Origin of the sequence: Streptacidiphilus rugosus AM-16 (assembly GCF_000744655.1) — a bacterium.
Classification (GTDB): Bacteria; Actinomycetota; Actinomycetes; order Streptomycetales; family Streptomycetaceae; genus Streptacidiphilus; species Streptacidiphilus rugosus.
The window spans coordinates 3,972,086-4,873,611 of the sequence record NZ_JQMJ01000004.1; the positions used below are offsets into that span (position 1 = coordinate 3,972,086).

General features: G+C 72.4%; 852 protein-coding genes, 9 tRNA genes, 12 pseudogenes and 3 riboswitches (2 of these 876 running past the window's edge). Of the genes and pseudogenes, 367 read left to right on the forward strand and 506 right to left on the reverse strand.

From position 1 onward, the window contains the following. Window positions 1-85, forward strand: the final stretch of a protein-coding gene (locus BS83_RS27020) for a hypothetical protein (RefSeq protein ID WP_037606097.1). It extends 209 nt beyond the left edge of the window; 85 of the gene's 294 nt are visible here — the last part of the coding sequence; the start codon falls outside the window, past its left edge; it ends in the stop codon at window positions 83-85. Between the two features lie 267 nt (window positions 86-352). On the opposite strand, the gene BS83_RS27025 is transcribed toward BS83_RS27020, so the two are convergent. Both BS83_RS27025 and BS83_RS27030 read right to left on the reverse strand, forming a co-directional pair. Beyond that, a complete protein-coding gene (locus BS83_RS27025; protein WP_037606098.1) occupies window positions 353-1,186 on the reverse strand; it encodes a class II glutamine amidotransferase in 834 nt (277 codons plus the stop codon). Between the two features lie 219 nt (window positions 1,187-1,405). Next, window positions 1,406-1,825 carry a DUF7144 family membrane protein gene (locus BS83_RS27030; RefSeq protein WP_037609936.1) on the reverse strand — a complete coding sequence of 140 codons (420 nt, stop codon included), beginning with the start codon at window positions 1,823-1,825 and terminating at the stop codon, window positions 1,406-1,408. A gap of 711 nt (window positions 1,826-2,536) precedes the next feature. On the opposite strand from BS83_RS27030, the gene BS83_RS27035 reads away from it, so the two are divergent. Together BS83_RS27035 and BS83_RS27040 are read left to right on the forward strand one after the other, a co-directional pair. After that, complete coding sequence (locus tag BS83_RS27035) at window positions 2,537-3,028, forward strand: VOC family protein (RefSeq protein ID WP_408641036.1); 492 nt, start codon at window positions 2,537-2,539, stop codon at window positions 3,026-3,028. 188 nt (window positions 3,029-3,216) lie between these two features. Next, a complete protein-coding gene (locus tag BS83_RS27040) occupies window positions 3,217-4,980 on the forward strand; it encodes an MOSC and FAD-binding oxidoreductase domain-containing protein (protein WP_037606100.1) in 1,764 nt (587 codons plus the stop codon). Window positions 4,981-5,336: 356 nt separating this feature from the next. Here BS83_RS27040 and BS83_RS27045 read toward each other — a convergent pair whose 3' ends face one another. Further along, window positions 5,337-6,488, reverse strand: a complete 1,152-nt coding sequence (locus tag BS83_RS27045; RefSeq protein WP_269664867.1) for an acyl-CoA dehydrogenase — start codon at window positions 6,486-6,488, stop codon at window positions 5,337-5,339. Window positions 6,489-6,590: 102 nt separating this feature from the next. On the opposite strand from BS83_RS27045, the gene BS83_RS27050 reads away from it, so the two are divergent. From BS83_RS27050 to BS83_RS27060, 3 genes are all read left to right on the forward strand, one after another. Beyond that, the gene (locus BS83_RS27050; RefSeq protein WP_037606102.1) at window positions 6,591-7,316 is read left to right on the forward strand and encodes a TetR family transcriptional regulator; all 726 of its coding nucleotides are present in this window, start codon (window positions 6,591-6,593) and stop codon (window positions 7,314-7,316) included. Window positions 7,317-7,478: 162 nt separating this feature from the next. Next, entirely contained in the window at window positions 7,479-7,877 is a 399-nt protein-coding gene (locus BS83_RS27055) for a Zn-ribbon domain-containing OB-fold protein (protein ID WP_037606103.1), read from the forward strand. A gap of 86 nt (window positions 7,878-7,963) precedes the next feature. Beyond that, window positions 7,964-9,106 (forward strand): cation:proton antiporter, encoded by a 1,143-nt coding sequence (locus BS83_RS27060; protein WP_037606104.1) that lies wholly within the window; start codon window positions 7,964-7,966, stop codon window positions 9,104-9,106. A 200-nt stretch (window positions 9,107-9,306) separates the two neighbouring features. On the opposite strand, the gene BS83_RS27065 is transcribed toward BS83_RS27060, so the two are convergent. Further along, window positions 9,307-10,671: an aminotransferase-like domain-containing protein gene (locus BS83_RS27065; RefSeq protein WP_037606105.1), complete on the reverse strand. Its 1,365-nt coding sequence runs from the start codon at window positions 10,669-10,671 to the stop codon at window positions 9,307-9,309. Between the two features lie 77 nt (window positions 10,672-10,748). Between BS83_RS27065 and BS83_RS27070 the strand changes: the two genes are divergently transcribed. From BS83_RS27070 to BS83_RS27090, 5 genes are all read left to right on the forward strand, one after another. After that, window positions 10,749-11,399, forward strand: a complete 651-nt coding sequence (locus tag BS83_RS27070; RefSeq protein ID WP_037606106.1) for a LysE family translocator — start codon at window positions 10,749-10,751, stop codon at window positions 11,397-11,399. A gap of 108 nt (window positions 11,400-11,507) precedes the next feature. Beyond that, window positions 11,508-11,999 (forward strand): MarR family winged helix-turn-helix transcriptional regulator, encoded by a 492-nt coding sequence (locus BS83_RS27075; protein ID WP_037606107.1) that lies wholly within the window; start codon window positions 11,508-11,510, stop codon window positions 11,997-11,999. Continuing rightward, complete coding sequence (locus tag BS83_RS27080; protein WP_084714140.1) at window positions 11,996-12,922, forward strand: ABC transporter ATP-binding protein; 927 nt, start codon at window positions 11,996-11,998, stop codon at window positions 12,920-12,922. Before BS83_RS27075 ends, BS83_RS27080 begins: the two co-directional genes overlap by 4 nt. Further along, on the forward strand, window positions 12,882-13,748 hold the full coding sequence (locus BS83_RS27085; RefSeq protein WP_037606108.1) for an ABC transporter permease: 867 nt from the start codon (window positions 12,882-12,884) through the stop codon (window positions 13,746-13,748). The genes BS83_RS27080 and BS83_RS27085 overlap by 41 nt, the downstream gene beginning before the upstream one ends. A 44-nt stretch (window positions 13,749-13,792) precedes the next feature. Then, the gene (locus tag BS83_RS27090) at window positions 13,793-14,500 is read left to right on the forward strand and encodes an alpha/beta fold hydrolase (protein ID WP_051944053.1); all 708 of its coding nucleotides are present in this window, start codon (window positions 13,793-13,795) and stop codon (window positions 14,498-14,500) included. A gap of 49 nt (window positions 14,501-14,549) precedes the next feature. On the opposite strand, the gene BS83_RS42210 is transcribed toward BS83_RS27090, so the two are convergent. The 6 genes from BS83_RS42210 to BS83_RS27120 all read right to left on the reverse strand — a co-directional run bounded on the left by BS83_RS42210 (window position 14,550) and on the right by BS83_RS27120 (window position 22,375). Then, window positions 14,550-15,590, reverse strand: coding sequence for a protein kinase family protein (locus BS83_RS42210; RefSeq protein ID WP_051944056.1), 1,041 nt, complete (start codon window positions 15,588-15,590; stop codon window positions 14,550-14,552). A gap of 173 nt (window positions 15,591-15,763) precedes the next feature. Further along, window positions 15,764-17,296, reverse strand: coding sequence for a UDP-N-acetylglucosamine 1-carboxyvinyltransferase (locus tag BS83_RS27100; RefSeq protein ID WP_037609939.1), 1,533 nt, complete (start codon window positions 17,294-17,296; stop codon window positions 15,764-15,766). A 29-nt stretch (window positions 17,297-17,325) separates the two neighbouring features. Then, window positions 17,326-18,558 (reverse strand): ROK family transcriptional regulator, encoded by a 1,233-nt coding sequence (locus tag BS83_RS27105; RefSeq protein ID WP_051944057.1) that lies wholly within the window; start codon window positions 18,556-18,558, stop codon window positions 17,326-17,328. Between the two features lie 259 nt (window positions 18,559-18,817). After that, window positions 18,818-21,220, reverse strand: coding sequence for an ATP-binding cassette domain-containing protein (locus BS83_RS27110; RefSeq protein WP_037606110.1), 2,403 nt, complete (start codon window positions 21,218-21,220; stop codon window positions 18,818-18,820). Window positions 21,221-21,360: 140 nt separating this feature from the next. Next, window positions 21,361-21,720 (reverse strand): VOC family protein, encoded by a 360-nt coding sequence (locus BS83_RS27115; RefSeq protein WP_037606111.1) that lies wholly within the window; start codon window positions 21,718-21,720, stop codon window positions 21,361-21,363. A 184-nt stretch (window positions 21,721-21,904) separates the two neighbouring features. Then, window positions 21,905-22,375 carry a DUF4345 domain-containing protein gene (locus BS83_RS27120; RefSeq protein WP_084714143.1) on the reverse strand — a complete coding sequence of 157 codons (471 nt, stop codon included), beginning with the start codon at window positions 22,373-22,375 and terminating at the stop codon, window positions 21,905-21,907. A 104-nt stretch (window positions 22,376-22,479) separates the two neighbouring features. Between BS83_RS27120 and BS83_RS27125 the strand changes: the two genes are divergently transcribed. Together BS83_RS27125 and BS83_RS27130 are read left to right on the forward strand one after the other, a co-directional pair. Next, complete coding sequence (locus tag BS83_RS27125) at window positions 22,480-23,121, forward strand: TetR/AcrR family transcriptional regulator (protein WP_037606112.1); 642 nt, start codon at window positions 22,480-22,482, stop codon at window positions 23,119-23,121. 60 nt (window positions 23,122-23,181) lie between these two features. Further along, entirely contained in the window at window positions 23,182-23,757 is a 576-nt protein-coding gene (locus BS83_RS27130; RefSeq protein ID WP_037606113.1) for a TerD family protein, read from the forward strand. Window positions 23,758-23,820: 63 nt separating this feature from the next. On the opposite strand, the gene BS83_RS27135 is transcribed toward BS83_RS27130, so the two are convergent. After that, the gene (locus BS83_RS27135; RefSeq protein WP_037606114.1) at window positions 23,821-24,438 is read right to left on the reverse strand and encodes a hypothetical protein; all 618 of its coding nucleotides are present in this window, start codon (window positions 24,436-24,438) and stop codon (window positions 23,821-23,823) included. 201 nt (window positions 24,439-24,639) lie between these two features. Continuing rightward, window positions 24,640-25,077 carry a hypothetical protein gene (locus BS83_RS42215; protein WP_157597336.1) on the reverse strand — a complete coding sequence of 146 codons (438 nt, stop codon included), beginning with the start codon at window positions 25,075-25,077 and terminating at the stop codon, window positions 24,640-24,642. A 289-nt stretch (window positions 25,078-25,366) separates the two neighbouring features. Here BS83_RS42215 and BS83_RS27145 point away from each other — a divergent pair, with 289 nt between their 5' ends. Further along, the gene (locus BS83_RS27145; protein ID WP_037606115.1) at window positions 25,367-26,467 is read left to right on the forward strand and encodes a baeRF2 domain-containing protein; all 1,101 of its coding nucleotides are present in this window, start codon (window positions 25,367-25,369) and stop codon (window positions 26,465-26,467) included. 10 nt (window positions 26,468-26,477) lie between these two features. Here BS83_RS27145 and BS83_RS27150 read toward each other — a convergent pair whose 3' ends face one another. Next, complete coding sequence (locus BS83_RS27150; protein WP_037606116.1) at window positions 26,478-27,146, reverse strand: TetR/AcrR family transcriptional regulator; 669 nt, start codon at window positions 27,144-27,146, stop codon at window positions 26,478-26,480. A 90-nt stretch (window positions 27,147-27,236) separates the two neighbouring features. Between BS83_RS27150 and BS83_RS27155 the strand changes: the two genes are divergently transcribed. Continuing rightward, on the forward strand, window positions 27,237-27,791 hold the full coding sequence (locus BS83_RS27155; RefSeq protein WP_037606117.1) for a carbonic anhydrase: 555 nt from the start codon (window positions 27,237-27,239) through the stop codon (window positions 27,789-27,791). A gap of 95 nt (window positions 27,792-27,886) precedes the next feature. Here the strand turns inward: BS83_RS27155 and BS83_RS27160 are convergent, their stop codons facing one another. Both BS83_RS27160 and BS83_RS27165 read right to left on the reverse strand, forming a co-directional pair. Further along, on the reverse strand, window positions 27,887-28,240 hold the full coding sequence (locus BS83_RS27160; protein WP_037606118.1) for a VOC family protein: 354 nt from the start codon (window positions 28,238-28,240) through the stop codon (window positions 27,887-27,889). A 100-nt stretch (window positions 28,241-28,340) separates the two neighbouring features. Further along, complete coding sequence (locus BS83_RS27165) at window positions 28,341-28,913, reverse strand: TetR/AcrR family transcriptional regulator (RefSeq protein ID WP_037606119.1); 573 nt, start codon at window positions 28,911-28,913, stop codon at window positions 28,341-28,343. 118 nt (window positions 28,914-29,031) lie between these two features. Here BS83_RS27165 and BS83_RS27170 point away from each other — a divergent pair, with 118 nt between their 5' ends. Next, on the forward strand, window positions 29,032-29,472 hold the full coding sequence (locus BS83_RS27170) for a nuclear transport factor 2 family protein (RefSeq protein WP_037606120.1): 441 nt from the start codon (window positions 29,032-29,034) through the stop codon (window positions 29,470-29,472). A 36-nt stretch (window positions 29,473-29,508) separates the two neighbouring features. Here BS83_RS27170 and BS83_RS27175 read toward each other — a convergent pair whose 3' ends face one another. Beyond that, on the reverse strand, window positions 29,509-30,879 hold the full coding sequence (locus BS83_RS27175; protein WP_037606121.1) for a sialidase family protein: 1,371 nt from the start codon (window positions 30,877-30,879) through the stop codon (window positions 29,509-29,511). 140 nt (window positions 30,880-31,019) lie between these two features. On the opposite strand from BS83_RS27175, the gene BS83_RS45760 reads away from it, so the two are divergent. The 3 genes from BS83_RS45760 to BS83_RS27185 all read left to right on the forward strand — a co-directional run bounded on the left by BS83_RS45760 (window position 31,020) and on the right by BS83_RS27185 (window position 33,688). Continuing rightward, window positions 31,020-31,316: a hypothetical protein gene (locus BS83_RS45760; protein WP_157597337.1), complete on the forward strand. Its 297-nt coding sequence runs from the start codon at window positions 31,020-31,022 to the stop codon at window positions 31,314-31,316. 46 nt (window positions 31,317-31,362) lie between these two features. Continuing rightward, window positions 31,363-32,418 (forward strand): NAD(P)H-dependent flavin oxidoreductase, encoded by a 1,056-nt coding sequence (locus BS83_RS27180; protein WP_037606122.1) that lies wholly within the window; start codon window positions 31,363-31,365, stop codon window positions 32,416-32,418. Window positions 32,419-32,524: 106 nt separating this feature from the next. After that, the gene (locus BS83_RS27185; protein WP_198035309.1) at window positions 32,525-33,688 is read left to right on the forward strand and encodes a glycoside hydrolase family 18 protein; all 1,164 of its coding nucleotides are present in this window, start codon (window positions 32,525-32,527) and stop codon (window positions 33,686-33,688) included. Here BS83_RS27185 and BS83_RS27190 read toward each other — a convergent pair. After that, a complete protein-coding gene (locus tag BS83_RS27190; protein ID WP_037606123.1) occupies window positions 33,685-34,182 on the reverse strand; it encodes a hypothetical protein in 498 nt (165 codons plus the stop codon). The two genes, BS83_RS27185 and BS83_RS27190, sit on opposite strands and share 4 nt — an antisense overlap. Window positions 34,183-34,300: 118 nt before the next feature. Between BS83_RS27190 and BS83_RS27195 the strand changes: the two genes are divergently transcribed. Further along, window positions 34,301-35,050: a protein phosphatase 2C domain-containing protein gene (locus BS83_RS27195; RefSeq protein WP_037606124.1), complete on the forward strand. Its 750-nt coding sequence runs from the start codon at window positions 34,301-34,303 to the stop codon at window positions 35,048-35,050. Window positions 35,051-35,096: 46 nt separating this feature from the next. On the opposite strand, the gene BS83_RS27200 is transcribed toward BS83_RS27195, so the two are convergent. The 3 genes from BS83_RS27200 to BS83_RS27210 form a co-directional block, all read right to left on the reverse strand. Next, window positions 35,097-35,909, reverse strand: a complete 813-nt coding sequence (locus BS83_RS27200; RefSeq protein ID WP_269664868.1) for a class E sortase — start codon at window positions 35,907-35,909, stop codon at window positions 35,097-35,099. Window positions 35,910-36,081: 172 nt separating this feature from the next. After that, complete coding sequence (locus BS83_RS27205; RefSeq protein ID WP_037606125.1) at window positions 36,082-37,155, reverse strand: glycosyltransferase family 2 protein; 1,074 nt, start codon at window positions 37,153-37,155, stop codon at window positions 36,082-36,084. Window positions 37,156-37,391: 236 nt separating this feature from the next. Next, window positions 37,392-38,432: a C40 family peptidase gene (locus BS83_RS27210; RefSeq protein ID WP_037606126.1), complete on the reverse strand. Its 1,041-nt coding sequence runs from the start codon at window positions 38,430-38,432 to the stop codon at window positions 37,392-37,394. A gap of 10 nt (window positions 38,433-38,442) precedes the next feature. Beyond that, window positions 38,443-38,588: riboswitch (cyclic di-AMP (ydaO/yuaA leader) on the reverse strand. Window positions 38,589-38,838: 250 nt separating this feature from the next. Between BS83_RS27210 and BS83_RS27215 the strand changes: the two genes are divergently transcribed. Continuing rightward, window positions 38,839-39,450, forward strand: a complete 612-nt coding sequence (locus BS83_RS27215) for a methyltransferase family protein (RefSeq protein ID WP_037606127.1) — start codon at window positions 38,839-38,841, stop codon at window positions 39,448-39,450. Between the two features lie 33 nt (window positions 39,451-39,483). Here BS83_RS27215 and BS83_RS27220 read toward each other — a convergent pair whose 3' ends face one another. Beyond that, window positions 39,484-40,236, reverse strand: coding sequence for an SDR family NAD(P)-dependent oxidoreductase (locus BS83_RS27220; RefSeq protein WP_037606128.1), 753 nt, complete (start codon window positions 40,234-40,236; stop codon window positions 39,484-39,486). An 86-nt stretch (window positions 40,237-40,322) separates the two neighbouring features. Here BS83_RS27220 and BS83_RS27225 point away from each other — a divergent pair, with 86 nt between their 5' ends. Both BS83_RS27225 and BS83_RS27230 read left to right on the forward strand, forming a co-directional pair. Beyond that, window positions 40,323-40,685, forward strand: coding sequence for an ArsR/SmtB family transcription factor (locus BS83_RS27225; RefSeq protein ID WP_051944063.1), 363 nt, complete (start codon window positions 40,323-40,325; stop codon window positions 40,683-40,685). Next, a complete protein-coding gene (locus tag BS83_RS27230; RefSeq protein WP_051944065.1) occupies window positions 40,682-41,107 on the forward strand; it encodes an SRPBCC family protein in 426 nt (141 codons plus the stop codon). The genes BS83_RS27225 and BS83_RS27230 overlap by 4 nt, the downstream gene beginning before the upstream one ends. A gap of 21 nt (window positions 41,108-41,128) precedes the next feature. On the opposite strand, the gene BS83_RS27235 is transcribed toward BS83_RS27230, so the two are convergent. The 3 genes from BS83_RS27235 to BS83_RS27245 all read right to left on the reverse strand — a co-directional run bounded on the left by BS83_RS27235 (window position 41,129) and on the right by BS83_RS27245 (window position 44,541). Then, window positions 41,129-41,416 (reverse strand): ACT domain-containing protein, encoded by a 288-nt coding sequence (locus tag BS83_RS27235; RefSeq protein ID WP_037606129.1) that lies wholly within the window; start codon window positions 41,414-41,416, stop codon window positions 41,129-41,131. Window positions 41,417-41,648: 232 nt separating this feature from the next. Continuing rightward, window positions 41,649-41,897 carry an SCO4226 family nickel-binding protein gene (locus BS83_RS27240; RefSeq protein ID WP_037606130.1) on the reverse strand — a complete coding sequence of 83 codons (249 nt, stop codon included), beginning with the start codon at window positions 41,895-41,897 and terminating at the stop codon, window positions 41,649-41,651. Between the two features lie 124 nt (window positions 41,898-42,021). Further along, complete coding sequence (locus tag BS83_RS27245; RefSeq protein ID WP_063774238.1) at window positions 42,022-44,541, reverse strand: RICIN domain-containing protein; 2,520 nt, start codon at window positions 44,539-44,541, stop codon at window positions 42,022-42,024. 269 nt (window positions 44,542-44,810) lie between these two features. Between BS83_RS27245 and BS83_RS27250 the strand changes: the two genes are divergently transcribed. After that, window positions 44,811-45,857 (forward strand): LacI family DNA-binding transcriptional regulator, encoded by a 1,047-nt coding sequence (locus BS83_RS27250; RefSeq protein ID WP_332262349.1) that lies wholly within the window; start codon window positions 44,811-44,813, stop codon window positions 45,855-45,857. Between the two features lie 33 nt (window positions 45,858-45,890). Here BS83_RS27250 and BS83_RS27255 read toward each other — a convergent pair whose 3' ends face one another. Beyond that, complete coding sequence (locus tag BS83_RS27255; protein WP_232248501.1) at window positions 45,891-47,012, reverse strand: mechanosensitive ion channel family protein; 1,122 nt, start codon at window positions 47,010-47,012, stop codon at window positions 45,891-45,893. 154 nt (window positions 47,013-47,166) lie between these two features. Between BS83_RS27255 and BS83_RS27260 the strand changes: the two genes are divergently transcribed. After that, window positions 47,167-47,700: a hypothetical protein gene (locus BS83_RS27260; RefSeq protein WP_051944069.1), complete on the forward strand. Its 534-nt coding sequence runs from the start codon at window positions 47,167-47,169 to the stop codon at window positions 47,698-47,700. A gap of 24 nt (window positions 47,701-47,724) precedes the next feature. On the opposite strand, the gene BS83_RS27265 is transcribed toward BS83_RS27260, so the two are convergent. After that, window positions 47,725-48,330, reverse strand: a complete 606-nt coding sequence (locus BS83_RS27265; RefSeq protein WP_051944071.1) for a hemerythrin domain-containing protein — start codon at window positions 48,328-48,330, stop codon at window positions 47,725-47,727. Between the two features lie 141 nt (window positions 48,331-48,471). On the opposite strand from BS83_RS27265, the gene BS83_RS27270 reads away from it, so the two are divergent. Further along, window positions 48,472-49,155, forward strand: a complete 684-nt coding sequence (locus BS83_RS27270; protein ID WP_037606133.1) for a DUF6308 family protein — start codon at window positions 48,472-48,474, stop codon at window positions 49,153-49,155. 24 nt (window positions 49,156-49,179) lie between these two features. Here the strand turns inward: BS83_RS27270 and BS83_RS27275 are convergent, their stop codons facing one another. Continuing rightward, window positions 49,180-49,656, reverse strand: a complete 477-nt coding sequence (locus BS83_RS27275; RefSeq protein WP_063774239.1) for a hypothetical protein — start codon at window positions 49,654-49,656, stop codon at window positions 49,180-49,182. A gap of 136 nt (window positions 49,657-49,792) precedes the next feature. Between BS83_RS27275 and BS83_RS48390 the strand changes: the two genes are divergently transcribed. Then, window positions 49,793-50,167, forward strand: coding sequence for a ClpX C4-type zinc finger protein (locus BS83_RS48390; RefSeq protein ID WP_051944075.1), 375 nt, complete (start codon window positions 49,793-49,795; stop codon window positions 50,165-50,167). Window positions 50,168-50,171: 4 nt separating this feature from the next. Here the strand turns inward: BS83_RS48390 and BS83_RS27285 are convergent, their stop codons facing one another. Together BS83_RS27285 and BS83_RS27290 are read right to left on the reverse strand one after the other, a co-directional pair. Further along, window positions 50,172-50,651, reverse strand: coding sequence for a DUF4442 domain-containing protein (locus BS83_RS27285; RefSeq protein ID WP_084714155.1), 480 nt, complete (start codon window positions 50,649-50,651; stop codon window positions 50,172-50,174). 15 nt (window positions 50,652-50,666) lie between these two features. Further along, complete coding sequence (locus BS83_RS27290) at window positions 50,667-51,188, reverse strand: GNAT family N-acetyltransferase (protein ID WP_037606134.1); 522 nt, start codon at window positions 51,186-51,188, stop codon at window positions 50,667-50,669. 82 nt (window positions 51,189-51,270) lie between these two features. Here BS83_RS27290 and BS83_RS27295 point away from each other — a divergent pair, with 82 nt between their 5' ends. Next, window positions 51,271-52,032, forward strand: a complete 762-nt coding sequence (locus BS83_RS27295; RefSeq protein ID WP_037606135.1) for an alpha/beta fold hydrolase — start codon at window positions 51,271-51,273, stop codon at window positions 52,030-52,032. A gap of 53 nt (window positions 52,033-52,085) precedes the next feature. Here the strand turns inward: BS83_RS27295 and BS83_RS27300 are convergent, their stop codons facing one another. The 4 genes from BS83_RS27300 to BS83_RS27315 form a co-directional block, all read right to left on the reverse strand. Continuing rightward, window positions 52,086-52,643 (reverse strand): DoxX family protein, encoded by a 558-nt coding sequence (locus BS83_RS27300; protein ID WP_037606136.1) that lies wholly within the window; start codon window positions 52,641-52,643, stop codon window positions 52,086-52,088. Between the two features lie 89 nt (window positions 52,644-52,732). Then, entirely contained in the window at window positions 52,733-53,275 is a 543-nt protein-coding gene (locus tag BS83_RS27305; RefSeq protein ID WP_051944076.1) for a GNAT family N-acetyltransferase, read from the reverse strand. 71 nt (window positions 53,276-53,346) lie between these two features. Beyond that, window positions 53,347-53,727, reverse strand: coding sequence for an ankyrin repeat domain-containing protein (locus BS83_RS27310; protein ID WP_037606137.1), 381 nt, complete (start codon window positions 53,725-53,727; stop codon window positions 53,347-53,349). Continuing rightward, on the reverse strand, window positions 53,720-54,238 hold the full coding sequence (locus BS83_RS27315) for a DUF3291 domain-containing protein (RefSeq protein ID WP_037606138.1): 519 nt from the start codon (window positions 54,236-54,238) through the stop codon (window positions 53,720-53,722). The genes BS83_RS27310 and BS83_RS27315 overlap by 8 nt, the downstream gene beginning before the upstream one ends. 323 nt (window positions 54,239-54,561) lie before the next feature. Here BS83_RS27315 and BS83_RS27320 point away from each other — a divergent pair, with 323 nt between their 5' ends. From BS83_RS27320 to BS83_RS27350, 7 genes are all read left to right on the forward strand, one after another. After that, window positions 54,562-54,756: a hypothetical protein gene (locus tag BS83_RS27320; protein WP_037606139.1), complete on the forward strand. Its 195-nt coding sequence runs from the start codon at window positions 54,562-54,564 to the stop codon at window positions 54,754-54,756. Between the two features lie 28 nt (window positions 54,757-54,784). Then, complete coding sequence (locus BS83_RS27325; RefSeq protein WP_063774240.1) at window positions 54,785-56,464, forward strand: hypothetical protein; 1,680 nt, start codon at window positions 54,785-54,787, stop codon at window positions 56,462-56,464. Window positions 56,465-56,643: 179 nt separating this feature from the next. After that, window positions 56,644-58,185: an amino acid permease gene (locus BS83_RS27330; RefSeq protein WP_051944079.1), complete on the forward strand. Its 1,542-nt coding sequence runs from the start codon at window positions 56,644-56,646 to the stop codon at window positions 58,183-58,185. A 73-nt stretch (window positions 58,186-58,258) separates the two neighbouring features. Continuing rightward, window positions 58,259-58,465, forward strand: coding sequence for a helix-hairpin-helix domain-containing protein (locus BS83_RS27335; protein ID WP_037606140.1), 207 nt, complete (start codon window positions 58,259-58,261; stop codon window positions 58,463-58,465). A gap of 79 nt (window positions 58,466-58,544) precedes the next feature. Further along, window positions 58,545-59,342 (forward strand): glycerophosphodiester phosphodiesterase, encoded by a 798-nt coding sequence (locus tag BS83_RS27340; protein WP_037609955.1) that lies wholly within the window; start codon window positions 58,545-58,547, stop codon window positions 59,340-59,342. Then, window positions 59,339-60,694 carry an MFS transporter gene (locus tag BS83_RS27345; RefSeq protein WP_157597338.1) on the forward strand — a complete coding sequence of 452 codons (1,356 nt, stop codon included), beginning with the start codon at window positions 59,339-59,341 and terminating at the stop codon, window positions 60,692-60,694. The genes BS83_RS27340 and BS83_RS27345 overlap by 4 nt, the downstream gene beginning before the upstream one ends. Before the next feature lie 200 nt (window positions 60,695-60,894). Further along, window positions 60,895-61,269, forward strand: coding sequence for an RNA polymerase-binding protein RbpA (locus BS83_RS27350; protein ID WP_037606142.1), 375 nt, complete (start codon window positions 60,895-60,897; stop codon window positions 61,267-61,269). An 85-nt stretch (window positions 61,270-61,354) separates the two neighbouring features. On the opposite strand, the gene BS83_RS27355 is transcribed toward BS83_RS27350, so the two are convergent. The 4 genes from BS83_RS27355 to BS83_RS27370 form a co-directional block, all read right to left on the reverse strand. Beyond that, window positions 61,355-61,867, reverse strand: coding sequence for an FxsA family protein (locus BS83_RS27355; RefSeq protein ID WP_037606143.1), 513 nt, complete (start codon window positions 61,865-61,867; stop codon window positions 61,355-61,357). Between the two features lie 78 nt (window positions 61,868-61,945). Then, window positions 61,946-63,493: an apolipoprotein N-acyltransferase gene (gene lnt, locus BS83_RS27360; protein ID WP_232248503.1), complete on the reverse strand. Its 1,548-nt coding sequence runs from the start codon at window positions 63,491-63,493 to the stop codon at window positions 61,946-61,948. A 597-nt stretch (window positions 63,494-64,090) separates the two neighbouring features. Then, complete coding sequence (locus tag BS83_RS27365) at window positions 64,091-65,749, reverse strand: amidohydrolase (protein ID WP_037606144.1); 1,659 nt, start codon at window positions 65,747-65,749, stop codon at window positions 64,091-64,093. 55 nt (window positions 65,750-65,804) lie between these two features. After that, on the reverse strand, window positions 65,805-66,248 hold the full coding sequence (locus tag BS83_RS27370) for an Lrp/AsnC family transcriptional regulator (protein WP_037606145.1): 444 nt from the start codon (window positions 66,246-66,248) through the stop codon (window positions 65,805-65,807). Window positions 66,249-66,400: 152 nt separating this feature from the next. On the opposite strand from BS83_RS27370, the gene BS83_RS27375 reads away from it, so the two are divergent. Next, window positions 66,401-66,814, forward strand: a complete 414-nt coding sequence (locus BS83_RS27375) for a hypothetical protein (RefSeq protein ID WP_037606146.1) — start codon at window positions 66,401-66,403, stop codon at window positions 66,812-66,814. A 24-nt stretch (window positions 66,815-66,838) separates the two neighbouring features. On the opposite strand, the gene BS83_RS27380 is transcribed toward BS83_RS27375, so the two are convergent. The 3 genes from BS83_RS27380 to BS83_RS27390 all read right to left on the reverse strand — a co-directional run bounded on the left by BS83_RS27380 (window position 66,839) and on the right by BS83_RS27390 (window position 70,184). Beyond that, complete coding sequence (locus BS83_RS27380; protein ID WP_198035311.1) at window positions 66,839-67,894, reverse strand: hypothetical protein; 1,056 nt, start codon at window positions 67,892-67,894, stop codon at window positions 66,839-66,841. A gap of 95 nt (window positions 67,895-67,989) precedes the next feature. Beyond that, a complete protein-coding gene (locus tag BS83_RS27385) occupies window positions 67,990-69,087 on the reverse strand; it encodes a phosphotransferase family protein (protein WP_037606148.1) in 1,098 nt (365 codons plus the stop codon). 32 nt (window positions 69,088-69,119) lie between these two features. Then, complete coding sequence (locus BS83_RS27390) at window positions 69,120-70,184, reverse strand: hypothetical protein (protein WP_051945597.1); 1,065 nt, start codon at window positions 70,182-70,184, stop codon at window positions 69,120-69,122. A 145-nt stretch (window positions 70,185-70,329) separates the two neighbouring features. Here BS83_RS27390 and BS83_RS27395 point away from each other — a divergent pair, with 145 nt between their 5' ends. The 3 genes from BS83_RS27395 to BS83_RS27405 all read left to right on the forward strand — a co-directional run bounded on the left by BS83_RS27395 (window position 70,330) and on the right by BS83_RS27405 (window position 73,863). Continuing rightward, window positions 70,330-70,770 (forward strand): VOC family protein, encoded by a 441-nt coding sequence (locus tag BS83_RS27395; protein WP_198035312.1) that lies wholly within the window; start codon window positions 70,330-70,332, stop codon window positions 70,768-70,770. Between the two features lie 75 nt (window positions 70,771-70,845). After that, window positions 70,846-71,415: a uridine kinase family protein gene (locus BS83_RS27400; RefSeq protein WP_037606151.1), complete on the forward strand. Its 570-nt coding sequence runs from the start codon at window positions 70,846-70,848 to the stop codon at window positions 71,413-71,415. A 549-nt stretch (window positions 71,416-71,964) separates the two neighbouring features. Next, on the forward strand, window positions 71,965-73,863 hold the full coding sequence (locus BS83_RS27405) for an AAA family ATPase (RefSeq protein WP_232248751.1): 1,899 nt from the start codon (window positions 71,965-71,967) through the stop codon (window positions 73,861-73,863). Between the two features lie 81 nt (window positions 73,864-73,944). On the opposite strand, the gene BS83_RS27410 is transcribed toward BS83_RS27405, so the two are convergent. The 13 genes from BS83_RS27410 to BS83_RS27470 form a co-directional block, all read right to left on the reverse strand. Continuing rightward, on the reverse strand, window positions 73,945-75,162 hold the full coding sequence (locus BS83_RS27410; protein WP_051944081.1) for an ABC transporter permease: 1,218 nt from the start codon (window positions 75,160-75,162) through the stop codon (window positions 73,945-73,947). Beyond that, on the reverse strand, window positions 75,159-76,100 hold the full coding sequence (locus tag BS83_RS27415; RefSeq protein ID WP_232248504.1) for an ABC transporter ATP-binding protein: 942 nt from the start codon (window positions 76,098-76,100) through the stop codon (window positions 75,159-75,161). The genes BS83_RS27410 and BS83_RS27415 overlap by 4 nt, the downstream gene beginning before the upstream one ends. 113 nt (window positions 76,101-76,213) lie before the next feature. Next, window positions 76,214-77,248: a hemolysin family protein gene (locus BS83_RS27420; protein ID WP_037606153.1), complete on the reverse strand. Its 1,035-nt coding sequence runs from the start codon at window positions 77,246-77,248 to the stop codon at window positions 76,214-76,216. Then, the gene (locus tag BS83_RS27425) at window positions 77,245-78,684 is read right to left on the reverse strand and encodes a hemolysin family protein (protein ID WP_084714168.1); all 1,440 of its coding nucleotides are present in this window, start codon (window positions 78,682-78,684) and stop codon (window positions 77,245-77,247) included. The genes BS83_RS27420 and BS83_RS27425 overlap by 4 nt, the downstream gene beginning before the upstream one ends. A 147-nt stretch (window positions 78,685-78,831) precedes the next feature. Beyond that, on the reverse strand, window positions 78,832-79,296 hold the full coding sequence (locus tag BS83_RS27430; RefSeq protein ID WP_037606154.1) for a PH domain-containing protein: 465 nt from the start codon (window positions 79,294-79,296) through the stop codon (window positions 78,832-78,834). Between the two features lie 35 nt (window positions 79,297-79,331). After that, entirely contained in the window at window positions 79,332-80,180 is an 849-nt protein-coding gene (gene hisG / locus BS83_RS27435; RefSeq protein WP_037606155.1) for an ATP phosphoribosyltransferase, read from the reverse strand. A 135-nt stretch (window positions 80,181-80,315) separates the two neighbouring features. Then, window positions 80,316-80,585, reverse strand: a complete 270-nt coding sequence (locus BS83_RS27440) for a phosphoribosyl-ATP diphosphatase (RefSeq protein WP_037606156.1) — start codon at window positions 80,583-80,585, stop codon at window positions 80,316-80,318. Between the two features lie 118 nt (window positions 80,586-80,703). Next, a complete protein-coding gene (ribH, locus tag BS83_RS27445; protein WP_037606157.1) occupies window positions 80,704-81,180 on the reverse strand; it encodes a 6,7-dimethyl-8-ribityllumazine synthase in 477 nt (158 codons plus the stop codon). 110 nt (window positions 81,181-81,290) lie between these two features. Beyond that, a complete protein-coding gene (locus BS83_RS27450; protein WP_051944086.1) occupies window positions 81,291-82,598 on the reverse strand; it encodes a bifunctional 3,4-dihydroxy-2-butanone-4-phosphate synthase/GTP cyclohydrolase II in 1,308 nt (435 codons plus the stop codon). Next, window positions 82,595-83,278, reverse strand: coding sequence for a nicotinamide mononucleotide transporter family protein (locus BS83_RS27455; protein ID WP_037606158.1), 684 nt, complete (start codon window positions 83,276-83,278; stop codon window positions 82,595-82,597). The genes BS83_RS27450 and BS83_RS27455 overlap by 4 nt, the downstream gene beginning before the upstream one ends. A gap of 6 nt (window positions 83,279-83,284) precedes the next feature. Then, window positions 83,285-83,962: a riboflavin synthase gene (locus BS83_RS27460; protein ID WP_051944088.1), complete on the reverse strand. Its 678-nt coding sequence runs from the start codon at window positions 83,960-83,962 to the stop codon at window positions 83,285-83,287. Between the two features lie 192 nt (window positions 83,963-84,154). Further along, a riboswitch (FMN riboswitch) is annotated at window positions 84,155-84,285 on the reverse strand. A gap of 163 nt (window positions 84,286-84,448) precedes the next feature. Further along, window positions 84,449-85,144 (reverse strand): response regulator, encoded by a 696-nt coding sequence (locus tag BS83_RS27465; RefSeq protein WP_037606159.1) that lies wholly within the window; start codon window positions 85,142-85,144, stop codon window positions 84,449-84,451. Continuing rightward, complete coding sequence (locus tag BS83_RS27470; protein ID WP_063774241.1) at window positions 85,141-86,541, reverse strand: sensor histidine kinase; 1,401 nt, start codon at window positions 86,539-86,541, stop codon at window positions 85,141-85,143. The genes BS83_RS27465 and BS83_RS27470 overlap by 4 nt, the downstream gene beginning before the upstream one ends. A 188-nt stretch (window positions 86,542-86,729) precedes the next feature. Between BS83_RS27470 and BS83_RS27475 the strand changes: the two genes are divergently transcribed. From BS83_RS27475 to BS83_RS27485, 3 genes are all read left to right on the forward strand, one after another. Continuing rightward, window positions 86,730-87,668: an ABC transporter permease gene (locus BS83_RS27475; protein WP_051944090.1), complete on the forward strand. Its 939-nt coding sequence runs from the start codon at window positions 86,730-86,732 to the stop codon at window positions 87,666-87,668. A 3-nt stretch (window positions 87,669-87,671) separates the two neighbouring features. Next, entirely contained in the window at window positions 87,672-88,589 is a 918-nt protein-coding gene (locus BS83_RS27480; protein WP_084714174.1) for an ABC transporter permease, read from the forward strand. A 213-nt stretch (window positions 88,590-88,802) separates the two neighbouring features. Further along, on the forward strand, window positions 88,803-89,648 hold the full coding sequence (locus BS83_RS27485; RefSeq protein WP_037606160.1) for a PIG-L family deacetylase: 846 nt from the start codon (window positions 88,803-88,805) through the stop codon (window positions 89,646-89,648). 103 nt (window positions 89,649-89,751) lie between these two features. Here the strand turns inward: BS83_RS27485 and BS83_RS27490 are convergent, their stop codons facing one another. From BS83_RS27490 to BS83_RS48620, 8 genes are all read right to left on the reverse strand, one after another. Continuing rightward, on the reverse strand, window positions 89,752-90,093 hold the full coding sequence (locus tag BS83_RS27490) for a hypothetical protein (RefSeq protein WP_051944092.1): 342 nt from the start codon (window positions 90,091-90,093) through the stop codon (window positions 89,752-89,754). A gap of 225 nt (window positions 90,094-90,318) precedes the next feature. Beyond that, the gene (locus BS83_RS42220) at window positions 90,319-91,110 is read right to left on the reverse strand and encodes a phytanoyl-CoA dioxygenase family protein (RefSeq protein WP_051944094.1); all 792 of its coding nucleotides are present in this window, start codon (window positions 91,108-91,110) and stop codon (window positions 90,319-90,321) included. Beyond that, window positions 91,091-91,381, reverse strand: a complete 291-nt coding sequence (locus tag BS83_RS45765) for a hypothetical protein (RefSeq protein ID WP_157597339.1) — start codon at window positions 91,379-91,381, stop codon at window positions 91,091-91,093. Before BS83_RS45765 ends, BS83_RS42220 begins: the two co-directional genes overlap by 20 nt. Before the next feature lie 477 nt (window positions 91,382-91,858). Beyond that, window positions 91,859-92,416, reverse strand: a complete 558-nt coding sequence (locus BS83_RS27500) for an RNA polymerase sigma factor (protein ID WP_037606161.1) — start codon at window positions 92,414-92,416, stop codon at window positions 91,859-91,861. 324 nt (window positions 92,417-92,740) lie between these two features. Further along, window positions 92,741-92,959, reverse strand: coding sequence for a hypothetical protein (locus tag BS83_RS27505; protein ID WP_037606162.1), 219 nt, complete (start codon window positions 92,957-92,959; stop codon window positions 92,741-92,743). Between the two features lie 218 nt (window positions 92,960-93,177). Beyond that, on the reverse strand, window positions 93,178-93,552 hold the full coding sequence (locus tag BS83_RS27510; RefSeq protein ID WP_037606163.1) for a hypothetical protein: 375 nt from the start codon (window positions 93,550-93,552) through the stop codon (window positions 93,178-93,180). 47 nt (window positions 93,553-93,599) lie between these two features. After that, window positions 93,600-93,851: a DUF7848 domain-containing protein gene (locus BS83_RS27515; RefSeq protein ID WP_037609967.1), complete on the reverse strand. Its 252-nt coding sequence runs from the start codon at window positions 93,849-93,851 to the stop codon at window positions 93,600-93,602. Between the two features lie 66 nt (window positions 93,852-93,917). Further along, a complete protein-coding gene (locus BS83_RS48620) occupies window positions 93,918-94,907 on the reverse strand; it encodes an NAD(P)H-dependent oxidoreductase (protein WP_037609968.1) in 990 nt (329 codons plus the stop codon). A 145-nt stretch (window positions 94,908-95,052) separates the two neighbouring features. Here BS83_RS48620 and sigJ point away from each other — a divergent pair, with 145 nt between their 5' ends. Continuing rightward, entirely contained in the window at window positions 95,053-96,021 is a 969-nt protein-coding gene (gene sigJ / locus BS83_RS27525; protein WP_037606164.1) for an RNA polymerase sigma factor SigJ, read from the forward strand. 87 nt (window positions 96,022-96,108) lie between these two features. On the opposite strand, the gene BS83_RS27530 is transcribed toward sigJ, so the two are convergent. The 5 genes from BS83_RS27530 to BS83_RS27550 form a co-directional block, all read right to left on the reverse strand. Continuing rightward, complete coding sequence (locus tag BS83_RS27530; protein ID WP_037606165.1) at window positions 96,109-97,293, reverse strand: acyl-CoA dehydrogenase family protein; 1,185 nt, start codon at window positions 97,291-97,293, stop codon at window positions 96,109-96,111. A gap of 32 nt (window positions 97,294-97,325) precedes the next feature. Then, window positions 97,326-99,434, reverse strand: a complete 2,109-nt coding sequence (locus BS83_RS27535; RefSeq protein WP_037606166.1) for an acetate--CoA ligase family protein — start codon at window positions 99,432-99,434, stop codon at window positions 97,326-97,328. A gap of 173 nt (window positions 99,435-99,607) precedes the next feature. Further along, window positions 99,608-99,802: a ferredoxin gene (locus tag BS83_RS27540; RefSeq protein ID WP_037606167.1), complete on the reverse strand. Its 195-nt coding sequence runs from the start codon at window positions 99,800-99,802 to the stop codon at window positions 99,608-99,610. A gap of 96 nt (window positions 99,803-99,898) precedes the next feature. After that, window positions 99,899-101,206: an NADH-ubiquinone oxidoreductase-F iron-sulfur binding region domain-containing protein gene (locus BS83_RS27545; protein ID WP_051944098.1), complete on the reverse strand. Its 1,308-nt coding sequence runs from the start codon at window positions 101,204-101,206 to the stop codon at window positions 99,899-99,901. After that, window positions 101,194-101,652 (reverse strand): hypothetical protein, encoded by a 459-nt coding sequence (locus tag BS83_RS27550; RefSeq protein ID WP_037606168.1) that lies wholly within the window; start codon window positions 101,650-101,652, stop codon window positions 101,194-101,196. The genes BS83_RS27545 and BS83_RS27550 overlap by 13 nt, the downstream gene beginning before the upstream one ends. A gap of 261 nt (window positions 101,653-101,913) precedes the next feature. On the opposite strand from BS83_RS27550, the gene BS83_RS27555 reads away from it, so the two are divergent. From BS83_RS27555 to BS83_RS27580, 6 genes are all read left to right on the forward strand, one after another. Further along, window positions 101,914-103,074 carry an aromatic ring-hydroxylating oxygenase subunit alpha gene (locus BS83_RS27555; RefSeq protein ID WP_037606169.1) on the forward strand — a complete coding sequence of 387 codons (1,161 nt, stop codon included), beginning with the start codon at window positions 101,914-101,916 and terminating at the stop codon, window positions 103,072-103,074. 66 nt (window positions 103,075-103,140) lie between these two features. Continuing rightward, the gene (locus tag BS83_RS27560) at window positions 103,141-103,803 is read left to right on the forward strand and encodes a TetR/AcrR family transcriptional regulator (protein WP_037606170.1); all 663 of its coding nucleotides are present in this window, start codon (window positions 103,141-103,143) and stop codon (window positions 103,801-103,803) included. Window positions 103,804-103,825: 22 nt separating this feature from the next. Continuing rightward, window positions 103,826-105,004: a polyamine ABC transporter substrate-binding protein gene (locus BS83_RS27565; protein ID WP_037606171.1), complete on the forward strand. Its 1,179-nt coding sequence runs from the start codon at window positions 103,826-103,828 to the stop codon at window positions 105,002-105,004. Between the two features lie 146 nt (window positions 105,005-105,150). Beyond that, on the forward strand, window positions 105,151-105,948 hold the full coding sequence (locus BS83_RS27570; RefSeq protein ID WP_051944100.1) for an ABC transporter permease: 798 nt from the start codon (window positions 105,151-105,153) through the stop codon (window positions 105,946-105,948). After that, window positions 105,945-106,793, forward strand: a complete 849-nt coding sequence (locus BS83_RS27575; protein ID WP_084714178.1) for an ABC transporter permease — start codon at window positions 105,945-105,947, stop codon at window positions 106,791-106,793. Before BS83_RS27570 ends, BS83_RS27575 begins: the two co-directional genes overlap by 4 nt. Before the next feature lie 4 nt (window positions 106,794-106,797). Then, a complete protein-coding gene (locus BS83_RS27580; protein WP_051944102.1) occupies window positions 106,798-107,922 on the forward strand; it encodes an ABC transporter ATP-binding protein in 1,125 nt (374 codons plus the stop codon). Between the two features lie 18 nt (window positions 107,923-107,940). Here BS83_RS27580 and BS83_RS27585 read toward each other — a convergent pair whose 3' ends face one another. Then, the gene (locus BS83_RS27585) at window positions 107,941-108,339 is read right to left on the reverse strand and encodes a PPOX class F420-dependent oxidoreductase (protein WP_051944104.1); all 399 of its coding nucleotides are present in this window, start codon (window positions 108,337-108,339) and stop codon (window positions 107,941-107,943) included. A 163-nt stretch (window positions 108,340-108,502) separates the two neighbouring features. On the opposite strand from BS83_RS27585, the gene BS83_RS27590 reads away from it, so the two are divergent. After that, a complete protein-coding gene (locus BS83_RS27590) occupies window positions 108,503-109,030 on the forward strand; it encodes a hypothetical protein (RefSeq protein ID WP_037606173.1) in 528 nt (175 codons plus the stop codon). Window positions 109,031-109,093: 63 nt separating this feature from the next. On the opposite strand, the gene BS83_RS27595 is transcribed toward BS83_RS27590, so the two are convergent. The 6 genes from BS83_RS27595 to BS83_RS27620 form a co-directional block, all read right to left on the reverse strand. Further along, window positions 109,094-109,732, reverse strand: a complete 639-nt coding sequence (locus tag BS83_RS27595; protein WP_037606174.1) for an MBL fold metallo-hydrolase — start codon at window positions 109,730-109,732, stop codon at window positions 109,094-109,096. A 222-nt stretch (window positions 109,733-109,954) separates the two neighbouring features. Further along, window positions 109,955-111,040, reverse strand: a complete 1,086-nt coding sequence (locus BS83_RS27600; RefSeq protein WP_037606175.1) for an S-(hydroxymethyl)mycothiol dehydrogenase — start codon at window positions 111,038-111,040, stop codon at window positions 109,955-109,957. Window positions 111,041-111,146: 106 nt separating this feature from the next. Further along, the gene (locus tag BS83_RS27605) at window positions 111,147-112,619 is read right to left on the reverse strand and encodes an aminobutyraldehyde dehydrogenase (protein WP_084714184.1); all 1,473 of its coding nucleotides are present in this window, start codon (window positions 112,617-112,619) and stop codon (window positions 111,147-111,149) included. After that, the gene (locus BS83_RS27610) at window positions 112,616-114,010 is read right to left on the reverse strand and encodes an aspartate aminotransferase family protein (RefSeq protein ID WP_037606176.1); all 1,395 of its coding nucleotides are present in this window, start codon (window positions 114,008-114,010) and stop codon (window positions 112,616-112,618) included. Before BS83_RS27610 ends, BS83_RS27605 begins: the two co-directional genes overlap by 4 nt. Beyond that, window positions 114,007-115,281, reverse strand: a complete 1,275-nt coding sequence (locus tag BS83_RS27615; protein WP_051944106.1) for an aromatic ring-hydroxylating oxygenase subunit alpha — start codon at window positions 115,279-115,281, stop codon at window positions 114,007-114,009. The genes BS83_RS27610 and BS83_RS27615 overlap by 4 nt, the downstream gene beginning before the upstream one ends. A gap of 4 nt (window positions 115,282-115,285) precedes the next feature. Next, entirely contained in the window at window positions 115,286-116,905 is a 1,620-nt protein-coding gene (locus BS83_RS27620) for a phytoene desaturase family protein (RefSeq protein WP_037606177.1), read from the reverse strand. A gap of 185 nt (window positions 116,906-117,090) precedes the next feature. On the opposite strand from BS83_RS27620, the gene BS83_RS27625 reads away from it, so the two are divergent. Beyond that, a complete protein-coding gene (locus BS83_RS27625) occupies window positions 117,091-118,350 on the forward strand; it encodes a polyamine ABC transporter substrate-binding protein (RefSeq protein ID WP_051944108.1) in 1,260 nt (419 codons plus the stop codon). A 72-nt stretch (window positions 118,351-118,422) separates the two neighbouring features. On the opposite strand, the gene BS83_RS27630 is transcribed toward BS83_RS27625, so the two are convergent. From BS83_RS27630 to BS83_RS27645, 4 genes are all read right to left on the reverse strand, one after another. Beyond that, window positions 118,423-120,432, reverse strand: a complete 2,010-nt coding sequence (locus BS83_RS27630; RefSeq protein WP_051944110.1) for an oxidoreductase — start codon at window positions 120,430-120,432, stop codon at window positions 118,423-118,425. Further along, window positions 120,429-120,785, reverse strand: coding sequence for a cupin domain-containing protein (locus BS83_RS27635; RefSeq protein ID WP_037606178.1), 357 nt, complete (start codon window positions 120,783-120,785; stop codon window positions 120,429-120,431). Before BS83_RS27635 ends, BS83_RS27630 begins: the two co-directional genes overlap by 4 nt. A gap of 70 nt (window positions 120,786-120,855) precedes the next feature. Then, complete coding sequence (locus BS83_RS27640; protein WP_037606179.1) at window positions 120,856-122,031, reverse strand: acyl-CoA dehydrogenase family protein; 1,176 nt, start codon at window positions 122,029-122,031, stop codon at window positions 120,856-120,858. A 127-nt stretch (window positions 122,032-122,158) separates the two neighbouring features. Continuing rightward, complete coding sequence (locus BS83_RS27645; protein WP_051944114.1) at window positions 122,159-122,812, reverse strand: TetR/AcrR family transcriptional regulator; 654 nt, start codon at window positions 122,810-122,812, stop codon at window positions 122,159-122,161. A gap of 100 nt (window positions 122,813-122,912) precedes the next feature. On the opposite strand from BS83_RS27645, the gene BS83_RS27650 reads away from it, so the two are divergent. Together BS83_RS27650 and BS83_RS27655 are read left to right on the forward strand one after the other, a co-directional pair. After that, window positions 122,913-124,085: an ABC transporter ATP-binding protein gene (locus BS83_RS27650; protein WP_051944116.1), complete on the forward strand. Its 1,173-nt coding sequence runs from the start codon at window positions 122,913-122,915 to the stop codon at window positions 124,083-124,085. Window positions 124,086-124,196: 111 nt separating this feature from the next. Next, on the forward strand, window positions 124,197-125,573 hold the full coding sequence (locus BS83_RS27655; protein ID WP_051944117.1) for a uracil-xanthine permease family protein: 1,377 nt from the start codon (window positions 124,197-124,199) through the stop codon (window positions 125,571-125,573). Between the two features lie 143 nt (window positions 125,574-125,716). Here BS83_RS27655 and BS83_RS27660 read toward each other — a convergent pair whose 3' ends face one another. Then, entirely contained in the window at window positions 125,717-126,133 is a 417-nt protein-coding gene (locus BS83_RS27660; RefSeq protein ID WP_037606180.1) for a CBS domain-containing protein, read from the reverse strand. Between the two features lie 227 nt (window positions 126,134-126,360). Here BS83_RS27660 and BS83_RS27665 point away from each other — a divergent pair, with 227 nt between their 5' ends. Further along, on the forward strand, window positions 126,361-126,732 hold the full coding sequence (locus tag BS83_RS27665; protein ID WP_037606181.1) for a DUF3099 domain-containing protein: 372 nt from the start codon (window positions 126,361-126,363) through the stop codon (window positions 126,730-126,732). A 6-nt stretch (window positions 126,733-126,738) separates the two neighbouring features. Here the strand turns inward: BS83_RS27665 and BS83_RS27670 are convergent, their stop codons facing one another. Further along, window positions 126,739-127,674, reverse strand: coding sequence for a DMT family transporter (locus tag BS83_RS27670; protein WP_037606182.1), 936 nt, complete (start codon window positions 127,672-127,674; stop codon window positions 126,739-126,741). Between the two features lie 84 nt (window positions 127,675-127,758). After that, on the reverse strand, window positions 127,759-128,562 hold the full coding sequence (locus BS83_RS27675; RefSeq protein ID WP_037606183.1) for an SDR family NAD(P)-dependent oxidoreductase: 804 nt from the start codon (window positions 128,560-128,562) through the stop codon (window positions 127,759-127,761). 221 nt (window positions 128,563-128,783) lie between these two features. Between BS83_RS27675 and BS83_RS27680 the strand changes: the two genes are divergently transcribed. Continuing rightward, window positions 128,784-129,848, forward strand: coding sequence for an MGDG synthase family glycosyltransferase (locus BS83_RS27680; RefSeq protein WP_037609980.1), 1,065 nt, complete (start codon window positions 128,784-128,786; stop codon window positions 129,846-129,848). A 43-nt stretch (window positions 129,849-129,891) separates the two neighbouring features. Here BS83_RS27680 and BS83_RS27685 read toward each other — a convergent pair whose 3' ends face one another. From BS83_RS27685 to BS83_RS27695, 3 genes are read right to left on the reverse strand one after another with little or no spacing between them, the layout of a single operon-like run. Next, window positions 129,892-131,370: an outer membrane protein assembly factor BamB family protein gene (locus BS83_RS27685; protein ID WP_051944119.1), complete on the reverse strand. Its 1,479-nt coding sequence runs from the start codon at window positions 131,368-131,370 to the stop codon at window positions 129,892-129,894. Between the two features lie 51 nt (window positions 131,371-131,421). Next, the gene (locus BS83_RS27690; RefSeq protein WP_037606184.1) at window positions 131,422-132,318 is read right to left on the reverse strand and encodes a SigB/SigF/SigG family RNA polymerase sigma factor; all 897 of its coding nucleotides are present in this window, start codon (window positions 132,316-132,318) and stop codon (window positions 131,422-131,424) included. A gap of 29 nt (window positions 132,319-132,347) precedes the next feature. Beyond that, window positions 132,348-132,710 (reverse strand): helix-turn-helix transcriptional regulator, encoded by a 363-nt coding sequence (locus BS83_RS27695; RefSeq protein ID WP_051944121.1) that lies wholly within the window; start codon window positions 132,708-132,710, stop codon window positions 132,348-132,350. 152 nt (window positions 132,711-132,862) lie between these two features. Between BS83_RS27695 and BS83_RS27700 the strand changes: the two genes are divergently transcribed. Beyond that, window positions 132,863-133,195: a hypothetical protein gene (locus BS83_RS27700; RefSeq protein WP_037606185.1), complete on the forward strand. Its 333-nt coding sequence runs from the start codon at window positions 132,863-132,865 to the stop codon at window positions 133,193-133,195. A 95-nt stretch (window positions 133,196-133,290) separates the two neighbouring features. Next, window positions 133,291-133,587, forward strand: a complete 297-nt coding sequence (locus BS83_RS27705) for a hypothetical protein (protein WP_157597341.1) — start codon at window positions 133,291-133,293, stop codon at window positions 133,585-133,587. A gap of 73 nt (window positions 133,588-133,660) precedes the next feature. On the opposite strand, the gene BS83_RS27710 is transcribed toward BS83_RS27705, so the two are convergent. Both BS83_RS27710 and BS83_RS27715 read right to left on the reverse strand, forming a co-directional pair. Continuing rightward, the gene (locus BS83_RS27710) at window positions 133,661-134,626 is read right to left on the reverse strand and encodes a TIGR03557 family F420-dependent LLM class oxidoreductase (protein ID WP_037606187.1); all 966 of its coding nucleotides are present in this window, start codon (window positions 134,624-134,626) and stop codon (window positions 133,661-133,663) included. A gap of 107 nt (window positions 134,627-134,733) precedes the next feature. Continuing rightward, window positions 134,734-135,039 carry a WhiB family transcriptional regulator gene (locus tag BS83_RS27715; RefSeq protein ID WP_037606188.1) on the reverse strand — a complete coding sequence of 102 codons (306 nt, stop codon included), beginning with the start codon at window positions 135,037-135,039 and terminating at the stop codon, window positions 134,734-134,736. 262 nt (window positions 135,040-135,301) lie between these two features. On the opposite strand from BS83_RS27715, the gene BS83_RS27720 reads away from it, so the two are divergent. Then, window positions 135,302-135,550: a DUF5133 domain-containing protein gene (locus tag BS83_RS27720; protein ID WP_037609983.1), complete on the forward strand. Its 249-nt coding sequence runs from the start codon at window positions 135,302-135,304 to the stop codon at window positions 135,548-135,550. Between the two features lie 37 nt (window positions 135,551-135,587). On the opposite strand, the gene BS83_RS27725 is transcribed toward BS83_RS27720, so the two are convergent. Next, window positions 135,588-136,082, reverse strand: a complete 495-nt coding sequence (locus BS83_RS27725; RefSeq protein ID WP_037606189.1) for a hemerythrin domain-containing protein — start codon at window positions 136,080-136,082, stop codon at window positions 135,588-135,590. Between the two features lie 98 nt (window positions 136,083-136,180). Beyond that, the gene (locus BS83_RS27730; protein ID WP_037606190.1) at window positions 136,181-136,726 is read right to left on the reverse strand and encodes an isochorismatase family cysteine hydrolase; all 546 of its coding nucleotides are present in this window, start codon (window positions 136,724-136,726) and stop codon (window positions 136,181-136,183) included. 266 nt (window positions 136,727-136,992) lie between these two features. Here BS83_RS27730 and BS83_RS47850 point away from each other — a divergent pair, with 266 nt between their 5' ends. After that, entirely contained in the window at window positions 136,993-137,154 is a 162-nt protein-coding gene (locus tag BS83_RS47850) for an SDR family oxidoreductase (RefSeq protein WP_232248505.1), read from the forward strand. A gap of 92 nt (window positions 137,155-137,246) precedes the next feature. Beyond that, window positions 137,247-137,642, forward strand: a complete 396-nt coding sequence (locus BS83_RS27735) for a TraR/DksA family transcriptional regulator (protein ID WP_051944123.1) — start codon at window positions 137,247-137,249, stop codon at window positions 137,640-137,642. Between the two features lie 83 nt (window positions 137,643-137,725). Here BS83_RS27735 and BS83_RS27740 read toward each other — a convergent pair whose 3' ends face one another. After that, window positions 137,726-137,890: a hypothetical protein gene (locus BS83_RS27740; RefSeq protein ID WP_037606191.1), complete on the reverse strand. Its 165-nt coding sequence runs from the start codon at window positions 137,888-137,890 to the stop codon at window positions 137,726-137,728. A 102-nt stretch (window positions 137,891-137,992) separates the two neighbouring features. On the opposite strand from BS83_RS27740, the gene BS83_RS45775 reads away from it, so the two are divergent. Next, entirely contained in the window at window positions 137,993-138,139 is a 147-nt protein-coding gene (locus BS83_RS45775; RefSeq protein WP_157597342.1) for a hypothetical protein, read from the forward strand. Between the two features lie 50 nt (window positions 138,140-138,189). Next, a complete protein-coding gene (locus tag BS83_RS27745) occupies window positions 138,190-139,413 on the forward strand; it encodes a PP2C family protein-serine/threonine phosphatase (RefSeq protein WP_232248506.1) in 1,224 nt (407 codons plus the stop codon). Window positions 139,414-139,425: 12 nt separating this feature from the next. Here the strand turns inward: BS83_RS27745 and BS83_RS27750 are convergent, their stop codons facing one another. Then, entirely contained in the window at window positions 139,426-139,845 is a 420-nt protein-coding gene (locus BS83_RS27750) for an ATP-binding protein (RefSeq protein WP_037606192.1), read from the reverse strand. A gap of 206 nt (window positions 139,846-140,051) precedes the next feature. After that, on the reverse strand, window positions 140,052-140,903 hold the full coding sequence (locus tag BS83_RS27755; protein ID WP_037606193.1) for a SigB/SigF/SigG family RNA polymerase sigma factor: 852 nt from the start codon (window positions 140,901-140,903) through the stop codon (window positions 140,052-140,054). Window positions 140,904-141,112: 209 nt separating this feature from the next. On the opposite strand from BS83_RS27755, the gene BS83_RS27760 reads away from it, so the two are divergent. Together BS83_RS27760 and BS83_RS27765 are read left to right on the forward strand one after the other, a co-directional pair. Beyond that, window positions 141,113-145,048: a HAMP domain-containing protein gene (locus BS83_RS27760; protein WP_051944125.1), complete on the forward strand. Its 3,936-nt coding sequence runs from the start codon at window positions 141,113-141,115 to the stop codon at window positions 145,046-145,048. After that, window positions 145,045-147,408 carry a GAF domain-containing SpoIIE family protein phosphatase gene (locus tag BS83_RS27765; protein WP_051944127.1) on the forward strand — a complete coding sequence of 788 codons (2,364 nt, stop codon included), beginning with the start codon at window positions 145,045-145,047 and terminating at the stop codon, window positions 147,406-147,408. Before BS83_RS27760 ends, BS83_RS27765 begins: the two co-directional genes overlap by 4 nt. A 169-nt stretch (window positions 147,409-147,577) precedes the next feature. Here BS83_RS27765 and BS83_RS27770 read toward each other — a convergent pair whose 3' ends face one another. Continuing rightward, window positions 147,578-148,261, reverse strand: a complete 684-nt coding sequence (locus BS83_RS27770; RefSeq protein WP_037606194.1) for a TetR/AcrR family transcriptional regulator — start codon at window positions 148,259-148,261, stop codon at window positions 147,578-147,580. Window positions 148,262-148,340: 79 nt separating this feature from the next. Here BS83_RS27770 and BS83_RS27775 point away from each other — a divergent pair, with 79 nt between their 5' ends. Further along, window positions 148,341-149,255 (forward strand): alpha/beta fold hydrolase, encoded by a 915-nt coding sequence (locus tag BS83_RS27775; protein WP_037606195.1) that lies wholly within the window; start codon window positions 148,341-148,343, stop codon window positions 149,253-149,255. Between the two features lie 5 nt (window positions 149,256-149,260). Here the strand turns inward: BS83_RS27775 and BS83_RS27780 are convergent, their stop codons facing one another. Further along, window positions 149,261-149,836 (reverse strand): flavodoxin family protein, encoded by a 576-nt coding sequence (locus BS83_RS27780; RefSeq protein ID WP_037609988.1) that lies wholly within the window; start codon window positions 149,834-149,836, stop codon window positions 149,261-149,263. Window positions 149,837-149,922: 86 nt separating this feature from the next. On the opposite strand from BS83_RS27780, the gene BS83_RS27785 reads away from it, so the two are divergent. Further along, window positions 149,923-150,321 carry a winged helix-turn-helix transcriptional regulator gene (locus BS83_RS27785; protein WP_037606196.1) on the forward strand — a complete coding sequence of 133 codons (399 nt, stop codon included), beginning with the start codon at window positions 149,923-149,925 and terminating at the stop codon, window positions 150,319-150,321. 6 nt (window positions 150,322-150,327) lie between these two features. Here the strand turns inward: BS83_RS27785 and BS83_RS27790 are convergent, their stop codons facing one another. Continuing rightward, window positions 150,328-151,263 carry a LysR family transcriptional regulator gene (locus BS83_RS27790; RefSeq protein ID WP_037606197.1) on the reverse strand — a complete coding sequence of 312 codons (936 nt, stop codon included), beginning with the start codon at window positions 151,261-151,263 and terminating at the stop codon, window positions 150,328-150,330. Between the two features lie 147 nt (window positions 151,264-151,410). On the opposite strand from BS83_RS27790, the gene BS83_RS27795 reads away from it, so the two are divergent. Both BS83_RS27795 and BS83_RS27800 read left to right on the forward strand, forming a co-directional pair. After that, a complete protein-coding gene (locus BS83_RS27795) occupies window positions 151,411-152,655 on the forward strand; it encodes an MFS transporter (RefSeq protein ID WP_037606198.1) in 1,245 nt (414 codons plus the stop codon). A gap of 136 nt (window positions 152,656-152,791) precedes the next feature. Beyond that, entirely contained in the window at window positions 152,792-153,955 is a 1,164-nt protein-coding gene (locus BS83_RS27800; RefSeq protein WP_037606199.1) for a baeRF2 domain-containing protein, read from the forward strand. A gap of 353 nt (window positions 153,956-154,308) precedes the next feature. Here the strand turns inward: BS83_RS27800 and BS83_RS27805 are convergent, their stop codons facing one another. Then, window positions 154,309-154,863: a type 1 glutamine amidotransferase domain-containing protein gene (locus tag BS83_RS27805; protein ID WP_269664869.1), complete on the reverse strand. Its 555-nt coding sequence runs from the start codon at window positions 154,861-154,863 to the stop codon at window positions 154,309-154,311. A gap of 239 nt (window positions 154,864-155,102) precedes the next feature. Between BS83_RS27805 and BS83_RS27810 the strand changes: the two genes are divergently transcribed. Both BS83_RS27810 and BS83_RS27815 read left to right on the forward strand, forming a co-directional pair. Next, window positions 155,103-155,504: an SsgA family sporulation/cell division regulator gene (locus BS83_RS27810; protein WP_051944132.1), complete on the forward strand. Its 402-nt coding sequence runs from the start codon at window positions 155,103-155,105 to the stop codon at window positions 155,502-155,504. A gap of 58 nt (window positions 155,505-155,562) precedes the next feature. Further along, the gene (locus BS83_RS27815) at window positions 155,563-157,095 is read left to right on the forward strand and encodes a CYTH and CHAD domain-containing protein (protein ID WP_051944134.1); all 1,533 of its coding nucleotides are present in this window, start codon (window positions 155,563-155,565) and stop codon (window positions 157,093-157,095) included. A gap of 9 nt (window positions 157,096-157,104) precedes the next feature. Here the strand turns inward: BS83_RS27815 and BS83_RS27820 are convergent, their stop codons facing one another. Next, window positions 157,105-157,605 carry a flavin reductase family protein gene (locus tag BS83_RS27820; protein WP_037606200.1) on the reverse strand — a complete coding sequence of 167 codons (501 nt, stop codon included), beginning with the start codon at window positions 157,603-157,605 and terminating at the stop codon, window positions 157,105-157,107. A 170-nt stretch (window positions 157,606-157,775) separates the two neighbouring features. Here BS83_RS27820 and BS83_RS27825 point away from each other — a divergent pair, with 170 nt between their 5' ends. The 5 genes from BS83_RS27825 (at window position 157,776) to BS83_RS42230 (ending at window position 160,286) form a co-directional block, all read left to right on the forward strand. Then, window positions 157,776-158,147, forward strand: a complete 372-nt coding sequence (locus tag BS83_RS27825; RefSeq protein ID WP_037606201.1) for a hypothetical protein — start codon at window positions 157,776-157,778, stop codon at window positions 158,145-158,147. 142 nt (window positions 158,148-158,289) lie between these two features. Next, window positions 158,290-158,595, forward strand: a complete 306-nt coding sequence (locus BS83_RS27830; protein WP_037606202.1) for a WhiB family transcriptional regulator — start codon at window positions 158,290-158,292, stop codon at window positions 158,593-158,595. Window positions 158,596-158,704: 109 nt separating this feature from the next. Continuing rightward, window positions 158,705-159,088 (forward strand): hypothetical protein, encoded by a 384-nt coding sequence (locus tag BS83_RS42225; protein WP_051944136.1) that lies wholly within the window; start codon window positions 158,705-158,707, stop codon window positions 159,086-159,088. Between the two features lie 280 nt (window positions 159,089-159,368). Then, window positions 159,369-159,767: an STAS domain-containing protein gene (locus BS83_RS27840; RefSeq protein ID WP_051944138.1), complete on the forward strand. Its 399-nt coding sequence runs from the start codon at window positions 159,369-159,371 to the stop codon at window positions 159,765-159,767. Window positions 159,768-159,827: 60 nt separating this feature from the next. Beyond that, entirely contained in the window at window positions 159,828-160,286 is a 459-nt protein-coding gene (locus tag BS83_RS42230; protein ID WP_051944140.1) for an ATP-binding protein, read from the forward strand. On the opposite strand, the gene BS83_RS27850 is transcribed toward BS83_RS42230, so the two are convergent. From BS83_RS27850 to BS83_RS27920, 15 genes are all read right to left on the reverse strand, one after another. Next, window positions 160,287-162,104, reverse strand: coding sequence for a glycoside hydrolase family 15 protein (locus BS83_RS27850; RefSeq protein WP_232248507.1), 1,818 nt, complete (start codon window positions 162,102-162,104; stop codon window positions 160,287-160,289). It lies immediately after the preceding gene. Between the two features lie 2 nt (window positions 162,105-162,106). Continuing rightward, window positions 162,107-163,888 (reverse strand): thiamine pyrophosphate-requiring protein, encoded by a 1,782-nt coding sequence (locus tag BS83_RS27855; protein ID WP_037606203.1) that lies wholly within the window; start codon window positions 163,886-163,888, stop codon window positions 162,107-162,109. A gap of 114 nt (window positions 163,889-164,002) precedes the next feature. After that, a complete protein-coding gene (locus BS83_RS27860; protein ID WP_084714195.1) occupies window positions 164,003-165,871 on the reverse strand; it encodes a complex I subunit 5 family protein in 1,869 nt (622 codons plus the stop codon). A gap of 6 nt (window positions 165,872-165,877) precedes the next feature. Beyond that, entirely contained in the window at window positions 165,878-166,222 is a 345-nt protein-coding gene (locus BS83_RS27865; protein ID WP_037606204.1) for a sodium:proton antiporter, read from the reverse strand. Beyond that, window positions 166,219-166,995 carry an MnhB domain-containing protein gene (locus BS83_RS27870; RefSeq protein WP_051944142.1) on the reverse strand — a complete coding sequence of 259 codons (777 nt, stop codon included), beginning with the start codon at window positions 166,993-166,995 and terminating at the stop codon, window positions 166,219-166,221. Before BS83_RS27870 ends, BS83_RS27865 begins: the two co-directional genes overlap by 4 nt. After that, a complete protein-coding gene (locus BS83_RS27875) occupies window positions 166,992-167,267 on the reverse strand; it encodes a Na(+)/H(+) antiporter subunit B (protein ID WP_037606205.1) in 276 nt (91 codons plus the stop codon). Before BS83_RS27875 ends, BS83_RS27870 begins: the two co-directional genes overlap by 4 nt. Beyond that, window positions 167,264-167,569: a cation:proton antiporter gene (locus BS83_RS27880; RefSeq protein WP_084714198.1), complete on the reverse strand. Its 306-nt coding sequence runs from the start codon at window positions 167,567-167,569 to the stop codon at window positions 167,264-167,266. Before BS83_RS27880 ends, BS83_RS27875 begins: the two co-directional genes overlap by 4 nt. Next, the gene (locus tag BS83_RS27885; RefSeq protein WP_051944145.1) at window positions 167,556-167,843 is read right to left on the reverse strand and encodes a monovalent cation/H+ antiporter complex subunit F; all 288 of its coding nucleotides are present in this window, start codon (window positions 167,841-167,843) and stop codon (window positions 167,556-167,558) included. Before BS83_RS27885 ends, BS83_RS27880 begins: the two co-directional genes overlap by 14 nt. Further along, the gene (locus tag BS83_RS46680) at window positions 167,840-168,337 is read right to left on the reverse strand and encodes a hypothetical protein (RefSeq protein ID WP_037606207.1); all 498 of its coding nucleotides are present in this window, start codon (window positions 168,335-168,337) and stop codon (window positions 167,840-167,842) included. The genes BS83_RS27885 and BS83_RS46680 overlap by 4 nt, the downstream gene beginning before the upstream one ends. 27 nt (window positions 168,338-168,364) lie before the next feature. Further along, complete coding sequence (locus BS83_RS27895) at window positions 168,365-168,724, reverse strand: hypothetical protein (RefSeq protein ID WP_037606208.1); 360 nt, start codon at window positions 168,722-168,724, stop codon at window positions 168,365-168,367. Window positions 168,725-168,753: 29 nt separating this feature from the next. Then, on the reverse strand, window positions 168,754-169,077 hold the full coding sequence (locus BS83_RS27900; RefSeq protein WP_037606209.1) for a hypothetical protein: 324 nt from the start codon (window positions 169,075-169,077) through the stop codon (window positions 168,754-168,756). Between the two features lie 50 nt (window positions 169,078-169,127). After that, window positions 169,128-169,568 (reverse strand): substrate-binding domain-containing protein, encoded by a 441-nt coding sequence (locus BS83_RS48985; RefSeq protein ID WP_408641037.1) that lies wholly within the window; start codon window positions 169,566-169,568, stop codon window positions 169,128-169,130. 98 nt (window positions 169,569-169,666) lie between these two features. Beyond that, window positions 169,667-169,933: a DUF4235 domain-containing protein gene (locus BS83_RS27910; RefSeq protein ID WP_037606211.1), complete on the reverse strand. Its 267-nt coding sequence runs from the start codon at window positions 169,931-169,933 to the stop codon at window positions 169,667-169,669. Window positions 169,934-170,003: 70 nt separating this feature from the next. Then, window positions 170,004-170,426, reverse strand: coding sequence for an ATP-binding protein (locus BS83_RS27915; RefSeq protein WP_037606212.1), 423 nt, complete (start codon window positions 170,424-170,426; stop codon window positions 170,004-170,006). A 141-nt stretch (window positions 170,427-170,567) separates the two neighbouring features. After that, window positions 170,568-170,921, reverse strand: coding sequence for a PRC-barrel domain-containing protein (locus tag BS83_RS27920; protein ID WP_037606213.1), 354 nt, complete (start codon window positions 170,919-170,921; stop codon window positions 170,568-170,570). A 229-nt stretch (window positions 170,922-171,150) separates the two neighbouring features. Between BS83_RS27920 and BS83_RS46685 the strand changes: the two genes are divergently transcribed. Beyond that, a complete protein-coding gene (locus BS83_RS46685; protein ID WP_198035313.1) occupies window positions 171,151-171,579 on the forward strand; it encodes a phage holin family protein in 429 nt (142 codons plus the stop codon). A gap of 91 nt (window positions 171,580-171,670) precedes the next feature. On the opposite strand, the gene BS83_RS27930 is transcribed toward BS83_RS46685, so the two are convergent. Beyond that, window positions 171,671-172,129, reverse strand: coding sequence for an SRPBCC family protein (locus BS83_RS27930; RefSeq protein ID WP_037606214.1), 459 nt, complete (start codon window positions 172,127-172,129; stop codon window positions 171,671-171,673). A gap of 182 nt (window positions 172,130-172,311) precedes the next feature. Between BS83_RS27930 and BS83_RS27935 the strand changes: the two genes are divergently transcribed. Further along, window positions 172,312-172,575 (forward strand): DUF6479 family protein, encoded by a 264-nt coding sequence (locus BS83_RS27935; RefSeq protein WP_037606215.1) that lies wholly within the window; start codon window positions 172,312-172,314, stop codon window positions 172,573-172,575. 208 nt (window positions 172,576-172,783) lie between these two features. On the opposite strand, the gene BS83_RS27940 is transcribed toward BS83_RS27935, so the two are convergent. Then, window positions 172,784-173,641, reverse strand: coding sequence for a DMT family transporter (locus tag BS83_RS27940; RefSeq protein ID WP_037606216.1), 858 nt, complete (start codon window positions 173,639-173,641; stop codon window positions 172,784-172,786). 298 nt (window positions 173,642-173,939) lie between these two features. On the opposite strand from BS83_RS27940, the gene BS83_RS27945 reads away from it, so the two are divergent. Continuing rightward, window positions 173,940-174,353: an ATP-binding protein gene (locus tag BS83_RS27945; protein WP_051944148.1), complete on the forward strand. Its 414-nt coding sequence runs from the start codon at window positions 173,940-173,942 to the stop codon at window positions 174,351-174,353. Window positions 174,354-174,363: 10 nt separating this feature from the next. Here BS83_RS27945 and BS83_RS27950 read toward each other — a convergent pair whose 3' ends face one another. Next, window positions 174,364-174,675, reverse strand: coding sequence for a helix-turn-helix transcriptional regulator (locus BS83_RS27950; RefSeq protein WP_037606217.1), 312 nt, complete (start codon window positions 174,673-174,675; stop codon window positions 174,364-174,366). Between the two features lie 154 nt (window positions 174,676-174,829). On the opposite strand from BS83_RS27950, the gene BS83_RS42240 reads away from it, so the two are divergent. Continuing rightward, window positions 174,830-175,195 (forward strand): STAS domain-containing protein, encoded by a 366-nt coding sequence (locus BS83_RS42240; protein WP_051944150.1) that lies wholly within the window; start codon window positions 174,830-174,832, stop codon window positions 175,193-175,195. A gap of 86 nt (window positions 175,196-175,281) precedes the next feature. Then, window positions 175,282-175,743, forward strand: coding sequence for a hypothetical protein (locus tag BS83_RS27960; protein ID WP_037606218.1), 462 nt, complete (start codon window positions 175,282-175,284; stop codon window positions 175,741-175,743). A gap of 33 nt (window positions 175,744-175,776) precedes the next feature. Here the strand turns inward: BS83_RS27960 and BS83_RS27965 are convergent, their stop codons facing one another. Next, the gene (locus tag BS83_RS27965) at window positions 175,777-175,953 is read right to left on the reverse strand and encodes a hypothetical protein (RefSeq protein WP_157597344.1); all 177 of its coding nucleotides are present in this window, start codon (window positions 175,951-175,953) and stop codon (window positions 175,777-175,779) included. Between the two features lie 309 nt (window positions 175,954-176,262). On the opposite strand from BS83_RS27965, the gene BS83_RS27970 reads away from it, so the two are divergent. Next, window positions 176,263-176,517, forward strand: coding sequence for a hypothetical protein (locus BS83_RS27970; protein WP_037606220.1), 255 nt, complete (start codon window positions 176,263-176,265; stop codon window positions 176,515-176,517). 114 nt (window positions 176,518-176,631) lie between these two features. Beyond that, the gene (locus BS83_RS27975) at window positions 176,632-177,642 is read left to right on the forward strand and encodes a PHP domain-containing protein (RefSeq protein ID WP_037606223.1); all 1,011 of its coding nucleotides are present in this window, start codon (window positions 176,632-176,634) and stop codon (window positions 177,640-177,642) included. A 118-nt stretch (window positions 177,643-177,760) separates the two neighbouring features. Here BS83_RS27975 and tkt read toward each other — a convergent pair whose 3' ends face one another. The 4 genes from tkt to BS83_RS46690 all read right to left on the reverse strand — a co-directional run bounded on the left by tkt (window position 177,761) and on the right by BS83_RS46690 (window position 183,735). Next, the gene (gene tkt / locus BS83_RS27980) at window positions 177,761-179,941 is read right to left on the reverse strand and encodes a transketolase (RefSeq protein ID WP_037606224.1); all 2,181 of its coding nucleotides are present in this window, start codon (window positions 179,939-179,941) and stop codon (window positions 177,761-177,763) included. 180 nt (window positions 179,942-180,121) lie between these two features. Further along, complete coding sequence (locus tag BS83_RS27985) at window positions 180,122-181,165, reverse strand: AI-2E family transporter (RefSeq protein ID WP_037606225.1); 1,044 nt, start codon at window positions 181,163-181,165, stop codon at window positions 180,122-180,124. A 371-nt stretch (window positions 181,166-181,536) separates the two neighbouring features. Further along, on the reverse strand, window positions 181,537-182,733 hold the full coding sequence (locus BS83_RS27990; protein WP_232248508.1) for a carboxylate-amine ligase: 1,197 nt from the start codon (window positions 182,731-182,733) through the stop codon (window positions 181,537-181,539). Window positions 182,734-183,342: 609 nt separating this feature from the next. Beyond that, complete coding sequence (locus tag BS83_RS46690; RefSeq protein ID WP_198035314.1) at window positions 183,343-183,735, reverse strand: STAS domain-containing protein; 393 nt, start codon at window positions 183,733-183,735, stop codon at window positions 183,343-183,345. 421 nt (window positions 183,736-184,156) lie between these two features. Here BS83_RS46690 and BS83_RS47860 point away from each other — a divergent pair, with 421 nt between their 5' ends. Further along, on the forward strand, window positions 184,157-184,381 hold the full coding sequence (locus BS83_RS47860) for a DUF6296 family protein (RefSeq protein WP_232248509.1): 225 nt from the start codon (window positions 184,157-184,159) through the stop codon (window positions 184,379-184,381). Here BS83_RS47860 and BS83_RS28005 read toward each other — a convergent pair. Beyond that, window positions 184,296-184,763 (reverse strand): STAS domain-containing protein, encoded by a 468-nt coding sequence (locus BS83_RS28005; RefSeq protein WP_037606231.1) that lies wholly within the window; start codon window positions 184,761-184,763, stop codon window positions 184,296-184,298. The genes BS83_RS47860 and BS83_RS28005 overlap by 86 nt on opposite strands. A 331-nt stretch (window positions 184,764-185,094) precedes the next feature. Between BS83_RS28005 and BS83_RS42245 the strand changes: the two genes are divergently transcribed. Next, complete coding sequence (locus BS83_RS42245) at window positions 185,095-185,448, forward strand: hypothetical protein (protein ID WP_051944152.1); 354 nt, start codon at window positions 185,095-185,097, stop codon at window positions 185,446-185,448. A gap of 747 nt (window positions 185,449-186,195) precedes the next feature. Here BS83_RS42245 and BS83_RS28015 read toward each other — a convergent pair. Further along, window positions 186,196-186,450 (reverse strand): hypothetical protein, encoded by a 255-nt coding sequence (locus tag BS83_RS28015; protein ID WP_157597345.1) that lies wholly within the window; start codon window positions 186,448-186,450, stop codon window positions 186,196-186,198. Between the two features lie 280 nt (window positions 186,451-186,730). Here BS83_RS28015 and BS83_RS28020 point away from each other — a divergent pair, with 280 nt between their 5' ends. Continuing rightward, window positions 186,731-187,579, forward strand: coding sequence for a MerR family transcriptional regulator (locus BS83_RS28020; protein WP_037606234.1), 849 nt, complete (start codon window positions 186,731-186,733; stop codon window positions 187,577-187,579). Between the two features lie 35 nt (window positions 187,580-187,614). Here the strand turns inward: BS83_RS28020 and BS83_RS28025 are convergent, their stop codons facing one another. Next, complete coding sequence (locus tag BS83_RS28025; RefSeq protein ID WP_037606236.1) at window positions 187,615-188,286, reverse strand: hypothetical protein; 672 nt, start codon at window positions 188,284-188,286, stop codon at window positions 187,615-187,617. A gap of 491 nt (window positions 188,287-188,777) precedes the next feature. Between BS83_RS28025 and BS83_RS48395 the strand changes: the two genes are divergently transcribed. Then, window positions 188,778-188,906: a hypothetical protein gene (locus tag BS83_RS48395; protein WP_269664870.1), complete on the forward strand. Its 129-nt coding sequence runs from the start codon at window positions 188,778-188,780 to the stop codon at window positions 188,904-188,906. Window positions 188,907-189,016: 110 nt separating this feature from the next. Here BS83_RS48395 and BS83_RS28030 read toward each other — a convergent pair whose 3' ends face one another. Next, complete coding sequence (locus BS83_RS28030) at window positions 189,017-190,552, reverse strand: S53 family peptidase (RefSeq protein WP_051944153.1); 1,536 nt, start codon at window positions 190,550-190,552, stop codon at window positions 189,017-189,019. A 249-nt stretch (window positions 190,553-190,801) separates the two neighbouring features. Here BS83_RS28030 and BS83_RS28035 point away from each other — a divergent pair, with 249 nt between their 5' ends. Genes BS83_RS28035 through BS83_RS28045 form a run of 3 tightly spaced genes read left to right on the forward strand, consistent with a single transcriptional unit; the run spans window position 190,802 to window position 194,024 of the window. After that, complete coding sequence (locus BS83_RS28035; RefSeq protein WP_037606237.1) at window positions 190,802-191,455, forward strand: response regulator transcription factor; 654 nt, start codon at window positions 190,802-190,804, stop codon at window positions 191,453-191,455. Continuing rightward, on the forward strand, window positions 191,446-192,711 hold the full coding sequence (locus BS83_RS28040) for a sensor histidine kinase (RefSeq protein ID WP_037606238.1): 1,266 nt from the start codon (window positions 191,446-191,448) through the stop codon (window positions 192,709-192,711). The genes BS83_RS28035 and BS83_RS28040 overlap by 10 nt, the downstream gene beginning before the upstream one ends. Before the next feature lie 38 nt (window positions 192,712-192,749). Next, window positions 192,750-194,024, forward strand: coding sequence for a COG4705 family protein (locus BS83_RS28045; protein WP_037606239.1), 1,275 nt, complete (start codon window positions 192,750-192,752; stop codon window positions 194,022-194,024). A gap of 146 nt (window positions 194,025-194,170) precedes the next feature. Here BS83_RS28045 and BS83_RS28050 read toward each other — a convergent pair whose 3' ends face one another. The 5 genes from BS83_RS28050 to BS83_RS28070 all read right to left on the reverse strand — a co-directional run bounded on the left by BS83_RS28050 (window position 194,171) and on the right by BS83_RS28070 (window position 199,102). Then, the gene (locus BS83_RS28050) at window positions 194,171-194,989 is read right to left on the reverse strand and encodes a COG4705 family protein (protein WP_051944155.1); all 819 of its coding nucleotides are present in this window, start codon (window positions 194,987-194,989) and stop codon (window positions 194,171-194,173) included. Window positions 194,990-195,173: 184 nt separating this feature from the next. Continuing rightward, window positions 195,174-195,971, reverse strand: coding sequence for a TetR/AcrR family transcriptional regulator (locus BS83_RS42250; RefSeq protein WP_084714213.1), 798 nt, complete (start codon window positions 195,969-195,971; stop codon window positions 195,174-195,176). 140 nt (window positions 195,972-196,111) lie between these two features. Further along, complete coding sequence (locus BS83_RS28060; protein ID WP_037610008.1) at window positions 196,112-197,728, reverse strand: hypothetical protein; 1,617 nt, start codon at window positions 197,726-197,728, stop codon at window positions 196,112-196,114. 139 nt (window positions 197,729-197,867) lie between these two features. Further along, a complete protein-coding gene (locus BS83_RS28065) occupies window positions 197,868-198,788 on the reverse strand; it encodes a hypothetical protein (protein WP_037606240.1) in 921 nt (306 codons plus the stop codon). Then, window positions 198,788-199,102 carry a PadR family transcriptional regulator gene (locus BS83_RS28070; protein WP_037606241.1) on the reverse strand — a complete coding sequence of 105 codons (315 nt, stop codon included), beginning with the start codon at window positions 199,100-199,102 and terminating at the stop codon, window positions 198,788-198,790. Before BS83_RS28070 ends, BS83_RS28065 begins: the two co-directional genes overlap by 1 nt. A 74-nt stretch (window positions 199,103-199,176) precedes the next feature. Between BS83_RS28070 and BS83_RS28075 the strand changes: the two genes are divergently transcribed. Together BS83_RS28075 and BS83_RS42255 are read left to right on the forward strand one after the other, a co-directional pair. Next, complete coding sequence (locus BS83_RS28075) at window positions 199,177-199,380, forward strand: hypothetical protein (RefSeq protein WP_037606242.1); 204 nt, start codon at window positions 199,177-199,179, stop codon at window positions 199,378-199,380. Between the two features lie 97 nt (window positions 199,381-199,477). Then, window positions 199,478-199,891 (forward strand): hypothetical protein, encoded by a 414-nt coding sequence (locus tag BS83_RS42255; protein ID WP_157597346.1) that lies wholly within the window; start codon window positions 199,478-199,480, stop codon window positions 199,889-199,891. Window positions 199,892-200,033: 142 nt separating this feature from the next. On the opposite strand, the gene BS83_RS48400 is transcribed toward BS83_RS42255, so the two are convergent. The 3 genes from BS83_RS48400 to BS83_RS28090 all read right to left on the reverse strand — a co-directional run bounded on the left by BS83_RS48400 (window position 200,034) and on the right by BS83_RS28090 (window position 204,189). After that, on the reverse strand, window positions 200,034-200,162 hold the full coding sequence (locus tag BS83_RS48400; protein ID WP_269664871.1) for a hypothetical protein: 129 nt from the start codon (window positions 200,160-200,162) through the stop codon (window positions 200,034-200,036). Window positions 200,163-200,692: 530 nt separating this feature from the next. Further along, the gene (locus BS83_RS48405) at window positions 200,693-202,900 is read right to left on the reverse strand and encodes a tetratricopeptide repeat protein (protein WP_051944161.1); all 2,208 of its coding nucleotides are present in this window, start codon (window positions 202,898-202,900) and stop codon (window positions 200,693-200,695) included. Between the two features lie 62 nt (window positions 202,901-202,962). Continuing rightward, window positions 202,963-204,189 (reverse strand): hypothetical protein, encoded by a 1,227-nt coding sequence (locus tag BS83_RS28090; protein ID WP_063774242.1) that lies wholly within the window; start codon window positions 204,187-204,189, stop codon window positions 202,963-202,965. A 759-nt stretch (window positions 204,190-204,948) separates the two neighbouring features. Here BS83_RS28090 and BS83_RS45780 point away from each other — a divergent pair. The 3 genes from BS83_RS45780 (at window position 204,949) to BS83_RS28105 (ending at window position 206,527) form a co-directional block, all read left to right on the forward strand. Next, window positions 204,949-205,434, forward strand: coding sequence for a hypothetical protein (locus tag BS83_RS45780; RefSeq protein WP_037606243.1), 486 nt, complete (start codon window positions 204,949-204,951; stop codon window positions 205,432-205,434). Window positions 205,435-205,567: 133 nt separating this feature from the next. Then, window positions 205,568-206,026, forward strand: a complete 459-nt coding sequence (locus BS83_RS28100) for a hypothetical protein (RefSeq protein ID WP_037606244.1) — start codon at window positions 205,568-205,570, stop codon at window positions 206,024-206,026. Window positions 206,027-206,260: 234 nt separating this feature from the next. Next, a complete protein-coding gene (locus BS83_RS28105) occupies window positions 206,261-206,527 on the forward strand; it encodes a hypothetical protein (protein ID WP_037606245.1) in 267 nt (88 codons plus the stop codon). A gap of 304 nt (window positions 206,528-206,831) precedes the next feature. Here the strand turns inward: BS83_RS28105 and BS83_RS28110 are convergent, their stop codons facing one another. Together BS83_RS28110 and BS83_RS46695 are read right to left on the reverse strand one after the other, a co-directional pair. Continuing rightward, window positions 206,832-207,479: a hypothetical protein gene (locus BS83_RS28110; protein ID WP_051944164.1), complete on the reverse strand. Its 648-nt coding sequence runs from the start codon at window positions 207,477-207,479 to the stop codon at window positions 206,832-206,834. 437 nt (window positions 207,480-207,916) lie between these two features. Further along, the gene (locus tag BS83_RS46695) at window positions 207,917-208,072 is read right to left on the reverse strand and encodes a DUF6131 family protein (RefSeq protein ID WP_198035315.1); all 156 of its coding nucleotides are present in this window, start codon (window positions 208,070-208,072) and stop codon (window positions 207,917-207,919) included. 106 nt (window positions 208,073-208,178) lie between these two features. Between BS83_RS46695 and BS83_RS28115 the strand changes: the two genes are divergently transcribed. Next, a complete protein-coding gene (locus tag BS83_RS28115) occupies window positions 208,179-208,574 on the forward strand; it encodes a hemerythrin domain-containing protein (protein WP_232248510.1) in 396 nt (131 codons plus the stop codon). A gap of 81 nt (window positions 208,575-208,655) precedes the next feature. On the opposite strand, the gene BS83_RS28120 is transcribed toward BS83_RS28115, so the two are convergent. Further along, window positions 208,656-209,417 carry a DUF1206 domain-containing protein gene (locus BS83_RS28120; protein ID WP_037606247.1) on the reverse strand — a complete coding sequence of 254 codons (762 nt, stop codon included), beginning with the start codon at window positions 209,415-209,417 and terminating at the stop codon, window positions 208,656-208,658. Window positions 209,418-209,631: 214 nt separating this feature from the next. Here BS83_RS28120 and BS83_RS28125 point away from each other — a divergent pair, with 214 nt between their 5' ends. The 3 genes from BS83_RS28125 to BS83_RS28135 all read left to right on the forward strand — a co-directional run bounded on the left by BS83_RS28125 (window position 209,632) and on the right by BS83_RS28135 (window position 212,450). Continuing rightward, window positions 209,632-211,095, forward strand: a complete 1,464-nt coding sequence (locus BS83_RS28125) for a diacylglycerol/lipid kinase family protein (protein ID WP_037606249.1) — start codon at window positions 209,632-209,634, stop codon at window positions 211,093-211,095. 167 nt (window positions 211,096-211,262) lie between these two features. Then, window positions 211,263-211,583 (forward strand): SRPBCC family protein, encoded by a 321-nt coding sequence (locus BS83_RS28130; RefSeq protein ID WP_037606250.1) that lies wholly within the window; start codon window positions 211,263-211,265, stop codon window positions 211,581-211,583. Window positions 211,584-212,000: 417 nt separating this feature from the next. Further along, the gene (locus tag BS83_RS28135) at window positions 212,001-212,450 is read left to right on the forward strand and encodes a hypothetical protein (RefSeq protein ID WP_037610014.1); all 450 of its coding nucleotides are present in this window, start codon (window positions 212,001-212,003) and stop codon (window positions 212,448-212,450) included. Between the two features lie 108 nt (window positions 212,451-212,558). Here BS83_RS28135 and BS83_RS28140 read toward each other — a convergent pair whose 3' ends face one another. Beyond that, the gene (locus BS83_RS28140; protein WP_037606251.1) at window positions 212,559-212,927 is read right to left on the reverse strand and encodes a hypothetical protein; all 369 of its coding nucleotides are present in this window, start codon (window positions 212,925-212,927) and stop codon (window positions 212,559-212,561) included. A 180-nt stretch (window positions 212,928-213,107) separates the two neighbouring features. Here BS83_RS28140 and BS83_RS28145 point away from each other — a divergent pair, with 180 nt between their 5' ends. Further along, window positions 213,108-214,367, forward strand: a complete 1,260-nt coding sequence (locus BS83_RS28145; RefSeq protein ID WP_037606252.1) for a PP2C family protein-serine/threonine phosphatase — start codon at window positions 213,108-213,110, stop codon at window positions 214,365-214,367. An 8-nt stretch (window positions 214,368-214,375) separates the two neighbouring features. Here BS83_RS28145 and BS83_RS28150 read toward each other — a convergent pair whose 3' ends face one another. The 6 genes from BS83_RS28150 to BS83_RS28175 form a co-directional block, all read right to left on the reverse strand. Continuing rightward, window positions 214,376-215,263 carry a SigB/SigF/SigG family RNA polymerase sigma factor gene (locus BS83_RS28150; RefSeq protein ID WP_051944166.1) on the reverse strand — a complete coding sequence of 296 codons (888 nt, stop codon included), beginning with the start codon at window positions 215,261-215,263 and terminating at the stop codon, window positions 214,376-214,378. A gap of 85 nt (window positions 215,264-215,348) precedes the next feature. Next, window positions 215,349-216,332, reverse strand: coding sequence for a YihY/virulence factor BrkB family protein (locus BS83_RS28155; protein ID WP_051944168.1), 984 nt, complete (start codon window positions 216,330-216,332; stop codon window positions 215,349-215,351). Between the two features lie 25 nt (window positions 216,333-216,357). Beyond that, the gene (locus BS83_RS28160) at window positions 216,358-217,926 is read right to left on the reverse strand and encodes an MFS transporter (protein WP_408641038.1); all 1,569 of its coding nucleotides are present in this window, start codon (window positions 217,924-217,926) and stop codon (window positions 216,358-216,360) included. Between the two features lie 157 nt (window positions 217,927-218,083). Beyond that, window positions 218,084-218,335: a hypothetical protein gene (locus BS83_RS28165; RefSeq protein WP_037606253.1), complete on the reverse strand. Its 252-nt coding sequence runs from the start codon at window positions 218,333-218,335 to the stop codon at window positions 218,084-218,086. A gap of 96 nt (window positions 218,336-218,431) precedes the next feature. Further along, window positions 218,432-219,577, reverse strand: a complete 1,146-nt coding sequence (locus BS83_RS28170; RefSeq protein WP_084715123.1) for an FUSC family protein — start codon at window positions 219,575-219,577, stop codon at window positions 218,432-218,434. Window positions 219,578-219,722: 145 nt separating this feature from the next. Then, window positions 219,723-220,721, reverse strand: a complete 999-nt coding sequence (locus BS83_RS28175; protein ID WP_198035316.1) for an SDR family oxidoreductase — start codon at window positions 220,719-220,721, stop codon at window positions 219,723-219,725. A gap of 225 nt (window positions 220,722-220,946) precedes the next feature. On the opposite strand from BS83_RS28175, the gene BS83_RS42260 reads away from it, so the two are divergent. Then, a complete protein-coding gene (locus BS83_RS42260) occupies window positions 220,947-221,315 on the forward strand; it encodes an STAS domain-containing protein (protein ID WP_051944170.1) in 369 nt (122 codons plus the stop codon). A gap of 29 nt (window positions 221,316-221,344) precedes the next feature. Here BS83_RS42260 and BS83_RS28185 read toward each other — a convergent pair whose 3' ends face one another. The 8 genes from BS83_RS28185 to BS83_RS28220 all read right to left on the reverse strand — a co-directional run bounded on the left by BS83_RS28185 (window position 221,345) and on the right by BS83_RS28220 (window position 228,188). Continuing rightward, on the reverse strand, window positions 221,345-221,692 hold the full coding sequence (locus BS83_RS28185) for a helix-turn-helix transcriptional regulator (RefSeq protein WP_037606255.1): 348 nt from the start codon (window positions 221,690-221,692) through the stop codon (window positions 221,345-221,347). A 152-nt stretch (window positions 221,693-221,844) separates the two neighbouring features. Further along, the gene (locus BS83_RS28190; protein WP_037606256.1) at window positions 221,845-222,018 is read right to left on the reverse strand and encodes a hypothetical protein; all 174 of its coding nucleotides are present in this window, start codon (window positions 222,016-222,018) and stop codon (window positions 221,845-221,847) included. Window positions 222,019-222,086: 68 nt separating this feature from the next. Then, window positions 222,087-222,629 (reverse strand): DUF6328 family protein, encoded by a 543-nt coding sequence (locus BS83_RS28195; RefSeq protein ID WP_063774243.1) that lies wholly within the window; start codon window positions 222,627-222,629, stop codon window positions 222,087-222,089. Between the two features lie 21 nt (window positions 222,630-222,650). Next, window positions 222,651-223,769, reverse strand: a complete 1,119-nt coding sequence (locus BS83_RS28200; RefSeq protein WP_037606257.1) for an enolase C-terminal domain-like protein — start codon at window positions 223,767-223,769, stop codon at window positions 222,651-222,653. Then, entirely contained in the window at window positions 223,766-224,302 is a 537-nt protein-coding gene (locus BS83_RS28205) for a DUF1360 domain-containing protein (protein ID WP_037606258.1), read from the reverse strand. Before BS83_RS28205 ends, BS83_RS28200 begins: the two co-directional genes overlap by 4 nt. Next, a complete protein-coding gene (locus BS83_RS28210; RefSeq protein ID WP_037606259.1) occupies window positions 224,299-227,361 on the reverse strand; it encodes an FAD-binding and (Fe-S)-binding domain-containing protein in 3,063 nt (1,020 codons plus the stop codon). Before BS83_RS28210 ends, BS83_RS28205 begins: the two co-directional genes overlap by 4 nt. A gap of 121 nt (window positions 227,362-227,482) precedes the next feature. Next, window positions 227,483-227,854 carry a hypothetical protein gene (locus tag BS83_RS28215; RefSeq protein ID WP_037606260.1) on the reverse strand — a complete coding sequence of 124 codons (372 nt, stop codon included), beginning with the start codon at window positions 227,852-227,854 and terminating at the stop codon, window positions 227,483-227,485. Between the two features lie 106 nt (window positions 227,855-227,960). Further along, on the reverse strand, window positions 227,961-228,188 hold the full coding sequence (locus tag BS83_RS28220; protein WP_157597347.1) for a hypothetical protein: 228 nt from the start codon (window positions 228,186-228,188) through the stop codon (window positions 227,961-227,963). A gap of 104 nt (window positions 228,189-228,292) precedes the next feature. On the opposite strand from BS83_RS28220, the gene BS83_RS28225 reads away from it, so the two are divergent. Further along, window positions 228,293-229,381, forward strand: a complete 1,089-nt coding sequence (locus tag BS83_RS28225; RefSeq protein ID WP_037606262.1) for a carboxylate-amine ligase — start codon at window positions 228,293-228,295, stop codon at window positions 229,379-229,381. An 11-nt stretch (window positions 229,382-229,392) separates the two neighbouring features. Here the strand turns inward: BS83_RS28225 and BS83_RS28230 are convergent, their stop codons facing one another. The 4 genes from BS83_RS28230 to BS83_RS28245 all read right to left on the reverse strand — a co-directional run bounded on the left by BS83_RS28230 (window position 229,393) and on the right by BS83_RS28245 (window position 231,256). Then, on the reverse strand, window positions 229,393-229,647 hold the full coding sequence (locus tag BS83_RS28230; protein ID WP_037606264.1) for a hypothetical protein: 255 nt from the start codon (window positions 229,645-229,647) through the stop codon (window positions 229,393-229,395). A gap of 218 nt (window positions 229,648-229,865) precedes the next feature. Continuing rightward, on the reverse strand, window positions 229,866-230,177 hold the full coding sequence (locus tag BS83_RS44335) for an STAS domain-containing protein (protein ID WP_037606265.1): 312 nt from the start codon (window positions 230,175-230,177) through the stop codon (window positions 229,866-229,868). A gap of 199 nt (window positions 230,178-230,376) precedes the next feature. Beyond that, entirely contained in the window at window positions 230,377-230,712 is a 336-nt protein-coding gene (locus BS83_RS28240) for a hypothetical protein (protein WP_037606266.1), read from the reverse strand. A gap of 31 nt (window positions 230,713-230,743) precedes the next feature. Further along, the gene (locus BS83_RS28245; protein ID WP_037606267.1) at window positions 230,744-231,256 is read right to left on the reverse strand and encodes a phosphatase domain-containing protein; all 513 of its coding nucleotides are present in this window, start codon (window positions 231,254-231,256) and stop codon (window positions 230,744-230,746) included. 108 nt (window positions 231,257-231,364) lie between these two features. On the opposite strand from BS83_RS28245, the gene BS83_RS28250 reads away from it, so the two are divergent. Together BS83_RS28250 and BS83_RS28255 are read left to right on the forward strand one after the other, a co-directional pair. Beyond that, complete coding sequence (locus BS83_RS28250) at window positions 231,365-231,982, forward strand: TetR/AcrR family transcriptional regulator (RefSeq protein ID WP_037606268.1); 618 nt, start codon at window positions 231,365-231,367, stop codon at window positions 231,980-231,982. Further along, a complete protein-coding gene (locus BS83_RS28255; RefSeq protein WP_037606270.1) occupies window positions 231,979-233,508 on the forward strand; it encodes an MFS transporter in 1,530 nt (509 codons plus the stop codon). Before BS83_RS28250 ends, BS83_RS28255 begins: the two co-directional genes overlap by 4 nt. A gap of 58 nt (window positions 233,509-233,566) precedes the next feature. Here the strand turns inward: BS83_RS28255 and BS83_RS28260 are convergent, their stop codons facing one another. From BS83_RS28260 to BS83_RS42270, 3 genes are all read right to left on the reverse strand, one after another. Beyond that, window positions 233,567-234,217 carry a Bax inhibitor-1/YccA family protein gene (locus tag BS83_RS28260; protein WP_037606271.1) on the reverse strand — a complete coding sequence of 217 codons (651 nt, stop codon included), beginning with the start codon at window positions 234,215-234,217 and terminating at the stop codon, window positions 233,567-233,569. 86 nt (window positions 234,218-234,303) lie between these two features. Further along, on the reverse strand, window positions 234,304-235,041 hold the full coding sequence (locus BS83_RS42265) for a hypothetical protein (RefSeq protein WP_051944172.1): 738 nt from the start codon (window positions 235,039-235,041) through the stop codon (window positions 234,304-234,306). After that, window positions 235,038-235,643, reverse strand: a complete 606-nt coding sequence (locus BS83_RS42270; protein WP_051944173.1) for a hypothetical protein — start codon at window positions 235,641-235,643, stop codon at window positions 235,038-235,040. Before BS83_RS42270 ends, BS83_RS42265 begins: the two co-directional genes overlap by 4 nt. Window positions 235,644-235,932: 289 nt before the next feature. On the opposite strand from BS83_RS42270, the gene BS83_RS28280 reads away from it, so the two are divergent. The 3 genes from BS83_RS28280 (at window position 235,933) to BS83_RS28290 (ending at window position 237,750) form a co-directional block, all read left to right on the forward strand. Next, window positions 235,933-236,541, forward strand: coding sequence for a hypothetical protein (locus tag BS83_RS28280; protein WP_157597348.1), 609 nt, complete (start codon window positions 235,933-235,935; stop codon window positions 236,539-236,541). A gap of 120 nt (window positions 236,542-236,661) precedes the next feature. After that, a complete protein-coding gene (locus BS83_RS28285; RefSeq protein WP_037606274.1) occupies window positions 236,662-237,108 on the forward strand; it encodes an ATP-binding protein in 447 nt (148 codons plus the stop codon). Between the two features lie 9 nt (window positions 237,109-237,117). Beyond that, window positions 237,118-237,750 (forward strand): DUF2231 domain-containing protein, encoded by a 633-nt coding sequence (locus BS83_RS28290; RefSeq protein ID WP_051944175.1) that lies wholly within the window; start codon window positions 237,118-237,120, stop codon window positions 237,748-237,750. On the opposite strand, the gene BS83_RS28295 is transcribed toward BS83_RS28290, so the two are convergent. From BS83_RS28295 to BS83_RS28335, 9 genes are all read right to left on the reverse strand, one after another. Then, complete coding sequence (locus BS83_RS28295) at window positions 237,724-238,023, reverse strand: hypothetical protein (protein WP_037606275.1); 300 nt, start codon at window positions 238,021-238,023, stop codon at window positions 237,724-237,726. The genes BS83_RS28290 and BS83_RS28295 overlap by 27 nt on opposite strands. A 155-nt stretch (window positions 238,024-238,178) precedes the next feature. Next, entirely contained in the window at window positions 238,179-239,087 is a 909-nt protein-coding gene (locus tag BS83_RS28300; protein ID WP_037606277.1) for a TauD/TfdA dioxygenase family protein, read from the reverse strand. A gap of 53 nt (window positions 239,088-239,140) precedes the next feature. After that, entirely contained in the window at window positions 239,141-240,484 is a 1,344-nt protein-coding gene (locus BS83_RS28305) for an LLM class flavin-dependent oxidoreductase (RefSeq protein ID WP_037606278.1), read from the reverse strand. 7 nt (window positions 240,485-240,491) lie between these two features. Continuing rightward, the gene (locus tag BS83_RS28310) at window positions 240,492-241,370 is read right to left on the reverse strand and encodes an ABC transporter permease (RefSeq protein WP_084714219.1); all 879 of its coding nucleotides are present in this window, start codon (window positions 241,368-241,370) and stop codon (window positions 240,492-240,494) included. Further along, window positions 241,367-242,188: an ABC transporter ATP-binding protein gene (locus BS83_RS28315; protein WP_037610026.1), complete on the reverse strand. Its 822-nt coding sequence runs from the start codon at window positions 242,186-242,188 to the stop codon at window positions 241,367-241,369. The genes BS83_RS28310 and BS83_RS28315 overlap by 4 nt, the downstream gene beginning before the upstream one ends. 2 nt (window positions 242,189-242,190) lie before the next feature. After that, window positions 242,191-243,255 (reverse strand): ABC transporter substrate-binding protein, encoded by a 1,065-nt coding sequence (locus BS83_RS28320; RefSeq protein ID WP_332262352.1) that lies wholly within the window; start codon window positions 243,253-243,255, stop codon window positions 242,191-242,193. Between the two features lie 66 nt (window positions 243,256-243,321). Beyond that, window positions 243,322-243,879, reverse strand: a complete 558-nt coding sequence (ssuE, locus tag BS83_RS28325) for an NADPH-dependent FMN reductase (protein ID WP_037606282.1) — start codon at window positions 243,877-243,879, stop codon at window positions 243,322-243,324. Between the two features lie 417 nt (window positions 243,880-244,296). Then, window positions 244,297-245,736, reverse strand: a complete 1,440-nt coding sequence (locus tag BS83_RS28330) for a HAMP domain-containing sensor histidine kinase (RefSeq protein ID WP_051944177.1) — start codon at window positions 245,734-245,736, stop codon at window positions 244,297-244,299. A gap of 22 nt (window positions 245,737-245,758) precedes the next feature. Further along, complete coding sequence (locus BS83_RS28335) at window positions 245,759-246,436, reverse strand: response regulator transcription factor (protein WP_037606284.1); 678 nt, start codon at window positions 246,434-246,436, stop codon at window positions 245,759-245,761. Between the two features lie 124 nt (window positions 246,437-246,560). On the opposite strand from BS83_RS28335, the gene BS83_RS28340 reads away from it, so the two are divergent. Together BS83_RS28340 and BS83_RS28345 are read left to right on the forward strand one after the other, a co-directional pair. After that, window positions 246,561-247,172 carry a hypothetical protein gene (locus tag BS83_RS28340; RefSeq protein WP_037606285.1) on the forward strand — a complete coding sequence of 204 codons (612 nt, stop codon included), beginning with the start codon at window positions 246,561-246,563 and terminating at the stop codon, window positions 247,170-247,172. Between the two features lie 72 nt (window positions 247,173-247,244). Then, complete coding sequence (locus BS83_RS28345) at window positions 247,245-247,532, forward strand: DUF5808 domain-containing protein (protein ID WP_037606287.1); 288 nt, start codon at window positions 247,245-247,247, stop codon at window positions 247,530-247,532. Window positions 247,533-247,545: 13 nt separating this feature from the next. Here BS83_RS28345 and BS83_RS28350 read toward each other — a convergent pair whose 3' ends face one another. Continuing rightward, entirely contained in the window at window positions 247,546-248,310 is a 765-nt protein-coding gene (locus BS83_RS28350; protein ID WP_037606289.1) for a polyamine aminopropyltransferase, read from the reverse strand. 121 nt (window positions 248,311-248,431) lie between these two features. Here BS83_RS28350 and BS83_RS28355 point away from each other — a divergent pair, with 121 nt between their 5' ends. Both BS83_RS28355 and BS83_RS28360 read left to right on the forward strand, forming a co-directional pair. Continuing rightward, on the forward strand, window positions 248,432-249,601 hold the full coding sequence (locus BS83_RS28355) for a M48 family metalloprotease (protein WP_037606292.1): 1,170 nt from the start codon (window positions 248,432-248,434) through the stop codon (window positions 249,599-249,601). A gap of 85 nt (window positions 249,602-249,686) precedes the next feature. After that, window positions 249,687-250,079, forward strand: coding sequence for a nuclear transport factor 2 family protein (locus tag BS83_RS28360; protein ID WP_037606294.1), 393 nt, complete (start codon window positions 249,687-249,689; stop codon window positions 250,077-250,079). 37 nt (window positions 250,080-250,116) lie between these two features. On the opposite strand, the gene BS83_RS28365 is transcribed toward BS83_RS28360, so the two are convergent. Both BS83_RS28365 and BS83_RS28370 read right to left on the reverse strand, forming a co-directional pair. Further along, on the reverse strand, window positions 250,117-250,680 hold the full coding sequence (locus BS83_RS28365; RefSeq protein WP_037606297.1) for a PadR family transcriptional regulator: 564 nt from the start codon (window positions 250,678-250,680) through the stop codon (window positions 250,117-250,119). 34 nt (window positions 250,681-250,714) lie between these two features. Further along, window positions 250,715-251,350: a VOC family protein gene (locus BS83_RS28370; RefSeq protein ID WP_037606298.1), complete on the reverse strand. Its 636-nt coding sequence runs from the start codon at window positions 251,348-251,350 to the stop codon at window positions 250,715-250,717. Between the two features lie 201 nt (window positions 251,351-251,551). Here BS83_RS28370 and BS83_RS28375 point away from each other — a divergent pair, with 201 nt between their 5' ends. The 3 genes from BS83_RS28375 to BS83_RS42275 all read left to right on the forward strand — a co-directional run bounded on the left by BS83_RS28375 (window position 251,552) and on the right by BS83_RS42275 (window position 255,421). Further along, on the forward strand, window positions 251,552-252,781 hold the full coding sequence (locus BS83_RS28375; protein WP_051944183.1) for an NADH:flavin oxidoreductase: 1,230 nt from the start codon (window positions 251,552-251,554) through the stop codon (window positions 252,779-252,781). 58 nt (window positions 252,782-252,839) lie between these two features. Next, window positions 252,840-253,184 (forward strand): hypothetical protein, encoded by a 345-nt coding sequence (locus BS83_RS28380; RefSeq protein ID WP_037606301.1) that lies wholly within the window; start codon window positions 252,840-252,842, stop codon window positions 253,182-253,184. Window positions 253,185-253,348: 164 nt separating this feature from the next. Continuing rightward, window positions 253,349-255,421, forward strand: coding sequence for a glycosyl hydrolase family 8 (locus BS83_RS42275; protein WP_051944185.1), 2,073 nt, complete (start codon window positions 253,349-253,351; stop codon window positions 255,419-255,421). Here BS83_RS42275 and BS83_RS28395 read toward each other — a convergent pair. Then, the gene (locus tag BS83_RS28395) at window positions 255,414-256,019 is read right to left on the reverse strand and encodes a hypothetical protein (protein ID WP_037606303.1); all 606 of its coding nucleotides are present in this window, start codon (window positions 256,017-256,019) and stop codon (window positions 255,414-255,416) included. The two genes, BS83_RS42275 and BS83_RS28395, sit on opposite strands and share 8 nt — an antisense overlap. Before the next feature lie 226 nt (window positions 256,020-256,245). On the opposite strand from BS83_RS28395, the gene BS83_RS28400 reads away from it, so the two are divergent. Both BS83_RS28400 and BS83_RS28405 read left to right on the forward strand, forming a co-directional pair. Further along, window positions 256,246-259,806, forward strand: a complete 3,561-nt coding sequence (locus tag BS83_RS28400; protein WP_408641039.1) for a discoidin domain-containing protein — start codon at window positions 256,246-256,248, stop codon at window positions 259,804-259,806. 172 nt (window positions 259,807-259,978) lie between these two features. Next, window positions 259,979-260,281, forward strand: coding sequence for a hypothetical protein (locus BS83_RS28405; protein ID WP_037606307.1), 303 nt, complete (start codon window positions 259,979-259,981; stop codon window positions 260,279-260,281). Window positions 260,282-260,291: 10 nt separating this feature from the next. Here BS83_RS28405 and BS83_RS28410 read toward each other — a convergent pair whose 3' ends face one another. Next, on the reverse strand, window positions 260,292-261,245 hold the full coding sequence (locus BS83_RS28410) for a helix-turn-helix domain-containing protein (RefSeq protein ID WP_037606310.1): 954 nt from the start codon (window positions 261,243-261,245) through the stop codon (window positions 260,292-260,294). Window positions 261,246-261,331: 86 nt separating this feature from the next. Here BS83_RS28410 and BS83_RS45785 point away from each other — a divergent pair, with 86 nt between their 5' ends. Continuing rightward, window positions 261,332-261,499 (forward strand): hypothetical protein, encoded by a 168-nt coding sequence (locus BS83_RS45785; protein WP_157597350.1) that lies wholly within the window; start codon window positions 261,332-261,334, stop codon window positions 261,497-261,499. Window positions 261,500-261,597: 98 nt separating this feature from the next. Here BS83_RS45785 and BS83_RS28415 read toward each other — a convergent pair whose 3' ends face one another. The 6 genes from BS83_RS28415 to BS83_RS28440 form a co-directional block, all read right to left on the reverse strand. Beyond that, on the reverse strand, window positions 261,598-263,193 hold the full coding sequence (locus tag BS83_RS28415; protein ID WP_037606313.1) for a glycoside hydrolase family 13 protein: 1,596 nt from the start codon (window positions 263,191-263,193) through the stop codon (window positions 261,598-261,600). A gap of 67 nt (window positions 263,194-263,260) precedes the next feature. Then, a complete protein-coding gene (locus BS83_RS28420) occupies window positions 263,261-264,127 on the reverse strand; it encodes a carbohydrate ABC transporter permease (protein ID WP_037606316.1) in 867 nt (288 codons plus the stop codon). Continuing rightward, a complete protein-coding gene (locus BS83_RS28425; protein ID WP_037606318.1) occupies window positions 264,124-265,065 on the reverse strand; it encodes a carbohydrate ABC transporter permease in 942 nt (313 codons plus the stop codon). Before BS83_RS28425 ends, BS83_RS28420 begins: the two co-directional genes overlap by 4 nt. 43 nt (window positions 265,066-265,108) lie before the next feature. Beyond that, complete coding sequence (locus tag BS83_RS28430) at window positions 265,109-266,479, reverse strand: ABC transporter substrate-binding protein (RefSeq protein ID WP_037606320.1); 1,371 nt, start codon at window positions 266,477-266,479, stop codon at window positions 265,109-265,111. A 188-nt stretch (window positions 266,480-266,667) separates the two neighbouring features. Beyond that, complete coding sequence (locus tag BS83_RS28435) at window positions 266,668-267,690, reverse strand: LacI family DNA-binding transcriptional regulator (protein ID WP_037606321.1); 1,023 nt, start codon at window positions 267,688-267,690, stop codon at window positions 266,668-266,670. 73 nt (window positions 267,691-267,763) lie between these two features. Next, window positions 267,764-268,471 (reverse strand): SDR family NAD(P)-dependent oxidoreductase, encoded by a 708-nt coding sequence (locus BS83_RS28440; RefSeq protein ID WP_037606324.1) that lies wholly within the window; start codon window positions 268,469-268,471, stop codon window positions 267,764-267,766. A gap of 101 nt (window positions 268,472-268,572) precedes the next feature. Here BS83_RS28440 and BS83_RS28445 point away from each other — a divergent pair, with 101 nt between their 5' ends. The 5 genes from BS83_RS28445 to BS83_RS28465 all read left to right on the forward strand — a co-directional run bounded on the left by BS83_RS28445 (window position 268,573) and on the right by BS83_RS28465 (window position 274,619). Next, entirely contained in the window at window positions 268,573-269,406 is an 834-nt protein-coding gene (locus BS83_RS28445) for a helix-turn-helix transcriptional regulator (protein WP_037606325.1), read from the forward strand. Between the two features lie 316 nt (window positions 269,407-269,722). Beyond that, window positions 269,723-271,057 (forward strand): ABC transporter substrate-binding protein, encoded by a 1,335-nt coding sequence (locus tag BS83_RS28450; protein WP_037606328.1) that lies wholly within the window; start codon window positions 269,723-269,725, stop codon window positions 271,055-271,057. Window positions 271,058-271,205: 148 nt separating this feature from the next. After that, window positions 271,206-272,147, forward strand: a complete 942-nt coding sequence (locus BS83_RS28455) for a carbohydrate ABC transporter permease (protein ID WP_037606331.1) — start codon at window positions 271,206-271,208, stop codon at window positions 272,145-272,147. Between the two features lie 13 nt (window positions 272,148-272,160). Then, on the forward strand, window positions 272,161-273,081 hold the full coding sequence (locus tag BS83_RS28460) for a carbohydrate ABC transporter permease (RefSeq protein ID WP_084714222.1): 921 nt from the start codon (window positions 272,161-272,163) through the stop codon (window positions 273,079-273,081). A gap of 74 nt (window positions 273,082-273,155) precedes the next feature. Further along, complete coding sequence (locus BS83_RS28465) at window positions 273,156-274,619, forward strand: glycoside hydrolase family 1 protein (protein WP_037606333.1); 1,464 nt, start codon at window positions 273,156-273,158, stop codon at window positions 274,617-274,619. 16 nt (window positions 274,620-274,635) lie between these two features. Here the strand turns inward: BS83_RS28465 and BS83_RS42280 are convergent, their stop codons facing one another. Further along, the gene (locus BS83_RS42280) at window positions 274,636-275,565 is read right to left on the reverse strand and encodes a hypothetical protein (protein ID WP_051944189.1); all 930 of its coding nucleotides are present in this window, start codon (window positions 275,563-275,565) and stop codon (window positions 274,636-274,638) included. Continuing rightward, window positions 275,562-275,936 (reverse strand): PadR family transcriptional regulator, encoded by a 375-nt coding sequence (locus BS83_RS28475; protein ID WP_037606335.1) that lies wholly within the window; start codon window positions 275,934-275,936, stop codon window positions 275,562-275,564. The genes BS83_RS42280 and BS83_RS28475 overlap by 4 nt, the downstream gene beginning before the upstream one ends. Window positions 275,937-276,026: 90 nt before the next feature. On the opposite strand from BS83_RS28475, the gene BS83_RS28480 reads away from it, so the two are divergent. After that, window positions 276,027-276,881 (forward strand): ABC transporter ATP-binding protein, encoded by an 855-nt coding sequence (locus BS83_RS28480; protein WP_084714225.1) that lies wholly within the window; start codon window positions 276,027-276,029, stop codon window positions 276,879-276,881. Here BS83_RS28480 and BS83_RS28485 read toward each other — a convergent pair. Beyond that, window positions 276,802-277,818: a FecCD family ABC transporter permease gene (locus tag BS83_RS28485; protein ID WP_037606337.1), complete on the reverse strand. Its 1,017-nt coding sequence runs from the start codon at window positions 277,816-277,818 to the stop codon at window positions 276,802-276,804. The two genes, BS83_RS28480 and BS83_RS28485, sit on opposite strands and share 80 nt — an antisense overlap. Then, a complete protein-coding gene (locus BS83_RS28490) occupies window positions 277,815-278,840 on the reverse strand; it encodes a FecCD family ABC transporter permease (RefSeq protein WP_198035317.1) in 1,026 nt (341 codons plus the stop codon). The genes BS83_RS28485 and BS83_RS28490 overlap by 4 nt, the downstream gene beginning before the upstream one ends. A 144-nt stretch (window positions 278,841-278,984) precedes the next feature. Here BS83_RS28490 and BS83_RS28495 point away from each other — a divergent pair, with 144 nt between their 5' ends. After that, window positions 278,985-280,028 carry an ABC transporter substrate-binding protein gene (locus BS83_RS28495; RefSeq protein WP_037606340.1) on the forward strand — a complete coding sequence of 348 codons (1,044 nt, stop codon included), beginning with the start codon at window positions 278,985-278,987 and terminating at the stop codon, window positions 280,026-280,028. Window position 280,029: 1 nt separating this feature from the next. Then, complete coding sequence (locus BS83_RS28500; protein ID WP_037606341.1) at window positions 280,030-280,851, forward strand: siderophore-interacting protein; 822 nt, start codon at window positions 280,030-280,032, stop codon at window positions 280,849-280,851. Between the two features lie 34 nt (window positions 280,852-280,885). On the opposite strand, the gene BS83_RS28505 is transcribed toward BS83_RS28500, so the two are convergent. The 3 genes from BS83_RS28505 to BS83_RS28515 form a co-directional block, all read right to left on the reverse strand. After that, entirely contained in the window at window positions 280,886-281,506 is a 621-nt protein-coding gene (locus BS83_RS28505) for a hypothetical protein (RefSeq protein ID WP_037606344.1), read from the reverse strand. Window positions 281,507-281,624: 118 nt separating this feature from the next. Continuing rightward, complete coding sequence (locus BS83_RS28510; protein ID WP_051944191.1) at window positions 281,625-282,374, reverse strand: glycerophosphodiester phosphodiesterase; 750 nt, start codon at window positions 282,372-282,374, stop codon at window positions 281,625-281,627. 3 nt (window positions 282,375-282,377) lie between these two features. After that, window positions 282,378-282,566 (reverse strand): hypothetical protein, encoded by a 189-nt coding sequence (locus BS83_RS28515; protein WP_037606346.1) that lies wholly within the window; start codon window positions 282,564-282,566, stop codon window positions 282,378-282,380. Window positions 282,567-282,787: 221 nt separating this feature from the next. Here BS83_RS28515 and BS83_RS28520 point away from each other — a divergent pair, with 221 nt between their 5' ends. The 3 genes from BS83_RS28520 (at window position 282,788) to BS83_RS28530 (ending at window position 286,567) form a co-directional block, all read left to right on the forward strand. Continuing rightward, window positions 282,788-284,203, forward strand: a complete 1,416-nt coding sequence (locus BS83_RS28520) for an alpha/beta fold hydrolase (RefSeq protein WP_051944193.1) — start codon at window positions 282,788-282,790, stop codon at window positions 284,201-284,203. Between the two features lie 114 nt (window positions 284,204-284,317). Further along, window positions 284,318-284,764: a DUF5709 domain-containing protein gene (locus tag BS83_RS28525; protein ID WP_037610038.1), complete on the forward strand. Its 447-nt coding sequence runs from the start codon at window positions 284,318-284,320 to the stop codon at window positions 284,762-284,764. 156 nt (window positions 284,765-284,920) lie between these two features. After that, the gene (locus tag BS83_RS28530; RefSeq protein WP_232248511.1) at window positions 284,921-286,567 is read left to right on the forward strand and encodes a sigma-70 family RNA polymerase sigma factor; all 1,647 of its coding nucleotides are present in this window, start codon (window positions 284,921-284,923) and stop codon (window positions 286,565-286,567) included. 1 nt (window position 286,568) lies between these two features. Here BS83_RS28530 and BS83_RS28535 read toward each other — a convergent pair whose 3' ends face one another. Next, window positions 286,569-287,465 (reverse strand): VOC family protein, encoded by an 897-nt coding sequence (locus tag BS83_RS28535; protein ID WP_084714228.1) that lies wholly within the window; start codon window positions 287,463-287,465, stop codon window positions 286,569-286,571. 137 nt (window positions 287,466-287,602) lie between these two features. On the opposite strand from BS83_RS28535, the gene BS83_RS28540 reads away from it, so the two are divergent. The 5 genes from BS83_RS28540 (at window position 287,603) to BS83_RS48625 (ending at window position 295,095) form a co-directional block, all read left to right on the forward strand. Then, window positions 287,603-288,400: an alpha/beta fold hydrolase gene (locus BS83_RS28540; protein ID WP_037606352.1), complete on the forward strand. Its 798-nt coding sequence runs from the start codon at window positions 287,603-287,605 to the stop codon at window positions 288,398-288,400. A 112-nt stretch (window positions 288,401-288,512) separates the two neighbouring features. After that, window positions 288,513-288,917 (forward strand): SHOCT domain-containing protein, encoded by a 405-nt coding sequence (locus BS83_RS28545; protein WP_037606354.1) that lies wholly within the window; start codon window positions 288,513-288,515, stop codon window positions 288,915-288,917. Between the two features lie 90 nt (window positions 288,918-289,007). Beyond that, a complete protein-coding gene (locus tag BS83_RS28550; RefSeq protein ID WP_037606356.1) occupies window positions 289,008-289,706 on the forward strand; it encodes a rhomboid-like protein in 699 nt (232 codons plus the stop codon). 161 nt (window positions 289,707-289,867) lie between these two features. Continuing rightward, window positions 289,868-291,643 carry a discoidin domain-containing protein gene (locus tag BS83_RS28555; protein WP_037606359.1) on the forward strand — a complete coding sequence of 592 codons (1,776 nt, stop codon included), beginning with the start codon at window positions 289,868-289,870 and terminating at the stop codon, window positions 291,641-291,643. A 5-nt stretch (window positions 291,644-291,648) separates the two neighbouring features. Then, window positions 291,649-295,095: a discoidin domain-containing protein gene (locus BS83_RS48625; RefSeq protein WP_037606362.1), complete on the forward strand. Its 3,447-nt coding sequence runs from the start codon at window positions 291,649-291,651 to the stop codon at window positions 295,093-295,095. A gap of 98 nt (window positions 295,096-295,193) precedes the next feature. On the opposite strand, the gene BS83_RS42285 is transcribed toward BS83_RS48625, so the two are convergent. After that, complete coding sequence (locus tag BS83_RS42285; RefSeq protein WP_051944195.1) at window positions 295,194-295,517, reverse strand: hypothetical protein; 324 nt, start codon at window positions 295,515-295,517, stop codon at window positions 295,194-295,196. Between the two features lie 153 nt (window positions 295,518-295,670). Here BS83_RS42285 and BS83_RS28570 point away from each other — a divergent pair, with 153 nt between their 5' ends. Next, on the forward strand, window positions 295,671-295,877 hold the full coding sequence (locus BS83_RS28570) for a dodecin (RefSeq protein ID WP_037606365.1): 207 nt from the start codon (window positions 295,671-295,673) through the stop codon (window positions 295,875-295,877). Window positions 295,878-295,964: 87 nt separating this feature from the next. On the opposite strand, the gene BS83_RS28575 is transcribed toward BS83_RS28570, so the two are convergent. Further along, window positions 295,965-297,188, reverse strand: coding sequence for a cytochrome P450 (locus BS83_RS28575; protein ID WP_084714231.1), 1,224 nt, complete (start codon window positions 297,186-297,188; stop codon window positions 295,965-295,967). After that, complete coding sequence (locus BS83_RS44340; protein WP_198035318.1) at window positions 297,178-297,888, reverse strand: cyclodityrosine synthase; 711 nt, start codon at window positions 297,886-297,888, stop codon at window positions 297,178-297,180. Before BS83_RS44340 ends, BS83_RS28575 begins: the two co-directional genes overlap by 11 nt. A gap of 143 nt (window positions 297,889-298,031) precedes the next feature. Here BS83_RS44340 and BS83_RS28585 point away from each other — a divergent pair, with 143 nt between their 5' ends. Both BS83_RS28585 and BS83_RS28590 read left to right on the forward strand, forming a co-directional pair. Continuing rightward, window positions 298,032-298,520: a GNAT family N-acetyltransferase gene (locus BS83_RS28585; RefSeq protein WP_269664872.1), complete on the forward strand. Its 489-nt coding sequence runs from the start codon at window positions 298,032-298,034 to the stop codon at window positions 298,518-298,520. A gap of 151 nt (window positions 298,521-298,671) precedes the next feature. After that, window positions 298,672-301,002 (forward strand): beta-glucosidase family protein, encoded by a 2,331-nt coding sequence (locus tag BS83_RS28590; protein WP_157597351.1) that lies wholly within the window; start codon window positions 298,672-298,674, stop codon window positions 301,000-301,002. 21 nt (window positions 301,003-301,023) lie between these two features. Here BS83_RS28590 and htpX read toward each other — a convergent pair whose 3' ends face one another. Further along, window positions 301,024-301,971 carry a zinc metalloprotease HtpX gene (htpX, locus tag BS83_RS28595; protein ID WP_037606370.1) on the reverse strand — a complete coding sequence of 316 codons (948 nt, stop codon included), beginning with the start codon at window positions 301,969-301,971 and terminating at the stop codon, window positions 301,024-301,026. 119 nt (window positions 301,972-302,090) lie between these two features. Between htpX and BS83_RS28600 the strand changes: the two genes are divergently transcribed. After that, on the forward strand, window positions 302,091-302,957 hold the full coding sequence (locus BS83_RS28600; protein ID WP_051944200.1) for a 3'-5' exonuclease: 867 nt from the start codon (window positions 302,091-302,093) through the stop codon (window positions 302,955-302,957). A 59-nt stretch (window positions 302,958-303,016) separates the two neighbouring features. Here the strand turns inward: BS83_RS28600 and BS83_RS42290 are convergent, their stop codons facing one another. Beyond that, window positions 303,017-303,634: a ComEA family DNA-binding protein gene (locus BS83_RS42290; RefSeq protein WP_157597352.1), complete on the reverse strand. Its 618-nt coding sequence runs from the start codon at window positions 303,632-303,634 to the stop codon at window positions 303,017-303,019. A gap of 98 nt (window positions 303,635-303,732) precedes the next feature. Here BS83_RS42290 and BS83_RS28610 point away from each other — a divergent pair, with 98 nt between their 5' ends. Beyond that, the gene (locus BS83_RS28610) at window positions 303,733-303,951 is read left to right on the forward strand and encodes a hypothetical protein (protein WP_037606371.1); all 219 of its coding nucleotides are present in this window, start codon (window positions 303,733-303,735) and stop codon (window positions 303,949-303,951) included. Between the two features lie 4 nt (window positions 303,952-303,955). After that, the gene (gene polX, locus BS83_RS28615; RefSeq protein WP_037606374.1) at window positions 303,956-305,683 is read left to right on the forward strand and encodes a DNA polymerase/3'-5' exonuclease PolX; all 1,728 of its coding nucleotides are present in this window, start codon (window positions 303,956-303,958) and stop codon (window positions 305,681-305,683) included. Window positions 305,684-305,698: 15 nt separating this feature from the next. Here polX and BS83_RS28620 read toward each other — a convergent pair whose 3' ends face one another. Next, a complete protein-coding gene (locus BS83_RS28620) occupies window positions 305,699-306,550 on the reverse strand; it encodes an SDR family NAD(P)-dependent oxidoreductase (protein WP_037606377.1) in 852 nt (283 codons plus the stop codon). Between the two features lie 94 nt (window positions 306,551-306,644). On the opposite strand from BS83_RS28620, the gene BS83_RS28625 reads away from it, so the two are divergent. The 3 genes from BS83_RS28625 (at window position 306,645) to BS83_RS28635 (ending at window position 309,837) form a co-directional block, all read left to right on the forward strand. After that, window positions 306,645-307,100: a MarR family winged helix-turn-helix transcriptional regulator gene (locus BS83_RS28625; protein ID WP_037606379.1), complete on the forward strand. Its 456-nt coding sequence runs from the start codon at window positions 306,645-306,647 to the stop codon at window positions 307,098-307,100. 85 nt (window positions 307,101-307,185) lie between these two features. Next, entirely contained in the window at window positions 307,186-308,919 is a 1,734-nt protein-coding gene (locus tag BS83_RS28630; protein WP_198035319.1) for a SpoIIE family protein phosphatase, read from the forward strand. Window positions 308,920-309,099: 180 nt separating this feature from the next. Next, the gene (locus BS83_RS28635) at window positions 309,100-309,837 is read left to right on the forward strand and encodes a hypothetical protein (RefSeq protein ID WP_037606381.1); all 738 of its coding nucleotides are present in this window, start codon (window positions 309,100-309,102) and stop codon (window positions 309,835-309,837) included. Window positions 309,838-309,880: 43 nt separating this feature from the next. On the opposite strand, the gene BS83_RS28640 is transcribed toward BS83_RS28635, so the two are convergent. The 3 genes from BS83_RS28640 to BS83_RS28650 all read right to left on the reverse strand — a co-directional run bounded on the left by BS83_RS28640 (window position 309,881) and on the right by BS83_RS28650 (window position 312,501). Continuing rightward, complete coding sequence (locus BS83_RS28640) at window positions 309,881-310,882, reverse strand: MASE1 domain-containing protein (protein WP_037606383.1); 1,002 nt, start codon at window positions 310,880-310,882, stop codon at window positions 309,881-309,883. 66 nt (window positions 310,883-310,948) lie between these two features. Beyond that, a complete protein-coding gene (locus BS83_RS28645; protein WP_037606384.1) occupies window positions 310,949-311,785 on the reverse strand; it encodes a PP2C family protein-serine/threonine phosphatase in 837 nt (278 codons plus the stop codon). Window positions 311,786-312,159: 374 nt separating this feature from the next. Next, a complete protein-coding gene (locus tag BS83_RS28650) occupies window positions 312,160-312,501 on the reverse strand; it encodes a DUF1801 domain-containing protein (protein ID WP_037606385.1) in 342 nt (113 codons plus the stop codon). A gap of 137 nt (window positions 312,502-312,638) precedes the next feature. On the opposite strand from BS83_RS28650, the gene BS83_RS28655 reads away from it, so the two are divergent. Further along, on the forward strand, window positions 312,639-313,022 hold the full coding sequence (locus BS83_RS28655) for a hypothetical protein (protein WP_037606386.1): 384 nt from the start codon (window positions 312,639-312,641) through the stop codon (window positions 313,020-313,022). A 49-nt stretch (window positions 313,023-313,071) separates the two neighbouring features. On the opposite strand, the gene BS83_RS44350 is transcribed toward BS83_RS28655, so the two are convergent. Beyond that, window positions 313,072-313,941 (reverse strand): DUF998 domain-containing protein, encoded by an 870-nt coding sequence (locus BS83_RS44350; protein ID WP_198035320.1) that lies wholly within the window; start codon window positions 313,939-313,941, stop codon window positions 313,072-313,074. A gap of 366 nt (window positions 313,942-314,307) precedes the next feature. Here BS83_RS44350 and BS83_RS28665 point away from each other — a divergent pair, with 366 nt between their 5' ends. Further along, window positions 314,308-315,981, forward strand: coding sequence for a hypothetical protein (locus BS83_RS28665; protein ID WP_037606387.1), 1,674 nt, complete (start codon window positions 314,308-314,310; stop codon window positions 315,979-315,981). A 63-nt stretch (window positions 315,982-316,044) separates the two neighbouring features. Here BS83_RS28665 and BS83_RS28670 read toward each other — a convergent pair whose 3' ends face one another. Further along, complete coding sequence (locus tag BS83_RS28670; protein ID WP_037606388.1) at window positions 316,045-316,605, reverse strand: hypothetical protein; 561 nt, start codon at window positions 316,603-316,605, stop codon at window positions 316,045-316,047. A gap of 106 nt (window positions 316,606-316,711) precedes the next feature. Between BS83_RS28670 and BS83_RS28675 the strand changes: the two genes are divergently transcribed. Continuing rightward, window positions 316,712-317,662: an ArsR/SmtB family transcription factor gene (locus tag BS83_RS28675; RefSeq protein ID WP_037606389.1), complete on the forward strand. Its 951-nt coding sequence runs from the start codon at window positions 316,712-316,714 to the stop codon at window positions 317,660-317,662. A 17-nt stretch (window positions 317,663-317,679) separates the two neighbouring features. Here the strand turns inward: BS83_RS28675 and BS83_RS28680 are convergent, their stop codons facing one another. The 4 genes from BS83_RS28680 to BS83_RS28695 all read right to left on the reverse strand — a co-directional run bounded on the left by BS83_RS28680 (window position 317,680) and on the right by BS83_RS28695 (window position 321,513). Next, a complete protein-coding gene (locus tag BS83_RS28680; RefSeq protein WP_051944204.1) occupies window positions 317,680-319,263 on the reverse strand; it encodes a sialidase family protein in 1,584 nt (527 codons plus the stop codon). 168 nt (window positions 319,264-319,431) lie between these two features. After that, window positions 319,432-319,809, reverse strand: a complete 378-nt coding sequence (locus BS83_RS42295; RefSeq protein WP_084714239.1) for a TVP38/TMEM64 family protein — start codon at window positions 319,807-319,809, stop codon at window positions 319,432-319,434. A 240-nt stretch (window positions 319,810-320,049) separates the two neighbouring features. Then, complete coding sequence (gene tenA / locus BS83_RS28690) at window positions 320,050-320,703, reverse strand: thiaminase II (RefSeq protein ID WP_037606390.1); 654 nt, start codon at window positions 320,701-320,703, stop codon at window positions 320,050-320,052. 18 nt (window positions 320,704-320,721) lie between these two features. Continuing rightward, window positions 320,722-321,513, reverse strand: a complete 792-nt coding sequence (locus tag BS83_RS28695) for a DUF4389 domain-containing protein (RefSeq protein WP_037606391.1) — start codon at window positions 321,511-321,513, stop codon at window positions 320,722-320,724. A 266-nt stretch (window positions 321,514-321,779) separates the two neighbouring features. Between BS83_RS28695 and BS83_RS28700 the strand changes: the two genes are divergently transcribed. The 5 genes from BS83_RS28700 (at window position 321,780) to BS83_RS48410 (ending at window position 328,518) form a co-directional block, all read left to right on the forward strand. Continuing rightward, window positions 321,780-323,117 carry a hypothetical protein gene (locus BS83_RS28700; RefSeq protein ID WP_037606392.1) on the forward strand — a complete coding sequence of 446 codons (1,338 nt, stop codon included), beginning with the start codon at window positions 321,780-321,782 and terminating at the stop codon, window positions 323,115-323,117. Between the two features lie 184 nt (window positions 323,118-323,301). Further along, window positions 323,302-324,729 carry a family 2B encapsulin nanocompartment shell protein gene (locus tag BS83_RS28705; RefSeq protein WP_037606393.1) on the forward strand — a complete coding sequence of 476 codons (1,428 nt, stop codon included), beginning with the start codon at window positions 323,302-323,304 and terminating at the stop codon, window positions 324,727-324,729. Continuing rightward, window positions 324,726-325,868: a family 2 encapsulin nanocompartment cargo protein terpene cyclase gene (locus BS83_RS28710; RefSeq protein ID WP_232248512.1), complete on the forward strand. Its 1,143-nt coding sequence runs from the start codon at window positions 324,726-324,728 to the stop codon at window positions 325,866-325,868. The genes BS83_RS28705 and BS83_RS28710 overlap by 4 nt, the downstream gene beginning before the upstream one ends. 26 nt (window positions 325,869-325,894) lie before the next feature. Further along, the gene (locus tag BS83_RS28715; protein ID WP_037610049.1) at window positions 325,895-326,761 is read left to right on the forward strand and encodes a geranyl diphosphate 2-C-methyltransferase; all 867 of its coding nucleotides are present in this window, start codon (window positions 325,895-325,897) and stop codon (window positions 326,759-326,761) included. A 122-nt stretch (window positions 326,762-326,883) separates the two neighbouring features. Continuing rightward, window positions 326,884-328,518: a SpoIIE family protein phosphatase gene (locus BS83_RS48410; RefSeq protein ID WP_051944210.1), complete on the forward strand. Its 1,635-nt coding sequence runs from the start codon at window positions 326,884-326,886 to the stop codon at window positions 328,516-328,518. Between the two features lie 42 nt (window positions 328,519-328,560). On the opposite strand, the gene BS83_RS46700 is transcribed toward BS83_RS48410, so the two are convergent. After that, window positions 328,561-328,722, reverse strand: a complete 162-nt coding sequence (locus BS83_RS46700; RefSeq protein ID WP_198035321.1) for a hypothetical protein — start codon at window positions 328,720-328,722, stop codon at window positions 328,561-328,563. A 192-nt stretch (window positions 328,723-328,914) separates the two neighbouring features. Between BS83_RS46700 and BS83_RS28725 the strand changes: the two genes are divergently transcribed. From BS83_RS28725 to BS83_RS28745, 5 genes are all read left to right on the forward strand, one after another. After that, a complete protein-coding gene (locus BS83_RS28725; protein WP_037606394.1) occupies window positions 328,915-331,998 on the forward strand; it encodes an alpha-mannosidase in 3,084 nt (1,027 codons plus the stop codon). Between the two features lie 244 nt (window positions 331,999-332,242). Further along, a complete protein-coding gene (kstD, locus tag BS83_RS28730) occupies window positions 332,243-333,937 on the forward strand; it encodes a 3-oxosteroid 1-dehydrogenase (protein ID WP_232248757.1) in 1,695 nt (564 codons plus the stop codon). Window positions 333,938-334,082: 145 nt separating this feature from the next. After that, entirely contained in the window at window positions 334,083-334,502 is a 420-nt protein-coding gene (locus BS83_RS28735) for a TOBE domain-containing protein (RefSeq protein WP_037606396.1), read from the forward strand. Between the two features lie 57 nt (window positions 334,503-334,559). After that, window positions 334,560-335,564, forward strand: coding sequence for a Dyp-type peroxidase (locus BS83_RS28740; protein WP_051944213.1), 1,005 nt, complete (start codon window positions 334,560-334,562; stop codon window positions 335,562-335,564). 238 nt (window positions 335,565-335,802) lie between these two features. Beyond that, window positions 335,803-338,241, forward strand: coding sequence for an RICIN domain-containing protein (locus BS83_RS28745; RefSeq protein WP_084714244.1), 2,439 nt, complete (start codon window positions 335,803-335,805; stop codon window positions 338,239-338,241). Here BS83_RS28745 and BS83_RS47895 read toward each other — a convergent pair. Both BS83_RS47895 and BS83_RS28755 read right to left on the reverse strand, forming a co-directional pair. After that, the gene (locus BS83_RS47895; RefSeq protein ID WP_051944215.1) at window positions 338,228-338,938 is read right to left on the reverse strand and encodes a VOC family protein; all 711 of its coding nucleotides are present in this window, start codon (window positions 338,936-338,938) and stop codon (window positions 338,228-338,230) included. The two genes, BS83_RS28745 and BS83_RS47895, sit on opposite strands and share 14 nt — an antisense overlap. 28 nt (window positions 338,939-338,966) lie before the next feature. Continuing rightward, complete coding sequence (locus BS83_RS28755; RefSeq protein WP_063774245.1) at window positions 338,967-340,589, reverse strand: alpha/beta hydrolase; 1,623 nt, start codon at window positions 340,587-340,589, stop codon at window positions 338,967-338,969. A gap of 123 nt (window positions 340,590-340,712) precedes the next feature. On the opposite strand from BS83_RS28755, the gene BS83_RS28760 reads away from it, so the two are divergent. Further along, a complete protein-coding gene (locus BS83_RS28760; protein WP_051944217.1) occupies window positions 340,713-341,606 on the forward strand; it encodes a patatin-like phospholipase family protein in 894 nt (297 codons plus the stop codon). Here BS83_RS28760 and BS83_RS44355 read toward each other — a convergent pair. Then, a complete protein-coding gene (locus BS83_RS44355; RefSeq protein WP_157597353.1) occupies window positions 341,564-342,289 on the reverse strand; it encodes a peptidoglycan-binding domain-containing protein in 726 nt (241 codons plus the stop codon). The two genes, BS83_RS28760 and BS83_RS44355, sit on opposite strands and share 43 nt — an antisense overlap. 292 nt (window positions 342,290-342,581) lie before the next feature. Continuing rightward, on the reverse strand, window positions 342,582-343,094 hold the full coding sequence (locus BS83_RS28770) for a hypothetical protein (RefSeq protein ID WP_037606399.1): 513 nt from the start codon (window positions 343,092-343,094) through the stop codon (window positions 342,582-342,584). Window positions 343,095-343,366: 272 nt separating this feature from the next. Between BS83_RS28770 and BS83_RS28775 the strand changes: the two genes are divergently transcribed. Further along, window positions 343,367-344,062: a class F sortase gene (locus tag BS83_RS28775; protein WP_084714249.1), complete on the forward strand. Its 696-nt coding sequence runs from the start codon at window positions 343,367-343,369 to the stop codon at window positions 344,060-344,062. Window positions 344,063-344,093: 31 nt separating this feature from the next. Here the strand turns inward: BS83_RS28775 and BS83_RS28780 are convergent, their stop codons facing one another. From BS83_RS28780 to BS83_RS28790, 3 genes are all read right to left on the reverse strand, one after another. Continuing rightward, on the reverse strand, window positions 344,094-345,869 hold the full coding sequence (locus BS83_RS28780; RefSeq protein ID WP_037606400.1) for a cholesterol oxidase substrate-binding domain-containing protein: 1,776 nt from the start codon (window positions 345,867-345,869) through the stop codon (window positions 344,094-344,096). Between the two features lie 135 nt (window positions 345,870-346,004). Continuing rightward, entirely contained in the window at window positions 346,005-346,553 is a 549-nt protein-coding gene (locus tag BS83_RS28785; RefSeq protein ID WP_037606401.1) for a GNAT family N-acetyltransferase, read from the reverse strand. Between the two features lie 122 nt (window positions 346,554-346,675). Continuing rightward, the gene (locus BS83_RS28790; protein WP_198035322.1) at window positions 346,676-348,091 is read right to left on the reverse strand and encodes an HNH endonuclease signature motif containing protein; all 1,416 of its coding nucleotides are present in this window, start codon (window positions 348,089-348,091) and stop codon (window positions 346,676-346,678) included. Window positions 348,092-348,356: 265 nt separating this feature from the next. Between BS83_RS28790 and BS83_RS28795 the strand changes: the two genes are divergently transcribed. Beyond that, window positions 348,357-349,781 (forward strand): DUF2252 domain-containing protein, encoded by a 1,425-nt coding sequence (locus BS83_RS28795; protein WP_084714255.1) that lies wholly within the window; start codon window positions 348,357-348,359, stop codon window positions 349,779-349,781. Between the two features lie 36 nt (window positions 349,782-349,817). Here BS83_RS28795 and BS83_RS28800 read toward each other — a convergent pair whose 3' ends face one another. Beyond that, window positions 349,818-350,675 (reverse strand): helix-turn-helix transcriptional regulator, encoded by an 858-nt coding sequence (locus BS83_RS28800; RefSeq protein WP_051945629.1) that lies wholly within the window; start codon window positions 350,673-350,675, stop codon window positions 349,818-349,820. 216 nt (window positions 350,676-350,891) lie between these two features. Between BS83_RS28800 and BS83_RS28805 the strand changes: the two genes are divergently transcribed. Then, window positions 350,892-351,749, forward strand: coding sequence for an NAD-dependent epimerase/dehydratase family protein (locus tag BS83_RS28805; protein ID WP_037610057.1), 858 nt, complete (start codon window positions 350,892-350,894; stop codon window positions 351,747-351,749). Window positions 351,750-351,904: 155 nt separating this feature from the next. Here the strand turns inward: BS83_RS28805 and BS83_RS28810 are convergent, their stop codons facing one another. Next, entirely contained in the window at window positions 351,905-352,678 is a 774-nt protein-coding gene (locus BS83_RS28810; RefSeq protein WP_037606404.1) for a metallophosphoesterase, read from the reverse strand. Between the two features lie 117 nt (window positions 352,679-352,795). On the opposite strand from BS83_RS28810, the gene BS83_RS28815 reads away from it, so the two are divergent. Next, on the forward strand, window positions 352,796-353,494 hold the full coding sequence (locus BS83_RS28815) for a DUF5995 family protein (RefSeq protein ID WP_037606405.1): 699 nt from the start codon (window positions 352,796-352,798) through the stop codon (window positions 353,492-353,494). A 24-nt stretch (window positions 353,495-353,518) separates the two neighbouring features. Here BS83_RS28815 and BS83_RS28820 read toward each other — a convergent pair whose 3' ends face one another. The 5 genes from BS83_RS28820 to def form a co-directional block, all read right to left on the reverse strand. Continuing rightward, a complete protein-coding gene (locus tag BS83_RS28820) occupies window positions 353,519-354,979 on the reverse strand; it encodes a GuaB1 family IMP dehydrogenase-related protein (protein WP_037606406.1) in 1,461 nt (486 codons plus the stop codon). A gap of 125 nt (window positions 354,980-355,104) precedes the next feature. Next, window positions 355,105-355,788, reverse strand: coding sequence for a ribulose-phosphate 3-epimerase (gene rpe, locus BS83_RS28825; RefSeq protein ID WP_037606407.1), 684 nt, complete (start codon window positions 355,786-355,788; stop codon window positions 355,105-355,107). A gap of 172 nt (window positions 355,789-355,960) precedes the next feature. Further along, complete coding sequence (locus BS83_RS28830) at window positions 355,961-357,490, reverse strand: RsmB/NOP family class I SAM-dependent RNA methyltransferase (RefSeq protein ID WP_037606408.1); 1,530 nt, start codon at window positions 357,488-357,490, stop codon at window positions 355,961-355,963. A 257-nt stretch (window positions 357,491-357,747) separates the two neighbouring features. Next, the gene (fmt, locus tag BS83_RS28835) at window positions 357,748-358,674 is read right to left on the reverse strand and encodes a methionyl-tRNA formyltransferase (protein ID WP_037606409.1); all 927 of its coding nucleotides are present in this window, start codon (window positions 358,672-358,674) and stop codon (window positions 357,748-357,750) included. Window positions 358,675-358,735: 61 nt separating this feature from the next. Next, complete coding sequence (gene def, locus BS83_RS28840; RefSeq protein WP_037606410.1) at window positions 358,736-359,281, reverse strand: peptide deformylase; 546 nt, start codon at window positions 359,279-359,281, stop codon at window positions 358,736-358,738. A gap of 291 nt (window positions 359,282-359,572) precedes the next feature. Between def and BS83_RS28845 the strand changes: the two genes are divergently transcribed. Next, complete coding sequence (locus BS83_RS28845) at window positions 359,573-360,148, forward strand: hypothetical protein (protein WP_037606411.1); 576 nt, start codon at window positions 359,573-359,575, stop codon at window positions 360,146-360,148. Window positions 360,149-360,318: 170 nt separating this feature from the next. Here BS83_RS28845 and BS83_RS28850 read toward each other — a convergent pair whose 3' ends face one another. Next, the gene (locus BS83_RS28850) at window positions 360,319-362,484 is read right to left on the reverse strand and encodes a primosomal protein N' (RefSeq protein ID WP_084714260.1); all 2,166 of its coding nucleotides are present in this window, start codon (window positions 362,482-362,484) and stop codon (window positions 360,319-360,321) included. 42 nt (window positions 362,485-362,526) lie between these two features. Then, the gene (locus BS83_RS28855; RefSeq protein ID WP_037606412.1) at window positions 362,527-363,189 is read right to left on the reverse strand and encodes an NAD(P)H-binding protein; all 663 of its coding nucleotides are present in this window, start codon (window positions 363,187-363,189) and stop codon (window positions 362,527-362,529) included. A 139-nt stretch (window positions 363,190-363,328) separates the two neighbouring features. On the opposite strand from BS83_RS28855, the gene BS83_RS28860 reads away from it, so the two are divergent. The 4 genes from BS83_RS28860 to BS83_RS42300 all read left to right on the forward strand — a co-directional run bounded on the left by BS83_RS28860 (window position 363,329) and on the right by BS83_RS42300 (window position 366,011). After that, on the forward strand, window positions 363,329-363,910 hold the full coding sequence (locus BS83_RS28860; RefSeq protein ID WP_232248513.1) for a TetR/AcrR family transcriptional regulator: 582 nt from the start codon (window positions 363,329-363,331) through the stop codon (window positions 363,908-363,910). Window positions 363,911-364,015: 105 nt separating this feature from the next. After that, window positions 364,016-364,708: a hypothetical protein gene (locus BS83_RS28865; RefSeq protein ID WP_037606414.1), complete on the forward strand. Its 693-nt coding sequence runs from the start codon at window positions 364,016-364,018 to the stop codon at window positions 364,706-364,708. Between the two features lie 2 nt (window positions 364,709-364,710). Beyond that, on the forward strand, window positions 364,711-365,268 hold the full coding sequence (locus BS83_RS28870; RefSeq protein ID WP_232248514.1) for a SigE family RNA polymerase sigma factor: 558 nt from the start codon (window positions 364,711-364,713) through the stop codon (window positions 365,266-365,268). Continuing rightward, the gene (locus BS83_RS42300) at window positions 365,265-366,011 is read left to right on the forward strand and encodes a hypothetical protein (RefSeq protein WP_051944219.1); all 747 of its coding nucleotides are present in this window, start codon (window positions 365,265-365,267) and stop codon (window positions 366,009-366,011) included. The genes BS83_RS28870 and BS83_RS42300 overlap by 4 nt, the downstream gene beginning before the upstream one ends. A 25-nt stretch (window positions 366,012-366,036) precedes the next feature. Here BS83_RS42300 and asnB read toward each other — a convergent pair whose 3' ends face one another. Then, window positions 366,037-367,890 (reverse strand): asparagine synthase (glutamine-hydrolyzing), encoded by a 1,854-nt coding sequence (asnB, locus tag BS83_RS28885; RefSeq protein ID WP_037606417.1) that lies wholly within the window; start codon window positions 367,888-367,890, stop codon window positions 366,037-366,039. 274 nt (window positions 367,891-368,164) lie between these two features. Further along, window positions 368,165-370,588: an alkaline phosphatase family protein gene (locus BS83_RS42305; protein WP_051944221.1), complete on the reverse strand. Its 2,424-nt coding sequence runs from the start codon at window positions 370,586-370,588 to the stop codon at window positions 368,165-368,167. Between the two features lie 240 nt (window positions 370,589-370,828). On the opposite strand from BS83_RS42305, the gene BS83_RS28900 reads away from it, so the two are divergent. The 5 genes from BS83_RS28900 (at window position 370,829) to BS83_RS28920 (ending at window position 376,392) form a co-directional block, all read left to right on the forward strand. Next, complete coding sequence (locus tag BS83_RS28900) at window positions 370,829-371,614, forward strand: GntR family transcriptional regulator (RefSeq protein ID WP_232248515.1); 786 nt, start codon at window positions 370,829-370,831, stop codon at window positions 371,612-371,614. 18 nt (window positions 371,615-371,632) lie between these two features. After that, a complete protein-coding gene (locus BS83_RS28905) occupies window positions 371,633-372,460 on the forward strand; it encodes a methyltransferase domain-containing protein (protein WP_037606418.1) in 828 nt (275 codons plus the stop codon). A gap of 88 nt (window positions 372,461-372,548) precedes the next feature. Beyond that, a complete protein-coding gene (locus BS83_RS28910) occupies window positions 372,549-372,917 on the forward strand; it encodes a YbjQ family protein (RefSeq protein ID WP_037610063.1) in 369 nt (122 codons plus the stop codon). 267 nt (window positions 372,918-373,184) lie between these two features. Continuing rightward, window positions 373,185-374,609, forward strand: coding sequence for a putative hexosyltransferase (locus tag BS83_RS28915; RefSeq protein ID WP_037606419.1), 1,425 nt, complete (start codon window positions 373,185-373,187; stop codon window positions 374,607-374,609). Between the two features lie 97 nt (window positions 374,610-374,706). Next, the gene (locus tag BS83_RS28920) at window positions 374,707-376,392 is read left to right on the forward strand and encodes an MFS transporter (protein WP_198035323.1); all 1,686 of its coding nucleotides are present in this window, start codon (window positions 374,707-374,709) and stop codon (window positions 376,390-376,392) included. A gap of 6 nt (window positions 376,393-376,398) precedes the next feature. Here the strand turns inward: BS83_RS28920 and BS83_RS28925 are convergent, their stop codons facing one another. Both BS83_RS28925 and BS83_RS28930 read right to left on the reverse strand, forming a co-directional pair. Further along, window positions 376,399-377,475 (reverse strand): lysylphosphatidylglycerol synthase transmembrane domain-containing protein, encoded by a 1,077-nt coding sequence (locus BS83_RS28925; protein WP_037606420.1) that lies wholly within the window; start codon window positions 377,473-377,475, stop codon window positions 376,399-376,401. A 152-nt stretch (window positions 377,476-377,627) separates the two neighbouring features. After that, entirely contained in the window at window positions 377,628-379,709 is a 2,082-nt protein-coding gene (locus BS83_RS28930) for a SpoIIE family protein phosphatase (protein WP_084714266.1), read from the reverse strand. 734 nt (window positions 379,710-380,443) lie between these two features. Between BS83_RS28930 and BS83_RS46710 the strand changes: the two genes are divergently transcribed. Then, window positions 380,444-380,692 (forward strand): hypothetical protein, encoded by a 249-nt coding sequence (locus tag BS83_RS46710; RefSeq protein WP_037606422.1) that lies wholly within the window; start codon window positions 380,444-380,446, stop codon window positions 380,690-380,692. Here BS83_RS46710 and BS83_RS48990 read toward each other — a convergent pair. Both BS83_RS48990 and BS83_RS28945 read right to left on the reverse strand, forming a co-directional pair. After that, a pseudogene (locus BS83_RS48990) lies at window positions 380,662-381,411 on the reverse strand (PAS domain-containing protein); the annotation flags it as partial. The gene BS83_RS46710 and the pseudogene BS83_RS48990 overlap by 31 nt on opposite strands. A gap of 212 nt (window positions 381,412-381,623) precedes the next feature. Then, window positions 381,624-381,929 (reverse strand): hypothetical protein, encoded by a 306-nt coding sequence (locus BS83_RS28945; protein ID WP_051944226.1) that lies wholly within the window; start codon window positions 381,927-381,929, stop codon window positions 381,624-381,626. Window positions 381,930-382,060: 131 nt separating this feature from the next. On the opposite strand from BS83_RS28945, the gene BS83_RS28950 reads away from it, so the two are divergent. After that, window positions 382,061-382,837: a peptidylprolyl isomerase gene (locus BS83_RS28950; protein WP_232248516.1), complete on the forward strand. Its 777-nt coding sequence runs from the start codon at window positions 382,061-382,063 to the stop codon at window positions 382,835-382,837. Between the two features lie 42 nt (window positions 382,838-382,879). Here the strand turns inward: BS83_RS28950 and BS83_RS28955 are convergent, their stop codons facing one another. Then, window positions 382,880-384,586 (reverse strand): acyl-CoA dehydrogenase family protein, encoded by a 1,707-nt coding sequence (locus BS83_RS28955; protein WP_051944228.1) that lies wholly within the window; start codon window positions 384,584-384,586, stop codon window positions 382,880-382,882. Beyond that, window positions 384,583-385,275, reverse strand: a complete 693-nt coding sequence (locus BS83_RS28960) for a TetR family transcriptional regulator (protein WP_051944230.1) — start codon at window positions 385,273-385,275, stop codon at window positions 384,583-384,585. The genes BS83_RS28955 and BS83_RS28960 overlap by 4 nt, the downstream gene beginning before the upstream one ends. 405 nt (window positions 385,276-385,680) lie before the next feature. Between BS83_RS28960 and BS83_RS48415 the strand changes: the two genes are divergently transcribed. Beyond that, window positions 385,681-387,546: a putative Ig domain-containing protein gene (locus BS83_RS48415; protein WP_063774246.1), complete on the forward strand. Its 1,866-nt coding sequence runs from the start codon at window positions 385,681-385,683 to the stop codon at window positions 387,544-387,546. A gap of 93 nt (window positions 387,547-387,639) precedes the next feature. Here the strand turns inward: BS83_RS48415 and BS83_RS28970 are convergent, their stop codons facing one another. Then, the gene (locus tag BS83_RS28970) at window positions 387,640-389,121 is read right to left on the reverse strand and encodes an HD domain-containing phosphohydrolase (protein ID WP_198035324.1); all 1,482 of its coding nucleotides are present in this window, start codon (window positions 389,119-389,121) and stop codon (window positions 387,640-387,642) included. A gap of 135 nt (window positions 389,122-389,256) precedes the next feature. Between BS83_RS28970 and BS83_RS28975 the strand changes: the two genes are divergently transcribed. Then, complete coding sequence (locus BS83_RS28975) at window positions 389,257-389,685, forward strand: CBS domain-containing protein (RefSeq protein WP_037606423.1); 429 nt, start codon at window positions 389,257-389,259, stop codon at window positions 389,683-389,685. A gap of 135 nt (window positions 389,686-389,820) precedes the next feature. Here the strand turns inward: BS83_RS28975 and metK are convergent, their stop codons facing one another. The 15 genes from metK to pyrR form a co-directional block, all read right to left on the reverse strand. After that, window positions 389,821-391,029, reverse strand: coding sequence for a methionine adenosyltransferase (gene metK / locus BS83_RS28980; protein ID WP_037606424.1), 1,209 nt, complete (start codon window positions 391,027-391,029; stop codon window positions 389,821-389,823). Window positions 391,030-391,208: 179 nt separating this feature from the next. Further along, complete coding sequence (coaBC, locus tag BS83_RS28985) at window positions 391,209-392,417, reverse strand: bifunctional phosphopantothenoylcysteine decarboxylase/phosphopantothenate--cysteine ligase CoaBC (protein WP_037606425.1); 1,209 nt, start codon at window positions 392,415-392,417, stop codon at window positions 391,209-391,211. A gap of 141 nt (window positions 392,418-392,558) precedes the next feature. Then, window positions 392,559-392,825, reverse strand: coding sequence for a DNA-directed RNA polymerase subunit omega (rpoZ, locus tag BS83_RS28990; RefSeq protein WP_037606426.1), 267 nt, complete (start codon window positions 392,823-392,825; stop codon window positions 392,559-392,561). A 44-nt stretch (window positions 392,826-392,869) separates the two neighbouring features. Next, a complete protein-coding gene (gene gmk, locus BS83_RS28995) occupies window positions 392,870-393,427 on the reverse strand; it encodes a guanylate kinase (RefSeq protein WP_037606427.1) in 558 nt (185 codons plus the stop codon). 84 nt (window positions 393,428-393,511) lie between these two features. Then, the gene (gene mihF, locus BS83_RS29000; protein WP_037610072.1) at window positions 393,512-393,835 is read right to left on the reverse strand and encodes an integration host factor, actinobacterial type; all 324 of its coding nucleotides are present in this window, start codon (window positions 393,833-393,835) and stop codon (window positions 393,512-393,514) included. Window positions 393,836-394,145: 310 nt separating this feature from the next. Next, window positions 394,146-394,979, reverse strand: coding sequence for an orotidine-5'-phosphate decarboxylase (gene pyrF / locus BS83_RS29005; RefSeq protein WP_037606428.1), 834 nt, complete (start codon window positions 394,977-394,979; stop codon window positions 394,146-394,148). 76 nt (window positions 394,980-395,055) lie between these two features. After that, window positions 395,056-396,030, reverse strand: coding sequence for a dihydroorotate dehydrogenase (locus tag BS83_RS29010; protein ID WP_051944235.1), 975 nt, complete (start codon window positions 396,028-396,030; stop codon window positions 395,056-395,058). Between the two features lie 2 nt (window positions 396,031-396,032). Next, window positions 396,033-396,884 carry a dihydroorotate dehydrogenase electron transfer subunit gene (locus tag BS83_RS29015; protein WP_037606429.1) on the reverse strand — a complete coding sequence of 284 codons (852 nt, stop codon included), beginning with the start codon at window positions 396,882-396,884 and terminating at the stop codon, window positions 396,033-396,035. A 28-nt stretch (window positions 396,885-396,912) separates the two neighbouring features. Continuing rightward, on the reverse strand, window positions 396,913-398,010 hold the full coding sequence (locus BS83_RS29020) for a quinone-dependent dihydroorotate dehydrogenase (protein WP_037606430.1): 1,098 nt from the start codon (window positions 398,008-398,010) through the stop codon (window positions 396,913-396,915). 149 nt (window positions 398,011-398,159) lie between these two features. Beyond that, window positions 398,160-401,465 (reverse strand): carbamoyl-phosphate synthase large subunit, encoded by a 3,306-nt coding sequence (gene carB / locus BS83_RS29025; RefSeq protein WP_037606431.1) that lies wholly within the window; start codon window positions 401,463-401,465, stop codon window positions 398,160-398,162. Beyond that, window positions 401,458-402,630 (reverse strand): glutamine-hydrolyzing carbamoyl-phosphate synthase small subunit, encoded by a 1,173-nt coding sequence (gene carA / locus BS83_RS29030; RefSeq protein WP_037606432.1) that lies wholly within the window; start codon window positions 402,628-402,630, stop codon window positions 401,458-401,460. The genes carB and carA overlap by 8 nt, the downstream gene beginning before the upstream one ends. Then, window positions 402,630-403,226 (reverse strand): PH-like domain-containing protein, encoded by a 597-nt coding sequence (locus tag BS83_RS29035; protein ID WP_051944236.1) that lies wholly within the window; start codon window positions 403,224-403,226, stop codon window positions 402,630-402,632. Before BS83_RS29035 ends, carA begins: the two co-directional genes overlap by 1 nt. After that, the gene (locus BS83_RS29040) at window positions 403,223-404,512 is read right to left on the reverse strand and encodes a dihydroorotase (RefSeq protein ID WP_037606433.1); all 1,290 of its coding nucleotides are present in this window, start codon (window positions 404,510-404,512) and stop codon (window positions 403,223-403,225) included. The genes BS83_RS29035 and BS83_RS29040 overlap by 4 nt, the downstream gene beginning before the upstream one ends. Continuing rightward, window positions 404,509-405,495 carry an aspartate carbamoyltransferase catalytic subunit gene (locus tag BS83_RS29045; RefSeq protein WP_037606434.1) on the reverse strand — a complete coding sequence of 329 codons (987 nt, stop codon included), beginning with the start codon at window positions 405,493-405,495 and terminating at the stop codon, window positions 404,509-404,511. Before BS83_RS29045 ends, BS83_RS29040 begins: the two co-directional genes overlap by 4 nt. After that, window positions 405,492-406,064: a bifunctional pyr operon transcriptional regulator/uracil phosphoribosyltransferase PyrR gene (gene pyrR, locus BS83_RS29050; RefSeq protein WP_037606435.1), complete on the reverse strand. Its 573-nt coding sequence runs from the start codon at window positions 406,062-406,064 to the stop codon at window positions 405,492-405,494. Before pyrR ends, BS83_RS29045 begins: the two co-directional genes overlap by 4 nt. Window positions 406,065-406,430: 366 nt before the next feature. On the opposite strand from pyrR, the gene bldD reads away from it, so the two are divergent. After that, complete coding sequence (gene bldD, locus BS83_RS29055) at window positions 406,431-406,934, forward strand: transcriptional regulator BldD (RefSeq protein ID WP_037606436.1); 504 nt, start codon at window positions 406,431-406,433, stop codon at window positions 406,932-406,934. Window positions 406,935-407,094: 160 nt separating this feature from the next. Beyond that, a complete protein-coding gene (locus BS83_RS29060) occupies window positions 407,095-408,084 on the forward strand; it encodes a methyltransferase (RefSeq protein ID WP_037606437.1) in 990 nt (329 codons plus the stop codon). 25 nt (window positions 408,085-408,109) lie between these two features. On the opposite strand, the gene BS83_RS42310 is transcribed toward BS83_RS29060, so the two are convergent. From BS83_RS42310 to BS83_RS29080, 4 genes are all read right to left on the reverse strand, one after another. After that, window positions 408,110-408,787, reverse strand: a complete 678-nt coding sequence (locus BS83_RS42310) for a hypothetical protein (protein WP_051944238.1) — start codon at window positions 408,785-408,787, stop codon at window positions 408,110-408,112. A gap of 117 nt (window positions 408,788-408,904) precedes the next feature. Then, window positions 408,905-409,678 (reverse strand): SDR family NAD(P)-dependent oxidoreductase, encoded by a 774-nt coding sequence (locus BS83_RS29070; protein ID WP_037606438.1) that lies wholly within the window; start codon window positions 409,676-409,678, stop codon window positions 408,905-408,907. 40 nt (window positions 409,679-409,718) lie between these two features. Further along, window positions 409,719-410,147 carry a type II toxin-antitoxin system Rv0910 family toxin gene (locus BS83_RS29075; protein WP_037606439.1) on the reverse strand — a complete coding sequence of 143 codons (429 nt, stop codon included), beginning with the start codon at window positions 410,145-410,147 and terminating at the stop codon, window positions 409,719-409,721. 43 nt (window positions 410,148-410,190) lie between these two features. Next, a complete protein-coding gene (locus BS83_RS29080; protein WP_051944240.1) occupies window positions 410,191-411,213 on the reverse strand; it encodes an ArsR/SmtB family transcription factor in 1,023 nt (340 codons plus the stop codon). Window positions 411,214-411,288: 75 nt separating this feature from the next. Here BS83_RS29080 and BS83_RS29085 point away from each other — a divergent pair, with 75 nt between their 5' ends. Continuing rightward, window positions 411,289-412,542 (forward strand): MFS transporter, encoded by a 1,254-nt coding sequence (locus BS83_RS29085; protein WP_051944242.1) that lies wholly within the window; start codon window positions 411,289-411,291, stop codon window positions 412,540-412,542. Here BS83_RS29085 and BS83_RS29090 read toward each other — a convergent pair. Beyond that, window positions 412,499-413,200 carry a hypothetical protein gene (locus tag BS83_RS29090; protein WP_332262354.1) on the reverse strand — a complete coding sequence of 234 codons (702 nt, stop codon included), beginning with the start codon at window positions 413,198-413,200 and terminating at the stop codon, window positions 412,499-412,501. The genes BS83_RS29085 and BS83_RS29090 overlap by 44 nt on opposite strands. A gap of 217 nt (window positions 413,201-413,417) precedes the next feature. On the opposite strand from BS83_RS29090, the gene BS83_RS29095 reads away from it, so the two are divergent. Further along, window positions 413,418-414,638, forward strand: a complete 1,221-nt coding sequence (locus BS83_RS29095; RefSeq protein ID WP_051944244.1) for an LLM class flavin-dependent oxidoreductase — start codon at window positions 413,418-413,420, stop codon at window positions 414,636-414,638. Window positions 414,639-414,713: 75 nt separating this feature from the next. Here BS83_RS29095 and BS83_RS29100 read toward each other — a convergent pair whose 3' ends face one another. From BS83_RS29100 to BS83_RS29115, 4 genes are all read right to left on the reverse strand, one after another. Beyond that, entirely contained in the window at window positions 414,714-417,005 is a 2,292-nt protein-coding gene (locus BS83_RS29100; RefSeq protein ID WP_037606440.1) for a M9 family metallopeptidase, read from the reverse strand. 139 nt (window positions 417,006-417,144) lie between these two features. Then, window positions 417,145-418,086 carry a LysR family transcriptional regulator gene (locus BS83_RS29105; RefSeq protein ID WP_037606441.1) on the reverse strand — a complete coding sequence of 314 codons (942 nt, stop codon included), beginning with the start codon at window positions 418,084-418,086 and terminating at the stop codon, window positions 417,145-417,147. Between the two features lie 200 nt (window positions 418,087-418,286). Beyond that, complete coding sequence (locus tag BS83_RS29110; RefSeq protein WP_037610080.1) at window positions 418,287-419,399, reverse strand: ABC transporter substrate-binding protein; 1,113 nt, start codon at window positions 419,397-419,399, stop codon at window positions 418,287-418,289. A gap of 106 nt (window positions 419,400-419,505) precedes the next feature. After that, window positions 419,506-419,820, reverse strand: coding sequence for a DMT family transporter (locus BS83_RS29115; RefSeq protein WP_037606442.1), 315 nt, complete (start codon window positions 419,818-419,820; stop codon window positions 419,506-419,508). A 44-nt stretch (window positions 419,821-419,864) separates the two neighbouring features. Then, a riboswitch (guanidine-III (ykkC-III) riboswitch) is annotated at window positions 419,865-419,923 on the reverse strand. Window positions 419,924-419,988: 65 nt separating this feature from the next. Here BS83_RS29115 and BS83_RS29120 point away from each other — a divergent pair. Then, complete coding sequence (locus BS83_RS29120) at window positions 419,989-421,161, forward strand: winged helix DNA-binding domain-containing protein (RefSeq protein ID WP_157597356.1); 1,173 nt, start codon at window positions 419,989-419,991, stop codon at window positions 421,159-421,161. A 9-nt stretch (window positions 421,162-421,170) separates the two neighbouring features. Here BS83_RS29120 and pdxR read toward each other — a convergent pair whose 3' ends face one another. Continuing rightward, window positions 421,171-422,580 (reverse strand): MocR-like pyridoxine biosynthesis transcription factor PdxR, encoded by a 1,410-nt coding sequence (gene pdxR, locus BS83_RS29125; RefSeq protein WP_037606443.1) that lies wholly within the window; start codon window positions 422,578-422,580, stop codon window positions 421,171-421,173. A 47-nt stretch (window positions 422,581-422,627) separates the two neighbouring features. Here pdxR and BS83_RS45800 point away from each other — a divergent pair, with 47 nt between their 5' ends. Both BS83_RS45800 and BS83_RS29135 read left to right on the forward strand, forming a co-directional pair. Next, on the forward strand, window positions 422,628-422,786 hold the full coding sequence (locus BS83_RS45800) for a hypothetical protein (protein WP_157597357.1): 159 nt from the start codon (window positions 422,628-422,630) through the stop codon (window positions 422,784-422,786). Window positions 422,787-422,948: 162 nt separating this feature from the next. Beyond that, window positions 422,949-423,737, forward strand: coding sequence for a methyltransferase domain-containing protein (locus tag BS83_RS29135; protein WP_051944246.1), 789 nt, complete (start codon window positions 422,949-422,951; stop codon window positions 423,735-423,737). Between the two features lie 71 nt (window positions 423,738-423,808). On the opposite strand, the gene BS83_RS42315 is transcribed toward BS83_RS29135, so the two are convergent. From BS83_RS42315 to BS83_RS29150, 3 genes are all read right to left on the reverse strand, one after another. Then, window positions 423,809-425,842 carry an Ig domain-containing protein gene (locus tag BS83_RS42315; RefSeq protein WP_051944248.1) on the reverse strand — a complete coding sequence of 678 codons (2,034 nt, stop codon included), beginning with the start codon at window positions 425,840-425,842 and terminating at the stop codon, window positions 423,809-423,811. Window positions 425,843-426,038: 196 nt separating this feature from the next. Next, window positions 426,039-426,560, reverse strand: a complete 522-nt coding sequence (locus BS83_RS29145) for an SRPBCC domain-containing protein (RefSeq protein WP_051944250.1) — start codon at window positions 426,558-426,560, stop codon at window positions 426,039-426,041. A gap of 80 nt (window positions 426,561-426,640) precedes the next feature. Further along, the gene (locus tag BS83_RS29150) at window positions 426,641-429,370 is read right to left on the reverse strand and encodes an AAA family ATPase (protein ID WP_232248517.1); all 2,730 of its coding nucleotides are present in this window, start codon (window positions 429,368-429,370) and stop codon (window positions 426,641-426,643) included. Between the two features lie 155 nt (window positions 429,371-429,525). Here BS83_RS29150 and BS83_RS29155 point away from each other — a divergent pair, with 155 nt between their 5' ends. Then, the gene (locus tag BS83_RS29155; RefSeq protein ID WP_051944252.1) at window positions 429,526-429,915 is read left to right on the forward strand and encodes a nuclear transport factor 2 family protein; all 390 of its coding nucleotides are present in this window, start codon (window positions 429,526-429,528) and stop codon (window positions 429,913-429,915) included. Window positions 429,916-430,029: 114 nt separating this feature from the next. Further along, window positions 430,030-431,466 (forward strand): MFS transporter, encoded by a 1,437-nt coding sequence (locus BS83_RS29160; protein WP_037606446.1) that lies wholly within the window; start codon window positions 430,030-430,032, stop codon window positions 431,464-431,466. A 66-nt stretch (window positions 431,467-431,532) separates the two neighbouring features. Here BS83_RS29160 and BS83_RS29165 read toward each other — a convergent pair whose 3' ends face one another. Continuing rightward, the gene (locus BS83_RS29165; protein ID WP_037606447.1) at window positions 431,533-432,432 is read right to left on the reverse strand and encodes a LysR family transcriptional regulator ArgP; all 900 of its coding nucleotides are present in this window, start codon (window positions 432,430-432,432) and stop codon (window positions 431,533-431,535) included. Window positions 432,433-432,497: 65 nt separating this feature from the next. On the opposite strand from BS83_RS29165, the gene BS83_RS29170 reads away from it, so the two are divergent. Then, window positions 432,498-433,109, forward strand: coding sequence for a LysE/ArgO family amino acid transporter (locus tag BS83_RS29170; RefSeq protein WP_037606448.1), 612 nt, complete (start codon window positions 432,498-432,500; stop codon window positions 433,107-433,109). A 35-nt stretch (window positions 433,110-433,144) separates the two neighbouring features. Here BS83_RS29170 and BS83_RS29175 read toward each other — a convergent pair whose 3' ends face one another. Continuing rightward, window positions 433,145-433,834 carry a GntR family transcriptional regulator gene (locus BS83_RS29175; protein WP_408641040.1) on the reverse strand — a complete coding sequence of 230 codons (690 nt, stop codon included), beginning with the start codon at window positions 433,832-433,834 and terminating at the stop codon, window positions 433,145-433,147. A 216-nt stretch (window positions 433,835-434,050) separates the two neighbouring features. Between BS83_RS29175 and BS83_RS29180 the strand changes: the two genes are divergently transcribed. The 7 genes from BS83_RS29180 (at window position 434,051) to BS83_RS29210 (ending at window position 443,054) form a co-directional block, all read left to right on the forward strand. Then, entirely contained in the window at window positions 434,051-435,034 is a 984-nt protein-coding gene (locus BS83_RS29180) for an ABC transporter permease (protein WP_037606449.1), read from the forward strand. Between the two features lie 68 nt (window positions 435,035-435,102). Further along, on the forward strand, window positions 435,103-436,866 hold the full coding sequence (locus BS83_RS29185; RefSeq protein WP_037606450.1) for an ABC transporter substrate-binding protein: 1,764 nt from the start codon (window positions 435,103-435,105) through the stop codon (window positions 436,864-436,866). A gap of 87 nt (window positions 436,867-436,953) precedes the next feature. Continuing rightward, window positions 436,954-437,928 carry an ABC transporter permease gene (locus BS83_RS29190; RefSeq protein WP_037606451.1) on the forward strand — a complete coding sequence of 325 codons (975 nt, stop codon included), beginning with the start codon at window positions 436,954-436,956 and terminating at the stop codon, window positions 437,926-437,928. After that, window positions 437,928-438,956 carry an ABC transporter ATP-binding protein gene (locus BS83_RS29195; protein WP_084714284.1) on the forward strand — a complete coding sequence of 343 codons (1,029 nt, stop codon included), beginning with the start codon at window positions 437,928-437,930 and terminating at the stop codon, window positions 438,954-438,956. Before BS83_RS29190 ends, BS83_RS29195 begins: the two co-directional genes overlap by 1 nt. Beyond that, entirely contained in the window at window positions 438,953-440,011 is a 1,059-nt protein-coding gene (locus BS83_RS29200) for an ABC transporter ATP-binding protein (protein ID WP_051944254.1), read from the forward strand. Before BS83_RS29195 ends, BS83_RS29200 begins: the two co-directional genes overlap by 4 nt. Window positions 440,012-440,013: 2 nt before the next feature. After that, on the forward strand, window positions 440,014-441,312 hold the full coding sequence (locus BS83_RS29205; protein WP_051944256.1) for an alpha/beta fold hydrolase: 1,299 nt from the start codon (window positions 440,014-440,016) through the stop codon (window positions 441,310-441,312). 479 nt (window positions 441,313-441,791) lie between these two features. Beyond that, window positions 441,792-443,054, forward strand: coding sequence for an MFS transporter (locus BS83_RS29210; RefSeq protein ID WP_037606452.1), 1,263 nt, complete (start codon window positions 441,792-441,794; stop codon window positions 443,052-443,054). Between the two features lie 38 nt (window positions 443,055-443,092). Here BS83_RS29210 and BS83_RS29215 read toward each other — a convergent pair whose 3' ends face one another. The 14 genes from BS83_RS29215 to BS83_RS29280 all read right to left on the reverse strand — a co-directional run bounded on the left by BS83_RS29215 (window position 443,093) and on the right by BS83_RS29280 (window position 461,427). Continuing rightward, the gene (locus tag BS83_RS29215) at window positions 443,093-444,004 is read right to left on the reverse strand and encodes an ornithine cyclodeaminase family protein (RefSeq protein WP_232248518.1); all 912 of its coding nucleotides are present in this window, start codon (window positions 444,002-444,004) and stop codon (window positions 443,093-443,095) included. Further along, window positions 444,001-445,050 (reverse strand): proline racemase family protein, encoded by a 1,050-nt coding sequence (locus BS83_RS29220; RefSeq protein ID WP_037606453.1) that lies wholly within the window; start codon window positions 445,048-445,050, stop codon window positions 444,001-444,003. Before BS83_RS29220 ends, BS83_RS29215 begins: the two co-directional genes overlap by 4 nt. Next, on the reverse strand, window positions 445,047-446,048 hold the full coding sequence (locus BS83_RS29225) for a proline racemase family protein (protein WP_037606454.1): 1,002 nt from the start codon (window positions 446,046-446,048) through the stop codon (window positions 445,047-445,049). Before BS83_RS29225 ends, BS83_RS29220 begins: the two co-directional genes overlap by 4 nt. A 144-nt stretch (window positions 446,049-446,192) precedes the next feature. Next, window positions 446,193-447,107 carry a dihydrodipicolinate synthase family protein gene (locus BS83_RS29230; RefSeq protein ID WP_037606455.1) on the reverse strand — a complete coding sequence of 305 codons (915 nt, stop codon included), beginning with the start codon at window positions 447,105-447,107 and terminating at the stop codon, window positions 446,193-446,195. Next, entirely contained in the window at window positions 447,104-448,525 is a 1,422-nt protein-coding gene (locus BS83_RS29235) for an FAD/NAD(P)-dependent oxidoreductase (RefSeq protein ID WP_037606456.1), read from the reverse strand. Before BS83_RS29235 ends, BS83_RS29230 begins: the two co-directional genes overlap by 4 nt. Beyond that, window positions 448,509-448,820 (reverse strand): (2Fe-2S)-binding protein, encoded by a 312-nt coding sequence (locus BS83_RS29240; protein WP_037606457.1) that lies wholly within the window; start codon window positions 448,818-448,820, stop codon window positions 448,509-448,511. The genes BS83_RS29235 and BS83_RS29240 overlap by 17 nt, the downstream gene beginning before the upstream one ends. Beyond that, the gene (locus tag BS83_RS29245) at window positions 448,817-449,980 is read right to left on the reverse strand and encodes an NAD(P)/FAD-dependent oxidoreductase (RefSeq protein ID WP_037606458.1); all 1,164 of its coding nucleotides are present in this window, start codon (window positions 449,978-449,980) and stop codon (window positions 448,817-448,819) included. Before BS83_RS29245 ends, BS83_RS29240 begins: the two co-directional genes overlap by 4 nt. A gap of 239 nt (window positions 449,981-450,219) precedes the next feature. Beyond that, window positions 450,220-451,074: a hypothetical protein gene (locus BS83_RS29250; protein ID WP_037606459.1), complete on the reverse strand. Its 855-nt coding sequence runs from the start codon at window positions 451,072-451,074 to the stop codon at window positions 450,220-450,222. 189 nt (window positions 451,075-451,263) lie between these two features. Continuing rightward, the gene (gene nusB, locus BS83_RS29255; protein WP_037606460.1) at window positions 451,264-451,704 is read right to left on the reverse strand and encodes a transcription antitermination factor NusB; all 441 of its coding nucleotides are present in this window, start codon (window positions 451,702-451,704) and stop codon (window positions 451,264-451,266) included. 2 nt (window positions 451,705-451,706) lie between these two features. Then, window positions 451,707-452,273 carry an elongation factor P gene (gene efp / locus BS83_RS29260; RefSeq protein WP_037606461.1) on the reverse strand — a complete coding sequence of 189 codons (567 nt, stop codon included), beginning with the start codon at window positions 452,271-452,273 and terminating at the stop codon, window positions 451,707-451,709. 105 nt (window positions 452,274-452,378) lie between these two features. After that, the gene (locus tag BS83_RS29265; RefSeq protein ID WP_037606463.1) at window positions 452,379-453,464 is read right to left on the reverse strand and encodes a M24 family metallopeptidase; all 1,086 of its coding nucleotides are present in this window, start codon (window positions 453,462-453,464) and stop codon (window positions 452,379-452,381) included. A gap of 78 nt (window positions 453,465-453,542) precedes the next feature. After that, complete coding sequence (locus BS83_RS29270; RefSeq protein WP_037606464.1) at window positions 453,543-454,019, reverse strand: hypothetical protein; 477 nt, start codon at window positions 454,017-454,019, stop codon at window positions 453,543-453,545. Beyond that, window positions 454,016-454,471, reverse strand: a complete 456-nt coding sequence (locus BS83_RS29275) for a hypothetical protein (RefSeq protein ID WP_157597359.1) — start codon at window positions 454,469-454,471, stop codon at window positions 454,016-454,018. Before BS83_RS29275 ends, BS83_RS29270 begins: the two co-directional genes overlap by 4 nt. An 8-nt stretch (window positions 454,472-454,479) precedes the next feature. Beyond that, window positions 454,480-461,427, reverse strand: coding sequence for an RHS repeat-associated core domain-containing protein (locus BS83_RS29280; RefSeq protein WP_157597360.1), 6,948 nt, complete (start codon window positions 461,425-461,427; stop codon window positions 454,480-454,482). Here BS83_RS29280 and BS83_RS29285 point away from each other — a divergent pair. Beyond that, complete coding sequence (locus BS83_RS29285) at window positions 461,354-465,082, forward strand: SGNH/GDSL hydrolase family protein (protein ID WP_157597361.1); 3,729 nt, start codon at window positions 461,354-461,356, stop codon at window positions 465,080-465,082. The two genes, BS83_RS29280 and BS83_RS29285, sit on opposite strands and share 74 nt — an antisense overlap. A gap of 93 nt (window positions 465,083-465,175) precedes the next feature. After that, window positions 465,176-465,619, forward strand: a complete 444-nt coding sequence (locus BS83_RS29290; protein WP_037606466.1) for a hypothetical protein — start codon at window positions 465,176-465,178, stop codon at window positions 465,617-465,619. A gap of 67 nt (window positions 465,620-465,686) precedes the next feature. On the opposite strand, the gene BS83_RS29295 is transcribed toward BS83_RS29290, so the two are convergent. From BS83_RS29295 to BS83_RS29355, 13 genes are all read right to left on the reverse strand, one after another. Then, window positions 465,687-466,865 carry a GDSL-type esterase/lipase family protein gene (locus tag BS83_RS29295; RefSeq protein WP_037606467.1) on the reverse strand — a complete coding sequence of 393 codons (1,179 nt, stop codon included), beginning with the start codon at window positions 466,863-466,865 and terminating at the stop codon, window positions 465,687-465,689. A gap of 4 nt (window positions 466,866-466,869) precedes the next feature. After that, on the reverse strand, window positions 466,870-467,448 hold the full coding sequence (locus BS83_RS29300; protein ID WP_037606468.1) for a TetR/AcrR family transcriptional regulator: 579 nt from the start codon (window positions 467,446-467,448) through the stop codon (window positions 466,870-466,872). Window positions 467,449-467,586: 138 nt separating this feature from the next. Beyond that, the gene (locus BS83_RS29305; protein ID WP_084714290.1) at window positions 467,587-468,315 is read right to left on the reverse strand and encodes an AAA family ATPase; all 729 of its coding nucleotides are present in this window, start codon (window positions 468,313-468,315) and stop codon (window positions 467,587-467,589) included. 46 nt (window positions 468,316-468,361) lie between these two features. Further along, entirely contained in the window at window positions 468,362-468,808 is a 447-nt protein-coding gene (gene aroQ, locus BS83_RS29310) for a type II 3-dehydroquinate dehydratase (protein WP_037606469.1), read from the reverse strand. Beyond that, window positions 468,805-469,932: a 3-dehydroquinate synthase gene (aroB, locus tag BS83_RS29315; protein WP_051944267.1), complete on the reverse strand. Its 1,128-nt coding sequence runs from the start codon at window positions 469,930-469,932 to the stop codon at window positions 468,805-468,807. The genes aroQ and aroB overlap by 4 nt, the downstream gene beginning before the upstream one ends. After that, complete coding sequence (locus BS83_RS29320) at window positions 469,929-470,444, reverse strand: shikimate kinase (RefSeq protein WP_037606470.1); 516 nt, start codon at window positions 470,442-470,444, stop codon at window positions 469,929-469,931. Before BS83_RS29320 ends, aroB begins: the two co-directional genes overlap by 4 nt. Further along, window positions 470,441-471,625: a chorismate synthase gene (gene aroC / locus BS83_RS29325; RefSeq protein ID WP_157597362.1), complete on the reverse strand. Its 1,185-nt coding sequence runs from the start codon at window positions 471,623-471,625 to the stop codon at window positions 470,441-470,443. The genes BS83_RS29320 and aroC overlap by 4 nt, the downstream gene beginning before the upstream one ends. A 307-nt stretch (window positions 471,626-471,932) precedes the next feature. Next, the gene (locus BS83_RS29330; protein ID WP_198035325.1) at window positions 471,933-472,775 is read right to left on the reverse strand and encodes a shikimate dehydrogenase; all 843 of its coding nucleotides are present in this window, start codon (window positions 472,773-472,775) and stop codon (window positions 471,933-471,935) included. After that, window positions 472,772-474,415 (reverse strand): endolytic transglycosylase MltG, encoded by a 1,644-nt coding sequence (mltG, locus tag BS83_RS29335; RefSeq protein WP_051944269.1) that lies wholly within the window; start codon window positions 474,413-474,415, stop codon window positions 472,772-472,774. Before mltG ends, BS83_RS29330 begins: the two co-directional genes overlap by 4 nt. A 187-nt stretch (window positions 474,416-474,602) precedes the next feature. Beyond that, window positions 474,603-475,070 (reverse strand): Holliday junction resolvase RuvX, encoded by a 468-nt coding sequence (ruvX, locus tag BS83_RS29340; RefSeq protein ID WP_037610097.1) that lies wholly within the window; start codon window positions 475,068-475,070, stop codon window positions 474,603-474,605. Between the two features lie 19 nt (window positions 475,071-475,089). Continuing rightward, window positions 475,090-477,762: an alanine--tRNA ligase gene (gene alaS / locus BS83_RS29345; RefSeq protein WP_037606472.1), complete on the reverse strand. Its 2,673-nt coding sequence runs from the start codon at window positions 477,760-477,762 to the stop codon at window positions 475,090-475,092. Beyond that, window positions 477,762-478,187, reverse strand: coding sequence for a DUF6167 family protein (locus BS83_RS42320; RefSeq protein WP_051944271.1), 426 nt, complete (start codon window positions 478,185-478,187; stop codon window positions 477,762-477,764). The genes alaS and BS83_RS42320 overlap by 1 nt, the downstream gene beginning before the upstream one ends. A gap of 4 nt (window positions 478,188-478,191) precedes the next feature. Further along, a complete protein-coding gene (locus BS83_RS29355) occupies window positions 478,192-478,677 on the reverse strand; it encodes a DUF948 domain-containing protein (RefSeq protein WP_037606473.1) in 486 nt (161 codons plus the stop codon). 205 nt (window positions 478,678-478,882) lie between these two features. Between BS83_RS29355 and BS83_RS29360 the strand changes: the two genes are divergently transcribed. Beyond that, a complete protein-coding gene (locus tag BS83_RS29360; protein WP_037606474.1) occupies window positions 478,883-481,048 on the forward strand; it encodes an ATP-binding protein in 2,166 nt (721 codons plus the stop codon). On the opposite strand, the gene rpsD is transcribed toward BS83_RS29360, so the two are convergent. Further along, window positions 481,036-481,650 carry a 30S ribosomal protein S4 gene (rpsD, locus tag BS83_RS29365; protein ID WP_037606475.1) on the reverse strand — a complete coding sequence of 205 codons (615 nt, stop codon included), beginning with the start codon at window positions 481,648-481,650 and terminating at the stop codon, window positions 481,036-481,038. The two genes, BS83_RS29360 and rpsD, sit on opposite strands and share 13 nt — an antisense overlap. A 416-nt stretch (window positions 481,651-482,066) precedes the next feature. On the opposite strand from rpsD, the gene BS83_RS29370 reads away from it, so the two are divergent. The 4 genes from BS83_RS29370 to BS83_RS29385 all read left to right on the forward strand — a co-directional run bounded on the left by BS83_RS29370 (window position 482,067) and on the right by BS83_RS29385 (window position 486,148). Beyond that, window positions 482,067-483,521, forward strand: a complete 1,455-nt coding sequence (locus BS83_RS29370) for an amidase (RefSeq protein ID WP_037606476.1) — start codon at window positions 482,067-482,069, stop codon at window positions 483,519-483,521. Between the two features lie 136 nt (window positions 483,522-483,657). Further along, a complete protein-coding gene (locus tag BS83_RS29375; protein ID WP_084714293.1) occupies window positions 483,658-484,245 on the forward strand; it encodes an HPP family protein in 588 nt (195 codons plus the stop codon). A gap of 92 nt (window positions 484,246-484,337) precedes the next feature. Then, the gene (locus tag BS83_RS29380) at window positions 484,338-484,985 is read left to right on the forward strand and encodes an ankyrin repeat domain-containing protein (RefSeq protein WP_408641041.1); all 648 of its coding nucleotides are present in this window, start codon (window positions 484,338-484,340) and stop codon (window positions 484,983-484,985) included. Then, on the forward strand, window positions 484,982-486,148 hold the full coding sequence (locus BS83_RS29385; RefSeq protein ID WP_037606477.1) for a YncE family protein: 1,167 nt from the start codon (window positions 484,982-484,984) through the stop codon (window positions 486,146-486,148). The genes BS83_RS29380 and BS83_RS29385 overlap by 4 nt, the downstream gene beginning before the upstream one ends. A gap of 16 nt (window positions 486,149-486,164) precedes the next feature. On the opposite strand, the gene BS83_RS29390 is transcribed toward BS83_RS29385, so the two are convergent. The 3 genes from BS83_RS29390 to BS83_RS29400 all read right to left on the reverse strand — a co-directional run bounded on the left by BS83_RS29390 (window position 486,165) and on the right by BS83_RS29400 (window position 489,937). After that, window positions 486,165-487,517 carry a replication-associated recombination protein A gene (locus BS83_RS29390; RefSeq protein WP_037606478.1) on the reverse strand — a complete coding sequence of 451 codons (1,353 nt, stop codon included), beginning with the start codon at window positions 487,515-487,517 and terminating at the stop codon, window positions 486,165-486,167. A 93-nt stretch (window positions 487,518-487,610) separates the two neighbouring features. Further along, on the reverse strand, window positions 487,611-488,300 hold the full coding sequence (locus BS83_RS29395) for a response regulator (protein ID WP_037606479.1): 690 nt from the start codon (window positions 488,298-488,300) through the stop codon (window positions 487,611-487,613). Beyond that, on the reverse strand, window positions 488,297-489,937 hold the full coding sequence (locus BS83_RS29400; RefSeq protein WP_037606480.1) for an ATP-binding protein: 1,641 nt from the start codon (window positions 489,935-489,937) through the stop codon (window positions 488,297-488,299). The genes BS83_RS29395 and BS83_RS29400 overlap by 4 nt, the downstream gene beginning before the upstream one ends. Window positions 489,938-490,095: 158 nt before the next feature. Between BS83_RS29400 and BS83_RS29405 the strand changes: the two genes are divergently transcribed. Beyond that, complete coding sequence (locus tag BS83_RS29405; protein ID WP_051944273.1) at window positions 490,096-491,424, forward strand: cation:dicarboxylate symporter family transporter; 1,329 nt, start codon at window positions 490,096-490,098, stop codon at window positions 491,422-491,424. A 199-nt stretch (window positions 491,425-491,623) separates the two neighbouring features. Here the strand turns inward: BS83_RS29405 and aspS are convergent, their stop codons facing one another. The 3 genes from aspS to BS83_RS29420 are packed head-to-tail and all read right to left on the reverse strand — an operon-like array spanning window position 491,624 to window position 495,388. Beyond that, the gene (gene aspS / locus BS83_RS29410; RefSeq protein WP_037606481.1) at window positions 491,624-493,384 is read right to left on the reverse strand and encodes an aspartate--tRNA ligase; all 1,761 of its coding nucleotides are present in this window, start codon (window positions 493,382-493,384) and stop codon (window positions 491,624-491,626) included. After that, complete coding sequence (gene hisS / locus BS83_RS29415; RefSeq protein ID WP_037606482.1) at window positions 493,381-494,667, reverse strand: histidine--tRNA ligase; 1,287 nt, start codon at window positions 494,665-494,667, stop codon at window positions 493,381-493,383. Before hisS ends, aspS begins: the two co-directional genes overlap by 4 nt. 13 nt (window positions 494,668-494,680) lie before the next feature. After that, window positions 494,681-495,388: an MBL fold metallo-hydrolase gene (locus tag BS83_RS29420; RefSeq protein ID WP_037606483.1), complete on the reverse strand. Its 708-nt coding sequence runs from the start codon at window positions 495,386-495,388 to the stop codon at window positions 494,681-494,683. Window positions 495,389-495,620: 232 nt separating this feature from the next. Between BS83_RS29420 and BS83_RS29425 the strand changes: the two genes are divergently transcribed. The 3 genes from BS83_RS29425 (at window position 495,621) to BS83_RS29435 (ending at window position 498,613) form a co-directional block, all read left to right on the forward strand. Next, the gene (locus BS83_RS29425; RefSeq protein WP_051944275.1) at window positions 495,621-496,484 is read left to right on the forward strand and encodes a peptidylprolyl isomerase; all 864 of its coding nucleotides are present in this window, start codon (window positions 495,621-495,623) and stop codon (window positions 496,482-496,484) included. A gap of 234 nt (window positions 496,485-496,718) precedes the next feature. Further along, window positions 496,719-497,948 carry a DUF349 domain-containing protein gene (locus BS83_RS29430; protein ID WP_037606484.1) on the forward strand — a complete coding sequence of 410 codons (1,230 nt, stop codon included), beginning with the start codon at window positions 496,719-496,721 and terminating at the stop codon, window positions 497,946-497,948. A 92-nt stretch (window positions 497,949-498,040) separates the two neighbouring features. Further along, the gene (locus BS83_RS29435) at window positions 498,041-498,613 is read left to right on the forward strand and encodes a hypothetical protein (RefSeq protein ID WP_051944278.1); all 573 of its coding nucleotides are present in this window, start codon (window positions 498,041-498,043) and stop codon (window positions 498,611-498,613) included. Between the two features lie 89 nt (window positions 498,614-498,702). On the opposite strand, the gene BS83_RS29440 is transcribed toward BS83_RS29435, so the two are convergent. From BS83_RS29440 to pgsA, 20 genes are all read right to left on the reverse strand, one after another. After that, window positions 498,703-501,135, reverse strand: a complete 2,433-nt coding sequence (locus BS83_RS29440) for a RelA/SpoT family protein (protein ID WP_037606485.1) — start codon at window positions 501,133-501,135, stop codon at window positions 498,703-498,705. Between the two features lie 357 nt (window positions 501,136-501,492). After that, window positions 501,493-502,035, reverse strand: coding sequence for an adenine phosphoribosyltransferase (locus BS83_RS29445; protein ID WP_037606486.1), 543 nt, complete (start codon window positions 502,033-502,035; stop codon window positions 501,493-501,495). Between the two features lie 2 nt (window positions 502,036-502,037). Continuing rightward, the gene (secF, locus tag BS83_RS29450) at window positions 502,038-503,165 is read right to left on the reverse strand and encodes a protein translocase subunit SecF (RefSeq protein ID WP_037606487.1); all 1,128 of its coding nucleotides are present in this window, start codon (window positions 503,163-503,165) and stop codon (window positions 502,038-502,040) included. Between the two features lie 4 nt (window positions 503,166-503,169). Next, window positions 503,170-504,975 (reverse strand): protein translocase subunit SecD, encoded by a 1,806-nt coding sequence (gene secD, locus BS83_RS29455; protein WP_037606488.1) that lies wholly within the window; start codon window positions 504,973-504,975, stop codon window positions 503,170-503,172. A 147-nt stretch (window positions 504,976-505,122) separates the two neighbouring features. Then, window positions 505,123-505,581 carry a preprotein translocase subunit YajC gene (gene yajC, locus BS83_RS29460; RefSeq protein ID WP_232248519.1) on the reverse strand — a complete coding sequence of 153 codons (459 nt, stop codon included), beginning with the start codon at window positions 505,579-505,581 and terminating at the stop codon, window positions 505,123-505,125. Window positions 505,582-505,805: 224 nt separating this feature from the next. Continuing rightward, window positions 505,806-506,873, reverse strand: a complete 1,068-nt coding sequence (gene ruvB / locus BS83_RS29465; RefSeq protein ID WP_037606489.1) for a Holliday junction branch migration DNA helicase RuvB — start codon at window positions 506,871-506,873, stop codon at window positions 505,806-505,808. Window positions 506,874-506,907: 34 nt separating this feature from the next. Then, window positions 506,908-507,525, reverse strand: coding sequence for a Holliday junction branch migration protein RuvA (gene ruvA, locus BS83_RS29470; RefSeq protein ID WP_037606490.1), 618 nt, complete (start codon window positions 507,523-507,525; stop codon window positions 506,908-506,910). Continuing rightward, window positions 507,522-508,049, reverse strand: a complete 528-nt coding sequence (ruvC, locus tag BS83_RS29475; protein WP_051944279.1) for a crossover junction endodeoxyribonuclease RuvC — start codon at window positions 508,047-508,049, stop codon at window positions 507,522-507,524. The genes ruvA and ruvC overlap by 4 nt, the downstream gene beginning before the upstream one ends. A gap of 211 nt (window positions 508,050-508,260) precedes the next feature. Further along, window positions 508,261-509,019 (reverse strand): YebC/PmpR family DNA-binding transcriptional regulator, encoded by a 759-nt coding sequence (locus BS83_RS29480; RefSeq protein ID WP_037606493.1) that lies wholly within the window; start codon window positions 509,017-509,019, stop codon window positions 508,261-508,263. Window positions 509,020-509,089: 70 nt separating this feature from the next. Next, window positions 509,090-509,719: a pyridoxal 5'-phosphate synthase glutaminase subunit PdxT gene (gene pdxT / locus BS83_RS29485; protein WP_037606494.1), complete on the reverse strand. Its 630-nt coding sequence runs from the start codon at window positions 509,717-509,719 to the stop codon at window positions 509,090-509,092. A gap of 114 nt (window positions 509,720-509,833) precedes the next feature. Further along, window positions 509,834-510,748: a pyridoxal 5'-phosphate synthase lyase subunit PdxS gene (gene pdxS, locus BS83_RS29490; RefSeq protein ID WP_037606495.1), complete on the reverse strand. Its 915-nt coding sequence runs from the start codon at window positions 510,746-510,748 to the stop codon at window positions 509,834-509,836. Window positions 510,749-510,899: 151 nt separating this feature from the next. Next, window positions 510,900-511,859: an ABC transporter permease gene (locus tag BS83_RS29495; RefSeq protein WP_037606496.1), complete on the reverse strand. Its 960-nt coding sequence runs from the start codon at window positions 511,857-511,859 to the stop codon at window positions 510,900-510,902. 15 nt (window positions 511,860-511,874) lie between these two features. After that, window positions 511,875-512,822 (reverse strand): ABC transporter permease, encoded by a 948-nt coding sequence (locus BS83_RS29500; protein ID WP_051944281.1) that lies wholly within the window; start codon window positions 512,820-512,822, stop codon window positions 511,875-511,877. Further along, the gene (locus BS83_RS29505) at window positions 512,819-513,925 is read right to left on the reverse strand and encodes an ABC transporter ATP-binding protein (RefSeq protein WP_084714296.1); all 1,107 of its coding nucleotides are present in this window, start codon (window positions 513,923-513,925) and stop codon (window positions 512,819-512,821) included. Before BS83_RS29505 ends, BS83_RS29500 begins: the two co-directional genes overlap by 4 nt. After that, on the reverse strand, window positions 513,922-514,968 hold the full coding sequence (locus BS83_RS29510; RefSeq protein ID WP_037606497.1) for an ABC transporter ATP-binding protein: 1,047 nt from the start codon (window positions 514,966-514,968) through the stop codon (window positions 513,922-513,924). Before BS83_RS29510 ends, BS83_RS29505 begins: the two co-directional genes overlap by 4 nt. Window positions 514,969-515,123: 155 nt before the next feature. Beyond that, window positions 515,124-516,959: an ABC transporter substrate-binding protein gene (locus BS83_RS29515; RefSeq protein WP_051944283.1), complete on the reverse strand. Its 1,836-nt coding sequence runs from the start codon at window positions 516,957-516,959 to the stop codon at window positions 515,124-515,126. Between the two features lie 247 nt (window positions 516,960-517,206). Then, window positions 517,207-517,746, reverse strand: a complete 540-nt coding sequence (locus tag BS83_RS29520; protein ID WP_084714299.1) for a hypothetical protein — start codon at window positions 517,744-517,746, stop codon at window positions 517,207-517,209. Between the two features lie 232 nt (window positions 517,747-517,978). Beyond that, on the reverse strand, window positions 517,979-519,142 hold the full coding sequence (locus tag BS83_RS29525) for a glycosyltransferase family 4 protein (protein ID WP_037606499.1): 1,164 nt from the start codon (window positions 519,140-519,142) through the stop codon (window positions 517,979-517,981). Next, on the reverse strand, window positions 519,139-520,089 hold the full coding sequence (locus BS83_RS29530; protein WP_051944285.1) for a phosphatidylinositol mannoside acyltransferase: 951 nt from the start codon (window positions 520,087-520,089) through the stop codon (window positions 519,139-519,141). Before BS83_RS29530 ends, BS83_RS29525 begins: the two co-directional genes overlap by 4 nt. After that, window positions 520,086-520,754: a phosphatidylinositol phosphate synthase gene (gene pgsA, locus BS83_RS29535; protein ID WP_051944287.1), complete on the reverse strand. Its 669-nt coding sequence runs from the start codon at window positions 520,752-520,754 to the stop codon at window positions 520,086-520,088. Before pgsA ends, BS83_RS29530 begins: the two co-directional genes overlap by 4 nt. Window positions 520,755-521,006: 252 nt before the next feature. Between pgsA and BS83_RS29540 the strand changes: the two genes are divergently transcribed. Further along, the gene (locus BS83_RS29540) at window positions 521,007-523,151 is read left to right on the forward strand and encodes an elongation factor G-like protein EF-G2 (RefSeq protein ID WP_037606501.1); all 2,145 of its coding nucleotides are present in this window, start codon (window positions 521,007-521,009) and stop codon (window positions 523,149-523,151) included. Between the two features lie 192 nt (window positions 523,152-523,343). On the opposite strand, the gene BS83_RS29545 is transcribed toward BS83_RS29540, so the two are convergent. Further along, window positions 523,344-523,751, reverse strand: coding sequence for a thiol-disulfide oxidoreductase DCC family protein (locus BS83_RS29545; protein WP_037610110.1), 408 nt, complete (start codon window positions 523,749-523,751; stop codon window positions 523,344-523,346). 119 nt (window positions 523,752-523,870) lie between these two features. Here BS83_RS29545 and BS83_RS29550 point away from each other — a divergent pair, with 119 nt between their 5' ends. Next, complete coding sequence (locus tag BS83_RS29550) at window positions 523,871-525,502, forward strand: hypothetical protein (protein WP_051944289.1); 1,632 nt, start codon at window positions 523,871-523,873, stop codon at window positions 525,500-525,502. An 8-nt stretch (window positions 525,503-525,510) separates the two neighbouring features. On the opposite strand, the gene BS83_RS29555 is transcribed toward BS83_RS29550, so the two are convergent. Continuing rightward, the gene (locus BS83_RS29555; protein WP_051944291.1) at window positions 525,511-526,542 is read right to left on the reverse strand and encodes a L,D-transpeptidase; all 1,032 of its coding nucleotides are present in this window, start codon (window positions 526,540-526,542) and stop codon (window positions 525,511-525,513) included. Between the two features lie 216 nt (window positions 526,543-526,758). Here BS83_RS29555 and BS83_RS29560 point away from each other — a divergent pair, with 216 nt between their 5' ends. Then, entirely contained in the window at window positions 526,759-527,250 is a 492-nt protein-coding gene (locus BS83_RS29560) for a hypothetical protein (protein ID WP_157597363.1), read from the forward strand. 67 nt (window positions 527,251-527,317) lie between these two features. Here the strand turns inward: BS83_RS29560 and BS83_RS29565 are convergent, their stop codons facing one another. From BS83_RS29565 to BS83_RS29580, 5 genes are all read right to left on the reverse strand, one after another. After that, complete coding sequence (locus BS83_RS29565) at window positions 527,318-527,878, reverse strand: HIT family protein (RefSeq protein ID WP_198035326.1); 561 nt, start codon at window positions 527,876-527,878, stop codon at window positions 527,318-527,320. 73 nt (window positions 527,879-527,951) lie between these two features. After that, complete coding sequence (thrS, locus tag BS83_RS29570) at window positions 527,952-529,928, reverse strand: threonine--tRNA ligase (protein WP_037606504.1); 1,977 nt, start codon at window positions 529,926-529,928, stop codon at window positions 527,952-527,954. A gap of 91 nt (window positions 529,929-530,019) precedes the next feature. Next, window positions 530,020-530,676 (reverse strand): lysophospholipid acyltransferase family protein, encoded by a 657-nt coding sequence (locus tag BS83_RS48630; protein WP_063774247.1) that lies wholly within the window; start codon window positions 530,674-530,676, stop codon window positions 530,020-530,022. Continuing rightward, complete coding sequence (locus tag BS83_RS48635; RefSeq protein WP_332262355.1) at window positions 530,571-531,359, reverse strand: hypothetical protein; 789 nt, start codon at window positions 531,357-531,359, stop codon at window positions 530,571-530,573. The genes BS83_RS48630 and BS83_RS48635 overlap by 106 nt, the downstream gene beginning before the upstream one ends. Before the next feature lie 40 nt (window positions 531,360-531,399). Then, window positions 531,400-531,975, reverse strand: a complete 576-nt coding sequence (locus BS83_RS29580) for a DUF4365 domain-containing protein (RefSeq protein ID WP_037606505.1) — start codon at window positions 531,973-531,975, stop codon at window positions 531,400-531,402. 221 nt (window positions 531,976-532,196) lie between these two features. Between BS83_RS29580 and BS83_RS29585 the strand changes: the two genes are divergently transcribed. Beyond that, window positions 532,197-532,922 (forward strand): exonuclease domain-containing protein, encoded by a 726-nt coding sequence (locus tag BS83_RS29585; protein WP_037610113.1) that lies wholly within the window; start codon window positions 532,197-532,199, stop codon window positions 532,920-532,922. Window positions 532,923-532,968: 46 nt separating this feature from the next. On the opposite strand, the gene BS83_RS29590 is transcribed toward BS83_RS29585, so the two are convergent. After that, a tRNA-Val gene (locus BS83_RS29590) sits at window positions 532,969-533,040 on the reverse strand. Between the two features lie 106 nt (window positions 533,041-533,146). Here BS83_RS29590 and BS83_RS29595 point away from each other — a divergent pair. Then, a complete protein-coding gene (locus BS83_RS29595) occupies window positions 533,147-533,584 on the forward strand; it encodes an isochorismatase family protein (protein WP_051944293.1) in 438 nt (145 codons plus the stop codon). Window positions 533,585-533,670: 86 nt separating this feature from the next. Here BS83_RS29595 and BS83_RS29600 read toward each other — a convergent pair. Then, window positions 533,671-533,742, reverse strand: a tRNA-Val gene (locus BS83_RS29600). 342 nt (window positions 533,743-534,084) lie between these two features. Here BS83_RS29600 and BS83_RS29605 point away from each other — a divergent pair. The 3 genes from BS83_RS29605 (at window position 534,085) to BS83_RS29615 (ending at window position 536,524) form a co-directional block, all read left to right on the forward strand. Further along, a complete protein-coding gene (locus tag BS83_RS29605) occupies window positions 534,085-534,498 on the forward strand; it encodes an SsgA family sporulation/cell division regulator (RefSeq protein WP_034091203.1) in 414 nt (137 codons plus the stop codon). A gap of 305 nt (window positions 534,499-534,803) precedes the next feature. Then, window positions 534,804-535,394, forward strand: a complete 591-nt coding sequence (locus tag BS83_RS46720) for a CGNR zinc finger domain-containing protein (RefSeq protein ID WP_037606506.1) — start codon at window positions 534,804-534,806, stop codon at window positions 535,392-535,394. After that, window positions 535,391-536,524 carry a low temperature requirement protein A gene (locus tag BS83_RS29615; protein ID WP_051944295.1) on the forward strand — a complete coding sequence of 378 codons (1,134 nt, stop codon included), beginning with the start codon at window positions 535,391-535,393 and terminating at the stop codon, window positions 536,522-536,524. The genes BS83_RS46720 and BS83_RS29615 overlap by 4 nt, the downstream gene beginning before the upstream one ends. Before the next feature lie 15 nt (window positions 536,525-536,539). On the opposite strand, the gene BS83_RS29620 is transcribed toward BS83_RS29615, so the two are convergent. Then, window positions 536,540-536,983, reverse strand: a complete 444-nt coding sequence (locus BS83_RS29620; protein WP_051944297.1) for a hypothetical protein — start codon at window positions 536,981-536,983, stop codon at window positions 536,540-536,542. A 66-nt stretch (window positions 536,984-537,049) separates the two neighbouring features. Between BS83_RS29620 and BS83_RS29625 the strand changes: the two genes are divergently transcribed. Further along, entirely contained in the window at window positions 537,050-537,547 is a 498-nt protein-coding gene (locus tag BS83_RS29625) for a DsbA family protein (RefSeq protein WP_037606508.1), read from the forward strand. A gap of 337 nt (window positions 537,548-537,884) precedes the next feature. Here BS83_RS29625 and BS83_RS29630 read toward each other — a convergent pair whose 3' ends face one another. The 3 genes from BS83_RS29630 to BS83_RS29640 form a co-directional block, all read right to left on the reverse strand. Further along, window positions 537,885-538,724 carry a GNAT family N-acetyltransferase gene (locus tag BS83_RS29630; protein ID WP_037606509.1) on the reverse strand — a complete coding sequence of 280 codons (840 nt, stop codon included), beginning with the start codon at window positions 538,722-538,724 and terminating at the stop codon, window positions 537,885-537,887. Window positions 538,725-538,731: 7 nt separating this feature from the next. Further along, window positions 538,732-539,553 carry an aminotransferase class IV gene (locus tag BS83_RS29635; protein ID WP_037606510.1) on the reverse strand — a complete coding sequence of 274 codons (822 nt, stop codon included), beginning with the start codon at window positions 539,551-539,553 and terminating at the stop codon, window positions 538,732-538,734. A gap of 65 nt (window positions 539,554-539,618) precedes the next feature. Then, window positions 539,619-540,641 carry a chorismate-binding protein gene (locus BS83_RS29640; protein WP_037610116.1) on the reverse strand — a complete coding sequence of 341 codons (1,023 nt, stop codon included), beginning with the start codon at window positions 540,639-540,641 and terminating at the stop codon, window positions 539,619-539,621. Window positions 540,642-540,867: 226 nt separating this feature from the next. Between BS83_RS29640 and BS83_RS29645 the strand changes: the two genes are divergently transcribed. The 5 genes from BS83_RS29645 (at window position 540,868) to BS83_RS29665 (ending at window position 541,369) form a co-directional block, all read left to right on the forward strand. Beyond that, window positions 540,868-540,940, forward strand: a tRNA-Gly gene (locus tag BS83_RS29645). Window positions 540,941-540,974: 34 nt separating this feature from the next. Then, window positions 540,975-541,048 (forward strand) — tRNA-Cys (locus BS83_RS29650). Window position 541,049: 1 nt separating this feature from the next. Further along, a tRNA-Val gene (locus BS83_RS29655) sits at window positions 541,050-541,121 on the forward strand. A gap of 68 nt (window positions 541,122-541,189) precedes the next feature. After that, window positions 541,190-541,261, forward strand: a tRNA-Val gene (locus tag BS83_RS29660). A 33-nt stretch (window positions 541,262-541,294) separates the two neighbouring features. Next, window positions 541,295-541,369: transfer RNA gene (locus BS83_RS29665), tRNA-Val, on the forward strand. Window positions 541,370-541,537: 168 nt separating this feature from the next. Here BS83_RS29665 and BS83_RS45805 read toward each other — a convergent pair. Next, the gene (locus tag BS83_RS45805) at window positions 541,538-541,717 is read right to left on the reverse strand and encodes a hypothetical protein (RefSeq protein WP_157597365.1); all 180 of its coding nucleotides are present in this window, start codon (window positions 541,715-541,717) and stop codon (window positions 541,538-541,540) included. Between the two features lie 402 nt (window positions 541,718-542,119). Between BS83_RS45805 and BS83_RS29670 the strand changes: the two are divergent. Next, window positions 542,120-543,373, forward strand: a pseudogene (locus BS83_RS29670) (protein kinase domain-containing protein); the annotation flags it as partial. Window positions 543,374-544,255: 882 nt separating this feature from the next. On the opposite strand, the gene BS83_RS29675 reads toward BS83_RS29670, so the two are convergent. The 9 genes from BS83_RS29675 to BS83_RS29715 all read right to left on the reverse strand — a co-directional run bounded on the left by BS83_RS29675 (window position 544,256) and on the right by BS83_RS29715 (window position 556,634). Further along, window positions 544,256-545,059 carry a TrmH family RNA methyltransferase gene (locus BS83_RS29675; RefSeq protein WP_037606511.1) on the reverse strand — a complete coding sequence of 268 codons (804 nt, stop codon included), beginning with the start codon at window positions 545,057-545,059 and terminating at the stop codon, window positions 544,256-544,258. 23 nt (window positions 545,060-545,082) lie between these two features. Further along, complete coding sequence (gene cobA / locus BS83_RS29680; RefSeq protein WP_037606513.1) at window positions 545,083-546,309, reverse strand: uroporphyrinogen-III C-methyltransferase; 1,227 nt, start codon at window positions 546,307-546,309, stop codon at window positions 545,083-545,085. A 352-nt stretch (window positions 546,310-546,661) separates the two neighbouring features. Beyond that, a complete protein-coding gene (cobT, locus tag BS83_RS29685; protein ID WP_037606514.1) occupies window positions 546,662-550,072 on the reverse strand; it encodes a nicotinate-nucleotide--dimethylbenzimidazole phosphoribosyltransferase in 3,411 nt (1,136 codons plus the stop codon). Between the two features lie 760 nt (window positions 550,073-550,832). Then, window positions 550,833-552,029, reverse strand: a complete 1,197-nt coding sequence (cbiE, locus tag BS83_RS29690; protein ID WP_037606515.1) for a precorrin-6y C5,15-methyltransferase (decarboxylating) subunit CbiE — start codon at window positions 552,027-552,029, stop codon at window positions 550,833-550,835. Window positions 552,030-552,243: 214 nt separating this feature from the next. Then, on the reverse strand, window positions 552,244-552,888 hold the full coding sequence (locus BS83_RS29695; protein ID WP_084714308.1) for a GNAT family N-acetyltransferase: 645 nt from the start codon (window positions 552,886-552,888) through the stop codon (window positions 552,244-552,246). 125 nt (window positions 552,889-553,013) lie between these two features. Beyond that, the gene (locus tag BS83_RS29700) at window positions 553,014-553,865 is read right to left on the reverse strand and encodes a MetQ/NlpA family ABC transporter substrate-binding protein (RefSeq protein ID WP_037606516.1); all 852 of its coding nucleotides are present in this window, start codon (window positions 553,863-553,865) and stop codon (window positions 553,014-553,016) included. 68 nt (window positions 553,866-553,933) lie between these two features. Further along, window positions 553,934-554,713 (reverse strand): methionine ABC transporter permease, encoded by a 780-nt coding sequence (locus tag BS83_RS29705; protein WP_063774250.1) that lies wholly within the window; start codon window positions 554,711-554,713, stop codon window positions 553,934-553,936. After that, window positions 554,710-555,759: a methionine ABC transporter ATP-binding protein gene (locus tag BS83_RS29710; RefSeq protein WP_037606517.1), complete on the reverse strand. Its 1,050-nt coding sequence runs from the start codon at window positions 555,757-555,759 to the stop codon at window positions 554,710-554,712. The genes BS83_RS29705 and BS83_RS29710 overlap by 4 nt, the downstream gene beginning before the upstream one ends. Before the next feature lie 377 nt (window positions 555,760-556,136). After that, window positions 556,137-556,634, reverse strand: a complete 498-nt coding sequence (locus BS83_RS29715) for a GNAT family N-acetyltransferase (protein WP_037606518.1) — start codon at window positions 556,632-556,634, stop codon at window positions 556,137-556,139. A 289-nt stretch (window positions 556,635-556,923) separates the two neighbouring features. Here BS83_RS29715 and BS83_RS29720 point away from each other — a divergent pair, with 289 nt between their 5' ends. Continuing rightward, entirely contained in the window at window positions 556,924-558,555 is a 1,632-nt protein-coding gene (locus BS83_RS29720; protein WP_063774251.1) for an FAD-dependent monooxygenase, read from the forward strand. A gap of 341 nt (window positions 558,556-558,896) precedes the next feature. Here BS83_RS29720 and BS83_RS29725 read toward each other — a convergent pair whose 3' ends face one another. The 5 genes from BS83_RS29725 to BS83_RS29745 form a co-directional block, all read right to left on the reverse strand. Beyond that, window positions 558,897-559,796: an NmrA family NAD(P)-binding protein gene (locus BS83_RS29725; RefSeq protein WP_051944301.1), complete on the reverse strand. Its 900-nt coding sequence runs from the start codon at window positions 559,794-559,796 to the stop codon at window positions 558,897-558,899. Between the two features lie 31 nt (window positions 559,797-559,827). Continuing rightward, a complete protein-coding gene (locus BS83_RS42330) occupies window positions 559,828-560,586 on the reverse strand; it encodes an FmdE family protein (protein ID WP_051944303.1) in 759 nt (252 codons plus the stop codon). A gap of 87 nt (window positions 560,587-560,673) precedes the next feature. Continuing rightward, entirely contained in the window at window positions 560,674-561,291 is a 618-nt protein-coding gene (locus BS83_RS29735) for an MPN domain-containing protein (RefSeq protein WP_037606519.1), read from the reverse strand. Continuing rightward, window positions 561,288-562,844: a class-II fumarase/aspartase family protein gene (locus tag BS83_RS29740; RefSeq protein WP_084714311.1), complete on the reverse strand. Its 1,557-nt coding sequence runs from the start codon at window positions 562,842-562,844 to the stop codon at window positions 561,288-561,290. Before BS83_RS29740 ends, BS83_RS29735 begins: the two co-directional genes overlap by 4 nt. After that, window positions 562,841-564,061: a Glu/Leu/Phe/Val dehydrogenase dimerization domain-containing protein gene (locus BS83_RS29745; RefSeq protein ID WP_051944305.1), complete on the reverse strand. Its 1,221-nt coding sequence runs from the start codon at window positions 564,059-564,061 to the stop codon at window positions 562,841-562,843. Before BS83_RS29745 ends, BS83_RS29740 begins: the two co-directional genes overlap by 4 nt. 201 nt (window positions 564,062-564,262) lie before the next feature. Between BS83_RS29745 and BS83_RS29750 the strand changes: the two genes are divergently transcribed. Together BS83_RS29750 and BS83_RS29755 are read left to right on the forward strand one after the other, a co-directional pair. After that, the gene (locus tag BS83_RS29750) at window positions 564,263-564,724 is read left to right on the forward strand and encodes a MarR family winged helix-turn-helix transcriptional regulator (protein WP_051944307.1); all 462 of its coding nucleotides are present in this window, start codon (window positions 564,263-564,265) and stop codon (window positions 564,722-564,724) included. A 176-nt stretch (window positions 564,725-564,900) separates the two neighbouring features. Beyond that, window positions 564,901-566,205, forward strand: a complete 1,305-nt coding sequence (locus tag BS83_RS29755; protein ID WP_084714314.1) for a HoxN/HupN/NixA family nickel/cobalt transporter — start codon at window positions 564,901-564,903, stop codon at window positions 566,203-566,205. Between the two features lie 24 nt (window positions 566,206-566,229). Here the strand turns inward: BS83_RS29755 and BS83_RS29760 are convergent, their stop codons facing one another. After that, window positions 566,230-566,514, reverse strand: a complete 285-nt coding sequence (locus tag BS83_RS29760) for a hypothetical protein (RefSeq protein WP_051944309.1) — start codon at window positions 566,512-566,514, stop codon at window positions 566,230-566,232. Window positions 566,515-566,719: 205 nt separating this feature from the next. Here BS83_RS29760 and BS83_RS29765 point away from each other — a divergent pair, with 205 nt between their 5' ends. Both BS83_RS29765 and BS83_RS29770 read left to right on the forward strand, forming a co-directional pair. After that, complete coding sequence (locus BS83_RS29765) at window positions 566,720-567,463, forward strand: lysophospholipid acyltransferase family protein (RefSeq protein ID WP_037606520.1); 744 nt, start codon at window positions 566,720-566,722, stop codon at window positions 567,461-567,463. 32 nt (window positions 567,464-567,495) lie between these two features. Further along, on the forward strand, window positions 567,496-568,140 hold the full coding sequence (locus BS83_RS29770) for a DUF1707 SHOCT-like domain-containing protein (protein ID WP_051944311.1): 645 nt from the start codon (window positions 567,496-567,498) through the stop codon (window positions 568,138-568,140). 150 nt (window positions 568,141-568,290) lie between these two features. Here BS83_RS29770 and argH read toward each other — a convergent pair whose 3' ends face one another. After that, window positions 568,291-569,715 carry an argininosuccinate lyase gene (argH, locus tag BS83_RS29775; RefSeq protein ID WP_037606521.1) on the reverse strand — a complete coding sequence of 475 codons (1,425 nt, stop codon included), beginning with the start codon at window positions 569,713-569,715 and terminating at the stop codon, window positions 568,291-568,293. Between the two features lie 324 nt (window positions 569,716-570,039). On the opposite strand from argH, the pseudogene BS83_RS29780 reads away from it, so the two are divergent. Then, window positions 570,040-570,534, forward strand: a pseudogene (locus tag BS83_RS29780) (GntR family transcriptional regulator); the annotation flags it as partial. A 369-nt stretch (window positions 570,535-570,903) separates the two neighbouring features. Here BS83_RS29780 and BS83_RS29785 read toward each other — a convergent pair. After that, window positions 570,904-572,073, reverse strand: a complete 1,170-nt coding sequence (locus BS83_RS29785) for a trans-sulfuration enzyme family protein (RefSeq protein WP_037606522.1) — start codon at window positions 572,071-572,073, stop codon at window positions 570,904-570,906. Window positions 572,074-572,204: 131 nt separating this feature from the next. Here BS83_RS29785 and BS83_RS29790 point away from each other — a divergent pair, with 131 nt between their 5' ends. Both BS83_RS29790 and BS83_RS29795 read left to right on the forward strand, forming a co-directional pair. After that, window positions 572,205-572,684: an Lrp/AsnC family transcriptional regulator gene (locus tag BS83_RS29790; RefSeq protein ID WP_037606523.1), complete on the forward strand. Its 480-nt coding sequence runs from the start codon at window positions 572,205-572,207 to the stop codon at window positions 572,682-572,684. 59 nt (window positions 572,685-572,743) lie between these two features. After that, window positions 572,744-574,120 carry a cytochrome P450 gene (locus tag BS83_RS29795; RefSeq protein WP_037606524.1) on the forward strand — a complete coding sequence of 459 codons (1,377 nt, stop codon included), beginning with the start codon at window positions 572,744-572,746 and terminating at the stop codon, window positions 574,118-574,120. Here the strand turns inward: BS83_RS29795 and BS83_RS42335 are convergent. From BS83_RS42335 to argC, 6 genes are all read right to left on the reverse strand, one after another. Beyond that, the gene (locus BS83_RS42335) at window positions 574,044-575,687 is read right to left on the reverse strand and encodes a hypothetical protein (RefSeq protein ID WP_157597366.1); all 1,644 of its coding nucleotides are present in this window, start codon (window positions 575,685-575,687) and stop codon (window positions 574,044-574,046) included. The two genes, BS83_RS29795 and BS83_RS42335, sit on opposite strands and share 77 nt — an antisense overlap. Before the next feature lie 67 nt (window positions 575,688-575,754). Then, window positions 575,755-576,285 carry an arginine repressor gene (locus tag BS83_RS29805; protein ID WP_037606525.1) on the reverse strand — a complete coding sequence of 177 codons (531 nt, stop codon included), beginning with the start codon at window positions 576,283-576,285 and terminating at the stop codon, window positions 575,755-575,757. 14 nt (window positions 576,286-576,299) lie between these two features. Next, window positions 576,300-577,481, reverse strand: a complete 1,182-nt coding sequence (locus BS83_RS29810; RefSeq protein ID WP_037606526.1) for an acetylornithine transaminase — start codon at window positions 577,479-577,481, stop codon at window positions 576,300-576,302. After that, on the reverse strand, window positions 577,478-578,422 hold the full coding sequence (gene argB, locus BS83_RS29815; RefSeq protein ID WP_037606527.1) for an acetylglutamate kinase: 945 nt from the start codon (window positions 578,420-578,422) through the stop codon (window positions 577,478-577,480). The genes BS83_RS29810 and argB overlap by 4 nt, the downstream gene beginning before the upstream one ends. Window positions 578,423-578,465: 43 nt before the next feature. Continuing rightward, entirely contained in the window at window positions 578,466-579,659 is a 1,194-nt protein-coding gene (gene argJ, locus BS83_RS29820) for a bifunctional glutamate N-acetyltransferase/amino-acid acetyltransferase ArgJ (RefSeq protein ID WP_051944317.1), read from the reverse strand. Then, the gene (gene argC / locus BS83_RS29825; RefSeq protein WP_037606528.1) at window positions 579,656-580,702 is read right to left on the reverse strand and encodes an N-acetyl-gamma-glutamyl-phosphate reductase; all 1,047 of its coding nucleotides are present in this window, start codon (window positions 580,700-580,702) and stop codon (window positions 579,656-579,658) included. The genes argJ and argC overlap by 4 nt, the downstream gene beginning before the upstream one ends. Window positions 580,703-580,899: 197 nt before the next feature. Here argC and BS83_RS29830 point away from each other — a divergent pair, with 197 nt between their 5' ends. After that, the gene (locus BS83_RS29830) at window positions 580,900-581,397 is read left to right on the forward strand and encodes a peptidylprolyl isomerase (protein WP_037606529.1); all 498 of its coding nucleotides are present in this window, start codon (window positions 580,900-580,902) and stop codon (window positions 581,395-581,397) included. Between the two features lie 22 nt (window positions 581,398-581,419). Here the strand turns inward: BS83_RS29830 and BS83_RS29835 are convergent, their stop codons facing one another. After that, window positions 581,420-582,247, reverse strand: a complete 828-nt coding sequence (locus BS83_RS29835; RefSeq protein ID WP_037610132.1) for an SDR family NAD(P)-dependent oxidoreductase — start codon at window positions 582,245-582,247, stop codon at window positions 581,420-581,422. Between the two features lie 164 nt (window positions 582,248-582,411). Here BS83_RS29835 and BS83_RS29840 point away from each other — a divergent pair, with 164 nt between their 5' ends. The 3 genes from BS83_RS29840 (at window position 582,412) to BS83_RS29850 (ending at window position 584,016) form a co-directional block, all read left to right on the forward strand. Next, complete coding sequence (locus BS83_RS29840; RefSeq protein WP_037606530.1) at window positions 582,412-583,269, forward strand: 3-hydroxybutyryl-CoA dehydrogenase; 858 nt, start codon at window positions 582,412-582,414, stop codon at window positions 583,267-583,269. A gap of 302 nt (window positions 583,270-583,571) precedes the next feature. Beyond that, window positions 583,572-583,754: a hypothetical protein gene (locus tag BS83_RS29845; RefSeq protein ID WP_037610133.1), complete on the forward strand. Its 183-nt coding sequence runs from the start codon at window positions 583,572-583,574 to the stop codon at window positions 583,752-583,754. Between the two features lie 55 nt (window positions 583,755-583,809). Continuing rightward, window positions 583,810-584,016: a hypothetical protein gene (locus BS83_RS29850; protein WP_037606531.1), complete on the forward strand. Its 207-nt coding sequence runs from the start codon at window positions 583,810-583,812 to the stop codon at window positions 584,014-584,016. A gap of 17 nt (window positions 584,017-584,033) precedes the next feature. Here BS83_RS29850 and BS83_RS29855 read toward each other — a convergent pair whose 3' ends face one another. Beyond that, a complete protein-coding gene (locus tag BS83_RS29855) occupies window positions 584,034-584,459 on the reverse strand; it encodes a hypothetical protein (protein WP_037606532.1) in 426 nt (141 codons plus the stop codon). 326 nt (window positions 584,460-584,785) lie between these two features. Between BS83_RS29855 and BS83_RS48420 the strand changes: the two genes are divergently transcribed. Together BS83_RS48420 and BS83_RS29860 are read left to right on the forward strand one after the other, a co-directional pair. Further along, window positions 584,786-584,920, forward strand: coding sequence for a hypothetical protein (locus BS83_RS48420; RefSeq protein ID WP_269664874.1), 135 nt, complete (start codon window positions 584,786-584,788; stop codon window positions 584,918-584,920). Window positions 584,921-584,934: 14 nt separating this feature from the next. Continuing rightward, the gene (locus BS83_RS29860) at window positions 584,935-585,465 is read left to right on the forward strand and encodes a hypothetical protein (RefSeq protein ID WP_037606533.1); all 531 of its coding nucleotides are present in this window, start codon (window positions 584,935-584,937) and stop codon (window positions 585,463-585,465) included. Window positions 585,466-585,471: 6 nt separating this feature from the next. Here BS83_RS29860 and BS83_RS29865 read toward each other — a convergent pair whose 3' ends face one another. From BS83_RS29865 to BS83_RS29880, 3 genes are all read right to left on the reverse strand, one after another. Continuing rightward, a complete protein-coding gene (locus BS83_RS29865; protein WP_037606534.1) occupies window positions 585,472-585,753 on the reverse strand; it encodes a hypothetical protein in 282 nt (93 codons plus the stop codon). A 439-nt stretch (window positions 585,754-586,192) separates the two neighbouring features. Continuing rightward, window positions 586,193-586,618: an NUDIX hydrolase gene (locus BS83_RS29875; protein WP_037606535.1), complete on the reverse strand. Its 426-nt coding sequence runs from the start codon at window positions 586,616-586,618 to the stop codon at window positions 586,193-586,195. Window positions 586,619-586,707: 89 nt separating this feature from the next. Continuing rightward, window positions 586,708-587,268 (reverse strand): hypothetical protein, encoded by a 561-nt coding sequence (locus BS83_RS29880; protein ID WP_037610134.1) that lies wholly within the window; start codon window positions 587,266-587,268, stop codon window positions 586,708-586,710. Between the two features lie 287 nt (window positions 587,269-587,555). On the opposite strand from BS83_RS29880, the gene BS83_RS29885 reads away from it, so the two are divergent. Together BS83_RS29885 and BS83_RS29890 are read left to right on the forward strand one after the other, a co-directional pair. Further along, window positions 587,556-588,113 carry a hypothetical protein gene (locus tag BS83_RS29885; protein ID WP_037606536.1) on the forward strand — a complete coding sequence of 186 codons (558 nt, stop codon included), beginning with the start codon at window positions 587,556-587,558 and terminating at the stop codon, window positions 588,111-588,113. A 415-nt stretch (window positions 588,114-588,528) separates the two neighbouring features. Next, on the forward strand, window positions 588,529-590,148 hold the full coding sequence (locus BS83_RS29890; RefSeq protein WP_037606537.1) for a vWA domain-containing protein: 1,620 nt from the start codon (window positions 588,529-588,531) through the stop codon (window positions 590,146-590,148). A 16-nt stretch (window positions 590,149-590,164) separates the two neighbouring features. Here BS83_RS29890 and BS83_RS29895 read toward each other — a convergent pair whose 3' ends face one another. Next, complete coding sequence (locus BS83_RS29895) at window positions 590,165-590,674, reverse strand: hypothetical protein (RefSeq protein ID WP_037606538.1); 510 nt, start codon at window positions 590,672-590,674, stop codon at window positions 590,165-590,167. Window positions 590,675-590,770: 96 nt separating this feature from the next. Between BS83_RS29895 and BS83_RS29900 the strand changes: the two genes are divergently transcribed. Continuing rightward, window positions 590,771-590,968: a hypothetical protein gene (locus BS83_RS29900; RefSeq protein ID WP_037606539.1), complete on the forward strand. Its 198-nt coding sequence runs from the start codon at window positions 590,771-590,773 to the stop codon at window positions 590,966-590,968. Between the two features lie 73 nt (window positions 590,969-591,041). Here BS83_RS29900 and BS83_RS42340 read toward each other — a convergent pair whose 3' ends face one another. Continuing rightward, a complete protein-coding gene (locus BS83_RS42340; RefSeq protein WP_157597367.1) occupies window positions 591,042-591,410 on the reverse strand; it encodes a hypothetical protein in 369 nt (122 codons plus the stop codon). 343 nt (window positions 591,411-591,753) lie between these two features. Between BS83_RS42340 and BS83_RS45810 the strand changes: the two genes are divergently transcribed. Together BS83_RS45810 and BS83_RS29910 are read left to right on the forward strand one after the other, a co-directional pair. Next, window positions 591,754-591,835, forward strand: a tRNA-Tyr gene (locus tag BS83_RS45810). 29 nt (window positions 591,836-591,864) lie between these two features. Further along, a complete protein-coding gene (locus BS83_RS29910; protein WP_037606540.1) occupies window positions 591,865-592,599 on the forward strand; it encodes a DUF7873 family protein in 735 nt (244 codons plus the stop codon). A 390-nt stretch (window positions 592,600-592,989) separates the two neighbouring features. Here the strand turns inward: BS83_RS29910 and BS83_RS29915 are convergent, their stop codons facing one another. Together BS83_RS29915 and BS83_RS29920 are read right to left on the reverse strand one after the other, a co-directional pair. Further along, complete coding sequence (locus BS83_RS29915) at window positions 592,990-593,811, reverse strand: class I SAM-dependent methyltransferase (protein ID WP_037606541.1); 822 nt, start codon at window positions 593,809-593,811, stop codon at window positions 592,990-592,992. A gap of 131 nt (window positions 593,812-593,942) precedes the next feature. Continuing rightward, entirely contained in the window at window positions 593,943-594,917 is a 975-nt protein-coding gene (locus BS83_RS29920; protein ID WP_037606542.1) for a 2-dehydropantoate 2-reductase, read from the reverse strand. A 74-nt stretch (window positions 594,918-594,991) separates the two neighbouring features. Between BS83_RS29920 and BS83_RS29925 the strand changes: the two genes are divergently transcribed. After that, the gene (locus BS83_RS29925) at window positions 594,992-595,273 is read left to right on the forward strand and encodes a hypothetical protein (protein ID WP_037606543.1); all 282 of its coding nucleotides are present in this window, start codon (window positions 594,992-594,994) and stop codon (window positions 595,271-595,273) included. Between the two features lie 40 nt (window positions 595,274-595,313). On the opposite strand, the gene BS83_RS29930 is transcribed toward BS83_RS29925, so the two are convergent. The 9 genes from BS83_RS29930 to infC form a co-directional block, all read right to left on the reverse strand. Then, entirely contained in the window at window positions 595,314-596,177 is an 864-nt protein-coding gene (locus BS83_RS29930) for a HipA family kinase (protein ID WP_037610136.1), read from the reverse strand. A gap of 61 nt (window positions 596,178-596,238) precedes the next feature. Beyond that, window positions 596,239-596,709, reverse strand: coding sequence for a MarR family winged helix-turn-helix transcriptional regulator (locus BS83_RS29935; protein WP_051944324.1), 471 nt, complete (start codon window positions 596,707-596,709; stop codon window positions 596,239-596,241). A gap of 199 nt (window positions 596,710-596,908) precedes the next feature. Further along, window positions 596,909-599,428 carry a phenylalanine--tRNA ligase subunit beta gene (pheT, locus tag BS83_RS29940; protein WP_037606544.1) on the reverse strand — a complete coding sequence of 840 codons (2,520 nt, stop codon included), beginning with the start codon at window positions 599,426-599,428 and terminating at the stop codon, window positions 596,909-596,911. Continuing rightward, window positions 599,428-600,537, reverse strand: a complete 1,110-nt coding sequence (pheS, locus tag BS83_RS29945; protein ID WP_037606545.1) for a phenylalanine--tRNA ligase subunit alpha — start codon at window positions 600,535-600,537, stop codon at window positions 599,428-599,430. Before pheS ends, pheT begins: the two co-directional genes overlap by 1 nt. A 282-nt stretch (window positions 600,538-600,819) precedes the next feature. Continuing rightward, a complete protein-coding gene (locus tag BS83_RS29950) occupies window positions 600,820-601,947 on the reverse strand; it encodes a sensor histidine kinase (RefSeq protein WP_037606546.1) in 1,128 nt (375 codons plus the stop codon). A gap of 65 nt (window positions 601,948-602,012) precedes the next feature. Beyond that, window positions 602,013-602,879: a TrmH family RNA methyltransferase gene (locus tag BS83_RS29955; protein ID WP_037606547.1), complete on the reverse strand. Its 867-nt coding sequence runs from the start codon at window positions 602,877-602,879 to the stop codon at window positions 602,013-602,015. 94 nt (window positions 602,880-602,973) lie between these two features. Then, entirely contained in the window at window positions 602,974-603,369 is a 396-nt protein-coding gene (gene rplT / locus BS83_RS29960) for a 50S ribosomal protein L20 (protein WP_037606548.1), read from the reverse strand. A 92-nt stretch (window positions 603,370-603,461) separates the two neighbouring features. Continuing rightward, window positions 603,462-603,656: a 50S ribosomal protein L35 gene (gene rpmI / locus BS83_RS29965; protein WP_037606550.1), complete on the reverse strand. Its 195-nt coding sequence runs from the start codon at window positions 603,654-603,656 to the stop codon at window positions 603,462-603,464. A 136-nt stretch (window positions 603,657-603,792) separates the two neighbouring features. After that, window positions 603,793-604,578 (reverse strand): translation initiation factor IF-3, encoded by a 786-nt coding sequence (gene infC, locus BS83_RS29970; RefSeq protein WP_037610138.1) that lies wholly within the window; start codon window positions 604,576-604,578, stop codon window positions 603,793-603,795. A 389-nt stretch (window positions 604,579-604,967) separates the two neighbouring features. Between infC and BS83_RS29975 the strand changes: the two genes are divergently transcribed. Continuing rightward, the gene (locus tag BS83_RS29975) at window positions 604,968-605,315 is read left to right on the forward strand and encodes a DUF1844 domain-containing protein (protein WP_037606552.1); all 348 of its coding nucleotides are present in this window, start codon (window positions 604,968-604,970) and stop codon (window positions 605,313-605,315) included. A 55-nt stretch (window positions 605,316-605,370) separates the two neighbouring features. Here BS83_RS29975 and BS83_RS42345 read toward each other — a convergent pair whose 3' ends face one another. Continuing rightward, a complete protein-coding gene (locus BS83_RS42345; RefSeq protein ID WP_051944329.1) occupies window positions 605,371-606,219 on the reverse strand; it encodes a hypothetical protein in 849 nt (282 codons plus the stop codon). A 134-nt stretch (window positions 606,220-606,353) separates the two neighbouring features. Continuing rightward, window positions 606,354-607,088 carry an SseB family protein gene (locus tag BS83_RS29985; protein WP_037606553.1) on the reverse strand — a complete coding sequence of 245 codons (735 nt, stop codon included), beginning with the start codon at window positions 607,086-607,088 and terminating at the stop codon, window positions 606,354-606,356. Between the two features lie 113 nt (window positions 607,089-607,201). On the opposite strand from BS83_RS29985, the gene BS83_RS29990 reads away from it, so the two are divergent. Then, window positions 607,202-608,407 carry an amino acid deaminase/aldolase gene (locus tag BS83_RS29990; RefSeq protein ID WP_037606555.1) on the forward strand — a complete coding sequence of 402 codons (1,206 nt, stop codon included), beginning with the start codon at window positions 607,202-607,204 and terminating at the stop codon, window positions 608,405-608,407. Between the two features lie 66 nt (window positions 608,408-608,473). Here the strand turns inward: BS83_RS29990 and BS83_RS29995 are convergent, their stop codons facing one another. The 6 genes from BS83_RS29995 to BS83_RS30020 form a co-directional block, all read right to left on the reverse strand. After that, window positions 608,474-609,439 (reverse strand): DUF2510 domain-containing protein, encoded by a 966-nt coding sequence (locus BS83_RS29995; protein WP_037606556.1) that lies wholly within the window; start codon window positions 609,437-609,439, stop codon window positions 608,474-608,476. Window positions 609,440-609,475: 36 nt separating this feature from the next. Beyond that, window positions 609,476-610,672 (reverse strand): glutathionylspermidine synthase family protein, encoded by a 1,197-nt coding sequence (locus BS83_RS30000; protein WP_037606559.1) that lies wholly within the window; start codon window positions 610,670-610,672, stop codon window positions 609,476-609,478. Window positions 610,673-610,681: 9 nt separating this feature from the next. Beyond that, on the reverse strand, window positions 610,682-611,017 hold the full coding sequence (locus BS83_RS30005; RefSeq protein WP_051944330.1) for a hypothetical protein: 336 nt from the start codon (window positions 611,015-611,017) through the stop codon (window positions 610,682-610,684). A gap of 122 nt (window positions 611,018-611,139) precedes the next feature. After that, window positions 611,140-611,949 (reverse strand): 3-oxoacyl-ACP reductase, encoded by an 810-nt coding sequence (locus BS83_RS30010; RefSeq protein WP_051944332.1) that lies wholly within the window; start codon window positions 611,947-611,949, stop codon window positions 611,140-611,142. Window positions 611,950-611,955: 6 nt separating this feature from the next. Further along, window positions 611,956-613,359 carry an aldehyde dehydrogenase family protein gene (locus tag BS83_RS30015; RefSeq protein WP_051944333.1) on the reverse strand — a complete coding sequence of 468 codons (1,404 nt, stop codon included), beginning with the start codon at window positions 613,357-613,359 and terminating at the stop codon, window positions 611,956-611,958. Window positions 613,360-613,367: 8 nt separating this feature from the next. After that, entirely contained in the window at window positions 613,368-614,741 is a 1,374-nt protein-coding gene (locus BS83_RS30020) for a glutamine synthetase family protein (protein WP_037606562.1), read from the reverse strand. An 82-nt stretch (window positions 614,742-614,823) separates the two neighbouring features. Here BS83_RS30020 and BS83_RS30025 point away from each other — a divergent pair, with 82 nt between their 5' ends. The 3 genes from BS83_RS30025 to BS83_RS30035 all read left to right on the forward strand — a co-directional run bounded on the left by BS83_RS30025 (window position 614,824) and on the right by BS83_RS30035 (window position 618,574). Further along, window positions 614,824-615,612 (forward strand): FadR/GntR family transcriptional regulator, encoded by a 789-nt coding sequence (locus tag BS83_RS30025; protein WP_084714318.1) that lies wholly within the window; start codon window positions 614,824-614,826, stop codon window positions 615,610-615,612. A 97-nt stretch (window positions 615,613-615,709) separates the two neighbouring features. Further along, window positions 615,710-616,432 (forward strand): gamma-glutamyl-gamma-aminobutyrate hydrolase family protein, encoded by a 723-nt coding sequence (locus tag BS83_RS30030; RefSeq protein ID WP_037606564.1) that lies wholly within the window; start codon window positions 615,710-615,712, stop codon window positions 616,430-616,432. Window positions 616,433-616,516: 84 nt separating this feature from the next. Next, window positions 616,517-618,574, forward strand: a complete 2,058-nt coding sequence (locus tag BS83_RS30035) for a S9 family peptidase (protein WP_037606566.1) — start codon at window positions 616,517-616,519, stop codon at window positions 618,572-618,574. A 43-nt stretch (window positions 618,575-618,617) separates the two neighbouring features. Here the strand turns inward: BS83_RS30035 and BS83_RS30040 are convergent, their stop codons facing one another. Next, window positions 618,618-619,529, reverse strand: coding sequence for an oxidoreductase (locus tag BS83_RS30040; protein WP_037606568.1), 912 nt, complete (start codon window positions 619,527-619,529; stop codon window positions 618,618-618,620). Window positions 619,530-619,754: 225 nt separating this feature from the next. Here BS83_RS30040 and BS83_RS30045 point away from each other — a divergent pair, with 225 nt between their 5' ends. Continuing rightward, window positions 619,755-620,678, forward strand: a complete 924-nt coding sequence (locus BS83_RS30045; RefSeq protein WP_037610143.1) for a 5'-3' exonuclease — start codon at window positions 619,755-619,757, stop codon at window positions 620,676-620,678. A gap of 10 nt (window positions 620,679-620,688) precedes the next feature. Beyond that, a complete protein-coding gene (locus BS83_RS30050; protein ID WP_037606569.1) occupies window positions 620,689-621,228 on the forward strand; it encodes a hypothetical protein in 540 nt (179 codons plus the stop codon). 60 nt (window positions 621,229-621,288) lie between these two features. Here the strand turns inward: BS83_RS30050 and BS83_RS47910 are convergent, their stop codons facing one another. Together BS83_RS47910 and BS83_RS47915 are read right to left on the reverse strand one after the other, a co-directional pair. Next, window positions 621,289-622,350 carry a chitinase gene (locus tag BS83_RS47910; protein WP_232248762.1) on the reverse strand — a complete coding sequence of 354 codons (1,062 nt, stop codon included), beginning with the start codon at window positions 622,348-622,350 and terminating at the stop codon, window positions 621,289-621,291. 90 nt (window positions 622,351-622,440) lie between these two features. Continuing rightward, a pseudogene (locus BS83_RS47915) lies at window positions 622,441-622,926 on the reverse strand (carbohydrate binding domain-containing protein); the annotation flags it as partial. A 311-nt stretch (window positions 622,927-623,237) separates the two neighbouring features. Between BS83_RS47915 and BS83_RS30060 the strand changes: the two are divergent. The 7 genes from BS83_RS30060 (at window position 623,238) to BS83_RS30090 (ending at window position 633,082) form a co-directional block, all read left to right on the forward strand. After that, window positions 623,238-623,669, forward strand: a complete 432-nt coding sequence (locus BS83_RS30060) for a helix-turn-helix domain-containing protein (RefSeq protein ID WP_037610144.1) — start codon at window positions 623,238-623,240, stop codon at window positions 623,667-623,669. Between the two features lie 95 nt (window positions 623,670-623,764). Next, a complete protein-coding gene (locus BS83_RS30065; protein WP_198035328.1) occupies window positions 623,765-624,340 on the forward strand; it encodes a ParH-like protein in 576 nt (191 codons plus the stop codon). Further along, entirely contained in the window at window positions 624,333-625,664 is a 1,332-nt protein-coding gene (locus BS83_RS30070) for an MAB_1171c family putative transporter (protein WP_037606572.1), read from the forward strand. Before BS83_RS30065 ends, BS83_RS30070 begins: the two co-directional genes overlap by 8 nt. 430 nt (window positions 625,665-626,094) lie before the next feature. Continuing rightward, window positions 626,095-626,856, forward strand: coding sequence for a thioesterase II family protein (locus BS83_RS30075; protein WP_037606574.1), 762 nt, complete (start codon window positions 626,095-626,097; stop codon window positions 626,854-626,856). Beyond that, window positions 626,853-628,271 carry a helix-turn-helix domain-containing protein gene (locus BS83_RS46725; protein ID WP_037606576.1) on the forward strand — a complete coding sequence of 473 codons (1,419 nt, stop codon included), beginning with the start codon at window positions 626,853-626,855 and terminating at the stop codon, window positions 628,269-628,271. Before BS83_RS30075 ends, BS83_RS46725 begins: the two co-directional genes overlap by 4 nt. Before the next feature lie 125 nt (window positions 628,272-628,396). Then, window positions 628,397-629,653: an aminotransferase class III-fold pyridoxal phosphate-dependent enzyme gene (locus BS83_RS30085; protein WP_037606578.1), complete on the forward strand. Its 1,257-nt coding sequence runs from the start codon at window positions 628,397-628,399 to the stop codon at window positions 629,651-629,653. 90 nt (window positions 629,654-629,743) lie between these two features. Beyond that, entirely contained in the window at window positions 629,744-633,082 is a 3,339-nt protein-coding gene (locus tag BS83_RS30090; protein ID WP_051944335.1) for a non-ribosomal peptide synthetase, read from the forward strand. A 67-nt stretch (window positions 633,083-633,149) separates the two neighbouring features. Here the strand turns inward: BS83_RS30090 and BS83_RS30095 are convergent, their stop codons facing one another. The 4 genes from BS83_RS30095 to BS83_RS30110 form a co-directional block, all read right to left on the reverse strand. Next, a complete protein-coding gene (locus BS83_RS30095) occupies window positions 633,150-633,827 on the reverse strand; it encodes a DUF1707 SHOCT-like domain-containing protein (protein WP_051944336.1) in 678 nt (225 codons plus the stop codon). Window positions 633,828-633,921: 94 nt separating this feature from the next. Beyond that, window positions 633,922-634,140: an MbtH family protein gene (locus BS83_RS30100; RefSeq protein ID WP_037606580.1), complete on the reverse strand. Its 219-nt coding sequence runs from the start codon at window positions 634,138-634,140 to the stop codon at window positions 633,922-633,924. Then, window positions 634,140-646,742: a non-ribosomal peptide synthetase gene (locus BS83_RS30105; RefSeq protein ID WP_051944337.1), complete on the reverse strand. Its 12,603-nt coding sequence runs from the start codon at window positions 646,740-646,742 to the stop codon at window positions 634,140-634,142. The genes BS83_RS30100 and BS83_RS30105 overlap by 1 nt, the downstream gene beginning before the upstream one ends. After that, window positions 646,739-650,074 (reverse strand): non-ribosomal peptide synthetase, encoded by a 3,336-nt coding sequence (locus BS83_RS30110; protein ID WP_084714321.1) that lies wholly within the window; start codon window positions 650,072-650,074, stop codon window positions 646,739-646,741. Before BS83_RS30110 ends, BS83_RS30105 begins: the two co-directional genes overlap by 4 nt. 138 nt (window positions 650,075-650,212) lie before the next feature. Here BS83_RS30110 and BS83_RS30115 point away from each other — a divergent pair, with 138 nt between their 5' ends. The 5 genes from BS83_RS30115 to BS83_RS30135 are packed head-to-tail and all read left to right on the forward strand — an operon-like array spanning window position 650,213 to window position 655,866. Continuing rightward, window positions 650,213-651,949, forward strand: a complete 1,737-nt coding sequence (locus BS83_RS30115; protein ID WP_063774253.1) for an AMP-binding protein — start codon at window positions 650,213-650,215, stop codon at window positions 651,947-651,949. Between the two features lie 11 nt (window positions 651,950-651,960). Continuing rightward, on the forward strand, window positions 651,961-653,379 hold the full coding sequence (gntD, locus tag BS83_RS30120; RefSeq protein ID WP_232248520.1) for a guanitoxin biosynthesis L-enduracididine beta-hydroxylase GntD: 1,419 nt from the start codon (window positions 651,961-651,963) through the stop codon (window positions 653,377-653,379). Further along, the gene (locus BS83_RS30125; protein ID WP_051944338.1) at window positions 653,379-654,173 is read left to right on the forward strand and encodes an SDR family NAD(P)-dependent oxidoreductase; all 795 of its coding nucleotides are present in this window, start codon (window positions 653,379-653,381) and stop codon (window positions 654,171-654,173) included. Before gntD ends, BS83_RS30125 begins: the two co-directional genes overlap by 1 nt. A gap of 34 nt (window positions 654,174-654,207) precedes the next feature. After that, window positions 654,208-655,464, forward strand: a complete 1,257-nt coding sequence (locus tag BS83_RS30130) for a cytochrome P450 (protein WP_037606582.1) — start codon at window positions 654,208-654,210, stop codon at window positions 655,462-655,464. Between the two features lie 45 nt (window positions 655,465-655,509). Next, the gene (locus BS83_RS30135; protein WP_063774254.1) at window positions 655,510-655,866 is read left to right on the forward strand and encodes an acyl carrier protein; all 357 of its coding nucleotides are present in this window, start codon (window positions 655,510-655,512) and stop codon (window positions 655,864-655,866) included. A gap of 68 nt (window positions 655,867-655,934) precedes the next feature. On the opposite strand, the gene BS83_RS30140 is transcribed toward BS83_RS30135, so the two are convergent. Next, complete coding sequence (locus BS83_RS30140) at window positions 655,935-657,224, reverse strand: MFS transporter (RefSeq protein ID WP_051944339.1); 1,290 nt, start codon at window positions 657,222-657,224, stop codon at window positions 655,935-655,937. A 223-nt stretch (window positions 657,225-657,447) separates the two neighbouring features. Between BS83_RS30140 and BS83_RS30145 the strand changes: the two genes are divergently transcribed. From BS83_RS30145 to BS83_RS30155, 3 genes are all read left to right on the forward strand, one after another. Next, window positions 657,448-658,482 (forward strand): ferritin-like domain-containing protein, encoded by a 1,035-nt coding sequence (locus BS83_RS30145; RefSeq protein WP_051944340.1) that lies wholly within the window; start codon window positions 657,448-657,450, stop codon window positions 658,480-658,482. 76 nt (window positions 658,483-658,558) lie between these two features. Then, on the forward strand, window positions 658,559-660,328 hold the full coding sequence (locus tag BS83_RS30150) for an acyl-CoA dehydrogenase family protein (protein ID WP_051944341.1): 1,770 nt from the start codon (window positions 658,559-658,561) through the stop codon (window positions 660,326-660,328). Beyond that, on the forward strand, window positions 660,312-661,076 hold the full coding sequence (locus tag BS83_RS30155) for a 4'-phosphopantetheinyl transferase family protein (RefSeq protein WP_084714324.1): 765 nt from the start codon (window positions 660,312-660,314) through the stop codon (window positions 661,074-661,076). The genes BS83_RS30150 and BS83_RS30155 overlap by 17 nt, the downstream gene beginning before the upstream one ends. Window positions 661,077-661,133: 57 nt before the next feature. Here BS83_RS30155 and BS83_RS30160 read toward each other — a convergent pair. Further along, window positions 661,134-662,635: pseudogene (locus BS83_RS30160) on the reverse strand (hydrolase). Window positions 662,636-662,858: 223 nt separating this feature from the next. Next, window positions 662,859-663,242, reverse strand: coding sequence for a VOC family protein (locus BS83_RS30165; RefSeq protein ID WP_037606583.1), 384 nt, complete (start codon window positions 663,240-663,242; stop codon window positions 662,859-662,861). Window positions 663,243-663,568: 326 nt separating this feature from the next. Here BS83_RS30165 and BS83_RS30170 point away from each other — a divergent pair, with 326 nt between their 5' ends. The 4 genes from BS83_RS30170 to BS83_RS30185 all read left to right on the forward strand — a co-directional run bounded on the left by BS83_RS30170 (window position 663,569) and on the right by BS83_RS30185 (window position 668,257). Beyond that, a complete protein-coding gene (locus BS83_RS30170) occupies window positions 663,569-663,964 on the forward strand; it encodes a hypothetical protein (protein ID WP_037606585.1) in 396 nt (131 codons plus the stop codon). Between the two features lie 47 nt (window positions 663,965-664,011). Further along, window positions 664,012-664,302, forward strand: coding sequence for a hypothetical protein (locus BS83_RS30175; protein WP_037606586.1), 291 nt, complete (start codon window positions 664,012-664,014; stop codon window positions 664,300-664,302). Window positions 664,303-664,748: 446 nt separating this feature from the next. Continuing rightward, entirely contained in the window at window positions 664,749-666,047 is a 1,299-nt protein-coding gene (locus tag BS83_RS30180; RefSeq protein WP_037606590.1) for an ATP-binding protein, read from the forward strand. 149 nt (window positions 666,048-666,196) lie between these two features. Further along, a complete protein-coding gene (locus BS83_RS30185; protein WP_037606592.1) occupies window positions 666,197-668,257 on the forward strand; it encodes a phosphocholine-specific phospholipase C in 2,061 nt (686 codons plus the stop codon). Here BS83_RS30185 and BS83_RS30190 read toward each other — a convergent pair. Together BS83_RS30190 and BS83_RS44385 are read right to left on the reverse strand one after the other, a co-directional pair. Beyond that, complete coding sequence (locus tag BS83_RS30190; RefSeq protein WP_051944342.1) at window positions 668,247-669,422, reverse strand: PP2C family protein-serine/threonine phosphatase; 1,176 nt, start codon at window positions 669,420-669,422, stop codon at window positions 668,247-668,249. The two genes, BS83_RS30185 and BS83_RS30190, sit on opposite strands and share 11 nt — an antisense overlap. Next, a complete protein-coding gene (locus BS83_RS44385; protein ID WP_051944343.1) occupies window positions 669,389-669,820 on the reverse strand; it encodes an ATP-binding protein in 432 nt (143 codons plus the stop codon). Before BS83_RS44385 ends, BS83_RS30190 begins: the two co-directional genes overlap by 34 nt. A 251-nt stretch (window positions 669,821-670,071) precedes the next feature. Between BS83_RS44385 and BS83_RS30200 the strand changes: the two genes are divergently transcribed. Continuing rightward, the gene (locus tag BS83_RS30200) at window positions 670,072-671,553 is read left to right on the forward strand and encodes an MFS transporter (protein ID WP_037606593.1); all 1,482 of its coding nucleotides are present in this window, start codon (window positions 670,072-670,074) and stop codon (window positions 671,551-671,553) included. On the opposite strand, the gene BS83_RS30205 is transcribed toward BS83_RS30200, so the two are convergent. Continuing rightward, window positions 671,554-673,611, reverse strand: a complete 2,058-nt coding sequence (locus BS83_RS30205; RefSeq protein ID WP_037606595.1) for a phosphocholine-specific phospholipase C — start codon at window positions 673,609-673,611, stop codon at window positions 671,554-671,556. 247 nt (window positions 673,612-673,858) lie between these two features. Between BS83_RS30205 and BS83_RS30210 the strand changes: the two genes are divergently transcribed. Further along, window positions 673,859-675,163, forward strand: coding sequence for a multidrug effflux MFS transporter (locus tag BS83_RS30210; protein ID WP_232248521.1), 1,305 nt, complete (start codon window positions 673,859-673,861; stop codon window positions 675,161-675,163). On the opposite strand, the gene BS83_RS30215 is transcribed toward BS83_RS30210, so the two are convergent. Continuing rightward, window positions 675,160-675,648: an RrF2 family transcriptional regulator gene (locus BS83_RS30215; RefSeq protein WP_037606597.1), complete on the reverse strand. Its 489-nt coding sequence runs from the start codon at window positions 675,646-675,648 to the stop codon at window positions 675,160-675,162. The two genes, BS83_RS30210 and BS83_RS30215, sit on opposite strands and share 4 nt — an antisense overlap. Before the next feature lie 118 nt (window positions 675,649-675,766). Here BS83_RS30215 and BS83_RS30220 point away from each other — a divergent pair, with 118 nt between their 5' ends. Next, on the forward strand, window positions 675,767-676,498 hold the full coding sequence (locus BS83_RS30220; RefSeq protein WP_037606598.1) for an SDR family oxidoreductase: 732 nt from the start codon (window positions 675,767-675,769) through the stop codon (window positions 676,496-676,498). Window positions 676,499-676,682: 184 nt separating this feature from the next. Here the strand turns inward: BS83_RS30220 and BS83_RS30225 are convergent, their stop codons facing one another. The 20 genes from BS83_RS30225 to arc all read right to left on the reverse strand — a co-directional run bounded on the left by BS83_RS30225 (window position 676,683) and on the right by arc (window position 696,800). Further along, window positions 676,683-677,300 carry a TetR/AcrR family transcriptional regulator gene (locus BS83_RS30225; protein WP_037606599.1) on the reverse strand — a complete coding sequence of 206 codons (618 nt, stop codon included), beginning with the start codon at window positions 677,298-677,300 and terminating at the stop codon, window positions 676,683-676,685. A 37-nt stretch (window positions 677,301-677,337) separates the two neighbouring features. Continuing rightward, entirely contained in the window at window positions 677,338-678,135 is a 798-nt protein-coding gene (locus BS83_RS30230; protein ID WP_037606601.1) for an ABC transporter permease, read from the reverse strand. Next, a complete protein-coding gene (locus BS83_RS30235; RefSeq protein ID WP_084714330.1) occupies window positions 678,132-679,208 on the reverse strand; it encodes an ATP-binding cassette domain-containing protein in 1,077 nt (358 codons plus the stop codon). Before BS83_RS30235 ends, BS83_RS30230 begins: the two co-directional genes overlap by 4 nt. Window positions 679,209-679,427: 219 nt before the next feature. Continuing rightward, the gene (locus tag BS83_RS30240) at window positions 679,428-680,102 is read right to left on the reverse strand and encodes a PadR family transcriptional regulator (protein WP_037606602.1); all 675 of its coding nucleotides are present in this window, start codon (window positions 680,100-680,102) and stop codon (window positions 679,428-679,430) included. Between the two features lie 62 nt (window positions 680,103-680,164). After that, on the reverse strand, window positions 680,165-680,842 hold the full coding sequence (locus tag BS83_RS30245) for a transglycosylase SLT domain-containing protein (protein ID WP_084714333.1): 678 nt from the start codon (window positions 680,840-680,842) through the stop codon (window positions 680,165-680,167). Between the two features lie 7 nt (window positions 680,843-680,849). After that, on the reverse strand, window positions 680,850-683,723 hold the full coding sequence (locus BS83_RS30250) for a DEAD/DEAH box helicase (protein WP_037606603.1): 2,874 nt from the start codon (window positions 683,721-683,723) through the stop codon (window positions 680,850-680,852). Between the two features lie 148 nt (window positions 683,724-683,871). Then, window positions 683,872-684,840 carry a twin-arginine translocase subunit TatC gene (gene tatC, locus BS83_RS30255; protein ID WP_037606604.1) on the reverse strand — a complete coding sequence of 323 codons (969 nt, stop codon included), beginning with the start codon at window positions 684,838-684,840 and terminating at the stop codon, window positions 683,872-683,874. A 51-nt stretch (window positions 684,841-684,891) separates the two neighbouring features. Further along, window positions 684,892-685,185 carry a Sec-independent protein translocase subunit TatA gene (tatA, locus tag BS83_RS30260; protein ID WP_037606605.1) on the reverse strand — a complete coding sequence of 98 codons (294 nt, stop codon included), beginning with the start codon at window positions 685,183-685,185 and terminating at the stop codon, window positions 684,892-684,894. Window positions 685,186-685,299: 114 nt separating this feature from the next. Continuing rightward, window positions 685,300-685,527 carry a hypothetical protein gene (locus BS83_RS30265; RefSeq protein WP_051944344.1) on the reverse strand — a complete coding sequence of 76 codons (228 nt, stop codon included), beginning with the start codon at window positions 685,525-685,527 and terminating at the stop codon, window positions 685,300-685,302. Between the two features lie 182 nt (window positions 685,528-685,709). Then, window positions 685,710-685,946 carry a hypothetical protein gene (locus BS83_RS30270; protein WP_037606606.1) on the reverse strand — a complete coding sequence of 79 codons (237 nt, stop codon included), beginning with the start codon at window positions 685,944-685,946 and terminating at the stop codon, window positions 685,710-685,712. Continuing rightward, window positions 685,943-686,890, reverse strand: coding sequence for a helix-turn-helix transcriptional regulator (locus tag BS83_RS30275; RefSeq protein WP_037606607.1), 948 nt, complete (start codon window positions 686,888-686,890; stop codon window positions 685,943-685,945). The genes BS83_RS30270 and BS83_RS30275 overlap by 4 nt, the downstream gene beginning before the upstream one ends. Then, on the reverse strand, window positions 686,887-687,882 hold the full coding sequence (locus tag BS83_RS30280; RefSeq protein WP_037606609.1) for a helix-turn-helix transcriptional regulator: 996 nt from the start codon (window positions 687,880-687,882) through the stop codon (window positions 686,887-686,889). The genes BS83_RS30275 and BS83_RS30280 overlap by 4 nt, the downstream gene beginning before the upstream one ends. A gap of 173 nt (window positions 687,883-688,055) precedes the next feature. After that, window positions 688,056-688,427: an FKBP-type peptidyl-prolyl cis-trans isomerase gene (locus tag BS83_RS30285; RefSeq protein ID WP_037606610.1), complete on the reverse strand. Its 372-nt coding sequence runs from the start codon at window positions 688,425-688,427 to the stop codon at window positions 688,056-688,058. A gap of 50 nt (window positions 688,428-688,477) precedes the next feature. Further along, window positions 688,478-689,491, reverse strand: coding sequence for an FKBP-type peptidyl-prolyl cis-trans isomerase (locus BS83_RS30290; protein ID WP_037606611.1), 1,014 nt, complete (start codon window positions 689,489-689,491; stop codon window positions 688,478-688,480). A gap of 127 nt (window positions 689,492-689,618) precedes the next feature. Continuing rightward, the gene (gene pafA / locus BS83_RS30295) at window positions 689,619-690,980 is read right to left on the reverse strand and encodes a Pup--protein ligase (RefSeq protein WP_037606613.1); all 1,362 of its coding nucleotides are present in this window, start codon (window positions 690,978-690,980) and stop codon (window positions 689,619-689,621) included. Between the two features lie 52 nt (window positions 690,981-691,032). Then, a complete protein-coding gene (gene prcA, locus BS83_RS30300; protein WP_037606614.1) occupies window positions 691,033-691,806 on the reverse strand; it encodes a proteasome subunit alpha in 774 nt (257 codons plus the stop codon). Between the two features lie 47 nt (window positions 691,807-691,853). Further along, window positions 691,854-692,699: a proteasome subunit beta gene (gene prcB / locus BS83_RS30305; protein ID WP_037606616.1), complete on the reverse strand. Its 846-nt coding sequence runs from the start codon at window positions 692,697-692,699 to the stop codon at window positions 691,854-691,856. A gap of 202 nt (window positions 692,700-692,901) precedes the next feature. Then, window positions 692,902-693,120, reverse strand: coding sequence for a ubiquitin-like protein Pup (locus BS83_RS30310; protein ID WP_037606618.1), 219 nt, complete (start codon window positions 693,118-693,120; stop codon window positions 692,902-692,904). A gap of 229 nt (window positions 693,121-693,349) precedes the next feature. After that, entirely contained in the window at window positions 693,350-694,861 is a 1,512-nt protein-coding gene (gene dop, locus BS83_RS30315) for a depupylase/deamidase Dop (protein WP_037606620.1), read from the reverse strand. 172 nt (window positions 694,862-695,033) lie between these two features. After that, a complete protein-coding gene (gene arc / locus BS83_RS30320; protein ID WP_037606621.1) occupies window positions 695,034-696,800 on the reverse strand; it encodes a proteasome ATPase in 1,767 nt (588 codons plus the stop codon). Window positions 696,801-697,020: 220 nt separating this feature from the next. Between arc and BS83_RS30325 the strand changes: the two genes are divergently transcribed. Both BS83_RS30325 and BS83_RS30330 read left to right on the forward strand, forming a co-directional pair. Further along, on the forward strand, window positions 697,021-697,323 hold the full coding sequence (locus tag BS83_RS30325) for a ferredoxin (RefSeq protein WP_037606623.1): 303 nt from the start codon (window positions 697,021-697,023) through the stop codon (window positions 697,321-697,323). A gap of 263 nt (window positions 697,324-697,586) precedes the next feature. Continuing rightward, window positions 697,587-698,876, forward strand: coding sequence for a cation:proton antiporter (locus BS83_RS30330; RefSeq protein WP_051944345.1), 1,290 nt, complete (start codon window positions 697,587-697,589; stop codon window positions 698,874-698,876). 58 nt (window positions 698,877-698,934) lie between these two features. Here the strand turns inward: BS83_RS30330 and BS83_RS30335 are convergent, their stop codons facing one another. From BS83_RS30335 to BS83_RS30345, 3 genes are all read right to left on the reverse strand, one after another. After that, entirely contained in the window at window positions 698,935-699,609 is a 675-nt protein-coding gene (locus BS83_RS30335) for a hypothetical protein (RefSeq protein WP_157597370.1), read from the reverse strand. Window positions 699,610-699,735: 126 nt separating this feature from the next. Then, window positions 699,736-700,701 carry a tRNA (adenine-N1)-methyltransferase gene (locus BS83_RS30340; protein WP_051944347.1) on the reverse strand — a complete coding sequence of 322 codons (966 nt, stop codon included), beginning with the start codon at window positions 700,699-700,701 and terminating at the stop codon, window positions 699,736-699,738. Window positions 700,702-700,711: 10 nt separating this feature from the next. After that, window positions 700,712-701,935, reverse strand: coding sequence for a site-2 protease family protein (locus BS83_RS30345; RefSeq protein ID WP_063774256.1), 1,224 nt, complete (start codon window positions 701,933-701,935; stop codon window positions 700,712-700,714). A 127-nt stretch (window positions 701,936-702,062) separates the two neighbouring features. On the opposite strand from BS83_RS30345, the gene BS83_RS30350 reads away from it, so the two are divergent. Together BS83_RS30350 and BS83_RS30355 are read left to right on the forward strand one after the other, a co-directional pair. Further along, window positions 702,063-702,998, forward strand: coding sequence for a RecB family exonuclease (locus tag BS83_RS30350; RefSeq protein ID WP_051944348.1), 936 nt, complete (start codon window positions 702,063-702,065; stop codon window positions 702,996-702,998). Window positions 702,999-703,018: 20 nt separating this feature from the next. Beyond that, on the forward strand, window positions 703,019-703,690 hold the full coding sequence (locus tag BS83_RS30355; RefSeq protein ID WP_037606624.1) for a response regulator: 672 nt from the start codon (window positions 703,019-703,021) through the stop codon (window positions 703,688-703,690). Window positions 703,691-703,784: 94 nt separating this feature from the next. Here BS83_RS30355 and BS83_RS30360 read toward each other — a convergent pair whose 3' ends face one another. The 3 genes from BS83_RS30360 to metH all read right to left on the reverse strand — a co-directional run bounded on the left by BS83_RS30360 (window position 703,785) and on the right by metH (window position 709,974). After that, a complete protein-coding gene (locus tag BS83_RS30360; protein ID WP_037606626.1) occupies window positions 703,785-705,422 on the reverse strand; it encodes an ABC transporter substrate-binding protein in 1,638 nt (545 codons plus the stop codon). Between the two features lie 281 nt (window positions 705,423-705,703). Beyond that, window positions 705,704-706,375, reverse strand: a complete 672-nt coding sequence (locus BS83_RS30365) for an HAD family hydrolase (RefSeq protein ID WP_037606628.1) — start codon at window positions 706,373-706,375, stop codon at window positions 705,704-705,706. Between the two features lie 107 nt (window positions 706,376-706,482). After that, entirely contained in the window at window positions 706,483-709,974 is a 3,492-nt protein-coding gene (gene metH, locus BS83_RS30370) for a methionine synthase (protein ID WP_037606630.1), read from the reverse strand. A gap of 260 nt (window positions 709,975-710,234) precedes the next feature. Between metH and BS83_RS30375 the strand changes: the two are divergent. The 4 genes and pseudogenes from BS83_RS30375 to BS83_RS30390 form a co-directional block, all read left to right on the forward strand. Next, window positions 710,235-711,083, forward strand: a pseudogene (locus BS83_RS30375) (PAC2 family protein); the annotation flags it as partial. 299 nt (window positions 711,084-711,382) lie between these two features. After that, complete coding sequence (locus BS83_RS30380) at window positions 711,383-711,934, forward strand: DUF6643 family protein (RefSeq protein WP_037606633.1); 552 nt, start codon at window positions 711,383-711,385, stop codon at window positions 711,932-711,934. 50 nt (window positions 711,935-711,984) lie between these two features. Continuing rightward, the gene (locus BS83_RS30385) at window positions 711,985-712,824 is read left to right on the forward strand and encodes an MOSC domain-containing protein (RefSeq protein WP_037606635.1); all 840 of its coding nucleotides are present in this window, start codon (window positions 711,985-711,987) and stop codon (window positions 712,822-712,824) included. Window positions 712,825-713,034: 210 nt separating this feature from the next. After that, on the forward strand, window positions 713,035-715,512 hold the full coding sequence (locus tag BS83_RS30390) for a right-handed parallel beta-helix repeat-containing protein (protein WP_037606637.1): 2,478 nt from the start codon (window positions 713,035-713,037) through the stop codon (window positions 715,510-715,512). Window positions 715,513-715,580: 68 nt separating this feature from the next. Here BS83_RS30390 and BS83_RS30395 read toward each other — a convergent pair whose 3' ends face one another. Continuing rightward, window positions 715,581-717,995, reverse strand: coding sequence for a hypothetical protein (locus tag BS83_RS30395; protein WP_051944350.1), 2,415 nt, complete (start codon window positions 717,993-717,995; stop codon window positions 715,581-715,583). A gap of 211 nt (window positions 717,996-718,206) precedes the next feature. Here BS83_RS30395 and BS83_RS30400 point away from each other — a divergent pair, with 211 nt between their 5' ends. The 3 genes from BS83_RS30400 (at window position 718,207) to BS83_RS30410 (ending at window position 720,368) form a co-directional block, all read left to right on the forward strand. After that, on the forward strand, window positions 718,207-719,013 hold the full coding sequence (locus BS83_RS30400; RefSeq protein ID WP_037606639.1) for a DeoR/GlpR family DNA-binding transcription regulator: 807 nt from the start codon (window positions 718,207-718,209) through the stop codon (window positions 719,011-719,013). A gap of 85 nt (window positions 719,014-719,098) precedes the next feature. Beyond that, complete coding sequence (locus tag BS83_RS30405) at window positions 719,099-719,587, forward strand: SRPBCC family protein (RefSeq protein WP_037606641.1); 489 nt, start codon at window positions 719,099-719,101, stop codon at window positions 719,585-719,587. A 118-nt stretch (window positions 719,588-719,705) separates the two neighbouring features. Beyond that, window positions 719,706-720,368: an NADPH-dependent F420 reductase gene (locus tag BS83_RS30410; protein ID WP_037606643.1), complete on the forward strand. Its 663-nt coding sequence runs from the start codon at window positions 719,706-719,708 to the stop codon at window positions 720,366-720,368. Window positions 720,369-720,375: 7 nt separating this feature from the next. Here BS83_RS30410 and BS83_RS30415 read toward each other — a convergent pair whose 3' ends face one another. Beyond that, entirely contained in the window at window positions 720,376-721,518 is a 1,143-nt protein-coding gene (locus BS83_RS30415; protein ID WP_037606645.1) for a PLP-dependent cysteine synthase family protein, read from the reverse strand. Window positions 721,519-721,717: 199 nt separating this feature from the next. Here BS83_RS30415 and BS83_RS30420 point away from each other — a divergent pair, with 199 nt between their 5' ends. Then, complete coding sequence (locus tag BS83_RS30420) at window positions 721,718-722,191, forward strand: ATP-binding protein (protein ID WP_051944352.1); 474 nt, start codon at window positions 721,718-721,720, stop codon at window positions 722,189-722,191. Between the two features lie 92 nt (window positions 722,192-722,283). Here the strand turns inward: BS83_RS30420 and BS83_RS30425 are convergent, their stop codons facing one another. Both BS83_RS30425 and BS83_RS30430 read right to left on the reverse strand, forming a co-directional pair. After that, on the reverse strand, window positions 722,284-722,559 hold the full coding sequence (locus BS83_RS30425; RefSeq protein ID WP_232248522.1) for an SHOCT domain-containing protein: 276 nt from the start codon (window positions 722,557-722,559) through the stop codon (window positions 722,284-722,286). A 120-nt stretch (window positions 722,560-722,679) separates the two neighbouring features. Beyond that, on the reverse strand, window positions 722,680-723,882 hold the full coding sequence (locus BS83_RS30430; RefSeq protein WP_037606653.1) for an ROK family protein: 1,203 nt from the start codon (window positions 723,880-723,882) through the stop codon (window positions 722,680-722,682). 17 nt (window positions 723,883-723,899) lie between these two features. On the opposite strand from BS83_RS30430, the gene BS83_RS30435 reads away from it, so the two are divergent. Next, on the forward strand, window positions 723,900-725,099 hold the full coding sequence (locus BS83_RS30435) for an MFS transporter (protein ID WP_063774257.1): 1,200 nt from the start codon (window positions 723,900-723,902) through the stop codon (window positions 725,097-725,099). Window positions 725,100-725,135: 36 nt separating this feature from the next. Here the strand turns inward: BS83_RS30435 and BS83_RS45825 are convergent, their stop codons facing one another. The 5 genes from BS83_RS45825 to BS83_RS30465 all read right to left on the reverse strand — a co-directional run bounded on the left by BS83_RS45825 (window position 725,136) and on the right by BS83_RS30465 (window position 730,220). Continuing rightward, window positions 725,136-725,867, reverse strand: a complete 732-nt coding sequence (locus BS83_RS45825) for a hypothetical protein (protein WP_157597371.1) — start codon at window positions 725,865-725,867, stop codon at window positions 725,136-725,138. 99 nt (window positions 725,868-725,966) lie between these two features. Beyond that, window positions 725,967-726,737, reverse strand: coding sequence for an acyltransferase (locus BS83_RS30450; RefSeq protein ID WP_051944353.1), 771 nt, complete (start codon window positions 726,735-726,737; stop codon window positions 725,967-725,969). Between the two features lie 104 nt (window positions 726,738-726,841). Further along, complete coding sequence (locus BS83_RS30455; protein ID WP_037606657.1) at window positions 726,842-727,618, reverse strand: enoyl-CoA hydratase family protein; 777 nt, start codon at window positions 727,616-727,618, stop codon at window positions 726,842-726,844. An 89-nt stretch (window positions 727,619-727,707) separates the two neighbouring features. Then, a complete protein-coding gene (locus BS83_RS30460) occupies window positions 727,708-729,306 on the reverse strand; it encodes an ABC transporter permease (protein ID WP_037606658.1) in 1,599 nt (532 codons plus the stop codon). Next, a complete protein-coding gene (locus BS83_RS30465; RefSeq protein ID WP_037606659.1) occupies window positions 729,303-730,220 on the reverse strand; it encodes an ABC transporter ATP-binding protein in 918 nt (305 codons plus the stop codon). The genes BS83_RS30460 and BS83_RS30465 overlap by 4 nt, the downstream gene beginning before the upstream one ends. A 74-nt stretch (window positions 730,221-730,294) precedes the next feature. On the opposite strand from BS83_RS30465, the gene BS83_RS30470 reads away from it, so the two are divergent. Continuing rightward, window positions 730,295-730,843 (forward strand): GbsR/MarR family transcriptional regulator, encoded by a 549-nt coding sequence (locus tag BS83_RS30470; protein ID WP_037606660.1) that lies wholly within the window; start codon window positions 730,295-730,297, stop codon window positions 730,841-730,843. Here BS83_RS30470 and BS83_RS30475 read toward each other — a convergent pair. From BS83_RS30475 to BS83_RS30505, 7 genes are all read right to left on the reverse strand, one after another. Then, on the reverse strand, window positions 730,804-731,469 hold the full coding sequence (locus BS83_RS30475; RefSeq protein WP_037606661.1) for a response regulator transcription factor: 666 nt from the start codon (window positions 731,467-731,469) through the stop codon (window positions 730,804-730,806). The genes BS83_RS30470 and BS83_RS30475 overlap by 40 nt on opposite strands. After that, on the reverse strand, window positions 731,466-732,665 hold the full coding sequence (locus BS83_RS30480) for a sensor histidine kinase (RefSeq protein ID WP_051944354.1): 1,200 nt from the start codon (window positions 732,663-732,665) through the stop codon (window positions 731,466-731,468). Before BS83_RS30480 ends, BS83_RS30475 begins: the two co-directional genes overlap by 4 nt. 207 nt (window positions 732,666-732,872) lie before the next feature. Then, window positions 732,873-734,063 (reverse strand): geranylgeranyl reductase family protein, encoded by a 1,191-nt coding sequence (locus tag BS83_RS30485; RefSeq protein WP_037610173.1) that lies wholly within the window; start codon window positions 734,061-734,063, stop codon window positions 732,873-732,875. A 70-nt stretch (window positions 734,064-734,133) separates the two neighbouring features. Continuing rightward, window positions 734,134-734,970: a DUF4184 family protein gene (locus tag BS83_RS30490; protein WP_051944355.1), complete on the reverse strand. Its 837-nt coding sequence runs from the start codon at window positions 734,968-734,970 to the stop codon at window positions 734,134-734,136. A 40-nt stretch (window positions 734,971-735,010) separates the two neighbouring features. Continuing rightward, window positions 735,011-735,946, reverse strand: coding sequence for an NUDIX hydrolase (locus BS83_RS30495; protein WP_332262356.1), 936 nt, complete (start codon window positions 735,944-735,946; stop codon window positions 735,011-735,013). 155 nt (window positions 735,947-736,101) lie between these two features. Beyond that, entirely contained in the window at window positions 736,102-737,070 is a 969-nt protein-coding gene (locus BS83_RS30500; RefSeq protein WP_037606663.1) for an electron transfer flavoprotein subunit alpha/FixB family protein, read from the reverse strand. Window positions 737,071-737,120: 50 nt separating this feature from the next. Next, on the reverse strand, window positions 737,121-737,906 hold the full coding sequence (locus BS83_RS30505; RefSeq protein ID WP_037606664.1) for an electron transfer flavoprotein subunit beta/FixA family protein: 786 nt from the start codon (window positions 737,904-737,906) through the stop codon (window positions 737,121-737,123). 383 nt (window positions 737,907-738,289) lie between these two features. On the opposite strand from BS83_RS30505, the gene BS83_RS30510 reads away from it, so the two are divergent. Together BS83_RS30510 and BS83_RS30515 are read left to right on the forward strand one after the other, a co-directional pair. Beyond that, entirely contained in the window at window positions 738,290-739,060 is a 771-nt protein-coding gene (locus tag BS83_RS30510; protein ID WP_037606665.1) for a lysophospholipid acyltransferase family protein, read from the forward strand. Window positions 739,061-739,140: 80 nt separating this feature from the next. Then, on the forward strand, window positions 739,141-739,581 hold the full coding sequence (locus tag BS83_RS30515; RefSeq protein ID WP_037606666.1) for a helix-turn-helix transcriptional regulator: 441 nt from the start codon (window positions 739,141-739,143) through the stop codon (window positions 739,579-739,581). A 22-nt stretch (window positions 739,582-739,603) separates the two neighbouring features. Here the strand turns inward: BS83_RS30515 and BS83_RS30520 are convergent, their stop codons facing one another. Further along, complete coding sequence (locus BS83_RS30520) at window positions 739,604-740,800, reverse strand: IS110 family RNA-guided transposase (RefSeq protein ID WP_037600031.1); 1,197 nt, start codon at window positions 740,798-740,800, stop codon at window positions 739,604-739,606. A gap of 230 nt (window positions 740,801-741,030) precedes the next feature. On the opposite strand from BS83_RS30520, the gene BS83_RS30525 reads away from it, so the two are divergent. Both BS83_RS30525 and BS83_RS30530 read left to right on the forward strand, forming a co-directional pair. Then, the gene (locus BS83_RS30525) at window positions 741,031-741,441 is read left to right on the forward strand and encodes a VOC family protein (RefSeq protein WP_037606667.1); all 411 of its coding nucleotides are present in this window, start codon (window positions 741,031-741,033) and stop codon (window positions 741,439-741,441) included. Between the two features lie 111 nt (window positions 741,442-741,552). Then, complete coding sequence (locus tag BS83_RS30530; RefSeq protein WP_037606668.1) at window positions 741,553-742,122, forward strand: hypothetical protein; 570 nt, start codon at window positions 741,553-741,555, stop codon at window positions 742,120-742,122. Between the two features lie 52 nt (window positions 742,123-742,174). Here the strand turns inward: BS83_RS30530 and BS83_RS30535 are convergent, their stop codons facing one another. The 7 genes from BS83_RS30535 to BS83_RS30565 form a co-directional block, all read right to left on the reverse strand. Then, window positions 742,175-742,726: a GTP-binding protein gene (locus BS83_RS30535; protein WP_051945656.1), complete on the reverse strand. Its 552-nt coding sequence runs from the start codon at window positions 742,724-742,726 to the stop codon at window positions 742,175-742,177. 61 nt (window positions 742,727-742,787) lie between these two features. Then, entirely contained in the window at window positions 742,788-743,171 is a 384-nt protein-coding gene (locus BS83_RS30540; protein WP_051944356.1) for a DUF742 domain-containing protein, read from the reverse strand. A gap of 5 nt (window positions 743,172-743,176) precedes the next feature. Next, the gene (locus BS83_RS30545) at window positions 743,177-743,599 is read right to left on the reverse strand and encodes a roadblock/LC7 domain-containing protein (protein ID WP_037606671.1); all 423 of its coding nucleotides are present in this window, start codon (window positions 743,597-743,599) and stop codon (window positions 743,177-743,179) included. Then, on the reverse strand, window positions 743,571-746,327 hold the full coding sequence (locus BS83_RS30550; protein WP_063774258.1) for a sensor histidine kinase: 2,757 nt from the start codon (window positions 746,325-746,327) through the stop codon (window positions 743,571-743,573). The genes BS83_RS30545 and BS83_RS30550 overlap by 29 nt, the downstream gene beginning before the upstream one ends. Then, complete coding sequence (locus BS83_RS30555; protein ID WP_037610176.1) at window positions 746,324-747,103, reverse strand: MHYT domain-containing protein; 780 nt, start codon at window positions 747,101-747,103, stop codon at window positions 746,324-746,326. The genes BS83_RS30550 and BS83_RS30555 overlap by 4 nt, the downstream gene beginning before the upstream one ends. Window positions 747,104-747,316: 213 nt before the next feature. After that, entirely contained in the window at window positions 747,317-748,141 is an 825-nt protein-coding gene (locus BS83_RS30560; RefSeq protein WP_232248524.1) for a DUF1345 domain-containing protein, read from the reverse strand. A 65-nt stretch (window positions 748,142-748,206) separates the two neighbouring features. After that, a complete protein-coding gene (locus tag BS83_RS30565) occupies window positions 748,207-748,500 on the reverse strand; it encodes a YiaA/YiaB family inner membrane protein (RefSeq protein WP_037606672.1) in 294 nt (97 codons plus the stop codon). Window positions 748,501-748,574: 74 nt separating this feature from the next. On the opposite strand from BS83_RS30565, the gene BS83_RS30570 reads away from it, so the two are divergent. Beyond that, entirely contained in the window at window positions 748,575-749,324 is a 750-nt protein-coding gene (locus BS83_RS30570; protein ID WP_037606673.1) for a MerR family transcriptional regulator, read from the forward strand. A 77-nt stretch (window positions 749,325-749,401) separates the two neighbouring features. Beyond that, complete coding sequence (locus BS83_RS30575) at window positions 749,402-749,794, forward strand: nuclear transport factor 2 family protein (RefSeq protein WP_037606674.1); 393 nt, start codon at window positions 749,402-749,404, stop codon at window positions 749,792-749,794. 40 nt (window positions 749,795-749,834) lie between these two features. Here BS83_RS30575 and BS83_RS30580 read toward each other — a convergent pair whose 3' ends face one another. Next, window positions 749,835-751,556 carry an enoyl-CoA hydratase-related protein gene (locus BS83_RS30580; RefSeq protein ID WP_037606675.1) on the reverse strand — a complete coding sequence of 574 codons (1,722 nt, stop codon included), beginning with the start codon at window positions 751,554-751,556 and terminating at the stop codon, window positions 749,835-749,837. Window positions 751,557-752,005: 449 nt separating this feature from the next. Then, entirely contained in the window at window positions 752,006-752,884 is an 879-nt protein-coding gene (locus BS83_RS30585; RefSeq protein WP_037606676.1) for an SCO6745 family protein, read from the reverse strand. Window positions 752,885-753,021: 137 nt separating this feature from the next. Between BS83_RS30585 and BS83_RS30590 the strand changes: the two genes are divergently transcribed. The 4 genes from BS83_RS30590 (at window position 753,022) to BS83_RS30605 (ending at window position 759,558) form a co-directional block, all read left to right on the forward strand. Continuing rightward, window positions 753,022-754,590, forward strand: a complete 1,569-nt coding sequence (locus BS83_RS30590) for an MFS transporter (RefSeq protein WP_037606677.1) — start codon at window positions 753,022-753,024, stop codon at window positions 754,588-754,590. 151 nt (window positions 754,591-754,741) lie between these two features. Further along, window positions 754,742-755,122: a hypothetical protein gene (locus BS83_RS30595; protein WP_037606678.1), complete on the forward strand. Its 381-nt coding sequence runs from the start codon at window positions 754,742-754,744 to the stop codon at window positions 755,120-755,122. Between the two features lie 81 nt (window positions 755,123-755,203). Next, the gene (locus BS83_RS30600) at window positions 755,204-756,385 is read left to right on the forward strand and encodes an exonuclease SbcCD subunit D (RefSeq protein ID WP_037606679.1); all 1,182 of its coding nucleotides are present in this window, start codon (window positions 755,204-755,206) and stop codon (window positions 756,383-756,385) included. Next, on the forward strand, window positions 756,385-759,558 hold the full coding sequence (locus BS83_RS30605; protein ID WP_037606680.1) for an AAA family ATPase: 3,174 nt from the start codon (window positions 756,385-756,387) through the stop codon (window positions 759,556-759,558). The genes BS83_RS30600 and BS83_RS30605 overlap by 1 nt, the downstream gene beginning before the upstream one ends. 6 nt (window positions 759,559-759,564) lie before the next feature. On the opposite strand, the gene BS83_RS30610 is transcribed toward BS83_RS30605, so the two are convergent. Then, complete coding sequence (locus BS83_RS30610; RefSeq protein ID WP_037610178.1) at window positions 759,565-760,485, reverse strand: SMP-30/gluconolactonase/LRE family protein; 921 nt, start codon at window positions 760,483-760,485, stop codon at window positions 759,565-759,567. Window positions 760,486-760,595: 110 nt separating this feature from the next. Between BS83_RS30610 and BS83_RS30615 the strand changes: the two genes are divergently transcribed. Next, on the forward strand, window positions 760,596-761,063 hold the full coding sequence (locus tag BS83_RS30615) for an Lrp/AsnC family transcriptional regulator (protein ID WP_037606681.1): 468 nt from the start codon (window positions 760,596-760,598) through the stop codon (window positions 761,061-761,063). 43 nt (window positions 761,064-761,106) lie between these two features. Next, window positions 761,107-762,747, forward strand: coding sequence for a glycoside hydrolase family 13 protein (locus BS83_RS30620; RefSeq protein ID WP_037606682.1), 1,641 nt, complete (start codon window positions 761,107-761,109; stop codon window positions 762,745-762,747). A 172-nt stretch (window positions 762,748-762,919) separates the two neighbouring features. On the opposite strand, the pseudogene BS83_RS30625 reads toward BS83_RS30620, so the two are convergent. After that, window positions 762,920-765,315 (reverse strand): annotated as a pseudogene (locus tag BS83_RS30625) (Tex family protein). Window positions 765,316-765,424: 109 nt separating this feature from the next. On the opposite strand from BS83_RS30625, the gene BS83_RS30630 reads away from it, so the two are divergent. Further along, window positions 765,425-765,913 (forward strand): GNAT family N-acetyltransferase, encoded by a 489-nt coding sequence (locus BS83_RS30630; protein ID WP_037606683.1) that lies wholly within the window; start codon window positions 765,425-765,427, stop codon window positions 765,911-765,913. A gap of 42 nt (window positions 765,914-765,955) precedes the next feature. Here BS83_RS30630 and BS83_RS30635 read toward each other — a convergent pair whose 3' ends face one another. Continuing rightward, entirely contained in the window at window positions 765,956-766,804 is an 849-nt protein-coding gene (locus BS83_RS30635) for a thioesterase family protein (protein WP_408641045.1), read from the reverse strand. An 87-nt stretch (window positions 766,805-766,891) separates the two neighbouring features. Here BS83_RS30635 and BS83_RS30640 point away from each other — a divergent pair, with 87 nt between their 5' ends. Further along, entirely contained in the window at window positions 766,892-767,668 is a 777-nt protein-coding gene (locus tag BS83_RS30640) for an SDR family NAD(P)-dependent oxidoreductase (RefSeq protein ID WP_037606685.1), read from the forward strand. A 22-nt stretch (window positions 767,669-767,690) separates the two neighbouring features. Here BS83_RS30640 and pgi read toward each other — a convergent pair whose 3' ends face one another. The 4 genes from pgi to BS83_RS30660 form a co-directional block, all read right to left on the reverse strand. Beyond that, the gene (pgi, locus tag BS83_RS30645) at window positions 767,691-769,337 is read right to left on the reverse strand and encodes a glucose-6-phosphate isomerase (protein WP_037606686.1); all 1,647 of its coding nucleotides are present in this window, start codon (window positions 769,335-769,337) and stop codon (window positions 767,691-767,693) included. 281 nt (window positions 769,338-769,618) lie between these two features. Continuing rightward, window positions 769,619-770,833, reverse strand: coding sequence for a sensor histidine kinase (locus tag BS83_RS30650; protein WP_051944358.1), 1,215 nt, complete (start codon window positions 770,831-770,833; stop codon window positions 769,619-769,621). Next, entirely contained in the window at window positions 770,830-771,465 is a 636-nt protein-coding gene (locus BS83_RS30655) for a response regulator (RefSeq protein ID WP_084715143.1), read from the reverse strand. Before BS83_RS30655 ends, BS83_RS30650 begins: the two co-directional genes overlap by 4 nt. A 283-nt stretch (window positions 771,466-771,748) precedes the next feature. After that, window positions 771,749-772,414, reverse strand: a complete 666-nt coding sequence (locus BS83_RS30660; protein ID WP_051944359.1) for a Pr6Pr family membrane protein — start codon at window positions 772,412-772,414, stop codon at window positions 771,749-771,751. A gap of 102 nt (window positions 772,415-772,516) precedes the next feature. Between BS83_RS30660 and BS83_RS30665 the strand changes: the two genes are divergently transcribed. Continuing rightward, window positions 772,517-773,527, forward strand: a complete 1,011-nt coding sequence (locus BS83_RS30665; RefSeq protein ID WP_232248525.1) for a glycoside hydrolase family 18 protein — start codon at window positions 772,517-772,519, stop codon at window positions 773,525-773,527. Here the strand turns inward: BS83_RS30665 and BS83_RS30670 are convergent. From BS83_RS30670 to BS83_RS30685, 4 genes are all read right to left on the reverse strand, one after another. After that, window positions 773,517-774,140, reverse strand: coding sequence for an RraA family protein (locus BS83_RS30670; RefSeq protein ID WP_037606688.1), 624 nt, complete (start codon window positions 774,138-774,140; stop codon window positions 773,517-773,519). The two genes, BS83_RS30665 and BS83_RS30670, sit on opposite strands and share 11 nt — an antisense overlap. A gap of 38 nt (window positions 774,141-774,178) precedes the next feature. Further along, window positions 774,179-775,171, reverse strand: a complete 993-nt coding sequence (locus tag BS83_RS30675) for an alpha/beta fold hydrolase (RefSeq protein WP_232248527.1) — start codon at window positions 775,169-775,171, stop codon at window positions 774,179-774,181. Between the two features lie 128 nt (window positions 775,172-775,299). Further along, the gene (locus BS83_RS30680; RefSeq protein WP_037606689.1) at window positions 775,300-775,740 is read right to left on the reverse strand and encodes a type II toxin-antitoxin system PemK/MazF family toxin; all 441 of its coding nucleotides are present in this window, start codon (window positions 775,738-775,740) and stop codon (window positions 775,300-775,302) included. 44 nt (window positions 775,741-775,784) lie between these two features. Next, entirely contained in the window at window positions 775,785-776,348 is a 564-nt protein-coding gene (locus BS83_RS30685; RefSeq protein WP_037606690.1) for a YceI family protein, read from the reverse strand. A gap of 85 nt (window positions 776,349-776,433) precedes the next feature. Between BS83_RS30685 and BS83_RS30690 the strand changes: the two genes are divergently transcribed. The 3 genes from BS83_RS30690 (at window position 776,434) to BS83_RS30700 (ending at window position 780,144) form a co-directional block, all read left to right on the forward strand. Next, window positions 776,434-776,943 carry a MarR family winged helix-turn-helix transcriptional regulator gene (locus BS83_RS30690; protein WP_051944361.1) on the forward strand — a complete coding sequence of 170 codons (510 nt, stop codon included), beginning with the start codon at window positions 776,434-776,436 and terminating at the stop codon, window positions 776,941-776,943. A gap of 104 nt (window positions 776,944-777,047) precedes the next feature. Then, window positions 777,048-778,601, forward strand: coding sequence for a CYTH and CHAD domain-containing protein (locus BS83_RS30695; RefSeq protein WP_232248528.1), 1,554 nt, complete (start codon window positions 777,048-777,050; stop codon window positions 778,599-778,601). A 253-nt stretch (window positions 778,602-778,854) separates the two neighbouring features. Next, a complete protein-coding gene (locus BS83_RS30700; protein WP_037606692.1) occupies window positions 778,855-780,144 on the forward strand; it encodes an extracellular catalytic domain type 1 short-chain-length polyhydroxyalkanoate depolymerase in 1,290 nt (429 codons plus the stop codon). Here the strand turns inward: BS83_RS30700 and BS83_RS30705 are convergent. Further along, window positions 780,116-780,838 carry a pentapeptide repeat-containing protein gene (locus tag BS83_RS30705; RefSeq protein ID WP_037606693.1) on the reverse strand — a complete coding sequence of 241 codons (723 nt, stop codon included), beginning with the start codon at window positions 780,836-780,838 and terminating at the stop codon, window positions 780,116-780,118. The genes BS83_RS30700 and BS83_RS30705 overlap by 29 nt on opposite strands. 66 nt (window positions 780,839-780,904) lie before the next feature. Beyond that, window positions 780,905-782,479: a purple acid phosphatase family protein gene (locus tag BS83_RS30710; RefSeq protein ID WP_051944362.1), complete on the reverse strand. Its 1,575-nt coding sequence runs from the start codon at window positions 782,477-782,479 to the stop codon at window positions 780,905-780,907. A 531-nt stretch (window positions 782,480-783,010) separates the two neighbouring features. Between BS83_RS30710 and BS83_RS30715 the strand changes: the two genes are divergently transcribed. Together BS83_RS30715 and BS83_RS30720 are read left to right on the forward strand one after the other, a co-directional pair. Further along, window positions 783,011-783,952, forward strand: coding sequence for a pseudouridine synthase (locus tag BS83_RS30715; protein WP_037606694.1), 942 nt, complete (start codon window positions 783,011-783,013; stop codon window positions 783,950-783,952). A 171-nt stretch (window positions 783,953-784,123) separates the two neighbouring features. Beyond that, window positions 784,124-784,597: a MarR family winged helix-turn-helix transcriptional regulator gene (locus BS83_RS30720; RefSeq protein WP_051944363.1), complete on the forward strand. Its 474-nt coding sequence runs from the start codon at window positions 784,124-784,126 to the stop codon at window positions 784,595-784,597. A 66-nt stretch (window positions 784,598-784,663) separates the two neighbouring features. Here the strand turns inward: BS83_RS30720 and BS83_RS30725 are convergent, their stop codons facing one another. The 7 genes from BS83_RS30725 to BS83_RS30755 form a co-directional block, all read right to left on the reverse strand. Beyond that, window positions 784,664-785,389: an SDR family NAD(P)-dependent oxidoreductase gene (locus BS83_RS30725; RefSeq protein WP_037606695.1), complete on the reverse strand. Its 726-nt coding sequence runs from the start codon at window positions 785,387-785,389 to the stop codon at window positions 784,664-784,666. Window positions 785,390-785,427: 38 nt separating this feature from the next. Beyond that, window positions 785,428-786,672 carry an MFS transporter gene (locus BS83_RS30730; RefSeq protein ID WP_037606696.1) on the reverse strand — a complete coding sequence of 415 codons (1,245 nt, stop codon included), beginning with the start codon at window positions 786,670-786,672 and terminating at the stop codon, window positions 785,428-785,430. 28 nt (window positions 786,673-786,700) lie between these two features. Beyond that, window positions 786,701-788,077 carry an aldehyde dehydrogenase family protein gene (locus tag BS83_RS30735; protein ID WP_037606697.1) on the reverse strand — a complete coding sequence of 459 codons (1,377 nt, stop codon included), beginning with the start codon at window positions 788,075-788,077 and terminating at the stop codon, window positions 786,701-786,703. Continuing rightward, window positions 788,077-789,192 carry a phenazine biosynthesis protein gene (locus tag BS83_RS30740; RefSeq protein WP_232248529.1) on the reverse strand — a complete coding sequence of 372 codons (1,116 nt, stop codon included), beginning with the start codon at window positions 789,190-789,192 and terminating at the stop codon, window positions 788,077-788,079. The genes BS83_RS30735 and BS83_RS30740 overlap by 1 nt, the downstream gene beginning before the upstream one ends. 287 nt (window positions 789,193-789,479) lie before the next feature. Then, window positions 789,480-791,240 carry a GMC family oxidoreductase N-terminal domain-containing protein gene (locus tag BS83_RS30745; protein ID WP_037610187.1) on the reverse strand — a complete coding sequence of 587 codons (1,761 nt, stop codon included), beginning with the start codon at window positions 791,238-791,240 and terminating at the stop codon, window positions 789,480-789,482. Window positions 791,241-791,340: 100 nt separating this feature from the next. Further along, a complete protein-coding gene (locus BS83_RS30750) occupies window positions 791,341-793,269 on the reverse strand; it encodes an AMP-dependent synthetase/ligase (protein ID WP_037606698.1) in 1,929 nt (642 codons plus the stop codon). A 419-nt stretch (window positions 793,270-793,688) separates the two neighbouring features. Beyond that, on the reverse strand, window positions 793,689-794,993 hold the full coding sequence (locus BS83_RS30755; RefSeq protein WP_037606700.1) for an acetyl-CoA C-acetyltransferase: 1,305 nt from the start codon (window positions 794,991-794,993) through the stop codon (window positions 793,689-793,691). A gap of 77 nt (window positions 794,994-795,070) precedes the next feature. On the opposite strand from BS83_RS30755, the gene BS83_RS30760 reads away from it, so the two are divergent. From BS83_RS30760 to BS83_RS30770, 3 genes are read left to right on the forward strand one after another with little or no spacing between them, the layout of a single operon-like run. After that, the gene (locus BS83_RS30760) at window positions 795,071-796,561 is read left to right on the forward strand and encodes a 3-oxoacyl-ACP reductase (RefSeq protein ID WP_037606702.1); all 1,491 of its coding nucleotides are present in this window, start codon (window positions 795,071-795,073) and stop codon (window positions 796,559-796,561) included. A 4-nt stretch (window positions 796,562-796,565) separates the two neighbouring features. Further along, window positions 796,566-797,450: a MaoC family dehydratase gene (locus tag BS83_RS30765; RefSeq protein WP_037606704.1), complete on the forward strand. Its 885-nt coding sequence runs from the start codon at window positions 796,566-796,568 to the stop codon at window positions 797,448-797,450. Between the two features lie 47 nt (window positions 797,451-797,497). Further along, window positions 797,498-797,965 carry an SCP2 sterol-binding domain-containing protein gene (locus tag BS83_RS30770; RefSeq protein WP_037606705.1) on the forward strand — a complete coding sequence of 156 codons (468 nt, stop codon included), beginning with the start codon at window positions 797,498-797,500 and terminating at the stop codon, window positions 797,963-797,965. 63 nt (window positions 797,966-798,028) lie between these two features. Here BS83_RS30770 and BS83_RS30775 read toward each other — a convergent pair whose 3' ends face one another. From BS83_RS30775 to BS83_RS30785, 3 genes are all read right to left on the reverse strand, one after another. Next, a complete protein-coding gene (locus tag BS83_RS30775; RefSeq protein ID WP_198035330.1) occupies window positions 798,029-799,426 on the reverse strand; it encodes an HNH endonuclease signature motif containing protein in 1,398 nt (465 codons plus the stop codon). A 128-nt stretch (window positions 799,427-799,554) separates the two neighbouring features. Continuing rightward, the gene (locus BS83_RS30780; protein ID WP_037610188.1) at window positions 799,555-800,094 is read right to left on the reverse strand and encodes a GNAT family N-acetyltransferase; all 540 of its coding nucleotides are present in this window, start codon (window positions 800,092-800,094) and stop codon (window positions 799,555-799,557) included. A 125-nt stretch (window positions 800,095-800,219) separates the two neighbouring features. After that, a complete protein-coding gene (locus tag BS83_RS30785; protein WP_037606707.1) occupies window positions 800,220-801,917 on the reverse strand; it encodes a class I adenylate-forming enzyme family protein in 1,698 nt (565 codons plus the stop codon). Between the two features lie 233 nt (window positions 801,918-802,150). Between BS83_RS30785 and BS83_RS30790 the strand changes: the two genes are divergently transcribed. Beyond that, window positions 802,151-803,410 (forward strand): MFS transporter, encoded by a 1,260-nt coding sequence (locus BS83_RS30790; protein WP_051944364.1) that lies wholly within the window; start codon window positions 802,151-802,153, stop codon window positions 803,408-803,410. 34 nt (window positions 803,411-803,444) lie between these two features. Continuing rightward, window positions 803,445-804,257, forward strand: a complete 813-nt coding sequence (locus tag BS83_RS30795; RefSeq protein WP_037606708.1) for a peptidyl-tRNA hydrolase — start codon at window positions 803,445-803,447, stop codon at window positions 804,255-804,257. Between the two features lie 70 nt (window positions 804,258-804,327). Here BS83_RS30795 and BS83_RS30800 read toward each other — a convergent pair whose 3' ends face one another. Both BS83_RS30800 and BS83_RS30805 read right to left on the reverse strand, forming a co-directional pair. Then, window positions 804,328-804,804, reverse strand: coding sequence for a VOC family protein (locus BS83_RS30800; protein ID WP_084714367.1), 477 nt, complete (start codon window positions 804,802-804,804; stop codon window positions 804,328-804,330). Between the two features lie 49 nt (window positions 804,805-804,853). Continuing rightward, window positions 804,854-805,840 carry a helix-turn-helix domain-containing protein gene (locus BS83_RS30805; protein ID WP_232248530.1) on the reverse strand — a complete coding sequence of 329 codons (987 nt, stop codon included), beginning with the start codon at window positions 805,838-805,840 and terminating at the stop codon, window positions 804,854-804,856. Between the two features lie 106 nt (window positions 805,841-805,946). Between BS83_RS30805 and BS83_RS30810 the strand changes: the two genes are divergently transcribed. The 4 genes from BS83_RS30810 to BS83_RS30825 all read left to right on the forward strand — a co-directional run bounded on the left by BS83_RS30810 (window position 805,947) and on the right by BS83_RS30825 (window position 810,418). Further along, window positions 805,947-807,119, forward strand: coding sequence for an alpha-hydroxy-acid oxidizing protein (locus BS83_RS30810; RefSeq protein ID WP_037606709.1), 1,173 nt, complete (start codon window positions 805,947-805,949; stop codon window positions 807,117-807,119). A 176-nt stretch (window positions 807,120-807,295) separates the two neighbouring features. Continuing rightward, window positions 807,296-808,864: a phytoene desaturase family protein gene (locus BS83_RS30815; protein WP_084714376.1), complete on the forward strand. Its 1,569-nt coding sequence runs from the start codon at window positions 807,296-807,298 to the stop codon at window positions 808,862-808,864. After that, complete coding sequence (locus tag BS83_RS30820; protein WP_084714379.1) at window positions 808,861-809,730, forward strand: fatty acid desaturase family protein; 870 nt, start codon at window positions 808,861-808,863, stop codon at window positions 809,728-809,730. Before BS83_RS30815 ends, BS83_RS30820 begins: the two co-directional genes overlap by 4 nt. Continuing rightward, the gene (locus BS83_RS30825) at window positions 809,723-810,418 is read left to right on the forward strand and encodes a TetR/AcrR family transcriptional regulator (RefSeq protein WP_084714382.1); all 696 of its coding nucleotides are present in this window, start codon (window positions 809,723-809,725) and stop codon (window positions 810,416-810,418) included. Before BS83_RS30820 ends, BS83_RS30825 begins: the two co-directional genes overlap by 8 nt. A gap of 7 nt (window positions 810,419-810,425) precedes the next feature. Here the strand turns inward: BS83_RS30825 and BS83_RS30830 are convergent, their stop codons facing one another. From BS83_RS30830 to BS83_RS30845, 4 genes are all read right to left on the reverse strand, one after another. After that, window positions 810,426-811,316, reverse strand: coding sequence for a DUF1254 domain-containing protein (locus BS83_RS30830; RefSeq protein WP_037610195.1), 891 nt, complete (start codon window positions 811,314-811,316; stop codon window positions 810,426-810,428). Between the two features lie 110 nt (window positions 811,317-811,426). Further along, the gene (fahA, locus tag BS83_RS30835; protein WP_037606710.1) at window positions 811,427-812,662 is read right to left on the reverse strand and encodes a fumarylacetoacetase; all 1,236 of its coding nucleotides are present in this window, start codon (window positions 812,660-812,662) and stop codon (window positions 811,427-811,429) included. Between the two features lie 155 nt (window positions 812,663-812,817). Continuing rightward, a complete protein-coding gene (locus tag BS83_RS30840) occupies window positions 812,818-813,675 on the reverse strand; it encodes a hypothetical protein (protein WP_084714385.1) in 858 nt (285 codons plus the stop codon). Next, window positions 813,672-814,910, reverse strand: a complete 1,239-nt coding sequence (locus BS83_RS30845) for a homogentisate 1,2-dioxygenase (protein ID WP_051944365.1) — start codon at window positions 814,908-814,910, stop codon at window positions 813,672-813,674. The genes BS83_RS30840 and BS83_RS30845 overlap by 4 nt, the downstream gene beginning before the upstream one ends. Window positions 814,911-815,067: 157 nt before the next feature. Here BS83_RS30845 and BS83_RS30850 point away from each other — a divergent pair, with 157 nt between their 5' ends. The 4 genes from BS83_RS30850 to BS83_RS45830 all read left to right on the forward strand — a co-directional run bounded on the left by BS83_RS30850 (window position 815,068) and on the right by BS83_RS45830 (window position 817,620). Then, on the forward strand, window positions 815,068-815,604 hold the full coding sequence (locus BS83_RS30850) for an Lrp/AsnC family transcriptional regulator (protein ID WP_051944366.1): 537 nt from the start codon (window positions 815,068-815,070) through the stop codon (window positions 815,602-815,604). 278 nt (window positions 815,605-815,882) lie between these two features. Further along, window positions 815,883-816,692, forward strand: a complete 810-nt coding sequence (locus tag BS83_RS30855; RefSeq protein WP_332262357.1) for a TIGR03619 family F420-dependent LLM class oxidoreductase — start codon at window positions 815,883-815,885, stop codon at window positions 816,690-816,692. Window positions 816,693-816,884: 192 nt separating this feature from the next. Continuing rightward, window positions 816,885-817,352: a hypothetical protein gene (locus BS83_RS30860; RefSeq protein ID WP_037606711.1), complete on the forward strand. Its 468-nt coding sequence runs from the start codon at window positions 816,885-816,887 to the stop codon at window positions 817,350-817,352. Window positions 817,353-817,452: 100 nt separating this feature from the next. Beyond that, a complete protein-coding gene (locus BS83_RS45830; RefSeq protein WP_157597373.1) occupies window positions 817,453-817,620 on the forward strand; it encodes a hypothetical protein in 168 nt (55 codons plus the stop codon). A gap of 28 nt (window positions 817,621-817,648) precedes the next feature. Here BS83_RS45830 and dhaL read toward each other — a convergent pair whose 3' ends face one another. Both dhaL and dhaK read right to left on the reverse strand, forming a co-directional pair. After that, entirely contained in the window at window positions 817,649-818,251 is a 603-nt protein-coding gene (dhaL, locus tag BS83_RS30865) for a dihydroxyacetone kinase subunit DhaL (protein ID WP_037610199.1), read from the reverse strand. 126 nt (window positions 818,252-818,377) lie between these two features. After that, complete coding sequence (gene dhaK, locus BS83_RS30870) at window positions 818,378-819,451, reverse strand: dihydroxyacetone kinase subunit DhaK (RefSeq protein ID WP_037606712.1); 1,074 nt, start codon at window positions 819,449-819,451, stop codon at window positions 818,378-818,380. 102 nt (window positions 819,452-819,553) lie between these two features. Between dhaK and BS83_RS30875 the strand changes: the two genes are divergently transcribed. From BS83_RS30875 to BS83_RS30890, 4 genes are all read left to right on the forward strand, one after another. Beyond that, window positions 819,554-820,039 (forward strand): PTS-dependent dihydroxyacetone kinase phosphotransferase subunit DhaM, encoded by a 486-nt coding sequence (locus BS83_RS30875; protein WP_084714388.1) that lies wholly within the window; start codon window positions 819,554-819,556, stop codon window positions 820,037-820,039. Window positions 820,040-820,203: 164 nt separating this feature from the next. Continuing rightward, entirely contained in the window at window positions 820,204-821,061 is an 858-nt protein-coding gene (locus tag BS83_RS30880; protein ID WP_037606713.1) for an acyl-CoA thioesterase, read from the forward strand. A gap of 230 nt (window positions 821,062-821,291) precedes the next feature. Further along, entirely contained in the window at window positions 821,292-822,545 is a 1,254-nt protein-coding gene (locus tag BS83_RS30885; protein WP_051945662.1) for an MFS transporter, read from the forward strand. Window positions 822,546-822,659: 114 nt separating this feature from the next. After that, window positions 822,660-822,733, forward strand: a tRNA-Pro gene (locus BS83_RS30890). Window positions 822,734-823,372: 639 nt separating this feature from the next. On the opposite strand, the gene BS83_RS30895 is transcribed toward BS83_RS30890, so the two are convergent. From BS83_RS30895 to BS83_RS48995, 3 genes and pseudogenes are all read right to left on the reverse strand, one after another. Further along, window positions 823,373-823,759 (reverse strand): hypothetical protein, encoded by a 387-nt coding sequence (locus BS83_RS30895; protein ID WP_037606714.1) that lies wholly within the window; start codon window positions 823,757-823,759, stop codon window positions 823,373-823,375. A 181-nt stretch (window positions 823,760-823,940) separates the two neighbouring features. Continuing rightward, entirely contained in the window at window positions 823,941-824,198 is a 258-nt protein-coding gene (locus tag BS83_RS48425) for a PolC-type DNA polymerase III domain-containing protein (RefSeq protein ID WP_051944367.1), read from the reverse strand. A 31-nt stretch (window positions 824,199-824,229) separates the two neighbouring features. Continuing rightward, window positions 824,230-824,511, reverse strand: a pseudogene (locus BS83_RS48995) (3'-5' exonuclease); the annotation flags it as partial. Between the two features lie 549 nt (window positions 824,512-825,060). Between BS83_RS48995 and BS83_RS30905 the strand changes: the two are divergent. The 5 genes from BS83_RS30905 (at window position 825,061) to BS83_RS42360 (ending at window position 830,134) form a co-directional block, all read left to right on the forward strand. After that, window positions 825,061-825,807, forward strand: coding sequence for a hypothetical protein (locus BS83_RS30905; RefSeq protein ID WP_157597374.1), 747 nt, complete (start codon window positions 825,061-825,063; stop codon window positions 825,805-825,807). Window positions 825,808-825,838: 31 nt separating this feature from the next. Then, window positions 825,839-826,849 carry a hypothetical protein gene (locus tag BS83_RS30910; RefSeq protein WP_037606716.1) on the forward strand — a complete coding sequence of 337 codons (1,011 nt, stop codon included), beginning with the start codon at window positions 825,839-825,841 and terminating at the stop codon, window positions 826,847-826,849. Beyond that, window positions 826,846-827,883, forward strand: coding sequence for an ImmA/IrrE family metallo-endopeptidase (locus tag BS83_RS30915; protein WP_051944369.1), 1,038 nt, complete (start codon window positions 826,846-826,848; stop codon window positions 827,881-827,883). Before BS83_RS30910 ends, BS83_RS30915 begins: the two co-directional genes overlap by 4 nt. Before the next feature lie 162 nt (window positions 827,884-828,045). Next, a complete protein-coding gene (locus BS83_RS30920) occupies window positions 828,046-829,071 on the forward strand; it encodes a hypothetical protein (RefSeq protein ID WP_037606717.1) in 1,026 nt (341 codons plus the stop codon). Between the two features lie 460 nt (window positions 829,072-829,531). Further along, window positions 829,532-830,134 (forward strand): hypothetical protein, encoded by a 603-nt coding sequence (locus BS83_RS42360; protein ID WP_051944371.1) that lies wholly within the window; start codon window positions 829,532-829,534, stop codon window positions 830,132-830,134. A 198-nt stretch (window positions 830,135-830,332) separates the two neighbouring features. Here BS83_RS42360 and BS83_RS30940 read toward each other — a convergent pair. From BS83_RS30940 to BS83_RS30970, 7 genes and pseudogenes are all read right to left on the reverse strand, one after another. After that, window positions 830,333-831,866: pseudogene (locus tag BS83_RS30940) on the reverse strand (ISKra4 family transposase). A 70-nt stretch (window positions 831,867-831,936) separates the two neighbouring features. Next, window positions 831,937-832,479: a hypothetical protein gene (locus BS83_RS30945; RefSeq protein ID WP_037606719.1), complete on the reverse strand. Its 543-nt coding sequence runs from the start codon at window positions 832,477-832,479 to the stop codon at window positions 831,937-831,939. Window positions 832,480-832,589: 110 nt separating this feature from the next. Further along, window positions 832,590-833,036 carry a hypothetical protein gene (locus BS83_RS30950; RefSeq protein ID WP_037606720.1) on the reverse strand — a complete coding sequence of 149 codons (447 nt, stop codon included), beginning with the start codon at window positions 833,034-833,036 and terminating at the stop codon, window positions 832,590-832,592. A gap of 208 nt (window positions 833,037-833,244) precedes the next feature. Continuing rightward, entirely contained in the window at window positions 833,245-834,189 is a 945-nt protein-coding gene (locus BS83_RS49000; RefSeq protein WP_157597375.1) for a DUF4238 domain-containing protein, read from the reverse strand. A 112-nt stretch (window positions 834,190-834,301) separates the two neighbouring features. Further along, on the reverse strand, window positions 834,302-835,621 hold the full coding sequence (locus BS83_RS30960) for an ISL3 family transposase (protein WP_037606722.1): 1,320 nt from the start codon (window positions 835,619-835,621) through the stop codon (window positions 834,302-834,304). 246 nt (window positions 835,622-835,867) lie between these two features. After that, a complete protein-coding gene (locus BS83_RS30965) occupies window positions 835,868-836,683 on the reverse strand; it encodes a hypothetical protein (protein WP_037606724.1) in 816 nt (271 codons plus the stop codon). Between the two features lie 86 nt (window positions 836,684-836,769). Further along, the gene (locus BS83_RS30970) at window positions 836,770-837,450 is read right to left on the reverse strand and encodes a DUF488 family protein, N3 subclade (protein WP_084715147.1); all 681 of its coding nucleotides are present in this window, start codon (window positions 837,448-837,450) and stop codon (window positions 836,770-836,772) included. Between the two features lie 695 nt (window positions 837,451-838,145). Between BS83_RS30970 and BS83_RS45850 the strand changes: the two genes are divergently transcribed. Next, the gene (locus tag BS83_RS45850; RefSeq protein ID WP_051944372.1) at window positions 838,146-838,613 is read left to right on the forward strand and encodes an NUDIX domain-containing protein; all 468 of its coding nucleotides are present in this window, start codon (window positions 838,146-838,148) and stop codon (window positions 838,611-838,613) included. A gap of 154 nt (window positions 838,614-838,767) precedes the next feature. Here the strand turns inward: BS83_RS45850 and BS83_RS42365 are convergent, their stop codons facing one another. The 6 genes from BS83_RS42365 to BS83_RS42370 all read right to left on the reverse strand — a co-directional run bounded on the left by BS83_RS42365 (window position 838,768) and on the right by BS83_RS42370 (window position 842,377). Further along, window positions 838,768-839,052 (reverse strand): hypothetical protein, encoded by a 285-nt coding sequence (locus tag BS83_RS42365; RefSeq protein ID WP_051944373.1) that lies wholly within the window; start codon window positions 839,050-839,052, stop codon window positions 838,768-838,770. A gap of 629 nt (window positions 839,053-839,681) precedes the next feature. After that, on the reverse strand, window positions 839,682-839,861 hold the full coding sequence (locus tag BS83_RS30990) for a hypothetical protein (RefSeq protein WP_037606726.1): 180 nt from the start codon (window positions 839,859-839,861) through the stop codon (window positions 839,682-839,684). Between the two features lie 275 nt (window positions 839,862-840,136). Beyond that, the gene (locus BS83_RS30995; protein ID WP_037606728.1) at window positions 840,137-840,988 is read right to left on the reverse strand and encodes a helix-turn-helix domain-containing protein; all 852 of its coding nucleotides are present in this window, start codon (window positions 840,986-840,988) and stop codon (window positions 840,137-840,139) included. A gap of 9 nt (window positions 840,989-840,997) precedes the next feature. Then, entirely contained in the window at window positions 840,998-841,522 is a 525-nt protein-coding gene (locus tag BS83_RS31000) for a DUF6879 family protein (protein WP_037606729.1), read from the reverse strand. Then, complete coding sequence (locus BS83_RS31005; RefSeq protein WP_037610208.1) at window positions 841,500-841,754, reverse strand: hypothetical protein; 255 nt, start codon at window positions 841,752-841,754, stop codon at window positions 841,500-841,502. Before BS83_RS31005 ends, BS83_RS31000 begins: the two co-directional genes overlap by 23 nt. A 164-nt stretch (window positions 841,755-841,918) precedes the next feature. After that, complete coding sequence (locus BS83_RS42370) at window positions 841,919-842,377, reverse strand: ATP-binding protein (protein ID WP_157597376.1); 459 nt, start codon at window positions 842,375-842,377, stop codon at window positions 841,919-841,921. Between the two features lie 135 nt (window positions 842,378-842,512). Between BS83_RS42370 and BS83_RS44410 the strand changes: the two genes are divergently transcribed. The 18 genes from BS83_RS44410 (at window position 842,513) to BS83_RS31110 (ending at window position 859,656) form a co-directional block, all read left to right on the forward strand. After that, the gene (locus tag BS83_RS44410) at window positions 842,513-843,217 is read left to right on the forward strand and encodes a prepilin peptidase (protein WP_157597377.1); all 705 of its coding nucleotides are present in this window, start codon (window positions 842,513-842,515) and stop codon (window positions 843,215-843,217) included. Window positions 843,218-843,389: 172 nt separating this feature from the next. Continuing rightward, window positions 843,390-844,031: a hypothetical protein gene (locus BS83_RS45855; protein ID WP_157597378.1), complete on the forward strand. Its 642-nt coding sequence runs from the start codon at window positions 843,390-843,392 to the stop codon at window positions 844,029-844,031. A 353-nt stretch (window positions 844,032-844,384) separates the two neighbouring features. Next, window positions 844,385-844,864, forward strand: a complete 480-nt coding sequence (locus BS83_RS31020; RefSeq protein ID WP_051944375.1) for a hypothetical protein — start codon at window positions 844,385-844,387, stop codon at window positions 844,862-844,864. Between the two features lie 61 nt (window positions 844,865-844,925). Further along, complete coding sequence (locus BS83_RS42375; RefSeq protein ID WP_051944376.1) at window positions 844,926-845,624, forward strand: SAF domain-containing protein; 699 nt, start codon at window positions 844,926-844,928, stop codon at window positions 845,622-845,624. Continuing rightward, complete coding sequence (locus BS83_RS45860; protein WP_037606732.1) at window positions 845,621-846,460, forward strand: hypothetical protein; 840 nt, start codon at window positions 845,621-845,623, stop codon at window positions 846,458-846,460. Before BS83_RS42375 ends, BS83_RS45860 begins: the two co-directional genes overlap by 4 nt. Then, window positions 846,457-847,746: a CpaF family protein gene (locus tag BS83_RS31035; RefSeq protein ID WP_037606734.1), complete on the forward strand. Its 1,290-nt coding sequence runs from the start codon at window positions 846,457-846,459 to the stop codon at window positions 847,744-847,746. The genes BS83_RS45860 and BS83_RS31035 overlap by 4 nt, the downstream gene beginning before the upstream one ends. 40 nt (window positions 847,747-847,786) lie before the next feature. Next, window positions 847,787-848,695 carry a type II secretion system F family protein gene (locus tag BS83_RS31040; protein WP_051944377.1) on the forward strand — a complete coding sequence of 303 codons (909 nt, stop codon included), beginning with the start codon at window positions 847,787-847,789 and terminating at the stop codon, window positions 848,693-848,695. Beyond that, the gene (locus BS83_RS31045) at window positions 848,695-849,618 is read left to right on the forward strand and encodes a type II secretion system F family protein (RefSeq protein WP_037606735.1); all 924 of its coding nucleotides are present in this window, start codon (window positions 848,695-848,697) and stop codon (window positions 849,616-849,618) included. Before BS83_RS31040 ends, BS83_RS31045 begins: the two co-directional genes overlap by 1 nt. A 48-nt stretch (window positions 849,619-849,666) precedes the next feature. Continuing rightward, on the forward strand, window positions 849,667-849,855 hold the full coding sequence (locus BS83_RS31050; RefSeq protein WP_037606736.1) for a hypothetical protein: 189 nt from the start codon (window positions 849,667-849,669) through the stop codon (window positions 849,853-849,855). A gap of 22 nt (window positions 849,856-849,877) precedes the next feature. Then, window positions 849,878-850,324: a TadE/TadG family type IV pilus assembly protein gene (locus BS83_RS31055; RefSeq protein ID WP_051944378.1), complete on the forward strand. Its 447-nt coding sequence runs from the start codon at window positions 849,878-849,880 to the stop codon at window positions 850,322-850,324. Window positions 850,325-850,365: 41 nt separating this feature from the next. Next, window positions 850,366-850,809, forward strand: a complete 444-nt coding sequence (locus tag BS83_RS31060) for a TadE/TadG family type IV pilus assembly protein (protein ID WP_037606737.1) — start codon at window positions 850,366-850,368, stop codon at window positions 850,807-850,809. Window positions 850,810-850,881: 72 nt separating this feature from the next. Further along, a complete protein-coding gene (locus tag BS83_RS31065; RefSeq protein ID WP_037606738.1) occupies window positions 850,882-851,259 on the forward strand; it encodes a hypothetical protein in 378 nt (125 codons plus the stop codon). Continuing rightward, window positions 851,256-854,000 carry a BTAD domain-containing putative transcriptional regulator gene (locus BS83_RS44420; RefSeq protein ID WP_084714405.1) on the forward strand — a complete coding sequence of 915 codons (2,745 nt, stop codon included), beginning with the start codon at window positions 851,256-851,258 and terminating at the stop codon, window positions 853,998-854,000. The genes BS83_RS31065 and BS83_RS44420 overlap by 4 nt, the downstream gene beginning before the upstream one ends. Window positions 854,001-854,681: 681 nt before the next feature. Beyond that, window positions 854,682-855,044 (forward strand): hypothetical protein, encoded by a 363-nt coding sequence (locus BS83_RS31090; RefSeq protein WP_157597380.1) that lies wholly within the window; start codon window positions 854,682-854,684, stop codon window positions 855,042-855,044. Between the two features lie 23 nt (window positions 855,045-855,067). Further along, window positions 855,068-855,826, forward strand: coding sequence for a DUF317 domain-containing protein (locus BS83_RS31095; protein WP_037606744.1), 759 nt, complete (start codon window positions 855,068-855,070; stop codon window positions 855,824-855,826). Window positions 855,827-855,907: 81 nt separating this feature from the next. Continuing rightward, window positions 855,908-857,071 (forward strand): AAA family ATPase, encoded by a 1,164-nt coding sequence (locus BS83_RS31100; RefSeq protein ID WP_037606745.1) that lies wholly within the window; start codon window positions 855,908-855,910, stop codon window positions 857,069-857,071. Window positions 857,072-857,118: 47 nt separating this feature from the next. Beyond that, complete coding sequence (locus BS83_RS31105) at window positions 857,119-858,951, forward strand: vWA domain-containing protein (RefSeq protein WP_037606746.1); 1,833 nt, start codon at window positions 857,119-857,121, stop codon at window positions 858,949-858,951. A 327-nt stretch (window positions 858,952-859,278) separates the two neighbouring features. Next, window positions 859,279-859,656, forward strand: coding sequence for a hypothetical protein (locus BS83_RS31110; RefSeq protein ID WP_157597381.1), 378 nt, complete (start codon window positions 859,279-859,281; stop codon window positions 859,654-859,656). A 114-nt stretch (window positions 859,657-859,770) separates the two neighbouring features. On the opposite strand, the gene BS83_RS31115 is transcribed toward BS83_RS31110, so the two are convergent. The 12 genes and pseudogenes from BS83_RS31115 to BS83_RS31170 all read right to left on the reverse strand — a co-directional run bounded on the left by BS83_RS31115 (window position 859,771) and on the right by BS83_RS31170 (window position 873,340). Continuing rightward, on the reverse strand, window positions 859,771-861,990 hold the full coding sequence (locus BS83_RS31115) for a DEAD/DEAH box helicase (RefSeq protein ID WP_051944379.1): 2,220 nt from the start codon (window positions 861,988-861,990) through the stop codon (window positions 859,771-859,773). A gap of 137 nt (window positions 861,991-862,127) precedes the next feature. Further along, the gene (locus BS83_RS31120) at window positions 862,128-862,826 is read right to left on the reverse strand and encodes a MarR family transcriptional regulator (RefSeq protein ID WP_037606749.1); all 699 of its coding nucleotides are present in this window, start codon (window positions 862,824-862,826) and stop codon (window positions 862,128-862,130) included. A gap of 178 nt (window positions 862,827-863,004) precedes the next feature. Next, window positions 863,005-863,946, reverse strand: coding sequence for a C40 family peptidase (locus BS83_RS31125; protein ID WP_037606750.1), 942 nt, complete (start codon window positions 863,944-863,946; stop codon window positions 863,005-863,007). Then, window positions 863,943-864,344, reverse strand: coding sequence for a hypothetical protein (locus BS83_RS47930; protein WP_051944380.1), 402 nt, complete (start codon window positions 864,342-864,344; stop codon window positions 863,943-863,945). Before BS83_RS47930 ends, BS83_RS31125 begins: the two co-directional genes overlap by 4 nt. A gap of 3 nt (window positions 864,345-864,347) precedes the next feature. Continuing rightward, a pseudogene (locus BS83_RS49005) lies at window positions 864,348-864,590 on the reverse strand (replication-relaxation family protein); the annotation flags it as partial. A 14-nt stretch (window positions 864,591-864,604) separates the two neighbouring features. Further along, window positions 864,605-864,952 (reverse strand): annotated as a pseudogene (locus tag BS83_RS49010) (replication-relaxation family protein); the annotation flags it as partial. Continuing rightward, on the reverse strand, window positions 864,949-867,378 hold the full coding sequence (locus BS83_RS31135; RefSeq protein ID WP_051944382.1) for a TraM recognition domain-containing protein: 2,430 nt from the start codon (window positions 867,376-867,378) through the stop codon (window positions 864,949-864,951). The pseudogene BS83_RS49010 and the gene BS83_RS31135, both read right to left, overlap by 4 nt. Continuing rightward, window positions 867,375-869,036: a VirB4 family type IV secretion system protein gene (locus BS83_RS31140; RefSeq protein WP_232248531.1), complete on the reverse strand. Its 1,662-nt coding sequence runs from the start codon at window positions 869,034-869,036 to the stop codon at window positions 867,375-867,377. The genes BS83_RS31135 and BS83_RS31140 overlap by 4 nt, the downstream gene beginning before the upstream one ends. 116 nt (window positions 869,037-869,152) lie before the next feature. After that, window positions 869,153-870,064, reverse strand: coding sequence for a PrgI family protein (locus BS83_RS31145; RefSeq protein ID WP_051944384.1), 912 nt, complete (start codon window positions 870,062-870,064; stop codon window positions 869,153-869,155). After that, window positions 870,065-871,741, reverse strand: a complete 1,677-nt coding sequence (locus BS83_RS45870) for a hypothetical protein (RefSeq protein WP_157597382.1) — start codon at window positions 871,739-871,741, stop codon at window positions 870,065-870,067. A 143-nt stretch (window positions 871,742-871,884) separates the two neighbouring features. Continuing rightward, window positions 871,885-872,169 carry a pilin gene (locus BS83_RS31165; RefSeq protein ID WP_332262358.1) on the reverse strand — a complete coding sequence of 95 codons (285 nt, stop codon included), beginning with the start codon at window positions 872,167-872,169 and terminating at the stop codon, window positions 871,885-871,887. Between the two features lie 325 nt (window positions 872,170-872,494). Next, the gene (locus BS83_RS31170) at window positions 872,495-873,340 is read right to left on the reverse strand and encodes a hypothetical protein (protein ID WP_157597383.1); all 846 of its coding nucleotides are present in this window, start codon (window positions 873,338-873,340) and stop codon (window positions 872,495-872,497) included. Window positions 873,341-873,811: 471 nt separating this feature from the next. On the opposite strand from BS83_RS31170, the gene BS83_RS31175 reads away from it, so the two are divergent. The 9 genes from BS83_RS31175 to BS83_RS46735 all read left to right on the forward strand — a co-directional run bounded on the left by BS83_RS31175 (window position 873,812) and on the right by BS83_RS46735 (window position 882,287). Beyond that, window positions 873,812-874,300: a hypothetical protein gene (locus tag BS83_RS31175; protein ID WP_157597384.1), complete on the forward strand. Its 489-nt coding sequence runs from the start codon at window positions 873,812-873,814 to the stop codon at window positions 874,298-874,300. A 453-nt stretch (window positions 874,301-874,753) separates the two neighbouring features. After that, window positions 874,754-875,554, forward strand: coding sequence for a class I SAM-dependent methyltransferase (locus BS83_RS42390; protein WP_051944386.1), 801 nt, complete (start codon window positions 874,754-874,756; stop codon window positions 875,552-875,554). A 15-nt stretch (window positions 875,555-875,569) separates the two neighbouring features. Beyond that, window positions 875,570-876,553 (forward strand): TRM11 family SAM-dependent methyltransferase, encoded by a 984-nt coding sequence (locus BS83_RS31185; protein WP_063774259.1) that lies wholly within the window; start codon window positions 875,570-875,572, stop codon window positions 876,551-876,553. Further along, window positions 876,550-877,623, forward strand: coding sequence for a DNA cytosine methyltransferase (locus BS83_RS42965; protein ID WP_037610221.1), 1,074 nt, complete (start codon window positions 876,550-876,552; stop codon window positions 877,621-877,623). Before BS83_RS31185 ends, BS83_RS42965 begins: the two co-directional genes overlap by 4 nt. A gap of 143 nt (window positions 877,624-877,766) precedes the next feature. Then, window positions 877,767-878,159: a hypothetical protein gene (locus tag BS83_RS31195; RefSeq protein ID WP_037606756.1), complete on the forward strand. Its 393-nt coding sequence runs from the start codon at window positions 877,767-877,769 to the stop codon at window positions 878,157-878,159. 389 nt (window positions 878,160-878,548) lie between these two features. Next, window positions 878,549-878,746 carry a helix-turn-helix domain-containing protein gene (locus tag BS83_RS31200; protein WP_037606757.1) on the forward strand — a complete coding sequence of 66 codons (198 nt, stop codon included), beginning with the start codon at window positions 878,549-878,551 and terminating at the stop codon, window positions 878,744-878,746. Window positions 878,747-878,914: 168 nt separating this feature from the next. Next, the gene (locus BS83_RS31205) at window positions 878,915-880,111 is read left to right on the forward strand and encodes a tyrosine-type recombinase/integrase (RefSeq protein ID WP_037606758.1); all 1,197 of its coding nucleotides are present in this window, start codon (window positions 878,915-878,917) and stop codon (window positions 880,109-880,111) included. A 999-nt stretch (window positions 880,112-881,110) separates the two neighbouring features. Next, window positions 881,111-881,356 (forward strand): SpoIIE family protein phosphatase, encoded by a 246-nt coding sequence (locus BS83_RS31210; protein ID WP_037606759.1) that lies wholly within the window; start codon window positions 881,111-881,113, stop codon window positions 881,354-881,356. Window positions 881,357-881,462: 106 nt separating this feature from the next. Beyond that, entirely contained in the window at window positions 881,463-882,287 is an 825-nt protein-coding gene (locus BS83_RS46735; RefSeq protein ID WP_232248766.1) for a DUF5994 family protein, read from the forward strand. A 339-nt stretch (window positions 882,288-882,626) separates the two neighbouring features. On the opposite strand, the gene BS83_RS31220 is transcribed toward BS83_RS46735, so the two are convergent. Both BS83_RS31220 and BS83_RS31225 read right to left on the reverse strand, forming a co-directional pair. Beyond that, window positions 882,627-883,175 carry an inorganic diphosphatase gene (locus BS83_RS31220; RefSeq protein ID WP_084714427.1) on the reverse strand — a complete coding sequence of 183 codons (549 nt, stop codon included), beginning with the start codon at window positions 883,173-883,175 and terminating at the stop codon, window positions 882,627-882,629. A 135-nt stretch (window positions 883,176-883,310) separates the two neighbouring features. Further along, entirely contained in the window at window positions 883,311-883,505 is a 195-nt protein-coding gene (locus BS83_RS31225; RefSeq protein WP_232248532.1) for a hypothetical protein, read from the reverse strand. A gap of 441 nt (window positions 883,506-883,946) precedes the next feature. Here BS83_RS31225 and BS83_RS31230 point away from each other — a divergent pair, with 441 nt between their 5' ends. The 5 genes from BS83_RS31230 (at window position 883,947) to BS83_RS31250 (ending at window position 887,030) form a co-directional block, all read left to right on the forward strand. Beyond that, the gene (locus BS83_RS31230) at window positions 883,947-884,732 is read left to right on the forward strand and encodes a ferritin-like domain-containing protein (protein ID WP_037606761.1); all 786 of its coding nucleotides are present in this window, start codon (window positions 883,947-883,949) and stop codon (window positions 884,730-884,732) included. Then, window positions 884,729-885,565, forward strand: a complete 837-nt coding sequence (locus BS83_RS31235; protein ID WP_037606762.1) for a ferritin-like domain-containing protein — start codon at window positions 884,729-884,731, stop codon at window positions 885,563-885,565. The genes BS83_RS31230 and BS83_RS31235 overlap by 4 nt, the downstream gene beginning before the upstream one ends. Window positions 885,566-885,869: 304 nt before the next feature. Then, entirely contained in the window at window positions 885,870-886,136 is a 267-nt protein-coding gene (locus tag BS83_RS47940; RefSeq protein WP_232248533.1) for a cupredoxin domain-containing protein, read from the forward strand. Between the two features lie 11 nt (window positions 886,137-886,147). Further along, window positions 886,148-886,345 (forward strand): hypothetical protein, encoded by a 198-nt coding sequence (locus tag BS83_RS47945; RefSeq protein WP_232248534.1) that lies wholly within the window; start codon window positions 886,148-886,150, stop codon window positions 886,343-886,345. A 415-nt stretch (window positions 886,346-886,760) separates the two neighbouring features. Then, the gene (locus BS83_RS31250) at window positions 886,761-887,030 is read left to right on the forward strand and encodes a hypothetical protein (RefSeq protein ID WP_037606763.1); all 270 of its coding nucleotides are present in this window, start codon (window positions 886,761-886,763) and stop codon (window positions 887,028-887,030) included. A 181-nt stretch (window positions 887,031-887,211) separates the two neighbouring features. On the opposite strand, the gene BS83_RS31255 is transcribed toward BS83_RS31250, so the two are convergent. From BS83_RS31255 to BS83_RS31265, 3 genes are all read right to left on the reverse strand, one after another. Next, entirely contained in the window at window positions 887,212-887,574 is a 363-nt protein-coding gene (locus BS83_RS31255; RefSeq protein WP_037606764.1) for a hypothetical protein, read from the reverse strand. A 256-nt stretch (window positions 887,575-887,830) separates the two neighbouring features. Next, window positions 887,831-888,286: an STAS domain-containing protein gene (locus BS83_RS49015; protein ID WP_051944387.1), complete on the reverse strand. Its 456-nt coding sequence runs from the start codon at window positions 888,284-888,286 to the stop codon at window positions 887,831-887,833. Between the two features lie 556 nt (window positions 888,287-888,842). Further along, window positions 888,843-889,025 carry a hypothetical protein gene (locus BS83_RS31265; RefSeq protein ID WP_198035335.1) on the reverse strand — a complete coding sequence of 61 codons (183 nt, stop codon included), beginning with the start codon at window positions 889,023-889,025 and terminating at the stop codon, window positions 888,843-888,845. Between the two features lie 542 nt (window positions 889,026-889,567). Between BS83_RS31265 and BS83_RS46740 the strand changes: the two genes are divergently transcribed. From BS83_RS46740 to BS83_RS31275, 3 genes are all read left to right on the forward strand, one after another. Then, window positions 889,568-890,182, forward strand: coding sequence for a DUF5994 family protein (locus BS83_RS46740; RefSeq protein WP_051944388.1), 615 nt, complete (start codon window positions 889,568-889,570; stop codon window positions 890,180-890,182). A 5-nt stretch (window positions 890,183-890,187) separates the two neighbouring features. Beyond that, window positions 890,188-890,358 (forward strand): hypothetical protein, encoded by a 171-nt coding sequence (locus tag BS83_RS45880; protein ID WP_157597385.1) that lies wholly within the window; start codon window positions 890,188-890,190, stop codon window positions 890,356-890,358. Between the two features lie 320 nt (window positions 890,359-890,678). Beyond that, window positions 890,679-890,870 (forward strand): YegP family protein, encoded by a 192-nt coding sequence (locus BS83_RS31275; RefSeq protein WP_037606765.1) that lies wholly within the window; start codon window positions 890,679-890,681, stop codon window positions 890,868-890,870. 170 nt (window positions 890,871-891,040) lie between these two features. Here the strand turns inward: BS83_RS31275 and BS83_RS31280 are convergent, their stop codons facing one another. Then, a complete protein-coding gene (locus tag BS83_RS31280) occupies window positions 891,041-891,364 on the reverse strand; it encodes a helix-turn-helix transcriptional regulator (RefSeq protein ID WP_037606766.1) in 324 nt (107 codons plus the stop codon). 156 nt (window positions 891,365-891,520) lie between these two features. On the opposite strand from BS83_RS31280, the gene BS83_RS31285 reads away from it, so the two are divergent. From BS83_RS31285 to BS83_RS31300, 4 genes are read left to right on the forward strand one after another with little or no spacing between them, the layout of a single operon-like run. Continuing rightward, window positions 891,521-891,757, forward strand: a complete 237-nt coding sequence (locus BS83_RS31285) for a hypothetical protein (protein WP_037606767.1) — start codon at window positions 891,521-891,523, stop codon at window positions 891,755-891,757. After that, window positions 891,757-892,095: a hypothetical protein gene (locus BS83_RS31290; protein ID WP_037606768.1), complete on the forward strand. Its 339-nt coding sequence runs from the start codon at window positions 891,757-891,759 to the stop codon at window positions 892,093-892,095. Before BS83_RS31285 ends, BS83_RS31290 begins: the two co-directional genes overlap by 1 nt. Continuing rightward, the gene (locus tag BS83_RS31295; protein WP_051944389.1) at window positions 892,085-892,825 is read left to right on the forward strand and encodes a GAF and ANTAR domain-containing protein; all 741 of its coding nucleotides are present in this window, start codon (window positions 892,085-892,087) and stop codon (window positions 892,823-892,825) included. Before BS83_RS31290 ends, BS83_RS31295 begins: the two co-directional genes overlap by 11 nt. A 5-nt stretch (window positions 892,826-892,830) precedes the next feature. After that, window positions 892,831-893,571, forward strand: a complete 741-nt coding sequence (locus BS83_RS31300; RefSeq protein ID WP_037606769.1) for a GAF domain-containing protein — start codon at window positions 892,831-892,833, stop codon at window positions 893,569-893,571. Window positions 893,572-893,601: 30 nt separating this feature from the next. Here BS83_RS31300 and BS83_RS47950 read toward each other — a convergent pair. The 3 genes and pseudogenes from BS83_RS47950 to BS83_RS31310 all read right to left on the reverse strand — a co-directional run. Beyond that, window positions 893,602-893,733 (reverse strand): annotated as a pseudogene (locus tag BS83_RS47950) (hemerythrin domain-containing protein); the annotation flags it as partial. Window positions 893,734-894,016: 283 nt separating this feature from the next. Continuing rightward, window positions 894,017-894,490 (reverse strand): STAS domain-containing protein, encoded by a 474-nt coding sequence (locus BS83_RS31305; RefSeq protein ID WP_198035336.1) that lies wholly within the window; start codon window positions 894,488-894,490, stop codon window positions 894,017-894,019. 298 nt (window positions 894,491-894,788) lie between these two features. After that, window positions 894,789-895,490: a TetR/AcrR family transcriptional regulator gene (locus BS83_RS31310; protein WP_037606770.1), complete on the reverse strand. Its 702-nt coding sequence runs from the start codon at window positions 895,488-895,490 to the stop codon at window positions 894,789-894,791. A 162-nt stretch (window positions 895,491-895,652) separates the two neighbouring features. Between BS83_RS31310 and BS83_RS31315 the strand changes: the two genes are divergently transcribed. From BS83_RS31315 to BS83_RS31325, 4 genes are all read left to right on the forward strand, one after another. Continuing rightward, complete coding sequence (locus BS83_RS31315; protein ID WP_037606771.1) at window positions 895,653-896,099, forward strand: hypothetical protein; 447 nt, start codon at window positions 895,653-895,655, stop codon at window positions 896,097-896,099. 144 nt (window positions 896,100-896,243) lie between these two features. Beyond that, window positions 896,244-896,417, forward strand: a complete 174-nt coding sequence (locus BS83_RS44435; protein WP_084714434.1) for a CsbD family protein — start codon at window positions 896,244-896,246, stop codon at window positions 896,415-896,417. A gap of 85 nt (window positions 896,418-896,502) precedes the next feature. Next, window positions 896,503-896,850 (forward strand): hypothetical protein, encoded by a 348-nt coding sequence (locus BS83_RS31320; protein ID WP_037606772.1) that lies wholly within the window; start codon window positions 896,503-896,505, stop codon window positions 896,848-896,850. A gap of 105 nt (window positions 896,851-896,955) precedes the next feature. Beyond that, window positions 896,956-897,129, forward strand: a complete 174-nt coding sequence (locus tag BS83_RS31325; protein ID WP_037606773.1) for a hypothetical protein — start codon at window positions 896,956-896,958, stop codon at window positions 897,127-897,129. A gap of 122 nt (window positions 897,130-897,251) precedes the next feature. Here the strand turns inward: BS83_RS31325 and BS83_RS31330 are convergent, their stop codons facing one another. Beyond that, window positions 897,252-898,502: an IS110 family RNA-guided transposase gene (locus BS83_RS31330; protein WP_456300481.1), complete on the reverse strand. Its 1,251-nt coding sequence runs from the start codon at window positions 898,500-898,502 to the stop codon at window positions 897,252-897,254. Between the two features lie 235 nt (window positions 898,503-898,737). Between BS83_RS31330 and BS83_RS31335 the strand changes: the two genes are divergently transcribed. Together BS83_RS31335 and BS83_RS31340 are read left to right on the forward strand one after the other, a co-directional pair. Next, window positions 898,738-899,598 (forward strand): SigB/SigF/SigG family RNA polymerase sigma factor, encoded by an 861-nt coding sequence (locus BS83_RS31335; protein ID WP_051945668.1) that lies wholly within the window; start codon window positions 898,738-898,740, stop codon window positions 899,596-899,598. Between the two features lie 1,409 nt (window positions 899,599-901,007). Continuing rightward, window positions 901,008-901,526: the 5' portion of a hypothetical protein gene (locus BS83_RS31340; protein ID WP_051944390.1), read on the forward strand. 279 nt of this gene lie beyond the right edge of the window; only the first 519 of its 798 coding nucleotides appear in the window; its start codon is at window positions 901,008-901,010; its stop codon lies off the right edge, out of view.

Below are 901,526 nucleotides of genomic sequence, written 5' to 3' on the forward strand. Positions count from 1 at the left end.
GAAGCTCTCGAAGCACTTGGCCGATCATAATGCTTCCGGATATCCGTTCAGCTCCGAGTTGTTGGCTATCCTGGCCGGCATGTGAGCTGCTGAACTTGATTGGGTGAAGTCGGTGCCGCCGTTCGCCTGACAGCCGGTCATCGACACCAACGGCCCTGGGGTGTGAGGTACGCGCAGGGCGGCGGGCTGATTGACGCCGAGAGAACCACGCGGGAGCGGCTACGGCTCCAGGCCGTGGAACGCTTCCAGGTCGGAGGGAAGGCTGGGCAGCGGTCCTGGGGCCTCGGGCACGAGAGTCTCGACGGGCGCCATGGCGCGGGGTTTCGAGTCGGACGCCACGGGGCTTCCTGCGTCACGCCGCAGCGGGCGCGAAGGGGAGCAGTTCCTCGTGGTCCTTGCTGACCACGCCGTAGGTGGCCTCCGGGACCTCGATCCAGGCGCCGGGCAGATCGCCGACCGGCTCGGAGACCACGAGGCGCGCATCGTCGGCCACCTCGCGCAGGACGGCCCGGTCGGGGTACATCTCTCGGAGCTGCGGGACGCTGCGGTTGAAGTACAGCGATCTGCTCCGACCCGCGCTCGAATACCGGAATGCCCACAGGGACTCGCCGTTGCTGGTCGCGATCGTCCCCTGGAAGGGGAACTGGTGCCCGTGCTCGCGTCCGCGCGCCTCGACGAACCCGATGGTGCGCGCGACAGCGCCCGGAGGGTCGTCTTCGAGGCCGAAGGTGAGCGCCAGGTAGAACATCAGCTCGGTGTCGGTCGTGCCGCTGATGTGCAGATACAGCGTGGGGTCGACCGCGAAGGCGAGATCTCGCTTGATGTCGCTGAGCCCGTCGATGAAGCCGTTGTGCATCCACAGCCAGCGCTTGTACCGGAACGGGTGGCAGTTGGTCTGCTGGACGGACGACCCGATGGCGGCCCGGATGTGTGCGAAGAACAGCGGGGATCGGGTGTGCGCCGACAACTCGCGCAGGTTCGTGTCGTTCCACGCCGGCTCGGTGCTGCGGAACACGCCCGGCGTGTCGGAGACGTCGTCGTACCAGCCGATCCCGAAGCCGTCGCCATTGGTGGTCTCGGCTCCGAGCTTGGAGTGCAGGCTCTGATCGATGAGCGAGTGCACCGGTGTGTAGAGCACATCCGTCAGCCGGAGGGGAGCGCCCCAGTAGGCGAGCCATCGGCACATGGTCGACCTCCTTCGGACGTAACCGCCCGCCGTGTGCCTTCGACGCAGGACCACCGGCGGACGCCAGGCACTACATGAATTATCGACCAGCCCCGGGAGCCACGCAGAGCGAGAGCCGGCATCTCGACGGCCCGGCGCCCGCCTGGCGGCGCGTCGTTCGCACCGGTGACGAGCGCCTCGCACGGCCGCGCCGAGGCTCGACGGCGCGAGCGCAACAGCTCAGGCCATGCTTTCCGGGCTGCCCGCGTAGCTGAGGAGCGCCCACACGATGAAGATGTCGATCGCGATGATCACCAAGCTCCAGACCGGCAGGTAGACCAGGAACAGGAAGCTGGCGACGATGCTCAGACTGGCCAGCCAGATCCCCAGCGTCCGCCCCCAGGAGGCATCCCTCAGCACGCCCACCCCGGCAACCACCGACAGCACCCCCAGCGCCAGGTGGATCCAGCCCCACGCCGTGAGGTTGAACTTGTAGGCGTACTTCCCGACGCTCGCATAGATCGAGTCCCCGGCGACCGCCGCGATGCCCTGCAGGACTGCCAGGACTCCGACGACCAACAAGAGCACCGCGGCGAACCGCATCCCGCCGCGGACAGGAGAAGCCGACGCAGAACGGACCGGCGTGGAAGGCACAGCCATGACATGCTCGCTCTCGTGGCGGGGCCGGCACACGGGCGGCCATCTGTTCATCCAAAGGTAGGCATCGGCGGGCGGCTCAGCTCGACGGGCAGCCCGATCGGGCGAACTCGAGGCGGGCGGCCCTGTCCCGCCCGGTGGCGGGCCCGGGGAAGACCCGGCTCGTCCCGCACCGACCTCACCGGTCCGCAACGGGAACCCGGTGACCCGTCCGCGGCTGTGTGCCGAGCCGCTGACTGCTCTGCATCACACGTCACGAAATCGGTGGTCGACCGAGGAGAATTCCCACCCGCTCGCGCCGACAAGCCGCATAGTTTGCCGGCGTTTCAGGCTCCGTCGATGCGCCGCGCCGGTCGGCGGGCGCCACGAGCAGCCGAGAATTAAGCTGCGGATCGGGGCCGTCTTCGGCCCTGCCGACCGTCCGTCTCGTGACGGGCACAGTGATCGGAGCCGCGACCCTCGACAGCCGGGGGCCGCCCGGCCGCTGGACGGTCCGCTCGCTCAGTCACCACTCCTGACCAGGGCGGGCGGTTTCATCATGGGCACGCGGATCGACCGACCGTCTCTGCTGACTCCGCCGGCGACGGTCGCGGCCGACCTGCTGGCCGGGGTCGTCGGGAGCGTATTTCCGGGCCAAACGCTACCCGGAGGCCCGTGGGCTCTGCGGCCCGGTTTCGAGTTGCCGCCACCGGCGGCCCACCCAAGGAGGTTGATGTGGGATCTGGGACGACACCAGCGGCTTCCGACGGGCGACCGTCGAGCCGCGGGGACGACGGGGTTCCGAAGAGGGACGAGCACGGCATGCGGTTGGCGTCGGTCGTGCTGAACGTCTTCGACCTTCAGGCGTCGGTGAGCTTCTATCGCGACCTCCTGGGCCTGCAGACAACCGCCGATGAGAGCACCGCCGCACTGCTGGTCGGGGCCGACGGCTCACAACTGTTCCTGCGGGCGCTCGGGAGCCACGCTGCCCATGTGACGGAAGGAGTCGGCATCCACTCCGTCTTCTGGACGGCCCCGAGCCCGATGGAGCTGCGGCGTTGCGAGCAGGTGCTCAAGGATCGGCACGCCTATGTCGGCACGTACGAGTCCGACGGGTTCGTCTGGGTCGAGGGCCGCGATCCGAGCGGGGTCACGGTGGCGGTGAGCCATCCTGGACCGGATCAGGTCCCGCGTAACCACATCGTCACCCATGTCTACGCGTTGTGACCGTGACCCGCCCCCGAGCTGATCGTGGTGCCGCAGCGGCACGGGCTCGGACATGGACGGCCCCCGGACCGGCTCCCTCTCGCGCGGTCACTGCGACCCCTCCCCCCTGACCGGTCGGTCGGTTCGATTTCAGGCCTGGGGACCGGCGCGAGAGCGACCTCTGCTCGCACCTGAAAGGGGGTGGCCGGATGGCCACCTTGGTAGCCGTGAACGTCGGCCTGCCCCAGGACGTGGCCTGGCAGGGCAAGATCGTCCACACCGGCGTGTGGAAGGCTCCCGTGACCGGTCCCCGCCGCGTGCGCCGACTGAACGTGGACGGGGACGGGCAGGGCGACCTTGCCGGTCATGGAGGCGAGCAGCGGGCGGTGCTGGTGTACCAGTTGGACTCCTACCGCCACTGGCAGGAGCAGCTGGGGCGCGACGACTTCGTGATGGGTCAGTTCGGTGAGAACTTCACCGTCGACGGGCTGCCCGATGATCAGGTGTGCATCGGGGACCGGTATCGCATCGGGGACGCCGTCTTCGAGGTCACCCAGCCCAGAGTCACCTGCTATCGCGTCGGGATGCGGCTTCGGGAGCCCCGTATGGCCGCACTGCTGGTCTCGCACGGCAGGCCCGGCTTCTACTTCCGCGTCTTGACCGAGGGGACCGTGCAAGCCGGGGACGAGATCATCAAACTGAGGACGGGTCCGGAGACTCTGAGTGTCGCCGAGGTCAACGCCTTGCTCTACCTGCCGGGTCATCCCAGGGAGCAACTGGCGCGGGCGCTGCGGATCGAGGCGCTCAGCCCCGGTTGGAAGGCCTCGCTCGAAGCGTTGCTGAGCGATGTCGGGGGCGGCGGCAACGTGGGCCTCACGGCCGCCGCGGCCGGCGGTCCGCCGGCATGGACAGGGTTCCGACGGCTGCGGGTCTCCCAGGTCAGGGCGGAAAGCGAGACCGTGTGCTCCTACACGCTGGCGGCCGCGGACGGCGGCACGCTGCCGATCGCATCGGCGGGTCAGTTCGTCACCGTGCGGCTCCCCCGCCCGGAAGCCGACGCGCCACTGATCCGCACGTACTCCCTGTCCGGGGCACCCGGTTCGGCCGAGTACCGCATCAGTGTGAAGCTCGAATCCCAGGGCGCGGCCGGCGGCTGGCTCCGCGACCATGCAGCCCCCGGCCTCGAACTCGAGGTCGCCGCCCCACGAGGCGTGTTCACGCTGGCGGGCGGTACCGGGCCGGTGGTCCTGGTCTCCGCGGGTGTGGGGATCACGCCGGTGCTGGCCATGCTGCACCAGCTCACGGCCATGCGAACGCGACGCCGCGTCTGGTGGCTGCACGGGGCCCGCAACAGCGCCGACGCACTCTTCATCGAAGAGGTGCGGGAGTTGCTGACACGCCTGCCGCACGCCGAGGCCCGGGTGTGCTTCAGCCGACCGCTGCCCACGGACCGCGCCGGGTTCGACTACACCGACGCCGGAAGGCTGTCCGCGGACCTGGTCAGGACCCTCGGCCTGCCCGAAGACGCCACGGCCTACGTGTGCGGACCGGAAGCCTTCATGGCCGACATGGTCCAGGCCTTGACGGAGGCCGGCCTGAGCCGCGCGCATGTGCGCACGGAAGCGTTCGGGGCTCAGGCCGACCTCACCCCCGGCATCAGGGCCGACGCCCTGGGCCACACCCCCCACCCACCCGAGCACCAGGGCGACGGACCGGTGCGGGCCATGGTCTCGTTCAGCCGCAGCGGACTGACCGTGGCGTGGCGGGAGGACGGGCCGACCCTGCTGGAGCTGGCCGAGGCCTGCGACATCCCGGTGCGATGGTCGTGCCGGACCGGGGTCTGCCACAACTGCGAGACCGCGGCCCTGTCGGGCGCCGTGGCTTACGACCCGGAACCCTTGGACGAGCCCGCCCCGGGCAACGTGCTTCTGTGCTGCTCCCAGCCGCGAACCGACATCGTGCTGGACCTCTAGCCGGCTGGATCTCGCCCCGCGGGCCGCGGTGGCGGCCACCGAGCGGTCGACCCTGGACGGTCTGCTCACCAAGTACGGGCAGCCGGCCGGCCTGCCGGTCTTCGTCTCGGAGACCGGAGTCAACGCACAGGCAACACGATCGCTTCGGCACTGCCGTGATACCGGATCAGCATCCCTGGCTGCATGTCCAGCCGACCGATGACCTGCGCCCACATCAGGACATCAGCAATCAAGAAGGGCAGGAGCCAGCCTGCGCCTCGTAGATCTGCGCACATCTACGCCGGACGGGCACCTCTCCAAACCGGAGAGATGCCCGCATCCTCGCTTGATCTGCCTACCGAGATTGGTCTTCGACCCTACGGCAGGTTGCGGGCCATGACGATGCGCTGGACCTGGTTGGTGCCCTCGTAGATCTGGGTGATCTTCGCGTCGCGCATCATGCGCTCCAGCGGGTAGTCGCGGGTGTAGCCGTAGCCGCCGAGGAGCTGGACCGCGTCGGTGGTGACCTCCATGGCCACGTCGGAGGCGAAGCACTTCGCCGCCGCGCCGAAGAAGGTCAGGTCGGCGTCGACGCGCTGGGACTTGGCCGCCGCCGCGTAGGTGAGCTGGCGGGCCGCCTCCAGCTTCATGGCCATGTCGGCGAGCATGAACTGGATGCCCTGGAACTCCGCGATCGCCTTGCCGAACTGCTTGCGCTCGTGGACGTAGCCCTTGGCGTAGTCCAGCGCGCCCTGGGCGATGCCGAGGGCCTGGGCGGCGATGGTGATGCGGGTGTGGTCGAGGGTCTTCATCGCCGTGGCGAAGCCGGTGCCCTCGGCGCCGATCATGCGGTCGGCGGGGATGCGGACGTTGTCGAAGTAGACCTCACGGGTGGGCGAGCCCTTGATGCCGAGCTTCTTCTCCGGCGCGCCGAAGGAGACGCCCTCGTCACCCTTCTCCACCACGAACGCCGAGATGCCCTTCGACCGCTTCTCGGGGTCGGTCACGGCCATCACCGTGTAGTACTCGGAGACACCGGCGTTGGTGATCCAGCGCTTGACGCCGTTGAGCACCCAGAAGTCGCCGTCACGGACCGCGCGGGTCTTCATGCCGGCCGCGTCGGAACCCGCGTCGGGCTCGGAGAGGCAGTAGGAGAACATGCCGTCACCCGCGGCCAGCGGGGCGAGGTACTTGCGCTTGAGCTCCTCGGAGCCGGACAGCACGACCGGCAGCGAGCCCAGCTTGTTGACGGCCGGGATCAGCGAGGACGAGGCGCAGACCCGGGCGACCTCCTCGATCACGATGACGGTGGCCAGCGCGTCCGCGCCCGCGCCACCGTACTCCTCGGGGACGTGCACCGCGTGCAGCTCGGAGGCGACGAGGGCGTCCAGTGCCTCCTGCGGGAAGCGGCCCTGCTCGTCGACCTCGGCGGCGAAGGGCGCGATCTTCGCCTCGGCGAGGTTCCGGACCGTCTCCCGAAGCATCTGGTGCTCTTCGGAGATCTGGAACAGGTCGAAATCTGTGCTCACGGTCGCTCCCGAGAAGAAGATGGCACTCAGTACCCTTGATTATGCACACTCAGTGCCACGTCGTGGGGGCTGACGCCGGGGTTCTGGTGTTACGTTCTGCACATGGGTGCAGGTAGCGACGCGGGCGAAGAGAGCAAGCCGACGATGCGGGAGTCGCTGGTTCGAGCGGCTTTCCAGCTCTTTCTCGAGCGAGGCTTCGAGCAGACGACCATCGACGACATCGTCTCCCTCGCGGGCGTCGGGCGACGGTCCTTCTTCCGCTACTTCCCCTCCAAGGAGGATGTGGTCTTTCCCGACCACGAGGGCTGTCTCGCGGAGATGACGACCTTCCTGCGCACCTCTCTCGTCGACGGCGACCCCGTCGCCCAGGTCTGCGACGCGGCCCGGCTGGTGCTGCGGATGTACGCGGCGGACCCGGTCTTCTCGGTCCAGCGCTACCGCCTCACCCGCGAGGTCCCCGGCCTGCGGGCGCACGAGCTGGCCGTGGTCTGGCGCTACGAGCGGGCGCTGGCCGGCCACCTGCGCGAGCGCGGCGCGGGCCGCGCCGACGGTCCGCTGCGGGCGGACGTGGTGGCCGCGGCCGTGGTCGCCGCCCACAACCACGCGCTGCGCACCTGGCTCCGGGCCGACGGCCAGGGCGACGTGCAGGCGGCGGTCGACGAGGCGCTCGGCTACGTCGCCCGCGCGTTCGGGCCCGCGCAGGAGCAGGGCGGACACCCGGACGGGCACGGACACGCGGACGAGGAGGTCGTGGTGCTGCTCGCGCGCCGGGGCACCCCGCTGTGGCGGGTGGTCAGGGACGTCGAGGGCGCCCTGGGCGAGCGCTGAGACCGGCGCCGAAGGCGGCGCCGAGGGGGTCGGCAGGCCGCTCGGGGAACGAGGAACGCTCGAGAGGGCACTGAGTGCCTTTACGGGGGGCACTGAGTGCCATACAGTCGTCCCGGCACTCCGCCGCTGAACGACCGCCCCCTCACGTTCACTGGAGCCCCCATGCCCTCGACCCTGTCCTCCACCCTCGCGCCGCTCGTCTTCCCCGGCCAGGCCCGGCCCGTCCAGGACGACGCCCCCGCCCCCGAGCTGCGCTACCACCGCTGTCCCTGGTGCGGTTCCGCGACCGGGCGCGCCGCGCTGCTCTGCCCGATCTGCGGTTCCCCCGAGCTGATCGAGCGCACCAGCGGCGGCACCGGCACCGTGCACCGCCTGATGACCCCCCGTCACCGCGGGTTCGGCGAGATCGAGACGCAGTGCCTGGTGGTCCTGGACGAGGGCTTCACCATCCAGGCCTCCCTGGACGACGTGCTCCCCGGCACCGTGCCCGAGGGCACCCGGGTCCGCCTGGCCGACGAGGGCGACGCCCGCCACCTGCCGATCTTCCGCGCCTGCGCCTGACGCTCCCGCCGCGCCCGCTTCGCTAGGCTGCCCCCACGCCGGGGCGCCGCCCGCACGTCGCGCGGCGCGGCGAAGGGTGAGGACGCGTGAGTTTCACGACCCTGGCGGTCATCGTGACGGCCGGACTGCTCGGCCCGCTGCTGGCACTGCCGACGGCGTGGCGGCTCCCCGTGGTGCTCGGCGAACTCGTCGCGGGCGTACTCCTTGGGCCGACCTTCGTCGGCTACCTGCACGCGGGCGACCGTACCTTCGCCTTCCTCGCGGACATGGGCTTCGCGCTGATCATGTTCGTCGCCGGGGCGCACGTCCCGGTCCGCGACGCGGGACTTCGGGCCGGGCTGGGCAAGGGCGCAATGCGGGCGGCCGCGGTCGGCGTGCTCTCGGTCGCCCCCGCGCTCGCGCTCTCCCGCGGCTTCCACACCGGGCACACCGCGCTCTACGTGGTGCTCTTCGCCTCCTCATCGGCGGCACTGATCTTGCCCATCCTCGACTCGCTCCATCTGGGCGGCCCCGCGCAGCTGGAACTGCTGCCGCAGGTCGCCGTCGCCGACACGGCGTGCATCGTCGCCCTTCCGCTCGCCGTGGACCCCGCGCACGCCGCGCGGGCCGCGCTGGGGGCGGCGGCGGTGCTGGCGAGCGCGGGCGTGTTCTTCCTGGTGCTGCGGGAGGCGGAGCACCGCGGCCTGCGCCTGCGGGTCCACCGGCTCTCGGAGCGCCGGAAGTTCGCCCTGGAACTGCGGATCAGCCTGGCGATCCTCTTCACCCTCGCGGCGCTCGCGGTGCGGACGCACGTCTCGATCATGCTGGCGGGCTTCTCGTTCGGCCTCGTGGTCGCGGCGATCGGCGAACCGCGCAGGCTGGCGAAGCAGCTGTTCGCGCTGACGGAGGGTTTTCTCGGCCCGCTGTTCTTCGTCTGGCTCGGCGCGTCGCTGGACCTGCGGCAGCTGGGCGACCACCCCTCCGCGATCCTGCTCGGCCTGCTGCTGGGCCTGGCGGCCCTGCTCACCCACGCCGCGATGCGGCTGACGGGCCAGCCCGTGGCCTTCGGCGTCCTGGCCGCCGCGCAACTCGGCGTCCCGGTCGCGGCGGCGACCCTGACCACCCAACTCCACCTGGCCCGCCCCGGCGAAGCCGCCGCGTTCATGCTCGGCGCGCTGGTCACCATCGCCGCCGCGACGGCGGCCGGCGCGCTCGCCGCGCGCCGCCAGGCGGCTGCGCCGAGGCCGTAGCCACGCCAGGGGCGCGAGCGAACACCTACGGCGGGCTCACGCGCACACCGCGCGCCAGCCCACGTTGCCGGGGAGCGCTGCCGACGCGGCAGGCGGATTCGACGGGGGCAAGCCACCGGCGTGCACATGTTCCGGCTCGGCGCGGTGTGCTCCTGGGTGGGTGGTCGCTCGCGCAGTTCCTCGCGCCCCCGGGGCCTCGCTCAGTCCGCGAAGCCCTCCGGGGCGCTGCGGGCGATCTCCGCGAGGGTGGTGAGGGCCCGGGTGAGGACCTCGGGCGGGGGTGAGGCGAGGCCGACGCGGACCGCGTTCGGCGCGGAGCGGGGGGAGACCGCGTAGGCCGCGGCGGGGGTGACGCCGATGCCCGCGCGGGCGGCCGCGGCGACGAAGGTGTCCGCGCGCCAGGGGGTGGGCAGTTCCCACCAGCAGTAGTAGGAGCAGGGGTCCGAGCGGAGGGTCTGGCCGGCGAGGGCTTCGCGGGCGCGTCGCTGACGGTCCGTCGCGTCCGCGCGCTTCGCCGCGGCGATCGCGGCGACCGTGCCGTCGGCGATCCAGCGCAGGGCGGCCTCCAGGGCGAAGCCGCTCGGCAGCCACGCGCCCGAGCGCAGCGACGCGGCCACGGCGGCGCGCAGCGCCTGCGGCACCACCGCGAAGCCGGTGCCGAGCCCGGGGGCGACCCGCTTGGAGAGGCTGTCCACCAGCACCACCCGATCCGGCGCGAGCGCCGCGAGCGGTGTCGCGTCCGGGCGCAGGAAGGACCAGATCGCGTCCTCGACGGCGGGCAGGTCGAGCCGCGCCAGCTGCTCGGCCAGCGCCTCACGGCGCGCCTGCGGCAGCGTGACGCCGAGCGGGTTGTGCACGCGCGGCTGCAGGTAGACGGCCCGCAGCGGCGTCGTCCTGTGCGCCTCGGCCAGCGCCTCCGGGACGACGCCGTGGTCGTCGACCGCGAGCGGGACCAGGGTGATGCCGAGGCGCTGCGCGATCGCCTTGACCACGGGATAGGTGAGCGCCTCCACGCCGAGGCGTTGACCGGGCGACACCAGCGCCGCCAGCACTGCCGCGACCGCCTGTCGTCCGCCGCCCGCGAAGAGCAGTGCGTCGGGTGAGGGACGCCAGCCGGCGCCCGCCGGCAGTCCGGCGCAGGCCTCCCGCGCGGCCGGGGTGCCCTCGGCGCGGGCCTGCCGCAGAGCCGCTTCCAGGGCGTCGGGCCGCAGCAGCGGGGCGAGACCGGCGGCGAGCAGGGCCGACTGCTCGGCCACGACCGGGTAGTTGAGCTCCAGGTCCACCCGCGCGCGGGACGGCTCGGCGAGCGGGAGGTCCGCACCCGGCAGGCCGAGGGTCGCCCGGACGAAGGTGCCGCGGCCGACCTCGCCCACGGCCAGGCCTCGGCGGACGAGTTCGGCGTAGACGCGACCGGCGGTGGAGGGCGCGATCCCGCGGCGGCGCGCGAAGGCGCGCTGGGTCGGGAGGCGGTCGCCGGGACGCAGCCGCCCCGCGGCGATGTCCGCGCCGATCCCGTCCGCGATCAGGCGGTAGTCGTCGCGGCGTTCGACGGGCGCGTCGTTCATCGCGTGCATTCCTCCCCATTGCACCGAGCGCAAAACAATCATTGCACCGATCTGAGGCTACCGCCTAGCCTCGACCCATGGACGCCATCACCGCGCACGCCGAACTCGGCATCGCCGCCGTCGCCCTGGGCATGGTGCTCACCCCGGGGCCGAACATGATCTACCTCGTCTCGCGCACGATCGTGCAGGGCCGCCGCGCGGGCCTGATCTCGCTCGCCGGGGTCGGCACCGGCTTCCTGGTCTACCTCGCCGCGGTGACGGCCGGCATCGCGGCCCTCTTCGCCGTGGTTCCCGCCCTCTACACGGCGATCAAGCTCGCCGGCGCGGCCTACCTGCTCTGGCTCGCCTGGAAGGCCGTCAAGCCGGGCGGCACGGCGGTCTTCGAGCCGCAGGCGCTGCCGGAGGACTCGCCGCGCCGGCTCTACCTGATGGGCTTCCTGACCTGCCTGCTCAACCCGAAGCTGGCAATTCTCTACATCTCGTTGCTGCCCCAGTTCGTGGACCCGTCGCGCGGCCACGTCGCCGAGCAGAGCCTGCTGCTGGGCCTGACCCAGATCGTCATCGCCGTCTCGATCAACGGCCTGATCGCGATGAGCGCCGGGACGATAGCCTCCTTCTTCTCCCGTCGACCCGCCTGGCTGCGGGTGCAGCGCTACGCGATGGGCACCGTCCTCGGCGGCCTGGCCCTGCACATCGCCGCCGACCGCGCCAAGGCCGTCGCCGCCTGAGCCCCGCCTCCTCCGCCCCCCCACCCACCCACCCGCACGCCGGACTCCCGGTGTTCTCCCAGGTCAGGCACTCTGGACTATTAGCTCTCACTGAGAGGTAATTGAGGGGTGACGACCGCCGAAGGCACGGAGGACGCCCCGGAGACCCGGAGCCAGGACCCCGCGACCGCCGAACTCGCCGAACTGCTGCCCGCGATCCAGCGCCTGGTGCGCCGCAGGCTGCGGGCCGGGCTCGCGCAGCCGCGGCTGCGCGGCGCGCAGGTGGAGCTGCTGCGGCTGGTCTCGGCGCGGCCCGGCCTGCGGGTGTCCGAGGCCGCGCAGGAGCTGTTCCTGGCCGGCAACTCGGTGTCGACGCTGGTCAACCAGCTGGTCACCGCCGGACTCCTGCGCCGCGAGACCGACCCCGACGACGGGCGCGCGGCCAGGCTGCACGCCCGGCCCGAGGGCGCGGCCAGGCTGGCGGCCTGGGACGCCCGGCGCGGCGCACTGCTGGCCGACCAGCTCGGCCGCCTGGACGAGTCGGACCGCCAGGCGCTGACCGGCGCCATTCCGGCCCTGCGCCGCCTGGCCGAGGGACTGCGTGAGGAGCCCTTCGTATGAGCGACCCCCTGAGCACGACTCCCCCGCCGGCCGGGTCCACGCCGGAGACGGATCCCGCATCACAGCCCACGTCGCCGCCCGACGCGCCGCCCGCGGTGCGCTGTTCGGGCCTGGAGTACGCCTTCGGCGACACCAAGGCCGTCGACGGCCTGGACCTGGACGTCGCCCAGGGCGAGACCTTCGGGCTGCTCGGCCCCAACGGCGCGGGCAAGACCACTGCCATCCGCGCCATCACCACCCTGCTGCCGGTCCCCGCAGGCCGGGTCGAGATCTTCGGCCTCGACTGCGCCCGACGCCGGATGCCCGTGCGCCGGTTGCTCGGCTACGTCCCCCAGCAGCTGTCCGCCGACAGCGGGCTGACGGGCCGTGAGAACGTCGAACTGTTCGCCCGCGTCTTCGACGTGCCGCGCCGCGAGCGCCGCGCCAGGGCGGCCGAGGCGCTGGCCGCGGTCGACCTCGCCGACGCCGCCGACCGCCTGGCCGGCACCTACTCCGGCGGCATGGTCCGGCGCCTCGAGCTCGCGCAGGCGCTGGTCAGCGCGCCGCGCCTGCTGATACTCGACGAGCCGACGATCGGCCTGGACCCGCTGGCCCGCAGCGGCGTCTGGGAGTGCATCGCGCAGGTCCGCGCGGCGACCGGGATGACCGTCCTGGTCACCACCCACTACATGGACGAGGCCAACGAGCACTGCGACCGGGTCGGCCTGATGCACCGCGGCCGGATCCGCGCGGTCGGCACCCCGGCCCGGCTCCGCGCCGACCTGGCCGCCGAGCTCGGGGCGGACCCCGAGCGGATCAGCCTCGAGGACGTGTTCCGCCACCATGCCGGCAGCGGCCTGGCCGGCGCCGACCGGCCCGACACCGAGGGAGGGGATTTCCGCGATGTCCGTCGTACCCGCGCCGCCGCAGCCCGGGTCCGCTGAACGGGGGCCCGAGCAGGGGCTGCAGCTCCACCTGCTGCTCACCCCGCCGCCCGCGCGGAGCGCCTGGCGGCTGGTGCTCGCCCGCATGCTCGCCATGTGCACCGTCGAACTGCAGAAGCTGCGCCACGATCGCACCGAGCTCTACACCCGCGCCGTGCAGCCGGCCCTGTGGCTGCTGATCTTCGGCGAGACCTTCACCCGGATCCGGGCGATCCCCACCGGCGGCATCCCCTACCTCGACTACCTGGCTCCGGGGATCATCGCCCAGTCGGCGATGTTCATCGCCATCTTCTACGGCATCATGATCATCTGGGAGCGGGACTCCGGGGTGCTGACCAAGCTGCTGGTCACCCCGACGCCCCGGGCGGCGCTGGTGACCGGCAAGGCCTTCGCGGCCGGGGTGAAGTCGGTGATCCAGGCCGTGGTCGTGGTGGTGATCGCGGCGCTGCTCGGCGTCAGCCTCACCTGGAACCCGCTCAAGCTGGCCGGGGTGGCGGTGGCCGTGATCCTCGGCTCGGCGTTCTTCTCCTGCCTGTCCATGTCGATCGCCGGGATCGTGCTGACCCGCGACCGGCTGATGGGCATCGGCCAGGCGATCACCATGCCACTGTTCTTCGGCTCGAACGCCCTGTACCCGGTGGCCGTCATGCCGGGCTGGCTGCAGGCGGTCAGCAAGGCCAACCCGCTGAGCTACGAGGTCGACGCGCTGCGCGGACTGCTGCTGGGCACCCCGTCCCATCTGGGCGCGGATTTCGGGGTGCTGACGCTGGCCGCCGTGCTGGGCGTGACCGCCGCGTCGCTGCTGATGGGACGCCTGGCGAAGTAGCGGAGAACAAGGGACGGCGTCGCCGGAACGGCTACGCTGAGCGCATGCCCCTGGTGTGGCGGGAGCGCCCCGCGTCGACGGACGACGGCAGTGTGCTGCTGGTGCTGCACGGCGGCGACGAGACGGGCCTGAGACCGCCCTCCCGACTCAACTCCCCGCTGCTGCGCCTGCGTCCGTTCGAGCGGGCGGTGCGGCGCGCCCCGCAGGGCGGGACGGTCGGCGTGGCCGAGGTGGCGTACCTGCACCGGGGCTGGAACGGCGAGCGCGCCGACGCCGCGGTCGACGCCCAGGCGGCGCTCGACGAGCTGGTCCGGCAGATCGGCCCCGCGACGCCGGTCGTCCTGCTCGGCCACTCGATGGGCGGCAGGGCCGCGCTGCGGATCGGCGGGCATCCGTCCGTCGCCGGGATCGTCGCCCTGGCGCCCTGGTGCCCGCGCGGCGAGCCGGTCGAGCACCTGGCCGACCGCCGCGTGGTCGTGGTCCACTCCGACCACGACCGGGTCACCCCGCCCGGCGAGTCCGCGGAGCTCGCCCGGCGCGCCCGCGCGGCCGGCGCGAACGTCGCCCGCTGCGTGATCCCCGGCAGCGACCACGCCATGGCCCGCCGGGCCCGGACCTGGCACCGCCTCAGCACCCTCCTGGTCGGCGGCCTCCTGGGCCACTGGCCCCTGCCCGCCCCCGTCGCCAAGGCCCTCGCCCGCACCGGCGAGGATCCTGCGGACCTCGACCTGACGCTCCCGCTCTGGAGCTGAGCCGCCCCACGCGCCGACCCGACCCGACCCGGCCCCGCCGTCGTCGTCGTCAGAGGCTGGCGACGAGTTCCGCGGCCGGGTAGGGCGTGCTCTTGCTGCCGTTGAGCAGGCCGCCGCAGAACGCGTCGAAGAGCAGGGCCGTGCGGGCGTGACGGTCGACGAGTCCGGCGACCGCGGGCGCGAGGGTGTCGGGTCGTGAGCCGGAGATCCAGGCGCGGAGGAAGTCCAGGTGCTCCGTCCGGTCCCTGACGCCTTCCAGCAGGTGGCAGCGGAGCAGATGGCTGACGGTGTAGAAGTGGTCGTAGTGCCGGTGCTCGGCCAGGAATGCGCGCTCGGCGGCGGAGAGCTCGAAGCGGGAGCTGAGGGCGAGTCCGAAGTCGGCGAAGTAGAGCCGCCGCCCGTCGGTGAGCACGTTCGCGAAGTGACCGTCGAAGTGGACCAGCCCGCGTTCGCGCATGAACGCCGTGCCGCGTTCCAGTCGCCGCTCCGCCCAGACGGCCGCCGCAGGCAGATCGTCCTGGGCTTCCAGCCACGCGCCCAGCGTCTGCGGCACGTGTTCGAGGAAGAACACCAGACTCGCCGAGGAGTCCGCGATCGCCTCGAGCCGTTGCCGCACGGCCGCCGAACCGTCCCAGTGGGCGACCGCGCCCTCGATGCCGCCGAGGTAGTCGACGAAGCCCTCCGGCGGGGTGTCGGGCAGCACCCGCCAGTGGTGCATCAGCGGGAAGTCCGGGTGGACGTCGGCCAGGACCCAGTCGGTGGTCATCGTGTGCACGGCCAGCTCGCGCCACGCCCCGAAGCCGCAGGAGCCCACCCCGTACTGGTAGAAGAGCGGCAGTCCGAACAGGTTGGCGGTCGAGCGCCGGTGCTCGGGGCGCAGTTCCAGGTCGGTCAGCGGCACCCGCTTCACGAAGACGCGGGTGCCGTCGACCTCCAGTTCCCCCGCCCGGCCGCCGATGCCGTCGCCCACCGGCACGGCCGTGGCGACGAGCTCGGCCGCCCGCACGTCGCTGAGCAGCGCGAGCGCCGTGGAGACCCTGCCGTGGGCGGCGAGTCTGGCGTCACGGTCGGCGGTTGCGGGCACGCGCATGGGATTCCCCTCGTCCGGCGGGCGCAGCGGGCACACTGATCCCCAGGCAGCTGCGCACGAAGGCCACACGCTACCCAAACGTCACTGTGCCCAGAAATCGGACTTTCCAGGCACGTGCGAGGTCAGCGTCGCGGTGAGGGGCCGAGGGGCGGTGACGGCGGCCGGGCGGGGCGTCAGATGTCGCGGAAGGTCTCGATCCGCGCGCCGATCGAGTTGAGCCGGTCGGCCAGGTCCTCGTAGCCGCGGTTGATCACGTAGACGTTGCGCAGCACCGAGGTGCCCTCGGCGGCCAGCATCGCCAGCAGCACGACGACGGCCGGACGCAGCGCGGGCGGGCACATCATCTCGGCGGCGCGCCAGCGCGTGGTGGGGCCCTGGACCAGCACCCGGTGCGGGTCGAGCAGCTTGACGTTCGCGCCGAGGCGGTTGAGCTCGGTGAGGTAGATGGCGCGGTTGTCGTAGACCCAGTCGTGGATCAGGGTGTCGCCGTGTGCGGCGGCGGCGATCGCGGCGAAAAAGGGCACGTTGTCGATGTTGATGCCGGGGAACGGCATCGGGTGGATCTTGTCGGCCGGGGCGGTGAGCTTGGACGGGCGGACCGTCAGGTCCGTCAGCCGGGTGTGGCCGTTGCGGGCCAGGTACTCCTCGCTGCGGTCGTAGTCCAGGCCCATCTCCTCCAGCACGGTGAGCTCGATCTCCAGGAACTCGATCGGCACCCGGCGGATCGTCAGCTCGGAGGAGGTCACCACGGCGGCGGCGAGCAGGCTCATCGCCTCGACCGGGTCCTCGGCGGGGGCGTAGTCGACGTCGCAGGAGATCTGCTCGACCCCGTGGACGGTGAGCGTGGTGGTGCCGATGCCCTCGACCTTGACCCCGAGGCGCTCCAGGTAGAAGCAGAGGTCCTGGACCATGTAGTTGGGGCTGGCGTTGCGGATCACCGTCACGCCCGGGTGGCGGGCGGCCGCGAGCAGGACGTTCTCGGTGACGGTGTCGCCGCGCTCGGTCAGCACGATGGCGCGGGCGGGCGCCACGCCGGGCTCGACGTCGGCGTGGTAGGAGCCCTCGGTGGCGGTGACCTTGAGACCGAACCGGCGCAGCGCCGCCAGGTGCGGGCCGACGGTGCGGGTGCCGAGGTCGCAGCCTCCGGCGTAGGGCAGCCGGAAGTGCGGGGCGAGGTGCATCAGCGGGCCGAGCAGCATCAGGGCGCTGCGGGTGCGGCGGGCGGCGTCGGCGTCCATCGCGTCGAGGTCGAGCTGGGCCGGCGGGGTGAGTTCGAGGTCGCTGCCGTTGTTGATCCACCGGGCCTTGACGCCGATGCTGGTCAGCACCTCGAGGATGCGGTAGATCTCCTCGATCCTGGCGACCTGGCGCAGCGTGGTGCGGCCGGTGGTGAGCAGCGAGGCGCAGAGCAGCGCCACTCCTGCGTTCTTGCTGCTGCGGACGTCGATCGAGCCGGTCAGGCGACGGCCGCCGGTGACGCGCAGGTGCATCGGGCCGGCGTAGCCGAGGGAGACGATCTCGCTGTCGAGCGCCTCGCCGATCCTGGCGATCATCTCAAGACTGAGATTCTGCTGCCCTCGCTCCATCCGGTTCACGGCGCTCTGACTGGTGGTCAACGCCTCGGCGAGCTCGGCCTGGGTCAGACCTTTGTGCTGGCGGGCGGTACGAATGAGCTTGCCGATACGCGCGAGGTAGTCATCAGTCACGTGCGTCACACTATCTCAGATCTGAGATGTCAACCACGCGCGCCCGGGTCGGTCAGGATCCGGCGGACCGTCAGTAGCCCGGCCCCCAGCAGCGGGCCGCGCCTACCCAGGGCCGAGGCGCGCAAACCGTCCGCGTCCCAGGGGCGGACCCTGACCCGGGCGGCGAGCTCCGCCCGCATGGGCGGAAGCAGCCATTCGGCGAGCTCCGCGTAGGCGCCGCCGAGGACCAGCGCCGAAGGGTCGACCAGGTCGACGGCCGCCGTCAGGGCCAGGCCGATGGCGCGGCCGGCCCTGGTCAGCGCATCGATCGTATGCGGATCGGCGGCGCGGGCGCGTTGCGCCAAAGCGGTGACGGGGTCCGCTCCCTGAGGGTCCAGAGCCGCCTCCCGCAGGACCGCCGCCTCGCCCGCGTACAGCTCAAGACAGCCGCGTGCTCCGCATGCGCACGGTGGTCCTTCCGGGTGAACCGGCAGGTGTCCGAGCTCTCCCGCGAAGCCGCGCGCACCCCGGAACAGCCGGCCGTCGACGACCAGCGCCGCGCCGATGCCGACGGCCGCCGACACGTGCACGAAGGTGTCGCCGACCGCGCCGGCGGGGCGGCCGGCCCACAGTTCGGCGAGCGCACCGAGGTTGGCCTCGTTCTCGACCTCGGGCACGGCGTCGGGCCAGGGCCAGTGGTCGGCGGGGTCCATCGCCTCCCAGCCGAGGTTGGCCGCGCGCTCCACCGCGGCGTGCGGAGCGGCCGCGGAGTCCGGAACCCCGGCGAGGTCCGCACGGGCCTCCGCGTGGGCGAGGGCGGCGGTGGCGCGGCTGACCACGCCGGGGACGGCCAGCACCCGGCCGGCCACGGACAGGCCCAGCGCCGCGGCCTCGACCTCCGCCTCACGGCCGAGCGCGGCCAGCTCCGCCAGGACCTCACCGGCGGGCCGGCCCGCGTTGCCGCGCTCGACGCGCCGCCAGACGCGGGCCCGGCCACGCAGATCGACCGCGCAGGCCCCGAGATGGGTGACGCCGACCTCCAGGCCGAGCCCGCAGGGCCCGCGGTCGCTGACCGCCAGCGCCCGGCCGGGCCGCCCGACCCGGCCGCTGGGGGCGCTCTCGGCCTCCACCAGCAGCCCGTCGGCGATGAGTTCGTCGACCAGGCTGGAGACGGCAGCGCGGGTCAGGCCGGTCCTTCCGGCCACGTCGGCGCGGGAGAGCGGCGCGTCGGCGTCGGCCGCGGAGACCGTGCCGAGGACCAGGGCCAGGTTCTGGCGCCGCATGCCGCGCTGCGAGGCGGGCCCGGCCGCTCCGCCCGGCGCTCCACCCGCCACCCCGCCCGCCGCACCCGCGCCGCGCTGCCCCGCCCGCTCCCGCACGCTGCTCCCCTCCGCACGGCCCACGCACCGCGCGTCCGCGTCCGCTGCCGTCGGCTGCCCGCCGGCCCGGTCCGTTCCGGTTCGGCCCGGCACATGATGATCAGCCTACGACCTCGCCCCCGGCCCGGCTCCCCGCCCCCTTCCCGCTGCACCCCTCGCCGTCTCAGCGTCCGACGTAGGCCGCCAGGTGTTCGCCGGTCAGCGTCGAACGGGCGGTCACCAGGTCGGCCGGGGTGCCCTCGAAGACCACCCGCCCGCCGTCGTGGCCGGCCCCGGGGCCGAGGTCGATGATCCAGTCGGCGTGCGCCATGACGGCCTGGTGGTGCTCGATGACGATGACCGACTTGCCGGACTCGACCAGCCTGTCCAGCAGACCGAGCAGCTGCTCGACGTCGGCCAGGTGGAGGCCGGTGGTCGGCTCGTCCAGGACGTAGACGCCGCCCTTCTCGGCCAGGTGCGTGGCCAGCTTGAGCCGCTGCCGCTCGCCGCCGGAGAGGGTGGTCAGCGGCTGGCCCAGGGTCAGGTAGCCGAGCCCGACGTCGACGAGCCGCCCGAGGATCGTGTGCGCGGCCGGGGTGTGCGCGTCCCCTGCGCCGAAGAACTCCTCGGCCTCGGTCACCGGCATCGCCAGCACCTCGCTGATGTCGCGCCCACCGAGGTGGTAGTCCAGCACGGAGGCCTGGAACCGCTTGCCCTCGCACTCCTCGCACACGGTCGCGACGCCGGCCATCATCGCCAGGTCGGTGTAGACGACGCCCGCGCCGTTGCAGGTGGGGCAGGCGCCCTCGGAGTTGGCGCTGAACAGGGCCGGCTTGACGCCGTTGGCCTTGGCGAAGGCCTTGCGGATCGGCTCCAGCAGCCCGGTGTAGGTCGCCGGGTTGCTGCGGCGCGAGCCGCGCATCGGGCTCTGGTCGACCGAGACCTCTCCGGCGTCGCTGTGGATCGATCCGTGGATGAGCGAGCTCTTGCCGGAACCGGCCACACCGGTGACCACGACCAGCACGCCGAGCGGCACGTCCACGTCGACGTCGCGGAGGTTGTGCGAGCTCGCGCCGCGGATCTCCAGCGTGCCCTTGGGCTCGCGCACGGTCTCCTTCAACGCGGCGCGGTCGTCGAGGTGGCGACCGGTGATGGTGTCACTCGTGCGCAGGCCCTCGACATCGCCCTCGAAGCAGACCGCTCCTCCGGCCGTGCCCGCGCCCGGTCCGAGGTCGACGACGTGGTCGGCGATCGCGATGGTGAGCGGCTTGTGCTCGACGACCAGCACCGTGTTGCCCTTGTCCCGCAGCCGCAGCAGCAGGTCGTTCATCCGGTGGATGTCGTGCGGGTGCAGGCCGGTGGTGGGCTCGTCGAAGACGTAGGTGACGTCGGTGAGCGCGGAGCCGAGGTGACGGATCATCTTCACCCGCTGCGCCTCGCCGCCGGAGAGCGTCCCCGAGGCGCGGTCGAGCGAGAGGTAGCCGAGCCCGATCTCCACGAAGGAGTCGAGGGTCTGCCGCAGCGTGGCGAGCAGCGGAGCGACCGAGGGCTCGTCCAGCCCGCGGACCCACTCGGCCAGGTCGCTGATCTGCATCGCGCAGGCGTCGGCGATGCTCACCTTGCCGATCTTCGAGCGCCTGGCGCCCTCGGCGAGCCGGGTTCCGTCGCAGTCGGGGCAGACCGCGAAGGCGACCGCGCGGTCCACGAAGGCCCTGATGTGCGGCTGCAGCGCGTCGACGTCCTTGGACAGCATCGACTTCTGGATCCGCAGGACCAGGCCCTCGTAGGTCTGGTTGATGCCGCCGATCTTCATCCGCACCGGCTCGTGGTACAGGAAGTCCTGCAGCTGCTTCTTGGTGAACTTCCCCACCGGCTTGTCCGCCGGGTAGAAGCCGGACTCGGCGTAGAGCCGGTAGCCCCAGCCGCCCGCGGTGTAGCCGGGGATGGTGATCGCGCCCTCGACCAGCGACCTGGTCGGGTCGTAGAGCTGGGTGAGGTCGATGTCGGAGACCGAGCCCCGGCCCTCGCAGCGCGGGCACATGCCGCCGGTGATGCTGAAGCTGCGCTTCTCCTTCACCGTCTGCCCGCCGCGCTCCACGCTGATCGCGCCCGCGCCGCTGACGGAGGGGACGTTGAAGGAGTAGGCCTTGGGCGAGCCGATGTGCGGCTTCCCGAGCCGACTGAACAGGATCCGCAGCATCGCGTTGGCGTCGGTGGCGGTGCCGACCGTCGAACGCGGGTCGGCGCCCATCCGCTGCTGGTCCACGATGATCGCGGTGGTCAGGCCCTCGAGGACGTCGACGTCGGGCCGCGCCAACGTGGGCATGAAGCCCTGGACGAAGGCGCTGTAGGTCTCGTTGATCAGGCGCTGGGACTCGGCGGCGATCGTGTCGAAGACCAGCGAGCTCTTGCCCGAGCCCGAGACGCCGGTGAAGACCGTCAGCTGCCGCTTGGGGATCTCGACGCTGACGTCCTTGAGGTTGTTCTCCCGCGCGCCGTGGACGCGGATCACGTCGTGGGCGCCGTCCCCCGCCTTCGCGGCCGACCGCGTCCCCGTCCCTGCGTCCGTCCTGCTGGCCCTGCTCATCCTGTCCTGTCTCCCTCTCCCGGGCACGGCCCGGCGTGACTCTCCCCTGACACGGCCGTCGCGCACGCCGGCCGGAGCCGACGTGCGCGACGCTTCCTTCCTCACCCCGTACCCGCGTCAGCGCGGGACGGGCGCGGACCTCACCGAGGGTCCTGCAGCACCCCGAGCACGTTGCCGTCCGGGTCGGTCACCGTCGCCACCAGGCGGCCGCCGCCGACGTCGTGGGCCGGCTCCTTCAGGACGGCGCCCGCGGCGGTCAGCTCGGCCAGCTTGGCCTCGATGTCGTCCACCTCCCAGTAGGAGACGGGCGCGGTCATGCCCTGCTGCGCGCCGCCGGGGACCAGCCCGATGTGCTGTCCCTGGGCCTCGAAACCGACGTAGTACGCCTCGTCCGCCTGCGGCGCCATGCCCAGCAGCGCGGCGTACACCGCCTTCGCCTTGGGCAGGTCGGAGACGGGGTGCAGGACGGTCTTGATTCCCTTGGTGGGAGAGTCGGACATGGTCACTCCTCAAGTCACGGGTCGGTTCGGCCCGGTGGGATGGTAGGGCTTGAAGACCAGCGGACAGCCCGACATTCGCGCCCCCGCCCATCATCGCGTCGACAGCACGGCAGGTCCCGCAGGCCGCGCGTGTCGCGGCCGGGAAGACCGGTGCCACGCCCGGACGATGAGGCGGAGCGAGGTGCTACCGGTCGGTGCTGCCCATGTCGGCCACCCTAACCGCGGGGCCCGGCCTCCGCTTCTCCAATCCTGATCCGTCCGACGCGACACGCCCGGCGGCGGCCCGCTCCTCCGCCCCGGCCAGCACGAAGTAGACCAGCGGCAGGCCCAACTCGAGGGCGCCGAGCACGATCTGGAACCACTGCGGCCACCCGTGCTCGGCGAGCGAGAGCAGCCTTCCGATCCCGCCGAGCAGGAAGACGGCGGCCAGCCAGCGGACCGGCGCCGCCGGGATCGGCCGCTGCCGGGCGGCCCAGAGCCACGCGAGTCCGTACCCGGCGAAGGCGGCGCCCATGAAGCGGCCCCAGCTGTCGATCGTGGTCCCTGCTGACCCGGCGCCCGGGATCGCCGCGTTGCCGAGCACGAAGTGGAACAGCCCGATGGCCACGCACGACCAGCCCATCAGCACCACCAGCACGCGAAGCGTCCTCGCCATGGTCCTCACCCCGTGATCTAAGTTGACATGTGTCTACTAGAGCGCGTTCCAGCATAGGCGCGACAAGTAGACGCGTGTCAAGTAGCGTCGCGTAGGCTGACCGCGTGCCCCCCCGCAAGCGCCTCACGCCCGCCGACCGCCGCGCCCAGCTCCTCGCCGTCGGCGCCCGGTGCTTCGCCGCCCGCCCCTACGAGGACGTACTGATGGACGAGGTCGCCGGCCAGGCCGGCGTCTCCCGCGCGCTGCTCTACCGCCACTTCCCCACCAAGCAGGCGCTCTTCGCCGCCGTCTACCAGCAGGCTGCGGACCAGCTGCTCGCCGAGACCCGGATCGACCCCGCCGACTCGCTGGTCGGGCAGCTGGTCCAGGGCATGGACGTGCACCTCGACTACTTCGTGGCCAACCGCCACGCCGTGCTGACCGCCAACCGCGTCCTCGCGGGCGATCCGGTGATCCAGACGATCATGACCGACGAACTCGACGCCCTGCGGGCCCGGCTGCTCGCCGTGCTCCCCCTCGCCGACGAGGCGTCCCGCGCGGCCGTCTCCGCCGTGCTGCGCAGCTGGCTCGTCTTCGTCCAGGTGCTCGTCGTCGACTGGCTCACCGAGGAGACCTGCACCCGCGAGCAGATCCGCGACGTCTGCGTCGGGGCCGTACTCGGCGCGCTCCGCCCGCTTCTTCCCGACGACACGGACCCGGCGGCGGCTCCCCCTGCTCCCCAGTCCGACCGAGATGTGGAACAGTAAGCAGCTGGTAAGAGGACTGTCCGGCGCCGATAGCCGACAGCCGAAAGGGAGGGGAACACCATGCCTGTCAGCCTGACCAAGGGCGGCAACGTCTCGCTCACCAAGGAGGCCCCGGGCCTGACCGCCATCGTGGTCGGCCTCGGCTGGGACGTGCGCACCACCACGGGTGCCGACTTCGACCTGGACGCGAGCGCCATCGCGCTGAACGCCGAGGGCAGGGTGGTCTCGGACAAGCACTTCGTGTTCTTCAACAACATGGCGACGCCGGACAACACCATCGTCCACACCGGCGACAACGTCACCGGCGAGGGCGGCGGCGACGACGAGCAGATCAAGGTGAACCTCGCCGGGCTGCCGGCCGAGGTCGAGAAGATCGTGTTCCCGGTCTCGGTCTACGACGCCGACAACCGCGGACAGAACTTCGGCCAGGTCCGCAACGCCTTCATCCGCGTCGTCAACCAGGCCGGCGGCGCCGAGATCGCCCGCTACGACCTGAGCGAGGACGCCGCCACCGAGACCGCCATGGTCTTCGGCGAGCTCTACCGCAGCGGCGCGGAGTGGAAGTTCCGCGCCATCGGCCAGGGTTACGCCTCGGGCCTGTCCGGCATCGCGCAGGACTTCGGCGTCTCCGTCTGATCCGGCTCCCCCTGAAGCGCTGACGTGTCTCAGCAGCGCTGATCTCCGAGAAGCGCTGATCTCTCAGAAGCGCTGGGCCTTGGCGACCACCGGGACGAGGGTCAGGTCGGCGTCCTTCTCACTGAAGGCGACCGGCGTGGCCTTCGCTCCCGGCGCCAGGTGCTCGGTGCCGGTGACATAGCTGTCCACCACATGGCCCGCGGTGTCCGTCCAGTCGACCTGCACGGCGTAGGAGGCGGTGGCTCCGGTGTGGTTGGTGATGTTGACGACCGCCGCGTGCAGGCCTCCGGTCTGCGCCTTCGGCAGGCCGGTGAGGAAAACGTCCCCGACCGCGTCGCCCCGTCCGCTCACATTCTTCAGCGCCGCCTCGTAGGCGGCCTTGGCGCGGGCGGACTCGGCGGCGGCGGACGAGGCGAACGCGGACGCCCGCGCCTGGTTGGACGCCGAGGCGGAGGCGGCCGAGGCCACGCCCGCCGAGGCCAGCGACTTCAGCGCGGACGGCACGCTGCCGGAGAAGTTCCCGGTCGGGGACGGCGGGTTCGTGGTGATCGTGCTCGTCGAGAAGTTGTTCGTCGCGGAGCTCGAGCACGCGCCGAGCCCGACAGCCCCGGCGCCGACGAGTACGAACGCGGCGGCCAGGGCCGCCGGGCGAGGAGTGGGGCGTCGCCGGTTGCGGGGCATCAGGGGTGATCCTCTCGGGCTGGCGAGGGCGTGAGCGGGGGCGGCCGCGAGGCCTGGCCGGTCTCGGGGCTCACCTTCCGATTACACGCGCGGTTCCCGCCGTCGGCGACAGCAGGTGCTCCATCGGTGCTCGTTCACCCGCGCGCCGGTTCATCAGCCCAGCTCGGTCAGCAACCCGACTCGGTCAGCAACGCGGCTCGTTCATCCGCTCTGCGCGTTCATCCAGCGCAGCCGGCCGTCGGGGCCCGGCTTGCACACCAGCTTGGTCTGCTGCCCGCTGGTGGCGGTCTGACCGTTGGTCGCGCAGAACGTCCCGGCCTTGGCCGCCGCGGTGTTGGGCACCGCGGACACCCACCGGTCGTGGCCGGAGGAGTCCTTCGTGCAGGTGAGCGCCAGGCCGCTCGAGTTCACGCCGCTCGCGCCCTGCGGCGAGCAGTAGGCGCCGAGCGTCACGCCGTGCTGCAGTGCGGTCGGCGTCGCCATGGCGGACGCGGCACCGGTGATGTGGGTCTTGGCGGCGCTCGCGGCGCTGGCGGCCGGGGTGACGCTGTTGTTGCTGCTGCTGGAGCACGCCGCGGTGGCGGTCAGACATCCTGCGGTGGCGAAGGCGAGCGCGAACACTTTGTACCGTGCGTCCATCGCGATCACGGACCCTTTCGGTGGCGACTTGGCGGGACGGAGCGCCCGTTCCGGATTATCGGCACGCCCGCGTCGGGTCCGCGCGACCGGCAGGGCGCCCGCCAAGTGCTCGGTGAGCCGGGGTCAGGCCCGGGAGACGCGGCGATCACCCACCTGCCACGGCTGCGCCGTCCGGGTGAGCGCGGGCTCCTTCCGGATGCGGAGCGTGAGCGCAGCCCCGCGCGAAGTGTCCGATATGCGGCTTGTCTGCAGAAGATGGTCGGGTCACTGACGCCCCAGGAGGCTCCTGATGGAACTCGATCTGCTCCGCCCGCTCTACGAGGCCGAAGGCCCGGTGGTCTCGGTCCACCTGGACACCAGCAGGCTCGACCACGACGCCGACAAGCGTCTGGAGGTGACCTGGCGGGACCTGCGCCGCGAGCTCGCCGCCCAGGGGGCGGACGAGCCGAGCCTGGCCGCCCTGGACGCGGCCGTCGGCGGATCGCCGCACGTGGTCGGCCCCCAGGGCGAGTCGCTCTTCGCGGCCGGCGGGGTGCTCCTCGGCGCGTTCACCCTGTCGGAGCCCCCGCCGCGGAACCGGGCCGTCGTCAGGCCGCTGGCCGATCCGCTGGAGACCGTGCTGGACCTGGACCACCAACTGCCCTACGTGGTGGTGGCCCTGGACCGGGAGGGCGGCGACATCGACGCCTACCCCGCCGGCGCGTTCGACGCGGCCACCAGCCGCACCTACGACGGCAGCACCCTGCACATCTCCCGTGTCCGCGGCGGCGGCCCGTCCATGGCCTCCTACCACCGACGCAGCGTCAACCTCTGGACGCAGAACGCCTCCGGCGTCGCCGCCGAGATCGCCGAGGCCGCCCAGGCGGTGGGCGCCCGCGTGGTCTTCGTGGGCGGCGACCCGAAGGCGCTGGGCGTGCTCCGCGAACTGCTGACCGCCCAGAAGATCGACGCCGAGGTCGTGGACGTTCCCGGCGGTCGCGGCGGCGACGACGCGCTGGCGGCGCTGCGCGAGGCCGTCGACGCCCGGCTGGCCGAAGCGTCCCGGCGCAGCCACGAGGACGCGATGGCCGCCTACCGCGAGGCGCTCGCCCAGCAGGCCGCCGTCCACGGACTGCCCGCGGTGGCCGACGCGTTCGCCCCGGGCAACGTGCGCACCCTGCTGCTGCACGCGGACCGCGGCGCCGATCCCGCCAAGTGGGGGGCCGGCGGCGACCCGAAGCTCATCGCCAGCTCCCCCGACGCGCTCGGCGGGCACGGGCCCGCCTTCGAGGCCCCGGCCTCCACCCTGCTGCTCCGCGCCGCCACCCTCACCGGCGCGACCTTCAGCGAGCTCCTGCCCGGCACCCTCGCCGACGACGGCGCCGCCGCGCTGCTGCGCTACACCACCTGATCGGCGGTCCCTAGCCCAGCCCCTCGGCGATGAACGCGAGGGTCCGCTCCGTCAGCCGGGCCGTCTCGGCGTCGCCCGCCTCGCGCAGCGGGCCCTGGCCGGTGAGGACGGCCAGGCCGTGCACGGCGGACCAGATCGGGTACTCGATGCCCGGCCGACGGCCTGGGTCGAGCACGCCCGCGGTGACGAGGGCGTCCAGCGCCGCGCGGAGCTGCCCCAGCGGGCTGCGGTCCGTGCCCGGCTCGGACCCGGCGGGCACGGTGTACGCGTGCTGCTGGGGCACCGCGAAGGCCGTGGCGAAGAGGCCGGGTTCGTCGCGGGCGAACCGCAGGTACGCGGTGCCGATGGCGCCGAGCCGCAGCCGTGCGGCCTCGGGGTCGGCCGCTTCGCCGGGAATCCGCGCGACCGCCTCGGCCATCCGGTCGCCGAGCTCGGCCATCGCCGCGGCGCAGACCGCGGCCAGGAGTTGGTCCCGGTCCTCGAAGTGCCGGTAGGCGGCGTTGGGGACCACGCCGACGAGGCGCGTCGCCTCCCGCAGCACGACGGTGTCCGGGCCCCCGGCGCGCGCCAGCTCCACGCCCGCGGCGACGAGTCCGGCGCGGACCGCGCCCCTCGGGCGTCGGCGTCCGGGCGTCGGGCTGTCCGGCGGGGGCTCCGCCGCGGATCGGGCCGTGGTCATCCACCCACGATATCAAGGTGGACACCGTCCACTTGTCAAGCTAAAGTGGACAGCATCCACAAAGTGCGAGCCCACCCGAACGGATCCGTCATGACTGATCCCGCCACGGCCACCACGTCCCGGATCGCCGCGTTCCTCGGCCACAACGAGGCCTTCGCCCGCGACCACACCCCGCTCCCGCTGGCCCCGCCGACCGCCCGGCTGATCGTCCTCACCTGCCTGGACCACCGGGTCGACCCGGCCGCGTTCCTCGGCCTCCGCCCAGGGGACGCGCCGGTCCTGCGCAACGCCGGCGGCCGGGTCACCCCGTCCGTCGTCGACGACCTCGCCTACCTGGCCTTCCTGGCCCGCAGGGTCTTCGGTCTGAGCGGCCCGCTGTTCGAGGTCGCCGTCATCCACCACACCCAGTGCGGCACCGGCTTCCTGGCCGACGACGCCTTCCGCCGCGAGGCCGCGGCGGCCACCGGCCTGTCCGAGCCCACTCTCGCGGCCACGGAGGTCGCCGACCCGTTCGCCACGGTCCGCACCGACGTCGACCGCCTGCTCCACGCACCGCTGCTGCCCCGGGAGATCAGCGCTTCCGGGCACGTCTACGACCTCGCCACCGGTCGCGTCACCACCGTCGTCGACGCCCGCCACCCGTGACGGACCCGAGAACGGCGACGGCCGTTCAGGCCGTGGGCGGGGCCGGCCCGTCGAGGCCGCCCCCGCCGCCGACCGTCCTCACCTGAAGGGCCGGGCTACTGGGCTCGCGGCGCGAGGACGCAGAACTCGTTGCCCTCGGGATCCGCCAGCACGACCCACGACTGCTCGCCCTGGCCGATGTCGACGCGACGTGCACCATGGGCCAGCAGTCGGGCCACCTCGGCGTCCTGGTCGTCGGGCCTGAAGTCGAGATGCAGTCGGCTCTTGGCCTTCTTCGCCTCCGCGAGCCGGACGAAGTCCAGGCCAGGGAGCCGGTCCGGCTCCGGGCGGATCTCGAACTCGTCCTCCGAGGAGAAGACCACGACCCAGCCCAGCGCCGCGGCCCACCACTGTCCAAGCGCCACCGGATCTTCCGAGTGGACGATTACCTGCTCCCATTCCAAGGTCATCTGTCGATCATAGGTCCGCCACACGATGCGTCAGCTCGGAATGCCGGGTGATCGAGTCACCGGGATCGGCCGACCGCTCCCCGAGTCGGCACACCGCCGATCAGTGCGGACGCAGCCCGTCGAAGACCACGTCGAAGATCCGCTGCCGGGCCCCCGGATCGGGCCCGAGATGCTCCATCGTCGTGCTGGTGCCGGCCATCAGGGCGATCAGTTCCGGCAGGCCGAGGTCCCGGCGGACAGCGCCGGCGAACTGTGCCCGGTCCAGCAGCCGCGCGAATTGCGCCTGGATCGCGTCGCTGGACTCCCGCAGCGCCGCGTGCGCATCCACACCGGCCGCGGCGAGCGTCCGGGCGAAGTCGTTCTTGCCCGCAGACTGTTCGATCACCAAGCGGAAGCAGGCGAACAGGGCCTCCGCGGGCTGCAGTTCGGCCTCCAGTCGCGCCGCCTGAGCCGCGATCTCCTCCAGTCTGCGCACCATCACCGCTTCCAGCAGCGCTTCCTTCGTGGGGAAGTGGCGGAAGAGGGTGCCGACTCCGACCCCGGCCGCACGGGCGATCTCCTCGGTGGGCACTCCGGTGCCACGGGTGGTGAACACCTGAGTGGCGGTGTCCAGCAGTCGGGCCCGGTTGCGGGCGGCGTCCGCCCGCAGTGGGCGCTCCGTGGGACCGCTCATCGCCAACCCTTTCTCGTCGACCGCGAAGTCGGCCTGGACAAACGGATCAGCCAGTCCGTATCGTCGAAAACGGAGCAGCCAGTCCGATTCTATCAGCGGATTTCACCGGAGGTTGATCATGACCGAGACGCCGACGCCGCGCGAGGTCTTCACGAAGCTGCTCGAAGGCATCGCCGCCGGCCGCTACACCGAACTGGCCGCGCTCTATGCCGAAGACGCCTTGGCGGAGACGGTCTTCGAACCGATCGGGCCGCGCCGCACCGAAGGGCGGGCGGCGCTCCAGGAGCGGTTCGCGCAGGTCGCCGCGCACAGTCCGGTGGACCTGACCCCGGTGAACGTGGTGATCCGGGAGACCGACGACCCGGAGGTGATCGTCGCCGAGTGGGACTACCTAGTCCACCACCGGCCGACCGGGCAGACTTTCGAGACCGCCAACGTCCAGATACTGAGGGTCCGCGACGGCCGGATCGTCCACAGCCGGGACTACCACGACCACCTGGCCCTGATCACGGCCGCCGGCGCCCTCCCGCAGCTGGTGGCGGCCCTGGACGGCCAGTAGCGCGCACGCGTGGCCGGGGCTCGCCGAAGCACGGAGTCAGGGCAGGGTCACCCCCACCGTCGTGGCCCAGATGTCGTCCTTCGTGGCCGTCGGGGCGACCGCGCTGCCCCAGGCCAGGGAGAGGCGGGTCGGCGACAGGGGGACGAAGCCGAAGGTGTCCCCCGGCCAGACGCCCGGGGCGCCGAACCGCTGAGAGACCTGGAACGGAGCCGACAGCCAGCCCTTCGTCGTCGAGAAGGCCCGCAGGTACTGCGCGTAGCCGCGCGGATCGCTGTCGGAGAGCCAGCCCACGTACGCGACACCGGGAGGACCTGCGACGACCTGCATGACGTGCGGCACGTTCAGCGTGTCCGCCGGGGCCCGGACCGGCGCGGACCAGCTCGCGCCGTGGTCCTGGGAGTACAAAAGCCAGCCCGTGTCGCCGGTGTCGGTCTGGGTGTCCCAGGTCGCGTACAGGGTGCCGTCGGGGCCGAGGGCCTCTGCGCCGTCGATCCACCACTCGGCCGTGTCCATCGACCCCACGCCGCCGCCCACCCGTACCGGCGCGGACCAGGTCGCGCCGCGGTCGGTGGAGCGGGTCGCGTAGGTGTACGCCACGGTCAGCGTGTCGGTCGGGATGTCGCCGACGTCGTAGCCCTGGTAGACGACGTCGAGCGCGCCTCCGGGCTCGACCAGGATCGGCGCGCTGTCCGCGCCGCTGTCGGGATAGCCGGGGCTGATGTGCGACATGGCCGACCAGGTGCGACCGCCGTCGGTGGACTTCTGCAGCACCGCGTTGAGATCGCCGGTGGCGAACGAGCAACTGCCGTTCGCCGCGCACAGGAAGGTGACCGCCGCCGAGCTCGGCCCGTAGTCCCAGGTGAGGTAGAGCGTGCCGTCCTGGCCGACGGCGATGAAGTCCCGGTCGCCCCAGTTGTTCGCGTCCGGCGGGGTGACGACGCCTGCCGTCCGCCACACCGCGCCGTGGTCGGTGCTCACGTCGACGGTGGGATAGGTCTGCCCGGCGCGGGAGACCATGAACGCCGCGTAGAGGGTTCCGTTCGGGGCGACGGTGACGGCGGGATCCCAGGAGCGCTGCCCCTTCTGCCCCGTGCTGCCCGGCAGCGTGACCGGCCCGCCGAACGTGACCCCTCCGTTCGACGAGCCGGAGAATCCGATGCCCTTGCAGCCCATCCACACCTCGTAGACGGCGTTCGCCGCGGGATCGGCGGCGGATATCGTCTCGGCGTCCTGCCCGGCGCAGGCGGTGGAGATGTCGGCGGGCGTGGCGGCGGTGTAGCCGGCGCTCCCGGTCATCGCCCGCGCGGGAACCACCGCCCGCGCGGGCGCGGCCGCCAGGGCGAACGCGGTGGCGCCTGCGCACAGGCCGGCGAGCAGGGTCCTGACGACGGTGCGGGCGGCCTGCACGTGCGGGTCTCCTTCGCGGCTGCGGACAGGGGACTTCGGCGGTACCGGGACACCAGTGCAACAGAACACCGCTCGCACGCCCAGAGCCGCGCCGCGCATTGACACACTTCCCGCGAACGGACATGACATATGTTGCCGTCGTGAGTGAGACACCTGAAGCGCGCGACGAAGGGCCGACCCCGTTCCGGTGGCCGGAACCGGTACGGACCCCCGAGACCCTCACGCCCGGCTACGTGCTCTGTTACGAGTGCGACGGCCTGGGCTGGTGCCCCCTGTGCGGCGGCCGCGGGTCGGGATCAGGGACGTGGGGCCGCTGCCGGGAATGCCACGCGCGACGCGTCTGCCCGATCTGCCAGGGCGGGGGCCAACTGGCCACCTCCGAACTGTCGTCCTACCAACGCGGCCACTACCCGGACCTGACGGACGGCCGGAACTGACGCACGATCAAGCTCCTACCCGGCACCGAGTCGAAGGAACACCGCCATGCCCCGAGACCTGACGTCCCTCCCCGTGGAGCTCCCGGTCTGGGCGGCCCCGATGGCCGGGGGCCCCAGCACGCCCGACCTCGTCCGGGCCGCGGCTCATGTCGGCGGGCTGGGCTTCCTCGCCGGGGGCTACCTGCCCCCTGCCGACCTCGCCGCCCTGATCGCCCGGGTCCGCGCGGGCGTGGCGGTGTTCGGCGTCAACCTGTTCGCACCCAACCCCGTCCCCGTCGCCCCGGACGCGTACCGGGCCTACGCCGACGCGTTGCAACCGGAGGCCGACCGCTACGACCTGGTCCTTCCGGCGGACACCGCGACCGAGGACGACGACGCCTGGGCGGACAAGCTCGAACTGCTCCTACGGACCCCCGTCCCTCTGGTCTCCTTCACCTTCGGCCTGCCCGCCGCCGACGCCGTCCTGGCCCTCCAGGACGCGGGCAACCTGGTCGCCCAGACCGTCACCACCCCCGCCGAGGCCCTCGCCGCCGCGGACGTCGGCGTCGACCTGCTGATCGTCCAGGCCTCGTCGGCCGGCGGGCACTCCGCCACCCTCGCCCCCGCCGTGCCGCTCGCCGCGATCCCGCTGCCCGAACTGGTCGCCGAGGTCCGGCACGCCGTCCCGCTCCCCGTCGTCGCCACCGGCGGCATCGCCGACCCGGCGGACACCGCCGCCGCGCTGCGCGCCGGCGCCCATGCCGTCATGGTGGGCACGGCGCTGCTCCGCACCCACGAGAGCGGCGCGTCCGCAGCCCACCAGGACGCCCTCGTCGACCCGGCCTTCACCGAGACCGTGCTCACCCGCGCCTTCACCGGCCGCCCCGCCCGCGCCCTGCGCAACCGGTTCACCGACACCTACGAACCGGTCGCACCACTCGGCTACCCCGCCCTGCACCACCTCACCGGACCGCTCCGCAGGGCGGCGACCGCGGCGCACGACACTGACCTGATCCACCTCTGGGCCGGGACGGGCTACCGCGCGGCCCGCGTCGAACCTGCGGCCCGGACCCTGACCCGGCTCGCCGGCCACCCCGACCGGGCCGACCTCCGCCCGAACTGACCCGGCAGCGGCCCCGGTCGCCGACTTGGTCCGTACCATTGACAGCGCGTCAGGCGATCACCAACCTTGGGGCAACTGTCGAGCCCTCTTCGCCGGGAGGCGATGGATGCGCACCCCCACAGGCAGAACCCCCGCCCTGCTCGCCGCCGCCACCCTCGCCCTGACCGCCGCCGCACTCGGTGGCGCCGCGCCCGGCGAGGCTGCTGTGAAGAGCCCCGCCGTGAAGAGCGCCACCCTGCAGGCGGCCGCCGCCGGCCCGATCCAGGTCTACGGCGCCTGGCACTGCAGCAACGACGCCTGCACCTGGGCGAGCGTCCGTGACATGACCGACTTCGACCAGAAGAACCACTGGCTGATCGACCGCGGCGACGGCCGCCCCTCCGTCAACCTGGTCGTGCTGAGCTTCGTCAACCCGCTGCGGCTGCTCAACGGCACCACCGACGCGGGCGACACCAACGGCGTGCCGAACGGCATGACCCAGGCGGTGGTGAACTACTTCACCGGCCACGGCATCCGGGTCATGCTCTCGATCGGCGGGATCACCTACGTCAACGACTGGGACACCGCGCTGTCCCAGAATCCCACGCTGCTCGGGCAGAAGGCCGCCGCGCTGGCCACGCGGCTGGGTGTCGGCATGGAGATCGACTACGAGAACAGCTCCGGCCCGAACCTGACGGGGCTGCAGGCCTTCGTCACCGCCTACCGTGCCGCGCACCCGTACGACGCCACCGGCGCCGACCCGACGGCCCGGCTCACCCTCGACGTCGCCGCGGGCGACCGCTGGCTCTCCGGCCTGGACCAGTACGCCACCGCGAACTGGCTGACCACGAGCAACCCGGTGCTGGACTACGCGAACGCCATGGTGCCCAGCAAGCAGCCCTCGGCGTCCGGCGCCGAGTCCAACTGGCAGGAGCACCTGACCGGCAAACCGACCTACAGCCCGCCGATCCCGCCGCTGGCCCCGGCGAAGTTCACCGGCAGCCTCTACATCGCCGAGGGCAACTCGATCCGCCCGGAGTGCACCGACTTCTCGAGCTCGGTCGAGAACACCACGGGCAGCTGGCTCCAGAGCGCGGCCCCGCCGGGGCCGGCACCACACCGGGCATGCTGGGCTACATGTTCTGGGCGGCCGAGATGCCGTCCACCCGCGGCGTCACCACCGACCCGCCGAACAGCTGCCAGGGCGGCGTCGGCGTGGGCGCCACGACGTACGCCGTCCCGGTGCCGATGCCCGCACTGCGGCAGAGCTGAGCCGACAGCCGACGACTAGCCCCGCCGCGGCCCGGTCGCCGGGGAGGCCGCGGGCGCGGCGGGGGTCGGGGGCGGGGCGGTGAGGACGCGGACGGCGTAGGGGCGCAGGCTGTCCTGGCCGTGCTCACTGCCGTAGCCGAGCGCGGCCAGCGTGCGGACCAGGGCCTCCGCCATGACCAGGCGCACGGACAGGCCCGCCGCGGAGTCCGCGCCGACCTCAGGATGGGTCCGCCAGTGCAGCCAGACGCCGCCGACGGCGTCGTCGAACGCGTCGACCTCCACCTCGACCCCGGCCAGGGCCGAGGGGGTCACCTCGTAGGGCTTGGCGTTCAGTCCCGCCGTCAGCAGGTCGCGCTCGACGCGCGCGGCCAGTCGCAGCAGCGCGGCCGCGGCAGGCGGGGCCAGTCGTCTGGGGCCGAGCGGCTCCGTCCCGGCGGGGACCGACGCCGTCGGGTCCTCCCAACCGCTGGGGTCGTCCGACCCGGTCGGCTCCTCCGCGTACTCGCCATCCATGGCATATCAGCGTAGAGAAGCCTGCCGTGTCCCCGGGGCCAGTCGCGGCATGATCGGAGAAGATCGCATATGCGGGTTCCCCGACCGTCGCCCAGACAGGAAGCACCGAGGTCCCACCGTGGAGATCAGCTACGCCTGCGAGCCCAGTCCGGACGCCGCCGCCAACGAGGACTTCGTGCTGGCCGGGCCGGGGTTCGGCCTGGTGCTCGACGGCGCGACGCCCAGCGGTCTGCCCACCGGCTGCGTCCACGACGTGCCGTGGTTCGTGGCGAGGCTGGGCGCGCAGCTGGCGCAGTTCCTGGTGACCCACCCGCGCGAGCCGCTGCCGGAGATCCTGCGTCAGGCGATCCTGCGCACCCGCGACCTGCACCCCGAGTGCGACCTGGGCAATCCCGAGACTCCGGCCTCGACGGTGGCGCTGTTCCGCGCCGACGCCGTCGCCGACCGGCTGGACTGCCTGGTGCTGGCCGACTCCCCCGTCGTCGTGCGCCGCGCGGACGGCCGGATCGAACTGGTGGAGGACACCCGGATCGACCACCTGCCCGCCTACGACCCCGTCTCCGTGAGCGCCCTGCGCAACGCGGCGGACGGCTTCTGGGTCGCCTCGACCAGCGCGGAGGCGGCGGAGCAGGCCGTGACCGCCTCGTTCCCCCTGGCCGGGGTGCGCGAGGTCGCGGCGATGTCGGACGGGGTGAGCCGCCTGGTCGAGCGCTTCGGCTGGACCTGGACCGAACTGCTGGACTCCCTGGCCGCGGAAGGCCCCGCGCACGCGGTGGCCGCGGTCCGCAAGGCCGAACTGGCCCTGCGGGACGGTGCGTTCCGCGGCAAGCGGCACGACGACGCGACGGTGCTGCTCGCCCGGTCCTGAACCGCGGGCAGCCCGCTCACGCGCTGCCGCCGGCCGGGACGGACGCCTACCGCTTCCCCGCGCGGTGCCGACGGTGGGCGGGCGCGGCCTTGGCATGTCCGACGGCACGGGCGGCGACCGCCGTGGCGGCCGGCTTCGCCGGGGCCCGCGGTGACGCCGAAGGGCCGGGCCCCGGCGTCTGCTTGGGCTGCACGTGAGTGAGCTGGGCGAAGGCGACGAACCGGTACCAGGACGTGTAGTCCGGCGTGCAGGTCATCAGCGTGAGGTACCGGCCGGGTCGGGTGAACGGGGATCCGGCGGGGACGGCCTTCAGGACCGACACGTTGTCAGGTGCGGTCTGCGGAATGGTTCCGCGCACGGTGTAGGTGTAGGACGCGGTGGCCGTCTCGACCACGGCGGTGTCGCCCTCGGTGAGGGTGGGCAGGTGGCGGAACGGCTCCCCGTGCGTGTTGCGGTGGCCTGCCAGCACCATGTTGCCGCTCGGGTCGGAAGGCAGCGCGGAGCCGACGAGATGTCCGACCAGCCCGTGGTCGAGGATCTGCGTCTTGTCGGTGCCCTCGGCGACCGGGACGACCAGGCCGAGCTTGGGAATGCGCAGCAGCGCGAACTTCTGCCCGACGGCGAGGTGCACGGCAGGAGCTGGCGCCGGGGAGGCGGACCACTGCTGCTCGAGCTGGCTCTGGGCGGCCCCCTGGTCGGCCTTCGCCTGCACGTCGGTCCACCAGAACTCGTAGACGAGGTAGAGCGCGAGCACGGCGCTCACCGCGATCAGCACAGACCCCCCGATGCGCAGCGCTCGGTCGAGCGGCGTCGCCGGTCGTGCGGAGGGCGCGGCATCCGGGGGTCTGCGAAACTTCAAGACATCCAGCCCCGATCGGCTTATCGGTTGCGGACGTGGGCCGCGAACTTCATCGCCACACCGGCCAGGCCGAGGGCGAGCGCCATGCTCGCGTAGATCAGCCCACTGAAGCCGGTCTTGGGGAGTTCGTGTCCGTACATCTTGCTGTTCTCCTCACACTGATGAAGTGTCACTAAGAAATCGGTACGGGAGAGGGGTCAGGTCGGCCCTTCTCGTAGACGGTGAGACCCTTCGAGAGCCTGAGCGGCACCAGAAGGAGTTCGACCACCAGCGCCTTCCATGCATAGTAGATATTGACGAATTTCATGAGATACACACATGGAAGATTGCGCAGCACCCGGATGACCGGAAGCTTCCGTCGTTTGGCCGCATACAGCAACGGCGGTAGCGTGAGCCCGACTTCGAGCCCGGCCCACCAGCCGACGGTGCCCACCCAGGAGCCGCCCATCAGCGGGGCGATGAAGGGGACGGCGAGCCAGAGCGGCGCGGTGACGATCTCCCAGAGCGCGAGCAGGATCCACAGCGCCAGCACCGGCTTGCGCGGGATCATCCGCCACAGGTGCAGCCGGACGTTCTGCGCGAAGCCCGCCATCCACCGCCAGTCCTGCTTGCGCAGGTAGGTGAGGTCCTCCGGATCCGCCGCCCAGGCGACGGCCTTGGCGACGTAGACCGCCTTCTGACCCATCATCTGGGCGGACCAGGTGTAGTCCATGTCCTCGACGATCGTCCGCTCGGGGAAGCCGCCGAAGTCGACGAGCGGCCGGCGCCGGAAGACGGAGCAGCATCCCGAGCACACGGTGGGGCTGTTCGCCATGTTCTGGATCGGTCTGTTCCAGTGGAAGCCGTAGAGGTACTCGATCGACCGCCCGCGCTCGGTCCAGGTCCGCTCGAACCGGCTCTGGACGCAGCCTGCGGCGATGACGACGCGCTCGTCGTCGAAGGCGGGCTTGATCAGCTCGATGTAGTCGTCGGCCAGGACGGTGTCGGCGTCCACGGCGAGCACGAGATCGGTGTCGCAGTAGGGAAGCGCGAAGTTCTGCGCCCTCGCCTTGCTGCCGAGATTGTGGGGCGGCCGCACCACCGTCACACCGTAGGACGCGGCGACCTCCCCGGTCCGGTCAATCGATCCGTCGTCCACGACAATGATGCGCTCGGCCGGAACGGTCTGCCGCAGCAGCGCCTCCAGTGTGGCCGGCAGACCTGACTCCTCATTGTGCGCAGGCACGATCACGGAAAGCGTCAGCATGTTCGCCGAGTTCCTTCGTCCGTAAACGGAGTTCATGTTCCGGGGCGCCTCCCAGGGCACCCCGGAGAACTGTCAGGAAATTCATAGCATCATGTGGACGGCTCGCCGGCTCCGGCGTTACCGGCCATCAGTGTGATGATTTCCGACCGCCCTCGGGGCCGGCGGCGGAGGCGCAGAAAGGCCCCTCGCCGGCGGTCGGTCCGCCGGCCAGGGGCCTCAGCTGTCGCGTCGAGCGCTCAGATGTGCCGCATCGCGTAGATCGAACCGATCTGGGCCATGGGCTCGTAGCGGACGTAGGCGCCGGTGTGCGGGGCGTGGAGGATGATGCCGTTGCCCGCGTACATCCCGACGTGCTCGGCGCCGTTGAAGAAGACCAGGTCGCCCACCTGGAGATCGGCGGTGGAGTTCACCGCCGTGCCGTAGTTGATCTGGTCGTAGGTGGTGCGGCCGAGGTGGTAACCGGCCTGCGCGTAGGCCCACTGCATCAGGCCCGAGCAGTCGAACTGGCTCGGCCCCGTGCCGCCTCGCAGGTAGGGATCGCCTATGCGGGTCTGCGCGGCCTTGAACGCGGCGGCCTCGATCGAGTCGCCCGGCTGCGAGTTGCCCAGGTTCGCCGTCGAGCCGTAGCCGTGACCGCCGACGATCCCGTTGCCGCCGCCGGTCACCGCGGAGAGCTGCTTCGCGGTCAGCGAGTTGAGCAGCTTCTGGGTCTCCTTGACCTTCGCGTCGGCCGCGGCCTTCGCCGCGGCGGCCTGGCGGACACTGGCGTCCAGCGCCTGCAAGGCGGCCTCCGCCTGGGACTTCTCCTTGGTGAGGGTCCGCTCCTCGGACCGCAGCGCGTCGAGCTCGCCGACCTGACTGCTGGTCACCTGGTTCATCGCGGACGCCTTGTCCAGGAACTCACTCGGGTCGCTGCTCAGCATCAGCTGCACCGTCGGGTCGACGGCGCCCTCCGCGTACTGGGACTGCGCGATCCGGCTCACGTCGTCCATGAGCAGATTGACCTTCGCCTGGCGGCGGGCTATCTCGTCCTGGAGCAGCGCGGCCTTCTGCTGCTGGCCCTGGACCTGCTCCTCCACCTGGTCGTAGACCTGGACGGCGTGGTCGGACTCGTTGTTCAGCTGGTCGAGCTGCGCCTTGAGCTGGCCGGTCGTCGGCGTGGGCGCGGCGCTCGAGGACTGGGCGGTGAGTGCGACGCCGGTCGCGGCGACGGCGGTGATCAGCGACACCCGGGCGCGGGTGCGACTCGGGGTGGTGGGACGGCGGTGGGACGCCACGCGGGCGGACTCCTTCTTCCTACGTCCGCCTACCGGGTGAGCTGACGGGTTCGGGCCGGAAGTTCGCCCTACGACATCTCACAGCCCTGCGGCCGCCTGATGCCGATTCACCCCGAGGAACGTGGGTCCCCGGCTCCGAGTCGGCGGCCTGACCGTTGCCCGGCCCTGCTGCCTCGTCAGACTCGGCGGTACCGCCGCGGTCGCCCAGGGTCGGACGATCGACGTCGCAACGGTTCGAGCCCGACCCTAGTTGCCCGATCGTGACCATAGCAATATCTGATGCGTCAGATCCTGTCTGCTTTCCGTCCGAAGTGGCGCAAAAGGACGCGGTGACCTCCTCTTTCCACCCGCCACCTCCACCCTGAGGTGGTGGTCCCCCGGCGTGGCGGCCCGCCACCCTGGGGACATGGGCGCGATGGAGACGGTGGTCCGTGACGCGGTGTCAGGCTGCGTCGGACTGGTCGCGGTGTGCTGGGTGGCGGGCGCGCTGTACTTCGGAGCACAGAGTCCGGCGGGCCTGCGGGGCTGGTCCGCGCGGGCGCGGAGCTCGCTGCCCGCGCGGCTGGGCCTGGTCGCGGGCGTCGCGGTCCTCGTCGCCCTGGGCGGCGGCGGTCGGGGCCGGCTCTGGCGGCATCTGCAGTACTGGCAGCCGGCGCTCGCCGTCCTCGGCGTCGTCGTGGTCGTGGCGTCGACCGCGCTGCTGCTGTGGGCGCGGTGGGTGCTCGGCACGATGTGGGCGAGCGTCCCGCTGGTGCGGCAGGGACACGAACTGCGCACCGGCGGGCCCTACGCCCACGTCCGCCACCCCATCTACACCGGGTTCCTCGGCCTCGTGCTCGGCGGCACGCTCGCGGAGGGCCTCGGTCTCTGGCTGCTGATCGCCGCCGCGTGCGTGCCTTGGCTGCTGCACCGGGTGCGCGTCGAGGACCGGCTGATGGCGGCGGAGTTCGGCGAGCAGTACGCCGCCTACCGCCGCCGGGTCCCGGCCCTGGCACCCCGCCTGCCACACCGGAACTGACGGGCCGCCGACCGGTTCGTCCGCCCGGCGGCCTCAGTCCAGCCGCTTCAGCCCCTCGGCCGTCGGCTGGTACGCACCGGGCGACAGGGCGGGGTCGGTGGCCAGAGCGGCGATCGCCGCGCCGATGTCGGCCGGGGTGAGCACCGGGCCCATCCGGCGCAGGAACTCCTCCTCCGCCACACCCGAGCGCTCGGCGTAGGCCCGCACACCGGCGTTCCCGACGCCGCTGCCGGGGGTCATCGGCGGCAGGATGCTGCGGAAGTCGATCCCCAGGCCGCTGCGGGCGGACTCCTCGGCCGCGTACCCGGTGAGGAAACGGACCGCCGCCTTGGCGCCCGCGTAGCCCCCGCTGACCGGCGAGCCCTTCAGCGCCGCGCCGCTGGAGACGGCCACCACGACGCTGCCCGGGTCCAGTGGGAGCGTCAGCGCCTGCCGGGTCCAGTGGAAGGCGTGCCGGACGTCAGCCTCCCAGTGCCGACTGAAGCTCTCCCAGTCGTACTCCTGCAGCGGGCGCCCCAGTGGAACCGCGCCCGCGTTCAGCACGAGCACCCGCGGCCGGTACTGCGCGAGCAGCCGCTCGGCGACGTCGGGATCCGTCGCGTCCGCGGCGACGGGCACGAAGCCCGCACCGAGGCGTTCGCGCCGTTCGTCCAGCTCCGCCTTGTCGCGGGCGACGCCGACGACGCGCGCGCCGGCCGCGCACAGGACGGCCGCGGCCTCCGCGCCGAGGCCCCGGCTCGCGCCGGTGACGATCGCGGTGGCGCCGGTGAGATCAGGGACGGTCATGGCCGCTCCTCCTCCGTGACGAACTCTCGATGGCCTGATATTCAACCTCTTGGTTGAATGTACCGCCCGCGCTAACATTCAGCAATATGGTTGAGCGTTCTTCGGCACCCCTGGATCTCACCTACATGGCCCTCGCCGATCCGACCCGGCGGGCCATCCTGCAACGCCTGCGCACCACCGAGGCGCGCGTCACCGAGATCGCCGCGCCGCTGCCGATGTCGCTGGCGGCGGTCTCGAAGCACATCATCGTGCTGGAGCGGGCCGGCCTGGTCCGCCGCGAGATACGCGGCCGCGACCACTACCTCAGCGCGAATCCGCAGCCGCTCGCCGAGGCCGAGCAGTGGATCAGCGACTACACCCGCTTCTGGGAGCGCCGCGCCGACGCCCTGGCCGCCCACCTGGAGGCGCACGCCGCGGAGATCGCCGACACGAAGGGGAGCACGCCATGACGGACGCCGTCGTCCGGGTCACCCGCAGCCTGAAGGCCGACGCCGAGGACGTCTTCGACGCGTGGACCAACGCCGACCGGCTGCAGCAGTGGCTCTGCCCGGATCCAGGCATCGTCGCCGAGGCCACCTGCGATCCGGTCGTCGGCGGCCGCTACCGGATCGTCAAGATCTTCGAATCCGGCGCGGACACCGTGACCGGCGAGTACCTGATCGTGGACCGTCCCCACCTCCTGGTCTTCACCTGGGCGGCCGACAGCACCCACGGCCGGACCACCCGCGTCACCGTCACCCTCCGTCCCGAGGGCGCCACCACCGAGATGACCATCACTCACGAACAGCTCCCCGGCGGCGACTTCCGCGAGCGCGCCACGGTCATCTGGTCCTCCATCGCCGACAAACTGGCCGCCCTCCTCACCCCGTAGCACCCGGGCCGCCCGCGCACCTCACCCGGCGTCGAGCACCTCCAGGACGTCGACCATGCGGGCGAGTTTCGCGCGGACGCGGGTGGCGTCGGGGGCGGCGACGGTGACTTCGACGGTCGTGGGGCCGTCGGGGGCGGCGTGGTAGGAGAGGGCGGTGACGCGGTGGGCGCTGAGGACGGCGGCGACGCGGGCGAGGAGGCCGCGGGCGGGGAGGACCGTCGCGACGATGTGCTGCTGCGGGGCCGGGGCCGGGAGCAGGTCGGCGGCGAGCAGGGCGGTGGGAGGGGCGACGGGGGTGTCGACGGGCATGGGGTGCTCCAGAGCTGACCGTTGGCCCGTGGGTCCGCGGGCCAAAAGGAAAGACCCCTCGCGGACGCGAGAGGTCTGGGTGCCGGTGGCGCGGGCTGGTCCGGTGGGACTCAGCGCGGCAGCGGCACGCCGAAGCAAATAATGAGTGCGGTGCTCATGGACCCAGGATGACACCCCGACCCCTCCGTGGGACGAACCGTCTCACAGAGTGGGCCAGGGGTCGGTGTGCTCGTCAGACCATCAGGGGAACCGCATGGATCTCGTCCGCCTTGTGGCCCGCCCGCTCGTGGATCCGTTGGACGGCCTCCATCGACGGAGCCTCGGACAGGCAGTAGACCGTGCCGGACTCGGGGTCCGCCCAGGCCTGCTTGAAGTGAACGTGTTCCTCGCCCTCGATGGCGAGGTCGGCCTGGTGTGCGGCGGCCAGCTGCTCGGCCGTGATCCCGGTCATCCCGTGGTGGACGTCCATGAAGGTCGTCATGATCCCTGGCACCTCCCTCGGCTCGGCCCGGGGCGGCGGCCCCGGGCCTTCCTGGTGGTTCCAGCATGCGCCGCACGTCCGCCTCGGGCGACCGGGCAGAAGTGGCCGCCTAGCCGGGCCTCGGTCAGCCGATCACCCACTGCTGGAGCGCGGACCCCGTGTTCGCCTGCTGGGTGACCAGCGAGCCGTCGCCCGTCCCCGCCGTGGTCAGCAACAGCCCGCTCCTGACCGAGGCCACCGTCCAGGAGCCGCCCGCCAGCTGCGTCAGCCTCCAGTGCTGGTTGCTGTTACCGGTGCAGGTCCACTGGATCACCTGGGCGCCGGCCGAGGTCGACCCGCCGCTGACGTCCGCGCAGAGGCCCGACTCGGCGTTGACCAGCTGGTACGAACCGTCGGACTGCTGCGTGAACTGCCAGGTCTGGTTGGCGCCGCCGTTGGCGGACCAGGTGATCAGCTGGGTACCGGCGCTCTTGCTGTGGTTCGGGTCGTCCAGCGCCTTGCCGCCGGTGACCAGGGTGTGCGGGCCGTTGAGACTGCTTCCCTGGCCCACCGTCCAGCCGAAGGAGGCCGTGCCGGAGGCGGTCCCCGAGGTCACCGTCACCGTCGCCGAGCCGCTGCCTGCGGAGGTGGGCGGACCGGAGATCAGGCCGGTGGCCGCGTTGATCGTCACGCCGTCGGGCAGACCCGTGGCCGCGTACGAGAGCGAACCGCCCGCGCTGGCGCTCGCGCTGACCTGGAGCTGGACCGAGGCGCCCGCCGTCCAGCTCTGCGCCGGGATCGGGCTGACGGTGACCGTGCCGGAGGTCGAGCCGACGGCGGTCATGGTCAGCGTCTGCTGCGCCGCGGTGCGGCCCGCGCCGACGGCGTTGCCGGTGGTGTCGGTCCAGTAGCGCGCGGGCGTGGTCTCACTGAGCCGCCCGGCGCTGCCGCTGAGCCCGACCACCAGACCGCTGTAGCGGTTGACCAGCCGGTACGTGCCGCTGCCGCCCGCCACCCCCGGCACCACGAACCACTGCTGCCCGACGCTCGGACCGCTCGTGCCCGCCGCCGTGACGGTGAGCGCCGCGCCCCAGGCCCGCCCCGCGGTGGCGCCCGAGTTCACGCCGAGCAGCTGACCGCTGCCCGCGTTGACCACCCGGTAGGAGCCGTCGCCGTCGCCGACGAAGCTCCATGCCTCGGCCGCCGCGCCGGTCGGCGCGGCCAGCGACGTCGTCGCCGAGCCGCCCGCCACCTGCGCGAGCACCCGTCCGTCGCCGCTGGCGATCCGGTAGGTCCGGCTCGGGTCCAGGACCGGTCCGGCCGGGGCGGTCGAGTCGACGGTCTCGTCGGCGTACTCGCCGTCGGAGCTGTGGCAGGAGATCGAGCAGTAGGAGCGGAAGCTCCTGCCGATGATCGTCGAGTTGGTCCGGTTCGCGCTGTCGACGAACCAGCGGTACCAGGAGCCCGAGGTGTAGCTGCCCGAATCGCCCGCCAGGTACCACTTCTGCGTGGAGAGGTCGTCGGTGACGTAGTAGCGCTGCGGCGCGGTGCCGGAGACGACCTCCGGCTCGCCGATGTAGAGGCCCAGGTAGGCGTCGTAGGCGATGTTCATGATGAACAGGTCCGACTTGGCGGGCAGCTTCCCGGCCGCGACCTGCTGGTCGACGGTGCCGGTGTTGGCCGGGTCGTAGTCGGCGGAGACGGGCGTGTACCCGTTCGGGTTCGCCGAGCCGGCCGGAACCATGTTGCTCTCCAGGCCGCCGACGCCCGGCTGGGTCCAGGCGCCGTTGTACCACTTCTGCCAGGTGCCGCTCGCCATCTTGCCGGAGATCGGCGCGCGGGCGACGTGCGCGAGCCCGCCGGTGCTGCCGCCGACGCCGCTCTTGGGAACGATCCGCGAGCCGTAGTAGACGTAGAAGTAGCCCGAGGCGGTGTCGACGAAGAGGCGCTGGTCGCCGTCGCCGTAGTCGTAGGTCTGGTTCGGGAACGCGGTGCTGTCGCCCCGGGTGGTGCTGTAGGGCGAGGTGATCGCGTGGCCCTCGATCGTCCAGGTCCTCCCCTGGTCCGTCGACCTGGCGTAGTCGATGGCGTCGTAGTGCAGCCCGTCGCCGAAGGGCTGCGGGGTGAACTCGTTGTGGACCAGCCCGTACCAGTCGCCGGTGTCCGGGTCGACCCAGGTCCCCACCAGATCGCAGTAGTCGGGCTGGGCATAGCCGGAGCCGGAGGGCGCGGAGGTCGAGGTCAGCCCGGTCGGGCTGTTGTCGCAGCGCCAGGTGGTGTCGCTGTTGGAGTCGTTCTTGTTCGCCGGGTTGACGGAGTTGTTCAGGGTGGTGTCGGCGGTGGCGTCGTCGAAGGTGGCGCCGGTGTAGAACTGCCACTGCCGCGAGTCCTTCGCTCCGTAGAGCGAGTGCGACTGCTGGAAGTAGAAGGTGCCGTCCTTGTCGACGTACGAGCTTGCCGGGGTGTCGTCGGCGTAGGGGTAGGAGCCCGTCGTCCCGATGGTGACCGTGTAGGAGGCCGAGCCTGGCGACGCGGCCGAGGCGGCCGACGTCGTCGCCGCACGGGCGGCGGACGCGGTGAGCCCGCCGACCGCGCCGCTGCCGCCCAGGGTGAGCGCCAGCACGGCCGCCGCACCGACGGCCCTCCGCGGGGCTCGCCCGCGCACGCTGCTCCCGGACGTTCGAGGAGCTGACACAGTGTCTCCCTCTCTGCTGGGGGCGCCCCTGCGGCGCCCCGCCCTCGTGCGGCGGGTTCCCACGCGCAGCCGTCCGCTGCCTCCCCGGTCCCACGCGAACCCCCCGAACGCCCGACCGCGGCACGGACAGTAGGACCAATTGGACCGGTAAAACAAGAGTGCCGACCAAGAATCCCGTACTTTGCAGGCCACTTCTTGACAGCGGCCGACTGCCGACCCTACGTTTCAGAGACCTTCACTTGATCGGTAAAACCGCGAACCCCTGGGGCGGCATGGCGACGATGCAGGACGTGGCCGAGCGGGCCGGGGTCACCAAGCAGACCGTCTCCAACGTGATCAGCGGCCGGGTCAGGGTCAGGCCGGACACCGCCGCCCGGGTGCGTGCGGCGATCGACGAACTCGGCTACACGCCGAACCTGGTCGCCCGCTCGCTGGCCACCGGCACCACCAAGACCGTCGGCCTGTTCGTGCCCACGGTGGCGAGCTCCTTCTACTCGGAGGTCGTCGAAGAGGTCGAGGACGTCCTCGAGCGCAACGGCTACCACCTGCTGCTCTGCACCACCCGCCTGGACGGGGAACGCGCCCGCCGCCAGCTGGCCGGGCTCTCCAGCCGCAACGTGGACGCCCTGCTGATCGCCGGGGACCGGGATCTGATCGACCATCTGCCGCTGCTCGCCGACGCGCGCTTCCCCGTGGTCCTGTGCGCCTGGGAGACCGAGGCGCCCGACCGCTTCCCCGTCGTCACCATCGACTACGAACGCGCCGGCTACCTGGCCGGCCGCCACCTGCGCTCGCTCGGGCACGAACGGGTCGCGGTACTGGCCAGCCCGGCCCACACCGTGCGGATCGAGGGACTGCGGCGCGCCTTCGCCGCCGACGGGCTGGCCGTGCCCGACAGCGCGGTGCACCTCGCCCCTGAGCCGACCCCGGCCGGCGGCTTCGCCGCCGCGAGCGCCGCGCTCTCCTCCCGGCCCGCCCCCACCGCCCTCTTCGCCACCCACGACGTGCTCGCCCTCGGCGCGCTGGAGGCGGCGCGCGTGCTCGGCCGCGCGGTCCCCGCGCAGCTCTCGGTCGTCGGCCACGACGACAACCCGGAGATCAGGGTGACCCACCCGGCGCTCACCACCGTGGCGATCCCCAAGCGGGAGATGGCGAAGCAGGCGATCGAGCTGCTGCTGCACGCCCTCGCCGACGCACGCAGCCCGGCCAACGCGCTGCAGTTGCTGCGCCCCGAACTGATCGTGCGCGAGAGCACCGGTCCCGCGCCCCGGCCGGACACCGGCTGAGGCGGCCGGGCGGCGGCCGCCTCCACGACGGCCTCAACCGCCCCGCAGGGAGGACTCCAAGGACGGCTCCGCCTGCGCGCCCACGGACGGCTCCGCCTGCGTGCCCACGGACGGCTCCGCCGCTCCGACCGGGACGCGGGGCAGCGCCGTGGGCTGCTCGTCGCGCAGATGGGCCGCGAGCTCCTCCCGGACCAGACAGCGCAGGTCGAACGCGTCGGCGGCGTTGTCCGCGGTCATCAGGGCGCGCACCACCAGCGTGGTGGGCGTCGAGTCCACCACCTGGAGGGCCTGACCCTTGCCGTTCCACAGGTCGGTCGAGCCCAGCACCTCGCCGAGGCGACGGCGCAGGTCCGTGATCTCCGCGCGGTAGTCGACATGCAGCAGCGCGGTCCCGGTGATGGCGGGATCGCGGCGGGACCAGTTCTCGAACGGCTTGCCCGCGAACGCGGAGGCGGGCATGACGATGCGGCGCTGGTCCCAGGTGGCGACCACGACGTAGGTGAGCGTGATCTCCTCCACGGTGCCCCACTCGCCCGCCACCACGACCTCGTCGCCGATGCGCATCATGTCGCCGAAGGCGAGTTGCATCCCGGCGAAGAGGTTCGCCAGGGTGCTCTGGGCCGCGATGCCGGCGATCAGACCGATCAGGCCGGCGGAGGCGAAGACGCTGGTCCCGACCGCGCGCACGGTGCGGAAGATCATCAGGATCGCCGCGATCGCCAGGACCGCGCACAGCGCCCCGGTGATCCGGCGCATCAGGTCAGCCTGCGTGCGCACCCGGCGCACCCGCGCGGCGTCCCTCGGCTGGACCGTGTAGCGGGCGAGGCCGAGGTCGAACCCGAGGCTGGCGATCCGGTAGACGAGCCAGGCCGTCGCGGCGATGAGCAGCACGACCAGGGTGTGGCGCACCACGCCGTCCGCGTCGCCCGCCCACCGGAACCAGCGCCCGGCGAGCAGCAGGGCGACCGGCGCCAGCACGGCCAGCAGCGGGCGGCGGCACCGTCCCAGCAACGCCCCTGGACCGTGTCCGTGGGGGCGGGCACGGATCACCCGCCGGGCGAGCCGTTCGACCGCGCCGACCGACAGCCAGGCGGCCACGACGGCCGCCGCGACCGCGGCCACCGGCGTGGCCACCGATCCGAGTACTGGGTTCACCTGACCTCCCCGCGGTACCACTGCGCCTGAGCGCCTGTTCCGCCCTCGCCTAACCGGAGGCGCTGCGGCCCAAACGCGTCGGGAGGGACGCGTGGTTTGTCGCTCGGACGGCAGGGCAGGCGAACGGGAGGGGGCGATCACGAGGAGGCTCCTGATGTCCGACACGTCCAGGCCCATGCCGTCGGCCCCGGGTGAGGAACCCGACGCCGAGCAGGACAGCACCTCACAGCAGAACCTGCACGCCCAGGACCACCCGCGGGCCGAGGGCGAACCGGACGCGCCGACGACCGCCGGTCCCCGCGCCGCGGCCTCGGGTGAGGACACCGACGAGCTGTGGTCCTACCGGCCCGACGCCTGGCACCATGCGGACGCCGACCTGGTCGGCTACCGGGTGGACGCCACCGACGGACGGGTCGGGCAGGTCACCGCCAGCGACGAGACCGAAGGGTCCGCGCGCCTCGACGTGAAGACCGGCCCGTGGATCTTCGGCCGGCACGTGACGGTGCCGGCGGGCGCGGTCAGGGCCATCGACCGCACCCACCAGGTCGTCTTCCTCGGCCAGCCTCGGGCCGTCGTCCGCGCCACGCCCGTCTACGACGCGTCCGCGCATGGCTCCTTCGACGCCTACCGCCGGAGTGTGAGCAGCTACTACGCCTTGGTCGAGAGCCACCGCGCCGCGGCGGCGTGACGGCCTCGGCGCCTCCGGCGCCGATCAGTGCGGCTTCATCCGGTCCCAGCCGCCGGCCGGGGTGAGCCCACGGCGCAGCCGGTCCGCCGCGCTGACCCCCGGAGGCCGGTAGTCGTCCGTCCACAGCCCCTCCATGCCCGGGTGCGCCTGCGGCGCGGTGGGCGCACCGGAGCGCATGGCCCGCGCCTCGTCACCGAGCCGGTCCAGCTCCCCCTGGCTCAACGCCGCGCGCATCATCGGGAAGAGTCGCGCCTCCTCCCAGTGCATGTGGCCGGACACGTGCTCGTCCAGCACGGCGACGAGCCGGTCGAACCCGGGCGCGTGGGCGTCCAGCGGAGCGATCTGCCGCAGCAGGACCTCCGCGTGCGCGTGCACGTCCAGCCCCTCGACGGCGGAGTGGGCGCCGTCCTCGGCGCGTTCCCTGATGTGCGGGTAGAGAAGGGCCTCCTCGATGGCGGCGTGCGAGACGAGCAGGGCGGAGATGGTGTCCATCAGCTCCTTGCGCTCGGGGTCGCCGATCGGCGTCCCCAGGAAGGCGCTGAAGTGTCGGGTGACGTCCTCATGGTCGGCTGCCAGCACGTCCAGCAGGTCACCCTCGGCGCGATCGCGCGCGATGTTGGTCTCGATCATCAGAAGCTCCTCGCTGTCCGAAGCCCCCTCCCCCCGGATGTGCCCCCGTCCCGCCCCGATCACACCTCACATCCCAGGGTTCGCCATCGCACCCACCCGCCCCGCAGTAGCCTCGGTGTCCGACGAGCGACGAGGGGGACGATGAGCGCCGAATCGGTCCGAGTGGGCGGCCGCGTCATTCCGCTGGCACACGCCACATCCTGGGTGAGCAGCTATTTCGACGCGGACGCGAACCGCACCGCGAAGAAGCCCTGGGGCTACCCGTTCTACGACCACATGGTCACGGGCACCGGCCCTGACACCCTGGGCGACGGCGACCTGCTCGCCTCCGCCCTCCTGAACGCCGCGCCCACGATCCGGGGCTTTCGAACCCTCCAGAGCATGCGCCCGATCCTGGAGGCGGGCCTGGCCGCCATCCCGCCGGACCTGACCCTCGAGGCCGCCGTCACGAACGGCTCCCACGCCGCGCGCCTCGCCGGTCTGGCGGAGGTCCTGGACCGACCCGACCCCGACGAGGAGTGGGCGGACGTCAAGGGCACCATCCTGATGAAGACGCTCCACCGAAAGCGCCCGCTGTTCGTCCCGCTGTACGACTCGAAGGTCTACGCCTGCTACGTCGGCCCTGCCCAGGCGGGCTACCCGATGGCCAGGGACGACAAGCGAACCTGGGCCTGCTTCTTCACCCGTCTGGCCGAGAGCATGATCCGGGACCTCGCGAACCAGCCGGAAGCCTGGAGCGTCCTCGCCGCTGCGGCGCCGGCCGACGTGGCGCCGCTCAGGCTCCTGGACGTCGTGGCCTGGAGCGCAGGAAAGGGCGGCGGCTGAGCACCACCTGCCGGTAGGCCTCGATCAGCCCCTGCCCGTGGGGGCGCTGCCGTCGGGGCGCTCGGGCCTGTCCACGACCGTGACGCGGAGATCGCCGCCCCAGCTCTCACAGCGAACGCCTCCGGAGGCGAAGTCCAACTCAAGGGCCATGCGTCCGGTCACCGGATCTCCCTGTTCCCTGACCGCCAGCACGGTGTCCCCCCGATGACGGGCGAAGGCGGTTTCGTCGGAGTCCGTCTGTACGTCGATGCGTCCCCACGCGGCCATGTCGTAGCTCTCGTAGGGCACCGAGTGGTCGACCACCAGGCACCAGTCGGCGCCTGTCCTGACGTGGACGTGGACGCCGAGGTCGTCGATCAGCCAGAGGTCCACCGGCGTGTCGTCCCGGCGTCCCTCGTACACGTGCCAGGACGCGGCGAGGCGGACCATCCGACGGCCGATCAGCGACGCCGGGTCGAGGCCGGGTCCGTGAGCAGGGCATACGGCGTTCGAGGACTCCACACGCGAGACCGTACCGAGAACTCCGAGAAGCGTCCCCCGAATTCGAGGCCTTGTCAGGGTTTCCCTGACGACCTAGGGTACGGATGGCCGTCAGGGAAACCCTGACAGCCAACCACCCCACCCATGGGAGCGCGCCGTGACCTCACTCGAACCCGACCTGGCCGATCTCGCGCACTGCTCGTTCTGCGGGAAGCCCGCCTCGGAGATCGCCAAGATGGTCGCGGGGCCCGGCGTCTACATCTGCAACGAGTGCGTGGACCTGGCCGGGTCCATCGTCGCCGAGGCGCTCGGTACGCCGTCAGGACCGGCCAGGCCGGTGTGGGGGGCGATGTCGGACGAGGAGATGCTGGGACACATTCCGCGCGTCGCCTCGCACATCGATCAGGCCGAGGCCGACCTGCGCTCCTGGGTGCAGGAGCTCCGGCGGCGCGGGGTCACCTGGATCAGGATCGGCGAGGCCCTGGGCATCACCCGGCAGTCGGCCTGGGAGCGGTTCTCCGGGGAGGAGTGAGCCGTCAGCCCTCCTGGCCGGCCGGGCGGTTCGGCCGGAGGGTCCACTGGATGGTCATCTCGCCGGTGACCTCGCCGTCCGCGCGACGGATCGTCACCTGGACCGGAAAGACCGGGCGCTGCCCGGCGTCGAGCTCGGCCACGACCTCGGTCGCCGGGCGGCCCAGCTCGGCGGTCGCGGTGAGCTCGCCCATGGCCAGCTTCTTGTAGGCGATGCTCGCGTCGACGGCCAGCGGCACGGCGCGGGAGAGCTCGGCGCCGAACGCCGCGAGGACGATGGCACCGCTCGCCGACTCGGCGAGGGTGAACATCGCGCCCGCGTGCGGGCCGCCGACGTGGTTGTGGAACGCGGCCTGGTCCGGCATGCGCAGCACCGCGCGGGTGGCGGTGCACTCGTCGAAGGTCAGGTTGAGCGTCCGGACCATGGGAACGGTGGCCGGGAGAAGCTCTGCGATGGAGGGCATGGCGTGGGTCATGGGGGTCATATTACCCACGAGTAGCTATGCCCCGGTGCGAGCGGGCGAGCGCGCCAGCAGCCGGGTCGTGCTGCCGTCCTCCTCCTCGATGTCGCGCAGGTGCACGAAGCCGATCCCGGCGAGCAGCGCCAGCGAGGCCCGGTTCGGCGCGGCGACCGTCGCGTAGACCTCGGCCAGTCCCAGCGCGGCGAACCCGTGGTCGACGACGGCGTTCGCCAGCTCGGTGCCGAGACCCCGCCCCCATACGTCCGGCGAGAGGGCGTAGACCAGCTCCTGGCCGCCCGCCACGGCCGGCGTGGGCTTGAGCTCGGCGTGACCGACGAATCGGCCCTCCTCGCGGACCGCCCAGACGTCGAACAGCTGCCCCGCGTACACCTTGCTGAAGATCCGGCCGAACAGCGCCCGGTCCTCGGCCTCGGACTGCACGAGGCCGTCGCCCATCCAGCGGGCGACCCGCACGTCCTGGAAGAGGGCGACGAAGTCATCCTCGTCCGTGGGCCGGTAGGGCTCCAGGCGCAGGCGTTCGGTGCGGAGGGTCGGCGTCATGACGGGCGAGGCTAGAACCCTCCATGATCACCCCGCAAGCGCATTTCCGTCCCCGGACGGCACGCGGTGACACCATGGACTCATGGAGCGCACCCGAGTGGTCCTGCTTCCCGGCAGCGTCCTGCCGGCCGATCTCGCCTACGGCGCGCTGCTCGCCGCCCTGGGGCCCGGCGTCGACGCGGTCGCCAAGGAGCTGGAGCTCTACGCGACGGACGAGCCGCCGGCGGACTACAGCCTGGACACGGAGGTCGCGGGCGTGCTGCGCGAGGCGGACGCCCGAGGCTGGGAGAACTTCCACCTCGTGGGGTACTCGGGCGGCGGAGCGGCCGCGCTCGCGTGCGCGCAGCGGCGGCCGCGGCGGCTGGCGAGCCTGGCGCTGCTGGAGCCGGCCTGGGCCGGCCGTTGGGACTGGAGCCCGGAGCACACCGCCCTGTGGGCGCAGTACGACGAGCTGGACGGGCTGCCGCCACGGGAGTTCATGGCGGAGTTCATGCGGCTGGGCGTCAGACCCGGGGTCGTGCTGCCACCGCCGCCGCCCGGTGAACCGCCGCCGTGGATGGCCAAGCGCCCGGCCGGGATCGGGGCCTTCATCCGGACGTTCAAGACCTACGACCTGGACCGCGGCCGTCTCGCCACCTTCGACCGGCCCGTGTACCTCGCCCTCGGCGGCCTCAGCAACCCCGACGACTACGGCGAGGTGGCGGCCCGGCTCGGGAGGGTGTTCGGGGACTTCCGGCTGGAGGTCTTCGAGGAACGGCACCACTTCGACCCGCCCCACCGGATCGAACCGGAGCGCCTGGCGGGATCGCTGCGAGCGCTCTGGTCCCGCGCGGAGCGGACCTGAGCCCACGCCCCGCTCACGCCGGATCAGGCCAGATCAGGCCAGATCAGGCCGGATCACGCCGAACCGGCCGTGCCCTCCGGCTCGTCGGCGTCGGCCTCGGCCCTGGCCGCGATCGCGGCCTCGCGGCGGCTGACGACGGACGCCGCGGCGGCGGCGCTGCCCGCGAAGGCGAGCAGGACCATCGCCGGGCGGTCCAGCCGGTGGCGGGTCAGGTGGTCGAAGGAGTACCGGCCGGGGCCGGCCAGGCCGAGGCCCGCGGCGACGAAGCCGAGGTAGGCGGGGTACTCGTAGCCGCCCGCGGTGTTGAAGAAGCCCGCGGGGCGGTGCACCGCGACCGCGCCCGCCATCGCTCCGGCCGCCGCCGCGCCGGCCGCGGGGGTGGCGACGCCCAGGGCGAGGAGCAGGCCGCCGCCCGCCTCGCCGAGGCCCGCCGCCAGGGCGCTCTGGCCGCCGGGATGGAAGCCCATGGCCTCCATGCCCTTCGCGGTGCCCTCGATCCCGCCGCCGCCGAACCAGCCGAAGAGCTTCTGGGCGCCGTGCGCGAAGAGGACGCCGCCGGTGCCGAGGCGCAGCGCCAGCAGTCCGAGGTCCTTGCGGTTGAGGCAGGCCATGGCGGGGTCCTTCCTGGGGCCGGGAGCCGAGGAGCCGAACAGCGGACATGTCCAGTGTTCGGCCGACGGGCCCGCGCCTGCCGCTCCGGTTAGGCCGGGTGGGCGGCGGCGGCCCCGGTGGGGACCTCCACAGCGGCGTCCGCAGCGCCGTCCGCGTCGTGCAGGTCCTTGCCCAGGCAGATCGCCGAGTCGTACTCGCGGTAGAAGCCGAACTTCACGATCGGCAGGTATCCCTCGGAGGCGTACAGCGCCAGTGCCTCCGGCTGCTGGTCGCCGGTCTCCAGCACCATCCGGCGCCGGCCGGCGCGGCGGGCGTCCTCCTCCAGGAAGCGCAGCATCCGGCGGGCCAGGCCCCGGCCGCGCGCCTGGGTACGGGTGTACATCCGCTTGATCTCGGCGTCGCCGTCGGCCAGGCCGATCTCGCCGCCCTCCTGGGCACGCCAGGCGGCGGTGCCCAGCGGCGTCCCCTCGGGGTCGTAGGCGACGGCGAAGACGCCGTTCGGCCGGTCGAAATCGGCGGCGTCGAGTTCGGTCTCGTCGGGGTCCCCGTAGCGGAGGACGTACTCCTGCTGGACCTCGGCCATCAACAGCTGTGCATCGGGGTGCCCGTACCCCACGACTCGTATTTCCACCCGTCGATCCTAACGAGCCGCAGCTCAGCGCGGCGGCGGGGCCGCCCGGGGCCCGGCCGCCGCGCAGCGGCTCAGGTCTCGAGCAGCTCCGTACGGCCGAACATCTGCGCGGCCTGCCGCGCCGAGGGCTCCCCCGCGTCCGGGTCCGCGCCGGCCGCCAGCAGGGCCGCGACGACGTCCGCCGCGCCCTTGAAGACCGCACCCGCCAGCGGCGTCTGACCCCGGTCGTTGGCGCGGTCGGCGTCGGCGCCGCGTTCCAGCAGGGTGCGCACCGCCTCCGCGTGGGCGTGGTACGCCGCCAGCATCAGCAGCGTGTCGCCCTTCTCGTTGGTCAGGTCCGCCGGGACCCCGGCGTCGAGGTACGCCGCCAGCCCCGCCGCGTCACCCGATCGGGCCAGGTCGAAGACCTTGCCCGCCAGCTCCACGACCTCGGGGTCGAACTCGTCAGTCATCTGCGCCCACCTTCTCCGCGGCCTCGACGGCAAGGCCGTTCCCTGCTTCTTCGGCGCCGGCCTCCTCCGGGCTCGGAAGAGGGTCGCCGAAGGTGAAAGCGTACGGGGTCGGTCCGTCCGTCCTGAGCGCGGTCAGCCGCCGCTCGGCCTCCTCGACCGTCGGCCGGTGGCCCGCAGGGACCCACCACAGCGCGGTCATCGCCTCCTGCATCCGGTCGAACCACTCCCGCCGGCGCTTCAGGAAGGGGCGGTGGATCTCGCCGTAGACGTAGTCGAAGAGCGAGGCGTGGTCCCGCCACACGGACATGTTGACGATCAGCCAGGGATCGCCCATGAAGCGCAGCGAGGTGGCGTCGCCGCCCAGGCCCTGGAGCCGCCAGACGTAGCCGTCCGCCGCCTCGGCGGCGGCGTTGACCGGGTCGAGGCCCGCGACGAAGCCGGCCATCACCGGGCTGTCGATCGCGTCCTTCATCCGGGCGATGTTCACCTGAGCAAGCTGCCAGTCCGTCATGTCTCCCCCTGTGACCGGTCCGTCGGTGCGCGGCGGGCGCTTCGTCGACGATCCGCCGACGCCCCCGCGCACCTTACCCGCTACGGGGGACGGGCCAGGGGCCGTGCGGGCGTCAGCCATCCGGGCGAACCGCCAGCGCGCCGCCGCCCCATGGTGGGCCCCAGGGGTGACGATCGCCTGCGAGGGGGAATGCAGGCGGCAAATCCACCCATTTGCTGCTATCCATTACTTATTACTTTTTGTCACGATAGTGGAACGTTGTGTGACGAGCGCCTGTCCCACCAGGCCTCCCAGACCGCTGTCCCTACTCCGAGGAGCCCCTCGTGATCCTCTCCGTCTCCGGAGTCGTCCTGCTGGGAATCATCGTGTTCCTGTTCTTCCGCAAGGACGGCCTCAAGCTTTCACACGCTCTGGTCTGCGCCCTCTTCGGCTTCTACCTCGCGGGCACCGCGATCGCCCCGAGCATCAAGGCCGGCGGGGCCAGCCTGGCCAGCCTGCTCGGCGGCATCAAGTTCTGACGCGCCCGCACCTGCCCCGGAGCACCCGATGACCTTCACCGAGCACCTCGCCCGCGGCCGCGATCTGGCCCGCACCGCCGGCGACCACGCCGCCGACATGTTCGGCCCCCTGATCACCATCGGCCGCGGCCTTCGGGCCCACGCGGCATGGACCAAGAACTGGTGGGCCAACACCCCCAAGGATCGGCGCGGCCCGGCGCTCTTCCTTGTCGTGGCGGTCGTCGCGGCCGTCGCCCTGCTTCCCTACGGCCCGCTGCTGGCCCTGCTCACCCTCATGGGCAGCGCCGCCTGGGCGGGCCGGGTCCGGGTGGCGCCGCCCCCGCCCGCGCCGGACACCAGCAACCTCAAACTCGCCGCCATCTACACCGCGCTGACGCCCTACCTGGTCCACGAGTCGGATCCGACCCCGCTCTACGCGCACGGCGGCGACTTCAAGGACGCGTTCAGCAGCTGGGAGTTCGACGAGGAGGGCCGGCTGACCTCGCTGGACCTGCGGTACCCGGCCTACTTCACCGACACCGAGCCCCAGTCCCGGGCCCGGATCGAGCAGGTGATCCACGGCAAGGTGGGCCGCAGCCGCGAGTACCGCTTCACCTGGGACGAGGAGGTCAACCGCCTCCAGGTATCGGCACTCCCCCCGCTGCCCGGCGACATCGCCGCCCAGACCTTCGTCACCGCCGCGGGCGAACTGGTGCTCGGCTTCACCGACACCACGAGCACCAACCGCATGATCCCGGTCCGTCAGGAAGGCGGCCAGGCGCACCAGCCGCCGGTGCTGTGGCGCACCGGCCCGCGCTCGGCCGAGCCGCACCTGCTCGCCCTCGGCGCGCACGGCTACGGCACCTCGACACTGCTGCGCTCGCTCGCCCTCCAGGCCCTGCAGCACGGCGACATCGTCGTCGTCGACGGCGCCGGCACCGGCGAACACGCCTGCCTGGTCGGCCGTCCCGGCGTGCACACGGTGGAGACCAGCCTGCACGGCGCGCTGGCCGCGCTGGAGTGGGCGGCGACCGAGACGCAGCGACGGCTCGACGCGCACAACCACGCCAAGCGCACCGGCGGCATGCCGCCCGCCGACACGCTCCGGCCGCTCTGGCTGCTGCTGGACCACCCCTCCGAGCTGAGCGAGCTCGCCCACGCGGAGGGTCGCCCCGACCCGCAGGAACTGCTGGAGACCCCGCTGCGGCACGGCCGGACGGCCCATGTGACGGTCGTGGTGGTGGACCGGCTCGACGCGCTCGAGCGGATCCGGCCCAGCCTGCGCAACGGCTGCCGGGCCAGGGTGGTGCTCGGGCCGCTGGGCCCCGAACTGGCCCTGGACGCACTGGGCGCGCCGCTGGACATCACCCCCTCCAGCCACACCCCTCCCGGCCGCGGCTACGCCCGCCTGGGCAACGCCGCCCCGGTCCGGCTCCAGGTCCCGGCCACGCCGGACCCGCTGGACGAGGACGCCCCCACCGACCAGCGTGACGCGGTCATCGCCCTGCTCCCCCACGCGGACACCCGAACCGAGAGCACGGCGGACCTGACGCTGAGCAAGGACGTACCGCTGAGCAAGGACCTGTCGGCCGTGGGCGCCGCAGCGACCGTCCCGCCGCCGCTGGACCTGCCGCCCGTCGACCTGGCCGCGATGGACCTGGCCTCCCTGGAACTGCCGCCGGCCCCGCCGGTCCCCCCGATGCCCACCGAGGCGCCGCGCTTCCTCTGAACGCGGCGAGAGCCCCCGACGGACCGTCATCAAGCCCCCGACCATCGTGGTCGGGGGCTTTGACTCGTCCCGGACCGCATACCCCCTTGACGCCGCCACCCGAACAGGTGCTCAATGGTGCGCCAATGGACTGCCTTCATACCATTGAGCGGTCCGCACCCCAGAGACCAGAGGTGCGCATGTCGTCCCCCGAGTCATCCGCGCTCGCCCCCGAGGCCGTCCAGACGGACGAGCAACGCCTCCACGAGCTCGGCTACGCACAGGAACTGGCCCGCAGCATGTCGGGCTTCTCCAACTTCGCCGTCTCCTTCACCATCATCTCGATCCTCTCCGGCTGCCTCACCCTCTACGGGACCGGCATGAACACCGGCGGGCCCGTCGTCATCGTCTGGGGCTGGCCCTTCGTCGGCCTGATGACGCTCCTGGTCGGCCTGGCCATGGCCGAGGTCTGCTCCAGCTACCCGACCGCGGGCGGTCTCTACTACTGGGCCGCCAAGCTGTCGCCGCGCAACGGCGCGGCATGGTCCTGGTTCACCGGCTGGTTCAACTTCCTGGGCCAGGTCGCGGTGACCGCCGGCATCGACTTCGGCGCCGCGCAGTTCATCAACGCCCTGATGGACCTCCAGGGTTGGTACAAGGCCACGCCCGGCCACACGATCATCATCTTCGGCCTGGTGCTGCTGGTCCACGGCGCGCTGAACACCTTCGGCGTCAAGATCGTGGCGCTGCTCAGCAACGTCAGCGTCTGGTGGCACATCCTGGGCGTGCTGGTGATCGTCGGCGCGCTGGCGATCACGCCGAAGCACCACCAGTCCGCGAGCTTCGTCTTCACCCACTTCGTCAACAACACCGGCTGGAGCAGCGCCCTCTACGTGGCCGCGATCGGCCTGCTGATGGCGCAGTACACCTTCACCGGCTACGACGCCTCCGCCCACATGACCGAGGAGACCCGCGACGCGGCCCGCTCGGGTCCGCGCGGGATCGTGATGTCGATCCTGGTCTCGCTGGTCGCCGGCTGGGTGCTGCTGATCGGCATCACCTTCGCCATCCAGAACTACGCCGCCGAGACCGGCAGCGCGACCGGCGTGCCGCCCGCGCAGATCTTCCTGGACGCGGCCGGCGCCACCGGCGGCAAGCTGCTGCTGCTCGTGGCGATCGGCGCCCAGCTCTTCTGCGGGATGAGCTCGGTGACCGCCAACTCCCGCATGATCTACGCCTTCTCGCGGGACGGAGCGCTGCCGGGCTCCGCGGTCTGGCACCGGATCAACCCGCGCACCAGGACGCCCACCAACGGCGTCTGGCTCGCGGTGGCCGGCGCGTTCCTGCTCGGGCTGCCGTACCTGTGGAACCTGACCGCCTACCAGGCGGTCACCTCGATCTCCGTGATCGGGCTCTACATCGCCTACGTCATCCCGACGTTCCTGCGGCTGCGGCTCGGCGCGGACTTCCGGCCGGGCCCCTGGCAGCTCGGCCGGTGGAGCCGTCCGATCGGGATCGCGGCGGTGATCTGGGTCGCGATCATCACGGTGCTCTTCATGCTGCCGACGCTGAACCCGGTCACCTGGACGTCGTTCAACTACGCGCCGATCGCCGTGCTGGTGGTCCTCGGCTTCGCGGGCGGCTGGTGGCTGCTGTCGGCCCGCAACTGGTTCACCGGCCCGCGCGTGCAGGGCACCCCGGAGGAGCTGGCCGCCGTGGAGCGGGACCTCAGCGGCGGGTGACGGCGGCGGCCGGAGCGGGTAGTAACCAGCGGACCCCGCCCGCTCCGGCACCGGCCGCGCCAGGAAGGACCGCATGAGCAGCGACGCACCCGACTCGGATCTCCCGCTCGGCCTGTCGCCCCCGGCCCGCCGCGCCCTCGACGCGGCGGGCTACCGCTGTCTCGCCGACCTGGACGGCGCCGCCGAGGCGGCGCTGCGGCAGCTCCCCGGCGTCGGCCCGAAGGCCGTCCGGCTGCTGAAGCTGGCCCTGGCCGGCCGCGGCATGCGCCTGACCGGCTGACCGTGCGACACGACGGCGGTCGCGGCGGGCCGCCGCGCGAGCGCCGAGGAGCCCCCGAGCGGGCATACTGCTGCCCGTGATCACGCTTCCCACCAGCCACCCCTACCTGGACCATCCCGGCCCGCTCGGCTTCGCCCATCGCGGCGGCACGCTCGGCGGCCCGGAGAACTCCATGCCCGCGTTCGAGCGGGCAGTCAGGCTCGGCTACCGCTATCTGGAGACCGACGTCCACGCCACCGCCGACGGCGTGCTGGTCGCCTTCCACGACGAGCGGCTGGAGCGCGTGACCGACGGCTCTGGCGCGATCTCCGCACTGCCCTGGCGCACCGTCTCGGCCGCCAGGATCGCCGGGCGCGAGGCGATACCGACGCTGGAGGAGCTGCTGGACGCCTTCCCCGAGGCGCGCTTCAACATCGACGTGAAGGCCGTCGGCGCGGTCCGCCCGCTGGTCGACGCGGTGCGGCGCACCAACGCCTGGGACCGGGTCTGCGCCGGCTCCTTCTCCGACTCCCGCCTGGCCGCCGTCCGGGCGGCGGCGGGGCCGCGGCTGGCGACGGCGGCCGGACCGCGCGCGGTCGCCGCGCTCAAGCTGCGGGCGCTGACCGGTGGCCGCGCGCCGCTGGCCCGCTCGGTGCGCCGTCGGTCGGTCTGCGTCCAGGTGCCGGAGTTCCTGCCGGGCGAGGCCGAGCGCGGCGTGCGGCTGGTCGACCGGGCCTTCCTGGACACCGCCCACGCGCTCGGCGTCCAGGTGCACGTCTGGACCGTCAACGAAGCGGAACGCATTCGTGCTCTTCTGGACCTCGGTGTTGATGGCATCATGACGGATCGCATCGACGTCCTGCGCGATGTCCTGATCGAGCGCGGAGCCTGGATTTGATCACTTCTGCCCCGGCCGCCACCGAGCGCCCCGACCTCAAGCGGGCCCAGCTCGGCTGGTACCTGAACGACTGGGCCAACGCGGCCTTCGCGGCCACCGTGCTCACGGTCTTCCTGGGCCCGTACCTCACCGACATCGCCAAGAAGGCGGCGGACGCCCACGGCGACGTGCACCCGCTCGGCATCCCGGTGCGGGCCGGCTCCTTCTTCCCCTACACGGTCTCGGCCTCCGTGCTGCTCTCCGTGGTGATCATGCTGCTGGCCGGCGCGGCGGCGGACCGCACCGGACGCCACCGCACCCTGCTGGGCGTCTTCGCCTACGTGGGCGCGGGGGCGACGCTCGGCATGTTCTTCCTCGGCGGCCACCATTACCTGCTCGGCGGCGCCCTGCTGGTGGTGGCCAACATCTGCTACGCGGTCTCGGCCGCCCTGGCCAACTCCTTCCTGCCGGGGCTCGCCGCGCCCGACGACCGCGACGCGGTCTCCTCCAAGGGCTGGGCCTTCGGCTACGCGGGCGGCGGCCTGCTGCTGATCGTCAACCTCGCCCTCTACTCCGGCCACAGCGCCCTCGGCCTGTCCACCGGCACGGCGGTGCGGCTCTGCCTGGCCTCGGCGGGCCTGTGGTGGGCCGTGTTCACGATCTTCCCGATGCTGCGGCTGCCGAGCCGTCCGGCGACGGCCCCGGTGGAACGCCCGGTCGACGAGCACGCCGGCGGCACCCTGCGCGAGCTGGCCGGGACCCTGCGCGGAATGCGCCAGTACCCGCTGACACTGCTCTTCCTGATCGCCTTCCTCTGCTACAACGACGGCATCCAGACGGTGATCTCGCAGGCCTCGCTGTACGGCAGCGAGGAGCTCGGCATGGCCCAGGGCACGCTCATCAGCGGCGTGCTGCTGGTCCAGATCGTCGCGATCGGCGGCGCGCTGCTGCTCGGCCGGATCGCCCGCCGCTACGGCGCCAAGCGGACCATCCTCGGCTCCCTGGTCGCCTGGGTGGTCACCCTCGCCTTCGGCTACGTCATGCCGGCGCACCAGCCGGTCTGGTTCTACGCCCTCGCGGCGGCGATCGGGCTGGTGCTCGGCGGAAGCCAGGCGCTGTCCCGCTCGCTCTTCTCCCACCTGATCCCGCCGGGCCGGGAGGCGGAGTACTTCAGCCTCTACAAGATCAGCGACCGCGGCACGAGCTGGATGGGCCCGTTGGTCTTCGGTCTCGCCTACCAGCTGACCGGCAGCTACCGGGTGGCGATCATCTCGCTGCTGATCTTCTTCGCCGTCGGCTTCGCCCTGCTGCTGCTGGTTCCGGTGCGGCGCGCGATCGAGGCCGTGGGCAATCCGGTGCCCGCAATCTCGTGACCCTCCGAAGCATTGGATCAACCGAGGGTGATATCCGCCGCCAGATGTGACAAATCGGACGCAGGTGGGTACAAACAGGTTCGGTGCGACGGAAGTCGCGCGCTTACTGCGGGAATCTTCGACGGTTGCCGCACGTTGTACGGACCGACGAAGACAGCGACATCCAGTCCTGTGGGCTTGGAGCCCGGGAGGCACGATTCATGAGTGAGCGAGCTCTCCGCGGCACGCGACTCGGGGCAACCAGCTACGAGACCGACCGCGGTATCGATCTGGCGCCCCGCCAGACCGTCGAGTACGCATGCCAGAACGGACACCGCTTTGAGGTGCCGTTCTCGGTGGAGGCCGAAATCCCGCATCTGTGGGAATGCCGGTTCTGCGGCAGCGAGGCGATGCTGATCGACGGCGAGGAGCCGGAGGAGAAGAAGGCGAAGCCGGCCCGAACGCATTGGGACATGCTGATGGAACGGCGTACCCGCGAGGAGCTGGAGGAGGTGCTCGCCGAACGACTGGCGGTACTGCGCTCCGGTGGCATGAACCTCGCGGTCCATCCGCGCGACGCGCGCAAGTCCGCATAACCGGGACTTGACGACGAGGCCCCGGCTCCCCTCAGGGGGAGCCGGGGCCTCGTCGCGTTCGCGGCTCGCGGCGGCCGGTCGGCGGCTACCGGTTGATCTGGCCGTAGGGGCCCTCGTCGTCGCGCCGGGAGTAGTCGTACGGACGGCCGCCGTCCTCGGTGACGACCTCGCCCTGGACGACCTTGCCGTCGGGGCGGTGCATCCGCATCTGCTCCTGGAAGCGGACGGCGTCGCCGAGCGGACCGCGGCGCAGCAAGTTCATCGGGATCCGCTGGAGCCGCTTCGCGACCACCGGCACCAGGCAGAGCAGGCCCGCCACGTCGGAGAGGAAGCCCGGCAGGATCAGCAGGACGCCTCCGGCGATGGTCACCGCGGTCCGCGCCTCACCCTCGGGCATCCGCCCGGCGGTCGTCGCCCGCAGAGCCCGCAGCCCGGCCCGCTTGATCACCCATCCGCCGAGGATGGCGCCGCCGACCAGCAGCGCGAGCACGAGGAGCCAGCCGAGCAGATGCGCGAGCTCCACGATGATCCACAGCTCGAGCAGCAGGTACGCCGCGACGAGCAGGGGGAGAAACCGCTTGATGCGTGAGCCGCGCACGGGGGGTGGCCCTTTCCTTGTCCTGAAGGCTTCCCCTCTACAACGCCCGAGGTCAGACGAGTGTTCCGTGGCAACGCCTCAGGGGCGCCTGCGGCGCACCAGGGCGTAGCCGCACGCGCCCAGCCCCAGCAGGGCCAGGGCCCACTCCGGCGCGGCGCCCACGCGGTCGGCGAGGGTGAGGCCGTCGCGGAGCGGGACGCTCGCCTCCAGCTCCGCCCGCGTCGCGAGCTGCGTCCGCTGCTGGACCGAGCCGTCGGGCTCGATGATCGCGCTGATGCCGCTGGTCGCCGCGATGACCACCGCGCGGCCGTGCTCGACCGCGCGCAGGCGGGACATGGCGAACTGCTGGTCGGGCTGGTCCGTGCGCTCGTAGGTCGCGTTGTTGGTCTGCACGACCAGCACCCGCCCGCCCTTGGTCACCGAGTCGCGGACGATGCCGTCGTAGGCGACCTCGAAGCAGATCACGTCGCCGATCCTGGCCGGACCCACCTGGAGGATGCCGGTCCGGTCGCCGGGGTAGAAGTCGCGGGCGACCCGCTGCAGCCGGGTGATGTACTTCATCAGGATCGACCGGAACGGCACGTACTCGCCGAACGGCACCGGATGCTGCTTGGTGTAGTGCGCGCCGGGGCCCGTGCGCGGATCCCAGACGATGCCTTCGTTCAGCACGTGCTGGCTGTCCGGGCCGTCCACGAGCGCGCCGACCAGCAGCGGGACGCCGGCCCGCTTCGCCACGCCGTCGATCGCCGCGTAGGCCTCGGGGGTGACGTAGGGGTTCACGTCGGAGGAGTTCTCCGGCCAGACGATCAGCTGCGGCTTGGGCATCGTGCCCGCCGCGACTTTGGCCAGCAGGTCGTCGGTCGCCGCCACGTGGTTCTTCAGGACCTCCATGGGGCGGCCGAGGAAGTCCATGCCCGCGTGCGGCACGTTGCCCTGGATCACGGCGATCTCCGCCGACGCCGGACCCCCGGCCGTGTCGCCGCCGGTGGGCACCGGGACCGCGTAGCCGACCACGCCGAAGGCGACCGCGCCGGCCGCGCAGGCCACCGCCGCCCGGCGGCCGCGGGCCCGCAGCGCCGGCACCGCGGCGGCCAGCAGCGCGCCGCTCAGCGTCACGGCGAAGCTGACCAGCGGCGCGCCGCCGAGCGCGGCCAGCGGCGTGAAGGGCGAGGAGGTGTTCGCGAAGGCGAGTCGGCCCCATGGGAAGCCGCCGAGCGGCACCCGGTCCCTGGCCCACTCCTGGGCGACCCAGAGGCAGGCCGTCCACAGCGGCCAGAAGCGCAGCCGGGAGACCAATGCCAGCCCCGCGCCCATCAGCCCCAGGAAGAGCGTCTCGGCGACCGACAGCAGCACCCAGACGTCGTAGCCGATGACCCCGATCCAGAACAGCAGCCAGAGCATGAAGGCCGCGCCGAAGACCAGGCCGGTCCACGCCGCCTGGCGCACCGTGCGGCGGTAGGTCAGCAGGCTCAGCCCGGCGACCGCGACGACGGACAGCGGCCAGATCCCGGCGGAGGGGAAGGAGAGCGCGAGCAGCAGGCCGCAGAGCGCCGCGAGGCCGGTACGGGGCAGGCCGGCGCGGATCCGGGCGGGACGCGAGGGGCGGACGGGGGGTTCGTCCTCCACGCGATCCTCGGAGTCCAGGGTCAAGGTCACGCTCGCCGCCAATCCGCAGCAGATGGTCCATGGGCTGTGGGAAGACGGTACAACCTGCTGGTAAGCGCCGGTGAGAGCGGGGCGGACGGGGTCACCCCGAAACCTTGCGAAACCTCGGCCCACCCGGCCGAACGGGTACGGCCCGGACGCTCTTCGGTCCGACTCGGGATCCGCTGGCTGCGGATCGACCAGAAGCCGTTGTCTACTGAGCGTCCGGGCCGGGCCCGGGTCCCACCCGCCGACCGGAATCCGCGGACCCGTCGACGCCCACGCTCCCCGGTCCGGCTGCGCTGGACCTGGCTGCCTGCCAGCGGCGGTCCCGGGTTTGGCGTGGGGCTGCTGTGAGGTGGACGACGACGAACCTACTCGCCCGCGCGGGCCGCCTGTCAACTCTTGCCCCACCTGCGAGAACAAGGGGTTCCCGCAGGTCAGGAACGTGCGAATCGGGTTCACAAGGACGCCGGGCAACCCTTCTTTCGGCGGTATCCGGACGCCGCCGTCCTCCCCGGGCGACGATGATCGACGACCGGGTCCGACGTTCGGGGTCCGACGTCCGAGCCCGCCGGCTCAGGCGAGGTGGACCGCGCGGCCGCCGACGACGGTGGCAAGACAGCGCGGCAGCTCCCGCCCCGGAGTGAGGTCCGGCAGGCCGGGGACGCCGCTGCGCGGGTCCGTGGACCAGTTGGCGACCCGCTGGTCCGGCGCCTGGACCACGAGCTCACCCGGCTCCCAGACGGCCAGCGAGGCCGGCGCGCCGGGGACCAGCACTCCGGCGTCGTCCCTGCCGAGGGCCCGCCAGCCGCCGCGGGTGTGCGCGGTGAACGCGGCGCGCACGGAGATCCGGTGCTCGGGCGTGTGGTGGAAGGCGGCGGCGCGGACGGTGCCCCACGGGTCGAGCGGGGTGACCGGGGCGTCGGAGCCGAAGGCGAGCGGGACGCCGGCGCGCAGCAGAGCCGCGAAGGGGTTCATCGTGCTGGCCCGCTCCGCGCCCAGACGCTCGACGTACATGCCCTGCTCGCCGCCCCAGAAGGCGTCGAAGGCCGGCTGCACCGAGGCGGTCAGGCCCAGCTCGGCGAAGGCCGCGATCTGGGCGGGCGTCAGCAGCTCGGCGTGCTCCACCCGGTGCCGCAGCGCGCGCACGCGCTCCAGGCCGAGCTTCTCCGCGACCGCGCGGACGCCCTCGACCAGGGCCGCGAGGGCGCCGTCGCCGATGGCGTGGAAGCCCGCCTGCAGACCGGCCTCGGTGCATGCGGCGACGTGGTCGGCGATCTGCGCGGCGCTGATGTAGGCGGCGCCGGTGTGCTCGGCGTCGGTGTAGTGGTCGTGCAGGCATGCGGTGTGCGAGCCGAGCGCGCCGTCGATGAACAGGTCTCCACCCGCGCCGACCGCGCCGAGGCGGCGGGCGGTGTCGACCGCGCCCAGCTCGCCCCAGTAACCGAAGACCTCCGGGCCCGGCGTGCCGGCGGCCAGGTCCAGCAGTGCGGACAGGTCCGCCTCGGAGGAGATCTGCGGTCCGGCGCACTCGTGCAGCGCGCCGATGCCGAGGGTGACCGCGCGGGCGAGTGTCGCCCGCTGCGCGGCCTCCCGCTGGGCGGGGGTGAGGTGCCCGAGCGCGGCGGCGCGGACGAGGTGGTGCGCGGCGCGGCTGAGAGCCCCGTCGGGGTCGTAGCCGGCCGTCGCGGCGAGCTCGGGTCCGGCCAGCGCGCGCAGCGCGGAGGAGGCCAGCGCCGAGTGCACGTCGGTGCGGGAGAGATAGAGCGCGGCTCCCGCCGCGGCCTCGTCGAGCTCGGCGAGGCTGGGGGCGCGCCGCTCGGGCCACCTGGTCTCGTCCCAGCCGTGCCCGAGCAGCACGCCGCCTCCGGCCGTGTCGGCGCCCCGCGCGACGAAGTCGCGGATCCGGCGCAGCGCCTCCGCCAGGCTCGGGCAGGCGGTCAGGTCGAGCCCGGTGAGCGCCAGGCCGGTCGAGGTGGCGTGCACGTGCGCGTCGACGAAGGCCGGGGTGACCAGCGCGCCGTCGAGGTCGACCACCAGCCGGGCGTCGCGCGCGTAGCTCTCGGCCGCGCCCTCCTCGCCGACCCAGGCGACCACGCCGTCCTGAACCAGCACCGCGGTCGCGAAGGGGTCGGCCGGGCTGTAGACGTCGCCGCCGCGCAGCAGGATCGTGCGCACCCCGGAGTCGGCGGGCGCGGTGTCGGCGAGGGCGGAGAGCGGTGCGGCGGCGGTCATGCGGTCCACCTTATGAGACGGTCTCCGGCCCGCCCCGCCAACCCCCGGACGCGGCTCACTTCAGCCGGGGCGGCCTGGCCTCGTACGGGGTGCTCAGCACGACGGTGGTGCGCGTGGAGACCCCCGCGGCCGATCTGATCCTGGCGAGCAGGTCCTCCAGATCGCCGGGAGCCGCGACCCGCACCTTGAGGATGTAGTTCTCGTCGCCGGCCACGCTGTGGCAGGCCTCGATCTCCTCGATGCCGGCCAGCCGCTCCGGGGTGTCGTCGGGCGCGCTCGGGTCGAAGGGTTTGACCGAGATGAACGCCGTCAGCGGCAGACTGACGGCGTCCGGGTCCACGATCGCGGCGTAGCCGCGGATCACGCCGCGCTGCTCGAGTCGGCGGACCCGCTGGTGCACCGCCGAGGTGGACAGGCCGGTGGCCTTGCCCAGGTCGGTGTAGCTCATGCGTCCGTCAGCGACCAGCAGCTGCACGATTTGTCGGTCGAGTTCCTCCACCCTGACAACCTATCCGACGTCAGGTGTGAGCAAGGACACAGGTATCGGCCGATGCGGCGCCGACGACCAGGATTATCGGATGCCCCGCGCGGGAAGTGCTCGCTATGGTCGCGACCACCGAGGTCCGCGTGCCTGCTCCAGGGGGAGTCCTGATGACCGTTGTCGAACAGCTGAGTGCTGTCCTCGAACCCGTCGTAACCGCGGAACCCGCCGAGAACGCCGAGCCCCTCGCCGCGCCGGGCTTCCTCGGCGCCGACCCGGGCGAGGGCGAGACCTGGGAGATCACCCGGTTCCTCTGCCCCGACTGCCACCGGCCGATCGCGGTGCTCGACAACGAGGAGCGGTTCCCGCAGCACGCCGTCGTCGCCACCCCGTGGCACCCCTTCTCCGCCGCCCTGTGCCAGGGTTCGGGCCGCTGGCTCGACGACGCGGAGTCCGAGGAGGAGCAGGGCTTCGACCCCGAGCCCTCCCTCGCCGAGTTCCTCACGCTGCCCGCCGAACTCGACTGGCGCCGCCAGCCGTTCTCCCACGTCGGCGGCCCCGGCTCGAAGCCGCTGAGCCGCTGAGCCGCTGAGCCGCTGAGAACGACGTCAGATCCAGGGGCGCCGGGGGAAGAGCCTGGGCCCCAGTGATCTGCGAGCTCCTTCGAGGACCGGCAGGTGGTACTCGTTGACGGTCAGTCCGACCCGGGCCCTCAGCGTCGCGGCCAGCCTGCGCGCCTGACGGTGCTCCTGGGCGGGCACCAGCCGCAGCAGCATCCGGTAGCCCCGCGCGTCCAGCAACACCAGGAACAGGTTCCGCTCGTTGCTGTCCTCGTTGGCGCGCTGGGTGAACAGCACCAGCTCCGCGACCGGGTCGGGGAAGCGAGGGAAGCCGCCGTCCTGGCGCTCGGCCGGCATCGGCTCGGGCTCCAGGAACAGCCGCTCGAACCGGCCCGACAGGCCGCTCCTGACCGTGAGTTCGGCGCCGTTCCAGCGCAGCAGCCCCGGGCCGACGTGCACCTCGGTCGGCCCGTGGTCCTGTGCCTTGACGCGGGCGGTGCGGGACCGCGGTCGGCCGCGCGCCCCCGCGTCGACGTCGAAGCCGGCGGTCGGGGCGACCCTGACCGCGGGCGGCGCCAGGCCCCGGACGGCCCGTCCGGGCACCAGCTGGGCCGCTTGCGCCCGCGGGGGCAGGGGCGGCGGCGTCTGCCGCTGCATGGCCTCCGTGTAGAGCTCGGCGTTCCGCACCCGGCGCACCGCGTCGCGCAGGGGCAACGGCCAGGCGCGCCAGAGCAGCGGTTCGACGGTGGGCAGCGCGAGTGCGGCGGCCAGCAGCCAGTCGTCGGGCGCCGTGAGGTGCCCCTGCGCGAGGGCGAGCCCTGCCGCCGTCGCCAGCAGGGCGTACGCGGCCCGGCCCACGATCCGGCGGTGCCGCTGCCGGATGCGCAGCGGCGGCGGAGCGTGGTCGGGCGGCGCGGACCAGATCGGCAACGTCGCGCCCAGGACGCAGACCAGCACCCCGGCGATCCGCACCGGGAGGTACGGGGCCGGGATCGCGAGGGCGCCGCCGACCCCCAGGACCACGCGCAACGCCCGCCGCAGCGTGCCCCGGCCCGGCAGCATCAGTGCCGCGCCACGCCTTGCCGCCGCCCACCTTCCCGGCACCCCCACCGCCCCCTGCCTCTGCCCCCGCCCGAGCGCCCGGGCGCCCGGACGAAAAACGGTGGCACAGGGCGTCTGCGGCGTCCAGAGGACCGCGCTCAGCCCCAGTAACGCCCCGCCACCATCGCCTCCAGGGAGTCCCGGTGCAGGATCAGCCGGTCCGGGTCCTCGGGGGCCGGGGTCTCGCCGAAGTGGATCTGGCGGTAGCCGATCCGCAGCATCACCACGGCGTGCCGCAGCGCCGCGTAGAGGGTGTAGAAGTCGAGGTCGCGCGGGGTGTGCCCGCTCGCCCGCGCGTACTGGGCGACCACCCGCTCCCGGTCCAGGAACTCCGGCAGTCCCTGCTGGCCGAAGGCGACGGTCAGGTCCTGGAAGAAGCGGTGCAGGAAGACGAACCAGCCCAGGTCGAGCTCGCGCGGACCGAGGGCGGCCATCTCCCAGTCCAGCACGGCGACCGGGGTGAAGCCCTGGTAGATGACGTTGCCGATGCGCGCGTCGCCCCAGCTGAGCACGGTCTCCCCCTCGTCGGCGGGCCAGAGCTGCTCCAGCCGGGCGAAGGCGCGCTCGATCAGGGGTGAGGGCGGCCGCCCCTCGACCACCCAGGCGTAGTAGGCGCGTTGCTCGTTCACGTGCTGCCGCAGCGGGGTGTCCCCCGGTGCGGTCGAGCGCAGGAACGCGGCCTCGGCGACCGGCGCGGTGTGCAGTTCGGCGAGCAGCGCGACGCTGGCCCGCTCCAGTTCCGCGCGCTCGGCGTCGCCGGCCTCGTGCAGCCAGTTGCCGCCGTAGGTGTAGGGCATGACGTCGGGCGGCACCCGGCCTTCGACGCGTTCCATCAGGAAGCCGGGCGCGCCGAGCACCCGGGGGTCCGTGACCAGCCGCAGCAGGCGCGGGACCGGGGCCTTGGTGCGGGCCGCCAGCTCGATGCAGCGGTACTGCCGTTCCATGTCGTAGCGCGGGAACACGGTGAAGGCGTCGGGGTCGGCGGCCAGGCGCAGCACGCAGGGCCGGACCTGTCCGTCGCCGTCGCGCAGGTCGAAGAGGACGGTCTCGCTGGACATGCCGTTGGACTGGGGGACGGTCAGCCCGGTGGCGGTCGCGCCGGGCTGCCAGGTCCCGATCCAGGCGTCGAGGCGGGCGCGCAGCTCCTCGGGGTCACGGGTGCTGGTCCGTGGACGGGGTGTGCTGGGGGTGGCCATGGCGGTGAGCTCCTCCGGTGGGCGGGTGCGGGTCAGGGGGCGACGGAGGAGAAGTCCGCGAATCCGCTCGGGTCGTGGCGGCCGAAGCTGCCGTGCTCGAAGACGCCGTGGCCGACCTCGCCGTCGAGGGTGAACCTGGCCGCGTGGTCGGTCACGCCGTAGGCGGCGAGCCCGAGGTCGGCGGGGTCGGTGAGGTCGTAGCGGCGGCGGTCCACCCAGCCCCGGCCCTGCCAGGTGCCGTGCTGCCAGTCCGGCGCGGGCGGGTAGCCGGCCCCGACCGCGAGCGGGGTGCCGCCGAGCAGTTCGGCGTGGATCTCCACCGGCTTGCGGGCGGCGTCGGTGAGGTGGAGCACGGCGCGTTCCGGGACGCGGGTGCCGGGGCGGTAGGCGATGTCGACGTGGGGCCAGCCGAGTTGCTCGTCGGGACGGCCCGCGGCCTCCGGGCGCACCAGCAGCGCCTCGTTGAGGGTGCGGTAGCCGTCTGCGTCCTCCTGGAGGATCACCATGACGAAGCGGTCGCGGAAGCGGATCGGGCACCAGACCCAGTGGAAGCCCTCGGGCCGGTTCTCCTCGGCCGCGCGGCCGGGCTGCTCACCGGGTATCGGCCGGACGCCCCAGCTGCGGTCCCTGGTCGCCGTCCACTCCTCGGGCGCGACGCGGTACTCCTCGCCGCCGACCCGGATCCAGCCGTGCGCGCCGCCGGCCTGGACGAAGCGCCGGCCCTCCAGGGTGAGCCGGTCCCCGGTGTGCCCGACGTGGTGCGGCTCCCAGACGGCGGGGAACTCGGCCTGCCAGGTGAGGTCGAACGCGAGCTCGTCGGGCCCGCCCTCGCAGACCAGCCGCAGCGTGCGCAGCGGTTCGACCACCTCGATCCGCAGCGGGCCGACCTCCAGCCTCATCCGGTCCTCCCCCAGCGCGTCGGAGGCCCGGACGGCGTGGAGGGTGTCGCCGACCTTGAGCGTGGCGTAGGCGTCGATCACGCCGGTGTTGGGATAGACGCCGAGGCCGGCGATGAGCAGGGCGCGTCCGCCGTGGTCGAGGACGTGGAAGATGCAGCGGTCGTAGGCGTTGCGGTCGCCGGTGGCGACGTGCCGCATGGACAGTGGCACCTGGTGCACGGGGTACTCGTCCAGGGGGACGGGGCGGAGCGTCACGCTGGCCTCCTCGGCAGGAACAGATTGTCTGACGGTATGTCAGATTCTGCCCAGGAGGCCAGTGCGCTGCTGATCTATTCTCGGAACCATGACTGTTCAGCGCATGGACAACGTCGCCGTCGTGGTCGAGGACCTGGACGCGGCGGTCGCCTTCTTCGCCGCACTCGGCCTGGAGCTGGAGGGCAGGGCGGAGATCGAGGGCGACTTCGCGGACCTGACCGTCGGACTGGAGGGCATCCGGAGCGAGATCGCGATGATGCGGACCCCGGACGGGCACGGCAAGCTGGAGCTCACGAAGTACCACACCCCCGCCGCCCACCCCGCGACGCCGGTGAACCCGCCGCCGAACACCCTGGGCCTGCACCGGGTCATGTTCGCCGTCGACGACATCGACGCCACCATCGCCCGGCTCCGCGCCCACGGAGCCGAGCTCCTGGGCGAGGTGGCGCAGTACGAGAGCATCTTCCGGCTCTGCTACCTGCGCGGCCCGGCAGGGATCATCGTCGCCCTGGCCGAGCAGATCGGCTGACCGGACCGGCCGACCCCTGGACGGTGCGGCGGCCCGCCCCGCACCGTCACAGGTTCTGGCTAGGCTCGACGCATCATGCTCACCCTCGACTCACTCGCGGCACGGCTCGGCGCCCTGGAGCCGTCCTGCGGCGCGACGCGCCTGATCGCCGTCGACGGCTACGCCGGCTCGGGCAAGACGACCTTCGCCGCCCGGCTCGCCGCCGCGCTCGGCGACGCGCCCGTGGTCCATCTGGACGATCTGGCCACGCACGACCAGTTCTTCGACTGGACCGGACGGCTGCTCGACGAGGTGCTCACGCCGCTGGCGGAGCGCCGCCCGGTGCGGCACCGCGTCTACGACTGGAATACCGCGCGCTTCGACGCGGTTCACCAGATCGGGGCCGCTCCTCCGCTCCTCGTACTGGAGGGCGTGGGGGCCGGGCGGCGAGCGATCCGCCCCCGGTTGGCGGCGCTGCTGTGGATGGAGCTCGACGCGGTCACGGCCCGTGCCCGGGGCGAGCGGCGCGACGGTCCGGAGCAGGCGGAGTTCTGGGAGCGGTGGTTCCGGGAGCAGTCCACCCACTTCCGGTCCGATCCGAGTCGGCCGTTCGCCGATTTCCTGGTGAACGGAACCAGTGGGGAGCTATTCGCTCACGCCGCGTAATCGCGCGAGCGTGAGGCGCGTAGCCTGTCCCGGAGCCAATGAATGGCGGCTCTCCCTGCGGTTCCCCGCCGCAGAGCCGTGCTCAGGAGGCCCTTGACCTGCGCCCCTGGCAACAACTACGTTCTCATCAGCGCGACACACGGTGATCGCGCCCCCGCAGACACGAGCTGCCGGCCGTTCCCCCGTGGCCGGCAGCTCGTCCTTTTCCGGCCCATCCGTCCCGCTCCGGACGATGCTCGCGCCGTGACTGCGGGTGACCACCGGAATCCTGCATGCCGCTTGTGTCCTACTTTTGTCCGTGTCCCCACCAGCCGATACGGTCGCACGGCACTCTTCCGGATCAGCTGGACCCCGGTACGATGCCCCATGAGTGCGGGGTCTGGTCCCCGTGTGCTCACGGACCGTCAAAGTGCGGCGACTGCAGGCCTCCCGGGTCGGCCCACCAGCTGGGCAGCGGGACGCGGCACAGCAGGGGGCAGAGCGGTGGGGACAGAGGACAACGGCGACAGGCGGTCCCGTAGCCTGGCCGATCGCGCCTGGCTACGGGCGATGGACGCCTACGGCGCCGGCGCGTACACCCGTGCAGAGGAGGAGTTCCGCGCTGCCGTCCGGCTCGACCCCGGCATGGCCGACGCCTGGCTCGGGCTGCACGCCCTCCGCTCGGACACCTCGACCGCGCTGCTCTCCATGCACCGGCACCGGGAGCGCTTCGGCGAGCAGCGGCACCGGCACCGCCGGCCGCTCAGCTCCTGGTACTGGCTGGGCTGGTGGGTGCAGCCGCTGCTGGAGGACGAGCGGGACCTCGCCCTCGCGCACGCCTCGCACTGGCTGGACGGCCGGCACCTGCCCGAACTCGACCGGGCCCTCGCCGAGTGCCCCCCGCCGGGCCAGGACAACGCCGTCCGCTTCCTGCACGCCTGCCGGTCCTACCTGACCAAGGACTGGGAGCAGCTCATCCGCGACACCGACGGCCTGCTGGACGACCCGCTGCTGGGCATCGAGGCGGGCCTGTTCAGCGGGATGGCCAGGGTCAGGCTGGACATGTGCGGCCAGGCCGAGCTGCCGCTGGCCACCTCGCTGGCCCGGTGCCGCTCGGAGCAGCCGCAGCGCAAGGAGCTGCGCTACTGGCTGGCCCGCGCCTACGAGGGGGTCGGCCGCAGCGCGGCGGCCCTCTCGCTCTACCGGGCCGTGCACCGGGTGGACCCCGGCTTCATGGACACCTCCGCCCGGCTGGCCGCGATCACGGCGGAGGACGGGGTCGACCCCGCGCTGCTGGAGGGGCCCTCGGAGCCCGGCCTGCACCGGCCCCGCCACGCCAGCGGCGGGGGCCCCGCGCTGCCGACCGAGCCGCCGCTGTCCGGCTCGCCCTTCGACGCCCTGGACGGGCCGCTGGAGTCGGTCTTCTACGACCCGCTGCCCGGCTTCCCGCTGGCCGACGACGAGGAGGACCAGGAGGACCCCGAGGACGCGGACGACGAGCCCCAGACGGCCGGCGAGGAGGAGCCCACCCGCCCCGCCGCCGTGGGCGCCCGGCACCGCGCGAACACCCCCGACTCCTCCCCGCTGCTGCCGCCCGGCACGACCGTCCAGCCGAACCAGCAGCGGCTCGACGCCGCGCTGGCCGAGCTGGACCGGATGGTGGGGATGGCCCCCGTGAAGCGTCAGGTGCTGGCGCTCTCGGCGCAGCTGCGGATGGCGCAGCTCCGGGCCGACCAGGGCCTTCCGGTGCAGCCGCCGAAGCGGCACTTCGTCTTCTCCGGCCCCTCGGGCACCGGCAAGACCACGGTCGCCCGGATCCTCGGCCGGGTCTTCTACGCGCTCGGCCTGCTCAGCGGCGACCACCTGGTCGAGGCCCAGAGAGCCGACCTGGTCGGCGAGTTCCTCGGCCAGACGGCGGTCAAGGCGAACGAGCTGATCGACTCGGCGCTGGACGGCGTCCTGTTCATCGACGAGGCCTACAGCCTGGCCAACTCCGGCTACTCCAAGGGCGACGCCTACGGCGACGAGGCCCTCCAGGTCCTGCTCAAGCGGGCCGAGGACAACCGGGACCGGCTGGTGGTGATCCTGGCCGGTTACCCCGAGGGCATGAACCGCCTGCTGGCCGCCAATCCGGGCCTCAGCTCGCGCTTCACCAGCCGGGTGGACTTCCCCAGCTACCGCCCCGAGGAGCTGGCCGCGATCGGCCAGTCCCTGGCCTCGGGCGACGGGGACTTCTGGGACGAGGAGGCCCTCGAGGAGCTCCGCTCCATCTGCGGCCACGTGGTCCGCGAGGGCTGGATCGACGACCTGGGCAACGGCCGCTTCATGCGCACCCTCTACGAGAAGTCCTGCGCCTACCGCGACCTCCGCCTCTCCGTCCTGCCCGACTCCCCCACCCGCCAGGACCTCGCGGCCCTCCGCCTCCCCGACGTCCTCCAGGCCTACGGCGAACTCATCGACGGACGCTGACCGCCGAGTCCCCTCGCCCACCGCGGGAAAGCGTCGGGCCCCCGGACGTGTCCAGGGGGCCCGACGTGGGGGCGCGGCACGCTACGCCGCCTTGAGCGCCTCCTTGAGCGGCACGCGGGCGCCGCTGCGCAGCACGGAGTTGCGGTAGATCCGGCCGGCGAACCGGAGCATCACCACGCCGCAGGCGAGCGTGATCGCCAGGGAGACCAGCATCTGCCAGAGCGGTGCGACGCCGAGGGCCCAGCGCATCGGCATCAGCTCCGGCGCGGTCAGCGGGACGTAGGAGAGGATCTCCGCCACGCCGCTGTGCGGGTCGGTCGGGAGGATGGAGATGGCGACCACCCAGCCCGCCACCAGCGGCATGATGATCGGGGCCATCAGCCCGCCCAGGTCCTCCTGGCGGGAGACCATCGCACCCGCCGAGGCGAAGATCATCGCGTAGAGCCAGAAGCCGGCCGCGAACCAGAGCAGGGTCCAGGCCAGCGAACCGACCGAGGCGCTCAGCGAGACGCTCAGCTGGCCGTCGGCCATGCCGATCGCCAGCCCGAGCACGCCGGGCACCACGAGCTGGAGCGCGCCGATGACGGCGACGCCCAGCACCTTGCCGGCCAGCAGCTGCCACGGCTTGATGGTCGCCAGCAGCAGCTCGACGACGCGGCTGCTCTTCTCCTCCACGACGCCCTGGGCCACCATCTGCCCGACCGTCATGAGGATCATGTACATCAGCAGACCGGCCGCGATCGCGATGGTGATCTTCTGGCCCTGCTGCGGGTCGTCGTGCTGCAGCGTCGTCACCTGGATCTGCTGACTGCCGACGGCCGCCGTCACCTTGGCCGGGTCGCCGCCCAGAGCGGTGATCTGCGCGTTCAGCGCCGCCTGCTGGTCGACCAGCGAGAAGACCGTGCGCAGCGAGTCGGGCAGCGACTTCTTCACCGTGACCTGGGCGCCGGAGGCGTCGTGCACGACGAAGGCGTCGACCTTGCCGCCCTGCACGGCCGACCTGCCCGCCGCCGGGTCGGCGACCACGGTGATCTTCACGTTCTGGTGCAGCTGGGTGGCCGTCGACTCCAGGGCCCGGCCGTACGCCGCGTCCGACCGGACGACGGCGACCTTGGACGTGCTCGGCCCGGAGTGGGCGAACTTGGTGATGATCGGCAGCGCGACGAAGGACAGCGCCGTGATCGCCAGAATGATCAGGAAGGCCTTGGAGCGCAGCCGGACCCGCAGTTCGCGGCCCGCGACGAGCTTGATCGCTTCGGCGCTGCCGATCTGCAGCCGTTCGTGGTTGGTGCCGCTCACTTCTGCTGCTCCCCCGTCCCGGTCGTCCCCGTCGTCCCGGTCGCGGGCTCTGCCCCGGGCTTCTTCTCCTCGCTGCTCACCACGTGCCGGAACAGCTCCGTCAGCGAGGAGCGCCGACGCGCGAATTCACGCACCGGGCCCGTCGCCAGCGCGGCGCCGAGCACCGCCTGGTCGTCCGCGCCGTCCTCCAGGACCAGCACCGTGCGACCGGCCTCCTCGCCGCGGACCGAGACGCCCGGTATGCCGTCCGCCCAGCCCTCGCGTGCCTGGGGCGCGTGCACGACCAGCTCCTCGCCGCCGGAGGCGCGCAGCTCGTCGACGGTGTCGCAGGCGACCATGGAGCCCGCGCGGACGATGCCCACGCGGTCGCAGAGGCGCTCGACCAGTTCCAGCTGGTGGCTGGAGAAGATGACCGGGATGCCCTCGGCGCACTTCTCCTGCAGCACCGCGCTCATCACGTCCACGGCGACCGGGTCCAGGCCGGAGAAGGGCTCGTCGAGGACGAGTATCTCCGGGTGGTGGACCAGCGCCGCCGCGAGCTGGACGCGCTGCTGGTTGCCGAGGCTCAGCTTCTGCACCTCGTCGCCGAAGCGGCTCTCGACGCCCAGGCGCTCCGCCCAGGAACGGGCGGCGGCCACCGCGTCCGACCGGGTCAGGCCGTGCAGCCGGGCCAGGTACTCCAGCTGCTCGCCGACCTTCATCCGCGGGTAGAGGCCGCGCTCCTCCGGCATGTAGCCGATCCGGCTGCGGGTCTCCAGCGTGACGGGCGCGCCGTCCCAGCGCACCTCGCCGCCGTCGGACGCCAGCACGCCGAGGACGATCCGCATCGTCGTGGTCTTGCCGGCGCCGTTGCTCCCGACGAAGCCGAAGATCTCCCCGGCGCGGACGTCGAAGGCCATGTTGTCCAGGGCGACGGTGTCGCCGTAACGCTTGGACACGCGGTCGACTTCAAGGCGTCGATCGCTCACTTGCTCATCACTCCCCCGTGACGCTCGTACATGTGACTTGTTCGATCTGTTTGATCAGGTGATCGGTTTGATCGAACGTCACCTTATCCGGACCGGTGGGCGGGGTCGTGCACTTCCCCCACCAGCTCCTCCAGGACGTCCTCCAGCGCCACCAGGCCCACCGGCCGGCCTTCGCCGTCGATCACCCCGGCCAGGTGCGCGGCCGCGCGGCGCATCGCGCCCAGGGCGTCGTCGAGCGGGAGGTCGCCGGAGAGGGTGATGATCGGCCGCCACAGCCGCTGCGGCACCGGGGCGTCCCGGTCGTCCAGCTCCAGCACGTCCTTGACGTGCAGGTAGCCCAGGAAGGCGCCGTTGCCGCCGAGGACCGGGTAGCGCGAGAAACCGGTGCGCACCGCCAGGTCCTCGATCTGGCCCGCGGTCACCGTGGTGTCCACGGTGACCAGCTTCTCCCTGGGCATGACGACCTCGCGCACCGGCGTCAGCCCCAGCTCCAGCGCGTCCTCCAGGCGCTCCTGGGCGCGCCTGCCGAGCAGGCCCGCCGCGTGCGAGTCGTGCAGCAGGTGCGTGAGCTGCTCGCTGGTGTAGACGGAGTCGATCTCGTCCTTGGGCTCCACCCGCAGCAGGCGCAGCATCAGGTTGGCGAAGGCGTTGAGGAAGGCGATGAAGGGGCGCAGCCCTCGCGCCAGCGCCGCCAGCGGCGGGCCGAGCAGGAGCGCGGCACGCTCGGGCGTGGCCAGCGCGATGTTCTTCGGCACCATCTCGCCGATCACGATGTGCAGCGCGACCACGACCACGAGGGCCAGCACGTAGGCGACCGGATGGACCAGCGACTCGGGCAGGCCCACCGCGTGGAACGGGCCCTCGAGCAGCCCGGCCAGGGCCGGTTCGGCGAGCGCGCCCAGCAGCAGCGAGCAGACGGTGATCCCGAGCTGGGCCGCCGCCATCATCGCGGAGACCTCCTCCAGCGCGCGCACCACGGTGGCCGCGCGGCGGTCGCCCGCCTCCGCCAGCGGTTCGACCTGGCTGCGGCGGACCGAGACCAGCGCGAACTCGGCGCCGACGAAGAAGGCGTTGCCCAGCAGGAGCAGCACCGCGAAACCCAGAGCCAGCGCGCTCATCGCCGCTCCTCCCCCTGCCCGTTGCCGCGCCCGTGCTCGCCGTGACCGTGTCCGTGGCCCTGTCCGTGGCCCTGCCCGTGAACGCGGCCGTACCAGTGACCGTGCCCGTGCCCGTCGCCGGTGGCGTGGTCCTCGGGGACGCGCTCCAGCCGGACCCGCTCGGTGCGGTGGCGCTGGACCGCGAGCACGGTGAGCCGCCACCCGGGCAGCTCCGCCGCGTCCCCCACGGCCGGGATCCGGCCGAGCAGGTCGGCCAGCAGGCCGGCGACCGTCTCGTACGGACCCTCCGGGGCGTAGAGGCCGACGGACTCCAGCACGTCGATCCGGCAGCGCCCCTCAGCCTCCCAGGCCGGACGGCCCTCGACCGGCTCGGCCCGGCGCAGTTCGGGACGGTCGTCGAGGTCGTGCTCGTCCTGGACCTCGCCGACCATCTCCTCGACGATGTCCTCCAGCGTGGCCACGCCCGCCGTGCCGCCGTACTCGTCGACGACGACGGCCAGTTGCTGCTGCCGGCGCAGCAGCTCCAGCAGGCGCTCGACCGGCAGCGTCTCCGGCACCAGCAGCGGCGGCGAGGCCAACGCGCCCACCCGCACGGCGGCCCGGTTCTCCGCGCGGACCGCGAGCGCGTCCTTGAGGCCGACCACGCCGACCACCTCGTCGATCGACTGCCGGTAGACGGGGAAGCGCGAAAGCCCGGTCGCCCGGGTCAGGTTCAGCACGTCCGCGGCGGTGGCGTGGTCCTCCAGCGCGGCGACGTCGACGCGCGGGGTCATCACGCTCTCCGCGGTCAGCTCGGCCAGCCCGAGGGTCCGGACGAACAGGTCCGCGGTGTCCCGTTCCAGTGCGCCCTCGCTGGCGGAGTGGCGGGCGAGCGCGACCAGTTCCTCGGCGCTGCGCGCGGAGGCAAGCTCCTCGGTGGGCTCCATGCCCATGGCCCGGACCAGCCGGTTGGCGATGCCGTTGAGCAGCAGGATCAGGGGGCGGCACAGCGCGGAGAAGATCCGCTGCGGGGCCGCGACGGCGCGGGCCACCTGCAGCGGCCGGGAGATGGCCCAGTTCTTCGGCACCAGCTCTCCGACGACCATCTGCAGCACGGTCGCGGCGAACATCCCCACGATCGCGGCCACGCCGGTCACGACCGACCCCGGCACGCCCACCGCTCGCAGCGGCGGCGAGAGCAGGACGACCAGCGCCGGGTTGGCCAGCATGCCGACGAGCAGCGAGGTGACGGTGATCCCCAGCTGCGCCCCGGAGAGCTCGAACGAGAGCTTCCGCAGGGCCTTGGACACCCCCTCGGCCCTTCTGTCCCCCTGGGCGGCGGCCCGCTCCACCTCCCCCCGGTCGACGGTGACGAAGGCGAACTCGGCGGCCACGAAGAGTCCGTTGGCCAGGATCAGCAGCACGGCGACGCCGAGCAGCAGCCAGGCCGCGGACATACTGTGAGGGTCCATGGACGGGGGAACTTCTCCAAAGGGTTGGTAAAGGCTCCTACCGTACCAGGACGCCCGCGAAGCCGACGTGAACGCCGCAGATCAGGGTGTGTACGGGCGGCGAACGACGGCCGCCGGCGGTCCGCGCCGCGGTTACCGCACCGCGGTCCCGTAGCTGTCCACGCAGGCGCGCAGCTCCGCCGCGGCCCGCAGGGCCTGACGCCGGCCGGAGCCCGGCTGGATGGCGACCACGGCGAGGGTGTCCCCGTCCGCGAGGTCCAGCAGCACCCACGGATCCCCGGGGCCGAGGTGGACGCCCAGGATCTCCGGCCACTCCAGGCGCCGGGTCCGCACGAAGTTGACCACCGTCAGGCCGGTCCGGTCGGCCTTGGCCCTGGGCCGCGCGAGCACGGCCAGGACCAGGGCGAACACCACGCCGGAGCAGCCGATGCCGATCCGGTCGTGGCGCTGCCAGTCGGGCGCGCCGAACAGGGCGATCAGACCGAAGAAGGCCACCGAGACCGCCGCCAGCCCCAGCAGCACCACCCGCGTCAGCACCGGTTGCCAGGTGTGCGGCAGTGCGGGCGGCGCGGAGACGCGGCTCGGGCGGGCGGTCATCGCTCGGCCTCCTCGGCCGTGAGGATCCTCGGGGATCAGAGGCGGCAGGCGTGGATGTTGGTGACCAGGATGGCGCGCGCGCCGATGCTCCAGAGGTCGTCCATGATCCGCTGAGCCTCCTTGCGCAGGACCATGGCCCGAACCGCCACCCAGCCCTCGCTGTGCAGCGGGGAGACCGTCGGCGACTCCAGGCCGGGGGTGAGCGCGACCGCTTCCGCGACGCGCTCGGCACGGATGTCGTAGTCCATCATCACGTACCGGCGGGCCACCAGAACACCCTGCAGACGCCGCAGGAACTGGTCCACCCCCGCGTGCTCGGGCGCGCCGACCGGGCGGATCACGACGGCGTCGGAGACCAGGATCGGCTCGCCGAACACCTCCATGCCGGCGTTGCGCAGGCTGGTGCCGGTCTCGACGACGTCGGCGATCACGTCGGCGACCCCGAGCTGCACGGCCGTCTCGACCGCGCCGTCCAGCTTGGTGACCGCGGCGGCCTTCACGCCCGCCTCGGCGAGGTGCTTCTCGACCAGGCCGGTGTAGGAGGTGGCGATCCGGCGACCCTCCAGGTCCTTCACGCTGGTCGCGACCCCGGGCGGGCCCGCGAAGCGGAAGGTGGAGCCGGCGAAGCCGAGCGAGAGCACCTCCTCGGCGTCCGCGCCCGAGTCCAGCAGCAGGTCCCGGCCGGTGAAGCCGACGTCGAGACGGCCCGAGCCGACGTAGATCGCGATGTCGCGCGGGCGCAGGTAGAAGAACTCGACCTGGTTCTCCGGGTCGACCAGGACCAGTTCCTTGCTGTCCTTGCGCTGGCGGTACCCGGCCTCATGGAGCATGCCGGCCGCGGGTTCGGCGAGGGAGCCCTTGTTGGGGACGGCGATGCGGAGCATGAGTCTGTGCCTTTCGTCTGACGGATGCGGGACTGGATGCAGGCGGGCTGGATGCGGGGGACCGGGTGCGGGGGCAAAGAAGAAGCGGGGCACCGGATACGGCTCGGTGCCCCGCTGCGTCACGACACGCGGGGTCTACAGATGGGCGTAGACGTCTTCCAGGGTGAGGCCGCGCGCGACCATCATCACCTGCAGGTGGTACAGCAGTTGGGAGATCTCCTCGGCCGTCCGCTCGTCGGACTCGTGCTCGGCGGCCATCCACACCTCGGCCGCCTCCTCGACGACCTTCTTGCCGATGGCATGCACGCCCTGGCCCACCAGCTCGGCGGTGCGCGAACCGGGCGCGCCGGCGGCGGCCTTCTGCTGCAGCTCGGTGAAGAGCTCTTCGAATGTCTTCTGCGCCATGATGGCCCTCACCCTACGCGGTTCCCCGGGAACGGGTCGTGTCGTCCCACCGTACGGACGGTGTCGTGGACGACAACCCGTGTCGCCGCCCCGATCCCCGTTCCACCCGCTCCCCGGCTCAGCCGTCCAGTCCGCGCAGCAGCACCGCCGTGGCGAGCGCCGCGGTCGTCGCCTCGTGGCCCTTGTCCTCCTTGGAGTCGGGCAGACCGGCCCGGTCCAGCGCCTGCTGCTCGTTGTCGCAGGTGAGCAGGCCGAATCCGACCGGGATGCCGGAGTCGACGGAGACCTGGGTCAGCCCCATGGTCGCCGCCTCGCACACATAGTCGAAGTGGGGCGTGCCGCCCCTGATGACGACGCCCAGTGCGATGATCGCGTCGTACCCGCGGGCGGCCAGACCCTTGGCGACCACCGGCAGCTCGTAGCTGCCGGGCACCCGCAGCACGGTGTAGTCCGCGACGCCGTACTCGCGCAGCGCGCGCTCGGCGCCGGCGACCAGGCCGTCCATCACCGTCTGGTGCCACTGCGCCGCGATGACCGCGACCTTCAGGTCCTTCGCGCCCTGCACGCCGAGCTGGGGGGCTCCTTCGCCGCTCACTTGCTACGTCCTCTCATGGGATCGAATGGGTGTGTCGCACCACCTACAGGGGCGCGGGGAACTGCGCGAGCAACCACGCTGTGCGGATGGCCCTGCCGAGCCTCGCGCCCCTAGAGCGCCACGCGCTCGTCGAGCCACGGGAGGTCGTGGCCCATGCGGTCGCGCTTGGTCAGCAGGTAGCGCAGGTTGTGCTCGCCGACCACCGCCTGGACCGGCTCGCGGTGGACCACCTTGAGACCGTGGTCGCTCAGCGCCTCGTGCTTGTCCGGGTTGTTGCTGAGCAGCCGCACCGAGCGGACGCCGAGGTCCTCCAGGATCAGCGCCGCCGCGCGGTAGTCGCGGGCGTCGGCGGGCAGGCCCAGTTCGAGGTTGGCGTCGACCGTGTCGCGGCCGTCCTCCTGCAGCTCGTAGGCGCGCAGCTTGCGGACCAGGCCGATGCCGCGTCCCTCATGACCGCGCAGGTAGAGGACGACGCCGCGGCCCTCGCTCGCTATCCGCTCCAGCGAGGCTCGCAGCTGCGGACCGCAGTCGCAGCGCAGCGAGCCGAAGACGTCGCCGGTCAGGCACTCGGAGTGGACCCTGACCAGGACCTCCTCGCCGTCGGGCAGCCGACCGCCGGCGTCCAGGCCGCCCGCGACCAGCGCGATGTGCTCGACGCCGTCGGGCTCGCTGAGGTAGCCCACCGCGGTGAAGGAGCCGTGCTCGGTCGGCAGCGCCGTCCGCGCGGCCCTGGTCACGCTCGCCTCGGTGCGGCGGCGGTAGGCGATCAGGTCCTCGATCGAGACGATGGCCAGGCCGTGCTTGCGGGCGAAGACGACCAGCTCGGGCAGACGGGCCATGGTGCCGTCGTCGTTGGCGATCTCGCAGATCGCGGCGGTGGGCCGCAGTCCGGCCAGCCGGCACAGGTCGGGCCCGGCCTCGGTGTGGCCGTCGCGCTCCAGCACGCCGCCGGGACGGGCGCGCAGCGGGAAGACGTGGCCGGGGCGGACGAAGTCGCCGCCGACGGAGGCCGGGTCGGCGAGCAGACGCATGGTCAGCGCGCGGTCGGCGGCGGAGATGCCGGTCGTGGTGCCGACCTTCGCGTCGACGGAGACGGTGAAGGCGGTGCGCATGGACTCGGTGTTCTGCTCGACCATCTGACCGAGTTCCAGCCGGTCCAGGTCCTCGCCGGTCATCGGCACGCAGATCAGGCCGCGGCACTCACGCATCGCGAAGGCGACCAGCTCGGGCGTGGCCAGTTCGGCGGCGAAGACGAGGTCGCCCTCGTTCTCGCGGTTCTCGTCGTCCACGACGACGATCGGGCGACCGGCCGCGATCTCGGCGACGGCGAACTCGATGCTGTCCAGCGTCAGGTCCTCGTAGGTCTCACCGTGCTGCTGGGACAGTTCTTGGACAGTGCGAGCCTGGACGGCGTTCATGCGGCGGCTCCTTCGGCGAGGGCGGACGTGCGGTCCTGCGGGTTCTGCTGGTCCTGCGGGGTCCGGCCGACGCGGGTGCGCAGCCACCAGGAGCGCAGGCCCAGCATCACCAGGACGAAGTAGACGACGTAGATCAGGCCGGAGAAGGCGAGCCCGCTGTTGAACGCGAGCGGCACGCCCACCAGGTCCACGGCCAGCCAGGCGAACCAGAACTCCACCCAGCCCCTGCCCTGGGCGACCATCGCCGCGAGCGTGCCGGTGAAGAGGTAGGCGTCCTCCCAGGGGGCCCAGGAGAGGTTGTAGGCCTGGAAGAGCAGCGCGACGCCGACCGTTCCGACCGCGGTGCCGGCCACCAGCCAGGCCCGCTCGGTCCAGGTGGCGAAGCGCACGGCGATGTCGCCGCCGTTGCGCCGGCGGCCCCGGCTCCACTGGAGCCACCCCCAGACGGCCACGGCGATGACCACCAGCTGCTTGCCCACGCCGCCGCTCAGGTGCGCGGAGGCGTAGGCGGAGACCAGCACCAGTCCGGAGAGCAGCTGCACCGGCCAGCTGGCGACCGATCGCCGCCAGCCCAGCGCGAGAGCGCCGAGACCGAGCAGGTTGCCGATCATGTCGGACCACTTGATGTGCTCGCCGAGCACCGTGAAGGCGGTGCTGTTGAGGTCGTCGATGAAGCTCATGGTCCGTCAGGCCCCCGTCCGCGACGGCGCGACGGGCAGCGGCAGGCCCGCGCCGACACGGTCGCCCAGCAGCCGCTCGACGTACTTGGCCAGGACGTCGACCTCGAGGTTGACCGGCTCGCCGATGCCTTTGAGACCGAGTGTGGTGTGCGCGAGCGTCGCCGGGATCAGGCTGACGGTGAAGGAGTCCACGGCCGCCTCGACCACGGTCAGGCTGACGCCGTCGACGGTGATCGAGCCCTTCTCGACCAGGTACCGGGACAGCTGGGCCGGAAGGCTGAAGCGGAGCACCTCCCACTGCGGCCTGCCGTCGGCGCCGGACTCGCCCGGGCTGCGCTCCAGCAGGGCGGCGGTGCCGTCGACATGACCCTGGACCAGGTGACCGCCGAGGCGGGCGCCGAGCGCCATCGCGCGCTCCAGGTTGACCCGCGAGCCGACGCCGACGGCGCCGAGGCTGGAACGGTCGAGGGTCTCGCGCATCACGTCCGCGCTGAACTCGCCCGGGTGGGCGGCCAGCTCGTCGTCGCTGTCGAGGACGGTGAGGCAGACGCCGTTCACCGCGATGGACTGGCCCTCACGGGCGTCGGCGGTGGTGACCGGGCCGCGCAGACGCAGGCGTGCGGAATCGCCCAAGTCCTCGATCGAGAGGACCTCGCCAAGCTCTTCGATGATTCCCGTGAACATTCAGCTCTCCGTGACCTCGCGCCTACTGCGCGGTCTCCGGGGCTGTTGCGGGAACAGAAAGCGGACGACAAGCCACGGGACACGGCACGACACTCGGCCCTCCGGGGGAGCGCCCGCACAGCGGACCTCTGCCCTCGGAGCACACCCCGGGAAGGGTGCGCGCGAAGCGGCGACGCCGCAGCCCGACGTCCGCCGCGCACTGCCTCCCATCCGGACTTTAACCGTCGGTCCAGGAATTTCACCTGGTCAACCGGCCGCTGGAAGCGACCGGGTCGCGGACTGTAACCGCCGGTTCGGACTTTCACCGACCCCGGAGTGCGCAAACGTCGTACTGCTGAAGTCAGTGTGCCACGAACCGGCGACGCCTTCGCAAGCCCTCTTGCGCCGCAAGGGCTGTGGCGTGAATCACCGGCCGGAACCGGAATGAACGCGCCCGCGCCGGACCTTCGCTCGGCCGTCGTCGCCGGGCCGCAGCCGCAGCCCGCCTCAGCGGTCCGGGGCGGAGTCGGAGTGGTTGCTGGGTCGGACCAGTCCGCTCTCGTAGGCCAGCACCACCAGCTGCGCCCGGTCACGGGCACCGAGCTTGATCAGGGCCCGGCTGACGTGCGTCTTCACCGTGAACGGGCTCACCGCCAGCTGCTCGCCGATCTGGTCGTTGGACGCGCCCGTCGCGACCAGGGCGACGATCTCCCGCTCGCGGTCGGTGAGCACGGCGAGGCTGCTCGGCGCGGCGGCCGGACCGCCGGGCTCGGGCTGGGACAGGTAGCGGGCGATCAGCTCCTTGGTCGCCGAGGGCGTCAGCAGCGCCTCACCCCTGGCCACCACGCGGATCGCGTCGAGCAGCGCCTCGGGCTCGGCGCCCTTGCCGAGGAAACCGCTCGCTCCGGCGCGCAGCGCCTGGAAGACGTACTCGTCTATCTCGAAGGTCGTCAGCACCAGCACCCGCACGCCGGCCAGGTCCTCGTCGGCGGTGATCCGGGCCGTGGCCTCCAGGCCGTCCAGCTCCGGCATTCGGATGTCCATCAGCACCACGTCGGCCCGTGCCTCGCGGGCCAGGGCAACCGCCTCGAGGCCGTTGGCGGCCTCACCGACGACGGTCAGGTCGGGCGCGGAGTCGACCAGCACCTTCAGACCCGCCCTGACCAGCACCTGGTCGTCGGCGAGCAGCACACGGATGGTCATGCACGTCCTGTCTGGGTGATGTGGGAGGTGTGGGTCGGGTGGGCCCCGTGGGGTGGCTGGTTCGCGTGGGTCGGGTGGGCCCCGTGGGTCGGATGGGTCGGGGCTGCTGACGGGGGTCCGGCGTGGCCGGGGTCCTCCGTTCCGGCGCCGGTGGAGCGGAACGTCGCGCGCCGGGCCCGCGGCGCGGCCGTGCCGCCGACGGCGCCGCAGGGCAGCTCGACCGCGACCCGGAAGCCGCCGCCCGGCCGCGGACCCGCGACGAAACTGCCGCCGACGGAGGCGGCGCGCTCGCGCATCCCGATGATCCCGTATCCGCCGGTCCCCTCGGCGACGCCGCGCCCGCCGGCGTTGCGGCCCGGGCCCTCGTCCTCGACCTCGACGCGCAGCGAGCCGGGCCGGTAGACCAGCCTGACCGTCGCGGCGGAGGTCCCCGCATGCTTCCGCACGTTGGTCAGCGACTCCTGGATCACCCGGTAGGCGGTCAGGTCGACGACCGCGGACACCGGCTGCGGCTCGCCCTCGGTCTGCCGTTCCACGGTGAGCCCGGCGCGGTCGAAGGAGTCCAGCAGCTGCGGCAGCTGGTCCAGGCCGGGGGCCGGTTCGCGCGGGCTCGCGGCGTCCTCGCCCTCGCCGGTCTGGCGCAGCACGGCCACCGTGGCGCCGAGCTCGGCCAGTGCGGCCCGTCCGGCCTCCCGCACCTGTGCGAGCGCCTCGCGGGCCGTGTCGGGCTGGGTGGCCAGCACGTGCGAGGCGACCCCGGCCTGGATGTTGATCAGCGCGATGTGGTGCCCGACGATGTCGTGCAGCTCGCGGGCGATCCGCAGCCGTTCCTCGGCGACGCGGCGGCGCGCCTCCTCCTCGCGGGTGTGCTCGGCACGGCGGGCGCGCTCCTCTATCGCCGCGACGAAGGCGCGCCGGCTGCGCACGGACTCGCCGACGGCGACGGTCATGGCGGTCCAGGCGAACGCGATGCCGTTGACGGCCGAGTCCCACTTCTCGGGGGAGAGCGCCATGCTCGCGATGCCGACGGAGAGCACCGCGACGCCGCCTATCGCCAGCGCGAGCCGGCGTTCCACGACGGAGCAGACGGTGTAGATCGCGAGCCCGCACCCGGCCAGGATCGGCCCGCGCACCGGGCCGATGAACATGTAGCCGACGGTGGCGGCGGTGGTGAGGCAGAGGACCAGCACCGGGTAGCGGCGGCGCAGCACCAGCGGCGCGTACACCAGGAAACCCGCGACCAGCAGCACCTCGGACGGGTCGTAGTGCGACCAGACGACGCCCTTGCCGCCGGTCCGCCAGGTGACCGTGACCACGAAGAGGGCGAGCGCCAGCGCCGCGTCCGCCCAGTACGGGTGGGCGCGCATGAGCAGGCGCAGGCGGCGCAGCAGGTCCATGGGTCAACGGTAGAGGCAAAGCCGAAGGGTTCGGACCATTGCGGAACGGTGCCCGGCTCAGCAAACTAACTGGACAACCAGTCAGTGATTCACCTCACGCGCCCCGCACGCCCTGCACATCCCACGCACCCCCCGCACCCCACACCCGTCCCCATTCCCTGGTCTTCCCCGGATCCCCTGGAGGCAGCGTGCCGGCTCCGCACTCCCCCACCGCCCGCGACACCCGACGAAGAGGCCGCGGCACCCGCGGCGGCTCCCGCGTCTGGGGTCTCTTCGCTCTGCCGGGCACCGCCTGGATCGCCGCCTTCTTCGCCGTCCCGTTCTATGCCGTGGCCTCGGTGGCCTTCGGTTCCACCGACCCGCTCTTCGGCGAGCCGATCCCCGAGTGGAACCCGCTGCAGTGGCAGTTCTCGACCTTCGGCCAGGTCTGGAGCAGCGGCTTCGGCGGCGACCTCACCCCGGTGCTGATCCGCACGGGCGTCTACGTCCTGGTCGCCGTCCTGCTCTGCTCGCTGATCGGCTACCCAGTGGCGTACTACGTCGCCCGACTGGCCGGGAAGCGCCGCGGTCTGCTGCTCGGCCTGATCCTGGCGCCCTGGTGGATCAACTACCTGACCCGGATGATGGCCTGGCTCAACCTGCTGGCCGACGACGGCTGGGTGAACCGCCTGCTCCGGGCCACCGGGCTGATCACGGGTCCGATCCACTGGCTCTCCGGCAACCCGTACACCGTGGTCATCGCGCTGGTCTACGGCTACATCCCGTTCTTCATCGTCCCGCTCTTCGCCACCCTCGACCGGATCGACGGGCGACTGCTGGAGGCATCGCGCGACCTGGGCATGGGCGCGGCCCGGACGTTCCTCAGGGTCACCCTGCCGCTCAGCCGCCCCGGGCTGCTCACCGCCTGTGTGATCACGGCGCTGCCGATGTTCGGCGACTACTACACGAACACCCTGGTCTCCGGCTCGCCGACGACGTCCATGATCGGCAACCAGATCCAGCTCTACCTGCTGGGCGGCCCGCAGAAGGACTTCGGGGCCTCCCTGGTGCTGCTGCTCTCCGCGCTGCTGACCCTGCTGATGGCCTACTACCTGCACACGGTCCGCCGCGACAGCAAGGAGAACTGAACGATGGCGCTCACCCTCCCCCGCACCTCCCGGGCCTCGCGCGTCTCCTCCCTCGCCGCGTCGGGACTGCGCCGCGCCCGTCGCCGGCCCTATGTGCTGGCCGGGATCACCTGGGCCTACGTGCTGTGGTCGATCCTGCCGGTCGTGGTCGCGGTGCAGTTCTCCTTCAACGCGGGCCGCTCGCGCAGCGTCTGGCAGGGCTTCTCGCTCCGCTGGTACGTCGGCGACCCGGTCGCCTCGGTGCTGCACGACGCCTCGCTGCGGCTGGCCCTCACCAACAGCATCCGGCTGGCCGTGCTCACCACCCTGATCACCACCCCGCTGGGCGTCGCCCTCGCCCTCGGCCTGGCCCGCTGGCGCGGCCGAGGCAGCGGCGCTGCGAACACGCTGATGCTGCTGCCGCTGGCGACCCCGGAGATCGTCATGGGCAGCGCGCTGTTCCTGGTCTTCACCGACCTCTTCCGCTTCGTCCCGCTCGGCCCGGTCGCCCAGCTGCTGGGTCACGTCACCTTCTCGATCTCCTACGTGGTCGTGATCGTGCGCGCCCGGCTGGCCTCGATCGGCACGGAGTACGAGACCGCGGCCCGCGATCTCGGCGCGACCCCGATGCGCGCACTGCGGACCGTGCTGCTCCCGCTGCTGACCCCGTCGGTCTTCGCCGCCGCGATGATCGTCTTCGCCGGCTCCATGGACGACTTCGTCATCAGCTCCTTCCTCTCCTCCGACGCCTCCTCGGCGACCGTCCCCATCAAGCTCTACAGCGCCGTCCGCAGCAGCCCCACCCCGGCTCTGAACGCGCTGGCCACCTTGCTGCTGGTCGGCTCCTTCCTCGCCGTCGTCCTCGCCTGGCTCGTCATCCGCCGCCGCGGCGACGCGGCGGGCGGCAGCGCCCTGGAGCAACTGGCCTCGATGGACGGCTGAGCGGAGACACAGGCTCGCTGCGGAATCCGGGAACAGCCGGTCCGGCCGACACCGTTGCACTGGAGGACGGACCCTGTCGGACGGACCGGCGCGCGGCGTGGGCGGAGAAGCGGCCTGCGGCCCATCCGCCACAATGCGATCCGAGGCGCGATCCGATGCCCACGGGTCCGCCGTGCCACTCGGAGCGAGCACATTCACACCGGAGGACGATTGATGAACGACCGGCCCTTGACGCTGATGGCGGTGCACGCCCACCCCGACGACGAGGCCACGGGAACGGGAGGGGTCCTCGCACGCTACGCGGCGGAGGGCGTGCGCACGGTCCTCGTCACCTGTACCGACGGCGGCTGCGGTGACGGCCCCGGCGGCGTGAAGCCCGACGAGCCGGGGCACGATCCGGAGGCCGTCGCCGACATGCGGCGTCAGGAGCTCAAGGCAAGCTGCGAGGTCCTGAACATCAGCCATCTGGAGATGCTGGACTACGCCGACTCCGGAATGATGGGCTGGCCGTCCAACGACGCCCCGGGCTCCTTCTGGAGGACGCCGGTGGCGGAAGGCGCCGCCCGCCTCGCCGAACTCCTGCGGCAGTACCAGCCGGACGTGGTCGTGACCTACGACGAGAACGGCTTCTACGGCCACCCCGACCACATCCAGGCCAACCGCATCACCATGGCGGCGCTGGAGCTGACGGGGATGACGCCCAAGGTCTACTGGACGACGGCGCCGCGCTCGATGATGCAGCGGTTCGGCGAGGTCATGCGCGAGTTCGGCGCCGACTGGGAGGAGGAGGTCGGCTCGGCCGAGACCGCCGGGGACAACGCGATGCCCGAGATCGGGCTCCCCGACGAGGAGATCACCACCTGGGTGGACACCACCGCCTTCGGCGGCCAGAAGTTCGACGCGCTGGCGGCGCACGCCAGCCAGGGCGAGAACATCTTCTTCCTCAAGATGGGCAAGGAGCGCTTCACCGAGCTGATGGGCGTCGAGACCTTCGTCCGCGTCCGGGACACCACCGGCGCGGCCACGCCGGAGAACGACCTCTTCGCCGGCCTGCGCTGAGCGTTTCGCCCCTGGGGTTCTGTCCGGCCGGCGACCGTGCACGCTGCACGGTCGCCGGCCCGATCGCGTCAAGAGGCAGGCGTCAGGCGTCAGGCGGATGTCTTCATGTCCCCGTGCTCCTGTGCTCCCCTGCACTCCCCCGCTGCAACTGGTCGATGTCGTCGAGCGCCCTGGTCAACATCTTCTGCCGGTAGGGGTTCGCCCTGTTCAGTGCCTCCGCGGCCGCGACCGCCTCCTTGAGCAACAGCAGCCGCTGCTCGGGCAGCTCCCGCACCAGCGGTGAGCGGCTGGCGTCGATCAGCACGTAGGCGAGTTTGGAGCCGAACGCCTCGCGATCGACCTGCGTGAGCAGCCGGTACACCCACAGCGCGTCCTGCCCCCGCAGCACTCGCGTGGCCGAGCTGAGCAGCAGCACCCGTGCCCGCAACACCATGTCCTGATCCAACGAATCCCCTTCTCGTCCCGCTCCCTCTGTCCGGCGCCCTCGGCCGGACAGCACGACGTTCGCGCCGACGCCGAGGAAGAGGCGCCAGCACGTGGCCGTGGGAGTGGATGACGACGAGTCTGCGGGTCTGCGGCGGGTGCGGACAAGGGCGGACGGGCGTGCGCTACGTCCTACCGCCGGAGCTGCTGAGACGGCACAATGGAGTCGACACTCTGCCGGGCCCCGTCAGTTGACGGCGTGAAGGGCGGAAGCGGCGGTTTCGGACCCCGCGCGGAACTCCAGCAGCGGATCGGTGACGGCCTCCCGCCAACGCCGACGATGACCGGTCGCGTGCAACCGGTAGTACACCGTCTCCCTGCGCGGCTCGCCGGACGCGCCGTCGTGGTTTCCGATGTTGTGGGCCAGCAGATAGTGCGCGAGTAGCACACTGCCCGCGGGACCGGTCACCTGCACCGGCTCCCCGAGCTCGATCCGCGGATACGGTCCCGGCCCCAACTCCTCGACCCGGCCCAGCGCGTCGGCCCCGCGTTCGGCCAGATACGCGCCGAAGCGCAGGTGCGTGCCGGGCCAGACCCACAGGTTGCCCCGGTCGGGCGCCTGGTGGTCGGTGAGCCAGATACCGGCGAGGAGTGAGAAGGTACCTGGCCTGCCGCTGGGCTCGCCGGGGGTGAGGCCGTCCACGTGCGGTCCCCCCGGCCGCCACGGATACGGCGGGACGGTGGTGGCCAACTGCGCGAAGTCCGGTTCCTGCACGGCGAGTTCCGGCCGCAGCAACTGCGCGGCGAGGTCGGCGACCCCGGCACGCCGGTACAGGTCCAGCAGGGGGTGCCCCTCCGGCCCGAACCGCGGCCACCGGAAATCCGGCCCCACATGCCCGGCGGGCGCGGGCTCGGCGTCGAGCAATTCGGCGACTTCGGCCCTGGCCCGGGCGAGCTCCACCTCGTTCAGCACGCCGGGCACCACCAGACAGCCCTGCTCGGCGAACGTGCGGCGCATCTCATCGGTGATGGCGATCACGGCACGAGTAGACGCCCCGCATCCGCCCGCGGCAATCCAATTTCCCGCTGTCCAAGGGCGAATCCGGGGCGGAGGCGAGGCGTTCACGGTCCCGCGACACCAGGACCACCCAGTCACGAGGGCGAAAGGCCTGCGCGACGGTGGGTGTGGCCTTCAGCCCTTCGAGGCCGTGCCATCTGGCGATGATCAGGTTGAACAGCAGCCAGGCGATCCACGCCACAAGAGCGAGAAGCACGGGTGCTGTGAGGATCAGAGCCCAGCGAGTGTCCATGACGGATGCCCCTCAGATTCGTGTCCGGACGACCCACGGGCCGGGCTCCTCGGTGAGGAGTCCGGCCCGTGGGTCGGTTCAGCCGTGCCGTTCGCGCCTTGCTCAGAGCAGGAGAACCTGTGTGCGAGTGCACCGAGGGTGGGTCAGGCTAGACCGTGATCTCGGTGCGGTTGCGGTTGCCCTCTGTGTCCGCCCTGTCCGTGCCCCTCCGCACGGTTCGGAGCGGCACGGCCGGCCGCGGAGTGAGCAGCCGGTCAGCACACCGGTACAACACCTTCCACAGCGATGCCAGGTAGTTGAGCACCATTCAATCTCCCGTGTGCGCGACCCCCGTCGCGCGCCTAGCTGGGTCCATCCCGTCGGCCACTCCCCCTGAGCGCCCCGCGAGATGTGGGGGTCCTTCGGATCCCCACGCGGTGGCCGGGACGCCGGTCGTCACTGCCGGCGGCCACGGCCCCGCGAAGGAAGCCGCGGGTCCTAGACCCTCTGGTTCGGCAGGAGCTGGGCCAAGGCCCCGGGCTCCTTCAACTTCTTGTTGGCGGAGCTGAGCGCCTTGCGCACTGCGCCGGGTGTGGTGCGGCCGCCGACGAGGCCGGCGATCGACCTGCAGTCCAGGTCGTAGTAGTGCCGCAGGACATAGATCGTGAACTCGTGGTCACTGAGGATGCGACGCACCACCTGGACTGCCTCGGTGACCTCCATCCGCAGCGTCTCCGGTACCTGCTCGGCCACCGTCTCCTGGCTCCCGACCAGTTCGGTCGTGGCCCGGTACATGGCCCGCAGGTAGCGGTTGACCTTGTTGCGGATCACCTTGAAGACGTAGGCGTCCAGGTCGCGGATCTGGGGTCCGCGCCCGGCGGCGAGGTCCTGGAAGACCGCGAGCAGGGTGTCCTGCCAGATGTCCTCCGCGTACCGGCGGTCGATGTATCGCGCGATCAGCCGCTGGTACTTCAGTTCCTGCCGCGAGAGCGCGTCGAAACGCGCCTGCGTCTCCGGGTCCAGGCGCACGGTGCGCGCCTCGACGGGTGTGTTCATTCTTCTCCTCGGGGGCGAGGCTGGTCTCCAGGGCTCGCCCCGCCACGGAGTGGCGGGAACGACGCGCGCCCCAGCACCCCTCAAGTGCCGCGTGGGATGCGAAGTGTGACAAGTCCAAGTCAACCGTGGCACGCCCTCACCCGCTCAAGACCCCCAGCCGGCGCACGTGGGCGTGCCGATGGGCCGCCGGGTGGGCGGCTCATCGGCACGTTGTGGGGTTGGCTACCGGTTGGGGTAGCGGGTGTTGGGGGTGGGGGTGTGTCGGGGGGGACGGCCCTGGGCCTGCCGCCACTCATTTCGAGTTCCCAGCCGGTGTGGTGGAGGTTAGCGGTCACTGGTGTTGTCGCCACGCGCTTCCTGCCGCTGGCGGGCGAACCACACCAAGGCCCGCGGTGCCAGCAGAAGCAGGGTGACGGCACCGCAGAGCATGCGCGGCTCCGGCCACAGGAAGTACCGAGCGGCATAGAAGAACGTGATCGCGCCTGTCAGCACGACTCCCCGGAATGCCGCATTGAGAACCGCGAGCCAGTAGGCGACATCCATGGGCCGGTCCCATTCCTTCTGGCCAGGGCCCGGCGTCCAGGCTTCCCGCCTCGCCACTTCCGTACCTCCAACTGGGCCTTGCAACAGGGCGATTCAGTGTGGCAGCGGCACTGCTGGCGTCGGCCAGACAGCAAGAAACCCCCGCCCAACCTGCCACGGGGAGCAGGCGAGTGGGGGTCCTTGTCCGCAGCAGCCCTGCGAGAACCACACTGCGGAGTTCATTGGTGCCTGTAGGAAACGGAAGGGTCGCCGTTGGGCAGGCGGGTCACCGTGTAGATCTCGCCGTCGTCCCCCTGGACCTTGGCGTTCAGGAGTGTGGCAAGGTCACACATCTTCGCTATCAGCTGGTCACTGGGGTTCTTCGAGCGGAGCTCTCCATCCATCCAGTGCAGTGCCTCGGACGGCCACTGTTCGCCCGGACGCGTAAGCATCTCGGCAGAGGAGTGGGTCTCTGGATCAGCCCCGTCTGGGATGGGGTGCATCGTCAGGTCAGGGTCGGCGTTGGCTGCCGCTTCCCACTCCTGGCGGGTGATCTCTTCCCCGTCCTCGTCTGACCAGTCGGCGCGGCGGGTGATGTGAATGTCGTAGCCCATGCACGGCACAGTAGGCGCGAGAGCTGACAACCGCTCGCCCTGACGCGTCAGTGCCAGGTCCCTGGCTCTGCCCGGACAGTCACCATCGTGTAGTGCTCGTAGGTCTCGTGGCCGGTGGCGGCGCAGTGCTCAGCGATCCACCGGACCAGCGCGTCGGGGTCGGTCTCGGCCCCGGAGCGGGCTCCGCAGTCAGCCGCCTCGCCGGTCACGCACACCGCGCTGAGCGTGGGGAGGCTGAGCGCGTCCGGCACGGCGGTGACTTTGCAGTCCCGGAAACGGAAGCGCTGGCGTACGCCCACCGGCCTGCCCTGCGCCCCGTGGGCGAGATGCTCCAAGAGTGAAAACCCCCAGCTCAGAGGCCACTATCAAGGCTCGAGGTCAGTCGCCACCCGTCCTGACACGACGTCAACCGGCATCGACGCCTGGTCGTGAACGATCAGCCAGTCGCCGTCGATCCGCCGGAAGCAGAACGTCGCGCGCACCCACATGCCGTCGGCGTGCTCTCCGGTCGCGGCCAGGGTGCCGCTGATGCGGCCGAAGGCGTGGCAGAAGGCGATGTCACCGCCGACCTCGACGGTCAGGTCGCGCAGTTCGTAGGACGTCGCGGCGAAGACCGTGAAGACCTTGGCCCAGTTCTTCAACTTGGCGTCCACGCCCACATGCTGGAGCGGTGACTCCACGTCGAAGGAGACGACGTCGGGAGCGTAGACCCGGCGCAGGGCGTCAAGGTCCCTGGCCCCGATGCCGTCGACGATCCCGGAGATCCGGGCCCGGATCTCCGACTCCGCCCTCCCTGCTGTGCGCACCGACGCCAGCGCGCCGCTCCACCGCACGACGTGGTCGAGCATCAGGTCCAGGCTGTTGGCGTTCGACGCCCGCGGAGTGAACGCCGACTGCTCGAAGTCGCCGGCCAGGGTCAGCGACACCTGGGCCGCCACGTCAGCCAACTGCAGCACCCCGCACAGCTGCCGCAGCTGCGCGACCGACCGCACACCACCGTCCACGCCGTAGGAGACGAACCCCACCGCCTTGTCGTTCCACTCCACGTAGAGATGGTCGATCGCGTTCTTCAGCGAGCCGGGCATCGAGTGGTTGTACTCCGGCGTCACGATCACGTAGCCGTCGCACGGAGCGATCGTGGCCGCCCAGGCCGCCGTCCGCTCGTCCTCGTAGGCGCCGCGCGTCAGCAGAGCCGGCTTCTCCGTCTCCAGGTGCGGCAGCGGGTGGTCGAGCAGGTCGATCAGTGCGAACTCGGCGTCGGTCCGCCGCGCGGCCGTCTCCGCCACCCACTGTGCGACCTGCCCACCCCGGCGGCCGTCCCGGACGCTGGCGAGAATGATTCCGATCCTGAGCATGGCCATCCACCTCTTCTGTCGTACCTCGGTCGGAAGGCGAACCCCTTCCGACCGCTACGACGACGCAGCCCGCCCGGATGTCAGGCAGGGCAGGGCGGACCACCGAGCGGCCTGACGTTTTCTGCCGCTGTATCGTCGAAGAAGCATGACTGACGCGACAGACGACCCCGCTCTCCACGCGATCATCAGCGAGCGCCGCCACCTCCTCAACCTCGCCTACCGTCTGCTGGGCTCGCTCGCGGAGGCCGAGGACGCGGTGCAGGAGACGTACGCGCGCTGGTACGCGATGTCGCGGGAGCAGCAGGACGCGATCCGGTCGCCCGCCGCTTGGCTGACCAGGGTGGCCGGGCGGATCTGCCTGGACCAGCTCGGGTCGGCGCGGGCCCGGCGCGAGCGCTATGTCGGGGAGTGGCTCCCGGAGCCGGTGCCGGGCCGGGCCGAGTGGCTGGGCGCGGTGGAGCGGCCGGGCGCGGGCGCCCCCGGCATCGGCGCCGCTGCGGGCGAGGCTGCCGATCCGGCGGACCGGGTGACGCTGGACGAGTCGGTGAGCATGGCCTTCCTGGTGGTGCTGGAGGCGATGACGCCCGCCCAGCGGGTGGCCCTGATCCTGCACGACGTCTTCGACTACTCCTTCGCCGAGGTCGCCACCGTCACCGGCCGAACCCCGGCCGCCTGCCGGGAGCTGGCCTCCGCCGCCCGGCGCCGGGTACGCGACGCCCGCCCGGCCGCGGCCGACGCAGGGTCCTCCGTCGCCGCCCAGGCCGTCCTGGTCCGTGACTTCAAGCAGGCCTGGGAGACGCACGACCTCAACGCCCTGGTCACTCTTCTCGACCCTGCGGCCGTCTTCACCGCCGACGGCGGCGGACTTGCCCCGGCAGCCCTCCACCCGATCCACGGCGCCGCCGAGATCGCCCACTTCGTCTTCGAGGTGTCGCAGCATCTGCGCGGGACGGCCGCCCTCGTCGAGCGGCTGGTCAACGGTCGACCGGGGCTGATGGTGCGGGTCGACGGGGAGACGACGGCGGTGTACGCGTTCGACATCGCGGACGGCCGGATCACCCGGATCTGGGCGGTGCGGAATCCGCTGAAGCTACGGGTGTGGGCCGAGGGCTGACCGTGGGCGGAGTCGTGCGCCGAGGGCTGGGGGTGAGCCCCGCCCCAGCCCTCGGCAGCTCTGCTCCGCTGCTGGTCCGCCGCCCGGCTACTCCTCACCCGCCTCGCGCTGACGCGGGAACTGGAGGAAGTCGGTGCCGCGCTTCTTCAGCTCGTTGGAGATGACCAGGCGCTGGACCTCGCTCGTGCCCTCCCAGATGCGGTCGACACGCAGTTCGCGGTAGAGGCGCTCCACGGCGAACGAGCGGTCGTAGCCGCGGCCGCCGAAGATCTGGACGCAGCGGTCGACGACCCGGCCGGCGGCCTCGCTCGCGGAGAGCTTGGCGATGGAGGCCTTGGCGTGGACGGTCTTGCGGTCCGTGCCGTGGTCGGCCTCCCAGGCGACCTGGTGGGTGAAGGAGCGGTTGACCGCGATGTCCACGGCGCAGTCGGCGAGCATCGCCTCGATCATCTGGAAGTCGGCGATCGGCTGCCCGAACTGACGCCGGTTCAGTGCCCACTCACGCGCCTCGCGCAGCGCCCGCTCCGCCGCGCCGATGGTGCGGGCCGCGATCATCAGGCGCTCCTCGGTGAACCAGGCGCGGGTGATGTCGTAGCCGTTGCCGAGGCCGCCGAGTACCCGGTCGGCGGGGACGAAGACGTTCTCGAAGGTGTACTCGGGGTGCTCGTAGACGAAGGTGTGCATGAAGCGCGGGGTGCGCTGGAGGGTGATGCCCTCCGTCTGCTTGTCCACCAGGAACAGGGTCGGCTGCCGTTCCTCGCCCGCCAGGGCGAGCAGCACCATGAAGTCCGCGTGGTCGCCGACGGTGACGAACCACTTCTCGCCGTTGATCAGCCAGCCGCCCTCGGTCTCCGTGGCGGTGGTGCGCAGCGACTGCGGGTCGGAGCCCGCCTCGGGCTCGGTGACGGCGTAGCAGTCGCGACGCTCGCCCCGGATGACCGGCTCCAGGTAGGCGGCACGCTGTTCGTCGGTGCAGAAGCGCAGCGCGTTCGCGGGACGCCAGACGGTGTCCCACAGCGCGCCGGTCAGCTCGCCCAACTGCTCCTGGACGACGACCTGGTCCAGGATGGTCAGGCCAGCGCCGCCCCAGGCGGAGGGCATGTTGACCGCCTGCAGCCCGCTGGCCAGGACCTGCTCGCGGATCTTGGCGTGGGCGGCGGCCGGGAGGCCATTGTCGCGCTCGCAGTCGTCCTCGTACTGCTTGATGAACTCGGCCAGCCCGGCGGCGCGCTCGCGCAGCTCCAGCTGCGCCGGGGTGTAGCTGAACTCCATGGCGGTGCCTTTCGGTTCGGAGGGTGGGTCGGTCAGCTGTGGGGCTGGGCCGGGGTGGTGAGGACGACGCGCGCGTCGAGGGCGAGTGCGCCGGTCGGGGTGAGCAGCAGCGGGTTGACTTCGATCTCGCCGATCTCCGGGTGGGCGGCGGCGAGTTCGCTGACGGTGGCGATCGCGCGGGCGGCCGCGTCCAGGTCGACGCCGGAGCGGCCGCGCACGCCGTGCAGCAGCGGCGCGCCGCGCAGCCGGTCCAGCAGGGCGCGGGCCGCGTCGGGGGTGACCGGTGCGAGCGCGAAGACGACGTCGCGCAGGACCTCGGTGAGCACGCCGCCGAGGCCGACCAGCAGGACGGGGCCGAAGCGTGGATCCCAGCGTGCGCCCACGATCAGTTCCACGCCGTCGCGCAGCTCGGCCATCTCCTCGACCGAGTAGGCGGGCGCGTGCAGCCGTTCGTCCATCGCCGCGTGCGCGGCGAGCAGGGCGTCGCGGTCGAGCAGCCCGAGGGCGACGCCGCCGGCGTCGGACTTGTGCAGCAGCCCGGTGGCCTTGAGCACGTAGGGGGGCCGCAACTGCGCTGCCGCGTCGGCGACCTGGGCGGTGTCGGTGGCGGCGAGGGCCGCGGTGAACGGGAGCCCGGCGGCGGCCAGCAGGGCGCGGTCGGCGAGGTAGCCGGCTTCGGTGACCGGTGCCGCCGGGGCAGGCAGCGGGGCGGGGGCGGCGCCGCCTCCGGCCGAGGCAGCGGCCAGGGCGAGGAGCGCCCGGACGGCGTCCTCGGTGGCGGCATGCACGGGCAGCCCGGCCTCGGCGAGGATCCGGCAGGAGGGCGCGTCGGGGTACATGCTCTGGACCACCACCGGCTTGCCACTCGCGGCCGCGGTCCCGGCCAACGCCCGGGCGGCCGCGCGCTCGGCGTCGCCCGCGTCGCCGAGGCCCTCGGCGGAGGCGGAGTAGCCGCCGAAGTAGCCGGTCAGCAGGACGGCGTCGATCTCGTCGGCCGCGAGCAGCGCGCCGACACCGCGGGCGTAGCAGAGCGGGTCCTGCTCGCCGAGGCCGGCGAGGTCGACCGGGTTGTCGGCCGGGGAGTTCTCCCAGAGTGCCGCCGTGACGGCCTTTCGGGTCGCCGGTTCGAGCGCGGGAACGGTGAAGCCCGCGGCGTCGAGGGTGTCGGCGGCGATGGTGCCGTGGCCGCCGCCGTCGGTGAGCACGGCGACACGCCGCAGGGGGCCGCCGCGGGAGGGGGCGTGCAGCGCGCCGAGGACGGTGGCGAACTCACGGAGGCTGTGCACCCGGTGGATCCCGCTGTCGCGGCAGACGGCGTCGATGACGGCGGTCGGGCTGGTCATCGAGCCGGTGTGGGACAGTGCGCTGCGCATGGCCGCGTCGCTGCCGCCGGGGGCGAGCAGTACGACGGGCTTGCCCAGTGACGCGGCCTCGGCCGCCGCGGCGGCGAAGGCCCGGCCGTCGCGGAAGTCCTCCGCGTAGACGGCGACGACCTTGGTCTCCGGGTGTCGCGCGCAGTCCCTGACCAACTCGACGAGGGTGAGGTCGGCCTGGTTGCCGAGGGAGACGAAGCGGGAGAAGCCGTGACCGCTGCGGGCCAGCCGCAGCTGCAGCTCCAGGCCGACGTTGCCGCTCTGGCTGAGCAGGGCGACCCCGCCGTCCCGGAACGGGTCGGAACTGAGGTGCAGCTCGGTCGAGTTGTCGGCGAGGCCGAGGCAGTTGGGACCGACCAGCACCGCCCCTGCGGCCCGCACCCTGGCGACGGCGGCCTGCTGGATCGCCTCGCCCTGCGGCCCGAGTTCGCCGAGCCCTGCGGTGATCGCGACCAGGGCGCGCGCCCCGCAGTCGAGCGCCTCGTCCACCGCCTGAGCGAATCCCCCGGCGGGCACGCTGAGGACGGCGAGGTCGACGCCGCCGCCGATCTCGCGCAGGGAGGTGGCGACCGGCTGCCCGAGGATCTCGCCGCCGCGCCGGTTGACCAGGTGGACGGGACGGCGACCACTGCCGCGCAGCGCCTGCCGGGCCACGGCGTAACCCCACTTCGCGGGGTCGGCGCTGGCTCCGACGATGGCGACCGAGCGCGGATCGAACAGCGCGGAGAGATCCCGCGCGGGCGGCGGGGGCGGCGGTGCGGGCGGCATGGGTGGCCCTTCTGGGGAAGCGGGAAAGGGGAACCGGCGAGCGGGGGTGGAGCAGGAACGCGGGGACCGAGCACGGGAGAGCGGAGACCGAGGCACGCGAGAACCGGAGACCGGAGACCCGCGACAGACGATGGAACCGAGCGGAACGCGGAGACGCGAGAGGGGCGGCGCGTTCAGGCGAGCCTGAGGGCCTTCGCGGGGCAGATGCGGGCTGCGGCTTCGGCGGCCACACGGTGCTCCTGGGGGACGTCGGCGGCTTCCGGTCGGAGGCCCGCGTAGCCCCACTCGTCCAGGTCGAGGAGGTCCGGGGCCTGCTCGTGGCAGAGCCCGTAGCCCTGGCAGAGGGTGGCGTCGAGGTGGAGTTTCACGGGTCGGCTCCTTGCGTCGTCGTCGGAGAGGCGGTGGGAGAGAAAGGCAGGGTGGGGAGGTGAGGCAGGGCGGGGCAGGTCAGGCGAGGCGGACGATCAGGCCGGCTCGGGGAGGAGCGCCAGGTCGAGGGCGAAGCGCGTGCGGCGGGGAAACCCGCCGTGCGCCGCGCAGCGCGGGCAGGCGGCGGCGACGTGCTCGGCCACCGCGTCGGGGCGGGTGCGCAGCAGCGCCGCGACGTTGCCCGCCGCCGCGTCGAGCAGGCCGCACGCTCCCCTGCCGGGCAGCGTCGTGGACCATCGGCGCAACTGTTCGACCTGCTCCGCCGCGGCCTCGCCCCGGCACAGCGCGGCGAGCGCCTGGGCCATCGCCGCGGTGCCGCGCAGGCAGGCGCCGCACTGCTTCGCGCTCTCGGCCGCGAGGTAGCCGAGGATGTCGGCGGCGGCGTGGACGGGGCAGTCCTGCGGGCCGAGGGCGACGACCGCGCCGCAGCCCAGCTGTGCGCCGAGCGTCCGAAGGCTCGCCGGAGCCAGGACCAGCCCGGGGTCGGCGGCGAGGACGCCGCCGAAGAAGCCGCCGAGGAGCACGTCGGTCGCGGTGGCGGCCGTGGTGCCGGGGGCCTCGCCTGCGTGGTGCGCCAGCAGCTCGCCCAGCACGGTCCCGTAGGGCAGTTCGTAGAGGGCCGGCCGGTGGCCCAGGCCGGAGACGGTGGCCAGGAAGGTGTCGGCGCGCCCGCTCGCTCCGGAGGCGAGCAGCGCCAGATGGGCCAGCGTCTCGACGTTCAGCACCAGGGTGGGCTCGCCGCCGACGCCCGCCTCGAAGACGCGCGGGGGCTTGGCCGTGGGCAGGGCGGGTCCGCCGTCGAGGTGGCGGACCAGGGCCGACTCCTCGCCCGCGACGTAGGCCTCCGGTACGAGCCTGACCTCGATCCGCAGCGGCCACTCCGGCGGGTTCTCCCGCAGGGCCCGGCGCAGCGAGTTCGCCGCCGGGGCGTCGCTGACGACGACGAAGGCCTGTTGCGCGCCGACGGCCGCCGCCGCGTGGGCGACGCCGTCGAGCACGAGGTGGGGTCGCATCCTGGTCAGGAAACGGTCCTTGACGCTGGCGGGTTCGCCCTCGGTGCCGTTGGCGATGACCGTGCGCGGGCCCGGCGGCTGGGCGTTGACCCCGGCGATCTTCACTGCTGCGGGGAACCCGGCTCCGCCGCGTCCGCGCAGGTCGGCGGCGGCGAGGCGGCGTTCCAGCTGCTCCGCCGGTCCGGTGGGCCGGTAGCCGCCCACCGCCCGGTAGGCGGCGGCGTCCTCACGGCGTTGCGGCGCCGTGCCGAGCAGCAGGGCGGGCGTGCCGACCGCGGACGCCTCACGGACCTGCGCCTCGACGGCGGGCGTCGCGGTCAGCGGCTGCATGTCGGCTCCTCGCGGGTGGCGTCGGGCCGGGCCCCGGCCGCGAGGCGGTGGCGCAGGCGGCGGGCGGCGTGGTCGAGGTCGGCGCGGTGGCGGGCGGTGCGGGCGTAGTGGTCGCCGGGCAGGCCGATGAGCAGCCGGCAGTGGTCGGCGAGCACCTCGGCGGCGGTCAGCGCGGGGGCCAGCTGGGCCGGGCGGCCCTCGCGGGCTGCCCGGCCGACCAGCGAGACCGCCTCGTCAAGGCCGGCCAGCCAGCTGCGTGCGTTCCCGCGCAGCACCAGCCGCTCGATGCGCCGGCGTTCGGCGCGCACCTGTCCTGCGGCGTCGCCAGGTGCCGACGGTTCGTCATCCGGTGATCGCAGCAGGGCGAGTACGTCGGGGAGCAACTGCTCGGGTTCGGGGGTCAGGCTCAGCCAGGCGAGCCTGGTCGCGGATCGTGGTGCCCTCACAGCGGGTGCCTCCTCGGTCGCCGCCATCCTGGCACGAGACTAACTGGTTGACCAGTCAGTTGCTAGACTCCTTCGCAGATCCCTCTCGCCACGCACTCCGGCGCTCGTCAGCGACCGAACGAACGGCCACGATCTCTGCGTCCGACCTCTTGACAGCTCCGGGTCGCCCCGTGAAACCTAACTGGCCATTCGATCAGTCCTTTCGAATCCCGCCGGAACGATCAGCGTGACGCGAGCCGAACCCACTCCGAGGAGCGGACGATGGAGTCCATCACCGCAGCGTCCCGACCCCTGCTGCCCGCGTACTACACCGACCCGGCCGTCCTGGCCGCCGAACAGCGCCGGGTCTTCGCCCGGACCTGGCAGCTCGCCGGGCACGTCTCCGACCTGCCGGAACCCGGCTCCCGCATCGTCGCGCGGGCCGGTGACCAGGAAGTCCTGGTCGTCAGGGACGAGGACGGCGAACTGCACGCCCACCGCAACGTCTGCCGCCATCGCGGCGCGCGCCTGGTCGCCGCCCCGGAGCAGCACGCGGCGATCCGCTGCCCCTACCACGGCTGGACCTACCGCCTCGACGGCCGGCTGATCGGCGCCCCCGAGGGCCGACGCTTCGCCGCGCCGCTGGACAAGCCGAACCTCGGCCTGCTGCCCGCGCGCGTGGAGGTCTGGCACGGCCTGGTCTTCGTCAACCTGGACACCAGGGCGGCCCCGCTCGCGGACCAGCTGTACGGCCTGGACCGGCTGGTCGGCCGCTACCTCGGCGACCGGCTGGTCCCCGTCGGCAGGTCGCGGATGCACGACATCGCCGACCCCGCCGGAACCGGGGTCGTGGGCACCGAGGCGAACTGGAAGGTCGCCGTCGACAACTACCTGGAGGGCTACCACGTCCCGGTCGCCCACCCCGGCCTGATGCGGCTGCTGGACTACCAGAACTACACGGCAGAGCCCAGCGAGGGCTACGCCTACTTCGAAGCGCCGCTGCGCGAGACCCGCAGCGCCAACCGGCTGGAGCGGCTCTACCAGCGGCTGGTCAGCCCGATGCCGGGGCTGCTGCCCGAGGACCGCGACGTCTGGCGCTATGTGGCGATCTACCCCAACACCATGATCGACCTCAGCGCGGACTGTGTCGGCGTCTGGTCCATGGTCCCCGACGGCGTCGGTCGCACGCTGCTGCCCGGCGCCATCTACCGGCACCGGGACGCGGGGCTGCGCACGCGTCTGGCGCAGGCGGTCGGCCAGCGGGTCAACCGCCTGGTGACCGACGAGGACGACGACATCGTCAGCCGTGTCCAGGCCGGCCTGCGCACGCCGGGGTTCACGCCAGGACCGCTCAGCGAGCGGGAGGCGGCGATCGGCTGGTTCGCCGACCGGATCCGCACGGACCTGGGCATCGACGCGCCCGCCGAGGACGGCGGCCGGTGAGCGCCGCCGCCGGGGCGGCCGGGTCGGCCGGGGCGCAGAGCCCCCGGCACGGCCGGCGTGTCAGGCGTGTCGGGCGAGCCCGCCGAGCGCACCGCCGCGACCCGGCGGCGGATCCTGGAGGCAGCCTGCGAGGTGATCGCCGACGTGGGCTTCGAGAAGGTGCGGATGCGGATGGTGGCCCAGCGGGCCGGGGTCTCCCCCGGCCTGCTCCACTACCACTTCGAAAGCCGGGAACGGCTCTTCGCCGAGGCGCTGCGGCACTCGTACGAGCACACCGGCGCCGCAGGGCACGCCCACGGCGACGGCTCGGCCGGCACCGACCACCCCGCGACGGTGCGGCTCGCGATGGCGATCGACGCCTGCCTCCCGCTGGCCCCCGACACCCGCCAGGACCAACTGCTCTGGCACGAGCTCTGGCTGCGCGCAGCCAGGGACCAGGCCTCGCGGCTACTCGCCCTGGAGTTCTACCGCAGCCTGCACGACTGGTTCGCCGGGATCGTGCGCGACGGCATCGCCACGGGCGAGTTCCAGCTCTGCGAGGTGGACGAGCTGGTCACGCTGCTGCTGCTCCTGCTGGACGGCAGCGCCATCCGGCTCACGCTGGACGATCCGGGCTTCACCGCCTCCGCCGCCCGCGCCCGGATCTGGGCGCGCATCGGCCCGGAACTCCGGTTGCCCGCCCGCATGCCGAGGGCGGGCGGCCGGCCGAACCTCCCCAAGCCCCGCTGACCCTCCGACAGGAAGCCGCACCATGCCTTCCAGATCAGGACAGCCTCCACGGCCGACAGAGCGCCCGCAGCCGGCGAGGCCCGCCCCGAGCCGACGCGCGCTGCTGCGCGGCGCGACCGGCGCATTGGTCGGCGCGGCCGCCCTGCCCGCGCTCAGCGCCTGCGGCTACGTCTCCTCCGCAGCCCAGCCCGACGACCTGCCGCCGGTCGAGCCGAAGATCGACGGCGACCTCGTCTACTTCAACTGGGCCGACTACGTCGACCCGGCCGTGCTGGCGGGCTTCAGCAAGGAGTACGGCGTCTCGGTGACCCAGGCCAACTACGACTCGATGGAGTCGATGGCCGCCAAGATCGCGGCGGGCAACCGCTACGACGTCGTGTTCCCGAGCGCCAAGTGGACGCAGCGCCTGGTGCGGGCAGGCGCGCTGCGCCGCCTCGACCTCCGCCGGGCGCCGCATGCCGGAGCCGTGCTCAGCGCCTATCCGTGGTTCGCCGACCCCTGGTACGACCCCGGCTCGGCGCACAGCGTGCCGTTCACGATGTACAAGACCGGCATCGCCTGGCGCAAGGACAAGCTGGGCCCGGCCCTGGACCACAGCTGGGCCGATCTCTGGGACCGCCGCGCCACCGGTCGCACCTACCTGCTGGACGACGAGGACGAGGTGCTCGGCGTCGGCGCGCTGCGGCTCGGCTACCGCGTCGACACCGCCGACCCCGGCCAACTGGGCAGGATCACCGACCTGATGGGCACCGTCAGGTCGCGGCTGCGGGGCTTCTCCAGCGACGACTACACCAACCTGCTCAACGGCGACGCATGGATCCAGCACATGTGGAGCGGTGACATGGCCGCCGTGCTCAGCCAGGCCGCCGATCCCTCCCGGTACGGCTTCGAGGCCCCGCGCGAGGGCGCGCCCATCAACTCCGACTGCTACGCGATCCCGCGCAACGCCGCCCACCCGGGCACGGCGCTGCTCTTCATCGACTACATGCTGCGGCCGGAGAACGCCCGCAGGAACCTCGCCTACATCGGCTACCCGATGCCGGTGCCGGGGACCGAGCGGGACTACGCCAAGCTCGTCGAGCCGTTCCCCGAGTGCCTGGTCACCCTGGACGACCTGGCCCGCGGCCACCACTTCGGCAATACCGGCGCGACGGGCAACCAGGCCCGCGACGCCGCCTGGACCCAGATCAAGGCGGGGTGAACACCATGCCGGAGACCTCAGCACCCGTCCGCACCGAGACCCCGACCCCACGCGAAAGCCCACGCCCACGTTCACACCCGAGCGCACGCCCGGGGCGGAGCGGCAACCGCCTCTGGACCGCGCTGCTGCTGCCGGGAACGGTCTGGATGACCGTCTTCTTCCTCGGCGCCCTGGGCATCCTGCTGCTGCTCTCCTTCGGCACCACCGACGACCTGGGCGACCCCCGTTTCGGGCACACGTTGCAGAACCTGCGGGCCCTGCTGCACCCCGTCTACCTCCAGGTCATCGGCCGCTCGCTGGCCTACGCCGCGATCACCGCGGTGCTGTGCCTGGCCATCGCCTACCCCGTGGCGTACGCGATCGCGCTCCACGGGGGACGGTTCAGGCACGCCCTGATCGCCGCCGTGGTGGTGCCGTTCTTCGCCAACTACCTGGTGCGGATGTACGGGTGGGTGACGCTGCTCTCCGACGACGGTCCGGTGCTGCGGGCGCTCCGCGCCCTCGGGCTGCCCGCCGACGTGCGGCTGCTCAACACGCCGGGCGCGGTGATCGGCGGGCTGGTCTACGGCTTCGTCGTCTTCATGGTGCTGCCGCTGTACGCGGCGCTGGAACGGCTGGACGTCTCCCTGATCGAGGCCGGCCGGGACCTGGGCGGCGGGCCGTTCTCCACCTTCTGGCGGGTCACCCTGCCCGCCACCCGGCAGGGCGTGACGGCCGGGCTGCTGCTGGTCTTCCTGCCCGCGATGGGCGACTTCGTGAGCGCCCAACTGCTCGGCGGGCCGCGGCAGCTGATGATCGGCAGCCTGATCCAGGACAAGTTCTTCGGCGGGCAGGACTGGCCGCTCGGCTCGGCGCTCACCATGCTGCTCATGCTCGTGCTGCTGATCTGCACGTCCGTCTACCTGCGCCAGGCCGCGCGGGAGAACCGGGAGGCGTCCCGATGATCCGCCTGCTGCCGGGACGCCGTGGCGTCGAGCGCCGCCCGCGCTTCGCCATCGCCGTGACCGCCGTCTTCTTCGTGCTGCTCTACCTGCCCATCGGCGTCGTGACGCTCTTCTCCTTCAACAGCAAGAAGTCGCTGACCTCCTTCGGCCACCCCAGCCTGCGCTGGTACCGGGCGTTCCTCGGCGACCCGGACCTGACCGGGTCGGTGTTCACCAGCCTCCAGGTCTCGGCCGTGGCCATGGTGGGCTCTGTCGTCCTCGGCGCCGCGCTGGCGCTGGGGCTGGTCCGGGCCAGGAGCCGGATGGGCGGGCTGGCCAACCTCATCATGCTGATCCCGCTGATCACCCCGGAGATCGTGACCGGCGTCGGCTCGCTGCTGCTCTTCCGCGGCCTGGAGCTCACCCCGTCGATGACGACGCTGCTGCTCGCCGAGACCACCTTCTCCGTCTCCTACGTCACCGTGATCCTGCGCTCCCGGGTGGCGGCGCTGAATCCGGAGGTCGAGGAGGCGGCGATGGACCTGGGCGCGACCCGGGGCCAGGCGCTGCGCCTGGTGACCCTGCCCGCGCTGCTGCCCGCGCTGCTGGCCTCGGCCCTGCTGGTCTTCGCCCTCGTCTTCGACGACTTCGTGCTCGCCTACTTCACCAGCGGGGTCACCCCGCAGCCGATCTCCGTGCGGATCTACTCCGAGATCCGCTTCGGCATCCAGCCCAGCGTCAACGCCGTCGGCACGCTGATGCTGGCCGGCTCGCTCACCCTCATCGCCTTCGCCCTGGCCGTGCCCCGCCTTCTCGGGCGCGGCCACACCAGTGGCGGCGGCATCGACCTGCTCTCCGGAGGCTGACGCCATGACGACGACGCCCACCGCTCCGTCCACGACGGTAGCCGGAACCACCGACGACGCCGCAGCCTTTCCCGCCGTGCAACTCGAACGAGTGACCAAGCGTTTCGGTGGCACGACCGTGGTGCACGAGCTCGACCTGGACATCCGCGCCGGCGAGTTCTTCTCCCTGCTCGGCCCTTCGGGCTGCGGCAAGACCACCACGCTGCGCATGATCGGCGGCTTCGCCGACCCGACCGACGGGCGGATCCTGCTCGGCGGCGAGGACGTGACCGTGCTCCCGCCCAACCGGCGCGACGTCAACACCGTCTTCCAGAGCTACGCGCTGTTCGAGCACCTGCACGTCCTCGACAACGTGGGCTTCGGCCTGCGGCGCAAGGGCGCCTCGCGCGCGGAGGCGCGGCGGCAGGCCGCCGGAGCCCTGGAGCTGGTGCAGCTGGCCGACCGCGCCAAGGCCCGGGTCCGCGAGCTGTCCGGCGGCCAGCGCCAGCGCGTGGCGCTGGCCCGGGCGCTGGTGAACCGGCCCAAGGTGCTGCTGCTGGACGAACCCCTCGCCGCGCTGGACCTGAAGCTGCGTCGGCAGATGCAGATCGAGCTGAAGCAGCTGCAGCGCGAGGTCGGCATCACCTTCGTCTTCGTCACCCACGACCAGGACGAGGCGCTGACCATGTCCGACCGCCTCGCGGTCATGCACGACGGCAGGATCGAGCACTGCGGCACGCCCGAGGAGGTCTACGAGCGCCCGGCCACCGCGTTCACCGCGGGCTTCATCGGCACTTCGAACCTCATGCCAGGCGAGTACCGCGACGGCGCGGTGACCATCGCCCCCGGCGTCTCCCTCGCCGTCGGCCGGCGCGCCGGGTTCACCGAGGGCGAGCAGGTCAGCGCCTCGGTGCGACCGGAGAAGCTGTGGCTGTCCGAGCACGGGGACGACATGGTGACGGTGCCGGGCACGCTGGTCGAGACGGTCTACTCGGGACCGGTGACCAGCTACCTGGTCGAGCTCGCCCCCGGCGTCCAGGTCAGCGTGCTGGAGCAGAACACCGACCGCTCCCGCCGCGAGGAGCGCTGGCAGAACGGCCAGCCGCTCACCGTCGGCTTCCGCCTGGAGCACTGCCTGCTGCTGCGCTGAGAACCCGAGGACGGTCCGTCAGAAGGTGATCTCCAGAGCCGCGATGGGCTTCCTGCGCCGACGGCCCGTCAGCGTGGCCCACACGTCGCCGACCCTGGCCATCAGGTACTTGCGGCCGAGCAGGCGGCGCACCTTCTCCCTGCCCGCGTCGTCCAGCACGCGCCCGGTCCCCTCGGCCTCCGCCGCGCCGGGCGCGATCTTTCCGCGCACGTCGCAGACGACGACCTTCACCCTCGGGTCCCTGCGCAGCCGCTTGACCTTCCAGGAGTCCGCCTCGGTCCAGACGTAGAGCAGGCCTTCGTCCACCACGTGCCAGACCGGGGTGGCCACCGCCGTGCCGTCCTTCCGGTAGGTGGTGAGGCTGACGTAGCGGGCGCGGGTGAGCGCGTCCAGGGTGTGCGGGTCGAGTGGGGTCACGCGGCAGGCGTTACCGTGCCGGACACCCGTCCGAGCGCACTCACCCATCCGGGTGAATCCGCCGAATGCCGCAACGGGCCCGTAGGTCGCCTGCCTGCGGTTGTGCCGTTCGGGTGCCGGCCGGGCCGGGCCCGGGCGCGGATCAACCCGGTAGCGTGACCGCGTGATCGCTGACCTGACTCCGGCGGACATGGTGGCCGACCCGGTCAGCTGCCTGGCCATCTTCGAAGAGCGGATGCGGATCGAGCAACGCCGGGTGGAGTTGCTGGACGCCGTCCTCCAGGAGCTGCGCCGGATCACCCAGGCCAGAGAGCGGCTGCAGTCCCTGCTCGACGGCGGGGTGGTGCCCGACCCGCTGCCCCGGCCGCAGCCGCAGCCGCACTCCTCCCGCCCGAACCGTCCAGGACCGGCGGTGCACGCCCTTCCCCGCCAGGGCCCGCGCGCGCAGCGGCAGCGTCCGCGCCCGCAGTTGGAGCAGGCGCTGGAGATCATGGCGACCGAGCCCGGCCGCCGCTGGAGCGCCCCGGAGATCGCCGCGCTGATCGGGGCGGACCCGGACTGGCTCCGCTTCGTCCTGCACAGCGCCGCCAACCGCGGCCTGATCCACCGGCACGCGGAGACGAAGCCGACCGGCGCTCGGGGCCGGCCGGTCGCGATCCAGTTCAGCCTCGGGACGCAGGCGGCGGGCTGACGCCGGGTCCGACGCCCGCCGTGGTCCGGCGGTGTCGCACCCGGCGTCGACGCGCGCGGTGCGTCAGTGGCCGCGGGCCAGCCACTCCCCCAGGTTCGGCGCCTCGGCCCCGATGCTGGTGGCGTCGCCGTGGCCGGTCAGCACGACCGTCTCCGGCGGCAGTGTGAGCAGTTGGTCGCGGATCGAGGCGATGATGGTCGGGAAGTCCGACCAGGACCGGCCCGTCGCGCCCGGTCCGCCGTGGAACAGCGTGTCACCGGAGAACAGCACGCCCAACTGCAGCGAGTAGAGACAGACCGCCCCGGGGCTGTGGCCCGGGGTGTGGATCACCGTCAGGCCGATCCCGCCGGCCTCGATCCGCTGGTCCTGGGCCAGCTCCCCGTCGGGGGAACGGTCCGGGTGGGTCTGCTTCCACAGCGGCAGGTCCGCGGGGTGGAGCAGGATGGGCGCGCCGGTGCGGTCGGCGAGCGCCGGGGCCGCGTCGATGTGGTCGTTGTGGGCGTGGGTGGAGACGATCGCGACCAGCCGGCGCGAGCCGACGGCCGCGGCGATCACCTCCGCGTCGTGGGCGGCGTCGATGACGAGGACCTCGTTCTCGTCGCCGACCAGCCAGACGTTGTTGTCCACCTCCCAACTGCCGCCGTCCAGCTCGAACCGGCCGGAGGTGACGAGGCGTTCGACCCCGTCGGGAAGCCCGCTCACAGCGTTGCCTCCGTTCGTGCTCCGCTTCGGCTCCACTCCGGCCGCGTGCCGACTGCGCTCGTCCCTCGCTCCGCCGACCCGCAACCTCCGCTCCACCTCAGCTTCGCGCTCACAGCGTTGCCTCCGTTCGTGCTCCGCTTCGGCTCCACTCCGGCCGCGTGCCGACTGCGCTCGTCCCTCGCTCCGCCGACCCGCAACCTCCGCTCCACCTCAGCTTCGCGCTCACAGGATCACCACCGAGCGCAGCACCTCGCCCTTCTCCATCCGGTGGAAGGCCTCCTCGACCTGGTCCAGCGTGATCGTCTCGGAGACGAAGGCGTCCAGGTCCAGGCGACCCTGGAGGTAGAGGTCGATCAGCATCGGGAAGTCCCGCGACGGCAGGCAGTCCCCGTACCAGGAGGACTTGAGCGAGCCGCCGCGCCCGAAGACGTCCAGCAGCGGGAGTTCCAGCTTCATGTCCGGCGTGGGGACGCCGACCAGGACGACCGTGCCCGCCAGGTCGCGGGCGTAGAAGGCCTGCTTGTACGTCTCCGGGCGGCCGACCGCCTCGATGACGACGTCCGCGCCGTTGCCGCCGGTCAGCTCGCGGATCGCCTCGACGGCGTCGGTCTCGCGCGAGTTGACCGCGTGGGTGGCACCCAGGCGCTGCGCGGTGGCGAGCTTGCCGGGGTCGATGTCCACGGCGATGACCTTGGACGCGCCCGCCAGCCGCGCGCCCATCACGGCCGCGTTGCCGACGCCGCCGCAGCCGATCACGGCGACGGTGTCGCCGCGCGAGACGCCGCCGGTGTTGACCGCCGCGCCGAGCCCGGCCATCACGCCGCAGCCGAGCAGTCCGGCCGCGGCCGGGGACGCGGCCGGGTCGACCTTGGTGCACTGGCCGGCCGCGACCAGCGTCTTCTCGGCGAACGCGCCGATGCCGAGCGCGGGCGACAGCTCGGTGCCGTCCTCCAGCGTCATCTTCTGCTTCGCGTTGTGCGTGTTGAAGCAGTACTGCGGGCGGCCGCGCCGGCAGGAGCGGCACTGGCCGCAGACCGCGCGCCAGTTGAGGATGACGTAGTCCCCGGGCTCGACCTCGGTGACGCCCTCGCCGACGGACTCGACGATCCCGGCCGCCTCGTGGCCGAGCAGGAACGGGAACTCGTCGTTGATGCCGCCCTCGCGGTAGTGCAGGTCGGTGTGGCAGACGCCGCAGGCCTGCACCTTCACCACCGCCTCCCCGGGGCCGGGGTCGGGGACGACGATCGTCTCGATCCGTACCGGCTCGCCCTTGCCCGGGGCGATGACTCCGCGTACGCGCTGTGCCATCTGCTCGTTCTCCTTCGTCCCGCTCGGTGCCGCTGTTCCGACCACTCTGCTTCAAGGCCGTGCTGCTGTACTGATCACCGCCCTGCCGACGGCGTCCCTCGAACCGCTACCAGCGCACCATGACGTGGCGCGGCTCGCAGTAGTGGTCCAAGGCGTACCCCGACAGGTCCCGACCGTACCCCGACTGACCGAAGCCGCCGTGCGGCATCTCCGAACAGCCGGTGATGTGGTCGTTGACCCAGACCGCGCCGAAGCGCAGCTCCGCCGCCGCGCGCAGGGCGAAGCCGGCGTCGGCCGTCCAGACCGAGGCGGCGAGCCCGTAGGGCACGTCCGCCGCCATCTCCAGGGCCCGCTCGCGGTCGGGGGCCATTTGGACGGTGACGACCGGGCCGAACACCTCCTGCTGGACGATCTCGGCGTCCTGGTCGGGGCCGATGACGACGGTGGCCGGGTAGTACGCGCCCGGACCGTCCGGCACCGTGCCCCCGGTGGTGACGGACGCCCCGGCGGCGACCGCCCGCTCGACGAAGCCGGCCACCCTGGCGCGCTGGGCGGGGCTGATCAGCGGGCCGAGTTCGCAGGTCGGATCGTCGGTCGGCCCGGTCCGCAGCGACGCGGCGGCGGCCGTCAGCGCCTCGACCACCCGGCCGTAGACGCCGGGCGTGGCGATCACCCGGCAGGCGGCGGTGCAGTCCTGTCCGGCGTTTCCGAAGGAGGTGGCGCGCAGCGCGGCCGCCAGCGCCTCCACGTCCGCGTCGTCGAGGACGACGACCGGGGCCTTGCCGCCCAGTTCCAGGTGCAGCCGCTTGAGGCCGGGCGCGGCGGCCGCGGCGACCTTGCGGCCGGTGGCGACCGACCCGGTGACGGAGACCATGGCGACGTCCGGGTGCGCGGCCAGCTGCGCGCCGACCGGGCCGTCGCCGGTGACGATGTTGAGCACGCCCGGGGGCAGCAGGTCGGCCGCCAGGGCGGCGAGCCGCAGGGTGCTGAGCGGGGTCAGCTCGGAGGGCTTGAGCACCACCGTGCAGCCCCCGGCCAGAGCCGGGGCGAACTTCCACACGGCCATCATCAGCGGGTAGTTCCACGGCGCGATGGCCCCGACCACGCCGACCGGTTCACGGCGGACGAAGGAGGTCGCGCCGGTCACGTACTCGCCTGCGGCGGGCGCCTGGAGGTTGCGGGCGGCTCCGGCGAGAAACCGGATGTTGTCGACGCAGTAGTCGATCTCGTCAGGGACGGCCGCGATCGGCTTGCCGGCGTTGCGGGACTCGATCTCGGCGAAGGCCTTCAGGTCCTGCTGGAGCGCGTCGGCGAGGGCGTTCAGGTGCGCGGCGCGCTCGCCGGGGCTGAGCGCGCGCCAGCCGGGGAAGGCCCGGCGGGCGGCGGCGACGGCGCGGTCGACGTCCTCGGGTGAGCTGCGCGGCACTTCGGCGAGGACCACGCCGGTGGACGGGTCGCGGGCCGGGTCGGCGGCCGCGCCGCCGCCGGGGACCAGCTGTCCGTCGATCAGGTTGGCGATGTCGTAGGCCCGGGCCGGGTCGTGCCGGCGGGCGGCGTCCTGGGGGCGGGCGGGGCTCATGCCTGGGCTCCCTTCGGGCGGACGCCGCCGCGCAGGTCGGCGGCCATCCGCTCCAGGTTGGCCAGGAAGCGCTGTGCGTCCTCGTCGGTGTGCTGGACCGAGGCGGTCCACTGCTCGCACTTGCCCCACGGCGGCAGGAAGACGCTGCCGTTGTGCTGGTAGAGCCAGTGGGCGTTGCCCCACTGGTCGTCGTAGGCGAGGAAGTCGCGGTAGTTCTCCAGCCGGTCGGTGAAGAGCACGGCGCCCTTGCAGCCGAAGGAGCGGACGAAGCCGGGGAGTTCGTAGCGGCGCAGGATCTCCTCGGCGCCCTCGGTCATGGTGCGGCGCAGCGTGTCGAAGCCGCTGTAGGCCTCTGGGGTGAGGATGTCCTGGAGCACGGCGCGCGCGGCGGCCATGGTGAGCGGGTTGCCGTTGAAGGTGCCGACCTGCTCGTAGGCGCCCTGGGTGATCAGGTCCATCAGCTCGGGGATGCCGCCGATCGCGCCGCAGGGCAGGCCGCCGCCGAGGGCCTTGGCCAGGCAGACCAGGTCGGGGGTGACGCCGGTGAGGCCGACCGCCCCGGCGGGGCTGAGCGCGAGGCCGGTCTTGACCTCGTCGAAGGCGAGGTAGGCGCCGTGCGCGTGCAGGAGGTCCTTGAGTGCGGCCAGGTAGCCGGGCGGCGGGGGGATCAGGCCGATGTTCATCATCACCGGCTCGATGATCATCCCGGCGATCTGTCCGGCGTTCTCGGTCAGCACCCGCTCGACGGCGGCCAGGTCGCCGAAGGGGACGACGACGGTCAGCCGGACCACCTCCTGGGGGTAGGCCGGGCCCACCGGGACGGAGTTGGGGCGTTCGGCCGGTCCGGCCTTCTCCGGCGCGGGGTAGACGGAGACCTGCACGCTGTCGTGGTGGCCGTGGTAGGTGCCCTCCACCTTGATGATCTTCGGGCGGCCGGTGGCGACCCGCATCAGGTGGATCGCGTCCATCGTCGACTCGGTGCCGGAGTTGTTGTAGCGCCAGATGGGGAGGCCGTAGCGGGCGGAGAGCTCACGGGCCACCACGACCGCGTCCTCGGTGGGCTGGGCGAAGTGCGTGCCGCGCCGGACCCGCTCCGAGACGGCGGCGACGATCGCCGGGTGGGCGTGGCCGACGATCCCGACACCGAAGCCCCCGTGCAGGTCGGTGTACTCGGTGCCGTCCACGTCCCAGGTGCGCGAGCCCTTGCCCTCGCGGATCCAGACGGTGCCGGGCTGGGCGTCCTGCCAGCTGGAGGCGACGCCGCCGGCCAGCACGGAGCCCGCCTCGGCGCGGATCCGCTGGGACTCGGTGGTGCGGTCCAGGAAGATCTTCGACTGCAGCTCGATCATGTCGTCGAGCCGGGAGAGGTCCTCGGGGGTGCTTCCGCTCATGAGGGGACACGTCCACTTCGTGGTTGGGTCGGAACGGGAAGGGTGACCGCGCCGTCGAGATAGGCGCGGGCGATGTGCTGGATCGAGCCGGAGACGACGTGCTCGTGCCAGGCGGAGAGCGGGCCCGGCCGGAAGCCGGGCGAGGCCACGCCGCGCTGCACCGACTCGCAGGCGGTCCAGTCCTGGCGGTTGGTCAGGTCCCAGAAGCGGACCGCGTAGCCGGGGTCGAAGTCGGCCGGCCGGTCGGCGGGGAAGAGCCACTGGCACTCGATCCAGGTGCTCTCGGGGCCGGTCGGCCGCAGCCGGTGCACCATGACGTAGTCCGGGTGCAGGCTGAGCAGCAGGCCGGGGAAGAGCTGCAGGTAGACCACGCGGTCGCGCAGCTCCTCGGGCAGACCCGGCAGGTACGCGCCGCCGCCCGAGCCGTCCAGGGACATGGTGCGCGCCCCCGGCTCCAGTTCCATGTGGCCGCCGCGCCACAGGCCGGGGCCGCCGCAGTCCAGGCCGCTGTCGGGCGAGGTGACCCGGCACAGCTCCGGGTGGATGGAGGGGCAGTGGTAGCACTCGTGGTAGTTCTCCACGGCGAGCTTCCAGTTGGCGGCGATGGTGTAGTCGTGGCCGGCGGCCGAGGTGAGCCCGGCCAGGCCGTAGGGGGCGAGGAGTTCGTCCAGCCCCTCGGTCCAGGCCTCCAGCGGGGCCGCGTGGCCGTCCAGGTTGGCGAAGGCGAAGCCCTGCCATTCGGCGACGCGGACCTGGGCCAGGCCGAGCTGGTCCGCGTCGCGCGGCAGTGCCCGGTCGGGGCTGACCGCGGCGGCGATGGGTACGGGCGCGCCGTCCTCCAGGGCCGGGACCCGCACCAGCCGGCCCGTGAGGTCGTAGACCCAGGCGTGGTAGGGGCAGGCGAGAAAACGCGGGCGGGCCCGGCCCGCGCCCGTGTCTGCCCCGGCCTGCCCGTCCGTGCAGGGCAGCAGCTCGTGGCCGCGGTGCCGGCAGCTGTTGTGGAAGCCGCGCAGCACCCCGTCGTCGCCGCGCACCAGCAGCAGCGAGGCCTCGCCGTGCACGCCGCCCAGCGGGACGGCGCGGCGGGAGCGGGGCTGCGCGAGCCCGTCGAGGCGGCCGAGGCAGATCCAGCCGCCGTCGAAGAACTCCCGCTGCTCGAAGGCCAGCACGCCGGGGTCGAGGTAGGCCGCGGCCGGAAGCATCCGGCCGGGCGGGGTCAGCACGTCCCGCAGGGCGTCCGGGTCCAGTGCGTCGAGCAGCGGGTCGCCCATCGGGTCACTTCCCGCGCTTCGCCGGCGACTTGCGGTCCTTCAGGATCCGCTGGGTGGCCAGGTAGCCGGCGATGCCGGTGACCCCGCCCCCGCCGTGGGTGGCGGAGGAGCACTGGTACAGGCCCTTGATCGGGGTGGTGAAGTCGGCGTAGCCGGGGGCGGGACGCATGTGGAAGAGCTGCTCGGGGCTGAGCTCGCCGTGGAAGATGTTGCCGCCGATCAGGCCGTACTCCTCCTGCATCTGGTGCGGGCCGATGACCTGACGGTGGATCACCTGGCTCTTGAAGCCGGGCGCGAGCTCGTCGTAGAGGTCGATGATCCGGTCGGCGTAGGCGTCCAGCTCCGCGGTGTGCGGCTCGTCGGCCCAGGTGTGGGGCACCCACTGGGTGAACATCGACATCACGTGGGTGCCCTTGGGGCAGAGCGTGTCGTCGACGGTGGAGGGGATGACGCTGTCGGCGAAGGGTTTGGCGGCGGCGCGGCCGGAGCGGGCGTCGACGAAGGCGTCCTCGACGTACTCCAGCGACTGGGCCAGGTCGATCGGGCCGGACAGCTCCTGCGCGGTCAGGTCCGGGTTCGCGGTGAAGCGCGGCAGCCCGGAGAGGGCGACATTGACCTTGACCGTGCCGGAGCGGGTGCGCCAGCGCTCCATGTCGGTGACGAACTGCTCGGGCAGTTCGCGCCGGTCCAGCTGCTTGAGGAAGGTGATCTGCGGGTGGGTCGCGGCGACGACGGTGGGGGCGTGGAACTCGCGGCAGTCCTTCAGCGCGACGCCGGTGACCCGGCCGCCGCGGGTGAGGATCCGCTCGACGGGGGCGTCGGTGAGGATCGTCGCGCCGAAGTGCTCGGCCGAGCGGCGGATCGCGTCGGCGACCGCGCCCATGCCGCCGACCGGGTAGCCCCAGCTGCCCATCTTGCCGTCGCCGACGTCGCCGATCGTGTGGTGCATCATCACGTAGGCCGTGCCGGGCTCCATCGGGCCGGCCCAGGTGCCGATGACGCCGTTGATGGACATCGAGCCCTTGACGATGTCGGACTCGAACCACTCGTCGAGCAGGTCGGCGATGCTCATCGTGAAGAGCTTCGTCGCATCCGCGACTGAACGGACATTCAGTCCCCGGACGCTCCAGGCCAGCTTCAGCTGGTCCAGCAGGTCGCCGACGGAGTGCGAGCCCATCTTCGGCGGGGTGCGCAGCAGCAGCGGCGCGAGCACCTTGCCGATGCCGCCGAGCCACTCCTCGTACTTGGGCATGTTGTCGGCGTCCTTCTTGGAGAAGGCCGCCAGCTGGGCGTGGTCGTGGGCGTGGTCGCCGGTCATGTGCAGCGAGCGGCCGTCCAGCGAGGGGACGTACCACGGACCCATCGGCAGGATCTTGTAGCCGAACTCCGTGAGCTTCAAGTCCCTGATCACGGTGGGCGGCATCAGGCTCATCACGTAGGAGAGCGCGGTCATCTTGAACTCGGGGCCCCACGGCTGCTCGGTGATCGCCGCGCCGCCGGTCACGGCGCGCGCCTCCAGCACCAGGGGCCGCAGGCCGGCCCTGGCCAGGTAGGCGGCGGAGACCAAGCCGTTGTGTCCGCCCCCGACGACGATCGCGTCGTAGTCGCGCTTCAGAGCATCCATGAGTGGTCGAACCCTTCGTGAAGGCAAGCCGCCTGGTAACAACCCGGTAATTGGTTCCGACCGTTCTCTTGCGGGGCCGGACCCTCGTCCTCAGACTAACTGGACGACCAGTCAGTCGCGCAAGACCCTGGCGCAAACCCTGGCCCAAACCCACGGCAAGCGAGACCTGTCCGAGATGAGGTCCGATGGTCTTCCCCCCGCGCTCGAACCCGGAGCACGCGAACTCCGCGCACACGAACTCCCCCCGTCCGATCGACCGCCGGACCCTGCTGCGCGCCGGCGTCCTGGCCGGCTCGGCCGCGCTGCTCGCCGCCTGCGGCAAGCAGGGAGCCGGCGGCTCCGCCGCCCCGGCCAAGGTCGCGCGCACCAACGCGCCGGTCACCCTGGCCTTCAGCAGCGACAACCCGGCGATCGGCGCGGCCATGGCGCCGGAGAAGGGCGCGACACTGCGGCTGCTGAACTACGCCGACTACCTCTCCCCCGACCTGATCAAGTCCTTCGGCCAGAAGTACGGCTGCCAGGTCGAGGTCACCACGTTCACGACGATGACCGAGGCCGTGGAGAAGCTGCGCACCGGCAGCACCCGCTACGACGTCTTCTTCCCGACCGCCGACGTCGTCGGCCGCGTGGCCCAGGCCAAGCTGCTGCAGCCGCTCAACCACGACTACCTGGGCAACCTCGGCAACGCCTGGCCCAGCCTGCAGAACCCCTTCTACGACCAGGGTTCGCGCTACACCGTCCCGTACAACGTCTACAGCTCGGGCATCGGGTACCGCGCGGACAAGGTCACGGCCATCCCGGCCAACGCCTACGACCTGTTCTGGGACCCCGCCTACGCGGGCAAGGTCTACCTGCTGGACGACTACCGCGAGGCGCTGGCGATGACCATGCTGCACCGCGGCCACTACGACCTGAACACCGAGGACCCGGCCGCGCTGGCGCTGGCGGGCAAGGACCTCGCCGGCCTGCTGAAGACGGTCCAGGTCAAGCTCGGCACCCAGGAGGCCACGCTGCTGCCGCAGGGCGCGGCGCTGGTCCACCAGGCCTGGTCGGGCGACATGGTGTCGGCGCAGTCCAACCTCGCCAAGGGCCAGCCGGTGACGCAGCTCGGCTACTGGTACCCCGAGCACGGCAAGGGCGTCGTCGGCACCGACTGCATGGCCGTGGTGCGCGGCGCCCCGCACCCGGTGCTGGCGCACCTCTTCCTCGACTACCTGCTGGACACCGCCAACGCGGGCACCAACATGTCCTGGATCGGCTACCAGCCCGCGCAGACCGCGTTCACGCCCGACTACCTGGTGAAGAACCAGTACGTCCCGGCCAACCTCACCTCGGCGATCGTGACCGAGGCGGAGTACCGGGCCTCGGTGCAGCTGCTGGAGCTGACGCCGACGGGCGAGAAGCTCTGGCAGAACACCTGGGCGCAGTTCAACGCCGGGTCCTGACGTCTCGCCGGGGTCATGAGGAAGGGGTGACGCCCGCGGGCGTCACCCCTTCCTCGTCCCCGCCGCTCGCGGTCAGGGCGCGGGCACCGCCAGGACGGCGCGGGTGCCCTCCAACACCGCCTCCTCCAGGCTCCGCGCGGCCCGCACGTCACCGGCCCGCACCGCGCCCGGCCGCCCTTCCAGCCGCGCCCACAGCTCGTCCTGCGGGACCCGGCCGTGGGCGACGACCACGGCGGACACATCCTCGGGCAGTCCTTCGAGGCGGCCCGAGAAGACATGGCGCAGCGTCAACTCGGTGCCCTCCTCCGGATCGGCCACGAGTTCCAGATGCGGCAGCAGCCGGACCCCGAGCGCGTCCAGCCGGGCCAGGTACCCGTTGCGCTGGTACTGGTGCAGCGACATGCCCGGCACGGGCGCGGCGCAGGCCAGCAGCACCTCGCGGCCGCTCGCCGCCAGCACCTCGGCGGCGTCGGGACCGCACCAGCCGCCGCCCCAGTCCGCGACCAGGACGGCGCCGTCACCCGGCGGCGGCAGCCGTTCGGGTTCGCCGATGGCGGTCCAGGCGTCGACCATCGCCAGTCCGGGCGGCACCGGCAGCTCGGGACGGTAGGGGACGGCGCCGGCGGCCAGCACGATGGCGGGGCCCTCCACTCCCTCCGACTCCGCCGCGAACTCCTCCAGCGTCTGCGCCGCGTCGGTGCCGAGGCGCAGGTCGACGCCGGCCGCCAGGAGCTCGCGTTCGGCCCAGGCGTACCAGCGCCGCGCGCTCTCCCGGTGCGCGGGGGCCCGTCCGGCCAGCCAGAGCTGGCCGCCGACGCCTTCGGCGCGTTCGACCAGCAGGACCCGGCGGCCCGCGTAGCCGGCTTCCACGGCGGCCGCGACCCCGGCGGGGCCCGCACCGACCACGAGCAGCGGCGGCCTGGCCCGCCCCGCGACCGGGAGCCGCCGCTCGCGCGGCGGGCGGTCGGGCCGCTGCGGCAGCGTGGCCTCCCGCCCGGTCCGGACGTTGACGGCGCAGCCGATCGGCAGGCCCTCGTGGTAGTGCCCGATGCAGCTCTGGTTGCAGCCGATGCACGGGATCGCGGGCACGCCCGCCCGCAGCTTGCGCGGCAGGTGCGGATCGGCGATCAGCGCCCGGGTCATGCCCACCGCGTCGGCGAGGCCGCGCGCGACGGCCCCCGCTGCCGATACGGGGTCGACGATCCTGGTGGTGGCCAGCAGCCGCACGTCCCGCGGCAGGCGTTCGCGCAGGCCGCCGAGCCGGGTCAGGATCACGTCCTCCGCGACGGGCGGCGGCGGCGCGATCCAGCTGGACCCGGCCAGGGTGCGCGAGTAGCCGAGGGCGAGCGAGACGCAGTCCACCAGGGGTGCGAGCTCCTCGGCGATCTCCAGGCAGCGGGCGTTGTCCAGGCCGCCCGGGGTGAGCTCATCGGCGGCCAGCCGGACACTGAGCGCCCGGTCCGCGCCGATCGCCTCCCGCACCGCGCGCAGCACCTCGGTGGTGAAGCGCAGCGGTGCGGCGTAGGCGTCGGCGCGGTGGTTGGTGAGCGGGGACATGAACTGGGCGGGCAGGTAGCCGTGGGCGGCGGAGACCTCGACTCCGTCGAAGCCCGCCTGCACGGCGTGGCGGGCCGCGTCCGCGTAGCCGCGCACGATCGCGCGGATCTCCCGCAGGGTCAGCGCCCTCGGCTCGACCCTGAATCTGGGCGAGGGGACGGCGCTCGGCGCGGGCGCGGCGCTGCGCGGAGCGCCGGAGAACTCCTCGCTGCCGCCGTGCATCAACTGCAGCAGCAGCGGCGTCCCGTGTGCGTGCACGGCGTCGGCGAGGGCGGCGAGCCCCGGCAGCGACTGCGGCTGGTAGGCGGCCAGGGTGTGCGAGTTGATGAGCCCGCTCGGATGGACGGCGGCGGCCTCGACGAAGACGGCGCCGACGCCGCCCGCCGCACGCTCGGCGTGGTAGGCGAGCAGCGCCGGCGTGGGCCGGTGGTCGTGCACCAGACCGGTCTGGTGCGAGGTGGAGACGATCCGGTTGGGCAGCTCCACCGGCCCGACGCGCAGCGGCGCGAAGAGCGCGTCCGTCATCCGGCCGCGGTCTCCGGCTGGAGCTCCATGTGGTAGCACTTGCGCAGCGTCTCGTGGACCTCCAGGACCACCGGCGTGGCCCGGTCCAGGATGACCGCGCTCCCGGGGGCGATGTCGAAGGGCTGCCCGCCCTCGGGGATGATGGTGGCCTTGCCCTCGACGACGACGAAGATCTCGGACTCGGTCATCCGGATCGCGCCAGGCGTGCAGGTCCAGATGCCGCGGATGGCGCTGCCGTCGGGCGCGGTCCAGATGTTGGCGTCGGCGACGACGGGCTCGCCGGCGACGGCCTGGCCCGGCTCCAGGTCGTAGGGGACGGGCTCGGCGTCGGCGATGACGAAGCTGCTGGCCATGAGGGTTCCTCTCGGTGAAGGGTGCATCGGTGAATCGGCGGACGGGTGTGCGGGCTGCGGTGACGGTCGGTCAGGCGATGACGGCGCGGACGCCGCGGCGCTCGAGCGCGCGGGCGACGACCAGCCGCTGGATCTCGCTGGTCCCCTCCCAGATGCGGTCGACGCGCAGCTCCCGCCAGAAGCGTTCGGCGGCCGTGGTCCGGATGTAGCCGCGCCCGCCGAAGACCTGCACGACCCGGTCGGCGCAGCGGTTGGCCGCCTCGCTGGCGAAGAGCTTGGCGACCGATGCCTTGGCGTGCACGACCTTGGGGTCGGCCCCCGAGTCGGCCAGGGCGGCGACCTCGTAGACGAGCAGGCGCGCCGCGGCGGCGTCGGCGGCCGAGTCGGCGAGCGGGAAGGAGACGCCCTGGTAGTCCAGGATCCGGCTGCCGCCCTGTTCGCGTCCGGCGGCCCAGGCGGTCGCCTCCTCCAGCAGCCGGCCCATCGCGGCCACGCAGTGCACGGCGATCCCGAGGCGCTCCTCCACGAACCAGCGCTGCTGCAGCGCGTCCGCGCCGCCCAGCGGGCCGAGCACCTCGGCGGGGCCGACGCGCACGTCGGTGAAGCGGATGGCCGGGTGGCCGTGCGGGAAGCTGTGTGTGAAGGGCGGGTCGTCGACCGTCTCGACGCCGGGCGCGTCGGCCGGGACCAGGAAGAGCGTCGGGCCCTCCTCGGCGACGGCGACCACGACGTGCGTGGTGGCCACGTCGCCGCTGGTGACGAACCACTTCTCGCCGCTGATCAGCCAGCCCTCGCCGTGCTCGTCCACGACCCTGCGGGCGGTGGTCGCGATCCGGGAGGGGTCGCTGCCGGCGTGTTCCTCGGTCACGGCGTAGGAGACGGCGGCGGTGCCGGCGACGCAGGGGCGCAGGTAACGGTCGATCTGCTCGGGCGTGCCCGCGGTGAGCACGTTGTACGCGTCGGGGATCCACCACCACAGGCCGTTGGTGCTGCGGCCCAGCTGCTCGTGGACGGCAACGTAGTCGGTGGCGCTCCAGCCCTGGCCGCCGTGCTCGGGCGCGATGCGCCCGCCGTTGAGACCGGCCTTGACCGCGGCGGTGCGGATGCCGTCGACGATCTCCTGCGGGAGCCGCCCGCCGGCCCGTTCGGCCTGCACCTCGTAGGGCAGCAGCTCCTGCTCGACGAACCTGCGGGCGCGTTCGGCGAGCTCCTGCTGTTGCGGGCTCAGAGTGACCAAGGACGACATGCCACACCACCACTCGGCGTCATTGACTGATTGGGCAGTCAGTCAATCGGCAGGGTGGGGCGCACGTCAAGGGCCCGCGCACGAAGCGTGCGCGGGCCCTGTGGCGGCGGGGGTGCGGAGGCGGCGGCTACCTGCTGCGCGGGAAGGCGGAGCGGTCCAGGCCGACCTCACGGGCGGCGGCGATCCTGGCCTGCTCCAGGAAGTGCCGTCGGCTCATCGCGCCCAGCTGCAGCGTGTACCTGATGGCCAGGCCGTCCAGCATGGCGTCGAGCCGCTCGGCCGCCGCGGCGGGGTCGTCGCAGGTGAACTCGCCGGAGCGGACGCCCTCGCGGATCACCCGCTCGACCACGGCGAGCCAGGCGCCGTCCAGCTCGCCCACGATGTTGCGCAGCGCCTGCTCGCGCACGCTGGCCGCCCAGGCCTCCAGCCAGAGCACCCAGCCGGAGTTGTCGCCCTCCTCGGGGAGGTAGAAGTGCAGCACCGCGTCCATCCGGTCCACGGAGCTGCCGGGACTGTCCGCCACGTCCTGGAGCTTGCGGATGTCGTCCACGCTGGCGGCCCGGAGCATCTCCGTGAGCAGCACGTCCTTGGTGGCGAAGTGGTAGTGGATCAGCCCGCCGCTGACATCGGTGGCCTTGGCGATGTCGGCCACGCGGGTGTTCGCGAGACCGCGTTCGAGCACGACCTTGCGGGCCGCCTCCAACAGCTCGGCCCGACGCTGGTCCACCTGTTCCTCGCGGCCGCTGCGCCCGGGCCGGCCCGTCGTCTCGTTGGCTTTCACAGTCCCCCATCGTAACGGAGCGAGATCACTTCACCGTGACTTATTGATTAACCAGTCAGCCTCTATTGCGCGGCCCCCTCCCGTGCCTACACTGCCGCGCATGGCTCAGGACATCCTCTCTCCGAGCACCACCGACCGGACCGCGACCGGCGGGACCGTCGAACTCGTCTCCCTGCGCAAGGACTTCGCCGACAGCACCGCTGTCGACGGGATCGACCTGCGCATCCCCGGCGGCGAGTTCTTCTCCCTGCTCGGCCCCTCGGGGTGCGGCAAGACCACCACCCTCCGCATGATCGCGGGCTTCGAGGAACCCACCTCGGGACAGATCCTGCTCGACGGCGTCGACGTCGCCCACGTCCCGGCGCACCGGCGTCCCGTGAACACGGTCTTCCAGAGCTACGCGCTCTTCCCCCACCTCAGCGTCGCCGACAACGTCGGCTACGGGCTGCGCTGGACCGCCCCCGGCGGCGGCGCCGAGGGCCGGGCGGCCCGCCCCGACAAGCAGGGCCGCCGCCGACTCGTCGCCGACGCCCTCGAACTCGTGCAGCTCACCCGTTTCGCCGACCGCAAACCGCACCAGCTCTCCGGCGGCCAGCAGCAGCGCGTGGCCCTGGCCCGCGCCCTGGTGCTCAAGCCCTCGGTGCTGCTGCTGGACGAACCGCTCGGCGCGCTGGACGCCCGCCTGCGCAAAGCGCTGCGCGCCGAACTGATGGACGTGCAGCGGACCGTGGGCACCACCTTCGTCTTCGTCACGCACGACCAGGAGGAGGCACTGGAGATGTCCGACCGACTCGCCGTGATGGACGGCGGCCGCGTCGTCCAGTGCGGTACCCCGCGCGAGGTCTACGAGCACCCGCGCACCGAGTTCGCCGCCGACTTCCTCGGCACCGCCAACCTGCTCGACGTCGACTGCGGCGGCTCCCCGGGCGATCCGCTGCGCCGGGTCGGGGTCGGCGCCTTCGAGCTCGTGGCCGGCTGCCCGCTGACCATGCCGCCGGGCCCGGCCCGCGCGGTCGTCCGCCCCGAACGCCTCCGGGTCCGCCGCGCGGCCGAGGGCGCTCCGGCCTCGGGGACGCTCCCCGGCATCGTCGACCGTACGACCTACGTCGGGGCGACCACGCAGCTGACGGTCCGTCTCCCGCACGGCCCCTGCCTGCAGGTGCTGGTCCTCGGCGACGAGGGCGAGCTGCCGCCGGGCACGCCGGTGGAGATCACCTGCCCGCCGGGCGCGCTGCGCGTGCTGGAGCGGGAGACGCCCGCGGCCCAGGATTGAGGGACCGCGCCGAGCCGCCGGGTTCCGGGGCTCGCCCGGCATTACGCTGTTCCGGTTCGGACACCTGTGCATGCTTTTGGTGCCCTTTGCGCAACCGGAACAGGAGGGCCGATGGGCGGTCTCGGCGTCGGGTGGAAGCTGCACAACGGGGGACGCCCGCCGGAGCCCGGTGCGGTGGTCGCCCCCGACGAGCGGCTCAGCTGGGGCCGGACGATCGGGCTCGGCGCGCAGCACGTCGTGGCGATGTTCGGCGCCTCGTTCGTGGCCCCGGTGCTCATGGGCCTGAACCCGAACCTGGCGATCATGATGTCCGGCGTCGCCACGATCCTCTTCTTGCTCTGGACCCGCGGGACCATCCCCTCCTATCTCGGCAACAGCCTCTCCTTCGTGGGCGCGGCCGCCACCATCAGGCTCCAGGGCGGCGGCACGGCCCAGGTCACCGGTGCGCTGCTGGTGACCGGGGCCGCTCTGGCCCTGGCCGGCTTCGCCGTCCGCGCGCTCGGGGCGCAGGTCGTGCACGCCGTGCTGCCGCCGGTGGTCACCGGTGCGGTCGTGATGCTGATCGGCTTCAACCTCGCGCCGGTCACCGCGGGCACCTACTGGCCCCAGGACCAGTGGACCGCCCTGGCCACCATGCTCGCCACCGGCTTCGCCCTGGTCGCCCTGCGCGGTTTCTGGTCCCGCATCGCGATCTTCCTCGGGCTGGTCTTCGGCTACCTGCTCTCCTGGATCCTCGACCGCGTCCTCGGGAAGATCCACTCCGTCGACGGGAGCGGCAAGACGACCGACCACTGGCGCCTCGACCTCTCCGCGGTCCGCCACGCCGACTGGATCGGCCTCCCCCAGTTCCACGCCCCCGCCTTCGACCTCTCCGCGATCCTGGTGGCCCTCCCGGTCCTCATCGCCCTGATCGCGGAGAACACCGGCCACGTCAAGGCGGTCAGCGAGATGACCGGCGCCGACCTCGACGGCCAGATGGGCAACGCGATCGCCGCCGACGGCGTCGGCACCGTCGTCTCCACCGCGGTCGGCGGCGGAGCCACCACCACCTACGCCGAGAACATCGGCGTCATGGCCGCCACCCGCGTCTACTCCACCGCCGCGTACTGGGCCGCGGCCGGGTTCGCCCTGCTGTTCGGCCTCTGCCCGAAGTTCGGCGCGGTCGTGGCCGCCATCCCCGGCGGGGTGCTCGGCGGCATCACCGTCGTGCTCTACGGCATGATCGGCCTGCTGGGCGCGCAGATCTGGATCCGCAACCAGGTCGACCTGACCAACCCGGTCAACCTCGTCCCCTGTGCCGCGGGCATCATCATCGGCGCGGGCAACGTCACCATGCACATCACCAAGAACTTCACCCTCGGCGGCATCGCGCTGGGCACCCTGGTCACCCTCACCGGCTACCACACCCTCCGCGCCTGCGCCCCCGCCCACCTCCGCGAGCCGTCCCCACGCCCCACCCCCGCCGACGACCCGCGCGTCGGCGGCTGACGGCGTGCTGGGCGAACCGCGCGCGTGCCTGCCGGCCCGGGTGGAGATTCTCGGCGGAGCCCGCGATCCGCGACCCCTGTCCGCGCTGGAATCGCGCCGTGGTCTGAGTGACGCCGCCTCCCGGCCGGGGCCCGCGGTCGGCCTCACGCCCTGGCGACGCTCTCCTCCGCCCGTTCGCGGATCCCGGCGTCCGAGCAGAATCCGCTGCCTGAGCGCTTCAGGCAGAGCAGGCCGACCAGTCGCCCGTCGTCGGTGACGACGGCCACCCGGCGCCGACCGGCCGCGGCCATCGCGTCCCAGGTTTCGTACAGGCCGGCGGACGGCGGGACCACGCGGTCGCCGAGCCGTCCCACCGACGCGGCCGGTTCCCTGTCGTCCCGGCCGGCCAGGTCCGGTCGCTCCACGACGGCGACCAGGACGTCCTGGCGGACCACCAGCAGGGCGTGCACCTTGTCGTGGCGGAAGAACTCCCGCGCCTGACCGACGGTCGTCGAGACCGGGGAGGTCTTGGGGAACGTGTGCATGGCCTCGGCCACCAGGGCGTCCCCGTCGGGGCTCATCGGGCTTCGCTCCATTCAGAGAGCCTCACATCCCGCGGACGGCGGTCAGCGCTTACCCGAACATTCTGCCGACAACCGGTCCGGCCGGGCGTCCGGGGCCGGGGTGTCCCAGACCTCCGGTGTTGGTTCGTGCACGGCGAGGGTAGGTGCAGGGGACGGACCTGGGGGCAGAGTAGAGGTGTACCTCCCGGTCGTCGCAGAGGATCGAAGCACCACGGGAAGGCGTCATGCGTTTCCGCTCCCACCGCCCACCGCCGCCGCGTATCACCGACGCCAGCCCCGGCCTGTCCGAGGACATCCGTCACCGACAGCGCCGGTACGCCCTCACCATGGGGATCCGTACGGTCTGCGTGATCCTCGGGATCGTCCTGTGGCAGATCAACCGGGTCGCCGCCGTCATCGCCATCGGGGCGGGCGGGGTCCTGCCCTACATCGCCGTCGTCTTCGCCAACGCGGGACACGAACGCTCCGCCGAGCCCCTCGACGCCCGGCTCACGCCCAGGCCGCCCTCCGGACTCCCGCCGGGGCAGGAGCCCGGCGACCGATCGGGCGAGGCGGACGAACCGGAGTACGGGGATCACCCGGACGACGACGGCTGAGCGCCGTCACCCGAGACCCGGGCCGGGACCGCGATCCGGGCGGGGGCGTTCCCGGGGTGCCGCTCGCACGTCCCAGGCGCTCGCCAGGGCGTCGGAGCGGACCAGGCCGAGGACGCCGGCCACCATCAGCGCGCCGCCGACCACGGCGAGGACCGCGCCGAGGAGGACCGCACCGAACGGGAACGACAGCCGGTCGGCGAAGAGCACGCGCCCGAGGGCCAGGCTCACCATTGCGTCGACGAGCGTCAGCGCCGGCTGCGAGGCCCGCAGCGTCCCGGCCCGCAGGGTGACCTGGAGCAGGGCGAAGCTGCCGCCGCCGGTGACGGCGAGCGCGTAGACCGGCCAGTCCGTCCACAACTGCGCGAAGCCCGAGGCGCCGACCCGCGTGAGCGTCTCCTTGACCAGCGCCGCGGTGAGGGCGAAGCCGGTCGCGGTCGCGCAGCCCAGCAGCACCGCCTTTCCCGCGCCGCGGGCCTTCCACGCCGCCGCGACCAGCACGACGATCACGGCCGACACCGCGAGCGCCACCACGAGCCAGCGACCTCCCGGCGCCACCGCGCCGCCGCCGGGCTGCGGATCGGTGGCGGCCAGGAACAGCGCGAGGCCCACGGCCAGCGCGGCGAAGGCCGCCCAGGTGCGGCGGCCGGGGTCACGCCGGAACACCAGGCGGCCGATCACCAGGGCGAACAGCAGTTCCGAGGTGAGCAGCGGTTGGACCAGGGAGAGGCTGCCCAGGCCGAGCGCGGCGGCCTGGGCGACGGCCGCCAGGAGGAGTGCCGCGAATCCCGCCCACCATGCCCTGCTGCGCAGCAGCCAGGCCCAGTGACCGCCGGGGCGGTTGTCGGCGGTGGGCGGCCCGAGCGCCGCCAGCCGTTGCAGCACGGACACCGCGGCGTTGGCGGCGGCGCAGAGCAGCGCGCACAGGACCGACAGCGCAGTCACCGTCGCGGGCCCTCCCCTCGCAGCTGATCGGGCCGGTGGTCGGACGAGTGTGCGGTCTTCGGGCGGACACCACCGGCGCGGGCCTCAGCCGAAGCGGAACGCGAGCCGCTGGTAGAGCCCCGGAGCCGCGTGGCGCACCAGTTCCGGCAGTCGCATCCAGGCCGGCACGTACACCTGCTCGCGCCCCTGCTCCACCGCGCGGCAGACCGCCTCGGCCACGCGCTCCGGTGGCAGCGGTCGGGGGCGGGAACGCGCGTACGGGGCACCGCGACGGTCGAAGAAGGGGGTGTCGACGACGCCCGGCAGCACGTGGGTGACCCGGACCCCCGATCCGTGCACCTCCTGCCGCAGGGCGTCGGCGAAGACGCCGAGGGCGCCCTTGGCGGCGGAGTACACCGCCTCGTTGCGCACGCCCAGCGCGCCGGCGACCGAGCCGATGAGGACGATGTGCCCTTCCCCGCGGGCCAGCATCGGCGGGAGGACCAGGCGCACCAGGTGTACGGTGGCGATCAGGTCGACGGTGAGCAGCGCGTCGACGGCCTCGCCGGGCATGGTCCACAGCGGCCCCGCCCACCCGACGCCCGCCGCGGCCACCAGCAGGTCGATCCGGTCCCTGGCCGGCGCCGCCGCCGCGACCAGGGCGGCGGGCGCGCCCGGTTCGGACAGGTCCGCCGGAAGCGCCCGGCCGCCGGTGCGGGCGGCGACCCTTTCGAGCCTGGCCCGGTCGCGCCCGCACAGGACCAGCCGCCACGTGCCCTGTTCGGCCAGCCGTTGTGCGACGGCCGCACCGATCCCCGAGGACGCGCCGGTGATCAGGCCGACGGGCGCGCCCCGGCCCGCGGGACGACGCCGGCCGGGCGGCCTGGTGTTGCCGCGGAGGGAGATCACAGCGGCTCCTGTCCGGAGGGGGACGTCTGGCGTCGACGGCGCGCGGCCCAGGTGCCGGACCCGACGTCCGTCTCTCTTCCACCTTGCCCGGGATCGGCCGTTCCAGCGCGCCCAGTCACGCCTGACCGCGCCGGACCCGCCCGCCGCTCGCCACCGCGCCTCCCCCACCGATCGCTCCTACGCTGGAGCCCGTGGCCCGGTTCCTGATCCTGAGCGCGAGCATGGGGGACGGCCACGACGCGGTCGCCCGCGCGTTGGCGGCCCGTCTGGACGGGCAGGGCCACGACGCCGTCGCCGTGGACGCGCTGCGCCTGCTCCCGGGACCCGCCGCGGGGGCCGCGCTGCGCGGCTTCTACCAGGGCTGCATCCGGCACGCGCCCTGGATCTACGCGGCGCTGTACGCCGGTTTCTTCCGGCCCCGCGCGCATCCGGGTGCCAACCCGCTCGCCTCGGTGATGGGGCCTCGGCTGCTCGCGCTCGTCCGGCGGTTGCGGCCGGACCTGGTCGTTCCCGTCTTCCATCTCGCGGCGCAGGTGACGGGGCGGGAGCGGGCGCTCGGCCGGCTCGAGGTGCCCAGCGCGGTCGTGGTGACGGACTTCGCCGTGCACCGGCAGTGGCTGCATCCCGGCAACGACCAGTACCTGTGCCTGACCCGGCCCGCGGCCGACCTGGCCGGGGCCGGGACCGGCCGCCCGGCGCGAGCCGTGGGCGCCGTGCTGGCCGACCGCTTCCTCCCGCCCCGCGCGCCCGTGCGGCATCCCGCGCCCGGACCGCCGCGCGTGCTGCTCTCGGCCGGCGCCTGGGGCGCGGGGACACGGTTCGAGCAGACCGCCGGGTGCCTGACCGCAGCGGGCTTCACGCCGATGGTGCTGTGCGGGCGCAACGAGCGTCTGCGCCGCCGCCTCGACGGACTGCCGGGCGTCACCGCCCTGGGCTGGCAGCGGGATCTGCCCGCGCTGCTCGCCCGGAGTGCCGCTTTGATCGACAACGCCGCCGGACAGACGGCGCTCCAGGCCCTCGCCCTCGGCGTCCCCGTGGTCGCCTACCGGCCGCTGCCCGGTCACGGCCGTGAGGGGGTCCGGGCGATGGCCGACCTCGGTCTCAGCCGCCTGGCCCGGACTCCGGCGGAGCTCGTCGCGGCGCTCCAGGACGCGGCGCTCCAGGACGCGGCGCGCCGGACGGACCGGGCCGAGGGAGGACCGGCCGCTCCCTGGTCCACCGCCGCCGCGCGGCTCTTCCCCGGCACTGCGGCGGCCGTGCTGGCCGAACTCGCGGACGACGGCTGAGCCTGCACGCCGCGCGCGCTCACGCGTTCACTCGTTCACTCCTTCACGCGCCGGAGAAGGCGACGACTCCGTCGCCGGTGCCCAGCAGTACCCGACCGCCCGTCAGAACGGGCGAGGCGAAGTGCGGGAGCGGTCCTTCGGTCGTGGCGCGCGCCAGGACCCGGCCTGTCGCCTGGTCGAGGGCGAAGAGGGTGCCGGTCGCGCAGTCGGGGACCCAGACCGCGCCGCCGCCCAGGACGGGCGAACCGGCCGCGCGCAGCGGGAAGCTCCAGCCGGTCCGGGGCATCCCGGACGCGTCGAGGTCGACCCGCTGGACCGCGTCCGCGCAGGGAAGGAACACCGTACCCTCCGTGACGGCGGCCGAGCCGTAGGCGCTGCAGAGCGGAGCCTGGTGCAGTTCGCCGCCGACGCCGCCCAGGTGCCCGCGGTCGAGTGTGTAGCCGGTGCCGCGCTTGCCGACCGCGAGGACGAAGCGGTCGCCGACCAACGCGGGGGTGAGCGAGCCGAGGTCGAGGTCCGCGGCGTTGTCGGCGGCCCAGGTGGCGGGGGCGAAGAAGTCGGTGCGCGTCAGCGTGCTCGGGGCGAGGGCGAGGACGGAGTCCGAGCCGTCGTATCCGCCGGCACCTCCGCCGGTCGCGGCGCCGTTGCCGACCGAGACCAGGATCTTCGGTCCGGCCCCGTTGCCCGCGCCGGCGGCGGCCGGGGTCACCACCGCTCCGCCAGGTGCCCAGATGCCGGCCTGACGGGACGTCGGCACGGCGTAGGACAGCACCGGACCGGCACCGGTGGCCGCCACCGACACCAGCGCGCCGACGTAGTCGCCGCAGTCGCCCTCCAGGCCGCCGAAGCCGACCAGCACCCGGCCGTCAACCGTGGCGAGGGCGCCGCGCTGCTGGTGGACGCCGGGGTCGCCGTGCGGCGGTTCGACCTCCCGGCGCACCCGCACGGTTCCACTCGCCGGGTCCAGGCCCGCCAGCAGGTGCCGCCCGCCGTCGAGTTCGGCCAGCACGAAGACCAGTCCGGTCGTCGGCTCGTACACCGGGGTGCTGGTGATGCCCAGTGGGTCGATGTCGCCGCAGGGGAGCGTGTGGAGCGGTGCCGGCGTGCCGAGGTGGGCGCGCCACAGGATGCGGCCGGACGCGAGGTCGAGCCGGTAGACGCTGTCGTTCTCGGTCGCCGCGATCACCGAACCGCGCACGACCAGCGGCTGACCGTAGACCGCGCCGTCCAGCCTGGTCGCCCAGGCGCGGGCGAGCGCGCTTGGCGGGGGGACGCCGGGTGCGGAGCCGGTGCGTTGCGCGTCGTGGTGGTAGGTCAGCCAGTCCCCCGGATCGGTGGGCGGAGGTGTCCGCGCGCCCGGGGTGAACTCCTGCGTCGCGATCGCGGCCGGGGGCTGCGGGCCCGGGTGCCCTCCGGTGCAGGCGCTCGCGCACAGGGCGGCGGCCAGCAGCGCGAACCCGGCGCGGGCCGCGGGCACGCGGCGGCCCCGCGACGGAGGGCGCGGCGCGCTGCTGGAGGGCATGGCACCAGTCTCGGCCGCGGAGAGGGCCCGGTCGAGCGCGGCGCGGCGGCCTCAGTCCTGTTCGAGCTGTTGGCGCAGGCCGGCGAGGATGCGGTTCAGCAGGCGGGAGACGTGCATCTGCGAGTAGCCGAGCTGTTCGCCGATCTGGGCCTGGGTGAGGTCGTCGACGAAGCGGAGCTTGAGGATGCGGCGGTCGGTCTCGGGCAGACCGGGAAGGATCTGGCGCAGCGCGGTCAGATCGACCACCAGCTCCAGGTCGCGGTCGTGGGCGCCGAGCCGGCGCTGCAGCGGGCCCTCGTCGTTCTCGTCCTCGGTGGCCGGGGCGGACAGGGTGCCGGCCGTGTAGGCGTCGGCGGCGATCTTGCCCTCGGTGACCTCGTCCTCGCTGACGTCGAGCCGGGCGGCGAGCTCGGCCGTGGTGGGTTCGCGGCCCAGTTCCTGCTCCAGGACGTCGCCGGCCTTGGCGAGTCGGAGGCGCAGTTCCTGGAGCCGCCGGGGGACGTGGACGGCCCAGCTGTTGTCGCGGAAGTGGCGCTTGATCTCGCCGCTGATGGTGGGCAGCGCGTAGGTGACGAACTCGACCCCGCGGGCGGTGTCGAAGCCGTTGATGGCCTTGATCAGTCCGACGACCCCGACCTGGAAGACGTCCTCCTGGCCGTCGCGCCGGTGGCCGAAACGCTGGACCGCCGTGCGGACCAGGCTCATGTTCAGCTCGACCAGGGTGTTGCGGACGTAGGAGTAGGCGAGGGTGCCCTCCTCCAGCTCCCGCAGCCGGGCGAGCAGCACGTCGGTCAGGGCGCGGACCTCGAGCCGGTCCAGGGTGACCGGGTCGCACGCGATCGTGGGCAGACCGGCGTCGGAGGCGGGGACGCAAGGGGCGTCCGTCGCGGACGGTGTCGGGGTCGGAGTACGACGCAGCGTGGTCGGCTCGGGGGCTGCCGTGGTCACGGGGTGGTCCTTCCTCGATTCGGGCTCGGTCAGGCGGCGCTGGTGCCGGCGGTCCCGCTCGCCGCGACCGCGGCTTCCTCCGCGTCGGCGAGCGGTCCGCGGACGGCCAGCAGAGCGAGGAGGTCGGCGACGGTGGGACCGGCGTCGGCCGGGTGCCGCAGCGGGATCGCGGCGGTGACCTGGTAGTGGTTGGTGCGTCCGACCCGGGTGTGGGTGAGGTAGCCGCCCTCTTCGAGGTCGGCGATGATCCGGCTCACGGCGCGTTCGGTGAGCAGGCAGGTGGCGGCGAGGTCGCGCACCCGCGCGCTGGGATCCCGGGAGATCTGCACCAGGACCCGGGCGTGGTTGGTCAAGAACGTCCAGCCCGTCCTGGGGCCCGCGGTCGGTTCCATGCCGCCATCATAGGACACATATTTCATGTATCGCGAGAGCAGACATCTGTGTCATGTAATGGTTGACAGGACTGCCACGTCCCCCCACGCTGTGTAGGCCCCGCCTCGTGGGCCCTCGATCCGCACCGGCTCACGGACAGAAGGTGAAGGCGATGACCCGCAGCGAACTGGACCGCCTCACCGTGTTCCTCCGCGCCCGCCTCGGCTCCCCCACCTCCGGTCGGACACCGGAGGCGTCCGCGGCATCCCTGCGCACCCTGGAACAGGCCGCCCTCGGCGTCGCGGCCTACTTCGAACTGGCGGCCCACCGGCCCACCCCGGACGGCCTGGCGGTCGAGGAGCAGCGAGCCCGGGCCCTGTGGCAGACCCTTCACGACATGGCCGCCCACTGGGCCGACCACCCGGACCACCCGGACCGCCCGGGACGCGGTGTCCCCCGCCCACCCGGCGCACGGGTCCCCGCCCTCCTGCCACCAGCCGCCTGAGGGACCGCCCCGATCGTGCGTCATCGTCCCCCGACCCCTGAGGCCAGGTATCCGTCGGCCGCGTCGCCGGGAAGGGACGGGGGTAGGCGAGGTCCATGAGTGCAGCAGACAGCAGCTTCTATCAGTGGATGCTCGATCAGGCCCGCCGGGCCGGGCACGATCCGGACGCGCCGGCCGAGGGCCTGGACGCCCCGCTCGCCGAGGTGATGCTGGTGTGGGCGGCCCTGGCCCTGAACGGGGCCATGACCCCCGAGCAGGACGCGCAGACCGCCGAACGGCTGGGCGTCACGGCACAGGAACTGCGCGAGGCCTACGAACCCGAGATGCGGCGCGAGGCCATGTCACAACTGCTGGACCGCCCGGACCTGGCGGTCCTGGACCCGAAAACCTGAACGTCGAAGCTGCGGGGCCGACGCCGGTGACGGGCGTCGGCCCCGCAGCTTCGACGTGAGGCCGACAGCGGGGTCAGCGGGCGAGGGCGGGCAGGACCTGGTCGCGGTAGGCGTCGAAGAAGGCGTCCTGGTCGGCGCCGCCGATCTGGCCGACGTACACCTCGTCGAAGCCGGCCCGCAGGTAGGCGCGCAGCGTCTCCACATGGGCCTCCACGTCGTCGCCGCAGGTCACCGCGTCGGCCACCATCTCACGGGTGACCAGTTCGGAGGCCTGCTCGAAGTGGGCCGGGGTCGGCAGGATCTGGGCGAGCTCGCCCGGCAGCAGTTCGGTGGGCCACAGGCGGTGCACGGTGTCCACGGCCTTGTCCGCGTCGCTGCTCCAGCACACCTTGACCCCGCCGACCGCCTTCCCCGGCAGGCCCGCACCGGCCGCCTGCCGGTAGGCGCCGACCAGGTCGGCGTCGGGGGTCATGGTGACGAAGCCGTCGCCGATCCGTGCGGCAAGTTCGGCGGCCTTGGGGCCGAAGCCGGAGACCAGGACGGGCAGGGGCTGCGTCGGCGCGGTGTAGAGGCGGGCGTTGTCCACGGTGTAGTGACGGCCGTGATGGCTGATCCGCTCGCCGGTGAACAGGCCGCGCATCACCGTCACCGCCTCCTCCAGCATCTCCGCGCGCTCGCCGAACGAGGGCCAACGGTCCCCGAGGATGTGCTCGTTGAGCGCCTCACCGGTGCCCACCCCGAGCGAGAAACGCCCGCCGAGCAGCACGCTGGAGGTCGCCGACGCCTGCGCGGTGACGGCCGGGTGCAGCCGCACGGTCGGGCAGGTCACCAGCGTGGTCACGGGCAGGTCGACGGCCTGCGACAAGGCGCCGATCACGGACCAGACGAAGGGGCTGTTGCCCTGCGCGTCGTTCCACGGATGGAAGTGGTCGGAGATCGCCAACCTGGTGAATCCGGCGCGCTGCGCGGACCGGGCCTGATCGATCAGCTGAGCCGGGGTGAACTCCTCGCAGGAGAGGAAGTAGCCGTATTCCGTCATGGACCTGTGCCCCTTTCCGAGGTCGGCGCGCACCCTGCGGGCCCATGGGCGCGGCTAACCACTGCCGCCCCGGCGAAACCGGCCCGTCGGCCCACCGCCCCCTCGGGTCAGACCGCCTGCGCCGGGCGCGCCGCGCGGCGTCGGCGGCGTCGTGCGGTGGCGCGCTCCCCCTCGGTCATGCCGCCCCACACGCCGTACTCCTCCCGGCACTCCAGGGCGAAGTCGCGGCACTGCTCCAGCACGGGACAGGCGGCGCAGATGCGCTTCGCCGCCTCCTCCCGGTACTCGAAGCTGCTTCCGCGCTCCCCCGCGGGATGGAAGAACAGCCGCGTGTCGTAGTCCACGCACGCGGCCTGCTCCTGCCAGGACCAGGCCCACTCCACAGGCCCTGGCAGATCCGGCTTTCGCCCCATCGGTTCTCCTGTCTCCTCGCAGCACGCCCCGCGCGACGCCACCGGCCGCCGTGACCACAAGGGCGCGCCTGCCCCCGAGGCCGCCCATCCACACGTGCCGCGCCCGTTCGGCGCGGTCGTCGTCCGCTCCGACGCCGGGCTCGATCCGGAGTGCGTTCCGGGGTGCGTTTCGTGGTGCATGGAGATCACCGGCCGGGGCATACGCCGAGGGCGACACAGCAGGGGTCGCTTCAGTCGCACGAGTGGATTCGAGGTGGTCGACGTGCTGATGGCGCATCCGACGGTGCTGAACAAGCTGATCGAGGAGTACGCGGCGCTGGCGGCGCTCGGGGCGGACCACGGCGACGAGGAGGCACGCCGGCGTCTGGAGGACGTCACCTACACGCTGTGCGTGGCCACCGGCACCCGCGACATCGACAGCGCCCTGGCCGCCGCCCGCTACCGACTGCCCGGCGCCCGCCCGGAGGACGACTCGCTGCTGAGCCCCCCGTCGGGCGCGAGCGCAGCCTGAGCCCCCCGCCCCCGGGGCTCAGGCTCCGGGGCCGCACTCATGCGCTGACCGCGTCCGCGACGCGTTGGAGCAGGCCGGGCCGGTGCGGGGACGTCGGCGCGGTCTGCCGCAGCGCCAGCATGCGCTCGCCGATCTGCTGCAGTTCCCTGCGTCCCATCGCGGCGCGGACCTTGGGGAACCACTCCTGCTCCTCGGTGTGGATGTGCCGGGTGACCGCGTCGGTCAGCACGGCCATCTTCGCCGGGAGCTCCGGGTCGTCGTCGCGCATGGCGTCGATCTCCGCGCACAGGAGCTCGGCGACGTGGTGTTCCTGGTGGGCCAGGTCCATCTCGAAGGCCAGGTCGGGCACCTCCGCGCGGATCCGGGGGTAGAGAACCTCGTCCTCCAGGTAGGAGTGGACGGTGAGCTGCCGGACGATCTCGTCCGCGAGCTCCGCACGGGCGGCCTCGGCGGTCTCGGCACGGTACTGCCGGAACAGACGCTGGACCTCCTTGTGGTCCTCCTTGAGCAGGACCAGGGCGTCGGTGGACATCGCTTGCCTCCGCTGAGCGATCGGGGTGCCGCCACGCGGCCGGTCGGTGTACGGCGGATGCCCCCGGCGCGGCGGTTCACTCGCGCGCGTGCCCGGCGTCACAGCTCGACCGCCACCGCGTCGTCCAGGTCGGCGCCCATGTTGACCTGCATCATCCGCAGCGCGGCCCGGGCCAGGTCGGGATGGATGTGCGCGACCGCGTCGCGGGCCACGGCCACCTGGTAGTGCCGGATATGGGCGTCCAGGGCGGAGTACAGCACGCACTGTTCGGTGACCTGGCCGCACAGCACCAGGCGCCGGACGGCGTACTGCTGGAGCAGGTAGTCGAGCGGGGTCTGGTAGAAGACCGAGTGGCGGGCCTTGACCACGAACAGGGACCGGTCGTCGGGCCGGACCGGCTCGACGAGGTCGCCGTGCGGGCCGCGGAGCGCCTGGTCGAGGAGTTCCTGGTGGTGGGAGCGCCAGAGACCGAAGTTGTCGTTCACGTAGATCACCGGGAGGTCGCGCTGCCGCGCCCGCTCCAGCAGACGGGTGACGCTCGGAAGTACCGCCCGCACGGACGCGAGCAGCGGAGCGGCGTCGGGGTGGTCATAGGTGTTGATCATGTCGATGACCACGACGGCTGACTCGTGGGCGGGGTCCATGGTCACTGTCTCCGGGAGATGCGCGGTCCTGGGCCGGGCGTCTGCCCCGCTCACCGGCGGCCACGCCACGCGGTGGGCGGGTTGAACGGACCGGGCCAGGGCAGACGCCGGGCGATTCTCCGAACGACCTTGGAGGCGAGGGAGATGAGCGTGACCCGAGTGACCAAGCGTCCGCCGCCTCAACGCCCGCCACGGCCCCCGCTCGATCTGCGGACGCCCTCGGGCCGGCCGTTGCCGTACTGACCGGTCCGAGCGAGGAGACCACGATGACCTCAGACGGCGTGAACGGACGGGTGGCCTTGGTGACCGGCGGCTCGCGGGGGCTCGGACTGCTGATCGCCAGGGAACTGCTGGGGCGTGGTTGCCTCACCACGTTGAACGACCGGGCGGCCGCCCGGTTCAACCAGCGGCCTCCGTTCCCCGGATGACATCCGGACAACAGCCGGACAGACCCCGGTCCCGCCCGGACGGCCGCCGACGGCGGATCGCCTGGCCAGAGAAGGCAAAGGTAGGAGACAGCATGTCGCAGCAACGCGCAGCGGGCCGTCGCACGGCCGCACTCGCTTCCGAGACCGCCAGGGAGCGGCTGACCCTGCACCAGGCCGAAGTCCGTTCCAGGATCGCCGCCATGGAGCGCGAGTACCGGACGGTCGTGGAGGCGAACGCCCTGGTCGCCGTGGACGACGAGCACGACCCCGAGGGTTCGAGCACGGCGTTCGAGCGCGCGCATCTGGCGGCTCTGCTCGAACGGGGCCGTCAGGACCTGGAGCAGTTGAACGAGGCGATGAGGCGCGTGGAGGACGGCAGCTACGGGCGCTGCGAGGCCTGCCGGGCGCCCATTCCCGCCGAGCGTCTGGAGATCCGGCCGGCCGCCACCCACTGCGTCGCCTGCGCGGGGGCCGCCCCGGGTCCGTGAGCGGAGCGGCTGCCGGGACGGCGGGGCGGGCGGGAGCCGCATGATCGGCTCCCGCCCGCTGGTGTGGTTCCGTCAGATCGCCGCTACCAGCGGTACCACCGGCCGCGGGCCTCGCCCGCGCCGCGGAAGAAGAACCCCGCGATCCACAGCACCAGCACCACCACCGCGACCCACCAGAGGATGTGCACGGCGAACCCGACACCGCCCAGGATCAGGGCGAGCAGCAGAACCAACAGCAAGGGACCCATGGTGTATCCCACCTCCTTGAGGCCTCGTGTGCCCCCGAAGCCCCGGCTCATGCACGCCCCGCGCTCGGGCATGCGCCGTACCTTCCGGGGTAGACGCGGGCCATGGAGCAGATCACCAAGGCGGCGCGGACCGCGGTCGACTTGCTGCTCGTCGCGGTGGGCGGCCTGGCCCTGGGTGCCTTCGCGGTGTGGATCACCGTCCGAGGACCGCGCGCCCTCGTCGGTCCGCTGCCCGCCGCATTCGCATAGATCTTCCCCGAGCCGTCGGACGGCCCGCGGTGGAGGGCGAGGTGGTGACGGTGAGGGACGACGGACTCGGGCCGGTTCTGGCCGACGTGCTGGCCGCGTCCCACCGGCTCGCCCCGCGCGAGATCCCCGAACTGGTCCACCAGGCCGCACGGCGGCTGGGACTGACGGACGCCCGGATCTACGTCGCCGATCTGCAGCAGCGCGAGCTGGTCGCGCTGCCGACCCCCGAGCAGGCGGAACGGCTGATCGCCGAGGGCTCGATCGCGGATCTGGACACCCTCCCCATCGACTCCTCGCTCGCCGGGCGCGCCTACCGCACCGAGACGGCGCAGCTCACCCGCTGCGACTCCGACGGCGAGGACCGTACCGGCTGGATCCCGCTGGTGGACGGGATCGGCCGGGTCGGGGTGGTGCGGGTCGCCGCGCCGGAGCTCGATCCGCCGCTGCTGGACCGGTGCGAGGCCCTGGCCGGCCTGTTCGCCATGATCGTGGCCACCAAGCGGCCCTACAGCGACGTGCTGGCCCAGACCGTGCGCACCCGGGCGATGAGCCTGCAGGCGGAACTGCAGTGGGCGTTCATGCCGCCGCGCACCATCGGCACCGCGGACGTGACCTCAAGCGCCGTACTGGAACCCGCCTACGACGTCGGCGGCGACGCCTACGACCACAGCCTGGTCGGCCGCATACTGCACCTGACGCTGCTGGACGCGATGGGCCACGACCTGGCCTCGGGCGGCTGCAGCGCCGTGGCGCTGGCAGCGTGCCGCTCCACCCGCCGGGCCGGCGGGGACCTCGGTGACATCGCGGAACAGATCGACCGCACCTTGGAACGCTGGATTCCCGACAGGCTGCTGACCTGCGTCATCGCCGAGCTGGACACCCTCAGCGGCCGACTGTCGTGGATCAACTGCGGCCACCCGCCGCCGCTGCTGATCCGCGACCGCCGCATCGTGTCCGGCACCCTCGAGCGCCCCTCGCACCTGCCGCTCGGCCTGACCGGCTACCCGACCCCGCGCCCGCCCGTGCACACCGCCCATCTGCAACCGGGCGACCGCATCCTGCTGTTCACCGACGGCGTCACCGAGGCGCGCTCGGCCACCGGCGACCTGCTGGGCGAGGACCGCCTGGCGGACACCGTGGTCCGCGCCATGGCCGACGGTCTTCCCGCGCCGGAAGCCCTGCGCCGCCTGATCCAGCAGATCACCGACCAGCCGGGACAGCCGCTCAGGGACGACGCCACCATCCTCCTCACCGAGTGGCATCCGCGGCGTTGACCGCGTGCGCGGTCAGGCGTCGAACGCGGCCCAGACGGCTTTCCCGTGCGGGCCGCACGTCGTCCCCCACGCGGCGGCGAGCGCGTCGACGATGTGCAGGCCGTGCCCGCCCGGTCGGCCGGGCGCGGCGGGACGGGCGGCGGGCACGCGGGCGCCGGTGTCGGCGACGGACGCGGAGAACAGCTCGCCGTCGATCGCCAGGGCGAGTTCCGTGGCGCCGCCGGCGTGGGCCGTGGCGTTGGCGACGAGTTCGGACACCACCAGCAGCACGTCCTCGACCGACTCCTCGCCCCGCGGCGACCAGCGCCAGTCGGCCATGGCCTGTCGGGTGAAGTCGCGGGCCCGACCGACCGGCCCGTCCGCCCCACGCAGCGACAGGCGGCGCACCTGACGCGCGGGCTTCGGGACGGTGTCGGTCTCCGGCGCGCTCATCGCGGCGTCCGCAGTGTCCGCGGCGGTCGTCGGGTGCCCGGGGCGTGGCGCTCCGGGGCGCCGGCTGTCCGCTCGTTCATGACCCACGTCTCCCCTGCGGGTCGGGGCGTCATTCATCCGCAGGGTGAGCACGGCCGCACGCCTCCAGGGTTCGGGACTTCGCAGGGTCCGAGGGGTGATCGGGCGATCGGCCTGAGCGCCACGTCTCACTCGCTCAGGATCAGACGGAGCTTGGCCAGGACGTCGGAGAGGATGCGGGACACCTGCATCTGCGAGACGCCGATGTGCCGGCCGATCTCGGTCTGGGTCAGCTCCTCGACGAAGCGCAGCCGCAGCACCAGGCGCTCGCGCTCGGACAGCTCCACCATGGCCCGCTTGAGCGACAAAACGTTCTCTATGGTCTCCAGCGCGGGCTCCGGCCGGCCCAGCCGGTCGTGCAGGGGCCGGTCGTCGTCCTCGGTGCCGGGCGTCTCGATGGTTCCGGCGATGTAGCCGTTGGCCGCGATCTGTCCCTCGACGACCTGGTCGGCGCTGATGCCGAGATGGTCGGCGAGTTCGGCGGTGCTCGGCTCGCGCCCGAGCCGGCTGTGCAGGGCCTCGCCCGCGCGGGCGAGTTCGATGCGCAGTTCCTGGAGGCGGCGGGGCACGTGGACGGCCCAGCTGGTGTCGCGGAAGTGGCGCTTGATCTCCCCGACGATGGTCGGCAGCGCGTAGGTGACGAACTCCAGGCCCCGCTCAGGATCGAAGCGGTTGATCGCCTTGATCAGCCCGACGACGCCGACCTGGACGACGTCGTCCATGGTCTCGCTGCGGTGCGAGAACCGGGAGGCCGCGTGGCGGACCAGGCCCATGTTCAGCTCGACCAGGGTGTTGCGCACGTAGGAGTAGTCCGCGGTGCCCTCCTCCAGGCTCCGCAGCCGGACGAAGAGCACGTCCGTGATCTCGCGGACCTCGCGCACCGGCATCGACGACAGGTCGCTCGGCAGCTCCGGCCTGCTGGTCACGCGGGTGTCGGCGCTCTGCTCGACACGGGTTCGGCTGACGGCTTCGACAGGCACGGTGGTTTCCCCTCCAAGATCAGGACCGCACAGGACGAGACCGCGTTTACCCCGGTTCCGCGACTGTATGCAGGCGAATTCCGAGTCCCGCATCGCGGTCTTGAGCCCGCGCGGGAAGCCCTTACGCTGGGGTCGTTTGCGTTGGCAACCGTCGCACTCCGGGGTGGCGTGGGAGAGGTCCGGTGACAGGGGTGACAGGCGTGGCAGGCATGGAGGCGGGGCAGCGCGAGGTGGGACCCGAGACCGGAGCCGTGGGCCTCGGGCAGTTGCTGGCGGGTCTGACCGCGGTGCGGGACGGGGACTTCGGCACGAGGCTGCCCGAGGAGGACGAAGGCCTGCTCGGCGAGATCGCCGCCGTCTTCAACGGCATGGTCGACCAGCTCTCGCTGTTCACCTCGGAGGTCACCCGTGTCGCCCGCGAGGTCGGCACCGAAGGACGCCTCGGCGGGCAGGCCGAGGTGCCGGGCGTCTCGGGGACGTGGAAGGACCTGACCGAGTCCGTCAACGCGATGGCCGGCAACCTGACAACGCAGGTGCGCGACATCGCCCAGGTGGCGACCGCCGTGGCCACCGGAGACCTGTCGCAGAAGATCCAGGTCGACGCCCGCGGCGAGATCCTGGAACTGAAGAACACCGTCAACACCATGGTCGACCAGCTCTCCTCCTTCGCCGCCGAGGTCACCCGCGTCGCCCGCGAGGTCGGCACCGAAGGACGTCTCGGCGGACAGGCCGACGTGGTGGACGTGGCCGGCGTCTGGCGGGAACTGACCGACTCGGTCAACTTCATGGCCGGCAACCTGACCGGACAGGTGCGCTCCATCGCCCAGGTCGCCACCGCCGTCGCCAGGGGCGACCTCACCCGCAAGATCGACGTGGCGGCCAGGGGCGAGATCCTGGAGCTGAAGGAGACCATCAACACGATGGTCGACCAGCTCTCCGCGTTCGCGGACGAGGTCACCCGCGTCGCCAGGGACGTCGGCACCGAGGGCAACCTGGGCGGGCAGGCCACCGTCCGGGGCGTCTCCGGCACCTGGAAGGACCTGACCGACAACGTCAACGTGATGGCGTCGAACCTGACCAACCAGGTCCGCAACATCTCCGACGTCGCGACCGCCGTCGCCAAGGGCGACCTGTCACGGAAGGTGACCATCGAGGCCCGCGGCGAGGTCGCCGCGCTGGCCGGGGTCATCAACCTGATGGTCGACACCCTGTCCGCGTTCGCCGACGAGGTCACCCGGGTGGCCCGCGAGGTGGGCACCGAAGGGCAGTTGGGCGGCCAGGCCAGGGTGCCGAACGTCGCCGGCACCTGGAAGGACCTGACCGACAACGTCAACTCCATGGCGACCAACCTGACCAACCAGGTCCGCAACATCGCGCAGGTCACCACCGCCGTCGCCCAGGGCGACCTGACCCGCAGGATCGACGTCGACGCCCGCGGCGAGATCCTCACGCTGAAGACCACCATCAACACCATGGTCGACCAGCTCTCCGCCTTCGCCGCCGAGGTCACCCGCGTCGCCCGCGAGGTCGGCAGTGAGGGCCGCCTGGGCGGACAGGCCGAGGTCGAGGGCGTCTCCGGCACCTGGAAGCGGCTCACCGAGAACGTCAACGAGCTGGCCGGGAACCTCACCCGCCAGGTGCGCGCCATCGCCGAGGTCACCAGCGCCGTCGCCCAGGGGGACCTGACCCGGTCCATCACCGTCGACGCCTCCGGCGAGGTCGCCGACCTCAAGGACAACATCAACGCGATGGTCCACTCCCTGCGCGAGACCACCCGCGCCAACCGGGAGCAGGACTGGCTCAAGTCCAACCTGGCGCGCCTGTCCGCGCTGATGCAGGGGCAGCGCGACCTGCCCGTCGTGGCGGAGCTGGTCATGGACGAGCTCACCCCGCTGGTGGACGCCCAGTACGGGGCGTTCTATCTGGCCGAGGACGGGGCCGAGAAGCCGCGCCTGCGCATGATCGGTTCCTACGGGCACGCGGACGCCGACGCGGACCAGTCCTTCGCGCTGGGCCAGTCCCTGGTCGGGCAGGCCGCCCGCAGCAGGCGCACCATCAGCGTGGAGTCCCTGCCCGCCGACTACGCCGTCATCTCCTCGGGCATGGGCTCCACCACGCCCAAGGCCCTGACCGTGCTGCCGCTGGTGGTCGAGGACGCGGTCCTCGGGGTGATCGAGCTCGGCTCCGTGACGCCGTTCACGGCGGTGCACCGCGACTTCCTGCAGCGCCTGACCGAGATGGTCGGGGTCAGCCTCAACTCCATCCTGGCCAACGCCAGGACCGACGAGCTGCTGGCCGAGTCGCAGCGGCTGGCCGCCGAACTGCAGGACCAGTCGGGGCAGTTGCAGTCCCGTCAGGAGGAGCTGCAGCGCTCCAACGCGGAGCTGGAGGAGAAGGCCTCGCTGCTGGTCGCGCAGAACATGGACATCGAGGCCAAGAACCTGCAGATCGAACAGGCCCGGCAGGAGCTGGAGCAGCGGGCGCAGCAGCTGTCGATCGCCTCGAAGTACAAGTCGGAGTTCCTGGCCAACATGAGCCACGAACTGCGCACCCCGCTCAACAGCCTGCTGATCCTGGCGCAGTTGCTCGCCCAGAACCCCAGCCGGAACCTGACGCCCAAGCAGGTCGAGTACGCGGGCATCATCCACTCCGCGGGGTCGGACCTGCTGCAGCTGATCAACGACATCCTCGACCTGTCCAAGGTCGAGGCGGGCAAGATGGACCTCAGCCTGGAGCCCACCGCACTCCGGGCGCTGACCGACTACGTCGAGGCCAGCTTCCGCCCCCTCACCAGTGAGAAGGCCCTCGACTTCCGCGTCCACGTCGCCGCCGACGCGCCGCGGACGCTGATCACCGACGAGTCCCGACTGCGGCAGGTGCTGCGCAACCTGCTGTCGAACGCGGTGAAGTTCACCGACTCCGGACGGGTGGACCTGCGGATCTCCGGCGCGGACGAGCAGACGGCGCCGCCGGTGCTGCGCGGACGCGGCCCCGTGGTCGCCTTCGAGGTGGCCGACACCGGCATCGGCATCTCCGACGAGCTGCTCAGTGTCATCTTCGAGGCGTTCCAGCAGGCCGACGGCACCACCAGCCGCCGCTACGGCGGCACCGGCCTGGGCCTGTCGATCAGCCGGGAGATGGCGCAGCTCCTCGGCGGAGTGATCACCGTGACCAGCGGGGTCGGGGAGGGCAGCCGTTTCACCCTGTTCCTGCCGGCCCGTCACCCGGGGGCGGTGGACCTGGTCCTGGAGGAGGAGGGACCGGTGGCCGTGCCGGTCGAGTCCGGTCCCGTCGCCGCTCCGGCGGCGGCCGAACGGCGGCTGCTGGTCCTGGAGAAGGAGACCCGCGGTCTGCTGACGCTGGTCGCCGAGAGCGCCGTCGCGGACCTCGCCGCCGCGGAGCCGCAGGGCAGCCCGGTGCGGACCAGCAACGTCTCCCAGGTCACCGAGGCCGCGGCCGTTCTCGCCCTGGAGCAGCAGCACTGCATCGTGGTGGAGCTCAACGCCGCCGACCCACAGGCCTGGCGGTTCCTGCAGGCGCTCGACGAGGACCACGCGCTGCGCGACATCCCGGTGCTGGTGCACACCCACGCCCTGTCGGCCGCGGACGAGAAGCGCCTGCGCGACCAGGCCGGCCAGCGCCAGGTCGACGTCACCGCGAGCCTGGACGAACTGCGCGCGCGGATCAGGGAACGGCTGGCCGCCCAGACGCCCGCGCCGGTCCCGAGCGCCGCGCGCAGCACGGCCGCGACCGTCGAGATCGACGAGCGGCTGGCGCAGCGCACCGCCCTCGTGGTCGACGACGACGTGCGGAACGTCTTCGCGATCACCCAGATCCTGGAGCTGCAGGGCATGCGGGTGCTGCACGCCGAGAACGGCCGCGCAGGACTGGAGACCCTCACCGCCCATCCCGAGATCTCGCTGGTCCTGATGGACGTGATGATGCCGGAGATGGACGGTTACGAGGCCACCGCCGCGATCCGGGCGCTGCCGCAGTACGCCTCCCTGCCGGTGATCGCGGTCACCGCCAAGGCGATGCCGGGCGACCGCGACAAGAGCATGGCCGCGGGCGCCGACGCCTACATCACCAAGCCCGTCGACGCCGCCGCCCTGGTCGCCTCGATCCTGGAGGTGCTGGCCCTGTGAGCGGCTCGCCCCTTCCCGGCGGGCGCCCGACACCGGCCGACGGCCGACCGGAGAGGGGTTCCAGCGACCCCGGCGGTGTCGGCTCCGGCATCCGGCGGCTCAGCGGCACCGTGCAGCGCGTCCACGAGGCCCTGCCCGTTCCCAGCGAGGCCGCCGACGCGCGGGCGCTGGTCGACTGCGCGGTCGGCATCCTGATGGAACGCACCCGGCGGTCGGCCGGCGGCGCACGCGAACTGCTGGACACCATGGCGGCCGCGAGCGAGAGCGGCGTGCTGCAGACGGCGGCGGAGCTGGTGGCCCGCGCCTCCCGTCCGGGCCCGGCGGGGACCCACCAGGGAGCGCCGTCCGAGGTTTCCGGCGAGGCCCGGGCGGACGGCCGGAGCGCGCCGGAGGTGCAGCAGGCCGCGAAGGCCCTGCTGGACAACGCGCTCGAGCCGCTCGGTGCGCACGCGGTGGCGCTGTGGGCCCAGGCCCTGGACGGCACGCTGCACCTGGCCGGCCAGGCCGGGTTCGCGCCCGGATCGCTGCCGGAGCGCCAGGCACACGCCGGGGGTCCGACCGCCGTGCCGACGGTGGCGCAGGAGGCCGCCCGCACCGGTGAGCTGTGCTGGTCCGCCCCTGACGGTCCGCCGCCCAGCAGCCCGCCCTGTCACACCACGCCCAGGGCGGCGGTGGCGGCCTACCTCGACGGCCAGGTGGTCGGGATCCTGGAGGTGTGCTGGGCCCAGCCGCCCACGCCCGACGTCCGGCTGGAGCGCCAGTTGGAGGCGCTCGCGAACCTGGCGGCGCGTCTGATCACGGACGGCGCCCAGGAGCTGCCGGTGGCCGCGGCCGCCCCGGACACGACCGCGTCACGACTGGCGGAGAGTCTGCCGGACCCCGTGATGGTGCTCGTCCCCGCGTTCGACACCCGCGGCCGGCTGGCCGACTTCACCATCGCCCACACCAACAACCGCTTCCGCGACCTGGCCGGCCGGCCGGCGACGCTGCTGGCCGGGCGGCTGCTGCGTCAGGCCTACCCCGCCTTCACCCGGCCGGGCGGCGTGTGGGAGAAGATCGAGCACGTCTTCGCGACCGGGGAGCCCTACCGCTCCGAGGACTTCCCGCTGCACGCCCAGGTCGGCGACGTGGGCGTCACCATCCGTGCCCACCTGGGCATCAGCCGCATCAACGACACCGCCCTGGTCACCTGGCGGCTTCTGGACGAGAACGCCCAGCGCCTGGGCACCCTGCTGCAGCACGCCCAACGCCTGGGCCGCATCGGCGGTTTCGAGGACGACCTCGTCCACGGTCGCACCACCTGGAACGACGAGCTCTACGACCTGTTCGGCCGCTCCCCCGCCGACCCTCCGCTGCCGCTGTCCGAAGTGCGGGCGCGGATCCACGAGGACGACCGGGCCGGCTTCGACCTGTTCACGACCACCGTCACGCACTTCCGCAAGCCCGCGTCCGTCGCGCTGCGGGTGCGCCGCGGCGACCATGTGATCCGGCATGTACGGCTCACCGCCGAGGCCGTCGTCGACCACGCCGGGGAGCTGGTCGCCGTGCGCGGCGCCTGCCAGGACGTCTCCGCGCACCACTGGACCGAGGTCGCCCTGGAGGCGACCAGGGACCAGCTCGCCCGCTCCGAGGCCGACGCGCGCGACCGCGCCCGGCTGGCCCGACAGTTGCAGCACGCCATCATGCCCGCCACCCCGCAGACGACCGAGGTCCGCGGCCTGGACATCGCGGTCCGCTACCGGCCCGCGAGCCAGGACGAGGCGGTCGGGGGCGACTGGTACGACGCCGTCGAGCTGCCCAACGGCACCGTCCTGATCGCGGTCGGCGACGTCGCGGGGCACGGCATCGGCGCGGCCACCGGGATGGTGGCGCTGCGCAACGCGCTGCGCGGTCTGGCGGCCACCGGAGCGGGCCCGGCGCAGCTCCTGTCCTGGCTGAACAACGTCGCGTTCCATCTGACCGACAACGTCACCGCCACCGCGATCTGCGCGATCTTCGACCCCGACACCCGCTGCCTGCACTGGGCCCGGGCCGGGCACCTGCCCCCGGTCCTGCTCGCCGACGGCGTGCCGAGTCAGGCGGCCGCAGGCCCGGGGATCCTGCTGGGCGCCCTGCCGGACGCCGTCTACCAGGAGCAGCAACTGGAGCTGACGCCAGGTCAGACCCTGTTCCTGTTCACCGACGGGCTGATCGAACGCAAGGACGACACGGGCCAGGGCGACCTGCTCGACACCCTCCGCGACCCGTCCTTCCCCGCCGACCGGCCCCTGCCCGACCAGCTCGACCATCTGCTGGCGCACAGCCTCTCCGACACCGACGACGACACGTGCCTCATCGGGGTCCGGATCCCCCCGGTCTGAGATCGCACGTTTGCGCGGGGCCATGGGCGGTCACACGCAGGACGTCGGCGCGCCGCAAGGGCCGCCGACCTGGGACACGCGGACGGCCCGTCCCCCCGAGGCCGTGCCGTGTGCTCCCGCTGGGCCCCGTGCCACGTCCCCCCACGGCGCGGGGCCCGGCCATCCGTCCTCAGGGCGTGGACGGCCGGTCCAGCACCCCGGCGAGGGCCCGGCTGAGCACCGTGTGGAAGGGATCGCTCGGCGCTCGGTCGGCGGGAGACGCCGACAGCCCGGCGATGCGGGGATGGTGGCCGGCCACGGCGACGTGGTGCAGATAGGCGGCCTGGCGCGCGGCGCCGGCCGCGGTGGCGGTGACCTCGTTCTGGACGAAGAGGGCGGTCAGCCCGCCGAGCAGGGCGAACGCCTGGACCTTCCTGCCCGCGTCGGCGGGATGCTCGGCCAGGACGTCGAGGACGTGCTCCAGCAGGTCGGCGCCGTGGGGGCCCAGCGCGGGCCGGCTGATGACCAGGGCGGGAAGCCACGGGTGGCCGCGCATGATCCGGCGCGCCTGGTCGGCGACGGCCAGCAGGTCGGCCTCCCAGTCGCCGGTGGGAGCGGGGAGCCGGTACTCGGCAGCGGTGCTGTCGGTCATCAGGTCGAGCAGGTCGTCGCGGGTGGCCACGTAGCGGTAGAGCGAGGCGGCGCCGGTGCCCAGGACGGACGCGACCCGGCGCATGGTGACGGCCTCCAGCCCCTCCCGGTCGGCCAGTTCCATCGCTGCGGCGGTGATCTCGGCGCGGCTGCGCTCGGCCGGGCGTCCCACTGGGGCCTGCTCCGGCCGCAGCCAGATCACCTCGTCCTCCCGCGCCGCCATGGGCACCTCCCTCGTTGCCCGACATCCTATCCATCGCGTACGGTGTTCGCGAACGCCATTCGCAAACAAGGAGACCGGCATGACGCGTTATGCGCACAACGGCGAAGTCCGCCTCGCCTTCGAGGACCTGGGCGGAACGGGCGGCGACCCCCTGCTGCTGGTCATGGGGCTGGGCACCTCCCGGTTCTGGTGGCCGGAGGGGCTCGTCGGCGCACTCGTGGAGCGGGGCTTCCATGTCGTGGCCTACGACCAGCGGGACGCGGGCCAGTCCAGCCGCCTGTCGCAGCGCCGGGCCGCCTCCCCCCTCGCCGCCCTGACGCGCCGGGCGGCCCCGGCCTACAGCGCCGAGGACCTGACGGACGACGCGGTCGCGGTCATGGACGCCCTGGGCTGGCAGCGCGCCCACGTCTTCGGCCACTCGCTCGGCGGCCTGGTCGCCCAGCGGACGGCGATCCGGCACCCGGACCGGGTGCTGAGCGTCACCTCGTCCTCCGCCGTGCCCAGCGATGCGAAGGCCCTGCGCACCCTGCGCTATCTGCGGCCGCTGCTGCTGACGCGCTTCATGCGGCTGCACTTCCCCGAGACCCCGGAGGGAGATCTCGCACTGGCCCTGGCCGTCGTCGGGCTGCTGGTCGCCCCCGGGCGGCCGGTCGACGAGGGCGACGTCCGCGAGTTCGTCGAGCGGGAGGCCGCCCACGGGGTCTCCAGCTTCCGCGACGAGGAGGCCCAGAGCCGCCAGATCGGAGCGAAGTGGACGGGCGGGCCGCTGGCCCGGATCGCCGCGCCGATGCTGGTGCTGCACGGCGAGGACGACCCGCTGCTGCGCGTGGCCGCCGCCAGGGACACCGCCGCGGCCGTCCCCGGCGCACGCCTGCGAACGGTGCCCGGGACCGGCCACTTCCTCACCCGCGAGGTCTGGCACACCTACGCCGAGGAGGTGCGGGCCCTCGCCGGCCTGGCCGCCGACCCGGGCCGCACCGCCCTGCGGCCCTGAGCCCGTCAGGCGGCGGGGGCGAAGCGCTTGGCGGTCTCGGCCAGGCGGCGGCCGAGGTGTTCCGCGGTGGCAATGTCCGCCTTGTGGACCGCGTCGGGGCCCTGGTCGACATTGGTCTGGGCGGCCGCGCCGAGGAAGAAGCCGAGCCGGTTGAGGTCGTTCTCGGAGGCCTCGCTGCTGTTCCAGCCCGGGTGGAGGCCCAGGTTGACCCAGTGCATGCCGTGCTGCGCGGCCAGGACCGTGAAGAACTGCAGGGTGTTGAGCTTGTCGCCGCTCTTGGAGCCGGAGTTGGTGAAGCCGGCGGCGAGCTTGTCACGCCACTCGGAGCCGAACCAGCGCTTGGAGGAGGCCTCCGCGAAGGCGTGGAACGCGGCCGACGCGGTGCCCATGTAGGTCGGCGAGCCGAAGACGATCGCGTCCGAGGCGTCCAGCAGGGCCCACTGCTCCTCGGTGATGGTGTCGACGGGGATGAGGTGCACGGTCGCGCCGGCGTCGGTCGCGCCGTTGCGGACGGCCTCGGCGAGGACGGCGGTGTGGCCGTAGCCGGAGTGGAAGGCGATGGAGATCACGGGGTTCGTCATGCCCTTGAGCATGGCACTAACCAAATGAAAGTGCAAACGAAAAGTTAGCGCTTCCGAATGGTTAGCCACTGGGCTACGCTGGCGGCATGGCTGACGCGCAGACCCCCGCCCCCGTGGCCGACGACTTCGACGTGTTCGCGCGCAACTGCCCCTCGCGCCCCGCGCTGGAGCACATCACCGGACGCTGGGGCCTGCTCGTGCTCGCCGCCCTGAGCGAGCTCGGCGTGGCGCGCTTCGGCGAGGTCCGCCGCAAGATCGACGGGATCAGCGAGAAGATGCTGTCCCAGACCCTGCACACGCTGGAGCGCGACGGGTTCGCCCACCGCACCGTCATCGCGGCGATGCCCCCGCACGTCGAGTACCGGCTCACCCCGCTCGGCGCGGAGACCGCCGTCAGACTGCTGGACCTGATCGAGCACCTGCACCACGCGATGCCCGCGATCCTGGCCGCCCAGGACCAGTACGACGCCGCCCAGGGCGGCTGAGCCGGCTCAGATCGGGGACACCCAGCGCGGACGCCAGGTCCCTGCGGCGTCGTGGCCGGTCACCGTGGCGGCGAGGTGGGCACGGAGGGTCGGCAGCGCGGGGTGGGGGTTGTCGCGGTGCCAGAGGAGCGAGTGCGGGTAGACGGGGGTCGGGTCGGTCACCGGGATGCGGCGCAGACCGTGGTCGGCGGGCCGGACCAGGCGGGTCAGACCGCCCATGAAGGTGGCCAGGGCGGGGGTGTCGGCGATGGTGTCGAGCAGCGCGTCGGAACCGAAGTTGGGGCCGGTCGCCTCGACGGTGAGGCCGAACTCGGCCACGAGGTCGTCGTAGTAGGCCGCCCACTCGGTGCCGGGGACGATGCCGGGCATCCAGATCCGGTGCCCGACGAGCTGAGGCAGGGTCACCGACCGGGCCCCGGCCAGCGCGTGGTCCGGGCCGGTGAGGAGTTCGAGCGGCTCGTCGAGCACCCGGACCGAGGCGATGTCCTCGGGAAGGGGCCGACCGGGCATCGCCACCGCGCGGAAGGACGCGTCGATCGCACCGGAGCGGAGGGCGGCGACGGCGGCCTCGATCTCCCACACCATCAGCACGTCGAGCTCCACGTCGGGGTACGCGCGGTGGAAGCCGCGCATCAGGCCCGAGGCCGCGCCGCGCGAGTTCAGCACGTCCACGCGGAGCGGACGGCGACCGCTGCGCACCGAGGTGACCGCGCGCTCGGCGACCCGCACCAGCTCCCTGGCGTGCGGCAGGAACGCCTGCCCGTCGATGGTGAGCTCGGCGCCGCGCGGCGTGCGGGTGAACAGCCGCACCCCGAGGTCGCGCTCCAGGCCCGCGATGCGCTTGGAGACCGCCTGCTGGGTGATCGACAGCTCGGCCGCGGCCCGCTGGAAACGGCCCGCGTCGGCGACGGCGACATAGGTGCGCACCGCGTCCAGATCCATGTCGGCCCACCCTAGGCGACCACGACGGGCGACAACGAACGGTTGTGGGCGGTCGGCGTGGCGGTTGTTTGACCTGCTACGGCTCGACGCGGTTGGCTCTCTCCGGTCAATGTCCGATTGTTCAGGTCAGCGAGGGGGTGCGCCGGGATGGCGGGCCGACGACGTCTGGGCCGGCCGTTCGGCCTGCTCTGGGCGGCCTATGCGGTGAGCGCCTACGGCTCCGGTCTCGGCTTCGGCGCGCTGCCCCTGATCGCCGTGCTGGTGCTGCACGCCTCCCCCGCCGAGGTGTCCGCGCTGTCCGCGGTGGGGCCCGCGGTGGGCGCGCTGATCGCGGTGCCGCTCGCCCCGTGGGTGGAGTTCCGGCGCAAGCGCCCGGTCATGATCACCATGGATCTGATCCGCTGCGCGGCCATCGCCTCGATCCCTGTCGCCTACGCGTGGGGCGCGCTCGGTTTCCTCCAGCTGCTCGTGGTCTCGGCCGTCACCGCGGCCGCCAAGATCGCGTTCAACGCGGCGAGCGGCGCCCACCTCAAGACGCTGGTCCGGCCGGAGGACCTGCTCGTCGCCAACGCGCGGTTCGAATCGACGAACTGGAGCTCCATCGCGGTGGGTCCGCCGCTGGGCGGGGCGGCGATCGGCGTGCTGGGGCCGGTCACCACCGTGGTGGCCGACGCGCTCAGCTACCTGCTCTCGGCGCTGGGCATCACCGCGATCAGGGGTCGGGAGGAGGCGCCGCCCCCGCCCGAGGCGGGCCGGGCCAGGGCGGGCGCGGTGCTCGACGGATGGCGGCACATCCTGGGCGATCCGGCCCTGCGCCGGCTCTACCTCAACAACCTGCTCGTCTCCGGTCTGATCATGGCCACCGAGCCGCTACTGGCTGTCCTGCTCCTCCGCGACCTCGGCTTCCCGCCGTGGCAGTACGGCCTCGCCTTCGCGGCCCCCTGTCTCGGCGGGCTCATCGGCTCCCGACTGGCCCGCCGGGTGGTGGCCCGCCACGGCCGGCAGTGGGTCTTCCGTACCGTCGGCGCCCTGCGCGCCGTCTGGCTGATCGGCCTGGTCTTCGTGCGGCCCGGGGTCGTCGGCCTGGTCACCGTGATGGCGGTCGAGCTGGCGATCATCGTCAACATGAGCCTCTACACGCCGGTGCTCGCCACCTACCGGTTGGAGCGCACGCCCAGGCACCTGCTCGCCCGCACCCTGTCGGCCTGGTCGGTCGGCACCCAGGCGTCCATCGCCGTCTGCACCGCGCTCGGCGGCCTGCTCGCCGACGCGACCGGTCCACGTACCGCCCTCGCGGTCGCCGGACTGCTCATCCTGGTCAGCCCGCTGCTGCTCCCCCGCAGCGACCTGACCCCGCAGGCCGAACCCGAGCGCTCCGCCAGCCCCGCCTGACAGCCCCACCTGGCAGCCCCGCCTGACCCGCGGCGATTCGGCGGCACGCGCGCGCGATGGCGTGGACACTGGAACTGGCGTGCGTGCCGGGAGGACCGCCGCGCGGGCGGTCCTCGCCACAGGAATCGAGGCAGCCATGGAACTCTCGTTCCTCCACCCCCTGCTCAGGCGCCCCGGCCCCTGGGCGAGCGTGGTCGTCGACACCTCCCGCCACAGCGAGGACGCCGCGAAGCAGACCGAACTGCGGAACCGCGCTGCCGCGCGCGAGCTGCTCAGGCTCGGCGCCGACCAGCGCACCGTCCGGGCCGTCGCGGACCGGCTGGCGGCCGAGCCCACGTCCGGCTCACCGGCCGGGCGGGCGCTGTTCGCGACCGAGGGCAGGGTCCTGCTGGAGGCGGAGCTGGCCTCCGCGCCGGTCCCCGTGGAGACGACCTGGTCCGCGCTGCCGCGGCTGACTCCCCTGCTGTCGTTGCGCAGCGAGTGCCCGGACATCCTGCTCGTCCTCATCGACCGGACCGGCGCGGACCTGGAGCTGTGCGACGAGCACGGACGGCACGCCCTCGCCGGCGCGCAGGGCCCGCAGGGGCGCGAACACGGCCACCGGACCGTCCCCGGGGACCGGTACGAGTGGCACTACCAGCACCGGGTGGAGGACAGCTGGCAGCGGACCGCGCAGGTGGTCGCGGACGAGGTGGCGCGCAGGCACGCCTGCACCCCTGAGTGCGTCGTCGCGCTGGCCGGGGACCCGCGCGAGCGGCACGAGGTACTGCGGCGGCTGCCGCGCCCGCTGGGTCCTGCGGTCGTGGAGCTGCGGACGGGCGGACGGGCGCCCGGCGGCGCGGACCACGCGCTCGACGAGGAGTTGGAGCTGGTCCGGGCGCAGGTCGCCGCCGAGCACACGGACCAGGCCCTGACCGACCTGGTGGCCGGACGCACCCGCGACCCGGCCACCGGGCGCGCGCGTCGCGCCGAGTCCGTGGGCCGGACCACCGAGGGCGTGCCGGAGGTGCTGCGCGCGGCACGGGAACGCCGACTGGCCACCCTGCTGCTGGATCCCGCCGCGCCGGACACCGCCCGCACGGTGTGGACCGGCACCGACCCGCTCCACCTGTCCGCCGAGCGCGGCGAGGTCCGCGCCCTGGGCGAGCCGTATCCGCGCCCCGCCCGGGCGGACGACGCGCTGCTGCGCGCCGCCATCGCCCTGGACGCGGAGGCCCTGGCCGTACCGCCCTCGGGCTTGGGCCCGGTCGGCGGCGTCGGCGCCCTGCTGCGGTGGCCGCAGCCGACCGCCGTGGCCTGAGCCCGCTCGGAGGGCCCGGTCGGGCCGTTCAGTCGGGCGGCTCGGTCGGACGCGGCCGGCCGGGCTCGACCGGCCGGGGCTCGGGAGGCTCGGGCACCTCGGGGGCGTCGTGGCCTGGCGAGTCCGGCGCGCCGGGCGGCATGGGCGGATCCGGAGTCGCGGGCGGCTCCCCGGGCTCGGGCGCGGGCGGTTCGGGGGCCGCGGCGGCAGGGTGGCGACCGGCGGACCGAACGGTGTCTCCAGGGGATCGCGACGCTCGCGCAGGGAGGGCATGACTCGCTCCTTCATGATCCAGAACTGCTCCGGCGGGGCGGGTACCCCCTGATCCCTCCGCGCATGCGGTCCCGGCCGGCTCACGCCTTGGCGAAGCGGGTCACCAGGGCGTCGTCGAAGGCGTCGAGGTCGTCCGGCTTGCGGCTGGTGATCAGCACGTTGTCGCCCTGCTCGCAGACGACCAGCTCCTGGTCGACCCAGGTGGCCCCGGCGTTGTTCAGGTCAGTGCGCAGGCTCGGCCAGGAGGTCATGGTCCGTCCCCGGACGACGTCCGCCTCGACGAGGGTCCACGGTCCGTGGCAGATCGCGGCGACGGGCTTGCCCGCCTCGAAGAAGGCCCGGACGAAGCCCACCGCCTGCGGGTCGGTCCGCAGCCGGTCCGGGTTGGCGACGCCGCCCGGCAGCACGAGCGCGTCGTAGTCGTCGACCGTCTCCTCCCCCGCGACCGCGTCGACGGCGAACTGGTCGGCCCGGTCCAGGTGGTGGAAGGCCTGGATCCGCCCCGGCCCGGTGGAGAGCAGGCGCGGGGTGCCGCCCGCCTCCTCGACGGCGGCCCAGGGACGGGTCAGCTCCACCTGTTCGGTGCCCTCCTCGGCCACCAGGAAAGCGACGGTGCGCCCTTGAAGTGTGATCACGTGCTCTCTCCCGTCTGCTCGGACAACCCGACGGCGCATGCCCCCGCCCTCCCGGCCTACACACCGCGGACCGCATACCGCCCCCGTTCGAGTGACCGGGCCATGGGCCCGCCGCAGGGGACGAGGGGACGGTGAGCCGCGCACGAAGCATCTTCACCGGATCTCGACGGACGCGGCACATTGCCAGAGGCAGGGACGGGCAGAGGCTCCGGACCAGGTGTCGTTCCGGGGAGGAAATCGTGGCGGTCCTCAGCCACCGCATGGTCATGCGGCTCTACACGGGGCGCTGCGCGCCGGTCGCCGTGAACGTCGAGTGCCGCTATCAGACCGAGGATCCCTACGCGGTCGAACTGCATTTCCCCGCCGAGCACCCGGCCGCGACCGACTGGGTGTTCGCCAGGGAGCTGCTCGCCGACGGGCTCCGCGCCGCGGCGGGCGAGGGCGACGTGCGCGTCGAGCCCGCCGACGAGGCGGCCACCCTGATCACCTTCGGCCACATCGGACAGGGCTTCGTCCTGCTGGAGGCGCCGACCGGCGAGCTCAACGAGTTCCTGACCCGCACCTTCGACCGGGTGCCTCCCGGCGCCGAGACCCAGCTGGTCGAGTGGCCCGCCGACATCACCTCCCTGCTCGACGAATGAGCGGCCGCACGGCCCCGCGCCGTGGTGTAGCACCGGGACGCTGGGGCAGGCGCGACGCATGTCCACGAACGCGTACACCGAGCACGAGCTGACTTTCGACGGGGTCCTGGCCAGGGATCTGCCGTCGGCCGCGCGCCCCGCAGGGGTGGCCAGGACCAGGAGCGCCGGGACGGAGATCCTCGACGCGGTCTACTTCGACACCGCCGACCACGGCCTGCTCCGGCGCGGTGCCACGCTACGCCGCCGGAGCGGCGGCCATGACGCCGGATGGCATCTCAAGCTCCCCGACGGGAACGGCGGCCGTCGCGAGATCAGGCGCCCGCTCGCCGGGGAGGGGGCGGACGGTGAGGACGTACCGGCCGACCTCCGGCAGCTCGCGGCCGTCTACGCGCGCGGGCGCAGGCTGCGGCCCACGGCGCACCTGCTGACGCATCGCCGGCGGGTCCTGTGGCTGGATCGCAAGGAGCGGTCCCTGGCCGAGGTGGCCGCCGACCACGTCGCGGCCCGGGTACTCGGCCCCGCCGACGGCGACGGTGGGCTGCCCGTCCCGGAGACCGAGCTGACCACCTGGGACGAGACCGAGGTGGAACTGACCGGCGGGGACGAGGCGCTGCTCGACCGGGCGAGCCGGACGCTGCAGGCGCAGGGACTGCGGCCCGCCGACCACGGCGTCAAGCTCGCCCGCGCGCTGCGTGCGGCAGGCATGGAGGTGACGCGCCGCCGCCGCGCCGAGGTGAAGGGTTCCGGCCAGGCCGCCGTGGCGGTCGTGACGGCACTGCGCGAGCACGCGGACCGGCTCACTTCCCTCGACCCTGAGGTCCGCCAGGACCAGGAGGACGCGGTCCACCGGATGCGCGTCACCGCCCGCAGGCTGCGCAGCCTGCTGCGCTCGTGCGAGAAGCTCTTCGACGCCGACCCTGCCGCCGAACTGGCCGGGGATCTGCGGTGGCTGGGGCGCCGGCTCGGCGCCTACAGGGAGCCCGAGGCGCTGCGGGACCGCCTCACCGGGCAGGCCAGGGAGCTGCCCGCGGACTGCGCGCCTGACAGGGCGGCGCGAAGGCTGCACAAGGTGCTCGACCGGCGCTGCCGCCGCGCACACCGCGCGCTGCTGGACGACCTCTCCTCGCACCGCTACTTCAGGCTGCTGGACCGGCTGGAGGAGTTCGTCTCCGACCCGCCGCTCAGGGCCGGAAAGCACCCGGGCGCGGGGCGCGCCGAGAAGCTGCTGCGCCACGAGAAGCGGCGGACCCGCCGCCGTCTGCGGAAGGCATTGCGGCAGCCGTCCGGCGAGCGACAGGACGAAGGGCTGCACAGCGCCAGGAAGGCGGCCAAGCGCACCCGCTACCTGGCCGGGGCGCTGCGTCCGGTGCGCGGCTCGGACGCGAAGAAGCTGGAGCGCAAGCACAGGACGATCCACAAGAGGCTGGGCGAGCACCAGGACGCGCGGAGCGCGGAGCAGGCGCTCGCGGAGCTTGCGCGGATCAACGGCACGCCGCCGGAACACGCCTTCGCGCTCGGCGTCCTGCGGTCCCGTCAGCGCGACGACTCGCCCGCCGACATCGACGCCGCCCGCCGTGCCGCCGGCCTCTGAGCGCTCGCGCTACGCCGGATGCCCGGCGTCGAGGTCCCGCACCTGGCGGAACATCAGAATCCGACCCGCAGGCTCGGGACGCGCAGCCGCCGGGGCCGGCACGTCGAGCGGTTCCAGCAGGAAGCCGACATGGTCGCCCCAGTCGACCCGGTCCAGGATCCGGCCCACGAACCGGGCCGCCGCCTGGTCCAGCAGCGGCACCCCGTGGGGACCCGGCGTCCAGCGCGCCTGCGCGAACTTGTCGATGCCCTCGTCGGCGGTGAAGGCGCCGAAGAGGCGGGCCAGCTCGTGCTGGTCCTTCGGCAGGGTGTGCACGGCCAGCACGACCGAGCGCGCCGCGAGGGCATAGGTCCGGTTGGCCTTGGACAGCCAGACGGTGAACCGCGGCGGGTCGATGGAGCACTGGCCGGCGAAGCCGACCAGGCACCCGTCCCGCTCGCCGTCCGCGGCGGCGGTGACGACGTGGACCGGATAGTCCAGCGCCCGCACGAACTCGTCGAACCCGCTCATCGGCCCCTCGCCTCCCGTCGCCCCCTCACAGGGCGGTTGCCCGGCGTCGCCGCCGCCAATCCCCCGGCCATCCTCCTGCCGTGGGTGTCAGACGTCGCCCAAGGGGCAGGCGCGCGTCGCGACAGCAGTCCCCCGGGCACCCGGGGGCTTCGTCCGAGGAAGGGTGAGCCATGAACAGCAACCGAGCCGCTGTCCCCGGCAGCGGCGCCGTCCTGACTCCCGCCACGCAGGTGAGCGACGGGGAGATCGGCGTCCTGTCCCTCGACCACCGGGCCGGCGTGCCCGTTCTCGTGATCAGCGGCGGGACCGCGCTGCCGGCAGCACTGCTGCTGGTCGACGACGCCGATCGGGTCCTCGGCCGGTACGAGGCGGTCGTGCACCAGCCGGTGATGCGCCCGCTGGGCTACCTGGGCTTCGCCAAGGAGACCCCCGGCATCACCGACGAGGGACCGCGTCCGCCCATGGTCGTCTACGAGGGCACCGAGCGGTCGGACGCCGTACGGCTCGACGAGGTCCTGGAGTCCCAGCCGACCAGTGAATGACGGGGCAACAGCACCCGTTTGCCGCCCGGGGTTCCGGTTAGGCGCGTCCTAGTCCGAAGTCGAACGGCATCCCGGGCGGCGTGGAGCGCGCTTCGTCGCGGTGTTCCGGCGCCCGGCAGCCGCAGTGGAGGGAGGGATCCTCGTGCCGACGAGGAATCGCAAGCCGCAACTTCCGGGCTCGACGGAATGGGCGTGGGCGTGGCAGGAGCGGGCCGCCTGCGCGGACCTCGACACCCGGCTGTTCTTCCACCCCGCCGGTGAGCGCGGCGAGAGCTACTCCTCGCGGGAGGAGGCCGCCAAGCAGGTCTGTGCCTCCTGCCCGGTGCTCGACCACTGCCGCGCCTACGCACTGGCCGCCCGCGAGCAGTACGGCGTGTGGGGCGGCCTGAGCGAGCTCGAACGCGCCGAGGTGCTGCGCCGCCGCAGGCGCGCCGCACGGGCCGCCTGAACGCCCGGCCCGGGCCACCGCCGCAGAACCACGCACGCACGTGTGACCCGCGCCCCCACGGGCAGGCGCGGGTCGAGCGTCTCCGCCCGCACGCGACCAGGAGGTACTGATGTCCGACACGTCCACCACCGCATTGCTCTGGCAGGCCGGTCTCCAGGTCACCCCTGGCCTGGGGACCCTGGTGGGCCACACGGTCCGGAGCTCCGACGACCGCCGGGTCGGCACCGTCCTGCGCACCGTGGACCATCCCGAGGTCGGCCTGCTGGTCGTCAACACCGGCCCGTGGATCTTCGGCCGGCTGCTGGCCGTGCCCGCCGGTCTGATCTCCGGGATCGACGACGACGCGCACACCGTGCGCGTCTCCTGCGACCGTGCTCGACTGAAGCGGGGACCGTCGTACCGGGCGGAGACCCCGGAGGCCTTCGAGAACTACCGCACCCGGGCGGCCGACTACTTCGCCCCCGACGCCGAGGCCGACCGGCTGACCCCCTGACCGGACCGTCCTCCCGTCGACCCCGACGAGGGCCGCCGACCGCTGCGCAAGGGTCCGGCGGCCCGGTCATGACGTCCGTACCGAGAGGCGGGATGTCGGCGAGCCGGCGTCCTTTCCGGCCATTCGGTCAGCCGGTAGCCGTTTGAAGTCGCTGGAGCGGGTAGCCGCCGAGCGCACCCCATCGATCAGGGGAGCCGGAGGCGACGAACGCCGCGACCCCGGCAGGGATCGGAGGACCGGACCGTTCTCCCCCTCGCCGACGGCTTCCCGGAGGCATGTCATGAACGGCAACGAAGGCCTGGATCTCCCCACCCTCGCCGAGTCGCACCCGCGGCTGCGGGCCGACATCGGGACCACGAGCGGGGCGGCTGTCTGCGCCCTGGCCGGGGATCTGGACCTGCACACCAGGCCGATCGCGGAGGCCGCCCTCGGCCTGGTCCTGCTCACCCGTCCGCCCGTGCTCTGCGTCGACATGTGGGACGTGCAGTTCTGCGACTCGTCGGGCCTCACCCTCCTGCTGCGGTTCCGCGAGCGCTGCATGGACGAGGGCGTGTCCTTCGCCTTGGTGGCGCCAAGCCCCCGAGTCGCCAGGCTGCTGGAGCTGACGGACACCGGCACGCTGCTGCCGGTCTTCGCCGACAGCGCGTCAGCCGTCGCGGGGTTGCGCCATCCCGTGTGACCGCCCCCCCGGGCCGCACGGACAGATCAGTACTCGCAGCACCCCCGCCCAGGGAGCGCCATGAGCCCGACCTCGCCGACCGCACCCGCCTTCGACTCCCGCCACCTGGACTTCCCCGACGGCGGCGCGGGCGACTCCGTCGCGGCCGGGATCATGTTCGTCCGTCGGGCGCTGGCCGAGTGGCGCCTGGGCGCGGGGCCGGTCGGACGCGAGGCGGACTGGGCCATCGACGTGGTGCTGGTCGTCGCCGAGTTGCTGGCCAACGCCGAGCGCCACGGCGGCCGAGCCCGTTCCCTGGACGTGGCACGGCACGGCGGGCGGCTGCGGCTCGTCGTCACCGACCGGAGCCCGCTCCCCCCGCGGCAGGCCCGACCGCACGACCCGGCGCGCCCCGGCGGGCACGGGCTGCACATCATCGACCGTGTCTCAGCAGCCTGGGGCTGGGCTCCCCTCGGCCCCGGCAAGTCGGTCTGGGCGGAGCTGCCGACGCCCCTGCCATCGGCCCGGCCGGAGCCCTGATCAGCGTTCCGGGCCGGTGCCCAGATGCAGTCCGGGGTCCTGGCCAAGCCGCACGGCGGATTCGAGCAGCAGCGCGTGCACGAAGGCCTGGGGCAGGTTGCCGCGCAGCTGCCGTTCGGCGGTGTCGTACTCCTCGGCGAACAGGCCCGGCGGACCGCAGGCGGCCCGGTTGCGTTCGAAATACCGTGCGGCGGTGGCGTGGTGGCCCTGGTGGTGCTGAGCGAGGGCCATGGTGAAACCGCAGAGCAGGAAGGCCCCCTCGGCGTCGCCGAGCGGATTCTGGTCGTGACGGAAGCGGTAGACGAAACCGTCCTCGACGAGCTGCATGCTGACGGCACGCAGGGTGGCCTCGGTGCGGGGGTCGTCGGCGGGCAGCGCCCCGCGCACGGGGGGCAGCAGCAGGGCGGCGTCCGGGCGCGGGTCGCCGGGAGCGCGTTGCCAGTAGCCGTCGAGGTGCAGTGCCTCGCCGGAGGTGCGGGCCAGGATGGCGTCCGCGAGCGCGGAGCAGCGGGCGGCCCGCCGGGGCGAGCCGGGGAGCGCCGCGGCGGCCCGCAGGCCGGCGACGCAGGCCAGGCGGGAGTGGGTCCAGCGGCGTGGTTCGATCTCCCAGATCCCGGCCTCGGGTTCGTTCCAGTGGTGGGCGATCGCGTCGACGGCGAGGTCGAGAGCGCGTGCACCGTCGGCGTCCAGACGGTCCAGCCGTGCGGTCGCGGCGAGGAGTTGCAGGGCCTCGCCGAAGGCGTCGAGCTGGTGCTGGCGGTGCGCCCGGTTGCCGATCCGGTCGGCGGCGCCCGGGTAGCCGGGCAGATCCAGGCTGCGCTCGTCGGGCACGTCGCCGCCGGTGACGGTGTAGGCGGGTCGCATCTCCGGCCCGTCCTGCAGCAGCCGCGCGCCGACGAACGAGGTAGCCGCGTCGACGAGTTCCGTCGCTCCGGCCGCGGCCGCGGCGAGCCCGGCATAGCACTGGTCGCGGATCCACGCGTAGCGGTAGTCGTAGTTGCGCTGCCCCTCCGCCTGTTCGGGCAGGCACATGGTGGCCGCGGCCACCATCGCGCCGCTGCCGGCGGTCAGGCCGCGCATCACCGAGTAGGCGTGGTGCGCGTCGCGGGGCGCGATCGCGCCGTCCAGGGCGGGCTGGGCCTCGGACCAGGCGCTCTCGGTGGCCCGCCAGGCGGCGTCGGGGTCGGGCGGCCGGGCGGGCAGGGACCCGGCGGCGAGTTCCAGGACCACGTCGTGGTGCCGCCCGGGTCTCAGGTCGAGGTCCCAGACCAGCGGCTTCCCATAGGGACGGCGCCGGGGCGCGGCCCCCTGACCGCCGGTCAGGCGCCAGTGCACCGGGCCGGTCCGGCCGCTCCACAGTCCGTGGCTGCGGCGGGGAGGTCCTGCGGAGGCCCGGCCGAAGTCCCCGCTCGGCTCGATCAGCAGCCGCACCCGGGCGACGCCCTCGACGGCCTCGATCCGCCGCAGCAGGACGGCCCGGTCCTGGTCGCCGGGAAAGCAGAGCGCCTCACGGCACTCGATCACCGAGTCGGTGGTCACCCAGCGGCTGTGCCAGATCAACGTGCCGGTCTCGTACCAACCGCCCCAGAAGTGGCGCGGATCGCGTGGGGTGATCGCGAAGACGCCGCCGCCGCCGATGAGTTCGGAGAAGACGGCCGGGCTGTCCCACCGGGGGACGCAGAGCCAGGAGACGTCCCCCTCGGGGCCGATGAGCGCGCCGCGCTCGCCGTCGGCGAGCAGCGCGTACTGGCGCAGCACGTGCGGCGAGAAGGCCCACCCGCGCTCCCGGCGGCCGGACGGCCGGAACAGCTTGCGCACGCTCACCTGCCGCTGGGCAGGAATTCCTGGACCTTGGCCTTGATGCCCTGGCGCAGCACGTGACGACGGTCGCTGTCACCGCGCAGCACGGCCTCGGCGGCGGCCTCGATCTGGTCGAGCGTGGCGTGCGGCGGGATCGGCGGCACGGCCGGGTCGGTCCGGAAGTCGATGACGTAGGGGCCGTCCGCGGCCAGCGCCGCGCGCCAGGCCGGCTCGACGGCCTCCGGCGACTCCACCCGGCTGCCCTGCAGGCCGATGAGCTTGGCGAAGTCGGCATAGCGGACGTCGGGAAGGTGCTGCGAGGCCTCGAACTGCGGTGCGCCCTGCATCGCCCGCATCTCCCAGGTCACCTGGTTGAGGTCGTGGTTGTTGAGCACTGCGACGATCAGGCGGGGGTCCTGCCACCGGTCGCGGTACTTGGCGGCGGTGATCAGTTCGGCCAGTCCGTTCATCTGCATCGCGCCGTCCCCGACGAGGGCGATCACCGGGCGGTCCGGGTGGGCGAACTTCGCGCCGATCGCGTACGGCACGCCGGGGCCCATGGTGGCCAGGGTGCCGGAGAGCGATCCGCGCATCCCGGCGCGCATCCGCAGGTGCCGGGCGTACCAGTTGGCGGAGGAGCCGGAGTCCGAGGTGAGGATGACGTCGTCGGGCAGCAGCGCGTCGAGCGCGTGGATCACGTGCTCGGGGTTGACCGGGTCGGCCTCCACCCCGGCCCGCTTCTCCATCACGTCCCACCAGCGGGCGGTGTTCTTCTCGATGGTCTTGCGCCAGGTGCGGTTGTCGTGGAACTCGAGCAGCGGGATCAGCGCCTGCAGCGTCTCCCTGGCCCCGCCGAGCAGGTTGACCTCGAAGGGGTAGCGCAGCCCGATCATGGCCGGATCGACGTCGATCTGCACGGCCCTGGCCTGGTCGAACTCGGGCAGGAACTGGGTGTAGGGGAAGCTGGATCCGATCACCAGCAGGGTGTTGCAGTCCCGCATCATCTCGTAGGAGGGGCGGGTGCCGAGCAGCCCGATCGAGCCGGTGACGAAGGGCAGTTCGTCGGAGAGGACGTCCTTGCCCAGCAGCGCCTTGGCGACGCCGGCACCGAGGATCTCCGCGGTCTGCTCCACCTCGGCCCAGGCGCTCCTGGCTCCCTGGCCGACCAGCATGGCGACCTTCTGGCCCGCGTTCAGCACCTCGGCGGCGCGGCGCAGCTCCCCGGGGTCGGGTACGGGGACGGCGTGCGGGATGCCCAGGCTGGAGGGGACCATCTTGAAGGCGTGCGCGGGCGGGGTGTAGTCCAGCTCCTGCACGTCGGCCGGGACGATCACGGCCGTCGGTGCGTGGCGGGTGGCCGCGATGCGCATGGCCCGGTCCAGGGCGTTCGGCAGTTGTTCGGGGACGGTGACCATGACGCAGTAGTCGGAGGCCACGTCCTTGAAGAGGCTGAGCAGGTCCACCTCCTGCTGGTAGGAGCCGCCCATGGCGGAGCGGTCCGTCTGGCCGACGACGGCGACGACCGGCACGTGGTCGAGCTTCGCGTCGTAGAGGCCGTTGAGCAGGTGGATCGCGCCCGGACCCGAGGTCGCCGCACAGACGCCGACCCGGCCGGAGAACTTCGCGTAGCCGACCGCCTCGAAGGCGGCCATCTCCTCGTGCCGGGCCTGGACGAACACGGGCTTGTTCTCCGCGCGCCCCCAGGCGGCGAGCAGGCCGTTGATGCCGTCACCCGGATAGGCGAAGACGTGGTCCACGTCCCATTGGCGCAGCCGCTCCAGAATGTAGTCCGACACCTTCATCAGCGGGTCTCCCTTCGGCCCTCAGGCGTGTGGACGCGGGCGATCCCCGTCCCGGGTCGCGTCTGACCGCCGTCGGCACGGGCAAACCTGCGCGCGGACCGGGCGCGGGACGCGTCAGCGCAGCAGGGAGAAGGCGGCGAGCAGCGCCGCCACGCCGACGGCCAGCCAGGCCACGTCGTCACCGAGGCGCCCCGAGTGCGCAACGCGCAACGGCCGGGCCAGCCTGCCGGAAGCGAGCTCCATGGCCGCGCGGCCGGCTGCCGCCACCGCGCCGCGCAGTCGGCGCCCCCAGACCGCCGCGGCCGCCAGCGCGCACGCCAACAGGACCGCCAGAACGCCCAGCGCGACGCCTTCGACGGTCCACCCCGGCAGCACCGTGGCGTGGTGGACCTGTGTGGGCGGGGTCAGGCCGATCGCGGCCGTGTAGTCGGAGCGGCTGACGAACAGGTCTCCGGCCCGTCCGAACACGCGGCCGATGCCGGGCGCGAGGCCCAGGACGAGGGAGGAGGCCAGCAGCACGGCCGGAACGACGAGCATGGGCAGGGGGATCCGGCGCTCGGGGGAACGGACCTCGGGTTCCTCCCCCTCTCCCGAGGTTTCCGGCGCGCTCGCCTCCCTCGGGTGCGTGCCCGCCCCCAGGAAGACGCGCAGGAAGGCCCGCAGCACGGCTCCGCCGGTCAGCGCCGAGACCGTCACGAAGAACACGGGCAGCAGTGGCAGCCACGCGCCGGCCGCGTGTTCGGCCACGGCCTTGCCGAGCCCGGCGGCGAAGGGTGGCATCCCGGCCAGGGCCAGGCCGCCGACGAGGTAGAGCACACCGGTTCTGCCGAGCAGGGCCCTGGCCTTCCCGAACAGGCCGTGCTCGTCGACCGATCCGTACTGGTCCAGCAGTACACCGGTGAGCGCGAACAGCGCGGCTTTGGCCTCTGCGTGGCCGGCCGCGTAGAGGGCGAACCCCGCGGTGCCGTCCGCGTTCAGCAGCGCGACCGCGATCAGGAAGAGCCCGACATGGCCGATCGTGGAGAAGGCCAGCAGCCGTTTGAGGTGCCGCTGCTGCCAGCACATGACCGAGCCGACGAGCGCGGTCACCGCGCCGAGGCAGACGAGCACGCCGCGCACCGCGCCGGGCGGCATCCCGCCCGGCCCGGAGAAGACGGTCCAGTAGACCCGGGCGGCCCCGTAGACGCCGAGCTCCACCATGACGCCGGAGAGCAGCATGCACACCGGTGTGGGAGCGACGGCGTGGGCGTCGGGCAGCCAGAAGTGGAAGGGCACGGCGGCGGCCTTCACCAGCAGCCCGGTGAGGACGAGGACGAAGGCGGTCACCGTCAGCAGGTCGGTACGGTGTTCGACGAGGCGGTGCCCGATCTGGGCCATGCCGAGCTCGCCGGTCCTGGCGTAGAGCATGCCGATGCCCAGCAGGGAGCAGTAGGCGGCCAGGGAGTTGACGATGCCGAAGGTCAGGGCGCCCTGGACCGGGCGTGGGTCCTCGACGCGGTAGCCGGTGAGCGCGTAGGCGGCGACGCCCATCAGCTCGAAGAAGACGAAGGCGTTGAAGAGGTCACCGGTCAGGGCGAAGCCGCACATGCCGGCCTCGAAGAGCAGCACGAGCGCGGGGAAGGTGCCGGGCATCCGGGCCGGTGGCTCGTCGAAGTAGCGCCAGGCGTAGGCGACCACCGCCAGCACCAGCAGCGCCGCCAGCAGGGCGAAGCCGACGCCGAGCGGGTCGCCGACCAGGACGATGCCGACGCCCTCGCCGTCGTGCAGCCGCCAGCCGCCGAGCCAGGAGGCCGGGCTGCCGCTCGGTGTCCCGTGCGCGGTGCGCAGCCAGAGCAGGAGCAGCACGAGGACCTCGGCGGTCGTGAAGACGGCCGCCAGGATGTCGCAGCCCCTGCGGCGGATCCAGTGGCCGGTCACCGCCAGCAGTGCCGCCCCGATCAGCGGAACGGCGACGGCCAGCGGCAGCAGGTCGGACAGGCTCACCCCGGCTCACCCGCGCAGCCCGGTGAGGGCGTCGGGGTCGATCGTTCCGTGCCGCTTGTTCAGCTGGAGGACGAGCCCGAGCAGCAGGGCGGTGACGGTGGCGCCGACGACCACGTCGGTCAGGGCCAGGGCCTGGACGACGGGGTCCACGACCTTGCTGTGCGTGGGGATGTCGCTGTAGACCGGCGCGGTGCCGCCGCGGCGGTACCCGACGGCCAGCAGCAGCACGTAGGTGGAGCACTGGGCGACGGCCAGGCAGCCGATCGCCTGGATGAGGTTGCGGCTGGTCACCATTCCGTAGAGGCCGACGAGCAGGATCCAGCCCGCCACCAGGAAGGGGAAGACGCTCACGAGGCACCACCTCCGGGGGCGGCCGCCACACTGACCCCAGCGCCACGTCCGGCGGTGAACTCCTCGGTCTGGTCCAGGAAGTGGGCGAGCAGCACGATGATGCCCGCGCCGACCTCGACGCCCACCGCCGCATTGATCACCGGGACCAGGCCGCCGGAGGTGAGCTGGTTGAAGGTGCCCAGGTGCAGCACGTTCTGCAGGTAGGCGGCCCCGACGGCGAGGCCGAGCAGTCCGAGCACGGCGTAGCCGCCGGCGGCCAGCGCGTCGGTGCGGTCCAGTAGCTCCCGGTGCCGGAGCCGGTCCAGGACGCGGTAGTCGGCGGCGAGGTAGGTCAGATGGACGCCGGTCGCCAGGACGACCCCGCCCTGGAAGCCGCCGCCGGGCGAGAGCTGTCCGTGCCCGGCGATGTAGACGCCGGTCAGCAGGGTGACGGGCAGCATGAGTGCGCCGAAGAGCCTGGTGCTGGGCAGCACGGGCCCTAGCGGCGGCCTGGTGCGGCGTTCGTCGGAGGTCCGGCGCAGCAGCCCGACCGCACCCAGCACGGCCGCGAAGAGGATCGACTCCTCCCCCAGGGTGTCGAAGGCGCGCTGGTCGAAGTTGACCGAGGAGACGGTGTTGGCCGTGCGCTGCCGCATCGTCGCCGCGACGGCCCGGTCGGCGTAGGGGTGCGTCTGGGTGCCGAAGTGCGGAAGCTGCAGGCAGGCGAGGGTGAACACTGCGCCGATGACCACGGCCGCGGCCAGGAACAGCACGAGTCTGGCGCGCGGGGTCACGACTTCTCTCCCCGCTTCCCGGTCTCCCGCTTGCTGCGGTCCCTGTGGACCGCGCGCAGCGTCAGCAGGATCAGCAGCGGGGTGATCGCGGTCCCGACGCCCAGCTGGGACAGCGCCACGTCGGGGGCCTGGAGCAGGGTGAACAGCAGGGCCAGGGCCATGCCCATGATGCCGATGACGACGGCCTGCCGGGCCGGGTCGCGGGTCAGCGCGGCGGTCGTGGCGGTCGCGGCGAGCAGCAGCAGGGCGAGCAGGACGAGCACGTCGTTCATGACGTCCTCCGTTCACGGGGGCGTGCGGACTGCTCACGCAGGGCCTTGCCGATGGCCATGGTGGTGATCGGGCCGCTGAGCGCGACCAGCAGGCCGATGATCAGGAGCTTGACCGCGCCCCTGCCCGGTCCGGTGTCGACGGCGAGGGCGAGGGCGATCAGCGGCAGCCCGAGCGAGGTGGCGACGGCGGTGGCGTGCAGTCGGGGGAACGGGCCGGGCAGGGTGAGCAGGGCGAGGCAGGCCAGCAGCACGGCTGCGACGCCCAGGACCAGAAGTGCGAGCGCCACATCATGACGGATCATCACGGTTCTCCTCTCCCGGCCGGTTCTCCTCGACCAGCAGGCGCGTGAAGACCAGCGTCCCCGCGGGCGCGAGCACGGCCAGCACCAGGGCGACGTCGACGTAGGCGGACCGGTCGAAGCCCTTGGCCAGCAGAAGCAGCACGCCGACGAGCACGGCTCCCGCCAGGCTCGCCCCGACCAGCCTGCGCAGCGGGTCGCCGCGGGTGGCGACCACCACGCAGGGGCCGAGACCGAGCACCAGGAGCACGGCGGCCGCCAGGGTCCACGCGTTCACGTCCGGTTCCGTTCCCGTGGCGTGGTGAGGGCCCGGTCGACGGCGGAGAGCTCGGGGAAGAGCTGGTGCACCGTCATGACGGTGGCGTCCGCGCCCTTCTCGTCCTCCTCGTGCGCGGCGACCACACATCCGCCGGGTGTCGCGGAGATCAGCGTCGCCGCCCAGGCCGCGCCCGCGCCGGGCCGAAGCGTCACCTCGTGGAACGATCCGCGGGGGCGGCGGCCGGTCGCCAGGCCGGCGACCGTCAGGCGCGTGAGGCGCCAGGTGTCGGCGAGCAGCGTGCCCGGCCAGGCCGCGAGGGCGGCGGCGAGCCGTCCCGCGGGACCGGCGTGCGGACGCTCCAGGTGGTCGACGGCCGCCGCGCCGCTCGCGCCGAGCGTGGCGGCACCGGCCGCCAGGACCAGTTCCGCCGGGGAGACGGAGCTGATGAACACCCACTCCAGGGCGAAGAGCAGAGCGAACCAGGCGGCGAACACCACTGCCGTGCGGCCCATGAGGCTGCCTCCAGATCGGTGGCCGGACTAGGTCTTCCCGCTGGCGTAGAAGGTCCCGTAGTAGCGGCCCAGCCGCTCGAAGTCGCCGTGCCCGGATCCGAGCACGAAGTCGGCCGGAGGGGCGTCCTTGATCTGCTGCCTGGTCCGGTCCACGAAGACCGTCCGCCGAGCCGCGTCGACGAGGGCGACCGCACCCGCCGGCAGCACCACGTGCCGGCCGAGGATCCACGGCCCGGTGTCCACGACGAGGTACTCCCCGGTCTCCTGCTTCCCGGTCTCGACCACCCTGCCGATCCCGCCGTCGACCGCCTCGACGTGGAACCCGGCCAGACCGACCGTCCGCCGGCGCCCGGCGTCCGGCCGGTAGCCCCAGATCCTGGTGTTCACGACGGCCTCCCGCCACTCCGGTCTGGGGCTCAGCGCCCCAGCGCGCTGGCCAGCTGACGTTTGTTCATCTTGGAGCGCCCCTGGATGTTGCGCTGCTTGGCCTCCTGGTAGAGCTGGTCGAACGTGGGCCCCTGCGCGCCGCGGTGGGAGCGGAGTCCGCCGCGCCGACCGGAGCTGATGTCCTCGAGAGAGGTGCGGCTCGCGGTCTTCGACTCGCCGTGGCGGGCTCGTTCCTTGTTGACGGTCCGCGCCGCGATCTCCTTGGCGCGCTCCTCGCTCTCGCCGCGCTCCTTGGCGCTGTCCTTGATGTGCTCGTACTGCCGTTCCCGCTTCGGGCTCGATCCCCTGGGCATGGCGTCCTCCTTCGGGCTGCCGCTCGACGGACCTCCCTTGTCCCGCGCGGCTACCCCGTCACCTGCGGTGTACACGCCCGCCTGGTCGCTTCACCCGAGGGCGGGACCGACACGGCCGCCGCTGGAGGCGCGGGCGACCAGCTCGGGGCGCAGGCGCTGAGCGCGGGCCCCGCGTTGCGGCGCAGCAGCTGGCGGAGCTCGGCGGCGAAGGGCGTGTCGTTGAAGCCCACGACGGCGAGGTCGGCGCCGACCCGCAGGCGCAGGTCACGGGCGGCGCACATCGCGCCGAGCGCGGCCAGGTCGTTGACCGCGAAGAACGCGGTGGGCCGGTCGGCCAGCGGAAGCAGGTCCCTCGCGGCCCGGCGTCCCCCGCGGTGTCGAAGCCGCAGTGCCGGAACCGGTCGGCGGGCATCGGCAGGCCCGCCTAGCGAAAGCTCTCCAGGAATCCCGCGACCCGGTCGGCCCCGGTGCCGGCGAAGGGCTCCGTCCAAACGTTCGATAGTCGTTCGGGCGGGCGGCCGCAACGGCCGATCACCTGCCGGAGAACCGTGGTGACGGACCGACGGCTGACCGGGCCGGCTGATGAGCGTCAGGCCGGCCAGACGCCGGTCAGGCGGCGGACCGCGGTGGCTCCGCCGCGGTCGACGACGGCCTTGGTGCAGGCGAGGACGGCTCCCTGCAGAGCGGCCGCCGCCAGCACCTCACCCCAGGACCGCTCGGGCTCCGTCGCCTTCGGAGGCTCCGGATCACCGGACGCGACCCGCCAGATCCGCTTCGACGCCGCCCCGGCCACCGCACCCGCGGCGGCACCGAGCAGAATCCCCACCGGCTTGTACGACACCTTGGCCAGGTTCATCGCCCACCCACTCTCCTCACGCTGCCTCCCGCGGCCGCGTCTGCCCCCGGACCGGAGCGACATGCCCCACTCATGGGGCGAGCGGGCCACAGATCTCCGACGGCGGGTGGAAACAGGCCGTGACGGTCTTGCCCACTCGGTCAGGCCGAGCGTGCCAGTGGTCGGCCACCGCCTCGACCAGAGCGAGCCCCCGGCCGCCGAGCGCGTCCGGGTCCGCCTCGCGCGGCCGGGGCAACGCCCGGCTGTCGTCGTGGACGCTCAGATGCAGGCAATGGCCGTCCCAGACCAGCACCAGATCCGCGTCGCTGCGGGCGTGGACGTGCGCGTTGGTCAGCAGTTCCGACACGGCGAGCACCACCGCGTCGGCTGCGTCGGGATCCGCACGGTCCCAGCCGAGCGCCTCGAGGTGTTCGCGCGCCCACACCCGGCCCGCCCGCACCCCCGCGCTCACCGGCAGGCGACGCGCCCACCCCACCACTCGTATCCTGGCCATACCGCAGTCCGCCTCCCGCCGTTCGGTCTCCCAGGCCTTCCTCGCGCCTGCCCTCTGCCCGACGGCCCATGCGGGTCCGGCGCGTGACTTCTGATGGTGCGTCATGTGCCGCTGTCCGGCCGGGGCCGACGGTGAGGGCAGTCAGGTCCAGGGCAGCATGAGGTAGTACGCGCCGACCTGCTGGCGGTACTCGGGGTCGTCCCCATGCTTGTCGGGGTCGTACTCCGGGGCGTTCCTGATCTCCTCCCGGGTGCGGGCGACGCGGATGACACCCCCGGGCCGGTCGATGGACGCAATGGTGCCGACCGGCAGCAGAACCTGCCTGCCGAGGATCCACCCCCCGGTGTCCACGACGAGACAGCCCTGGTCCGTGTCCGCGTCGTGCTGGTCGACCTTGCCGATCCGGCCGTCGACGGCCTCCACCTCGAACCCGGTCAGGTCCGTGCCGAGCTGATGACCGCTGTTCTCGCGAAAGGCCCAGATGCCAGTGTTCACGAGCGTGTCCTCCTCGTCGCTGCGCAGGCACTCGCGCGGGCCAGGATCGCCCGCGCGAACCGCGTCTGCCCCACCCCGGCGGGAGGCACACGCGACGATGTCGGCGCGGGAGGGCCTGCGGCGCGGTTGGCACGACGGCCCCCGGGTAGGCGCGGCGCCCCCGGCTGCACCAAGCGTTCCGGTCACGGGGACCGCGCCGCAGCCGACCGTCACAAGGAGCGTGCCAGTCATGTCGTACCCACGCGGGGCGCCGGAACCGCCCATGGACCCGAGCTCACGCCTGTCCCAGGACATCAACGACGTCCTCCGGGAGCAGGTCGACCAGGCGAGGCGGGAGCTGCGCGCGGCAGCGGGCCGCAGCGGCCGGGGCCTCGCCTGTGCGGCGGCCGCCGGCCTGTGCGGGGTGCTCGCTCTGGCCAGCGCCCACAAGGCATTGGTCGCCACCGCCGATCGCCTGCTGCGGCCGCCGAAGGGGGAATTCCTTCTCGCCGCCGCCTACGCGGCGGGGGCCGGCGCGTGCCTGTGGGCGTCCTGGACCCAGATGAGCGCCGCCGCCGACACCACGGAGCAGGTCGGCACCCGGCTGCGTGGTCTGCGGGCGGAGCCCGTCCCCTCCCCCCGGTTCGGCGGCGACGGGGACGGCTCCGACGTGGGGTGACCCGACACCTTCGCCTTCGCCGGCCGTGTCCCGGGTCCCGGGCGGGGCCGGGCCGTTGAACCCCGCCCCGGACGTCCGTGGGATCCGCCGGTTACGAGGGACTGATCCGCCCGCGCCAGCCGCCCTCCTCGAAGCCGCGCTCCTCGATGTACGTCTTGAACCGCCGCAGGTCGCCCTTCACCCGACGATCGACCATGCCCATGACGTCCGCCGCCTTCTCGGCGACGCCCTCGGGCTCGAAGGCCATGGCGAGCCGCACCGTGGTGCGCGCCCCGTCGATCTGCTGGAAGGTCACGACGCCGTGCTGCTGTACGTCGCCGCCGATCGTGCGCCAGGCGATCCGCTCGTCCGGAAGCTGGTCGACGATCTCGGTGTCGAACTCGCGCGTCGCGCCGCCGACCTTGGTCCGCCAGTGGTTGTGCCGGGCGTCGATCTGGGTGACCTCCTCCACTCCCTCCATGAACCGGGGGAAGTCCTCGAACTGCGTCCACTGGTTGTAGGCGGTGTGCAGCGGGACCTCGACCTCGATCGACTCCTGAACCGTGCTCATGCTGTCGCCTCCTGTCGATCGTGTGTGGGGCAGCGCCTGCCCCCACTTCGCGCGGGCTAACGTATGGGACCGTCCGACCGCCGGACCTGGCCGTTTCGGCGTTCGGCACCCGGGCATGCGCACGACGAACGGTCGGTGTGCGGCCGTTCCGCGAGCGGTCCGTGCCACCGGGGAGAGCGAAAATGACCATCCGCCTGGCCCAACTGGCTTCCGGGTTCGGAGCAGTGGAGTGGAGCATGTTCGTGATCGGCGTGCTCATCGCGGCGGTACTGATCGCTGCGTTCGTCTGGGGCTCCCGGAGGAAGCGCAGGGAGCCGCCGCCCCGACTGCCTTCACGCGCCGAGAGCGCGCCCGATCCGGACTCCTGGTCCACCCCCGAGGGGGACGCGGGCGGGGGCGCCGGCGAGAGTCCCGCCCACGGCGGTCCCACCCGACACCGCCCCTGACCGCGGCCGGCCGCGTGCGCCACGCCACCGTACTGGCCGCCGTCGGCCTCGCCGTCGCCGCGCCCGTCGCCGAGCGATCGCCGACCCGAGCAGCGCGCGGCCGTAGCCCGCACCGTCCGCGAGGTCGCCGACTACCTCTGCGACACTCCGGCCGTCTGCCGCGCGGCGACCGGAACCGACACCGAACGGCGGTAGGCACCTGATCGGCTCAGTCGACGCGGTCGCGGACGTGCGGAACCGCGCGGGTCAGAGTGAGCACCCCTGCGATGATCAACGCGACGCCCGCCAGCTCCGGGATCACGAACCAGCCGGTTCGCACGGTCTCCCCGAACAAGGTGACCCCCAGCAGCAGACTGACCGTGGCGTCACCGATGGTCAGCGCCGGCTGGGACGCCGCGAGCGACCCGGCCTGGAGCGCGTTCTCCAACAGCAGGACGGCGGCCACGCCGGTGAGAGCGAAACCGTAGGTCTGCCAAACGGTGAAGAACGCCGCCGGTCCGTGGTCGGAGAAGGTGCCGGTGGCGGACTTGAGCAGGGCCGCCGTCATCGCGTTGCCGACAGCTGCGGCGGCGCCCAGGGTGGCGGCCCGAAGCAGCGCGGACTCGCACCGTACCGCGGTGACCACCGCGGCCGCGATCAGACCGAGGCAGACGGCCAGCCCGGGGATCCACCGGTCCATCGCAGCCTGGCTCGTGCCTCCCGACGGGGCTGCGCTGCCCAACGCCAGCCCGAGACCCAGCACGACCGCCGTCACGCCGTACCAGCCTGCGGCGGGCATCCTCCGGTGCAGGAGCGGGGCCGCGATCAGGAGCGCGAAAGGCAGCTCGAGGATGAACAACGGCTGTACCAGCGCCAACGGGCCGAACGTCAGCGCCAAGGCCTGGCACAGAGCGGCGCCGACGACTCCGGCGATGCCCGCCACCCACACGGGCCTGCGCGCCAGGGCCAGGACGAGTCGCAGTCCTCCGCCGCGCGGGACGGCGGAGGCTGCCTTCCGCTGGAACGCGGTACCCGCCGCATTGCTGGCAGCTCCGAGGACAGCGAAAGTGACGGCGAGGGCGAGCACGACCGATGGTTACCCGTCCCGTCGCGCGGTCGAGCACTGCGCCGAGCATGCCCCCCAGAAGGCCCCATCCACCTGGTGCGCCTGCCGGAGTGCGGCGATGTGCGGTTGGGCGGCGTTGGGTTCGAGGCTCCGCTTGCCGTCAGGCAGTGCGGGGCAACGGGGCCGCGCGGGGGAGGATCGCCGCGGTGCTGACGCGGCCGTCGGCGAGACAGAAGACGAAGATTCGGCCGCATGGCACGCCGCCGGCCGGGCAGCCGCGCACCCGAAGGCAGATTCCGCGACCGTCGTGGAGAGCGCGATGACCACTCCACGCCCGCCCGCAGAGCGGGCCAGCCACCTGCACGGGGCCGGGATGCCCCTCGAACCCGGCCGAGGCGTCGACCACGTCCGGAGCACACTCACTCACTGGGGCCTGGACGGCGGCCTGCCGGGGACAGACGCGCTGGTGGTCGCCGGCGAACTACTCGCCAACGCCCATCAGCACGCCGGCGGCGCCACCGCCCTTCGTCTGACCTGGTCCGGCACCAGGCTGCGCATCGAGGTCAGCGATAACAGCTCGGAGCCGCCTGGGCTGATCACCCCGCACGAGTCGACCCGCCTGTTCGGGCACGGCCTCTACCTGGTGGAACGCCTGTCCACGCGCTGGGGCTCCCGGTGCCGGTCCGAAGGAAAGACCGTCTGGGCCGACCTCCGCCTCCCGCACGCCCCCTGATCGGGCCGGATCAGGCCGGGTCGTTGAGCAGGGCGAGCAGGTCGGCCACGGCAGCACCGCTGTCGGCCGGGTGCCGCAGCACCGTGCCCTCCACCACGTGGTAGACGTTGCCACGCCCTCGGCGGCAGTGGGTCAGGTATCCCGCCGCCTCCAGGTCCACGATGATGCGCTGCACCGCGCGCTCGGTGAGCAGGCACCGCCCGGCGATGTCGCGCGTGCGCGAACCCGGGTCCCGGGAGATCTGGACCAGGACCCGCGCGTGATTCGTCAGGAACGTCCACCCGGATCCAGGCCCGGGTCCCGGTTGCGGAGCAGTTTCCATGACTTCACCCTACGACCGGTCATTCACGCTTAGCTACTCACGACAAGAAATTCGTGTATCTGTTGACAGGGGCGGGGAGGTGGGGTGAACCTGGCTGCGGAGCCGGGACAACGGCACCTCCCATGCGCCGGCGCGGAGAGGACGGGTGACAGCCATGAACATCGACCAGGACCCCGACCAGCCGTCCGGCGCGGGGGCTCGTGGGACCTGCACCCGCGAGACCCCGCCCGGCGGCGTACTGCTCTACCGGTTGCATGGAGACCACCTGGACGGCGTCGACTTCGACGAGCCCCAGGACGGAGTCCGAGCCGTGCTGGTCGACCTCACCGACGTCGGCTTCTTCGGGTCCTCGGCCCTCGACGCCCTGCTGCGCCTGCGCGTTGCCGCCCAGGAGAACGGCGTCACCGTGCACCTCGTCGCACCGCAGCCGATCGCCGCCCGCGTCCTGCAGCTCACCGGCGCCGACACCCTCTTCCCCCGCCACGCCAGCCTCGACGCCGCGCTGCGCGCCCTGGCCTGACGGCGGTCGAGCCCCACAGCATTCGCCGCGGTTCCTGTCCCCCGATGACAGCCGACGGGCGTCGGCCTCCACCCGAGGATTCCACCATGACCGGCTCCGACCCGGCCCAGGTCGAGCCGGCGACCACGATGTACGACCGCGCCCGCGCCGCCCTGCGCGAGGGCGAGCAGGATCTGGCCGCCCGAGGCTGGCACCTGTACCCCAAGGGCGTCCGCACCGCCCGCCACATCCTGCAGCCTGTGGACGCCCTCGCCGAACTGCCTCCCGACAGCCAGGATCCGGAGCGGGAGTCCGAGCTGCTGCGCGAAGCGCTGGCCGCGCTCGCGATGGGAGTCCTGCACACCGAGGACCCGCTGCGTCGGCTTCTCTCCGCGGTCTGCGCCGCCTTGGGGCCCCTCGTCCAACCTCCGGAGAGCGGCCCCGGCCTCGAAGCGTTCAGTGCCGAGCACCGAGCGGACGCGGGAAAGGTTCTGCGACATCTGCGCCGGCTGCTGCACACCGCCGTCGCCCACAACCCCGCGCCGACCGGCAGCGACGGCACCGCGTAGTCGCCTCTGCGAGGATCTCCCCGCCGCAGAGCGCTACGGCTCTATCCACTCGCCGGTTCCCTGATCACGGTAGGCGCGCCGGGGAGCGACGTCGTGCTCACCCGAGGACGCAGGCGTTCCGGACCTGTTGGCGACCGCGAGCGCCCAGACGAGCCCGCCCAGCACGAAGGCGAGCACCAGCACGGTTCCAAGAAAGTCGAGCAGCGACACGACGTCCCCCGTCCGATGGCCGAGCGGCCACACCCTCGGGAGAATACGCGCCGGCACCGCAGGATCGGTCGCAACCGTCGGCGCCGGCGGCCGCATCTGCCGGTGCTTGGGTCACTGACGGCACACGGGTCGGCAGCCGACGGCCGGATGACCTCGCTTTCCGTGTCGTCCGGCTGTCCCGGGGCATGTGCGCTGTGCAGAACCGAGCCCGTCGGGCCGGCTCTCCACCCGCCGCGCGTCGAACTTCCGATCGTGCACGGCGGCGTGGGGCAAGACCGACCGAGCGACGGCGTGTGAGGGAGGCGAAGGGTGAGCCGCTACGAACTGCGTGCCCAGGAGCAGCCGGCCGACCCGGTCGGGCAGGAGACCGTCCGCTGGCACATCCTGCGCGAGGGATCGGCCACGGCGCTGTGCGGGCACTTCTTCTCGCTGGTCAGCGCAACCAAGCCGATCACGGAGATACTCGCGATCACACCGCCCTGTCGCTGCCGGGAGTGCTGGGACTGGTGGGCAGTCGTGGAGCAGGTACGGGCGGGGAGCAGTGCCCGCGAGCCCGGGGTCTGACACCGCATCCCACATCGAGACTCCGTCCGCCCCGATGCCCGGCACCCCGCACGGCAGGATTCACCCCGCCGTTCACACGTCGACCACGAGAGGATCAAGGCCAACACTGGAGAGATGGACCCCGTGCAAGCGCTGCGCCGGATCGCCTTCCTGCTGGAGTGGCGTGGCGCCTCCCCCTACCGGGTGCGAGCGTTCCACACGGCCGCCGACGCCGCGAGCGTCCTGCCGGCAGGCCGGGTCGAAGCCCAGCAGGCACGGAGGCTGCCGGGCGTGGGTCCCGTGACTGCCGACGTGATCGCGCAGGCCTCGGCGGGCGGTACCCCGGTCTATCTGGCCCGGCTGGAAGCGGAGATCGGTCCGGCCGCCGAGATCGGCTGGAGCTTGGTCGCGTCGAGCCGCGGCGACTGCCACGTGCACTCCGACTGGTCCGACGGCGGCAGCCCGATCGAGGAGATGGCCCAGGCGGCATGCGCCCAGGGCCATCAGTGGGCCGTACTGACCGACCACTCCCCCAGGCTCACCATCGCCCACGGCCTCAGCCCGGACCGGCTTCGGCAGCAGCTGGAGATCGTGGCCGCCCTCAACGCCGAGATGGCGCCGTTCCGGCTGCTCACGGGCATCGAGTGCGACATCCTGGAGGACGGCACGCTCGACCAGAAGGAAGAGCTGCTGGCCCGGCTCGACCTGGTCGTCGCTTCGGTCCACTCCAAGCTGCGGTCGGACCCGGAGCCGATGACCGCGCGCATGATCGCCACCGTGCGCAATCCGCACACGGCTGTGCTGGGACACTGCACCGGCCGGATCGTCACCGGCCGCGGCCGGCCCCAGTCCCGTTTCGACGCGGAGGCTGTGTTCACCGCCTGCGCGGAGACGGGGACGGCAGTCGAGATCAACTGCCGCCCCGAAAGGCGGGATCCGCCGGATGACCTGCTGCAGCTGGCTGCGGAGATCGGCTGCCTGTTCGCGGTGGACACCGACTCCCATGCCCCGGAGCAACTGCACTGGCAGTCCTCCGGCTACGCAAGGGCGTCACGGATCGGGCTCGGGCCGGACCGGCTGGTCACCACCTGGCCCGTCGAAAGGCTGCTGAGCTGGACGGCCCCACGTCGTCGAACCCACGGGTGACCCTGGTCCGCTTCTGGACTCCCCGTCAGGTGATGGCGAAGGCCTGGTGGAGTCCTACGGTGGTCAGCAGGCGCAGCGTGCGAGGCCGACGGGCCGGGGCGGTCCCGCGACCCGCGGTCTATCCGACGGCCTGCCGGGCGTCGGGGACCGGTCGAGCCGCCTGGTCGATGCTGTCGCGGGCGGCAGCGGCCACCGCGTCGGCGGTGATGCCGAACTCGGTGTACAGGCGCTGGTAGTCGGCGGAGGCGCCGTAGTGTTCCAGGCTGACGATACGTCCGGCGTCGCCGACGACTTCGCGCCAGCCCTGCCCCACCGCCGCCTCGACGCTGACCCTGGCACGGACGGAGGGCGGCAGCACCCGGTCCCGATAATCCTCGGGCTGGGCGGCGAACCACTCCCGGCACGGCATCGAGACCACGCGGGCCGCCAGGCCCTCCGCCGTCAGGATGTCGCGCGCCTCCAGGGCGATGTGGACCTCGGAGCCGGTGGCGACCAGGATCACCTCGGGGTCGGCGCCGTCCGCGGCGTCGGCAAGGATGTAGCCGCCGCGCGACGCCTCCCGGGCCGGGGCGTACCCGGAGCCCTTGCGATCCAGGACGGGCAGGTTCTGCCGCGACAGGACCAGGCCGGCAGGTCGATCGGTGTGCTCCAGGACGGTACGCCAGCAGGCGGTGGTCTCGTTGGCGTCGGCGGGCCGGACCACGTCCAGGCCGGGGATGGCGCGGAGCGCGGCAAGGTGTTCGACGGGTTGGTGGGTGGGGCCGTCCTCGCCCAGGCCGATGGAGTCGTGGGTCCAGACGTAGGTGGCGGGCAGTTTCATCAGGGCGGCCAGCCGTATCGCCGGGCGCATGTAGTCGGAGAAGGTCAGGAAGGTGCCGCCGTAGGGGCGGGTCAGGCTCTGCAGGGCGATGCCGTTGAGGATCGCGGCCATGGCGTGCTCGCGGATGCCGAAGTGCAGGGTGCGGCCGTACGGGCTGCCCTTCCACTCCGCGGTCTGCCGTCCGGTCGGCACGAAGGACGGCTCACCGTCCATGGTGGTGTTGTTGCTGCCGGCCAGGTCCGCCGAGCCGCCCCAGAGTTCCGGCAGCACGGCGGCCAGGGCGGACAGCACCTCGCCCGAGGCGGCGCGGGTGGCCATGCCCTTGGCGTCGGCGGGAAACTCGGGGAGGGCCTCGGCCCACCCCTCGGGCAGGCGCTGCGCCTGCAAGCGGTCCAGCAGCGCGGCGCGCTCGGGCTGGGCCTCGCGCCATGCAGTGAAGGATGCGTCCCAGGCGGCATGGGCCCGGCGGCCGCGTTCGGCCGCCTGCCGGGTGCGGGCCAGGACATCGTCCTCGACGGTGAAGTACTGGGCGGGGTCGAAGCCCAGCAGGGTCTTGGTGGCGGCGATCTCGTCCTCGCCGAGCGCGGAGCCGTGGGCCTTTCCGGTGTTCTGTTTGGTGGGGGCCGGCCAGCCGATGAGGGTGCGCAGCATGATCAGTGAGGGTCGGCCGGTCTCCGCCCGGGCGTCCTCGATCGCGGACATCAGGGCGTCGACGTCCTCGACGTAGGAGCCGGTGTGCGTCCAGTCCACGGTCTGGACGTGCCAGCCGTAGGCGGCGAACCGGGCCGGAACGTCCTCGCTGAAGGAGACGTCGGTGTCGTCCTCGATGGAGATGTGGTTGGAGTCGTAGAAGACGACGAGGTCGCCCAGTTCCTGATGTCCGGCCAGGGAGGCGGCCTCGGCGGAGACGCCTTCCATCATGTCGCCGTCGGAGGCGATGACGTAGACGTGGTGGTCGAACGGGCTGCTGCCGCGGTCGGCGTCGGGGTCGAGCAGACCGCGTTCGCGGCGCGCCGCCATCGCCATGCCGACGGCCGCGGCGAACCCCTGGCCCAGCGGGCCGGTGGTGATCTCTACCCCACGGGTGTGCCGGTGCTCCGGATGCCCGGGGGTCGCGGAGCCCCAGGTGCGCAGGGCCTGCAGGTCCGAGAGCTCCACGCCGTAGCCGGTCAGGTAGAGCTGGATGTACAGGGTGAGGCTGGAATGGCCGCAGGAGAGCACGAACCGGTCCCGTCCCAGCCACTGGTCGTCGTTCGGGTCGTGCCGCATGACGTTCTGGAACAGCAGGTGGGCCAGGGGCGCCAGACTCATCGCCGTGCCGGGGTGGCCGTTTCCGACCTTCTGGACCGCGTCCGCGGCCAGCAGCCGCACCGTGTCCACGGCCCGCACATCCACTGGGTCCCAGCCGACGCGGTCGGCGACCGGCGGTGCCAGGGAGGTGTCGCGCTGCGCCGTGCGGCCGGAGTGTTCACTCGCCATGCCGATGCTCCTTGGTCCGTGCGATGGGCTCGAGGCTGGTTCGTCGGCCAGGGCCGGGCCTTCCGCGCCTGCCCTGGCTCGCGACCGGTACACCTGATCCGGGCCAGAGGAACCATGCCGTTGGAGTGCGAACGACGAGCGCTGCCCAGCCGTGTCCGCGGCAGGCGCGACCGAGCTCGATCAGGCGGCGTCCTGGTCGGCGCGGGGCCCGCGAAGGGCCTGGATGACGGCCCAGACGACGGAGACGGCCGGGACCGCGAGAACCGCGCCGACGATGCCGAGGGCGATGCTGCCGGCGATGACGCTGATCGCGATGACGACGGGGTGGAGGCTGACGGCCCAGCTCATGATGAGCGGGTGGAGCACGTGCCCCTCGATCTGACCGATCACCACGATCAGCGCCAGCACGATGACGGCGGTGATCGGGCCCTGAGTGGCCAGGGCGACCGCGCTGGCCACCGCGAGGGCGACCGGGGAGCCGATGAGCGGAACGAACGCGGCGACGAACTCCAGCACGGCCAGCGGCGCGGCGAGCGGCACCCGCAGGATGAACAGGGCGATGCCGACCAGGACCGCGTTGGTGGCGGCGACGACGATGATGCCGCGGATGTAGCCGGACAGGGTCCGCCAGGCGGCCTGTCCGCCGCGCAGCCATCCGTCCCGTCTGGTCGGCGGCAGCTGCGCACCGAGGAAGTCCCACATGCGTTCGCCGGAGTGGACGAAGAAGATCGAGCAGAACAGCCCCAGCGCGGAGATGGTCAGGATCTCGACCGCACGGGTGGCTCCGGACAGGGCGCTCTGCAGCAACGTGGAGCGGTGGGCGCTGACGAACGAGTTGATCTTCTTTTGCAGACCGGTGAGTGCGCCGGGCCGCACGTGCCAGGGAGAGCCCTCCAGCCAGTGCTCGAGCCGGCCGATGCCCTTGTCGAACTGAGAACCCACCGCGGGCGCCTGATGTGCGATCAGGAACGCCAGGCCGGTCAGTGCCCCGGCCAGTGCCAGCGCGACCAGCACGAAGGCGCACAGCACCGCGGGTGCACGCGGCATGACCTGCCCGAAGCGGTCCGCCACCGGACGCAGGAGCGCCGTGATGACCAGACCGAGGAAGACGGCGATGACCACCGACTGGAACCGCTCCAGCAAGGTGAACACGGCATAGGCCACCACGCCGAGGACCAGCAGCCGCCAGGCCCAGCCGGCGGCCGCCCGCAGGGAGGCAGGCACTCCGGGGTCGGGGCGCGGGGTTCGTCCGGCGACCGTCCGGGGCCGGTACCGCAGCACGGTCCCGGAACTGCCCCTGCGGTCCCCGGCCGCGGCCTGTCCCCGCCACGCGCGGCGGCGCTCCGCTCCCGCTCGCTCTCCTCGACGCGCTCCGACCACCTGTCCCGTCCTTTCAGTCCGACGTCGGCATCGAACAGCCCTGATCGCACTCAGCGCGTACCCGCAAGAGGGCACCCGGACCGGTAGCGGGAGACCGGACCGCACGCGCGACCCGGTTCCCACCGTCTCAGCGTGGCCCGCCGGCTCACGTCGGGCGCGCCGGAAGACACCGCATTCGGCCCCGCTCGGCCCCGCACACGCCGACTCACTCGGCGCTACGGCGCGAGGCTTCGCCGAACGCGCGGGTGCCCAGTGCCGTCCTGCAAGCCATCGCTGCGCCCGGTGAGGAAGGACAGGACGGCCGGCCACCCCGCGGCTTCGAGCGTGCCGCGCAGGCGCACGGCCCCGTTGCCTTCCCTGAGCACACGTTCCACCGCCGACCGGACCTGCTCGTGGTCACCCGACCGACGCAGGGCGGGTTCCAGATGGTCCAGGACTGCGCGCACGACCGTCGCCGCAGGACGGGGGCGCAGGTCCCGGGGATCGTGCAGGTCGCCGGTCAGTCCATGGCGAGCGGCGTGCCAGACCGCGGCCGGCAGGAGCTCGGGAGCCGGCTCGGGCACGGGCACTCCGGCGTCCGCCTCGGCGAGGACGGTCATGACCAGGGCGCGGACGAGTCCCGCCAGCATCACCGCGTCCTCGGGTGCGATCTGTACGTCGCAGGCCCGGACCTCGAGGGTCGGGTAGTGCGCCGAGGGACGGGCCAGCCAGTACAGCTGCCGCGTGTCCGCAACCATCCCCCGGCTGACCAGTTCATCGGTGCGGCGTCGGTACTCCTCGACGTCATGGAAGAGAGGCGGAACACCACTCACGGGCCAGCGGTCGTTGACGAAGTAGCGCCAGCTGGCGAATCCGGTGTCGCGGCCGCGCCACAGCGGTGAGCCGGCCGACAGGGCCAGCAGGAGTGGCAGCCACGGCCGCACCCGGTTCAGCGCCTCGATCCGGGCCTGCTCGTCGCGGACCTCGACGTGGACGTGTTGGCCGTTGATGAGCTGTTCGTCCGTCAACAAGGGTGCTTCTTTGCGCATGCGCTGGTAGCGGGGCTTGTCGGTCACGGGAACCGCCCAGGCGCCGTCGGGGAAGGGAGCGGCCGCGCAGGCGGTCAGGACGCAGCCGTCGTCTCTGGCTGCCTCGGCCAGCGTGCAGCGCATCCTCAGCAGATGTCCCGCCACCTCGGGCAGGGTCCGGCATACGGGAGTGGCCAGCTCCAGTTGCGCCATCAGCAGCTCGTGCTGCACCTCGTCCGGCCCGAGGGCCGGGTACAGGCGGGACCGTCGACGGACGTCGGCGGCGCGGGCGAGAGGCCTGCCGGATTCCGGGTCGAGCAGCAGGAACTCCTCCTCGACGCCGAGGCGCGGCACGTCGCCGCTTCCCTCCGGCGCCAGGTCACGGTCGGGGTCGTGGCTGTTCACGCTCCTCCTCCTGGTCCGGGTGGCCCGCTGGGGGTCGTCGGGCGGCTACCCGCTGAGGGGCGCAGCATCCGCCGGGGGTGAATGCCACGGGGTTTCGCGGTCCCTGCCGGGGTAGCCGCGAGCTCAGGCGCGCCCAGTCGCCGTGGGCCGCGAGATCACTCCCGCAGGAAGGGCTGCCCGTGAACGTGTACGGATTGCGCGCCGAGATCGGTCGCGACGAGACCGTCGCCACCCGGCACGTAACCAAGGACGACTCCCTGACCGCTCTGTGCGGCGTCGAAATCGATCAGGCCGCGCCGAGGCGACCCGACTCGGCCCACCGAGGAGCCGGTGTGTCGCGTCTGCGGCGCCCTGTACCTGCGCCAGGTCCCCAACCAGAACATGATCAGTGGCTGACCGTCGGCCTGCCGTACCCATGCTGCCGGGCTGGCATGGCCTGTGGCCGAGCGGAGACCCCGGCCGTCCCGCACCCCGAATGCTGCCGAGCCCCGACCCGCGTACGGGCCGTCCGAGGCTTCCCGGCAGGACACCCGGACGGTGCCGAGGACCCTCCTGTCCGCCTGCTGGAACTGAGCCGGTCCGGCGGAGCGCGCGGGCACTGATGGAACGTCAGTGAGCTTCCACGGCCTGCAATCTGGACACGATGGTGAACAGCCGGCAGGTGGCGGTCATCTCCAGAACACGACGGACCATGGGGCTGGGGGCGACGAGTACCAGCGGCACCCGCGCAGCCACAGCGGCCTCACGCAGTCTCAGCAGGGTGGTCACGCCTGCCGCACCGAAGTACGAGACGCTGCCCAGGTCGACGAACAGCTCGCCCGGTCGTTGCACCTGGCCCACGGCGTCGCGCAACGCCCGGGAGATGACGGGAGCGGACTCGATGTCCAGGTCGCCGTCAACACGGCAGGCGACTGCGCCGAAGACGGTTTTCGTACAGGTGATGGCGGCCCCGGGCGGGCCGGGCGCGCGCAGGCGGGCAGCATCGGTGGAGGTCATGACCATGCCTTCCGCCCACTGGCCGCAGCCCTGTTGATCCGGGGTCATGGCGCCGTCGCGTGCGGTCGGGCGGCTCCCGAGAGCGCGGTCACGGAGATCGGCAGGCCCGGCGGGATCCAAGATGAACCCAAGCCGGTTGCTCCGCTCGTACCCGCAAACCGAACGCACACTCGCCCCTGGTGCGGATTTTCTTGCCGTCGCCCAGCCCGGCAAGTCCCGACGACGGGGTCGCGTCGCCCCCGGAGGGGCGCAGCACCTGCTCCCAGCGGCCGCCGTATCCGCCGAGCGGGGCCGCGCTCGCCCCAGCGGCAAGGCCTCCCCGTCTGAAATTCGTTCCTGCGTTCGATCCAGCCGCGGCACTACGTACCAGCCGGGCTCCGGAGCCAGGACGGCGGTTTGCCGCGCGTCGGCCGGGTAGTCGCCTGCCATGGATCAGGCGAGATACAGGCTGGCATTCTCCACCGGCGGCGACACGGACGACGTCGTCGAGGTACACGCGACCTGCGAGGTCGCCGCGTCGGGGCGGCAGGTGTACCGCGACGAGACGGGCGGCGTGCGCGTCGAGATCAGTGGCGACGGCGACGCGCGGATGGTGCCGACGAGCGCGCACCCGCATCCAGCGCAGCCGAGTGGATGCTGGCGTTTGAGCTAGCCGGCCCGTTCCCCTGATCCATGCGGTGGAGCGCCTCGATGGCATCATCGACCGTGGGGAAGACACGCAAGGCCAGGGACACCTCGCTCAGTTGCAGGACCCGGGTGACCTGATGGCTGGGGTCGACCACCGCCAGCGGCACCCGGACGCTCAGGCGCAGCAGGAGGCCCAAGCCGGTGGCGTCACACATCTGGGCCTGGTGCATGTCCACGCACAAGAGAGGCGGCAGGTCGGCTGCTGCCGCTTCCAGGGCGTGTTCGGCCTGCGAGAGCGTGTCGAGGTACAGGTCCCCCGTCATGCGGCACACCACCACCGCTCCCACCCGGTGGATGTCCACCTTCAGCAGTCCTGTGGTCGACTCCTCGAACAATGCGGCGGTCATCGCGCCTTCCCGACCTTCCTGGCGACGCCGCTCACGGGTGCGGCGGAGGTCGGCGAGGGATCGGCGGCCCGCGCCTTCACGCTACGCCGTTCCGGGATCCTCGCAACGCGGTCCGCGGGGTGCCCGACAGGATCCGCGGAAAGGAAGTCAGACCGCCCGCCCGGGCCATCACGGCGGGCTGCTCCACGTCCCACGGCCCGGCGATCCCGAAGACGGCCGCCGCTGGCTCCCTCCAGGCCAGACCCGCGTCGGGTACCTTCCTCGCCACGGGTCGAGGTCCGGCGCCGCAGGTCGTGTGCGTGCCTCCCCGGCCTGCGGGTAGTCGCGTCACATGCGGGTCAGACATCCATCGGACCGGGACGGTCGTGGCGCGTTCGAACATCTCTCCGAGCACGCGTCCAACTTCACCGCCTCCCGCCTCTTCATGGGCCTCTGCGTGGTCCTGGTGGTGGCCTTCGTCGCCGTGCACGCGCTCGGTATGTCCCTGGAGGCGCAACTCGCCGCCGGCGACGCCATGACGGCCGTCACTCTTTCGTCCGGGGCTCGACGCAGAAGTCACGACGACACGACGCGTGCCCAGGACATGGATGCGCGATTCGACCTGCGCGTATCCGCAGGCCGCCGCCCACTCGCTCGCCTCCTGGGCCGTCTTCGGCAAGGGCACGTCGTGCGCCACATGCCGTGAGAAGTCTCCCGACGCACGGAAGTCCGTGGCGAGAGGCAGGGTGAACCGACCCTGCCTCCGGGGCGCCGAGCGCGTAGCCAGTCGGCCGACGCTCGACATGCCAGGAAGTTCGGCGCCGGGCTGCGCGCCGACATCGTCGCCCGGACCCGGCAGCCGTACGGACCGGTGGTGCGTTCCCGCGCCGACTGGTTCGAAGTCAGGGACTTGCCCGACCAGGCCGACAGGAGGAGGAAGTGGTGGTCATCCGTGGCACGCGAGCGTGAGAGACGTGGGCCGCGGAACGCCTGGCGCAGCTGTGGGCCGAGGGCAACGGCGCGGACCGGCAGCGGGCCGCCTTCGCGCAGCACGGCGATCTCGGCGCGGGCGTAGCGGCGATGACGGTGTGACCCGGCCCGGCGTCCTCGGACTCGGGGGTGCGGAAAAGTTGCCCGTGCCTTCCGGTCAACTGACTGTCGCGTCGGCCGGGTTCGCACACGGGCAACCGTCAGCCGTGCACAGGCAAGGCACGTGGACGAGCCCGTGGGTGACCCCGCGGGGGTAGACGATGACGGCGCGCCAGCAGTGCGTGTGAAGTCCGATCCGGCAGGATCTGAGCACCTGCGGGCCGCCGACCAGCTCCGCGGCGCGCCGGTACAGCCCGGCGCGGGATCGCTGAATCGAGTGAGAGGCACGCGCATCGTGGAGCATGCCGAATTTTTTTCCATGCGGAAGCGGTGCAGGACCAAGCGCATCGTTCCCGCAGCGTTGCTACCGCCCGCCTTCCTGCTTCCGCCATTTCTCGTTCAACGCCCGGCCGGCCGCGCCCCGGTGGATCTGCTCGCACGGGTCGCAGCAGCAATCCGGGTCGATGTCCGCCAGCTCCGCCAGCATTCGGGCCGCCGCCTTCGTGTCGACGGTGTGCCCGCACAGGGCGACCAGCCGGCCTGCCTCGACGATGTGCCACAGCCCGTCGGGTTCACAATCCTGCGGGGTGACGTACTGCTCACGCAGCTCGTACAGCATGACGGCCTCCAACGATGGCGACCACGGCTCGCCGTGGTCCATTGGGCGGCTTCCCACACTGTCCGCGACGACACATGTTCGGCCGCCCGCGCTCGCGTAGACGCAAAGTCCTTCCCCTGGGCCACGCGGGCGCGGACCGGGGGGCCATCGCGCATCCGCAACCTTCGTCGCCCCAGGGGCACACAGTCCGCGCGAACCGGATCGACCCGACTCGCCCTGCACGCCGGCGACTCCGCGCGGACTTGACTCTCGGGTGGCGCGAGACGGCACAGTCAGAGCTGTGGACAGGAGAAACCTGCTGCCGATCGGGCAGTTCTCGCAGGCCAGTGGCCTCTCGGTGACCGCACTCCGGCACTACGACGCCTGCGGCGTGCTCGTGCCGACGTTCGTCGATCCGGTGAGCGGCTACCGCTACTTCCAGCGTGACCAGGTGCGGACGGCGCAGTCGATCAGGGCGCTGCGGCAGCTGGACATCCCTGTCGAGGAGGTGCGTCGTCTGCTCAGCGGCGACGAGGCAGAGCTGGTCGCCGCAGTGCGGGAACACCTGCGGGCAGCCGAACGACGGCTGGACGTGCAGCGCTCCGTGGTCCACAGCCTGTTGAGTCGACTGACCGAAGGAGCCGAGATGACCCACCGCGTCACCGTTCGTCCAGGAGTCGCCGAACGGATCCTCGTCCGTGCAGCGAGCGTGGACAACGCCGGGCTGGAGGCCTTCCTCCGTGGCTCCTACCGCGAGATGTACGAAGTCGCCGGCCGCGGACCGCTCACCTTCGCCGGGCCCGCCTTCGTTCGTTTCCACGGAGTGTGCGACGACGAGAACGAGACCCTCGTGGAGGCGTGCCTGCCCTTCTGGACGAAGGGCGCGCAACCCACGGACCTGCCCGAGGGCATGACCGTGCGTGAGCTCCCCGAGTCCACCCTCGCCTGCACGGAGGTGGAGGGAGCCGCCGCCGGCTTCCCGCAGATCCTCGGTGCGTACGACACCGTCGCCAACTGGATCGCCGAGCACGGCTTCGCTTTCGCGGGCCCGGTTCGGATGATCTACCGACGCTGGACCGGAATCCCGGACGACCCGAACACCCGCATGGAAATCGCCTGGCCGATCGACGAACCCACCGACAGCCCATGACGCGTCGTTCGCCTGCAAGGGGCCGGCGTGGCCTGCTAGTCGAAGGTGAGCAGGATCGCGACGGTGTTGCCCTCGGCATCAAGGCATTCGGTCGTGTTGGAGCCGTCCGGGTTGGCCATGACGCCTAGGACGGTGCCGCTGCCGTCCTCGTCCGGGATCATCAGCCACTCGTTGGCAAAGTCGCCCTCGACCGGCTCTACCGCCCAGTCGGCCGGGTCCACCGACGCACGCTGGAGCATCTCGCGAAGGTTGTCCAGTCTCCAACTGTCGCCCCCGGCCGCTCGCGCATGCAGGGTGGCCCAGGCGCGCTTCAGTATCCCGGTGCCCGGCTGGATCCAGTTTCGGCTGGGATTCGCGTGTATCACCGCCAGTCCGGACGGGGTCATCACTCGTTCACCCCAGTCCTCCGTTCGGACCGGGACGGTGTCGCCGGGGTGCACCAGGACCGCCACCGGCACCCCGGGAGCGTCGTCGCGGGAGACCAGGTAGACCGGGGTGCCACCGGGCCGCATGGGGAAGCCGCCGCTCTCCGGCCCCAGCGGGTCATAGATCGTCCCGTGGTCGCCGGACCCCTGGATCAGGCCGAGCCGCTCGATCCGCCAGCCGTCGACCGTCCGCGGTTCCTCGGACGGATCGGCCAGGGCCGCGCTCAGCGCGGGCATGTACGCGCACTCGAAGTCATCGTCATCGTGATCGTCGTCAAACATCGGATCTTCCCGGAACTCGTAGGTGAGGGGGAGCGTAGACCCTGGTGCTGACACACCGGGGCCGCCCCTCGCCGGTGCCGCCGTCCGTGCACGCCATGGCTCACCGCGAGGGTCATGCCCGGCACCAGGCCGGAAGGCGTCTGCCCTGCCGCCCATCCGGCTGAGGATGCGTGCGAATACCGCGTTCACCCCGCTCACGGCCTCCCTGATCACCACACCCGCCCCGGTGGAGGCCGTGGACGGGAGGATCCACCTCTCCTACGAACTGTTCGTCACCAACGCCGTGGTACCCGAGCTCCGCATCCGGCTCGACCGGGTCACCCTCCTCGACGCCCGCAACCACCCCACGCCGGCGTCACTGAGCGGCGCCACGCTCGCGGAAGCCGCGAACCCGGTGGGATCGCCGAGCGAAGGCACCGGCGAGGGCTCGGGCAACCACGTCACCCTGGAAGTGGCCCCGGGCCTTCCGCGGCTTCGACCTGCTCGGTCGGGTGCGGCCCAGGATCTGGGACGACAACCTGGGCCTGCAGCCCACCGGCGTGCTCCCGGTCAGCCCGTCACCCTTCGCCGGACCCCACCGGCACCAGATGCCCCTGGACCGGAACATCATCCGCTTCTGAACGCACTCGCGACCGCACTCGCCCAGTGGGTGACCGGCGGCCTGCGGCCGAGGGGAGCGGGCGGCGCGCGTGGGCGGCGCCCGACTCCCTGGAGCGGTTCTGTGGGATCCCTACTGGAGTGCGGCGAGAAGGGCTGTGCCGTCGGGGACGCCCAGGCCGGTGCAGGCGTCGTATCCCTTCTGGACCGCGTAGCCCACGCCGGGCTGGGGGAAGGAGGCGTTGTCGTGGCCGACGCCGATGTCGAGCATCGCGGCGCTCGCGCCGTTCTGGTAGAGCAGGGGCGTCAGGAACCGCTGCCGCTTCGCTGCCGGGAGCTGGGCGTTGATCCGTGTGATGAGGGCGGCCCACAGCGGGGCGGAGGCGCTGGTGCCGCCGTTGGGCCTGGGGCGGCCGTGCAGGATCAGGTCGTAGTACGGCGGGCCGGCCAGCGCGGCCACATCGGGGACCACTCGACCTGCCTTGGCGCCGGGGTTCAGCGTCTGCACTCGGACGTTGTGCTGCCAATCGGGACGGTCGAACAGGACGCTGACGCCACCACCGGTGGCGCCGCCGCGCCCGGCGCGGTCGCCGGGCGCCACCCACCAGGCCTCCTCGTCGCCACCGTTGATCATCGTTCCGCCCACGGCGAGCGTCGACGGGCTGGCGGCGGGGTAGTTGACGTGGCAACGGCCGTCGCTCATCTGGTCGCCCGAGCCGTCGTCACCCGAGGACACACACACCGTGATGCCCAACTGCGCGGCAGCGGACAGCCGCTTCTCGATTTCGGCGATCGCGACATCCGCCCAGTCGGGGTCGTCCTCGGGCAGTCCGTAGCTGATCGACAGGGCCACCGGCTTGTCGGCCAGGGCCTGGTCGAGCAGGTCGATCCAGCCCTTCTGGTCCCAGTTCGTGAAGTAGACGGAGATCTGTGCTGCCGGGACGAGGCCGGCGACGATCTGCACGTCCATCATCACCTCCGGCAGGACCTCCATCACCGCCTGCTGATCCTGACGCGGCATCTGCTGGATCTCCTGCCACGAGCGCGGCGGGGTGTAGCCGAGCTCCACGACGTCGACCTGGGCCTGCGGCAGGTGGTGCTTGGCGGTGAAGGCCTCGGTGTCGGCGTCGAGGTAGCCGCCGCCGAACTCGGCGATCGCGACGTGCTGCCCGCCACCGTCGCCGCCCGGGAAGTTGTACCGCTGCTCCAGGTCGGCAGGGCTGAGCGATCCGAACGCCCCGTGTCCGGTGAACGAGGCCCGCCGGGCCATCCGTCGCTGGTCCAGGCCGAAGACCCCGGTCACGATGCCCTGGAGGTCGGCGGGGATCTTCAGCTCGCCCTCACGCCCGCGGAAGTCACCCTGCCGATCGCTGTGGTAGATCCCCAGATCGGTCTGGAAGGCCTTGTTCATGGCCTCGACCGTGCCGGTCATACCGAGGCTGCCCTGCGGAATCTTGCTCTCGTCCGAGCTTCGCAGGCCGAACCGCTCCAGCACGGCCTTCGTCTTGTCGGCGTCCGCGCGCCGCTGCTCGGGGTTCTCGTCCAGGCCCGCCCCGCGCAGCGAGACGGTCACGCTGACACTGTCCTTGGCTCCGGCGTCCCGCACCCGCCGGGCGTCGTGCTTGACGGGCCGCTCGCTGCCGGCCAGAAGTACATGCTGCTCAGTCACGGATCATTCCCTTCGCATCCGTCTACGGGCGGGCACCGGGACCAGGCCCACCACACCGTCTGTAGCCGGGGCGCGCGACGGCCACGCCCGTACCCGGGCGTAGTCGCCCGAAGGGAACAGCGGCACCGTCCTCGAGGTCCCAGGTGGCCCCGTGTTGCCCGCTCCGCGGGCGCCGACCGCCGTCTTTCCACGTCGGGCTGCTGATCAGCGCAGGTGGAGAATCGGGGCCCGAGTATCTAGGGTCACCTCGTGGCTTTTGTTGTGGTGTGCGAGGACGACGCGGCGGTGCGCGGCGTCCTGCGGCGTGCCCTGGAGCATGACGGCCACACCGTCGCCTGCGCCGCCACGGCGGACGGCCTGCTGCGGCAGCTGGATCCGGCGCCGCAGTTGGTCGTGCTGGACCTCGGGCTGCCGGACGCCGACGGCCGCGACGTCTGCCTGGCGCTTCGCGCGCGCGGCATCGACGCGCCGGTGCTCATGCTCACCGCCCTGGACGGTCTGCACCACAAGGTCGGCGGCTTCGAGGCCGGCGCCGACGACTACATGACCAAGCCCTTCGACATCCCGGAGCTGCTGGTCCGCGTCCGCGCCCTGCTGCGCCGGGCGACCGCGCCTCCCGCCCCGCAGGAAGTGGCCCTCGATCCGGCCAGGCACGTGGTGACCCACGGCCCGGTCAGTGAGAGCCTCACACCGACCGAGTTCCGGCTGCTGGGCCGCCTCATCTCCTCACAGGGCGACACGGTCCGCCGCCACGCCCTGATCGCGGCAGGTTGGCCGCACGGCGCACAGGTCAGCGACAACACCCTCGACTCCTATGTGCGCCGGCTGCGGACCAAGCTCCAGCCGCTGGGCGTGGCCGAGCGCCTGGCGACGGTCCGCGGCGTGGGGTACCGATGGCAGTGACCGGTTTCCGGGCCAGGGTCGTCGCCCTCACGGTGCTGATCGCCACGGCCGTGGTCGCGATACTCGTCGTGGTCTCCCACGTGCTGCTGAGCCGGGTCACGGACACCGACGCGCACGACCTGGCCCGCACCCGCGCCGAGGCGGTCGCGGCGAACGTCACCACCCGCGCGGGCCAGGTGGTCCTCACCGACAGCAGCGAGGCGCTGGACGAGGTCGCCTGGGTGTACGCCGACGGCCGCCTGGTCGACGGGAACGTGCCGGGAAGCGTCGCCGAGAGCGTCGACGCGCTCGCCCGCTCGGGCAGATCGCAGACCGGCGTCGTCGGGAACTACCTGCTCTACGCCCGGGCCCTGCCGGTCGACGGACACCAGGCCATGGTGATCGTCCGGGTGGATCTCACGCCCTACGAGACCTCCGAGCGGCGCAGCCTGACCCTGTCGCTGGTCCTGGGCGGCCTCGCGGTCCTCCTCGCGGGCGGTGTGGCACACCTCGTGGTGCGGCGTGCGCTGCGGGTCGTCCACGAGATGGCCGCGCTCGCGGACGAGTGGGGTCATCACGAGCCCGGGCGGCGCTTCGACCTCGGCGCACCCCGCGACGAGTTCGGGGAGCTGGGGCAGACGCTGGACCGCCTGCTCGAACGGGTCGAGACGGCGCTGGCCGACGAGCGCAGGCTCACCGACGAGATCGCCCACGAGCTGCGGACGCCGCTCACCGTCCTGCGGGGCGAGGCCCAGCTGGCCCAGATGTCCGGCCAGCCCCTGGCGCCGGAGGCGGTGCTCGGAGAGGTCGACCGGCTCGATGCGGCGGTCACGGCCCTCCTGCAGGCGGCGCGGGCCCGGACGGCCGCCGACGCGCAGTGCGACCTGCGGTCCGCCCTCCGGCACGCGGTCGCCGGCCGTGAGGTCGAGCTCGCCGTACCCGCCCGGATGACGGCCGCCGTGGGACCGGACGTGGCCGTGGCTCTGTTGTCGCCCCTGCTGGACAACGCGCTGCGGCATGCGAGGTCGCGGGTCCGGGTCGCCGCGCGCCACGAGGGCGGGGCGATCGTGGTCGACGTCCTGGACGACGGCCCCGGGTTCGACCCCGAGCAGGTCGACCAGGTCTTCGAAGTGGGCATGACCGGCGGCGACGGTTACGGACTGGGGCTGCCCGTCGTCCGGCGCATCGCCGCCTCCGCGGGCGTGGAGGTGCGTGCCGTCACGGAGGGCCGCGGCCACGTCGAGGTGACGCTCCCCGCGGCTCGGGTCTCCACGTAGTCAGGTTGTGTGCAGGTTCCTCGCGCGAACCTCCCTGCATGACAACGGCAACTCACGCACGCCAACGCAGCGGGCGTCTCATGCTCAACAAGGTTCCCGAGGTCACCGTCTGGTTCTGGGTGATCAAGGTCCTGTGCACGACGGTCGGCGAGAGCTTCGCCGACTGGATCAACATGCAGCTGGGCGTCGGCCTGGTGAACACGGCCTGGATCTTCACCGCGGTCTTCGTGGTGGTGCTGGCCGTCCAGCTGCGCCTGAGGCGGTACGTGCCGTTCCCTTACTGGCTGACCGTGGTCGTCGTCAGCGTCACCGGCACCCTGTACACCGACATCCTGACCGACCAGCTGAACGTGCCGCTGTGGATCAGCGCCGCGGTCTTCTCGGTCCTGCTCGCCGTGGTCTTCGGCGTGTGGTGGACGCGTGAGCGCACGTTGTCGATCCACTCGGTCACCACGTTCTCCCGCGAGTCGTTCTACTGGCTCACGGTCCTGGTCACCTTCGCGCTCGGCACCGCGACCGGCGACTGGACGCTGGAGCTGACCGGCTGGAGCCCCGGCGTCTCGGTGCTGCTGCCGCTCGGCCTGATCGCGGCGATCACGGCGCTGTGGCGGTTCGGCGCCAACCCGGTGCTGTCCTTCTGGCTCGCCTACATCCTGACCCGCCCGCTCGGCGCCAACATCGGCGACTGGCTCGCCTCCCCGAAGGTCGCCCAGAACCCCGGCGACCCGACCGGCCTCGCGCTGGGCACCTTCACCACCAGCCTGATCTTCCTCGGTCTGATCCTGGCCACCGTGGTCTACCTGACCGTGACCCGCTCCGATGTGACCGAGACCTGGGAGGCGACCCACCCCGAACACCTCACGGCGAACCCGGGCAGGGAGCGCGTCGCGCTGGGCGGCTTTGTGGCACTGGCCGCCGCCACCGCAGCCCTGCTGGTCTGGGCCCACGGCCGGCCGCATGTCGGCCCGGCGCCGGAGACCGACACCACCGTGGCCGTCCAGCTGCCCCCGGGCCAGGCGGTCGCGAAGTTCCCCGCCGCCAAGGTCGCGGCCCTGCGGACGCTGGCCACCACCTCGCTCACGGACGCCAGGTCCGGCAACTCCAAGGGGGCCCACGCGGCCGCCCAGTCGCTGCGCGACCTGTGGGACGCCGACCAGGACTCGCTCCAGCCGCTGGACAACACCGGCTGGACCTCCGTCGACGCCCAGATGGACAAGGTCCTGAAGACCTTCGGCATCGACCACTCGAACCCGCCGATGTCGGCCGCCCAGCAGGAGACCGAACTCACCGCCCTTCTCGCGGACCTGCGCTGAGCAGAGCCGTTCGCCGGTGGAGTCCTGCATCGCACGGGTACGGGCGATGCAGGCTCCGGCGGGACGTGCCGCGTTCGACGAGCCCCCACCGCCGTCCCACCCCTCGCGTGCGGACTGCCGGTTGACAACCCCAACCGGATCGACAGTCAACGGGCGTGCTCGGGCTGCGGCAGCGGCGCGGGACGCTCGGCGGGCTGCACGTCGATCCTGGTGACGGCCAGGTAGGCGACCACGCCGACGATCAGCGCGGTGAGACCGAGGACCACGGGCGCGTCCCCGAACCCCAGGCCGCCACTGGAGTGCGGCTTGGCGAAACCGTCGGCGAGGGAGGCCCCCAGCGGACGCGTGATGACGTAGGCGGCCCAGAAACAGAAGACCGGGTTCCAGCCCAGCAGGCGGTGTCCCAGGGCAGGGACGAGGATCAGCGCGGCGAAGATCCCGGCGGAGGCGAAGTAACCCAGGTGGAGCGTGAAGGCCGTGAAGTCGCCCAGCGCGGTGCCCATCGCGAAGGTCGCCACGACGGTGGCCCAGTAGAACGCCTCCCGTCGCGGGGTGTCGATGCTGTGGATGGACAGGGTGCCCTCGGTGCGCCGCCACAGCCAGAACACACCCGCGAGCAGCAGGGCGTACAACAGGCTCGAGGCGGTGTACGGGACGCCGAGGGCGACGTGCATGACGTCGGCGGCCATGGTGCCGAAAATGCCCACCATCGCGACGGCGAGCCAGTAGGTCCACGCCCGGTAGCGGCGCATCCGGAACTGCAGTGCCAGGGCCGCGACGAAGGCCAGGAACCCGAGGACGACGGCGATCTGCGGCACCATGGCCTGGACCAGGTAGTCGGAGGCACCCTCGCCCAGTGCCGTCGACAAACCCTTGGCGATCCAGAACGCGGCGACGATACCGGGGACGCGCAGCGCCACTTCTCCGGTGCCGGAGCCCTGACGGTGGCGGGCGGTGCTGTTCATCGAGTTACTCCAGACGGGCAGGATGAGGATGAGGGCGAAGGCGGTGAAGGAAGGTGTCCTGCACGGTTGCGGGCCGCGCGGGCCGGGTGGATCGAAGCCGCTGACATCGGCGCCGCCGCGGTGGCCGGTGGGCCGTCCCGCGGAGACTGTCGGAGGCTGTGTCATCGGCCGGAGCAGCGGGGTCTCAGGCGACGTCGGACCTCTCGTTCGGCGGTCGTCGTTCGCGCAGGCCGGCCAGGATGAGGTCGAGTCCGTACTGGTACTGGCCGGGGCTGTCCTGGGCGCAGTCCAGCAGCATCGGGGCCAGTTGGGCGAGGTGGGGTCGGTTCTCGGGCGGATGGGCGACGCGGTCGCGGAGGGAGGCCAGTGTGTCGGGACGTGCGGCGAGGTGGTTCTCGCGCAGCGCCGATCCGATGGTGAAGCGGGCCAGGGTCCCGTAGGCGCGTGCAGCGTCGGCCTGCTGGAGTCCTGCTGCGGACAGCAGGCCCAGCATCCGGTCCAGTGCGTCCGTCGCGGCGTCCGTCACCTCGTCGCGGCCGGCTGCGTCCCGCAGGAGGTCCAGCACGGCGGGTCTGCTGGTGAACAGCTGGTACAGCGCGGTCCAGGCGGCGCGCAGCTGCTGGTCCCAGCTGCCGCCGGTGGCCGGCGGCACGCAGTCGGCCAGCGCGTGGTCCAGCGCGGAGCGCAGCAGTTCGTCCTTGCTGGGGAAGTGGGTGTAGAGCGCCATGGTGCCCACGCCCAGTTCCGCGGCCAGCGCGCGCATGGAGAACGCCGCCAGCCCGTTCGCGTCCAGGAACTGCAGGACGTGATCGATGATCAGGGCCCGGCTGAGGGAACCCCGAGGGGCACGCGCTCCGCCGCGTGGACGCTCCGGAACGGCTCGGGCCCGCGGCTGCGTACCGGTCGACACCGGGCATGCCGTGTGGCGGGCACCGCCGCCGTCACCACCATGGGTCGACGAACTCGGAACGTCTACAGCCATGTAGACACCCTAGGGGATCGCCGGACCGGACAACCGGCGGGGCTCCCTCACCGCTGCCCCGGGTGGCGATGACGGAGGCCGGAAACCCGGGCGCAGGGCCGGCCCGAGGCGGGCCGGCCCTGCGCCGAGGGGAGATCGGATCAGTCGCCGGGAACGTACGCGATGCCACGCAGGGCTTCGCCGGACCGGGCCGTGCGCAGGGTCTGGAAGGTGTCGCCCGTCGCGGTGGTCGCGTCGAGGTGGTCGGTCACCCGGACCAGGCGGTTGGGGTCCGCGCCCTCGTCGGTGGCGCCGGAGACGGTGGAGGTGACGCCCCAGACGGTCACGGTCCCGTCGGCGTCGACCTTGCCGGTGATGGTGCGCAGGCCGTCCGTGGCCGGCGCCCAGGGCAGGCCGGTGGCGGCGTTGTCACCGGTCGGATAGCAGGAGACCCGGTACGGCGTGCCGAGGTCGAGCCCGTTCTGGATCGTGTACGCCGGCGTCCACGCCCCGTCGCGGAGCACCCACTTCTGCAGGCCCGCGCCGGTCTGCGCGGCGGCGGTGGTGTAGGTGTTCGTGGCCGGGTCGTAGGCGTTGCCGCCGTCGCCCTCGTCGGCGACGTACATCGTGGTGTCGTTCGCGAACCAGACGCCGAACGGGAAGGAGGTGGTCGACTTCAGTGCGGTGGGGAAGCCCTTGAGGATGCACATGTTCTGCGGCAGGCCCGTGGACGGCAGCGTCGCCGGGTCGTAGGAGAGCGGCTTGGTCGGCAGCGGCGCTCCCGGCACCGGGAGGCCGACGCCGGTCGGGCAGGCGGTGCCGGTGGTGTCGATGAAGTAGACGGTGTTGACGCCGTTCCCGCCGCTGCCCTTGGTCAGGTAGACCACGTTGTCGTGGACGGTCAGCCCGCGGAAGTTGGTGTCCTTGCCGACCTTGTCGGCCTTGTCGCCGAGCTGGGTGATGCTGAAGCCACCGGCCGGGGTCGGCAGGCCCACCTGCTGTGCGCTCTCGGGCAGCGTGGAGGGGGTCGCCATCTGCGCGCCGGCGCCGGCGATCACGCCGAAGGGCTGCGGGTTGCCGCCGTTGCCGGCGTTGCCGGACATGAAGAGCTGGTTGTGCGCGCTGTCGAGGATCGCCGAGCGCCCGTTGTTGCCGCTGTAGGCGTTGGTCTCGGTGTAACCGAGCGCACCGTTGCCACGGAGCACCGCGACGGCACGGTAGTAGGAGCTGCCGACCGGGTTGCTCGGGTCCACGACACCGGGAGTGTTGGAGTTGGACACGTCGGGTGTGTTCACCGGTGCGACATAGCCCATGAACGTGAGCGCGCGTCCGTCGGTGGAGAGGTTGAGACCGATCTCCGACTTCGACGGGAAGCTGGTCACCAGATGGTCCCCGCGGACGTCGGTCGGGACCCGGAGCGAGCGGACCGTGCGGCCGCCCGGGGTCAGGGTGTCCAGCAGGATCGGCGAGGAGACGCCGAAACTCGCGTCCACCGACTCGTTGTTGAAGACCTCCGGGTAGCCGCCGTCGGCGACCGCCGTGACGCACGCGGTCGTGCAGCCGGCCGGCAGCTTGGTGACGCCGGGGACGATCGAGTCCCTGCCGGCCGTGTACACGGTGCGGGACAGGACCAGGTGGCCGGGAAGAAGGACCCGGTGGTCGCCGGACCCGCCGTGGCCGGTCGGGGCGGCGGACGCCGCCGCACCGGGAATGAGCACAAGACCGGACAGAACGCCGCTGACGGCTGCGGCGACAAGGGTCTTGGAGGCGCGCTTCATCTACGTTGCCCTTCGACAAGTGGAGCGGTCAACGCAGGCTAAGCAACGGCGAGTCCGGCCAACACCAACGCATTCTGACGGTTGGCCGAACTCCGGGCGCGAGAGGGCGACCGGCTGTGATCGGGTGCGGCCGGGTGGTTCACGCCTCCCCGACCGGGTCGTCGACGGGTGCGGGTGCTCGGCGCACCAGCTGCCCGGTGAGGGCGGCGGCGGCCCAGCCGACCAGGGCGATGCTCAGCGTCGTGACCGCGAGGTGGACGATGTTGTTGCCGAGGCGATCGCTGACGGTGCCGCGCACGGTGAAGCCGCCGTCCTGATCGGGTGGGCCGCCACCGCCGAGGACGGCGACCGCGACGGTGGCGTAGAGCAGTTGGAGCAGTCCGGCGCTGAAGGCGGCCAGGCGTGCGACCCGGCGCCCCGCGGCCGGATCACGGCGCCACAGGGTGCCTGCGGCGCCGATGGCTCCGGGGACCGCGAGTAGGGCGACCCCTCGATGCCAGCCGGTCGGGACGTAGGTGACCTGCTCGGCAGCGCCGAACCCGGCCAGTGCGAGTCCGACCGTGGCCGCGAACAGGCCGCCGACCAGGCCGGGCAGGGCGATCCCTGGTCGTCGCAGCAGCACGGTGGCACCGACCAGGCACCCGATGCAGATCAGCAGGACGACGACGAGGGCGATCCAGCCGCCCACGCCGAACCAGCCGCCGGCACCGAGCCGGTAGTGGACGGTGAGCCCTGCGTAGAGGGCGAAGGTGGTCGCGGTGATCCCGGCCATCGCCCACAGACCCACGGCGGCCCGGCCCCAGGGCGGCATGAGCAGCGCCGCGCCGACGCAGCCGGCGGCGAAGCGGATCCGTCGCCACCGCCCGGTGAGGTGGGCGAGTTCGCCGAGCATGGCCTGCCCCCACTCGGCCCGCTGCGGTGACAGCAGGTCGGCCGCCCAGCGCAGCAGCCTCAGCGGCACGTCCTCGCCCGGGCCGTCCGGGAGTCGACGCGGGTCGCGACGGTACACCGCGATCGCCACGGCGACCGGCGCCAACAGGAACACGATGAAGAGCGGCATCACGCCTCACTCGGACGAGGACGGGGGTGGGCGGCGCCACGTTCGGAACGGGCCGCGGTCAGGGCGGCCACGAAGTCGCGACCGGCGCCGGTCAGGCGGTAGAGGTGCCGGGGCGGCCGACTGCCGACACCCGGCTCCCAGGACGTCTCGAGCAGGCCGCGGTCGGCCAGCCGGACCAGGATCGGATACAGCGAACCCGATTTGAGGTTCACTTCGCTGCTGAGGTCGTAGCCGTATCGCCACCGGGACGGATCGGCGGCCAGCGCCCGCAGGACGGTGACGGTCTGCGGTGAAGGAGGCCGGTTACGCTGCACGAGCGTTAACTCTACTCATGTAGCCGTTGCCGTCCAGAGGTACGCCGCCGGGACACGACGCCGTCTGGGCGCCGGTGGAGCATGACGGTCAACTGGGAGACGGCCTGCTGGTCGCGGGGCGCAGGCCACCCGGCCACCGGGCCCAGAACCGCCCGGACGGGCTCTCACCCGCGGGCTGGCGCATGCAGGTCGTGCTCAACGACGAGATGCCGCTGCAGGACTACGGCTGCCTCATGCGCGAGGACTACGACCCCTTCGCCGTCCCGCCCGGCGGCTGACGGGCGGACAGGATGGGCGCGCCCTTGACGATCATCGGTTCACCCGCTTGAATCTGCCTGACTGTACGCATTCAAACCACTCCAGGGGGAACCGTTGGTGCATCGCATCGGGCGCACAGCAGCAGCTGTCGCCACTGCCGCAGCCATGGCCGTAGGCGGCGTCATACTCACCACCGGGACGGCGCACGCGGACGCATCCACCGCGACGTGGGACTACCTCACGAACACAGGTCACGGAGTCGGCGTCTACAGCAAGCCGTGGACCGGCAACGGGTCGACGCAGACTCCCAAACCCCTGTTCTGGCGCGCCGGCAACCCCGACGCCGTCCAGATCGACTGCTGGACCGCAGGTGGGGACGTCGGCAGCTACGGCGACGTGTGGTACCGCACCTGGGCCGTCTACTACGCCACCACCAACAGTGAACCGACCTACAACGTCGCCTGGACCTTCGCGCCGTTCGTGGACAGTGCGGGCCTGTTCCACAACGGGGTACTCCCGCAGTGCCCTTAGCAGCCGCGGCTCCAGGAACCGGCCGGTAGCACGACGCGCGTCCCGGGTCCCTGCCGAACCCGGGACGCACCGTCGCACGCAGCCACCGGACCATCCGCGCGAAGCTGCGCCACCATGGCCGTGACCGAGCTTGCGGTCGCGATCATCCTTGTCCTACTCCGCCGAACGGCACGAAGAGGATGATCGCGAGGGCGGCCAGAAGGGCCAGCAGGAGGGGTGCGAAGCAGACCAGGAGCAGGACGGGTCGCCGGAGAACGTAGGGGCGTCGCATGCACCCAGCATCCCAGCCTGGTCCGGCCGCCGAGGCGAAACACAGGTCCTGGTGCCCGCCATGGGAGGGAACGGCCGTCCCACCTGGTGGAGTTCGGGCGGATGTCGCTCGACGTGCCGGGCTCGAAGGCCCGGTCGTAGCAGCCGGCGCAGCGGACGCAGCTCGTAGGCATCGAAGGGGACACCGGCCAAGAACAGGGCGCGCTCCAACCTTCAGCCCCGGAGATCAGCACATGTGCTGCTGACGCTGTGCCGGCAGGATGGTCCCGGCACCCGTAAGGGGCGGCCGGGGCCGTCTGCGTCTCTGGCCCGGCCTCGGTCGATGCGGGCGACCCGCGGACCATTCCATCCCCGGTCGTTCACTGCGCGGTGTGGGTGTCGTCGGTGGCGGCGTCGCCGGTGAGGGTGTCGTCGGTGAGGGTGTGCGGCTGACGGCGCGATACATGCTGCCCTGGGGGTGGTAGCGCCCGAGTCCCGTGCTCTCCGGCGAGGTGCCGAATCGCTGGCGAGGACGGGACTCGGCCCCGCAGGTCAAGCCCAGGACAGGTCCGGGGCGAGCTCGCGCAGCCGGGGCAGGTGGGAGGGGTCGGCCTCGGCGCAGGTTCGGAGGTCGTCCGCCGCGTCCTCGGCCCGGCCCAGGGCGATCAGGCTCCTGGCGCGCTGTACCCGGGCGTCGAGGTCGTCCGTCTCGGCCACGACGGAGTCGAGGAGCTTGACGGCCAGGTCGTGCCGGGCGTCCTCCTGGTAGGCCACCGCCAGGTTGAAACGAAATCCGGGCTCGTCGGACAACGCGCAGGCCTGTTCCAGGTCCGCGATGGCCGAGGCCAGGTCGCCGGCCTGGTGTGCAAGCCCGCCGCGCAGGGCCCAGGCCTCCGCGTAGTCGGCGGCCGCGGCCAGCGTCGCCGAGTACGCCGCGGCGGCCTCCTCCGCTTCGCCTTCGAGCTCGTGCAGTTGACCCTTGAGGCAGAGCAACTCCGGGCTGTGGACAGCGACCGTGAGCCCGGCCTCGACGCCGGCGCGGGCGAGCCCGACGGCCTCGGGGTCGTCCTGTGCCAGCTCGACCAGCACGGCGCTGCGGTTGATGTGGGCGTCCGTCATGAACGGGTTCAGGTCCAGGACGTACGCGTAGTCGGCCAGAGCGCCTGCGAGGTCACCGGAGTCGCGGCGCGCCTCGGCCCGGTTGTAGTAGACCTCAGGGAAGGGCGGGGAGAGCTCGATGGCCTTGTCGTAGTCGGCCAGCGCCTCGTCCAGCCGCCCCTGCCGGTGCAGCAGCATGCCCCGGTCGAGGTAGTACTCGGCGTAGTTGGGGTCGCAGGCGATCACCGCGCTGAAGTCGGCGAAGGCCTCGTCCGTGCGCCCGAGCGCGTTGAGCAGCTGGGCCCTGTTGTGCCGGAGCACCGACCGGTGCAGGGCCTGCTCGTCGGGGTCCAGGACGGCGTCGAGGTCGGCCAGGCAGGTGTCCACCAGTGCCAGCGCGTCCTCGCGGTTCCCTCGGTGCATCTCGATGAGGGCCAGGCCGTTGCGGTAGAAGGCGGTGCGCATCGCCCGGTCCTTCGGCTCCGGCAGCTGGCCGGCGAAGGCGATCCCCTGGTTGATCCAGCGGCGGGCCTGCGCGTGGTCCCGGTTCTCCTCGGCGAGGTGACGGGTGTAGATCATCGCGGTCGCGTACGCGGCCTGCATGTGCACCGACGGCGAGGTGCTGAGCTCGCGGGCCTCGTCGTACAGCTCCAGTGCCTCCTCGGCGAGGCCGAGGGCGGCCAGCGAGGTCGTCATCTTGGTGCTGAAGGCCCACCAGTGGTCGGGGTTGCTGTCGTACGTCACCAGGCGGCGTCCGCGGGCGCCGTAGTCCAGGACCGCGTGGTAGAAGCCGAGGTCCATGCACAGGTCGAGCGCGTGGCGCAGGACGTCCGCACCGGCTCCGGCCGGGTCGCTCCCGTTCTCGGCGTGCCAGGCGACCGCGCCCAGGCGCAGCGAGGGCTCGCCGGCGGCCTCCAGCGCCTGGCGGCGCAGGTCGTGGCGGGCCTGCCGGTCCGCGGGCGGCAGTCGCAGGTAGGCCGCGTACTGCGCCGGGTCGTCGCTCGTGCCGTCGCCCTCGATGTACCGGGCGGCGAGCGCGGGTCCGCCCGGCTCGCCGGATGCGTCGGACGCCGGTGCGTCGACCTGCGCGCAGTACGCGGCGACAGCGGCGCCGAGAGTTTCCGCCGGGGCGTCAGCCGGGTCCTGGAGGGGCCCGTCCGCCGTGGTGACCACCACCATGAGGCGCTCGGGGTTGATCCGGCGCAAGAGTACGGCCAGGAACTCGGCGTCGGTGGGGTCGGCGTGGTGGACGTCGTGGACGACCAGCGCGCGGGGCTGGTCACCCAGCGCCCGCAGGTACACGTTGAGGAAGTCGACGAGGCCGTTGGCCATGCGGAGCGTCCGCACCTTGGAGTAGAAGCGGGTGCGCTCCCTGGGCACCGCCAACGACGTCAGCGTCTCCCTGGTCGCGGGGACGAGGGCGCGGAGCTCGGGCGTGGTGGAGAGGATCTCGATGGTGTGCCGGGCGACCGCCTCCGGGCAGCGCTCCAGCGCGTCCGGGACGATGCTGCGCAGTAGGGTGCCCACGGCGGTGTACGGCCCGCGCAGCCTGCGGTGCGCGCTGACCGCAGCCAGCAGCGGGGGCAGCTCCAGCCCTTCCAGGGCCGCGGCTCGGTCCGCCGGTGCGGACGTGATGATCCGGAGATGGCGCGGAGCGGTCATGACGGGGCTGCCTTTCTGGTACGGGCGGGTTGTGCGGCGTCCGGGTTCGGGGCGTGGCGTGGCTAGGCCCGCTGCTGCGCGCCGAGCCGTCGGGCGCGGCGGTCCCGGTGGGCCATGACGGCGACCGCGAGCAGTTGGGCGACGAGCAGGCTGACCAGGGTCGCCGAGTCGAGGATTCCCGACACGGGTCCGCCACCCCGCAGACGCCCGTAGAGGCCGTCCAGCATCTGGTAGGCCGACGGCAGCAGGACGGTGGCGAACGAGGCGAGGGTGAGGGCGTAGCCCACGGGCAGCAGCCAGGCGTACCAGCGCGCCACGCGGAGGTCGGCCGGTCCGAACGCGGACAGGTCCACCCTGGTCCTTCCGGTCCAGCGGCGTACCGCGTCGCGCAGCACGGCCGCGGCCGCGGCGTGCAGGTCGTTGCATCCCAGCACGGTGGTGAGCAGGACGTACACGTCGGTGCGCAGGTAGAAGAAGAGCTGCCAGAGGAGTCGCAGCCCGACGGCGAAGGCAAGCGCCAGGCAGACCCGGCCGACCAGCGGCTGCGGGCCGTCAGGCTCGCGAACGGCGGCGGCCACGAGGGTGAGCCCGGCCATGGCGAGAACGTCGGCGACCATGCCGGCGAGGATCGGCAGGTAGCGCTGCCGACGGGGCACGGCGATCAGACCCGGCAGGGAGGTCTCGAAGACCACGTAGACCAGGCGTCGGCCTACGGAGAACCTGGAGTTCAGGCCCAGGCGCCGTCCGGCCAGTGCGTGGAATCCCTCGTGCAGGGCGAGGAAGGGCATCTGGCCGAGGAAGATCGTGAGGCTGATCGCGGTGTACGAGGAAGTGAAGAAGAGAACGCTGCGGTGGGGGGCCAGTTCGGGGTGACGTGCCATTTCCACGACCGCGAGCACGACAAGGAGCGCGTAGCACGCCCAGGCGGGCCGGCTGAAAAGCGCCTTCCCCAGCCGCTGCCAGCGCACCGGCGCCGGTTCCGGCGGGAGCGCGGTCGTGCCGTCGTGGACGAAGCCCAAGTCCTCCAGCACGGAGAGCAGGTCGGGCATGTCGACGCTCTCGCCGTGCGCCTCCTCGTGGCGCGCGGCGGCCTCCCTGGGGGTGATGCCGTCCGCCAGCATGCGCACCAGTTCGGCGCCCTCGGCGGGGAACACCGCGTAGGACTCCCCGTCCGGGCTGCCGATCGTGACCTCGTCGCCCTCCTCCAGGTAGACCAGCGGCTTGAGCAGCAGCGGCTGGTCCAGGTCGTGGCCGGGACCGGCGACGGCGCCGTCGATGGGGACGGACACGTGAACTCCTCCGGGAGGCAGGCTTCGCGGACCTGGTGAGCCCGGCCGGGATGATCCGACCGGGCCCACCAGCACTTCACTAGAAGGGCCTCCAACCGCACAGCGGGTCGGAGTACAGCGGCGTGGCGGTGCTGGTCAGGCGCACCAGACCGGCCTTGCGGACGACGATCTTCTTCATGGCGGACACCCCCCTTCGCTCTGAATTCGCGGTGCTTGCCCGATCGGTGCGGTGAGCTTCCGGTCACCTGTCCGACCACGTCGTGTCGACAGGTTGCGCAGGGGTGCCAGTCACTGGCGTCCCCGTCTGACCGATGGCTCGCCGGTGCGGCCGGGGTTCGTGGTGCGGTACCGGAATCTACGCTGGGGTTGCCGAGGGCTTCATCAGTGTGATTACGCAAGCGGTTACGTAGGTGTGCGGCTCGCGGTCTTCGCCGGCGCGGGGGTGCTGCAGCCAGTGGCCGGTTGGCTGTCGGCCTCCTCGACGCCATCGACAGCCCCTTCACTGTGCGCGGCGACTTGGCTGTCATTCCCGATGGCGACGTCCAGGCTGCGCGGGGTGCCGGGCGCCGACGTCTCCGGCGACCGCGTCTACCTCCGCGACCGGCTCGCGAGGGTCACCTGCTTTCCATCACCGACGGCGTCTCCTGTCGTCCATCCTCCCCCGCCAGGGTCCATCGGGACCGGACCTTCAAACGTGCGCCTTGTCACCATTCGATCACTCTCCGGTGATCATGCGCGCGAGCCTGCCACGCTCCCCGCATGCGTCGAACCCTCATCCTCGCGGCCGGAGCCTTATTCCTGGCCGGCTGCGCATCAAGCAGCGCCCCGGCGACCCCTGCCGCCACGACACCAGACGCCGCTACACCCAGCGCGTCTCTCGACCCCGCTACCGCGCTCCACGCCTGGGCCGACGACGGCGGCAGTGCCGCCCTGTCCACCATCGGCTCCGACCTCACCGACGTCAGCAACGCCCTCGGCCAGAGTGACCTCACGGGAGCTCAGGCCCCGTGCGCGAAGCTCACTGCGGACGTGGAGACCGACCAGGCCGGCACGCCGGTGCCCGACAAGGCGGCGGCTGCCGAGTGGAGCCTGATGCTGAGCCACCTACAGGCCGCTGCCGCTGACTGCACCACTGCCGCGGCAACCGGCGACTCCACCAAGCTCGACGAGGCAAGCGCGGAACTCTCCATCGGCGGCAACCACCTGACCGCGTTCACGAACCGCTTCAAGCAAGTCACCGGCTGAGCCGGGTCGGCCTACGCCGCCCCAGCGGGTCGGGCGGGGAGTGGCGCTGCGCATCGCCGCCTCTCGCCAGGCAGTGGGTTACAAGTCAGCAACTATGAACACATTTTCTCCACAAGCACGGGACGGTATCCGGATGAACCGCACCCTCACCGCATTAGCCACCGCTGGCCTGCTCGCCTTCGGGCTCGCCGCCTGCCAGCCCACCACCCCCGGCAGCGACGGCACCGGCAGCAACCCCAACGTCGGCATCACCACGAAGAGCGTCGTCACCAGCGGCGCCGGTGCCGCCGCACCCACGACCGCGGCAGCCTCTCCAGCCGGCCCGCTCCTCAAGGTGTCCGGAAACGGCATCAAGAACACGAAGCAGTTCACGACCGGCGACAACTGGACGATCAACTACACGTACGACTGCTCGAAGATCTTCGGAGGGAACGGCAACTTCCAGGTCTACGTCGACTACCCCAACGGGGACATCCCGGTCAACGAGCTCGGCGCGAAGGGCGCCAGCTCCTCGACGGCGACCGGGGCCGGCACGCACACCCTGAAGGTTGCATCCGAGTGCCCGTGGACGGTCACCGTCACCAACGGGTGACCGAACGGTCCGGGCGGCGGCTCATTCACCAGGCATGAGCGCCTGCAACTGTCTGCCGCCCGACCGTGATCCCTGCGCCCGGTCCGCCGACTGGGGCTTCGAGCCCCCGCACCACCAGCGATCACCGGCCGACCTGCAGCGCTTGTGACGGGCGCAGAGGCCAGCACCCATCGGAGCTCGACTGCCCGGCGTGGGAACTGCACCCGGCGCGCTGATGCTGCGTACGGTGAGGTCATGCCGCCTACGCTCGTCAGAGACGTCCAGCCCTTCCTCGAGGAGACCGACACCGATCCGCGCCACCACATGTGGATCCTGACCATCACGGAGCCAGTGCCGGCCGGCTGGTGGATCAGCGTGGGCAGTGAGCACCAAGCCGAGGTGGCGCAGGTCGACGCCTGCGACCGCGCGGACCCGTACTACGTGTGCAGGTTGGCGACGCGTATCACGCAACCGCACGCGGCCGGCGAGGTGGTCACGGTCATCGGTGAGCTCCCTGACTGACAAGGCCCCGGTCCGGCGAACCAGGCGGGGTCCAAGAGCCGATGGTGCGTCCTACCACGGTGACTTCGGAACGTGCAGAATTGCACGAGGCTTCGCGGGTGGGAGCGCTAGATCCGTCTTGGATTCACCGTGGATCCCGGTCGGGCCTGCCGATGCGCCGTTTCGTTCTTGCGGGAGCCGCCCGCTTGCCCGCGTCCAGCAGGTCGGGGTCGGGTTCTACGGCGATCACGATGTCCGCTTCCCCGTCCCGCAAGTGCGGGGCGCCTGCGGGGCGAATGCCGCGCAGGCCGCCCTGCACGCGCAGTCAGCCGTCCGAAGGCCGGCCGCCCTCGCCCTGTCCTCCCTCCAGCGGCACCTCCGGCGCGGCGAACGCCCAGGGCCCCTGTGAGGCCCCACGCTCGGCCGCGGCGTCAAAGCACCGGGGGCTGTGCTCAGAGTTGCGCCTGACACCGGGGTCCTGAGGGAGCGGGTCGTGCTGCTGGCCGGCGACGTCCTGGTCCAGTGCTTCGCGCGCCCCTCCGCGGCGCCGGACGAGCAGCACGGCGAGCGCCGCTCGGAGCACCGAGACGGTCAGCACCGCGCCGAGCAGTGCCTTACCGAAGAAGCCGGCCACCACCAGTGGCACCAGGACCAGTGCGAAAGCGGCCAGGAACAGACCGACGGCCGGGCTGGTGAGAACGGTAGGGCCGGCGATGTCCACGGCGCCCAGGGCGAGCCACGACGCGGCGAACAGCCCCAGGATCGCCGCGATCCCGGTGTCGCGGGCGAGGAACGCCACCGCCGCCGCCAGCAACTGAGGCGGGGACACGAACGCGGCAAGGAGGATTCCCGCCGTCCGCACCTGCTCGCCGCTCACCAGGCCGAGCTCGCAGGAAACGAAGCCCGCCCGGGCAGCCCAGGCACCGTGGAGGTCGGCGAGGTCGGCGGAATCCGTCTGCAGAGGGATGACCACATCCGGTGCTTCACCCGGCGCCGTTGTCGTCGGGTGAAGCACCGGACGGGCCCGAGTCCGCTGTCGGGCCACAGAGGACGGCCACCGGGGGCGTTGCGGCCCGTCCTGCTTTCACCGTGCGCCGGGGGGTGCACGCCGAGGAGGAGGCGCGCCGAGCGCATCAAGGTGAAGCGGGCGCCCCGCGCACGGGGTGCGGGACGGTCAAGGCCTCCGCCTGTCGCGGGAATGACGGAGCGCGGCAGAGCGGGGACAGAAACGGACCCTGCACAGTGCCCCGGTACAGACCGTTCCCCTTCCACCCTGCGCTCACTGATCGCGCCGGGCAACCTGGGCGTTTGCGGGCTCGGCTCAGCTGGTACCCGGCTCCAGGCGAGCGGGGGCTGACGTTACGCCGCAGGCCTTTCGTCCGCTGGACGTAGCACGGCCCGGGTGGGCGGCTACCAGTAGTGCCTTCGTCCGGCGACCTCGCGCCCTACCGCGCCGAGGACCCAGAGGATCAGGCCGATGACGGCCAGGATGATTCCGATGGTCCACAGGATCGTGATGCCGGTGACGAAGCCGATGACGAGCAGAATGACTCCGAGGATGATCACGGTGGCCTCCCTTGGTTAGACGACCTCCGGCTCGCTGCTTTCCCGGATCGCGGCGGGCAAACCCGCACCCGGACCGCGTCGTCGGGGGCCCGGGTGCGCTGATGGTTTGCCGCTGACCGCACCGGGCACCCGCGCCTGGTCGCCCAACCAGATCGAGAACGAGGTCATGTATCCGCGGGTGCGGGAGCTCGTGCCGGATCTGGAGCAGGACATCCTCGAGTCGTTCGAGGAGCATCACGTCGCGGACGTGCTGTGCATGGAACTCTCCGCGATGGACCCCGACGACGGGCAATTCACCGCCAAGGCCACCGTGCTGATCGAGAACGTCGACCACCACATCGACGAGGAGGAGGGCGACTGGTTCCCCAAGGTCCGCGAGGCACTGGGCCGCAAGGAGCTTCAGGAGATCGGCGAGCAACTGCTGGAAGCCAGGAAAACCGCGCCGCGCAAGCCCGAACAGCCCAGCGCCGTGCGCAAGGCCGCGGATGCCGTTCTCGGCTGAGCCGTCCGTGGAATCACCGGTGCGGGGCGGGTGCATCGGGCGGCTCGCGGCCTGCCGCGCGCGGGCGGACTCCGCGCGCTGCTAGAACCTGCGCCAGCGGGCCGACGCGAACGAGAATCCACCGAAGAGCACGAGCCCAGCCGCCACCAGGACCAGCAGCCAGGGGCCCGCCGGGGTGCTCGCGAAGCTGCGCAGGACGGCGTCCATGCCCTTGGCCTGGTGCGGGTCGAAGGTGACCGCCGCAGTCAGGACGAAAACGCCTGCACCGAGGAAGACCGCCCCACGCGCCACATTGCCGCCAAGGCCCAGGGCGGTCACGACCTGGCGGGTGCGGCGGCCCATGGCCCCCGTCTGCAGTTTCCTGAGGAAGCGCCGCTGGAAGGCCCGCACGGCGATCCCGATGCCCGCGGCCGCCAGCGCCAGCCCGGCGAGGCCCACCAGGAACCGGCCTCCCGGCATCCTGAGGGCTGACGCCGTCCAGTCCTGCGAGCTGGCGTCGCTGTTCGAGCCGCCTCCGCTGCCCGCGGCGTACACCGCGGTGCCCCAGCAGACCGAGGCGTAGAAGCACGCGCGCGCCGCGTTGAGCAGTCGGCTTCCGGTCTTCCTGCGGCCGTTCTCACCCAGGACCGCCAGCGAGGCTCGCCACAGCGTCATGCCGGCGAATCCAACGGCAAGGGCCCAGAGCATGGCCGGCCCGTAGGGCTGCGCGGCGATCTGCCGCAGTGCGCCTTGCCGGTCCGCCTGGCCGGCGCTCCTGCCGAAGGCGATCGCGAGCGCGAGCACACCCACGAGGATGTAGACGACTCCGCGGGCGACGAACCCGGCCCGGCCCCCGGTCCGCATGACGTCCCGTCGGGACGGCTGGGGGAAGGACGACGCTCTGCTGTGCCCGCGTCTGGTCCTGCGACGGCTTCCGGGATACGAGGCTGCCACGAGTACCTCCGCATCTGACGGACACGCAGTTCGTGTCCCTGAGTGGGCTCCTGCCCCCATCGACCTGGCCTACCCGCCGACGTCGACCGCGTGCTCCCCACGGTGCGGGGGTAGGCGAACCCGCATGGGACCACTGCAGAACCTGGACCTCGGCCGCCGCACCCGCGCCCAGGCAGTGACGCGCCCGAACGTGCCGGGCCGCGCCTGGCCCGGGTCGGGTCGCGCCGCCCGGCACGGGCTACTGTGGGTCGGGGCCGCCGGAGCGATGGGGCTGTCCCGGAACCGGGGCGCCCGCAGAGCAGCCCTGCGCGGCCTGGGCTCCTCGGCCCTGGCGTCCGGCGCCGCCCGCATCCTCGGGCGACAGGTCGTCAGACATCAGAGCCCGCAGACCCACTGGCCTCCGGACGGAACGGTGCCCCGGGCCACCGTCAGCATGCCCGTGTTCTCGGGTCATGGGGCCTCCGCCGCCGCCTTCGCGACCGCGGTCACGCTCGAGGCGCCCTGGCTGGGCGCGGCCGTGATCCTGCTGACCGCGGCGAACGCCGTGGCCCGCGTCCGAACCGGCTCCCAGTTACCAGGGGACGCGGTGCTCGGAGCGGCCCTCGGCGCGGGTACGGCAGCCGCCACACTTCGCTGGTGGCCGCTTCGCGACGACGGACCCGCGGATGCGGGACGCCCCCGCGTTCCGGTGCCCGCCCTGGACGGAGGACACCGATTGGTGATCGTGGTCAACCTGTCCTCAGGAAGCGCGGACACCGCCCAGGAAGAGCTTCGAACGGCCCTGCCCGAAGCGGAACTGATGGTCCGTGAACCCGGTCAGGACCTCCAGGCCTTACTGGCGCGCGCCGTGTCCAGAGCGCGTGAGCTGAACGGCGCACTGGGGGTGGCCGGCGGCGACGGCACCGTCAACGCGGCGGCGAAGGCGGCGGCCGAGCACGGCCTGCCGCTTGCTGTCTTCCCGGCCGGCACGCTCAACCACTTCGCCGCGGACATCGGGTTGTTCACCATTGCGGACACCGCTGCCGCGGTACGGAACGGACACGGCGGCTCTGTTGACCTGGGCCGGGTCGCGAGAACAGGCGGGAAGAACGAGAACACCGGGTACTTCCTCAACACCTTCAGCATCGGGATCTACCCCGAGCTCGTCCGGACCCGCGAATCCCTGGAGCGCGGGCTCGGCAAATGGCCGGCCCTCGCCCTCGGCCTGGTCCGGGTGCTGGCCGAGGCGGACCCGGTCGAAGTGGAGCTGGACGGCCGACGCCGCAGGCTCTGGCTGCTGTTCGCCGGCAACGGCCGCTACGACCCACCCGGCTTCGCCCCCTCCTTCCGGCGCAGCCTCGACGACGGCAGCTTGGACGTCCGACTGGTCGACGGCAGCCATCCTTTCGCAAGGACCCGCCTGCTGGCCGCCTTCCTGACCGGGACCCTCGCCCGTTCCCGGGTCTACCAGGAGACGTCCGTCCGCAGCCTGCGCATCGACGGCTTGCGGGACACGGACTCCTACGCCTGCGACGGCGAAGTGGACCGGGCGGCCGAGAGCCTGCTCCTGGACAAGGCCCCGCATGCACTGACCGTCTACACGCCGTGAGCGTTCGCCGTCCGCCACTGGCGTCAGGTCGGCTCGCCATCGCGTCACCCACCCGCCCGGGGCACGACGCACGGGCCGAGGATTCCGGCGGAGGTGCATGCCATCCGCTCGGGCGGGCAGGCGCGTCCGGTACCCGAAACGCCGGCAGCAGCAAGCGAGGATCCGCGATGAGCAAGGTCCAGGAGTCGATCGACGTGGACGTGCCGATCGGGACCGCGTACAACCAGTGGACGCAGTTCGAGGACTTCCCGAAGTTCATGGACGGCGTCGAGGAGATCACGCAGATCGGCATGGTGTCCTTCCACCCGATCGACGCGACCCACACCCGCGTCATGCTGGCCATGGACTTCCAGCCCGAAGGCATCACGGAGAAGGCCGCCGACATGACGGGCATGCTGGACCGGCAGGTGAAGGGCGATCTCAAACGGTTCAAGCACTTCATCGAGGAACGCGGCATCGAGACGGGCGGATACCGCGGCCGCCTGTGACACCGCTCCGGCCCAGTGACACGCCCGCCCCGTGCCCCCGCACGGGGCGGGCGCGTCACTGCCGCCTCCGACGAAGCACTGGACCTACACCATGATCAAAAGGCTCGCACCGCAGATCCGCACCGCGCTGTGACGCCGCCCCCCACGTCACGGTGCGCGGCTGGGGCCACCGGTCGGTGTCCACGTACGCGGACGTCCCAAGGTGGGACAAGAGAATCATTCACCTTTCGATGCGCCCCAGACCCGAGGAGTGCACGCCGGGCGGCGGGATACACGCCGGTCCTGGACGTGCTGACGTGGGTGGGCGATACGGCGGACCGCACGGTGGTACTGCGCTCGCCGCCGCGCTCCGCATCGCACAGCCAGAACTCCGAGCCGACCGAACGCCGGCCGCACCTCATCAAAGCTGGAGTGATCATGAGTGATCGTCAGGGCCGGTCAGAAAGTCCGGCACCTCGGCACCGACGCCCGCAGCATGTCAGCGACGAGGAAGTGAGCGCCCTCGGCAAGCTCTCCGAGGCCCTGGAGACCACGATCCGGGCCCGCGGGCATCTCTACTCCTTCCACCAGCTCACCGGCCACGCCGACCTGCTTCTGGACGAAGCAGTCACGGCCTTGCGCGCATGCGGTCACGCGCCGTTGGCCTCACTGGTCGAGCAGGAGGCCATCGGCCGGAACGTGATCGAGGGACGGTGGACCTTTCAGATCGTGGAGGAGTACGACGAGGCCTACTACGCCCCGTTCGTCGAGGTGGAGCGGGCCGTCCGGCAGCAGCTCGCCCAGGGACGCCCCCACCTGTTCGAGGCGGAGATGAAAGAGCGCCGACGGACCCGTTCGCATCCCGGCCACACGGCCAGGCCTTCCTGAGCTTCGGGAATCGCTGCTGTATCGGTGTGTCGTATCGGTGTGTCAGAGCCTGGGGCGCAGGGGTGCGAAGGTGGGCTGCACGCCCTGCCGGGGCGATGACGGACGTGCTCAGCCGAGTCGCAGGCGCAGTTCCACCTCGTGTTCACCGGGGACGGTCCCGCGGTCCTTGACCTCGAAGGTCGAGGCGAGGAGCCCGCGGACGTGGCGTACTCCGTCGGCCGGACCGATCAGGTCCACGTCGACCTGGCCTGACAGGGCCGCGGGCCGCAACGCGGAGGGCCAGTCCCCCGGGCGGTCCTTGATCAGGAACGACCGGACGTGCCCCGGCGCGGCCGCGGGTCCGGGGGCCGGGACGTCGGCGGGGAAGCACTCCCGCAGCACGTCGGCGACCGCGTCGGCGTCGTGCGGCAGGCAGGGGTCGAGCTGTACGTGGATTTCGCGGTCGACGCCCAGCTCGGTGGAATCAGTCATGGGCATGGCGGCCTCCTGGTGTTCGGCGAGCGCGCGTGCGCGTGCCCCGTGGCCACAGCGGGCGGATACCCGCGGTGCGGGACGTCAAACGATCCGAGGTGCGCCGGTCCGGCGTCGCCGGAAGACTGGGAGGCGAGACCGTCGACCTCACCTGTCGTGGGTAAGGGTGGGTACCGGGATGACGCGATGACGCAGTGGGACGGCCCGAGCCGGCGCATGCTGGAGGCCCTGCTGTCGGCCAGCCATCTGATGCCGCTGGAGGCCCTGCCGGACGTTCTGGCGCAGTGCGCCACGCCCGCCGGCTTCCCGACCGTCCGCGTCTACCTGGCCGATCTGGAGCTGCGGCACCTGCGGCTGCTCACCGGCAAGGGGCCCGACGCCGGTCAGGACCCCGGCGGGGAGCCGGCGGAGTTGCGGATCGACGGCACCCTCGCCGGACGCGCCTACCAGACCGGGGAGGTGCTCGCGGCGGCCAGGGAGGCCGAGGACGGCGAGCAGCGCTGGTGGGTGCCGATGCTCAACGGGACCGAGCGCCTGGGCGTGCTCCAGGTCAACACGTCCAGGGACGACGAAGCCCTGCGCGAGGACGCCGAGGCCCTGGCCGCGCTGACCGCCCTGGTGGTCGCGAGCAAGCGCGACCGGAGCGATTCCTACGCCAGGCTCACCCGCACCGAGCCCATGGCGGTCGCCGCGGAGATGCAGTGGCAGTTGATGCCGCCCCGCACCTACGCCGACGGGCGGGTGGTGATCGCGGCGGCGCTGGAGCCCGCGTACGAGGTGAGCGGCGACGCGTACGACTACGCCACCGCGGGCACGCACGTGCACCTGTCGATCTTCGACGCGATGGGCCACGACACGGCCGCGGGCCTGACCGCGAACCTGGCCATGGCCACCTGCCGCGCCTCCCGGCGCCGGGGCGTCGACCTGGCCGGGACGAGCGAGCGGATCGAGGCGGACCTGATCGAGCAGTTCCACCGCGCACGCTACGCCACCGGCATCCTCGCCGACCTGGACACCGCCACCGGAAGGCTCTCCTTCGTCAACCGCGGCCACCACCTGCCCCTGATCATCCGGGCGGGCCGCTGGACGGCCTCGCTGCGCTGCGATCCCGCGCATCCGATGGGCACCGGCCTCGGCCTTCCCGTCACGGTCTGCCACGAGCAGCTGGAACCGGGCGACCGCGTGGTCATGTACACCGACGGGATCACCGAGGCGCGACGCGCGGGCGGCCCCGAGTTCGGGCTGGCCCGCTTCGTGGAACTGCTCATCCGCTACCACGCCGACGGCCTGCCCGTGCCCGAGACCCTGCGCCGCATCGTGCACGCGGTGCTGGACCACCACCGGGGCGAGCTCCAGGACGACGCCACCATCCTGTTCTGCGAGTGGCTCGGCACGGACCCTCGCCCCGGGGCCGATGCCTCGGATCTGACCGGTCTGCCCACGTAGGGTCACAGTCACCCGTCCTGGAGCCGGCCCCTGAGGTCGGCGAGGATGCGGGTGAGGTGGCGGGAGACGTGCATCTGGGAGCAGCCGATCCGCTGCCCGATCTCCGCCTGGGTGAGCTCGTCGACGAAGCGGAGCTTCAGGATGACGCGGTCGCTCTCCGGCAGGGTCGGCAGGATCTGCTCGAGCGCGCTGAGGTCGGCGACCAGTTCCAGATCCTTGTCGGGGGCGCCGAGGCGGCGCTGCAGCGGGCTGTCGTCGTCGTCCTCGCTGTCGGCGATCGGGGAGAGCGTGCCGGCGGTGTAGGCGTCGGCGGCCATCCTGCCCTCGATGATCTCGCCCTCGGTCAGTCCGAGACGTTCGGCCAGCTCGGCGGTGGTGGGTTCGCGGCCCAGTTCCTGTTCGAGCGCGTCACCGGTCTTGGCCAGCTCCAGGCGGAGTTCCTGCAGGCGGCGGGGGACGTGCACGGACCAGCTGGTGTCACGGAAGAACCGTTTCATCTCCCCCGTGATGGTCGGGAGCGCGTAGGTGACGAACTCCACCCCGCGGCCGGGGTCGAACCCGTTGACCGCCTTGATCAGCCCGACCACGCCGACCTGGAGCAGGTCCTCCAGCGACTCCTGGCGGTGCCCGAAGCGCAGCGCGGCGCTCCGCACGAGGCTCATGTTGAGCTCGACCAAGGTGTTGCGGACGTAGGAGTAGACGGCGCTGCCCTCCTCCACCTCGGCGAGGCGGGCGAGCAGGACGTCGGTCAGGGCGCGCAGTTCGAGGACGTCCAGGGTGACCGGGTCGCAGGCGATCATGGGGAGATCGGCCTCCGACCCGCCGGAGACGGGTGTGGCGGGATGCTCGGGTTGGCACTGCGTCGGGTGCAAGGCTCCGACAGGCACGGTGTCCATCCCTTCTAGAATCAGGATTTTCCGGACAAACACCGTCGGCGTCTACCCCACACCCCCGGGAACATGCACACCACCCCGAAACGGCTCATTTCCGCTGGTCGTCGCCGTCGGGCCGGTCGGCGGGGAAACCGCTGACGACCTGCTGCTCAGGACGGCGTTCCTCCTGTTCCGCGATGTCGTCCAGCACCTCCTGGTCGGCGGGGGTGAGCGGCGGCGGGAACAGCGTGCGCGGCCACAGCCGGCGGTTCGCGACCACGTTGATCTCAGCCGCGTAGACGGTCAGCTGGGCTCCCAGGTAGATCCACCAGAGCAGACCCAGCACCGTGCCGAACAGTCCGTAGACCGCCGTGCTGTGGCGCAGCTGGTGGGCCACCAACACCCCGCCGAAGGCCTGCAGCACCGTCCAGACCGGACCGGCGACCGCGCATCCGGGCACCAGGCAGCGCCAGGCGATCTGCTTCGGCGTCAGGATCCGGAAGCAGCCCAGGTACAGGGCGGTGTTGACGAGGGCGGAGGCGATCAGGCCCGCCACGGTGACCACCGGGCCCGCACCGGCCGAGGCCAGGACGCCGGTGGCGGCGGTCGCGGCCAGCAGTCCGATCCCGAGCACGGCGACCAGGGCGACCGAGCGCCCCAGCCGCGGGAAGAAGCCGGGGCGCTCGGTGCCGGGGATGTTCCAGACCTGCGCCATGGCGAACTGCAGGGACTGTGCGACCCCGAGCGAGCCGTAGAGCAGGCCCAGCGCGCCGACGACGACCGCCAGGGCACTGCCCTGCATGGAGTGGATGTTGCCCCTGAGCTGGTCCCCGATCACGGGGAAGTCCGCCAGCGCCGAGTTCAGCACCCGCTCGCGCAGCTGCGGATCGCCGTGCAGCGCGAATCCGAGCACCGTCGTGAGCAGCAGGAGCAGCGGGAACAGCGCGGCGAACCCGTAGTAGGTGATCAGCGCCGCGAGCTGGCCGCCCCGGTCGTCGCCGAACTTCTTGACCACGCCCACCCCGAACGCCGACGCCCGGTGGCGCTGCTGCCAGGTGTCCAGCTGCCGCAGTGTCCGTTCGGCCCGGTTCATCGCCCGCCTCCTCCCGCCCGTTCGCTCAACTCTGGGCCCCGGGAGCGGCGGTGACCAGGCTGAGGGGCGCGGCCAGCGACTCCAGGCTGCGCCGCTCGGCCCGCACGCCGATCGCGGCCTCCACCAGCCCGGCCAGGCACATCAGCGCCGCGCCGATGCAGAACGCCAGCGTGGTGTCGGCCGGCTTGCCGCTGCTGACCAGGCCGTTGAAGAGCAGCGGGCCGGTGATGCCGCCCAGCGCCGTGCCGATCGCATAGAAGAACGCGATGCACAGCGCCCGGGTCTCCAGCGGAAAGATCTCGCTGACCGTCAGGTAGGCGGCGCTGGCGCCCGCCGAGGCGAAGAACAGCACCACCGTCCAGCACGCCGTGAGTGTCGTCGCGTCCAGGGCGCCGCGCTGGAACAAGGCGGCGGTGCCGAACAGCAACAGCCCGGAGAGCAGGTAGGTGCCCGCGATCATCGGCTTCCGGCCGACGGTGTCGAACAGCCTGCCCAGCAGCAGCGGACCGAGGAAGTTCCCGACGGCGATGACCACGAAGTAGTAGCCGGTGTCGCTCGCCGGCGTCTTGTAGAACGTCGTCAGGATCACCGCGTAACCGAACGTCACCGAGTTGTAGAGGAAGGCCTGTCCGACGAACAGGGCCAGTCCCAGCACCCCGCGCCGCGGGTAGTCGCGCAGCACGGTGCGGGCGATCGTGCCGAAGCCCAGCGCGCCGCGCTCGCGCACGGTGATCTCTTCCCGCACCGGTTCGAGTTCGCGGCCGCTCTGCTCCTGCACCTCCCGTTCGATGCCGTCGACCAGGCGCTCCGCCTCGTCGGCCCGGCCGTGGGTGATCAGCCAGCGGGGGCTCTCCGGCACCTGGCGGCGCACCAGCAGGATGCCGAGACCCAGCACCACGCCGATGCCGAAGGCGAGCCGCCAGCCGACGTCGGTGGCGAACAGCGAGGTGTTCAGCAGGGCGATGGAGGCGAGCGCGCCGACGGCGGCGCCGACCCAGAAGCTGCCGTTGATGATCAGGTCGATCCGGCCGCGCGCCCGCGCCGGGATCAGCTCGTCGACGGCGGAGTTGATCGCCGCGTACTCCCCGCCGATGCCGAGGCCGGTGAGGAAGCGGCAGAGGAAGAAGAACCATGCGGTCCAGGAGAGCGCGGTCAGCGCGGTGGCGGACAGGTAGACGGCGAGCGTCAGCATGAACAGCCGCTTGCGGCCGAACCTGTCGGTCAGATGCCCGAAGAAGAGCGCGCCGCAACAGGCGCCGGCCACGTAGAGGGCGGCGGCCCAGGTGGTCACCTGGGCGGTGCTGATCTGGATGCCGCTGCCGTTCTGGGCCAGCCGGGAGGCCATGTTGCCGACGATGGTGACTTCCAGGCCGTCCAGGATCCAGACGGTGCCCAGGCCGATCACGATCCGCCAGTGCCAGCGGGACCAGGGCAGCCGGTCCAGCCGGGCCGGAATCCTCGTCCTGACGGTGTCGTCGGCGCGGTCCTGCGTGCTGCGACCCCGGTCGGCGCTCTCCGGTCCGGTGCGCGCCGGTCCGGTGTGCACCGGGTCGGCGCCCCTCGCGTCGGACGGGATGCCGTCGTACGTGCTCACCTCGGACTCCTTCCAGGCGGCGGTGCGGTCTCCTCGCGCCTTCCCGTGATCGCCGTCGGCACACGTCCGCGGCGGCACCCGGTGTCCACCGGTCTGCCGCCGCGGCTGGGACGGTCGTATTCGGTCGTCGTCTTCGGACGGTCGTCTTCGGTCGTCGTCAGTCGATGCCGAAGGACCCGCCACAGGTGTGCACCCCGCCCGGCAGCAGCTCCGCGTAGCCGCGACGGCACAGCGGGCACAGCCGCTCGGGGAAGATGTCGGCCCGCTGCTCCAGGGGCCGTGTCGCGGCGTCGGGCCGCATCGGCAGCTCACACAGGGCGGTGTCGCCGCGCACCTGCGCGAGGTGCCACAGGTGCACGTCCTCCGCGCCCCACGCGCAGCCGGGTTCCGCCTTCAACTCCAGTTCCACTGTCCTCACCTCTGCTGGGGCCGCCGCGCGAAGGGCTCGGCGGCGGCGTGCGGGCCGCGCCTGCCCGTCACCTCCGGTCGCAAACCGCACGGCCGTTCACCACGGGCTCTCGCCGCGCGCGAGACGGCGCAGCCGGCCCAGACCGGTCCTGCGCCGGCGGCGCAGGCTGCCGCCGCGGTCCAGCTCCTCCATCAGGCGACGGCTCCGGTGCTCCAGGTCCAGCTCGTCGAGGATCCGGTCGATCTCGGCCAGCAGGGCGCCGTGGAGCTGCCAGTCGAGCGGGTGCTGCCGCACCTGACGCAGCAGCAGCTCCGCCACGTGGTCGCGGCTCGCCCAGGCCGCGCGCAGCTCGGCGCCGAGCCGCTCCTCCGCGCCGTCCGCGTCCCGGCTGACCTGGGTGGTGACCAGCACGCCGAAGCTCACCAGCGCGCCGCCCAGGTGCCCGAGGACGTCTCGCAACCCGGCCGCGATCTCGGGCTCGAAGAGCGGTTCGCCGGCACTCCCCCGCTTGGCGAGGTCGGTCAGCGAGCGGGCGATGACCCGCACCACCACGACGCAGATCTCCAGGGTGTCCAGGCCCGTGCGCAGCACCACACGGGAGAGCAGCGGCTCGCTGATGCGCGGGTTGAGCCGCAGGCTGTCCTCGGCCTGCCGCAGGGCGGCGTCGACCTCGGCGATGTGCTGGTCCAGCCGCCGCGCCTCGTGCAGCCGTTCGGCGGCCCGTTCGACCGAGGTGGGGTGGTCCAGCTCCTCGCCCAGGCTCAGCAGCAGCCGCCGGACCCGGCGGGCGAGGTCCTCGATCGACTCCCCCGCGCTCTCCACCCACACCGGCGGCGCGAAGAGCACGTTGAAGGCCAGTCCGACGCCGGCGCCGATCAGCGTCTCCAGCACCCGGTCCCAGGCCTGTGAGGCGAGCTGGGTGACGCCGAGGACCAGCATCGCGCTGATCGCGACCTCCTGGACGAACTCGCCCACCCTGATGAACTGGCCCAGCGTCAGCGAGGCCAGGATGATCAGCCCGAGGCTCCACCAGGACAGCCCCACCACCGAGCTGAACCCGATGGCGAGCACCACGCCCGCGACGACGGAGACGACGCGTCGGGCGCTGGTGGTCAGCGTCGAGTAGAGGGTGACCTGGACGACGAGCAGCGTGGTGAGCGGCGCGGTCAGCGGTGCGGGTTGGCTGCTCAGCCGTTCGGCGACGGCATAGGAGAGCGTCGCCGCCACGGTGGCCCGCAGCATCTGCACCACGACGGGGTCGCGCCGGGCTCGGTTCAGCGCGCCGGGAACGGCACTCGGGATGCGGGACACCTCCTACGTATGCCCGGCGGGTGCCGCCGGATCCCGAGGACGACCCGTCCGGAGGTGCGGCCCGGGGAGAACGGGGTCAGCGACCGCTCCGGCCGGGGAAGGCGAGCGCGGTGGCCCGTTCCGTCAGCCAGGTGAGCGGACTGCGGCGGTGGGCCCTGGTGTCGAAGGCCCCGTGGGGGCCGAAGTCCTGTCCCTGCGCGTCGTCGACCGGGTGCCAGAGATTGGCCCTGCGGTTCGCGTCGGCGGGTTCGGAGGTCTGCTGGGAGTCGTAGCCGGTCCTGGCCAGGTAGCGGTCCAGCAGGGGCGCGGCGAACCGCTGGGCCAGCAGGGTGGCGGTGGTGGAGGCGCCGACCCAGTACTGCTTGCGCCCCGGGTGGTCCGCCGCGAACGCCACCGCCCGTGCCGCGACCTCGGGCTGGTAGATCGGCGGCACCGGCTGCGGCTTGCGCGGCAGCCGCGACAGCACCCATTCGAACTGCGGCGTGTTCACCGCCGGCAGCTGCACGAGGGTGATCCGGACCCGGCTGCGGTCGTGCAGCAGTTCGCAGCGGACCGACTCGGTGAAGCCGTTCACGGCGTGCTTGGCCCCGCAGTACGCCGACTGCAGCGGGATGGCCCGCTCGCCGAGCGCGGAGCCGACCTGCACGATCGTGCCGCGGCCCCTGGGCCGCATCCGCCGCAGCGCGGCCATCGTGCCGTACACGGCACCGAGGTAGGTCACCTCGGTGACCCGACGGAACTCCTCGGCCTCGATCTCCTCGAAGGGAGCGAAGACCGAGGTGAAGGCGACGTTGACCCAGACGTCCAGGGATCCGAACGCGAGCTCGGCGCGGGCCGCCGCAGCCTCTACGGCCAGGGCGTCGGAGACGTCCACCTCCAGCGGCAGGGCGTGGCCGCCGGCCTGCTCCACGTCACGTGCCGCCGCCTCCAGACCGGCGTGGCCGCGCGCGATGAGCGCCACGTTGGCTCCCTGCGCCGCGAACTGCAGCGCGGTGGCCCGGCCGACCCCCGCGCTGGCCCCGGTGACCACCACCGTGCGCCGTCCGGCGCCGCCTGTCGATCCGTTCTCCGTCATCGATGCGTGCTCCTTCCGGCCCTTCGCCGGGCCCCGGGCGCGCCTTTCCCTGGCGTGTGGCGCCAAACATCCACGACTTCGTTTTCATGCTTTCGCGAGCACGACCGGAATTTCGTGCATCGGTTGACATACGTCCGCGCGCGCGTGAGTCTGTCGTAGGACGCGTGCGCCACGCGTCCGCCGTCGCCGACGGTCGCCGACGAGAGAGGTCTCGGACGAGGGGCCATGGACCAGACGCGCCACGAGGGACAGCCGATCGGCCGGCGGCCGACCCTGTACTCCTGCGAGATCGTCGAGAACGTGCTGGTCTACCGCCTGCACGGAGACCTCGACCTGGCCGACCCGGAGTCGCTGGTCTTCGGCAGGTCCCCCACCGGGTTCCACGCGGTGGTCGTCGACCTCGCCGACGTCAGCTTCTTCGGCTCCGCCGCGCTGAACTCGGTCCTGCGGCTGCGCCTCGACGCCGCGAGTCTCGGCGTGACCGTTCATCTGAGCGCGGTGCCGCGCATCGCCGCCCGGGTGCTGGAGGTCACCGGCGCCGACGGCCTCTTCCCGACACACGAGAGTCTGGGCGCCGCGCTCCGCGCACTCTGAGGCCCCCGGGACGGCTGTCAGGACGGTCGTCAGGCGGGCTGCGGACCGTTCCCCGCCCGGCTCTCGCCGTCGTCCGCCGCGAGGTGGTCGCCGAGCAGTGCGAGAAGGTCGGCCACGGAGGGCCCCGCGTCCGCGGGATGCCGCAGGGGGGCTGCGGCCGACACCTGGTAGTGGTTGGTGCGGCCGACCCGGGTGTGCGTGAGGTAGCCGCCCTGCTCCAGGTCGGTGATGATCCGCTGCACCGCACGCTCGGTCAGCAGGCAGTGCAGGGCGATGTCGCGGACGCGCACTCCCGGGTCGCGCGAGATCTGGACCAGCACGCGCGCGTGGTTGGTGAGAAACGTCCACGTCGCGCGAGTACCCGGCACTTGCTCCATACCCGCCATCGTACGACTTCCGTTTCACGCTTCGTGAGGTCGGACACCTCATTCGTACGATCCCGACGCCGGATCTCCGCACACCAACGGCCGGACGGGGTGGAGCCGCTGGGCCCCGCAGCGGACTGCGCCCAGCGGCTCCACCCCGGTCCTCACCAGCGGTACCAACGACTCCGGCCGCCCCCTACCCGGTCCCCGCCGCGGGCGACGAACCCCAGCAGCCAGAGCACGAGCACGGCGAGCGCCACCCACCACAGGATGTGCACGGCGAACCCGATGCCCCCGAGAACGATCGCCAGCAGCAGCACGAGTACGAGAATCAACATGCAAGACACCTCCTCGGGCCGCGTGTGCCCGCTCGTTCAACATTCACACAGGCAGGTCGGCAGGCCGGTCACACCGGTCGGTCGGGGCTCCGCTGCCGGTCCGCCCGCGGCGCGCCGTCCTGGCCCGGCACCCTGGGAGGGCTGCGCCGGGCGCGCAGGAACAGCGGCAGGGCCACCCAGCACAGCGCGAACCAGGACAGCACCAGGCCGGCGACCAGCCAGGCCGCCCAGCCCAGTCCGGCGACCCGCATCAGCAGCAGCAGCGCGCAGCCGATCGCCAGTGCCAGCAGCGTGACGCCGAGGCCGACGAGACGGCTGACGGCCCGCACCATCCGGGGTTTGACGTGGTGTCCGGCGAGCAGGCGGTGGTAGGTGACGGGTGCGATCAGGGTCCCGGTCGCCACCGCACCGAGGATGACCACGATCTCGTACAGGGTCCGGTCGAAGCCGTGCAGCCGGGCGAAACGGTCGGTGAAGGCGACCGAGAGCAGGAAGCCGAACATGATCTGCGCGCCGGTCTGGGCGATGCGGACCTCCTGGACCAGGTCCGTCCACCGCCGGTCCGCCGCCTCGTCGCGGCTCTCGTGCCGGTCTCCGCTCACTTCGGGCATGACGGGCTCCTGGGTCCCTGCTCAGGTCCCCGGGCGACGGTGGCGCTCGAGGACGTCGTGGCGGGGTGTCAGGCCGAGACCAGGGGCGCCGCTTTCGCCGGGGCGGATCTCGCCGCCGGTCGGATCGAGGTGGCCCTCGAAGAGACGGGCCTCGATCCTGACGTGGTCGTGGAACCACTCCAGATGGCGCAGGTTCGGGACGGCGCAGGCGGCGTGGGCGTGGACGTGCGGGGCGCAGTGGCCGGACAGCTGCAGGCCGTGGGCCTGCGCCACCGCCGCCGCCCGCAGCCACACCGTCAGACCGCCGCAGCGGGTGGCGTCGGCCTGGAGGCAGTCGACGGCGGGGGCCATGGCGTCGAAGTAGGGCAGCGTGAACCCGTACTCCCCCGCCGCGACCTCGGTGTCCAGCGCGTCCCGGATCCGGGCCAGGCCCGGCAGGTCGTCGGAGGAGCACGGCTCCTCGAACCAGCGCACATCGTGCTCGCGCACCAGCGCGCGGCCGAGCCGGATCGCCTGGGTGACGCCGTATCCGCCGTTGGCGTCGACGTAGAGCTCGACGTCCGGGCCGACGGTCTTCCTGGCGAGCTCGACCCTGGCCAGGTCCCGCCGCTCCTCCGAACCCCACCCCTCCCCGATCTTGATCTTGACGCGCGGGATCCGCCGGTCCTCGGTCCAGGCGCGCAGCTGCCCTTCCGTGCGGGCGTCGTCGTAGCTGGTGAAGCCGCCGCTGCCGTAGACGGGGACGGAACGCCTGGCCCGTCCCAGCACGTCCGCCAGCGGGAGCTGCAGCAGACGGGCCTTCAGGTCCCACAGGGCCACGTCCACCGCCGAGAGGGCGTAGCCGCCGATGCCGGGACGCCCGGCGTTGCGCAGTGCCCGGGTCATGGCCTCGTTGGCGGCGGGCACGTCCCAGGCGCTGCGCCCCACCACGCAGTCGGCCAGCAGGTCGTGGACCACCGAGGCCGCGCCGGCCGCGCCGTAGGTCCAGCCGAGGCCGGACGCGGTGCCCGAGTCGGCCTGGACCAGGACCATGGTGGTGGAGTCCCAGCTCGCGGTGCCGTCGGCCTCCGGCGCGTCGGTGGGGAAGTCGAGCACCTGGACCGTGAGCGCGTCGACGACCGGGGCGGGGGCGCTGGTCATGTGTCCTCCTCGGCGGCGTGCTGGGCGCGCACCCGCGCGAACTGGAGCAGGTCGGAGAGCCCGAGCGTGGCGAAGGTGGCGGTGACCAGGCGGGTCGCCCGGGGTGCGAAGACGGACCCGGCGGTGAAGCCGGTCGCGATCCACATGCCGATGCAGAACGGGCAGCTGATCAGCTCGCCGACCGCCTTTCTCGCGCCGTCGCCGCGCACGTCCTCGGCCAGCTCGGCGGGCCCGCTGGTGCCCTCGAAGCGGGTGAAGGGGGCACGGATCGGGCTGGTCACCGGGTCCTTGGCGATGATCCGTCCGAGTTGGTGGGTGGCCAGGGCGGCGAGGGTCACGTCCCAGGGCGTCGGCTGCGGCAGCGGTCGGCGGGTCAGCCGGGCCGCCGCGCCGAGGCCGAGGGCCGTGACGGCGTAGACGCCCATCACCCCCGCGTAGCCGGCCAGGGGCCGGTCCTGGTCCGGGGCGTATGCGTGCGCCTCGCCCTGGAGATGCTGCTGGAGCTTGTCCCAGACGTCGGCGACGGGCCTCATGAGCGCTTCCTCCTCGATGCTCGGCGCGACGCGGCGCGCGTGGTGAGCGCGGCGGCCCCGAGCAGTCCGCCCGCCGCCGCGGCGGTCAACGCGCAGGCCGGACCGGCGTGTTCGGCCGGACGGCCGGCGGCCTTCTCCGGGTGGTCACCGGGAGCGGGGCCGTCCAGGCCGAGGGCGAGGGCCTCGGCCAGGTGCACGGCCTGACGGCCGGTGCCGGCCTGGTCGATCTGGGTGCGGCAGCTGAAGCCGTCGGCCAGGACGAACGCGCTGGGCGCGGTGGCGCGAACCGCGGGCAGCAGCCCGCCCTCGGCGATCTTCAGCGACAGCTCGTGGTGGCCCCTCTCGAAGCCGAAGTTGCCCGCCAGGCCGCAGCAGCCGGCGTCCAGCACCTCGGCGTCGATCCCGGCCCGGCGCATCAGCTCCCGGTCGGCGTCGAAGCCGAGCACCGCGTGCTGGTGGCAGTGGGTCTGCACGGTGGCGGCGCGGGTCAGCCGCGGCGGACTCCAGTCCTCGGGCGCGTGGTGCACCAGTTGCTCGGCCAGCGTGCGCAGTTGTCCGGTCAGCCGGGCGATGTCGCGGTCGGCGGGCAGCAGGTCGGGGGCGTCGGAGCGGAAGACGGCGGCGCAGGAGGGCTCCAGGGCGACGATCGGGGTGCCGGCCTCCAGCCAGGGCCGCAGGGTCTCCGCGGTGCGGCGCAGAATCCGTTTGGCGGTGGCGAGTTGGCCGGTCGAGATCCAGGTCAGGCCGCAGCACACGGTGGTCTCGGGGAGCGCGACCCGGAATCCGGCGTCCTCCAGCACCCGGACCGCGGCCTGCCCGATGTGCGGATGGAAGTGGTTGGTGAAGGTGTCCGGCCACAGCAGCACGGTGCGCGGGTCCCGCGGGTCCGGGGTCGCGCGCCCGCTCTCCCGCCACCACTCCTGCAGGTTCCGCGCGGCGAACAGCGGGGCCTCCCGGTCCGGGGCGACGCCCGCGAGCCGCTTGCCCGCACCGGCGAGCAGCGGGGCATGCAGGGCCGCGTTGGCGAGCCCGGGTGCGACGCGGGCGAGCCGTGCCCACAGCGGCAGCCAACCGAGCGCGTAGTGCGCGGGCGGACGCAGCCGGCCCTCGTAGTGGTGGGCGAGGAACTCGGCCTTGTAGGTGGCCATGTCGACGCCGACCGGGCAGTCGGACTTGCAGCCCTTGCAGGCCAGGCAGAGGTCCAGCGCGTCGTGCACCTCGGTGGAGCGCCAGCCGTCCTTGACCGCCGAGTCGGCGTGCCCGCCGAGCATCTCGAAGAGCAGCCGGGCCCGGCCCCTGGTCGAGTGCTCCTCCTCGCGGGTGGCCCGGTAGGACGGGCACATCACGCCGCCCTCGTGGGTGCGACAGTTGCCGATGCCGACGCAGCGCATCACCGCCCGGGTGAACTGGTGGTCGTCGTCCGGGTAGGCGAAGTGGGTCTCCAGCGGCTCCGGCCGCCACTGCGCCCCGAGCCGCAGGTCCTCGTCGACGCGGTGCGGGTGGACCACCTTGCCGGGGTTCATCCGGTCGCCGGGGTCGAACAGGTGCTTCATCTCGCCCATGGCGTCCACCAGCGGCTGCCCGAACATCCGCGGCAGCAGCTCCCCGCGGGCCTGGCCGTCGCCGTGCTCGCCGGAGAGCGAACCGCCGTAGGAGGCGACCAGATCGGCCGCGTCCTCCAGGAAGCGCCGGAAGTCCCTGATCCCCCGGGCGTCGGTGAGCCCGAAGGGGATCCTGGTGTGCACGCAGCCCTGCCCGAAGTGGCCGTAGAGCGAGGCCTGCTGGTAGCCGTAGGCGGTGAACAGCCGCTCCAGGTCGCGCAGGTAGTCGCCGAGGCGCTCGGGCGGGACGGCGGAGTCCTCCCAGCCCTCCCAGGTCTCCCGCCCGTCGGGCGGACGGGCGGTGACGCCGAGTCCGGCCTCACGGGTCTTCAGCATCTCCTGTTCGCGGGCCGGGTCGTCGGAGAGCGCGACGGTGGCGTCCTTCTCCGACCGGCCCAGGGCGCGCAGCAGGGCGTGGGCCTGCGCGTCGGCCTCCTCCTTGGTGTCTCCGGTGAACTGCAGCAGCAGCCAGCTGTCGCCCTCGGGGAGCTGGGCCAGCGAGTCGAGGTGGGCGTGCTCCTCGCGCATGAGCTGAGCCATCCGCCCGTCCACGGCCTCCAGTTGGGCGGGTCGGGAGTGGGCGAGCAGGTCGGGGACGGCGTCGGCGGCGGCGCAGATGTCGTCGAAGCCGAGGATCAGCATCGCGTCCGCGGCCGGGACCGGGACGAGCCGGAGCTCGGCGTGCAGCACGGTGGCGAGGGTGCCCTCGCTGCCGACCAGCGCGCGGGCCAGGTCGAAGCCGTTCTCCGGCAGCAGCTCGTCCAGGTTGTAGCCGGAGACGCGGCGCGGGATCTTCGGGTACCCGCGCCGGATCTCGGCCAGGTGTCGGGCGGCGAGCTCGTGCAGTCCCTGGTACAGGCGGGCGCGGGGCCCGCCCTCGGCCAGGATCCGCCGGTACTCGTCCTCGCCGGTGGGGCCGACCCAGCAGCGCACCCCTTCGTAGGTGAGGATCTCCAGCCGGTGCACGTTGTCGGCGGTCTTGCCGTAGGCCTGGGCCGAGGCGCCGCAGGAGTTGTTGCCGATCATCCCGCCCAGCGCGCAGTGGCTGTGCGTGGACGGCTTGGGACCGAACATCAGCCCGTGCTCGGACAGTTGTCGGTTCAACGCGTCCAGCACGATGCCGGGCTCGACGACGCAGGTCCGCGCCTGAGGGTCGACGGAGAGCAGGTGGTCGCAGTGCTTGGTCCAGTCGACGACCACCGCTGCGTTGGTGCACTGTCCGCCCAGGCTCGTGCCGCCGCCGCGCGACAGCACCGGCGCGGCGAAGCGGGAGCAGACCGCCAGCGCGTCCACCCCCGCCTCGACGTGGCGGGGCACCACGACGCCGAGCGGGACCTGCCGGTAGTTCGAACCGTCGGTGGCGTACGCCCCGCGGCTGCCCGCGTCGAAGCGGACCTCGCCGTCCACCTCGTCCCGCAGCGCCCGCTCCAGCCCCGCCAGGTCCAGCTCCTCGGCCATCGCCCGATCCCTTCCGCCACGCGACGCGTCACTCGGCCCGGGGCCGCGCCCGGCTTCCCGGCGCGTCTGACCGAAGCGGACCGGGACAAACCTCGCCGCGGCGGCCCCGGTCTCCTGCGGATCAGATCCCGTGGCGGCTGTAGAGCGCGCCGTAGTAGCTGCCGAGCCGCTCCAGATAGGCGGCCTCCGGCGGCTGGATCAGCCGGTCGAACTCGGGCGCGTCCTTGATCTCCTGCCGGGTGCGGTCGACGAAGGCCATCTCGCGCGGCAGGTCCACCAGGGAGACGGCGCCGGCGGGCAGCACGACCAGCCTGCCGAAGATCCACGGGCCGGTGTCGACGACCAGGTACGAGCCGTAGGTCTCGTGCTTGCCGACATCGACGACCTTGCCGATCCTTCCGTCCAGCGCCTCCACCCCGAACCCGGCCAGGTCCGTCGAGTCCTGGTGTCCGGCGTCCTTGCGGTAGCCCCAGATCACGGGGTTCGTCGTCATCGCCCTTCCCTTCCTCGCGCGGGGTTGCGTCCCCTCGGCGGCTACCCCGCACCCTCGCGGCGAACCGGTGCGTGTCCGCGCTGAGGGGCCCCCTCAGGGTGGGCGCTCAGGGCTCGGTGTCCGCCTCGGCGGCCATGGTGCTGCTGTCGACGTCGATCCGGTCCGCGGTCCGCCGCAGCACGACCCTGACCGCGTCCACGGTGCTCCGGTCCGCGCCCTGCTCGGGCCAGCGGGCGAGCTGCTCGGCGATCTGCCGCAGCAGCTCGGACAGGACCGGGGCAGGAACCATCACCTCGCCGTCGCCGTCCTTGCGCCACATCAGGGGAATCTGCACGGACGTCATCTCCTCGGCTCGCTCCCGTGCGGTTTCCCGCCGCGGCTACCCGCCCCACGCGTCGGAAACCGGTTTCGCCCCCTCGCCGGGGGTACACGCCGCGCATGGTGACCGTTGGCGTCGAGGAGGAGTACCTGCTGCTCGATTCCGCGACCGGCCTGCCGACGGCGGAGTGTCCGCGCGTGCAGGCTGTCGCCTCCGCCTTGCCCTCCGTCCGCGACGGGGAGGTGACGCCCGAGCTGCTGCAGGCCCAGATCGAGATCGCCACGCCGGTCTGCAAGACGCTGGAGCAGGTCGCGACGGAGCTGCGCCGCCTGCGGGCCGCGGTCCGGGCGGCCGCGGCCGCCGTCGGCTGCCGCGTCGCCGCGACCGGCGCGGCGCCCGCACGCGGCGGGACGTGCACGCCGGTGTCCGAGGGGGAACGCTACGCCCGGATGCGGGACAGGGAGCGCAGGCTGGTCGACGAGCAGTTGATCACCGGCATGCACGTGCACGTCGGCGTCCCCGACCGGGCGGCGGCGGTGGCCGTGGTGACCAGGCTGCGGCCCTGGCTGCCGGTGCTGGCCGCGATGGGCGCCAACTCGCCGCTCTGGGACGGAGCCGATACCGGCTACGCCAGCTGGCGGACCCTGCTCTTCGGCCGCTGGCCGGTCAGCGGTCCCCCGCCCGCGTTCACGTCCGAGGCGGACTACGAGGACCGGGTCCATGCGCTGCTCCGGGCCCGGCTGATCACCGATCGCGGACAGCTCTACTGGCACGCGCGTCCGTCCGAGCGCTACCCGACCGTCGAGGTGCGCGTGCTCGACGTGCAACCGGGGCCGGCCGACGCCGTCCTCTACGCGGGCCTGGTCAGGGCCCTGGTGCTGCGGGCGCTCGCGGACGGGCGGGAGGGCGTCCCGCTGCCGCAGGTCAGCGGCGAGCTTCTGGCGGCGAACACCTGGTGGGCCGCCCGCCACGGACTGTCCGGCTCGCTCTGCGACCCGAGGGACGGCCGGCAGCGGCCCGCCGCGACCGTGGTGGCCGCGCTCGTCGAACGGACCGAGCACGAGCTCGCCCGCCTCGGCGACCTCTCGGTCGTCGAGGCGGGCGTGGACCGGCTGCTGCTCCTGGGGACCCCGGCGCAGCGTCAGCTGCAGGCGTACCGGGCGGGTGGTGTGCCCGGCGTGCTGGACCTGATCACCCAGGACTGGTGAGCGGACCGGGCTCAGTCCACCCGCCCGCGCAGGCTCGCCCAGGCCACGGCCGCGGCGGTCACGGCGCCGGCCGCGAAGGCGCCGATCAGCGTCTTGGTGGGCCGGGAGACGGAACGGCGCGGCGGCCGCCCGAGGCCGACCCGGGCCCGGTCGAGGACGGTGCCGGTCTGTGCGGCGGCGCGGCGTGCCAGCCGGCCGGCCTGGTCGGACACGGTGTGGGCTGCGGCCGTGGTCTTCTCCGAGGCGTGAGCGAAGGTGCTGCCCATAGGAACTGCCCTCCCTGACAATGGAGATGTCGTTGGCTCCTGGCGTCTACCCCGAATCCGCCGGACTATCGGCTCTCCGCCCGGCAGTCCGGCGAGTGGTGACGCACCGTCAGCAGGACGGGCTCGACTTTGACTTGTCCGTTGCATTACAATCAGAAGCGTCGGGGTGCCCGGCGGCGTTCCCCCCGTACGCCGTCGGGCACCCCGATCCCGTTGCGTCAGGCGCTCGTTGGCCGGGATGCGCACAGCGGGCCGCCGACGCGTCGATCCGCACGGTCCGCGGCGGCCATCACCCGGACCAGGCGCTGCACGGACGGCGACGGCCGCCGCAGTACGAGTCGCCGTCCCGCTCCCTGCCACAGGGCCAGGACCGACAGCAGGCCGGAGTCGGCGAACCGGATCCGGGACGTGTCCAGGACGAGCCGGGTGCAGCCGCCCTCGGCCGCGCGGGTCAGTATCGGACGCAGCGGCGCGACGCTGAAGTGGTCGGCCTCTCCGGCGATCTCGACGGTGAGGGTCGATCCGCTCACCCGACAGGAGAGGACCGTTATGACGGGCGGCGCCGCGTCGTCGCCGAGCTCGTCGTGGGCATGGGGGGCCAGTATGGGACTGCCGTCCGAAGTAGTCACACCCGGCCAACGCCCCACCCGCTGACGGGACATGGGCGGCCGATCCGCCTCACCCGACTGGACGTCCAAGATCGCCCACCCAGACCAGCGACCGGGCGGACTACCCCCGGTGGTCGCCGAGGTGCCCTGCGGGCAGCAGGCAGCCGTGCACGTCCCCGCCCTCGCGAAGCGCAGGCTCCCAGCACGGCGGGACGGCCAGGATCGCGTGGCCACGGCCGCCCGGCTGCGCCGGACCCTCCCACACGACCCACCAGTGCACGCCCTCGTCCGACACCTCCTGCACCTGGACGAGGAAGGCGTGCGGCCCGTCGTGACCGGCCGCGTGGGCGCAGCCGCCCGCGTCGACGGTGGAGTCGACCGCTCCCGGCAGCTCGTCGAGGCGCCGGCGCTCCTCGGGCGTGAGGGTGACGGCCGCGGTGCACTGTCCACTGGTCATGCCGGGAGGCTACCGGCAGACGCCGACAGTCTCAGGTCCTGCCGTCCCGCTCCTGCGCGTCGCGCAGCGCCGTGGACCGCCCGCGCGAGGTACTGGCCCAGCGGGCCCTGACGACCCGGAAGCCGGCCCGTTCGGCCGCGTGGCAGACCAGCTCGTCGTCGTCCACGAGCAGGCTGACCACCCCACGCCGGCCGAGATCGCGCAGGACGTCCAGCTTCATGGTGCGCGCCGGACGGCGGTCGGCGTTGTCGCGCATCCAGAGGCGCCCCTCGGGCAGGCCGTGGCGCTTCAGCCAGTCCAGCGTGTCCCTGCGGCAGCGCTCGGGACGGCCGGTCAGGTAGACGACCTCACAGCTGGCGGCCGCCTCCCGGACCAGCCGCAGACCCTCGCCCAGGGGCGGGTCGAGGTGCAGCGCGGCGAAGAAGCCCTTCCAGTCCCTGGGCTGCCCCTCCAGAAAGTGCTGCCGGTGCCCCGTCTCGGCCAGTGTGCCGTCCAGGTCGAACACGGCCAGCGGCCTGGCGTCCCTCGTCGTCGGCGTCGTCACGCCGACCAGATTATCGGGACATCCGGGCCCGACTTTACGAGACGGACTCGTATCGATACGATAGCGTTCCGATACTAATCCGTTCTGCTTTGAGGGGGTGAGCACCCGATGACACAGACCAGCCACGTCCCCGGACGCAAACGCGACGCCTCCCGCGACGACGCGCTGCGCCAGGCCGCACTCGAGGTCCTGGCCGAGGTCGGCTACGACCGGCTGACCGTCGACGCCGTCGCGGCGCGCGCCGGGGCCGGAAAGGCGACGTGCTACCGCCGCTGGGCGGGCAAGGCCGAGTTGGTCGTCGACGCGGTCAGCCACATGAAGGCCAGGCTGGAGCAGCCCGACACCGGCTCGCTGCGGGGCGACCTGCTCGCGCTCACCTCGCACGCCCACGACGCGGACGACTCCTTCAGGGTGGACGTCCAGGCCGGGCTGGTCTCGGGCCTGGTCCGCGACGCCCAGTTGCGCGAGGTCTTCGCCGAGCAGTTCGTCGCGCCCCGCAAGGCCGTCTTCCGCACCGTGTTCGACCACGCGATCCAGCGCGGCGAGATCCCGCCCGCCCCGGACGTGGAACTGCTGTCGGACATCGTGCCCTCCATGGTCTTCCACCAGCTGATCCTGACCGGCAGGCCGCCCGACGCCGCCTTCATCCTCAAGGTCATCGACCGGATCGTCCTCCCCCTCGCCGCACACCCGAACCAGAACCAGACAAGGACCCCCTCGTCATGAACGAGTCGACAGCCCAGGCACTCGACCCTCGGCGATGGCGGGCCCTGGCCTTCATCGGCCTGGCCCAGCTGATGGTCGTCCTCGACGGCACCATCGTGAACATCGCCCTCCCCTCCGCGCAGCACGACCTGGGCATCAGCGACGCGAACCGGCAGTGGGTCGTCACCGCGTACGCCCTGGCCTTCGGCGGACTGCTGCTCTTCGGCGGGCGCATAGCCGACCGCTGGGGCCGCCGCCGCGCCTTCGTCATCGGCCTGATCGGCTTCGCCGGCGCCTCTGCGCTCGGCGGCGCGGCGGTCAACACCGGCATGCTGCTCGGCGCCCGCGCCCTGCAGGGCGCGTTCGGCGCGATCCTCGCCCCGGCGGCGCTGTCGCTGCTGACCGTCATGTTCACCCAGCCCAAGGAGCGCGCCAAGGCGTTCGGCGTCTACGGCGCGATCTCCGGCGGCGGCGCGGCCATCGGCCTGATCCTCGGCGGCGCGCTCACCGAGTACGCGAGCTGGCGCTGGACGCTCTACGTCAACGTGATCATCGCGGTCGTCGCCGTGGCCGGCGCGATCTTCGAGATCAGGGAGCCCGAGGGCAGCCGCAACCCCAACCGCCTGGACATCCCCGGCATCCTGCTGGCCGGCGCCGGTCTCTCCTCCCTCGTCTACGGCTTCACCAAGGCGTCGACCGACGGCTGGTCCTCGACCACCACGCTCGGCTTCATCGCCGCCGCCCTGGTCCTGCTGGCCGGTTTCGTCCTCGTCCAGTCCCGGACCCGGGCTCCGCTGCTGCCGCTGCGCGTCGTGCTCGACCGCAACCGCGGTGGCGCGTACCTGACCATCGGCATCGCCGTGGTCGGCATGTTCGGCGCGTTCCTGTTCCTGACCTACTACCTCCAGGTCGTCCTGGGCTACAGCCCGCTCAAGAGCGGCCTCGCGTTCCTGCCGATGGTCGTCGGCATGATGATCGGCGCCACGCAGGTCGCCGTCCGGCTGCTGCCAAAGGTCCCGACCCGGGCGCTGATGGTCCCCGGCGCGCTGATCGCCTCGGCGGCCATGCTGATCCTGACCCAGATCTCGGTCGGCGGCTCCTACGCGACCCACGTCCTGCCCGCCCTGCTCATGCTCGGCTTCGGCATGGGCCTGGTGTTCATGCCGGCGATGAACCTGGCGACCCGCGGCGTCAAGCCGCAGGACGCGGGCGTGGCCTCGGCGATGGTCAGCACCTCGCAGCAGATCGGCGGCGCGATCGGCACCTCGCTGCTGAGCACGATCGCCAACAACGCCACGACGAACTACGTGCACTCGCACGCCGCGCAGGTCCACTCGCAGGCGGCGGGCGCCCAGCTCAAGCTGGCCGCGATGGTCCACGGGTTCTCCACCGCGTACTGGATCGCCGCGGGCCTGCTGGCCCTGGCCGCCCTGTCGGCGGGCCTGCTGGTCAACGCCAGGCCGCTGAACACCGACCACCACGGTGAGCACCACGGCGGCGACGCCGAGGTCGGCTCCGAGGACGCGGCCCCGGTCTTCGCCCACTGACGGCACCCGCCCGAACCGCCCGGCCGCGACGCGCACCCCGCGTCGCGGCCGGGCGTCGTCAGTCCCGCCTGCCTCCGAAGATGTTCAGGAAGAACAGGAACACGTTGAGGATGTCCAGGAAGATCGACGCCGCCAGCAGCGGGGCGGAGGCGATGTTCTGCGAACGTCGCAGCCGCTGGAAGTCGAAGAGGGTGAACCCGGCGAAGATGACCAGCCCGAGCACGCTGTAGATGAGCGACGCGTGCGGGATCCGCACGAAGATCGCCACAACGCCGAAGAGCAGCAGCGCCAGCAGTGCCCAGAAGCAGACCCTGGCCAGGCCGGACAGGTCGCGGTTGGTGGCGTAGCCGGCCGAGCCGAGCGCCCCGATGAACAGGGCGGTCGCACCACCGGCCTGCCACAGGGCCTGCGGATCGGTCGTCGCGTAGTAGACCAGCGTCGGCGCCATCGCGACGCCCATGAGCAGGCCGAACGCGCCGAGCAGCGCGACCGTCGCCTCCCGGGAGCGGGCGGCGGTGAAGCGCATCGCGATCAGCGCCGCGAAGGCGCCGAGAAAGGCGACGAAGCCCGCCCCATGGGTGAAGTCGCGCCCGACGTACGCGCCTAGGGCGAACAGCGCGGCGGTGGCCGCGACGAAGCTCATGGTGCGGGCGAACAGCGTGTTCGTCGAGACCGCCTGGCTGCGGCGGGCCGTTGTCGTGTCGTACATGGTCCTGGTGTACCCACACGGGCCGGGGAATCCCCAGGTCTCAGCCAGTTACCCCGAACAGCGGCCCGCCGCGCCGCGCGACGGCCTCAGAGGTCGATCACGCGGTTCAGCACGTCCCGGTACTGCTGCAGCACGACGCGGAGCTGCTCGGTCGAGGTGCCCGTGTCCACGGCGGCGCTGCCCGGTCCGAGCGCCTGCCACTGGCCCCTGACCTCGGCGTTGCGGGCCAGCAGAGCCTCGGCGACGCGCCGGGTGGCGCGCACCACGACCGCGTCGGCCCGCTCGGCCGCCTGGCGTGGGTCGTCGACGAAGTCGTACTGCACCTGCTGCCAGTCGTCGCGCAGGCGCTGCGCGACCTGCGGTTCCAGGACCGGGGACCGGTGCGGACCCGCGTGCGCCCTGGGCGCCACGGATGCCGCAGCCGCGTCGACCGGCGGCAGGACGGGTTCCGCCGGGGATTCCGGGGCGTCCGACATGTCCGGCGGAACCGGCGCGTCGTCCGTGTCGGCCGCCCCCGGCACGTCCGGCGGACCGACCGTGTCCGGGACGCCCTGTACCTCCGGCACGTCCGGGGGACCGACCGTGTCCGGGGCCTCGTGTACCGCGGGGATCTCCCGGGCGTCCCGCGCTGCCGGTACCTCCGACGCCGTCGGCGGCTCATGAGTCGCCGGGGCCGCCTGGGCGACTGATTCGTCGTCCGGGCCCTTCTCGTGCGGGCGCTCCCGGTCCGGGGTCTCCGGGTCGGGGCGCTGCGAGCGGGCGAACGCACCGTCCACCCGGACGCCGTAGCCGACCTGCTTCTCCAGGCTGTTCCTCTCGCTCACCGTGCCCTCCCACTCGTCAGCCGGGACTCGTCGTCGCGTTCGGCGCGGTCGGTGCGTTCGACGCGGGGCAGATCCTCCGCCGTGAGCAGCAGCTCGCACACGCTCCTGGCGCTCAGGAAGCCCTCGCGCAGTTCCTCGGTCGACGCCGTGCCGCCGTCCGCGCGCGCCGCGACCCCGTGTGCCTGCTGGTAGCGCCGTAGCACCTCTTCGCCGCGGAACCGCAGGACGGCCTGACGGTCCTCGCGGTCGGCGGGCAGGCCCATGTCGTCGAGCAGTTCCTCCAGTGCCTCCACCGCGCACCCCAGCACCGCGGCAGGCGCGTCGACGAACTGCCGCTGCAGACCGCGCCATCGCGAGCGCACCTGTTCCGCCCCGGCCGCGTCGGGCGCCCGGAGGGGGACGGCGTCCAGACGCCGCTCACGCTCGCGCAGCGCCCGCTCCGCCCGCCTGGCGTTTCCCTGATGGGCAGTCAACGCCGTTTCGTACTCCGCCCCGAAACGCTCCCTCAGCCGCCGGGATCCGCTCCTCGACCGGACGGTCACGACCGCACAGATCGCCACGGCGACGACGGCCACCAGGGCGACGACCCACTGAACCGGCATGTCACACTCTCCCTTCGAGGGCGGCTGTGACCCGCTCGGGACCCCGGAGCCCGCGGCCCCCCGCCGGCCCCCTCGCCGCTCCCCACGCAACGTGTCGACCGCGGGCGTCTACCCCGCCGCGCCGCGGCTACGCGAGCGGCGGGAGCGCCCGATCCCCGCCCGATCCCTGCCCGGCCGCTTGAACGGGCGCGAGCCGGGTAGTGGAACGGATGGCGAAGGGAGGGCCGGGGCCCGCTCGCGGGCGGTTCCGGTGCGGGGGTCATGTCCGTGGGCCCGAAGCTCCTAGGCGGTGAGCGCCATGACAGCGCCCGGTGGTCACATCCTCGCAGTCGGCGCGGCAGCAGGGCTGCTGATGCTCGCGGCGGCCTGCGGCAGCAGTTCGACGAACAACTCCTCCCCCACTCCGAGCGCGCCGCCCGGCACCAGCGCCCCCGCGACCTCGGCCGCGTCGGGACCGGCGTCACCCGCCGGCACCGGCGGGGCGGTCGCCGCGGCCTGCGGCACCGGGACTGCTCCGCGGGTCGGCGGATCGGGACCGAGTGACCCCACGGGCGCCGCCAAGGCCGTCGCCACCAACTACGCGACCTTCTTCAACGCGGCCACCCCCGCCGCCCAGCGGGTCGCGCTGCTGGAGAACGGCGCCGCCTACGCGCCGGTCCTGCAGGGCTTCGCCGGAAACCCGCTGGCTTCCAAGGCGACCGTCACCGTCACCGCCGTCGACTTCACCGGTCCCACCACCGCCACCGTCACCTTCGACCTCTGCGAGAGCGGCGCTCCGGCGCTGTCAGGATCCTCGGGAAAGGCCGTCCTCGAGGGCGGCGTCTGGAAGGTCTCCGACACCACGCTCTGCGCGCTGGTCCAGCTCTCCGGCAACGGCACTCCCGCACGCTGCGGCTGAGCCGGCGTCCGCAGGAATGACGCGCCCCTTCCGGGGCAGGCGCGGAGCGTCACCAGCCGAATACGACCAGGAATCGTCATGCGAGTATCTCCGCCTTCCCGACCGCCGGGGTCCCGCCCCGTGCCGAACCCCTCCCCCAGCTCCCACCACTACCGCATCGTCTTCGCCGAGCGCGGCGACGCCGTCTGCGTCCCGATCGGCATCGACTTCGTGCGCCGGGCGCTCACCGAGTGCCGGGACGAGGTGCACCCCACCGGAGCGGACAGCGCCCCGCCGGACGCGGACGCGCTGCTGGTGGCCGGGGAACTGCTGGCCAACGCCCACAACCACGCCGGCGGGCCGTGCAGCCTGGACCTCGACTGCGCCCAGGGGCGCCTGCGCATCCAGGTGACCGACCGCAGTCCGGAGCGACCGCACCCGGTGCTGCCGCACCGGGCGGAGCGCATCGGCGGACACGGCCTCTACATCGTCGACCGGCTCAGCGCGTCCTGGGGCTCCACGCCGGCGTCCGGCGGCAAGACGGTCTGGGCGGAGCTCTCCGCGTTTACCGGGTCCGAGCGCGGTTAGCCGCGCGCCATGGACACCCCACTCGTCAACGCGAGCCCGGCGGCGGATCCCGGATCCGCACCGCTGGGCCGGGCCCTGGACGCGCTCGGAACGCTCGAGCGACTCGACGCCGTCGCCGCACCGCTGGCCTCGGCGATCCGCTCCCTCCCCGTCGGCGACGCGCGCGACGCGCTGCGCGGAACGTGGCTGGGACATCCGCTGCATCCGGCCCTGGTCCAGGTGCCGATCGGCTGCTGGACCAGCGCGGCGGTGCTGGACCTGGTGCCGCACGAGGGCCGGGCCGCGACCGGCCTGGTCGCCCTCGGGCTGCTCGGCGCCGTGCCCAGCAACGCGGCCGGCTGGGTCGACTGGGCCGAGCTGCCCCCGGCGCAGCAGCGCACCGGCCTGGTCCACGCGGCCTCGAACGTCACCGCGATCCTGCTGTACTCGGCCTCCCTGCTCGCCCGGCTGCGCGGGCACGGCTTCCGCGGCCGGGCCCTGGGCTGGGCGGGCCTGACCGTGGCCACGGTCGGCGGGATCATCGGCGGCCATCTCGCGCACGCGACGTTCCCCGACGCCGCGGCCGATCCGGACACGGCCGGCCGGGCTTCCGCGGACGGACGCCTCCGCGACGCCTCAGTCCCCGCGTCCGGCGCCGCGTGAGGGCACTCCGCGCCGGGCACGGCCGGGGCTCCACGAGTCCGCCCAGGCCGGCAGGGACGCGCTGAGCACCGCGTACTGGGCCCAGCATTCGGGGCAGCGCAGGTCGAGGTCGACGTCCCAGCAGTCGGCGATCGGCCTGACCTCGGCCACCGGCTCCGTCAGCCGCCGGCACAGCCCGGTCAGACGGTGGGCGGGCACGACGTGCCACCGCCTGACCGCCCGCCCCGGATTCGCGGGCCGGTGTTCGGCCCGGAGCTGGTAGCCACCTCGCATCACGCCCTCCTCGACAGCTCCGCCCCACACCGGACCGGGCGCTGCACCTCGCGTCTGACCGCGCCGCGCCCCGCCCAAACCCGGCCGGACGGACCTGGTCGGCCCGGCGATCCGCGCGGCCCCACGCGCGCGCGGATCGCCGGGCCTTCGGTGCGTCAGGCGGCGGCCGGGGTGTAGTGCGCGGCCTCGTCGCCCTCGATGACGTGGCTGCGCGCACCGTCGACGGAGACCGGGACGTCACCGGCCACGGTGACGCGGTGGAGCAGGCGGGGCAGGTCGCCGTAGTCGTCCGGCGCGTAGTGCTGGGTGGCGCGGTTGTCGAAGAGCACCAGGTCGCCGGGGTTCCACGCGATCCTGACGACGTTCTCCGGCCGGGTCACGTAGGCCTGCAGCAGGCGCAGCAGGTCACGGGAGTCCGAGGGCCCGAAGCCGACGAGGCTGCGGGCGAAGCCGCCGATGAACAGACCGCGCTCACCGGTCTCGGGGTGCACCCTCACGACCGGGTGGGCGGTCTGGTACTTCCGCGAGACGAACTGCCGGCGCCGCTCGGCGGCCTTGTCGTCCCTGGGGGCCGCGTAGTCGTAGTCGTTGGTGTGGACGGCCCACAGGCGGTCGGCGAACTCGCGCAGCGACTCGGGCAGATCGCGGTAGGCGGTCTGGGAGTTGGCGATCAGGGTGTTGCCGCCGTAGGGCGGCACCACCAGGGCGCGCAGGGTCGACGCCTTCGGCGGGGTGCGCACGAAGGTGACGTCGGTGTGCCACTGGTTGGCGCGCACCCCCTCGTCGCCGTCGACGGGCAGGATGTGCGGCTGTCCGTCCACGGCGGGGACGGTCGGGTGCGCGGTGGTCAGCTCGCCGAAGAGCGAGGCGAAGCGCAACTGACCGGCGTCGTCCAGGTGCTGACCCCGGAAGACCAGGGCCTTGTGCTCCAGGAGCGCGGTGTTGATGTCGGCGACGAGCGCCGCGTCGGGCGTGCCGTCGAATTCCTCGGCGAGGTCGACGCCGGTGATCTCGGCGCCGATCCGGCCGCCGATCCTGCGGACGTCGAATCCGGTGTTGGACATGGTGGTTCCTTCCGTTCGAGGTGCGGGTTGACGGGTGGTCGTGACCGACCGGCTCAGGTGGTGACCGCGAGCCGGTTGGCGGGGCGCGGCAGGCCGTAGTGCTCCCGGAGGGTGCGGCCGGTGTACTCGGTGCGGAAGAGCCCGCGACGCTGCAGGATCGGCACGACCTGGTCGACGAAGTCCTCCAGGCCGCCGGGCAGGATCGGCGGCATGATGTTGAAGCCGTCGGCCGCGCCCTGCTCGAACCACTCCTGCAGCTGGTCGGCGATCTGCTCGGGGGTGCCCGCGTAGACGCGGTGGCCGCGACCGCCGCCGAGGCGGGCGACGAGCTGGCGCAGGGTCAGTCCCTCGCCGCGTCCGAGCTCGGCGACCAGGGTGAAGCGGCTCTTGTTGCCGTTGATGTCCCGTTCCTCGGGCAGGTCGGGCAGCGGGCCGTCCAGGGGAAGGCCGGTCAGGTCGACCCCGAGCATGCCGGACAGCTGCGCCAGCCCGTACTCCACCACCTGGAGGTCGGTCAGCTCCTGCAGCAGCGCCTGCGCCTCGGCCTCGGTGCCGCCGATGACCGGGCAGATCCCGGGCAGCACCAGCAGCTCGTCGGCGCTGCGGCCGTAGGCGGCCAGCCTCGACTTGAGGTCGCGGTAGAACGCCTGCCCGTCCGCCAGGGTCTGCTGCGCGGTGAAGACCGCCTCGGCGTGGCGGGCGGCGAACTCCTTGCCGTCCTCGGACGATCCGGCCTGCACCAGCAGCGGGTAACCCTGCGGGGAGCGCGGCACGTTGAGCGGGCCGCGGACCTGGAAGTGCTCCCCGCGGTGCTCGATGGGCCGGACCTTGTCGGTGTCGGCGTAGACGCCTGCCTCCCGGTCCAGGATCCTGGCGTCGTCCTCCCAGCTGTCCCACAGCTTGGTGGCGACCTCGAGGAACTCCGCGGCGCGTTCGTAGCGGGCGCGGTGCTCCAGGTGCTCGTCCCGGTTGAAGTTGCGGGCCTCGTCCACCGACCCCGAGGTGACGATGTTCCAGCCCGCCCGGCCGCCGCTGATGTGGTCCAGGGACGCGAACTTCCGCGCGGTGTGGAACGGTTCGTTGAAGGTGGTGGAGACGGTGGCGATCAGGCCGACGTGCTCGGTGACCGCCGCGAGGGCGGAGAGCAACGTGAGCGGTTCGAAGCCGCCCAGGGCGTTGTGCCTGACCTTGCCCCACAGGGCCAGGCCGTCGGCCAGGAAGACCGAGTCCAGCCGGCCGCGTTCGGCGGTGCGGACCAGGTCCTGCCAGTAGCGCAGCTCGGTGGCGTCCTGGGGACGGGAGCGGGGGTGACGCCAGGCGGCGTCGTGGTGGCCGGCGTTCATCAGGAACGCGTTCAGATGGAGCTGTCGGCCGTTTCGGTGGTCGGCGGAAGTCATGGTGTCCTCACGGGTGATGGGGCAGGCGCCAGGAGCTGAGCCGCCGCTCGGCGGCGACCAGCAGCTGGTTGAAGAGCACGCCGATCGCGGAGATGGTGACGATCCCCGCGTACATCTGCGGAATCGCGAAGTTGTACTGGGAGGTGTTGATCAGATAGCCGAGCCCGGCCTTGGCGCCGATCATCTCGGCGGCGACGAGCACCAGGATCGACACGGCCCCGGCCAGCCGGATGCCGGTGAAGATCACCGGGACCGAGGCGGGCAGGATGACCTTCTGGAACAGCCGCGGCGCGGACAGGTCCATCGAGCGGGCCAGGCGCAGCAGCACCGGGTCCACCCCGCGCACGGCGCTGATGGTGTTGAGCAGGATCGGCCAGGCGCAGGCGTAGACGACGATGGAGATCTTCGAGGTCTCCCCGATGCCCAGCAGCAGGACGAAGACCGGGAGCAGCGCCAGGGCGGCGGTGTTGCGGAACACCTCCAGCAGCGGCCCGAGCAGGTCGGCGACCGGCCGGTACCAGCCGATCAGCAGCCCCAGCGGCACCGCGAGGGCGACCGCGATCCCGAAGCCGCTGAGCGAACGCACCAGGCTGGCCTCGGCGTTGGCGGCCAGACTGCCGTCGTTCAGCAGTCCCCACCAGGCGCTCGCGACCTGGTCGAACGGCGGCAGGAAGGTCGCGTCGACCAGACCCAGCCGGGGCGCGGTCTCCCACACGCCCAGCAGCGCCACGATCGCGACCGACTTGGTGCCGACGGCCAGCAGCAGCCGACCGGTCCGGCGCAGCAGCCCGCGCCGCTGCCCTCGCGTGCGGAGCGGCTCCGTACGGGGGGGCGCGGGCCGCGCCTGCCCGTCGACCTGGCGGACGACCGGAGTCGTGGTGGTCATGCGACGGCCCTCTCTTTCTCCAGGAGTTGGGCCCGCGCCACCTCGTCGTGCAGCAGGGACCAGATCTCGTGCCGGTGCCGGGCGAACTCGGGCGCGGAGCGCAGGTCAGCGGCGGCGTCGCGGGGGCCGAGGTCGATCGGCACCACCTGCTTGATCCGTCCGGGCCTGGAGGTGAGCACTGCGACGCGCCCGCCGAGGTAGACCGCCTCGTCGATGCCGTGGGTGATGAACACGACGGTCTTGCCCGTGTGGCGCCAGACCCGCAGCAGCTCGTCCTGCAGCGACTCGCGGGTCTGCGCGTCCAGGGCGGCGAACGGCTCGTCCATCAGCAGCACGTCGGGGTCGTAGGCCAGGCTGCGGGCGATCGCGACGCGTTGCCGCATCCCGCCGGAGAGTTCGTGCGGGTGGCGGTCCTCGAAGCCGGACAGGCCCACCAGCTCCAGGTACTCGCGTGCGCGGGCGGCCCGCTGCCGGCGCGGCACGCCGGTGGCCTCCAGACCGAACTCCACGTTGCCCTGGGCGGTGCGCCAGGGCAGCAGCGCGTACTGCTGGAAGACGATGCCGCGGTCCAGGCCGGGACCGGTCACCTCCCGGCCGTCCAGCAGGATCCGGCCGCTGGTGGGCCGGGCCAGCCCGGCGGCCAGGTCCAGCAGGGTCGACTTGCCGCACCCGCTGGGGCCGACCACGACCAGGAACTCCCCGGCGGCGACCTCCAGGTCGATGCCGTCCAGCGCGGTGAGCTCCTGGGCCGCGCCGCGGCCGCGGGCAGGGAACACCTTGCCGACCCGCTCGAAGGCGATCTTCGATGTCGAGGCCACGGTCACCCCTTCGTCGTCGTCGGCGTGGCGGTGGCGGTCGGGGCCGGGGCCGAAGCCGTGTAGTGGTTGTAGGCGTTGGTGTAGAGCGAGCCCGCGCTGACCGCGCCCTTGGCGACGGCCCCGCGTGCGGTCAGCCAGTCGATCCAGAGCTGGAACTCCTTGTCGGTGATCCGCCCGCCGGTCTCGGCGACGCCGAAGGACTTCCAGTACGCCAGCGGGGCGGGGTCCTCGCCGCGGCCCCGGCCGCGCACGATGGCGGTCATCCGCGCGATGACCGCCTCGCGCGGGGTGGTCCTGGTCCACTCGATGGCCTTGGCGACCGCGGTCACGAAGGTGGCGGCGGTGTCGGGGTTCTGCTTGAGGAAGCGGTCCGTCATCACGTAGGTCCCGGCGCTGAACGCGCCCAGCAGCTGGTAGTCGGAGAACAGCTGCCGCACCCCGCCGGCGGCCACGGCCTTGTCCTGGAGGATGCCGCCGAGCACTCCGACGTCGATCCGCCGCTGCCGCAGCGCCTGCTCGGTGTTGACCGGCGGCAGCGCCAGCGGTTCGACCTGGGCGATCTGGGACGCCGAGAGACCGTGCCGGTCCAGGTAGATGTCGAGCATCGCCTCGTCGTGCGCGCCCAGGGTGTTCATGCCGACCTTGGCGTGCAGGAGGTCGCCCGCCGCGTGGATCGGACTGTCCTGGCGCACCCAGAACCCGTTGTAGACCAGCTGGTCGACGCCGTAGTAGCTGATCACGGCCTTGATCGGGGCATGGGCGGCGGCCAGCTTGACCACCGCGCCGTTGAACGCGCCGCCGAAGTCCGTCTGACCGGTGGCGGCGGACTGGATGTCCTGCGGGCCGCTGATGGTGTTGCCCACCCACTCCAGCTTCACCTCGCCCAGGTACCCGAGGTCCTCGGCGAGTTCGGGCAGCGTGACCTGGCCCGCCCAGCCCTGGTAGCGCAGCTTCTTCGTCTGTGCGCCGCCCGAGGGGGTGCCGGCCAGGGCCGCGCCGCAGCCGGCCAGTCCCACCGCCGACGCCGAAGCGCCCAGCAGCGTCAGGAACTGACGTCTCGACCTCACAGATCGCGCGTGCATGGAGAAGCAACCCTTTCGTCGTGTCCGGAGGGGTCCGGTCGTGGTGGTGGTTCAGGAGGAGACCGGCGCGAGCGCCGGCCGGGAGGGAAGCGCGCCGATGAACTCGTCCACCGCGCCGAGGAGCCGCAGTTCGGCCTCCGGTTCGAGCCGGGCGCCGCCGTCGGCGAGCCGCTCGATCGCCGAGTCCAGCAGGAAGCAGCCGGGCACCACATGACGTGCCCCCAGTGCCGACAGCACCGGGCGCAGCGCGTAGTCCAGCGCGAGCAGATGCGCCAGGCTGCCCCCGGTCACCACCGGCAGCACCGTCTTGCCGGCCAGCGCCGACTGCGGCAGCAGGTCGAGGAAGGCCTTGAGCAGGCCGGTGTAGGAGGCCTTGTAGACGGGGGTCGCCACGATCACCCCGTCGGCCGCGGCGACCGCCTCGGCGGCGGCGGCGATGCGTGGATCGTCGACCTCGGCGCCCAGCAGCTCACGCGGCGGGAGCTCGCGCAGGTCCAGATGCCCGACGTCGAAGCCGGTCTCCGACAGCCGCTCGGCGAGCTGCGCCGCCACCAGCGCGGTGCGCGACCGGCGGGCGGGACTGCCCGAAATCGCAAGAAGAGACGTCACAGCCAACCCCTCACAAGGGGCCACGGTACGAACGCGGTCGTATCCCTGGCCGAAAAATGGCACGCCGAAATCAAGGAATGGCGCAGGAGAAAAACGGGGCGACTATTCCGCCCCCGGGAAACCGTCAGCAGGGAACCGGTGAATATGTCCGCGACCGACACGAATCCGGTTCGCGTGGCACGCCGTCATGCGCGCGCCGGACAGCAGAACGCCGCGCTCCTGTCGTCAGGGCGCGGCGAACGCGGGAGAACAAGCCAGTCAGAAGCCTTGGCCTGCCAGTCGGTTCACCGACCGGCGGCACAGATGGCGCTGGCCTGACGTCGCAGATCGACGTGCAGGCGAGCGGCGAAATCACTCGACTGGCTCATGGAACGAAAGACTGTCAGCAACTGCACGCCGCCGTCAATACGCTTCCATTCAGGTCTCGAATACTGAGCAATTACCGGCTTCCGCGTCGGCGGCCGCAGGCAGCCGCGCGAGAAAGGCCGCGCCGTGCCGCGAGTCCACGACCGCCAGAGTGCCGCCGTGGTGACGGGCGATGTCCCTGGCGATCGGCAGGCCGAGTCCGGCGCCGCCGTGGTCGCGGCTGCGGGCGTCGTCGAGCCGGGTGAAGCGTTCGAAGATCCGGTCCCGGTCCTCCGGGGCGATGCCGTGACCGTCGTCGCGGACCTCCAGCAGGCAGTCCCTTCGGCCCGCGTCGGCCCGGACCCGCACCCGGATCTCCCCGGCGGCGTGCCGCTGCGCGTTGTCCAGCAGGTTGGTCACCAGCCGGGTCAGCCACAGGTAGTTGCCCGGCGTCCGGACGCCCTCCGTCAGATCCAGGGTGACGGGGCAGCGTTCGACGCCCCGGTTCCTGACGACGGCGCGGACCAGCTCGGCCAGGTCGACCGGCACCGCCCCGGCGGCCGAGCGGTCGGGGGCGGGCGCGCCGCTGTCGAGCCGGGCCAGGAAGAGCAGGTCGGTGGCGAGCGCCTGCAGCCGCTCGGTGTCCTCCAGGGCGCCGGCCACCAGTTCGGTCCTCACCTCCGGATCGGGGTGGGCCAGGGCGACTTCGAGCTGGGTCCGCAGCACCGCGATCGGGCTGCGCAGTTCGTGGGAGGCGTCGGCGATGAACTGCCGCTGCCGGCGTCCGGCGACGTCGAGCCGGTCCAGCATCGCGTTCATCGTCGAGGCCAGCCGGGAGATCTCGTCGCCGCCGCGCGGGATCGGCACCCGGCGGTGCAGTTCCTGCTCGCCGATCGCGGAGACCTCGCTGCGGATGGCCTCGACCGGACGCAGGGCCCGGCCGGTGACGCGCCAGGTCACCAGCGCGACGGTGAGCAGCAGCAGCGGGCAGCCGACCGCGAGCACGAGCGCCGTCGAGGACTCGGCGGCGTCGGCCGGGCCCAGCGAGACGCCGGTGTGGATGACGACCTGCCCCTTGGGGGTGTCCGCGATCACGCTGACGACCTGCTGTTTGCCGTCGATCCCGAACTCCTTCAACTCCCAGGGGGCCGGCACGCCGGGGAAGGCCTCCACGCCGGGGACGGGAGTCAGCGGCGGCCGGCCGACGACGTTCGGGCTGGCCGAGACGACGTCCCCGCCGGTGCCGACGACCTGGACGAAGTCGGTGCCGGCCCCCAGCGGCACCACCCGCGCCAGCTCGCCGCGAGCCGCCATCGCGGCCACCACGTCGGCCTGCTTCCTGGCGACCCGCGTGGCGTTGCCGCGCAGGTCCGTGTGGAGCAGCGCGAGCATGGCCAGCGAGGCCGCGGTCAGGGCGACCGCGACCACCGAGCAGGCCGCCAGCGTCGCCCTGGCCCGCATCGACCGGGGCGTGAGTCGGCTGCGGACGGCGCGCAGTCGTCGCAGCGCCATCCGGAGCGTCCCCGGCGCCCGCTCAGCCACCGTCCACCGCCAGCCGGTAGCCGACGCCGCGCACCGTCTGCACGGCACAGCGGCCGAAGGGCGCGTCGATCTTCCGGCGCAACGCGCTGACGTGCACCTCGACGACGTTGGGATCCCCGTCGTAGTTCTCGTCCCAGACGTGGTCGAGGATCTCGCGCTTGGACACCACCGCGCCCGCGTGCCGGGCCAGGTGCTCCAGCACGGCGAACTCCCTGGCGGTGAGCCTGACCGGGTCCGCGCCGCGGTGACAGGTGCGGGCGGCCACGTCGACGACCAGGTCCCCGACCGTCAGGACCTGGGGCGGGCGGCTGCCGAGGCGGCGCACCAGCGCCCGGAGTCTGGCGACCAGGACGACGAAGGAGAAGGGCTTGGACAGGAAGTCGTCCGCGCCCGTGTCCAGGGCCTCCGCCTCGTCGAACTCCCCGTCCTTGGCGGTCAGCATCAGGATCCCCGCCGTGTTGCCCGCCGCGCGCAGCATCGCGCAGACCCGGTAGCCGTTGAGGCCGGGCAGCATGATGTCGAGCACGATGACGTCGTAGCGGCTCCGGGTCGCCTGCCGCAGTCCGGACACGCCGTCGTGGGCCACGTCGACGCGGAAGCCCTCCGCCTCCAGCCCGCGCTGCACCGCGGCGGCCAGCCGCCGCTCGTCCTCCACCACCAGTACTCGCACGCGACCAGGGTGCCAGGTCGCCCGGGCCGGAAGCTGAAGAGGTCTTCAGTTCTTCAGCAGTGCTTCAGGGTGCTTGCGGCATCGTCAGCACTCCCGAGAAGGGGATGCCGGATGAGGAGAGAACATGACCGAAGCTGTTGAGCCGGGCACGCCTGAGGTCGAGCCCGAGGAGGCCCCTGAGGCCGGGGTTCCCGCGGCGCGCGTGAAGCCGGGGATCCGCCGCCTGGTGCCGGGGCGGCGCGGGCGGCGGGTGGCCGCGGGAGCGGCCGCCGTGCTGGTGCTCGGCGGGGCGGTGGCGATCACCGCGGCCGTCGTCCACCACGGCGACCGGGGCTTCGCCGTGCGCGCGTTCCCCGGCGGCCCGGAGGGGATCCCCGGCGGGGGCCCCTACGTCGTCAAGGTTCCCGGTGGCGTCCCCGGCGGGCCCGACCGGATCGCGATCGCCAAGGGCGAGGCCCTGGCCGGCGTGGTGGCGCCCGGCGCCGGCGTGGGCGGGGCCGCACCGCAGGGGCAGCTCGCGCCCGCGCCGCTGCCGGGCCTGGCGGCCGACCAGGCGGTGCTGAAGGCCACCGCCGCGGTGACCGGCGGCAAGGTCGCGTCCCTGCAGAGCGTCCCCGAGCAGGGCGGCGGCAGCGCCTGGGAGGCCACGGTCGTCGGCCCGGACGGGGTGCACCACCTGGTCACCCTGGACGGCGCCTCCGGCACGGTCACCGGCAACACCGTGATCGGGGGCTGATCCGGGGAGGAAAGGGCCGAACGGCCGCCGGTCGGCCTTTCCTCCCGCCCGCGCCGGGCATAGCGTCGAGTCATGACCACTCGCGCGCCGATGAGGACGCTGAACCGGGTCGTCCTGCTGGCCGCCGCCGCGGTCGTCGGTGCGGCCGTGGCCAAGGAGCTGAGCCGGCCCGCCGCCGAACGCGGCTGGCACGGACGGATCGTCGGCCTGCCCTACGACTTCCGGCCGCCGACGCCCGCCCGGCTGCGGGCCGAGTTCTGGGACCCGGACAACGACGCCCTGTTCACCCCGCACGCCTTCGGCGTCGGCTACGGCGTCAACCTCGCCCGGATCGTCGGCCGCTTCTGCCCGCCGGACTGAGCCGGCCCGGGTCTCAGGGCCGGGGCTCCGGGTTCGCCGTGTCCGCCGGGCCCTCCGGATTCCTGGCCAGGTAGACGGTGTTGGTGGCCTGACGTTCCTGCAACGGGTTGTCGAAGGCGACGACCTCCGCCCGCACCTCGCCGAAGACCTGCTCCAGGCTGCGCAGGAACTCCTCCTCCGGCGGGTCGTTCGACCACAGCGCGAAGACCCCGCCGGGACGCAGCCGGGCACGCAGGCGCAGCAGCCCCGCCGGCTCGTAGAAGTCGGCGTGGCTCGGGTGCAGCAGGTGCCGGGGCGAGTGGTCGACGTCGACCAGGATCGCGTCGTAGCTCCGCTCCGGGGCGGCCGGGTCCAGCGGCGCCCCGGAGCGGACCAGGGCGAAGAAGTCGCCCTGGACCAGACGGCAGCGCGGGTCGTCGGCCACCCCCGCGTCGATCAGCCCGCGCCGGTGCCACTCGATGACCTCGCCGAGCGCGTCGACGACCACGAGTGAGGAGACAGCGGGGTCGGCGAGCGCGGCCTGCGCGGTGCAGCCGAGACCGAGCCCGGCCACGGCCACGTCGAGTCCGGCCGGAGCGGGCACCTTCCCGGCGAGTTCGCCGAGGGCGAGGCGGGCCAGCTCCTCCTCGGCGACGGTGAACAGACTCGACATCAGGTACTCGTCGTTCAGCTTGATCTCGTAGACGTCCCGACCGACGCCGGGGTACCAGCGCCGCCGCAGCACCAGCTCCCCCATCGGCGTGTTCCGAAAATCGAGCTCCTCGAACCGGAGACCCACACGAACTCCCCACACACGGCACCGCACGACGACTGACGCTGCGGAGTCTGACACGCGCGGATCGGCCGTTCGTGCCGACCCACCGCTCCCCCGCCGACCGGGCTGCCGCCACACTGGACGCATGCCAGGTCTGGAAGCCGATTTCACCCCCGAGCAGATCGACCGTTCCCGCGCCAGGAAGCGGGAGACGACGCCGCTGCGCTACGCCTCGATGTCGCTCGGCCTGCTGGTGCCGCTCGTGCTCGGCTTCACCCCGCTCGGCGCCGGGCTGGTGCGGGCGGCGGGCCGGGTCGCGGGCGGGGGCTGGATCGCCACCGCCGTGCTGGGCGCGGTCGCCCTGGAACTGGTCCCGTTCCTGCTGGCGCTGCCGCTGTCGGCGCGGGCCGAGGTCGTCAACCGGCGCTGGGGCCTGTCCACCCGATCGTGGCGGCTGTTCGCCGCCGACGCGGCCAAGGGCTTCGCGATCGGCGCCGTGCTCTTCGCGGGGGCGTCGTTCGCCCTCTACGGTCTGATGCGGGCGCTGCCGGGGACCTGGTGGGTCTGGGCGGCGGCGGGCGCGGCGGTGCTGGTGCTGCTGCTCTCCTTCCTGCTGCCGGTGGTCGTCGAGCCGCTCTTCAACCGCTTCACCCCGCTGCCCGAAGGACCGCTGCGGCAGCGGCTGATGTCCCTGGCCGAGGCCTCCGGCGTGCCGGTGCGGGACATCCTGGTCAGCGACGCTTCCCGGCGCACCACCGCGACCAACGCCTACGTGTCCGGCATCGGACGCACCCGCAGGGTGGTGGTCTGGGACACCACGGTGGAGCGCGCGGCCGAGGAGGAGGTCGCCGCCGTCGCCGCCCACGAGCTGGGCCACGCCGCCCGCCGCGACGTGCTGTACGGCACGCTGGCCGGCGCCGTCGGCGCCGCCGCCGTGGTCTGCCTGATCGCGGCGGCGCTGCAGTGGACGCCGCTGCTCGACGCCGCCGGGGTGGACCATGCCGCGGACCCGCGCTCGCTGGCGCTGGTGGTCGCGCTGGGCACGGTCCTCGGCACCGTCGGCGGCCCGCTGCGCCTGTGGGTGAGCCGACGCGTCGAAGCGCGCGCCGACGGCTACGCGCTCGACCTGACCCGGTCTCCGGAGACGATGGTGGCGATGCAGCGCCGCCTCGCGGTGACCAATCTCGCCGATCTCGAGCCCCACCGGCTCACCGTGGTGCTCTTCGGCAGCCATCCGCCGACGCGGGCCCGCATCGCGCACGCCCGTGCCTGGGCCGCGGCCCACGGCCTGCCCGAGCCGCCCGGCCTCCGGTGACCATGGGCGACGACCCTGGACAGGGCTCGGTCGGCGGACCTAGTCTCGGATCACCCTATTCAATTTGTTGACTATGGAGTGCCGCATGAAGTCCTTCCGCGAGGCGGTCGAGGCCAAGGACATGGCCGCGGTCGAGGCGCTGCTCGCCGACGACGTGGTGTTCACCAGCCCGGTCGCGTTCCGCCCCTACCCGGGCAAGGCCATCACGGCCGCGATCCTGCGCGGCGTGGTGCGGGTCTTCGAGGACTTCCGCTACGTCCGCGAGCTGGAGGACGGCCCGCACCACGCGCTCGAGTTCACCGCCACGGTGGACGGCCTGGAGATCAACGGCTGCGACTTCCTCACCTGGAACGAGGACGGGAAGATCGTCGACTTCAAGGTGATGGTGCGTCCGCTGCGCGCCGCCGAGGCGCTGGCCGCGCGGATGGGCGCCCAGTTCGCCGCGATCGCGGCGGAGGCCCAGGGCGCGGGCGGCTGACCACCCCGGCCCGGGCCACGAAGCCGTTCAGCGGCGTTCAGCGGCGGACGGTCGCGCGCAGGTCGAGCGCGGCCAGGGCCTGCTCCGCCCAGCGCAGGTTCTCCTGTTCGAAGGCGATCCCGCGCTGCAGCGTGAGGTACGGGCCGATCCGCTCGGCCTGCGCGAGGTGCTCCGGCTCGGTGCGCCCGGCCAGCAACCGGATCCGCAGGCGCTCGTAACGGGCCAGCTTCGCCCGCGCGGACTCGGCCCGCTCGCGGATCGCGGCGCGCACCGCCTCGTCGTCCCCGGCGTCGACCGCCTGGACCTTGACCAGCAGCTCGTCGCGGATCGCGGTGGGCCGCGGCGGCTCGGCGGTGAACTCGCGCAGCGCGTCGCGACCGGCCCCGGTCAGCGAGAAGAGGCGCTTGTTGGGCCTGCGCTCCTGCTCGACCAGACGGGCCCGGATCAGGCCCTCCGCCTCCATCCGCTCCAGCTCGCGGTAGAGCTGCTGGGGCGTGGCCATCCAGAAGTTCGCGACCGACGCGTCGAACTCCTTGGCCAGGTCGTACCCGGACGCCTCGCCCTCCAGGAGCGCGGCCATCACCGCATTGCGCAACGCCATGCCCCGAGGCTACCCGCGCGCCCCGGGCCCGCGGTCAGATGGTGACCAGGCCGCGCTCGGTCGCGAACTCGACGGCCACCAGGCCCGGCTCCTCGTCCTCGACCCAGGTGACGTCGACCTGGTCGAGCGGGTGGTCGGCCGGCTCGCCCAGGAACTCGGCGATCGCCGCCGCGTCACCGGCGATCGAGAGACCCTTGATGCTGGAACTCGTGCGCGGGTCCGCCGAGGGCCGCTGTCCGGGGTCGACCAGCCACTGCAGGAAGTAGGGCAGCTGCGGGTCCTCCATCAGCTCCAGCAGCCCGATCTGCTTCCAGTGCAGGTCGAAGCCGTCCGGGCGGACCCGATGGCCAGGGGCCGCGGTGCGGCCGAGCCGCGCCTCGACCGGTGCCATGTCCTCGACCGAGACCACCCAGCCGAGCCACCCGCCGCCCTCGGCGGCCCGTCGGGCGACCGCCTGGCCGAACGGCGCCCGGTCGGCCGCCGGGTGGTCCAGGGTGGTCACCACCTCGACGTAGGTGCCGCCGGCCAGCGGCAGCACGAAGTTGCGGGTGCCGAAACGGGGGTGGACCCCGCCGTCGACGAACCCCGCGCCCAGCGCCGAGCCGATCCGCTGCACCGTCGAGACGAACCCCTCGCGGGCCACCGCGTATGACACATGATCCAATCGCACCCGGCCATCATCACCCGGCCGGGACCGGCAGCCCGGCGCGCCACGCGCCGACGTCGGCCGGGTAACGCGATCGGCCGAACGCATGACGCCGCGGGCCGCCCCGACCCGGGCCGCACGCACCTTGACTTCCCATCGGGCGCGACGCACTGTCGGCCTGCTCGCACTCCTCCCCGCGATCGTCACGCACCCCGGAGGCCAGGCATGACCGCATCCGCCGCACCCGCCCTGTTCGGCCCCGCCCGCCTCGGGCCGCTGACGCTGCGGAACCGGATCCTCAAGGCCGCCACCTTCGAGGGGATGACCCGGTGCGGTGAGGTGAGCGAGGACCTGGTCGAGTTCCACCGCCGCCACGCGGCCGGCGGGGTGGCGATGACCACCGTCGCCTACTGCGCCGTCGCCCCGGAGGGCCGGACCGAGCGCCACCAGATCTGGATGCGCCCCGAGGTCCTGCCGGGCCTGCGGCGGCTCACCGACGCCGTGCACGCGGAGGGAGCGGCCGTCTCGGCGCAGCTCGGCCATGCCGGACCGGTCGCCGACGGCCGCTCCAACCGGCTGCCCTCGCTGGGCCCCTCGGCCGCCCTCAGCCCGCAGGGGCTGAGCCGGATCAGGGAGGCGAGCCACGAGGACATCGCGCGGATCACCCGTGCCCACGCCGACGCCGCGCTGCTGGCGGCCGAGGCGGGATTCGACGCGGTGGAGATCCATCTCGGCCACAACTACTTCGCCAGCTCCTTCCTCAGCCCCAGGATCAACCGGCGCACGGACGCCTACGGCGGTCCGCTGGAGGCGCGCGCTCGGGTCGCCAGGGAGGTCGCCCTGGCCGTCCGCGACGCCGTCGGCGACCGCGTGGCGATCCTGGCGAAACTCAACATGGACGACGGCGTGCCGGGCGGGTTCTGGCTGGACGAGAGCCTCCGGGTGGCCCGGATGCTGGAGCGCGACGGCAGCCTGGACGCACTGGAACTCACCGCAGGCAGCTCGCTGCTGAACCCGATGTACCTGTTCCGCGGCGAGGCGCCGCTGCGGGAGTTCGCCGAGGCGATGCGCAACCCGGCCGTGCGGCTGGGGGTGCGCCTGGCGGGCGGGCGCTTCCTGCGCAGCTACCCCTACCAGGAGGCCTACCTGCTCGACAGCGCCCGGCAGTTCCTGGCCGCGCTCTCCCTGCCGCTGGTGCTGCTCGGCGGCGTCTCGCAGCGGGAGACGGCCGAGCGGGCCGTCGCCGAGGGCTTCGCCTTCGTGGCGATGGCGCGGGCCCTGCTGCGGGAACCGGACCTGGTCGAGCGGATGCGGAAGGAGCCGGGCACCCGCTCCCTGTGCGTGCACTGCAACAAGTGCATGCCGACCATCTACACCGGAACCCGCTGCGTGCTCGCAACGGCGGCCGACCGGCCCGCCGAACAGCCTCGCCCGTCATCCGAGCCGGTGGTTTGACGGCCCGCGGTTCCGTCATCTCCACAAAGAACTGGCGTGCCCCGCTACTGTTTTGATCATGACTCAGATACTCGTCGAGGAGAACTTCCGGCACATCGACGGCCAGGACATGGAGGACCTCATCGCGGCGCTCGCCGCACTCGGACTCGTCGCCGACCCCACCCAGCCCCGCACCCCCGTGCACGGGCATCCATGGGTCATGGTGCTGCACTGGATCCAGGACGAACTCCCGCCCGCCGTCGCCGAGCGGCTCACCTCCACCCTCCCGGGCACCGTCAGGGAGATCTTCGGCCGACCACGGGCGGCGGACCACCCCTCCGGCTCCGACGTGCCCCGGGTCGTCCCCGGGCGCATCGAGATCCACAGCCCGACCGGCGGGGTCCTGCGGGCGATCCCGATGTGAGGTCTCCCGACTCCTTCACGAAGGCTGTGTGCGGACTGTGCGTCGGCCCTCTTGACGAATTCTCGTCAGGAAAGTTTCCTAACTAATTGCTGGCACGCACTCCAGCTTCCGCCTCCCCCGGCGTCCGACGGGCATGCCCCCATGCCCAGGAGCGAAGGAGCCCCATGCACAGTCCCCTCAAACCGCTGGCGGCGGCCGTCAGCGGAGCCCTCGTCGGGCTCTCGCTGACGGTCCTCGCGGCCGCACCGGCGGCCCACGCCGCCGCGACGCCGGCGATGCCGTTCCCGCAGCACCAGACCTACAAGGTGGGCGTGATGCCCTCCGCCTCCCAGGCGAGCCGCGACGCCGCGGTCGAGAAGCAGTACAACTCCTGGAAGAGCAGTTATCTCGTCCACGGCTGTGCCTCGAACGAGTACTACGTCTCGACCAAGGGCGACGGCGACGCCACCAACAACGGTCCCGTGTCGGAGAGTCAGGGCTACGGCATGAACATCGTGCCGCTGATGGCCGGTTACGACGCCGACGCGCAGACCGAGTTCAACGGCCTCTGGCAGCTGGTCAAGGACCACAAGGACCAGTGGGGCCTGATGCAGTGGCAGCTGGACGGCAAGAGCTGCAAGTACTACAGCTCCGGCACCCCGGACGCCGCCACCGACGGCGACCTCGACATCGGCTACGGCCTGATCCTCGCGGACCGGCAGTGGGGCGGCTACACCGCCGACGCGAAAGCCTGGCTGGCGAGCGTCTACGCCCACGACGTGACCTCCGACGGCCACCTCAAGTGCGAGGACGACGGCCCGTCCACCGACACCCGGCCCTCCGACCACATGCTGGACCACCTGCGCGCCTTCGCCGCCTACGACACCGCCCACGACTGGGCCAAGGTGGTCAGCCGCACCGAGGCGCTGGACTCGGCCTTCACCGCGTCCTACTCCGCGACCGGGGGCCTGCTCTCCGACTTCGTCGTGAACGCCGACACCAGCGCGCCCTCCCCGGCGCCCGCCAACTACCAGGAGGACCAACCGGACAACATCGTCGGCTACAACTCCATCCGCGTCCCGTGGCACATGGGCACCGACGCGCTGGAGAACGGCGGCACCGTCGCCGCCACCGCCTACGGGCTGGCCAAGAAGGAGTCCGCCTGTCTGAAGGGCGAATCCGGCGGCAATCCGCAGAAGGTCTACCCGCACACCAAGCTGAACTGCACCGCGTACTCGACCACGGACCAGGCCGAGGAGGCGGGAGACTCGGTCGGCCCCGCCGCCATGGCCGCCGGCGACCAGGCCTGGACCGACGCCATCTGGAACCAGCTCGCCACCAATCCCTTCGGCGACGGCTACTACGGCGAGACCATCAAGACCCTGGTCTACCTGGTGATGGCCGGCGACTACTGGAACCCGGCGAGCGGCAGCGCCCCCGCGAACGACTTCTCGGTCTCGGTCAGCCCCGGCTCCGCCTCGGTGACGGCCGGCCAGTCCGCCACCGCGACCGTCTCCACCGCGGTCACCTCGGGGAGCGCCGAGTCCGTCGCGCCGAGCGCCTCGGGCGCGCCGTCCGGCGTGAGCGTCGGCTTCAGCCCGGCGTCGGTGAGCTCGGGCGGCAGCTCCGCCATGACCGTGACCACCACCTCGGCCGCCGCCTCGGGCAGTTACCCGATCACGGTGACCGGCAGTGCCGCCTCCGGCAGTCACAGCGCGACCTACACCCTGACCGTCACCACCTCGTCCGGCGGCGGCTGCACGGCGGCGCAGCTGCTCGGCAACCCCGGTTTCGAGAACGGCGCCACCACCGCGCCCTGGACCGGCACGTCCACCCTCGGCTTCGACCCGATCACTCAGTCCGCGAGCGCCGAACCGGCGCACTCGGGCGGCTGGGAGGCCTGGTTCAACGGCAACGGCACCGCGGACACCGACACGGTCAGCCAGACGGTCACCATCCCGACCGGTTGCGCGAGCGCCACGCTGACCTACTGGCAGCACATCGACACCACCGAGACCACCAGCACCGCGACGCCGGACACCTTCAAGGTCCAGGTGCTCAACAGCGGCGGCACGGTGCTGGCCACCCTGGCCGCCTTCAGCAACCTGAACAAGAACACCGGCTACGCCCAGCAGAGCTTCAGCCTGACCCCGTACGTCGGTCAGACCGTCACGCTGAGGTTCACCGGCGCAGAGACCGACGCCAACGGCGGCACCACCGACTTCGTCATCGACGACACCGCGCTGAACGTCAGCTGACCGCCCCGGCGACCGGCTCGACCTCCTGCACCAGCCCGTAGACGAAGCGGGCACGGTAGGAGCGGACCTCCTCGCCCGGATCGCCCCCTCGCACCGCTGGATCGGCCAGGCTGTACCGGCTGACCCAGCGGTGCGGCGCATCCTCGGGCAGATGCCGGACGCTCGGGAAGAGCAGCGGCAGATCACCGACCACATACCGCCAGGGCGTAAGGACGCCGCTCTGCGGCACCTCGGGCGGGCGTGTTCCCGGCTCTCTGACCAACCACTCCTGCCAGACGGCGCCCTCGGTCCCCTCGACCGCCTCGAAGAGCAGTCCCGGCCAGAGCGGCAGCGCCCAGCGGTGCAGCCGGCACGCCAGATCGCCCACCCGCTGCTCCCGCACGTCGGCGGCGGCCCCCAGCACCGCCCGGTACCTGGCCACCCCGCGCAGCGCCGTCCGCGACCGGACGAAGCGCTGCCAGTCGGCGTTCACCTGGCGCATCTCCGTCGCCGAGAAGCCCAGTCGCTGCCGCGCCTGCTCCACCAGCCCCGGCTGGAAGTCGGCCATCCGCCGCAGCAGGACCAGTTGGAACTCCGCTTCGCCGAACCTCGCCGTCACCGCCCCAGGATCCCACGAGCACGGCAACCCGCTTCATCATCAAATTTTGCAGTCTTGCTAGCGATACTTACGTATCTTGCTAGATATCTTGCATCAATCGCGTGGCACCCATACGCTCCCCCGGAAGCAACTGACTCCCCCTCATCCCACCCCGTCCACCCGACTCCCGAGGGAATCCATGTCAGGCACTCGCCAAACGCGATTCCGAACAGCCACGCTGGGCCTGTTGGCCCTGCTCCTGTCCCTCCTCCCGCTGCTCCACCCCGTCGGCGCCAGAGCCGCCGGGACCAACCTCGCGCTCGGCAAGACCATGAGCGCCAGCGGCGTGCAGCAGAACTACGTCGCGGGCAACGCCAACGACGGCGACCAGAACAGCTACTGGGAGAGCACCAACAACGCCTTCCCGCAGTGGATCCAGGTCGACCTCGGCGCCACCACCGCCGTGGACCACCTCGTGCTGAAGACGCCCACCGCGTCGGGCTGGGGCGCGCGGACCCAGACCCTGACCGTGCTGGGCAGCACCGACGGCAGCTCGTTCACCACCCTGGTCGCCTCGGCGGCGTACACCTTCGACCCGGCAAGCGGAGCCGCGGTCACCGTGAACCTGCCCGCCTCGACCAGCACCCGCTACCTGCGCGTCAGCATCACCGCCAACACCGCCTGGCCGGCTGGCCAGATCTCCGAGTTCGAGGTCTACGCCCCGACCGGCGGCGGCGGAGACACCACCCCGCCCACGGCGCCGGGTAGCCTGGCCTACACCCAGCCGCAGTCCGGCCAGATCAAGCTGACCTGGACCGCGTCGACCGACAACGTCGGGGTGACCGGGTACGACGTGTACGCCAACGGCGCGAAGATCGCTTCCGTCTCCGGCAGCACGCTGACCTACACCGACTCCCAGCCCGCCACCGCGACCGTCACCTACGACGTGGTCGCCCGCGACGCGGCCGGCAACCAGTCGCCCGCCAGCAACAGCGTCACCCGCACCGGCACCTCGCCCACCGGCACCAACCTGGCCCTGGGCAAGCCGATCAGCGGCACCGCGAACACCTACACCTACGCGCCCGCCAACGCCGACGACGGCGACGTGACCACCTACTTCGAGGGCGCGTCCTACCCGAGCCAGCTCACCGTCAAGCTCGGCGCCAACGCCGACGTGACGGCGGTCAAGGTGCTGCTCAACCCGGCCTCGGTCTGGTCCGCGCGGACCCAGACCATCCAGGTGCTCGGCCGTGAGCAGAGCGCCACCGGCTTCACCAGCATCAGCGCGGCGCAGACCTACACCTTCGACCCGAACACCGGGAACTCCGTCACCATCCCGGTCAGCGCCCGCGTCGCGGACGTGGAGCTGAGCATCACCAGCAACAGCGGTGCGCCCGGCGGCCAGGCCGCCGAGTTCCAGGTCATCGGCACCCCGGCGCCCAACCCCGACCTCACCGTCAGCAGCTCCTCCTGGTCGCCCTCCTCGCCCGTCGAGACCGACCCGGTCACCGTCTCCGCCACCGTGCAGAACATCGGCACCGCCGCGGCCGGGGCCAGCGGAGTCAACTTCTACCTGGGCACCACCAAGGTCGGCAGCGCGACCGTCGGCGCCCTGGCCGCCGGCGCGTCCACGACCGTCAGCGCCGCCATCGGCACCCAGGCCGCGGGCAGCTACCAGCTGACCGCCAAGGTCAACGAGTCCGGCGCGGTCATCGAGTCGAACACCGGCAACGACAGCTACACCAACCCGACCAACCTCACGGTCTCCGCCGTGCAGAGCTCGGACCTGGTCGCCTCGCCGGTCGGCTGGACGCCGTCCAACCCGGCGGCCGGAAACACCGTCAACTTCTCGGTGGCGGTCAAGAACCAGGGCAACGTCGCCACCGCGAGCGGTACGCACGCCGTCACCATGACGCTGCTCGACAGCAACGGCGCGACACTGAAGACCTTCTCGGGCTCGTTCAACGGCCCGCTCGCGGCCGGGGCCACCAGCGCGCCCGTCGCGATGGGCAGTTGGACGGCGGCGAACGGCAAGTACACCGTGCACACGGTGATCGCGGCCGACGCCAACGAGCTCTCGGTCAAGCAGGCCAACAACACCAGCGACACCCCGCTCTTCGTCGGGCGCGGCGCCAACATGCCCTACGACACCTACCAGGCCGAGGACGGCCAGGTCGGCGGCGGCGCGACCGTCATCGGCCCGAACCGCACCATCGGCGACCTGGCCGGAGAGGCCTCCGGCCGCAAGGCGGTGACGCTGAACTCGACCGGCTCCTACGTGCAGTGGACCTCGCGTGAGGCCACCGACACGCTGGTGACCCGCTTCTCGATCCCCGACGCCTCGGGCGGCGGCGGCACCACGGCGACGCTCGACCTCTACGCCAACGGCCAGCTGGTCCAGCCGATCACGCTGACCTCGCACTACGCCTGGCTCTACGGCGCGGAGACCGGCCCGGGCAACGACCCGAGCGCGGGCGGACCCCGGCACATCTACGACGAGGCGCACGTCCTGCTGAACCAGAGCTACCCGCAGGGCACCGTCTTCAAGTTGCAGAAGGACTCGGGCAACAGCTCCCAGTACGCGATCGACTTCGTCGACCTGGAGCAGGTCGCGCCCATCGCGAACCCGGACCCGACCGCTTTCGTCACCCCGGCCGGCTTCGCCCAGCAGGACGTGCAGAACGCGCTCGACCAGGTCCGCATGGACACCACGGGCAAGCTGCAGGGCGTCTACCTGCCGGCCGGGCAGTACCAGGTCTCCAGCAAGCTCCAGGTCTACGGCAAGGCGATCAAGGTCGTCGGCGCGGGCCCCTGGTACGCCCAGTTCAACGCCCCGACCGGCCAGGACAACACCGACGACGGCTGGTCGGTGGCGACCACCGCCAACGGCTCGTCCTTCTCGGGCTTCGGCTGGTTCGGCAACTACGTGCAGCGCATCGACGGCCCGGGCAAGGTCTTCGACCTGACCGACGTCACCGGCATCACGATCGACAACATCTGGATCGAGCACCAGGTCTGCGCGATCTGGGGCACCCACGTCAGCGGGCTGACCGCGACGAACATGCGGATCAGGGACACCTTCGCCGACGGCATCAACCTCACCAACGGCAGCCAGAACAACCTGGTCAGCAACGACGAGGCCCGGTCCACCGGCGACGACAGCTTCGCGCTGTTCGCGGCCACCGACCACAACAGCTCGGACCTGAAGAACAACACCTTCCAGAACCTCACCTCGCTCACCCCCTGGCGGGCCGCGGGCGTGGCGGTCTACGGCGGCTACGCGAACACGCTGCAGAACCTGTACGTCGCCGACACGCTCACCTACTCCGGCATCACCATCAGCTCGCTGAACTTCGGCTACCCCTTCGAGGGCTTCGGAGCCAGCCCGCAGACGGTGATCCAGAACGTCTCGCTGGTCCGTGACGGCGGGCACTTCTGGGGCGGCCAGGTGTTCCCCGCCATGTGGCTGTTCTCGGCGACCCAGCCCTTCCAGGGCATCAGGGTCAACAGCCTGGACATCACCGACCCCACCTACTCCGGGATCATGTTCCAGACCGACTACTCGGGAGGCGCCGCGCTCAACCCGATCACCGACACCGTCTTCACCGACGTCAGCATCTCCGGCGCGCAGCAGAGCGGCGACGCCTACAACGCCAAGTCCGGCTACGGCATCTGGGCCAACCCGATGCCCGAGTCCGGCCAGGGCCCGGCGGTCGGCTCGGTCACCTTCAACCACCTGACCGAGAGCAACAACTACCAGGACATCAACAACCCGACGACGACGTTCACCATCACCGTGAACCCGTAGTCACCCCCTGAGGGCTGTCCCGGCACGCTCACGCGTGCCGGGACAGCCCTCATTCGGCCTTCCGGGTGGGATGACGAGCCCGGCTCCGGCGCGGCGGCGCGCCTTCCGCAGCTCCCCGCTCCAGTCTTTCGGCAGCAGTCGGCTGTCTACCGGGAAGTCGAGGAGTCTGACCATGGCCTTCGTTCAGATCATCGAGTACACGACGAGCCGCATCGACGAGCTCAACGCCCTGCTGGACGACTGGGTCGAGAGGAACGCGGGCAACCCCCTGGCGACCCGGGCGATGCAGACCCGCGACCGGGACCGCGAGAACGTCTACCTCAACATCGTGGAGTTCCCCTCCTACGAGGTCGCGATGGCCAACTCCGACCGGCCCGAGACGGCACAGTTCGCCGCCCAGGTGGCGGCCCTGTGCGACGGCCCTCCGGTCTTCCGCAACCTCGACCTGGTCCAGCTGCGGTCCTTCGAGGGCTGACGCAGATCCCTCACGGGCACTGCGTGAAGGACCGCCGGTAGTCCGCCGGGGAGACGCCGACGGCGCGGCGGAAGTGGTGGCGGAGCATGGCGGCGGTCTGGAAGCCCGCGGAGCGGGCGATTTCCTCGACGGTGAGGGGGGACTGCTCCAGCAGCCGGCGGGCGTGCAGGACGCGCTGGGCCGCGAGCCAACGGCCGGGCGTGGTGCCGGTCTCGGCCAGGAAGCGGCGGGCGAAGGTGCGCTCGGACATGTGGGCCCGGCGGGCCATCTCGGCGACCGAGTGGTCCGTGTCCAGGCGTTCGGACAGCCAGGCCAGCAGCGGCTGCAGGCTCTCCGCGACCCGTTCGGGCACCGGCTGGACGATGAACTGCCGCTGTCCGCCCTCCCGTTGCGGTGGCACCACCATGCGTCTGGCGATGGCCGTGGCGGCCTCGGAGCCGAGTTCGCGGCGGACCAGGTGGAGCGCGGCGTCGATGCCCGCCGCGGTGCCCGCGCTGGTGATGATCTGCCCGTCGTCGACGTAGAGCACGTCGGGGTCGATCCGGGCGAGGGGGAAGCGGCGGGAGAACTCCTCGGCGTGCCGCCAGTGGGTGGTGCAGCGGCGGCCGTCCAGCAGGCCGGCGTCGGCGAGCACGAACGCGCCGCTGCAGACCGTCAGCAGCTGTGCCCCGCGGGCGTGGGCGGCGCGCAGCGCGTCCAGCAGCTCCGGCGGATACTCGGCACGGATCGCGTACGCGGGGACCGCGACCAGGTCGGCCCGCTCCAGCTGGTCGAACCCGAAGGGGGAGGTCATCGCCGCGCCGACGCCGGCCTGCACCGGGCGGCCGGGCTCGGGGGTGCAGACCCTGAAGTCGAAGGGCGGCACCCCGTCCTCGGTCCGGTCGATGCCGAACACCTCGCAGACGACGCCGAACTCGAAGGGCGCGAAGCCGTCGATCAGGGGGACCGCCACGGTGTGCAACATGCCGTCAGGATACGTGGCAGGATCTTGACGCAACAGGTCCTTTCTGCCGCTGGTGGCAGGATCTCGCTGAGCGCAGTCTTACTGCCATGGGAATCATCGTGCTCGCCATCGCCGCCGTCGCCCTCGTCGTGGGCCTCGAACTCAACCAGCGCCGCAACCGCCGCGGGCTCCCCATCGCCCCCCAGCACTTCACCGTCGCCGTGCCGCAGGACCGCGACCTGGAACGGCTGCGGGACGAACTGCTCACCCGCTGACGCCGGGTCGGCGACGCGGATGCCCCCGCGGCGACACCGAAGGGCCGCACCGTCCACCCTCGAAGACGGTGCGGCCCTGCGCGGTCCTGCGCGCCCGGTCAGGGTAGGCGCAGCCAGACCGCGGTATCGGGGGGCAGCTCGCCGTCGGCCAACTGCCCGCTGCACAGCAGCACCCGGCTGCCCAGCGGCAGCTCCGCGGGGCCGGCGCCGAGGTTGACGATGCAGGCGAAGTGGTCGGAGCGGGTGAAGCCCAGCACCTCGCGGTGGCCCTCCAACCAGGTCAGCTCGCCGTCGCCGAGCGCAGGTTCGCTTCGTCGCAGCCGGAGCGCCGCGCGGTAGAGCGCCAGCATCGACCCCTCGTCGGCGGCCTGCCGCTCGACGGTCAGCCCCGACCAGCCCGTCGGCTGCGGCAACCAGGTCGCCTCCCCGCCGAAGCCGAACGGAGGAGCGTCGCCGCTCCACGGCAGCGGCACCCGGCAGCCGTCGCGGCCCGGGTCCGCGCCGTCGGTGCGGTGGAACATCGGGTCCTCGATCACCTCCACCGGCAGGTCCTCGACCTCCGGCAGGCCCAGCTCCTCCCCCTGGTAGAGGTAGACCGACCCCGGCAGGGCCAGGCTCAGCAGGGCCGCGGCCCTGGCCCTGCGGGTGCCGAGCGCCGGATCGGTCGGGATGCCGTGCGCCTTGGCGGCGAAGTCGAAGCCGGTGTCGGCGCGGCCGTAGCGGGTGACCGTGCGGGTGATGTCGTGGTTGGCGAGCACCCAGGTGGCCGGGGCGTGGACCGGGGCGTGCACGGCCAGCGTGGTGGTGATCGTCTCGCGCAGCCGTTCCGCGTCCCAGGGGCAGGTCAGGAAGCCGAAGTTGAACGCCGTGTGCAGCTCGTCCTGGCGCAGGTAGCGGGCGAAGCGCTCGGGATCGGGCAGCCAGACCTCGCCGATCAGGGCCCGCGGCTGCGCGTAGGACTCGGCCAGCTTCCGCCAGCCGCGGTAGATGTCGTGGATCTCGTCGCGGTCGAGGTAGGGGTGCGGGTCCGCGCCCTCGACCAGGTCGGGCAGGGTCGGGTCCTTGACCACCTCGGCGGCCGAGTCGATGCGCACGCCGGCCGCGCCGCGGTCGAACCAGAAGCGCAGCACCTCCTCATGCTCGGTGCGGACGTCGGGGTGCTGCCAGTTGAGGTCCGGCTGCGGGGAGGCGAAGCGGTGCAGGTACCACTGCCCGTCGGGGACCCTGGTCCAGGCGCTGCCGCCGAACTGCGAGGTCCAGTTGTTGGGCGGCAGTTCGCCGCTCCCGCCGCGGCCGTCGCGGAACCAGAAGCGCTCGCGCGCCGCCGAGCCCGGGCCGGCCGCCAGGGCCTCCTGGAACCAGCGGTGCTGGTCGGAGACGTGGTTGGGGACGATGTCGACGATGGTGCGGATGCCGTGGTCGAGCGCCTCGGCGATCAGCCGCTCGGCCTCGGCCAGGGTGCCGAAGGCGGGGTGGATCGCGCGGTAGTCGGCGACGTCGTAGCCGCCGTCGGCCATCGGCGAGGCGTACCAGGGGTTGAACCACAGGGCGTCGACGCCGAGTTCGGCCAGGTACGGCAGTCGGGAGCGGACTCCCGCGAGGTCGCCCACGCCGTCGCCGTCCGCGTCGGCGAAACTGCGCACGTAGACCTGGTAGATCGCGGCGCCGCGCCACCACTCGTGGGGATTGAGCAAGGTAGGAGTCTCCTTGGCGATTGGCCGGTCGGCTGTGCGGCCGACGGGCCGTTGGCGAGACGCGAGGTCAGCCCTTGAGGCTGCCGGCAGTCAGACCGGACATGATGTTGCGCTGGAAGAAGAGGAAGAAGAGCACCGTCGGCACGGCCGAGATGGCGGCCGCTGCGATGAGGATGTTCTGCGGCACCCCGAGCGAGAGCGAGTAGATGCCGGCGTTGAGCGTCTGCTTCGTCGGGTCCGGCTCGGCCAGCAGCGGCCAGAGGAAGTCCTTCCAGACGTTGACGAGCGCGAAGATGGAGACCACGCCGATGATGGGACGCGACATCGGCAGCACGATGGAGACCAGGGTGCGCAGCGCTCCCGCGCCGTCCATCGCGGCGGAGTCCAGCAGCTCCTGCGGCACCGAGTCGAAGAACCGCTTGAGCAGGTAGATGTTGAAGGCGTTGGCCACCGAGGGCAGCCAGATCGCCCAGGGCGAGTTGAGCAGGTTCAGGTGCAGCAGCGGGATGTCCAGCACGGTCAGGTACTGCGGGACCACCAGCACCATCGCCGGGATCATCAGCGTGGCCAGCATCATCCCGAGGATCGCGTTGCCGAGCACGGGCCGCAGCTTGGACAGCGAGTAGGCCGCGCCGATGTCGAAGACCAGCTGGAAGGCGAGCGCGCCGAAGGCGTACCACAGGGTGTTCAGCAGCAGCTGGGAGATGCTGAGCCGGTCCCAGGCCTGGCTGTAGTTGGAGAACTGCGCGTGGTGCGGGTAGAAGGTCGGCGGCGTCTGGATGGCCTCGGTGGTGCCCTTCAGCCCGTCGGTGACGAGCAGGTAGAGGGGCCCGAGGAAGACCAGCGTGAACGCCACGACGATCAGCACCAGCGCCGCGCGGTAGAGCGTCCGGCTCTGCTGCGCGGGGTTGATCAGGGTACGGGTCCCGCTCATGCCTCGGCCCTCCGGTTGAGTCGTACGTAGAGCACCGAGAAGCCGGCCAGCACCAGCAGCAGGAGCAGTCCGAGGGCGCAGGCCGCGCCGTAGTTGGAGAAGTTGAAGGCGTACTGGTAGATCAGGTAGACCACGGTGGTGGTCGAGCCGTTGACGCCCTGGCCGCCGTTGGTGAGCACGAAGGGTTCGACGAAGACCTGCATGGTGGCCACGATCTGCAGCATCAGCATCAGCGACAGGATCAGCCTGGTCTGCGGGATCGTCACATGCCAGATCCTGCTGAGCAGGCCGGCCCCGTCCAGCTCGGCGGCCTCGTAGAGCTCGCCGGGGATGTTCTGCAGGGCCGCCAGGTAGATCAGCGTGGCACTGCCCATGTTCATCCAGGTGGAGGCGACCACCACGGCGAGCATGGCCACGTTCGGCGACTGCAGCCAGCCGGAGGCGGGCAGGTGGAGCAGGTGCAGCAGCCGGTCCAGCAGGCCGTAGTCGGGGTTGTACAGGTCCTTGAACAGCAGCAGCGAGGTGACCGGCGGCAGCATCACCGGCAGGTAGACCAGGATCCGCAGGTAGCCGCGGGCGTGGCGCAGCTCGTTCATCACCACGGCCAGGACGAAAGGGAGGCCGAAGCCGAGCACCAGCGCCATCCCGGTGAACTCGGCGGTGTTGCGCCAGGCCTGCCAGAAGCTGGGGTCGTTGGCGACCTGGTTCAGGTTGTGCAGGCCCACCCAGGTGGTCCTGCCCGCTCTCGCCTTCTGGAAGCTCATGATCACTTCACGGACCATGGGATACCAGGAGAAGCAGGCGAAGCAGAGCACCGCGCCGATCAGGAAGCCGTGGGCGGCGAGATTGCGTTGCACGCTTCTGCGCAGGGCCCCGGGCCGACCCGTCGCCCGGGCGGGCGACGAGTCGGTGCCGGAGGATGCGGTCAGGACCGCCATCTTGGAACTCCTCGGAACTTCAGGGTGCGAACGTGGTCGCGAACTACTGGGCGTTGGCCAGGACCTGGTTGACCTGCTGCTCGGCGGTGTCGAGCAGCTTCTGCGGGTCCGCGTGCGGGTCGGTCAGGACCGAGGCCATCGCGTTGTCGAGGATCTTGTAGATCGCCTGGGCGTTGGCCGGCTCGGTCACGCCGGGGACGTTCGCGGTGACGTAGGGGGTGAAGGCCGCGACGGACATGGTGGCGTTGGCCGTCTTCAGCGCGGTGTCCTTGGCCGCGCTGGCGCCCTGGAAGAGCTGCGGCTCGGGGATGCCGACGGCCTGGCCGGCGGCCTTGGAGCGGGCGTAGTTGAACTGCTGGCCCTGGCCCTCGGTCAGCCACAGGTAGCTGACCAGCTCGATGCCGGCCTTGATCTGCGCCGGCGTGTCCTTGACGTTGAACATGTAGTCGTCGCCGCCGCCGAGCGTGCCGACGCCGGGGCCGCTGTTGCCGGGCATCGGGCCCATGCCGTAGTCGGCGTACTTCGCGCCGAGGCTCTGCACCATGTAGGTGATGTCGTCCGGGGCCGCGACGTACATGCCGAGCTTGCCGGCCGCCATCTGCTTCTGCAGGTCGCCCCACTTGTACAGCTGGGTGCTGCCCATGACGTTGTCGGTGAAGCGCAGCTTCTGCAGGTTCTGCAGGACGGCGAGGCCCTGCGCGTTGTTGAACGCCGCCTTCTTGCCGTCGTCGGTGACCATCTTGCCGCCCTGGGCGTACATCTCGGCGGTGAAGTGCCAGCCGCCGTTGTTGCCGGCGCTGTAGTCGCCGTAGCCCGAGATGCCGTTGCCGAGTGCCGCGATCTTCTTCGCGTCGGCTTCGACGTCGGCCCAGGTCTGCGGCGGCTGGTCGGGGTTGAGACCGGCCTGCTGGAACAGCTTCCGGTTGATGATCATGCCCATCGTGTAGTTCTCACGCGGGACGCCGTAGGTCTTGCCCCCGGACTGCAGCGGCGCCCAGACCGAGGACAGGATGTCGTCCTTGACCGGCAGGTTCTCCGAGGTGAGGTACGGGGTGATGTCCGCGGCCTGTCCGGCGTCCAGCACCTGCTGACGGTCGGTGAAGTAGGTGTAGAAGACGTTCGCCTCGGTGCCGCCGCGCAGGGCCGCGGTGAACAGCTCCGGCGTCTCGCACGGGAAGGTGTCGACGGACTTCACCGTGATGTTCGGGTGGATCTTCTCGAAGGCCGCGATGTCGTCGTTCCACTGCTTGACCTGGGTCGGACGGCTGCTCGGCGGGGCACAGTCGATCGAGATGGTGACCTTGCCGTTGTCGCCGCCGCCGGTGGTCTTCGTGCCCGGCGAAGCGGTGCTTCCGCAGGCGGCGGTCAGCGAGAGAGCGGTGGCGGTGATCAGCAACGCTGCGGATCTGCGCATGGGTGGTAGACCCCTTCATGGGCGGTGAATGGTGTGGGGAGTGGCGGGGCTCACTTAAGCACCGGCGACGCGACGCGCACAAGATGTCGACGGAAATCCGCAAGAAATGAACGTTGAACCGTGACGAAGCATCGATGAAACGGCAGAAGGCCGCATCCTGGCGGATGCGGCCTTCAGGGCGGAGTCGATCAGGCGGCGGCGCGCTCACGCGGCGCAGGACCGGTCGAGGCCCGGACCACGAGCTCGGGCTCGAACAGCAGCTCGTCATGGGTGACCCGCACCCCGACCAGCTCCCCCACCAGCAGCTCGACGGCCGCCCTGCCCATCGCCTCGATGGGCTGACGGATCGTGGTGAGCGGCGGATCGGTGCAGGTCATGAAGGGCGAGTCGTCGAAACCGACGATCGACACGTCCGCCGGGACCGACAGGCCGCGGCGCCGGGCGGCGCGCACCGCGCCGAGCGCGAGCGGGTCGCTCGCACAGATCACCCCGGTCATCCCCCGGTCGAAGAGCTTCCCCGCCCCGGCCTGGCCGCCCTCCAGCGAGAAGAGTGCGTGCTCGACCTCACGCTCGCCCAGCTCCAGGCCCGCGCGGGCGGCCGCCTGGCGGGCGGCGGCGAGTTTTCGCCGGGTCGGCATGTGGTCGGGCGGGCCGAGCAGCAGCCCGATCCGGCGGTGGCCCAGCGAGACGAGATGACTCACCGCCTGTTCCACCGCCACCGCGTCGTCGCAGCTGACCTGCGGAAACCCGATGTCGGGTATGGCCGCGTTGGTCAGCACGGTGGGCAGGCCGCGCAGGAACAGCCGCCGATAGTGGTCGTGCGGGGACTCGGCCTGCGCGTAGAGGCCGCCGAAGAAGACCACCCCGGACACCTGCTGCTGCAGCAGGAGTTCGACGTAGTCGGACTCGGACACCCCGCCGGCGGTCTGCGTGCACAGCACGGGCGTGAAGCCCTGCTGCGCCAACGCCCCGCCGACCACCTCGGCAAAGGCCGGGAAAATCGGATTCTGCAGTTCGGGCAGCACCAGCCCCACCAACCGTGAACGCTCGCCCCGCAGTTGGGTCGGCCGTTCGTAGCCGAGCACATCCAGGGCGGTGAGCACGGTGGCCCGGGTCCGATCGGAGACACCCGGCTTGCCGTTGAGCACCCGAGAGACCGTCGCTTCGCTGACCCCGACCTTCTTGGCCACCTCGGCAAGTCGTCGTGTCATGCTCAGAGTGTAAGGCATCTTTTGCAATCAGCCGACTGATGATCGCAATTTATTTGCACGCCTTGCACGCCGACTACCAGTCGAGCGTGCCCTCCCGGTCGAAGAAGCTCCCGCTGGGACCCTCGGGCCCGAGCAGCGCGGCGCGGACGATGACCTCGGCGCCCTGCTCGACGGTCTGGTGGCCGGTGTTCCCGTTCAGGTCGGTCCGGGTGAAGCCCGGCTCGACCGCGTTGACCCGCATCTCGGGGAAGGCCTTGGCGTACTGGATGGTGACCATGTTGACCGCGGCCTTCGAGGCCGGATAGGCCACCCCGGGGTAGGCGTGCCGCGGGTTGCCCGGCGTGCTGACCCCCGCCAGGGAGGCCAGCCCGCTGCTCACGTTCACCACGACCGGCGCGGCCGAGCGCCGCAGCAGCGGCAGGAACGCGTGGGTGACGCGCACCAGGCCGAACACGTTCGTCTCGAAGGTCTCCCGCATCTGCTCGCCGGTGATGTCGGCGGCGCCGATGACCGCGTTGCCCGCCGCCCTGCCCTCGATGCCGGCGTTGTTGACCAGCACGTCCAGGCCGCCGGCCGCCGCCACGACCTCCGCCGCCGCCCGCACCGACGCCTCGTCGGTGACGTCGAGCCGTACCGCCCGCGCGCCCAGCCGCTCGGCCGCGGCGCGTCCGCGCTCCTCGTCCCTGCTCCCGATCCAGACCGTGTGGCCCTCGGCCACGAGTCGGCGGGCGGTCTCGAAGCCGAGACCCTTGTTCGCTCCGGTGATCAGTGTCGTCGTCATGGCTCCAGGCTGCGTCCCGTGCGGGCCGCCTGCCAGGAGCCCGGTCTTCCTGGGACCGCCAGTACCAGGTACAGCCGGCCGCGGCGGTGCACAGTGGTGTCATGGCGAGCACGGAGTTCGGGCAGACGATGCGACGCTGGCGGGACCGGGTCTCCCCCGAGGCGGCCGGGCTGCCCCAGGGCGGCCACCGCCGTGCGGCCGGGCTGCGCCGTGAGGAGCTCGCGCTGCTGGCCGGGATCTCGGTCGACTACGTCACCCGCCTCGAACAGGGCCGGGCCACCCACCCGTCCGAGCAGGTCGTCGAGGCGCTGGGTCGGGCGCTGCGGCTGTCAGGGCCCGAGCGCGAGCATCTCTTCCATGCCGCCGGACTGGTCCCGCCCGGCCAGGGCACCGTGCCCGGGTTCATCACTCCGAGCGTGCAGCGGATGCTGGACCGCCTGACCGGCACGCCCGTCGCGGTCTCCGACGCGGCCTGGACCCTGCTGCTGGCCAACCCGATGTACACGGCGCTGATGGGCGAGTACCACGGCAGCGAGCGCAACGCGGTCTGGCGCAACTTCCTCGGCGCGGGCAACCGCCGGGTCCGGCACACCCCGGAGTCGCTGCGTTCCCTGGAGGCGGCCCAGGTCTCCGCCCTGCGGTCCGCCTCCCGCCACTACCCGGCCGACCAGCGGCTGCGCCGCCTGATCGCGGAACTGAGGGCGAACAGCGGGCGCTTCGCCGAGCTCTGGGACGCGGGCGCGGTCGGCCGGATCGAGGGCTCGCGCAAGACCGTCGACCACCCGCTGGTCGGCGAGCTGACGCTGGACTGCGACGTGCTCAGCGTCGCGGGCAGCGACCTGCGCATCATGGTCTACACGGCCGAGCCGGACTCCGCCGACGCGGATCGCCTCGCGCTGCTCTCGGTGCTGGGCACGCAGGCGCTGACCGGGTAGTCCGCCCGCCGGGCGCCGAAACTTACACGGCCGCCGGCCGCCGGCCGGGCCGCGGGCCGGGACCGCGCGACGCGCGCAGGACACAAACCGGCAACGCGCTCGCCTTCCTCTTGACACGGACGCCCCCCAGGAAGGAATCTTCACGGCAGGGATTGGGAGCGCTCCCAAACGCAGATGCAGGAGCTTCCTGGCCCAGCGGATCCGATGAACGCCACCCGGGTCGCATTCCGCGGCTGCATTCCGGGAGCGCTCCCAGATCTTCGCCAACCGCACATCCACTCCCCGCCAAGCCGCACCCTCCGACCAAGGAGACTCCATGCGCACGTCCTCCGCACCTCGCGTCGCCCGGCCCGGCAGAGCAGTCGTGTCCTCGGCCGTGGCTCTCTCTGCCGCTGTCGCCCTGCTGGCCACGGGCTGCTCCTCCAGCGGCAGCACGGCCTCGGGCAACCCGTCCGCCGCGAACGCCAAGATCACCCTGACCGTCGGCGACTTCGGTGACTTCGGCTACAAGGAGGCGGGCCTGTTCGCCGCGTACATGGCCGCGCACCCGAACATCACCATCAAGGAGGACACCACCACCGCCGAGGCCGACTACTGGACGGCCCTGCAAACGCACCTCTCCGCCGGCGGGCTCGACGACATCCAGGCCCTGGAGGTCGGCCGCATCTCGCTGGCCACCTCCGACGCCCTGAGCGGCGCCTTCGAGGACCTGAGCAAGGCCCCCGGCGTCAACAAGGACGACTACCTGCCCTGGAAGTGGGCGCAGGCCACCACCGCCTCCGGCAAGACCATCGGCCTGGGCACCGACGTCGGCCCGATGGCGGTCTGCTACCGGCAGGACCTGTTCAAGGCGGCCGGCCTGCCCTCCGACCCGGCCGCGGTCAGCGCGCTGTGGGCGGGCGACTGGTCCAAGTTCGTGCAGGTCGGCCAGCAGTTCCAGGCGAAGGCGCCCAAGGGCACCTACTTCATGGACTCGGCCACCGGCCTCTTCAACGGCGTCGTCTCCAGCAGCACCAAGCAGTACTACTCGGGCGGCAAGCTGGACTACAAGAACTCGGCCAGCGTCAAGCAGGCCTGGACCCTGGCGATGCAGGCCGACGCGGCCGGCGAGTCCCAGGGCCTCAAGGAGTTCGACCCGCCGTGGCAGGCGGCCTTCGCCAAGTCGACCTTCGCGACCACCATCTGCCCGTCCTGGCAGCAGGCCAACATCCAGAAGTTCTCCGGCGACGCGAACACGGGCAAGTGGAACGTGGCGCAGGCCCCGGCGGCCGGCAACTGGGGCGGCTCGTTCCTGGCCGTGCCGTCCTCCGGCACGCACAAGCAGGCGGCCGAGGACCTGGTCGCCTGGCTGACCGCGCCGGCCCAGCAGGCCAAGGTCTTCCAGGCGGTGGGCAACATCCCGTCCAACATGCGCGCCTACGACCTGCCCGGGGTGACCGACTTCAAGAACCCGTTCATCGGTCCGAACGCGCCGACGGGCCAGATCTTCTCCACGGCGGCCAAGCTCATCCAGCCCGCCGAGATCGGCCCGCACGCCGGTGACCTGCAGAACGACTTCAGCAACGGCATCCTGCTGGTCGAGCAGAACCACAAGAGCGCGACCGAGGCCTGGAACACCACGGTCCAGCAGATCGACAGCAGCATCCAGTAGCCGCCTGCGGACCGGCGGACTGACAGCCGCTCAGTCGGTCCGCCGGTCGGCCGGTCGGCCGGTCAGTCAGTGTTCGCGACAACTCCGGTTGCCCGCCCGCCCGCCTCCCTGGGCGGGCAACCGGCTGCACCCCGGAAGGAGCCCGCACGTGGCCACTTCAGAACGTCGGCAGGCCTGGCGCAGCCGCCTCTACCGCTGGGACACCAAGGGCTCCCCTTACGTCTACATCGCGCCGTTCTTCCTCGTCTTCGCGGCCTTCGGGCTCTTCCCCCTGCTCTACACCGGCTGGCTCTCGCTGCACGAGGTGAGCCTCTACAACGTCAACCAGTCGACCTGGGTGGGGTTCAAGAACTTCACCGACCTGTTCAGCGGCGCCCCGAGCCACTTCTTCTGGAACGCGCTCGGCAACACGGTGACCCTGGGCGTGCTCTCCACGGTGCCGCAGCTGCTGATGGCCCTCGGCCTGGCCCACCTGCTCAACTACAAGATGCGCGGCAGCGCCTTCTTCCGCACCGCCCTGCTCGCGCCCTACGCCACCTCGGTGGCCGCGGCCACCCTGGTCTTCGCGCTGATCTTCAGCCCCGAGGGCGGCATGGCCAACTGGGTACTCGGCCTGTTCGGCGCCGCCCCGGTGCACTGGGAGGCCGGCCGCTGGACCTCGCAGATCGCCATCTCGGTGATCGTCACCTGGCGCTGGACCGGCTACAACGCGCTGATCTACCTGGCCGCCATGCAGGCCGTTCCGGGCGACCTGTACGAGGCCGCCGCGCTCGACGGTGCGTCACGATGGAAGCAGTTCCTGCACGTCACCATTCCCGCGCTGCGTCCCACGATCCTGTTCACCGTCGTCATCTCCACCATCGGCGCCACCCAGCTCTTCGGCGAGCCCTTCCTGTTCGGCGGCCAGAGCGGCCACCAGGGCGGCGCCGCCAACCAGTACGAAACGCTCGGCGTGCTCATGTACGACCAGGGTTTCCGCAACAGCATGCTCGGCCGTGCGTCCGCGATCGCCTGGATCATGTTCGGGCTGCTGGTGCTCCTCGGAGCCGCCAACGCCCTGATCGCCCGCCGCCTGCGCCGCTCACAGTGACGGGAGAGAACCCATGACCACCACCACGCAGCTGACGCACTCCCCCACTGTCACGACGCCCGCGCCCGGGCGCCGCACCGCCCTGCGCGGGGTGCGCGCGGGCCGCCAGCACCACGCCGGTCCGGTCGCCTACCTGGTTCTCGGCCTGGTCGCGCTGGCCTCGCTGTTCCCGCTGTACTGGACCCTGGTCGCCGCCTCCACCGACGCGCACCGGGTGGTCTCCACCCCACCGCCGCTGGTTCCCGGCGGCAACCTGTTCAAGAACCTGGACTACGTCTGGCACAACGCGGGCGGCCGGGGCATGGGCGTGGCGCTGCTCAACTCCACCCTGGTGGCGAGTTCGGTGACCATCGGCACGGTCGCCTTCTCGGTGCTGGCCGGCTTCGCCTTCGCCAAGCTCCGCTTCCGCGGCCGCGGGCTGCTGATGACCCTGGTCGTCGCGACCCTGGCGGTGCCGGCGCAGCTCAGCGTCGTCCCGCTGTTCATCCTGATGCACAACCTCGGGCTCGGTAACCACCTCGGCGCGCTGATCCTGCCGACCCTGGTCACCGCGTTCGGCGTCTTCTTCATGCGCCAGTACCTGATCCAGGCGCTGCCGACCGAGCTGCTCGAGGCCGCCAGGATGGACGGCGCGAGCTCGCTGCGGACGGTCTGGCATGTCGTCGTGCCGATCGCGAGGCCGGCCATGGCCGTTCTGGGCATGCTGACCTTCGTGCAGTCATGGAACGACTTCCTGTGGCCGATCATCGCGATGAACGGCTCGACCAACCCGACCGTCCAGGTCGCGCTGGCCGGTCTCGGCACCGGCTGGTCCACCGACTGGTCGGTCATCATGGCCGGCGCGCTGATCGGCACGCTGCCGCTGCTCCTCGTCTTCGTCCTGTTCGGCAAGCACATCGTCGGCGGGATCACCCAGGGCGCCATCAAGGGCTGAGCCCGCCCCGAGCCCTGACGCGGTTCCCCTCGTCCGCTGCCTCCCCGTCCCCTCCCCCTCAGGAGAGCCTTCCCGTGATCCCCGCACCCACCGCCACGACCCAGTCAGCCCGGCCGCTCGAATTCCCGACCGGCTTCCTGTGGGGCGCCGCCACCGCCGCCTACCAGATCGAGGGCTCGGCCGCCGAGGACGGAAGGACCCCGTCGATCTGGGACACCTTCAGCCACACCCCGGGCAAGGTCGTGGGCGGCGACACCGGCGACGTCGCCGTCGACCACTACCGGCGCTACCGCGAGGACATCGCGCTGATGCGCGAACTCGGACTGAAGGCCTACCGCTTCTCCGTCTCCTGGTCCCGGGTCCAGCCCACCGGCCGCGGCCCGGCGGTCCAGCGCGGCCTGGACTTCTACCGGCGGCTGGTCGACGAGCTGCGCGACGCCGGCATCGAGCCGGTGGCCACCCTCTACCACTGGGACCTGCCGCAGCACCTGGAGGACGCGGGCGGCTGGCCGCAGCGGGAGACGGCGGAGCGCTTCGGCGAGTACGCCCAGCTCATGGCGCAGGCGCTCGGCGACCGGGTCGCGGTGTGGACGACCCTCAACGAGCCGTGGTGCTCGGCGTTCCTCGGCTACGGCTCCGGGGTGCACGCCCCCGGACGCACCGACCCCGCCGACGCGCTGCGCGCCGCGCACCACCTCAACCTCGGCCACGGCCGCGCGGTGGCCGCGCTCCGCGCCGAGCTGCCCGCCGAGGCGCGCATCGCGATCAGCCTGAACCTGCACCAGGTCCGCGCGCTCACCGACAGCTCCGCCGACCGCGACGCGGCCCGCCGGATCGACGCGGTGGGCAACCGCGTCTTCACCGGCCCGCTGCTGCACGGCCGGTACCCCGCCGACCTGCTGAACGACACGGCCCACCTGGTCGACTGGGGCACGCTGGTGCGTCCCGGCGACGAGCAGGCCATCGGCGCCGGGATCGACCTGCTCGGCATCAACTACTACACGCCGACCCTGGTCTCCGCCCCCGCCGAGGGCGAGGAGCTCGCGCCTCGCGAGGCCGCGCGCAACGACGCCCACGGGGCCAGCGACTACTCGCCCTGGCCCGGCTCCGAGCGGGTGGTCTTCCACCAGCCGCCCGGCGAGCTCACCGGGATGAACTGGAGCGTCGACCCGACCGGCCTGTACGACCTGCTGACCGACGTCGCCCGGGCCAACCCGAACCTGCCGCTGCTGATCACCGAGAACGGCGCGGCCTACCCGGACGTGCTCTCCCCCGACGGGCACGTCCACGACCCCGAGCGCACCGCCTACATCCACTCCCACCTGGCCGCCGTGCACCGGGCGATGGAGGACGGGGTGGACGTGCGCGGCTACTTCCTCTGGTCGCTGCTGGACAACTTCGAGTGGGCCTACGGCTATGCCAAGCGCTTCGGAGCGATCTACGTCGACTACGAGACCCAGCGCCGGGTGCTGAAGGACAGCGCCCGCTGGTACGCGGACGCCATCCGTGCGAACGCGCTGCCGCCTGTCGCTGGTTAGTCGGCAGCGCGTCGCCTCAGGCCGGGTCGAGCGGTTGCGCGACCCGGCCTCGCCGTGCCACGCGCAGCAGGACCGCGAGCCCGAGGGCTCCCAGCAGCGGTGAGCAGACCGCCGCCGTGAGGATCAGCGTGGCGGTGCTGCCGGGGTCCGAGCTGGAGAGCATCGGGATCCAGGGCAGTGCCGCCACCGCCGCTCCGGCCGCACGGGGCAGGTCCGCCCGGACGCCCACGAGCGCCGCGAGCAGCGCCGCGGCCGGGAAGACCGCCGGCCAGCCGAGCTCCAGGTGGAGGAATCCGTGCACCCCGCTGTGGGGCACGATCAGCCTGCCGAAGAGGTACACCGGCGCGATCGAGAAGGTCGTCGTGCCGAGCAGCACAGCCTTCGCCCGTCGTCCGTCGAAGGCCCGCAGATCCGGGGGCGCGGCGAGCGCGAGCAGGGCGAACGCCACGCTGCCGAGGATGGGCAGGGCCGAGTACCAGGGAACGTAGGCGGAGGCCGGCGAGGCCAGCGGCAGCAGTGCGAGTTTCTCGACGACCGCCAGGAGCAGCATGACCCTGGTGGCCGTCCGACGGCCCGCCAGCGCGCAGACCAGCGCCAGGACCGAGGGCAGCGCGTCCACGAGCGGCACCAGGATCTCCGCCCACCCGCCGGCCTGCGGGCGGGAGGAGAGCACGGACACGACCGCGAGCAGCATGGGCGCCCCGATGCTGGCCAGCGCCCCGAGGGCGAACGGCGCGGCCGCGGCCAGCGCCCTTCCGCCCGCCTGCGCCGAGCCGATCCCGGCGCGTATCCGCAGTGCGTGCGCGGCCAGGGCGGTGCGCTCGCGCAGCAGCGCGCGACCGGTCAGTCCCTCGGTGGCCTCCTCGAACACCGCGGCGATCTCGTCGCCGTGCTCCGTGCGGTAGCGCGCCGGGTAGAGACGCAGCAGGCCGTTGATTCCTGTCATGCCGTCACCGCCCCCGGGCCGAAGCCGCGTCCCGGCGCGGCCGTGCCCGAAGCACGGGCCGCGAGGCGGCGTTCGGCCTCGCGCACGGTGCGGCTGAGCCGCTCGGTCTCGGCGGCGAGAGCGTCACGGCCCTCCTGGGTGAGCGCGTAGCTGCGGCGCATCCGGCCGCCGACCACCTCCTCGGCGTGCACGCGGACCAGGCCCTGCTGGAGCAGGCGGTCCAGAGCGGTGTAGAGGGTGCCGGTCCGCAGGCTGACCTGGCCGTTCGAGATGGCCAGCACCTCCTGCATGATCGCGTACCCGTGTCGCGGAGCGTCCGCGAGAGCGGTGAGCAGGAGGCGTGTGGGCTCCTGCAGTTGACGTGGTGTCATGAAGGGAGCCTAACTCCCTTCATCAACATATGTCGATGGTTTACCTATCCTGTTTGACAAAGTTAGGTTAGGCAACCCTAAGTTAATGGCATGCTTGAGACTCGCAGGCTCCGCCTCGACTACGCCGGACGCCGCAGCTCCGACGCCGCCTCCGCCGTCGTGACCGACCTCGATCTGGCCCTGCCCGGCGGCGCGGTCACCGCGATCGTCGGACCGAACGGCTGCGGCAAATCCACCTTGCTGCGCGGGCTCGCCCGGCTGCTGCGGCCCAGCGCCGGCTCGGTGCTGCTCGACGGCGCGGACCTGCACCGACTCCCCTCGCGTGAACTGGCCCGCCGACTGGGCCTGTTGCCGCAACAGCCGAGTGCCCCCGAGGGGATCACCGTGGAGGGTCTGGTCCGGCTCGGCCGGCATCCGCACCAGGGGCTCTTCAGCCCCTGGACCGCCGCCGACCAGCAGGCCGTGGAACTGGCGCTGGAGCAGACCGGCACCACCGGGCTGCGCGACCGGCCGGTCGACGAGCTCAGCGGCGGTCAGCGCCAGCGTGCCTGGATCGCGCTGACGCTCGCCCAGAACACCGAACTCCTGCTGCTCGACGAGCCGACGACCTTCCTCGACCTGCGCCACCAGTTGGAGGTGCTGGACCTCGTCACCGGGCTGCAGCGCGGGTCGGGTCGCACCGTCGTCATGGTCCTGCACGACCTCGGGCAGGCCGCCCGCTACGCGGACCATCTCGTCGTGCTCCGCGACGGACGGCTCGCCGCGGCCGGACCGCCCGCGACGGTGCTCGACGCCGACCTCGTCGCCGAGGTCTTCGGCGTGAAGTGCCGCGTGCTGCCCGACCCGGAGACAGGAACGCCACTGGTCATCCCGGCCGCCCGGCACGGAGCCCACCTCGTCCGGCGAGCAGCCACACCAGATATCCACCGCCCAGCAGGCCGGTGACCACGCCCGCAGGGAGCTGGTGGCCCGGCACCAGCCGCTGTGCCGCCCAGTCGGCCATCACGAGTTGGGCCGCGCCCAGCGCGAGCGCGGGGAGCAGGTTGGGGCCGGGGGCGCGGGTGAGGCGGCGGGCCAGCTGCGGGGCGGTGAGGGCCACGAAGGCGACCGGTCCCACAGCGGCAGCGGCGGCCGCCGCCAGCAGCAGGGCCGCCACGAACAGCGAGCGCCGGGTCGGCTCGACGCGGACGCCGAGGGCCGTGGCCGCGTCGTCGCCGAGTTCCAGCAGCCGCAGCGCACGGCCGAGGCCGAGACAGACCAGCGGTCCCAGCACACCCAGCGCCACCAGCAGCGTCCGGACGCCGGCCCAGTCGCTGCCGTCCAGACTCCCGGTCAGCCAGAGGACGGCGCGTGCGGCGTCCATCAGCCGGCCGCGCGTCAGCAGGTAGCCGTTGACGCCGGTGAGGACCGCGCCCACCGCGATCCCCACCAGGACCAGTTGCCCGCGCCCGCCACGCGCCAGCAGCAGCACGGCGACCCCGGCGGCCAGCGCACCGGTCACCGCGCCCACGGAGACGGCCAGGGCTCCGCCGCCGAACAGCACGATCGCCGTCAGCGCGCCGGTGGCCGCGCCCTGGGTGAAGCCCAGCACGTCCGGGCTGCCGAGCGGATTGCGCACCAGGGACTGGAAGACCGCCCCTGACAGGGCCAGCGCACCGCCCGCGAGCAGGGCGGTGAGCACCCGGGGCAGCCGCAGCTCCACGACGACGAAGTGCGTGCCGGGGTCGCTCGCCGCGTTCGCCCCGGCCAGGCTGCGCAGCACGTCGGCGGGTCCGACGGGGAAGTCGCCGCTGCCCAGGGCCAGCACGGCCACCGCGGCGGCGACCGCCAGGAGAACGGAGGTGACGACGCGTGCGCGTCGCACCGGGACCAGTGCGCTCATGCCCGCCCCCGGCGGGTGCGCAGCAGGTGCAGCAGCAGGACCCCGCCGGTCACCGCGGTGACCGTGCCGACCTGCAACTCCCCCGGCCTGGCGAGCAGTCGGCCGAGCACGTCCGCGCCGAGCAGCAGCGCGGGACCGAAGGCCGCGCAGTACGGCAGCAGTCGTCGCGGGTCGGGACCGGTGAACGGGGCCACCAGATGCGGCGTCAGCAGGCCGACGAAGACGATCGGCCCGCAGGCTGCGGTGGCCGCGCCGCAGAGCAGTGTGATCGCCGCGATCGCCCCCGCACGGGTGGCCGTCAGGCGCGAGCCGAGGGCCCGGGCGGCGTCCTCGCCGAGTGCCAGCGCGCCCAGGGGGCGGGCGAGCAGCACCGCGAGCGCCAGTCCGGCCAGCACGAACGGCGTCAGGACGGCGACGGTGCGCAGCGAGGCGGAGGCGAGCGAGCCGACGGTCCAGAACCGCATCGCGTCCAGGGAGTCGGTGTCAAGCAGTTCGACCGCGCCGACGTAGGAGTAGAGCGCGGCGTTGACGGCGGCGCCGGCCAGCACCAGGCGGGTCGGCGTGGCCGCACGACCGCCACCGACGGCGTAGACCAGCACGGAGACGAGCCCGGCGCCCGCGAGGGCGAACCAGACCGCGCCGCCGAAGCCGTGGAGCCCGAGCAGCGCCGAGGCGCTGACCACGGCGGCCGAGGCTCCGGCGTTGATGCCGAGCAGACCGGGATCGGCGAGCGGGTTCCTGGTCAGCGCCCGCATCACCGCGCCCGCGACGCCGAGGGCGGCTCCGGCCAGCAGCCCGAGCAGGGTACGCGGCAGCCGCATGCCGTGGACCACGTCGTAGCCGGGGGCGGCGGGATCGATCAGGCCGCGCCAGACCTCGCTCGGCGTCAGGGACTTGGCGCCCAGTGCCAGCGAGAGCAGCAGCACCGCGGCGAGCAGCAGCGTCGCGGCCCCCGCCGCACGCGGGCCGGAGCGTGGGCGCAGGGCGGGTGAGGGCGGGTCAGCCGACACGGCTGTGGTCACGAGAGGCCTCCAGATCCATGGGTGCTTAGGTTAGGCTAACCTAAGTTGACCTTGGGGTCGGGCACCGGCCCGCACGTCCTGCCCCGCCCTTGCCCGCACCCCTGCTCACGTCCACGTCCACGTCCAGAAAGCACCAGGCCTCCCATGCCCCTGCATCCCTCCCGCCGCCACGTCCTCGCCGCAGGCGGAGTCGCCGGACTCGGCGCGCTGCTCGCCGCCTGCGGCTCCGCCGGGCACCCGACCGGTCGCTCCACCGCCGCAGGGAGCGGCGACGGCGCGGCCCCCTCCGCCACCGCGCCCTGGACCTTCACCGACGACCGGGGCCGGAGGACCACCCTGACCGCGACGCCCACCCGGGTCGTCGCCTACACCGGCACCGCCGCCGCCCTGCACGATTTCGGCGTCACCGACCGCCTCGTCGGCGTCTTCGGCCCCACGAGGCTCGCCGACGGGAAGCCCGACCCGATGGCCGGCGCGCTCGACGTCAGCAGGCTGACGGTCCTGGGCAACGCCTGGGGCGAGTTCGATCTGGAGAAGTACGCGGCGCTGCGCCCGCAGCTGCTGGTCACCGACATGTGGCAGCCCGACCAGCTCTGGTACGTGCCCGACGCGAGCAAGGACAGGATCGCCGCGCTGGCCCCGACCGCCGGGCTCGCCATCGCCAAGGTGCAGCTGCCCGAACCGCTGCGCCGCCACGAGGAGTTGGCGGCGCTGCTCGGCGCGGACCTGAAGGCCGACTCCGTGGTCGCCGCCAAGAGGCGGTTCCAGCAGGCGGTGGAGACGGTTCGTCGGGCGGCCAGGGCGCGCGGCGGCCTGAAGGTGCTGGCCGCGTCCGCGAGCGCGGACCTGCTCTACGTGTCCGACCCCTCCGTCTATCCCGACCTGAGCTACTACCGGAGCCTGGGCGTCGGCCTGATCACCCCCGACAGGGTCCAGGGCGGCTTCTTCGAGTCGCTCAGCTGGGAGAACGCCGACAAGTACCGGGCCGACCTGATCCTGCTGGACAGCCGCAGCTCGGCGCTGCAGCCGAAGGACCTGACCGGCAGGCCGACCTGGCAGCGGCTGCCCGCGGTGAAGGCCGGTCAGGTGGTGCCGTGGCTGAGCGAGGCCCGTTTCTCCTACGCGGGCTGCGCGCCGCTGGTCGAGCAGCTGGCGGCCGCGATCGACCGCGCAGGGAAGGTGGCCTGAGATGACGTCGGGCTGGGACTTCTTCGACCTGACGGTGGTCCGCGCCCGCCCGCTCGGACCGTCGACGGTGCGGATCACCTTCGCCGGCCCCGGACTGGACCGGTTCCGCTCCGGCGGCCGCGACCAGCGCTTCAAGCTGTTCCTGCCGCAGCCGGGCGAGGCCGCGCCGCTGGTGCCCACCTGGGCCGGGGAGGAGTGGTTCGCCGCCTGGCGGCGGCTGGACCCGGCCCGACGCGGCGTCATGCGCACGTACACCGTCCGCGCGCAGCGGCCGGGCGAGCTGGCGGTCGACTTCGCGGTGCACGGCGGCACCGGCCCGGCCGGACGCTGGGCCGCCGCGGCGCGCCCCGGCGACGAGGCGGTCGCCCTCGGACCGGTCGAGCCCGACAACGCGGGCGTCGACTTCCGTCCCCCGCCCGCCACCGACTGGGTGCTGCTGGCGGCCGACCTGACCGCGCTCCCGGCCGTGGCCGGCATCCTCGACACGCTGGACCCCGGCCTGCCGGTGCGCGCCTGGATCGAGATCCCCTGCGCGGAGGACCGGCAGCCGCTGCGCGGTCACGGCCAGGACACCCGGATCCACTGGCTGACCCCCGGCCGCAGCGCCCTCGACGCGATCGCCGCCCTCCCCGCCGACGCGCTGCCGACCGGACGCCCCTACGCATGGGTCGCCGGCGAGGCGGGCGGCGTCCGCGCCCTCCGTCGCCATCTGGTCCGCGAACGCGGCTTCGACCGCGCGGCGGTGACGTTCACCGGCTACTGGCGCCTCGGCGCGAGCGAGGAACAGCTCGTCGCCGAGGCCATGGCCGGCGCGATGGCCTGAGCCCGCCGCGCCCCGGCCGGGTCAGCCGCCCGCGTCAGCCGGCGGCCGCGGTGACGTCGTCGGCGAAGACGACTTCGAACTCCTCCAGGGCGGTGACCGTCACGTGCGCCTTGGCCGCGCCCTGACCACGGGCGGCCGCCTGTCCCGAACGGGACGCCTCCAGCGAGGCGCGGTCCCTGAAGATCACCCCGACGGTGCCGCGGCCGTGGATCCGGTCGATGAAGAGCACCGCCCCGGCCATGCCGGGCAGCAGCTCCAGCTGCGGCACGACGGCCGCGCCGAAGGTCTCCCCGAGCAGGTCGGCGTCGGCCGGGTCCAGGTCCATCCGGCTCAGCCGCATCCAGGCGCCGGGCCCCGGCTGCTCGCGGCGGTCGAACACGACCACGTCGGCGTTGGCCACCGCGACCGTCGTCGCGAAGGGCTGCAGCATCGCGGCGCGCTGCTCGGCCAGCGCGTCGTCGCTGTTCTGCCGGTCCTGCTCGGTCCGCCACATCGAGCCCATCACCAGTTTGCCGAGCGTCCGGTCGGCGAACAGGGCGAAGCCGGCGTAGCCCGGCTGCGCCGCGACGAGTCGGCGCCCCTCTGTGCTGAGCCCGTCGATGGCCGTGCCGATCCTCGCCGGGTCACCGGTCGCGTAGATCATGCGTACGAACATGGCACCTCCCAGTGCTCTGGTGCCTCGATCCCCGATCTGACAGCTCCAGTCTTCTCCCGCTGCGTCGGCTCTGCGCGTCGGCTTCGCATCGACTCCGCGCACCCGCCGGAGGCGGCGCTCAGGAGGCCCGCGACGCCGCCGCGGCGAGCGCCGTCGCCGGGTCGTTCGTGATGATCACGTCCGCGCCCATGGCGGCCAGCCGGGACATCCGCGCGGCGCGGTCCACCGTCCACACGCTGACGCCGAGGCCGCGTCGCCGGGCCCAGGCGACCAGGGGGCGGGTGAGCCGATGGTGCTCGACGTTCAGGTACTCGGGGCGGATGAGCTCCAGCAGGCGTGGTCCCGGCGGCAGCGGGGACTCGCGGCTCAGCGCGATCCTCGCGGCCGGTTCGGCGGCGCGGATCCGCGCGAGCGCCTCGCCGTTCCCGGCGAAGACGGACGTGTCCAGCACCCCGAGCTCGCGCACCGACTCCAGCGCCACGAGCCCTTCGGCGACCGCGGGAACGTCGACCATCACCGTGGCGCCGAACTCCCCGGCCAGCTCCAGGCCCTCGCGCAGCGTGGGGACGCGCTGCCCGCCGGGCAACTGCTCCAGCTCCGCAGCGCTCAGCGCGGCGACGGCGCGGGGGTCGCCCCACAGGCGGAGCAGCGTCGCGTCGTGCAGCAGCACCGGCGTGCCGCAGCGGGCGAGCCTGACGTCCACCTCGATCCAGTCGACGCCGAGCCGGAGCGCAGCGTCGAGGGAGGGCAGGGTGTTCTCGCGGGCCAGCAGTGGCGCGCCGCGATGGCCGACCACGAGGGTCCGGCCGCGCGCCGCCGTGCCCGGGGGCCGTCCGCCGCGCTCGAGGGCGGGGTCCTCCGTCACCATCGCTCAGTCCTGGCGGGCCGACTCGGGCGGATCGTCCCCCAGCCGCCGCAGCCCGATCAGCACACCGAGCAGGCCCGCCTGTTCGGGGCTGAGCCGTCCCACGGCGTCCAGCATGGACATGGGCGCGGGGGGCTGCTGCCCGCTCTCCGCGGCCCCCGCCCGATCCGGCTGTTCCGGCTGCTCCGGCGCCATGACCGTCTCCGTTCGCTCGCTTCCGTCGCCTGCCTTCCGGCGTCCGGGGCAGGCCCGTTCGGGCCTGGTCGAGGCAGCATGACAGATCCGCCCCGGCACCGGAGCGCCCCCCGCCCGATTCGGACGGCTTCGGCGGCGCACGGCGCGGCCGGTCCACGAAATCCGGTCGAATCCCCGCACGGGATCTCGCCCGTCGTCAGCGGGGCGATCACGCTGGTGTCATGAGACTTCTCAGCACGGCAGGTCCGGCCGTCGCGGCGGCTCTCGCCCTCTCCGTCGCCCTCACCGCCGCCTGCACCTCCGCGGCCCCGGCCGCCGGGCCGTCCGGCGGCGGGCCGTCGAATCCCGGGCCGCGCCCGGTCCTGACCGGCGCGGCGCCCTGCCCGGACGACGCGGACCTCAGCTGCGCCACCCTCACGGTTCCGCTGGACCACTCCGGCGCCCGCCCCGGCACGCTCGGGCTGCGGGTCGCGATGACCGGCAACGCCGCCGCGCCCAAGGGCGACCTGGTCTTCCTCTCCGGCGGCCCCGGCCAGCCCGACGAACCCTTCGGGCAGCGGATCACCGCCAGGCTGCAGCCGGTCCTGGCCCAGTACCGGCTGGTCTTCCTCGACCAGCGCGGCACCGGAGACACCGCGCTGCACTGTCCTGAGCTGCAGCAGCAGATGGGCTCCTCCGACCTCACCCCGCCCACCGCGGGGGCGGTGGCCGCCTGCGCCGCGGCGCTGGGCGACGGGCGTCGCTTCTACTCCACCGCGGACACCGTCGCCGACCTCGACCTGCTGCGCCAGGCGCTGGGCGCGGACCGGATCTCTCTGGACGGCGTCTCCTACGGGACCTTCACAGCCGAGCGCTACGCCCTGGCCCACCCCGCGCACACCGCCCGGCTGGTCCTGGACTCGGTCGTGCCGCAGACCGGGTACGACCCGCTCGACCTCGCCGCGCTCCAGGCCGTGCCGCGGGTGCTGGCCGCGAGCTGCGCGGCGATTCATTGCGGCACCGACCCGGCCGCCGACCTGGCCGCGGTCGTGCACCGCGACCACGACGGCGTCACCCTGCTGGACACCCTGACCAGCTACGAGTTCGTCGACCCGAACTACAGCGAGCTGATCACCGCGCTGCACGAGTCCGCCACCGGCCACCCCGAGCACCTCAACGCCGTCGTCGCGGCCGTGCGACAGAGCGACGCGGCCGACGCGTCCCAGCTCAGCGCCGGTCTGCACACGGCCACGCTCTGCTCGGACGGCCACTACCCCTGGGGCACCGCGGACACCCCGCCGGCCTCCCGCCGGGCCGCGCTGACGGCCGCGCACGACCGGCTGACCGCCGCCGACGTCGGGCCCTTCGACGCGGACACCGCGACCGGCCTCGGCTCGCTGCTGGCCTGCCTGACCTGGCCCCGCGAGCAGGTCCCCGCCTCGCCCCCGCCCGAACGCCGCATCCCCGGCAGCATCCCGGTACTGCTGCTGGGCGGCGACCGCGACCTGTCCACCCCGCTGGCCTGGCTCCACGACGAGCAGCGACTGGTCGCCGACGCCCAGGTGGTGATCGTCCCCGGCGCGGCCCACTCGGTCCAGTCGCGCGCCACCAGCGACGCCGGCCGCCGGGCGGTCTTCGCCTTCCTGCTGGGCGGCTGACCGGGCGGCCGATCCCAGGAACCACCGGGCAAGCGGAAGCGCGCCGGTGGTGGGACCATCGAATCAGCCTCCACCGGCTTCGGAAGGGAGAGGAACGTGTCGGACGACGGCTTGATGGGGGACGAGGTCTACCAGCCGAGCGACGCCGATCAGCAGGACGACGTCGGGCCGCTGGAGGCCGAGGACACTCTGGTCGACCGGGGCCTGGAGTCGGTCCTGGACGAGGGCTACGCCCCGCCGGAGCGGCCCTTCGCCGTCGAGCACTTCGGGATCACCGCCGCCGAGCAGCACGAGCGCGAGACGCTGGACCGGCGTCTGGCCCAGGAGCTGCCCGAGGTCTGCGAACCCGAGGGCGACGGCATCGGCGACACCGCCGGCACGGACCCGGAACTGCTGGACCCGGAGGCCGGGGAGGCCAGATCCGGGCGGCTGGTCGAGTGCTCGGGCGCGCGCAGCCACATGATCGCCGAGGACCACGGCATCAGCGGCGGCGCGGCCTCCGCCGAGGAGGCGGCCATGCACACCACCGACGACCCCGAGGCGGTGCTCGGCGGCTGGTGACCTGCGCCGCTCCCGCAGCCCCGGAACGCGCCCCGGAGCCCGCCCCGACTCGCGCCCCGAAAATCTGGACGAACCCCGCGACTTTCTGTGACCCCCGTCCGCTCCGTAGGGTCTCCTCTCACGTACGGCTGAGTCAGAGGTGATGGAGGACCGGGGATGACGGGTGCGGGGATGACGGGCGTGCTGGCGGACGCGCAGCTGGTCGCGGCTGCGCGGGCCGGGCAGCAGGAGGCGCTGGACGAGCTGGTCGGCCGCTGCCTGCCCCTGGTCTACAACATCGTCGGCCGGGCCCTCTCCGGCCGCCCCGACGTGGACGACGTCGTCCAGGAGACGATGCTCCGCGTGCTGCGCGGCCTCCCCGGGCTGAGGGACGACCAGGCGTTCCGGTCCTGGCTGGTGGCGGTGACGATGAACCAGATACGCGAGCACCGCCGCGTCCGCCCCGAGGCGCCGCGGGCCCTGGACGAGCTGGCCACCGTCGCCGACCCCGGAGCGGACTTCGCCGACCTGACCCTCACCGAGCTGGGGCTGTCCGGCCAGCGCAGGGAGACCGTCGAGGCGACCCGCTGGCTGGACGAGGACGACCAGGAGCTGCTGTCGCTGTGGTGGCTGGTCACCGCCGGGCACCTGACCCGGGCCGAGCTGGTGGCCGCGATGGCGCTGGACGCGCACCACGTCACCGTCAGGGTCGGCCGGATGCGCGCCCAGCTCGACGCCGCGCGCACGGTGGTCCGCGCCCTGACCGTGACGCCCCGCTGCCCCGATCTGGACCGCACGATCAGGATCTGGGACGGCAGGCCGAGCCCGCTGTGGCGCAAGCGCCTCGCCCGCCACCTGCGTGAGTGCGCGAACTGCGCGGCGCTCGGCTCGGACCTGGTGCCGGCCGAGCGGCTGCTGGTGAACTTCGCCCTGGTGCCGCTCCCGGTCGGCTACGCGGCCTACCTGCTGGCCGGCGGGGCCTCCCACGGTGTGACGAGCGCCTCGGTCGCCGCCACCGCCCAGCTGCCCCGGCCCGCCGCGACCGGCCGGGTCTCGCACCGGCGCGGCCGGCTGCCACGGCAGCGCGGCGGGCACGCGGGCGGCGGCGTCGGACGCGCGGCGGGGACGCTGGGCGGGAAGGCGGCCCTGCCCGTCGCGCTGGTCACCGCCACGGTGACGGCGGCGGTCGGCATCGGCGCGCTGGTCGTCCACCTCAACAGCGCGCCGCAGGGGTCCACCGCCGGCCTGGCCGCGGCGGGCGCGAGCGCGCGGCCGCTGACGGCCACGGCCGCCGCCACCCCGTCCCCCTCGCCCTCGCCGACGGCCTCGGCCAAGCCCTCCGCAGCCCGCACCACGCCCCCGGCGACGCACCCCGCCGCGCCTCCCGTGCTCACCCCGGACGCCGCTGCCGCCCAGCAGGTCCTGGCCGTCATCAACCAGGCCCGGGCCTCCCAGGGGCTCGCGCCGCTGACGCTCACCACGGGCCTGCGCGCCAGCGCGACCGCCCACAACCAGCGGATGGCGGCGGGCTGCGGCCTGTCGCACCAGTGCGCGGGCGAGGCCGCGCTCGGCGACAGGGAGACGGCGGCGGGCGTGCACTGGATGGCGGCCGGCGAGAACATCGGCACCGGCGGTCCGGTCTCGAACACCACCTCGGGGATCGCCGGCATGGCCGTCGGCCTCACCCGCTCGATGCTCGCCGAGCAGCCTCCGAACGACGGCCACCGCCGCAACATCCTCAGTTCGAGCTTCCACCACGTCGGCATCGCGGTGATGCGCGACAGCTCGGGCACGGTCTGGCTGACCCAGGACTTCTCGGACTGAGTCACGCCCCCGGCGGCCGCTGGATCAGCGAGAAACGGCTGCCCTCGGGATCGCGGAGCTCGGCGACCGGCCCGAAGGGCGTGGGCGCGGGCGGAACCAGCACCCGGCCGCCCAGCTCCGCGGCGCGGGCGACGGCCTCATCGATGTCGGGGACGGCGAAGGAGACCCGCCAGGAGGGCGGAACGTCCACCTCGGGACCGCCGCGCTCCGGCCCGCCGAGCGCCGCGATGTTGCGGCCGTCCACCCGCAGCACCACCCGCTCGTGCTCCCAGACCACCTCGCAGCGGCTGGACACCTCCGGGTCCCAGTCCAGTACCTCGCCGTAGAAGAGGGCCGCCTTGAAGGCGTCGGCGGTGCGCAGCTCGATCCAGGCGGGCACGCCGCTCAGCGCGGTGGCCGACTCCGGCAGCTGCTCGTGGCCCTGCCACAGCCCGAAGCTCGCCCCGTCGGGGTCCCTGGCGATCACCACCCGGCCGGCGTCGATCGCGACCGGTCCGACGCCGACCGTGCCGCCCCGGTCGGCGATGCGGCGCGCGCCCTCGTGGGCGTCGCGCACGCCGAAGAAGGCGGTCCAGCCCGTGCCCACGCCGGAGGATCCGCTGATCGCGCTGATCCCGGCGACCCGGTGGCCGCCGACCACGACGTAGGAGAAGGGACCGAGCCGCTCGGGGCCCTGGACGAAGGTCCAGCCCAGCAGGCCGCCGTAGAAGCGCTCGGCCGCGTCGAGATCGCGCACGATCAGACTGACCCAGGAGGGCGCGCCCAGCACACCTCTGACCCGCGCGTCGCCCCTCCCGGCCGGGGTATCGCCCGGCTCGTGCGCCGGCGACCCCGGGACCGAGGGCTCGGTCGACGGGGTCGCGTCCGGATCGGGGTGGGTCGGGCTACTGGCAGGCATCGGGCCTCCGAGGCAGACATGCGCGGCCGGCCACCGCGTCCTGCGTACGCGTCGCTCCTGCCTCATCCTACGCTCCGCGCACCACGCTCCCTGTGGCCGCCACACGGCGGCCCGGGTCACGGTGATAGGAAACCCCCATGTCACCGACGCCGTCACCGCAGCCGACCCACGCCACCGCCGCCGACGGCGTCCGCATCGCCCACCAGGTGCGGGGCGCGGGCAGGCCGCTGCTCCTGCTGTCCGGCCAGTCGAACAGCCACCACTGGTGGGACCCGGTCCTGGCGGACTTCCTGGCCCGCTTCCGCACGATCACCCTCGACTACCGGGGCACCGGCGCCAGCGACAAACCGGACGAGCCGTACAGCACCGAGGGCTTCGCGGAGGACGTCGTCGCGGTGCTCGACCACCTCGCCGTCGAGCGCGCCGACGTCTACGGCACCTCGATGGGCGGACGGGTGGCCCAGTGGCTGGCCGCCCGCCATCCGGACCGGGTCGGGCGGCTGGTGCTCGGCTGCACCTCCCCCGGCGGCCCGAACGGCGTCGAGCGCGACGCCGACGTCGACGCCGCGCTCACCGACCGCGATCCCGCCAGGGCGCGGGCCGCACTGGTCGACCTGATGTACACCCCGGCCTGGACCCTGACCCACCCGGGTCCGTACGCGACCCTGGGCGATCCGGCCATGCCCGGGTACGCCCGCCGCCGCCACCGGCTGGCCAGCACCCGCCACGACGCCTGGGCCGTGCTTCCCGACATCGTCGCGCCCACCCTGGTCGTGCACGGCGCCGAGGACCGCTTCAACCCGACCGCCAATGCGGCGCTGCTGGCAGAGCGCATTCCCGGGGCCCGCCTCGCCCTGCTCGAGGGCGCCCGGCACGCCTACTTCGAGGAGTTCCGCGCCACCGCGAGCCCGCTGGTCCTGGACTTCCTCGGCTGATCCGCCCGTCAGCCGACCGCCGCACCCGGAGTGCGGAGCCGATCGTGCCCTGGTAAGTGTTTTTTATTCGCTTTGCCCAGATTTGGGGCGGCGCCGACAGCAGGAGCGATCGATGCAGAACTACCCGTTGCTCAACGTCTTCTGGACGATGCTGGAGTTCTTCCTCTGGATCCTCTGGTTCTTCCTGCTCTTCAAGATCATCACAGACATCTTCCGCAGCCACGACATGGGCGGCGGGGCCAAGGCGGGCTGGATCATCTTCGTCATCCTGCTGCCCTTCCTGGGCGTGCTGGTCTACGTGATCGTCCGCGGCAGGTCGATGGGCGAGCGCGACATCGAGCAGGCGCAGAAGGCCGACGCCGCCTTCAAGCAGTACGTCCGTGACGCGGCGAGCACCTCCGGCGGCGGCGCGGGCGGCGGCCACGTGGACGAACTGGCCAAGCTGGCCGAGCTGAAGTCCAGCGGCGCGCTCAGCGAGGAGGAGTACCAGAAGGCCAAGGCCAAGATCCTCGCCTGAGCCCCCGCACCACCCGCCCACCCTCCTTCGGCCGGGCGGCCCGCCCGCCCCAGCGGTTGCGGGCCCCCGGGCCCCGGGTTACAACAGATCATGGACATCGCCCGGACGGAGTCCCCGGCGAGGCGTCCGGCCCACGCCGCCTGGCACTACGTCAGGCGGGCGCCGGGCACCTTCGTCTGGCTGGCGATCCTCTTCGTGACCACGCAGATCGTCCGGCACGTGGACCCGACCGTCGCCGACCACATCCTGGAGAAGCGCTCCACCAACCTGCACTACCTCGCCGTCTCGCCGGTCCGGGTGCTGATCACCAGCGCGTTCTGGATCGCGGGCGGCGGCTGGTTCTTCTACTTCGTGCTCTACAACATCTTCCACGTCCCGGCCGAACGCTGGCTCGGCACCGCACGCTGGCTGGCGGTGCTGGCCATCGCGCACGTCGGGGCGACGTACATCAGCGAGGGCGTCCTCTACTGGTCGATCCAGCACGGCTACGCCCCGGAGAGCGCGAAGTTCACCCTGGACTACGGCGTCAGCTACGCGCTCGCCGGCGTCGAGGCCGTGCTGACCTATCTGATCGTGCGGCCGTGGCGGTACCTCTACGTCGTCTGCGTGCTCGGCTACTACGGCTTCGCACTGATCCACACCAGGGACTTCACCAGCGTCGGGCACTTCACCGCCGCGCTGCTCGGACTCGCCTGCTACCCGCTGACCCGCGGCCGCCCCGGCTCCTTCGACCCCGCCGCGGCCGCCCGTTCCGCCTGGCAGTGGCTCCGCCGACGCCGGACGACATGAGCCCGACATAGAGCGCTCTCACATCACCCTCAGCGTGAAATTGACGAAGGATCCTTGCCGCAGACCTTGACATGTTCTCAGCTCCCTCCTAAAAAGACTCCTGGCGTGAGAGCGCTCTCACATCCCTCGCCGCCACCCCGCGCGCACCCAGGAGCCGCAGCATGCCAGGGAATCGTCATCCCGCCCGCACCGCTCTCCGCAGGCCTCCGGCAGGCCTGACCCTGCTCACCGTCGTCGCCCTGTTCGCGAGCCTGCTGCTCGCGCTGGCGCAGTCCCCCGCGCACGCGGCGGGCACCCTGCTCTCCCAGGGCAGACCGGCGACGGCCTCGTCCACCGAGAACGCCGGCACCCCCGCATCCGCCGCGGTCGACGGCAACACCGGCACCCGCTGGTCCAGCGCCTTCAGCGACCCCCAGTGGCTCCAGGTCGACCTCGGCAGCAGCGCGAGCATCAGCCAGGTCGTGCTGCAGTGGGAGACGGCCTACGCCACCGCCTTCCAGATCCAGACCTCGACCGACGGCTCCACTTGGACCTCGATCTACTCCACCACCACCGGTACCGGCGGCACCCAGACCCTCGACGTCACCGGAACCGGCCGCTACGTGCGCATGTACGGCACCGCGCGGGCGACCCAGTACGGCTACTCCCTGTGGGAGTTCCAGGTCTACGGCACCGCGGGCTCCGGCGGCGGGGGCACGAGCTGCGGCACCACGAACGCCGCCCTGAACCGGCCGGCGACCGCCTCCTCCACCGAGAACGCCGGCACCCCCGCGTCCGCCGCCGTCGACGGCGACACCGGCACCCGCTGGTCCAGCGCCTTCAGCGACCCCCAGTGGCTCCAAGTGGACCTCGGCAGCAGCGTGACCGTCTGTCAGGTCGTGCTGAACTGGGAGGCCGCCTACGCCACGGGCTACCAGATCCAGACCTCGAACGACGCCGTCAACTGGAGCACCGCCTACTCCACCACCACCGGCAAGGGCGGCACCGAGACGCTGAGCCTCAACGGAACCGGCCGCTACCTGCGCCTGTACGGCACCGCCCGGGCCACCGCCTACGGCTACTCGCTGTGGGAGCTGCAGGCGTTCACCACCTCGACCTCCTCCGGCGGCGGGGGCTCGGACCCGTTCTGGGGCGACACCAGCACCATCCCGGCCGCGCAGAACGTGGTCGAGGTGAAGGTGCTCAACCGCACGAACGGCCAGTACCCGGACAGTCAGGTCTACTGGAGCTTCAACGGCCAGACCCACTCCATCGCCGAGCAGCCCTACCTCGACATGCCCGCCAACTCGGCCGGGCGGATGTACTTCTACCTCGGCTCGCCGAACAGCAAGTACTTCGACTTCATCGAGTTCACGGTCGGCGCGAACGTCTTCAACGGCAACACCACCCGCGTCGACGCCTTCGGCCTGCCCATCGCCATGCGACTGCACTCCAAGGACGGCTACGACGTCCAGGTCGGCGAGACGCAGCAGGTGTTCACCGAGGACCGCACCGCGCTGTTCCAGGACTTCGTGAACGCGGTGCCGCAGCAGTTCAAGGTGCTCGCCCAGACCCAGGCGCCGTACCGGATCATCGCCCCCGGCAGCGACCCGAGCTTCCAGGCCGGCGGCGTCAACGCCGACTACTTCACCGCCTACGCCAACTCGGTCGGCGTGAACGCCCCGACCTCCGACGTGTTCGGCTGCGCCGGGGTCCTGGCGAGCCAGCCCGGCGAGTGCGCCGCACTCAACCGGCATGTCGCGACGCTGCCGCAGGCGCAGTGGTCCGACCCGAGCCAGTACTACCCGGCCGGTCCTGCCAACTACTACGCCGAGTTCTGGCACGACCACGCGATCAACAACCTGGCCTACGGCTTCCCTTACGACGACTACGCCGGCCAGTCCTCCTACATCTCCCACAGCGACCCGCAGTGGCTCGAAGTGGCGGTGGGCTGGTGAATCCGATGAGGCATACCCACCGCTACCGGTCGCGGCTGCGCGGCCGTCCGTTCTGGACGGCGGGGCTCGCCGTCCTGGCCCTGCTGGCCGCCGTGCTGTCCGGGACGGGCACCGCGCACGCCGCGGCGACCCTGCTCTCCCAGGGCCGCCCGGCGACGGCCTCCTCGACCGAGAACGCCGGCACCCCCGCCTCCGCCGCGGTCGACGGCAACACCGGCACCCGCTGGTCCAGCCAGGCCGCCGACCCTCAGTGGCTCCAGGTCGACCTGGGCTCCACCGCCTCCCTCACCCAGGTGGTGCTGAACTGGGAGACCGCCTACGCGACGGCCTTCCAGATCCAGACCTCGGCCGACGGCTCGAACTGGACCTCGGTCTACTCCACCACCACCGGCACCGGCGGCACCCAGACCCTCGACGTCACCGGGAGCGGCCGCTACGTCCGGATGTACGGCACCGCGCGCGCCACCGGATACGGCTACTCCCTGTGGGAGTTCCAGGTCTACGGCACCGCGGGCTCCGGCGGCGGGGGCACGAGCTGCGGCACGCAGAACGCGGCGCTGAACCAGCCCGCGACGGCGTCCTCCACGGAGAACGCCGGCGCGCCCGCGGCGGCCGCCGTCGACGGCAACACCGGCACCCGCTGGTCCAGCGCCTTCAGCGACCCGCAGTGGCTGGAGGTCGACCTGGGCTCCACGCTGACGATCTGCCAGGTCGTGCTGAACTGGGAGACGGCCTACGCGACGGCCTTCCAGATCCAGACCTCGACCGACAACACCAACTGGACCTCGGTCTACTCCACCACCACCGGCACCGGCGGCACCCAGACCCTCGACGTCTCGGGCACCGGCCGGTACATCCGGATGTACGGCACCGCCCGCGCGACCCAGTACGGCTACTCCCTCTGGGAGTTCCAGGTCTTCTCGGGCGGCAGCGGCGGCTCGGGCGGCGGAGGCGGCGGCGGAGGTGGCGGCGGCAACTGCGGCACCGACAACGCGGCCCTGGGACACCCGGCCACCGCGTCGTCGATCCAGGATTCCAACCCCGCCTACGACCCCTTCTACGCCACCGACGGCAGCACGCTGACCCGCTGGTCGAGTGCGATCGCCGACCCGCAGTGGATCGACGTGGACCTCGGCGGCAGCCTGCCGATCTGCCAGGTGGTGCTCCAGTGGGAGAACGCCTACGCCTCCGCCTTCCAGATCCAGATCTCGAACGACAACACGAACTGGACCTCGGTCTACTCCACCACCACCGGCACCGGCGGCACCCAGACCCTGAACGTCACCGGAACCGGCCGCTACGTGCGCATGTACGCCACCGCGCGCGGGACCGGTTACGGTGACTCGCTCTGGGAGTTCTCGGTCTACACCGTGGGCGACCAGACCGTCACCATCCCCCCGCCCCCGCCGCAGCCGGCGCCGGGCAACTGCCCCTGGATCAACGAGCCCAGCGTGGCCGTCTCGACCCGCGTCGCCCAGCTGATGGGCGCCATGACGCAGGACCAGAAGGACGCGATGCTCTACGGCGACGGTTCGAGCGTCTACATCGGGCAGATCGCCGGACAGCCGTCGCTCTGCATCCCGAGCGTCAATCTGGAGGACGGGCCCAGCGGTGTGGGCGACGGCCTCGGCGGTGTCACCCAGTTCCCCGACGGGGAGGTGTCCGCGGCCACCTTCGACCCCGGCTACGAGCACGACTTCGGCGCGGCCGTGGGCCAGGAGTTCGCGGGCAAGGGCGTGAACGTCTCCCTCGGCCCGACCATCAACATGGTGCGCGACCCGCGCTGGGGCCGCTCCTACGAGACCTTCGGCGAGGACCCGTACCTCACCGGCGAGATCGTGAGCGCGGACGTCCAGGGCATGCAGAGCCAGGGCGTGATGGCCGAGGTCAAGCACGCGGCCGCGTACAACATCGAGCAGCCGAACGCCCCGGGCAACGAGATCATCGACAGCCGCACGCTGCAGGAGATCTACCTGCCGGGCTTCCAGACCGCCATCGAGAAGGGCGGCGCGGCGGCGCTGATGTGCGGGTACTCCATGGTGAACGGCAACTACTCCTGCCAGAACCCGCAGGTCGAGAACGTCCCGATGTACCAGCAGGCGGGGTTCCAGGGCTTCATCACCTCCGACTGGGGCGGCATCCACTCCACCGTGCCCTCGGCCAACGCCGGTGAGACGGTGGAGATGCCCTTCGGCGGGTTCTTCGCGGCCTCACTGGAGCAGGCCGTCGCGGCCGGGCAGGTCACCCAGGCCACCTTCGACACGATGGTGTCCCGGGTCCTGACCCAGATGTTCCGCTTCGGCATGTTCGACAAGGCGCCGAGCGGGTCCACCACCGCCATCGTGGCCACGCCCGCGCACCGCGCGGTCGCGCTCAAGGGCGACGAGGAGGGCACCGTGCTGCTGAAGAACAACGGGGTGCTGCCGCTCAACCCGAACGGCAACGAGTCGATCGCGGTGATCGGCACCCAGGCCGGGGCCGGCGCGATCACCGGTGGCGGCGGCAGCGGCAGCGCCACCAGCACCGGCACCTACTCGCCGCTGTACAGCCTGCAGCAGCGCACCGCGGGGTCGAAGGTCACGGTCGGCTACGACGACGGGACGAACCAGGCCTCCGCGGTGGCCCTGGCCAAGTCGTCGAGCGTGGCGATCGTCTTCGCCTCCGACAACTACGGACACGAGGAGTCCGACAACACCACGCTCAACCTCCCGGGCAACCAGGACGCGCTGATCTCCGCGGTCGCCGCGGCCAACCCGAACACGATCGTCATGCTGAGCGACAACTCGGCGATCATGATGCCGTGGCTGAACCAGGTCGCGGGCGTGTTCGAGGGCTTCTACCAGGGCCAGGAGTTCGGCCAGGCGGTGGCGGCGCTGCTCTTCGGCGACGTGAACCCCTCGGGGCACCTGCCGATCACCTTCCCCGCCTCGCTCACTCAGGTGCCGGCGAGCACGGCCGCGCAGTGGCCGGGCGTCAACGGCACGGTGCAGTACTCCGAGGGGCTCGACATCGGGTACCGCTGGTACGACGCGAACAACGTCACGCCGCTGTTCCCGTTCGGCTTCGGCCTGTCCTACACCAACTTCTCGTTCGGCAACCTGCAGATCGGGGCGCTGAACAACGGACAGGCGACCGTGACGGCCACCGTCACCAACACCGGGAGCCGGGCCGGGACCGAGGTCGCCCAGCTGTACGTGGGCGATCCCGGCTCGGCCGGGGAGCCGCCGCACCAGCTCAAGGGCTTCCAGCGGATCACGCTGAACCCCGGCGCGTCCGGCACGGTCACCTTCACGGTGACCGCGCACGACCTGGCGCACTGGGACACCACGTCCGGCAACTGGATCGCGTCGGCGGGCGCGTACCAGATCCTGGTCGGGGACAGCTCCCGCAACCTGCCGCTGAGCGGCAACCTCACCAACCCGACCGGCGTCACCGCGAACGCGATGGACTGAGCCGGGCGTCCCACCCGCACGAGGGGCGGGGACCGCGACGGTGGCTCACTGCCCCGTCGCGGTCCCCGCCGCGCGCATGCGTGCCTTCCGCCCGCGCGCTACTGCCCGACGAAGGAGTAGCTGCGGTAGACCACGTTGTTGGCGCCGACGCCGACCGAGGTCTCCGTGGAGAGGTAGTCGTTGTGGCCGGTGCAGTCGGCCGACGGGTAGAGCCGCATGTCCGCGAGGGTGTTGTCGAAGACCGAGCTCACCCCGATCGGTGCGAAGAGATGGCAGGCCTTGTCGGGCGGGTTCGAGATGGTCTCCACGACCCTGCCGTTGCTCGCGCTGACGGTGCCCACGGGCGGGTCGGCGCAGCCGGCCAGGGCGGCCAGGAGCGCGGCTCCGCCCAGCACGAAGGCGAAGGATCTGCTGCGGGTCATCTCTGCTCTCCTCCTCGGCCCGGGCTCTCCCTCCCAGGCTAGGCAGGCCGGACCGATCGCGCCGCCCGGCGGCGACCGTCCGGGTGAGCGGTCGCGTGGCGGGCCGCCTGACCCTGCGCGAAGGTGGAAGGACCCGAGCCTCCGGAGGCGGCCATGACCGACAGCACCTACCGCGTGACCGAGATCGTCGGCACCTCCTCGGAGGGCGTCGACGCGGCGATCCGCAGCGCGCTGGGACGCGCGTCGCAGACCCTGCACGGCCTGGACTGGTTCGAGGTGACCCAGATCCGCGGCAGCATCGAGGAGGGCCAGGTCAAGCAGTTCCAGGTGGGCCTGAAGGTCGGCTTCCGCCTGGACTAGGACCTCCCAGGGACGGGCCCGCCGGGAGCCCGTCCCGCTCGGCGCCGACCGAGCGGGAGCGGGTCACCCGGCGTCAGGCCCGAGGGCTCACCACATCACCGGCAGTCGCTCCGGCATGCGCTTCATGAAGCCGGTCCGCCACACCAGCTGCTCCACCGGGACGGCCAGCCGCAGGTCCGGCATCCGGTCCAGCAGGGTCGCGATCGCGATCTCGGCGTGCTTCTTGCCGAGCGCGGTCGCCGGGCAGTAGTGCTGGCCGCCGCCGAAGGACAGGTGGTCCCCGGCGTTGGCCCGGCCGACGTCGACCGACTCCGGGTCCTCGAAGGCGTCCGGGTCGAAGTTCGCGCCCTCGACCAGGACCAGCACCAGCTCGCCCTTGCGCACCAGCACGTCGCCGAGCTGCACGTCCTCCAGCGCGAGCCGCGGCAGCCCGTCGCCGATGGAGAGGTTGACCCGCAGCAGTTCGTCGACGGCCGCCGGGATCTTCGACGGGTCGGCGCGCAGCTCCGCCCTGACCTCCGGGTGCTGGAGCAGGGTGACGCAGGCCATGGTCAGGAACCCGGAGGTGGAGATCACGCCCGCGCCGAACATGGTGACGCCGACCGTCGCCAGCATCTCGTCGGTCAGGTGGGCGTAGTCAGGGTCCAGCCGCAGGGCGGCGATCTCCGCCATCAGTCCCGTCGTGGCCTGGTCGTCCAGACGCTCCGTCATGTAGGCCATGTCGCGGTCCCAGTTGAGCTTGGCCCCGGCGACCGGGCAGGCCGAGTTCATGAAGGCGATGTCCAGGCTGGCCGCCAGCTTCGGCGCGTCGGCGAGCGGGATGCCGAGGATCCGGCAGTGCAGCGCCTCCGAGTACGGGTTGGCGAACTGCCCGCGCAGGTCCACCGGCGCGCCCTGCGCCAGCAGGCCGTCGACCAGCTCGGCGGCGTAGCCGGTCATCCAGTCGACCAGGCCCTCGGCCTTCGGGTTGATGGCCTTGAGCACCGCCTTGCGCAGGCCGACGCCGGTGATGTTGCCCATGTTGTTGACGACCTCGGGCGGGATCGTCAGCGCGTACTGGCGGGGCACGCCCGGCGCGGAGGTGTCCTTGAGGCTGAACCGCTTGTCCTCCAGGACCTGACGGCACAGCTGATAGGAGGAGACCAGCCAGGCGGGGTCGCCGGCGATGGTGCGCACCCGCTTGACCGGCTCCGCACGCAGCTCGCCGATCTCCTCCGGCAGCCTGTCCCCGCGCCAGGAGAACGGGAAGCCGGGCAGCGCGTCGGGAGCGGACCGGGCCACGTCGACGGGCTGGACGGTGTCAACGGACATCGGAGTCTCCTTCGGCGGGCGTGACGATCGCGTGGCCCTGGTTGCGTGAGGCCCGCAGGCCGGAGCCGCGGGAGTAGAGGAGTTCGGCCAGCGGCAGCAGCTGGTGGTAGCAGTTGAGCGAGGAGGGCACCCCGAGGATGGCCGGGGTGTCCAGGAAGAGCGGCGCCTCGGCGCAGATGTAGCGCAGGCACACCTCGCGCTGCTCGTCGGTGGCCTCCCTTCCGTCCAGCACCTTGGCGGTCAGGAACGACCCGACCAGCGATTCGATGACGGCCCGGAACTCGGGGTCGGTGTCGAGCATGGTGCTGATGTGGGCGTGCAGCGCCTGGTAGGCCGGATTGCTCTGGAAGTCGGACATGGCATGGGAGTTGACCCTCCCGCTGCCGAAGTCGGCGGCCTCCGCCGCGTTGTTGACCTTGGCGCGGACGCCCCGCAGGTTCTTGATCGCCTTACGACGGGCGTCGTCGGCGCTGTAGCCGAGCGCCTGGTACATCTCCGCCACGTACAGGTCGGTGTAGACCAGGTCCACCTGGCGGAAGTTCTCGGCGCCCCACAGGGCGAGGTCGGTCAGACGCTGGGCCGAGAAGTAGCTGTTGCCCGGGGAGACGCCGATGACGGCGTGGTCGCCGTCCGCCTGGATGAGCTCGCAGTGCGGCGTATAGGGCCTGACGAGGAATAAGGTTTTGGTCGCTGTCTGCAAAGGGAGAGCGTCCTTCGCGTCGCAAGTCCCGACGGGGCCCCGTGCCCCTGGTGTGGCGACGACACTTGCAGTCAACCGGCGGCCACACACAGTGTCAACGTGCGATCCCAGACCGTGAGACGCACCGGTCCCGATGTCATCATGTGTTCACCCCGAGGAGAGGTGAGGCACAGCAGGTGGAGATCGTGACGGACGACTTGTCGGATCCGCGGATCGTGGCGTTCCTCGAGGCGCACGTGCGGCAGCTCCGGTCCCTCTCGCCGCCGGAGAGCGTCCACGCCCTGGACCTGGACGCGCTGCGCGCGCCGGGGATCAGCTTCTCGTCCGTCCACGACGGCGACGCGCTGGTCGGCTGCGGGGCGCTGAAGCGGCTGGACGACCGGCACGCCGAGCTCAAGTCGATGCGCACCGACACGGCCCGCCGGCGCAGCGGTATCGCCTCGCTGCTGCTGGGCCACATCATCGCCGAGGCCAGGGGGACGGGCTTCGCCAGGCTCAGCCTGGAGACCGGCTCGGAGGAGTTCTTCCGGCCCGCGCGCAGTCTGTACGCCAGGTTCGGCTTCGAGCCCTGCCCGCCCTTCGCCGACTACCGCCCCGATCCGAACAGCACCTTCATGACGCTTCTCCTCTGACGTCACGTCATGGCTTGATCAATTCAGGTAATCAACACAGAAACAGACTCCCAGCTCAAGGCAGGCCCCGCCATGCCTTGTGGGAGCGCTCTCTGTTCAACTCATTGACGCACTCCCCCTCCCAGGGTTAACTCGCCTTCCAGTTCGTGTCGTGACGCTCGCCCAGCTCCTCCTCACGGATTGGACGCCCCACGTGCGCCGAATACGCCGTCACCTCTCCACCCTCACAGGCCTCGCCCTCGTCGGCGGGCTGGTGACCGGACTCTCCGCGGAACCGGCTCCCGCCGCCGCGCGCGTCCCTCTCTACCTCGACGCCCGCGCGCCGATCGCGAACCGCGTCGCCGACCTGGTGCACCGCATGACGCTGCGGGAGAAGGTCGGCCAGATGGACCAGGAGGCCCTGGTCACCGTCCAGGGCACCTGCGACTGGAGCGGCGGCGCGCTCAACGACGCCTGCCTGCACAGCGTCCTGGTCGACAACGCGGCGGGCTCGATCCTCTCCGGCGGCGGCATGCCGCCGGCCGTCAACACCGCCAAGGACTGGGCGGACCTGACCAACGCCCTGCAGAAGTACGCGATCACCAACTCGCGGCTGCACATCCCGATCCTCTACGGCATCGACGCCGTCCACGGCCACAACAACGTGCTCGGCGCGACCATGTTCCCGCAGCAGATCGGGATGGGCGCCACCTGGGACCCGGCGCTCGAGCGCGGCGTGGAGCAGTCCACCCAGCGCGCGGTGGCGGCGACCGGCATCAACTGGGCCTTCGGGCCGGTCACCGAGATCGCCAGGGACCAGCGCTACGGCCGCTACTACGAGGCCTTCTCCGAGGACCCGCTGCTGACCGGCACGATGGCCGCCGCCGCGGTGAACGGGCTGCAGGACGCCTCCAGCGGCACCAGGATCGCCGCCTCGGTCAAGCACTTCGCCGGGTACTCGCAGCCGCTGAACGGCCACGACCGGGTGCCCGCCGACTACTCGGCCCGCTATCTGCAGGACACCATCCTGCCCGCCTACCAGCAGGCGATCGGCGCGGGCGCGCTGAGTGTCATGGCCGACTCCGGCGCGGTCAACGGCGTGCCGGTGACCGCCTCGCACTACCTGCTCACCACCGTGCTGCGCGGCCAGTACCACTTCGACGGCGTCGTGGTCAGCGACTGGAGCGACGTCCGCAACCTGCAGACGGCCTACCACATCGCCGCCGACTACCCCGAGGCCATCGCCAAGGCCGTCAACGCCGGTGTGGACATGGCCATGGAGCCCACCAACGCCTCCGACTTCACGGCGTCCGCCCTCGCCGCCGTGCAGCGCGGGCTGATCTCGCGGCAGCGCCTGGACCAGGCCGTCTCCCGCATCCTGACGATGAAGTTCAAGCTCGGCCTGTTCGAGCACCCCTACGTGGACGCGTCCAAGGCGGACGGCATCGTCGACGGGGCCGACCTCGGGCTGGCCAGGAAGGCCGCCACCGAGTCCTCGGTGCTGCTGCGCAACCAGGGCGGCGTGCTGCCCTTCGGCCCGGACGTGCACAAGATCGTGGTGACCGGCCCCAGCGCCGACAACATCGACAACCAGATGGGCGGCTGGACCATCGGCTGGCAGGGCGTGCCCGCCGGAACGGACGTCGGCGGCACCACCGTGCTCGCCGGCCTGCGCCAGGGCGCTCCGGCCGGAACCAGCATCGACTACCAGCCCGACGGCGGCACCGCCGCCGCCGACCTGAAGAACGCCGACGCGGCCGTCGTGGTGGTCGGCGACACCCCCGGCGCCGAGGGCCCCAACGACCACCCCGACCCCTCGCTCTCGGCCGACCAGCAGGCGGAGGTCGCCGCGCTCCAGGCGACCGGCAAGCCCGTCGTCGTGGTCGTCGTCGCCGACCGGCCGCTCGTCCTCGGCAGCGCCGCGAACACCGCCGGGCTGCTGATGGCCTGGCTCCCCGGCACCGAGGGCGGTCACGCCGTCGCCGACCTGCTCTACGGCAAGGCGAACCCGAGCGGTCGGCTGCCGGTCTCCTGGCCCAAGGCGATCGGCAACGAGCCGGAGTTCTACACCCAGCTGCCCGGCACCAACAGCGGCACCGACTCCGGCTACAGCCCGCTCTTCGCCTTCGGGGCCGGCCTCTCCTACACTAGCTGGCAGTTCGGCGCACCGGTGCCGAACCGGACCACCGTCGGCGCGGGCGGCACGCTGCGGGTCGGTGTCCCGGTCTCCAACACCGGCTCGGCCGCCGGTGACGTGGTGGTGCCGCTCTACGTCTCGCAGCCCGTCAGCCAGGTGCTGACGCCGCCGAAGTGGCTGGTCGGCTTCGCCCGGCTGCACCTGGACGCGGGAGCGCACGGCACCGCGCAGATCACCGTTCCGATGTCGCTGCTGGCCCACACCGAGGGCGACGTCAACGGCGACGGCGCCAGGACCGTCGAGCCCGGCGCGTACACGCTGCTGGCGGGCGACAGCACCACGGGGACCGGCTTCACGGTCGGCTGACCGACCCGGAGCCCGACCCGGTCAGGAATCGGAGGACTCCCCCAGCCTGGTGCTGACCTGGGCCAGCGCCTCCAGCCGGCACTCCAGGCTGGGGTGGGTCATGAACATCCGCGCGAACAGCGGCACCGGACCGGATCCCGGTCCGGTCTCGCCGTCGGGACCGGCGGTCAGGGCCGGGACGAAGAGCACCGCGTTGAACGCCTGCGCGGTGCGCAGGTCCTTGGTCGGGATGCGTCCCGCGGCGCCGCTCACCTTGACCAGCGCCGAGGCCAGCGCGGAGGGCCTGCCGGTGAGCTCGGCCGCGGAGCGGTCCGCGGCCAGCTCGCGGTAGCGCGAGAGCGCGCGGATCAGCAGGAAGCTGATCGCGTAGACGGCCGCCGAGACGGCCACCACCGCGGCGACGATCATCGCGGTGTTCTGGTCCCTCCGCCCGCGTCCGCCGACCAGCCCGGAGTAGAACCCCACCCGGACCGCGAGCCCGGCCAGCACGCCGAGGAACGAGGCGACGGTCATCACCGCCACGTCCCGGTGCGCGATGTGCGACAGCTCGTGCGCGAGCACCCCGTCCAGCTCCTCGCCCTCCAGGCGGCGCAGCAGGCCGGTGGTCACGCAGAGCACCGCGTGGTCGGCGTTGCGCCCGGTGGCGAAGGCGTTGGGCAGCTCGGTGTCGGCCAGGGCCAGACGCGGTTTGGGCATGTCGGCCAGGGCGCAGAGCCGGTCGACCGCGCCGTGCAGCCGCGGCTCCTCCTCGGGTGTCACGTCGCGGGCCCGCATCGCGAGCAGCGCGACCCGGTCCGAGTACCAGTACTGGCCGGCCAGCGCCGCCACGGCGATGAGCAGCACCAGGACGGCCGACTTGAGCACCGCGACCAGAACGGCCGCGAGGACCACGTAGAGAAGGCCCAGCAGGAAGACGACGGTCACCATGCGGACCGTGAGCTGCCGGTCTGGAACGAATCGGGATCGCACGCTGATCGCCTCCGAACGCGGCGGGCGGCTGACGACTCCCGCCGACAGCTCCAGCGTAGGCGCGTCCAGGGCCGAGCGGATAGATTGCCTGAAGATCGTCCGCCGGTTCCGGAGGCCAGATGCCCGACCCGCTGCGCCAGGTCCGTCGCTGGGCGGCGGGGTTCCTGCCGGTCCGGGGGCTGCGGCGGCCCGCCGAGGCGCCGCTGCGCCTCTTCGAGGCCGGCTACCTGACCCGCCGTCGCGGCGTCGATCCGGGGGCGCTGGTCTTCGCCGCGGTCGACCTGGAGACCACCGGCCTCGACCCGGTCGGCGACCGCGTCTGCGAGATCGCGGTGGTCCGCTTCCGCGGGGACGGCACGGTGCTGGGCGAGTTCGCCTCCCTGCTCGACCCCGGGCGGCCCATGGGCGCCACCGAGATCCACGGGCTCGACGACGCCCTGGTGCGCGGCGCGCCGAGCTTCGCCGAGGTGCTGCCGCAGATCGAGCGGATGCTGGTCGACGCCGTGGTGGTGGCGCACAACCTGGCCTTCGAGGACGCCTTCCTCGACGCGGAGCTGCGCCGCTGCGGGCGGGAGCCGGCCTCGCGTCCGCCGGGCCTGTGCACCCTGGTCACCGCCCGCGCCCAGCTGGAGGGCCCCGGCTACGGCCTCGCGGCGCTGCACCGCAGCATGACCGCGGCCCCGCCCGCGGATCCGCACAGCGCGCTCGGCGACGCCCGGAGCACTGCGGCGCTGCTCAGCGCCCTGCTGGCCCAGGCGCCCTCGCCCCTGCGCTACGCCGGGCCGCGGCCGCGGCCCGCGAAGCCCGCCCAGGACGACCCCCCGGTGCGCGCCGTCCCCCGTCCGCCGCGCGCCGCCCCGGACGTCGCTGCGGAGATCGCCGCGCCCGCGGACGACCCGCACCTGCTGCACCACTGGCGCCGCAGGGAGCTCGCGCCCGCCTGGAGCAGGAACGGCGGTACCGGCCGGGGAGCGGGAACCCGCTGACGCGGGGCCCACAGTGACGCAGGCCCTCGGTGACGCAGGGCCGTCGGTGACGCAGAGCCTCAGTCGAGGAAGACCACCCGGTCGCTCAGCTCCTCGGCGAGCGGTCCCGGCACGTCGGCGTAGACCTCCAGTTCGGCGACGCAACTGAAGCCGCCGCGTTCGCCGCGGGCCTCGACGATCCGCCGGGCCAGCTCGGGCGTCATGCCCGGCAGACCGGCCAGCACCGGGACCGGCACGTGATTGACGTCCGCGAGGCCACCGTCGTCGTAGCGGTGCGGCAGATCGGGGCGGCCGATCCCCAACTCCCTGGCCAGACCGGGGTCGCGCTCGGCGATCCGGCGCGCCTCGGCGCGGCGCTGCCGGCGGGCCAGCGCGTCCGCGACGGCCGGGTCGCCCGGCGACCCGACGAGCCGGCGGCGGACGGTGAAGGTGACGGCGAGGCCGCCGCCGACCAGGACGACGACGATCAGCGCGCCTGCGACGGTGTTCCGCGTCGAACCGGTCGGCGCGGAGGCCAGCACCACCGCGACCACGGTGGTCGCGAAGGCGAGGCCGGAGAGCGCCGCGAGCAGCCGGTCCCGCAGCCGCCTGGCGGCCCAGCCCAGGACGACGCAGGTCCCGAGGCCGAGGGTGAAGAGCGGCAGCAGGGCCCAGAGCACGCTTCCGGCCGGACTCATCCGCCCCGCAGTGCGGCCCTTTTCGCCTGATTCAGACACATTCACACCGTAAGGTCAGCCGGGTGACGCGGCACCCGCAAGGCCCTACCGTGGGCGTCATGGCCGATCAGCACCCCGAACGGGACGAGCGGGACGAACGGCGGGACGCGCGCGCGGAGCAGGGCGAGGGCGGCGAGGCCGCGTGCTGGCTGGACCGGCTCTGCCCCGAGTGCGGGGCCGTCCCCGAACCGCCGGAAGCCGCCACCTGCTGGCGCTGCGGCGCCGCCCGCAGGCCCGGACCGAGCGCTCGCACGGGTGCGGACCCCGACCTAGGCTGAGCCCATGGCCCGGCTCAACGACGAGGTCCAGGCGCTGCTCACCGAGTACGCCGACCTGCTGACCATCACCGGCGGCGACGCGTTCCGGGTGCGCTCCTACGAGAAGGCGGCCCGCGCGATCGGCGGGTACAGCGGGGACCTGGCCGGCATGGACGCGAAGGCGCTCCAGTCCATCCCCGGCGTCGGGAAGTCGATCGCCGAGAAGATCGCGGAGTACCGGTCCTCCGGCTCCTTCGCGGCTCTGGAGGCGCTGCGGGCGAAGATCCCGCCGGGCGTGCGCGAGATGATGGGCGTGCCGGGGCTGGGACCCAAGAAGGCCCTGATGCTCCACCAGGACCTGCAGATCTCCACCGTCGCCCAGCTGCGCGCCGCCGCCGAGGCGGGCCGGCTGCACGACCTGTCCGGCTTCGGCGGCCGCACCGAGGAGAACATCCTGCACGGGCTCGACCTGATGAGCCAGGCGGCCACCCGGACCGACCTCGGCACCGCCACCGCGCTCGCGGAGTCGGTCGTCGCCGCGCTGGAGCAGGCCCCCGGCTGTCTGCGCTGCACCTGGGCGGGCTCGCTGCGGCGGATGCGGGAGACCGTCGGCGACGTGGACGTCCTGGCCGCCGCCGAGGACTCGGGGCCGCTGATGGACGCCTTCCTCGCGCTGCCGGAGGTGGCGGACGTGATCGCGCACGGCCCCACCAAGACCTCGATCCGCACCCGCAAGGGGCTCCAGATCGACCTGCGGGTCGTCCCGCCGGACGCGTTCGGGGCCGCGCTCGTCTACTTCACCGGCTCCAAGGCGCACAACATCAAGCTCCGCACCATGGCCGTGCGAGCGGGACTGAAGCTGTCCGAGTACGGGCTCTTCGACGCGGGCACCGGCGAGAAGCTCGTCTCGCGCACCGAGGAGGAGGTCTACGCGGCGCTGGGACTGCCCTGGATCCCGCCGACGCTGCGCGAGGACCTGGGCGAGGTCGAGGCCGCCCTCGCGGACGGACTGCCCACCCTGGTCACCGAACGCGACCTGCGCGGCGACCTGCACACCCACACCGACCTCACCGACGGCGTCGCGACGCTGGAGGAGATGCTCGCCGTCGCCCACGCCCGCCGCTACGCCTACTACGCCGTCACCGACCACGCGCCCGACCTGGTGATGCAGCGGATGACCGACGAGAAGATGCTCGCCCAGCGGGAGAAGCTGCACGGGCTCGCCGGACGGTACGGGCGGATGCGCCTGCTGCACGGGACCGAGCTGAACATCGGTCCGGACGGGGACGTCGACTGGCCGGCGGAGTTCCTGGCCGGCTTCGACGTCTGCGTGGCCTCGATCCACTCGCACTTCGGCGCGGACCGGGCCGCGCAGACCCGGCGGCTGATCAGGGCCTGCGAGAACCCGCACGTCCACATCATCGGGCACCCCTCCGCGCGCATGCTCGGCCGCCGCGCCCCGATCGACGTCGACTTCGACGCGGTCTTCGCCGCCTGCGCCCGCACCGGCACCGCGATGGAGATCAACTCCTCCCCCGAGCGGATGGATCTCGGCGACGAGCAGGTGCGCCGTGCCAAGGCGGCGGGCGTCCGCTTCTCGATCGACAGCGACGCCCACTCGACCGTCCACCTGGAACGCCCCCGGTTCGGCGTCGGCACCGCTCAGCGCGCCTGGCTCGGCCCGGAGGACGTGATCAACACCTGGCCCTGGCAGCGACTGCGGCGCTTCCTGACCAAGCCCGAGCTGCGCTGAGCCAGGGGCGTGCCGTCAGCGACCGACCCAGCCGCCGGTCATCCGCTGCACCGACGCGCCATCGAGGTCCGCGAGCTTCGTGGCGACGAAGGCGCGCGCCGTCTCCGAGGTCTGCACCCGGAACGGCGGCTCGGCCGACTCCAGCACCTCGACGATCGAGGCGGCCGCGCCCGCCGAGGTCTGGGCGTTGTCGAAGGCCGCCATGGTCCGCTCGACGTAGGACTTGAGCGCGGGCGCGTAGGGACCGGCGGCCGCCAGCAGCGCGGGGACGTCGATGCCCTGGCTGGCGACGAACTCGCTGGCCACCGCTCCGGGCTCGACGACGGTGACATGGACGCCCACCGAGGCGGCGACCGGCGCGAGCGACTCGAGGAAACCCTCGGCGGCGAACTTCGCGGCGCAGTACGCCTCGTTGAAGGGCTGGCCGACCACCCCGCCGACACTGGTCACCGTGACCACCCGGCCGCCCGAGGCGCGCAGGTGCGGCATCGCGGCGCCGGTGGCCTCGACGACGCCGAAGAAGTTGACCTCCATCGCCGAGCGGAAGGCCTCCCCGCCCACCTGCTCCACCGTGCCGACCACGCCCGCGCCGGCGTTGTTGACCAGCGCGTCCAGTCGGCCGTGGGAGGCCAGGACCTCGCCGAGGCAGGCGTCGATCGACGCCCGCTCGGTCACGTCGAGCCGCTTCACCTCGATCCGCCCGGCGACGCCCGCCGCGGCGGCCGCCTCCGTGAGCGGGCCGGCCTTGGCGGTGTCGCGCATGGTGGCGACGACGTGCCAGCCGGCCTGCGCCGCGGCGACTGCGGTGGCCAGGCCGATGCCGGTCGAGGTGCCGGTGATCAGGACGATGCGGTCGGCGGTTGCCATGGCTGCTCCCCTTCGGGTGGCGGTGACTTTTCTGTGCGTGCGCACACACCGTACGACTTCCGTGCGTGCGCACGCAAACCGATAGGCTGTCCATATGACGCGCGCCGACCTCTCCCTGGGCAGCCTCTCCGCCAGGGACCACGCCTTCTACGGTCTCGTCTGGGCCGGCACCACGCTCTCCGCCCGGGTCGACCGGGCCCTGACCCGCGCACACGACCTGCCGCTCTCCTGGTTCGAGGTGATGCTCTGGCTCAACGGCCAGACCGGCCCCGTCGCCGCCTCCGACCTGGGCGCCAAGACGCTGCTGAGCCGCACCCAGGTCTCCCGGGTGGTGGACGCGCTGCAGGCGCGCGGGCTGGTCGCCCGCACCCCCTCGCCGCACGACGCCCGCTCGGTCGGGGTCGCGCTCACCCCGGCCGGCCGGGCCGCGTTCGCCGAGGCGGACGCCACCCGGCGCGCCGCACTCGCCGAGGCCTTCGACGAGCGGCTGGACGACGCGGACATCGCGGCGCTGCGGACCGCCTGGGCCAAGCTCAAGGCGCGCCCCTGACGCCGGGTGCGCGACCATGGAAGGCATCCGCCGAGGACAGCATCGGCCGAGCTCAGCGTCGGCCCACCGGGACGAGGAGAGCGCATTGGGCGCGGAGGCCCCGAAGCGGGACGCCGCCGCGACTGCGATCGAGGCGGCGGCCGCCGCCATGGCCGTCAGCGGGGACGCGCTGCTCGGCGGGCTCGTCGCCGAGCTGCCCTTCGGCGTCGCCCTGCTCGACCCCGGACTGCGCTGGCTGTACGCCAACGAGGCCTTCGCCCGCCACACCGGGGTGACCCCGGAGTCCTTCACGGGCCGGCCGCTCGCCGACACCCCGCTCGCCTCGGCCGGGCCCGCAGCCCGCACGGTCCTCTCGGACGGTCTGACCCGGCAGGTCGAACCGGCCGCCCCGGCCCGCTCGGCCGCGATCCGCCTGCAGCGCCTGACCCTCGACGACCGCGTCACCGGCGTCCTCGCGGTGACCGGCCTCGCCCCCGAGCCCGACGCGCCGTCCGCCGACCGCGACGCCCCGGTCCACGAGGTCCCTGACCCCGACGCGTCCAGGCTCGCCCTGCTGACCGCCGCCGGCGAGGTCATCGGCAGCACCCTCGACACCGACACCACCTGCGTCGAACTCGCCCGCTTCACCGTGCCCGAACTCGCCGACCTCGCCACCGTGGACATCCTTCCGCCCGGGGTTCCCGACCACAGGCTCGGCGCGCCGCTCGGCTCGCTCCGGCTGCTGCGGGCGGCCGTGGCCGGCACCCCCGAGCTGTATCCGCAGCTCGCCACCCTGGCCCACCCCGGCGAGTCGGTCCGGCACCGCGAGGGCTCGCTCGTGGCCCTCAGCCTCGTCGGCGGCAAGCCGGTCACCGCCCAGATCCGGGACGAGGAGACGCTGGCCAGGGCGCTCTCCGACACGGCGAGCCGCGAGGTCTTCCGCGCGGCGGAGATCGCCTCCGTGGTGGCCGTCCCGCTGACTGCCCGCGGCAGCCTCCTGGGCGTGCTCACCCTCGCCCGCGCCGACGCCCCCGGGGACGGCTTCAGCGACGACGACATCACGCTGATCCAGGACCTGGCCGGCCGCGCCGCGCTCAGCATCGACAACGCCCGCCGCTACACGCGCTCCCAGGGCATCGCCCTGGAGCTGCAGCGGGCGCTGCTCGCCGAACCGGCCAACCCGCACCCCAACCTGGAGATCGCCTGCCGCTACCTGCCCTCGGGCAGCAGTTCGGTGGTCGGCGGCGACTGGTACGAGAGCGTGCGGCTGCCCTTCGGCCGGACGCTCCTGGTGATCGGCGACGTGATGGGCCACGGCGTGGAGGCGGCGGTCGACATGAGCACCTACCGCTCGATGCTCCGCTACGTCGCCGCGATGGATCTGCCCCCGCACCGGATCCTGCGTCAGCTGGACAGCCTGATCTCGGAGAACGAGTCCGCCCGTCCGGCCACCTGTCTGCTCGCGCTGGTGGACCCCAGCCGCGACCGGGTGACCTTCTCCAGCGCAGGCCACCTGCCGCCCGCCCTGGTCGGCGCGGACCGCGCCACCGAACTGGTCACCCTGCCGAGCGGCCCGCCGCTGGGCACCGGCGTCGGCGGCTACCAGCAGTTGGTCAGGGAACTGACGCCCGGCCAGGTGCTGCTCCTCTACACCGACGGCCTGGTGGAACGCCGCCGCGAGGACATCGACGTCTCGCTCGAACGCCTCGCCGCGGCGCCGCTGCCCGCCACCGGCGACCTGGACGACCTGATCGACGCCGCGCTGCACAACTCCTCGCCCAGCGACGCCGAGGACGACATCGCGCTGCTCGCCGCGCGCGTCCGGCCGCGCCGACCCTGAAGCGACGGCCCTGAAGCGACGGCCCTGAGAGACCGACCCTGAGACACCGGCCCATGCCGCCGGCCGTCGAATTCACCCTGACGGGTTGTGGCAAATGTCTCGGACATGTCCGGATGATCTGGAATGGTGGTGCTCACAGCCGGTAGCCAACCGGTCACACTTCTCCGGAGGGAGAGGCAGATGGCTGACGCCTCACGCGCCGCAGGAAAGTTCGGCAAGCTCGGGCCGCAGTTCCCGGTCGCTCTCAAGTACCTCGGCCACTACGTGGCCGCCCCGCTGCCCGCTCCGCCGGACGCCGTCGACTGGACGACGAAGGTGACCGGCTGGCCGATGGACGGGAACGACACCTACGGCGACTGCACGATGGCCGCCGCCGCGCACATGATCCAGTCCTGGAACGCGCAGACCGGCGAGGGCGACGCGGTCCCCACCGAGCAGCAGGTCGTCGACCAGTACTTCAAGCTCTCCGGCGGCAAGGACAGCGGGCTGGTCGAGTCCCACGTGCTCTCCTCCTGGCACCGCTCCGGCCTGTGGGGCAACAAGGTGCTCGCCTACGCGCCGGTCAACGTGCACGCGCTGACGACGATCAAGCAGACCATCGCGCTGTTCGGCGGCGTCTACGCGGGCATCCAGGTCCCGGCCAACGCGCAGCAGCAGTTCTCCGACGGCAAGCCGTGGACGCTGGACGCCGACTGGCAGTCGCAGCCGATCGAGGGCGGCCATGCCATCCCGCTGCTCGGCTACGACGCCGACTGGCTCTACGCGATCACCTGGGGCGCGGTCCAGCCCATCGCCTGGGACTGGTGGTCCACCTACAGCGACGAGGCCTGGGCGGTACTGTCCCAGGAGTACCGCGAGGCCGGCCAGGTCAACGGCATCGACCTCGCCACCCTCACGGCCGACCTGAAGCAGGTCTGAGACCGGGACGGCGGGATGTGACGGCGGGCCCGAAGGCCCACCGTCACATCCCGCGGTCCCGTGTGGGCGGCCACGGCTCGTTCGACTCCCCCGGGGCCAGCCGGGCGACCAGCTCGGCGAGGCCGACGCAGGCCTCCTCGATCCGGCGGTGGGTGGCGTTCCGCTCCGAGATGACCGCGGAGAGCAGCAGCGCGGTGAGCGCGGCCGAGCCGTTCAGCGCCTGCAGTTCGGTCATCGTCGCGAGCAGGCCGCGACCGGCGAACGGGCCGGTGTGCCGGATGGCCGAGGGGACCGCGAGCACCGAGATGATCAGCACGCAGGGCGCGGCGACCGGCAGCTGGAACCGCAGGGCCGCCCAGGTCAGCAAAGGGAAGACCAGGAAGAGCACGTCCACCGTGGTGCGCAGGTCCAGCACCATGATCGCGGCGCAGCCCGCCATCGGGACGACCGCCTCCGCCCACCAGCGCAGCGGCAGGTCCCAGGGCAGCGCCGCCCAGCGGCCCACCAGCAGCAACGGGGTCACCACGAGCACGCCCATCGCGTCCCCGGTCCACCAGGCCGACCAGGCGGACCAGTAGCCGTGCGAAGGCAGTGAGCCCTCGGTGAGCAGCACCAGCGTGGCGCTGGTCGCGCTGACCAGCATCGCCGCGAAGGCGCCCAGGAACACCAGGGCCAGTCCGTCGCGCAGCCGGTCCAGCTGACTGCGGAAGCCGACCTGGCGCAGCAGCCAGTAGGCGACCAGCGGAGCGACCGTGCTGCCCGCGACGATGCCCACGGTCGCACCCGTCACCGGGCCGCCGAGCGACGTCACCACCAGGAGCTGGCCCAGGGCGATGCCCGGCCAGACCCGCGCGCCGAGCAGCACCAGCGCGGCGACCGCCACCCCCGTGGGCGGCCAGATCGGCGTCACCCTGACGCCGCCGACGACGATCTGGGCCAGCAGTCCCAGCCTGCCGCTGCCCAGGTACAGCGCGGCCACGGCAAGGATCCACAGGAGCAGCGACCCGAGATCCCTGAGGGTCCGATCACGCGCGACAGCAGGCATGACACAACTCTCCTGCCGCGGAGCCCGCCGCCACCACCGTGACACGCCCCGCTGAGCCGGTGATCGTCACCCGTGGTCCGCCCGGGCGGGCTCGTCGTGGCGCAGCACCAGGACCGCCGCGTCGTCGGCGTGCCCGGTGATCTCGGCGAGCCCGATCACCTCCGTCGCCAGGTCGGCCGGGTCGCCGCCGACTCCGGCGAGGACGCTGGCCCTGACCCGCTCCAGCCCCGCCTCGAGCTCGAAGGTGGGCCCCTCCACCACCCCGTCGGTGACCAGGGCGATCGCGCCGGAGCCGGTCAGGGTGCGGCGGGTGACCGGGTAGGCCTCCCCCGGCATGATCCCGAGCGGCAGCCCGCCGCCCGCCTCGGCGATGCCGCTGGTCCCGTCCCCCGAGGCCCACACGGCGGGCACGTGGCCGGCCCGCGCCGCCGCGAGCTCGCCGCTGGCAGGGTCGTATCGCAGCAGGCAGCAGGTGGCGAAGAGGCCGCGGTCCATCGAGAGCAGCAGGTCGTTGGCATGGCTCAGCACCTCGCCGGGATCGGAGGTGACGGTGGCCAGGGCGTGGAGCACGATCCTGACCTGCCCCATCAGGGCGGCGGCCTCCACGTCGTGGCCCTGCACGTCGCCGATGGAGAAGCCCAGCGCGCCGTCCGGCATCACGAAGCCGTCGTACCAGTCGCCGCCGATGTCCAGGCCGTGGCGCGCGGGCGCGTAGCGCGCCGCCGGACGCAGGCCGGGCACGCTCGGCAGTGCGGCGGGCAGGAACTCACGCTGCAGCGCCCTGGCCAGCTCCACCCTGGCGCGCTGCAGCTCCACCCGCTCCAGCGCCTGCGCGGTGAGCTGCCCGAGCGCGCTGAGCAGGTCGTCCGAGCTGGCGGGAGGAGGGAGACGGCGGCGGGGCATCGGCGGCTCCAGGAGACGTCCGGTCGAGGGCGCGGGAGCCGGCCTCGCGCGGCACCCATCCCATTGTCCTCTGATCCGCGCGGATCCGACCGGTCGGATCGCTCCGGCGGCCCAGACCGGCTTGCGGGGCCGCGGCGACCGGGTTCGACTGGTCAGTGCCGTTGAACGAGAGGAGTGACCCATGTCGTCCAAGAGGCGTCGCAAGAAGAAGGGCCGCCGCAAGCACGGGGCCAACCACGGCTCGCGTCCGTGCTGCTGAACCACTGTGCTGGTGAACCGCTGCGCTGGTGAACCGCTGTGCAGCCGAACCACTGTGCAGCTGAACCACTGAGGCCGCGCCGGACCCCGGTCCGGCGCGGCGGCGTGCCCGGCCGTCAGTCGGCGAGCGCGGCCGTGACGAACTCGCGCAGCTCGTCGTCGGACATGCCGGCCGCGTCGTCCGGGCGCAGCCGGAGGGTCGCCTTGCCGTGCAGCAGCTCGGGATGCCGGGCGACGAACCCGGCGTCGCGACCGCGCTGCCAGCCGTAGAGCGAGACGCCGTGCCGCCAGGCCCCGAGGTGGAGCCGGTGGCCCGGCGTGCGGTAGGTCGGCAGGTCGTAGGAGAGCACCACCTCCGCCTCCGGGTGGGCGCTGAGGATGAGGCCGTGGATCCGGTCGAAGAGCGGCCGGTTCTCCGGGGCGATGGCGTCGATGTAGGCGCGGACGGCGGGCTCCATCCCGCCATTCTCCGCGCCCGCCCGCGGGACCGCGCATCCGAGGCTCGCCCGAACAGGTGAATGCCGGTTCACGCGCGCGTGTAGGCTGGCCACGAAGATCCACTCCGTCGCCCCGCACCGCAGAAGGATCCCCACGCATGCCCGCCACTCCCGACCGGGCCACGGTCACCGTCTGCCGGGGCTGCTGCTGCGGCACGGACGCCAAGGTCCCCCGGCTGGACCACGCCGAGCAGCTGGCGGCGCTCCGGGCGGGCGCGGCGGCCCACGGCGGCCGGGTGCGCGTCGTCGACTGCCTGGACGCCTGCGAGCAGGCGAACGTCGTCGTGGTCAGCCCCTCCCCCGCCGGACGTGCGGCGGGCGGGCGGCCCGTCTGGCTCGGCATGGTCAACGACCCGGGCGGGGCCGACGACATCGCCGCATGGCTCGCCGACGGCGGGCCCGGTCTTGCCGAGCCGCCCGGTGTGCTGGACCTCTACGCCTTCACGCCCTCGCGCCGTCTGCGGGCGCAGCTGGACGACTGAGCCGCCCCACGACCGAACCGCCCCACGACCGAACCGACCGCGGCGCCCGTCAGGCCCAGGTGCCGGCGTCCCCGCCGACCCACGTCACCACCGCGGGGTCGTCCAGGTTGACGTCGTGGAACCCGCGGTCACGGCAGAGACGCAGCACGTCCTCGGGCCGGAAGGCGGGTCCTGCGTCGTAGCCCTGGATCTCGACCCGGCGGAACGGCCGCGGGCCCGACACGACCCCGTGGACGGTGACCAGTGTGTTGGCGCTCATGCCTCCAGCCTGCACCCGTCCCGTCCCCCAGGCATCCCGTACCGCCACCGGCTCCGCGGCGACCACGGCCGGCCACCGGACGCCGAGTCCCAGGCAGGAGGCCACGACGACGAGCGGCCACAGCGCCTGTCCGGTCGTCAGCAGCCGCTCCACCAGTCCGGCGGCGCCGTGCCCCCACTCCGCCTGGATGAACCAGAGCGCGCCGAGCAGGAAGAGCACCGTGACCGAGACCGACAGCGCCGGTCGCAGACCCCAGGCCGACAGGTCCCGGCGCCGATAGGCGGCCAGGGTGGGCCAGAGCGCGAGGAAGGTGTACCCGATGACCACCGAGGTGCTGTGCCGCATCGAGCCGCCGCTCTCCGGCACCGGTGAGAGGGCGACCACCAGCGAGGCGGCCCCTCCGGCGGCCAGCGCCACCCGTCCCGCCGGTCCGGCGACCCGCAGGCCGAGCGCGGTGACCAGGTGGCAGACGCCCAGTAGGCCGATCGCGCCCGCCATCAGCCAGGGGAAGGCCGCTCCGGTGCCGGCCAGTTCGCTGATGGTGTCGGTCACCGGGTCGTATCCGGGCGCCTGGAGCGCGGCGGCGACGACCCAGCCCCCGACCAGCACGACGGGGGCCACCGCCGAGGACACCACCGCCCACCACGGAACTCCTCGCATCGAGCCACGGTAGGTCCGACCCCGGCCGGGACGGCGCTCCCACGCGGAAGCGATGGATCACTGACCCACTCGGCCGAACCCCCGCCCGGTCCCTTCCGCCCCGGGCGCCACCCTCGCCCCGGCCCGCTCCGCCGCCCCTCGCCCGCCGTTGCGACCAAGCCAACTCGCTTATTGCACAAGCACGTTGTGCAAACAGACGGACAAGCGAACCGGAATCTGCCCCTTCCCTCGACATCCGCACAGGCATCACCTAGGTTCCCGAAAGGCTCGGCCCGCCCAGGGCCCGCCGAGGTTCGGATCCAGATCCAGATCCAGTCCACGCATCGGACGCGGCAGCGTCGCCGACGTCCGGACAGGGAGGGGCTCATGGGTTCACGGAACGTCAGGAAGAAGATCACTGTGCTGGGGTCGGCGCTGATCGCGCTGGGCGCCTTCACGGTGACGCCGGTGGCGGCCTCCGCCGCCGGTCACGAGGCGGCCGCGGTGAAGGCGACGACCGTCGCCGCTCCGCACAGCTGCGCGTCGAACGTCCGCTGGTGCACCGAGGTCGACGACAGCGAACTGGTCTTCGGCGAGGGACACTACGTCGGGCACGACGAGCCTTCGGTCCTGTACTACAGCGACAAGGCCGGGGCGGGGAACGACAACACCTACACCGTGCGCCTGCCGAAGGACCCGCCGACCCAGCCCCGGCAGGACGGCTCCGGCAGCACCTGGAACTTCCAGCTGCACCCGGCCTTCTGGTTGGGGATGGCCATGTGCGACGACCAGTCCGCCCCCGGCCCGGCCAGCGGCAACGCGAGCTGCGCGCCCGACTCGGACAGCAACATCTACAACTCCGCCGACCCGAGCTCACCGCGCTACATCGGCAAGCACCCGGGGTCGGCGTTCATGGAGATGCAGTTCTACCCGCCCGGCTGGGTCCCCTGGCCGGCCGGCGTCAGCTGCGACCCGACGCAGTGGTGCGCGGCCCTGAACATCGACAGTCTGTCGCTCGACTACAACAAGGGCCTGCAGAACAACAACGCCTGCCTGGCCTCCGCCGGCGTGGAGTACGTGAACTTCGCCTTCCTCACCAAGGACGGCCGGGCGACCACCCCCGCCGACCCGACCAACGGCGACCGTTTCAACCTGGACCCCGCGAAGGACTTCTTCATGAAGTCCGGCGACACGCTGAAGGTGCACCTGTTCGACACCCGCGCCGGTTTCAAGGTCGAGGTGAACGACACCACCGCGCACCGGAGCGGTTCGATGACGGCCTCCGTCGGCAACGGCTTCGCCCAGGTGAAGTTCGACCCCACCGCGACCAGCTGCACCACGCTGCCCTCCGCGTTCCACCCCGAGTACTCGACCTCCAGCGAGGCGACCCGGGTGCCCTGGGCGGCGCACTCGTACAACACGGCCTACTCCGACGAGATCGGCCACTTCGAGTACTGCGCCGCGGCCGACCCGGCCACCGGCGTCTGCACCCAGTCCGCGGGCTCCGAGGCGCTGGACCCCGACGACAACGGCTGCTTCAACCCGGGCGACTCCCTGCTCGTACGCATCGGCGGCTGTCTGGGCAACTCGCCGACGGACGACGACTACGACGGCGTGACCTACCAGAACACCTGGCCGGGCACCGGCTCCCCGGCCGTGGACCGGGCCACCAAGCCCACGGCGATCGTCTTCAGCAGCCCGACCTTCAGGGACGGCCGCCAGTTCCAGCGCGTGGCCTTCGAGACGGACCTGCCGCGCATCGAGGACAACGACACGCTCGCCAACCCCTGTGACCGCACCACCGGCGTCAACTGCGTCAACCCGCCCCCCGGTGCGAACTTCTACCCCTTCTACAGCACCACCCGGCTGGACGGCTCCTGTGTCTGGCAGGAGGGCGGAGCGAACATCCCCGGCACCAGGAACACCTTCGGCGGCGACTCGCAGAAGGAGTTCGGCGGCCTGCTCCAGCTCGCCTACCCGGGTGTCGGCAACCAACCGCGCTTCGTCTACAACGACTTCCGGCAGGTGCTGGACTTCAACCCCTGCCGCGCGTCCCAGTAGCCGTTGTCTGCGCAGCACACACCGGGGCCCGTCCGGAGACACTCCGGACGGGCCCCGGCCCGCTCAGCCGCCCAGCGTCGCGCAGAGGTCCTCGGTCGGGCCCTCGTGCGCCAGCAGGTAGGGGTGGTGGTCGGCGGTGATCTGCAGCACGATCCTGCCGGTCAGAATCGAGTACCCCTGCGGGGCGTAGGGATTGCCGGCGTGGATGCCGAGCCCGAGGTGGCCGGAGACCACCCAGGTCTGGCTGCCGTCCGGGTGGTGGAAGAGCCACGCGGTGCCGGTCAGATTCTCGTCGGCGAAGCGGCCGTCGGCCTCGTCGGTGTAGCGGACCACCAGCTCGCCGGTGATCTCCTGTTCGGTGGGCGTCCCCGAGCCGTCCACGGCCAGGGTCCGGATCTGCTCGTGGTCCACCAACGGCTCGCTGTGCAGCGCGAAGGCGCAGACGTCCCCGGCGGCGTCGGTGAACGGACCGGCGTGGAACGGCTGCCAGGGCCCCGGCTGGTCGGCCGAGGCGGTGCTGGGCGGCAGGGCGGCGAGGGTGAGACCGCCGGCCAGGGCCAGAACGGCCATGAGGCGGCTACCGGTTCTGCGGGCCCGCAGCGGCGGGCGGAGCGACTGGGTCATGCCCCGAGCGTGTCCCTCGTGGGCCGCGCGTCGCGATCGTTTCGGACGCGCCCGAATCGTGGCAGGCTGGGAGCGCGGCGGATCGGGTCGGCGAGGGGAGGCCGGGATGCTGCGGGTGCACTTCACGCCCGAGGACCTGCTGGGGGTGCGTTTCGCCCGGACGCCCGCGCCCCTGGTCGAGGCGCTGCTGGCGCTCACCGTCGTCCGGGCCGGGAGCCGGGATCCGGCCGTCGCGCACTGGCGGCGCAGCGCGGACGCCCAGGTGCCGGCGCCGTCCCGGCGTCTGCTGGAACTGCTGCGGCCGAGCGACGGCCTGGGACCGGTCTTCCTCGACCCGCCGCTCCCCGATCCCGACGACGCGGTCGGCCGGGCCGTCGCCACCCCGCCGACGTCCGCCGCCGCCGAACTGCACCGGGTGGCGCCGCCGTCGCCCTGGTCCGAGGCCCTGGCCCGGGGCGACGCCCGCGCCTGGCGGGAGCTGGAGCTGTCCCTCACCGCACTGAACCGCGGTTTCCTGCCGCGCTGGTGGCCTCGGATCCAGGCGGGTTTCGCCGCCGACGTGGCCTGGCGCAGCCAGGTGCTGGTGGCCGACGGGCTGCGGGCCATGCTGACCGGGCTCACTCCCGGCGCGTCCTGGGCGGGCAGCGAGCTGCGGCTGCCGGGCGCCCGCGACGCCGACGTCCGCCTGCACGGACAGGGCGTCACCCTGCTGCCGTCCCTGCTCTGGCGCGGCGCGCCGCTGCGCACCGGGCATCCCGACGGCTCGCTGGTGCTGGTCTACCCGGCGCTGACCCCGCTGCCGCTGGTGCCGCCGCCCGACAGCCACGCCGACCCGCTGGCCGCGCTGCTGGGCCCGACCCGGGCCCAGGTCCTGCATCTGCTGGCCCAGCCGCAGACCACCGGCGGCCTGGCCCGCCGCCTCGGCATCAGCGCGGCGACCGCCTCCGGCCACGCCAAGACGCTGCGCGCGGCCGGTCTGGTCACCACCGCCCGCGAGGGCAAGTTCGTGCACCACACCTGCACGACCCTCGGCACCCGCCTGCTCGCGGGCGGCTGACGACCACGTCGCTCACCTCAGCGCGGCAGCCCCGCGAACGGGTGCGCCGCTGTGGCCGTGGCGCTGCCGGAGCCCGCCGCCGCGACCGCGCCGGGACTGCTCGCCGCTGCCGTCGGCGTCCCCGCCGGTCCGCGCAGCGTCTCGGCGCGGTAGAGGCCGCTGAACGCGTCGGCGATGTTCGACGGCTGTCCGGCGTTGGTCTCCACCAGCACCGGCCGGACGAACGGCCCGTCCGTGGTGATCGCCTCGTAGTCGCCGAGCATGTGGCCGCCCGCGTCGGGGGCCAGCAGCCAGTCGAAGACCGGGGTGATCCGACGCTCCACCGGGTTGGCCTCACCGCCGCGCGGGAAGCTCAGCAGCCAGCCCGCGCCGGGCAGCGTGGTGGTGTTGCCGGGCTGCAGGTAGCGCAGGTCGTAGTAGCTGACCGCGACCGTGCCGTGTGCGTCGACGGTGATCGAGGGCGTGAAGGCCGGGCTGTTCGGCGCCTGGCTGAGCCGCACCGGCTCGCTCCACTTCCGGCCGCCGTCACGCGAGTGCACCAGCTGGACCTGGTCGTACTTCCCGCCGCTGAAGTCCGAGCCCTCGTAGGCGAGGTAGAGCTCGCCGCTGACCGGGTCGATCGCGACGTTCGGCAGTCCACCGCCCGCGCGCAGCGCCTTGGCGGGGTCGGTGGGCGCGTTGGGGTCGACCTCGGGCACGGAGGTGTCCGGGGTGACCTTGACCGGCTTGCTCCAGGTCCGGCCCTGGTCGTGCGAGGTGACCATGGCGTAGTGGCTGTCGACGACGGTGTCGGCCGCCGCGTCGGTGTAGGTGATCGAGGTGAAGAAGTCGAACAACTCGCCGGTGTGCCGGTTCACCACGATGACGTTGCCGATGGTCTGCGTGAACGGCGTCACCGAGGTGTCGACGAAGGGCCTCGCCTTCGACCAGGTCCGGCCGCCGTCGCGGGTGACCGAGAGGTAGGCGGGGCCGGTGAACGAGGTGTCCGTGCTGACCAGCCGGTCCCAGACCTGGTAGGCGACGCCCGGGTGGAGCGGGTCGGCGGTGACCGCGTTCTTGTCGTCGCCGACGGTCGGGTCGTTGTCGTCGATGAGCTTGGTGACGTGCTTCCAGGTGCGCCCGCCGTCGTAGGAGGTGGCCGCGGCGACGCCGTTGCGGTTCGTGGTGGCGTCGAAGACCAGCGCGCTGGCGTAGGCCGTGCCGTCCGGGCCGAAGCTGACCCATCCGTCCGAGGCCCGCTGGTAGTCAAGACCGCCGGGCGCGCAATGGGTGAAGGGCATGGCGACGTGCCGGAAGTGCACGCCGTCGGCGCTGTAGCTCTCCCCGAGGCCGCGCGAGCCGCCGTTGGACCAACGGTCCTGCTGGTACACGGCGACCACCTGCCCCGGCCGGAGCGGGTTGGCCGAGATCGAGGGCTCGTCCTCGGCGGAGAGGTAGTTGGTGCCGGGCCCGTCGTGGCTGATGTCGCAGGAGGCGTAGGGGTCGCCCGGCGAGATCAGGCCCAGGAACCCGCCGCCGTGGGTCGCCGAGGCGGTGCCCGAAGCGAGGAGCGCGAAGGCGGCGGCGGTGGCCAGGAGGGATGCAGACCTGCGGATGTGCATGGAACCCCCGGTGTGTGCGTCGACTGTGGTGGCGCATGACCTGGCGGACGGGCTCTGACCCTTGTGGTGCAAGGCATCAGACGTTCCGTCAGCCCGGGCCCGAGCCTACCCACGGGAGGCCGTCGTGCACACGGCAACACCCCGATCGGTGGTGCTGCCTCACAGCGGCTACGGCGACGACTCCGCGGCGCTCCGGCGGCCCGCGACCGCGCGTGGCAGCACCGTGGCCGCGCCCAGCAGTACCAGCGCCGCCACCGAGACCCAGACGCCCAGCGGGCTCGGCGCCGAGGCCGTGGCGCCGGCCAGGACCAGCGCCGCCGTTCCCGGCAGCACCCCGAGCGCGGTCGCGGCGGCAAAGGGGCGCAGCCGTGCGCCGCCCAGCGCGCAGCCGTAGTTGATCGCGGCGAACGGCAGCACCGGCAGCAGCCGCATCGCCAGCACGGCCCGGAAGCCGCGCTCCCTCAGCTCGCGCTCCGCGACCGCGGCGAAGGAGCGGGCACGGGCGAACCGCGCACCGCCGAACCGTCCGGCGCCGGGGCCCCGCAGCGGCCGCCGCCCGCGGAGCGCCCGCGTGCCACCGCGAAGGAGGCCGCTGCCCCAGCGTGGTCGCGGCGATGGCGAGGCCCAGCCCCTCGGCGAGCCCGAACCAGGCTCCGGCGGCGACGTTCAGCACCGGCTTGGGCACCAGCACCACCGTGGCGCCCGCGTAGAGCAGGACAAAGGCCGCGGCGGCGAGCACCGGCGGCAGCCCGGCCAGCGGATCGGCGCCCGTCAGCGGCGGCAGGCTCAGACCGGCCACGTCTCGCGGTTCCAGGCCGCGTCCCAGAACATCCACTCGTAGCGCGACGCGGTCACGAAGCGCTCCCGCATCCGCTCACGCTCCGCCGTCGAGACCTCCGCGCCCAGCGCGTCGGTGAGGGCGAGCACCCGGCGCACCACGGACTGGAACCCCTCGTCCGCGTAGGCCGCGATCCAGCGGGCGTAGAGCGGGTCGGGCGAGGACTTGGCGAGCAGGTGCTCGCCGACCCTCGCGTAGATCCAGTAGCAGGGCAGCACGGCCGCGACGGCCTCGGCGTAGCTGCCGCCGTAGGCCGCGGCGAGCAGGTAGCTGGTATAGGCGCGGGTGGTCGGCAGCACCGTCTGCCCCAGCGGCTCCTCACCCAGCTCCGCGCCGAAGCCGGCCAGCAGCTCCTGCTCGGCCGCCATCGCGCCGGAAGCGTCCGCGACGAAGGCCTGCAGCGCCGCGGACTCCGGCGCCCGCGCGCCGCAGAGGGCCAGGGCGCGGGCGTAGTCCCGCAGGTAGAGGGAGTCCTGCTCGACGAAGTGCCGGAACGCCTCACGGGGCAGCGTGCCGTCGGTGAGCCCGCAGACGAAGGGGTGCTGCAGGATCTCGGCGTAGACCGACTCGATGTCCGACCAGAGGTCTTCGGTGAGGCTCATGCCCCGACCCTGTCACACCTACCGGGGGGCGGCGTATCCGGGGGCGTTGGTGTTGACCGTGGTGCCGTTGTCGCCGGTCTGGACGGTCGAGGAGACCGCGCTGCTCACCGCGCCCAGCACCAGGAAGAGCACGACCAGCGCCTTGGCCGCCCCGGACAGCATCAGCGGCCGCGACGCCGAGCGCCGCTCGACCACGGCCAGCGACTCGTCGCCGAACAGGCGCTTGGGATAGGCGGCGGTCAGCATCGTGACGTACGCGCTGAACCGCATCGCGAAGCGGGCGGTGGCGGCCGTGGCCTCGAACAGCGGCTGCGGCATCCGGCCCAGCACCAGGGCGATCAGCCAGACGACGAAGCTCACCGCGTACCAGCCCGAGGTGACCAGGCTCTGCACGATCGCGGCGGGGATCAGCAGGATCAGGCGGAAGAACACCGCCAGCCGGTTGAGCTCGGCCGGATGCAGCTCCACCTGCACGGGGTAGTCGGGCGCGTCGAAGGCGAACGGCGGATACCGGTCGACCAGCAGCATGGCGTAGGCGTAGACCCGGGTCTGGTACCGCAGCAGCCCCGCCAGGTAGCGGGCGACCGGACCGGGCAGCCGACCCAGCACCAGAGCGGCGAACCAGCCCAGGACCATGACGAAGAAGCCGATGATGCCGAGCACGGTCAGCACCACCAGGTGCGGAACGATCAGCAGCCACCGCAGCAGCACGGTCCAGCGCCGCTGCTGCTCGGGGGCGGGCAGGTCGAGCTCCGGCACCACTTCGGTGTTCAGCATCATCGGCGGAGTCGACCACGTCTGATTCGCCATCAACGGGCTCCTGTCCCTCGGATGAGGTCAGGATCACCCGCGATGATCCACCCCGCTCGCCGGGTTCACCCGCCAGGAGGAACGGAAGCCCACCCTGGTCGGACACCTGATCCGGACTCGCTTGTCATGCGCAGCGCGCGATGTCGCCACGCGCCGGTCCGCACCCCCGTGCGCCGCCGCCTCCGGGCGTCACCACCGCCGGTGCGGACCATGACAGAAGAGGGAGCACCGCCTCCCTCGACCGAGCGCAGGAGGACAGCAGCACCATGGCGCCACGCCACCCCAACGCGCGATTACGCGCACTCGCCCACGAGGCAGGCTGGAGCGGCGCCGCTCTCGCCCGTGCCGTGAACCGGACGGGCGCCGAGACCGGGCTCGCCCTGCGCTACGACCGGACCTCCGTCGCCCACTGGATGGCGGGAACCCGGCCGCCGGGCCAGGTCGCCGCCTTGGTCGCCGAGGCGCTGTCCCGGGCGCTCGGCCGACCGGTCACCCTCGCCGACGCGGGCCTGGAGCCGGCGCCGGCGGTCGCACCGCTCCCCGCCGACTCCCCCGGCCGCGCGCTGGCCGCCCTGGACACCGAGCCCGCCCGCGCCCGGCCCTACCGGCTCGCGCTCGCCGATCCCGACCACCTGGGCACCGGCCGCCCCAGCCGCCACGGTCGGACCTCCCACGACGGGGGCGTGCCGGTCACCCGCGCGCACGTCCGCTCGGCCCAGGCGATGCTGCACACCTTCACCAGCGTCGACGCAGCCTTCGGCGGCGGCCACTCGCGCACCGCCCTGACCGGGTTCCTCGGCAACAGCGTCGCCGACTGGCTCAACGCGCCCGCCCCGCCCCGCACCCGGCACGAACTGCTGCTCTGCGCCTCGCGGTTGACCTGCCTGGCCGGGCTGATGTGCTACGACGACGAGCAGCAGGGCACCGCCCAGGGCTACTACCTGACCGCCGTCGGGCTCGCCGTCGAGGCCGACGACGCCCCCGGGCACGCCACCGCCCTGCGTGCGCTCAGCGCGCAGGCCCACGACCTCGGCCACCGCGAGCAGGCCCTCAGGCTCGCCGAGGCCGCCGCCGCCCACGCCCTGCGCCTTCCGGCCACGCACGCCGCCGCGGTCCTCGGGCAGCTCGCCGTCGCCGCCGCAGGACAGGGCGACCACCGGCGGGCCCTGAGCGTGCTGGACCACTCCGCCGAACTGCTCGGCCGCCCCGACGAGGACGGGCCCGGCGCCGAGAGTCCCGACTACCACGCGGCCGCCCACGAGCATCAGCACGCCGAGGTCCGGGTCGCCCTCGGCGACTCCGCGGGCGCGGTGGCCGCGCTGCGGCGCTCGCTGCGCGTCCACCCGCCGGGCGAGCGTCGCGCCCGCGCCGTGGTCACCGCCCGCCTGGCCGAACTCCTCCTGGACGGCGGCTCCCTGGAACAGGCCTGCACGGCCTGGCACGGGTTCCTCGACGACTACCCGCTGCTCCGCTCAGGACGCGCCGACCGCGCCCTGCGCGCGCTCCGCTCCCGCCTGCAGCCCTTCCGCGGCAGCGCCGCCGCCCGCGGCGTGCTGGCCCGCACCGACAGCCTCCGCCGCCCGCCCGCCCCGGCGCTGTGCTGACCGACCGCCCGTCGACCGACCGCCCGTCGACCGACCGTGCGTCGACCGACCGCCGTGCTGGTCAACCGCTTTCAACGCCCACGAACTTTCAACGTGCCCGGCGCGCCCGTCACCCCCGCGTGGGGCGCCCCGTGCCGCTTACTGGGATCAGGAATCCGAGCGGGAATCCGAGGAGGAGAGGCCCATGACCATCGAGGCCACCGAGAGCGCCGCCGCCGTCGACGGCGGCGGCGCTCCCGACCAGCAGAGCCTCAGCACGCAGGCCGCCCGCAACCTGGCGACCACCACCAAGTCCGCCCCCCAGATGCAGGGCATCAGCTCCCGCTGGCTGCTCAAGTCGCTGCCGTGGGTGAACGTGGCGGGCGGTACCTACCGGGTCAACCGGCGGCTCAGTCTGGCCGTCGGCCGGGGCCGGGTCGGCTTCGTCCAGAACGGCGCCGACGACGTGCGGATCGTCCCCGAGACGCTGAGGGAGCTCCCCGCCCTGCGTGACGTCGAGGACACGGCGCTGCTGGCCGAGCTCGCCTCCCGGTTCACCGCGCGGGAGTTCCGGCCCGGCGAGATCCTCGCCTCCGAGGGCTCGCCGATCGAGGAGGTGTTCATCGTCGCCCACGGCCGGATCAACCGGCTCGGCACCGGCAAGTACGGCGACACCCACGTCGTCGGCGTGGTCACCGACGGCGACCACCTCGGCGACGAGGCCGTGCTCACCAGCGACCCGCTCTGGCTGCACACCGCCCAGGCCTCGACCGCGGGCACCGTCCTCGTGATGCCCTGGTCCCGGGCGCAGGAGCTCTTGGACCGTTCGCCGGTGCTGCGCGAACACATCGGACGGTTCGTCAGCGAGGCCGGACGGGCGACCAACACCAAGGGCGAGGCGGAGGTGGAACTCAGCGCCGGCCACGAGGGCGAGCCCGAGCTGCCGACCACCTTCGTCGACTACGACCTGGCGCCGCGTGAGTACGAACTGAGCATCACCCAGACCGTGCTGCGGATCCACAGCCGCGTCGCGGACCTCTACAACAGCCCGATGAACCAGACCGAGGAGCAGCTCCGGCTCACCATCGAGGAGATCCGCGAACGCGAGGAGTGGGAGCTGGTCAACAACCGGGAGTTCGGCCTGCTCCACAACACCGCCTACGACCAGCGGATCAGCACCTGGTCCGGGCCGCCGACCCCGGACGACCTCGACGAGCTGCTCAGCATGCGCCGCGGCACCGAACTGTTCCTCGCCCACCCCAAGGCGATCGCCGCCATCTTTCGCGAGTGCAACAAGCGCGGCCTGTACCCGGACACGGTCACCCGGCGCGGCCACCAGATCCCCGCCTGGCGCGGGGTGCCGATCTACCCCTGCGGCAAGATCCCGATCACCGCCGGCCGCAGCAGCTCGATCCTGGCGATGCGGCTCGGCGAGGACAACCAGGGCGTTGTCGGCCTGCACCAGCTCGGCATCCCCGACGAGGTCGAGCCGGGGCTGAACGTCCGCTTCATGGGCATCGACGAGAGGGCGATCATCTCCTATCTCGTCAGCGCCTACTACTCGGTGGCGATCCTGGTTCCCGACGCGATCGGGATCCTGGAGAACGTCGACGTCGCGGCGCCGCACGCGTGAACGGGACCCCCATGCGCGATCTCGACGGCGACCTGCTCGCCCGCGTCCTGGCCGGCCCTTCGGGTCCCGGAACCGCCGCCTTCCGCCTCTTCCGCACCGAACCCCCGCCACCGTCCGCGCCTGCGCCCCCACCCGCGTCTGCGACCCCACCCGCATCCCCGCCACCGGCCCCGTCCGGCGGGGTCACCATCCCGGCCCTGCACTGCCCGCAGGCCCGGCGCGACGACCCGGCCCTCGGCGAGCTGGTCAACGACAGGCTCGTCGCCTGGGCCGAGGAGATGGGGCTGTTCCAGGGGCGGTTGGAGCGGCTGCGCTCGCACAACTTCGGCCGGCTCTTCATGCTCGCCCACCCCGACACCGACGACCCCGACCGGCTGCTCGCCGCGGCCCGCTGCGGACTCGCCGAATGGGCCGTCGACGACCACTGGGTCGACGAGGGCGAGGACACCCGCCCCGAACTGATCGGCCTGCGGGTCGCGCTGGCCCACGCGGTCGTCGACCCGGTACGCCTGCCGCCGCGTTACGAGCCCAGGTTCGAACAGGTCGTCAGCGAGGAGCCGGTGCTGCGGGCCTTCCGTTCGGCCCTCGGCCACCTCTCCGCCGTCGCCTCCCCCACCCAGGTCGCCCGGCTGCGCCACGAGCTGGCCGTGATGTTCGTGGGGTACGGCCAGGAGGGCGAGTGGCGGATGTCCGGGCGCAGGCCCGCGGTGTGGGAGTACCTGATGCACCGGTACGAGAACGCCTTCTTCCCCTGCATGGTGCTGGTCGACCCGGTCGCCGGCTACGAGCTGCCCGCGCACGAGTTCGCCGACCACCGGGTGCGCCGCACCTACCTGTACGCGGGCATGGCCAACGTCCTGCTCAACGACCTGTACTCGATGGCCAAGGAGGACCCCACCGACACCAACCTGCCCAACCTGATCGCCGCCGAGGAGGGCTGCACCCTCCAGCAGGCGGTCGACCGGGCCGCGCAGATCCACGACGAGCTGATGCACACCATCGAGGCCGAGGCCGCCGTGCTGGGCGAACTGGGCTCCCCCGAGCTCAGGCGCTTCCTTGCGGGCGTCTGGGACTGGATGGGCGGCAGCCACACCTGGCACCGCAGCAGCGCCCGCTACCACGGCGCCGACCCCGCGTGACCACGTACGAGAACCGGAGCACCAGCATGATCCTCAGTGAGAAGCCCGCCTTCGTCCCCTCCCAGAGCACCAGCCCCTACCAGGACTCGGTCGCCGCCTACTGGAACGCGGAGCGCAACCCGGTCAACCTGCGCCTGGGCGAGGTCGACGGCTTCTACCACCACCACTACGGCATCGGCGAGCCCGACTGGTCCGTACTGGAGGGTCCCGAGGACACCCGCGAGGAGCGGACCGTCCGCGAGCTGCACCGGCTGGAGTCGGCCCAGGCGCAGCTGCTCGCCGACCACCTCGGGCCGATCCCGGCCGAGGGCCGGCTGCTCGACGCGGGCTGCGGGCGCGGCGGGGGCAGCCTGGTCGCCAACGCCAGGTTCGGCTGCCAGGTGGACGGCGTCTCCATCTCCAGCCACCAGGTCGAGTTCGCCAACCGGCAGGCGGAGAAGCACGGTGTCGCCGACCGGGTCAGGTTCCACCTGCGGAACATGCTCGACACCGGCTTCGAGTCCGGCTCCTTCGACGGGATCTGGAACAACGAGAGCACCATGTACGTGGAGCTCTCCCAGCTCTTCGCCGAGCACGCGCGGCAACTGCGCCGCGGCGGCCGCTACGTCACCATCACCGGCTGCTACAACGACACCTACGGTCTGCCCTCGCGCGCCGTCAGCGAGATCAACGCGCACTACATCTGCGACATCCACCCGCGCAGCACGTACTTCAGGGAGCTCGCCGCCAACCGCCTCGTCCCGGTCAGCGTGATCGACCTGACCGCGGCGACCGTGCCTTACTGGGAGCTCCGCGCCAAGTCCCATCTGGTCACCGGGATCGAGCGGAGCTTCCTCGACGCCTACAAGGACGGCAGCTTCCAGTATCTGCTGATCGCCGCCGACCGGGTCTGACCGCCGCGGAACACCCGGCGCGTCCGATTGCGCACGACCGGGGCACTGTCGCCATAATCGGTCCGACAACGATCGAATGACTGAACGACAGCGCCCTGGTCTGCGCTCGGAGGGGCGGCGTCGTGGAACCGGAGCTCGCCGAGGCGGTCAGGGCTGCCCGGGGCGGATCCTTCGCCTGGGACCTCGTCAGTGGCGCGATCCACTGGGACGCCTTCGTCTGCGATCTCGTCGGCGTCTCGCCCGACGACTTCACCGGGCGGGCCGACGCCTTCTTCGCCGCCCTGCACACCTCCGACGCCGCCCGGCTGGCCGCCGCGACCGCCGAGGTCCTGGAGCGCGGCGGCCCCTACCGCAACCGCTACCGCATCGTGCACCGGGACGGGACGGTCCGCAGGATCGAGGAGCGCGGCGAGGTGCTGCTCGGACCCGACGGGCGGCCGGCCCGGGTGATCGGCCTGCTCCTCGACCGCACCGCCGACGGCCCCGACCCCGGCTGTCCGGCCGTCGCCACCACCGCCCTCACCGCCACCCCGGTCCCCGTCAGTGCGGCCGGTCCGGACAGCGCGGCCGACTCCTTCCTGCTGACGATCACCCGCGCCCTCTCCCGCGCCGCCACCGTCGCCGACGTGATGGCGGTGCTGACCGACATCGCCCGCCCCGCGCTCAACGCGGAGACGCTGCTGGTGCACCTCACCCCGAGCGGCGACGTCGAGGACATCGGCTCCACGCCGCTGCACGCGCCCGCACCCGAACGCCTGCACCCACTGCGGCCGCCCGCCGCGGCGGCGCTGCGCCAGGCGATCGCCCAGGAACAGCCGGTCTTCGTGGAGGGCATCAGTGCGCCCCCGCCGGCCGAGCCGCTGACCCGGTCGTGGGCGGTGCTGCCGCTGGCGGCCTCCGACCAAAGGATCGGCGGCTGCATCTTCGGCTACCCCGGCGTCCGCCGTTTCGACGAGCGGCAACGGCACACCTTCACCGCGCTCGGCGGCATCGCCGCCCACGCGCTCGGCCGGGCGCTGCTCCAGGACGCCGAGCACACCCGCGCCGCCGAACTGCAGCGGGCCATGCTGCCGCGCCGCACGCCGCGCATCCCCGGGCACACGGTCGCGGTCCGCTACCGGCCGGGGACGGCGGGGATGGAGGTCGGCGGCGACTGGTACGAGGTGCTGGAGCTGGACGAGGACCGGGTCGGCCTGGTCATCGGCGACGTGCAGGGGCACAGCGCCCGGGCGTCCGGGGTCATGGGCCAGCTGCGGATCGCGCTGCGCGCCTTCGCCCGCGAGGGCCACGACCCCTCCGAGGCGATGGCCCGCACCGGCCGGCTGCTGGCCGACCTGGACACCGGCCTCTTCGCGACCTGCTGCTATCTCTCGCTCGAACCCGCCACGGGGCGGCTGCTGGCGGCGCGGGCCGGCCATCCGCTTCCGGTGCTGCTCGACGCCTCGGGTCTGCCGCGCGAGCTCGACCTGCCCGGCGGCCCACCGCTCGGCATCGACGCGGGCGCGGCCTACCCGCTCAGCGAGCACCGGCTCGCTCCTGGCGAGGGCCTGCTGCTCTACACGGACGGGCTGATCGAGGACCGCACGGAGGCCTACGACGAGTCCGTGGCCCGGCTGCTGGCGACGCTCCGGCAGGACGGCCCGAAGGCCCCCGCCGACACCGGCTGGGAGGGCCTCGCCGACCGCCTGGTCCGGGCCCGACCGGCGCCGGGCCGGGTCCAGGACGACCTCGCCCTGCTGCTCGTCCGCCGCGACTGACGTCCGCCGCGGGCGGTCACCGCGTGGCTGGGCGGGCCGAGCTCACCCGCGTCCGAACGGCCACCAGCTCCGGCGCTCGCGCACCAGCGGCGCGCAGGAGCAGCGCTGCGCGGCGGGAACGCCCGACAGGACCTGGTCGACGTGGTTGCCGCACCCGGCGTAGGTGTACTTGCCGCAGCGGGAACAGCTGACGCGTCGGCACATGGTGGCTCTCCTTCTCCCGGCCGGGCCGCGGTGCCCGACACGTCCCAGCTTACATACCCCCAGGGGTACATCCGTGCGCGCGTCGGTCTCCCGTGACGCCGCCCGGTGGGGTATCACGGAGTGGCCCGCCCGTGTCCCCGCCCATCTCCCCGCCCGTGTCCCCGCCAATGTCCCAGCATCGGAGCAGGTGTCATGCACGACGACCGCCACACCGTCGAACGCCGCCTCCACCGCGTCCTGCGGGAGCGCATCGAGCCCGCCGTGTACGGCGCCGCCGTGCCGCTGGAGGTCGCCCGCTGGGACGTCGGCCCCACCGAAGGACCGCCCGGCGAGCCGGTGCCGGTCGCCGAGGGGCTCGCCGCCGCCTACACCGACTGCGCGGCCGACGCAGTGTGGGGCCCGGCCTGGGGGACGACCTGGTTCAGGGTCCGCGGCACCGTGCCCGCCACGTGGGCCGGGCGGACCGTCGAGGCCCGGCTCGATCTCGGCTTCGACCGCAATCTGCCGGGTTTCCAGTGCGAGGGCCTCGTCCACCGGGCCGACGGTTCCTGCGTGAAGGGCCTCAACCCGCGCACCGACTGGGTCAGGATCTCCGAGAGCGCCGCCGGGGGCGAGAACGTCGAGCTCTATGTCGAGGCGGCCGCCAACCCCGTCCTGGTCCACCACTCTCCCACCAGCCAGGGCGACCGGCTGACCAGCGAGGACCGCCCGCTCTACCGCCTGGCCCGGATGGAGCTCGCGGTCTTCGAGACCGAGGTCTGGGAGCTGGTGCAGGATCTCGACGTGCTCGGCTCGCTGATGGAGCAGCTGCCCGAGGACGGCGCGCGCCGCTGGGAGATCCTGCGCGCGGTGGAACGCGCGCTCGACACCCTCGACCTCGACGACGTCGTCGGCACCGCCTCCCGCGCCCGAGCCGCGCTGACCCAGGTCCTGGCCGCGCCCGCGCACGCCTCCGCGCACCGCATCAGCGCGGTCGGTCACGCCCACATCGACTCGGCCTGGCTCTGGCCGCTCCGTGAGACCGTCCGCAAGGTGGCCCGGACCTGCGCCAACGTGGTGGAGCTGATGGACGGCCACCCGGAGTTCGTCTTCGCGATGTCCCAGGCGCAGCAGCTCGCCTGGCTGAAGGAGCACCGCCCGGAGATCTTCGCCAGGGTCGCCGAGAAGATCGGCGAGGGCGCCTTCGTGCCCGTCGGCGGCATGTGGGTCGAGTCCGACACGAACATGGTCGGCGGCGAGGCGATGGTGCGTCAGTTCCTTTACGGAAAACGCTTCTTCCTCGACGAGTTCGGCATCGAGACGCAGGAGGTGTGGCTGCCGGACTCGTTCGGCTACACCGCCGCCCTGCCGCAGATCGTCGCCCTCGCGGGGAACCGGTGGTTCCTCACCCAGAAGATCTCCTGGAACCAGACCAACCGCTTTCCGCACCACACCTTCTGGTGGGAGGGCATCGACGGGACCAGGGTGTTCACCCATTTCCCGCCCGTCGACACCTACAACTCCGATCTGGGCGGTCACCAGATGGCCCACGCCGCACGCAACTACCGCGAGAAGGGCCGGGGTTCGCGCTCCCTGGCGCCGTTCGGCTGGGGCGACGGCGGCGGGGGCCCGACCCGCGAGATGCTGGCCCGTGCCGCACGCCAGCGCGACCTGGAGGGCGCGCCCCGGGTCAGCGTGGAACGGCCCGCCGCCTTCTTCGCCGCCGCCCAGACCGAGTACCCGGACGCGCCGGTCTGGGTCGGCGAGCTCTATCTCGAACTGCACCGCGGCACCTACACCTCCCAGGCCAAGACCAAGCAGGGCAACCGCCGCAGCGAGTCGCTGCTGCACGAGGCCGAGCTGTGGTCCGCGACGGCGGCCGTCCGCGTTCCCGGATTCGCCTATCCCCACCAGCAGTTGGAACAGCTCTGGAAGACGGTGCTGCTGCACCAGTTCCACGACATCCTGCCCGGCAGCTCGATCGCCTGGGTCCACCGGGAGGCCCGCGCGACCTACGCCCGGGTCCACGCGGAGCTGACGGCACTCGTCGACACGGCGCAGCGCGCACTGGCCGGCACCGAGGAAGCCCAGGACATGGAGGAAGCCCGCACCACCACCGCCACGCTGCTCTTCGACGGCACGACGGGCACCGCCGTGACCACCCCCGCACCGGGCCCGGCCGTCTCGCTCACCGACCGCGCCGGGGGCGGACACGTCCTGGACAACGGCCTGCTCCGGATCGAGATCGACGCGCGCGGCCTGGTCGTCTCGGCCATGGACGCCGCCTCGGGCCGTGAGGCGATCGCGCCCGGCGGGGCGGCGAACCTGCTCCAGCTCCACCCGGACTTCCCCAACACCTGGGACGCCTGGGACATCGACGCCTTCTACCGCCACAACGTCACCGACCTCGTGGCGCTCGACGCGCTGCACGCCACTGACGGCCCTGACGACTCCGACGGCCCTGACGGCGCGGCCCGCGTCGAGCTGGTCCGCAGCTTCGGCAGCGGCTCCAGGGTCCGGCAACGGCTGACACTGCGGCCCGGCTCGCGCGTGCTGGACATCGACACCGAAGTGGACTGGCACGAGACGGAGAAGCTGCTGAAGGCCGCCTTCCCGCTGGACGTGAAGGCCGACCGCTCGGCCGCCGAGACCCAGTTCGGCCACGTCTTCCGGCCGACGCACACCAACACCGGCTGGGAGGCCGCCAAGTTCGAGATCTGTGCGCACCGCTGGATCCATGTCGAGGAGCCAGGCTTCGGCGTCGCGATCGTCAACGACTCCACCTACGGCCACGACGTCACCCGCGACGTGCGCCCCGACGGCGGCCAGACCACCACCGTCCGCCTCTCCCTGCTGCGCGCCCCGCGCTACCCCGATCCCGAGACCGACCAGGGCACGCACCGGCTCCGTTTCGCCCTCGCCCCCGGCGCGGGTCTGGCCGACGCGGTCCGCGAGGGCCGTGCGATCAACCTCCCGGCCCGCGCCGTGCCAGGGAACCGGCCCGTCGCCCCGCTGGTCGCCGTGGACGGCGACGGCGTCGTGGTCGAGACGGTCAAGCTCGCCGAGGACCGCGGCGGGGACGTGGTCGTCCGCCTCTACGAATCCCTCGGCGGCCGGGCGGTCACCACCCTCCGCACTGACTTCGCAGCCGACACGGTCACCGAGACCGACCTGCTGGAACGCCCGCTCCCCGACGCACCCACCCACATCCTCACCCCCGAGGGGGCACTGGCGCTCCGGCTCCGCCCGTTCCAGATCCTCACCCTGCGCTTCACCCGCCGCGCGCACCGACCTTGACATTGCACGGTCAACGGGCCACAGTCCTGCCACCCGCCTGCTCCCGCACCAGGGCTGTGCGCCCGCGCCCGTGCCGCCCCTCCCCATGTCTCGACTCCCGAGAACCGGAGGGCCCACCGTGCCTGCCACCGACCCGACACCAGAACCGACCCGCCCCGTCTCCTCCCCTCGTTCCTCCCCTCGCTCCGCCCACCCCTCCCGCCGCGCCGTGCTGCGCACCGCCGGGGTCGGCGCCGGCGCACTGTTGGCCTCCGGCCTGACGGCGACCGGCCGTGCGCGGGCCGATCTTCCCGTCCTCGCCGCCTACGACGTGGTCGTCGTCGGCTCGGGGGCGGCCGGGATGACGGCCGCGCTGACCGCCGCCAAGCGGGGTCTCTCCGTGGTCGTGGTGGAGAAGGCCCCCACCTTCGGGGGTTCGCTCGCCCGCTCGGGCGCGGGCGTGTGGATTCCCAACAACTCCGTCATCCTCGCCGCCGGCGTCCCCGACACCCCGGCGCTGGCCGCCGCGTACCTGGCCGCGGTCGTCGGCTCCGACGTCCCCGCGGACCGCCAGGCGGCCTTCCTCGCCCACGGCCCCACGATGGTCGACTTCGTGATGGCCAACAGCCCGCTGCGCTTCCGCTTCATGCCGGGGTACAGCGACTACTATCCCGAGCTCCCCGGCGGGATGCCCAACGGGCGCTCCATGGAGCCCGAGCAGTTCGACGGCAACCTGCTCAGCGCGGAACTGGCGCATCTCAACCCGCCCTACCTCGCCGTGCCGTCCGGCACCGTGGTCTACAGCGCCGACTACAAGTGGCTGGCCATCGCCGCCGTCAACGCCCAGGGCGCGGCCGTCGCCGCCGAGACCGTGGCCCGCGCCGCCAAGGCGGCACTGCTCGGCCAGAAGCCGCTGACCATGGGTCAGGCCCTGGCCGCCGGGCTGCGCGCGGGGCTGGTGGCGGCGAACGTCCCGGTCTGGCTCAACACCCCGCTGGTGGACCTCGACGTGGTCGACGGCGCGGTCACCGGCGTGGTGGTCCAGCAGAACGGCAGCCCCGGCCTGGTCGTGGCCCGCCGCGGCGTGGTCGTCGGCTCCGGCGGCTTCGAGCACAACGCCGCCATGCGCGCCCAGTACCAGCAGCAGCCCGTCGGCACCGACTACACCGTCGGCGCGAAGGAGAACACCGGCGACGGCATCCAGGCGGGCCAGCGGGCCGGGGCCGCCGTGGCGCTGATGGACGACGCCTGGTGGGGACCGGCCGTCCCGTTGCCGGGGCAGGCCTACTTCTGCCTGTCCGAACGCACCCTGCCGGGCAGCCTGATCGTGAACCAGGCGGGCGGCCGCTTCGTCAACGAGGGCGCGCCCTACAGCGACGTGGTGCATGTGATGTACCGGAAGAACCCCGGCGCGCCGGACATCCCCGCCTGGATGATCGTCGACCAGAACTACCGCAACCGCTACCTGTTCCGCGACGTCGCCCCCACGCTCCCCTTCCCCAGCGGCTGGTACACGGCGGGGGCGGTGCACCAGGCCTGGACCCTCGACGAACTCGCGGGCCAGATCGGCGTCCCCGCGGCGGCGCTGCGCGCCACGGTCGCCCGCTTCAACGGCTTCGCGCTCGGCGGCGCCGATCCCGACTTCCACCGCGGCGCCAGCGTCTACGACCACTACTACACCGACCCGGCCGTGGTCCCGAACTCCTGCCTGGCTCCGCTCTGGCTCGCGCCCTTCTACGCGATCAGGCTCGTCCCCGGCGATCTCGGTACCAAGGGCGGCCTGCTCACCGACGCCCGCGCCCGGGTGCTCGACACCGCAGGCCGCGTGATTCCCGGCCTGCACGCGGCGGGCAACGCCAGCGCGGCGGTGATGGGCCACAGCTACGCGGGCTCGGGATCGACCATCGGCCCCGCCATGACCTTCGGCTACATCGCCGCGAACGACATCGCCGACAGTTGACGCGCGCCCCCGCCCGAGCCCCGTCGCCCGAACGGACGCGCCCGAAAACCGGCCGCCCCAGATCCGCCAGGCCCCTGCCGGAGTCGGCCTCGCATCTGCCAGGGGCCTCGCCCGCCCGCGTCAGGAAGCATCTACCGTCGGAAACATGACTCTCAGCATTCGCAACCAGCTCCCCGGCACCATCACCTCCGTGACGACCGGCGAGGCGATGGCGACGGTCCGGGCCCGGCTCTCCGGCGGCCAGGACATCACCGCCGCCATCACCGCGGACGCGGTCACCGACCTCAAGCTCGTCGAGGGCACGGACGTCCAGGCCGTGGTCAAGGCGACCGAGGTGTCCCTGGCCACCGGCCCGGTGTCCGGTCTCAGCATTCGCAACCAGCTGCCCGGCACGGTCACCTCGATCGCGACCGGCGAGGCGATGGCCTCGGTCAAGGTGGCCATCGACGGGGGCGACCTGACCGCCGCCATCACCAAGGACGCCGTCGCCGAGCTCGGCCTCGCCCCCGGCAGCGCGGTGGTCGCCCTGGTCAAGTCGACGGACGTCTCGCTGGCCACCGCCTGACCCCGCCACTCCCCCCGGCACGCCCCGCCGCTCCATCCCGACCGCCGCCCCGCCCGGATGGCGGGTTCGCGGACCCCGGGCGAGGCTGGTACGGACCCCCGCTCCCCTGGAGGGACCGTGCCGCCGACCACGCCCCAGCCCGTCGTCCACGACGCGACCCGGGCCGCGATCTTCCTCGTCCTCACCGTCGCCCCCGGCGGTGAGGACGACGTGCGGGAACTGCTCGCCGACCTGCCCGGCCTGGTCCGCACGGTCGCGTTCCGCGGACCGGGCGACGGGCTCGCCTGCGTGCTGGGGATCGGTTCCGAGGCCTGGGACCGGCTCTTCGCCGGCCCCCGCCCGGCCGCCCTGCACCCCTTCCAGGCGCTGCGCGGCGCCCGGCACGTCGCTCCGGCCACCCCCGGCGACCTGCTGCTGCACCTGCGCGCCCAGCGGATGGACCTCTGCTTCGAGCTGGCCACCCTGGTCACCCGCCGGCTGGGCAAGGCCGTGGCCGTCGTCGACGAGACCCACGGCTTCACCTACTTCGACCAGCGTGACCTGCTCGGCTTCGTCGACGGCACCGAGAACCCCACCGGACCCGCCTCCGGCGCCGCCGCGCTCGTCGCCACGGAGGACCCGGCCTTCGCCGGCGGCAGCTACGTGATCGTCCAGAAATACCTGCACGACCTCGGCCGCTGGGACGCACTCAGCATCGAGGAGCAGGAGGCGGTGGTCGGCCGCACCAAGGCGGCCAATGTCGAGCTCGCCGCGAAGGAGCAGCCGCCCGACTCCCATGTCGCGGTCAACCAGGTCGAGGACGCCGACGGCCGGGCCCAGCAGATCGTGCGCGCCAACATGCCCTTCGGCTCGCTGGCCCGCGGCGAGTACGGCACCTATTTCATCGGCTTCTGCCGGACCCCTTCGGTGATCGAGCAGATGCTGCGCAACATGTTCCTCGGCACGGGCGAGGCGACCCACGACCGGATCCTGGACTTCTCCACCGCGATGACCGGCTCGCTCTTCTTCACTCCGCCCGCGGACTTCTTCGACGCGCTCCCTGACGCGCCGCACGCCTCCTGACGCAGGCTCCCCGCCCCCGCCTTCACGTTCACGCCTTCACCCTTCACGTTCACCCCCTCACCCCGACGCCCGCAGGCCGTCGGGGTGAGCTGTGTGCGCAACCCTGCGTAAATCATTGACGGTTCATCAGCAACTGCCTACTGTCACCTTCTGGCGATATCAGTTGCTTTCTGTTGGATCAGCGCGCGCTCCATCGTCTCGTCCTGTTTGATTCAGATCCGATTGGAGCGGCCAGGCCATGCCGTCACGCCCACCCCTCTCCCGCCCGTTCCGGCTCCTCTCCCTCCTCGTCGCGCTCCTCCTCGCCGCCCTGCTCGGCCAGCTCCCCGGCATCGCCCACGCGGCGACCACGACCGCCGTCACCGTCGATGGGAACAGCTCCGGCCGGGTCTTCGACGGCGTCGGCGCCATCAGCGGAGGCGGCGGCAACTCCCGGCTGCTCGCCGACTATCCCGAGCCGCAGCGCGGCCAGGTCCTGGACTACCTGTTCAAGCCCGGCTACGGCGCGGCCCTGCAGATCCTGAAGGTCGAGATCGGCGGCGACACCAACTCCACCGACGGCTCCGAACTCAGCCACGAGCACACCCGCGGCGCGATCGACTGCAACGCCGGCTACGAGTGGTGGCTGATGGAGCAGGTCAAGGCCCGCAACCCCGGCATCAAGCTCTACGGACTCGCCTGGGGCGCGCCCGGCTGGATCGGCGGCGGCAGCTTCTGGTCCCAGGACACCGTCGACTACCTGCTCGCCTGGCTCGGCTGCGCCAAATCCCACGGCCTCACCATCGACTACCTCGGCGGCTGGAACGAGCGCGGCTTCAACGCCTCCTGGTACGAGAACCTGCACGCCGCGCTCGCCGCCAACGGCTACGCCACCAAGATCGTCGGCGCGGACAGCGACTGGTCCATCGCCACCAGCATGCGCTCCGACTCCGCCCTGAACGCGGCCGTCGACATCGTCGGCGCGCACTACCCGTGCAGCTACATGTCCGCGATGACCAGCTGCTCGGCCTCCGCCGACGCGCTCGCGACCGGCAAGCAGCTGTGGGCGAGCGAGAACGGCTCCGAGGACTTCAACACCGGCGGCGCGCCGATCGCCCGCGCGATCAACCGCGGGTATCTCGACGCGAAGATGAGCGCGTTCATCAACTGGCCACTCGTCGCCTCGATCTACCAGAACCTGCCGTACAACACGATGGGCCTGCTGACCGCCACCCAGCCCTGGTCCGGCCACTACCAGGTGGGCAGGAGCACCTGGGCGGTGGCGCAGACCACCCAGTTCACCGCGCCCGGCTGGCGGTACCTCGACAGCGGCAGCGGCTACCTCGGCGGCGCCCGAGGCAACGGCAGCTACGTCAGCTACCGCGCCGCCGACAAGTCCGCCTGGAGCACCGTCGTCGAGACCCTGGACGCCACCGCCGCACAGACCGTCACCTTCTCGGTGACCGGCGGCCTGCCCGGCGGCAGCCTGCACGTCTGGTCCAGCGACTTCGGCTCCTCCCACCAGAGCGACTACCTGGTCCACGGCGCCGACCTCACCGCGAGCGGCGGCGTCTACACGCTCACCCTCCAACCCGGCCACGTCTACACGGTGACCACGACGACCGGGCAGGGCGCGGGCACGGCGAGCTCCCCGAACCGGTCCGTGCTCGCGCTCCCCTACACCGCCGCCATCGGCAGCACCGCGGCCGGCTCGGAGGTGCCCTACCTCTCCGCGATCAACGGCGCCTTCCAGGCGGAGCCCTGCACCGGCGGCCGCTCCGGGACCTGCGTCCAGCAGCGGGCCACGACCGCCCCGATCAGCTGGGACAACGCCAGCGACCCCTACGCGGTGCTGGGCGACCTCTCCTGGTCGGACTACACCGTCTCCGTCGACGCCCAGCTCCAGCAGGCGGGCTCCGCGGTACTGCTCGGCAGGGTCGGCCTGCAGCAGGGCTTCTCCCCGGCGAACATCAACGCCTACCAGCTGAAACTCGCGAACACCGGCGCCTGGTCGCTGCAGCGCAACAGCAGTGGCGGCACCGTGAGCACCCTCGCCTCGGGAACCGTGTCCGCCCCGGGCACCGGCACCTGGCACACGCTGGCGCTCTCCTTCGCGGGCAGCACCATCACCGCGCGCATCGACGGCAACCAGGTCGGGGGCGCCGTCACCGACACCGCCTACGCCTCGGGACAGGTCGGCATCGGCACCTCGGGCTGGATCGGCGCACAGTTCGCCAACCTCGCGGTCACCCCGGGCGCGAGCACCGACCTGTCCGGCACCTACGTCCTGGTCAACAGCAAGAGCGGCCTGGCGATGGACGCCAGTGGCCAGGGCACCGCCGACGGCACGCCCATCATCCAGTGGACCCGCAACGGCGGCGCCAACCAGGAGTGGAAGCTCGCCCAGGCCGGCGGCGGCTACTACGCGGTGACCGGCGTCGCCAGCGGCAAGGCGCTCGACGTCCCGAACGCGAGCTCGGTCGAGGCCACGCAGCTGGAACTCTGGACCGCCAACGGCGGCGCCAACCAGCAGTGGCTGGTGACCCCCGCCGGAAACGGCGTCTACACCCTGGAAAGCCGCTCCGACGCCGAACTCGTCGACGTCAACGGCGGCTCGACCAGCACCGGCGCGACCGTCCTGCAGTGGCCGCTCAACGGTGGCGCCAACCAGCAGTGGCAGCTGGTCAAGGTCGGCTGAGCCCACCGCTGAACGGCTCCCACCGCTCGAACGCGTTCCCCTCGGGGTCGACGCCTCCGCCACCGGAGGCGTCGAGCCCGGTGAGGGCCAGCCGCAACCGGTTGCGTTCCCGCCGGGGCGCGGCCGGAGGCCCCATCACCAGCGTCGGGCCTTCGCCGGACGGGTCACGCAGCCGGACGCCCCAGTCGCCGCGGGCGACCTCGACCCAGCCGGTCGCGGGCTGCCAGAACCGGATCTGCTGCTCGGTGTCGGCCGCGTCCTGGGCGATCGCGGCGAGATGGTCGTCGGCCTCGACGTGCGGCAGCACGCAGAACTCGTTGCCCTCCGGATCCGCCAGCACCTCCCACGGCACCGCGCCCTGCCCGATGTCGCAGGGGACCGCGCCGAGCGCCGACAGTCGCGCGATCTCCGCCGCGCCGCCCGCGAGATCGAGATGCAGCCGGTTCTTGACGGTCCGAGGGCGGTCCGACGGCACGAAGGCGAGCCCGATCCTCCCCGGCCGCGGCGACCGCAGCACCACCGCTCCGGCCACTGCGCCCACGATGTCCGCTGCGTCCACTGCCTCCACTGCGCTGTCCATGGTCCCGGCCCCGGTGGCCGGAAGCTGCTCCCACTCCAGCGCCCGGGCCCAGAAACCCGCGAGCGCCGGCGGGTCCAGCGCCTCGACGACGACCCCGCCCAGCCCGGTCCGCGCCATTCCGGCCCCCATCTCCGCACCGAGGCGGTCACTCGGCCGGGCACACCGTGCCCGGTTTCGGCAGCGTACCCGACGTCAGAAACGCGTCCTCGGCGCGCCGCACGCAGTCGCTGAGCCGGTAGGCGATGTGCCCCTGACCCGCGTAGGTGAGCACCACGCCGACGCCGGTGGCGGTCGCCATCCGCGCCATGCCCGGATAGGGCGTGGCCGGGTCGGTCCTGGTGCCGACCATGAGCACCGGCGGCGCTCCCTTCGCGCTGACGTCCCGCCAGGTGTCGTCGCCGCGCACCGGCCAGCCGCTGCAGTCCAGCAGGCTCGACTCCGCTCCCGGCCCGAAGAGTGAGGAGGCCGCCAGGAACTCCGTGGTGGCGGCGACCGCCTGTGGGGGCGAGTAGCGGCCGGCGGTGTCCCTGCACTCGACCGCCGTGTAGATCGCCGACGCGTTGTCGCCCGGCGGGTCGGCGACGGCCGGGGCCACCCACGAGGCGGAGGACGCGCCCGCGGGCGGTGTCGCCCCGCCCAGCTTCGCCAGCGGGCCCGCGTCCTGGTCCCGGATCAGCGCGGTGAGCGCGGCGCGCAGGTCCGGCCACGAGCCGGTGTCCCACACCGCCCTGCTCAGTGCGCTCTGGAAGACGCCACGGTCCAGCGTGCCCTCCGTGCTCTCGACGGGCTTCGCCGCCACCGCGTCGAAGGCCTGCTGCAGCTGCCCGCGCGCCTCGCCCTGGTCGCCGCTGAACGGGCAGTCGGCCGGGCCGCGGCGCAGGCAGTCGGCCAGGAAGTTGCCGACGCCCTGCTCCTCTGCCTGCACCAGGGAGACGGCCGTCCCCGCGTAGTCGAGCGAGGGATCGATGATCCCGTCCAGCGACATCCGGCCGACCAGGGAGGGGAACTGGTGCGCGTACACCGCGCCCAGCCGCGATCCGTAGGAGAAGCCGAGGAAGTTGAGCTTCCGGTCGCCGAGGGCGGCCCGCAGCACGTCCAGGTCGCGCGCCGAGTCGACCGTCCCGACGTACGGCAGCAGCGCCCCCGAACGCACCTGGCAGCCACGGGCGCGGGCGGTCCGGTCGGCGGCGACCCGCTGGAGCTGTGCCAGCGGATCGTCCGCCGCGGCCCCGGCCCCGAGCCCAGCACTAGCCCCCGCCCCCGTCCCGGATGTGGCCCCCGCCGCGTCGCCGGAGCCGGTGCAGGTCACCGGCTCGCTCTGTCCCCAGCCGCGCGGATCCATGCCGATCAGGTCGAAGCTCGCCCGCAGCCCGGCGAAGGTGCTGTCGATCTCCGCCCCGAGCTGGTCGATCCCCGGCGTGCCCGGTCCGCCGAAGTTCGGCACCAGCGAGCCGATCCGCGCCCCGCCGGACCTGGCGCGGAAGCGGCTCAGCGCCAGCTTGAGATCACCCGCCGCGGGACGGGCGTAGTCGCGGGGCACGGTCAGCCGGGCGCACTCCATGGCCGCGAGGGTCGCCGAGTTCGCCGCCTCGCCCAGATCGCGCAGGGCGGAGTCGGTCAGCCCCTGGGCGCCGCAGGTCCGCCAGGTCAACTGCTGGGTGTAGTAGCCCCGCAGATCGGGCGTCCCGGCGCCCGTGCCGGAGTCGCAGCCGCCCGCGCCGACGGCGACGAGCAGTACCAGCACCATCCCTGCCCGGCGTCCGCGCATGAGCCCAGCATCGGGCCGAGCCACGGCGGTCGCACTCCGGTGCGTCCGGTCCGCTGGCACGGCGCACGCGGTATCTTCGGCTACCCGCCGGTTGCGGCGGGTCCTGACGGCGGGGGAGGCGCGATGCGCGAGAAGGCTCTGGTCCTGGGCGGCGGCGGGTTGACCGGCATCGGGTGGGAGTGCGGCATCCTGCACGGCCTGGCCCAGGCCGGGATCGACCTGGGTTCGACGGCGGACCTCGTCGTCGGCACCTCGGCCGGCTCGATCGTCGGCGCGCAGCTGACCTCCGGCCTGGTCAGCCCCGCCGAGCTGTACGAGCGACAGCTGCAGCACGTCCCCGGCGAGACCGTCTCCCGCATCGGCGCCTCCGTCATGGCGCGGTACGCCTGGGGCGTCGTCCGGTCCCGCGACGCGCGCAGCTTCGGCGCCCGGATGGGCGCACTGGCCCTGGCCGCCGGTCCCCGCGCCACCTCCGTGCACCGCGAGGTCATCGCGGAGCGCCTGCTCAGCCACGACTGGCCGGAGCGCCGTCTGGTCGTCACCGCGGTCGACGCGCGGAGCGGCGAGTTCGCCGCCTTCGACCGGGACGGCGAGCTCGACCTGCTCGACGCCGTCTCCGCGAGCTGCGCCGTGCCGGGCGTGTGGTCCCCCGTCAGCGCGGCGGGACGCCACTGGATCGACGGCGGCATCCGCTCGGCCGCCAACGCGGACCTGGCGTCGGGCTACCGCAACGTCGTGATCATCGCGCCGGTCTCGCTCGGCGGCGGTCCCGTCCAGACCGCCCGCGCGCAGGCGGCCCGGCTGGCGGCGGAGGGAGCCCGGGTCGCGCTGATCACGCCGGACCGCGCGGCACGGCGCGCCTTCGGCCGCAACGTCCTCGACCCGGCCCGCCGTGCCCCCGCAGCCCGCGCGGGCCTCGCCCAGGCCGCGGCCCACGCGGCCGAGGTCGCCGCCGCGTGGTGCAGCGCGCGGGATCAGTCCCCCGGGTCCAGCGAGGCGCGGCTCTGCGGGCCGTAGACACCCGGCGGATCCGCGGTCAGATCGCGGTTCTCCTGGAGCTGGGTCACCCCGCGCGTGGTGGCGTCGTCGTAGACCCCGGTCACGGAGACGTAGGTGAACCCCTGGTCGAAGAGCAACTGTTGCAGCCGGGTGACGGCCGGTCCCCGGTCCCCCGGTTGCAGCGTGCCGGCGGCCGACCCGCCAACGGCGGTGGCTGCAGGCTGCGCGCCGGGAGTCGTGGACGCACCGGAGCTCGACGCGGGCTGCCCGGTCGAGCGAGCGGCGCTCGTCGGGGACGCCGGCGCTCCGGCCGAACCGGCCGACGCCGGTGCGCCCGCCGATCCCGCCGCACCGGGCGAGGCCGCCGCGGAGTTGCTCGGCGCACCGCCGGACGGACCTGCGTCGGCGTTCGCGGTCGGCAGCAGGGCCGCGGGGCGGGAGCCGGGGTTCGCCCCGTTCGCACCCGACCCGTCCAGCGTCGACGCGAGAATCGCCGACGCGACGGCCGCCACCGCCAGCGCCGCGGCCACCACGCCCGGCCTGACCCGGCGTCGCCGGCCCGCCCCGCGGTGCCCGGACGACCCGCTCGGCGCAGGCTCGGGCCCGGACTCCGCCCAGGTCACGGGCGGGGCGTCGGATTCCGTCGCGGACTCGCCCAACTGGGCGACGTAGGGACGGACGAGGTCGGACTGGGTCTCCACGAAGCGATGATGATACGCAGATCCGGCACCACCGGTTCGTTTGCACGAATGCCGGACGGGGTCGGACCTTCGTGCTAGGGCGACCGGCGGCCAGAGGGGGCGTGAGGAGGCATGAGGGGACGCGAGGAGGCGCGCGGACGCCGCCCGCCTCCGGAAAAGCAGGTCGGCCGGCCCGCCGCGCTCGGGGGCACGCAGGGACCGGCCGGCGCGCCGTGGGTGGGGCCGGCGCGAAGGGGTGGGAGGAGGCGGGCGCGAGGGGGTCGGACGGGTCGGACGGGTCGGACGGGTCGGCTCAGAGCCGACCGGCCTTCCTGCGACGGACCGCCAGGAACCCCGCACCCGCGACCAGCACCGCACCGCCCGCGACCTCGCCGGCATTGGCTCCGAGGACGCTGCCGCCCACACCCGCGGGAACCGAGCCGCTCGGGCCGACCTTGACGGTCGCCATGAACGCGGAGCCGTCCTCGCCGCCCTTGAGGCAGTTGCCCGAGATGCCGACCGAGTCCTCGCCGCCGAGGTCGCGGGAGACCTCGCCCTCACCGGCGAACCAGCCCTTGTGGCCCTCGACGGCGTGGAGGGTGATCGGCTCGGAGAGGCCCTGGCCCTCCGCCTTCGTCGGCATCGGGTCGGCGAACGCGGTGCAGTCGACGACGAGAGTGAACGAACCGCCCAGCGGAACACGCCCGGGATGCACCGTGGCGCTCGCGCCGCTCCCACCCGAGGACGCGAACGCCGAGGAGGTGGAGACCGGCACGACGGCCAGCGTTAGCGCGGCACCGGCAACGGCGAGGGTGGTACGACGCATCTGAGGTTTTCCTCCAGCCCGCGACCCGGCGTCCAGCATCCGACTGGACGAGAGGTTCCGGTCGCGGAAGCCAGGAGCAGACATGTCACCGCGTCATGATCGACAGCCCTGTTCATATGACTAATCATCCGCGTGGAGGAGTTCGCATCCGAATGGGTGGCGTCGTGGCGGTCGCCTGCTTGCACGCGCCAGGCATCTGACATTTCTTCCTATGATTTCGAATCACTCTCCCGACCGCCCGCAGGCAGTCGACCCAGGAAAGCGAGCGGTTCATGACGCAGCGCCAGGATCCCCTTCGCGGCCGCCCGAATCGCACCCCGCCCCGGCGGCGCAGCCGCCGCCAGGGCCGGGCCGCAGGACTGTTGTTGCTGCCGCTGCTGCTCGGCGCCTGGATGATGTGGGACGGCAGCCGGACCTCACAGCCACCCGAGCCCTCCGCCGCCCAGGCCTTCACCGGGCCGTCGACAGCGATCGCCCCGGTCCCCGCACCGGTCCCCTCGCTGAAACCACTGCCCCCGAGCCCGCCGGTACGCGTCAGGATCCCGGTCATCGGCGTCGACGCACCGGTGACCGCGCTCGGCCTCGACGCCACCGGTCGGCTTGCCACCCCGGACGACAGGAACCGCAATCTCGCGGGCTGGTACCGGGGCGGCGTGACACCGGGTCAGCTCGGAACGGCGATCCTCGACGGTCATGTGGACACCTGGGGCGGTCCCGCGGTGTTCTACAACCTCGGCTCACTCCGCAAGGGCCACCAGGTGCAGCTGCTCCGCAAGGACGGCCGGACGGCGGTCTTCTCCGTCGACGCGGTCGAGGTCTACGCCAAGGACCGGTTCCCGAGCGCCAAGGTCTACCACGCGGCCCCCGACGCCGAGATCCGCCTGATCACCTGCGGCGGCTCCTACACCCGGGCCGGAGGCTACAACGGCAACGTCGTCGTCTACGCCCACCTCGTCGCGACACGGTAGCCGCGCCCCTCGGCGAGGGGCGCGGCCGTCCTCAGCCCAGGGTCCGGTCCAGGAACGAACTGCCGAACACCCCCGCCGGATCCAGCGCGTGGAAGGTCGCCACGGCGGCGTCCCAGCCGTCGCCCGCAGCCTGGCCGGCGCGGTACGAGTCCGGGATCGCCCCGCCGATCGCAGCCTGGTCGGTCCAGGCGCCGGAGGCGGAGTTGGCCCACTCCTTCGGCCACTCGTTGTGCACGGCCCCGTAGGAACCGGTGTAGTGGCTCCGGACCCAGGCCTCCATGCCGCCCATGAACTCGTGACAGCCGGGCGTGATGGGCACGGTGGTCATGTCGAACCACACCGACGTGTCCCACTCGGGGTGGTCCGGCCGCGTCCGCAGCGGCGACAGCTGGGCCCCGCGCGCGCCGGGAACACCGCAGTCGGCCGCCTGGTCGAGGCCGGTGACCCGGATCTCCAACGGGGCGTTCATCGGATACTGGCCCTTCGCGGCGGCGGCCGCGATCCGGGAGCTGTACTCCGCGAAGAAGTCGCTCACCACCCGCTGCACGTTGGCCCGCGAGGTCACCACGTTGCAGCAGGTGGAGGTGATCCGCAGCGTCGTCGGCCGGACGTAGAGCAGCACGTCACTGGACCACCCCCAGATGTCCCAGGTCCCGGTGGAGATCAGTCCGGCGCTGACTCCGTCCATCTGCGCCTGGGTGAAACTCGGCGTCGCCGCGGCGTCCCCCGCGATGATCTGGGAGAGGAGGTCGGAGACGTTCTTCGGCACGATGTCGTTGAAGCTGAAGTCGTACGGCCCGGTCACCGCCCTCGACACCCACGGCTGGCTCGGCGTCGGCGTGAAGACCCGCAGCCAGGGCGAGCTGGTGAAGGGGAACCAGATGCAGACCACCCGGCCGCACTTGTCGACGTACGACGCGAGCGACTGCGACCCCGCCGAGGCGGGCGGCGCGAAGAGGTTCGCCGCGCTCACGTTGAACCAGCTCTGACAGCGCAACCGCTGGTCCGCCCCCACACGGAGGGTGGCCTCGGTGACGAAGGCCCGGCCGAGGTTCACCAGCAGCGCCTGAATCTGCGGGTCGGTGCGCTGGAAGGTCCTCAGCACGTAGGCGCCGCTGCCCGCGTCCCAGACCACGGCGGTGAGGCTGGTGATCAGGTTGCTGACCGAACCGTAGGTGTGCCCGGAGAGCCTGCTCTCCCCCACCGCAGGAACCCCGGTCCCCCGCCCTCCGGTCGCCAGCACGCCGCCGACGGTGGCCGCGCCGAGCACGGGGAAGCCGGTGAGCCCCAGACCCGCGTTCTTCAGGGTGCCGAGGACGTTGTCCATGGAGGCGCCGGGCTGCACGGTGACGCTCGCCTGGCCGCCGGAGCCCGCGGGATTGACCGTGATCCCGGTGAGGTGCGTCGTCGTGTCGACGAACAGCACGTTCGGCGGCGTGTCCGCCGAGGCGACGAGTGGCGACCAGCTGTACCCGCCGCCGCGCGGACGCAGCCGCCAGCCATTGGCGTGGGCCCAGTTCGCGAGGGTGACGACATCGGCGGCGGAGGCCGGCGAGCAGCTCCAGAGCCCCTCGACGACGACCTCGCCCGACCAGTTCTGAAAAGTCTGCTGATAGAGCGGAATGCTGGCGGGAAACTGCGGCGGCGCCGCAATCGTCGTAGCCGCGCTCGCCACGGCGATCCGCCCGAGCGGGGTCCACTGCACCACCGTGGCCAGCGCCGCGGCCGCTGACGCCCCGAGCAACGCCCGCCGGGAGAGCACGGAGGCCGCCTCGGGCTGCTCGACATACGTCCGGTCCTCTTCCATCGTTCCCCTCCTGACGTGCCGCGCTCGGCTGGGTGCGGGTCAGCTGACAGCGGGATCTGATGGACCGTCAGGCGGTACCGTGGTGCGGGGCGGCAGAGAAGTCAAGAACGAGGCGGCCATTCACACCCGCGCGGATCAGCCCTCTCCCGGCCATTCGCTGCGCAGCAGGGACCAGAACTCCTGGTCGTGGCGCACGCCCCGATAGAGGAAGGCCTCCCGCATCGCGCCCTCCGCCCGCATCCCGACCCGCTGCGCCGCCGCGCGGCTCCGCGTGTTCCCGGTGCTGTTGACCCACTGCACGCGGTGCATCCCGCGCTCCTCGAAGGCGTACGCCAGCAGCCGCCGTACCGCCGCCGTGACCAGCCCGCGCCCCTCCCCGGCCGGCTCGGTCCAGACCCCGATCTCACAGTTCCCCGCCGCCGCGTCAAACGCCACGAACATGACCCCGCCCACGAGCACGCCCGACAGCCAGATCCCGTAGATCCGCCCGGTGTCCGCCGCCTGCCGATCGGCGTAGCTCTGGAGCGTCGCACGAGCGGAGGCGAGGTCGGTCGACTTGGCGGCCCAGGGAATCCAAGGGTCGACGTGGTCGCGTGCCCGGTCCATGTGGGCCAGGAACTCCTCGGCCTGCCACGGCTCCAACGGGCGGAGCTCGGCGTCGTCGGCGAGCGGGACGGCGTACATGGGCATTCCTGTTCGTGAGGTGGCGATGATGCAGCGGGGGCGGTACGGCTGCGTCGTAGTTCTGATGCTACTGAGCTGCAGGCATGCGTGCGGGCGTGCCGATGGGCCGCCGGGTGGGCGGCTCATCGGCTGTGGGGTTGTTCAGTGGGGTAGCGGGTGTTGGGGGGTGGGGGTGTGTCGGGTGGTGGGACGGCTGTGGGTCTGCCGTTGCTCATTTCGAGTTCCCAGCCGGTGTGGTGGAGGTCGGTGTGGTGTTCTCCGCAGAGCAGGGCGAGGTTGTTCAGGCTGGTGTGGCCGCCGTCGGCCCAGTGGGTCAGGTGGTGGGCCTCGCACCAGGTGGGCGGCCTTGTGCAGCCGGGCCAGACGCAGTGCCGGTCCCGGGCGATGACCGCGTCCCGCAGGTGCGCGGGGACGGTGCGGGTGGCGCGGCCGATGGAGACCGGCTTGCCCTGGCCCTTGGTGAGGATCACCCGGAGCCGGCAGTCGCAGGACTCCTTACGGGCCTGCCACCGCGGCAACCGAAACCCCCGCGTGGAGGTGGCGACACCGACCGGGTGCAGCAACCCCGACACATCGTCGTCGGCCGGGGACCCTTCGGGGTCGTCGTCGGTGAAGGTGGGGTGGGCGGGGCACTCCTCCCGCAGCGCGTCCAGGTCCGCGATGACGGTGAAGTGGGGGCGCTGACCACCGGTGGTGGGCAGCTTGTCGCACCCGAGCGCGAGGTCGGCGACCGCCTCGAGGGCGTCGCCCATCCGCTCCGGATGCGTCCGGGTCTCCCCCTCGACAGGGGTGCCCATCGCCGCCTCCAGCGCCACACGCAGCTTCTCCCCCGCCACCGCCGACAGCTCCGCCGTCAGCACCCAGAACGGGTCATCGCTGGTGCCGGTCTGCGACAGCCTCGCCGTGGAACGGAACAGCGCCGGGGCATCCTTCACCTGCGGCTCCTGCTCCTCCACCAGATGGGCACGGACCTGCCGGGCCGCCTGCTTCAACTGCCCCAGGTGGAGTTCCTTCGCCTGCCCGACCAGGAGATCTTCGGCCTGCTCCCGAGCCTGGGGGTCCTCCACGTCGGTGATCTCGTGGGCGATGACCTCCGCCTGGCTCCCCGACAGCTCTCCCGCCGCCTGCGCGGCGCGGACGGTGCGCAGGGTGTCCAGGCGGCGTGCGCGCTCGACGAGCTGCTTCGCCGCCCGGTCGCTCAACTGGCCGTGCGTCTGCAGGAACCCCTTCGCCGTCCGCGAACGCGTCGCCGCCACCGCACCCGTGCGGTCGAACACCGCCACCCGACGCGCCAGCTCCGCCCCCACCATCTCCTCGAAGCGGACCAGCGCGAGAAGCTGCTCGGCCTGGAACGGGGCACCGGCCGCGCACAGGGCGTCGTCGTCCTCCGCCGCCAACGCGGCCAGGAACGTCAGAGAAGAAGAGGGCAGGGTCCGCAGCGGCTCGGTGCTCGCAGCACGGGCCTGGCGGGAGCTTGAGGGGGTCAGGGGATCCGCACGGAACACGTCCCCCAGCGAGGCAGAAAACACCTCACCCATGGACGCATCTCCGTCTTCACACCCGCCCCCGAACATCGAGGCGTCCATAGAACAATTATCAATCCCCGCCCACCCCGCCACCATGGCCCGTCGTGACTATCTTCCGAACACGAACGAGTTAGTCATTCTGTTCGATTTGATCCACCATCACTCGCTCGCAGCAGTCCGGCAGGCGTTTCCGGCCCACTCACGGTTGTCTAGCCTCCATGGCGGGCGCCAGCGGCACGGAGGTGGGGCCCCTGGCCCGTTGGGAGGGCGGACCGACATGAGCGCAGCACCCCACCATCGCCGCACGCCCTCGCCCGGGACCTCCCCCGTCGCCTCCCCCGTCACCTCCCCTTCCGCCACGGCCGCCACCTCCGCCGCCGCGTCGACGGAGCGTGGCCGGGCGGCGCGGAAGCGGCTGCGGCGCAGCGCGCTCGGTGACTGGGTGCCGGCCGACAACCGTGTCGACCCGATCGTGATCCTGGAGCACCAGGCCGCCAGCCGTGTGCCCGAACTGGTGCCGATCCGCTACAGCCGGATGGCGGACTCCCGCTTCGCCTTCCTCCGCGGTGCGCCCGCGATCATGGCGGCGGATCTCGCGGCCGGACCGCACTCCGGCCTGGAGGTGCAGCTCTGCGGTGATGCCCACCTGTGCAACTTCGGGCTCTTCGCCGCGCCGGACCGGCAGCTCCTCTTCGACCTGAACGACTTCGACGAGACGCTGGCCGGCCCCTTCGAATGGGACGTGAAGCGGCTCGCCGCGAGCGTCGCCGTCGCCGCGCGGCAGAACGGCGGGTCGGACGACGAGGCGGGCAGCGCCGCCCGTGCCGCCGCGCGTGGGTACCGGGAGGCGATGGGCAGCCTGGCGGGGCTGGGCGAGTTCGAGGTCTGGTACCGCCGCACGGACGTCGACGAACTGCTGAGTCTGACGCGCCGCAGGGCCGGGCGACGGCAGGTCGAGCAGACCTTCGCCCAGGCGCGCCGCAGGACCAGTCTCCAGGCACTGGAGAAGCTCACAGTCCTGGGGGCGGACGGCGAGCATCGGATCGTCGACGACCCACCCCTCGTCGAGCGCACGCCGCGCTCGGATCTGGCGGTGGTCCAGGAGGTGTTCGACGACTACCGCGCCAGTCTCCCGCCCGAGCTGCGCGTGCTGCTGGACCGTCACCGGCTGGTCGACACCGCGCGCAAGGTGGTCGGCGTGGGGAGCGTGGGCACCCGCTGCTTCATCGTGCTGATGCAGGGCCGGCAGCACGGTGATCCCCTCTTCCTCCAGGTGAAGGAGGCGGAGGAGTCGGTGCTGGCACGCCATCTCGCGCCGAGTCCGCACCGGCACCAGGGGCGCAGGGTCGTCGCCGGGCAGCGGCTGCTCCAAGCCTCGGGCGACATCATGCTCGGCTGGGCGACCGGTCCCGAGGGCCGCTACTTCTACCTGCGTCAGCTGCGCGACATGAAGGGCGCCGCCGACGTGGAGACGCTGACCGGAGCGCAACTGCGACGCTACGCCGCGCTCTGCGGGCAGACGCTGGCGCGTGGGCACGCCCGCTCGGGCGACCGGGTCGCGCTGGCCTCGTACCTGGGCTCGGGCGACGCCTTCGACCGGGCGATGGGCGAGTTCGCCCTGCGCTACGCCGAGCAGACCGCCGCCGACCACCGGGCGCTGCTGCACGCGATCGAGACCGGTCGCGTGAGCGCCCCGTCCTGACCCGCGCCCGTGCGCTGCACGATCACCGCACCCGGCTCAGGGCCGACCCGCCTCCGTGCGGGCCAGGTCCTGAAGGCCGACCACACGCAGCAGTTCCAGCCGCTCCGCCGAGACGCTGCCCGCCACCGCCGTGTAGACCAGCAGCCGCTGCTCACCACCGTCGTTCACCAGGACCTCGCACGCCAGCTCCAGCTCACCCACCACCGGGTGCTGGATGCGCTTCACGTCGCTGCGCCGCTGTGCGACGTCGTGCTCCGCCCAGAGCATGGCGAACTCCGCGGAGCTGGCCAGCAGCCGCTCCACCAGCCGCGCCGCGCGCCGGTCCTCGGGACGTGCGGCGGCGACCGCGCGCAGATGGGCGACGTGGGAGCGCCCCAGGCGCTCGTGGTCCTCCTGCGGGATGAGGGCACGGGACTCCGGCTCGGTGAACCAGCGGAGGACGATGTTCCGTGAAGCGGCCGACCGGGCCGCGCTGTCTCCCCAGAGTGCCTTGGCCATCGCGTTCTGCACCAGGATGTCGCCGAGGTCCGAGATGACCTGGGCGGGGGTGTCCCAGAGGCGGTCCAGGATCAGCAGCAGGCCGGGGCGGACGTGGTCCGCGACGGAGTGGCGGGCCGGTGGCTGCTGGCCGGCCAGATGGAAGAGATGGTCGCGTTCGTCGGCGCTCAGCCGCAGGGCGCGGGCCAGCGCGCCGAGCAGCTGCGCTGAAGGTCTCGGACCGCGCTGCTGCTCGAGCCGGGTGTAGTAGTCCACCGACATCCCCGCCTGCGCCGCCACCTCCTCACGGCGCAGCCCCGGCGTCCGCCGACGCGCACCGTCGGGCAGACCAAGATCGGCGGGGCTCAGGCGAGTGCGGGAGCGGCGCAGGAAGTCGGCCAGTCCGGGGCGGTTCATGCGGTCGGTGCCATCCATGCCTACCAGCATCGTCGCTCCTCCCGCCCTGATCCAGGGAGTGCCGATCCCTGGATCAGCAGGTCTCTGCCGTTCCCTGTCCACACGCCGCAGGCTGAAGTCACCGAGGAGCCCGCGCACAGCGGATCGCGGACAGCGGACAGCGGACAGCGGACAGCGGACAGCGGACGAGACGGAGAACGAGGGAACACCATGACGATGACGACGACGATTCTGGTCACCGGCGCGACGGGGCAGGTCGGGCGGCGGTTCGTGCCGCGGCTGCTGCAGTGGGCGGCGGCGGGTGAGACGGTCCGGGTGCTGGTGCGGGACGAGGAGCGCGCAGCGCGGTTCACCACGCTGGGCGCGGAGGCGGTGATCGGCGATCTGCGCGAGGCCGGGAGCAGGAAGCGCGCGTTGGACGGCGTGGACGCGGTGGTGAACGTGGCCGCAGCCTTCCGGGGCGTGCCCGAGGCGGAGTCCTGGGCGGTCAACCGCGACGCCGCTGTGGCGCTGGGGCACGAGGCCGTCGAGGCCGGGGTGCGGCGCTTCGTGCAGACGAGCACGAACCTGGTCTACGGCGCGGGCCGCGGCCGTCCTGCCGAGCCCACGGACGAGCTGCGGCCGGAGAGCGGTTGGGGCGTCTACCCCACCACCAAGGCGGAGGCCGAGGCGGGCCTGGCCGCCGTCCCCGGCCTGAACCCGGTGGTCGTGCGGCTCGCCTTCGTCTACGGGGAGGGTGACCCGCACCTGGCGCAGGCGGCGCACTTCATCGCCGACTGGCCGGCCCACAAGCGCCTGCCGATGGTCCACCACGCCGACGTGGCCCAGGCCCTGCACCGGGCGCTGCGCACGCCGGGCATCGAGGGACGCGCGTTCAACGCGTCCGACGACGCCCCGGTCACCGCCTGGGACCTGCACCGCCTCAACCGGACGGCCTTCCCGCCCGCGAACGCCGACGCGGTCGACCCCGATCCCTGGAACGGCATCGCGGACAACCTGTCGCTCCGCGACGAGCTCGGCTGGCGTCCCCTCTACCCGTCCGTCTGGACCGCCCGCGACGCCGGGGCCCTGTGACGCAGAACCTGCACCGCACAACCCCGCACCGCACAGCCTCGACCGCGCAGCCCCGCACCGAGAAGCTCCGTGACGCGCAGCTCCGCACCGCGCCGCCCTGCACCGCGAAGCACCACGCGACGCAGCCCCGTGACGGGGTAACCCGAAGTCGTCGCTCACCCCATGGCCACCGGCCGGAAGTGCGTCGTCAGCCGACCGTCCTCGTCGATCACATGGAACAGCAGCCCCGGCGGGACGTCCGCGAGCACCGCGGACGTACGGCCCGGACCGTGCTCCCAGGGGAGCCGCAGGGTCGAGACGACGCCCGGCGCCACCAGCAGCGGGCGGCCGGCGAAGGTCGTGGCGACCGGCGCGTGGGCGTGCCCGCACACGAAGGCGAGCAGGTGCGGATGCCGCTCCGCGACGGCGGCCAGCCGCTCCTCGCCGAACTGCCGGATGGAGTCGGTGAACCGGCTCTGTACGGTGACCGGCGGATGGTGGAACCCCACCAGCACCGGCACCGTCCGCGGGGTCCGGGTGAGCAGCTCGTCGAGCCAGGCGAGCGTGGCGTCCTCCAGCAGCCCGTGGTGTTCGCCGGGGACGGAGGAGTCGCACAGGGCGACGACGAAGCGGTCCGTCTCCAGCGCCTGGTTCACCGGCCCTCCTGACGGCGCTTCACCGAGCAGTCCCTCCCGGAAGGGGGCGCGCGCGTCGTGGTTCCCGGGGCAGACCAGCACCGGGTGACGTGAGGTCAGCAGCCTGCGCGCCCGCGCGTACTCCTCCGGCGCGGCGTGGTCGGCGATGTCCCCGGTGACCAGGACCGCGTCGAGGTCGTAGGGCAGTCGCTCCAGATAGTCCATCACCGCCCGCGTCCGCGCGACACTGTGCCGCTCGGCCTTCCTGCCGCCCGCGTCGAGGTGGATGTCGCTCAGATGCGCGATAACGATCATGCGGCCACCCTACGGAGCCCCGCCGACGACGAGCCAACGGGTGCCGACGGACCGAACGGGCGCGGACCACCCGCCTGGGGGATCGTCGGGGCCCACCGCTGCTGCGACGCTTCTGCCATGGAGCTGAGCACCGCGCCCGGTGACGCCGTCGCCGTGCTCGCGGCGCGGTTGGAGGCGGCCGTTCTCGGGCTGCCGCCGAAGGACGGGGTGGGGGTCTTCGGCGGGATGTACCTCCAGGTGACGGAGGCGGTCGGGCGGCGTCTCGGCGAGGACGGCTACTTCCGGGGTCCGGCCGAGGTGGCGCGGCTCAGCACGCTCTTCGCGGAGCGCTTCCTCGACGCGCTGGCGGCCCCGCTGCCGCCCGCCTGCTGGCGGCCGCTGCTGGCGCTGCGGCGTCATCCCGGCATCCTGCCGGTGCAGTTCGCCCTCTCGGGGATGAACAGCCACATCGAGCACGACCTGCCGCTCGCGGTCGTCGACAGCTGCCTCAGCCTCGGCTGCGCGCCGGAGGCGCTGGCCCCCGACTTCCACCGGATCAACGACCTGCTCGCGGCCGTCGAGGACCGGATCCGTGAGGAACTCGCACCGCTCCCGCAGGACCTGGACGTGGCCGATCCGCTGCTGCACCTGCTCGGCTCGTGGAGCATCGACGCCGCCAGGGACGCGGCCTGGGTGTCCGCCCGGATGCTCTGGGACCTGCGGGCGCGCCCCGACGCCTACGCGGCCGCCGCGGCGGCGCTGGACCGCTCGACCGGAATGGTCAGCCGCTGCCTGCTCACTCCCCTCGGGGAGATGAGCCGACAGCGGCCGGCCTGATCACCTTCTCGTCGCGTCAGCGCGTCACCAGCTGGCGTGCAGCGGCTTGCCCTCCGCGTAGCCGGCGGCGCTCTGGACGCCGACGATGGCCTTCTCGTGGAAGTCCGCCAGCGAGTCCGCGCCCGCGTAGGTGCAGGAGGAGCGGACGCCCGCGATGATCGAGTCGATCAGGTCCTCGACGCCGGGACGGGCGGGGTCGAGGAACATGCGGGAGGTGGAGATGCCCTCCTCGAACAGCGCCTTGCGGGCGCGGTCGTAGTTGGACTCCTCGGCCGTGCGGTTGCGCACCGCGCGGGCGGAGGCCATGCCGAAGCTCTCCTTGTACTGGCGGCCGTCGGCGGCCGTCTGCAGGTCGCCGGGCGACTCGTAGGTGCCGGCGAACCAGGAGCCGATCATGACGTTGGAGGCGCCGGCGGCCAGCGCCATCGCCACGTCACGCGGGTGCCGGACACCGCCGTCGGCCCAGACGTGCTTGCCCAGGCGGGTCGCCTCGGCGGCGCACTCCAGCACGGCGGAGAACTGCGGGCGGCCGACGCCGGTCATCATCCGGGTGGTGCACATGGCGCCGGGGCCGACGCCGACCTTGAGGATGTCCGCGCCCGCCTCGACCAGGTCGCGCACGCCCGCCGCCGAGACGACGTTGCCGGCCACGATCGGGACCTGCGGGTCCAGGCCGCGCACGGCCTGCAGCGCGTTGATCATCGACTCCTGGTGGCCGTGGGCGGTGTCCACGATCAGCACGTCCGCTCCGGCCTCCAGCAGCGCCTTGGCCTTGCCGGCCACGTCGCCGTTGATGCCGACGGTGGCGGCGATGCGCAGCTTCCCGCCGGCGTCGACCGCCGGGCGGTACAGGGTGGCGCGCAGGGCGGCCTTGCGGGTCAGGATGCCGACCAGGTCGCCGCGGCCGTCCACGACGGGGGCGAGCTTGCGGTGGGCGCCGGACAGCCGCTCGAAGGCCTCGCGCGGGTCGATGCCCTCCTCCAGGAGCAGCAGCTCCTTGGTCATCACCGAGGCGAGGCTGGTGAAGCGGTCCACGCCCTTGCAGTCGGCCTCGGAGACGACGCCGACCGGCTTGCCGTCCTCGACCACGACCAGCGCGCCGTGGGCGCGCTTCGGCAGCAGCGAGAGCGCGTCGGCGACCGTCGCGCCGGGGGCGAGCGTCACGGCGGTGTCGTGGACGAGGTGGCGCTGCTTGACCCAGCTGACGACCTCGGAGACGACCTCGATCGGGATGTCCTGCGGGATGGCGACGATGCCGCCGCGGCGGGCCACCGTCTCGGCCATCCGGCGGCCGGCGACCGCGGTCATGTTGGCCACGACCAGCGGGATGGTCGTGCCGGTCCCGTCGTTGCTGGAGAGGTCCACCGCCTGGCGCGAGCCCACCGCGGAACGGCTGGGGACCATGAAGACGTCGTCGTACGTGAGGTCGTAGGGCACGGCGGGACGGGGGTCCAGCTCGCCCGTGACGGGATTCAAGAACCGCATGCCTCCAGCGTACGGGGCTGCTCAGCGCGGTTCATGGCGCAACGCTACAAGGCGGCGGGCCGAAAACGGCCCGCACCTCGTAGGATCGTCCAAATCGAGTTGTAGCTATGCACAAGGCATGATCGTCAGACCCGGCGAACCCAGGGTGCGCTGTCGGTTGCGGCCTGCGCGTCGGCCCGCAGCGCCTCGATCGCGGCGGCCGGGTTGTCCGCACCGTACACGGCCGAGCCGGCGACGAAGACGTCCGCGCCCGCGTCGGCGCAGCGCTCGATGGTGGACGCGGAGACGCCGCCGTCGACCTGGAGCCAGAGCTGCAGCCCGTGCCGGTCGATCAGCTGCCGGGTGCGGCGGATCTTGGGCAGCATGATGTCGAGGAAGGACTGACCGCCGAAGCCGGGCTCGACCGTCATGATCAGCACCATGTCCAGCTCGGGCAGCAGGTCCTCGAAGGGCTCGATGGGGGTGGCCGGCTTGAGCGCCATGGACGCCCGTGCGCCGAGGGCGCGCAGGTCGCGCGCGAGCCTGACCGGCGCGGCGGCGGCCTCGGCGTGGAAGGTCACCGAGCCCGCGCCCGCCTCCGCGTACTGCGGGGCCCAGCGGTCAGGGTCGTCGATCATCAGGTGGCAGTCGAGCGGGATGTCCGTGGCCTTGCGCAGCGACTCGACGATCGGCAGGCCGAGCGTCAGGTTCGGCACGAAGTGGTTGTCCATCACGTCCACGTGCAGCCAGTCGGCCCCGCGCACGGCCTCCGCCTCCTCGGCGAGCCGGGCGAAGTCGGCGGACAGGATGCTGGGACAGATCTGGGGCATCTCACGCACTCTCGTTCAGACCAGGACGGAACTTGCGACGGGAACCTGCGACAGAAGGGGGCCGCACGACCCCCTCCGGGCCATCATGCCGCACCCGGGCCGTCGGCCCGAACTGCCGAGCGAGCCAGCGGACGGAGGTGCGACCCCTGCGGCCGTGCGGCCGACCGGACGGCTACTTCCGGCGCAGCAGCGCGAGGTACATCGCGTCCGTGCCGTGGAGATGCGGCCAGAGCTGGATGTCCGGGCCCTCGCCCAGGTCCGGCACGCCGGGCAGCAGCGGACGGGCGTCGATCCACTCGACGTCGTCGCGGTCCTTGAGGACGTCGTTGACGACGACCCTGGTCTCGGCCAGGTGCGGCGAACAGGTCGCGTAGCCGACGACCCCGCCCGGACGGGTGGCCTCGATGGCCGAACGGAGCAGCGCCCGCTGGAGCGGCGCGAAGTTCGCGACGTCGGCCGGGCGGCGACGCCAGCGCGACTCGGGGCGGCGGCGCAGCGCGCCGAGGCCGGAGCAGGGGACGTCGACCAGCACCCGGTCGAAGGCAGCGGGCCTCCAGGCGGGACGGGTGCCGTCGGCGGTGATCACCACGTAGGGGCCGGGGTTGCCGTCGAGCGCCCGCGCGACCAGGCGGGCGCGGTGCGGCTGTGCCTCGGACGCCACCAGGGCCGCGCCGCGCTCGGCGGCCAGCGCGCCGAGGAGGGCCGCCTTGCCGCCGGGGCCCGCGCAGCCGTCGAGCCAGACCGCGTCGCTCCCGCCGGCCAGCGGGGCGGCGGCGAGGGCGGCGGCGACCAGCTGGCTGCCCTCGTCCTGCACACCGGCGCGGTTCTCGCGCACGGCCTTGAGGTCGGCCGGGTCGCCGCCCTCGGCGAGCCGGAGCGCGTAGGGCGACCACCGGCCGGGCTCGGTCACACCGCCCGAAGCCTCACGGTCCCCGTCACGGTCACCGTCGCCGCCCGTGTCCGTGTCCGCGTTCGCCGTGTCGGCGTCGCGCTCCAGGGCGTCGCGGAGCTCCTCGACCGTCGAGCGGCCGGGGCGGGCGACCAGGGTGACGGCCGGGCGCTCGTTGTCGGCGGCGAGCAGCTGCTCCATCGCGGTGCGGCCGGCGGACTGCGGCTGCCAGACTCCGAGGGAGTCCCACAGCGCGGAGACGACCCACCGCGGGTGCGAGAAGAGGACGCCGAGGTGCTCCTCCGCGTCGTCCTCGTAGGGCGGGGCGACCTGCTCCAGCCAGGTGTCCAGGTCGTGCTGGGAGATCTTGCGCAGCACCGCGTTGACGAACTTCGCCGGGCCCTCGGTGAGCACGGTCCTGGCCAGGTCGACGGTGGCCGAGACCGCGGCGTGGGTCGGGATCCGGGTGGCCAGCAACTGGTGCGCACCGAGCGAGATGACGTCCAGCACCGGCGGGTCGATCCGGCTGAGCGGACGGTCGACGCAGGCGGCGATGATCGCGTCGTAGCTGCCGCGCATCCGGAGCGTGCCGTAGACGAGCTCGGTGGCGAAGGCGGCGTCGCGGCGGGTGAAGTTCACGTCCTGCTCGGCCTTGCGCAGCAGCGCGGGAAGCACCAGGTTGGCGTACGCGTCGCGCTCGTCGACGGCGCGGAGGGCGTCGAAGGCGACGCGGCGGGCCGGGTCCTGCGCGGGCTTGCGGTAGGGGCGCTTCTTCGCCGGGGCCTTGGGCGCGTTGCGGGAAGGGGTGGTCATCTGCTCTGGCCTTACTGAAGGTGCTGACGGGGGCTATCTGCGTGCGGTGGTCTCCGCATGATCCATGATGCCCCATCTCCGCCCCGAGCTCGTCCTGATGCGGCGTCAGACACGTGCCGCCCGCCTGGGCGGCGGCTCGGCCGAACCCGCACGCGAAGCCGTGGCGGCGACGCTGCGCGGCCACGGCTCCATCCCCGGCGCGGACCGACCGGCACCCGCGTCGCGGGCACCTGCTCCGGCTGCCGCGTTACCGACGGTCAGCCCAGGCGCTCGCGCTCCTCCACGCGGGCGCCGCGGGCCCAGTCGCCCGCGGACATCCGCTTCTTGCCCTGCGGCTGCACCTCACCGAGCTCGATCTCGTGCGAGCCCGTACCGACACGGACGGTGTTCTTCTGCACCAGCACCTCGCCCGGGCCGAGCTCCGAACGGCCTGCCGCCAGGCGCAGCGAGGCGACCTTGAGGCGCTCGCCGCGGAACTCGGTCCAGGCGCCGGGGGCGGGCGCGCAGCCGCGCACCACGCGGTCGACCCGCAGAGCGGGGGTGGTCCAGTCGATCCTGGCGTCCTCGACGTTGATCTTCGGCGCCAGGGTGACGCCGTCGCCGGGCTGCGGACGCGCCTCCAGGGTGCCGTCCTCGATCCCGTCCATCGTGGCCACCAGCAGCCGCGCACCCGACACCGAGAGGCGGCCGAGCAGGTCGCCGCTGGTGTCGTCGAAGCGGATCTCCTCGGTGACCGTGCCGTAGACCGGTCCCGAGTCCAGGCCCTCCTCGATCAGGAAGGTCGACGCGCCGGTCACCTCGTCGCCGGAGAGCACCGCGTGCTGGACCGGGGCCGCGCCGCGCCAGGCCGGCAACAGCGAGAAGTGCAGGTTGACCCAGCCCTGGGCGGGGACGTCCAGGGCGGACTTGGGCAGCAGCGCGCCGTAGGCGACGACGGGGCAGCAGTCCGGGCCGATCTCGGCCAGCCGGGCCAGGAAGTCGGGGTCGCGCGGCCGCGCCGGCTTGAGCACCTCGATGCCCGCCTCCTCGGCGCGCTGGGCGACCGGGCTGGAGACCAGCTTCCTGCCGCGCCCGGCGGGGGCGTCGGGGCGGGTGACGACGGCGACGACCTCGTGCCGGGAGGCGATCAGCGCGTCCAGGGCCGGGACGGCGACCTCGGGCGTGCCTGCGAAGACCAGCTTCATGGGTGTCCTGCCTTTCGGAGCGGAGCAGTAAGGGAGACCGGGCTCGGGCTGGGCGGTCAGCTCACAGCGCGCGACCGAAGGTGCTGTGCGGGGAGACCCGCACCTGCGGGGCGGCGTCGCCGGACCACTCCGCCTCCCGGATCGCCCGCATCGCCTCCTTGCGCTGCTCACGGTCCAGCCGGTCGATGAAGATGATCCCGTCCAGGTGGTCGGTCTCGTGCTGGATGCAGCGCGCCAGCAGCTGGGTGCCCTCGACGGTCACCGGGTCGCCGTGCATGTTGACGCCCTTGGCGACGACGCCGAAGGCGCGGCGGGTGTCGAAGGTGAGCCCGGGCAGGGACAGGCAGCCCTCGTCACCCTCCTGCTGCTCCTCGCTCAGGTCGAGGACGGGATTGATCAGGTGGCCCAGCTCGCCGTCCACGTGGTAGGTGAACACCCGCAGCGAGACCCCGATCTGAGGCGCCGCCAGCCCGGAGCCCGGGGCGTCCTTCATGGTCTCGGTCAGGTCCTTGACGAGGGTGCGCAGTTCCTTGTCGAAGGTGGTCACCGGCTGCGCCTTCATGCGCAGGACCGGGTCCCCGAAGATGCGGATCGGCTGGATGGCCACGGCGCGGACTCCCGTCGTCAGGATGGAGGCGTGCAGGGGCGGCGGCGCGCCGCCCGGGGGGCCGGGAACGGGGTTTCGCCGTGCACAGGACGACAAGTCTATGAGGTCGGGCGGGGTCTCCGGGCGGGGGCTCATGTGTCCGGTGCGCGCCAACCGCGCGAGCCCCGCGCGCCCTCGTGCGCGCCCCCACCGTGACCGATCCGACACTTCGCCCGTTGGTCAAAGGAGATTGACCGCCGGAACCTCCCCTCGGGGTCCGCCCGCCGCCGTCCGAGAGGCCAGATACTCGCCATGGTCGAACACGCCACCCACGACGCCCGAGCCCGGGCCAGCCTGCACCTGCTGGTCCGCGACATCGAACGGGTGCGCCGTCAGGTCGACGCCCTGCGCACCCTGACCGCCCAGCTCGGCAACGTCTACCGGCCGCGCCGCCCCACCACCGCGGCGGGCTTCGTCGTCTACGGCCGCGCCCCCGCCCCGACCGTCAGGCTCGCGCAGGAGCTGCGGGACAGCGTGGAGGGTCTGGTCGCGGCCGCGGTCGAGTTCGACCGTTCGCTCGGCTTCTCGTGGGACGCGGTGGGCTCCGCGCTCGGCGTCACCAAGCAGGCGGTGCACCGCCGGTACGGGGTCCGCCGCAACGCGCCCGACGGCGCGCCGCTGCAGTCGGGGCACCCGGGGCCGCAACGCGCGCCACTGGACGACGAGGACACCATCGTCGCCGAGAGCCCCGAGGCGCAGGTGGCGGAGCTGCCGCTCCCGCATCAGCAGCAGGGGCTGCGCGCGCCGATCCCCTCCGCGCGCCGCGGCCCCGCGCTGCCGGGCTCCGCGCTCCCGGGCCCCGCCCTCCCCGCCCGCTACCCGGGCTGACGCCCGCACCCCCGGCAGACGGGGACCACCTGCGGCCCCGGGGAACGTTGGGCAGATGAGGTGCCACCTCGGGGGCGCGCGCCCCTGGGGCCGTGCCTGGTTCCTCGCCTGCGGAAGCCCGCGCTCCTGGGGTGGCACCTCGCCTGCAGAAAAGCGCGCAGCGCTGGGGCTCAGCCGATGTCCGGAGGGTCGATGCGGACCCGGACGGGGTCGGCGCGGCCGCGGGCCAGGCGGGCCGCCTGGGCGGCCTTGAGCGCGGTGGCCAGCGCCGCGCCGCGGCCGGGCGCGACGCGCAGGAGCACGCGGTCGACGCGGTCCTCGCCCCGGCCCACCGGGACGGCCACCGGGCCGAGCAGGTCGGTGCCCTCGGGCAGCCGGGTCAGGGCCAGCAGGTCGGCCACCGCGGCCGGAGCGCCGCTGACCGCCGCCATCCTGGAGACCGGCGGGAAGCCGAGCTCCGCCCGCTCCGCGAGCTCCGTGGCCGCGTGCCCGGCCGGGTCCCAGCGGACGAGCGCCTGCACCGGCCGGAGCGAGGGCTCGGCGACGACCACGACCGTGCCGCCCTGCTCCGCGCCGCGCACCAGCGCGCTCGCGGACAGCCAACGGCGCAGCGCCTCCTCGCCCGCGCGCAGATCCGGTCGGCCGAGCAGCACCCAGGCGTCCAGCAGCAGCGCCGCCGCGTAGCCGGGGCCCTCGGCCACCGGTTCGGCGCCCGGGGTGGAGACGACCAGCGCCGGGGCGGCCGGCACCGTCGTCAGCACGCCCTCACGCCCCGAGGTCCGCACGGGGACCGAGGGAAAGGCCCGGCCGAGCTCGTCCGCGGTGCGCCGCGCGCCGAACACCTGGGCACGCAGCTTGAAGCCGCCGCACTCACGGCAGTGCCAGTCGGCCTCGGGACGGCCGCACCAGGCGCAGCCGAGCGGCCCGGCCGCGTCGTGGGCCTCCAGGGGGCCCGCGCAGTGCGCGCAGCGGGCCTGTTCGCGGCAGCGGGCGCAGGAGAGCCTGGGCACGTAGCCGCGCCGGGGCACCTGGACCAGCACCGGGCCGTGCGCGAGCGCGTCCCGGACGACCCGCCAGGCGAGCGTCGGCAGCCGCGCGGCGAGCGCGGCGGCGTCCGCGGCCTGGTCGTGGTCGCCGACCGTCCGCACCAGCGGCGCGGCCCGACGGGTCTCCTCCCGTGGGGCGGCCAGCGGCCGGGCCCAGCCGGTCCGCAGCAGCTGCGCGGCCTCGACGGTGACCGCGAAGCCGCCGACGAGCGCGCCCGCCCCCGCCTCGGCCGCGCGCAGCAACAGGACGTCGCGGGCGTGCGGCTGCGGCGCGTGCGGCTCGCTGTGCGAGCTGTCGCCGTCGTCCCACACCGCGACCAGGCCCAGGTCGGCGACGGGCGCGAACATCGCCGCGCGCGTCCCGACCACGGCCCGCACCGCGCCCCGGCTGACCGAGAGCCAGCGGCGGTAGCGCTCCTCCGCGCCGAGCTCGGCGGTGAGCGCGACGTGGCGGCCGTCGCCGAGCAGGTCGGCGAGCGCCCGGTCGAGCCGGGCGACGGCGCGTCCGTCGGGCAGCAGCACGAGCGCGCCGCGCCCCGAGGCGAGGGTGGCGGCGACGGCGCGGGCCAGTTCGTCGGGCCAGGTCGGCCCCGGGAGCGCCGACCAGACCGCACGGGGGGACTCGCCGGCCGCGAGCGCCGCGAGGAAGGAGGGGCCCTCCGGGTACCGGGCCCAGCCCGCCGGCGCGGGCGCGGGCACCGGCCCACCCGGCGGTTCGGCCGCGAGCTCGCCCTCGGGCTTGTTGTGCTTGGGCGGCACGGCCAACTGCAGCACGTCGGCGAGCGTCCCCGCGTAGCGGTCGGCGACGGCACGGCAGAGCCGCAGCAGCTCCGGGGTGAGCACCCGCTCCGGCGAGAGCACCTGCGCCAGCGGCGCGAGCGGGCCCGCGAAGTCACTGGCCGCGAGCCGTTCGACGACGTACCCGTCGACGAGCTTGCCGCCCTCCCGGCGCCCCTGGCCCTTGACCACCCGTCCGCCGAAGCGCACCCGCACCCGCACCCCCGGCTGCGCGGACTCGGCGAGGCGGGCCGGGACGGCGTAGTCGAAGAACTGGTCGAGGTGCGACAGGGCCTTGTCCACGACGACGCGGGCGACCGGCAGCGTCTCCGCGACCGGCTTGGGTTTCGGGCGCGCCTTGGCACGCCGCAGCTCGGTCCGGATCAACTCCAGCTGCTCGCCCTGCGGCTCGGCGGCGGAGTCCTGAGCGGCCGGGTATTCGGCGGCGGGGTGTTCGGCGGCGGAGTCCTGAGCGGCCGGGTCTTCGGCGGCGGGGTGTTCTGAGTGGGCCATCGCTCCCCCAGTCCTACCAGATGCCACCGACAGCGGCCGCGCTCAGCCCAACGCGCGGACCGCTTCCGCCACCGGGGTCGGGCCGCCGACCAGTTCCAGGGTGCGGCCCGCCGCCGCGCCGGTGGCGAGGAGTTCGGCCAGGACGGTCGCGACGTCGGCGCGCGGGACGCCGCCGGAGGCGAGCGGCGGGTCGGTGAGGGTGACCCGGCCGGTGGCCGGGGTGTCCAGGAGCCGGCCGGGACGCAGCACGGTCCAGTCCAGGGCGCGGCCGCGAAGGTCGTCCTCCGCCTGGGTCTTGGCGTCGACGTAGGCGGCCCAGACCTCGTCGGTGCCGGGAGCCGGCGGGCTGCCCGCGCCCATGGTCGAGATCTGCACGAAGCGCCGCACTCCGGCCGCCTCCGCCGCCCCGGCGAGCAGGACGGAGCCGTCGCGGTCGACCGTGTACTTGCGCTCCGCCGTGCTGCCCGGCCCGGCGCCCGCCGCGAAGACCGCGGCGTCGGCGGCGTGCTCGCGCAGCGCGGTCGCGACGGCGGCGACGTCGGAGCGCTCCAGGTCGAGGACGACCGCCTCGGCTCCGGCCGCGCGCAGGTCGGCGGCCTGGGTGGGGTCGCGGATCAGGCCGATCGCGAGGTCGCCGCGGCGGGCCAGCTCGCGGGCGAGGTGGAGGGCGATCTGGCCGTGGCCGCCTGCGATGACGATGCGCATGTCCGCACGCTAACCCCTCCTCCGCGCGTTTGCCGTGCGCCGGGCGGGCGTGTTTGGATAAATGAACAGCGGTTCACTTATCGCCGGTGCAGGTCTCACGGAGGGCGGGCGCGGTCCCATGGCAGGTCGGCCGAGGAGCGTGGACGACTCGGCGATCCTTGCGGCCGCGGTCCGGGTGATGGGCCGCACCGGACCGGCCAGGCTGACGCTGGCTCTGATCGCGGCCGAGGTCGGCCTGGTGCCGGGCACGCTGGTGCAGCGCTTCGGCTCCAAGCGGGGTCTCCTGCTGGCACTGTCCGAGGCCTCCCTGCGCGCCTCGGAGCGGGGCTGTGCGGAGATCCGGGCGGCGCACGACACGCCGCTGGACGCGCTGGCCGCGCTCGTGGCGGACACCATGGGCGCGGTGACCACGCCGGAGGAGTACGCCAACCATCTCGCCTTCCTCTGCGCCGATCTCGGCGACGAGGAGTTCCGCGCCCTCGCGCTGGCTTTCCACCAGGTGCAGGACCGGGCCGTCCGCGCGCTCGTCGACGACGCCGTCGCGTCCGGCGGTCTGCGGCCGGAGACGGAGGTCGCGACGCTGGCCGCGACCGTGCAGGCGGCGGTCGCGGGCGCGGGCCTGCTCTGGGCCATCGACCGCAGGGGCACCTTCGCGGCACGCCGCCGCGAGGCCCTGGACGCGGTCCTCGCACCGCATCTGGCGCGCCGGACGGTTCTCTGACGATCCGTGCGGAACCCGTGCAACCTCCCGGTGCGTGCCCGGAGTAGTGAGGGTCGGAGGGGACAGCCGGTCCCCTCGTTCGTTCACCGTCATCCGAGGAGACCTGTGTCCACGACACGGATCAAGGCCGTCGCGGCCGTCGCCACCGTCGCCGCCGCCGTCGCGGGGGTCGCGCTGTCCGGCATCGCCTCCGCCGCGCCGACGCCGCACCACGCCCCTGCCGCCGCCCACGACGCCGCGGTAAGGAACACCGCCCGGAGCACCGCCGTGCAGAGCGCCGCCGACAGTGCCGCCACGAGCGGGGCCGAGCGGGTGCGGCTCGGCGAGGGCCGCGTCGGCGGCGTCGCCTGGTCGGTCGCGCTGGAGTACTACCGCACGCTGCCGAAGGGCTACACCGTCCCGACCTTCCCGCCCGGCGTGAAGACGCCGACGTTCACCGGCCTGCTCTGCGAGCGGATGTACCTCGGCGGTGTCCGGATCGACCACCAGGGCGGCCCGTGGGCCGACTGCTCGCCGGTGACCGGCCCCCGGCAGGCGCTCGGCGACGAGGGACTGTTCGGCTTCACCGCCAAGGGCACCAGCGGCACCCGGCTGTTCGTCGCCGAGAACAGCGACAGCACCGCCTACGCCGTGGTGACCTTCACCAACGGCCGGACCTACCGGGCGTCCTCCGCGCACGTGCCCGGTACCGGGTTCTCCGGGTACGCCGTTCCGATCGGCAAGGGCCAGTACATCCGCAGCGTCGACACCTTCGACGCCCACGGGCACCGGCTGACCCACCAGACCGACTGGCACTGAGCGTGCGGATCGGCGCGGGCGCCGACGTTCCCGCGGGCGGTGGCGAGCGCGACTTCAGCGCGTTCGTCGCCGCCCGCTGGGCGGCCCTGGTGCGAACCGCGTACCTGCTCACCGGAGACTTCCACGAGGCGGAGGATCTGGTGCAGGCGACGCTGACCAAGGTGTACCCGCAGTGGCGACGGCTCGACCGGGGGACCGTCGACGCCTATCTGCGCCGGTCGCTGGTCAACAACAACCGCAGCCGCCACCGACGGCGGCGGGTGGCCCAGCTGCTGGTGCCCCTGGTGCCGGAGCGGCCGGCCCCGGTCGCGCAGGGCGGTGGTGGACCGGCCGACGGCGAGCGGGGCCTGCTGATGGCGGTCCTGGCCGAACTCCCCGAGCGGCAGCGGGCGGTGGTCGTGCTGCGGTACTGGGAGGATCTGTCCGCCGAGGAGGTCGCCGACATCCTGGGCTGCTCCGTCGGCACGGTGAAGAGCCAGGCGTCGCGTGCCCTGGCCAAACTGCGGGAGCACCCCGCACTGAGCGAGTACGCACTGTCCGGCCCGGGAGCCCGATCATGACGAACCATCAGTCCTCCGAACCGCCCGGCGCGGAGCCTGAGCGGGCCGAGGCCGAAGCCGAGGCCGAGGCCGTGCACCGGCTGCTGGAGCGAGAGGTCCGCGGGCTGCCGCCGTCGGCCCCGCCGATCGCCGAGCTGGTCCGGGCCGGGCGCGCCCGCGCCGCCCGCCGTACCCGGCTGCGCGCGGCGACAGCCGTCGCCGCCTGCGTCGCCGCCGCCTGCGCGGCGCTGCCGGTGCTGCACGCCGCGAAGGGGCCGAGCGGTCCTTCCCCACTGCGGACCGCCGCCGCCTCGCCGTCGAGGCCGTCCAGGCCGTCGACCATCCTGCTGGGCTCGGGCGTGCTGGACGGGACGGCCTGGTCCGTTCGGGCGGAGTTCCCCGGGCCGACGGCCGGGTCGGCCGACGGGGAGCTCTGCCTCGACATGGTGATCGGCGGCGTGCGGGTCGACCGGAGGGCGGGCCCGCACCCGGACTGCGACCGCCCGGACGGCGGCCGCAGGGAGGCGGTCTTCGTCGCCGACGGCACACCGCTGCGCCTGTTCGTCAGCTACGGCGCCGACGACGTCGCCTCCGTCGTGCTCACCTTCTCCGACGGCACGACCGCCCGCGCCGCGGCCAGGCCGATGCCGGGCACCCCGCTCAGGGGCCTGGCCGTCCCGATCGGCGCCGGCCAGGTGATCGCCGTCGTCGACGGGTACGACTCCCACGGCAGCCTGGTGCACCGCGAGACCGACTGGCGCTGACGGCGTGCGGCGGGCCAGCGGTGGGTCAGAGGTCGAGCGTGACCCGGTAGCGGCGCAGCCAGGCGTCCATGGCCAGGACGATCTCGCCCGCGTTGCGGATGTCCGAGCCGGGGGCCGAGGCGACCGTCTCGGCCAGGGCGGGAAGGTCGAGGAGGTCGCGCACGGCGGCGTTCGGATCGCCCAGCAGGTCGCGCAGGTCGGAGCGGAGCGTCTCGGCATAGCGGGGGTCCTGGGTGGAGGGGTAGGGGCTCTTGACCCGTCGGGCGACGCTGTCCGGCAGGACGTCCCTGCAGGCGGCACGGAGCAGCGACTTCTCCCTGCCGTCGAAGGTCTTCAGCGCCCAGGGCGTGTTGAACACGTACTGCACCAGGCGGTGGTCGCAGAACGGCACCCGCACCTCCAGGCCGGTCGCCATGGAGGCGCGGTCCTTGCGGTCGAGCAGGATCTGCACGAACCGGGTCAGGTGCAGGTAGCCGACCCCACGCATGCGCCGCTCCGTACCGGTCTCGCCGGCCAGGCGGGGTACCTCGGCGAGGGCCTCGTGGTAGCGGGCCTCCTGGTAGCCGGGCAGGTCCAGCTTGGCCAGCAGACCGGGCGTCAGCAGCGCGTTGGGCGCCAGTCCGCTGCCCTGCGCGGCGAAGCCCTGCTCGATGGCGAAGAGCCAGGGGAAGGTGCCGCTGTTGACCGCCTTCGGATCGTGGAACCAGCTGTAGCCGCCGAAGACCTCGTCGGCGGCCTCACCGGAGATGGCGACCGTGGAGTGCTCGCGGATCTTTCTGAAGAGCAGGTAGAGCGAGGTGTCGCCCTCGCCGAGGCTGAACGGCAGGTCGCGGGCGACCACGACGGCGTCGCGGTTGGCGCGCTCCATCAGGTCGTCGGAGTCCAGCAGCACGACCTCGTGCCGCGAGCCGACGTGGTCGGCCAGGGCCTGTGCGAACGGGCCGTCGGGTGTGCCGCGCAGCGAGTCCGGCCGGAAGTTCTCCGTCTGCCCGACGAAGTCCACGGCGAAGGAGCGCACCGGCCCCTCCCCCGTCCCGGCCAGGCGCTTCGCGGCCAGCGCGGTGATGACGGAAGAGTCCAGGCCGCCGGAGAGCAGGGTGCACAGCGGCACGTCCGCGACGAGCTGGCGGGCCACGATGTCGTCGAGTAGTTCGCGGACGTGGGCGACGGTGGTGTCCGTGTCGTCGGTGTGCTCGTGCGCCTCCAGCGCCCAGTAGCGGCGCTCGGTCGCCCCCTGCCGTCCGACGCGCAGCGTGTGACCGGGCCGGAGTTCGCGCATGCCCCGGTAGACGGCGTGGCCGGGCGTCTTGACGAAGGCGAGGAGTTCCGCGAAGCCTTCGAGGTCGACCGCCGCCCTGACCTCGGGGTGGGCCAGGACGGCCTTGGGCTCGGAGCCGAAGATCACTCCGTCCGGGGTGCGGTGGTAGTAGAGCGGCTTGATGCCCATCCGGTCGCGGACCAGCAGCAGTTCCTCGCGCCGGGGGTCCCACAGCGCGAACGCGTACATGCCGTTGAGGTGCGCGGTGAAGTCCTCGCCCCACTCCAGGTAGGCGTGCAGGGCGACCTCGGTGTCGCTGAGGGTGCGGAAGACGTGTCCGCGGGCGGCCAGATCGGCGCGCAGCTCACGGTAGTTGTAGATCTCTCCGCTGTAGGTGACGGCCACCAGGGTCCGGCCGTCCCGCTCCACCGTCATGGGCTGCCTGCCGCCCTCGAGGTCGATGACGGCGAGCCTGCGGTGCCCAAGGCCCACGTGCCGGTCGAGCCAGACGCCCTCGCCGTCCGGCCCCCGGCAGAGCATGGTCTCGGTCATGGCACTGAGGGTGGCGTGTTCGTTGCTGAGGTCCCGGTCGAACGAGACCCATCCCGTGATCCCGCACATGCGGCTGCGTGGCCCTTCTTCGAGGGTCGGCTGCGTCGCCCCGTGCGGCCGCCGACGAGACGACGCTAGGAGCGGTTCTTGCGCGAATCAACGGTGCGTCAGCCGAATCGATCCGATCTGGCCAGCTGCACAAGGGAGTTGGGAGATCCCCCACTCCCGGCCGACATGTTCGCGCGGCACCGCGGTGTCGACGGCCCGTTGCTGCCGCGTCCGCTCATTGGCCGGTTCCCGCCCCCGCCCGAGGGCGGGAGCCGGGACGGGACCTGAGACAGGGTCAGCTGCCGAGGGTCATCGCGATGTCGTCGGCGTAGCCGTCGTCGCCGGTGCCCGCGGAGCGGGTGAAGCTGACGGTGAACTTCACCGAGGCGGTGCCGACCGGCACGGTTCCGGTGACCGACCGGTAGAGCAGCCCGGTCGCGTTGCCGCGCTGCGCGGCGGTCACCGGGGCGAGCGTGGCGGTGCCGAGGGAGGTCCCCGCGGCGTTGAGGAAGGTCGCCACCAGGCCGGCGCTGTCGCCCTGCGAGGAGTAGCCGCCGAGCCAGGCCGACAGGGTGTAGGGCAGGTTGCCGGCGGCGATCTGCGCGGACTGCGCGGTGACGCCGACCGTCTGGGTCATCGAGGCCGACGCGCTGTCGCCCCCGTCGAAGAAGGCCTTGCCGGGGACGGCCGGTGCGGTCGGGCCCTGCGCCGCCGTCGGGAAGCCGCCGCTCGCGCCGTAGCAGACCTGCTGCGGCGAGCTGGTCAGGGTCCAGCCCTGGGCCGGGGTGCCGGTTCCCTCGGTGGTCTGGCAGGAGCCGGTCTCCGCACCGGGGTTGACGATCGGGACCGGGTACGCGGAGGCCGAGTTGCCGACGGTCAGAGTGAAGGAGGCGCTGCCCGCGGCGCCGGTGGCGTCGGTCGCGGTGACGGTCACGTTCGCGGTGCCGGCCGTGGTGGGCGTGCCGCTGATCAGGCCGCCGGGGCTGACGGACAGTCCGGCGGGCAGACCGGCGGCGGTCCAGCCGAGGGTCTGGGTGGAGTCGGAGTCGGTGCCGGTCAGCTGCAGGGAGACCGGGGTGCCGACCGTCGCGGTCTGCGCGCCGGGGTTGGCGACGGAGACCTGGTCTCCGGTCGCGGTGTTGGTGAAGACCTCGTTGTAGGGCGTGGCCCACTTGTCGTTGTTGGTCATGGTCGAGGTCAGGCCGAGGGCACCCTCGATCACGCGGGCGGTGCTGTAGTGGTCGTAGCGGTTGGCGTCCTGGTAGCCCGCCTTGACGGTGCCCTGCGAGCCGATGGCCAGGGTCATCACCTGGTTGGTCTGGCCGGGACCGAAGCCGCCGGGCGAGTTCGCGCCGTCCTCGTCGGTGGTGACGATCAGCAGGGACCTCTGCTGGGTCCAGGCCGGGGAGGCGAACAGCGTGGGCAGGGTCTGCGAGAGCCAGGTGTCACCGGCGGCGATGCCGCAGCCCTCCATGTCGTCGCAGGAGTCGGCGTCGGCCCAGACGAAGGCGGGGGTGGTGGCGGCGGAGGCCAGGTCGGTGGTGAGCAGCTGCGGCAGCGGCTGCCAGTGGGCCTGGCAGTAGGCGTTGTCGTTCTTCATCCTCGCCGCGTAGTAGAAGGGCGCGTCGTCGTTCTCGTAGTTGCCGCTGCTGGTGGTCTGGCAGTTGCTGGTCTGCGACTGGACGTACTCCTTCCAGCTCTTGCCCACGGCGTCGAGGTTGTCGCCGAGCCCGTTGTTGGTCGCGGTGCAGGCCGGGTCGGTGATGCAGTTCGAGCCGGGGGTGCTGTGCGCGCTGCGGCCGTAGGAGCTGCCGAAGGCGATGGCCTCGTAGTTGGGGTCGGAGTTGTGCGTGTTGGCGTGGTAGTTCGTCAGCAGCGACCCCATCGGGACCAGGGTGTTGTTGATGTACGGCGCGGCGCTGTTGCCGATGATGCCCGCGCCGCCGTCGACGGTGTTGGACGTCGCGGAGAGGTTGTTGTTCTCCATCATCACGAGGAAGACGTGGTCGAAGCCGGGGACGGTGGAGGCCGGGACGGAGAGCGTGGGGGCGGCCAGGCCGGTGTCGAGGGAGAGCGACAGGTCGTCGGCCATGCCGTCGTTCTGGGTGCCGGTCATGGTGAAGTCCACCGTGGTCACGATGGAGCGGGTGCCGGCGGGGACCGTGGCGGTCGCGCTGCGCTGCAGGAACTCGGTGGTGGAGGAGCGGTCGGCGGCGAGCACCGGGCCGATCTTCGAGGTGCCGAGCGAACCGCCGCTCGCGTTGCGGTAGGTGAGGGTGACGGCCGCGGCGTCGTCGTAGCTCCCGATGCCGCCGAGCCAGCCCGAGAGCGTCGAGTGCACGCCGCCGCCGTCGATGGCGGCGGCCGCGCCGGACACGTCGGTGGTCTGGGTCATCTCCGAGCTGCCGCGGGAGCCGCCCTGGAAGTAGGCGGTGCCCTTGGTGGGCGAGCCGGGGGTGGTGGTCGCCGCGCCGGTCGGGACCCCGTAGCAGTTGACGACCGGGTCGCCGGAGGTGATCTGCCAGCCGGGAAGGGTGGTCTCCTCCCAGCCGCCGGTGCTGCACTGCGAGGTCTCCGCCCCGGGGTTGAGCAGCAGGTTCACGCCGGACGCGGCGGCCGCGGGGCTCGCGGCGACCGGAACCGACAGGCCCGCGCCGAGCAGCACGGCCGCGACCGTGCGCGCCGTCCAGGGTGTGAGCGTTCCGAGCTTGCTGTACATCCGATTTCCTCCGCGGAGACCGAGAGCCGGGACAGGGACGAGCAGATGCTCTCCGCAATTGGGCTAGCCCAATCACGGGGACGAGGATGGCGGCGGAGAGAGGATGGAGCGGAACCAGGAGTTGACGGTCGGACGACGAGTGGGCGTACGGCCGCCGCCGGCGCCCGGGCCGGCCCCCACCGCTGTCGGCGCCGCCCCCGGCCCGCGTCTGAGGGGGCGTGGTCGACTAGGCTCGGCCGCGTGAGCACACGTCAGGACCCCCGCGACGCCCCGGCGCCCACCACGCTGCGGCCCGCCAGGGAGGGCCTGCCCGAGCACGGTGAGCCGCCGAAGTACTTCCAGGTGAAGACCAAGGTCGGCGCGGTGCTCGACGCACTGGACGAGGGCGCGGTGGTGCCCACCGAGCGAGAGCTCGCGACCCGGTTCGGCGTCTCCCGGATGACGGTCAGGCAGGCCATCAAGGAACTGCGGCTGGAGGGCAGGGTCCAGCGCCGGGGCCGCTCCACCGTGGTGGCGGGCCCGAAGTTCGTCCAGCCGCTGATCCTGGCCAGCTACACCGAGGGGGTGCGCCGCCAGGGCCGGCGGCCCGGACGCGAGCTGGTGACCCTGGAGCGCGTGCCGGCGGAGCCGATCCACGCCGAACTGCTGGAGATCCCGGCCGGCTCCACCCTCGTGCACCTGGAACGTCTGCTGCTCGCGGACGACGAGCGCATCGGCCTGGAGAGCACCTACCTCCCGCTGGCGCGCTTTCCCGCCCTGGCCACCTCCTTCGATCCGGCCGACTCGCTCTACGGCTTCCTGCGCGCGGCGGGCGTGGTGTTCGCCGAGGCCGACGAGCGGATCGAGACCGTGCTCGCCTCCCCCCGCGAGGTACAGCTGATCGGCACCGCACCGGCGCTGCCGATGCTGCTGATCAACCGCGTCTCCCGCGACCCGGACGGCCGTCCTTTCGAGTGCGTCCGCTCCCTCTTCCGCGGCGACCGCTTCAGCTTCACCGCCCGGCTCACCCCGGGTCTGGAGCCCTGACCCGCCTATAGTGGGCGCATGACGGCCCCGCGTCCCACCTCGGCCTTCCACGCGGCCAACACCGACCCCTCGGTCACCGACCGGCTGATCGCGGCGCTGGACGTCCAGGCCGCCAACCACGGGGTGCGCAGACTCCGGGCCTGGGCGCACGCGAGCCTCGCGGCGCGGCCCGGGGAGCGGGCGCTGGACGTCGGTGCGGGCACCGGCTCGGAGACCCAGGTGCTCGCGGCGGCGGTCGGCGCGGACGGAGCGGACGGCACGGCCGTCGGCCTCGAACCCCACGCCGGTCTGCGGGCGGTCGCCGAGCAGCGCGCGGCCGACGAGGGCAGCCGGGCCCGGTTCCTGGACGGCGACGCGCGCGCCCTGCCGCTGCCCGACGCCGACGTGGACCTGGTCTGGTGCGAGCGGGTGCTGCAGCACCTGACCGAGCCGGACCGCGCCGTCGCCGAGATGGCCAGGGTCCTGCGCCCGGGCGGCCGGATCGTCCTGCTGGACACCGACTGGGCGACCTTCGTGCTGCATCCCGCCGCACCGGAGATCCGGCCCGCCCTGGCCGCGGTCACCCAGGGCACCGCCGCCACTCCGGACGCCGGACGCCGCCTGGCCGGCTGGCTGACCGGAGCGGGCCTGGCGGTCGACGCCCACGGTTGCGACGTGCTGCTGCACGACGCGCGCAGCGTCAGCCGGCCGATCGTCCGCGGCATCGGGGCGGCGGCGGTCGGGCGGGGCCTGATCACCGAGGAGCAGCGCGACCGGCTCTACGCCGACCTCGAGGCCGCCGCCGAGCAGAACGCCTTCCACCTGTCGGTGACCATGTTCGCCGTCGCCGCCCACCGGCCGAGCTGACCTGCCGAGCTGACCGGCCGCCAGGAGCGGGACGTGCGGGCCACGTCGCATCTGCCCGTTTCGGTGCGCATGGGGAAGAATGCGCAGCATGGCGAACATCGACGAGTACGGCGGCGGCCAGCACACCCCCGATGTCCTGGTGGTCACCACCAACGACGTCCCCGGCTACCGGGTGGACCGCATCATCGGCGAGGTCTTCGGCCTCACCGTCCGGTCCCGCAACATCGGCAGCCAGATCGGCGCCGGGCTGAAGTCCCTCGCCGGCGGTGAGCTGCGCGGCCTGACCAAGACCCTGGTCGAGAGCCGCAACCAGGCCATGGACCGGCTCGTCGAGCAGGCCCGCGCCCGCGGCGGCAACGCCGTCCTGATGATGCGCTTCGACGTGACCGAGGCGGGCGGCAACGGCACCGAGATCTGCGCCTACGGAACGGCAGCGGTGATCAGCCCCCTGGGCTGATCCGGATCGACCCGAAGGGGCCGGCGGACGGTGGCGAACCCACCGCCTGCCGGCCCCTTTGCGTCGCTTGTCCCACTCGTTCCCCGCCCATCGCTTCCGGTGGCCGAGGAACCTGGACTCTCCGGGCACCCAACGTCTACATTCACGTCGATGTCATAACCGAAAGTCACTTGCCACTCAGGGTCGAGCACTAGATTGCAGCCTTGGCCAGGCATGTCCGCCGACGGGCCAGCGCGCTGATCCGCGCGCACCACGGAAAGGAACCCTGTGACGGCCCCTGGCCCCGCCGCCCCTGAGCACGTCCGGGACCGGACCGCCGAACAGGTTCCGCTCGCCGTCGGCACACCGCCCGCACCGTCCGCACCGCTCTTCCGCCGCCACGCGGAGCGCTGGGCGGGCAGCGTCGCGGGCGCGCTGGGCAGACCCGCGGTCGCCGTTCCGCTCGCCCTGCTGGGCGTGCTGCTGATGGCACTGGTCGCCGCCTCCGCGCCGAACGACCACACCCTGCCGGTGCGGCTCCCGCTCTCCGTGCTGCCCGCCATGTCGCCGGCCGTATCGACGCGGGTGATATCCGCGGCGATAGCGGCGCAGGCACTCGGGCTCGTCGGCATGCTGACCGCCCTGCGCCGGGGCTGGCGCCCCGGCGTCCGGCAGCTGTTCGCAGCCGGCGTCGGCGCGGTGCTGATGTGCACCTCGCTGACCCCCACCGGCTCCGGCGACGTCGCGAGCTACGCCGCCTACGGACGGCTGGCCGCCCTGGGCGCGGACCCGTACCGCGCGACCCCGGCGGACCTGGGCGGCGGGTACGCCCCGCTGGTCAGTCCCAGCTGGCTGCACACGCCCTCGGTGTACGGCCCGGTGGCCACCTGGCTCCAGGAGGCGGCCGGATCGCTCAGCGGCGACCGGCCCTGGCTGACCGTCTGGCTGCTGATGCTGGCCAACGGAGCGGCCTTCCTCGCCACCGGGTTGCTGCTGATCCGGGTGGCCGGGGACGGCCGCAGGGCCGCCGTCCTGTGGGCGGCCAATCCGCTGTTGATCGGCGTACTGGTCGCCGGGGGCCATCTGGACACCTTCGTGGCCGGGCTGTCCGTCGCCGCCGTGGTGTGCGCGCGCCGGGCGGGCGCGTGGCGCTGGGACGTCGCCGCGGGCGTCCTGATCGGCCTCGCCTGCGGGATCAAGGTGAGCGCCGGGCTGGTCGCCGCGGGGTTGACCGTGGTGCTGCTGACGCGGCGCGCCTGGGGCCCGGCGCTGCGTCAGGGCGCCACCGGTCTGGCCACCCTGGCCCTCCTCTACGCCTGCTACGGGCTGCACGCCCTGGCTCCGCTGCACGCGGCGTCCGGCCTGGTGTCCGTGCCGTCGCTGTGGCTGTTCTTCCAGGACCTCGGCAACCCCCTGGTGGGCGCGGCCACGACCCAGGCGGTCACCGCGGTCGCCTGGCCCGTGGTGACCCTCGGGCTCGCCTGGGCGCTGCGCGGCAGGCTTCCGCGAGCGGCGCCCCAGGTGGTCGCGGTGCCCCTGCTGCTGACGCTGGCCTGGATGCTGGCCGCGCCGTGGACCATGCCGTGGTACTCCGCCGTCAGCTGGGCCTGCGCGTCGCTGCTCCCCCGGAGCCGACTGCTGGGCCTGCTGCTGGCGGCCACCGCCTTTCTCGCGCTGATGCACAACACCAACGGCCGGGGCTGGGCATGGTGACCCGGCCGCCGAAGGTCTGACGCTCCGCCACCACGTCCACCTCTGCCCGCGGCGCTGCAACGACGGCGACCGGCGACCGGAACCGAATGCAAGGTCGATGATCCAAGAGCTGCTGCCCGTGCCGACCGCCGCCGGCGGGGCCCCGTCGCCCCGCGGGGGGACCCGTCGCACGCGGACACGACGTCTGCTGTCCGCCTGCTCCCGGCATCCGGTCCTGACGCCCGCCGCGCTCGCGGCCGCGCTCCAGCTGGCGTGGGCGCTGTGGCTGGCCACCAACGGCGGGGACATGGCCGCGCAGTACGCCTGGGCGCAGTTCGCGGCCGCCCACCCCGGCTCGGCCTACGACCTGGCCTGGTACGGCGGCATGTCCCCGGTCTCCTACAGCGTGCTCACCCCGTACCTGATGGCCTTCGCGGGGGTGCGGGCGACCGGGGTGATCGCCGGCACGCTCGCCGCGGCGCTGTTCGCGCGGGTGCTGATCCGCTCCGGCATCTCCCGGCCGCTGCCGCCGGCGCTCTGCGGCGCGGTGGGACTGGCATTCAACACCGCGTCAGGACGGATCACCTTCGCCGTGGGCACGCTGCTGGCGCTGGCGGCCGTGCTGACCGCGCTCGAGACGGACGGGCCGCCCCGGCACAGACCTCTGGTGGCCGGCCTGCTCGGCGTGCTGGCGACGCTGGCCAGCCCGGTGGACGGCCTGTTCCTGCTGGCGGTGGCCCCGGCGCTGTTCCTCACCGGCAGACGGACGGCCGCCTCCCTGCTGGCCGCTGGACCGGTCCTGGTGGTGGGGACCACGGCCCTGATGTTCCCGTTCTACGGCGTGCAGCCGTACATCCTGATCCAGATCACCATGGTGCTGGGCACGACGCTGCCGCTGGCCCTGCTGACGCCGAGATCGTGGCGCGCGGTCCGCATCGGCGCGTGGACGTACGCCGTCGGCAACCTGCTGACCGCGCTGATCCCGTCGCCCATAGGCAGCAACGTCGAGCGGCTCGGGCTGCTCTTCGCCGCGGCGCTGCTGCTCGCCGCCGCGCAGGCCGGCTCGGGGCGCCGGGCCCGGGCCCTGTGGCTGGTGTTCGCGGCGGCGCTCTGCTGGCAGGGGGTGCAGCTGGTCCTGGACACGGCCGTGTCGGCGCCCGCCGCGGGCTGGACGCAGTACGCCAAGCCGCTCGCCGACGAGCTGGTGAAGCTGGGCGCGCAACGCGGCCGGGTGGAGATCGTCGGCTCGCAGTCGCACGTCGAGGCCTCCAGCCTGCCCGCCACCGTGGAGCTCGCGCGCGGCTGGAACCGCCAGGCCGACCTGGCCCGCGACCCGCTCTTCTACCAGAACACCATGGCCGCGGACGAGTACCACGCCTGGCTGCGGGACTGGGCCGTCGGCTACGTGGTGCTGCCGGACACGGACATCGACTACGCCTCGGTCGCGGAGAGCCGTATCGTCGCCCACGGCCAGCCCTGGCTGCGGCCGGTGTGGAGCGACAAGCACTGGAAGGTGTTCCGGGTTGCGGACGCCCTGCCGCTGGCCCAGGCGCCCGCCGACGTGATCGAGGCCGGGCAGGCCAGCCTCACCCTGCACTTCTCCTCGGCCGGGACGGCTCTGGTACGGATAGCGTGGTCGCCCTGGCTGTCGGTGCTCGGCCCCGCGGAGGGCTGCCTCGCCCCCAGCGGCTCGTGGACCGCGCTGACCGTCAACGCGCCGGGCACGGTGCGCATAGGCACCAGCTACGCCCGTTCGCCGGCCACCCCGTGTCCGAGCGTGGGCGAGGCCTCCGGCCCCAGGTAGTCCCGGTCAGCCCGCCTGGTCCAGGGCGGGCGCGGCCGGGCCTTCGGGGGCGGCCGTCGGCGCGGGCGCGGCGCGGGCGGCCCTGCCGGCGCGGGCGTCGAGGCCGAGCAGGGCGTAGCCGACCACCACCACCTGCCAGAAGCTGACGACCCGCCACAGCAGGACCCCGGGCAGGACCGCGTCCAGCGGCGTGCCGCCGACGACCAGGGTCGCGGCGAGGGTGGTCTCGACGATGCCGACGCCGCCGGGGGTCAGACCGAGACTGCCGGCGGTCCTGGCCAGGCAGTAGGCGAGCGGAAGCGTCTGCCAGGAGGCCGAACCGCCGGCCACGACGAGGGCGAGGGCCAGGCAGAGGCAGTCGGCCGCACAGGCGCAGACGGCGTGCGTGAACGCGCGCAGCTGCCGCGCCGGGGTGGCGCGCAGGGCCGCCAGCCGGGCGAGGGTCGCCGCGCAGCCGCGCGCCGGCCCCGGCGAGTCCGACGCCGGGGCGGAACGTCGGGGCACGCGGACCGCGGCGAGGGCCCGGTCGAGCAGGCGGCGGACGCCGGGACGCCGCACGGCGCCGAGCAGCGCCAGCATGGGCAGTGCGTTGACCGCCGCCCCGGTGAGTCCGGCCAGGATCGCGTCGGTGCGCCGGGACAGCGCCGCGCCGACCGTCATGACCAGGGCGAAGGCCAGCGAGGAGAGAACCGCGTACATGGTCAGCGCCCAGCCCGCCACGGCGGCGTCGAGACCGCGACGGGTCAGCCGCCGGTAGCAGCAGGCGGCGCCGACCCCCGCGCCGACGACGGGGACGCTCCCGGCGACCGCCGTGCCCACGTAGGCGACGCCGAGCGCGGTGCGCAGCCGGACCGGCGCGCCCCCGACCTCCAGCAGCGCGCGACGGCACTGCGCCGCCTCGACCAGCGACACGGCCTGCGCCGCGGGCACCAGGAGCAGGCCGTTCCAGGACAGATGCGCGAGCCCGCCGAGGCCCTGGCGCAGCCCGGGAACGCAGACCGCGGCGAGGACCACGGGCAGGGTCAGCGACAGCGCCGCCACTGCGGCGAGCCGCCAGGGGGGTCTGGGGCTGAGAGCGACCATCGGCACCGCCTCGGCGGATCGGCTCCGGTTGGGGTGGCAGTCGTCGGTGCTGGCACAGGGACGATGCCCGATTCATCGGCCCGGCACCCGCTGCCACGCGGGCCCACCCGGCTGTTCATTCGAACGGAGCATCGATCACCGACCGCCGGAGGTCACGGCGCGCCGGGTCCAGGGCTCGGGACGCCGGCCGGGAGCTCCAGTTCGAACCAGACGGCCTTGCCGTCCGGGGTGGCTCGGCTGCCCCAGCGGTGGGAGAGCTCGTTGACCAGGTGCATGCCGCGGCCGCCCTCGTCGTCGGCCTTGGCGTGGCGCAGCCGGGGGGCCTGGCTGTCGGTGTCCGCGACGGTGACGCTGAGGACGCGGTCGCGGATCAGCCGCAGCTGGGTGGGCTTGTCCGCGTGCAGCAGGGCGTTGCTGACCAGCTCGCTGACCAGCAGTTCGGTCGCGTCCCGCAGGCCCCCCAGCTCCCAGGAGTCCAGCGTCTCGCGGACGAAACGACGGGCCTCGCCGACGACCTCGGGCTCGCCGGAGAGCGGCAGGACGGCGATCCAGTCCGGCAGCCGGCGCAGCACCCGCGCCATGATGACGGCGATGTCGTCCTCGCTGCTGTGGGCGGCCAGCGCCTCGAGGACCAGGTCGCAGCGCTCCTCCAGGGTGTCGCGCTGCTCCGCGACGGTCCTGCGGAGCAGTTCCAGGCCGACGTCCAGGTCGCGTCCGCGGCGCTCGACCAGACCGTCGGTGTACAGGCAAAGGACCGCGTCGCCCGGCAGGGTGAGCTCGACGTTCTGGAAGGGCACGCCGCCCACGCCGAGCGGCGCGCCGGTCGGCAGGTCGAGCAGCCGGGGCGTGCCGTCCGGGTCGACCAGCACCGGCGGCAGATGGCCGGCGCAGGCGAGGGTCGCGCTGCCGTCGACCGGGTCGAACACCGCGCAGACGCAGGTGGCGAACTGGCCGTCGCCCATGGCCGACGCGGTCTCGTCCAGTCGCCGCAGCACCCGGTCCGGCGAGAGGTCCATGCTGATCAGGGTGCGGGCCGCGGTGCGCAGTTGGCCCATGCTCGCGGCCGCCCGCATCCCGTGGCCCATCACGTCGCCGACCACGAGCGCGACCCGGCCGCAGGAGAGGGGGATCACGTCGAACCAGTCGCCGCCCACCTCGCTGATCACGCTGGCGGGCAGGTAGCGGTAGGCGATGTCCAGGCCGGGGGTGGTGCGCACCTCCTGCGGCAGCAGGCTGTGCTGGAGCATCAGCGCGTTGTTGCGCTCCCGGCGGTAGAGCCTGGCGTTGTCGATGCAGACGGCGGCGCGGGCGCTGAGCTCCTCGGCCAGGGCCACGTCGGCCTGGGTGAAGGGGACGGGGTTGCTCATCCGGATGAACTCGGCGCCGCCCAGCACCGAGCCGCGCGCCAGCAGCGGGACCATCAGGTACGAGTGGACGCCCGCGCGCAGGGCCGGTTCGACCCGGTCGGGGTGGGCGGTGATCCGGTGCAGGACGTCCTCGTCCACCTCGGGGAAGAGGATGGAGCGGCCGGTGCGCAGGCTCTCGGCGTAGATGGCGGCCGAGGAGGAAACCTCGCCGACCTGGTCGGCCGCGCTGACCATCCTGGTGCCGTCGGCCTCGCCGACGGCGACGGCGCGCATCAGCACCCGCCCGTCCTCGGGCATCATGGGCTGGTCGTGCTCGACGAAGCCGTCCTGGACCACGGAGTCGAGCAGGTCGACGGTGACGAAGTCGGCGAAGCGCGGCACGACCAGTTCCACCAGTTCCTCGGCGGTGCGCTGCAGGTCGAGGGTGGTGCCGATGCGGGAGCTCGCGTCGTTGAGCAGTGCCAGCCTGGCCTGGGCTGCGCGCGCCTCGACCAGGGCCTGTTCGCGGGAGACCACGGCGGCCCGCTCCCGGGTGAAGAGTCTGGCGTTGTCGATGGAGACGGAGGCGCGGGCGGTGAGCTCACCGGCCAGGGCGAGGTCCTCCTGGTCGTAGGGGCGGTCGGTGACGGTCCGGTAGAAGCAGGCGACGCCGAGCGCGGCCCCTCGGGCGATCAGGGGGACGATCATGAAGGTGTGCACCCCGTCCCGCCGGACCGCGTGCTCCCGCTCGGGCTCCGCGTCGAACCAATGCAGCGCGCGGTCGTCGAGATCGGGCACCAGCACGGGACGGCGATGGGCCAGGCACCAGGCGAAGGGGGTGGCGGGGTGGAAGCGGTGCACGCTGCCGACCGGGGCGAGCGGTTCCATGCCCGCGCCCTCGACGGTGTGGAAGGCGAGTCTGCGCAGGTGGGCGGAGCGGTCGGCGGGCCCGCGCGGGCGGCGGCCGGGTCGGCGCCCTCGGTACCGTTGCCGTGGACCAGCTCCTCCAGCACCTCGACCACGACGGCGTCGGCGAGCCCCTGGGTGGCGACCTGGGCCAGTTCCAGCGCGGTGCGCTGCAGGTCGAGCGTGGTGCCGATGCGCGTGGACGCCTCGTTGACCAGGGCCAGCCGCCTGCGGGTCGCGTTGGCCTGCTGCAGCGCCTGCTGGCGCGCCAGCAGGGTCTGGTGCTCGCGCAGGTAGAGCCTGGCGTTGTCGATGGCGACGGCGGCACGGGCGGCCAGCTCGTCGCCGAGGGTGGCGTCCTCGTAGTCGAAGGCCTCCCGGTCGTTCCTGCGCAGGTAGACGACCATGCCGAGCACGGTGCCCCGGGCGACGAGCGGAGTGATCCGCACCGGTCCCGGGGCCGAGGCCTCGGCGGGCGTCGCGCCCAGCAGCGTCGCCAGCAGCGCGTCCCTGTGGTCGGCGGGGAGGGTGACGGTGCGTCCGACGGCCATCGCGTTGGCGTAGGCGGAGTCGGCGGGGACGCCGATGGCGTCGGGAGCGGTCGGGGCCTCCGAGCGGGAGGGGCCACGGCGAGGCGGCGCAGGCGCACCTCGCCGGTCCAGGCCGCGGCGCCCTCCGCCTCCGGCCGTTCTTCGGGCTCGGAGGTCTCGTCCTCGGTGACCAGCCGTTCCCTGACGAAGACGGCGGCCAGGTCCGCCACCCGCGGCACCATCGCGTCGACCAGCTCGCGCGTGGTCCGCTCCAGGTCGAGCGTGGTGCCGATCCTGGCATTGGCGTCGAAGAGCACCCGCAGCCGCTCGCGGGTGCGCGCGGCCCGGCGCTCGGCGTGGAAGCGGGCGGTCACGTCCACGATGGTCGAGCTGACGCCGAGCACCCGGCCGCTCGGCTCCTGGAGCCGGAAGTAGGAGGCGGACCAGGCGCGCTCGTGCCCCGGGTCGCCCGGGGTGACGCCTTGGGAACGCGCGTCGACGACGGGTCTGCCGCTCTCCAGGACGCCGCGCATGACGGCCTCGATCTCGGCGCCGTTGATGCCCGGCAGCAGGTCGGTGATCCTGCGGCCCAGGTGTTCGGAGACGGTGAAGCCGTTGGTGGCCGCGAGGGCCTCGTTGAGGCGGACGAAGCGCAGGTCCGCGTCGTAGACGGCCATGCCGATCGGCGACTGGGTGAAGAAGCTGTCCAGGACGGCCAGGTTCGACTCCAGCCGGCGCAGCGAGCGGACGTCGGAGGCGACGGCGAGGACCAGTGGGTGACCGGTCGGCCCGGTCAGCGGATGGGTGCGGAACTCCAGGTTGACCAGATGGCCGTCGCGGTGGCGGACGGGGAAGACGCCGGACCAGTCGTCGCCCGCGAGGATCGACTCGAAGAGCGAGACCACGCCAGGCCGGTTCTCCTGGGTGGTCAGCAGGTCGGCCGCGAAGCTGCCCACGGCCTCGGCGGGGCTGTAGCCGAGCAGCACCTCGGCGTCGGAGCTCCAGTGCAGAATCGTTCCGTCGTCATTGATCAGCGCGGTCGCTATCGGAATCGTCAGCAGGCTGCCGGGACGCAGCACCTCGCCGCCCGCCGCGCCGAGCCCGGCTTCGGGGCCGCCGGGACCGCCGCTGCTGCCCTGCTGATGGGATCGCATGACCAGGTAACCGCCAGGAGACGCGCGCCGAGACCGCCAATGGGGAACCACCAGCTGGAGGATCGCTCCTTCCCATCGATTTTCCCACGTCTCCCGCCCGGCGCTCGCGGAGTACCGGCGAACGGGAGGCCCGCCCCCGGGGCAAGCCGACTCCCGGCCCACGGCGCGACGCGGGCCGGGACAGGTGGGCCGGGCGGGTCCCGGTCCGGCGGTCAGGCCGCTCCGGGGTGCCAGGTCGGCCACTCCCAGGGCCGGTCGGCCCAGTGGACCAGCTCGGCGTCGTCCAGGTCGAGACCGGGGAAGACCTGGTGGACGCGGGGGACGAACTCCTCCCTGGCCAGCGGCTCGACACTGCCGCCGCCCAGCCGGACCAGGCGGTACCGGCTGTCGGCCGCGAAGGGAGCGACGTCGACGAAGACCTGGGTGGGCGCGCGGTGGAAGCTGCCGCCCTCGGAGTCGACGACGTCGTCGGCGCGGGGCCGCACGGGGGGCTTCTTGTGTCGCTGGAGCAGACTCATCGTGCACCGCCTTCCCGGGGATCGAACGAGGTCAGGTATCCGGCGGACAACTCCACGGTACGCGCGCGGGGCGTGACGCGAGTAACGGAGGAGGGAGCGGGGAAGAGCTGTGGGGTCATGACAACCAGGTCATGGCAGCAACCTCGTCAGCGCCACCCTGCCCCGGAGGTCCCCCGCATGCCCCGCTCGAAGCCCAGCCGTCGGCACTGGCTCCCGCTCGCCGTCGCTTCGGCGCTGTCCCTCGGCCTGACCACCGTCGCCGCGGCCGACTCCGACACCCACGCGGCCGCGCAGAGCCTCGCCCCGGCCCCCACGCCGCCGCCGCGCGGGCGGCCGCGACCGCGGACAACCCCTGCGGCTTCGTCGCCTCCGTCCCTGCGGACCGCTTCAAGGGCATCCCGGTCTTCGACGCGAAGAAGGCGGCCGAGCCCTACACCGCCAGGCTGCACACCAGCCAGGGCGAGATCAGCTTCCAGGCGCTCACCGCGCAGGCGCCCTGCACGACCTTCTCCTTCCGCTTCCTGGTCCAGCACGGCTTCTACGACCGCACCCACTGCCACCGCCTGACGACCCAGCGGATCTACGTGCTCCAGTGCGGCGACCCCACCGGCACCGGCAGCGGCGCGCCCGGCTACTCCTTCAACGACGAGAACCTCACCGGCGCCACCTACCCGGCCGGGACGGTCGCCATGGCCAACGCCGGCCCGAACACCAACGGCAGCCAGTTCTTCTTCGTCTGGAAGGACACCAAGCTCTCCCCCGCCTACACCCCCTTCGGCCGGGTCACCGGCGGCATGGACGTGCTCCTCAAGATCGCCGCCGCCGGTGAGGACGACCAGAACGGTCCTGGCGACGGCTTCCCGACCCTTCCGGTGGACATCCGGCACGCGGCCGTCAGCCGGAACTGACGCCGGGTGAGAGCCGGCCGCGGCCCGGCGGGGACCAGGGGTTCAGCCCAACCCCGCCGGGGTGCGGCGCAGCAGCGCGTCCAGGCCGGCGGACCCGACCGGCAGTGTGCCGAAGGCGAGCCCGCGGCCGGGGGCGAGACGGGAGACGCAGAAGGCGTCGGCGACGGCCGCAGGGGCGTGCCGGACCAGCAGCGAGGCCTGGAGCACCAGCGCCATCCGCTCGGTCAGGCGGCGCGCGTCGCCCTGCGGCGCCTCCGCGGGCGGAAGCGCGGCGAGGGCGGCGAGCTCCTCGCGAAGCCCGGCCCAGGCGGAGTCGAGCACCGCGTCGGCGCCCTTGGCCGCGTCGATCTCGGCGGCGTAGGCGTGCAGCGCCTCCGGCTCGCGGGACAGCGCGCGCAGCACGTCGAGCGCCTGGACATTGCCCGAACCCTCCCAGATGCCGTTGAGCGGGGCGTCGCGATAGAGCCGGGGCAGGCCGGAGGCCTCGTCGTAGCCGTTGCCGCCCAGGCATTCGAGGGCCTCGGCCACGGCGACCGGCTGCCGCTTGCAGACCCAGTACTTGCCCACGGCCGTGGCCAGCCGCAGGAAGGCGCGCTCCGCCACGTCACCGCGCTGGGCGCGGTCGGTGGCCCCGGCCAGCCGCAGCGCGAGGGTGGTCGCCGCCTCGGACTCGACCGACAGGTCGGCGACGACGGCGCGCATCAGCGGCTGGTCGATCAGCCGCCGGCCGAAGACCGAGCGGTGCCGCACATGGTGGTCGGCCTGGGCCAGCGCGGCACGGGTGCCGGACGCGGAGCCGAGGATGCAGTCCAGGCGGGTCGCCGCGACCATGCCGATGATGGTCCGCACGCCCTGCCCCTGCGGGCCGACCAGCCAGGCGACGGTGTCGTCGAACTCCGGCTCGCTGCTCGCGTTCGAGCGGTTGCCCAGCTTGTCCTTGAGCCGCTGGATCCGGAAGGTGTTGCGGCTGCCGTCCGGCAGCACCCGCGGCACCAGGAAGCAGGAGAGCCCGCCGGGAGCCTGGGCCAGCACCAGGAAGAGGTCGTTCATCGGCGCGCTGGTGAACCACTTGTGCCCGCGCAGCCGCCAGCTGCCGTCGGGCCGCTCGACGGCCGTCGTGGTGTTGGCGCGGACGTCCGTGCCGCCCTGCTTCTCGGTCATGCCCATTCCGGCCAGCAGCCCGCGCTTGCCGAGCGGGGCGCGCAGACCGGGGTCGTAGACGCGACCGGTCAGCAGCGGCTCGTACTGCGCGGCCAGGGCGGGCTCGGCGCGCAGGGCGGGGACGACGGCGTAGGTCATCGAGATCGGGCAGCCGTGGCCGGCCTCGGTGCTGCTCCAGGTCATGAAGCCGGCCGCGCGCGCCACGTGCGCGCCGGGACGTTCGTCGGCCCACGGCGCTCCGGCCAGGCCCTCGCGCACGGCGACGTCCATCAGCGCGTGGTAGGCGGGGTGGAAGTCGACCTCGTCGACGCGGTTCCCGTAGCGGTCGTGGGTGCGCAGCTCGGGCTCGTGGCGGTTGGCCTGGTCGGCCCAGCGCTGGACCTCCTCGCTTCCGGCGAGCAGCCCGACCCGGTGCAGATCGGCCTCGTACCAGCCGGCCCCCTCGCGGTGCAGGCCCTCCAGCAGCACCGGGTCGGCGGCGACGTCGTGGCCCACCAGCGGCGGAGCCTGGTTCGTGACCCGGTGGGTGACCGCTGTCGGTTCGCTCGAGAGCTGCGGGTCGGTCGGCTCGGACAGATCGGCGGTCATCGTGGCCTCCGTGGAGTGGACGTGGCGGTGTCGGACGTGGCGGTGTCGGACGGGGCGGTGTCGGACGGGGCGGGCGCGGCGCCGGCGCAGCGCAGGGACATGGCGGTCAGCTCGGCGACCAGCGCGTCCGCGGAGCCGTCGTCGTGGGCGGCGAGTGGGTCCCCCAGGGGGTCGACCAGCACCTCGCCGATCGCGCCGGTCAGCGCCGCCGCCGTGATCTCCGGGTTCTGGTCGGGGAGCAGTCCGGCGGCGACACCCTCCGCGATGACCTCGGCGAAGAGCGCGCGGTAGCGGCGGCGGAACTCCAGCCGCTCCGCGCCGACCGCCGGGTCGGCCGGGGCGGCGAGGAGGGCGTAGGCGAGACCGCGGCGCTCCATCGCGCGCCGGGCGAAGACGGCGACGCCGCGGGCCAGGCGGTCCACCGGATCCCCGCCGCCCTCGCGCAGCACCGCCCCGATCACCTCGACCTCGCGCCCCGAGGCGCGGCGGAACACCTCGACCGCCAGTGCCGCCTTGGAGGGGAAGTGCTGGTACACCGAGCCCGCCGCGATCCCGGCCGCAGCAGCGACCGCTCCGACCGATGCGCCCGCCCAGCCGAGCTCCGCCACGACGTCGGTCGCCTCCGCGACCAGGCGGTCGCGGGCGGCGTCCAGACGGCGGCGGACGGCGGGGGTCTGTCGGTAGGCCATGAAAGAAGTGAACCATCATTCAGTTCTTTGCGACAGCCCCACCACGCCCGCCCTCCCGAGCCCGCGCCCCAGGAACAGCGCAAACCGCCGCGACGGCCGCCACCAGCGCTTCAACATGGTTGAGACAAACCAATCTTGATGATCAATCACATTTCATCCAGGCGTAACATTCCGTCGCCGCGCGGTTCCTGCGCCGACGCTGTTGACCATCCAACGACAATTCTGCTTTGCTACACCACGGCCAGTGGTGCACCCCACGCCGCAAGACCGGACACACCGTCAGTTCTCTTGCTCGGCGCCACCTTTCTCAACCCGTCCCGGCCGGACGGGCGTTCTGCGTGCAAGGCACTACCGCCCGCCATACAGGCAGGGCGGCCAGCAGAGTGCAGAGAGGACCTCCCTCACATGGGCAACCCCCATCCCCGCGGTGCTCGCCGCCTGGCCATGACCGGCCTGGCGTCGCTCTCCCTCGTCACCGGAGTGGCCTTCGGCGTCGCCTCCACCCCGGCGGCCGCAACGCCGACCGGAGCAGGCTCGGCCGTGGCCAACCCCTACAGCCCCGCCACCGGGCACGCCTACCGTCACGGCGTGATACCCACCATCGGGCAGAACGCGAAGATGAAGTCGTGGGACGCCAGCCATGCGTCACCTGCGGCGACCGGTCCGGAGACGCTGTCCTACGGCGGCGGCATCGACGGCATCGGCGTCCAGAGCGGCCACTCCAAGGTCTACCTGGTCTTCTACGGCACCCAGTGGGGCACCCAGAGCACCGACGCCAACGGCAACGCCAAGTTCACCGGCGACCCCGACGGCGGCGCCTCGGTCGCCCAGCAGATGTTCAAGGGCATCGGCACCAACAACGAACTGTGGTCCGCCGACCTCACCCAGTGGTGCGACGGCGCCGGCGTCGCCACCGGCGCCACCTCCTGCCCCGCCAGCGGCGCCAGCTACATCCCCTACCAGAGCGGCGGCGTCCTCGCCGGCGTCTGGTACGACAACAGCGCCGCCTCCCCCAGCGCCGCCAGCGGCCACCAGCTCGGCCAGGAAGCCGTCAACGCCGCCGCCCACTTCGGCAACACCACCGCCGCCTCCAACCGCTACGCCTACTACGTCATCCTCTCCCCCCACGGCACCAACCCCGACAACTACCAGAACCAGTACTGCGCCTGGCACGACTACAACGGCGACTCCACCCTCACCGGCGGCGCGGTCACCTCGCCCTACGGCGACGTCGCCTTCTCCAACCAGCCCTACAACATGGACTCCGGCGCCGGCTGCGGCGTCGGCTTCGTCAACAGCCCCGGAACCCTGGACGGCTACACCATCACCATGGGCCACGAGTGGCACGAGATGATGTCCGACCAGAACCCCGCCGGCGGCTGGACCAACAACACCGGCAGCAGCTACAACGGCCAGGAGAACTCCGACGAGTGCGCCTGGCTCTCCCCCGGCACCACCGGCGGCGCCGCCAACATCAGCTTCGGCTCCTTCGGCACCTACCCCGAACAGGCCAGCTGGTCCAACGACACCAACGCCTGCGCCATCTCCCACCCGATCGTCAACCACGGCGAGACGGTCACGGTGAACAGCCCCGGCAACCAGACCACCACCGTCAACACCGCGGTCTCCCTGCAGATCTCCGGCAGCGACTCGGCCGGCAAGTCCCTCACCTACAGCGCCACCGGACTCCCCGCCGGCCTGTCCATCTCCAGCTCCGGCCTGATCACCGGCACCCCGACCACGACCGGCAGCTCCTCGGTCACCGTCACCGCCACCTCCGGCACCGCCTCCGGCACCGCCTCCTTCACCTGGACCGTCAACCCGGTCGGTGGCGGCAACGGCGTCCTCAACGGCGGCTTCGAGACCGGCAGCTTCTCCAACTGGACCACCACCGGCAACGCCGCGGTGACGGCCGGCGCGAAGCACAGCGGCAGCTACGGCGCGATGCTGGGCCTGACCACCCCGTCCAACACCTCCACCGCGGCGCAGACCTTCACCGCCCCGGCCGGCACCACCAAGCTGTCCTTCTACTACAACGTGACCTGCCCGGACACCGTCACCTACGACTGGGCCACCGCCACGCTGAAGGACAACACCTCGGGCACCACCACCACCGTCCTGGCCAAGACCTGCGTCTCCAGCTCCGGCTGGGTGCTGAAGACCGCCACCATCACGGCGGGCCACAGCTACACGCTGACCCTGACCAACAAGGACGACAACTACGCCGGCGACCCGACGTACACCTACTACGACGACATCACCACCTCCTGATCGCACCCTGATCGAGGGCACCGCCTGAACGACTGAGGGGGTGGCTCCGGGCCTGACGGCCCGGAGCCACCCCCTCCGGTCGTGCCCGTCCGGTCACGGGCCGGTCAGCAGGTCCTGCTCCATCGCGAAGAGCGCGGCGGCGGCGCGGGTGCGGGCGCCGGTCCGGCTGAGGACCTGTTCGACACGGCGCTGGGCGCCGCGTGGTCCGATGCCCAGGCGGACGGCGATGTCCCGGTCGGAACGGCCTCGCGCCAGCAGGCGCAGCACCTCGACGTCGCGGTCGCCGAGCCCGGCCGGCCGGCCCGGACGGCGGTGACCGCGCCGCCCGGCGGCGGCGAGGACGGCGTCGACGGCGTCGGCGTCCAGGCGACCGGCCCGGACCTCGCTGTGCAGCAGTCCGGCGGCCTCGGCCGGAAGGCAGGGGGGCCGGTGCGGGCGGGGCTCGGTCAGGGCGGTGAAGCAGTCGGCGGCCGCGAGCAGCCTCGCTTCCGGCGAGAGGTCGGGGGCGGCGAGACGACGGTGGTAGCCGGAGCCGTCCAGCCGTTCGTGGTGCCGGCCCACCAACGGCGCGCACGCGGCGAACGGCGCACAGCGCCGCAGCACCCGCTCACCGTGGTAGGCGTGCAACTCGACGGCCTCGCGCTCGAGTTCGGTCAGCTCACCGGGACGGTCCCAGACCCGGGCCGGGACGGCGATCCGGCCGAGGTCGTGCAGCAGCGCGGCCAGCAGCGGCGTCTGCCGGCCCGGCAGCGCCTGCCCGACCAGGGCCGCGACCGCGCGGGAGTGCCCACGCAGCCAGGGGGACTTGAGGTCGGCGAGATCCGCCAGCACCGTGGCCTGGTCCGGCAGCGTGGCCGGGTCGAGCAACCGGTGCGGTTCGGGCTCCACCGCCAGGGCCTCGTTGTAGGCATCGCCCCCGGTCGCCCGCGCCAGCAGTTCCTCGCCCCCCAGGCCGAAGCAGCGGACCAGTTCGGGCCCGAGCCAGGCGTGGCGACCGCGCAGCAGCGCGACGGCCTCCTCCGGTCCGATCATCGCGGAGAGCCGGACCGCCTGGGCGGCGAGCGAGCAGATCCGCGCGGGGAGCCCGACCCGTTCCCCCGCCAGGCCGTGCGGCCTGCCGCCCCCGTCCCATCGCTCGTACTGCTGCGCGAGGGCCTCCTGGACGCCGGGGCCGAGGCCGAGCCGCCCGGCGAACACGGCGGCGACCTCAGAGGTCGCGTCCTGGACGCCGGCGACGAAGCGTTCCGAGCCGGACAGCCGCAGCACCAGCGTCGCCCTGCGGCCGGAGGGCGCGGAGGCGGCGGCGCGGCGCAGCAGGCGGAGCAGTTCGGTCGGCCGACTGGGGTCGGTGACCGCGAGGAGGGGCCGCAGCGCCGTCTCGTCGACGCCGAAGCGTGCGGCCTCGTCGGCGGCGGTGGCCGTGCAGCCGATGTTCCGCAGCAGGGAGGCGTGGTAGACGTCGGCGGTCTGCCACGCGGAGAGGCCGAGCTCGCCGGCGAGGGCGACCGCGACCCTGCAGGCCCGCAGCGCCTCACCGGGTTCGCCGCCGGTCGCGGCGTCGGTCAGCAGCGACACCGCCGCCGGCACCTCCGCCGACCGCGGGCCCGGCGTGCTGGGGGCCCACGGCCCGGACGCGCCCACGTCTCCGTTCTAGCACGCCTACGATGGAGAGGACTGTCGGCCAGCCACACGACCACGGGAGGCCGCATCATGACCACAGCCCAGGAGATCATGCATTCAGGCGCGGAGTGCGTCACCGAGCAGGAGTCGCTCACCGTGGCGGCCAAGCTCATGCGGGACCGCGGTGTGGGCGCGCTGCCCATCTGCGGGGAGAACGACAAGCTGTTGGGCATCATCACCGACCGCGACATCGTGGTGAAGTGCCTCGCGGCCGGCCTCGACCCGGCTGTGACCACGGCCGGTGAGCTGGCGGAGGGCCGTCCGCTGACCGTCGAGGGCGAGGACGACATCGAGCAGGTGCTGCGGGTGATGGAGCAGTACCGGGTCCGCAGGCTTCCGGTCATCGACCATCCGGACCACAAGCTGATCGGCATGATCAGCGAGGCGGACGTCGCGCGGCATCTGCCGCAGGCGCGCGTCGCGGAGTTCGTCTCGGCGATCTGCGCCGAGGAGGAGTGAGCCGGGCGCCGCGCCGGCCGCTCGGCAGCGCGCGGTCGTGTCGCGCGGCGTGGCCGTCCCGCTGCGCCGTGCCCGTCGGAAGGCCGCGAAAAGGGGCGCCCGGCCGAAGCCGGACGCCCCTCTCGGGTGCACGGGTTACTCCGCGACGGCCTTCTGCAGCGCCTCGACGCGGTCGGTGCGCTCCCAGGTGAAGTCGGGGAGTTCGCGGCCGAAGTGGCCGTAGGCGGCGGTCTGGGAGTAGATCGGGCGGAGCAGGTCCAGGTCGCGGATGATCGCGGCGGGACGCAGGTCGAAGACCTTGGTCACCGCCTCCTGGATCTTCAGGACCGGGACGGACTCGGTGCCGAAGGTCTCCACGAACAGACCCACGGGCTCGGCCTTGCCGATCGCGTACGCGACCTGGACCTCGGCCCGCCTGGCCAGCCCGGCCGCCACGATGTTCTTGGCCACCCAGCGCATCGCGTACGCCGCCGAACGGTCGACCTTGGACGGGTCCTTGCCCGAGAACGCGCCACCACCGTGACGGGCCATCCCGCCGTACGTGTCGATGATGATCTTCCGGCCGGTCAGGCCCGCGTCACCCATCGGCCCGCCGATCTCGAAGCGGCCGGTCGGGTTCACCAGCAGCCGGTAGCCGTCGGTGGACAGCTCGATACCGCGCTCGGCCAGCGCCTTCAGCTCCGGCTCCACCACGAACTCGCGGATGTCCGGCGTCAGCAGCGACTCCAGGTCGATGTCGCTGGCGTGCTGCGAGGACACCACCACCGTGTCCAGCCGCACCGCCCGGTCGCCGTCGTACTCGATGGTGACCTGCGTCTTGCCGTCCGGCCGCAGGTAGGGGATGGTCCCGTTCTTGCGGACCTCCGACAGCCGGCTGGAGAGCCGGTGCGCCAGGTAGATCGGCAGCGGCATCAGCTCGGGCGTGTCGTCGCACGCGTACCCGAACATCAGGCCCTGGTCACCCGCGCCCTGCTTGTCCAGCTCGTCCTCGTCCCCCTCGACCCGCGTCTCGTACGCGGTGTCGACACCCTGGGCGATGTCCGGGGACTGCGCCCCGATGGAGACCGAGACCCCGCAGGAGGCGCCGTCGAAGCCCTTCTTGGAGGAGTCGTAGCCGATCTCCAGGATCTTCTCCCGCACCAGCTGCGCGATCGGCGCGTAGGCCTTCGTGGTCACCTCCCCCGCGACATGGACCTGACCGGTGGTGATCAGCGTCTCGACGGCCACCCGCGAGGACGGGTCGTCCTTGAGCAGGGCGTCGAGGATGGTGTCGCTGATCTGGTCAGCGATCTTGTCCGGGTGACCCTCGGTCACGGACTCGGAGGTGAACAGGCGGCGAGACACAGCGCTCCCTGGGTTGCAGCGGCTGCTGACTGAACCGTTCGGACGGAATTGCCCGGCGATCCGGAAAGACTTCTGGAGAACTACTGACCGGAGTGTAACGAACAGAGCGCGACTTGCGTCCAACCGATCTCATGTTCTGGATCACCATCTGGATCGCGGAGGCCCGGCCGGCCCGCTCCTCAGGCGAGTCGGGCGGCGACCAGGTCCCACAGCGTGTCGGCGAGCGCGGCCTTCGGGCCGTAGGGAACAGGCGTCTCCGAGCCGTCCGCACCGAGCACCAGGGCCTCGTTGTTGGCGCTGCCGAACGCGCGGTCCTCGCCGACCTCGTTGACCACCAGAAGGTCGCAACCCTTCCGGGCGAGCTTGGCCCGGCCGTGGGCCAGCGCGTCGTCGGTCTCGGCGGCGAAACCGACCACCACCTGGCCGGGGCGCAGCCGCTGCGCGGAGAGCTCGGCCAGCACGTCGGGGTTGCGCACCAGGGCGACCGGGGCGGGGTCCACCCCGTCGACCTTCTTGATCTTCTTCGCCGTGAACTCGGCCGGCCGGAAGTCGGCCACCGCCGCCGCCATGACCACGGCGTCCGCGGTGGCGGACGCCGTCAGCACGGCCTGGCGCAGCTCCAGCGCGGTGCCGACGCGGACCACGTCCACCCCGGCGGGGTCGGGCAGCTCGGTGTTGGCGGCCACCAGCGTCACCTTGGCGCCGCGCGCGGCGGCGACGGCCGCGATCGCGTAGCCCTGACGTCCGGAGGAGATGTTGCCGAGGAAGCGCACCGGGTCCAGCGGCTCACGGGTGCCGCCCGCCGAGACGACCACGTGCCGGTCGGCCAGATCGGCGGTCACCGCGGAGGCGCCGCGCTCCAGCACCCGGCGGCAGAGCTCGAAGATCGCCTCGGGGTCGGGGAAGCGTCCCTTGCCGGTGTCGACGCCGGTCAGCCGGCCGACGGCGGGCTCGATGACGACCGCGCCGCGGCGGCGCAGCGTCGCCACGTTCTCCTGGGTCGCCGGGTGCTCCCACATCTCGGTGTGCATCGCGGGCGCGAAGACGACCGGACAGCGGGCTGTGAGCAGCGTGTTGGTCAGCAGGTCGTCCGCCAGACCGTGCGCGGCCTTGGCGAGGATGTCGGCGGTGGCGGGGGCGACCACCAGCAGATCGGCGTGCTGGCCGATCCGCACGTGCGGGACCTCGTCGACGCTCTCCCAGACCTCGGTCGTGGCCGGCTGGCCCGACAGGGCCGCCCAGGTGGCCTCGCCGACGAAGTGCAGGGCGGAGGCGGTGGGGACCACCCGCACCCGGTGGCCCGACTCGGAGAAGCGCCGCAGCAGCTCGCACGCCTTGTAGGCGGCGATCCCGCCGCTGACCCCGAGCACCACGTTCTTACCGGACACGCCGACCCACTCCGATCACACGCTCACGACGACGGACGTTCACGACTACAGCACGACGGCGGACAGACGAAAACGCCGCGGAGCGTCGGACTGATCCGACGATCCACGGCGTTCCACCCAGCCATGGGCTGTTCTCGGCGCTTACTGCGCCTCGACGGCCTCGGCGGTGAGCATACCGGCGTTGATCTCGCGCAGCGCGATCGACAGCGGCTTCTCGTGCACGTGGGTGTCCACGAGCGGACCGACGTACTCCAGCAGGCCCTCGCCGAGCTGCGAGTAGTAGGCGTTGATCTGGCGGGCACGCTTGGCCGCGTAGATCACCAGGCTGTACTTGGAGTCGGTGGCCTCGAGCAGCTCATCGATCGGCGGGTTGATGATGCCTTCGGGCGCTGTCATCGAAGAGGACACGCGGGAACCTTCCGAGCGAAAGAAAGAAGTGAATCTGAAAAACGTCAGACTACGCGCATCAAGGCTAGCAGCTCGCCCGCTACATCCTCGACGGAGGTGTTGACAAGGGTCGTGTCGAACTCGCTCTCGGCCGCCAGCTCCACCCGCGCGGCCGCGAGACGCTGCTCCACGACCTCGGGGCCCTCGGTGCCGCGGCCGGTCAGGCGGCGGACCAGTTCGTCCCAGGAGGGGGGCGCGAGGAAGACCAGCTGCGCCTCCGGCATGGACTCACGGACCTGGCGCGCGCCCTGCAGGTCGATCTCCAGCAGCACCGGCTCGCCGGCCTCCAGCCGGGCCAGCACCGCCTGGCGGGGCGTGCCGTAGCGGTTTCCCGCGAAGACCGCCCATTCGAGCAGCTCGCCGTTGGCGATCAGCTTGTCGAACTGGTCGTCGTCGACGAAGTGGTACTGGACGCCGTCCTGCTCGCCGGGCCGCGGCCTGCGGGTGGTGGCCGAGACGGAGAGCCAGACCTCGGGGTGTGCCTTGCGCATATGAGCGACGACCGTGCTCTTGCCGACCCCCGAAGGGCCGGAGAGCACGGTCAGCCGCGGACGTTCACTCATGCACCGATTATCCAGTAACCGCGAGGGTTCTTGTACCACCGGTGCGCCCGACCCGGGACGGGTCCCGGACCGGGCGGTCGCGGATCAGGAGACGGCGCCGCCGAACTCACGCTCCAGCGAAGCGATCTGGTTCGTGCCGAGACCGCGGACCCGGCGCGACTCGGAGATGCCGAGACGCTCCATGATCTGCTTCGCCCGGACCTTGCCGACACCGGGAAGCGACTCCAGCAGGGCGGAGACCTTCATCTTGCCGATGACGTCGTTCTCCTGGCCCGCCTTGATGACCTCGTGCAGGGAAGCGCCGCTGTGCTTGAGCCGGTTCTTGATCTCGGCGCGCTCCCGGCGAGCCTCAGCTGCCTTGGCGAGCGCAGCCGTGCGCTGCTCAGGGGTAAGGGGCGGAAGTGCCACGCCGTTCACCTCAGTACTTCGAATGAATGGAACAGGACTTTGTGCAGGACCGACGAGGAACTTAGCCGCTCTGACCTGCGAGAGCAACGAACCTCGCCCGCCCAGGACGCTCCCTCGGAGGACCTAACGCGGGACACTACCCCTGTTCAGCCCTCCCGTCAGGGAAAAGAGCAGAAAAGTCCTGCTCAGGACCGCTTCCGAGTCGTTCTTGAAGGATTTTTCCGGACAAAGCGGAACGGACGGCGAAAGCGCAGCTCAGCGCCCTCACCGCCCGTTCACACCATCTTCACGCCGTCCGACGCGCCGAACGTCAGCCGACGGCCGCCCGGACCTCCTCGACGAAGCGCGCGGAGGCGTCGCGCAGCGCCTGGACCGAGGGACCGTGCTTCAGCACGTCGCGCGACACGCTCGGCACGACGTTCCGCGCCGCCGCGCCGAAGAGCCGCGGGATGTCCGCGGCCGTCGCGCCCTGCGCGCCGACGCCGGGGGCCAGCAGCGGACCGTTGATCGCCAGGTCGGCCTCGTCCACGTCGGACAGCGTCGCGCCGACGACCGCGCCGAAGGAGCCGAGCGGGGTGGCCCCCTCGTTCTCGGCGGCCAGACTGGCCAGCACGGCCTGCGCGACGGTCCGGCCCTCCGCGCCCACGGCGCGCTGGACCGAGGCGCCCTCGGGGTTGGAGGTCAGCGCCAGCGCGAAGAGGCCGCAGCCGCTCCTGCGGGCCAGGTCGACGGCCGGCCGCAGGGAGCCGAAGCCCAGATAGGGCGAGACCGTCAGCGCGTCGGAGAAGAGCGGACTGGACGGGTCGAGGAAGGCCTCCGCGTAGGCGGCCATGGTCGAGCCGATGTCGCCGCGCTTGGCGTCCATGACGACCAGCGCGCCGGCCGCGCGGGCCTCGGCGACGGTCTGCTCCAGCACCGCGACGCCACGGCTGCCGAAACGCTCGAAGAAGGCCGCCTGCGGCTTCAGCACGGCCACCCGGTCGGCCAGCGCCTCCACGACGGTGCGCGAGAAGCGCTCCAGACCGTCCAGGTCGTCGCCGAGGCCCCAGGCGGTCAGCAGCGACGCGTGCGGGTCGATGCCGACGCAGAGCCGGCCGCGGTCGTCCATGGCCTGGCGCAGCCGGGCGCCGAAGGGGGTGGTCACGAGGGAACTCCTGTTGTCGCTGATGAGCCGGTCGCTGATGGACTGGTCACGGATGGACTGGTCACTGATGGGCTGGTCACTGATGGGCGTAGCCGATGGCGTCGGTGAGTTCGGCGAAGCCGCGTGCGGCGAGGGCGGCGCGCAGTTCGTCCAGGACGCGCAGCGGCGCGGAAGGGTCGTTGAAGATCGCCGTGCCGACCGCCACGCCGGACGCGCCGGCCAGCACGAACTGCAGCGCGTCCAGACCGGTGCGGATGCCGCCCATGCCGAGGATCGGCACGGCGGCGAACTCGCCGGCCCGCATCGCGGCGTGGACCTGGTGGACGCAGCGGACGGCGACCGGCCTGATCGCCGGCCCGGAGAGGCCGCCCGAGGTGCCGGTGAGGTGCGGACGCAGCGTGTCGGTGTCGATCACGATGCCGAGCAGCGTGTTGATCATCGACAGGCCGTCCGCGCCCGCCTTGACGCAGGCCTTGGCCACGTCGGTGATCGAGGTGACGTCGGCGGTGAGCTTGGCGTAGACCGGCAGCACGGGGTCGGCGACCTCGCGCACCGCCTGGACCACGTCGTACGAGGTGGCCGGGTTGCAGGCGAACACCAGGCCGCGGTTGTCGACGTCGGGGCAGGAGAGGTTGGCTTCCAGGCCGATCACGCCGGGTCGCCCGTTCAGCAGCCGGGCGCACTCGGCGAACTCCTCGACCCGCTCCCCCGCGATCGAGACCAGCACCCGTGCGCCGCGTTCCGCGAGCCAGGGCAGCTCGTGCTCGACGAAGTGCTCGATGCCGGAGCCCTGCAGGCCGATGCCGTTCAGCATCCCGCTGGGCGTCTCGGCCATCCGCGGGGTGGCCCGTCCCGCGCGCGGGTAGGGCATGATCGTCCTGGTGGTGATCGAGCCCAGTTCGGCCAGCGGCTGGAACTTCGCGATCTCCCGGCCGTAGCCGGCGCAGCCGGACGCGGTGCTGACCGGGTTCGGCAGGGTGCCGCCGCCGAAGGGCGCGGTCAGGTCGACGGCCGCGGGATCGAGCGCGCCGAGTCTCGGGGTCGTGGCCATCTTCAGTGCACTCCCATCGCTGCGGCGCCCTCGATGTCGGCCGGAATGGTGCCTACCTCGTCCCAGCGGACGCGCGAGCCGTCGAAGCACGGCCCCTCCACACAGGCGCGCGCGAAGCGGCTCACCCCGTCGTCGCCGACGACGGGCAGCACGCAGGTCATGCAGACGCCGATGCCGCAGGCCATGTCCTCCTCGACGGCGGTGAAACAGCGCACGCCCTCGGCGGTCGCGGTCTCCGCCACCGCCTCCAGCAGGTCCGTCGGCCCGCAGGCGTAGACGACTCCCGCCTCTATGGCGCGCATGGCCTCGGTCAGCGGCAGGGTCACCCGACCGCGTATGCCGACACTGCCGTCCTCGGTGGTGACCAGCACGTCGGGGGTGAGCGCGCGGGCCTCCTCGACCCCGAAGAGCCGGTCCCCGGTCGCCGCGCCGAGGATGAAACCGACCGAGCCGCCCTGCGCGCGGATCAGGTCCGCCAGCGCGAACATCGGCGCGCTGCCGTAGCCGCCCGCCACGAGCAGCGCCGACACCGCGCCGCTCGGCACCGAGAAGGCGTTGCCGAGCGGCGCGACGATGTCCAGCGTGTCGCCGGGCCGGCAGCGGGCCAGCTCGCGGGTGCCGCGGCCCTGCTCGGCGAAGACCACCTCGATGGTCTCCGCCGTCGGGTCGGCCCGGTGGATGAAGAAGGAGCGGCGCAGCAGCATCGACGAGTCGGGCCCGCCGACGGCGACGGCGACGAAGTGGCCGGGCAGGACCCGTTCGGCGATGCCCTCCGCCCGCAGCACCAGCCGGTGGTGACCACCGACCGGCGACAGCTCCACGATCTCGGCCTGCCGTTGCAGCGGGTGTGCCATCGCGCCTGCTCGCCTCTCTGCTGCCGGGTCAGTGGCGGACGGCTGCGCCGACCGCGTCCCCAAGGGTCGCATGCGGACTGGCCGCCAACAGGGCGGAAAGTCCCTTGTGGATCCTTCTGCACCAGAAAGGACCCTCGTAGATGAACGCCGAGTAGCCCTGCACCAGGGTCGCGCCCGCGAGGATCCGCTGCCAGGCGTCCTCGGCGGTCTCGATGCCGCCGACGGAGACGAGCGTGAGCCGTCCCTCGGTACGGGCGTGCAGGCGACGCAGCACCTCCAGCGACCGCGCCTTGAGCGGCGCGCCGGAGAGACCACCCGCACCGGCCGCCTCGACCTTGGCGGCGTCGGCCCGCAGGCCCTCGCGGCCGATGGTGGTGTTGGTGGCGATGATCCCGTCCAGACCCAGCTCCAGCGCGAGGTCCGCGACGGCGTCCACGTCGGCGTCGGCGAGATCCGGCGCGATCTTGACCAGCAGCGGGACGTGGCCGGTCGCCTCGTCGTCGAGGGTGCTGCGGACCGCGCTGAGCAGCGGCCGCAGCTGGTCGACGGCCTGGAGGTTGCGCAGACCGGGGGTGTTCGGCGAGCTGACGTTGACGACGAAGTAGTCGGCGTGCCGGGCCAGCCGCGCGGTGCTGGTGACATAGTCGCCGACGGCCTCGGCCTCGGGCACGACCTTGGTCTTGCCGATGTTGACGCCCACGACGGACGTCGAGCTCTTCGGCCGGGCCGCGAGGCGCGCCGCGACGGCGGCGGAGCCCTCGTTGTTGAAGCCCATCCGGTTGATCAGCGCACGGTCCTCGACGAGGCGGAACAGCCGCGGCGTGGGGTTGCCGGGCTGCGCCTGCGCGGTGACGGTCCCGATCTCGACGTAGTCGAACCCGAGCATGGTCAGCCCGTCGATGCCCACGGCGTTCTTGTCGAACCCGGCGGCGAGCCCGAAGGGTCCCGGCAGGTCCAGGCCCAGCGCCTTGACCCGCAGCTTCGGATCCCGCGGGGCGAGGACAGCCGCGACGAGGCTGCGCAGCCCCGGGACGGAGGAGGCGAGCCGGATCCAGAAGAAGGCCATGTGGTGGGCCTTCTCCGGGTCGAGCCGCTTGAAGACGAGATTGAAGAAGAGCTTGTACACGAGACCTTGGCCTTACGACGGAGGGAGGTTCGTCAAGGGCGCGGGGAACTGCGCGAGAAACCACCCTGTGCGGATGGCCCTGCGCATCCGGCGACTCACCACCTGGGTGGCTTGTCGCGCAGTTCCCCGCGCCCCTGAAGTGAGTGCAACTACCTCGACGCGTTGAGGAGAGCCGCGTGCTCCTGCAAAGAACGCACACCCACCTCTCCGCGCGTCAGCGCGTCGATGCCCTGGACCGCCGCGCCCATCGCCTGGACCGTGGTGAGGCACGGCACCGACCGCGAGACCGCGGCCGTGCGGATCTCGTAGCCGTCCAGGCGCGAGCCGGTCCCGAACGGGGTGTTGATGATCAGGTCGATCTCCCCGTCGTGGATCATCTGGACGATGGTCTTCTCGCCCTCGGGCCCCTGGCCCTCGCTGTGCTTGCGGACGACCGTCGCGTCGATCCCGTTGCGCCGCAGCACCTCGGCCGTGCCGCTGGTCGCCAGGATCTCGAAGCCGAGACCGACCAGCGCCCGCGCGGGGAAGACCAGGTTGCGCTTGTCACGGTTGGCCACCGAGACGAAGACCCGGCCGCTCGTCGGCAGCGCGCCGTACGCGCCGGCCTGCGACTTGGCGTAGGCCGTGCCGAAGACCGTGTCGATGCCCATGACCTCGCCGGTCGAGCGCATCTCCGGGCCGAGGACCGTGTCCACGCCGCGACCGTGGATGTCGCGGAAGCGCGACCACGGCATCACGGCCTCCTTGACCGCGACCGGCGCGTCCAGCGGCAGCGTGCCGCCGTCGCCCTCCTTCGGCAGCAGGCCCTCGCCGCGCAGGTCGGCGATGGACGCGCCGAGCGAGATCCGGGCCGCGGCCTTGGCCAGCGGCACCGCCGTCGCCTTGGAGGTGAACGGCACGGTCCGGCTCGCGCGCGGGTTGGCCTCCAGCACGTAGAGGATGTCACCGGCCATGGCGAACTGAATGTTGATCAGACCGCGGACGCCCACGCCCCGGGCGATGCCCTCGGTGGCCGCGCGCAGCCGCTTGATGTCGAAGCCGCCCAGCGTGATCGGCGGCAGCGCGCAGGCGCTGTCGCCGCTGTGGATGCCGGCCTCCTCGATGTGCTCCATCACGCCGCCGAGGTAGAGCTCCTCGCCGTCGAAGAGGGCGTCGACGTCGATCTCGATCGCGTCGTCGAGGAAGCGGTCGATCAGCACCGGGTGCTCGGAGATCAGACCGGCGTGGCGCTTGAGGTAGTCCGCCAGCGAGGCCTCGTCGTAGACGATCTCCATGCCGCGGCCGCCCAGCACGTACGAGGGGCGGGCCAGCACCGGGTAGCCGATCTCGTCGGCGATCGCCTTGGCCTCCTCGAAGGAGAACGCCGTGCCGTGCTTCGGCGCGGGCAGCCCGGCCTCGGCCAGGACCCGGCCGAACGCGCCGCGCTCCTCGGCGAGGTGGATCGCCTCGGGCGAGGTGCCGACGATCGGCACGCCGTTGTCCTTGAGCGCCTGGGCGAGACCCAGCGGGGTCTGGCCGCCCAGCTGCACCAGCACGCCCGCGACCGGGCCCGCCTCCTGCTCGGCGTGGACGATCTCCAGCACGTCTTCCAGCGTCAGCGGCTCGAAGTACAGGCGGTCGGAGGTGTCGTAGTCCGTGGAGACGGTCTCCGGGTTGCAGTTGACCATCACGGTCTCGTAGCCGGCGTCGCTGAGCGCGAAGGAGGCGTGGACGCAGGAGTAGTCGAACTCGATGCCCTGGCCGATGCGGTTCGGACCGGAACCCAGGATGATCACGGCGGGCTTGGTGCGGCCGGCGACCTCGGTCTCCTCGTCGTAGGACGAGTAGAAGTACGGGGTCTTGGCGGCGAACTCGGCGGCGCAGGTGTCGACGGTCTTGAAGACCGGGCGGACGCCCAACGCGTGGCGGACCTCGCGGACCACGTCGGCGCGCAGGCCGCGGATCTCGCCGATCTGCTGGTCGGAGAAGCCGTGGCGCTTGGCGTGGCGCAGCAGCTCGGGGTCGAGCTTCTCGGCCTCGGCGAGCTCCTCGGCGATCTCGTGGATCAGGAAGAGCTGGTCGACGAACCACGGGTCGATCTTCGTGGCCTCGAAGACCTCGTCGGCGCTCGCGCCCGCGCGGATCGCGTCCATGACGGTGTTGATCCGGCCGTCGGTCGGGATCTGCGCCTTGGTCAGCAGCTCGGCCTTCTCGCCGACCTCGCTGACGAAGTCGAACTGCGAGCCCTTCTTCTCCAGCGAGCGCAGCGCCTTGTTCAGCGCCTCGGGGAAGTTGCGGCCCAGCGCCATGGCCTCGCCGACCGACTTCATGGTCGTGGTCAGCGTGGCGTCGGCGGAGGGGAACTTCTCGAAGGCGAAGCGCGGGACCTTGACGACCACGTAGTCGAGCGTCGGCTCGAAGGAGGCCGGGGTCTGCTCGGTGATGTCGTTGGGGATCTCGTCGAGGGTGTAGCCCACCGCCAGCTTCGCCGCGATCTTGGCGATCGGGAAGCCGGTCGCCTTCGACGCCAGCGCCGAGGAGCGGGAGACACGCGGGTTCATCTCGATGACGATGATCCGGCCGTCGTTCGGGTTGACCGCGAACTGGATGTTGCAGCCGCCGGTGTCGACGCCGACCTCGCGGATCACCGCGATGCCGATGTCGCGCAGCACCTGGTACTCGCGGTCGGTCAGCGTCATCGAGGGCGCGACGGTGATCGAGTCGCCGGTGTGGACGCCCATCGGGTCGAAGTTCTCGATGGAGCAGACGACCACGACGTTGTCGTTCTTGTCGCGCATCAGCTCCAGCTCGTACTCCTTCCAGCCGAGGATGGACTCCTCCAGGAGCACCTCGGTGGTCGGCGAGAGCGTCAGGCCCTGTCCGGCGATGCGGCGCAGGTCCTCCTCGTCGTGGGCGAAGCCGGAGCCGGCGCCGCCCATGGTGAAGGAGGGACGGACGACGACGGGGTAGCCGCCGAGCGTCTCGACGCCGGCGAGGACGTCCTCCATCGAGTGGCAGATGACCGAGCGGGCCGAGTCGCCGTGGCCGATCTTGGCCTTGACGGCCTCGACGACCTCCTTGAACAGCTGGCGGTCCTCGCCCTTGTTGATCGCCTCGACGTTGGCGCCGATCAGTTCGACGCCGTACTTCTCCAGCGTCCCGGCCTCGTGCAGCGAGATCGCGGTGTTGAGCGCGGTCTGGCCGCCCAGGGTCGGCAGCAGCGCGTCGGGGCGCTCCTTGGCGATGATCTTCTCGACGAACTCGGGGGTGATCGGCTCGACGTAGGTCGCGTCGGCGATCTCCGGGTCGGTCATGATCGTGGCCGGGTTCGAGTTGACCAGGATCACCCGCAGGCCCTCGGCCTTGAGGACGCGGCAGGCCTGGGTGCCGGAGTAGTCGAACTCGGCCGCCTGGCCGATGACGATCGGGCCGGAACCGATGACCAGAACGGACTGGATGTCGGTGCGCTTAGGCACGCTGGCCCTCCATCAGAGCGAAGAAGCGGTCGAACAGGTAGGCGGCGTCGTGCGGACCGGCCGCCGCCTCGGGGTGGTACTGGACGCTGAACGCGGGCTGGTCCAGGCACTGCAGGCCCTCGACCACGTCGTCGTTCAGGCAGACGTGGGAGACCTCGACGCGGCCGAACGGCGTCTCGGAGATCTTGTCGAGCGGCGCGTCCACGGCGAAGCCGTGGTTGTGCGCGGTGACCTCGACCTTGCCGGTGGTGCGGTCCTGCACCGGCTGGTTGATGCCGCGGTGACCGTACTTCAGCTTGTAGGTGCCGAAGCCGAGCGCGCGGCCGAGCAGCTGGTTGCCGAAGCAGATGCCGAAGAACGGGGTCTTCCGGCCCAGCACCTCGCGCAGCACGGCCACCTGGCCGTCGGCGGTGGCCGGGTCGCCGGGACCGTTGGAGAAGAAGACGCCGTCCGGCCCGTTCCCGTTGTCACCGACCGCGTAGACGTCCTCGGCGGTGGCGTTGGCAGGGAGCACGTGCACCTCGATGCCGCGCTCGGCCATCCGGTGCGGGGTCATGCCCTTGATGCCCAGGTCGAGCGCGGCCACGGTGAACTTCTTCTCACCGATGGCAGGGACGACGTAGACGGCGTCGGTGGCGACCTCGCCGCACAGGTCCGCGCCCTCCATCTGCGGGGCGCTGCGGACGCGCGCCAGCATGGTGGCGTCGTCGGCCAGCGCCTCGCCGGAGAAGATCCCGGCGCGCATGGCGCCGGCCTCGCGCAGGTGGCGGGTGAGCGCGCGGGTGTCGATGCCGCTTATGCCGACGACGCCCTGCGCCTTCAGCTCCTCGTCCAGCGAGCGCCGCGAGCGCCAGTTGGAGGGGATCCGGCTGGGGTCGCGCACGACGTAGCCGGCGACCCAGATGCGGGAGGACTCCGGGTCCTCGTCGTTCACGCCGGTGTTGCCGATCTGCGGCGCGGTCATCGCCACGATCTGGCGGTGGTAGGACGGGTCGGTCAGGGTCTCCTGGTAGCCGGTCATGCCGGTGTTGAAGACGGCCTCGCCGAAGGTCTCGCCGACCGCGCCGTAGGCCTGGCCACGGAAGATCCGGCCGTCCTCGAGGACGTAGGCGGCGGCGATGCGGGGTGCGCGTCGCGCCGTGGGGGTGGATGCCGGTGCGGTCATCATGCGCCTTCCACGTTCGGGTGGTTCGTGTCGTTCTGGCTCGGGTCGGTCACCTTCGCGTGTGCCCTCATCAGCACCTCGATCGCGGTGACCCAGTTGTCGTGCTCGCTCGCGTGGTCGCCACGGAAGCCGGAGTCCAGCTGCTTGCCGCCCAGCTCCCAGGTGACGACCAGCAGGCCGCCCTCGGGAAAGACCTTGCCCGCGATGCCCTTGTCCAGGCGGGCGCCACGCAGGTCCTCGACCGGAACGAAGAAGCTCTGCGAGGCCGGACGGACCACCGTCAGCCCCTCGGCGCTGAGGGTCAGCTCGACCAGGCTGCGCTCGCCGAGGCGGTGGGCGACGACCCGGTCCAGCCAGTTGCCCGCGGTCGTGGTGCCCGCGTAGCGGCCCTCGAGTTCCAGGATGGGCTCGGTGGTGCGGCTCGGCGCGGCGGCCGGGACGGGCAGCCCGGACTGGACGGTGCGGCGCCACTGCCAGCCCTGGCGCATCAGCCAGTAGACGAGCGCGATGACGAGCAGGATGCCGATGGTCCAGCCGATCAGATCGCCCACGTGGGTGACCGGGGCGGAGTGCGGGGTCTGTGCGAGCAGCCTCATACCAGCTCACCGTCGAGCACCTTGGCCTCGCCCCGCAGGAAGGTGGCGACGACGCGTCCGGAAAGGTCCAGGCCCCGGTAGGGGGTGTTGCGGCTGCGGGTGGCGAAGGAGTCCGGGTTCACCTGGCCACGGTACTGAGCATCGAACAGCACCAGGTTGGCCGGTTCGCCCACCGAGACGGGGCGGCCGTGGCCGGGGATCCCGGAGATGGCGGCCGGCTTGGCGCTCATCCGCTCGGCGACCTCGGCCCAGCCCATCAGGCCGGTGTCGACCATCGCGGACTGGACCACGCTGAGCGCGGTCTCCAGGCCGACCATGCCCATCGCGGCGGCGGACCACTCGCACTGCTTGTCCTCGGCGGGGTGCGGTGCGTGGTCGGTGGCGACGATGTCGATGGTGCCGTCGGCCAGCGCCTCGCGCAGGGCCAGCACGTCGGCCTCGGTGCGCAGCGGCGGGTTGACCTTGTAGACGGCGTCGTAGGAGCGGACCAGTTCGTCGGTGAGCAGCAGGTGGTGCGGCGTCACCTCGGCGGTGACGTCCCAGCCCTTCGACTTGGCCCAGCGGATGATCTCCACCGAGCCCGCCGTGGAGAGGTGGCAGACGTGCAGCCGCGAGCCGACGTGCGCGGCGAGCAGCACGTCGCGGGCGATGATCGACTCCTCGGCGACGGCGGGCCAGCCGGCCAGGCCGAGCTCGCCGGAGACGACGCCCTCGTTCATCTGCGCGCCCTCGGTCAGCCGCGGCTCCTGCGCGTGCTGGGCGACGACGCCGCCGAAGGCCTTCACGTACTCCAGCGCGCGACGCATGATCACCGCGTCGTCCACGCACTTGCCGTCGTCGGAGAAGACCCTGACCTGGGCGGCGGAGTCGGCCATCGCGCCGAGTTCGGCGAGCTTCTTGCCCTCCAGGCCCACGGTGACCGCGCCGATCGGCTGCACGTCGCAGTAACCGGACTCGCGGCCGAGCCGCCAGACCTGCTCGACGACGCCTGCGGTGTCGGCGACGGGGAAGGTGTTGGCCATCGCGTGGACGGCGGTGAAGCCGCCCTTGGCCGCGGCGCGGGTGCCGGTGTACACCGTCTCGGCGTCCTCGCGGCCGGGCTCGCGCAGGTGGGTGTGCAGGTCGACCAGGCCGGGCAGGGCGATCAGGCCGTCGGCCGCGAGCTCCTGCTCGCCGTCGCGGGCTTCGAGACCCGCGCCGATCTCGGCGATCAGGCCGTCGGCGATCCGGATGTCCTGGGGGTCGCCGCCGAGGATGCGGGCGTTGCGGATCAGGTAGTGCGTCACTTGCTGAGCTCCTCGTTGGCGTGCGTCTCGGACGTCGTGGTGATGGCCGGCTCGGAACCGCCGAGCAGCAGGTAGAGGACGGCCATGCGGACGCTGACGCCGTTGGCGACCTGCTCCACGATGACCGCGCGGTCGGAGTCGGCGATGGTGGACTCGATCTCCATGCCGCGGACCATCGGGCCGGGGTGCATGACGATGGCGTGGTCCGGCAGCAGGCCCAGGCGGCGGACGTCCAGGCCGTAACGGCGGGTGTACTCACGCTGGGTGGGGAAGAACGCGGCGTTCATCCGCTCGCGCTGCACGCGCAGCATCATCACCGCGTCGGCCTTGGTCAGCGCCGCGTCCAGGTCGTAGGAGGCCTGGCAGGGCCAGGTCTCCACGCCGAAGGGCATCAGCGTCGGCGGGGCGACCAGGGTGACCTCGGCGCCGAGGGTGTGCAGCAGGTGCACGTTGGAGCGGGCCACCCGGCTGTGCAGGACGTCGCCGACGATCGTCACCCGGCGTCCGGCCAGGTCGTGGCCGACGCCGGGGTTGAGGTGACGGCGCATCGTGAAGGCGTCGAGCAGGGCCTGGGTGGGGTGCTCGTGGGTGCCGTCACCGGCGTTGACGACGCTGCCGTGCAGCCAGTCGGAGTCCGCCAGCAGCTTGGGCGCGCCGGAGGCGCTGTGCCGGATGACGACCGCGTCGGCGCCCATGGCCTGGAGGGTGAGCGCGGTGTCCTTGAGGCTCTCGCCCTTGGAGACCGAGGAGCCCTTGGCGGAGAAGTTGACGACGTCCGCGGACAGCCGCTTCTCGGCGACCTCGAAGGAGGTGCGGGTGCGGGTGGAGTCCTCGAAGAAGAGGTTGACGACGGTGCGGCCGCGCAGCGTCGGGAGCTTCTTGACGGAGCGGGCGGAGACCTGGGCCATCTGCTCGGCGGTGTCCAGGATCAGCAGCGCGTCCTCGCGGGTCAGGTCCGCGGTGGAGATGAGGTGGCGCTTCACTTGGTGGTACTGCCTTCCGACGTCGCACTGGTCTCGCCGAGCAGGACCGCGTCGACGCCGTCCGTCTCGTCCAGCTTCACTTTCACGGACTCGCGCAGCGAGGTGGGCAGGTTCTTGCCCACGTAGTCGGCGCGGATGGGCAGCTCGCGGTGGCCGCGGTCGACCAGGACGGCGAGCTGGACGGCGCGCGGGCGGCCGATGTCGCCGAGCGCGTCGAGGGCGGCGCGGATGGTGCGGCCGGAGAAGAGGACGTCGTCGACCAGGACCACGAGCTTTCCGTCGACGCCGTCGGCGGGGATCTCGGTGTGCTCCAGGGCGCGGGCGGGCTTCAGCCGCAGGTCGTCCCGGTACATGGTGATGTCGAGCGTGCCGACGGGCAGCTCGCGGCCGGTGATCTCGGCGAGCTTGCGGTGCAGCCGGCGGGCCAGATGGGCGCCGCGGGTGGGGATGCCGAGCAGGACGACGTCGTCGGCGCCCTTGGCGCGTTCGACGATCTCGTGCGCGATCCGGGTCAGGGAACGGGCGATGTCGCCCTGGTCCAGTACCTGTCGCTGGGCAGCTGTGGTCATGCCGAAGCCGACCTCCTTCCCCGCCTCACGGGACGGGCCTTAAAGGATGTCTACGGGTGGGGCACCCGCTGTGCATCTCGAGGAGCGTGCGCGTCGGGAACCGCCGTCAACCCTACCAGGGCGATCACCGCACGCCGCGCCGCACCCCCGCCGACCTGCGGCGGGGCTTGCGCCGACCGGGGGGTCGCACGACTGCCCCGTTCGGCTTGACGAACGCATATCACTCTGCGTAACCTCACACTCAGTTACGGCCAGGCGACGAAGCGCCCAAAGTTGTGCCGGGTTCGCGCCGTCCCGGGCCGCTACAGGCCAGGCGAAGCACGTGATCAGAACCACTCGCTTTGCACTTACGTCCGGGGAGACACATTGTCCAGCGACTACGCGAAACAGCTTGGCGGCAAGCTGCGCGCGATCCGCACCCAGCAGGGGCTCTCCCTGCACGGCGTCGAGGAGAAGTCCCAGGGCCGCTGGAAGGCCGTGGTCGTCGGCTCGTACGAGCGCGGTGACCGCGCGGTGACGGTCCAGCGCCTCGCCGAGCTGGCCGAGTTCTACGGCGTCCCGGTGCAGGAGCTGCTGCCCGGCAGCACCCCCGGCGGTGCGGCGGAGCCGCCGCCGCGTCTCGTGCTGGACCTGGAGCGCCTGGCCCAGGTCCCGTCCGAGAAGGCGGGCCCGCTCCAGCGCTACGCGGCGACGATCCAGAGCCAGCGCGGCGACTACAACGGCAAGGTGCTCTCGATCCGTCAGGACGACCTGCGCACCCTCGCCGTGATCTACGACCAGCCGGCCTCGCTGCTGGTCGACCAGCTGATCAGCTGGGGCGTTCTCGACCCGGACGCGCGCCGCGCGGTCCGCGAGGACGACGCGGTCTGAACGCGCTGAGCGTCTGATCCGCAGAAACGTTGCGGCAGGGTCCCGTCCGGTTCGGGCGGGACCCTGCCGCTTCTGCGCTCGGGCGGCTCCGCGCGCCGTGCGGGGACGCGGTGCCCAGACTGGAGGGGACAGCAGGCCACCATCGCCCCGGGAGGTTGCCATGACCGCCGTCGCCCCCGATCCGGAACCCGTGCTGCGCCTCGCGACCGGCTTCATGGCCGCCGAGCACCTCTTCGCCGCCAACGAACTCGGCCTCTTCGAGGCGCTCGCCGACGGCCCGGCCGATCTGCAGACCCTCGCCGCCCGTACCGGCCTGACCCCGCGCGCCGCCCGCATCAGCGCGGACGCGATGGTCGCGCTCGGGCTGCTGCTGCATGAGAAGGACGGCTACCGCAACTCGCCCGCGGCGCAGTTCTACCTGGCCGGGACCACGCCCGCGGACATGCGGCCGTTCCTCCGTTTCTGGGACCGGATCAGCTACCCCGCCTGGTCGGGCCTCGCGGACGCGCTGAGCAAGGGGCCGGCGGAGCAGATCACCGAGCTCGACGAGGAGTCCCAGCGCATCGCCTCCGCCGGCATCGAAGCCATCACCATGGGCACCGCGCTCGCCCTGGCCGAGAGCGACGCGCTGACCGGCCACGAACGGCTGCTCGACGTGGGCGGCGGCACCGCCTTCTGGTCGATGACGCTGGTGCGGGGCCGCCCGCAGCTGCGGGCGACGGTGGTGGAGCTGCCGACCGTCGCCGTGATCGCGAGGGAGCGCGTGGCCGCGGCCGGCCTCGGCGAGCGCGTGACCGTCGTGGACGCGGACGCGATGACCGCGCCGCTGCCGACCGGGCACGACGCCGCCCTGGTGGCCAACCTCGTCCACTACTTCTCGCCCCAGGAGAACCGCACCCTGCTCTCCCGCATCCGCGCGGCCGTCCCGCCCGGCGCCGCCCTCCTGCTCGCCGACTTCTGGACCGACCCGACCCATACCGAGCCGCTGATGGCGGCCCTGATGGCGGGCGAGTTCGCGGTCCACCTGCGCAACGGCGACGTCTACAGCGTCGACGAGGCCCGCGCCTGGCTCGACGGCACGGGCTGGCGCTTCACCGGGCACGAGCAACTGGGCGGCCCGATCAGCCTGGTCACGGCGGAGGCGGTGTAGCGCGGGGCGGCACGGCGCGGCGCGCTCAGGTGATCGGGTAGCGCACGGCCAGATCACCGTAGCCGCCGGCGCTCCAGACCAGTCGGCGGAACTCGCCGAGGCTCAGCGGGCGCGACGGCGCACCCGGCTCGGAGCGGAAGTGCGCAGTCCCGCAGCGCGCGCAGTACCAGCCGCGCGCCCACAGCTCCTCGGCCCGCGCCCGTCCGGCGAGCTTCTGCCGGAAGCCGATCCGCCGGGCGAGCAGCAGGACGACCAGGAGGATCCCGACCGCGTAGCCGACCCCGGCGACCCAGCCGAGCCAGGAGAGATCGGGCCAGGGGCTGGGGTTCGAACCGGCGGCGGGAGAGTATCCGGGAGGCAGCACAGGATCGACAGGGACCGCGCTGGTCGGGTCCGCGTCCGGCGGGGGCGCGATCAGATCGACGACGAGCGCGGCCGTCGACGCCACCAGCACCAACGGGGCCAGGCCGCCGAGCAGGCACCCCGCGCCGGAGGCCCTGGGAGCCGGGACGGGCGCGAGCGCCTGTGCCAGTCCCGAGGTCACCTGCCGGGTCTCGGTGTGCGCGGGGCTGTCCGCGTGGGCCGGGACGGCGACCCGCACCGAGTCCCTTCCGGCCAGAAAGACGGCCGGCACTCCGGCGACCCGGTCGCCCTGCCCGCAGTTGGGGCAGGCCGGTACGCCTGCGTCGTGGATCCCGTCCATGGCTCCCCCGAGTCGTCCGCGCGCAGCCTCATGTGCGCGAGGCCGCCAGTATCGCCCGGGGGACGGTCGCACGGGTTCACGATTCCGTCGCGGTCACGTCACAGCTCCGGGCGGCGGTCAGCGTTCGGTGGGGCGGCGGCCCATGCGGTTGGACATGCCGCCGAGGGCGCCGAGCGGAGCCTTGCGGGAGAGGGCGACCAGGGCCTGGTAGCGGCGGGAGGGGACGCAGATGGAGCGGCCCCGGGCGAGGTCCCGCAGGGACTGGTCGACCACGTGGTCGGCGTCGAGCCAGAGCCAGTCCCCCACCCGCGACATGTCCATCTCGGCGCGCTGGTGGAACTCGGTGCGGGTGAAGCCGGGGCAGAGCGCCTGGAGGCGGACGCCCGTGCCGGCGAGGTCGCGGTTCGCACCGGCCGTGAACTGCACGACCCAGGACTTGCTGGCGCCGTAGGTGCCGCGCGGCACGAAGGCCGCGACGGAGGCGACGTTGACGACGTAGCCCTTGCCGCGCTCGGTCATGCCGGGGACGGCCGCGCGGGTCAGCCGCAGCACCGCCTCGATGTGGACCTTGAGCATCGCCAGCTCGTCCTCGATCGGCACGTCGAGGAAGCCCTTCTTGAAGCCGAAGCCGGCGTTGTTGACCAGCAGGTCCACCGGCCGGTCGGCGTCGGTCAGGCGCGCCTCGACGGCGGCGATCCCTGCGTCGGTGGCGAGGTCGGCCCGCAGCACCTCGGTCGGGACGCCGTGCTCCTTGGCCAACTCCTCGGCGAACGCCGCCAGTCGGGCCTCGTTGCGGGCGACCAGGACCAGGCCGTGGGCGTCTCCGGCGAGCCGACGGGCGAAGGCGGCGCCGATGCCGGCGCTGGCGCCGGTGATGAGTGCAGTACGCATGGGCGAACGCTACTGCGTTCGCCCACGACGCGTGCGCGGCTCAGCCGACCAGGCCGGTCAGCTTCTCCAGCGACTCGACCAGCGCCTTGGTGGTCGCCTCCTTGATGCGCGCGGCCATCATGTTGACCGCCGCGCCCTTGAACTCGCTGTCCACGGTGACGGAGGTGCCCTCCCCCTCGGCCGCCAGCCGGTAGTGCTGGTGCAGCGAGATGCCCATGGGTCCCTTGCCGTCCATGGCCAGCGAGGCGGCGGCGGCGACCTCGGTCACGGTCCAGCTGACCTCGGCGGGCATGCCCATCAGCGTCATCTTCTCGCTGTAGACCGCGCCGACCGCCAGCTCGGCCGGGCCGCCGTTGGGGAAGGCGGTGTGGATGGTGTTCCACTCTCCGAAGCGTTCGAAGTCGGTGAGCACCGCCCAGACCTTGTCCGCCGGGGCGGGGATGGTTGCGCTGACGGATACCTCGGGCATGGCCGTTCCTCCTCGCAGAGCGGAGCATCACTGAGAGCGGAGGCTAGCCCGAATCTGACGGACCATCAATAACTGTGAACGAGCTGCCTTCCGCGCCGCCCACCAGCGCGTCCCCGAGCGGGGTGCGGCGGTAGAGCACCGAGCGCCCGGAGCGGGCCCGGCCGAGCAGACCGGCCGTGCGCAGCACCGCGAGGTGGTCGCCGACCGCGCCGACCGCCATGCCGAGACTGCGGGCCAGTTGGCTGGTGCTGGCGGGCGCGTCGAGTTCGGCCAGCAGCCGCGCGCGGGACCGGCCCAGCAGCGCGGCCAGCGCGCCGGGCTCGACGCGCCCGCCCTCCTCCCACAGAGCCGCCGTGCCGCGGGCGGGGTAGATCAGCGTCTTCGGCCAGGGAGCCTCCAGATGCGCGGCGGCGGCCGGCCAGACGAAGACGGAGGGGATCAGCAGCAGCCCCTCGCCGTCGAGCCGGACGGTGCCGCCACGGCTGAAGAAGCCCAACTCGATCGCCCCGTCGCGCCAGGCCACGCCGCGATGCAGGCTCTCCACCGCGGCGGCCCAGCCACGCTCGCCGATGACGCCCACCCGGTGCACCACGTCCCGCTCGCACACCGCCCGCAGTTGCGGCCAGTCGGCGGCGAGCAGCTCCTGCCAGGCGGCGTCCAGCGCCTCGGCGACGCGGGGCACGACGTCCGCGGACTCCAGCACCGCGCGCACCCGCGGCTCCCGCACCGGCACGGCGGCGTCGACGCGGGCGAACTCGCGGTGCGCTTCGGCAGCGGTGGTCGAGCGGATCACCGCGAGGTCGTCGGCCCAGGTCTGGGCGAGGCCGCGCGGCGGCGGGGCCACGAAGTCGGCGCCGAACCGCGAGGTGTGCAGCGCCAACGCCGCGTCCAGGTCGGTCTCGCGGCGCAGCCGGGCGAAGGCGGGCCCGAGCCGCTCCGCCCAGCCGCGCGGCAGCGGACGGTTCACGCCCTGCAGACAGCGCAGCAGGTTGCACAGCTCGAAGGCCGGCGACAGCGCGAAGCGGCTGCGCATCAGGTCCTCGGCGGCGACGGTGAGACGGAGCACGGCCTCACCCTACGAGCTTTCGTCCAGGGGCGAATCAATCGCGCGCGGCCGAGCGGGCGGACGAGGCTGGCCGCCATGACCACCGCCATCGAGGCGCCGCCCGCCGTGGCCCGCCGGACCCGCTACCGCGAGGTGCTGGCCGAACCGCGCTTCCGGCTGCTGTTCCTGACCCGCATCGCGGCCATCACCGCCGACTCGCTGCGCATCACCACCTTCTCCGTGCTGGTCTTCGCGAGCACCGGCTCACCGCTGCTCAGCGCCGTCGCCTTCGGCATCGGCTTCCTGCCGCAGCTGTTCGGTTCCCTGCTGCTCGGCTCGCTCGCGGACCGACTGCCGCCGCGCGCGCTGATCGTCGGCGGCTACCTGCTGGAGGCGGTGGCCGCGCTGCTGCTGGCGCTCGCGCCGCTGCCGATCGCGGCGAGCCTCGGGCTGGTGGCGCTGGTCGCGCTGGCCACGCCGCTGTTCAACGGCGCGTCGGGACGGCTGGTGGCCCGCTGGCTGACCGGCGACGCGTACGTGCTGGGCCGCTCGCTCAACAACATGGCCTCCTCCGGCGCGCAACTCTTCGGGCTGGCGCTCGGCGGGGCGGCCGTCGCCGCCCTCGGCCCGCACCGGACGCTGGCGGCCGGGGCGGCCCTCTACCTGCTCTGCGCCCTCGCGGTCCGGCTGCGCCTGCCCGTGCTCACGCCGGATCCGGACGGCAACCCGACCGGCGGCGCGGTGCGCGGCAGCCTGCGCGGCGCGGGGGCGCTGCTGCGGGCCCGCGGGGTCCGCCGACTGCTGCTCGCGCAGTGGCTGCCCAGCGCCTTCGCGGCCGGCGCCGAGGGTCTGATCGTCGCCTACTCGGGCCGGATGCGCTTCGCGCCCGGCTGGTACGCGGCACTGCTGGCCTGCCTGCCGATCGGCATGCTGCTGGGCGACGTCCTGGTGGGGCGGCTGCTGCGCCCGGCCACCAGGGAGCGGCTGGTCGTGCCGCTGGTCCTGCTGATGGGCCTGCCGCTGCTGGGCTTCGCGGCCGAGCCGGGGCGGTTCGTCGCCGGTGGGCTGCTGCTGTGCACGGGTTTCGGCTTCGCCAACGGCCTCGGACTGCAGCGGGCCTTTCTCGACGCGCTGCCCGAACGGGGCCAGGGCCAGGCCTTCGGGCTGCTGGGGTCAGGGAACATGACGCTGCAGGGCGTCGGACCGGCCTGCTTCGGCATGCTCGCCACCCTCCTCGGGGGCCACGGCACCGGCACGGCCATGGCGTTGGCCGGGCTCGGGGCGGTGCTGACCGCGCTGTGGACGCTCAGCTGGTGGCGAGCCAGATCCGCAGCGGTCCCAGCGGCGTGAAGCCTGCCTTCTCCGCCGCCGCGAGCTCCTCACCGCTCTCGTAGCCGACGACCGGCAGTCCCGGGCACCGGACCGAGGCGGCGGCCAGGCAGTCGTGCCAGGCCCGGGCGGCGTCGACGGCGGGGTCGGCGACGAAGAGGTTGGAGACGCCGACGACGCCCGCGCCCAGGTTCAGCACCGCACCCGCGCCGAAGTCGGGCGAGGCGAGCACCAGCACGGAGGGGTCCTCCAGCAGCGACGCAGGGAAGAGCCCCTCGACGCCGCCGTCCCAGGCGATCTCCCAGGCGGCCAGTCGTCCGGTGGTCCTGATCCGCTGCCAGAGCGGGTCACGCGCGGGCGGGTCGGCCGGGCGGCCGATCCACCGGGCGTCCAGCAGCGGCGCGAAGCCACGATCGGCGAGGTCCAGGGCGGCGAAGCTGTCCTTCACGGACGCGCCGCCGACGCCCAGGTCGATCCTGGCGAGCAGGTCGCCGGCGTCGGCGTGCTCGGTGAGGGTGACCGCGTCCGGATAGTAGGGCGGCGTGCGGGCCGGGCTGGTCCACGCGTCGAGGCGGAACTCGCCACGCAGCCCGTGGGCGCGGCAGATGGCCTCGCACCAGTCGGCGTTGTTGCGTGCCGCGGCGCGCAACAGGGCTTCTCGAACGTTCTCGGTCAACACCGGATGGATCATCGTCGACTCGGCGCGGCGAGCCAAGCGGATTTCTCCGGCCCCGCGGTTCCCGCCTCCAACTGCTCCGCCGACCGCCCGCCGACCGCGTCGTGACAGCGCTCCTGACATCTGACGGATAGTCAGATACTGTGGCGGCCGGGCCGGTGCTCCCCTCCCGTGGACACCCCGTCCGCCGCAGCAGCGTCGCATCAGGAGGAGATCAGCCGTGGAGTTCGGCATCTTCATCAACGGATTCATCCCCGGCCCGGCCGCCCACGACCGCGCCTCGGAGCACCTCGCGCTGAAGCGCGAACTCGACCTCGCCGTCAAGGCCGACAAGCACAACTGGAAGTACGTCTGGTTCGGCGAGCACCACTCGCTGACCGAGTACTCGCACATGTCCGCGCCCGAGGTGTGCATGGGCTACGTGGCCGCCCGCACCGAGCGGATCCACCTCGGCACCGGCATCAACTCCCTGTCGCCGCGCAAGGAACACCCGGTCCGCTACGCCGAGCGCGCCGCCATGCTGGACCACATCACCGAGGGCCGCTTCGAGTGGGGCACCGGCCGCGGCGCGGGTTCGCACGAGCTGGCGTCCTTCCAGATCATGGACAGCAACTCGACCAAGGCGGAGTGGGACGAGGTCTCACGTGAGATCGTGCGGATGTGGGAGCAGTACGACTACTCCTTCCACGGCGAGCACTTCACCGTGCCGACGCCGCACAACATCCTGCCCAAGCCCTACGGCCACTCCCACCCGCCGATCTGGATGGCGTGCGGCAACCCCGGTTCCTTCGCCAAGGCCGGCTCGCTCGGCATCGGCGCGATCGCCTTCAACTTCGAGCCGATCTACAACCTCAAGGGCCGGATCGAGGCCTACAAGGAGGCGGCCGAGAACCCGGTCGAGATCCTCGGCGACTACCAGAACAACAACGTGATGATGACCAACGCGGTCGTCTGCCTCAACGACCGCAAGCGGGCCCGCGAGATCGCGCTGTCGGCGGGCAACGCCTACATCGTCACGCTGGTCAACCTCTACCACGACACCATGCCCAAGTCCGCCGACGGCATCACCTGGCCCGAGCCGCCGATCGACCTCGGCGCGCTGGGCGGCGAGGAGCTGCTGGACCAGCTCATCGAGGGCGGCTACCTCCTCTGCGGCACCCCGGACGAGGTCTGCGAGCAGGTCGCCGCCTACCAGGAGGTCGGCTGCGACCAGCTGGTCTTCGGCATGGCCGCCGGCATGAACTTCGAGGAGCACCTGGAGATGGTCGAGCTCTTCGGCGACCGGGTCATCCCGGAGTTCGACCGCAACCCCGAGCACTCCACCGCGGCGTACCGGCGCGGCGCGGCCGGACCCAAGTACCCCTCCCACAACGGCCCGGTCGACCCTGACCTGAAGCACACGGTGCTGCCGCTGAGCGCCATCCTGCCCGTCCAGGACTGAGCGGGCGCACGGGCCGGAGGCCGCCTCCCCCTGGGGGAGGCGGCCTCCGGTCGTCGCGTCGTCGGTTCCGCGTGGTCAGTACTGCGTCGTCACGGTGACGCCGCTGAACGCGGTGTGGGCGTAGAGGCTGAGGTAGCGGTAGCCGGCCGTCTTGTTGGTGACCGTGATGGTCTGGACGGTTCCCGCCTTGGTGGAGGCCGAGGAGTGGTGGCTCGGCGTGGCCCAGCCGGTGGCGCTGTAGTAGAGGTACGGGTTGCCGGTGCCCCCGGACGTGGTGATCGTCAGGTTCGTGGTGCCGGCCGGGAGGTAGAGGTAGAAGTAGTCCAGGTTCCCCGCGGTCGCGGACTGGTTGCTGCGTGAGCAGTTCTGCCCCATCACGCGGGTGTCGGCCGCGGTGCACTGCGGCGGGGTGACCGGCTGCTGGCAGGCTCCCGCGGCGCAGGCGGTCAGCCAGCTGTCGAAGTCGGCGTCGTAGCCGGTGCCGATGCCGTTGTAGACGGCGTAGCCGCCCGCGTAGTCGCCGGTGCGGAAGTGGCCGAGCATGGAGTAGACGTCCTGCGGGTGGCGCTCCAGCATGTAGCGCACCGCGAGGTAGCCCCACGGGTAGGTGCGGGTCACGTCGCTGTTCTCGTAGGTGCTCTGGAACAGCGTGCTCAGCGCGTAGGTGTGCTTGGCCGCCTCGGTGACCGCCTCGTCGTCGGTGATGCCGCGGTAGGAGTACGAGTCGTACTCGGCCACGCCCTCGATCCACCAGATGTCGGGGACGGTGACCTGCTGGGCGAAGTCGCCCTTCATGTCGTAGCGGGCGTCCAGGATGTGCGTGTACTCGTGGTTGAGGTTCCAGATCCCGGCGACGAATCCGTCGTCGGGGCTCTTGATGTACATGATCGACATCGGCTGGTTGGCCGGGTCGGTCGGGTCCCCGGTCAGGGTGATCCCGCCGTTGTCGGTGTCGACGTCGAAGATCGCGCCGGCGTAGGTCTGGTAGTCGTTCCGGCTGGCGAAGACGACCAGCTTCACCGTGGACTCGTACTGGCCGGGTATCGGCCCGTTGTCCTTGACCACGTTGTGGAAGAAGGCGTCCTCGTTCAGCACGCTGGTGCAGGCCGCGGCGAGGTCGGCGGCGCTGAGGGACTGCGCCTGGATGGTGTGGGTGGAGTCGCAGGCGTGCGTGATGGGCAGCACCGCCGCGGTGAGCTGGGCGGGCAGGTTGCAGACGCCGTAGTAACCGCAGTTCGCGGCGTCGTAGTAGTTCGCCTGCGAGGCGACGGCGACCCACAGCGGCGCGGTCGGGCCGGTCATCGCGGTGGCGTTGAGCACCCCCTTGACCAGCGGCCTGACCTTCGGCTGCAGCGCCGTCTGGCCGGTGAAGCGGGCCAGGTCGTTGCCGGCGTTGGCGTCGACGTAGGAGTCGCCGGTACCGAGCAGGGCGGTGTGGTTCAGTGCGAAGGCGTCGAGGGTGTCGATGACGCTCGGGTCCGCGGTGACGGCGCTGACGAAGTCCGGGTTCCAGTTGCCGCGCCACAGCGGGGTGAAGACGTTGTTGACGGCCGGGGTCATGGTGCCGGTGGCGTCGTAGCTGCTGCTGTCGAAGGCGGTCAGGATGCGCTTGTAGACGTCCAGGTAGTGGGCCTGGTCGTCGGCGCTGTCGGTGAGGGTGATCACGTCGCCCAGCACTCCGCCGTTGGCGGCCGTGACGTCGGCGGAGTGCGGGTCGGCGAAGAAGGCGTCCATGCCGGCCTGCGTGGCGGCCGTCAGCGAGGCGTCGTAACTCCCCACCGCGGCACTGTTGTTGAACTGCACGTAGTAGCCGGCCCGGAGGAAGAGCACCAGCTGCCAGACGCCGGTGGAGTCGTCGCCGGGGTAGGCCGGGGCGGCGGCGGTGAAGGCGTCGGCGACGGTCAGCATCTGCGACTCGTCGAACACGTTGCCGGCGTCGGTGCCGGTGAGGCCGAAGAGCGTGTTGATGCAGTCCGTCGAGGAGGCCTCGACGAAGGAGACCAGCGCCGCGCCGGTCCGGCCGCCGAAGTCCGCCGGGGTACAGGAGGCCGCGGCGGCGCGGGCCGTCAGCCGGGCGTGCACCCCGGCATGGGCGGCGGTCTGCGCCTTCGACGGGCTCTGCGGGCGCAGGTGGGAGTGGTCCGTCCTGCCGGGCTGGACGGCGGGCTGCTCCGACCCGCCGGTGTTCCTGCCGAGCGGCGCGGGGGTGCGGGCGAGCCGCTGGGCCGAGGCGGCCGGGGCGGCCGCGGTTCGCGGCGTCCGGGCCGAGGTGGCCGCGGCGGCCGGCGGCGTCAGGAATCCGGCGAGCGCGACGGCGGCCGCGAGGCCGCTCGCCACGAGTCCGGGCAGGGTGGAGCGGTAGCGCATCCTTACTCCATTCACGGGCAGATGCGCCTCAAGGGAGGGGTGCTGAGGCGTGGCAGGGACACTTCCAGCACGGACCCGCCGTCACAATACCGTGTGACATAGCACTTTGCTCCGTGTGCCATAACACGCCGCCCCGTGTTCACGTCCCTGACGCCCACGCCTGGAAGTGCGGCGCGCGGGAGAGCAGGTCGTGGTGCGCGGCCGTGGCGGCGCCGAAGAGGCTCTCCACGACCTGCTCGGCCACGCCGTCACGGCGCCAGGCCAGCACGTACCGGCACCAGACCGGGGTGCCGGTCAGCGGTTTGACCAGGACGTCGGCGATCGGCCGCAGGGTCGCCTGCACCAGCGAGACGCCGAGTCCGTCGGCGATCATCGCCTGGAGCTGCAGCCGGTCGCCGATGAACTCGTGCACCGCCGCCGGGCGGAACCCGGCGGCCTCGCAGGCCTCGTAGAACACGCCGGGCCAGCCCGCGCCGTCGTCCGGGGTCACGAACCAGGCGTCCTGCGCGAGGTCGGCGAGGGAGACCTCCGACTGGTAGCGCAGGCGGTGCCGGGCCGGCAGCGCGACGAAGCACGGCTCGGTCACGATCCCGCGGTGCGCGACCGCGTCCGAGTGACGCAGCGTCAGCCCCGGGTAGTCGGCCGCGATCGCCGCGTCCACCTCACCGCGCTCCAGCAGCTCCACGATCGTGGAGGAGGCGTAGACACTGCTGACGGTGAGCGCGACGTCGGGCATCCGGCTCCTGGCCCGTACCACCGTGCCGGACAGGATCGAGGAGTTGGTGGCCGCCAGGCGCAGCGTCTGCCGCACCGCCCCCGCGCCGGCCTGCGGGCGGCTGCCGATCGCGTCCGCCCGCGCCAGCACGTCCCTCGCCTGCCCCAGCACCTCCATGCCGTACTCCGTCAACGCCACGCCGGACGCCCGGCGTTCGAAGAGCGGCTCGCCGAGGAAGCGTTCGATCCTGCGCAGTTGCGTGCTGATCGCCGGCTGCGAATGCCCCAGCACCGCCGCCGCGCGCCCGACACTGCCCGCGTCGGCGATCGCGCACAGCACCCGCAGGTGCCGCAGTTCCAGTTCCATCGGCGTTCCCTCCCCGTCCCCCGTCGGCAACCCCCATGAAGGGAGACGGTAGGGAAGGGGCCCCGGTCACGGAAACCGGCGACGGATCGGGGACGTCGGGGAGCATACGGAATCGGTGGCCGGACCTCCGTGGTCGGCAGGCAACGCAGCGGGAGGGCCGACCGCCGCTCCTGTCGGCCCGAGGGCAGCGGCGGGGGCGCTCAGCCTCGGTGCAGGACCCGGAAGCGAGCCGGGTCCGCCGGGTCCCTGTCGGCGACGGCGACGGGAGCCCAGGCCCACTGCCAGGCGCTGACGCCCGGCGCGCGGGAGAAGCGGATCAGCCCACGGGTGCCCTCGACGGCGACCTTCGGCCAGGCTTCGGCGATGCGCGTCCGGTCGGCACCGTGGGATCTCAGCACCTCGGCGAGAACGGTGACCGTGTCGTGGCCCTCGAAGGCGACGAACGACGGGGCCGTGCCCAGCTGCTCCCCGAGCGCCGCCGCGACCCGTGCGCCGCGCGGGCCGAGACGCTCGGGCAGGTAGCGGAGAAAGGGGACCCCGGCGCCGTCGTCGCCCAGCAGCTCCGCCCACTCCGTGAGTTCCGGCTGCCCCGCAGGGGCGCCGACGAGCAGCCCGGCGAGACGCCCGTCGCGGCGGACGGCCCGCACGATCGGGACGGCGGGCTCCGGATGGCCGACCAGGAGCAGCAGGGCGGTGGCCTCCTGTGCGACGAGCTCGTCGCACAGGGCCGCGGGGTCGAGAGCGCGCGCGTCCAGTTCGACGAGGGTGCCGCCGCGCCGAGCCAGGTGCTCACCAAGGATGCCGGCCCCCGACGCCCAGTAGACGCTCGGCTCGGTCGCCACGGCGACCCGCGTGCGGCCTGCGGCGAGCAGGAAGTCCGCGTAGACGCGCCAGCCGTGGGACTGGGCGGGGGCGATCCGCGCGACCCACTCCGTCGGCTGCTCGGTGAGCGCGTCGATCACCGCCGAGGAGCAGAGGAACGGCAGCCCGAGCGCGTCCGCGCGGGCGGCGACGGCCCGGGCGACCACGCTGTGGTACTCCCCCGCCAGGGCCGCCGCACCGAGCGCCGCCAGCTCGTCCACGGCCGCGACGGCCCGCTGCGGATCGGCCGCCGTGTCGCGGACCACCAGGTCGAGCGGGCGGCCTTCGATCCCGCCGGCCTCGTTGACCTCACGTGCGGCGAGTTCCAGCCCGGCGAGCAGGTGCCGGCCCGACTCGGCCCAGCCGGGCCGGGTGAGCGGGGCGAGGACGCCGATGCGGACGGACGCGCCGTCAGGGCGGTGCGGCTCGGTGGACGGTGAGGGCGTAGGCATGTGCGTGGTCTCCCTTGCGACGATGTCCGCCATTGCATCGATCACCGGAGCCGACCGGCAAGCGGATATCCGCGGTCGCGGGCAGGTCCGGCCGGGTCAGGGGCGCTCAGTGGACCGTCTTGAGACCCACCACGCCACCGATGATCATCGAGAGGAAGAGCAGGCGCGGCAGGCTCACCGGGTCGCCGAGGGCGAGCATCCCGTAGACGGCGGTGCCGAGGGTGCCCACGGCCACCCAGACGGCGTAGCCCGTGCCCAGCGGGACCGTGCGCAGGGCGTAGGAGAGACCGGCCATGCTCAGCAGGACCGTGACGCCGAAGACGACGCTCGGCAGCGGACGGGAGAAACCCTTGGACGCCTGCAGGGCGACCGCCCACACCGTCTCAAGCACACCGGAGACGAGCAGGACCAGCCAGGCCATGACGCGACCTCTCGCAGTAGGGGGCGGCGAACCTCACCGCTCTTGCTGCGCCGTCTTGTCCGACCGGGTACGACGCGCTCGTCCGGGGCGGGGCACGCTGTCCGCGACCTCCGCCGCATCGACCGTAACACGGCCAGGATCAGGGGCCTTGTGGCTAGGCTGGGGCCCATGGCGCTGCCGAGGCTGGACCTTGCCGAACGAAGGAACCGGATCGCCGCGCGGCAGCTCGCGCGAAGGGAGACGCCGCTGGCGGTGGCCGACGCGCTGCTGGGCCTGCACGCGACCGATGCCGCGACGGTCCATCTCTCGGTCGCCGCGCGGCTGGAGGTGCCGGGCGCGGAGGCGGTCGGACGGGTGGAGCAGGCGCTGTACGACGAGGTCTCGCTGGTACGGCTGCTCTCCATGCGGCGCACGCTCTTCGTCGTGCCCGTCGACCTCGCGCCCGTCGTCGACTCGTCGACGGCGCGCGACATCGCGGCCAAGGAGCGGGCCAAGCTGCTGGACTTCCTGCGCGAGGGCGGCGGCTGGGACGCCGCGTGGCTGGCCGCCGCCGAGAAGGAGACGCTCGCCGCGCTGGACCGGCTGGGCGCGGCGACCGGGCAGGAGCTCGGCGCGGCCGTGCCCGCCCTGCAGGAGCGGGTGACCGTCGCCGCGGGGAAGCCGTACGAGGCGGTGCAGACGGTCGCCTCGCGGGTGCTGCGGGTCCTGGCCGCCGAGAACCGGATCCGCAGGGACCGGCCGCGGGGCAGCTGGACCTCCAGTGCCTACCGCTGGGTGCGCAGCACTCCCTGGCCCGACCTCGCCGCGGCGGACGCCAGGGCGGAACTGGTCCGCCGCTGGCTCGCCTGCTACGGCCCGGGCACGGAGGCGGATCTGAAGTGGTGGACCGGCTGGCCGCTCGGCCCGGTGCGCAAGGCGCTCGCCGCGGTGGGCGCGGAACGGGTGACCGTCGAGGGAGTCGCCGGCGGCGAGGGCTGGGTCCTGCCGGGCGACGCGGAGCGGACCGCCGAGCCCGCTCCCCGAGCGGCGCTGCTGCCCGCGCTGGACCCGAGCGCGATGGGCTGGCGCGAACGCGACTGGTACACCGACCCCGCCCACGCGGACCGGCTCTTCGACCGCACCGGCAACATCGGCCCGACCGTCTGGTGGGCGGGGCGTGTCGTGGGCGGCTGGGGCCAGGCGCCGGACGGCTCGGTGGTCTGGAAGCTGCTGGAGGACGCCGGCACGGACGCCGTCACCGCCGTCACGGCGGAGGCGGCCCGCACCGCCGAGGTGCTCGGCGGTGCCCGCGTCACCCCGCGCTTCCGGACCCCGCTGGAACGCGAGCTCGGCGCGGGGTGACCGCCCGGGCTACGGGCGACCCGCCAGCAGGTCGCCGATCGTGGCGATGCCCTCCCTGACGGCCCGCTCCCCGACGTCGCCGAAGCCGAGCACCAGCCTGGGCGGGGCGGCGTCCCCCGCCGCGCGGCACCTGGCCATGCCGTAGACGCCGACCGAACGCCGGCGGGCAGCGGTCACGACCGCCTGCTCGTCGAGGTGGTCAGGCAGTTCGGCGACGGCGTGGAAACCCGCGGCGAGCCCGGTGACCGCGACGTTCGGGGCGTGCTCCGCCATGGCGTCCAGCAACGCGCTCCGGCGGGTGGCGTAGACGACGCGCATGCGCCGCAGATGCCGGTCGAAGCGCCCGGACTCGATGAGCTCGGCGAGCGCGAGCTGGTCGAGGGTGGGCGTGCCGCGGTCACTCGTGTGCTTGCGTCGTGCGACCGGTTCGGCGAGTCCGGGCGGACAGAGCAGCCAGCCGAGGCGCAGCGCCGGGGCGAGTGACTTGCTGACGGTGCCGATCGAGACGACCCGGTCGGGAGCCAGCCCCTGAAGGGCGCCGACCGGTTCGCGGTCGTAGCGGAACTCGGCGTCGTAGTCGTCCTCGATGACGAAGCCGTCGTGCCGGGACGCCCAGCCGAGGAGGGCGAGCCGCCGCTCGGGCGCGAGGACGACGCCCGTCGGCCAGTGGTGCGCCGGCGTGACCACGACCGCACGCGCCCCCGTCGCGGCCAACGCGTCCACGTCCAGGCCGTGTCCGTCGACCGGCACCGGCACCGCGTCGAGGCCCGCGGCCGCGGCCGTGGCCCGGAGGGTGGTGGGCGAGCCGGGATCCTCGAACGCGACCTTGCGCACACCCCGGTCGGCGAGGACGTGCAGCACGAGCTGGAGGCCCTGGGCGTAGCCGTTGCAGACGACGGTGTGTTCCGGCTCGGCCGCCGCGGACCTGACCCGGCGCAGGTATCCGGCCAGTACCTCGCGCAACCGGGCGCTGCCGCGCGGATCCCCGTAGTCGAGCAGCGCGGTGGGCATGGTGCGGGAGGCCTCGCGCGTGGACCTGAGCCAGTCCTGCATCGGGAACGAGCCCAGGTCCGGCACGCCCCAGCGGAAGTCCGCGACCAGCCGGGGCTTCACCGCGGGTGCGGTCGGCCGGGCCGGCGGGACGACGGCCCCGACCGCGACCCTGGTGGCCGCGCCCGGGCGCGTCACCAGGTAGCCCTCGGCCTGCAGTTGGGCGTAGCACTCCTGGACCAGTCCGCGCGAGACGCCCAGCGAGCGGGCCAGACCGCGCGAGGAGGGAACCGCCTCGCCGACCGCCAGTCGGCCGGTGCGGATCGCCTCCCGCAGCGCCGCCTCCAATTGGGCGAGCAGCGGCCTGCGACTGGTCCGGTCGAGGGCCAGCAGCAGCTCGGGCGAGGAACTGGACCACTCAGGAGGCATGGAACTGGAGCTTACCGGCGGTCCGGTCGCGCCCTTAGCGTGCCTCTGTGACCGAGATCGTCGACGCGGCCCCGGGGTCCGGGCTCGGCACGCCGCTCGGAACGCCGTTCGGCACGCCGCTCGACACAGGCCGGTTGACGACCATCACCACCCATCGAACCGAGGAGCACTCGTGCAGCACCATCCGCGCACCGACACCGGGGTGAACCCGCCCGGTGACGTCGACGGACAAGGTTTCCGTTGCCTCCGTGACGTCACTTCGGCCTCCCTGCCCGGGATCGACGCCCGCACCGCACCTGCGCCGCCCCCGACCGACGTGAAGTCCCCCTTTCGGTGCTCCCGTTGATCCTCCTCACCAAGGACCGCCCTTGAACGCCTTCTCGAACGTCGACGCCAGCGGACGGGCCGCCGAGCTGCTGGACTACCTCGACCACGCCGACCGCGGCCTGCGCGCCCCCAAGGCGGCGCTGCGTTCCGGGCTGGATCTCGACCCGGGCAGCCGCGTACTGGATCTCGGCTGCGGAGGCGGGCACGAACTGGTGGCGCTGGAGGAGGCGGGCATGGACGCCTACGGCGTCGACACCAGCGCCGCCATGCTCGCCTCCGCCCGCGACCGTCTCGCCGCGCTCGGCCGTCCGGCACGGCTCGGCCAGGCCGACGGCGCGGAACTTCCCTTCCCCGACGGCTACTTCGACGGCTGCCGGATCGAGCGCGTGCTCCAGCACGTGGCGAACCCGGCGGCCGTCCTTCGCGAGGTGCGCCGCACGGTGCGGCCCGGCGGGCGGGTCGCACTGCTGGAGCCGGACTGGGCGTCCTTCACCCTGGCCTCGGCCGATGCCCACGCGGCCCGGTCGGTGGCCGACCAGGTGGGCGCCGACATCACCCACCGGGACATCGGACGGCACCTGCGCCGTCTGCTGGTGCAGGGCGGGTTCACCGAGGTGCGGATCGAGGTCGAGCTCGTCGTTCACACGTCCCTGGAGGACCTGTCCCGCATGGTGTCCTTGGAGCGCGCCGCCGAACGGTCCTGCGCGAGCGGCCTGCTCGACCGCTCCCGCGCCGCGGAACTGCTGCGGGAGCAGCGCCGTCTCTCCGACGCCGGCGCCTTCCACAGCACGATCAACCGTTCCGTCCTCGCCTGGGCCTGCCGTCCCTGAGCCGACCGCGGTGAGCGGCCGTCAGGCTCCGAGGGGAGTCCTGACGGCCGCTCACACGTGCTGTGCCGACGTCAGGTCAGGTGCACCGAGGCGTCGTCGATCAGGAAGGCGGTCTGGCCCGTCGTGGAGTGGGAGACCAGCTTGATGCCGACCGTGGCGCCGAGCTCGTTGGTGATCCACGGGGTCAGGTCCAGGTTCTGCAGCTGGTAGCCGTTGGTCGCGTTCTGGTTGGACCAGGTCTTGACCACGCCGATCTCGTTGCCCGAGTACTGGTCGTAGAGGACCAGGGAGAGGGTGTCGGCGGCGGAGCCGCTCGGGGCCGTGCCGGTGATGTCCAGGTAGAACGAGAGGTTCTCGTGGTGGTAGCCGGGGGTGGTCTCGACCCACTGCGTGATCGAGTCGTCCTGGCTGGTGTTCTGGCCGAGCCACGCGTAGCCGTTGCCGGTGCGCGCCTGGTGGGCCGTGGCCGTGGTGATGACGTTCCAACTGCTCTCGTTCCACACCGTGTGGTCGTAGCTGCCGTTCTCGAAGCCCGCGTCGTTGAGCTGCTCGATCGGGGTGCACCCGACCTGCGGGCCGTTGAAGAACCCGAACCACGAGGTCTGCGACTGGCTGTGCCCCTGGGCGTCGGTCGCGGTCACGGTGACGGACTGCCAGCCGGTGGTCGACGTGCTGCCGGTGATGTGACCGCTGTTCGGGTCGATGGAGAGACCGGCGGGCAGACCCGAGGCCACGTAGGTCAGCCTGCTCGACGCGGAGTCGGACGCCAGCATTGCGACGTCGATCGGCGTGTTGGTGGGCAGGGTCTGGTCACAGGGCTTGGTGAGCAGCACCTGCGAGGTGTTGGCGAAGAGCGGGTCGTCGCCCGTGCAGTTGTGGTCGTAGTTCGACCAGGTGGTCTGCACCGGGAAGACGCCGGTCGAGAGCGTCAGGTTGAACAGCCCGCCCATCGTCCCCTGCGGGATCCAGGAGCACTTGTCCGCGTTCTCCTGGCCCGTCGCGTCCGTCCAGGCGCCGACCGGGTTGGTGTCGCTGATCGTCTCCATGTACTCGTGGCCGCCGATGATGCCGTAGCCGTCGAGGTGACCGCGCTGGCCGCCGTTGATCCAGTTGGTGCCGCAGTACTTGTTGTCGGTCAGGTACGGCATCAGCGTGTAGGCGACGGTGCCGTAGCTGCTGCGCTGGAAGGTGTGCCAGGCGCAGTAACCGAGCTCCTGCCAGTGGTCGGAGTCCGCGCCGGGAACCGTGTTGATCACGTACTGGACGTTGCGGTTCTGGTTCGGCGTGGTGTTCCCGAAGTGCTGCGCGGCGCTGAGGGCCTCGGCGGCGATCTGCGGCTCGGTGGCCGCGCCGGGCGCGGCGGCCGCGTTGTCGTACCAGACCCCGGCCAGCGTCCTGCCCGCGACCGGGAAGCCGACGTGGTTGGCCCCCGCCGGACAGGAGGCGCTGCCCGCCGCGATCCCCTCGCAGTACTGGGTCGGCACCTTGGACCAGGTGTCGGTGCCGCTGCCCAGGCCCTTGAAGAATTCCTGCTGGTAGGGGGCCGCGCCCTCCGGGTCCCCGCTCAGGGTGACGTCGCCGGTGGCCGGGTCGGTGCCCTGGGCGCCCCACTGGCTTCCCCAGTAGACCAGGTAGACCTGCGGCGGACCGGTGGTGACGCCGATCGAGTCCTGGCCGCCGCGGTAGGTGAGGTTGAGGTCGTAGTTGTTGTAGGGGCGCGGGCGGATCTGGGCGCTCTTCGTCGCGGCGGCGGAGGCGGCAGCGGCGGCGGCCTTCTCGGCGGCCTTGCGCACGGTGAAGGTGTGCTGGTTCAGCATCACCTGCGGCTTGGTCTCGATGCTCTGCACCCAGACGCCGTTCACCTGGATCCAGCCCTCGTCCGCGGGGTGGGCCCGCTGCGGAGTGGCCTTCGGTGGCGTGGGGGCGGGCTTCGGCTTGGGCTTCGTCGGCTGCGGCAGGTGGGCCGAGACGGCCGAGCCGGTCGCGACCGGAGGCGTGTACGCGGCGGCGGTGCCGACCATGCCGACGGCGGCGACGCCGAAGGCCAGCGCGGCGACGAGGCCGCGCCTGGCCGACGAGAGCCGGCGGGGACGGGGTGTGGACACAGGGGTCCTCTCGGGAAGGGATGCACGGGACGTGAAGGAACGGTGCGTCCGGGGGCCCTGACCCGAAGCAGTGCTATGACACATGTCACGTGGTATTCACGTCAAGACCTCCGCGCGGCCGATTTCGCGTGACCAGGGAACATGTGACATGCCACCAGCTGGCAGGGGCTACCACAGCGGGCTTCCCTTCCCCGTCTCAGCCGAGGGCGGCCTCGTAGGCGTCGTGCAGCGGCTGCCACTCCCGCGTCAGATCCCAGGCCGGCCAGTCGACCTCGCCCCCGTCCAGCGCCTGCCCCAGGTAGTCCAGATGCACGTGCCAACCGGCGAGCAGCAGCGCGGGCTGCTCGATCGGTGACGGCAGGGTCGCGCTGAACGCGAGCGCGGAACCGCCACCCTCGTCCGTGAGCTCGAACCGCACCCGTCCGTGCGGATCGAGGTCCAACTGGAGCAGCGTCGGCGGGTCGTAGGCGGTGACCGTCCCGGTCGCGATGGCGGTCCGCCCCTCGGCGTCGCTGTTCAGCCACCTCAGCACGACGGACCCGCCCTCCGCCGGATCCAGGCGGTCCGCGGCGGCGAGCCAGGTGCGCAGCAGCGGTCCTCGGGAGAGGTAGGGCCACACGGCCGCGACGGGGTGCGGGTAGTGCCGGTAGAAACACACGGCCTGGTGCGCGGCGTCGACGGCGACGATCTGCCCGTCGATCTGAGGTTCGCTGGACACCCTTCGATTCTCCACCAGAGCCCACCTGAGAGCCTGCCGACACAGGGCCGGTTGCGCCCGCGCGCCTGAGGGAGGTGCGACTACAGCAGAGCCGCGAGTTCACCGCGGGAGGCGACGCCCAGTTTCGGATAGGCCTTGTAGAGGTGGTAGCCGACCGTCCGCGCGCTCAGGAAGAGCTGGGCGGCGATGTCGCGGTTGGACAGGCCCGAGGCGGCCAGCCGGACGATCTGGGACTCCTGGGGCGTCAGCCCCGTCAGCGGACCGGACTCCCGCGGCTCGGCCGCGCCCGCGCCGGTCGCGTCGAGCTCGGCCCGGGCGCGGTCCGCCCACGGCGACGCGCCGAGCCCGTCGAACGCGCGGGCCGCGGCGCGGAGCGGGCTGCGGGCCTCCGCCTTCCGGCGGGCCCGGCGGAGCCACTCGCCGTAGAGAAGCGCCGTACGGGCCTCCTCCCACGGGCGCCCCGCCCCGGCGTGGAGCGCGAGGGCGTCGAGGTAGAGCTGCTCGGCGTCGTCGTCCGACGCCGTCAGCGCGCGGCAGCGCAGCACCAGCGCGCGGGCCCAGGGCCGCCCGCCGCGCTCGGCCCACCGCGCGAAGCGCTCCACCGCCTCCGCCTGCGACGCGCCCTGGCGCAGCCGCACCGCCGCCTCCACCGCGTCGGGGACGGCCCGCAGCGCCCGGACGTGGCCCCCGTCCGGGCCGTTGACCAGCGCGTCCAGGGTCTTCAGCGCCTCCTCCGCCCGGCCCTGGCCGAGATCGTGCAGCCCCTCGGCCCACTGCCGCCAGGGCGCGCCGGCCTGCGCGGACGCGCCGCCACGTGCCTCCGCGTCGGCCGCGCGCAGGGCGGACCGGCAGGCGTCCTCGTCCCCGCGCTGGGCCGCGAGATACCCCAGCAGGCTGTGCAGCGGCGTGGACCACTGGACCTGGCCGATGTCGGCGGCAAGCGCCAGCGCCTCCTCCGCGTGGGCGCGGGCCTGGTCGGGGCGACCCTGGAAGAGCTCGCTCTCGGCGAGTGCGAGCAGCAGGGGCGGCAGCACCGCGAGGACGCCGGCCGCCCGGGCCTCCCGCGCCACCTCCTCCGCGACGACCAGCGCCTCCTCGTCGAACCCCGCCGTGAGCGCCGCACCGCAGGCCTGCACCAGGTCGACGGGCACGACCGCGCCGCCGGCCCGCGCGGCGGCGAGCGTGCCGGCCAGCGTCGGGAGCTCCCCCTCGGGCGCGCCGCCGAGCGCGAAGAGCAGATAGGCCACGACGGCCGCGAGGCCGTCCTGCGGAGGGATCGACAGCGCGGCGAGCCTGCGCCGCGTCTCCGTCAGCGCCGCCTCGTCGAGGCAGTGGGCCACGTCCACGGCCTGCAACAGCACCCGGGCGGCCGGGCCGGGATAGGCGTCGGCGACCAGCGCGGCGGTGTCCAGCATCAGCCGGTGCGCGGGCTCGGGGGCGCCACGCCAGAACTGGGCCAGGCCCTGAATGAAGGTCAGATGGGCGAGCATCACCGGATCCTGCGGCGCGCGCACCATGGCCCGCTGCGCCAGCGACTCGGCGTGCTCGATCTCCCCCGCCTCCGTCGCGGCCTCGGCCGCCTGGACGAGGCGGCGGGTGACCTGCTCCGGGTCGGGGCTGAGCCGCGCGGCGCGCTCGTAGGCGGACGCCGCTCCCGCGTGGCCGCCGCGGCGGGCGGCGAGCTCGGCGGCGCGTTCGAGGGCGGCGGCCGTCTCCTCGTCGGGGCCAGAGGCCGCCTGGGCGAGATGCCAGGCGCGCCGGACCGGTGTGTCGCCCGCGGCGAGATCCCGGCCGGCCAGCGCCGCGGCCAGCGCCGCGTGCGCGGCCAGGCGCTGGGCGAGCGGCGCACGGCTCAGCGCCGCCGAACGCAGCAGGGGGTGCCGGAAGGCCAGCCTCCCCGACGCGTCGACGGCGACGAGCGCGGCCTCCTCGGCCGGTTGCAGGTCGGCGGCGGAGGCGCCGAGGCGCGCCGCGGCGGTCAGCACGACCGGCAGCTCACCGGTCTCCTCGGCGGCGGCGACCAGCAGCAGCGTCTGCGTCGCCGCGGGGAGCCGGCTGAGCTGGCCGTGATAGGCCAGCTGGAGCCGACCGGAGAGCGGCAGCGGGTCGCTGCCGCTCTGCTCGGCCGCGTGGAGTTCGAGCAGGGCCAGCGGGTTGCCATGGGCAAGCTCCAGTAGTTGACGCCTGGTCAGGGCATCCGTCCCGGCGGCCTGCCGTTCCAGCAGGGCGGCGGCGGACGCGTCGTCGAGGCCGCCCAGGCGCAGCTCGGGCAGGCCGGGAGTGGCGGGGGCGCCCTCTCCCTCCCGGGCGGCCAGCAGCAGCGCGACGCCCTCGGCGTCCAGCCGCCGGGCGGCCAGCTGCAGAGCCTCCACGGAGGCGGCATCGCACCACTGCACGTCGTCCACCACGCACAGGACCGGCCCCGCCTCGGCGAGCTCGGCCAGCAACCCCAGCACGCCGAGGCCGACCAGCAGCCGACCCCCGGCCGGCGCGACCGCGCCCTCCTCGGCGAGCCCGAAGGCCCGTTCCAGCGCCTGCCGCTGTGGCGCGGGCAGGGCGGAAAGACCGCCGAGCGCCGGCGCGAGCAGGAGTTGGAGGGCGGCGAAGGGCAGATCCGACTCGGCCTCGACCCCCGCCGCGCGCAGCACCGAGCAGCCGCGCTCGGCGGCGCTCGCGGCGGCGTGGCCGAGCAACGCGGTCTTGCCGATGCCGGGCTCGCCGCGCAGCACCAGCACACCGCTGCGTCCCTCGCCTGCCGCCCGCAGCAACGCGTCGATGACGGCCTGTTCGGCCCCCCGTCCGTACAGCATGGTCAGCACCCTACCTACAGGCACTGACAACTCCGCGCAGAAAGTACCTAAGCGCGACTGATTCGGCGTCCTCCGCCGATCCGTAGCTTTTTGACCTGCGGAAAGAACAGGAACTCCGCAGCGAGAGAGACCACCGGACCGTCAAGGAGCCCGCCGTGAACGCCACTGCCACCACCACCGCCACCACCGCGCAGGAGCTCGCCGAGCGCTACATCGCGGCGTGGAACGAGACCGACCCGGCGGCCCGCCGCGCGCTCGTCGACGCGACCTGGGCCGAGGACGGCCGCTACACCGACCCGCTGGTCGCCGCCGAGGGCCGCGACGCGATCGACGCGACCCTGGGCGCGGTCCAGGCCCAGTTCCCCGGCCTGGTCTTCCGGCTCGGCGGGCCGGTCGACGACCACCACGACATCGCCCGCTTCACCTGGGAGCTCGGCCCCGCGGACGGCGAGGCGCTGGTCGTCGGCTTCGACGTGCTGGTCGCCGACGCCGAAGGCCGGATCGCCCAGGTCCTCGGCTTCCTCGACAAGGTGCCCTCGGTCTGAGCGGCCCGCACCGAAACCCCGCGCGGGGCTGCTCCCACAGTCCCGCGCGGCCCTCCCCCCGCTTGCCCGCACACCCGCGAACCCCGAACCGCCCGTCCTGACTGGAGCACCGAAATGACCTCCACCACCGTCCCGGCCGGCCGGGACGAGCACGCCGCCACCGCGCCGAAGGCCCCTCGGGGCCTGCTCCCGGTGGTGCTGACCGCCACCTTCATGTCGGCGCTCGACTTCTTCATCGTCAACGTCGCGATCCCCTCCATGCAGCGTCACCTGGGCGCCTCCGCGGGGGCGATCCAGTGGATCGTGGCGGGCTTCTCCCTCGCCCTCGCCGCCGGCCTGATCACCGCGGGCCGGATCGGCGACATCGTCGGACGGCGCAGGCTCTTCGCGCTCGGCCTGACCCTGTTCACCCTCGCCTCGGCGGCCTGCGGGCTGGCCCCGGACGTGGGCTTCCTGATCGGCGCCAGGGTCGCGCAGGGGCTGGCCGCCGCGCTGATGGGCCCACAGGTGCTGGCCATCATCCGCACCGCCTACGACGGTGCGGCGCAGGCCAGGGCGATCGCCCTGTACGCCCTCACCATGGGCCTGGGCGCGGTCCTCGGCCAGTTGGTCGGCGGACTGCTGATCAAGGCCGACCTGTTCGGCAGCGACTGGCGCGCCTGCTTCCTGATCAACATCCCGGTCGGGCTGGTGACCGTGGCCCTGGTCCGGCGCTGCGTGCCCGAGTCCCGCGCGCCGCAGCGTCCGCAGCTGGACAACATCGGCGTCGTACTGGTCACGGCCGCGCTGGTGGCCCTGGTGCTGCCGCTGATCCAGGGACGCACGGCCGGCTGGCCGCTGTGGACCTGGCTGTCGCTCGGCGCGTCGGCGGTGCTGTTCGCGGTCTTCACCACGCACCAGCGGCGACTCGCCGCGCGGAACGGATCGCCGGTGGTGCACCCCGCGCTCTTCCGCGGCCGGGCGCTGGCCACCGCGATGGCGGCGCAGCTGGTCTTCTGGGCGGGCCAGGCCTCCTTCTTCCTGATCCTCGCGCTCTACCTGCAGGTCGGCCGCGGCCTGGACGCGCTGGCCTCGGGTCTGGTCTTCACCGCTCTGGCTGTCGGATACTTCGCCACCTCGATGCGGGCCCACCTGATCGCGGCCCGGCTGGGCCACCAGACGGTGGCGCTGGGCGCGCTGGTGATGGCGCTGGGCCTCGGACTGCTGTGGGGCGGCGCGGAGTTGATCGGCGAGGCGAGCGGCGCGGCGCTGCGGGTGCTGTGGCTGGTGCCCGGTCTGCTCGTGGACGGGGTGGGCATGGGTCTGGTCATCGCCCCGCTGACCGGCGCGGTGCTGAGCCGGGTGACCCCGGAGCTGGTCGGCGCGGCGTCCGGAGTACTGACCACGCTCCAGCAGGTGGGCAGCGCGGTCGGGGTGGCGGCCCTCGGGATCGTCTTCTACGGCGCGCTGGGCGGCGGTTACGCCCACGCCTTCGGCGTCGGCGTGCTGGTGCTCGCCACGCTGGAACTGGCCCTGGCCGCCCTCATGCAGTTGCTGCCCCGGCAGCGCTGAGTCGCACCACCCCCGGGGGCACGTGCCGGGTTTCTCCCCCGCAGATGCACCGCGCCCCCGTCGGGGCTACTGCAGGGCCCCTGCCGCGGCGGCGGTGACCGCCGCGGCGACGGCGGCGAGCGCGGGGGAGTCGAGGCGCCACTGTTGCCAGTAGAGCGGCACGTCCAGTCGCCGGCCAGGCACGAACTCCACGAGCGCGCCGGAGCACAACCCTGCCGCGGCCTGGCTGCTGGGGACCATCCCCCAGCCCAGGCCCGCTGTCACGGCGTCCGCGAACCCCTCGCTGGAGGGCACGTAGTGGCGCAGCGCGCTCGCGGCGTGGCCGCCGGTCAGCTCGCGGGCGAAGCGGTCCTGGAGTTCGTCCCGGCGGTCGAAGATCACCACAGGCGCCTCGGGCAGGGACCGGGCGAGGTCCTTCCCATCCAGCCAGCGGGCGGCGAACCCCGGCGCGGCGACCGGGAGATAGCGCATGGCTCCGAGTCTGCGCACGGAGCAGCCGGTCACCGGGTCGGGCGAGGAGGTGACCGCCGCCAGCACCTCGCCCTCGCGCAGCAGCGCCGTCGTGTGGCCTTCGTCCTCACGGCGCAGTTCCACGAAGAGGCGGGCCTCCTGGGCCAACGCGGCGAGCGCCGGCACGAACCAGGTCGCGAGCGAGTCGGCGTTGACCGCGATCGGCAGCCGGACCGGGCCGCCCGCGGAGTCCTCCATCCCGAGCGCGTCCCTGGCGTCGCCCTCGAGCCGGGCCAACTGCCGGGCGAAGCGGACCACGACCTGGCCGGACTCGGTGGCGCTGACCGGCTTGGTCCGCAGCAGCAGCACCCGTCCGGTGCGCTGCTCCAGCGCCTTGACGCGCTGGCTCACCGCCGAGGGCGTGACGTGCAGGACGGCGGCGGCCGCGTCGAAGGTGCCCTCGTCGACGACGGCGAGCAGCGTGCGGACCAGGTCGTGCGGCAGTTCCGACATCACAACAGCTAATGATACCTAAGAATCTTTAGCTGGCCTCATGTCGCGATGCTGCCTACGGTGGCGGCATGGGAAACGCCTTCGCCGCCGCTGCCGCCGGATTCGGGACCGGCCTCTCGCTGATCGTCGCCATCGGCGCGCAGAACGCCTTCGTGCTGCGCCAGGGGATCCGCCGGGAGGCGGTGCTGCCGGTGGTGGCCATCTGCGCGGCGTCGGACGCGGTGCTGATCGCCTGCGGCGTGGGCGGTCTCGGCGTCCTGGTCACCGCGTGGCCGGGCGTGCTCACGGGGGTCCGGCTGGTGGGCGCGGCCTTCCTGCTCTGCTACGGCGTGCTGGCCGCGCGCCGCGCGTTCCGCACCTCCGCCCTCTCGGACGCCGGTCCCACGGTCCGCTCCGGCCGCCGCGCGGTGCTCGCCTGCCTGGCGATGACCTGGCTCAACCCGCACGTCTACCTCGACACCGTGCTGCTGCTCGGCGCGGTCGCCGCCACCCACGGCTCGCTGCGCTGGGAGTTCGCCCTCGGCGCGGTGTTCGCGAGCCTGTGCTGGTTCGCCTCGCTCGGCTTCGGCGCCAGGCTGCTGGCCGGCTTCTTCCGGCGCGCCTCTTCCTGGCGGGTGCTGGACGGCCTGGTCGCGGCCACCATGCTGCTGGTGGGCACGACCCTGGCCGTGGGGACCTGACCGCGGCCCCCTGACTCCCGACGGCCCGGCGGGCCTCAGTCCCCCTGCGCCCAGAGCTTGCGCACGTGCCCGAGATGCGCGCTGATCAGCGATTCGACCGCGTCGAGGTCGCCCGAGATCATCACGTCGAGCAGCTGCTCGTGCTCCTCCGCCGACTCGACCAGGCGGCCGGCCGCGACCAGCGTCTGCAGGCCGTAGAGGCGGGAGCGGCTGCGCAGCTCCCTGACCGTGTCGACCAGGTGGCGATTGCCGTGCAGGGCCAGCAGGCCCAGGTGGAACTGGCGGTCCGCCTCGACGTAGGCGATGAGGTCGCCCTTGCGCGCCGCCTTCACGATCGCCCGCGCGTGGGCGCGCAGCGGCTCCAACTGCTGCGCCGTGGCGGTCTCCGCGACGCGGACGGTGGCCGGGATCTCGATCAGCTCCCGGATCTCGGTGAAGTCGTCCAGGTCCTGGTCGGTCAGACCCACTATCCGGAAGCCCTTGTTGCGGACGACCTCGACCAGGCCCTCCTTGGCGAGGTCCAGCATCGCCTCGCGCACCGGCGTGGCCGACACGCCGAACTCGGCGGCGAGCACCGGGGCGGAGTAGACGATGCCCGGCCGCAGCTCCCCGGCCACCAGAGCCGCGCGGAGCGCGTGGGTCACCTGCTCGCGGAGGCTGCGTCGCTCCTGGACCGATGGCAGGTTGAGCGCGACCCCCGGGCTGTCGATGGACTCCGTGTTCACCGTCGTACCTCTCCACCAGAAGACTTGTGCAACATCATCCTGCACCATCACCCGACACAGTCGAAGTAGCTGTGCGCGGCAGGCCCATGCGAATGATCTATGCAATGTCACACCTCATGCATGACACTTGACGGACGCTCGGAATTGCCACACAGTTGCCACCGCAGAGAACAACGTGACATTGCACTGTGACAGCACAGGATGGGTTCCGAGGCGATGACGACGACTGCCGCACCCCCGACGATCCAGCAGGACAGGGCTCCTGACCACCGCTCACCGGCACGGCTGGCCTGGCGCAGGTTCCGCCGCGACCGGACCGGCGTGGTGTCCGGACTGGTGGTGGCCGTCTTCTTCCTTCTCGGCCTCGGCGCCCCGGTGATCTCCTGGCTCTACGGCAAGAACCCCTACACCACCTACGGCGACAACACCCCGGGGCTGCTGGACGACTACGGCTACCCGACCGGCCGCTTCGGCGGCATGAGCAGTCACTTCTGGCTGGGCGTCGAACCGGAGCTCGGACGGGACGTCTTCACCCAACTCCTCTACGGCATCCGGACCTCGCTGCTGATCTCGCTCGCCATCGTGGTGCTGGTCACGGTGGGCGGCACACTGATCGGCCTGGTCGCCGGCTACCTGGGCGGCTGGGTGGACTACGCGCTCAGCCGGGTCGTCGACGTGGTGCTGTGCTTCCCTTCGACGCTCTTCTTCATCGCGTTCATCCCCATCATCACCACCCGCTTCGTCGCCCCCGACGAGGAGTCCCCGACCTGGCTGCGGGCGCTGCTGCTGATCCTGGTGCTCTCCCTGTTCGGCTGGCCGAGCACCGCACGCCTGCTGCGCGGGCAGGTGCTCTCGCTGCGGGACCGCGAGTTCGTGCAGGCGGCGCGGGTGATGGGGGTCCACCCGGTGCGGATCCTGCTGCGCGAGCTGCTGCCGAACCTGTGGACGCCGATCCTCATCTCGGCCTCGCTGGCGGTGCCCGCCTACGTGACCACCGAGGCCGCCCTCTCCTACCTGGGCGCCGGAATGATCGAGCCGACCCCGGACTGGGGTCGCATGATCCACCGCGGCGCCGAGGTCTACAGCGCCGACTTCACCTACATGCTCTTCCCCGGCCTGGCCATGTTGATCTTCGTGCTGGCCTTCAACCTCTTCGGTGACTCGGTCCGCGACGCGCTGGACCCGAAGTCCGGCCGCTGAGCCCGGAGTCCGGCCGCCGACCCGTACCACCCGGACACGACCTGCCTACTCACGCAAGGGACAGAACTGTGCTCTCCAAGAGAAAGACCCGCGTCCTGGCCGCCCTGGTTGTCGCCGGCGCCCTCAGCGCGACCGCCGCCTGCAGCAGCAGCCACGGCGGTGGCGGGAAGGGCCCCGCCGGCTCGGGCCCCGGCTTCGGTCAGCAGCAGGAGGCGGTCGCGCTGGGGACCGCCGCACAGTCGACCGGCCCCGACCCCGACCTCCCCGGCGCCAAGACCGGCGGCACCGTCACCGAGCTGCAGCGCAGCGACTTCAGCCACCTCGACCCCGCCCGCGTCTACAGCTCGACCAACCAGATGGCCGAACTGCTGCTCACCCGTCAGCTCACCTCCTACCAGTGGGTCAACGGCAAGAACACCCTCGTCGGCGACCTGGCCACGGACACCGGCACCTCCAGCGACGGCGCCCGCACCTGGACCTACACCCTCAAGGACGGCCTGAAGTACGAGGACGGCAGCACGATCACCGCGCAGGACGTCAAGTACGGCATCGAGCGCACCTTCCAGACCGAGCTGAGCGGCGGCCCGCAGTACCTGCAGACCTGGCTGACCGGCAGCACCGACTACTCCAAGGCCTACCCCGGCCCCTGGGGCGGACAGGACCTGGCCGCGATCGTGACGCCGGACGCGAAGACCATCGTCTTCCATCTGAAGTCGCCGCACGCCGACTTCCCCTTCGCGGCGGCCATGCAGTCCTACTCCCCGGTGCCCAAGGCCAAGGACACCAAGGCGGCCTTCGACCAGCACCCGTTCTCCTCCGGCCCCTACCGGGTCCAGAGCCATGACGCGGGCAAGTCGATGGTCCTGGTCCGCAACACCTTCTGGGACCCGAAGACCGACCCGACCCGGCACGCCTACCCGGACACCTGGAAGTTCTCCTTCGGCGGCATGTCGCTGGACATCGACCAGCGCCTGATCGCCGGCAACGGCGACGACCGCGACGCGATGACCTTCCGCACGCCGGTCACCCCGGACATCGCCGAGCAGGTGATGAACGACCCGTCGCTGAAGGCGCGCACCGTCGACTCGGTGAACCCCTTCACCGAGTACTTCAGCATCAACAACAAGCGGATCACCGACCCGAAGATCCGTCAGGCGATGCTGATGGCCTTCCCCAAGGAGCAGGTCCGCAAGATCTTCGGCGGCCCGCTCTACGGGGACTTCTCCACCACGATCCTGTCGCCGCAGGTGAACGGCTACCACAAGTTCGACCTCTTCAACGCGCCGAACGCCGGCGACGCCGCCGCCGCGCAGAAGCTGCTGGCCGGCAGCAGCAACCCGCACCCGACCGTCGTCTACGCCTACGACAACACCGACCAGTGGCAGCAGGCGGCCGTCGTCATCGACAACGCGCTGACCGCCGCCGGGTTCAAGGTCGTCAAGCACCCGGTCTCGGACCAGGACTACTACGACGAGATCGGCAAGGTGGACAACCAGTTCGACATGTACTGGGCCGGCTGGGGCCCGGACTGGCCGAGCCCGACCTCCGTCATCGCCCCCATCTTCGACGGCCGGACCATCGCCCCGGCGGGCCCGGACTCGATGCTCTTCAACGACCCGGCCGTCAACAGCGAGATCGACCGGATCAGCGCCGAACCGGACCTCGGCCGGCAGAACAAGGACTGGGCCACGCTCGAGGCCAAGATCATGGGCGAGGTCCCGGCCATCCCCTTCGTCTACAGCCGCCTGGTCGCCCTGCACGGCGCGGGTCTGGGCGGGGTGCACCTGGGCTTCATCGGCACGATCTACCCGACCGACGTCTTCGTGAAGTGACCGAGGCGTCCTGAGGGGACGGCTCCCCGTCCGGCGCCGTCCCCTCCCTCCCTCCCCTCTCCTCGTCCCAGCCATGGAGCCCGTGCCGTGCTGCGCTTCCTGATCCGCCGTCTGCTGGGCGCGGCACTGATCCTCCTGGTGATCAGCGCCGTGACCTTCCTGCTCTTCTTCGCCGTCACCCCCGAGCCCGCACTGATGTCCTGCGGCAAGCAGTGCACGCCGCAGACGCTCGCGGCGATCAACCACAACCTCGGGATCGACAAACCCATCCCGCTGCAGTACTGGGCGTTCCTCGTCGGCGTCTTCGCCGGCCGGGACTTCGGCGCGGTGCACTGTCCCGCCCCGTGCCTGGGCTACTCCTTCGTCAACCAGCAGCCCGTGCTGCACACGCTGCTGGACCGGCTGCCGGCCACGCTCTCCGTCGCGCTCGGCGCGGGCGCGCTGGTGCTGACCGCCGGGGTGGGCCTCGGTCTGATCGCGGCGCTGCGCCGCGGCAAGGCGCTGGACAAGATCTCGATGGGCGCCGCGCTCGTCGGGGCCTCGTTCCAGATCTACTTCTTCGGCATCGTGGCCCGCTACATCCTGGTCGACCAGCTGCGCTGGCTGCCCCGGCCCGACTACACCTCGCCCGGCACCTCGCTGGTCGGCTGGGCCGGCGGCATGCTGCTGCCGTGGATCACCCTGGCCGTGGTCAACGCCGCCACCTATGCCAGGTTCACCCGCTCGGCGATGCTGGAGAGCCTCAGCGAGGAGTACGTGCGGGCGGTGCGGGCCAAGGGCCTGGCCGCCTGGGGCGTCTACGTCAAGCACGCCTTCCGCGGCGCGATCACCCCGGTGGTGACCATGTTCGGCATCGACATGGGCCTCTTCCTGGGCGGCGCGCTGATCACCGAGACGACCTTCAACATTCCCGGCATCGGCCGGCTGGCCGTGGAGTCGGTCGGATCGCAGGACCTCCCCATGATGATGGGCACGGTCCTGGTCGCCTCCACCGCCATGGTCCTGGCGAACATCGCCGTGGACGCCTGCTACGCCGTCATCGACCCCCGGGTGCGTATCTGATGACCGATCCCTTCCTTCGTGTGACCGACCTCGGCGTGCGCTTCCGCACCGAGGACGGACCGGTGCAGGCCGTGGACGGCCTCTCCTTCGAGCTGCGGCGCGGCCGGACCCTCGGCATCGTCGGCGAGTCGGGCTCGGGGAAGTCCGTGACCAGCCTGGCCGTCCTCGGTCTGCACGACCCGGCGCGGACCACCGTCACCGGCAGCATCACCCTGGACGGCCAGGAGCTGGTCGGCGCGCCGGAACCGGAGCTGCGCGCCCTGCGCGGCAGCCGGATGTCCATGGTGTTCCAGGACGCGCTGACCGCGCTCTCCCCCTACTACACCGTCGGCGAGCAGATCGCCGAGGGCTTCCGCCGCCACACCGGCGCGAGCCGCCGAGCGGCCCGCACCCGGGCCGTCGAACTCCTCGGCCGCGTCGGGATCCCCTCCCCGGCCCGGCGCGCCGAGGACTACCCGCACCAGTTCTCCGGCGGCATGCGCCAGCGGGCGATGATCGCCTGCGCGCTGGTCTGCGACCCGGAGCTGCTGATCGCCGACGAGCCGACCACCGCCCTGGACGTCACCGTGCAGGCGCAGATCCTGGAACTGCTGACGGACCTGCAGCGGGAGTTCGGCACCGCGATCATCCTGATCACGCACGACCTCGGTGTCATCGCGGGCAGCGCCCACGACACGCTGGTGATGTACGCCGGGCGCTGCATCGAGCGCGGTTCGGTCGAGGAGGTCCTGACCGCGCCCCGCCACCCGTACACGGCGGGGCTGCTGGAGTCCGTGCCGCGGCTGCACGGGGACGTCGACCAGTTGCTGCGGCCGGTGCGCGGCAACCCGCCCGCGCTGCTCGGCGGGCTGCCGCCGGGCTGCGCGTTCCGGCCGCGGTGCGACCGCGCCGCGGCCGTGTGCGCCGAGGAGCGCCCCGAACTCACCGGCTCCGGCGACCGGCTCGCCGCCTGCCATCTGCCCCTGCCGCTGCTGCCGAGCCCCCGCGCCGCGGGCGAGCACACGCCCGAACCACTGGAGACGACATGACCGCCGCCCCCGCCGACACGGCCGCCGGGCCGCCGCTGCTGGAGGCGGTCGGCCTGACCAAGGACTTCGCGGTGCGCGGCGGCGGCCGCCGGCAGGTGCTGCGGGCCGTCGACGGGGTGGACCTGACGGTGCGGGCCGGTGAGAGCGTCGGCGTGGTCGGCGAGTCGGGCTGCGGCAAGTCCACGATGGGCCGGCTGCTGACCCGGCTGCTGGAGCCGAGCTCGGGCGAGCTGCGCTTCGAGGGCCAGGACATCACCCACGCCACCCGGCGGCAGCTGGCCCCGCTCCGCTCGCAGATCCAGATGGTCTTCCAGGACCCCTACGCCTCGCTCAACCCGCGGCAGACGGTGGGCACGATCATCTCGACCCCGCTGCAGGTGCATCGCATCGACCCGCCGGGCGGCCGGGCCGCCCGGGTGCGCGAGCTGCTGGAGACGGTGGGGCTGAGCCCCGAGCACAGCAACCGCTTCCCGCACGAGTTCTCCGGCGGCCAGCGTCAGCGCATCGGGATCGCCCGCGCCCTCGCCCTCGAACCGCGGGTGATCGTCGCGGACGAGCCGGTGTCCGCACTGGACGTCTCGATCCAGGCGCAGGTGGTGAACCTGATGCAGCGGCTGCAGCGGGAGCAGGGCATCGCCTTCGTCTTCATCGCCCACGACCTGGCCGTGGTGCGGCACTTCTCGCAGCGGGTGCTGGTGATGTACCTGGGCGCGGTCGTCGAGTCCGGGACCAGGGAGCAGCTCTACGGCTCGCCCCGGCACCCCTACACCCGTGCCCTGCTCTCCGCCGTGCCGGAGCCCGACCCGCGTCCGGCGGCGCGCGCGGCGGCGGACGCGGCGCGGGTGACGCTGACCGGCGACGTGCCCAGTCCGCTGGATCCGCCTTCGGGCTGCCGGTTCCGCACCCGCTGCCCCAGGGCGCAGTCGCTCTGCGCGGAGCAGCGTCCGGCCCTGACGGACCTCGGCGGCGGTCAGCTGGCCGCCTGCCACTTCCCCGAGCCGGTGGACGCGGCGGTGACGCAGGGCGATCGGGGCGGGGCTGGGCGATACTCATGACCATGACCGGCCACCGCTCCCAGTCCTACCGGATCCCCGGCCTCGCGGTCACCGACCACGTCTTCACGCTGCCGCTCGACCACGGCGACCCGGTCGGCGGCGGCACGGTCGAGGTCTTCGCCCGCGAGCTCGCCGACCCGACGCTCACCGGGCAGAACCTGCCCTGGCTGCTGTTCCTCCAGGGCGGTCCCGGCGGCAAGTCCCCGCGGCCGACGGCGGGCAGCCCGAGCTGGCTGCGCCGCGCGCTGCGCACCCACCGGGTGCTGCTGCTGGACCAGCGCGGCACCGGCCGCAGCACCCCGGTCAACGCCCGGAGCGCGGCCGGTTTCCGCGACGCCGAGTCGCTCGCCAGGCACCTGACCCTCTTCCGCGCCGACTCGATCGTGGCCGACGCCGAGCTGATCAGGGCCCGGCTGACCGGCGGACGCCGCTGGGAGACGCTGGGCCAGAGCTACGGCGGCTTCCTCACGCTCACCTACCTCTCCCGCGCCCCGGAGGGGCTGCGCGCCTGCTACGTCACGGGCGGTCTGGCCGGGCTGCACGCGAGCGCCGAGGAGGTCTACCGCGCCACGGCGCCCAGGGTCGCCGCGAAGAACGCCGCGTTCGCCGCCCGCTACCCCGACGACCAGGAGATCCTGCGCCGCCTCGCCGACCGGCTCGCCGAGCGGCCGACCAACCTGCCCGACGGCGATCTGCTCACGGTGCGCAGGCTGCGCTGGCTCGGCATGAGCCTGGGCATGGGCACCGGCTTCGAGCAGCTGCACTGGCTCCTCGACGAGGCGCTGGACGCCTCGGGCGCGCCGACCGACCTGTTCCTCAACGACGTCGCCCAGCTGACCGGCCTGGTGGCCAACCCGCTCTTCGCGGTGCTGCACGAGTCCATCTACGGCCAGGGCGGCGTGCCCACCGCCTGGGCGGCGCAGCGGGTCATGGACGCGCTGCCGCAGTTCGCGGAGGACGCGGACCCGCTGCTGCTGACCGGCGAGATGATCTTCCCCTGGATGTTCGAGGACATCCGCTCCCTGCGCCCCTTCGCCGAAGCCGCCCACCTGCTGGCGGCGAAGTCGGACTGGCCCTCCCTCTACGACCCGGCCCGCCTGGCGGCCAACCAGGTCCCGGTCGCGGCGGCGGTCTACTACGACGACATGTACGTGGACGCCCAGATCTCCCTGCGCACGGCGGCGGAGGTGGGCTCGGTGCAGGCGTGGGTGACCAACGAGTGGGAGCACGACGGCGTCCGCGCGGACGGCGAGCGGGTGCTGGGCCGGCTGATGGACATGGCGGCGGGGAAGGCGGCCTGACGCCGCAAGGGCGGGCGGGTGGCGCAGAATCGAACATTTTGAAGCGTGGGCATGACATATCGGGCCGAGCCCGGTACGTTGGTCGTGCCTTGGCGGACCCTCCTCGGCCGCCAAGGCACAGCCATGTCACGGGACATGACCCCTTCGGCACGCAGGCCCCCGAACGGCGGCGCCGCGGCCCGACATCTCTCGCCGGCGCCGAATTCGAACGAGCGCCCCGGCCCCGGCTTCTCCCGATCCGACGGACACGATCGGCGGCCGCCCGCCCCGCATTCCGCCGATTCGCCTGCCGCCGATTCGCCTGCCGCCGAGCTGCCATGACGGCAGATGTCCGGCATGTCAGGGTGCCACCCCGGCCGGTGAGGTAAGGGTCTGGTCAAGGATCGGCCGCGATTCAGTGATCGGCTCAGGCAGGACCTGTGGGCATGGTTGGCTCAGTGCCCGCGGTGGTGTAGTCATGTTCCGTGCCTGAACGGACCATGCCAAACACCCTCACTTCCGGCCGGGCGGCGTCCTTGTGGCGCCACCGCGATTTTCTGCTGCTCTGGGCCGGCGGATCCGCAAACGACCTCGGCAGCGCCGTGTCCACGCTGCTGATACCCCTCATCGCCGTGAACGGCCTCCGGGCGACGACGCTCCAGGTCGCGCTGCTCGGTCTCGCACGCCGCCTTCCCGCGGTCGTCGTCGCGCTGCCCGCCGGACTCGTCGCCGACAGAGTCCCCCGACGGCGCCTCATGGTCCTGTGCGACGTGCTCAGCCTGGCCGGGGTGGCCTCGATCCCGCTCGTGGCCGTCAGCATGTCCGTGCCGCTGTGGCAGCTCTACCTGGTCACCGCCTTCGTGGGAACCGTGCGGGGTTTCTTCGACATCGCCGACCAGTCGCTGCTCCCCTCGCTGGTGACGGGCGATCAACTCGTGGACGCCAACGGCAAGCTGCGCGTCACCGAGACCGCCTCCGACACCGCCGGGCCGGCGCTCGGAGCCGTGCTCGCCGGGGCGCTGGGCGCCGCCAGGGCCGTCGCCGTCGACGCCGCTTCCTACGCGGTCAGCGCGCTCACCCTGCTGGCCATCCGCACCCCGGACCCCACCCCGGTCGCAGCCAAGGGGTCGGGCCCCCGGCTGCGCACGGCCGTGGCCGAAGGGCTGCAGTTCGTCAGGAAGGACCGGGTGCTGCGCGCCGTGACGGCGGCGACCGCCACCGCCAACCTCGGCATCCTGGCCGTGGTCAGTCTCGAAGTCGTCTACCTGGTACGACAGTTGCACGCCTCCCCGACCCAGGTCGGCGTGGTGATCGGCGCCGGCGTGCTCGGCGGCGTGATCGGCAGCCTGCTGGCCAAGCCGGTCGCCGACAGGCTCGGCACACCGCGCGCCATGTGGCTCCCGCTCGTGCTCTGCGCGCCGTTCGCCCTGCTGATGCCGCTCGCGTCACCCGGCTGGGGCCTGGTGCTCTACTCGCTCGGCTGGGCGGTCTTCAACGGCGGCGGTTCCGTCTACCAGGCCTCCCAGATGGCCTACCGGCAGGCCGTGGTTCCGCCCGAGCTCCTGGGCCGGGTCAACGCGGCGATCAGGTGGATCGTCTGGAGCACCATGCCGCTCGGCGCGTTGCTGGGCGGGCTCCTCGGCACCTGGATCGGCCTGCGGCCCACGCTGTGGGCGGCCACCGCCGCGCTGGCCTGCTCCGGCCTCTGGCTGCTCGCCTCACCCCTGCGACGCATGAACAGCGCCCCGGCCCTGGACCACTGAGGTGACCGGGGCCGGGGCGTTCGGCCGTCCTCGGCCCTTCACGCCTGCCCGTACACCGCCGCCGCCACCGCCAGGTCCTCCCAGGCCATGCCGACACTCTTGAAGAACCGTGGCCGCCGCTCCCCCAACCGCACCCGGCCACACGCGAGTTCCGCCAGATCCGCGGCCACGTCCCGCGCGCCCAGACCGGCCAGCTCGCCCGCCTCGCGCAGCGCTGTGGCCCGCTCCTCGACGACGACGACGGCGCGGGCCACCAGCGCCGCGTCGACCTCGCGCACGGTCGGTTCGTGACCGCCGACGGCGATCACCAGGGCCCGGTCGGGCACGGCCGTGCCGTCGAAGAGCGGTGTGCGCGCGGAGGTGCAGCAGCAGACCAGGTCCGCCCCGGCGACGGACGCCGGCGCGCCGAGGGTGACGGCCAGACCGAGGGAGCCGGCGAGCCGGGTCAACTCCCCCGCCCGCTCGGGCGAGCGCAGCACCAGGGTCACCCGGCGCAGCGACGGTAGCAGCGCGGCTAGGGCCCGCAGGTGGGCGCGCGCCTGGGGACCGGCGCCGAAGAGGACCAGATGCTCGGCTCCAGCCGGGGCGAGGCCGGTCGCCGCGAGGGCCGAGACCGCGGCCGTGCGCAGTTCCGTCAGCGCGGGGGCGTCCAGCAGGGCGAGCGGGAGCAGTGTGCGCGCGTCGAGCAGGAGAACGCCGCCGGTGATGGCGGGCAGACCGAGAGCAGGGTTGCCAGGGGCCACTCCGGCGATCTTGACGACGACGTGACGGGCGTCGTGGGCCGGCATCAGCAGCAGTTCCCCGCCGGGGACGGGGACCCGCCCCCGGGGCGGGGACGCGGACGGGTCGAGCCCGGCGCGCAGCGCGGCCTCCAGGGCCGCCACCGCCCCCGCCGGGCCGAGCCGTCGGCGGACGGCGTCCGCGTCCAGCACCTCGAAACCGGGGATCACCGCAGCACGAACCCGGTCCCCAGCGCGTCGGCCGGATCGAGTTCGAAGCGGTGCACCCCGGTCCGGTGGGCGGTGCCGGTCACCTCGGTGACCAGGCCCTCGGCGGCCGTCCCCGCGACCCGCGCGGTGAACACGCTGCCGATCACCGACGCGTGGTGCAGCACCGCGCCGGCGTCCAGCCGTCCCCGCTCCGTCAGCACCGCGAGCAGCGCGGAGGTGCCGGATCCGCAGGGCGAGCGGTCCACCTGGCCGTCGGCGAAGACCGTCACGCTGCGCAGGGCGAGCGCCGCGTCGGCGCGGTCCGGCAGTCGGTCGTGCAGCAGCACGCCGTAGACCCCCGACAGGCGCGGATCACGCGGCTCCCGCGTGGCGGCGTGGCCGGCCAGCGCGGCCCGGACCTGCCGCCCGGCCCGGATCAGCTCCGGCAGCGCCTCCGGGCTGGGTTCCAGGCCGAGCGCCGCCGCCGGAAGCACCGCGTAGCAGGCCCCGGCATGAGCGACGTCGACCTCGACGACGCCGAAGTCGGCGGTTTCGACCCGGACGGCGAGGCCGGCGACCCGTGCGGGAACGTTCCTGAAGGTCACCGACCGGGTGCGCCCGCAGCTGCGCCGCACCCGTGCCTCGACCCGTCCGGACGGCACGTCGATCCGCACCACGACCTCGCCCTCGTCGGGCGCGGCCACCAGTCCGCTGTCCACGGCCCAGGCGCCCAGCGCCATGGTGCCGTGGCCGCAGGCGGTGGAGAAGCCGTCCTTGTGCCAGAAGAGCACGCCCAGGTGCGCGCCGTCGTCGTCGGGCGGGGTGAGGAAACCGCCGTACATGTCGGCGTGCCCGCGCGGCTCACGACAGAGCAGCTGCCGCACCGTCTCCATCGCCCCGCCGGGCCTGGGCCTGCCGTCGGGCCCGAGGGCGATGGCCCGGCGCTCGGCGACGGTGTCGCCGGGGACGGGCACGGTGCCGAAAGGGACGATGCGGAACGGCTCGCCGGCGGTGTGGTAGTCGACGCAGTCGACGGCGTCGAGGCTGCTCCGGGGGGCCGGGGTCACAGCAGGAAGCCCTTCGGGAAGGGGTCGGTCGGGTCGAGGAAGTACTGCGCGGTCCCGGTGATCCACGCCCGGCCCGTGACCGTCGGCACGACCGCCCTGCGCCCGGCGACGGTGGTCTCCTCCACGGCCCGTCCGATGAACTGCGTGCCGATGAACGACTCGTTGCGGAAGTCCGCGCCCAGCGCCAGCTGCCCGCGCGCGTGCAGCTGCGCCACCCGTGCCGAGGTTCCGGTGCCGCAGGGCGAGCGGTCGAACCAACCGGGGTGGATCGCCATGGCGTGCCGCGAGTGCACGGCGTCCGATCCCGGCGCGGCGAAGTACACGTGGTGAACGCCGTGGATCCGCTCGTCCTCGGGGTGGACCGGTTCGTCGGCGGCGTTGATCGCCGCCATCGTCGCCAGCCCGGCCGTCAGGATCTCCTGCTTGGCGGCCCGGTCGAAGGGCAGCCGGTAGTCGTCCAGCTCGACGATGGCGTAGAAGTTGCCCCCGTAGGCCAGGTCGTAGCGGATCTCGCCGAAGCCGGGCACCTGGACCGCGGCGTCCAGCCGCTCGGCGAAGGCGGGCACGTTCCGCAGGGTGACCGCGGTGGCGGATCCGTCCTCGACGGCGACGTCCACGCGGACCAGCCCGGCCGGGGTGTCCAGCCGCACCGTCGTGACCGGCTCGACGACCGGCACCATGCCGGTCTCCACCAGCACGGTCGCGACCCCTATGGTGCCGTGGCCGCACATCGGCAGCAGGCCGGAGACCTCGATGAAGAGCACCCCGTAGTCGGCGTCGGGCCGGGTGGGCGGCTGCAGGATCGCCCCGCTCATCGCGGCGTGGCCGCGGGGCTCGTACATGAGCAGGGTGCGCAGGTCGTCCAGGTGCTCCTGGAAGTGGACCCGGCGCTCGGCCATGGTCCTTCCCGGAATCACCCCGACCCCACCGGTGATCACCCTGGTGGGCATGCCCTCGGTGTGCGAGTCCACTGCGTGGTAGATATGACGCGTCTTCATCAGCTTTCCTCCCCCGGAGTCAGTTGCCAACGCCGAGGGGCTTGGGGAACCGCGCGAGCGACCACCCTGTGCGGATGGCCCTGCACGTTCGGCGAATCACCTGCGTGGGTGGCTTGTCGCGCAGTTCCCCGCGCCCCTGACGAACTACCGCAGTCCCTCGGCCAGGACCTTTTCGGTGGCGGAGGTCACCGCGGCCAGCGTGGCGCCGGTCAGCGGGCCGCGGGGCGCGCGGCAGGGGCCGCCGTAGCGGCCGGCGAGGTCCATGGAGAGCTTGATGGCCTGGACGAACTCGGTCTTGGAGTCCCAGCGCAGCAGCGGGTGCAGCGCGCGGTAGCGCGGGACCGCCGTGGCCACGTCGCCCGCCACCGCCGCGTGGTACAGCTCCGCGCAGGCGCGCGGCAGCGCGTTGGGGTAGCCCGCGATCCAGCCGACCGCGCCGGCCAGCGCCAGCTCCAGCAGGACGTCGTCCGCGCCGATCAGCAGGTCCAGGCCGGGGGCCTGCTCCGCGATCTCGTAGGCACGGCGGACGTCACCGCTGAACTCCTTCACCGCGACGATGCTCCCGGCCGCGTGCAGCTCCGCGAGCAGCGACGGGAGCAGGTCGACACGGGTGTCGTGCGGGTTGTTGTAGGCCACCACCGGCAGGCCGGCCCCGGCCACCTCCGCGTAGTGCGCCAGCACCGCGTCGCGGTCGGCGCGGTACGCGTTCGGCGGGAGCTGCAGGACGGAGCCGGCCCCGGCCTCCGCCGCCTGCTCGGCCCAGCGGCGCGACTCCGCGCTGCCGTACGCGGCGGTGCCCGCCATGACCCGGCTGCCGTCGCCGGCGGCCTCGACCGCGACCCTGACGACCTGGGCGCGCTCCTGCTCGGTCAGCGTCTGGTACTCGCCGAGCGAGCCGTTGGGGACGACGCCGTCGCAGCCGTTGTCGAGGAGGAAGCGGACGTGCCGCGCGTAACTGTCGTAGTCGACCGAACCGTCCTCGTGGAACGGCAGTGCGGTGGCGACCATGATGCCGTGCCAGGGGGCCCGGCGGTCAGGGGTGGTGACGGCGGCGGTCATCGGGGAGCTCCTTGTGGGCGCGGTTCTGCAGGGGACTCGGCCAGCAGGCCGAGCGGGACGGGGAAGGCCAGGGGCCTGGTCGGGGCGCCGTCGTCGGCGGCGCCGCACAGGCGGGAGACGGCGGGGCCGCACATGCGCGCCTGGCACCAGCCCATGCCGGCGCGGGTCAGCAGCTTGACGGTCCGCTGGTCGCCCGCGCCGAGCTCGGTGACGGCTTCGCGGATCTCCGCCGCGGTCACCTCCTCGCAGCGGCAGACCTCGGTGGCGTCGTCGAGCCACTCCTGCCAGCCGGGGCCGGGGGCGTGCCGGACGGACATCAGCTCCGCGAAGGCGCGCAGCCGGGCGCGGCTGCGCAGCAGGGCCGGCGCGGATCCGGGCGGTTCGCCCGCGATCGCGCGGCCGGCCAGCTCGCCCTCGGCCAGCGCGAGCTGGACGCCGCCGACGCCGGTGCTCTCGCCCGCGGCCCAGAGGCCGGGGACGCTGGTGCGCTGCTGTTCGTCGACGTCGAGGGCGGCGCTGCCGTCGGGCATCCGCACGGTCCGGCAGCCGAGTTCGAGCGGCAGCTCCAGCTGCGGCACCAGGCCGTGGCCGACCGCGACCGAGTCGCAGGCGACCCGCCTTTCGGTGCCGGGCAGCGGACGCCAGTCGGCGTCGAGGCGGGCGAGGGTGACGGCCTCGACCCGCTCGTCGCCGTGGGCGGCGACGACGGCCGTGCGCGGGCGCAGCCGCACGCCGTGGCGCAGCAGCACCGCGCCGTGCTGCGCTCCTTCGAGCAGCTTGCCCGGATTGGCGGCCAGGGTGCGGGCACCGCGGGCGTAGCCGAGATATCCGGCCGCCTCGGCCACCAGTGGGACCCGTCCGCCGGCCGTGACCAGGGACGACGCGACGGCGAGCAGCAGCGGTCCGCTGCCGGCGACCACGGTCCTGCGGCCTGGCAGCACCAGGCCGGACTTGAGCATCGCCTGTGCTCCGCCCGCCCCGACGACGCCGGGCAGCGTCCAGCCGGGGAACGGCAGTTGCCGTTCGTGCGCGCCGGTGGCGAAGAGGACCTGACGGGCGGTGAGCGTGCGCGCCTGCCGCTGGTCGGGGCCGGTGAGGGCGTGCACCCGCCACCGTGCGTCCGGCTCGGCGGTGACGGACCAGACGTGGTGGTCGGCGAGGTGCCGGACCGGTCCGAGTCGCCGGGCGAGCCGCTCGAAGGCGGCCCAGCCGTGGTGCAGGGCCTGCGGCCGTCCGGCGCCGAGTGCTGCGGCCGGCTGCCGGTAGAACTGGCCGCCGGGCCGTGGCGCGCTGTCCAGCAGCACGACGCGCAGCCCGCGCTCGGCCGCGGCCACCGCCCCCGCCAGCCCGGCCGGTCCCGCGCCGATGACGGCCAGGCCGAAGGGAGCCTGGTGCCCGGGCTCAGTCGAGGTCGGCATGACCGTCGCCTCTCTGCGTGCGGACCTGCGCGTCCGGGCGGGCCGGCGCGAGGCAGGTGCGGACGTTGGGAACTCCGTCGAGTTCGACCAGGCAGTCGAAGCAGGCGCCCATGCCGCAGAACGCGCCGCGCGGTCGGCCGCCCCTGCGGGTGGTCCGCCAGGCCAGGCGGTCGGCCTGCCAGAGTGCGGCGGCGAGGGTCTGACCGGGCAGCGCGGCCACGGGTTCGCCGTCGAAGCTGAACGCGAACCCCGGCTCGGGCCGGGCCCGGACCAGGTCGAGCGGGTTGCGCCTCACGGCTGCTCCTCGGGGTGGATGTCGGCGAAACGGGCGGGGTCGAAGGGAGCGGGGTCCATGAAGGGACTCTCCCCGCGGACCAGCTGGGCGATCAGCAGGCCCGTCGCGGGCGCCAGGCCGATGCCCGCGCCCTCGTGGCCGCAGGCGTGCAGCAGCCAGGGGCGTTCCGGGTCCGCGCCGATGGCGGGCAGGTGGTCGGGAAGGTAGGGGCGGAAGCCCCGGTAGGCGCGCATGACCCGGACCCCGGCGAGGGCGGGGACCAGTTCCGCCGCCTGCGCGGCGAGGCGCGCCAGCACCGGCACGGAGAGGGAGCGGTCGAAGCCGACGCGTTCGCGGCTCGCCCCGATCAGTACCGGCCCGGCGGCCGTTCCCTCGACCACACCCGAACTCTGCAGGTCGGCCGAGCCGCTGGCAACGTCCGCCACGTAGTCGGCGGCGTAGACCTTGTGGCGGATCAACGGCGGCAGCGGCTCGGTCACCAGGACGAAGCCGCGCCGCGGCAGGACCGGCAGGCGCGCCCCCGCCAGCGCGGCGATCTCTCCGCCCCAGGTCCCGGCGGCGTTGACGACCGCGGCGCAGTGCAGCGTGCCGCGCCCGTCCGTCTCGACCCTGCCCTTGGCGAGGCGGGTGACGGCGGTGCCGGTGAGCAGTTCGACCCGGCCGGTGGCCCGCGCCGCCCGCAGCAGGGTCGCTGCCGCGAGGGCGGGTTGGACCTGGGCGTCCTGCGGATAGTGGACGCCTCCGGCGAAGTCCGGCGCGAGATGGGGTTCCAGCTCGCGCAGGGCGTCGGCGGGGACGGCCAGGGCCTCGACCCCGGCCTCCCGCTGACGCGTCGCCAGTCCCTGGAGGGCACCCAGGGACCGGAGATCCTTGGCGACGACCAGGCCGCCCTTGGGCTCGTACTCGAGCGCCCGGTCGCCGAGCTCGTCGGCGAGCCGACGCCAGAGCCGCCCGCTCGCCAGGGCCAGGTCCAGTTCGGGACCCGGCTCCTTGTCCGAGACGAGCAGGTTCCCCTCCCCGGCTCCGGTCGTCCCCCCGACGACCGGCCCCCGGTCGACGACGGCGACCCGCGCGCCACCGGCGGCGAGCGCGTGGGCGCAGGCCGCGCCGATCATGCCGGCGCCGATGACGACAACGTCGAAGTGAGGGGTTCTTGCCACATCAGTACTATGTCACACAGCATTGCCGAGAGGCAATGACCCCCGCGTCGAGGGTGATCCTCCATCGTCGGCGAGCGCGAGGAACCGCGCGAGCGACCGCCCTGCGCGGATACCCCCGCACGACGAGGACCACCTGCTCGCCGTAAGGCGGCACGCCCGCCGAGGGCCGGGGGAAGGTCGCACCGCCCCTCACGCCCCTGACGGGGGGAAGCCGCGCCGTCCGCGCGCCGACGGTCCGCTCAGGACGCCGCCGGCCGGCCGACGTGCTGGTAGCTCTCGCCGTCGAAGGCCCACTCCCAGCCCACCTCGCCGCGGCGTTCGCAGACGCCGGAGAGGGTGACCACGCCCGGCAGGTTCAGTGCGTGGCCGACGCAGAGCACCTCGCAGAGCAGATCCAGGTCCTCCTCCTCGATCCGCAGCACCCCGTCGGCCTCAAGCCGCAGGTCGGCCCAGGCCGTCACCGGCTCTTCCGGGGCGAACAGGCCGCACACCGCCGTGAACGCACCCTCCTCCGCGGTGAGCAGGAAGTCGCGCAGGGCCTCGGCGCCCCTGGCGTAGGCGACGGACAGCAGCGGCTCGGGAAAGGCTCCGGTCAGCGCGGCTTCCGCGGTCTCGGCCAGCATCCGGTCCAGCTGCCTGCGGACCCGGCCGCGCTCGTGGGCGCGCTCGACGCGGAGCAGGAACTCCGGCACCGGCTCCCCGTCCCAGCGGACCCAGTCCTCCTCGGCCGCCGGGTCCGCCGTGTAGGCGAGGTGGCTGTCGCCGTCCTCGGGGGCGAGGCCCTCCCGCTCGCAGTACTCCTCGAAGTCCTCGGGCGAGAACGCCCGGCCGTGCACCTCCACCCCGTCCCGGCCGAGACCGGCCAGCAGCGACTCCACATCGGTCAGGTAGTCGCCGTAGGCGGTGTAGCTCGTCGCGCCGTCGCGGCGCAGCCGCTCGAAGTCGGAGCGGTTGGTGACCACGCCCAGCATCGTGGGCACCTGCGGCCGCTGCGGGCAGCCGCCGCTCCGGGGCGTGATCACCCGGACCGGACGGCAGCCGGTCTGACGCGGGTCGACCGGGCGGGGGCTGCGGGGACGAGCGTGCTTGGCCATGGGAGCCTCCGGAACTGACGGACTGAGCAGTGGATCACTGCTCCTCGTCCTCCCCGCCCCCGAGAGCCTCAAGCGCACCCTGTGTAACAGACCTGTCACTGCACGTGACGCAGGGTGAGCGACGAAAACGCCCTCCCACTCCCCGAAGGGAAGTGGGAGGGCGCAGCCGTCTCGGCCCCGGACGCGCCGTCAGTCGCGCGGAGCGCGCAGCGAGGGCTTCAGCTCCATCAGCCGGGCCAGCAGCCCGTTGACGAAGTTCGGGGACTCGTCCGTGGAGAAGTCCTTCGCGATCTCGACGAACTCGTCCAGGACGACGGGGTCGGGGACCTCGTCCTCCCAGATCAGCTCGTAGGCGCCGAGACGCAGGACGTTGCGGTCCACGATCGGCATCCGGTCGAGCGTCCAGCCCACCGCGTAGGTGGAGATGAGGTCGTCGATCCGGGCGGCGTAGCGGCCGTACCCCTCGACGAGCTGAATCGTGTAGTCGTTGACCTGCGGCACGCCCTCTTCGCGGGTGTGCGCGCGCGCCACCCACTCGGCGAGGACCACCTTGGGCATGACGCCCCGGTGGTCGGCCTCGAAGAGGATCTGGAAGGCCCGGGTACGGGCCTTGTTACGCGCGGTGGCCACGGTTAGGAGTTCACCCGGCCGAGGTAGTCGCCGGTGCGGGTGTCGACCTTGATCTTCTCGCCCTGGTTGATGAAGAGCGGAACCGAGACCTCGGCGCCGGTCTCCAGGCGCGCCGGCTTGGTGCCGCCGGTGGAGCGGTCGCCCTGCAGGCCCGGCTCGGTGAACTCGATGACCAGCTCGACGGCGGCCGGGAGCTCGACGTAGAGGGGGGCGCCGTCGTGGACGGCGACGAGGGCGTCGAAGCCCTCCAGCAGGAACTTGGAGGCGTCGCCGACGACCGAGGGGTCGACGTGCGTCTGCTCGTAGGTGTCCATGTCCATGAACACGAACTGCTCGCCGTCCTTGTAGGAGAACTGCATCGTGCGCTTGTCGACGTTGGCCGTCTCGACCTTCACGCCGGCGTTGAAGGTCTTGTCGACGACCTTGCCGGACAGCACGTGCTTGAGCTTGGTGCGCACGAAGGCCGGGCCCTTGCCGGGCTTCACGTGCTGGAACTCGACGACGGACCACAGCTGGTCGTTGTCGAGCTTGAGCACCATGCCGTTCTTGAGGTCGTTGGTGGAAGCCACAGTCGCCCTAACTTCTGGATTTCGCTTTGTCAGCTTGTCAAGGAACCAAGTCGCGTGTCCTGCGGCCTCCGGGGCTCGATCTCGGACGAGATCGGATCCCGGAAATCACAGGGCGAGGAGCTCCTTGGTCGTGATGGTGAGCAGCTCGGGCCCTCCGTCCTCGGAAGGACGGACGACGAGCGTGTCCTCGATCCGGACCCCGCCGCGACCCGGGAGCGTCACTCCCAGTCCGACAGTGACCGGCACACGGTTCTCAATCTTACCGAACTCCCCGGGCCAGAGTTCCAACGCCCCCGGGCGCGGCTCCTCCTCGACATCCAGACCGACTCCGTGGCCCACTCCTTCGGGCAGCAGTTCGGGTTGACCGCCCGCCTCCAGCACGCGGCGCGCGGCCCGCGCGCAGTCGTCGAGCGAGCCGCCGAGCACCAGCGCCTCACGCGCGGCGCGCTGGCCGGCGAAGACGAGGCCGTGCAGCTCGATCTGCCACTCCTGCGGCGCGAGGCCGACGACGAAGGTCCGGGCGGCGGAGGCGCGGTAACCCCGGTAGCAGGCGCCGAGCGAGACGGTGAGGAAGTCGCCCTCCTCGACCCGGCGGTCCCCGGGCAGGTGCCGGGCCCGCCCGGCGTGGTCCCCGGCGCCGACCCGGACCGGGAAGGCGGGCCCGTCGGCCCCGTGGTCGATCATGCGCCGCTCCAGCTCCATCGCGAGATGGCGCTCGCTGCGGCCGACCAGGATCGACTCCAGCAGCTCGCCGAGGGCCTGGTCGGCGATCTCCCCCGCGATCCGCAGGCAGGCGATCTCCTGCTCGTCCTTGACGACCCTGAGCTGCTCGACCGCATGGTGCAGATCGTGCAGCTCGCACTCGGCCACCTCCGCGACGGCGCGGTGGCGGGCGACGGTGAGGTCGTGCTCCTCCACCCCGAGCACGCCGGCCCCCGCGTTGGCGGCGACGGCCACCGCCGGATCCGTTCCCGGCGGCACCAGCAGTTCCTCGAGCCCCTCGTCGCGATCCCTGGCCGGATGCTCGACGGCGACCACGGCCCGGTCCCGCCCGAGCAGAAGCGCGTGCGCGCCGACCGCTCCGGTGAGCCACCGCACGTTCGCCGGCGCGGTCACCAACGCGGCGTCCACCCCGGCGCCACTGCAGCGCTCACGCAGCCGCTCACGCCTCTCCCGAAACACGTCACCCATGCTCCGAGGCTAAGCGCGCCGAAGCGCCCCCGCTCGGCGGAGGCGCTTCGGTCGAACTAGGCACTTCGGGTGGACGTCTCAGCCGGGACCCGCCTTGGCCTCTTCCACGGACCAGGACGAACCTGGCCCGACGGACAGGATCCGGCCACTCGGCATCCAAAGCATCCAGGATGCGAGGGGGTCCGTCGACTGCGGCCGCGAGAAAAGCGGGAAGACGTGAACACCGAGGCTCTCGAACTCGAAAACGGTCTCGAGTCCGGGCGGCTGCACGTCCACGGCCGTCAGTACGCGTCCCTCCAGCATCTGGGCTGCCGACTCCAACGAGGCACGAGGATCCTCGGAGCCCGCGATAACACCATTCGCTCCGTCCAGCCGCCAGGCGGCCATGGAGACCCACAGATGCCACTCGCCGAAGACGACCCCGTCCGCATACGGCGTCGTCGGGCCCCCGAACTCGAGGGACAGATTGCTCCCCACGCCGACCCGCACGTTCCACGCCGGCCGGCCGAGCAAGGGCCCGACCAGATCGTTGATCGCTTCGATGTCCGCGTTCATCGGAGTGCCCTCCTCACCGACCATGCAGCCCCCGGACCAGCGCAGAACATGAAGCCCGTCGGAAGCCGGAGGCTCCAGTAGACGGAGTCTTCGTCATCGGACCCGGAGAAGGCCGGAAAGATCCGAAGATCAACATCTGCGAGACGGAACGTCGTATCCATGCTCAACGGGCGAACATCCACAGATGTCAGCCGTTTCCCCCGGAGTACCTGAACGTCCGCCAACAGACCTTCCGGAGCATCCTGCGAGGCCGCCAGCACGGCCTGGCGGCCGTCAAGCCGCCAGGCGATGCTGTAGACACCGAGCCAACAAGGGCGCGTCGATGCGCCGTCGGTGAAATCCACGCGAAGTGAACCCGCCTCGGAGAGCCTGACGCCACTGACTTCACGACCGACCAGAGGGTCGAGCGCTCGTTGCAGTGCCGTGACGTCCCGGCTCTCCTCGACCTTCACGAATCGCGTCACTCACAGCCCTTTCCGAGCTCGCTCCGCGCGATGTCGGTGATCTCGCTCTTGTCCAGATTACCGTTGCCGTCCATCCCGTCCTTCATGGTGTTGTGGACACGACGGGCCTCGTCCTTGTTCGTGACGCCGCCCTGCTTCATCGCCCACTTTCCGGCCTTGTTCGCTGCCGTGTTGTTTCCGTGCCGGGCCTTCTCGAAGCTCGAGGCATCGTCGCCCCATTCGTCGTACTCGGCGTACGGGTCGTCCTCATCGTCCCCGGTGTCCCACCACGCGTCCCCGCCACTGTTGTGCACGAGGATCGGCAAATCACCTGCCAGGACGTAGTACGTGTGCAACTCCGCGACCGTCAGGTCGTAGGTCACAGCCGTACCGTGGTAGTTGCGCACACCGACCACGGACGCCGTCGAACCGTCGGGCTCGCGGAGCAGGGTTCCCTTCGCCAGCTCGCTGGCGTTGGTCCAACGGTGCAGGCTCGCGTTCCAGAACGGGTGGTGCCATGTGGTGGTGAGCTGCGCCGTGGCCGGCGGTGCGTGGGCCCCATGGGTCGAGGAACGCAGGGAGAGCTCGGTGAACTCACGGTCGGTCTTGGTGACGATCTGCCGGACCACGACCTCCGACCGGCTGATGCCGGTCTGAGGGTCCGTGGCCAGCACGACATCCCCGGAGTGCACCGTCGCAATGGCCTTCACGGTGCCGTCAGCCATCAGCACCGGGGTGCTCGCCACGAAGCTGTGGATGGAGCAACTGGGCCCGTCCCCACCTCCCCGCGACTTGGCCGCGTCTGCTGCGGCGTTCTCAGCCTTGGTCTCGGCCGCAAGTGCCGCATCAGCCGCAGCGGCCTCACCGCGTACCGCCTCAGCGGCGCCTTCGGCCGCCTTCGCCACGTCCTCCGCGCCTCGGATGACCTCTTCGGCGCGGTCGATCATCTTCCAGACCTTGAAGGCTTCGACGCCCACCTTCACAGCCTTGAAGATCTTCCCCCAGGGGACGAAGGTCAGTGCGGTGCTGATGCACCCCATGACGTCGCCCTTGGTGAAGCAGTTCACCGCATCAGTGACCCCGATGAGGTCACCGACCAGGCTGATGATCTGGTGGACCAGACCTTCCTTGTGCGACTTGGCCGCAGCCAGTGCTGCCTGAGCCGTGGCAGCGGCGCGAGCCTTCGCCTCAGCCTCGGCTTCCTGCTGCTGAAGCGCGACCTCCTGTGCCGTGGTCTTGCACCACGAGGCGTAGTCGGAGCCGCAGCGGTGCTGCCCGGGGTGATCCTGCTGCTCCTGGAGGTTCTTGCGTTGGGCTGCGACCCAGTTGCGCAGGCACGCACCGTCGCAGTCGGCAGGCCGGGTGCCGGTCGGGTCGGACTTGGTGACCGGGCTGTCGTCCGCGTAGCTGTAGGCGTTCCACTGCTGTGGGTCACCCTGAACAATCAGCGGATCGGGCGAGAGGAACTTGCCGGTGCTCGGGTCGTACTCCCGGGCGCCAAGATTGGTCAGCCCTGTGGTCTCGTCCTGCTGGCCGCCCACATAGCCCTTGTTGCCCATCCAGGCTGACGGCGCGGTGCGGTCCTGCCCGTACGGGGTGAACGAACGCCGATTGACCGTCGCAGTGTTGCTTGCGCTGATCTGAATGGTGTTCGTGCCTTGCTGGTTGGGAACGGTGTAGAAGACCTGCCCGGTGCTGTCGTGCACCGCGACAAGCGATCCGCCGAGCCCGACGTACCGCAGGCCGACGGCTGTGGTCTGGCCCTTCTGGAGCGTTAGCTCCTCGTCACCGACGTAGAGGACCGTCGCCTGGTCGTCCTGGCGGACCAGCAGTTGCCCGTTGGCGTCGTACCGGTAGTTGCTTGTCTCCGTCGCGGAACCCGTCGTCGACAGTGAGGCGAGCTTGCCCGTCGCGTCGTACGTCAGGGTGTCCGTGGTCGTCGCGGAGTTGGTTCGGCTGGTGGTGTTGCCGGCAGCGTCGTACCCGTAGGTGATGGTCGAGCCGGCGATCGGGCCTGCCGCGTTGCTGCTGCCGGCCTGGACGAGTCCGTGGACCGGCTTGCCGGACTGGGTGCCGGTGGCTGTGTTGCCAGTGCCGCCGACCGGCTGGTAGGCGGTCGTGACATCGTTGGCGGTGTTGCCCGCGACGTCGTGGTTGACCTGAGTGAGCCGATTTCCCTGCTCGTCGTAGGTCCACGACTGCCAGTACGGGTTCGGACCGCCGACGCTCGGCGAGTTGCCCGCGGTCGGGGTCGACGCGCACGCGTCCGTCGCCGTCCAGGCGGAGGTGAGGCGCTGGAGGAAGTCGTAGCCGAAGCACTGGGTGTCGGTGACCGCCTGGGCGCTGCCCGGGTTCTGCTTGTCGGTGATGGAGGTGATCAGCCCGGAACCCGCCGAGACAGTCCCGTCGGCGTTCGAGTATCCGTAGGTGGTGTCGTCGGCGAGGGTGCCGCCGTTGCCGGTGACGACCTGTGCCTCGGTCAGGCGCTGAGTCTGCTCGTCATAGCTCAACCCGAGCTGCGCGAAGTTGGTGGTCGGACCGTAGGTGAGGCGGGTCGCGTTGCCGAAGTCGTCGTAGGCGACGTTGTCGACGTAGTCCCAGGACGTGGACGAGGCACCGGTCGGGTGGCCGTACGCGTCGTAGGAGTAGTTGATCGTCTCACCCGGCAGGTTGACGTTCGTGTTGGTCGTGCTGTCCTGGCTGGACGCCACCGTGCCGGTGTAGTTGTAGGTGACCGACGTGGAGTACGTCCCCGCGAGGTTGCCCTCCCCGGCCGGGATGGTGACCGCAGTCCCACGCGGCCAGCCGTGGGTGTCGTACGCGGAGACGGCTTCGGTGTAGGCGTTGGCGCCGCTGTTGTAGTAGCTCGTCGAGGAAGACAGATATCCCTTCTTCAGCGAGTCGTACTTCCACGAGGCCAGCTCGTTGGTCGCGCTCTCCGTACTGGTGGTGCTGGTGTCGTACTGCGCGGTCTTACGCCCCAACTCGTCGTACGTGTAGCTGAGCTGCTTGCCCCGGGCGTCCGTGGCCGTCTTCAGCAGGCCGGCGTTGTCGTACGTGAAGCTGGTCGTTCCCGAATCCGGGTCGCTCGAGCTGGTCTTCTGGCCCAACAGGTTGTAGCCCGTGGACCAGGTGTGCGATGGGATGGTCGCCCCGACCGTGGTCGTCGCCGTGTCCTGCTGCCCGACCTGCCGGTCCGACGCGTCGTAGGAGTACTGCGTGACGAGCGGGTTGTTCGGGTCGGTCGGCTTGTACTGAAGCAGCTTGACGGTGTGTCCACGAGCGTCCGTGTAAGTCGCCGTCTTGGTACCGCCGTTGGGCGGAATGACGACAGTCTCGTCCTCACCCGGGTAGGCGACCGTGCTGCGCCAGGTCTCGGTACCGGCGTGGTAAGAGATAGTGGCCAGGGTGCGACCGTCACCGTCGTACTCGTAGCCCGTCGACGAAGGGACGGTGTCGTCCGGGGCCGCGACCAGGGTCGAGTTCGGCGCGCTGTTGTTGTAGTAGGGCGCGTCCGTCTTGATCGGCCAGCCGTGGGAGTCGTAGACGGTGTCCGTGATGTCGCGGCCACCGTCGACGGTGCTGCTCTGCGTCTCCCGCTGGCGCAGCAGGGAGTCGTAGAGGGCGATGCTGGTGGTGTAGCTGCCGTTGTCCAGCAGGTCCTGGGTCGTCACCGTGGAGATCCCGGTGTTGCTCAGGTCGTAGCTGTACTTGGTGTTGGGCTGGTTCGGGTTCGCGGTCTGCGAGAAGCCCGGGTCCCAGACGCCGGTGAGACGGCCCATCGGGTCGTAGGTGCTGCTGGTGACGTACCCGGCGGCGTCAGTGGTCGACAGGGTCTCGCCGCGAGTGGGATCCATCACCGAGGTCGCCGCGAAGCCGGACAGCTGGCCGGTGACCTTGGGCGAGGTCACGACGACCTTCGTCGGCGCGGCGCCGGTCGTCGGCGTGTACGCCGTCGTGGTGACGCGGCTGTCGCCGTCCGTCGAGGTGAGCTCGCGGCCGTACTGGTCGTAGGTGGCCTGGAGCGCGGTGACCGAGCTGGTCGGGTTGCCGCTGGAGTCGACGACCGCGGTCTTGACGACCTTGGTGACGTCGCCCGTGGTCGGGACCGCCGTGGTGGTGGTCGCGCCGTCGTAGTAGACCTGCTCGTCGGCGACGAGGTTGTCCGGGTACTTCGGGGTGACCGAACAGGCGACGGAGACCGTCGTGGTCCGCGACGGCATCGGCAGCCAGGCGCCCGACGCGTCCTTCATGTACGTCGTACGGGTGCAGCGGTCGTCCGACGTGGTCGACGTGTCGCCGTGGTCGTCGACCGCCGTCGGCAGGCCACTGGCGTTGTCGAAGGTGGTGTCGGTCTCGGTGGTGCGGCTGCCCGTCGAGGTGGTCTGCGTGGTACGGACCCGGTCCGAGTTGATCTGCTGCGCGGTCAGCGGGTCCAGGCCGGCGGCGGTGCGGGACTGGGTGGCGGTGACCGGGCCGAGCCACGGGTCGGTGACGGTGTCGGCCAGCAGCGAGCCGCCGTCGCCGTTGTAGGCGAGCGTCTCGAAGGCGACGCCGGCCAGGGCGTTGACGTCCTTCTGGGGGTCGTCCTTGGCGGTGTCGTTCAGCGTGATGCTGCGCGTGCCGGTGGCCGTCTTGTCGCCGTCCATGCCGCGGAAGTAGATCGCGCGGTTGAAGGTGATCGGGTCGTTGCCGCCGGGCGTGCCGGTGCGGGTGTCGACCTCGCCGAAGCCGCGGAACTGGTTCCAGGTGCGGTACTTGGCCTGGGTGCCCGGGTCGTCGGCGTAGTGCCAGGCGGTCGGGCCCACGTAGCTGTAGTCGGTCTCGACGCTGGGGCTCTTGGTCGCGGTGTCCTGCTCGGTGACCGAGGAGACGACGTACTTGTTGAACCAGTCCTTGATCGGAGAGGTCAGGCCCGGCGGCGTCCAGTAGGCCGGGTAGCACAGCATGCCGTTGCTGTCGTCCGACGACGGCAGGACCGGAGTGCTGCCGTTGTCACAGGCGGCGATCGTGGGTGTGGTGTCGGCGTAGTTGACCTGGATCAGGTCGCCGCTCTCGGTGCTGATCTGGTAGATGCGACCGCGGGTGATCGGCAGATAGCCCGCCAGGGAGGGCACCCGGTTCGCCATCATGCGCGGCGTGAAGGTGATCGGCGGGGTCGAGGCGGTGCCGCCGACCTGGCCGGTGCGGGTGACGCTGCTCAGCCACAGCGACGGCGAGGTGTCGTCGCCCGTGGAGGGGAAGCTGTAGTTCAGCGCCCAGGAGTCGACGTTGGAGTAGGCGGTGCCGACCAGGACCTGGGTCCGGATGCCGGTCAGCTCCTTGGTGGTCCAGAACGACGGCCCGTGGTTGTTGCAGGTGCCGGTCGACGCACAGTTCTGGTCGTAGGGGACGTCCGGCCAGTGCGAGGCGGTGGTGGAGCTGAGCGTCGCGCCGGCGCAGGTGAATCCGGTGGGGTTGCAGCGCTCCGAGACGTCGTAGAAGACCTTGCCGGCGGCAGGCTGGGTGGTGTCGTACGTGTGCCCGGCGCGCTGGCCGTACTCGACGTGGTCGAGGTAACCGCCGCGGACGTAGGAGACGGGCGTGGTGGCGTTGTCGGCGCCGTAGTAGTTGGCCTCCGTCTTGTACCAGTAGCTCATGGAGTCCTGGTGACGGTCGACCACGTAGTCGAGGTTCCAGCGCCAGGCCGTCGCGCAGGAGGACGCCGCGAAGGTCGAGGCGTGGCAGGGCTCACCCGTGTCGTTGCCGTAGACCGGCACGGTCCACACCGAGTTGGTGGTGGCGTTGCCGCTCGCGTAGCCGGGGAGCTGGTTCAGGCCGAAGTAGTAGCTGGTGCCGCCGGTGGTGATCACCCAGTACTGGTGGGCGTGATCGGTGTTGACGGTGTCCGTCTTGAGCGAGACGGTCTCGCCGTTGTCGTTCTGCGGTCGCCAGGCGCCGGTGGCGTCGTCGTGGACCAGCGTGGTCGACGTGCCGTTCAGCGACAGCGTGACCGAGTCGGCCGCGTCGGACCAGCACTCGTCGCCCGTCTTGGGAGTGTTGTTGGTCGAGTTGGAGTCCTGCGAGCAGGACACGTAGCTGCGCTCGATGTAGTTCTGCGAGTCCGACCAGCCGTCGCCGACCCAGGAGGCCTGCGGGGAGTCGGCCGCTGTGCGGCCGTCGATGGACTGCGAGTCGTAGCCCAGGCTGACCGTCGGGGCCAGCCCGCCGGGGACCTCGGGGATCGAGACGTTGTAGGACCAGTTGAAGGAACCGGCCCCGGAGCCGCCGGACCACTGGCCCTGCGGAGCCAGCGAGGTGGCCGCGAACGAGCCGCCGCTCCCGGTCTCCGAGGAGGTCGCGGCCAGCACCGTCATCGGCTGCACGGCAGCGCTGCGGGCGGCCAGCTGGACCTGGGCGGTCACCTGGTTGCCCGCACCGGAGTTGGTGGAGGTCGCCAGGGGGGTCTGGGTGCGGCACTTGGCCAGCGCCGGGGTGGTCAGGGCGCAGGCGGGCAGCTGGACCAGGCGCAGCCGGGAGCCCCAGTCCGCACCGTAGGCGTTGCGGAAGGCGCTGTAGTCCAGGGAGACGCGCGCGGTGCGGGCGCCGGCGGTCAGGTCGGTGCGCTGCAGGCCGAAGACGACGCCGCGCAGGGCGAGCTTGGCGCTGGTGCTCTGCGGCGCCATGGAGACCTTGGCGGTCAGCGCGCCAGTGGCGGGGTGCGGGGCGGACTTCGCCGCGGCCCCCGACGCGCGCGGGGCGGTCGGCGCCGTCACGCTGAGCGTGACCGGCAGGCCGCCGGCCTTGGCGGCGGCCCGGGGCGGGTCGCGGCGGCGAGTGCCGCGGTACCGTCGGCCGCGGCCGGGAGGGCGGTCTTCAGTCTCGTTCTCCGCCGGCGGCAACGGCCCGCTGGTGACCATGGGCGGCGGCAACGGTCCGGCGCTGTCGCTGAGTTGGCCCACCGCACTGCCCAAGCCCACCGTCACCGGCTCGAGCGTCAGTTACGCCGACGTCATCCCCGGCGTGGACCTGCGGATGAGCGCGACCACCATCGGCGGCTTCACCCAGACGCTGATCGTCAAAACCCCGGCCGCCGCGGCCGACCCGGCGCTGGCCCAGCTCAAGCTGGCCGCCCACGGCGCCGGGCTCTCCCTCCACGACGACGGCCACGGCAACCTGAGGGCGGTCACCCGGAGCGGAGCGGTGGCCTTCCAGGCTCCCGCCCCGGTCATGTGGGACAGCAGCACGAACGCCGTCCCCACCGCCCCGGCCAACACCCTGGGCCGCAGCGCCGCCGCGCTCTCCGGTGTCTCCGGAGCCTCCGTCCACCCCGCTGCCCCGGTCGCGTCCACCGCGAACGGCCCCGGCACCGGCGCCCAGGTGGCGCGCGTCGCCGACACCGTCTCCGGCTCGACCATCCTGCTGGCGCCGGACAAGCACCTGCTGACCGGAGCCGGCGTCCACTTCCCGCTGTACATCGACCCGACCTGGACCGCGATCTGGAAGACGGGCGCCAAGCAGCACTTCGTCGAGGTCCAGGCCGGCTGCCCGACCGCGGCCAACGAGGACTCGACCACCTACGGTGATCCCGGCGTCGGTGACAACACCTTCTCCGGCTGCGTCGGGGTGGAGCGCTCCTACTTCCAGGTCGGCATCCCGAGCCAGGTCCACGGCGCCCAGCACATCGTCACGGCCTACGTGAGCCTCAAGGAGAGCTACTCGGCCAGCTGCAGCGCCTCCTCCAACGTCAACGTCTACGCGGCCAAGAGCGCGATCGGCGGGGGGACGGACTGGAACAACAAGCCCGCCCTCGGCAACTCCTTCGGAACCCACAGCTACGGTCCCGCGTGCTCGAGTGAGCCGAGCATCAACTTCACGCTCGACTCGACCACGCAGAAGACGCTGAGCAGCGCGAGCACGCTGACCTTCGCGGTCACGAACGGCAACGAGAGCTCCGGGACCTACTTCAAGCGCTTCGCCAACAACCCGACCATCTCCGTCGAGTACAACCACTACCCGAACGCGCCCGGCAGCCTCGACGCCAAGGCCGGGAGCACCGACCTGGGCTGCGACACGGCCTCGCCGTACCCGCTGCTCGGCAAGACGGACTCCGTCACGCCGCCCACGATGTACACCAAGGTCACCGACCCCGACGCCGACGACATGGCCGCCACCTTCACCTACTGGGTCGACGGGAGCACCACCAAGAACACGGTCACCTCGGCCAACACCTCGAGCGGCCTGACCGCCCAGGGGACCATGAAGTCCGGCTTCGTCTCCGGGCTCGCGGACGGGACCGTCGTCGACTGGCAGGTCACCGGGCTGACCGACGGTGAGGACAGCGTCTCCAGTTCCACGGTCTGCCACTTCACGGCCTACCCGAACACCCCGGTGCCGACCCTGACGCCGAAGAGCGTCGGGACGACCGAGCACACCACGGCGACCTTCACCGCCAAGACCGACGCGGCGGACAAGGCCCTCAAGTTCGTCTACGGCCTCGACATCGCCCCGTCGACCAGCAACCCGCCGGCCAGCCAGACCATCAACGTCACCGACGGCACCGGTGCTCACGACATCACCGTGACGCCGTCCGGCCCCGGCACCCACAAGCTCTACGTGGACGCCTACGACGCGGCGGGCAACCGCGCCTCCACCAGCACGCAGTTCACCGTGCAGGGCGCTCCGGGCCAGACCTACTCCTCGTTCCAGGCCGCGCTGAACAACACCAGCGTCTCCCCGGACAGCACCCACACAGCGGGTGACTTCGACGGCAGCGGCAACACGATCTCGCTGACCGATCTCCGCAACGCCGGCTGGGCCCCCTCCTCGGGCACCACGGGCAACACCGTCACCGTGGACGGCGCGCAGTTCACCCTGCCCAACTTCAACACCTCGGGCGCGTCCGACAACGTGCTCGCCGACAACCAGACCATCCAGTTCCCGGCGAACTCCGGCCCCGACGGCAACAGCACCGGCCAGTCCCTGGTGGTCCTGGCGACCGGCACCTACGCCGAGGCCAGCAGCGCGGTCGACAGCCCCACCCCCGAGACGGTGCCCTACGTGCCGCCGGGCACGGACGTCGTCGGCACCGACTGCACCCTGGGCAACAACGCCTACCAGGACTGCTCGGCGCCGAGCGGCACGGTCAACTACACGGACCCCACCGTCGGCTCCAACGGCTCCGAGCCCTACCGGATGCTCACCCCCGACTGGGTCTACGGCTCCAGCACCCTGGCTTCGCTGATCCTGCCGCACCGCAACTACGCCGCCGGCACGCAGCAGACGACGCCCGTCGGCATCTACGCCTTCGCGATCCGTCTGGAGCCGGGCAAGACCGTCTCCTCCATCACGCTGCCCGACGTCGCCGGGCCGGTGAACGGCGTCAGCGGCCGTCCGCTGTCGGGCATGCCGGCCATGCACATCTTCGGCATCGCCTTCCGTGACACCACCACCGCCCCCGGCGGCACGCAGTGGACCGGCGCCTGGGCCTCGCCGAGCGAGAGCCACTACAAGTTCACCGGCAACGTCGACTACACCAACCTGACGGTCCGCACGGCCGCCACCCCGAGTGTCACCGGCGGCACGGTGCGGCTCCGCCTGTCGAACGCTCTCGGCACCGCGCCGGTGACGCTGAACCACGTCACCGTCGCGACCCAGTCGACTGGACCGACCCCGACCGGCGCTCCGCAGGACGTCAGCTTCACCAATGTCCCCGGCGGCGGAAAGAGCGTCACCATACCGGCGGGCAGCGACGTCTACAGCGACCCGCTGACCTTCGGCGCGACCGCCGGCCACGCGTTGCTGATCAGCTACTCGCTCACCGACGCGACGCTCGACGGCCACATCTACTCGTCGGCCACCAGCTGGATTACCGCCCCAGCCACGACGAGCGCGGCCGGCGACCACACGGCCGACACCACCGCCACGGCGTTCACCGGGACCGGAAGCACCACAGGCGACTTCACCAATGTCCTGGCCGGTGTCGACGTGGTCGGCAGCACGCCGGGCCTGGGCACCGTGGCCGTACTCGGCGACAACATCAACACTCCGTACGCCACCGGCACCAAGGCGCTCCACGGGGCGCCGCACCTCGCGACGGGCCTCGTCGCGGCCCTGGCCGCGCAGACCACCGTGCCCGACTACGGCGTCGTCGACCTCGGCGTCCCCGGCAACCGGCTGGACACCGACCTGAGCGGGAACCCCGGCCGGGCGGCGCTCACCCGTCTCGACCGGGACGTGCTGGCCGAGCCCGGCATCCAGAACGTCGTCGTCGCCCAGGGTCTGAACGACGTGCTGGCGGGTGAGAGCGAGCAGCAGATCATCCAGAGCTACAACACGCTCTCCGGCGAGCTCAGCACCTGGGGCGTCAGGACCGTCTTCACCACCATGACCCCCTGCTACGGGCTGGCCGCCTGCACCACGGCGCTCGACGCGACGCGGGTCGACCTGAACTCGCAGATGATGAGCGACTGGACCGACGTCGCGAGTCCCTACCGGATCATGGCCGTGGACACGGATGCCGTCGTGGCGGGAATGGACCCCACCAGCACCTACGAGGTCCTCAGCACCGCCGGCTTCCAGGCGCTGCCGAGCGCGTTCACGAGTCTGCCGGACCTGACCGTGCTGGGCCCGATCTCCTGATCGAGCCCGCCCCGCGCCGGGGTGTGTCTGCCGGAAGGCAGGCACACCCCGGCGTTCTGCGCCCCACCACTCGAACACATGGAGAATCCGAACATGAGGCGTTCCCTGCGCACCGTCGCCGTCCTGGCCCTCCTCGGCGCCTTCCAGCTCCTTGCCGGGCTGCTGCTCGGCGCCCTGGTCTGGCTGCTCGTGGCGCTCGCCGTCCATCGCGGCACCTGGGTTCCCACCTTCGGGATGATCAAGCTGGCCGGGTTCACCGTGCTGCTCGCCGTCGGGCTGTTCCGCGTCGGGGCGTCAGAAGACGCTCCGCAGGAGGCGGCGGCCGGACCGCCGGACCGTGGTTGCGGCACGCCGCCGGCACCCCTGCTGCTGCGCAGTCGCGCGCGCTTCACCGCGATCCTGGCCGCGACACCGCCCCCGGACCAGGGCATCGCGGCCGCCACCGCCTCCGCACTGCGGCGCTGTCACGCCCGCGTCTTCCTGCGCGCCACGCGCGCCATGGCCGCGGAGCTCGAGAACCAGGCGGCCGGTTCCTAGGCCGCGGCAGACCGCAGCGGCCCTCCTCGGAGGGTGTTGCCCGCCGACGACGGTTTCTGGTCGCCGGTCAGCGCGTGTGTGCGGCGAAGGGGCCGTCGTCCTCGAAGACGTGGCGCGCGAAGTTCTCGGCGATGCGGCGGTGGCCCGCCGGGTCGGGGTGGACCTCGTCGGGGAGCGGGAGTTCGGCGAAGTCCCGTGCGCCGTACAGCTTCCGACCGTCGAGGTGGTGCAGGTGCGGGTCCTCGGCCGCCCGCTCGGCGACGATCCGGGCGAGCGCGTCGCGGACGACGTTCAGCGTCAGGCGCCCGGCGGCACGTTCGGCGGGATCGCCGGTCGCCCTGAAGCGCAGCACCCCGTCGGTGAAGTCGGGCGCCAGCGGGCCTGGGGTGTCCTCCTGCACCGGACACAGCAGGGGCGACACGACCAGCAGCGGCGTCGTCGGGTGACCCTCGCGGAGGGTGTCGAGGAAGCCGTGCACGGCCGGGACGAAGGCGCGCAGGCGCATCGCGTCGGTGTTGACGAGGTTGATTCCGATCTTGACGCTGATCAGGTCCGCGGGGGTGTCCCGCATCGCCCGCGCGGTGAAGGGGTCGAGCAGAGCGCTGCCGCCGAACCCGAGGTTGAGCAGTTCCACGCCGCCTCTGGCCGCGGCCAGGGCCGGCCAGGTCGCGGTCGGACGGTCGGCGTTCGACCCGTGGCTGATCGAACTCCCGTGGTGCAGCCAGACGCTGCGGCCGCGGTCAGGCACCGGTCCGACCGGTGCGTCGGTGCGCAGGGCGACCAACTCGGTGATCTCGGTGTGCGGCAGCCAGATCTCGACGTCCTTGTCACGGGCGGGCAGCCCGGTGAACCGGGCGGTGCCGACCGGCCCCTCGCGCAGTTCGGAGGCCTGGGTGAGCAGGTCCGTGATGATCCTGACGTTGCCGCCCGGCACCGTCGCCCCGGCGGTGAGGCGCCCGTCGACCAGGAGGTCGTAGACCCCGTCGGCCGGGGCGGGCAGGCCCTGGTGGACCCGCTTGGTCGGCACGGTGTCCAGTTCGACCACGGTGGCCCGGGTCCGGAACACCAGCCGCACGCCGGAGGGTTGGGCCTCGGCCGTGGCCAGCTGGGCGTCGGGGATCTGCCGGCGCGCCCGGGCGGGCAGCCGATGCGGCATCAGGCCGCGGGCGGTCGGCTCCAGGTCGAGAAAGCCGCGGAGCAGGTCCGCGGTGACGGGGGTGCTGATCCAGTCGTGCTCGGTGTCCATCGCCTCAGCCTCTCGCTGCGGTGCCGCGCTCGCGCAGCAGGATGTCGAGGGAGTCGACGACCCAGCGCCAGGACTCCTGCGGGTCGACGGCGGTGTGGCTGAAGCCGCCCGCCGCCTCCAGGCTCACGTAGCCGTGGAAGACGCTGCCCAGCATCCGCACCGCGTGGGTCTGGTCGGGCTCCTCCAGGTCGTAGCCGCGCAGGATCGCGCGGGTCATCTGCGCGTGCCGTACGCCGGCACTGGCGGCGGCCGTCTCCGGGTCGAGCCTGAACCTGGCGGCCTCGTAGCGACCGGGGTGGTCCCTGGCGTAGTCGCGGTAGGCGTCCGCGAACGCGGCGAGCGCGTCCTTGCCGGCCCGGCCGGCCAGTGCGGAGGCGACCCGGTCGGCGAGCTCCTCCAGCGCGAACAGCGCGATCCTGGTCTTCAGCTCATGGGAGCTCTTCAGGTGCGAGTAGAGACTCGCGACCTTCACGTCGAAGCGCCTGGCCAGCGCCGAGACGGTCACCTGGTCGAACCCGACCTCGTCCGCCAGCTCGGCCCCCGCCCGCGTCAGACGCTCCGGGGTCAGTCCCGCTCGTACCATCACCTTGCTCCCCTCTGGCGACATCCATTATGCATTTGCCTAATGGCTTTAGGCAAATGGCAAGAGGGTACTCAAGAGGGTGCTCAGGGCGGCGCCACGAACCGCGGTCCGTGGCACCTGAGCGGGTGGGCAGGGCGGCTAACGGCCGACGGCGCGGGCCTGTCGCAGGACCTGGTCCAGGGCGGCGGCCGTCGCGGGGACGTCGAGCCGCGAGTTGTCGATGATCGGCAGACCCGAGCCGTACCAGCCGGACATGCGGCTGTGGATCTCGGCGACCTGGTCGTCGGGAAGCCGGCGGTGCCCGCTGCGCAGCGCGTTGCGGGAGAGGACCACGTCCAGGCCCGGCAACAGGATCACCGGGATCACCTGGGGGCCGATGTGCCGCTTCCAACCGCCCAGGCCGACGGCCGGGCGGTCGGGGAACACCGCGTCGTCGATCACGCAGGAGATGCCGTTGGCCAGGTAGTTGCGGGCGGCGAAACCGCAGGTGCGCCGGGCCAGGCGGTACTGCGCCTCGGCCTGGTCGCTCCAGCCTGCCTGCGGGTTGGCGAAGCCGGAGCGGACCCACTCGCGCACGTCGTCGAGGCTGATGTGGGCGGTGGTCGTCGGTTGCCGGTCGGCCCAGTACCGCGCGACGGAGGTCTTGCCCGCGCCCGCCGGGCCGATCAGCAGGACCGCGACCGGCCCGCCGGACGGGGCGGCAGGCTGCGGGTACGCGGGCGGAGTGGGCATGACGAAGTGTCCCGTCGTCTGGTCGCCCCGCGCCGCGGACTCGGGGACGGCGCGCAGCCCCATCGTCGCCCTCGGCGGACCCGAGGCCGGAGGCGGCGGCAGGCTGCCGGAGTAGTACCCGTGGCTCTCTGACATCCGGTCACCTCCGGGACGGAGGATACCGTCCCGGTCACCGGGTCCGTTACCGCTGCTCCGCGAGCGCCCGCAGGGCGAGCTCGTAGGAGCCGATGCCGAAGCCGGCGATCGTCCCGCTGGCCACCGCCGAGATCACCGAGGTGTGCCGGAACTCCTCGCGCGCGTGCGGATTGGAGATGTGCACCTCGATCAGCGGGGCGGTCCGCTGCGAGGCGGCGTCCCGCATGCCGTAGGAATAGTGCGTGAACGCGCCCGGGTTGATGACCACGGGCAGCTTTCCGTCGGCCGCCTCGTGCAGCCAGCGGATCATCTCGCCCTCGTCGTTGGTCTCGCGCACCTCGACCGCGAAGCCGAGCTCCGCGCCCAGCTTGGTGCACCGCTCCACCAGCCCGGCGTAGGAGGTGGAGCCGTAGACGTCGGGCTCGCGCGAGCCGAGCCGGCCCAGGTTCGGCCCGTTCAGCACCAGCACCCGCTGGGGCCCACGGCCGCTCACACGCCCACCTCGGCGTAGGCCGCGACCAGGAGCGTCGGGTCGGGAGCCTCCAGCACGGTGGGCTTGCCGAGACCGTCCAGGACGATGAACCGCAGCCGGTCGGCGCGCGACTTCTTGTCGAGCTTCATCGCCTCCAGCAGCTTGGGCCAGGCGTCGGCACGGTAGGTCAGCGGCAGGCCGACCGAGGCGAGGACCGCCTTGTGACGGTCGGCCGTCTCGTCGTCCAGGCGGCCGGCCAGCCGGCCCAGCTCCGCGGCGAAGACCATGCCGACGCTGACGGCAGCGCCGTGACGCCACTTGTAGCGCTCGTTGCGCTCGATCGCGTGGGCGAGCGTGTGGCCGTAGTTGAGGATCTCGCGCAGGCCGGACTCGCGCAGGTCGCCGGAGACGACCTCGGCCTTGACCTTGATCGAGCGCTCGATCAGCTCGGCCGTGTGCGGTCCCGCGGGCGTCTTCGCCCCCTCGGGATCGGCCTCGACCAGGTCGAGGATGACCGGGTCGGCGATGAAGCCGGTCTTGATGACCTCCGCCAGACCGCTGACGTAGTCGTGCCGCGGCACCGTCTCCAGCGTGTCCAGGTCCGCCAGCACACCGACCGGCGGGTGGAAGGCGCCGACCAGGTTCTTGCCCTCGGCGATGTTGATGCCGGTCTTGCCGCCCACCGCCGCGTCGACCATGCCCAGCAGTGTGGTCGGCATGGAGACCCAGCGCACCCCCCGCAGCCAGGTCGCGGCGACGAAGCCGGCCAGGTCGGTCGTCGCGCCGCCGCCGATGCCGACGATCACGTCGGTGCGGGTGAAGCCGGTCTGGCCCAGCACGGACCAGCAGTAGGCGGCGACCTCGGCGCTCTTGGCCTCCTCCGCGTTGGGCACCTGCAGCGCGATGGCCTCGTAGCCCTGCGCGGCCAGGTCGTCGCGGATCGCCTCGCCGGTCGCGGCCAGCGCCTCCGGGTGGATCACGGCGACGCGCTGCGCGGCGTTGCCGATCAGCCCGGGCAGCTCGCCCAGCAGCTGGCGCCCGATCAGGACGTCGTACGGGTCGCTGCCGCCGCTGGCGCCCACCCGGATCCGGGTGAGGTCCGGGCGCGGAGCGCCCGAGGAGTCCGCAGTCTGACGATCGCTCATGCCTTGCTCAGCTCCAGTGCGTCCATGACCGCGTCGGCCACCTGGTCGGGCGTCGAGTCGGCCGTGCTCACCACGGCCCGCGCCACGCGCGTGTAGACCGGGCGGCGCTGTTCCATCAGTTCGCGCCAGCGGGCGCGCGGGTTGCCGATCAGCAGCGGGCGCGGCGCGTCCAGACCGACCCGCTTCACCGCGTCTGCGAGGGCGACGTCGAGGAAGACCACCGGCAGGCCGGTCAGCAGCGCCTCGGTCTCCTCGCGCATGACGGCGCCGCCGCCGAGGGCGAGCACGCCGGTGTGCCCGGCGACGGCCGCCCTGACGGCGGCCGCCTCCAGCCCGCGGAAGTGCGGCTCTCCCTCGTCGACGAAGATGTCGGCGATCGGTTTGCCGGCCGTCGCCACGATGTCGGCGTCGGTGTCGCGGAAGCCGACACCGAGCCGCTCGGCCAGCAGCTGCCCGACGGAGCTCTTGCCCGCGCCGGGCGGTCCGATCAGGACCACCAGCGGTCCGGTCACTTCACGACCAGGTGGTCGAGGTAGCCCTGCACGTTGCGGCGGGTCTCGGCGACGTTGTCGCCGCCGAACTTCTCCGCCACCGCGTCGGCCAGCACCAGCGCGACCATCGCCTCGGCGACGATCCCGGCCGCCGGCACCGCGCACACGTCGGAACGCTGGTGGTGCGCCTTGGCGACCTCGCCGGTGCGGGTGTCGATGGTGGCCAGGGCGCGCGGCACGGTCGCGATCGGCTTCATCGCGGCGCGGACCCGCAGCAGCTCGCCGGTGGAGAGGCCGCCCTCGGTCCCGCCGGAACGCCCGGAGGTGCGGCGCACGCCCTCGGGGGTCGGCACGATCTCGTCGTGGGCCTGCGAGCCGGGAATCCTCGCCAACTCGAAGCCGTCGCCGACCTCGACGCCCTTGATCGCCTGGATGCCCATCAGCGCGGCGGCGAGCCGCGCGTCCAGCCGGCGGTCCCAGTGCACGTGCGAGCCGAGGCCGACGGGCACACCGTAGGCCAGCACCTCGACGACACCGCCGAGGGTGTCGCCGTCCTTGTGGGCCTGGTCGATCTCGGCGACCATCCGCTTGGACGCGTCCGCGTCCAGGCAGCGCACCGAGTCCTCGTCCAACCGCGCCTCGTCCGCCGGCACCGGCACGACCCCGGCCGGGGCCTTGGCCGCGCCGAGCTCCACGACGTGGGAGACGAGCTCGATCCCGCAGGTCTCCTTGAGGTAGGAGCGGGCGACCGTGCCGAGGGCGACGCGCGCCGCGGTCTCGCGGGCGCTGGCGCGCTCCAGGATCGGGCGGGCCTCGTCCAGCGAGTACTTCTGCATGCCGGCCAGGTCGGCGTGGCCGGGACGCGGCCGGGTCAGCGGCTCGTTGCGGGCGAGCCCGGCCAGGATCTCCGGGTCGACCGGATCGGCCGACATGACCTGCTCCCACTTGGGCCACTCGGTGTTGCCGACCATGATCGCCACGGGCGAGCCCATCGTCAGCCCGTGCCGCACCCCGCCGAGGAACGTGACCACGTCCTGCTCGAACTTCATCCGCGCGCCACGGCCGTAGCCGAGGCGCCGGCGGGCGAGCGCGTCGGCGACCATCCCGGTGGTGACGGGCACCCCCGCGGGCAGACCCTCCAGCGTCGCGACGAGTGCAGGGCCGTGCGACTCTCCTGCCGTCAGCCAGCGCAGCGTTCCCAAGGGTGTGCTCCTTCAGCTCCCGTGTCGTGCCTCTGGAAAGATCCTGCCACGACAGAGTGTGCAGAGCAGAATCCGTCCAGTGAGTGAGCCACCTGCCCAGCTGGGCTCAGTTGCACTGCCCCGGGGGCGCGGGGCTCTGCTGCTGTGCGGCTCCGCCGCGTGGGCGCGACAATCCCCCAGCCTTCGGCCGGGAGGTACCCCCTCCGACGTGCGGATGGTCCGGGGCGCGCAGGGCCGTCCGCAGCGGGTGGTTTCTCGCGCACGCAGTTGATCAAGCAGAGCCCCGCTCCCCTCACGGGACTGCAACTCACCCGGAGTGCGAAAGTGCCGCCTCGCCCGCGGTGCGCATCGCCGCGACCACGTCCGCGTCGGGGAGGCCGGTGAAGGCGCGGGACTGGAGGACCGCCTGGTGGACCAGGAGGTCCAGGCCGCCGAGGACCACGCCGTCGCGCTTCTGCCAGGCCGCGGCCAGCGCCGTCGGCCACGGGTGGTAGAGGACGTCGAAGAGCGCGCCCGGCTCGTCGGGGACCGCGTCCGCGAGGAAGTCCGTCGCGCCGACCGGGGTCGTGGAGATGACGAGCTCCGCGCCGAACGCCTCCGCCGCACGGTCCCACTCCTCGGGGACCACGTCGACGCCCAGGCGCTCGCCCAGCGCGCGCATCTGCGCGGCCCGCTCGGGGCCGCGGACGAACGCCGCCACCGGGCCGTCGCAGACCCGCGCCAGCGCCGCCAGCGCCGAGGACGCCGTGGCGCCCGCGCCGAGGACCGCCGCGCTGCCGACCCGCTCGACGCCCCGCTCGCGCAGCGCCGCGACCAGGCCGGGCACGTCCGTGTTGTCCCCGGTGCGGCGACCGTCCTCGTGGAAGACGACCGTGTTGACCGCGTCGACGCCGAGAGCGACCGCCGAGACCTCGTCCAGCAGCGGGATGACCGCCCGCTTCAACGGCATCGTCAGGGACAGGCCCGCCCAGCCCTGGCCCTGGACGTCCAGCGCGGCCAGGAAGCCCGGCAGCCCCGCCTCGTCCACCTCGAAGCGGTCGTAGCGCCAGCTCTCGCCCAGCCCCAGCGCCGCGAACGCGGCGCGGTGCAGGGTGGGCGAGAGCGAGTGCGCGATCGGCGAACCGAGCACCGCGGCCCGTCTCACGGTCACTGGCACTGTCCCGTCGTCCGGTTGACGTTCTGGCCGTGCTTGGCGCAGTACACCTGGACGTCGTCCAGGAACGCGCTCCAGGTCGCCGAGAAGCGGGTGTCGTTGGTGTCGACCGCGACGAAGAACGCCCAGTTGCCAGGCGTCGGGTTCAGCACCGCCTGGATCGCCTGCTCGCCGGGGTTGCTGATCGGGGACGGCGGCAGGCCCTTGACGACGTAGGTGTTGTAGCCGCCGGCCGTGCTGGCCTTCTGCGCGTTGGTGAAGGTCTTGCTGCCCAGGTAGTACTGCAGCGTGGTGTCGACCTCGAGGCGCCCGAAGGTGACGTTGGTGTTGAGCCGGTTGTAGAGCACCCGGGCGATCTTGCCGAAGTCGGCGGTGTTGTTGCCCTCGGCCTGCAGGATGCTGGCCTCGGTCAGCACCTGGTAGGCGTTGGCGAGCTTGACGCCGCTCGCGCCCGCCTGCAGCTGCAGCGAGTCGATCTTCGACTTGGCGTTGGTGACCATCGCCTTGAGCAGGTCGATCGGCTTGGTGTCCTTGGACAGCGGGTACTTGGTCGGCCAGAGGAAGCCCTCGACCTTGCCGTTGGCGTAGGCGGGCAGCCCGAGCTGCGCGACGTCGGCCTGGGCGACCTGCGCGGTGGCGCCCGCCTTGAGGCCCAGCTTGCCGTCGATCAGCGCGTAGATCTGCTTCGAGGTCTTGCCCTCGGGGATGGTGATCGCCGCGCCGCCCTGCTGGGAGATCAGCGACTGCAGCGCGGAGGCGGCCGACATGTGCAGCTTCATGGTGTAGTAGCCGGGCTGGATGCCCGAGGCGGCCTTGCTGCCGTTGTAGGCGTTGACGAAGGCCTTCGTGCTCTCCACCACGCTGGACGCGACCAGCGTGGTGGCGATGTCGGTGCCGGTCGCGCCGTCCGGGATCTGCACCTGCACGTCCGTGGTGCCGTCGCCGGCGTAGTCCGGCGGCGGACCCCAGTGGTTCTCGTAGAACTTGTAGCCGTAGTAGCCACCGCCGGCCAGGGCCGCGACCAGGACCACGGACAGGGTCAGGCAGGCCATGCCGCTGCGCTTGCGCTCGGTCCGGCCCTTCTCCTTGTCCTTGCGGCGGCCGCTGCGGCTTTCGTCCTCGTCGGACAGGAACGGCACGTACTCCTCGCCGTCCTCCTGCTCCTCGAAGTAGACGTCCTCGTCGCCGCGCTCACGGTGCGGCTGCGTCTCCTGGGCGGGGGGCGCCTCACCGCGGGCCTCGGCCTCCAGGCGGGCGGCCTCGGCGACCCAGTCGATGCCGTCGGGGCCGGGACCGGACGGCGGGGGGCTCTGCCGCTGCGGAGGCTGCGGGGGCTGCGGCCGGTAGACCGGCTGCTGGCCGGTCCCGTACGGGTCCTGTGGCCAGCCCGGCTGCTGCGGCTGCTGGGGCCGCGGCTGCTGTTGGGGCTGTTGCGGCTGGCCGTAGGGGTACGGCTGCTGCGGGTAGGGCTGCTGCGGTTGCTGCGGTTGCCCGTAGGGCTGCTGCGGGTAGGACTGCTGGGGCTGCTGCGGCTGGCCGTACGGATACGGCTGCTGCGGCGGGTAGCCGCCCTGTTCTCCGTAGGGGCCGGCTTGGCCCCACGGTTCGGAGCCGTAGCCCCGGCCCTGGTCGGTCATGCATCCCCTCGGATTCCACGGCGAATCGAACCGGCGTACCCATGGGCCCGCCGTGGACGGAACGTTACCCGACAGACTCCGACCGGAGCCTTTGGGCACGTTCGCGCCACGCAGAGCACCGACGACGGTAGCCCAGAGTGACGAAAGGGGTCCACCCGAAGGTGGACCCCCATTGCAGGCCGTCAGCCTACAGCGACTCCGCCGCGGGTTCGACAGTCTCGCCCGGCGGACGTCCGCTCGTCTTCTCGGTCTCCAGCGCGCTCTGCAGGATGACCACGGCCGCGGCCTGGTCGATCCGGGAACGGCCCTGCTTGGACTTCACCCCGGCCGCACGCATGCCGGCCGCCGCGCTGACCGTCGTCATCCGCTCGTCGACCAGCCGCACCGGCACCGGCGCGATCCGCGCCGCCAGCCGGCCCGCGTACTCACGGACCTTGACCGCGGCCGGGCCCTCGCGTCCGCTCATGGAACGCGGGAGCCCCACCACGACCTCGATCGGCTCGTACTCGGCCACGATCGCGGCCAGCCTGCCGATCGACTTGGCGCCGGCCGGGACCGTCTCCACCGGGGTGGCCAGCATCCCGTCGGGGTCGCAGCTGGCGACCCCGATCCGGGCGTCACCGACGTCCACGGCGATCCGGCGTCCTCGGCGCATCTCCGTCACCGCTCCGGCCTCAGACCTTCTCGGCGACGAGCGCGCGCACGGCCTCGACGGCCTGGCCGACGGCGGTCGGGTCCTGGCCGCCGCCCTGGGCCACGTCGTCCTTGCCGCCACCGCCGCCGCCGAGGGTCTTGGCGGCCGCACGGACCAGCTCGCCGGCCTTGACGCCGCGCTCGCGCGCGGCCTCGTTGGTGGCGATCACGGTCAGCGGGCGGCCGTTGGCCACGGTGAACAGCGCGACGACGGCGGCGCGGCCGCCCTGGCCGATGCGGTTGCGGACGTCGAGGACCAGCTTGCGCAGGTCGTCGGCGCCGGTGCCGTCAGGGACCTGGCCGGTGACCAGCGCCGTGCCGCGCACGTCCTCGGCGCCCTCGGCCAGACCGGCGGCCGCCTGCAGCACCTTCTCGGCGCGGAAGCGCTCGATCTCCTTCTCGGCCTCCTTGAGCTTGGCGAGCATGCCGGAGATCTTCTCCGGCAGCTCCTCCGGGCGGCCCTTGACCAGCTCGGTCAGCTGGGCCACCACGGTGTGCTCGCGGGCCAGGAAGCTGTAGGCGTCCACGCCGACCAGCGCCTCGACGCGGCGCACGCCGGAGCCGATGGAGGACTCGCCGAGCAGCTTCACCAGGCCCAGCTGGGCGGTGTTCTGCACGTGCGTGCCGCCGCAGAGCTCCTTGGAGAAGTCGCCGATGGTGACGACGCGGACCTTCTCGCCGTACTTCTCGCCGAACTCGGCGATGGCGCCGGCCTTCTTCGCCTCGTCGATGCCCATGATCTCGGCGGTGACGTCCAGCTCGCGGCTGAGCACCTCGTTGATCTTCTGCTCGACGTCGGTCAGCACGGTGCCGGGGACGGCGGTGGGCGAGCCGAAGTCGAAGCGGAAGCGGCCGGGCGAGTTCTCCGAGCCGGCCTGGGCGGCGGTCGGGCCGAGGGCGTCGCGCAGCGCCTGGTGGGTCAGGTGGGTGGCGCTGTGGGCGCGGGCGATGGCCCGGCGACGGCGCACGTCGATGACGGCCTGCACGGAGGCGCCGACCGTGACCTCGCCGACCTGGACGACGCCCTTGTGCACGACCACGCCCGGGACCGGCTTCTGCACGTCGTGGATCTCCACGACCGCGCCGGAGTCGGTGCGGATCCGGCCGTGGTCGGCGAGCTGGCCGCCGCCCTCGGCGTAGAACGGGGTGCGGTCCAGCACCAGCTCGACGTCGTCGCCCTCGGAGGCGACCGGCGAGGAGAGGCCGTCGACGAGCAGGCCGACGACGCTGGCCTCGCTCTCGTTACGGGTGTAGCCGGTGAACTCGGTCTCGCCGGAGGTGTCGGCGATCGAGCGGTAGGCCTGGACGTCGGCGTGGCCGGTCTTCTTGGCCTTGGCGTCGGCCTTGGCCCGGTCCCGCTGCTCCTTCATCAGGCGGCGGAAGCCGTCCTCGTCCACGGCCAGACCCTGCTCGGCGGCGATCTCCAGGGTGAGGTCGATCGGGAAGCCGTAGGTGTCGTGCAGTTGGAAGGCGTTGTCGCCGGAGAGCACCTTGCCGCCCGCGGAGCGGGTCTCGGTGATGGCGGTGTCCAGGATGTTGGTGCCGGCCCGCAGCGTCTTGAGGAAGGCGGCCTCCTCGGCGAGCGCGACCGTCTCGATGCGCTTGCGGTCGGTCAGCAGCTCCGGGTACTGCTCGCCCATCGTGGTCAGCACGACGTCGAGCAGCTGCTCGACGACCGGCCCGGTGGCGCCCAGCAGCCGCATGTTGCGGATGGCGCGGCGCATGATGCGGCGCAGCACGTAGCCGCGGCCCTCGTTGCCGGGGGTCACGCCGTCGCCGACGAGCATCGCGGAGGTGCGCATGTGGTCGGCGACCACGCGCAGCGAGACGTCGGAGTCGTGCTGGGCCCCGTAGCGGACGCCGGTCAGCTCGGTGGCCTTGTCGATGACGACGCGCAGGGTGTCGGTCTCGTACATGTTCCGGACGCCCTGGAGGATCATCGCCAGGCGCTCCAGGCCGAGCCCGGTGTCGATGTTCTTGGCGGGGAGGTCGCCCAGGATCGGGAAGTCCTCCTTGCCGTCGCCCGCGCCGCGCTCGAACTGCATGAAGACCAGGTTCCAGATCTCCACGTAGCGCTCGTCGTTGACGGCCGGGCCGCCCTCGACGCCGAACTCGGGGCCGCGGTCGTAGTTGATCTCCGAGCACGGGCCGCAGGGGCCGGGGACGCCCATGGACCAGAAGTTGTCCTTCTTGCCCAGCCGCTGGATCCGCTCCTGCGGGACGCCGACGACGTCGCGCCAGATCCGCTCGGCCTCGTCGTCGTCCAGGTAGACGGTGATCCACAGGCGCTCGGGGTCCAGACCGTAGCCGCCCTCGGCCACCGACGTGGTCAGCAGCTCCCAGGCGTACTTGATGGCCCCTTCCTTGAAGTAGTCGCCGAAGGAGAAGTTGCCGCACATCTGGAAGAAGGTGCCGTGGCGGGTGGTCTTGCCGACCTCCTCGATGTCCGGGGTGCGGACGCACTTCTGCACGCTGGTCGCGGTCGGGAACGGCGGCTTGACCTCGCCCAGGAAGTAGGGCTTGAAGGGCACCATGCCGGCCGGGACCAGCAGCAGGGTCGGGTCGTCCGCGATGAGCGACGCCGAGGGGACGACGGTGTGGCCGCGCTCCTCGAAGAAGCGCAGCCAGCGGCGGCGGATCTCAGCCGACTCCATTACAGGTCCTCATTCCGGTCGAGCTTGCTGGTGACGGTCTCGCCGGCGACGGTGTCGCCGACGGGGGTGGTGCGGTTCTGCAGAGCCGGGGTGGTGGGACGCGCCAGGTCGGGCGCGTCCTCGCGCGCTCGCGGCAGGGCGGCCCGCAGCGGGGCCGCGCGCAGCACCGGCGCCTCGGGGTGGCCGGGGGCAGCCAGAACACTGCCGTCCAGGCCGAGTTGACGGTTGAGCTCCAGTTCGCGCTGGAGCATGCCGGCGCGTACCTCGTCCCTGAAGCTGCGGGCCGCGCGGCCGATCTCCAGCGAGCCGAGCGCCGCGCCCTCGGCCAGGCTTCCCGGGGTCAGCGAGCGGGCCATGCGGTTGGCCTTGTTGATGGTCCAGACGGTGGCGCCGGCGCCCACCGCCATCCAGAAGATCCGGCGCATCGGCTCAGCCCTTCCTTCCCAGGCCCACCAGGCGCAGCAGTCCGTTGCGGCGCACCGTCGCCCGGCGCACCTCGGCCTTCACCATGCGCTCGATCAGCTCACGTTCGGTCTGATGCGGAACGTACCGCTCGGGACGCCCGGCCGCGCGTTGTTTGGCGACCGCGCTACGGACGCCGTAGCTGAAGGCGGAGAGCTTGACCAGCGGACCGCCCAGCGTCGCGGCCATCGTGGAGGAGAGCGCGTGTGCGTTGGCGGCGGCGTCCTGGACGTCGGCGGTGATCGCGTCGACGCGCAGCAGCTGGTCGTTGGCGGCGCGCAGGGTCTCGGCGGCCTCGTCCAGCAGCGGCACGGTCCGGTCCGTCACGGCCTCGACCAGCTCGGTCGCCTGGCGCAGCGCTCTGGCCAGGCGCAGCAGCACCACGGCGAGGAGGGTGACCAGCACCGCCCAGAACACGGCGACGACGAGGCCCGCGACCTCTCCACCCGACACCTTGGCGCTCCCTCGCAACATGCTGGTCCGTCTGCGAAACCCTATCGCGCCGCGGGGCCGATCCCGACCGCATTACCACCGTGCCGGGCCGCGCGTACAGAGTGCCTCCGGATTCCTCGCCGGACCCCGAAGGGGAACGTAACCTACCGATTGGTACGTCGTTGGGCCATCCAGGGGAACGACGCTCTCCTCCGAAGGAGGACCTGTGCACACAGGCACGTCCGGCAACCTGCCCGCCGAGATCACCGGATTCGTCGGCCGTCGGGTCGAACTCGCCGCCGCCCAGCGGCTGCTGCGCGCATCGCGGCTGGTCACCGTGGTCGGTCCCGGCGGCGTGGGCAAGTCGCGGCTGGCGCTGCGCGCCGCCGCCGGAGCCGCGGACCGCTTCGCCGACGGCGTCTGGGTCGTGGACTGCGCCGAGGTCAGCGAGCCCGGCCTGCTCTACGCCGTCGCCGAGGCGCTGCGGCTGACGGACGGCACGGCGCGTCCGGTGCACGAGGTCGTGCGGGAGTTCCTCGCCCGCCGCGAGCTGCTGCTGGTGCTGGACGGCTGCGAGCACCTGGTCGACCGGGTCGCCCCGATGCTGGCCCTGCTGCTGGGCGCGTCGCCGGGCCTGCGGGTGCTGGCCAGCAGCCGCCAGCCGTTGGAGGTCGCCGGCGAGCACCTGCTGCAGCTGGCGCCGCTGCCGGTGGAGGGCCCGCGCCCGGACGCGGTGACCCTGTTCGCGCAGCGCGCGGCCGCTGCCGTGCCGGGCTTCCGGCTGACCAGGGAGAACGCGGAGCAGGTCGGGGCGCTGTGCCGTCGTCTGGACGGCATCCCGCTGGCGCTGGAACTGGCCGCCGGGCGGCTGCGGGTGCTCTCCGTGGAGCAGATCGCCGAACGCCTCGACGACCGGTTCCGGGTGCTGACCGGCGGCGCGCGCACGGCCCTGCCCAGGCATCAGACGCTGCGCACCGCCATCGGCTGGAGCCACGAGCTCTGCACCCCGGCGGAACGGCTGCTGTGGGCGCGGCTCTCGGTCTTCGTCGGCGCCTTCGACCTGGAGGCGGCGGAGTACGTCTGCGCGGGCGAGGGCCTGCCGGCGGAGGAGGTGCTGGACGTCCTGTCCGAGTTGGTCGCCAAGTCGGTGGTGCTGCGCGAGGAGGGCGAAGGCGACGCGGTGCGCTACCGGATGCTGGACACGCTGCGCGAGTACGGCGCGCAGTGGCTGCACGAGTCCGCCGCGGAGCCGCTGCTGCGGCGCCGCCACCGGGACTGGTTCCTCGGCCTGGCCACCTGGGGCGAGCTGGAGTGGTTCAGCCCGCGCCAGCTGGAGACCAGGGTCCGCAGCGAGCGCGCCCACAGCAATCTGCGGGCCGCCCTGGAGTACTGCGTGACCGAGCCGGGCGAGGAGCAGCTGGGGCTACTGCTGGCGGGCACGCTCTGGTACTTCTGGGTCGGCTGCGGCCATCTCGGCGAGGGCCGGATGTGGCTGGACCGGGCGCTGGCGCTCGCCCCCGAGCCGACCGAGGCGCGGGCGAAGGCCCTCTGGGTCACCGGCTACATGGCGACGCTGCAGGGGGATCCGGTGCACGCGCTGCCGGCCCTGGAGGAGTGCCGGCGCCAGGCGCTGGAGAGCGGCGACGACCGCGCGCTGGCCTACGCGGTGCACCGCCAGGGCTGCGCGGCGCTGATCGCGGACGAGCTGGACCGCGCCGTGGAGCTGTTCGACGAGGCGCTGTGGCACTACGACCAGCTCGGCGAACTCAACAGCAACGTGCTGATGGGGATGTTCGAGCTCGGCCTGGCGCACACCTTCCGCGGCGACTCGGCGACCGGCGCGGTCTGGATGGGCAAGGTGCTGGAGGAGTGCCGACGCCACGGCGAGCAGTGGGCCTACGCCTACGGCCTCTTCGCCTGCGCCTACTCGGCGTGGACGGTCGGCGAGCCCGAGCGGGCGCGGGCCCATGCCCGCGAGTCGGTGCGGCTGCACCACGCCTTCCGCGACCTGCTGGGCCTGGCGCTCGGCCTCGAGGTGCTGGCGCTGCTGGCCGCGGAGCCCGGCTCCGGCGGGCAGGCGGGCGACCTGCGGGAGGCGGCGCTGCTGCAGGGTGCGGCGCACTCGGTCTGGGCCGCGGTGGGCGTCCCGCTCTTCGGCTCGCGCAATTTCAACTTCGCCCACGAGGAGTGCTCGCGGCGGATCCGCGCAGGACTGTCCGAGGCCGACGCTGCTGAATCGTTCCGCCGGGGTGCGCGGCTCGACCTGGACCGCGTCGTCTCCCGGGTGCTGGACGTCGGACCGCGCGGCGAGGCGGGCGGGACAGCACAGCGCCCCCACGACCGAGTGGCCGTGGGGGCGCTGCGAGGACCGCTCGCGGGTCAGCGCGAGTAGTACTCGACGACGAGCTGCTCGTCGCAGATGACCGGAACCTCACGCCGCTGGGGCAGACGGTCCAGACGGAAGGCCAGGGCCTTCAGGTTGACCTCGAGGTACTTCGCGGTCTGACCCTCACCCGCGTTGCCACCCTCACGGGCGACGACGAACGGGGTCTTCTCCTTGGAACGCTCGCGGACCGTGACGACGAAGCCGGGCTTCATCTGGTACGACGGGCGGTTGACCTTGGCGCCGTTGACCTCGATGTGGCCGTGGACGACCATCTGGCGGGCCTGGTAGATGGTGCGGGCGATGCCCGAACGCAGGACCAGGGCGTCGAGACGGGTCTCCAGCAGAGCGACCAGCGCCTCACCGGTCTTGCCCTCAACCTTGCGGGCACGGTCGAACGCGCGGGAGAGCTGGGTCTCGGACAGGTCGTACTGGGCGCGCAGACGCTGCTTCTCGACCAGACGGACCTTGTAGTCCGAGTTCTGCTTGCGGCCACGGCCGTGCTGCCCCGGGGGGTACGGGCGGGCCTCGAAGTACTTGACGGACTTCGGGGTCAGCGGAATGCCCAGCGCACGGGCAATCTTGACCTTGGGGCGCTTCTGGTTCGCCATGAACCAATACCTCTTTCGGTGTGTAACAGGCTCACCGCTGTTGAAGGAGGTCGCTTCTCGCGGTCCAGGGAGAGCCGCTCCCAGGACCGGGCACAATGTGCAGCACACGAGTGGCCCACCGACCCTGCTGGGTGGTGGGCTGCACGCGACACCCGAAGGTGCGCAACGCTCCTGCCGCCGCCCTGTCCGTCTCCGGACGAAGCCGCGGCCTGTATGACGCCCCGCCGGTGACGTCGCGCCTGACGGCGTGAACACGGGACATCTCGCTGCCCCCAGTGTAGTGGGTGCCACCCCGTGCGTCCGACCACCCCGTGGCCACCCCGCGACCTACCCGGCTTCGCTCGGTGCACGACCCTGTCAGTACCTGTGTCAATGGCATTGACAACAGCGATGGCAAGCCCTCAGGGTGAGGCCGCATGGACGACATCGAACTCGCGTACCTGCCCGCCACCGACGCGCTGCGCGCCTTCCAGCGCCGCACCCTCTCCCCCGTCGAGCTGATGCAGGCCGTCATCGCCCGCGCCGAGCAGACCGAGCCGCAGGTCAACTGCCTGACCGAGCGGCTCTTCGAGGAGGGCATGGCCGCGGCGCGGGAGGCCGAGCAGCGCTACCTCGGCCACGGTCGCGCACCCCGCCCTCTGGAGGGACTGCCCGTCGCCGCCAAGGACGAGCACCCGATGGCGGGGCGCGTCTGCAGCGAGGGCTCGCTGCTGCTCACGGAGGAGGTCGCCGAGGAGACCCACCCGGTGATCCAGCGGATCCAGGCGGCCGGCGGCATCGTCCACGCCCGGACCACGACGCCGGAGTTCTGCTGCGCCGCGTTCACCCAGTCCAAGCTCTGGGGCGTCACCCGGAACCCGTGGTCGCTCGCGCACTCCTGCGGCGGCTCCTCCGGCGGGTCGGGCGCGGCGCTGGCGGCGGGCAACGCGCCGCTGGCGACCGGCTCCGACATCGGCGGCTCGATCCGGATCCCCGCCTCGTTCAACGGTGTGGTGGGCTTCAAGCCGCCGTACGGCCGGGTGCCGGCCATGCCGCCGTTCAACCTGGACACCTTCTGCCACGACGGCCCGATGGCTCGCACCGTCGCGGACACGGCACTGCTGCAGAACACCATCGCCGGCCCCTGGGCCGGGGACGTGGTCTCGCTGCGCCCCAAGCTGGAGCTGCCGCTGGAGTACCCGGGCGCCGACGGGGCGGGCGACGTCAGCGGGATGCGCATCGCCCTCTGCCTCACCCTCGGCGACTACGTGCTCGACCCGGAGGTGGAGGCCAACACCCGCGCGGTGGCGGAGGCCCTGCGGGCCGGTGGCGCCGTCGTCGAGGAGGTCGGCCTCGGCTGGACCCGCGAGCTGATCGACCGGGCCGCATGGGCCCACTTCGGCGCGATCTTCGGGCCGTCCATCGGCCAGGCCGCCGCCGAGGCCCCGGACCGGCTGAACGCCTACACCCGCGCCTTCGCCGAGCGCGCGGCCGACGCCGCCGGGCGGACGGGCTTCCTGGAGGGCCTGGAGATCGAGGGCCGCCTCTACGCCGAGCTCGGCGCGCTGCTGGAGCGTTACGACGCGATGATCTGCCCGACCACGGCCGTCCCCGCCCTGCTCGCGGACGACGACTACACCGAGACGAAGCTGACGATCGCCGGGGTGGAGCAGGAGCACTACATGACGATGGCCATGACCATCGGCTTCAACATCTGCTCACGCTGCCCGGTGCTCTCCGTCCCGTCCGGGTTCTCCTCGGAGGGTGTGCCCACGGGGGTGCAGATCGTCGGCCGGACCTACGACGACGCGACGGTCTTCCGCGTCGGGGCCGCGGTCGAGCGGCTGCGCCCCTGGGCCTACCTGGCCGGGCACCGACCGCTGACCGACTGACGGCCGGCCGGCCGGCCGGGGGGACAGCGGCCGCCTGCTGCCGCGGCGGGCTTTGCCCGTCAGGCAAGACGCTTGCCCCGTGCATCAACAATTTGTTTATGCTCGGGACATCCTGCCCCACCTACCCGGAGCTCGCATGCCCCCGTCCCCCCTCACGAAGCTGCGCCACCCACTGCACGCCCTGCGCGCGGCGGCCTTCGCCGTGGGCGCCCTGTTCGTGCTGGTCGGGGTCGGCGTGCTGCTGCACCAGCCCCTGCTGATCCCGCCGCTGGCGGCCAGCGCGGCGCTGGTGCACGGCGCACCCGGCCTGCCCATCTCGCAGCCGCGGAACCTGATCGGCGGTCAACTGCTGGCCGCCGTGGTGGGTTACGGCACCCTGGCAGTGACCGGGTCCCACACGTGGGGCGCGGCACTCGCGGCGGGCCTGGCGCTCGGCGCGATGCTGTTGACCCACCTCTCCCACTCACCGGCCGCCGCCACCGCCGTGATCGTGGTGCTCCAGGCCCCGCGCCCGGCACCGTTCCTGGCGCTGCTCGCCCTGGCGACGGTGCTGCTGGTGGCCTTCGGCATGCTGCCCGCCAGGATCGGCGCGCACCCCGTCCGCTATCCCGTGACGTGGCGAACCTACCGCCCGCAGGAGACGGTCGTCGTCAACCGATCGGTTGATCCCGACATCAGCCGTTCCGCCCTGTCGCATCCAGTCGAATCGTCGATGCGGAGCTGACGGATTCTGACGGACCATGGATTCCGGGCACCCGAGAGTGCCCGAACCGCACCGCAGCCCCACCGCAGCCCCACCGCACCAGGAGGTCCGCCGTGACCGACATCCCCACCCAGCCCCTCTCGTTCCCCGTGGCCGAGGCCGCGGCCGACCGTGCCCTGCTGGACGCCGCCGGTCGCGGTGATCTCCAGGCCCTGGGCGAGGCGCTGGCGGCGGGCGCCGACACCGAGGCGCGCGACGAGGCCGGCCGGACGGCCCTGCTGATGGCCTCCCTCGCCGACGACGTCCCCCTGGCCGAGGCCCTGCTCGCCGCCGGCGCGGACGTCGACGCGCAGGACAACCGCCGGGACAACGCCTGGCTGGTCACCGGCGTCACCGGCAGCGTCCCGATGATGCGGGCGCTGCTGCCGGCCGGGCCGGACCTCACCCTGACCAACCGCTACGGCGGCGTCTCGGTGATCCCCGCCAGCGAGCGCGGCCACGTCGGCTACGTGCGCGCGGTCCTGGCCGAGACGTCGACGGACGTCGACCACGTGAACCGGCTGGGCTGGACGGCTCTGCTGGAGGCGGTGATCCTCGGTGACGGCGGCCAGGTCCACCAGGAGATCGTCGAGATCCTGCTCGCCACGGGCGCCGATCCACTGCTCCCCGACGGCGAGGGTGTGACGGCCCGCGCCCATGCGGAGCGCCGGGGCTTCCTGGCCATGGCGGACGTGCTGCGCGCGGCGGAAGCCGGACGGTGAACGGCGCCCGGGCCGCCCGGGCGCTCGCGGGAACGGCCGCCCTCCTGGCCGCGCTGGCCGGCTGCGCCCAGGTCGACCCCGCGGCCGGCCCCACAGCCGACCGGCCGGCCCCGACGGCCTCGCTGCACAGCCCGGGAGTGTCGCGCACCGCGGCGCCCACCGCGCGGACCCCCGACGGAACGCTGGTGCTCACCGACTTCGGGTCCGACACGGTGACCTTCGTGGCTCCGCGAGCCCGCGGAGCCGCGACCGCTCTCGGCTCGGTACGGGTGGGCGCCGCGCCCTACGGGGTCGCCCTGGGCCGGGACGGCACGGCCTGGGTGGCCACGGCCGAGGGCGTCGCGGCCGTCGACACCCGTCGGCGGACGCGCACGGCACTGATCCCGTACGCGGCCGACGTCGGGCCGGTGACCGGCGGCGAATACCGGGGCGGGGGCATGGGGATCGCCCTCTCCCCCGACGGAAGCCGGGTCTATGTCGGGGTCAACATCCCGGGGCGGGACGGCGAGTTGGAGATCGTCGACACCGCGCGGCACACGGTGGTCGGCTCCACGCCGGTCGGCCGCCGCCCGTTCGACGTGGACGTCTCCCCGGACGGGAGCCACGTCTACGTCACCGATCACGACTCCTTCGACGTCGCCGTGGTGGACACCCGCGACGGGAGCGCCCACCGGATCGAGGTCGCGCCGTACGGCACCGCGGGCGGCCTCGGATCCTGGCTCAAGCCCCACTACACCGCCGTCCGGCCCTCGGACGGGGCGCTGCTGATCCCCTTCGAGGGCGAGCGCCTGGCGGTGGTCGATCCTGCCCACGGCCGGGTCACCGTCCGGCCGATGACGGCCGACACCCACCAGCACGGGGTCACCATCGGCAAGGACGGCACGCTCTACGTCGTCGGCACCGGCCCGATCGACCCCTCCCGCCAGGCCGGGCCCTCCCTCACGGTCCGCCGCCCGGACGGCCGCGAACGGCTCATCCCGCTGCAGGGCCCGCACGAGAACGTCGCCCTGTCCGCCGACGGCCGTACCGCCTACGTCACCGGCGGCTACAGCAGGGACGGCTACTGGAACGGGATCAGCGTCGTCGACCTGGACACGGGCACGGTGACCCGCCTGGCCGTCGGCCACCGCCCGTTGGGCGTCGCGGTCCTGGGCCTGCCGTAGCCCGGAGGTTGGTCGCCTACTCGGTGGAGCCCGCCAGGCGCCCGCGGACCCACTCGGCGACATCCGCGTAGCGGGCCTCCGCACCATGGCGGGTCGGGCGGTAGTACTGCTTGCCGTGGATCGCGTCCGGGGCGTACTGCTGGGCGGCGATGCCCTCCGGCAGATCGTGCGGGTAGACGTAGCCCTGGGCGTGCCCGAGCTTCTTGGCCCCGGCGTAGTGGCCGTCGCGCAGGTGCGGCGGCACCGGGCCGGCCAGCCCGGCCCTGACGTCGGCCAGCGCCTCGCCGATCGCCGTCGTCGCGGAGTTCGACTTCGGCGCGAGCGCGAGCGCGATCACCGCGTGGGACAGGGTCAGCGAGGCCTCGGGGAAGCCGATCATCGCGACCGCCTGGGCCGCGGCGACGGCGATCGGCAGGGCGTTCGGGTCCGCGACGCCGATGTCCTCGCTCGCGGAGATCATCAGCCGGCGGGCGATGAAACGCGGGTCCTCGCCCGCCTCGATCATCCGGGCCAGGTAGTGGAGCGCGGCGTCCACGTCGCTGCCGCGGATCGACTTGATCAGCGCGCTGGCCACGTCGTAGTGCTGGTCGCCGTCGCGGTCGTAGCGGACCGCGGCGCGGTTGACCGCGGTCTCGGTCAGTTCGAGGGTGACCGTCTCCTCCTGCTGCTCGATCGCCGCCCCGGCCGCTGCCTCCAGTGAGGTCAGCGCCTTGCGGGCGTCACCTCCCGCGATCCGCACCAGGTGGTCCTCGGCGTCCTCGGCGAGCGTCACCGCGCCGTCCAGACCGCGCTCGTCGGTGACGGCCCGGCGCAGCAGCGCCCGGACGTCCTCGTCGGTGAGGGACTCCAGGGTCAGCAGCAGCGAGCGCGAGAGCAGCGGCGAGATCACCGAGAAGTACGGGTTCTCCGTCGTGGCCGCGATCAGCGTGACCCAGCGGTTCTCGACGGCGGGCAGCAGGCTGTCCTGCTGGGCCTTGGAGAAGCGGTGGATCTCGTCGAGGAAGAGCACCGTCTCCTTTCCGCTCGCCCCGACCGCCCGCCGCGCGCCCTCGATGACCGCGCGGACCTCCTTCACGCCCGCCGTGATCGCCGACAGTTCGACGAAGCGGCTCTCGGTGGCCTGGCTGATCACGTAGGCGAGCGTGGTCTTGCCCGTCCCCGGCGGCCCCCACAGGATCACCGACGACGTCGCCGCGGGCCCGCCGCTGGCGGCGACCAGCCGTCGCAGCGGGGAGCCCGGCTTCAGCAGTTGCCGCTGCCCGGCCACCTCGTCCAGCGCGCGCGGCCGCATCCGGACGGCGAGCGGCGAGCGGCCCGGCTCCTTGGCCTGGAAGTCCTCGGCGGCGGCGGTGAAGAGGTCTGGTTCCACTCCCCCGACCCTACCGTCAGGCACCGACACGCCCGCCCGACCCGGCTCCGACCGTGCTGGGCGCACAGGCCGGTCAACCGAAACCGGTCGCCCCTACCTCCAGCGGTACGCGAGCTCAGGTCGGCCGACCTGACCGTACTGCGGTTCGCGGGCGGCCCGGCCGGTCTCCACCAGGTGCTCCAGATAACGTCTGGCGGTGATCCGGGAGACCCCCGCCGCGGTGCCGACCGCGGCGGCCGACAACCCCGTCCCGGCTTCCCGCAGTACGCCCGCGACGGCCTCGAGCGTCGGCGAGGTCAGGCCCTTCGGCAGCGTCGTCCCCCGCGACGAACGCAGCTCGGCGAAGGCCTGGTCGACCTCGTCCTGGCCGAGCGCCTCCCCCTCGCGGTCCAGGCTCGCGCGGTAGCGGGCATAGCGCGCCAGCCGGTCCTGCAGGGTGGCCGCGGCGAAGGGCTTGAGCAGGTACTGCACCACTCCCGTCGACACCGCCCTGCGGACGGTGGCCAGGTCGCGGGCGGAGGTCACGGCGATGATGTCCGCGCCGTGCCCGCCGGCACGGAGGGTGCGGATCAGCTCGAGACCGTGGCCGTCCGGCAGGTAGAGGTCGAGCAGGATCAGCACCACCGGTGCGCCCTCGCGGCGGGCCCGGTCCAGGAACCGCAGCGCCTCGGCGGCGCCGTGCGCGGTGCCCGCACAGCGGAAGCCGGGGGCCCGGTCGACGTAGGCGGCGTGCGCCTCCGCCGCGACCGGGTCGTCCTCGACCACCAGCACGGCGATCGTCACGGCGCGACCACCGCCCGGCCCCGCAGCGGGATTCTCACCGTCAGCTCCGCGCCGATCCCGCGCCCCACCTCCACGCTGCCGCCGTTCCTGCGCGCGGTCTGGGACACCAGCGCCAACCCGATGCCGCGGCCCGCGGCCTGCTTCGTGGACCAGCCGCGCTCGAAGATCCGCGCCACCGCGTCCGGCTCGATACCGGGCCCGGTGTCGGCCACGCGCAGCAGCAGCTCGCGGGCGTCGCTGCGGGCGGTCACGGTGACGGTCGGCGGACCGTCGTGTTCCGCCGCCCCCTCGATCGCGGCGTCGATCGCGTTGTCGATCAGATTGCCCAACAGCGTCACCAGGTCCCGCGCACCGAGCTCGGGCGGCAACGCGTCGCCGATCCGGCTCTCCTCCGTCAGCACCAGCTCGACGCCCCGCTCCGCCGCCTGGGCGGCCTTGCCCAGCAGCAGCGCGGCCAGCACCGGCTCGTCGACCGCGCCCACGACGCGGTCGGTGAGCTGCTGGGACAGCTCCAGCTCGGCGGTCGCGAAGTCGACGGCCTGCCGGTGTCGGCCGGTCTCGATCAGCGACACCACCGCGTGGAGCCGGTTCGCCGCCTCGTGCGCCTGAGCGCTGAGCGCCTCGGCGAAACCGCGCACCGAGTCCAACTCGCCTGTCAGTGCCTGCAGTTCGGTGTGGTCGCGCAGGGTCACCACGGTCCCCAGCTCGGGTCCGCCGTCGCCGATGGGCGAGGTGTTGATCACGACGACGCGGTCCGCCGTCAGGTGCAGCTGGTCCCGCACCGGCTCCGGCCCGGCGACCGCCGCCCGCAGCGGCTTCGGCAGCGCGAGCTCGCCGAAGGGCCGTCCCTCCGCCGGACCGTCCAGGCCCAGGAGCTCGCCGGCGGCGTCGTTGCAGAGCACGACGGTCCCGGCCCGGTCCAGCAGCACCAACCCCTCCCGGACGGAGTGCAGCGTCGCCTGGTGGTACTCGTACAGGTGGCTGAGCTCGGCGGCGCCCATGCCGTGGGTGTGCCGGCGCAGGCGGCGATTGGCCAGCCAGGTGCCGAGCCCGCCGACCGCGAGGGCCCCGAGCGCCACCAGCACCAGCACTGTGATCGCCCCGCTCAGCTGCCCACTCAGGCTCTGGACCGTGATGCCGACGCTGACCAGCGCGATCACCCGGCCGCTCGCGTCCCGCACCGGCGCGACCGCGCGGACGGAGGGGCCGAGCGTGCCGGTGTAGGTCTCGGTGAAGGTGTGCCCGGCGAGCGCGGGCCCGATGTGCCCGAGGAAGTGCTTGCCTATCTCCGCCGGGTCCGGGTGGGTCCACCGGACGCCGTGGGTGTCCATGATCGTGACGAAGTCGACCCCGGCGTCCCTGACGACCTCCTGCGCGTACGGCTGGAGCGCCGCGGTCGGATCGGGGCGGCGCACGGCGTCCCTGACGCTCGGCGCGTCGGCGACCGCCGTGGCCGTGGCCCGCACCTGCCGGTCCGCTGCCTGCTGGGCGCGGTCGCTGATCAGCACATAGGCCAGCACGGCCCCGCCGGCGACGACCAGCGCGACGATCAGCACCTGCACCGCGAACAGCTGACCGGCCAGGCTGCGCGCGACACGGTGGCTCCGGGGCGGGCGCGGGGCGAGGCGGACGTGCATGTCGGCCAGTGTGCCGGGTGATGGCACCCGATGAGTAGGCGCGTGCCATGAACGATATGAACGCAAACGTGACGGCTGCCACGCCCGCGCGGATATTCGTCGGAACCGGCCCGCCACCCGAGGCCGGTGTGAGCGAGACCGGCGAAGGAGCCGCAGCCATGAGAGCTGGACGCGAACGCACGCACTATCTGTACCCGGCCGTCGTCGCGGCCGTCCTCGCCGGCATCGTGGTCGGCCTGGCCGCTCCCGACTTCGCCGTTCAACTGAAGCCGGTCGGCACCGGTTTCGTGAACCTGATCAAGATGATGATCAGCCCGGTCATCTTCACCACGATCGTGCTCGGCATCGGCTCGGTCACCAAGGCCGCGAAGGTGGGCAGGGTCGGCGGCCTGGCTCTCGGCTACTTCCTGGTCATGTCGACGGTGGCGCTCGCCATCGGCCTGCTCGTCGGCAACATCGTCGACCCGGGCCACGGCCTGCACCTGACCTCCGCGCTGGCCAAGGCCGGCCATGCGCAGGCCGCGACGGGGGCGGCCGAGGGCACCTCGGACTTCCTGCTCGGCATCATCCCGACCACCCTGGTCTCCGCCCTCACCGGCGGCCAGGTGCTGCAGACCCTGCTGGCGGCCCTGCTCGTCGGCTTCGCACTGCAGTCCATGGGCGCGGCGGGCGCGCCGGTGCTGCGCGGAGTGGAGCACCTGCAGAAGCTCGTCTTCAAGGTGCTTGCGATGATCATGTGGGCGGCGCCGGTCGGTGCGTTCGGCGCGATCGCCGCGGTGGTCGGGGCGACGGGATGGGCGGCGCTGAAGTCACTGCTCATGATCATGCTGGGCTTCTACGCGGCGTGCGCGATCTTCGTCGTCGTGGTGCTCGGCCTGCTGCTGCGGCTGGTCGCGGGCGTGAACGTCTTCGCCCTGCTGCGCTACCTCGGCCGGGAGTTCCTGCTGATCCTGTCGACCTCGTCGAGCGAGAGCGCGCTGCCGCGCCTGATCGCGAAGATGGAGCACCTGGGCGTGAGCCGCCCGGTCGCCGGGATCACGGTGCCGGCCGGCTACAGCTTCAACCTGGACGGCACGGCCATCTACCTGACCATGGCCTCGATCTTCATCGCGCAGGCGATGGACAAGCCGATGTCGCTGGGCTCGCAGATCTCGCTGCTGCTGTTCATGGTGATCGCGAGCAAGGGCGCGGCGGGCGTCACCGGCGCCGGCCTGGCCACCCTGGCGGGCGGCCTCCAGTCACACGCCCCCGCGCTGGTCGACGGCGTCGGCCTGATCGTCGGCATCGACCGCTTCATGTCGGAGGCCCGGGCCCTGACCAACTTCGCCGGCAACGCCGTCGCGACGATCCTCATCGGCCACTGGACCCGCGAGCTGGACCGCGACCGCATGACGCTCGTCCTGAGCGGACGGCTGCCCTTCGACGAGACGACCCAGTCCCCCGACCCCGCCCCGGCCATCCCGGCGCAGGCGCCGGCTGCGGCGTAGCCGCAGTCAGGGGCGCGGGGAACCGCGCGAGCAACCACCCGATGCGGATGGCCCTGTCCAGTGAGGGCCATCCGCATGCCGGTGGCTTGTCGCGCAGTTCCCCGCGCCCCTGAGGTGGTGCAACCGACCCTCCGATGGAGAGGTCAGCGCTCACGCGCCGGAGGTGCGCAGTTCCCCGCGCCCCTCAAGGTGGTGCAGCCTACGCCTCGGACTTGGGCTTCGCGTCGACGCCCGCTTCCTTGCGCTGCGCGGCCGTGATCGGCGTCGGCGCGCCGGTCAGCGGGTCGCCGCCGGTGGACGTCTTCGGGAAGGCGATGACGTCACGGATCGTCTCGTAGCCGCCCAGCAGCGCGACCAGACGGTCCAGGCCCAGCGCGATGCCACCGTGCGGCGGCGGGCCGAAGTCGAAGGCGTTCAGCAGGAAGCCGAACTGCGACTGCGCCTCCTCCGGGGAGAGCCCGATCGCGTCGAACGCACGCTGCTGCACGTCCTTCTGGTGGATACGGATCGAACCGCCGCCGATCTCGGACCCGTTGAGCACCAGGTCGTAGGCGTTCGAGAGCGCGCTGCCCGGGTCGGTGTCGAAGGTCGCCATCGACTCGGCCGTCGGGGCCGTGAACGGGTGGTGCACCGCGTGCCAGCCCTGGAACTCGCCCTTGTCGTCCTCGATGGGCTCGAACATCGGGAAGTCGACGACCCAGAGGAAGGCCCACTTCGACTCGTCGATCAGGCCGCAGCGCTTGCCGATCTCCAGACGCGCCGCGCCCAGCAGCTCCTGCGAGGCCGTCTTCTTGCCCGCCGCGAAGAAGACACAGTCGCCCGGCTTCGCGCCCACCGCGTCGGCCAGACCCGCGAGGTGCTCCTCGCTGAGGTTCTTGGCGACCGGGCCGCGCAGCTCGCCGGTCTCCTCGTCGACCAGCACGTAGGCCAGGCCGCGCGCGCCGCGCGCCTTCGCCCAGTCCTGCCACGCGTCCAGCTGCTTGCGCGGCTGCGACGCGCCGCCCGGCATCACCACGGCGCCGATGTACGGGGCCTGGAAGACGCGGAACTCGGTGCCGGTGAAGTACTCGGTCAGCTCGGTCAGCTCGTTGTCGAAGCGGACGTCGGGCTTGTCGGAGCCGTAGCGGGACATCGCGTCCGCGTAGGACATGCGCGGCAGCGGCAGCGGCACCTCGTAGCCGTGGACCTCGCCCCAGACGCGGGAGACGACCTCCTCGCCCAGCTTGAGGATGTCCTCCTGGTCGACGAAGGAGGCCTCGACGTCGAGCTGGGTGAACTCCGGCTGACGGTCGGCGCGGAAGTCCTCGTCGCGGAAGCAGCGCGCGATCTGGTAGTAGCGCTCCATGCCCGCCACCATCAGCAGCTGCTTGAACAGCTGCGGCGACTGCGGCAGGGCGTACCAGTGGCCCGGCTGCAGGCGGACCGGCACCAGGAAGTCGCGGGCGCCCTCGGGCGTCGAACGCGTCAGGTACGGCGTCTCGATGTCGAGGAAGCCGTTCTCCTCCATCACCGTGCGGATGATGTGCGTGGCCTTCGAGCGCAGCCGCAGCGCGCGGGCGGGGCCCTCGCGACGCAGGTCGAGGTACCGGTACTTGAGGCGGACCTCCTCGTTGACCGAGCCGGGCTCGTACTCCGCGACCATGAACGGCAGCGCGGCGGCCTCGGAGAGCACGGTCAGCTCGGAGACGACGACCTCGACCTGGCCGGTCGGGATGTCGGGGTTCTCGTTGCCCTCCGGGCGGACCCGGACCTCGCCGACGATCTTGACGCACCACTCGGAGCGCAGCTCGCCGACCGCGTCCAGGTCGCGGAAGACGACCTGGACGGTGCCGGAGGTGTCCCGCACGTCGACGAAGGCCACACCGCCGTGGTCACGGCGGCGGGCGACCCAGCCGGCGAGGGTGACGGTGGTGCCGGCGTGCTCCGGGCGGAGCGTGCCGGCCTCGTGGGTGCGGATCACTGGAGCTTCTCCTTCAGGGTGGTGACGAGAACGTCGAGGGCGACCGGGGTCTGGTCACCGGTGCTGAGATCCTTCAACTGAACCAGACCTTCGGCGAGATCGCGCTCGCCGGCGACGAGCGCGTAGCGCGCGCCGGAGCGGTCGGCGGCCTTCATCGCGGCCTTGAGTCCCTTGCCGCCGTAGACGATGTCGGCCGAGACGCCCTCACGACGCAGCTGCGTCACGGCGGCGAATAGCACACGCCTGGCCTGCTCGCCGAGCGGCACGGCGAAGACGTCGGAGCTGTTGGAGGACGGCAGCTCGATGCCCTCCGCCTCCAGCGCCAGCACAGTCCGGTCCACGCCGAGCGCCCAGCCGACGGACGGGAGCGCCGGGCCGCCGATCATCTCGGCGAGGCCGTCGTAGCGACCGCCGCCGCCGACGGCGGACTGGGAGCCGAGGCCGTCGTGGACGAACTCGAAGGTGGTGCGGGTGTAGTAGTCGAGGCCGCGCACCAGCTTGGTGTCGTCCTCGAAGGCGATCCCGGCGGCGGTCAGCAGCTCGCGGACCTGCTCGTGGTAGGCCTTGCACTCCTCGCAGAGGAAGTCGACCAGCATCGGCGCGCCGACCAACTGCTTCTGCACGTCGGGCCGCTTGTCGTCGAGCACGCGCAGCGGGTTGATCTCCGCACGGCGGCGGGTGTCCTCGTCGAGGTCGAGCCCGCGCAGGAAGTCCTGGAGCGCGGCCCGGTAGACCGGGCGGCACTGCCGGTCGCCGAGGCTGTTGAGCAGCAGACGGACCTGCTGCAGCCCGAGCGAACGGAAGGCGTCCGCCGCGAGGATGATCAACTCGGCGTCCAGCGCCGGGTCCTCCGCGCCGATCGCCTCGGCGCCGACCTGCCAGAACTGGCGGTAGCGGCCCTTCTGCGGCTTCTCGTAGCGGTACTGCGAGCCGCTGTACCAGAGCTTGACCGGGAGGTTGCCGATCCGGTGCAGGTTGGCCTCCAGCGCGGCGCGCAGCACGGAGGCGGTGCCCTCGGGACGCAGCGCGATGCGCTCGCCGCCGAGGGTGGTGAAGGCGAACATCTCCTTGGTGACGATGTCGGTCGACTCGCCGACGCCGCGCGAGAAGAGGTTCACGTCCTCGAAGACCGGGGTCTCGATGTAGCCGTATCCGGCCCGGCGCAGCGGCGCGGCCATCGCCTCGCGCACGGCGAGGACGGTCGGCGCGGTGGCGGGAAGGATGTCGTAGGTGCCCTTGACGGCCTGGAAGGGCTGCTGGGGCTGCGAAGAAGTGCTGCTCACGTCTCGTCTCTATCTACAGTCCGCGGCGCGGGGCGCCGGTCGGCGCGGCGCTGCCGGCTACCTGCTGCAGGTACGGGTTGGCGGCGCGCTCGCGGCCGATGGTGGTCTGGGGGCCGTGTCCGGAGAGGACCACGGTCTCGTCCTGCAGCGGCAGGCACACGCGTGCCAGCGACTTCAGGAGGGCGTCGTGGTCGCCTCCGGGGAGATCGGTGCGTCCGACGGAGCCGGCGAAGAGCAGGTCGCCCGAGAACAGCACCGGCGGGAGCTCCGGTGCGGCGGGCGTCCTGAAGGTCACCGACCCCCCGGTATGGCCCGGGGCGTGGTCGACGGTCAGGCTCAGCCCGGCGAGCTCCAGCACGCTGCCGTCGGTGAGCAGCCGCAGGTCGTCCGGCTCGCCGACCGTCAGCTCGCCCATCAGCTGCGCGCCGAAGGAGCGGCCGAGGGCCTTCTCCGGATCGGTCAGCATGTACCGGTCCTCGGGGTGGATCCAGGCCGGGATGCCGCGTGCGCCGCAGACCGGGACGACCGAGGCGACGTGGTCGATGTGCCCGTGCGTGAGCACCACCGCGACCGGCTTGAGCCCGTGCTCGCGCACCGCGTCCTCGACGCCGGCGGCCGCCTCGTGGCCCGGGTCGACGATGACGCACTCCTCGCCGGCGGCGGAGGCCACGAGGTAGCAGTTGGTGCCCCAGGCCCCAGCGGGAAAGCCGGCGATGAACACGTGAGTCCTCTGCACAGGTGGAAGGCTGCGGATGCTGGCAGCAGCCTACCGGCGGTACGGGAAGGATCGCGAACCGTATAGGGCACGCCGTCGGTGTGCCCCGTGCGGTTGCCCGACCGCTCTCACAGCTGCTTTCACCACGCGTTTACAGGATTGATCCCTACACTGGGCGGCCGTCGGGTGGGAAGATCCCCGCGACGGACATCAGGATGACGACGAGGAGGGTGGCTCGGTGGCCCCCAACGACACGCGCAGGCCCCAGCAGCTTCCCAAGGACAAGGAGAAGCGCCGCCGCGAACTGCAGCGGCTCAAGCTGGAGCGGCAGGCCGCGGCGCGCGCGGAGCGGGTCGCCTCCGCGCGGAAGAACACGGCCGTCGTCGTGGCCTCGGTCGTCGCGCTCGCGGCCGTCGCCACGGTCACCGCGGTGCTCTGGCCCAGCGGTTCGAAGTCCAAGTCCTCGGCCGACGCGATGAACAACCGCGCTTCCAGCTCGGCCGCCGCCACCCCTTCGGCGAGCACCGCCGCGGCGAACTACACGATCAAGCCGAAGAAGGACGGCAGCTGGAAGACCGAGCCGGCGATGTCGATCGACACGAACGGCACCTACACGGCCAAGATCAACCTCGGCCAGGGTTCGGTCACCGTCAAGCTCGACGCCGCCGCCGCGCCGCACACGGTGAACTCCTTCGTGTTCCTGGCGAAGAACCACTTCTTCGACGGCGTGTACTGCCACCGCCTCACCACCACCGGCATCTACGTGCTGCAGTGCGGCGACCCGACCGGCACCGGCTCTGGCGGCCCCGGCTACCAGTTCAAGGACGAGAACCTCACCGCCCCCTCGATCAAGGGCGGCACCTACCCGGCCGGAACCATCGCGATGGCGAACTCCGGCGCGAACACCAACGGCTCGCAGTTCTTCCTGGTCTACAAGGACAGCCAGTTGTCGCCCAACTACACCCCGTTCGGCACCATCACCGGCGGCCTCGACGTGCTCACCGGGATCGCCTCCACGGGCGCGGACAGCTCCAACGGCCCCGGCGACGGCAAGCCGGTGCAGCCGGTGATCATGAACTCGGTCACCGCGGACAAGGGCTGACCGAGGTCTGGGCGGGGCCCGGGACGGACGGATTCACGGCGCAGGCAATTATCCGCGCGGGGATACGGACAGCGCCGGGCCCCTTCGCCTATGTTGGCGTCTTGTAGGGTGCGCTTCTGCGCTCACCGGCGGCGCGGAGACGAAACCGGCCGGAAAATCTTCGAACGTGGACGGCGGCCGCCTCCCTTGGACCCATCGGTGCCAGGGTGGCGATCGCCATATGGAGGAGGCGCTGTGACCAGCGACCCGTGGGGCCGTGTCGACGACGAGGGGACCGTCTACGTGCGGACGGCCGACGGCGAGCGCGTCGTCGGTTCGTGGCAGGCGGGCTCCCCCGAGGAGGCCCTGGCCTACTTCACGCGCAAGTACGAAGGAATCGCGGTGGAGATCGGCCTGCTGGAGCGCCGCGTGCGCACCACCGACCTGGCCGCGAAGGACGCGATGACCGCGATCGAGCACCTGCAGGCGCAGGTGGCCGAGGGCCACGCGGTCGGCGATCTCGACGCTCTCGCCAAGCGCCTGGAGGCCCTGGTGGGCGAGGTCGACTCGCGCCGCGAGGAGCGCAAGGCCGCCCGCGCCAAGGCCCAGGAGGAGGCGAAGGCCGCCAAGGAGGCGCTGGTCGCCGAGGCCGAGCAGTTGGTGGAGTCGACCCAGTGGCGCGAGGCCGGGGACCGGCTGCGCGACCTGGTGGACACCTGGAAGGGCCTGCCCCGGCTGGACCGCAAGTCCGACGACGAGCTGTGGCACCGCTTCTCGCACGCCCGCTCGGCGTTCTCCAAGCGCCGCAAGGCGCACTTCGCGTCGCTGGACCAGCAGCGCGAGGAGGCCAGGGTCAAGAAGGAGAAGCTGGTCGTCGAGGCCGAGTCGCTCTCCGACTCCACGGACTGGGGCGCGACGGCGGCCCGCTACCGCGAGCTGATGACCGAGTGGAAGGCGGCGGGTCGCGCGCAGCGCGAGGCCGAGGACGAGCTGTGGACCCGTTTCCGCGGGGCGCAGGACATCTTCTTCCAGGCCCGGTCCGCGGTCTTCGACGAGCGCGACGCGGACGAGCGGCAGAACCAGACCGCGAAGGAGGCGCTGCTGGTCGAGGCCGAGGCGCTGCTCCCGATCCGCGACCTGAAGGCCGCCAAGGCGTCCTACCGCGACCTCGCCGAGCGCTGGGAGGCCATCGGCCACGTCCCCCGCGACGCCCGCCCGCGCCTCGAGGGTCGCCTGCGCACGGTCGAGCAGGCCATCCGCGAGGCGGAGGAGGCCGAGTGGCAGCGCAGCAACCCCGAGGCCCGCGCCCGCGCCACCGGCATGGCCGGCCTGCTGCAGGCGGCGGTGGACAAGCTGGAGAAGCAGATCGCCGCGGCTGAGGCCAAGGGCGACTCCCGCCAGGTCGCCAAGCTCCAGTCGGAGCTCGCCGGCCGCCAGGAGCTGCTGGCCCAGGCCCTGAAGGGCCTGGAGGAGTTCAGCGGCTGAGCTCCTGGCACTGGAACTGATTCAAGGACGGCCCCGCTGCCCGGAGGCACCACCTCCTGGCAGCGGGGCCGCTGCACGACGACGGGGCAGGCGTGACGGTCGTGACGGAGCCGACGGGTCCGGAGCCGCTGGGCATCTGCCTGGTGGCCAACGTGGCACAGGAGACCAGCCACGGCGACGGCGGGCTGGAGATCCGTCGGGGGCTGCGGCACTTCGCCCCCGGGGCGAAGGTGTGGATCGCGCCGCCGGCCTGGGGAGACGGGGGCGAACGCGTCAACGTGGCCGGACGGCGCCGGGGGAACAGCCGTCGCTACATGAGGATCGTCATCGAGCGCCGGTTCCTGGAGAACTTCCGGGTGCGCGGCGTCTACAGTCCGGCGCTGGTGCGCGCGCTGGCGGGGGTCGAGCCGGGCGAGGAGCAGCGCTTGGGCGCCCGTTTCCTGTGGCCTCAGGAGGAGGCGGAGCGCGTGGCCCGCTCGTGGAACACGCCGACCATGAGAGCCCTGGTCGACGGCGACCACCGCCGGACCCACCTGGTCACCGCTCCCCCGCCTCCGGAGCTGGAGCTCGACGGCGCGACCTACCACCTGGCCCACTTCAACGCCCGTGGGGCGCGCTACTCCGCCGAACCGCCGCCGACGGAGCCGTCGCCGACGACCGGCTGAGGACAGACCTCGTCGGCAGTCGACCGCACGCCGGTGTCGGACGGTACGCGTCAGCGTCGTGACACCGGCGTGCTCGGTCGGCGGGCCCTCTAGCGGGACTTCGCCGAGGTGACCCGGTAGACGTCGTAGACGCCCTCCACGCCGCGCACCGCCTTCAGGACGTGGCCGAGGTGCTTGGGGTCGCCCATCTCGAAGGTGAATCGGCTCATCGCCACGCGGTCGCGTGAGGTCTGGACCGCGGCCGACAGGATGTTCACGTGCTGGTCCGAGAGGACCCGGGTGACGTCGGAGAGCAGACGGGAGCGGTCCAGCGCCTCGACCTGGATCGCGACGAGGAACACCGACGACTGCGTCGGGGCCCACTCCACCTCGACCATGCGCTCCTGCTGCTGGGCCAGCGCGTCCACGTTGACGCAGTCCGCCCGGTGGACGGAGATGCCGTTGCCGCGGGTGATGAAGCCGACGATCGGGTCGCCCGGCACGGGCGTGCAGCAGCGGGAGAGCTTGACCCAGACGTCCTCGACGCCCTTGACCACCACGCCCGGGTCCTGGGTCGCCCGACGCTGCCGGCGGTTGCGCGCCGGAGAGGGAGTCGTGAGGTCGGCGATGTCCTCGGTCGCGCCCTCCTCGCCGCCCGCCGCCTGGACCAGCTTCTGGACGATCGTCTGCGCGGCCACGTGGCCCTCGCCGATCGCGGCGTAGAGCGAGGAGATGTCCGGGTAGCGCATCTCGTGCGCGAGGGTGACCAGGGAGTCGCCGGTGAGGATGCGCTGCAGCGGGAGACCCTGCTTGCGCATGGCCCGCGTGATCGCGTCCTTGCCCTGCTCGATGGCCTCCTCGCGGCGCTCCTTGGAGAACCAGGCGCGGATCTTGTTCCGTGCCCGCGGCGACTTGACGAAGCTGAGCCAGTCCCGCGAGGGGCCCGCGCTCTCGGCCTTCGAGGTGAAGACCTCGACCGTGTCGCCGTTCTCCAGCACGCTCTCCAGCGGCACCAGACGGCCGTTGACGCGTGCCCCGATGGTCCGGTGACCGACCTCCGTGTGGACGGCGTAGGCGAAGTCCACCGGGGTGGCCCCGGCCGGCAGCGCTATGACGTCGCCCTTGGGGGTGAAGACGAAGACCTCGTTGTTGGAGAGGTCGAAGCGGAGCGACTCGAGGAACTCGCTCGGGTCCTCCGTCTCCTTCTGCCAGTCCAGCAGCTGGCGCAGCCAGGCCATCTCGTTGACGGTCTCGCCCTTGCCGGCGGGGGTGTCCGTGCGGACCTTGGACGCGCCCGCCACGGCCTGCTGCTTGTACTTCCAGTGCGCGGCGATCCCGTACTCCGCGCGCCGGTGCATGTCGAAGGTGCGGATCTGCAGCTCGACCGGCTTGCCCTCGGGTCCGATGACCGTCGTGTGCAGCGACTGGTACATGTTGAACTTGGGCATGGCGATGTAGTCCTTGAACCGCCCCGGCACCGGGTTCCACCGCGCGTGGATGGTGCCCAGCGCCGCGTAGCAGTCGCGGACGGAGTCGACCAGGACCCGGACGCCGACCAGGTCGTAGATCTCGGCGAAGTCCCGGCCCCGCACGATCATCTTCTGGTAGACGCTGTAGTAGTGCTTCGGGCGCCCCTTCACCTCGGCCTTGATGCGGGCGGTCTTCAGGTCGCCCATCACCGCCTCGGTGACGCTGTGCAGGTACTCGTCCCGCTTGGGGGCGCGCTCGGCCACCAGACGCACGATCTCGTCGTACATCTTGGGGTAGAGGATCGCGAAGGCGAGGTCCTCCAGCTCCCACTTGATGGTGTTCATGCCCAGCCGGTGCGCCAGCGGGGCGTAGATCTCCAGCGTCTCGCGGGCCTTCTTCTCCTGCTTCTCCCGCTTGAGGTAGCGCATGGTGCGCATGTTGTGCAGGCGGTCGGCCAGCTTGATGACCAGGACGCGCGGGTCCTTGGCCATTGCGACGACCATCTTGCGGACCGTCTCGGCCTGCGCGGCCTCGCCGAACTTGACCTTGTCCAGCTTGGTGACGCCGTCGACCAGCATGGCGACGGTGTCGCCGAAGTCGCGGCGGAGCGTGTCGAGGCCGTACTCGGTGTCCTCGACGGTGTCGTGCAGCAGGCCGGCCATCAGCGTCGGGGCGTCCATGCCCAGCTCGGCCAGGATGGTCGCGACGGCGAGCGGGTGGGTGATGTACGGGTCGCCGCTCTTGCGCTTCTGGCCGCGGTGCCACTTCTCGGCGATCTGGTAGGCGCGCTCCAGCGTGTGCAGATCGGCCTTGGGGTCGTTGCTCCGCACTATCCGGAAGAGCGGTTCCAGCACCGGGTTGAAGGTGTTGCTGCGCTGGCCGCCGAGGCGGGCGAGGCGGGCCCGGACGCGGGAGGGCGAGGGCGCGGTGGCACGCGGCGCGACGGCGTGCGTCCCGGCGCCCTGGAAGGTGGCCGGGACGGGCGGAGCCACGGGCGCCGGCGCGGCCTTCGGTGCGGCCGCCGGACCCTTCTCCTGCGCGTCGGGGGCTGTGGGCGCGACCTCTTCGGGCAAGTGCACTCCTCGGGAGCGAGACCGGAACCTCAATGGTACCGAGCGTCACTGTCGCGTGCGGTCACGGGCCGCGCCGACCTGCCCGCCGACGCCCCGGGCACCGTCGGCACGCCCCTGACGCGCCCCCTCGGGCCCCCGCCCGCCCTGGCCGTCCACCACGACGGCCACCGTCTCCGGCCGCAGCCGGCAGCCGGGCGGGTGGCCCTGCCTGATCGAGCGCCGTGCGCGAGCCGGTCGCCCGGTCGTCCGTCACCGGCACCACCGGCGGCCGCCGCAGCGCGGCCCAGCCGACGGGGACGACGAAGGGCGGGTCCGGATCGTCGTCCGGACCCGCCCTCCTGTCACGCATGGTCGCCGTCAGACGGTGATGACCGTCTCCAGCGGCGCCTGGCCCAGCAGCGGGGCCAGCCTGGCCCGGCCGCCGAGGAAGCTGAGCTCCATCAGCACCTCGACGCCCGCCAGCTCCGCGCCGCCGCGCCTGATCAGGTCCAGCGCCGCCTCGACGGTGCCGCCGGTGGCGAGCACGTCGTCGACGACCAGGACCCGCTCGCCCGGCGCGAAGGCGTCGATCTGGACCTCGATGACCGCCGAGCCGTACTCCAGGTCGTAGGCCTGGCGGTGGCAGTCACCGGGCAGCTTGCCCGCCTTGCGGACGGGCACGAAGCCGGCGCCGGCCGAGTAGGCGGCCGGCGCGGCCAGGATGAAGCCTCGGGCCTCCAGGCCCACGACCTTCGTGGCGCCCAGCGCCTTGGCGCGGGCCGCGAGGTGGTCCACCAGCGCGGCCAACGCCTCGGCGTCGCCGAGCAGCGGTGCGATGTCCTTGAAGACCACGCCCGGCTTGGGATAGTCGGGCACGTCACGGATCTTCGCGGCCAGCAGCTCGGCCAGGGTGTCGCTCATGCTCAGCCCCGCCGCCCGCCGGCGCGACGGTCGCTGCGGCTGCGGTTGACGGGCTGGTTGCGCGGTCCGCCGGTCGAGGCCGCCGGGATGCTGACCTCGTCCTGCGCGGACTCGTCGTCCTCGACGCTCCGGCCCTCGGCCAGCGCCTTGGCGTCGGCGGCCTTGCGCTGCTTGACCTTGCGGGCCAGCTCCAGGTACTCCGGGCGCTTCTCCTGCAGCCAGGCGACCATCGGGGTGGCCACGCAGATGGAGGAGTAGGCGCCGGCGGTGAGGCCGATGAACAGCGCCAGCGAGATGTCGTTGAGGACACCCGCGCCGAGCAGGCCGCCACCGATGAAGAGCAGCGCGGCGACCGGCAGCAGCGCCAGCACGGAGGTGTTGATCGAGCGGACCAGGGTGCTGTTCAGCGAGGCGTTGGCGGCGTCGCTGTAGGTCAGCCTGTTCTGCTTGGTGATCTTGTTCGTCGCGGTCTTGAGACCGTCGAAGACGACGACGGTGTCGTAGAGCGAGTAACCGAGGATCGTCAGGAAGCCGATGATCGTGCCCGAGGTGACCTCGAAGCCGACCAGGGCGTAGACGCCGACGGTGATCACCAGGTCGTGCAGCAGCGCGACCAGCGCGCCCACCGCGAGCCGCCACTCGAAGGCGAAGGCGAGGTAGAGCGTCACCAGCACCATGAAGGCGATCAGACCGTAGATGGCCTTCTGGCTGATGTCGTGTCCCCAGCTGGCGCTGAGGAACTGGGTGCTGACCTTGTCCTGCGGGATGCCGAGGTTGGCGGCAAGGCCCGCCTGGCCCTTGTCCGCAGGGATCTTCTCCGTGGAGCTGATCTGCACGGTGATCTCGTCACCGCGGCTGCCGCTCTGCGTCTGCACGACGGCGGAGCTGTCATGCGTCAGCTTGTTCGCCGCCTCCTGGGCCTGGTTCAGCGTGATGCTGCCCTTGGGGAAGGTGTAGATGTCACCGCCCTTGAACTCGATGCCCAGGTTGAGCCCGCGGACCGAGAGGCCGAGCACCGCCAGGACCAGGATGGCCCCGGAGATGATCACCCAGAGCTTGCGCCGCCCGACGAAGTCGAAGCTGACCTCACCGGTGTAGAGCCGGTGGCCGATATTGCCGAAGCGTGACATCGGGTCAGGCCTCCTTGCTGGCGGCAGGACGGGAGGGACGACGGCTGCGGCCGTCCCGCAGCGGGGAACGGACACCGAGCCGCTCGGGCGAGAGCCCGGACCACGGGTGGCCGGAGGCGAAGAACTTCCGCCGGGCCAGCAGGGTCATCAGCGGCTTCGTGAAGAGGAAGACCACCACGACGTCCAGCAGGGTCGTCAGACCCAGGGTGAACGCGAAGCCCTGCACCTTGCCGACGGTGAAGAAGTACAGCACCGCGGCGGCGAGGAAGGACACGAAGTCCGAGACCAGGATCGTGCGTCGGGCGCGCGGCCAGGCGTTGCGCACGGCCGGACGCAGCGTGGCGCCCTCGCGGAGCTCGTCACGGATCCGCTCGAAGTAGACGACGAACGAGTCCGCGGTGATACCGATGGCGACGATGGCGCCACAGACCGCAGGGAGGTTCAGCGCGAAGCCGATCGCCCCACCGAGGAGGCTCATGATCGACCAGGTGAGCACCGCGGAGACCGCCAGCGAGGCGACGGCCACCAGGCCGAGGCCGCGGTAGTAGACCACCGAGTAGAGCACGACCAGGATCAGACCGATCAGACCGGCGATCAGACCCGCGTCGAGCTGGCTGCCGCCGAGCTCGGGCGAGACGGTGACGACCTCGAGCTGCTGGAAGTTCAGCGGCAGCGAGCCGTAGCTGAGCACGTTCGACAGCGAGGTGGCGTCCGACTGCGTGAAGCTGCCGGTGATCTGCGCCTGGCCGCCCGAGATGGTCGAGGTGACCTGGGGCGAGGACTGGACCTGGCCGTCGAGCTCGATGGCGAACTGGTTCTGCGGGCTCGTCTTCGTCGACAGCATAGTGGTCGTCTTGGTGAACTGGGCGCTGCCCTTCGAGTTGAAGGAGAGGTTCACCTGCCACTGACCGGTCTGCGTGCTGAGGCCCGCCGAGGCGCCGCTGATGTCCTGGCCGGCGACGGCCACGGCGTCCAGCGCGTACTTGGTCCAGACGCCGCCCTGGGCGTCCTGGGAGCAGGCGACGATCTGGTCCGTGTCCTGCTTGACGCGAGCCGCTGCGGAAGCCTGGAGGCGGCCGGCGTCCGTGGTGCAGTTCAGCGCGTTGAACGCGCCCTGCAGCGACGCGGGGACGGTACCGCCCAGCTGGCCGGAGACCGGGGCACCGGGCGCGGCGGCGGTCGGCGCGGCGCTGGGCGTCGTGCCCGCCTTGGCGGTGGTGGAGGCGGAGGCGTGCGCGGTGGGGCTCGCCTTCAGTGCACCGGAGACCGCGTCACCCTGCGTCTTGCTCGCACTCGGCGCGGCGCTGGCGGTGCCGGTCAGCTTCGGCTGCGTGGCCGAGGGACTCGGGGTGGCACCGGGCTTGGTCCCGCCGGTCGCGCTCGGCGTCGGGGAGCTCTTGACCGCGCTCGCGCTGATCTGCTGCTGCTCGGCGAGCACCGGACGGAAGCCGAGCTTGGCGGTCGTCGCCAGCTCGTTGGCGACCTGGGTGGAGTTGGTGCCCTTGGGGATGTTGACGACGATCTCGTCGTTCCCCTGCACCTGGACCGTGGACTCGGTCACACCGGTCCCGTTCACGCGATCGAGCATGATCGACGACGCGATCCCCATGTTGGCGGGGTTGATCGCCTTGGGGTCGGTCGACTTCGCCTGCAGCGTCACGCTGGTGCCACCGGCGAGGTCGATGCCGAGGCGCGGCTTCGTGTTGCCGGTCCCGAACATGATCGCGACCAGGGCGACCATGATCACCAGGATCAGGCTCAGCGCACGCCCCGGGTATCCGTCACGGGGACGGGACTTGGGTGATGCCACCTTCTCGATTCTCTCTGTCCATGCCGTGGGCTGGTCGAGCGGCCCGCACCGGGGTATCGGCGGACAGGGGACGGCCCGGCCACGACGCAACGGTCCTTGGGACCGGGCGAGGGTTCGTACCCCCACCTGGTCCCGTAGCGGGCAAGGCTACTTGGCGGAGGCGTCCTTGTCGCCACCCACCGTGGCCTCGGTCTTCTCCGCCTCGTCGGCGGTCTTCTCGAACGCGACCGGAGTGTCCTCAACGGTCGTTTTGTCCGAGTCCACGACAACGGCGGTAGCCTCGTCGTCCTCGGAGCCCTCGGCCTCGTCCGTCTCCGGCTCGTCGCCGTGGACGATGCGGTTGTACTCGACCGGGTCGAGGACCTGGGCGATGGCCTGCTTGGTGTAGAGCGCGTACACGCCGGGGGCGACCTCGAGCTCGACGGCCTCGTCCGTCACGTCCTTGACCAGCGCGTACATGCCGCCGATGGTGCGGACGCCGGCACCCGGCTCCAGCCGGTTGCGCATTTCCTGCGCCTGCTGCTGACGCTTCTTGTTGCTGCGCATCGTCAGCAGCATGAAGCCGCCCAAGATGACGACGATGAAGAGAAGGGGATTGGCACCCACGGCGTACTGTCCTTTGCGAGGCCGCGAAGGAGGCGGCCGGTCGGTGAATCGGTCCCGCCCCGAGGGGGCGGCGGGCGGAGTCTAGGGGACTCCCAATGGTTCAACAACGTCCAGCATGTCATCTGGGTGAGGCGAATGGCGAGCGTCGCGACGCACCTGACGTGTCCCGGCCCGGATTCTCGCCCCGCGGCGGCGTCGAAACAGGCCCGGACCGGCCCCGCTGGTCACTCCCCCGAGGCTCCGAACAGCTCGGTCTGGGCGGGCACCGCGCCCGCGGCCTGCTGCGGCGGCGTGAGCCCGAGATGCTGCCAGGCGGCCGCCGTGGCGATCCGGCCGCGCGGGGTCCGGGCCAGCAGACCCTCCCTGACCAGGAACGGCTCGGCGACCTCCTCGACCGTCTCGGCCTCCTCCCCCACCGCCACCGCCAGCGTCGACAGGCCCACCGGGCCGCCGCCGAAAAGCTTCAGCAGCGCGTGCAGCACCGCCCGGTCCAGCCGGTCCAGGCCCTTGGCGTCGACCTCGTAGACCGCCAGCGCCGCGCCGGCGATCTCCTCGGTGATCAGGCCGTCGTGCCGGACCTGGGCGTAGTCGCGGACCCGGCGCAGCAACCGGTTCGCGATACGCGGCGTGCCGCGCGAGCGGCGGGAGATCTCCGCGGCGCCCTTCGGGTCTATCTCCACGTCCAGCAGCCGGGCCGAGCGGTGGATCACCCGTTCCAGCTCCTCGGGCGCGTAGAACTCCATGTGGCCGGTGAAGCCGAAACGGTCGCGCAGCGGCGGCGGCAGCAGCCCGGCCCGGGTGGTCGCGCCGACCAGGGTGAACGGCGGCAGCTCCAGCGGGATCGCGGTCGCGCCGGGGCCCTTGCCGACGATCACGTCGACCCTGAAGTCCTCCATCGCCATGTAGAGCATCTCCTCGGCGGGCCGGGACATGCGGTGGATCTCGTCGAGGAAGAGCACCTCCCCCTCGGTGAGCGAGGAGAGGATCGCCGCGAGGTCTCCGGCGTGCTGGATCGCCGGGCCGGAGGTGATCCTGATGGGCGCGTTCATCTCGGCCGCGATGATCATCGACAGCGTGGTCTTGCCGAGCCCGGGCGGGCCGCTGAGCAACACGTGGTCGGGGGTCGAGGCGCGGTGCCTGGCGGCCTGGAGCACCAGCGACAGCTGTTCGCGCACCCGCTCCTGACCGATGAACTCGTCCAGCTCACGCGGGCGCAGCGCCGCCTCGACGGCCCGGTCCTCGCCGTCTGCGGCAGCGGTGACCAGCCGGTCTCCGGCGGCGTCGTCGTACATCGGGGCTCGGCTCCTCGGTCGTCGGCGGTACGGATCAGCGGGTGCGGTTGCGGGTCTGCAGGGCGCTGCGCAGCAGGGTGGAGACGTTGGGTTTCTCCGCGGCCTCGGCCTCGGGGGTGACCGCGACCACCGCCTCGTCCGCCTCCCGCGGCGCGAAGCCGAGCCCGACCAGTGCGGCGTGCAGCTGGTCCTGCCAGGGCGCGGGCCCCACCGCGAGCGGCGCCTGCGGCTGGCTCGGGACGGCGCCGGTGGGCGCGCCGAGCCGGTCCTTGAGCTCGATCAGCAGCTTCTGCGCGCCCTTGGGGCCGATCCCCGGTACGGCGGTCAGCGCCTTGGCGTCCCCCCGGGCGACGGCGACCCTGAGCGCCTCCGGGCTGTGCACGGCGAGCATCGCCTGCGCGACCTTGGGCCCGATCCCGCTGGCGGTCTGCAGCAGTTCGAAGGTGTGCCGCTCGTCGTCGTCGGCGAAGCCGTACAGGGTGAGCGAGTCCTCCCTGACCACGAGCGAGGTGGCGACCCGCGCCTCCTGGCCCAGTCGCAGGCCGGCCAGGGTGCCGGGCGCGCAGTGCACGAGCATCCCGACGCCGCCGACCTCGATCACGGCGCTGCTCGGCGTGAGCGCGGCCACCGGGCCGCTGACGAAGGCGATCATGACCTACCGGTCCTGTTCTGGGCCGCGACGGCGGCGGCGATCCGGTTGTTGGCGGTACCGCGCCAGATGTGGCAGATGGCGAGCGCGAGGGCGTCGGCGGCGTCGGCGGGCTTGGGCGGGGCGTCGAGCCGGAGGATCCGGGTAACCATGGCCCCGACCTGCGCCTTCTCGGCGCGCCCGCTGCCGGAGACGGCGGCCTTGACCTCGCTGGGCGTGTGCAGGGTGACCGGTATCCCGCGGCGCGTCGCACAGAGCATGGCCACGGCACTGGCCTGGGCGGTGCCCATCACGGTGCGGACGTTGTGCTGGGCGAAGACCCGCTCGATGGCGACGAGATCGGGCCGGTGGGCGTCGAACCAACCCTCCAGGCCCTCCTCGATCGCGTGCAGCCGCAGGGGCACGTCGAGCTCGGCGGGCGTCCGCACGACGCCGCAGGCGACCATGGTCAACACCCGCCCGGGCGCGCCGTCGACGACCCCGACCCCACAGCGGGTCAAGCCTGGATCCACCCCGAGAACACGCATGTCGGCAGGCTATCTGTTCCCACCGACAGAACCCCCAAGGGGCACGAGGAACCCTGCGGAGACCTCAGCAGACCTCAGGGGCGCGGGGAACGGCGCGAGAAACCACCCTGCGCGGATGGCCCTGTCCGATGAGGACCATCCACACGCCGGTGGCTTGTCGCGCCGTTCCCCGCGCCCCTGAGGCGGTGCAACTGACCCGCTGCTGTAAGCCCTACTCGGCGTCGAGCTCGGCCTCGACCTCGGGGGTGAGGTCGAAGTTGGCGAAGACGTTCTGGACGTCGTCGCTGTCCTCGAGCGCGTCGATCAGCTTGAAGATCTTGCGCGCGCCGTCCGCGTCCAGCTGGACCTGGACGGAGGGGACGAAGTTGGCCTCGGCCGAGTCGTAGTCGATGCCCGCGTCGACCAGCGCCGTGCGGACCGCGACCATGTCGGACGCCTCGGTCTGGACCTCGAAGGCGTCGCCGATGTCGGTGACGTCCTCCGCGCCGGCCTCGAGGGTGACCTCCATGACCCGGTCCTCGTCGACCTTCTCGGCCTTGGGGACGACGATGACGCCCTTGCGGCTGAACATGTACGAGACCGAGCCCGGGTCGGCCATGCTGCCGCCGTTGCGGGTCATCGCGACGCGGACGTCGGACGCGGCGCGGTTGCGGTTGTCGGTGAGGCACTCGATCAGGACCGCCACGCCGTTGGGGCCGTAGCCCTCGTACATGATGGTCGCGTAGTCGGCGCCGCCGGCCTCCGCACCGGAGCCGCGCTTGACGGCGCGGTTGATGTTGTCGATCGGGACCGAGCTCTTCTTCGCCTTCTGGATGGCGTCGTAGAGGGTCGGGTTACCGGCGGGGTCGCCACCGCCGGTGCGGGCCGCCACCTCGATGTTCTTGATCATCTTGGCGAAGAGCTTGCCGCGCTTCGCGTCGATGACGGCCTTCTTGTGCTTGGTGGTAGCCCACTTGGAGTGGCCGGACATCGAGTTGCTCCTTAAAACAGCACCAGGTGGAAGTGAACGAACGGATCAGATCCTACCGTCACCGGCCAGGTCACTCGCTGTGCGAGCCGGCGGCGCGGACCATGTCCACGAAATACGCGTGCACGCGGTGGTCGCCGGTCAGCTCCGGATGGAACGAGGTCGCCAGCAGGTTGCCCTGACGGACCGCCACCACGTGCTCGGCGTCAGTGCCCTTGTACAGCGCGGCCAGGACCTCGACGCCCTCGCCGACCGACTCGACCCAGGGGGCGCGGATGAAGACCCCGTGCACCGGACCGCCGGACTCGGACAGGCCGGCGAAGTCGACGCCCTGCTCGAAGGACTCGTTCTGCCGCCCGAAGGCGTTGCGGCGCACGACCATGTCGATGCCGCCGACCGTCTCCTGGTCGTCGCGGCCGTCGAGGATCTTGTCCGCCAGCATGATCATGCCGGCGCAGGTCCCGTAGACCGGCATGCCGGCGGCGACGCGGGCGCGCAGCGGCTCCATCACGCCGAAGAGCAGCGCCAGCTTGGACATGGTGGTGGACTCGCCGCCGGGGATGACCAGCGCGTCGACCTCCGCCAGCTCCTCGGGACGGCGGACGGGGCGCGCCAGCGCGTCGGCCTCGGCCAGCGCGACCAGGTGCTCGCGCACGTCGCCCTGGAGGGCGAGGACACCGACGACGGGGGTGGAGCTGGACACGGGGACGACCTCTTCTTGACTGCTCGAAAGTCCGGGGAACCGGCGCGGGTAGGGGTGAACGGAGGGAGCCCCGCCCCAAGCGGGGACGGGGCTACCACACGGGACGAGCGGGGATTACCAGCCGCGGTTGGCGTAGCGCTCGGTCTCGGGCAGGGTGTCGCAGTTGATGCCGACCATGGCCTCGCCCAGGTTGCGGGAGGCGTCCGCGATGATCTTCGGGTCGTCGTAGAAGGTGGTGGCCTTCACGATGGCGGCGGCGCGCTTGGCCGGGTCGCCCGACTTGAAGATGCCGGAGCCGACGAAGACGCCCTCGGCGCCCAGCTGACGCATCAGCGCGGCGTCGGCCGGGGTGGCCACGCCGCCCGCGGAGAAGAGCACGACGGGGAGCTTGCCCAGCTCGGCGACCTCGGCGACCAGCTCGTACGGGGCGCGCAGCTCCTTGGCCGCGGCGTAGAGCTCGTTGTTGTCGCAGCCGCGCAGCTTGGCGATCTCGCCCTTGATCTGACGCAGGTGGCGGACGGCCTCGACCACGTTGCCGGTGCCGGCCTCGCCCTTGGAGCGGATCATGGCCGCACCCTCGGCGATGCGGCGCAGCGCCTCGCCCAGGTTGGTGGCGCCGCAGACGAACGGGGTGGTGAAGGCGAACTTGTCCGAGTGGTTGACCTCGTCGGCCGGGGTGAGCACCTCGGACTCGTCGATGTAGTCGACGCCGAGCGCCTGCAGCACCTGGGCCTCGACGAAGTGGCCGATACGCGACTTGGCCATGACCGGGATCGAGACCGCGCCGATGATCTCCTCGATCATGTTCGGGTCCGACATGCGGGCCACGCCGCCGTCCTTGCGGATGTCGGCGGGGACGCGCTCCAGGGCCATGACGGCCACGGCGCCCGCGTCCTCGGCGATCTTCGCCTGCTCGGCGTTGACCACGTCCATGATCACACCGCCCTTGAGCTGCTCGGCCATGCCACGCTTGACGCGGGCGGTGCCGACGGCAGGCTGGTCGGAGGTGAAGGGGGTGTTGGTGGACACGAATGACCTCACTGAAGACGCGGATTCGGTGCGATAAGCCCAATGGTAGGCCCGTATCGACCTTATCCGATGCTCCACCCGGTCCAGCGGGGCACCACGGACTCCTCCACTCCGTAGTACCCCGCCGGGCCGTTCGAGTGCGTAACGTACGTCAGCTGAGCCTGACCCGCGGGTCGAGCACCGCGTAGAGAAGGTCCACGACGATGTTGGCCACGACGATGAAGACCGCCGCCAGCAGCACCGTGGCGATGACCACCGGCTGATCCTCCCGGGTGACGGAGATGACGGCGAGCTGACCGAGCCCGGGCAGACCGAAGATCCGCTCGGTCACGATCGCGCCGCCGAGCAGCCCGGCGAGGTCGATGCCGAACTGCGTCACCGCCGGCGTGAGCGCCGCCCGCAGCGCATGCCGGACGGTGACCCGGCGCTTGGGCAGGCCTTTGGACCTGGCCGTCCGGATGTAGTCCTCCCCCAGCACCTCCAGCATCTGGCTGCGGGTGAGCCGGACGTAGGTGGCGGCGGTGATGAAGGCCAGCGCGAACCAGGGCAGCAGCAGGTGGTGCGCCCACTCCAGCGGGTCGTCGGTGATCCCGACGTAGCCGCTCGGCGGGAACCAGGCGAGCCCGGCCACGGTCAGCCGGAAGAAGAGGACGTTCAGCAGCAGGATGCCGATCAGGAACGAGGGCATCGAGACGCCGATCAGCGCGAAGATCGTGCCCCCGCGGTCCAGCAGCGTCCGCGGCCGCAGGGCCGAGAGCACACCGAGGGAGACCCCGCCGATCAGCCAGAGCACCGAGGCGCCCAGAGCCAGGGAGAGGGTGGGCGGCAGGGCGTTCGAGAGCAGCTTGGCGACCGGCTCGGAGTTGTAGTACGAGTAGCCGAGATTGCCGTGCACCAGCCGGTCGAGGAAGTGCCAGTACTGGACCTGGAGCGGCTGGTCCAGGCCCAACTGCTGGCTGACCAGCTGGACCTGCTGCGCGGAGCAGAGCCGTCCGCAGATCTGCCGGGCCACGTTGTTCGGGGCCACGAAGAAGATCCCGAAGGTGAACAGGCTGATCAGCCAGAGCACCAGGACTCCGGAGAGCAGCCGTCGGATGAGGTACCGCAGCATCGTCGAGCCTCCCGCTCAGTCCTGGAACAGACGCCCGGCGCGCGGGTCCAGCGCGTCGCGGACCCCGTCCCCGAGCAGGTTGAAGGCCAGCGTCGTCAGCAGCAGCGCCAGTCCGGGGAAGAGCGGGAACCACCAGGCGACCTGGTAGAAGTCCTGCGAGTCGCTGAGCATGTTGCCCCAGGTCGGGGTCGGCAGCGGGACGCCGAGTCCGAGGAACGACAGCGTCGCCTCGAAGACGACGGCGATCGGGATCAGCAGCGTGGTGTAGACGATCACCGGGGCGAGCAGATTGGGCAGCACGTCGACGAACATGATCCGCAGGTCGCCCGCGCCGAGCGAGCGCGCCGACTCGATGTACTCCTTCTCCCTGATGGAGAGCGTCTGCCCGCGCACGATGCGCCCGACCGCCGCCCAGGAGAAGAAGGCGATGACGAAGACGGACAGCGCGAGGCTGCTGCCGTAGATCGAGACCAGGGCGATCGCGAACAGCAGGAAGGGGAAGGAGAGCACCACGTCCATCGCCCGGGACAGGAAGCTGTCCACCGCTCCGCCGAAGTACCCGGCGGCCAGGCCCACCAGCACGCCGATGGCGATCGCCATCAGCGTCGAGGCGACGCCGACCAGCAGCGAGATCCGGCTGCCGTAGATGACGCGGACCAGGATGTCGCGGCCGAGGTTGTCGGTGCCCAGCAGGTGGCGGCCGTTCGGGGCGACGGGCAGACCGTCGACGGTGATCCCGTGGTCGCGGTCCTGGTCGGCCGGGCCGTAGCCGATCAGATGGGCCAGCAGCGGAGCGCTGAGCGCGACCACCACCAGCAGCAGGATGAAGACGGCGGAGATCATCGCGGCCCGGTCCTTGCGCAGGTGCAGCCAGGCGAGCTGCCAGGGGCTGCGCCCCTCGATGCCCGTTGCGCTGGGGGACTCGGCACCGGCGGTCGGCGTAAGAGCCGTGTCGGCACTCATGAGGCGCGCTCCTCCTCGGGGATGGTCGCGGTCACCCGGGTCAGGTCCTCACCCGGCTCGACCGGGAAGTGACAGGCCGTCAGGTGCGAGTCCGGGTCGCCCGCACGGGCGACCAGCGGCGGGGCCTGCTCCACGCAGACCAACTGCGCCTTGGGGCAGCGCGGGTGGAAGCGGCAGCCGGTCGGCGGGTTGATCGGCGAGGGCACGTCGCCGGCCAGCACGATCCGCTGCCGGGCCGCGGACTGGTCGGGGTCGGCCACGGAGGCCGCCGAGAGCAGGGCGTTGGTGTAAGGGTGGCGCGGACTGCTGTGCAGGTCCTCCGAGTCGGCCAGCTCCACCACCTGCCCGAGGTACATCACCGCGATCCGGTCGCTCACGTGCCGTACCACGGACAGGTCGTGGCTGATGAACACGTAGGTGAGGCCGAACTCGTGCTGCAGGTCGTCGAGCAGGTTGATGACCTGCGCCTGGATCGACACGTCCAGGGCGGAGACCGGCTCGTCGGCGACGATCAGGCTGGGCCGCAGCGCGAGCGCGCGCGCGACGCCGATGCGCTGCCGCTGGCCGCCGGAGAAGTCGGCGGGGAACCGGTTGTAGTGCTCGGGGTTGAGGCCCACGAGCTCCATCAGCTCTTGGACCTTGCCCTTGCGCTCGCCGCGCTCCCCCTCGTCGTGGATGGCGAAGGGGTCGCCGATGATCGAGCCGACCCGGCGGCGCGGGTTGAGCGAGCCGTAGGGGTCCTGGAAGATCATCTGCATCCGGCGCCGGTAGGGCCTGACCTGGGTCCGGCTCAGCCTGGTGATGTCGTCGCCCTCGAACACGATCTGCCCGGAGGTGAGTTCGTGCAGCCGGGTGATGCAGCGCGCCAGCGTGGACTTCCCGCATCCGGTCTCGCCGACCAGGCCCAGCGTCTCGCCGCGCCGCACCTGGAGGTTGACGCCCTCGACGGCGTGGACCCTGCCGATCTCGCGCTTGAAGATGATGCCCTGCTTGATCGGGAAGTACTTGACCGCGTCGCGTATCTCGACCAGCGGCTCGGAGACGTCGCGCGGCGACGCCTCCTTCCGCATGGAGGGAACCGTGGGTGACTGGTCGTCGGTCATGCCGCGCCTCCCTGAAGTGCCGTCCTGCCGAGCGCACTGGCCGCGCGGCGTCCCTCCTTGGCCTCCTCCGACGCGCCCAGCAGATGGCCGGGCAGCCAGCAGGCGGAGGTGTGGCCCTCGCCGTCGTCGACGGGCTGCAGATCGGGCTGCTCCTGGCTGCACCGGTCCATCGCGAAGGCGCAGCGCGGGTGGAAGGCGCAACCCGAAGGCAGCCTGATCAGGCTCGGCGGCTGGCCGCTGATCGGCCGAAGCCGGTCGCCGGCCGCGCTGGAGGACGGGATCGACTCCAACAGGCCGTTGGTGTAAGGGTGGTGAGGGCGGTAGTAGAGTCCGCGGCGGTCCGCCCGCTCGGCGGCCCGGCCCGCGTACATCACCAGCACCTCGTCGGCCAGACCGGCGATCACCCCGAGGTCGTGGGTGATCATGATCAGCGCCATGCCGTTCTCCTGCTGGAGCCGGAGCAGCAGATCCAGGATCTGCGCCTGCACGGTGGCGTCCAGCGCGGTGGTCGGCTCGTCGGCGATGACCAGCTTGGGGTTGAGGGCCAGGGCCATGGCGATCAGCGCGCGCTGGCGCATGCCGCCGGAGAACTGGTGCGGGTAGTCGTCCACGCGGCGCTCGGGCTGCGGGATGCCGACCATCCCGAGCAGGTCGATCGCGCGACGCCTGGCCACGGCCTTGCCGACCTGCTCGTGGGCGCGGATCATCTCCACGATCTGCCAGCCCACCTTGTAGAGCGGGTGCAGGCTGGAGAGCGGGTCCTGGAAGATCGCGGCCATCTGGGCGCCGCGCAGCTCGCGGAGTTCCTGCTCGCCCATGGTGAGCAGGTCCTGGCCGGCGAACCTGGCGCCGCCGCTGACCTTGGCGCCGGTGGTGAGGCCGAGCAGCGTCTGGGTGCAGACGCTCTTGCCCGATCCTGACTCGCCGACGATGCCGAGGGTCTGGCCGGCGTCCAGTTCGAAGGAGACCCCTCGAACCGCCTGGACTTCTCCGTCGACGGTTCGGAAGGACACATGGAGGTCCGAGACCTCGAGAAGCTTCATCGCGCCTCACAGCTGGGGAGTCAGGCGGTGCGGAGAACCCAGCCGGGGGGATCACGGCCGGGTGGGCCTGCGGGACCCGCCCGGCACGGGGTCACCGTGCCGGGCGGGTCGGGGTGGCGTGGGCCAGGACGCCTCCGTCCGGGCCCTCACCGCTGTCAGCTGCCGCCGGTGAGCCACGCCTCGGTGACGTCGTAACTCTGCGAGAACGACTCGAAGATGGCGTTGTGCACCCGGTCCGACCGGAACACCGGGTCGCTCTGCGACTGGAACGGGATGATCGCCGCGATGGACATCAGCTGCTGGTCGGCCTTGTGCCAGATCGGCGCGGCGGCCGTCGCGTCGGGCGCGGCCAGCGCCTGGTCGATCAGCGCGTTGGTGGTCGCGTCGTTGACGTCGCCCCAGTCGGTGGAACCCGGGCCGTAGGCGCGGCCGTCGAAGAGCGGCTGGATGGTGGCGCGGCCGTTGTTGCCGAACCAGTCCGGGATCCAGCCGGGCTCACTGATGTCCCAGTTGCCCGCCGCGGACGACTTCGGGTCGTTGAGGTACTTGCCGTAGTAGTCGCCGCCCGAGACCGAGATGATCTGGGTGGTGACGCCGCAGGCCTTGAAGTCGGCCTGGATGGACTGGGCCACCGCCGGGTGCTTGCCCGAGTTGCGGGCCAGGTCCTTCAGCACCAGGCCGTTCGGGTAACCGGCCGCCGCCAGCATCGACTTGCACTTGGCCGGGTCGCCCTTGCTGTCGGGCGTCGCGTACGGGTCGTACTTCTCGTAGCCGACGCTGCCGGGCGGGATGATCTGGCCCAGCGGGGTGTTCAGCGAGGGACCGCCGTAGATCTGGCCCAGCGCGACCTTGTCGACCGCGTACTCCAGCGCCTGCCGGACGGCCGGCTTGGCCAGCGCGCTGTTGCTGTTGGGGCTCTGGAAGTTGAAGATCAGGAACGGGTTGCTGACCCCGGAGGTGTAGATGCCGAGGCGCGCGTCCTTGGTCGCCTTCAGCGCCGGGACGTTGGCGGTCGGCACCGTGGTGTCGAACTCCATGTCCGCCGCGCCGGCCTGGATCTGCTGCTGGACGGCGGCCTCGTCCTGGCCCTCGGTGACCTGGATGTGGTCGACGTAGGCGTCACGGACCGGGTCGGACGCCTTGGTCCAGGCCGGGTTCCGGTCGAGCTTGATCGACTGGTTGGCCGTGTACGAGACGATCTGGTACGGGCCGTCCGAGATCGTGTGGGACCGGAAGTTCGCGTCGTCCGGCAGGTACGCCAGGTACTCCTGCGGCGCGGGCGAGGAGAACGGCATCGCCAGGATGTTGACGAAGTCGTTGGCCGGCTTGACCAGCGTGAATTTCACCGTGTTCGCGTCCACGGCGGTGACGCCGGAGATGTCGTGGCCGGTGATGTAGGTCTTGATGTCCGCGATGGTGGGCTTCACCTTGGCGAAGCCGTCGCAGTACTCCTTGAAGCCCGCGATCACGCCCGCGTAGTAGCCCAGCGCGCCGACCGCGTTCGGCGTCGGGTTGCAGAGCCGCTTCATGCCCAGCACCTCGTCCTGCGCGGTGATCGCGCGGGCGGGCGTGGTGTTCCACATCGCGTCGGGACGCAGGTGGATCGTGTAGGTCAGACCGTCGGCGCTGATGCCGCCGTTCGCCTGGGTCGGCAGCTCGGTGGCGAGGTCGGCGACCAGGGTGTTCGCCTTGGTCGAGTCCGTCGACGCGGGATAGGTGAACAGCTGCCGGGAGTACGCACGCTCGATGGTGTACGTCGCGGCGTAGTACGCGCTGGCGGTGTCGAGGTGGTCGACATCGCCGCTGCCGACCAGCTTCAGCGTTCCGCCCTTGGCGGGCGTGCCGCCCGCGTTGACGTTCGCTGCGTTGGCGTCAGCTGCGCCGCTCTGCTTCGGGCCGGGATTGTTGCTGCTTGACGTACATCCGGCGGCGGCGAGCGCGAGGCCGACGATGACGGCTCCGGCAGCCAGACTGCGGGACTTGCGGGCCATGTGGTGCGCCTCCTGCGATCGAGGACAGATGTCGATGCACAAGTGGCGCCGTGGGGGCGGTCGAACAGGGCGGCCTCCGGGCAGACGGATGCCTGCCCCATGGCCGGAGCCTCCGCTCTGGGTCCACGACGTCGCGGTGTCTCCTGTGAGGCACCGTCAGTAATCTCCTGGCCGACGTGGGTTCTGTCCACAGCGCGGAAGCCATCGCAATCATGGTGTTATCTGATCGATTGCATATGACACCCCTTCAGGTGCGGACACGCTCCAGTGTGGTGGGGGCCTCGTCGTCCATCTCGAAGGCCAACGGGAACGGGGCGCGCCCCGCCAACCGGAACAGCCGGACGATGCGGTGTCGCCTCACGGCGCGCGCCGCGCGCACGGAGTCGTTGTGGAAGCGCCGCGCCATCGGCACCCGGCGGACCGCCTCCCCCAGATCCGCGAGGGCCTCCGGCCCACCGGGCAGCGCGACCAGTTCGTCCACCTGCTCCTGCTCGGCGAAGACGGCGCGCAGCGCCTGCGAGAGGTCGCTCTCGGCCACCTCCCGCGCCTCGGGCGACGCGGTCCTGGCGGCGTGGGACGCCTGGTACAGCACGATCGACGACGCCGGGTCCAGCAGCGTGGACGTCGCCAACTCCTGCGCGCCGGAGGCGCGCCGCAGCAGCTGCGCGTCGAGCGCGGCCCGCGCGGCGTCGATCCGCGCGTGCAGCCGGTCGAGCCGGCCCGCGGTCCAACTCAGGTACAGCCCGACGGCGACGACGGCGAGGACGATCCAGATCCAGGTGCTCACGAGTGGTGACCCTATCCACCCCGTACGGGGCTCGAAGTGAGGCGCGATTCAGTTGCACCCCCAGGGGCGCGTTCTGCCGGCGAGGAACCAGGCAGTACCCCAGGGGCGCGAGGAACTGCGCGAGAAACCACCCGGGGCGGACGGCCCTGCTGGATGCGGACCCACCGCACGCGGGTGGCTTGTCGCGCAGTTCCTCGCGCCCCTGGGGTGCAACTGACCCTTTGTCGGGAGGCTAGTCGCGGGCGAGGCCGAGGCGGGTGCGCCAGGTGGAGGAGGGCTCGAGGTCGGTGACCGCGGCCGCGCCCTGGGTGACGGTTTCGTAGACGGCCAGGATGTCCGCGCCCACCGTGGACCAGTCGAAACGGCGGACGTGACGCGAGCCCGTGTCGCTCAGCGCCTCGCGCCGCTTCGGGTCGCCCAACAGCCGCAGGGTGACCTCCGCCAGCGCGGACGCGTCCTCCACCGGGAAGAGCTCGCCGCTCGAACCGCCGTCCAGCACCTGCCGGAAGGCGTCCAGATCGCTGGCGACCACCGGCGCGCCCGCCGACAGCGCCTCGACCAGGATGATGCCGAAGCTCTCGCCGCCGGTGTTCGGCGCCACGTACAGCGTGACGCTCCGCAGCAGACGTGCCTTCTCCTCGTCGGAGACCATGCCGAGGAAGGTGATCCGGTCCCTGACCGCCTGCGGCAGGTCCTTGACCGCCTCCTCCTCGTCGCCCTTGCCGGCGACCAGCAGCCGGACCGCCGGGCGCTCCGCCAGGATCGCCGGGAGAGCCTCCAGCAGGGTCGGCAGACCCTTCCTCGGCTCGTTGATCCGGCCGACGAAGCCGATCGTCTCCCCCTGCCACTCGGGGCGGGGCTCCGCGCTCGAGAAGAACCCCACGTCCACCCCGTTGGGGATGACCACCGCGTCGCCACCCAGATGCTCGACCAAGGTCGTGCGGGCGTACTCGCTCACCGCGATCCGCGCGGAGATCTTCTCCAGCGCCGGCTGCAGGATCGGCTCCGCCGCGATCATCGCCCGCGACCGCGGGTTGGAGGTGTGGAAGGTGGCCACGATGGGGCCGGACGCGGCCCAGCAGGCGAGCAGCGAGAGGCTCGGGGTGGCCGGTTCGTGGATGTGCAGGACCTCGAAGCGGCCCTCGTGCAGCCAGCGCCGGACCCGCGCGGCGGAGAGGAAGCCGAAGTTCAGCCGGGCCACCGAGCCGTTGTAGGGCACCGGGACCGCGCGGCCCGCCGAGGTGACGTACGGCGGCAGGGGGGTGTCGTCGTCGGCCGGGGCCAGCACGGAGACCTCGTGGCCGAGGCCGATCAGGTGCTCGGCGAGGTCGCGGACGTGGAACTGGACGCCGCCGGGGACGTCCCAGGCGTAGGGGCAGACGATGCCGATTCTCACGCCTGGGCCTCCACGGCTTCGGTGGGCGGGTCGAGCGGTTCACGCGGTTCCACCGGCTCGCGCGGCTCGAGGTCGGCGAGCCAGAAACGCTGCAGCATGTGCCAGTCCTTCGCGTGCTCGCGCACGCCCTCGGCCCAGACGTCGGCCATGGCCTGGGTCATCGCCGCGGTCTTCTCGCGGCGGCTGCCGTGCTCGGGGACCTGGATCTCCTCGTGGACGCAGCCCTTCATGGTCTTCGTCCCGTCGTACCAGAGGGTGACCGGCAGCAGCGCGGCCCCCGTCTGCTGGGCGAGCGCGGCCGGACCGGCCGGCATCCGCGTCGCCGCGCCCTGGAACTGGACCTCGACTCCGGAGGCGGACAGGTCGCGGTCGCCGACCAGGCAGACCAGCTTGCCCGCACGCAGCCGCTTGGCCAGCGTGGCCAGCGTGTTGGCGCCGCCGGTCAGCGGCAGCACCTCCATGCCCAGCCCCTCGCGGTAGGCGACGAAGGCGTCGAACAGCTTCTCCGGCTTCAGCCGCTCGGCGACCGTGGTGAACGGGTAGCCGCGGGCCACCACCCAGGCCCCCGCCAGGTCCCAGTTGCCCATGTGCGGCAGCGCCAGGATCACGCCGCGGCCGGAGGCGAGCGTGTCGTCCAGCCGCTCGATGTGCGCGGGGTCGAACGAGGCGGTGACCTTGTCCTGGCTCCAGACCGGCATCCGGAAGGACTCGCACCAGTAGCGCAGGTAGGACCGCATGCCCTCGCGGCTGAGCCGGCGGATCGCCGGGTCGTCCAGCTCGGGACGGACCCGGCGCAGGTTGGACTCGAGCCGCAGCACGCTCTTGCCCCGTCGCCTCCAGGCGACGTCGGCGATCCGCGCGAAGAGCGCGTCGGCGGCGGGCTCGGGCAGGCGCTTCACCAGGCCCCAGCCGGTCGCGTACGCGGCGTAGGTCAGCTGCTCCTTCACTGCACGGTCTCCCCTGTCCCGGTGGTCGGATTCAGCGCGACCAGCTCGGCCGCCTCGCGTCGGACGGTGAGGATTCGCTGGAAGCAGGTGACCAGGCTGCCCGCCGCTACGGCCCACAGGGCGATCGGCAGCAGCCACTGGATGCCGGGCACGCCGAACTGGTGCAGCCCGGCCAGGCCGGCCGCGACCAGGGTGCCGACCAGCCGCTCGGCGCGCTCGACCAGGCCCGAGACGTCACACTTGAGGCCAAGACTCTCCGCGCGCGCCTTGGTGTAGGAGACCACCTGGCCGCTGGCCAGGCAGAACAGCGCCACGGCGCAGAGCAGCAGGTTGTCGCCGTTGCCCGCGTACCACATGGCGATGCCGCCGAAGATCGCGCTGTCGGCGACGCGGTCCAGCGTGGAGTCCAGGAAGGCGCCCCAGGGCCCGGAGCGTCCCGCCTGGCGGGCCATGTTGCCGTCGACCAGGTCGGAGAAGACGAAGGCGGTGATGACGATGGTGCCCCAGAAGAAGCTGCCGCGCGGGAAGAAGATCAGCGCTCCGGCCACCACCCCGGCGGTGCCGACCAGGGTGACCGCGTCCGGGCTCACGCCCTTGCGCAGCAGGAAGGCCGCGAGAGGCGTGAAGACGCGGGTGAAGAAGGCTCGGGCGTATTTGTTGAGCATGGGTCTGCCGACCGCTCCGTTTCCTGAGATGGCCAGGCCGCGTTCCTGCTGCCACAAGAGGCGTGCGCACATTGTCCAGTCGTGCGCCATGCTATCGGGCCTACTGAGCCTGACCGGCGTATGGACCTGCGGCGAACACGGTGGGAGGCTCCAAAGTACCGCGGGTGACCGACGTCACATTCCGGCTTCCGGATTCACCCGGCGCGGCCCCGTGGCGTCTCTGCAGCGCGCACGCGGGAGGAGATAAGGATCATGGGCGAGAGGCAGCACACACCAGCGGGAGCCGCCGGCAGGGCGCCGTCGGCCGACCGGCCCGAACAGATCAGGAACGTGGTGCTGGTCGGCCACAGCGGTGCGGGAAAGACCACGATCGCCGAGACCCTCGCCCTGGCCACCGGGGCGATCAACCGGGCCGGGCGGGTGCAGGACGGCACGACCGTCTCCGACTACGACGAGATCGAGCACCGCACGCAGCGCTCGGTCCAACTCTCCCTCGTCCCGCTGGAACACGCGGGATTCAAGATCAACCTGCTGGACACGCCCGGCTACGCCGACTTCACCGGCGAGCTGCGCGCCGGGCTGCGGGCCGCTGACGCCGCGCTCTTCGTGGTCCCCGCGAACGAGCCCATCGACGGCGCCACCCGCGGCCTGTGGGACGAGTGCGCGGCCGTGAACATGCCCCGGGCGCTGCTGGTCACCAAGCTGGACGCGCCCCAGGCCGACTTCGCGGCCACGGTCGAGCGCTGCCGCGAGGCGTTCGCGCCGGAGTCGCCGGACTCCGTCCTGCCGCTCTACCTCCCGCTGCGCTGGGGAGACCTCGGACCGGACGGCGAGCGCCACGTATCCGGCCTGGTCGGCCTGCTGAGCCGGCACTCCTACGACTACGCGAGCGGCAAGCGCATCGAGCGCGACATCGACGCGGAGCTGGCCGCCGAGGTGGACCCGGCCAGGGAGCAGCTGATCGAGGCGGTCATCACCGAGAGCGAGGACGAGTCCCTGATGGACCGCTACCTCGGCGGCGAGGCCATCGACACCAAGACCGTCATCGACGACCTGGAGAGCGCCGTCGCCCGCGGCCACTTCCACCCGGTGCTCGCGGCGATGCCGCCCGCGGAGGGCTCGCGCGAGGGCCTGGGCACGGCGGAGCTGCTGGAGCTGATCACCTCGGCCTTCCCCTCCCCCGTCGAGCACCCGATGCCGGTCCCCGACGGCGAGACCGGCCTGGCCTGCGACCCCGAGGGACCACTGGCGGCGCAGGTGCTCAAGGTCACCAGCGACCCGTACGTCGGCCGGCTGACCCTGTGCCGGATCTTCTCCGGCACGCTGCGGCCGGACGGCCAGGTGCACGTCGGCGAGGTGGACGAGCGCGTCGGCGCGCTGAGTTCGCCCTTCGGCAAGACGCTGCGCCCGGTCGCGCAGGCCGTGGCCGGGGACATCGTCTGCGTGGCGAAGCTCTCCCACGGTGCGACCGAGGACACCCTCAGCCAGCCGGGCCGCCTGGTCGGCCTCGGCCACTGGGACCTGCCTGAGCCGCTGCTGCCGGTCGCCATCACGGCGCACAGCAAGGCGGACGAGGACAAGCTCTCGCAGGCCCTGGGCCGGCTCTGCGCGGAGGACCCGACCCTGCGCCTGGAGCAGAACCAGGAGACCCACCAGCTGGTGCTGTGGTGCCTGGGCGAGGCCCACGCCGACGTCCTGCTGGACCGCCTGCGCGGACGCTTCGGCGTGCAGATCGACACCGTCGACTACGTGGTCCCCTTCCGCGAGACCATCGCCGCGCCGACGACGGCGCGCGGCCGCCACGTCAAGCAGTCCGGCGGCCACGGTCAGTACGCGATCTGCGAGATCCAGGTCGAGCCGCTGCCGACGGGCAGCGGGTTCGAGTTCGTCGACAAGGTCGTGGGCGGAGCGGTGCCGCGGCAGTTCATCCCCTCGGTCGAGAAGGGCGTCCGCGCCCAGCTGGCCCGCGGGGTGGCGGCGGGCTTCCCGGTGGTCGACGTCAGGGTCACCCTGCTGGACGGCAAGGCCCACTCCGTGGACTCCTCTGACGCGGCGTTCCAGACGGCGGGCGCGCTGGCACTGCGCGAGGCGGCGACGGGCAACGTCCGGCTCCTGGAGCCGGTGGCCGAGGTGCACGTCCTGGTCCCCGACGACTACGTGGGAAACGTCCTCAGCGACCTCTCCGGCCGCCGCGGCCGCGTCCTCGGCACGGAGCCTGTCGGCTCGGGCGGCCGCACGGTCGTCCACGCGGAGGTCCCGGAACTGGAGATCGTCCGCTACGCCGTCGACCTCCGCTCCCTCAGCCACGGCGGCGGTAGCTTCACCCGCGCGTACGCGCGGCACGAGCCCCTGCCGGAATCGATCGCCACGAAGGTGTTCAAGGCCGCCGAGAAGTAGTCGCACCGTCGGAGGCACGAACCCCTGAGCGGAGGGCCAGGTGCACCACCTCAGGGGCGCGGGGAACTGCGCGACAAGCCACGGACCTGCGGATGGTCCTCACTGAACAGGGCCGTCCGCACCGGGTGGTTGCCGGCGCAGTTCCCCGCGCCCCTGGTGGTGGTGCAACGATCCCGGCGTCGTGGAGCGCGGCTAGCGCGGGGGCAGGGCGCAGGCGGGGGTGCCGCCGGGGAGGCGGTGGCGGTTGGCGGCGACGAGCCGGTAGAGCGCGGCCATGCCGAGGCGGACGCCGGGGAGGAGGGCGAACGAGCCCAGGAGGTTCCACGGGAGACGCTGCGTGCGCAGCAGCAGTCGGGCGGCGGCGTCCGCGCCGCCGTAGGCGTGGCCGGAGGGGGTGATCCAGACGATCTCGCGTTCGACGCGGTCCGGGGTCACCGCGCCCGCGGTGAACTTGCCCAGGGCGTTGAGGTCCGCGAACTGGAACGGGATCGACGCCCAGCCGTCCGTGCCGAGAACCCGCTCCGCCGTCCGCAGGGACGACGTGCAGAAGGCGCAGTCGCCGTCGTAGACCAGGACCGGCGTTCCCGCAGTGATCTCCATGGGCACCATTGTCGCAGGTCCCGCCGAGCGCGCACTGCGCCAACCCGCTGACATGGCGTGATCCACAGCGATACCCTGGCAGGGCACGCCCGTTGACGGACGTTCAGGGAGGAAACGCCGTGACGAATGACGGAATCGGGCCGCAGATCCTGCGCACCGACCCGTCCCCCAGTTCGGGGGCGACCACCTCCCTCTCGTCGATGGCCTACCGCGACGGCGACTACGAACCGCTCGCCGCGCTCCACCCGGAGATCAAGCACAAGACGGGCAAGATCAAGCTGCTCGCGCCCAACCTCGGCGAGGCCTTCTGCGAGGCGGTGATCGCCCGGACCCTCGGCGCCAAGCGCAAGCCGATCGTGCCCTCCTACGGCGCCACCCCGCGCATCGTCGTCGAGCACTGCCTGGAGGCGGAGGACGTCCGCCACCAGCGCGACAAGCAGCTCACCCTGGTCGCCCTGGTCTTCGGGCTGGTCTTCCTGCCCGGCGCGCTGCTCTGGCTCGCGGTTTTCGAGATCGCCCGCCGTTCACCGGAGAAGAACCGGGAGCTGTACCAGAACCTCGGCATCGTCGTGGTCGTGGTGATCGCCGCGGTGCTCGCCTGGCGCCCGGGCGACGTCACCGGGCTGTGGGGGCAGTACCTGCGGATCATGACCATCGTGCCGCTGGTCGGCTGGTACCTGGCCCGGCGGATCTGCCTCGGCAACGCCGAGAAGCTGCGCGCGCGTTGGGGCGCGCTGCTGGAGGGCAGCGCGGCCGGACCGCTGGTGCCCGGCGCGGTGCCGAAGGGCCCGGACGACCACAAGGCGGAGAACCAGCGGAAGCAGCTGGCCAAGCTGCTGGCCGAGCAGGAGACCAACGTCGTCCACTACGCCGGCACCAAGGGCGTTCTCGGCCTCGGTCCACGCTGGGCGCTGTGGTCGCTGGCCGAGCAGCTCACCCCGGCCGAGGGCCACAAGGAGATGCGCCCGTTCCACAACTCCGACCTGATCCGCAAGATCGAGGAGCGGCTGCACCTGCTCGGGCGCAGCGTCGTCGACAAGGGCGGCATCCCGGGTGTGATGGTCGACCAGTGGGTGGTCCTGCCGATCGGCGAGGGTGCCGACGAGATCGCCCGCCCGACCGGGCCGGACATGGACGGCGACCGCATGCGCGGGTCGGCGGTCACCGATCTGGCGAACAAGCAGAGCTTCGGCGAGGGTCCGCGGCACTACCTGGGCACGCAGTTCGTGCTGTGGAACGGCCAGCTCATCATCACGCTGATGACCAGCGTCAGCGTGCTCTCGGACACGCTGCGCATAGAGATCAGCGGTCACGCGCTCGGTCCGCTGCCGCCGCTCTTCAGCGCCAAGCCCAAGGCACCGGAGAAGCAGGTGCAGAAGAGCGGCAAGTTCTGGGAGGAGAAGACGGTCGTCCTCCCCATCGTCACCAACATGGAGGTCGTCCGGCTTGCGGTGCGAGCCCCGTTCACCTGGAACCAGGGGCTGCTGAACTGGCTGGGCGGCTCCCTGAAGCTGCCCGAGCCCTTCGGCCTCCGCCCGGCCTGGGCCACCCGCCCGTGGACGCACCGCTTCATGGCCGACGACGCGATCCGGGTCGCCACCCCCGTGCTGCGCGCGGTCCACGACGCCACCATGGACATGCTCGCGGACCACGACGTCGACCTCGAACGCTTCCTCGCCCGCTCGCAGTTCCTCAGCACCGAGGTGCAGACCGTCCGCCCGTTCAAGGCGGACGTCTACGAGGCGGACTGAGCCCTGACTCAGGAGGACGTGGCCGCCGTGCTGACGGGGCCCAGGGCGCTGTTCGCGAGCCACTGGGCCCAGGAGCGGTTCCAGTCGCCGTAGCCGTTGCCGGTGGCCACCACCGGCTTGGCGGTGGAGCCGACGACCGTGACGACGTCGCCGACCATCACCGTGTTGTAGAAGCGCTTGGCGGTGCCGTCGTCGGCCAGGCCGATGCAGCCGTGGGTGACGTTCTGCTTGCCCGCGTAGGTGTCGGCGCGGGCGTTCTGGTGCAGGTAGGTGCCGGACTCGGTCAGGTGCGAGGCCCAGTAGTAGTAGTCGTGGTAGGCGTCCCCGAGGTTGACGGTCTGTGAGTTCATGTAGACGGCCGGGGACTTGTCCATCACCACCATGGTGCCCTCCCAGGTGTCCAGGCCTGGCTTCCCGGCGGTGATGGGGATGCGGTGGGTGGTTCCGTCGTCGACGACGGTCATCTGGTGGGTGGAGACGTCGACGGTGGCGATGAGCGAGCGGGCGACGGTGAAGTGGCGGCTCGCGTGCGAGCCGAGGGCGACCGTGACGGTGGTGCCGGGGGTCCAGTACGCGGTCGGCCGGAAGTCCACCCGCCGGCCGGGGCCGAGGTTGTGGTCGGTGATCCAGCTCCAGGCGCCGGTGACGCCGCTGGAGGTGGTCACCCGCAGCCAGGCCTCGACCGCGCGCCGCTGGCTGTCGGGGACCGGACGGTCGAAGGTCACCGAGACCGGCAGGCCGACGCCGACCTTGGCGCCGTCGTCGAAGTTGAGGCGCGCCGAGGCGAGCACGGCGGGCTCGGGGCCGCGCGAGCCGGCCGGGGAGGGCGAGCCGCTCGCGCTCGACGTCCCGCCGCCGCTGGGCGTCGCGGTCCCGGCGGACGGACTGGGCGCGGTCGTGCCGGGTGCGGCGACCTGCGTGGCGCTGTGCGTGCCGCAGCCCGCGAGGCCGAGGACGCAGGCCCCGGCCAGCAGTCCGACCCCCAGCAGACGGGCACGGCTCCGGGCAGGGCGGCGAGGTGACGACGAGACGGCGAGCATGGCGGTTCCCCCTGAAGGCAATGCGGTAGTACCCGCTAGAACGCCGCCGAGGGATCATGAGGTTGCCTGCCGTTTGCAACAACTGTGTCTCGGCGGCCCCGCGGTGCACAGCCCGTCCGCACGCAGTGGGCCTGCCGGACCACCTGGGCGACACGATCGGGTGGCCCGACGCTGTTCGTCCGCCCGTGGGCAGGCGCCGTCCTGTACGACATGATCATGAGATTTTCGATCAACCTCGGCCTCGTGATCGCCGCAACCGCCGCCTCCGTCTGCGTCAGCGGTCTCATCACGCCGACCGCCGCGTCAGCGCTCGAATCCGGTGCCCGCCGGCTCGTCACCCCCGGCAGCGGCGCCTGCGACGTCCACGCACCGGCCCACGGCGCTCGGAGCAGTCCGGAAGACTCCCGGCCAGGGCCACGTGCCACAGCCGCGACCACGCATTGCTTCCAGATCACCGACGAGGTCTCCTTCGAGCCTCCCCTGGAGCATCGTCACGCCGTGTCCTTCGCCGTGCTCCTGGTCGACGCGTGCCGCACGCTGTTTCCGCGGGACAGGAACGATGTGGTCGTGACCGTCGTCGGGAACACCGCGAAGGTGCGCATGTCGCTCATGGCGCACAACGAAGCGGAAGCCCGCTACGAGGCGTTCCACCTGATCGACCTGATCATCGAGGAGGTTCTCGCTCCCGGAAGGGTCGGGATCGACTAGCCAGGAGCCGCCCGCCCGATCAGGTGCGCGGCCGGACGCCGGAGGGGGCCGGGTGGCACGAACCGGCTCACACCTCGGGCCAGGCGTCGGCGATCAGCTTGCGGGTGTCGCCCAGCATCTGCGGGAGGACCTTCACGCTGCCCACGACCGGCATGAAGTTGGTGTCGCCGCCCCAACGCGGCACCACGTGCTGGTGCAGATGGGCGGCGATGCCCGCGCCACCGGCGCTGCCCTGGTTGATGCCGATGTTGAAGCCGTGCGCGCCGGAGGCGGCCCGCAGCGCGGTCATCGCCTGCTTGGTGAGCTCGGCGATCTCGACCGTCTCCTCGGGCGTCAGGTCGGTGTAGTCGGCGACGTGCCGGTAGGGGACGGCCATCAAGTGACCGCCGTTGTACGGGTACTTGTTGAGCACCGCGTAGGCCTGGACGCCGCGGCGGACGATCAGGCCGTCCTCGTCGCTCATCGACGGGATCGCGCAGAACGGGCAGCCGTCGTCGGGCGCGGGGCCCGTCGGCTTGGACTCGCCCTGGATGTAAGCCATCCGGTGCGGGGTCCACAGGCGCCCGAACCCGTCGGGGATGCCCGCTCCGTGCTGCTGCTCCGGCTCCGTCGTCATGCTGATCAGCATAGGCGGAAGGGCGGCCCCGACGGGACCGCCCTCCCCTACCGACCGTCGATCCGGGATCGGACCGGGAACCTGATCAGACCTGCACGCGGCGCTCCACCACGTCGACCAGCTCGGCCAGCGCGTCGGCGCGGCTGATGCCGTTCTTCTGCGAGCCGTCGCGGTAGCGGAAGGAGACGGTGCCCGCGGCCATGTCCTCGTCGCCGACGATGACCATGAAGGGGACCTTGGCCTTCTGGTGGTTGCGGATCTTCTTCTGCATCCGGTCGCCGGAGGCGTCCACGTCCACGCGCAGACCCTTGGCCTTCGCCTCCTTGGCGAAGTCCTGGAGGTACTCCACGTGCCCGTCGCCGATCGGGATGCCGACGGCCTGGACGGGGGCGAGCCATGGCGGCATCGCGCCGGCGTAGTGCTCCAGCATGACCGCGAAGAAGCGCTCGATCGAGCCGAACAGGGCGCGGTGGATCATGACCGGCCGCTGGCGCGAGCCGTCCGCCGCGGTGTACTGGAGGTCGAAGCGCTCCGGCAGGTTGAAGTCGACCTGGATGGTCGACATCTGCCAGGTGCGGCCGATGGCGTCCTTGACCTGCACGGAGATCTTCGGGCCGTAGAAGGCGGCGCCGCCCGGGTCGGGGACCAGCGGGAGGTTCTGCTTCTCGGCGGCCTTGCGCAGCGTCTCGGTCGCCTCCTCCCAGACCTCGTCGGAGCCGATGTACTTCTCCGGGTCCTTGGTGGACAGCTCCAGGTAGAAGTCGGACAGGCCGTAGTCGCGCAGCAGGTCCAGCACGAAGGTCAGCAGCGAGTCGAGCTCGTCCGCCATCTGCTCCTTGGTGCAGTAGATGTGCGCGTCGTCCTGGGTGAAGCCCCGGGCCCGGGTCAGGCCGTGGACGACGCCGGACTTCTCGTACCGGTACACCGTGCCGAACTCGAACAGGCGCAGCGGCAGCTCACGGTAGGAGCGCCCGCGGGCGTCGAAGATCAGGTTGTGCATCGGGCAGTTCATGGGCTTGAGGTAGTAGTCCACGCCCTCGTCGAGCTGCATGGGCGGGTACATGCCGTCGGCGTACCAGTCCAGGTGGCCCGACTTCTCGAACAGGGTGCCCTTGGTGGCGTGCGGCGAGTAGACGAACTCGTAGCCCGACTCCTCGTGGCGCTTGCGCGAGTAGTCCTCCATGGCGCGGCGGATGATGCCGCCCTTGGGGTGGAAGACCGCGAGGCCGGAGCCGATCTCCTCGGGGATCGAGAAGAGGTCCAGCTCGGCGCCGAGCTTGCGGTGGTCGCGCTTCTCGGCCTCGACCAGGAAGTCGAGGTACGCCTTGAGCTCGTCCTTGGAGGGCCAGGCGGTGCCGTAGATGCGCTGCAGCATCGGGTTCTTCTCGCTGCCGCGCCAGTAGGCAGCGGCGTTGCGCATCAGCTTGAACGCCGGGATCAGCCGGGTGCTGGGCAGGTGCGGGCCGCGGCAGAGGTCCTTCCAGCACAGCTCGCCGGTCTTGGCGTCGAGGTTGTCGTAGATGGTCAGCTCGCCGCCGCCGACCTCGACGTTCGCGCCGTCCTCGCTGCCCGCCGAGCCCTTGAGGCCGATCAGCTCCAGCTTGTACGGCTCGTTCGCGAGCTCCTCGCGGGCGGCGTCCTCGGTGACGACCCGGCGCGCGAAGCGCTGGCCGCGCTTCTGGATCTCCTGCATCTTCTTCTCGATGACCTTGAGGTCATCGGGGGTGAACGGCTTCTCGACGTCGAAGTCGTAGTAGAAGCCGTCCTTGATCGGCGGGCCGATGCCGAGCTTGGCGTCGGGGAAGCACTCCTGGACGGCCTGGGCCATCACGTGCGCGGTGGAGTGCCGCAGGATGTTGAGGCCGTCCTCGCTGGTGATCTCCACCGGCTCGACCTCGTCGCCCTCGCGCAGCTCGTAGCTGAGGTCCCTGAGCTCGCCGCCGACCTTGGCGGCGATGACGGCGCGCTCGCCGTCGAAGAGCTGGGCCGCCGTCGTGCCCGTCGCCACCACGCGGTCTTCCCGATCGGGTTCGCGACTGATGACCACACGGACGTCCGACACCGGACTCTCCTGACTCTCGGTTCCTCATGAGGAGCAGCGGGACCGCTGCGATCACGATGGTACCGACCCGGGGACCGGCCCCGCGCAGGCATTACCCCGCGTCGTCCGCTCCGTCCGCCTCGTCGGGACCGTCCTCGCCCTCCCCCGCGCCCAGGAAGCCGGTGGCGCGCAACCGCAGCGCCTTGGCGAGCCTGTCGCGCTCGGCCTCGTCGAGGGGGACCAGGGACACGTCGGCCGCCCCGCTGAGGCGGCGGAAGCCGCCCTTGCGCTCCAGCATCCCGGACAGCCGGACCGGCGTCCCCTCCAGGTGGGCGACGACGGCGGTGCGGTAGTCGGCGTCGCCGAGGCGAACCCTGACCTCGTCCACCTCCGCGCCGGTCAGCACCCGCAGCCGGACCACGCCCTCACCGTGCGGGACCGCGCGCTTGAGCCGGACCACGGCACCGGTCAGTTCCACCGCGACGGCGGGCTCGCTGCGTTCGAGCCGCTCGGCGGCGGCCTCCAGCGCGGGCAGGTCGCCGGGCGAGAACTCGATCAGCAGCCGCCGGTTGCCGAAGCCGTGCGGCACGCCCACGGCGGCGGACCAGTGCAGCGTGACGGTGGCGCCCTCGCTGCCGCGGATCAGCTGGACGACGGCGGCGATCAGCTCCCGGCTGAGCCCGAGCCGCACGCCGTTGTCGAAGGCGTCGCTGCTGCCGTTGGCCCGCTGCAGGTCGACCGCCTCGCGCAGGGCCTCGAGGGCGAGCACCAGCGTGATCGTGGCACGGCGGTCGCCGGGGGCCGGGTGTAGGCGGTGAGCAGGCCCGCGCCGGTGCCCGGCGCGACGACCAGGACCCGGTCGAGGAACTCGGCGGCGTACGCGTCGAGGCGCGCGCCGAAGTAGGCGGCCCGCGCCTGCCCCGCCTTGGCGGCGGCGGCGAGCATCGCACTGGCGGCGGCCCGCAGCTCGGCCTCGGCCCCCCAGGGGACGGCCCCGCCGACGCCGGGCACCTCGCGCCGCCAGTGGATCTCGTCGCCGGGGACCAGCAGCGCCGAGAGGATGGCGCGGGCGGAGGGGACGCCGGACCGGGCCAGGGCTCCGAGGGCCTCGTCGAGCAGATCGAGGCTGTCGTCGAAGGCGCGGTCGGCGGGGACCAGGAGACTGGTGTCGGGCTCGCGGTCCTCGGGCGGGGCCCAGCGGCTGTAGCGGCCCTGCGCCCCGCCGCGGCGGACCCACCCGTGCCGGCCGAGCAGCGTGGTCAGCACGTCGGGGTCGACGCGGGCCGGGTCGGGCAGGACGACGTCGGCGAGGTGCGGGTCGGCGTCGCCGGGAGCACGGCCGGAGGGCGCATCGGTTCCGGCGAGGGGCGCGCGTCCGCCCCTCGCACGCAGGGCGGCACGGGCGACGGGGGTCACCGCATCTGCCGGGGTGTCACGCCGCCTGGCTGTCACGCCTGCCCTCCCGCCGGTGGGTGCCCGTGATCGGGGTCGGTCACGGCCTCTCGCCCGCCCCCACACGCGCCATGATGGCGCACAGGGCGCGGTCATCGAAGACCTGCTGAGTCGGTATCCGGACATTCGTCCGCCGCCTGCCGGTGACGGCGTGCCCGGCCAGGTTGACCCAGTAGCAGCAGTGGCGCACTTCCAGCCGGTCCGGCTGGGCCAGCAGCCACTGGTCGACCTCGCGCGGGACCAACATGACCACCAGGATCTTGTGCACGGCGACCCGGGGGTGGGCGAGTTTGCGCAGGTGGTCGTTGTCGAGGGTGAAGCTGAACGAGGGTCCGGCCGGGCGCGCCGCTATCTGGTAGGTGCACTTCAGCTGGACCTTGATGGTGACCTCGTCGTCCTCGGCGTGTGCGGAACTGCCGTGACTGAGATGCCAGTCGATGCCGTTGTCGGGGAAGGGTGAGGCCAGCGCACAGCCCGCGGCCGCCGCCACGGCGTGGAGGTAGCCGACCTGGAGGGTCTCCATGCAGGAGGTGACGGCCAGTTGGCCGCGCAGTGTGTACCCGCCGGGGCCCACCGGTTCGGGGAGGGCTGCCGGTCCGGGCAGGGAAGAGGCCATCGGTGCCGCTCTCGGTCAGGACGACGGGCGCGCCCGTCCGCTCCGGACACCCCGTCAGTTTCGGTCTTTCCATGGCTGGATACGGCGAAACAAGCTCGCACCTTCCTGGAGGATTGAATGCGCAAAGTGACCGGGTATCACCTGATCGTGAGCGCTGTCGGGACCGCTCGGGGCGGTCGAGGGACGGCAGCGACGGGGAAGCCCAGGACAGGGGGATGAGGATGACGCTCTGGTACGAGGCGGCACTCGCCTCCTTCGACACCGAGACGACCGGCGTGGACGTCGAACGCGACCGGATAGTCACGGCCGCCCTCGTCGTCCAGGAGGAGCCGGGCGGAGCGCCGCGACGCCACACGTGGACGGTGGATCCCGGCCTGCCGATCCCGGCACAGGCCACCGCCGTGCACGGCCTGACCGACGCCTGGGCGCGCGAGCACGGCCGCCCGCCGGGGGTGGCCGTCGAGGAGATCGCGCGGGCACTGGCCGAAAGCGCGCGGGCCGGGCGGCCGCTGGTCGTGATGAACGCCCCCTACGACCTCACCCTGCTGGACCGGGAGCTGCGGCGGCACCGCGGCATGACACTCGATCAGTACCTGACCGGGGCACCGCTGCTGGTGCTCGACCCCTGGGTCCTCGACAAGCGCCTGGACCGCTACCGCAAGGGCCGCAGGAACCTGGCCGCCCTGTGCGAGCACTACGGTGTCACACTGACCGACGCGCACGACGCGGCGGCGGACGCGACGGCGGCCCTGGAGCTGACGCGCGCGATGGGCCGGCGGCACCAGGGGCAGTTGGAGGGCCTGAGCGCGGCCGAACTCCATCTGCGCCAGGCGGTCTGGCACGCCGCGCAGGCCCGCGGCCTGGAGCAGTGGTTCAGCCGGAGCGGCACGCCGGCCAGGGTGGACACCGCCTGGCCGCTGCGACTGCCACTGGAGCGCGCGGCCTGAACGACTGAAGGCCCCTCAACTGAGGGGCCTTCAGGTGCTGCACGGGTGGGCGATACTGGGTTCGAACCAGTGACCTCTTCGGTGTGAACGAAGCGCTCTCCCACTGAGCTAATCGCCCGGGCACGGACAGAACATTAGCACTGCCAGGGCCGATGCCTGAAAACGGATTCCGGACCGGGGCGGTTCGCCTCGAACAATTCGAACACCAGTGCTACTTTGAAGGCATGGCAACGGCACTGCTCCTGATCGACGTCCAGCACGACATGCTGCTCAGCCCCTCGGTCTCCGCGTCCCTGCGCACGCTGCTGACCCGGGCGAGAAACGCCGGAGCCATCGTCGTGCACGTGCGCAGCGAAGGTCGGCCGCTGCTGTTCGACTCCTGGCCGGGTGAGCCGGTCCTCGACCGCGCCGCCGAGGACTCCTTCGTCGGCACCGGACTGGCCGAGACCCTGCCGCCGGGCACGCGCCTCGCGATCGCGGGGGTCTGGAGCGAGCACGCCGTTTCTGCCACGACGCTGGAGGCCCTGGCGCGCGGCTACCGGGTCGTGCTCGCCTCCGGTGCGCACGAGGGCTTCTCGCCGGACGCGGCGGTCGAGGTCGAACACGCGCTGGCGGCGGCCGGCGCGGTGATCGCCGGCGCGGACGCCGTCCCCTTCACCTGAGCCGGCAGCGCCGCTCGCCCACGACGGGGACCCCAAGACACGCCGAAGGCCCGCAGGTCGTTGACCTGCGGGCCTTGCGTCACGGGTGGGCGATACTGGGTTCGAACCAGTGACCTCTTCGGTGTGAACGAAGCGCTCTCCCACTGAGCTAATCGCCCGGCACAGGGAAAACACTACCGCATGCCGAGCGGTGCTCCGGCACGCCTCAGGACGGCGCCCGGAGCCGGACGAGAGCGACGGCGCGCCCGACCCGCCGTCGGGCGATCGAGTCATGCCGGTTGGCGATCACAACTGGCCGAAAGCCATCTCTGAACGATCGATCAGGTGGCCGAAGAGGCCGTTTTCTGTGACGGATGTGACTGCTGAGACTGCTGGGCCATATGGGGTACCAGCAGCGCACTAATCCGGACAGAGGGGTTTACCGCGGGCCTAAGGGTGGGATGGTCCGTTCGCCGACGTGCGATCCCCGAGCGCACACTGAGCGAAAGGCCTTGGCGCTTATGAACACCACGGTCAGCTGCGAGCTGCACCTGCGCCTCATCGTGTCGAGCGAGTCTTCCCTCCCCGTTCCGGCGGGGCTGCGCTACGACACGGCCGACCCCTATGCCGTGCACGCCACCTTCCACACGGGCGCCGACGAGACCGTCGACTGGGTGTTCGCCCGCGACCTCCTCGCGGAGGGGCTGCACCGGCCGACCGGGACCGGCGATGTCCGTGTCTGGCCCTCACGCAGCCACGGACAAGGAGTCGTCTGCATCGCCCTGAGCTCTCCCGAGGGAGAAGCCCTGCTGGAGGCCCCGGCGCGCGCGCTGGAGTCCTTCCTCAAGCGCACCGATGCCGCTGTCCCCCCGGGGACCGAGCACCGCCACTTCGACCTGGACAGGGAGCTGAGCCACATCCTGGCCGAGAGCTGAGGCCGCGGGCGCTCGCAGTCCGGGCGTCCGACAACCGTCCCACCGCAGTCACTCATGCGCGGGCGTGCTACTCGGGGGCACGCAGCGCGGCAGGACGACGCCGCCACGACCGACCAGGTCGTGGCGGCGTCGTCGTGTCGGCGGCGCGAACGCGGCGGGCGGGATGCGGGGCGGTGCCCCTGGGCCCGGTGGGGCGGTCCGGCGCCACGCCGCGGGCGATCTTCGGCGTGGACATGCACGGTGGTCCTTTCCGACCGGTAGAGTCTCGCCAACCAGTCGGGCCACGGAGAGCCAGGAGCCCCGCCGTGCTGATCACCCACGACACCGAGTGCGCACTCGACGTGCTGGTGGAACTGCTGAACACCGCGCCCGAGGCCGGCGGCCAGGAGGGCCTGCCGGACCTCGCCGCGCTGCGCGGCTTCGTCGTCCGCCGCGAGCTGAGCGACATCGGGCCGCTCACGCCGGGCGACCTGGAGGGCGTGCGCCGCCTGCGGCACCGCTTCTGGGAGGTGCTTGCCGCGGAGACCACCCGCGACGCGGCCGAACTGCTCAACGCGATGGTCGCGCGGGCCGGGACCACCCCCAGACTCACCGACCACGACGGCCACGACTGGCACGTCCACTACTTCGCCCCCGGCGCCGCGCTCGCGGACCGCCTGGCAGCGGAGGCGGGCATCGCCCTGTCGATGGTCATCGTCGCGGGCGAGCGCGACCGGATGCGGCGCTGCGAGGCACCGGACTGCGTCCGCGTCTTCGTCGACCTCTCCCGCAACCGCTCCCGCCGCTACTGCGACAGCCGCACCTGCGGCAACCGGCTGCACGTCGCCGCATACCGGGCGCGGCAGCGGGTCGCTCCCCCGGCGGAGGCGCAGCGCGGCGTCGGCGTGGGGTCTTGATCCACAGACCCGACCCCGCCGACCCGGTCCCGCCCGGGGCCGAGGCGGTGCGGCCGCTGGAGCTCTTCTTCGACCTGGTCTTCGTCTTCACCGTCACGCAGATCGCGTCGGTGCTGGTGGCCCGTCCCGACCTGGGCGGGCTGGGCCGGTCGGCCGTGCTGCTGACGATCACCTGGTGGATGTACGGCGGCTATGCCTGGCTGACCAACGCGCTGGACCTGGACCGCACCGGACCTCGGCTGCTGCTGCTCGCCGGGACGGCGGGCTTCTTCGTCATGTCGCTCGCCGTGCCACGCGCGGTGGGGCCGGGTCCGTGGGGGCTGGTCTTCGGCGCGGCCTACCTCTTCGTGGTGCTGCTGCACGCGGTGGGCTTCCTCGGCACCTCCGGGCACCGAGGCATCGCCCGGATCGGGCCGATGAACATCGTCAGCGCGTCCGTAGTGCTGGTCGCGGGGGCGGTTCCCCCCGACCGCAGGGTCTGGGTGTGGGTGCTGGCCTGCGCACTGGAGTGGGTGACGCCCTTCCTCGTCCGCGAGGGCGGGTTCAGCGTCGGCGCAGGGCACTTCGTCGAACGCCACGGGCTCGCCGTGATCATCGTGCTCGGCGAGTCCATCACCGAGGTCGGCTCGGCCGCGACCCACCAGGACGACCTGACCACGGTCCTGCTCGGTGCGCTGCTGGCGCTGGCGGCGAGCGCGGCGATGTGGTGGCTCTACTTCGACCGCGAGGAACGCGAGAGCGCCGCCCTGCTCGACGGCTTCCCCGCCGACCGCCGGCCCCGGGTGGCGGTCTACGCGTTCGGCTACGCCTACCTCACCCTGATCTTCGGCATCGCGGTCTCGGCGGTGGGGATGCAGGAGGCGATCGACTCCTTCGGCCGTCCGCTGCACGGGCTGTCCGCGGGACTGCTTCCGCTCGGCGTCGCACTGTTCCTCCTCGGCCTGGCCTGCTTCCACCACGCGCTGGCGGGCGAATGGCCGGTGGCCCGGCTGGTCACCGCGCCGGTGGTCGGGGCGTGCGGCCTCGCGGCGACGCACTGGACGGGCGGCGGCGTCGCGCTGGGCGTCACGGCGGCGGTGCTGATCGGGCTGGTGGCGTGGGAGCAGCGGGCCGTCGCGGCCCGTGGGTAGCCAGACCCGGGCGGGTCAGATGCCCCGCTTCTTGAGGATCTCCTCGATGTCGGAGAAGTCGCCGAGATCGGCGGTCGGCGCGGACTTCGCGGGCAGCGGCGCCCCCGGAGCGGCGGCGCGACCCGGGGCGGCGGCCGCGGGCGCGGGACGGCCGGCGACCTGACCGCCGCTCTGCCTGCGCCGACGCCGGACGCCGGTCGCGAGCAGGATCAGCACGGCGGCGCCGAGCATCGAGACGCCGACCCAGACCCGCGGGTCGAAGACGAGGTGCGTGGCCCAGTGGGCGAGGGCGCTGCCGATGGTGTGGAAGACCGTGATCAGCCCGGTGAGGTAGAGCCCCGTCGGCACGAGGGCGAGGGCGAGCCAGCGAAGAGCGGCACGGCGCCGGCCGCGCACGGCGGCCAGCACGGCGATGACGACGCCGAGGGCCGAGAGTGCCATGCAGATGATCGCTGTCATGATCGGTCACTCCTTCTGCTGCTTCCGTGCACTTTCATCCTGCCCACAAATGGGAGACTTGCGAACATGACCGAAAGTTCCGCCGCTGCCGTCCAGTCCGTCGAGTTCTGGTGCGACCTGCAGTGCCCCGACTGCACGGCCGCACTCGACGACGTCCGCGCGCTGCGCGCCGCCCATGGTGACCGCGTGGAGATCGTGCTGCGCCACTTCCCGCTGGAAAAGCACAAGTTCGCCTTCCAGGCGGCCGAGGCGGCGGAGGAGGCGTTCGCCCAGGGCCAGGGCTGGCCCTTCGTGGAGGCGCTGCTGGCCCGCACGGAGGAGCTGGCGAGCGGCGGCACGACGTTCCTGGGCAAACTGGCAGGCGAGCTGGGCCTGGACGCGGAGGAACTGGACACGGCGCTGATCGACGGCCGCCACAGCTTCACGGTCGAGGCCGACCACGCCGAGGGCAAGGCGATCGGCGTCAAGGGCACGCCGACCTACGTCGTCGCCGGCAAGCTCCTCGACGGCTCCAAGAGCCAGGACGGGCTCCGCGCCCGGATCGAGTCCCTGCTGAGCGTGTAGAGCGTGTAAGGCGAGCTCCCCCGGGGCGCGAGGTTCTGCGCGCCTCGGCGCGCGAGAGCGGGACCACCCGCGCGGGGCATCGGATGATCCTGGTCGTCGGCGCCGCATCGGGCGCGCTCCTGCGCTCCGCTCCGGCCCCGGCCGCGCCTGGAAACGGAGCGGAGGCCGGGTTGCCCGGCCCAAGGGCGCGGGCCCAGCCGAGCAGAGGCCAAGTCGCACCCTCCAGGGGCGCGGGGAACCGCTCGACGGGCCACCCCGGGTGGGGAGTCCCCGTACGCGCGGCGCCGTCCGCACCGGGTGGTTCCTCGCGCAGTTCCCCGCGCGCCTGAGGTCCACCTCAGAGTGCCTTGCCCAGTGCCCAGCGGTAGGTGCGGTAGCCGAGGGAGGCGTAGAGGCGTTCCGCAGGGGCGTTGCCGGCGTGGACGTTGAGGCCCAGGCGGTGGTGGCCCGCCGCGTGGGTGACCTGTTCGGCGACGAGCATCAGACTGCGGCCGTGGCCGTGCCCGCGGAACGCCTCGCCGACCTCGATGTCGAAGATCCACGGAGAGCGCCCCCGGGTCTCACCCGTGTTGACCCAGACGGTGCCGACCACCTCGCCGTCCGCCTCCAGGCACACGATCGAGGTGTCCGCGGTGTCGAGGCCCTCGCCCAGCAGCGAGGCGTGGCTCGCCGCCGACTTGGCCACCGCCTGCTCCTGCGTGAGTCCCGTGCGTTCGACCAGCTCCCGCACGTAGGCGGCGTCCTGCGCCGCGAGCCAGACCGGGAACTCCGCCGCCGTCATCGCCCGCGCCAGCGTGCCGGGCGGCAGCGGCGGCGGGCTCGCGGGGAGGTCCTTGGCCATGTTCCGCGCCGTGAGCGCGTACCCCAGGCTCGCGGCCCAGCGCAGACCGCGCCGGGTCGCCTCGCTGTCCTCCACGCCGACGAGCGTGGCCTCGGCGCGGCTGCAGCCCCAGGACCGAAGGATCTCCTCGGCGGCCAGGACCGCCGTCGTGCCGCGGCCGCGGCCGCGGCCGGACTCCTCGACCGCCAGGTCGCTGATCAGTCCCACGCCGTCGGCGAACGCGGTGACCCGCACGCCGCCGACCTCGCGGCCGTTCACGCAGATCGCGAAGGGGCGTTCGCGGCCGCCGCCCTCGGGGTGACGCTCGGGTCCGGTCGGGCGAAGGGTCGTCGTCATGCGGCGGTCACGGCTCCAGGTCGGCGGCGGCGTGCTGGGAGAAGAGTTCCATCACCTTCTGCGTCACCGGACCCGGTGCGCCCGGCAGTTCGCGCTGGTCGACGCGTGAGACGCCCTGGACGTCGCGCAGGGTTCCGGTCAGGAAGACCTCCTCCGCCTCCTCCAGCGCCGAGTAGGGCAGGTCCGCCTCCTCCGCGTCGGTCCACTGCAGCACCAGGGCGCGGGTGACGCCCGCCAGGCAGCCGGAGGTGAGCGGCGGCGTCAGCAGCCGGCCGTGCAGGACGACGAAGACGTTGGAGCCGGTGCCCTCGCACAGCTGCCCGGCCGTGTTGGCGAGCAGCGCCTCGCTCGCGCCGTACTCGTGGGCACGGGCCAGGGCGATGACGTTCTCGGCGTAGGAGGTGGTCTTCAGACCCGCCGTCGCGCTGTGCTCGTTGCGCGTCCAGGGCACGGTGACCACGGCGGCGGCGTCGGGGCGGCGGGCGACCTCGCCGAGGGCGACGACGAGGGTCGGGCCGGCGTCGCCGCGGTCGGAGCCGAGCGGGGCGACACCGCCGGTGAAGGTGATCCGCAGGCGGCCGAGGGCGAAGGGGTTGGCCTCCAGCACGGCCGCACAGGCGCGCTCGACCTCGTCGCGGTCGGGGGCGGGCAGGCCCATCCCGCGGGCCGACCGCTCCAGGCGGTCGAGGTGGCGACGCAGGGCGAAGGGGCGGCCCTCGACGGCCTTGACCGTCTCGAAGACGCCGTCGCCGACGGTCATGCCGTGGTCGAGGACGGAGACGGTGGCCTCGGAGGCGTCGCTCAGTACGCCGTTGACCCAGATCCGCACGGTGTCGCTCCTCAGTTGTCGTACCCGCGCCGCCCGTCGCCGGATGAGGGCCGAAGCGGTCGCGGTCAGTGTCCCGGTTCCGACGCTACCGCGAGCAGGCGGGACGCCTTGAGCTCGGTCTCGTCCCATTCGCCGTCCGGGTCGGAGCCCCAGGTGATGCCCGCGCCGGTGCCGAAGCGGGCGACGGGCGCGGCCGGGTCGCTGCGGTCCACCCAGAAGGTGCGGATGCCGACGGCGAGCTCGCCCAGGCCGCGGTCGGCGTCGACCCAGCCGACGGCTCCGCAGTAGGGGCCGCGGGGGGCCGTCTCCAGGGCGTCGATGATCCGCAGCGCGCTGCTCTTGGGCGCGCCGGTGACCGAGCCGGGAGGGAAGGTGGCGTCGAAGAGCGCGGGCCAGCCGGCGTCCGGGCGCAGCCTGCCCTCGACCATGGAGACCAGGTGGACGAGGCCGGGGTGCTTCTCCACGGCGCAGAGATCGGGGACGGTCACGCTGCCGGTGCGGCAGACTCGGCCGAGGTCGTTGCGGACCAGGTCCACGATCATGACGTTCTCGGCCCAGTCCTTCTCCAGGAGGTCGGCCTCGGTGCGCCCGGTGCCCTTGATGGGGCCGGAGCGGACGACGTCCCCGTCGCGGTGCAGGAAGAGCTCGGGCGAGGCGGTGGCCACCTCGACGCCGTGGTCCGGGAGCCGGACCGTGCCGGCGTAGGGGGCAGGGTTGCCACGGGCCAGACGTGCCGTCAGCGCGTCCACGTCGGAGCGGGCCGGGTCGGGCAGCGGCGCGCTCAGCACCCGGCAGAGGTTGGCCTGGTAGACCTCGCCGGCGGCGATGTGCTCGCGGATGCGGCGGACGCCGGCGGTGTAGGCGTCGCGGTCCAGCGAACTGCTCCAGGCCGACCGGTCGGGGCCGAGCCAGCCGGAGGCGGCGGAGTACGGAACGGTCTCCTCGGTGCGTATGTCGGAGAACCGGGCGCAGGTGATGCGCCCCTCGAAGTCCGCGACCACGGCCCAGAAGCCCGAGCCGTCCAGCACCGCCGGATCATGGCTGACCTCGCACAATCCGGTGGCCACGCGGCCTGCGAAGCGGGCCATGGGGGCGGGGGCTGACAGCGACTGGATCACGGTGCGCTCTGACTCCTGGGGGATTACTGCGGTGGGCGAAGTCTAGGTCTCCGCAGGCCGGAGCGCTTCTGCTCGCCGTCCGCGCTGCGGCACGCAGGGGATACGGAATTTGAGCTGGGCCCGGAATCCGCTAGAGTTCAACACGTCGCCAGGACGCGGACCGCAGAAAGCAAGCGGGAAGCCGATCGGAGATCACGCGGACGTGGCTCAGTTGGTAGAGCATCACCTTGCCAAGGTGAGGGTCGCGGGTTCGAATCCCGTCGTCCGCTCGGAAGAGGATCGCTCGTCGATCCTTTCTCACTCGGTGGAGTGGCCGAGAGGCGAGGCAACGGCCTGCAAAGCCGTGTACACGGGTTCAAATCCCGTCTCCACCTCCAAGCGCGATTAGCTCAGCGGGAGAGCGCTTCCCTGACACGGAAGAGGTCACTGGTTCAATCCCAGTATCGCGCACTGACCCTCAGGGGTCTGTGCACAGCAGGACGGCAGTTGCAGGACCGCAGTACCCGGCACCACCACCCGCGCGATTAGCTCAGCGGGAGAGCGCTTCCCTGACACGGAAGAGGTCACTGGTTCAATCCCAGTATCGCGCACTGACCCCTCGTGGGTCTTCGCAGGACCATCCCGCGCGATTAGCTCAGCGGGAGAGCGCTTCCCTGACACGGAAGAGGTCACTGGTTCAATCCCAGTATCGCGCACCAGCAGGCCGTCGGCGGTTCGATCCGCAGGCGGCCTCTTGCGTGTGCCCGGACCAAGGAATTCCGGACAAAAAAGCGGGATGCCGCACCCGGACTGCCCTCACCGACAGCCCGGACACGGCACCCGCCGTCTCTGGTGTGGCCCCTGTGGCCTGCGGTACCGCCGCGACCTCAGTGGCCCATGAGCTGGACCATGGTGTTCGCCTGCAGGGCGAACTGGTGCCAGCCGCCGAAGGCGTACGCGAGCAGCGCAGCGACCGGCAGCGCGATGGCCAGCGCCACGAACGGGTTCCTGGTGCCCTCCGTGGACGCACGGCGCCGACGCGCCGGACCCCCTGTCTGCATCGCCATCGCCAACTCCCCCGTCCGCCTCTTCGTCGTCAACGTCTTCTCCGCTCCGGTCACAGCCGCGGCACTGGTCGCGGCGGGCGGAGATCCTCGGGGGACGAGCGTCCCGCCCACCGCGCACAACAACCGTATGACGCGCAGCATTCCCGGTCGTCATGCCAGCGCACGGTCCTCACGGCATCCCGGAGGAGGAGTCTCCGACTCAAGGAGTACTACCCGAGGTGGACCTGGACCCGGTCCGGCCCTCAGGGTGAACCCTGAGGGCCGCCCCCGAGCCCCTCGTGCGTTGCGTATCAGCACACCGGCACCGGTAGTCCGTAAGCTGTGGTCCTGGCAATCGGCAATCAGTGCTCCGAAGTGGACAGCACGCCCCGGACACCGGGGACCTGACGGTGGGACGGCAACGTGGCGAAGATGCGGCTCCGGCGCGAGGACCCGCGACTCGTCGGTCCCTACCGGCTGCACCGCAGGCTCGGCAGCGGCGGCATGGGCGTCGTCTACCTGGGCTCGGACCGCAAGGGCCAGAAGGTCGCGCTGAAGCTCATCCGGGCCGAGCTGGCCGAGGACCAGGAGTTCCGCACCCGCTTCGCACGCGAGGTCGCCGCCGCGGCCAGGATCAAAGGCGGCTGCATCGCGCGGCTGGTCTCCTCCGACATCGACGCCGAACGCCCGTGGCTGGCCACGGCCTACGTGCCCGGGCCCTCCCTCTACAAGCGCGTCGGCGACGAGGGGCCGCTGCACTGGCCCGAGGTGGCCGCGGTCGGCGCGGCGCTGGCCGACGGCCTGGCCCAGGTGCACGACGCCGGCGTGGTCCACCGGGACCTGAAGCCCTCCAACATCCTGCTCTCCCCCAAGGGCCCGCGGATCATCGACTTCGGCATCGCCTGGTCGAGCGGCGCGAGCACCCTCACCCACGTCGGAACGGCGGTCGGCTCCCCCGGCTTCCTCGCGCCCGAACAGGTGCGCGGGGTGGCCGTGACGGGCGCGACGGACGTCTTCGCCCTCGGCAGCACGCTCGCCTACGCGGCGACGGGGGACACCCCGTTCGGCTCGGGCAGCTCCGAGGTGATGCTGTACCGGGTGGTGCACGAGGAGCCGGATCTGACGGCCGTTCCGGCGGCCCTGGCGCCGCTGGTGCGCGCCTGCCTGGCCAAGGACCCCGCCGAGCGGCCGACCCCCGCACAGCTGCACGACCGGCTGCAGAGGCTGGCAGCGCGGGGCGCCGCGATCGGACGCAGCATCGCGCCCCCGCACGCGCGCTCACCCGAGCCCGCCGGCGACGTCCACGACACGCGTGGGGCCCGTGAGGCCCGTGTGCCGCACGAGGCGGGCCGTACGCACGAGCAGCCGCGTCCGACGGGGGCGGGGAGCGCCCGCCCCGCGCCCGCGCGCCCCACGCCGCAGCGCCGCGCCGCCGGACCGATGCCGCCGACGATGCGCGAGCCCCAGCCCACGCCGGCGCGACGCCCCACACCCACGCGCACGCCGCCACCCGCGCGCCCGGGCACGAGACCGGCCGCGCGCCCCACCGGAGGCCCCGCCGCGCGCCGTCGGCTGCTGCGGCAGCGGCTCATCGTCTTCGTCACCGTGACGGCGGGGGTCGCGCTCGCGATCGCGACCGCGCAGGGTTGCGAGAACCGCACAGCGAAAGGCGCCGGCCCCGCGCAGCCGCTCTCCCACGGCACGCCGGTCGCCCCAGCGCCGTCGAAGGCCTGGGCCTCCGGGGCCGCGCAGGACGCGAGCACCGGCCTGGTCGCCGCGTCGGGGACCGACGCGACGGCCCAGGCGGTCGCGGCGGTGGACTGGGCCTCCCGCTCCTATCAGGACCCCGCGGACGGCTCCAGGATCGACCTGCGGAACGGTCACGGCACGGGGCCCGGCGCCCCGGTCAGCCTCACCGCGGTGCTCCCGGCCCGCTACCTCGGGGCGGCCGCGGCGGTCGTGGTGCTGACCCGCCGCGACCGGGCCGTGCCCGAAGACATGATCGAGCTCTATGGCCTCCAGCCGGGTGCAGAACCGGTTCTGCTGGCCGCGCACGCCTCCACCGGCGACCCCAACGGCACCAGCGCCTGGCAGATCCAGAACGGCTCGGTGCTCCGCGAGGAACGCACGCCCGCCAGCGGCGACCACACCGCCAGCACGACCCGCTTCACCGTCGCCGCCAAGGGCACCATGACCGAAACCTGGCCCGGCGCCCCGGCGTCCCCCTCCGCCACGGCCACTCCGACCGCGACGGCAGGCTGACGCCCTCGACACACCCCCGGAGAGTGGGCCCCGAGGCGTGACAGCCAGGGACGGCGCCCAGCCCCGCCGGAGGTGCCAAGGCACGGGCGACCGTGCTCGGCGCCCCCGACATGAGGCTGCGCCGCGCCCACCCACGGCACCCCCAAGGACCCGGGCTCCGCTACGCGGACGCGAGAGCAGCCGGGCCGCTCGGACGGCGCTACGCGGTGCGAGATCCCGCCCGCGGGGGCGCTTCCAGCGGGCGTGGGAGTACAGCCGCGGGCCTCTGGAATCCGCTGTGGGCAGCCGTCGGCAGGATCAGGGGCGGGTGGCGTAGAAGGCGACGGCTGAGGCGGCGGCCACGTTGAGGGAGTCGATGTCGTTGGACATCGGGATGGTGACCCATTCGTCCGCCGCGCGGAGCGCGGCTGTGCTGAGGCCGTTGCCCTCGGTGCCGAAGACCAGCGCCAGGCGCTCGTGCGGGCGGGCGGCGAAGTCGTCGAGGGAGACCGCGTTGTCCGCGAGGCAGAGCGCGGCGATGGTGAAGCCCTCGTCCCGCAGCAGGGTCAGCCCGTCCGGCCACGGGTCCAGCACCGCGTAGGGCAGGCTCAGCACCGCGCCCATGGAGACCTTGACGGAGCGTCGGTAGAGCGGGTCCGCGCAGCGCGGGCTGAGCAGGACCGCGTCCACGCCGAGCGCAGCGGCGTTGCGGAAGGCCGCGCCGGTGTTGGCGTGGTCGACCAGATCCTCGAAGACGGCGACGCGGCGCGCGCCGGCCAGCACGTCCTTCACCGGCGCAGCCGGCTTGCGCTGCATCGAGGCCAGCGCGCCGCGGTGCACGTGGTAGCCGGTGACCTGCTCGGCGACCGCGGGGGTCACCGCGTAGACGGGCGCGGGCACCTCGTCGATGACGTCCTTCATCTGGTCGATCCACTTGGCCGACAGCAGCATCGACCGCATCCGGTAGCCGGCGAGTCTGGCTCGCCGGATCACCTTCTCGCCCTCCGCGATGAACAGCCCCTCCTCCGGCTCGCGGCGGCGGCGCAGTTCGACGTCGGTCAGGGCGACGTAGTCGTGGAGGCGCGGGTCCTCGGGGTCGTCGATGGTGATGAGCTCGGCCACGGGTCGATCCTGCCCGTTACTCCTCAACCTGCCAAGGCGACGACGTCACCGATCACGACGACGGCCGGCGGACGGATCCCTTCCGCCTCCACCACCGCGGCCACCGTGTCCAGGGTGGCCCGCACCACCCGCTGCGCGGAGGTCGTGCCTTCCTGCACTACGGCCACCGGCGTCTCCGGCGAGCGTCCGCCCGCGACCAACGCGGCGGAGATCGCGGCGATCCGCTCGACGGCCATCAGCAGCACGAGCGTGCCGCGCATCCTGGCGGCGGCGTTCCAGTCGACCAGCGAGCGCGGGTCCTCGGGCGCGACGTGACCGGAGATGACGCTGAACTCGTGGGTGACCCCGCGGTGGGTGACCGGGATGCCCGCGGACGCCGGGACGCTGATCGAGCTGGAGATGCCGGGGACGACCGTCACCGGGACGCCCGCCTCGGCGCAGGCGATCAGCTCCTCCATGCCGCGGCCGAAGACGTACGGGTCGCCGCCCTTGAGCCGGACCACGAACTTGCCCGCCTTGGCGTGCTCGATCAGCGCGTTGTTGATCGCCTCCTGGGCCATGTAGCGGCCGTAGGGGATCTTCGACGCGTCGATGACCTCGACGTGCGGCGGCAGTTCCTCCAGCAGCTCGCGCGGGGCCAGGCGGTCGGCGACCACGACGTCGGCCTCGACGAGCAGCCGGCGGCCCTTGACCGTGATCAGGTCGGGGTCGCCGGGACCGCCGCCGACCAGCGCGACGCCGGCCTGGTGGCCCCGGTGGTGCGCGGCGGCGAGGCTGCCGTCGCGGATGCCGCCGATGACCGCGTCCCGCAGGGCGGCGGAGCGGCGCGGGTCGCCGGAGAGCACCGCGACGACGGTCCCCTCCTGCCGCCCGCTGGCCGGCGTCCACGCGGACGCGGCGGAGGCGTCGTCGGCCCGCGCGCAGAAGACCCGCCCGGCTTCGGCCTCGGCGGCGGCCTCGGCGTTGACGGCGGCGTCGGCGGTGGCGATCAGCGCGTACCACGCGTCCGCGAGGTCACCGGCCCGGTATCCGCGGCGCTCCCAGCGGAGCTCACCGGCGTCGGCCATGGCCTGGACGGCGGGCGTGGTCTCCGGGGAGATCACCACGACGTCGGCGCCGGACCCGAGCAGGGTGGGCAGCCGGCGCTGCGCGACCTGCCCACCGCCGAGGACGACGACGCGTCGTCCGGCGAGGCGAAGCCCGACCGGGTACGGCGGAGTGGCGTCGTCGTCGAGAGGGACGGTGGGCATCAGCTGACTCCGTAGGACTCTTGGGACGGTGGGGAGTGTTTCCTCGGGGACGGGGGACCGCGCGAGCCACCACCCGGGTGCGAATGGCGCCGCTCGTTCGGGGACCCACCCCCAGAGTGGCTTGTCGCGCGGTTCCCCGCGCCCCCGGGTGTGGCAACCGACCCGCCCGCGCACAGCGCGCCGGCGGGTCGCTCGGGCGGCGCCTCCCGGCCGAAGACGGCGGAGGAAGCGCACCTCAGTGGAGCCCCGCGCCCCCGGAGGTGCAACGACCTGTTGCGGCGGCACACCGTCGGGCCACCGCCCCGGAGGGCAAAACCGATTCTGCCTCCGGGCCGGGCCCGGGCGGCAGCGCTCAGTGCTTGTCGGTCACGCCCGCAGAGTCGAACGTGGCGACGTCGTGCATCGCCCGGGCCGCCGACTGGACCAGCGGGAGCGCCAGCAGTGCACCCGTGCCCTCGCCCAGGCGGAGGTCGAGGTCGATCAGCGGGCGCAGGCCCAGCTTCGCGAGAGCCGCCTTGTGGCCCGGCTCCGCCGACCTGTGGCCGGCGATGCACGCGGCCAGGACCTCGGGGGCGATGGCCTTGGCCACCAGCGCCGCCGAGCCGGCGATCACGCCGTCCAGGATCACCGGCGTGCGCAGCGACGCCGCGCCGAGCAGGAAGCCGGCGATGGCCGCGTGCTCCAGACCGCCGACCGCGGCGAGGACGCCGATCGGGTCGGAGGGGTCGGGTCGGTGCAGGTCGAGCGCCTGGCGGATGACGCCGATCTTGCGGGCGTGGGTCTCGTCGTCGATGCCGGTGCCGCGGCCGGTCACAACGGCCGGGTCCTCACCGGTGAAGACGCAGATCAGCGCGGCGGCTGCGGTGGTGTTCGCGATGCCCATGTCGCCGGTGACCAGCGCCTTGTTGCCCGCCGCGACCAGGTCGCGCGCGGTCTCGATGCCGACCTCCAGGGCGCGCATCGCCTCCTCGCGGCTCATCGCCGGACCCTGCGTCATGTCGGCCGTGCCGGGACGGACCTTGCGGGGCAGCAGGCCCGTGGTACGGCCGGACTCGATCGCCGGGGGCAGCTCGGACGCGACGCCGACGTCGACGACGCAGACCTCGGCGCCCAGCTGGTTGGCGAAGGCGTTCACGACCGCCCCGCCGGCCAGGAAGTTGCCGACCATCTGCGCGGTGACCTCCTGCGGCCAGGGCGTGACGCCCTGGGCGTGCACGCCGTGATCGCCGGCGAAGACGGCGACGCAGGCGGGCTCGGGGATCGGCGGGGGGCACTTGCGGGACAGGCCGCACAGCTGGGCGGAGATTATCTCCAGCATCCCCAGCGAACCGGCCGGCTTGGTCATCCGCTTCTGCCGGTCCCAGGCTTCGCCCAGCGCCTTGGCGTCCAAGGGGCGGATGCCGCGCAGGGTCTCCTGCAGCACGCTGTGCGGCTCCTCTCCGGGCAGGGCCCGACGGCCGTAGGTCTCCTCGTGCACGACCCAGGACAGCGGACGCTTCTTGGCCCACCCCGCCTGCGCCAGCTCGGGCTCCTCGGGGAACTCGTTGACGTATCCCACACAAAGGTAGGCGACGACCTCGAGATGATCCGGGAGGCCGAGCTCGCGGACCAGCTCCTCCTCGTCGAAGAAGCTGACCCAGCCGACGCCGAGGCCCTCGGCGCGGGCGGCGAGCCAGAGGTTCTCGACCGCCAGGGCGGCCGAGTAGGGAGCCATCTGCGGCTGGGTGTGGCGGCCCAGCGTGTGCCGACCGCCGCGGGTGCGGTCGGCGGTGACGACGATGTTGACCGGGGTCTCCCGGATCGCCTCGATCTTCAGTTCCTTGAACTGCTTGGCGCGGCTCTTGGGCAGCGACTCGGCGTAGATGTCGCGCTGGCGCTCGGCGAGCTCGTGCATCCTGGCCCGGGTCTTGCCCGAGCGGATGACCACGAAGTCCCACGGCTGCGAGTAGCCGACGCTGGGCGCGGTGTGCGCGGCTTCCAGGACCCGGATCAGCACCTCGTGCGGGATCGGGTCGGAGCGGAAGCCGTTGCGGATGTCGCGGCGCTCGCGCATGACGCGGTGGACTGCCTCGCGCATGTCGTCGTCGTAGGCCGGTGCGGCCTCCCCGGCGGCCTCGGCCTCGGGCTCGTCCGCTCCGGACTCGACCGCGCCGTGGGCCTCCGTGTCCTCGGCCTGGACCTGACCCTCGACCTGGACCGCGTCCTGGACCTCGGCGGTCGGCTCCGCGACGACAATCTCCTGGGACTCGGACGCGGACGGCTCCGCCGACCCGGAGGTCTCCGCCGCCTCGGAAGCGGCCTCGGCGGGCACGGCGTCCGGCTCGGGCGCCGCCTCAGGGGCGACCTCCGTCGCGCTCTCGCCGACGGGCTCGGCGGCCTGTTCCACGACGGCCTCGGCGAGCGGCTCGGCGGGGACCTCGGGCGCGGCCTCGGCTGTCGGCTCGGCGTTGAGCACGCCGGTGCCCTGCGCGGTGACCTCGGGCTCGACGGCCGCCGGGGGCGGCGGGGTGATGAACGCGGCGATCCGGCTCTGCGGAGCGTCAACATGTCCGGCCTGCACCGGAATGACCGGCTCTGCCGGCGCTTCGGCCGGTGCCTCGGCGGCCGGCTCGGCCGTCGGCTCCACCACGGGCGCGACGGACTCCACGGGGGCGGCGGGCTCCGCAGGCTGGGCGGCGACGGGCTGCGGGACCGACTCGACCGGCTGCTCGGGCAGCGGCGCAGGCTCGGGCCGGGTCTCGACGACGGGCTCCTGGTGGGCCGGTCCGCCGCCCAGGGTGCTCTCCGGGGACGGCATCTGCACCGGCACCGTCGCGGTCACCGGAGTCATGTGCGCCTCGGCCGCCGCGGCCTCGGACTGGTCCAGGTACTCGGGCACTCCGTGCGTCGCGCCGACCGGCACCGCGACGGGGATCTGGGCGGCCGTGGGCACCGGGGCCACGACGGGGACCGGCGTCGGCACGGGCACCGGGACGACCGGCGTCGGCACGCCGAACGGAGGGGTGCCGGCGGCGAGCGGCGCGTTGCCGCCGTGGCTGCTCGGGCCCCGGTCGGCGAGGGAACGGACCGGGACCTGGCCCGTCATCAGGGACGGGTCGGGGATGGGCGGACCCGCGTGCAGCGGGCGGCGCGGGGCGGCGTTCTGCGCCGAGGCGTCCATCGCGTCGTAACCGATGGACTCCACGGGCGCCTCGCTCAGTTGCTGATCCACCGGGAGCATCTGCTCCATCGGATATCCCTGCATGTTCTCGTTCTGCATGGTCTCGGACGGCACGGGCGCGACGAACGGGCCGCCGTGCGCCTGCGCCTGGAACGTCTGCTCCGCGGAGGGCATGCCGAGGGGCGCCTGCTCCGCCTGCGGGTCGCCGAGGGCCGGGGGCAGCAGCGGTGGCCACGAGGGCGCGGGCGCCTCGACATGCGCCGAGGCATGCATCGGTACGCCCTGCGCGGCATGGTCCGGCACGCCGGGCTGGAACGCCTCGACCGGCGAGCCGGGCGCGTAGCCGGGAGGCGGCGTCAGGCCGGGCGCGGCGAGCGGCGCTCCTGGCTCCTGGGCGCGCGCGGCCGCGTCGTTCCAGGCTCCCTGCGGACCGGGCATGAGCAGCTCGTCCTCTTCCTCGTCGAGCTCGTCGAGGAAGGTGTACGCCGGCCGGACTCCCTGGGCCGGGCCGGGCTCGGCCGCGAAGCCCGCAGGCTGCAGCACCTGCTCCGCCTCGGCGCCCGGGACCTGCCCCCCGTTCGGGACGTTGCCGGATTCGCTCATGTCACTGGCTCCTTCCAGGGCCGCCTGGCGTCCATGGCGTCGCGGTACACGACCACGACACCCACCGTTCCGGTCCTCGCCTCGCTGCAACAGGCCGGCGCGCACCGATCTGTCGCATAAAGAACGACAGAACCGGGGCAACCGGCACGATCGCCCCGGACTCACCGGCATTCTTCCGTCCCGCCAGGGGCGATGGCCAACCTGCACGCCCACCCGGACTGTGGCTTCCGCCACGTTGCGCCCTGCCCCGTCAGAACAAAGCGTCAGCCTACCTGGCGTCAGTGACGGCGGGCGCCACGGTCTTGCGCGCCGGACACCCGTGCGAGGGGTGATGTTCCCGGCCGCGTCCGTCACGAGCCACCCCGACCCGAGCGCCTGTCCGCGGCTCCCCGGCCGAGGGCCGGGGGTGGCCGCCGGGACGGGCCCGGAGTCCTGTCCGACGACTCGCGCCGTGCGCCCGCGCCGTCCGGCACCGTGCCTCACGAGACGGTGGGTCGGCTCGTAGCGGGGACGGACTCGGCGCGCCAGGCAGCGCGACGGACGCGATGGCGGCGGCGCGGGCCGGGCGGGATTCGCCGACCGGGCGCGAGGACCTGTCTTCAAACCCCCGCAGGGCCAGGCCCGCCCGACACGGCCTCCCTCAGCCTCCGATCCGGAGGCGGGTCATCGACGTACGGTCCCGTACGAGGACACCCCTTCGCCTTGCTTCCGAGCGCGCCGGCCGACCCGGGCTGATCCGACGAGGGAGTACAGACAGGCCTCAGCGGTCTCCCCAGAGGACGAATCCCGGTGAGGCGGCGCCCAACTGGCCGTCGGCGTCGAGCGGCGAGGACTGCAGCAGGCTGCCCTCGACCCGGTAGCCGGACTCGGCGAAGGCGTGGCGGATCTCCTCGGCCTGGCCGAGGGATCCGGGCACGGCCACGATCCGTTCCGGCCGCCGGGCCAGGCACGCGCGCAGCACCGCCGCGCCGCCGCGGACCAGGACGGTGTCCGGCTCGGGCAGGTCGGCCAGCACCTCGGGCGCGGTGCCGGGGACGGTCTGCACCTCCACGCCCGCCCGGCGGGCGTTGACGTCGAGTCGGGCGCAGGCGTCGGCGTCGCGGTCGACGGCGATGACCGCCGCACCGCAGCGGGCCGCCTCGACGGCGACGGCGCCGTCGCCCGCGCCGATGTCCCAGAGCAGGTCGCCCGGGCGCGGCCCGAGCCGGGCCAGCACGAGCGCCCGCACCGGAGCGGGCAGATCGCGTTCGTAGCCGTTCGTCTCCGAGGGCAGCGCCCAGCCGCGTGCGGAGTCGGGGTAGCCGACCGGCCGTCCGGCCAGCCAGCCGGAGGGCGGGGTCGCGCCGTTGCGGCCGGAGCCGCCGACGACCAGCACGACGTTCGGGTCCCGCCACAGGTGGTCCGGCACCCGGTCGGAGGTCAGCACGGTGACGTTCTCGTCGGGCGTGCCCAGTGCCTCGCAGATGACGAAGGTGCGGTGCACGTCCCGCAGCATCAGGGCCAGCTCCGACGGGCCCGCGCCCGGCGCGGTGAGCACCGCGACCTTGGCGTTGGCGCGGCAGATGTTGACCGCGCGGCGCAGTCCGCGCCCGTGCGTGCTGACGATCTGCGCGTCGTCCCAGGGCATGCCCGCGCGGGCGAACGCGGCGGCGACGGAGGAGACCGCGGGGACGACCTCGAGCTCCAGGCCGTACTCGGGGCGACGCAGGGTCCGGACGACGCCGAAGAAGCCGGGGTCGCCGTCGGCGACGACGACCGCCGCGCCGCGGTGGTCGGCGACCCGGCGGGCGACCAGCTCGACGCTGCCGAGCACCATCCGCTCGACGCCCTTGGACAGGTCGAGCGCCTGGAGCTGCTGACTGCCGCCGGCCACGAGCGTGGCCGCGTCGATGGCCGCCTGCGCGGCCTGGCTGAGCGGGGAGCCGTCCCAGCCGATCACGGTGACCCGGTCAGCCATGGCGGTGGTTCCGCCTGTCCACGATTCCCCCAGCGTCGGAAGCAGGTCGTGCGAAGGTCGTGCGAACGTCGTGCGTGCGTACTCGGAGCCGTCGACCGAACGGGGTCGGGCGAACGGAAGAGTCGAGCACGCGTGTGGCACTGCCACACCCGCGCGCACAGGCTAGCCGGTTCCGCCGCGCGGATCACCCCGGGCGGCGTGACCGTCCGGGTCGTCAGCCCCAGCCGGGTTCCAGGTCCTCGGGGAGCAGGCTCCAGACGATGAGGTCGGAGCGGCTGGTGTGCTCGGCGTCGGCGCCGCGGACCAGCCAGGCGTTGCGCAGCACGCCCTCGCTGATCGCGCCCAGCTTCTGGGCGACCTGCTGGGCGGGGGTGTTGCCGGCGGCGGTGCGCAGCTCCAGCCGTTCGAACTTCTGGTCCTCGAACAGCCACTGCGCCACGGCGTGCACGATCTCGCCGCCGTAGCCCTCGCCGCGGGCCCAGGAGGCGACCACGACCTGCGCCTCGGTGCTGCGCAGCCGCCAGTCGGTGGCGCGCAGGCGGACGGTGCCGATCAGACGCTGGGTCAGGAACTCGACCGCGGCGAGTGCAAGACCGTTTCCTCCCGCGCGTTCGGCGGCGGCGCGGGCCAGGACCCACGCGTCGGCGTCGGCGTCGGTGTAGGGGTGGGGCACGGTGGTCCACTGGTGGACCAGTTCGTCGTTCATCATCTCGGCCAGCGCCGGTGCGTCGTCCGGCTCGAAAGCACGCAGCTCCAGGCGATCGGTGTTGATGGTGATCTCCGGGAACGTCGGGGCGGTTGCCCTCCTGGCACACCCGGACGGCCCGGACCTCCCGGACGCCGTATCGCTGCTGCTCATGGAACGATCATGCTCCAGGGTGGGGGCCGACGTCACCTGTTTGCCCCGGCGCGCCGTGGCGGGCGGGGCAAACAGGCGGGGCCGGCGCTGGGCGCGAGCGTGAGCAACCGAGGCTACTCGCTCCGTCAGAAGGCCGGAACGACCGACCCGGAGAAGGTGGTGTCGATGTACTGCTTCACCTCGGGCGAGTGCAGCAGCGCGGCCAGCTTCTTGATCCGCGGGTCGTTCTGGTGGCCGGACTTCACCGCGAGGATGTTGGCGTACGGGTTGTCCTGTGCCTTCTCCAGCAGCAGCGCGTCCTTCTCCGGGTTGAGCTTGGCGTCGAGCGCGTAGTTGCCGTTGATGACGGCCGCGTCCACGTCGGAGAGGGTGCGCGGCAGCTGGGCCGCGTCGATCTCCTGGAACTTCAGGTGCTTCGGGTTGTCCGTGACGTCGTTCGGCGTGGCGGTGGTGCCGACGCCGTCCTTCAGCTTCAGCAGCCCGTTGTCGGCCAGCAGCTTGAGGGCGCGGCCCTCGTTGGTGGCGTCGTTGGGCACCGCGATCGTGGCGCCGTCGGCGAGGGCGGCGGCGGACTTCACCTTGTTCGAGTACAGGCCCAGCGGCTCCAGGTGCACGGCCTCGACGGAGACGATGTTCGTTCCGTGCGTCTTGTTGAAGTCGTCGAGGTAGGGCTGGTGCTGGAAGTAGTTGGCGTCTGCGGAGCCGTCCTGCACGGCGGTGTTCGGGGTGACGTAGTCGGTCACCACCTTCACCTGGAGGTTCAGGCCGGCCTTGGCGGCCAGGTTCTTCTCGATGTACTCGAGGATCTGCGCGTGCGGTGTCGGGCTCGCCACGACGACCAGCGGCTTGCTCGCGTCGGCGGAGGAGCCGGAGGCGGCGGAGCCGGTCGCGGACGAGGAGCTGCCGCAGGCGGCGAGGGTGAGCGCGAGCGCGCTGGTGGCGAGAGCTGCGGTGGTGTACTTCACGGAGGTACGCACGAAAAGTGCCCTTCCTGTTCCTTGCTTGCGTTGCTTGCGTTGCTTGCGTTGCGGATGGTGCGGGTGGTTCAGCGCGCGGTGGCGCCGGAGAGCTCCGGCTCGCGCGCGGGGGTCTCCGCGGCCTCGGGGGCCTCGGAAGTCCGGTGGGCGGCACGTCGCGGAAGGACGCGCCCGCGGCGGCCGGCGGCGCCGCGCTTGTGGTCGAGCCGTCGGGCGAGCCCCTCGCCGAGCAGCTGGACCAGGGTGACCAGGACGATCAGCTCGGCGGCGATGACCCACATGAAGGTGGTCTCGAAGCGCATGTAGCCGTAGTTGATGGCCAGGGTGCCGAGTCCGCCTCCGCCGACCGTGCCGGCCATGGCGGAGTAGCCGATCAGCACGATCACGGTCGTGGTGACGGCCGAGACCAGCGCGGGTAGCGCCTCGGGCAGCAGCGCCTTGCGGACGACGGTGGCGGCCGAGCCGCCCATCGCCTGCACGGCCTCGACCAGTCCCCCGTCGACCTCGCCGACGGCGGACTCGACCAGGCGCGCGAAGAAGGGGATCGCCCCGACCGCGAGCGGCACGGTCGCCGCCTGCCAGCCGAGCGTCGTGCCGACGACCCAGCGGGTGAACGGGATGATCGCCACGATCAGGATGACGAAGGGCAGCGAGCGGCCGATGTTCACGACTGTGCCGACGAGCTTGTTGACGGCGGCGTTCTGCAGCAGGCCGCCCCGACGGGTCAGGACGAGGAGCAGTCCGAGCGGCAGGCCGACCAGTACGGTGGCGACGGCCGCCAGGCCGACCATCCAGAGCGTCTCCTGCGTGGCCTGCCAGAGCAGCGGCTGCATGTCGTTCCAGTTCATGCCGCCCCCCTCCCGGCTCGTGCTCCGTCTCGGCTCCGCGACTGCGCGCTCGGTGAGACCTCCACCTGAAGGCCCTGCTCGCGCAGGAACCCGATCGGGACCACGTTCTCCTCGAAGCGGCCGGGCAGCGCCACGCGCATCCGGCCCACCTGCCGGCCGGCGACGGTCTCGACGGCGGCGCCGATGATGTTCACGTCGACGTTGTAGGTGCGCGACAGCTGGGAGATGAACGGCTGGACGGCGGCGTCGCCCTGGAAGGTGATCTCCACGACGGTGCTGCCCTGCAGCGGGGCGTCCGGGTCCTCGGGCCCCGCGCCGAGCGGGAACAGTTCGCGGGCCAGCTCGGAGCCGGGCTGCGCCAGCAGCTCGCCGAGCGTGCCCGACTCGACCACGCGACCGCCCCGCATCAGCGCGGCGGAGTCGCAGACGGACTTGATCACTTCCATCTCGTGCGTGATGAGCAGGACGGTCAGCCCGAGCTGCTGGTTGAGCTCGCGCAGCAGCTGGAGGATGGAGCGGGTGGTCTCGGGGTCGAGCGCGGAGGTCGCCTCGTCGGAGAGCAGCACCTTCGGGTCGCCGGCCAGCGCCCTGGCGATGCCGACGCGCTGCTTCTGGCCGCCGGAGAGCTGCGCCGGGTAGGCGCGGGCCTTGTCGGCGAGGCCGACGAGCTCCAGCAGCGAGGCCGCCTTGGCGCTGCGCTCGCGGCGGGAGAGGCCGGTGAGCTCCAGCGGCAGCTCGACGTTCTCGGCGACGGTGCGCCGGTCGAGCAGGTTGAAGTGCTGGAAGACCATGCCGATGGACCGGCGGGCCTCGCGCAGCTCGGCCGCGGAGAGCGCGGTCAGCTCACGGCCGTCGACACGGACGCTGCCCGAGCTGGGCCGCTCCAGCAGGTTCACGCAGCGGATGAGGGTGCTTTTGCCGGCACCGCTGGTGCCGACGACGCCGTAGACCTCGCCCTTGCGGACATGGAGGTCGACACCGTCGAGCGCGTGGGTTTCCCGGCCCTGGGCGCGGTAGACCTTGCGCAGGTCAGATGTGGTGATCACAGGATTTCCGTGGGTCGGCGCGCGAAATCGACCGATCGCGCGGGAGGAGATGTGCGGGAGCGACCCGGAGCTGGGCTCTACGGGCGCGGGAGGAACCGAGCGAAACGCTCAGCAGCCGCACATTCGACAACAGCGCATGCCACGACCACCTGCCGGCATGGCGCCGGTGAGGTGTGCAGTCGTGTTCGCAGTCATGGCAGACAGTTAAGCAGACGATCCACAGAAGGCCCAAAACGGACGAGGAACCAGGCAACGCCTGAGGGGCGCGAGGAACGGCACGACAAGCCACCCTGTGCGGATCGTCCTCGACGCGCAGGGCCGTCCGCAGGTCAGTGGTTGCCCGCGCGGTTCCTCGCGCCCCTGACGGTGCAACTACATCAAGCCGAGACAGCGAGGTCGTCGACCCGCTTCTCCAGGCTGATGAAGCTCAGCTTGCTGTTGACCTCCTCCACCTCCGTCGGACGGTAGCCCAGGCGCTGGTAGAGGCGCAGATTGCCGACACTGCGGTGACCGGTGAAGAGGCGGTAGGCGACCACGTGGGCCTCGTTCGCCAGGCGGGTCTCCATCGCGCGCAGAAGCCGGCTGCCCAGCCCGTGACGCTGCATGCGCGGGTGGACGCAGAGACGCCCTATCCTGCCGACCCCGTCCGCGTCGACCCAGCCGCGGACGCTGCCGACGACCTCCTCGCCGAGGCGGGCGACCAGGACGTGGCGCTCCTTCAGCTCCGTGCGGAGGCTGTCCAGACTCTGCGTCAGCGGCTCGATGTTCCAGTCGCCGTAGAGCTCGGCCTCGCCCTGGTAGCAGAGGTACTGCAGCTTCAGGATCCGTTCGGCGTCGTGCTCGGTGGCGACCGTGGTGGTCACGCTCATGCCCATCCGCGTCCTCCCTTTCTCGTGAGCCCGGCCGCGCGAGACTGAGGGGAGGGCGACCGGGTTGCCCTGACCGGAGGTGTGGTCTGCCTGACGATCATGCGTCGTCATCGGCGTACGTTCCAGAGCCCTTTACCCACCGGTCCCCGGATTGCAACCTTGGCCGCCGACCGAATCGGCGCCGCTACCGGCCGGTTTCCCTGACGCCCCATGAGGATTGCGTCCATAGTGATCGGATTCACGGCACTCGAACGGACTTCGTACAGACGAGCGAGCAAGCGAGGATGCGAACAGCATGGACATCAACAGGGACTACGACGTCCTCGTCGTCGGCGCCGGGCCCACCGGCCTGCTGCTGGCCGGGGACGTCGCCGCGGCCGGACTGCGCGTCGCGCTGCTCGAACGGCGCGCGGAGGAGTCCAACCTCACCCGGGCGTTCGCCGTGCACGCCAGGACCCTGGAGCAGCTCGACGCCCGCGGCCTGGCCGACGAACTGCTGGAGACCGGCGCCAGGCTCGACAGCCTGCGCGTCTTCGGCACGCTGCGGATCGACCTGGGGCGGCTGCCGAGCCGGTTCCCGCTGCTGCTGATCACGCCTCAGTACCACACCGAGCAGTTGCTGCTGCGGCGCGCGCTCGACGCGGGGGCGACCCTGCTGCGCGGCACCGAGGCCGTGGCGCTGCGCCAGGACCCCGAGGGGGTCGAGGTGGACGCGGAGATCGGCGGGGAGCGGATCACCTTCCGCGCCGCGTACGCCGTCGGCACGGACGGGGTGCGCAGCCGCGTCCGCGAGCTGCTGGGGGTGGACTTCCCCGGCGAGTCGGCGATCTCGTCGGTGATGCTGGCCGACGTGAAGGTGGAGCGTCCGCCCGCGGACGTGCTGACCGTCGGCGCGAACAGGTCCGGCTTCGCGTTCATGGCCCCGTTCGGAGACGGGTGGTACCGGGTCATCGCCTGGGACCGCTCCGACCAGCGGCCGGACGGCGATCCGGTCGACTTCGACGCGCTGCGGCGTGTGGCGGCCGAGATCTTCGAGGAGGACCACGGCCTGCACGACCCACGCTGGCTCTCGCGCTTCCACAGCGACGAGCGGCAGGCGCCCGACTACCGGGTGGGACGGGTCTTCCTCGCGGGCGACGCGGCGCACTGCCACTCCCCCGCGGGCGGGCAGGGCATGAACACCGGCCTGCAGGACGCGGCCAATCTGGGCTGGAAGCTGGTCGCCGCGGTGCGGGGCTGGGCGCCGCCCGGGCTGCTGGACAGCTACCAGGCCGAGCGTCACCCCGTCGGGCGGCAGGTGCTGCGCACCTCGGGCGGCATCCTGCGGGTCGCGCTGGGCGAGTCCCCCGCGCTGCGGGCGCTGCGCACGGTGCTGAAGACCCTCGGCAACCGGCTGCGGCCGCTGACGCGCCGCGGCGGGCTGGAGGTGTCCGGCATCGCCATCTCGTACCAGAAGCAGGCCCCGGAAGGCGCTCACCGTCTCGTCGGCCTGCGCGCGCCGGACGTCGAGCTGACCCTGGCGGACGACGGGAAGGGACCGGCCCGGCTGTACGAGGCGCTGCGTCAGGGCCGCTTCGTCCTGGTCGGCCCGGACGCGTCGGCGGCGGCCGACAGCTGGCCGGATCGCCTGGTCACAGCAGCCTCGGCGAAGGTGACGACGCGTACGGTGCTCGTCCGCCCGGACGGCTACGTGGCCTGGGCGGCCGAGGGCCCGACGGCGTCGGAGCTCCGCGAGGGCCTCACGGCCTGGCTCGGCGCCCCGGCCGCGGAGCCTACGCCGGGCGCCGAAGGTCGCGCAGCGGCTCGGGCCCGGATCCCCGACGAGGCCGAGACCGAGCCGACGGCGGCAGCCGAGGGCGACGGCCCGTCGCAGGCCGCGCCGGAGGCGGTGACCCCGGCCCCGGACGAGCCGGAGGCGGGACCGTGACGAGCACGCCGGAGCCTGACGACGCGGCCCCGCCCGGCAGGCACGCCGGACCTTGGACCTGCTCCCGTCGGCTCCGACCGGTCGGCCCCTCCGTCCGCGTCACCCGTCGCAGGCCGCGCCGGAAGCGGTGACCCCGACCCCGGACGAGCCGGAGGCGGGACCGTGACGAGCACGCCGGAGCCTGACGACGCGGCCCCGCCCGGCAGGCATGCCGGACCTTGGACCTGCGCCTCACCCGTCGCCGGGCGCGCCTGGAGTGGCGAAGCCCCGCGCCGCGCGGGAGGCCGTGGAGGGCCCGGTCCGGGGGACGAGGCCGGGCCCTCCACGGGAGGGGAAGCCGGTCAGACGACCGGCTCGACCCCGGTAGGGAGGAAGTGCCGCAGGTGATCCTTGAGGAAGTCGCCGATGGCACGCGGCTCATGGCCGGTGATCCTCCGGACGTCGTCGGTGACCGGCTCGCCGACGCCCTGGCGGTAGAGGCCGAAGACGGCGGCGGCATGGTCGGTCTCCCACCGCGGCCGGTTCGCGCCCGCCATGTGGCGGGCGAACTCCTCGCCCGACATGTCGTCACACCGCACCGGTCGGGACGTCAGCTCGGTGAGCAGCTGGGCGATCTCGCGGTAGGTCGGGGCGGTGGGACCGCTCAGGGTGTAGCTCTCTCCCTCGTGGCCCGGCTCGGTGAGGACCCGGGCCGCCACCTCGGCGACGTCACGGAGGTCGACCATGCTGATCCCCCGGTCCCCGGCCGGGCTCACCAGCATGCCCCGTTCCCGCACCGATGCCGCGCACCGGTGCAGGAGCACCTGCATGAAGTAGTTGGGGAAGAGGACCGTGCTGGGGAGGCCGCGCTTGGCCAGGTACTGCTGGGTGATCCAGTGCCGTCGCGCGCGGGCGTCCGGGCTGTCCTCGCGGACGGCGGGGCCCCAGGACGAGACCTTCACGACCCGTGCGCCCACGTCCGCGGCGACGTCCGCCGCGTTGTTCTGGAGCTCGACCTGGTCGGGCGCGTGCGGCGTCAGCACGAACATCGCCTCGCAGCCCCTGGCCCCGGCCGGCAGCGGTCCGGGATCCCTGAGATCGCCGTGCACCACCCGGACCCCGGGCTCCGTCAGCACGCTGCCGGACGGCAGCGGTCCTTCGGTCTCCGGGACCAGGGCGGTCACCTCCGCTCCCCGGTCCAGCAACGCGCGGACCACCAGCCCGCCCAGGTCTCCCGACGCGCCGATCACATAGACGGGCATGGACAGGTTCTCCTCACCGCTCGCGTGCTCATCAGTGCGTGTGTCCCTGGTGCTGGTGCCCCTCGCCGTGGGAGTGACCCTCGTGCTTGTGGCCCTCGCCGTGCTTGTGGCCCTCGCCGTGGGAGTGACCGCCGGCGTGCTTGTGGCTGTGCGGGTGGTGTCCGTGGTCGCCGTGGCCCTCGGGCAGCACGCCGCCGTGGGCGGCCAGGTGGCAGGCCGGGCAGACCATCCGGCCGCGGTGGTCGTGCAGCGTCTCCACGCTGGTCGGCTCGCCGCAGTCCACGCAGACGTCGACCGGCGCGAGCCGCTTCGGGCTCGGCGCGGCGGTGGCGACCTCGTCGACGACGAGGATCTCCTCGGCCGGCACCTCCAGCAGCTTGGCGATCCGCTCGGACTGGGCGAGGGCGAACCGCGTCTCGTCCTCGACGGTGGCCGTGCCGGCCTCGATGCGCTCGGCGAGCGCCCAGATCTCCTCGCTGCGGAAGACGATGCTGTCGGCCTTGGCGCGGATCCTGACACCGGTGTCGGCGCCGCGCTCCCAGAAGGTGAAGACGTTGCGACCGGCGTCCTCGTGGATCAGGTTCCGCTTGCCGAAGGTGCAGCCGGTCAGCACCTGTAGGGCGTCGACCGCGCAGGCGTCGGTCTCGCTGACGATCATCAGCGCGGCGGCGGGCTCCTCCAGGCCGAGCCTGGACAGCGCGGCCTCCGCGACCCGCAGGCCGAAGGCGGCGCCCGGGCACTCGTGCTGGTGGAAGCGGATCACGTCGGCGAATGCCTCGGTGCGGTTCATCGGTGGCTCCTAGTGGTGGGTCAGGTGGTCGGCCGGCTTCAGCCGGCTTCGGTCGGGGTCGAGCGGAACGGGTCGAGCGGAAGGCGGTCAGGCGGCCGCGGCCTGGACGCCGGGCAGCGAAGGGACCAGCCGCAGCGTGGCCTCGCGCCCGTTGTCGCCCTCGTGGAAGGCGCGCAGACGCGGGCGGTGCAGGTCGACGACGGAGAGGATGAAGGTCCACTGGTCCGTCTCGGCGGCGAGCACCCGGTCGAGTTCGGTGCAGGTGTCGCGCAGCGGATCGTGCGGCCAGGCGACCCGGTGGGTGTGGTAGTTGCCGAAGAGCACCCAGTCGGTGTGGTCACAGGCGCGTTCGATGTCGAGCAGTTCGCGCGGGTCGGCGATCCAGCCGCGCTGCTCCATCGGCGTCTCGGACGGGATGGCGTGGGCTCCGACGGCCTCGTCCATCATCCCGCGGTGGTCCGCGTCGTGACGCAGGTTGGCGATCAGCGGGAAGACGCCGGTGACCCGGAAGCCGTTCGCGGTCGGCCGACCGGCGAGCATGCCGAAGGCCTTGCGTTCGGGGGTCTCGCCGTCCAGGTAGTGACCGGTCAGCTTGCGTACCGCGTGACCCACCACGCTGGCGTACAGGGCCCGGGGGAAGACGATCTCCGCGGCCGGGGAGAGGCCGCCGAGCGTCGCGGGGGAGCCGGTGGCGGTCGCCGTCACCGCAGGTCGTCCGCGGCTCGGCGGGCGCCCGCGCCGCCCGGGGCGGGCCGCACGGCCAGGGCCTCCCGGGCCCGGGCCACGGCGCGACCGCTCAGCGCGACCGACTGTCCCAGGTAGGCGGTGGGGTCGAAGATCTGGTCGAGCTGCGCCTGGTCGATCGGCGCGCCGGCCAGGCCGTCCTGCTCGGCCAGGGTCCGCAGCGAGGTGCCGCTCTGCCTCGCGGACTGGGCGAGTTCGTAGACGTACTCGTGCGCGGTCTGCTTGCCGATGTGCGCGCCGAGAGTCAGCATCAGCTTCTCCGTGGCGATCTGCTCGGCGACCTCGCTCACGTTCTCCCACATCCGCTCCGACCGGACGCTCAGGCTGTCGACGACGTGGCTGATGAGCTCGCAGGCCGAGAGCGCGAAGTGGGAGGCGTCCGGGACGCACGCCCACTCGATGCGCAGGGTGCGGGAGTCCCTTTCGTTGTCGCCGCCGAGGCAGGCGAGGGCGTTGGTGACCTGGGCGGCCGTCAACCTGGCCATCGCCACGGCCATCTCGCAGGCCTCGGGGTTGCGCTTGTGCGGCATCGTGCTGCTGCCCACCTGGCCGTGCCGCCAGCCGAGCGCCAGTTCGCCGAACTCGGGGCGGGCCAGCAGCCGCACCTCGTCGCCGATCCGGCCCATGGTGCCCGCCACCATGGCGAGGCAGGCCACGAACTCGACGACGCGGTCGCGGGAGACGTGCCAGGAGACGGCCGGGGCGTAGAGGCCGAGCCGTTCGGCGAAAGCGTCCAGCAGCGGGAGCGCCTGCTCGCCGAGGCCGGCCATGGTGCCGACCCCGCCGAAGAGCTGCACCGCCAGCACCCGCGGGCGCAGCTCGGAGATGCGCTCCAGGTGGCGGACCAGTTCGTCGATCCAGCTGCCGATCTTCACGCCCAGGCCCATGGGCAGCGCGGGCTGGGCGTGCGTGCGGCCCAGGGCGACCGTGGCCGCGTGCTCGTCGGCCAGGTCGGACAGGCGCTCGACCAGGGAGCGCAGTTGGGACTCCACCTCGTCCAGGACGTCGCGCATCTCCAGCGACTGGGCGGTGTCCTGGATGTCCTGGGTGGTCGCCCCGTAGTGGACGAACTCGCCGGCGCCACCGGGGCAGGCGGCCTGGAGGCCGCGCAGGAAGGCCACCAGCGAGTGGCTGGTGCGACGGATCTCGGCGCGGATGGCGGGTAAGTCCAGGTTCTCGACCTTCGCCGCCCCGGCGATGGCGTCCGCCGCCTCGCGCGGGATGATGCCCAGCTCGGCCTGACAGAGCGCCAGTGCGGACTCCACGTCCAGCCAGCGCTGGTAGCGACACTCGTCGCAGAAGATCCGGTGGCTGGCGGTGGTGCTGTACCGGTGACCGTAGAAGGCGGAGTCCGTGATGTGGCTGCGGGCGTGTCCGCATCTTTCCGAGGCCTCGGCCGGCCCGTGGCCGGGGGTCTGGTCCGGCGCGGCCGCGAAGGCGGGCGCGGCGGCTGCACCGGCGGCGGGCGAGGGAGCAGGGCCGCTCCTGACGATCGTCTCGCTGAACGCGTTCATCGTGTTTCCTCCTCGGTGGGCGGTGCGGGGACGACGGCTGCGCGACGGCCGCGCGGCGCGGCGCGCGAGACGCGGTACGGACTGGTCCCGTAGGGGCGGTCCCCGGTAGGGCCCGCGGCGGCGGCGATGTCCAGGGCGATCCGACGGGCGCTGACCCCGCGGTCCCTGGCGCCGCAGAGGATGTCGCCGACCAGTTCGCGCATCATCGCGGCGAGCGTGTCGAGCACCTCGCGCGGGTCCGGGGTCGCGGTCGGGCCGAAGAGCGCCTCCATCGAGGCGGACCCGCCGATGCCGCCGATGAAGTCGGGGACGACCAGCACCCCGCGGTCGGTGAGCAGTTGCTCCGCGGTCTCGCTCAGTCCGCAGTTGGCGCCGACCGCGACGATGGGCACCGGTACCACGGCTGCCTGCGCGGGGCTCATCGCGTCCTCGCCGCCGGCCAGGATCATCACGTCCGCCGGCAGGTCGAAGAGCGCCTCCTTGGGCAGCCGCATCGGGTCCCCCAGCAGGCCGGGCACCGGCCTGATCTGGTCGATGGTGAGCATCCGCGCGAGGTCGAGGCCGCGCGGGTCGATCGCGCAGCCGTACGCGTCGGTCACCGCGGTGACGCGCACCGCTTCGTCCAACAGGGCGGCCGCTGCGGCCCGTCCGAGATTCCCGAATCCCTGGAGCGCGACCGTCACCTGCGTCAGGCGGCGTCCGGAGTGCGTGGCGGCGGCGAGGGCCGCGTGGGCGAGGGCGTGTCCGGCCCGTCGCTGACCGAGCGTCAGCGGACCGACGGGGATGTCCAGCAGGCCCATCCTGGCCCGGAACTCGGTGTCGGTGATCTGCTGGGCGTGCCGGATCGCGACCTTCACCGAGCCGATGCCGGCGTCCGCGGCGATGCGCTCCAGCTCCTCGAACCTGGTGCCCATGTCGCACCCCATGCTGAACCGGGTGCGCAGCTCGCCCTCGAGGAACCGGACGAACCTGGCGAGCACGGCCGCCCGCTCGGGTCCCCTCGGGTCGTAGGCGATACCGCACTTGGCCCCGTCGACGCCGATCCCGAGGACCCGCTGCTTGAGCGTCATGCGGGCGGCGAGGGTGCGCAGGGTGTCGGCGGTGAGGTCGGCGCTCATCCGGCAGCCCCCTGCCGCGAGACGACTGTCCATCCGGTCGTAGACGAGGAAGCCGGGGCAGTTTTCAACAGGATCGCGGTATTCGATGACGCGGGTCATCACTCCCCCAGGTCCTTGGGCGCTCACGCCATGGGCATACTTGTCTGCTACGCTGACAATCAGCTGTGATGTCGAATTTCATCATGGGAGAGGCCCATTCGAGCGTCAAGGGGATCTCGGGCGGTCCTTGAAGGGCTCCAGCGGCGCTCCATCTCTCCTCGGTCGAAAGCCCACTGGTGATCGAGAGGCAGGTCGCGCAACGTGGCACACAACACCCGCCAACACCCCGCCGATGAACCGCAGTTCGAGGGCCTGCAGGTCTGGCACGCGTTCCTGCTGCGCAAGGCCGGCCAGCTGGTGACCGAGCAGGCCGAAGGGGTTCTCGACCCCCTGGACATGACGCTGCGCCAGTTCGGCGTGCTGAACGTCGTGCAGAGCGAACCGGGTCTCAACCAGCGGGCCGTGGGCGAGAAACTCCGCATCGACCGGACCACGATCGTCGCGCTGGTCGACGCCCTGGAGCAGGCCGGAATGCTGGAGCGCCGACGCGGGACCGACCGGCGCAGCTTCGACCTCTTCCTCACCGAGCGCGGGGAGGACCGCCTTCGGGAGGCCAGGAAGCGCATGACCGAGGTCCACGAGCACTTCCTCCAGCCGCTCTCCCCCGCCGAGCGCGAGCTGCTGCGCGAACTGCTGCTCCGCGTGGCCACGGAGAGCCGCTGAACACACCCACCGCGCGCCCCTCGGCCGCCATTCTTGACAGGGAGCCAGATAGTCAGCGAACCTGACAATCAAGCAACTGCGACTCCTTTGCAAGAGCGCCGTGCGGGCGATCCGCCCCGCCGGCGACACCGGCCCGCGGCACGCGCCGCCGGCACGCCTCCGAGGAGCTGGCCGATATGGCGTCAACTTTGGGAAAGCGACTGAGAGCGTCCTTCGACCGCAGGGAACTGCTGCGGCTGGGATCGCTGTTGGGGGTCGTGGCGGCCCTGCACATCATCGGCTTCGGCCTGTTCGTCCACTACAACAGCATCCCCAAGTACCACTCGATCTCCGACGCGCACGGCACCCTGCTGTACGCGGGCGCCGCGGGCCTCGCCTACGTCTTCGGTTTACGGCACGCCTTCGACGCCGACCACATCTCGGCGATCGACGACACCACCCGGCTGCTGCTGCAGAAGGGCAGGAAGCCGCTCGGCGTGGGGCTGGCCTTCTCGCTCGGCCACTCCACCGTCGTGCTCGCCCTCTCGGTCGGCGTCGCCTTCGCCGCGAACGCCGCCGCCCACTTCCAGCAGGGCTTCGCCGCCACCGGCGGACTGATCGGCACCCTGGTCTCCGGCACCTTCCTGTACATCGTGGCCATCTTCAACTTCGTGATCCTGGCCGGCATCTGGAAGGTCTGGCGGCAGGTCAAGTCCGGCAGCTACGAGGAACAGCACCTGGAGGAGCTGCTCGCCTCCCGCGGCTTCATGAACCGCATCTTCAAGGGCCGGTACAACCGGTTCATCAGCCACTCGTGGCAGATGTACCCGGTCGGCGTCCTGTTCGGTCTCGGCTTCGACACGGCCACGGAGGTCGGCCTGCTCGGCATCTCCGCCTCTGCGGCCGCAGGCTCGGGCACCGGTGGGGCGACCCTGCCGCCACTGGCGATCATCGCGCTGCCGATCATCTTCGCGGCCGGGATGTCCCTGATGGACACGATCGACGGCGCGTTCATGGCCAAGGCCTACGACTGGGCGTTCGGCAACCCGGTCCGGAAGATCTACTACAACATCAGCACCACCGGGCTCTCCATCTTCGTCGCCTTCGTGGTGGGCACGCTCGAACTGATCGGGGTGGTCAGCGACCGGCTGGGCGTGGCCGACCAGGAGCCCTGGCGGACGATCGACGCCATCGACCTGAACCGGATCGGGTACTTCATCGTCGGCATCTTCCTGCTCACCTGGATCGGCAGCGTGGTGTGGTGGAAGGTGCGCAAGCTGGAGGACCGCTACGCCTCCGCCATGGCCCCCTCGGCGACCGTGGCCGTGCTCGACCAGGTCAGCCTGGACCCCACCGCGATGACCGAGGAGCAGCTGGCCGGCATCCGCGCCACGATCCATCACGAACTGCACCACCACGGCCTCCAGCACCGCCACCGCCCGGCAACCGCCGCCGCCCGCGTCGAGGAGCCGTCCGGCGTGGCACAGACCACCCCGGCCTGACGGGCCGGCAGGCCGGGACCGGACCTACCCGGCCTCGGCGGCCAGCCTGCGACGGAGACAGGCGAGGCAGCGGGAGCGGGTGGGGCCGAGGCTGCCGCGAGGCATGCGCAGGCGGACGGCGAGTTCGGCGTAGTCGGCGGGCGGGCCGTCCAGCAGCGCGCCGAGGAGCGCCGCGCACCGGGCGGGAAGTCGCGCCACAGCGGCGCGCACCTGTGCCGCGCGCTCCCGCTGCAGCAGCAGCGTCTCCGGGCAGGGCGCGGCGCGCGGAAGCCGCAGGCCGGAGGGAATCTCATGGCGCGTCTGGTCCATGCCGTCGGGGACGCGGGCGGGGGCCGCAGCGGATGCGCTGCGGCGGCCGGATCACACGATCGGGTGCGGGCGGACGACAGCCGCGCGCAATCAAGCGGTCAACAGAATGTAACCGGGGCCACGCCGCTGCGTGTACCAGTCGGTAACAGATCCGGACTAGGATCCACGCATCCCGCTCGCGCCAGGCCAAGACGACGGAGGCACGGTGTTCTACTGGACGCTCAAGAGGATCATTGTCGGCCCACTGGTCCGCGCGCTGTACCGGCCGCGGGTCACCGGGCTGGAGAACGTTCCCCTCGACGGTCCCGCCATCATCGCGCCGAACCACCTCTCCTTCTGCGACTCCGTCTTCCTTCCGCTCGCGGCACCGCGTCAGGTCCACTACGTGGCCAAGGAGGAGTACTTCACCGGCACCGGTCCCAAGGGCCGGCTGATGGCGTGGTTCTTCACCGGCGTCGGCGCCGTCCCGGTGGACCGCAGCGGTGGGCGGGCGTCGATGGCCGCGATCGACACCGGCATGGCGCAGCTGAAGGCGGGCCGGCTCTTCGGCATCTACCCGGAGGGCACCCGCTCCCCCGACGGCCGGCTGCACCGCGGCCGCACCGGCGTGGCGCACCTGGCGCTGGCCAGCGGCGCGCCGGTGATCCCCGTCGGCCTGGTGCACACCGACGAGGTGCAGGCCAACGGGAGCATGCGGTGGCGCAGGCCGTTCCGCGCCCGGCCGGAGATCCACTTCGGCGCGCCGCTGACCTTCGAGCGCTACGAGGGCATGCAGCGGGACCGATTCGTGCTGCGCGCGGTGACCGACGAGATCGTCTCGGCGATCCTGGCCCTCTCCGGCCAGGAGTACGTGGACATGTACGCCACCAAGGCGAAGCTCCTCGCGGCCAAGGCCGAAAAGGCGGAGAAGGCCGGCAGCGCTGCGACGCCGCTGGACCGCGCGGCCTGAGCGGCGGCGCCGGTGGTGGGTAGGCTGCGGCCATGAGCCTGCCGCAGCCCTACGAACCCGACCGCAACCGTCCGGAGGCACGGGCCTCCCATGAGGACCGCGACCGGGTGGCCGAGGTGCTGCGGGTGGCCGCGGGCGACGGGCGGCTCACCCTGGAGGAGCTGGACCAGCGGCTGGAGCTGTGCCTGTCGGCGCGCACCTTCGCCGACCTGGAGCCGCTGGTCGCCGACCTGCCCGTCTCGGCGCTGGACGCGGTCGCACCCGCGGCGCAGGCCAAGGACCTGGTCCAGTTCAGGAGCCGGGGCAGCACCAAGCGCTTCGAGGGCGTCTGGGTGGTGCCCCGACGGATGGAACTGACCCTGCACGGGGGCGCGGTGGTGCTCGACTTCACGCGGGCGATCACCGCGTCCGGACCGGTGACGGAGCTGGCCGTCGAGCTCCACGGCAGCTCGATCCGGATCATCGCCCCGCCGGGCTACCTGATCGACGCCGACGACATGGACCTTCGAGGCAGCGCGGTCGCCGACCGCCGCCGCGCGGGCGCGCCGAACCCCGCCGCGGTGACGCACCGGATCGTCCTCACCGGCGTCGCCAAGGGCAGCAGCGTCTCCGTCCGCGACCCGCGCGCTCCACGCGAACCCGGCCGCCTGCGCCGGTTCTTCGGCGGACGGCGCTGACCCCTGCGCCCTCCTCGCCACGGCGGAGCGATCGGGGTCGCACGGGACCGCGGACAGTCCCGAGCGCTCGCGGAGAGACGTCAGGGGTGGGTGGGGTTCCACCGCGACGGACCCCACCCACCCCTGTACGTCCGACCCACCGGCCCGGGCTCAGTGCTTGGCGGAGAGCCACTCCTGCTGGAGCGTCAGGTCGGCCTTGACCTCGGCGAGCTGGACCGCGACCGCGTCCGGCGCGGTGCCGCCGCGGCCGTTGCGGGAGGCGATCGCCCCGTGCACCGAGAGGACCTCGCGGACCTCCGGCGTGAGCGTCGGGCTGATCTCGGCGAACTGCTCGTCGGTCAGGTCGTTCAGCTCCAGGCCGCGCGGTTCGCAGAACTTCACGCAGGCGCCCGCGACCTCGTGTGCCACCCGGAACGGGGTGCCCCGCTTGACCAGCCACTCCGCGATGTCCGTGGCCAGCGAGAAGCCGGCGGGGGCCAGCTCCTCCAGCCGCTCGTCGTGGACGGTGAGGGTGGCCATCATCCCGGTGAAGGCCGGCAGCAGCACCTCCAGCGTGTCGCAGGAGTCGAAGACCGGCTCCTTGTCCTCCTGGAGGTCGCGGTTGTAGGCCAGCGGCAGCGCCTTGAGGGTGGCCAGCAGGCCGGTCAGGTTGCCGATGAGGCGGCCGGACTTGCCGCGGGCGAGCTCGGCGATGTCGGGGTTCTTCTTCTGCGGCATGATCGAGGAGCCGGTGGAGAAGGCGTCGTGCAGCGTGATGAAGCCGAACTCCTTGGTGTTCCAGATGATCACCTCCTCCGCGATCCGGGAGAGGTTGACGCCGATCATCGCGGTCACGAAGGCGAACTCCGCGACGTAGTCGCGCGAGGCGGTGCCGTCGATGGAGTTGCCCGCCGAGCCGCCCTCGAAGCCCAGCTCCGCCGCGACGTACTGCGGGTCCAGGCCGAGCGAGGAGCCGGCCAGCGCGCCCGAGCCGTAGGCCGACACCGCCGTCCGCGCGTCCCACTGGCGCAGCCGCTCGGCGTCCCGGCCCAGCGCCTGGACATGGGCCAGGACGTGGTGCGCGAAGAGCACCGGCTGCGCGTGCTGCAGGTGGGTGCGGCCCGGCATCGCCGTGGTCGGATGCGCCTCGGCGAGGCCGACCAGCGCATGCTGCAGGTCCAGGACCAGGCCGCCGATGATGCGCGCGTGGTCCCGCAGGAACATCCGGCCCAGCGTGGCGATCTGGTCGTTGCGGGAGCGGCCGGCCCGCAGCTTGCCGCCGAGCTCCGCGCCGAGCCGCTCCAGCAGGCCGCGCTCCAGTGCGGTGTGGATGTCCTCGTCGGCGACGGTGGCGGTGAACGCTCCCGACTCGACGTCCGCGAGCAGGTCGGTCAGACCCTGCAGCATCCGGGTCAGCTCGTCCTCGGTCAGCAGGCCGGCGCGGTGCAGCACCTTGGCGTGCGCCTCGGAGCCGGCGATGTCGTAGGGGGCGAGTCGCCAGTCGAAGTGGACACTGGAGGAGAGGGCGGCCAGCGCCTCCGACGGACCGTCGGCGAAGCGCGCGCCCCAGAGCCGGACGTCTTCGTTCTTGCTCATGCTGTGGCTCAGCCCTTCGGGTCGGGTCGCGGACGAGGAGTGGCATAAGTATGCACTACCCCGTATGAATCTCAAAGGCGCATCCCCGGCACCCCGCGGAGCCGTCCGGCGCGGCGTCCGCAGTGTGAGACCGGGTGGTGGCAGATCTTCGACGCGCGGCGGCCGAAGCCCTGCCGCGCGGGCTCGCTGAGCCCGCGTCAGGTGGCGCAATGCCGCTGCAACACCATGGTCGCGGCCCGGCCGCTGGGTTCGTTCCGGTCAGCCCGCCCAACGTCCTGCCCCAGCCTTCACGCCCTGTCCCGCCCACCGCCGAAGGAGCACCGGATGTCCGCCGCCGAGCACCCGCGCCGTACCGCGGTGGCCGCCGCCGCGGGCCGCAGGCTGCGCGCGGACCGGGCCCGGCTGCTCGCGGACCTGCTGCGCAGGGAGGTGCTCGGCAGCGGCTATCCCGACGGTGTGCTGCCGCACGAGGACCGGCTGGCCGCCGAGTACGGCGCGACCCGCAACGCCGTCCGGCAGGCGCTCGACCTGCTGCGCGGCGAAGGGCTGATCACCAGGGTGCCGGGCGTCGCGCTGCTCGACTGCGACCTGGAGCGCAGCGACGTCTTCCGGCTGCCGGCGCAGCTGACCGGGCAGCCGCTGGGCACGGCCGAGATCGCCCTGGAGGCGGTCAACGCCGACGCGGTACTGGAGGCCCCACTTGGGGCCGCGCTGCTGATGCTGGAGCGACTGACCCACCTCGCCGACGGACGCCCGGTGGACCCGGAGTTCATCCGCTTCCGCGGAGACCGGATCACCATGACAGGCGCGCTGCGGCGGGGCGGTGAGCCGCCGCTCGTCGCCCGGCTCCACGTGGACCTGGAGCGCCAGGCCGCCGCGGCGGTCCGCACGGCTCTCACCACCGCCCCCACCGACGCCGACGCCGACGTCCGCGGCTACGCCCGCCGCGCCCTGGACGCGAACGCCTGAGCCGGCGCCGCGCCGGGCCACGCGGCAGGGCATCCGCGGCGCAGGTCGGCAGGGAGCAGCACCCCGGTCGCCGGGCCGGGCCGGCGGCGGAGTCGAATCCGGGCACGCGCCCGGGGACCCGACGACGGCCCGCGGGCGCCTGCGGCGGCCTGCAGGTCCCGGCCGGCCCCTTCGTCGACCCGGCCCTCGCCGGGCCCGACGCCGGGCCGGTCCCGCCGACTACGCCAGGGCCTGGGCCAGGTCGGCGTAGAGGTCGTCGACGTCCTCCAGGCCGACCGAGACGCGCAGCAGCGACGGGTGCGGGCGGGCCTCGGGGGCGACCGGGCGGTGGGTGAGGGAGGCCGGGTGCTGGATGAGCGTGTCCACACCGCCGAGGGAGACGGCGTGGGTGATCAGCTCGCAGCGCTCCGCCGCCCGCGCCGCGGCGCCGAAGCCGTCGCGGAGCGAGAAGGCCAGGATCGATCCCGGCGCGGACATCTGGCGGCCGACCAGGCCCAGCGGGTCGCAGTCCTGCAGTCCCGGGTAGTAGACGCGCTCGACCGCGGGCTGCTCGGCCAGCCACAGGGCGAGCTTGCCCGCGCTGTCGCTCTGGTGGCGGACCCGCAGCGGCAGCGTCTGCAGGCCGCGGTGGAGCAGGTAGGCCGCGAGCGGGTGCAGGATGCCGCCGGTGACCGCGCGGACCGGGCGGAGCTTCTGCGCCCACTCCGTGCTGGTGGCGACCACGCCGGCCAGCACGTCGCCATGGCCGCCCAGGTACTTGGTCGCACTGTGCACCACGATCGTGGCGCCGTGGCGCAGCGGCTGCTGCAGCACCGGGGTGGCGAAGGTGTTGTCCACCAGCAGCGGGACGTCGCCACAGCGGGCGGCCAGCGCGGCCAGGTCGATCAGTTCGAGCGTCGGGTTGGCCGGGGTCTCCACGATGACCAGGCCGGTGTCCGGGCGGATCGCCGCGTCGACCTCGTCTGCCGTGGCCCAGCTGACCTCGGTGCCGAGCAGGCCGGTGGCGAGCAGGTGGTCGGTGCCGCCGTAGAGCGGGCGGACCGCGACGACGTGGCCGCGTCCCTCGGCGCGCGCGGCGAGCAGGCAGGTGGTGATCGCCGCCATGCCCGAGCTGAACGCGACGGCCTGCTCGGCGCCCTCCAGCTCCGCCAGCGCCTCCTCGAAGCGGCCCGTCGTGGGGTTCCACAGCCGCTGGTAGACGGCGCTGCCGCCCTCGGGGATCAGCCCGCCGGTCGCCAGCGCCTCGTAGCTGTCGCCGCCGAGCTCGACACCGGGGAGCGGGTTGGTGGTCGACAGGTCGATCGGCGGCACGTGCACGCCCATTCCCCGCAGGTCGGCGCGGCCGGCGTGGACGGCTCGGGTGTCGGGTCGCGTGTCGGCGGACGGCATGGGGCTGGCCTCCTCGTTGAGGGCTCGGATCGGCTCCAGGATGAAGATTCGCTGATCGAATCGCCACAGTTCCGAAGAAGATTCGTCATGCTGCCGTCAGGCTGTGTACATCTTCGAGCTCGGGCCGCACCATGGGTTCCGTGCCGAAGAATCCGCAGCCCGAGCTGGCCCCCGTCGACCGCGCGATCCTGCGCCTGCTGGCCGAGGACGCCAGGATGCCGAACAACGCGATCGCCGAGGCGGTCGGCATCGCGCCCTCGACCTGCCTGGCCCGGATGCGCGCGCTGCGCGAGCGCGGGGTGATCCGCGGGTACCACGCCGACGTCGACCCGGCCGCGCTCGGCCTCGGCATCCAGGCGATGATCGCGGTGCGGCTGCACGCGCACACCAAGGAGGGCATCTCCTCCTTCACCGCCGCGATCCCCCGTCTGCCCGGTGTGCTGGCCTCGTACCACCTGGCCGGGGCGGACGACTACCTGCTGCACATCGCCGTGCCCGACACCGACGCGCTGCGCGACTTCGTCCTCGACCACCTCACCGCGCACCCTGCGGTGGCCCACACCGAGACCAGCCTGATCTTCGGTCACATGCGGGGCCAGGTCGCGCCGTAGACCGGTACTTCGGCGGAGTGCCCCTTGAGAGCTGCGGCGGTGCGGGTCACCATGGCCGCGTGACGTCAACTCTGGCTCCTGCGACCGGAACCACGCCCACCGCCCGCGGCCCGCGCGGACTGCCGCTGCTGGGCAACCTGCCCGCCTTCGCGCGGGATCCGCTGGCCTTCTTCTGCCGCCTGCGCGACGAGTACGGCGACTGGGTGCCCTGGGCGCTCGGCCCGCGCAAGGCCGTCTTCGCCTCCAGGCCGGAGGACGTGGGCGAGCTGATGGCCCAGGTCGAGATCAGCTTCAGCCCCGCCGAGCTGGGCTGGGCCTTCCGTCATGTGCTGGGCGACGGCGTGGTCACCAGCACCGGCCCTGACTGGCGCCGCAAGCGCGCGCTCGTCCAGCCCTCGGTGCGGCCCCGCCAGGTGCGCTCCTACGCGGCCACCATGGTCGAGTGCGCCGACGCAACCGCCTCCGGCTGGTCGGACGGCCGGGCGGTCGACGTGGCGCAGGAGATGACCGCGCTGACGCAGCGGATCGCCGTGCGGACCCTGTTCGGCGTGGAGACGGCGGGACGGGAGCAGGTCATCGCGGACGCGATGGCGGTGGCCCAGCAGGAGATCGGCGCGGAGTTCCGCGGCGTCACCGTCTTCCTCCCGCCGTGGATCCCCACCCGGGGCCGGCGTCGGCTGCGCACGGCCGTGGCGACCCTGGACTCGGAGATCGAACGCATCATCGCCGAGCACCACGAGGCCGCCGCGGACGGCCGGGAGCGCGACGACCTGCTCAGCCGGCTGCTCGCGGCCAGGGACGAGAGCGGGCAGCCGCTGTCGGAGCGGGAGCTGCGCGACGAGTGCATCACCCTCTACATCGGCGGCCACGAGACCACCTCGACCACGCTGGCCTGGGCCTGGCACCTGCTCTCCGGCTCCCCCGGGGCGCGGGCCCGGCTGGACGCCGAGCTCGCGACCGTGCTGGAGGGCCGCCTGCCGACCTTCGACGACTATGCGCGGTTGCCGTTCACGCAGGCGATCGTCAAGGAGTCGCTGCGGCTCTACCCGCCGATCTGGCTGATCACCGCGGTCGCCAGGCCCGGCGCGACGATCGGCGGCCGACCGGTGGCGGAGGGCACGACGGTGTGGACCAGCCAGTGGTCCGTCCACCGCGACCCGCGGCTCTTCCCCGCCCCTGACGCCTTCCGTCCGGAACGCTGGGACGAGGACGCGGCGGACCCGATACCGGACCACGCCTGGTTCCCCTTCGGCGGCGGCCAGCGCACCTGCCTGGGCACCCGCTTCGCCCTGGTCGAGGCCGCGCTGGTGCTCGCCGTGCTGGCCCAGCGCTGGCGCGTCGAGACCGAGCCGGGGGAGATCAAGCCGTTCCCCGGTCTGACGCTCCAGCCGTCCCGTCCGATCCGTGCGGTGCTGCGGGCGGGGGCGGCCAGTTAGCCCACGGGGGCGGCGGCGGGGGCGGGCGGAACCACGGGGGCGGTGGCGTCCCCGCCGCGCCGCGCTCGAACCGCGGGGTGTGGCGGGCGACGGCCACCCCGAGCAGGAGGCTGAAGGCCAGACCGACCAGGCCTCCGCCCAGGGCGAGCCAGCTCGCCGTGGCGAAGCTGTCGGGAGCGGCCTCGGCCCAGCCCAGATAGGGCGCGAGCACCAGACCTCCGCCGACCAGACCGGCCAGCAGCATCCCGAGCACCCCTCGGTCGCCGATCGCGCTCTGCCGCGGGCGGCTGCAGACGACCGCGACCACGTAGCCGACGGCGAGCAGGACCGCGACGAAGGGCAGCGTCAGGAAATCCACCCCGGTGTAGGTCCGGCACTCCAGCAGACCCAGCGCCGCCAGCGCCGCGCCGCCGCAGGGGATCAGCAGACCCGGCGAGCCGTGTCCGTCGATCCGCCACTGGACGGTCCGCCGCAGCAGCAGGGCGCAGACGAAGGCCCAGGCCAGGGCGTAGAGCTCCTCCAGGCCGATCCCGGTACCGCCTCCGGTGAGCGGGATGGGTTCGGCCGCCACCGCGAGGGTGGGGCGGCTCCAGTGCCCGGCCGCGTCGCGCAGCAGCAGTCCGTCTGCGTGGTCGTCCACCAGGACCGCGAAGCCGCCCGGGACCTGCTGCACCGCCACCCCGCGCGGGCCGAAGACGGCGGCCTCGGCGGCGGTGGCCGTCCGGCCTCCGATCTGGCGTTGCCGGAACAGCTTCCGGCCCGGGCTCAGCTGCCAGACGACGTGCCAGTTCCGGCCGCCGTCGGCGGTCTCCTCCACGACGGGTCCGTGCTGGTCGCTCACCCGGAAGCAGTGCTGCTGCACGCCGGGGACGCAGGCCGTGGTCGTGGCCTCGGCGCTGCCCGGGAGCGCGGCGGTCGCTCCGGTCGGCTTCTGCCAGTGGCGTCCACCGTCGTCGGTGACGGCCTCGGGGGTCAGCGGTCCGCTCCGGTCCGCCTGCCCGCCGGTGACCAGGTAGATCCGCCCGTTCCGGTCGGCGAGCCGGCCGTGGTCCTCGATCGGCGCCTCCGACGTGGCCACCACCGCCGCGAGCAGCAGCGGCACCGCCACCAGCGCCCGGACCCGGCGGGCGCCGGCTGCCGGGACCGGCCGGTCACGGGCGCGACGCCACCCGTGCCAGGCCAGGGCCAGCGCCGGGAGCGCGATCAGGTCGGTGGGGTCGGCGACCATCCGCGAGGGCACGCCGCTGAGCGACCAGAGCCCGGAGGCCAGCTCCGCCCCCTGCGGGGGCGTCTTGGCCAGGGCGAAGCCGACACCCGTGGCCAGCAGGGCCGCCAGCGCCTGCCGGTCGGAGCAACGGCCGCGGACCCATGAGCAGAGCAGCGCCAGCAGCGGAGGGGCCACCAGCATCCCCGCGACGTCGCTCAGCTTCCCGCTGACCGGACCGGGCCAGGCCCGCTTGAGCACATGGTCGTTGACGACCAGCAACGCCAGCCCCGCCAGAGTCCCCGGCCGCACCGCCCAGGCCAGAGCTGCGCCGGCCCCATATCGCTCCCCCGCGATCCGCATGAGGTCGAGTCTCCGCCGTCGTGGTCACGACGTGGACACCGGCCGGTATCGAAGGGTCAGGACTGCATCACGATTGGGCCAGGCGCAGCAGATACGCGGCCAGGTCCTGGCCGCCGGCCGGGTCCCGGCTGATGATCAGCACCGTGTCGTCGCCCGCGATGGTGCCGATGATCTCCTCGACGCCCGACTGGTCGATGGCCGAGGCCAGGAACTGGGCCGCGCCCGGCGGGGTGCGCAGCACCACCAGGTTGCCGGACGCCGTCGCCGAGACCAGCAGTTCGGCGGCGAGCCTGGCCATCCGGCCCTCGCTCGCGGACTCGCCCATCGGGGCCAACGGCGTGCGGTCCCCGCCCTCCGCCGGCACGGCGTAGATCAGCGCGCCGTCGGAGTTACGGATCTTGACCGCGCCCAGCTCGTCCAGGTCGCGGGAGAGGGTGGCCTGAGTGACCATCAGCCCGTCGTCCGCGAGCAGCTTGGCCAGCTGGCTCTGCGAGCGAACGGGCTGACGGGTCAGCAGCTCCACGATCCGTCGGTGCCGCGCCGTCCGCGTCTGCGGCAGCTGGGCAGCCGCGGGCGCGTCGCGATGGGGTTCGGTCATGGAGCAATTGTTCCTTACTTGATCGAGCGGAGCACACCCGGGAGCACGGCGAGGAAGGCGTCCACGTCCCGCTCGGTCAGGACGAGCGGCGGCGCGAGCCGGACGGTGTCCGGGGTGGCGGCGTTCACCAGGAAGCCCGCCCGCTGCAGCGCGGCCTGCACCTCGCCCGCGACCGGACGGGTGAGCACCACGCCCAGCAGCAGTCCCGCGCCGCGCACGTGGTCCACCAGGGGATCGCCGACCGCGGTGATGCCCGAACGCAGCCGCTCGCCCACCTTGGTGACCTGGTCCAGGAGGCCGTCCTGCTCGATGGTGTCGAGCACCGCGTTGGCCGCCGCGCAGACGACCGGGTTTCCGGAGAAGGTGCTGCCGTGGTGACCCGGCTTGAACAGCGTCGCCGCCTCGCCGAAGGCGAGCGTCGCACCGATCGGCAGACCGCCGCCGAGGCCCTTGGCCAGGGTCACCACGTCCGGCTCCACGCCCTCGAAGGCCTGGTGCGCGTACCAGTGCCCGCAGCGGCCGATGCCCGTCTGGATCTCGTCCAGGACCAGCAGCGTGCCGGTCGCCCGGGTGATCTCCCTGGCGGCGAGCAGGTAGTCGGCGGGCGGCACCACGACGCCGTTCTCGCCCTGGATCGGCTCCAGGAAGACCGCGGCGGTCTCCTCGGTGACAGCCGCGCGCAACGCCTCGACGTCGCCGTAGGGCACGTTGGTGACGTGGCCGGGCAGCGGGTGGAAGCCGTCCTGCTTCTTCGGCTGCGCGGTGAGCGAGAGAGCGCCCATGGTCCGGCCGTGGAAGGCGCCGACGGCGGAGACCAGGTGGGTGCGGCCGGTCAACCGGCTCAGCTTGAACGCGGCCTCGTTGGCCTCGGCGCCCGAGTTGGAGAAGTAGACCCGCCCGTCCCGGCGGCCGTCGAAGCCGATCAGCCGCTCGGCGAGCCGGACCGAGGGCTCGGCCAGGAACAGGTTGGAAACGTGCCCGAGGGTCCCGATCTGCCGCGTCACCGCCGCCACCACGGCCGGGTGCGCGTGGCCGAGCGAGTTGACCGCGATGCCGGCCAGGAAGTCGGTGTACCGCTTGCCGTCGGCGTCCCAGACGTGCACGCCCTCGCCGCGGACCAGCGGGATGCGGGGTGTGCCGAAGTTGTCCATCAGCGCGTGCTGCCAACGGGTCGTCAGTTCGGCGTTGCCGGTCATGCCAGTCCCCCCACGATCACGTTCTCGTCGATGTCGGTCCGGTCGGGCACGACCATGGTGCCGATGCCCTCGTCGGTGAAGATCTCCAGCAGCAGGCTGTGGTGCACCCGGCCGTCGAGCACGCGGGCGGTGCCGACGCCCTCGCGGACGGCCCGCAGGCAGCCCTCCATCTTCGGCAGCATGCCGCTGGCCAGGCTCGGCAGCAGCTTCTCCAGCTCGCTCGTGCTGAGCTGGCTGATCACGTCGTCGGAGTTCGGCCAGTCGGCGTAGAGGCCTTCGACGTCGGTGAGCACCACCAGCATCTCGGCCTGCAGCGCGACGGCCATGGCGCTGGCCGCGGTGTCGGCGTTGACGTTGTAGACGTGGCCGTCCGCGCCGCGGGCGACCGAGGAGATGACGGGGATCCGCCCGTCCTCGATCAGCGCCTTGACCGCGCCGGCCTCGACCCTGGCGATGTCGCCGACCAGGCCGATGTCGACCTGCTCGCCGTCGACCTCGGCGTAGCGCTTGACGGCCGTCATGGTGTGCGCGTCCTCGCCGGTCATGCCGACCGCGAAGGGGCCGTGCTCGTTGAGCAGCCCGACCAGGTCGCGCTGGACCTGCCCGGCGAGCACCATGCGGACCACGTCCATGGTCTCCGGCGTGGTCACCCGCAGGCCGTTGGTGAAGGTCGACTCCAGCCCCAGCTTGGCGAGTTGGGCGCTGATCTGCGGGCCTCCGCCGTGCACGATCACCGGGCGCAGCCCGGCGTAGCGCAGGAAGACGACGTCCTGGGCGAAGGCGGCCTTGAGCTCGTCGTCGACCATGGCGTTGCCGCCGAACTTGATCACGACGGTCTTGCCGTGGAAGCGCTCCAGCCAGGGCAGCGCCTCCACGAGGGTCAGCGCCTTGGGCAGGGCGGTGTTGTTGCGGGCCTGTTCGCCCTTGGGTGCGATCTGCACGACGGGTCCAGTCCTCCGGTTCCGGCAGGGAGCTGTGCGCTGGTCAGCTGGAGTAGGCGCTGTTCTCGTGGACGTAGTCGGCGGTCAGGTCGTTGGTCCAGACGGTCGCGGCGGCGGTCCCGGCCTTGAGATCCGCGGTGATGACGACCTCCCGGTCCTTCATGCTCACCAGCTCGCGGTCCTCCCCCACGCTGCCGTCCCGGCAGACCCAGACGCCGTTGATGGCCACGTCGAGCGCGTCGGGGTCGAAGGCGGCCGAGGTGGTGCCGATGGCGGACAGCACCCGGCCCCAGTTCGGGTCCTCGCCGTGCACGGCGCACTTGAGCAGGTTGTTGCGGGCGATGGTGCGGGCCACGTCGACGGCCTCGGCCTCGGTCGCGGCGTTGACGATGTCGATGCGGATGTCCTTGCTGGCGCCCTCGGCGTCGCCGATCAGCTGGCGGGCCAGGTCGGCGCTGACCTCGCGCACGGCGGCGGCGAACTCGTCGGCGTCGGGGACGACGCCGCTGGCGCCGGAGGCGAGCAGCAGCACGGTGTCGTTGGTGGACATGCAGCCGTCGGAGTCGATCCGGTCGAAGGTCTTCGCCGTCGCGCCACGCAGCACCGCGTCCAGTTCAGGGGCCTCGACCAGCGCGTCGGTGGTGATCACGACGAGCATGGTGGCCAGGCCGGGGGCGAGCATGCCCGCGCCCTTGGCCATGCCGCCGACCGTCCAGCCGCTGCCGTGCACGACCGCGGTCTTGTGGACGGTGTCGGTGGTCTTGATCGCGATCGCGGCGGCCTCGCCGCCGTCCTCACTGAGGGCCGCGGCGGCGGTCTCGACGCCGGGCAGCAGCTTGTCCATCGGGAGCCTGACGCCGATCAGGCCGGTGGAGGCGACGGCGACCTCACCGGAGCTGAGGCCGAGCACGTCGGCGACCTTCTCCGCGGTGGCGTGGGTGTCCTGGAAGCCGAGCGGACCGGTGCAGGCGTTGGCGCCACCGGAGTTGATGACGACGGCGCTGACCGTGCCGCCCTTGAGCACCTGCTGCGACCACTTCACCGGCGCGGCGTTGACCCGGTTGGAGGTGAAGACGCCGGCGGCGGCCAGCGAGGGGCCCTCGTTGACGACGAGCGCGAGGTCGGGCGTGCCGGAGGCCTTGATCCCCGCGGTGACGCCGCTGGCGCGGAAGCCGCGCGCCGCCGTGACTCCGGTGCCGGCTCCGGTACCTGCGGCGACGTCGGGGTTCTGGCTCACGGTGCGACTCCTGTCTGCGGAAGGCCGAGCTCCTCGGGCAGGCCGAGGGCGATGTTCATGCTCTGGACGGCACCGCCTGCGGTGCCCTTGGCCAGGTTGTCGATGGCGCTGATGGCGATGATCCGGCCGACCGACTCGTCGAGGGCCACCTGGATCAGCGCGTTGTTGGACCCCAGCACCGAAGCGGTGGCGGGCCACTGCCCCTCGGGCAGCAGGTGGACGAAGGGCTCCCCGTCGAGCGCGGCCGCGTAGGCGGCGCGGACCTGCGCGGACGTGGTGCCCGGCTTGGCCTTGACGCTGCAGGTGGCGAGGATGCCGCGGGACATCGGCGCGAGGGTCGGCGTGAAGGAGACCGCGACGCGCTCGCCGGCCACGGCGGAGAGGTTCTGCGACATCTCCGGCGTGTGGCGGTGCGCGCCGCCGACGCCGTAGGGGGTCATCGAGCCCATGACCTCGCTGCCGAGCAGGTTGGCCTTGGGCGCCTTGCCGGCGCCGCTGGTCCCCGAGGCGGCCACGACGATCGCCTCGGGCTCGGCCAGCCCGGCGGCGAAGGCCGGGAAGAGCGCGAGCGAGACCGCGGTCGGGTAGCAGCCGGGGACGGCGATCCGCTTGGCGCCCTCCAGGCCCTTGCGCTTGCCCGGCAGCTCGGGGAGGCCGTACGGCCAGGTGCCCGCGTGCGGGGAGCCGTAGAACTTCTCCCAGTCGGCGGCGTCGTCGAGACGGAAGTCCGCGCCGCAGTCGACGACCAGGACGTCCGGGCCGAGCTGTTCGGCGACGGCGGCGGACTGGCCGTGCGGCAGGCCGAGGAAGACGACGTCGTGACCGGCGAGGGTCTCGGCCGTGGTCGGCTCCAGCACCCGGTCGGCGAGCGGCCACAGGTGCGGCTGCAGCTCGGCCAGGCGCGTGCCCGCGTTGGACCCGCCGGTCAGCGCGCCGATCTCGATCGCGGGGTGCGCGAGCAGCAGCCGCAGCACCTCGCCCCCGGCGTACCCACTGGCCCCCGCGACCGCCGCGCGGAAGGTCCTCTGCTCCTGAAACGCCACCGTGACTCCTCCGCCCCTTCGTCCGACCATCGCCTTCGTGGGGATAACTATACGGAGGTCGGCACATTCATGCAATCAAGTATGCGGACGGCCCGAAGGCCCGTGGGCCCCGCTCCGAGGCGGTGGCGAGCCCGGCGGCGGGCCGGGCTGACGAGGCGGTTCGCACGCGGGTGGGCCATAGATGTCAAGATGTCCGCATGACGACCAAGGTTTTCTTCGACATCACCATTGACGGCGAGGACGCGGGCCGGATCGCGTTCAACCTGTTCGACGAGGTGGTCCCCAAGACCGCCGAGAACTTCCGCGCGCTCGCCACCGGCGAGCACGGCTTCGGCTACGCCGGCTCCGGCTTCCACCGCGTCATCCCGCAGTTCATGCTCCAGGGCGGCGACTTCACCCGCGGCAACGGCACCGGCGGCAAGAGCATCTACGGCGAGAAGTTCGCCGACGAGAACTTCCAGCTCAAGCACGACCGTCCGTTCCTGCTCTCGATGGCCAACGCCGGCCCGAACACCAACGGCTCGCAGTTCTTCATCACCACCGTGGTCACCCCGTGGCTGGACGGCAAGCACGTGGTCTTCGGCGAGGTCGTCGAGGGCAAGGAGCTGGTCGAGCGCATCGAGTCGCTGGGCTCCAACAGCGGCGCGACCCGCGCCAAGATCGTGATCAAGGAGTCCGGCGTCGTCGAGGGCTGAGCCCTCGCTGGACCGAGCAGGCTCAGGCGTACTTCGCCAGGGGGTCCTCGTCGCCGTAGGTGCGCAGCCTGAGCGTGCGGGCATCCCGCTCGCGGATCAGCTCGGCGTCGCGCAGCAGCGCCTCGAGGTCGTCCCGACCCAGGTGGACGAACCGCCCGTGGAGCGCGTCGAAGCGCCCACGGGCGGCGTCCACGACCGTGCTGACCAGGTACGGGATGCTGCCCCAGTGGACCATGTCGGCGAACATCGGCATGCTCGCCGTCATGTCGGTGGCGACGGCTCCCGGACTGATGTCCAGCACGGTGACGCCGTGCGGGCGGAGCGAGTCGGCGATGTTGTCGCTGAGTCGCAGCAGCGCGGCCTTGGACGTGGCGTAGGCGGTGTAGCGGCCCTCGGGCCGCACCGCGAATCCGGAGTTCAGGTTCACCACCCGGCCCGCGCCGCGCTCGACCATGCCCGGCAGGACCGAGCGCAGCATGTTGAACGGTCCGCGCAGGTTGGTCTCCATCACCTGCCACCACTGGGTCTGGTCGGCCTCCCAGAGCGGCACCTCCTCGCGGTCCACCTGCCCCGCGTTGTTGACCAGCAGGTCGATCCCGCCGAGATCGCGCTGCATGCTTGTCACGGCGGACTTCACCTGTCCCGGATGCGCGACGTCCGCGGCCAGGGCGACGCATTTCACACCGTGCCGGGCACAGTGGCGCAGCGTCTCGGTCAGCGAGTCGCGATGGCGGCCCAGCAGCCCGAGATTCATCCCCTCCTCGGCCAGCCCGAGGGCGATCTCCCTCCCGATCCCCCGCCCCGCGCCGGTGACCAGCGCCGACCGTCCCTGCAGACTGCGCACTCCCACGATCCGCCTCCACTCCCGCTCCAGCCCTGTGCGGGCGCCGTTTGGCATGTTCGACCAGCCCATCCTGATCCGCTCCTGTCGGGTCCGGCGACGGACACGCGGAAGGGCAGGGGGTAACGTCGGGCCGTTGCAGTGAACTGATCGAGGAACTGAGGAAGCCACACGTGAGCGACATCGCGCGAGTTGGAGTGGTGGGCTGCGGCCTGATGGGGTCGGGCATCGCGGAGGTCTTCGCACGCTCGGGGCTGGACGTGAAGGTCTCCGAGGCGAGCGGCGAGGCCCTGGAACTGGGCCGCACCCGGATCACGACCTCCTTCGACACCGCGGTCAAGCGCGGCAAGCTGAGCGTGGAGGAGCGGGACGCGGCACTCTCGCGCATCTCCTTCACCACCGAGCTGGCCGACTTCGCCGACCGCGACCTGACCGTGGAGGCGGTGGCCGAGCGGGAGGACATCAAGGTCGCCATCTTCGAGACGCTGGACCGCGTGGTCGAGCGCCGCGACGCGATCCTGGCCTCCAACACCTCCTCCATCCCGATCGTGAAGCTGGCCTCGGCGACGAGCCGCCCGGAGCAGGTCCTGGGCGTCCACTTCTTCAACCCGGCCCCGGTCCAGAAGCTGGTCGAGATCGTTCCGACCCTCACGACCTCCGCCGAGACCGTCGCCCGCGCCGAGGCCCTCACCCGCGAGATCCTCGGCAAGGACCCGATCCGCGCGCGCGACCGCGCCGGCTTCGTGGTCAACGCCCTCCTGGTGCCGTACCTCCTCTCTGCGGTCCGCATGTTCGAGTCGGGCATCGCGACGGCCGAGGACATCGACAAGGGCATGGAGGCCGGCTGCGCCCACCCCATGGGCCCGCTGCGCCTGTGCGACCTCATCGGCCTGGACACGATCGTCTCGATCGCCGACTCGATGTACCAGGAGTACAAGGAGCAGCTGTACGCGGCTCCGCCGCTGCTCCAGCGCATGGTCGACGCGGGCCTGCTCGGCCGCAAGTCGGGGCGCGGCTTCTACCAGTACTGACGCGCCGGGACGGCAGGGCCCGGCGCAGCCGCCGGGTTCTGGCCGCACGTTCAGGCGCCTCTCACGCTTCTCCCATCCGGCCGGCGGAGGGTGGGGGCATGAGACACCGGAAACGGGGCCCTCGGGCCGCCGGCACCCTTGAGCTGCTCCTGCTTCTCGTGAGCGTTCTGGTCGGCCGTGCCCGGTCCGGGCGTGGGCGCGAGCCGTGGGCGCTGCCCGTCCGCGGGTGAGGCCGCCGCGCCGGGCAACGGCCTCGGGGTGACACTGGAAGCGGGGCCCGGCGCTACCCCGTGGAGCGGACCATGCTTGTCCTTCTCGTGATCCTGGTGTTGATCGCCATCGCGTTCGGTGTTCTGGGCGCGATCGTGAAGGGTCTGTTCTGGCTGCTGATCATCGGGTGTGTGGTGTTCGTCGGGGCGGTCCTGTACGGGTTCTACCGGTTCGGCAAGCGGGTCGGCCGCGGCTCGAAGTCGAGCACCGAGTAGCGAGTCAACCGGCGGTATCCGGGCAGGTGCCCAACACCACACCCTGGAGGGCCGGATGACCAACCACACGGAACACCCCGTCCGCCGGCACGCCTGGGACGCCCTCGCCGTGCTGCTCACCGTCACCGCCGGACTCTGCGCCCTTTTCCTCGACGTCGAGTACGCGGCGCTGACGGTGGTCTCCCGCCTCGCGCTGGGCGGGATCATCGTCGGCGCGATCGGCGTCATCCTCGCGAAGCGCCTGATCGAGCACCGCGGGTGAGAAGCTGACGGCCGGGCTCACGAGCGCTCGGACTGCTCCAGGCAGTGGCTCTTGACGTTCGCAGCGAACTCCGACGGGTACAGGCCGTGATAATAGGCGGCGTTCGCCACCGCGATCACGTACGCCCGCAGTTCGGCGTGGTTCAAGCCGGCGGGCATCTGCTGCCACTCCACGGCACTCCGGTACTCACTCCAGAAGCTGCCGCCCGGAACCGAGTCGGCGGTCACCTTGCTGGGCGGAACGGACGTCAGCACGACGAACGTGCGGTCGTACACGTCGCCGTAGAGAGCGGCGGCAGGATCGGTCCATGCGGTGTCGACACACCAGCGCAGGTAGGGATCGCTCAGCGACGCGACCGCGGTCGGCCTGGACCGGGCGGCGGTGTCAACTCCCGCTGCGACGACGGTGACTGCGAACGCGGCAGCCGCTGTGCCCAAGGCCACGGCGAGGCCCGTCAGGAGGAACGTCCTTCCCCCGGGGAGGCGGCTGTACGGGCGAGGCACAGCCGGTGACTGTACGTCCGGGTCGAAGCCGGCGTCGGGCGGGTGCCCGGGTGTGGTCATGACGGTCCCTGGGGTGTGGTTCGTGAGGGCCGTCAAGATAGCGCATTCCCCGGCGACGAAGATCGCCGGGGCCAGGGCGGGGCTCGTGCGGCGGCCGAGCGGGGGTCAGGGCTCGGTCGCGGTTCAAGGCGTCTTCGACGGCGGGCGCGTATCCCAGGAACTGCAGACGTTCCGACAGGTGATGCGTGAGCACGAGGAGCAGCGCCGTGACCGACACGACGATCGAGGACCTGGCGACCCTGAACCGCCTCGCGGAGGAGGCTCGGCACTGGCGGGCGCTGGAGGAACTCCGCGAGCACATGGCCGAACTACGGGCCCGGCAGGCCGACCGCAGCGAATGAAACGGAGCAGTGCCATGACCGACGACCGCATCCGCGCCCCGTGGGACGAAGCCGATGTCGCCGCCCTCAACGCCTTTCAGCGCTCGGGCCGCGGGCACCCGTTCACCTGCGGCGCCCCGCACCGGCTGCACCAGACCCTGATCGCCGAGCCGGACGGCTGGCACTGCCCCGACGACAGCTGCGACTTCCGACAGGAGTGGGCGTACGCGGCGATGGCCGCCGCGCCCGGCTTCCCGCCCGCGCTCGTCCGCCCCGTCGTCCCGGAATACCGGGACGGCAGTCCGGTCGCGGCCGAGCTGACAAAGGTCCGGCAGCAGCTGCGGGCGACGGAGTTCGACCTCGGGCAGGAGCGGCAGCGGAACGTCGTTCTGGCCGAGCGTCTCGCGGCGGAGAAGAGGCTGTCGGAGACGCTGCGCTTCGAGCTGCAGATGATCGGGGCAACGCGCCCGGTGCCCGCCACGGTGCCGGACCCCGACGGCGGCCTCTGCGACGCGGATCCGTACGTCCGCGCCGTCGCCGACGTGCCCACCAGGGGCTGGCTGTAGGCGCTGTCAGCTCCGCCGGACCCCGGTCGCGCGTTCCACCCGCCGCCACCGCACCGCCCCGACCACGATCAGGCCGAGGGCCACGACCGCGAGGGGGATCACCACAGCGGCCGGGGCGCCGAGCGCGGAGCTGCCCCGGGCGACTGCGCCGAGCCCGAGTCCGCCGTAGACGCCCGCCGCCGCCCTCGCACCCGCGAAGCGACCGCGGGCGAGGACGAACAAGGCGACGACGCCGAGCAGGAATGCCGCGGCGAGGTCGAAGACTGCGTAGAGCGGGTGGTGTCCCATCGTGGCCCCCTTGGGACCCGATGGTAGGGGGACGACCCGACGCGCGACAGGGACCAGATCGCGCAGAATATTCGCTGCCCACGCGCGGTGGTCGTGGGCTACGGTGGCGGCGTCCAGGTGTGCAGGTCGGGGATACTTCCACTGTCAATGGGGATGTCGCGGGTTCGAATCCCGTCGCCGACTCGTCGGTGTAGCTCAGTTGGCCAGAGCGCCTACGTCTCCTCGGCCGACCTTGATCTCTGGACCGCCTCCCGCTCGCGGGAGGACAGGCAGTGGGGTGCCCGGTGCGCAGACCGCGGTTACTTCCCGTTGGAGGACGAGGGTCCAGGTTCGAATCCTGGTCGCCGACCGTCGTGTCGGCGGTAGCTCAATGGACAGAGCGCGTTGTGTGCCCGCAGTCGACCTGGATCTCGGACACCCCACTGCCTTCGGGCCCCGGTCAGGGCAGGTGCTCGTCGAGGTAGCGCTGGACCGGGGCGAACAGCCCGTGCGGGACGTAGGCCGGCAGCTCGGCGCGGGTGACCCAGGCGACCTCGGACAGTTCCTCGTCGTCCGCGGCGTAGGCGTCGCCCGAGATCAGCGCGCAGACCACGTAGGACACATGGCGGCCCGTCACCGGGTGAACCCGAGCCCCTAGCAGCAGGATGCCGTCCACGTCGAGGCCGGTCTCCTCGTAGGTCTCCCTGGCCGCGGCCTCCGCCGGGCTCTCGTCGTCCTCGATGCCGCCGCCCGGGAACTGCCACGACAGCTCACCTTCCGTGACCCGGCGCCGCACGAGCAGCACCTTGCCGTTGGAGACCACGACCGCGACGGCGACGCCCTGCTGCTCGGTGGCCGACTGCTCGGTGACTGGCTGCTCGCTCACTGCTCCGCTCCCCCAGGGCCGACGGGACCGTACCGTACGAACAGATCTTGTCCCGAACCGGCGACCGCGACACGTGCGAGGAGCGGCCTCTACGAGCGGAAGTCCCGCGCCTTGATCTTGGCCATACGGCCGTCCTCGTGGTGCCAGACGATGCCCTCGCAGCCGTCCGCCTCGGCGGCGGCCAGCACGACGGTGCGCACGCCCTCGAAACTGAGGTCCTTCACCGCGATCGACTCGGCGGTGGCATGGGCGACGAGCCCGTGGGCCCGGCGGCGCTCGGGGTTGCCGTTGATCTTCGGGCCCACGAGCTCGTAGCTGCCCGGCCGCCAACCCCCGTGACTCTCGCCGGCGAGCGCCTCGGCGTGGAACTTCGCGAAGGCGGACTGCCCGACCGGCTCCCAGCCCATCGTCTTGCCGGTGACCTCGTCGGTCTGCACCGGGACGTAGTTCGGCGGCGGGGTCTTGCCGGGCTTCACCTCGCGCCTGGCCCACCACGCGCCCTGCTCGTCGAGCCGCACGCAGGTGCCGTCGTACTTGCGGGTGGCCCGGCCCTCGCCGGCCAGCACCCAGGCGCAGTCGGGGTGGACCTCGGACAGGACGTGGGCGCGGTCGTCGGGATCACGCCGGAACAGGGTCGGGATCTTCTGCACGAGGGTCTCCATGGGGTCGGCGCCACGGTCGTTGCGTGGCGCGGAGTATGACATCAGATCAGGGGACGGTCCCGCGAACCGATTTGTCGCGGGTGGGGTGGAATGGCGGCTGCGGGGAGCTCCCCGGGCAGGATCGCGTCGTCCCTGGCAGTCGATGGTCTTCGCGCGTTGATTTCGCGTCGGATTCGACGCCACATGTTCACTCCGCGACCCTGTTCCGCTCCCACTGCCGTGCGCTGTCATGTTCACAGCCCCCGGGTCCGCCGGGGCGAGCCAGGGAGACCAGCATGAGACGCACACTCGCCATCACCGCGGCGCTCGGCCTCGCGACCGGCGCGCTCACCCTCGCGACCGGCGGCTCCGCGCACGCCGCCCGGACCACGGCCGCCGTCCACCCCGCAGCCGCCACCACGTCGACCTGCTCGACCGCCCGGCTGCCGCTGCCCGACCCGACCTGCACCCCTGGCGCGTTCAACCCCGCCGTCACGCAGGCCACCATCCACTCGACCATCTGCGTCTCCGGCTGGACCGCCACGGTCCGCCCGCCCACCTCGTACACCAACACGCTCAAGGCGCAGGGCATCATCGACTACGGCTACGCCGACACCAATCTGAGCGACTACGAGGAGGACCACTTCATCCCCCTCGAGCTCGGCGGCGCCCCGCGCGACCCGCGGAACCTCTGGCCCGAGCCCTACAGCGGCATGCTCACCGCGCACAGCAAGGACGGGGTGGAGACCAAGCTCAAGAACGCCGTCTGCGCCGGAACCGTCACCCTCGCGGCGGCCCGCTCGGCGATGCAGACCGACTGGACCACCGCCGAGCAGGTCCTCGGCCTGGGCTGAGCGGAGCCGCTGAGCCGACAGGCCGGGCGGACGCCGTCCGGCCGACCACGCCCGCCCGCCGAAAACTCGGCTGCGCGACGATCACTCCCCTGGATACCGTGATCAGGTCGAGGTGCACGGGCGGGGGGCCGCCGCACCTGACACGTTCTCCTCGCATCTCCCGGTGCGAAGGCCCGCGGCTACTTCTCCGACAAGCCGCCGCAGGCCGTCACTGATCTCGGGAGGACACGTGTGGGGTGCCCGGTGCGCAGGCAACGGTTCCTTCTTGGTCTGGGGGTTGCGGGTTCGAGTCCCGTCCTTCGCTTCGGGCGGAGGTAGCTCAATCGGTAGAGCATCAGAGTGCGTACCGTCGCCGCTTCCTGATCTCGGGCACCCACCGCGTCTCCTCCCCCCGACACCCTCAGGGGGGTTCTCCATGTCCAGGTTCAACACCAAGGCCGCCCGTCCCGCGGGCTCCTCGCCGGTGACCACCACCGGCGAACGCGCCACCACCCACCAGGGCGGCGAGGGCCACCTGCGCGATCCCCGGTCGGAGCTGTTCCTGCTCGCCGTCACCAACATGGTCGGCCAGGACACCTTCTACGAGTCCGGCGGCCGACGCGACGACCGCTTCACGCAGCTGGTCCGGAAGCTCGCCGTCGAGGATCCGGCCTGGACCTCCGGTCTCCTCTCCTGGCTGCGCGGCGACGCCGACATGCGCACCGCCGCGCTGGTCGGCGCCGCGGAGTTCACCAGGGCGCGGCTCGACGCCGGGCTCGACGGCCGGTCCCGGCAGGCCGTCGACTCGGTCCTGCAGCGCCCCGACGAGCCCGGCGAGCTGATCGCCTACTGGACCGGCCGCTACGGGCGCAACCTGCCCAAGCCGGTCAAGCGGGGTGTCGCCGACGCCGTGGCGCGGCTCTACACCGAGCGGGGCCTGCTGAAGTACGACACCGACAGCAAGGGCTACCGCTTCGGCGACGTCCTGGAGCTCGTCCACGCCGCACCGGCCAAGCCGTACCAGCACGACCTGTTCAAGCACGCCATCGACCGTCGGCACAACCGCGAGGACACGATCCCCGCGTCGCTCGGCACGATCCGGCGTCGCGCCGAACTGTTCGCGCTGCCGGTCGCCGAGCGGCGGGCCGTGCTCACGGCCGAGGGCGGCGCGGAGCGGCTGGCGGAGGCGGGAGTCACCTGGGAGGCGCTGGCGGGCTGGCTGCAGGGGCCGATGGACACGGCGGCGTGGGAGGCCGTGATCCCCTCGATGGGGTACATGGCGCTGCTGCGGAACCTGCGGAACTTCGACGAGGCCGACGTCTCGGACGAGGTGGCCCGTGCGGTCGCGGCGCGCCTCGCCGATCCGGCCGAGGTCGCGCGGTCGCGGCAGCTGCCGATGCGCTTCTACTCCGCGTTCCGGGCCGCGCCGTCGCTCCGCTGGGGCTGGGCGCTGGAGCAGGCCCTCGGGCACTCCCTCGCGAACGTGCCCGCGCTGCGGGGCCGGACGCTGATCCTGGTCGACACCTCCGGGTCCATGCACGCCGGGTTCAGCAAGGACGGCACCGTCATGCGGTGGGACGCCGCCGTCGTGTTCGGACTCGCGCTCGGCCACCGCTGCGCGAACGCGGACGTCGTGTCGTTCTCGGACTCCGGCTACACCTGGGCGGGCCGTCAGCCGGCTACCGCGCCGGACCGCGTGTTCCCACTCGCCAAGGGCGGCTCGGTGCTCGCGGAGGTGAGGCGCTGGAGCGAGGAGGGCTACTTCATCGGTGGCGGCACGGACACCGCCGGGGCGATCCGGCGACACTACCGGGGCCACGACCGGGTGGTGATCCTGACGGACGAGCAGGCGAACGGCCACGCGTCCGTCGACCAGGCGGTGCCGGGGAACGTGCCGCTGTACACCTGGAACCTGGCGGGGTACCGGGTCGGGCACGCCCCCTCGGGCTCGGCGCACAGGCACGCCTTCGGCGGCCTGACCGACCAGGGATTCCGCATGATCCCGCTCCTGGAGAGCGGCGCCGACACCGCCTGGCCGTGGGAGAGCCGGGGCTGAGCGCCGGCCCGCTCGCTCAGCGCCCGGACCGCTTCTTCCGGTCCGGGCGCCGGCGGCGGTTCGGGCGCGCCCGGCGGACCACGCTGTCGAGTTCGCCCACCGCCGCGCGGACGTGCTCGGGACCCCCGTGGGGGCGCTCCCCCGCACACCACCAGACCAGTCGGCCGTCGGACGCGCGCGGATGCATGCCGAGGTCGTGTTCCCCGCAGAGCGGCCAGGCGCGCCAGAGGCGTTCGGTGACGGTCTCCTGCGCGGCGTCGGCGACGGCGGCCAGCGCGGACAAGGGGTCGGCGACCGACTGCGGCTGGAGCGCGTTGCCGTGCCACTCGCCGTTGGCCAGCGCGACGTGGACCCATTCCCTGCCCGCCGCCTCGTCGTCCGACCGCAGCGCGAACAGCTGCAGCGGCCGCTCTCCCGGCAGGGTGGCCGCCAGGTCGCGGTTGAGCAGGGCCAGGGCCTGGTCCCAGGCCGGGAACTCCCCCGGTTCGACCTGACGGGGCTTCGGTTGCTCGAAGGGAGAACGCATGCGCCCATCCTGCCGTGTCCGGGGCCGACCGCGTGGTCGTCACCGGGGCGGCTCACCCCGGTCGCGGGTGGCACGGAACCCGTACAGGCTGGGGCCATGCAGGAATTCCACGGGCAGGGCGTCGTCTACACGCAGGGCCGGGTCAGCCCCGACCATCAGCCGGAGATCGTCTCGCACCCCGGCTACATCTGGTTCGACGGGCCGTGGGTCCACATCGAATCACCCCCGGACTCGGGACGGTTCAAGACCTTCCCGATGCGCGAGGTGACCAAGGTGACCTGGGCGCGGTCCTGACACCGTCCTCGGTCCGCGCGGACCGGCGGGCGGGAGGGAGCGCCCGCCCGCCGGCCTGACGCGGCGTCGGTGATCAGCCCGGCACGGCGACCAGGAAGTACCGGCGGCCGTCGGCGCCGACGACCGGCACGGGCGAGTCGGGCAGGCGGGTGAAGACCGCCTCCGCTATGTCCTCCGGCGCGTCCCCCGCACCGAGCGGACGACGCAGCGCGGCCCGGATGGCCTCCTGCGTGGCCGGCGAGAGGGGGCGCCCTGCGTCCTCGTCCCTGACCACCTGGGCCAATCCGGTCATCTGCTCGACGGTCAGGTCGGCGCCGAGCCCGAGCGCGGCCGCCCGGACGGCGACCTGCGCCGCCAGCGCGGCGCGGTTCCAACTGCGTGCGACGTGCCCCGGCGTGCCCGGGGGAAGAAAGAAGACAGCGGATCCGAGGGAGCTCTTCAAAGGGGCCTCCTGGAGAGATGGCTCGACGAGCCGGCCGGCGTCCGCGCCGACCGGCAGGACGCGGCGCCCCGCCCTGTGGCGCCCCGCCCTGACAACGTCCATTCTCTCGCCCGGCACTGACAATTCCGGGGCCCCGGGACCCGTCCCACCAGGCACTTCCGTCGCCGGGGCCCTCGACCGCCGACCTGCGGAGCGCGTCGCTTCGCGCACGTCCGGCCAACGCCGCCACGCCGGGTCGGCCCGGGTCGGCTCCGAGCCGCCGAACGGGTGAAGGAAATTCGGTGGCCCGGGCCTCGCCCTGCTCCCTAGTCTCATGGCAGCGGGGGGAGACCTCCCGCACCGAGCGTCGAGTGCTGGGACACACGTGGGCCTGTAAAGCCCGCGCCCGCAGGGCTGGCGAGGTTCGATTCCTCGGCGACGCACCACGAGAGACACAGACCCAGGGGGATCCGTCATGGCCACCAAGCTGAACCAGATCATCGCCGTGGAGAAGGGCGTCAAGGCCAAGGCCTTCGCGGACCTGACCCAGGCTCACCACGACGTGCAGAAGACCGCGCTGCTCACCGGCATCGCGCGGACGTACCAGCCGCGCGACGAGGAGGGCGAGATGTTCCCGCCCGAGTCGACGCGGGTGCAGGTGCACGCCGAGGACGTCCTGCGCGGCACCGCCGCGTCGCTGACCCGCCTCTTCGACGTGACCGCCACCAAGGACTGGGCCAACTGCCACGCGCGCGCCGAGGTGAAGGTCGACGGACGGGTGCTGCTGACGGGCGTGCCGGTCGGCTATCTGCTCTTCCTGGAGAAGCAGTTGGTGGATCTGCACACCTTCGTCAAGAAGCTGCCGGTGCTGGACGCGGCCGAGTCCTGGAGCCGTGACGAGTCCACCGACAGCTGGCGGACCGAGGCGGTGCGGACCAACCGCACCAAGAAGGTCTACCGCAACCACGTCAAGGCCGAGGCCACCGAGAAGCACCCGGCCCAGGTCGAGGTGTACACCGAGGACGTGACGATCGGTTACTGGACCACCGTCAAGTTCTCCGGTGCGCTGCCGGCCCGTCGGGTCAACGAACTGCTGGAGCGGGTGGAGAAGCTGCAGCAGGCGGTCAAGTTCGCCCGCGAGGAGGCCAACGCCACGGAGATCGTCGACCAGCGGATCGGCGACGCCGTCTTCGGCTACCTTTTCGAGTAGCCACACACAGACTCCCCGTCTTCGGGCGGGGTGCGCCAGGAGCGCAAGCTGAAGCTGAAGCTTGTCGTGACGAACGCGGTCCAGCGGAGGTTCGACTCCTCCCCCCGGCACCACGCGCCGGGGTAGCCCAAGAAGGGTAGAGGCGCCGCGATCAATCTCAGACTCTCGCTCCAGACTCAGCATTCGCCATCCAGCATCGGATCGACCGAGTGCGGGCAACACTCGCCGGATGCCGGTTCAACTCCGGCTCCCCGCTCCAGCGTGCGGGGGTAGTTCAAAGGCAGAACACGGCGACCTGAGAATGACCCGGGCTCTTAAACGTGCCGGCGCGTCCGCAGGTGGCAAAGACGAGGCCCGGGAGCCGGATATGCTCCCGGGTCTCACTGGCGCTCAGCGGGTGCCGGTGACCGGGCCGCCTCCCGTGCGGGCCCAGCACTGGACCATGGTGAAGCTGGTCCCCCAGCGTTCGGGATCCGTCAACTCCTGCTCGGCGTCGGCGATCAGGGCGTCCAGCGCGGCCTCGTCGCCGATCAGCTCGAGCAGCCGCGGACGCAACGCCGCGGCGAACTGCAGTGGCAGGCGGAGGTACGGGTGGTCGTGTTCGAGGGCCAGGACCTCGGTGCGGACCCGCGGGGTCAGCCCCCGGTCGTGGAGCAGGGCGGGCAGGGACCGACCCGCGTTGAAGTCGCCGCCCGCGGCGTCGAAGGCCTCGCCGATCAGGGCGACCAGCCGTTCTGCGGCCGGGGCGGGGGCGTTGAAGCGCCAGGAGGCGCAGTCCGGCTCCTCCAGGACCAGCGTGCCGCCGGGCGCCAGCAGCGCCAGATGGCTGGTGAGTTGCTCCTCGGCGCGGCCCAGCGGGGCGATCATGAGTCGGGCGTGGATCAGGTCGAAACCACGCCGTTCCAGGCCGGACGCGAAGAGGTCGTCGTACATGAGGCGGACGTTGACCAGGCTGTCCTCCTCGGCCAGGCCCGCCGCGCGTTCCAGCATCTTCGTGTCGATGTCCGAGCCGAGGACCGCGCCGAGTTCGCCGACCCAGTCGCTGAGCAGCCGCAGCCAGCCCAGGCAGCCGCAGCCCACGTCGAGTGCGCGTCTGCCGCGCCCGTCGCCGACGAGTTCGAGCAGTCGGCGTCCGGCGGGCTCCCAGACGATCGACTGCAGGCGCAGCCGATCGATCTCGCTCTCCTGACCCGCCAACAGATACTCGCTCATCGCGCCCCCGAACCGAACGGCACCGGCGTCCTGCTCTGTTCCGACCACGGTAGCAACGCGATGCCGTACGGCGCGGGCGCTTTCTTTACATACTTGGGCTGCGGTTTACCCCCCGGGCCCCGGCCGTCCTCCTACGCGCGGCAGGCCGCCGCGAGGCGGGTGAGGCCGAGGATCGCGTCGACGGACGGTGTGGGGACGCCGACCGCCTGCCCGATCTCGCGCACGGCGCCGACCAGCGCGTCGAGTTCGAGCTCCCGGCCGGCCTCCATGTCCTGCAGCATCGAGGTGCGGAAGGCGCCGAGCTTGCGGGTGACGACGGTCCGGTCCGCCGGGGTCTCCGCGATCGGGCAGCCGATCCTGGCGCCGATCTCGGCGGCCTCGCGCATCGCGGCGTGGCAGAAGGCGAGGACGAGCTCGTCGTCGAGGATCCGATCGGCGGTGGCGCGGGTGAGGGCGGAGACCGGATTGGTCGTCATGTTGCCCCAGAGCTTGTACCAGATGTCGGCGTGGATCGAGCCGGAGGCGGTCGCGTCCAGATCGGCGGAGCGCATCAGCGCGGCCAGGTCGCGCACGCGGGCCGAGTCGCCGCGGTCGGGCTCGCCGAGGATCAGCCCCGTCCCCGCCACGTGCCGCACCAGGCCGGGCTCCGGCGTCGCGCAGCTCATGTGCACGACGCTGCCGACGACATGGCGGGTCGGGATCGCGGCGGCGATCACCCCACCGGGGTCGACGCAGGCGAGGGTGCGGCCCTCGCAGGGGCCGCCGAAGCCGTCGAAGAACCACCACGGCACGCCGTTGAGCAGGGCCAGGACCATGGTGTCGGGGCCCAGCAGCGGGGTGACCGCGGGCAGCGCGGCAGGCAGGGCCTGCGCCTTCACCGCGAGGACGACCAGATCCTGCGGGCCCAGTTCCGCGGCGTCGGCCGGGGCGACGGCGCGGACGGGCGCGGTGACCAGCCCGTCCTGCTGCTGGACCCGCCAGCCGTGGGCGCGCAGCGCGTCGAGCGTCGCGCCACGGGCGACCGCGTCGACGGTCGCGCCCGTCGCCGCGAGCCGCGTGCCGATGAACCCGCCGATTGCCCCTGCGCCTACGACTGTGATCCGCATGCCGTGAACCTACCCGACACCGGGCGCGTACCCCCCATGAGAACTGTGTCAGGAGACGAGAGGGAGGAGCAGAGATGCGACGCATCATCGCGGCGGCGTCCCTCACGGCGCTGCTGAGCCTGGCAGGAACGGTGCCGGCCTGGGCCGGAGCCGGCAACCCCAGCGGGACCGGCCTGCCGGGGCAGAGCTGCCAGACGATCGAGTCCACCGGAGGCACCACGCCCGGCCATGCGGCGGGCTCGCCGGGCTCGCCGTTCGACGAGCCGGGCATCAACACGCCGCTGGGCGGCACGGGTGGCCAGCACTACAGCCAGACGTCCCAGTACGACGTCGCGTGCTACCACGTTTCGCGCTAGGAGCGACGGGCACGGGGCCTCCGACCCCGTGCCCCCGCCGTCAGCGCACGTGCTGGAGCCAGGCCGGCCGGCCCGCCAGGGTCGCGGCGCGCTTCGCCGCCTCGGCCGCGGCCAGCTCCTCCGGGGAGGCGAAGCAGCGCGGCAGCCACTCCGTGGAGCGGGCGACCCGGGCGGCGAGGTGGTGCACGTAGGCGTCGCGCAGCGTCTCCGGCGTCGGGTAACCCGGCTCGGGGACGAGCCACAGGTCGGGCACCTCGGCCACGACCTCGCGCAGCAGCGCCTCGGTGACCAGCGGCGCGAGCGCGGTGTCGGCGGCCACGACGTCGGGGGCATAGCCGCCGAGCGCGTGCGCGGAGAAGTCGTAGACCTTGGCGACGGCCTCGTCGGCCGTCTCCCAGCGGTGGTGGAAGATCAGCGCGGCCCCGTGGTCGATCAGCCAGAGGCGACGGTGCCAGACCATCAGGTTCGGGCTGTGGACGGTCCGGTCCACGTTGCCGACCAGGGCGTCGAACCAGACGACCCGGCCCGCCTCGACGGAGTCGAGGTCGACGCCTGCCTGGCCGGGGACGAAGTCGCGGGCTCCGGGGAGGTAGTCGAGGCCGAGGTTCAGTCCGGCGCTGGCCCGGTGCAGGTCCTGCACCTCCTGGTCCGGCTCGGCGGCGGAGACCGCGGGGTCGAAGCGGACCAGCACCAGCTCCGGCACCCGCAGCCCGAGGCGGCGCGCCAGCTCTCCCACGATCACCTCGGCGACCAGCGCCTTGTGGCCCTGCGCGGCGGCGTGGAATTTGACCACGTAGGTGCCGAAGTCGTCGGTCTCCACGACGGCGGGCAGCGAACCGCCGGTGCGCAGCGGCTCCACGTAGTCGAGCGCCGTGACCTCGGCGAGCTCACCGTGCGTCGTCACCGTCGCCGCCTCCCTTCGTCGGTCCGGCCACAGGCATGGGCCGAACAGCAGGTCCACCCAGTCAAGCATCCGTCGGCCCCGGTGGACTCGTCGTGGCCGGACGCCCGGTGCCGCCGAGCCCGGCCAGCAGCGTCGCCAGCGTGGCGACCTCGCCCTCGCCCCAGCGGGCGGTCTCGAACCAGTCGGCCGCGACCTCCTCGGCGCTGAGGGTCATGTCGGCGAGCATCGTCCGCCCGGTCGCGGTCAGCGCGGCGTAGGCGACCCGCGCGTCGCGCGGGTCCTTCTCCCGCTCCACCAGCCCGATCCGCTCCAGCGGTCCGAGCCCGCGGGTCACCCCCGACGCGGTCAGCCCCAGCGCCGCGGCGAGATCCACCCGCCGGAGCCGCCCGCCGGGCGCGGCGCCGAGGTGCAGCAGTACCTGGAAGTCGGCGTAGCTGATCCCGTGGCGGTTGGAGAGCACGGCGTCGAAGCGCTTGGCGAGCGCGGCCTGCGCGCGGGTGAGGCGCAGCGCGGTGTCGAGGGGGTCCGGCATGGGATGAGCTTAACAGATACTTGAGTACTCAAGAATTGGCAGAGAGGCCAGTTGCAACGCCAAAGGGGCGCGAGGAACTGCGCGACGAGCCACCCTGAGTGGTGACTCGCCGAACGAGCAGGCCATCCGCGGTGGATGGTTGCTCGCGCAGTTCCTCGCGCCCCTGGAGGAAGGCGCAACCGGCCCGAGGGCTCGGCGGTCAGCCTCGGAGTACCGCGTTCACGCGGGACGACGCCTCCGCCACGGCGGACTCGCGGGCCGCCGAGGCCTCGTCCGCGGTGAGGGTGCGGTCCGCCGCGCGGAAGCGGAGGGCGTAGGCCAGGGACTTCTTGCCCTCGCCGACGCTCTCGCCCCGGTAGACGTCGAACAGCCGCAGGGACTCCAGCAGCTCGCCCGCGCCCTCACGCAGCGCGGACTCCACGTCCGCCGCCGCGACGTCCGCGTCGACGATGAGGGCCACGTCCTGCGTCGCCACCGGGAAGGTGGAGATCTTCGGGCCCTCGGGCTTGGCCGCGCCGTCCTCGGTGAGGAGGTCGAGGTCGAGCTCCATCGCGCAGGTGCGCTCCGGCAGGTGCAGCGCCTTGACCACGCGCGGGTGCAGCTCGCCGGCGTGGCCGACCAGGCGGTCGGCGACGTACAGCGCCGCGCAGCGGCCCGGGTGGAACGGGGCGTGCTGGTCCTGGCGGACCGTCAGCCGGGCGCCCGCCGCGTCCGCGACCGTCCGCGCGGCCTCGATCGCGTCGGCCCAGGTCCAGGCCTCCGCCTTGCCCCACCAGCCGTCGGCGACGCGGTTGCCCGCGAGCACCGCGGCCACGCGGTACGGCTGACGCGGCAGCGCCGCGTCCAGCTGCGCGATCTCGTCCTCGGTGGGACGGCGGTCCACCGGCAGGCGCGGCGCGTTGTACAGCGTGTCCGCCGTACCGTCGACGCGGAAGACCCGGCCGAGCTCGAACAGCGCGACGTCGGTCGAGCCGCGGCCGATGTTCCGGCGCAACGCGCCGAGCAGGCCCGGCAGCATCGTGGTGCGGAGCGAAGGCTCCTCGTCGGAGATCGGGTTGGCGAGCTTGACCGTCTGCCGGCGCGCGTCGCCCGCCTCGATGCCGAGGCCGTCCAGGACCGCCTCGCCGATGAACGGGTAGTTCAGCACCTCGACGTAGCCCGCCGCGGCGAGCGCGAGGCCCAGGCGGCGGCGCAGCCGCTGCGCGTCCGTCAGGCCGCGACCGGCCGGGACGTTCGGCAGCGTGGAGGGCAGGTTCTCGTAGCCCTCCAGCCGGATGACCTCCTCGGCCAGGTCGTTCGGGTCGGTCAGGTCGGGCCGCCAGGTGGGCGGGGTGACGACCAGCACGTCCGTGCCGACGACGGTGCAGCCGACCTCCTGGAGGCGGCGGACGACCGTCTCCCGCCCGTACTCCTGGCCCGCGACGCGGTCGGGAAGGTCGGCGGCGATGGCGATGGAGTGCACCGGGCGCGGGGCCACGACGTCGGTGACGCCCGCCTCGGCGGTGCCGCCCGCGACGATGACCAGCAGGTCCACCGCGCGCTGCGCGGCGGCCTTGGTGGCCTCGGGGTCGACGCCGCGCTCGAAGCGCTTGGCCGCCTCGGAGGGCAGCTTGTGGCGACGCGCGCTGCGGGCGATCGGGACCGGCGCGAAGTGCGCGGCCTCGATGACGACCTCGGTCGTGCCGGAGGCCAGGCCCGTCTCCGGGTCGACGACCGGGTCGGCGATCTCGGTCCCGGCACCGCCCATGACGCCGGCGATGCCGATCGGGCCGCTGTTGTCGCAGATCAGCAGGTCCTCGGCGTCGAGGGTGCGCTCCACGCCGTCCAGCGTGCGCAGCTTCTCGCCCTGCGCGGCGCGGCGGACCGTGATCGCGCCGTCGATGCGGTGCCGGTCGTAGGCGTGCAGCGGCTGACCGAGCTCCAGCATCACGTAGTTGGTGATGTCGACGGCCAGCGAGATCGGGCGCATGCCCGCCTTCTGGATCCGGCGCTGCATCCAGATCGGCGACCTTGCGCGCGGGTCGAGGCCGATGACGCTGCGGGCGACGAAGCGGTCGCAGCCGACCTGGTCCTCGACCTTGACCAGCGGGCCGTAGGAGTTGGCCGGCGGCACGTCGATCAGGGCCGGGTCGCGCAGCGGCAGCCCGTACGCGATCGCGGTCTCGCGCGCGACGCCGCGGACCGAGAGGCAGTAGCCGCGGTCGGCGGTGACGGCGATGTCCAGGACCTCGTCGACCAGCTCCAGCAGCTCGATCGCGTCGGTGCCGGGCTCGTACTCCGGCGGCAGCACGATGATGCCGTCGTGGTCGTCGCCCATGCCCAGCTCGCGGGCGGAGCAGATCATGCCCTCGGAGGTCTTGCCGTAGGTGGCGCGCGCCGCGATCGGGAACGGGCCGGGCAGCACCGCGCCGGGCAGCACGACGACGACCTTGTCGCCCACGGCGAAGTTGCGGGCGCCGCAGACGATGTTCTGCGGCTCGCCGGTGCCGTTCGCGTCGCCGACGTCCACCTGGCAGTAGCGGATCGGCTTCTTGAACTCGGTCAGCTCCTCGATGGCGAGGACCTTGCCGACGACCAGCGGGCCCTTGAGGTCCGAGCCGAGCTGCTCGACGGTCTCGACCTCGAGGCCGGCCCGGATCAGCTTCGTCTGGATGTCTCGGCCGGTCTCACCGGCGGGGAGGTCGACGTACTCCCGCAGCCAGGAAAGCGGGACGCGCATCAGATCTCCATCCCGAACGGAAGGGTGAAACGGACGTCACCCTCGACGATGTCTCGCATGTCCTCGACGTTGTGCCGGAACATGAGCATGCGCTCGATGCCGAAGCCGAACGCGAAGCCGCTGTACTTGTTGGGGTCGATGCCGCAGGCGACCAGCACCCGCGGGTTGACCATGCCGCAGCCGCCGAGCTCGATCCAGCCCTCGGAGGAGCAGGTCCGGCAGGGACGGTCCGGGTTGCCGACGGACTCGCCGCGGCAAACGAAGCACACCATGTCCATCTCGGCGGACGGCTCGGTGAAGGGGAAGTAGTTCGGGCGCAGGCGGGTGCTGATGCCCTCGCCGAACAGGCTGGCGACCATGTGGTCGAGAGTGCCCTTGAGGTCCGCCATGGTCAGGCCCTCGTCGACGGCCAGCAGCTCGACCTGGCTGAAGACGGGGGTGTGCGTGGCGTCGAGCTCGTCGCTGCGGAAGACCCGACCCGGGCAGATCACGTAGACCGGCGGCTCGGCGGCGGCCAACAGCGAGCGGATCTGCACGCCGGAGGTGTGGGTGCGCAGGACGACGGAGTCGGCGTCCTTGAGGAAGAAGGTGTCCTGGGTCGAGCGCGCGGGGTGGTCCGGGCCCATGTTCAGGGCGTCGAAGTTGAGCCACTCGGCCTCGACCTCGGGGCCCTCGGCGACGGAGTAGCCCATGGCCGTGAAGACGTCCATCAGCCGCTCGGCGAAGGTCGTCAGCGGGTGCCGGCCGCCGCGCGGGGCGCGGTCGTAGGGCAGCGTGACGTCCACGGCCTCCTCGACCAGCACACGCGCGTCCCGCTCGGCCTCCAGCTCGACACGGCGGTCGGCGAACGCCTTGTTGACCGCGCCGCGGGCTGCGCCGACGCGCTTGCCGGCCTCGGCCTTGGCCGCCGGGGGCAGCGCGCCGATCTCACGGTTGGCGAGCGCGAGGGGCGAGCGGTCGCTCATGTGCGCGACCTTGGCCTCGTGCAGGGCGTCGAGATCCGCGGCGGCGGCGAAGGCGGCGAGAGCCTCGTCGCGCAGGCGCTCGATCTCCTCCGGCTTCAGGGCCTCGACCTCCACGGGGTCGTACGACTTGTTGGGTGCGGACATCTCTCTCTTCCCATATGCGACGACGCCTGACCAAAGGTCGAGTCTACTGTGCGGAAGAGGCCGGACACGCAGCGGTTATTCACCGCGGAGCCGGTTGCGGCCACCCCAGGACCGCGGGGCCCTGCTGATGTGCGCCTCCGGCGCGAGGCTCTGCTCGATTCACCGCGTGCGCGACAAGCCACCCACGCAGGTAGGGCGCCGAACGAGCAGGGCCATCCGCATGTCAGTGGTTTCTCGCGCAGTTCCCCGGGCCCCTGCGGGGTGCAACTGAGCCGTCCGCCGTTACTGGAGCAGGACCTCCGGCACGCCCGCAGGGAGGACGAGGCGGAAGCTGGCCCCACCCGAGGGCCCGCGGTCGACGCGGATCGTGCCGCCGTGCGCCTCGACGATGCCCTTGACGATGTACAGGCCGAGACCCGTGCCGCCGCGCTTGCTGCCGCGCCAGAAGCGGGTGAAGACGCGCGGGATGGACTCCTCGGGAATGCCGGGGCCCTGGTCGCTGACGGTCACCGCCGTGCCCTCGCGGACGCGACCGGACGCGGCCTCCGCCTTCTCGGGTTCGACCTCGATGGTGACCGTGCCCTCGCCGTGGCGGACCGCGTTCTCCAGCAGGTTGCCGAGCACCTGGTCCAGCTTGTCCGCGTCCGCCCACAGCAGCGGCAGCGGGTCCCCGATCCGCACCACGAACCGCTCGGCCGGGACGCCCGCCGCGACCAGTCCGTCCACGTGCCGGCGCACGGCGACGTCCAGCCGGACCGGCTGCCGGTGGCACTCCAGGCGGCCGGAGTCGATCCGGGAGATGTCGAGCAGTTCCGCGATCAGGCGGGTGACCCGGTTGGCGTCGGCGTCGACGGTCTCCAGCATGAGCTTCTTCTGGTCCTCGGTGAACCGCTCCCACTTCTGCAGGAGGGTCGCCGTGAAGCCCTTCACGCTGGTCAGCGGGGAGCGCAACTCGTGGGCGACGGTGGCGATCAGCTCGGCGTGGCTGCGTTCGGTGCGGCGGCGCGCCTCGGTTCCGCGCAGCGCCACGACCACCTTCCGCACCGGCCCCGTCCGGCCGTCCGCACGGATGTAGCGGGCCGAGACCAGGACCTCACGGCCGCCGGGGCCCGGCAGCAGCAGATTGCGCTCGGGCTGGCGGGTGCGGATGTCGAGGCCGCCGTAGGGGTCGGTCAGCTGCCACCAGCGGCGACCCTCCAGGTCCTCCAGCGGCAGCGCCTCCGCCAGCGGGCGGCCGAGGACGGCCGCGGGCCGCAGGCCGGTGATCCGGGCGGCGGCGGCGTTGAAGACCACGACCAGCCCGCCCTCGTCCGCGACGAGGAGCCCGTCGGGCAGGTCCTCGGGATCGACCGGTCCGCCCGCCTCCGCCCCGGCGGACGCGCGCCGCTGCTGCGGCACCGGACTCGCCATGGCCACGCTCCCTCCCCCGGGGCTCCGAATGGCCACCCTAGCGAAGGAGGCCCCACCCGCGTCAGTCAGGAACGACACCCTCCGGGAGCACGCTGGGCGCGCGCGGAGGCGTAGAGGCAGACGGCGGCGGCCGTGGCGAGGTTCAGACTCTCCGCGTGGCCGTGGATCGGGACCCTGACCACCTCGTCGGCGAGAGCGCGCGTGGCCTCCGGCAGGCCCCAGGCCTCGTTGCCGAACAGCCAGGCGGTCGGCGCGCCGAGGGTGCCCTCGTCCAGTTCGGCGTCGAGGTCGCGCTCGCCCGCGCCGTCGGCGGCCACGACCCTGATGCCGGCCTCGCGGAGACCGGCGACGGCCTGCTCGACCGGCACGCCGACGGCCACCGGCAGGTGGTAGAGGCTGCCGACCGAGGCGCGGACGGCCTTGGGGTTGTAGAGGTCGACGGAGGCGTCGGTCAGCACGACGGCGTCGGCGCCCGCGGCGTCGGCGGTGCGCAGCACGGTGCCGGCGTTGCCGGGGTCGCGGACGTTGGCGAGCAGGGCGACCAGGCGCGGCTTCGCGGCGAGCACCGCGGCGAAGGACCGGTCGACGAAGCGGCACACGGCCACGATCCCCTGCGGCGTGACCGTCTCGCTGACGGCCGCGACGACCTCGTCCGTGGCGGTCAGCACCGGCACCCGCTCGGCCCGGGCCCGGGCGATCAGGTCGGCGTGGCGCTCGGCGGCCTCGAAGGTGGTGTAGATCTCCACGACGGAGTGGCTGCCGTCCGCGAGCGTCCCGAAGGCGACCGCCTCGCGCACGGCCTGCGGGCCCTCCGCGACGAAGCGCCGCTCCTTGCTCCGCTGGGCGCGCCGGGAGAGTCGCCGGGCGGCGTTGACCCGCGGGGAGCGGAGCGAGGTGAGCTCGGGCTGGGTCTGCGACTGCGGCAGGGACATCGCGGTGGTCACTCCAGGGATCTGTCCAAAGAACGGGCCCGCAGGGGTTACCCCCTGCGGGCCCGGTGCACTACCTACGTGCGATGCCTGTCACTCAGGCGGCGTCAGCGGCGGCCTTCGGCGCGTTGACGTCGGCCGGGAGAGCCTTGCGAGCGGCCTCGACCAGCGCCTCGAACGCGGCGATGTCGTTGACGGCCAGCTCGGCCAGCATCTTGCGGTCGATCTCGATGTTGGCAGCCTTCAGGCCCTGGATCAGGCGGTTGTAGGTCATGCCGTTCGCGCGCGCCGCAGCGTTGATGCGCTGGATCCACAGCTGACGGAAGTCGCCCTTGCGCTTCTTCCGGTCGTTGTAGTTGTAGACGAACGAGTGGGTGACCTGCTCCTTCGCCTTGCGGTACAGGCGCGAGCGCTGGCCGCGGTAGCCGCTGGCGAGCTCGAGGACGACCCGGCGCTTCTTGTGGGCGTTGACTGCCCGCTTGACGCGTGCCACGTGATTACTCCTTGATGAGGACCGCGGTGGGAGTCACACGGTCCGGTTACGAATGTGGTCGAAAGGATCTGCGTGCCCGGGGAGGGCAGCGATCACTTGCCGAGAAGCTTCTTGATCTTCTTCGCGTCGGCGGGGGACGCCTCGACAGTGCCGGCCAGACGGCGGGTCAGCGTGGACGACTTGTGCTCAAGCAGGTGACGGCGGCCGGCGCGCTGACGCAGCACCTTGCCGGAGCCGGTGAGCTTGAAGCGCTTGCTGGCACCGGAGTGCGTCTTGTTCTTCGGCATGTCGCCGTACTCTCCTCGTCGTTCCGCTCCCGCCCGTGTTCGCCTCGGAAGAGGCGACGCGAGCGGGAGCGCTCCGTGATGACAGGGGCTTCCGGGCGGTGTTGCCCGGGAGCCGGGTGGTGCAGGCGCGGCAGCGTCAGCTGGCCGCGGCCTCCGTGCCGGCCTCGGCCTCGTCGGCGGCGGCAGCCTCGGGCTGCGCCTCGACCGGGGCCTCGGTGACCTCTTCGGTCTCGACGACCTCGTCGGTCGCCTCCACGTCGTCGGCCTCGTCGGCAGCCGAGCGGCGGCCGTGCGTCGGCTCACTGGCCAGCGCGGCCTTGCGCGCGGCCTGGGCCTCGCGTGCCTCGGCCATGGCCTCGGTCTTCTTCTTGTGCGGCCCGAGGACCATGATCATGTTGCGGCCGTCCTGCTTCGGGTTCGACTCGACGAACCCGAGCTCCTGGACGTCCTCCGCGAGACGCTGCAGCAGTCGGAAGCCCAGCTCGGGGCGGGACTGCTCACGACCGCGGAACATGATCGTGATCTTGACCTTGTCGCCCTGCTTGAGGAACCGAACGACGTGACCCTTCTTGGTGTCGTAGTCGTGCGGGTCGATCTTCGGCCGGAGCTTCATCTCCTTGATGACCGTGTGCGCCTGGTTCTTGCGCGCCTCACGAGCCTTCATGGCGGACTCGTACTTGAACTTGCCGTAGTCCATGAGCTTGCACACGGGCGGACGCGCCGTCGCCGCGACCTCGACCAGGTCAAGGTCGTACTCCTGCGCGAGCTCAAGGGCCTTGGCCAGCGGCACGATGCCGACCTGCTCGCCGCTGGGACCGACGAGTCGCACCTCGGGGACGCGAATCCGGTCGTTGATGCGGGGCTCGGTGCTGATGGATCCTCCTCGGTTGCACCCCGCGACTGCCGGGTTGGCAGCCGCGATGCTGGCTGGGTACCGCCACACAGAGCTTCATTCGGGCCGCGGTTACAGAAGTGCACCGCGGGCACGAAAAAAGCCCCGCATGACGCGCAGGCGGAGCTCCATGGCACAACGAACAACGTCGAACGCGACGCCTGCTGTCGTGGACAGCGCGGCGCAGCGCCTCGTCGGACCGTTGACCCGACGACCGTGAGGTCGATGCGGGTGGGAGCTTGGAGCCTCCACTTGCGGGCCGGGACTGCGTACGCCTGGCGGCATAGCGGTACCTGGCCGGTCTCAGTCTGCAAGCATAGCAGCGTCCGGCGATACCGCAGAATTCCCGCTCGCGGGGGTGATTCCGGCAGACTGCGGGGAGACATCCGAGCGTAGACCCCGCGAAGTGAGACCCACGCATGAACGGCGAGACCCCCGAATTCGACGACCTCACCCGCGACATCGCGGACGTGCCGGCGGTGGAGGTCATCACGACCGTCGCCGTGCACCTGATGAGCGCGGCCGCGGTGAACCTGGGCCTGGCCGAGGGCGGCGAGGACCACAAGGACCTGGACGAGGCCCGCAAGCTCATCACCGCGCTGGCCGGCCTGGTGACGGCGGGCGCGCCGGAGATCAGCAACTTCCACGCCGCCCCGCTGCGGGACGGCCTCAAGTCCCTCCAGCTCGCCTTCCGCGAGGCCTCCCTCGTCCCCGACGCCCCGGGCGCCGGCCCCGGCGAGAAGTTCACCGGCCCGGTCTACAGCTGACGCGCGTCGCCCCGTTCCACACCCCCACAGGCGCGGAACGGGGCTCGGCCGGGGGTCAGGCTCCGGGCGCGGTCGGCGGGTAGCCGGGCGGCTGCGGCTGCTGGAACTGCTGCGGCGGGGCCGCCTGGGGCGGGACTCCGGGAGCGGACTGCGTGGGCTGCTGGGCGACCGGGTCCCGGGGAGGCGGGGGCTGCTGGAACCCGCCGGGCTGCCCGGGTGCGGGGGCAGGGTGCTGCGGGTAGCCCGCCACCGGCTGCTGGTGCGGGAACGGCTGCGGGGGCATCGGCTGCGCGGGCGTCGGCTGCACCGGCGCGCCGGGGACGGGCCGGCCGGGCGCGGGCATCGCCCCGGGCGGGACGGGACCCGCACCGAACGGCGCCGGAGTGCCGGGCTTGCGGGCCGAGAGCGAGGTCACCGCCACCGCGACGATCGTCGCCACCCCGACCAGGATCTCCGCGATCATGATCAGGTTGAAGTAGAGGTTGTGGCCCCGCGAGAAGTAGGACGCGTCACTCCCGGTCAGCTGCATCAGCACCTGCGTCGTGTCCGGGTAGGTGATCAGGACCGCCCCCGCGAGGATCGTGGGCCGACCCCAGTCGCGTCCTCCGAAGACCCCGATCGCGCCGGCCAGCAGGACCCCGCACAACGCCACGTCCCAGGCGCCGAACTGGATCGGCGCGTCGATGAAGTGCTCGCCGAACCCCACGAGGTTGGCGAAGACGCCGAGGTGGTCCGAGGCCACCGCGACCGTGGCGATGAGCAGCACCAGCTCCAGCAGCAGCAGTCCCAGCGCGCCGACGCCGGCGATCACCGCGCCGACGCCGCCGGGCCGCCCCGGCGCTCCTGCGGGGGGCGGCGGCATGACACCGGGCGGAGCGGCCTGGTAGCGCGGGTCGAACGACATCCGGGAGTCCCCCAGTCTGCGGCCCGACCGTCGCGCCGCATCGGCTGACGAGCCTAGGCCCTGACGTCCGGCCTCGACAGCCCGCACGGGTGGAACCCCGAACGCGCGCGCCGTCCGCGCAGGGTGGCGCGCCGTCAGCGACTGTAGAACGCCGGCGGCTCGTTCCCGCTCGGCGCGAGGACGGCCAGGTCGAGGCCGCGGTCGAGGCGGATGCGGAGGAGCTCGCTGTCGGCCAGCGCCGCGGCGACCGACTGGAAGGTCTCCGGCGGGGTGCCAGGCTCGGCGATGAGGACGAGCTGGGCGTCCGTCTGCGCGCCCGCGAGCAGATGCGCGCGGAGGACGGCCGGATGCCCGGCCAGCACGCGGCGGAGTTCGTCGGCGACCGCGGGGTCGGCGAGCGCCGACACGTGCGCGCGGCCCTCGGCGACCGCCCGCAGCGCCGCGCCGCGCAGTTCGAAGAAGACCGGACCTGCCAGGTCGATCAGCAGCGCGTCCGCGCCCTCGCTCCACGCCGCCTGCACCGCCTGCGGGGCGGGGACCGGCGCCGGGCGGGCGTCGGCCCGCCAGCGGGCGAGGGCGTCGATGGACGTGAAGGCCGGCAGGCCCTTGCGGCCGTCGGGGGTCTGGATGGTGGGGACGGCCATGTCGCTGGTCTTCTCGTGGCGGTGACCGTGCTCGTCCGTCTCGACCTCGCCGAGGACCGCCACGATCGGGACCATCAGCCGCGCGGTCGCCAGCAGCGCCAGCACCGCCTCTTCGGTCTCGGGCGTCCGCTCCGCGGCGTACGCCGCGAGCGCCGCCGCCAGCTCGGGCTCTGCCGATCCGTCGTCACCCGCGAACCCCGGGTCAGGGATGTTCTTGCGCTGCACCCCGTGAGCCTACGCGACGCCCGCCCGACGCCCGCGCGGGCGTCATGGTCGGCCGACCAACTAGTGCCTCCGAACCCCTACCCGCAGGTAAGTCCTTGTGGCAGGCTTCGGCCATGGTGACCCGCTCCCTCGCCGACGACCGCGCACGCTACGACCGTGCCACCGCCCACCTCGACGCGCCGCTGGCGATCGTCGACCTGGAGGCCTTCGACGCGAACGCCGCCGACCTGGTGCGCCGGGCGAGCGGCAAGCCGATCCGGGTCGCCAGCAAGTCGGTGCGCTGCCGCGCGCTGCTGGAGCGGGTGCTGGCGATGGACGGCTTCCAGGGGATCATGAGCTTCACCCTGGCCGAGTCGGTCTGGCTGGCCCGCGAGGGCTTCGACGACATCCTGCTGGCCTACCCCTCCGCCGACCGCGCGGCCTTCGCGGAGCTCGCCGCCGACCCCAAGTTGGCCGGGGCGATCAGCGTCCTGGTCGACGACCCGGCCCAACTGGACCTGATCGACGCGGCCCGCAGCTCCGGCACCGAGGAGATCCGGGTCTGCCTGGAGCTGGACACCGCGCTGCAGCTGCTCGGCGGTCGGGTCAGGATCGGCGCGCGGCGCTCCCCGCTGCGCACCCCGGAGGCGCTGCGCGCCTTCGCCGAGCTGGTCGGAGAGCGGCCGGGCTTCCGCGTGGTCGGTCTGATGGCGTACGAGGGACACATCGCGGGCGTCGGCGACAGCATCGCCGGGCGGCCGCTCCGCTCCCGCATGATCCAGGCGATGCAGCGGACCGCGCGGCGTGAGCTGGCGCAGCGGCGCGAGGCCGTGGTCCGCGCGGTCCGGGAGGTCGCGGAGCTGGAGTTCGTGAACGGCGGCGGCACCGGAAGTGTGGAGAGCACGGTCGCGGAGAGCTGCGTGACCGAGGTCGCGGCGGGCTCGGGCCTGTACGTGCCGCGCCTCTTCGACAACTACCGGGTCTTCAGCGGCCGCCCGGCGGCGCTCTTCGCCCAGCCGGTGGTGCGGCGTCCGGGCGTCGGCGTGGTGACGGTCCTCGGCGGCGGTTACCCCGCCTCCGGCGCGGCCGGCCCCGACCGCTCCCCCGTCCCCTACCTCCCCGAAGGCCTCCACTACGACGCCCAGGAGGGCGCCGGCGAGGTCCAGACCCCGCTGCTCGGCTCCCCCGCCGACGACCTCCGCATCGGCGACCGCGTCTGGTTCCGCCACGCCAAGGCGGGCGAACTGTGCGAGCGCTTCGACCAGCTCCAGCTGGTCGAGGGCGACCGCGTGGCGGCGACCGTCCCGACGTACCGCGGCGAGGGGCGCACCTTCCTCTGAGCGCGCACCACATGGGCCGAGGGCCGGGAACCGCGCGGTTCCCGGCCCTCGGCCCATGTCGTCGGGTCAGCTGGTGCCGGGGAGCGTGCCGGTGGTGCCGCCGTTGAGGGAGGAGGCGGAGAAGTCGGCGACGCCGGAGACGATCTGGTCCATGACCGAGAGGGCGGGCGCCTTGGTGGCGATGTCGAAGCCGAGGTGGAGGGCGAGGAGCTTGTCGCCGGCCTTGTTCGGGAAGACGACGGTCTCGACGGTGCCGTTGTTGCCGGTCTTGGCGTCGACCTGCCAGCGGACCAGGTAGCCCTGGCGGCCGGCCACGGTGACGCTCTTGGTGAGCAGCACCTGGTGGCCCGTCACGTCGCCGTAGGACTCCTTGACGGCCGCCGAGATGTCCGCCTCCGCCGCGGCCTGGACGCCGGTGCCGACCGGGGCGGTCAGGGTGGTGGTGTTCGCCCCGGCGAGGGAGCAGGTGTCGCCGGAGCCCGAGGTGGCGCCGGGGCAGGTGTAGCTGCCGAAGGTGGCGACGCCGTGGCCGGTCTTGGTGGTGCCGCCGGTCCAGCCGCTGGGCAGCGGGAAGCTGACCCCGTCGGTGAGGCCGACGACGAGGCCCGACAGCGTGCCGCCGCCACTGCCGTTGCCGCTCCCGCCGTTGCCGCCGCTCCCGCCGCCACTGCCGTTGCCGCCGGCGCCCCCGAAGGGGTTGAGGCCGTCGCCGCCGTTGCCGCCACCGCCGTTGCCGTTCGGGCGGGTGACCGCCGTCGCGGACTTGGTGTCGCCGTGGTCCATCGCCAGGAAGGTCGCCAGCGAGCCCACGCCCAGGCCGAGCACCGCCGCCGTCACGCCGACGAGCAGCGGGCCGCGTCGGCGCGGCCGGGGCTTGGGCGGCAGCTCCCCGGAGATGAACACCGTGGTCGCGTCGCTGCGGGTGCTGACGGTCCACTCGGAACCGTTCCACCAGCGTTCTCCCGGCCGGGCGGCGTCGGCGGGCTTGGGGTCCGGGTACCAGCCCGCGGGCGGGGGCGAAGTCTCACTCACAGTGCGCAACGTACCCTTTCGGCGATAAGCATCCGATCAGCCCGCGCTGTCGACGATCAGATGAGGGACGAAACGGGCGTACTCGTCCGTGACGAGTCCGGCCGACTCCCTGATGCCCAGGCCCGCCGGCTCACCGTCGACGACCCAGGCCCCGAGAACGGTGCGGTTGCCTTCGAAGTCGGGCAGCGGAGCGAACTCCTGCCAGCAGTACCGCTCCCCCGGATCGAGCGGAACGGGCCCCGGCGCACCGTCGGCCCCGCCGATCAGCACGCCCGCACCCTCGCGGCCGAGCAGGGGCTTGGCCACGTACCGACGCATCGGGCCCGGCCCGTCCAGCCGGGCGGGCAGCAGGTTCGGGTGGCCCGGGTTGAGCTCCCACAGGACGGCCAGCAGCGCCTTGTTGGAGAGCAGCATCTTCCACGGCGGTTCGATCCAGCAGGTGCCCCCGGTACCGCCACCCAGGTCGGCGGTGTCGATGACGTGCCCGCCGAAGGCGTCGCTCGCCAGCCACTCCCAGGGGTAGAGCTTGAAGACCGTGCGCATGAAGCGCAGCTGCTCGTCCACGAAGCGGCCGGAGAGCGAGTCCCAGCCGATGTCCTCGACCGCGATCGGCACCGTGGTCAGGCCCGCCTGCTGCGCCGTCTCCAGGAGGTAGGCGCAGGTCAGCTGGTCCTCGCCGAGCGCGTCGGCACTGGAGTGGGCGAAGTGGACCGGGCCGGGCGCGAGCAAGGCGGCCTGGCGGCGCCAGGCGTCGACGAGGCGCTCGTGCAGCGAGTTCCACTGGTCCGCGCCGGGAAAGCGGTCCTCCATCCAGAACCACTGCGGCCCGGCGGCCTCCAGCAGGCTGGTCGGGGTGTCCGCGTTGTACTCGAGCAGCTTGGCCGGGCCGGTGCCGTCGTAGCGCAGGTCGAAGCGGCCGTAGAGGCTGGGCTGCTCGTCCCTGCGCCGCCAGGAGCGGCGCACCAGGGCGGCCAGGGTGGGATCGGTGATGCCGAGCTCGCCGAGGCGGTTCTGCTCGACGATGTGGTCGGCCGCCTGGAGGCAGAGCTCGTGCAGCTCGGCGACGGTCTCCTCCAGCGCCTCGACCTCGGGCAGCGTGAAGGAGTAGTAGGCGGACTCGTCCCAGTAGGGGCGCAGGCTGTCGTCGGGGAAGCGGGTGAGCGGGTAGACGAGACCCTGCTCCTCGACGATCCGCTGCCAGTCGGGGCGCGGGGTGATCGTGTGGCGTCGCATGACGGGCGCTCAGCCGCCGTGCGAGCCGGAGCCGTGACCGCCCAGGCCGCCACGGGTGACACCGTGACCGGTGCCGTCGTTGCTGCCGGTGCCGCCGCGGGAACCGCTGCCGCGGTAGGAGCGGTGGTATCCCCCCACGTGGCTGGTGGAGCTGGAACCGGACTCGTACCACTGGTAGCGGTCGGTGTCTGCCCAGCCGCGGCCGGGGGTGTTGTCGCAGTACTTGTCCGCGACGGTCTTGTAGTTCGTGGTGTCCACGCAGCGCTCGTCGGGGCTGCTGTCGCAGGAGGTGAGCGAGAGCGCGAGCGCGCCGACCACGCCGAGGGCGACGCCGCCCGACCTCATGCGTCGGGGTCCGCCTGAGCCGCTGCCTGCCATGTAAGAACCCTTACCTCTTGCTTACCTGTCGGGGACGGCGGCGATCCTATCCGCCGTCCCCGCAGGAGCGGGCTCAGGGCTGCCGACGATTACACGGGCGTGACATACGCGCCCGAGATGCCGCCGTCCACCAGGAACTCGCTCGCCGTGATGAAGGCCGAGTCGTCGCTCGCGAGGAAGGCGACCGCGGCCGCGATCTCCTCAGGATGGGCGAAGCGGCCGACCGGAATGTGCACCAGGCGGCGCGCGGCGCGCTCCGGGTCCTTGGCGAACAGCTCCTGCAGCAGCGGGGTGTTCACCGGCCCCGGGCAGAGCGCGTTGACGCGGATCCCCTCGCGGGCGAACTGCACGCCCAGCTCGCGCGACATGGCCAGCACCCCGCCCTTGGAAGCGGTGTAGGAGATCTGCGAGGTGGCCGCGCCCATCTTCGCGACGAAGCTGGCGGTGTTGATGATCGAGCCCTTGCCCTGCTGCTGCATGTACGGCAGCGCCGCCTTGCAGCACAGGTAGACGGAGGTGAGGTTGACCTCCTGGACCCGGCGCCAGGCGTCTAGGCCGGTGGTGAGGATCGAGTCGTCGTCGGGCGGCGAGATGCCGGCGTTGTTGAAGGCGACGTCGACACTGCCGTAGGTGTCGAACGCGGCCTTGAACAGCGCGTCGACCTGCTCGGCGTCGGTGACGTCGACCTTGACGAAGAGCCCGCCGACCTCCTCGGCGGCGGCCTTGCCCGCCGTCTCGTCGACGTCGGCGCAGACGACGTTCGCGCCCTCGGCCGCCAGACGGCGGGCGGTGGCCAGGCCGATGCCGGAGCCGGCGCCGGTGATCACGGCGGTGCGGCCGACCAGGCGGCGGCAGACGGCCTCTTCCTGCGGGGCCTTGCCCTGGGATGCTTCGGTCACGGCTCTCTACTCCTCGGTGCTGATGAAGACGTTCTTGGTCTCGGTGAAGTGCGCGAGGGCCTCCGGGCCCAGCTCGCGGCCCAGGCCCGACTCGCCGAAGCCGCCGAAGGGCGTCCAGTAGCGGACTGAGCTGTGCGAGTTGACGGAGAGGTTGCCCGCGTTGACACCCCTGGCCATCCGCAGCGCCCGGCCCACGTCGCGGGTCCACAACGAGCCGGACAGGCCGTAGCGGGTGGCGTTGGCCAGACGCAGCGCGTCGGCCTCGTCGGTGAAGGGCAGTACCACGGCGACCGGGCCGAAGATCTCCTCGGTGGCCACCCTGCTGCCGGGATCCTCGGGCGCGAGCAGCGTCGGCGCCTGCCAGAAGCCGGGGCCCTCCGGTGCGGTGCCGCGGGCGAGCACCGGCACGTCGTCCGTCAGGTAGGAACGGACGCGATCGCGCTGGAGGGCGGAGATGAGCGGACCCATCTCGGTCGCCGCGTCGCGCGGGTCGCCGACCCTGACCGCCTCGATCGCGGGGGCGACCAGGGCCAGGAACTCGTCGTAGACCTCGCGCTGGACCAGGATCCTGGTGCGGGCGCAGCAGTCCTGGCCGCTGTTGTCGAGGAAGGACATCGGCGCCGCGGCGGCGGCCCGCTGCAGGTCGGCGTCGGCGAAGACGATGTTCGGGCTCTTGCCGCCGAGTTCCAGGGTGACCCGCTTCAGCTGCGACGCGCAGCGGGACATGATCTGCTTGCCGACCGCCGTGGAACCGGTGAAGACGATCTTCCTGACCCCGGGGTGGTCGACCAGCGCCTGCCCGGTGATCCGGCCGTGACCCGGCAGCACCTGGAAGAGGCCTTCGGGGAGCCCGGCGGCCAGGGCGATCTCCTGGAGCAGCTGCGCGGTCAGCGGGGTGGTCTCGGCGGGCTTGAGCAGGACCGCGTTGCCGGCGGCGAGCGCGGGGGCGAAGCCCCAGGCGGCGATCGGCATCGGGAAGTTCCACGGCGCGATGACGCCGACGACGCCGAGCGGCTCGTGGAAGGTGACGTCCAGGCCGCCGGCGACCGGGATCTGCCGGCCCATCAGCCGCTCGACCCCGCCGGCGGCGTACTCGAGCAGGTCGCGGGCATTGCCCGCCTCCCAGCGGGCGTTGCCGAGGGTGTGGCCCGCCTCGGCGACCTCCAGGTCGGCGAGTTCGTCCAGGCGCGCGTCGACGCCGTCGGCGAAGCGGCGCAGCAGCCGGGCCCGGTCGCCGGGGGCGAGCGCGGCCCAGCCCTGCTGGGCCTTGGCGGCGCGTTCGACCGCCGCGTCCACCTGTTCGGGTGAAACGGTCGGAACTTCCGCCACCAGCTCCTCGGTGGCGGGGTTCAACACCCGCAGGGAGTCGGGGAGATCCGTGAGTTCGGAGAGTTCGGGCAGTTCGGGCATCGGGCGGCTCACATGCGCTCGAAGGAGCGGAATCGCTCCCAGTCGGTGACGGCGGTGTCGTAGGCGTCCTGCTCGACCTGGGCCATCGTCAGGTAGTGCTGGACGACGTCGGGGCCGAAGGCGGCCTTGGCCAGATCGCTGGCGGCCCACAGCTCGGCGGCCTCGCGCAGCGTGGTCGGCAGGTGGGCGTAGTCGCCCGCGTAGGCGTTGCCCGCGCAGGCCTCGGGCAGCTCGAGGCGATGCTCTATGCCGTGCAGCCCGGCGGCGATCATGCCCGCGACGGCGAGGTAGGGGTTGACGTCCCCGCCCGGCGCGCGGTTCTCGAAGCGCAGCGAGGGGCCGTGCCCCACGACGCGGAGCGAGCAGGTGCGGTTGTCACGCCCCCAGGCGACGGCGGTGGGCGCGAAGGATCCGGGGCGGAACCGCTTGTAGGAGTTGATGTTGGGGGCGTAGAGCAGGGTCAGCTCGCGCATCGCCGCGAGCTGACCGGCGAGGAAGTGCCGCATCAGTTCGGACATGTGCCCGTGCTCGTCGGCGAAGGCGGGCCGGCCCTCGGCGTCGCGCAGCGAGAGGTGGACGTGGCAGCTGTTGCCCTCGCGCTCGTTGTACTTCGCCATGAAGGTGAGCGCCATGCCCTCCTGGGAGGCGATCTCCTTGGCGCCGGTCTTGTAGACGCTGTGCTGGTCGCAGGTGGTCAGCGCCTGGTCGTAGCGGAAGGCGATCTCGTGCTGGCCGAGGTTGCACTCGCCCTTGGCGGACTCGACGACCAGTCCGGCGGCGCCCATCTCGTTGCGGATGCGGGCCAGCAGCGGCTCGATCCTGGCGGTGGCCAGGAGGGAGTAGTCGGCGTTGTACTGGTTGGCCGGGGTGAGCCCGCGGTAGCCGCGGTCCCAGGCCTGCTCGTAGGTGTCGCGGAAGACGATGAACTCGAGCTCGGTCCCGGCCCAGGCGGTCAGACCCAGCTCGGCGAGGCGGTCCAGCTGCTGCCGCAGGATCTGGCGCGGCGAGGCGGCGACGGGCGAGCCGTCCTCCCAGGCCAGGTCGGCGGTGACGAGCGCGGTACCGGGCTGCCAGGGCACCAGGCGCAGCGTGTCGAAGTCGGGGAGCAGGGCGAAGTCGCCGTAGCCGCTCTCCCAGGAGGCCATGGCGTAGCCGTCGACGGTGTTGAGCTCCACGTCCACGGCGAGCAGGTAGGCGCAGCCCTCGGTGCCGTGTGCGACGACCTCGTCGAGGAAGTGGCCGGCCGCGAAGCGCTTGCCCTGGAGCCTGCCCTGCATGTCCGTGAAGGCCAGGGCTACGGTGTGGATCTCTCCTGACGCGACCAGGTCGCGCAGCGCGTCGAGGGTCAGCCGCCCTCGGGGGGCGGGCGCTTGTGAAGTCATGGGTAGTGCCTCCGGGTGCATCTGGACCGGGTCGGGCGCTTTAAAGGTATGGCCTTGTACCATTGGAAGGGAAGGGGGTGCCATGATCGAAAATGGCGCGTCGGACGAGGCCGCGGCGGGTGCGCACCCGGACGCGGTCCCAGGCGCCGACCCGTACGCCGCCGTGCTGCGTCCCGTTCGTTCAGGGAACACCTTCGAGGAGACCGTGCAGAAGGTGCTGCAGCTGGTCCGGCTGGGCCTGGTCCCGGTCGGCGAGCGGCTGCCGCCCGAGCGCGAGCTGGCCGAACGGCTGCAGATCAGCCGGGTGACGCTGCGTGAGGCGCTGAAGGTGCTGCAGGACGCGGGCGTGCTGGAGGTCCGGCGCGGCCGGTACGGCGGCGCCTTCGTGCTGGCCCCGGCCCCCGCGCCGACCGCCGCCGACCGCGGCGAGGAGCTGCGCCGCCGCGCCGTGGAGCTGGGCGACCGCCTGGAGGACACCCTGCTATTCCGTGAGGTGCTGGAGGTCGGCGCGGCCGAGCTGTGCGCGGCGCGCCCGCCGACCGGCGCCGAGGCCGAGCGGCTGCGCGAGCTGCTCGCCGCCACCGGCAGCGCGTCGCTGGAGGAGTACCGGCGGCTCGACACCCTGCTGCACCTGGCCGTCGCCGAGCTCAGCGGCTCCGCGTCGGTCGCGGCCCAGTACGCGGCGGTCCGCGCCACCGTGAACGACCTGCTGGACTGCATACCGCTGCTCCCGCCCAACCTGCACCACTCGCAGCGCCAGCACGAGGAACTGGTCGAGGCCATCCTGACCGGCGACCAGGACCGCGCCCGCACGGCCATGCGCCAGCACCTCGCCGGCACGGCGGCCCTGCTCCGCGGCTTCCTCGCCTGACGACGCACCCCCGCCCACGCTCCCGGCCACCGACCCGACCCGCCAGCCCGACCCGACCGAGCCCGACCCGCGCCACACCGACCCCGGAGGTCCGCCCGTGCCCCGCCCGCTGATCGGCATCACCACCTACGTCGCGCCCGCGAGCTGGGGAGTCTGGCGGGACACGCCCGCCGACCTGGTGCCGCGCCGCTACCCCGCGTTCGTGCAGTCGGGCGGCGGCCTCGCGACGCTGCTGCCGCCGGACGACCACCCCGCCGCCGCGGCGGAGGCCGTCGCCCGGCTGGACGGCCTGATCATCGCGGGCGGCCCGGACGTGGCCCCCGACCGCTACGGCGCGCCCGCCCATCCGCACACCCAGATCCCCACCCCCGAGTCACGCGTCCGCGACGCCTGGGAGCTGGCCTGCATCGACGCCGCACTCGACCGCGGACTGCCGCTGCTCGGCGTCTGCCGCGGCATGCAGCTGCTCAACATCGCCCTCGGCGGTGACCTGACACAGCATCTGCCCGACCTGCTGAACGGCAGCCTGGAGCACTCGCCGGTCCCCGGCGTCTACGGTCGGCACGCCGTCACCGCGCTGCCCGACACCCGGACCGCGGCGATCCTCGGCACCGAGAAGCTCGACGTGCCGACCTACCACCACCAGGGCGTCGCCAGGCTCGGCCGCGGTCTGCGCGCCTCCGCGCACGCCTTCGACGGCACGGTCGAGGCCGTGGAGGGCGAGGGCCCCGGCTTCCTGCTCGCGGTCCAGTGGCACCCGGAGCAGGGCGACGACTTCCGGCTGGCCCGGGCCCTGGTGGACGCGGCGGCCGCGAACTGAGGGGTAAGGGGCACGCCGCTCCGCTGCGCGCGAACAACGCGTGATCCCCTGGTCGCGACCGTGCCTCTTGGCGAGACTGACCGCATGCCAACCGATGAAACGCAGCGTCCCTCACTCTTCCACGACCTGGATGACTTCCTCGCTGTCCCCCGCGTCTCCGGCCTCGCCCTGTCGCCGGACGGGTCGCGCCTGGTGACCACCGTCGCCGAACTCGCCTCGGACCGCACCCGGTTCATCTCCGCGCTCTGGGAGCTCGACCCCCAGGGCGTCCGGCCGGCCCGCCGGCTCACCCGGTCCGGCAAGGGCGAGTCCGCGCCCGCCTTCCGGGCCGACGGCACCCTGCTCTTCGTGTCCGCGCGCCCGGAGGCCGACCCGGCCAAGGGCGAGCCGGAGGCGAAGGACGCGGCGCTGTGGGCGCTGCCCACCGGCGGCGGCGAGGCGCAGCGGGTGCTCAGCCGCCCCGGCGGCGTCGGCGGCTACGTCGCCGCGCGCGCCTCGGACCGGCTCGCGTTCACCTCGGCCCTGCTCCCGGGCGCCGAGGACACCGAGGCGGACACGAAGCTGCGCACCGCCCGCGAGGAGGCCAAGGTCAGCGCGCTGCTGCACGAGGGCAACTCCCTGGTGCGGTACTGGGACCAGGATCTGGGACCGGACATCCCGCACGTCTACTCCGTCGCGGGCGAGACCGAAGGGCTGACCGCCGCCGCGGCCCAGGCCGTCGACTGCGGCGTCAGCGACCCGATGGAGTCCGCCACCGCGGTCTCCCCCGACGGCACGCTGATCGCCTACTCGGTCCTCGTCGGCGCGGAGAGCGGCGACTTCCGCGACGCCGTCGTGGTCGTCGACGCCGCGACGGGCAAACAGCTGCGCCGGATCGAGGCGGCCGACGCCGAGTTCGGCGCGCCGGTCTTCACCGCCGACTCGCGCTCGGTGATCGTCCATCGCCAGAGCGTGGGCGACTGGGAGCAGAGCTCGGCCACCACGCTCTGGCTGGTCTCCGCCACCGACGAGCAGGACACCGGTCACGACCTGCTCCCCGACTTCGACAACTGGCCGCTCACCGCCGTCGTCTCGCCCGTCGAGGGCGCCCCCGTCGTCTTCTTCGTCGCGGACGAGCGCGGCCACTCCCCCGTCTTCCGCCTCGACACCGCCGACGGCACGGTCACCCGGCTCACCGCCTCCGGCGCCTACACCGACGTCGTGGTCTCCCCCGACGGCGAGACGCTGTACGCGCTCCGCAACGGCATCGACAGCCCGCCCGCCCCGGTGCGCCTCGACGCGCGTCGCGCGGACCAGAGCGAGCCGGTCGCCCTGCCCGCCCCCGGCTCCGTCGGCACGCTCCCGGGCCGGCTGACCGAGGTGCACACCACCGCCGAGGACGGCACCGCGCTGCGCGCCTGGCTGGTGCTGCCCGAGGGCGCCTCCGCCGAGCGGCCTGCCCCGTTCCTGCTCTGGGTGCACGGCGGCCCGCAGGGCAGCTGGAACGCCTGGACCTGGCGTTGGAACCCGTGGGTCGCCGCCGCCGCGGGTTACGCGGTGCTGCTGCCGGACCCGGCCCTGTCCACCGGCTACGGGCAGCAGATGCACGCGCGCGGCTGGGGCGACTGGGGCGGCACGCCGTTCCACGACGTGCTGGCGCTGACCGACGCGGCGCTGGAGCGCGACGACGTCGACCGGGAGCGGACCGCCATGATGGGCGGCTCCTTCGGCGGCTACATGGCCAACTGGATCGCCACCCACACCGACCGGTTCAAGGCCATCGTCACCCATGCCAGCCTGTGGAACCTGGACTCCTTCGGCGGCACCACCGACGCCCCGTTCTACTGGCGCCGCCACTTCGGCGACCCGCTCACGCGCCCGGAGCGCTACCGCGACTCCTCCCCGCACCGGCACGCGGCGAACATCCGCACCCCGATGCTGGTCGTCCACGGCGACAAGGACTACCGGGTGCCGATCGGCGAGGCGCTGTCGCTCTGGAACGACCTGGTGCGCTTCGAGGTCCCGGCGAAGTTCCTCTACTTCCCCGACGAGGGCCACTGGGTGCTGCGGCCCAACAACGCCAAGGTCTGGTACGGCACGGTGTTCGCCTTCCTCGCCCACCACGTGCTGGGCGAGGAGTGGCGCCGTCCCGCGCTGGTCTGACGGGGCGCTCTGACACGAGCGCCCCCGCCCGGACGCCGGACGGTCAGACCGGGTAGCTGACGCCCGTCAACTCCTCCGACGCCGCCCACAGCCGACGCTGTGCGGCGGCGTCGTGGGAGGCGCGGGTCGACCTGGTCGGCTCCGGTGCGCCGCGCATCTCCCGGAATCCGGAGGGGCCGTAGTACTGCGCGCCCCGTGCCTGCGGATCGGTGGCCGCGCGCAGGGTCGGCAGCGCGCCCATGACGGCGGGCTGGGCGAAGAAGGGCTCGACCAGCAGCCGGTTCGCCGGCTGCAGCACGCGCGGCAGATGCCGCGTCAGCTCGGTGCTGGAGTAACCGGGGTGGGCGGCGAGCGCGACGGCGGCCGCTCCCGAGGCCTCCAGCCGGCGCTGCAGCTCGTAGGCGAAGAGCAGGTTCGCCAGTTTCGACCGGCCGTAGGCGGTGATCCGGTTGTAGCCGCGCTCGGAGTGCAGGTCCTCGAAGTTCATCCCGCCCCTGGCCATCTGGTGGGCCAGGCTGGCGAGCACGACGATCCGGGCGCCGGGCACCTCGCGGATCCGGTCCAGGACCAGGCCGGTGAAGGCGAAGTGGCCGAGGTGGTTGGTGCCGAGCTGGAGCTCGAAGCCGTCGGCGGTCCGGCCGTAGGGCGGGACCATCACACCGGCGTTGTTGATCAGCAGGTCGATCCGCTCGTGCCGGTCGCGCAGCTCGGCGGCCGCGGCACGGACCGACTCCAGGGAGGCCAGGTCCAGCGCCAGCAGCTCCGTGCTGCCGCCCTGCGCGGCGATCTCCTTGGCGGCCGTCTCGGCGCGCTTCGGGTCGCGGCAGGCGAGCACGACCGTGGCCCCGCGCGCGGCGAGCACCTTCGCGGTCTCAAGACCCAGGCCGCTGTTCGCGCCGGTGACGACGGCCACGCGGCCGCTCTGGTCGGGTACGTCGGCTGCGCTCCAGGCCATCGTGGCCCTCCGGATTCCGAAAGCGGGGTCGGCGACGAGGCGACGAGCTGCGCATACGGCGGCACGCCTCGAAGTGAACACTGTAAACACTGAGAACGGTCCGATCCTGCGCCCGCCGCCGTCACGCTGTCAAGCGCGGCGGCCGGTGTGCTGTCACAGCCGTGCGGCAAGATGGGGCCCATGAGCCGAACCGCCGCCACCGGTGCCGCCGACGCCCCCAGGCTGATGCTGCTGGATTCCGCGAGCCTCTACTACCGCGCCTACTTCGGCGTGCCCGACTCGCTCCGCTCGCCGCAGGGCGAACCGGTCAACGCGGTGCGCGGGCTGCTCGACTTCATCGCCCGGCTGGTCACCGACCACACCCCGGACCAGTTGGTCGCCTGCATGGACGCCGACTGGCGGCCGCAGTGGCGGGTCGACCTGATCCCCAGCTACAAGACCCACCGCGTCGCCGAGGACCCGGCCGCCGCCGAGGCCGGCGAGGAGGAGACCCCGGACACGCTGGCCCCGCAGATCCCGGTGATCACCGCCGTGCTGGACGCACTGGGCCTGGCCAGGGTCGGCGTCGCGGGCTACGAGGCCGACGACGTGATCGGCACCCTCACCGCCCGGCACACCGGCCCGGTCGACGTGGTGACCGGCGACCGCGACCTCTTCCAACTCGTCGACGACGCACGCGGCGTGCGCATCCTCTACCCGCTCAAGGGCGTGGGCACGCTCCAGCTCACGGACAACGCACTCCTCATGGAGAAGTACGGCGTCACCGGCGCCCAGTACGCCGACATGGCCGCGCTGCGCGGCGACCCGAGCGACGGCCTCCCCGGCGTGCCCGGCATCGGCGAGAAGACGGCCGCGAAGCTCATCACCCAGTTCGGCGACCTCCCCGGCATCCAGGCCGCCGCCGTCGACCCGACGGCCAAGCTCACCCCCACCCAGCGCAAGCGCATCACGGACGCCTCGACCTACCTCGCCGTGGCCCCCACCGTGGTCCGGGTGGCGTCCGACGTCCCCCTCCCCGCCTTCGACCCCGCCCTCCCAGGCGAGCCGCTGGACCCGATGGCGCTGGAGGAGCTCTCCGCCCGCTGGGGCCTCGGCACCTCCCTGCAGCGCGTGCTGGACGCGCTCGCGCACGCGGGCGCGGCGAGCTGAACCGCCGCCCATGTCCTCGAGAGCGCTGAAGGACGAGCTCGTGCGGCTGCTCGTGCCGCCCACGGAGCCGTGGGCCGTCCCGGCACCGGACGAGATCGCCCGGTGGTACGGCACGCCCCTGCCCTCGGACTTCCTCTGGCTGATGGAGAGGTACGGACCGGGATTGGTGTCGGACTACCTCGGGATCCTGCCCCCGGTGGCGGAGGGAGCGACCGGCGAGGTCCACGGAGTCGGCCCGTGCGCGATCGAGCCGATGGAGGGGTGGGAGGGGATCGAGCCGGAGTACCTCGTGCACGGCGGCCTCTACGGGTGGGGCTGCAACCCCGACGGCGACGGCACGTTCTGGAGCACCACCGGCGCGCCGGACGAGTGGCGGGTCGTCGTCTGTCGCCGACACCACGGCCCCTCCGAACCGGCGTGGACCCGTTACGACTGCGGCATCGTGGAGTTCCTGGTCCGCACGTTCCAGGGGCGGCTGCCGCACAACCCCTTCAGCGGCACCGACCTGTGGGGGAACGCGTCCCCGACCTTCGCCCGCGAGGCCTGGTAGCCGACGACCCGCGCCCGGTGTCACGGGCGCGGGTCGCGGTTCCGGCGGGGTGTCGACGCGTCAGCGGCCCTGGAGGGACTTGACGTTGTCGCCGAAAGTCCAGCCCAGGGAGCCGTCCCAGTTGACGGACCAGGTCATCAGGCCCTTCAGCGCGCCGCCGAAGGCGTTCCAGGACTGGCCGACCAGGCTCGGCGCCATGTAGCCGCCGCCCGCGCCGGACTGGGCCGGCAGGCCGGGGACCTGCTTGTCGTAGGGCACCTTGATCGTGGTGCCCTGGACGACCAGGCCGTTGTTGAGGCAGGTGGTCTGCGCGGTGAAGCCCTGGACCGTGCCGGCCTGGTAGGAGTCGCCGGAGCAGCCGTACATGCTGCCGTTGTAGTACTGCATGTTCAGCCACCACAGCTGACCGTTGTCGGCGTACTTCTTGACGATCGGCAGGTCGGCGCCCCAGATGGACCCGTAGGTGACGCTTCCGCCGGTGACGTAGGCCGTCTCAGGGGCCATCGTCAGACCGAAACCGGCGGGCATCTGGGACAGCACGCCGTCGATGATGCGCTCCAGGTTGGCCTGGGAGGTGGAGAGCGTGTTGATGTTCCCGCTGCCGGTGAGCCCGGTCTCGATGTCGATGTCGATGCCGTCGAAGTTGTACTTCTTCAGGATCGGGACGACGGTCGCCACGAACCGGTCCGCGACGGCGCTGGAGCTCAGGTCGATGCCGGCGGCGGCCCCGCCGATCGACATCAGGATGGTTTCCCCGGCCGCCTTGGCCTGGCACATCTCGGCGGGCGTGGCCACCTTCACGTTGGTGTCCATGCCGTCCTGCCACTCGACGGTGCCGTCGGAGAGGATCACCGGGAAGGCGGCGTTGACGACGTTGTAGCCGTGCGCGGCGATCCGGCTGTCGGTGATGGGGATCCAGCCCAGCCCCGGGTGCACGCCGTTGGCGGCGCCGTCCCAGTTCTCCCAGTAGCCCTGGAGGACCTTGCCGGCCGGCCTCGGCTTCGTGGCGCAGGTCTCGCCGCCCGGCGGTGTCGTCGTGGGCGGAGCCGTGGTCGGCGGCGCGGTGGTGGGCGTCGGGCTGGGGCTGCCGCTGCCGCTGCCGCCGGGGCCGGTGAGCGACACGTCGTCCGCGTAGTACGTGGGCTGGCCGTACCAGCCGTGCAGGTAGACGGTCACCGAGGTGGTGCTCGCCCCGGTGGTGAAGGCGACGCTGAGCTGCCCGTACGACGCGTTGCCCGGCGTCCAGGTGGACGGGTCGCTGCTGCCCCCGGTGCCGGTCGCGCCCACGTAGACGTAGCTGCCCTGGACGTAGGCGCTCAGCGTGTACTGGGAGTTGGGCTGCACGCTGATGGTCTGGGTGCACTGGGCGTCGTCCTGGCCGACCGGTGTGGCCTTGAGCGCCGACGTGCCGGAGTGGACCGGACTGCCGACGACCGTGCCCGAACCGGCCGAACAGGTCCAGCCGGTGAGGCCGTTCTCGAATCCAGGGTCGGCCACCAGGTTGGCGACCGCGGCACCGGCGCTGACGGAGCCGGCCACGAGAAGGCCGGCGCCGACGACGACGGCGGCGCTCACGGCGGCGAGCGAACGCCGCAGCGGGATCGATCCGTGCCCGGCGCGGCTGCTCGGGTTCGACTGCGATGCGCGTTCCACGACCGCCCTCCTCGGGCGGGCCGTGCGCGACCTCCGACGGAACATGCTGTGCTCCCTTCCCGCCGAGCGCCATGGCCATGACCAGCACGTGGGGGTGCGACGCCCGGCTCCGGGTGAGGTGGGATATGTGGGGCTATGCCGAGCCGGATCGTAGAAGCGGCGGCGGGACCCGTCAATAGGTCTGGACCAATAGCGATCGAGGAGGCCCCGCGTACCGCAGGAGTGATGCTCGGCACAAGCCAACGATCCCTGTGGTGTGGACCAACTAGGATGAGCGCACAGGACGCTGACTGTTCATCTCCGCGCGTGCCGGTCAGGGCGCCACGCGGTCGGTCGGGCGCTCCGGAGAGGTGAGCATGTCCGCGACCGGGCCCGAGAGCTCGACTCTCGCCGCAAGGATAGACAAGCTGTTCGACGTGGTCCGACGACCGGACCGGGAGCAGTACAGCCACGAGGAGGTGGCCCGCGCCTGCCGCGAGGCGACCGGCGACACCTTCTCCGCGACCTATCTCTGGCAGCTCCGGACGGGGCGGCGGGACAATCCGACGAAGCGTCACCTGGAGGCCCTTGCGGGGTTCTTCCAGGTGCCGCCGGCGTACTTCTTCGACGACAGGCAGAGCGCCAGGATCGGCGAGGAGCTGACCCTGCTGGGCGCGCTCAGGGACGCGGGGGTGCGCGAACTCGCCCTGCGCGCCGTGACGCTGTCCCCCGAGGGGCTTGGCACGATCAGCGACATGATCGAGGTGATCGCCAGGCGCGAGGCGAACGCGAAGGAGACCCGCGAGTAGCGGGCCGATCACGCCATGCTCCGCGCAGCCTGACTGATTTCGGGCAAACGGGTGGCTTCCCGCAGAAGCGGAGCACTCGTAGGATTCCTGCTCGGGTGGGGTCGGCCGAGGGGAAGAACGTGCGCGAGCCGGACGGCGCGGAGCGGGAACTGTGGGGGCGCAGTCGTCGGATCGCCGACGCCTTACCGCTGCCCGAGCCGTTCGACGTACAGGTCCTGGTCGACGCACTGGCCGCGCGGCGCGGCCGGCCGATCGAGCTGGTGCCGCTGTCCGGCGCGCGCCAGTCCGCCTGCGGGGTGCTGGTGAGCACCGACCGCGCCGACTACATCGGTTATCCGCTGGCCACCACGGTCCTGCACCAGCAGCACATCGTGCTGCACGAGATCGGTCACCTGCTGTGCGAGCACGCCGGGGGGTCGGGCTCGGCGGACGCCGTCGCCCGCAGCCTGACGACACAGCTCAGCGACGAGCTGGTGAGCCGCGTGCTCGGCCGGACGGCCTACGACGAGCACGAGGAGCGGGAGGCCGAGCTGATCGCCACGCTCGCGCTCCAGCGGGCCGTGCACCGGCCGTCGGCCGAAGCGCGTCCCGGCCCGCTGGCCGGTCGCGTGCTGCGGCTCGGACACGTCTTCGGCCGCCCGCTCCGACGCCGTCCCACACCCGATGGATGACCTCGTCGCGGACGTCGCCGCCTACCTCGCCTGCCTGGTCAGCCTGGCCGGGACGGCGGGGAAGCTGTGGCTGGACCGCGGCCGGCGCTCCGACCCCATCCTGCGCCACGGCTACCTCTTCGGGGCGCTGCTCGGTACGGCCCTGGCGCTCACCGCCCCGGTCAGCGCCCAACTCGCCGCGCGGGTGCTGCCGCTGTCCGACCTCAGCCTGCTCGTGCTCGCGGCCGACCAGCTGAAGGTCGTCGCGGTCGGCGCGCTGGCCACGTCCGCGTACTGGACCCTGCCCGAGCCGGTCGCCCGCCGGTCGGCCCGGCGGCAGGCGGCGCTGACCGCGCTGGTCTGCCTGGCCGAGGTCGCCGCGTTCCTCACGGCCGGTCCGACCCGGTCCGGGGACACGGTGGTCGTCGACGGCTCCGGGCGCGGAGCGCTGGTGGCGTACATCGTGCTGTTCACCCTCCACTGCGTCTGGTGCCTGGCCGTGTTCGGCACGCTCATGGTGCGTGCCGCCGGGTACGCGGGGCCCGGCGTCCTGCGCCTCGGCCTGCTGCTCATGGCGGCAGCTGCCCTGGCCGGCCTGGTGTGGACCTCGGACAACCTCACCGACATCGCCTCCGTGCTGGCCCGCGGCACCGAGGACGGCGCCGAGAGCACCCTGTCGGCGGTCTCGGCCGCCGTCTGCGTGTCCCTGGGATTCTCCGGGGGCACCGCGTCGACCTGGGCGGGCCCGATCGGCCGCCGGATCGGGCGCCGACGGGCCCGCCGGGACTGCGCCAGGCTCGCCCCGCTCTGGGAGGCCGTCGCCGCGGCGCTGCCCGCCGTCGAACTGCGCACCCGGGCCGGGTCCGCCGCGAACGGCGCTCCGGGGCCCGCCGGCGGCGACGCGTTGTTCACCCGGTACCGGCGGGTCATCGAGATCCGCGACGGTCAGCTCGCCCTCGGCGTGTGTGTGCATCCGGGGGTTCCCGGCTGGGTCGCCCTGGCGACCGCGCCGCTGCCGGAGCACGAGCGCGGGAGCGCCGCCGAAGCGGCCTTCCTGGCGGCGGCCCTGGAGGCGGCGGCGCTGGGGCGGCGCTTCCCCGACGGCCCCGGGATGCAGGGCGTCGTCCCGCCGACGTCCCAGGGCGTCGCCGGAGAGGTCACCCGACTGGCCGGGGTCGCCCAGGCCTTCCGGTCCTCGCCCGCCGTCTCGGCCGTGCGGGAGCGTGTGCGGGCCGAGCTGCTGGCCGAGCCGCCGACCGGACCGGGAGGCGAGCCGGGCACAGAGCCGGGAACCACCGAGGCGGGCCCCGCGCGGCTGTGGGCCCGACGAAGCGATGCAACGTAGACGAACCGGCCGTCGGGGCTGATTTCGGTCAACCGGCGACCGAATCATGGTGCTTGACGGTGGATCACCAAGCAGTGCAGGCTGACGCGCGTCAGCTGACATGAATATCAGCCAGCTTGTCTTCATTTCAGCTGTCGACGCGTGTTTCGGGCTCGATCCAAGGGGGGACGCATGCCCGCGCTGAGGAGCGACGACGGCCGACGGCCGGTCGCCACCCGGTCAGGTGGACACGGCGCAGCCGCGGTGTCACCGACGACCGGACCGCACATCGCCTGAGACGCCCAGGGAAGGCGTTCCAACCGGCGGACCCGCGCACGGTCGGGTCCATGCGTGTCCGGGAAGACACGCGTGTCCGGGAAGAGTTGACGACGTACCGGTGTGCGACGGACAACCGTGTTCCACGCCGTCGTCCGGTATGGGGGTGTGAGACATGGCAGAGGATCTTGGACCGTGGTTCCATCGGTTCAGCCGGACCGATGGCGGCGTGCGACTGTTCTGCTTCGCGCACGCCGGTGGCGGCGCGTCGGCGTTCCGCGACCTGTCACGGGCCCTGGCGCCGGACGTCCAGGCCTACGGCGTGCAGTATCCCGGGCGGCAGGACCGGCTGGGCGAGCCGTGCCTGGACAGCCTGCCCGAAGTCGGCGCGCTGGTCGCCGCCGAGATCCGCAGGCTCGGCGTCGGCCCCGACCGGCCGTACGCGCTGCTCGGGCACAGCATGGGCGCGACCGTCGCCTTCGAGGCGGCCCGGCTGCTGGAAGCGTCCGGCACCGGCCCCGTCGCGTTCTTCGCCTCCGGCCGGATCGCGCCGGACGCGCCACCGCATCTGGGCGGCAGGCTGCTCGACGACCAGGCGCTGCTGGCCGATCTGCGCCGGCTGGGCGGCACCACCGGCGACGTGCTGACGGACCCGCGCCTGCTGGCGCTGCTGCTGCCGGCCCTGCGCGCCGACTACGGGGCGGTGCAGCGCTACGTCTACGACGGGCCGCGCCCCGCGCTGGCCTGCCCGGTCGTCGGCATGGTGGGGACGGCGGACGTGCGGGTGTCGGTCGCCGACGTGAAGCCGTGGGCCGACTTCACCTCCGGCCCCTTCGCCTGCCACGAGTTCCCCGGCGGCCACTTCTACCTCGACGAGAACCTGCCCGGGGTGACCGCGCTGATCCGGTCGGTGCTCCGCTCGGAGCCGCGGAGATGAGGAACGACCTGCTGCTCTCGCTGCGCATCCAGCGTGGATGGACGCAGGAGGAGCTCTCCGAGCGCTCCGGCATCAGCGTCCGGACCATCCGCAACCTGGAGTGCGGGCGCATCCACACCCCGCGCCGCAGCTCACTGGACCTGCTGCTGTCCGTGCTCGACCCTGAGCTGCGGAGCCTGGCACGGATCGGCGGGACCAGGGACGAGCTCGGCTCCGACCCCGCGGCCGACCTCCCGCCCGTCGCCGAGAACCCCACCCCCGGCGCCGCAGCCGGCGGCTCCGCACCGGCCGGCGCCCCGCTCGGACGCGCCGGGCGGCCGGAACGCGACCCGGCCCCGATCAAGGGCCCCGGCCTGCGCCCCACCTCCGTGGCACTGACCGGATCCTTCGCGGCCTGGCGCGGCCCGCAGCCGCCCCGCACCCCGCTGATCGGCAGGGAACGGGAGCTGCGCAGACTGACCGAGGCGGTGGGCAGCGCCGCCGTCACCGTCCTGACCGGCCCGGGCGGCATCGGCAAGACCCGCCTGGCGCTCGAGGCGGCACGCCGCACCGCCGGCGCGTTCCCCGGCGGGGTGGCCGTGGCGCAGCTCGGCAGGATCGCCGCCGCCGCGGCGGTCAACGGCGGCGAGGGGCCCACCGTGCTCTCCGCCGCCCAGCAGGCCGTCGCCGAGGCGCTGGGCGCCGAACGCCAGCCCCGCGGGGGCCTCGCCACACTGCTGGTGCTGGACACCGCGGAACACCTGCCGCAGCTGACCGCCCTGCTGGTGGAGCATCTGCGCGAGGCCTGGCCCGACCTGCGGCTGATCATCACCACCCGCCGCCGGCCGGCCGTCCCCGAGGCCCTGGTCCTGGAGATCGAGCCGCTCAGTCCCGAGCACTCGGTGCAGCTCATCTGCTCCCGGCTGGCCTCGGACTCTGTCACCAGCGGGATGTCGGACTCACCGGACCTGGTCACCGAGCTCTGCAAGGAGCTGGACCACGTCCCGCGGCTCATCGAGTTCGCCGCCTACTGGCTGCGCAACGTCCCGATCACCGCGCTGCTCTCGCTGGAGCACGTCGTGGAGCTGCTGGGCTTCCCCGACTTCTCCGCACTGCCGCACCAGCGGTCGCTCAGGGACAGTCTGGAGTGGAGCTGGGTACCACTGACGGAGAGTCAGCGACGGTTCCTGGTGCGGATGGCCGAGCACGACCGGCCGGTCTTCAGCGACGCCGGCGACCTCGCCGCGCTGGAGCCCGGAGTCAGCCACAGCGAGGCGGTCGGGCTGCTGGCCGGGCTCGCCGACGCGTCGCTGCTCCAGGTCAGCCGGGGCGCCCGGTACGAGTACCGGATGCTGCGCCATGTCCGGGCCTTCGTCCGGCACCGCAGTCGCGTGGAGCCGAGGACCCCCGCCGGTCTGGTGCCCAGCTGCCCCTGAGCGTGGCGTCACGTCCGCCCGGCAGCTTCACAGTTGCCGGTCCTGCCGCCTGCGGCAGGACCGGCACCGCTTGTTGCTGGTGCTTTGCCTGTCTCCTCCCGAGCACGGTGTGGCGTACTACGGGTATGACCGAGACTCTCGCCGTTCCCGGCGCCGCCGAGCTGATCCGCGCTGCCGCGAGCCATCTCGTTCCCGGCATCACCGACCTGCATCGGCTGCTCGGCGCGGGCGGCACGGAGGAGTCCGCCGAGGGCGCCGAGGTGCGCCTCAGCAACGGCCGGACGCTGCTGGACTTCGGCAGCTACGCGGTGACCCTGTTCGGCCACCGGCCCCCCGAGGTCGTCGACGCGGTCCACCGGGCCCTGGACACCATGCCCACCTCCACCCGGCTGGTCGCCAACCCGGTGACGGCCGCGCTGGCGAGCAGGCTGGCCGGGCTGGTCGCCCCGGAGCGGCTGCGCCGGATCTGGCTCGGACTGACCGGCTCCGACGTCGTCGAGGCCGTGCTGAAGCTGTCCATCGCCGCCACCGGCACCACCTCCGTGCTGGCCGCGCAGGGCGCGTTCCACGGCAAGAGCATGGGCGCGCTGGCCCTCACCGCCGACGGCGAACGCCGCACCCCCTTCGCCGGGTTCCTCGGCGACGTCCGGCATCTGCCCCTGGAACCGGACGCGGTACGGCGGGCGGCACAGGAACGCCCCTTCGCCGCGCTGATCGTCGAACCGGTGCAGGGCGAGGGCGGCGGTCGTCCGCTGCCTCCGGCGCTGCTGCGCCAGTGGGCCGAGGACGCCCGCAGGGTCGGCGCGTTCGTCATCGCCGACGAGATCCAGTGCGGCCTGCGCCGGTGCGGTCCCGTCTCGGTGTCGGAGTCCGTCGGCATGGACGCGGACGCGGTGCTGTTCGGCAAGCCGCTGGGCGGCGGCGTCCTGCCGCTGTCCGCGGCCCTGTGCAGCGAGCGGCTCTACGCGCCGCTGCTGGCCGACCCGTTCCTGCACACCTCCACCTTCAGCGGCCACCCCGCCTCCTGCGCGGCCGGTCTCGCCGCCCTGGACCTGCTGGACGCGCACCTGGACGACTTCGCCCGGGTGGGCAGGCGGCTGGCCGAGGGAGTAGCCCTGCTGGCCGCCCAGCACCCGGGGGTGGTCGCCGAAGGACGCACCCTCGGCCTCTTCGGCGCGCTGGAGCTGGCCGACCGCTCCTGCTCCAGCCTGGCCCTCATGGAGGCGGGACGCCGCGGCCTGCTGCTCGCGCCCTGCCTGAGCGAGCCGACCGTGCTGCGGATCCTGCCCCCTGTCGTCGTCACGGACGAACAGCTCGACCGCGCGATGGGAATCCTGGACACCGTCCTGGCCTCGGTGGCACGGCGCACCGCGGCCCGCTGAGCCGCGCCGGCGCACAGAACCGAACCCGCGCGGAGAACCGAACCCGCGCGGAGAACCGATCCGCACCGATCCGCACGGAGGACGAGACCCATGCCCGCCTCTGCCGCATCCGCCGCCATCAGCGCCGAGCCGACCGCGCCGGTGCTCGAACGCGGCCCGTCGGCCGGGAGCTCCGGGGTCGTCCCCGGCGCCGGATCGACGATCCACCAGGCCCTGCGCGCCCAGGCCCGGCGCACGCCCGACAGCGTCGCGCTGGTGCACGCCGGAGAGTCCCTCGACTACCGCGAGCTCGACCGGCGGTCCGACGACGCGGCCCGGCGGCTGGCGTCGATGGGGGCCGGACCGGGCAGCATCGTCCCGGTCCGGCTGAGCCGATCGACGGCCCTGGTGGTCGTGGTGCTCGGGGTGCTCAAGTCCGGAGCGGCCTACTCGCTGCTCGACCCGGCCTGGCCCGACGAGCGGGTCGCCGACGTGCTGCGGCAGACCTGCGCCCGCCTCTTCGTGACCGACACCCCGCTGCCCCAGGACTTCCCGCTCGACGTGCCGGTGTGGTCCCCGGCGAAGGAGCCAGCCCCCGCCGGCCCCGCGTTCGTGGCCGAGCGCGAGGTCTCCCCTGCGGATCCCGCGTGCGTCTACTTCACCTCGGGCAGCACCGGCCGCCCCAAGGGCGCGGTCTCCCCGCACAGCGGCAGTGTCCGGCTGGTGACGCCCGACGGCTTCGCCGAGACCGGCCCGGGATCGGTCACCTCGCTTGCGGCGGCGATGCCCTGGGACCTGTTCAGCCTGGAGCTGTGGGCGCCGCTGCTGACCGGCGGGCGGCTGGTCGTCAGCGACGAGCCCTACCTGACCGGTCCCTCGCTGCGGGCGCTGATCCGCGACGAGGGCCTCACCTGGGTGTGGACCACGACCTCGCTGTTCAACATGCTCGTGGACGAGGAGCCCGACTGCTTCACCGGGCTGAAGACGGTGATGGTCGGCGGCGAGCGGCTCTCACCGCCGCACGTGGCCGCGTTCCTCGCCGCCCATCCAGGGATCGCCCTGGTCAACGGCTACGGACCGGTGGAGAACACGGTCTTCGCCAGCACCCACCGGATCCGCCCGGAGGACTGCGGGATCCCCGGCGGCATCCCCATCGGGGTGCCGGTGCCGGGCACGACCGTGCACGTCCTGGACCCCGAGGGCCGGGAGTGCCCGGACGGGACCGTCGGCGAACTCTGCTTCGCCGGCACCGGTCTGGCCGTCGAGTATCTCGGGCAGCCCGAGCTGACCGCGGAGAAGTTCCCGGTGCTGGAGCTGGAGGGGCGGCGCGTGCGGGTCTACCGCAGCGGCGATCTGGGGCTCCGCGACGCCGAGGGGCTGCTGCACTACCGCGGGCGGATCGACCGTCAGGTGAAGATCCGCGGCCACCGGATCGAACCCGAGGAGGTCGAGGCCGTCATCCGGCGGCTGCCCGGTGTCGCCCGCTGCGTCGTGCTGCCCGCACTCGCCGCCGACGGCGCCTGCACCGGCCTGCTGGCCTTCGTCACCCCCGACGCCGACGCCGACGCCACCGCCACGGCTGGGGCGGGCGGCGCGGAACGGCTCGACACGGCCGGGCTGCTCTCCCGGCTGCGCACCCTGGTCCCCGCCTACCTGCTGCCCGCCTCCCTGGTGGAGGTCCCCGAGATCCCGCTGAACGCCAACGGCAAGCTCGACACCGCGGCCCTGCTGGCCCAACTGCCGACGGACGCACGGGCCCAGGCATCGACCGGAGCGAGCAGGGCCGAAGCGAGCGCGCCCGGCGAGGTCGCCGAGGAGGACCTGGAGCTGCCGGCGCAGCCGCTTCCCGCGCTGGTCGCCCGTGTCTTCGCCGAACTGACCGGACGACACCCGGCCGCAGTGGCCGCCGACGCCACGCTGGCCCTGCTCGGCGGCACCTCGCTGGACGCGGGCCGGGCCGCCGCCCGGATCGGCCAGGCCCTGGGCCGGACGCTTCCGGTCTCGCAGCTGTTCCGCACCCCGTCGGTCCGTGCGCTCGCCGACTGGCTGGCCGGGACCGCCTCCCCCGAGCAGCCGGAGCAGCCGTCCGGCGACGCCGACCAGCTCGCCGTCGAACTGACGCCGCTGCAGCGGTACTTCCTGATCGAGCACCTGGCCGCGCCGGACGACGTCACCCAGCACTGCGTGGGGGCCTGGCGGATCGCCGGCCGGCCGAACCGCCGGGTGCTGCGCGCGGCCGTCGAGCACGTGCACCGCAGGCACCGGGCGCTGGGCAGCCGCTACGTCCTGGACGTCACCCCGGTCCTGGTGCCCGGCGACGCGCCCGCGCCGCCGATGCGGGAGCTGATCGTGGACACCGAGGCCGAGGCCCACACGGCGCTGGCCAGGGAACTCGGTCGCCCGTTCCGGCTGGAGACCGGCTACGTCTGGCAGGCCGTCTTCGTCGCGGTGCGCCAGACGCCGGTCACCTTCGTCGGCCTGGCCGCGCACCACATCGCCTTCGACGGCACCTCCGTCGCGGTGCTCGCGCACGACCTCGGCGCCGCCTACCGGGCGCTGCGCGCGGGCGGCGAGCCGGACCTGCCCGAAGCGCCCGACCCGGCCGCGGTCGCCCGGGCCAGGCGGGCACAGCTCGCCTACGTCGACCGGGCGGAGCAGGAGCGGCACTGGCAGAACGCCCTGGACGGCATCCCCGACCTGACCCTGCCCGCCGACGCGCTCCCCGACGCGGCCGCGACGGAGCCGGGCGGGCCCGGGGCCGCCGTGGTCGCGGGCAGGATCGACGCGGACACGGTGCGCGGGCTGACCGCACTCGCGGCCCGCACCGGCGCCAGTGCCTATGTCGTCCACCTGGCCGCCTTCGGCGCGGCCCTCGCCGCGCTCACCGGTCAGCGCGACTTCGGCGTGGTGACACCCGTCAACCTGCGCGGCGACGCCGCCGTGGACAACGCGGTCAACTGCCTGATCAACCCGGTCTGCCTGCGGCTGCGCCCGCGCACGGAGGCGGCGACCGAAGCGGCGGTGGCCGAGACGGCTGCCGTCGTGGCAGGGGCGTTCGCGGCGCAGGACCTCTCGCTGCCGGAGATCATCGCCCTGCTCGGGCGTCCGGTGGACGGCCCGCGCGCACCGCTGGCCCAGGTGATGCTCGCCTTCCAGGACACCAGGACGCCGGTGCTGGATCTCGGCGACGTGGCCGCCGAGATCGTCATGCCGCTCTACCCCGAGGTGCCGGACGGGATCGTCGCCGGGCTGTGGCCCGAGGGGGCCGCCCACTCCTACCCCGGCGTGCCCGCCGAGCTCTTCGCCGAGGTCTGGCCGGGCGCCGACGGCAGCGCGCGGCTGCTGGTGGAGTACCAGCCGGCCAGGGTCGACAGGGCGTTCGCCCGGCGCCTGCTGGACGCCTTCGCCGGGCAACTGCAGCAGTACGCGGGGGATGCGCACTCCGGCTGAGCCGCACAGACGAAGGAGGGGCGGGGTGACGACACCCCCGCCCCTCCTTTCCAACTCCCCCGCCGGTTCAGCGCGTCCGGATCCGGATCCACCAGCGCAGCCGGGACCGGCGGCGGACGACGCCGCGCTCCGGCTCCCGCACCACGACCTGCACCGCGCCGCCCGCGGCCAGCCCCACCAGACGGATCACGACGCCGGATTCCTCCCCCGAGCCGGCGGCGCGCACCGGCAGGCCCGTCTCCAGACCACGGCCGAAGGGCCCCAGCACGCTGCGTCCCTCCGCCTCGACCCTGACCCCCGGTGGGACCACCACGCGCACCGTGCCCAGCAGCCCGTAGGCATGGATCTCCGTCGCCCGGTCCTGGAACACGGCGTCGCGCAGGTCGAGTTCGACCGTGCCGAAGGTCGCTGCGGCGGTGTATCTGGTCGGCACCACCCAGCGGTCGGCGCGGCGGATGGTGCCGAGCAGGGCGACGCTGCGCCGCACCGGACCGGGCGTGCCGCCCACCAGGGGCGTGCCGTCCGGATGGGCGGGCCGGGTCGGCACCGGCAGGTCCCGCAGCAGGGGCTCCAGGTCAGCCGCGACGACGGCGCTGAAGACCTCGGTCAGCCGCTGGTCCAGCTCCTCGGTGCTGAGCCGGCCCTCGGCCGCGGCCTCCCGCAGCCGCTCGGCGGCCGCGTCGCGCTCGCCGTACGACAGGCGGATCCCGCTCCGAGACGGGCTTTTCGGTGGCGTGTCCGCCATGGTGTTGTCCCTCCTGTTGCGAGTGGAATGCGGCGCGGCTCCGCCGCGCGCACCGTCCCGGTGGGCGCGGCGGAGCCGGAGAACGACCGCGGGATCAGGCCTGCGCGCCCTCGGTCGCCGTGATCAGGCTCAGCGGGCGCATGTCGGTCCAGTGCTCGCCGACGTAGTCCAGGCAGGCGTCCCGGTCGGCCTCCCCGAACACGGTCCGCCAGCCGGCCGGCACCTCGGCGAAGGACGGCCACAGCGCGTGCTGGTTCTCGTCGTTGACCACCACGAGGAATCGGCCGTCGGGGTTCTCGAAGGGGTTGCTCATCAGCGGTTTGTCCTTTCCTGGAGGATCGCCGCAGCGGGTGCGGTGGCTGCGACGACGCGGGCGAGCGCGTCGGGGGTGGGGGCACGGTGGACCGCGCCGGGGGGAACCTCGCGGCCGAGATCGTCGCGGATCCGGCCGCTCAGCCGGAGTGCGGCCAGCGAGTCGCCACCGAGCGCGAAGAAGTCGTCCTCGACGCGCACCTCCTGGTGGCCGGTCAGCTCCTCGAAGAGGCCGCGCAACCGCTCCAGGATCTCGGTCGGCGCGGCCGCCGCCGAAGCGGGGTGGACGGCGGCGACCGGAGCCGGAGCGAGGAGCTCCGCGGACAGCGGCGTCGCGGCGGTCAGCGTCGCGGCGGTCGACTCCGGGGCCGCCGCCCAGGATTCCAGCAGGGAGCGCAGCCTGGCCAGGATCCGCCTGGCCGCCGCGCCGTCCACGGCCTCGGGGTGGTGGTCCAGCGCCAGGTGGAGCCGCTCGTCAGGGGCCACGGTGAGTTTGAGCGGGTAGTGGTAGGCGTCCCGACCGGAGAAGCCGGTCACCCGCACCCCGCCCGCACCCGCCGACTCGGCCACGGACTGCCGGCTCGGGTAGCTCTGGAAGACGACACAGCTGTCGAAGAGCGGGCCGAGGCCCGCCGCACGCTGGATCGCCGCCAGTCCCAGGTGCCGGTGGTCGCCGAGCGCCGCCTGCTCCTGCTGCAGTCGGGTCAGCTGTCCGTCGAACGGCTGCTCGGATTCGATCCGGACGCGCACCGGGACGGTGCTGATCAGCGGGCCCACGATCCCGGCCACGCCGGGAACGGCCGCCGGACGCTCGGCGCCGGTCGCGCCGAAGACCACGTCCGTGGACCCGGTCAGCTCCGAGAGCACCAGCGCCCACATCCCCTGCACCACGGTGTTGAGGGTGACGCCGTGCCGGCGGGCGGCGGCGGCGAGCTCGGCGGTCCTCCCGGTGGTCAGCTCGACGGACACCTGGTCCGGAAGCCCGGCCCGGTGCTCGCCCGGCACCGCCAGGGTCGGACGCAGGCCCTCGCCGAGCGCAGCGCGCCACGCGGCCTCGGCCGCCTCCCGGTCCTGCTCCGCCAGCCAGCCGAGATAGTCGGCCAGTTGGGCCGGTCGCGCCGGCGCCGCCTGGGCGCCGGCCGTCTCCGCCCCGATCCGGCCGAACAGGTCGGACAGCAGCAGCGGCAGCGACCAGCCGTCCAGCAGCAGGTGGTGGGCCGTGACCAGGAGCGCCGTGCGCCGCTCGGGCAGCCGCACCAGGTGGAAGCGGACCAGCGGCGGCCGGGCCACGTCGAAGCGGCGCACCCGCTCCCGCGCGCACAGGGCGTCGAGCGGCTCCCGGTGGTCGGCGCCCGCCTCACGCAGGTCGGTGGTCTCCCACGGCAGCGGCACCTCCTCGGGGACCGCCTGGACCAGTCGGTCCCCGAGCCGGGCGAAGCCCGCCCGCAGCGCGTCGTGGCGGTCCAGCAGCGCGCCGCAGGCGGCACGCAGCGCGTCCTCGTCGACCGCACCGGTCAGCTCCACGGTGAACTGCACCGAGTAGACGTCGACCTCGTCCGGGTCACGCCAGTGGTGGTACAGCAGGCCCTCCTGGACGGGGGCCACCGGCATCAGCTCCCGGACCGGGCCGAATCGGTGCTCCAGTTCCGACACCTGCTGCTGGGTCAGGTCCAGCAGCGGGAAGTCGGCCGGGGTGCGGCCGCCCGCGTCGGGGCGGCGCAGGTGCGCGGCCAGGGTCCGCAGCGCCATGCACCACTCCTCGGCCAGTTCGCGCACCTCGGCCTCGGTGAGCAGGGCGCCGGCCCAGGTCCACCGGCCGACCAGGGTCGGCCCCTGCGGTCCCTCGACGACCACGGCGTCCAGGTCCAGCAGGTGCGGCACCGGCTGCGCGGGGTCCGCGCCCAGCGGCAGCACGTCCGACTCGGGCGCCGGCGCCCAGTCGCCTGCGGGACCCGACGCAGCCTGCCGTCCCAGGTAGTTGAAGCCCAGCTGGGGCACGACGCGCGCCCGGTCCTGACCGGCGTCGTAGCCGCGACCCCGGTCCGGCACGCGGCGCAGGTCCTCCTTGACCCGCATCAGGGCGCGGCCGATCGACTCCTCGTCCGGGTCGGCCGTGCCGGGGTCGAGCAACGCGGGGGCCTGGCTGGTGAACCAGCCGACCGTGCGGCCGAGGTCCAGCTCGGCGTCCTCGCGGCCGTGCCGCTCGACGTCCACCAGCACGGCGGTGCCGGTGTCGGCGACGTGCCGGTTCCGCCAGCGGACGGCGGCCAGCGACAGCGCGGTCAGCAGCGCGTCGTCCACCCCGGCCCGGTAGGCCGTGGGCACGGCCTCCAGCAGCACGCGGGTCTCCTCGGGCGGCAGCTGCACCGTCAGGTCACCGGCGGTGGCGTAGGTGTCGCTCGCGTCGACCGGGTGGGCCGCGAGCGGCACGTCGACAAAGTCGGCGACCTCCTGCCAGTAGGGCGCGGCCGTGTCCCCGGTCTCGGCGAGCCGCCGCGCCCAGGTGCGGAAGGAGACCGGGACCGGGGCGAGCACCGGTTCGCTCCCCTGCGCGACGGCCGTCCAGGCCTGGTGCAGGTCGCCGAGCAGCACCGGCCAGGAGACCGCGTCGACCGCCAGATGATGGACCGTCAGCAGCAGCCGTCCGGACGCCTCGGCGCCCGCGTCGAACCAGACGGCGCGCAGCAGCTCGCCCTGCTCCGGGTCGAGTTCACCCTGCGCCCGCGCGGCCTCGACGGCCACGGCCGCCCGCAGGCCGTCGGGGTCGGCCGCGGTCACGGCCGCCTCGCTGACGTCGACGCGCCGCAGCAGCCGCTCCGCGGAAACCGCCCCGCGCGGCCCGGTGGTCAGCGTCCAGTCGCCGGCCGCCGAAACCGTCAGCCGGAGTCGCAGGGTGTCGTGGCGGTCCACGACCGCCTGCACGGCGGCCCGCAGCGACTCGACGTCCAGTCCCGCCGGCACCCGCACCAGGGTCGACTGGGTGAAGCCGCGGCTGGAGCCGCCGCGGTCGCGCAGCGCCCGCATGATCGGGGTCAGCGGCACCTCGCCCACTCCGGCGTCGGGTGACTCGACGGCGGCGGCCACGGCCGTGCGCGCGATCCGGGCCAGCGCGGCGGGGGTGGGATGGGCGAACACCTCGCGCGGCGTCAGCTCCAGTCCCGCGGCCCTGGCCCGCGCGGCGAGCTGGATGGAGAGGATCGAGTCGCCGCCGAGCGCGAAGAAGCCGTCGTCGGCGCCCACCTCGGGCAGGTCCAGCAGCTCCGCGAAGAGGGCGCAGAGCAGCAACTCGTTCGGGGTGGCCGCCGCCCGGCCGGTCGCGTCGGCGGCGAACACCGGGGCGGGCAGCGCGCGCCGGTCCAGCTTGCCGCTGGGCGAGAGCGGCAGCTCGGGCAGGAGCACGAACGCGGCCGGCACCAGCGCGTCGGGCAGCACCCGGGTGGCGTGGGCGCGCAGCTCCTCGGGGTCCGGTGCGCTGCCCGGGACCGGGACCAGGTAGGCGACCAGGCGCTTCACCCCGCGCCCGTCCTCGCGCACGACGACCGCGCACAGCGCCACCTCGGGGTGCTCGGCCAGCCCCGCCTCGATCTCGCCGGGCTCGATCCGGCGGCCACGGATCTTGACCTGGTCGTCGGCGCGGCCCTGGTAGAGCAGTTGGCCCTCGGGACTCCAGCGGACCAGGTCGCCGGTGCGGTACATGCGGCTGCCCGGCGCGCCGAAGGGATCGGGCAGGAAGCGCTCGGCGGTGAGTGCGGCCCGCGCGTGGTAGCCGCGCGCCAGGTTGGTCCCGGCCAGGTACAGCTCGCCCACCGCGCCGACCGGCAACGGCCGCAGCGCGGCGTCCAGCACGTGGACGCGGGTGTTGTCGATCGGCCGTCCGATCGGCACGACCTCGGGGTCGGGTCCGTCCAGGGTCCACGCCGTGACGTCGACCGCGGCCTCGGTGGGCCCGTAGAAGTTGTGCAGCGCGGTCGAGGGGAGGGTGCGGGCGAACCTCGCGGCGAGCGCGGGCGGCAGGGCCTCGCCGCTGCACACCACATGACGCAGTCCGCCGCAGTCGGCGGCCGCCGGCGACTGGAGGAACACCTCCAGCATCGAGGGCACGAAGTGCACGTAGCTGATTCGCTCGCTGCGGATCAGCGCCGCCAGCGCCTCGGGGTCGCGATGGGCCCACGGCGGGGCGACGACCAGCGCCGCCCCCACGGTGAGCGGCCAGAAGAACTCCACCACGGACACGTCGAAGCTGGACGGCGTCTTCAGCAGGACCCGCGCGCCGGGCCCGGAGGGGCACTGCCGTTCCATCCACCGCAGCCGGTTGACGATCGCCCGGTGCGGCACGACCACGCCCTTGGGGCGACCGGTCGACCCCGAGGTGTAGAGCAGGTAGGCGGCGTCCTCCGGCTGCACGCCGACCGGCAGGTCCGGTCCGGCGTCGGCGTCCTCGTCCTGCGCCGTCAGTTCGCGGTAGGACTCCGGCGTGAGGGTGCACACCGGGTCCGCGTCGGCGAGCATGAACGCCACCCGGTCCGCCGGATAGTCCGGATCCACCGGCAGGTAGGCGGCCCCGGCGAGGTGCGCCGCGTAGAGCGAGACGACCAGCTCCGCCGAGCGCTCCAGCGCCACCGCGACGACCCGTCCGGGCGCGGCGCCGAGCCGCACCAGGCGACGGGCCAACGTGCGGGCGGCAGCGTCCAGTTCGGCGTAGCTGAAGCGCCGCTCGCCGTCCACGAGCGCCTCGGCGTCGGGGGTGGCGGCCACCTGGGCCGCGAACAGCTCCGGCAGCGTGGCGGGTTCGGCGGGGACGGCGGTGTCGTTCCAGGCGTCGACCACCTGTTCCCGCTCCGCCGCGGTGAGCAGCGCGATCCGCCCGACGAGCTGGTGCGGATCGGCGGCGAAGGCCGTCAGCAGCAGCTCCAGCCGGTCCCGCAGCAGTGCGGCGGCCGGAGCCGGGAAGAGCAGCGGGTGGTGGCTGAGCTCCAGCCGCAGCCGTTCGCCGGGAACGGCCATCAGGCTCAGCGGGTAGTGCGTCGAGCCAAGGATGTCGCCCGCCCCGGCGTCGTACCCGCGGACCGTCGTGGCTCCGGACCGGGCCGCAGAGGTCTCCTCGGCGTCCAGGTGACCCGGTGCGTTCTCGAAGACGGTGGTGGTGTCGAAGAGCTGGTCCACGCGCGCAACGCGCTGGATGTCCGCGAGCCCGACGTGGTGGTGCGCGGCGAGCAGTGCCTGCTGGTCCTGGAGGCGGCCCAGCAGCTCGACCACCGGAAGCGCGGGATCGATCCGCAGGCGGGCGGGAACGGTGTTCATCAGCAGCCCGACGATGCCCTCGACGCCCGGCAGGTCCGCCGGGCGACCGGAGACGGTGACGCCGAAGACCACGTCGTCGCGCCCGGTCTGCGCCGCGAGCAGCAGCCCCCAGGCCCCCTGGACCAGCGTGTTCAGGGTGAGCCCCGCGTCACGGGCGACCCGGCCCAGCTCGGCCGTGTGCCGCGCGGAGAGCTCGAGCGTCAGGGTCTGGTTGGCCACCTGCTCCGCACCGCGTGCGGCGGGCGCCACCAGCGTCGGCTCGGCCACGTCCGCCAGCGCTTCGGCCCAGGCGGCCTTCGCGGCTTCCTGGTCCTGCGCGGCCAACCAGTCCAGGTAGTCCCGGTAGGGGGCCGCCGGGGGCAGCCGGTCCGCGCCGTCCGCGTGCAGGCGCACCAGGTCGCCCAGGACCAGGGGCAGCGACCAGGCGTCGAGCAGCAGGTGGTGGTACGAGAAGACCAGCACATGACGCCGCTCCGCGAGCCTGACCAGCGTGCAGCGCACCAGTGGCGGCCTGGCCGGGTCGAAGCGGTGCCGCCGCTCGCAGGCGAGCAGCTCGTCCATGGCCGGACCGGGGTCGTCGCCGACGCTGAGGTCCACCTCCTGCCACGGCAGCTCGCAGCTCTCCGGCACCAGTTGCACCGCACGCCCGGAGGACGCCGTCACGAAGCCGGCCCGCAGCGCCTGATGGCGCGCCAGCAGAGCGGTGCAGGCGGCGCGCAGAGCGACCGGGTCGAGCGGGCCGTCGAACTCCAGTGCCGTCTGGACGGTGTAGACGTCCACGCCCTCGGTGTCGTAGAGGGCGTGGAAGAGCATGCCCTCCTGGAGCGGGGAGAGCGGCAGGAACTCGACCGGACCGGAGTGCGCGGCAGTCAGTTCCGCGCGCTCCGCGTCGCTCAGCTCCAGCAGGACGCGCGCACCGGTCCCGGCAGCCTCGACCGGACCCGCCTCGGCCGCGACCTGGGCCAGGGCGGAGACGGTCTTGTGCACGAAGACGTCGCGCGGGCTGAGCGCGAGGCCCTCCTTGCGGGCCCGGGAGACCAGCTGGATGGAGATGATCGAATCGCCGCCGAGCGCGAAGAAGTTGTCGTCCACCGAGACCTCGGGCAGTTCCAGCACCTCCGCGAAGAGCCGCTGCAGCACCTGCTCCTGCTCGGTCAGCGCCGCGCGACCGCTCCCGGACGAGGTCGCGAGAGCCGGGGTGGGGAGGGCGGTGCGGTCGACCTTGCCGTTGCGGGTCAGCGGGAGGGTGTCCAGGGTGACCAGCGCGGCGGGGATCATGTAGTCCGGCAGGATGTGGGCGAGTTCGGCCCGCAGCGCGTCTGGGTCCACCTGCGTGCCGGGGGTTGGGACGAGATAGCCGACCAGCTGCTTGCCCCCCGTCGGCAGGGTGTGCGCCAGGACTAGGGCCTGCTGCAAGTCGGCACACGCCTTCAGCGCCGTCTCGATCTCCGTCGGCTCGATCCGGTAACCGCGGATCTTGACCTGCTGGTCCGTGCGACCGGTGAACGTCAACCGGCCCTCACTCCAGCGCGCCGTGTCACCCGTGCGGTAGAGCCGCGAACCGGGCGGACCATAGGGATCCGGATGGAAGTGCAACGCCGTCTGCGCCGGCTCCCCGTGATACCCACGCGCCAACCCGGTCCCGGCCAGATACAGATCCGCGCTCGTCTCCGGCGGCGCCGGCTGCAGATGCTGGTCCAGCAGATACGCCCGCATCCCGTCCAACGGCAACCCGATCGGCATCACCTCCGGAACCAACCCCGCATCACTGACGGCATGCCGCGTCCCGATCACACTCGCCTCGGTCGGACCGTACGCATCCACCACCGTGATCCCCGGAACGCTTCGCAACAGGTGTCGGACCTCGCCCGCCGGAACCACATCCCCACCGGTCCAGATCTCCACCAGACCCGCCAACGCCTCCGGATCCTCACGCGCGATCAACCGGAACAACCCCGCCGTCAACAACAACGACGTCACCCCGTGCACCGCGATGTGATGCCGCAACACCTCCGGCGTCACATCACCCGGCGCCGCGACCACCACCGCGCCACCCAACGTCAACGGCGTGAACATCTCGTACAACGACGCATCGAACGCCGGCGACGCATGCAACAACACCCGACGCTGAGCAGCAGCCGTGAACCCGGCATCACGCACCAGATCCGCAATCCCCCCATGCGTCAACGCCACCCCCTTCGGCTCCCCCGTCGAACCCGACGTGAACAGCAGGCACGCCAGCTGATCGGGCAACACAGGAGCAGCAACCACATCACATGCCGGGAACTCCTGCCGCGGGTCCAGGGTCGGCAGGTCCGACGCATGCTCCCGGTCGGTGATCAGCAGCTGCGCACCCGACCGCGCCAGGATCTGCGCATGCCGCTCCACCGGCGCACGATGATCCAACGGCACATACACACCCCCCGCCTTCAACACCGCCAACGCCGACACCACCGTCAGCGGCGACCGCTCCAACAAAATCGCAACGACCGGCTCCACACCCCTCAACCGCGACCCGACCGCCGCCGCCAACCTCCCCGCCCGCTCATCCAACTCCCGGTAACTCCACACCACACCATCCGCGACCACCGCCACCGCATCCGGCGTCCGCCCCACCTGCCCCGCGAACAGATCCAGCAACGACGCCGACCCCGCCGCCACCGCACCCGTACCCAACGCCAACAACCGCCCCCGCGACACCGCATCCACCACCCCCAACCGACCCACGGTCAGGTCCAGGCCTTCGGCCATCGTGGTCAGCACCTGCAGCAGGCTGCGCCCGAGGCGTTCGGTCGCCTCCAGGTCGAAGACGGAGGCGCGGTAGTTGAGTTCGAGGCGCAGGCGGTCGCCGGGGAAGGCGGACAGGCTGAGCGGGTAGTGCGTGGCGGCCGTCTCCTCGCGCTCCTCGGCCGGGGCCAGGGCGAGGCCCGGCACGGCGTCACGCAGAGACTCGGGCTGGAACGGCAGGTTCTGGAACACCATCGTGGTGTCGAACAGCTCGGGCAGCCCCGTGAGCCGTTGAACGTCCGCGAGCCCCAGGTACTGGTGGGCCGCCACGGCGGCCTGCTCGCGCTGGAGCTCGGTGAGCATCTCCGCCAGCGAGGCGTAGGGGTCGATCCGCAACCGGGCCGGGACGGTGTTCATCAGCAGCCCGACGACGTCCTCCACGCCCGGCAGATCCGCCGGACGGCCGGAGACGGTCACCCCGAAGACGATGTCCTGACGTCCGGTCAGCGAGCCGAGCAGCAGCCCCCAGGCGCCCTCGACCAGCGTGTTGAGCGTCAGCCCGTGACGTCGGGCCACGGACGCCAGTGCGGCGGTGCGTTCCTCGTCCAGCTCGACGGCGTGCCGCAGCGGATTCACCTGGGCGTCGTCACCGCGTCCTGGCGCGACCAGGGTCGGCTCGGTCACGCCGTCCAGGGCGCGCCGCCAGGCGCGTTCGGCCTCGGCGCGGTCCTGTGCGCCGAGCCAGGCCAGGTAGTCGCGGAAGCCGACGGCGGGCCGGGGCGGCTGCGACGCGGCGGCATCCCCGCCGAGCCGCGCCGAGTACAGCGTGAACAGGTCCGCCAGCACGGACGGCAGCGACCAGCCGTCCGTCACCGCGTGGTGCAGCGTGAAGGCGAAGGCGTGCCGGTCCTCGCCGAGCCGGATCAACGTGCAGCGCATCAGCGGGGGGCGGCTCATGTCGAAGCGCCGCACGCGGTCGGCGGCCAGCAGCTCGCCGAGCAGTGCCCGCCGGGCGCCCTCGTCAGGGGCCGTGCTCAGGTCCGCCTCCTCCCAGGGGAGTTCGACGGACCCGGCGATGACCTGCACGGGACGGCCGGAACCGCTCTGGGTGAAGGCGGCGCGCAGCGCGTCGTGGCGGTCCAGCAGCGCGGCGCAGGCCGCCCGGAGCGCGGCCACGTCCAGCGGTCCGGTCATCTCGATGGCGGTCTGCACGGTGTAGACGTCGACGCCGTCCGCCTCGAAGAGCGCATGGAAGAGCAGGCCCTGCTGCAGCGGTGCCAGCGGCAGGAGGTCCTGCGCGCCGGGAGAGGCGGCCATGAGCTGGGCCCGCTCCTCCTCGGAGAGGTCCAGCAGCGGCGCGCCGGCGGCCGGGGCGCGGGTCGCTGCTCCCGGTGCGGGCCTGGCGGCCGCGGCCGCCGCGAGCCCGGCCGGGGTGCGGTGCGTGAACACGTCCTGCGGGCCGAGGGCCAGGCCCTCCCTGCGGGCCCGGGACGACAGCTGGATGGAGAGGATCGAGTCGCCGCCCAGCATGAAGAAGTCGTCGTCGGCGAAGACCTCCGCCGCTCCCAGCACCTCGACGAACAGCCCGCAGAGCAGCTGTTCGCGGTCGTCGGCGGGCAGCAGGCCGCTGCCGCCGCCCGCGTTGAACTCGGGCTCGGGCAGCGCCCGGCGGTCGACCTTTCCGTTGACGGTCTTCGGCAGCGCCGCGAGCGGCACGAAGGCGGCGGGGACCATGTAGTCCGGCAGCAGCGCGGACGCGTGGGCCCGCAGCGCTGCGGCGTCGAACACGGCGTCGGCGGCGGTCACCACGTAGGAGACCAGCCGCTTGACCCCGGCCCCGGACCGGTCCTGGTGCACCGTGGTCGCCGCCTGCGCGACGGCCGGGTGGATCAGCAGGGCCGCGTCGACCTCGGCCGGTTCGATCCGGAAGCCCCTGATCTTGACCTGGTCGTCGGTTCGCCCGACGAAGGCCAGCTCGCCGTCGTGGGTCCAGCGGACCAGGTCGCCGGTGCGGTACATGCGGCTGCCCGGCGCGCCGAAGGGATCGGGCAGGAAGCGCTCGGCGGTGAGCCCCGGGTGACCCAGGTAGCCACGGGCCAGACCCGTGCCCGCCAGGTAGAGCTCCCCCGCGACGCCGACGGGCAGCGGCCGCAGCGCGGCGTCCAGGACGTACGCGGAGGTGTTGTCGATCGGCTGCCCGATCACGGGAATCGGCGAACGGCTGCTCGTGCAGACCACCGACTCGACCGTGCACTCGGTGGGGCCGTAGAGGTTGTAGGCGTGCACACCGGCCGTCCGCAGCGCGTCCCACAGGCTCGGCGGGACCGCCTCGCCGCCCAGCGCCACCACCCTCGGCCGGTGACCGGGACGGCTGAGCAGACCCTCGGCCAGCAGCTGGACGGCGAAGGACGGCGTGGTGTCGATGACGTCCACCTGGCGGGTGGCCAACTCGTCGAGCAGGTTCGCCGGGTCGCCGCGCAGACCGTCGGGGATCACGTGCAGTTCGTGGCCGGCCACCATCCACAGCAGCATCGTCCAACTGGCGTCGAAGCCGAGGGCGTTGGTGAGCGCCACGCGCAGCCGGTCCGCCCCCGCCCCCGCCGCCTCAGGGGTGAACAGGGAGTCCCGGTGGCTGTGGAACACGTTGGCGAGCGCCCGGTGCTCCACTCCGACGCCCTTGGGGCGGCCGGTCGAGCCGGAGGTGTAGATCACGTAGGCCAGGTGGCCTGGCCGCAGCGGCTCGGCGCGGTCGGCGTCGGTCGGCGCGTGCACGGCCGTCTGCCGGTCGCCGGGAGCCTCGTCCGGCTCCGGGTCGAACAGCAACCGCGGGACCTCGGGCGGCAGCTGCGCCGCGACGCTGTCGGTGGTCAGCACGAGCAGCGGTCGGCAGTCGTCCAGGATCGCGGCGATCCTGTCCGTCGGCAGGCCGATGTCGATCGGGAGGTAGACCGCCCCCGCCTTCAGGACCGCCATGATGGCGACGATCAGGTCCGTGGAGCGTGGCATCGCCACCGCGACGGCCCGGTCTGCACGAGCGCCCGCGGCGAGCAGACGGTGCGCCAACCGGTTCGCGGCCGCGTCCAGTTCGGCGTAGCTGAGCGCCCGGCCCCCGCTGACGACGGCGGTCGCCTCCGGTGTCCGGGCGACCTGGGCCTCGAACAGCTCGGGCAGGCAGGTGTCGTCGCGGCGCCGCGTGGTGCTGTTCCAGTCCACCAGGAGGCGTTGCCGCTCGGGGGCGGTGAGCAGGGCGATGCGGCCCACGGGGAGATCCAGGTCCTCGGCGAACTGTGCCAGCAGCGCGTCGAGCCGGTCGGCGAGCAGACGGACCTGGTCGGCGTCCACCAGCTCGGGCCGGTGGCTGAGCTCGAGGCACAGCTCCTCGCCGGGGAAGACGGTCAGCGACAGCGGGTAGTGCGTGCCCTCGGGGAGCACCCCCTCCTCACGGAAGGCGACCTTCAGGTCGAAGAACTCCCACTCCGCGCCGCGCTTCCTGCCGTTGATCACCGGGGCGTTCTCGAAGACGGTGGTGGTGTCGAAGAGCTCCGGCAGGTCGAGCAGCCGCTGGATACCGGCCAGACCCAGGTGCTGGTGCGCGGTCAGCGCACCCTGCTCCTCCTGGACCCGGGCCAGCAGCACGGCCAGGGACTCGGCCGGGTCGATCCTGACCCGCACGGGGACGGTGTTCATCAGCAGGCCGACGATGCTCTCCACGCCGGGGAGCCCCGCCGGGCGACCGGAGACGGTGGCGCCGAACACCACGTCCTCACGTCCGGTCTGGGCCGCCAGCAGTAGTGCCCAGACCGTCTGGACCACGGTGTTCAGGGTCAGGCCGCGGCGCTGCGCCGCGCCGACGAGCTGCGCGGTGCGCTCGGTCCCCAGGCGCACCATCACCGCCTCGGGCAGGCCCGGACGGTCCATCGACGCGCCGGGGACGAGCAGCGTGGGCTCGTCCAGCCCCTTGAGCGCCTGCTGCCAGGCGGCCTCGGCCGCGCCATGGTCCTGCGCGCCCAGCCACGAGAGGTAGTGGGCGAACGGGACCAGCGGTCCGAGTTCTCCCCGCTCCCCCGCGTAGATCTGGAACAGGTCGTTGAGCAGCAGCGGCAGTGACCAGGCGTCCAGCAGGATGTGGTGGTAGGACACGGCGAGCAGATGGCGCACGCCCGAGGCGTCGTCGTCCAGACGGATCAGGGCGAAGCGGATCAGCGGCGGCCGGGCCATGTCGAAGCGCCGGGTCCGCTCGTCGGCCAGCACCTCCGAAGCGCGGGCCCAGGCGGCGTCCTCGTCACCGACGTCACGCAGATCCACCTCCCGCCAGGGCGCCTCGCAGTGGGCGGCCACCGCCTGCACGGTCTGGCCCGAACGGCGCTGCACGAACGCGGCGCGCAGCGAGGCGTGCCGGTCCAGCAGAGCGGTGCAGGCGGCGCGCAGGGCGGCCGGGTCGAGCGGGCCGGTGATCTCCAGCAGGTTCTGGACGGTGTAGACGTCCACGCCCTCGGTGTCGTAGAGGGCGTGGAAGAGCATGCCCTCCTGCAGCGGCGTCAGCGGCAGCACGGCTTCCAGCGAGGTCTTCTTCACTGCGACAGCTCCCACTCTGCTTCGAGTTCATCGAGTTCGTCCTGGTCCAGGGCGAGTGCAGGGTCGTCCGCCGCGAAGGGCAGCTCCTGCACGTCCGCCAGATCCGGCACCGCGACCGCGAGCGCCTCCGGCGTCTTGTGGGCGAAGACGTCGCGCGGGCTGAGCGCGAGGCCCTCCTTGCGGGCCCGGGAGGCCAGCTGGATGGAGATGATCGAATCGCCGCCGAGCGCGAAGAAGTTGTCGTCCGCGAACACCTCCGGCAGCTCCAACACCTCCGCGTACAGGGCACAGAGCAGCCGTTCGCGCTCGTCCGCCGGCGGCCGTCCGGGCCGGTCCGCGTCCTGCTGGGGGGTGGGGAGGGCGGTGCGGTCGACCTTGCCGTTGCGGGTCAGCGGGAGGGTGTCCAGGGTGACCAGGGCGGCGGGGATCATGTAGTCCGGCAGGATGCGGGCGAGTTCGGCCCGCAGCGCGTCTGGGTCCACCTGCGTGCCGGGAGCAGGAACGAGATAGCCGACCAGCTGCTTGCCCCCCGTCGGCAGGGTGTGCGCCAGGACTAGGGCCTGCTGCAAGTCGGCACACGCCTTCAGGGCCGTCTCGATCTCCGTCGGCTCGATCCGGTAACCGCGGATCTTGACCTGCTGGTCCGTGCGACCGGTGAACGTCAACCGGCCCTCACTCCAGCGCGCCGTGTCACCCGTGCGATAGAGACGCGAACCGGGCGGACCATAGGGATCCGGATGGAAGTGCAACGCCGTCTGCGCCGGCTCCCCGTGATACCCACGCGCCAACCCGGTCCCGGCCAGATACAGATCCGCGCTCGTCTCCGGCGGCGCCGGCTGCAGATGCTGGTCCAGCAGATACGCCCGCATCCCGTCCAACGGCAACCCGATCGGCATCACCTCCGGAACCAGCGCAGGATCCGCCACCGCATGCCGCGTCCCGATCACACTCGCCTCGGTCGGACCGTACGCATCCACCACCGTGATCCCCGGAACGCTTCGCAACAGGTGTCGGACCTCGCCCGCCGGAACCACATCCCCACCGGTCCAGATCTCCACCAGACCCGCCAACGCCTCCGGATCCTCACGCGCGATCAACCGGAACAACCCCGCCGTCAACAACAACGACGTCACCCCGTGCACCGCGATGTGATGCCGCAACACCTCCGGCGTCACATCACCCGGCGCCGCGACCACCACCGCGCCACCCAACGTCAACGGCGTGAACATCTCGTACAACGACGCATCGAACGCCGGCGACGCATGCAACAACACCCGACGCTGAGCAGCAGCCGTGAACCCGGCATCACGCACCAGATCCGCAATCCCCCCATGCGTCAACGCCACCCCCTTCGGCTCCCCCGTCGAACCCGACGTGAACAGCAGGCACGCCAGCTGATCGGGCAACACAGGAGCAGCAACCACATCACATGCCGGGAACTCCTGCCGCGGGTCCAGGGTCGGCAGGTCCGACGCATGCTCCCGGTCGGTGATCAGCAGCTGCGCACCCGACCGCGCCAGGATCTGCGCATGCCGCTCCACCGGCGCACGATGATCCAACGGCACATACACACCCCCCGCCTTCAACACCGCCAACGCCGACACCACCGTCAGCGGCGACCGCTCCAACAAAATCGCAACGACCGGCTCCACACCCCTCAACCGCGACCCGACCGCCGCCGCCAACCTCCCCGCCCGCTCATCCAACTCCCGGTAACTCCACACCACACCATCCGCGACCACCGCCACCGCATCCGGCGTCCGCCCCACCTGCCCCGCGAACAGATCCAGCAACGACGCCGACCCCGCCGCCACCGCACCCGTACCCAACGCCAACAACCGCCCCCGCGACACCGCATCCACCACCCCCAACCGACCCACCGACAGCGAGGCGTCAGCCGCCACGAGGTCCCGGAGCAGGGTCAGGAACTGCCGCTGGTGGGCCTCGACCTGGGCCTGGGTGTAGGTCGTCGGGTTGGCGTCGAAGTCGATGAGCAGGCCGTCGCCGACACCCGAGGCCGCGCCCACCGAGACCGTGATGTTCAGATCGCGGACCGGCCCGTTGGCCAGTCGGTGCTGCACCGTGCGGTGACCGCCGAAGGTCAGCGGCTCCTCGAAGGTCAGCATGTTCAGCGTCGGCCCGAACAGGGCTCCGTCCACGCCGAGTTCACGGCGCAGGTCGTCGAGCGGGTAGTGCTGGCGGCGCAGCAGGTCGGAGAGGCCCGTCGACACCTCGCGCAGCAGTTCCTGCTTGGTGTGCCAGGGCGACGCCTTCACCCGCAGCGGCAGCTCGTTGGCGAGCATGCCGGGGGTGCGGAGCGTCGCCGTGCGGCGGGCGGGGACGGGGATGCCGACGGACGCCTCGTCCAGGCCGGTGAGGCTGCGCAGGTAGAGCCCGACGGCGGCCGCGAAGATCACCGTCCAGGTCGTGCGGCCCTGCCGGGCGGCGGCGCGCAGCCGGTCGAAGTCCTCCGCCGGCAGCAGCGCGCGCTGCCGCACACTGGCCCCCGTGACCTCCTCGGGCGCGCGGTCGGCGAGCCCGGTGACCGACGTCAGGTCGGCACAGCGGTTCACCCACCAGTCGCGGTCCTCGCCGTAGCGGGCCGAGGAGCGGTACTCCGCCTCGTCGTCGACCAGGGCCCGCGGTCCGCCCTCGAACGCGCTGCCCTTCAGCGCGGCGGCGACGGCGTCGGGGTCTTCGCCGGCGACCGCCTCCGTGTAGAGCGCGGCGACGCGGCGGGTCAGCAGCTCGTCGCCGTAGCCGTCGACCAGGATGTGGTGGCAGCGGCTGTACCAGAAGTGCCGCTCCGGGCCGATCCTGAACAGCACGTCGATGAAGAGGCCACCGCCCGTCAGGTCGACGGGCGCGCGGCGGTCGACGTCCATCCACATCTCGGCCGACGCGACCGGGTCGGTCTCGTCCGACAGGTCCACGAACCGGGGCGTCTGCGTGGTCGGGACCAGTTCCTGGACCGGGGTGCGCCCGTCCTCGTCGATGCGGATCCGGATGTCGAACGCGCCGCACTCACGGCCCGCCCGCACCAGGGCGTCCTCGAAGGCGTCCGGGTCGACCGGGCCGAGGATCTCTACGTACTTGGCCAGGTTGTAGGTGGCCGTGTCCGAGCCGAGGTGGTGGGCCAGGCACACCCCCAACTGTGCAGACGTCAGCGGGAAGGTTCCGCCGGGGGCGGCAGGGACGCTCATGGTGGCAACCGTCTTTCTCGACGCGCGAGCCGGGCAGTCGACAACGGTTTCGCGGCTCGGATGCCGTTCCCAGGCAATCGACCGGCAAGCACGGAGATTCCGGCCCGGTCCCGGGGAGCTGCCGGGCATTTTCCTGGCTCGTGCGCCCGCGGAATCCCGACGATGTGGGCGAATCAACCCTCACCGCCGCGCCCGACGGCCACCGCCGTCAGCGCGCGGTGGGCGGTGCCGTGAGCAGCCGAAACCCGCAGGGAGTGAGTGGTCGCCATGACGTACATCGACGACGCGACGATGGTGCAGTGGCTGGCCGAGCCTCCGGTCGGTCGCGGCCTGCACTTCGCCGACCCGCAGCGCGGCTGGACGCCCTGGCCCTATGCGGACCTCGCGGACCTGTCCCTCCGCGCCGCCGCGGCGCTGCGTGACCGGGGCCTGCGCCGGCCGGACGTGGTGGCCGTCATCCTCCGCTCCAGCCCGGCGTTCGTGGCCTCGCTCTTCGGCACCTTCGCCGCCGGGCTGACGGCCTGTTCGATCGCGCCCTCCTTCGCCTTCCGGCGCGCCGACGAGTACGAGCGCCGGCTGGGCGAGCTGCTGCGCGCGGCCGGTCCCGCGCTGGTGATCTGCGACGCGGACTCCGCCGAGAGCGTGCGGCGGGCCGCGGAGGCGGTCGGGGCGCCCGCGCCGGTGCTGTTCGAGGAGCTGGTCGCCGGGGTGACCCCGCTCGCGGCGCCCGATCCCGAGCCGGGCGCACTGCTCCAGTTCACCTCCGGCTCCAGCGGCGCGCCGCGCGGCGTGCTGATCCCCGCCGCCTCGCTGCAGGCCAACGTGACGGCGATGCGCCGCTGGCTGGAGTGGTCCCCCGAGCTGCCGGGGATCACCTGGCTGCCGGTCCACCACGACATGGGCCTGATCGGCTGCCTGGCCAACATCGTGGTGACCGGCTGCGACGGCTGGATGATGCAGCCGGACGACTTCATCCGGTCCCCGCAGCGGTACCTGCGCTGCATCAGCGAGCAGCGGGTCGGCCTGGCCGCGATGCCCAACTTCGGGCTGGCGTACATCCTGCGCCGGGTGCGCCCGGCCGACCTGGAGGGGCTGCGCTTCGACTCGCTGCGGTCGGTGATCCTCGGCGCGGAGCGGATCGACCCGCAGGTGCTGCGCTCCTTCAGGGAGCTGCTGGAGCCCTACGGCTTCGACCACCGCGCTCTGCTGCCCGCCTACGGCGGCGCGGAGGCGACCCTGGCCGTCACCGGACTGCCGCTGCGCGAGGGCTGGACCGCCGCCGCGCCGGACCCCGACCCGACGGGCGACGGCGCCGCAGGCGCGCCCGAGCTCGCCGAGATCACCGGCTGCGGTCGCCCGTTGGAGGGCGTCGAGGTGACGGTGGTCGACGACGAGGGGGCGGCGCTGCCGGACGGGCGCGTCGGGGAGATCCACGTCCGCAGCCGCGCCCTGGCGGCCGGCTACACCGGAGACCCGGGGACGGCGTCGGGCACGGCCCTCGCGGACGGCGTGCTGCGCACCGGCGACGCCGGGTTCCTGCGCAAGGGGCAGCTGTTCGTGATCGGCAGGATCGGCGACGGGCTGAAGGTCCGCGGCGCGATGGTCTTCGCCGAGAGCCTGGAGGAGGAGCTGGTCCGCCGTGGCGTCCCCGAGCGGCGCGCGGCCGTGCTGCTCGGGGTGCACGAGGGACGCCCCACCGCCGTGGCCGTGCTGGAGTCCCCGTCCGCCGACTGGGCCGCGCCGATCGCCTCGGTGCTGCGCGAGAACCTCGACGACGCCCGGCTGCTGACCGCGGTGCTGCCGCGCGGCGGCATCTCGGTGACCTCCAGCGGCAAGCCGCGCCGACGGGTGATGTGGCAGGACTTCGCCGCCGGCCGGCTGGCCGCCGAGCCGCTGTCGGCCCTCTCCCCCGCCAGGACCCCCGAGGAGCCCGCAGCCGACGCCGCGGCCGACACCGGACCGGACCGGGCCCCCGAGGGCGAGCCCGTCGGCGCCAGGGCCTGAGGGGGTCGGCCATGACGACCACCAGCGATGCCGCCGCCCGCCGCCTGCTCGGCCTGGACCGGAGCCTGGTCGACTTCGCCGCGCTCACCGAGGAGCTGTACCTGGCGATCCGTCAGACGGCCCCGCTGCAGGTCGGCGAGGTGAACGAGGAGCACCGCTTCCGCGCCGACCTCGGCTACGAGCCGGCCTCGCTGCGCCGGCTCACCGACCGGGTCGCCCGGCTGCTCTCGATGCCTCATCTTCCTTCCGCGCCGGTGCGTGAGCTGCGCTTCGTCGCCGACCTCGTCGACCTGGTCGACGTGCTGCTGGCGGACGGCAGCGCCCGTCCGTCCAGCCCCTCCGTCCGCCGCCGCCCGGCGCGCCCAGGTGCGACGGCGGGCACGAGCATCCCATCCCTGGAGGACCCACCCATGGCCACGAACGACCCGCTCCCGGAGCTCACCCTGGGCGCGGACGACGCCGAACAGCTGAGAGCGCTGGCCGAGAGCCTGCGCGACCGGTTCCCCGGCCCCGGCAACCCGGAGTTCTACGACCAGGCCTGGCAGGCCGCGGCCGAACTGCCGTACAGCCTGCGCTACTTCCTGGAGACCTTCCGGCGTGCCGAGTCCGCGGGGGCCTGCCTGATCCACGGCTTCCCCGTCGACGACGAGGCGATCGGCCCCACCCCCTCGCACTGGGACGCCGCCGGCGCCGCCAAGGCGACGGTGGAGCAGGAGCTCCATCTGGCCCTGTGCGCCATGGTCCTGGGCGAACCCTTCGCCTGGGAGACGCTGCAGTCGGGGCGGATGATCCAGAACATCCTGCCGATCAGCGGGGACGAGGAGCGGCAGAACGGATACGGCAGCCAGGCGCTGCTGGAGTTCCACACCGAGGACGGGTTCCACCCGCGCCGCTGCGACTACCTGCTGCTGATGGGGCTGCGCAACCACGACCGGGTACCGACCATCGTGGCCTCCGTGCGCGACGTGGAGTTGTCCGACGGGGACCGCGAGATCCTGTCGCAGCCGCGTTTCCACATCGTCCCCGACAGCGAGCACATCCGGCAGCTGGAGGCCAGGGACCCGGAGCACCCGGCGCTCGTCGACGTGTACCGGATGCTCAACCAGCCCGAGCCCACCCCGGTGCTCTCCGGTCGGCCCGAGTCCCCCTACCTGCGCATCGACCGGCCGTTCATGTACTGCGCCCCGGGCGACGCCGCCGCCGAGGGCGCGCTGGACCGGCTGATGGCCGAGCTGGAGCGGGCGCAGCGCGACGTGGTGCTCGCGCCCGGCACCCTCGTGATCGTCGACAACCATGTCGCGGTCCACGGGAGGCGGTCCTTCACGGCCCGCTACGACGGAACCGACCGCTGGCTGAAGAAGATCACGGCCAGTCGCGACCTGCGCCGCGGGCTCGCCCCCGCAGGCGGCAGCGGAAGGGTGATCGCCTGATGGGCACGGAACGGACCGAACACACCGAGGAGACCGGACGCGTCGTCATCGTCTCGGGTGCCTCCAGCGGCATCGGCGAGGCGACCGCGGCCCACTTCGCCGCGGCCGGGGACCACGTGGTCAATCTGGACCTGCGCGCCCCGGCCACCGGGGCGCCGGGTCAGTGGCTGGAGGTGGACGTCGCCGACTGGTCCGGTGTGGAGCAGGCCGTCGAGCGGGTCCACGCGGAGCACGGCCGCCTCGACGTCGTCATCGCCAACGCCGGCATCAGCCTGCGGCACGGGGTGCTCGACATCACCGAGGCCGAGGCGCGGCGCACGCTGGAGGTCAACCTCCTCGGCGTGCTGGCACTGTGGCGCGCCGCCGCGGAGCGGATGCTGGCGCGCCGCAAGGGCGTGCTGCTGGCGACCGCCTCGGTGAACGGCACCCGCGGCTACCCGCTCTACGCCGACTACAACGCCTCCAAGGCGGGCGTCGCCTCGCTGTGCCAGACCTTCGCGCTGGAGCTGGCCCCGTGGATCCGCACGGCCTGCGTCACGCCCGGCGCGGTGCTGACGCCGATGCAGCGGGCCGAGTACACCGACGAGATGCTCGCCGAGGTCAACGCCTGCATCCCGCTCGGCCGCCACGCCGACCCCGCCGAGATCGCCGCCGCGTTCCACTTCCTCGCCTCGGACCGGGCCCGGTTCATCACCGGACAGGAGTTCGTGGTCGACGGCGGCGAGACGGCCGGCGCCACCACCGCGTTCCTGGCCCTGGCGGACAAGTCCGCGCAGCCCGATCCGTCCCGCTGACCCGGACGCGGACCCCGACCAGGAGAGCCCCAGCATGCCCACAGCCGTCCGCCCGTCCCTCGACCCCGACACGCTCGACGACGTCGACCTGGCCGACCCGGCCGTCCACGCGGAGCACGACCTGTCCGCGCTCTGGCGCCACCTGCGCACCGAGGAACCGGTGTACCGGCATCCGGAGACCGGCGGACGCCCGGGCTTCTGGGTGCTGACCCGGCACGCCGACGTCGCCGCGGTCCTGCGCGACAGCGCCCGCTTCACCTCCGAGCGCGGGAACGTGCTCGACACGCTGCTGACCGGGGGCGACTCTGCCGCCGGCAAGATGCTCGCCGTCACCGACGGCGAACCGCACCGGGACCTGCGCACCGTGCTGCTCAAGTCGTTCACCCCGCGCGCCCTGGCCCCGGTCATCGAGAGCGTCCGGCGCAGCACCCGGCAACTGCTGGAGGAGGCGCTCGGCCGCGGCGACTGCGACTTCGCCCGCGAGGTCGCCGCCAACATCCCGATCGCAGCCATCTGCGACCTGCTCGGTGTGCCGGCCAAGGACCGCGCCTACATCCTCGCCCTGACCTCGTCGGCGCTCGGCTCCGACCACGGCCTGCCGACCGAGGCCGACACCTGGACGGCGAAGAACGACATCCTGCTCTACTTCGCCGAACTCGCCGCGGACCGCCGCGAGAAACCGCTGGACGACGTCGTCAGCCTGCTGGTCTCCGACGCGTTCGGGGACCGTCCGCTCACCCACGACGAGGTGGTCTTCAACTGCTACAGCCTGCTGCTGGGCGGTGACGAGACCACCAGACTGTCGATGATCGGCGCGATCGAGGCGCTGATCGAGCATCCGGACCAGTGGGCGGCGCTGCGGTCGGGCGCGGTCTCCGTCGAGTCCGCGACCGAGGAGGTCCTGCGCTGGACCACCCCGGCGCTGCACTCGGGGCGCACCGCCACCGAGGACCTGCTGCTGGAAGGGGAGTTCGTCGAGGAGGGCGACGTCGTCACGGTCTGGACCGCGTCCGCCAACCGCGACGAGGCCGTCTTCGACCGCCCCGAGGTGTTCGACCTCGCCCGCTCCGGCAACCGGCATCTGAGCTTCGCCTACGGCGCGCACTTCTGCCTGGGCGCCTATCTGGCCCGCGCGGAGATCGGCGCGGTGCTTGAAGGCGTGCGCGCGATGGCCTCCGAGCTGTCCTTCGCGGGCCCTTCCAGCCGCGTCTACTCGAACTTCCTCAGCGGGCTCTCCCAGCTGCCCGTCTCGGTGTCCCTCGACCCCCGGTACCGACCCGCAGAGCGCTAGAACCGCACCGCCTGCCCGTCCCAACCCCTCAGGAGAGAACCCACGATGACCGACATCGCCACGCAGGACCAGATCGGCGCCGACGAGGTCCCCGACCTGCTCGTCACCCTGGTCGAGCTGATCGCGCCGCAGCGGGAGGGCGAGGTGACGCTGGACCAGACGCTGATCGGCGACCTCGGCTACCACTCCATCGCGCTGGCGGAGCTGGGCTTCACCGTCGAGGACCTGTTCCGGTTCGAGACGCTCACCCCGGAGACCGCGATGTCGCTGGAGCGGGTCGGCGACATCGTCGAACTGGTCGGCAAGCACGTCGCGGACGGCACGGCCAACCTGCCTGAGGTGGCCGAGGTCGACGCGATCTGCGCCCGCTACGGCACCGGCTGGCCGGCCCCCGCGGCCTGACCCGCAACAGCGCCGAAGGGCCCGGCCCCCGCAGGGGGACCGGGCCCTTCGGCGTGACGCGGACCGGGCTACTCGGACGGGACCAAGGGCTGCTCGACCAGCAGCTCGGGCAGTTCGTCGAGCTCCTCGGCGGGCCGGTCCAGGACGCCCAGCGCGCGGGTCAGGTGCACGGCCAGCGCGAGCGGCACGGTCAAGCCGGCGAGCGCCAGGGCCGCGCCGGGCGCGCCGAGGCCGCTCGCCAGTCCGCCGGCCAGCAGCGGTCCGATCCAGGCCAGCCCCTGCGCGCCGAAGCGGTTGACGGCCGCGACGCGCCCGCTCAGGGCGTCCGGCACCAGCCGCACCACATAGGTCTCCACGACCACGTTGAGCGGGACGACGGCCACCATCGCGAAGGCCAGGACCACGCCGATCTCCCACCAGGACGGCACCACGGCGACCACGGCGAAGGAGGCCGCGAAGCCCCAGATGCCGGCCCGCAGCACCGTGGTGGCGCGGAGCCTGGACTGCAGCAGCGGCCCGAGCACCGATCCGGCCACGCCGCCGATCAGCGCGATCGAGTTGACCGTGCCGACCGCGACCGGCCCGCCGCCGCGGTGCCGCACCAGCGCGATGAAGACCAGCACGAAGGCCTGGGCGAGCATGTTCAGCAACGAGGCCCAGACGACCACGAAGCGCAGGAACGGCTGGCTGCGCACATAGCGGAAACCCTCGCGGATGTCGGCGAGCACGCCGGCCCGCTCCTCGTCCCCGCGGTCCGGTCCCAGCGGGCGCCTGATCGACGCCGCGCCCACGGCCGCGACCAGGAACGAGACGGCGTCCGCGGCGAACGGGAACCAGCGGGCCACCGAGAACAGCACACCGCCCAGCGGAGCCCCGATCAGCTCCGCCACCATGTCCCGGCCCAGCTCCTGGCCGGTGGCCTGGCTCAGCTGCTCCTTGGGCACGATCCTGCGCAGCGCCGGTGTGGTGGCGCCCTTGGCGACCCCCGCGGCCAGTCCGCCGACGCCCGCGGTGGCGGCGAGCAGGGCGACGTTCGTGTGGTGCCCGTGGATCAGCAGCGCGGCCGCGGCCATGGCCAGCGCCTGCACCAGCGGGCCGACGAGCATCAGCGCCTTCCGGCTGACCCGGTCGGCGAGCGCGCCGCCCCACAGGGTGGTCAGCAGCAGGCCGACCATCCCGGTGGCGGCGATGACGCCCGCGTGCGCCGCGGAGCCGTCGGCGTAGAGCACGACCAGCGGAAACGCGATGGTGGACATGCTCGTGCCGACGGCCGAGACGGTCTCGCTGGTCCACCAGCTCATGTAGTCCCGGTTGCGCCACAGCGAGGCGGCGGGGGGCGGCACGGCGTTCTCACTCACGACTGGATCACCTGGATCAGCTGGGCGGCGGAGGGCGGGCCACGGCTCCGGGCCACGGCGCGGTCATTCGACCACGGGCCGAGGCGGGCTCCCAGGCAAGCCGACCGGCAACCCCTTTTGCCGCTCACTTGCCCGGCTTCGTCCTGTCCAGCGGCCCCCCGGAGCACGGAGGCTGAGGCGTCATCACGACCCGCGCAGCACGCCACGAAGGGAGCGCGTCCGCATGACCGCCCAGGACGCCACGGCCGGAGAGGCCCAGGAGAACACCTCGCCGCTGTTCACACTGGACCGCACCCGCGAGCACCTCATGGCGGTCGACGCCACCATCAAGAGCTGCCTCAACTGGAACTACGGCGCCCGCGACAACCGGGTGTGGAGCCTGTACGAGAAGAACAAGGCCGCCCAGTGGAACGCCGCCACCGATATCGACTGGTCCCACGACGTGCGCTTCGGTGAGGAGTTCAGCGGCGCGAACGGCGCCGGCGTGGCCTCCTTCGTGGTCGGCAACGACAGTCCGGTGCCGCCGTCGATGCTCACCGCGTTCCGCTGGGAGTACCAGGCCTGGATGGTCAACCAGTTCCTGCACGGCGAACAGGGGGCGCTGGTGACCACGGCCCGCCTGGTGGAGACGGTTCCCGACCTGGAGTCCAAGGTGTACGCGGCCTCCCAGGTCGCCGACGAGGCCCGGCACGTGGAGGCGTACGCCCAGTACATCGACACCAAGCTGCAGGTGACCTACCCCGTCAACCCGGGGCTGCGGGCGCTGCTGGTGGAGCTGCTGTCGGAGTCCCGCTGGGACGTGGTCTACCTGGGCATGCAGGTGATCGTGGAGGGCCTGGCGCTGGCCGCCACCCGGCTGGCCAGCAGCGGCTTCGGCGACCCGATCATCACCTCGATCACCCGCATGATCGCCAAGGACGAGGCCAGGCACGTCGGCTTCGGCGTCGTCGCGCTGGGCGGCATGTACGGGCAGATGACCTCCGCCGAGCTGGCGGAGCGGGAGGCGTTCCTGCTGGAGGCGGTCCACCTGATGTCCCGCCGGTTCCTGATCCGCGAGGTGTGGGAACGGCTGGACCTGGACGTCGAGAAGGGCATCCACTTCGCCTTCCACGACCCGATGATGTTCGGCTACCGGCAGCTGCTCTTCCAGCAGGTGATCCACGTGCTGCGGCAGTTGGGCCTGCTCACCCCGAAACTGCGGGACCTGTTCCTGAGCGAGCGGCTGGCCAGGCCCGAGGTGTTCCGCACCGTCGCCTGAGCCCGCCGCGCCCCGACGGTTCCCGACGGGCCCCGCCCTTCCGCACCGCGACCGTGACCGCCTGAGGAGAGTTGCCATGTCCCACCCGCAGTCCGTGAGCCGGACCGTCGCCGATCTGGAGCGGTTCCTCGGCGACCCGACGAGCTCGCCGGGCCCCTTCGGCTACGCCGCGATCGTCGAGCACGAGGAGCGCGGCGAACTGCCGGCCGACGCCGTGGCGAAGGCCAGGGAGTGGGGCTTCCACGCCTTCATGGTGCCGCGCGCCCTGGGCGGCAGGCTGGGCAGTCTGGAGGAGGTCTTCGCGGTCACCCGCAGCATGTCGCGGCGCAACCTGACGGTCGCGGTGATGTTCGGCTCGGCGCTGCTCGGGGTGAACCCGGTCTGGCTCTGGGGCAGCGAGGAGCAGCGCCGCCGCGTCGCCGACGGGCTGCTGTCGGGGGAGTTGGCCTGCTTCGCCGTCTCCGAGCCCGACCACGGCAGCGACCTGCAGGCCAACGAGACGGTCGCGGCGGACGCCGACGGCAGCGGCGAGCTGGCGCTGACCGGCGGCAAGTGGCCGGTCGGCAACGCCACCCGGGCCCGCTTCGTCACCGTCTACGCGCAGCTGCCCGGCCGTGGGCAGAGCCTGGTGCTGGTCGACAAGGAGTATCTGGCGGAGGGCAGTTGGACCAACCGTCCGTTCGTCCGCACGCTCGGCCTGCGCGGCCACGACCTCAGCGGCATCGACTTCCACGACGCACGCGTGCCCGCCGACGCGGTGCTCGGGCGTCGCGGCGCCGGGCTGGTGGAGGTGCTCAAGGCCCTGCAGATCACCCGCACCGCGATCGGCGCGCTGTCGCTCGGCACCATGGACGCCGCACTGCGGATCGGGATGCGCCACGCCCGGGACCGGATCCTCTACGGCGCGCCGATCCTGCGGCTGCCGGTCATCAACGAGCTGCTGACCGGCGCACATCTGGACCTGCTGATCGCCGAGTGCACCGCGCTGCCGGTGGCCCGCTCGCTGTCCGTGGCGCCCTCACGGCTCAGCCTGTGGTCCTCGGTGGTGAAGTACCTGGTCCCGGTGCTGGGCGAGGAGGTGGTCGGGGACGTGGGCCGGGTGCTCGGTGCCCGGAGCTACCTCGCCGAGGGCGTCGCCCACGGCGTGTTCCAGAAGCTGCAGCGCGACCACGCGATCGCCAGCGTCTTCGAGGGCACCACCCACGTCAACCTGCACGCGATCGCGGCCCAGCTGCCGCGCGTCGCGGCCGTGGCCGGACAGCCGATGCCGAACGGGGCGGCGGTGCTGCGCACCCTCTTCGACCGCTCGCAGGACGCCCCGCAGTGGCAGCCTGACGGCAACAGGCTGCAGCTCACCAATGCCACCGAGGACGAGATCACCCGCTCCTGGAGCGAGGCGGCGGCCGAGGTGAACCGTCGCGCGCAGGAGTGCGCCGACCCGGCCGACAGCCGCGAGCTGACCGGCGTCGTCACCGCGCTCACGGCCCGCAGGGGGGACTTCTACCGGGGTCTGGCCGCGAACGCCCCGGACGCCGCCTCGGTCCGGGCCCAGCGGGACGCGGCCGAGCACTGCGTCCACCACGCCGCCGCGTCGTGCGTGCTGACCTGGCTGCACAACACGGGCGCCGACGGCCGCGTCTCCGATCCTGGCTGGCTGATCCTGGTGCTCCAGCGGCTGCTGGGCCGCCTGCAGCCGGGCGTCGAGCTCAGCCAGGCCCATCTGACCGGCTTCGAGAAGGCGATGACCGACGCCGAGGCTCCCGGCTGGTTCGGCGTGGACCGGTTCCTGCCGCTCCCCGCCGCGGGCCCCGACGGTGCGGACACCGCCGGTGACGGCGGTCGCTGAGCCGCAGGGCACGGCCGGGTGCGACGCCGACCGCGGCGCATCCGGCACGTGGCCGACCCCGCGACGGCACGACGCCTCCCTGGGAACGGGCCCGCTGCGTCCGCCCGGCCCCGGCGACCCGCCGCAGCTCTGGCTCGTCGACGCGGACGACACGCGCGAGGGCGACCTCGCGCTGCTCGACGCCGCAGAACGCGCCCAGGCGGCGGAACTGCGCCTTCCCGCCGCCCGCCGCGCCTACCTGGCCGGCCACGCCGCCCTGCGCCGGCTCCTCGGCCGCTACACCGCGACGCCTCCGGCCCGGGTCCGCCTGGGCCACGAGGCCTGCCCGCTCTGCGGCGGCCCGCACGGCCGTCCCCGCCCGGTCACCGGGGCGCTCCACTTCTCGCTGTCCCGGGCGGACGGGCTGACCCTGCTGGCCTTCGCCGCCGTGCCGGTCGGCGTGGACCTCGAGGCCGTGCCCCGCGCCTCGGCCGTGCCCGCGCTCTCCCGGCGTCTGCATCCGGCCGAGCAGGCCGAGTTGGCGTCCCTCCCGCCGTCCGACCGCCCGCGGGCGCTGACTCGGGCGTGGGTGCGCAAGGAGGCCCTGCTCAAGGGTCTGGGTACCGGCCTGGCGCGCCCCCTGGACCGCGACTACGTCGGCACCGGCACCGGGCCCCCACCCTCCCCGCTGCCCGGCTGGACCCTCCACGACGTCCCCTGCCCCCGCGGCCTCCTCGCCGCGGTGGCGCCGGCTTCCCGGGAGGCCTGAGGAAACACGGGGCGGGGCGGTCGTTCGACCGCCCCGCCCCGTTCGTCGGTCGGTGGCTCAGCCGACGTTGACCGCGGTGTCGTCGACCACGAAGGAGGTCTGCTTCACGCTGTCCTCCGTGCCGGTGAACTTGAGCGTGACGTTCTGTCCGGCGTAGGCGGCGAGGCTGAAGCTGTGCTGCTGGTAGCCGGTGGCGTGGTTGAGGTTGGAGTAGGTGGCGAGGGTCGAGAGCACGGTGCCCGAGCTGTTCAGCACCTGGACCTTGAGGGTGTCGTAGGCCGTGGTCGTCGTGGTCTCGGCGGTGTCGGTGTGCAGGTAGAAGCTGAAGTTGTAGGTCGAGCAGCCGGCGGGCAGGGCGACGGACTGGGCCAGCGTGTCCGTGGTGGCCGTGCCGTAACCGTCGAGCCAGGCGTCGTAGCTGCCGGTGCGGGCGGGCTCACTGCTGCCGCTGTAGAGGATGCTGGAGTTGTCCACGGCCCACGGGGCGATGGAGCCGCTCTCGAAGCCGTTGTTGCCGAGGAGCTGCGCGGAGGTGCAGGAGCCGGTCGGCGTGGGCGTCGGGGTCGGCGTCCCGGTCGGGGTCGGGTCGGCGTGGGGGTGGAGCCGGTGCCGGTGGCGCCCGCGAGCCACGCCGTCGCGTTCAGCGCCAGGGGCGCGTTCGTGCCGGTGGGGTCGTTCCAGCCGTCCTCCAGCGTGTGGCCCGACTCTCCGGTGCCGTCGTCCGCCGGGGAGCTGTCACCCCAGATGGCCACTCTGCCGCTGCCGTAGCTGCTGGTCACGAAGAAGGCGCCGGTGTTGCCGCTGTAGCCGGTGCGGTAGAGCAGGCCCTTGACGGCCGGGTTGTCGGCCGGCTTCAGGGTGAAGGTGGTGCCGTTGTAGATGTTGCTGCCGGTCACCGTGCCGAAGCCGCCGTGGAGAATCGGGCTGGTGGCGTCGGTGATCGCCTTCGGGGTGTCCTTGACGATGTTGAGCAGGTCCACCGAGAAACCGAAGGGGTCGCTGCTGTCGACGGTGTTGTTGGTCATCAGGTCGTTGATGATGGCCGGCGAGTCCCAGCCGTCGTTGTTGCGGTCGCTGCCGGTGTGGTCGGAGATCAGGAAGAGGCCGCCACCGTTCTTCACGAAGTTCATCAGCGCGGTCTTCTCCGCGGCGGAGAAGACGATGTTCGGCTCGTCGATCACCACGGCGTTGAAGTTGCTCAGGTCCAGGCTCGCGCCGGTCCCGTAGCTGAAGGAGTTGCCGGCCGGCAGCGTCTTGAGGCTGTAGGAGCCGGTCTGCTGCAGGGCCACGCCCCAGGAGGAGAGCGCACCGGTCCAGTCGGTCTCGGCCGAGGGGTTGCTGTTCTCGCCGAGCGGGTCGGGCTCGCTCTTGCTGATGATCCAGTCGGCGTTGCCCGCGGTCTGCGCGTGCGCCGCGTCGAAGAGCACCTTGTAGGGGGCGGCGGTGGCCGCGGCGTGGGCCGTCGGGGAGAGAACGGCCAGACCCAGCAGCCCAGATGCGATCGTGGCGCCTGCGGCCAGTACGGCTGTCAGCCGCCGACTCGAACGAACACTCGTCATGAGTGTTGCCTCCATGGGGAGTTGACGACGCGACGGACAGGGGTATCCGCGCGTGGAGTTCGAGTATTCGCGCGTAGACCGAAACCCGGACAGGTGCCGGAGGTGAAGATTCCTTGACGATTTCATGTCACCCAGCAGCGAAAACGGCCACTCGGGCGATTCCTCGTCAGGGCTTCGTCAGGGCTTGGTCCTCCCGTGGACCGGCCGCAGGGGCGTCCGGGGATCAGGCGGTTCGCTCGGCCTGGCTGCGCTCGACGCAGAGCTCGTTGCCGTCCGGGTCCAGCAGGGTGACCCAACCGGTGCCGTCGGGGCGGCGGTGGTCCTCGTGGAGGGTCGCGCCGAGGGCGAGAAGGCGGCCGACCTCCTCGTCGCGGGTCCGGTCGGCGGGCACGAGGTCGAGGTGGACGCGGTTCTTGGCGCTCTTGCCCTCGGGAACGGTGATGAAGAGCAGCCGGGGCCCGTTCCCGTCCGGCGGGGCGAGGCAGGCCGCGGGGTCGCCGGGGAAGTCGTCGGCCCCGAGCGGCCAGCCGGTGACGACGGACCAGAAGCCGGCCAGCGTGTAGGCGTCGCCGGCGTCGAAGGTGATGCTGTGGACGAGGGAGCTCAACGGTCGGTCCTCCTGCGGACGGTGGGGAAGCATCCCCGACGCTAGTTCACACCGACACCGTGCGAGGGCGACTCCGGGGTACCGCCCCGGCCGCGGCGGGCAGAATCCGGTGAGGGGGCGGGGACAACCGGGCCTCGCCCGGTTGTCCTGACGGGGGGCGTCATGACGGGTGGCTGGACGGACGGATTCCGGGACTGGTGGAACACCACACCGGAGGACGAGGCGCGGCGGCGTCGGCGCGCGCGGGAGGCCGCGGCAGCCGCCGCCGAGGGGGCACGGGGGCGCCCAAGCCGTGGGCGCGCGACCCCCGGCCGGGCCGCTGCCCGGTGCCCGACGAGAAGCGGGCCTGGACCGAGAAGTGGATGTGGTGGTGCGTCAAGGAGTTCGGCCGGGACACGGCCAAGCGGCGGGTCGCGCTCCCCGAGCCGAGCTTCTATCCGGTCGACTACGACGGCAGCGAGGCGAAGATCCGACAACTGGTGGTACGGGTCTGCCTGGTGATGTGCGTGGAGCCCGACTCCGTCCAAGTCGGCTTCTTTCGGACGCCGGAGGGCACGGCCGCCACGAAGCGGCACGCCGTCGGGACCTACCAGAAGGCGGGCGGCGTCAACCGGATCCGGCTCGACCTGCGGGAGGCGGGCGATCCGGCGCGCCTGGCCGGGGTCATCGCCCACGAGCTGGCCCACAAACGCCTGATGGGCGAGCCACGGCACGGTCTCTGAACCGGCGCGACGAGCGCCTGACCGATCTGCTGACCGTCTTCCTCGGCATGGGCGTCTTCACCGCCAACGGCGCCGAACGCTTCACCAGGGCGGACCAGCACTGGACTGCCCTTCCCATGGGTGACCTGACCGACCGGATGCTGGGCGCCGCCGGCAGAAACGGCGGTTCCAAGGTCGGCTACCTCACCGAGACGGAGCTCGGCTACGCCCTGGCCTGCCACTGCTTGCTGCGCGGCGAGACCGAGCCGCCGCCGTGGTCCTGGGCCCTCGACCCGGGGCCGCGCGCCGCGCTGCTCCAGGGCCTGCGCCACTTCGCCGCCCGCCCGCCACGCGGCTGAGCTGAGCCCCGCGCCGAGCGCGCGGAGAACCGCGCGAGCGCCACGGGCGGGCGCCCTGGCCGGTCTCGGCCGGGACGGGGTGGAGGTGCACGGCCGGGCGTGCAGAGCCCGCGTCACCTCGACATGGCGGGCACGGGGCCCGCACGGACCTGCGCCCACGGGCGCGGAAGGGACGCGGGCGCGAGGATCTCCCACCATGCGGCCCGCGCCCGGGCAGGCTGGGCCGATGACGCGCCGATACCGCTGCTCGTGGCGCGTCGCGGCCGGAGGCGGGGATGGTCTGTCAGTTCCCCGCCCCGGGACCGTGCGCCCGTGGCCGCGGTCGGGCGGGGCGCAAGCCGCAACGGCGTACGGTCGTGCGCGCCTAGTTGTCCGAAGCGGCGCGGGACGCGGCGCACGGGCTGCTCCTAGGGTCGCCGGAACCCCGAGGAGAAGAGGGCAGCCCCGTGAACTGGCTCATCCACGACTACCGCGAGGACGACCTGGCCGCCGTCGTCCACCTGATCGACAGCACGGCCGGACTCGGCCAGGAGTCCGTGTTCTCGCTGGCCGAGTGCATCGCCGCGCTGACCTCGCGGCAGCCCGCCGTGGTGGCCGTGCACGACGGCATGCCGATCGGGGCCGCGCTGGCGCAGGTCGCGGGCGGCGGCGAGCGCGCCTGGGTGATGCGGATCGCGATCGCCCCCGCCTGGCGCGGCCGCGGCCTGCCGAGCGCGCTGCTGCGCGAGCTGGAGCGGCGGCTGGTGGACGCGCGGGTGCGCCGGATCGCCTACGTGCTGCCCGAGGAGGAGCTGCTCGGCGAGGGGCTGCGCAATGCCGGCTACGAACGCCGTCCGGCCGCCGCGTACTTCGAGAAGACCGAGCCGGCCGCCGGCTCCGCGGCGGGCTCGCTGGAGGAGCTCGGCGGACGGGTGCTGAGCGGGGACCTCTGGCACCAGGTCGCCGGGATGACCGCGGAGAAGGACCTGATCGAGCGCCGGATCGTGCTGCCGCTCGCCGAGCCGGAGCGCGCCGCCCGGCACGGGGTGAGGCCGCCGCGTGCGATCACCCTCTTCGGGCCGCCCGGCACCGGCAAGACCACCTTCGCCCGCGCCATCGCCTCCCGCCTCGGCTGGCCCTTCGTCGAGCTGCTGCCCTCCCGACTGGCCGACGAGGGCAATCTGGCCGCGGCGCTGCGCAGCGCGTTCCACCGGATCGGCGAACTGGAACGGGTGCTGGTCTTCATCGACGAGGTCGAGGAGATCGCCCCGGTGCGCGGCGAGGCCGGGGCGGGCGGCGCGGGCGCGGCCGGGGGCGGCCTGCACGCCATGCACGGGGTGACCAACGAACTGCTCAAGCTGATCCCGGGCTTCCGCGAGCGCGACGGCAGGCTGCTGGTCTGCGCGACCAACTCGGTGCGCTCGATCGATCCCGCGTTCCTGCGCACCGGCCGCTTCGACTACGTCATCCCGATCGGCACCCCGGACGACGCCGCGCGCGCGGCGATCTGGTCCCGCTACGCGCCCGCGCTCGGCCGGACCGACGTGGACGTGGCCGCGCTCGTCGCGGCGAGCGAGCGCTTCTCCCCCGCCGACATCGAGCACGCCGCGCGGCTGGCTGCGCAGACCGCGTTCGAGCGGGACGACGCGGAGGCCGGGGCGAGCACGGCCGACTATCTGGACGCGATCGCCGCCAGCCGACCCACCGTCACCACCGCGATGGTCGAGGCCTTCCGCGCCGACATCGGCTCCCACGCCCGGCTGTGAGCGGTGGGGCGACAGTTACTGTTTGGTAACGAGTCTGGTCCAAGCGTTCGCTTTGTTTCACCCCGCTGCCACTTTGTTACCGGCCGGTTGTCATCTGACTGGTCGAGATTCCCTGGGTTGGAGTTGCGTCTCTCGTTCCGGAGGCCTCAGTGGCGCCCGTCACTCGTCGTACGTTTCTCGGTTCCGCCGCCGCGCTCGGCGCGGCGCTCGGGCTGGAGTCCCTGCCAGGCACAGCCGCCCGCGCGTCGGCGGCGACCACCGGCACCATCACCGACGTCAAGCACGTCGTCGTGCTGATGCAGGAGAACCGCAGCTTCGACCACTACTTCGGCATGCTGAAGGGCGTGCGCGGCTTCGGCGACCGCGCCACCGTCCAGCTGTCGGGCGGAAACAGCGTCTTCAACCAGCCCAACGGCAGCGGACGCCAGTACCCGTGGCAGCTCAGTGCCACCAGCACCTGGTGGTGGGGGGTCAGCAAGGAGCAGCTGGCGCAGTGCGACGGCTCCCTGGACCACTCCTGGTCGACGCAGCACTCGGCCTGGAACAACGGCAAGATGGACAACTGGGTCTCCGCCAAGAACTCGGTGCGCACCCTCGGGTTCATGGCCCGCAACGACATCCCGTTCCACTACGCGCTCGCCGACAACTACACCATCTGCGACGCGTACCACTGCTCGATCCTGTCGGCGACCGGCCCGAACCGCACCTACCTGTGGTCCGGTCAGATCGACCCCTCCGGCGCGGCCGGCGGCCCCGCCTACGACGGCGGCTCGGAGTCCGGGCTCAAGTGGCAGACCTACGCCGAGGCCCTGCAGAACGCCGGGATGAGCTGGCGGGTCTACCAGAACGCGAGCGACAACTACGGCGACAACGCACTGGCCTACTTCAACCAGTTCACCAGCGCGGCGTCCGGCAGCCCGCTGGCCCAGCACGGCATGGGCTCGGTGCCGTCCACCGGCTCCACCCCCGACGACATCGCCGCCGCCATCAAGGCCGACGCGCTGGCCGGCACCCTGCCGCAGGTCAGCTGGGTCGTCTCGAACCAGCTGTTCTCCGAGCACCCGGACGGGCCGCCGGAGAACGGCGCGCACTTCGTCAACCTGGTGATCCAGGCGCTGGCCGCCAACCCTGACGTCTTCAACTCGACGGTGCTGTTCCTCAACTACGACGAGAACGACGGCTTCTTCGACCACGTCCCGCCGCCCGTCGCGCCGTCCGGCACGGCCGGGGAGTTCTACTCCGGCACCAACATCGGCCTGGGCTTCCGGGTCCCGATGATCATCGTCTCGCCGTGGACCCGCGGCGGCTGGGTCGACTCCCAGGTCTACGACCACACCTCCGTGCTGCGGTTCCTGGAGACCTGGACCGCGGCCATCGGCACCCCGGCGGCCTGCCCCAACATCTCCACCTGGCGCCGCCAGGTCTGCGGCGACCTCACCGGCGCGTTCGACTTCGCCAACCCGGTCTACGGGCTGCCCTCGCTCCCCGACACCAGCGCCACCATCAGCCAGGCCACCGCCAACCTGCAGATCAACCCGGCACCCGGCACCAACTCCCTGCCCGTGCAGGAGTCCGGCACCAGGCCCGCCCGCGCGCTGCCGTACCAGCCCAACGCCTGGGTGGACCGGATCGAGTACGACGCCAACGGCAAGACCCTGCTCTGGATCGACATGGCCAACCAGGGCGCCCAGGCCACCGCCTACGCGCACTACTCCATCTACGCCAACGCCTACCGCACCGGCGGCCCCTGGCAGTACACCGTCGCACCGTCGAGCAACGGGACCGACGGCACGGCCACCGACTTCTTCAACATCGGCACCGGTTTCGGCGACGGGGCGTACGACCTCACCTGCCTCGGACCGAACCGCTTCCTGCGCCGCTTCACCGGCAACGCGACCACCGCCGGCAAGAGCTGCGAGGCCACCACGTCCTACGCGCCGGCGCCCAACACCGGCAAGGAGGCCGTCTGGTTCACCATGACCAACACCGGCTCCAGCGCGGTGACCTTCACCATCACCTCGACCAACTACCGCACCGACGGCCCCTGGACCTACCAGGTCGGCGCCGGGGCGACGGTCTCCGACTACTTCAACGCGGTGGCGTACAGCAACGGCTGGTACGACTTCACCGTCACGGTCAGCGGGGACTCGAGCTGGAGCCGCCGGGCGACCGGCCACATCGAGACCGGCGGCGCGAGCGTCAGCGGCTGATCGCCATCAGGGCGAGGTCGTCCTGCCGGCGCTCGGAGTACGCGGCGAGGTCGTCGCCGAGGAAGGCGACGACCTTCGCCGGGGAGCACTCCGGCGCGCCGGCGGGGAACCGCTCCGCCAGGCGCGAGCGCAACGGGTAGAAGCGGCCCTCGGTGTCGCGGGCCTCGCTCGCGCCGTCGGTGTAGAGGAGCACGACCTCCTCGGGGCGGAGCCGGTGCCGGATCGCGGCGCCGGCCTCGGCCCCGCCCGGGGCGCCGGGGCCGGCGCCCGGCACAGCGGCGTCGCCCAGGTCGCCCGGGTCGCCCGGGTCGCCCAGGTCGCCGAAGCCGAGCGGGAGCGCGGCGGGCGTGCGCAGCTTCCTGACCGCGCCGTCCGCGACCAGCAGCGGGTCCAGGTGGCCCCGGTTGACGACGGTGAGCCCGCCGTCGGGGTCGTACTGGACCAGGATCGCGGTGGCGAAGAGCTCCCCGTCGCCCGTCAGGGCGGCCTCGCGCAGCAGCCGCCGGTCCATCCGGGCGGCGACCTCCGCGAGGTCGCCGCACTCGTGCGCGGCCTCGCGGAAGGCGCTCAACACGGCCGAGACCGTCTCCACCGCCGTCAGACCCTTGCCACGCACGTCGCCGACCAGCGCCCGGCAGCCGAACGGCGTCATGGCCAGGTCGTACAGGTCGCCGCTGATCGGCGTGCCGTCCTCGGCCGGCCGGTAGAGCGCCGCGGTCCGCAGCTCGCCGACGCGCTCGGGCACCGGCCGCAGCAGGGTGTGCTGAAGTGCCTCCGCGACGGACCTGGCCGCGACGAGGTCGCGGAACTGCCGACGGCGCTGCCGCGCCAGGGCGGCCGAGACCACGGCGACCATGCCGGTGACCGCGTAGGCCATCAGGTGGTGCTGCTCGGCGGCGTGGCCCTCGGGAAGCGCGACGAGCACCTGCAGCGCCAACGAGACCACGGCCATCGGCCAGATGACCCGCGGCCTGCTGGAGAACGCGGCGAAGGCCGGCAGCGCGATGAAGAGGAAGCCGATGGCGAAGTAGTTCGCCGGCGTGGCCTGCAGCGCCAGGCCGACGGCGACGAGCGCGAACGGCAGCGCCCTGACCCACCTCGGCGGGGTCGGGACCTCACCGAGATGCGCGGTCAGGCGGCTGGACGGAGCTGGAACCACACCCATTTGCCGTCCTCCTCCCGCTCGCAGCCCCACTCGTCGCTGAGCGCCCTGATCAGGTCCAGCCCCCGCCCCGACTCGGCGATCTCGGCCTTCTCGTCCCACGGCGGGAGCTCCGCCACGATGCGGGGTTCGGGCAGCCGGGCCCGGGGGTCGGTGTCGAAGACGGCGCAGTACATGGTCCCTGTGCTGCCGTCGACCGCGAGCTCGACGGTGACCTGCGTGCCGATCGTGTGCTCGACGGCGTTGGCGACCGCCTCGGTGACCAGCAGCTGTCCCCGGTCGGCGACGTCCTGGTCGTGCGAGGCGGCGAGCGCGGCGACGGTGTGACGGGCCTGTGAGGCGGCGCGCGCGTGACGGGGCAGCCGCAGGATCGCGGCCGACGTGCGGGCGTGCGCGTTCATCTCGTTCCCCTCGGCATGACGGGTGTCGGCGGTGCGGGATTCGGTGTCGAGCTCGGGGAGGAGCGACGACGGGGCACCACCTCGCCGACGCCGCTCCCCCTGCCACCGAGCCTAGGCAGGGCGGCCCCGCGGGTGGCCGTGCCCAAAGCCGCCCGTCCGACGGCCGAAGGTGTGCCGCGTCCTGGGACCAAGGTCCGGTCGCCAGGGCGGTTCCTCGCGCCCCTTGAGGCCCGTCTCGCTACGCTTTCGATATGGCTGCCGGTCTGCGGTTTTCCAGCGGGCCCGGGCGGTGGGTGCTCGCGGCCACCGTGCTGGGGTCCGCGCTGGCGTCGATCGACGCGACCGTCGTCGGGATCGCGCTGCCCGCGATCGGACGGGACTTCGGGGTCGGCCTGGCCGGTCTGCAGTGGGTGGTCACCGCGTACACCCTCACCCTCGCGGGCCTGCTGCTCGTGGCCGGCTCGCTCGGCGACCGCTTCGGCCGCAAACGCTGCTTCCTGATCGGCGTCGTCTGGTTCGCGCTCGCCTCCCTGCTCTGCGGGCTCGCCCCGAACGCGCCGACCCTGATCGGCGCCCGTGCGCTGCAGGGCGTCGGCGCCGCCCTGCTGACGCCGGGGAGCCTCGCGATCCTTGAGGCCTCGTTCGTACCCGAGGACCGGTCACGGGCGATCGGGGCGTGGTCGGGGCTGAGCGGGGTCGGCACCGCCATCGGGCCGTTCCTCGGCGGCTGGCTGGTGCAGGCCGTCTCCTGGCGGCTGATCTTCGTGATCAATCTTCCGATCGCCGTGCTCGTGGTGCTGCTGGCCCTGCGGCACGTGCCCGAGTCCCGCGATCCGCGGTCCCTCGGCGCACGCATCGACGTCGTCGGCGGACTGCTGGTCACCCTGGGGCTCGTCGGCCTCACCTACGGCCTGATCGAGGGGCCGTCCAGCGGCTGGCAGAGCGGCAGCGTGGTCGCCGCGCTCGTCGGCGGCGTGCTGCTGCTGGCCGCGTTCGCCTGGTGGGAGGGGCGGACCCCGGCGCCCATGCTGCCGCTCTCGCTCTTCGCCTCGCGGCAGTTCACCGCCACCAACGTGGTGACCTTCGTGCTGTACGGGGCCTTGGGCGGCGTGCTGTTCCTGCTGCCGATCCAGCTCCAGCAGGTCTCCGGCTACACCGCGCTGCAGGCCGGCGTCTCACTGCTGCCGCTCACGCTGATGATGCTGCTGTTCTCCGCCCGCTCGGGCGCGCTCGCGGCGCGGATCGGGCCGCGGCTGCAGATGAGCGTCGGGCCGTGCCTGGTCGGCCTGGGCATCGCGCTGCTGACGGCGGTCAACGGCTCGGGCACCTACGTCGTCGAGGTGCTGCCCGCGGTGCTGGTGCTGGGCCTCGGGCTGGCCGCGACCGTCGCGCCGCTGACGTCCACCGCGCTCTCCTCCGCCCCGGCCGAGCACGCCGGGATCGCCTCGGCCGTCAACAACGACGTCGCCCGCGCCGCCGGGCTGATCGCGGTCGCGGTGCTCCCCGCCCTGGCCGGGATCACGGGCTCCGCGTACCTGCATCCCGCCGAGTTCTCCGCGGGATTCCACCGCGCCTCGCTGATCTCGGGCGCGCTGTGCGTGCTCAGCGGCCTGCTGGCCGCGGCGCTTATCCGCAATCCCGTCCGCGCGAAGCGGCCGGAGACCGAGGAGGAAGCGCCGCAGCACAGCTGTGGCCTGGACGCGCCGCCGCGTCAGGGCGGCGGCAGCGCCTGATCAGCCGCTGACGCTCGCGCTGCCGGTCTCGATGTGGCCGGTGACGCGGCGGCTCCAGCTGGAGTCGCCGCTGACGGTGACCGTGAAGTCGTACCAGCCGTTCTGGTAGGCGACGGCGTTGAAGTAGTCGGAGACCGTCGTCCCGGCGGCGACCTGGTAGGTCCAGGGCCCGTCGGTGCGGTAGTTGTTCGAGGTGATGGTGAAGGTGACGGCGCTGGTTCCGGTGTTGGTCATGTTGACGTACAGCGCCTCCTTGCCGGTGCTCGGAGCCACCGCGTAACTCGTGGTCGCCTCGCAGGACTTGCCCGCCGCCGTGGTGTTGCCGGTGAAGCGGCGCAGGAAGCGGTTGGGGCCGACGCAGGTGAGGTCGTACTTGCCGGCGCCGTAGTTGGTGCCGACGTTGAAGAAGTCGGTGGCCGTGCCGTCGGTCCCGTTGCTCGACGGTGCGACGGTGTACTGCCAGGGGCCGCCGGTGCGGTAGGCGTTGGCGTAGATGGAGTAGTGCGCGTAGGCGGTGGCCTGGGCGCCCTGGTTGGCCATCTTGATCCAGACCAGCGTCTTGCCGCCCGAGTCGAACTCGATGTGGTCGACCCACGCGTTCGGCTGGTAGGGCAGCGCCCGGGCGGGCTTCGTGCCGGACTCCTGCACGGGCAGGGCGTTGTTCGTCGGCGCGGGGTTGGGCAGCGGGTCGCAGTTGGACTGGCCGAAGACGGCGCCGGTGGCGGGCAGTGAGGGCAGGCCGTAGACCGGGTTGGCGAAGTCGAACGCGTCGGTGAGGTCGCCGCAGACCTGGCGGCGCCAGGCGGAGATGTTGGGGCAGACGGCCGGGGTGCCCAGCGCGGCGGTCCAGGTCTCCAGGAAGCGGATGACCGAGGTGTGGTCGTAGACCTGGGAGTCGACGAAGCCGCCACGGGTCCACGGCGAGGCGATGATCATCGGGACCCGGAAGCCCAGGCCGATGTTGGTGCCGGAGTAGAACTCGGCGGCGGTGCCGGAGGGTGCGGCCGGCGGCGGCACGTGGTCGAAGAAGCCGTCGTTCTCGTCGTAGTTGAGGAACAGCACGGTCGAGTCGAAGGTGGCCGAGTCGGCGGCGAGCGCCTGGATCACCAGGTTGACGAAGTGCGCGCCGTCGTTCGGCGGGCCGTCCGGGTGCTCGGAGAAGGCCTGGTTGGCGACCACCCAGGAGACCTGCGGCAGGGTGCCCGCGAGCGCGTCGGCCTTGATGGCGGCGGCGATGTCGTCGGGGGTGGAGCCGGTGGACGGCACCGAGCCCATGCCCCGCTGGTAGAGCGGGCTGCCGGTGGCGGCGCCGGTGAACTGCTTGAAGTAGGCCAGGCCGTTGTCGCCGAAGTTGTCGTTCGCGTTCTGGTAGACCTTCCAGCTCACGCCGGCGTTCTGCAGCGCCTCGGCGTAGGTCTGCCAGGAGAGGCCGGACTCGGAGCCGCCGTCGTAGGCCGCACCGCCCGCGGTGCCTGCCGGGTCGATCCAACCCGACCACAGGTAGGTGCGGTTCGGGCCGGTCGCGGACAGGATCGAGCAGTGGTACGCGTCGCAGATGGTGTACGCGTCGGCCAGCGCGTAGTGGAAGGGGATGTCGCCGCGCGAGAGGTAGCCCATCGTGCGGTTGGTGCCCTTGGCGGAGACCCAGGAGTCCATCTTGCCGTTGTTCCACGCCTTGTGCTGCGTGGACCAGGAGTGGTCGAGCGAGCCGTCGCACTGGGCGATGGTCTCCCCGGTCTGCCCCGAGGCGGGGGCGGTCGCGCTCATCTGCCACGGGTACTGGCGTCCGCTGCCGTTGGGCTGGTTGAAGACGCTGTAGCCCCCGGACAGCTGGACGGTGGCGCGGTCGCCGAACCCGCGCACGCCCTTCAGCATGCCGAAGTAGTGGTCGAAGCTGCGGTTCTCCTGCATCAGCACGACGACGTGCTTGACGTCGGTGATCGTGCCGGTGGTCGCCGCCTCGGCGCGCGGTGCGCTGCCGGGCAGGGACTCCAGGCCCAGGGCCGCGCCGAGCGCGGCGGCGGAACCGAGGAAGGTACGACGGGTGACGGGCGCCACGAGAGTCCTCCGGAGCGAGAGAGTTCGACGTGGGGACTATGGGGCGCGCAAGTGTCCTGAGCCCCCGCCCAAGGTGGCAGGGACATGAAGCGGAGCCTACTGTTTGGACCAGACTCGTTATCAGTTTGTGATGTTCTGCTCCCCCACCCCCGTCCGCAGCTCCACCCCCGCGCGATCGGAATACCTTCCGAGGAAGGTAGTGTTGTGCCTTCGAGCGACCGCACCGACCCGCAGGGAGCCTTCCGACGTGGACTCCGCCGCCTCCGCCGCCGGCACCTCGACCGAGGCCGTACCGCCCCGACGCGAGGCCGACGCCGCGTCCTCCCGCGCCGGTGGGCTCCGGCTGCTGCTGATCCTCGGCTCGCTCTCCGCCTTCGGTCCGCTCAGTCTCGACATGTACCTCCCCGGCCTGCCGCAGCTGGCCTCCGGCTTCCACGTGTCCGACGCCGCCGTGCAGCTCACGCTCACCAGCTGCCTGATCGGCCTCGCTCTCGGCCAGCTCGTGGCCGGCCCCATGGCCGACGCCTGGGGGCGACGCAGGCCGCTGCTGATCGGCCTGGCCGCCTATGCGCTGGCGTCCGTGCTCTGCGCCTTCGCGCCGTCCGTCGAGACGCTGACCGCCCTACGGATCGTCCAGGGGCTGGCGGGCGGCGCGGGCATCGTGATCTCCCGCGCCGTGGTCTCCGACCTGCACCAGGGTGTCGCCGCCGCCCGCTTCTTCTCCGCCCTGATGCTGGTCAACGGCACCGCCCCGATCCTGGCGCCGGTGATCGGCGGACAACTGCTGCGCTTCACCGACTGGCGCGGGGTCTTCGTCGCACTGGCGCTGATCGGCTGCCTGCTGCTGACCGCCGCGGCCTTCGGCCTCCGCGAGACCCTGCCGCCCGCCGGACGTCGACGCGGCGGCCTCGGCGAGACCCTGCGGGGCATGGGGGCGCTGCTCCGCGACCGGGCCTTCGTCGGCTACGCCCTCTGCGGCGGCTTCGCCCTGGCGGCGATGTTCGCCTACATATCCGGCTCCTCGTTCGTGCTGCAGAGCGTCTACGGACTGAACGCGCAGACCTTCAGCTTCGTCTTCGGCGGCAACGCGCTGGGCATCGTGCTGCTCGGCCAGCTCAACCGCCTGCTGCTGCGCCGCTTCGCGGTCGAGACGCTGCTGCGCACCGGCCTGCTGCTGAGCGCCTCCGGCGGACTCGGCCTGCTCGCCTCGGTGCTCTTCGGCCTCGGCCTGCCGGGCGTGCTGGCGGGCCTCTTCGCCCTGGTCTCCAGCATCGGGCTGATCGGCCCCAACTCGACGGCCCGCGCCATGGACGGGCACCCGGGCAGGATCGGCGCGGCCTCGGCCCTGGTCGGCCTGCTGCAGTACGGCGTCGGCGGCCTGGCGGCCCCGCTGGTCGGCCTCGGCGGCAGCGGGACCGCGCTGCCGATGGCCGTCGTGGCGGCCTCCTTCGCGCTCGCCGCCGCGCTCGTTCACGTCGCTCTCGTGGGCAGGCGCGCGGCCTGCGCCCCTGTCCCGCTGCCCGTCCAGCGCACGAGCTCCACGGCGGGTTAGCGATCGCCCGGGCCCGCGTTCAGCCAGGCGCCGACCGCGGGCAGCGCCTCGGGGCCGCTGTCGCCCGCGACTGAGGCGGCGAGGTCGGCGATCGTGACGGCGGCCAGCGAGGCACGCCACGCCGCGTCGGCCGCGCCCATCGCCCGGGCGACGGGGCACTGCCGCGTGCACTGCTCCGGCGGGGTGCCGAGCGGTCCGCGCTGCCGGATCTCGGTGCAGACGAACGCGGGACTCGCCCCGTCGACGGCCTGCACCACGTCCAGCAGGGTCACCTCCTCGGGCCTCCTGGTGAGGACGTAGCCGCCGGTCTTGCCCTGGACCGAGTGCACCAGGCCCGCGCGCGACAGCGCCTGCATCTGCTTGGCCAGGTAGCTCGGCGACACGTCGTGCAGCGCCGCCAGCCGGGCCGCGGGGACCGGATCCCCGGCCGCGGTCAGCACCACACAGCAGTGCAGCGCCCACTCCACGCCACCGGACAGCTTCATGCCACCTCCACGCGTCCACTCGCCCACTTGACTCGGACAAAGACTATCCGAGTATCATCTCGGATATAAGTTGTCCGAGTTTGCAGGGGGGGGCTCGACTCATGAAGGAAGGCGCACCATGAAGATCACCGTCATCGGCACCGGACTCATCGGCTCCCAGCTCGCCACCGAGCTCACCGCGCGAGGCCACGAGGTGACCGCCGCGTCGCTGTCCTCCGGCGTCGACCTGCTCACCGGCACCGGCCTCGACACCGCGCTCGCCGGCGCGGAGGCCGTGGTGAACGTGACCAACTCCCCCACCTTCGACGAGCAGTCGATCCCGTTCTTCCGCACCACGGTCGGCCATCTGCTGGCCGCGGGCGAGCGGGCCGGCGTGGGCCACCAGGTGCTTCTCTCCATCGTCGGCGTGGACCAGGTCCCCGCCCTGGACTACTACCGCGGCAAGGCGCTCCAGGAGGAGCTGCTGCGCGGCGGTCCGACGCCGTGGTCGATCGTGCGCGCCACCCAGTTCTTCGAGTTCATGGAGCCGACCATGTCCTGGACCTCCGACGAGACCGCGGTCCGGCTGCCTGCGACGCCGGTCCAGCCGATCGCGAGCCGCGACGTCGTCGCCGCGCTCGCCGACGTGACCACGGGCACGCCGCTCGGCGGGATCCTCGAGACCGCCGGCCCCGAAAGGTTCACCCTCGACGAGATCGGCCGCGTGACGCTGGCCGCGCGCGGCGACCACCGCCCCGTCGTCGTCGACGCCCAGGCCGGCCTCTTCGCCGCGGTCCAGGGCGACGCCCTCACCCCCGGCCCGAACGCCCGCGTCGCACCGACCCGCTACCAGGACTGGCTGGCCGGCTGACAGGACGCGGCAACCCGCTAGGGGCGCGAGGAACTGCGCGAGCAACCACCCGGTGCAGATGGCCCTGCGCGCTGAGGACCATCCGCATGCCGGTGGCTTGTCGCGCCCGCGCGGCGGAGGCGCATGTCAGCGGAGCCCCGCGCCCCTGAGGTGGTGCAACGACCTGCGGGAGCACGCAGCAATCTCAGTGCGTCAGGCCGCGTTCGACGAGGTCGAGGGTGGAGGCGAGGACCGCCTCGAACTCCTCCGGGCCGCAGGCGGCGAGGGGGCCGTCGATGGCCAGGACGGCGAGTCCGTGCAGCGCGGCCCACGCGGGGAACTCCGCGCCGGCGCGGCGCTCCGGCGGCATCAGACCCGCCGCGCGCAGCGCGTCCAGCGCGGAGGCGACGATCTGGAAGGCCCGGTACTCCCCCAGGGCGTCCGGGCCCACGGCCAGCTCCCGCGCGCCGTGGCAGAACGCGGTACGGAAGAGGCCCGGTTCGGCCTGGGCGAAGCCCACATAGGCCGTGCCCAGCGCACGCAGTCGCTCGCGCGGGTCCGCGGGCGCGCCGGCCAGCGCCGCGTCCAGCGCCTCGGCCAGCAGCTCGTGGCCGCGTTCCTTCGCGACGCGCAGCAGGTCCTCGTGGGAGGAGAAGTGCCGGTAGGCCGCCGCCGCGGAGACGCCCGCACGGCGGGCGGCCTCGCGCAGGACCACCGCCTCGGGGCCGCCCTCGCGGGCGAGGCCGACCGCCTCGCGGCCGAGGGCGTTGGCGAGGTCGCCGTGGTGGTAGCGGGTGCGGGCGGAGAACGGGGCATGGGGCACACCCCGATTCTGCCGCCCGCCGCGCGGAAAGGTGACGTCAGACCGACTTCTGGTACGAGCGGAAGGTCCGCATGGAGAGCCAGATCGCGCCCACCGCCAGCATCAGCAGCCAACTGCCGTGGCTGAGCACGGACCACCAGTCGGCGTGCGCGGCCATCGCCGCCCGGCCCGTCTCCAACGCCCAGTTGACCGGGTTGAACCGGGCCACGACCTGCATCCAGTGCGGCATCAGGGCGGTGGCCATGAAGGACGAGGAGAGGAAGGTCAGCGGCAGCAGCAGGAAGGAGTTGATACCGATGATCGACTCCCGCTCCCGCACCAGCATGCCCAGTGCGTTGGAGAAGGCGCCGAAGACCATGCCCAGCACCGACGCGGCCACCACCAGGACCAGCAGCCCGACCGCCCCGCCGGGATAGTGCGCGCCGCCGACCCAGCCGAGCAGCACGATGACGACCGACTGGAAGGCCGTGGTCAGCGCCTGCATCAGCACGTTCGCGTTCATGATCGCGCTGCGGTGCACCGGCGTGATCAGGAAGCGGTTGAGCGTGCCGCGCTCGATCTCCTCCAGGGTGCCCATGCCGGCCCACATGTTCGAGGAGACCGCGCTCATCACGATCACGCCGGGGACCAGGTAGTCGAGGTAGCTGCCGGAGCCGAAGCCGGGGATCTCGACGACCTTGCGGAAGAGCCCGCCGAACAGGAAGAGCCAGATCACCGGCTGGATCAGCGTGATGATCAGGTACGCGGGCTGCCGCAGGAACGCCATGAACTGGCGCTGCGTCATGAACCAGGTCTCGCGGAGCGCCGCGGAGGGCGCGGGGACGGCGATGCTCATCGGGACGCTCCTTCGGCGGCGTGCTGAACGACGTTCTCGGCGGCCGCGAAGCTGCGCCCGGCGTAGCGGAGGTAGACGTCGTCCAGGGAGGGACGGGAGACGGTGACGGCGGCGACGCCCGCGCCGATCCGGTCGAGCGCGGCCAGGGCCGCGGGGACCGCGGCGGCTCCGTCGTCCGCGCGTGCGGTGAGCCTGCGGCCGTCGACGGCGATGTCCCTGAGGCCGGGAACCGTGCCGAGCGCCCCGATGAGCGGCAGCTCGTCCGACGCCGGCCGGGCCAGCTCCACCGCCAGGGCGTCACCGTGCAGTTCGCCCTTGAGCGCGTCCGGGGTGCCCTCGGCGACGATCCGGCCGCGGTCCACGATGGCGAGGCGGGCGGCGAGCTTGTCGGCCTCCTCCAGGTAGTGGGTGGTGAGCAGGATGGTCAGGCCCTCCGCCCCGGCCAGCCGCTCGATCTCCTCCCACATCGCGGTGCGGGCCTCCGGGTCCAGGCCGGTGGTCGGCTCGTCGAGGAAGAGCACCTGCGGGCGGTGGACCAGCCCTATCGCCACGTCCAGGCGGCGCAGCATGCCGCCCGAGTACGTCTTCACCTGGCGCCCCCCGGCGTCGGTGAGGTCGAAGCGGGCGAGCAGCTCGTCCACCCTGCGGGCCAACTGTGCGCCGCCCATGCCGTAGAGGCGGCCCTGGAGCAGCAGGTTGTCCCGTCCGGTGGCCACCGGGTCCGCGCCGGAGCGCTGGGCGACGACGCCGATGGCGCGCCGCACCTTCGCGTGCTCGCGGGCCACGTCGAACCCGGCCACCCGTGCCGTGCCGGAGTCGGCGGCGGCCAGCGTGGTCAGGATCTTGACGGTGGTGGACTTGCCCGCGCCGTTCGGGCCGAGCAGCCCGAAGACGACGCCGGGCTCGACGGTGATGCTGAGCCCGTCCAGCGCGCGGACGCCCTCGGGCGCGGTCCTGCCACGCCCCTTGGGGTGATAGGTCTTGACGAGGTCGACGGCGTGCACCGCCGCGCCCTCGCCGGCGCCCGGGTCGCGGACGGCGCGCGGCGACGGCGTCCTGGTCTCGATGTTCATGACGGGGAGTTCCCTCCGGTCGTGACGGCTTGATGCTGCCGATCTACGACGGGGGATCCGGGCTACGATGGGTCTGCGTGATCCTCGTAGCAACCGAATCCTGTTGCCGCAGGCCGGTCGCGAGGTCCCGGCCCCCATCGGTGTTGCCGCACCGGCGGGGGCCCTCTTCTGTTGTGCGTGTTGTTGTGTGCTGCTGGTTCTCCGGCTCTCTCCCGGCTCTCAGTACTGCGGCCGCGGCAGGTCCGCCGCCTTCGCCTCGAGATCCGTCCACTCCTGCGGCGGTCGGCCGGTGGCGTGGTACTCACGCCAGGCGGCGATCCCGCTGAGCGTCTCCGTCTCCATCTCCTTGATCAGCCCGGCCAGCCACGCGCGTTCGGCGCGCTGCATGGCCAGGGCGTACTCGGCCTCGATCAGGAAGACCCGAGGGAGCACGGCGACGCACTCCTCCAGGACGGTGGCCTGCGCCGACACGCTCTCGTCCAGCGCCAGCAGCCGCTTCCGCAGCAGCGCGACGACCTCCTCCGGCGGGAAACTGCCCGCCAGCGAGAGGCCGGCCTCGAACTGCGGATACTCCTTGACCGGGACGCTGAGCAGCTCCGACAGCCAGTCGTGCAACTCGGCGCGCCCGGCGTCGGTGAGGCCGTAGACCGTGCGCTCGGGCCTGCGGCCGTCGCGCTCGGTGCCCGCGGCCTCGATGAAGCCGTGCCGTTCCAGGTTCTGGACGACGGTGTAGAGCGAACCAAAATTGATCTTGATGCTGCCCTGCTTGCCACGCTGGCGCAGCACCTGTGACATCTCGTAGGGATGTCGCGGACGCTCGTCGCAGAGCGAGAGCACGGCCAGGGCAAGCGGATTGCTCAGCTTGCGCCTGGCGCCACCGGCCTTGCTCGCCACGCCGCGCCACCTCCTTACTCGTAGCCGAGTATATGACCGCGGGTATAGCGCGTGTCAATACGCTATATCGCGATAGCCTTCCCAGCCTTGTCCCAGTTCGCGTCGAGGGTCTCGAGGTACTGCCGCGCCTGCGGTCCGAGCGCGACGCCGCGGGCGAAGGCCCGCATGTTGCCGGGACCGGTGTTGTAGCCGAGAGCCAGCAGCTGGTCCTTGGTCAGCGAGGCGGCGCGGTGCGCGGGCAGCTGCGCGGCCAGCTCGTGCAGGTACCAGGCCTCGGCCTCGATCGCGAGGTCCGGGTCGTCGGGAAGCTCCAGCCAGGAGCGCGAGGCGAACGACCGGCCCTGCTTCACCTCGTCGAAGGTCGCCTCGTGCATGTTGGCGACGCCGAGCGCCGCGGTCGGCTTGAGCTTGAGCCAGGACCGCTCGAACGCAGGATCGTGCGGCTTGTAGTCCTCGTTGTAGAGCACCGCCATGACCAGCTGCGGATCGACGCCCGCCTGCCCGGCCCGCTCCCGCACCTGGGCGGCGAACTGGGCCGGGTCGTAGCTGCCGGTGTACCAGCCGCCGCTGCCGGACGGCTCGGGGGACGGCGGCGCCGAGGCCGGGGCGGAACCGTGACCGCTCGGCGAGCCGGCGGCGGCCGGCCCCGAACCGTGCGTGCTCCGGCCCTGGGAGACCCCCCAGACCAGCAGCCCCGCCACCGGAAGGACCAGCCACCAGGCCCGGGAGGAACGCGCCACAGCCGGCTCACCCCACCGAGGAGTAGGCGATGATGCCGCGGCGGACCCCGTCGACCGCCTTGCGGGCCGCGGTGCGCACCGCGCCGTCGTCCGGCGCCGCGTTGCCGATCTGGCCGAGCACGTCGATCAGCTGACGGGTCCAGCGGACGAAGTCGCCGGCCGGCATGTCCGCCTCGCGCAGCACCTTGTCGAGCGGATCGCCGGATGCCCAGCGGAACGCCGTCCAGGCGAAGCCGAGGTCGGGCTCGCGCTGGCCCCAGTTCTCCATGGTGGAGAGCTTGTGCTGCTCCTCCAGCGCGTCCAGGTGACCCCAGAGTCTGATCATCTCGCCCAGCGCCTCACGGGCCTTGCCCTCGGGCAGCTTCACCGCGCCGCCCTCGTCGTCGCCGCGCCGCGACTCGTAGACCAGCGCCGAGGCGCAGGCCGCGAGCTCCGCCGGGGAGAGGCCGTCCCAGACGCCCTCGCGCAGGCACTCCGAGGCCAGCAGGTCCAGGTCCCCGTAGAGCCGGCCCAGACGGCGGCCGTGGTCGGTGACGCTGTCGCCCTCCAGGTAGTCCAGATCGGCCAGCAGGGCGCAGACCCGGTCGAAGGTGCGGGCGATGGTGTGCGTGCGGGAGCGCATCCGGCGCTCCAGCTGCTCGGTGTCGCGCTTGAGCCGGTCGTAGCGCTCGGCCCAGCGGGCGTGGTCCTCACGCTCGTCGCAGCCGTGGCAGGGGTGCTGCCGGAGCTCCGTGCGCAGCCGGGCGATCTCCGGGTCGTCGGCGGCCGCGGCGCGGCCCTTGCGGACCCGGGCGGGGTCGATGTGCCCGGCCTTGCTGCGCAGCGCCGAGGCCAGGTCACGGCGCGACTGCGGGCTGCGCGGGTTGAAGCTCTTGGGGATGCGCAGCCGCTCGATCGGCTCCACCGGGACCGGGAAGTCGATCATCGCGAGCCGCTTGACCTGCCGCTCGGCGGTGAGCACCACCGGGCGCGGGCCGTCGGTCCAGTCCTGCCGGGTGCCGTGCCGGCTGACCGGGGGCAGGCCGGGGTCCAGCACCAGCGCCAGCCCGGCGAAGCGGCCGGTCGGGACGTGGATGACGTCGCCGGGGCGCAGCTTCTCCAGCGAGTCGGCCGCGCTGGCCCGGCGCTGGGCGGCGCCCTCGCGGGCCAGCAGCGTCTCGCGGTCCTTCAGCGCGCGACGCAGGCCCATGTACGCGTCGAAGTCGCCGAGGTGGCAGGTGACCGCCTCGCGGTAGCCGGCCAGGCCCTCCTCGTTGCGCTGCACCTGACGGGCGATGCCGACGACGCTGCGGTCCGCCTGGAACTGGGCGAAGGAGGTCTCCAGCAGCTCGCGCGCGGTGTGCCGGCCGAACTGGGCGACCAGGTTGACCGCCATGTTGTAGGAGGGCTTGAACGAGGACCGCAGCGGATAGGTGCGCGTCCCCGCCAGGCCCGCCAGCGCGGCCGGGTCCAGACCCGGCTGCCACAGCACCACGGCGTGGCCCTCGACGTCGATCCCGCGCCGGCCGGCCCGCCCGGTCAGCTGGGTGTACTCGCCCGGCGTGACGTCGGCGTGGGTCTCCCCGTTCCACTTGACCAGCTTCTCCATGACGACCGAGCGGGCCGGCATGTTGATCCCGAGCGCCAGGGTCTCCGTCGCGAAGACGGCCTTGCACAGGCCGCGCTGGAACAGCTCCTCGACGACCTCCTTGAAGGTCGGCAGCATGCCGGCGTGGTGTGCGGCGATGCCGCGCTCCAGCGCGTCCAGCCACTCGAAGTACCCCAGCACGTGCAGGTCCTCGGCCGGGATGTTCGAGGTGCGGGCCTCGACCAGCTGCCGCACCTCGGCGCGCTCGGCGTCGCTGTTCAGCCGCAGACCGGCGAGCAGGCACTGCTGCACGGCGGCCTCGCAGCCGGCCCGGCTGAAGATGAAGGTGATCGCCGGCAGCAGGCCCTCGGCGTCGAGCCGGTCGATGACCTCGACCCGGCTCGGCGTCCAGGCGCGGCCCGGGCGGCCGTTGGACATCGAGCGGCCGCGGCCGCGCTTCTCGAACCGGTCCCTGCCGTAGCCGCGGCGGTCCTGCTCCGCGCGGGCCAGCCGGACCAGCTCCGGGTTGACGTCCGCCTCTCCCCCGCGCCCTGCGCCGCCGTCCCGCTTGCGCCCCGAGGCGCGCTCCTCGGCCACCCGCGAGGTGAACAGGTCGTACATCCGGTGCCCGGCCAGCACGTGCTGCCAGAGCGGAACCGGGCGGTGCTCGGAGACGATGACCTTGGTGCCGCCGCGTACGGTGTCCAGCCAGTCGCCGAACTCCTCGGCGTTGGAGACCGTGGCCGAGAGCGAGACCAGGGTGACCGACTCGGGGAGGTGGATGATGACCTCCTCCCAGACCGCGCCGCGGAAGCGGTCGGCGAGGTAGTGCACCTCGTCCATGACCACGTAGCCGAGGCCGTTCAGGGTGCTGGAGCTCGCGTAGAGCATGTTCCGCAGGACCTCGGTCGTCATCACGACCACGGGGGCGTCGCTGTTGACGGTGTTGTCACCGGTCAGCAGGCCGACCTTGTCCGCGCCGTAGCGCTTGACCAGGTCCTGGAACTTCTGGTTCGACAGCGCCTTGATCGGCGTGGTGTAGAAGCACTTGCGGCCCTCGGCGAGCGCGAGGTGCACCGCGAACTCGCCGACGATCGTCTTGCCGGAACCGGTCGGGGCCGCGACGAGGACTCCCTCGCCGCCCTCCAGCGCCTGGCACGCCTCGATCTGGAACGGGTCCAGCGGGAAGTCGTACAGCTGCCGGAAGGCGTGGAGGGAACTCGACTCCTCCCTGGCCCGGCGCTTGGCCGCGGCGTAGCGCTCGGAGGGGCTGAGGTTCTCCTCGTCCTGCGAGGTCGTGGACGGGTCGGTCACCGCGCCACCTCTTCCCTGATCGGGCGCTGGGGAGCGCGGCTCTGGACATCTGTGAAGTGAAGGAGCATCTCAGCAAGGAGCGTACCCGTCAGGGCCGACACTCCACCTCAAGATTGTTTGCGCGCCCGCCGACGGGGTGGCCGACCGGTCAGGTGACGTCGTCGGGGTGGTAGACCATCGGCTCGCCGGCGGCCAGCTCGGTGGCGTTGACCGGCTCCGGGATCGGCAGGTCGTCCGCGCCCAGCGAGGACGGCCGCAGGTCGAGCGAGGAGGCCTGGTCCGGGTCCAGCATGCTGTCCGGGTCCTCCTTCGCCTTGCGACGGGCCACGGCCTTGTCCCGCATGGTCGCCACGGCGACGGCGCCGAAGTACAGCACGCAGATCGGCACCGCGAGCACGGTCATGGTGAGCGGGTCGCCGGTCGGGGTGGCGATGGCCGAGAAGACGAAGATCCCGAAGATCGCGGCGCGCCACCAGCTGCGGAGCCGGGCGGCGCTGATCACGCCGAGGAAGTTCAGTGCGACCAGCAGCAGCGGGATCTCGAAGGAGAGCCCGAAGACCAGCACCATCCGGATGAAGAAGTCCAGGAAGTCGGCGCCGGAGATGGCCAGCGAGAAGCTGCCGGGGTTGAAGCCCGCCAGGATGCCCAGGGCCTTCGGGAAGATCAGGTACGCGAGGTAGGCGCCGCCGACGAAGAGCGGAACGGCCGCGGTGACGAAGCCCAGGCCGTACTTCTTCTCCTTCTTGTACAGGCCGGGCGCGACGAAGGCCCAGAGCTGGTAGCTCCACACCGGGCTGGCGATGATCAGGCCGATCATCATCGACACCTTGAAGGTGAACGACAGCGGCGAGAGCACGCCCTGGTTCACCAGCAGGCCGTTGGGGCACGCCGCGGACTTCTGGCCGTACCCCTTCACCCCGGTGATGTGGCAGGCCGGGGACACGAGCTGGTTGATGGCCCAGTCGTGGATCAGCCAGCCGATGACGGTGGCCACGACGAGGGCCAGCACCGAGACGATGAGCCGGTAGCGGAGCTCACGGAGGTGCGCCGCGAGTGGCATCCGGCCGTCGTCGTTCTTCGGAGGCTTCGACTGCGGCCTCTTCTGGGTGTCGCTCACCGTGCGGCTGTGTCCCTGCGAGAAGAGTGAGTTGGAGGGTGGAGCGGCGGATCAGCCCTGGACGGTCGGCTGCTTGTCCTCGACCGGGCGCGCGGAGGCGGTGTCCCCGGGGGCGGACTGGATCGTCTTCGGAGCCGCGGCGGCCTGCGCCTGCTCGTCGGACGTCTGCACGTTGGACGCGGTGACGTCCTTCTTGCCGTCATCCTTCATCGCGCCGACCTCGGACTTGAGGATGCGCAGGGACTTGCCGAGGGCACGCGCGGAGTCCGGGAGCCGCTTGGCCCCGAAGAGCAGCAGCACGATGACCGCAATGATGATGATTTCCAGTGCGCGGTTTTCGAGCATCGGGGTTCCCTCTTCGTCGTCGTGTCTCGCCGATGATACGCACCGTGAAGGCACGGTCGTCCAGAGCGTCGCAGCAGATCTTGCTGCTTCGACGCATCTTCGATACTACGCGGATCAGTTTGACGCTTGAATAGACGGTGAGGGCCCGGTGAACGCGAGTTCCCCACCCTTTCGGGCCACTGCCTCCGCCGCGAGCTCGACCTCCCGGCCGGCCCCGGCAATCCGCTCGGCGCTGCGCTGCAGGGCGCGCGCCAGGGCCACGACCTCGCGGTAGGCGAGCACGGCGAGACAACCGAGCACGAGCAGCCCGGCGGTCGTGAGGCCGATGATCATCCACGTCATGCTCCCACCTTAGAGGAGTCCCACCGTCCCAGAAGGCATCCCGGGACGTCGCAAAGCCCAGGGGCGCGAGGCTCTGCTGATATGCGGCTCCGCCGCGGGGCGCGACAAGCCACCGGCCTTCGGCCGGGGGTACCCCCTCCAGGTGGTTGCTCGCGCAGTTCCCCGCACCCCTGAGGTGGTGCTCAGGCGCGGACGTGGAGGCGCATGGTCGGGACGCCCGCGCCCGTGAGCGCGGCGACGATGCGGTCGCCCGCGTGCTTGCGGACGGCCACGCCGCACGCAGGGCAGGTGAAGCTGTAGAAGGTGCGTTCCTTCGTACGGCCGAGAGCCAGCCGGAACGCGAGGGCGTCCAGCTCGGCCGTCGAGCGGCAGTCCGGGCAGGAGGCCCGGAACCGGCGCGGGGACGGGCCCCCGCTCATCCGTCGTACCGGGCCAGGGCCTGGGCCGCGACCTCGCGGGCGCGGTCCGCCAGGGACTGCGGGGCGACGACGCGGCCGTCGGGGCCGAGCCGCAGCACCAGGCGCAGCAGGCTCGCCGGGTCCGGCGTGCGCAGCACGATCCGCAGGCCGCCGTCGGGGCGCTCCTCGGCCGCCTCGTGCGGGTAGTACTCGGCGACCCAGCGCCCGCCCGGGCCGACCTCGAGGATGACCTGGGGGTCCTCCGTGGACGGGCGGACCAGCCCCTCGGACAGGTCGCGCAGCTCCAGCGGCGGCGGGTCGGAGGGGGTGTCCAGCACCTTGATCTCCGCGATCCGGTCCAGCCGGAAGATCCGCCGGTCCTCGGAGAGCCTGCACCAGGCCTCCAGGTAGGTGTGACCCTCGGTGACCAGCCGGATCGGGTCGACCTCCCGCTCGGTGAGCTCGCCGCGCCCGGAGGACCAGTACTGCAGCCACAGCCGCTTGCGCTCGGCGAACGCGCGGTCGATCTCGGCGAAGACGTCGCCCTCGGCCTCGAAGGTCACCCCGACCCGGGTGCTGCCCTCGGCCACGTCCCCCGCGGCCGCCTCCAGCTTGGCGACCGCGCGGGTCAGCGCCTGGCGGTCGCGCTCGCGCAGGCCCGGCAGGCCGGCCACCGCGCGCGCGGCGACCAGCAGGGAGGTCGCCTCGTCGGCGGCGAGCCGCAGCGGCTGGGCGACGTCGTCGGGGTTGTGCCACCAGATCTGCTCGCCGTCGGTGTCGATGTCGAGCAGGTCGCCGCCGCGGAAGCTGGTGCCGCACATGGGCAGCACGCTCAGGTCGCGGATCAGCTCGCGCTCACTGACCCCGAAGGCGCGGGCCACCTCGCTGACCCTGGCCCCCGGGCGCTCCCGCAGGTAGGTCACCAGCGACAGCATCCGTCGCGTCTGGTCGATGGCGCTGCTCATGCTCCCGCCTCACTCTCAGGGGTGCCCGTCGCCACGGCCCGCAGCCTGGCGATCACCTCGGTACGCAGTTCGGCCGGGTCCACGACCACCGCGTCAGGTCCGAACTCGACCAGGTCAGCGGCCAGACCGTGGCCGTAGGGGATCTCCAGCTCGTCCCACTCGCCGTCCACCGGCTCGGCCGCCAGCGCCTTCGCGCGCAGCGGGAACGCCGCCTTCCGGCGCACCCGGACGCGGGCCCGCTCGGTCGCGCCCTCGCCGGCGAAGCGGGCGACGGTCTGCCGGACGTCGACGTGATCGGGAACGGCCGCGGTGAACTGGCCGCCCTTGGAGCGGACCTTGCCCACGATCCGGCTGAGCCGGAAGACCCGCACGTCGGCGCGGTCACGGTCCCAGCCCGCCAGGTACCAGTGGCCGTGCCAGAACTCCAGCGCCCAGGGCTCGACCGTGCGGGCCTCGGCGACGGCCGAGCCGCTCTTGCGGTAGTCGAAGCCGACCGGGCGGCGGTCGCGCGCCGCGACCAGCAGCGGTTCGAAGGCCGCCTCGCGCGCGGGGATGCGCGGCTGCAGCGCGGTGCGGCCCTCGCCGCCGTCCTCGGCCAGCGAACCGGCCGCGCGCAGCTTCTGCAGCGCACCGCTGGCGGCTCCGGCCAGCCTGGCCTGCTCCCACACGCCGGCCGCCAGGCTGAGCGCGGCGGCCTCCTCCGCGTCCAGGTGGATCTCCGGCAGGCTGTTGACGTCACGTCGGGCCAGGTAGCCGAGCTCGCCGTCCAGCGGGTTCTCCACCACCTCGATGACCAGCCCGAGTTCGCGCAGGTCGTCCTTGTCCCGCTCGAACATCCGGTTGAAGGCGTCCTCGCTGACCGGCTCCCCCGCCGCCCCCGCCTCGCGGTAGGCCTCGATGGACGACCGCAGTTCCCGCTTGCTCAGCGGGCGCTTGGTGTTCATCAGGCACAGCGCGAGGTTCATCAGGCGCTCGGACTTGGCGATGGGCATCGCTCACCCTTCTCTACACGCGGCACCGACCGCGCCCCGGCGCTTTCGACCGGGTATCAACTGACCGTACCGGTAGGCCCCTCGGGCACAAAGCGCACCCCCGCCCAAACGCCGCGCGTGGTAACGCGCGGCGGGACGGGGGTGCGAGGTACGGCAGGCCGCCGGGTGCCCGGTCAGACGCCCAGCAGGTCGACCACGAAGATCAGCGTCTCGCCCGGGGCGATCGCGTTGCCGGCGCCGCGGTCGCCGTAGGCGAGGTGCGCCGGGATGATCAGCTCGCGACGGCCGCCGACCTTCATGCCCTGGACGCCCTGGTCCCAGCCGGCGATGACCTGGCCGACACCGAGCTTGAAGCGCAGCGCCTGGCCGCGGTTCCAGCTGGCGTCGAACTCCTCGCCCGTGCTGAAGGCCACGCCGACGTAGTGGACGGAGACGTTGGCCCCGGCCTTCGCCTCGGCGCCGTCGCCCTCCCAGATGTCGCGGATCTGCAGCGTGGTGGGGGCCTCGCCGCCCGGGAAGTCGATCTCCGGCTTCTCGATGCTCAAGGTAGTGCTCTCCTCAGTCTCTCTACTGCTGGGTACTGCTGAGCCCTACGTTACGCGGCGCCGACGATGTCCACGACGAAGACCAGGTTCGAGTTGGCCGGAATGCCCTGGTTGCCCTGCGCGCCGTAGCCGTCCGCGGACGGGATGGAGATCAGCACCCGGGAGCCGACGGTCTGGCCGACCAGCGCCTTGTCCCAGCCGGGGATGACCTGGCCCTTGCCGATCACGAAGCTGGTCGCGCCGCCGTGGTTCCAGGAGGAGTCGAAGACCGAGCCGTTGCTGAGCAGCGCGCCGGTGTACTGCGCGATGAGCTGCTGGCCGGCCTTCACCGCCGGGCCCTTGCCCTTGACCAGCACCGCGACGCCGAGCTTCTTCGGGTTCTTCTGGGCGGCGGTGATGGTGAAGCTGGCCGCGGCCTTGTCCTTGACGTTGGCGGTGGGCAGGTCCGCCGGGGCGGTCTGGGCGTCGCCCTGCGCGGTGGCGTCGTAGGGCACGCCCGCGGTGATGTCCATGACCATGACCAGCGTGTCATGGCAGGTGATCTTCAGCTGCGAGTAGCCCGCGTTGCCGAAACCGGCCGCCGGCGGGGCGACGACCAGGACCCGGCTGCCCACCTTCTGACCCTGGACCGCCTTGCTGAACATCGGCAGCATCGGGGTGGTGTGCTGGTTGTTGACGGCCGCGCCGCCACCGTCGGCGTAGGAGTTCTGGAAGGACTTGCCGCCCCAGGTCTGCCCGACGATGTTGAAGCCGACCACGTCGTCCGAGGTCACCGTGGAGCCGGTGCCCTGGGACAGGGTCTTGATCACGAACTTCCCGTCCGGGTCGCCCTTCGGCACCGTGATCGTGGCGCTCTTGCCGAACTCGCCGGCGACGGTCGGCAGCGTGCTGTCGCTGTTGACGACCGCGGGAACCGGCAGCTTGGCCGCGGCGGCGCTGCTGCTGGGGTCGGGGCAGGGGGCGGCGCTGCTCGCGGTGCCCGAGGCCTGCTTGCTGCTGCTCCCACAGCCGGTGAGCAGCAGCGCGGGCGCGAGAAGCAGCGCGGCAGCGAGTCGTCGGCGCACGGTGATCCTTAGAGGGTGAGCGGGTTCCGATGGTCCGCGCCACTCTATGGCCTTGCGCCGACTCCTCGCTGAGACCTCAGCCACATCACCGGTCACATTCCGGCTGTATTTCGGCCGGGAATGCGTCTCACATTCCGGCGATGAGCTTTTCCACTCGTTCGTCGACGGAGCGGAACGGGTCCTTGCACAGCACCGTGCGCTGCGCCTGGTCGTTCAGCTTGAGGTGCACCCAGTCCACGGTGAAGTCGCGGCGCTGCTCCTGCGCGCGGCGGATGAAATCGCCGCGCAGCCGCGCCCTGGTGGTCTGCGGAGGCACCGACTTGGCCTCGAAGATCTTCAGGTCGTCGCTGACCCGCTCGGCCTGCCCGCGGTTCTGCAGCAGGTAGTACAGGCCGCGGCGGCGGTGGATGTCGTGGTACGCGAGGTCGATCTGGGCCACGCGCGGGTGCGACATGCTCATGCCGTTCTTGGCCCGGTAGCGCTCGATCAGCTGGTACTTCATGACCCAGTCGATCTCGCGGTCCACCTTGGAGTAGTCCTCGGTGCGGATCGCCTCCAGGGTGCGGCCCCACAGGTCGAGCACCCTGGCGATGGTGCCGGAGCGGATGCCCCGGTTGTCCGCGAAGTCGCTCGCCTTCTGGAAGTACTCCTGCTGGATCTCCAGCGCGCTGGCCTCGCGGCCGTTCGCCAGCCGGACCAGCCGGGAGCCGGTCAGGTCGTGCGAGACCTCGCGGATCGCCCGGATGGGGTTCTCCAGGGTGAGGTCGCGCAGCACCGTGCCGGCCTCGATCATGCGCAGCACCAGGTCGGTCGCGCCGACCTTGAGCAGGGTGGTGGTCTCCGACATGTTGGAGTCGCCGACGATGACGTGCAGCCTGCGGTAGCGCTCGGCGTCCGCGTGCGGCTCGTCGCGGGTGTTGATGATCGGGCGGGACCGGGTGGTCGCCGAGCTGACGCCCTCCCAGATGTGCTCGGCGCGCTGGCTGACGCAGTAGACCGCGCCGCGCGGGGTCTGCAGCACCTTGCCGGCGCCGCAGATCAGCTGCCGGGTGACCAGGAAGGGGATCAGGATGTCGGCCAGGCGGGAGAACTCGCCGTGCCGGGCCACCAGGTAGTTCTCGTGGCAGCCGTAGGAGTTGCCGGCGGAGTCGGTGTTGTTCTTGAAGAGGTAGACGTCGCCCGCGATGCCCTCCTCGTGGAGCCGGCGCTCGGCGTCCACCAGCAGGCCCTCGAGGATGCGCTCCCCCGCCTTGTCGTGCGTCACCAGCTCGGCGACGTCGTCGCACTCGGGGGTGGCGTACTCGGGGTGGGAACCCACGTCCAGGTAGAGGCGGGCCCCGTTGCGCAGGAACACGTTGCTGCTGCGGCCCCATGACACGACACGGCGGAAGAGGTACCTGGCCACCTCGTCCGGGGACAGTCGTCGCTGCCCCCGGAACGTGCAGGTGACGCCGTACTCGTTCTCCAACCCGAAGATTCGGCGGTCCATGCCTAGTTGTTCACCTTCCCCGCCTGTTCGAAACCACTGGGAAGAGCTGCTGCTACTCCCCCTCGGTCGCCGCGGCCGAGGAACCGGCCTCCGGCTCCTGGTCGTCGTCGGAGGCGGCGCTGGCGTCGCCCTCCAGCAGCCGGCCGAGCTGGGTGCCCAGCAGCCGCTTGAACTTGCGCTGCTGCCAGCGGCCGCGGTCGAGCACCGCGACCTCCAGCTGATCCGGGGTCAGCGTGCGCGCGGCGCCGCCGTTCGGATCCCTGGCCAGGCCGTCGACGGCCAGCTTGAGCGCCTCGGGCAGCGTCATGCCCTCCTGGTGGCGCTGCTCCAGGTAGGTGGCGATGGACTCTGAGCTGCCGCCGACGGCGACGGTGCCGTGCTCGTCGACCACCGAGCCGTCCGGGGTGAGCCGGTAGATCTGGTCGTCCCCCGGGGTCCGACCGACCTCGGCCACCACCAGCTCGACCTCGTAGGGCTTCTCCCCGGTGGAGGAGAAGATGGTGCCCAGCGTCTGCGCGTAGACGTTGGCCAGGCCGCGCGCGTTGACGTCGGCCCGGTCGTAGGAGTACCCGCGCAGGTCGGCGTAACGGACGCCGCCGATGCGGAGGTTCTCGAACTCGTTGTAGCGGCCGACGGCGGCGAAGGCGATCCGGTCGTAGATCTCCGAGACCTTGTGCAGCGCGCGGGAGGTGTTCTCCGCGACGAAGACGATGCCGTCGGTGTAGGTGAGCACGACCACGCTGCGCCCGCGCGCGATGCCCTTGCGGGCGTACTCGGCACGGTCGGCCATGGCCTGCTGGGGTGAGACGTAGAACGGCGTCGACACCGGCGGTCGCCCCTTTTCTGCTTGTCGTTCGGTGAGGTGAGTGGGGGTCAGAGCAGCGGGGCCTGCGGCCCGTCCGGCTGCTCGAGCCGGTGGCCGAGGACCGTCTTGGCCACCTCGCCGACCTCGTCGTCGGCCAGGCGCCTGAAGCCCTCGTCGGTGATCACGGAGACGATCGGGAAGATCCGGCGCGTCAGGTCGGGCCCACCGGTGGCGGAGTCGTCGTCGGCGGCGTCGTAGAGCGCCTGGACGACCACCATGGCCGCCTGCTCGGCGGAGAGGTCGTGCCGGTAGAGCTTCTTCATCGAGCCCTTGGCGAAGAGCGAGCCCGAGCCCGTCGCCGCGAAGCCGGTCTCCTCGGAACGGCCGCCGGTGACGTCGTAGGTGAAGATCCGGCCCTTGCCCTGGTCCAGGTCGTAGCCGGCGAAGAGCGGCACCACGGCCAGGCCCTGCATCGCCATCCCCAGGTTGCCCCGGATCATCGTGGTGAGGCGGTTGGCCTTGCCCTCCAGGGAGAGCGAGGTGCCCTCGATCTTCTCGTAGTGCTCCAGCTCCAGCTGGAACAGGCGCACCATCTCGACCGCAAGACCGGCGGTGCCGGCGATGCCGACCGCGGAGTACTCGTCGGCGGGGAAGACCTTCTCGATGTCGCGCTGGGCGATGATGTTGCCCATGGTCGCCCGGCGGTCACCCGCGATCACCACGCCGCCGTCGAAGGTGGCGGAGACGATCGTGGTGCCGTGCGGCGCCTCGATCGGCGCCATGCCCACGGGCAGGGTGCGCCGCCCGGGGAGCAGCTCCGGCTGGTGGTCGGCGAGGAACTCGATGAACGAGGACGACCCCGGGGTCAAGAAGGCAGCCGGCAGACGCCCGGTGCTACCAAAGTTGGCTTCCACAGGTTCCCTTCCAGAGAGCGCCGCGTTGCAGGCGAAGCAGCGGATGCCTCGGACCCTACCCGTTTGGTGGTCGTGATCCACATGTTCCGCTCGGGCGGAAATCGGCGGAGCGGTGCCGGCAGTGCGACGAGGCCTTTTGCGGGCCGGTTTCGGCCGTCACTGCCGGCACGTCGAGCGTTCGACCTTCGAGTCGAAGGTCGGATCACTCGCCGCCCTTCTGAACGAACCCGCGCACGAAGTCCTCGGCGTTGGACTCGAGCACCTCGTCGATCTCGTCGAGGACCGCGTCCACGTCGTCGTCGAGCTTCTCCTTGCGCTCCTTGAGGTCGGAGGCCTCGTTGGCCTCGACTTCGGTCTCCTCGACCTCCTCCGAGGAACGGTTCGCCCGCTGCTGACCGCCGCCGGTGTCCTTGGTCGCCATTGCCCTCACCCCGCTCAGATACTCGATCGTTGCCTGGTTGTGCTGACTCGTCGCGCTGGTCAGACCCTATACACGAGGTGGCCGAGTTCGCCTCGTCTTCGGCCTGTAGTCGATGAACGTCGATCGTTGCCCGGATGATGCCCAACCGGATGCAGTTCACCCATCGTGCACGCCCGCCCGCGATCGGTTACGCCGAGCGCGTACACGTGTTCTCCGGGAACTTTCCCGATCAGCCTCCGCTGAGGACGCGCACCAGCTCCTCCGCCGTGCGGCAGCGGTCCAGCAGCGCCTTGACGTGGTTCCTGGTCCCGCGCAGCGGTTCCAGGGTGGGCACGCGCTGCAGGGAGTCCCGGCCGGGGATGTCGAAGATGACCGAGTCCCAGGACGCCGCGGCCACGTGGTCGGCGTACTGCTCCAGGCAGCGGCCGCGGAAGTAGGCGCGGGTGTCCTCCGGGGGCTTGTGTGCGGCCCGCAGCACCTCGTCGTCGTCCAGCAGCCGCTCCATCCTGCCGCGGGCCGCCAGGCGGTTGTAGAGGCCCTTCTCGGCCCTCACGTCCGCGTACTGGAGGTCGACCAGGTGCAGCCTGGCGTCGTCCCAGTCCAGGTTGTCGCGGCGGCGGTAGCCCTCGAGGATCTCCTTCTTGGCGACCCAGTCGAGCTGGCGCGAGAGCGACATCGGATCGCGCTCCAGCCGGCCGAGCACGTCCTCCCAGCGGTCCAGCACGTCGCGGGTCTGCTCGTCGGCGTCCTGGCCGTAGCGGTCCTCGACGTACTTGCGGGCCAGCTCGCAGTACTCCATCTGGAGCTGCACGGCGGTCAGCTTGCGGCCGCTGCGCAGCTGCACCAGCTGCTGCAGCGAGGGGTCGTGGGAGACCCGGTGCAGGGTGCGCACCGGCTGGTCGACGACCAGGTCGACGCTGATGAAGCCGTCCTCGATCATGGAGAGCACCAGCGCGGTGGTGCCGAGCTTGAGGTAGGTGGAGATCTCGGAGAGGTTGGCGTCCCCGATGATGACGTGCAGCCTGCGGTACTTCTCCGCGTCGGCGTGCGGTTCGTCGCGGGTGTTGATGATGGGCCGCTTGAGGGTGGTCTCCAGGCCGACCTCGACCTCGAAGTAGTCCGCCCGCTGACTGAGCTGGAAGCCCTGGGCCGAGCCGTCCTGGTTGATGCCGACCCGCCCGGCGCCGGTGACCACCTGGCGGGAGACGAAGAAGGGCGTCAGGTGGCGCACGATGTCCGCGAACGGCGTGGCCCGCTTCATCAGGTAGTTCTCGTGGGTGCCGTAGGAGGCGCCCTTGTTGTCGGTGTTGTTCTTGTAGAGGTGGATCGGCTGCGCGCCGGGCAGCTGCAGGGCGCGGTTGGCCGCCTCCTCCATGATCCGCTCGCCGGCCTTGTCCCAGAGCACCGCGTCACGCGGGTTGGTCACCTCGGGCGAGGAGTACTCGGGGTGGGCGTGGTCCACGTAGAACCGCGCGCCGTTGGTGAGGATGATGTTGGCGAGGCCGATGTCCTCGTCGGTCAGCTGGCTGGCGTCCGCCGCGTCCCTGGCCAGGTCGAAGCCGCGCGCGTCGCGCAGCGGGTTCTCCTCCTCGAAGTCCCAGCGGGCCCGCCGGGCCCGGTGCATCGCCGCCGCGTAGGCGTTGACCACCTGGGACGAGGTGAGCATGGCATTGGCGTTGGGGTGACCCGGAACGGAGATCCCGTACTCCGTCTCGATACCCATGACGCGCCGTACAGACATGCGGCCCTCCTTCGCGCTACCGCGGACGAACCGGTGCGGTAACCCGAGACTAGAACTGCGGGCTGACAACCGGGAGATCGCTGACACGAACGTCCGGCTGCGAGGGCCCACGGGCTCCCGCAGCCGGACGGTTTTCGGACTGTGCTGACCTGTGTGTTCCTGCTGGTCGTGCTTACAGGTACTGACCCGTGTTGGCCACGGTGTCGATGGAGCGGCCGGACTCGGCGCCCTGCTTTCCGGTGACCAGCGTGCGGATGAAGACGATCCGCTCGCCCTTCTTGCCGGAGATCCTGGCCCAGTCGTCCGGGTTGGTGGTGTTGGGCAGGTCCTCGTTCTCCTTGAACTCGTCCACGCAGGCGGCGAGCAGGTGGGAGACGCGCAGACCGCGCTGGCCGTGGTCGAGGTAGTCCTTGATGGCCATCTTCTTGGCCCGGTCCACGATGTTCTGGATCATGGCGCCGGAGTTGAAGTCCTTGAAGTACAGGACCTCCTTGTCACCGTTGGCGTAGGTGACCTCCAGGAAGCGGTTCTCCTCGGACTCGGTGTACATCCGCTCCACCACGGCCTGGATCATCGCGGCCACGGCGGCGTCGACCGAGCTGCCGTGCTCCTTGACGTCGTCCGGGTGCAGCGGGAGCGAGTTCTTGAGGTACTTGGAGAAGATGTCCTTGGCCGCCTCGGCGTCCGGCCGCTCGATCTTGATCTTGACGTCCAGGCGGCCGGGCCGCAGGATCGCCGGGTCGATCATGTCCTCGCGGTTGGAGGCGCCGATGACGATGACGTTCTCCAGGCCCTCCACACCGTCGATCTCGGCCAGCAGCTGCGGGACGATGGTGTTCTCCACGTCCGAGCTGACACCCGAGCCGCGGGTGCGGAAGAGCGACTCCATCTCGTCGAAGAAGACGATGACGGGCGTGCCCTCGCTCGCCTTCTCCCTGGCCCGCTGGAAGACCAGGCGGATCTGCCGCTCGGTCTCGCCCACGTACTTGTTGAGCAGCTCGGGGCCCTTGATGTTGAGGAAGTAGCTCTTCCCCTGGGGCCGGCCGGTGACCTCGGCGACCTTCTTGGCCAGCGAGTTCGCCACCGCCTTGGCGATCAGCGTCTTGCCGCAGCCGGGCGGGCCGTAGAGCAGCACGCCCTTGGGCGGGCGCAGCTCGTACTCCTTGAACAGGTCGGCGTGCAGGTACGGGAGCTCGACCGCGTCACGGATCTGCTCGATCTGCTGACCGAGACCGCCGATCTTGTCGTAGTCGATGTCCGGCACCTCTTCGAGGACCAGCTCCTCGACCTCGCTCTTCGGCACGACCTCGTAGACGTAGCCGGAGCGCGGTTCGAGCAGCAGCGCGTCGCCGGGGCGCAGCACGATGTCGCGCAGCGGTTCGGCGAGCCTGACCACCCGCTCCTCGTCCGTGTGCCCGGTGACCAGCGCGCGCTCGCCGTCCTCCAGCACCTCCTTGAGCGTCACGATGTCGCCGATGCTCTCGAACTCCATCGCGTCCACGATGTTGAGAGCCTCGTTGAGCATGACCTCCTGGCCGCGCCGCAGCTCGTCCAGCGGGACGCTCGGGCTGACGTTCACCCTGAGCTTGCGCCCTCCGGTGAAGATGTCGGCCGTCCCGTCCTCGTTGGCCGTCAGGAAGGTGCCGAAGCCGGCCGGCGGCTGCGCCAGCCGGTCGACCTCCTCCTTGAGGGCCACGATCTGGTCCCGCGCCTCGCGCAGCGTCGAGGCGAGCCGCTCGTTCTGGGCGGTGACGCCGTTCAGGTTGGTCTGCAGCTCGACAATCCGCTCTTCGAGGATCCTCGTGTGCCGCGTGGGCTCAGTGATCTTCCGGCGCAGGACTGCGATCTCCTGCTCCAGCATCGAGATCTGGTTCTGTGCCTCTTCAGAACCCCGTGCGGGCCTGCCGCCTCGGGCGTAGTCGTCTTCGTGGGCTGCCACGGTCCTCACCTCCTCCGGGGGGAGCTGACGCTTCCAGACCCTACCTGCGCCTGGGAGTGTTGAAACCCCTCTTGATCAAAACTCGGAAGGGGTGTGTCCGATCTTCACCCTTGCGCACGTCCCCTCAGGGAGGGCATACCCACTCGTTACGAGCTCGAAAGCGCTCAGTTGTAGTCTGGCCACGTCAGAAGCCATCGAGAAATGAGAATGGCGGCGCGGAATGTCCACCAGCACCGAAAGCGGGACCACGGCGGCGCTCGAAGTCTGGATCGACCAGGACCTGTGCACGGGTGACGGGATCTGCGTCCAGTACGCGCCGGAGGTGTTCGAACTCGACATCGACGGGCTCGCCTATGTGAAGGGCGAGGACGAGGAGCTCAGGGCCGAGCCCGGGGCGTGCGTGCCGGTGCCGTTGACGCTGCTTCAGGACGTGGCGGATTCGGCCAAGGACTGCCCCGGCGACTGCATCCACGTCCGCCGGGTGGCGGACCGGGTCGAGGTCTACGGACCCGACGCCGAGTAGCCCGCGTGATCGACCCGATCACGACGCGCCCGCGGCGCGCCGCCGACCGGTCGTCGAGCGATCGTCCAGCCCACCCCTCGTCGCGTGACGCAGATCACATGACGAGGGGTGAGTTGTGCCGGCGTCAGGACCGCCCCGCCACACGGGCGCACCGCCCGCACCTGACCTAGTCGGAGCGAGTTGTCCACAGGGCGGCCGCTCGGCCCCCATGCCCGTGCCCGTCTCGGCTAGCGTGAGGAACGCCGAGCGATCCGGGGGGAAGCATGGGCACCGACGGCCAGATCACGCACCTGCTGGCGGCCGCCGCCGTCATCCTGTGCGCCGCGCAGGTCGCCGGGCGCCTGGCGCGCCGCCTGCACCAGCCGGCCGTCATCGGCCAGCTCCTCGCCGGGCTCGCCCTCGGGCCGACGCTGCTGGGCCGGCTGCCCGGCGGGCTCACCCGCCTGCTGCTGCCCCCCTCGGTCTCGGCGGCCCTCTCCGGCCTGGCCCAACTGGCGCTGGTCGTCTTCCTCTTCGCGGTCGGCTGCGAACTGGACCTGCGGGTCGTCCGGCGGCGCACCCGGCTGGTGCTGAACGTCGCGGCGGCCGGCTTCGCGCTGCCTCTGGCCGTCGGCCTCGCGCTGGCCATCGGCTTCCACCGCGAGATCGCGGCGCTGGGCGGACCGCGCTCGCTGCAGCCCGGCCCGGTGCTGTTCCTCGGGGTGGCCCTGTCGATCACCGCCGTGCCGGTGCTGACCGCGGTGATCCGCGAGAACCGGCTGCAACAGACCAGGGTGGGCGTCGTCTCCCTGGCCGCCGCGGGTCTGATGGACGTGCTGGGCTGGGCCGTGCTGACCTTCGCGCTGCTCACGGCCGCGCCGCAGGGTCCGGCCTGGCCGTTGAGGCTGGCGCTGCTCGCCCTGCTGGTGCTGCTGCTGTTCGCGCTGCGCCCGCTGCTGCGACGGCTGCTGATGGGCACCGCCGGAGACCCTGCGCTCCGCCTCGGCCTGCTGCTCGGCCACGCCTGCGCGGTCGCCTGGGCCACCAGCGCGCTCGGCCTGCACAGCATCGTCGGGGCGCTGCTGGCCGGTGTCTGCCTGCCCCGCACCACCCCCGAGGGCACCGTCCCGGTCGTGGTGGTGGAACGCCTCCACGGGATCGGCGCGCTGCTGCTGCCGTTCTTCTTCGTGCTGTCGGCCCAGCCGGTGGACATCTCCGCGATCCCGCCGACGGGCCTGCTGGCGCTGCTGGTCGTGACCGTCGCCGGGATCACCGTCAAGGTCGCCGCCGGGGCGCTGGCCTCCCACGGCTCGGACCTCTCCGGGCGCGAGCGGCTCACCGTCGGCACGCTGCTGAGCACCCGCGGTCTGACCGAACTGATCGCCCTGAACGCCGGGGCGCAGGCGGGCTTCATCGGTGGCGCGCTCTACGGCGTGCTGGTGCTGATGGCCCTGATCACCACGATGGCGACGCAGCCACTGCTCGACGTGCTGCTCGGCAAGCGGCTCCCCGCCGCGGAACCGGTCCCGCGCCCGGTGTCGGACCGGGCGTCGGGCGGGGCCGCCGTCGGGTGAGCCCGGCCGGGCCCCTGCGGGACGCCGGCTCGGGCTCCGGCTCAGGCTTCGGGCTCGGTCAGACCTGGCTCTGGTTGGCGGTGACGACCGCCGCGCCCCAGCTGCCGTCGGCGCCGAAGGACCAGTCCAGCGTCTCGTGCACGTCCGGGCAGCAGTTCGGCACGGCGTTGGAGGAGTAACCGCTGACCACGGCGTGGATGCTGCCGTCGGACCGCATGGCCATGCTGGCGACGGTCAGCCCCTTCGCGGGGTCGAGCAGGCTGACCGCCTGCGCCGCGCCGGCCTTCAGCACGAAGAGTCCGTCCGGCGGGGTGCCGCCGCCCGCGTCGCAGCGTGCCGCGACGACGGTGACCGGGGTGCCGCTGCCGGGCAGGGTGGCCCCGAAGTGCTGGTCGATCCTGACCGGCTGTCCGGCGCAGTCCAACGGCAGCGTGGCCTTGGCCGGGTCGGGGGCGGCGGAGGCGCCGAGCGGGTGGGCGCTGCCCGAGGCGGCCTGCTGGGAGGCGCCGGCGGGGCCGACGACCAGCACGGTGCCGACCACGGCGGCGACGCCGGCGGCGGTGCCGAGCCAGTGCAGCGGTCTGCTCCTGGCATGCGCCGGGAGTCCTGCGGGGACGCTCGCGGACTCCTTCCCCGACCCGCTCGTCACTACGGCCTGGGCCGTCTCGCCGGACCTCTCGACCACCTGCACCACCAGGGCACACCCCGCTTCCCGCGCGTTTGTGGGGAGCATCGTCCCACAGTCCGGACGCGGGCAGAACAGCGGGGAAGCGACGATTCCGCCGCTTCCCCGCGTCTGTTCCGTGCGCGTGTCCCGCGCCTGCGTCCCGAGCCCGTCAGGGCCGGGCGGACGAACCGGTCAGTCCCGGTCGAAGTCCTCGACGTACTCCTCACCGGAGGCGTCCGCGCGCTGCTCGGCCAGCTTCAGGAAGCGGCCGGGCTTGACCTTCTCCGGAGCCTCCACCTCGCCGTAGGCGCCCTTCGCCGGACGGCGGCGGCGCAGCGGCGGCTCGACGCCGTCCGCGAGGCGGCGGGAGGTGAGCAGGAAGCCGGTGTGGCCGATCATCCGGTGGTCAGGGCGCACGGCCAGGCCCTCGACGTGCCAGTTGCGGACCATGGACTCCCAGGCCTGCGGCTCGGTGAAGGTGCCGTGCTCACGCAGCGCCTCGACGGTGCGCGAGAGCTGCGTCGTGGTCGCCACGTAGCAGCAGATCACGCCGCCGGGCACGAGCGCCTTGGAGACGACGTCCAGACACTCCCAGGGCGCGAGCATGTCCAGGATGACCCGGTCCACCTCGGTCTCGACCAGGTTGTCCTGGAGGTCGCCCAGGGTGAGCTTCCAGGCCGGGTGCGGGCCGCCGAAGTAGCGCTCGACGTTGCTGCGCGCGATGTCGGCGAAGTCCTCGCGGCGCTCGTAGGAGGAGAGCGAGCCGCTGTCCCCCACCGCGCGCAGCAGCGACATGCTCAGCGCACCGGACCCGACGCCGGCCTCCACGACGCGTGCGCCGGGGAAGACGTCGGCCATGGTGACGATCTGCCCCGCGTCCTTCGGGTAGACGACCGCGGCGCCGCGCGGCATGGAGAGGACGTAGTCGGGGAGCAGGGGGCGCAGCGCGAGGTACTGGGTGTTCCCTGTGGTGCGCACGACGGAGCCCTCGGGGGCCCCGATCAGCTCGTCGTGGGAGAAGGCACCCTTGTGGGTGTGGAAGGCCTTCCCTGCTTCGAGCGTGATGGTGTGGTGGCGTCCCTTGGGATCGGTGAGCTGGACCTGGTCCCCGACCTGGAAGGGCCCGCGTCGGCGGGCGGCGCCGGTCGGTTGAGTCATGCCCAGTAGTTTAGGTCCTGGCCGAGGGGCCCCCGACCAGGATCGGGTCCTGGCCGGACATCGCCCGGGCGAAGGCGCGCTCCACGTCGACGGCGGCGAGGACGCCGAGCGGGTTTCCTTCGGCGTCGCGGACCAGGTACTCGGCGGCGGGGGCGGCCCGCAGCGTGTCCAGCAGATCCTCCCCGGCCAGCGAGGAGTCGACGTAGCTGCCCGGCACGAGTGGCACGGAGACCTCGCTGACCTGCATCCAGGGCCGCCGGTGCTCGGGGATCGCACGGACCGCGCGTTCGCGCACCAGCGCGATCGGGGTGCCCGCGGAGTCGGTGACGATGATCCCGAGCGCCTCGGCGACCTCCAGCCTGCGCAGCGCCTCGGCCAGTGGGGTGTCGGCGGTGACGCTGACGGCTGGCCTGGTCAGCGCGGTGGCGCTCAGCTCGGGCAGGCGCTCGCGCAGCCGCGCGGTGCGCAGACTGCTGCCCGCGCCGTTCCAGATGATGGCGGCGAGCACCGCGCCGAGCACGGCGTCGGTGAGCAGCGCGCCGGTGCCCTGGTCCTGGTTCTGGGTGGCCGACCAGGTCGGCATGACGATCAGCACGGCGATCGCGAGGGCGCGCCCGGCCCAGGCCGCGGCCACGGTGCCGGTCATCGGGCGGCCGGTGAGCTTCCAGACCACCGCCCGCAGCATCCGGCCGCCGTCCAGCGGCAGGCCGGGCAGCAGGTTGAAGGCGGCGACCACGAAGTTGCTCAGCATCAGCGAGGTGACCAGCACGCCGGGCACGGTGGCCGGGGTCACGAACTGCATGACGCCCAGGAAGACGCCGCCGAGGACCAGGGAGAGCAGCGGCCCGGCGAAGGCCAGCCAGAACTCGCGTCCGGCGCTGTCCGCCTCCTTGGTGATCTCCGACACCCCGCCGAAGAACTGGAGCTGGATCCGGAGCACCGGGAGCTTGAAGCGCAGCGCCAGCACGGTGTGGGCCAGCTCGTGGATCAGCACCGAGCCGTAGAAGGCCACCGCGAAGAAGAGCGAGACCAGGTAGCGGGCGCCGCCGAGGCCCGGCAGCACGGCGTCGATCTGGCCGCCGAAGAGCCAGGTGATCAGCGCGGCGATGAGGAACCAGCTGGGCGTGACGTACACGGGCACCCCGAACGGGCGGCCCATGCGCAGCGCCCCGGTGGGCCGCTCCTCCGCGGGCTCGCCCGCTCCGCTGTCCCTGTCGTCGTCGGTTCCGCTCACGTCCGCCCCTCCGTACCCGTGCCCGCGCGCCACACGCTACGCGATCAGTCCCGCCGGGAGCGCGCGGCGGGCCGTCTCTTCGGTACTTACCCGCATGGTGTCGGTGCAAGGCCATAGGGTCGGACCCATGCAAGCCGCCGACCCGTCGACAGCCGACCCCGCGACCGCGCCGGACACCCCGCCGGACACCGACCCGGACGCGCCCGCCGTCTCGCTGCCCTCGTCGCTCTCCCCCTCCCGGGCGGGGGATTTCATGACCTGCCCGCTGCTGTACCGGCTGCGGGTGATCGACAGGCTGCCCGAGCCGCCGAGCCCGGCCGCGACGAAGGGCACGCTGGTCCACGCGGTGCTGGAGCGGCTCTTCGACGCCCCGGCCGGCGCCCGCACACCCGACGCGGCCCGGGCGCTGCTGCGCCCGGAGTGGGAGAAGCTGCTGCTGGAGCGGCCCGAGGCGGCCGAGCTCTTCCCTGCGGACACGGACGCCGCGGAGCTGGCCTCCTGGCTGGCCGAGGCGGAGAAGCTGCTCGACGCGTACTTCAGGATCGAGGACCCCAACCGGCTCCAGCCCGCCGAGCGCGAGCTGCTGGTGCAGACCACGCTCGAGTCTGGTCTGCTGCTGCGCGGCTACGTGGACCGGATCGACGTGGCGCCCACCGGCGAGGTCCGGGTGGTCGACTACAAGACCGGCCGGGCCCCCTCGCGGGACTTCGAGGGCAAGGCCATGTTCCAGATGAAGTTCTACGCGCTGGTGATCTGGCGCGAGCGCGGTGTGCTGCCCAAGCGCCTGCAGCTGGTCTACCTGGGCGGCGGCGGCCAGATCGTCAGCTACGACCCTGACGAGGCGGATCTGCTCGCCGTCGAGCGCAAGTTGCTGGCGCTGTGGAAGGCGATCCAGCAGGCGCTGCGCACGGGCGAGTGGCCGGCCAGTCCGAACCGCCTGTGCGACTGGTGCGCGCACAAGTCCCTGTGCCCCGCCTGGGGCGGTACGCCGCCTGCGTACCCTTTGGAGATCAAGACCGTTTTCGAGGGTGTGCCGGACCAAGCCCTGAACGAGCAGGCCTGAACGGCCGAGTGGAGCGTGCTGTGACGATCCGAGTGCTGCTGGTCGACGACCAGCCGCTGCTGCGCACCGGTTTCCGGATGATCCTGGAGGCCGAGGCGGACATCGCCGTGGTCGGCGAGGCCGGGGACGGCCAGCAGGCGCTCGACCAGGTCCGGGCGCTGCAGCCGGACGTGGTCCTGATGGACATCCGGATGCCGCGGATGGACGGCGTCGAGGCCACCCGCCGCATCGCCGGCCCGGGCCGGGACGGCCCGGCCAAGGTGCTGGTGCTGACCACCTTCGACCTGGACGAGTACGTGGTGGAGGCGCTGCGCGCGGGCGCCAGCGGCTTCCTGCTCAAGGACGTTCCGGCGGAGGAGCTGGTCCAGGCGATCCGCGTGGTCGCCGAGGGCGCCGCGATGCTCGCCCCGAGCGTGACGCGCCGGCTGCTCGACATGTACGCGGGCCGACTGCCCTCCGGCGACGAGGCCCCGCCGCCCTCGCTGGGCACGCTGACCGAGCGGGAGGTCGAGGTGCTCAAGCTGGTCGCCAAGGGCCTGTCGAACGCAGAGGTCGCCGGAGAGCTGTTCGTCAGCGAGACGACGGTCAAGACCCATGTGGGCCATGTGCTCACCAAGCTCGGCCTGCGCGACCGGGTCCAGGCGGCCGTCTTCGCCTACGAGAGCGGCCTGGTCCGTCCCGGCGGCAGCTGATCCCGCTCCCCCGCGGACGACAATCGCAGACGACGACGCGCGGGCGGCCGACCTCGGAAGGTCGGCCGCCCGCGCGGTTCCGGCTGTGGAGCGATCAGCTCGTGCCGATCAGCCACCAGCGGGCGGTGCCGGAGTTGTCGAGCGTCAGCGGCACGCCGGTGATGTCCGCCTGGGAGGCCGCGTACTGCTGGTTCGTCCAGATCGGGAGCACCGGGACGTCACGCGCGATGTCGTCCTGGATCTCCTTGTAGATCGGGCGCGCCTTGCTGCGGTCGTCGACGGCGAGACCCTGCTTGATCAGGCTGTTGATCTGGTCGTTGCTGTAGCTGTTGTACAGCGCGCCCGGCGCCGGGCCGGAGACCATCGGCGAGATGTAGTCGTCGGGGTCGAGGTAGTCGGCGGACCAGGCGACCATGAACGCCTGGAAGTTGCCGGTGTCGAGGACCTTCTTCGACATCTCGGAGAAGCCACCGGCGAAGCCCTGCGTCGACACCTTGAAGACACCGGAGGCGTTCAGCTGATCGGCGATCATCTGGACCTCCTTCTCCTTGGCCGCGTCACCCTTACCGAAGGAGAGGGTGAACGGGATCGGGAGCGTCTGGCCCGCGTTGATCAGCCCGTGCTTGATCTGGCTGAGGCTCTGCTTCGGCACCATGTACTTCGCCGAGGAGAACGACTCGGACTCGTCGGTGATACCGGAGGGCATGACCGAGTAGGCGGGCGTGACCGTGTTCTGGTACGCGTCGCTGATGATCTTGTCCCGGTCGATCAGCTGGGCGACCGCCTGACGCACCTTGACGTTCTTGAAGACGCCCTTGGCCGTGTTGAAGGACATGAGACGGACCGTGCCGCCGGGGCCCTGGGCGACCTGCAGGCCGGAGCCGAGCTGCTGGTTCCCCTGCATCGAGACGATGTCGCTGGCGTTGAGGTCCTGGATGACGACGTCGACGGCCTTGGTGTCGAGCGCCTTCTTGGTGCCGACCTGGTCCGTGTAGTACTTCAGCTCGACGGCCGAGTTGTGCGGGGCCGACGCCGCGCCCTGGTAGTTCGGGTTGAGCGAAAGCTTCACGTCGACCGGCTGCTTGCCGGAACCGAGGTCGGCGAAGTCCACCGAGTCGACCTTGTAGCGGCCCGAACCGACCACGCCGGTGAAGTCGCTCGGCTCGGCGGCGGTCCCGGAGAAGACCTTCGGGTCGACGATCGAGGCGACGCCCGAGGCGAGACGGTCGGTGAGCGTGGCGTCCGGCTGCGTCAGGTGGAAGGTGAACTGGGTGCTGCTCTGCACGTCGATCGACTTGATCGAGCTGAGCAGCGTCTCGACGCCGGTCTTCGACTTGATCTTCGCGACCCGGTCGAGGGAGAACTTGACCGCCGCCGCATCCAGCGGGTCGCCGTTCGAGAACTTGAGCCCGGAGCGGAGCGTGCAGCTCACGGTCAGGCCGCCGTCGGTCGGCGTGGCGCAGCCGTTCGTCGTCAGCGCGTCCGGCGTGGGCACGTTGGAGCCCGGCGCATAGGTGTAGAGGCTCTGGTAGATGTTGTAGTACACCTGCCAGGAGCCCTGGTCATAGGCGTTCGCCGGGTCCAGCGTGGAGTAGGCGTTGGCCGAGCCGACCTTGATGGTCACGTTCGGAGCGCCCGCCACCGGTCCGGTCGACTTGGAGGACCCGCAGGCGGTGGTCGTGGCTATCAGGCCGACGCAGCTGAGCGCTGCCACCCGCTTGAGTGCTGACATGTGTCCTTCTTCTCCTTGCCGGCGCTGAGGGTCGCCGCCACGCCGCGATCAACCGCGACACCACGAGAAGGGGTGCCGTCGGGATTCGGGCAGGGTCGATCGTTGGGTAGCCTGCCATACGATCGCACGAAGGCGCAGTCGCCCTTTACCTAGGGTTCCTTCAAGGTCTCGAAAATGCGCCGGAATTGACGTCGAGTGCACCCATAAGTCCGTTTTGGCGTTAGCAGGTAGTTACCTTCGGGAGTCCGGAACTCCACCCTGGGCCCGCCACGGGCGACGGCTCAGCCGTCGCTCAGAAGGGCCCGCAGCAGCGCCGTGTCGACACCCTCCAAGGACCCCCGCACGGTGGTGCGCGGACCCGCCTCGATGGCCGTCACCGACGGCACCGCGAGGACATGACAGCCCGCCGCCTGACCCGAGCGGACCCCCGTCGGCGCGTCCTCGATGACGACGCAACGGGTGGGATCCGCGCCCAGCCGCGCGGCGGCCAGCAGGTACGGGTCCGGGTACGGCTTGGTCCTGGCGATCTCGTCGCCGGCGACGGTGAAAGCGAAGAAGTGCGCCCCCAGGGTCAGCAGCACCTGGTCGATGATCCGCCGGTGCGAGGCGGAGACCAGCGCGGTCGGCACCCCTTGGGCGGCGAGGTCCGCCAGCAGTGCCTTGGCCCCCGGACGGACCGGCACACCCTGTCCGATCAGTTCGACGAAGCGCTCGTTGATCAGGGCGCTCAGCCGCTCGGGCGTCAGCGGCGCACCGGAGACCCTGAGCAGGTGGTCCACCACCCGCGTCATCGGTCCGCCGACCACGATCTCGCGCTCCTCGACGCCGATCGGGTGACCCAGCTCCGCCAACAGGGTCGACTCGGCCTCCCACCAGAAGTCCTCGGTGTCCACGAGGGTGCCGTCCATGTCGATCAGGACGGCCTGGAGGGTGCGCGAGGCGACTGTGGTCACGGGCGGTTCCGCCTTCGTTCGGTGCGTCGGGGCCGATCGGGCCGGCCACTGTGACAGTGACCGGCCCGAATGGGTCCTACAGCTTAGTCCAGTGCGAGCGCGAAGGCTCACCGGGCGTTGAAGTACTTCGCCTCCGGATGGTGGATGACGATGGCGTCGGTGGACTGTTCGGGGTGCAGCTGGAACTCCTCGGACAGGTGAACACCGATGCGTTCGGGGCGGAGGAGTTCGGCGATCTTGGCGCGGTCCTCGAGGTCGGGGCAGGCGCCGTAGCCCAGCGAGAAGCGGGCCCCGCGGTACTTGAGGGCGAACATGTCGCGCATGTCCTTGGGGTCCTCGGAGGAGAAGCCGAGTTCGGCGCGGACCCGGGCGTGCCAGTACTCGGCCAGGGCCTCGGCGAGCTGGACGGACAGGCCGTGCAGCTCCATGTAGTCGCGGTAGGAGTTCGCGGCGAACAGCTCGTTGGCGGCCTCGGAGATCCGGTTGCCCATGGTGACGACCTGCAGGGCGACGACGTCCTTCTCGCCGCTCTCCTCGGGGCGGAAGAAGTCGGCCAGGCACAGGCGGCGGCCGCGGCGCTGGCGGGGGAAGGTGAAGTCGGTGCGTTCCTTGCCGTCCTCGCCGAGCACGACCAGGGTGTTGCCGCGGGCGACGGCGGGGAAGTAGCCGTAGACCACCGCGGCCTCCAGCAGGCCCTCGGTCTGCAGCCGGTCCAGCCACATCCGCAGCCGCGGCCGCCCGTCGGACTCGACCAGCTCCTCGTACGAGGGGCCTCCGGTCCGGGCGGCCTTCAGTCCCCACTGGCCCTTGAACAGGGCGTCCTCGTCCAGCCAGGAGGCGTAGTCCGCCAGCGGGATGCCCTTGACGATGCGGTCGCCCCAGAACGGCGGGGAGGGGACGGGGTTGTCGGCGGCCACGTCGGAGCGGGTGGTGGTCTCCTCCGGCTCGGCGACCTCCACGCGCGCGTGGCGGCGCTGCTTCAGCTCGGGCAGGACCGCGCCCGGGACGCCGCGCTTGACGGCCATCAGCGCGTCCATCAGCCGCAGGCCCTCGAACGCGTCGCGGGCGTAGCGGACCTCGCCCTGGTAGATCTCGTGCAGGTCCTGCTCGACGTAGGCGCGGGTCAGGGCCGCGCCGCCCAGGATCACCGGGAACCGTTCGGCCAGGCCGCGCTGGTTGAGCTCCTCCAGGTTCTCCTTCATGATCACCGTGGACTTCACCAGCAGCCCCGACATCCCCACCACGTCCGCGCGGTGCTCGGTCGCGGCCTCCACGATCGCCGCGACCGGCTGCTTGATCCCGATGTTGACCACGTGGTAGCCGTTGTTCGACAAGATGATGTCGACCAGGTTCTTCCCGATGTCGTGGACGTCGCCCTTGACCGTGGCCAGCACGATGGTGCCCTTGCCCTCCGCGTCGGACTTCTCCATGTGCGGCTCCAGGTAGGCCACCGCCTTCTTCATCACCTCCGCCGACTGCAGCACGAACGGCAACTGCATCTGACCGGACCCGAACAGCTCACCGACCGTCTTCATGCCCTCCAGCAGCACCTCGTTGACGATCTCCAGCGCCGGCCGCACCGCCAACGCCTCGGTGAGGTCCTCCTCCAGGCCGTTGATCTCACCGTCCACGATCCGCGCCTGCAGCCGCTCCTCCAGCGGCAGCGCCGCCAGCTCCTCCGCCTTCCCCGCCCGCACCGACGCCGCACTGACCCCCTCGAACAACTCCAGGAACCTCGCCAGCGGGTCGTACCCCTCCCGGCGCCGGTCGTGGACCAGGTCCAGCGCCACCTCGCGCTGCTCCTCGGGGATCCGGGCCATCGGCAAGATCTTCGCCGCGTGCACGATCGCCGAATCCAACCCGGCCTCCACACACTCGTGCAGGAACACCGAGTTCAACACCATCCGCGCCGCCGGCGAGAGCCCGAAGGAGATGTTCGACAACCCCAGCGTCGTCTGCACCTGCGGATGGCGGCGCTTCAACTCCCGGATCGCCTCGATCGTCTCGATCCCGTCCCGCCGCGACTCCTCCTGCCCCGTCCCCAGCGTGAACGCCAGACAGTCGACCAGGATGTCCGACTCCCGGATCCCGAACCGCGCCCCCAGATCACCGATCAACCGCTCCGCGATCGCGACCTTCTTCTCCGCGGTCCGCGCCTGCCCCTCCTCGTCGATCGTCAACGCGATCAACCCCGCACCGTGCTCGGCCGCCAGCGCCGCGATCCGCCCGTACCGGGACTCGTCCCCGTCGCCGTCCTCGAAGTTGACCGAGTTCAGCACCGCCCGCCCACCCAGCAGCTCCAGGCCCGCCCGCAACACCTCCGGCTCCGTCGAGTCCAGCACGATCGGCAACGTGGAGGCGGTGGCCAGACGGCCGGCCAGCTCCTTCATGTCCGCCACACCGTCACGACCCACATAGTCCACACACAGATCCAGCAGGTGCGCACCCTCCCGGATCTGCTCCCGCGCGATGTCGACACACCCCTGCCAGTCCCCCGCGATCATCGACTCACGGAACTTCTTCGACCCGTTCGCATTCGTCCGCTCACCGATCGCCAGATACGAGGTGTCCTGCCGAAACGCCACCGGCTGATACAGCGAAGCGGCGGCGGCCTCGGGCTGGGGGCTGCGCGCCGCGACCGGACGCCCCTGCACCCGCTCCACCACCGCCCGCAGGTGCTCGGGCGTCGAGCCGCAACAGCCGCCGACCAGGGAGAGGCCGTACTCGCGGGTGAACACGTCGTGGGCGTCGGCCAGCTCGGCCGGGGTCAGGGGGTAGTGCGCGCCGTCCTTGGTGAGGATCGGCAGACCCGCATTGGGCATGCAGGAGAGCCCGACCCTGGCGTGCCGCGCCAGGTAGCGGACATGCTCGCTCATCTCGGCGGGGCCGGTGGCGCAGTTGAGGCCGATCAGGTCGATGCCCAACGGCTCCAACGCCGTCAGCGCCGCGCCGATCTCGGAGCCGAGCAGCATCGTGCCGGTCGTCTCCATCATCACCTCGGTGATGATCGGGAGGGTGAGCCCCGCTTCCGTCAGCGCCGCCTTCACGCCCAGAACGGCCGCCTTCACCTGCAAAAGGTCCTGACTGGTCTCGATCAGCAGCGCATCCGCACCACCCGCGATCAGACCCGCCGCGTTCTGCCGGAACCCCTCCCGCAACGCGTCGAACGCGATGTGGCCCAGCGTCGGCAGCTTCGTCCCCGGCCCGATCGAACCCAGCACCCACCGCTGACGCCCGTCCCCGGCCGCGAACCCGTCCGCCACCTCACGCGCCAGCCGCGCCCCGGCCTCCGACAACTCGAAGATCCGATCCGCGATGTCGTACTCCGCGAACGCGGACAGGTTGCAGCCGAACGTGTTCGTCTCCACACAGTCCACGCCCACGGAGAAGTAGGCCTCGTGCACCGCCCGCACGATGTCGGGGCGGGAGACGTTCAAGACCTCGTTGCAGCCCTCATGGCCCTCGAAGTCCTCCATGGTCGGGTCCTGCGCCTGGAGCATCGTTCCCATGGCCCCGTCGGCCACGACCACACGCGCGGCCAACGCCGCACGGAGCGCGTCGGCGCGCTCTTGGGGGGCAGGAGGGACGAAAACGGCCATGGTGAGCTCCCTGTGTGCGACGGCTGTCGGCTTTGCGCCCGCACCAACGCGGGCGCACGAGGCCCAGCGTATGTCAGGGGTGCGCGCAAGCTCCTTCGAGTTCCGCCAGGTGGGACGAGCCCGAAGGGACGCCTGCTCAGCGGCGGCAGGTGTGGCGAGTGCATCCGGTAAAAGGAATGGTTGCCCGTACGCTGGGCACTTACAGTCCGTGGGGCGGGCTCAGCCGGGCCCGACCCAGGCAAGTGGAGGGAGGCCCCGGGGTGATCGAGCTTGCGGACGTGCCCGAGCTCATCGACCCGGTCATGGTGGCCGCGTTCGAGGGCTGGAACGACGCGGGGGACGCCGCCTCCACCGCCGTCGCTCATCTGGACGAGACCTGGGGCGGGAAGGAACTCGCGGAGCTGGACGCCGAGGACTACTACGACTTCCAGGTGAACCGGCCCACCGTCTGGATGGAGGGCGGGGTCCGCAGGATCACCTGGCCGACCACGCGCCTCTCCGTCGTCCGGGTGACGGAGCCGAAGACCAGGGACCTGGTGCTGGTCCGCGGCATCGAGCCGAGCATGCGCTGGCGCAGCTTCTGCCAGGAGCTGCTGGGCTTCGCCCACGAGCTCGGGGTGGAGATGGTGGTGATCCTGGGCGCGCTGCTCGGCGACACCCCGCACACCCGGCCGGTCCCGGTCAGCGGCGTCACCTCCGACCCTGACGTGGCCCGCTCGCTGGAGCTGGAGGAGAGCCGCTACGAGGGCCCGACCGGCATCGTCGGCGTGCTCCAGGAGGCCTGCGCGCACGCCGGCATCCCGGTGGCGACCTTCTGGGCCGCGGTACCGCACTACGTGGCCCAGCCGCCGAACCCGAAGGCGACCCTGGCGCTGCTGAACAAGGTCGAGGACCTGCTCGACATCCGGGTGCCGCTGGGCGAGCTGCCCGACGACGCGCGGGCCTGGCAGCTCGGGGTGGACCAGCTGGCCGCGGAAGACAGCGAGGTCGCCGAGTACGTGCAGCAGCTGGAGGAGGCCAAGGACACGGTCGACCTGCCGGAGGCCTCGGGCGACGCGATCGCACGCGAGTTCGAGCGCTATCTGCGCCGCAGGGACAACCAGCCGCCCAAGGCCGGCGACTGAGCGCGACGCACGACCGCACCCCCTTCCGGGTGGATTGCCCGGCGATGGCGCACGCCCGCCCGGAAGGGTGAACTCGGGCGATCATCCAAGTGACCCGAGCCGGAGAGGTGCCCTCCGGTAAACATTCGGCCAACAAACCGCCTGCCTGCGGCTACTCCATGCAGGTGATCTGACCGTTTTTCACACATTCGAGCAGTCGTGCGAGCCATTAGGTCGACAAAGCCCACAACTACCTGCCGTGACACTCTCCTCAGCAGGCACGTTGTGGGCTTACGGTATGCGTCATGACCTCCCGCTCCTACGACGGAGTCGGTTACTACGCTCCGTCCTTCGCCTCGGACACCCCCATCTACGACAGCCTCGTGGCTGAGCGGGGGGTCCCGCAGATCGCGCCGATCAACGTGCCCGCGGCCCTGCCGTCGGCGTACGACAGCTTCGGCTCGTCGTCCTACGGTTCCTCGTACGGTTCCCCCTCGTACGGGTCCTCGTTCGGCTACGGCAGCAACCTGCCCGCTGCGCCCCCCGCGCCGCGGCTGGCCCTCGGCCCCGGACCGAGCAGTCCCAGCTACACCCCGCCCACGCCGGTGCCGGCGCAGTACCCGGCCCCGCAGCCGTACATCCCGCAGCAGCCCTCCTACGGCGGCCAGTACTCGGCCCAGGGCGGCGGCTACAACACCCCGGCCAACGGCACCCCGATGCCGCCGGTCAGCCCCCTGCGCCCGGCCTACCCCTCGGCCCCGTCGCAGTACGGGCAGTCGCAGGCCCCGTCCCAGGGCGGCTACACCCAGCCGCCGTCGCAGTACTCCCAGCAGTACCCGCAGCAGCGGGGCTACTGACACGCCCAGCTGACGCCCGGGTGCCGGCCCCGCACTGGCACCATGGGGGTATGGCCCAGCTCACCGCTCTGCGAATACACCCCGTCAAGTCCTTCCGCGCCCTGCCGCTCGACTCCTGCCCGGTCGAGCCCTGGGGCCTGGCCGGGGACCGGCGCTGGATGCTGGTCGACGCCCAGGGCGAGGCCCTGACGCAGCGTGAGGACCCGCGGCTGGCGCTGTTCGAGGCCCAGATCGAGGACGGCGGCGGACTGCTCGTGCGTCACCCCGAGGCGGGCGATCCGCTGCCCGTGCCCGCGCCGGGGCTCGACTCCCTCGGTCCCGTCTCCGTGTTCGGCCACGGCTTCGCCGCGCCCGTCGCGGACGCGCCCGCGGTCACCTCCTGGTTCCGCAAGCTGCTCGACCGGGAGCTGCGCCTGGTCCATCTCGACGTTCCCGCCCGCCGACCGCGTCCGGCGGTCACCAGCCTGGCCGACGAGTACCCGCTGCTGCTGGCCGGCAGCGCCTCCCTCGACGCGCTCAACGAGCTGATCGCCCGCGACCATCCGGAGGCGGCCACGGCCGCGGGCTCCGTCCCGATGACCCGCTTCCGGCCCAACCTCGTCGTGGACGACCCGACCCCCTGGGCCGAGACCGGCTGGCGCCGGATCAGGATCGGCGAGGTCGAGTTCGAGGTGGTCCAGCAGTGCGGCCGCTGCGTGATGACCACCGTCGACCAGGACGCCGGCGTCTTCACCGGGCAGCAGCCGCTGCGCACCCTGCGCAAGCGCCGCCGGTTCGGCAGCAAGGCCGGCTTCGGCATGCACCTGGTGCCGCTCTCCCCCTACGGCACGCTCAACCTCGGCGACCCGGTGACGGTGCTCGACGCGGGGCCGCTGCCACGGCCGGCGTAACGCGGGAACCGGGCGGATCGGATCACTCGTCGGGTCACTCATCAGGTCAACGCCGGTCGGATCACGGACCTGATCAGTGCAATCGTTGTCGCGGGCGGCTACCGATCGTCCTCCCGCTCGTTGTCACAGGAAGAGGGCCAGGCGAAGGTGCCGGACGCAGTACCGTGGGCGGACGCGGCAGTACGAGAGAGCTGGGGGCAGCGGATCGTCATGGGAGCAGGCGTGGTGCGGGTGACCCTGGACGGCGCCTCGCGCTGGCGTCGCCGCTCGGGTGAGTACACCACCGTCGCCGAGGCGCTCGCCGCCGCCGAGCCCGGGGACACCGTGGCGCTCGGCGCGGGCGTCTACCGCGAGAACGTCGTGCTGGACAAGGCGGTGACGCTGCGCAGCGCGGAGGGTCCCGGCACGGTCCGGATAGAGCCGCCGGCCGGCAGCGCCCTGCTGGTGCTCGCCTCGGCGGCCGTGCACGGCCTGGTGCTCGAGGGCCAGGACGGCTCCGCGCCCGCTGTGCTGATCGCCGCGGGCGCGCCGGAGCTGACGGAGTGCCGGATCGCGACCCGCTCCTCGGTGGGCATCGAGGTGCGCGGCGAGGCCTCGCCCAGCGTGCGGCACTCCTGGGTCGAGAACCCCGGCGGCCTGGGCATCCGGGTCTCGGAGGCGGCCAGCGCGCTGGTCGAGGACTGCGTGGTGGACACCACCGGCCAGTCCGGCGTGGTGGTGCGCGCGGGAGGGACGCTGCGGATGCTGCGCGGCCGGATCCGGCAGACCACCGGGGCCGGCCTGGTGCTCACCGGCGAGGGCACCCGCGCCGAGCTGGAGAGCTGCGAGATCAGCGAGGTGAACGGCAACGGCGTGCAGGCCGACGACCTGGCCGGCGGCGTGCTGACGGACTGCGACATCTCGCGGGTCAGCGACAACGGGCTGACCCTGGACGGCCAGGCGACACTGCTGTTGGACCGCTGCCGGATCCACGACGTCCCGGAGAACGCCGCCGACCTGCGCGGCCGCTCCCGGCTCACGCTGACCGACTCGCAGCTGCGCGCCTTCGGCCGGAACGGGCTCTCGGTGTGGGACGCGGACACCTCCGTCGAGGCCACCGGCTGCGAGCTGCGGGACAGCACCGGGGACTACCCCGCCGTCTGGGTCATCGACGGCGCGACGGCGAAGCTGACCGCCTGCCGGATCCACGACGTGCCCGACGCGCTGTTCGTGCTGGACCGCGGCTCCTCGGCGGAGGCCGTCGACTGTTCCCTCTCGCAGGTGCGCAGCACCGCCGTCTCGGTCAGCGCCGGCGCGGACGTCCGGCTGGACCGGCTGCGGGTGCAGGACGCCACGACCGGGCTCTGGTTCCGCGACCACGGCAGCGGCGGGCTGCTGACGGACTGTGAGATCGCGGACGTGGCGACGGCGGTGATCGTCACCAAGAGCGCCGATCCGGTGCTGCGCGGCTGCGTGATGCGGGGCAGCGCGGAGGCCGCGGTCTACGTCTCGGCGGGCGGCCGCGGCAGTTTCGAGGAGTGCACGGCGACGCACGGCAAGGGCTACGGCTTCCATGTGATCGACGGCTGCGCCACCGTGCTGACCCGCTGCCGGGCGGAGCAGAACGCCCGCGGGGGCTTCGAGTTCTCCGAGCCGGGACCGGTGGTGGAGGCCTGCTTCTCCGACGACGCGAAGCCGCTCGCCCCGGCCGCGGCGGCGCTGCCCGCGGCGGGCGCGGCGTCCGGCTCCGCGGGCTCCGCCACGGGGACGGCGGCGCCGGGGACCTCCCCCGCCGCCTCGGCGCCCGCGGCCCCCGCCGTGCCCACGCAACTGCGGGCCTCCGCGACGCAGCAGGCCAGGCCCAGCCTGGCCCAGGCGATCGGGCAGATCGCGCCGATCCCCGACTGCCGCCCGGCCGAGGAGGCGCTGGCCGAGCTGGACTCGCTGGTCGGCCTCGCGACGGTCAAGCAGGAGGTCCGCACGCTGATCGACCTGATCTCGGTCGGCCGTCGGCGCCGCCGGGCAGGACTGAAGGCGCCCTCGCTCCGCCGCCACCTGGTCTTCACCGGCTCCCCCGGCACGGGCAAGACGACGGTGGCCCGCCTCTACGGCGAGATCCTCGCCTCGCTCGGGGTGCTGCAGCGCGGCCACCTGGTCGAGGTCGCGCGGATGGACCTGGTCGGCGAGCACATCGGCGCGACCGCGCTGCGCACCGCCGAGGCCTTCGACCGCTCGCGCGGCGGCGTCCTCTTCATCGACGAGGCCTACGCCCTCGCCCCGGAGGACGGCGGCCGCGACTTCGGCCGCGAGGCCATCGACACGCTGGTCAAGCTGATGGAGGACCACCGGGACGAGGTCGTGGTCATCGTGGCCGGCTACACCACCGAGATGGAGCGCTTCCTCGCCGCGAACCCCGGTGTGGCCTCGCGCTTCTCACGGACCATCACCTTCCCCGACTACTCGGCCGACGAACTGCTGGAGATCACCCGCGCCCAGGCCGAGGAGCACGAGTACGCCCTCGCCGAGGAGACGGCCGCCGCCCTGCTCACCCACTTCGCCGCCCTCCCCAAGGGCCCCTCCTTCGGCAACGGCCGGACGGCCCGCCAGGTCTTCGAGACCATGATCGAACGCCATGCCGTCCGCATCGCCCAACTCCCCGACGCCACCACGGAACAGCTCCAGCTGCTGCTGCCCGCCGACCTTCCGTAGGTCGGCCGGCGGACCTGGTGCACGGCCTCAGGGAGCGCGGGGAACCGCGCGACGACCGCCCCCTGGGGTCAGGGGGTGCTGCCGAGGTGCTGCAGCAGCGCGTCGCGGGCTTCGATGAAGCGCGGGTCGGCGCGGTAGTCGGAGTGGCCGTTGACGGGGACGAGGATCGGGTACGCGTCGGTGCGGCCGAAGGCCAGCGGGTCGGGGAAGGGCGGCTGGTCGGGTCCGGGGGCTCCGTCCGCTCCCGCCAGCCTGACCGGACCGCCGATCGGGTCGGTCAGCCGGAAGAGGTTGTCCCAGCGCGGCACGTCGCCCAGCAGCCGGCCGAGCTGGTCGGGCCCCATGTAGGCCGGGAAGAACCGCCCGTAGAGCCGGCGCAGCGGCGAGCCGTAGGTCAGCAGCGCCACCCGGCCGCGCGTCGCGGGATCCAGCTGCCACAGGGCCGCCGCCGCCAGCACCGTGCCCTGGGAGTGCGCCGAGAGCACCAGCCTGCGGGTCGGGTCGGCCCCGAGCCAGGTCCGCATCCGCGCCTCGATGTCGGGGACCGCGCGCTCCGCGTAGCACGGCGGCGCCAGCGGGTGGGCCGCGCGGGGCCAGAAGGTGCCGATGTCCCAGAGCATGCCGACGCTCCGGCGCTGCGAGGGCGACCTGTAGGCGCTGCGGCCGAGGCCGATCAGGGCGACGACCATCGCCGTGGTGAGCCAGCCGCCCAGGTGCTGCAGGGTCTGGCCGAGCCCGGCCAGGAAGGCGCCCTCGCCGTGGGTGGCGTCGGTCAGCGACCGGCCGGTGGCCAGCGAGCCGACGAGTGAGGCCAGCAGCAGGACCGCGGAGACCCCGGCGAGCGTCGCGATCAGCGCGGCGCCGGCCTCGGTGGCCCGCGCGCCGGAGAGCGCGGTGGCGATCGCGCCGGTGCGCGGCGAGTGGGTGGTCGCCGGCTTGTCGTAGGCGGCGAGCACCTGCGGCCGCAGCGCCCAGGACCTGCGCACCAGGCCGAGGCCGACGACCGCGACGATCACCAGCAGCGCGGGGACCAGCAGGGTGATGCCGCTGGCGTGCCAGACCAGCATCGGCGCGGCCTGCGGGACGGCGCCCCCTCCGGCGAGCCGCTGCGCGGCGAAGAGCACCCCGCCGGCGGTGAAGAAACCGCCGAGACCGACGGCGAGCATGGAGGTGACCGGGCCGCCCAGGCCACGCATGGCCGCGCCGTTGGCGCCGCCGAAGCCGCTGTCGGCCGGGCGCGCGCCGTCGGGGCCGGGGAGGGTCAGCGTCGGGTCGACCGGTGCGGCCGGGGGCTGACCGCGCGTCATCCACCAGGCGACGCCGCCGAGCACGAGCACCAGCAGGGCCTGACCGGCGGCGAGTGCGGCGAATCCCCGCTGGGCCCCCGGCAGCAGCCCCGTCGCCGTCCAGTCCGGCCGGGACCACACGGCGTAGACGCACACCAGGGCCACCGCCCCGGCCGCCGCCCAGAAGTGGGCCCGCCCCGGCAGCGCGTCCCAGCCGAGCGCGAGGCCGACCAGCAGCAGCGCGCCGAGCACCACCAGCGCGGCCAGCAGCGCCAGGCCGACCCAGCGAAGGCCCGCGCCCGCCGCCCGGTCGTGCGCCAGCACCGGGATCAGCACGGCCCAGGCGATCGTCAGCAGGCCGGCGGCCAGATGCAGCGCGCGCAGGCGCGCGACCGCCGCGACGCCGTACCAGAAGCCGTCCCCCTCCATCTCCAGCGGCCGGACGGCCGGACGGGCCCCGGGCATCGGGCGGACCATCTCGTAGCTGCTCCAGGTCAGCCTGGCCAGCCGGCCGAGCCCCGTGAGGACCGCGACCGGGACCAGCGCGGCCACGGCGAGCCGCCGGCCCGGCTGCGCCCACCAGCCGCCGTGGCCGCCGAGTGCGAAGACGAGCCACGAGTGGTGGGCGACGCAGGCGCTGTCGGCGGCGCACTGCCAGGCCGTCAGGTCGAGCGCGATCTCGCAGGCCGCGGCGGTCAGCAGCACGGTCAGCGAGACGGCGACCAGCTTCACCAGGGCCTGGTAGGCGCCGCGGCCGCGGGTGTCGTCGCCGTCGCGGCCCGGCGGGCGCATCCAGTGGGCGAGGTTGGCGAACATGAAGGGGAGCAGCAGCAGCCAGAGTGCCCGGCTGGCGGCGCCCGAGGTGAGTTTGGCCCAGGAGTAGGCCTCAAGGACGGCGTCCCCGGAGTAGCCGGCCGGTCGGCGCTCCGCGTCCTGGTCGGGCCAGCGGCGGTAGGTGCCGGACATGGCGTCGCCGGTCATCTGCTTCAGGTGCGGGTCGTCGAGCATGGCCTCGGGGGTGGTGCCGCCGATGCCGTGGACGAGGAGCTCCAGCCACAGACCGCGCTGCCCGCCGCCCGGCGACTCCGCGTCCAGGGAGGTCTCGGCCGACCGCTGGGCGGGCAGCACCACGCCGCCCGGCCCGGGCACGACCGCGTCCTTCTCCAGTCCCGTCTCCCGCTCGCCGTCCCCGTCCATGCCGACCCCTCCCCGACGTTCCCTTCCCTACGACCGCACCGCGCGTGTCTGCCCGATATGCTCCCGCTTCGCTCCCGTCCGCACAGCACTTTTGCGCCAGTCACCACACTGTCGTGCGAGGATGGCGCGAGCAATTGCCGAGCCCGTGAACGCCGATCGCGGCAGCACGCAGTCACGACGGCAGTCACGAAGCGGAGAGGACGGCGCCCGGGTGGTCGAGAACAGCAGCCTGCTGGCCGAACAGAGGCGTGCCCTGATCCTGGACGAGGTGCGCCGCCGGGGCGGGGTCCGCGTCAACGAGCTCACGCGGAAGCTCAACGTGTCGGACATGACGGTCCGTCGCGATCTCGACGCACTGGCCCGGCAGGGCATGCTGGAGAAGGTCCACGGCGGGGCCGTGCCGGTGCTGGAGGCGAGCACGCACGAGCCGGGCTTCGAGGCGAAGTCGGCGCTGGAGCTGAACGCCAAGGAGCAGATCGCCGAGGCCGCGGCCCGCCTGGTCGCGCCCGGCAGCGCGGTCGCGCTCTCCGGCGGCACCACCACCTTCGCGCTGGCCCACCACCTGGTCAGGATCGAGGGCCTGACGGTGGTCACCAACTCGGTCCGGGTCGCCGACGTCTTCGAGCACGCCGCCCGTCAGGGCGCCGCCGCCTCGCCGGCGGCGACGGTGGTGCTGACCGGCGGGGTCCGCACGCCCTCGGACGCGCTGGTCGGTCCGATCGCGGACCGGGCGATCCGCTCGCTCCACTTCGACCTGCTCTTCCTCGGCTGCCACGGCATCTCGCTGGAGGCGGGTCTCTCGACGCCGAACCTGGCCGAGGCGGAGACCAACCGCAGCTTCGTCGCCGCCGCCCGCCGCGTGGTCGCGGTGGCCGACCACACCAAGTGGGGCACCGTCGGGCTGTCCACCTTCGCCGCCCTGGCCGAGGTGGACACCCTGGTCACCGACGGCGGCCTGCCGACGGAGATCCGCAGCGCGGTCGCCGAGCAGGTCCGCGAGGTCGTCATCGCCGGCTGAGCCCGGCCGCCGGACCCGCCTGTCGGCTTTGACGGAGCGTCAACTACACTGCCGCCACACTGATCGAACATGGGGGAGGGACCGCGTGGGAGTGCGTCTGCGGCCGGTGACGACGGAGTTCCTGGCGGCCGCGCCGCTGCGGATCGTGGTCACCCAGCGCCTGGGATCCCCGCGTGAGGCGCTCTTCAGGGAGCTGACCGACGACGCGGCGACGTGGCCCTCCTGGTTCCGCGAGGTCAGCCGCGCCTGCTACACCGGGCCGCCGCCGTACGGGGTCGGCGCGGGCCGCTCGGTGTCGCTGATGGGCGGCGTGCGTTTCGTCGAGAGCGTCCAGGTCTGGGACGCGCCGGAGCGCTTCGTCTACCGGGTCGAGGAGGCCAACTTCGCCGGGCCGCACGCCTGGATGGAGGAGTGGCTGCTCACCGAGGGCGAGGGCGGCGGCACGACGCTCCGCTTCACCATGGCGATCGAGGCCCACGCGGCGGTCGAACTCCCGATGCGGGCCACCCGCCCGCTGGTGGAGCAGTCGATCCGGCGGGCGATGCGGAAGCTGGACGCGCGGGCCTCGCGCTGATCGCACTCCTTCGGGTGAAGCCGCCGGATCGCGGAATGCACGCGGGCCGGGCCGAGTTGTTGACGGACATGCGACGACAAGCTGTCGCCGCCTGAGCCCGACTCGGAAAGGCTGTTCCATGAAGATCGGCATCATTGGCGCAGGCAACATCGGCGGCAACCTCACCCGGCGGCTGACCGCCGTCGGGCACGAGGTGTCGGTGGCCAACTCCCGCGGCCCGGAGACCCTCGCGGAGCTCGCCGCCGAGACCGGCGCGAAGGCCGTCACCGCGGGCGAGGCCGCGCGCGACGCCGAAGTGGTCATCGTCACCGTTCCGTTGAAGGCCGTGCCGAGCCTGCCCGCCGACCTCTTCGCGCAGGCCGCGCCCGGCTTCGCGGTGATCGACACCAACAACTACTACCCGCAGCAGCGCGACGGCCGGATCGCGGCCATCGAGGACGGCGGCCGGACCGAGAGCCGCTGGGTCGCCGAGCAGCTCGGCCACACGGTGGTGAAGGCATTCAACGGCACCTACGCGGCGGACATCCTGGAGCGTCCGCTGCCCGCCGGAGCGCCCGACCGCATGGCGCTGCCCGTCGCCGCCGACGACGAGGGCGCCAAGAAGCTGGTCAGGGACCTGATCGACCAGTTGGGCTTCGACACCGTCGACTCGGGCTCGCTGGACGACTCCTGGCGCCAGCAGCCGAACACCCCGGTCTACGGCCTGCGCGCCGGCGTCGAGGCGGTCACCCGGGCGCTGGCCGACGCGTCCCCGGAGCGCACGCCCGACTTCCGCGGCTGAGGCCGCGTCACTCCCCGGTCCACTCCCCCGTCGCCAGCAGCTCCTCGAGCACGGCGAGGTAGGGTGCGATGTCCAATCCCTGCTCGGCGAGCCAGGCGTCGGAGTAGTACTTGTCGAGGTAGCGTTCGCCGGGGTCGCAGATCAGCGTGACGACGCTGCCCCGCTCCCCCGCGGCGCGCATCTCGGCGACGATCTTCAGCGCGCTCCACAGGCCGGTTCCGGTCGAGCCGCCCGGCTTGCGCCCCATGACGCGGTCGAGCAGCCGGACGCCCGCCACACTGGCGGCGTCCGGCACCTTCATCATCCGGTCGATGGCGCCGGGCACGAAGCTCGGCTCGACCCGGGGACGGCCGATGCCCTCGATGCGCGAGCCGCAGTCGCAGGTGACCCCGAGGTCGCCGGAGACCCAGCCGTCGAAGAAACAGGAGTTCTCCGGATCGGCCACGCAGACCCGGGTGTCGGCCTGCATGTAGTGCACGTAGCGGGCCAAGGTCGCCGAGGTGCCGCCGGTGCCGGCGGTGGCGACGATCCAGCTGGGCTCGGGGAACCGCTCCTGCTGCATCTGGTGGTAGATCGACTCGGCGATGTTGTTGTTGCCGCGCCAGTCGGTGGCCCGCTCGGCATAGGTGAACTGGTCCATGTAGTGACCGCCGGACTCGGCGGCCAGTCGGGCCGACACCGCGTAGAGGGTGCGGGTGTCCTCGACCAGGTGGCAGTCGCCGCCCTGCGCCTCGATCAGCGCGATCTTCTCCTGGCTGGTCGTGCGCGGCATCACCGCGACGAAGGGCACCCCGATCAGCTTGGCGAAGTACGCCTCGGAGACGGCCGTCGAGCCGCTGGACGCCTCGATCACCGGCTTGCCGGGCCGGATCCAGCCGTTGCAGAGCGCGTGCAGGAACAGCGAGCGGGCGAGTCGGTGCTTGAGCGAGCCGGTGGGGTGGGTGGACTCGTCCTTCAGGTAGAGGTCGATGCCCCAGTCCTCAGGCAGCGGGAAGCGCAGCAGGTGGGTGTCGGCGGACCGGTTGGCGTCGGCCTTGACCTTGCGGACCGCTTCCTTGAGCCAGGTGCGGTACTCGGCGTCGCTACGGTCCACGTCCAGGGTCTTCACTGCGGCCACCTTCAGGTGCGGAGAACAGGTGCTGCTCTGCATCGTAACGTGGTGCAAATCACAACATATCCTTGGGCGTTCCCTAAGCGACCTGCATGTTTGGATCGAATTCGTCGGAAGATCCGTCCGACGAGTTGCGGTACCGGGCGAATCAGGAAACCCTGGTCGCATCACGGAATGCTTCTCGTTGCTCACTCTTCGAAATCGGCCGCCGCCCCATGCGGAAGGAGTCGAAAGCACGATGGAGGATCTGGACCGGCACTACGAACTGCGCCTCACCGCCGAACCGTGCAGGTTCGGGGTGGTGCGCAGGATCGTCCAGGCGCATCTCCGGCACTGGAACCTGACGTCCGTCACGGACCAGACGCTGCTCGGACTGACCGAACTGCTCGCCAACGTGCACCAGCACGTCGGCCCCGCGGCCCCCTGCACGCTCCGGCTGCACGCCGGCCCCGACGCCCTGACGGTCGAGATCTCCGACGGCTCCCCCGAGCTGCCGGAGGCCCGCCGCACCGACCCGCTGGACTCCGGCGGGCGCGGCCTCGCGATCGTGGCGGGGCTCTGCAAGGAGTGGGGCGCACAGCCGGACGGCAGCGGGAAGACGGTGTGGTTCACCGTCGCCACCGCTCCCGTGCCGACTCCGGCTCTGCTCCAGTCGGTGCCGCTGGCCCTCGAGGTCGACGCACTCGAACTCGAGGCCGTGCTCGCCGACTGAGTCCTGTCAGGCCGTGGTGTCCTCACCGTTGAGAACGTCCAGGCGCTGGCGGTACTCGAACTCGTCGATCTCGCCGTCCGCGTAGCGGCGGTTCAGCGTCTCCAGCGGGGAAGGCGCCGGCCCCTGCGGCTGCCAGCCGGTCTGCGGGCCGTACCCGCCGCGACCGCGCGGACCGCGGCCCGGGCGGGGCCGCCCGCCGCGAACCAGGCGGCCGGACCTCCGCCGCGCACCCGCCACAGCAGGCGGCGCACGACGAAGATCGCGCCGATCCAGAAGAAGGGCATCAGCAGGATCCAGGGACCGGGTCCGCCGTGCCAGCCGTCGGCCAGGTAGGTGTTCATCTCGCGCTCCTCAGTACGGTTCGTCACCGGTTCGTTCGCTACTGAAGAGACTCCTCCGCGCGGGCCGCGCAGGCGTCGTACGGCGGCGGGCAGTCGCACTGCTCCCCCGGGAGTACGCCGTTCGGGCGCCGCCGCCCGCGGGAGGCGCTACACCGCCGCGAGTTGCGGCTCCGCGAGCACCGGGGCCCAGGCGAGTTCCGCCGCGCCCGCCAGTTCGGGCGCGGCCAGTTCCGCGGGGTGCAGCGGCACGCAGCCGTAGCGGCCCCAGTGGGCCCGTGCGGCGATCGTCGCGGGCAGCAGTTCCGGCGCTCCGGCGAGCAGCGCGCTGTGGAAGGGGCCGAGGACGATCCGGTCCGGGTTGAGGATGTCCACGACGGCGGCGATGCCCCGGCCGAGGCGTTCGGCGACGTGCTCGACGGCGGCGCGCGCCACGGCCTCACCGGAGCGCGCGGCGGCGAGGACCGCGTCGACCTCGGCCAGCGGCGCCTCCGGCGGCAGACCGTAGGCGGCCAGCAGGGCGGGCGGGCCGGCCTCGACGTCCAGGCAGCCGCGGCGTCCGCAGCGGCACAGCAGGCCCTCGGGGTCGACCGTCAGCTGACCGATCTCCAGGGCGAGTCCGGCGCTTCCGGTGTGCAGCCTGCCGTCGACGACCAGTGCCCCGCCGACGCCCTGGTGGCCCGAGGTCACGTAGAGGAGGTGGCGGGCGCCGCGTCCCGCGCCGTGGCGGTGCTCGGCGAGGGCGGCGAGGTTCGCGTCGTTGGCGACGGCGGGCGCGACGCCGTCGGGCAGCGCGAGACCGGCGTCGCGCAGCGCCTGCGTCCACAGCTCGCCGATGGGCGTGCCGGTGGGCCAGCCGAGGCAGGCCGAGATCACCGCGACCCGCTCGGGCTCGGTGACGGGCGTCGGTGCGGCGAGCCCCGCCCCGACGCAGCGACGCGGGCTCGCCTCGACCAGGCGGACGGCCTCGTCCGCCATGGCCCGCAGCACCTGCTGCGGGCTCGCGCCGGGATCGAGCGGCAGGTCCAGCGGCTGCCCGATCCGGCCGCCCAGACCGGCCAGCGCGAGGGTGAAGCCGTCCGTGTGCAGTTGCGCGGCGAGGACCACAGGCCCCTGCGGGTCGATCTCCAGCCGGTGCGAGGGCCGCCCCCTGGAGCCGCCCGCAGGACGCGCGTCCACGCTGATCAGCCGCAGCGCCTCCAGCTCCGAGGTGATCGCCCCGACGGTGGTCCGGGTGACCCCGAGCGCGCCGGTCAGCACGGAACGGGTGGGCGCGGCACCGGTGTGGATCAGCTCCAGCGCGGGACCGAGCACCGCACGGCCGCGCTCCGGGCTTGTGTGTGTCTGCGTCACGCTCCTATTATGAATTTGTGCCGCTAATGAACAAAATCGAGTCGGCTTCCCCTCCTGCTCCTTCTGCCCGCCCCCGCCGGTCGGTCGCCCGCATCGCGCTCACCGGCTTCTTCGCCCTGGACGGCTTCCTCTTCGCCGGCTGGGTCGTGCGCATCCCCGAGATCAAGGCCCAGGTCCACGCCTCGGCCGGGCTGCTCGGCCTCGCCCTGCTCTGCGTGTCGGCCGGCGCGGTCGCCGCCATGGGCCCGGTGGCGCGTCTGTGCGTGCGCCACGGCAACCACGCCGTCACCGTGGCCGCCTCGGTGCTGCTGTGCCTGTCGGTCGCGCTGCCGCCGCTGACGCACTCCGTGCTCGCGCTCGGCGGGGTGCTGCTGCTCTTCGGCGCGGGCTACGGCGCGATGAACGTCGGCATCAACAGCGCCGCCGTCGACTACGTGGCCTCGGTCGGCCGGCCGATCATGCCCTCCTTCCACGCCGCCTACAGCATGGGCGGCCTGCTCGGCGCGACCGTCGGCGGCCTGCTGGCCCCGGTCCTGACGGCGACCCAGTACCTGGGCCTGCTCACCGTGGGCGGGCTGCTCGTCACCGCCTGGGCCGGAACGGCGCTGCTGCGCCACCCGGTCGCGCACGCCGCCGACCATGAGGGCGCGCCCGCCGCGGCCGACGCCGTACCGACCGGCGTGGGACTGCTGGTGCTGCTGCTGGGCGTGGTGGCGCTCTGCGACGCCTACGGCGAGGGGGCGATGGCCGACTGGGGCGCGCTCCACCTGCACCAGGACCTGCACGCCACCCCCGCCGTCGCCGCCGCGGGCTTCGCCGTCTACTCGCTCACCATGACCATCGGGCGGCTCAGCGGCACCCGGCTCGTCGAGCGATTCGGACCGAGCCGGCTGCTGGTCGCGGGCGCGGCCGTGGCCTCGCTCGGCATGGTCGCCGCGGCCTTGAGCCCCACCCTGCCGCTCGCGCTGGCGGGCTTCCTGCTGGTCGGCCTCGGCCTGGCCAACATCTTCCCGCTGGCCATCGACCGGGCGGGCGCGCTGCGCGGACCGCGCGGCGTGGCGACGGCCTCCATGCTCGGCTTCGGCGGCATGGTGGCGGGTCCGCCGATCATCGGCTTCCTGGCCCAGGGCCTGGGGCTGCCCACGGCGCTGCTCTCGGTCGCCCTGCTGGTCGCCCTCGCGGGCGTGGCCGCCCTGGTGGTCAAGGCCCGCTCCTGACACGGGCCCTGACGCACCGGGCGGCCCCCGCGTCGGCTACGCCGCCTGGGACGGCGTGGTCAGGCCGAGCACGCTGTCGGCCTTGGTGATCGCCTGGTGGTAGTAGCCGGTAGCGGCCTGCGGGTTGTCGCCGGCCACCTGGATGTACAGGTAGACGAAGGCCACCGTCGGGCTCAGCCTGTCGATCGCCAGATAGCCGTTGACCGGCACGCCCTGCACCGACGCGGTCATGTGCTTGGCCACCGACCCCGGACTGCCGAAGTCGACGTCGCCCAGCTTGAAGGCGATCGTCGTGGAGCCGGTGGGGATGTTCAGCTCCTTGCAGGTCTTCAGGGCGTTCACGGCGGTGGGGTAGTGCTGGTCCAGCACCGTCGAGGGCCGCGAGGAGAGGAACTCCCCGACGAACGGCCCGGTCTGGCCGCCGGTGAGGATCACCTGCTGGTCCTCGCCCTGCGACGGGCCCGAACTCGAGGACGGGGGCGCGGTCTGGTTCATCAGCTGCGTCAACTCGCTGCAGCCGCTCGCCAAACCGGTGTCGTTGGTCGGCGAAGCGCTGTCGCTGGGCTGGACGCTGAAGGAGGGTCCGAGGTCGTTCGCGGTCAGCAGCGCCGACTTGAGCTGGTCGGAGCTCGGCACCGCCGGGCCCGGCGAGGGGCTGCTCGTGCCGGTGGCGACGCCGATGGCCGCGTGAGTGGCTCCGGAGGAGCATCCGCTGAGGGCTACTGCGAGGGACAGGGCGGCTGCGACGCCCAGAAGCTGGATACGCATGGAGCCTCCTCGAAGGCCGGGCGCACACCAATCCCTCTCACTGTGCCATCCGGGTCCGGGACCCGCCTCCCGGAGCCCGCCGGCCCGGGGGCCGCCCGGCTACGGAACCGGGTCGGGGTCCGGAGGCAGGCGCAGGTCCCAGCCGATCAGGGCGACCAGCTCCTCGTGCGTGATGCCCTCGGGCACCGCGCGCGGCGGTGCGGAGCGGATGGGCGGCTGCCAGCCCTCGGCCTCGGTCCAGCGGCGGACCGGCTTGGCGGGCGCGCCGGCGACCACGCTGTGGTCGGGAACGTGCCCGCGCACCACCGAGTTGGCCGCCACGACGACGTTGCGGCCGATGTCCGCGCCCGGCAGGATCACCGCGCCGGTGCCGATCCAGCTGCCCGCGCCGATCCGCACCGGCGCGTTGCGCGGCCACTGCTTGCCGATCGGCAGCTCGGGGTCGTCGTAGGAGTGGTTCTGGTCGCTGATGTAGACGCTCGGGCCGGTCCAGACGTGGTCCTCCAGCACGATCGACTCGTGCCCGACGATGTTGCTGTCCCTGCCGATCACACAGCCGTCGCCGATCCGCACGACCGGCTCGGGACCGAGCCGCTGGCCCGGCGCGAAACCTGCCGAGATGGAGACCCGCTCGCCCACGATGCAGTAGCAACCCAGCGCGATGCCATGCTCGTTGAAGATCGAGCCCTGCGGGAAGGCGAGCTTGGTGAACGCCCCGATCTCGGCGAAGCGCAGCGGCCCCGGCTGCTCCGCGCTGATCGCGCCCGCCTCGCGCACCCACCCCCACCCCCGGTGGACCAGGCGCGACGCGAGACGGCGCGACCGCGTGCGGGCGGCGCTGCGTATGGTCTGGGCGAACGGCAACGGCATGCGCCTACGTTAACCGGTCGGTAACCGTCCGACCGGCGGGGGTGGCACGACTCACGTCGGCGCGCTCGCCGAGCCGCCCACCCCGTGCTGTCAGCGCCCGGCCCTCACTCGCTCGCCCAGGCGGCCGGCCGGCGCTCCAGGAAGGAGAGCATGCCCTCGCGGGCCTCCTCGGAGCCGAACAGCAGCGCGGACTGCGCCACCATCGACTCGCCGTCGCGCTCGAAGGAGCGCAGCACCTCCGCGGAGACCAGCCGCTTGGTCTCCGCGAGCCCCTGCGGACTGGCCTTCCTGAAGGCCTCCAGCAGGCCGCCGAGGGCCTCCTTGGGGTCCTCGCAGGCCTCGGTGATCAAGCCGATCCGCTGTGCCTCGGCCGCGTGGAACACCGAGCCGGTCAGGTACCAGCGGGACGCGCCGCGCGGGTCCAGGCGCGGCAGCAGCGGCAGCGAGATCACCGCGGGCGCGAGGCCGAGCCGCACCTCGGTGAAGGCGAAGGTCGAGGCGGGACCCGCAAGGACGATGTCGCAGGCGCCGAGCAGACCCAGACCGCCCGCGCGCACGTGACCGTCCATGAGGGCGATCACGGGCTTGGGCGACTCGAGCACGCTGCGCATCGCGGTCACCAGACGCCGCGGGTTGGCGGTCGGGTCGCCGCCGGTCGCCTCGGACAGGTCCGCGCCGGCGCAGAACGTGCCACCGGTGTGGGTGAGCACGACGACCCGGACGGCCGGGTCCTTGGCGGCGTCGGCCAGCCCCTGCTCCAGTTCCGCGACCAGCCGCGAGGAGAGGGCGTTGCGGTTGGCGGGAGAGTCGAGGGTGAGCGTGGCGACGCCGCGCTCGACGGCGTGGCGGACCAGCGGCTGCTGCGGCTCTTGGGCGGTCATCGGTGCGCGTCCTTCCGAGGGTGGGCGGCCACGACCCTGTGGCGGCGCTCCACAGCCTATGCAGCCGGTCAACCGTCCCGACACCGGAACTACCCGATGTCGCGCCGCCGCAGCCCGGCGAGACCCGCCCCGGTGAGCACCGCCGACAGCAGCGAGAGCCAGACCAGCGGGGCCGCGTGGAAGCTGCCGCCGGGAAGCCTGGGAACGTGGGTGAACGGCGTCAGGTCCAGCAGCCACTGGCCCGCGTCGAGCGCCGGACCGAGGTACGCGATGAACAGCAGCACGCCCAGCACGCCCCAGGCCGCGGACGTCCACTGCGGCCGCAGCCCGAACAGCGCGACGGCGGCCGCGGCGAACACCCAGACCGCGGGGAGCTGGACCAACGCGCCGACCAGCAGCTTTCCGGTCCAGCCCGCCGTGTCGCCGAGCGCGACGCCCGCGCCGAGACCGGCCGTCAGCCCGCCGGTCAGCAGCAGCACGGCGGAGCCGAGCAGCGGGTAGAGCAGGTGGCTGCCTGCCCAGGCGAGCCGGCCCACCCCGGTCGCCAGCACCGGTTCCGCGCGCCCCGAGGTCTCCTCGCCGCGCAGGCGCAGCGTCGTCTGCACCGCGTAGACGGCGGCGACCATGGCCAGCAGGTTCATCGCGGTGGCCAGGTAGGAGTCGACGACTCCGGTGCTGCCGCCCATCCGTTGCACGATCTGCTCGACGTTGGCGCTGGTGGAGATCAGTTGCTTCACGCCCTGGCTGATGCCGCCGAGCATCGCCCCGCCCACGGCGAAGCCGAAGGTCCAGCCGACCAGGCTGCCGCGCTGCAGTCGCCGGGCGAGTCCGGCGGCTCCGCGCAGCGAGGGCGCGGCGGCGGCCGGTCCCGGGCGCTGCGGCAGCAGGCCGCTGCCCAGGTCGCGGCGCCCGGCGAGCAGGTGGCCGAGGGCGAGCTGCACGGCCCCGGCGACGATCAGCAGCGCGACCAGCCACCAGGCGTTGTCGGCGTAGGGGCGCACCCGCTCGGCCCAGCCCAGCGGCGAGAGCCAGACGAGCCAACCGGGCCCCGTGTCCCCCGCCGCGTCGCCACTGGCGCGCAGCAGGAAGGCCAGTCCGAGCACCGCGCCGCCGATCCCGTTCGCGGCGCGGCCGGTACCGGTCAGCTGTGCGGCGACGGCCGCGACGCCGGTGAAGCAGAAGCCGCAGCCGAACAACGCCGCGCCGAAGGCCAGCGAGCCCGCCACCTGCTGCCCGATCGCCAGCAGGATCACCGCGTTGACGCCGCCGACCAGCGCCGATGCGGTGACGGCCGCGCCGACTCCGGCCGCCAGCGGCGCGCTGCGCCCCACCGCCCCCGCGCCGATCAGCTCCAGCCGCCCGGACTCCTCCTCGGCGCGGGTGTGGCGGACCACGAGCAGGACGCAGAGCAGGCCGAGCAGCAGGCCGCCGAAGCCGAGCATCCGCCAGGCCGTCAGCGCCCCGGTGCTGCCCGTGTCGTAGACCGGGCCGTAAAGGGCGCGCAGCGAGCCGTTGCTGTTGATGCTCTGGGCGAGCTGTTCGCGCGAGGCGGCTGAGGGGTAGAGCTTGCCGAACGAGAGCGCGGTGCCCGCGATCGAGCCGACCAGGGCGTAGAGCCAGCAGGCCAGCATGATCCGGTCGCGGCGCAGCGCGAAGCGGAGCAGCTCCGGGGTACCCGCGAGGTTCACGACGCCTCCCCGGCGGCGGACCCGGCGGGCTCCGCCTCGTAGTGGCGCAGGAACAGCTCCTCCAGGGTGGGCGGACGGCTCGTCAGCGAGCGGACGCCGACGGCGGTGAGCGCGCGGAGCAGGCCGTCCAGCTTGTCGGTCTCGACCTGACAGTGCAGCCGGACGCCCTCCAGCTCCACGTCGTGCAGGCCGGGCAGCGCGTCGAGGCCGGTCGGCGGTGCGGCGAGCTCGGCGGTCACGGAGGTGCGGGTGAGGTGACGCAGTTCGGCGAGGGTACCGGTCTCGACCGTGCGGCCGGCCCTGATGATGCTGACCCGGTCGCAGAGCGCCTCGACCTCGGAGAGGATGTGGCTGCTCAGCAGCACCGTCCGGCCCCGGTCCCGCTCCTCGGCGACGCAGCCGCGGAAGACCTCCTCCATCAGCGGGTCGAGCCCCGAGGTGGGCTCGTCCAGGATGAGCAGTTCCGCGTCCGAGCAGAAGGCGGCGACCAGTGCGACCTTCTGCCGGTTGCCCTTGGAGTAGGTCTGGCCCTTCTTGGTCGGGTCGAGCTCGAAGCGTTCCAGCAGCTCGGCGCGGCGCCCCGGACGCTGCCCGTCACCACGCAGCCGCCCGAGCAGGTCGATCACCTCACCACCGCTGAGCCCGCGCCACAGGGTCACGTCACCGGGCACGTAGGCCAGGCGGCGGTGCAGCGCCACCGAGTCGCGCCAGGGATCGCCGTCCAGCAGCCGGGCCGTGCCGGAGTCGGCGCGGATCAGCCCGAGCAGCACCCGGATGGTGGTCGACTTGCCCGAGCCGTTCGGGCCGAGGAAACCGTGCACTTCTCCCTGCGCGACGCTGAGGTCCAGGCCGTCCAGGGCACGTGTCCGGCCGAAGGTCTTCACCAGGCCGGACACGTCGATCGCCGTCGTCATGGCCCCGACGCTACACTCATTTCAGGAATTCGTGAATCTTCTGAAGACACTGACGCGAGGATAGGCTGGCGCCCATGGCGACACGGACACCACCGGAGGACGAGGCGCTGCGTTCGTACATCGAGCGTTTCTCCCAGGTGCTGACCGACAGCGGTTTTCCGCGGATGCCCGCCCGCGTCTTCGTCGCGCTGATGACGGCCGACAGCGGCCGGCTCACTGCGGCGGAGCTCGCCGAACGGCTGCTCATCAGCCCCGCCGCCGTGTCCGGCGCGGTGCGCTACCTCGGCCAGCTCAACCTGGTCGGCCGCGAGCGCGATCCCGGCTCGCGCCGGGACCGCTACCTCGTCTTCGACGAGGTGTGGCGCGAGGCCATGCTCCAGCGCGACGCCGTGCTCAGCCGCTGGGAGAGCGCCCTGACCGAGGGCATCAGGCTGCTCGGCGCCGACTCCCCCGCGAGTGCCCGACTGGACGAGTCACGCCAGTTCTTCGCCTTCCTGCGCCGCGAGATGCCCTCCCTGCTGGAGCGGTACCACCGCGAGCGCGAGGAGACCGCGGCGGCGGAGGCCGTGACAGCGGCGACGGATCAGCTGAGCCAGCCGGGACGGACCAGACCCGACTCGTAGGCCAGCACCACCAACTGCGCCCGGTCGCGGGCGCCCAGCTTCACCATCGCCCGGCTCACGTGCGTCTTGGCGGTCAGCGGACTGACCACGAGACGGCCGGCGATCTCCTCGTTGGTCAGGCCGAGACCCACCAGGGCCAGCACCTCCCGCTCGCGGTCCGTCAGCCGCGCGAGAGAGGCGGGCTGCTCGGGCTCCTTGGACCGCGCGGCGAACTCCGCGATCAGGCGTCGGGTGACACCCGGCGAGAGCAGCCCGTCCCCGGCGTGGGCGGCGCGGACCGCGCGGACCAGTTCGGCGGGCTCGGTGTCCTTCACCAGAAACCCGGCGGCGCCCGCCCGGAGCGCGTCGAAGACGTACTCGTCCATCTCGAAGGTGGTCAGCACCACCACCTTGACCTCGGCGAGGGCCGGGTCGGCGCAGATCCTGCGGGTGGCCTCCAAGCCGTCCAGCTCGGGCATGCGGATGTCCATCAGCACGACGTCGGGCATCAGTTCGCGTGCCCGTTCGACCGCCTGGAGCCCGTTGTCGGCCTCGGCCACGACGGTGATGTCCGCCTGGGCGTCGAGGAGCGCCCTGAACCCGGCCCTGACCAGTTGCTGGTCGTCGGCGAGCAGTACCGAGATCATCGTCGGGTCCTCATGTCATGGGCGTCATGGGTGTCATGGGCGAGGGGCAGCCGGGCGTCGACCAGGAAGCCGCCGTCCGGCGCGGGCCCGGCCTCGACGCCGCCGCCGAGCGCCCCGGCCCGCTCCCGCATGCCGATCAGCCCCGCCCCGCTGCCGCCCGCCCGCGGCCCGCCGGCGACCGAGGCGGGCCCGGGATCGCGGACGGTGACCTCCAGCCGGTCCGGCCGGTAGTCCAGGGTGACCTCGGCGCTGCGGGCGGAGGAGTGGCGGATCACGTTGGTCAGCGCCTCCTGCACGATCCGGAACGCGGCGAGCTCGACGCCGGACGGCAGCGCGCGCGGCAGCCCGGTCCGGGAGACCTGCACGGTGAGACCCGCGACGGCGGCCTGCCGCACGAGTTCGTCGACACGGCCGAGATCAGGCGCGGGACTGCGCGGCGCGGCGGCGTCGGCGGCCGGGCCCGTCGTGGCGGCCGTGGCGGCCGTCCCGGTGCGGAGCGAGCCGAGCACCTGGCGGACCTCGCCGAGCGCCTCCTTGCTGGTGTCCTTGATCGTGCGCAGCGCGGTGCGGGCCTGGTCAGGATCGTCGTCGATCAGCTCCAGCGCCACCCCGGCCTGCACGTTGATCAGCGAGATGCTGTGGGCGAGCACGTCGTGCAGCTCGCGCGCGATGGCCAGCCGCTGCTCGTCCGCGATCCGCGCCTCGCGCTCGGCGCGGGCGATCCTGGCATGGCGGCGCTGCTCGATGCGCATCCGCGCGATCTCGGCTCCGCCGACCACGACCAGCAGCCAGGCCAGCAGCCCGAGCTCCGCCTGCCAGCTGAGCCGGTGCGTGAACGCGTTGACGACGACGTGGGCGAGGTAGAGCGTCCCCATGCTGATCGCGGCCGCGCGCCTCCGTCCGGCGACCACGGCGTTCACGTAGGCGAGGACGACGCTGAGCACGATCGGGCCGTAGGGGTAGCCGAGCAGCAGGTACACGCCGGCGACGGCGGTGGTCCCGATGCAGACCTGGAGCGGCCAGTGCCGTCGCGCGACGAGCAGCGCGGGCCCGAGCAGCAGGAGCGCGTACCCGACGCCGTCCAGCGGCCGGTGCACGGCATGCTGGTGCGCGGCCGTCGCCCGCGTCCCCATCACCTGGACGAACCCCACGACGACCGCCGCGAACACCGGCCCTCCGCGCCTCCGCGATCTCATACCTGCACCGTAGGCCAGCGGGCCCGGCCATGCCGTCGCCTCGAAGTCGTCCCCGCCCCTACTCCCAGGGGAGTACGGCGGCCCGTCAGGGGCGCGGGGAAGCCACCCTGTGCGGACGGCCCTGCGCGATGAGGACCATCTGCTCACGAGTGGCTTGTCGCGCAGGCAGTTCATCGAGCAGAGCCTCGCGCCCCCGGGTGGATGGGGTCAGCGGCGGGTGAGGAAGGCGATGGTCTGGCGGGCGACGCCGTACTCGCGGGTGAGCCTGGCGAACGTCGTGTGGCCCTGGGTGACGCGCGCGAAAGCGCGCCAGGCCGGGCGGAAGGTGAGGACCGCCGCGTGGAACGCCTGGGGGCGGCGCTCGAACGCGGCAAGCATCCTGCGGCCGACCCGCATCTCCTCGCCCAGGTCCGCGCGGATGTCGAAGGTGTAGCCCAGACCCTCCCTGCGGACCGCCGCCTCCGACGTCGCCCCCGCCGCCCGCGCCGCCCACTTGCCGGCCAGCCGGCCCGACCGCAGCGCGTACGAGATGCCCTCGCGGGTCCACGGCTCCAGCAGTCCCGCCGCGTCCCCGGCGACCAGGACCCGGCCGCGGGCGAGCGGGGAGTCCTCCGCGCGGCAGCGCGTGAGGTGGCCGGACTCCACGCTCGGCGTGAAGCCGTCCAGGCCGAGCTGGGCGATGAAGTCCTTGAGGTAGGCGCGCGTCTCCGCGCCCCGGCCGCGGGCGGCGATGACGCCGACGGTCAGGCTGTCGCCCTTGGGGAAGACCCAGCCGTAGGAGCCCGCCAGCGGCCCCCAGTCCAGCAGCACCCGGCCGCGCCACTGCGCGGCGACGGCGGGCGGGACCGGGATCTCCGCCTCCAGACCCAGGTCGACCTGGTCGAAGACGACGCCCACGTGCGCGCCGACGCGTCCCGCGCTGCCGTCCGCGCCGACCACCGCGCGCGCCTTGACGACCCGTCCGTCCTGCAGCGCCACCAGCGCGAGCCCGCCCTCGGCCTCGTCCGGCTGGGTCACGCCCGTCACCGTCACGCCGGTGACGAGCAGCGCGCCCGCCTTCTCCGCGGCCTGGACCAGACCGTGGTCGAACTCGTCGCGGTTGATCAGACCGAACAGCATCCGCTTCGAGTGACGGGTGCGCTCGTAGCGACCGCCGAGGGTGAAGGTGATCGCGTGGACGCGGTCCTTCAGCGGGAGGGTGAAGCCGGGCGGGAGGGCGTCCCTGGAGGGGCCGATGATGCCGCCGCCGCAGGTCTTGTAGCGCGGCGGTGCGGCCTTGTCGAGCAGCAGCACCCGGGTCGCGCCCGCCTCCGCCGCGCCGTACGCGGCCGACGCGCCGGCCGGGCCCGCGCCCACGACGACGACGTCCCAGACACCCGCCAGCTCGTCCGCGAGCACTTCGTCCGCCGGTGGCTCGGAGACGGCCGGCTCGGCCGTCGGGACCTCGGCAGCGGCGAGGTTCTGGGGGTCATCTGCGCTGGGGCGCTGGTTCTGGCTCACGATCGGTCATATTACTTGCGCGTCCGCCTGCCAGCGCGGACAGCGCCCACCCGGCCGCGCCGAGCGCCGCGCCCGCGCCGCCGCCGAAGGAGACCGCCGCGACGAGGTCGTTGCCCCGCAGCGGGCCCGCCCCGCGGTGGGCCGCGTCCCTGCGCGCCCGGTGGATCGCGCCCACCGCCGTCGCCGAGGCGAGGACGGTCAGGCCGAGTGTCCGGGCGGCCGGCGCGGCGGTGACCACGGGTTCTTCCGGCTTCGTGGCGCGCAGGGTCCTTTCGCCCGCCCGGACCAGCGCGGCCAGACCGGCGACGGAGCTCGCCCACTGCAGGGCCTGGTAGACCGGCATCCGCCCGTTGATCGGGTGGCCGAGCGCGGGCCAGTGCCGCTCGCCGAAACGACCGTGATGAGTGAACGCGTCCCAGGCCACGTGGGTGAACGCGCCCACCCCCGCGGAGGCGACGAACCACGCGGCGTCGGCGGGGGTGACGGTCCTGCGGGTCGGCTTCGTGAGCACGGCCACCCGGTCGGCGAGCGGCTGCGGCAGCAGCGCGGTGAGCGGTTCGCGCAGCAGCCCGTGCCAGGCGCCCACCAGGCCGGCGGCGACCGCGGCGTCCAGCGTCGCCACCGCCCACGGCCGGTGCGTCAGCCGGCCGATGCCGTAGGTCCCCGGCAGGACGCTGTCCAGGAAGTACGGCACGTCCGGCGCGAGCGACCCGGCGACCAGCGCCGACGCGATCAGGCGTCCACGCGGTCGCCCGGCTCGGAGGAACGGGAGGACGGCGGCGGGATGGCTCAACGTGAACGGCACAGGCCCATCCTGCCCCGAAGATCCGCCGTGCCGCCCGCGATCAACCCTCCTGGCCCGCCTCCAGGTAGAGTGTCCGGCCGACCGCGCGGGCGCTGAGCGCGGCGCGGAGCCTGGCCAGCTTGTTGGGCGCCAGCAGCTCGGGCCATTCCTCCGGACCCGCGAAGCGCCAGTCGCGCAGTTCGGCGGCCGGGAGCCTCAGCCGCGCCCGCGCGGCGGCGCTCACCCGCCCGCCGTCGAAGACCAGCCGCAGGCCGCCGGAGCGGGGACCGCCGTTGGGCTCCCAGTCCACGGCGAGCAGCCGGAGCGCGTCCTCGGTCAGGGCCAGGCCGAGTTCCTCCTCCGCCTCGCGCACCGCCGCGGCCGAGGGCGCCTCTCCCGTCTCGACGACCCCGCCGGGGAACTCCCAGCCCGGCTTGTAGACCGGATCGACGAGCAGGACCCGGTCCGCCTCGTCGAACAGCAGCACCGCCGCCGCGACGGTGTCGCCGCGCGCGACCGGATCCTGCACGATCGGCACCCGCGCGCCACCGGAACGCACCAACTCCACCACGCGCTGTGCCGCCTGCAGCGGCGTCAGCTCCGAGGCCGGCACGAGGGCGGTGTCCCTGCGGAGCCAGTCCAGGGCGGCGCGGTAGGCGTCGACCCGGTCGGCGTCCAGGTGCGCACGCAGAATCGTTTCGTCGACGTGCAGCAGGATGTGGTGGACCTCCAGCCGTCGCGACGCCAGGGTGCCGAAGATCTCGTCGCGGTACTCCTGCCGATGCAGCGCCATCGGCACCAGCAGCGGGACGTCCGGCCCCAGTTGGGCGCTCAGCGCGCTCAGCGCGTCCGGGACGAGGCGGCGCCAGGCGAGCAGGTCCTGACAGTCGGCGGGACCGCGCAGGGCGTCCACCGGAAGGATCCGGCGCAGCAGCCGGCTGATGTCCTCCGGGTCGAAGACGTGGGAGCCGGGAAGCAGTCGGTGCAGGTCACGCACGGTCGTTGTGCTGCCGGCACCGGACGGGCCGTTGAGCCAGACGATCACATGTCCCCCAGCCTGAGTTCAGCGAGCCAGCCCGCATCGTACGACGGACCCCGCACGGCGGTCTGGCCGTGCGGGGTCCGTCGGTTGCTGCGCGTTACCGGGAGTGGTCAGCCCTTGCGGGTGTTGATCTCCTGGGTGAGCTGGGGCAGGACCGCGAACAGGTCGCCCACGACGCCGAAGTCGGCGAGCTCGAAGATCGGCGCCTCCGGGTCCTTGTTCACCGCGACGATGGTCTTGGAGGTCTGCATGCCGGCCCGGTGCTGGATCGCGCCGGAGATCCCGTTCGCGATGTACAACTGCGGCGAGACCTGCTTACCGGTCTGACCGACCTGGTTCGCGTGCGGGTACCAGCCCGCGTCCACCGCGGCCCGCGACGCGCCCACCGCCGCACCCAGCGAATCGGCCAGCGCCTCGACCACGCCGAAACCCTCCGCCGCCCCCACACCACGACCACCCGACACCACGATCGCGGCCTCGGTCAGCTCCGGACGCCCCGAGGAGACCCGCGCCGTCCGCGACGTCACCCGCGTGCCCGACGCGGCCGCCGAGAACGCGACCGTGACCGGCTCGACCGCACCCGCCGCCGGGGCGGCCTCCGGGCCGACCGCGTTCGGCTTCACCGTGATCACCGGCGTCCCGTGCGAGACCCGCGACCGCACCGAGAACGACGCCGCGAACGCCGACTGCGTCGCCACCGGACCCGACTCACCCGCGACCAGGTCCACCGCATCGGTGATCACGCCCGACCCCAGCCGCAGCGCCAGGCGCGCCGCGATCTCCTTGCCCTCACCCGACGACGTCACCAGCACCGCCGCCGGCGACACCTGCTTCGCGATCTGCTCCAGCGCGTCGACCTTCGGCACCACCAGGAAGTCCGCGAACTCGGCCGCGTCCGCGGTCAGCACCCGCTCCGCACCGAACTCACCCGCCTTCGCCGCCACCGCACCGGCCGCGTCACCCGCGCCCAGCACCACCGCGACCGGCGTCCCCACCCGACGCGCCAACGTCAGCAACTCCAGCGCGGGCTTGCGCACCACACCGTCCACATGGTCCACCAGGACCAGAACCTCAGCCATGATCAAAACTCCAGAACGAAACAAAGAAGCCAGAAGAGAGAGGGACCGGACTAGATGAACTTCTGCGACGCCAGGAACTCGGCGAGCTGCTTGCCGCCCTCGCCCTCGTCCTTGACGACGGTCCCGGCGGTCCGCGCCGGACGGGCGGCGGCCGAGTCGACCGCGGTCCACGCCGCAGCCAGGCCGACCTGCTCCGCCTCCAGACCCAGATCGTCCAGGTCCAGGGACTCCACCGGCTTCTTCTTCGCCGCCATGATCCCCTTGAACGACGGATACCGCGCCTCACCCGACTGGTCGGTCACACTGACGACCGCCGGCAGGGAGGCCTCCAGCAGCTCCGTGGCCGTGTCACCGTCCCGACGACCGGTCACCGTGCCGCCCGCGACCGCGACCTCCGACACCAGCGTCACCGCCGGCACCCCCAGCCGCTCCGCCAACAGCGCCGGCAGCACACCCATCGTGCCGTCCGTCGACGCCATCCCGCACACCACCAGATCGAAACCGGTCCGCTCCACCGCCTTCGCCAGCACCAGCGACGTACCCATCACGTCCGACCCGTGAATGTCCTCGTCGTTCACGTGCACGGCCTTGTCCGCACCCATCGACAACGCCTTGCGCAACGCGTCCTTCGCGTCGTCCCCACCCACCGTCACCACGGTCACCTCGGCGTCCCCCGACGCCTCCGCGATCCGCAACGCCTGCTCCACCCCGTACTCGTCCAGCTCCGACAACAGGCCGTCGACCCCGTCACGGTCGGTCGTGAAATCCTCCGCGAACCGACGATCCCCGGTCGCGTCGGGCACGTACTTCACACAGACAACGATCCTCAAGCTCACGACCTGTCTCCTGTACTGGTCCCTTTGTTACTGCCAGGTAGCTTACGCCCTGCCGCGCCCCGTCGTGCGGAGACCCCGCCGACGCGTGCGCCGTCACGGCCATAATCCCCCAAGCGGCTGCAAGGGGAACGACAGGCCCGACGCCAGTCGTTGTGAGATCGACCCTATTGACCGCCGACCCGCAGCCGACCGGCCGACGACGTTCGACCGCCGACGATTCACTGCCGACTCCGAGGGCGTCAGGAACGCATACTGATCCGAGGTGAGGTGGCTCTCGATCGTATTAATCCGGCCAACAGTCGTGCGAAACTATCCGCGAGTCAGCAACCTACGCTGACGTAACCGTAGGCTCGGGCACCGGCCCGCTGAGCATTGGGCTGACTGTGGCAGATCTTGTGTACCCGCCGGTCATCGGCTCCGCCCTGGCCGTGTTCCGGGGGCTGGACCTGAAGATCGAGATCGTCGGCGCGGAGAACGTACCGCGCCGCGGCGGTGCCGTGCTGGTCAGCAACCACATCAGCTACCTCGACTTCCTCTTCGCCGGCCTCGGCGCGTTCAAGTCCGCCCGCCGGCTGACCCGCTTCATGGCCAAGGACGACGTCTTCCGCCACCGGATCTCCGGCCCGCTCATGCGCGGGATGAAGCACATCTCGGTGGACCGCTCCGACGGCCAGCCCGCCTACGACGCCGCCGTCAAGGCGCTGCGCGCGGGCGAGGTCGTCGGCGTCTTCCCCGAGGCGACGATCAGCCGGTCGTTCATGCTCAAGAAGTTCAAGACCGGCGCCGCCCGCATGGCCGCGGACGCTCAGGTGCCGCTGCTGCCGGTCGCCCTGTGGGGCACCCAGCGGCTGTGGACCAAGGGCAGGAAGAAGAACCTGACCCGACGCCACACCCCGATCACCATCTACATCGGCGAGCCGATCGTGCTCACCCCCGAGGACCGGCCCGTCATGGTGACGCGCCGCCTGCGCGCCGCCATGAGCGAGCTGCTGGACCGCGCCCAGCGCAACTACCCGGACTCCCCCTCCGGCCCCGAGGACACCTGGTGGCTGCCCGCGCAGCTGGGTGGCACCGCGCCCACCCCGGAGCAGGCCGAGGCGGAGGACGAGAAGGCGGCCGCAGAGAAGGCCGAGCGCGCCGGCCGACCGGACTGAGCCGCGCCGACGGCGGCCGGCACGACGCATCCGCGCAGTTCAGCGCGGGTGCTGTCGGCGGCGGGTGCTACCTTCGTGCGATGGACCAGCAGCAACTCGCCAACCTCGCGCACCTTCGGCGGGCGCGGGATCTGGTCGACCGGGAGTACGCCCGTCCGCTGGACGTGCCGACGATGGCGCGCCACGCCCTGATGTCGCCGGGACACTTCTCCCGCGCGTTCCGGGCGGCCTACGGCGAGACGCCCTACAGCTACCTCATGACCCGCCGCGTCGAGCGGGCGATGGCCCTGCTGCGCTCCGGCATGAGCGTGACCGACGCCTGCATGGCGGTCGGCTGCACCTCGCTCGGCTCGTTCAGCTCCCGCTTCACCGAGCTGGTCGGCCTCACCCCGAGCGCCTACCGGGCCCGCGGGCACAGCGCCGTGCTGGCGATGCCGTCCTGCGTGGCCAAGGTGCGCACCCGCCCGATGCGGGACCGGCCGCTCAGGATCGAAGAAGCGGCCGGCACCACCGCTGCCTAACGTGGGCTTCCCAATGCTGATGTCAAGCCGCTTCGGTGACAGGAGGTGCGATTTGGTAGCACCGTCCGTCACGAATGAGTGCCCAGAGGACGTTCACGCGGCGGCGTGCGAGTGCGAGGACTGCCTGGACGTGCCGCTTGCCTTCGGCCCTCTTGCGGTCGTAGTAGGTGCGGGAGTTTGGGTCGCGCTGGATGCTGATGAGCGCGGAGGTGTAGAAGACCCGCTGGAGGCCCCGGTGGTATCGCTGGGGGCGATGGAGGTTGCCGCTGACCTTGCCGGAGTCCTTCGGGGCCGGGGTGACTCCGGCGAAGGCCGCAAGGCGATCCGCAGTGGGGAAAGCGGCCAGGCTGCCGCCTATTGCGGCGAGGAACTCCGCTCCGAGGGTGGAGCCGACGCCCGGCATCGAGGTGATCACCTCCGCGAGTTCGTGCTCCCGAAACCGTCCCTCGACGAGCTTGTCGGTCTCCGCGATCTTCTCGTTGAGGGCGATCACCTCCTCGGCCAGGGTGTGGACCATCTGGGCGATGGCTTTCTCTCCGGCGACGGCGGTGTGCTGCCGCTCAGCCGCTTCGACAGTCTTGGCGGCCAGCGCCTCCGCGCCGTAGACCTTGCGGTTGCGGAGCCAGGTCGTCAGCCGCTTGGTGCCGGATCGGCGAATGGCCGCTGGTGTCTGGTAGCCGGTCAGAAGCCGCAGCGGGCCGGCGTTGCCGAGGTCCAAGGTCCGTTCCAACGCCGGGAACATGCTGGTCAGCAGGGCACGGAGCCGATTGGTGACGCGGGTGCGCTCGCCGACAAGGTCTGCACGGTGCTCGGTCAGCAGCCGCAGTTCGATGATGCCCTCGTCGTCGAGGCGGACGGGAAGCAGGTCGCGCCGCATCCTGGCCTGGTCGGCGATCACGTGGGCGTCGCGGGCGTCGGTCTTGCCCTGGCCTCGGTAGCTGTCTGCGGCGCGGTTGACCGCGACGCCGGGGATGTAGAGGAGCTCCTGGCCGTGGTTGGCCAGGAGGTTGATCAGCAGGCCGGTTTCACCGCCGGTCATGTCCATCGCCCAGGTCACCGCGCCACCGTCGGCAAGGTCCAGGACGTCGGCGACCAGCTGGAGAAGCTCCGGCTCGTCGTTCGCCACCCGCCGCGACAGCAGCGTGTTGCCCTCGACGTCCAGAACCAGCGTGTGGTGGTGGGTCTTGCCGCAGTCGGTCCCCGCCCATATCCGGCTCATCGCTCTCCATCAGGTCGTTCCTGTCTTGCGTACCACGGACGACCTCGCCGGCATTGCTCTACACAGCGACCTTCTCGCACTTCCCAATCGGCGGCCGAGTCGTCGTGGGGAACCGGGCGGCCAAGCCCACAGAGCCACGGACGGCAGCCGCATGAAAGCCACACCCGGTTCCCCTGGGTGCCACAACCCTACGAATGGCTGGGACGAACCCAAAAGGAAGGTAGAGCTGCATGAGCATCTCTCTGCAGTACTGCAACATCACGGTCAACGACACGGACGAGTCGCTCGGCTTCTACCGGGACGGGCTCGGTCTCGAGGTGCGCAACGACGTGGCCTCGGACGGCTTCCACTGGATCACCCTCGGCAGCCCCGCCCAGCCCGACCTGGAGATCGTCCTGTCGGTCCCGCACGCTGGGCGGTCCAAGGCCGACGGCGACGCCCTCCAGGAACTGCTGATCAAGGGCGTCCTGCCGCAGCTGGTGTTCCGCACCGACGACGTGGACGCGACCTTCGAGAAGCTGCGGGCCTCCGGCGCCGAGGTGATGCAGGAGCCCATCGACCAGCCCTGGGGTCCGCGCGACTGCGCGTTCAGGGACCCTTCGGGCAATCTGGTCCGCATCTCCCAGGCGCCCGGCGCCTGACGGACGCCTCGACCGGGCGGATGACATGCCCGGAACGGAAGGGCCGGCCAAAGTGGAACCGGACGGCACCGGGTTCCGTCACAACGGCAACCGAACTGCCGAGGAGCCACCATGAAGCCGTCCGTCGTCGCTGTCACCGCCGCCGGCGCCGTCACCATCGCCGCCCTGCTCACCGGGTGCGGGTCGTCCACCCCGACCTCCCCGGCCGCCCAGGGCGCGCCCAGCTCGTCCGCCTCGGTCGCCTCCGCCTCCGGCACGCCGACGGCGGGCTCCTCGGCCGCGGGGACCTCGGCGACCGGCGCGGCGACGCCCGGCTCCTCGGGTACCGGGACGGGCGCGGGGGCGAGCACGGTCGTGAAGGTCGGCGACAACGACAAGGGCCACACCGTCACCGTGCACCAGGGCCAGCGCGTCGCCCTCGTGCTGACCGGCGGCTACTGGCAGGTCGCGGGCAGCAGTGCGCCCGCCGTCGTCCGGCAGGACGGCGCGCCCAGCTACCTGGCCCCCTCCCCCGCGAGCTGCGCGCCCGGGGTGGGCTGCCGGCCGCAGGAGACCGACTTCTCCGCACTGTCCGTCGGCACGGCCACCCTCACGGCCTCCCGCACCAGCTGCGGCGAGGCGCGCCGCTGCCCGGCGGGCCAGGGCAGCTACAGCGTGACGATCAGCGTCGTCGCGGCCTGAGCCGGTACTCCGCCGCCCCGCCGTCGGCCGCCGGCCGGCTGCCGCTCCCCCGTCAGCTCAGCATCCTGGCGGCGTGCAGCCGGCTGGCGTGTTCGACCAGCGCGATCAGCACCTTCTTGCCCGAGTCCCGCTCGCGCGCGTCGCAGAGCAGCACCGGTGTGCCCTCCTCCAGGTCGAGCGCGGCGCCGATCCGTTCCACGGCGTGCTTGCGGGCCCCGGTGAAGCAGTTCACCGCGACCACGAAGGGGATGCCGCGCCGCTCGAAGTAGTCCACCGAGGGGAAGCAGTCCTCCAGTCGGCGCGTGTCGGCCAGCACGACCGCGCCCAGCGCGCCGTGGGCAAGCTCGTCCCAGAGGAACCAGAAGCGGTCCTGACCCGGGGTGCCGAAGAGGTAGAGGGACAGGCCGTCGCGGATGGTGATCCGGCCGAAGTCCATGGCCACCGTGGTCGTGGTCTTCTGCTCGACGCCGCCGAGGTCGTCCACGCCCCGGCCGGCCTCGGTCAGCAGCTCCTCGGTGCGCAGCGGGCGGATCTCGCTGACCGCGCCGACCAGGGTGGTCTTGCCGACCCCGAATCCGCCGGCGACCAGGATCTTCAGGGCCATCGCGGGCTCGGCGTCGGCGACGGCCGCCTTCTTCGTACCGGCGGGAACGGGAACGGATGCGTCAGAGTGCGCGGAGGCCATTGATCACTTCTCGCAGGATGCGCTCGTCGGGGAGCATGGCGGGCGGGACGGGGCGGCTGACGCGGATCAGGCCCGCGTCCAGGAGGTCGCCGAGCAGTACCCGGACGACCCCGACCGGCAGGTCCAGATCGGCGGCGATCTCGGCGACGGACTGGGCCTGGAACCGGCACAGGTCGAGGATCGCGGCGGGCTCGGGGGCGATCCCGAGCTCCGCGCCGTACGGGCTGTCGGCACCGTACGGGGTGTCCGCGACGATCATCGCGATCAGGTCGAAGGCCTCGCTGGCGGGCCTGGTCCGGCCCCGGGTCAGGGCGTAGAGGCGGACCATCGGGCCCGCCTCCTCGTCGAACCAGTTCGAGTCCATCGCGCTCAGCCTGCCGAGGGCGCATCCACCGCGGTGCGCGGCGGCGTGTACAGGTGCTCGCCCACCCGGCGGACCAGCCGGGCCATCTCGTAGGCGATCAGGCCGATGTCGGCGTCCGCCCCGCTGAAGACCGCGAGACAGGTGCCGTCCCCCGCCGCGACGACGAAGAGGAAGCCGCCGTCGAGCTCCACCATGGTCTGGCGGACCTCGCCCGCGTCGAAGTGGCGGCCGGTGCCCTTGGCCAGACTGTGGAAGCCGGATGCGACCGCGGCCAGGTGCTCGCCGTCCTCACGGCTGAGCCCGGCCGAGACCCCGAGGGCCAGACCGTCGCGGGAGAGCACGACGGCGTGGCGGACCTGGGCGACGCGGGAGACCAGCTCGTCCAGCAACCAGTTCAGTTCACCGGTGTGGTTCATCGTCGCGGCCATCCGCGGCCTTCCTCTCGAAGTCTTCGACGTCCTGCTGCCGTTCCTGGTGGATCTTCAGATGCCGTGCCGTGCCCTGGCCCGCCGGCCCGCCGTGACCGCCGCGCCCCCGGGCCCAGCCGTCGCGCAGCGCCGACATCGTGGCCCTGGCCTCTTCCGGGCTGCGCTCCTGGGCGCCGCCGTCGCGCGACGGCCTGGTGCGCTCGACCGGCGGGGCGTCGCGCAACTGCACGGCGAGATTGGCCTGGCGGACCCGGCGCGGGAGCTCTTCGGTGTTGCGCCGCAGCGGCGTCGCGCCCGCGCGGTCCGTCGCGGCGCGGCGGCCGACGCCCGGGTGCTCGTCGGGTTCCCCGTCCCCGGTACGCCGGTCCACGGGGTGCCGGACTTCGAGGCGGCGGTCTTCGAGGTGCGGGTCGTGCGCCGGCCCGTCGTCGAGCGGCTCGTCGTCGAGGGAGCCGACGGACACGCCGGCCCGACCGGTGGGCCGGTCCGCCGCGGGGTCGGCGACCAGCGGCGGCAGCGGACGCTCGGCGCCGTCCGCGGTGCCACCCGCGCCGACCCCGGCCATCACCGTCGCCGGCTCCGGCGGCGCCAGCGGCGGCAGGTCGAGCTCCGCGTCGATCGGCGCGCGCTGCCGGGTGCGGCCGGTCTCCAGCAGGGCGGTCGGCAGCAGGACCACGGCGGTGGTGCCGCCGTAGGCCGAAGGTCGCAGCGAGACCCGGACGCCGTGGCGGCGGGCCAGTCGGCTGACGACGAAGAGACCGAGCCGGTCGCTGTCGAAGAGGTCGGCCTGCTGTGCGTCGGCGATCCTGCGGTTGGCCTCCGCCACCGCCTCCTTGCCCATCCCGAGGCCCCGGTCCTCGATCTCGACCGCGTAGCCGGCGCCGACCTGCTCGCCGGTGACCACGACCTTGGTGTGCGGGGGCGAGAAGGCGGTCGCGTTCTCGACCAGCTCGGCGATCAGGTGGGTGAGGTCGGCGACGGCCGCGCCCACCACCGCGACGCCGGGCAGCCGGCGGACGTCCACCCGCGAGTAGTCCTCGACCTCGGCGACCGCGGAGCGGACCACGTCCAGCAGCGGCACCGGCCTGCGCCAGGCCCGGCCGGGCGCGGCGCCGGAGAGGATGATCAGGCCCTCGGCGTGGCGGCGCATCCGGGTGGTGAGGTGGTCCAGCCTGAACAGGTCCTCCAGCTCTCCCGGGTCCTCGGTGCGGCGCTCCATCGCGTCGAGCAGGGTGAGCTGACGGTGCACCAGCACCTGGCTGCGCCGGGCGAGGTTGACGAAGACGCCGGAGACCCCGGAGAGCACCTCCGCACGCTCCACGGCCGCGGTGAGCGCGGCGCGCTGCACCGAGTTCAGCGCCTCGCCGACCTGGCCGATCTCGTCCTCGCCCGCCTGCACGACCGGGGCCTCGGCCTCGATGTCGATCTCCTCGCCGGCCCGCAGCCGCCGCATCGCGGCGGGAAGGCGTCGACCGGCCAGCTCCAGCGCGGAGTTGCGCAGCCCGACCAGCTCGACGACCAGACCGCGGCCGATGCGCACCGAGATCAGCAGCGAGACGCAGACGGCCGCGAGGCCGAAGAGGACCGCCGCGCCGTTCCTGGTGAGCACCGCCACGCTGTACGGGTCCGCGTTCGCGCCCGCGGCTGCGCCCGCGCCGGTCAGGACGGCGTCGAGCTGCTGCTGGACGCCGGCCGCGGTCGGCGCCCAGTCGCCGCCCGCGGCCTGGGCGGAGCGGGTTCCCCCGCCGCCGGTGCGGATCGCGTCCTCCATCCGGGTCAGCGCCTGCGCCTGCGGTCCGCCGCTCACCTGCCGGTACGCGGCGAGGTCGGCGGGGCGCAGGTCGGGCGCGGCGGACCGGGCCGTGGCGCGCTGGGAGTAGAGGGCCCCGGTGAACTCCTGGTACTGCTCGGGGCTCATCCGCCCCGCGGCCTGCGCGGACTGGACGGCCGCGTCCTCGCGGGCGAGCATCTCGCGCGCCTGGGAGAGTTCGAGCACCACGCGGGCGTCCGAGGCGATGCCGCTGTTCTGCACGCCGGTGAGCGAGCCGACGACGCCGAAAGCACTGTCCACGAGCCCGGCATAGCCGTCGGCCGCGGCGGTCCAGTCGAGCTGGCGGCCCTCGACGCGGGCGCGCAGTTGGCGCAGGCCCGCGGTGGCCGTGTTCAGGGCGTCGATCCGCCCCGCGAGCGTGGTGGAGAGACCGGTGGCGGTGGATTCGCCGCGCAGGATGTCCTGGTCCATCACGCCGACCGCCGCGTCGGTGGCGCGGGCCCTGGCGTCGAAGGCGTCCATCCGGGACGGTACGGGGGCGGCCAGGTAGGCGAGGGCGGCGGCGCGCTCGGCCTGCACGGCGTCGACGGTGGCGCCGACGGGCGAGAGCAGTGTCTGGTCGACCTGCTTGAGTCGGATCAGCGAGTCGACGGACTGTGCGGTGGTGACGGTCGCGAAGGCCCAGAGGGCGAGCAGCGAGACGACGGGCACCATGAGCAGCGACACGATGCGGGCGCGGACCGTGCGCGGCCGCAGCCTCAGCCGCAGCGTCACGGGGCGGGCGGGCCGGTAGCCGCCGAGGCCGAGGTGGCGTTCCTCGCTGGCGGGCGGTCCGGCGTGGGCGGGCCGCGGCCGGCCGTTCGCGGCGAAGGCCGCGGGTCTGAGACTGCCGGTCGTCGAGGTGGTCGCGCCCGCTCCCCCGTGGGAGGCGGCGCCCGGTCCGGGGGCCGCCGTCACGACTGCACCGCCGGCAGGTGACGCAGGCCCTCGGCGGTCGCGTTCTCGGCCCGCTCGTGCGCGGTGGGCGAGAGCGCGACGAAGGCCGAGGTCAGGAACAGGTACGAGCCGAGGCCGACGGCGAGCGGGAAGATGAACTGCATCAGCGTCGCCCCCTGCAGCGGGGCGACGGAGGGCTGGACCTGCACGGTCACCGCGTACATCCCGGTGTAGTGCATGGAGCTGACGGCCAGTCCCATGACCAGCGCCGCGCCCGCCGCGGCGACCGGTCCGGCGATGTTCAGGCCGGCCCAGAGGGCGGCGGTGGCGGCGGCGACGGCGATGATCACCGAGAGGGCGACGGTGGTGGGGTCGTACCGCACGTTCCCGTGCAGGTCGAGCGCGAGCATGCCGAGGTAGTGCATGGCGGCGACCCCGAAGCCCGTCGTGGTCCCGCCGAGCAGCAGCGAGCGGAACTTGTGCTTCCCGTAGCCGACGGCGAAGACGCCGATGCCGACGAAGACCAGGGCGCCGAGCAGGCTGAGGATCGTCAGCGGCACGTTGTAGCGGATCTCCGTGCCGGTCACGGTGAAGCCGAGCATCCCGACGAAGTGCATGGTCCAGATCCCGGACCCGATCGCGGAAGCGCCCGTCAGCAGCCAGTTGCGCTTGGCGCGTCCGGTCGCGGCGACGGCCCGCACGGTGCAGCGCAGCCCCAGGGCCGAGCCGAGGACGGCCATCAGATACGACAGGATCGGCGTCAGCCAGCCGTATCCCAGCTCGGTCATGCTCCCCATCGTGCCCATGCGGCAGCCTCTCCGTACGCTCGTTGCGGCATGGGGAGGGACGCTACTCAGCGGATTCACTCGAATACGCGGACATCCGCAAAAGCACCGCAGAGCGGAGCGGGGTGTGCTGAACTAATGAGGTATGTGCCTACCCTTGGTACTGGTGTTTCCGCAGCTCAGCGGGGGTCTGCTGCGCGGGGTTCGACTGCGCTGGGGTCGGCGCTACTGCAGCACGCCGACCGCGCGGGCGATGACGAGCGCCAGGGTGAGCAGTGAGACCAGCGACTGCGAGGCCATCAGCAGCTTCGCCCAGCGTGACAACGGCATGGTGTCCGTCGGGCTGAACGAGGTCGCGTTGGTGAAGGCCACATAGAGGTAGTCGACGTACTGCGGCTCCCAGTCCGGCCGGGCGATCCCCTCCTGCTGCATCTGCGGGAAGAGGAAGTCGGGGTGCTTGTGCGTGCCCATGGCCCGCAGCACCGGACCGCCGCGGTCCCACTCCCAGTACCAGAGGCTGTAGGCGATGATGTTGGTGATCCAGATCCCGGCGCCGGTCATCAGCAGCTGGACCGGGGTGATCCCCTGCGAGCCGTGGATCAGGTCGCGCACCAGCATCACCGCCGACCAGGCGTTGGCCAGGCTGACGGCGCAGGCCAGCAGCAGGCTCATGATCCGGACCTTGGCCGCCGGGCTCGCGGGCATCCTGCGGTGCGGGTTGGCCGCCACCAGCGCGACGATCAGTGCCATCTCCAGCGCCGGCATGAGCCACTGCGGGTGGATGCTGAGGCGTTCCGGCAGCGACAGCTGGATGGCGATGGCGACGAGCAGCGCGATCATCACGCTCCAGCGCTGCTCGCCCTCCGTCCGCCGGAGCCATGCGGGCAGGGAGAGGTCGTCGTCGTCATCCTGGTCGGGCTCGGCGACGGCCTGGTCGGCCACGCGGGCGGAGTCCCGCGCCGCCTCGTGCTCCCCGTCGTGCTCCCCGTCGTGCTGCGTGTCGTGCGCGGTCTCGTGCTCGATGTCGGGCTGTGCGTCGTGGTCGGTCACGGCCGACATTGTGCAGAGTCCCGGTGTGAGCCGTTCAAGAGGGTCCCGAACCTGGACCCGGCCGCTCAGGCGTCGACGCGGAACGGGTCGTGCTCGGCGAGCAGCTTGTCCAGCCGGGCCTGGTCGACGCGGCTGCTGTAGCGGGTCTCGTCCTGCCGGTCGCGGATCACCTTGGCCAGCGTGAAAGCCGAGGTGACCACGTAGAGCAGCCCGAGCCCGAGGAAGGCGCGGATCCAGCCGTCGGTGTGCAGGTACGCGATGCCGACGGCCATCGCGAGGACGGAGAGGGCGAAGGAGATGACCGCCTGGGCGTAGTACGCCCCGGTGGTCCCCTGTCTGACGGGCGGTGTGTTGGCCATGACTGCAGGATGACCCCGGGCCGAAGCCCGGTCATGAGTACGGATACTCATTCCCGCTCGCTACCCTCGACCCCGTGAACGACAGTCGACCGGCCCGAGCCCGCGAGTACCGCACCGAGGAGTTGGCCGAGGCGGCCGGCATCCCGCTGCGCACCCTGCGCTTCTACCGGGAACGCCGGCTGCTGCCCCCGCCACGCCGCGAGGGCAGGATCGCCTGGTACAGCGAGAGCCACCTGGCGAGGCTGCGGGTGATCGCGGACCTGCTGGAGCGCGGCCACACCCTCGGGGGCATCGCGGAACTGCTCGCGGCCTGGGAGTCCGGCCAGGACGTCGCCGAACTGCTCGGTCTGGAGGCGGCGATCGCCGCGCCCTGGTCGCAGGAGACCCCGGTCCCGGTGACCGTCGACGAACTGCGCGCCGCCTTCCCCGGCGAGGTCGACGAAGAGTCGCTGAACGCCTCGCTGGAGCTCGGCTACCTGCGGGTGGAAGGGGACGGGCTCACCCACGTCAGCCGCCGTCTGCTGGACGCCTCGGCCGCCCTGGTCGCCGAGGGCGTGCCGCTCGCCGCGGTGCTGGCCACCGCCAGGGGCGTGCGGGCCAGTGCGGACGCGCTGGCGGACCAGTTCGTCGACCTGATCGCCGAGCAGCTCCTCGCCGGCCTGGAGGAGCGGCTGACCCCGGGCGAGCCCACCCGCCTCGCCGAGGCGCTCGACCGGCTCCGCGAGGTGGCCCGGACGGTGGTCGACGTGGAGTTCTCCCTGGCGATGGACCGCCGCGTGCAGCGCGAACTGAAGCGCCTCACGTCGGCGATGCACAACCGCTGACCTCGCGGCGCGCGGCCCGTCGGGTCCGCCGCCTGTCCGGTACCCGGCCTGTCGGTGGCGCGTGCCAGGCTCGGGGCATGGAACACACGAGGGAACCTTCCGAGGTCGTGGCCGCCCTGTGGCGGCGGATCGAGGCCCGCGACTGGCCGGGCGTGGCCGCGCTCCTCGCGCCGGACGCGGTCGTGGAGTGGCCGGTCAGCGGCGAGCGCATCGTCGGCGCGGAGAACTTCGTCGCCGTCAACAGCGAGTACCCGGAGGGGTGGTCGATCCGGGTGCTGCGGATCGTCGCCTCCACGGGCGCCGAGGTCGTCTCCGAGGTGGCGGTCCCGCACCGCGAGTTGGGCGAGTTCCGCGCGGTCTCCTTCTGGGAGGTGCGGGAGGGGCTGATCGTCTCCGGGCGGGAGTACTGGACCACCCCCGGCTCCGATCCGCGCCCGGAGTGGCGGGCGGGCTACGTCGAGGCGATGTAGCCGCCCCGACGGCCCCGCCCGCGCGACGGCCCTGGCGCGCTCAGGCGACGATGCGGCGCAGCCGTTCCGGGGTCGCTCCAGGGCTGACCTTGTGCAGGAAGGCGCGCCTGAGCCGGTGGTACTCGTCGTCGGGGCCGTAGAAGTTCCGGTGCATCAGCGCGAGTTCCTCCGCGCGGTACCAGGCCAGCGGCCGCCGGCCCTCGGCGCGGCGGAGCGCGCCGCGCTTCGCGGCCAGGCGGCGCGGCAGGCGCGGATCGGTCGCCAGGGCCTCGGCGAGCTCCGCGACGTGGTCGGGCACGCGTTCCGGGGTGCACCGCAGCACCCGGTCGACCAGCCCCAGCTCCAGGGCCCGCTCGGGCCCGAGCGGCAGCGCGTCGGTGGTCAGCCGGAGCGCCTGCTCCGGTCCGACGCGGCGCGGGAGGGTGTAGGTCCAGTACTCCGAGCCGTGCAGGCCCATCAGCCGGTAGTGCGGGTTGAGCACCGCGCCGGAGCGGACCCAGACCTCGTCCGCGGCGAGCGCCAGCATCAGCCCGCCGGCGGCGGCGTTGCCGCCGAGTGCGGCGACGGTGAGCTTGTCCTCGGTCGTCAGGATGGCCTCGACGAGATCGTCCATCGCGTTGATGTTGGCCCAGGACTCCCTGGCCGGATCGGGCGCGGCCTCGATCGCGCCGAGGTGGATGCCGTGGGAGAAGACGTCCCGGTGCGCACCGAGCACCAGCACCCTCGTCGGTCTGTTGCGTGCGTACCGGTAGGCGGCGAGGAGCCGACGGCAGTCCCCCGTGCTCATCGCCCCACCGGGGTAGGAGAAGCGCAGCAGTCCGACGCCCCCGTGCTCCGCGTAGCGGACGGTGGCCCAGGTCTGCCGCTTGTGGTGCGGTCGCAGCCGGACGCCGACCTCGGGCACGCCGCGCAGCAGGCCCGCGGCGGCGAGCACGCCGGCGGCCGGCGCCTTGGCGGTCGGCGGCCCGCCGGGTGTGCGGCGCGGCCGGGCGGCGGTCAGCCAGACGGCCCCGTCGACCGTCGCCCGGCAGACGGCCCCGTCCCTGGTGGCCAGCAGCGCGCCGGGCGACCCGTGGAGTTCGTCCTCGGGCTGCCCGCCGTACAGGAAGTACTCCCTGCCGCCGAGCGTGTCGAGCACGCCGGGACTGGAGTCGGCCGTGCGCAGCTTGCGCGCGACGGCGTCGGTGCCCTCCGCCGACCAGTCGATCTGCCGCCGGTCCTGCCGGAACCAGGGCCGGGCGACCCCGGGCGGGGCGGGCCGCGGCCGGTACGCGCCGGAGGCATAGCGCTCGACCGCGCGCAGCACGGCGGCTGACGCCGCGTCGGCCAGCTCGTTGCGGTACAGGTCGCTCTTGGCGATGCCACCGCCCGCGGCGTGCTCGGGGATGTCGAAGGCCTCGGCCGCCCAGACGTCCCCGGCGTCCATCTCCGCCACGGCCTGCAACACGGTCACCCCCCAGCTGCGGCGACCCTCGCTCAGCGCCCAGTCCAGGGAGGAGGGCCCCCGGTCGCCGGGCGGTCCCGGATGGACGATCAGGCAGACGTGCCGCGACCAGACGTCCTCGGGGACGGCCGTGGTCAGCATCGGTGCGACGATCAGTTCGGGCCGGTGCCTGCGTATCGCCTCGCGCAGCTCGGCGTCCCCGCGCGGCCCGCCGCCCAGGTCGAGGCTGACGGCGGTCAGGTGGCCCTGGTGGGCGAGCTCGACGGTGACGCGCTGGGTGAGGCTGTTGAAGGCGCTGGCGTGCACGAGGATGCGCATGGCTCCCTCCGGGAGGGGTCGGCGCGCCGCGACGCTGGCGCTGCGCGGCGCGCGGCCTGCATATGCCGCCGTCCCTACCCTGGCCCCTTGGTCGACACGCCGCGCCGCCCCCCGCGACCGGTTGCCTCAAGGCACCCGCCCCCAACCCCGCGCCCCCGCACGCCCCCGGCCCCTCCTTGACGCCCCTCACTCCCGCCGTACGCGCGCGAGCGCGACCCCTTCTCCGCGAAGGGCCGGTCGCACCACCCCAGGGGCGCCGGGAACTGCGCGACAAGCCACCGGCATGCGGATGGTCCTCAACGAACAGGGCCATCCGCTCAGGGTGGTTTCTCGCGCCACGCGGCGGAGCCGCATATCAGCAGAGCCCCGCACCCCTGAGCACGTGCCTCGCTTCTCACGTGAAGAGCCCCACGCCCCTGGGCGGCGCATGGCGCCGCGCCGGTGCTTCGTCAGGCCTCGGGGAAGGGCGCCGGGCGCAGGCGGAGTTTGGCGAGGAAGCGGTCGGAGACCACCGCGCTCCACGGCAGGACGAGTTCGTGCAGGCGGCGGGTGCCGTCGCGGCCGAGGGCCTGCCAGGGGGCCAGGGCGAGGCGGTCGGTGAGGTCCTCGATCTCCTCGCGGAGCTCCCGCGCCCGCAGGGTCAGGCCGCCGTCCTCGGTGAGCAGGCCCCGGGCGTGGAGCCGCTGCTCCGCCGCCTCCCAGGCCGCGTCGCTCCAGCCGCGGCGCGGCTGGATGCTCTCGCGGCGCTCCACTCCGGCCGCCACCGCGTTGACGAGGACCTCGACCGCGTCCATGCCGGAGGCCAGCAGCGCGGCGTTGTGGCCGTCGCCGCGCCACTCGCGCAGCGTGGTCGCCGCCTGCCACAGGCGCAGGTGCGGGGCGTCCGGGAGCGGCAGCGCCGCGTTCGCGGCGCCCAGCGGGCGGCCGGCGGCGGTGCACGCGGCGGCCGCGGTCACCGCGAGCTCCGCGGCCTCGGCCATCTCGGCGGAGCCGATGACCTCCTCGCCGAGGGTGTCGCGCGCGGCCGCGGCCGCGGCCTCCAGGCGGAGGGCGAGCAGCTTGTCCGGCTCCGCCGCGGCGCGGACCTTCGCCATCTGCGCGGCGACCATGCCGGGCTCGAAGTGGAAGAAGATCGCGTCCACCAGGCCCTCGGACGCCGCGCCCAGCGGCGCGGACCGGCCGGCGAAGTAGGCGGCCCAGGGGTCGAGTCCGGCCCCGGCGAAGACGCCGACGGATGCCGGGCTGAACACGATCAGCGCGTGGTAGGGGTCCAGGCCGTCGCGCATGGCGCGTGCGGCACGCAGGTCGAACGGTCGAGTCGTCGTCACGGCGACAGCCTAGGCGAAGAAGTTGACTTCCTAAACCTTTCTTGCCTAAAGTTCCCCTCAGAATAGTTCAGGTACTCAAGTATCCACGGCATGAAGTACCGCACCGAACCGCCTCCCCTCCCGAAGGACCCAGCTCCATGAGCACCTCCCTGTCCGCGAGCGCCACCGCGCCGACCGCCCGGCGTGGCACCGGTTCCCTGATCCTCGCCCTGGGCCTCGCGGCGATGGTCGTCTCCATGGCCCAGACCCAGGTCGTCCCGATCCTGTCGCTGCTCGCGCACGACCTGCACGCCAGCAGCGCCGGCGTCAGCTGGGTGACCACCGCCACGCTGCTCTCCGCCGCCGTCTTCACCCCGCTGCTCGGCCGCGTCGGCGACCAGTACGGCAAGAAGAAGACCCTGGTCGCCGTCCTCGCGGTGATGGTCGCGGGCTCGCTGCTCGCTGCGACGACGACCTCGCTGACCCTGCTGATCATCGGCCGGGTGCTGCAGGGCTCGGCCACCGCGATCTTCCCGCTGGCCCTGTCGATCATCCGCGACCAGGTTCCGCACGAGAAGCTGCACGGCGCGATGGCCCTGGTCAGCAGCACGCTCGCCTTCGGCTCCGGCCTCTCCCTGGTGATCACCGGCCTGCTGACCCAGGGCTCCGCCCCCGACTACCACTCGGTCTTCTGGGTCTCCACCGGCCTCTCCCTGGTGGCGCTGCTGGCCGCGGTCTTCCTGGTCCCGGACAAGGGCCACGCCGCGGGCGGCCGGATCGACTTCCTCGGCGCGCTGACCCTGGCCGGCGTGCTGGTCCTGCTGCTGCTGGCGATCTCGCAGGGCCACACCTGGGGCTGGTCCTCGGCCGCGACGCTCGGCTGCTTCGCCGGTTCGGCCGTCATGGCCGTGGTCTGGGTCCTGGTCGAGCTGAGGGTCGCCGCCCCGCTGGTCGACATGCGGATGTTCGCCCACCGCCAGGTCGCGATGACCAACCTGGCCGGACTCTTCGTCGGCTTCGCCTCCTTCGCCCAGTTCATCGGCATCTCCTACCTGGTGCAGATGCCGCGCCAGCTGACCGGCTACGGCTTCACCGCCTCGGTGCTCCGCGCCTCGGTCGAGTACCTGCTGCCCAGCTCGCTGATCGCGCTGATCGCGGCGCCGATCGGCGGCATCCTGGTCCGCAGGATCAGCGCCCGCGGCACGCTCGCGGTCGGCGCGGTCATCGGCTCGGCCGGCTTCGCCTGGCTGGCCTTCTCCCACGGCAGCAGCGCCGGCGTGATCCTGGCCGGACTGCTCACCGGCACCGCGATCGCCTTCGGCTACGCGTCCATGCCGGCGCTGATCGCGGCCAGCGTGCCGCTGCAGCAGACCGGCATCGCCAACGGCATCAACTCCATCTCCCGGTCCGTCGGCAGCTCGATCGCCTCGGCCGTGGTGACCTCGCTGCTCGCCTCCAAGCTGATCCAGGGACTGCCCGCCGGCGTGCCGCCGCTGCCGCAGCAGAGCCAGTTCACGATGAGCTTCGTGATCGGCATGGCCGCGATGCTGCTCACCGTCCCGGTCGCCCTGATCGGCCTGAGTCGCCACCACAAGCCGCTCGCCGCCGCCCCCGTCGCCTCGGGCGAGGCGACCGCGAAGGCCGCCGCGAACGACGCGGAGGCGGCCCCCGAAACGGCTCCCGCCTCGGCGGACGCCACCGAGGCCGACGCGCTCACCACGAGCTGACGCCGCCCGCTCCGCCGCCCGCCGGGCCTCCGCCGCACCGCACCGGAGGCCCGGCGGGCGTCTTTCGTCGGGTTGCGTCCCAGTGAAGTGGTCACGACATTCCTTTGTCCGCCCCTTACTGAACGATCATCCGATGAGTAGCCTCTCCCCCGTGTCAGCAATCCCAGAGGTCCCCACAGCCATCGGGAGCTTCGCCACGATCTGGAGCCGTGCGCTCTACCCCGCCACGCGCCGCGAACTGACGCGCGATCAGCTCACCGCGCTGCTCATGCCGCTCGCGGAGCAGCTCCGCGACGCCCTGCACCAGGACAGGTTCGACCCGCGGCAGGCCCGCGCCGTCGGCTCCGAGCTGGTGCGATGCCATTCCGACGAGCCCGACGCCCTCGACCGGACGCTGGGCGTCATGGACGCCTACCTCATCCTCTACTTCCCCCCGCCGGAGCCCCTCTCCGGGCCGATCGCCCGCGCCCGTTCGGCCCGACTGCAGCACGCCGTCGCCGCCGGTTTCGCGGAGGCCCTGCGCGACAAGTGACCGACCGGCGGCACCCGCCGGTCCGGCCGCGGTCGCGGACTGGTCGAGTGCTGTCAGTGGCAGGCGTTACTGTCGGGGGCTATGCGCATTTTGCACACCTCGGACTGGCACCTGGGCAGGTCCCTCCACCGGGAGAACCTGCTCCCTGCCCAGCGCGCCTTCCTCGACCACCTGGTGCGGACGGTCGAGGAGGAGCGCGTCGACGCCGTGCTCGTGGCCGGAGACGTCTACGACCGAGCGGTGCCGAGCCTGGGCGCGGTCGAGCTGTTCGACGAGGTGCTGCACAAACTGGCGGCGCTCGCCGTCCCCGTCGTGCTGATCAGCGGCAACCACGACAGCGCGCAGCGGCTGGGCATCGGCGCCGGGCTGATCGCCCGCGCCGGCGTGCACCTGCGCACGGATCCCGACGCGGTCGCAGTGCCGGTGCTGCTGTCGGACGAGCACGGCGAGGTCGCCTGCTACGGCCTGCCCTACCTGGAGCCCTCGCTCACCCGCGCCCGGGTCGGCGCCGAGCAGGTCAGCCACGCGGCGGTGCTGGGCGCCGCGATGGACGCGGTGCGGGCCGATCTCGCCGCGCGCCGCGCCGCAGCGGCGGACGGCGGGCCACGGGCCGTCGTGCTCGCGCACGCCTTCGTCGTCGGCGGCGAGGTCAGCGACAGCGAGCGGGACATCGCGGTCGGCGGGGTGCCCAGCGTGCCCGTCTCCGTCTTCGACGGGGTCCACTACGCGGCCCTCGGCCACCTGCACGGCTGCCAGACCATCGCCGAACGGGTCCGCTACAGCGGCTCGCCGCTGGCCTACTCCTTCTCCGAGGCGGACCACCGCAAGACCATGTGGCTGGTCGAGCTCGGCCCGGCGGGCGAGCTGACGGCCGCCAGGATCGACTGCCCGGTCCCGCGCCGCCTGGTCAGGCTCCGCGGCGAGCTGGCCGAGCTGCTCTCCTCGCCCGCCCACGACGCGGCCGAGGACTGCTGGGTGCAGGTCACGCTGACCGACGCGGCCCGCCCGGCGCAGGCCATGGAGCAGCTGCGCCGCCGCTTCCCGCACACCCTCCAGCTCTCCTTCGAGCCGGAGGGCCGCGAGGAGGACGGCCTGGCCTCCTACGGGGAACGCGTCCGCGGGCAGGACGACGGCGCGGTCGCCCTCGGCTTCGTCCGCCATGTGCGCGGCGCGGCCGCGTCCACGGCGGAGTCCGCGCTGCTGGTCGCCGCCGTCGAGGCGGCTGCCCTGAGCGCGGCGCTGACGGCCGGGGGCGAGGGCTGATGCGGCTGCACCGGCTCACGGTCTCGGCGTTCGGCCCCTTCGCCGGTCAGGAGGTCGTCGACTTCGACGCCCTGGCGGCCGGCGGGCTCTTCCTTCTCTCCGGCCCGACAGGCGCGGGCAAGACGAGCGTCCTGGACGCGGTCTGCTTCGCCCTGTACGGCTCGGTGCCCGGCAGCCGCGGGCGCGCCCGCAGTCTGCGCAGCGACCACGCGGACGCGCAGCGGCTCACCGAGGTCGAGCTCGAGCTCACCCTCGGCGGCCGCCGGCTGCTGGTCGTGCGCCGCCCCGAGCAGCGCCGCCCCAAGCGGCGCGGCGAGGGCAGCACGCTGGAGAAGGCACAGACGCTGCTCAGCGAGTGGTCGCCGGAGCTCGGCGAGTGGCGGGCGCGCAGCGGCTCGCACCAGGAGATCGGCGCGGAGCTGCACGAGCTGATCGGCATGAGCCGGGACCAGTTCACCCAGGTCGTGCTGCTCCCTCAGGGCGATTTCGCGCGCTTCCTGCAGGCGGGAGCGCAGGAGCGGCGCGAGCTGCTGGGCCAGCTCTTCGACACCCGGCGCTTCGGCGAGGTGGAGTCCTGGCTGACGGAGCATCGGCAGCGCTGCGAGAAGGAGGCCCAGGCGGTCCAGGGCGACATCGGCGCCTGGGTCGAGCGCCTGCGCGAGGCGGCCGGCGAGGAGCGGCCCGGCGCGCCGCGCAGCGCCGCCGAGGCGCTCGGCGCGCTCCGCGCGGGCCAAGCCCGTGCGGGCGTCGCGGAACGCGTGTCCGCCGGCCCGGCCCTGCCCCCGGCAGGCTCCTCCGGCGTCGGCGTCGCCGCAGGCAGCGACGCGGGGGCCGACGCTGCCGCTTCCGCCGCGCCGCAGGACGGCGCGTCGGCACTCGTCTGGGCCGCGACGCTGCGGGAGCGCGCGGAGCTGCGCCGCGAGGTCGCCGGGGTCCGCGTCGCGCTGGCCGACGCGCGGCACGCGGCGGCTGCCGAGCAGGCGCGCGCGGTCGCGGCCGTCTTCGAACGGCAGCAGCGCCACCGCCGCGCCGTCGACGCCGACGCGGCGCTCTCCGCCCGGCTGCCCGAGCACGGCGAGCGCGAGCGCAGGCTCGGCCGCGCGGAGCGCGCGGCCTCGGTCGCGCCGCTGCTGCGGCAGCTGACGGAGGCACAGCAGGCCCACGCCCGGGCGCGGATCGCGGCCGAACGCGCCGTCTCCGCCCTGCCCGACCACCGCGACGACCACGGCCAGGTGGCCGCTGCCGACCTCCCCACCGCCGACCTCCGTGCCGCCGACCTCCGCGCCGCCGAGCGCGAGGTGCTCGGTCGGGTCGGCGAGCTGCGGGCGCTGCTCGACGCGGAACAGCGCTTCGACGCCGTCCGGCGCGAGCAGGCCCAGCAGGAGCGGCAGCGGGCCGCCGCCGAGGAGGAGCGGGACGAGGCCGCCGCCTGGCTGGAGCGCGAAGGGCCGGAGCTGCGGGGCCGGGCGCAGCAGGCCGCCGAGGCCGCGCGGGGTGCGGCCGCGCAGCGGGAGTCCCTCGCCGAGCGGCTGCGCGCCGCCGAGGAGCGCGGCGCCGCCGCACAGCGCCGGGACGCCCTCGAGGCCAGGCTCAACGCCGCACGCCAGGAGCACCTGACGCTGCGCACCCGGGCGGCCGAGGCCAGGGAGAGCCTGCTGGAACTGCAGCAGCGCCGGATCGAGGGGATGGCCGCCGAGCTCGCCGCCCGGTTGCGGCAGGGTGCGCCCTGCTCAGTCTGCGGCGCGACCGAGCACCCGCGCCCCGCCCAGGCCGCCCCCGACCAGGTCACGCCGGACGCCGAACGCGCCGCCGAGGCGCGCTGTCGCGAGGCGGACCGCCGGGCCAGGACGGCGGAGGCGGAGCTGGAGCCGCTGGCCGGCGCCTACGCCGCGGCGGCGGCCCTGGCGGGCAGTCAGGCCCTGGCCGAGCTGCGCCACGAGGCGGAACGCCTGCGCACCGCCCACGCGGAGGCCGAGCAGGCCGAGGCGGCGGGCGTCACCGCCGTCCGCCGGCTGGACCAGCTGGAGCGCGAGCACGAACGGCGCAGTGCCGTCGCCGCCGACGCGCGGATGCGGGCGGGCGCGTGCGAGGAGGCGCTGACGCGTCTGGCCGCCGAGGGCGAGGCGCTGGACACCCGGCTCGCCGCGGCCCGCGCCGGAGCGGTCTCGGTGGCGGCGCGCCTCGCCGTGCTGGCGGAGCGGGCCGCGGCGCTGGGTCGCGCGGCGGACGCCGTCCTCGCGGAGCAGAGCGCCCACGAGGCCGAGACGACGGCCCGCGCGCTCGCGGAGCGCGAGTGCTCCCTGGCCGGCTTCACGGACCCGGCCGACGCGGTGTCGGCCGCGCTGCCGTCGGCCGACGCGCGGCACCTGCGCGAGGCGGTGGAGCAGTACGTCCTGGCCCGCGACCGTGCCCGCGCGCAGGTCGAGGACGCGGAGCTGGCCGCCGCGGCCGCGCTGCCGCCGGTCGACCCTTCCGCCGCCGACGCCGCGGAGGCGGCCGCCGAACGGCTGCGGCTGGCCGCGCACTCGGCCCACGACTCCGCCTCGCGCCGGGTCGCCGACCTGGCCCGGCTCGGCGAACGCCTTGCCGCGGACGTCCGCCGCCTCCGTCCGTTCGCGGAGCGGCTGGCCACCGCGACGGAGCTGTCCCAGCTCGTGGCGGGCACCAGCCGCAGCAACGAGCTGCGGATGTCGTTGGAGAACTACGTGCTCGCGGCCCGGCTGGAGCAGGTCGCCGCCTCGGCGGGACTGCGGCTCGCGGCGATGTCCCACGGCCGCTACACCCTGGAGCACAGCGACGCCCGGGCCCGCGGCAACGCCCGCTCCGGCCTCGGCCTGCAGGTCCTCGACGCCTGGACGGGCCAGTACCGCGACACGGCGACCCTCTCCGGCGGCGAGAGCTTCTTCGCCTCGCTGGCCCTCGCGCTGGGCCTGGCGGACGTGGTGACCGACGAGGCCGGCGGCATGCCGCTGGACACCCTCTTCGTCGACGAGGGATTCGGCTCCCTCGACGCGGACGCGCTGGAGGAGGTGATGACGGTGCTGGACGCGCTCCGCGAACGCGACCGGGCCGTCGGCATCGTCAGCCATGTCGCGGAGCTGCGCGACCGGGTCCCGAACCAGCTCCAGGTCCGCAAGGGCCGGTCGGGCTCCAGACTCAGCCAGACCCACTGAGCCGGGTCACCGCCGCCCGTCGTAGGGGCGCGAGCGGCCGCGTACCGTCAGGTGGATCGCGTAGAGCGAGGTCGACGCGGTGATGAAGAGGCGGTCCCGCTTGGGGCCGCCGAAGGTCACGTGCGAGGTGGACTCCGGGGTCAGCACCCGGCCCAGCAGCGTGCCGTCCGGGTCGTAGCAGCGCACACCCGCGCCCGCCGAGAGCCAGATCCTGCCCTCGGTGTCGAGGTCGAGGCTGTCGAAGTGCACGCCGGGCGCGCCGTCCGCCGCGGCGAAGACCTCACGCGGGCCGAGCGAGCCGTCGTCCTTGACGTCGAAGACGAGCAGGTGGTTGGCGGCGGAGTCGGCGACGTAGAGCCGGCTGCCGTCCGGTGCGAAGCCGATGCCGGTGGGCTGGGTGAAGCCGTCCGCCATCACCTCGCAGTCGCCCGAACTCGGGTCGAGCCGGTAGAGGTTGCGCTCACCGAGCTCGCTCTCGGCGCGGACGCCCTCGTAGTCGCTCTTGATCCCGTACGTCGGGTCGGTGAACCAGATCGCGCCGTCGTCGGCGATCACCAGGTCGTTCGGGCTGTTGAGCCGCCGACCGCGGTAGCGCTCGACCAGCACGGTGACCGAGCCGTCGTGCTCGGTGCGGGTGATCCGGCGCGCGCCCTGCTCGCAGCTGACGAGCCGCCCGTCGGCGTCCAGGGCATGGCCGTTGGGGTGGCCCGCCGGGGAGCGGAAGACGCCGACGGCCCCGGTGGTCTCGTCCCAGCGCAGGATCCGGTCGTTGGGTATGTCGCTCCACAGCAGGTAGCGCCCGGCTGGGACGTAGACCGGGCCCTCGGCCCAGCGGGATCCCTCGTGGAGCTGTTCGAGCCTCATGTCGCCTCCGAAGCGGAAGCGCGGGTCGAGCACCTCGTACGGCCGGGGGTAGAGCGGTTCCATGACGGCGGACCTCCAGGCGAGACCGAACAGCATCTTGTCTATCTCACCAGACACCGAACCAGATATGCTGATCATGCGCAACAGTCGAACAGCGAAAGGTCCTGGCTCCTATGGACGACATCGACCGCGGACTGCTGGCGCTCCTCGTCGAGGACGCCACGCAGTCCTACGCGGCCCTGGGCAAGGCCGTCGGCCTGTCCGCCCCCGCGGCCCACGAGCGGGTCCGCAAGCTGCGCGAACGCGGCGTGATCCGGCGCACCACGATCGAGGTCGACCCGGCCGCGCTCGGCCTCGGCGTGCTGGCGCACGTCCTGGTCGACTCCCACGCCTGGATGGGCGATCCGCCCACCAAGGAGGCCCTGCTGGCGCTCCCCGCCGTCGAGGAGGCGCACGTCGTCGCCGGGCCGGCCTCACTGCTGCTCAAGGTCCGCACCGCCCGCACCGAGGAACTGCAGGCCGTGCTGCGGCAGATCCACGCCATCGCCGGGGTCAGCAGCACCTCGACCGTCGTCGTGCTGGAGACCTTCTTCGACCGCCCGCCCCGCCCGGCGCCGCCGACCGACGCGGACGCCCGCTGAGGGGGGATTACGCCCGAGGGCGGCGTGGGGCAAGGTGGAGCGCGTGACCAGTACCGATGAGACAACTCCGTGGTGGCGCAGTGCCGTCATCTACCAGGTCTACCCTCGCAGCTTCGCCGACGGGAACGGGGACGGGACCGGCGACATCGCCGGTCTCAGGGCGCGGCTCGGGCATCTCGCCGGACTCGGTGTCGACGCGCTGTGGCTGTCGCCGTGGTACGTCTCGCCGCTCGCGGACGGCGGCTACGACGTCGCCGACTACCGCGACGTCGACCCCGCCTTCGGCACCCTGGAGGAGGCGGCCGCACTGATCTCGGAGGCGCACGCGCTCGGGCTCAGGGTGGTCGTCGACCTGGTGCCCAACCACTGCTCCGAGCAGCACCCGTGGTTCCAGGCGGCGCTGACCGCGGGCTCCGGCGCGCCGGAGCGCGAGCTGTTCCACTTCCGCACCGGTCGCGGCGAGCAGGGCGAACTCCCGCCGAACGACTGGCAGTCGCACTTCGGCGGGCCCGCCTGGCACCGGACCGCCGACGGCGCCTGGTACCTGCACATGTTCGCGCCCGAGCAGCCCGACTGGAACTGGGAACACCCCGAGGTGCGCGCCGAGTTCCTCTCGGTGCTGCGGTTCTGGCTGGACCTGGGCGTGGACGGCTTCCGGATCGACGTGACGGACCACCTGGTCAAGGAGGACGGCCTGCCCGACACGGCCGGCCACCACCACCGGCCGCATCCGTGGCGCGACCAGGAGGGCGTGCACGAGATCTACCGCTCCTGGCGGGCGCTGCTGGACGGCTACCCAGGGGAGCGCGCCTTCGTCGCGGAGCTGTGGGAGGAGGACCCGCAGCGCTTCGCCCGCTACCTGCGCGCCGACGAACTGCACACCGCCTTCAACTTCCCGCTGCTGCGCTCCGCCTGGGACGCGGCCGAGCTCCGCTCGGTCATCGACGCGACGCTCGCCGCGCACGCGCTGGTGGGCGCCCCGGCGACCTGGGTGCTGTCCAACCACGACACCACCCGGCACGTCACCCGCTACGGCCGTCCCGACACCTCCTACGGCTTCGACCGCTCGGCCAGACACGGCCTACCGGTCGACCTGGCCCTGGGCACCCGCCGCGCCCGCGCCGCCGCCCTGCTGACCCTGGCGCTACCTGGCGGCGCGTACGTCTACCAGGGCGACGAGCTGGGCCTGTGGGAGGTCGAGGACATCCCCGACCACCTGCGCCAGGACCCGACCTGGCTGCGCAGCGGCGGCGTGGACCGGGGCCGGGACGGCTGCCGGGTCCCGCTGCCCTGGGACGGGGTCGAGCAGCCGTTCGGCTTCAGCCCCGACGGCGCCTCGGCGGCGCCCTGGCTGGACGTGCAGCCGGACGCCTGGCGGGCCCTCAGCGTCGCCGCGCAGGAGGGGGACCCGGCCTCGCACCTGGAGTTCTACCGGACCGCGCTGCGGATCCGCCGCGAGCAGGCCGGGCTCGGCGACGGGCCGATGACCTGGGTGGACGCCGACAAGGACCCCGCCGTCCTGGACTTCGCCCGACCGGGCGGCTTCCGCTGCCTGGTGAACCTGAGCGGCACGGCCGTCCCGCTGCCGCCGCACGACGCGCTGCTGCTGACCAGTGAGCCGCTGTCGGACGGGCTGCTGCCCGCCGACGCGGCCGCCTGGCTGCGGACCGCCGGGGAGGCGTAGGCCCGGTTCGGGCACGGCCCGCACGTCATGAGGCCCCTACCGCACGGGGGGACGGGAGGGGCCTCTTCATTCATCCTACGAGCTGTTGGACCGTCAACCTGCCGAATCGGCACCAGGAATCAATGAGCCATCGATCGCTGGGAAAGTTGACGGTCCCATCCATCGCCACTCGCTACTTGGTCAGCCCCGCGCGGCGCAGCGCGTCGGCCATGGCGCTGTTCGCCACACCGCCGCCGTCACGGGGCGCCGGCGTCCGCCGGTCCCCCGCTGCGGCCGCCCGCCGCCCTGGCTCTGACCGCCCTGGCCGCGCTGCCCCTGCGGCCGGTCCCTGCGCTCACCGCGCTCGCCACGCTCGCCCCGGCCTCCGCGGTCGCCCCGCTCGCCGCCGCCCGCCTGGGCGTCGTCGTCCAGACGCAGCGTCAGCGAGATGCGCTTGCGCGGGATGTCCACGTCCAGCACCTTCACCCGGACGATGTCGCCGGACTTGACCACCTCGCGCGGGTCCTTGACGAAGTTCTTCGACAGCGCCGAGACGTGGACCAGGCCGTCCTGGTGCACGCCGATGTCGACGAACGCGCCGAACGCGGCCACGTTGGTGACCGTGCCCTCCAGGATCATGCCGGGGGCGAGGTCGCCCAACTTCTCGACGCCCTCCTTGAACTCCGCCGTGCGGAAGGCCGGCCGCGGGTCGCGGCCCGGCTTCTCCAGCTCGCCGAGGATGTCGGCCACCGTCGGCACGCCGAAGGTGTCGTCGGCGAAGTCGGAGGGGCGCAGGGTGCGCAGCTTCGCGCCGTCGCCGATCAGCGCCTTGAGCTCGCCGCCGGTGGCCGCCAGGATCCGGCGGACCACCGGGTAGGCCTCGGGGTGCACCCCGGAGACGTCCAGCGGGTCGTCGCCGCCGGGGACCCGGAGGAAGCCCGCGCACTGCTCGAACGCCTTGGGGCCGAGCCGCGCCACGTTCTTGAGCTCCTTGCGGCTGCGGAACGGGCCGTTGGCGTCGCGGTGGGCGACGATGTTGTCGGCCAGACCCGCGCCGATGCCGGAGACCCGGGTCAGCAGCGGCGCGGAGGCCGTGTTGACGTCGACGCCGACGCCGTTCACGCAGTCCTCGACCACGGCGTCCAGCGAGCGCGACAGCTTCGTCTCCGAGACGTCGTGCTGGTACTGGCCAACGCCGATCGACTTCGGGTCGATCTTCACCAGCTCTGCCAGCGGGTCCTGCAGCCGGCGCGCGATCGAGACCGCGCCGCGGATGGAGACGTTGAGCTCCGGCAGCTCCTGCGAGGCGTAGGCGGAGGCCGAGTAGACCGAGGCGCCCGCCTCGGAGACGACCGCCTTGGTGAGCTTCAGCTCCGGGTGGCGCTTGATCAGGTCCAGCGCCAGCTTGTCCGTCTCGCGCGAGGCGGTGCCGTTGCCGATCGCGATCAGATCGACCTTGTGCTCGGCGCAGAGCCTGGCCAGCGTCGCGATCGACTGGTCCCACTTGTTGGCGGGAACGTGCGGGTGGATCGTGTCGTGCGCGACCACCTTGCCGGTCGCGTCCACGACGGCGACCTTCACGCCGGTGCGGAAACCGGGGTCCAGGCCGAGCGTCGCGCGGGTGCCGGCCGGGGCGGCGAGCAGCAGGTCGCGCAGGTTCGCGGCGAAGACACGGACCGCCTCGTCCTCCGCCTCGGTGCGCAGCCGCAGCCGCAGGTCGATGCCCAGGTGCACCAGGATGCGGGTGCGCCAGGCCCAGCGGACGGTGTCCAGCAGCCACCTGTCGGCCGGGCGGCCGCGCTCGGCGATGTCGAAGCGGTTCGCGATCCTCGCCTCGTAGCCGCCGGGCGCCTCGGCGTCGGCCTCGTCGGCGTAGGGCTCCATGGAGAGTTCGAGCACGTCCTCCTTCTCGCCGCGCAGCATGGCCAGCACGCGGTGCGAGGGGAGCTTGACGTAGGGCTCGGCGAAGTCGAAGTAGTCGGAGAACTTGGCGCCGTCCTGCTCCTTGCCCTCACGCACCTTGGCGGCCAGCCGCCCGCGTCCCCACATCCGCTCGCGGAGCTCGCCGATCAGGTCGGCGTCCTCGCCGAAGCGCTCCACCAGGATCGATCGCGCGCCGTCGAGCGCGGCGGCCGCGTCGGCGACGTTCTCGCCGAGGTAGCCGGCGGCCTCCGCCTGCGGGTCCCGCGTCGGGTCGGCCAGCAGGGCGTCGGCGAGCGGCTCCAGGCCGTTCTCGCGGGCGATCTGGGCCTTGGTGCGGCGCTTGGGTTTGAACGGGAGGTAGATGTCCTCCAGCCGGGCCTTGGAGTCGGCGGCGAGGATCTGCGCCTCCAGCGCCTCGTCCAGCTTGCCCTGGCCGCGGATGGACTCCAGGATCGCGGCGCGCCGCTCCTCCAGCTCACGCAGGTAGCGCAGCCGCTCCTCCAGCGTGCGCAGCTGCGCGTCGTCCAGGGAGCCCGTGGCCTCCTTGCGGTACCGGGCGATGAAGGGGACGGTCGCCCCTCCGTCGAGCAGCTCCACGGCGGACTGCACCTGTGCGGGACGGACGCCGAGCTCCTCGGCGATGGTCTGCTGAATCGACAGGGTCACTCTTGGTTACCGCTCTCTCGCTGGATACGTGCGGGAGCATTCTGTCCCGGCCGGACCGGGGAGGAAAACCACCGCGCGCCCGGGCGGGTCGCGATGACAGGATTCCGCCATGGAGCTGCGCGAAGCGACGGACGCCGACTGGGCGTCGATCTGGCCCTTCTTCCACACGATCGTGTCGGCCGGGGAGACCTACGTCTACCCGCGCGACCTCGACGAACCCGCGGCCCGCGCGATGTGGATGGTGGCCCCGCCCGGCCGCACGGTGGTCGCCGTGGACGAGCACGGCACGGTGCTCGGTACCGCGAACATGTACGCCAACAAGATGGGCCCGGGCTCCCACATCGCCAGCGGCAGCTTCATGGTCGCCCCCGAACACGCCGGTCAGGGCGTCGGCCGGGCGCTCGGCGAGGACCTGCTGGCCTGGGCCCGCCGCGAGGGCTTCCGCGGCGTCCAGTTCAACGCCGTGGTGGAGAGCAACACCCGCGCGGTGAAGCTCTGGCAGTCCATCGGGTTCGAGATCATGACGACGATCCCCGAGGGCTTCCACCACCCGACGCTCGGCTACGTCGGGCTGCACATCATGTACCAGAAGCTCTGACGCCGAAGGCCCCGGCGGACCCGCCGGGCCCCGCGCCGGGCCTCAGCGCGGGACGACCGCCAGTTGGCGGGACTGGGCGACCAGGCGGTCGGCGGAGTCCCAGATCTCGCAGTCCTCCTCGAGGAAGCCGCCGGCCAGGTTGCGGGTCGAGTGGACGATGCGCAGCCAGCCCGGCGCGGGGAGGGCGCGGACGTGGACGGTCAGCTCCACGGTCGGGGTCCAGCCGAAGAGGCCCAGGTCGAAGGTGGTGGGCGGCAGGGCGTCGACGGCGAAGAGCAGGGCCAGCGGGTCGGGCTCGCGGCCGTCGGCCAGGCGGAACCAGCCCTGGATGCGGCCCTCGCCGGACGGCTTGCCCAGCGCCCAGCCCACGGTGGCCGGGTCGAGGCGCAGGTCCAGCCGCTCCAGCAGGTTGGCCGAGGCCAGAAACTCCGGCGGCGCGGCCGCGGTGCTGACGCACTGCTCGACCGGGGGCAGCGCCGGCGGCTTCGCGCTGGTGCGGACGTCCTCGTCGGCGCGGGCCAGGTCGCCGTAGTGGGCCAGCACCCGCAGACGCTCGACCGGGCGGCCCTCGTCGTCGTGCTGGACCAGCACCGCGGAGCCGCTGCTGAGACTGCGCCCGGAGCGGATCGTCTCCACGTGCACCTCGGCCGGTCCCGGACGGGAGGCGGAGAGGTAGTAGGCGCTGACCGAGACCGGCTGCGGGTGGCCGCCGACCTCGTCGAGCCGCTCGGAGAGGGCCCGTCCGACCAGGGCGAGCAGCAGGCCTCCGTTGATGCCGCCACCGATCTGCCAGCCCTTGTCGAGCTCCGCGTCGAACACGACGGGCGCGTCGGCCGGCCCGTCCTCGGCGGGCCGACGCACGACGGCGGTCCCCTGGTCGAACTCGCTCACCACGGTGCACTCCCCAGATAAGTTACTTGCCAGTAGCTAACCTCACCGCCCTTCCGACGTCAAGGCGGTTCTGCTACCACGGCTGCCATGCTTCCTTATGCGCTGGACGGACGGGTCGCCATCGTGACGGGCGCGGGCAGCGGCATCGGGCGGGCCACCGCCCGGGTGCTGGCCGGGGCGGGGGCGCGCGTCGTCTGCGCGGACGTGGACGACATCGCCGCGAAGGCCACCGCCAGGGAGTTCGACGGCGTGGCCGCCGCCGTCGACGTCGCCGACCGGGCCGCCGTCTTCCGACTGGTCGAGAGCACCGCCGAGGGCTTCGGCCGGCTCGACATCCTCTGCAACATCGCCGGCGTCATCCGCACCGGACTCGTCGTCGACGTGCCCGAGGAGGACCTCGACGCCGTCATGGCGGTCAACTTCAAGGGCACCTTCCACGCCTGCCAGGCCGCCGCACGGATCATGTGCGCGCAGGGCGGCGGGGTGATCGTCAACACCGCCTCCGGCGCGGTGGACAGCGCCACCCCCGAGATCATGAGCTACTCGGTCTCCAAGGCCGCCGTCGTGCAGCTGACCAAGAACCTGGCCGCCGAGGTCGGCCGCCACGGCGTGCGGGTCAACGCGGTGGCGCCCGGACTGGTGCGCACCGCGATGACCGCACGTCACTACCTGCGGCCCGACGGCAGCGTGGACGAGGACGCCCGCGCCGCCGCCGAGAAGCCGCTCCGGCGGATGTCGCCGCTCGGGCTGATCGGCGAGCCCGAGGACATCGCCTACGCCGTCCACTACCTGGTCAGCGACGCCGCCCGGTTCGTGACCGGACAGATCCTGCGACCCAACGGCGGCGTGGCGATGCCCTGGTGAGGACCCGGTCCTCGAACAGCCCCTAGCGCCCGCGCAGCTCGCGGTAGCGGTTGGCCAGTCCGGCGGTGGAGGAGTCCAGCGCGTCCAGGCCGGCGCCCTCGACCAGGGCCGGCTCGATCCGGCGGGCCAGCACCTTGCCGAGCTCGACGCCCCACTGATCGAAGGAGTCGATGTTCCAGATCGCGCCCTGGACGAAGACCTTGTGCTCGTAGAGGGCGACCAGCTGCCCCAGCACGGACGGCGTGAGCTCCGTGGCCAGAATGGTGGTGGTCGGGTGGTTGCCCTTGAAGGTCTTGTGGGGCACCAGCTCCTCGGCGACGCCCTCGGCGCGCACCTCGTCCGGCGTCTTGCCGAACGCCAGCGCCTGGCCCTGCGCGAACAGGTTCGCCATCAGCAGGTCGTGCTGCGCGACCAGGCCCGGCGCGAGGTCGGCGACCGGACGGGCGAAGCCGATCAGGTCGGCCGGGATCACCTTGGTGCCCTGGTGCAGCAGCTGGTAGTACGCGTGCTGGCCGTTGGTCCCCGGGGTGCCCCAGACGACGGGGCCGGTCTGCCAGGCCACCGGCTGCCCGTCGCGCTGCACGCTCTTGCCGTTGGACTCCATGTCCAGCTGCTGCAGGTAGGCGGTGAACTTCGACAGGTAGTGCGAGTACGGCAGCACGGCGTGCGCCTGCGCGTCGAAGAACGCCCCGTACCAGACCCCGAGGAGACCCATCAGAAGCGGCACGTTCTGCTCCGGCGGCGCGGTGCGGAAGTGCTCGTCGACCAGGCGGAAGCCGTCCAGCATCTCGCCGAAGGCCTCCGGGCCGATGGCGATCATCAGGGAGAGGCCGATGGCCGAGTCGTAGGAGTAGCGCCCGCCGACCCAGTCCCAGAACTCGAACATGTTCGCCACGTCGATGCCGAACTTCGACACCTCGTCGGCGTTGGTCGACAGCGCGACGAAGTGCTTGGCCACGGCCCCGGTGTCGGCCCGCAGCTCGGTGAGGAGCCAGTTGCGGGCGCTGGTGGCGTTGGTGACGGTCTCGATGGTGGTGAAGGTCTTGGACGCGACGATGAACAGCGTCTCGGCGGCGTCCAGGTCGCGCACCGCCTCGTGCAGGTCGGCGCCGTCGACGTTGGAGACGAAGCGCACCGTCAGCTCACGGTCGGCGAAGCTGCGCAGCACCTCGTAGGCCATGGCCGGCCCCAGGTCGGAGCCGCCGATGCCGATGTTGACGATGTTGCGGATCCGCTTGCCGGTGTGACCGGTCCACTCCCCCGAGCGGACGCGGCGCGCGAACCCGGCCATCTTGTCGAGCACGGCGTGCACCTCGGGCACGACGTTCACCCCGTCCACCTCCACGACGGCCCCGCGGGGCGCGCGCAGCGCGGTGTGCAGGACGGCGCGGTTCTCGGTGATGTTGATCTTCTCGCCCCGGAACATGGCGTCCCGAAGGGCCGCGACGCCCCGGACCTCGGCGAGTTCGCGCAGCAGGTTCAGCGCGCGGTCGTCCACGAGGTGCTTGGAGTAGTCGATGTGCAGATCGCCGACCTGCAGGGTGTGGGTCTCACCGCGCTTGGGGTCCTCGGCGAACAGCGAACGCAGGTGCGTCTCCCCGAACTCGGCCCGATGCGCCTCGAGCTCCGCCCATACGGGCAGCTGGTCCAGACGGTTTCCCTGGGACATTGCGTGCTCTCCATCCAAGACACCGGCCCGCCCTCACGGACCGTCTCGTCGGGTCCGAGCCTATGCGTTCGAGCAGGCAGGATGTGGCAGGCCCTCAGGGGGCGGGACAGTGCTGCTTCACAAAGGGGAAGTTGCACCACCCCGGGGGCGCGGGGAACTGCGCGACAAGCCACCGATGAGCAGATGGTCCGCCTCGGCCAGGGCCATCCGCACACAATGGTTCTCTCGCGGTTCCCCGCGCCCCCGGGCACTGCCTGGTTGCCCGCCTACGAAAGGGCCCCTCAGTGCGACGCCGTCGTCAGCGGGAGGCTGAGGCGGATCTTGAAGCCGCCGTCGGCGGTCGGGCCGGCGGCGAGCGTGCCGCCGAGCAGCGCGGCGCGTTCCCGCAGGCCGACGATGCCGTGGCCGCCGCCCGGCAGCGGGTCCCAGGTCGAGGTGTCGCCCGGCAGGGCCGCGACCTCAGGGGGTCCGTTCGTGACGGCCACCCGCAGGCAGTCCTCCCGCAGCTCCAGCCGGACCAGCGTCCGCGCCCCCGGCGCGTGCTTGCGGGCGTTGGTGAGCGCCTCCTGGACCGTCCGGTACGCGGCCCGCTCGATCGGCTCGGGCAGCAGCGGCAGCTTGCTGACCGGCCGGCCCCCGGCGACCTCCAGCTCCGCGCCCGCCTCGGACTCCGCGACCAGGCGCGGCAGGTCGGCCAGCCGCGGCTGCGGGGCCAGCTCCGTCGGGCCCGCGCCGGCGGCCCGCAGCACCAGGATCATGCTGCGCAGCTCCTCCAGCGTGGCCACCGCCAGCCCGCGCAGCGTGCCGGCCGTCTCCCGCACCGTCGGGTCCTTCGCGGTGACCTGGAGCGCGCCCGCCTGGACCGCGATCAGGCCCGCCTGGTGCGAGACCACGTCGTGCATCTCCCGGGCGATGCGGGCCCGCTCACGGGCGATGACGGTCTGCGCGTGCAGTTCCCGCTCGTGGTCGCGCAGGGTGGCCAGCTCGACGATGCGGGACTGGAGCGCCTCGCGCGTCTGCACCAGCAGGCCGAGCGCCGTGGGGCCGATGGCGTAGATGCAGGCGTAGATGGCCCGCTGGGTGTGGTCGCTGGGCGACTCCGTCAGCACCTTGCTGATGGGCCACGGCAGGTACGTGCCGATGCACAGGAACGCCGCCGCCAGCCACGCCTGCCAGGCCGCCGCGCGGGAGCGGGCGACCGTGTAGAGCGCGACCATCGAGGCGACCAGCGCCGTGCCCGCGTAGAGCCCCGGCAGCGTCGCGCACAGCACCAGCCGCGGATACCAGCCGCGGGCCACCAGGACCACGCAGGAGAACATCGAGATCCAGAAGGCCCAGTCCTTGGGCCCCGGGTAGTTCAGGCCCGCGTCCAGGTAGGCGACGCCGACCAGCAGCAGCGTGATCACCCAGTACCTGACCCACTCGGGCCGTCCGAGCACCCAGGCCTTCAGCCGTGCGCAGAACCGTCCGGCCCAGATCCTGAGCCGGCGTTTCACAGTTCGCTCTCCTCGAGCAGACCGGCCCGTTCGGCCAGCACCGCCGCCTGGATCCGGTTGGTCACGCCGAGCTTGGTCAGCACCGCGCTGACGTAGTCCTTCACGGTCGCCGCGCCCAGATGCATACGGGCGCCGATCTCCACGTTGGAGAGCCCGTGGCCGAGGAAGCCGAGCACCTGGCGCTCGCGCTCGGTCAGCGTCTCCACCGCCGCCGCGGCCGGATGACCGGCGACGCGTCTGGACTGGCCCAGACGGCGCAGCACCGGCGTCGACAGGCAGCCCGCGCCGGTGGCGACCGCGCGCACGGAGCGGGCCAGCACGTCGGGCTCGGTGTCCTTGAGCAGGAAGCCGCTGGCGCCCAGGCGCAGCGCCTGGTCCAGGTACTCGTCGGTGTCGAAGGTGGTGAGCATCGCCACATAGGGCGCGTCCGGCAGCTCGCGGATGCGGCGCAGCAGGGTGAGGCCGTCGACGTCCGGCATCCGGATGTCGAGCAGCACGACGTGCGGCTGGTGCCTTCGCACCTCCGCCACCGCCTCGACACCCGAACAGGTGCTGACGACGTCGATGTCCTCCGCCGTGCCGAGGATCATCGCCAGACCCGAACGGATCAGCGCCTCGTCGTCGACGATCATGGCCCGGATCGGACCGCTCGCTTGCATGGGAACCACGTGCCCGTTTCCTACCTGTGTGTTCCTGCCTGCGCCGAAAGAACCCCGCGTGACCGTACCTCAGGGGTCAACCTTATGAAAATCGAACCCCCGATCGGAGGTGGGATGCCCACCGCCCGGGGGTGACGATCCGCATTCGGGCACGACCATGATTACGACACTGCACGGCAACGTGCCAGGTGGCGGGCACTACGGGGGGGTGCCCGACCACACGGGCCGAAGCCACTCGGGCCCGGCGGCCCGGGCCTCAGGGAGTCACGAGCGGATCCGCCGCTGTCGCGCGACGGCGGCCGAACAGGTTCCCGGCCCACACCAGCAGCGCGCCCACCGCGAAGAACGCGAGCGTGATCACCAGGCTGGAGACCACGACGTGCCCGTACCCCTTCTCGCGCGGGTCGAGGAACGGATACGGGTACCAGTCCACGATCGGCCCGCGGATCAGCGTGTAGGGCAGGTAGAGCAGCGGGAAGACGAGCCAGCTCAGCGCCTCGCTGTAGCGCAGCCGCCGCCTCGGCGGGACGGCGAGCCAGTCGACGAGGACGACCACCGGCATCAGCCGGTGCACCACGTCGTTGACCCAGGGCACCGTGCCGAGCAGCGGGTATCCCGAGAGCGCCACGGCGTAGACGACGCCGGTGATGACCATGTAGAGGGTCACCGCCCCCCGCAGCAGGTCGGGCACCCCCGCACGCCCCGTCAGGCCGAGGACGCCGCCCGCCAGCAGGACCACCGTCATGGCGATGTTGCTCTCGATGGTGAAGTAGCTGAAGAAGTTCCCCATCGTCCCGTTCACCACCGAGACCGTGTGGTCGGCCTGGACGCCGAGCGCGACGGCCGTGAGCACGCCGAAGGCGAGCCGGAGCGCGGCGACGATCCTGGGTGAGGCCGGTCCTGCGTACCGCTGCTGCGACATCGTTCTCCCCGCTGTGGAACCGATCCCTTGTACTGATCATCATCTCTGGTGTGCGGGGCAAAAGCGGACGAACGAGGCGGGGACATGCGCTGGTGGCGCTGGGTGGGACGACGCATCACCGTTCCGGCGCTGGCGGTGGCCGTCGCGCTGCTGCCGCTGGGCGGCCTGTGGGCGGCGGACCTCGGCACGCCGGCGGACGTCCGGACGCGGGGGCACGACGCGGTCTGGCTCGGCCACGCTTGGGTGGACGGCCGGAAGTCCGAGGCCGACGCGGTCGCCCTGCTGGCGCGCCTCGGCGGCGCGGGCACCGGGCACGGCGTCCGCGACATCTACGTCCACGTCGGTCCGACCGGGGACGACGGCAGCCTCGACGCCTCGCTCCACCCGCGTGCGGCGTGGGCGATCGCCACCTTCCACCGGCTCGCGCCCGGGGTCAGGGTCCAGGCCTGGCTCGGCGACGTGGTCGCCTCGGAGGGCCCGCACGGCCTCGACCTCGCGCGTCCCGCCACCCGCGCCCACCTGGCCGCCGCCGCGAGCTCCCTGCTGGATCTCGGCTTCGACGGCATCAACCTCGACCTGGAACCGGTCCACTCCGGCGACGCCGGCTACCTCGCCGTCCTGGACCGGCTGCACGCCCTGACCGGCGCCCGCGGCCGCGTGCTGTCCACCGCCGTCCCGCAGACCGACCCGCTCCCGCCGCTGCGCGCCCTCGCGGGCGCGCTGACGGGCCATCCGAAGTGGTGGTCCCAGGACTACCTGGCCCAGGTCGCCCGCCGGGTGGACCAGGTCGACGTGATGGCCTACGACAGCGGCATGCCCACCACCGCGCTCTTCTCCGGCTACATCGCCCAGCAGACCGAGCTCGCCCTCGCCGCCGCCCCGCCCTCCGTCGACGTCCTGGTCGGCCTCCCGGCCTACCACGAGAACAACCTCGGCCACCACGCCTCGGCCGAGACCGTCCCCGCCGCCCTCCGCGGCATCCGGCTCGCCCTCGCCGCCGTCCCCCTGCACGGCCGCTCCTTCGGCGCCGCGCTCTACGTCGACTACGCGGCCACGGACGCCGACTGGTCCGCCTACCGCGACGGCTGGGGCGGCAGCACGCTCAGCCGGTGAATCCGTTCTGCCTCAGCAGGGCGTCGATGCGGGTGCGGTGGGCCGCCTCCCAGTCGTCGAGCGACTCGGCGGCCTCCTTGTCCAGGCGGGCGCGGGCGGCGGGCAGGATCTCCTGCAGGCGGGCGGCGGGGACGACCACGACGCCCTCCTCGTCGGCGACGACCAGGTCCCCGGAGTCGACGGCGACGCCGCCGCAGCGCACCCGCTCGTTGAGCGGCGTCACCGCGGCCTTCGCGCCGGGGATCGGGATGACGCCGCGGGCGAAGACGGGGAAGCCGAGGGCGCGGACCTCCCCCAGGTCGCGGATGACGCCGTCCAGCACGAAGGCGGCGACGCCGCGGCGCTGCGCGACGGCGCAGACGTTGCCGCCGGCCAGGGCGTGGTCGAGATCGCCCGACTCGACGACCACGACGGAGCCCGGCTGGGCCCGGTGGATCGCCGCGTGCAGCATCAGGTTGTCGCCGGCCGGGCAGCGCACCGTGAACGCCGGGCCGGCGACGCGCGGCGCCCCGGTCCAGAGCGGGCGGACGCCGATGTCCATCACCTGCGCACGGCCAAGGAGATCGGCGAGCGTGGTGGTCGGGACGGAGCGGAGCGCGGAGACGTCGATCATGGCCTCAACGTAACAGCCGGGTTCGGCGACGGGCGGGCTCAGTCCGGGAGGGAGCCGAGGAAGTCGATCAGGGCGGCGTTGACCTCGGCCGGGCGCTCCTGCTGCGTCCAGTGGCCGCAGCCGGGGAGGGTGAGAGTGGGCCGCATCGTCGGGTTGAGCAGCTGAAGGGCCGGGAGCAGCTTGTCCATCCCGGGGAAGACGCCGACCAGGTCGCGGTCGCCGGTGATGTAGAGGGCGGGGACCTGGATCGGCAGGCCGTCCCAGGCGGCGCCGAGTTCCCAGTTCCGGTCGAGGTTCCGGTACCAGTTCAGGCCGCCGGTGAAGCCGTTGCGCTCGTACTCCGAGGTGAACGCCGCGATGTCGGCCTCGGTGAGCCAGCCGGGGAGTTCCTCCGGCTCGGCGATCGCGTCAAGGAAGCCGCCGTCCACGGGCACCAGCGGCTGCGCGGGCGGGTCGTTGAGCGGGTTGTCGCCGCTCGCGCCGTAGAGGAAGCGGCGGAAGGCGCGCTCCGGCGCGTCGCCGAACTCGGCGTCGGCGACACCGGGCCGGCAGAAGTAGTTCCAGTAGAAGCGGCCCCCGAACATCGCCTCCATCGCCCCCAGCGGCGGGAAGTCGCCGGAGCGCGGCAGCGGCGGCACGCTCAGTCCGGCCACGCCGCGCACCAGGTCCGGGCGGAGCTGCGCGGTGAGCCAGGCGACGGGCGCACCCCAGTCGTGGCCGACGACGGCGAACCTGGACGCGCCCAACTCCCGCACCAGCGCCACGACGTCGCCGACCAGATGCGGCAGCGTGTAGGCCTCGACGGCGGCCGGGGCGTCACTGCGGGCGTAGCCGCGCTGGTCCGGCGCGACCGCGCGGTAGCCGGCCGCGGCGAGGGCGGTGAGCTGGTGGCGCCAGGAGTACCAGCACTCGGGGAAGCCGTGCAGCAGCACGACGAGCGGGCGGTCGGCGTCGCCCGCGGCGGCATAGTGCAGGGTCAGGCCGTTGACCTCGACGCTGTGGTGCTCCACGCCCTCGACGTACGCTGTCACGGGTCCTCCTCGGCGACCGAACCGTCAACTGGCTTCAGGCTAGGCACAGTGACGGTGCATGAGAAGGTGGCGCAGATCACTCCGCGCCAGGTTTCGGTCGTGTGGCGACTACCGGTCCGACGACGGGGCTACCAGCCGTAGAGGCGGTGGAGGCGCTCGGCGACGATGCCGAAGCGCTGGCGGTCCAGTGCGGCCGCCTCGCGGCGCATGCCGTGGGCATGGACGCGGAAGACGCGCTCGAGGTTGACCCAGGAGTCGCGGCCGGCTCCGTCCCAGGGCCCCTCGCCCAGGGCGACCCACTCGGCGACGTCGTCGCCGGTGCTGCGGTCGTGCCGCTTGCTGGTCAGCTGGACGGCGAGCAGCGTGCCCGTCCGCTCGCGGGCCACGATCAGCACCGGGCGGTCCTTGCCGCGGCCGTCGTTCTCCTCGAAGGGCACCCAGGTCCAGACGATCTCGCCGGGATCGGGGTCGCCGTCGTGCTGCGGCGCGTACGCGGTGTGCACCGCGCCGAGGCCGCGCGGCTCCACCTCGAGAGTGGCGGTGGAGCCGTGGCGACCAGGATTTTCCATGTGCGCATCTGTCGGATTGATCACCCGCACAGGCTAGCGACTACTCAGGCGTTGTTGGTGTTCTTGACCAGGGAGATCTCGAACTCGAGCACGATCTTGTCGCTGACCAGGACGCCGCCGGTCTCCAGGGCCGCGTTCCAGGTGATGCCGTAGTCCTTGCGGCTGATCGCGTGCTGGCCCTCGAAGCCCAGGCGCTGGTTGCCGAAGGGGTCGGTGGCGGAGCCCTCGAAGCTGAACGGGACGGTGACCGGCTGCGTCACGCCGCGCACGGTGAGGTCGCCGGCCAGCTCCAGGGTCTCGCCGTCGAAGCGGGCGTCGGTGGAGCGGAAGGTGATGGTCGGGTGGTTGGCGACGTCGAGGAAGTCGTTGGTGCGCAGGTGGCCGTCACGGTCGGCGTTGCGGGTGTCGATGCTGTCGACGTCGATGCTGAGGTCGACCGAGGACTGCTCGGGCTTGTCGGCGTCCACGGTGACCGCGCCGTTGAAGGCGTTGAAGGAGCCGCGGACCTTGGTGACCATCGCGTGGCGGGCGACGAAGCCGATACGGCTGTGGGCCGGGTCGATGGTGTAGGTGCCGGACAGAGCGGGGGTGATGGCGGTGGTGGTCATGATGGCCTCTCCTGGATGGTTGATCCGTCACCTAAAGAGTACCCCTCCTGGATGACATGTCAACCAAAGGAGTAGAATCGGTTCCATGACCACCTCACCGGAGACGACTCCCGACCCCGCCGAAACCCGCTGGCTCAGCCCGGAGGAGCAGCGCGTGTGGCGCAGCTTCCTGCGCATGCAGAAGGAGCTGGACGCGCAGCTCAGCCGCCAGATGCAGACCGAGTCCGAGCTGTCCATGGCCGACTTCTCGGTCCTGGTCGTCCTCACCGACGTGCCGGAGGGCCAGGCGCGCGTGCTGGAGCTGGCGCGCGAGCTCCAGTGGGAGAAGAGCCGGCTCTCCCACCACCTCACCCGCATGGTCAAGCGTGACCTGATCGCCCGCGCCGAGTGCGAGAGCGACGGCCGCGGCTCCTACGTCGTGATCACCGACGCCGGCCGCCAGGCCATCCGCTCCGCCGCGCCGCGCCACGTCGAACTGGTCCGCAAGCTCTTCTTCGACCCCCTGGGGCCGGAGCAGCTCGCACACCTGGGCGAGATATCCGGACGAATTCTCGGGGCCATGGAGGGTTGCCCGGACGCACTCTCGGACAGCTAGTCACCTACGGAGCGCGTGGCAGGCCGTTCCGCCGGGGATGCTCATGGGAAGGAGCGCCGAGGATGGCCCAGAAGAGCGCGGCAAGGAAGCCAGGAGCACGGAGGGTGCCCGGCAGGAAGTCCGCTGCGCCGACTCCGCCCGTGGCGCACCTGGAACGCGAGCGGAAGTACGAGAGCGACGCACCGGGGACACCGCACGTGCCCGTCGGCGCCGATCAGCTGCCCGGCGTCGCGCGCGCCGTCGCCGCCCCGGCCGAACGACTGGACGCGGTCTACCACGACACGCCCGACCGCCGCCTGCTCGCCCGCCGGATCACCCTGCGCCGCCGCACCGGCGGCCACGACGCCGGCTGGCACCTGAAACTCCCCACCGCCGACGGCGCCCGCCTGGAGCTGCGGCTGCCGCTGGGCGACGAGGGGCCCGGCTCCTCCGCCACACAGAACTGCGCCGTTCCCGAGGAGCTGGTGACGCGGGTCCGCGCCTACGTCAGGGACGCCCCGCTCGCGCCGGTCGCCAGGCTGCGCACCGAACGTCGGCGCACCCTGCTGGAGGACGAGGGCGGGCGGACGCTCGCCGAACTGGCCGACGACACCGTGACGGCCGAGACGCTGGACCCCTCGGGCGCGGTACTGACGTCGGTGTCCTGGAACGAGGTCGAGGCCGAGCTGGTGGAGGGCGACACCGACCTGCTCGACGCGCTGGAGCGGCAGTTGCTGGCCGCCGGGCTGCGGCGCAGCGGCAGCGGGTCGAAGCTGGCACGGGCGCTCGGCGAACCGCCCCGCCAGGAACGGTCCACCCTCACCCCGGGATCGATCGGCGCGCTGCTGGGCGCGCTGCTGCGGCAGCAGGTCGACCAGCTGCTGGCCCTGGACGCCGAGGTCCGCGGGAACGCCCCCGACTCGGTCCACCAGATGCGGATCACCGCCCGTCGTCTGCGCAGCACGCTCCGCGTGCACGAACGCCTGCTGCGGCTGCCGGCGGTGGCCGGGCTGGAGGAGGAACTGCGCTGGCTCGGCCACACGCTTGGCGCGGCGCGCGACCGCGAGGTGCTGGGCGAGCGGCTGCTGGCCGAACTCGCCGAGCTTCCGGCGGAGGAGCGGCCCGGCCCGATGCGACGCCGTCTCGGCGCCTGGTCCCGGCGCGGCTACGCCGCGGCGTGGCGGCGGGCGGCCAAGGAGCTGGACGGCCCCCGCTACTTCGCCCTGCTCGACGCGCTCGACGCCGTGGCCGACCGCCCGCCGCTGCGCAAGCGGGCCTCCCGCCCGGCCACGACGGAGGTGCCGCGCCTGCTCACCCGCGAGCAGCGGCGCGCCTGCGGCCGGGTCGCCCACGCGCTGGCCCTGCCGCCGGGGCACGAACGCGACGAGGCCATGCACGCCGCCCGCCGCGCGTCCAAACGCGCCCGCTACGCGGGAGAGGGAGCGGCACAGCCGCGGTTCGCCGGCGCGATGAAGGCGGTGCAGGCGCTGCTCGGCGAACGCCAGGACGCGCTGCTCGCGGCGGAGGCCCTCCCGGCGATCGCCGCGGCGGCGACGGCGGCGGGCGAGTCCTCCTTCGGCTACGGCGTCCTCTACGCCCACGAACGCGCGGCGGTCGCCGCGGCAGAGGCCCAGGTCCCCGAACGCCACGCGGCGGCGCTGGCCGTTCGCGTGAAGTGAGGGCACATCCGGGCAGACGGCTCAGTTGCACGACCAGGCGCACGAGGACCTGCGCGAGCAACCACCCTGTGCGGATGGCCCTGTCCGATGAGGACCATCCGCACGCCGGTGGCTCGTCGCGCGGTTCCTCGCGCCCCTGAGTAGTGCAACCGGCCATAGTGCGAAACGCCGCTGTGGGGGGCCGACACATGTCGGAGCGTCCGCGTCCGCTCCTACCTTCCGGGTGGCCACTCCCCCACCCCAGGAGCCCGACATGTCCTTCCGTCTCGCGGCCCTCGCCGCAGCCTCCGCCTCCGTGCTGACCGTCGTCGGCCTGATCGCCCTGCCCGGTTCGGCCGCGGCCAACTCGGGTTCGTTCACCCAGGTGAGCAGCTTCGGCAGCAATCCCGGCAACCTCGCCATGTACGAGTACGCGCCCGCGGGCCTGCACGGCGGCGCGCCGCTCGTCGTCGCGCTGCACGGCTGCACGCAGACGGCCACGGACTACTACAACGACTCCGGATGGGCCGAACTCGCCGACCGCTACGGCTTCGCCGTCGTCTTCCCGCAGACCAGCAGCAGCAACAACTCGCTGTCCTGCTTCTCCTGGTTCGACTCGACCAAGGACACCCGCGGCAACGGCGAGGCCGCGTCCGTGAAGTCGATGGTCGACCACGCCGTCGCGCAGTACGGCTCGGACGCCAAGCGCGTCTTCGTGACCGGCCTGTCCGCCGGCGCGGGCATGACCGCGGACCTGCTGGCCGACTACCCGGACGTCTTCGCCGGCGGCTCGGTCGACTCCGGTCTGCCGGCCCAGTGCGCCACCTCGCAGAGCGCCGCGTCCGGGTGCCAGCAGAACAACCAGAACCTCACCCCCGCCCAGTGGGGCGACAAGGTCCGCAACTCCGACCCCGGCTACACCGGCCCGTGGCCGCGCGTCGCCGTCTGGCAGGGGACCTCCGACTACACCGTCTACCCGGTCAACGCGACCGAGCTCCGGGACCAGTGGACCAACGTCTGGGGCATCGGCCAGACCCCGAGCAGCACGCAGTCGCTCACCGGTGGGACCACCGAGAGCGTCTACGACGACGCGAACGGCAGACCGGCCGTCGAGGTGTACTCCATCTCCGGCATGGGCCACGGCCTCGCGGTCAACCCCGGTTCGGGGACCGCCCAGTGCGGTCAGACCGGCGCGTACTTCCTCAACACGATCTGCTCCTCCTACTACACCGCCCTCTTCTGGGGCCTGGACCAGACCGGCAGCCCGTCCGCCTCGTCCAGCCCCACCGCCTCGCCCAGCCCGACGCCCAGCAGCAGCCCCAGTACGAGCCCGAGCGGCAGCCCGACCGCCTCGCCCTCGCCGTCCGGTGGCTACACCCCCACCTGCTACACGGCCGCCAACTACTACCAGGTGACCGCGGGACGCGCCCACGACGTGGGCGGCATCGCCTACGCCAACGGCTCCAACGCGAGCCTGGGCCTGGACAACGTCTTCTACAGCCACACCCTGGAGGAGACCTCGGCCGGCTACTACGTCATCGCCGACTCCGGCTGCCCCGCCTAGCCGTCAGGCTCTCCCCCGGCTCCCGGACGATCAGTCCGAGCGCCTCCGCCAGCGCGGGTGCGAGCTCCAGCACCTGCAGCGGCGTCACCACCGCGCCGCGCAGCGCGTCGACGCCGTCGGCCGGATCCAGGCCGGCGGCCTCGCGCAGATCCACCTCCACGAGCTTCGCCTCGTGGAGGTGGATCCGCTCCAGACGGCTGCCGGGGAAGGAGCAGCCGGTCAATGCGGCCCCGGACAGGTCAACCTCGCGCAGCACGCAGTCGTGGAAGACGACCTCGTGGAGCTTGGCGCCACGCAGGTTGACCGAGTCGAACTTGCAGCCGTGGAAGACCACGCGCCGCAACGAGGCACTGTGGAACTCCAGCCCCGCGAGCACTCCGCCGATCGCCTCGACGTCCAGCCAGCCGCTCTCCGCGAGGTCGCAGCCGACCATGCGGACGCCCTGGAGCCAGACGTCGTTGAACCGGGCCCGGCGCAGCCGGACCGACTCGAACGACACGGCCGAGAGCGCCGCTTCGAGGAACCCGACGCCGTCGGCCCGCTCGTCCTCGAAGGAGGCGCCGTCGATGTGGACGGTGTCGAACGAGGCCTCCACCCCGAGCCCGCCGCCGGCGAAGCGGCGCAGGTGCGGGGCGAAGGGAAGGTCCGCGAGCTCGCGCGGGGCCGGGACGCGGGGCGGTTGTGGTGACGGCATGCCCGCAGGCTAGCCGCCCCCACCGACAACCCCCGGGAGCCTCCCGTCGCGCCCGGCCGCGCGTCCTCAGCCGTCGCTGCGCCTGCGGTGCAGCACGAAGCTCTCCAGCGGGGTGACCGCGCCGTCGGGCTGGCCGATGTTGTAGTAGGTGACGTGCATCCGGGTGGTGTCGCCGGGGTGGTTGCCGGGGTCGACCGTGAAGGCGGCGAAGCCGTAGGCGTGGTCGGCGTCGCGCGAGGCGGACCACGGGGTCTCCTCGAAGACGTAGACCGGGGGCCGCTTGCCGTTCGCGCCGACCGCGCCCACGCCGGTGAGCACCTTGCCCTTGTCCGGCGCGAAGAGCTTGCCGTTGGAGGGCGCGGAGGTGCCGCCGCCGCCCAGGACCATGTGGACGGTGCCGAGCGAGGTGTCGATCGAGTCGGTCGCGGTCGAGACCGGGTTGGGCGTCAACGTCTCGCTGCCGCTCACCACGCCGCGCACCGCCAGCGAGCGCTCGTAGTGGTGCTCGTGGCCGCAGAGGACCAGGTCGACCCCGTAGCGGTCGAAGAGCGGCCCCCAGATCTGGCGCAGGCCCAGGTCCGATCCGTTGGCGTCGGCGGAGCTGATCATGACCTGGTGCATGCAGACCACGACCCAGTCGATCCGGTCGTCGGCGCGGGCCCTGCGCAGGTCGGCCTCCAGCCAGTCGCGCTGCGCGCCCCCGCTGTAGCCGTTGACGTAGTTGTCGCCGCCGTCCTGCAGTGCGACGTCGTCGTTCTGCAGCACGACCACGTGGACCGAGCCGGCCGTGAACGAGTACCACAGGCCCGCCGTCTCGGGGTCCTTGGAGCCGTTCCTCGGCAGCGCGAAACGGGCCTGGTAGCCGGAGAAGCCGATCGGGCCGTTGCCGTGCTCGTCCTCGTGGTTGCCCGCCGCGGGCATCCAGGCGCGGTAGCGGGCGGAGCGGGAGTTGTTGGCGTGGAAGCCCTGCCAGGTGCGCAACCGGTCGGCGCTGATGTTGGCGTAGCAGAGGTCGCCGTTGAGCAGGTGGAACAGCGGGTCGACCTGCTCGATGCCGGCGACGATGTCCGCGGAGGCGGGCGAGCCGATGCCGGCGTCCACGACCGTGAAGCCGCCCTTACCGTCCGGCTGCCAGACGGTGGTGGGGACGGACTGGTCGCCGAAGCTGGTGAAGGTGAGCGGGTGGCGGCCGCGGGGCGCGGTGCGGAAGGTGCCGGCGTCGGGGCGCCCGCCCGCGTGCAGCGCGGCGTAGGTGTAGGAGCTGTCCGGGTGCAGGCCGGTGAGACGGGCGTGGTGGACGTGGACCGTGCGGCCGCTGGCCCCGTCGACGTAGTCAACGCTCTCGGCGGCGACGGTGCGTCCGTGGCCGCCGTCGAATGTGCCGTAGCTCACCCGCGGGTCGCGCACCGGCGTCTCTGTGATCCAACTCACCGTCATCTGGGTGGCGGGGTCCTCGCCGAAGGTGAGGTGCAGGCCCTCGACCGGCGGCGCGCCCAGCGCCTCGGGGGCGGTGAGCAGCAGCGGGGAGCCGGGCCCCGAAGCACCGGCCGCGGCGGGCGCGAGGGCGGGCGCGGCGGCTGCGGCGGTGCCCGCGCCGATCAGCGACGCGCCGACGGCCAGGGCTCCGCCCGCGCCGACCATGCGGAGAGCGGTGCGTCGGTCAACATGCCTTGACGAATCGTCAGCCTGGATTGACTGGCCGTCCCCCCTGCGGGCGATGGGCGGGGTCGCGTCGTTCGCATCGGTCACCTGGGGCTCCCAAGAGTGTGGCGGACTGGCGGAGACGCGAACACGCTAGGGGCGGCCCGTGCCGGGCACTGCCCCGCTCGGCGACGCGGAGGTGAACGGACGGAGGCGCACCTGTGGGCACGGGCGAGCGCAACACCGACACTCCGCCACCGGAAGGTGATGTCGTGGGTGGTACGTTGACGTAGGTCCCAAATCGCAGGCAGTTTGCCCCAAGTGTCCAATTCGGTTGATTCGCCTGATATATTCCTCAGCGAGTTGAACGACGACACGGGCGGCCCTCGGGCGAGCGGAAGGTCAAGGCCGGTGCCGGACTACGGGGGTGGACCGCCACTCTCCCGCCTGTCCGCGACACCGTTTCGGCCTCGTGATCACCGCCTCGCGCCGCAGGCCGCCCGCTGTTGTCCACGGATCTAGGCTGGACCCATGCGACGCAAACGCCCTGCGCCGCCCTCGCCGCTGCCGCAGCGCCAGGGCATCGACCCGGTCCGGCTGCGACTCCCCCTCGACGGCCACTGGTCCGGCGTGCGCGCCTACCTCGCCGACCGCCTCCCCACCGTCCCCGCCGCGCAGCTCGACGCCATGCTCGCCGGCGGCGAGATCCACGACGAGCACGGTCCCGTGCCGCCCGACGCGCCCTATCGGCCCGGCGGCCACCTCTGGTTCCACAGGGAACTGCCGCCCGAGGTGCACGTCCCCTTCCCCGTCGAGGTGCTGTACCGCGACGAGCGGCTGGTCGTCGTCGACAAGCCGCACTTCCTGGCCACCACGCCGCGCGGCCGCCACGTCACCGAGACCGCCCTGGCGCGGCTGCGCCACGACCTGGAGCTGCCGCAGCTGAGCCCGGCGCACCGGCTGGACCGGCTGACCGCCGGCCTCGCGCTCTTCGTGGTCCAGCCCGCCCACCGGGGCCCGTACCAGACGCTCTTCCGCGACCGGCGGGTCCACAAGGAGTACCGGGCCGTCGCCCGGTACCGGCCCGCACTCGAGCTTCCCACGACGGTTCGCAGTCATATCGTCAAGGAACGCGGCATCATCGCCGCACACGAAGTACCGGACGCGGAGCCGAATGCCGAGAGCCGCATCGAACTGCTGGAGCACCGCGGCGGCCTGGGTCACTACCGGCTGTTGCCGGCCACCGGGCGCACCCACCAGCTGCGCCTGCACATGAGCGGCCTCGGCATCCCGATCCTGGGCGACCCGGTCTACCCCGTCGTCCGGGACGAGCCCGCTCCGGACGACTTCACCGACCCGCTGCAACTGCTGGCCTCTGTTCTGGAGTTCACCGATCCGCTGACCGGCGCGCCGATGCGCTTCCGCAGCCGTCGGCGACTCTCCGCCTGGACGGACCAGCCACCCGGAGTCTGAGCCCGCAGAGGTCCGCGCCCGGGCCGGCTGCCCGCGCTCCGACTGTCCCCTATGCTGACAATCGGCTCGACGGCCGTGGAGGGCGAACGCCGTTCCGGCGCACGGGCGTGCGGGCCGCACACCGCCCGACGTATTCTGTGCACGATCACCCTTGAGAGGCGGGTTCGGACCGTGACGGCAGACCTGGAGCTCCACACCGAAGGCGAGCCTCTCTTCGAGGCGCTGCAGGTCTGGCACGGGTTCCTGCTGCGGAAGGCGGGCCAGCGCTTCGGCGAGCTGGCCGACCAGGCGCTCCAGCCGCTCTCCCTCACGCTCCGTCAGTTCGGGGTGCTGAACGTCGTGGTGGCGGAGCCGGGCCTGAACCAGAGGTCGGTCGGCAGCAAGCTCCGCATCGACCGCACCACCATCGTGGGGCTGATCGACGATCTGGAGCGCAACGGGCTGGTCGAACGCCGGCGCGGCACCGACCGCCGGACCTTCGCCCTGCACGTGACCGAGCGCGGCGCGAAGACGCTGGACCGGGCGAGCGACGAGATCACCCGTGTGCACGAGCGGTTCCTCGGGGCGCTGTCACCGGGGGAGCGCGGCATGCTGCGCGAGTTGCTCAGCCGGCTGGTGGGCTCCGAGAGCCCGGCCGCCGGGTAGGCCGGAGCCCGGTGCGGAGGTCGGGACATCCGCACCGGGCAGGGCCGGCAGAGTGTGGCGGGTCCATCAGCGGGTGGGGATCACTCCCCCGTCCACCCGGAGCACCTGCCCGGTGATGTGCCGGGCTCCCGGCGAGGCGATGAAGCGCACGACCTCCGCGATGTCCTCCGGCCGGCCGGCCCGGCCGACCATGGTCTCCGCCAGGCGCTCCTGGTGGAACTGGTCGGTACGGCGGTCGCGGAAGAACTCCGTCTCCTCGACGTACCCGGGCGCCACCACGTTGCAGCTCACCCCCCTCGGCCCCAGCTGCCGTGCCAGGAAGATGTTCCAGGCGTTCATCGCGGCCTTGGCGGCCCCGTAGGAGCCCGCCCCCCGGTCGGCGGCGAAGGAGCCGATGCTCACGACCGCCGAGCCGCGGACGAGCAGCTTGTCCAGGGCCGCGGTGGTGAGCACGGCGCCGATCAGGTTCGCCTCCAGATTGGCCCGCCAGGTGTCGGCCAGGCCGGGCAGGTCGCCCACGGGCGCTCCGTCGAACTCGCGGTTCCCGCCCGCGTTGTTGACCAGCACGTCGAGGCTGCCCGGCAGCCGCGTCCGCAGCGCCGCCAACTGCTCGGGGTCGGTGGCGTCGCAGACCAGGGGTGTCACCGCGCCGCCGAGCTCCTCGGCCGCACTGTGCAGCACCTCCGACCGCCGACCGGTGATGATCACCTGGTCGCCTTCGCTCACGAAGGCGGCCGCCACGGCCTTGCCGATTCCGGTGCCGCCTCCGGTCACCAGGACTGTCCGCGTCATGCGCGCACTCCTCTCCTATGTCTCTCTTTCGTCGCTTGCTAGTTGGCGATGGTCTGCGGGGCGGCCTGCGCGGCGCCGACCGGGGCCGACGCCGGCGCGGACGCCGCCTGCTGCTGGAACGCGGCCGCGAAGCGCGCCCGCGCCACCGGCCCGATGACGGCCACGGGGACCGTGACGACGGCGGCGACGGCGAAGAGCAGCCCGAAGTGCGGCTTGTTGGCGTAGTTCTTGACCAGCTCGGTGGCGAGGGCCGCACCGGTGAACACCGCGCAGGCCACCAGCGAGGTGGCGATGCCGCGGGCGCGGGGCTCGGCCACCTCCGTGGCCCAGGTCTGCACGATCGACTGCACCAGGGCGAAGGCCAGGCCGGACAGCACGCTGGCCACCAGGACGGTCGTCAGCGTCTGGGTGTAGGCGCAGGCCAGGTAGCCCGCGAGCAGCAGCACCCCGCCGACGGCGAACAGCGTGGCCGCAGAGACCCGTTGGCCGAGGGCCCGCACCACCATGCCGCCCGCCACCGCGGCGAGTCCGTAGCTGCCGGTGACGAACCCGGCGATCAGCACGCTGTGCCCCTTGGCCTGCAGGGCCGCGTTGAAGAAGTTGAAAAATCCCAGCATCGCCGCGCCCTCGATCAGCCCGAAGACCACCAGGAACCGGAACCAGCGGATGCGGAAGACCTCGGCGAAACGGCCGACGACGCCCACCCCGCTCGCCTTCGGCACGGCGGCCTCGGGCAGCCGGGCCACCCACAGGGCGAGCACCGGTGCGCAGATCGCGACCAGCAGGATCGCGGCACGCCAGCTCCACAGGTGGGTGAAGACCCCGGCGATCACCGTGGCGCCCGCCGTACCCACCGCACCTGCCGCGAGGACCGTCGCGACGGTCCGCTGCCGCCGCTCGAAGGGCACCCGGTCGCCCACGTACGCCACCGCCACCGGCAGCAGCGCCGCGGCCGAGGCCCCGGCGATCGCCCGGCCCAGGACCAGCACCCAGAGATCGGGGGCGAAGGCGGAGAGCAGATCCGCGAGGCACATGCCCAGCAGCGCGCCGCACATGACCTTGACCCGGCCGACGGCGTCCGAGATCAGTCCGTGGACCGGCTGCATCAGCCCGAACAGCAACAGGTAGGCGGTGAGCGCACCGGTCACCGAAGGAACGCTGACGTGCAGGCCCTTCGCCGCCGGCAGCAGCAGCGGAGTGATGACGATCCGGTCGAAGTTGCCGAGGAACGAACCCGCGTAGAGCACCTGAAGGCTCCTGGGCTCGCGCAGTTTCTGCTTCATGGTGCTCCTTCTGAGGACTCGTGCGGCGTCAGCCGGCCGTTCCGTAGCCCCGAGCCTCCATCAGGTCATGGCTCAGGTAGCCGTCATGGGGGCTGGTGGTACCCGCGGAATAGGTGGGGAAGGCCCCGAACAGCACCTTGCGGACGGTCCGCTCCCGCAGCGCCTCCTGGGCGAGCGTCCGGTCGTCGCCCAGGATCGTGAGCGCGAGCGTGTCCCGCAGCGGACCGAAGCCGTCCGAGCGCTGCCACGGCAGGATCCAGACACAGGGGAAGGACAACTCGATCCTGGACCCCGGGTGGTCCACCCGGTCGCACAGCAGCACCGCGGGCCGCAGGGCCGCCGAGCCGTCGCCCAGATCGGCCACCGAGCCGTCCGGATAGTGCGCCGCGGCCACGTCCACCGCGCCCGCCAGCTGCCCGTCCAGGTAGGTGCGCAGCCGCTGCGCCTCCGCCAGCGGCAGCACCGGCAGCTGCGCCTCCGGCGACTGCGGGGGCGCCGCCACCAGCCGGGCCAGCCGCTCGGCGACGGCCTCGGCGAGCGCGGCCGGGTCGCCGTCGGTGAACACGGCGGTGAGGTTGGTGCACCGCATGCCGGCGTCGAATCCGGCGGAGTCACAGATGACGTCGAGCACCCGATCGGTGATCGCGCCGCTGTGCAGGATCTTCGAGCGCCCGGGACCGCGGAGGATGACCCGCCGGTCCTGCCCGTAACGCCGGGCGGCCGCGTCGCCGCCGAAGACCAGACTGAGATCGGCTGCCTCGACCAGCGCGTCGCCGGTGGCGTGGCTGCCGGGCAGCAGCGACAGGTAGTGCGGGGCCACCCCGGCCTCCAGCAGCGCCGCGATCATCCGTGCGGGCGTGAAGGGATCCCGCGCTCCCGGCCGGACCACCAGGCGGTAGCCGCAGCCCAGCGCCGTGAGCCACTGGGTGTGCGTGCCGGGGTTGTTGCTGGGCGCGATCACCGCCAGCACGTCGCCACGCCGTGCCCACACCGCCGAGATCACCCCGGGACCGAACTCGTCCTCGGTGCCGGGCGGCCGTTCGGCGGCGAGCCGCGCGCCCACGTTGGCGAAGGTCTGCGCCACGTCCTCCAGCGAGTGCCGCGCCACGGTGACCGGCACGCCCGTGACGCGGGACTGCAGATCGCAGTACTCCTGCGGGGACAGGCCGTTCAGGGTCGCGGTCGCGAAGAGCTTTCCTGCCTGCCGTAACAGGGACGGATCGGGAGTGCTCTCCTCCCCCGCACGGGCGCTCGCCACGGTCAGCCGTGCCAGCAGCGGCGGGGCGAGGTGGACGGTGGCCAGCGGGGTGCCGTCCACCCCGCACAGCTCGGTCCGCTCGGCCGAGCGCGCGGGCTCCCCCGCGCGGATCAGCGGGATCTCGTACAGCGCGGTCCGCCCGGACATCAGTACACCCCCTCGACGACGGTGGTGCTCGCCGACTCGTACGGACGGACGTCGGACAGCTCGATCCCGGGGAACCCGTCGGCGGAGGGCTGGCGGACCGCCAGGTCCCGCTCGAGGGTGGGCGGGTTGAAGTGGTCCCGCGTCAGCGCGGTCACCACGACCCGGCCCTGCTCGCCGTCGGCCACCCGCCGGCTGGGCTCGTCGGGGTCGACCAGGTCGACGATCGTGTAGGGGTAGTACGGACGGAACACACAGGGCGCGGCGTCGCCCGCGCGGCGGGTGCGCTGGGGCGCGACGCCCATCATGGTGTTGCCGTAGGCCCCGGCCAGGCGCGCCTGCGGGAACACCTCCTCCTCGAACAGCCGCAGGGTCTCGGCGTCCATGCTGGTGCCGCCCCAGATCATGCCCTGCACCTTCTCCCGCACCAGCCGGTAGACGTCGTCGCGGCCGGCGATCGTCTCCAGGATCCTGGGCGTGCTGGACATGAGCCGGATGTCCTGGCTGGCCAGCACGTCCTTCACCTGGTCGAGGATGTGGTCGATGTAGCGGCGGAACTCGTCCTTCCTGCCCTCGGCGAGGCAGCGCCTGACCCAGCGGGGGTCCAGGTCGACGAAGTAGCTGAGATGTCCGCGGATCTCGCCCAGCGAGGTGATGTTCTTGGCCATGATGTGCGGCCCGGTGGGCCCGATGTGCAGCCAGCCCCCGCCCTGGGCGGGGAATCCCTGCTCGTCCAGCATCCGGCTCTGCCACTCGACGTTGCGCCGCCGCGAGGTCGCGTCGATGATCCGCTTGGGTGCGCCGGTGGCGCCGCCCGACTCGTAGACGCCGTGCCGGACCGACCGTCCGGCGTTGCCCCGCGGGATCAGCTGGTCGGCGGGGATGCTGCTCCAGTCGACCGGGACCCCCGCGAACAGCTGCAGGTCCGCCTGGGACTGCACGTCCTTGCGCGGGTCGAAGCCCAGGGTCTTGGCCCGTTCCACCCAGTACGGACTGCCGGTCAGCGGCGAGAAGTGCCATTCCATGGCCGCCCTGACGAGTTCGTCGACATCGGGGGTCTGGTCGAGCGGGGGCTCGAAAACGGAACTGAAGTCGTCGGCCATCTTGGGCTGTCCCATCTGCGTGGAGCTCCAACGGAATCGACTGTACACCTGACAGTCAGTAGTGCTGACGAGATTCAATATGCAGCTCCCCCGCGAACGGTGTCAAGGCCGTTCAGGGTTGACGCGAGGTCAGATCTTGTGCAGCGATGTCGACTTCCTGCGGGCCCGGGTCGGCGGCCACCAGCCGCAACGCAGAGCACCGGTAGCGGCCTCAGCCGCTACCGGTGCTCCCCGCCTGTGTGCTCCGCCTGTTTCGGCGCCCGCCGTCCAGCCGTCCTCCGTACGCCGCCTGCCGTGCGCCCCTACCCGAGCCTGAGCTCGCCGTACGCCCCCGCAGGGACCGCCGGGCCGCGCGGCGCGACGGGCTCCAGCCGGACGTAGGGCTTGCCCTGGGCCGGGCGAGGGTCGGGATCGCCGAGGTTGGGCCAGAACGACATCGCCCGTTCCGCCTGCGCCGTGATCGTCAGGGAGGGGTTCACCCCCAGGTTGGCGGAGACCGCCGAGCCGTCCACCACCGAGACCCCCGGATGGCCGTACAGCCGGTGGTACGGGTCGATCACCCCGTGCCCGGAATCGGCGCCGATCGGGCAGCCGCCGAGGAAGTGCGCGGTCAGCGGCATCCCCATCAGCTCCCCCAGATTGGTGCCCGCGAAGCCGTTCAGTTGCTCCGCGAGATGCCGTGCCGCCTCCGCGCCCTCCGGGATGTGCACCGGATTGGGCGCGCCGTGCCCCTGCTCGGCGGTGAGCAGCCCCCGTCCCGGGCGGTGGCGCCGCAGCCGGGTGGTCAGCGAGTTGTCGTGCGTCTGCATGACCAGGCCGATGACGGTCCGCTCCGACCAGCGGTACGTGGTCAGGGTCCGGGCCACCATCACCGGATGCCGCAGGAAGGCCCAGGCCGCGGCCAGCGGCTTCGGCACCCGTCCGCCGACGGGGTACTGCGGCACGGACATCAGCGCCATCGCGTTGGAGCCCCTGCCGTAGCGGACGTTCTCGATGTGGGTGCTCTCGTCGGGATGGATCGAGGAGGTGATCGCGACCCCGCGGGTGAGATCGAGCGTCGCGCCCTTCCCGTGGACCCTGCGGTAGCGGCCGGGGAAGGTGAGCGCGCCCACCAGCGCCTCGGAGTTGGTCCGGGTCAGCTCGCCGAGCCGGGGCGAGAGCGCCGGCAGCCCGCCCGCCGCCCTGGTCCGGTGCAGCAGCGTCTGCGTCCCGTAGGTCCCCGCCGCGAGCACGACCCGGCGAGCGGTCAGCGTCAGCCGCGGTCCTCTGCGGCGACGCCTGGTCGGCACGGCGGTCACGGCGAAGCCGCCCTCGGGCCGCTCGCGCAGTTCGACGACGGAGGTCAGCTCCCTGACCTCCGCACCGGACCGCTCGGCCAGGTGCAGGTAGTTCTGGGTGAGGGTGTTCTTCGCGCCGTGGCGGCACCCCGTCATGCACTCGCCGCACTCGACGCAGGCACGCCGTTCGGGGCCCACGCCGCCGAAGTACGGGTCGGGCGCGACGGCCCCGGGAGCCGCCGTGCAGCGGCCGTCGGCGTCCTTGCCGTCACCGAAGAAGACGCCCACGGGGGTGAGTGTGAAGCTCGACCCCACGCCCATCCGCTCACCGGCGGTGCGCAGGTAGATGTCCGCCTCGGTGACCGTCGGATTGGTCCGCACGCCCAGCATCCGCCGCGCCTGGTCGTAGCAGGGGGCCAACTCCTGCTGCCAGTCGGTGATGCCGGCCCACTGGCGGTCATGGAAGAAGGCGGCGGGCGGGACGTAGAGGGTGTTGGCGTAGTTCAGCGAGCCGCCGCCGACGCCCGCTCCGGCCAGCACCATGACCTTGCCGAGCAGATGGATCCGCTGGATCCCGTACAGCCCGAGCGCCGGAGCCCAGAGATAGTTGCGCAGGTCCCAGGAGTTGCGCGGCAGCGTGTCCTCACTGAACCGGCGGCCGGCCTCCAGCACGCAGACCCGGTAGCCCTTCTCGGTCAGGCGCAGCGCCGAGACGGAGCCGCCGAAGCCGGAGCCGACGACGATGACGTCGTAGTCGAACCCGCCCTCCGCCCCGCCTCCGGTCAGGCCGTCCGGCTTCTGGTCCGGCTTCTCGTCTGCCTTCTTGTCCGCCTTCTTGTCCGCCTTCTTGTCCGGCCTCTCCTTCAGACTCTGGTCCGGCTTCCTCTCACTCACCGTAGAGCTCCTCGATCTCCCGTGCGTAGGCGGTGGCGACGGCGTGGCGCTTGACCTTGAGCGAGGGCGTCAGCAGGCCGTTGTCCTCGGTGAACTCCCCCTCGACGAGCACGAAGCGCCGGATCGACTCGGCCCGCGACACCGCCTCGTTGGCGTGGTCCACCGCCCGCTGCACCTCGGCCAGCAGTTCGGGGTCGGCGCGCAGCAGGGCGAACGGCGTGTCCCTGGGCCGTCTGCGGACGGCGAGCCAGTGCTCGACCGCCTCCGGCTCCAGGGTGATCAGCGCGCCGATGTAGTGACGGCCGTCGCCCACCACCATGCACTGCCCGACCGGGGCTCGACTGCGCAGCCGGTCCTCCAGCAGACTCGGCGAGACGTTCTTCCCGCCGCTGGTGATGAGGATGTCCTTCTTGCGGCCGACGACGGTCAGGTAGCCGTCGGCGTCGAGCTCGCCCAGATCCCCCGTGGCGAGCCAGGAGCCTGGCAGTGCGTCCTGGCTGGCCTGCACGTTGTTCCAGTAGCCGGAGAAGACGCTGCCTCCGCGCAGCATCACCTCGCCGTCCTCGGCGATCCTGATCGTCGCGCCGGGCACCGGGCGGCCGACGCTGCCGGGGCGCGGGTCGAGCGGCGGCGTGACGGTGGTGGCGGCGCTGGTCTCGGTGAGGCCGTAGCCCTGGTAGATGATGATGCCGCAGCCGAAGAAGAACATCGCCAGCCGCTGATCCAGGGCCGAACCGCCGCTGATCGCGTATCGCACCGATCCGCCGAGCGCCTTGCGCACCCGCCGGTAGACCAGCAGGTCGTACAGTGCGTGCGCGGCGCGCAGCGCGAGATCCGGACCGGGCCCGTCACCGAGCAACCGCTGCATCTCGGCCTCACCGTAGGCGACGGCGATCCGGTCGGCCCGCACGAAGGACGCACCGCGGCCCATCCGCTCCGCCATGGCACGGGCCGTGTCGTGGACCTTCTCGAAGAAGTACGGCACGGCGACGAGGAAGGTGGGGCCGAACCGCTCCAGCTCGGGCCGGAGTTCGTCGGGCTTGATGCTGGGAAACAGCCCGATGGTGATCCGCCCCAGCAGACAGGCCAGTTGCAGCATCCGCCCGAGAACATGGGCCAGGGGCAGGAACATCAGCGTCGTCGGCGTCTGGTGGGTGGCCTCGACGAAGACCGGCTGCAGCAGCTCGACCAGGTTGGCCGATCCCGCGTGCAGGTTGGCGTGCGTGAGCACGCAGCCTTTGGGGCGGCCGGTCGTTCCGGAGGTGTAGACGAGCGTGGCCACGGAGTCCGGGGTGACCTCGGCCCGTCGGCGCTCGATCTCCCGGGCGGGCACCTCGTGCCCGAGGTCGGCGAGGAAGCCGAGCAGGTCCTCGTCGACGGTGGGCACCGAGAGCCGGACCGGCACCGGCAGTTCGTCCAGCACGGGCGCGGTGAGCTTCGCCAGCTCGGGGGACTCGGCCAGCAGCATGACCGCGCCGGAGTCGCGCATGATCCAGTCGACCTGCTCGGCGGAACTGGTCGGATAGACGGGCACGGTCTGCCCGCCCGCCGCCCAGACGGCGAAGTCGAGCACGGTCCACTCGTAGCGCGTGCGCGCCATCAGGGCGACCCGGTCGCCCGGTTCGACCCCGGCGGCGACCAACCCCTTGGCCGCACCGGCGACGTCTTCGGCGAACCGCGCCGCGGTGACCGGCTCCCAGCCTCCGGCCGTGAGCCGCCGGAGCGCGATCGCGTCGGGGTCGGCGGCGGCGTTGTCGAACGGCACGTCGGCGAGGCTCCCGTGCGGCAGCGCCCCGACCAAGGGCGCGGCCCGCACCTCCCGGACGACGCCGTCCTCCCGGACAAACTCGAACTTCACGCGATCGGCGAGGTCGGGCCGCGCGCGGGCGGCTCTCAGATCCTGGAAGAAGGTGGTACCCATGCGCGGCTCCTGCGAGGTGGGGTGGTGCGGCGGTGGGTGGTACGGCGGTGGGTGGTACGGCGGTGGGTGGTACGGCGGTGGGTGGTACGGCGGACGGGCGTGTGCGGGCGTGGAACGGCACCGGCTTGAGCGGTACGGCGGGGTGGCGCGGCGGTGTAGTCGGGGAGAGGTGGAATCGGGGAGGGGTGGAATCGGGGAGGGGTGGAATCGGGCGGGATGGCCTGGCGCCGCCCCGACCTGGGGAGCTCCGGCGTGTGGCGGCGCGGGGCAGGCCTGGTGTTGGGCCGGGCCTTGGGCTGGGCGAGCGGCGGCGGGGATGGGGCCGGGCGGGCGGCGGCCGGGATGGGACGGGGGCTGGCCGCCGTCGGCGCGTCCTGCGCTCGACCACGCCCGCCGGGCCGCCGGGCCGCCGCAGCAGGCTACGGAGCTTCGAGCAGCGCGGTGACGCCCTGGCCTCCCGCCGCACAGATGGAGATGAGGGCCCGGCCGCCGCCGCGCTCGTGCAGCAGCTTCGCCGCCGTGGCGACGATCCGTCCGCCGGTCGCGGCGAAGGGGTGGCCGGTGGCCAGCGACGAGCCGGCGACGTTGAGCCGGTCGCGGTCCACCACGCCGAGCGGTGCGTCCAGGCCGAGCCTGGACTTGCAGAACTCCGCGCTCTCCCACGCTGCCAGGGTGGCCAGCACCTGTGAGGCGAAGGCCTCGTGGATCTCGAAGAGGTCGATGTCGGCGAAGCCCAGCCCGGCGGCCGCCAACATCGCCGGCACCGCGAAGGCCGGGGCCATCAGAAGCCCGTCCTCCCCGTGCAAGAAGTCGACCGCCGCGGTGCGCGACTGCGTCAGATACGCGAGCACCGGCAGTCCGCGCCGCGCCGCCCACTCCTCGCTTGCGAGCAGCACGGTGGACGCGCCGTCCGTCAGCGGCGTCGAGTTGCCTGCCGTCATCGTGCCGTCGGCGCCGCCGAAGACCGGCTTCAGACGGGCCAGCTTCTCCACGCTGCTGTCCGGGCGCAGGTTCTGGTCCCGGTCCAGGCCGCGGAAGGGAGTGAGCAGGTCCGCGAGGAACCCGTCCTCGTACGCCTGGGCGAGCCGGCGGTGGCTGGTGGCGGCCAGCGCGTCCTGGTCCGCACGCGGGATGCCCCACTGCGCGGCGGTCAGCGCCGCGTGCTCGCCCATCGAGAGGCCGGTACGCGGTTCCGCGTTGCGCGGGATGTCCGGCACGAGGTGGCGGGGGCGTACGCCGGCAAGGCTGCGCACGCGCCCGCCGAGGCCTCGCGCCCGACGCGCGCCCAGCAGCACGCGCCGAAGTTCGTCGTTGACCCCCAGCGGGGCGTCGCTCGCGGTGTCCACACCTCCCGCGACGCCGCACTCCTGCTGACCGAGTGCGATCTTGTTCGCCAGCAGGATCACCGCCTCCAGGCCGGTTCCGCAGGCCTGCTGCAGGTCGTAGGCGGGGGTGCGGGCGTCGAGCGCGCTGCCGAGGACGACCTCGCGGGCGAGGTTGTAGTCCCGGCTGTGCTTGAGCACCGCGCCGGCCACGAACTCCCCCAACTGCTCCCCGGCCAGCCCGAAGCGGTCGACGAGACCCGCGAGGGCGGCGGACAGCATCTCCTGGTTGGAGGCGGTCGCATAGGGACCGTCCGCACGGGCGAAGGGGATCCGGTTGCCGCCCAGGATCGCCACGCGGCGCGCGGTCGGAAGCGCGGCAGGGGACGCGGGTGAAGACACGGCGACAGCTCCTTGTGCGGGGGGCGGCGGTGAACTTACTCTCTAGTAAACTTACTCACCCGTAAGGAGAAATCAAGATGTCGGACCGCTACCTGTCGTGGACCGCGAGCGGGCCGGGCGGGTTCGTGGCCGCGCGCCTTGGCCTGCCCCGGCCGGAGCCGCTGAGGCGGCGTCAGGACGGCGTCCCCGACATCACCGGCCCGGTTCTGCTCGGCGCGACCGAGGGCGGCCGGCTGGTCGAACCGGTCAGCGAACTGCTCGCCGACTGGGACGTGCCGACGCGCGAGGCGGGCAGCGTGGACAGGGCAGGCCGGCAGGCACCGGACGGCACCGAGGCAAGGGGCGCGGAGGCGGGCGACGCACCGGCCGCCGCCCTGGTCTTCGACGCGACCGGCATCCGCGAGAGCGCACGGCTCGGCGCCCTCCACTCGTTCTTCCACACCCGCGTGCGCTCGCTCGCCCCCTGCGGCCGCGTGGTCGTCCTCGGCACGCCGCCCGAACTGGCCGTCGACCCGGGCGAAGCCGCCGCGCAGCGCGCGCTCGAGGGCTTCGTCCGCTCGGTCGGCAAGGAACTGCGGCGGGGTGCGACCGCGCACCTGCTGCTGGTCGCCCCCGGCGCGGAGGAAACCGTCGGCTCGCCACTGCGCTTCGCGCTCTCGGCACGCAGCGCCTACGTCTCCGGCCAGGTCCTGCGGGTCGCGGCAGCCGAGCCCGCCATCGTGAGGGCCGAGGCGTTGCGCTGGGACCGACCGCTCGACGGCCGGATCGCCCTGGTCACCGGCGCATCCCGAGGCATCGGGGCGACGGTCGCCGAGACCCTGGCCCGCGACGGCGCGCGGGTCGTCTGCCTCGACGTCCCCGCACAGTCCGCGGAGCTGCGGGCGGTAGCCGCGCGCCTCGGCGGCGACGCCCTGGAGATCGACCTCACCGCGCCGGACGCCCCCGCCCAGGTGGCCGCCCACCTCCGGGAGCAGCACGGCGGCGTGGACGTCGTCGTCCACAACGCCGGAATCACCCGAGACCGCACCCTCGGCCGGATGGAGCCCGGCCAGTGGGACGCGGTGGTGGCCGTCAACCTGACCGCGGTCGAACGGCTCACCGACGCGCTGCTCACCGACGCACTGCTCGCCAACGGCGACGGCGACGGCGACGAGGGCGGCCGGGGCGACGGCCCTGGTGACGGTGGCGGCAACGGGCCGGTCCTCCGTGCCGGTGGCCGGATCGTCTGCACCTCCTCCATCAGCGGCATCGCGGGCAACGTCGGGCAGTCCAACTACGCGGCCAGCAAGGCGGGTCTCATCGGCCTGGTCGAGGCCCTCGCCCCGAGCGAGGCCGTCGCCGGTCGCGGCATCACCGTGAACGCGGTCGCGCCCGGGTTCATCGAAACGCAGATGACCGCCGCCGTTCCGCTCTTCATCCGCGAGGCCGGACGTCGGCTCAACAGCCTCAAGCAGGGCGGACAGCCGGTCGACGTCGCAGAGGCCGTCGCCTTCCTCGCCGCCCCGGCCAGCGCGGGCATCAGCGGACAGGTCCTGCGGGTCTGCGGCCAAGCCCTGCTCGGAGCGTGACGCCATGACCGAAGCCACCCCTCAGCCCGTCATCTCTCGGGATCTCCCGTCGGTACCGGGCGCGGCGGGCCTCTACGCCCGCGCCCTCCTCCCCAAGCCACGCCGCCAGGCGGCCCACACGCCCGAACGGGCCGTCGCACTGCGCGGCGCGGCGCCGGACGCCGAACGGCTCCACCGCTACCGCGAGCTGTGCGGGTTCACCGCCGAGGACCGCCTTCCGGTCACCTATCCGCACCTGACCGCGTTCCCGCTGTCGCTGGTGCTGATGACCGCCCGTGACTTCCCGCTGCCACTGCTGGGTCTCGTCCACCTGGCCAACCGGATCGAGCAGAGACGCCCGATCGCCCCGGACGCCCACCTCGACTACCGCGTCTCGGCGACCGCGCCCCGCGGGCACCCCAAGGGCCAGGTCTTCGAGGTCGTCGCGGAGGTCGCGGAATCGACCGGGCCGGGCGATCCCGTCTGGCGATCCGTCAGCACCTACCTCCACCGCTCCCCCGGCGGCGGCCCCGCCCCGCGTGCCGGGGACGAGCACCTGCCTGCGGCCGAGCTCGACATACCGTGGTCCCTCCCGGCAGGCCTCGGCCGCGCGTACGCGGCGGTCTCCGGCGACCGCAACCCGATCCACCTCCACCCGTTGACGGCACGGCTCTTCGGCTTCCGCCGGGCGATCGCCCACGGCATGTGGACCAAGGCGCGGTCACTGGCAGCGCTGGAGCCACACCTTCCCGACGCGTTCACCGCCGGCGTCGACTTCCGCCGACCCGTGCTGCTCCCGGGCGCGGTCCGCTTCCGCGCGGCGCGCCTCTCGGACGCGGGCTGGTCCTTCCAGCTGACCGACCCGACCGCCCAACACCACCATCTCCTCGGCCGCGTCACCCCGCACTGACCGCTTCCCCCTTCAGCATCCGCCACTTCCACCCAGGAGCACTCACCATGGCCGACAGCGCCACCACCGCCGCCCAGCTCGCCGAGCTGGACTTCGCCAGCGTGTCCCCGCAGGAGTTCGCCCGTCTGGTCAAGGGCCTGTCCGGCAAGGAGATCCAGGAGATCCTGCGCGGGGACCTGCGCCTGCAGATCCTCCGAGAGGTCTTCGCCCGCATGGAACGCCAGTTCCGCCCGGACAACGCCGGCCAGACCGTCGCCCTGATCCGTTGGAAGGTCGGCCCGGAAGGCGGGAACGTCTTCGAGACCTCCATCGACAAGGGCACCTGCAACGTCACCGAGGGCCGCACCGACGCCACGTCGCGCGTCACGCTCACGCTGGGCGACACCGAGTTCCTCAACCTCGTCTCCGGCAACGCCAGCCCGGTGACGATGTTCTTCTCCCGCAAGCTGAAGGTTGCCGGTGACCTGAGCCTGGCCGCCCGCCTGACCCACTACTTCGACATCCCCAAGGCCTGACCGTCACGTGGGCGTGCCGATGGGCCGCCGGGTGGGCGGCTCATCGGCACGTTGTGGGGTTGTTCAGCGGGGGTAGCGGGTGTTGGGGGGTGGGGGTGTGTCCGGTGGCGGCACCGCCCTGGGCCTGCCGTTGGTCATCTCCAACTCCCAGCCGGTGTGGTGGAGGTCGGTGTGGTGTTCCCCGCACAGCAGGGCCAGGTTGTTCAGGCTGGTGTGGCCGCCGTCGGCCCAGTGGGTCAGGTGGTGGGCCTCGCACCAGGTGGGTGGCCTTGTGCAGCCGGGCCAGACGCAGTGCCGGTCCCGGGCGATGACCGCGTCCCGCAGGTGCGCGGGGACGGTGCGGGTGGCGCGGCCGATGGAGACCGGCTTGCCCTGGCCCTTGGTGAGGATGACGCGGAGCCGGCAGTCGCAGGACTCCTTACGGGCCTGCCACCGCGGAAGATGGAACCCACGGGTGGAGGTGGCGACACCGACGGGGTGCAGCAACCCCGACATGTCGTCGTCGGCCGGGGGCTGCTCGGGGTCGTCGTCGGTGAAGGTGGGGTGGGCGGGGCACTCCTCCCGCAGCGCGTCCAGGTCCGCGATGACCGTGAAGTGGGGGCGCTGACCGCCGGTGGTGGGGAGCTTGTCGCAGCCCAGCGCGAGGTCGGCGACCGCCTCCAGGGCGTCGCCCATCCGCTCCGGATGGCTGCGGGTCTCGCCCTCGACGGGGGTGCCCATCGCCGCCTCCAGGGCGACGCGGAGCTTCTCCCCGGCGACGGCCGACAGTTCGGCGGTCAGGACCCAGAACGGGTCATCCGACGTGCCGGTCTGCGACAGCCTCGCCGTGGACCGGAACAGCGCCGGGGCGTCCTTCGCCTGCGGCTCCTGCTCCTCGACCAGATGGGCGCGGACCTGCCGGGCGGCCTGCTTCAACTGACCGAGGTGGAGGGTCTTGGCCTGCCCGACCAGGAGTTCTTCGGCCTGCTCCCGGGCCTGCGGGTCCTCCACGTCGGTGATCTCGTGGGCGATGACCTCCGCCTGGCTGGCCGAGAGTTCCCCCGCCGCCTGCGCGGCGCGGACGGTGCGCAGGGTGTCCAGGCGGCGGGCCCGCTCGACGAGCTGCTTCGCCGCCCGGTCACTCAACTGCCCGTGCGTCTGCAGGAACCCCTTCGCCGTCCGCGAACGGGTGGCGGCCACCGCGCCGGTGCGGTCGAACACCGCGACCCGACGCGCCAGCTCCGCCCCCACCATCTCCTCGAACCGGACCAGCGCGAGGAGCTGCTCGGCCTGGAACGGGCCACCGGCCGCGCACAGGGTGTCGTCGTCCTCCGCCGCGAGCGCGGCCAAGAACGTCAGAGAAGAAGAGGGCAGGGTCCGCAGCGGCTCCGTGCTCGCAGCACGGGCCTGGCGGGAGCTTGAGGGGGTCAGGGGATCCGCACGGAACACGTCCCCCAGCGAGGCGGAAAACACCTCACCCATGGACGCATCTCCGTCTTCACACCCGCCCCCGAACATCGAGGCGTCCATAGAACAATTATGACACCCCACCAAGCCCCACACCATCACTCACAAGAGTGAAAACCCCCAGCTCAAGCACCGTCTGACGGTCAGTCTGTCGCGAGCCGGGCGTGCAGCTCGACGTCGTACCGGACCCCGTCGTACTGCAGCTTCTGCCGCTCCAGCCCCTCCATCGAGAAGCCAGCAGACGTCGCCACCCGGCACGAGGCGGGGTTGTCGACCCGGTGCCCGAGCTCCAGGCGGAAGAGTCCGGCATCGGCGAACGCCCAGTCGGCCACGGTGCGGCAGGCGGCGCTCGCCACTCCCCGGCCGCGCGCCTCGGCCGTTGTCCAGTAGGAGACCCAGCCCGTCGCGTGCCGTCGGTCGACCGCGCCCACCGCGACGCTTCCGAGCACCTGCCCCCTGCCTCCGTCGTCGACGACCGCGAAGGCGAACGCGGCGTCGGAGGCCCATCGCGCGTCATGGCCGGCGATCCAACGCTCGGCGGCGGCGAGCGAGTCGACCGGATCGACGGCCTGCGCGGCCATCAGCGGATCGGCGAACGCGGTGAGCACCGCGCCCGCGTCCACCGCTCGCCAGCGCCGCAGGCTCAGGCCCGGGCCGCCTGGGATCTCCAGATGATCACGCACACCGACAGCCTGCCCCAGGTCGCGCCCGTCCGCCACACTCTGCCCGCCACACCCTGCCCGCCATCCCCTGTCCGACACACCCTGCCGCCACGCCCCGGCCGCCGCAGCCCGTCGCCGAGCGCCGATCAGCCCTCCCGGGCGTGCAGGGCCCGCAGTTCCGTCTTGAGGATCTTGCCCGCCGCCGAGAGCGGCAGCGCGGGCAGGAAGCGGACCTCGCGGACCCGCTGGTACGGCGCCACACGCTCCGCCACGAAGGCGAGCAGCTCGGCCTCCCGCGCCTCAGCCCCCGCGCGCAGCACCACGTACGCGGCCGGGATCTCGCCCGCGTCGGGGTCGGGGATGCCGATCACCGCGACCTGGGCGACGGCCGGGTGTGCCGCGAGGACTTCCTCCAGATGGGTCGGATAGACGTTGTACCCCTTGTAGATGAGCATGTCCTTCGCTCGGCCCGAGAGGAACAACTGGCCGCTGTCGTCGAGTCGGCCGATGTCGCCGGTGGCGAGCCACCCGTCGCTCCACTGCTCGGCGGTCAGCTCCGGCCGGCCGAGGTAGCCGTCGGCGACCTGCGGGCCGCGGGCGTGGACCAGGCCCGTCTCGCCGACCGGGAGCGGTTTGGCGGGGTCGGTCAGCGAGCGGATCTCCAGCTCGGTGTCGAACAGCGGCACGCCGACGCAGCCGGGCTCAGCCGGCTCCTCGCGGTTCGGGGTGACCAGGGTGAGCGCCATCGTCGCCTCGGTCAGCCCGTAGCCCTCCGCCACGGCCGCGTTCGGGAAGGCGGCGGTGAGGCGGGCGATGGTCGGGGAGTCGAGTGGGGCCGCACCCGAGGAGACGACCCGGACGGCGCGCAGGTCGTAGGAGCCGGCGTCGATGGCCGCGAGCAGCGCATGGTGCAGGGCGGGCGAGCCGGTCACCGTCGTGGCGCGGTGCCGGACCATCGCCGCAAGGAAGTCGCGCGGGTCGAAGCGGCCCTGACCGACGACGGTGATGCCGCCCAGCAGTGCGACGCTGGCGCTGATCAGGCCCATCGCATGGAACACCGGCACCACGTTGACGGCCGTCTCCTCGCCCGGCTCGCCCGTCCACGGGGTGACCGCCTCGGGAATCCGACGCAGCGTCACCAGCCCGTCCGCGTCGTACTCGGGCAGAACGGCCGAGCGGGCGCAGGTGGACTGCAGGACGTTGGCCCAGACGTGCCGGTCACGCACCCGCACCGCCTTCGAGCGTCCCGTCGTCCCGCCCGTGAAGGAGAGGTGCGCGAGGTCGTCGGGGCTGCGCGGCGTGGCGGGCGCGGGAGCCGCGGCGAGCAGGCCCGCCAGCGGGACGAGGCGTCCGGCGTCGACGGCCGGACCGGGCCTGGGCGGCGGCGCGGGCGCGGTGGCCGTGGGCGGGACGAGGACGGTCAGCAGCTCAGGATCGGCGTCGAGCACCTGCCGCAGGGCGGGCAGGCAGGCGGGGTGGGTGACCAGCGCGGTCGCGCCGATCTCGCGCAGGCACTCGGCGAGCGCCTCGCCCGGCTGGGTCGGGTTGATGGGCGAGACCGTGGCTCCGGCGAGGAGCGCGCCCTGATAGCTGACGGCGAACCAGATGTTGTTCGGCTGCACCAGTGCGACGACCGCGCCCGGCACGACGCCCCGCTCCCGCAGGCCCTGCGCGAAGCGCAACGCCTTGTCGTGGACCTCCGCGAAGCTGAGCCGCAGCTCCCCGTCGACCAACGCGGTGCGCGCGCCGTAGGCGCGGGCCGCCGAGGGGAGGAGGGTGTGCAGGCCGGTGGTCGGATAGTCGAGCGTGCGGGGCAGGCCGACGGGCCAGAGGGCGCGGGTCAACCGACGACTCCCTTCGAGAGGGCGAGCGCGGACGAGGGCGCGCGGGCGCGACGTCGGACGGGCCGACGTGGGCGGACGCGGCTGTCGCCAAGCTAGGCGCGGCAGATGGGCCTGTCCACGCCCAGGACAGGATCGGGCCGGGATCGGCCCGGATCAGCCCGGGCCAGTGGCCGCCGAGAGTCCGGCAACACCATCCCCTAGATAGATGTACGTTGCAGGTATATGTTTGTCTTATGCAACCAGCCGAAGCCGCCGCCGGGACAGCCGGCGCCACCGCCAGCCCGTTCAAGCAGCCCAAGGCCGTCTTCGCCGTCGCCTTCGCCTGCGTCGTCTCCTTCATGGGCATCGGGCTCGTCGACCCGATCCTTCCGGCCATCTCGAGCCAGCTCCGGGCCACGCCCAGCCAGGTGACGATGCTGTTCACCAGCTACCTGGTGGTCACGGCCTTGGCCATGCTGGTGACCGGCTGGGTCTCCAGCCGGATCGGCGCGAAGAAGACACTGATCGTCGGGCTCGCGATCATCGTCGTCTTCGCCGCACTGGCCGGCGCTTCCGGCAGCATCAGCGGGATTGTCGGGTTCCGGGCCGGATGGGGTGTCGGGAACGCGCTGTTCATCGCGACCTCGCTGGCCGTCATCATCGCCTCGGCGAGTGGCGGATTCGTCGGCGCGATCATCCTCTACGAGACCGCGCTGGGCCTCGGCATCGCGGTCGGCCCGCTGCTGGGCGGACTCCTCGGCGAGGTCAGCTGGCGCGGGCCGTTCTTCGGGGTCTCCGCGCTGATGGCGATCGCGCTGATCGCGACCGCCGTCCTGGTCGAGCCGCTGCCGCTGCCCGAACGGCGGACCGGGCTGCTGGAACCGCTGAAGGCGCTGCGCCACCGCGGTCTGCTGACCATCTCGCTCGCGGCGCTCTGCTACAACTGGGCCTTCTTCACCGTTCTCGGCTACGCGCCGTTCCCGATGCACCTCGGCGCGATCCAGCTGGGCTGGGTCTTCACCGGCTGGGGCGCGCTGGTGGCGGTGTTCGCTGTCTTCGGCGCACCGTGGGTCGAGCGTCGCCTCGGGACGGCCAGGACCCTGTACGCCAACCTCGCCCTGTTCGCACTGATCGTGCTGGCCATCGGCCTCTGGACGGACCACCAGGCGGTGCTGATCGTCGCCGTGATCGCGGCGGGCATCCCGATCGGGATCAACAACACGGTGACCACCCAGGCCGTCATGTCCGTCTCCCCCGTCGAGCGGCCGATCGCCTCGGCCGCCTACGGGTTCGTCCGCTTCATCGGTGGCGGGCTCGCGCCCTACGCGGCGGGCAAGCTGGTCGAGCACTACGGCGTGCACGTGCCGTTCTACCTGGGCGCGGGCGTGCTGGTGCTGGGCATCGTGATCCTCTCGACGGCGCACGGCCTGCTGGAACGGGCGACCGCCGGTGAGCTGGAAGGCGAGTCCGACGGCGAGTGGGGCCTCACCCACCCCGCCGAGGTCGACGCCTGATCCCGGGCGCGGGACGAGCTGCGACACTTGACCGGTGACCAGCGACCCCACTCCCGCCCCCGCCTCAACCCCCTCCTCCGCCCCTGCGCCCGCCCCTGCGCCCGCCCCTGCGCCCGCCCCTGCGCCCGCGCAGCCGACGCGGACCTCCGACCACCCGTTCGCCGACCGGGCGGACCAGCGCGACAGCGCGCCGCAGTACGTACTGCCGCTGGTCGTCCGGATCGAGCGGGCCGATCCCCCCGAGCACACCGACGCGCTCGAGACGGCGGCCCGGGCCGTGCTGGCGTTCCTGACCGACGAGCGGGTCACCGCGCCGGACGGGGAGTGGGCCGAGGCGGTCGCGGCCTGGCAGGACGCCAGGATCCGCAAGGTGGTGCGGCGGGCGCGCGGCGCGGAGTGGCGCAAGGCGGAGGAGCTTCCTGGGCTGACCACCACGGGCAAGGCCGCCGAGGTACGGGTCTTCCCGCCGATCCCGCTGGACGGCTGGCCCAAGGAGCTGGCCAAGCTCCAGGTCTCAGGTACCGAACTGACCGACGACGCCCCGCCGCCCGCCGCCGGTCCCGACGAGCCGGTCCTCTGGCTCAACCCGGAGCTCGACATGTCGACCGGGAAGGCCATGGCGCAGGTCGGCCACGCGGCGCAGCTCGCCTGGTGGGCGTTGCCGGAGGCGGCCCGTACGGCATGGCGCGCGGACGGGTTTCCGCTCGCCGTCCGCGTCTCCCCCGCGTCGGCCTGGCCGGCGTTGACGACGGCGGGGCTCCCTGTGGTCCGCGACGCGGGCTTCACCGAGATCGCGCCCGGCTCCTGCACCGTCGTGTCGGATCACCCGGCGCTGCGCGCGGGCTGACAGCCCGGGAATCCGCACCCGGGCCGACCCGCTCCGACCCGCTCCGCCGTGCCGACCCGCACCCCGCGCCTCAGCGCGGCTCCCCCGGATAGGTGCCGAAGGACCAGCGGTTGCCCTCGGGGTCGCGGGCGGCGAAGTCACGGGAGCCGTAGTCGGTCTCGTGCAGGCCGGAGGTGATCTCGGCCCCGGCGGCACGGGCCCGGGCGCAGACGGCGTCGGGATCGGCGGTGACGACGTAGGCCCCGAAGGAGCCGGGGCGCAGCGGCCACGCGTCGCCCGCGTCGGTGTCGCGGACCGAGCCGAGCATGATCCCGCCGCCCTCGGGCCAGGACAGCTGCGCGTGCTCGACCAGCTCGCCCTCGCCGTAGACGACGGTCTCCTCGAAGCCGAAGGCGTCGACCAGGAAGCGGATCAGCGCCCGCGCGTCCTTGGCCCGCAGGGTCGGCCAGACCTGCGGGGCCGGCGGCACACGCGAACCGGGCTCGCGCCGGTCGGCGGGCTCGCGCTGTTCGGCGGACTCGGCGTGCTGAACGGACTCGGTGCTCATGGCGGATGTGCCTCCTCGGACGCGCCGGACGTGCGGTACCCGTCCAGCGTCAGCCGGGCGGGTGGTGACCGGCTTGGACGTTTCGGAACTCCTCCGCCAGCCACGCGCTCGGTGTGCAGCCGGCCAGTGCGGTGAACTCGCGGTCGAGGTGGGACTGGTCCGCGTACCCGAAGTCCGCGGCCAGGAGCGCCAGGTTCGGCCGGCCGAGGCCCACCGCCGTCCCTGCGGACGCCACGCCGCGGGCGAGGCCGCGGCGGGCCAGGTCGAAGCGGACCACGCGGGCGGCGGCCTTCGGGGTGAGCCCGATCTCGGCGAGGAACCGGTTCTGCAGGTGGCGTCCGCTCCAGCCGACCTCCTCCGCCAGAGCCGCGACCCTGACCCGGCCGCCGGAGGCCAGGAGCAGCTGCCAGGCACGCAGCACCTCGGGCGGTGGCCCGAGACGGTCGCCCAGGCGTCCGAGCCGGCCCAGCAGCCAGGCGTCCAGGACGCCGAAGCGCGCCGTCCAGCCGTCGGCCTCGCGCAGTCGCTCGTGGACCACGCTGGCGTCGGGGCCAAGCACGTCGTCCGCGTGCACGTCGATCCCGGCGAGCCCGCCGGCGGGCAGGCCCAGCAGGGCGCGTGCGCCGAGCGGACCGAGGGCGACCTGGACGCCGGACTGACGTCCGGGCACCTCGATCAGCGCAGGTGAGGTGTGCAGCCCGCCGAGCAGGGTGCGGTAGTCCCCCGGCGGGTCGCGCGGATCGGGGTGCGCGGCGACGGTCAGCGGTTCGTCGAGGGTGAGGATCAGGGTCAGGTACGGCGAGGGCAGGCCCCGGTGCCTGGTCTCCGGCACGCCGCGCTGCCGGTAGCCGGAGTACCAGCCGACCAGGCCGCGCAGAGGTGGCGCGGGCACGCCCCTCACGGCTTCGTCGACGAGGCCGGGACCGCCACCGACGACGCTGCGCGCGACGCCGCTCACGTCGCCGTCGACACCGCCGCCGGCCTCGCCGACGACGCCGCTCGGACCGGCCGGGCCGCTGCTCGTGTCGGCTTCCACTCCCCCATTCTCGCGCGCGGTCCGACGCGCGTCCTTGCCAGTGATCACTTCGCTGGGTCAGGCTGTCGAACGACCACAACCACTCGACGGGGAGGCGCGCGGCACGATGAGTCAGCAGTTCGGCGACTACCAGAACGAGATCTACATCAACGGCCTCTTCGGGCGGCCTCCTCAGCTGCCGATGGCCCATGCCGAGCTGGCACGGCGGGCGGAGGCGGCGCTGCCGGACGGGGTCTGGTCCTACGTCGCGGGCGGCGCGGGCGACGAGCGGACGCAGGACGCGAACGTCCGGGCCTTCGACGGGTGGGGGCTGGTGCCGCGGATGCTGGTCGGCGCGCAGCAGCGCGACCTGAGCGTGGAGATGTTCGGGCTGACGCTGCCCACTCCGCTGTTCATGGCCCCGGTCGGCGTCGTGGGGCTGTGCGCCCAGGACGGACACGGGGATCTCGCGACCGCGCGGGCGGCGGCCAGGACCGGCGTGCCGATGGTCGCTTCGACCCTGACCGTCGACCCGATGGAGGAGGTGGCCAAGGAGTTCGACGGCACGCCGGGCCTCTTCCAGCTCTACACCCCGACCGACCGCGAGCTCGCCGCCAGCCTGGTGCAGCGGGCCGAGGCAGCAGGATTCGCCGGGATCGTGGTCACCCTCGACACCTGGGTGACCGGCTGGCGCCCGCGCGACCTGGCGACGGGCAACTTCCCGCAGCTGCGCGGACACTGCCTGGCGAACTACTTCTCCGATCCAGTCTTCCGGTCCCGTCTGGAGAAGACCCCGGAGGAGGACCCGACCACCGCGGTGCTCACCTGGACCCAGCTCTTCGGCAACCCGCTGACCTGGGACGACCTCGAATGGCTGCGTTCGCTGACCCGACTGCCGCTGATCCTGAAGGGCATCTGTCACCCCGACGACGCCCGGCGCGCACGCGACGCCGGCGTGGACGGGCTCTACTGCTCCAACCACGGCGGCCGCCAGGCCAACGGCGGCCTGCCGGCGCTGGACGCCCTGCCGGGCGTGGTCGAGGCGGCGGACGGACTGCCGGTCCTCTTCGACTCCGGCGTCCGCTCCGGCGCGGACGCGATCAAGGCGCTGGCGCTCGGCGCGACGGCCGTGGGCATCGGCCGCCCCTACGCCTACGGCCTGGCCCTGGGCGGCACGGACGGCATCGTCCACGTGCTGAAGACGCTGCTCGCGGAGGCCGATCTGATCATGGCCGTCGACGGCTACCCCACCCTGGCCGACCTCCGCGCCCCCGGCGCGCTGCGGGCCGTGCGGGTGTGACCGCTCGGCCGTCCCGCACCGCAGGCTGATCCACCATCTGATCCGCCGCCCGACCCGGCGCGACCCGCCGCCCGACCCGAGCCGCTCCGCCCCCGCGTCCCGCGGAAGCGGAGCGGGCCTGTCTTTCTGACGCATGGTCATTGACGGTGCACCCCACGCCGGACGACCCTGTACACATGTTCAGAACGGATGTTCAGAACAGCGACGCGCCCGCCCCTGACACCCCCGGCACCCCTCACACCCTCGACGCGGCCTTCGACGTCGCCGTCGTCGGCGCGGGCATGGCGGGGATGGCGACCGCGCTGCGGCTCCAGGCCGCCGGGCTGTCGACCGTCGTGCTGGAGGCGCACGGGCACGCGGGCGGCTGCGCGGGGTACTACCGCAGGCGCGGGTTCTCCTTCGACGTGGGAGCGACCACGCTGGTCGACTTCGAAGCCGGGGGCGTGGGCGCGGAGCTGCTCGACAGCGTGGGGCTCGGTCCCCTCGACGCCGAGCCGCTGCCCGGCTACCGGGCCTTCCTGCCGGACCGGGAGCTCGTGCTGCACCGCGACCCCGGCCTATGGCACGCCGAGCGCCTGCGGGCGCTGGGCGACAGCGAGCCGCACCGCCGGTTCTGGGCGCTGCTGGACCGGCTGGCCGAGACCTTCTGGCGGGCCAGCCGCGCCGGGGTTCGGCTGCCGGTGCGCGGGCCCGCCGCCGCACTGCAGGACGTGCGCGCGCTCGGCGCGACCGGCCTGCCCCTGGCCCGCTACCTGCGCTGGACCCTGGGTGACGCGCTGCGTCATCACGGGCTGCGCGACGACCTCCCGCTGACCGGCCTGCTCGCCATGCTCGTCGAGGACACCGTGCACACCGGTCTCGACGACGCCCCACTGATCAACGCCGCCCTCGGCGTGACGATCCGAGGCGCGGGGCTGAGCCGGCACACCGGCGGGATGCACGGCTTCTGGCGCGCCCTGGTGTCGCACTACCGGGCACTGGGCGGCCGGTTGAGGTTCGCGTCCGCCGTCACGGGGGTCGACGGCGGCCCGGACCGGTACACGCTGACGACGCGGCGGGCGGCCGTCTGCGCTCGCCGCGTCGTCTGCGCGGTCCCGGCCTCCACCACCGCGCGGATCTGCGCGACGCTGCCGGTCGCGGCCAGGCTCCGCCCGTTCCTGCGCCGGGACGCGGACGCACTGGGCGGCGCCTGCGTGGTGCTGCTCGGCGTGCCGGAGGACGAGGTCACGGGCCAGACCCTGACGCACCATCAACTGATGCACAGCTACCGGCGGCCTCTGGGCGAGGGCAACAACATGTTCGTCTCCGTCTCGGCTCAGGGCGACACGCTCAGCGCTCCGCCCGGGCACCGCGCGGTGATGATCTCGACCCATACCGAGCTCGCCGCCTGGCAGGGGCTCGACGAGGTGGGCTACCAGCAGCGCAAGAAGGAACTCACCGAGTTGCTGATCCACCAGGCCCGCCGTGCCTTTCCGCGTCTGGGCGAGCGCGCCGTGATCGTGCAGGCCGGCACGCCGCGCAGCTACGAACGCTTCGCCTTCCGGCCCGCGGGCGCGGTCGGCGGGCCGCGGCAACGTCCGGCGAACACCAACCAGCACGCCCTCCCGCACGACCTGGCGGGGCGCGGCAGCGGCCTGTGGCTCGTCGGCGACTCCACCTGGCCGGGGCTGGGCACCGTCGCCTGCGTGCTGGGCAGCCGCATCGTCGCAGAGGGCATGGTCCGCGAGAAGGGGTTCCGCCAATGACGACCGCACCACCCCCGGCCTCCTCCCCCCGCCCCTCGCCCTCACCCTCGGCAACCACCCGCGGCCGTCCCGTCGACGCGCCCGGCCTGGCCGAGCTCGGGGCCGACCTGCTGCACACCTCCCGCGCGCGGCGCGCCGTCACGCTCAGCCGTCCGTTCGCGGCGGTGGCCTGCTTCGCCGCCGCCGCATGGGCGGGCTGGTGGTGGGCCGCTCCCCTGCTGGTCTTCGCCGCCTTCGTGGCGGTGGTCACCGCCACCCACGACGTGGTCCACGGCTCGCTCGGGCTCTCCCGAAGGGCTTCGCACTGGGCGCTGTTCGCGCTCGGGCTGGTCCTGCTGGAGAGCGGTCACGCCTACCGGGCCTCGCACACCCGGCACCACCGGCTCTTCCCGCACCCGGACGACCCCGAGGGGCATCCCGCCGATCTGACCTTCCTCCAGGCGGTCTGCCACGGGCCGGTGTTCCTGCCGCGCCTGTGGTGGTGGGCGTTCCGTCGGGCGGACGACGCGGGCGAACGCGGCCGGCTGCTGGCCGAGGCGGCGGCGCCCTTCGCCGCCCTCGCGGCGGGAGTCGCGCTCTGGCCCCGCGTCCCCGGGGTGCTGGTCTACACGGCGATGGTGATCGTCGGCAGCTGGGTGTATCCGCTGCTGACCGTGCATCTGCCCCACCACGGTTACGGAGACTCGCCGTTGAACCAGACCCGGACCCTGCGCGGGCGCCTCGTCCCGGCCCTCTTCCTGGAACTGACCTACCATCTGGAGCACCACCTTTACCCGCAGGTCCCCAGCCACCACCTCCCCGAGCTGGCCCGCCGACTCGACGGCTACCTGCGGTCCCACGGCGTCCGGCCGGTGCGCGTTGTCTGACACCCGCGGCCGGGTCATCGACGCGGCCCTCGGCACGCTCGTCGCGCACGGCTACGGCGGCACGACCGCCCGTGCGATCGCCCAGCGCGGCGGCTTCGCGCCCGGGGTGATCTACTACCACTTCGCCGATCTGGACGACCTGTTGGTCGCCGCGCTCGCACAGACCTCCGGCGCGCGGGCGGCGCGCTACCGCGAGGCGCTCGCGGGCATGGACCGGGCCCGCCCCGTGGTGGCCGCCCTGCGCTCGCTGTACCGGGAGGACGCCGAGTCCGGGCACATCTCCGCCGTCCAGGAGATCTACGCGGGCGCACGACCGGGGACCCCGCTCGCCGAGCAGCTGTCCGCCGAGACCCGTCGCTGGGAGAGGCTGGCCGAGGAGCTGATGACGACCCTGCTGCGCGGCAAGCCCCTCGCCCAGGTGGTCAGGGTGCCGGTGGCCGCCCGTGCGGCGGTCGCCTTCTACCTGGGCATGGAGACCCTGACCCACCTGGACCAGGACGGCAGTCGCCCGGCCGAACTCTTCGACCAGGCAGCACGACTGGCCGTGGTCTTCGACCGGATCCCGCGGGTACGACGCCGCGCTCGGCCCGCCGCCGCAGGCCGACGGCCGTCGTCGTCACCGGCACCCCGGTCGGGCCTCCGAAGCGAGGCGGCGCGAGAGGACCCGCACGGGGGCAGCGCCGGATGACCGCCCGTCAGAACCAGGCGTAGGCCGGCAGGGTGTGCATGGCCACGGCCGCGCCGAGAGCCCGGGAGAGGTGGTCGCCGGCCAGTTCGGCGCGGGTGCCCAAGAGGACGGCGTCCGGGCCGTGGGCGGATTTCGCGGAGGCGAGGCGGGCGCGGGCGTCGGCGATGCCGTGCTCCATGGCCAGTTCGGCGTCGGGGGGCAGGTCGCCGGGCTCGAACTCGCCTCTGCCCGTCCCGACGCCCAGCGTCGCCAGGCGCTCGCGCAGCACGGACTCCAGCGGGAGCACCGGGCAGAAGCCGAGCAGGAAGTCCAGGACGGTGAAGAACTCGACGGTGTCCAGCACCTCGTCCCGCCACACCGGCCAGGTGGGCTCGGATGCGGGTTCGGGCGTGCCCCGGCCGAGGAAGTCGCTGAGCGGACGGAGTCTGAAGCCGCGGCGGAAGGCGGCGAACGCCTCCTCCGTGCCCTCCTCGACGGGCGCGGTGCGGCCGGTCAGCCCGACCAGTGCGGTCTCGGCGCGGATGACCTGGGCGACGCCGTCCGGCGTCCGCTCCTGCCAGCCGGGGCCGACCAGCAGGTGGTCCCCCGCCGCCCCGCCGGTACTGCGGGAGCCGACGAAGGCGACGTAGCTGGTGTCCAGGTCCTGGGCGGCCAGCACGTAGGGGCGCTCGGTGGCGGGAACGCTCAGCACCCACGGCTCGGTGCGCAGGTCCAGCCAGGCCCAGGCGGACGGCGGCCCGCCGGCGCCGGTCGGCGGCGACTCGTGCTGGAACACGCCGAAGCCCTCGCCCTCGACCGCCTGCTGGTACAGCACGCGGTAGTTCTCCAGCAGGGCATAACCCCAGATCCACCCCTCGGCGGCGGTGCGGCGGATCTCCTCGACGGGCGGGAATGCCATCTGCGCCTCTTCCTGCCGTACTGGCCCTGCTACCCGAGGGTGGACCGGAGGCGGCGGCTGCGCCACCCGGGGGAGGCCACCCGGGTGGCGCGAGCGTCGGCGACGCGGCCTCAGCCTCGCGCGGGCAGGACGCGTCCGGCGACCTCGCCGAAGCCGATGACGGTGCCGTCCGGGCCCGGCGCGGTGGCGGTGATGACGACCTCGTCCCCGTCCTCGACGAAGGCGCGGGTGCTGCCGTCAGCCAGGGTGGCCGGACGCTCGCCGTTCCAGGTGAGCTCGATCAGCGCGCCCTCGGTGCCGCGGTCGGGACCGCTGACGGTGCCCGAGGCGAACAGGTCGCCGGGGCGGACGCTCGCGCCGTTGACCGTCATGTGGGCGAACTGCTGGGCCGCGGTCCAGTACATGGCGGCGAAGGGCGGCCGGGAGACGACGGTGCCGTTGATCCGGACCTCCATCGTGATGTCCAGGCCCCAGGGCTCCTTGGCGTCGCGGTCGTCCAGGTAGGGCAGCGGCTCGACGTCGCGGGCGGGCGGGGCGACCCGCGCCGTCGCCAGCGCGTCCAGCGGCACCACCCACGGGGAGACCGAGGTCGCGAAGGACTTGCCGAGGAACGGGCCCAGCGGCACGTACTCCCAGGCCTGGATGTCGCGCGCGGACCAGTCGTTGACCAGGCAGACGCCGAACACGTGGTCGGCGAAGGCCTCCAGCGGAACCGCCGTGCCCAGTGCGGAGGGCGCGCCGACGACGAAGCCCACCTCGGCCTCGATGTCGAGCCTGCGGCTCGGCCCGAAGCTCGGCGCAGCGTCGGCCGGCGCCTTGCGCTGGCCCTGCGGGCGGACGACCGGCGTGCCGGAGACCACCACGGTGCCGGAGCGGCCGTGGTAACCGATGGGCAGGTGCTTCCAGTTGGGCGTGAGCGGCTCGGAACCCGGACGGAACAGGCGGCCCAGGTTGGAGGCGTGGTGCTCGGACGCGTAGAAGTCGACGTAGTCGCCGACCTCGAAGGGCAGGTGCAGGGTGACGTCGGCGCGCGGGGTCAGGTGCGGTTCGACGAGGGGACGCAGGGCCGGGTCGGTCAGCCAGCGGGTGATCTCCGCCCGCAGCGCGGTCCACTCCTGGCGCCCGGCCGCCATCAGCGGGTTGAGCGAGGGCGCCGAGAGGAGCTCCAGCAGCTCTTCGGCGTGGCCCACGGCGTGGGCTGCGCCCGCGAGTTCGAGTACCTGGTCGCCGATCGCCACACCGATCCTGCGGCGCGGGTCCCCTGCCGTCGTGAAGACGCCGTAGGGCAGGTTGTGCACGCCGAACGGCGAGTCGGAGGGAAGGTCCAGCCAGGATGCGGTGGTCACGCGGACTCCAGGGCAGAGGGCAGGCGGCAGAGTGGGGCGATAGGGCGGTCCGGAGCAGAGGGGGGTGGAACGGGGAGGTCGGCCGACCGGGGCGGGCCGGCTCGCCCCGCGCCGCCCCGTTCCGCTTGGTTCGGCTCCGCTCCGCTTCGTTCCGTTCAGGCGAGCAGGCCGAGGGCCGAGAGGTCCTCCAGCGGTTCCAGGATGCTGCAGGTGCCATAGGCGGTGAAGGCTTTGCGCGCGGCACCGGCCTGAGCCGGGGTCAGTTCGGCCGCCACCGCGGCGAGTCCTTCGCTGCCGTGGTCGCCGAGCACTTCGGCGACGGCTCCCGCGTCGGCGCCCTGCACCGCGAAGTGCGCCGCGAGCAGGATGTTGAGGAAGCCGTGGTGGGTGAAGCCGGTGGCCGGATCGGTGTGCCTGACGGCGTGGTGCAGGCCGGCGGTGCACTTGAACGCCACCTCGCGCGAGGCGCAGCCGGTCACGAAGGCCGCGAGCTCCACCGCGTCGGGGAAGTCCTGCGACGCCAGGCCGCCGGTGCGGTACTTGGCCCGGTACGGCGAGGCCGCGATGACGTCGAGGGTCAGTTCGAGGCCCCCGCCGCGCCGCAACTCGACCGCACCGCTGACGTGCTGGCCAGGAAGCTCCCGGTCCAGCGCCGCGCAGCCGCGCGCAGCCGCCTCGGCGGGGGTGCCGTCCTGGTCCGGCCCGAGCTCGACGCCGACCAGGCGCAGCCCTGGCCACTTGGCCAGCTCGGCGACCGCGGCGGGCAGCGCGGCGGGTCCGCTGCGGATGACGAGGACCACGTCCAGCGGCTCCTCCTCCCCCGCGGCCGCGCCGACCTCGGCGATCCGGTCGGCCCCGAGGAGGAACGGTCCGACCAGCGGCGCGTACCAGGCGCGCCGATGCGCCCGGTGGGCCGGGACGGCGTCCGCGACCGGGGCGTTCCCCGGCGGGAACAGCGCCGCGTCGTCGCAGAGCCCGGCGAGCAGCAGGGGAACCGTGTGGATGGGCCTCACTCGTCCGACTCCCCGGCGAGGTCTCCGCCCGCCCGGTCCTCGGGCCCGCGGCCGCTCCAGCTCCAGGCGTAGCGGCCGTCGTCGGTGGCGCGGGCGCCCTCGGCCAGGTCCAGCGGGCGGAAGGTGTCGACCATGACGGCCAGCTCGTCGAAGAACTCGGCGCCGATGCTGCGCTCGTACGCGCCCGGCTGCGGGCCGTGGGTGTGGCCGCCGGGGTGCAACGAGACGCTGCCCTGGCCGATCCCCGAGCCCTTGCGGGCCTCGTAGTCACCGCCGCAGTAGAACATGACCTCGTCGCTGTCCACGTTGGAGTGGTAGTACGGCACCGGGATCGACAGCGGGTGGTAGTCGACCTTGCGGGGCACGAAGTTGCAGATGACGAAGTTGTTGCCCTCGAAGACCTGGTGCACCGGCGGCGGCTGGTGGACCCGGCCGGTGATCGGCTCGTAGTCCGCGATGTTGAAGGCGTAGGGGTAGAGGCAGCCGTCCCAGCCGACCACGTCGAACGGGTGGGTGGGCATCACCATGACCGAGCCGCCGACGCCGCCGCCGACCCGGTGCTTGACGTAGACCTCGACGTCCCCGTCGTCGTCCACCAGCAGCGGGCCGACCGGGCCGCGCAGGTCGCGCTCGCAGAAGGGCGCGTGCTCCAGCAACTGCCCGAACTTCGACAGGTAGCGCCGGGCCGGGGTGATGTGGCTGTTCGCCTCGATGGCGTAGAGGCGCAGCGGGGCGTCACCGGTCGGCAGCCAGCGGTGCGTGGTGGCGCGCGGGATGATCACGTAGTCGCCCTGGTGCACCTCGATGCTGCCGAAGACGCTCTCCAGGACGCCGGTGCCCGACTCGACGTAGACGCACTCGTCCCCTATCCCGTTGCGGTAGAGGGGGGACGGCAGCCCGGCGGCGACGTAGGCGATCCGCAGGTCCGCGTTGGCGAGCACGACCCGCCGGTCGCGCACCGGGTCGGCCTGCCGCCAGGACGCGCCGGGGAAGAGCTCGTGCAGCTTGAAGTGGAACGGCTTGAGGGGGTGGTTCGCCTCCGGCTTGCCCTCGTCGACCCGCCAGACCCTGCTGTCGACCATCGCGGAGGGGATCGCGCGGTGGTAGAGCAGCGAGGAGTCGGAGGAGAAGCCCTCCTCGCCCATCAGCTCCTCGTAGTGCAGCGAGCCGTCCGCCGCACGGTGCTGCGTGTGCCGCTTGGGCGGGATCGCGCCCACGCTGCGGTAGTAGGCCACCTTCGTCGCCTCCCGGGCTGCTGTTCTGCTGTTCCTGGCACCCTGACAGGACCAGTATTGACGATCAGCAGTACAGGGCCTAGCTTCGCTCGCTGACAATGTCCGGCCGCCGAGCTGCACAATCTGCCAAGCTGGACCGGGGAGAAAGGGCCCTCAGATGGAAGCACAGCGCAGAAAACCGGACCAGCTCGACGTGCTGCTGATCCGCGCGCTCGCCGAGCATCCGCGCGCCGGGTTCCTCGAGCTGTCCCGGCTCACCGGCGTGTCCCGGGCGACGGTCCAGGCGCGGATCCAGCGGCTGGAGGCCGATCGGGTGATCACCGGCCACGGTCCCGACGTCGACCTGGCGGCGGCGGGCTTCCCGGTGCTGGCCTTCGTGAACCTGGAGATCAGCCAGGGCGGCCTGGACGAGCTCGCCGTGGAGCTGTCGAAGGTGCCCGGGGTGCTGGAGGCCTACGGCACCACCGGCGCCAGCGACGTGATCTGCCGCGTCGGCGCGACCTCGCACGACGGGCTGCAGCAGACACTGATCGAGATCAGCAGGCTGCCCGGGGTGGGCCGCTCGACCAGCGTCATCGCCCTGTCGCAGGTGGTCGCCCCGCGCTACCTGCCGCTGCTGGAGGCCGAGGAGAGGCCGCGCCCGAGCCGCGTGCCGGCCGCGGGTCGCCCGGACGCGCCCCGGGCAGGCGAGTGACCATCGGGCGCAGCCCGACCGTGCCGGAACTCGCCTGCCCCACAAGGAAAGCAGGGGAAGCAGGGGAATACGTGGCCCGGCGCACCCCCTTGTACGCTGCGGACGTCCTGCGATGAAGCGCACGTGACGCACCACGTACGGGAGGGGATCGACCATGACGATGCGCCTGGGCTTCGGCCTGCCGCAGTTCCGCCAGTACACGCCCGGCAAGGACGTCGCCGACGTGGCCCGCGCGGCGGAGGGAGATCGGTTACGACAGCCTCTGGGTCTTCGAGCGCGTGCTCTGGCCCACCGAACCCACCCAGGGCCTCTACGGCGTCCCCGGCCTGCCCTGGCCGGACTTCTACCGCGCGGTGGCCGAGCCGCTGATGACGCTCGCCACGGCCGGAGCGGTCACCGAGCGGATCCGGCTCGGCAGCAGCGTGCTGATCGCCTCGCTGCACGTGCCGCTGCAGCTCGCCAAGCAGCTCGCGACTCTCGACGCCGGCACCGGCGGCCGCGTCCTGGCGGGCTTCGGCACCGGCTGGTCGCACGACGAGTACGCCGCGGCGAGCGTCGTCCCCTTCGCGGAGCGCGGCAGGCAGCTGGACGAGCTGCTGGACGTCGCGGCGGCGGTATGGGGACCGGATCCGGTCTCCTACCAGGGCGCCTGGACGAGCGTCAGCGCCGCCGAGGTCGGCCCGAAGCCGGCCCGGCCGATCCCGGTCATGCTGGCCGCGGGCAGCCCCAAGGCACTGGACCGGGTCGCCCGCCGCGCCGACGGCTGGCTCCCGGTGGGCGTCCCGTTCGACAAGATCCCCGGTATCTGGGCGGGTGTCCGGGAGGCGGCCGAACGTCACGGCCGCGACGCCTCGGCCCTGCAGATCGCGGGCCGCGCGAATGTCCAGCTCACTCCGGAGGCCCTGCCCGAGAAGGGACGCCTGCAGTTCACCGGCAGCCGCGAGCAGATCGTCGCCGACGCGGTGGCCGCGTCCGAGGCGGGCATGCACGAGCTGCTCCTCGACGTGCAGGGGAGCGCGACGGACGCGAAGCACCTGATCGACCTCGCCGCGGAGCTCCACTCCGCGGTCCGCGCCGCCGGCGTCTGACCCGCGGCTGCGCCGCCGCTCCCAGCCGTGCGCCCTGCCCCGCCGCGCCCGCCGTGCGCCCGGGACGACCTTTCCCGGGTGCACGGTCCGCTCCGGCCCGGCGCTGCTTACGGTGCCGGGCGCGGGCGCCCTTCTCTGTCAGCATGGGGCCGCCTGCCGGGGCCGCCGAGGCCTCTGCCTAGACTCGCCCGCGTGACGAAGCTCTTCCTGATCCTCCACATCCTCGCCGTGATCATTGCCATCGGCCCGGTCGCGATCGCCGCCAGCATGTTCCCGCCCGTGGCCCGCAAGGTGCTGGCCTCCCCGGGCAACGTCGGCGCGACCGCGACGCTGGGCCTGCTGAACCGCATCTCCCGGGTCTACGCGCTGGTCGGCCTGGCCGTGCCGTTCTTCGGCTTCGCGGCCGCCGGCGTCATGAAGGTCACCGGCCAGACCTGGGTGATCGTCTCCATCGTGCTCACCGGGCTCGCCGCGGTGCTGCTCGCGGCGCTGGTCCTGCCGCGCCAGACGGAGCTGCTGAAGGGCGAGGGCGCGGGCGGACGCGAGCTCGGTGTGAAGGACACCAAGCAGCTGGCGATGTTCACCGGGATCTTCAACCTGCTCTGGGCCGCCGTGACGATCATCATGATCGTCCGCCCCGGCTCGACACTCGGCCACTGACGCGGCGGGCGGACGGCTGCGGGCGCATGGACCGCGTTCCGGCCGTCGGGCGGGCGGCCGCGCGAGGAATCAACGAGGCGACGAAGGGGTTGTGCCAGCCATGAGCGACGAACCCCTTCCCACCGAGCCCGCACCCCTGCTGCAGCTGCTCCAGCTGCCGGGCCTGCCCGCCGCCCCCACGGGCGACGCGCCGGTCTGCGGACCGGAGGGCTGCGCGGTTCCGCAGTCAGGAACCGGCGCGACGACGGAGACCGACCAGGAGCGTTGAGCAGCCGTTCCCGCCCCGCGGGGCCGGTCTACGCGCCGGCCGTGACCTCGGCGAGTGCGGCGAAGATCAGCGCCGTGGACGTCGCGCCCGGATCCTGGTGGCCGATGCTGCGTTCGCCCAGGTAGGAGGCGCGGCCCTTGCGGGCCTGGAGTGGGACGGTCGCCCGCGCGCCCGCCTCGGCGGCATCGGCCGCCGCCCGCGCCGCGTCGGCCAGGCCGAGACCGGAGGCGACGGCGTCGTCGAACGCCTGCACCGCCGGCATCAGCGCGTCGACCATCGTCTTGTCGCCTGCGGCGGCCGCGCCCAGCGCCCGCACCGAGTCCAGCCCCGCCCGCAACGCGATGGCCAGCTGGTCCGCATCGGCCTCCGGCGTGGCCAGCTGCTTGCCCACGGCGCGGAACGCCGAGCCGTAGAGCGGCCCCGACGCGCCGCCGACGCTGGAGATCAGCGTCATGCCGACCTTCGTCAGCAGCTGGCCCACCGTCTCCGGTTCGAATTCCGCGCCGAGCGCGACCGTCACCGCCGTGAACCCGCGCTGCAGGTTCGCGCCGTGGTCGGCGTCGCCGATCGCCGCGTCCAGTTCGGTGAGCTCGTCCTTGTGCGCCGAGACCGCGGCCGCGACCGCCGCCATCCAGGCCCGCCCTGACGCCACGTCCAGCGTGTCGAGCTCCGCTCCACGCGACTCGGCGGCACCCGCGCGATCGTTCGTGTTCACATTCGTTTCCTTTCCACCGGCCTGACGCACGGTCAACCCGGCTCACACGCCCCAGCGCAGCCCGGGTGTGTTCACAGGCGCATCCCACAGCTCCAGCAGTTCGTCGTCGGCCCGGCAGAGCGTGAAGGAGGCCCCCGCCATGTCGAGACTGGTGACGTAGTTGCCGACGAGGCTGCGCACGATGCTGACACCGCGCTCGGCGAGGATCCGCGAGGCCTCGCCGAAGAGGAGATACAGCTCGGACAGCGGCGTCGCGCCGAGCCCGCTGACCAGCGCCATCACCTCCACCCCGGCACTGTCTCCGCTCGCCGCGCTCTCCCCGGCATGCGCGCCGCCCGCCGCGTCACCGTCTCCCCCGCCGAACACCGGCTCGGCCAGGATCGCGTCCAGCGCCAGCGCCGCGACCCCGGCGGCCGAGGCGAGCTTCGCGCGGCTGCGACCCGGTTCGCCGTGGATGCCGACGCCGACCTCCATCTCGTCCTCGGGGAGCTGGAAGCCGGGCTTGCCGTTCGCGGGCGTGGTGCAGGCGGTCAGCGCGACCGCGAAGGAACGGGAGCGGGCGTTCACCCGGCGCCCCAGGTCGGCGACCTCAGCCAGCGACGCGCCGCGCTCCGCCAGGGCCCCGGCGAGCTTCTCGACGAAGACCGTGGCCCCGGTGCCGCGCCGCCCCGCCGTCCAGGTCGAATCGCGCACCGCGACGTCGTCGTCGACCAGGACCGTCTCGACCGCGATCCCGGCGTCCTCGGCCGCCAGCTCCGCGGCCATCTGGAAGTTGAGCACGTCGCCCGTGTAGTTCTTGACGACGAAGACCACGCCCGCACCGCCGTCGACGGCCTGCGCGGCCGCCAGGATCTGGCCGGGCACCGGTGAGGTGAAGACCTCCCCCGGGCAGGCGGCGTCGAGCATGCCCAGGCCGACGAACCCGGCGTGCAGCGGATCGTGGCCGGAGCCGCCGCCCGAGACCAGGGCGACCTTGCCGGGCCGGGTCGGCGCGCGACGCGCGACGAACGGCCCGTCGGGTCCGTCCGCCTTGACGCGCAGCGCCGGATGCGCGGCGGCCAGCCCGGCGAGGCTGTCGGCCACGAAGGAGTCGGCGGAGTTGAGGAACTTCTTCACGACGAACCTCCGGAGCGCTTGGGCCGGCGACGCGTCGGACACGGACGACCCGGGTCGGGCATCGGCTTCGACATGGACGAGCCGCGAATCTAGCATCGCGACATGACCGAGAGCAGCAACGCGCCCACTGATCGTGTCCGGGTTCTCTCCTCGAACGAACAATCGAGCGTCGCCGAGGGGCGGGGCGCCGGTCTGGTCGGGCTCGTCCTCGTCTCCCACAGCTCGAAGCTGGCCGGCGGTCTGCGCGAGCTGCTCGAACCGCTCGGCGGCGGCCTCGTCCGCGTCGAGGCGGCAGGCGGCTCGGAGGACGGCACCACCGAAGGCGGCCTGGGCACCAGCTACGAGCGGATCGAGGCCGCCGTCGCGGCGGCCGACACCGGCGCGGGCGTGCTGCTGCTGCCGGACCTCGGAAGCTCGGTGCTGACCGCCAGGCTGGTCCTCGCCGACCTGGGCCGCGAGGACGTGCAGCTGGTGGACGCCCCGTTCGTCGAGGGCGGCGTCGCGGCGGTGGTCGCCGCGTCCACCGGCGCCTCCCTCGCCGACGTCGCCGTCGCCGCTCGCGAGGCCCGCGCCGTCCCCAAGTTCTGACCCGCTCGTTCCCGGATTCGTTTCCCGACGCGTCCCCGACGCGCCTCCGTCTCAGGCTGCCGTCCGCCGCAGCCCGACGGCGCCGCTCGAGCGGCGATTGGCCCTCCCCCTGGGACAATGGACCGAGCATCGCACGGCACGCCGAAGAGGAAAGTGAGGGCTCCGTGGGAAGTCCCGTCGACCAACTGGTGGACCTTCTCGACCTCGAGCAGATCGAGGTCAACATCTTCCGCGGACGCAGCCCGGAGGAGTCGCTCCAGCGCGTCTTCGGCGGGCAGGTCGCCGGCCAGGCCCTGATCGCGGCCGGCCGCACCGTCGACCCCGACCGGCCGGTGCACTCGCTGCACGCCTACTTCCTGCGCCCGGGCATCCCCGGCGTCCCGATCGTCTACCAGGTCGACCGGATCCGCGACGGCCGCTCCTTCACCACCCGCCGCGTCCTCGGCGTCCAGCAGGGCCGCACGATCTTCGCGCTGACCGCCGACTTCCACCTGCCCGAGGAGTCCCCCTTCGAGCACCAGACGCCGATGCCTGAGGTCCCGGCGCCGGAGGCGGTCCCCTCGGCGCTGGACGAGGTCGGCTCGGTCCTGGGCGAGCTGCCGCCCTTCATCAGTCGCCGCCAGCCCTTCGACCTGCGCTACGTCGAGCGGCTGCGCTGGACCGAGGAGGAGCTCAAGGGCGTCGAGCCGCGCAGCGGGGTCTGGCTGCGCACCAACGGCGTCCTGCCGGACGACCCGCTGATCCACACCTGCGCGGTGACGTACGCGAGCGACATGACGCTGCTGGACTCGGTCCGCATCCCGGTCGAGCCACTGTGGGGCAAGCGGCACTTCGACATGGCCTCGCTGGACCACGCGATGTGGTTCCACCGGCCGTTCCGCGCCGACGAGTGGCTGCTCTACCAGCAGGAGTCACCCGTCGCCGTGGGCGGCCGCGGTCTCGCCCGCGGGCAGATCTTCGACCGGAGCGGGCAGCTGGTGGTGTCGGTGATGCAGGAGGGCCTCTTCCGCCGCATCCAGTAGCCCCGCCGGGGAGGCGGGCCGGGGGTTGACGGGGGCGGGGTTCCGCCGACCGGGCACGTGGGGGAAGATGCCACGTGCACATAGAACAGCAGTCCGAACCGCCTGAGCCGCTGCTGGCCCCGGAATCCACCCCCGCCGACCGGCCCGTCCTCCCCGCCCAGGCCGCCCGGCCTGCTCGGCCCGCGCCGGGCGTTACGCCGGGCGTTACGCCGGAGCCTTCCACTGGCGGCCTGCTGCGTCGCCTGGCCACCGCCGCCCGGGGCTCGCTCGCCGACACCACCCCGCTGCGCGAGCACCCGCACTACCGGCGGCTCCTGTTCGGCCAGTCGGTGTCGAGCATCGGCCAGCAGATGACCGCGCTCGCCGTGTCCGTCCAGGTCTACGCCCTCACCCACTCGGCCTTCGCGACCGGCCTGATCGGCCTCTGCTCGCTCGTGCCGCTGGTCGTCTTCGGCCTCTACGGCGGCGCCATGGCGGACCGCATGGACCGCCGCACCCTGGGCCTGCTCGGCGCGGGCGGCGCGGCCGTGCTCTCGGCCGTCCTTGCGGCGCAGGCGCTGATGGGACTGCAAGCCGTCGGCCTGCTGTACGTGGTCGTCGCGCTGCAGGCGGTCTGCTTCGCACTGAACGCCCCGGCCCGGTCCTCCATGATCCCGCGCCTGGTCCCGTCCGAGCAACTCCCGGCGGCGAACGCGCTCAACTCGGTCGGGATGACGCTGGCCAGCACCGTCGGCCCGATGCTGGGCGGCCTCTTCATCGGCCTGTGGGGCTTCCAGGCCGCGTACCTGTTCGACGCGGTCGCCTTCGGCGCCTCCCTGTACGCGATGTGGCGACTCCCCTCGATGCGCCCGGAACGGTCTGCCTCGGGACATCGCGCCTCGGTCCTGGACGGGCTGCGCTTCCTGCGCGACCGGCCCAACCTGCGGATGACGTTCCTGGCGGACATCGCCGCCATGGTCTTCGGCCTGCCGCGCGCCCTCTTCCCGGTCCTGGCGGCCACCCTCTACGGCGGCGGCGCGGGCACGGTCGGCCTGCTCACCGCGGCCCCGGCCGTCGGCGCGCTGGCGGGAGCCCTGTTCTCCGGCTGGGTCGGCCGGGTCCACCGCCAGGGCCTCGCCACCAGCCTCGCGGTAGCGGCCTGGGGCCTCGCCATCACCGGCTTCGGCCTGGCCCACCAGCTCTGGCTGGGCCTCCTGCTGCTCGCCGCGGCCGGCGCGGCGGACACCGTCTCCATGATCTTCCGCAACACGATGATGCAGGCCGCAGCCCCGGACGACATGCGCGGCCGACTGCAGGGCGTCTTCATCGTCGTGGTCGCCGGCGGCCCCCGCCTCGGCGACTTCGAGTCCGGCCTGGTGGCCCAGCTCTCCACCCCCACCCTCTCCGCCACCACCGGTGGCCTCGCCTGCCTGGCCTCCCTCCTCCTGCTCCTCGCCCGCTACCCCTCCTTCCTCCGCTACGACTCCCGCGAACCAACCCCGTGACCTGCACGCATCCGCCGGTAAACCTGTGCACGAGCAGGGGCCCGGGTGCTGTATTGTTCTTCCTGTGCCCGGGAGACCGGGGACGGACCGCAAAGCCGCAAGGCAGAGCAGTCTCGGGACGTGGCGCAGCTTGGTAGCGCACTTGACTGGGGGTCAAGGGGTCGCAGGTTCAAATCCTGTCGTCCCGACTCGGACGCTAGTCCAGAGTCGCAGGTCGGAGCCGGTGTCTGATTTATCAGACACCGGCTCTCGACGTTTTTGGGCCCACTTCGGCTGGGAGCGGATTGGGAGCGAAGCTGGGAGCACTCGGCTCCCAATCCGCTCCCAAGTCAATTGACGTTGACCGCTATCACCCACAACGGTCGAGATGCCCAGAATTCTTTGCGACGCGCCCCGGCTGACTACGAGATCGGGGTCGTGCGCGGCATCTTTGACGAAGCGCCATATGTTGTCGACTCCCCGGACGCTGACTTGCGCTCTTTACGACATGCACCTGGGTGCGCCCTCGTGCTCCCAACAGCTTCGCCGCATTTGAGTCCTGGCAGGTCCATCGAACCGGGGCCCTGCGCAGCCGGGGACCGGGCGCCAGTGAGCACGGCGTCGTTGCGCGCCGACCCGGAGATGACCCGGCACGAGATCACTGCTCTACGCCGGGAGCGGGACGCCGCTCAACGCCCTCGCACAGCCCAATCGGGGGCAACTGCTCGACCAGGTCGACACTCCGGGAGTTGGCCCGCGTCAAAGGACTGACCAGCCGGTTAGACAAGTTGGCCGAGAATATCGCCTGGGAGAGCGAAAGGCGCGACCTGCCGGGCGGGAGACTGAGCTCAGGCAACTGCGCCGAGTACTGCCTTGATTGCCGTGTCCTGGTCGCCAGGGTCGCTGGTCAGACGCTGGTGGCGCAGGCACAGCGTGGCGAGCTCCTGGTGAGTCACGCGGTCGACCTCGCGGCGCAGGAGCGGGTCGCGGTCGCGGTGGTCGCCGAGGGGGACCTCTTCGTCGAGTACCGTGGCCAAGATCAGGCTGTAGCCGCGGCAGTGCAGCGTGACCAGGTCCCTCAGGCGGTCTACCTCCGCGCTGGGCAGCAGCTCGCGGCGAAGTTCGGCGGCGGCGAGCCAGTAGGCGAAGGGGTCCAGGGCGGCGCGGTCGACCAGGACCACCTCCGCGCTGAGCGCGGCCTCCAGCTCGCGCAGACGGCGGCGGAGACGATCCACAACGTGGTGTCGGCGGTCTGTCGGTGCCGTTTGGGTAAGCCGAGTTCGGCTGCCTTGGTGGCGTAGTTCCCGCCGGTCGGGGCGACGCGTACGCCTTGGGCGCGGAGCTCCATCTCCAGGCGCTGCAGGAGGGTCGTCTTGCCGTTGGAGTGGGTGCCGGTGACGGCGACGCGGATTGGGTTCACCACAGGGTTCCTTCCGGTTCGGGGACGCTGGGCATTCCGGCCGGGACGGCGACGGCGGCGAGGTCGGTGAAGGCGGTGAAGCCTTCGGCAAGCTGGACGAGGAGGAGGGCGGTGGCGTGGGCGTCGAACAGGGCGCGGTGCCTCTGCCCGGGGATGCCGCTGGTGTCGATGCCGGTGTGCTCGATCAGCGCGTCGAGGTTGTGGCGCGTGGCCTTGCCGTACAGGTGGCGGGAGAGCTTGAGGGTGTCGATCACCCCTGCGGGTTCCCAGCCGGGCGAGGAGGCCGCAGTCGACGTGGGCGTTGTGCGCGGCGATCCACGCCCCGTCCAGCAGCCCGCGCACCTGCGGCGTGGCCTGCCCCCAGGTGGGTGCCGAGGCGACGTCGTCGTTGCTGATGCCGTGGAAGGCGGTCGCCATGCGGCTGATCGGGACCGGCGGCCGGACCAGCGTGGACCAGCCCGTCTCCGCGCTCACGTGGCCGGCATGGATCGGGATCGCGGCGAACTCGATGAGGTCCGGTGGCTGCGCGCCGAACTTCTTGCCCTCTTCATCCTTGTTTCGGTAGATGGAGCTCGGGCGGAGCGACGATCACAACCCGACCACCAATCCGCAGATCTCGCCCTGTCCTGGGCGAACCCTTTGACCGGTCCTCCAGATGCGCCATTGTCAGGCCACGGAACCCCATCCCAGCACCAGGGCGACCACGGATCTCGCCCGAGCGCTGGCGCTCATCCTGACGCGCGACACGAGTCCCACGGGGAGAATTTCCAGCAAGTCAGTTGGTTCGGGTTCGGACGTCGAGTGCCGGACGACGGCGCTGGCCGCGCCGGCGTGTCGGCACCGGGTTCACCGAACATCAGGTGTAGCCTCTCGCCGACGCATAGGGGGTAGACAATCTCGACGTTCCAAGAGCTTCGCGGACTCGGTCACCTCGGCCGGACGGGCCTCCAGTTGGTCGCCCGGCTACTGCGGCAGGAACTACGTCGGTTCCCGGACCTAGTGCCCGTCGCCGGATGGCAAGCGGCAGACTACGAGGACGTCGTCCAGGAGTTCCTAGTAAGCCGGGGTGCCGCGGTCACGGCAGATCTGTTGGCTCGGGCCACGGATGATGAATCGATGGGCAAGCTGCTACGGCGGTCGATCCGGAATTGGCTGATTGACTGGGTCCGCAAGACTCCCCGCGGTGCCTTGCGTCGAAGGCTGGAGGATGTCCTCAGCAAGGACGACGCCTTCGACATGGTTCCGGAGGACGAGGAGGGTGTTGGTCGATGGAGGCTCGCCGGCTCACTCGGTGGCCCGTGGTCGGGTTCTCTCTCTGACCTCGCAAGAGCTGCCTACAGCGTGCACGACGTCACGGTGCCGGTGTGGAATACCGATGGTCGCCGCTCCCCTATCGCCGACCGCTCATCCATCGTGGCGATTCTCTCCGCCGTGTTGACCACCGCCCAGGGTGCGGTCGAGGTGGCGGTACTGGTGTCTGTGTTCGCACAGCGGTTCCCTGCGTCCATGGATCCGGTCGAGGTCGCCACGGAGCCGGAGGAGCTGCCAGACTCCTCCAGACGCCATGTCCATGACGAATGGCAGAATCCCGAGACTGCTCTCATCGATCAGGAGGAGGAGTTCAGTGCCGCGCTGAGCGCTGCGGAGATCGTTGGCAGGCTCTCTCGCCCGGAGCGTGGCGTGCTCTTGACCTGGGAAGATCCATCCGCCGTTCAGAAGCTTCTAGGCTGCGGTCGTTCTCAGGCCTACCACCAGATCAAGCGGCTCAAGGAGAAACTGGCGCTGCTAGTCGGAGAGCAGCCGGACAGGCTTGCAGTGCTATCGGAGGTGGTGGCGCTGTGCGAGGCTGCGTGGACTGTCTGAGGGCGGGCTGGAACGGACTAGGGCGCACGGTATGACGTCAAAGCAGGGTGAAGGCCTGGGGGAAGGCTGGTTGCAGGAGGACGTCATGAGTGACTGGGATGTGCCGGAGTATTTGCTGCGCCTTGCGGCGCAAGCTGCCAGGCCTGAATTGCGGCCCGAGGGGCTCCTGGAGCGCTTCGGTGCCCCGGAGCAGGTCGAGGTCGAGGTTGGTCAGGTGTGGCGGGCGCGCTGGGATGCAGCCGTTGTGCTTGTGCTGATCCTGGGCGTGGATGGTCGGGAGGTGTCGGCGGTCCCGGTGACGTTGGATCCGCCCGCCGAGAATGCATTCTGTCTGATCGTGGGCCGGCACCGGTCTGTCTTTGGTGTGGATGCCACCGTCTGGGGGGACTTGAAGCGGGCAGTGCCCCTGAGGGTGCTGGACCAAGTGCTCGATACGTGGGACGCCGAAGTCGTTGGCTGGGCCAGGAGCAGAGTCCAAGGTCTCCTCGATGACCCTCCTGCAGCGACGCGGCTGGGCCGCGAGCCGAGCTCGGTGTTCGATGACGCAACGGCTCTGCGGGCGGAGCTCGAGGACGAGCTGACAGAGCTCTGTGAGGCACCCAGACTCGTCTGCGAAGACGAGGGCATGCCGGGAGGCGCTGGGCTGGCCAAGCTCCTCGGAAGCACCCTCGACCTCGCCCATCTGACCTCAGTCCTGGAACGTCCGCAGTCCACGGTCATGGCGATCCTAAGGGGGAAAGAGCCGCTGGAGCTCCGTGACATCGTGCGCATCGCCGAGGCCACAGGCTTGCCTCAGGAACAGGTGGCTGGCTCGGTGAAGCCATTGCCGCGGTCACTCGTCGACGCGCTGGAGCACCCACGTTGGCGGCCCGCTATGCGCTCCTTGGCGCAGCAGAGCGCTGTCGATGAAATGCAGGCGCGCTTGCGGGCCGGCTATGGGACTTTCGCCTTGGCTGCGCGGGAGACCGGGGGTGGCTCTCCGGATTGGGACGCTCGTCTGAAGCAATTCTTGGCTGGCCAGGATCTGGGTGGTGCCGGATGAAGAGAGTCTTTTCCAAGGCGGCACCCGAGCAGGCGGTGGCGATGCTGACCGTGTTGGAGCAGCGCCACCCCGGGCGGCTGGCAGCCCTGCGCACAGACGTGCTGACGGAGATCGGCGACTGGCCAGAGGTTCAGGTGCGCCTCGTGCCCGAGACTGGCGGCGGGGATCGCTGCTCGGTCGCGGGCAGCTACGACGACAACACGGTGCCGCCCACCCTGCGAGTGGGTGAGTCGAGGTCCCTGCGGCGTCGAGGGTTCACCGCCCTGCACGAGCTCGGACACCACCTGCAGCAAACCGACCCGTCCCTCGGCGAGAAGCTGTTCGCATGGGCAGACTCGGAAGGCCTGGAGGAGGAAGCGTGCGACGCCTTCGCTGCGCGCATCCTGCTTCCGGAATCCCAGCTCTCGGAGTCCTTGAAGAACGTTGGTCCGACGGCGTCCGACGTGGTCGGCCTGTTCCGCACCTCGCAGGCGTCACGGGAGGCCTGCTGCGTGCGCGCCTCGGGGTTCTTCGTCGGCTGCGGTGCCGTGGTTCTCCTCGACGCGCAGGGCACGGTCGTCTTCGCTGCCCGGCACGGCATGATCCCGCCGGCCTGCGGTTCTGATCAGTCGGCCACCCCGCTCATTCGTGCGGCGTTGAAGAGCCATGCCGGTGCCCAAGCCGACCGGACTCACTTCGTCTTCCGCGACGGGCACCGCAGCGACGATCTGTACGGTCAGGCCAAGTGGCTGGACGAGGACTACCTGGTTGCGGTGTTCGGCCCCGATCAGGTGGCTTGGCGGCAATTCACCGCCCCACGGCCGAGCAGCGGGACGTCCAGGTTCCTGTCGGGGTGGAACTGCGAGACCTGCGGCGATGGGTTCGCTGTGACCGAAACCTGCGCGCAGTGTCAGCAGCCTAGGTGCCCGGAGGGGCACTGCGGTTGCACCGCTGCTCGGGCAGCCTCGGACCCCACCTGCACGAAGTGCTTCTTGAAGAAGGGCAAGGCCCAGTTTTCGGCGGGCAGCACGGTGTGCAAGGAGTGCCTCGAGTAACTCTGACCGGGCGGTGCTACTTGCCGGACCTGCGGTTCTCCAGTGCCGCCGGACGATTCGCGCGATGTGACGTCAAAGAAGGGTGGACGCCAATCAGGCGTCCCGCCCTTATGCAGGGCGCTGCCTGGGGCCTGCGGGTCCCGCGAGCGAATCGAGTCAACTATGGGAAACACCGAGGACATCCTCAACAACGTGCGCGCGCAGATCGACGCGCACCCGGAGCCGCTGGCCGAGGCACGACGCCGCCTCGACCTCGTGCGCTCCACGGCGACGGGCTTCAAAGGGGCGCTGCGTACGTACAGCAGCGGTTCCCTGGCGCAGCACACCTTCATTCACCCGGTCGGCGACGGCGACGGCGGTCTGGTGCTGGACAGGCGGGTCTACCCGTTGCTGGGTCCGGACGGAGGCGGTCAGACACCCCGCGACATCACCGCGCAGCTGTGCGGGTTGCTGGGGCCCGCAGTGAGAGAGGTCTACCCGAGGGCTCGCTGCGGCACTTCCAAGCGGGGACCGAAGCTGACGTTCGGTCAGCCCGTGGACGGTCAGGACCCGACGGTCGACCTGGTTGTCGCGCTGACCCGCCGGGACGGGTCAGGACTGTGGATCCCGAACCTGGAGCAGAACCGGTGGGAGGCGTCCCACCCGGAGCTGCACGTGGAGATGTTCACTTCAGGCAGCCCCTCACTGCGGCGGACCCGACGCCGGATCGTGCGGCTGCTGAAGGCGTGGAACAAGCAGTACAGCGAGCCAGGATTCTCCTCGCACAATCTGACCGTGTGGGCGTGGGAGTTCGTTGAGCCGGGCATGGGGCTCGCCACCGGACTCCAGACCGTCCTGAGCCGCGCAGCGGCGCGGGTGGCGGCCGGTTCCGCGACTGTCGACCCGGCAGGGGTCTCCCCCAACGTGCAGCTGCTGGTCTCCCGGGACATAGCGGCGCGTCGGCTGCGCACGGCAGCAGAAGGCGTGGCGCAGGCTCTGGCCAACGACAGCGACCGGGAGGCCGTCCAGTCGGCGCTGTCGAAGGTGTACTACTCCTACATCACCAACCCTTCCCCCAGCGGACTGAGTGCCAGGATCGCGCTGCTGCGCCAGCCGACGCTGGTGTCCACGGCCTCGCTGGGGCTGGGTGGCGCAGCGGTGACGCTCCCGTCGGCTCGTGCCTACGGCGAAGGCCACGGCTCTCGGTGAAACGCCCCACGTTTCCAGCGCGGCCGGCCTGGTACACCAGGCCGGCCGCCCGGCTGGCCTTCCAGCGCCACATTGTCTCCGCTGGCCTTCCGGCGAGGGTGGTTCGAGCGCCGAAGGACCTCCCAGGCGGCTTCGCCCTGGCCGTGGATATCCAACACCCGGATCTGCCCGCGCAGACTGTGACCATCGCCTTCGGCCCTGGGTTCCCGGAGATCCCCCGAGTCTCCTCCGACGGGCCGGCGCAATCGCCCCACCGGTACGGCGACGGGTCGCTGTGCATGTGGTACCCGGGCGACCCGCCTGAGCAGCGCTGGGACCGGCGGCGTGACGGTCCGGTTGGACTCGTGGGGTTGATCCTCGCCCACCTGATGCGAGAGGAATGGTGGCGCCTGACCGGTGAATGGGCCGGACCGGAAGCCGAGCACGCCCCAATAGCCACGACCACTACACCGGAGGGCGCATGACCTACTTCACCAACATCGCGTCACCTTCCCCCATGCCCAGCATGATCACGCACACAACCCTGCCCGCCGCCACCTCGGGCGGCGGGACGGGAGTCCTGCTGGCCACCGTGCTGTCAGGCGCGTTCCTCGCTGCGCTGATCACGGCGACCATCAACATCTGGCTTGCCCGCCGCAAGAGCCGCGAGGAGGAATGCGATCGGCTCCGCACTGCCTTCGCCGAGGCCTTCGCCACATATAGCGCCTACAAGGAGATGCCCTATGCAATCCGCCGGCGGCGCGCCGACCAGCCCGCCGAGGAGCGGACCCGCCTCTCGGAGACACTCCGGGAAATCCAGGCGCGCCTGGCCTACCACCAGGCTTGGATCCTCCTGGAGTCCTCTACGGCAGGAACGGCCTACCAGGATCTGGTCAACCAGTTGCGTGCCATCGCGGGGGCAGCCATGAGCAGCGCATGGGCGGATCCCCCGCTCGACAACGACCCAGGCATGAACATCCCACCGTCGGTGATCGACCTCAGCGGTCTGCGGGACAACGAGAACACCTACCTCGAGGCCGTACGTGGCCACCTGCACAAGACAAAACCTTGGTGGAGCCGCTAGATCAGCTGGCCCTGCACCATGCCATGAGCGGCAAAGGGACTCCTTCTCCTACAACTCGGAGCAAAGTCCTTCCGACCGGAGACCTCCGGACGCACCCAACCCGCCCGAGGCAGTCCACAACAAGACGACGAGGTAGCCGACAGCGGCTATCCGCACCAAACCGATTTGGGTGCAGTTCGTTTCGAGGGAAGATGTTGATCAGGCAGTGAGGGCGAACTGCTGCGGGTCGGAGTCGGGGTAGATCCGCGCGTGCTCCTTGCGGGTGTGGAAGCGCCAGTAGCGTTCGAGGTCGCCGTTGGCGACGATGGCGCGCAGTCGTAGGACGGCTTCGGCTCCGGGTAGGCCCCAGCGGGCGCCGGTGATGTCGAGGCGGTCGGCGATCAGGTGGCGGCAGGCTCCCTCGACCGCACCGGTGGCGATCGGCCACCCGTTGTCGAGGGCGGTGTCGTAGTGGAGCTGGTCGAGGTGGCCGGTCAGGTAGCGGCGGCAGGCGTCGACGGCCTCACGCCGGGCGGCCGGCAGCTGTTTGCGCTTGGCCTCGGTGGTCATCTCGGCGGCGGTGCGGGCACGCGTCGCCCGAGAGGATCGCGGTCAGGCGGTCGGCCGCCCAGGCCTCGGCCTCGGTGGTGCCCGGTTTGTGGAAGGCATGGGCGGCGGCCCAGACGTATTCGGCGACGTGCACGAAGTCCAGCAGCACGTGGACCCTGACACCGCGTCGGCCGGTCGCCGCTGCGATCAGGTCGAGCTGGTGGCGGGCCCCATCGACAAGGACGACCCACGGCCGCAGATGCTTCGGATCGCGCGCGAGGGCCTGGTCGAAGGCATCGGCAATGACCTGCTCGGGCGAACAGACCAGCGAGGCGGTGCACCACTTGTTCTCCGCCCGCGGCCCGGGGCGCGTTGGACGCTCGTTGCTGCGGCCGCCGGGCGGGTGGATCACATCATGCGGGCGCCTGGGGGCCGGGCGCGTGTCGAACACGCAGGCCACGGTCGCCATCCGTTTCCGGTTCGGCTTCTCTCCTGGCGCGAGCCGGCCGCGGTGGCCGCCCGCGGCCTTCTGGGCAGCCCGGCGGGTGGCCTCGCGCAGGGCCTCCGGGCGCATGACCACGCCCTTGCCGTCCACCTGGACCACCAGCGGCATCGAGCGGCTGCACGGGATGGGGATCGCGGTCCGGTAGAAGTCGTCGACGTCGACCGCGGCCGCGACGACGAGCTCTTCGAGTCTGCGCTTGCCGAGGACGTTCCCGCAGCGGCGCTCGACCGCGTCGTGGGCCTGGTCGAAGGAGCCGCGGACGGCCTCGGTGACGGCGAGTCGCCGTAATCCCATCGAGTGCCGGCCCGCGGGCAGGGACAGTGTCTGGTCTGCGGGGTGGATGTTGCCCAGGCCCGGCCCCCGGTGAGCGATCCGGGTGACCCGGACCGTCCCGAACACGGTGGCCAGCCATCGCGAGTGCCCGGTCTCCCGCCAGGGCCGCACCCGCCCCTCCGGCCCGGTCACCGTGGGGCCGCTACCGGCGCGGACCTGGTGCTCTTCCTGCCTGGCCCGCAGGTCCAGGTGGTCCTGCAGCAGCAGGCGAAGCAGTTCCCGCCCGGCCGCATCGAGGTGTTCCTCCAGGTCGGCGTGCGTCCAGGTGGTCGCCCGACTGCCTGACAGCGTGCGCATCAGCGTCTCGAAGGCGCTGATCGAGCGCGCAAAGGGGTCAACGGTGCATGCGGTGTCGTACGGTGTCATCTCCAGGGCTCTTCCCGTCCAGCATCGATTGGGTCGCACCTTCGAATGTAGGCGCGGAAGAGCCCTGCTGTTAACGGGAGTTGGGCAAATCGCTACCTCGGCGGCGGGCCGAGGTGAACATGCCCGGGGTGTCTTCGTCCAGCCAGCCTCGTTCGACCAGCCGCTTCAGCTTCGAGCGGGTGCCCTCGATCTTCCCGGTCTCGGCCGGCAGCCCGATTCTGGGCACGATCTGTTTGGCGCGGACCGGCCCCGGCGCGTCCGCCACCACCTCCAAGATGTCCCGGTATACCCGCGGTAGCACCTCCGCCCCCATCCCGGGCCGCCACTTCGGAACTGTCAGCACCCCGATGACCCGCCGCTCGGCTCCCGCATACGCCGACGCCACCGGTTCACCGACGGTCGGCCAATCATCATCGACACCGACCGCCGACTTCTCCGGGGTCATCTCCGCGAGCACCTCGGCGACCGTCTCCCGCGCGATCCGCAACCGCGCCAGGCTCTCCCGGGCCAGCTCCAGCTTCCCGGACAGCTCGGCGAGCTCGGCTTCGATCTCCTCGACCCGTGCTTGAGCAGTCGCCTCGCGCGCTTCCAACTCCTCGAACAGCGAGCCCATCCGCCACCCTCCTCCACCACCACGGTAGAGACGAGAGGCCGCGAGCACAGCCCCGCCGCCCGGTGATCGTCACACCCGACCGACTGCATGAACGCTTCGGTCAACATAAGTCAGGCGTCAAGGTCACGCTCAAAATCGCTGATCACCCAGGCAGGCTCCACCCACCCGGCAGGGAGCGCAGGTGTCTGCCCACGATTCTCGTTGGTGCTGACCACCCACCCGGCCTCGGTCGGCCACAAGGTGACAGCGCCCCACCACAGATAGCTGTACAGGCCTTCCCACGTGGCAGGATCGGCGAGGATCTCAGGAAGCTCATCCCGGGCGATAGCGGCTCCGTACACGATGCCCTTCTGGCCGTCCGGAGCCGTCCAGGGCTCCATGCGATGCACGGTCACCCAACCTCGGTCGACCAGGCGGAGTACTTCAGCCGGAAGGTCCACCGGCTCGCCGGCTTCGTCGATGCCGTCCACGAACGCCAGCCCTGCGGTCCCCTCAAGGGCACAGATCATCAGCTCTCGCTCGACACGCGAGAGGTCCGCCCACTGGGTCTCAGCCACACCCCGAGTGTGCCACGACCAGCGCGAATTCCCTCACCACGACCCTCAAAGAGCCCCGGCTCGTCCTCTCCCTTCAAAGGAACTGCACCCAACCGATTTCCCACTGGCACCTGGCCCGGCACCCGCGTCCTATCGCCTGACTGCCTCGGGGATTGGACCGTAGCTGCTGACCGGGACAGCGGTCCGCTGCCCTGCAGCGCAGATTGAGTTAACGAAGCGGGGCAGCGCAGAGCCAGGGCGGAAATGGACGTAGGTTTGGGACGCCTGGATCTGCAGGCGGTTCATCCCATCGACGACGTCTTTGGTGATCTTGACAATCTCGTCCAGGCGGCCGAGGGCGATCAGGTGACGTGGCCCAAGGGGAAGGACCACGGTGTTCGCATCCCCGAGAGGAACCTCCGGGCGGCATGGTGTAGCGCAGTGACAGGGCCGGGCTATCCCCGATGAGGAACTCGCCTTCGCGCGGCACGATGATTTGCAGTCCGCTGCCTGCAATCCTCCGGCGTGCGAGTTTGAACCGCTCCTCCAGCCCGGTGCGCAGCAGGGCTCCGCACTCATAGATTGACCTGGACAGGGCCAGGAACCGGTTGGCGAAATATTCCACACCCTCCGGGCCGACCAGGTGAAGGTTGTACTCGTTCAGCGCTGCGAACCGGACTCGCTCGGCGCCAGTGGTCACCATCCTGTGATAATGAGCGGCGAAAACCCGGCTCCAGATGTCCTCGTGCATAGCACGGATCCGCAAGCTGCGGACGAAGTGAAGGGCAACCGTGTCGAGGAGCACCTTCTTCGCCTGGGGGTCAGCGAGGGCTTCACCAGCGTCTAGTGCTTCGAACGCCTTCGGCAAGAGGGTCTCTGTCTCCTTCCACAGATCTTCCATAGACCCGGAGGCGAAAGGCACGAAATCCTCGACCCATCCGAAACCCCTCGGCCCCCTGTCCTTCTGAGCCCGGTGAGGATGGTCCACATCGATCCGGCTGAGTTTTACGCCCCCCGACTGGGGAACAGCGAAACGCTTGAGAATCACTGCGGAGACCACATGCTGCCTGCGGACCGCGGAGGCAGTCTCGCACCGAAGTTCACCAATTCTGGCGAGGTCTGTGTGCACGCTGGCCGCGTCCGTGACTGTCTCAGGGGAGCCGACGCTCATCATCCGATGATGACAGTGCCTGCACCACCAGTCCAACGGGTTTGGGATGGTGCCTGGCGATCATGGACGCGCGGTGACGCACAATCAGAAGGGCAGGCAACCGCTTACTGGGTCTTCAAAGTTGAGCGGTGCGGAGGTGTCCGCGGGCTCGGCGGGTGGTGACGCAGCGTGTCCGTAGGCGCTGGTTGTCGGCGTTCCGGAACCCGAACGCGTTGCGGGCGACGAGCTTGATCACGCGGTTAATGCCCTCGCTCTTGGCGTTGCTGTGGCCGGTGCGGATGAACGCCTCGATCTCGGTCCACCAGCGGTCGACGGTGACGGCAAGCTGCCTCACCTCGGGGAGATCGGAGTCCGCGCACCAGGTGAGGAACTTCCAGCGGGCGTGGCCGATGCGGTGGCGGTCGGCGGCGGTGCGGGCCAGGGCGAGGAGGCTGCGCAGGTTCTCCTTGGCGATCCACGCGGTCAGCAGCCTCTGGCCGATGTCGCCTTCGTCGAGCAGGGTGTTCCACATGGCGGCGAACTGCTCGCCGGTGAGGTCCTCGCGGTTGCGCAGGAGCCGACGCCTGGCCTTCCACTCCGGGTCGTCGGCGCGTCCGCGCCGGCCGCGGATCTCGGCGGTGGTGCGGCGTCGGACGGTGGAGAGCATCTTGTTGGCGAGCTGGACGACGTGGAAGTGATCGACCACGACCGTGGCCCGGGGCAGGGCGAGGCGGACGGCGGCCCGGTAAGTGGTGGACATGTCGATGGCCACGTACTTGATGGTCTTCCTCCACTCCAGCGGGGCGGCGACGAGCCAGCTGAGCACGTCGGGGACGGTGCGGCCCTCGACCTGCCCGAGCAGCCCGCCGGTGCCGAGCGCGTCGACGAAGCCGGTGTGCCAGCGGTCGCGAACCAGGTGCCACTTGCCGGTCTCAAGGTCCTGCTCCCAGCGAGGACGTCCGCGCCTGGTCTCGTCGATGCCCAGCACCTCCACCTCGGGCAGCGGTGCCTCGGTGACCTCGCGGGCCTGATCACGGAAGGCGTCCATCACGGTCGGCCAGGACAGGTGCAGGTCGCGGGCGGCCTGGATGACGGTCGAGCCGGCGTCCCGCACCCGCCGTCCGGCCCAGTCCCGCAGCCGGGCGGTGATCCGCGCACCGGCCGGTATCTGCGGGACCTGCTCGGTGAACGACCCTCGCGGGCAGGCCGGCTCGGCACACCACCAGCGGCGCTTGTACCAGTGGAACTCCAGCCCGTTCTCCCCGTACGGCAGGTCCCGAGGCCGGGTGACGGCCGAACCCCTCACCTTGGTGGCGAACGCCCCGCACGACGGGCAGGCCGTCGCGGTCTCGTCGGCCGTGGCCAGGTGGACCCGGCGTGTGCCGTCGGTCAGCCGCTCGACCCGCACGACGGACACCCCGTCGAGATCGAGCAGCAGCGTCGTATCGTTGAGCAAGCCCGTGGCTCCTACATGATCGCTCTGCGTCAAGAACAGAAACGATCATGCACGACCACGGGCCTCTTGCTTCCCGGCCCCATCACCGACCGTGACAGCACGTCAGCCGTCCGCCCGGAGCCGCACCGCTCAACTTCGAAGACCCCGCTTACTTCTACGTTCAAAGCCTTGCGCCCGTGGCCGGCGGCTGCAAGCGTTCCCGACCTCGTCATCCGGCGACCACCCTCGGCCCCTCGGGGGCACGGGTCAGAAAAGTGCGTCTTGCTGGGGAGCCTCGAGCGCGGCGACGGTGGGGTTGAACACGCCCAGGAGCATAAACGTTCTCGGGTGGGCGGCGATGTTCCCCACGAAGAAGTGCGTCGCCCGGCCGGGCGTGATCATCCTGGTCCACCACCGGTCGCGCAGCACCTGCGGCAACTGCTCCGCGGGGTACTTGTTGCGGAACTTCCGCCAGGACTGGCCGGCCTCCCAGTCGTGCAGGCCCATGTCGTGGCCGGTACAGCTCTGGTCCTTGCACCGGAAACGGTAGCGGAAGTCGTAAGGAATCCACTCCAGAGGGCGGTGGTCCGGGTGCAGGACGTCCCCCTGGTTGACCAGACCGTGCTGCTCCGCCGTCCACGGGCGGGCCTCGGTGAGCCGGAAGGAGTCGACGGCCACTGGGCGAAACAGGCCCAGCGAGGTGCCGTCGGCCTGCTGGCGTCGTTTGATCGCACACAGCGACGGCTCGATCAAGGGGCGTGCGATCTTCAGGCGTTCTGCCCATCCGTCGCTGCTGCTGACGCTGTCCACGATGGTCAGGGTGTCGAGGTTCGGGCGCAGGCTCTCCGGCCTGCGGTCGGTATGGTGCGAGCGGACGTCCACCTCGACGACGCTGTACTTCGTGAACTGCTTGTCCTCGTCCAGCAGACGGTGCGGGATGGGGAACAGTCGCACGTGCTGCACCGGATCCGTGTCCAGCCGGATGCCCGCGACGCAGCAGGTTTCCAGGTACTTGTGCGAGACGTCGGGATAGGTCTTGACCGTGATCAGGATCCGAGCGCGTTCCCACCCCAGCGGTGTCATGTCCGACCCCCTTCGCCCCTGACACCATTGGGCGCGCACGATGACCGCTGCGCAAGAAGGCCTCCTGCGCCGCGAGTTGAGGCGAGTCAGGCCAGCGGGCTGACCGGTAGCGAGGTACGTCGATGAAGCGCCGCCAGCACGGCCTGGCGGTGGCATCGGGACTCGTCCTGCTCAAAGCAAAGGACCGCGACCGATCGCCCGGAAGCCAACTCCACGAGTTCGTCGAGCTGGCGTCTGGCCGGCTCTTCACTCATGACGCTCTCGAAGGCGGCCAGGCCCTCGCTGATCCGGCCGTCCCAGAAGGGCGCCCGGTTGTCCTTCGGGTTTCCCAAAGCCCGCAGGTGCACGTAGTCGATATCGGCTTCGGCCAGGGCCTCGCTCAGGCGGGTCTTGCTGAAGCCTCGCTTGCGGCTGATCGGCGTCAACCGCACATCCGCCACCGCGTCAACCCCGGCCTCCACCAGCGCGGTGACGAAGGAGTCGATCGTCCGGCCCTCATACCCCGTCGACCACAAGCCCGGCTCGCCGGCCGACAGCAAAACCTCGACCGTGACCTCCAGGGCATCCGCCACAGCAGCCACCGTGAACACCCCCGGCTGCCCAGCAGGCCCGCTCTCCAACCGGACCACGGTCCGCTCCGACAAACCGGCAGCCCCTGCCAGCTGGCCACGGGACCATCCGCGGGCCTCACGAAGGACCCGAACCTGCCGTCCGAGGCGGCGCGCACGCCCAGGATCGTGGGCGTCGACGCGCGGGCTCTCGGACATGTCCACCGATCCTAGCCTTCGCACCAGATGGAGTCTGAGCCGGATCCTCAAACGGGTGAACCGCAACGCAGCCTGACGTCTGACGGTCCGACGTGCCGCCTCATGATTCGCCCAAGGTCTGGCGAGGCGGGACCTGAAGGCCTCAGTCGGATGACGGCCGCCTGGGGACCACTTGGGGACCACACGCCCTGCACGCCCGCGCACGATCTACTCAAATCCAACCTTGCTGCCCGTGATCGAGCGTGCATGACGTGCAGTTCAAGGTGCTTTGTGACGTCCTCGCTCGGCTGGGGGTCAAGGGGTCGCAGGTTCAAATCCTGCCGTCCCGACTCGGACGGATGTCCAGAGTCGTAGGTCGGAGCCGGTGCCTGATTCATCAGACACCGGCTTTCGGCGTTTTTCGGCCCACTTCGGGTGGGAGCGGATTGGGAGCGGAGCTGGGAGTACTCGGCTCCCAATTCGGCCTCGAGAAGTTCGGCCATACCAATGACGCGCTCGCATTGGGCATCCACCCGCAGCGCGGGTGCTCCGAGCAGCACCTCCAGGCCTTCAGCCTCGAAGACGGCATCAAAGTCGGTGTCACGGTCACACAGCACGAGGCGCCAGCGACCCGACGCGGACGTAATCTGCCGACTGTCTGTGCGAAGGGGGACGACGGTTGGTGGGCGCCGTCAAACCCCTGGCATCCTGGGAGGATGCCGAGGATCACGTACCTGACCGAGCCCTTCGAGCACATCCGGGTCGGTGACGCCGTGGTGATCGTCGCCGTCGACGACCGGGGGCTCGTGGCCATGGTCCGGCAGAATCTGCCGCTGCACGGCGAGTCCCTGTCCGTTCCCGGCGGCATGATCGACCCCGGTGAGGAGCCGGCCGCCGCCGCGGCCCGCGAGCTCGCCGAAGAGACAGGTCTGCGGGCCTCGTCGTGGCGAACCGCTGGCGTGTTCGCGCCGATGACGACGTCGACGCAGCGGCTGCACTTCTTCGAGGCCACCGGCCTGACCCTCGGGGAGCCGGACCGGCAGCCGAACGAGGTCGCCCAAGGGATGACCTTGGAGTGGTGGCCGCTTGGGAAGGCCGTCCAGGCCGTGTGGGATGGCCAGGTGAAGCTGTCCGGGTCGGCCCTCGCGCTGCTGGCCTACGCTGCCCGCAACCCGGTCAGCTGACGAGCGCCTGCGCGTAGGGGACGGTCCACACGACGGGGTGGGCGATCCCGTGGCCGGTGTAGCCGTCCTCGCCGAACGCTTCGCCGTGGTCCGCACAGATCACGACCAGCCACGTCCCCGACGCGGCGAGCAGCCGGCCGAGGTGCTGGTCGGCCTAGGCCAGGGCGGCGGTCTGGCCGTCCATACCGTCCGGGCCGGTCCCGCCGGGCAGGTAGTGCCCGAGCGGGACGTGCGTCGCCGAGACGTTCATGAAGAGAAACAGCGGCTCGCCGTTGGGCTGGTGGGCCAGCACGGTGAGTCCTCGGTCGACCTGATGCCGGGTCGAGTCGGGTTCGCGGCTGCCGAACCGCGGCTCCCAGTGGGCCTCGCGGAACATGGCTGGGAGGACCGACCCGAGCGGCGTCTCGCTGGAGAAGTAGGTGACGCCTCCGATGCACACGGTGCGGTAGCCGGGTGCGGTGGAGCCATCGGGGATGTTCGCCGCGGGGAAGACCAGCGTGGCCGAGTCGATGGGCTTGCTGGCGGGCGGTTGGCACTCCCACAGGCGAGGCGGCTGGAACGGTGTGGTCGTCTTGGACAGGAAGCCCGCGAAGAATGCCTCGTCTGCCGGGTTCCGTTAGGAGACGAAGCAGAGGCCACTGGCGCTCAGCGCCAGGGGCCTCTTTATGTTGGGACCGACCTACGTGAGGGCCACCTCGAGCAAACGGCACCATCAGCGTTATCCCCAGGTTCCTGCGCAGCTCCTTGTGGATCACGGCCCGTCCGGGGCGTCTGAGGCGCGGTACTCCCGGACGGACAGCTACACCGGTTCCCGGTTCGTGCGGTCGACGCTCTCGCGCCACCACTGATGCCGATCGCGCAGCGGGTCAGGCCGGCGCTTCACCGCAGCCGCCCGCCGCCGCTCCGCGCACGGGCAAGAGCACAGCGGCAGCCCCGGGGCACCGACGATGTAGCCCAGGCAGTGTCCGTGGTGCAGGGTCCGGTCGAGCGGGAAGTCGCAGTGGGCACACCAGTCAGAGGTAACCGAGAAGTCGGCCGGCGGCCACGACGTTACGCGCTCGGCCGCCGTCACCTGGACCACTCCGCGACCCACTCGGGGTAGAGCGCGTGGAGTTCCTGCACGAGCACAGCACCCTCAGGCTGCAGGAAGCCGAGGAGCGCGGCACGCCGCAGCCGCTCCCACACCGCCCGGTCCACCGCACGGTCCGCGCCGTCGGCCGACGCTGGTTCTTCCTGAGCCGTGGTCATGACGTCGGCTGCTCGTGGCAGTCGCATGCGCACGGCACGCGTACCCAGCCGAGGAGCCGGTCCTGGTATCCGGGCGCGCGGCACAGCCGGTGGAGGTCTGGCCAGCGGGTACCGCCCGTGCGACACTCCGGCGTCGAGTACGCCCGCGGCAGCGGGTCGGAGTAGACGGGGCGGGACGACGTATCGGCCGCAGTGGAGGGTGCAAGAGCCATGTCATCGACGGTAGGAAGAGCCCATCCACTGGCTCCACGGTCTTGCGACTTCTTGCGCGGCGCTCACCCGAGCACGTCGACGGCCGCCTCGACCAGCGCTCGTGCGCGCGGGCCATATACCGCCAGCTGCCCCAGCGCCCGAAACGCACGCAGATAGGTAGCGATCTCGGCCGCCTCCGTGATCCGGATCTCCGCCGTCAGCGTCTCCACGATCACCGCCTCCTCGTCGTAGGCGTAGAACGGCTCCAGCGGCCACATGTCGTGGCGGTCCGCCGAGAACGGGATCACCCCGAGCGCGAGGGACGGCAGCCCCATCACGTCGAGCAGATGCCCGAGCTGGCCAGCCATCACCCCACAGCCGCCGACCCGATAGCGGAGCACCGACTCCTCGAGCAGCACCACGAAGCGGTGGTCGCCTTCGAACAGGGCACGCTGCCGCTTCATGCGCGCCTCGACGGCCGCCGGCACATCGTTGGGCGTCCCCTGGAAGCGGGTGATCGCGTCGAGGAGCGCTGTGGCGTAGCTCGGCGTCTGCAGGAACCCGCTCACCACCTTCGACCCGTAGACGCGCTGGACCCGGGTGCGCTCGTGCAGCGGCAGCAGCTCCTCCTGGGTCTGCCGGAGCCCAGAGCGGTGCTTCCTCGTCCACTGCACGTACAGGTCATCCGCGGTGCGGGTCGCCCTGATCAGGTCCGCGGCCTGGGCCGACTGCTCGCACGTGTCGCACCAGGCGCGGATGTCCGCGTCGGTGGGTACGGCCTTGGCGTGTTCGATCCGGCTGGTCTTCGCGGGGTGCCAGCCGCAGCGCTTCGACAGCCCGTCGGCGGTGAGACCGGCGTCGAGGCGCAGCTCGCGCAGGCGGCGGGCGATCGATTCGCGGGCTGCCTGCGCGGTGCTGAGGGGCGAGGTGGCCATCGGTGCGCGTCAGTCGATCCGGAAGTCCTCGTGCGGGGTCGCACGCTCCCACACCGTCTCGAACGAGTCCGTACACAGCTTCGCGGCCGCGGGGTCAGCCGTGAGTTCGTGGCGGACCAGCGCGCCGTTACCGGCGAACAGGCCGAAGCGGACTATCCCCTCGTCGAAGCACCAGAAGTCGTTGCAAGGCACGGCCACGTCGAGGGCCTGTTCGCGGGGCAGCCAGCGGACCAGCTCGCCGATCGCCAGGTTCACCACCGTGCCCGCGTGCTCGTAAGCGATGTACGCCGAGACGGGTGTCGACACGATCCGGGCCCGCCGCACGACGACGCCGCGGGCGACCGCGTCACGGACGGTGGTGGCCCAGGGACGCCAGTAGTCGCCGTCAGGGTCAAGGTTGTCCCGCGTGCCTGTGGCAATCCACTGCTGCAGTGCCCCGGACTCGTGCTCGACGCCGTAGGAGTCGCGGATCTCCAGGTGAACGGCGCTGCGCCGGCAGGTCGCGAACAGGTCATCCAAGCTCGTCGGCTGCATCGAGCGCCTTCCTGAGTGCGTTGGCCATGCGGAACGGGAGCCGGACAATGTCCTCGTGCTCGGGGATACCAGGGGTGTGGTTCGGTGCCGGCGTCGCGGTCACCTGGGCGCGCAGATCGGCGTCGGCCTTCCAACCCTGAATCACGAATTCCTGCTTCTCCTGGTCCAGCCAGATGGTGGGCGAGTCGCCGGTCTCCGTGGCCGGGTCGATTGCGATGAACTGTAACCTCATGGTCCCCTCCTGCATCAACGTCGCTGATCGGTCCTGGACACCGTCGTGCGCGAGCCGACGCAACGTCAAGAGCGTGCGAGTGCGCCAAAGGTAATCGCCATGCCACGCCACCGGAGCTTCCCACCCTCAAGATCGATTACGCGACATCCCTGGGAAGGCGCGCCTCAGCGCGGGCTCCCGCACCCGAAAGCGACAAAGACAGTCTTTCCTAGAGCGGTCCGCCGGGCCGACAGGCAGCCGGAAAACAGGCAGCTGAGCAAGCTCAGCCCACGGCCGCGCTCACCCATCGGCCCCGTTACCCAGTCCGCCAGGCCGGTCCTCCCGGGTTGGTCGCCGGGCGGCCACAGAGCTGACGGCGGAAACTCTCGGCTGCCGTCGTCGCACTCGAGGACATGCTCGGTGCCGTTGCTCACCAACCTGAGCGCATAGGGGCCGGCCGCGTGCTCGGTGGCATTGGCTACGAGTTCGGATGCGGCCAGGAGCACGTTGTCCACGAGATCGTCATCGAGGTCCAGCCGAAGCAGCTCTGGGCGCAACATCAAGCGTGCAAGGCGGGTCGGATGTTCGGTCTCGGTGCTCCATTGCAGGACGGTCACACACGCGGCACCCGGCTGTGCGTTCACGCCGCGCTCCAGACGACCGAGCGACTCGTGCGTCGGCCTTGGCGTCGGTGACGTCCGCCACCGGGGCGAAGGTACGCGCGCGTGTCGTGTGCGACGAGCCTGAGGTTAAACGGACTGAGCGGCAACATCTCGAGCATGATGAGCAGGACAAACATGAACACCTCGGACCTCCGGACCAGGCTGGGCGGAGCACCACGACACCCTGACCAGCGCAATAAGGGCCAGGGGTCTCTCGAAGAGACTTCCGCGAGCATCGAGGCGGCATCCCGAAACGTCGGACGCGACGAAGGGCTCGCGGTGCTGAAGTGGCGGTGGCCTGTCGTCGTGGTTGCGGCGGGCGCGAGCGCCGCCATGTTGGGCGAGCGGCTTCCAGCGCCGACCGATGCTCCGGCCTACTGGTTCGTTCTGGTGGTGGTTGGGCCAGTTCTCTGCGTGCTCGACGTGGTGCTGCTGCGTCTGCCAGATGCGATTGTTCTGCCTGCGACGCCGGTTGCCCTGGCACTCATCGCCGCATCAGCGCCTGCCCACGGAAATCCAGCTGTGATTGCCCGTGCGCTCGCTGCTGGCGTGGTGTCCGGGGCGGTTCTGGCCAGTCTCTCGATTGTTTCGCGAGGCGGCCTAGGTTGGGGCGATGTGAAGGTCAGCGCCGGACTTCTCGGTCCTTTGCTTGGCTCCGTCAGTTGGGGGGCGCTTGCTGAAGCCGCGCTGCTCGCCTTCGGGGGCGCAGCGGTTGCCGGCCGCGTGCCTCTCCGCCGCAGCGAAGGGGTTCGACGCGTGCCGCTCGGGCCGTTCCTGTTCGGGGCGACGCTGGTGGTCGCACTCGTCAACCCGCTCCGGTGATTTCACGTGGAAGTTCCCTGAAACGAGCGTTAATTCAGTCGTACTCGTACCACTCAGGAGTGACTTGCGTGTACGCCGGGAAACATCGGGGGCATCCTGGCATCTCTGCTCGTAACAGACAGTCGCAAACGGAGCGCGGACGGGATCCGCGTGCCTGGGGAGGTGTACTCCGATGAAGCTAAAGCTCAGGCAGCGGGTGTTGTTTTCTGCACTGGTCACGGCATCGGCCACGGCACTGCTAGGTGGATGCACCACGTCATCGCAGCCAGGCACCGCCAGTGACGCTGCGTCAACCAGCAAGACTGGGCTGACCTCACCTGGCGCCATTTCTTCCCCGTCATCTGCTGGTGTCGGACTTCCGTCGCCCTGGGCCTCGGACAAGGGATCGCCCGCACAGCGGGCTGCAGCGCAGGGGGCTCTCGTCGCCTACCAAGGGATGTGGAACGACCTGGTCCGGCTCGGCGCGACGTCGGACTGGAAGAACCCAGAAATGGGCCGGTACATGACGGGGGGCGTGCTCTCCAGCTGGTCCACTTCCCTGGCGAAGAACAAGCGCGACGGACTGGTACTTCGTGGCTCGACGAAAGACATGCCACGAGTTGTCTCCGTGTCACCTGCCGGCCAGCCGACGCGGGTTGAGATCGCGGACTGCGTCAGCGACAGCAACTGGCTGCAATACGTCGCGACGACAGGCAAGGTGGCCAACGCCACCCCCGGTGGATGGCGACGTAGTGAGGCCGTTGTCTCGTACGACACAGACTGGGAACGCTGGTTGGTCAGCCAGCAGGTGATTGGCGAGGTCGGCTCTTGCTGAGACGTACAAGCGTCGTCCTGGCATCGACTGCACTGGCCAGCTCACTGGCGGTGTCAGCCGTCGCCGACGGAGGGATGCAGGGCAAGGCCACGGCGGCATGCCAAGGTAGCCGCTGCGCCGTCGAAGCGGTCAGTGGCACCTCACAGGGTTCCGCTCATGGCTCGGTGGAACATGCAGCCTCCCGACCACCCTGCACCTACGTATCCGCAAGCGAGATCACGACGGCGGACGACGGGTCGAGGGGGCAGTGGTACCGCCTCGACTGCGGGAAGGGTTTCGACCAGGGTCAGTTCGGCGGTCCCGCCCTGCCCCTGTGGGCAGCGGCAGGCCAGCCAGCCCCTGCCGTGAGCCCGGTGACCGTGGCGCAACAGGCGGAGAGCAAACTGGTGCTGCCTTCTCCGGTGGTGTCGTTCAGTCCGGCCGGCTTCCAGGTGGTGCGGGTTCCGACGTGGATGTGGATCATCCCTGGCCGGTGGCGTCCCGTCACGGCTACCGCGCAGGTCCCGGGGGTGAGCGTGACCGCGACGGCCACGCCCTCGTCCGTGCAGTGGGCTCTGGGCGACGGGACGCAGCTGACCTGCGCCGGGCCTGGCACACCCTGGCGGCCAGGTGGCGATCCTGCTGCATCGTCGCCGGACTGCGGGCACCTCTTCGAGCGCCCCTCGGCCGATCAGCCCGGCGGCACCTACGCCGTGACCGTCCGGATGCACTGGCGCGTGGACTGGGCCGGCGGCGGCCAGCATGGCGTGTTCCCTGATCTGGCGTCCACGAGCACAGTCTCGGTCCGGGTGGAGGAGGTCCACTCCTTGGTGACCAGCAACCAGACGCGCTGACTGAGCCGCTCAGCTCCTCCACTTCATTTTCTTCTTCCTTGTACCGAGCCGGGAGGTTGGTATGCGCCTTGTGGCGCAGCGGCAGAAGCCGCAGTTTGAAAGCGATGACTGGGTGCTCCAGGCCGCGAGCGGGCTTGAGCAGGCCGGGCAGGAGCGGCGGCGTTCGCTGCTGCGCGCAGCGGCCGGGGTCGCGACGGTCGTCGTGGCAGCCGGAGCCGGGCTGGCATTGTGGTCGGCGACGCAGCAGCGCACCGAGGTGCTCGCCCTGGCGCATCCGGTCGCATTCGGGCAGGTGATCGGTCCAGCGGACGTGCGGGTCGTGGACGCCTCCTCGCTCCCAGGAATCCCGGCGCTTACGGCATCGCAGACGGGGCTGGTGGTGGGTCACCGGGCGGCGGCGTCGTTGCCGGCGGGGACGCTGTTGACGGCGGCGTTGGTCAACTCCTCCGCGCTGACGGCGGGGCAGGACGGCGTGTCGCTGGTGGTCAAGGAGGGTCACTGCCCGGCCTTGACTGTGGGTGACTTGGTCCGGATCGAGGACACCGGCAGCAGTTCCCCATCATCCGGTTCGGCGTCCGGTCCGGAGGGTCAGGCGGTGACGGCTTCGGTGCTGTCGGTCCAGCCTGCCGCGGACACGGCGAGCGGGGCGGGATCGGTCGTGCTGACGGTCTCCGTGGGTGACGCGGACGCGCTGCGGCTGGCGTCGATGGCAGCTCCGGCGGTGGTGCTGACCGGTGCTGCCTCGGGAGCCGCACAGTGAGCCCGGACGTGCGGCGGATCGTCGCGTTCGGCGCGGTGACCGGGGCGCCGGGGGTCACGACGGTGGTCGGCGCGACGTCGGCCGCTTGGCGGTCGGGGGCGGGGCGGCCGCTGGTGTGGGAGGCGGATCCGGCCGGCGGAGTGCTGCAGCAGGTGATCAATCCCGGTGGTGAGGCCGGGCTGGTGACGGTCGCGGGCGTCGCGCGGCGGGAGGGCCTGGTCCACGGCAAGGTGCTGGAGTACGCCGGCCAACTGGTGGGCGGCGTGCCCGTGGTCACGGCGCCGCTGCATCCTGGGCAGGCGAAGGCGGCCCTGGAGGAGCTGGCCCCGCTGTGGGAGACCGCGGAGACCGGGCCGGTGCCGTGGTTGGTTGATATCGGCCGGATCGACCCGTCCGTGCCGTTGCCCCACGGGGTGTGGGGGTGCGGCGACGCCCTGGTCCTGGTCACGCGAGGCGATCGGCACGCGCTGCTGTACGGGGCCCTGATCGCGAGGAGGGCAGCCGAGCGCGGGCTGCCTGTGGTGGTGGCTCTGGTGGGCGACTGTCCGGAGAGCGATCGGGAGATCCTGCGCGCGCTCGGAACGGCCGGCGTGGTCCGTCTGCCGTGGGATCCGTTCACGGCCGCCGTGCTCCGGGGCCAGTGGGCCGGCGGCCTGCCGACACGCCGTGCCCTGTTGGGCGGACGGCTCGCAGGACGGTCCCGGCGACAGGATTATCCGCTCGTCGCGGCAGCATCGGGTCTGGTCCGGCAGCTGGAACGCCTGCTCGGCACCGCCGAGGCTGAGACGCCCGCAGCGCTGACGGCCGGGCCGCTTGCTCTGCGGGGCAGCTCGTGACCGTGACGGACGAGACGGTCAGGACTCTCGCGAACGAGTTCCGCACCCGGATCGGCCGCCAGCTCGTGGCCGCGGAGCAGCAGGCCGGGTCGCGCGGCCTGACCTCGGAAGCCCGGTGGGCGCTGGCCGAGCAACTGCTGCAGCAGGAGCTGCGGCAGGACGCGGTCGCACGACTTCGGCGAGCCGAGTCGCCACTGGACGAGGAAGCGGAGACCAGGGTCTGCGACGAGGTCCGCGCGGGCATGACCGTGCTGGGCAGCATCGGCGACCTGCTCGCGGATGACCGGGTGGAGGACATCCTCGTCAACGACCTGGATCACGTCTTCGTCCACTACGCCGGAGGCCGTCGCGAACGCTTACCTCGCCAAGTCGCCGACTCCGTTGAGGCGCTGACGGAGATGGTGCGGCAGGTCGCGGTGTCGTGCGGCGCCGAGGAGCGGCGGTTCGACCGCGCCAGTCCGTTCCTGTCGGCGCAGTTGCCGGACGGATCCCGGCTGTTCGCCGCCTTCGACGCGCACGGGACCCCGACGCTGTCGATCCGCAGGCACCGGCTGCGCACGGCCACGCTGGACGATCTCGTGGGCCCGGGCATGCTCAGCCGCGAACTCAGCGAGGAGCTGCGGCTGATGGTCCGCGCCCGGCTGAGCATCCTGTTCGCCGGCGGTCCGGGGGTGGGCAAGACCACGGTCATGTCCGCCTGCCTGAACGAGACTGACCCGAGCGAGCGGATCATCACGATCGAGGACACCCTGGAGCTGAACCTGCACCGCAACGGCCGCCACCGCAACGTGGTCCCGTTGCAGGCCAGGGAGGCGAACCTGGAGGGCGTCGGCGAGATCACGCAAGCGGAGCTGGTGCGCTGGTCGCTGCGGATGAGCCCGGACCGGGTCATCGTCGGCGAATGCCGCGGACCCGAGGTGGTCGCGATGCTGAACGCGTTCTCCGTCGGCAACGAGGGTTCGATGTCCTCGATCCACGCGGCGACATCACGGGGAGCGTTCATGAAGCTGGCCGCCTACGCGGCGCAGGGGCCGGAGAAGCTGACCGTCGAGGCCACCAACCAGCTGATCGCCTCGTCTCTGCACGTCGTGGTGCAGCTGTCGCGAGCGACGGACGGCAGGCGGGTTGTGTCCTCGGTGCGGGAGATCATCGACGCCGACGGCGTGCAGATCATCTCCAACGAGCTGTGGGAACCGGGCCCGGACCGGCGCGCCCGCCGCGCCGCCCCGCCCTCCCCGCACTTGCGCGAACTCCTCGGCCAGCTGCAGCCCAGCTACAGCCGCTGACCCGGTACTGACCAACACCAAAGAAGGAACGACGACTTCGATGACGATGTCCTCCTGGGACACTTTCGCCTCCGCAGGCTGTGGTGCGCTGCTGGGCGTGGGCGTGGTCACTGTGTACTGCGGTGTGGCCGGCATTCGCGTGTCGAGCCTGTATCCACGACAAGCTGTGGAGTGGGCTCGTCGGCGCAGCCCCGCCGTGACGAAACGCTCGGTGGGCCCGCGGATCCTCGGGATTGCGGCCGCCGGGTGCGGCGTACTGGCTGTGTCGGGATGGCCGGTCCTTGGGCTGGTCGCGGCGTGGGCCGCGTGGGCGTTGCCCGGCCTGCTCGGTCCGGATCGGGAGCACCAGCAGCGCCTGGCGCAGGTCGAGGCCGTAGCCGGTTGGACGGAGCAGCTGCGGGACACCCTCTCCGCCGCTGCGGGGCTGTCGCAGGCGATCCGCGCCACCGGTCCCCTGGCCCCGGCGGCGATCCGCCCACAAGTAGCCTCCCTGGTGGAGCGTATGGACGGCGGCATGCCGCTGGCGAGCGCCTTGCGCGTGTTCGCCGATGAGCTCGCCGACCCTCTGGCCGACCTGGTCGTGGTGGCGCTGTTGACGGCGTCGCGCCGGCAGTCCGGTCGGCTCACCGAGCTGCTCGCGGCACTCGCCGACACCACCCGCGAGCAGGCCCGTGCACGGATCCGGGTGCACACGTCGCAGGCGCGGGTCCGCACCGCGCAACGGTTGATCACTGGGGTCTCCCTGGGCATGCCGGTCGCGCTGATGCTGCTGGACGCGTCGTTCATGTCTCCCTTCGGCACTGCGGCGGGCCAGCTGGTCCTGCTGTGGATCGCGCTGGTCTTCGCCGCAGGGTTCGCGATGATCCGGCGCCTGGCTCGGTTCCGCGAAGGCCCGCGTCTGCTGAACTCGCGCCCAGGCCTGCTGGCCCCGTCCTCGGGTGGTGCGTGATGACGCTGCTCGTTCTCTTTCTGTCCGCGGCCGTCGGAGGCGGTGTCTGGACCGCGGTGACCGCTCTGCGTCCGCAGCGCGTTCGGCTCGCGGTCGAGGTCGCCCGCCTCACCACGCCAGCACCCGCCGCGCCCAGCAGTGAAGCCACGGTGGCGTCTCCCCAGGTCATGGGAATCGCGGAGGGCTGGGCCGGACGGCTCGGCTCCAGACTAGCTCCTGCCCTCTCGGCCTGCGGGCTGCCGGGACCGAAGGTGCGCGCCGACCTTGCCGCGCTCGGCAAGCCGGCAGAGCGGCATCTGGCGGAGAAGGCCCTGGCCGCGCTGCTCGGGCTCGTCACCCCGTGGCCGCTGTGCCTCGCGATCAGCGTCCTCGGCATCCAACCGGGCTGGACGGCACCTGCGGGGCTTGCCGTGCTGCTCGGAGCCGCAGGCTTCCTCGCCCCTGACCTCGCGCTGCGCTCCACCGCAGCCGAGTGGCGTCACACCGTCCGCCACGCTCTGTCGGCCTGGTTGGACATGACGGGCGTCGCACTGTCCGGAGGCGCGGGTGTGGAGCAGGCTCTGCGGGACGCCGCGATGGAGGGCGAAGGTGAGGCCTTCGACGCTTTCCGTCTGGTTCTGCGCGCGGCGGAGATCACGCGTACCCCGCCCTGGGACCGGCTCCGCGACCTCGGCCTGCGTCTCGGTGTCACCGATCTGGACGAGCTCGCCTGCTCGATCGCGCTCGCCGGTGGTGAGGGGGCCCGTGTCCGCAACACCCTCATGGCCAAGGCGTCCTCGCTTCGCGCGCACCTGCTCGCGGACGCCGAAGCGGCGGTCTCCTCCGCGACTGAGCGGATGGCCATCCCGGTCGCCCTCATGATGACCGGCTTCCTCGGCATCCTCGCCTATCCCTCATTGGCCAATGCCATGCAGTCGCTGTGAGCCCGGACTCCCTTCCCCGCCCACCACGTTCGAAGAATCAGGACCGTCATGCACCATGAACTCGCCTGCCTCACCGCCCGCCTCCGCGTGCTCGCTGCCCGTCTCAGGGATCTCGGCGACGACGGCTACAGCACCGAGGCCGTCATCGTGACCGCCTTGCTGGTCATCCTCGCCATCACTGTCATCGGCGTGATCAGCGCGAAGGTCATCGCCAAGGTCAACAGCATCAACCTGTAACCCGGCGAACCGAGGAACCCCCGTGATCAAGCACACTCGCCTCGGCGAACAGTCGCTACGCCGGCCACAGGTCCGCCGCGACAAGCAAGTGACGGACGAGGGCTCGGCGACGGTCGAGACCGCGCTCGCGATGGTCCTGCTGATGCTGCTGCTCATGGGCATCGTGCAATTTGCCCTCCTGGAACACGCATCGCACATCGCCAAGGCCGCCGCCGCGAACGCGCTCGCCCAGGCCCAAACCGAGACAGGCACGGCGGCAGACGGCCACAGCGCGGGAGCACAAGCGCTTACCCAACTCGGGGGCGACGTACTGCAGAACGCGCGACTGACGGTGATCCGGACACCGGACCAGGTGACCTCCGTGGTCCAGGGCCAAGTCCTGAGCGTCTTCCCGGGACTGCACTTGCCCGTGACCGCACACGCCGCCGGTCCCGTCGAACGCGTCGCGCCGCTGGCCTCGGCACCGTGACCTCCGCTGTCGAATCAACCGTCCCCCTTCGAGGATCTGCCGTGCTCAAGCACCGACCAGCCTCCGTCGGCATGCGTGACCGCGGCTCCGCCAGCGTCGAGGTCGTCCTGGTCGCGCCGGTCATGCTGTTGCTCCTGCTCTGCGCCGTCGCGCTGGGGCGGTTGGTCAACGCCCGACTGGACGTGGACTCCGCCGCTCAGCAGGCGGCAAGAGCGGCATCCCTGCTGCGGCTGCCGGGGAAAGCACAGCAGGTCGCCGACCAGACCGCGCGTACCGCTCTCGCCGAGACCGGCCGGGCATGCCAGGGTTTCGACGTCACGGCCGACACGAGCCACTTCACGGCAGGCGGCAGTGTGACGGTCACGGTCGCCTGCACCACCGAGCTGTCCGACCTCGGGATTCCGCTGCCGGGCAGTCATGTGTCTCGTTCGACGGCTTCGGTGCCCGTCGACTCCTACGAGTACGTAGCGGACGGGAGGCATTAGGTGAGGCGCAGGTTCGTACCGCCGCGGCGACGCCGGCGTGAGTCGGGCGGGGCGGTGGCAGATGAGGGTTCGGTGACCGCGTTCACCGTCGTCGTGCTGATCGGCCTGTTGCTGTTTCTTGGCATCACGGTCGACCTCGGCCAGGCGCTGGCCACGAAGGTACAGGCGCTGGGGGAAGCCCAGGATGCCGCCCGCGCCGGTGCCCAGGCCCTGGACCTCAGCGCTCTGCGCTCCAGCGGGACCGTGCGGCTGCGCCCCGACGCCGCAGCCCAGGATGCCCGCGCCTACCTCTACCGGGTCGGCGTCCCCGGCATCGTCACCGTCGGCACGGACACCGTCTCGGTCTCCGTCACCCGAACCGTTCCCACCCACTTGCTGACCCTGATCGGCATCACCAGCCTCACCGTCCATGCCGGCACGACAGCGCACGCGAAACAGAGCGGACCGTGAACCAGCCGACCCGCCGCCCCCAACGCCAACCGGTCCGCCACGGTGGACGCCTGCCCTCAGCGCGGTCCGCGGCTGTCCAGGCGTTCTTCGTCGCCGGCCTGCTGACGGCCTTGCCGTGCCTTCTCATCGGCACGCCGCAGCTGTCCGCCGCGCTCTGGAATCATGTGCCCAGCCCGTCTGAGGTCATCGCCACGGCGGAGCAGCCGGTCGACGACCGGCTGCTGTTCGCCGTGCTCGCGCTCGCCGGATGGATCACCTGGGCTGTGCTGGCCACGAGCGTCCTGCTTGAAGTGTTCTGGGCGCTGCGCCACCTTTCCGCGCTACGAGGCTCGACGGGCATCGCGCTCATCACGGCCCGTCGCACGCTCGGGTCGCTGCTGATCGGCGGGATCCTCATCACCCTGCTGACCACCACGCGCATGCCGGCAATGGACGCGTCGGCCCAAGGCAGCCAGGTCAGCCTTGCGCCGACTGCTGCCACGGCGCCGCTGTCCCCCGCGCGGGACGCCACGAGCCCTGACACGGTGAACGTGAGGCCGGGTGACACACTCTGGCACCTGGCTCAGTCACACTTGGGTGACCCCCTGCGCTGGCCGGAGATCTACGCGCTTAATCAGCACAACACCGAGACAGATGGCCGCACGTTCCAGGACCCGAACCTCATCTACCCAGGGTGGAGTCTCCAGCTCCCCGCCCAGCACGATGCCGCCTCTCACCCCACGCCCCGGCCTTCCATCCCGTCAGAACCCGGCAGCTCCCACACCCAGGACGCGAATGCGACGGGTGCGGCCGCGCAGCCGCCAGGCCCATCCGCGTCCGCGCACGCAGTCGGCCAGCGCGCCGCGGGCGTGCGGCTGCCGCGCGACGCCGGATACCTGTCCCTCGCCCTGGCCGCCGCCCTCGGCGTGACCGCGCTGCAGGTGATGCGCCGCCGTCCCGTCCACAGGCCCGCCGGAGTGCCTGTGCCCACTCTCAAAGAGGTCCAGCAGCGCCCCGAGCACCATCCTCTGCTCGCCGATCTGCGCACCCTCCAAGGCCAGGGCCCACTCACACCCGAAGGCGAGGCCGAACCAGGCCTGCCCATCGCGGACCAGTCCGGGAAGCTGCTCACCCTGGACGAGCTGCTGAACACCCAGCCGCTGCACGCCCTCACCCTGACCGGGCCCGGCGCCGAGGACGCGGTCCGAGCACTTCTCCTCCAAGTCCTCGTCGTGCCTGAGCAGTCCGGTGCGCGCGTCATCACCACCGTCGACGACCTCCAGCGACTTGCCGGACTCCGCGCTGCTCCCGAGACCTTGCCGGGGCACGTCCACGCCGCGCAGGACATCGGCATCGCACTGGGGCGCGTCGAAGAGATCCTGCTGGGCCGCATCCGGGACCACGAGGTGCTGCCGGCCGACGAACCGCTCCCGCCCACCTATCTGATCACCAGCCAGGTTCCGCCCGCTCAGCACCGCCGGCTGCTCGCCATGCTGGAAGTAGGCGCCGAAGTGGGTATGTCCGCCGTCCTGCTCCACTGCGCGATCGGCGAAGCCGTCACCGTCGAGGTTCACCACGACGGCACCGCACGCCTGCACGGCGGCGACCCGACCGGCCTGCGCTTCTTCCATCTGCGCGTCGAAGACGCCCACGTGGTGACGCGACTCCTGCACGATGCCCGAGAGATCTCCGAGGAATCGGGCGCCGGAACCCCGGACAAGTCAGACCCGGAACCGGAATCAATCATCTCGCCACCGGGCAGGGAAAGCGAAGCAATTGCTGTGCCCGATGGGCAGGGCGTTGGGGTCAGGGAAAGCGCTTCAGCGGAGACCTCGACGAACGAAGACACGCCGAATTCCGCCGGAGACGACCGGAGAATTCTCTCGCCCAGCGTGCCTATCGTCACGGCACCGGAAAGCAGCCGACCCTCCGCTCAACCGAAAACCGCCTGCCAGGTCCTTGAGCCGCCCGGACCCGCCGGCACGCCGGTCGCGGTCAGGCTGTTCGGCACGTTCAGCGTGACCGTCCACGGCGAAGTCCACCCGGGTCTGTCACGCGGCAAGATCGGCGAAATCCTCGCTTACCTCGCCGTCCACGACGAAGGAGTCCTGGGCGAGAACATCTGGCAGGACCTGTGGCCGGAGCGCGACTCGACCAGCGCCAAGGAGACCTTCCACCGGACCTCCAGCAACGCGCGCAACCGTCTGCGCGAAGCCCTCGGCGCCGGCCCGGGTGCCCAGCTGATCCTCAGCGACGGAAACGGCCGCTGGCGCCTGGACGCACGTCACTTCGCCACCGACCTCGCCGATTTCCACCAGGCCCTGCGCGGGGCGAACACGGCCACTGACCGCGAGCAGCGTCGCCGGGCACGCGAGGAGGCCGTACGCCTGTACAAGGGGGAGCTGTGCGCGGGCGGCACCTTCGGCTGGATCGACGCCCACCGCGAGCACGCGCGCATCCAGGCTGTCGCCGTACACGCGGAACTGGCCCGAACCGCGGAGGGCATCGACCAGGCCCTCAGCCACCTCCAGCAGGCCATCACCATCGCACCCACGGATGAGGCCCTCTACCTGGAGCAAGCGCAACTCCACATGCGCACCGGCAACGTCGCCGCGGTCAGGCGCGCCAAGGATCTCCTGGCGCAGGCGCTGAAGGCGATCGACACGAACCCGACGCCGGCGACCAGCCGCGCCTTCGAGGACCTCCTGCGCTCGCGCCCCCCGGCGCCCAGCGCCTCGGCACGGCAGCGCTCCTCCGGCTGAACCGAATCCGCGAGCGGCCAAGTCCCACACCCCGTCCGATCATCCCCGTCCACCATGGGTATCCCCGACCCCGTCCAATCACAGACGGGATACCCCCCAGAGGCGAAAAACTGCAGGCCACTGGCCAAGCCTCCGGCCTCGGAGGCACCCCGACTCCATACCCGGGGAGCCTATAACCCCCGGTCTTCGCGCGTGGCGGCCCGGCCGGCCCCCAACCGGTGTGCCTCTCCTCGCCTCACCGTGCTCCTTCCCGCTCCCGGGCAGCTCCCCCTCCCTCCTCCTGCTCCCGCGCTAGCCGGCGGCACGGCACCAGCCGGCCGGCGTGCCCGCGCCGGGCGCTTGCGCGCGATGTGGCGCGCCGGGGGCGTCCGGCCTGCCGCGCGCGCCCCTTGTCCGCACTGCGGGCGGTACCGCCTGTGATCGCGTCGCAAGCCGGGGCTCCTGCGACGCTTCGCATCGTCCGCCCGGAATTACTCGACGTAAAGCGTCGTGAATTCGCGAGAATTCCAGCATTTCCCAGCCCTATTCCGGCTCGACTTGTCGCCCGAGGTCGAGCTACCTTCGAAATGTGCCCGGGAGGACCGGGCGGCGGCAAAGAGAAATAATCGCCGCGAATTCCCCAGGAGAATTCCGCCCGGGGAGAGGTGCGCCCTAAACCGGACTCGAAAGATGGAGACGGAAATGAGCCCTGTAAACCGCGACGCAGGTATGCGCCTGGCGCGCCGTGACGACCCCGTCGTCCACATCTGCAGGCACGAGTTCACCGGCACCACCGCCCACGGCCACGACCCGTTGGTGAGCCTCCTGCTGGAGCGCGCGGGGTTCATCCCCCAGCACTTCTTCAACGCGCCCTCCTACCGCCTGCCCTACGACCTCGGCGAGGCGACGCAGGAGCGCATGGCCACCGACGCCGCCCGGATGCTGCGCGCCTGCCACATCGACGTCCGCATCGCCCCGGACCTGGACCGGGACGCCCCTGCCGACCAGCGCGCGACCTGGGCCCCCTGCCCGGTCCACCCCGACCTGCCGCGCCCGACCGCCTGACCCGCCACCAGAGGAGCCACCTCATGAACACCACCAACACCACACCCGACGCCCACCACCCCGAGCCCGCCCTCGACCTCGCGCTGGCGATGGTCACCCCGCGCTACCTGGCCGGGCCCGGCGACCCCAACACCGCACTCGACGCCTTCGACTGCCCGAGCTGGTCCTGGTTCGACGACGACACCGGCAACTGCCACACCTTCTCCCCCTGCCAGCGCCTGTACGCCGGTTTCCTGCCCGAGTCGGGTCGCCTCGCCGAGCGAACGGTCTGGCGCGCCTGGGCCCGGCACAGCCGCCACGACCCCGTGGAGTGGGCTTTCCGCGCGGACGACCACATCCCCGCCGAGCTGATCGCCGCACTCGGCCACGCGGTCGCCCACGACTGGCGCACCTCGCTCTCCGGCGACGGCGCGTCAGATCACCAGATCCCTGGGTTCCTGTCCGGGCCCGGCGACACCGACCCCGTGTGGCACACGGTGAGCGCCCACGGCTGGGTGGTGATCGGCGACGGCGAGGACGGGCGCGACGCCTTCGCCCCAGACGGCCAGGCCCGCCTGTCCTACCGGCCCCGCGCGGACCTGGAGCCCGGCCACCGCGCCTGGACCGCCACCGCACGCCCGGGCCTGGACGGACACGCCATCTGGACCGCCCACTTCACCGCGCGGACCCCCACCCACTACCTCACGGCATTCGCCGACGCCTTCTCCCACCCGGACGGCCTGCTCCGCGAACCCGACCAGACAGGCCGCCACCTGCGCCAGCGCCTCGCCCGCCGCACCTGACCACCCCTCACCCACACGGGGCCGCCCGCCCGGGCGGCCCACCCCCACCCGCTCCTCGCTCGTGAAAGGCACCGCCTGGCCATGACCAACCCCACCCCGCCTGCCCCGCCTGCCCCGACCACCCCGAAGGCCCGCCCCGGACAACTGCGCGCCGACGTCGCCCGCCTCCTCGACCAGCACAACGGACCCGGCCTGACCGTCACCGAGATCGCCAAGCAGCTCGGGCACTCCGGCGGCGCGGTCGGCAACGCCTGCCAGGCCCTCGCCAGCCGAGGCCAAGCCACCCTAACCAGCACCCGCCCCCGCCGCTACAAGGCCACCCCCACCACCCACACCGCAGCCACCCGCATCCCCACCCAGACGCCACCGCCCGGCACCAGCCCCGCCGCGCCCACGCAACCGTCCACGCCCACACCGCCAGCGGCCCCTCCCACGGCGGCACCTGCCAGGCCCGCGCCAGTCCTGCGCCCCAACGGCCAGCACTACCACCCCCGCGCGCTCGCCGGACTCCCCGACGTCGAAGCCCTGCGCAAGCTCCGCGCCGCCAGCGTGCCGGTCCTGCTCTACGGGCCGCCCGGCACCGGCAAGACCAGCCTCATCGAGGCCACCTTCGACGACCTGATCACCCTCGCGGGCGACGGCGACACCACCGTCGCCGACCTGATCGGCGAATACACCCAGGACGACCACGGCGGCTACCAGTTCCAGTACGGGCCACTGGTGACCGCCATGACTGAGGGCCGCGCCCTGCTCATCGACGACGCCACCCTCATCTCCCCCAAGGTCCTGGCGGCCCTCTACCCCGCGATGGACGGCCGCCGCCAGATCCAGGTCAAAGCCCACAAGGGCGAGACCGTCACCGCAGCGGATGGCTTCTACGTGATCGCTGGCCACAACCCGGGCGTCCACGGCGCGGTCCTGACCGAGGCCCTCGCCTCCCGCTTCAGCGTCCAGATCCAGGTCGGCTCCGACTACGACCTCGCCCGTGCCCTGAAGATCGACTCCCGCGCCGTACGGATCGCCCGCAACCTCGCCACCCGCCAACAAGCAGGCGACCTCGGCTGGGCACCCCAACTCCGCGAATTGATCGCCTTCCAGAAGATCTCCGACGTCCTCGGCCCCGACGCCGCCTTCGCCAACCTCGTCGGCATCGCCCCCCTGGAAGACCGCGACCTCATCGCCGAGATCGTCACCAAAGCCATCGGACGCCCCGTCACCGCTCTCACCCTCGGCACCCAACTCTGACCCTCCCACCACCCCATCACCACCTCTCTGAAGGAGCCCCTGCCGCCATGACCAGCAGCCACCGGCACGTCCATCCCAGCCCACCCGCACACCTCGCCGTCGACGGCGATCTCTCCCGCTGGGATGACGACGGCGGCTCCCCACCGCCCGCCTCCCGCCGCACCGCGAACCTGGACGCCCACTGGCTGCGGATCTCCGCCGCCCTCACCGCCCGCCTGCCCGAGCTCGCCGGACGCGACGACGTCATCGTCACCTGCGAAGACGGCACCCGCTCCGGGGCCCCCGCCGCCTTCTATCCCACCCTCGCGGCCCTCGAAATCGACACCAGCGTCTTCAAGCCCCTCCACCCCGCTCGGATCCGCCCCGAACAGGTCGGCGAAGAAGACTGCTACCCCGTCGCGTGGGGCGCGCTGGTCCACGAGGCCGCCCACGCCGCCCACTCCCGCTGGACCACCCCACGCCCGCTCCTCGGCACCGAACTCGACGAAGCCGCGCAGCTCCTGGAGGAGTCCCGCGCCGAACGCGCCCACCTCGCGCGGCGGCCAACCGACCGCCGCTACCTACGCGCGACCGTCCGCACACTGATCCTGGATGACCTCACCGCCGACACCCCCACCACCGTCTGGCACACCGCCCAAGCCGCCGCGCTGATCCTCGCAAGGCGCGACGCCGGAATCCTCGACCCCGACGAAACCCAGCCTCTCGCCCAGCTCGCCGAGCAGATCCTCGGCTCCGACCTCCTGACGGAGCTCACCCGGATCTGGCAGGCCGTCCACGCCACCGCCGACGCCGACGCGGACACGATGCTCGACCACGCCCGCGCCTGGTGCGACGCCCTGAACAACGCGCCCACCGCCCCGCCGCCCACCGGCGACCCGGGCGGCTCCGCCGCCGGTCGGGGCGCGCTGGCCCGGGCCGTCGACCAGGTCACCGGCGCGGTCGCCGCCAACCAGCGGGCGCAGGCCGCCGCCGAACACGCCGTGCGGGCAGCGAGCGCCGCCCGCGCGGCGGCCAGGACCGAGCAGGCAGGTCGGCAGCGCGCCGCTACTGCGACCGCCAAGGCCGTCTTCGCGCCCGGAGCCCGCCCCCACCTGCCCGCCAGCGCGGCAGGCGGCGGCTTCCGGGCCCGCTCCCCCATCACCGGCAGCAGGCCGCCGACCAGCGCCGAGCAGCGGGCCGCCGCCACCCTCGCCCGGGCGCTGCGGCAGGCGGCCTACCGGGCCCGCACCGACAGCGTCACCACCAGCGCGGCACCACCCGGACGTTTGAACATGCGCGCCGCCCTCGCCCGCGACGCCCAACGCGCCGCAGGAGCCACCCCCACCGCCCAGCCCTGGGTCAGCACGCAGCGCCGCCACACCCCCAACCCGCCGCTGCGCGTCGGCATCGCCGTCGACGTGTCCGGGTCCATGAGCGCCGCCACCGCCCCGATCGCCTCCGCCACCTGGATCCTCGCCAAGGCCACCGCCCTGACGGACCCCGCCTCCCGCGCCGCCACCGTCGCCTACGACCTCGGCCTGACCGCCGTCACCGCACCCGGCCGCACCCCTGCCCACGTCACCGAGTTCCGGGCCACCGGCGCGGGTCACAGCCTGGCCGAAGCCATCGACGCCCTCACCGCCGGCCTCGACCTCACCCGGCCAGGCGCGGCACGGCTCCTCGTGATCGTCTCCGACGCCCGCTACTTCCCCGACGAGACCGACCGCGCCGCCCAACGCATGAAGCACCTGGGTGCGGCTGGCTGCGCCCTACTGTGGATCACCTTCCACCAGCACACCACCCCACCCGCCGGAGCCACACTCCTCGAGCTCGCCGACCCCGCCCGCGCGGTCACCGCCATCGCCCGCGCCGTCACCACCACCATGGCCGCCGCACGCTGATATCGGCTGCGGGCAGACCGGTGGGACGGCCCGCAGCGAATCCGTCGAACCCTCGGCACCGGCCGCGCCGCTGATCGACTGATGCCTGCGCCGAAGGCGTCGATCGCCGACACGCACGCCAGGCCGCGAGGCCAGCCAGGAAGACGACGGCGACGAGCGGACCACGCAGCGGGCGTCATGGCCACCCGCGCGACCCAGGTCCGGCCCGACTCCGTCGGCCGCGCCGGTGGGCCGCCGCACGATCTGGTGAACGTCCGGTCCGACCAGTGACGGCCCGACGGCCGGATCGGTTGGACCGGCATGCGTTCCCGACTCGTCACCGCCGCCGTGACCGCCGCCCTGCTCCTGGCCATCGCCGACGGAGCCCGCGCCGCCGGCCCGCAGCAGGTCGATCTTGACGTGAGCACCGGTGACGGCACCACGGCCGGGCACGCGACGCTCTGGGTCAGCCGCGCTCTGCACGGAGGATTCGACGTCGAAGGTGACATTACGGATGCCTACAACAGCCGCGGCTGCGTCACGTTGTCGGCCGTCGAGCTGCACGCCGGCCTCACAACCGGTGGCGACGCCGTCGCCCGCGTCTGCCGGGCAGGTGAAACCGAGCATGTGAGCTTCCATACCGGACACCACGCCGTCGTCCTCAGTGTGATCGAGCCGTGGTGGGCACCCAACTGGGACAGTCGCACCGTCACCCTGCACGGCTGACCTGGAATCCGAGCAGCTGCGGAAGTGGGCACCACCGTAGCGTGCACCGGAGGGTCGGCACGGTCCGACGACACGGGCCGAAGGCCGGGTGGAGCCGACTCACCTGGCACCGCGTCAGTCCCTGGGGGCTGAGGCGATGCGGGCCTGTTCTTCGTCGACGATCCTTCGCGCCAGGCGGGTGTCGGTGGTGTCGAGTGCCTCGGGGCTGGTCTGGGCGGCGTTGCTGCGGCGCACGAAGGCGTCGAAGAGGTGCTGCTTGCGGTCCAGGAGATCGAGGAGGCGTTGGTCGACGCTGTTCGTGGTGAGCAGGCGGTGGACGCGGACACGGCGTGTTTGGCCCATGCGGTGGGCGCGGGCCACGGCCTGGGATTCGAGTGCGGGTTTGACCTGCGGTTCGCACAGGATCACGATGCTCGCGGCCTGCACGTTCAGGCCGACGCCACCGGCCTGGATCTGGGAAAGCAGCACCGCGGGGCCGGCGTGCGTGGTGAAGGCGTCGACCGTCTGCTGGCGTCCGGCCGTCCCGGTCGCACCGGACAGCGGCCCGAAGACGGCCGGTCCCGTACCGCTGTCGCCAAGGGCGTTGGCGGCGGTGGTGAGGACGTCGCGGTAGAAGGAGAACACCAGTACCTTCTCCCCCGCCGCCGCAGCCTCGGCGATGAGCTCGCACAGCCGACCCAGTTTCGCCGACTGGGCAGGGTGGGCGTAGGCGGCGCGGCGCATGGCCTGGAAGTTCCCCGCCAACACGGCCTCATGGTAGGCGGCGTGGTCGGCGGGGCTGAACTCGGTCCACTCGTCGGTGTGCACGGCCTCGGGGAGTTCGGTGAGGACGTCGGCCTGGTTGCGGCGCAGATAGGCGGGTGCGACCGCACGACGGAATGCCGCCGCGCCCGCCAGTTGATCGCTGGCCTGCAGACCCGCAGCCAGGTCGGGCTGGAGGCAGGAGAGCAGGTCGCGGAACTCGCCGACGCGGTTTTCCATGGGCGTGCCTGTCAGGAACAGCGCCCGCACACTGAGCTCGACCAGGGCCGTGACGTGTCGGGAGCGCTGAGCGTGTGGATTCTTGACGTAGTGGGCCTCGTCCACGACCGTCATCGCCACCGCCGGTGCGGCGGTGGACGGTGCGGCCGTTGGTGTCTCTCGGGTGGGTGCGGGTCCGGTGTCGCCAGTGAGGTGGTGCAGGGTCTCGAAGGTGGTCACGGCTACCCCGCCGTGCTCGCGCCAGGAGTCGTACGCGGTCCTGCGGTCGGGGCCGTGGAGGCGGAATGCCGTCAGGGTGGAGCGGGTCTCGATCTCGCGAAGCCAGTTGACCAGCACGCTCGCGGGGCACACCACGGCGAAGTGCTGTTCCCCGCTGGCGGCGAGGTGGGCCAGCGCGGCGATGGCCTGGACGGTCTTGCCGAGCCCCATTTCGTCGCCGAGGATCACCTTGCGGCGCGCGAGTGCGTAGCGGGCTCCGAAGGCCTGGTAGCCGCGCAGCGACACGGTCAACCTGCTCACGTCGAGCGGCTGGGCGCGGACCTGGGCGGCCAGGTCGCGGGGCAGGTGTCCCGCGGTCGAGGCCGCGTCGGCCGGCCCGGAGTCGGTGAGCTGGCCGAGGACGGTGTAGAACTCGGCGGGTCTGGTGACGAACACTCGCCAGGCCTCGTCGGTCGAGGTCGGGCGGCGCTGCAGGTCGGTGACCGCCCGGGCCAGCGCCACCGGCGCGCGGGTGCGGTTCGCGTCGTCGAGCAGCGCCTCCAGGGAGGCGAGCGCCTCGCGTGCCCCGGATCGGCGCTCCGCGCGGGTGAAGCACCAGCGGGTCCGGCTGTGCGCGGGAGCCGCCGCCGCCAGAAGTCGGTTCAGCGTCACTGTCAGCGCGGCTGCCTGTCCGTAGGCGGCGGGGAGCGACGGCCCGGCCTGGACGAACGGGTGGAGCGCGGTGATCAGGGCGCTCGCGGTGTCGGTGCGCCGGTCCGGGTCGATGCGCACGGCGGTGGCCTCGTGCGTCGCGCGGGCGAGCGCCCCTGCTGCCGCTTTCGCCCGGGCGGCGGTGGCACACCCGACGCCGGGCACACGCAACAGCTCCTCGGGTATGGCCTCGTGGACTCGCCTGACTGTGCCGAGGCCCGCCGTCTCCAGTGCTTTGACGCGGAGCCGCCCTCCGGTGATCTCGCTGAGCCTCGCGACGGGGATCTCGTCCAGCGCGGCGAGCACCCGCTGTTCCCGCAGCTGCCAGGCGCACGAGCGCACACGGTCCGCCGCTGCCCGCTGTTCGACGAGCACCTGCCCTGCCGCTTCCGCGAGTTGCTGCCCCCGCTCAGTGACGGTCTTGTGCCACCGGCCTTGCCCCACCTTGGCCTTCCCTCTCGCGCTGCCGCTGCCGCGGACCCGGCGCGTCGTCGTGCCAGCACCGTTGACCGACCTCTTCCGGTGGCCCGGGGTGGGCCGAGCGCGTCTGGCGCTTCGCCCCACCCCGGGGTCCGGGTGGTTCAGTCCTGCGTCGAGGCCGAGGTGGCTCGGTAGGTGCGGGGCTTGGCCGTCACCATCTCCGCCTCTCCCTGGTTGACGAGGGTCACCAGCGCGTTGGCTACGGCTCCGGAACTGCGCCCGAGCTGGCGGGCGATCCTGGTGGGCGAATGTGCCGCGCCCGGGCGATCGGCCAGGTAGCCGTGCACCAGGTTCCGAAGTCCGCCTTGGCCCAGTCGTCCCGTCGGCGGCTCCGCGCTCGGCTCCGGTGTCGGCTGCGGCTCGGTCTCGGTGGCCTCAACAGGACTGGCTTCGTCGGTGCCGCTGCTGGCCTGTTCCAGCTGCTGCTCCGGGCACGCCGGTTCGCTGTGCGACTGCGCGTCGGAGAAGGCCGTAGCGTCGTCGGGCGCAAGGGATGGCGCGGACGCGGTGGTCGCGTCGGTCTGGTCCGGAAGGTTGGTCGTCTCCGGGTCCGGCGAGGTGGCGGTGGTCTGCCAGTGGTCAGGCAGGCGGCGGTTGCCCTCGCTTCCACCCGGCGTGCGCCGGGCGAGGCCGTCCTGTTCCATCTGCTTGAGCAGCTTGCCGGTGGTGGACAGGCCCGCGCTGGCCGTTCGGGACAGCTCGGCGGCGGTGCTGCCGGGCGCGACGTGCAGGGCCGCGTAGATGCGGGCGGCGGCGGGGGTGAGGCCGTCGGGGGTGTCGGGGGCGGTGTTGCGGGTCATCGGGACCTCCGGTCGCAGTGGTGCTGTGGACGGTCCCCGGCCGGGGCGGCTCCGGGCGGTGGCCACCGCGTTGGTCCGGGCCGTGGTCCATCGATCGCTCTCAACCCGGGGACAAGTCAAGTCGGTTCGACCATGTCGGCACCGTTCGGGTGTCCGCTGCACGGTGCGGGCGCGGTGTTCAGCGTGTGCCGGCCGGGCGTGTGACGCCGACCATGCCGGGCCCGATGTGTTCGAGGCGGGTGCGGGCGCCGGTGTGCGGGGCGTCGATCATGTCGGTCGGGGTGGCGGCGATGCCGACGTGGACGATGTGGGCGGTGTCCGTGCCGAAGAAGACGAGATCGCCCGGCTGGAGGGCGGTCCCGGGTGGGAGTTTGGGGCCGTGGTCGTACTGCTGTTGTGCCGTGCGCGGGAGTGGGATGCCGGCGGCTGCGTAGGCGGCCTGGGTGAGGCCGGAGCAGTCGAAGGCGCGGCCCGGGTTCTCGGCGCCCCACTGGTACGGGACGCCGAGTTGGGAGCGGGCGTAGGCGAGCGCCCGCCCGGCCGCGGGCCCTGAGGTCGTGACCGCGGCTGGGGCGGCACCGTAGGCGCGGGCGCTGTCGAGGACGTGGGTGACGTAGCTGTGGTCGTGGTTGTAGGCGTAGATCGCGCCGGGGATGTCGCGGCCTCCTCTCGCACCGTTGGCGCACAGCAGGCGGGAGGCAGCGTAGACGGCGTCGGTACGGTCCCAGGGAGTAGGCGGGGCGGCGCCGCCAGGTGGGACGGGCCGGATGTAGCTGGCGAAGGTGTCGGGTTCGAACTGCATGGGCCCGAGAGCGCCGGCGCTGGAGACCTGATCGCGGGCACGGCCGTGGTCGGATTCGACCTTGCCGATGGCGGCGAGCACGGTCCACGGCAGGCCGGGGCAGGCCGCGGCGGCCTGCTGGTAGAGCGTCAGCATCGCGGCCGGGATGTCCGCCACCGCGGCGCTGCTCGGGGCTGAGACGCCGGAACCTCCCAGGCCGCCGGTGGCAAGGGTGAGCAGGGTGGCGAGGACGGTGACGGTTGCGGCGGCGACCAGGAGCAGGGCACCGCCGCAACCGGTCCCCACGCCCACGGCCGTGCGCGCGGCAACAGTGGTCATGGAGCGGTGGCCTTCGATTCGGTGGCGTGTGCGGGGCCGAGGGGGTGCGGGGCCGGCGGGCCTGCGAAGGCCTCGGCGGCGCACCGGCGCGCCGCTGCCGTCTGGTCCTGTCCGGGCAGGTCGGCGAGCCGCTGCCGGTGAGCGGGGCGGCCGAGGCGCAGCCAGACCTGGTTGGTCGGGTGGTGGGCGGGGCCGCCGGGGTGGGTGTAGTCGCGGGCGGTGGTGGCGACGTCGACGGTGTCGAGGGCGGGGTGGGTGGCGAGGTGCTGGTGGAGGTGCGCTTCGCGCCGGACCGCCGGGACGGTGAACAGGATCAGGGGGCGTCCGCCGAGGGCAGGAGCGGCGTCGGCGTAGGCGTCGAGCTTGGCGGCCAGGCGTGCGTGGGGTTCGGTGCCCATGTCGTACTCCAGGAAGAAGCCGACCGTGCGGCCACCGCGGCTGAGCTGTCCGTGGGCGTCGGGGCGGATCAGGTCACCCCAAGCGCGGGCGCAGCGGGTCTCGGACCACCACGCGTCCAGGCGGCCCAGGTCCGGGCGCTGGCGTGTAGCGGCGACCAGGGAGGTGAAGAAGCTGGTGGCGCCGAGGTCGTGGGTGAGGGTGGGTGAGTAGGCCGTGCGGGTGAGCAGGTCGGTGCTCCAGCCCAGGGCGGTGGGGTGGTGGCGTGGCGGGCGGCGACGACGTCGGCGCCGGTGCGGTCGAGGAGGTAGTGCTCGCGGGCGGTGCCGCGGGAGGTGCGGGGGCGGAAGGAGTCCAGCAGGTCGAGCCGGTACAGGGTGAGCAGGCGCCGGTTGGTGTTGCGCTGGCTGTTGTTCCACAGGGCGTTGACGTGGGCGGATGTCAGGACGGTGTGTTCGGCGAGCATGTCCAGCAGCCACACGTCCCGCTCGGTCAGCCGGGTCAGCAGCGTGGTCAGGCGGCGCCGGCTGCCGGCCGGGGATGGGGTGTGGGCGGGGCGGGGTCCGCCGCGCAGGAGCGGGGCGACGGCGGGGCCTCGGCGGGGGGTCATGGGCGCGGTCCTTCCTGCCCCGTAGGGGCCGGTTGCGGGTGGCGGGTGGGGCCGTAGTTCGCGCGGGACGCGGCGCGGGCGGCGAACTCCCGGCCGGGAACCGCTGCCGGGAGCGGGCGGGTGGCCAACGTGAACGCCGACTGGTCGGCGGCGTGGACGACGAGTCGGGCGGCGGCCTGGAACGCGCCGAGGTGGGCCAGGTCGTGTGCGCCGAGGAACGGTGCGGTGTGGCGCTCCAGCTGGCGGGCGTCCTCGGGCGAGCAGTTGAAGAGGATCTTGTTGCGGGCGTTCGCGGAGATGCCTTCGCGCAGATCGCCCGGGAGCTGGGCGAGATTCTGGTGGGCCAGGACCAGGGAGAGGCGGTAGCCGCGGGCCTCGGCGAGCATGTCCTCCAGCGGATAGGGCAGCGTGAGGAAGTTGTGGCACTCGTCCAGGACCAGCGTCGCGTCCCGCCGGGTTTGCTCACCCGAGGCGGCGCGGCGGGCGGCGGCCTGCCAGGTCTTGGCGACGACGAAGGAGCCCAGCAGACGGGCGGTCTCCTCGCCGAGGACCCCTTTGGGGAGTCTGACCAGGGCGATGCCGCCGTCGAGGACGTCGGCGAGGTCGAAGGTGGAGGCGCCGGCGGCGATCGTGTCGGTGACGAAGGTCCGCAGCAGGAACGCGCGGAGCTTGTTCATCAGCGGGCCGGTGATCGTCGCGCGCGTGGGATCGGAGAGTTGCTCGTACCAGGTCCAGAAGCCCCGCAGGGTCTTCTCGCCCGCGTCCAGGCGGGCGACGGTGCGCTGGCGCATCGCGGTGCTGGTCAGCAGCAGCGGGATGTCGGCGAGGGTGACCGGCTGGCCGGGCAGCTGGGTGTGGATGAGGGTGAGGCAGGCCGCGCGCATGACGTCGTCGGTGCGCGGGCCCCAGAATGCGGTGAAGATGCGGCGGAAGATCCCGACCAGGTTGTCGACGACGACGTCGGCGTCGCTGCCGCCGGTCTCCAGGACGTTCAGGCGCGGCGGTCGCGCGGCATCCGCCGGGTCCAGGATGACGGTCCGCGGCAGCGCGTGCTCGGGCAGGCGGGCGAGGATGTCCAGGACCAGGTCGCCTTTGGGGTCGACGACCAGGGCGCCGCGGCCGGCTCCGGCGTCGGCCAGTACGAGGTTGGCGAGGAGCGTGGACTTGCCCGAGCCGGTGGCACCCATGACGTGGAGATGGTGGCGTCCGTCCGCGACCCGCAGTCCGATCGAGCGGGCAGGTCCCAGGTCCGCGCGGCCGAGCGCCTTCACCTCGGGACCGGGTTCAGGGGTGCGGGCGGGTGGCAGGACCTTCCGGGCGCCGGCCCGGGCCAGCCCGGGAGCGCCCGGGTCGAGCGGCAGGTGGGCGACGGCGGACAGTTCGGGAACGGACAGCAGGTCACCGCGGAGAGGGAAGTGGCGCTGGGCCAAGGCCTGGGCCGGGTGGTGGAGGCGGTGGCGGGCGTACCAGTTGCGGGCGGCGTAGACCGCGAACGCGGAGGCGACCTGGTGCGCCCGGCCACGGGCACGTGCCTCGGCCTCGCGTCCGGCGGCGTCATAGGAGTCGCCAGGCGTGGCCTGGGTGGTGACGGCGTAGCGGATCGTTGTGTCCCACAGCGGGGCGGTGGTCTTGGTGAGGGCGGCGCGCAGCTGGTCGGCTCGTTCGGGATCACGCTGGCTGGGGGTGCCGCGCTGGGGCTGGTGCGTGAGCAGGTCGAGGAGCCGGCCGGGTCGGGCGGGAGCGGTGCTTCCTTGCTGCAGGGACCGGAGTTTGCGTTTCGCGCGACGTACGCGCGTGCCGGTGGCGGGGCGAGCGAGGATCTGGACAGTGACGTGTTCGCCGTCGGTGAGGTTCTGGCCGGCGCCGAGCAGGGCTCGCAGCGGGTCCGCATCATGGCGGTGCTCGATGGGCAGGATCTCGGGGCGAGCGAGGCGGAGCCGGCCGCCGGTCGCCACCGTGTGCTCGGGCATGGTGAAGGCGTGGCCGGGCAGCAGGTGGGTGTGGGCGCCGGGCCAGGCTGCTTCAACCGCGCGCTCCAGGAGGCGCAGTGGAACGCTGCCGGGTGCCCACAGGCGCAGGCTCACCCCGGTCGTGGTGAAGCGGTACTCGAACGCGAGGTGGGACTGCTGGCCGGCGAGGCGTCGCCACCTGGGACGCAGCAGCCCGCGCAGGTGCGCCCACAAGGCGTTGGCGCCGGCCGGGTCCACGGTTGGCGGGACCAGGATCTCCAGGCCGTGTCCGGTCCGCACCAGGCGGCGCTGCGCGTGGTGGTGGCCGAGGATACGGCCCGCGGCAGCAGTACCCGCGGCCGCGGTCACGGTGAGGAGCGCGACGGGCCAGGCGTGGGCGGCGAGGTCGGTCACCGTGGTGAGTGGCGTGTGGGGATCGAGGAGGGAGCGGCCGATGATGCCGCCGTCCCCGTTCACCGGGTGCCTGCGAGCGCAGCGGTGGGCTGTCCGATACCCGTGGTGATCAGTTCCTCTTCTCGTGGGGAGGCGATGCTGCGGAACGCGGCCCGGCGTCCTGGCCCCGCACACAGCAGGGCTTCGCCGCGCTGGGCGGCGAGTAGGTAGGCCGCCTCACCGGCGGAGAGCCCGAAAGCGTCGGCGACGGCGTCGATGGCCTGGGGGGCCTGGCGGAGCAGGATCTGCGTGGCGGCGTTGGTGACGACGGCCTTGCCCAGGTCGGTGGCCAGCAGGTCGGCGGCGTCCTGGGTCACTACGGCCAGGCCGGCACGGTGCTTGCGGGCTGCTTTGGCCATGGTGAATAGGAACTTCGCGCCCTCGCCGTCGCGCATCAACAGCCATGCCTCGTCCACGACCACCAGCCGTCGGCGTGGGTTGGCCGCGTTGCTGACGGTGCGCCAGATGCGGTCGAGGGCCAGCAGCGTCCCGGCGGCGGCGAGTTCGTCGGGCAGGTCGCGCAGGCTGTAGACGGTCAGGTGCCCGCCCTGCGCCTGGGTGGTGGGGGCCTCGAACAGCTCCCGGTGCGAACCGGTGGTGTAGGGGCTGAGTTGGTCGGCGAGCGGTTCGGCCGAGGCGTCGGCGGCCTCGGTGAGGGCGGTGGCGAGGTCGGCGAGCAGGGGTGCCGGTCTGGTGTGGGTGCGCGGATCGGCGGTGATCCCGCGCCGGTGGTAAGCGGCGAGGATCGCCTTGTCCAGCAGTGCCTTCAGCGCTCCGGTGAACTGCACACCGAGCAGGACCTGCAGGAAGGTGTGGGTGAACAGCGCGCGGCGGTTCAGCGCCTGGGGTCCGTCCTCGGGGGCGAGGTCGAGCGGGTTGAGCCGTACGCCTGGTGCGCCGAGCCGCACGACCGTGCCGCCTACGGCGTCGGCGAGCGAGGTGTACTCGTCTTCGGGGTCGACGACGTGGACCTGGACGCCTTGGTAGAGGGAGCGCAGGACGTCGAGTTTGGTCAGGTAGGACTTGCCCGCGCCGGAGCGGGCCAGGGTGACGGAGTTGTGGTTGTCCAGGCTCCAGCGATCCCACAGCAGCAAGCCCGAGGCGCTGGCGTTGACCCCGTACAGCACCCCCGACGCGCCCTGCTGCTCATCGACACGGGTGGCGGGCATGTCCGGGGAGCCGAACGGGAAAGCGGCCGCCAGGGACGCGGTGTCGAAGGTCCGCGTGACACCGAGCTGATCGGTGCCGAGCGGCAGGCACGTGGTCCAGCCCTGAAGGGCGCGCCAGGTCGCGGGGTGGACGCGCAGCAGCATGGACTCCGCCAGGGCGCGTACGGCGGAGACCTCGTCGGCGAGCTCGTCCGGGCCCGGAGCGTAGACGGTGAGGTAGAGGCCGGTTTGGAAGAGCTTGCCCTCGCCGCGGGCCACCCGCCACGCGAGTTCGGCGGCGTCGATGGCCGCCGCGTCCGTGGTCGGGTCGTCGAGCCGGCCGTGCTGCGCGGTGGCCCGGCGGTGGGACTCCAGGCGGGCGCGCTGTCTGCGCAGCCGGTCGGCTGCCACCTGCACCGGGACGGGTGTGATGTGGAGGGAGACGTCCAGGCGGCCCGGGTAGCCCAGCAGCGGGTCGAGCCAGCCCGGTGCCACCTCGGCGGGATAGCCGGTCACGATCAAGGTGGCGGCCACGTGGTCTCCAAGGCCGATCCGGCGGGCCTCCACTTGCACGCTGTCCGGGCCCAGACCCTCAACCACGCTGTCTAGCACGGGTGCTGCGCCACGCAGATGGGCGTGCCGGTGGAGGTTCATCGTTCTCCTTCGAGGGTGACGGGCTGCCCAGGTACGGCGGGCCGTGGGTGCGGTGGGGTGTCGCTGTCGCAGGCGGCGGTCAGGGCGGACCATGCGTGATGGGCGTCCAGAACGTGGGCGCCGACTTCGGCGGCGGCGAGCAGCGAGCTGCTGTCCGCCGCCCGGCGCATCACTCGCTGCCGTGCGGCGTCGTCGGCGCTGTCTTCGCGGTGGATCAGCAGGACGTCGCGGGCGAGCAGGTCGCGGCCCTCGCTCAGGTGGGCGAGGAAGTCGGCGTGCTCGCAGGCGGCGTCCTCGAGCAGCGGATGCGGCAGCGTGGGTGCGCTCTCGCGCAGGGCCGCGATCAGCGGTACCAGGTCCAGTCGGCGCGTGCGGACCAGGATCTGTACCGGACCGGTGAGGGCGTTGAGCCACCGGCCCACGGCGGCAACCAGGGCCCGCTGTTCACCCATGGTGCGGAGTGTGAAGTTCACCGTGTCCGTCCGGGAGAGCACCGCGCAGCCGTGGGGCAGGGTGAGGACACCGTCCTCCTCGATGCCGGTCACCGGCAGGGGGAGTTCGGCCAGACCGTCGGCTGTTTGCATGAGCGGGGCGGGTAGGAGGTGGTGCGGTGCGCGGTGGTGGCGCAGCATGTGGCCGAGCCACCGGTCCATGCCGATCCCGTCGCGGCAGCCGAGGACGACCGCGGTGCTGACCGCTGCGACCGGCAGGGCGCCGATCGCGAACAGGAGCGGTGGGAGCACGGGGCGGCTGGCCTGCCACAGCGCCCACAGAGCGAGGCCGGCCAGGGCGAGTTGGAGGAGCTGGCGGGCGGTCAGGTTCCAGGCGAGCTTGTCGCTCTGCTCGACGTCAGCGGGGATCTTGACCAGCGGGTCCCACGACTCAGGTTCCGGGTCACGGCGGTTCACTCAGGGCTTCCTTCGTTGTCTCGGAGAGGGTTGCGGGCCGCCAGGCAGCGGCGGGGCGGGCAGCGCGGGGCGCGGCACGGGCGGCGGAAGAGCAGGGCGGGGCCGTGGCGTGGTGGGCGGGTGCGGCGTTGCTGGGCGAGGGCCTCCTCCGCCCGGCCCTGGTGGTGGTGTCGGGGTGGGTTGTGGGGTCGGCTGCTGGCCGCCTGCTCCTGTGGGCAGCGCGGGCCGGAGCGGCGCGGGCGGCGCCGCGGGCCGACGACTGGGCGAGGCTCTACCTGTGCTTCCGGGCTGGGGTGGGACGTTGCGGCGCGGTGTCCCCCATTGGTAGCTCGGCACGCCGGGGCCGCTGCCTGGCGGCATCGGGCCGCCTGCGGGCCCGCTGGGGTGCGGACCCGCGCCGTGGCCGGGACGCGGGCCTCCCGGCGGGGTGCCGGGGCCGCCTCGTCCTGGCGCTCCACCTGGGCTCGGCGGGCGGGGCCGGCCAGCTCTCCCAGGCGTGCCCGGTGGCGTGGGCCCGCGGGGGTTTGCTCTACTCGGCGTCCCCGGCGGTCGGCGTGGTCCCCGCCCGGGCATCCCGGACCGTCCTGGCGCGCCGGGCGTGCGGAACCGGCCGCTGATCTGCGCGCCGAGGGCGTACGGGCCGAGCGGCAAGCCGAGGGCGCCGAGGGCGACCTTCTGCAGGAGGTGCAGGCCGCCCCTGCCGCCGACGGTGCGCTGGACCGGGTTGGTGACCAGGTGCCGGATCCAGCCGGGGATCTTGACCAGGAGGTAGAGGCAGCCCCCGAGGACGGTGAGGTTGATCAGCGCGCCCGCGGTGGGCGCGCCGAGGAAGCTGTAGTTGCCGCGGTCGAGCAGGACTTTGACGGTGACCAGGAAGACCACGGACTGCAGGACCTGGATGCCCATGATGCCGAAGAACGCTTTCCACCACAGTCGCGCGGCACCCTCCGTGGCCGGCGAGCCGTGGCAGGCCAGCAGAAGCGGCGCGGCGACGACCAGGACGAGAACGCAGGCGATGCGGATCAGGACGGTGGCCACGACCGCGACGGCGATCACCGTGACGGCGAGGGCAAAGACCACGAGGTAGAGCGGCCCAGTGGTCGGGTTCCCGTTCAGGAGCATCCCGGTGAGCGTTCCGGCCAGGTCGTCGGCCGTGATGACGTCGCCGAAGACCGCTGCGCTGACCGTGTTCACGAGCCCGATCACCTGGTGGCAGACCGTCAGCGACAGGTTCGCGGCCAGCATCCCCAGCACGAGACGCGGGATGAGGTCGCGAGCCGCCCAGCGCTGCTGCACCGTGCCGTGGCTCATCGCCAGGATCCCGGCGGCCAGCACGGCGAGCCCGTACAGCGAGCACGCCAGCACTCGCAGGCCTTCCCAGAGCCCGGCTACCCGCGGGATCTGCGTGACGTCCGGGGTGGACAGCAGCAGGTGAGCCAGGAGGTTCATCACAGGCACCACGAACGGCTGCAGCAAGCTGGCGAGGAAGGACGCGATCGCGTCCTTAACCTCGCCCGGGATGTCGAAGAGTCCGGTCGCGTTCGGGTCGGACGGAGTGGCCGGCTGGACCAGCCCGCCGTTCGGCGGCGGCGCGGGCTTCCCCGAACCCTGCCCGCTCGGCGTTCCGGTGACTGGGGCGGGCGACGGTCCCGGAGCTGGCGCAGGAGCCTTTCCCACGCTGCCTCCGGCTGGTGGCGTGGGTGGTGCTCCGGCCGCGGGCTGCGGCACCCCCGGATCAGCGACCGCACTCGCCTGAACACCCACGAGGGCAGACAGGGAGAGGATGGCGAGGACGGTGAGACGAAGGAGGCGGCCGCGCCTCACGCGCCGACCATCTTCTTCAGCACCGTCACGATCACGGGCGCGAGGATCGCGAGCATGTAGCCCTGGCCGGCACTCCTGAGTGCTCCTTTGGCCTTCTCAACCTCTCCCGGGTCGCCGCCCGCCATCAAGTAGCGCGCGCCGCCGATCGTGAGGAACAGCGTCGCCAGTCCGGCCAGCAGGCCGACGATCCAGTTCGTGATGTTCGAGATCGTCTGGTCGATCGTCGCCACCGCGAGGACCGCGCTTGCGGCACCCGCGGCACTCGCGGCGGGGCTGCTCACGGACCAGCAACCGACGGACATGGTTACCAGGAGCAGCGCCCGGGGCGGGCGTCGGGGGCGGGGGAATCGGAATCCGGGCATGCGGGAACCTCCACGACGATGCGGGCGGGGAGTGGGGGCCGGGTGGTGCCGCCATAAGCGGCGGCACCACCCGGATCGGCAGGGGAGGCGCGGGGTTGCGGTGAGCCCCGGGGTGTCCGTCGGGCCTTCACCTCCCTCGAAGGGGTCGTGAAGGACCAGGTGCGAAGTGTCAACGTCCGCGGCGCGGACCCCGGGAGCACCACAGTCGGCGATTACTGATGCCGGCTGGCATGGCCTCTCACCCTCAAGAAACGCAATTTCCGGCCCGATCCAAACGCTCGAAATTCAATTCGACGTCCTCGCTGGACAGTCGGCCGGACGCGATCGCCCCTGCGAGTTTGCGCTCGGTGCGGGTGCGCAGCATGAACAGGCTCTCCCGCGAGCCGCCCAGGAGCCTGGTGACCTCGGCCATCGGCATGCCGTTCAGGCGGGTCCAGGCGACGATCCGCGCGCCCTTGGCGGTGATGATGCCTTTGCGGACCGCGAACGCGAGCAGCTGCTCGGGCTGGACCCGCTCGCGCTGCGCGGCAGGAACGTGCTCCAGCTCCACCTCCGTCTCCCGCACCCGGGAGGCTCGGGTGAATGCGGCGCGCGCCGCCCGCTCGGCAGCCCACAGAAGGCGGGCCGGGATCCGGGACGGGTCACGCCGCCAGGTCCCGTCCGCCTGCATGGCGGCGAATTGCTCCCAGAAGCCCCCGAGCACGATCATCTGGATCTCTGCGCGGTCCTCTGGGCTGGCCGTCCGGACCGTCTGCGCCCATCGCATGCTCACGCGGGTCAACCCGGGCAGGGCCATGCCGACCACGGCCAGGCGCCAGTCCTGTCCTTCACGCCCGCCAAGCTCGGCCAGTTCGAGCAGCCTCGCCCACACCGCGCCGCGCGTCGGGTGGCCGAGGGCCGGGCGCAGCAGGAGGGCGCGCAATGCCACCACGTCGACCGGCTCATCCGGCAGACCCTCGCCCAGATCAGCGGTCTTCATCTCCAGCGGCACCGGCCGTTCCGTCAGCGCGCGGAACTCCCGCGCCACCTGCTCCAGCGGGTACAGCACTCCAGCGGCAGTCATGTCGCGATCCCCTTCGTCGAAGGCCACAAGCGACCCCGACGGGCCGCCCGGGCCTATCGCGCCGAAGCCGCCTCCTCCGCACCTCCGCCCCGGCCCCGCAGCACCTGCCGATAACCTCCGGCGGGCATCTGATCCACCTCCCAGCAGAGGCTGTTCCCGATCGCCGGTTGCACCGGAGGTCCGCCTTGACCTGCGCGCCCACGACACCGCCGTCACAAGATCCCGAGGCGCAGACCCTGTCCTCGCGAGCAACGAGATTCCTGTTCTTCGGCGCTCGCACCGAACGGACCGCCGCAATGATCGCGAGGGAGCGTCGGCTGCCCGCCCTGGCGGCCTGCCGGATCGCCGCCGCAGCGCTGGGGTGCGCCCGATCACCGCCCGACCTAGCCTGAAGCAGTGAAAGGCATGAGGGTCGCTGTAGCAGCGGCGGGCACCTTGGCCGTCGTTGTGGCCTGCTCGTCCGCTGTCACCTCTCAGTCGGTCAACCCGACTCGCACGGTGACCGCGACCGTCACTCGCCAGGCCGCACCCACCCCAACCAGCGCGCCCACGCACACGGTCCCGCCGACCAGCGCGCACACAGTGCAGCCGACGGCGACCGTCACCGCCACCCCGCCGCGCGCCACACCAACCTCGCGGGGTGACTCGTCCGCAGCGGCGACCAAGGTCGTGATCTACGGATGCGACGGGCAGCCGATCGGCCAGCCCCCGATGTTCATTCTCGCTTGCGGCGATGCGGGCGCGGCACTGCAGAGCCTTACCTGGACCGGCTGGGGAGGACCCGTCGCAACCGCCACCGGCCAGCTGCGCCAGAACACGTGCGTACCGAACTGCGCCGCCGGCGGCGCCGTTACCTATCCCGCCACCGTGACGGTCAGCGGCCTCACAAGCGGCCGCTACACGAGCATGCACATCACCGCGCCAGGCGCCCCCGCCCCCAGCTCCGACTTCAAGCTCACACAAAACGGACCGGTCATCAGTCGCTGACCTGCCTGCCCGACGACCACCCCACAGGCTTCGAATCCGTGTCCGCCCTGGGATGGGCGGCGCACCTCGATGCGGCACGGCGACCAGCCACCTCCGCCGCACCTCCGGTCATCCTCCGGTTCCACAAGCTAGGCGCCAGCGGAGGAAGACCGGAGGTACGGCCCTGACCAGCCAGAACGCAGGGCAGCACTCCGCTCTTCACCCGGCCAGCGATCTACCCGCGCCAACAAAACGGCTACCTCCGGGGACGCCGCTCGCTTATGCCGCGGCTCCGGTCCCCGGGCCTGAGTCACGGCGCCCGCCAACGGTCGACCGCGTGCACCCTGGGTGCCGCTTCGACTGGGATCGCAAGGGACTGCTGCGGTCGAATTTCTGATCGTGCGTTTGGATCGGCCCGAAAAATGCGTTTCTTAGGGTGTCAACGTCCTGCGGCGCCCGTCGGGCCAGCCGTCCATGAACGACCACCGCACACCCACTCCCACCGATGACCTCGTCTCGGCCTCGCGCGGCCGACACCGCCGCGACACCCTCCGCCTGGACGGACTGCCCTCCGTTCCCCTGTCGGTCTGGCTCACCGAACCGCTGACCGGCTGTTGCCCGACGTGCACCGACCCGGTCGGCACCGCCTGCGCCCGCCGCCTCCCCCTCGCCCTGGTCCGGCAGATCACCGAGACCTACAGCGAACCGGGCGACGTGGTCTGGGTCCCGGACGCCGGCAACGGCAGCTCACTTATCGGTCCCGTGACCTGCGGGCGGAAGGTCATCGGCTACGCCTGCACCCCCGACCACGCCCGCGCCACGTCGTCGCTCCTGAAGGAGCAGCCCACCGAAGTCGCCTCCCTGGCCGTGCTCCGGCACGTTCCGCCCGCGGGCCTGCCCGGCCAGAGCGAACGCCTCGCCTCCCGCGCGGCCCTCGCGATCCTGGCCCCACACCATCCGGCCGGCGCCTCCGAACTGGCGCCGGTAGTCGACGCGACCGTGCGCGTCCTGCGACCCGGCGGCGTCACGGTCATCGTCACCCGACAGCAGCCCGGCCAGGACCGGCCCGGCCTGCTCACCGCCTTCGCCCAAGCCGCAGGACTCACCTACCTCCAGCACGTCGCCGCAGTCGAGGCCACTGCAGCCAACGGCAAGCTACGGCCCCGCACCGAACCCTCCCCCGCGCACGGCCCCGACTGCGCCTGCACCGGCCCCGCTGCACGGGCCGGCCGACACCAGGTCGCCCACCACGACCTGCTCGTTTTCACCAAGTAGCCAAGGGAGCCCTCTGTGACCACGGCCCGCAACCTCGACTCCCCCTCCTCCCCGCTCGACGCCGCTCGGACCGCGCTGGCGGATGCGCCGTGCTCGGTGTGGGTGACCGCCCAGGCCAGCCCGGCCGCCCAGCGCAAGGGCCGCTACCTGGCCGGCTCCACGGCCCACCCCGGCAAGATGCTCCCCGCGATCGCCCGGCACGCCATCGAGGCCTACACCAAGGCGGGCGACACCGTCCTGGACCCGATGTGCGGCATCGGCACCACCTTGGTGGAGGCCGCCCACCTCGGCCGCCACGCCATCGGCATCGAGCTCGAAGACCGCTGGGCGAAGCTCGCCCGCGACAACGCCATGCACGCCCACCGCCAGGGGGCCGAAGGCGCCGCCGCCGTCTACCGCGGCGACGCTCGCGACGCCGACCGCATCGTCAATCCCGAGCTGCACGGCAGCGTGAACCTGCTCCTCACCTCACCCCCCTACGGGGCGTCCCTGCACGGGCAGATCCGCTCCACCCGGGAGACCGGCCACGACGGCATCGTGAAGTTCCACGACACCTACGGCACCTCGCTGGGCAACCTCGCCCACGCGCCCACCGACGAGCTGCTGGAGTCGTTCACGCAGATCCTGCGTTCCTGCCGCCCCCTGCTCGCGGGCGGCGCCACCGTCGCGGTCACCGCCCGCCCCTGGCGCGAGCAGGGGGAACTGGTCGACTTGCCTGCGGCCGTGGTCGCCGCCGGACAGGCGGCCGGCCTCGTCCTGGTCGAACGATGCGTCGCCCTGCTCGCCGCGGTCCGCGACGGACACCTGCGGGCCCGGCCCTCGTTCTTCCAGCTCCGCAACGTCCGCGCCGCCCGGACTGCCGGGATCCCCATGTCGCTGATCGTGCACGAGGACCTGCTGTGCCTGCGGGCCTTCGACGCGAGCACCGCCACGCCACCGGACGGCGGGAGCTGCGAAAACCCCCCGTGGTCCGGTGGGCCGCTGACGAGCACCGTATGAGCGAAACCATCCCTCTGCTGGGATCGCTGTGCAGCGGCATCGGCGGACTCGACCTGGCTGTCGAACGCGTCTACGGCACCCGGCTCGCCTGGACCAGCGACCCCGACCCCGCGGCCGCCGACGTCCTGGCCGCCCGCCTCCGCGCGCCGAATCTCGGCGACATCACCCAGGTCGACTGGACGCGCGTGCCGCGCGTCCACGTCGTCTCCTGCGGCGCCCCCTGCCAGCCGTTCAGCTTCGCCGGCAAACGGAAAGGAACGGATGACCCGCGCTACCTCTGGCCCCACGTCACCGAAGCCCTTCGCCACCTGGTGCCCGACCTGTTCGTCATGGAACAGGTCCCCGGCTACATCAGCCTCGGCCTCCAGCACACGCTCGACGACCTGGCCGCGCTGGGCTATGACGACATCCGATGGGGTGTTGTGGCAGCTTCCGACACCGGCTGCTGCCACCAGCGCAAGCGCCTGTTCCTCACTGCTGCCCACCCCAAGGGCCTCCGCCGGGGAGCAGCGGCAGACCCGACGCTCCCCCTCCCAACACGCCGGGCGCCGCGGGAAGTCCCTGGCGGCGGAGGTAGGCGAGATCACCGCTGCACCCACCGGCGAGCGGCCGCGCCTGCTTCCCACCCCCACGGCCTGCGACGGGAGCAAGGGCTCACCTGGCCGCCGCTACTCCAACGGCCCCACCTTGTCGTCGCTCGCCGCCGGCATCAAACTGCTGCCCACCCCACGCGCGAGCGACACCGGCACCCCAGGCCGCCGCGCGACACCAGGGTACCGGCCGCCCCTGTCCCAGGTCGTGCTCCCCATCGCGGACACGGACCCGACTGGCGCGAGTACGCCGAAGCCATCCACCGGTGGGAAGCCGTGCTCGGGCGACCCGCACCCCACCCCGCCGACGAACACCGCAGGCTGAGCCCCGCATTCGTCGAGTGGCTCCAAGCCTTCCCCGACGGCTACACCGACCTGCCCGGGCTCAGCCGCTCCGCCCGGCTCCGCCTCCTCGGCGGTTCCGTCAACCAGATCCAAGGCGCTCTCGCGCTCCGCCTGCTCCACGATCTCGACCGGTGAACCAGCCGGTGGCGGCCACCCCTGGCCGCCACCAGCACCGCACCCGATGCCAATCCCGTGCTGCGAGAGCCCCTTCCTCGCCAGACCCGAAGCCTCCCGAGCCGGTCGGACACCACCACCCTCGCCAAAGGAATCGATCGCTCATGAACCCGACCCGACGCACCGCCGTCCTCACCCCTCTCATCGCGGCCGCGCTGATGACCGCCGCTCAGCCCGCGCTCGCCAACCAACCGATCTCCCTCGACGCCACCTCCAGCGACAGCTCCGTCGCCGGACACGCGGACATCTCCGTCACGCGGGACCACGGCGGATACCGCATCACCGGCACCATCGAATCCTTCCGCGGCTGCGTCGAACTCCGGGCCGTCAATATGCACCTCGGCGGCTACTTCGGCGGCAACCCCATCAGGAAGACCTGCGGCCCCAACACCAAGATCCCGGTCGACGCGTGGACCCGCCACACCGACGTCGTCCTCGCCGCCCTCGTCAATGGCGGTCCCGTCCGGGACAGCCGGATCGTCACCCTCCACGGCTGACCAACGGTCACACCCATCCGAAGGTCGGGCACGCCCCCTACCCCGCGCCGGGAAGGAGGCGTGCCCGAAGCCGACCACGCCGCAGCAACAGAGGACCCTCTTTGCCAGCCGACACCCCTCCGACGCGCAAGCACGACCTCGACACACTCCTGGGAACCGCCGGCCATCCGGACGCAAGGCGTCGCCGCACCCGTACTCCCCGGACCGATCCCAGCGCCGCTGAGACCGCGTCAGCGGACGTCCCTTCCGAACGACAGGCGATCCGATCCCCAGGGCTCCCAACCGCATCTCGCGGTGGGCGCCGAAAGCAACCACGCAGCGCTGCCACAGAACAGCAGCCCGACGGCCTGGACGACGCCGACACAACCGATCTCGCACCCCCGGCCTCCATGCCCGTCCCCGGACAGTTGCTCTACACCAGCGAGCAGGCCGCCGTACTGCTCCAGATGTCACCCGGCTGGCTCCGCCGCCAAGCCGCCCAAGGCCTCGCCAGCCACGTCCTGATCGCACGCAAGGTCCGCTTCACCCGGCCCGATCTCGAAGAGATCATCGCCCGCCACCACCGCGCCGCGAAACGACGGGCCTGACCTGACGGTCCGGCCACGACCCGTGCCGCGAATGAACTCCACGACCCCGCTTCCCCTTACCGGCGACCCAGAGCGTTGATGGACCCCGACGCCACCACGTGCGGGCGCCGCCCGCACGGGCGACGCCCGCGCTCCGGCGGCGACCGTTCCCCACAGGAAGGAGTGCCCATGGCCTGGGTCGAAAAGCACGGCCGAACCTGGCGCGTGCGGTACTGGAAAGTCGACGGCACCGCCGGCTCAGTACCGGGTTTCCCGACCGAGGAGGACGCCCTGGGCCACGCCGCGACGATCCAGGACCGCCGCACCCAGCAACCCCCAGCCCCTATCGTCCAGACCGACACCCCGCCGCCGCCCGCGGCCATCGCCCCCACCGAGGAAGAGACCTCGGGAATCGGCTTCGCCGACTGGCTGGGGACATGGTGGGACACCATCGACATCGGCGACAACACCCTCGCCCAGTACAAGTCCCTGACGAAAAACCACCTACTCCCCCGCTGGGGCGCGCGACCGCTGACAGAGATCACCCCGTCCCAGGTCCAGGTCTGGGTCAAAGACCTGCACACCACCCACCGGCCCAGCACCGTCGCCGCGATCCGCAAGCTCCTCGCGCTGATCCTGGCCGACGCCGTCGAAGAAGGGCTACTCACCACCAACCCCGTCCGCAAACGCAACCGAGGCCGCGGCCGCGCCCACGACCCCGCTCAGGAGAAGCTCTGGGCCGACGAACACGAAGTACGCGCCATCGCCTCCCGTATCCTCCAACTCGCCAGCCCCAACCAGGCCCTTCTCGTCATCACCGCCGCGTACACCGGCATGCGCTGGGGCGAACTCGCAGGCCTCCGACGGGAGAACTGCCACGTGACCGGCAGTCGACCCCGCCTCGTCGTCGACCCGAAAGCGGGAGCGCTCCACGAGATCAACGGGCACCTCACCTACGGCCCGCCCAAAACACCGGCCAGCGCCCGAACCGTCACCCTCCCCGTCTTCCTCGCCGAGCTCCTCGCCAACGAACTCAAACGCCACCGTCACACCAACGTCTTCACCAGCATCGACGGCAAGCACCTTCGCCGCTCCTGCTTCGGCCGGCGAACCTGGGCCCCCGCCGTCAACGGCACCACGCTCACCGACGGCACCACCTGGAAGCCCCTCAAGCCCGGCCTGACCTTCCACGGACTGCGCCACTCCCACAAGACCTGGATGATCGAAGACGGCCTCCCCGACGTCGTCCAAGCACGCCGCCTCGGCCATCGCATGGACCGAGACATCGACGACGTCTACAGCCACGTGGCCACAGCGCTGAACGACAAGCTCCTCAGCGCACTCAACGCCCGGTGGAACCGATCCGTGGCCCCACCCCCAACGTGAACAGAGACGGTGGCCCCAGTGGTTAGCGCCCAGCCGGACACGACCCATCCAGGGTTCCGTCTCTCCTGTCAGCCAGCCGACAGAGACAGAACCCGGCGTACATGGCCGACTCGTCCGCTGCCTCCATTTTCGCAGGTCAGAAGCTATATTCTGCATACGTCTCAATTCTGGGGTCGAATCGGGGTCGAAATCCGCCCGGCAGAACGTCGACAGCGGTCGGGCTGCCATCACCCTGGGCCACCCAAGAAGCACCGCGCGTTTCAGCCGGCGCCACGGCGCGAGGCCTTCTGGCGCCGTTCGTTGCAGGGCGCAGCGGCCTTTGGCAAGGCATACGGACTGGTCAGCGCAGATTCGCGGTGGAAGGCCGCAGAGTCCGGGGAGGCCTCCGGAGTGGTTGGGCGAAGCCGGCACCGTGCGGTGCGGGCGGGCGGACGATGTCCAAGGAGTTCTGTCCTGTGTGTCCTGTCTTCACAGGTCAGAGCGGGTTCACCGGCCAGACGGTTTTGTCTCGTGGGTCCAGGCAAGGAACCGCCTCGGGTCCGCGACGGATTGCCGTACCGAAAGCGCGAATGAACGTGGCGTCCGTGACGCCTTCGCCGGCCACGCGCGCGTGGGCCTATGTCTCCCAGGTCTGGGCGAAGTCACCCTGCCGGGAGAGGGCTTGGACTGGCCTTCTGGTCTTCAAGCGGGCTGCTGTCGGCCGTGTTGCCGCTGTTCGTCGATGTGCAGCAACTGGGCAGACCAACGCCGGCCACCCCGCGCCCCTGCTGGTCCGCGGCCCGTCGCCGAGATCAGATCCTCCGCACCCCGACCACACTGCCCGTCGGCTTCGGCGGCGAGGAACCACTGAGCCTTTTCAGCTCGGCCTCGATCGGGCGACAGCCGGCGATGCCGTAGCAGCGGCACCGGCGTACGAGCGCGCAGGTCGAATCCTCAGTCAACGCCAAGTCGCGCGCCACTCCTGGGAGTGGCTGCTGAAAAGGCTCACTGATCAGCGAGGTGGACCTGCAACCCGGCGACCGAATCGTCTGCTTCACCGACGGCGTGGTCGAGGCGCACACCCCAGGGGGAACCCAGTTCGGCCGCAAGCAGCTCATCGAGATCGCGGCACGCGTGGGGCGCGCCGGAAGCAGCCTGGCCGCCACCACACCGGCGCTCTCCCACGCCCTCAAGACAGCGCGCGGCGGCCGCACCAGCGACGATGCGACGATCTTCCTGATCGAATGGCGCGGACCGGACCGTTGATCGACCTCCCGCAGGCGCAGATCCGCACCTCGGAACCGGTCTCAACCGGATCCGAGCGGAGTACGGTGAAAGCACCGAGGGTTATTCGAACACCGGCGGCCATGCCCTGTCGTTCTCGGCGAACGCCGACACCGGGCCTGCCGCGGTAGGCCCGGAGACAGGCCCGCACCATGACCACAGTGCCCCTTCCCGCGCGCCCTCCCGAACCCCCGACCCTCCGCCGTCCACGCCCCGCCCGCGCCTCGCACTCAAGCCCGCCGGCCCGCACTCCGGTCTCCTCGACGGAGCCTGGTGGCCGCGGTCCGACGACCTCGCACACGAACTCCCTTCACTCATAACCGAGTTGGACCGGGATCGGGGACGCATCACCCGCGTGACCGTCAACCCTCGCCACTGGAGGCAGCCGCTGCCGGCCCGCCTACCAGTCGCAGGCCACGTCATCCGGATCGGCTGGTGCGCTGTAGAACAGGACCCGCACAAGCTCCTGCTCTTCTCCTTCGGCGTCGGACACTGCGACCTGCTGGTCGTCCCGCCGCAGACGGACCCGACCACAGCCGCCCGGCTGATGGTGGCCGCCGCCGACCCCGCCACCCAGCAGACCGCGACCGCCCTGCTCGCCGCCGCCGTCGCCCTGGCCGCCAACGTCTGGGAGTCCGACAGCGGTGCCCTCGCCTCCCTGGGGCTGGGTCAAGCTCAATCCGCTCGGCACCCGGCGGCCGGCGGCACGGTCGAGCACCTCAAGGCACGGTTCGAGCAGCAGGGGACGTTCGGCGACGCGGAGCTGTGGGCGGCCCAGCTGGTCCGGGCTGCGGAGGCCCATGGTGGGCGCCTCGGATTCCAAGCGCTGGCCGAGGAGACCGGGCTCACGCACGAGCAGATCGGGGCGGGGACCCTGTGGCTGCTGCTGTGCTGGAAGAGCAGTATCCCGTAGCCGCGGCAGGTGCGGCGAACACGCATGATCTACGACAGCCGCCCCTCCATGGCCACGTCAGACTGGGTCGCGCAGCGAGCGCCGACCACTGGCCGGCGTGGTGGCCTCGACACATGGCGGCCCACGTCCTCGTCGCTGATGTCCGGGCCCCACCCGCACAGGGTGCCACGAGTGCGCAGATCAGCGGGCCCAATGGAGTTCCCGCTGAACACGCGGCGTTACCCAGGAGCGAACTGGCCGTCCGGATCGCCGGGGAACGTCAGCGCCACAACCGCAGACCTCGTCGGGGTTCTGGGACTGGTCCGATGACAAGACTGCGACGGCTCGACTGACAAGCAGTCAAAATTGTTTTGGCCTGGAGCTGTCGTGCACGGGCGTCGACCTGGCGTCGCACTCGCGGCGGGATCCGCCGGCTCGGCGGGCCCGGGCGGCGGTGATCTCCTGCTCGGCCGCGGACCGGCCGAGCCAGGACGATGCGCTGTCAAAGGACTTGCCCGGCTCCAGATCCTTGTAGACCTCGAAGAAATGCTGGATCTCGCGAAGGTCGTGGGTGAGCGCGTCGTCCAGCTCGCGCAGGTGGTCCATCCGGGGGTCGGTCGCCGGGACGCACAGCACCTTGTCGTCCTCGCCGCACGCGTCGTTCATCCGGAACATGCCCAGCGCACGGCAGTGGATCATCACACCGGGGAAGGTGGGATCGCCACCCAGAACCAGGGCGTCCAGGGGCTCGCCGTCCAGTCCGAGGGTGCCTTCAACGTAGCCGTAGTCGGCGGGATACCGGGTGGAAGTGAACAGCATCCGGTCCAACCGGATACGCCCAAGAGTGTGGTCCATCTCGTACTTGTTGCGGGAACCCTGGGGGATCTCGACGACGACAACGAAGTCCACTTTCCCACTCCTGGCGAAGGCACGGTCGGAAGGCCGATGCGTTGTGCCACTACCGACGGCCCGCATCCCGTGGACATGATTCCTCACCTCTACAGGGACAGCTGCACGTCGCACTCATGTGAACACGCGCCGAGATCAGCGTTGCCCGTTGTCGCCTTCGAGGAACTGAACGACCCAGGCGTAGCCGCTGAGACTTTCGGCAGCCACCTTGCGGACGTCGATGACCTGGCAACCGTCGTGGACATACTTCCCGGCAAATCGCTCCAGGAGCTGCGATCTGTCAAGATCATCCATCGACAGCGGCGCCCCTACAACCAGGTCTTCGTGCACGGTTGTCCTGCTCCCGGGCGCGGGCGAGCAAGTGCGGCACTGGTGGGACTCAGGCAAAGCCATACTGCCAGTCTGCGCCTCGGACGCGGAGCGAGCACCGACGCGTTCGGTTGGCAGCGCGCGCCGGACGCTGCGGACCGCTGACGTCGGGCCTCGGCTGGCATCCGATCTCAGCCGCTCCCGCCGGTGCGCGGGCGCCGGAGGTTCCGCAAAAGCCGCGGTCACCGGCAGCCTTGCCAGCACCACCGGGGAGCAGAGCCGTAGTGCCGCGCCTCTCGCCGGGTGTGTGGCAGTCGCCTGTAGGTCCGGGCGGTCTATTTGCCTCTTTCGGGTGGTTAAGGCATTTGGTGGGCGTGGGGGCCGATCCGCGCGGGGGGTGGCCTCGAAGGTGAGTGAGATGCCCGTCATCGGCGCGGGCTCGTGTGACAGAGATGGGGCGTGATGGGCCAGGAGCGCGTCGATACCCGGTTGCTCGAGGAGCTGACCGAGCAGGCGCAGGACCTCAACAGTGACGCGCTGCGGATCACGCGTGGGGCGTTCGAGGACTTCGCCGAGCAGGCGGCAGCGCGACGCTGGTGGCAACGTGGTGGCGCCCTGGCCGTACTGGCGGGAGGTGTGGCGCTTCTGGGCACGGGACGGGCGGCGGTCGCGAGCGGGAGCACGGACGACGTCATGGCGCTGCAGACGGCGGCGTCGATCGAGAACCTGGCGGTGAGCGTGTACACGACCGCGGCCGGGTTGCCGTTCGTCAAGGACGGCAACAAGACCGTGGCCGCGTTCCTCGCGAAGACGACCGGTCAGCATCAGGCGCACGCGCAGGCGTTCAACGCGGCTGCAACGCAGGCGGGTGGCAAGGCGCAGAACAACCCGGACCCGAAGTACGCCGCGATCGTGAAGCAGACGCTGCCGTCGATCAAGACCCCCGCCGACGTGGTCAAGCTCGCGATCACGCTTGAGGACGTGGCCGCGCAGACCTACACCAAGAACGTCTCCCAGGTCTCTGATCCGCAGCTGCGCAAGCTGTTCGCGTCCGTCGCCCCGGTGGAGGCGCAGCACCGGGCCGTCCTCCTGGCCGTGCAGGCGTTGCTCACTGGTGGCCATCCGGAGCTGATCACCATCCCGGTGGACCCGTTCAAGCTGCCGGCTGCGGCCGGCAGCGTCGGATTCCCCGACGCGTTCTACCCAACCAAGAACGCCTCGCCGATCAGCGAAGGAGCCGTGCAGTGAGCGGCACCCGAGGCGGCTGGGAGCTGCCGATCACCGAGGGTGAGCTCACCCGCCTCACCAAGGACCTCGTTGAGGCCCACTACACCTACCTTCCCGTGATGCAAGCCTCCGCGGCAGACCTGACCGGGCAGATCCGCGACCAGCGCGCCGGCCAGGTCCCCGACGGCGCGCCGTTGCTGGCGCAGGCGTCGCGGCGCCGGTTCCTGCTCGGCGCGGGCGGGGTGGCCGCCGCGTTCGCTCTGGCGGCCTGCACCAGTTCCTCGACCAAGAACGCGGTCGGGGGTGCGAGCAGTTCGCCCGTTGCTGGTTCGTCCGCGTCCAGCAGCGTGTACACCGGGGACCTGCAAGTCGTCGCGCTGGCCACGGCTTTGGAGAACCAGGCGGTCGGCGCGTACACCGCCGCGCTGGCCACGGCGAAGGCCGGGACACTCGGCCCCATCCCGCCTGCGGTCGGCACGTTCGCGACCACGGCGATGAGCCAGCACGCTGACCACGCCAAGGCGTGGAACGCGGTGCTCACCGGTGCGGGGAAGCCGGCGATCACCGGCGTGCCACTGTCCAACCAGCCCGCTACTCTCAAGGCGCTCGGTGCGGCCACGGACGTGGGTGCGGTGGCCAAGCTCGCCCTGCAGCTGGAGCAGCAGGCCGCGCAGACGTACCTGTTCGCGACCTACAGCGTGACCAGTCCCGCCGGGATCGCCACCGCCGCCACCATCGCGCCGGTCGAGGCGATGCACGCGGCGATCCTCAACTTCGTCCTTGGCCAGTACCCGGTCCCAGACGACTTCCTGCCCGTCGACAAGGCCGCCTCCCCAACCCTCCTCACGATCTGACAAAGGGCGGGGGGCGGCCCCGCTCCTGGCCCGCCGGCCCACGGAGGCGGGGGGACCGCCTACCCCGGGCCTTCGGGGGTCACCCCCTGCCACCCCTACCGATCGGAGGCAATATCCGATGAGACACTCCCGCCTGCACGCCGCCGTCACCGCGATTGTGTTCGCGGCCGCACTGTCAGCCTGCTCCAGCAGCGCCCCCACACCCGGCACGAGCACGAGCACGAATGCTCCAGGCTCCCGGTCCTCGGCTGCGCCATCCTCCCCAGCCGCACAGTCCTCGGGCACGGCCGCCTCATCAGGCACGGTGCAGCCGTCCGGGGCGGCGCAGATCACGATCAGCAACTTCGCCTTCCAGCCCGGCGATCTGACTGTGGCCCCGGGCGCGACCGTGACGGTGGTCAACCACGACTCCACCGCGCACACCGTCACCGCGAGCGGCGGGGGCGGGTTCGACACCGGCCACATCAACGGCGGCGCGTCGGGGACATTCACCGCGCCTACCAAGCCGGGCAGCTACCCCTACATCTGCACCATCCACCAGTTCATGCACGGCACCCTCACGGTGCATTAAGGGAGACGCGAATGGCAGCCGCACCATGGATCCTGCGGATCGCCGCGGCTGCCGGACTGGCCGTCGACGCCGCCGTCCATGCCCGCCTCGCAGGCCAGTACGACCTGGTCACCGCAACGATCAGCGAAGGCATCCTGTTCCGCGCCGAAGCAGCCGCCGCCGCACTCGCCGTGGTGTTGGTCCTCCTGTGGCGGCACCCTTTTCGGTGACCTGTTCGCCTGGCTGACCGCGGCCGCGGGCCTGGCCGCGATCCTGGTCTACCGCTACGCGGACCTGGGCGCCTTCGGCCCGTTCCCGGACATGTACGAGCCGATCTGGTCACACGACAAAATCTGGGCCCTGGCCGGACAGGCCTTGGCCGTCCTCGCGCTCACCCCGCTCCTGGCCTCCGCCTGGAAGCGGCGCCGGGCTCGCTGACCCGCACCCGGAAGGGGCAGCCCGTCTTGTTCGACCTGCTGAGCGTCTTCGAGATCGCTGTGCTGACCGTCATCGCCGTGGCGAGCGCCAAGAACGCGGATCAGGGTGGGTCGTTCCGGCCAGGCGACTGCCCGGCTTCATCGCCCGCCCGAAATTCCACGCCCGCCATGGTGGCGGCGAGCAGTCGAAGCAGAGAGTATCTGTTCCATGACACAAAGCGACGCTCCGCTCAGCAACGACGCCTACTACTTGCACAACACGGCCCGCCTGTTCCGGTGGGAGGTGGAATGGGAGCTGGACGGCAGCGTCCGCATGTCGCAGGGGGATCAGACGGTCCGGGCGTTCTTCACCCACGACGGCGCGTTCTGGTTCGGGCGCACGACCGGCCCCAGTACCGGCAACCGTGAACTGGCGCTTGCCGAGACCGTCGATGCCCTGGAACGCCACGGCAACCCGTCGGTGCCGCCGGCGGCATGACAGCCCGGCCAGCTCGCCTGGGGCGTGTCCATCGACCGTATCCACGCTGCCATCCGCATGAGCGAGGGCCACTGGTTGTGAACCGGCCGGATCGACCGCCGTGGCCAGCCCCTCTTCCACCAAGACTGCCGGACCGTGGTGGTCCGCCGCTACGCCGCGGACCTGGCAAACCTCAATTGCTTCAAGAAGCGGGCCAAGTACGGCTCCTCCCGAAACTCACACCTCGGATCGCGGGGGGCGGAACCGCTTCGCCGTCTGTGTCCATCGCGGGCCGCGCCGCAGTCATCAGCGTCAACCTTCCCTCAGCAGCCACCCGTGCGGGCACGAAGCTGGCCTGGGGCCCCAGATCCCCCCAACGAGGGCCTGTGCGGACCCTGCACAGGTCCGCTTCCAGCGCTGCCCGCAACTCCATCAGGTCCTCGAACTCGGCCAGCGTGCTGAACCGGTGCAGCAACTCCTGGGCCATCCGCGCGTCACCGCACCGGACAGCCCGCACCAGGCAGGCGATCACCTGGGAGACTTCCAGCCGTGTGGTATCGGTCACCGCTTTACCTCAGACAAGTGCAGTCCTGTTCTGGTCGGCACTGCGCCACGACGAAGGGGTGACAGCTCAACCCCTGTAACAGCCAGGCCGCACACGCCCCGGGACGGCGCCACTCGTGCTCGACCTCCCGCGCGTTTCCCCTGGTTGGTCGGACGAGCCAGCTCGCGAGGGGGACAGTCCCTCTCGAGGCCAGAGTCCCTGGGGCCGAGATCTGCCCACGCTGTTTCGGTCCACCACTGAGCCGACGCTGCCACCCTCAGGTCGGGTCAACCGCCGCGTCACGGGCCGGCAGGGAGCGAACAGACAGTGGGCACATTCCCGTGGCGCTCCACGGCAGGAGGGTGGTCTCGGCGCCAGCCAGTGCGATCAGTCGGGCTATGAACGGCCTAGGGTGCTGCAGCCACAGGGACGTTCCGAGTACGGCGCCGCGGCGGTGGGCCTGCAGGAGCGAGCTCAGGCCGCTGCAGTCGCAGAAGGTGACTCCGGCGAGATCCACCGCCATGTCGTGCACGCCACCGTCCAGACACCGGTCCAGCTCCCGACGCAGGAGCGGCGCGGAGTCCAGGTCGAGTTCGCCGGTCGCCGTGATCGTCGTCGTGCCCCGCCAGTCGTGCCGCCCAACCGTGAGTGCGGCCCACGACCTCCCGGTCCCGCACTGGGTCAGGTGTTGGCGGTCTGCCATTGCTCGGGCTGTGAGGTGGTGGGCGCCCATTCAGGTCTCCTCGGCCGTCTCCTGGGGGGACGCCGCCGGGGGCTGGGGCAGCTGGAACAATCGCCGCCGAAGCGGCCCTGTCGATCGGCCAGGCCGAGCGCGGGCCCACGAACACGGCTTCGCACGCTCGGGCCATCGAGGGAGCAGATGTTCCGCTACGCACTCTACGGCTGATTCAGCCAGCCCGATACGGCCGAGACGGTGTGGGTAAGTGACCGATCACTGAGCCGCTTTGGTGGCCGGCCCGGCGGGGCGACGCAGACCGTCGTCACAGATACATCGCGGAGGTCATCGCGGCCGCAGTCCACCCAGGAGGATGTCGAGGCCGGGTTCGAGTCCGGCGGCGCCGTCGTAGGGTGCCAGGACCGAGGCAAGGCTCCTGAGCAGAGGGAAATCGTGGACCTGGCAGGTGTCACAGCACCGGCCGACTGAACGATGGCCGGTTCTCCGCCGAACGGGGAGATCGAAACGAACCGCCCGCGATGCACCGTCTCTACCGCTGTCTGGTTCGGGCCTCGTGCGGTCTCCTCATCACCTGCCGCAAGCGGACTGCCCTTCAGCGTCTACCACCCCTCAGCCCCACGTACTGCACCGGGTGGCTCGCGTGACCGCCGCTCCAGATCGTGCGCAGCGTCAACTCACCCTGGATGTAGTCCCCCTCCTCCGTCAGCACTCCACCATGACCCGAGAAGATGCCCTCGGTGGTCGAGGTCGCCCATGTGTTCGCGCGAGCGTTCACAACCGTCCCCTTCATCCTCGACGCTTGCCGGGTCTGCGGCACGATACACGCGACGACGCAATGCGATCCCCTGCCGATAGCCCCGGTCTCGGAAGGTCTCGGCTGCCCAGGAACGTGGTCACACATCCGCCCCGGTGGTTCTGGCGCACAACGCCAGGCCTCAGCCTTCCGCAGGAGGACCCGTCCCCGTGCGTCCCGCTTGCACGAGGCTCATCGCTGCGTCGCCCCGGCGGAACACCCCGGGGTAGACCAGGTCGGTCGGCCCTGGAGCAGTACGACCCCGACGACCAGCACCCGGGCGCACCCGGTCCGCCCCCCAAGCCTCGGTCCCACGCCCCCTCCCGCCACCCCGGCGAGATCTGATCCAGCGTGGCCTGCCCGATCCGCACGGCGTCAGCGGCCTGGCATCGCTTCTATGCGGCTCGGCACGGAGTACGCTGAAGGTACCGAGGGTCTTCCGCACACCGGCTGCAGTGCCCCTGTCGTTCTCGGCGAACGCCGACACCGGGCCTGCGCGCGGGTCCGGGGACAGGACGCGCACCATGTCCGTGTCACTCCTGCGACCGCTCTCGGTCGCTCTTCCCCCGCCCCGCACGGAATCGACGGCGCTACGGCTCTCCCTTCGGCCCGGCGCCAGCGGCGGCGGCCTTTCCGTCGGCGCCCTTGATGGCGCCTGGTGGCCGCACTCCGATGACCTCGTTCGCGAACTGCCGTCCGTTGTTCGCACGCTGGACCCGCTGTGGGGGCGCATCACCAGGGTCAACATCAACCCGACCCACTGGCAGCAGCCCCTGCCCCGCGAGATCCCGGTTCCGGGACACGTGGTCAAGGTCGGCTGGTTCACCACCGAGCAGGACCCGCACAAACTCCTGCTCCTCTCCTACCGCACCCGCCGCTGGGACCTGCTCGTCATCCCACCACAAACCGCCCCGGCGGTCGCCGCGCGGCTGATGGCCGCGGCCAGCGACCCGGCCGGTTCGTCCACCGCGAGCGCGCTGATCGCCGCCGAACTCGGCCACGTCGAGGCCCCGGGGGCCGTCAGCGTCGTGGCTCGCGACTCGGGCGCGGAAGCCGAATGGGAATCCGAAGGCGGCGCGGCATTGTCCGTTCCGCTGATCATGCCCATCGGCCGCATCACCGTGTCCTCGGGAAGGTGAGAACGATGACAACGGTCTTCGCCCTCCTCGCGCTCGCCGCCATGATCGGCGCCTGCGTGCTGCTGGTTCAACTGGCCAACGCCCGACACACCGCGCTGCCGACGACGGCCCAGCCGCGTCGCTGGCGCCTCCATCGACGAGGCCCTGCGGCCCGGCCCGCGAAGCGCCATCCCTGACGACCGGCCCCAGACGCACACCGACGCAACCCCGTCGATCCGACCAACCCCTCCGGCGCCCGCCGTCGGACGCCGGAGGGTGCACCGACCGACGGGCGCGCCTCAACCACCTCGCTGTGAGCGCGTGAGTCGTCCGTCTGATGACCATTCTCGCGCTCCCTTCCGACAGAGCACTGGTTGAGACCGGTGACCTAGGGACGCTCTTGATCCTTTTGGCTTCCGCGAACCACAGGCTGAGCAAAGGGGTCTGACGAACCATCGAAGGATGTCAATGCCGTGATCATTCTGATCACTATCGCGGTCCCAGAGAGGTGAAAGTCATGGCCAACACCATCGAGGTCTACCTCGACAACTCCGGAGAGTGGCGCTTCCGGCTGACGAGTATCCGCGGCGAGACCATTGCCGCAAGCAGCGCCTTCGCCTCCGAGCTCGCCTGCCTGGCCGGCGTCGCCGCCATGCAGACCAGCGCCGGCGACGCACAGGTCACCGTCCTCACCCCCACCGCCTTGTAGGCAGCCGGCCCGCCTTCGACCCAAGCAGACCGACGTCCCTGCCGGGCACGGAGACATCCGGTCATGCTCGGCCCGTCGGGCGGCCACGGTGTTCCGCACGTGCCCCGGCGCCGCCCGGAGCGCAGGGGCAAGCTGGAAGTGTGCAGGGGCTCCACCGGGAAGATCCTCCTCTACGGGTCGAGGGGTTCGGGGGCGGGGAGTGTGGTGAGCGCGGCGAGGAGTTCGGCGACGGTGGGGCCGGCGTCGGCGGGGTGGCGGAGCTTGGTTTCGGGCACGAGGCGGTAGTGGTTGTGGCGGCCCGCGCGGGTGTGGGTGAGGTAGCCGGCCGCTTCGAGGTCGGCGATGATGCGCAGCACCGCCCGCTCGGTCAGCAGGCAGCGTGACGCGATGTCGCGTACCCGGATCCCGGGATCGCGGGAGATCTGGACCAGCACCCGGGCGTGGTTGGTCAGGAACGTCCACTGCGCAGCCCTGGGGGCGGGAACCGGCTCCATACTCTCAGGGTCTCCCGGATCACGTGTCACAGCAAACACGACACCAGTTTCATGCAACGGTTGACACCCCTCGGATCGGGGGTGACCCTGGGAAAAGCACGCTCGACGAGCCGCACCTGCCCAGGCGCCCGGATACCGCGAAGCGGAGGTGGAGCTGTGACCAGGGAAGAACTGAACGCGTTGGCCGCACTGCTGCGCGAACACGGGACCATGCCGCGTTCCGCCGAGCAGGCTCTCAAAGCCGTCGACGCCTACCTGACGCTGGCCGAGGGCCACCCCGACGCGGCCGCGCTCACTTCCGAGCACAGCCGCGCACTGGACCTGTGGCACGCCCTGCAGGACGCCGCCGCGCTCACTTTGCGGCCGGCCCCGTCCAGCCCGCAGGCGGCGTGATGAACGACCGGCCGGAGTGCCAGCCCCGCAGCACCACCGAGGACACGGGCACTGCGCTGGTCTCCTGCCTGGCCGGTGACCTCGATCTCGATCTCGACGCCAAGGACGTCCTCGCCTTCGACAAACCCTCGCTGGCTTTCCACAGGGTTCTCATCGACCTGTCCCTAGACACCTTCTTCTACTCCACCGCCCTGAACGCCCCGCTCGGCCCGCGCCTGCGCGTGGTCTCGAATCGGTGCGGGAGGCGTTCCCCTCTCACCTCGGAAACCCTCCAGCGGGCGGCCGTCCGGCTGTCCCCCCGGCGGTCGTCCTGGAACGGGACGCCTGGTGATCAGTGACGGCATGGCCGAGGTTCTGCGACTGCTCGAACGCGACGACGGGTTCGACGCCGCAGCTGAGGTTGCTGCGCGCGCCGCGGAGATCCTGGGCGTGGACGGGCTCACGGTGTCGCTTGCGACCGGCGGCGACCAAGTGGAACTGATGTGGTGCACCGACGAGGCGGCCGGACAGTTCGAGGACCTGCAGTTCACCCTCGGGGAAGGCCCAGGCCCTGATGCCGTGCGCAGCGGCGCGATGGTGCTGGTACCCGACCTGGCGCAAGTGCGGCCCGGGCGCTGGCCGGCACTCACTATGGAGTCCGCAGACCTGGACGCCCGCGCCGTGTTCTGCTTCCCGATGGGGATCGGGGCGATCCGCGTCGGTGTGCTGACCCTGGTGCGCCGGAGCCCGAGGCCGCTGACCGACGGGCAGACCGGTGACGCGCAGGTCCTTGCCCACGCCTTGACCGGGCGCGCCCTGGGCAGCGCGGTCCCAGGGCGCAACGGGTCCGCGGTTCCGGCCGATACGCCAGGCACGTTGCTGCAGGCCGTCGTGCACCAGGCCACCGGCATGGTCAGCGTCCAGCTTGACGTGCCCCTGCCCCAGGCTCTGCTACGGCTGCGCGCGCATGCTTATAGCAGTGGCCGACCGCTGCTCGACATCTCCAGGGACGTGGTCGCGCGGCGGCTGCGCCTGGACCTCAACGGCAACGGCGACGGAAACCCGTTGCCCGTCTCAGACAAGGACTGATCGCCATGGCCCGCGAGCAGCAAGTGACCAAGGTCTTCGTGGAGGTCGCCGACTCCCTGATCGACGACTTCGACCTGATCGACTTTCTCCAGCGACTGTCCGAGCGTTGTGTGGAACTGCTGGACGTGGCCGCGTGCGGGGTGCTGCTGGCCGACGAGCACGACGTGCTCCAGGTGCTGGCCGCCTCGGACGAGGACACCCGGCTGCTGGAGCTCTTCGCGCTGCAGCACGACCAGGGCCCGTGCGTGGACTGCTACCGCAGCGGCGAGCCGCGCACCAACATCAACCTCGACAACCCGGGCGCCGAGCAGGCATGGCCGCAGTTCACCCCGGCCGCCCGCCGGTCCGGGTTCGCCTCCACCAACTCGATCCCCATGCGGCTGCGTGGGAAAGTCATCGGCGCCCTCGGCCTGTTCCAATACAGCGACCATCATCTCAGCGACGCGGACACGGCCCTGGCCCAGGCCCTGGCGGACCTGGCCACCATCGCCATCCTGCAGCAGCGCACCCTGGCCCACAGCGAGACCGAGCGCAGCCAACTCCAATACGCGCTCACCAGCCGGATCGTCCTGGAACAGGTCAAGGGCATCCTCGCCGAGCGCTGGCAGGTCACCACGGACGAGGCGTTCGCCGCCTTCCGCGCCTACGCCCGCGCCCACCACCACCAGATCTCCCGGCTCGCCCGTGCGATCGCCGACGGCGAGTTCGACACCGACCAGATTCCCCGTACGGCCCCGCACCGCTGACCGCGCCGGGCGGCCGGCCCAAACAGAGGTTCAGCGGCCGCGGCCGCCGAAGAGGTCGCGGGCCCGGTCGACCAGCCCGGTGCCGGCGGCGAGGAGCTTGTCCAGGGGTGGGGTGTCGGGGGCGATGGAGTGGGGCCGGCGGGCCTTCTCCTTGGCGGCGCGACCGTCGCCCAGGAACGCGAGGACCTGGCCCGGCGTCAGGAGGACCTCGCCGAACAGCGCGAGAGCCTGCTCAGCTCAGCGGCTGACCGCGCTTCGCCCGGAAACCCGACGAGCTGGCCACCCTGACGTGTTGGTTTCGCCTGGATCGAAAGGCGCCTCCTTCATCCGATATCCGCCGCGCCTGGCCGTCCTGAGCGTTCCAGACACCACGTGTCGGCCGTGTTGGCGCCTACCCGCATCGCGGAACGCCCGAACAGTCCTCCGTCGGAGGCCTCTGGGCCGACTACCGGGACCATGGGCCTATCCGGCGCGCCCACCCCCACCGCCACCGCCACCGGAACCTCTCTGAGCGGCCGCGCTGGGAAGGCGGGCCTGGTTCCGTTCCGTCTGGGCCCGGCTCAGGGGCCAGCAGGATGCTCGCGGTGTCGGTCAGGTTGAGCAGTCGGGCGACCATCGGCGTGGGGTGGTGCAGGTGCAGGGATGCTCCGGCTGCGGCGGCGCGCTGGTGGGCGTGGAGGAGTTCACCCAGGCCACAGCAATCGCAGAAGCTGGTGTGGGTGAGGTCCACATGGATGGTGCGCGCGCCGTCGTTCAGGCACTTCGCCAGGGCCTGGCGCAGCAGTGGCACGGTGGCCAGATCGATCTCGCCGATCAGGGTGAGCCGTGTGCTGTTTCCCAGGTCGTGTCGTTCGATGGTAAGCGTCGCCGTTCCAGTCCGGGTGGCTGCGTCCTGGGGCAGGCCGTGGTTGACGGTCACGGATCGGATCATGCTGCTGTCCGGGGGCATCCGGCCCTCCTCGACTGTCTCGTGTTTGAGACCGCCGGGGTCGGGGGCAGTCGGAGCAACGCCGCCGAAGCGGCCTGGATCGGACGGGCGTGAAGTCAGCTACGACCCGGCTTTCCCGTTCGCGCCGACCGGGCAAACAAGTGTTCTGCTTGGAACTGTACGGCTTCGCGGAACTGCGTGGTACTGCCCGGACGGACCGGCACCGCACATCTCTGGAGACTCAACTCCCGGCCCTGTCCGGCCTCTGGCAGCCCCCTGTTGAGTCTGGTCACATGGCGGTGGTGGTGGCGGTCCGCAGCCCGGCGAGGAGGATGTCGAGGCCGCGTTCGAGCTCCGCCGCGCCGTCGTAGGAGGCCAGGGTGGAGGCGAGGCCGCGGATGTGCGGGAACTCGTGGAGGGGCAGCCGGTGCAGTCCCAGGCGCAGGAGGTCGTCGGTCTCGTCGGGGTTTTCGACGATCTCCTGGAGTTCGTTGAGGATATGTCCGTGGAGGAAGCCGAACAGGGCGCGGTAGATGTGCAGGGCGTCGGCGCCGCTGAAACCGGCCCGCGTGAGCAGGGCGAGGATGTCCTCCAGCGGGCGCAGGGTGCCGCGGGGGCGTAGGGCGAGCGGGGTGGCCAGCGGGCGGGTGACCAGCAGCGGCACGACGTGTGGGTGGGTCAGCGCGATCCCGCGGTACTTGTGCGCCACCGAGCGTAGTTGGGCGACCCAGTCGGTGTCGGTCGCGTCCACGGTGAGGTCGGCCAGGACGGTTTCGGCGACTCCGTCGAGCAGGTCCGCCTTGTTCGCCGCGTAGCGGTACAGGCTCATCGGGTCGCGGCCCAGCGCCCGGGCCAGTCCCCGCATGGAGAGCTTGTCGATGCCGTCGCGGTCGACCATCTCCAACGCGCAGGCCAGCATGCGCTCGCGGGTGAGCTTGCCGCCCAGGTGCGGTTCGGAGTCCTTGGCCGCCAGGTCGGGTCTCGTGTCCATGCCGTCACCACCTCCAGCGATGGCCGGGCCCTCGGTCGCGGGCTCCAGGCCCAAAGATCCGGATACACCCCAAGCTTAGCCGTAGACCTACGGTGTAGACACCGGCAGAGTCACGAGTTACCGTAGGTCTACGACGTAGATCCCTTTTGGGAGGAACACGTCATGATCATTATTCTCGGACTCATCATCCTCGTCGCCGCGGCCGCCCTGGCAGTGGCGGGCATCTTCGGCAATACCGGCAGTGCGCACGCCGTCAACGGCGCGTTCTCCGTGTTCGGCCACCCCATGAACGGCTCCACCGGCACGCTCTTCCTGTTCGGCATCATCGTCGGCGCAGCCGCCATGCTGGGCCTGGGCCTGCTCCTGGCCGGAGCCCACCGCACCTCCCGCCGCGGCCTGGAGGCCCGGCGCGACCTGCGGCACTCCCGGCACGAGAGGGCCGCCGCCGACAGGGACCGCGACGCGCTGGCCGACCAGCGCGACACCGCCCGCACCCAGGCCGCAACCGCGGGCCAGGAACGCGACGCGGCCACCGAACAGCGCGACGGCCTCCTGCGCACCATCCGGCGATCCCGCGCCCAGTCGCCGGGAACTCCCTCCGGCGACTGACCGCTCGGCGGAGAGCCGGAAGGCGAACAGTCACGAGCCCCGCCGGCACCGGCTCGGGCACCGCCCCAGCCACAGCCGGCCGGGCACGACTGTCGGGGCGGCCATGCCCGATCGCCCCTCGAACACCACACGAAAGGCAACACCATGACCCTGTCCAAGAAAGCCGCCCACAAGGCCGAAGCCGCCAAGGGCGGCGTCAAGAAGGCCGTCGGCCGTGCCACCGGAGACCGAGCCCTGGAGGCCGAGGGCCGCGGAGACCAGGTCAAGGGTGACACCAAGCAGGCCGGCGCCAAGATCAAGGACGCCTTCAAGCACTGAGCCATCTGACGGCGGGTGCACTCGCCATGACTCCCGCGTACCGGCTCCGGCCCGCATCCGGGCCTATCAACCGAAGGAACATCGCATGTCTGACATCTGGGGCTACGGCCCCGCTTCGAAGTACTCCTCCGGCACGGACCTGACCGGCTACAAGGTCGAGGCCACCGACGGTCACGTCGGCAAGGTCGACGACGCCACCGAGGAGGTCGGCGCCGCGTTCATCGTCGTCAACTGCAAGCCGTGGCTGATCGGCAAGCACGTGATGCTGCCCGCCGGCACCATCACCCTGGTCGACACTGACCAGGAGACCATCCACGTCAACCGCACCAAGGACGAGATCAAGAACGCACCCGAGTACGACCCCGAGCTCCACCGCAACGACACCAAGTACCGCACCAGCGTGGGCACCTACTACGGATCCCAGGGCCGCTGAGCCCAGGACCGGCCCACCCGACTCCAGCCCGAAGAGGAAGGTCTCCCTCACGGGACCCGGTCTTGGACCGGATCCCGTGAGGGCGCAAGTAAGGAGGTACCTCTCATGGTTCTGTTGATCGTGGTCCTGTTGCTGGCGCTGGTCCTGGGTGGTGCGGGGTTCGCCCTGCACGCGCTGTGGTGGATCGCGCTGGTCGTCCTGGCCGTGTGGCTGCTCGGCTTTGTCTTCCGCGGCGAGCGCGCCGGCTCCGGCGGCCGCGGCCGCTGGTACCGCTGGTAACACCCACGCGCCACGCGTCCGTCTCCCGAGGCCGCCCCCTCCGGCGGCCTCGAGGCGGAGGCATACGCCGAAGGGGAGTCGGCACGCTCGAACACTCTCAAAGGGTGCCCCTATGGTTTTCGTCAAGCTGGCGTGACGGCTGGGGCCTGGTAGAAGGTGCCGTCGCGAAGCATGGCGAAGAGCACGTCGATGCGTCGCCGGGCGAGCGCGACGATGGCCGCGACGTGGTGCTTTCCTTCCTTGCGTTTCTTGTCGTAGTAGGCCCGTGACTCGGGCTGCTTGAGCGAGGCGAACGCGGCGAGGTAGAGGGCGCGTTTGAGCTGTTTGTTGCCGCGTCGGGCGGGGTGCTCGCCGCGGATCGACGAGCCGGAGGCTCGGGTGACCGGTGCGAGGCCTGCGTAGGCGGCCAGGTGCCCGGCGGTGGGGAACGCGGTGCCGTCGCCGACGTCGATGAGGATGCGGGCTGCGGTCCTGACCCCGACTCCGGGCATGGAGGTCAGGACCTGGGAAAGAGGGTGGGCCTCCAGCAGTTCCTCGATCCGTGCGGCCAGGGTCTTGCGCTGATCCGCGAGGGCGGTGAGGGAGGAGGCGAGGCTGGGGACGATCAGTGCCGCGGCCTCGGTCCCGGGGACGACGACGGTCTGCGCGTCGAGTGCGGTGAAGATGTCCTCCACCAGGCGCTCGGCCATGCGCGGGGCCTTCGGCCGCAGCAGCGTGACCAGGCGGCGGCGACCCGCCTTGCGGATCTGGGCGGGTGAGCCGAAGCGCTCCAGCAGGGCCAGGACGGCGGGGTGGTCCAGGCGCGGGCCCAGGACCTGCTCGAGTGAGGGGTGGACCTGGGTGAGCAGACCGCGCAGGCGGTTCTTGATCCGGGTGGTCTCGGTGGTGAGGTCGTCGTCGAAGCCGACGATCATCTGCAGCTCGGCAGTGGTCTCATCGGCCGGGTCGATGGCCCGGAGCGTGTGCGGCATCGTGCGCGCGGCGTCGGCGATGACGTAGGCGTCCCTCGCGTCGGTCTTGGCCTCGCCCGGATACAGGTCCGCGATCCGACGCATGGTCAGCCCGGGGAGGTAGGCGACCCGGCAGCCCATGTCGCGGGCGACCGCCAGCGGAAGGGCGCCTATAGAGGCGGGCTGGTCGACGACGACGAGCACGGTCCCGTGCTTGGCCTGGAGCTTGGCGAACAGCTCGCGCAGCTTGGGCTCGGTGTTGGGCAGGGGCTTGTCGAAGGCCTTCTTCCCGGCCGGAGTGAGGGCGGTGGCGTGGTGCTCGCCCTTGCCGACGTCCAGGCCCAGATAGACGTCGACGGTCTCGTCGTCGGTCACGTGATCCTTGCTTCCCAGCTCCGAACCATCCCGGCCTGCCTGCGGCATCAGCGTGCAGGCATCCACGTTACGGAGAGCCTGCCCCACCCGGTACGGGTTGGGCGCCCATGCCCCTGATCAGCGGTCTGCCGATGCCTCCGTGCCCGGTGACAGCACCCTTTCGATCATGACTGACAGGGCTACGGGGTCATGCCGGGACCGGAGGCCGGGAGCCCCGTTGCGGGGCCACGAAGAAGGTAACGGGGCTGCTCACCCAACGATGCGCACGGACCGGGAGGACCTCATGGCCCCCACATCGCCAACCGCGACCACCCCGCGAAAGCCCTTCGGGTTGCCCGAGCCGGCGCAGATCCCGCGGCTGCCGGCACCCAACTGCCTGACCGTCGACGAGTCACGCGGGCTCTCCCGTGTGCTGTTCGAGCGGCTACGGGCGCTGCCCGAGGGCGGCGACGACTATTCCTACGTGCGCAACACGTTGATCGAGCTCAACGTCGCCCTGGTCCGTGCGACTGTGTCCCACTACCGCCACCGCAGCGAGCCGAACGACGACCTCATCCAGGTCGGCATCGTCGGTCTCATCAAGGCCATCAACCGCTTCGACCCCGACCGCGGCCTGGAGTTCGCCACCTACGCGCTGCCCACCATCGACGGCGAACTCAAACGCTTCTTCCGCGACACCAGCTGGGCGGTACGGGTCCCCAGGCGCCTGCAGGAGATGCGCCTGCGAGTGGCCAGAGCCAAGGACGACCTCCAGCAGCAACTCGGACGCGAGCCAAGCGACACGGAACTGGGCGAACGCATCGGCACCACCGTGGCCTTGATCGCCGAAGCCAGGATCGCGACCAACGCCTACTCGGCCGGCACACTGGAACACCCCACCGACGGCGAGGAACGCGAGGGCCCGCTCAGCCGTCGCCTCGGCTACACCGACCACGGCCTGGAGAGCGTCGAAACCCGGGAAGTCCTCAGACCCGCCATCGCCGCACTTTCCGAGCGTGACCGAGCCATTCTCGCGCTGCGCTTCACCGGCGAGCTCAGCCAGGCTCAGATAGGCGCTGAACTTGGCATCTCCCAGATGCAGGTGTCCCGGCTCCTGGCCCGGATCCTCGATCGGCTTCGCACCGCGTTGCTCACCGAGCGCTGAGAGCGCCAACGGCCAGATCCTGACAGCCACCTGAAGCGGGCCGAAGGCCGAGCAGCTCCGGGCCGGCCTCCCCCGGCGACCATACTCAGCGTCTTCCGCACACGGGCTCCAGTTCCGCCCAAACCGACTTGCCGACTACCTCCCGGCGGGAGGTGACGTCCCAGCGGTCACACAGCACACCAAGAACGTGCAATCCGTACCCGCCCGCGCTCTCCAACGGTGGGTCGAAACGGGGCACCGGCAGCTGAGGACTGGTGTCGAAGACCTCGACATGCAGACGCCTCGCGGGGTCCACACGAGCTCGAGCAGCCTGGCCCCACCTCCGTGCCGGCTGGCATTGGTCACCAACTCGGACACCGCCAGCAGGACGTCGTCCATAAGGTCGACGTCTTCCTGCTCGGGCTCGTGCCCAGGCGCGGAGCCCAGCCCCCAAGTAGTCATAGCCGCACGCGTGAACGCGCGGCTGGCGGCCGCCGGTCGATTCGAGGCCGCTCAGTTCCAGACGCCGCACACTCGCGCGCTCCGGGCGGCGCGGCTGGAGACGATCGCCTACGTGCATCGTCGCTCCTCTCTTCGCCGAACGGCACGGCCCGTCCGCCCGGGCCCAAGGCCCGGGCGGGAGTCAGCCGCTCATGGCTGCTGCTTGCTACTTGCACTCCTTCGCGCATGCCTACACGATGCAAGGCCGTTGGGCCCTGGCTGCGCTGAGCCGTCAGGCTCGTCGCGGGGGCGGACGGCTCGCGCGCCAGGCGAAGGCCAGGTCCGCCTCGCCCAGCGCCTCGCTGCAGGCGAACCGGCTGCCGCGAGGAAGTCCTCCAGGCTGACGGCGCCGCCGGTGTCGTCGTCCCATTCGACTAGAACTCCCGATAGGCCGCCGTGCCAGGAGGCTGGGGTGTCGTCCGAATCGTCAGGGGCCAGATGCCACTCGACGCAAGCCTGGCCATGCCGATATCCCAAAATACGGACTGGCCGCCTACCCGTCCAGATCTCCACCCGGGACGGGCAAACAGAACATGTGTACATGAACCGCATCAGCATTCGGTGCCCCTCAACACCCATCTGATGATGTCGCACGCCCACAGAACCCGGGCAATCGACATCCCGCCACCCTCACAGCCACCTCAAGACGCCGCCCTACGAGCGCGATCAGTGATCGGCCGGACAGTCACTCGGTTCCTGACCCATCCGCCACGCCGTCGGCTCCGAATCACTCTCAGAAGTTCGATTTCATGCGCCCCGGACCCTGACGCTCGGCTTCTTCTTCCCGTCCCTGATTCCGGCAGGCGGCGCTCGCTGCCCACGACCCCGGTCCCGGTTCCACCGGACGTGGAAGGTCGTGATCACTGGGCCCGGCTTCCGAGAGGTTCTCGGAATCCGAGTACCACCAAGCAGTTGAAGGAGAGAGCGCGATGAAGCACATGAAGACGACGGCCAGGGTCCTGGCCCTGGCCGCCCCGGTGGGGCTGCTCGCGTTGCCGCTGACGGCTTTCAGCGCCTCGGCGACGAGCACTCAGTCCAGCAGCGGCACCACGTACATGGCGACACTCAATCCGCTCAACCACGCCGGCGGCTCGGGCATGCTGATGCTCCAGCTGAACGGGTCTCAGGCCGTCATCACCGAGGACGTGAAGGGCCTGGCCGCCACGTTCATGAACGCGCCGTTCCCGCACGTGCAGCACATCCACATCAACGGGATGGGCATGTGCCCGACCGCCTCCGCGGACAAGAACGGCGACGGCGTCGTCAGCACCACCGAGGGTGGCCCCGCCTACGGGGCGATCGGCACCACGCTGAGCCTGACCGGCGACACCAGCCCGGCGGCCGGCACCGACATCAAGATCGCGCCGTCCGGCGCGGACTTCCACTACTCCCGCACCATCACCCTCGACGCGGCCACCGTGGCTTCGCTCAAGGCGGGCAAGGCCGTC

Bases quoted from the DNA above. Each gene is read 5' to 3' on its own strand.
- BS83_RS29205 (WP_051944256.1), top strand. From the start codon at position 440,014: ATGACCGGCCACCGCTCCCAGTCCTACCGGATCCCCGGCCTCGCGGTC.
- BS83_RS30590 (WP_037606677.1), top strand. From the start codon at position 753,022: ATGAGCACCTCCCTGTCCGCGAGCGCCACCGCGCCGACCGCCCGGCGT.
- BS83_RS27610 (WP_037606176.1), bottom strand. From the start codon at position 114,010: ATGAGCGGAAGCACCCCCGAGGACCTCTCCCGGCTCGACGACATGATC.
- BS83_RS27795 (WP_037606198.1), top strand. From the start codon at position 151,411: ATGGCGGGCCGACGACGTCTGGGCCGGCCGTTCGGCCTGCTCTGGGCG.
- BS83_RS30395 (WP_051944350.1), bottom strand. From the start codon at position 717,995: ATGGACGGGGACGGCGAGCGGGAGACGGGACTGGAGAAGGACGCGGTC.
- BS83_RS27635 (WP_037606178.1), bottom strand. From the start codon at position 120,785: ATGGCCAGCAGCTTCGTCATCGCCGACGCCGAGCCCGTCCCCTACGAC.
- rpe (WP_037606407.1), bottom strand. From the start codon at position 355,788: ATGCCCCAGATCTGTCCCAGCATCCTGTCCGCCGACTTCGCCCGGCTC.
- BS83_RS28780 (WP_037606400.1), bottom strand. From the start codon at position 345,869: ATGGAAGAGGACCGGACGTATGTCGAGCAGCCCGAGGCGGCCTCCGTG.
- BS83_RS30060 (WP_037610144.1), top strand. From the start codon at position 623,238: ATGTCCGCGACCGGGCCCGAGAGCTCGACTCTCGCCGCAAGGATAGAC.
- BS83_RS29605 (WP_034091203.1), top strand. From the start codon at position 534,085: ATGAACACCACGGTCAGCTGCGAGCTGCACCTGCGCCTCATCGTGTCG.
- BS83_RS28330 (WP_051944177.1), bottom strand. From the start codon at position 245,736: ATGGCGCTGCGACGACTGCGCGCCGTCCGCAGCCGACTCACGCCCCGG.
- BS83_RS30175 (WP_037606586.1), top strand. From the start codon at position 664,012: ATGGGCGTCTTCACCGCCAACGGCGCCGAACGCTTCACCAGGGCGGAC.
- BS83_RS42305 (WP_051944221.1), bottom strand. From the start codon at position 370,588: ATGTACAGCAAGCTCGGAACGCTCACACCCTGGACGGCGCGCACGGTC.
- BS83_RS27510 (WP_037606163.1), bottom strand. From the start codon at position 93,552: ATGGGCTACGACATTCACATCACCCGCCGCGCCGACTGGTCAGACGAG.
- BS83_RS29990 (WP_037606555.1), top strand. From the start codon at position 607,202: ATGGTGACCCGCTCCCTCGCCGACGACCGCGCACGCTACGACCGTGCC.
- BS83_RS28420 (WP_037606316.1), bottom strand. From the start codon at position 264,127: ATGAGCGGGACCCGTACCCTGATCAACCCCGCGCAGCAGAGCCGGACG.
- argH (WP_037606521.1), bottom strand. From the start codon at position 569,715: ATGAGCAAGAACGAAGACGTCCGGCTCTGGGGCGCGCGCTTCGCCGAC.
- BS83_RS29955 (WP_037606547.1), bottom strand. From the start codon at position 602,879: ATGTCCCTGCCGCAGTCGCAGACCCAGCCCGAGCTCACCTCGCTCCGC.
- BS83_RS28445 (WP_037606325.1), top strand. From the start codon at position 268,573: ATGGCGAGCACGGAGTTCGGGCAGACGATGCGACGCTGGCGGGACCGG.
- BS83_RS28975 (WP_037606423.1), top strand. From the start codon at position 389,257: ATGACCACAGCCCAGGAGATCATGCATTCAGGCGCGGAGTGCGTCACC.
- BS83_RS30270 (WP_037606606.1), bottom strand. From the start codon at position 685,946: ATGAGCGGGGGCCCGTCCCCGCGCCGGTTCCGGGCCTCCTGCCCGGAC.
- BS83_RS44435 (WP_084714434.1), top strand. From the start codon at position 896,244: ATGACCCTGTCCAAGAAAGCCGCCCACAAGGCCGAAGCCGCCAAGGGC.
- BS83_RS27705 (WP_157597341.1), top strand. From the start codon at position 133,291: ATGAGTGCAGCAGACAGCAGCTTCTATCAGTGGATGCTCGATCAGGCC.
- BS83_RS28905 (WP_037606418.1), top strand. From the start codon at position 371,633: ATGACGGCCCCGCGTCCCACCTCGGCCTTCCACGCGGCCAACACCGAC.
- BS83_RS47860 (WP_232248509.1), top strand. From the start codon at position 184,157: ATGGATCAGGCGAGATACAGGCTGGCATTCTCCACCGGCGGCGACACG.
- BS83_RS28375 (WP_051944183.1), top strand. From the start codon at position 251,552: ATGACCGCATCCGCCGCACCCGCCCTGTTCGGCCCCGCCCGCCTCGGG.
- BS83_RS29070 (WP_037606438.1), bottom strand. From the start codon at position 409,678: ATGCGTACTGCACTCATCACCGGCGCCAGCGCCGGCATCGGCGCCGCC.
- BS83_RS49000 (WP_157597375.1), bottom strand. From the start codon at position 834,189: ATGATGAGCGTCGGCTCCCCTGAGACAGTCACGGACGCGGCCAGCGTG.
- BS83_RS27230 (WP_051944065.1), top strand. From the start codon at position 40,682: ATGACGGACGCCGTCGTCCGGGTCACCCGCAGCCTGAAGGCCGACGCC.
- BS83_RS42360 (WP_051944371.1), top strand. From the start codon at position 829,532: ATGACCTACTTCACCAACATCGCGTCACCTTCCCCCATGCCCAGCATG.
- BS83_RS46680 (WP_037606207.1), bottom strand. From the start codon at position 168,337: ATGGGCCGCACGGCAGTGGTGTTCGCCGCCTGGTTCGCTCTGCTCTTC.
- BS83_RS28460 (WP_084714222.1), top strand. From the start codon at position 272,161: ATGACCACCACCACGCAGCTGACGCACTCCCCCACTGTCACGACGCCC.
- BS83_RS28740 (WP_051944213.1), top strand. From the start codon at position 334,560: ATGGCGGGTTCGCGGACCCCGGGCGAGGCTGGTACGGACCCCCGCTCC.
- BS83_RS29560 (WP_157597363.1), top strand. From the start codon at position 526,759: ATGAGATTTTCGATCAACCTCGGCCTCGTGATCGCCGCAACCGCCGCC.
- BS83_RS30790 (WP_051944364.1), top strand. From the start codon at position 802,151: ATGCAACCAGCCGAAGCCGCCGCCGGGACAGCCGGCGCCACCGCCAGC.
- BS83_RS30525 (WP_037606667.1), top strand. From the start codon at position 741,031: ATGAGCATCTCTCTGCAGTACTGCAACATCACGGTCAACGACACGGAC.
- BS83_RS28260 (WP_037606271.1), bottom strand. From the start codon at position 234,217: ATGTACGACACGACAACGGCCCGCCGCAGCCAGGCGGTCTCGACGAAC.
- BS83_RS28065 (WP_037606240.1), bottom strand. From the start codon at position 198,788: ATGCCGCTCTTCATCGTGTTCCTGTTGGCGCCGGTCGCCGTGGCGATC.
- BS83_RS27900 (WP_037606209.1), bottom strand. From the start codon at position 169,077: ATGCCCAGGGGATCGAGCCCGAAGCGGGAACGGCAGTACGAGCACATC.
- BS83_RS31050 (WP_037606736.1), top strand. From the start codon at position 849,667: ATGCACCATGAACTCGCCTGCCTCACCGCCCGCCTCCGCGTGCTCGCT.
- BS83_RS29540 (WP_037606501.1), top strand. From the start codon at position 521,007: ATGGGCGAGAGGCAGCACACACCAGCGGGAGCCGCCGGCAGGGCGCCG.
- BS83_RS29295 (WP_037606467.1), bottom strand. From the start codon at position 466,865: ATGGACACCGAGCACGACTGGATCAGCACCCCCGTCACCGCGGACCTG.
- BS83_RS27290 (WP_037606134.1), bottom strand. From the start codon at position 51,188: ATGACGCCGACCCTCCGCACCGAACGCCTGCGCCTGGAGCCCTACCGG.
- BS83_RS29865 (WP_037606534.1), bottom strand. From the start codon at position 585,753: ATGGGACACCACCCGCTCTACGCAGTCTTCGACCTCGCCGCGGCATTC.
- BS83_RS42345 (WP_051944329.1), bottom strand. From the start codon at position 606,219: ATGTCGTTCGACCCGCGCTACCAGGCCGCTCCGCCCGGTGTCATGCCG.
- BS83_RS27155 (WP_037606117.1), top strand. From the start codon at position 27,237: ATGACTGATCCCGCCACGGCCACCACGTCCCGGATCGCCGCGTTCCTC.
- BS83_RS27135 (WP_037606114.1), bottom strand. From the start codon at position 24,438: ATGCCCCGCAACCGGCGACGCCCCACTCCTCGCCCGGCGGCCCTGGCC.
- BS83_RS27665 (WP_037606181.1), top strand. From the start codon at position 126,361: ATGCGTTTCCGCTCCCACCGCCCACCGCCGCCGCGTATCACCGACGCC.
- secF (WP_037606487.1), bottom strand. From the start codon at position 503,165: ATGTCACGCTTCGGCAATATCGGCCACCGGCTCTACACCGGTGAGGTC.
- BS83_RS27425 (WP_084714168.1), bottom strand. From the start codon at position 78,684: ATGTCCGCGGCCTGGCTGCTGCTCGGCGTCGCCGTGCTGCTGATCCTG.
- BS83_RS27085 (WP_037606108.1), top strand. From the start codon at position 12,882: ATGTCCGTCGTACCCGCGCCGCCGCAGCCCGGGTCCGCTGAACGGGGG.
- BS83_RS27265 (WP_051944071.1), bottom strand. From the start codon at position 48,330: ATGATCGAGACCAACATCGCGCGCGATCGCGCCGAGGGTGACCTGCTG.
- BS83_RS27030 (WP_037609936.1), bottom strand. From the start codon at position 1,825: ATGGCTGTGCCTTCCACGCCGGTCCGTTCTGCGTCGGCTTCTCCTGTC.
- BS83_RS27185 (WP_198035309.1), top strand. From the start codon at position 32,525: ATGCGCACCCCCACAGGCAGAACCCCCGCCCTGCTCGCCGCCGCCACC.
- BS83_RS28530 (WP_232248511.1), top strand. From the start codon at position 284,921: ATGACGGGTGCGGGGATGACGGGCGTGCTGGCGGACGCGCAGCTGGTC.
- BS83_RS30325 (WP_037606623.1), top strand. From the start codon at position 697,021: ATGTCCACCAGCACCGAAAGCGGGACCACGGCGGCGCTCGAAGTCTGG.
- BS83_RS42230 (WP_051944140.1), top strand. From the start codon at position 159,828: ATGAGCCCGACCTCGCCGACCGCACCCGCCTTCGACTCCCGCCACCTG.
- BS83_RS27205 (WP_037606125.1), bottom strand. From the start codon at position 37,155: ATGCTGACGCTTTCCGTGATCGTGCCTGCGCACAATGAGGAGTCAGGT.
- BS83_RS27620 (WP_037606177.1), bottom strand. From the start codon at position 116,905: ATGGATGCTCTGAAGCGCGACTACGACGCGATCGTCGTCGGGGGCGGA.
- BS83_RS29890 (WP_037606537.1), top strand. From the start codon at position 588,529: ATGTCCAGGTTCAACACCAAGGCCGCCCGTCCCGCGGGCTCCTCGCCG.
- BS83_RS27975 (WP_037606223.1), top strand. From the start codon at position 176,632: ATGGACCCCGTGCAAGCGCTGCGCCGGATCGCCTTCCTGCTGGAGTGG.
- BS83_RS28255 (WP_037606270.1), top strand. From the start codon at position 231,979: ATGAACGAGTCGACAGCCCAGGCACTCGACCCTCGGCGATGGCGGGCC.
- BS83_RS27145 (WP_037606115.1), top strand. From the start codon at position 25,367: ATGGAACTCGATCTGCTCCGCCCGCTCTACGAGGCCGAAGGCCCGGTG.
- BS83_RS28430 (WP_037606320.1), bottom strand. From the start codon at position 266,479: ATGCGCAGATCCGCAGCGTTGCTGATCACCGCCACCGCTCTCTCGCTG.
- BS83_RS28205 (WP_037606258.1), bottom strand. From the start codon at position 224,302: ATGAGGCCCGTCGCCGACGTCTGGGACAAGCTCCAGCAGCATCTCCAG.
- BS83_RS42965 (WP_037610221.1), top strand. From the start codon at position 876,550: ATGAGCGAAACCATCCCTCTGCTGGGATCGCTGTGCAGCGGCATCGGC.
- ruvC (WP_051944279.1), bottom strand. From the start codon at position 508,049: ATGCGTGTTCTCGGGGTGGATCCAGGCTTGACCCGCTGTGGGGTCGGG.
- BS83_RS30075 (WP_037606574.1), top strand. From the start codon at position 626,095: ATGGCAGAGGATCTTGGACCGTGGTTCCATCGGTTCAGCCGGACCGAT.
- fmt (WP_037606409.1), bottom strand. From the start codon at position 358,674: ATGAAGCTGGTCTTCGCAGGCACGCCCGAGGTCGCCGTCCCGGCCCTG.
- BS83_RS27385 (WP_037606148.1), bottom strand. From the start codon at position 69,087: ATGGCCACCCCCAGCACACCCCGTCCACGGACCAGCACCCGTGACCCC.
- BS83_RS30995 (WP_037606728.1), bottom strand. From the start codon at position 840,988: ATGGCCACCTCGCCCCTCAGCACCGCGCAGGCAGCCCGCGAATCGATC.
- BS83_RS44410 (WP_157597377.1), top strand. From the start codon at position 842,513: ATGATGAGCAGGACAAACATGAACACCTCGGACCTCCGGACCAGGCTG.
- BS83_RS30535 (WP_051945656.1), bottom strand. From the start codon at position 742,726: ATGGCCCTGAAGATCCTGGTCGCCGGCGGATTCGGGGTCGGCAAGACC.
- pafA (WP_037606613.1), bottom strand. From the start codon at position 690,980: ATGGACCGCCGAATCTTCGGGTTGGAGAACGAGTACGGCGTCACCTGC.
- BS83_RS31320 (WP_037606772.1), top strand. From the start codon at position 896,503: ATGTCTGACATCTGGGGCTACGGCCCCGCTTCGAAGTACTCCTCCGGC.
- BS83_RS30605 (WP_037606680.1), top strand. From the start codon at position 756,385: ATGCGGCTGCACCGGCTCACGGTCTCGGCGTTCGGCCCCTTCGCCGGT.
- BS83_RS27050 (WP_037606102.1), top strand. From the start codon at position 6,591: ATGGGTGCAGGTAGCGACGCGGGCGAAGAGAGCAAGCCGACGATGCGG.
- BS83_RS27335 (WP_037606140.1), top strand. From the start codon at position 58,259: ATGAGCAGCGACGCACCCGACTCGGATCTCCCGCTCGGCCTGTCGCCC.
- BS83_RS30735 (WP_037606697.1), bottom strand. From the start codon at position 788,077: ATGTCCGGGCGGACCGCGCTGTACGAGATCCCGCTGATCCGCGCGGGG.
- BS83_RS29585 (WP_037610113.1), top strand. From the start codon at position 532,197: ATGACGCTCTGGTACGAGGCGGCACTCGCCTCCTTCGACACCGAGACG.
- BS83_RS27365 (WP_037606144.1), bottom strand. From the start codon at position 65,749: ATGACCGCCGCCGCACCGCTCTCCGCCCTCGCCGACACCGCGCCCGCC.
- BS83_RS28645 (WP_037606384.1), bottom strand. From the start codon at position 311,785: ATGCCCCGCCGCCGTCTCCCTCCTCCCGCCAGCTCGGACGACCTGCTC.
- BS83_RS29375 (WP_084714293.1), top strand. From the start codon at position 483,658: ATGCCCCCGTCCCCCCTCACGAAGCTGCGCCACCCACTGCACGCCCTG.
- BS83_RS30475 (WP_037606661.1), bottom strand. From the start codon at position 731,469: ATGATCTCGGTACTGCTCGCCGACGACCAGCAACTGGTCAGGGCCGGG.
- BS83_RS30220 (WP_037606598.1), top strand. From the start codon at position 675,767: ATGAAGATCACCGTCATCGGCACCGGACTCATCGGCTCCCAGCTCGCC.
- BS83_RS28960 (WP_051944230.1), bottom strand. From the start codon at position 385,275: ATGGCCTACCGACAGACCCCCGCCGTCCGCCGCCGTCTGGACGCCGCC.
- BS83_RS30680 (WP_037606689.1), bottom strand. From the start codon at position 775,740: ATGGAAAATCCTGGTCGCCACGGCTCCACCGCCACTCTCGAGGTGGAG.
- BS83_RS28670 (WP_037606388.1), bottom strand. From the start codon at position 316,605: ATGACCCAGTCGCTCCGCCCGCCGCTGCGGGCCCGCAGAACCGGTAGC.
- BS83_RS30830 (WP_037610195.1), bottom strand. From the start codon at position 811,316: ATGGCATTCCCGCCCGTCGAGGAGATCCGCCGCACCGCCGCCGAGGGG.
- BS83_RS28155 (WP_051944168.1), bottom strand. From the start codon at position 216,332: ATGAACCGGGCCGAACGGACACTGCGGCAGCTGGACACCTGGCAGCAG.
- cbiE (WP_037606515.1), bottom strand. From the start codon at position 552,029: ATGGCTGACCGGGTCACCGTGATCGGCTGGGACGGCTCCCCGCTCAGC.
- BS83_RS30380 (WP_037606633.1), top strand. From the start codon at position 711,383: ATGACCTCCCGCTCCTACGACGGAGTCGGTTACTACGCTCCGTCCTTC.
- BS83_RS29400 (WP_037606480.1), bottom strand. From the start codon at position 489,937: ATGCACGTCCGCCTCGCCCCGCGCCCGCCCCGGAGCCACCGTGTCGCG.
- BS83_RS29715 (WP_037606518.1), bottom strand. From the start codon at position 556,634: ATGGGCATGAGCGTGACCACCACGGTCGCCACCGAGCACGACGCCGAA.
- BS83_RS27910 (WP_037606211.1), bottom strand. From the start codon at position 169,933: ATGAACCTGGCCAAGGTGTCGTACAAGCCGGTGGGGATTCTGCTCGGT.
- BS83_RS30850 (WP_051944366.1), top strand. From the start codon at position 815,068: ATGGAAGCACAGCGCAGAAAACCGGACCAGCTCGACGTGCTGCTGATC.
- BS83_RS27800 (WP_037606199.1), top strand. From the start codon at position 152,792: ATGGAACTCTCGTTCCTCCACCCCCTGCTCAGGCGCCCCGGCCCCTGG.
- BS83_RS42270 (WP_051944173.1), bottom strand. From the start codon at position 235,643: ATGCCGGTTCAGTGGGTCGTCGCCCTGGTGGCCGTCGTCGCCGTGGCG.
- BS83_RS27945 (WP_051944148.1), top strand. From the start codon at position 173,940: ATGACCACTCCACGCCCGCCCGCAGAGCGGGCCAGCCACCTGCACGGG.
- BS83_RS30575 (WP_037606674.1), top strand. From the start codon at position 749,402: ATGGAACACACGAGGGAACCTTCCGAGGTCGTGGCCGCCCTGTGGCGG.
- BS83_RS27455 (WP_037606158.1), bottom strand. From the start codon at position 83,278: ATGAGCTTCATCGACGACCTCAACAGCACCGCCTTCACGGTGCTCGGC.
- BS83_RS31195 (WP_037606756.1), top strand. From the start codon at position 877,767: ATGAACCCGACCCGACGCACCGCCGTCCTCACCCCTCTCATCGCGGCC.
- BS83_RS30470 (WP_037606660.1), top strand. From the start codon at position 730,295: ATGGCGACACGGACACCACCGGAGGACGAGGCGCTGCGTTCGTACATC.
- BS83_RS42330 (WP_051944303.1), bottom strand. From the start codon at position 560,586: ATGAACCGCACCGAGGCATTCGCCGACGTGATCCGCTTCCACCAGCAC.
- BS83_RS30600 (WP_037606679.1), top strand. From the start codon at position 755,204: ATGCGCATTTTGCACACCTCGGACTGGCACCTGGGCAGGTCCCTCCAC.
- BS83_RS27055 (WP_037606103.1), top strand. From the start codon at position 7,479: ATGCCCTCGACCCTGTCCTCCACCCTCGCGCCGCTCGTCTTCCCCGGC.
- BS83_RS28140 (WP_037606251.1), bottom strand. From the start codon at position 212,927: ATGCCCATGACTGATTCCACCGAGCTGGGCGTCGACCGCGAAATCCAC.
- BS83_RS42320 (WP_051944271.1), bottom strand. From the start codon at position 478,187: ATGCGCCGGATCTTCTGGATGGCGGTGGGCGCCGGCGCCACCGTCTGG.
- BS83_RS30045 (WP_037610143.1), top strand. From the start codon at position 619,755: ATGCTGCTGGATTCCGCGAGCCTCTACTACCGCGCCTACTTCGGCGTG.
- BS83_RS27580 (WP_051944102.1), top strand. From the start codon at position 106,798: ATGACGACGACGCCCACCGCTCCGTCCACGACGGTAGCCGGAACCACC.
- cobT (WP_037606514.1), bottom strand. From the start codon at position 550,072: ATGAGCGAATCCGGCAACGTCCCGAACGGGGGGCAGGTCCCGGGCGCC.
- BS83_RS27070 (WP_037606106.1), top strand. From the start codon at position 10,749: ATGGACGCCATCACCGCGCACGCCGAACTCGGCATCGCCGCCGTCGCC.
- BS83_RS30100 (WP_037606580.1), bottom strand. From the start codon at position 634,140: ATGAGCAACCCCTTCGAGAACCCCGACGGCCGATTCCTCGTGGTGGTC.
- BS83_RS31200 (WP_037606757.1), top strand. From the start codon at position 878,549: ATGCCCGTCCCCGGACAGTTGCTCTACACCAGCGAGCAGGCCGCCGTA.
- BS83_RS28550 (WP_037606356.1), top strand. From the start codon at position 289,008: ATGGACATCGCCCGGACGGAGTCCCCGGCGAGGCGTCCGGCCCACGCC.
- BS83_RS30215 (WP_037606597.1), bottom strand. From the start codon at position 675,648: ATGAAGCTGTCCGGTGGCGTGGAGTGGGCGCTGCACTGCTGTGTGGTG.
- BS83_RS27405 (WP_232248751.1), top strand. From the start codon at position 71,965: ATGGACGCCTACGGCGCCGGCGCGTACACCCGTGCAGAGGAGGAGTTC.
- BS83_RS30145 (WP_051944340.1), top strand. From the start codon at position 657,448: ATGACCGCCCAGGACGCCACGGCCGGAGAGGCCCAGGAGAACACCTCG.
- BS83_RS29745 (WP_051944305.1), bottom strand. From the start codon at position 564,061: ATGACCCGCGTCATCGAATACCGCGATCCTGTTGAAAACTGCCCCGGC.
- BS83_RS27420 (WP_037606153.1), bottom strand. From the start codon at position 77,248: ATGAGCGCGCTGGCTCTGGGTTTCGCGGTGCTGCTCCTGCTGGGCAAC.
- BS83_RS27715 (WP_037606188.1), bottom strand. From the start codon at position 135,039: ATGGGGCGAAAGCCGGATCTGCCAGGGCCTGTGGAGTGGGCCTGGTCC.
- BS83_RS29925 (WP_037606543.1), top strand. From the start codon at position 594,992: ATGCGACGCATCATCGCGGCGGCGTCCCTCACGGCGCTGCTGAGCCTG.
- BS83_RS48400 (WP_269664871.1), bottom strand. From the start codon at position 200,162: ATGCGACGCCCCTACGTTCTCCGGCGACCCGTCCTGCTCCTGGTCTGC.
- BS83_RS28475 (WP_037606335.1), bottom strand. From the start codon at position 275,936: ATGACACCACGTCAACTGCAGGAGCCCACACGCCTCCTGCTCACCGCT.
- BS83_RS27660 (WP_037606180.1), bottom strand. From the start codon at position 126,133: ATGAGCCCCGACGGGGACGCCCTGGTGGCCGAGGCCATGCACACGTTC.
- BS83_RS27315 (WP_037606138.1), bottom strand. From the start codon at position 54,238: ATGACGGACTGGCAGCTTGCTCAGGTGAACATCGCCCGGATGAAGGAC.
- BS83_RS27700 (WP_037606185.1), top strand. From the start codon at position 132,863: ATGACCCGCAGCGAACTGGACCGCCTCACCGTGTTCCTCCGCGCCCGC.
- BS83_RS29915 (WP_037606541.1), bottom strand. From the start codon at position 593,811: ATGAGCGAGTATCTGTTGGCGGGTCAGGAGAGCGAGATCGATCGGCTG.
- BS83_RS28515 (WP_037606346.1), bottom strand. From the start codon at position 282,566: ATGGCGCCGGAGCAGCCGGAACAGCCGGATCGGGCGGGGGCCGCGGAG.
- BS83_RS27180 (WP_037606122.1), top strand. From the start codon at position 31,363: ATGCCCCGAGACCTGACGTCCCTCCCCGTGGAGCTCCCGGTCTGGGCG.
- BS83_RS27775 (WP_037606195.1), top strand. From the start codon at position 148,341: ATGACGCGTTATGCGCACAACGGCGAAGTCCGCCTCGCCTTCGAGGAC.
- BS83_RS29305 (WP_084714290.1), bottom strand. From the start codon at position 468,315: ATGTCAGAGAGCCACGGGTACTACTCCGGCAGCCTGCCGCCGCCTCCG.
- BS83_RS27960 (WP_037606218.1), top strand. From the start codon at position 175,282: ATGACCGGCTCCGACCCGGCCCAGGTCGAGCCGGCGACCACGATGTAC.
- BS83_RS30125 (WP_051944338.1), top strand. From the start codon at position 653,379: ATGGGCACGGAACGGACCGAACACACCGAGGAGACCGGACGCGTCGTC.
- BS83_RS28930 (WP_084714266.1), bottom strand. From the start codon at position 379,709: ATGGAACCGCTCGCCCCGGTCGGCAGCGTGCACCGCTTCCACCCCGCC.
- BS83_RS30760 (WP_037606702.1), top strand. From the start codon at position 795,071: ATGTCGGACCGCTACCTGTCGTGGACCGCGAGCGGGCCGGGCGGGTTC.
- BS83_RS27395 (WP_198035312.1), top strand. From the start codon at position 70,330: ATGACTGTTCAGCGCATGGACAACGTCGCCGTCGTGGTCGAGGACCTG.
- pyrR (WP_037606435.1), bottom strand. From the start codon at position 406,064: ATGACCACAGCTGCCCAGCGACAGGTACTGGACCAGGGCGACATCGCC.
- BS83_RS29785 (WP_037606522.1), bottom strand. From the start codon at position 572,073: ATGCCGTCCGCCGACACGCGACCCGACACCCGAGCCGTCCACGCCGGC.
- BS83_RS30265 (WP_051944344.1), bottom strand. From the start codon at position 685,527: ATGACGTGGATGATCATCGGCCTCACGACCGCCGGGCTGCTCGTGCTC.
- BS83_RS29860 (WP_037606533.1), top strand. From the start codon at position 584,935: ATGACCGACGACCGCATCCGCGCCCCGTGGGACGAAGCCGATGTCGCC.
- BS83_RS45765 (WP_157597339.1), bottom strand. From the start codon at position 91,381: ATGGACACTCGCTGGGCTCTGATCCTCACAGCACCCGTGCTTCTCGCT.
- BS83_RS27535 (WP_037606166.1), bottom strand. From the start codon at position 99,434: ATGCCGCCCGCACCGCCGCCCCCGCCGCCCGCGCGGGATCTCTCCGCG.
- pheT (WP_037606544.1), bottom strand. From the start codon at position 599,428: ATGCGCGTCCCGCTTTCCTGGCTGCGGGAGTACGTCGACCTCCCCGCC.
- BS83_RS27450 (WP_051944086.1), bottom strand. From the start codon at position 82,598: ATGAACGCCGTCCAGGCTCGCACTGTCCAAGAACTGTCCCAGCAGCAC.
- BS83_RS28300 (WP_037606277.1), bottom strand. From the start codon at position 239,087: ATGTCCAACACCGGATTCGACGTCCGCAGGATCGGCGGCCGGATCGGC.
- gntD (WP_232248520.1), top strand. From the start codon at position 651,961: ATGACGACCACCAGCGATGCCGCCGCCCGCCGCCTGCTCGGCCTGGAC.
- BS83_RS28480 (WP_084714225.1), top strand. From the start codon at position 276,027: ATGCTTGAGACTCGCAGGCTCCGCCTCGACTACGCCGGACGCCGCAGC.
- BS83_RS27875 (WP_037606205.1), bottom strand. From the start codon at position 167,267: ATGAACGACGTGCTCGTCCTGCTCGCCCTGCTGCTGCTCGCCGCGACC.
- BS83_RS27780 (WP_037609988.1), bottom strand. From the start codon at position 149,836: ATGACGAACCCCGTGATCTCCATCGCCTTCCACTCCGGCTACGGCCAC.
- BS83_RS46740 (WP_051944388.1), top strand. From the start codon at position 889,568: ATGTCCGTGTCACTCCTGCGACCGCTCTCGGTCGCTCTTCCCCCGCCC.
- BS83_RS29500 (WP_051944281.1), bottom strand. From the start codon at position 512,822: ATGAGTGCCGACACGGCTCTTACGCCGACCGCCGGTGCCGAGTCCCCC.
- BS83_RS27325 (WP_063774240.1), top strand. From the start codon at position 54,785: ATGACCTTCACCGAGCACCTCGCCCGCGGCCGCGATCTGGCCCGCACC.
- BS83_RS29720 (WP_063774251.1), top strand. From the start codon at position 556,924: ATGGACATCAACAGGGACTACGACGTCCTCGTCGTCGGCGCCGGGCCC.
- BS83_RS30820 (WP_084714379.1), top strand. From the start codon at position 808,861: ATGACGACCGCACCACCCCCGGCCTCCTCCCCCCGCCCCTCGCCCTCA.
- BS83_RS28950 (WP_232248516.1), top strand. From the start codon at position 382,061: ATGGCAGCAACCTCGTCAGCGCCACCCTGCCCCGGAGGTCCCCCGCAT.
- BS83_RS28760 (WP_051944217.1), top strand. From the start codon at position 340,713: ATGCGCGAGAAGGCTCTGGTCCTGGGCGGCGGCGGGTTGACCGGCATC.
- BS83_RS29630 (WP_037606509.1), bottom strand. From the start codon at position 538,724: ATGACGACGACCCTTCGCCCGACCGGACCCGAGCGTCACCCCGAGGGC.
- BS83_RS28790 (WP_198035322.1), bottom strand. From the start codon at position 348,091: ATGGGTGAGGTGTTTTCTGCCTCGCTGGGGGACGTGTTCCGTGCGGAT.
- BS83_RS28440 (WP_037606324.1), bottom strand. From the start codon at position 268,471: ATGACGACGACACTGATCACCGGAGCGAACAAGGGTCTCGGCTTCGAG.
- pheS (WP_037606545.1), bottom strand. From the start codon at position 600,537: ATGTCCGCACCCAACAAGTCGTACGACCCCGTGGAGGTCGAGGCCCTG.
- BS83_RS27630 (WP_051944110.1), bottom strand. From the start codon at position 120,432: ATGACGGACGCGCTCTTCGCGCCGCTGCGCGTCGGGCCGGTGGAGCTG.
- BS83_RS27575 (WP_084714178.1), top strand. From the start codon at position 105,945: ATGATCCGCCTGCTGCCGGGACGCCGTGGCGTCGAGCGCCGCCCGCGC.
- BS83_RS27655 (WP_051944117.1), top strand. From the start codon at position 124,197: ATGGGCGGTCTCGGCGTCGGGTGGAAGCTGCACAACGGGGGACGCCCG.
- BS83_RS28945 (WP_051944226.1), bottom strand. From the start codon at position 381,929: ATGAGTCTGCTCCAGCGACACAAGAAGCCCCCCGTGCGGCCCCGCGCC.
- BS83_RS27440 (WP_037606156.1), bottom strand. From the start codon at position 80,585: ATGGCGCAGAAGACATTCGAAGAGCTCTTCACCGAGCTGCAGCAGAAG.
- BS83_RS28610 (WP_037606371.1), top strand. From the start codon at position 303,733: ATGGCCGATCAGCACCCCGAACGGGACGAGCGGGACGAACGGCGGGAC.
- BS83_RS30235 (WP_084714330.1), bottom strand. From the start codon at position 679,208: ATGAACATCGAGACCAGGACGCCGTCGCCGCGCGCCGTCCGCGACCCG.
- BS83_RS29480 (WP_037606493.1), bottom strand. From the start codon at position 509,019: ATGTCCGGCCACTCCAAGTGGGCTACCACCAAGCACAAGAAGGCCGTC.
- BS83_RS29545 (WP_037610110.1), bottom strand. From the start codon at position 523,751: ATGGAGATCACTGCGGGAACGCCGGTCCTGGTCTACGACGGCGACTGC.
- BS83_RS27615 (WP_051944106.1), bottom strand. From the start codon at position 115,281: ATGGGCGACCCGCTGCTCGACGCACTGGACCCGGACGCCCTGCGGGAC.
- BS83_RS48625 (WP_037606362.1), top strand. From the start codon at position 291,649: ATGAGGCATACCCACCGCTACCGGTCGCGGCTGCGCGGCCGTCCGTTC.
- BS83_RS27160 (WP_037606118.1), bottom strand. From the start codon at position 28,240: ATGACCTTGGAATGGGAGCAGGTAATCGTCCACTCGGAAGATCCGGTG.
- BS83_RS29225 (WP_037606454.1), bottom strand. From the start codon at position 446,048: ATGAAGACGCGTCATATCTACCACGCAGTGGACTCGCACACCGAGGGC.
- BS83_RS27505 (WP_037606162.1), bottom strand. From the start codon at position 92,959: ATGGATGTCGCCTACTGGCTCGCGGTTCTCAATGCGGCATTCCGGGGA.
- BS83_RS28705 (WP_037606393.1), top strand. From the start codon at position 323,302: ATGACCATCGAGGCCACCGAGAGCGCCGCCGCCGTCGACGGCGGCGGC.
- BS83_RS27110 (WP_037606110.1), bottom strand. From the start codon at position 21,220: ATGAGCAGGGCCAGCAGGACGGACGCAGGGACGGGGACGCGGTCGGCC.
- BS83_RS27565 (WP_037606171.1), top strand. From the start codon at position 103,826: ATGCCTTCCAGATCAGGACAGCCTCCACGGCCGACAGAGCGCCCGCAG.
- BS83_RS28200 (WP_037606257.1), bottom strand. From the start codon at position 223,769: ATGACCAGCGCCCCCGCCCCGGTCGTCGACGCGCTCACGGTCCAGGTG.
- BS83_RS31325 (WP_037606773.1), top strand. From the start codon at position 896,956: ATGGTTCTGTTGATCGTGGTCCTGTTGCTGGCGCTGGTCCTGGGTGGT.
- BS83_RS29850 (WP_037606531.1), top strand. From the start codon at position 583,810: ATGACCAACCACACGGAACACCCCGTCCGCCGGCACGCCTGGGACGCC.
- BS83_RS28485 (WP_037606337.1), bottom strand. From the start codon at position 277,818: ATGAGCGCACTGGTCCCGGTGCGACGCGCACGCGTCGTCACCTCCGTT.
- BS83_RS28925 (WP_037606420.1), bottom strand. From the start codon at position 377,475: ATGGTCGCTCTCAGCCCCAGACCCCCCTGGCGGCTCGCCGCAGTGGCG.
- BS83_RS29405 (WP_051944273.1), top strand. From the start codon at position 490,096: ATGAGAGCTGGACGCGAACGCACGCACTATCTGTACCCGGCCGTCGTC.
- BS83_RS30710 (WP_051944362.1), bottom strand. From the start codon at position 782,479: ATGGTCGGCGCGGGCGGAGCCCTGGCCGTCGGCGCGTCGCTGATCGGC.
- BS83_RS30530 (WP_037606668.1), top strand. From the start codon at position 741,553: ATGAAGCCGTCCGTCGTCGCTGTCACCGCCGCCGGCGCCGTCACCATC.
- BS83_RS44350 (WP_198035320.1), bottom strand. From the start codon at position 313,941: ATGCGAGGAGTTCCGTGGTGGGCGGTGGTGTCCTCGGCGGTGGCCCCC.
- BS83_RS30230 (WP_037606601.1), bottom strand. From the start codon at position 678,135: ATGAGCATCGCCGTCCCCGCGCCCTCCGCGGCGCTCCGCGAGACCTGG.
- BS83_RS42390 (WP_051944386.1), top strand. From the start codon at position 874,754: ATGAACGACCACCGCACACCCACTCCCACCGATGACCTCGTCTCGGCC.
- cobA (WP_037606513.1), bottom strand. From the start codon at position 546,309: ATGCCCACCGTCCCTCTCGACGACGACGCCACTCCGCCGTACCCGGTC.
- BS83_RS30115 (WP_063774253.1), top strand. From the start codon at position 650,213: ATGACGTACATCGACGACGCGACGATGGTGCAGTGGCTGGCCGAGCCT.
- BS83_RS42275 (WP_051944185.1), top strand. From the start codon at position 253,349: ATGCACAGTCCCCTCAAACCGCTGGCGGCGGCCGTCAGCGGAGCCCTC.
- BS83_RS30750 (WP_037606698.1), bottom strand. From the start codon at position 793,269: ATGGGTACCACCTTCTTCCAGGATCTGAGAGCCGCCCGCGCGCGGCCC.
- BS83_RS30715 (WP_037606694.1), top strand. From the start codon at position 783,011: ATGCGACGCAAACGCCCTGCGCCGCCCTCGCCGCTGCCGCAGCGCCAG.
- BS83_RS27570 (WP_051944100.1), top strand. From the start codon at position 105,151: ATGACCGTCTTCTTCCTCGGCGCCCTGGGCATCCTGCTGCTGCTCTCC.
- BS83_RS45825 (WP_157597371.1), bottom strand. From the start codon at position 725,867: ATGCGTATCCAGCTTCTGGGCGTCGCAGCCGCCCTGTCCCTCGCAGTA.
- BS83_RS31335 (WP_051945668.1), top strand. From the start codon at position 898,738: ATGGCCCCCACATCGCCAACCGCGACCACCCCGCGAAAGCCCTTCGGG.
- BS83_RS28745 (WP_084714244.1), top strand. From the start codon at position 335,803: ATGCCGTCACGCCCACCCCTCTCCCGCCCGTTCCGGCTCCTCTCCCTC.
- BS83_RS28040 (WP_037606238.1), top strand. From the start codon at position 191,446: ATGGCAGTGACCGGTTTCCGGGCCAGGGTCGTCGCCCTCACGGTGCTG.
- BS83_RS42215 (WP_157597336.1), bottom strand. From the start codon at position 25,077: ATGGACGCACGGTACAAAGTGTTCGCGCTCGCCTTCGCCACCGCAGGA.
- BS83_RS30040 (WP_037606568.1), bottom strand. From the start codon at position 619,529: ATGGCCTGGAGCGCAGCCGACGTACCCGACCAGAGCGGCCGCGTGGCC.
- BS83_RS29910 (WP_037606540.1), top strand. From the start codon at position 591,865: ATGGCCACCAAGCTGAACCAGATCATCGCCGTGGAGAAGGGCGTCAAG.
- BS83_RS30810 (WP_037606709.1), top strand. From the start codon at position 805,947: ATGAGTCAGCAGTTCGGCGACTACCAGAACGAGATCTACATCAACGGC.
- BS83_RS29015 (WP_037606429.1), bottom strand. From the start codon at position 396,884: ATGGCACACCCGCTGCAACGGCAGGCCGAGATCGTGGAGCTGTCGCCG.
- BS83_RS28680 (WP_051944204.1), bottom strand. From the start codon at position 319,263: ATGCACATCCGCAGGTCTGCATCCCTCCTGGCCACCGCCGCCGCCTTC.
- BS83_RS30385 (WP_037606635.1), top strand. From the start codon at position 711,985: ATGGCCCAGCTCACCGCTCTGCGAATACACCCCGTCAAGTCCTTCCGC.
- BS83_RS28435 (WP_037606321.1), bottom strand. From the start codon at position 267,690: ATGACACGACGACTTGCCGAGGTGGCCAAGAAGGTCGGGGTCAGCGAA.
- BS83_RS30725 (WP_037606695.1), bottom strand. From the start codon at position 785,389: ATGACGCGGACAGTCCTGGTGACCGGAGGCGGCACCGGAATCGGCAAG.
- BS83_RS27840 (WP_051944138.1), top strand. From the start codon at position 159,369: ATGAACGGCAACGAAGGCCTGGATCTCCCCACCCTCGCCGAGTCGCAC.
- BS83_RS28025 (WP_037606236.1), bottom strand. From the start codon at position 188,286: ATGTTTGACGACGATCACGATGACGATGACTTCGAGTGCGCGTACATG.
- BS83_RS45785 (WP_157597350.1), top strand. From the start codon at position 261,332: ATGGGAATCATCGTGCTCGCCATCGCCGCCGTCGCCCTCGTCGTGGGC.
- BS83_RS29755 (WP_084714314.1), top strand. From the start codon at position 564,901: ATGGCGTCAACTTTGGGAAAGCGACTGAGAGCGTCCTTCGACCGCAGG.
- BS83_RS28830 (WP_037606408.1), bottom strand. From the start codon at position 357,490: ATGACCACCCCTTCCCGCAACGCGCCCAAGGCCCCGGCGAAGAAGCGC.
- BS83_RS27790 (WP_037606197.1), bottom strand. From the start codon at position 151,263: ATGGATCTGGACGCGGTGCGCACCTATGTCGCCGTCGCCGACGCGGGC.
- BS83_RS28125 (WP_037606249.1), top strand. From the start codon at position 209,632: ATGGGACCACTGCAGAACCTGGACCTCGGCCGCCGCACCCGCGCCCAG.
- BS83_RS29510 (WP_037606497.1), bottom strand. From the start codon at position 514,968: ATGAAGCTTCTCGAGGTCTCGGACCTCCATGTGTCCTTCCGAACCGTC.
- BS83_RS28185 (WP_037606255.1), bottom strand. From the start codon at position 221,692: ATGGAGCAAGTGCCGGGTACTCGCGCGACGTGGACGTTTCTCACCAAC.
- BS83_RS28800 (WP_051945629.1), bottom strand. From the start codon at position 350,675: ATGAACCGCCCCGGACTGGCCGACTTCCTGCGCCGCTCCCGCACTCGC.
- BS83_RS28210 (WP_037606259.1), bottom strand. From the start codon at position 227,361: ATGGCCGAGGAGCTGGACCTGGCGGGGCTGGAGCGGGCGCTGCGGGAC.
- BS83_RS29555 (WP_051944291.1), bottom strand. From the start codon at position 526,542: ATGCTCGCCGTCTCGTCGTCACCTCGCCGCCCTGCCCGGAGCCGTGCC.
- BS83_RS31040 (WP_051944377.1), top strand. From the start codon at position 847,787: ATGACGATGTCCTCCTGGGACACTTTCGCCTCCGCAGGCTGTGGTGCG.
- BS83_RS29010 (WP_051944235.1), bottom strand. From the start codon at position 396,030: ATGGCCACGACCCCGAGACTCGGCGCGCTCGATCCCGCGGCCGTCGAC.
- BS83_RS42300 (WP_051944219.1), top strand. From the start codon at position 365,265: ATGACGAACCATCAGTCCTCCGAACCGCCCGGCGCGGAGCCTGAGCGG.
- BS83_RS30920 (WP_037606717.1), top strand. From the start codon at position 828,046: ATGGGAAACACCGAGGACATCCTCAACAACGTGCGCGCGCAGATCGAC.
- BS83_RS30515 (WP_037606666.1), top strand. From the start codon at position 739,141: ATGGACCAGCAGCAACTCGCCAACCTCGCGCACCTTCGGCGGGCGCGG.
- BS83_RS28425 (WP_037606318.1), bottom strand. From the start codon at position 265,065: ATGGCGGTCCTGACCGCATCCTCCGGCACCGACTCGTCGCCCGCCCGG.
- BS83_RS31230 (WP_037606761.1), top strand. From the start codon at position 883,947: ATGGGCCAGGAGCGCGTCGATACCCGGTTGCTCGAGGAGCTGACCGAG.
- BS83_RS30580 (WP_037606675.1), bottom strand. From the start codon at position 751,556: ATGCGCATCCTCGTGCACGCCAGCGCCTTCAACAGCCTCACCCAGCGC.
- BS83_RS30200 (WP_037606593.1), top strand. From the start codon at position 670,072: ATGGCTGCCGGTCTGCGGTTTTCCAGCGGGCCCGGGCGGTGGGTGCTC.
- BS83_RS27820 (WP_037606200.1), bottom strand. From the start codon at position 157,605: ATGAGCGGGTTCGACGAGTTCGTGCGGGCGCTGGACTATCCGGTCCAC.
- BS83_RS48415 (WP_063774246.1), top strand. From the start codon at position 385,681: ATGGGCAACCCCCATCCCCGCGGTGCTCGCCGCCTGGCCATGACCGGC.
- BS83_RS29210 (WP_037606452.1), top strand. From the start codon at position 441,792: ATGCCAAACACCCTCACTTCCGGCCGGGCGGCGTCCTTGTGGCGCCAC.
- dhaL (WP_037610199.1), bottom strand. From the start codon at position 818,251: ATGGCGGCGGTCGCGGCCGCGGTCTCGGCGCACAAGGACGAGCTCACC.
- BS83_RS27640 (WP_037606179.1), bottom strand. From the start codon at position 122,031: ATGTCGTCCTTGGTCACTCTGAGCCCGCAACAGCAGGAGCTCGCCGAA.
- BS83_RS30800 (WP_084714367.1), bottom strand. From the start codon at position 804,804: ATGAGCACCGAGTCCGTTCAGCACGCCGAGTCCGCCGAACAGCGCGAG.
- BS83_RS27375 (WP_037606146.1), top strand. From the start codon at position 66,401: ATGACCGTTGTCGAACAGCTGAGTGCTGTCCTCGAACCCGTCGTAACC.
- BS83_RS27545 (WP_051944098.1), bottom strand. From the start codon at position 101,206: ATGCAGCCGCTGACCGCGACGCCCGCCGTCGAGGCGCAGGTCCGTGAG.
- BS83_RS42250 (WP_084714213.1), bottom strand. From the start codon at position 195,971: ATGGCTGTAGACGTTCCGAGTTCGTCGACCCATGGTGGTGACGGCGGC.
- BS83_RS29725 (WP_051944301.1), bottom strand. From the start codon at position 559,796: ATGCCCGTCTATGTGATCGGCGCGTCGGGAGACCTGGGCGGGCTGGTG.
- BS83_RS30410 (WP_037606643.1), top strand. From the start codon at position 719,706: ATGAAGATCGGCATCATTGGCGCAGGCAACATCGGCGGCAACCTCACC.
- BS83_RS31290 (WP_037606768.1), top strand. From the start codon at position 891,757: ATGAACGACCGGCCGGAGTGCCAGCCCCGCAGCACCACCGAGGACACG.
- BS83_RS27165 (WP_037606119.1), bottom strand. From the start codon at position 28,913: ATGAGCGGTCCCACGGAGCGCCCACTGCGGGCGGACGCCGCCCGCAAC.
- BS83_RS28700 (WP_037606392.1), top strand. From the start codon at position 321,780: ATGGCGCCACGCCACCCCAACGCGCGATTACGCGCACTCGCCCACGAG.
- BS83_RS30815 (WP_084714376.1), top strand. From the start codon at position 807,296: ATGTTCAGAACGGATGTTCAGAACAGCGACGCGCCCGCCCCTGACACC.
- BS83_RS48620 (WP_037609968.1), bottom strand. From the start codon at position 94,907: ATGCTCAGGATCGGAATCATTCTCGCCAGCGTCCGGGACGGCCGCCGG.
- asnB (WP_037606417.1), bottom strand. From the start codon at position 367,890: ATGTGCGGGATCACGGGATGGGTCTCGTTCGACCGGGACCTCAGCAAC.
- BS83_RS29270 (WP_037606464.1), bottom strand. From the start codon at position 454,019: ATGAACGCGGACATCGAAGCGATCAACGATCTGGTCGGGCCCTTGCTC.
- BS83_RS28100 (WP_037606244.1), top strand. From the start codon at position 205,568: ATGAACCGCACCCTCACCGCATTAGCCACCGCTGGCCTGCTCGCCTTC.
- BS83_RS30390 (WP_037606637.1), top strand. From the start codon at position 713,035: ATGGGAGCAGGCGTGGTGCGGGTGACCCTGGACGGCGCCTCGCGCTGG.
- BS83_RS45805 (WP_157597365.1), bottom strand. From the start codon at position 541,717: ATGGCGATGCAGACAGGGGGTCCGGCGCGTCGGCGCCGTGCGTCCACG.
- BS83_RS29250 (WP_037606459.1), bottom strand. From the start codon at position 451,074: ATGGCCAAGCACGCTCGTCCCCGCAGCCCCCGCCCGGTCGACCCGCGT.
- BS83_RS27310 (WP_037606137.1), bottom strand. From the start codon at position 53,727: ATGACTGACGAGTTCGACCCCGAGGTCGTGGAGCTGGCGGGCAAGGTC.
- BS83_RS27295 (WP_037606135.1), top strand. From the start codon at position 51,271: ATGGAGCGCACCCGAGTGGTCCTGCTTCCCGGCAGCGTCCTGCCGGCC.
- BS83_RS29235 (WP_037606456.1), bottom strand. From the start codon at position 448,525: ATGCCGACCTCGACTGAGCCCGGGCACCAGGCTCCCTTCGGCCTGGCC.
- BS83_RS42245 (WP_051944152.1), top strand. From the start codon at position 185,095: ATGCGGGTCAGACATCCATCGGACCGGGACGGTCGTGGCGCGTTCGAA.
- polX (WP_037606374.1), top strand. From the start codon at position 303,956: ATGGCCCGGCTCAACGACGAGGTCCAGGCGCTGCTCACCGAGTACGCC.
- BS83_RS42335 (WP_157597366.1), bottom strand. From the start codon at position 575,687: ATGCGGATCGCGGGGGAGCGATATGGGGCCGGCGCAGCTCTGGCCTGG.
- BS83_RS29895 (WP_037606538.1), bottom strand. From the start codon at position 590,674: ATGCGTTCTCCCTTCGAGCAACCGAAGCCCCGTCAGGTCGAACCGGGG.
- BS83_RS27785 (WP_037606196.1), top strand. From the start codon at position 149,923: ATGGCTGACGCGCAGACCCCCGCCCCCGTGGCCGACGACTTCGACGTG.
- BS83_RS28570 (WP_037606365.1), top strand. From the start codon at position 295,671: ATGACCGACAGCACCTACCGCGTGACCGAGATCGTCGGCACCTCCTCG.
- BS83_RS30480 (WP_051944354.1), bottom strand. From the start codon at position 732,665: ATGAGATCGCGGAGGCGCGGAGGGCCGGTGTTCGCGGCGGTCGTCGTG.
- alaS (WP_037606472.1), bottom strand. From the start codon at position 477,762: ATGGAGTCGGCTGAGATCCGCCGCCGCTGGCTGCGCTTCTTCGAGGAG.
- BS83_RS29695 (WP_084714308.1), bottom strand. From the start codon at position 552,888: ATGAGCAGCAGCGATACGGCGTCCGGGAGGTCCGGGCCGTCCGGGTGT.
- BS83_RS28450 (WP_037606328.1), top strand. From the start codon at position 269,723: ATGCGCACGTCCTCCGCACCTCGCGTCGCCCGGCCCGGCAGAGCAGTC.
- BS83_RS28535 (WP_084714228.1), bottom strand. From the start codon at position 287,465: ATGCCTGCCAGTAGCCCGACCCACCCCGATCCGGACGCGACCCCGTCG.
- carA (WP_037606432.1), bottom strand. From the start codon at position 402,630: ATGACCGCACCGGCATCCACCCCCACGGCGCGACGCGCACCCCGCATC.
- BS83_RS47945 (WP_232248534.1), top strand. From the start codon at position 886,148: ATGGCAGCCGCACCATGGATCCTGCGGATCGCCGCGGCTGCCGGACTG.
- BS83_RS30135 (WP_063774254.1), top strand. From the start codon at position 655,510: ATGACCGACATCGCCACGCAGGACCAGATCGGCGCCGACGAGGTCCCC.
- BS83_RS45850 (WP_051944372.1), top strand. From the start codon at position 838,146: ATGCCGAGGATCACGTACCTGACCGAGCCCTTCGAGCACATCCGGGTC.
- BS83_RS28785 (WP_037606401.1), bottom strand. From the start codon at position 346,553: ATGTACGCCGTCCCGCTCGCCGACGACGCCGAGCTCCGCCCGTTGGAG.
- BS83_RS45880 (WP_157597385.1), top strand. From the start codon at position 890,188: ATGACAACGGTCTTCGCCCTCCTCGCGCTCGCCGCCATGATCGGCGCC.
- BS83_RS27080 (WP_084714140.1), top strand. From the start codon at position 11,996: ATGAGCGACCCCCTGAGCACGACTCCCCCGCCGGCCGGGTCCACGCCG.
- BS83_RS28715 (WP_037610049.1), top strand. From the start codon at position 325,895: ATGATCCTCAGTGAGAAGCCCGCCTTCGTCCCCTCCCAGAGCACCAGC.
- BS83_RS29035 (WP_051944236.1), bottom strand. From the start codon at position 403,226: ATGAGGCTGCTCGCACAGACCCCGCACTCCGCCCCGGTCACCCACGTG.
- BS83_RS28755 (WP_063774245.1), bottom strand. From the start codon at position 340,589: ATGCGCGGACGCCGGGCAGGGATGGTGCTGGTACTGCTCGTCGCCGTC.
- BS83_RS27685 (WP_051944119.1), bottom strand. From the start codon at position 131,370: ATGCCCTCCAGCAGCGCGCCGCGCCCTCCGTCGCGGGGCCGCCGCGTG.
- BS83_RS30660 (WP_051944359.1), bottom strand. From the start codon at position 772,414: ATGTCGCAGCAGCGGTACGCAGGACCGGCCTCACCCAGGATCGTCGCC.
- BS83_RS28365 (WP_037606297.1), bottom strand. From the start codon at position 250,680: ATGGCGTTGCGCAATGCGGTGATGGCCGCGCTCCTGGAGGGCGAGGCG.
- ruvA (WP_037606490.1), bottom strand. From the start codon at position 507,525: ATGATCGCCTTCGTCAGCGGCCCGGTGGCCGCGCTCACGCCGAGCAGC.
- BS83_RS28775 (WP_084714249.1), top strand. From the start codon at position 343,367: ATGACGCAGCGCCAGGATCCCCTTCGCGGCCGCCCGAATCGCACCCCG.
- BS83_RS29885 (WP_037606536.1), top strand. From the start codon at position 587,556: ATGAGACGCACACTCGCCATCACCGCGGCGCTCGGCCTCGCGACCGGC.
- BS83_RS29625 (WP_037606508.1), top strand. From the start codon at position 537,050: ATGACCGAAAGTTCCGCCGCTGCCGTCCAGTCCGTCGAGTTCTGGTGC.
- BS83_RS27605 (WP_084714184.1), bottom strand. From the start codon at position 112,619: ATGAGCCCCGCCCGCCCCCAGGACGCCGCCCGCCGGCACGACCCGGCC.
- BS83_RS28635 (WP_037606381.1), top strand. From the start codon at position 309,100: ATGGCTGACGCCTCACGCGCCGCAGGAAAGTTCGGCAAGCTCGGGCCG.
- BS83_RS29495 (WP_037606496.1), bottom strand. From the start codon at position 511,859: ATGCTGCGGTACCTCATCCGACGGCTGCTCTCCGGAGTCCTGGTGCTC.
- BS83_RS30015 (WP_051944333.1), bottom strand. From the start codon at position 613,359: ATGCCCGAACTGCCCGAACTCTCCGAACTCACGGATCTCCCCGACTCC.
- BS83_RS28850 (WP_084714260.1), bottom strand. From the start codon at position 362,484: ATGGCCCACTCAGAACACCCCGCCGCCGAAGACCCGGCCGCTCAGGAC.
- BS83_RS27760 (WP_051944125.1), top strand. From the start codon at position 141,113: ATGGAGGCGGGGCAGCGCGAGGTGGGACCCGAGACCGGAGCCGTGGGC.
- BS83_RS30670 (WP_037606688.1), bottom strand. From the start codon at position 774,140: ATGATCGACGTCTCCGCGCTCCGCTCCGTCCCGACCACCACGCTCGCC.
- BS83_RS30310 (WP_037606618.1), bottom strand. From the start codon at position 693,120: ATGGCGACCAAGGACACCGGCGGCGGTCAGCAGCGGGCGAACCGTTCC.
- BS83_RS28230 (WP_037606264.1), bottom strand. From the start codon at position 229,647: ATGGGCAGCACCTTCGCTCACGCCTCGGAGAAGACCACGGCCGCAGCC.
- BS83_RS28380 (WP_037606301.1), top strand. From the start codon at position 252,840: ATGACTCAGATACTCGTCGAGGAGAACTTCCGGCACATCGACGGCCAG.
- BS83_RS27915 (WP_037606212.1), bottom strand. From the start codon at position 170,426: ATGGCCAGGATACGAGTGGTGGGGTGGGCGCGTCGCCTGCCGGTGAGC.
- BS83_RS30090 (WP_051944335.1), top strand. From the start codon at position 629,744: ATGCCCGCCTCTGCCGCATCCGCCGCCATCAGCGCCGAGCCGACCGCG.
- BS83_RS28500 (WP_037606341.1), top strand. From the start codon at position 280,030: ATGACGTCGGGCTGGGACTTCTTCGACCTGACGGTGGTCCGCGCCCGC.
- BS83_RS29770 (WP_051944311.1), top strand. From the start codon at position 567,496: ATGAGCCTGCCGCAGCCCTACGAACCCGACCGCAACCGTCCGGAGGCA.
- BS83_RS42240 (WP_051944150.1), top strand. From the start codon at position 174,830: ATGAACATCGACCAGGACCCCGACCAGCCGTCCGGCGCGGGGGCTCGT.
- BS83_RS30555 (WP_037610176.1), bottom strand. From the start codon at position 747,103: ATGGGGAGCATGACCGAGCTGGGATACGGCTGGCTGACGCCGATCCTG.
- BS83_RS27825 (WP_037606201.1), top strand. From the start codon at position 157,776: ATGAACAGCAACCGAGCCGCTGTCCCCGGCAGCGGCGCCGTCCTGACT.
- BS83_RS46690 (WP_198035314.1), bottom strand. From the start codon at position 183,735: ATGGTCATGACCTCCACCGATGCTGCCCGCCTGCGCGCGCCCGGCCCG.
- BS83_RS30000 (WP_037606559.1), bottom strand. From the start codon at position 610,672: ATGCGACGCCACACGATCACCCCGCGCCCCGACTGGCAGCGGATCGTC.
- BS83_RS28345 (WP_037606287.1), top strand. From the start codon at position 247,245: ATGACCACTCGCGCGCCGATGAGGACGCTGAACCGGGTCGTCCTGCTG.
- BS83_RS30730 (WP_037606696.1), bottom strand. From the start codon at position 786,672: ATGAAGCAGAAACTGCGCGAGCCCAGGAGCCTTCAGGTGCTCTACGCG.
- BS83_RS27400 (WP_037606151.1), top strand. From the start codon at position 70,846: ATGCTCACCCTCGACTCACTCGCGGCACGGCTCGGCGCCCTGGAGCCG.
- BS83_RS29195 (WP_084714284.1), top strand. From the start codon at position 437,928: ATGACCGATCCCTTCCTTCGTGTGACCGACCTCGGCGTGCGCTTCCGC.
- BS83_RS29200 (WP_051944254.1), top strand. From the start codon at position 438,953: ATGACCGCCGCCCCCGCCGACACGGCCGCCGGGCCGCCGCTGCTGGAG.
- BS83_RS30610 (WP_037610178.1), bottom strand. From the start codon at position 760,485: ATGGAACCGCTCTACCCCCGGCCGTACGAGGTGCTCGACCCGCGCTTC.
- BS83_RS27220 (WP_037606128.1), bottom strand. From the start codon at position 40,236: ATGACCGTCCCTGATCTCACCGGCGCCACCGCGATCGTCACCGGCGCG.
- BS83_RS27880 (WP_084714198.1), bottom strand. From the start codon at position 167,569: ATGATCCGTCATGATGTGGCGCTCGCACTTCTGGTCCTGGGCGTCGCA.
- BS83_RS45775 (WP_157597342.1), top strand. From the start codon at position 137,993: ATGGAGCAGATCACCAAGGCGGCGCGGACCGCGGTCGACTTGCTGCTC.
- BS83_RS29920 (WP_037606542.1), bottom strand. From the start codon at position 594,917: ATGCGGATCACAGTCGTAGGCGCAGGGGCAATCGGCGGGTTCATCGGC.
- tkt (WP_037606224.1), bottom strand. From the start codon at position 179,941: ATGGCGAGTGAACACTCCGGCCGCACGGCGCAGCGCGACACCTCCCTG.
- BS83_RS27120 (WP_084714143.1), bottom strand. From the start codon at position 22,375: ATGGCGAGGACGCTTCGCGTGCTGGTGGTGCTGATGGGCTGGTCGTGC.
- BS83_RS30990 (WP_037606726.1), bottom strand. From the start codon at position 839,861: ATGACCACGGCTCAGGAAGAACCAGCGTCGGCCGACGGCGCGGACCGT.
- BS83_RS28820 (WP_037606406.1), bottom strand. From the start codon at position 354,979: ATGCGGTTCTTGAATCCCGTCACGGGCGAGCTGGACCCCCGTCCCGCC.
- BS83_RS29120 (WP_157597356.1), top strand. From the start codon at position 419,989: ATGGCGCTGCCGAGGCTGGACCTTGCCGAACGAAGGAACCGGATCGCC.
- BS83_RS29975 (WP_037606552.1), top strand. From the start codon at position 604,968: ATGAACGGCGAGACCCCCGAATTCGACGACCTCACCCGCGACATCGCG.
- BS83_RS28795 (WP_084714255.1), top strand. From the start codon at position 348,357: ATGAGCGCAGCACCCCACCATCGCCGCACGCCCTCGCCCGGGACCTCC.
- BS83_RS31100 (WP_037606745.1), top strand. From the start codon at position 855,908: ATGACCAACCCCACCCCGCCTGCCCCGCCTGCCCCGACCACCCCGAAG.
- BS83_RS30500 (WP_037606663.1), bottom strand. From the start codon at position 737,070: ATGGCTGAGGTTCTGGTCCTGGTGGACCATGTGGACGGTGTGGTGCGC.
- pgsA (WP_051944287.1), bottom strand. From the start codon at position 520,754: ATGCTCAACAAATACGCCCGAGCCTTCTTCACCCGCGTCTTCACGCCT.
- BS83_RS28005 (WP_037606231.1), bottom strand. From the start codon at position 184,763: ATGACCGCCGCATTGTTCGAGGAGTCGACCACAGGACTGCTGAAGGTG.
- BS83_RS29805 (WP_037606525.1), bottom strand. From the start codon at position 576,285: ATGACCGAACCCCATCGCGACGCGCCCGCGGCTGCCCAGCTGCCGCAG.
- BS83_RS27735 (WP_051944123.1), top strand. From the start codon at position 137,247: ATGTCGCAGCAACGCGCAGCGGGCCGTCGCACGGCCGCACTCGCTTCC.
- BS83_RS30875 (WP_084714388.1), top strand. From the start codon at position 819,554: ATGACCGAGAGCAGCAACGCGCCCACTGATCGTGTCCGGGTTCTCTCC.
- BS83_RS30020 (WP_037606562.1), bottom strand. From the start codon at position 614,741: ATGACTTCACAAGCGCCCGCCCCCCGAGGGCGGCTGACCCTCGACGCG.
- BS83_RS31005 (WP_037610208.1), bottom strand. From the start codon at position 841,754: ATGAGGTTACAGTTCATCGCAATCGACCCGGCCACGGAGACCGGCGAC.
- BS83_RS27815 (WP_051944134.1), top strand. From the start codon at position 155,563: ATGTCCACGAACGCGTACACCGAGCACGAGCTGACTTTCGACGGGGTC.
- BS83_RS27115 (WP_037606111.1), bottom strand. From the start codon at position 21,720: ATGTCCGACTCTCCCACCAAGGGAATCAAGACCGTCCTGCACCCCGTC.
- BS83_RS30280 (WP_037606609.1), bottom strand. From the start codon at position 687,882: ATGCCCATCGCCAAGTCCGAGCGCCTGATGAACCTCGCGCTGTGCCTG.
- BS83_RS28620 (WP_037606377.1), bottom strand. From the start codon at position 306,550: ATGGCAACCGCCGACCGCATCGTCCTGATCACCGGCACCTCGACCGGC.
- BS83_RS30360 (WP_037606626.1), bottom strand. From the start codon at position 705,422: ATGTCAGCACTCAAGCGGGTGGCAGCGCTCAGCTGCGTCGGCCTGATA.
- BS83_RS30415 (WP_037606645.1), bottom strand. From the start codon at position 721,518: ATGCAGAGCAGCACCTGTTCTCCGCACCTGAAGGTGGCCGCAGTGAAG.
- BS83_RS28135 (WP_037610014.1), top strand. From the start codon at position 212,001: ATGAGTGATCGTCAGGGCCGGTCAGAAAGTCCGGCACCTCGGCACCGA.
- BS83_RS29830 (WP_037606529.1), top strand. From the start codon at position 580,900: ATGACGACCAAGGTTTTCTTCGACATCACCATTGACGGCGAGGACGCG.
- BS83_RS28510 (WP_051944191.1), bottom strand. From the start codon at position 282,374: ATGGTGACGGAGGACCCCGCCCTCGAGCGCGGCGGACGGCCCCCGGGC.
- BS83_RS28810 (WP_037606404.1), bottom strand. From the start codon at position 352,678: ATGATCGTTATCGCGCATCTGAGCGACATCCACCTCGACGCGGGCGGC.
- BS83_RS28405 (WP_037606307.1), top strand. From the start codon at position 259,979: ATGGCCTTCGTTCAGATCATCGAGTACACGACGAGCCGCATCGACGAG.
- BS83_RS29180 (WP_037606449.1), top strand. From the start codon at position 434,051: ATGACGACGACTGCCGCACCCCCGACGATCCAGCAGGACAGGGCTCCT.
- BS83_RS27480 (WP_084714174.1), top strand. From the start codon at position 87,672: ATGGCGCTCACCCTCCCCCGCACCTCCCGGGCCTCGCGCGTCTCCTCC.
- BS83_RS30630 (WP_037606683.1), top strand. From the start codon at position 765,425: ATGGAGCTGCGCGAAGCGACGGACGCCGACTGGGCGTCGATCTGGCCC.
- BS83_RS28120 (WP_037606247.1), bottom strand. From the start codon at position 209,417: ATGCGGACCGGGGGCCGGGCCGGGTTCGTCGCCCGCGGAGTCGTCTAC.
- BS83_RS28845 (WP_037606411.1), top strand. From the start codon at position 359,573: ATGGTCGAACACGCCACCCACGACGCCCGAGCCCGGGCCAGCCTGCAC.
- BS83_RS28495 (WP_037606340.1), top strand. From the start codon at position 278,985: ATGCCCCTGCATCCCTCCCGCCGCCACGTCCTCGCCGCAGGCGGAGTC.
- BS83_RS27680 (WP_037609980.1), top strand. From the start codon at position 128,784: ATGGGGGACGGCCACGACGCGGTCGCCCGCGCGTTGGCGGCCCGTCTG.
- BS83_RS28555 (WP_037606359.1), top strand. From the start codon at position 289,868: ATGCCAGGGAATCGTCATCCCGCCCGCACCGCTCTCCGCAGGCCTCCG.
- BS83_RS29505 (WP_084714296.1), bottom strand. From the start codon at position 513,925: ATGACCGACGACCAGTCACCCACGGTTCCCTCCATGCGGAAGGAGGCG.
- BS83_RS42310 (WP_051944238.1), bottom strand. From the start codon at position 408,787: ATGGACGGGATCCACGACGCAGGCGTACCGGCCTGCCCCAACTGCGGG.
- BS83_RS27330 (WP_051944079.1), top strand. From the start codon at position 56,644: ATGTCGTCCCCCGAGTCATCCGCGCTCGCCCCCGAGGCCGTCCAGACG.
- BS83_RS28695 (WP_037606391.1), bottom strand. From the start codon at position 321,513: ATGGCGAATCAGACGTGGTCGACTCCGCCGATGATGCTGAACACCGAA.
- BS83_RS27725 (WP_037606189.1), bottom strand. From the start codon at position 136,082: ATGTCCACCGACGCCCTGGTCCTGCTCAAGGAGGACCACAAGGAGGTC.
- BS83_RS28625 (WP_037606379.1), top strand. From the start codon at position 306,645: ATGACGCGCGCCGACCTCTCCCTGGGCAGCCTCTCCGCCAGGGACCAC.
- BS83_RS30150 (WP_051944341.1), top strand. From the start codon at position 658,559: ATGTCCCACCCGCAGTCCGTGAGCCGGACCGTCGCCGATCTGGAGCGG.
- BS83_RS28145 (WP_037606252.1), top strand. From the start codon at position 213,108: ATGACGCAGTGGGACGGCCCGAGCCGGCGCATGCTGGAGGCCCTGCTG.
- BS83_RS29160 (WP_037606446.1), top strand. From the start codon at position 430,030: ATGACCTCCACCACCGTCCCGGCCGGCCGGGACGAGCACGCCGCCACC.
- BS83_RS29565 (WP_198035326.1), bottom strand. From the start codon at position 527,878: ATGCTGATCAGCATGACGACGGAGCCGGAGCAGCAGCACGGAGCGGGC.
- BS83_RS30545 (WP_037606671.1), bottom strand. From the start codon at position 743,599: ATGGCCGCGACGATGAACCACACCGGTGAACTGAACTGGTTGCTGGAC.
- BS83_RS28735 (WP_037606396.1), top strand. From the start codon at position 334,083: ATGACTCTCAGCATTCGCAACCAGCTCCCCGGCACCATCACCTCCGTG.
- BS83_RS46725 (WP_037606576.1), top strand. From the start codon at position 626,853: ATGAGGAACGACCTGCTGCTCTCGCTGCGCATCCAGCGTGGATGGACG.
- BS83_RS42210 (WP_051944056.1), bottom strand. From the start codon at position 15,590: ATGCGCGTGCCCGCAACCGCCGACCGTGACGCCAGACTCGCCGCCCAC.
- BS83_RS28505 (WP_037606344.1), bottom strand. From the start codon at position 281,506: ATGTTCGTACGCATGATCTACGCGACCGGTGACCCGGCGAGGATCGGC.
- BS83_RS28410 (WP_037606310.1), bottom strand. From the start codon at position 261,245: ATGTTGCACACCGTGGCGGTCCCCCTGATCGACGGCTTCGCGCCCTTC.
- BS83_RS42375 (WP_051944376.1), top strand. From the start codon at position 844,926: ATGCGCCTTGTGGCGCAGCGGCAGAAGCCGCAGTTTGAAAGCGATGAC.
- BS83_RS28640 (WP_037606383.1), bottom strand. From the start codon at position 310,882: ATGCCTGCTGTCGCGCGTGATCGGACCCTCAGGGATCTCGGGTCGCTG.
- BS83_RS27240 (WP_037606130.1), bottom strand. From the start codon at position 41,897: ATGACGACCTTCATGGACGTCCACCACGGGATGACCGGGATCACGGCC.
- BS83_RS30275 (WP_037606607.1), bottom strand. From the start codon at position 686,890: ATGAGCAGCGCCATCGACCAGACGCGACGGATGCTGTCGCTGGTGACC.
- BS83_RS28805 (WP_037610057.1), top strand. From the start codon at position 350,892: ATGACGACGACGATTCTGGTCACCGGCGCGACGGGGCAGGTCGGGCGG.
- BS83_RS28015 (WP_157597345.1), bottom strand. From the start codon at position 186,450: ATGCTGTACGAGCTGCGTGAGCAGTACGTCACCCCGCAGGATTGTGAA.
- BS83_RS28600 (WP_051944200.1), top strand. From the start codon at position 302,091: ATGCCCGACCCGCTGCGCCAGGTCCGTCGCTGGGCGGCGGGGTTCCTG.
- BS83_RS29595 (WP_051944293.1), top strand. From the start codon at position 533,147: ATGGCAACGGCACTGCTCCTGATCGACGTCCAGCACGACATGCTGCTC.
- BS83_RS30035 (WP_037606566.1), top strand. From the start codon at position 616,517: ATGCCAACCGATGAAACGCAGCGTCCCTCACTCTTCCACGACCTGGAT.
- BS83_RS28295 (WP_037606275.1), bottom strand. From the start codon at position 238,023: ATGCGAGGTGGCTACCAGCTCCGGGCCGAACACCGGCCCGCGAATCCG.
- BS83_RS30420 (WP_051944352.1), top strand. From the start codon at position 721,718: ATGGAGGATCTGGACCGGCACTACGAACTGCGCCTCACCGCCGAACCG.
- BS83_RS28650 (WP_037606385.1), bottom strand. From the start codon at position 312,501: ATGGAGCCCGCCGTCCGCGCCTACATCGACGCCATCGCCCCGGAGAAC.
- BS83_RS27930 (WP_037606214.1), bottom strand. From the start codon at position 172,129: ATGAGCACGGTTCAGGAGTCGATCGAGGTCGAGGTCCCGCTGCACACC.
- BS83_RS31310 (WP_037606770.1), bottom strand. From the start codon at position 895,490: ATGGACACGAGACCCGACCTGGCGGCCAAGGACTCCGAACCGCACCTG.
- BS83_RS27065 (WP_037606105.1), bottom strand. From the start codon at position 10,671: ATGAACGACGCGCCCGTCGAACGCCGCGACGACTACCGCCTGATCGCG.
- BS83_RS29620 (WP_051944297.1), bottom strand. From the start codon at position 536,983: ATGACAGCGATCATCTGCATGGCACTCTCGGCCCTCGGCGTCGTCATC.
- BS83_RS29290 (WP_037606466.1), top strand. From the start codon at position 465,176: ATGAGGCGTTCCCTGCGCACCGTCGCCGTCCTGGCCCTCCTCGGCGCC.
- BS83_RS29115 (WP_037606442.1), bottom strand. From the start codon at position 419,820: ATGGCCTGGCTGGTCCTGCTCGTCTCCGGTGTGCTTGAGACGGTGTGG.
- BS83_RS28290 (WP_051944175.1), top strand. From the start codon at position 237,118: ATGGACACCCCACTCGTCAACGCGAGCCCGGCGGCGGATCCCGGATCC.
- BS83_RS28675 (WP_037606389.1), top strand. From the start codon at position 316,712: ATGCTGCGGGTGCACTTCACGCCCGAGGACCTGCTGGGGGTGCGTTTC.
- BS83_RS27105 (WP_051944057.1), bottom strand. From the start codon at position 18,558: ATGCGGCGCCAGAACCTGGCCCTGGTCCTCGGCACGGTCTCCGCGGCC.
- BS83_RS30330 (WP_051944345.1), top strand. From the start codon at position 697,587: ATGGGCACCGACGGCCAGATCACGCACCTGCTGGCGGCCGCCGCCGTC.
- BS83_RS29110 (WP_037610080.1), bottom strand. From the start codon at position 419,399: ATGCCTACGCCCTCACCGTCCACCGAGCCGCACCGCCCTGACGGCGCG.
- BS83_RS29845 (WP_037610133.1), top strand. From the start codon at position 583,572: ATGCTTGTCCTTCTCGTGATCCTGGTGTTGATCGCCATCGCGTTCGGT.
- BS83_RS28240 (WP_037606266.1), bottom strand. From the start codon at position 230,712: ATGACCAGTGGACAGTGCACCGCGGCCGTCACCCTCACGCCCGAGGAG.
- BS83_RS30085 (WP_037606578.1), top strand. From the start codon at position 628,397: ATGACCGAGACTCTCGCCGTTCCCGGCGCCGCCGAGCTGATCCGCGCT.
- BS83_RS29445 (WP_037606486.1), bottom strand. From the start codon at position 502,035: ATGAGCGACACCCTGGCCGAGCTGCTGGCCGCGAAGATCCGTGACGTG.
- BS83_RS28360 (WP_037606294.1), top strand. From the start codon at position 249,687: ATGAAGTCCTTCCGCGAGGCGGTCGAGGCCAAGGACATGGCCGCGGTC.
- BS83_RS27460 (WP_051944088.1), bottom strand. From the start codon at position 83,962: ATGTTCACGGGAATCATCGAAGAGCTTGGCGAGGTCCTCTCGATCGAG.
- BS83_RS45855 (WP_157597378.1), top strand. From the start codon at position 843,390: ATGAAGCTAAAGCTCAGGCAGCGGGTGTTGTTTTCTGCACTGGTCACG.
- BS83_RS27285 (WP_084714155.1), bottom strand. From the start codon at position 50,651: ATGACCCCCATGACCCACGCCATGCCCTCCATCGCAGAGCTTCTCCCG.
- BS83_RS29100 (WP_037606440.1), bottom strand. From the start codon at position 417,005: ATGCGCTACCGCTCCACCCTGCCCGGACTCGTGGCGAGCGGCCTCGCG.
- BS83_RS30110 (WP_084714321.1), bottom strand. From the start codon at position 650,074: ATGCCCGGCAGCTCCCCGGGACCGGGCCGGAATCTCCGTGCTTGCCGG.
- BS83_RS29300 (WP_037606468.1), bottom strand. From the start codon at position 467,448: ATGGTACGAGCGGGACTGACCCCGGAGCGTCTGACGCGGGCGGGGGCC.
- BS83_RS31275 (WP_037606765.1), top strand. From the start codon at position 890,679: ATGGCCAACACCATCGAGGTCTACCTCGACAACTCCGGAGAGTGGCGC.
- BS83_RS31205 (WP_037606758.1), top strand. From the start codon at position 878,915: ATGGCCTGGGTCGAAAAGCACGGCCGAACCTGGCGCGTGCGGTACTGG.
- BS83_RS28655 (WP_037606386.1), top strand. From the start codon at position 312,639: ATGCCCGCCACTCCCGACCGGGCCACGGTCACCGTCTGCCGGGGCTGC.
- BS83_RS46700 (WP_198035321.1), bottom strand. From the start codon at position 328,722: ATGTGCCGACGCGTCAGCTGTTCCCGCTGCGGCAAGTACACCTACGCC.
- BS83_RS29265 (WP_037606463.1), bottom strand. From the start codon at position 453,464: ATGGGTGACGTGTTTCGGGAGAGGCGTGAGCGGCTGCGTGAGCGCTGC.
- BS83_RS28170 (WP_084715123.1), bottom strand. From the start codon at position 219,577: ATGCTGCGGGCCACCGTGGCGGCGACGCTCTCCTATGCCGTCGCCGAA.
- BS83_RS30655 (WP_084715143.1), bottom strand. From the start codon at position 771,465: ATGATCGTCGACGACGAGGCGCTGATCCGTTCGGGTCTGGCGATGATC.
- BS83_RS31300 (WP_037606769.1), top strand. From the start codon at position 892,831: ATGGCCCGCGAGCAGCAAGTGACCAAGGTCTTCGTGGAGGTCGCCGAC.
- BS83_RS27225 (WP_051944063.1), top strand. From the start codon at position 40,323: ATGGTTGAGCGTTCTTCGGCACCCCTGGATCTCACCTACATGGCCCTC.
- BS83_RS30765 (WP_037606704.1), top strand. From the start codon at position 796,566: ATGACCGAAGCCACCCCTCAGCCCGTCATCTCTCGGGATCTCCCGTCG.
- BS83_RS30450 (WP_051944353.1), bottom strand. From the start codon at position 726,737: ATGCCGTTGCCGTTCGCCCAGACCATACGCAGCGCCGCCCGCACGCGG.
- BS83_RS27740 (WP_037606191.1), bottom strand. From the start codon at position 137,890: ATGGGTCCCTTGCTGTTGGTTCTGCTGCTCGCCCTGATCCTGGGCGGT.
- BS83_RS30770 (WP_037606705.1), top strand. From the start codon at position 797,498: ATGGCCGACAGCGCCACCACCGCCGCCCAGCTCGCCGAGCTGGACTTC.
- BS83_RS31090 (WP_157597380.1), top strand. From the start codon at position 854,682: ATGAGCCCTGTAAACCGCGACGCAGGTATGCGCCTGGCGCGCCGTGAC.
- BS83_RS29740 (WP_084714311.1), bottom strand. From the start codon at position 562,844: ATGAACGCGTTCAGCGAGACGATCGTCAGGAGCGGCCCTGCTCCCTCG.
- BS83_RS29370 (WP_037606476.1), top strand. From the start codon at position 482,067: ATGGACGACATCGAACTCGCGTACCTGCCCGCCACCGACGCGCTGCGC.
- BS83_RS29060 (WP_037606437.1), top strand. From the start codon at position 407,095: ATGACCGCCGTCGCCCCCGATCCGGAACCCGTGCTGCGCCTCGCGACC.
- BS83_RS46685 (WP_198035313.1), top strand. From the start codon at position 171,151: ATGTCGTACCCACGCGGGGCGCCGGAACCGCCCATGGACCCGAGCTCA.
- BS83_RS28215 (WP_037606260.1), bottom strand. From the start codon at position 227,854: ATGACGACGAACCCCGTGATCTGGGGCTACCGCAAGGACGCCGGACAC.
- BS83_RS28250 (WP_037606268.1), top strand. From the start codon at position 231,365: ATGACACAGACCAGCCACGTCCCCGGACGCAAACGCGACGCCTCCCGC.
- BS83_RS29580 (WP_037606505.1), bottom strand. From the start codon at position 531,975: ATGGCCTCTTCCCTGCCCGGACCGGCAGCCCTCCCCGAACCGGTGGGC.
- BS83_RS28340 (WP_037606285.1), top strand. From the start codon at position 246,561: ATGACCGAAGCTGTTGAGCCGGGCACGCCTGAGGTCGAGCCCGAGGAG.
- BS83_RS27350 (WP_037606142.1), top strand. From the start codon at position 60,895: ATGAGTGAGCGAGCTCTCCGCGGCACGCGACTCGGGGCAACCAGCTAC.
- BS83_RS30685 (WP_037606690.1), bottom strand. From the start codon at position 776,348: ATGACCACCACCGCCATCACCCCCGCTCTGTCCGGCACCTACACCATC.
- tenA (WP_037606390.1), bottom strand. From the start codon at position 320,703: ATGAGCCTCACCGAAGACCTCTGGTCGGACATCGAGTCGGTCTACGCC.
- dop (WP_037606620.1), bottom strand. From the start codon at position 694,861: ATGTCTGTACGGCGCGTCATGGGTATCGAGACGGAGTACGGGATCTCC.
- BS83_RS28815 (WP_037606405.1), top strand. From the start codon at position 352,796: ATGGAGCTGAGCACCGCGCCCGGTGACGCCGTCGCCGTGCTCGCGGCG.
- BS83_RS27770 (WP_037606194.1), bottom strand. From the start codon at position 148,261: ATGGCGGCGCGGGAGGACGAGGTGATCTGGCTGCGGCCGGAGCAGGCC.
- BS83_RS42225 (WP_051944136.1), top strand. From the start codon at position 158,705: ATGTCCGACACGTCCACCACCGCATTGCTCTGGCAGGCCGGTCTCCAG.
- BS83_RS30070 (WP_037606572.1), top strand. From the start codon at position 624,333: ATGGATGACCTCGTCGCGGACGTCGCCGCCTACCTCGCCTGCCTGGTC.
- BS83_RS27650 (WP_051944116.1), top strand. From the start codon at position 122,913: ATGGCTCAGGACATCCTCTCTCCGAGCACCACCGACCGGACCGCGACC.
- BS83_RS27750 (WP_037606192.1), bottom strand. From the start codon at position 139,845: ATGAGCGCGCCGGAGACCGACACCGTCCCGAAGCCCGCGCGTCAGGTG.
- BS83_RS28920 (WP_198035323.1), top strand. From the start codon at position 374,707: ATGATCCAAGAGCTGCTGCCCGTGCCGACCGCCGCCGGCGGGGCCCCG.
- BS83_RS27430 (WP_037606154.1), bottom strand. From the start codon at position 79,296: ATGACCGCCCGCCCGAGCCGCGTCTCCGCGCCGCCCGCACTGCCGCAC.
- BS83_RS30340 (WP_051944347.1), bottom strand. From the start codon at position 700,701: ATGACTCAACCGACCGGCGCCGCCCGCCGACGCGGGCCCTTCCAGGTC.
- BS83_RS42280 (WP_051944189.1), bottom strand. From the start codon at position 275,565: ATGACAGGAATCAACGGCCTGCTGCGTCTCTACCCGGCGCGCTACCGC.
- BS83_RS28910 (WP_037610063.1), top strand. From the start codon at position 372,549: ATGGCGAACATCGACGAGTACGGCGGCGGCCAGCACACCCCCGATGTC.
- BS83_RS30335 (WP_157597370.1), bottom strand. From the start codon at position 699,609: ATGCTCCCCACAAACGCGCGGGAAGCGGGGTGTGCCCTGGTGGTGCAG.
- BS83_RS30705 (WP_037606693.1), bottom strand. From the start codon at position 780,838: ATGCCGTCACCACAACCGCCCCGCGTCCCGGCCCCGCGCGAGCTCGCG.
- BS83_RS27855 (WP_037606203.1), bottom strand. From the start codon at position 163,888: ATGAAGGTGTCGGACTACATTCTGGAGCGGCTGCGCCAATGGGACGTG.
- BS83_RS49015 (WP_051944387.1), bottom strand. From the start codon at position 888,286: ATGGGCGCCCACCACCTCACAGCCCGAGCAATGGCAGACCGCCAACAC.
- BS83_RS27530 (WP_037606165.1), bottom strand. From the start codon at position 97,293: ATGGAGTTCAGCTACACCCCGGCGCAGCTGGAGCTGCGCGAGCGCGCC.
- BS83_RS31045 (WP_037606735.1), top strand. From the start codon at position 848,695: ATGACGCTGCTCGTTCTCTTTCTGTCCGCGGCCGTCGGAGGCGGTGTC.
- BS83_RS27170 (WP_037606120.1), top strand. From the start codon at position 29,032: ATGACCGAGACGCCGACGCCGCGCGAGGTCTTCACGAAGCTGCTCGAA.
- BS83_RS31315 (WP_037606771.1), top strand. From the start codon at position 895,653: ATGATCATTATTCTCGGACTCATCATCCTCGTCGCCGCGGCCGCCCTG.
- BS83_RS28190 (WP_037606256.1), bottom strand. From the start codon at position 222,018: ATGTTGATTCTCGTACTCGTGCTGCTGCTGGCGATCGTTCTCGGGGGC.
- BS83_RS28175 (WP_198035316.1), bottom strand. From the start codon at position 220,721: ATGACGGAGAACGGATCGACAGGCGGCGCCGGACGGCGCACGGTGGTG.
- BS83_RS29760 (WP_051944309.1), bottom strand. From the start codon at position 566,514: ATGGACCAGACGCGCCATGAGATTCCCTCCGGCCTGCGGCTTCCGCGC.
- BS83_RS29790 (WP_037606523.1), top strand. From the start codon at position 572,205: ATGGGTTCCGTGCCGAAGAATCCGCAGCCCGAGCTGGCCCCCGTCGAC.
- tatA (WP_037606605.1), bottom strand. From the start codon at position 685,185: ATGCTCGAAAACCGCGCACTGGAAATCATCATCATTGCGGTCATCGTG.
- BS83_RS29810 (WP_037606526.1), bottom strand. From the start codon at position 577,481: ATGACCGGCAACGCCGAACTGACGACCCGTTGGCAGCACGCGCTGATG.
- BS83_RS29950 (WP_037606546.1), bottom strand. From the start codon at position 601,947: ATGGCGAGTCCGGTGCCGCAGCAGCGGCGCGCGTCCGCCGGGGCGGAG.
- BS83_RS28665 (WP_037606387.1), top strand. From the start codon at position 314,308: ATGGGTTCACGGAACGTCAGGAAGAAGATCACTGTGCTGGGGTCGGCG.
- BS83_RS30910 (WP_037606716.1), top strand. From the start codon at position 825,839: ATGACGTCAAAGCAGGGTGAAGGCCTGGGGGAAGGCTGGTTGCAGGAG.
- BS83_RS28955 (WP_051944228.1), bottom strand. From the start codon at position 384,586: ATGACCGCCGATCTGTCCGAGCCGACCGACCCGCAGCTCTCGAGCGAA.
- BS83_RS28355 (WP_037606292.1), top strand. From the start codon at position 248,432: ATGCCAGGTCTGGAAGCCGATTTCACCCCCGAGCAGATCGACCGTTCC.
- BS83_RS30915 (WP_051944369.1), top strand. From the start codon at position 826,846: ATGAAGAGAGTCTTTTCCAAGGCGGCACCCGAGCAGGCGGTGGCGATG.
- BS83_RS27500 (WP_037606161.1), bottom strand. From the start codon at position 92,416: ATGAACACACCCGTCGAGGCGCGCACCGTGCGCCTGGACCCGGAGACG.
- BS83_RS27150 (WP_037606116.1), bottom strand. From the start codon at position 27,146: ATGACCACGGCCCGATCCGCGGCGGAGCCCCCGCCGGACAGCCCGACG.
- BS83_RS28725 (WP_037606394.1), top strand. From the start codon at position 328,915: ATGCACGACGACCGCCACACCGTCGAACGCCGCCTCCACCGCGTCCTG.
- BS83_RS42285 (WP_051944195.1), bottom strand. From the start codon at position 295,517: ATGACCCGCAGCAGATCCTTCGCCTTCGTGCTGGGCGGAGCCGCGCTC.
- BS83_RS27040 (WP_037606100.1), top strand. From the start codon at position 3,217: ATGGCCACCTTGGTAGCCGTGAACGTCGGCCTGCCCCAGGACGTGGCC.
- mltG (WP_051944269.1), bottom strand. From the start codon at position 474,415: ATGACCGACCAGGGCCGGGGCTACGGCTCCGAACCGTGGGGCCAAGCC.
- BS83_RS27470 (WP_063774241.1), bottom strand. From the start codon at position 86,541: ATGGACCTGCTGCGCCGCCTGCGCCTGCTCATGCGCGCCCACCCGTAC.
- BS83_RS30095 (WP_051944336.1), bottom strand. From the start codon at position 633,827: ATGGCGGACACGCCACCGAAAAGCCCGTCTCGGAGCGGGATCCGCCTG.
- BS83_RS42260 (WP_051944170.1), top strand. From the start codon at position 220,947: ATGGACCAGACGCGCCACGAGGGACAGCCGATCGGCCGGCGGCCGACC.
- BS83_RS47850 (WP_232248505.1), top strand. From the start codon at position 136,993: ATGACCTCAGACGGCGTGAACGGACGGGTGGCCTTGGTGACCGGCGGC.
- BS83_RS27625 (WP_051944108.1), top strand. From the start codon at position 117,091: ATGGTCTTCCCCCCGCGCTCGAACCCGGAGCACGCGAACTCCGCGCAC.
- BS83_RS28855 (WP_037606412.1), bottom strand. From the start codon at position 363,189: ATGCGCATCGTCATCGCAGGCGGCCACGGCCAGATCGCCCTCCACCTC.
- BS83_RS29170 (WP_037606448.1), top strand. From the start codon at position 432,498: ATGGGAAACGCCTTCGCCGCCGCTGCCGCCGGATTCGGGACCGGCCTC.
- BS83_RS30640 (WP_037606685.1), top strand. From the start codon at position 766,892: ATGCTTCCTTATGCGCTGGACGGACGGGTCGCCATCGTGACGGGCGCG.
- BS83_RS28195 (WP_063774243.1), bottom strand. From the start codon at position 222,629: ATGCCCGAAGTGAGCGGAGACCGGCACGAGAGCCGCGACGAGGCGGCG.
- BS83_RS27710 (WP_037606187.1), bottom strand. From the start codon at position 134,626: ATGACGGAATACGGCTACTTCCTCTCCTGCGAGGAGTTCACCCCGGCT.
- pgi (WP_037606686.1), bottom strand. From the start codon at position 769,337: ATGTCCCAGGGAAACCGTCTGGACCAGCTGCCCGTATGGGCGGAGCTC.
- BS83_RS30905 (WP_157597374.1), top strand. From the start codon at position 825,061: ATGGGCAAGCTGCTACGGCGGTCGATCCGGAATTGGCTGATTGACTGG.
- BS83_RS31105 (WP_037606746.1), top strand. From the start codon at position 857,119: ATGACCAGCAGCCACCGGCACGTCCATCCCAGCCCACCCGCACACCTC.
- BS83_RS28545 (WP_037606354.1), top strand. From the start codon at position 288,513: ATGCAGAACTACCCGTTGCTCAACGTCTTCTGGACGATGCTGGAGTTC.
- BS83_RS27235 (WP_037606129.1), bottom strand. From the start codon at position 41,416: ATGCCCGTCGACACCCCCGTCGCCCCTCCCACCGCCCTGCTCGCCGCC.
- BS83_RS28105 (WP_037606245.1), top strand. From the start codon at position 206,261: ATGCCGCCTACGCTCGTCAGAGACGTCCAGCCCTTCCTCGAGGAGACC.
- BS83_RS48405 (WP_051944161.1), bottom strand. From the start codon at position 202,900: ATGACCGCTCCGCGCCATCTCCGGATCATCACGTCCGCACCGGCGGAC.
- BS83_RS27090 (WP_051944053.1), top strand. From the start codon at position 13,793: ATGCCCCTGGTGTGGCGGGAGCGCCCCGCGTCGACGGACGACGGCAGT.
- BS83_RS27390 (WP_051945597.1), bottom strand. From the start codon at position 70,184: ATGCGGCACGTCGCCACCGGCGACCGCAACGCCTACGACCGCTGCATC.
- BS83_RS28130 (WP_037606250.1), top strand. From the start codon at position 211,263: ATGAGCAAGGTCCAGGAGTCGATCGACGTGGACGTGCCGATCGGGACC.
- BS83_RS47895 (WP_051944215.1), bottom strand. From the start codon at position 338,938: ATGGCGCGGACCGGGCTGGGCGGGGTCGTCGTCGAGGCGCTGGACCCG.
- BS83_RS30775 (WP_198035330.1), bottom strand. From the start codon at position 799,426: ATGGGTGAGGTGTTTTCCGCCTCGCTGGGGGACGTGTTCCGTGCGGAT.
- BS83_RS44385 (WP_051944343.1), bottom strand. From the start codon at position 669,820: ATGAACGCGCACGCCCGCACGTCGGCCGCGATCCTGCGGCTGCCCCGT.
- rpmI (WP_037606550.1), bottom strand. From the start codon at position 603,656: ATGCCGAAGAACAAGACGCACTCCGGTGCCAGCAAGCGCTTCAAGCTC.
- BS83_RS29105 (WP_037606441.1), bottom strand. From the start codon at position 418,086: ATGGAACTGGAACTGCGGCACCTGCGGGTGCTGTGCGCGATCGCCGAC.
- BS83_RS28770 (WP_037606399.1), bottom strand. From the start codon at position 343,094: ATGCGTCGTACCACCCTCGCCGTTGCCGGTGCCGCGCTAACGCTGGCC.
- BS83_RS30130 (WP_037606582.1), top strand. From the start codon at position 654,208: ATGCCCACAGCCGTCCGCCCGTCCCTCGACCCCGACACGCTCGACGAC.
- BS83_RS27190 (WP_037606123.1), bottom strand. From the start codon at position 34,182: ATGGATGGCGAGTACGCGGAGGAGCCGACCGGGTCGGACGACCCCAGC.
- BS83_RS29150 (WP_232248517.1), bottom strand. From the start codon at position 429,370: ATGCTGTACGGACGGGGGGCCGAACAGGCCGTCATCGACGCGTTGCTG.
- BS83_RS27130 (WP_037606113.1), top strand. From the start codon at position 23,182: ATGCCTGTCAGCCTGACCAAGGGCGGCAACGTCTCGCTCACCAAGGAG.
- BS83_RS30690 (WP_051944361.1), top strand. From the start codon at position 776,434: ATGACCACCTCACCGGAGACGACTCCCGACCCCGCCGAAACCCGCTGG.
- BS83_RS30700 (WP_037606692.1), top strand. From the start codon at position 778,855: ATGTCCTTCCGTCTCGCGGCCCTCGCCGCAGCCTCCGCCTCCGTGCTG.
- BS83_RS30565 (WP_037606672.1), bottom strand. From the start codon at position 748,500: ATGGCCAACACACCGCCCGTCAGACAGGGGACCACCGGGGCGTACTAC.
- BS83_RS30615 (WP_037606681.1), top strand. From the start codon at position 760,596: ATGGACGACATCGACCGCGGACTGCTGGCGCTCCTCGTCGAGGACGCC.
- BS83_RS28050 (WP_051944155.1), bottom strand. From the start codon at position 194,989: ATGAACAGCACCGCCCGCCACCGTCAGGGCTCCGGCACCGGAGAAGTG.
- BS83_RS42290 (WP_157597352.1), bottom strand. From the start codon at position 303,634: ATGAGTCCGGCCGGAAGCGTGCTCTGGGCCCTGCTGCCGCTCTTCACC.
- BS83_RS30005 (WP_051944330.1), bottom strand. From the start codon at position 611,017: ATGAGGTCGGGCGGCGTCGCCCTCGGCGTGGTCGGCGCGCTCGCGCTC.
- BS83_RS29900 (WP_037606539.1), top strand. From the start codon at position 590,771: ATGCAGGAATTCCACGGGCAGGGCGTCGTCTACACGCAGGGCCGGGTC.
- hisG (WP_037606155.1), bottom strand. From the start codon at position 80,180: ATGCTCCGCATCGCCGTCCCCAACAAGGGCTCCCTCGCCGAACCCGCG.
- BS83_RS45830 (WP_157597373.1), top strand. From the start codon at position 817,453: ATGAGCGACGAACCCCTTCCCACCGAGCCCGCACCCCTGCTGCAGCTG.
- BS83_RS28305 (WP_037606278.1), bottom strand. From the start codon at position 240,484: ATGACTTCCGCCGACCACCGAAACGGCCGACAGCTCCATCTGAACGCG.
- sigJ (WP_037606164.1), top strand. From the start codon at position 95,053: ATGACTGACGCGACAGACGACCCCGCTCTCCACGCGATCATCAGCGAG.
- BS83_RS27555 (WP_037606169.1), top strand. From the start codon at position 101,914: ATGGAGTCCATCACCGCAGCGTCCCGACCCCTGCTGCCCGCGTACTAC.
- ruvB (WP_037606489.1), bottom strand. From the start codon at position 506,873: ATGTACGACGACGCCGCCGGAGACCGGCTGGTCACCGCTGCCGCAGAC.
- BS83_RS27730 (WP_037606190.1), bottom strand. From the start codon at position 136,726: ATGGACCCCGCCCACGAGTCAGCCGTCGTGGTCATCGACATGATCAAC.
- aroB (WP_051944267.1), bottom strand. From the start codon at position 469,932: ATGAGCGATCGTCAGACTGCGGACTCCTCGGGCGCTCCGCGCCCGGAC.
- BS83_RS28520 (WP_051944193.1), top strand. From the start codon at position 282,788: ATGAGACTTCTCAGCACGGCAGGTCCGGCCGTCGCGGCGGCTCTCGCC.
- BS83_RS30050 (WP_037606569.1), top strand. From the start codon at position 620,689: ATGTCCTCGAGAGCGCTGAAGGACGAGCTCGTGCGGCTGCTCGTGCCG.
- BS83_RS27695 (WP_051944121.1), bottom strand. From the start codon at position 132,710: ATGGAACCGACCGCGGGCCCCAGGACGGGCTGGACGTTCTTGACCAAC.
- BS83_RS28575 (WP_084714231.1), bottom strand. From the start codon at position 297,188: ATGTCCGTTGACACCGTCCAGCCCGTCGACGTGGCCCGGTCCGCTCCC.
- ruvX (WP_037610097.1), bottom strand. From the start codon at position 475,070: ATGCGCCGAGGACGCCGGATCGCCGTGGACGTCGGTGACGCCCGGATC.
- BS83_RS29935 (WP_051944324.1), bottom strand. From the start codon at position 596,709: ATGCCGGACCCCCTCGACACCGCGCTGCGCCTCACCCGCGCGCAGGCC.
- BS83_RS27465 (WP_037606159.1), bottom strand. From the start codon at position 85,144: ATGACCATCCGTGTGCTGCTCGCCGACGACCAGGTGCTGGTCAGGGCG.
- BS83_RS31280 (WP_037606766.1), bottom strand. From the start codon at position 891,364: ATGGAGCCGGTTCCCGCCCCCAGGGCTGCGCAGTGGACGTTCCTGACC.
- BS83_RS28225 (WP_037606262.1), top strand. From the start codon at position 228,293: ATGGTGACCGTTGGCGTCGAGGAGGAGTACCTGCTGCTCGATTCCGCG.
- BS83_RS27270 (WP_037606133.1), top strand. From the start codon at position 48,472: ATGAGCGCCGAATCGGTCCGAGTGGGCGGCCGCGTCATTCCGCTGGCA.
- BS83_RS31250 (WP_037606763.1), top strand. From the start codon at position 886,761: ATGACACAAAGCGACGCTCCGCTCAGCAACGACGCCTACTACTTGCAC.
- BS83_RS28540 (WP_037606352.1), top strand. From the start codon at position 287,603: ATGTCACCGACGCCGTCACCGCAGCCGACCCACGCCACCGCCGCCGAC.
- BS83_RS27215 (WP_037606127.1), top strand. From the start codon at position 38,839: ATGGGCGCGATGGAGACGGTGGTCCGTGACGCGGTGTCAGGCTGCGTC.
- BS83_RS29085 (WP_051944242.1), top strand. From the start codon at position 411,289: ATGACCACCGCCATCGAGGCGCCGCCCGCCGTGGCCCGCCGGACCCGC.
- BS83_RS30520 (WP_037600031.1), bottom strand. From the start codon at position 740,800: ATGAGCCGGATATGGGCGGGGACCGACTGCGGCAAGACCCACCACCAC.
- BS83_RS29515 (WP_051944283.1), bottom strand. From the start codon at position 516,959: ATGGCCCGCAAGTCCCGCAGTCTGGCTGCCGGAGCCGTCATCGTCGGC.
- gmk (WP_037606427.1), bottom strand. From the start codon at position 393,427: ATGAGTGAACGTCCGCGGCTGACCGTGCTCTCCGGCCCTTCGGGGGTC.
- BS83_RS29640 (WP_037610116.1), bottom strand. From the start codon at position 540,641: ATGGCCCGCTTCGCAGGCCGCGTGGCCACCGGATTGTGCGAGGTCAGC.
- metH (WP_037606630.1), bottom strand. From the start codon at position 709,974: ATGGCCGTTTTCGTCCCTCCTGCCCCCCAAGAGCGCGCCGACGCGCTC.
- BS83_RS30025 (WP_084714318.1), top strand. From the start codon at position 614,824: ATGATCGAAAATGGCGCGTCGGACGAGGCCGCGGCGGGTGCGCACCCG.
- BS83_RS27935 (WP_037606215.1), top strand. From the start codon at position 172,312: ATGACCATCCGCCTGGCCCAACTGGCTTCCGGGTTCGGAGCAGTGGAG.
- BS83_RS28045 (WP_037606239.1), top strand. From the start codon at position 192,750: ATGACAACGGCAACTCACGCACGCCAACGCAGCGGGCGTCTCATGCTC.
- BS83_RS27600 (WP_037606175.1), bottom strand. From the start codon at position 111,040: ATGGCACAGCGCGTACGCGGAGTCATCGCCCCGGGCAAGGGCGAGCCG.
- BS83_RS30540 (WP_051944356.1), bottom strand. From the start codon at position 743,171: ATGGACTCGAACTGGTTCGACGAGGAGGCGGGCCCGATGGTCCGCCTC.
- BS83_RS30465 (WP_037606659.1), bottom strand. From the start codon at position 730,220: ATGACGACGGCGATCGACGTGTCCGGCCTGGTGAAGACCTTCGGCCGG.
- BS83_RS47930 (WP_051944380.1), bottom strand. From the start codon at position 864,344: ATGGGCACCGAACCCCACGCACGCCTGGCCGCCAAGCTCGACGCCTAC.
- BS83_RS31120 (WP_037606749.1), bottom strand. From the start codon at position 862,826: ATGACCCGCAACACCGCCCCCGACACCCCCGACGGCCTCACCCCCGCC.
- BS83_RS28525 (WP_037610038.1), top strand. From the start codon at position 284,318: ATGGGGGACGAGGTCTACCAGCCGAGCGACGCCGATCAGCAGGACGAC.
- BS83_RS29075 (WP_037606439.1), bottom strand. From the start codon at position 410,147: ATGCCCGAGGTATCCGTCAGCGCAACCATCCCCGCCCCGGCGGACAAG.
- pdxR (WP_037606443.1), bottom strand. From the start codon at position 422,580: ATGCCTCCTGAGTGGTCCAGTTCCTCGCCCGAGCTGCTGCTGGCCCTC.
- BS83_RS29705 (WP_063774250.1), bottom strand. From the start codon at position 554,713: ATGAACTGGAACGACATGCAGCCGCTGCTCTGGCAGGCCACGCAGGAG.
- BS83_RS30740 (WP_232248529.1), bottom strand. From the start codon at position 789,192: ATGGGACAGCCCAAGATGGCCGACGACTTCAGTTCCGTTTTCGAGCCC.
- BS83_RS31125 (WP_037606750.1), bottom strand. From the start codon at position 863,946: ATGACCACTGTTGCCGCGCGCACGGCCGTGGGCGTGGGGACCGGTTGC.
- BS83_RS45780 (WP_037606243.1), top strand. From the start codon at position 204,949: ATGCGTCGAACCCTCATCCTCGCGGCCGGAGCCTTATTCCTGGCCGGC.
- BS83_RS30945 (WP_037606719.1), bottom strand. From the start codon at position 832,479: ATGGGCTCGCTGTTCGAGGAGTTGGAAGCGCGCGAGGCGACTGCTCAA.
- BS83_RS28310 (WP_084714219.1), bottom strand. From the start codon at position 241,370: ATGACCACCACGACTCCGGTCGTCCGCCAGGTCGACGGGCAGGCGCGG.
- BS83_RS28150 (WP_051944166.1), bottom strand. From the start codon at position 215,263: ATGGACACCGTGCCTGTCGGAGCCTTGCACCCGACGCAGTGCCAACCC.
- BS83_RS30965 (WP_037606724.1), bottom strand. From the start codon at position 836,683: ATGACACCGCTGGGGTGGGAACGCGCTCGGATCCTGATCACGGTCAAG.
- BS83_RS27485 (WP_037606160.1), top strand. From the start codon at position 88,803: ATGAACGACCGGCCCTTGACGCTGATGGCGGTGCACGCCCACCCCGAC.
- BS83_RS31330 (WP_456300481.1), bottom strand. From the start codon at position 898,502: ATGCCGCAGGCAGGCCGGGATGGTTCGGAGCTGGGAAGCAAGGATCAC.
- BS83_RS29230 (WP_037606455.1), bottom strand. From the start codon at position 447,107: ATGACCGCCGCCGTCACCACCCCTGACCGCCGGGCCCCCTGGCACGGC.
- BS83_RS27025 (WP_037606098.1), bottom strand. From the start codon at position 1,186: ATGTGCCGATGGCTCGCCTACTGGGGCGCTCCCCTCCGGCTGACGGAT.
- rpsD (WP_037606475.1), bottom strand. From the start codon at position 481,650: ATGGCGAACCAGAAGCGCCCCAAGGTCAAGATTGCCCGTGCGCTGGGC.
- BS83_RS27300 (WP_037606136.1), bottom strand. From the start codon at position 52,643: ATGGCCTGCCTCAACCGCAAGGACCTCGGACTGCTGGCGCTGCGCCTC.
- BS83_RS31095 (WP_037606744.1), top strand. From the start codon at position 855,068: ATGAACACCACCAACACCACACCCGACGCCCACCACCCCGAGCCCGCC.
- BS83_RS31000 (WP_037606729.1), bottom strand. From the start codon at position 841,522: ATGCAGCCGACGAGCTTGGATGACCTGTTCGCGACCTGCCGGCGCAGC.
- BS83_RS30970 (WP_084715147.1), bottom strand. From the start codon at position 837,450: ATGTCCGAGAGCCCGCGCGTCGACGCCCACGATCCTGGGCGTGCGCGC.
- BS83_RS28060 (WP_037610008.1), bottom strand. From the start codon at position 197,728: ATGAAGCGCGCCTCCAAGACCCTTGTCGCCGCAGCCGTCAGCGGCGTT.
- BS83_RS30190 (WP_051944342.1), bottom strand. From the start codon at position 669,422: ATGGGTGTGGTTCCAGCTCCGTCCAGCCGCCTGACCGCGCATCTCGGT.
- BS83_RS30455 (WP_037606657.1), bottom strand. From the start codon at position 727,618: ATGACCGCCCAAGAGCCGCAGCAGCCGCTGGTCCGCCACGCCGTCGAG.
- BS83_RS27950 (WP_037606217.1), bottom strand. From the start codon at position 174,675: ATGGAAACTGCTCCGCAACCGGGACCCGGGCCTGGATCCGGGTGGACG.
- BS83_RS27260 (WP_051944069.1), top strand. From the start codon at position 47,167: ATGTCCGACACGTCCAGGCCCATGCCGTCGGCCCCGGGTGAGGAACCC.
- BS83_RS30350 (WP_051944348.1), top strand. From the start codon at position 702,063: ATGCAAGCCGCCGACCCGTCGACAGCCGACCCCGCGACCGCGCCGGAC.